731 protein-coding genes, 11 tRNA genes, 1 other RNA gene and 7 pseudogenes (1 of these 750 cut by a window edge) are annotated in these 753,386 nt (G+C 54.3%); 303 read left to right on the top strand and 447 right to left on the bottom strand.

The window, feature by feature from the left end; all coding sequences use genetic code 11:
- On the top strand, positions 1-726 hold the 3' portion of the coding sequence (locus ACIGCM_RS02140) for an SDR family oxidoreductase (RefSeq protein WP_397500387.1). It extends 21 nt beyond the left edge of the window; 726 of the gene's 747 nt are visible here — the last part of the coding sequence; the start codon falls outside the window, past its left edge; it ends in the stop codon at positions 724-726.
- Positions 727-917: 191 nt separating this feature from the next.
- Here ACIGCM_RS02140 and ACIGCM_RS02145 read toward each other — a convergent pair whose 3' ends face one another.
- A complete protein-coding gene (locus ACIGCM_RS02145) occupies positions 918-1,889 on the bottom strand; it encodes a tRNA dihydrouridine synthase (protein WP_397500388.1) in 972 nt (323 codons plus the stop codon).
- A 275-nt stretch (positions 1,890-2,164) separates the two neighbouring features.
- Here ACIGCM_RS02145 and ACIGCM_RS02150 point away from each other — a divergent pair, with 275 nt between their 5' ends.
- Positions 2,165-2,581: a hypothetical protein gene (locus ACIGCM_RS02150; protein WP_397500389.1), complete on the top strand. Its 417-nt coding sequence runs from the start codon at positions 2,165-2,167 to the stop codon at positions 2,579-2,581.
- Positions 2,582-2,596: 15 nt separating this feature from the next.
- On the opposite strand, the gene ACIGCM_RS02155 is transcribed toward ACIGCM_RS02150, so the two are convergent.
- From ACIGCM_RS02155 to ACIGCM_RS02185, 7 genes are all read right to left on the bottom strand, one after another.
- Positions 2,597-3,046, bottom strand: coding sequence for an acyl-CoA thioesterase (locus ACIGCM_RS02155; RefSeq protein WP_397500390.1), 450 nt, complete (start codon positions 3,044-3,046; stop codon positions 2,597-2,599).
- Between the two features lie 248 nt (positions 3,047-3,294).
- Positions 3,295-3,370, bottom strand: a tRNA-Glu gene (locus tag ACIGCM_RS02160).
- Between the two features lie 75 nt (positions 3,371-3,445).
- Positions 3,446-3,521, bottom strand: a tRNA-Ala gene (locus ACIGCM_RS02165).
- A 49-nt stretch (positions 3,522-3,570) separates the two neighbouring features.
- Positions 3,571-3,646 (bottom strand) — tRNA-Glu (locus ACIGCM_RS02170).
- 70 nt (positions 3,647-3,716) lie between these two features.
- A tRNA-Ala gene (locus ACIGCM_RS02175) sits at positions 3,717-3,792 on the bottom strand.
- 144 nt (positions 3,793-3,936) lie between these two features.
- Entirely contained in the window at positions 3,937-5,418 is a 1,482-nt protein-coding gene (gltX, locus tag ACIGCM_RS02180) for a glutamate--tRNA ligase (protein WP_397500391.1), read from the bottom strand.
- Between the two features lie 73 nt (positions 5,419-5,491).
- Positions 5,492-6,412: a LysR family transcriptional regulator gene (locus ACIGCM_RS02185; RefSeq protein WP_397500392.1), complete on the bottom strand. Its 921-nt coding sequence runs from the start codon at positions 6,410-6,412 to the stop codon at positions 5,492-5,494.
- 107 nt (positions 6,413-6,519) lie between these two features.
- On the opposite strand from ACIGCM_RS02185, the gene ACIGCM_RS02190 reads away from it, so the two are divergent.
- The 3 genes from ACIGCM_RS02190 to ACIGCM_RS02200 all read left to right on the top strand — a co-directional run bounded on the left by ACIGCM_RS02190 (position 6,520) and on the right by ACIGCM_RS02200 (position 10,113).
- On the top strand, positions 6,520-7,569 hold the full coding sequence (locus tag ACIGCM_RS02190) for an HlyD family secretion protein (RefSeq protein ID WP_397500393.1): 1,050 nt from the start codon (positions 6,520-6,522) through the stop codon (positions 7,567-7,569).
- Complete coding sequence (locus ACIGCM_RS02195; protein ID WP_397501092.1) at positions 7,559-9,115, top strand: MDR family MFS transporter; 1,557 nt, start codon at positions 7,559-7,561, stop codon at positions 9,113-9,115. Before ACIGCM_RS02190 ends, ACIGCM_RS02195 begins: the two co-directional genes overlap by 11 nt.
- A gap of 98 nt (positions 9,116-9,213) precedes the next feature.
- Positions 9,214-10,113 (top strand): EamA family transporter, encoded by a 900-nt coding sequence (locus ACIGCM_RS02200; protein WP_397500394.1) that lies wholly within the window; start codon positions 9,214-9,216, stop codon positions 10,111-10,113.
- Positions 10,114-10,267: 154 nt separating this feature from the next.
- Here the strand turns inward: ACIGCM_RS02200 and uvrB are convergent, their stop codons facing one another.
- Complete coding sequence (uvrB, locus tag ACIGCM_RS02205) at positions 10,268-12,283, bottom strand: excinuclease ABC subunit UvrB (RefSeq protein WP_397500395.1); 2,016 nt, start codon at positions 12,281-12,283, stop codon at positions 10,268-10,270.
- A gap of 184 nt (positions 12,284-12,467) precedes the next feature.
- On the opposite strand from uvrB, the gene ACIGCM_RS02210 reads away from it, so the two are divergent.
- The 4 genes from ACIGCM_RS02210 (at position 12,468) to ACIGCM_RS02225 (ending at position 13,971) form a co-directional block, all read left to right on the top strand.
- A complete protein-coding gene (locus ACIGCM_RS02210; protein WP_397500396.1) occupies positions 12,468-13,664 on the top strand; it encodes an amino acid aminotransferase in 1,197 nt (398 codons plus the stop codon).
- A 65-nt stretch (positions 13,665-13,729) separates the two neighbouring features.
- Positions 13,730-13,805 (top strand) — tRNA-Asn (locus ACIGCM_RS02215).
- 7 nt (positions 13,806-13,812) lie between these two features.
- Positions 13,813-13,889 (top strand) — tRNA-Pro (locus tag ACIGCM_RS02220).
- A gap of 6 nt (positions 13,890-13,895) precedes the next feature.
- Positions 13,896-13,971, top strand: a tRNA-Lys gene (locus ACIGCM_RS02225).
- A 110-nt stretch (positions 13,972-14,081) separates the two neighbouring features.
- On the opposite strand, the gene ACIGCM_RS02230 is transcribed toward ACIGCM_RS02225, so the two are convergent.
- Positions 14,082-14,393, bottom strand: coding sequence for a ComEA family DNA-binding protein (locus ACIGCM_RS02230; protein ID WP_397500397.1), 312 nt, complete (start codon positions 14,391-14,393; stop codon positions 14,082-14,084).
- A 218-nt stretch (positions 14,394-14,611) separates the two neighbouring features.
- Here ACIGCM_RS02230 and ACIGCM_RS02235 point away from each other — a divergent pair, with 218 nt between their 5' ends.
- Positions 14,612-16,171, top strand: a complete 1,560-nt coding sequence (locus ACIGCM_RS02235; protein WP_397500398.1) for a beta (1-6) glucans synthase — start codon at positions 14,612-14,614, stop codon at positions 16,169-16,171.
- 71 nt (positions 16,172-16,242) lie between these two features.
- Here ACIGCM_RS02235 and ACIGCM_RS02240 read toward each other — a convergent pair whose 3' ends face one another.
- Complete coding sequence (locus ACIGCM_RS02240) at positions 16,243-16,602, bottom strand: hypothetical protein (RefSeq protein ID WP_397500399.1); 360 nt, start codon at positions 16,600-16,602, stop codon at positions 16,243-16,245.
- A 121-nt stretch (positions 16,603-16,723) separates the two neighbouring features.
- Here ACIGCM_RS02240 and ACIGCM_RS02245 point away from each other — a divergent pair, with 121 nt between their 5' ends.
- The 4 genes from ACIGCM_RS02245 to ACIGCM_RS02260 all read left to right on the top strand — a co-directional run bounded on the left by ACIGCM_RS02245 (position 16,724) and on the right by ACIGCM_RS02260 (position 20,398).
- Positions 16,724-17,227 (top strand): GNAT family N-acetyltransferase, encoded by a 504-nt coding sequence (locus ACIGCM_RS02245; RefSeq protein WP_397501093.1) that lies wholly within the window; start codon positions 16,724-16,726, stop codon positions 17,225-17,227.
- Positions 17,228-17,287: 60 nt separating this feature from the next.
- The gene (locus tag ACIGCM_RS02250; RefSeq protein WP_397500400.1) at positions 17,288-18,586 is read left to right on the top strand and encodes a serine/threonine protein kinase; all 1,299 of its coding nucleotides are present in this window, start codon (positions 17,288-17,290) and stop codon (positions 18,584-18,586) included.
- On the top strand, positions 18,579-19,358 hold the full coding sequence (locus ACIGCM_RS02255) for a VacJ family lipoprotein (protein WP_397500401.1): 780 nt from the start codon (positions 18,579-18,581) through the stop codon (positions 19,356-19,358). Before ACIGCM_RS02250 ends, ACIGCM_RS02255 begins: the two co-directional genes overlap by 8 nt.
- Before the next feature lie 185 nt (positions 19,359-19,543).
- Complete coding sequence (locus ACIGCM_RS02260; protein WP_397500402.1) at positions 19,544-20,398, top strand: pirin family protein; 855 nt, start codon at positions 19,544-19,546, stop codon at positions 20,396-20,398.
- A gap of 213 nt (positions 20,399-20,611) precedes the next feature.
- Here ACIGCM_RS02260 and ACIGCM_RS02265 read toward each other — a convergent pair whose 3' ends face one another.
- From ACIGCM_RS02265 to ccmA, 10 genes are all read right to left on the bottom strand, one after another.
- Complete coding sequence (locus ACIGCM_RS02265) at positions 20,612-20,932, bottom strand: hypothetical protein (protein ID WP_397500403.1); 321 nt, start codon at positions 20,930-20,932, stop codon at positions 20,612-20,614.
- A complete protein-coding gene (gene ccmI / locus ACIGCM_RS02270) occupies positions 20,932-22,155 on the bottom strand; it encodes a c-type cytochrome biogenesis protein CcmI (protein WP_397500404.1) in 1,224 nt (407 codons plus the stop codon). Before ccmI ends, ACIGCM_RS02265 begins: the two co-directional genes overlap by 1 nt.
- Positions 22,155-22,637 carry a cytochrome c-type biogenesis protein gene (locus tag ACIGCM_RS02275; RefSeq protein ID WP_397501094.1) on the bottom strand — a complete coding sequence of 161 codons (483 nt, stop codon included), beginning with the start codon at positions 22,635-22,637 and terminating at the stop codon, positions 22,155-22,157. Before ACIGCM_RS02275 ends, ccmI begins: the two co-directional genes overlap by 1 nt.
- Before the next feature lie 11 nt (positions 22,638-22,648).
- Entirely contained in the window at positions 22,649-23,185 is a 537-nt protein-coding gene (locus ACIGCM_RS02280; RefSeq protein WP_397500405.1) for a DsbE family thiol:disulfide interchange protein, read from the bottom strand.
- Entirely contained in the window at positions 23,182-25,155 is a 1,974-nt protein-coding gene (locus ACIGCM_RS02285; RefSeq protein ID WP_397501095.1) for a heme lyase CcmF/NrfE family subunit, read from the bottom strand. The genes ACIGCM_RS02280 and ACIGCM_RS02285 overlap by 4 nt, the downstream gene beginning before the upstream one ends.
- A gap of 11 nt (positions 25,156-25,166) precedes the next feature.
- Positions 25,167-25,625, bottom strand: a complete 459-nt coding sequence (gene ccmE, locus ACIGCM_RS02290) for a cytochrome c maturation protein CcmE (protein WP_397500406.1) — start codon at positions 25,623-25,625, stop codon at positions 25,167-25,169.
- Complete coding sequence (gene ccmD, locus ACIGCM_RS02295; protein ID WP_397500407.1) at positions 25,622-25,798, bottom strand: heme exporter protein CcmD; 177 nt, start codon at positions 25,796-25,798, stop codon at positions 25,622-25,624. The genes ccmE and ccmD overlap by 4 nt, the downstream gene beginning before the upstream one ends.
- Positions 25,795-26,553: a heme ABC transporter permease gene (locus tag ACIGCM_RS02300; RefSeq protein ID WP_397501096.1), complete on the bottom strand. Its 759-nt coding sequence runs from the start codon at positions 26,551-26,553 to the stop codon at positions 25,795-25,797. The genes ccmD and ACIGCM_RS02300 overlap by 4 nt, the downstream gene beginning before the upstream one ends.
- A 61-nt stretch (positions 26,554-26,614) precedes the next feature.
- Positions 26,615-27,286 (bottom strand): heme exporter protein CcmB, encoded by a 672-nt coding sequence (ccmB, locus tag ACIGCM_RS02305; RefSeq protein WP_397500408.1) that lies wholly within the window; start codon positions 27,284-27,286, stop codon positions 26,615-26,617.
- A complete protein-coding gene (gene ccmA, locus ACIGCM_RS02310) occupies positions 27,283-27,918 on the bottom strand; it encodes a cytochrome c biogenesis heme-transporting ATPase CcmA (RefSeq protein ID WP_397501097.1) in 636 nt (211 codons plus the stop codon). Before ccmA ends, ccmB begins: the two co-directional genes overlap by 4 nt.
- A 194-nt stretch (positions 27,919-28,112) precedes the next feature.
- Between ccmA and ACIGCM_RS02315 the strand changes: the two genes are divergently transcribed.
- Positions 28,113-29,654, top strand: a complete 1,542-nt coding sequence (locus tag ACIGCM_RS02315) for a flagellar hook-length control protein FliK (RefSeq protein ID WP_397500409.1) — start codon at positions 28,113-28,115, stop codon at positions 29,652-29,654.
- Positions 29,651-29,959 carry an EscU/YscU/HrcU family type III secretion system export apparatus switch protein gene (locus ACIGCM_RS02320; RefSeq protein ID WP_397500410.1) on the top strand — a complete coding sequence of 103 codons (309 nt, stop codon included), beginning with the start codon at positions 29,651-29,653 and terminating at the stop codon, positions 29,957-29,959. The genes ACIGCM_RS02315 and ACIGCM_RS02320 overlap by 4 nt, the downstream gene beginning before the upstream one ends.
- Here ACIGCM_RS02320 and ACIGCM_RS02325 read toward each other — a convergent pair.
- The 54 genes from ACIGCM_RS02325 to ACIGCM_RS02590 form a co-directional block, all read right to left on the bottom strand.
- Positions 29,956-30,417, bottom strand: a complete 462-nt coding sequence (locus tag ACIGCM_RS02325) for a rhodanese-like domain-containing protein (protein WP_397500411.1) — start codon at positions 30,415-30,417, stop codon at positions 29,956-29,958. The genes ACIGCM_RS02320 and ACIGCM_RS02325 overlap by 4 nt on opposite strands.
- Positions 30,418-30,647: 230 nt before the next feature.
- On the bottom strand, positions 30,648-31,052 hold the full coding sequence (locus ACIGCM_RS02330; protein ID WP_397501098.1) for a DUF2802 domain-containing protein: 405 nt from the start codon (positions 31,050-31,052) through the stop codon (positions 30,648-30,650).
- 3 nt (positions 31,053-31,055) lie between these two features.
- Complete coding sequence (locus tag ACIGCM_RS02335) at positions 31,056-31,535, bottom strand: chemotaxis protein CheW (RefSeq protein ID WP_397500412.1); 480 nt, start codon at positions 31,533-31,535, stop codon at positions 31,056-31,058.
- 54 nt (positions 31,536-31,589) lie between these two features.
- Positions 31,590-32,432, bottom strand: coding sequence for a chemotaxis protein CheW (locus tag ACIGCM_RS02340; RefSeq protein WP_397500413.1), 843 nt, complete (start codon positions 32,430-32,432; stop codon positions 31,590-31,592).
- A gap of 87 nt (positions 32,433-32,519) precedes the next feature.
- Complete coding sequence (locus tag ACIGCM_RS02345; protein WP_397500414.1) at positions 32,520-33,308, bottom strand: ParA family protein; 789 nt, start codon at positions 33,306-33,308, stop codon at positions 32,520-32,522.
- 54 nt (positions 33,309-33,362) lie between these two features.
- Positions 33,363-34,229 carry a flagellar motor protein MotD gene (motD, locus tag ACIGCM_RS02350; RefSeq protein WP_397500415.1) on the bottom strand — a complete coding sequence of 289 codons (867 nt, stop codon included), beginning with the start codon at positions 34,227-34,229 and terminating at the stop codon, positions 33,363-33,365.
- An 11-nt stretch (positions 34,230-34,240) separates the two neighbouring features.
- Positions 34,241-34,981 carry a flagellar motor protein gene (locus tag ACIGCM_RS02355; RefSeq protein ID WP_397500416.1) on the bottom strand — a complete coding sequence of 247 codons (741 nt, stop codon included), beginning with the start codon at positions 34,979-34,981 and terminating at the stop codon, positions 34,241-34,243.
- Positions 34,981-36,141, bottom strand: a complete 1,161-nt coding sequence (locus tag ACIGCM_RS02360; protein WP_397500417.1) for a chemotaxis response regulator protein-glutamate methylesterase — start codon at positions 36,139-36,141, stop codon at positions 34,981-34,983. Before ACIGCM_RS02360 ends, ACIGCM_RS02355 begins: the two co-directional genes overlap by 1 nt.
- 43 nt (positions 36,142-36,184) lie before the next feature.
- Complete coding sequence (locus ACIGCM_RS02365) at positions 36,185-38,353, bottom strand: chemotaxis protein CheA (RefSeq protein ID WP_397500418.1); 2,169 nt, start codon at positions 38,351-38,353, stop codon at positions 36,185-36,187.
- Between the two features lie 12 nt (positions 38,354-38,365).
- Positions 38,366-39,154 (bottom strand): protein phosphatase CheZ, encoded by a 789-nt coding sequence (locus tag ACIGCM_RS02370; protein ID WP_397500419.1) that lies wholly within the window; start codon positions 39,152-39,154, stop codon positions 38,366-38,368.
- Between the two features lie 19 nt (positions 39,155-39,173).
- A complete protein-coding gene (locus ACIGCM_RS02375; RefSeq protein WP_176443248.1) occupies positions 39,174-39,548 on the bottom strand; it encodes a chemotaxis response regulator CheY in 375 nt (124 codons plus the stop codon).
- A 140-nt stretch (positions 39,549-39,688) separates the two neighbouring features.
- Entirely contained in the window at positions 39,689-40,435 is a 747-nt protein-coding gene (fliA, locus tag ACIGCM_RS02380; RefSeq protein ID WP_397500420.1) for an RNA polymerase sigma factor FliA, read from the bottom strand.
- Complete coding sequence (gene fleN / locus ACIGCM_RS02385) at positions 40,432-41,262, bottom strand: flagellar synthesis regulator FleN (RefSeq protein WP_397500421.1); 831 nt, start codon at positions 41,260-41,262, stop codon at positions 40,432-40,434. The genes fliA and fleN overlap by 4 nt, the downstream gene beginning before the upstream one ends.
- A 113-nt stretch (positions 41,263-41,375) precedes the next feature.
- Positions 41,376-42,680: a flagellar biosynthesis protein FlhF gene (gene flhF / locus ACIGCM_RS02390; RefSeq protein ID WP_397500422.1), complete on the bottom strand. Its 1,305-nt coding sequence runs from the start codon at positions 42,678-42,680 to the stop codon at positions 41,376-41,378.
- A 55-nt stretch (positions 42,681-42,735) separates the two neighbouring features.
- Positions 42,736-44,865, bottom strand: coding sequence for a flagellar biosynthesis protein FlhA (gene flhA / locus ACIGCM_RS02395; RefSeq protein WP_397500423.1), 2,130 nt, complete (start codon positions 44,863-44,865; stop codon positions 42,736-42,738).
- 131 nt (positions 44,866-44,996) lie between these two features.
- Positions 44,997-46,133, bottom strand: coding sequence for a flagellar biosynthesis protein FlhB (flhB, locus tag ACIGCM_RS02400; protein ID WP_397500424.1), 1,137 nt, complete (start codon positions 46,131-46,133; stop codon positions 44,997-44,999).
- A 9-nt stretch (positions 46,134-46,142) separates the two neighbouring features.
- Positions 46,143-46,919, bottom strand: a complete 777-nt coding sequence (gene fliR, locus ACIGCM_RS02405) for a flagellar biosynthetic protein FliR (protein WP_397500425.1) — start codon at positions 46,917-46,919, stop codon at positions 46,143-46,145.
- A 2-nt stretch (positions 46,920-46,921) separates the two neighbouring features.
- Complete coding sequence (gene fliQ / locus ACIGCM_RS02410) at positions 46,922-47,191, bottom strand: flagellar biosynthesis protein FliQ (protein ID WP_397500426.1); 270 nt, start codon at positions 47,189-47,191, stop codon at positions 46,922-46,924.
- A gap of 2 nt (positions 47,192-47,193) precedes the next feature.
- Positions 47,194-47,913 (bottom strand): flagellar type III secretion system pore protein FliP, encoded by a 720-nt coding sequence (gene fliP / locus ACIGCM_RS02415; protein WP_397500427.1) that lies wholly within the window; start codon positions 47,911-47,913, stop codon positions 47,194-47,196.
- Between the two features lie 251 nt (positions 47,914-48,164).
- Positions 48,165-48,593 (bottom strand): flagellar biosynthetic protein FliO, encoded by a 429-nt coding sequence (gene fliO, locus ACIGCM_RS02420; protein WP_397500428.1) that lies wholly within the window; start codon positions 48,591-48,593, stop codon positions 48,165-48,167.
- A gap of 1 nt (position 48,594) precedes the next feature.
- Entirely contained in the window at positions 48,595-49,074 is a 480-nt protein-coding gene (gene fliN / locus ACIGCM_RS02425) for a flagellar motor switch protein FliN (RefSeq protein WP_397500429.1), read from the bottom strand.
- A gap of 98 nt (positions 49,075-49,172) precedes the next feature.
- Positions 49,173-50,144 (bottom strand): flagellar motor switch protein FliM, encoded by a 972-nt coding sequence (fliM, locus tag ACIGCM_RS02430; protein WP_397500430.1) that lies wholly within the window; start codon positions 50,142-50,144, stop codon positions 49,173-49,175.
- Positions 50,145-50,157: 13 nt separating this feature from the next.
- A complete protein-coding gene (gene fliL, locus ACIGCM_RS02435; RefSeq protein ID WP_397500431.1) occupies positions 50,158-50,679 on the bottom strand; it encodes a flagellar basal body-associated protein FliL in 522 nt (173 codons plus the stop codon).
- 278 nt (positions 50,680-50,957) lie between these two features.
- On the bottom strand, positions 50,958-52,244 hold the full coding sequence (locus ACIGCM_RS02440) for a flagellar hook-length control protein FliK (protein WP_397500432.1): 1,287 nt from the start codon (positions 52,242-52,244) through the stop codon (positions 50,958-50,960).
- A gap of 140 nt (positions 52,245-52,384) precedes the next feature.
- Positions 52,385-52,735 (bottom strand): Hpt domain-containing protein, encoded by a 351-nt coding sequence (locus ACIGCM_RS02445; RefSeq protein WP_397500433.1) that lies wholly within the window; start codon positions 52,733-52,735, stop codon positions 52,385-52,387.
- 106 nt (positions 52,736-52,841) lie between these two features.
- Complete coding sequence (gene fliJ, locus ACIGCM_RS02450) at positions 52,842-53,291, bottom strand: flagellar export protein FliJ (RefSeq protein ID WP_397500434.1); 450 nt, start codon at positions 53,289-53,291, stop codon at positions 52,842-52,844.
- Complete coding sequence (gene fliI, locus ACIGCM_RS02455; RefSeq protein WP_397500435.1) at positions 53,288-54,655, bottom strand: flagellar protein export ATPase FliI; 1,368 nt, start codon at positions 54,653-54,655, stop codon at positions 53,288-53,290. Before fliI ends, fliJ begins: the two co-directional genes overlap by 4 nt.
- Positions 54,645-55,451: a flagellar assembly protein FliH gene (fliH, locus tag ACIGCM_RS02460; protein WP_397500436.1), complete on the bottom strand. Its 807-nt coding sequence runs from the start codon at positions 55,449-55,451 to the stop codon at positions 54,645-54,647. Before fliH ends, fliI begins: the two co-directional genes overlap by 11 nt.
- A gap of 6 nt (positions 55,452-55,457) precedes the next feature.
- Entirely contained in the window at positions 55,458-56,474 is a 1,017-nt protein-coding gene (gene fliG / locus ACIGCM_RS02465) for a flagellar motor switch protein FliG (protein WP_397500437.1), read from the bottom strand.
- Entirely contained in the window at positions 56,467-58,263 is a 1,797-nt protein-coding gene (gene fliF / locus ACIGCM_RS02470; RefSeq protein WP_397500438.1) for a flagellar basal-body MS-ring/collar protein FliF, read from the bottom strand. The genes fliG and fliF overlap by 8 nt, the downstream gene beginning before the upstream one ends.
- A 16-nt stretch (positions 58,264-58,279) precedes the next feature.
- The gene (gene fliE, locus ACIGCM_RS02475; RefSeq protein WP_397500439.1) at positions 58,280-58,609 is read right to left on the bottom strand and encodes a flagellar hook-basal body complex protein FliE; all 330 of its coding nucleotides are present in this window, start codon (positions 58,607-58,609) and stop codon (positions 58,280-58,282) included.
- Between the two features lie 268 nt (positions 58,610-58,877).
- Positions 58,878-60,293, bottom strand: coding sequence for a sigma-54-dependent transcriptional regulator (locus ACIGCM_RS02480; protein ID WP_397500440.1), 1,416 nt, complete (start codon positions 60,291-60,293; stop codon positions 58,878-58,880).
- 5 nt (positions 60,294-60,298) lie between these two features.
- Positions 60,299-61,474, bottom strand: a complete 1,176-nt coding sequence (locus ACIGCM_RS02485) for a sensor histidine kinase (protein ID WP_397501099.1) — start codon at positions 61,472-61,474, stop codon at positions 60,299-60,301.
- A 233-nt stretch (positions 61,475-61,707) separates the two neighbouring features.
- Entirely contained in the window at positions 61,708-63,180 is a 1,473-nt protein-coding gene (locus ACIGCM_RS02490; protein ID WP_397500441.1) for a sigma-54 dependent transcriptional regulator, read from the bottom strand.
- 243 nt (positions 63,181-63,423) lie between these two features.
- Complete coding sequence (locus ACIGCM_RS02495; RefSeq protein WP_397500442.1) at positions 63,424-63,720, bottom strand: flagellar protein FliT; 297 nt, start codon at positions 63,718-63,720, stop codon at positions 63,424-63,426.
- A gap of 16 nt (positions 63,721-63,736) precedes the next feature.
- On the bottom strand, positions 63,737-64,114 hold the full coding sequence (fliS, locus tag ACIGCM_RS02500) for a flagellar export chaperone FliS (RefSeq protein ID WP_339485871.1): 378 nt from the start codon (positions 64,112-64,114) through the stop codon (positions 63,737-63,739).
- 423 nt (positions 64,115-64,537) lie between these two features.
- Positions 64,538-64,921, bottom strand: a complete 384-nt coding sequence (gene fliS / locus ACIGCM_RS02505; RefSeq protein WP_397500443.1) for a flagellar export chaperone FliS — start codon at positions 64,919-64,921, stop codon at positions 64,538-64,540.
- A 3-nt stretch (positions 64,922-64,924) separates the two neighbouring features.
- Complete coding sequence (gene fliD, locus ACIGCM_RS02510; protein WP_397500444.1) at positions 64,925-66,337, bottom strand: flagellar filament capping protein FliD; 1,413 nt, start codon at positions 66,335-66,337, stop codon at positions 64,925-64,927.
- A gap of 97 nt (positions 66,338-66,434) precedes the next feature.
- Complete coding sequence (locus ACIGCM_RS02515) at positions 66,435-66,809, bottom strand: flagellar protein FlaG (protein ID WP_397500445.1); 375 nt, start codon at positions 66,807-66,809, stop codon at positions 66,435-66,437.
- 78 nt (positions 66,810-66,887) lie between these two features.
- Positions 66,888-68,375: a flagellin gene (locus tag ACIGCM_RS02520; protein ID WP_397500446.1), complete on the bottom strand. Its 1,488-nt coding sequence runs from the start codon at positions 68,373-68,375 to the stop codon at positions 66,888-66,890.
- 692 nt (positions 68,376-69,067) lie between these two features.
- Entirely contained in the window at positions 69,068-70,315 is a 1,248-nt protein-coding gene (gene flgL, locus ACIGCM_RS02525; protein WP_397500447.1) for a flagellar hook-associated protein FlgL, read from the bottom strand.
- A gap of 77 nt (positions 70,316-70,392) precedes the next feature.
- Positions 70,393-72,435, bottom strand: a complete 2,043-nt coding sequence (gene flgK / locus ACIGCM_RS02530; RefSeq protein ID WP_397500448.1) for a flagellar hook-associated protein FlgK — start codon at positions 72,433-72,435, stop codon at positions 70,393-70,395.
- A gap of 8 nt (positions 72,436-72,443) precedes the next feature.
- On the bottom strand, positions 72,444-73,661 hold the full coding sequence (flgJ, locus tag ACIGCM_RS02535; RefSeq protein ID WP_397500449.1) for a flagellar assembly peptidoglycan hydrolase FlgJ: 1,218 nt from the start codon (positions 73,659-73,661) through the stop codon (positions 72,444-72,446).
- 11 nt (positions 73,662-73,672) lie between these two features.
- Positions 73,673-74,776, bottom strand: coding sequence for a flagellar basal body P-ring protein FlgI (locus ACIGCM_RS02540; RefSeq protein ID WP_397500450.1), 1,104 nt, complete (start codon positions 74,774-74,776; stop codon positions 73,673-73,675).
- Positions 74,777-74,787: 11 nt separating this feature from the next.
- A complete protein-coding gene (gene flgH, locus ACIGCM_RS02545; protein ID WP_397500451.1) occupies positions 74,788-75,483 on the bottom strand; it encodes a flagellar basal body L-ring protein FlgH in 696 nt (231 codons plus the stop codon).
- Between the two features lie 61 nt (positions 75,484-75,544).
- Positions 75,545-76,330, bottom strand: a complete 786-nt coding sequence (gene flgG / locus ACIGCM_RS02550; protein WP_397500452.1) for a flagellar basal-body rod protein FlgG — start codon at positions 76,328-76,330, stop codon at positions 75,545-75,547.
- Between the two features lie 46 nt (positions 76,331-76,376).
- Entirely contained in the window at positions 76,377-77,117 is a 741-nt protein-coding gene (locus tag ACIGCM_RS02555; RefSeq protein WP_397500453.1) for a flagellar basal body rod protein FlgF, read from the bottom strand.
- A gap of 211 nt (positions 77,118-77,328) precedes the next feature.
- Positions 77,329-78,636 carry a flagellar hook protein FlgE gene (gene flgE / locus ACIGCM_RS02560; protein WP_397500454.1) on the bottom strand — a complete coding sequence of 436 codons (1,308 nt, stop codon included), beginning with the start codon at positions 78,634-78,636 and terminating at the stop codon, positions 77,329-77,331.
- A 44-nt stretch (positions 78,637-78,680) separates the two neighbouring features.
- A complete protein-coding gene (gene flgD / locus ACIGCM_RS02565; RefSeq protein WP_397500455.1) occupies positions 78,681-79,358 on the bottom strand; it encodes a flagellar hook assembly protein FlgD in 678 nt (225 codons plus the stop codon).
- A gap of 21 nt (positions 79,359-79,379) precedes the next feature.
- The gene (gene flgC, locus ACIGCM_RS02570) at positions 79,380-79,823 is read right to left on the bottom strand and encodes a flagellar basal body rod protein FlgC (RefSeq protein ID WP_397500456.1); all 444 of its coding nucleotides are present in this window, start codon (positions 79,821-79,823) and stop codon (positions 79,380-79,382) included.
- Positions 79,824-79,837: 14 nt separating this feature from the next.
- Positions 79,838-80,245 carry a flagellar basal body rod protein FlgB gene (gene flgB / locus ACIGCM_RS02575; RefSeq protein ID WP_397500457.1) on the bottom strand — a complete coding sequence of 136 codons (408 nt, stop codon included), beginning with the start codon at positions 80,243-80,245 and terminating at the stop codon, positions 79,838-79,840.
- 332 nt (positions 80,246-80,577) lie between these two features.
- Positions 80,578-81,042: a bacteriohemerythrin gene (locus ACIGCM_RS02580; protein ID WP_397500458.1), complete on the bottom strand. Its 465-nt coding sequence runs from the start codon at positions 81,040-81,042 to the stop codon at positions 80,578-80,580.
- A 196-nt stretch (positions 81,043-81,238) separates the two neighbouring features.
- The gene (cheR, locus tag ACIGCM_RS02585) at positions 81,239-82,072 is read right to left on the bottom strand and encodes a protein-glutamate O-methyltransferase CheR (RefSeq protein WP_397500459.1); all 834 of its coding nucleotides are present in this window, start codon (positions 82,070-82,072) and stop codon (positions 81,239-81,241) included.
- A gap of 129 nt (positions 82,073-82,201) precedes the next feature.
- Positions 82,202-83,137: a chemotaxis protein CheV gene (locus tag ACIGCM_RS02590; RefSeq protein ID WP_397500460.1), complete on the bottom strand. Its 936-nt coding sequence runs from the start codon at positions 83,135-83,137 to the stop codon at positions 82,202-82,204.
- A 126-nt stretch (positions 83,138-83,263) separates the two neighbouring features.
- Between ACIGCM_RS02590 and flgA the strand changes: the two genes are divergently transcribed.
- From flgA to ACIGCM_RS02610, 4 genes are all read left to right on the top strand, one after another.
- The gene (flgA, locus tag ACIGCM_RS02595) at positions 83,264-83,968 is read left to right on the top strand and encodes a flagellar basal body P-ring formation chaperone FlgA (RefSeq protein ID WP_397500461.1); all 705 of its coding nucleotides are present in this window, start codon (positions 83,264-83,266) and stop codon (positions 83,966-83,968) included.
- 244 nt (positions 83,969-84,212) lie between these two features.
- On the top strand, positions 84,213-84,542 hold the full coding sequence (gene flgM, locus ACIGCM_RS02600) for a flagellar biosynthesis anti-sigma factor FlgM (RefSeq protein ID WP_397500462.1): 330 nt from the start codon (positions 84,213-84,215) through the stop codon (positions 84,540-84,542).
- Between the two features lie 72 nt (positions 84,543-84,614).
- Positions 84,615-85,082 (top strand): flagella synthesis protein FlgN, encoded by a 468-nt coding sequence (locus ACIGCM_RS02605; RefSeq protein ID WP_397500463.1) that lies wholly within the window; start codon positions 84,615-84,617, stop codon positions 85,080-85,082.
- An 87-nt stretch (positions 85,083-85,169) separates the two neighbouring features.
- On the top strand, positions 85,170-85,919 hold the full coding sequence (locus ACIGCM_RS02610; RefSeq protein WP_397500464.1) for a flagellar brake protein: 750 nt from the start codon (positions 85,170-85,172) through the stop codon (positions 85,917-85,919).
- A 34-nt stretch (positions 85,920-85,953) separates the two neighbouring features.
- On the opposite strand, the gene ACIGCM_RS02615 is transcribed toward ACIGCM_RS02610, so the two are convergent.
- The 4 genes from ACIGCM_RS02615 to ACIGCM_RS02630 all read right to left on the bottom strand — a co-directional run bounded on the left by ACIGCM_RS02615 (position 85,954) and on the right by ACIGCM_RS02630 (position 90,373).
- Positions 85,954-86,568 (bottom strand): TIGR04282 family arsenosugar biosynthesis glycosyltransferase, encoded by a 615-nt coding sequence (locus ACIGCM_RS02615; protein ID WP_397500465.1) that lies wholly within the window; start codon positions 86,566-86,568, stop codon positions 85,954-85,956.
- Positions 86,565-87,257: a TIGR04283 family arsenosugar biosynthesis glycosyltransferase gene (locus tag ACIGCM_RS02620; protein WP_397500466.1), complete on the bottom strand. Its 693-nt coding sequence runs from the start codon at positions 87,255-87,257 to the stop codon at positions 86,565-86,567. Before ACIGCM_RS02620 ends, ACIGCM_RS02615 begins: the two co-directional genes overlap by 4 nt.
- Positions 87,254-88,783: an MFS transporter gene (locus ACIGCM_RS02625; protein ID WP_397500467.1), complete on the bottom strand. Its 1,530-nt coding sequence runs from the start codon at positions 88,781-88,783 to the stop codon at positions 87,254-87,256. Before ACIGCM_RS02625 ends, ACIGCM_RS02620 begins: the two co-directional genes overlap by 4 nt.
- 348 nt (positions 88,784-89,131) lie before the next feature.
- Entirely contained in the window at positions 89,132-90,373 is a 1,242-nt protein-coding gene (locus ACIGCM_RS02630) for a glutamine synthetase family protein (protein ID WP_397501100.1), read from the bottom strand.
- A gap of 443 nt (positions 90,374-90,816) precedes the next feature.
- Here ACIGCM_RS02630 and ACIGCM_RS02635 point away from each other — a divergent pair, with 443 nt between their 5' ends.
- Positions 90,817-91,353 (top strand): phage infection protein, encoded by a 537-nt coding sequence (locus tag ACIGCM_RS02635; RefSeq protein WP_397500468.1) that lies wholly within the window; start codon positions 90,817-90,819, stop codon positions 91,351-91,353.
- 67 nt (positions 91,354-91,420) lie between these two features.
- Here ACIGCM_RS02635 and ACIGCM_RS02640 read toward each other — a convergent pair whose 3' ends face one another.
- Positions 91,421-92,086 carry a YceH family protein gene (locus ACIGCM_RS02640; RefSeq protein WP_397500469.1) on the bottom strand — a complete coding sequence of 222 codons (666 nt, stop codon included), beginning with the start codon at positions 92,084-92,086 and terminating at the stop codon, positions 91,421-91,423.
- Positions 92,087-92,402: 316 nt separating this feature from the next.
- Here ACIGCM_RS02640 and sstT point away from each other — a divergent pair, with 316 nt between their 5' ends.
- Positions 92,403-93,629 (top strand): serine/threonine transporter SstT, encoded by a 1,227-nt coding sequence (gene sstT, locus ACIGCM_RS02645; protein ID WP_397500470.1) that lies wholly within the window; start codon positions 92,403-92,405, stop codon positions 93,627-93,629.
- Between the two features lie 50 nt (positions 93,630-93,679).
- Here the strand turns inward: sstT and ACIGCM_RS02650 are convergent.
- The 3 genes from ACIGCM_RS02650 to ACIGCM_RS02660 all read right to left on the bottom strand — a co-directional run bounded on the left by ACIGCM_RS02650 (position 93,680) and on the right by ACIGCM_RS02660 (position 98,506).
- Positions 93,680-93,754, bottom strand: a tRNA-Arg gene (locus ACIGCM_RS02650).
- Positions 93,755-93,884: 130 nt separating this feature from the next.
- Entirely contained in the window at positions 93,885-94,940 is a 1,056-nt protein-coding gene (locus ACIGCM_RS02655) for a Glu/Leu/Phe/Val dehydrogenase dimerization domain-containing protein (RefSeq protein WP_397500471.1), read from the bottom strand.
- 98 nt (positions 94,941-95,038) lie between these two features.
- Positions 95,039-98,506 (bottom strand): indolepyruvate ferredoxin oxidoreductase family protein, encoded by a 3,468-nt coding sequence (locus tag ACIGCM_RS02660; protein ID WP_397500472.1) that lies wholly within the window; start codon positions 98,504-98,506, stop codon positions 95,039-95,041.
- 196 nt (positions 98,507-98,702) lie between these two features.
- Here ACIGCM_RS02660 and ACIGCM_RS02665 point away from each other — a divergent pair, with 196 nt between their 5' ends.
- Complete coding sequence (locus ACIGCM_RS02665) at positions 98,703-99,170, top strand: Lrp/AsnC family transcriptional regulator (RefSeq protein ID WP_339485903.1); 468 nt, start codon at positions 98,703-98,705, stop codon at positions 99,168-99,170.
- Positions 99,171-99,177: 7 nt separating this feature from the next.
- Here ACIGCM_RS02665 and phnN read toward each other — a convergent pair whose 3' ends face one another.
- Together phnN and phnH are read right to left on the bottom strand one after the other, a co-directional pair.
- Positions 99,178-99,744, bottom strand: a complete 567-nt coding sequence (phnN, locus tag ACIGCM_RS02670; protein ID WP_397501101.1) for a phosphonate metabolism protein/1,5-bisphosphokinase (PRPP-forming) PhnN — start codon at positions 99,742-99,744, stop codon at positions 99,178-99,180.
- Between the two features lie 125 nt (positions 99,745-99,869).
- Positions 99,870-100,508 (bottom strand): phosphonate C-P lyase system protein PhnH, encoded by a 639-nt coding sequence (phnH, locus tag ACIGCM_RS02675; protein WP_397500473.1) that lies wholly within the window; start codon positions 100,506-100,508, stop codon positions 99,870-99,872.
- A 504-nt stretch (positions 100,509-101,012) separates the two neighbouring features.
- Between phnH and ACIGCM_RS02680 the strand changes: the two genes are divergently transcribed.
- Complete coding sequence (locus ACIGCM_RS02680) at positions 101,013-101,339, top strand: Arc family DNA-binding protein (protein WP_397500474.1); 327 nt, start codon at positions 101,013-101,015, stop codon at positions 101,337-101,339.
- Positions 101,340-101,426: 87 nt separating this feature from the next.
- Here the strand turns inward: ACIGCM_RS02680 and ACIGCM_RS02685 are convergent, their stop codons facing one another.
- The 4 genes from ACIGCM_RS02685 to mgtE all read right to left on the bottom strand — a co-directional run bounded on the left by ACIGCM_RS02685 (position 101,427) and on the right by mgtE (position 106,333).
- Positions 101,427-102,563: a sodium ion-translocating decarboxylase subunit beta gene (locus ACIGCM_RS02685; protein WP_397500475.1), complete on the bottom strand. Its 1,137-nt coding sequence runs from the start codon at positions 102,561-102,563 to the stop codon at positions 101,427-101,429.
- A 9-nt stretch (positions 102,564-102,572) separates the two neighbouring features.
- The gene (oadA, locus tag ACIGCM_RS02690) at positions 102,573-104,363 is read right to left on the bottom strand and encodes a sodium-extruding oxaloacetate decarboxylase subunit alpha (protein WP_397500476.1); all 1,791 of its coding nucleotides are present in this window, start codon (positions 104,361-104,363) and stop codon (positions 102,573-102,575) included.
- A gap of 25 nt (positions 104,364-104,388) precedes the next feature.
- Positions 104,389-104,634: an OadG family protein gene (locus ACIGCM_RS02695; RefSeq protein ID WP_397500477.1), complete on the bottom strand. Its 246-nt coding sequence runs from the start codon at positions 104,632-104,634 to the stop codon at positions 104,389-104,391.
- A 256-nt stretch (positions 104,635-104,890) separates the two neighbouring features.
- Positions 104,891-106,333, bottom strand: a complete 1,443-nt coding sequence (mgtE, locus tag ACIGCM_RS02700; protein ID WP_397500478.1) for a magnesium transporter — start codon at positions 106,331-106,333, stop codon at positions 104,891-104,893.
- A 407-nt stretch (positions 106,334-106,740) separates the two neighbouring features.
- On the opposite strand from mgtE, the gene ACIGCM_RS02705 reads away from it, so the two are divergent.
- Positions 106,741-107,220 carry a DUF4124 domain-containing protein gene (locus ACIGCM_RS02705; protein WP_397500479.1) on the top strand — a complete coding sequence of 160 codons (480 nt, stop codon included), beginning with the start codon at positions 106,741-106,743 and terminating at the stop codon, positions 107,218-107,220.
- Positions 107,221-107,310: 90 nt separating this feature from the next.
- Here the strand turns inward: ACIGCM_RS02705 and ACIGCM_RS02710 are convergent.
- The 16 genes from ACIGCM_RS02710 to ACIGCM_RS02785 all read right to left on the bottom strand — a co-directional run bounded on the left by ACIGCM_RS02710 (position 107,311) and on the right by ACIGCM_RS02785 (position 123,689).
- Positions 107,311-107,387 (bottom strand) — tRNA-Arg (locus tag ACIGCM_RS02710).
- Between the two features lie 72 nt (positions 107,388-107,459).
- Positions 107,460-107,536: transfer RNA gene (locus ACIGCM_RS02715), tRNA-Arg, on the bottom strand.
- Between the two features lie 108 nt (positions 107,537-107,644).
- Positions 107,645-107,735 (bottom strand) — tRNA-Ser (locus ACIGCM_RS02720).
- A gap of 61 nt (positions 107,736-107,796) precedes the next feature.
- Positions 107,797-107,982 (bottom strand): carbon storage regulator CsrA, encoded by a 186-nt coding sequence (gene csrA, locus ACIGCM_RS02725; protein WP_010490393.1) that lies wholly within the window; start codon positions 107,980-107,982, stop codon positions 107,797-107,799.
- A gap of 188 nt (positions 107,983-108,170) precedes the next feature.
- A complete protein-coding gene (locus ACIGCM_RS02730; protein ID WP_397500480.1) occupies positions 108,171-109,406 on the bottom strand; it encodes an aspartate kinase in 1,236 nt (411 codons plus the stop codon).
- An 83-nt stretch (positions 109,407-109,489) separates the two neighbouring features.
- Positions 109,490-112,114: an alanine--tRNA ligase gene (gene alaS, locus ACIGCM_RS02735; RefSeq protein ID WP_397500481.1), complete on the bottom strand. Its 2,625-nt coding sequence runs from the start codon at positions 112,112-112,114 to the stop codon at positions 109,490-109,492.
- A 226-nt stretch (positions 112,115-112,340) separates the two neighbouring features.
- Positions 112,341-113,345, bottom strand: coding sequence for a low-specificity L-threonine aldolase (gene ltaE / locus ACIGCM_RS02740; RefSeq protein WP_397500482.1), 1,005 nt, complete (start codon positions 113,343-113,345; stop codon positions 112,341-112,343).
- A gap of 189 nt (positions 113,346-113,534) precedes the next feature.
- Complete coding sequence (gene astE, locus ACIGCM_RS02745) at positions 113,535-114,542, bottom strand: succinylglutamate desuccinylase (RefSeq protein WP_397500483.1); 1,008 nt, start codon at positions 114,540-114,542, stop codon at positions 113,535-113,537.
- Between the two features lie 83 nt (positions 114,543-114,625).
- The gene (locus ACIGCM_RS02750) at positions 114,626-114,919 is read right to left on the bottom strand and encodes a topoisomerase II (RefSeq protein WP_397500484.1); all 294 of its coding nucleotides are present in this window, start codon (positions 114,917-114,919) and stop codon (positions 114,626-114,628) included.
- A 15-nt stretch (positions 114,920-114,934) separates the two neighbouring features.
- A complete protein-coding gene (gene astB, locus ACIGCM_RS02755; RefSeq protein ID WP_397500485.1) occupies positions 114,935-116,284 on the bottom strand; it encodes an N-succinylarginine dihydrolase in 1,350 nt (449 codons plus the stop codon).
- Complete coding sequence (astD, locus tag ACIGCM_RS02760; protein ID WP_397500486.1) at positions 116,281-117,744, bottom strand: succinylglutamate-semialdehyde dehydrogenase; 1,464 nt, start codon at positions 117,742-117,744, stop codon at positions 116,281-116,283. The genes astB and astD overlap by 4 nt, the downstream gene beginning before the upstream one ends.
- A gap of 70 nt (positions 117,745-117,814) precedes the next feature.
- Entirely contained in the window at positions 117,815-118,831 is a 1,017-nt protein-coding gene (gene astA / locus ACIGCM_RS02765) for an arginine N-succinyltransferase (RefSeq protein WP_397500487.1), read from the bottom strand.
- Positions 118,832-118,840: 9 nt separating this feature from the next.
- Positions 118,841-119,860, bottom strand: coding sequence for an arginine/ornithine succinyltransferase subunit alpha (gene aruF, locus ACIGCM_RS02770; protein WP_397500488.1), 1,020 nt, complete (start codon positions 119,858-119,860; stop codon positions 118,841-118,843).
- A gap of 201 nt (positions 119,861-120,061) precedes the next feature.
- Positions 120,062-121,282, bottom strand: a complete 1,221-nt coding sequence (locus tag ACIGCM_RS02775; protein WP_397500489.1) for an aspartate aminotransferase family protein — start codon at positions 121,280-121,282, stop codon at positions 120,062-120,064.
- Positions 121,283-121,484: 202 nt separating this feature from the next.
- Positions 121,485-122,693 (bottom strand): patatin-like phospholipase family protein, encoded by a 1,209-nt coding sequence (locus ACIGCM_RS02780; RefSeq protein ID WP_397500490.1) that lies wholly within the window; start codon positions 122,691-122,693, stop codon positions 121,485-121,487.
- A 57-nt stretch (positions 122,694-122,750) separates the two neighbouring features.
- Positions 122,751-123,689 carry a lipid A biosynthesis lauroyl acyltransferase gene (locus tag ACIGCM_RS02785; RefSeq protein WP_397500491.1) on the bottom strand — a complete coding sequence of 313 codons (939 nt, stop codon included), beginning with the start codon at positions 123,687-123,689 and terminating at the stop codon, positions 122,751-122,753.
- A 318-nt stretch (positions 123,690-124,007) separates the two neighbouring features.
- Between ACIGCM_RS02785 and minC the strand changes: the two genes are divergently transcribed.
- The 4 genes from minC (at position 124,008) to ACIGCM_RS02805 (ending at position 126,714) form a co-directional block, all read left to right on the top strand.
- On the top strand, positions 124,008-124,760 hold the full coding sequence (gene minC / locus ACIGCM_RS02790; protein ID WP_397500492.1) for a septum site-determining protein MinC: 753 nt from the start codon (positions 124,008-124,010) through the stop codon (positions 124,758-124,760).
- 101 nt (positions 124,761-124,861) lie between these two features.
- A complete protein-coding gene (gene minD / locus ACIGCM_RS02795; RefSeq protein WP_010490370.1) occupies positions 124,862-125,677 on the top strand; it encodes a septum site-determining protein MinD in 816 nt (271 codons plus the stop codon).
- Positions 125,674-125,928 carry a cell division topological specificity factor MinE gene (gene minE, locus ACIGCM_RS02800; protein WP_087517611.1) on the top strand — a complete coding sequence of 85 codons (255 nt, stop codon included), beginning with the start codon at positions 125,674-125,676 and terminating at the stop codon, positions 125,926-125,928. Before minD ends, minE begins: the two co-directional genes overlap by 4 nt.
- Positions 125,929-126,078: 150 nt before the next feature.
- Positions 126,079-126,714, top strand: coding sequence for an RluA family pseudouridine synthase (locus ACIGCM_RS02805; protein WP_397500493.1), 636 nt, complete (start codon positions 126,079-126,081; stop codon positions 126,712-126,714).
- 31 nt (positions 126,715-126,745) lie between these two features.
- Here the strand turns inward: ACIGCM_RS02805 and ACIGCM_RS02810 are convergent, their stop codons facing one another.
- Positions 126,746-128,335, bottom strand: coding sequence for an ATP-binding protein (locus tag ACIGCM_RS02810; RefSeq protein ID WP_397500494.1), 1,590 nt, complete (start codon positions 128,333-128,335; stop codon positions 126,746-126,748).
- Positions 128,332-129,045, bottom strand: coding sequence for a winged helix-turn-helix domain-containing protein (locus ACIGCM_RS02815; RefSeq protein WP_397500495.1), 714 nt, complete (start codon positions 129,043-129,045; stop codon positions 128,332-128,334). Before ACIGCM_RS02815 ends, ACIGCM_RS02810 begins: the two co-directional genes overlap by 4 nt.
- Positions 129,046-129,903: 858 nt before the next feature.
- Between ACIGCM_RS02815 and ACIGCM_RS02820 the strand changes: the two genes are divergently transcribed.
- From ACIGCM_RS02820 to ACIGCM_RS02835, 4 genes are all read left to right on the top strand, one after another.
- Entirely contained in the window at positions 129,904-132,813 is a 2,910-nt protein-coding gene (locus ACIGCM_RS02820) for a ribonucleoside-diphosphate reductase subunit alpha (protein ID WP_397500496.1), read from the top strand.
- Between the two features lie 393 nt (positions 132,814-133,206).
- Positions 133,207-134,460 carry a ribonucleotide-diphosphate reductase subunit beta gene (locus tag ACIGCM_RS02825; protein WP_397500497.1) on the top strand — a complete coding sequence of 418 codons (1,254 nt, stop codon included), beginning with the start codon at positions 133,207-133,209 and terminating at the stop codon, positions 134,458-134,460.
- 344 nt (positions 134,461-134,804) lie between these two features.
- Positions 134,805-135,002 (top strand): hypothetical protein, encoded by a 198-nt coding sequence (locus ACIGCM_RS02830; RefSeq protein WP_397500498.1) that lies wholly within the window; start codon positions 134,805-134,807, stop codon positions 135,000-135,002.
- A gap of 159 nt (positions 135,003-135,161) precedes the next feature.
- Positions 135,162-136,418 carry an OprD family porin gene (locus ACIGCM_RS02835; RefSeq protein ID WP_397500499.1) on the top strand — a complete coding sequence of 419 codons (1,257 nt, stop codon included), beginning with the start codon at positions 135,162-135,164 and terminating at the stop codon, positions 136,416-136,418.
- A gap of 53 nt (positions 136,419-136,471) precedes the next feature.
- Here ACIGCM_RS02835 and ACIGCM_RS02840 read toward each other — a convergent pair whose 3' ends face one another.
- Positions 136,472-137,218, bottom strand: coding sequence for a class I SAM-dependent DNA methyltransferase (locus tag ACIGCM_RS02840; RefSeq protein WP_397500500.1), 747 nt, complete (start codon positions 137,216-137,218; stop codon positions 136,472-136,474).
- A 258-nt stretch (positions 137,219-137,476) separates the two neighbouring features.
- On the opposite strand from ACIGCM_RS02840, the pseudogene ACIGCM_RS02845 reads away from it, so the two are divergent.
- Positions 137,477-138,253 (top strand): annotated as a pseudogene (locus ACIGCM_RS02845) (MCP four helix bundle domain-containing protein); the annotation flags it as partial.
- A 132-nt stretch (positions 138,254-138,385) separates the two neighbouring features.
- Entirely contained in the window at positions 138,386-139,111 is a 726-nt protein-coding gene (locus tag ACIGCM_RS02850) for a methyl-accepting chemotaxis protein (RefSeq protein WP_397501102.1), read from the top strand.
- Between the two features lie 34 nt (positions 139,112-139,145).
- Here ACIGCM_RS02850 and ACIGCM_RS02855 read toward each other — a convergent pair whose 3' ends face one another.
- A complete protein-coding gene (locus ACIGCM_RS02855) occupies positions 139,146-141,212 on the bottom strand; it encodes a putative bifunctional diguanylate cyclase/phosphodiesterase (protein ID WP_397500501.1) in 2,067 nt (688 codons plus the stop codon).
- 234 nt (positions 141,213-141,446) lie between these two features.
- Between ACIGCM_RS02855 and ACIGCM_RS02860 the strand changes: the two genes are divergently transcribed.
- From ACIGCM_RS02860 to ACIGCM_RS02915, 12 genes are all read left to right on the top strand, one after another.
- Positions 141,447-141,620 (top strand): hypothetical protein, encoded by a 174-nt coding sequence (locus ACIGCM_RS02860; protein ID WP_397500502.1) that lies wholly within the window; start codon positions 141,447-141,449, stop codon positions 141,618-141,620.
- A gap of 87 nt (positions 141,621-141,707) precedes the next feature.
- Entirely contained in the window at positions 141,708-142,229 is a 522-nt protein-coding gene (locus ACIGCM_RS02865) for a sigma-70 family RNA polymerase sigma factor (RefSeq protein WP_397500503.1), read from the top strand.
- A 2-nt stretch (positions 142,230-142,231) separates the two neighbouring features.
- A complete protein-coding gene (locus ACIGCM_RS02870; protein WP_397500504.1) occupies positions 142,232-143,176 on the top strand; it encodes a FecR domain-containing protein in 945 nt (314 codons plus the stop codon).
- A gap of 112 nt (positions 143,177-143,288) precedes the next feature.
- On the top strand, positions 143,289-145,793 hold the full coding sequence (locus ACIGCM_RS02875; protein ID WP_397500505.1) for a TonB-dependent siderophore receptor: 2,505 nt from the start codon (positions 143,289-143,291) through the stop codon (positions 145,791-145,793).
- Positions 145,794-145,991: 198 nt separating this feature from the next.
- A complete protein-coding gene (locus ACIGCM_RS02880; RefSeq protein WP_397500506.1) occupies positions 145,992-146,282 on the top strand; it encodes a DUF3649 domain-containing protein in 291 nt (96 codons plus the stop codon).
- On the top strand, positions 146,279-147,916 hold the full coding sequence (locus ACIGCM_RS02885) for a PepSY-associated TM helix domain-containing protein (protein WP_397500507.1): 1,638 nt from the start codon (positions 146,279-146,281) through the stop codon (positions 147,914-147,916). Before ACIGCM_RS02880 ends, ACIGCM_RS02885 begins: the two co-directional genes overlap by 4 nt.
- The gene (locus ACIGCM_RS02890; RefSeq protein WP_397500508.1) at positions 147,916-148,260 is read left to right on the top strand and encodes a DUF3325 domain-containing protein; all 345 of its coding nucleotides are present in this window, start codon (positions 147,916-147,918) and stop codon (positions 148,258-148,260) included. The genes ACIGCM_RS02885 and ACIGCM_RS02890 overlap by 1 nt, the downstream gene beginning before the upstream one ends.
- Positions 148,261-148,294: 34 nt before the next feature.
- Positions 148,295-149,461, top strand: a complete 1,167-nt coding sequence (locus ACIGCM_RS02895; protein WP_397501103.1) for an efflux RND transporter periplasmic adaptor subunit — start codon at positions 148,295-148,297, stop codon at positions 149,459-149,461.
- Complete coding sequence (locus ACIGCM_RS02900) at positions 149,455-151,407, top strand: MacB family efflux pump subunit (protein WP_397500509.1); 1,953 nt, start codon at positions 149,455-149,457, stop codon at positions 151,405-151,407. Before ACIGCM_RS02895 ends, ACIGCM_RS02900 begins: the two co-directional genes overlap by 7 nt.
- Before the next feature lie 13 nt (positions 151,408-151,420).
- Positions 151,421-152,818: an efflux transporter outer membrane subunit gene (locus ACIGCM_RS02905; protein ID WP_397500510.1), complete on the top strand. Its 1,398-nt coding sequence runs from the start codon at positions 151,421-151,423 to the stop codon at positions 152,816-152,818.
- A gap of 71 nt (positions 152,819-152,889) precedes the next feature.
- Positions 152,890-153,123: a hypothetical protein gene (locus ACIGCM_RS02910; protein WP_397500511.1), complete on the top strand. Its 234-nt coding sequence runs from the start codon at positions 152,890-152,892 to the stop codon at positions 153,121-153,123.
- Positions 153,124-153,235: 112 nt separating this feature from the next.
- On the top strand, positions 153,236-153,517 hold the full coding sequence (locus ACIGCM_RS02915; protein ID WP_087517629.1) for a peptidylprolyl isomerase: 282 nt from the start codon (positions 153,236-153,238) through the stop codon (positions 153,515-153,517).
- Positions 153,518-153,623: 106 nt separating this feature from the next.
- Here the strand turns inward: ACIGCM_RS02915 and ACIGCM_RS02920 are convergent, their stop codons facing one another.
- Complete coding sequence (locus ACIGCM_RS02920; protein WP_397500512.1) at positions 153,624-155,048, bottom strand: sigma-54-dependent transcriptional regulator; 1,425 nt, start codon at positions 155,046-155,048, stop codon at positions 153,624-153,626.
- A 138-nt stretch (positions 155,049-155,186) separates the two neighbouring features.
- Positions 155,187-156,416 (bottom strand): sensor histidine kinase, encoded by a 1,230-nt coding sequence (locus ACIGCM_RS02925; protein ID WP_397500513.1) that lies wholly within the window; start codon positions 156,414-156,416, stop codon positions 155,187-155,189.
- Positions 156,417-157,059: 643 nt separating this feature from the next.
- On the opposite strand from ACIGCM_RS02925, the gene ACIGCM_RS02930 reads away from it, so the two are divergent.
- The 4 genes from ACIGCM_RS02930 to ACIGCM_RS02945 all read left to right on the top strand — a co-directional run bounded on the left by ACIGCM_RS02930 (position 157,060) and on the right by ACIGCM_RS02945 (position 162,685).
- A complete protein-coding gene (locus tag ACIGCM_RS02930; protein ID WP_397500514.1) occupies positions 157,060-158,436 on the top strand; it encodes a hypothetical protein in 1,377 nt (458 codons plus the stop codon).
- Between the two features lie 32 nt (positions 158,437-158,468).
- On the top strand, positions 158,469-160,697 hold the full coding sequence (locus ACIGCM_RS02935) for an Ig-like domain-containing protein (RefSeq protein ID WP_397500515.1): 2,229 nt from the start codon (positions 158,469-158,471) through the stop codon (positions 160,695-160,697).
- A gap of 76 nt (positions 160,698-160,773) precedes the next feature.
- Positions 160,774-161,253 (top strand): curlin, encoded by a 480-nt coding sequence (locus ACIGCM_RS02940; protein WP_397500516.1) that lies wholly within the window; start codon positions 160,774-160,776, stop codon positions 161,251-161,253.
- Between the two features lie 58 nt (positions 161,254-161,311).
- Positions 161,312-162,685 (top strand): hypothetical protein, encoded by a 1,374-nt coding sequence (locus ACIGCM_RS02945; RefSeq protein WP_397500517.1) that lies wholly within the window; start codon positions 161,312-161,314, stop codon positions 162,683-162,685.
- Between the two features lie 236 nt (positions 162,686-162,921).
- Here ACIGCM_RS02945 and ACIGCM_RS02950 read toward each other — a convergent pair whose 3' ends face one another.
- The 20 genes and pseudogenes from ACIGCM_RS02950 to ACIGCM_RS03045 all read right to left on the bottom strand — a co-directional run bounded on the left by ACIGCM_RS02950 (position 162,922) and on the right by ACIGCM_RS03045 (position 185,846).
- Positions 162,922-163,758: a CsgG/HfaB family protein gene (locus ACIGCM_RS02950; protein WP_397500518.1), complete on the bottom strand. Its 837-nt coding sequence runs from the start codon at positions 163,756-163,758 to the stop codon at positions 162,922-162,924.
- A gap of 27 nt (positions 163,759-163,785) precedes the next feature.
- Entirely contained in the window at positions 163,786-164,202 is a 417-nt protein-coding gene (locus tag ACIGCM_RS02955; RefSeq protein ID WP_397500519.1) for a curli assembly protein CsgF, read from the bottom strand.
- Complete coding sequence (gene csgE / locus ACIGCM_RS02960; protein WP_397501104.1) at positions 164,199-164,585, bottom strand: curli production assembly/transport protein CsgE; 387 nt, start codon at positions 164,583-164,585, stop codon at positions 164,199-164,201. Before csgE ends, ACIGCM_RS02955 begins: the two co-directional genes overlap by 4 nt.
- A 44-nt stretch (positions 164,586-164,629) precedes the next feature.
- Entirely contained in the window at positions 164,630-165,166 is a 537-nt protein-coding gene (locus ACIGCM_RS02965; RefSeq protein WP_397500520.1) for a type II secretion system protein, read from the bottom strand.
- Positions 165,153-165,527, bottom strand: coding sequence for a type II secretion system protein (locus tag ACIGCM_RS02970; RefSeq protein ID WP_397500521.1), 375 nt, complete (start codon positions 165,525-165,527; stop codon positions 165,153-165,155). Before ACIGCM_RS02970 ends, ACIGCM_RS02965 begins: the two co-directional genes overlap by 14 nt.
- Before the next feature lie 4 nt (positions 165,528-165,531).
- Complete coding sequence (locus tag ACIGCM_RS02975) at positions 165,532-166,005, bottom strand: type II secretion system protein (RefSeq protein WP_397500522.1); 474 nt, start codon at positions 166,003-166,005, stop codon at positions 165,532-165,534.
- Positions 166,006-166,455: 450 nt separating this feature from the next.
- Positions 166,456-168,294: pseudogene (locus ACIGCM_RS02980) on the bottom strand (secretin and TonB N-terminal domain-containing protein); the annotation flags it as partial.
- Complete coding sequence (locus ACIGCM_RS02985; RefSeq protein ID WP_397500523.1) at positions 168,291-168,803, bottom strand: secretion system X translation initiation factor; 513 nt, start codon at positions 168,801-168,803, stop codon at positions 168,291-168,293. The pseudogene ACIGCM_RS02980 and the gene ACIGCM_RS02985, both read right to left, overlap by 4 nt.
- Complete coding sequence (locus ACIGCM_RS02990) at positions 168,800-169,351, bottom strand: pilus assembly protein PilO (RefSeq protein ID WP_397500524.1); 552 nt, start codon at positions 169,349-169,351, stop codon at positions 168,800-168,802. The genes ACIGCM_RS02985 and ACIGCM_RS02990 overlap by 4 nt, the downstream gene beginning before the upstream one ends.
- A gap of 2 nt (positions 169,352-169,353) precedes the next feature.
- On the bottom strand, positions 169,354-169,887 hold the full coding sequence (locus ACIGCM_RS02995) for a PilN domain-containing protein (RefSeq protein WP_397500525.1): 534 nt from the start codon (positions 169,885-169,887) through the stop codon (positions 169,354-169,356).
- Position 169,888: 1 nt separating this feature from the next.
- Positions 169,889-170,707, bottom strand: a complete 819-nt coding sequence (locus ACIGCM_RS03000; protein ID WP_397500526.1) for a hypothetical protein — start codon at positions 170,705-170,707, stop codon at positions 169,889-169,891.
- The gene (locus tag ACIGCM_RS03005) at positions 170,688-172,400 is read right to left on the bottom strand and encodes a GspE/PulE family protein (protein ID WP_397500527.1); all 1,713 of its coding nucleotides are present in this window, start codon (positions 172,398-172,400) and stop codon (positions 170,688-170,690) included. The genes ACIGCM_RS03000 and ACIGCM_RS03005 overlap by 20 nt, the downstream gene beginning before the upstream one ends.
- 125 nt (positions 172,401-172,525) lie before the next feature.
- A complete protein-coding gene (locus ACIGCM_RS03010) occupies positions 172,526-172,903 on the bottom strand; it encodes a response regulator (RefSeq protein ID WP_397500528.1) in 378 nt (125 codons plus the stop codon).
- A gap of 237 nt (positions 172,904-173,140) precedes the next feature.
- Positions 173,141-174,094, bottom strand: coding sequence for a peptidylprolyl isomerase (locus ACIGCM_RS03015; protein WP_397500529.1), 954 nt, complete (start codon positions 174,092-174,094; stop codon positions 173,141-173,143).
- A gap of 11 nt (positions 174,095-174,105) precedes the next feature.
- Positions 174,106-175,665, bottom strand: a complete 1,560-nt coding sequence (locus ACIGCM_RS03020) for an ABC transporter substrate-binding protein (RefSeq protein ID WP_397500530.1) — start codon at positions 175,663-175,665, stop codon at positions 174,106-174,108.
- 14 nt (positions 175,666-175,679) lie between these two features.
- On the bottom strand, positions 175,680-176,300 hold the full coding sequence (locus ACIGCM_RS03025; RefSeq protein ID WP_397500531.1) for an SCO family protein: 621 nt from the start codon (positions 176,298-176,300) through the stop codon (positions 175,680-175,682).
- Positions 176,297-176,986, bottom strand: coding sequence for an SCO family protein (locus ACIGCM_RS03030; protein ID WP_397500532.1), 690 nt, complete (start codon positions 176,984-176,986; stop codon positions 176,297-176,299). Before ACIGCM_RS03030 ends, ACIGCM_RS03025 begins: the two co-directional genes overlap by 4 nt.
- A 24-nt stretch (positions 176,987-177,010) precedes the next feature.
- On the bottom strand, positions 177,011-178,975 hold the full coding sequence (locus ACIGCM_RS03035; RefSeq protein ID WP_397500533.1) for a YncE family protein: 1,965 nt from the start codon (positions 178,973-178,975) through the stop codon (positions 177,011-177,013).
- Between the two features lie 74 nt (positions 178,976-179,049).
- Positions 179,050-184,950, bottom strand: coding sequence for a manganese-oxidizing multicopper oxidase MnxG (mnxG, locus tag ACIGCM_RS03040; protein WP_397500534.1), 5,901 nt, complete (start codon positions 184,948-184,950; stop codon positions 179,050-179,052).
- Positions 184,951-185,219: 269 nt separating this feature from the next.
- Entirely contained in the window at positions 185,220-185,846 is a 627-nt protein-coding gene (locus ACIGCM_RS03045) for a lytic transglycosylase domain-containing protein (RefSeq protein WP_397500535.1), read from the bottom strand.
- A 198-nt stretch (positions 185,847-186,044) separates the two neighbouring features.
- Between ACIGCM_RS03045 and gspG the strand changes: the two genes are divergently transcribed.
- The 15 genes from gspG to msrA all read left to right on the top strand — a co-directional run bounded on the left by gspG (position 186,045) and on the right by msrA (position 196,286).
- Complete coding sequence (gspG, locus tag ACIGCM_RS03050) at positions 186,045-186,479, top strand: type II secretion system major pseudopilin GspG (RefSeq protein ID WP_397500536.1); 435 nt, start codon at positions 186,045-186,047, stop codon at positions 186,477-186,479.
- A 12-nt stretch (positions 186,480-186,491) separates the two neighbouring features.
- Positions 186,492-187,682: a type II secretion system F family protein gene (locus tag ACIGCM_RS03055; RefSeq protein ID WP_397500537.1), complete on the top strand. Its 1,191-nt coding sequence runs from the start codon at positions 186,492-186,494 to the stop codon at positions 187,680-187,682.
- Positions 187,683-187,986: 304 nt separating this feature from the next.
- Entirely contained in the window at positions 187,987-188,595 is a 609-nt protein-coding gene (locus tag ACIGCM_RS03060; protein ID WP_397500538.1) for a hypothetical protein, read from the top strand.
- A 13-nt stretch (positions 188,596-188,608) separates the two neighbouring features.
- Positions 188,609-189,187 (top strand): hypothetical protein, encoded by a 579-nt coding sequence (locus ACIGCM_RS03065; RefSeq protein ID WP_397500539.1) that lies wholly within the window; start codon positions 188,609-188,611, stop codon positions 189,185-189,187.
- Between the two features lie 126 nt (positions 189,188-189,313).
- Positions 189,314-190,624, top strand: a complete 1,311-nt coding sequence (locus tag ACIGCM_RS03070; RefSeq protein ID WP_397500540.1) for an MFS transporter — start codon at positions 189,314-189,316, stop codon at positions 190,622-190,624.
- A gap of 210 nt (positions 190,625-190,834) precedes the next feature.
- Positions 190,835-191,536: a YebC/PmpR family DNA-binding transcriptional regulator gene (locus tag ACIGCM_RS03075; RefSeq protein WP_397501105.1), complete on the top strand. Its 702-nt coding sequence runs from the start codon at positions 190,835-190,837 to the stop codon at positions 191,534-191,536.
- A 179-nt stretch (positions 191,537-191,715) separates the two neighbouring features.
- Positions 191,716-192,336, top strand: coding sequence for a hypothetical protein (locus tag ACIGCM_RS03080; protein ID WP_397500541.1), 621 nt, complete (start codon positions 191,716-191,718; stop codon positions 192,334-192,336).
- Positions 192,336-192,761, top strand: coding sequence for an NUDIX domain-containing protein (locus ACIGCM_RS03085; RefSeq protein WP_397500542.1), 426 nt, complete (start codon positions 192,336-192,338; stop codon positions 192,759-192,761). Before ACIGCM_RS03080 ends, ACIGCM_RS03085 begins: the two co-directional genes overlap by 1 nt.
- 121 nt (positions 192,762-192,882) lie before the next feature.
- On the top strand, positions 192,883-193,140 hold the full coding sequence (locus ACIGCM_RS03090; RefSeq protein ID WP_397500543.1) for a hypothetical protein: 258 nt from the start codon (positions 192,883-192,885) through the stop codon (positions 193,138-193,140).
- 139 nt (positions 193,141-193,279) lie between these two features.
- Positions 193,280-193,804, top strand: a complete 525-nt coding sequence (locus ACIGCM_RS03095) for an ankyrin repeat domain-containing protein (RefSeq protein WP_397500544.1) — start codon at positions 193,280-193,282, stop codon at positions 193,802-193,804.
- A gap of 125 nt (positions 193,805-193,929) precedes the next feature.
- Positions 193,930-194,265, top strand: a complete 336-nt coding sequence (locus tag ACIGCM_RS03100) for a DUF2025 family protein (protein WP_397500545.1) — start codon at positions 193,930-193,932, stop codon at positions 194,263-194,265.
- 128 nt (positions 194,266-194,393) lie between these two features.
- Positions 194,394-194,525, top strand: a complete 132-nt coding sequence (locus ACIGCM_RS03105) for a hypothetical protein (protein ID WP_397500546.1) — start codon at positions 194,394-194,396, stop codon at positions 194,523-194,525.
- 165 nt (positions 194,526-194,690) lie between these two features.
- Complete coding sequence (locus ACIGCM_RS03110; protein ID WP_397500547.1) at positions 194,691-195,023, top strand: GNAT family N-acetyltransferase; 333 nt, start codon at positions 194,691-194,693, stop codon at positions 195,021-195,023.
- 73 nt (positions 195,024-195,096) lie between these two features.
- Positions 195,097-195,609 carry a peptide-methionine (R)-S-oxide reductase MsrB gene (gene msrB / locus ACIGCM_RS03115; RefSeq protein ID WP_397500548.1) on the top strand — a complete coding sequence of 171 codons (513 nt, stop codon included), beginning with the start codon at positions 195,097-195,099 and terminating at the stop codon, positions 195,607-195,609.
- 2 nt (positions 195,610-195,611) lie between these two features.
- Positions 195,612-196,286, top strand: a complete 675-nt coding sequence (gene msrA / locus ACIGCM_RS03120) for a peptide-methionine (S)-S-oxide reductase MsrA (protein WP_397500549.1) — start codon at positions 195,612-195,614, stop codon at positions 196,284-196,286.
- A gap of 63 nt (positions 196,287-196,349) precedes the next feature.
- On the opposite strand, the gene ACIGCM_RS03125 is transcribed toward msrA, so the two are convergent.
- A complete protein-coding gene (locus ACIGCM_RS03125; RefSeq protein ID WP_397500550.1) occupies positions 196,350-196,700 on the bottom strand; it encodes a hypothetical protein in 351 nt (116 codons plus the stop codon).
- Positions 196,701-196,781: 81 nt separating this feature from the next.
- On the bottom strand, positions 196,782-197,624 hold the full coding sequence (locus ACIGCM_RS03130) for a S1 RNA-binding domain-containing protein (protein ID WP_397500551.1): 843 nt from the start codon (positions 197,622-197,624) through the stop codon (positions 196,782-196,784).
- A gap of 319 nt (positions 197,625-197,943) precedes the next feature.
- Here ACIGCM_RS03130 and ACIGCM_RS03135 point away from each other — a divergent pair, with 319 nt between their 5' ends.
- Together ACIGCM_RS03135 and ACIGCM_RS03140 are read left to right on the top strand one after the other, a co-directional pair.
- The gene (locus tag ACIGCM_RS03135; RefSeq protein WP_177408671.1) at positions 197,944-198,132 is read left to right on the top strand and encodes a hypothetical protein; all 189 of its coding nucleotides are present in this window, start codon (positions 197,944-197,946) and stop codon (positions 198,130-198,132) included.
- 291 nt (positions 198,133-198,423) lie between these two features.
- Complete coding sequence (locus ACIGCM_RS03140) at positions 198,424-200,667, top strand: LTA synthase family protein (protein ID WP_397500552.1); 2,244 nt, start codon at positions 198,424-198,426, stop codon at positions 200,665-200,667.
- A 97-nt stretch (positions 200,668-200,764) separates the two neighbouring features.
- Here the strand turns inward: ACIGCM_RS03140 and ACIGCM_RS03145 are convergent, their stop codons facing one another.
- The 6 genes from ACIGCM_RS03145 to ACIGCM_RS03170 form a co-directional block, all read right to left on the bottom strand.
- Complete coding sequence (locus ACIGCM_RS03145) at positions 200,765-202,114, bottom strand: DEAD/DEAH box helicase (RefSeq protein WP_397500553.1); 1,350 nt, start codon at positions 202,112-202,114, stop codon at positions 200,765-200,767.
- A 151-nt stretch (positions 202,115-202,265) separates the two neighbouring features.
- Positions 202,266-202,964, bottom strand: a complete 699-nt coding sequence (locus ACIGCM_RS03150) for a cupin domain-containing protein (protein ID WP_397500554.1) — start codon at positions 202,962-202,964, stop codon at positions 202,266-202,268.
- A gap of 21 nt (positions 202,965-202,985) precedes the next feature.
- On the bottom strand, positions 202,986-203,888 hold the full coding sequence (rarD, locus tag ACIGCM_RS03155; RefSeq protein WP_397500555.1) for an EamA family transporter RarD: 903 nt from the start codon (positions 203,886-203,888) through the stop codon (positions 202,986-202,988).
- The gene (locus ACIGCM_RS03160) at positions 203,888-204,781 is read right to left on the bottom strand and encodes a carboxylate/amino acid/amine transporter (protein WP_397500556.1); all 894 of its coding nucleotides are present in this window, start codon (positions 204,779-204,781) and stop codon (positions 203,888-203,890) included. The genes rarD and ACIGCM_RS03160 overlap by 1 nt, the downstream gene beginning before the upstream one ends.
- Before the next feature lie 146 nt (positions 204,782-204,927).
- On the bottom strand, positions 204,928-205,527 hold the full coding sequence (locus tag ACIGCM_RS03165; RefSeq protein WP_397500557.1) for an FMN-dependent NADH-azoreductase: 600 nt from the start codon (positions 205,525-205,527) through the stop codon (positions 204,928-204,930).
- Positions 205,528-205,674: 147 nt separating this feature from the next.
- Positions 205,675-205,989, bottom strand: coding sequence for a 3-phosphoglycerate kinase (locus ACIGCM_RS03170; protein ID WP_397500558.1), 315 nt, complete (start codon positions 205,987-205,989; stop codon positions 205,675-205,677).
- Positions 205,990-206,338: 349 nt separating this feature from the next.
- Here ACIGCM_RS03170 and ACIGCM_RS03175 point away from each other — a divergent pair, with 349 nt between their 5' ends.
- The 5 genes from ACIGCM_RS03175 to ACIGCM_RS03195 all read left to right on the top strand — a co-directional run bounded on the left by ACIGCM_RS03175 (position 206,339) and on the right by ACIGCM_RS03195 (position 211,187).
- Positions 206,339-207,265: a LysR family transcriptional regulator gene (locus tag ACIGCM_RS03175; RefSeq protein ID WP_397500559.1), complete on the top strand. Its 927-nt coding sequence runs from the start codon at positions 206,339-206,341 to the stop codon at positions 207,263-207,265.
- Positions 207,266-207,277: 12 nt separating this feature from the next.
- The gene (locus ACIGCM_RS03180) at positions 207,278-208,081 is read left to right on the top strand and encodes an alpha/beta fold hydrolase (protein WP_397500560.1); all 804 of its coding nucleotides are present in this window, start codon (positions 207,278-207,280) and stop codon (positions 208,079-208,081) included.
- An 11-nt stretch (positions 208,082-208,092) separates the two neighbouring features.
- Entirely contained in the window at positions 208,093-208,647 is a 555-nt protein-coding gene (locus tag ACIGCM_RS03185; RefSeq protein WP_397500561.1) for a peptidylprolyl isomerase, read from the top strand.
- Between the two features lie 211 nt (positions 208,648-208,858).
- A complete protein-coding gene (locus ACIGCM_RS03190) occupies positions 208,859-210,688 on the top strand; it encodes an ABC transporter ATP-binding protein (RefSeq protein ID WP_397500562.1) in 1,830 nt (609 codons plus the stop codon).
- A gap of 232 nt (positions 210,689-210,920) precedes the next feature.
- Positions 210,921-211,187, top strand: coding sequence for a DUF2790 domain-containing protein (locus ACIGCM_RS03195; protein WP_087517653.1), 267 nt, complete (start codon positions 210,921-210,923; stop codon positions 211,185-211,187).
- A 48-nt stretch (positions 211,188-211,235) separates the two neighbouring features.
- Here ACIGCM_RS03195 and ACIGCM_RS03200 read toward each other — a convergent pair whose 3' ends face one another.
- The 5 genes from ACIGCM_RS03200 to ACIGCM_RS03220 form a co-directional block, all read right to left on the bottom strand.
- Positions 211,236-212,360 (bottom strand): GNAT family N-acetyltransferase, encoded by a 1,125-nt coding sequence (locus tag ACIGCM_RS03200; protein WP_397500563.1) that lies wholly within the window; start codon positions 212,358-212,360, stop codon positions 211,236-211,238.
- Between the two features lie 147 nt (positions 212,361-212,507).
- Positions 212,508-213,821, bottom strand: coding sequence for an OprO/OprP family phosphate-selective porin (locus ACIGCM_RS03205; RefSeq protein ID WP_397500564.1), 1,314 nt, complete (start codon positions 213,819-213,821; stop codon positions 212,508-212,510).
- A gap of 242 nt (positions 213,822-214,063) precedes the next feature.
- Positions 214,064-214,297: a zf-HC2 domain-containing protein gene (locus ACIGCM_RS03210; protein ID WP_397500565.1), complete on the bottom strand. Its 234-nt coding sequence runs from the start codon at positions 214,295-214,297 to the stop codon at positions 214,064-214,066.
- On the bottom strand, positions 214,291-214,902 hold the full coding sequence (locus tag ACIGCM_RS03215; RefSeq protein ID WP_397500566.1) for an RNA polymerase sigma factor: 612 nt from the start codon (positions 214,900-214,902) through the stop codon (positions 214,291-214,293). Before ACIGCM_RS03215 ends, ACIGCM_RS03210 begins: the two co-directional genes overlap by 7 nt.
- The gene (locus ACIGCM_RS03220; RefSeq protein WP_397500567.1) at positions 214,902-216,029 is read right to left on the bottom strand and encodes a beta-ketoacyl-ACP synthase III; all 1,128 of its coding nucleotides are present in this window, start codon (positions 216,027-216,029) and stop codon (positions 214,902-214,904) included. Before ACIGCM_RS03220 ends, ACIGCM_RS03215 begins: the two co-directional genes overlap by 1 nt.
- A gap of 438 nt (positions 216,030-216,467) precedes the next feature.
- Between ACIGCM_RS03220 and ACIGCM_RS03225 the strand changes: the two genes are divergently transcribed.
- The 3 genes from ACIGCM_RS03225 to ACIGCM_RS03235 all read left to right on the top strand — a co-directional run bounded on the left by ACIGCM_RS03225 (position 216,468) and on the right by ACIGCM_RS03235 (position 220,188).
- A complete protein-coding gene (locus tag ACIGCM_RS03225; protein ID WP_397500568.1) occupies positions 216,468-218,078 on the top strand; it encodes an FMN-binding glutamate synthase family protein in 1,611 nt (536 codons plus the stop codon).
- A 48-nt stretch (positions 218,079-218,126) separates the two neighbouring features.
- Positions 218,127-218,738, top strand: a complete 612-nt coding sequence (locus ACIGCM_RS03230) for a LysE family translocator (RefSeq protein ID WP_397500569.1) — start codon at positions 218,127-218,129, stop codon at positions 218,736-218,738.
- Positions 218,739-218,982: 244 nt separating this feature from the next.
- On the top strand, positions 218,983-220,188 hold the full coding sequence (locus ACIGCM_RS03235) for an MFS transporter (RefSeq protein ID WP_397500570.1): 1,206 nt from the start codon (positions 218,983-218,985) through the stop codon (positions 220,186-220,188).
- An 89-nt stretch (positions 220,189-220,277) separates the two neighbouring features.
- Here the strand turns inward: ACIGCM_RS03235 and ACIGCM_RS03240 are convergent, their stop codons facing one another.
- The 7 genes from ACIGCM_RS03240 to fadD2 all read right to left on the bottom strand — a co-directional run bounded on the left by ACIGCM_RS03240 (position 220,278) and on the right by fadD2 (position 232,667).
- A complete protein-coding gene (locus ACIGCM_RS03240; protein WP_397500571.1) occupies positions 220,278-220,583 on the bottom strand; it encodes a cell division protein ZapA in 306 nt (101 codons plus the stop codon).
- Positions 220,580-220,825: a hypothetical protein gene (locus ACIGCM_RS03245; protein WP_397500572.1), complete on the bottom strand. Its 246-nt coding sequence runs from the start codon at positions 220,823-220,825 to the stop codon at positions 220,580-220,582. Before ACIGCM_RS03245 ends, ACIGCM_RS03240 begins: the two co-directional genes overlap by 4 nt.
- A 206-nt stretch (positions 220,826-221,031) precedes the next feature.
- On the bottom strand, positions 221,032-221,457 hold the full coding sequence (locus tag ACIGCM_RS03250) for a 3-isopropylmalate dehydratase (protein ID WP_397500573.1): 426 nt from the start codon (positions 221,455-221,457) through the stop codon (positions 221,032-221,034).
- Between the two features lie 156 nt (positions 221,458-221,613).
- Positions 221,614-224,520: an HD domain-containing phosphohydrolase gene (locus ACIGCM_RS03255; RefSeq protein ID WP_397500574.1), complete on the bottom strand. Its 2,907-nt coding sequence runs from the start codon at positions 224,518-224,520 to the stop codon at positions 221,614-221,616.
- A 227-nt stretch (positions 224,521-224,747) separates the two neighbouring features.
- Positions 224,748-228,740, bottom strand: coding sequence for an ATP-dependent RNA helicase HrpA (hrpA, locus tag ACIGCM_RS03260; RefSeq protein WP_397500575.1), 3,993 nt, complete (start codon positions 228,738-228,740; stop codon positions 224,748-224,750).
- A 173-nt stretch (positions 228,741-228,913) separates the two neighbouring features.
- A complete protein-coding gene (gene fadD1, locus ACIGCM_RS03265; RefSeq protein ID WP_397500576.1) occupies positions 228,914-230,602 on the bottom strand; it encodes a long-chain-fatty-acid--CoA ligase FadD1 in 1,689 nt (562 codons plus the stop codon).
- 376 nt (positions 230,603-230,978) lie between these two features.
- Positions 230,979-232,667: a long-chain-fatty-acid--CoA ligase FadD2 gene (fadD2, locus tag ACIGCM_RS03270; RefSeq protein ID WP_397500577.1), complete on the bottom strand. Its 1,689-nt coding sequence runs from the start codon at positions 232,665-232,667 to the stop codon at positions 230,979-230,981.
- A gap of 284 nt (positions 232,668-232,951) precedes the next feature.
- On the opposite strand from fadD2, the gene ACIGCM_RS03275 reads away from it, so the two are divergent.
- The 5 genes from ACIGCM_RS03275 (at position 232,952) to codA (ending at position 238,411) form a co-directional block, all read left to right on the top strand.
- On the top strand, positions 232,952-233,914 hold the full coding sequence (locus ACIGCM_RS03275; protein WP_397500578.1) for a lysophospholipase: 963 nt from the start codon (positions 232,952-232,954) through the stop codon (positions 233,912-233,914).
- The gene (locus tag ACIGCM_RS03280; protein ID WP_397500579.1) at positions 233,911-234,381 is read left to right on the top strand and encodes a MaoC family dehydratase; all 471 of its coding nucleotides are present in this window, start codon (positions 233,911-233,913) and stop codon (positions 234,379-234,381) included. The genes ACIGCM_RS03275 and ACIGCM_RS03280 overlap by 4 nt, the downstream gene beginning before the upstream one ends.
- Positions 234,382-234,663: 282 nt before the next feature.
- Positions 234,664-235,941: a cytosine permease gene (codB, locus tag ACIGCM_RS03285; RefSeq protein WP_397500580.1), complete on the top strand. Its 1,278-nt coding sequence runs from the start codon at positions 234,664-234,666 to the stop codon at positions 235,939-235,941.
- Entirely contained in the window at positions 235,938-237,179 is a 1,242-nt protein-coding gene (locus tag ACIGCM_RS03290; RefSeq protein ID WP_397500581.1) for a PucR family transcriptional regulator, read from the top strand. The genes codB and ACIGCM_RS03290 overlap by 4 nt, the downstream gene beginning before the upstream one ends.
- Complete coding sequence (gene codA, locus ACIGCM_RS03295) at positions 237,176-238,411, top strand: cytosine deaminase (RefSeq protein ID WP_397500582.1); 1,236 nt, start codon at positions 237,176-237,178, stop codon at positions 238,409-238,411. The genes ACIGCM_RS03290 and codA overlap by 4 nt, the downstream gene beginning before the upstream one ends.
- 41 nt (positions 238,412-238,452) lie before the next feature.
- Here the strand turns inward: codA and ACIGCM_RS03300 are convergent, their stop codons facing one another.
- The 7 genes from ACIGCM_RS03300 to ACIGCM_RS03330 form a co-directional block, all read right to left on the bottom strand.
- Positions 238,453-239,316 (bottom strand): efflux RND transporter periplasmic adaptor subunit, encoded by an 864-nt coding sequence (locus tag ACIGCM_RS03300; protein ID WP_397500583.1) that lies wholly within the window; start codon positions 239,314-239,316, stop codon positions 238,453-238,455.
- Between the two features lie 17 nt (positions 239,317-239,333).
- Positions 239,334-239,537 (bottom strand): DUF1656 domain-containing protein, encoded by a 204-nt coding sequence (locus ACIGCM_RS03305; protein WP_397500584.1) that lies wholly within the window; start codon positions 239,535-239,537, stop codon positions 239,334-239,336.
- Entirely contained in the window at positions 239,524-241,512 is a 1,989-nt protein-coding gene (locus ACIGCM_RS03310; protein WP_397500585.1) for an FUSC family protein, read from the bottom strand. Before ACIGCM_RS03310 ends, ACIGCM_RS03305 begins: the two co-directional genes overlap by 14 nt.
- A gap of 288 nt (positions 241,513-241,800) precedes the next feature.
- A complete protein-coding gene (gene ccoM, locus ACIGCM_RS03315) occupies positions 241,801-241,911 on the bottom strand; it encodes a cytochrome c oxidase subunit CcoM (protein ID WP_397500586.1) in 111 nt (36 codons plus the stop codon).
- A gap of 268 nt (positions 241,912-242,179) precedes the next feature.
- Positions 242,180-242,341: a hypothetical protein gene (locus ACIGCM_RS03320; protein ID WP_397500587.1), complete on the bottom strand. Its 162-nt coding sequence runs from the start codon at positions 242,339-242,341 to the stop codon at positions 242,180-242,182.
- Complete coding sequence (locus ACIGCM_RS03325; protein WP_397500588.1) at positions 242,331-242,951, bottom strand: alpha-ketoglutarate-dependent dioxygenase AlkB family protein; 621 nt, start codon at positions 242,949-242,951, stop codon at positions 242,331-242,333. Before ACIGCM_RS03325 ends, ACIGCM_RS03320 begins: the two co-directional genes overlap by 11 nt.
- A 44-nt stretch (positions 242,952-242,995) precedes the next feature.
- Positions 242,996-243,298 carry an aspartate-semialdehyde dehydrogenase gene (locus ACIGCM_RS03330; protein ID WP_397500589.1) on the bottom strand — a complete coding sequence of 101 codons (303 nt, stop codon included), beginning with the start codon at positions 243,296-243,298 and terminating at the stop codon, positions 242,996-242,998.
- A 182-nt stretch (positions 243,299-243,480) separates the two neighbouring features.
- Here ACIGCM_RS03330 and rapA point away from each other — a divergent pair, with 182 nt between their 5' ends.
- The gene (gene rapA / locus ACIGCM_RS03335) at positions 243,481-246,327 is read left to right on the top strand and encodes an RNA polymerase-associated protein RapA (RefSeq protein ID WP_397500590.1); all 2,847 of its coding nucleotides are present in this window, start codon (positions 243,481-243,483) and stop codon (positions 246,325-246,327) included.
- 59 nt (positions 246,328-246,386) lie between these two features.
- Here the strand turns inward: rapA and ACIGCM_RS03340 are convergent.
- Positions 246,387-247,745 (bottom strand): annotated as a pseudogene (locus tag ACIGCM_RS03340) (spinster family MFS transporter); the annotation flags it as partial.
- Positions 247,746-247,975: 230 nt separating this feature from the next.
- Here ACIGCM_RS03340 and ACIGCM_RS03345 point away from each other — a divergent pair.
- Entirely contained in the window at positions 247,976-250,144 is a 2,169-nt protein-coding gene (locus tag ACIGCM_RS03345; RefSeq protein WP_397500591.1) for a putative bifunctional diguanylate cyclase/phosphodiesterase, read from the top strand.
- 22 nt (positions 250,145-250,166) lie between these two features.
- On the opposite strand, the gene ACIGCM_RS03350 is transcribed toward ACIGCM_RS03345, so the two are convergent.
- Positions 250,167-250,955, bottom strand: a complete 789-nt coding sequence (locus ACIGCM_RS03350; RefSeq protein ID WP_397500592.1) for a hydroxypyruvate isomerase family protein — start codon at positions 250,953-250,955, stop codon at positions 250,167-250,169.
- The gene (locus ACIGCM_RS03355; RefSeq protein WP_397500593.1) at positions 250,952-251,842 is read right to left on the bottom strand and encodes an NAD(P)-dependent oxidoreductase; all 891 of its coding nucleotides are present in this window, start codon (positions 251,840-251,842) and stop codon (positions 250,952-250,954) included. The genes ACIGCM_RS03350 and ACIGCM_RS03355 overlap by 4 nt, the downstream gene beginning before the upstream one ends.
- A gap of 164 nt (positions 251,843-252,006) precedes the next feature.
- Here ACIGCM_RS03355 and ACIGCM_RS03360 point away from each other — a divergent pair, with 164 nt between their 5' ends.
- Together ACIGCM_RS03360 and ACIGCM_RS03365 are read left to right on the top strand one after the other, a co-directional pair.
- On the top strand, positions 252,007-252,360 hold the full coding sequence (locus ACIGCM_RS03360; protein WP_397500594.1) for a RidA family protein: 354 nt from the start codon (positions 252,007-252,009) through the stop codon (positions 252,358-252,360).
- 5 nt (positions 252,361-252,365) lie between these two features.
- Complete coding sequence (locus ACIGCM_RS03365) at positions 252,366-253,187, top strand: AraC family transcriptional regulator (RefSeq protein WP_397500595.1); 822 nt, start codon at positions 252,366-252,368, stop codon at positions 253,185-253,187.
- On the opposite strand, the gene ACIGCM_RS03370 is transcribed toward ACIGCM_RS03365, so the two are convergent.
- Complete coding sequence (locus ACIGCM_RS03370) at positions 253,144-253,776, bottom strand: LysE family translocator (RefSeq protein ID WP_397500596.1); 633 nt, start codon at positions 253,774-253,776, stop codon at positions 253,144-253,146. The two genes, ACIGCM_RS03365 and ACIGCM_RS03370, sit on opposite strands and share 44 nt — an antisense overlap.
- Positions 253,777-253,918: 142 nt before the next feature.
- On the opposite strand from ACIGCM_RS03370, the gene ACIGCM_RS03375 reads away from it, so the two are divergent.
- The 5 genes from ACIGCM_RS03375 (at position 253,919) to phnE (ending at position 257,691) form a co-directional block, all read left to right on the top strand.
- Positions 253,919-254,278 (top strand): VOC family protein, encoded by a 360-nt coding sequence (locus ACIGCM_RS03375; RefSeq protein WP_397500597.1) that lies wholly within the window; start codon positions 253,919-253,921, stop codon positions 254,276-254,278.
- A 176-nt stretch (positions 254,279-254,454) separates the two neighbouring features.
- Positions 254,455-255,306 carry a putative selenate ABC transporter substrate-binding protein gene (locus ACIGCM_RS03380; protein WP_397500598.1) on the top strand — a complete coding sequence of 284 codons (852 nt, stop codon included), beginning with the start codon at positions 254,455-254,457 and terminating at the stop codon, positions 255,304-255,306.
- A complete protein-coding gene (locus ACIGCM_RS03385; RefSeq protein WP_397500599.1) occupies positions 255,303-256,106 on the top strand; it encodes a phosphonate ABC transporter ATP-binding protein in 804 nt (267 codons plus the stop codon). The genes ACIGCM_RS03380 and ACIGCM_RS03385 overlap by 4 nt, the downstream gene beginning before the upstream one ends.
- The gene (locus ACIGCM_RS03390) at positions 256,100-256,927 is read left to right on the top strand and encodes a PhnE/PtxC family ABC transporter permease (RefSeq protein ID WP_397500600.1); all 828 of its coding nucleotides are present in this window, start codon (positions 256,100-256,102) and stop codon (positions 256,925-256,927) included. Before ACIGCM_RS03385 ends, ACIGCM_RS03390 begins: the two co-directional genes overlap by 7 nt.
- On the top strand, positions 256,924-257,691 hold the full coding sequence (gene phnE / locus ACIGCM_RS03395) for a phosphonate ABC transporter, permease protein PhnE (RefSeq protein WP_397500601.1): 768 nt from the start codon (positions 256,924-256,926) through the stop codon (positions 257,689-257,691). Before ACIGCM_RS03390 ends, phnE begins: the two co-directional genes overlap by 4 nt.
- 21 nt (positions 257,692-257,712) lie before the next feature.
- Here phnE and ACIGCM_RS03400 read toward each other — a convergent pair whose 3' ends face one another.
- Together ACIGCM_RS03400 and ACIGCM_RS03405 are read right to left on the bottom strand one after the other, a co-directional pair.
- Entirely contained in the window at positions 257,713-258,453 is a 741-nt protein-coding gene (locus ACIGCM_RS03400; RefSeq protein WP_397500602.1) for a DUF5064 family protein, read from the bottom strand.
- Between the two features lie 69 nt (positions 258,454-258,522).
- Entirely contained in the window at positions 258,523-258,840 is a 318-nt protein-coding gene (locus ACIGCM_RS03405) for a DUF2288 domain-containing protein (RefSeq protein ID WP_397500603.1), read from the bottom strand.
- Positions 258,841-259,135: 295 nt separating this feature from the next.
- On the opposite strand from ACIGCM_RS03405, the gene ACIGCM_RS03410 reads away from it, so the two are divergent.
- The 5 genes from ACIGCM_RS03410 to ACIGCM_RS03430 all read left to right on the top strand — a co-directional run bounded on the left by ACIGCM_RS03410 (position 259,136) and on the right by ACIGCM_RS03430 (position 264,029).
- Positions 259,136-260,257, top strand: coding sequence for a branched-chain amino acid ABC transporter substrate-binding protein (locus ACIGCM_RS03410; RefSeq protein WP_397500604.1), 1,122 nt, complete (start codon positions 259,136-259,138; stop codon positions 260,255-260,257).
- A 118-nt stretch (positions 260,258-260,375) separates the two neighbouring features.
- A complete protein-coding gene (livH, locus tag ACIGCM_RS03415) occupies positions 260,376-261,299 on the top strand; it encodes a high-affinity branched-chain amino acid ABC transporter permease LivH (RefSeq protein WP_397500605.1) in 924 nt (307 codons plus the stop codon).
- Positions 261,296-262,564, top strand: coding sequence for a high-affinity branched-chain amino acid ABC transporter permease LivM (locus tag ACIGCM_RS03420; RefSeq protein WP_397500606.1), 1,269 nt, complete (start codon positions 261,296-261,298; stop codon positions 262,562-262,564). The genes livH and ACIGCM_RS03420 overlap by 4 nt, the downstream gene beginning before the upstream one ends.
- Positions 262,561-263,328 (top strand): high-affinity branched-chain amino acid ABC transporter ATP-binding protein LivG, encoded by a 768-nt coding sequence (gene livG, locus ACIGCM_RS03425; protein WP_397500607.1) that lies wholly within the window; start codon positions 262,561-262,563, stop codon positions 263,326-263,328. The genes ACIGCM_RS03420 and livG overlap by 4 nt, the downstream gene beginning before the upstream one ends.
- Complete coding sequence (locus ACIGCM_RS03430; RefSeq protein ID WP_397500608.1) at positions 263,328-264,029, top strand: ABC transporter ATP-binding protein; 702 nt, start codon at positions 263,328-263,330, stop codon at positions 264,027-264,029. The genes livG and ACIGCM_RS03430 overlap by 1 nt, the downstream gene beginning before the upstream one ends.
- A 71-nt stretch (positions 264,030-264,100) precedes the next feature.
- On the opposite strand, the gene gltS is transcribed toward ACIGCM_RS03430, so the two are convergent.
- From gltS to ACIGCM_RS03445, 3 genes are read right to left on the bottom strand one after another with little or no spacing between them, the layout of a single operon-like run.
- Complete coding sequence (gene gltS / locus ACIGCM_RS03435; RefSeq protein ID WP_397500609.1) at positions 264,101-265,315, bottom strand: sodium/glutamate symporter; 1,215 nt, start codon at positions 265,313-265,315, stop codon at positions 264,101-264,103.
- Positions 265,316-265,366: 51 nt separating this feature from the next.
- Positions 265,367-266,305 (bottom strand): formimidoylglutamase, encoded by a 939-nt coding sequence (hutG, locus tag ACIGCM_RS03440; protein WP_397500610.1) that lies wholly within the window; start codon positions 266,303-266,305, stop codon positions 265,367-265,369.
- Between the two features lie 19 nt (positions 266,306-266,324).
- Positions 266,325-267,050, bottom strand: coding sequence for an IclR family transcriptional regulator (locus tag ACIGCM_RS03445; RefSeq protein WP_397500611.1), 726 nt, complete (start codon positions 267,048-267,050; stop codon positions 266,325-266,327).
- Between the two features lie 207 nt (positions 267,051-267,257).
- On the opposite strand from ACIGCM_RS03445, the gene ACIGCM_RS03450 reads away from it, so the two are divergent.
- From ACIGCM_RS03450 to ACIGCM_RS03470, 5 genes are all read left to right on the top strand, one after another.
- Positions 267,258-267,971: an rRNA pseudouridine synthase gene (locus ACIGCM_RS03450; RefSeq protein ID WP_397500612.1), complete on the top strand. Its 714-nt coding sequence runs from the start codon at positions 267,258-267,260 to the stop codon at positions 267,969-267,971.
- A 74-nt stretch (positions 267,972-268,045) separates the two neighbouring features.
- On the top strand, positions 268,046-268,507 hold the full coding sequence (locus ACIGCM_RS03455) for a DUF1456 family protein (RefSeq protein WP_397500613.1): 462 nt from the start codon (positions 268,046-268,048) through the stop codon (positions 268,505-268,507).
- A 111-nt stretch (positions 268,508-268,618) separates the two neighbouring features.
- Positions 268,619-269,389, top strand: coding sequence for an SDR family oxidoreductase (locus tag ACIGCM_RS03460; RefSeq protein ID WP_397500614.1), 771 nt, complete (start codon positions 268,619-268,621; stop codon positions 269,387-269,389).
- A gap of 73 nt (positions 269,390-269,462) precedes the next feature.
- On the top strand, positions 269,463-270,158 hold the full coding sequence (tsaA, locus tag ACIGCM_RS03465; RefSeq protein ID WP_397500615.1) for a tRNA (N6-threonylcarbamoyladenosine(37)-N6)-methyltransferase TrmO: 696 nt from the start codon (positions 269,463-269,465) through the stop codon (positions 270,156-270,158).
- A gap of 163 nt (positions 270,159-270,321) precedes the next feature.
- A complete protein-coding gene (locus tag ACIGCM_RS03470) occupies positions 270,322-270,783 on the top strand; it encodes a DoxX family membrane protein (protein ID WP_397500616.1) in 462 nt (153 codons plus the stop codon).
- A gap of 80 nt (positions 270,784-270,863) precedes the next feature.
- Here ACIGCM_RS03470 and fpr read toward each other — a convergent pair whose 3' ends face one another.
- Complete coding sequence (fpr, locus tag ACIGCM_RS03475; RefSeq protein WP_397500617.1) at positions 270,864-271,643, bottom strand: ferredoxin-NADP reductase; 780 nt, start codon at positions 271,641-271,643, stop codon at positions 270,864-270,866.
- A gap of 115 nt (positions 271,644-271,758) precedes the next feature.
- On the opposite strand from fpr, the gene ACIGCM_RS03480 reads away from it, so the two are divergent.
- Positions 271,759-272,685, top strand: coding sequence for a LysR family transcriptional regulator (locus ACIGCM_RS03480; protein WP_397500618.1), 927 nt, complete (start codon positions 271,759-271,761; stop codon positions 272,683-272,685).
- A gap of 34 nt (positions 272,686-272,719) precedes the next feature.
- Here ACIGCM_RS03480 and ACIGCM_RS03485 read toward each other — a convergent pair whose 3' ends face one another.
- Together ACIGCM_RS03485 and erdR are read right to left on the bottom strand one after the other, a co-directional pair.
- Positions 272,720-273,085, bottom strand: a complete 366-nt coding sequence (locus ACIGCM_RS03485) for a diacylglycerol kinase (protein ID WP_397500619.1) — start codon at positions 273,083-273,085, stop codon at positions 272,720-272,722.
- Between the two features lie 116 nt (positions 273,086-273,201).
- Positions 273,202-273,861: a response regulator transcription factor ErdR gene (gene erdR / locus ACIGCM_RS03490; protein ID WP_397500620.1), complete on the bottom strand. Its 660-nt coding sequence runs from the start codon at positions 273,859-273,861 to the stop codon at positions 273,202-273,204.
- Positions 273,862-274,054: 193 nt separating this feature from the next.
- Between erdR and ACIGCM_RS03495 the strand changes: the two genes are divergently transcribed.
- Positions 274,055-274,957 carry a DMT family transporter gene (locus ACIGCM_RS03495; protein WP_397500621.1) on the top strand — a complete coding sequence of 301 codons (903 nt, stop codon included), beginning with the start codon at positions 274,055-274,057 and terminating at the stop codon, positions 274,955-274,957.
- Positions 274,958-275,003: 46 nt separating this feature from the next.
- Here ACIGCM_RS03495 and ACIGCM_RS03500 read toward each other — a convergent pair whose 3' ends face one another.
- On the bottom strand, positions 275,004-275,717 hold the full coding sequence (locus ACIGCM_RS03500; protein WP_397500622.1) for a tRNA-uridine aminocarboxypropyltransferase: 714 nt from the start codon (positions 275,715-275,717) through the stop codon (positions 275,004-275,006).
- A 240-nt stretch (positions 275,718-275,957) separates the two neighbouring features.
- Here ACIGCM_RS03500 and ACIGCM_RS03505 point away from each other — a divergent pair, with 240 nt between their 5' ends.
- A complete protein-coding gene (locus ACIGCM_RS03505; protein WP_397500623.1) occupies positions 275,958-276,356 on the top strand; it encodes a quorum-sensing-regulated virulence factor family protein in 399 nt (132 codons plus the stop codon).
- A 101-nt stretch (positions 276,357-276,457) separates the two neighbouring features.
- Positions 276,458-277,543: an LOG family protein gene (locus ACIGCM_RS03510; protein ID WP_397500624.1), complete on the top strand. Its 1,086-nt coding sequence runs from the start codon at positions 276,458-276,460 to the stop codon at positions 277,541-277,543.
- Here ACIGCM_RS03510 and recX read toward each other — a convergent pair.
- The 4 genes from recX to ACIGCM_RS03530 form a co-directional block, all read right to left on the bottom strand.
- Complete coding sequence (recX, locus tag ACIGCM_RS03515; RefSeq protein ID WP_397500625.1) at positions 277,533-277,997, bottom strand: recombination regulator RecX; 465 nt, start codon at positions 277,995-277,997, stop codon at positions 277,533-277,535. The genes ACIGCM_RS03510 and recX overlap by 11 nt on opposite strands.
- A 3-nt stretch (positions 277,998-278,000) precedes the next feature.
- Positions 278,001-279,044 carry a recombinase RecA gene (recA, locus tag ACIGCM_RS03520; protein WP_397500626.1) on the bottom strand — a complete coding sequence of 348 codons (1,044 nt, stop codon included), beginning with the start codon at positions 279,042-279,044 and terminating at the stop codon, positions 278,001-278,003.
- An 86-nt stretch (positions 279,045-279,130) separates the two neighbouring features.
- Positions 279,131-279,643, bottom strand: a complete 513-nt coding sequence (locus ACIGCM_RS03525) for a CinA family protein (RefSeq protein WP_397500627.1) — start codon at positions 279,641-279,643, stop codon at positions 279,131-279,133.
- Between the two features lie 290 nt (positions 279,644-279,933).
- Positions 279,934-280,275 carry a LexA family protein gene (locus ACIGCM_RS03530; RefSeq protein ID WP_397500628.1) on the bottom strand — a complete coding sequence of 114 codons (342 nt, stop codon included), beginning with the start codon at positions 280,273-280,275 and terminating at the stop codon, positions 279,934-279,936.
- A gap of 354 nt (positions 280,276-280,629) precedes the next feature.
- On the opposite strand from ACIGCM_RS03530, the gene ACIGCM_RS03535 reads away from it, so the two are divergent.
- Complete coding sequence (locus ACIGCM_RS03535) at positions 280,630-280,956, top strand: hypothetical protein (RefSeq protein ID WP_397500629.1); 327 nt, start codon at positions 280,630-280,632, stop codon at positions 280,954-280,956.
- A 9-nt stretch (positions 280,957-280,965) separates the two neighbouring features.
- Positions 280,966-281,199 (top strand): type II toxin-antitoxin system HicA family toxin, encoded by a 234-nt coding sequence (locus ACIGCM_RS03540; RefSeq protein ID WP_397500630.1) that lies wholly within the window; start codon positions 280,966-280,968, stop codon positions 281,197-281,199.
- A 211-nt stretch (positions 281,200-281,410) separates the two neighbouring features.
- On the opposite strand, the gene ACIGCM_RS03545 is transcribed toward ACIGCM_RS03540, so the two are convergent.
- From ACIGCM_RS03545 to ACIGCM_RS03730, 38 genes are all read right to left on the bottom strand, one after another.
- Entirely contained in the window at positions 281,411-281,908 is a 498-nt protein-coding gene (locus ACIGCM_RS03545) for a DUF2514 family protein (RefSeq protein WP_397500631.1), read from the bottom strand.
- On the bottom strand, positions 281,905-282,399 hold the full coding sequence (locus ACIGCM_RS03550) for a glycoside hydrolase family 104 protein (RefSeq protein ID WP_397500632.1): 495 nt from the start codon (positions 282,397-282,399) through the stop codon (positions 281,905-281,907). The genes ACIGCM_RS03545 and ACIGCM_RS03550 overlap by 4 nt, the downstream gene beginning before the upstream one ends.
- 81 nt (positions 282,400-282,480) lie before the next feature.
- Positions 282,481-282,738: a phage tail assembly chaperone gene (locus ACIGCM_RS03555; protein WP_397500633.1), complete on the bottom strand. Its 258-nt coding sequence runs from the start codon at positions 282,736-282,738 to the stop codon at positions 282,481-282,483.
- The gene (locus ACIGCM_RS03560; protein ID WP_397500634.1) at positions 282,735-283,031 is read right to left on the bottom strand and encodes a hypothetical protein; all 297 of its coding nucleotides are present in this window, start codon (positions 283,029-283,031) and stop codon (positions 282,735-282,737) included. The genes ACIGCM_RS03555 and ACIGCM_RS03560 overlap by 4 nt, the downstream gene beginning before the upstream one ends.
- A gap of 4 nt (positions 283,032-283,035) precedes the next feature.
- Positions 283,036-283,713: a hypothetical protein gene (locus tag ACIGCM_RS03565; protein ID WP_397500635.1), complete on the bottom strand. Its 678-nt coding sequence runs from the start codon at positions 283,711-283,713 to the stop codon at positions 283,036-283,038.
- A gap of 13 nt (positions 283,714-283,726) precedes the next feature.
- Positions 283,727-283,936, bottom strand: a complete 210-nt coding sequence (locus ACIGCM_RS03570; RefSeq protein WP_397500636.1) for a hypothetical protein — start codon at positions 283,934-283,936, stop codon at positions 283,727-283,729.
- Positions 283,936-284,448, bottom strand: coding sequence for a hypothetical protein (locus ACIGCM_RS03575; RefSeq protein ID WP_397500637.1), 513 nt, complete (start codon positions 284,446-284,448; stop codon positions 283,936-283,938). Before ACIGCM_RS03575 ends, ACIGCM_RS03570 begins: the two co-directional genes overlap by 1 nt.
- Positions 284,449-284,453: 5 nt before the next feature.
- Positions 284,454-284,972: a hypothetical protein gene (locus ACIGCM_RS03580; protein WP_397500638.1), complete on the bottom strand. Its 519-nt coding sequence runs from the start codon at positions 284,970-284,972 to the stop codon at positions 284,454-284,456.
- Positions 284,969-285,550: a hypothetical protein gene (locus ACIGCM_RS03585; RefSeq protein WP_397500639.1), complete on the bottom strand. Its 582-nt coding sequence runs from the start codon at positions 285,548-285,550 to the stop codon at positions 284,969-284,971. Before ACIGCM_RS03585 ends, ACIGCM_RS03580 begins: the two co-directional genes overlap by 4 nt.
- Before the next feature lie 31 nt (positions 285,551-285,581).
- Positions 285,582-286,220, bottom strand: a complete 639-nt coding sequence (locus tag ACIGCM_RS03590; RefSeq protein ID WP_397500640.1) for a hypothetical protein — start codon at positions 286,218-286,220, stop codon at positions 285,582-285,584.
- Positions 286,221-286,252: 32 nt separating this feature from the next.
- Positions 286,253-287,944, bottom strand: a complete 1,692-nt coding sequence (locus tag ACIGCM_RS03595) for a hypothetical protein (protein WP_397500641.1) — start codon at positions 287,942-287,944, stop codon at positions 286,253-286,255.
- The gene (locus tag ACIGCM_RS03600) at positions 287,937-288,395 is read right to left on the bottom strand and encodes a hypothetical protein (protein WP_397500642.1); all 459 of its coding nucleotides are present in this window, start codon (positions 288,393-288,395) and stop codon (positions 287,937-287,939) included. Before ACIGCM_RS03600 ends, ACIGCM_RS03595 begins: the two co-directional genes overlap by 8 nt.
- Positions 288,395-290,110 carry a hypothetical protein gene (locus ACIGCM_RS03605; protein WP_397500643.1) on the bottom strand — a complete coding sequence of 572 codons (1,716 nt, stop codon included), beginning with the start codon at positions 290,108-290,110 and terminating at the stop codon, positions 288,395-288,397. The genes ACIGCM_RS03600 and ACIGCM_RS03605 overlap by 1 nt, the downstream gene beginning before the upstream one ends.
- Positions 290,110-290,616, bottom strand: a complete 507-nt coding sequence (locus ACIGCM_RS03610; RefSeq protein WP_397500644.1) for a hypothetical protein — start codon at positions 290,614-290,616, stop codon at positions 290,110-290,112. The genes ACIGCM_RS03605 and ACIGCM_RS03610 overlap by 1 nt, the downstream gene beginning before the upstream one ends.
- 56 nt (positions 290,617-290,672) lie before the next feature.
- A complete protein-coding gene (locus ACIGCM_RS03615) occupies positions 290,673-293,498 on the bottom strand; it encodes a tape measure protein (protein WP_397500645.1) in 2,826 nt (941 codons plus the stop codon).
- A 101-nt stretch (positions 293,499-293,599) separates the two neighbouring features.
- The gene (locus tag ACIGCM_RS03620; RefSeq protein WP_397500646.1) at positions 293,600-293,905 is read right to left on the bottom strand and encodes a hypothetical protein; all 306 of its coding nucleotides are present in this window, start codon (positions 293,903-293,905) and stop codon (positions 293,600-293,602) included.
- 56 nt (positions 293,906-293,961) lie between these two features.
- A complete protein-coding gene (locus tag ACIGCM_RS03625) occupies positions 293,962-294,396 on the bottom strand; it encodes a hypothetical protein (RefSeq protein ID WP_397500647.1) in 435 nt (144 codons plus the stop codon).
- A gap of 55 nt (positions 294,397-294,451) precedes the next feature.
- On the bottom strand, positions 294,452-295,222 hold the full coding sequence (locus ACIGCM_RS03630) for a hypothetical protein (RefSeq protein ID WP_397500648.1): 771 nt from the start codon (positions 295,220-295,222) through the stop codon (positions 294,452-294,454).
- Between the two features lie 53 nt (positions 295,223-295,275).
- Positions 295,276-295,731: a hypothetical protein gene (locus ACIGCM_RS03635; protein ID WP_397500649.1), complete on the bottom strand. Its 456-nt coding sequence runs from the start codon at positions 295,729-295,731 to the stop codon at positions 295,276-295,278.
- Positions 295,728-296,048: a hypothetical protein gene (locus tag ACIGCM_RS03640; protein ID WP_397500650.1), complete on the bottom strand. Its 321-nt coding sequence runs from the start codon at positions 296,046-296,048 to the stop codon at positions 295,728-295,730. Before ACIGCM_RS03640 ends, ACIGCM_RS03635 begins: the two co-directional genes overlap by 4 nt.
- Complete coding sequence (locus ACIGCM_RS03645; RefSeq protein WP_397500651.1) at positions 296,048-296,362, bottom strand: DUF2190 family protein; 315 nt, start codon at positions 296,360-296,362, stop codon at positions 296,048-296,050. The genes ACIGCM_RS03640 and ACIGCM_RS03645 overlap by 1 nt, the downstream gene beginning before the upstream one ends.
- Before the next feature lie 82 nt (positions 296,363-296,444).
- Positions 296,445-298,454, bottom strand: a complete 2,010-nt coding sequence (locus tag ACIGCM_RS03650; protein WP_397500652.1) for a ClpP-like prohead protease/major capsid protein fusion protein — start codon at positions 298,452-298,454, stop codon at positions 296,445-296,447.
- Complete coding sequence (locus tag ACIGCM_RS03655) at positions 298,444-300,066, bottom strand: phage portal protein (protein ID WP_397500653.1); 1,623 nt, start codon at positions 300,064-300,066, stop codon at positions 298,444-298,446. Before ACIGCM_RS03655 ends, ACIGCM_RS03650 begins: the two co-directional genes overlap by 11 nt.
- The gene (locus ACIGCM_RS03660; RefSeq protein WP_397500654.1) at positions 300,066-300,278 is read right to left on the bottom strand and encodes a primosomal replication protein PriB/PriC domain protein; all 213 of its coding nucleotides are present in this window, start codon (positions 300,276-300,278) and stop codon (positions 300,066-300,068) included. The genes ACIGCM_RS03655 and ACIGCM_RS03660 overlap by 1 nt, the downstream gene beginning before the upstream one ends.
- Complete coding sequence (locus tag ACIGCM_RS03665; RefSeq protein ID WP_397500655.1) at positions 300,275-302,224, bottom strand: phage terminase large subunit family protein; 1,950 nt, start codon at positions 302,222-302,224, stop codon at positions 300,275-300,277. The genes ACIGCM_RS03660 and ACIGCM_RS03665 overlap by 4 nt, the downstream gene beginning before the upstream one ends.
- Positions 302,199-302,726, bottom strand: coding sequence for a terminase small subunit (locus tag ACIGCM_RS03670; protein WP_397500656.1), 528 nt, complete (start codon positions 302,724-302,726; stop codon positions 302,199-302,201). The genes ACIGCM_RS03665 and ACIGCM_RS03670 overlap by 26 nt, the downstream gene beginning before the upstream one ends.
- A gap of 122 nt (positions 302,727-302,848) precedes the next feature.
- Positions 302,849-303,598 carry a hypothetical protein gene (locus ACIGCM_RS03675; protein ID WP_397500657.1) on the bottom strand — a complete coding sequence of 250 codons (750 nt, stop codon included), beginning with the start codon at positions 303,596-303,598 and terminating at the stop codon, positions 302,849-302,851.
- Positions 303,599-303,812: 214 nt separating this feature from the next.
- On the bottom strand, positions 303,813-304,031 hold the full coding sequence (locus ACIGCM_RS03680; RefSeq protein ID WP_397500658.1) for a hypothetical protein: 219 nt from the start codon (positions 304,029-304,031) through the stop codon (positions 303,813-303,815).
- 282 nt (positions 304,032-304,313) lie between these two features.
- Positions 304,314-304,676, bottom strand: coding sequence for an antiterminator Q family protein (locus ACIGCM_RS03685; protein ID WP_397500659.1), 363 nt, complete (start codon positions 304,674-304,676; stop codon positions 304,314-304,316).
- Between the two features lie 10 nt (positions 304,677-304,686).
- Complete coding sequence (locus ACIGCM_RS03690) at positions 304,687-304,977, bottom strand: hypothetical protein (RefSeq protein WP_397500660.1); 291 nt, start codon at positions 304,975-304,977, stop codon at positions 304,687-304,689.
- An 8-nt stretch (positions 304,978-304,985) separates the two neighbouring features.
- Positions 304,986-305,423 carry a VRR-NUC domain-containing protein gene (locus ACIGCM_RS03695; protein WP_397500661.1) on the bottom strand — a complete coding sequence of 146 codons (438 nt, stop codon included), beginning with the start codon at positions 305,421-305,423 and terminating at the stop codon, positions 304,986-304,988.
- A gap of 24 nt (positions 305,424-305,447) precedes the next feature.
- Positions 305,448-306,464 carry a tyrosine-type recombinase/integrase gene (locus ACIGCM_RS03700; RefSeq protein WP_397500662.1) on the bottom strand — a complete coding sequence of 339 codons (1,017 nt, stop codon included), beginning with the start codon at positions 306,462-306,464 and terminating at the stop codon, positions 305,448-305,450.
- Positions 306,461-306,703: a hypothetical protein gene (locus tag ACIGCM_RS03705; RefSeq protein ID WP_397500663.1), complete on the bottom strand. Its 243-nt coding sequence runs from the start codon at positions 306,701-306,703 to the stop codon at positions 306,461-306,463. Before ACIGCM_RS03705 ends, ACIGCM_RS03700 begins: the two co-directional genes overlap by 4 nt.
- Positions 306,696-307,481, bottom strand: coding sequence for a replication protein P (locus ACIGCM_RS03710; RefSeq protein WP_397500664.1), 786 nt, complete (start codon positions 307,479-307,481; stop codon positions 306,696-306,698). Before ACIGCM_RS03710 ends, ACIGCM_RS03705 begins: the two co-directional genes overlap by 8 nt.
- Positions 307,478-308,224, bottom strand: coding sequence for a DnaT-like ssDNA-binding domain-containing protein (locus tag ACIGCM_RS03715; RefSeq protein WP_397500665.1), 747 nt, complete (start codon positions 308,222-308,224; stop codon positions 307,478-307,480). The genes ACIGCM_RS03710 and ACIGCM_RS03715 overlap by 4 nt, the downstream gene beginning before the upstream one ends.
- Entirely contained in the window at positions 308,224-308,922 is a 699-nt protein-coding gene (locus tag ACIGCM_RS03720) for a phage antirepressor KilAC domain-containing protein (protein WP_397500666.1), read from the bottom strand. Before ACIGCM_RS03720 ends, ACIGCM_RS03715 begins: the two co-directional genes overlap by 1 nt.
- 72 nt (positions 308,923-308,994) lie before the next feature.
- Positions 308,995-309,432, bottom strand: a complete 438-nt coding sequence (locus tag ACIGCM_RS03725; RefSeq protein ID WP_397500667.1) for a phage regulatory CII family protein — start codon at positions 309,430-309,432, stop codon at positions 308,995-308,997.
- Between the two features lie 283 nt (positions 309,433-309,715).
- On the bottom strand, positions 309,716-309,910 hold the full coding sequence (locus tag ACIGCM_RS03730; protein WP_397500668.1) for a Cro/CI family transcriptional regulator: 195 nt from the start codon (positions 309,908-309,910) through the stop codon (positions 309,716-309,718).
- Between the two features lie 104 nt (positions 309,911-310,014).
- Here ACIGCM_RS03730 and ACIGCM_RS03735 point away from each other — a divergent pair, with 104 nt between their 5' ends.
- The 3 genes from ACIGCM_RS03735 to ACIGCM_RS03745 all read left to right on the top strand — a co-directional run bounded on the left by ACIGCM_RS03735 (position 310,015) and on the right by ACIGCM_RS03745 (position 312,307).
- Positions 310,015-310,905 (top strand): helix-turn-helix transcriptional regulator, encoded by an 891-nt coding sequence (locus ACIGCM_RS03735; RefSeq protein WP_397500669.1) that lies wholly within the window; start codon positions 310,015-310,017, stop codon positions 310,903-310,905.
- A 152-nt stretch (positions 310,906-311,057) separates the two neighbouring features.
- Entirely contained in the window at positions 311,058-311,768 is a 711-nt protein-coding gene (locus ACIGCM_RS03740) for a hypothetical protein (protein WP_397500670.1), read from the top strand.
- Between the two features lie 2 nt (positions 311,769-311,770).
- A complete protein-coding gene (locus ACIGCM_RS03745; protein WP_397500671.1) occupies positions 311,771-312,307 on the top strand; it encodes a PIN domain-containing protein in 537 nt (178 codons plus the stop codon).
- A gap of 66 nt (positions 312,308-312,373) precedes the next feature.
- Here the strand turns inward: ACIGCM_RS03745 and ACIGCM_RS03750 are convergent, their stop codons facing one another.
- Positions 312,374-312,694: a DUF1654 domain-containing protein gene (locus tag ACIGCM_RS03750; RefSeq protein ID WP_397500672.1), complete on the bottom strand. Its 321-nt coding sequence runs from the start codon at positions 312,692-312,694 to the stop codon at positions 312,374-312,376.
- A gap of 1,003 nt (positions 312,695-313,697) precedes the next feature.
- On the opposite strand from ACIGCM_RS03750, the gene ACIGCM_RS03755 reads away from it, so the two are divergent.
- From ACIGCM_RS03755 to ACIGCM_RS03775, 5 genes are all read left to right on the top strand, one after another.
- Positions 313,698-313,904: a hypothetical protein gene (locus tag ACIGCM_RS03755; protein WP_397500673.1), complete on the top strand. Its 207-nt coding sequence runs from the start codon at positions 313,698-313,700 to the stop codon at positions 313,902-313,904.
- A gap of 310 nt (positions 313,905-314,214) precedes the next feature.
- Entirely contained in the window at positions 314,215-314,484 is a 270-nt protein-coding gene (locus tag ACIGCM_RS03760) for a hypothetical protein (RefSeq protein WP_397500674.1), read from the top strand.
- Positions 314,481-314,852 (top strand): LytTR family DNA-binding domain-containing protein, encoded by a 372-nt coding sequence (locus ACIGCM_RS03765; RefSeq protein WP_397500675.1) that lies wholly within the window; start codon positions 314,481-314,483, stop codon positions 314,850-314,852. The genes ACIGCM_RS03760 and ACIGCM_RS03765 overlap by 4 nt, the downstream gene beginning before the upstream one ends.
- Complete coding sequence (locus tag ACIGCM_RS03770; RefSeq protein ID WP_397500676.1) at positions 314,827-315,189, top strand: hypothetical protein; 363 nt, start codon at positions 314,827-314,829, stop codon at positions 315,187-315,189. The genes ACIGCM_RS03765 and ACIGCM_RS03770 overlap by 26 nt, the downstream gene beginning before the upstream one ends.
- Positions 315,182-315,499, top strand: coding sequence for a hypothetical protein (locus tag ACIGCM_RS03775; RefSeq protein WP_397500677.1), 318 nt, complete (start codon positions 315,182-315,184; stop codon positions 315,497-315,499). The genes ACIGCM_RS03770 and ACIGCM_RS03775 overlap by 8 nt, the downstream gene beginning before the upstream one ends.
- Here ACIGCM_RS03775 and ACIGCM_RS03780 read toward each other — a convergent pair.
- Complete coding sequence (locus ACIGCM_RS03780) at positions 315,496-315,726, bottom strand: hypothetical protein (protein ID WP_397500678.1); 231 nt, start codon at positions 315,724-315,726, stop codon at positions 315,496-315,498. The genes ACIGCM_RS03775 and ACIGCM_RS03780 overlap by 4 nt on opposite strands.
- Positions 315,727-315,830: 104 nt before the next feature.
- On the opposite strand from ACIGCM_RS03780, the gene ACIGCM_RS03785 reads away from it, so the two are divergent.
- Complete coding sequence (locus ACIGCM_RS03785; protein WP_397500679.1) at positions 315,831-316,538, top strand: hypothetical protein; 708 nt, start codon at positions 315,831-315,833, stop codon at positions 316,536-316,538.
- Position 316,539: 1 nt separating this feature from the next.
- On the opposite strand, the gene ACIGCM_RS03790 is transcribed toward ACIGCM_RS03785, so the two are convergent.
- Positions 316,540-317,046, bottom strand: coding sequence for a hypothetical protein (locus tag ACIGCM_RS03790; RefSeq protein ID WP_397500680.1), 507 nt, complete (start codon positions 317,044-317,046; stop codon positions 316,540-316,542).
- A gap of 118 nt (positions 317,047-317,164) precedes the next feature.
- Between ACIGCM_RS03790 and ACIGCM_RS03795 the strand changes: the two genes are divergently transcribed.
- The 15 genes from ACIGCM_RS03795 (at position 317,165) to fdxA (ending at position 326,071) form a co-directional block, all read left to right on the top strand.
- The gene (locus ACIGCM_RS03795) at positions 317,165-317,383 is read left to right on the top strand and encodes a hypothetical protein (RefSeq protein ID WP_397500681.1); all 219 of its coding nucleotides are present in this window, start codon (positions 317,165-317,167) and stop codon (positions 317,381-317,383) included.
- A gap of 3 nt (positions 317,384-317,386) precedes the next feature.
- Entirely contained in the window at positions 317,387-317,779 is a 393-nt protein-coding gene (locus tag ACIGCM_RS03800) for a hypothetical protein (RefSeq protein WP_397500682.1), read from the top strand.
- Positions 317,780-317,781: 2 nt separating this feature from the next.
- A complete protein-coding gene (locus tag ACIGCM_RS03805) occupies positions 317,782-318,288 on the top strand; it encodes a hypothetical protein (RefSeq protein ID WP_397500683.1) in 507 nt (168 codons plus the stop codon).
- A gap of 2 nt (positions 318,289-318,290) precedes the next feature.
- A complete protein-coding gene (locus tag ACIGCM_RS03810) occupies positions 318,291-318,488 on the top strand; it encodes a hypothetical protein (protein WP_397500684.1) in 198 nt (65 codons plus the stop codon).
- Complete coding sequence (locus tag ACIGCM_RS03815; protein ID WP_397500685.1) at positions 318,485-318,676, top strand: hypothetical protein; 192 nt, start codon at positions 318,485-318,487, stop codon at positions 318,674-318,676. The genes ACIGCM_RS03810 and ACIGCM_RS03815 overlap by 4 nt, the downstream gene beginning before the upstream one ends.
- Positions 318,658-318,906 carry a hypothetical protein gene (locus ACIGCM_RS03820; protein WP_397500686.1) on the top strand — a complete coding sequence of 83 codons (249 nt, stop codon included), beginning with the start codon at positions 318,658-318,660 and terminating at the stop codon, positions 318,904-318,906. The genes ACIGCM_RS03815 and ACIGCM_RS03820 overlap by 19 nt, the downstream gene beginning before the upstream one ends.
- Positions 318,903-319,577, top strand: a complete 675-nt coding sequence (locus ACIGCM_RS03825; RefSeq protein ID WP_397500687.1) for a hypothetical protein — start codon at positions 318,903-318,905, stop codon at positions 319,575-319,577. Before ACIGCM_RS03820 ends, ACIGCM_RS03825 begins: the two co-directional genes overlap by 4 nt.
- Before the next feature lie 129 nt (positions 319,578-319,706).
- Positions 319,707-320,594 (top strand): Lar family restriction alleviation protein, encoded by an 888-nt coding sequence (locus ACIGCM_RS03830; RefSeq protein ID WP_397500688.1) that lies wholly within the window; start codon positions 319,707-319,709, stop codon positions 320,592-320,594.
- Complete coding sequence (locus ACIGCM_RS03835) at positions 320,595-320,765, top strand: DUF1382 family protein (RefSeq protein WP_397500689.1); 171 nt, start codon at positions 320,595-320,597, stop codon at positions 320,763-320,765.
- 60 nt (positions 320,766-320,825) lie between these two features.
- Positions 320,826-321,116: a hypothetical protein gene (locus ACIGCM_RS03840; RefSeq protein ID WP_397500690.1), complete on the top strand. Its 291-nt coding sequence runs from the start codon at positions 320,826-320,828 to the stop codon at positions 321,114-321,116.
- 47 nt (positions 321,117-321,163) lie between these two features.
- Positions 321,164-321,751 (top strand): hypothetical protein, encoded by a 588-nt coding sequence (locus ACIGCM_RS03845; RefSeq protein WP_397500691.1) that lies wholly within the window; start codon positions 321,164-321,166, stop codon positions 321,749-321,751.
- 37 nt (positions 321,752-321,788) lie between these two features.
- Positions 321,789-321,995 carry a DUF4224 domain-containing protein gene (locus tag ACIGCM_RS03850; protein WP_397500692.1) on the top strand — a complete coding sequence of 69 codons (207 nt, stop codon included), beginning with the start codon at positions 321,789-321,791 and terminating at the stop codon, positions 321,993-321,995.
- 9 nt (positions 321,996-322,004) lie between these two features.
- Positions 322,005-322,979, top strand: coding sequence for a tyrosine-type recombinase/integrase (locus tag ACIGCM_RS03855; protein WP_397500693.1), 975 nt, complete (start codon positions 322,005-322,007; stop codon positions 322,977-322,979).
- A gap of 61 nt (positions 322,980-323,040) precedes the next feature.
- Complete coding sequence (mutS, locus tag ACIGCM_RS03860) at positions 323,041-325,608, top strand: DNA mismatch repair protein MutS (RefSeq protein WP_397500694.1); 2,568 nt, start codon at positions 323,041-323,043, stop codon at positions 325,606-325,608.
- Between the two features lie 139 nt (positions 325,609-325,747).
- Entirely contained in the window at positions 325,748-326,071 is a 324-nt protein-coding gene (fdxA, locus tag ACIGCM_RS03865) for a ferredoxin FdxA (RefSeq protein WP_397500695.1), read from the top strand.
- Positions 326,072-326,532: 461 nt separating this feature from the next.
- Here fdxA and rpoS read toward each other — a convergent pair whose 3' ends face one another.
- From rpoS to ACIGCM_RS03910, 9 genes are all read right to left on the bottom strand, one after another.
- Entirely contained in the window at positions 326,533-327,549 is a 1,017-nt protein-coding gene (gene rpoS / locus ACIGCM_RS03870; protein WP_397500696.1) for an RNA polymerase sigma factor RpoS, read from the bottom strand.
- 105 nt (positions 327,550-327,654) lie between these two features.
- Entirely contained in the window at positions 327,655-328,500 is an 846-nt protein-coding gene (locus tag ACIGCM_RS03875) for a peptidoglycan DD-metalloendopeptidase family protein (RefSeq protein WP_397500697.1), read from the bottom strand.
- Positions 328,501-328,548: 48 nt separating this feature from the next.
- Positions 328,549-329,487, bottom strand: a complete 939-nt coding sequence (locus tag ACIGCM_RS03880) for a DUF368 domain-containing protein (protein ID WP_397500698.1) — start codon at positions 329,485-329,487, stop codon at positions 328,549-328,551.
- A gap of 19 nt (positions 329,488-329,506) precedes the next feature.
- Positions 329,507-330,142, bottom strand: coding sequence for a protein-L-isoaspartate(D-aspartate) O-methyltransferase (locus tag ACIGCM_RS03885; RefSeq protein WP_397501106.1), 636 nt, complete (start codon positions 330,140-330,142; stop codon positions 329,507-329,509).
- Positions 330,143-330,183: 41 nt separating this feature from the next.
- On the bottom strand, positions 330,184-330,933 hold the full coding sequence (gene surE, locus ACIGCM_RS03890; RefSeq protein ID WP_397500699.1) for a 5'/3'-nucleotidase SurE: 750 nt from the start codon (positions 330,931-330,933) through the stop codon (positions 330,184-330,186).
- Positions 330,921-331,979 (bottom strand): tRNA pseudouridine(13) synthase TruD, encoded by a 1,059-nt coding sequence (gene truD / locus ACIGCM_RS03895; protein ID WP_397500700.1) that lies wholly within the window; start codon positions 331,977-331,979, stop codon positions 330,921-330,923. Before truD ends, surE begins: the two co-directional genes overlap by 13 nt.
- Entirely contained in the window at positions 331,976-332,449 is a 474-nt protein-coding gene (ispF, locus tag ACIGCM_RS03900) for a 2-C-methyl-D-erythritol 2,4-cyclodiphosphate synthase (protein WP_397501107.1), read from the bottom strand. Before ispF ends, truD begins: the two co-directional genes overlap by 4 nt.
- A gap of 119 nt (positions 332,450-332,568) precedes the next feature.
- A complete protein-coding gene (fghA, locus tag ACIGCM_RS03905; RefSeq protein WP_397500701.1) occupies positions 332,569-333,420 on the bottom strand; it encodes an S-formylglutathione hydrolase in 852 nt (283 codons plus the stop codon).
- A 78-nt stretch (positions 333,421-333,498) separates the two neighbouring features.
- Complete coding sequence (locus ACIGCM_RS03910) at positions 333,499-334,611, bottom strand: S-(hydroxymethyl)glutathione dehydrogenase/class III alcohol dehydrogenase (RefSeq protein ID WP_397500702.1); 1,113 nt, start codon at positions 334,609-334,611, stop codon at positions 333,499-333,501.
- Positions 334,612-334,780: 169 nt separating this feature from the next.
- Here ACIGCM_RS03910 and ACIGCM_RS03915 point away from each other — a divergent pair, with 169 nt between their 5' ends.
- Positions 334,781-335,671 (top strand): LysR substrate-binding domain-containing protein, encoded by an 891-nt coding sequence (locus ACIGCM_RS03915; protein ID WP_397500703.1) that lies wholly within the window; start codon positions 334,781-334,783, stop codon positions 335,669-335,671.
- Positions 335,672-335,770: 99 nt separating this feature from the next.
- Positions 335,771-336,085, top strand: coding sequence for an HPF/RaiA family ribosome-associated protein (locus tag ACIGCM_RS03920; RefSeq protein ID WP_397500704.1), 315 nt, complete (start codon positions 335,771-335,773; stop codon positions 336,083-336,085).
- An 85-nt stretch (positions 336,086-336,170) separates the two neighbouring features.
- On the opposite strand, the gene ispD is transcribed toward ACIGCM_RS03920, so the two are convergent.
- The 24 genes from ispD to rpsB form a co-directional block, all read right to left on the bottom strand.
- Positions 336,171-336,881 carry a 2-C-methyl-D-erythritol 4-phosphate cytidylyltransferase gene (gene ispD, locus ACIGCM_RS03925; RefSeq protein ID WP_397500705.1) on the bottom strand — a complete coding sequence of 237 codons (711 nt, stop codon included), beginning with the start codon at positions 336,879-336,881 and terminating at the stop codon, positions 336,171-336,173.
- An 18-nt stretch (positions 336,882-336,899) separates the two neighbouring features.
- The gene (ftsB, locus tag ACIGCM_RS03930) at positions 336,900-337,178 is read right to left on the bottom strand and encodes a cell division protein FtsB (protein WP_397500706.1); all 279 of its coding nucleotides are present in this window, start codon (positions 337,176-337,178) and stop codon (positions 336,900-336,902) included.
- A 65-nt stretch (positions 337,179-337,243) separates the two neighbouring features.
- Positions 337,244-338,533, bottom strand: a complete 1,290-nt coding sequence (eno, locus tag ACIGCM_RS03935; RefSeq protein WP_397500707.1) for a phosphopyruvate hydratase — start codon at positions 338,531-338,533, stop codon at positions 337,244-337,246.
- Between the two features lie 185 nt (positions 338,534-338,718).
- Positions 338,719-339,564 (bottom strand): 3-deoxy-8-phosphooctulonate synthase, encoded by an 846-nt coding sequence (gene kdsA / locus ACIGCM_RS03940; RefSeq protein WP_397500708.1) that lies wholly within the window; start codon positions 339,562-339,564, stop codon positions 338,719-338,721.
- 3 nt (positions 339,565-339,567) lie between these two features.
- On the bottom strand, positions 339,568-341,199 hold the full coding sequence (locus tag ACIGCM_RS03945) for a CTP synthase (RefSeq protein WP_397500709.1): 1,632 nt from the start codon (positions 341,197-341,199) through the stop codon (positions 339,568-339,570).
- 182 nt (positions 341,200-341,381) lie between these two features.
- Positions 341,382-342,695, bottom strand: a complete 1,314-nt coding sequence (gene tilS, locus ACIGCM_RS03950; protein ID WP_397500710.1) for a tRNA lysidine(34) synthetase TilS — start codon at positions 342,693-342,695, stop codon at positions 341,382-341,384.
- A 52-nt stretch (positions 342,696-342,747) separates the two neighbouring features.
- Entirely contained in the window at positions 342,748-343,698 is a 951-nt protein-coding gene (gene accA, locus ACIGCM_RS03955; RefSeq protein ID WP_397500711.1) for an acetyl-CoA carboxylase carboxyl transferase subunit alpha, read from the bottom strand.
- Between the two features lie 195 nt (positions 343,699-343,893).
- Positions 343,894-347,412, bottom strand: a complete 3,519-nt coding sequence (dnaE, locus tag ACIGCM_RS03960) for a DNA polymerase III subunit alpha (RefSeq protein ID WP_397500712.1) — start codon at positions 347,410-347,412, stop codon at positions 343,894-343,896.
- A gap of 111 nt (positions 347,413-347,523) precedes the next feature.
- Positions 347,524-348,990 (bottom strand): alanine/glycine:cation symporter family protein, encoded by a 1,467-nt coding sequence (locus ACIGCM_RS03965; RefSeq protein ID WP_397500713.1) that lies wholly within the window; start codon positions 348,988-348,990, stop codon positions 347,524-347,526.
- Positions 348,991-349,242: 252 nt separating this feature from the next.
- The gene (gene rnhB / locus ACIGCM_RS03970; RefSeq protein ID WP_397500714.1) at positions 349,243-349,839 is read right to left on the bottom strand and encodes a ribonuclease HII; all 597 of its coding nucleotides are present in this window, start codon (positions 349,837-349,839) and stop codon (positions 349,243-349,245) included.
- Positions 349,839-350,969, bottom strand: a complete 1,131-nt coding sequence (gene lpxB / locus ACIGCM_RS03975; protein ID WP_397500715.1) for a lipid-A-disaccharide synthase — start codon at positions 350,967-350,969, stop codon at positions 349,839-349,841. Before lpxB ends, rnhB begins: the two co-directional genes overlap by 1 nt.
- A gap of 2 nt (positions 350,970-350,971) precedes the next feature.
- Positions 350,972-351,748: an acyl-ACP--UDP-N-acetylglucosamine O-acyltransferase gene (gene lpxA, locus ACIGCM_RS03980; RefSeq protein ID WP_397500716.1), complete on the bottom strand. Its 777-nt coding sequence runs from the start codon at positions 351,746-351,748 to the stop codon at positions 350,972-350,974.
- Positions 351,745-352,185: a 3-hydroxyacyl-ACP dehydratase FabZ gene (gene fabZ / locus ACIGCM_RS03985; RefSeq protein ID WP_339486102.1), complete on the bottom strand. Its 441-nt coding sequence runs from the start codon at positions 352,183-352,185 to the stop codon at positions 351,745-351,747. Before fabZ ends, lpxA begins: the two co-directional genes overlap by 4 nt.
- 49 nt (positions 352,186-352,234) lie before the next feature.
- Positions 352,235-353,296 carry a UDP-3-O-(3-hydroxymyristoyl)glucosamine N-acyltransferase gene (gene lpxD, locus ACIGCM_RS03990; RefSeq protein ID WP_397501108.1) on the bottom strand — a complete coding sequence of 354 codons (1,062 nt, stop codon included), beginning with the start codon at positions 353,294-353,296 and terminating at the stop codon, positions 352,235-352,237.
- Positions 353,296-353,805: an OmpH family outer membrane protein gene (locus tag ACIGCM_RS03995; protein WP_397500717.1), complete on the bottom strand. Its 510-nt coding sequence runs from the start codon at positions 353,803-353,805 to the stop codon at positions 353,296-353,298. The genes lpxD and ACIGCM_RS03995 overlap by 1 nt, the downstream gene beginning before the upstream one ends.
- Before the next feature lie 47 nt (positions 353,806-353,852).
- The gene (gene bamA / locus ACIGCM_RS04000) at positions 353,853-356,249 is read right to left on the bottom strand and encodes an outer membrane protein assembly factor BamA (protein ID WP_397500718.1); all 2,397 of its coding nucleotides are present in this window, start codon (positions 356,247-356,249) and stop codon (positions 353,853-353,855) included.
- 73 nt (positions 356,250-356,322) lie between these two features.
- Complete coding sequence (gene rseP, locus ACIGCM_RS04005) at positions 356,323-357,675, bottom strand: sigma E protease regulator RseP (protein ID WP_397500719.1); 1,353 nt, start codon at positions 357,673-357,675, stop codon at positions 356,323-356,325.
- The gene (gene ispC, locus ACIGCM_RS04010; RefSeq protein ID WP_397500720.1) at positions 357,672-358,865 is read right to left on the bottom strand and encodes a 1-deoxy-D-xylulose-5-phosphate reductoisomerase; all 1,194 of its coding nucleotides are present in this window, start codon (positions 358,863-358,865) and stop codon (positions 357,672-357,674) included. Before ispC ends, rseP begins: the two co-directional genes overlap by 4 nt.
- Positions 358,862-359,677, bottom strand: a complete 816-nt coding sequence (locus ACIGCM_RS04015; protein WP_397500721.1) for a phosphatidate cytidylyltransferase — start codon at positions 359,675-359,677, stop codon at positions 358,862-358,864. The genes ispC and ACIGCM_RS04015 overlap by 4 nt, the downstream gene beginning before the upstream one ends.
- Positions 359,670-360,428, bottom strand: a complete 759-nt coding sequence (gene uppS / locus ACIGCM_RS04020; RefSeq protein ID WP_397500722.1) for a polyprenyl diphosphate synthase — start codon at positions 360,426-360,428, stop codon at positions 359,670-359,672. The genes ACIGCM_RS04015 and uppS overlap by 8 nt, the downstream gene beginning before the upstream one ends.
- A gap of 15 nt (positions 360,429-360,443) precedes the next feature.
- The gene (frr, locus tag ACIGCM_RS04025) at positions 360,444-361,001 is read right to left on the bottom strand and encodes a ribosome recycling factor (protein ID WP_397500723.1); all 558 of its coding nucleotides are present in this window, start codon (positions 360,999-361,001) and stop codon (positions 360,444-360,446) included.
- Entirely contained in the window at positions 360,998-361,741 is a 744-nt protein-coding gene (gene pyrH / locus ACIGCM_RS04030; protein WP_087517757.1) for a UMP kinase, read from the bottom strand. Before pyrH ends, frr begins: the two co-directional genes overlap by 4 nt.
- 474 nt (positions 361,742-362,215) lie before the next feature.
- Positions 362,216-363,085, bottom strand: a complete 870-nt coding sequence (gene tsf, locus ACIGCM_RS04035; RefSeq protein ID WP_397500724.1) for a translation elongation factor Ts — start codon at positions 363,083-363,085, stop codon at positions 362,216-362,218.
- A gap of 118 nt (positions 363,086-363,203) precedes the next feature.
- On the bottom strand, positions 363,204-363,947 hold the full coding sequence (rpsB, locus tag ACIGCM_RS04040; protein WP_397500725.1) for a 30S ribosomal protein S2: 744 nt from the start codon (positions 363,945-363,947) through the stop codon (positions 363,204-363,206).
- 275 nt (positions 363,948-364,222) lie between these two features.
- On the opposite strand from rpsB, the gene map (ACIGCM_RS04045) reads away from it, so the two are divergent.
- From map (ACIGCM_RS04045) to dapC, 3 genes are all read left to right on the top strand, one after another.
- A complete protein-coding gene (gene map / locus ACIGCM_RS04045; protein ID WP_397500726.1) occupies positions 364,223-365,005 on the top strand; it encodes a type I methionyl aminopeptidase in 783 nt (260 codons plus the stop codon).
- A gap of 73 nt (positions 365,006-365,078) precedes the next feature.
- Entirely contained in the window at positions 365,079-367,781 is a 2,703-nt protein-coding gene (locus ACIGCM_RS04050) for a [protein-PII] uridylyltransferase (protein WP_397500727.1), read from the top strand.
- A 60-nt stretch (positions 367,782-367,841) separates the two neighbouring features.
- A complete protein-coding gene (dapC, locus tag ACIGCM_RS04055) occupies positions 367,842-369,056 on the top strand; it encodes a succinyldiaminopimelate transaminase (RefSeq protein WP_397500728.1) in 1,215 nt (404 codons plus the stop codon).
- A gap of 88 nt (positions 369,057-369,144) precedes the next feature.
- Here the strand turns inward: dapC and ACIGCM_RS04060 are convergent, their stop codons facing one another.
- Positions 369,145-369,960, bottom strand: a complete 816-nt coding sequence (locus ACIGCM_RS04060; RefSeq protein WP_397500729.1) for a MipA/OmpV family protein — start codon at positions 369,958-369,960, stop codon at positions 369,145-369,147.
- Positions 369,961-370,267: 307 nt separating this feature from the next.
- Between ACIGCM_RS04060 and ACIGCM_RS04065 the strand changes: the two genes are divergently transcribed.
- The 4 genes from ACIGCM_RS04065 (at position 370,268) to ACIGCM_RS04080 (ending at position 373,495) form a co-directional block, all read left to right on the top strand.
- Positions 370,268-370,615, top strand: coding sequence for an ArsC family reductase (locus ACIGCM_RS04065; RefSeq protein ID WP_397500730.1), 348 nt, complete (start codon positions 370,268-370,270; stop codon positions 370,613-370,615).
- Positions 370,616-370,654: 39 nt separating this feature from the next.
- A complete protein-coding gene (gene dapD / locus ACIGCM_RS04070; protein WP_397500731.1) occupies positions 370,655-371,689 on the top strand; it encodes a 2,3,4,5-tetrahydropyridine-2,6-dicarboxylate N-succinyltransferase in 1,035 nt (344 codons plus the stop codon).
- A 184-nt stretch (positions 371,690-371,873) separates the two neighbouring features.
- Positions 371,874-373,079, top strand: a complete 1,206-nt coding sequence (locus tag ACIGCM_RS04075; RefSeq protein WP_397500732.1) for an aminotransferase class V-fold PLP-dependent enzyme — start codon at positions 371,874-371,876, stop codon at positions 373,077-373,079.
- On the top strand, positions 373,076-373,495 hold the full coding sequence (locus tag ACIGCM_RS04080) for a SufE family protein (RefSeq protein WP_397500733.1): 420 nt from the start codon (positions 373,076-373,078) through the stop codon (positions 373,493-373,495). Before ACIGCM_RS04075 ends, ACIGCM_RS04080 begins: the two co-directional genes overlap by 4 nt.
- Here the strand turns inward: ACIGCM_RS04080 and tcdA are convergent.
- On the bottom strand, positions 373,489-374,298 hold the full coding sequence (tcdA, locus tag ACIGCM_RS04085; protein ID WP_397500734.1) for a tRNA cyclic N6-threonylcarbamoyladenosine(37) synthase TcdA: 810 nt from the start codon (positions 374,296-374,298) through the stop codon (positions 373,489-373,491). The genes ACIGCM_RS04080 and tcdA overlap by 7 nt on opposite strands.
- 350 nt (positions 374,299-374,648) lie before the next feature.
- On the opposite strand from tcdA, the gene ACIGCM_RS04090 reads away from it, so the two are divergent.
- The 4 genes from ACIGCM_RS04090 (at position 374,649) to ACIGCM_RS04105 (ending at position 379,737) form a co-directional block, all read left to right on the top strand.
- Positions 374,649-377,249, top strand: coding sequence for a glycosyltransferase (locus ACIGCM_RS04090; protein ID WP_397500735.1), 2,601 nt, complete (start codon positions 374,649-374,651; stop codon positions 377,247-377,249).
- A 105-nt stretch (positions 377,250-377,354) separates the two neighbouring features.
- Complete coding sequence (gene dapE / locus ACIGCM_RS04095) at positions 377,355-378,497, top strand: succinyl-diaminopimelate desuccinylase (protein WP_397500736.1); 1,143 nt, start codon at positions 377,355-377,357, stop codon at positions 378,495-378,497.
- Complete coding sequence (locus ACIGCM_RS04100; RefSeq protein WP_397500737.1) at positions 378,494-379,333, top strand: putative RNA methyltransferase; 840 nt, start codon at positions 378,494-378,496, stop codon at positions 379,331-379,333. Before dapE ends, ACIGCM_RS04100 begins: the two co-directional genes overlap by 4 nt.
- A 29-nt stretch (positions 379,334-379,362) precedes the next feature.
- Complete coding sequence (locus tag ACIGCM_RS04105; RefSeq protein ID WP_397500738.1) at positions 379,363-379,737, top strand: hypothetical protein; 375 nt, start codon at positions 379,363-379,365, stop codon at positions 379,735-379,737.
- Between the two features lie 56 nt (positions 379,738-379,793).
- Here the strand turns inward: ACIGCM_RS04105 and ACIGCM_RS04110 are convergent, their stop codons facing one another.
- Positions 379,794-380,003 carry a cold shock domain-containing protein gene (locus ACIGCM_RS04110; RefSeq protein ID WP_397500739.1) on the bottom strand — a complete coding sequence of 70 codons (210 nt, stop codon included), beginning with the start codon at positions 380,001-380,003 and terminating at the stop codon, positions 379,794-379,796.
- 501 nt (positions 380,004-380,504) lie between these two features.
- Between ACIGCM_RS04110 and plsB the strand changes: the two genes are divergently transcribed.
- Complete coding sequence (plsB, locus tag ACIGCM_RS04115; RefSeq protein WP_397500740.1) at positions 380,505-382,988, top strand: glycerol-3-phosphate 1-O-acyltransferase PlsB; 2,484 nt, start codon at positions 380,505-380,507, stop codon at positions 382,986-382,988.
- Positions 382,989-383,052: 64 nt separating this feature from the next.
- Here the strand turns inward: plsB and ACIGCM_RS04120 are convergent, their stop codons facing one another.
- Positions 383,053-384,699: a phosphoethanolamine transferase gene (locus ACIGCM_RS04120; protein ID WP_397500741.1), complete on the bottom strand. Its 1,647-nt coding sequence runs from the start codon at positions 384,697-384,699 to the stop codon at positions 383,053-383,055.
- A gap of 230 nt (positions 384,700-384,929) precedes the next feature.
- Here ACIGCM_RS04120 and ACIGCM_RS04125 point away from each other — a divergent pair, with 230 nt between their 5' ends.
- Positions 384,930-385,193 carry a LysE family translocator gene (locus tag ACIGCM_RS04125; protein ID WP_397500742.1) on the top strand — a complete coding sequence of 88 codons (264 nt, stop codon included), beginning with the start codon at positions 384,930-384,932 and terminating at the stop codon, positions 385,191-385,193.
- Positions 385,194-385,195: 2 nt separating this feature from the next.
- On the opposite strand, the gene ACIGCM_RS04130 is transcribed toward ACIGCM_RS04125, so the two are convergent.
- Complete coding sequence (locus ACIGCM_RS04130; protein ID WP_397500743.1) at positions 385,196-385,606, bottom strand: DUF488 domain-containing protein; 411 nt, start codon at positions 385,604-385,606, stop codon at positions 385,196-385,198.
- A 65-nt stretch (positions 385,607-385,671) separates the two neighbouring features.
- Between ACIGCM_RS04130 and ACIGCM_RS04135 the strand changes: the two genes are divergently transcribed.
- Complete coding sequence (locus tag ACIGCM_RS04135; RefSeq protein ID WP_397500744.1) at positions 385,672-386,334, top strand: COG3650 family protein; 663 nt, start codon at positions 385,672-385,674, stop codon at positions 386,332-386,334.
- A gap of 126 nt (positions 386,335-386,460) precedes the next feature.
- Complete coding sequence (locus tag ACIGCM_RS04140; protein WP_397500745.1) at positions 386,461-388,077, top strand: NAD(P)/FAD-dependent oxidoreductase; 1,617 nt, start codon at positions 386,461-386,463, stop codon at positions 388,075-388,077.
- Positions 388,078-388,119: 42 nt separating this feature from the next.
- On the opposite strand, the gene ACIGCM_RS04145 is transcribed toward ACIGCM_RS04140, so the two are convergent.
- From ACIGCM_RS04145 to dinG, 18 genes are all read right to left on the bottom strand, one after another.
- Positions 388,120-388,623: a GNAT family N-acetyltransferase gene (locus ACIGCM_RS04145; protein ID WP_397500746.1), complete on the bottom strand. Its 504-nt coding sequence runs from the start codon at positions 388,621-388,623 to the stop codon at positions 388,120-388,122.
- Positions 388,620-389,711 carry a PLP-dependent cysteine synthase family protein gene (locus ACIGCM_RS04150; protein ID WP_397500747.1) on the bottom strand — a complete coding sequence of 364 codons (1,092 nt, stop codon included), beginning with the start codon at positions 389,709-389,711 and terminating at the stop codon, positions 388,620-388,622. The genes ACIGCM_RS04145 and ACIGCM_RS04150 overlap by 4 nt, the downstream gene beginning before the upstream one ends.
- A 42-nt stretch (positions 389,712-389,753) precedes the next feature.
- A complete protein-coding gene (locus ACIGCM_RS04155) occupies positions 389,754-390,662 on the bottom strand; it encodes a DMT family transporter (protein WP_397500748.1) in 909 nt (302 codons plus the stop codon).
- A 140-nt stretch (positions 390,663-390,802) separates the two neighbouring features.
- Positions 390,803-391,135 (bottom strand): Na+/H+ antiporter subunit G, encoded by a 333-nt coding sequence (locus tag ACIGCM_RS04160; protein WP_397500749.1) that lies wholly within the window; start codon positions 391,133-391,135, stop codon positions 390,803-390,805.
- A 9-nt stretch (positions 391,136-391,144) separates the two neighbouring features.
- On the bottom strand, positions 391,145-391,414 hold the full coding sequence (locus tag ACIGCM_RS04165) for a K+/H+ antiporter subunit F (protein ID WP_397500750.1): 270 nt from the start codon (positions 391,412-391,414) through the stop codon (positions 391,145-391,147).
- Positions 391,399-391,902 (bottom strand): Na+/H+ antiporter subunit E, encoded by a 504-nt coding sequence (locus ACIGCM_RS04170; protein WP_397500751.1) that lies wholly within the window; start codon positions 391,900-391,902, stop codon positions 391,399-391,401. The genes ACIGCM_RS04165 and ACIGCM_RS04170 overlap by 16 nt, the downstream gene beginning before the upstream one ends.
- Positions 391,899-393,404, bottom strand: a complete 1,506-nt coding sequence (locus tag ACIGCM_RS04175) for a monovalent cation/H+ antiporter subunit D (RefSeq protein ID WP_397500752.1) — start codon at positions 393,402-393,404, stop codon at positions 391,899-391,901. Before ACIGCM_RS04175 ends, ACIGCM_RS04170 begins: the two co-directional genes overlap by 4 nt.
- On the bottom strand, positions 393,401-393,730 hold the full coding sequence (locus ACIGCM_RS04180) for a Na+/H+ antiporter subunit C (protein ID WP_397500753.1): 330 nt from the start codon (positions 393,728-393,730) through the stop codon (positions 393,401-393,403). Before ACIGCM_RS04180 ends, ACIGCM_RS04175 begins: the two co-directional genes overlap by 4 nt.
- A gap of 1 nt (position 393,731) precedes the next feature.
- A complete protein-coding gene (locus ACIGCM_RS04185; protein WP_397500754.1) occupies positions 393,732-396,524 on the bottom strand; it encodes a monovalent cation/H+ antiporter subunit A in 2,793 nt (930 codons plus the stop codon).
- 470 nt (positions 396,525-396,994) lie between these two features.
- Positions 396,995-397,459 carry a glycine zipper 2TM domain-containing protein gene (locus ACIGCM_RS04190; protein WP_397500755.1) on the bottom strand — a complete coding sequence of 155 codons (465 nt, stop codon included), beginning with the start codon at positions 397,457-397,459 and terminating at the stop codon, positions 396,995-396,997.
- Between the two features lie 205 nt (positions 397,460-397,664).
- Positions 397,665-398,804, bottom strand: a complete 1,140-nt coding sequence (locus tag ACIGCM_RS04195) for a glycerate kinase (protein WP_397500756.1) — start codon at positions 398,802-398,804, stop codon at positions 397,665-397,667.
- An 81-nt stretch (positions 398,805-398,885) separates the two neighbouring features.
- Positions 398,886-400,253 carry a GntP family permease gene (locus ACIGCM_RS04200; protein ID WP_397500757.1) on the bottom strand — a complete coding sequence of 456 codons (1,368 nt, stop codon included), beginning with the start codon at positions 400,251-400,253 and terminating at the stop codon, positions 398,886-398,888.
- A 167-nt stretch (positions 400,254-400,420) separates the two neighbouring features.
- A complete protein-coding gene (locus tag ACIGCM_RS04205) occupies positions 400,421-401,527 on the bottom strand; it encodes a CdaR family transcriptional regulator (RefSeq protein WP_397501109.1) in 1,107 nt (368 codons plus the stop codon).
- A 75-nt stretch (positions 401,528-401,602) separates the two neighbouring features.
- A complete protein-coding gene (gene pdxH / locus ACIGCM_RS04210; protein ID WP_397500758.1) occupies positions 401,603-402,250 on the bottom strand; it encodes a pyridoxamine 5'-phosphate oxidase in 648 nt (215 codons plus the stop codon).
- Between the two features lie 122 nt (positions 402,251-402,372).
- Positions 402,373-403,017 carry an OmpA family protein gene (locus tag ACIGCM_RS04215; RefSeq protein ID WP_397500759.1) on the bottom strand — a complete coding sequence of 215 codons (645 nt, stop codon included), beginning with the start codon at positions 403,015-403,017 and terminating at the stop codon, positions 402,373-402,375.
- 189 nt (positions 403,018-403,206) lie between these two features.
- Positions 403,207-404,352 carry a serine hydrolase domain-containing protein gene (locus tag ACIGCM_RS04220; protein WP_397500760.1) on the bottom strand — a complete coding sequence of 382 codons (1,146 nt, stop codon included), beginning with the start codon at positions 404,350-404,352 and terminating at the stop codon, positions 403,207-403,209.
- A gap of 33 nt (positions 404,353-404,385) precedes the next feature.
- Positions 404,386-406,803, bottom strand: coding sequence for a beta-agarase (locus ACIGCM_RS04225; RefSeq protein WP_397500761.1), 2,418 nt, complete (start codon positions 406,801-406,803; stop codon positions 404,386-404,388).
- A gap of 71 nt (positions 406,804-406,874) precedes the next feature.
- Positions 406,875-409,019, bottom strand: coding sequence for an ATP-dependent DNA helicase DinG (gene dinG, locus ACIGCM_RS04230; protein ID WP_397500762.1), 2,145 nt, complete (start codon positions 409,017-409,019; stop codon positions 406,875-406,877).
- A gap of 143 nt (positions 409,020-409,162) precedes the next feature.
- On the opposite strand from dinG, the gene ACIGCM_RS04235 reads away from it, so the two are divergent.
- Positions 409,163-409,627, top strand: coding sequence for a CopD family protein (locus ACIGCM_RS04235; RefSeq protein WP_397500763.1), 465 nt, complete (start codon positions 409,163-409,165; stop codon positions 409,625-409,627).
- Between the two features lie 92 nt (positions 409,628-409,719).
- Here ACIGCM_RS04235 and ACIGCM_RS04240 read toward each other — a convergent pair whose 3' ends face one another.
- From ACIGCM_RS04240 to ACIGCM_RS04250, 3 genes and pseudogenes are all read right to left on the bottom strand, one after another.
- Positions 409,720-410,493 (bottom strand): collagen-like protein, encoded by a 774-nt coding sequence (locus ACIGCM_RS04240; RefSeq protein ID WP_397500764.1) that lies wholly within the window; start codon positions 410,491-410,493, stop codon positions 409,720-409,722.
- Positions 410,486-410,893 (bottom strand): DUF1145 domain-containing protein, encoded by a 408-nt coding sequence (locus ACIGCM_RS04245; RefSeq protein ID WP_397500765.1) that lies wholly within the window; start codon positions 410,891-410,893, stop codon positions 410,486-410,488. The genes ACIGCM_RS04240 and ACIGCM_RS04245 overlap by 8 nt, the downstream gene beginning before the upstream one ends.
- 279 nt (positions 410,894-411,172) lie before the next feature.
- Positions 411,173-411,532: pseudogene (locus ACIGCM_RS04250) on the bottom strand (OmpA family protein); the annotation flags it as partial.
- Between the two features lie 425 nt (positions 411,533-411,957).
- On the opposite strand from ACIGCM_RS04250, the gene ACIGCM_RS04255 reads away from it, so the two are divergent.
- Complete coding sequence (locus ACIGCM_RS04255) at positions 411,958-412,455, top strand: DUF6231 family protein (protein ID WP_397500766.1); 498 nt, start codon at positions 411,958-411,960, stop codon at positions 412,453-412,455.
- An 8-nt stretch (positions 412,456-412,463) separates the two neighbouring features.
- A complete protein-coding gene (locus tag ACIGCM_RS04260; RefSeq protein ID WP_397500767.1) occupies positions 412,464-412,946 on the top strand; it encodes a YchJ family protein in 483 nt (160 codons plus the stop codon).
- A 40-nt stretch (positions 412,947-412,986) separates the two neighbouring features.
- Here the strand turns inward: ACIGCM_RS04260 and ACIGCM_RS04265 are convergent, their stop codons facing one another.
- Positions 412,987-413,541, bottom strand: a complete 555-nt coding sequence (locus tag ACIGCM_RS04265; protein WP_397500768.1) for a hypothetical protein — start codon at positions 413,539-413,541, stop codon at positions 412,987-412,989.
- 321 nt (positions 413,542-413,862) lie between these two features.
- On the opposite strand from ACIGCM_RS04265, the gene ACIGCM_RS04270 reads away from it, so the two are divergent.
- The 6 genes from ACIGCM_RS04270 (at position 413,863) to ACIGCM_RS04295 (ending at position 418,116) form a co-directional block, all read left to right on the top strand.
- Complete coding sequence (locus ACIGCM_RS04270; RefSeq protein WP_397500769.1) at positions 413,863-415,668, top strand: monovalent cation:proton antiporter-2 (CPA2) family protein; 1,806 nt, start codon at positions 413,863-413,865, stop codon at positions 415,666-415,668.
- Positions 415,669-415,832: 164 nt separating this feature from the next.
- Positions 415,833-416,330 carry an LEA type 2 family protein gene (locus ACIGCM_RS04275; RefSeq protein ID WP_397500770.1) on the top strand — a complete coding sequence of 166 codons (498 nt, stop codon included), beginning with the start codon at positions 415,833-415,835 and terminating at the stop codon, positions 416,328-416,330.
- 6 nt (positions 416,331-416,336) lie between these two features.
- Positions 416,337-416,528, top strand: coding sequence for an SEC-C metal-binding domain-containing protein (locus ACIGCM_RS04280; protein WP_397500771.1), 192 nt, complete (start codon positions 416,337-416,339; stop codon positions 416,526-416,528).
- Positions 416,529-416,535: 7 nt separating this feature from the next.
- Entirely contained in the window at positions 416,536-416,982 is a 447-nt protein-coding gene (locus tag ACIGCM_RS04285; protein ID WP_397500772.1) for a DUF2489 domain-containing protein, read from the top strand.
- A 347-nt stretch (positions 416,983-417,329) separates the two neighbouring features.
- Complete coding sequence (locus ACIGCM_RS04290) at positions 417,330-417,542, top strand: cold-shock protein (protein ID WP_010486675.1); 213 nt, start codon at positions 417,330-417,332, stop codon at positions 417,540-417,542.
- A gap of 79 nt (positions 417,543-417,621) precedes the next feature.
- On the top strand, positions 417,622-418,116 hold the full coding sequence (locus ACIGCM_RS04295) for an RDD family protein (protein ID WP_397500773.1): 495 nt from the start codon (positions 417,622-417,624) through the stop codon (positions 418,114-418,116).
- A gap of 85 nt (positions 418,117-418,201) precedes the next feature.
- Here ACIGCM_RS04295 and lptG read toward each other — a convergent pair whose 3' ends face one another.
- Complete coding sequence (gene lptG / locus ACIGCM_RS04300) at positions 418,202-419,263, bottom strand: LPS export ABC transporter permease LptG (protein ID WP_397500774.1); 1,062 nt, start codon at positions 419,261-419,263, stop codon at positions 418,202-418,204.
- A complete protein-coding gene (gene lptF / locus ACIGCM_RS04305; RefSeq protein ID WP_397500775.1) occupies positions 419,256-420,377 on the bottom strand; it encodes an LPS export ABC transporter permease LptF in 1,122 nt (373 codons plus the stop codon). The genes lptG and lptF overlap by 8 nt, the downstream gene beginning before the upstream one ends.
- A 144-nt stretch (positions 420,378-420,521) precedes the next feature.
- Here lptF and ACIGCM_RS04310 point away from each other — a divergent pair, with 144 nt between their 5' ends.
- The 8 genes from ACIGCM_RS04310 to rlmF all read left to right on the top strand — a co-directional run bounded on the left by ACIGCM_RS04310 (position 420,522) and on the right by rlmF (position 429,716).
- Positions 420,522-422,012, top strand: a complete 1,491-nt coding sequence (locus ACIGCM_RS04310; protein WP_397500776.1) for a leucyl aminopeptidase — start codon at positions 420,522-420,524, stop codon at positions 422,010-422,012.
- Positions 422,013-422,093: 81 nt separating this feature from the next.
- Entirely contained in the window at positions 422,094-422,513 is a 420-nt protein-coding gene (locus ACIGCM_RS04315) for a DNA polymerase III subunit chi (RefSeq protein WP_397500777.1), read from the top strand.
- An 8-nt stretch (positions 422,514-422,521) separates the two neighbouring features.
- Entirely contained in the window at positions 422,522-422,947 is a 426-nt protein-coding gene (locus ACIGCM_RS04320) for a DNA polymerase III subunit chi (RefSeq protein WP_397500778.1), read from the top strand.
- Positions 422,948-423,107: 160 nt separating this feature from the next.
- Entirely contained in the window at positions 423,108-425,960 is a 2,853-nt protein-coding gene (locus ACIGCM_RS04325) for a valine--tRNA ligase (RefSeq protein WP_397500779.1), read from the top strand.
- Positions 425,961-426,357: 397 nt separating this feature from the next.
- Positions 426,358-427,734: a sodium:proton antiporter NhaD gene (nhaD, locus tag ACIGCM_RS04330; RefSeq protein ID WP_397500780.1), complete on the top strand. Its 1,377-nt coding sequence runs from the start codon at positions 426,358-426,360 to the stop codon at positions 427,732-427,734.
- Between the two features lie 10 nt (positions 427,735-427,744).
- Positions 427,745-428,047 (top strand): helix-turn-helix domain-containing protein, encoded by a 303-nt coding sequence (locus tag ACIGCM_RS04335; RefSeq protein ID WP_397500781.1) that lies wholly within the window; start codon positions 427,745-427,747, stop codon positions 428,045-428,047.
- A 19-nt stretch (positions 428,048-428,066) separates the two neighbouring features.
- Positions 428,067-428,627, top strand: a complete 561-nt coding sequence (locus ACIGCM_RS04340) for a VTT domain-containing protein (RefSeq protein ID WP_397500782.1) — start codon at positions 428,067-428,069, stop codon at positions 428,625-428,627.
- 72 nt (positions 428,628-428,699) lie between these two features.
- Positions 428,700-429,716, top strand: a complete 1,017-nt coding sequence (gene rlmF / locus ACIGCM_RS04345) for a 23S rRNA (adenine(1618)-N(6))-methyltransferase RlmF (RefSeq protein ID WP_397500783.1) — start codon at positions 428,700-428,702, stop codon at positions 429,714-429,716.
- A 17-nt stretch (positions 429,717-429,733) separates the two neighbouring features.
- Here the strand turns inward: rlmF and ACIGCM_RS04350 are convergent, their stop codons facing one another.
- The 3 genes from ACIGCM_RS04350 to ACIGCM_RS04360 all read right to left on the bottom strand — a co-directional run bounded on the left by ACIGCM_RS04350 (position 429,734) and on the right by ACIGCM_RS04360 (position 431,450).
- On the bottom strand, positions 429,734-430,192 hold the full coding sequence (locus tag ACIGCM_RS04350; protein ID WP_397500784.1) for a GNAT family N-acetyltransferase: 459 nt from the start codon (positions 430,190-430,192) through the stop codon (positions 429,734-429,736).
- A 143-nt stretch (positions 430,193-430,335) separates the two neighbouring features.
- Entirely contained in the window at positions 430,336-430,965 is a 630-nt protein-coding gene (locus ACIGCM_RS04355) for a MarC family protein (protein WP_397500785.1), read from the bottom strand.
- A gap of 245 nt (positions 430,966-431,210) precedes the next feature.
- Positions 431,211-431,450, bottom strand: a complete 240-nt coding sequence (locus ACIGCM_RS04360) for a hypothetical protein (RefSeq protein ID WP_397500786.1) — start codon at positions 431,448-431,450, stop codon at positions 431,211-431,213.
- 167 nt (positions 431,451-431,617) lie between these two features.
- Between ACIGCM_RS04360 and ACIGCM_RS04365 the strand changes: the two genes are divergently transcribed.
- The 3 genes from ACIGCM_RS04365 (at position 431,618) to ACIGCM_RS04375 (ending at position 435,071) form a co-directional block, all read left to right on the top strand.
- Complete coding sequence (locus ACIGCM_RS04365) at positions 431,618-432,178, top strand: nucleotidyltransferase family protein (protein WP_397501110.1); 561 nt, start codon at positions 431,618-431,620, stop codon at positions 432,176-432,178.
- 146 nt (positions 432,179-432,324) lie between these two features.
- Positions 432,325-434,034, top strand: coding sequence for an amidase (locus ACIGCM_RS04370; protein ID WP_397500787.1), 1,710 nt, complete (start codon positions 432,325-432,327; stop codon positions 434,032-434,034).
- A gap of 140 nt (positions 434,035-434,174) precedes the next feature.
- Positions 434,175-435,071 carry a LysR family transcriptional regulator gene (locus ACIGCM_RS04375; protein WP_397500788.1) on the top strand — a complete coding sequence of 299 codons (897 nt, stop codon included), beginning with the start codon at positions 434,175-434,177 and terminating at the stop codon, positions 435,069-435,071.
- A 6-nt stretch (positions 435,072-435,077) separates the two neighbouring features.
- Here the strand turns inward: ACIGCM_RS04375 and ACIGCM_RS04380 are convergent, their stop codons facing one another.
- From ACIGCM_RS04380 to ACIGCM_RS04390, 3 genes are read right to left on the bottom strand one after another with little or no spacing between them, the layout of a single operon-like run.
- Positions 435,078-436,028 carry a CobW family GTP-binding protein gene (locus ACIGCM_RS04380; RefSeq protein ID WP_397500789.1) on the bottom strand — a complete coding sequence of 317 codons (951 nt, stop codon included), beginning with the start codon at positions 436,026-436,028 and terminating at the stop codon, positions 435,078-435,080.
- Positions 436,015-437,643: an amidohydrolase gene (locus ACIGCM_RS04385; RefSeq protein ID WP_397500790.1), complete on the bottom strand. Its 1,629-nt coding sequence runs from the start codon at positions 437,641-437,643 to the stop codon at positions 436,015-436,017. The genes ACIGCM_RS04380 and ACIGCM_RS04385 overlap by 14 nt, the downstream gene beginning before the upstream one ends.
- Positions 437,643-439,052 carry a sodium/glutamate symporter gene (locus tag ACIGCM_RS04390; RefSeq protein WP_397500791.1) on the bottom strand — a complete coding sequence of 470 codons (1,410 nt, stop codon included), beginning with the start codon at positions 439,050-439,052 and terminating at the stop codon, positions 437,643-437,645. The genes ACIGCM_RS04385 and ACIGCM_RS04390 overlap by 1 nt, the downstream gene beginning before the upstream one ends.
- Positions 439,053-439,574: 522 nt before the next feature.
- Here ACIGCM_RS04390 and ACIGCM_RS04395 point away from each other — a divergent pair.
- Together ACIGCM_RS04395 and ACIGCM_RS04400 are read left to right on the top strand one after the other, a co-directional pair.
- Complete coding sequence (locus ACIGCM_RS04395) at positions 439,575-439,934, top strand: hypothetical protein (protein WP_397500792.1); 360 nt, start codon at positions 439,575-439,577, stop codon at positions 439,932-439,934.
- A 21-nt stretch (positions 439,935-439,955) separates the two neighbouring features.
- Positions 439,956-440,132: a hypothetical protein gene (locus ACIGCM_RS04400; RefSeq protein WP_397500793.1), complete on the top strand. Its 177-nt coding sequence runs from the start codon at positions 439,956-439,958 to the stop codon at positions 440,130-440,132.
- 54 nt (positions 440,133-440,186) lie between these two features.
- On the opposite strand, the gene ACIGCM_RS04405 is transcribed toward ACIGCM_RS04400, so the two are convergent.
- The 5 genes from ACIGCM_RS04405 to ACIGCM_RS04425 form a co-directional block, all read right to left on the bottom strand.
- Positions 440,187-443,621 (bottom strand): SbcC/MukB-like Walker B domain-containing protein, encoded by a 3,435-nt coding sequence (locus ACIGCM_RS04405; RefSeq protein WP_397500794.1) that lies wholly within the window; start codon positions 443,619-443,621, stop codon positions 440,187-440,189.
- 114 nt (positions 443,622-443,735) lie between these two features.
- Positions 443,736-444,080, bottom strand: coding sequence for a GNAT family N-acetyltransferase (locus ACIGCM_RS04410; RefSeq protein WP_397500795.1), 345 nt, complete (start codon positions 444,078-444,080; stop codon positions 443,736-443,738).
- A 135-nt stretch (positions 444,081-444,215) separates the two neighbouring features.
- The gene (locus tag ACIGCM_RS04415; RefSeq protein WP_397500796.1) at positions 444,216-444,911 is read right to left on the bottom strand and encodes a ZIP family metal transporter; all 696 of its coding nucleotides are present in this window, start codon (positions 444,909-444,911) and stop codon (positions 444,216-444,218) included.
- A gap of 71 nt (positions 444,912-444,982) precedes the next feature.
- Positions 444,983-446,197, bottom strand: a complete 1,215-nt coding sequence (gene sbcD, locus ACIGCM_RS04420; RefSeq protein ID WP_397500797.1) for an exonuclease subunit SbcD — start codon at positions 446,195-446,197, stop codon at positions 444,983-444,985.
- Positions 446,198-446,199: 2 nt separating this feature from the next.
- Positions 446,200-446,622: an Lrp/AsnC family transcriptional regulator gene (locus tag ACIGCM_RS04425; protein WP_397500798.1), complete on the bottom strand. Its 423-nt coding sequence runs from the start codon at positions 446,620-446,622 to the stop codon at positions 446,200-446,202.
- Positions 446,623-446,807: 185 nt separating this feature from the next.
- On the opposite strand from ACIGCM_RS04425, the gene yjeH reads away from it, so the two are divergent.
- A complete protein-coding gene (gene yjeH / locus ACIGCM_RS04430; RefSeq protein WP_397500799.1) occupies positions 446,808-448,082 on the top strand; it encodes an L-methionine/branched-chain amino acid transporter in 1,275 nt (424 codons plus the stop codon).
- 61 nt (positions 448,083-448,143) lie between these two features.
- On the opposite strand, the gene ACIGCM_RS04435 is transcribed toward yjeH, so the two are convergent.
- On the bottom strand, positions 448,144-448,434 hold the full coding sequence (locus ACIGCM_RS04435; protein WP_397500800.1) for an encapsulin-associated ferritin-like protein: 291 nt from the start codon (positions 448,432-448,434) through the stop codon (positions 448,144-448,146).
- A 229-nt stretch (positions 448,435-448,663) separates the two neighbouring features.
- Here ACIGCM_RS04435 and ACIGCM_RS04440 point away from each other — a divergent pair, with 229 nt between their 5' ends.
- Together ACIGCM_RS04440 and yejK are read left to right on the top strand one after the other, a co-directional pair.
- Complete coding sequence (locus ACIGCM_RS04440; protein ID WP_397500801.1) at positions 448,664-450,007, top strand: TAXI family TRAP transporter solute-binding subunit; 1,344 nt, start codon at positions 448,664-448,666, stop codon at positions 450,005-450,007.
- Positions 450,008-450,088: 81 nt separating this feature from the next.
- Positions 450,089-451,093 (top strand): nucleoid-associated protein YejK, encoded by a 1,005-nt coding sequence (gene yejK / locus ACIGCM_RS04445; RefSeq protein WP_397500802.1) that lies wholly within the window; start codon positions 450,089-450,091, stop codon positions 451,091-451,093.
- 54 nt (positions 451,094-451,147) lie between these two features.
- On the opposite strand, the gene ACIGCM_RS04450 is transcribed toward yejK, so the two are convergent.
- The 8 genes from ACIGCM_RS04450 to ACIGCM_RS04485 all read right to left on the bottom strand — a co-directional run bounded on the left by ACIGCM_RS04450 (position 451,148) and on the right by ACIGCM_RS04485 (position 458,142).
- Positions 451,148-452,083, bottom strand: a complete 936-nt coding sequence (locus ACIGCM_RS04450; protein ID WP_397500803.1) for a glutathione S-transferase family protein — start codon at positions 452,081-452,083, stop codon at positions 451,148-451,150.
- A gap of 80 nt (positions 452,084-452,163) precedes the next feature.
- Positions 452,164-452,466 (bottom strand): GIY-YIG nuclease family protein, encoded by a 303-nt coding sequence (locus tag ACIGCM_RS04455; RefSeq protein ID WP_397500804.1) that lies wholly within the window; start codon positions 452,464-452,466, stop codon positions 452,164-452,166.
- Between the two features lie 3 nt (positions 452,467-452,469).
- Positions 452,470-453,180 (bottom strand): phosphatidylcholine synthase, encoded by a 711-nt coding sequence (pcsA, locus tag ACIGCM_RS04460; protein ID WP_397500805.1) that lies wholly within the window; start codon positions 453,178-453,180, stop codon positions 452,470-452,472.
- Positions 453,181-453,331: 151 nt separating this feature from the next.
- Positions 453,332-453,805: a nuclear transport factor 2 family protein gene (locus ACIGCM_RS04465; RefSeq protein WP_397500806.1), complete on the bottom strand. Its 474-nt coding sequence runs from the start codon at positions 453,803-453,805 to the stop codon at positions 453,332-453,334.
- A gap of 142 nt (positions 453,806-453,947) precedes the next feature.
- A complete protein-coding gene (locus ACIGCM_RS04470) occupies positions 453,948-454,712 on the bottom strand; it encodes an amino acid ABC transporter ATP-binding protein (RefSeq protein WP_397500807.1) in 765 nt (254 codons plus the stop codon).
- 11 nt (positions 454,713-454,723) lie between these two features.
- Positions 454,724-455,821: an amino acid ABC transporter permease gene (locus ACIGCM_RS04475; protein ID WP_397500808.1), complete on the bottom strand. Its 1,098-nt coding sequence runs from the start codon at positions 455,819-455,821 to the stop codon at positions 454,724-454,726.
- A 10-nt stretch (positions 455,822-455,831) separates the two neighbouring features.
- On the bottom strand, positions 455,832-457,016 hold the full coding sequence (locus tag ACIGCM_RS04480) for an amino acid ABC transporter permease (protein ID WP_397500809.1): 1,185 nt from the start codon (positions 457,014-457,016) through the stop codon (positions 455,832-455,834).
- A 97-nt stretch (positions 457,017-457,113) separates the two neighbouring features.
- Positions 457,114-458,142 carry an amino acid ABC transporter substrate-binding protein gene (locus ACIGCM_RS04485; protein WP_397500810.1) on the bottom strand — a complete coding sequence of 343 codons (1,029 nt, stop codon included), beginning with the start codon at positions 458,140-458,142 and terminating at the stop codon, positions 457,114-457,116.
- Positions 458,143-458,627: 485 nt separating this feature from the next.
- On the opposite strand from ACIGCM_RS04485, the gene ACIGCM_RS04490 reads away from it, so the two are divergent.
- From ACIGCM_RS04490 to ppnN, 5 genes are all read left to right on the top strand, one after another.
- Entirely contained in the window at positions 458,628-459,287 is a 660-nt protein-coding gene (locus ACIGCM_RS04490; protein WP_397500811.1) for an alpha/beta hydrolase, read from the top strand.
- Between the two features lie 457 nt (positions 459,288-459,744).
- A complete protein-coding gene (locus tag ACIGCM_RS04495; protein WP_397500812.1) occupies positions 459,745-460,683 on the top strand; it encodes a GGDEF domain-containing protein in 939 nt (312 codons plus the stop codon).
- Positions 460,684-460,824: 141 nt separating this feature from the next.
- Positions 460,825-462,285 carry an ATP-dependent RNA helicase RhlB gene (rhlB, locus tag ACIGCM_RS04500; protein WP_397500813.1) on the top strand — a complete coding sequence of 487 codons (1,461 nt, stop codon included), beginning with the start codon at positions 460,825-460,827 and terminating at the stop codon, positions 462,283-462,285.
- Positions 462,286-462,515: 230 nt separating this feature from the next.
- Positions 462,516-463,556, top strand: coding sequence for a DUF2157 domain-containing protein (locus tag ACIGCM_RS04505; RefSeq protein WP_397500814.1), 1,041 nt, complete (start codon positions 462,516-462,518; stop codon positions 463,554-463,556).
- Between the two features lie 275 nt (positions 463,557-463,831).
- Positions 463,832-465,205, top strand: coding sequence for a nucleotide 5'-monophosphate nucleosidase PpnN (gene ppnN, locus ACIGCM_RS04510; RefSeq protein WP_397500815.1), 1,374 nt, complete (start codon positions 463,832-463,834; stop codon positions 465,203-465,205).
- A 42-nt stretch (positions 465,206-465,247) separates the two neighbouring features.
- Here ppnN and ACIGCM_RS04515 read toward each other — a convergent pair whose 3' ends face one another.
- Complete coding sequence (locus tag ACIGCM_RS04515) at positions 465,248-466,714, bottom strand: PLP-dependent aminotransferase family protein (protein WP_397500816.1); 1,467 nt, start codon at positions 466,712-466,714, stop codon at positions 465,248-465,250.
- Positions 466,715-466,816: 102 nt separating this feature from the next.
- Between ACIGCM_RS04515 and ACIGCM_RS04520 the strand changes: the two genes are divergently transcribed.
- The 3 genes from ACIGCM_RS04520 to ACIGCM_RS04530 are packed head-to-tail and all read left to right on the top strand — an operon-like array spanning position 466,817 to position 468,616.
- Complete coding sequence (locus tag ACIGCM_RS04520) at positions 466,817-467,449, top strand: FMN-binding negative transcriptional regulator (RefSeq protein WP_397500817.1); 633 nt, start codon at positions 466,817-466,819, stop codon at positions 467,447-467,449.
- A 16-nt stretch (positions 467,450-467,465) separates the two neighbouring features.
- The gene (locus ACIGCM_RS04525) at positions 467,466-467,909 is read left to right on the top strand and encodes a GNAT family N-acetyltransferase (protein ID WP_397500818.1); all 444 of its coding nucleotides are present in this window, start codon (positions 467,466-467,468) and stop codon (positions 467,907-467,909) included.
- A gap of 14 nt (positions 467,910-467,923) precedes the next feature.
- Positions 467,924-468,616 (top strand): GNAT family N-acetyltransferase, encoded by a 693-nt coding sequence (locus tag ACIGCM_RS04530; RefSeq protein ID WP_397500819.1) that lies wholly within the window; start codon positions 467,924-467,926, stop codon positions 468,614-468,616.
- 95 nt (positions 468,617-468,711) lie between these two features.
- Here the strand turns inward: ACIGCM_RS04530 and moaE are convergent, their stop codons facing one another.
- The 5 genes from moaE to dmeF all read right to left on the bottom strand — a co-directional run bounded on the left by moaE (position 468,712) and on the right by dmeF (position 472,746).
- On the bottom strand, positions 468,712-469,167 hold the full coding sequence (gene moaE, locus ACIGCM_RS04535; protein ID WP_397500820.1) for a molybdopterin synthase catalytic subunit MoaE: 456 nt from the start codon (positions 469,165-469,167) through the stop codon (positions 468,712-468,714).
- 2 nt (positions 469,168-469,169) lie between these two features.
- A complete protein-coding gene (locus ACIGCM_RS04540; protein ID WP_397500821.1) occupies positions 469,170-469,418 on the bottom strand; it encodes a MoaD/ThiS family protein in 249 nt (82 codons plus the stop codon).
- Entirely contained in the window at positions 469,415-469,906 is a 492-nt protein-coding gene (moaC, locus tag ACIGCM_RS04545) for a cyclic pyranopterin monophosphate synthase MoaC (RefSeq protein ID WP_397500822.1), read from the bottom strand. Before moaC ends, ACIGCM_RS04540 begins: the two co-directional genes overlap by 4 nt.
- Positions 469,907-470,047: 141 nt before the next feature.
- A complete protein-coding gene (locus tag ACIGCM_RS04550; RefSeq protein ID WP_397500823.1) occupies positions 470,048-471,439 on the bottom strand; it encodes a PhoH family protein in 1,392 nt (463 codons plus the stop codon).
- Positions 471,440-471,777: 338 nt separating this feature from the next.
- Positions 471,778-472,746 carry a CDF family Co(II)/Ni(II) efflux transporter DmeF gene (dmeF, locus tag ACIGCM_RS04555; RefSeq protein ID WP_397500824.1) on the bottom strand — a complete coding sequence of 323 codons (969 nt, stop codon included), beginning with the start codon at positions 472,744-472,746 and terminating at the stop codon, positions 471,778-471,780.
- 113 nt (positions 472,747-472,859) lie between these two features.
- Between dmeF and yaaA the strand changes: the two genes are divergently transcribed.
- The 13 genes from yaaA to ACIGCM_RS04620 all read left to right on the top strand — a co-directional run bounded on the left by yaaA (position 472,860) and on the right by ACIGCM_RS04620 (position 490,478).
- A complete protein-coding gene (yaaA, locus tag ACIGCM_RS04560) occupies positions 472,860-473,639 on the top strand; it encodes a peroxide stress protein YaaA (RefSeq protein WP_397500825.1) in 780 nt (259 codons plus the stop codon).
- A gap of 614 nt (positions 473,640-474,253) precedes the next feature.
- The gene (gene algD / locus ACIGCM_RS04565; protein WP_397500826.1) at positions 474,254-475,564 is read left to right on the top strand and encodes a GDP-mannose 6-dehydrogenase; all 1,311 of its coding nucleotides are present in this window, start codon (positions 474,254-474,256) and stop codon (positions 475,562-475,564) included.
- An 87-nt stretch (positions 475,565-475,651) separates the two neighbouring features.
- Positions 475,652-477,133 (top strand): mannuronan synthase, encoded by a 1,482-nt coding sequence (alg8, locus tag ACIGCM_RS04570; protein ID WP_397500827.1) that lies wholly within the window; start codon positions 475,652-475,654, stop codon positions 477,131-477,133.
- 26 nt (positions 477,134-477,159) lie between these two features.
- Positions 477,160-478,323, top strand: coding sequence for a PilZ domain-containing protein (locus tag ACIGCM_RS04575; RefSeq protein ID WP_397500828.1), 1,164 nt, complete (start codon positions 477,160-477,162; stop codon positions 478,321-478,323).
- 40 nt (positions 478,324-478,363) lie between these two features.
- Positions 478,364-479,707, top strand: coding sequence for an alginate biosynthesis TPR repeat lipoprotein AlgK (gene algK / locus ACIGCM_RS04580; RefSeq protein WP_397501111.1), 1,344 nt, complete (start codon positions 478,364-478,366; stop codon positions 479,705-479,707).
- The gene (locus ACIGCM_RS04585; protein WP_397500829.1) at positions 479,704-481,179 is read left to right on the top strand and encodes an alginate export family protein; all 1,476 of its coding nucleotides are present in this window, start codon (positions 479,704-479,706) and stop codon (positions 481,177-481,179) included. Before algK ends, ACIGCM_RS04585 begins: the two co-directional genes overlap by 4 nt.
- 9 nt (positions 481,180-481,188) lie before the next feature.
- Positions 481,189-482,799 carry a mannuronan 5-epimerase AlgG gene (gene algG, locus ACIGCM_RS04590; protein ID WP_397500830.1) on the top strand — a complete coding sequence of 537 codons (1,611 nt, stop codon included), beginning with the start codon at positions 481,189-481,191 and terminating at the stop codon, positions 482,797-482,799.
- Positions 482,800-482,810: 11 nt separating this feature from the next.
- Positions 482,811-484,235, top strand: a complete 1,425-nt coding sequence (locus ACIGCM_RS04595) for an alginate O-acetyltransferase (RefSeq protein ID WP_397500831.1) — start codon at positions 482,811-482,813, stop codon at positions 484,233-484,235.
- A 14-nt stretch (positions 484,236-484,249) separates the two neighbouring features.
- Positions 484,250-485,362 (top strand): mannuronate-specific alginate lyase, encoded by a 1,113-nt coding sequence (locus ACIGCM_RS04600; protein ID WP_397500832.1) that lies wholly within the window; start codon positions 484,250-484,252, stop codon positions 485,360-485,362.
- Between the two features lie 93 nt (positions 485,363-485,455).
- Positions 485,456-486,955, top strand: coding sequence for an MBOAT family O-acyltransferase (locus ACIGCM_RS04605; RefSeq protein WP_397500833.1), 1,500 nt, complete (start codon positions 485,456-485,458; stop codon positions 486,953-486,955).
- A 12-nt stretch (positions 486,956-486,967) separates the two neighbouring features.
- Complete coding sequence (locus tag ACIGCM_RS04610) at positions 486,968-488,110, top strand: alginate O-acetyltransferase (protein WP_397500834.1); 1,143 nt, start codon at positions 486,968-486,970, stop codon at positions 488,108-488,110.
- A gap of 114 nt (positions 488,111-488,224) precedes the next feature.
- Positions 488,225-488,872: an alginate O-acetyltransferase AlgF gene (locus tag ACIGCM_RS04615; RefSeq protein ID WP_397500835.1), complete on the top strand. Its 648-nt coding sequence runs from the start codon at positions 488,225-488,227 to the stop codon at positions 488,870-488,872.
- A gap of 166 nt (positions 488,873-489,038) precedes the next feature.
- Positions 489,039-490,478 carry a mannose-1-phosphate guanylyltransferase/mannose-6-phosphate isomerase gene (locus ACIGCM_RS04620; RefSeq protein WP_397500836.1) on the top strand — a complete coding sequence of 480 codons (1,440 nt, stop codon included), beginning with the start codon at positions 489,039-489,041 and terminating at the stop codon, positions 490,476-490,478.
- Between the two features lie 161 nt (positions 490,479-490,639).
- Here the strand turns inward: ACIGCM_RS04620 and ACIGCM_RS04625 are convergent, their stop codons facing one another.
- The 3 genes from ACIGCM_RS04625 to ACIGCM_RS04635 all read right to left on the bottom strand — a co-directional run bounded on the left by ACIGCM_RS04625 (position 490,640) and on the right by ACIGCM_RS04635 (position 492,823).
- Positions 490,640-490,957 carry a hypothetical protein gene (locus ACIGCM_RS04625; RefSeq protein ID WP_397500837.1) on the bottom strand — a complete coding sequence of 106 codons (318 nt, stop codon included), beginning with the start codon at positions 490,955-490,957 and terminating at the stop codon, positions 490,640-490,642.
- 234 nt (positions 490,958-491,191) lie between these two features.
- Positions 491,192-491,431: a pyocin S6 family toxin immunity protein gene (locus ACIGCM_RS04630; RefSeq protein WP_397500838.1), complete on the bottom strand. Its 240-nt coding sequence runs from the start codon at positions 491,429-491,431 to the stop codon at positions 491,192-491,194.
- A gap of 9 nt (positions 491,432-491,440) precedes the next feature.
- A complete protein-coding gene (locus tag ACIGCM_RS04635) occupies positions 491,441-492,823 on the bottom strand; it encodes a colicin E3/pyocin S6 family cytotoxin (protein ID WP_397500839.1) in 1,383 nt (460 codons plus the stop codon).
- Between the two features lie 248 nt (positions 492,824-493,071).
- Here ACIGCM_RS04635 and ACIGCM_RS04640 point away from each other — a divergent pair, with 248 nt between their 5' ends.
- From ACIGCM_RS04640 to ACIGCM_RS04650, 3 genes are all read left to right on the top strand, one after another.
- Positions 493,072-493,536, top strand: a complete 465-nt coding sequence (locus ACIGCM_RS04640) for a multidrug transporter (RefSeq protein ID WP_397500840.1) — start codon at positions 493,072-493,074, stop codon at positions 493,534-493,536.
- Positions 493,537-493,627: 91 nt separating this feature from the next.
- Positions 493,628-494,461, top strand: coding sequence for an SDR family oxidoreductase (locus tag ACIGCM_RS04645; protein WP_397500841.1), 834 nt, complete (start codon positions 493,628-493,630; stop codon positions 494,459-494,461).
- Positions 494,461-494,826 (top strand): hypothetical protein, encoded by a 366-nt coding sequence (locus tag ACIGCM_RS04650; RefSeq protein WP_397500842.1) that lies wholly within the window; start codon positions 494,461-494,463, stop codon positions 494,824-494,826. The genes ACIGCM_RS04645 and ACIGCM_RS04650 overlap by 1 nt, the downstream gene beginning before the upstream one ends.
- Before the next feature lie 22 nt (positions 494,827-494,848).
- On the opposite strand, the gene ACIGCM_RS04655 is transcribed toward ACIGCM_RS04650, so the two are convergent.
- The gene (locus ACIGCM_RS04655) at positions 494,849-495,748 is read right to left on the bottom strand and encodes a DMT family transporter (protein ID WP_397500843.1); all 900 of its coding nucleotides are present in this window, start codon (positions 495,746-495,748) and stop codon (positions 494,849-494,851) included.
- A gap of 137 nt (positions 495,749-495,885) precedes the next feature.
- Here ACIGCM_RS04655 and ACIGCM_RS04660 point away from each other — a divergent pair, with 137 nt between their 5' ends.
- Positions 495,886-496,761 (top strand): helix-turn-helix domain-containing protein, encoded by an 876-nt coding sequence (locus ACIGCM_RS04660; RefSeq protein ID WP_397500844.1) that lies wholly within the window; start codon positions 495,886-495,888, stop codon positions 496,759-496,761.
- Positions 496,762-496,958: 197 nt separating this feature from the next.
- A complete protein-coding gene (locus ACIGCM_RS04665) occupies positions 496,959-499,592 on the top strand; it encodes a DEAD/DEAH box helicase (RefSeq protein WP_397500845.1) in 2,634 nt (877 codons plus the stop codon).
- A gap of 8 nt (positions 499,593-499,600) precedes the next feature.
- Here the strand turns inward: ACIGCM_RS04665 and ACIGCM_RS04670 are convergent, their stop codons facing one another.
- The gene (locus ACIGCM_RS04670) at positions 499,601-500,062 is read right to left on the bottom strand and encodes a phosphate-starvation-inducible protein PsiE (protein ID WP_397500846.1); all 462 of its coding nucleotides are present in this window, start codon (positions 500,060-500,062) and stop codon (positions 499,601-499,603) included.
- 207 nt (positions 500,063-500,269) lie between these two features.
- Here ACIGCM_RS04670 and ACIGCM_RS04675 point away from each other — a divergent pair, with 207 nt between their 5' ends.
- Both ACIGCM_RS04675 and ACIGCM_RS04680 read left to right on the top strand, forming a co-directional pair.
- A complete protein-coding gene (locus ACIGCM_RS04675) occupies positions 500,270-501,250 on the top strand; it encodes an MBL fold metallo-hydrolase (protein WP_397500847.1) in 981 nt (326 codons plus the stop codon).
- Between the two features lie 141 nt (positions 501,251-501,391).
- Positions 501,392-501,652 (top strand): YebG family protein, encoded by a 261-nt coding sequence (locus ACIGCM_RS04680; RefSeq protein ID WP_397500848.1) that lies wholly within the window; start codon positions 501,392-501,394, stop codon positions 501,650-501,652.
- A gap of 36 nt (positions 501,653-501,688) precedes the next feature.
- Here ACIGCM_RS04680 and ACIGCM_RS04685 read toward each other — a convergent pair whose 3' ends face one another.
- Complete coding sequence (locus ACIGCM_RS04685) at positions 501,689-502,468, bottom strand: TSUP family transporter (RefSeq protein WP_397500849.1); 780 nt, start codon at positions 502,466-502,468, stop codon at positions 501,689-501,691.
- A 4-nt stretch (positions 502,469-502,472) separates the two neighbouring features.
- Complete coding sequence (locus ACIGCM_RS04690) at positions 502,473-503,492, bottom strand: YeiH family protein (RefSeq protein WP_397501112.1); 1,020 nt, start codon at positions 503,490-503,492, stop codon at positions 502,473-502,475.
- A gap of 256 nt (positions 503,493-503,748) precedes the next feature.
- On the opposite strand from ACIGCM_RS04690, the gene ACIGCM_RS04695 reads away from it, so the two are divergent.
- The gene (locus ACIGCM_RS04695; protein WP_397500850.1) at positions 503,749-504,399 is read left to right on the top strand and encodes a hypothetical protein; all 651 of its coding nucleotides are present in this window, start codon (positions 503,749-503,751) and stop codon (positions 504,397-504,399) included.
- A gap of 11 nt (positions 504,400-504,410) precedes the next feature.
- On the opposite strand, the gene ACIGCM_RS04700 is transcribed toward ACIGCM_RS04695, so the two are convergent.
- The 7 genes from ACIGCM_RS04700 to ACIGCM_RS04730 form a co-directional block, all read right to left on the bottom strand.
- Positions 504,411-504,710, bottom strand: a complete 300-nt coding sequence (locus ACIGCM_RS04700; protein ID WP_397500851.1) for a DUF6506 family protein — start codon at positions 504,708-504,710, stop codon at positions 504,411-504,413.
- A 23-nt stretch (positions 504,711-504,733) separates the two neighbouring features.
- Entirely contained in the window at positions 504,734-505,684 is a 951-nt protein-coding gene (locus ACIGCM_RS04705; RefSeq protein ID WP_397500852.1) for a bifunctional enoyl-CoA hydratase/phosphate acetyltransferase, read from the bottom strand.
- 93 nt (positions 505,685-505,777) lie between these two features.
- Positions 505,778-507,538, bottom strand: coding sequence for a sulfoacetaldehyde acetyltransferase (xsc, locus tag ACIGCM_RS04710; RefSeq protein ID WP_397500853.1), 1,761 nt, complete (start codon positions 507,536-507,538; stop codon positions 505,778-505,780).
- 57 nt (positions 507,539-507,595) lie between these two features.
- Positions 507,596-507,757: a hypothetical protein gene (locus tag ACIGCM_RS04715; RefSeq protein WP_397500854.1), complete on the bottom strand. Its 162-nt coding sequence runs from the start codon at positions 507,755-507,757 to the stop codon at positions 507,596-507,598.
- Positions 507,758-508,098: 341 nt separating this feature from the next.
- Positions 508,099-509,592, bottom strand: a complete 1,494-nt coding sequence (locus tag ACIGCM_RS04720; RefSeq protein ID WP_397500855.1) for a PLP-dependent aminotransferase family protein — start codon at positions 509,590-509,592, stop codon at positions 508,099-508,101.
- 238 nt (positions 509,593-509,830) lie between these two features.
- Positions 509,831-511,210 (bottom strand): aspartate aminotransferase family protein, encoded by a 1,380-nt coding sequence (locus ACIGCM_RS04725; RefSeq protein ID WP_397500856.1) that lies wholly within the window; start codon positions 511,208-511,210, stop codon positions 509,831-509,833.
- Positions 511,211-511,480: 270 nt separating this feature from the next.
- On the bottom strand, positions 511,481-512,290 hold the full coding sequence (locus tag ACIGCM_RS04730; RefSeq protein WP_397500857.1) for an IclR family transcriptional regulator: 810 nt from the start codon (positions 512,288-512,290) through the stop codon (positions 511,481-511,483).
- 191 nt (positions 512,291-512,481) lie between these two features.
- Between ACIGCM_RS04730 and ACIGCM_RS04735 the strand changes: the two genes are divergently transcribed.
- The 3 genes from ACIGCM_RS04735 to ACIGCM_RS04745 all read left to right on the top strand — a co-directional run bounded on the left by ACIGCM_RS04735 (position 512,482) and on the right by ACIGCM_RS04745 (position 516,267).
- Entirely contained in the window at positions 512,482-514,146 is a 1,665-nt protein-coding gene (locus tag ACIGCM_RS04735) for a GMC family oxidoreductase (RefSeq protein ID WP_397500858.1), read from the top strand.
- An 84-nt stretch (positions 514,147-514,230) separates the two neighbouring features.
- On the top strand, positions 514,231-515,553 hold the full coding sequence (locus ACIGCM_RS04740; RefSeq protein ID WP_397500859.1) for an MFS transporter: 1,323 nt from the start codon (positions 514,231-514,233) through the stop codon (positions 515,551-515,553).
- 354 nt (positions 515,554-515,907) lie between these two features.
- Positions 515,908-516,267: a DUF3461 family protein gene (locus ACIGCM_RS04745; protein ID WP_397500860.1), complete on the top strand. Its 360-nt coding sequence runs from the start codon at positions 515,908-515,910 to the stop codon at positions 516,265-516,267.
- Positions 516,268-516,318: 51 nt separating this feature from the next.
- Here the strand turns inward: ACIGCM_RS04745 and ACIGCM_RS04750 are convergent, their stop codons facing one another.
- Complete coding sequence (locus tag ACIGCM_RS04750; protein ID WP_397500861.1) at positions 516,319-516,558, bottom strand: hypothetical protein; 240 nt, start codon at positions 516,556-516,558, stop codon at positions 516,319-516,321.
- 213 nt (positions 516,559-516,771) lie between these two features.
- Here ACIGCM_RS04750 and ACIGCM_RS04755 point away from each other — a divergent pair, with 213 nt between their 5' ends.
- The 5 genes from ACIGCM_RS04755 to ACIGCM_RS04775 all read left to right on the top strand — a co-directional run bounded on the left by ACIGCM_RS04755 (position 516,772) and on the right by ACIGCM_RS04775 (position 522,921).
- Positions 516,772-517,752: an AAA family ATPase gene (locus ACIGCM_RS04755; RefSeq protein ID WP_397500862.1), complete on the top strand. Its 981-nt coding sequence runs from the start codon at positions 516,772-516,774 to the stop codon at positions 517,750-517,752.
- 8 nt (positions 517,753-517,760) lie between these two features.
- A complete protein-coding gene (locus ACIGCM_RS04760) occupies positions 517,761-519,488 on the top strand; it encodes a cobalamin biosynthesis protein CobT (protein WP_397500863.1) in 1,728 nt (575 codons plus the stop codon).
- Positions 519,489-519,829: 341 nt separating this feature from the next.
- Entirely contained in the window at positions 519,830-520,846 is a 1,017-nt protein-coding gene (locus ACIGCM_RS04765) for a TRAP transporter substrate-binding protein (RefSeq protein ID WP_397500864.1), read from the top strand.
- A 145-nt stretch (positions 520,847-520,991) separates the two neighbouring features.
- Positions 520,992-521,585: a TRAP transporter small permease gene (locus ACIGCM_RS04770; RefSeq protein ID WP_397500865.1), complete on the top strand. Its 594-nt coding sequence runs from the start codon at positions 520,992-520,994 to the stop codon at positions 521,583-521,585.
- Positions 521,578-522,921, top strand: a complete 1,344-nt coding sequence (locus ACIGCM_RS04775; protein ID WP_397500866.1) for a TRAP transporter large permease — start codon at positions 521,578-521,580, stop codon at positions 522,919-522,921. The genes ACIGCM_RS04770 and ACIGCM_RS04775 overlap by 8 nt, the downstream gene beginning before the upstream one ends.
- Before the next feature lie 82 nt (positions 522,922-523,003).
- Here ACIGCM_RS04775 and ACIGCM_RS04780 read toward each other — a convergent pair whose 3' ends face one another.
- On the bottom strand, positions 523,004-524,032 hold the full coding sequence (locus tag ACIGCM_RS04780) for a Leu/Phe/Val dehydrogenase (protein WP_397500867.1): 1,029 nt from the start codon (positions 524,030-524,032) through the stop codon (positions 523,004-523,006).
- A gap of 248 nt (positions 524,033-524,280) precedes the next feature.
- On the opposite strand from ACIGCM_RS04780, the gene ACIGCM_RS04785 reads away from it, so the two are divergent.
- Positions 524,281-525,084, top strand: coding sequence for a SirB1 family protein (locus tag ACIGCM_RS04785; protein ID WP_397500868.1), 804 nt, complete (start codon positions 524,281-524,283; stop codon positions 525,082-525,084).
- A gap of 7 nt (positions 525,085-525,091) precedes the next feature.
- On the opposite strand, the gene ACIGCM_RS04790 is transcribed toward ACIGCM_RS04785, so the two are convergent.
- Positions 525,092-527,626 (bottom strand): LuxR C-terminal-related transcriptional regulator, encoded by a 2,535-nt coding sequence (locus ACIGCM_RS04790; protein WP_397500869.1) that lies wholly within the window; start codon positions 527,624-527,626, stop codon positions 525,092-525,094.
- A gap of 470 nt (positions 527,627-528,096) precedes the next feature.
- Between ACIGCM_RS04790 and gcvH the strand changes: the two genes are divergently transcribed.
- From gcvH to gcvT, 6 genes are all read left to right on the top strand, one after another.
- The gene (gene gcvH, locus ACIGCM_RS04795) at positions 528,097-528,480 is read left to right on the top strand and encodes a glycine cleavage system protein GcvH (protein ID WP_397500870.1); all 384 of its coding nucleotides are present in this window, start codon (positions 528,097-528,099) and stop codon (positions 528,478-528,480) included.
- Positions 528,481-528,489: 9 nt separating this feature from the next.
- Positions 528,490-531,345 carry an aminomethyl-transferring glycine dehydrogenase gene (gcvP, locus tag ACIGCM_RS04800; protein ID WP_397500871.1) on the top strand — a complete coding sequence of 952 codons (2,856 nt, stop codon included), beginning with the start codon at positions 528,490-528,492 and terminating at the stop codon, positions 531,343-531,345.
- A gap of 277 nt (positions 531,346-531,622) precedes the next feature.
- A complete protein-coding gene (locus ACIGCM_RS04805) occupies positions 531,623-532,999 on the top strand; it encodes an alanine/glycine:cation symporter family protein (protein WP_397500872.1) in 1,377 nt (458 codons plus the stop codon).
- A gap of 52 nt (positions 533,000-533,051) precedes the next feature.
- Positions 533,052-534,305, top strand: coding sequence for a serine hydroxymethyltransferase (gene glyA, locus ACIGCM_RS04810; RefSeq protein WP_397500873.1), 1,254 nt, complete (start codon positions 533,052-533,054; stop codon positions 534,303-534,305).
- 84 nt (positions 534,306-534,389) lie between these two features.
- Positions 534,390-535,766 carry an L-serine ammonia-lyase gene (locus tag ACIGCM_RS04815; RefSeq protein ID WP_397500874.1) on the top strand — a complete coding sequence of 459 codons (1,377 nt, stop codon included), beginning with the start codon at positions 534,390-534,392 and terminating at the stop codon, positions 535,764-535,766.
- 55 nt (positions 535,767-535,821) lie between these two features.
- On the top strand, positions 535,822-536,946 hold the full coding sequence (gcvT, locus tag ACIGCM_RS04820) for a glycine cleavage system aminomethyltransferase GcvT (RefSeq protein ID WP_397500875.1): 1,125 nt from the start codon (positions 535,822-535,824) through the stop codon (positions 536,944-536,946).
- Positions 536,947-537,019: 73 nt separating this feature from the next.
- Here the strand turns inward: gcvT and dsbG are convergent, their stop codons facing one another.
- From dsbG to ACIGCM_RS04845, 5 genes are all read right to left on the bottom strand, one after another.
- On the bottom strand, positions 537,020-537,784 hold the full coding sequence (gene dsbG, locus ACIGCM_RS04825; protein ID WP_397500876.1) for a thiol:disulfide interchange protein DsbG: 765 nt from the start codon (positions 537,782-537,784) through the stop codon (positions 537,020-537,022).
- On the bottom strand, positions 537,781-538,596 hold the full coding sequence (locus ACIGCM_RS04830; protein ID WP_397500877.1) for a prolipoprotein diacylglyceryl transferase family protein: 816 nt from the start codon (positions 538,594-538,596) through the stop codon (positions 537,781-537,783). The genes dsbG and ACIGCM_RS04830 overlap by 4 nt, the downstream gene beginning before the upstream one ends.
- A gap of 111 nt (positions 538,597-538,707) precedes the next feature.
- A complete protein-coding gene (locus ACIGCM_RS04835; RefSeq protein ID WP_397500878.1) occupies positions 538,708-539,838 on the bottom strand; it encodes a M14-type cytosolic carboxypeptidase in 1,131 nt (376 codons plus the stop codon).
- A gap of 121 nt (positions 539,839-539,959) precedes the next feature.
- Positions 539,960-540,529 (bottom strand): helix-turn-helix domain-containing protein, encoded by a 570-nt coding sequence (locus ACIGCM_RS04840; RefSeq protein WP_397500879.1) that lies wholly within the window; start codon positions 540,527-540,529, stop codon positions 539,960-539,962.
- A gap of 21 nt (positions 540,530-540,550) precedes the next feature.
- Positions 540,551-541,840 carry an NAD(P)/FAD-dependent oxidoreductase gene (locus ACIGCM_RS04845; protein ID WP_397500880.1) on the bottom strand — a complete coding sequence of 430 codons (1,290 nt, stop codon included), beginning with the start codon at positions 541,838-541,840 and terminating at the stop codon, positions 540,551-540,553.
- A 272-nt stretch (positions 541,841-542,112) separates the two neighbouring features.
- Here ACIGCM_RS04845 and ACIGCM_RS04850 point away from each other — a divergent pair, with 272 nt between their 5' ends.
- Positions 542,113-542,673, top strand: coding sequence for a tetratricopeptide repeat protein (locus ACIGCM_RS04850; protein WP_397500881.1), 561 nt, complete (start codon positions 542,113-542,115; stop codon positions 542,671-542,673).
- Positions 542,674-542,726: 53 nt separating this feature from the next.
- Here the strand turns inward: ACIGCM_RS04850 and ACIGCM_RS04855 are convergent, their stop codons facing one another.
- Entirely contained in the window at positions 542,727-543,071 is a 345-nt protein-coding gene (locus ACIGCM_RS04855; protein ID WP_397500882.1) for a YciI family protein, read from the bottom strand.
- A gap of 572 nt (positions 543,072-543,643) precedes the next feature.
- On the opposite strand from ACIGCM_RS04855, the gene ACIGCM_RS04860 reads away from it, so the two are divergent.
- Positions 543,644-543,847 carry a hypothetical protein gene (locus tag ACIGCM_RS04860; protein ID WP_397500883.1) on the top strand — a complete coding sequence of 68 codons (204 nt, stop codon included), beginning with the start codon at positions 543,644-543,646 and terminating at the stop codon, positions 543,845-543,847.
- A gap of 55 nt (positions 543,848-543,902) precedes the next feature.
- Here the strand turns inward: ACIGCM_RS04860 and ACIGCM_RS04865 are convergent, their stop codons facing one another.
- Entirely contained in the window at positions 543,903-545,411 is a 1,509-nt protein-coding gene (locus ACIGCM_RS04865; protein WP_397500884.1) for a helicase HerA-like domain-containing protein, read from the bottom strand.
- Between the two features lie 300 nt (positions 545,412-545,711).
- Here ACIGCM_RS04865 and ACIGCM_RS04870 point away from each other — a divergent pair.
- Both ACIGCM_RS04870 and ACIGCM_RS04875 read left to right on the top strand, forming a co-directional pair.
- A pseudogene (locus tag ACIGCM_RS04870) lies at positions 545,712-546,731 on the top strand (cache domain-containing protein); the annotation flags it as partial.
- Between the two features lie 93 nt (positions 546,732-546,824).
- Positions 546,825-547,589: a methyl-accepting chemotaxis protein gene (locus ACIGCM_RS04875; protein ID WP_397501113.1), complete on the top strand. Its 765-nt coding sequence runs from the start codon at positions 546,825-546,827 to the stop codon at positions 547,587-547,589.
- Positions 547,590-547,652: 63 nt separating this feature from the next.
- Here the strand turns inward: ACIGCM_RS04875 and ACIGCM_RS04880 are convergent, their stop codons facing one another.
- From ACIGCM_RS04880 to purU, 3 genes are read right to left on the bottom strand one after another with little or no spacing between them, the layout of a single operon-like run.
- A complete protein-coding gene (locus ACIGCM_RS04880; RefSeq protein WP_397500885.1) occupies positions 547,653-547,838 on the bottom strand; it encodes a hypothetical protein in 186 nt (61 codons plus the stop codon).
- A 52-nt stretch (positions 547,839-547,890) separates the two neighbouring features.
- Entirely contained in the window at positions 547,891-548,316 is a 426-nt protein-coding gene (locus ACIGCM_RS04885) for a CBS domain-containing protein (RefSeq protein ID WP_397500886.1), read from the bottom strand.
- A 43-nt stretch (positions 548,317-548,359) separates the two neighbouring features.
- Positions 548,360-549,211: a formyltetrahydrofolate deformylase gene (purU, locus tag ACIGCM_RS04890; RefSeq protein WP_397500887.1), complete on the bottom strand. Its 852-nt coding sequence runs from the start codon at positions 549,209-549,211 to the stop codon at positions 548,360-548,362.
- A 346-nt stretch (positions 549,212-549,557) separates the two neighbouring features.
- On the opposite strand from purU, the gene mvaT reads away from it, so the two are divergent.
- Entirely contained in the window at positions 549,558-549,932 is a 375-nt protein-coding gene (mvaT, locus tag ACIGCM_RS04895; RefSeq protein ID WP_397500888.1) for a histone-like nucleoid-structuring protein MvaT, read from the top strand.
- Between the two features lie 181 nt (positions 549,933-550,113).
- Here mvaT and sbcB read toward each other — a convergent pair whose 3' ends face one another.
- Positions 550,114-551,547 (bottom strand): exodeoxyribonuclease I, encoded by a 1,434-nt coding sequence (gene sbcB / locus ACIGCM_RS04900; protein WP_397500889.1) that lies wholly within the window; start codon positions 551,545-551,547, stop codon positions 550,114-550,116.
- A gap of 197 nt (positions 551,548-551,744) precedes the next feature.
- On the opposite strand from sbcB, the gene ACIGCM_RS04905 reads away from it, so the two are divergent.
- From ACIGCM_RS04905 to ACIGCM_RS04930, 6 genes are read left to right on the top strand one after another with little or no spacing between them, the layout of a single operon-like run.
- On the top strand, positions 551,745-552,491 hold the full coding sequence (locus ACIGCM_RS04905; protein WP_397500890.1) for an RDD family protein: 747 nt from the start codon (positions 551,745-551,747) through the stop codon (positions 552,489-552,491).
- A complete protein-coding gene (locus ACIGCM_RS04910) occupies positions 552,488-553,471 on the top strand; it encodes a stage II sporulation protein M (protein WP_397500891.1) in 984 nt (327 codons plus the stop codon). The genes ACIGCM_RS04905 and ACIGCM_RS04910 overlap by 4 nt, the downstream gene beginning before the upstream one ends.
- On the top strand, positions 553,458-555,080 hold the full coding sequence (locus ACIGCM_RS04915; RefSeq protein ID WP_397500892.1) for a DUF4129 domain-containing protein: 1,623 nt from the start codon (positions 553,458-553,460) through the stop codon (positions 555,078-555,080). Before ACIGCM_RS04910 ends, ACIGCM_RS04915 begins: the two co-directional genes overlap by 14 nt.
- Positions 555,077-556,393 (top strand): DUF4350 domain-containing protein, encoded by a 1,317-nt coding sequence (locus ACIGCM_RS04920; protein ID WP_397500893.1) that lies wholly within the window; start codon positions 555,077-555,079, stop codon positions 556,391-556,393. The genes ACIGCM_RS04915 and ACIGCM_RS04920 overlap by 4 nt, the downstream gene beginning before the upstream one ends.
- Positions 556,390-557,430: an AAA family ATPase gene (locus ACIGCM_RS04925; protein ID WP_397500894.1), complete on the top strand. Its 1,041-nt coding sequence runs from the start codon at positions 556,390-556,392 to the stop codon at positions 557,428-557,430. The genes ACIGCM_RS04920 and ACIGCM_RS04925 overlap by 4 nt, the downstream gene beginning before the upstream one ends.
- A gap of 34 nt (positions 557,431-557,464) precedes the next feature.
- Positions 557,465-558,796 (top strand): DUF58 domain-containing protein, encoded by a 1,332-nt coding sequence (locus ACIGCM_RS04930; protein ID WP_397500895.1) that lies wholly within the window; start codon positions 557,465-557,467, stop codon positions 558,794-558,796.
- Positions 558,797-559,014: 218 nt separating this feature from the next.
- Here ACIGCM_RS04930 and ACIGCM_RS04935 read toward each other — a convergent pair whose 3' ends face one another.
- From ACIGCM_RS04935 to ACIGCM_RS04945, 3 genes are all read right to left on the bottom strand, one after another.
- Positions 559,015-559,299 (bottom strand): PA4642 family protein, encoded by a 285-nt coding sequence (locus tag ACIGCM_RS04935; protein ID WP_397500896.1) that lies wholly within the window; start codon positions 559,297-559,299, stop codon positions 559,015-559,017.
- Between the two features lie 69 nt (positions 559,300-559,368).
- Complete coding sequence (locus tag ACIGCM_RS04940; RefSeq protein WP_397500897.1) at positions 559,369-559,851, bottom strand: WbuC family cupin fold metalloprotein; 483 nt, start codon at positions 559,849-559,851, stop codon at positions 559,369-559,371.
- 4 nt (positions 559,852-559,855) lie between these two features.
- Complete coding sequence (locus ACIGCM_RS04945; RefSeq protein WP_397500898.1) at positions 559,856-560,413, bottom strand: hypoxanthine-guanine phosphoribosyltransferase; 558 nt, start codon at positions 560,411-560,413, stop codon at positions 559,856-559,858.
- Positions 560,414-560,694: 281 nt separating this feature from the next.
- On the opposite strand from ACIGCM_RS04945, the gene upp reads away from it, so the two are divergent.
- A complete protein-coding gene (upp, locus tag ACIGCM_RS04950) occupies positions 560,695-561,333 on the top strand; it encodes a uracil phosphoribosyltransferase (RefSeq protein ID WP_397500899.1) in 639 nt (212 codons plus the stop codon).
- Between the two features lie 131 nt (positions 561,334-561,464).
- On the opposite strand, the gene ACIGCM_RS04955 is transcribed toward upp, so the two are convergent.
- From ACIGCM_RS04955 to ACIGCM_RS04970, 4 genes are all read right to left on the bottom strand, one after another.
- Positions 561,465-561,716: a hypothetical protein gene (locus ACIGCM_RS04955; RefSeq protein ID WP_397500900.1), complete on the bottom strand. Its 252-nt coding sequence runs from the start codon at positions 561,714-561,716 to the stop codon at positions 561,465-561,467.
- A 93-nt stretch (positions 561,717-561,809) separates the two neighbouring features.
- The gene (locus ACIGCM_RS04960; protein WP_397500901.1) at positions 561,810-563,045 is read right to left on the bottom strand and encodes an RNA polymerase sigma factor; all 1,236 of its coding nucleotides are present in this window, start codon (positions 563,043-563,045) and stop codon (positions 561,810-561,812) included.
- A gap of 23 nt (positions 563,046-563,068) precedes the next feature.
- Positions 563,069-563,830 carry an ABC transporter permease gene (locus ACIGCM_RS04965; protein WP_397500902.1) on the bottom strand — a complete coding sequence of 254 codons (762 nt, stop codon included), beginning with the start codon at positions 563,828-563,830 and terminating at the stop codon, positions 563,069-563,071.
- Complete coding sequence (locus ACIGCM_RS04970; RefSeq protein ID WP_397500903.1) at positions 563,827-564,753, bottom strand: ABC transporter ATP-binding protein; 927 nt, start codon at positions 564,751-564,753, stop codon at positions 563,827-563,829. Before ACIGCM_RS04970 ends, ACIGCM_RS04965 begins: the two co-directional genes overlap by 4 nt.
- A 566-nt stretch (positions 564,754-565,319) precedes the next feature.
- On the opposite strand from ACIGCM_RS04970, the gene ACIGCM_RS04975 reads away from it, so the two are divergent.
- Positions 565,320-565,637 (top strand): I78 family peptidase inhibitor, encoded by a 318-nt coding sequence (locus tag ACIGCM_RS04975; RefSeq protein ID WP_397500904.1) that lies wholly within the window; start codon positions 565,320-565,322, stop codon positions 565,635-565,637.
- 43 nt (positions 565,638-565,680) lie between these two features.
- The gene (locus tag ACIGCM_RS04980) at positions 565,681-566,595 is read left to right on the top strand and encodes a LysR substrate-binding domain-containing protein (protein ID WP_397500905.1); all 915 of its coding nucleotides are present in this window, start codon (positions 565,681-565,683) and stop codon (positions 566,593-566,595) included.
- 39 nt (positions 566,596-566,634) lie between these two features.
- On the opposite strand, the gene madM is transcribed toward ACIGCM_RS04980, so the two are convergent.
- From madM to mdcA, 9 genes are all read right to left on the bottom strand, one after another.
- On the bottom strand, positions 566,635-567,399 hold the full coding sequence (gene madM / locus ACIGCM_RS04985; protein ID WP_397500906.1) for a malonate transporter subunit MadM: 765 nt from the start codon (positions 567,397-567,399) through the stop codon (positions 566,635-566,637).
- 5 nt (positions 567,400-567,404) lie between these two features.
- Entirely contained in the window at positions 567,405-567,815 is a 411-nt protein-coding gene (gene madL / locus ACIGCM_RS04990; protein ID WP_397500907.1) for a malonate transporter subunit MadL, read from the bottom strand.
- Between the two features lie 73 nt (positions 567,816-567,888).
- Entirely contained in the window at positions 567,889-568,824 is a 936-nt protein-coding gene (mdcH, locus tag ACIGCM_RS04995) for a malonate decarboxylase subunit epsilon (protein WP_397500908.1), read from the bottom strand.
- Complete coding sequence (locus ACIGCM_RS05000) at positions 568,821-569,474, bottom strand: malonate decarboxylase holo-ACP synthase (RefSeq protein ID WP_397500909.1); 654 nt, start codon at positions 569,472-569,474, stop codon at positions 568,821-568,823. Before ACIGCM_RS05000 ends, mdcH begins: the two co-directional genes overlap by 4 nt.
- 30 nt (positions 569,475-569,504) lie before the next feature.
- Positions 569,505-570,311, bottom strand: a complete 807-nt coding sequence (gene mdcE, locus ACIGCM_RS05005) for a biotin-independent malonate decarboxylase subunit gamma (protein ID WP_397500910.1) — start codon at positions 570,309-570,311, stop codon at positions 569,505-569,507.
- Complete coding sequence (locus ACIGCM_RS05010; protein ID WP_397500911.1) at positions 570,308-571,174, bottom strand: biotin-independent malonate decarboxylase subunit beta; 867 nt, start codon at positions 571,172-571,174, stop codon at positions 570,308-570,310. The genes mdcE and ACIGCM_RS05010 overlap by 4 nt, the downstream gene beginning before the upstream one ends.
- Positions 571,167-571,466 carry a malonate decarboxylase subunit delta gene (locus ACIGCM_RS05015; RefSeq protein ID WP_397500912.1) on the bottom strand — a complete coding sequence of 100 codons (300 nt, stop codon included), beginning with the start codon at positions 571,464-571,466 and terminating at the stop codon, positions 571,167-571,169. The genes ACIGCM_RS05010 and ACIGCM_RS05015 overlap by 8 nt, the downstream gene beginning before the upstream one ends.
- Before the next feature lie 2 nt (positions 571,467-571,468).
- Positions 571,469-572,347, bottom strand: coding sequence for a triphosphoribosyl-dephospho-CoA synthase (locus ACIGCM_RS05020; RefSeq protein ID WP_397500913.1), 879 nt, complete (start codon positions 572,345-572,347; stop codon positions 571,469-571,471).
- Complete coding sequence (mdcA, locus tag ACIGCM_RS05025) at positions 572,347-574,020, bottom strand: malonate decarboxylase subunit alpha (RefSeq protein WP_397500914.1); 1,674 nt, start codon at positions 574,018-574,020, stop codon at positions 572,347-572,349. Before mdcA ends, ACIGCM_RS05020 begins: the two co-directional genes overlap by 1 nt.
- A 199-nt stretch (positions 574,021-574,219) precedes the next feature.
- Here mdcA and ACIGCM_RS05030 point away from each other — a divergent pair, with 199 nt between their 5' ends.
- Positions 574,220-575,758, top strand: a complete 1,539-nt coding sequence (locus ACIGCM_RS05030) for a sigma-54-dependent transcriptional regulator (RefSeq protein WP_397500915.1) — start codon at positions 574,220-574,222, stop codon at positions 575,756-575,758.
- Between the two features lie 102 nt (positions 575,759-575,860).
- Here the strand turns inward: ACIGCM_RS05030 and ACIGCM_RS05035 are convergent, their stop codons facing one another.
- The 4 genes from ACIGCM_RS05035 to ACIGCM_RS05050 form a co-directional block, all read right to left on the bottom strand.
- Positions 575,861-576,772 (bottom strand): SDR family oxidoreductase, encoded by a 912-nt coding sequence (locus ACIGCM_RS05035; protein ID WP_397500916.1) that lies wholly within the window; start codon positions 576,770-576,772, stop codon positions 575,861-575,863.
- A gap of 153 nt (positions 576,773-576,925) precedes the next feature.
- Positions 576,926-577,825 (bottom strand): alpha/beta fold hydrolase, encoded by a 900-nt coding sequence (locus ACIGCM_RS05040; RefSeq protein ID WP_397500917.1) that lies wholly within the window; start codon positions 577,823-577,825, stop codon positions 576,926-576,928.
- Positions 577,825-578,607: a class II aldolase/adducin family protein gene (locus tag ACIGCM_RS05045; protein ID WP_397500918.1), complete on the bottom strand. Its 783-nt coding sequence runs from the start codon at positions 578,605-578,607 to the stop codon at positions 577,825-577,827. Before ACIGCM_RS05045 ends, ACIGCM_RS05040 begins: the two co-directional genes overlap by 1 nt.
- Before the next feature lie 146 nt (positions 578,608-578,753).
- Positions 578,754-579,206: a flavodoxin gene (locus tag ACIGCM_RS05050; protein WP_397500919.1), complete on the bottom strand. Its 453-nt coding sequence runs from the start codon at positions 579,204-579,206 to the stop codon at positions 578,754-578,756.
- Between the two features lie 104 nt (positions 579,207-579,310).
- Between ACIGCM_RS05050 and ACIGCM_RS05055 the strand changes: the two genes are divergently transcribed.
- The 3 genes from ACIGCM_RS05055 to ACIGCM_RS05065 all read left to right on the top strand — a co-directional run bounded on the left by ACIGCM_RS05055 (position 579,311) and on the right by ACIGCM_RS05065 (position 580,878).
- Positions 579,311-579,757 (top strand): PAS domain S-box protein, encoded by a 447-nt coding sequence (locus ACIGCM_RS05055; protein ID WP_397500920.1) that lies wholly within the window; start codon positions 579,311-579,313, stop codon positions 579,755-579,757.
- A gap of 67 nt (positions 579,758-579,824) precedes the next feature.
- The gene (locus tag ACIGCM_RS05060) at positions 579,825-580,199 is read left to right on the top strand and encodes a hypothetical protein (protein WP_397500921.1); all 375 of its coding nucleotides are present in this window, start codon (positions 579,825-579,827) and stop codon (positions 580,197-580,199) included.
- A 70-nt stretch (positions 580,200-580,269) separates the two neighbouring features.
- Complete coding sequence (locus ACIGCM_RS05065) at positions 580,270-580,878, top strand: hypothetical protein (protein ID WP_397500922.1); 609 nt, start codon at positions 580,270-580,272, stop codon at positions 580,876-580,878.
- A gap of 45 nt (positions 580,879-580,923) precedes the next feature.
- Here ACIGCM_RS05065 and ACIGCM_RS05070 read toward each other — a convergent pair whose 3' ends face one another.
- A complete protein-coding gene (locus ACIGCM_RS05070) occupies positions 580,924-581,877 on the bottom strand; it encodes a MerR family transcriptional regulator (protein ID WP_397500923.1) in 954 nt (317 codons plus the stop codon).
- A 394-nt stretch (positions 581,878-582,271) separates the two neighbouring features.
- On the opposite strand from ACIGCM_RS05070, the gene ACIGCM_RS05075 reads away from it, so the two are divergent.
- The 7 genes from ACIGCM_RS05075 (at position 582,272) to ACIGCM_RS05105 (ending at position 586,806) form a co-directional block, all read left to right on the top strand.
- A complete protein-coding gene (locus ACIGCM_RS05075) occupies positions 582,272-582,841 on the top strand; it encodes an antibiotic biosynthesis monooxygenase (RefSeq protein WP_397500924.1) in 570 nt (189 codons plus the stop codon).
- 284 nt (positions 582,842-583,125) lie between these two features.
- Positions 583,126-584,187, top strand: a complete 1,062-nt coding sequence (locus tag ACIGCM_RS05080; RefSeq protein ID WP_397500925.1) for an alpha/beta fold hydrolase — start codon at positions 583,126-583,128, stop codon at positions 584,185-584,187.
- A 214-nt stretch (positions 584,188-584,401) separates the two neighbouring features.
- Complete coding sequence (gene folM, locus ACIGCM_RS05085; protein ID WP_397500926.1) at positions 584,402-585,112, top strand: dihydromonapterin reductase; 711 nt, start codon at positions 584,402-584,404, stop codon at positions 585,110-585,112.
- Positions 585,113-585,134: 22 nt separating this feature from the next.
- Positions 585,135-585,695: a GTP cyclohydrolase I FolE gene (gene folE / locus ACIGCM_RS05090; protein ID WP_397500927.1), complete on the top strand. Its 561-nt coding sequence runs from the start codon at positions 585,135-585,137 to the stop codon at positions 585,693-585,695.
- A 2-nt stretch (positions 585,696-585,697) separates the two neighbouring features.
- Positions 585,698-586,069 carry a dihydroneopterin triphosphate 2'-epimerase gene (gene folX, locus ACIGCM_RS05095; RefSeq protein WP_397500928.1) on the top strand — a complete coding sequence of 124 codons (372 nt, stop codon included), beginning with the start codon at positions 585,698-585,700 and terminating at the stop codon, positions 586,067-586,069.
- Between the two features lie 93 nt (positions 586,070-586,162).
- Positions 586,163-586,459, top strand: a complete 297-nt coding sequence (locus tag ACIGCM_RS05100) for a DUF1244 domain-containing protein (RefSeq protein WP_397500929.1) — start codon at positions 586,163-586,165, stop codon at positions 586,457-586,459.
- Positions 586,460-586,464: 5 nt separating this feature from the next.
- Positions 586,465-586,806, top strand: a complete 342-nt coding sequence (locus ACIGCM_RS05105) for a HopJ type III effector protein (protein ID WP_397500930.1) — start codon at positions 586,465-586,467, stop codon at positions 586,804-586,806.
- Positions 586,807-586,870: 64 nt separating this feature from the next.
- On the opposite strand, the gene trxB is transcribed toward ACIGCM_RS05105, so the two are convergent.
- Positions 586,871-587,815: a thioredoxin-disulfide reductase gene (gene trxB, locus ACIGCM_RS05110; RefSeq protein WP_397500931.1), complete on the bottom strand. Its 945-nt coding sequence runs from the start codon at positions 587,813-587,815 to the stop codon at positions 586,871-586,873.
- A gap of 268 nt (positions 587,816-588,083) precedes the next feature.
- On the opposite strand from trxB, the gene cysZ reads away from it, so the two are divergent.
- Positions 588,084-588,851: a sulfate transporter CysZ gene (gene cysZ, locus ACIGCM_RS05115; protein WP_397500932.1), complete on the top strand. Its 768-nt coding sequence runs from the start codon at positions 588,084-588,086 to the stop codon at positions 588,849-588,851.
- 29 nt (positions 588,852-588,880) lie between these two features.
- Positions 588,881-590,083, top strand: a complete 1,203-nt coding sequence (locus ACIGCM_RS05120; protein ID WP_397500933.1) for a glycosyltransferase family 4 protein — start codon at positions 588,881-588,883, stop codon at positions 590,081-590,083.
- A 93-nt stretch (positions 590,084-590,176) separates the two neighbouring features.
- On the opposite strand, the gene ACIGCM_RS05125 is transcribed toward ACIGCM_RS05120, so the two are convergent.
- The 3 genes from ACIGCM_RS05125 to ACIGCM_RS05135 all read right to left on the bottom strand — a co-directional run bounded on the left by ACIGCM_RS05125 (position 590,177) and on the right by ACIGCM_RS05135 (position 592,843).
- Positions 590,177-591,280, bottom strand: coding sequence for an NADH:flavin oxidoreductase (locus tag ACIGCM_RS05125; protein WP_397500934.1), 1,104 nt, complete (start codon positions 591,278-591,280; stop codon positions 590,177-590,179).
- A gap of 368 nt (positions 591,281-591,648) precedes the next feature.
- Positions 591,649-592,161: a glutathione peroxidase gene (locus ACIGCM_RS05130; protein WP_397500935.1), complete on the bottom strand. Its 513-nt coding sequence runs from the start codon at positions 592,159-592,161 to the stop codon at positions 591,649-591,651.
- Between the two features lie 196 nt (positions 592,162-592,357).
- The gene (locus tag ACIGCM_RS05135; RefSeq protein ID WP_339486342.1) at positions 592,358-592,843 is read right to left on the bottom strand and encodes a peptidylprolyl isomerase; all 486 of its coding nucleotides are present in this window, start codon (positions 592,841-592,843) and stop codon (positions 592,358-592,360) included.
- Between ACIGCM_RS05135 and ACIGCM_RS05140 the strand changes: the two genes are divergently transcribed.
- From ACIGCM_RS05140 to ACIGCM_RS05155, 4 genes are all read left to right on the top strand, one after another.
- Positions 592,812-593,138, top strand: coding sequence for a DUF3565 domain-containing protein (locus tag ACIGCM_RS05140; protein ID WP_397500936.1), 327 nt, complete (start codon positions 592,812-592,814; stop codon positions 593,136-593,138). The genes ACIGCM_RS05135 and ACIGCM_RS05140 overlap by 32 nt on opposite strands.
- Positions 593,139-593,157: 19 nt before the next feature.
- A complete protein-coding gene (locus tag ACIGCM_RS05145) occupies positions 593,158-594,354 on the top strand; it encodes an acetate kinase (protein WP_397500937.1) in 1,197 nt (398 codons plus the stop codon).
- A gap of 53 nt (positions 594,355-594,407) precedes the next feature.
- Positions 594,408-596,501, top strand: a complete 2,094-nt coding sequence (gene pta, locus ACIGCM_RS05150) for a phosphate acetyltransferase (RefSeq protein WP_397500938.1) — start codon at positions 594,408-594,410, stop codon at positions 596,499-596,501.
- 246 nt (positions 596,502-596,747) lie between these two features.
- Positions 596,748-597,635 (top strand): acyltransferase, encoded by an 888-nt coding sequence (locus ACIGCM_RS05155; RefSeq protein ID WP_397501114.1) that lies wholly within the window; start codon positions 596,748-596,750, stop codon positions 597,633-597,635.
- Between the two features lie 23 nt (positions 597,636-597,658).
- On the opposite strand, the gene ACIGCM_RS05160 is transcribed toward ACIGCM_RS05155, so the two are convergent.
- The 3 genes from ACIGCM_RS05160 to ACIGCM_RS05170 all read right to left on the bottom strand — a co-directional run bounded on the left by ACIGCM_RS05160 (position 597,659) and on the right by ACIGCM_RS05170 (position 601,588).
- Entirely contained in the window at positions 597,659-599,791 is a 2,133-nt protein-coding gene (locus ACIGCM_RS05160) for an EAL domain-containing protein (protein WP_397500939.1), read from the bottom strand.
- A 378-nt stretch (positions 599,792-600,169) separates the two neighbouring features.
- Complete coding sequence (locus ACIGCM_RS05165; RefSeq protein WP_397500940.1) at positions 600,170-600,826, bottom strand: OmpA family protein; 657 nt, start codon at positions 600,824-600,826, stop codon at positions 600,170-600,172.
- 117 nt (positions 600,827-600,943) lie between these two features.
- A complete protein-coding gene (locus ACIGCM_RS05170; RefSeq protein WP_397500941.1) occupies positions 600,944-601,588 on the bottom strand; it encodes an MBL fold metallo-hydrolase in 645 nt (214 codons plus the stop codon).
- An 873-nt stretch (positions 601,589-602,461) separates the two neighbouring features.
- Between ACIGCM_RS05170 and ACIGCM_RS05175 the strand changes: the two genes are divergently transcribed.
- Together ACIGCM_RS05175 and ACIGCM_RS05180 are read left to right on the top strand one after the other, a co-directional pair.
- Positions 602,462-603,082: a response regulator gene (locus ACIGCM_RS05175; protein ID WP_397500942.1), complete on the top strand. Its 621-nt coding sequence runs from the start codon at positions 602,462-602,464 to the stop codon at positions 603,080-603,082.
- A gap of 5 nt (positions 603,083-603,087) precedes the next feature.
- The gene (locus tag ACIGCM_RS05180; RefSeq protein WP_397500943.1) at positions 603,088-606,696 is read left to right on the top strand and encodes a transporter substrate-binding domain-containing protein; all 3,609 of its coding nucleotides are present in this window, start codon (positions 603,088-603,090) and stop codon (positions 606,694-606,696) included.
- 394 nt (positions 606,697-607,090) lie between these two features.
- On the opposite strand, the gene ACIGCM_RS05185 is transcribed toward ACIGCM_RS05180, so the two are convergent.
- The gene (locus ACIGCM_RS05185; RefSeq protein ID WP_397500944.1) at positions 607,091-608,101 is read right to left on the bottom strand and encodes an AraC family transcriptional regulator; all 1,011 of its coding nucleotides are present in this window, start codon (positions 608,099-608,101) and stop codon (positions 607,091-607,093) included.
- 235 nt (positions 608,102-608,336) lie between these two features.
- Here ACIGCM_RS05185 and ACIGCM_RS05190 point away from each other — a divergent pair, with 235 nt between their 5' ends.
- On the top strand, positions 608,337-609,176 hold the full coding sequence (locus tag ACIGCM_RS05190; RefSeq protein ID WP_397500945.1) for a metal-dependent hydrolase: 840 nt from the start codon (positions 608,337-608,339) through the stop codon (positions 609,174-609,176).
- Positions 609,177-609,335: 159 nt separating this feature from the next.
- Here ACIGCM_RS05190 and ACIGCM_RS05195 read toward each other — a convergent pair whose 3' ends face one another.
- Positions 609,336-610,301 (bottom strand): alpha/beta fold hydrolase, encoded by a 966-nt coding sequence (locus tag ACIGCM_RS05195; protein ID WP_397500946.1) that lies wholly within the window; start codon positions 610,299-610,301, stop codon positions 609,336-609,338.
- A 341-nt stretch (positions 610,302-610,642) separates the two neighbouring features.
- Here ACIGCM_RS05195 and ACIGCM_RS05200 point away from each other — a divergent pair, with 341 nt between their 5' ends.
- Positions 610,643-611,521: a hypothetical protein gene (locus ACIGCM_RS05200; RefSeq protein WP_397500947.1), complete on the top strand. Its 879-nt coding sequence runs from the start codon at positions 610,643-610,645 to the stop codon at positions 611,519-611,521.
- A 16-nt stretch (positions 611,522-611,537) separates the two neighbouring features.
- On the opposite strand, the gene ACIGCM_RS05205 is transcribed toward ACIGCM_RS05200, so the two are convergent.
- The 4 genes from ACIGCM_RS05205 to ACIGCM_RS05220 all read right to left on the bottom strand — a co-directional run bounded on the left by ACIGCM_RS05205 (position 611,538) and on the right by ACIGCM_RS05220 (position 619,742).
- Entirely contained in the window at positions 611,538-614,291 is a 2,754-nt protein-coding gene (locus ACIGCM_RS05205; RefSeq protein WP_397500948.1) for a LuxR C-terminal-related transcriptional regulator, read from the bottom strand.
- Between the two features lie 201 nt (positions 614,292-614,492).
- Complete coding sequence (locus ACIGCM_RS05210) at positions 614,493-615,866, bottom strand: DUF1329 domain-containing protein (protein WP_397500949.1); 1,374 nt, start codon at positions 615,864-615,866, stop codon at positions 614,493-614,495.
- 30 nt (positions 615,867-615,896) lie between these two features.
- A complete protein-coding gene (locus ACIGCM_RS05215; RefSeq protein ID WP_397500950.1) occupies positions 615,897-617,828 on the bottom strand; it encodes a DUF1302 domain-containing protein in 1,932 nt (643 codons plus the stop codon).
- A gap of 231 nt (positions 617,829-618,059) precedes the next feature.
- Positions 618,060-619,742 (bottom strand): fatty acid--CoA ligase, encoded by a 1,683-nt coding sequence (locus ACIGCM_RS05220; protein WP_397500951.1) that lies wholly within the window; start codon positions 619,740-619,742, stop codon positions 618,060-618,062.
- 194 nt (positions 619,743-619,936) lie between these two features.
- On the opposite strand from ACIGCM_RS05220, the gene ACIGCM_RS05225 reads away from it, so the two are divergent.
- Positions 619,937-621,112 (top strand): acetyl-CoA C-acyltransferase, encoded by a 1,176-nt coding sequence (locus ACIGCM_RS05225; RefSeq protein WP_397500952.1) that lies wholly within the window; start codon positions 619,937-619,939, stop codon positions 621,110-621,112.
- A gap of 76 nt (positions 621,113-621,188) precedes the next feature.
- Here ACIGCM_RS05225 and ACIGCM_RS05230 read toward each other — a convergent pair whose 3' ends face one another.
- Positions 621,189-621,818 (bottom strand): LysE family translocator, encoded by a 630-nt coding sequence (locus ACIGCM_RS05230; protein WP_397500953.1) that lies wholly within the window; start codon positions 621,816-621,818, stop codon positions 621,189-621,191.
- A gap of 76 nt (positions 621,819-621,894) precedes the next feature.
- On the opposite strand from ACIGCM_RS05230, the gene ACIGCM_RS05235 reads away from it, so the two are divergent.
- Together ACIGCM_RS05235 and ACIGCM_RS05240 are read left to right on the top strand one after the other, a co-directional pair.
- Positions 621,895-622,860, top strand: coding sequence for a 2-hydroxyacid dehydrogenase (locus tag ACIGCM_RS05235; protein ID WP_397500954.1), 966 nt, complete (start codon positions 621,895-621,897; stop codon positions 622,858-622,860).
- A 234-nt stretch (positions 622,861-623,094) separates the two neighbouring features.
- Positions 623,095-624,093, top strand: a complete 999-nt coding sequence (locus ACIGCM_RS05240) for a methyltransferase (protein WP_397500955.1) — start codon at positions 623,095-623,097, stop codon at positions 624,091-624,093.
- Between the two features lie 202 nt (positions 624,094-624,295).
- Here ACIGCM_RS05240 and ACIGCM_RS05245 read toward each other — a convergent pair whose 3' ends face one another.
- The 4 genes from ACIGCM_RS05245 to ACIGCM_RS05260 all read right to left on the bottom strand — a co-directional run bounded on the left by ACIGCM_RS05245 (position 624,296) and on the right by ACIGCM_RS05260 (position 626,342).
- Complete coding sequence (locus ACIGCM_RS05245; protein WP_397500956.1) at positions 624,296-625,111, bottom strand: M48 family metallopeptidase; 816 nt, start codon at positions 625,109-625,111, stop codon at positions 624,296-624,298.
- Positions 625,112-625,225: 114 nt separating this feature from the next.
- Positions 625,226-625,843 carry an SOS response-associated peptidase gene (locus ACIGCM_RS05250; RefSeq protein ID WP_397500957.1) on the bottom strand — a complete coding sequence of 206 codons (618 nt, stop codon included), beginning with the start codon at positions 625,841-625,843 and terminating at the stop codon, positions 625,226-625,228.
- A 56-nt stretch (positions 625,844-625,899) separates the two neighbouring features.
- The gene (locus ACIGCM_RS05255) at positions 625,900-626,160 is read right to left on the bottom strand and encodes a DUF2007 domain-containing protein (RefSeq protein WP_397500958.1); all 261 of its coding nucleotides are present in this window, start codon (positions 626,158-626,160) and stop codon (positions 625,900-625,902) included.
- Positions 626,160-626,342 carry a CPXCG motif-containing cysteine-rich protein gene (locus ACIGCM_RS05260; protein WP_397500959.1) on the bottom strand — a complete coding sequence of 61 codons (183 nt, stop codon included), beginning with the start codon at positions 626,340-626,342 and terminating at the stop codon, positions 626,160-626,162. Before ACIGCM_RS05260 ends, ACIGCM_RS05255 begins: the two co-directional genes overlap by 1 nt.
- Positions 626,343-626,669: 327 nt before the next feature.
- Here ACIGCM_RS05260 and ACIGCM_RS05265 point away from each other — a divergent pair, with 327 nt between their 5' ends.
- Positions 626,670-627,833, top strand: coding sequence for a 1-acyl-sn-glycerol-3-phosphate acyltransferase (locus tag ACIGCM_RS05265; protein ID WP_397500960.1), 1,164 nt, complete (start codon positions 626,670-626,672; stop codon positions 627,831-627,833).
- 137 nt (positions 627,834-627,970) lie between these two features.
- Here ACIGCM_RS05265 and ACIGCM_RS05270 read toward each other — a convergent pair whose 3' ends face one another.
- Complete coding sequence (locus ACIGCM_RS05270) at positions 627,971-628,255, bottom strand: hypothetical protein (protein ID WP_397500961.1); 285 nt, start codon at positions 628,253-628,255, stop codon at positions 627,971-627,973.
- A gap of 369 nt (positions 628,256-628,624) precedes the next feature.
- Here ACIGCM_RS05270 and ACIGCM_RS05275 point away from each other — a divergent pair, with 369 nt between their 5' ends.
- Positions 628,625-628,831: a hypothetical protein gene (locus tag ACIGCM_RS05275; RefSeq protein WP_397500962.1), complete on the top strand. Its 207-nt coding sequence runs from the start codon at positions 628,625-628,627 to the stop codon at positions 628,829-628,831.
- A 73-nt stretch (positions 628,832-628,904) separates the two neighbouring features.
- Here the strand turns inward: ACIGCM_RS05275 and ACIGCM_RS05280 are convergent, their stop codons facing one another.
- Positions 628,905-629,489: a YajG family lipoprotein gene (locus ACIGCM_RS05280; protein WP_397500963.1), complete on the bottom strand. Its 585-nt coding sequence runs from the start codon at positions 629,487-629,489 to the stop codon at positions 628,905-628,907.
- A gap of 175 nt (positions 629,490-629,664) precedes the next feature.
- Here ACIGCM_RS05280 and ACIGCM_RS05285 point away from each other — a divergent pair, with 175 nt between their 5' ends.
- Positions 629,665-629,898 carry a hypothetical protein gene (locus tag ACIGCM_RS05285; protein WP_397500964.1) on the top strand — a complete coding sequence of 78 codons (234 nt, stop codon included), beginning with the start codon at positions 629,665-629,667 and terminating at the stop codon, positions 629,896-629,898.
- Between the two features lie 467 nt (positions 629,899-630,365).
- Positions 630,366-631,868, top strand: a complete 1,503-nt coding sequence (mqo, locus tag ACIGCM_RS05290) for a malate dehydrogenase (quinone) (protein WP_397500965.1) — start codon at positions 630,366-630,368, stop codon at positions 631,866-631,868.
- 81 nt (positions 631,869-631,949) lie between these two features.
- On the opposite strand, the gene ACIGCM_RS05295 is transcribed toward mqo, so the two are convergent.
- The 3 genes from ACIGCM_RS05295 to ACIGCM_RS05305 form a co-directional block, all read right to left on the bottom strand.
- Positions 631,950-632,306 (bottom strand): PilZ domain-containing protein, encoded by a 357-nt coding sequence (locus tag ACIGCM_RS05295; RefSeq protein ID WP_397500966.1) that lies wholly within the window; start codon positions 632,304-632,306, stop codon positions 631,950-631,952.
- A gap of 59 nt (positions 632,307-632,365) precedes the next feature.
- Positions 632,366-632,788, bottom strand: coding sequence for a DUF4124 domain-containing protein (locus tag ACIGCM_RS05300; RefSeq protein WP_397500967.1), 423 nt, complete (start codon positions 632,786-632,788; stop codon positions 632,366-632,368).
- Between the two features lie 61 nt (positions 632,789-632,849).
- Entirely contained in the window at positions 632,850-633,224 is a 375-nt protein-coding gene (locus ACIGCM_RS05305) for a tol-pal system YbgF family protein (RefSeq protein WP_397500968.1), read from the bottom strand.
- Between the two features lie 129 nt (positions 633,225-633,353).
- Between ACIGCM_RS05305 and ACIGCM_RS05310 the strand changes: the two genes are divergently transcribed.
- From ACIGCM_RS05310 to ACIGCM_RS05320, 3 genes are all read left to right on the top strand, one after another.
- Positions 633,354-634,163 (top strand): outer membrane assembly lipoprotein YfiO, encoded by an 810-nt coding sequence (locus ACIGCM_RS05310; protein ID WP_397500969.1) that lies wholly within the window; start codon positions 633,354-633,356, stop codon positions 634,161-634,163.
- A 170-nt stretch (positions 634,164-634,333) separates the two neighbouring features.
- Entirely contained in the window at positions 634,334-635,785 is a 1,452-nt protein-coding gene (gene pyk, locus ACIGCM_RS05315) for a pyruvate kinase (protein WP_397500970.1), read from the top strand.
- Between the two features lie 300 nt (positions 635,786-636,085).
- On the top strand, positions 636,086-637,177 hold the full coding sequence (locus tag ACIGCM_RS05320) for a GGDEF domain-containing protein (protein WP_397500971.1): 1,092 nt from the start codon (positions 636,086-636,088) through the stop codon (positions 637,175-637,177).
- Positions 637,178-637,184: 7 nt separating this feature from the next.
- Here the strand turns inward: ACIGCM_RS05320 and map (ACIGCM_RS05325) are convergent, their stop codons facing one another.
- The 6 genes from map (ACIGCM_RS05325) to ACIGCM_RS05350 all read right to left on the bottom strand — a co-directional run bounded on the left by map (ACIGCM_RS05325) (position 637,185) and on the right by ACIGCM_RS05350 (position 641,731).
- Positions 637,185-637,958 (bottom strand): type I methionyl aminopeptidase, encoded by a 774-nt coding sequence (map, locus tag ACIGCM_RS05325; protein WP_397500972.1) that lies wholly within the window; start codon positions 637,956-637,958, stop codon positions 637,185-637,187.
- The gene (locus ACIGCM_RS05330) at positions 637,955-638,164 is read right to left on the bottom strand and encodes a ParD-like family protein (RefSeq protein WP_397500973.1); all 210 of its coding nucleotides are present in this window, start codon (positions 638,162-638,164) and stop codon (positions 637,955-637,957) included. Before ACIGCM_RS05330 ends, map (ACIGCM_RS05325) begins: the two co-directional genes overlap by 4 nt.
- A gap of 77 nt (positions 638,165-638,241) precedes the next feature.
- Positions 638,242-638,559, bottom strand: coding sequence for a hypothetical protein (locus tag ACIGCM_RS05335; RefSeq protein WP_397500974.1), 318 nt, complete (start codon positions 638,557-638,559; stop codon positions 638,242-638,244).
- 304 nt (positions 638,560-638,863) lie between these two features.
- A complete protein-coding gene (locus tag ACIGCM_RS05340; RefSeq protein WP_397500975.1) occupies positions 638,864-639,634 on the bottom strand; it encodes an enoyl-CoA hydratase in 771 nt (256 codons plus the stop codon).
- 38 nt (positions 639,635-639,672) lie between these two features.
- A complete protein-coding gene (locus tag ACIGCM_RS05345) occupies positions 639,673-640,611 on the bottom strand; it encodes an iron-sulfur-binding ferredoxin reductase (protein ID WP_397500976.1) in 939 nt (312 codons plus the stop codon).
- Complete coding sequence (locus ACIGCM_RS05350) at positions 640,604-641,731, bottom strand: diguanylate cyclase domain-containing protein (protein WP_397500977.1); 1,128 nt, start codon at positions 641,729-641,731, stop codon at positions 640,604-640,606. Before ACIGCM_RS05350 ends, ACIGCM_RS05345 begins: the two co-directional genes overlap by 8 nt.
- Before the next feature lie 210 nt (positions 641,732-641,941).
- Here ACIGCM_RS05350 and ACIGCM_RS05355 point away from each other — a divergent pair, with 210 nt between their 5' ends.
- A complete protein-coding gene (locus tag ACIGCM_RS05355) occupies positions 641,942-643,465 on the top strand; it encodes a fumarate hydratase (RefSeq protein WP_397500978.1) in 1,524 nt (507 codons plus the stop codon).
- Positions 643,466-643,540: 75 nt separating this feature from the next.
- On the opposite strand, the gene ACIGCM_RS05360 is transcribed toward ACIGCM_RS05355, so the two are convergent.
- The 8 genes from ACIGCM_RS05360 to ACIGCM_RS05395 all read right to left on the bottom strand — a co-directional run bounded on the left by ACIGCM_RS05360 (position 643,541) and on the right by ACIGCM_RS05395 (position 649,677).
- The gene (locus tag ACIGCM_RS05360; protein ID WP_397500979.1) at positions 643,541-643,843 is read right to left on the bottom strand and encodes a ribbon-helix-helix domain-containing protein; all 303 of its coding nucleotides are present in this window, start codon (positions 643,841-643,843) and stop codon (positions 643,541-643,543) included.
- Positions 643,844-643,928: 85 nt separating this feature from the next.
- Complete coding sequence (locus ACIGCM_RS05365) at positions 643,929-644,510, bottom strand: DJ-1/PfpI family protein (RefSeq protein ID WP_397500980.1); 582 nt, start codon at positions 644,508-644,510, stop codon at positions 643,929-643,931.
- Between the two features lie 130 nt (positions 644,511-644,640).
- Positions 644,641-645,228, bottom strand: a complete 588-nt coding sequence (locus ACIGCM_RS05370) for a DUF2846 domain-containing protein (RefSeq protein ID WP_397501115.1) — start codon at positions 645,226-645,228, stop codon at positions 644,641-644,643.
- A 128-nt stretch (positions 645,229-645,356) separates the two neighbouring features.
- Positions 645,357-646,514: a phosphatidylserine/phosphatidylglycerophosphate/cardiolipin synthase family protein gene (locus tag ACIGCM_RS05375; protein ID WP_397500981.1), complete on the bottom strand. Its 1,158-nt coding sequence runs from the start codon at positions 646,512-646,514 to the stop codon at positions 645,357-645,359.
- Complete coding sequence (locus ACIGCM_RS05380) at positions 646,514-647,101, bottom strand: YceI family protein (RefSeq protein WP_397501116.1); 588 nt, start codon at positions 647,099-647,101, stop codon at positions 646,514-646,516. The genes ACIGCM_RS05375 and ACIGCM_RS05380 overlap by 1 nt, the downstream gene beginning before the upstream one ends.
- A 105-nt stretch (positions 647,102-647,206) precedes the next feature.
- A complete protein-coding gene (locus ACIGCM_RS05385) occupies positions 647,207-647,539 on the bottom strand; it encodes an amidase (protein ID WP_397500982.1) in 333 nt (110 codons plus the stop codon).
- Positions 647,536-648,663, bottom strand: coding sequence for a serine hydrolase domain-containing protein (locus tag ACIGCM_RS05390; protein WP_397500983.1), 1,128 nt, complete (start codon positions 648,661-648,663; stop codon positions 647,536-647,538). Before ACIGCM_RS05390 ends, ACIGCM_RS05385 begins: the two co-directional genes overlap by 4 nt.
- A 120-nt stretch (positions 648,664-648,783) precedes the next feature.
- A complete protein-coding gene (locus ACIGCM_RS05395; protein ID WP_397500984.1) occupies positions 648,784-649,677 on the bottom strand; it encodes an acyl-CoA dehydrogenase in 894 nt (297 codons plus the stop codon).
- A 200-nt stretch (positions 649,678-649,877) separates the two neighbouring features.
- On the opposite strand from ACIGCM_RS05395, the gene olsB reads away from it, so the two are divergent.
- Together olsB and ACIGCM_RS05405 are read left to right on the top strand one after the other, a co-directional pair.
- The gene (olsB, locus tag ACIGCM_RS05400) at positions 649,878-650,630 is read left to right on the top strand and encodes an L-ornithine N(alpha)-acyltransferase (RefSeq protein ID WP_397500985.1); all 753 of its coding nucleotides are present in this window, start codon (positions 649,878-649,880) and stop codon (positions 650,628-650,630) included.
- A gap of 99 nt (positions 650,631-650,729) precedes the next feature.
- A complete protein-coding gene (locus tag ACIGCM_RS05405) occupies positions 650,730-651,518 on the top strand; it encodes a lysophospholipid acyltransferase family protein (RefSeq protein WP_397500986.1) in 789 nt (262 codons plus the stop codon).
- Here the strand turns inward: ACIGCM_RS05405 and ACIGCM_RS05410 are convergent.
- Positions 651,515-652,099, bottom strand: a complete 585-nt coding sequence (locus ACIGCM_RS05410; protein ID WP_397500987.1) for an ACP phosphodiesterase — start codon at positions 652,097-652,099, stop codon at positions 651,515-651,517. The genes ACIGCM_RS05405 and ACIGCM_RS05410 overlap by 4 nt on opposite strands.
- A 202-nt stretch (positions 652,100-652,301) precedes the next feature.
- On the opposite strand from ACIGCM_RS05410, the gene ACIGCM_RS05415 reads away from it, so the two are divergent.
- From ACIGCM_RS05415 to ACIGCM_RS05425, 3 genes are read left to right on the top strand one after another with little or no spacing between them, the layout of a single operon-like run.
- Positions 652,302-652,616, top strand: coding sequence for an ArsR/SmtB family transcription factor (locus ACIGCM_RS05415; protein ID WP_397500988.1), 315 nt, complete (start codon positions 652,302-652,304; stop codon positions 652,614-652,616).
- 46 nt (positions 652,617-652,662) lie between these two features.
- On the top strand, positions 652,663-653,853 hold the full coding sequence (locus ACIGCM_RS05420; protein WP_397500989.1) for an MFS transporter: 1,191 nt from the start codon (positions 652,663-652,665) through the stop codon (positions 653,851-653,853).
- A gap of 20 nt (positions 653,854-653,873) precedes the next feature.
- Positions 653,874-654,923: an alkene reductase gene (locus ACIGCM_RS05425; protein ID WP_397500990.1), complete on the top strand. Its 1,050-nt coding sequence runs from the start codon at positions 653,874-653,876 to the stop codon at positions 654,921-654,923.
- A gap of 61 nt (positions 654,924-654,984) precedes the next feature.
- On the opposite strand, the gene ACIGCM_RS05430 is transcribed toward ACIGCM_RS05425, so the two are convergent.
- Positions 654,985-655,848: an ATPase gene (locus ACIGCM_RS05430; RefSeq protein ID WP_397500991.1), complete on the bottom strand. Its 864-nt coding sequence runs from the start codon at positions 655,846-655,848 to the stop codon at positions 654,985-654,987.
- Between the two features lie 374 nt (positions 655,849-656,222).
- Here ACIGCM_RS05430 and ACIGCM_RS05435 point away from each other — a divergent pair, with 374 nt between their 5' ends.
- Positions 656,223-656,513 carry a hypothetical protein gene (locus ACIGCM_RS05435; RefSeq protein ID WP_397500992.1) on the top strand — a complete coding sequence of 97 codons (291 nt, stop codon included), beginning with the start codon at positions 656,223-656,225 and terminating at the stop codon, positions 656,511-656,513.
- Positions 656,514-656,538: 25 nt separating this feature from the next.
- On the opposite strand, the gene ACIGCM_RS05440 is transcribed toward ACIGCM_RS05435, so the two are convergent.
- Positions 656,539-657,531 (bottom strand): NAD-dependent epimerase/dehydratase family protein, encoded by a 993-nt coding sequence (locus tag ACIGCM_RS05440; RefSeq protein WP_397500993.1) that lies wholly within the window; start codon positions 657,529-657,531, stop codon positions 656,539-656,541.
- A gap of 210 nt (positions 657,532-657,741) precedes the next feature.
- The gene (locus ACIGCM_RS05445; protein WP_397500994.1) at positions 657,742-658,068 is read right to left on the bottom strand and encodes a cupin domain-containing protein; all 327 of its coding nucleotides are present in this window, start codon (positions 658,066-658,068) and stop codon (positions 657,742-657,744) included.
- Between the two features lie 251 nt (positions 658,069-658,319).
- On the opposite strand from ACIGCM_RS05445, the gene ACIGCM_RS05450 reads away from it, so the two are divergent.
- Positions 658,320-659,360 carry a saccharopine dehydrogenase family protein gene (locus ACIGCM_RS05450; protein ID WP_397501117.1) on the top strand — a complete coding sequence of 347 codons (1,041 nt, stop codon included), beginning with the start codon at positions 658,320-658,322 and terminating at the stop codon, positions 659,358-659,360.
- Here ACIGCM_RS05450 and ACIGCM_RS05455 read toward each other — a convergent pair.
- On the bottom strand, positions 659,350-660,240 hold the full coding sequence (locus ACIGCM_RS05455; RefSeq protein ID WP_397500995.1) for a LysR family transcriptional regulator ArgP: 891 nt from the start codon (positions 660,238-660,240) through the stop codon (positions 659,350-659,352). The two genes, ACIGCM_RS05450 and ACIGCM_RS05455, sit on opposite strands and share 11 nt — an antisense overlap.
- Before the next feature lie 94 nt (positions 660,241-660,334).
- Between ACIGCM_RS05455 and ACIGCM_RS05460 the strand changes: the two genes are divergently transcribed.
- The 4 genes from ACIGCM_RS05460 (at position 660,335) to ACIGCM_RS05475 (ending at position 664,704) form a co-directional block, all read left to right on the top strand.
- Positions 660,335-660,745 (top strand): ACT domain-containing protein, encoded by a 411-nt coding sequence (locus ACIGCM_RS05460; protein ID WP_397500996.1) that lies wholly within the window; start codon positions 660,335-660,337, stop codon positions 660,743-660,745.
- A 4-nt stretch (positions 660,746-660,749) separates the two neighbouring features.
- The gene (locus ACIGCM_RS05465) at positions 660,750-661,355 is read left to right on the top strand and encodes a LysE/ArgO family amino acid transporter (protein ID WP_397500997.1); all 606 of its coding nucleotides are present in this window, start codon (positions 660,750-660,752) and stop codon (positions 661,353-661,355) included.
- 367 nt (positions 661,356-661,722) lie between these two features.
- Positions 661,723-662,304, top strand: a complete 582-nt coding sequence (sodB, locus tag ACIGCM_RS05470) for a superoxide dismutase [Fe] (protein WP_010486246.1) — start codon at positions 661,723-661,725, stop codon at positions 662,302-662,304.
- Positions 662,305-662,640: 336 nt separating this feature from the next.
- On the top strand, positions 662,641-664,704 hold the full coding sequence (locus ACIGCM_RS05475; RefSeq protein ID WP_397500998.1) for a putative bifunctional diguanylate cyclase/phosphodiesterase: 2,064 nt from the start codon (positions 662,641-662,643) through the stop codon (positions 664,702-664,704).
- 231 nt (positions 664,705-664,935) lie between these two features.
- Here the strand turns inward: ACIGCM_RS05475 and ACIGCM_RS05480 are convergent, their stop codons facing one another.
- Together ACIGCM_RS05480 and ACIGCM_RS05485 are read right to left on the bottom strand one after the other, a co-directional pair.
- Entirely contained in the window at positions 664,936-665,826 is an 891-nt protein-coding gene (locus ACIGCM_RS05480) for a GIDE domain-containing protein (protein ID WP_397500999.1), read from the bottom strand.
- Between the two features lie 4 nt (positions 665,827-665,830).
- Positions 665,831-666,403 carry a LemA family protein gene (locus ACIGCM_RS05485; protein WP_397501000.1) on the bottom strand — a complete coding sequence of 191 codons (573 nt, stop codon included), beginning with the start codon at positions 666,401-666,403 and terminating at the stop codon, positions 665,831-665,833.
- A 201-nt stretch (positions 666,404-666,604) separates the two neighbouring features.
- Between ACIGCM_RS05485 and ACIGCM_RS05490 the strand changes: the two genes are divergently transcribed.
- The 12 genes and pseudogenes from ACIGCM_RS05490 to ACIGCM_RS05545 all read left to right on the top strand — a co-directional run bounded on the left by ACIGCM_RS05490 (position 666,605) and on the right by ACIGCM_RS05545 (position 685,033).
- Positions 666,605-667,957 (top strand): imelysin family protein, encoded by a 1,353-nt coding sequence (locus tag ACIGCM_RS05490; protein WP_397501001.1) that lies wholly within the window; start codon positions 666,605-666,607, stop codon positions 667,955-667,957.
- A 566-nt stretch (positions 667,958-668,523) separates the two neighbouring features.
- Positions 668,524-668,646 (top strand): annotated as a pseudogene (locus ACIGCM_RS05495) (ESPR-type extended signal peptide-containing protein); the annotation flags it as partial.
- A gap of 6 nt (positions 668,647-668,652) precedes the next feature.
- Positions 668,653-673,722 carry an autotransporter outer membrane beta-barrel domain-containing protein gene (locus ACIGCM_RS05500; protein WP_397501118.1) on the top strand — a complete coding sequence of 1,690 codons (5,070 nt, stop codon included), beginning with the start codon at positions 668,653-668,655 and terminating at the stop codon, positions 673,720-673,722.
- Between the two features lie 251 nt (positions 673,723-673,973).
- Complete coding sequence (locus ACIGCM_RS05505) at positions 673,974-674,420, top strand: hypothetical protein (RefSeq protein WP_397501002.1); 447 nt, start codon at positions 673,974-673,976, stop codon at positions 674,418-674,420.
- 115 nt (positions 674,421-674,535) lie between these two features.
- Entirely contained in the window at positions 674,536-674,706 is a 171-nt protein-coding gene (locus ACIGCM_RS05510) for an autotransporter outer membrane beta-barrel domain-containing protein (protein ID WP_397501003.1), read from the top strand.
- Between the two features lie 303 nt (positions 674,707-675,009).
- Positions 675,010-676,437, top strand: a complete 1,428-nt coding sequence (locus tag ACIGCM_RS05515; RefSeq protein ID WP_397501004.1) for a di-heme oxidoredictase family protein — start codon at positions 675,010-675,012, stop codon at positions 676,435-676,437.
- A 12-nt stretch (positions 676,438-676,449) separates the two neighbouring features.
- On the top strand, positions 676,450-677,511 hold the full coding sequence (locus ACIGCM_RS05520) for an imelysin family protein (RefSeq protein WP_397501005.1): 1,062 nt from the start codon (positions 676,450-676,452) through the stop codon (positions 677,509-677,511).
- The gene (locus tag ACIGCM_RS05525) at positions 677,512-678,606 is read left to right on the top strand and encodes a DUF1513 domain-containing protein (RefSeq protein ID WP_397501006.1); all 1,095 of its coding nucleotides are present in this window, start codon (positions 677,512-677,514) and stop codon (positions 678,604-678,606) included.
- A 775-nt stretch (positions 678,607-679,381) separates the two neighbouring features.
- Positions 679,382-679,540, top strand: a pseudogene (locus ACIGCM_RS05530) (HAMP domain-containing protein); the annotation flags it as partial.
- Positions 679,541-679,711: 171 nt separating this feature from the next.
- A complete protein-coding gene (locus ACIGCM_RS05535; protein WP_397501119.1) occupies positions 679,712-680,425 on the top strand; it encodes a methyl-accepting chemotaxis protein in 714 nt (237 codons plus the stop codon).
- Positions 680,426-680,793: 368 nt separating this feature from the next.
- The gene (locus tag ACIGCM_RS05540; RefSeq protein WP_397501007.1) at positions 680,794-681,939 is read left to right on the top strand and encodes an efflux RND transporter periplasmic adaptor subunit; all 1,146 of its coding nucleotides are present in this window, start codon (positions 680,794-680,796) and stop codon (positions 681,937-681,939) included.
- Positions 681,940-681,964: 25 nt separating this feature from the next.
- Positions 681,965-685,033, top strand: a complete 3,069-nt coding sequence (locus ACIGCM_RS05545; protein WP_397501008.1) for a multidrug efflux RND transporter permease subunit — start codon at positions 681,965-681,967, stop codon at positions 685,031-685,033.
- 146 nt (positions 685,034-685,179) lie between these two features.
- Here the strand turns inward: ACIGCM_RS05545 and ACIGCM_RS05550 are convergent, their stop codons facing one another.
- From ACIGCM_RS05550 to ACIGCM_RS05570, 5 genes are all read right to left on the bottom strand, one after another.
- Positions 685,180-685,395 (bottom strand): hypothetical protein, encoded by a 216-nt coding sequence (locus tag ACIGCM_RS05550; RefSeq protein WP_397501009.1) that lies wholly within the window; start codon positions 685,393-685,395, stop codon positions 685,180-685,182.
- A 305-nt stretch (positions 685,396-685,700) separates the two neighbouring features.
- Positions 685,701-687,347 (bottom strand): chaperonin GroEL, encoded by a 1,647-nt coding sequence (gene groL, locus ACIGCM_RS05555; protein WP_397501010.1) that lies wholly within the window; start codon positions 687,345-687,347, stop codon positions 685,701-685,703.
- A 47-nt stretch (positions 687,348-687,394) separates the two neighbouring features.
- Positions 687,395-687,688 (bottom strand): co-chaperone GroES, encoded by a 294-nt coding sequence (locus tag ACIGCM_RS05560; RefSeq protein WP_010486228.1) that lies wholly within the window; start codon positions 687,686-687,688, stop codon positions 687,395-687,397.
- Positions 687,689-688,009: 321 nt separating this feature from the next.
- Positions 688,010-688,465 (bottom strand): FxsA family protein, encoded by a 456-nt coding sequence (locus ACIGCM_RS05565; protein ID WP_397501011.1) that lies wholly within the window; start codon positions 688,463-688,465, stop codon positions 688,010-688,012.
- Between the two features lie 69 nt (positions 688,466-688,534).
- Entirely contained in the window at positions 688,535-689,260 is a 726-nt protein-coding gene (locus ACIGCM_RS05570; RefSeq protein WP_397501012.1) for a HugZ family protein, read from the bottom strand.
- Between the two features lie 225 nt (positions 689,261-689,485).
- Here ACIGCM_RS05570 and ACIGCM_RS05575 point away from each other — a divergent pair, with 225 nt between their 5' ends.
- Positions 689,486-690,244 (top strand): SDR family oxidoreductase, encoded by a 759-nt coding sequence (locus tag ACIGCM_RS05575; protein WP_397501013.1) that lies wholly within the window; start codon positions 689,486-689,488, stop codon positions 690,242-690,244.
- A gap of 64 nt (positions 690,245-690,308) precedes the next feature.
- Here ACIGCM_RS05575 and ACIGCM_RS05580 read toward each other — a convergent pair whose 3' ends face one another.
- Positions 690,309-691,331 carry a DUF481 domain-containing protein gene (locus ACIGCM_RS05580; RefSeq protein ID WP_397501014.1) on the bottom strand — a complete coding sequence of 341 codons (1,023 nt, stop codon included), beginning with the start codon at positions 691,329-691,331 and terminating at the stop codon, positions 690,309-690,311.
- A gap of 127 nt (positions 691,332-691,458) precedes the next feature.
- Positions 691,459-692,457, bottom strand: a complete 999-nt coding sequence (locus ACIGCM_RS05585) for a DUF481 domain-containing protein (RefSeq protein ID WP_397501015.1) — start codon at positions 692,455-692,457, stop codon at positions 691,459-691,461.
- On the opposite strand from ACIGCM_RS05585, the gene ACIGCM_RS05590 reads away from it, so the two are divergent.
- The 3 genes from ACIGCM_RS05590 to ACIGCM_RS05600 all read left to right on the top strand — a co-directional run bounded on the left by ACIGCM_RS05590 (position 692,456) and on the right by ACIGCM_RS05600 (position 695,403).
- Positions 692,456-692,848, top strand: coding sequence for an MGMT family protein (locus ACIGCM_RS05590; protein ID WP_397501016.1), 393 nt, complete (start codon positions 692,456-692,458; stop codon positions 692,846-692,848). The two genes, ACIGCM_RS05585 and ACIGCM_RS05590, sit on opposite strands and share 2 nt — an antisense overlap.
- 44 nt (positions 692,849-692,892) lie before the next feature.
- Positions 692,893-694,461: an AmpG family muropeptide MFS transporter gene (locus ACIGCM_RS05595; protein WP_397501017.1), complete on the top strand. Its 1,569-nt coding sequence runs from the start codon at positions 692,893-692,895 to the stop codon at positions 694,459-694,461.
- A gap of 240 nt (positions 694,462-694,701) precedes the next feature.
- A complete protein-coding gene (locus ACIGCM_RS05600) occupies positions 694,702-695,403 on the top strand; it encodes a lipopolysaccharide kinase InaA family protein (RefSeq protein ID WP_397501018.1) in 702 nt (233 codons plus the stop codon).
- 97 nt (positions 695,404-695,500) lie between these two features.
- On the opposite strand, the gene ACIGCM_RS05605 is transcribed toward ACIGCM_RS05600, so the two are convergent.
- Both ACIGCM_RS05605 and ACIGCM_RS05610 read right to left on the bottom strand, forming a co-directional pair.
- Positions 695,501-696,340, bottom strand: a complete 840-nt coding sequence (locus ACIGCM_RS05605; protein WP_397501019.1) for a mechanosensitive ion channel family protein — start codon at positions 696,338-696,340, stop codon at positions 695,501-695,503.
- Positions 696,341-696,476: 136 nt separating this feature from the next.
- Positions 696,477-696,956, bottom strand: a complete 480-nt coding sequence (locus ACIGCM_RS05610) for a YajQ family cyclic di-GMP-binding protein (protein WP_397501020.1) — start codon at positions 696,954-696,956, stop codon at positions 696,477-696,479.
- A 145-nt stretch (positions 696,957-697,101) separates the two neighbouring features.
- On the opposite strand from ACIGCM_RS05610, the gene ACIGCM_RS05615 reads away from it, so the two are divergent.
- Genes ACIGCM_RS05615 through ACIGCM_RS05630 form a run of 4 tightly spaced genes read left to right on the top strand, consistent with a single transcriptional unit; the run spans position 697,102 to position 701,629 of the window.
- Positions 697,102-698,067 carry a response regulator gene (locus ACIGCM_RS05615; protein WP_397501021.1) on the top strand — a complete coding sequence of 322 codons (966 nt, stop codon included), beginning with the start codon at positions 697,102-697,104 and terminating at the stop codon, positions 698,065-698,067.
- Positions 698,064-698,978, top strand: a complete 915-nt coding sequence (locus ACIGCM_RS05620; protein ID WP_397501022.1) for a putative 2-dehydropantoate 2-reductase — start codon at positions 698,064-698,066, stop codon at positions 698,976-698,978. The genes ACIGCM_RS05615 and ACIGCM_RS05620 overlap by 4 nt, the downstream gene beginning before the upstream one ends.
- Positions 698,979-699,026: 48 nt before the next feature.
- Complete coding sequence (locus tag ACIGCM_RS05625; protein WP_397501023.1) at positions 699,027-701,045, top strand: ATP-binding protein; 2,019 nt, start codon at positions 699,027-699,029, stop codon at positions 701,043-701,045.
- A gap of 2 nt (positions 701,046-701,047) precedes the next feature.
- Entirely contained in the window at positions 701,048-701,629 is a 582-nt protein-coding gene (locus ACIGCM_RS05630; RefSeq protein WP_397501024.1) for a cob(I)yrinic acid a,c-diamide adenosyltransferase, read from the top strand.
- A gap of 125 nt (positions 701,630-701,754) precedes the next feature.
- Here the strand turns inward: ACIGCM_RS05630 and ACIGCM_RS05635 are convergent, their stop codons facing one another.
- The 5 genes from ACIGCM_RS05635 to ACIGCM_RS05655 form a co-directional block, all read right to left on the bottom strand.
- Positions 701,755-702,648, bottom strand: coding sequence for a pseudouridine synthase (locus ACIGCM_RS05635; RefSeq protein ID WP_397501025.1), 894 nt, complete (start codon positions 702,646-702,648; stop codon positions 701,755-701,757).
- 64 nt (positions 702,649-702,712) lie between these two features.
- A complete protein-coding gene (locus ACIGCM_RS05640; protein ID WP_397501026.1) occupies positions 702,713-703,111 on the bottom strand; it encodes a diacylglycerol kinase in 399 nt (132 codons plus the stop codon).
- Positions 703,112-703,127: 16 nt separating this feature from the next.
- Positions 703,128-703,817 carry a class I SAM-dependent methyltransferase gene (locus ACIGCM_RS05645; protein ID WP_397501027.1) on the bottom strand — a complete coding sequence of 230 codons (690 nt, stop codon included), beginning with the start codon at positions 703,815-703,817 and terminating at the stop codon, positions 703,128-703,130.
- 132 nt (positions 703,818-703,949) lie between these two features.
- Positions 703,950-705,224 (bottom strand): sensor histidine kinase, encoded by a 1,275-nt coding sequence (locus tag ACIGCM_RS05650; protein ID WP_397501028.1) that lies wholly within the window; start codon positions 705,222-705,224, stop codon positions 703,950-703,952.
- A complete protein-coding gene (locus ACIGCM_RS05655) occupies positions 705,214-705,897 on the bottom strand; it encodes a response regulator transcription factor (protein WP_397501029.1) in 684 nt (227 codons plus the stop codon). Before ACIGCM_RS05655 ends, ACIGCM_RS05650 begins: the two co-directional genes overlap by 11 nt.
- Before the next feature lie 202 nt (positions 705,898-706,099).
- Between ACIGCM_RS05655 and ACIGCM_RS05660 the strand changes: the two genes are divergently transcribed.
- The gene (locus tag ACIGCM_RS05660) at positions 706,100-706,843 is read left to right on the top strand and encodes a phosphatase PAP2 family protein (protein WP_397501030.1); all 744 of its coding nucleotides are present in this window, start codon (positions 706,100-706,102) and stop codon (positions 706,841-706,843) included.
- Here ACIGCM_RS05660 and ACIGCM_RS05665 read toward each other — a convergent pair.
- The 7 genes from ACIGCM_RS05665 to ACIGCM_RS05695 all read right to left on the bottom strand — a co-directional run bounded on the left by ACIGCM_RS05665 (position 706,797) and on the right by ACIGCM_RS05695 (position 715,746).
- Entirely contained in the window at positions 706,797-707,735 is a 939-nt protein-coding gene (locus ACIGCM_RS05665; protein ID WP_397501031.1) for an AEC family transporter, read from the bottom strand. The two genes, ACIGCM_RS05660 and ACIGCM_RS05665, sit on opposite strands and share 47 nt — an antisense overlap.
- A 94-nt stretch (positions 707,736-707,829) precedes the next feature.
- Complete coding sequence (locus ACIGCM_RS05670; protein WP_397501032.1) at positions 707,830-708,873, bottom strand: HPP family protein; 1,044 nt, start codon at positions 708,871-708,873, stop codon at positions 707,830-707,832.
- A gap of 92 nt (positions 708,874-708,965) precedes the next feature.
- Positions 708,966-709,907: a Nudix family hydrolase gene (locus ACIGCM_RS05675; RefSeq protein ID WP_397501033.1), complete on the bottom strand. Its 942-nt coding sequence runs from the start codon at positions 709,905-709,907 to the stop codon at positions 708,966-708,968.
- On the bottom strand, positions 709,904-710,530 hold the full coding sequence (locus tag ACIGCM_RS05680; protein WP_397501034.1) for a glutathione S-transferase: 627 nt from the start codon (positions 710,528-710,530) through the stop codon (positions 709,904-709,906). Before ACIGCM_RS05680 ends, ACIGCM_RS05675 begins: the two co-directional genes overlap by 4 nt.
- Before the next feature lie 62 nt (positions 710,531-710,592).
- A complete protein-coding gene (argJ, locus tag ACIGCM_RS05685; RefSeq protein ID WP_397501035.1) occupies positions 710,593-711,810 on the bottom strand; it encodes a bifunctional glutamate N-acetyltransferase/amino-acid acetyltransferase ArgJ in 1,218 nt (405 codons plus the stop codon).
- Between the two features lie 152 nt (positions 711,811-711,962).
- The gene (secA, locus tag ACIGCM_RS05690) at positions 711,963-714,695 is read right to left on the bottom strand and encodes a preprotein translocase subunit SecA (RefSeq protein ID WP_397501120.1); all 2,733 of its coding nucleotides are present in this window, start codon (positions 714,693-714,695) and stop codon (positions 711,963-711,965) included.
- A gap of 118 nt (positions 714,696-714,813) precedes the next feature.
- The gene (locus ACIGCM_RS05695; RefSeq protein WP_397501121.1) at positions 714,814-715,746 is read right to left on the bottom strand and encodes a M23 family metallopeptidase; all 933 of its coding nucleotides are present in this window, start codon (positions 715,744-715,746) and stop codon (positions 714,814-714,816) included.
- Between the two features lie 80 nt (positions 715,747-715,826).
- On the opposite strand from ACIGCM_RS05695, the gene ACIGCM_RS05700 reads away from it, so the two are divergent.
- Entirely contained in the window at positions 715,827-716,282 is a 456-nt protein-coding gene (locus ACIGCM_RS05700) for a DUF721 domain-containing protein (RefSeq protein ID WP_397501036.1), read from the top strand.
- Positions 716,283-716,384: 102 nt separating this feature from the next.
- Here ACIGCM_RS05700 and lpxC read toward each other — a convergent pair whose 3' ends face one another.
- The 18 genes from lpxC to rsmI all read right to left on the bottom strand — a co-directional run bounded on the left by lpxC (position 716,385) and on the right by rsmI (position 735,930).
- Positions 716,385-717,296, bottom strand: a complete 912-nt coding sequence (gene lpxC, locus ACIGCM_RS05705; protein WP_089359589.1) for a UDP-3-O-acyl-N-acetylglucosamine deacetylase — start codon at positions 717,294-717,296, stop codon at positions 716,385-716,387.
- Positions 717,297-717,408: 112 nt separating this feature from the next.
- Positions 717,409-718,623, bottom strand: a complete 1,215-nt coding sequence (gene ftsZ, locus ACIGCM_RS05710) for a cell division protein FtsZ (RefSeq protein WP_397501037.1) — start codon at positions 718,621-718,623, stop codon at positions 717,409-717,411.
- 66 nt (positions 718,624-718,689) lie between these two features.
- Positions 718,690-719,943 carry a cell division protein FtsA gene (ftsA, locus tag ACIGCM_RS05715; RefSeq protein ID WP_397501038.1) on the bottom strand — a complete coding sequence of 418 codons (1,254 nt, stop codon included), beginning with the start codon at positions 719,941-719,943 and terminating at the stop codon, positions 718,690-718,692.
- Between the two features lie 20 nt (positions 719,944-719,963).
- Positions 719,964-720,821 carry a cell division protein FtsQ/DivIB gene (locus tag ACIGCM_RS05720; RefSeq protein ID WP_397501039.1) on the bottom strand — a complete coding sequence of 286 codons (858 nt, stop codon included), beginning with the start codon at positions 720,819-720,821 and terminating at the stop codon, positions 719,964-719,966.
- A gap of 3 nt (positions 720,822-720,824) precedes the next feature.
- A complete protein-coding gene (locus ACIGCM_RS05725; RefSeq protein ID WP_397501040.1) occupies positions 720,825-721,769 on the bottom strand; it encodes a D-alanine--D-alanine ligase in 945 nt (314 codons plus the stop codon).
- On the bottom strand, positions 721,766-723,175 hold the full coding sequence (murC, locus tag ACIGCM_RS05730; RefSeq protein WP_397501122.1) for a UDP-N-acetylmuramate--L-alanine ligase: 1,410 nt from the start codon (positions 723,173-723,175) through the stop codon (positions 721,766-721,768). The genes ACIGCM_RS05725 and murC overlap by 4 nt, the downstream gene beginning before the upstream one ends.
- 28 nt (positions 723,176-723,203) lie before the next feature.
- A complete protein-coding gene (murG, locus tag ACIGCM_RS05735) occupies positions 723,204-724,274 on the bottom strand; it encodes an undecaprenyldiphospho-muramoylpentapeptide beta-N-acetylglucosaminyltransferase (RefSeq protein WP_397501041.1) in 1,071 nt (356 codons plus the stop codon).
- Positions 724,264-725,502, bottom strand: a complete 1,239-nt coding sequence (gene ftsW, locus ACIGCM_RS05740; RefSeq protein ID WP_397501042.1) for a putative lipid II flippase FtsW — start codon at positions 725,500-725,502, stop codon at positions 724,264-724,266. The genes murG and ftsW overlap by 11 nt, the downstream gene beginning before the upstream one ends.
- Positions 725,502-726,848 carry a UDP-N-acetylmuramoyl-L-alanine--D-glutamate ligase gene (gene murD, locus ACIGCM_RS05745; protein ID WP_397501043.1) on the bottom strand — a complete coding sequence of 449 codons (1,347 nt, stop codon included), beginning with the start codon at positions 726,846-726,848 and terminating at the stop codon, positions 725,502-725,504. The genes ftsW and murD overlap by 1 nt, the downstream gene beginning before the upstream one ends.
- 7 nt (positions 726,849-726,855) lie before the next feature.
- Positions 726,856-727,938 (bottom strand): phospho-N-acetylmuramoyl-pentapeptide-transferase, encoded by a 1,083-nt coding sequence (mraY, locus tag ACIGCM_RS05750; protein ID WP_397501045.1) that lies wholly within the window; start codon positions 727,936-727,938, stop codon positions 726,856-726,858.
- Positions 727,938-729,317, bottom strand: a complete 1,380-nt coding sequence (murF, locus tag ACIGCM_RS05755) for a UDP-N-acetylmuramoyl-tripeptide--D-alanyl-D-alanine ligase (protein WP_397501046.1) — start codon at positions 729,315-729,317, stop codon at positions 727,938-727,940. The genes mraY and murF overlap by 1 nt, the downstream gene beginning before the upstream one ends.
- A complete protein-coding gene (locus ACIGCM_RS05760) occupies positions 729,310-730,788 on the bottom strand; it encodes a UDP-N-acetylmuramoyl-L-alanyl-D-glutamate--2,6-diaminopimelate ligase (protein WP_397501047.1) in 1,479 nt (492 codons plus the stop codon). The genes murF and ACIGCM_RS05760 overlap by 8 nt, the downstream gene beginning before the upstream one ends.
- The gene (locus ACIGCM_RS05765; RefSeq protein WP_397501048.1) at positions 730,788-732,521 is read right to left on the bottom strand and encodes a peptidoglycan D,D-transpeptidase FtsI family protein; all 1,734 of its coding nucleotides are present in this window, start codon (positions 732,519-732,521) and stop codon (positions 730,788-730,790) included. The genes ACIGCM_RS05760 and ACIGCM_RS05765 overlap by 1 nt, the downstream gene beginning before the upstream one ends.
- Positions 732,518-732,799: a cell division protein FtsL gene (gene ftsL / locus ACIGCM_RS05770; protein WP_397501049.1), complete on the bottom strand. Its 282-nt coding sequence runs from the start codon at positions 732,797-732,799 to the stop codon at positions 732,518-732,520. The genes ACIGCM_RS05765 and ftsL overlap by 4 nt, the downstream gene beginning before the upstream one ends.
- Before the next feature lie 8 nt (positions 732,800-732,807).
- On the bottom strand, positions 732,808-733,749 hold the full coding sequence (rsmH, locus tag ACIGCM_RS05775) for a 16S rRNA (cytosine(1402)-N(4))-methyltransferase RsmH (protein ID WP_397501050.1): 942 nt from the start codon (positions 733,747-733,749) through the stop codon (positions 732,808-732,810).
- Positions 733,750-733,751: 2 nt separating this feature from the next.
- The gene (gene mraZ, locus ACIGCM_RS05780; RefSeq protein WP_087518065.1) at positions 733,752-734,207 is read right to left on the bottom strand and encodes a division/cell wall cluster transcriptional repressor MraZ; all 456 of its coding nucleotides are present in this window, start codon (positions 734,205-734,207) and stop codon (positions 733,752-733,754) included.
- Positions 734,208-734,519: 312 nt separating this feature from the next.
- An RNA gene (rnpB, locus tag ACIGCM_RS05785) (RNase P RNA component class A) lies at positions 734,520-734,877 on the bottom strand.
- A gap of 150 nt (positions 734,878-735,027) precedes the next feature.
- Positions 735,028-735,930, bottom strand: coding sequence for a 16S rRNA (cytidine(1402)-2'-O)-methyltransferase (gene rsmI / locus ACIGCM_RS05790; protein ID WP_397501051.1), 903 nt, complete (start codon positions 735,928-735,930; stop codon positions 735,028-735,030).
- Between the two features lie 233 nt (positions 735,931-736,163).
- On the opposite strand from rsmI, the gene ACIGCM_RS05795 reads away from it, so the two are divergent.
- The 4 genes from ACIGCM_RS05795 to ACIGCM_RS05810 all read left to right on the top strand — a co-directional run bounded on the left by ACIGCM_RS05795 (position 736,164) and on the right by ACIGCM_RS05810 (position 739,555).
- Complete coding sequence (locus ACIGCM_RS05795) at positions 736,164-737,978, top strand: penicillin-binding protein activator (protein WP_397501052.1); 1,815 nt, start codon at positions 736,164-736,166, stop codon at positions 737,976-737,978.
- Entirely contained in the window at positions 737,971-738,345 is a 375-nt protein-coding gene (locus ACIGCM_RS05800; RefSeq protein WP_397501053.1) for a YraN family protein, read from the top strand. Before ACIGCM_RS05795 ends, ACIGCM_RS05800 begins: the two co-directional genes overlap by 8 nt.
- Before the next feature lie 86 nt (positions 738,346-738,431).
- Positions 738,432-739,025: a phosphoheptose isomerase gene (locus ACIGCM_RS05805; protein WP_397501054.1), complete on the top strand. Its 594-nt coding sequence runs from the start codon at positions 738,432-738,434 to the stop codon at positions 739,023-739,025.
- Positions 739,022-739,555, top strand: a complete 534-nt coding sequence (locus ACIGCM_RS05810) for a BON domain-containing protein (RefSeq protein ID WP_397501055.1) — start codon at positions 739,022-739,024, stop codon at positions 739,553-739,555. Before ACIGCM_RS05805 ends, ACIGCM_RS05810 begins: the two co-directional genes overlap by 4 nt.
- 60 nt (positions 739,556-739,615) lie before the next feature.
- Here the strand turns inward: ACIGCM_RS05810 and ACIGCM_RS05815 are convergent, their stop codons facing one another.
- The 7 genes from ACIGCM_RS05815 to rplM form a co-directional block, all read right to left on the bottom strand.
- On the bottom strand, positions 739,616-740,032 hold the full coding sequence (locus ACIGCM_RS05815) for a ClpXP protease specificity-enhancing factor (RefSeq protein ID WP_397501056.1): 417 nt from the start codon (positions 740,030-740,032) through the stop codon (positions 739,616-739,618).
- A 17-nt stretch (positions 740,033-740,049) separates the two neighbouring features.
- Positions 740,050-740,667 (bottom strand): glutathione S-transferase N-terminal domain-containing protein, encoded by a 618-nt coding sequence (locus ACIGCM_RS05820; protein WP_397501057.1) that lies wholly within the window; start codon positions 740,665-740,667, stop codon positions 740,050-740,052.
- A gap of 88 nt (positions 740,668-740,755) precedes the next feature.
- Positions 740,756-741,535 carry a cytochrome c1 gene (locus ACIGCM_RS05825; protein ID WP_397501058.1) on the bottom strand — a complete coding sequence of 260 codons (780 nt, stop codon included), beginning with the start codon at positions 741,533-741,535 and terminating at the stop codon, positions 740,756-740,758.
- Positions 741,535-742,746: a cytochrome bc complex cytochrome b subunit gene (locus ACIGCM_RS05830; RefSeq protein WP_339486487.1), complete on the bottom strand. Its 1,212-nt coding sequence runs from the start codon at positions 742,744-742,746 to the stop codon at positions 741,535-741,537. Before ACIGCM_RS05830 ends, ACIGCM_RS05825 begins: the two co-directional genes overlap by 1 nt.
- Positions 742,746-743,339, bottom strand: a complete 594-nt coding sequence (gene petA, locus ACIGCM_RS05835) for a ubiquinol-cytochrome c reductase iron-sulfur subunit (RefSeq protein ID WP_397501059.1) — start codon at positions 743,337-743,339, stop codon at positions 742,746-742,748. The genes ACIGCM_RS05830 and petA overlap by 1 nt, the downstream gene beginning before the upstream one ends.
- A 254-nt stretch (positions 743,340-743,593) precedes the next feature.
- Positions 743,594-743,986, bottom strand: coding sequence for a 30S ribosomal protein S9 (gene rpsI, locus ACIGCM_RS05840; RefSeq protein ID WP_397501060.1), 393 nt, complete (start codon positions 743,984-743,986; stop codon positions 743,594-743,596).
- 14 nt (positions 743,987-744,000) lie between these two features.
- Positions 744,001-744,429, bottom strand: coding sequence for a 50S ribosomal protein L13 (gene rplM, locus ACIGCM_RS05845; RefSeq protein WP_069897891.1), 429 nt, complete (start codon positions 744,427-744,429; stop codon positions 744,001-744,003).
- A 249-nt stretch (positions 744,430-744,678) separates the two neighbouring features.
- Here rplM and ACIGCM_RS05850 point away from each other — a divergent pair, with 249 nt between their 5' ends.
- The gene (locus tag ACIGCM_RS05850; RefSeq protein WP_397501061.1) at positions 744,679-745,716 is read left to right on the top strand and encodes an NADP(H)-dependent aldo-keto reductase; all 1,038 of its coding nucleotides are present in this window, start codon (positions 744,679-744,681) and stop codon (positions 745,714-745,716) included.
- 64 nt (positions 745,717-745,780) lie between these two features.
- Here ACIGCM_RS05850 and ACIGCM_RS05855 read toward each other — a convergent pair whose 3' ends face one another.
- Positions 745,781-746,917 carry an acyl-CoA dehydrogenase family protein gene (locus ACIGCM_RS05855; protein ID WP_397501062.1) on the bottom strand — a complete coding sequence of 379 codons (1,137 nt, stop codon included), beginning with the start codon at positions 746,915-746,917 and terminating at the stop codon, positions 745,781-745,783.
- Positions 746,918-747,257: 340 nt separating this feature from the next.
- Between ACIGCM_RS05855 and ACIGCM_RS05860 the strand changes: the two genes are divergently transcribed.
- Positions 747,258-748,163: a GlxA family transcriptional regulator gene (locus tag ACIGCM_RS05860; RefSeq protein ID WP_397501123.1), complete on the top strand. Its 906-nt coding sequence runs from the start codon at positions 747,258-747,260 to the stop codon at positions 748,161-748,163.
- Between the two features lie 112 nt (positions 748,164-748,275).
- The gene (locus ACIGCM_RS05865; protein ID WP_397501063.1) at positions 748,276-749,250 is read left to right on the top strand and encodes a hypothetical protein; all 975 of its coding nucleotides are present in this window, start codon (positions 748,276-748,278) and stop codon (positions 749,248-749,250) included.
- A 62-nt stretch (positions 749,251-749,312) separates the two neighbouring features.
- On the opposite strand, the gene zapE is transcribed toward ACIGCM_RS05865, so the two are convergent.
- The 3 genes from zapE to ACIGCM_RS05880 form a co-directional block, all read right to left on the bottom strand.
- Positions 749,313-750,410, bottom strand: a complete 1,098-nt coding sequence (gene zapE, locus ACIGCM_RS05870; protein ID WP_397501064.1) for a cell division protein ZapE — start codon at positions 750,408-750,410, stop codon at positions 749,313-749,315.
- Between the two features lie 78 nt (positions 750,411-750,488).
- Positions 750,489-751,838 (bottom strand): tryptophan--tRNA ligase, encoded by a 1,350-nt coding sequence (locus tag ACIGCM_RS05875; protein WP_397501065.1) that lies wholly within the window; start codon positions 751,836-751,838, stop codon positions 750,489-750,491.
- A 17-nt stretch (positions 751,839-751,855) separates the two neighbouring features.
- Positions 751,856-752,482, bottom strand: a complete 627-nt coding sequence (locus tag ACIGCM_RS05880) for an alpha/beta hydrolase (RefSeq protein WP_397501066.1) — start codon at positions 752,480-752,482, stop codon at positions 751,856-751,858.
- Between the two features lie 140 nt (positions 752,483-752,622).
- On the opposite strand from ACIGCM_RS05880, the gene ACIGCM_RS05885 reads away from it, so the two are divergent.
- Complete coding sequence (locus tag ACIGCM_RS05885) at positions 752,623-753,072, top strand: YhcB family protein (RefSeq protein WP_397501067.1); 450 nt, start codon at positions 752,623-752,625, stop codon at positions 753,070-753,072.
- The last annotated feature ends 314 nt before the right edge of the window (positions 753,073-753,386 follow it).

The raw sequence follows: 753,386 nt of genomic DNA on the forward strand, positions 1-753,386 counted from the left end.
ACCGGCGGCAGCCGTGGCATCGGCGCAGCCACCGCACGCCTCGCTATCGCCGAAGGCTACGCGGTGTGCATTAACTATCACCAGCAAAGCGCTTCGGCCGAAGCACTGGTTGCCGAGATTAAAATAGCCGGCGGTGAGGCCATTGCATTGCAAGCCAATATTGCCGTTGATAGCGAGGTTGAACAGCTGTTCTTAGCAATAGACCGCTACTTTGGCCGACTCGATGTATTGGTCAATAACGCCGGCATGCTTGAACCGCAGATGCGCTTGGAGCAAATGGACAGCGCTCGCTTGCAACGGGTGTTTGCCACCAATGTGTTTGGCAGCTTTGCCTGCGCCCGCGAGGCCGTGAAACGAATGTCGAAAGATAACGGCGGCCAAGGCGGGGTTATCATCAACCTATCCTCAATTGCCGCCAAACTTGGCGCCCCCGGTGAGTACATCGATTATGCCGCGGCCAAAGGTGCGATCGACAGCATGACTGTGGGCCTAGCCAAAGAAGTCGCCAGCCAGGGTATCCGTGTCAATGCGGTACGCCCCGGCGTGATTGATACCGAGATTCATGCCAGTGGCGGCGAACCCGACCGCGTTGCCAGAGTCAGCCCCAGTGTACCCATGGGCCGGGGCGGTGACGCCGAAGAAGTGGCGCAGGCGATTATCTGGCTGGCCAGTGACAAAGCCTCCTATGCCAGCGGCGCGCTGCTTGATATCAGCGGCGGGCGATGATCATCTAGGGCGCGGCATGCGCAGTTTGATCATCAATACCACCGCCAATGGCGGCCGTGTCAACGCGAAGCTTGGCTGCGCAGATTCTCGAAGACCTGGGGCACCCCATGATGGCCGAAAAGAGCATCGACCACCCAAGACGGCTGTGTATGTACGCCAGCGTTAGGCAACAGTCCTCTAATCGATGATGCCTAGCCGACCAGTTCCGCATTAATGGGTAATGTAACGCCGAGCATGGCATCAATGCGCAGGCAATCACTCTCGCGGCGAATCTGATTGAATAGCACTGTTGCCTCAGGGTAATTACGCGTCAGCAGTGCCAGCCACTGCTTGAGGCGACCGGGCGCGAAACGTGGCGAAAGCTTTTTACGCGCCTGCAGCCAGAATTCACGCAGCATCGGTTGAAGCTCCAGCCACGTCATGGCAACCACAGGCTCACCCGCCTTGACCATGGCGATCTGTCGCGCCAGGTCGGGGCGACTGACCAATCCTCGACCAATCATCACATCATCAACACCACTGACTTCACGACAGCGCTGCCAGTCTTCGACGCACCAGACATCACCATTGGCAAATACCGGAACGTCCACCGCGTCCTTGATCAGCGCCACCCACTCCCAATGCGCAGGCGGCTTGTAGCCTTCGACCTTGGTCCGCGCATGGACCACGATCTGCTGCGCACCGCCTTCGGCCAATGCTTGCGCGCATTCAATGGCACCGCCTTTATCATCAAAACCCAGGCGCATCTTCGCAGTTACCGGGATAGCAGCCGGAACAGTACGACGTACTTCACAAAGGATCTGGTGCAATAACTCAGGCTCTTTCAACAGCACAGCACCACCGCGCGATTTATTCACGGTTTTCGCCGGACAGCCAAAATTCAAATCGATGACTGGCGCGCCTAAGGTGCAAGCGAATGCAGCATTATCGGCCAAACACTGAGGATCAGAGCCGAGCAACTGCACGCGCAACTGCGTACCCGCAAGGGTCTGGGCAGCCGTAAATAACTCTGGGGCCAACTTGCGATAGGCAGAAGCAGGCAGCACACGCTCAGTGACGCGAATAAACTCCGTCACGCACCAATCAATGCCCCCAATACGGGTCAGCACATCACGAAGAATGTGATCGACCAAACCCTCCATGGGCGCCAAAGCGATTTGCATAGCCTTACTCTCGGAAAAAACGTTGCGCAGTGTACGCAGCTAGACGTCTAAGTTGAAATAGTGCCGATCAAACGCGTTTTAAGCCTGCGTGAGAAGGTCGCGAACAAAGGCAAAATACCGGGGTCGCGCTCAAGTACAAGGGAGCTAAATGAGCATTTTCGCCTAATTATTAGGCTGCATTGTCGAGCGCAGTAGTTTTCGCACAGTCTGTTTATTCGGCCTTTTGGTTACACTGCAAGCAAACCAGTCAGATGACACGAAAATCAAGGATCAAGATGGGACGCCAACTTTTGCTATGCGCCGGCATACTGAGCAGCTTCATGTGCCAGGCTTCGCAACAGGTAGAACGGACTCAAATTCATTTTGAAAAAGTCCCCGAATATGCAGCAACAGTCATCATCAGCCGAGATCGCGATGCGCCGACCGCTTGTGATGTTGAGCTACTGATCCCAGGCCAAGCGCCGCTGGCATTGCCCCTCGGCGAATCGGTTGAGTTGAATATTCCAGCAGGCAACTTCAATGTTGAACTCGCACTTTCACCCGCAGGCTATTGCGGCTCCATCAACCTGCACAGTCGACAGTCAATGCTGGTTAAACCCGGAGCGACCCGCTACTTTCAAGTCAGGGTTAGCCAGGACACTATCTTCCTTTCTCCCAGCGCAGCGCCGGGGCAGGAGCCAAACATTCAGTAGCGCGCGTTCGCGGCGCTATAGCTCCATCGGGAACACTGGTTGCAGCGCCTGACCGTAGCCATTAATAAATTCTGCCGGCATGCGCTTGGGTTTGCCGGTTGAAAGCTCGATGCAAACGAAGGTGGTCTTGGCACGCAACAAGGTCACGCCATCTTCCGGTCGGATCAACTGAAAACGCCGGTCCATCTTCAAACGCTGATCAGACTCAACAATCCAGGTTGCCATCTGCAACTCTTGGTCTTCATAAGCGCTGGCCAGGTAGTCAATCTCATGACGCGTCACCGCCATCGCCCGATCCAAGCGGCGGTACTCAACCAAATCCAGTCCCAGAAACTGCGAGTGACGCCAGGCGCAACGCTCCAACCAGCTGACATAGACCGCGTTATTAGCATGCCCAAGTCCGTCGATGTCATCTGCACCCACAATAATGTCGATTACAAATGGATTGGCCATTTCCCAGTTCATCTAGATAGCTCCCCGCGTAAAGCTTGCACACTGCCAGAGCCTAGCAGTTGAAACAACCGCAGGGTGGGACAACCCAAAGCTCGCCCGCCAAATCAGTGCAATTGGCCCACCATTCGCGGCGCAAATGGTGGACACAAAGGTGTTGCCCACCCTGCCATGAACCACATACGTCAGGCATCAAATCGCAGGCAAACAAAAGGGCCATTCTTTGCAGAATGGCCCTTTTAAAACCCGACAAGCGGGTAAAATGGCGTCCCCTAGGGGACTCGAACCCCTGTTACCGCCGTGAAAGGGCGGTGTCCTAGGCCACTAGACGAAGGGGACGAATCCTTCGAAAAACAAGGCCAGCAAAGAGCTGGCCCGTGGCAGATTTAAAACACAAACGTGCTACTGCAAAATTGGTGGAGATAAACGGGATCGAACCGTTGACCTCTTGCATGCCATGCAAGCGCTCTCCCAGCTGAGCTATACCCCCGGATTTATCGCCTCTCGGCTCACAGTACAAAGTACTGCTTTTTAAATAGTGGCGTCCCCTAGGGGACTCGAACCCCTGTTACCGCCGTGAAAGGGCGGTGTCCTAGGCCACTAGACGAAGGGGACGCAAAACCCTTCTAACAACTCGACTCGTTCAATGAACCAGCCGTGGCAAGCCTTTCGGCTTTAAAGAGATTGGTGGAGCTAGACGGGATCGAACCGTCGACCTCTTGCATGCCATGCAAGCGCTCTCCCAGCTGAGCTATAGCCCCATCTCAAGGACGGGGCGCATATTAAGTGCGGCCCTGCCCCCTGTCAACAACATTCTACCCATACAGGCATTCTTTATGCTGACATAACAACCACTTACCCTTCCCCATCAGCATTTAACAAAATGCCTGAAGGTGACGAAGTAATTACTTGATTGAGTTAAACAGCTTTTCCCACTCTTTGTTTTCTTTTTTCGACACTCCGCCCAGCAACTCGATCGCCTGACGCAGGCGGAAACGGGTGAGATCAGGGCCTATGATTTCCATGGCATCGAGTACCGAAACCGAGCTGGCTTGACCGGCAATCGCAGCAAACATCAACGGCATCGCATCACGCAGCTTAAGCTCCATATGCTCAACAACAGCCTGGATACAACCGGTGATATTGTCCTTTTGCCACTGACGCAAGGCTTCAAGCTTCCACAAAATCAACTGCATGACCTGGCGCACTTGATCAGGCGAGAGTTTTTTGTGCTCAAACAAGGCTGCATCCGGATTAACCCCACCGGCGAAGAAAAACCCCGCCAGCGGCGCGATTTGGCTGAACGTTTCAACCCGGCCTTGCACATGAGGCGCGATCTGCTTGATGTAGTCACTATTGAACGCCCACTGCTGCGCACCCGCAATAAAGTCTTCGACGCTCAGCTCACGCATCCACTGACCATTGAGCCAGGACAGTTTCTCCAGATCAAAAATCGGCCCACCCAAGGACACACGCTTGATGTCGAAGTGTTCAACCATCTCATCGAGGGTGAATTTTTCGCGCTCATCAGGCATTGACCAACCCATGCGGCCCAAATAGTTGAGCATGGCTTGCGGCAAGTAGCCCATGCGCTCATAAAAGGTGATGGACGTCGGATTCTTACGCTTCGACAGCTTGCTCTTGTCCGGGTTACGTAACAGCGGCATGTAACACAGCTCGGGCTGCTCCCAGCCAAAATACTCATAGAGCAAAATCAGTTTTGGCGCTGACGGCAGCCACTCTTCGCCACGCAGCACGTGAGTAATGCCCATCAAGTGATCATCGACCACGTTGGCCAAGAAGTAGGTTGGCAGACCATCGGTCTTCATCAACACCTGCATGTCCATGCGATCCCACGGGATCTCAACATCGCCGCGAAGCATATCCGGCACCACACAAACGCCTTCAGTTGGCACTTTCATGCGCACAACATTAGGCTCGCCGGCCGCCAGCCGCTGCTTGACTTCATCGGCGGGCAAATTCATGCACAGGCCGTCGTAACGCGGCGTTTGCTTGGCTTCCATTTGCTCAGCGCGCAACGTGTCCAGCCGCTCAGAGGTGCAGAAGCAATGGAATGCATGGTCTTTATCGACCAGTTCCTGGGTGTACTTCTTATAGATGTCTCCCCGTTCACTCTGCCGGTACGGGCCATGTGGGCCGCCAACGTCTGGGCCTTCGCTCCACTCAATACCCAACCAGCGCAGCGCGTCGAAAATCTGCTGTTCGGATTCACGTGTAGAGCGCAGTTGGTCGGTGTCTTCAATACGCAGAATGAATTCACCGCCATGCTGGCGAGCAAAACACATGTTGAACAAAGCGATATAAGCGGTGCCTACGTGCGGATCGCCGGTAGGCGACGGCGCGATACGGGTACGAACAGTTTTCATGGTTGCTCTCATGCAAGCGGTGCGAGACGCAATGGAACCTGCTGCATCAGGGCGCAGGTTCTTCAAGCGATGATCAGGTTGCCAATATTAGCAGGCCAGCCATGGCTGGCTCCAGTTCGCGTGTCTGCTGCTCAGCCAGACTGCGCATTAAAAAGTCGAGAAAGGTCTTCACTTTCATGGCCTGAAAGCGTCGTGACGGATAGATCGCGTAAACCTCTACAATCGGCAAAGCCGCTTCGGGAAGCAACTCAACCAGTCGGCCTTCGCGGATTGCCAGCTCACAAATCATATTCGGCAAGGCCGCAATCCCAGCGCCCGCCAATGCAGCTTCGCGGGCAAAGGTAATGTTGTTGCACGACAGCACCCGCTCACAGGCAATATTGACATCCAACAGTGGCCAATACCGTGAGCCTTCACCGTGAACGATAATTGCCCGGTGCCTGGTCAATTCCTCACGACTGCCCGGCACCCCATGCAGGGCCAGGTAGTCCGGACTTGCACAGAGCCGGCAACGCGCATCAAACAATTTACGCGCCACCAATGTTGAATCCTGCGGCTGGCCGACCAGAATGACAATATCGACCCCCTCCTCGACCGGATCAACATGGCGTGAAGTCAGCTCAACCTCGGCACTGATGCCTGGGTACTGGCGCATAAACTCCCCAAGTACGCGCCCGAGAAATTGCTGACCAAACTCAACCGAAGAGGTAATGCGCAATAAACCCGAGGGCTCCTGCTGCAACTGCATAACTGCCTGCTCAGCCTCTGCAAAGTCGAGCATGATCTGCCGGCAACGCTCGTAATAAGCCGCACCGACTTCCGTCAGGCGCAATTTGCGGGTGGTGCGGTTAAGCAATCGCACGCCCAAGCGCTCTTCAAGCAAGGCAATGCGCCTGCTCACGGTCGATTTCTGCATGCCCAGGCTGTTGGCGGCCTGGGTAAAGCTGTGGTGCTCGACCACCCGGGTAAAGATCAGCGCGTCATCTAGCCCCATGATTGTTCCTTATAAGCAACAAAGTTTATGAAGTCTAACGGCTAGAGACCGATAAGGAACACTGTTAGATTCGCAGGCATTATTGTCGACGCTTTGAGTCAGCTGCCATGCCCGCCCAATTAAAACGCCGTTTGTTTGTCTTTTTAGCCATTCTTGCGGTCATTGCTGCTGCATTTTTTGCCCACTGGTGGCTGATCGGTCGCTTCCACGAGGAAACTGACAACGCTTATGTCCAAGGCGAGATCACTCGCGTTTCCAGCCAGCTCAGCGCCCGCGTGGAAAAGGTCCTGGTGCAGGACAATCAGCATGTAGACCAAGGCGAGTTGCTGGTCGAGCTGGAAAATAGCGACTTCAAACTGGCCCTGCAGCGCGCCGAGGCAACCTTGGCAACTCGCGAAGCACAGCTCGCCCAGACGCAAAGCACACTGAGTCAGCAAGACAGCATGATCGCGGCCAGCAAGGCCGATGTTGCCGCCAGCGAAGCGACGCTGAGCCGCGCAAAAATCGATATGGAGCGAGCCAAAACCCTGCGAAAGTCGGGCTATATCTCGGAAGAGCGCGTCACCACCCTTGATGCCGACAGCAGTGTTGCCCGCTCACAGGTTGCAAAAGCCGAGGCGGATTTACAGGCACAAAAACAACAAATCGATACCCTTCAAGCTGAAACCAAAAGCCTTAATGCACAAATAGCCAGCGCTCGCGCCGACATCGAACAAGCCAAGCTCAACATCAGCCGCACTGAAATCCGCGCCCCTATCAGCGGTTTTGTCGGCCAGCGCGCGGCACGCAATGGTCAATACGTACAAACCGGGGCCTATTTGATGTCGTTGGTACCCGATCAGGACATCTGGGTTCAGGCCAACTTCAAAGAAACCCAAATTGGCCACATGCGCGCAGGCCAAAGCGCCGAACTGACCTTCGACAGCTTCCCTGACACGCCGATTAAAGGTCAGGTCGACAGCCTGTTTGCGGCTTCCGGAGCACAGTTCAGCTTGCTGCCCCCGGATAATGCCACGGGTAACTTCACCAAGGTGGTGCAGCGCATTCCGGTCAAATTGATGTTTGCCAAAGACAACCCGCTACACGGCCTGATTCGTCCGGGCATGTCGGTTGAAGTCGTGGTCGACATCAGTGATGACCAAAGCCATGGCGGGTGATCAACTTGTCCGGCCCGATGGCGAACCAAGTCGGCGGGACTGGATTGCAGTAATGAGTGTAATGCTGGGTGCCTTTATGGCGGTGCTCGACATTCAAATCACCAACTCATCACTCAAGGATATTCAGGGCGCACTTTCAGCGACACTTGAGGAAGGCTCGTGGATATCCACCTCTTACCTTGTCGCTGAAATCATCATGATTCCACTCACCGCCTGGCTGGTGCAGCTATTGTCTGCCCGGCGCTTAGCGGTTTGGGTATCGATCGGCTTCTTGATTTCTTCACTGCTCTGCTCGATGGCCTGGAGCCTCGACAGCATGATTGTGTTCCGCGCCATGCAGGGCTTCACCGGCGGCGCTCTGATTCCCCTGGCGTTCACCCTGACCCTGATCAAGCTGCCGGAACACCACCGAGCAAAAGGCATGGCACTGTTTGCCATGACCGCCACCTTTGCCCCCTCGATCGGCCCCACGCTGGGCGGATGGCTGACTGAGAATTTTGGCTGGGAATATATTTTCTATATCAATATCCCGCCTGGGCTATTGATGATCGCAGGCTTGCTCTATGGCCTGGAAAAGAAAGCGCCGCACTGGGAATTACTGAAAAGTACCGACTACGCCGGGATTGTCACCCTAGGCGTTGGCCTTGGCTGCCTGCAGGTATTTCTTGAGGAAGGCCATCGCAAAGACTGGCTGGAATCTAACCTGATTGCCGGACTCGGCAGCATTGCCAGTATCAGCTTGATTTTGTTTGTTATTTTGCAATTTTCGCGCAGTAACCCATTGATTAACCTACGGATTCTTGGCGAACGCAACTTTGGCCTGTCCAGTATTTCCAGTGTCGGCCTGGGCATGGGCCTTTACGGCTCGATCTACGTGTTGCCGCTTTATCTGGCGCAAATTCAGGGTTACAACTCCCTGCAAATCGGCGAAGTGATTATGTGGATGGGGGTGCCCCAGCTCTTCCTGATTCCACTGGTTCCGCTGATGATGAAGGTCATCTCACCCAAATGGCTGTGCGCCTTGGGCTTTGGCCTGTTTGGTGCGGCAAGTATTTTATCCGGGGTACTTAACCCGGATTTCGCCGGGGAACAGTTCAACCACATTCAGATTATTCGAGCGCTGGGCCAGCCAATGGTGATGGTTACTGTGTCACTGATCGCCACCTCTTACATCATGCCGCAAGATGCGGGCTCAGCGTCCAGCCTGTTCAATATCTTGCGTAACCTCGGCGGTGCTATTGGCATTGCCTTGCTGGCCACCCTGCTCGACAGCCGCGCCAAAGTGTATTTCGACTATTTGCGCGAATCTCTGGTGCCGAGCAACCCACAGGTTGCCGAGCGCATGACCTTGCTCACCCAGCAACTCGGCAGCGAACAGGCCGCTTTGGCAAAAATCAGTCAAATCACCCACGAGCAGGCCATGATCATGGCTTACAATGACGCATTCCACTGGATTGGCATTGCCTTGTGCATCAGCATGACGGCGGTTCTATTGACCAAAAAGCTGCCTGCCAATACCAATGCTGGCGCAGCAGGTGCTCATTAAGAACGCGCTGAACATGCTGTTCGGCACCGTTTAAATCGCCCATCCTCCCTCAATCAAGGTTGCACGCTGAACATCGGCGTGCATTTTCCAGGCTGAACATGTCCACAATCGATTCCCGCACCCGTACCTTGATGCTGATTGGCGCATTCAGCGTTATCTACATCGGCTGGGGCACAACCTACCTCGCCAATCACTTCCTGCTTCAAGAGCTACCGCCGTTCGTCCTTGGCAGCCTGCGCTTTACCCTGGCAGGGGTTCTGGCATTGCTTTGGGTACTGGCCAGCGGACAATTACGCTTTAACCGCAGTGATATTGGAGGCGTGTTTATCGGCGGTTTATCGCTGATCGCCATTGGCCAAGGCGCATTGATCTACGCCAACCAATATTTGCCGACCGGCATGGTTGCCATGCTGTACACAACATTGCCATTGTGGAGTGTGGCCTTGGAATGGCTGCTCGGTGAACGCCCGCCATTGTGGGTGCTGTGCGGTTTGGCGATTGCCTGTACAGGCATTGTCTTATTGATGAGCAACGGCTTGGACAGCAGCGCCACTTCGGCACAATGGTTTGCCGGTGCGACAGTGGTAACCGCCACGCTGATCTGGGCCACCGGGGCCTGGCTGTTAAGGCAACGCCCTGCATTTGGCTCCAGCTGGTTTGGCCTGAGCCTGCAAATGCTGATGGGTGCCCTGCTCCTGGCGATTTTCGGCGTGCTGCATGGCGACTGGCAAAACCTCCACCTCAGCTCAATGAGCAGCCAATCATGGCTGTGGATGGCCTACTTGGTATTGCCCGTTAGCCTCGGCGTATACCCCGCCTACTTCTGGCTGTTGCGCGAGGTTCGACCAAGCCTTGTGTCGACATTCGCCTTCATTAACCCGGTTGTGGCCTTGCTGCTCGGCTATCTACTGCTCGACGAACACTTGAGCACGCTGGCGATGCTGGCCTGCGGGATCACCCTTGGCGGGGTCATGCTGATTATCTTCGGCAGACGTTGAGAGATCCGCAGGTATTTATGACCGTTAAGGGTGGCCGCCGCAGGGTGCGTCAACGCGAAGCTTGGCCACCACGACTCGCAAAACACCTCAAATATTCGAGAACCTAATGGTGGCCGAAAGAGCGTCGGCCGCCAAAGGCGGCCCAATAACCGGGTCAGACCTTAAGCAGACGCTCACGCAGCTTCTGTACCTCGTCGCGCATTTGAGCCGCTGCTTCAAACTCCAGATCCCGCGCCAACTGGTACATTTTTTCTTCAAGTTGGCGAATACGCTTGGTGATTTCGCTCGGCGAGCGCAGCTCATTTTCATACCGCGCCTGCTCTTCAGCCGCTTTGGCCATGCCTTTGCGCTTGTTGCTGCGCGAGCCCGGCACCACTGCACCTTCAAGAATATCCTGAACATCCTTGAACACGCCTTTGGGCACGATGCCGTTGGCTTCGTTGAACGCAATCTGCTTTTCACGGCGGCGCTCGGTTTCGCCAATGGCGCGCTCCATGGAACCGGTCATGCGGTCGGCATAGAGAATCGCCCGACCATTAAGGTTACGGGCGGCACGGCCAATGGTTTGGATCAATGAGCGTTCAGAGCGCAGGAAGCCCTCTTTATCGGCATCGAGAATCGCCACCAGCGAAACCTCGGGCATGTCCAAGCCTTCACGCAGCAAGTTGATGCCGACCAAGACGTCAAACGCACCGATGCGCAAATCGCGAATAATCTCAACCCGCTCAACCGTGTCGATATCCGAGTGCAAATAGCGCACCCGCACACCGTGATCCGCCAGATAGTCAGTTAAATCCTCCGCCATGCGCTTGGTCAGCGTGGTCACAAGGACGCGCTCCTCAATCGCCACCCGCTTGTGGATTTCGGACAGCAGATCATCCACCTGAGTTAAGGCAGGTCGCACTTCAATTTGCGGGTCAACCAAACCGGTTGGACGCACCACCTGCTCGATCACCCGTCCAGCGTGCTCAGCCTCATAAGGCCCCGGCGTCGCCGAAACAAAGATGGTCTGCGGACTGGCGTTTTCCCACTCTTCAAAACGCATAGGCCGGTTGTCCAGCGCCGACGGCAAGCGGAACCCGTACTCGACCAAGGTTTCTTTACGTGAGCGGTCGCCCTTATACATAGCCCCCACCTGCGGCACGCTGACGTGGGACTCGTCGATAACCAGCAAGGCTTGATCTGGTAAATAGTCGTACAAGGTCGGCGGCGCATCGCCAGAATCACGCCCGGAGAGGTAGCGCGAGTAGTTTTCGATGCCGTTGCAATAACCCAACTCGATAATCATCTCCAGATCAAAGCGGGTGCGCTGCTCTAAACGCTGTGCCTCAACCAATTTACCGGCACCACGCAGGTATTCGAGGCGCTCGGCCAATTCAACTTTGATCTTCTCGACGGCTTCCAGCAGGGTCTCACGAGGCGTCACATAGTGGCTTTTCGGATAGAAGGTAAAGCGTGGCAGCTTGCGGATCACCTCGCCCGTGAGCGGATCAAAGGCTGAGATACTTTCAACCTCATCATCAAACAACTCGATACGGATGGCTTCCAAATCGGATTCAGCCGGGAAGATGTCGATCACGTCACCGCGAACCCGGAAGGTCGAACGAGCAAAGTCCATGTCATTGCGGGTGTATTGCAGATCAGCCAAGCGCCGCAGCAAGGCGCGCTGATCCATCTTGTCACCACGATCGACGTGCAGCACCATCTTCAAATACAACTCAGGACTGCCTAAGCCATAAATGCACGAAACAGTGGTGACAATAATTGCATCAGGCCGCTCAAGCAGAGCCTTGGTCGCAGAAAGACGCATCTGTTCGATGTGATCGTTTATTGAGGCGTCTTTTTCAATAAAGGTATCAGACGATGGCACATAGGCTTCGGGCTGATAGTAGTCGTAGTAGGAAACAAAATACTCGACCGCATTATTGGGGAAGAATGTCTTGAACTCGCCGTAGAGCTGAGCGGCCAGTGTTTTGTTTGGTGCCAGCACCAGTGTCGGCCGGTTGATTTGGGCGATCACATTGGCGATGCTGAAGGTCTTGCCCGACCCCGTCACCCCCAGCAATGTTTGATGCGAAAGCCCTGCTTCAAGACCCTCCACCATCTGCCGGATTGCCTCAGGCTGATCGCCTGCAGGCTGAAAACGGGTAACCAGTTCAAAATCAGACATAACTAACCTCAACAAACGATGTGACGCGACCACACAGAGTACGTCAAACCTTGAGAAAAGCGTGCATACGCTGTCGCAGCACGTGATCCAGCCCGCTATACTAACGGGCCACTGACGCATTCCCTAATGCTGAACATTACGGGATGCCTGACACTCACTCCCTCAAAACAGAGCTGCCACACTCATGAGTCTGTTCACCGCCGTCGAAATGGCTCCGCGCGATCCCATCCTGGGCCTCAACGAAGCATTCAACGCAGATACCCGTGCCCATAAGGTTAACCTTGGCGTTGGCGTATACACCAACGAAGAAGGCCGCATTCCTCTTCTACGCGCAGTGGCTGAGGCGGAAAAAGCACGCATTGAAGCCCACGCACCCCGTGGCTACCTGCCAATTGAAGGCATTGCAGCCTACGATCACGCAGTTCAGACCCTGTTGTTCGGCAGCAACTCCCGCCTGGTTAGCGAAGGCCGCGTTATTACCACCCAAGCTCTGGGCGGCACCGGCGCGCTCAAGGTCGGCGCGGATTTCATTAAGCGTTTGCTCCCTGACGCCTGCGTTGCCATCAGCGACCCAAGCTGGGAAAACCACCGCGCGCTATTTGAAGCGGCCGGCTTTCCGGTTCGCAACTACCGCTACTACGACGCATTCAGCAACGGGGTAAACCGTGGCGGCATGCTCGAAGACTTGAAGAATCTGCCGCTGCGCTCGGTTGTGGTGCTTCACGCCTGCTGCCACAACCCAACTGGCGTCGATCTGAACATTGAAGACTGGCAAGCGATTCTGGAGATTCTCCGTGAGCGCGAGCATGTGCCATTCTTGGACATCGCCTATCAGGGCTTTGGTGACGGCATCGAAGAAGACGCTGCAGCCGTGCGCTTATTTGCACAATCGGGGCTGACCTTCTTCGTTTCAAGCTCGTTCTCGAAATCTTTCTCGCTGTACGGCGAGCGTGTAGGTGCGCTGTCTATCGTCACCGGCTCAAGCGACGAGACCAGCCGCGTACTTTCGCAGGTTAAACGGGTCATCCGCACCAACTACTCCAACCCACCGACACACGGCGCCAGTGTTGTTGCCACCGTGCTTAACACGCCTGAGCTGCGCGCAATGTGGGAACAAGAGCTGGGCGAAATGCGCGATCGCATTCGTCACATGCGCATGAGCATGGTTGAGCAATTGGCGGCCCTTGGCGCTAAACGCGACTTCAGCTTCGTCGCCCAACAGCGCGGAATGTTCTCCTATTCAGGTTTGACCACTGAGCAGGTTGAACGTTTGAAATCGGAGTTTGGCATCTACGCAGTCGGCACAGGGCGTATTTGCGTGGCTGCGCTGAACACTCGCAACCTGCCTGCCGTGACCGAAGCGATCGCCAAAGTGCTTTAAAATTAAAAAAGGGGGATTCAGAGGCTTGACTTCCCCTTAATAATCAGTAGGATACGCGTCGTTGTTCCGCGATAGCTCAGTTGGTAGAGCAAATGACTGTTAATCATTGGGTCCCTGGTTCGAGTCCAGGTCGTGGAGCCAACTTTGTCGGGGTATAGCGCAGTCCGGTAGCGCGCCTGCTTTGGGAGCAGGATGTCGGGAGTTCGAATCCCCCTACCCCGACCACTATTTGGGTCGTTAGCTCAGTTGGTAGAGCAGTTGGCTTTTAACCAATTGGTCGTAGGTTCGAATCCCACACGACCCACCATTTTCGCTCTTGCTGTTGAGAAGAGTTGAATCTTAGAAGCACAGCCATTCGCTGTGTTTCAATTGAAAAAAGCGCCGATAAGGCGCTTTTTTTATGCTTGCAATACTGCGCTACTTAACACTGAGCCTGTCGCGATTCTGCTCAAGAATAGCCGCCCCAATGCCTTTGACTTCCAGCAACTCGTCAACCGAGGCAAATGCCCCAGCTTTTTGACGATAGGCAACAATAGCCTTGGCCTTCGCTTCGCCAACCCCCTTGAGCGCTTGCTGTAACGTTGCCGCGTCGGCGGTATTCAAATTTATGCTGGCTTGAGCCTGCTCAGCAGCAGGCTGCGCCTTGGCTACTGGCTCTGCTGCGCTGAGCGTAAAAGGGGTAACAGCACACGCCAAGGCCAACAGCGCTGAATAGATATAAGTACGCATGATTGAACGTCCTGTTCAGGTGATCGGGCTCACCGCCCGAACTGCACGAGGGTGCAATGCGCCGACCCTAGCGTCACCCATCTGCGAAGCAAACCGAACCAACGATCAATCCTCAGTCGACCACTGCGCTGCTGCATACTTGAGTTGTTGCATTTGCTTGTGCCGAAGTGCGCGCGTATCCGTTACCATTGCCAGCGTCTTCCTCTGTGCGCCTGACTATGCCTGCCATCCAACGACCTTCCCTCGCCGCCTACCTGCTCAGCACTGTATTAGGATTAATCCTTTTAACCGGGCTTTGGTATGGACTTGGTAAACCTGTGCACCTGGCCGATGTTGCCAGCCCATCACACAAGATGCAGTGCGCTTCCTACACCCCTTTTGGCAAAGACCAGTCACCGTTCGTGAAACCCTTGCGCATCAGCAATGAGCGTATGGACATCGACCTCGGACTACTCGCCAAGCGCTTTAACTGCCTGCGAACCTACTCGGTCACAGGCCTTGAAGCCCTGCCGGACCTCGCCAAAAAGCATGGCCTGACCCTGATGATTGGCGCTTGGGTCAGCCGCAGCCCAGTGGAAACTCAGATCGAAATCAAGGGCGCGATCAAAGCGGCCAATGCTCACCCTGACGTGATCAAGGCGGTGATCGTCGGCAACGAAACCTTGCTGCGCAAGGAGGTCACGTCTAAACAGCTAATCAAACTGATCGAGCAGGTGAAGGCCGGCATACAGCAACCGGTCACCTATGCCGATGTCTGGGAATTCTGGCTAAAGCATCCTGAAATCGCACCAGCAGTGGATTTTTTGACCATCCACCTGCTGCCTTATTGGGAAGATAACCCGGCAGGCATCGATACTGCGCTGGCGCAGGTCGCCAAGGTACACAACATATTTGCCAAGAAATTCGCCCCCAAAGATATTCTCATTGGCGAGACGGGTTGGCCCAGCGAAGGGCGTCAACGTGAAACCGCCCTGCCAAGCCGGGTAAACCAAGCCAAATTCATCCGCGGCTTTGTGACCATGGCGGAAGAAAACGGCTGGCGCTACAACTTGATTGAAGCCTTTGACCAACCATGGAAACGCACCAGCGAAGGTGCCGTCGGCGGCTATTGGGGCTTATTTGATGCTGACCGCAATGACAAGTCGATACTCGCGGGTAGCGTCTCAAACCTGCCAAACTGGCCGTCCTGGCTGGGTTTGAGCGCCTTGCTGTATGGGGCAATGTTGCTGCTCGCCTGGCGACCACAAACCCTGGGCAACAGCCTTATCCAGCCGTTACTGATCGCCGTTGGCGTTGGCTGCATGGGGCTTTGGGCTGAACTGAGCCTGATCACCAGCCGCTACGTCGGTGAATGGCTATGGGCAGGCGCGCTGCTGGCACTCAATATGATTGTGCTGATGCATATCAGCTTGGCCCTGACAAACAGCGCGGGTTGGCGTCGGGCGCTGTTTAACGGACTGGATAAGCGTCGTCATTGGTGGTTAATTGCGGCTGGCTTTGCCGGTGCAGTGATGATGCTGGCAATGGTCACCGATGCACGCTATCGCAGTTTCCCGAGCGCTGCACTGCTATTACCAGCGCTGGTTTACCTGTGGCGTCCGGTTGCAGGCTTTCGCCGCGAAACACTGGCGCTACTGGTCATAATAGCCGCAGGAATCCCCCTACAACTGTTTGAAGAAACCCTGGGCAATATTCAGGCAATCGGTTGGGCGCTGGTCAGCGCCCTGCTCGCAGCGGCTTTGTGGCGCAGCCTGCAACGACCTCAAACCACTCTGTAAATCCGTGGGCGGGTAACGCTTGTTACCCGCCATTTGCAGGCGCTGGTATTGGCTGTGGTGGGCAAGCTTCGCTAGGGCTTGCGCACCACACGCAGCACAGCAATCACCACAGCGAAAACTGAAATACTGGCGCTGTACAGCACCAGCCCTGCCAACCCCAGCAGCAGCCCCGGCACCGCCATCCACCAACCCAAACGCCCGGGCAGCACAAAGCTAAGCCCAGCAAAGACTATGGCCGTCCACGCGATGATCCCCAAGTGAATAAATAAGCCCAGGGTTGAACGCACACCACAGGCAAAGAGTTCCGGTGTATCAGCGCAGGTGCCCACCCACTCATCGCCTTCCATCAGGCCATAACGCAAGCCGTAACACGCAGCAAGACTCAATAAAACCAGCACAACCAGAATGGCCAGGGACCGAGGGCGAGGCATGTATCACTCCAAATAAAATAAGCGGCGACCAGAATATCCAAGCGGGGTGTGGATGCAAGTCTTGTTGATCAACGCCGCTCATACCGGCATGCTTGGCAGGATGAGCCAAAAAGGAAGTTTTATGAACCGCATTAACGTTCGCTCAGCCACACGCGCCGATATGCCTTTGATTTTGAGTCTTGTCGCCGAACTGGCGGAATATGAAAAACTCAGTGATCAGATCACCTCTGACCCTGAAGAATTCGCCAACCATCTGTTTGGTCCCCGCCCCTATGCCGAAGTGCTTATCGGCGAACTTGATGGCGAAGCCAATGGATTTGCATTATTTTTCCATAATTTCTCGACATTTCTTGGTAAACCCGGCATTTATCTTGAGGATCTGTACGTACGTACCCACACACGCGGCTCGGGACTTGGCAAAGCATTGCTTGGCACCCTGGCCAAACTTGCCGTCACCCGAGGCTGTGGTCGTCTAGAATGGTCGGTGCTTGATTGGAATGAGCCGGCGATTGGTTTCTATAAACAACTCGGTGCTCATTCACTAGAAGACTGGACCCAGTTCCGCCTGACCGGCGATGCACTGCAAAATCTGGCAAAAAATACTGATGAACTGGCACTTGCTTAGCTTACGATTGTCATAAATCGATACTTCAATATTACGTCTACTTCTAAAGGGACTTTAACCATGTCGCTTACCCGCCGCCTTGCTGCGCTCGTCTGCGGCCTAACCCTCAGTGCTCCACTGTGGGCGGCAGATGTAGACATCGAAAGCTATGGCTACCCGATCACCAATCCGTTTGAGGCGACTATCGCCACAACGCCACCCGAACTGCGCCCGAGCCTGCCTGACGACAGTGATATCGATCAGAGCGACTATAAGGTGCTGCTGCATCCTGAGCGTGAGTACGAACTGCCGGATAACCTCTGGGCTGTGACCAAGATGCGCTACCGCTTGGCACGACAAGACGGTAAAGCACCTTTGGTATTTATCATTGCAGGCACCGGGGCCAGCTATTCCAGCTCCACCCCGGAATACCTGAAGAAGCTGTTTTACCAGGCCGGCTACCATGTGGTTCAGCTGTCCTCTCCGACCAGCTATGACTTTATGGCCTCTGCCTCACGTCATGCCACTCCGGGCCTTTCAGAAGACGATGCCGACGATCTGTACCGCGCCATGCAAGCCGTGCGTGCGCAACATCCAGACTTGGAGGTCAGCGACTACTACCTGACCGGCTATAGCCTGGGCGCACTTAACGCAGCCTTCGTCAGCAAGCTCGACGAGGAACGGCGCAGCTTTAACTTCAAACGGGTGTTGCTGCTCAACCCACCGGTCAATCTCTACACCTCCATCAGCAACCTCAATAAGCTGGTGCAGACCAAGGTTGCCGGGATCAATAACAACAGAAACTTCTTTGACCTGATCCTCGGTAAGTTGGCACGCTATTTCGAGCAAAAAGGCTACATCGATATGAATGAAGCCATGCTCTATGAGTTCCAAATGTCCAAGGAGCACTTGACCAACGAACAGATGGCAATGCTGATTGGCACCGTCTTCCGCTTCTCGTCGTCGGATATCGCCTACACCTCAGACTTGCTCAACCGACGCGGCCTGATCACACCTCCCGGTACTGTCATTAAAGCCAATACCGACATGACGCCTTATCTGCGTCGTGCATTGCAGTGCGATTTTGACTGCTACATGCGTGAACAACTGATCCCCATGTGGCGCGCCCGCTACGACGGCGGCAGCCTTGATCAACTGGTTAACAAGGTCAGCCTCTATGCACTCGAGGATTACCTCAAGACCAGCAAAAAGATCTCAGTCATGCACAACGCTGACGACATCATCCTCGGCCCAGGCGATCTTGGCTTCCTGCGCCGCACCATGGGCGACCGTTTGACCGTGTACCCTCTTGGTGGGCATTGCGGCAACTTAAACTACCGCGTCAACAGCGACGCTATGCTGGAGTTCTTCCGTGGTTAAGAAAATCCTCCTGCTCGCCCTGTTGTTCAGTGCAGACGTTGCCTGGGCCGACACAACACCGCCAATCGGTGACGATGGCTTCAAGAACCCCCTTGAGAGGCTTCAGTTCAACCCAGGCCTGGATCAGCACGTATTCGAACAGTCGAGTTTCGAAGCGCTGGATGTCTATGACCCATGGGAGTCAATGAACCGACGCATCTACCACTTCAACTATCGCTTTGATGAGTGGGTGTTCATCCCTGTGGTTGATGGCTACCGTTGGATCACACCTGATTTTGTGGAAAGTGGGGTCAGCAATTTCTTTGCGAACATCGGTGACATCAGCAACCTTGCCAATAGCCTGCTGCAATTCAAGGGCAAGCGCTCGATGGATATCACCGCCCGCTTGCTGCTAAATACCACCATTGGCGTGCTCGGCGTTTGGGACCCGGCAACCAAGATGGGTATACCCAAGCAACGTGAAGACTTCGGCCAAACCCTTGGTTTCTACGGCGTGCCCGCAGGCCCTTACCTGATGGTGCCGGTACTGGGCCCTTCAAGTCTGCGTGATGGCACTGGTTTGGTAGCAGATTTTGAAGGTCTGGCCACACTCGACTTCCTCGATTTCTTCGCGTTCAGCTTCGATTCGCCACAGCTGGAAGTCAGTACACTGTGGGCCATCGATACGCGCTCTACGGTTAACTTCCGTTACGGCCAACTCAACTCACCGTTTGAGTACGAGAAAATCCGCTACTTCTACACCGAAGCGCGAAAGCTGCAAATTAACGAGTAACCTCACGCCTGCTCAATTGAAAACGCCCAGCTCAAACTGGGCGTTTTTTTATGCCTGAATAAAATTAACAGCCTGTAAGCGGCGATTAATAAATCGATAAATCCGATTATTTACTCAAGTATTTAGCGACCATTAATCTAATAGATCGCACTACCATAGCCACAACCTGAATGAGGAGGTGCTTGATGAAACCCATGCGCAAAATTCTCTCCGTACAACCCGGTCAGCCGGCATCTGACGGCGCAGGCGTTAAGCTCAACCGAGTTATCGGTGGGGGTGGCCTGGAGCGTTTTGATCCGTTTTTGATGCTCGACGAGTTCGCCACAGAAAATCCAGATGATTACATTGCGGGCTTCCCACCCCACCCTCATCGCGGCTTTGAAACCATCACCTATATGATTGAAGGGCGCATGCGCCATGAAGATCATATGGGCAATGTCGGCCTGCTTGAAAGCGGCAGCGTGCAATGGATGACGGCTGCGCGCGGGGTAATCCATAGCGAGATGCCCGAACAGCAAGATGGTGCCATGCGCGGCTTCCAGCTGTGGCTCAACCTGCCGGCAAAAAGCAAGCTGAACGACCCGGATTACCGTGATATCCCGGCCAGTGACATCCCACGGGTGACCACAGCCGAAGGTGTTGAAGTGGTGGTTATTGCAGGCCAGTTCAGCGATGGCAGTATCAAACAAGCGGGTGCGGTGCAACGCCCTGATACCGACCCTCAATATTTTGACTTGCACCTACCTGCTGGCAGCCAGATTCAGCCCCAAATACCCGACGGCCATCGCCTGATGCTTTACGTCTATGAAGGTAGCCTGCAATTGCCGCAAACAGGTGCAGACACCATAGCGACGGGGCGACTTGTGCGATTGGGCGATCAGGGGGACATACAACTGAGCAGCCTCACGGGCGCTAAAGTCTTGCTGATCGCAGGCAAACCCATTGGTGAGCCAATCGTCCAGTACGGACCCTTTGTGATGAACAGCCACGAGGAGATCGAACAGGCATTGCGTGATTTTCGCGATGGAGTATTGGCGTAGGCGATCAGCCCGAGGCCAACACAAAGCTCGGCTGCGGTGCAGGTGCAAGCGCAAATTCCCGACGATTGTGGCGGCAAATGGTGGCCGAAAAAAGCATCAACCTGCCAGCCAATACCGCCGCCGTAAGCGACTGTCGTAGGGTGCGTCAACGCGAAGCTTGGCCACCGCAAGTCGCACAGACACCCCGAGTATTCGAGACTGCAATGGCCTGCCCTACTTGTAGTAGTTAAACAGGCCCGGCGGCACTTCGCTGCTGTCCGCTGCTTGCCAAGGGCCATTGGCGCTCAGCCCCCAACTCCAGCCATTGCTCCAGCGGTAATAGGTGCGTTCGCGGTAATACAGGTTGCTGGCCCCCTCAACCGAGTACACACCCAAGGCTGGCACCCAGTGGCTTTGCGCTCCTGGGGGCGGCGCATAACGAGGATGTGACTGCTTAACCGGCAGATCGCTCACCTGTGTGCCAGGCCCATGCGTGGAGCAGCCGGAGAGCACCAATAACGCCGCGACACCAATGAAGCCCAACCAATTTTTCATTAGTTTTTACGCTCAGCGCTATCGATGGTCAGTTGCTGCAAGTCGTCACTGTTGCTGGCGACAGCTTTGGGCTGCGCCACCCACTCACCCTGGGTGGCGTTACCGCTACGGGAGATTCGCGCCACCAGTTGAACCTGATCGAAACCAGAGATTTTCAGCTGCGGCATCATTGCATCGGCATCCGACAAGCTCACCTCAACCGGCAAATCCGCCACCGTCAAACGCTTAACCGCCAGCGGCATCGGCGGCCCGGATACAGCACGGGCAAAGATGAACACGCTATCAGTTGGCTGGACTTTATCTTTCAACTCGGCGGCTAATTCAACCTTGACCTTGAGCTTGTGATCAGTGCTTGCAGTGGCGGCTTCAGTGTCCGGAGTGGCGGCTTCGGCGCTTGCAGCGGCTGGATCAAGTTCGCCGCGGGCACGTTCAATACCGCCCTGAATAGCCTGACGCGATGGGTCATTCTCTGGCAGCACGGCGACCAATTTTTCCCATGAATCAATCGCATCCTGAAAACGGCCCTGCTCGAAGGCCGCAATCCCCAGCAATCCCAAGCTCGTCACCTCTTCCGGATCGGCCTTCAGCGCTTCATCAGTCAGACTCTGCAATTGCGGCGACCATTGCTTGTCACCGGCAAAGTAGATCGCCTGCGCCCACTGCCCGAGCAGTGCAGGGTCACGTCCAGCCAGCTCAACCGCCTTTTCGAAGGCCTTAGCTGCATCGCCAGCTCGCTCCTGAGCCATATAGGTGCGGCCTAAAAAGTACCAGGCCTCGGCAGAGTCTGGCTTATCTTTGACCGCGGCCTCAAGGCGCTCGGTCATGGCTTCAATCGTTTGCGGCTGATCGGCAAAGGCCAGGGTTTGCTCAACTTGATCAATCGCGCCCCAATGCATGTACAAGCCATAACCCAATAGCGGCATCAACAACGCCATAATCAGAGGCACTTTGCGCCCCAGAACGCTCGCCTTGCCCTGATTACCCTCAGTATCAGATAACAACTCACGGGAGGCCTCATCACGGCCATCACGCAGTTGCTCGGGACTAAGCACACCGGCGGCATGCTGGGTTTCCAGCTCTTTGATTCGCTCCTGGTAGAGCGTCACGTTCAACGCCGTACGGTCTTCCTCAGCCTGAAACTTACGAGCACGCACAACAGGAATCAGCAGAAACCCCAAGGCGGCCAGTACTAGCAGGCCGGCACACAGCCAAAATTCAATCATCAGTCTTTCTTATCCAAAGGCGCTTGATTTAGTAAGGCAGCAAGACGTTGCTGCTCATCTGTTGAGAGTCCCTGGTACTGCTCGGTCTTTTGCCGACGCTTACGCAGTACAATCACGCCTAACAGAATAAAACCACCGATTAGCAGGCCTGCAGGGCCGTACCACAACAGCAAAGTACGCCCAGTGACAGGCGGCTTGTACAACACAAAATTGCCGTAACGGGCGACCAGATAATCAATGATCTGCTGATCGCTCTCGCCGCCTTCAATCTTTTTATATATTTGGGCACGCAAATCCAAGGCAATCGGCGCATCGGAATCGGCAATGTTTTGGTTCTGACACTTAGGGCACCGTAGCTCTTCCGTCAGCGTGCGATAGCGCTCGCGCTCAGCCTCGGTTTTGAACTCATAAGTATCAATTGCTGCATGGGCCACGCTGATCAGCGTCACCCCCAATAACAAGGCTGCCAAACCACGCCGCAAGGTTAACCCCATCATGGCTTGGCCTCATCGACCATGGCCTGATAAAGCGGCGCAAGCTGATCGCGCCAAACGGTTTCATCAATCACCCCAACAAACTTGTGGCGGATGATGCCGTCTTTATCGACCAAGAAGGTTTCCGGTGCGCCATAAACCCCAAGATCAAGTCCTAGCGTGCCTTTGGCATCACTGATATTGAGCTGATAAGGGTTATGGAATTCCTTGAGCCACTTCTGCGCGGCCGCATTCTCATCTTTGTAGTTGATACCGTAAATATTCACGCCCAGCTTGGCGATTTTATTCAACACCGGATGCTCGACCCGGCATGAAATACACCAGGTTGCCCAGACGTTAACCAACGCTGGCTTACCTTTGATGTCAGCCAGGCTGATAGTTTTATCATCCTGCACTGAAGGCAATGAAAAGGCCGGAAAGGGTTTATCAATCAACGCCGAAGGCAATTCAGACGGGTCGAGAAACATGCCGCGATACAGGACCACGGCAATTGCCAGAAACAGTGCCAGTGGCAATAGCAAAATCAATCGTTTCATGCCGGCGCCCCCGCCACACCCAATGCCTCACGCACACGGGTGCGCACCTTCACGCGGTAGCGTTTGTCGAGTGCCGCTAGCACGCCACCAAAGCCCATCAGCAAGGCACCCAGCCAGATCCAGCGCACGAACGGCTTGATATGCACCCGCACAGCCCATGCACCATTTTCCAGTGGTTCTCCCAGCGCCACGAACACATCGCGGGTGAAACCTGCATCAATCGCCGCTTCAGTCATCATCGACTGTTGCACGGCATAGAAACGTTTCTCTGGGTGCAACACGGCAATTTGTTTACCGTCGTCGAGTACCCGCATGGTCCCGCGATCAGCACTGAAGTTAGGCCCTTCGCGGTGCTTCGAGCCCTCAAAGACAAACTCGTAGGCACCGACGCTAACTGTATCGCCCGGTGCCATACGCATATCACGCTCAAGGTTGCCAACACTGGTCAAAACCACACCCAAGGCACACACAGCCATGCCGAAGTGCGCCAACTGCATCCCCCAATAACTGCGGGTCAGCTCGCGCATGCCTTTGAACAGGCCTTTGTTGCGGGTCTTGTCAAAGATGTCACGCACACCCGCCAATACCACCCAAGCAGCCAGCATGCACACCGCCATGACGCCCCAGTTGAAGTCACCAAAGGCAAAGGCGGCAATCGCCCCAACCGCAACGCTGCCGAGTAATACAGGCATCAGCATGCTCACCAGCCATTTAACCGGTGTGTTTTTCCAACGCACCAGCACACCCACGGCGATAACCACCATCAGCAGGCCCATCAGTGGCACAAACAGCGCGTTGAAGTACGGCGGTCCAACGGACAACTTGGCGCCGGTCAAAGCATCTAGCACCAGCGGATACAGGGTGCCGAGCAGGATCATCGACGCGGCAACCACCAGAATCAGGTTATTGGCCAACAACAAGGTTTCACGCGACCACAGTGCGAACCCCACCTTGCTTTTAACCACCGGCGCACGTACTGCAAAGAGTGCGAGTGAGCCGCCGACGACCAGCAGCAAGAACGCCAGGATAAATACGCCGCGCTCTGGGTCACTGGCAAATGCATGGACCGAAGTCAGCACGCCGGACCGAACCAAGAAAGTCCCGAGCAGGCTCAAGGAGAATGCGGCAATTGCCAACAAAACGGTCCAGCTCTTGAACACCCCACGCTTTTCGGTGACCGCCAAGGAGTGGATCAGCGCAGTGCCGACCAGCCAAGGCATAAACGAAGCATTTTCCACTGGGTCCCAGAACCACCAGCCGCCCCAGCCAAGCTCGTAATAAGCCCACCACGAGCCCAAAGCAATACCGATACCCAGGAAGGCCCAGGCGACAATAGTCCAAGGCCGCGACCAGCGCGCCCAGGCTGCGTCGAGCTTGCCGCCCAGCAGCGCCGCAATGGCGAAGGAAAATGCTACGGAAAAGCCAACATACCCCATGTAGAGCATGGGCGGGTGGATGATCAAGCCAAAGTCTTGCAGCAACGGATTAAGGTCATTGCCGTCAGCAGGCATGTTCGGTAGCAAGCGGGCAAAAGGGTTGGAGGTGATGATCAAAAACAGCAAGAAACCAACGCTGATGATGCCCATCACACCGAGCACACGGGCGAGCATTTCTTCCGGCAATTGGCGCGAGAAGATTGAAACCGCGAAGGTCCAGCCACCCAGAATCAAAGCCCACAACAATAATGAGCCTTCATGGGCACCCCAGACCGCACTGAACTTGTAATACCAAGGCAAGGCGCTGTTGGAGTTACTGGCAACGTAACGCACAGAAAAGTCGTCGACCATAAAGGCGTAGGTCAAACAGGCAAAAGCAAATACCAGAAAGGCAAATTGGCCCCAGGCTGCAGGCTGGGCCAGGCTCATCCACTGACGATCACCGCGCCAGGCACCAATCATTGGCAATGTGGCCTGCACAACGGCCATACACAACGCCAGAATCATCGCTAAATGGCCGAGTTCTGGAACCATCAACATGGCACTCATGCGCCGCCCTCCTTACCTTCAGGCTTAAGCTTGCCGCTTTCTTTAAGCGCTTTAGTGACTTCAGGCGGCATGTATTTCTCATCATGCTTAGCCAGTACTTGGTCAGCGATTAACACGCCATCAGCATTGAGCTTGCCAAGCGCGACGATGCCCTGCCCTTCACGGAACAAGTCAGGGAGGATGCCGCTATAGCGAATGGTTACGCTCTTGGCAAAATCGGTGACCACAAACTCGACTTGCAGCGAGTCCGCAGAACGTTTGACTGAACCTTCAGTGACCATGCCGCCCGCACGAATCCGGGCATCCGTTGGTGCTTCGCCATTGGCGATCTGGGTAGGCGTATAGAACAGGTTGATATTCTCCTGCAGCGCCGACAGTGCCAGGCCTACAGCGATTGCCACACCAGCGACCAAGGCAAGGATGATGTACAAGCGTTTTTTACGAACCGCGTTCACGAGTTGCTCTCCCGGCGCAAACGACGCGCCTCGTCTTGCAGATAGCGCCGTTTGGCGAAAATAGGCAGTGCGATGTTCAGGCCCAGCACAGCAAGGGTAATGCCGTATGCGGACCACACATAGGCACCATGGCCGCCCATGGCGATGAAATCACTCAACGATGCGAAGCTCATGGGCGCGCCTCCAGTTGCCGGTTAACCTCGGCCTTGGCCCAAGCACTGCGCGACTCGCGCTTGAGCACTTCCAGGCGCATCCGAACGAGCACCAGCACAATAAACAGGCAGTAGAATCCCAGCACTGAAAGCAGCAATGGCATCCACATTTCGGCGCTCATGCTCGCCTTGCCGGTAATTTTGAAGGTTGCTGGCTGGTGCAAGGTGCTCCACCACTCAACCGACTTCTGGATGATCGGGATATTGACCGCACCGACCAAAGACAGCACTGCACAGGCCTTGGCAGCACTGTCACGGTTGCTGATGGCTTGCCCCAGAGCAATCACACCAAAGTACAAGAACAGCAGAATCAACATTGAAGTCAGGCGTGCATCCCAGACCCAGTATGTACCCCAGGTCGGCTTACCCCAAATCGCCCCGGTAACCAGCGCCAAAAAGCACAACCAGGCCCCCACAGGCGCGGCTTGTTGCAAGGCGACATCGGCGATCTTCATTTTCCAGATCAAGCCAACCGCGCCAGCCAGCGCCATGGTCAAATAACAGGCTTGCGCGAGAAATGCCGCAGGCACATGAATATAGATAATCCGATAGCTATCGCCCTGATAGCGTTCAGGCGGGGCAAACACTAACCCCCAAACCAAGCCTGAAACCAATAACAGCGCCGCAGCAGCAATCAGCCACGGCAGCCAGCGACCACTGATCTCATAAAACCACTTGGGCGAACCCAGCTTGTGAAACCATGTCCAGTTCATCAGGTTACTCATCAGTTCTTCAGTCAACCACTGCATGCTCTGCACAGTGGTTATAGTTTCAACGTCACTCAGCGACGCTTATACGCAGACCCGCGGCGATAGCAAAAGGGCTGAAGGTCACCGCCAAGGTGGTCAAACACGCCATCCACAACAACTGCCCGACAGCTGGCAACCCTTGCAGGCTCGCCTGTAAGGCACCGCTGCCAAGAATCAGCACCGGAATGTACAAAGGCAGAATCAGCAAGGCCAGTAACAAGCCACCGCGCTTTAGGCCAACTGTCAATGCCGCGCCTACAGCCCCCAACAAGCTCAAGACCGGGGTTCCAAGCAGCAGCGAAATCAGTAAAACAGGTAAACAGTGAGCAGGCAGCCCCAACATAAGTGCTAATACCGGGGACAGAATGACCAGTGCTAAGCCTGAAAACGCCCAGTGTGCCAGCACCTTGGCCAAAACCAGAAGAGCCAAAGGGTGCGACGAAAGGACCCACTGCTCAAGTGAGCCATCTTCAAAATCACTGCGAAAAAGCCCGTCCAGCGAGAGCAGCACGGCCAATAGCGCCGCCACCCAGACCAGCCCTGGTGAAAGGGTTTGCAACAATTGAGCTTCTGGCCCGACCGCCAAAGGGAACAAGGCAATGACAATGGCGAAGAAGACCAAGGGATTCGCCAACTCAGCCGGCCGCCGGAACAGCAACCGAGCTTCACGTGCCACCAGCAGTGTGAATACGTTACTCATAGGCTGCGCACGCCTAAATCAAGCACACGATAGCCCTGTGGTTTAACCGATAAACTGTGGTGCGTCGTCATCACGACCAGGCCACCCTTTTCGCAATGTGCAGCCAAATGTGCCTCAAGCTGAGCGACGGCAGCGATATCGAGCGCGGTAAAGGGCTCGTCTAGAATCCAAAGTATTGGACCCGGTAAATACAACCTCGCCAACGCAACCCGGCGCTGCTGCCCGGCCGATAGCGAGTGACAAGGAACGTCTTCATAACCGCGCAGACCAACAGCCTCAAGGGCCTGCCAAATCTGCTCACGCTCTACGGGCTGCTGCAAAGCGCAGAGCCACGTGAGGTTCTCTTGTGCGGTCAGCAAACCCTTGATGCCCGCCGCATGGCCGATCCAAAGTAATTTTCCAGCAAGCTCACCGCGCTGCGCGTTCAATGCGCTGCCATAGAGTTGCACTTCACCTGCTGTAGGCTGCATCAGCCCCGCTAAAAGTCGCAACAAACTGGTTTTACCACTACCGTTAGGACCTGCAACCTGAAGCATTTCGCCGGGAACCAGAGTCAGTTCTAGATGCTCAAAAAGCATGCGCCAATCACGCTCACAAGAGAGCGACCTGGCTTCAAGAATTGGGCTGATCACAGCATTTTTACCTAATAAATGATTCAAGATGGCTGCATTTCAGCCGCTATATAGTGATGCATGCGGGCTTAATGAACCGTTTAAAGTAGCCTGTACGGACTTCACGCGGCGAAACAGGCACTAGCCAGCGGCGGCATTATACATGCCTCGCCCTCCTCCCCGCAGTTGCCTTTTCGACAGGGTGTAACGTGTAGATGAGTGAAATAAGCAGCAGTCGGCCACTCCCCGCCACACCTGCAAGCAACCGCTCAAACTCGGTGGCTAGCGACATGGCAGTGAAACTGCTACAGCCACTTGAAGGCTTAATGGCCAAGGGCGACACTGCCACCGCGGAAGTTGTCAGCCTCAGACAAGTCGCTCAAAGCTTTCAGCTCATGCTCAAGCTCACCATGGAAAATGGTCGCCAAGCCACTGTCGAAGCCAGCAGCAACCGACCTGTTGCGCAAGGCACCGCCCTGACCATTACCGCCCTATCAGACAGCAAACTCTTGCTGGCATTACAGCCCGGCGGCGACAAACCATTAAAGAGCCTCGACCTCAATCAATTACCAGTGGGCACGCTGATTCAAGGCAAAGTGCTGAGCAGCGAACAAATCGCTCAAGGCAAGGTACAGGTGATCTACAAGGTTCTGGTCAGCCTGCTCAATACCTCATTAGCGGGCAGCAAGCTGGTGATCGAGACCCCTTTGTCACTCCAACCCGGCAGCCTGTTGAGCGCTCAGGTACAGGGTAATCAATCGCTTAATCTTCTGCCCCTGAGCGGGCGACTTGATCAACTGGTGCTGACTCAGCAATTGCAAAATCAACACAATGGCCAAGGTTCCTTGCAGGGCTTGTTCAAGTCTCTGCAGGGCTTGAGCGAGCGCGGCGATATTCCCAGCGGCGTGCGCAGCAGTATCGATAAACTGATCGGTGCCATGCCTGACGGCCAGCAACTGAGTGATAGCAAGGGCCTGAGCAAGGCATTGGAAAACAGCGGCGCTTTTCTTGAAAGTAAGCTATTGGGCACCCAAGCCAATGCCCTGCCAACAGATTTAAAGGCCAACCTGCTCAAGTTGATCAGCCAGCTACAACTCAACTTACCGGTACAAGGCGCATTACCCGGGGCGACCGCCAGTGCGATCATGGCCCAGTCTTTGCCCGCTCTGGCGCGCAACTTACTGGGCAGCATCAACCAGAGCAGCAGCAAACAACAGGCACTGAATTTCCCGCTGCCAACAAAACTTCTGCAATCGCTGACTGAAGATGGCGACCTCGAAGCCCTGCTCAAACTTGCCGCCGCTGCAGTGTCTCGCCTGCAAACCCACCAACTCTCGAGCCTGGCGCAAACCCAAGTGGGGCCAGACGGCAATATCCTGACTACCTGGCAGCTAGAGATCCCCATGCGTAACCAGCAAGAGCTGGTGCCCGTGCAGCTAAAAATCCAGCGCGACGAACCTCAGAAGTCAGCCGCCCAAGAGCAAAAAGAAATGCTTTGGCGCATTGATCTTGCATTCGATTTGGAGCCGCTTGGGCCTGTGCAGGTACAGACGCAGCTGGCACGCGGCAGCCTATCGAGCACACTTTGGGCTGAACAAGCCAGCACCGCCAAGCTAATCGACAGTGAACTGGTTAATTTACGTCAGCGCTTGATTGACGCCGGGCTACAGGTCAGCGCACTGTCCTGCGCCCAAGGCTCCCCGCCGCAAGGCTCCAAAACGGCCCTGCAACAGCGCTGGGTGGATGAGACCGCATGACTAAACACAACACACCTCGCCAAGCCATCGCCCTGAGCTATGACGGCCAACAAGCGCCCACACTCAGCGCCAAGGGTGACGATGAGTTAGCTGAAGCGATTTTGGCCATAGCCCGTGAGTATGAAGTGCCAATCTATGAGAACGCCGAGTTGGTACGCCTCCTCGCCCGCCTTGAACTTGGCGATAGCATTCCTGAAGAGCTGTACCGCTGTATTGCAGAAATTATTGCCTTCGCCTGGCACCTAAAAGGCAAATGCCCGGCAGGCTTCAACGCCAGCCAGGCGGACACAATGCAAGAGATTTAATCGGTTACGCGCCTCAGGCTGCCTGACATTGCATAGAGCTGCGACTCATCGCTCGCGCCCTTATCCAGCGGAAAGTCCAATAACTGCCAGGCAAAGTAGCCATCACGGAAAAAGTACACTTGTTCGTAGCCCCAACTGACAGCCTTGCGCACCGCCTCGGCACTGCGCGGACTGACATCACTGTCGCAATACACCACCAGTGCAGCGCCCCGTGGGATTCCAGCAGTCGACAGCTCAGCGAAACGCTTGTCAATATCCAAATGGGTTGCGCCACTGATATGCCCCCAAGACCACTCGCGCTGTGGCCGTACATCAACAAACATTGCGCCCTGCTCATAGAGAACACGCGCTTGCAGAACATTAACCGTGCTTGCGCCAGCCACAGTTTCGGGGACGTCCTGCGCGACTGCAGGGAGACTCAAGCCAAACACCACCAACACCACCAGTAATCTAGCCATAACAGCTTCCCTGTTATTACTCGGTTACTAACAAGCTTAGGGTGGCCTGAACTAAAGACTAGGAACGATTTAGATGGCAACGCAACGCTTTAAGAACTTCCAACGCTATAACCGTCGCTTCACGTAGGGCGCGACAAGCGAAGCTTGTCCGCGGTTTGTGTGGATCTCATGGCTTAAATCTGACGGCGAGATGACAGACGGAGGACGACCTACGCGATACGCGGAAAGGCTTAACCCCGATTGGGGTTGGCCTGATGAAGCTTGCTGACCAGCTCAGCTTCAGCCTTGCTTAGGCCGCAAGACTGGGTGAGATCATCCACACTGGCACCCAAGCCGACTAAGCGAGCGGCTTGGGTAAACGATAAATTTGCCGGATCGCGTTGTTCCATCTGGCTAACTTTGTCGGGCAGCGGTGCCACTGTCTGGCGCAACTCATGCAGTTCCTCGCCCATGCGAATACTGCCAGTGAGGTAGGTATCCAGTCGCTTGCTCAGCTCTTTAAGGCGCAGATCACGTGCTGCATCGCGTTCGGCCTGCAGGGCAACCGTGCTCTTGAGCTGGGAATGCAGCCACACACAGGCACCTATCAGCGCTACGCTGATCAGGGCCAAAACCACCAGTGCGGCTTCAAGCATCATTCAAATTGACTCCAACTCCGACCACTCTTCCTCACTCATCATTTTGTCCAGCTCAACCAGAATCAGCAGTTCGCCATTCTTGTTGCACACGCCCTGAATGAACTTGGCAGACTCATCGTTACCCACATTGGGGGCCGTCTCAACCTCAGACTGACGCAGGTAAACCACCTCGGCAACACTGTCGACCAGAATGCCGACCACTTGCTTGTCTGCCTCAATAATCACCACGCGGGTGTTATCCGTAATATCGGCAGGTTCCAAACCAAAGCGCTGACGTGTATCGATAACGGTTACTACGTTACCACGCAGGTTGATAATACCTAATACATAACTAGGTGCACCCGGAACCGGAGCAATCTCCGAATAACGCAGGACTTCCTGCACCTGCATCACGTTGATGCCGTAACTTTCGTTATCCAGGCGAAAGGTCACCCATTGCAGGATTGGATCCTCAGCGCCTTGAGCAGCGTTTTTATTCATATTCCTAGCCTCTTGGATAAACGATTGCGAGTCAGTACCCGCTTACAAAAATAATTAGTGAACCTGACCGTTTACCAGCCTTTTGGCTGCGCCGCTGGTAATCAACTCAGCCAGTGCCGAGACATCTAGCAAGGCACACATATGTTCAATCACTGTGCCTGCCAGCCATGGTCGTTGCGAACGCTGGCTGCGCCACTTGATCTCATTCGGGTCAAGACGAATAGAGCGGCTAACCTGATGAACCGCCAGCCCCCACTCGTAGCCTTGAACCGAAATTACAAACTGCAAGCCCTGACGGAAGTCTTCACGATAGCGATCCGGCATGACCCAGCGCGCAGTGTCGAGCACCTTAAGGTTGCCCGCCTGACATGGCAGGATCCCAAGGAACCAGTCCGGCTGACCAAACAGCGGGGTCAGGTCCTGCCCTTCGAGTGGGTAAATTGAACCAAGGCAGACCAAGGGCACTGCCAGAGTCAAACCCGCCACATCAAATAACAAGCACTCAAAGGGTTCTTGGGCCCACTGTGGACGCCCATCTTCAGCCAAAACAGGCGCAAAAGGCGCGGTGGATGAAGGGCGGTACACATCAGCGATGGGCTCGACAAGCGTTAAGGATGACTCCGGGGCCAAGGCGTCGGGCAATTCAAGTAAAGGCGCAGGCATTACAGGCTCTGCCTGTATGACTGGCGCTTCAATCACAGCCTGAACAACTGCTGGCTCAGGTGCCAATGTCAGCAAGGGTTGCGTGGCGTCACGTTGCTGCTCTTCGCGAACGGCCGCTTCGAACTCATCCAGACTGACGCTCGTGGCCAATTCCAGCGACGCATCCTGAAGCAAGCTGTCCAAATAGGACTGCAGTGCCAGTTGTGGACGGGTGGTGGTGGCTGGGCCGGTCATAGTGAATATCCGCACAAAGATTCTGTAGCCTGTATCGGCAGCAATCTAGGCAGACTTGAGCAGTAGTTTGCAAAAAAACGCGGCATCTCAAGCCACCTGTGCAGACTGTTGATGCGCCAGCAAATGCTTGAGTAGCGCCCGGTAGGCCAAGGTCCCACGGCTTTTCGGATCAAACTGCGAAGGCGTCTGCCCTGCCCGGCTCGCGTCACGCAGGCGCGTATCAACCGGAATATAGGCCTGCCACAAATTGTCCGGGTAGCTATTGCGCAGTAAGCGCAAGGTCGACATCGACGCCTGAGTGCGACGGTCAAACAAGGTCGGCACAATGGTGTAAGGCAGCGCCTGTTTGCGCGAGCGGTTAATCATCGCCAGCGTGCTGACCATGCGTTCAAGACCTTTTACCGCGAGAAACTCAGTCTGCACCGGGATCACCAGTTGCTGGCTGGCGGCCAATGCGTTGACCATCAAGACACCGAGCAATGGCGGGCTGTCGATGATTGCGTAGTCGTATTCACCCCAAAGCTGGGCGAGCGCTTTGGAAACAACCAGGCCTAAACCATTTTGCCCCGGCGACTGACGCTCCAGGGTAGCCAGTGCAGTGCTGGATGGCAGCAAGGCAATCTGCTCATGACTGGTTGGCAGCAATAACTGCTTTGGCAAACCTTGCGGCACCACGCCTTGGTGCAAAAACAGGTCATATGCGCTGTGCACAAGACTATCCGGGTCATGACCAAAATAGCTGGTCATTGAGCCGTGCGGATCGAGATCGACCACAACCACACGCTTACCGGAGTCGGCCAAAAGACCTGCCAAGGCGATGGATGAAGTGGTCTTACCGACACCACCTTTTTGATTGGCTACTGCCCAAACTCTCATTCTGCTCTTCCGCCCGCTACAAGTGTTACCTGAGCTGGATCTAATGCCGCCCGATCAGTTCGGCGACGGTGATTTGACGGCGCCGGATTGCGGCGTCGGAACTACGGCTGATGGTGCAGGTTGCGTGCCAGCGCTGCGCAAGGCTTTATCAGGCTGAGCCCGAGCGCTGCCAACGCCGCTAATGCTGCGGCGCACATCAAGATTACGCGAGATTACCAAAACCACTCGACGGTTTCGCGCCCGCCCTTCAGTTGTCGCGTTATCGGCCACAGGTTGAAATTCGCCATAGCCGACGGAGGCCATGCGCGATGGGTTGACCCCATCAATCGCCAGCATCCGCACAATACTTGCCGCCCGCGCGGCTGACAGCTCCCAGTTACTTGGAAACTGCGCCGTATGAATCGGCTGATTATCGGTAAAACCTTCAACATGTACCGGGTTGCCATAAGGTGCCAGAATTTTGGCAACTTTCTCGACAATCTCAAAGGCGGCGTCACTTGGGAGCGCATCACCGCTGGAGAATAACAGGCTTGAACTGAGTTCTATTTCAATCCAAAGCTCATTGCCGCGCACCTTCAATTGGTCACTGGCAATCAGATCGCCAAACGCCTGGCTAATGCTGCTTGAGATGCTTTGCAAAGAGTCTTCCGGCGCTTGTGTGACATCTTCATCGACCATTGAGCGGTCAGGCTCAGTCGTTCTTGGCCGCTCATCACCAATAGGGATTGGCTTGATGGAGCGGTCAGGCTGATTGAATACGCCGGTCAGGGTTTCCGAGAGGACTTTGTACTTGCCTTCATTGACGGAAGAGATCGAGTACATCACCACAAAAAACGCGAACAGCAAGGTAATGAAATCGGCATAGGAGACTAGCCAGCGCTCATGGTTTTCATGTTCTTCCTGATGACGGCGTCGAGCCATATTTCACCCCACTAATCCATGAAACCTTGCAGTTTCAGCTCAATGGAGCGCGGGTTCTCACCTTCGGCAATCGACAATATGCCCTCAAGGATCATCTCGCGATAGCGCGTCTGACGCTGGGCAATGGCTTTGAGCTTGTTGCCAATTGGCAGCAGCAGCAAATTGGCAAAACTGACGCCGTAAATGGTCGCGACAAAGGCGACTGCAATCCCACTGCCCAGCATGCTCGGGTCGGCCAGATTACTCATTACGTGGATCAAGCCCATCACCGCACCGATGATACCGATGGTCGGCGCGTAGCCGCCCATGCTTTCAAATACCTTGGCGGCTTGGATGTCGTGGCTTTCTTTGGTGTACAAATCGACTTCAAGAACGCTGCGAATGGATTCAGTTTCAGCGCCATCTACCAGTAACTGCAAGCCCTTGCGCGCGTATGGGTCAGACTCAAGATCGGCCACTGCTTCTAGCCCCAACAGGCCTTCTTTACGCGCCACCAGACTCCAGTTGACGACCCGGTCAATACCGCCAGCCAAATCAATACGGGGAGGAAAGATGATCCAGCGGACAATCACCAACGAGCGCTTAAAGACACTCATCGGCGCCTGCAAAAACGCCGCGCCCAAGGTACCGCCAATCACAATAAGCGCTGCCGGACCGTTGAGCAGCGCGGCTACGTGGCCACCCTCAAGGTAATTGCCGCCCAAAATAGCGACAAAGGCCAAGATGATCCCAATCAGGCTCAGGACATCCATTACACGCACGCCTGGGTAAGATGTTTGCCGATGTCATCCAGCGAGTAGACGGCATCTGTCAGGTTGGCTTTGACCACCGCCATGGGCATGCCATAAATAACGCAGCTGGCTTCATCCTGCGCCCACACTTGGCTGCCGCTCTGCTTAAGCAGACGCGCCCCTTCGCGGCCATCAGCACCCATGCCGGTGAGCACCACTGCCAGCACTTTATCCTGATAGGTACGCGCCGCCGAGCCAAAGGTGATATCAACGCATGGCTTGTAATTGAGCCGCTCATCACCCGGTAAAATCCGTACCGAGCCGCGCGCATCAATCATCATTTGCTTACCGCCAGGGGCCAGCAAAGCCAGACCCGGGCGCAACTGGTCGCCGTCCTGGGCCTCCTTGACGTTAATCCGACAGAGCTTATCAAGGCGCTCGGCAAAGGCCTTGGTAAAGGCCGCAGGCATATGCTGGATCAGCACAATGGGTGCCGGAAAATTAGCGGGCAGCTGGCTAAGCACACGCTGCAACGCCACCGGGCCGCCCGTTGAGGTGCCAATAGCAACTAACTTGTAGGCTTTATGCTTCGGCGCGGCACTGCTGCCATGCCCCGCAGAATGGCTGGCTGGGTGAGCCGTCGCGGGCCTGGCTGACTCCTGCGGTGTTCGGGCAGAGGTGGCTAACGGCGTAGTCGCTCGCCTGGGTAAACCTGCTGCAGATGCCGTTGAGGTTGCACTTGAAGCCGGAGCGGCAGGCGGCACAGAACTGAGGCTGCGCCTGTTGCTGCGGGCAATGTTGTGGACTTTCTCGCAGAGCATCTGCCGCACTTTGTCCGGGTTGCGCGAGATGTCTTCAAAATTCTTGGGCAGGAAATCAACCGCCCCCGCATCCAGCGCGTCCAAGGTAACGCGCGCGCCTTCATGGGTCAGCGAAGAGAACATCAAGACCGGTGTTGGGCAGCGCTGCATGATGTTACGCACGGCCGTGATGCCATCCATCATCGGCATCTCGTAATCCATGGTGATGACATCAGGTTTGAGACTTTGCGCTTGATCAATCGCTTCACGGCCGTTGGTTGCCGTACCGATTACCTGGATATTCGGGTCCGAAGAAAGGATTTCAGAGACTCGACGGCGAAAAAAACCGGAGTCATCTACTACCAATACTTTTACAGCCATTAGAGCTCCTTAACTGCGCAGCCTCAGGCTGCGCAGGCGACAGTCACATGCGGCGGGCGTAGTGTTTGAGCATGCTTGGCACATCAAGAATCAGTGCAATACGCCCGTCACCGGTGATGGTCGCACCCGACATTCCGGGCGTGCCTTGCAGCATCTTGCCAAGCGGCTTGATCACCACTTCTTCCTGACCCACCAACTGATCAACCACAAAGCCGATACGCTGACTTCCGACAGTCAGAATCACCACATGGCCTTCATGCTGCTCTTCATGGGCTGCACCTTTAACCAGCCAGCGCTTGAGGTAGAACAATGGCAGGGCTTTTTCACGCACCACCACCACTTCTTGACCATCAACCACATTGGTGCGCGACAAATCGAGGTGAAAGATCTCGTTGACGTTGACCAATGGGAAAGCAAAAGCCTGATCCGCCAGCATGACCATCAAGGTCGGCATGATTGCCAGCGTCAGCGGCACTTTAATGACAATCTTCGAGCCCTGGCCTTTGACCGAGAACACGTTAACAGTGCCATTAAGCTGAGAGATTTTGGTCTTGACCACATCCATGCCGACACCGCGGCCGGACACATCGGATATCTCGGTCTTGGTCGAGAACCCAGGCGCAAAGATCAGGTTGTAGCACTCAAATTCATTAAGGCGATCGGCTGCGTCTTTTTCCAGCAAGCCTTTCTCAACCGCTTTGGCGCGCAGGACATCGGCGTCCATACCTTTGCCGTCGTCGGTGATCATCAACAGGATATGATCGCCCTCTTGCTCGGCCGACAGCACGACCTTGCCGCCACGTGACTTACCCGCGGCTTCACGTTCGTCCGGTGATTCAATGCCATGGTCAACCGCGTTGCGCACCAAGTGCACCAATGGATCGGCCAAGGCTTCAACCAGGTTTTTATCCAGATCGGTTTCTTCACCAATCAGCTCTAAGCTGATTTCTTTCTTGAGGTTACGTGCCAAATCACGGACCAAACGCGGAAAGCGGCCAAAGACTTTCTTGATCGGCTGCATGCGGGTTTTCATCACCGCAGTCTGCAAATCCGCAGTGACCACATCCAGATTGGAAACCGCCTTGCCCATGGCTTCATCGTTACTGCTTGCACCCAGGCGAACCAGACGGTTACGCACCAGCACCAGCTCGCCGACCATATTCATGATCTCGTCAAGCCGCGCAGTATCAACCCTAACGGTGGTTTCCACTTCGTTGGCTGGGGCTGTTTTTTCAGCCACCGGTGCCGCTGCTTTTGCTGGCACGGCTCGAGGTGCTACTTTGACGGGCCGCACATCAGAACCGGCAACCTGGGCCACGGGCTCGGTAAACTTGCCTTTGCCATGCAGTTCATCCAGCAGCGCTTCAAATTCATCGTCGCTGATGTTGTCACTGCTCGCAGCAGGGGTCGAAACCGTTTCGTTGGCCTCAGTGGCGGCAGGTGCAACAATTTCCGGCGCAACAAACTGGCCTTTGCCATGTAGCTGGTCGAGTAAAGCTTCAAACTCGTCATCGCTAATTTCATCGCTGACCGGGCCGGCGGCAGGCGAACCTGTGGCAACCGGTGCCTCAGCATTGACCGGCGCAACTGCGCTTTGGTCGCCAGCAAACTGACCTTTGCCGTGCAACTGATCAAGTAGTGACTCAAACTCATCATCAGTGATTTCATCACTGGCCGCAGGGACATCGACTTGCTGCGGTGTTTCATCAAGTGCATCGAGCAACTGCTCAAATTCACTGTCGGTAATATCGTTATTAGCCGGTGTCGGAGCGGCGGCAGTCGGCGCTGCAACTACTGGGGCGACCACAGCAGGCGCAGCAGATGTCGGCTCAGCTAACTGGGCCAACGCGGCCAGCAACTCTGGCGTCGCAGCCGTAGGTGTGGCGCCTTCACGCACCTCACTGAACATGCCATTAACCGCGTCAAGCGCTTCAAGGACAACGTCCATAAGCTCCGAATCAACTCGGCGCTCGCCTTTACGCAATATATCGAAGACGTTTTCAGCGATGTGACAGCACTCCACCAGCTCATTGAGCTGGAGAAATCCGGCACCGCCTTTAACTGTGTGAAATCCCCGAAAAATCGCATTGAGCAGATTCATATCATCCGGGCGGCTTTCCAGCTCAACCAACTGCTCGGACAATTGTTCGAGTATCTCGCCGGCCTCTACCAGGAAGTCCTGGAGAATTTCTTCATCGGCGCCGAAGCTCATATGTACGTGCTCCTAAAATCCCAGACTGGACAACAGATCGTCGACGTCATCTTGACTCGATGCAACGTCATCAAGCTTATCGGCATGAATCTGCGGACCTTCACCCTGAGATGGATTTTTTTCTTGTTGTTTTTCTGCACGCAGCGTTTCTGGGTCATGTTCGATGCCTGCATACCGGTCAACCTGGGTTGCCATAAGCATCAATTTGAGCAGATTGCTCTCAACTTCAGTCACCAGTTGAGTCACGCGCTTAATGACTTGACCGGTCAGGTCTTGATAGTCCTGAGCCAGTAAAATATCGTTTAAGTGACCGGACAACTTGCCACTGTCGCGCTCGCTATTAGCCAGAAACAACTCGACCCGCTTAGCCAGCTCGCGAAAATCCTCTGCGCCCATCTCACGGCGCATAAAGCGCCCCCAGTCGGCACTCAGACTTTGTGCGTCAGTGCGGATATCGTTAACCAACGGCGCACTTTGCTCAACCAGATCCATGGTTCGGTTGGCCGCATCTTCGGTCATCGTCACCACATAGTTGAGGCGTTCGGTTGCGTCAGTAATTTGCGAGGCTTCAGTCGCATATGGCAGGCGCGGGTCTAGCTGAAAGTTGACAATGGCGCTGTGCAACTCGCGGGTTAGTTTGCCAACTTCATGGTAAAGACCACGGTCACGCACTTTGTTAAGTTCATTGATGACCTGAACCGCATCACCAAAATTGCCGCGCTCTAGGCTTTCAAGCAATTGGTGGGCATTACTTTTCAGGGTCGACTCAAAGTCACCCATTTGGGAATCATCGTGTTCCATAACAACCTCAGCGCAGACGTCAGCCGTTTACACGCTCAAATATCTTCTCGATTTTTTCTTTGAGCACCTGAGCAGTGAATGGCTTCACCACGTAGCCATTCACACCGGCTTGAGCAGCCTCGATGATCTGGTCACGTTTAGCTTCAGCAGTCACCATCAGTACCGGCAGTTGTTTCAGACGCTCATCAGCACGCACTGCGCGCAACAGTTCAATACCGGTCATGCCAGGCATGTTCCAGTCAGTCACCAGAAAGTCGAAGCTGCCGCTTTGCAGCATCGGCAATGCAGTTGTGCCGTCATCGGCTTCAGCGGTGTTAGTAAACCCCAGGTCACGCAGGAGGTTTTTAATAATGCGGCGCATCGTTGAAAAGTCATCAACGATGAGGATTTTCATGTTCTTGTCCAAGTCGACCTCCGTACCTTCCCCAGTGCATTCAGCATTCTGAATGCACCCTCTAATCGTGAAACCGGCCTGGCCAGGCGCACACTAACTGCGCCTCGCTATACAAGGTTTTCAGAATCTGGCTACAAATGTTATTGGGCTCGCCATTCACCTAGACGCGCGCGCAAACGTGCGGCGCATTGGCTATGCAACTGACTAACCCGAGACTCACTCACCCCTAGCACTTCACCGATTTCCTTGAGGTTCAGCTCTTCGTCGTAATACAACGAAAGAACCAATTGTTCACGTTCTGGCAGGTTACCGATTGCATCAGCAAGGGCTGCCTGAAAGCGCTCTTCCTCAAACTCCCGTGAAGGCCCGGATTGACTGTTACTGGCATCTTCCTGCAAGCCGCCGTTTTCACCGTCCTCCAAGAGGTCGTCAAAACTGAATAAGCGGCTGCCCAAAGTGTCGCCAAGAATGCCGTAGTAATCTTCGAGACTCAATTGGAGTTCGGCAGCAACTTCGTGATCTTTAGCGTCACGACCTGTTTTTGCCTCAATTACTCGAATTGCATCACTGACCATGCGGCTATTGCGATGCACAGAACGCGGTGCCCAATCGCCCTTACGCACTTCATCAAGCATGGAACCCCGTATACGAATTCCGGCAAAAGTCTCGAAGCTCGCACCTTTACTGCCGTCGTACTTTTTTGAGGCTTCGAGCAGGCCAATCATTCCGGCTTGAATCAAATCATCAACTTGAACATTCGCTGGCAAGCGCGCCAAAAGGTGATAGGCAATTCGCTTAACCAGTGGCGCATAACGCTCGATCAGCTGATGTTGCAAGTCTTTACCCTGCGCTTTGCTATACATTCGAAGTCCAGACGCCGCTGTCATGCCGGCGTGTCAGTAGCAGGTTGATGCACCAGACGCTCGACAAAAAACTCCAGGTGCCCGCGTGGATTGGCGGGTAAAGGCCAAGTGCAGACTTTCTGGGCAATTGCGCGAAACGCCACGGAGCATTTTGAACGTGGAAATGCTTCAAATACTGCACGTTGCTTCTGTACCGCCTTACGCACCGACTCGTCATAAGGCACAGTACCAACGTATTGCAGGGCGACGTCCAGGAAACGATCAGTCACCTTGCTCAATTTAGCGAACAGGTTGCGCCCCTCTTGCGGGGTGTGCGCCATATTGGCCAACACGCGGAAGCGGTTCATCCCGTAATCACGGTTAAGCAACTTGATCAATGCATAGGCGTCAGTGATTGAGGTTGGCTCGTCACAAACTACGACCAAAACTTCCTGGGCGGCTCGCACGAAGCTGACCACCGAATCACCAATACCCGCTGCGGTATCAACAATCAGCACGTCGATGTTCTCGCTGATATCGCTAAACGCCTGGATCAATCCAGCGTGCTGCATCGGGGTTAACTGGACCATGCTTTGTGTGCCGGAAGCGGCAGGCACAATACGAATACCGCACGGTCCCTGGATCACCACGTCGCGCATATCACATTCGCCACTGATGACATCTGCCAGCGTACGCTTTGGTGTAAGTCCGAGCAGCACATCAATGTTGGCCAAACCTAAGTCGGCATCCATCAACATGACGCGCCGTCCCTCTTCAGCCAATGCCATGGCCAAATTGACTGACACGTTCGTTTTGCCAACCCCGCCTTTACCGCCGGTGACAGCAATAACTTGAACTGGGTGCACCGCCATTTAATTACGCTCCTTGCTCACGCAGGTCAGGAGCACATTGTCCTTTGTGCTCCGACTAAGATGAACACAACCCGCTTGCATCAAGGCTGTGCTAAAAATCATGTGGTAATGCATCAGCTCGCCCGTTTTGCCGGTTGCTGGTAAAGGCCCGCAAAGACTTCAGCCATGGTGTCTTCGCTCGGCTCTTCCTGAGCTTGGAGGCCGACTGCGCGACTGACCAACTGGTGACTGCGCGGCAGTTGCAAATCATCTGGAATTCGAGGGCCATCAGTTACATAAGCCACCGGCAAACGCTGACTAATGGCCAACCCTAAAACCTCACCCATACTTGCTGCTTCGTCCAGTTTAGTCAGAATACAGCCCATAAGCCCACAACGCTTATAACTATGATAAGCCGATTTGAGCACCTGATTTTGACTGGTTGCGGCCATAACCAGATAATTTTTCGCATTAATTGAACGACTTGCCAAGGCCTCCAACTGCATACGCAGCGCCGGATCATTGGCTGGCAGGCCTGCAGTATCAATTAAAACCACACGTTTGCGCATCAACGGCGTGATGACTTGAGTCAGCGACTGACTTGGATCGACCAGCGTCACAGGCACATTGAGAATGCGGCCCAGGGTTTTCAACTGTTCTTGAGCACCGATGCGATAGCTGTCCAGGCTGACCAACGCGACATTCTGCGCGCCATACTTCAGCACATAGCGAGCAGCCAATTTGGCGATAGTGGTGGTCTTGCCCATGCCAGCAGGCCCTACCAGCGCAATCACACCACCGTCTTCTAAAGGTTCTTGCTTAGGCACTTGGATCGCGTGAGCCAAGTGGGCCAGAAGCATACGCCATGCTTGACGAGGCTCGGCAATATCATTGACGCGTTCCAGCAATGGCCGGGCGACATCGGCCGGCAAGCCCATGCGCTGCAGGCGACGCCACAAATTAGCTTGTTGTGGGCGGCGTGTTTGCATTTGCCCCCATGCGATAGAGCCGAGTTGAACTTCAATCAACTCACGCAGACCTGAAAGTTCAGAGCGCATCGCATCGATAGTACTTTGATCAACCGCTGCCGCCGCCGCTTTAGTCGAGGCACGCACAGCAAGATCCAATGGGCTTTCAGGCTGTTGTTCAGACAGCTCAGCAAACAACTGCAGGTCCTTCGCCACCTCGGGTTCAACACGCAGGCTCAGCTCTGCATGGGCAGCGGCGATCTTTGACTGGGTTTTGCGCAACTCGCTTTCCAGTTCAGGGTTCGGCAGGCGTGCCGGAGCCGCAGGAATCTGGTAATCCAGAGCCGCCGTCAGTTCCACGCCGCCAGCAACGCGGCGATTTCCGATGATCGACGCATCAGCGCCCAGTTCTTCACGAACCAGCTTCATGGCTTGACGCATATCGGCAGCAAAAAAACGTTTAACCTGCATACCTGTGACCTCGGCTTTGCGGTGGCTGGACTACATCTGTGCGACTCAGCACCACTTAATTCTGACCCACCGTCGCTACGATGGTGACCTGCTTGTTATCGGGTATTTCCTGGTAGGCCAACACATAGGCATTGGCTACCGCCATTCGTGCAAACCGCGAGAGCATCGCCCTGACCGGGCCCGCCACCAGCAGAATCACCGGTTTACCGAGCATTTCTTGGCGCTGCGCTGCATCAATCAAAGACCGTTGCAGCTTCTCTGCCATACCCGGCTCTAAAAGAATGCCTTCTTCAGAACCTTGACCGGCCTTCTGTACGCTATTTAGCAATATCTGTTCCAACCTTGGTTCCAAGGTGATCACAGGCAGCTCCGGCTCTAGTCCCACAATGCTTTGCACGATTGCGCGAGATAAAGAAACCCGTACTGCAGCCACCATCGCGGCGGGATCTTGACTCTTTGGCGCCACATTGGCGATGGCTTCGGCGATGGTACGAATATCCCGCACTGGCACTTGTTCTTGCAGCAAGGCTTGCAGCACCTTGAGCAGGGTCGACAGCGAAACCAACCCCGGCACCAGCTCTTCAGCCAGCTTTGGCGAGCTTTTGGCCAGCAACTGCATAAGTTGCTGGACTTCTTCGTGGCCCAGCAGCTCGTGAGCATGCTTGTGCAACACCTGATTGAGGTGGGTTGCTACCACGGTGCTGGCGTCGACTACGGTGTAACCCAGCGATTGAGCCTGATCACGCTGATTGACTTCAATCCACACCGCCTCCAGACCAAACGCCGGATCTTTGGCGGCCACCCCATTGAGGGTGCCAAATACTTGCCCTGGGTTAATCGCTAGCTCACGGTCCGGATAAACTTCAGCTTCAGCCACGCTCACGCCCATCAAGGTCAAGCGATAGGCATTTGGCTGCAGGTCGAGATTGTCGCGGATATGCACCGAAGGCATCAAAAAGCCCATCTCCTGGGAGAGTTTTTTGCGTACACCTTTGATCCGCGCGAGCAGTTGCCCCCCTTGATTGCGATCAACCAGCGGGATCAGCCGGTAACCAACCTCCAGGCCAACCATATCCACGGGGGTTACGTCATCCCAACCCAGCTCCTTGACGTCTTGAGCGCGTTGAGCAGGCAGCTGTTCTTGCTGGCGCTGAACCTCTTTGACTTCATCTTCTTTGGTCTTGCGTTGCTTGTTGGCGATCCAGTACGCCGCACTGGCTGCCACCAAACCCAGACTGATAAAGGAGAAGTGCGGCATGCCCGGCACCAACCCCATCGCGATCATGATGGCGGCAGCCACTGCCAGCGCTCGCGGTGAAGCGAACATCTGGCGGTTAACCTGCGCGCCCATGTCTTCTGAGCTGGACACCCGGGTCACCATGATTGCTGCCGCCGTCGACAGCAGCAACGATGGAATCTGGGCAACCAGACCGTCACCGATGGTCAGCAGGGTGTACACCTTGCCCGAGTCGGCAAAGCTCAGGTCGTGCTGGAAAATACCGATGGCGACACCGCCAATCAGGTTGATAAACAGAATCAGCAAACCAGCAATCGCGTCACCACGAACGAACTTACTGGCACCGTCCATCGAGCCGTAGAAGTCTGCTTCCTGTGACACTTCGGAACGACGTTTCTTGGCCTCAGCCTGTTCAATCAAACCGGCATTGAGGTCGGCGTCGATTGCCATTTGCTTGCCGGGCATGGCGTCGAGGGTAAAACGCGCGCTGACTTCCGAGATGCGCCCAGCACCCTTGGTCACCACCACGAAGTTGATAATCATCAGGATCGCGAAGACCACGATACCCACTACGTAGTTGCCGCCGATCACCACTTCACCAAAGGCTTGAATCACCTGCCCTGCGGCCGCGTGGCCATCGTGACCATGAAGCAATACCACCCGCGTTGACGCGACGTTAAGCGCCAGACGCAGCAATGTTGCCGCCAGCAAGATGGTTGGGAATACAGCGAAGTCCAGCGGCCGCAAGGCGTAGATACTGACCAGCAACACCACAATCGACAAGGCGATGCTGAAGGTAAACAGCACGTCGAGAAGAAACGGCGGGATCGGCAACATGACCATGCCAAGCATGACCAAGAGCAATAACGGGATGCCCAGGTTGCCCTGACGCAACCCCGACAGATTACTGCGCACGTTGCCGATAATTTGTGAGTGATCTACCGCCACATCTTTACCCCAGGTGGTTCAATCTTTTGACGCCCAGGCGTCTTTCACTGGGGTTTTGCAAGATCCCGTCCAACTTTGCCCTGCAACTGAAAATTCACTGAAATCGACTAAAAAACGTCTCGCAGGCAGCGTTACTCGTCACGGCGTAAATCAGGCGGGATAGGTAGATCTCTGAGCGTATCAGGGCGCTTGGCTTTACCGGCTTGGTATTGCCGCAACTGGTAGACGTAGGCCAGCACCTGAGCCACGGCGAGGTACAAGCCAGCGGGGATTTCCTGATCGATTTCTGTTGAGTAGAACACCGCACGCGCAAGCGCCGGTGACTCCAGCAGCATCACATCATGCTCCTGGGCGATCTCGCGAATTTTCAACGCAGTGAAGTCGCCCCCCTTCGCCAGCATCACGGGTGCATTGCCTTTAGTCGGGTCGTATTTCAGCGCCACGGCAAAATGCGTCGGGTTGGTGATGACCACGTCTGCCTGGGGTACTGCCTGCATCATGCGGCGCTCAGTCATTTCGCGCTGCAACTGACGAATACGCTGTTTAACTTCCGGTTTGCCCTCGCTGTCCTTGTACTCGTCGCGCACTTCTTGCTTGGTCATCATCAGTTTTTGCTTGTTGTCCCAGATCTGGAACGGTACATCCACCGCCGCAATCAGGATCAAGCCACAGGCTATCCATAGCGCGCTCCAGCCCACTAGCTGTGAAGCATGCATGATGGCGTTTTCAAGGGGCTCATGGGAGATAGCCAACAATGCATCGCGGTCTGCTGAGAGCACCACCAAGGCAATAATCAAGATGACCGAAAACTTGGCCAGCGCTTTCACCAACTCGACCAACGCCTTGGTCGAGAACATCCGTTTTAGCCCCGCCGCCGGGTTCATCCGACTCAGTTTGGGCGCCATCGCCTGCGCCGAGAACAACCAGCCACCCAAGGCAATTGGCCCCACGATTGAAGCAATCAACAGTGCCATAAATAACGGCACCAGCGCCTCAAACGCGATCTGCCCCGCCGCCATCAGCCAGATACCCATGTTGCGCTCATCGAGAATCACTTCACGGGGCAGGGAAAAACTGCCACGCATCACGTTAAGCATGGCATTGCCCAACGAGCCTCCAGTGGCCAGTAATCCGCCTGTTCCGGCAAGCATGATTGCCAGGGTATTGAGTTCACGCGAGCGCGCTATCTGCCCTTTTTCACGGGACTCACGCAGGCGTTTCTCCGTGGGTTCCTCGCTTTTGTCGGCACCGCTTTCAGATTCAGCCATGGTTCGACCTCACCTCGCCTGTGCCATTTCGCGCAGGAACAACAAGGCTTCGCGGGCGAAGTCCTGATACTGCGCCAGAATATCGGCCAGGCCGATCCAGATAATCACCAAGCCCAGCACTACTGTGAGCGGAAAGCCAATGGTGAAGATATTGAACTGCGGCGACGCGCGGGTCATGACTCCGAAAGCCAGGTTAATCACCAGCAAGGCGGTGATCGCGGGCAGAACCAGAATGAGCGCTGCGCCAAATACCCAGCCGAGCTTGGTGGCGATATCCCAATACTGGTTTGTCAGAAAACCACCCCCCACCGGCAGGGTGACAAAGCTTTCCGACAGGACCTCAAAGACCACCAAGTGCCCATTCATGGCCAGAAACAGCAGGGTCACCAGCATGGTAAAAAACTGACCAATCACGGGCACCGAAATACCGTTGGTGGGGTCGACCATGGAGGCAAAGCCCAAGCCCATTTGCATCGAAACGATTTGCCCGGCAATGACAAAGGCATGGAAAAAAAGCTGCAAGACAAACCCCAGCATCACCCCAATCAGCACTTCCTGGGTGATCAGGATCAAGGTTTGCAGGCTTAGCGCATCGACTTGCGGCATTGCTGGCAAGGTTGGCAGCAGCACCAGACAGATCGCCAGCGACAGGTATAAACGCACCCTTACAGGAACCAGTTTGGTCCCAAATACCGGCATGGTCATCAGTAACGCGGCGATACGAAACAGCGGCAGTAGATAACTGCCCACCCAAGCCCCAATTTGCGCATCGGTCAACTCAAGCATGGTCAGCCAATGAGCGAGGGAATATTCATGATCAGGGTGCGCGTGTAATCCATCAGCTCTCGAACCAGCCAGGGGCCAGCGATAATCAGCGTGAGGAAAATCACCATCAAACGCGGCAAGAAGCTCAGGGTTTGTTCGTTGATCTGTGTGGCCGCCTGGAACATTGCAACCAGCAAACCCACCAGCAAACTCGGCACAACGATGGTTGCGACAATGACTGCGGTTAGCCACAGCGCTTCGCGAAATAGATCGACTGCAACCTCAGGCGTCATGCTTATATCCCTCCAAAACTGGCGGCGAGCGTACCCATGATCAACGCCCAGCCATCAATCAAGACAAACAACATGATCTTGAACGGCAGCGAGATAATCAGTGGTGAGAGCATCATCATCCCCATCGCCATCAAGATACTCGAGACCACCAGGTCGATAATCAAGAACGGGATGAAGATCATAAAGCCAATCTGAAATGCAGTTTTCAGCTCAGAGGTTACAAACGCTGGCACCAGGATGGTTAAAGGCGCTTGATCCGGGCTGGCAATATCAGTGCGCTTGGACAGGCGCATAAACAACTCAAGATCACTTTCGCGGGTTTGCGCGAGCATAAAGTTCTTGATTGGCCCCTCGGCTTTGAGAATAGCCTCCTGCGCCGGTAACTGCTCGTTGAGATAGGGCTGCAACGCGTCCTTGTTTATCTGATCGAACACCGGTGCCATGATGAACATTGTCAAAAACAACGCCAGCCCGACCAATATCTGATTCGAGGGTGTCTGCTGCAAGCCAAGGGCCTGACGCAGAATCGAAAAGACGATGATGATCCGGGTGAAGCTGGTCATCAACATCAGAAACGCTGGGATAAAACTCAGCGCGGTCATGATCAGCAAGATTTGCAGACTGACCGAATACTCCTGCTGCCCTTGGGCATTGGTGCTTAGTGTGATTGCCGAAATCGACAACGGATCATCCGCACCCAGCGCCATTGGCGCCGCCAGCATAAACACGCCAAGCAACAGCAGGCGCTTAGTGAATCTCTGAAAAACTACTGCGCTAGAGATTACTGGGGCAGTCCGTACTGCGTTGAAAAACCGCTCACAGCCTTTAGGCTGAACGTACTTTAGTACGGCACCGAAGGGGTGAGCAAAGCGAATCAAATGCTCATTTAGAGCAACTAAACTGCGCTTTTTCGCATCGTTTCGCCTTGTGCTCTCGGCGCTCGCTACCTTTTTCAGAGAGTCCTTCGCGCTCATCAACTCTTGTCCTTATTGTCTTTACCCAGCAACTCCATCAGCCGCTGGGAAAACTCGGTAGGTGCAGGCTTACTTTCACTGCTGTCTACGGGGTCTTTGAGCACGTGCAAGGGCGTAATTCGCCCAGGAGTCAGGCCCAGCAAAACCTGCTCGCCACCCACTTGCACCAGCACCAGACGGTCACGTGTGCCCAATGCCTGACTGGAGACAATTTTGATTGCCTGACCACCGCGCGGGCTAATCTGCTGCACGCGACGCATCAGCCAAGCCAGGAAAAAGATCAAGCCAATCACCAGCAACAACCCAAACAACAGCTGGATTAATTGCCCGGTAATACCGCTGCTGGCCATTGGCGTGACCGCCTTGGCAGCAGGCTCAGCGGCCAACACGGTTAACGGCAAGGCAAGCAACAGGCCAAGGCTTTTCATGTCAGCGCAGCTTCTTGATGCGTTCGCTCGGGCTGATCACATCAGTGAGACGGATACCGAACTTTTCGTTGACCACGACCACTTCGCCATGGGCGATCAAGGTGCCATTGACCAGTACATCCAGCGGCTCACCCGCCAGACGATCCAACTCGATAACCGAGCCTTGATTGAGCTGTAGCAGGTTACGGATGGTGATGTCGGTATTCCCCACTTCCATCGATATCGACACTGGGATATCCAGAATCACATCAAGATTGGGGCCATCAAGGTTGACCGGCAAATTGCTTTTCGGCACGCCGCCAAACTCTTCCATCTCCGCCCGTGACGCTGCAGGTGCCGAGCTGCCGGCTGCATCGCCTACGCCGGCAAGCATGGCATCAATGTCATCCTGGTTGGCATCGCCCGATTCGGACAGCGCAGCAGCCCACTCGTCAGCCAATGCCTGCTCTTCGGGTGAACTTGCTTCATTTTCATCTGCCATGATCTTTCCTCGGATGGCGTAAAACAGTAAATGCGTTTCTGTAAGCCTTGGTGCCGGCAGGCGCCGGACACCTCTAGCGGTTATGTCTTAAACCGTCGCTAGCGGCCACGGTTAACCGGGTCTAGCACTTGCAGCGCCAGATTGCCCTTATGTGCACCCAGTTTGACCTTGAATGAAGGCACGCCACTGGCGCGCATGATGACTTCGTCTGGCAACTCGACCGGTATCACATCACCGGGCTGCATATGCAGGATGTCCCGCAGTTTTAATTGCCGCCGTGCAACCGTCGCGGATAACGGCACACGAACATCCAGCACGTCCTCACGCAGCGCATTGATCCAGCGCTCATCATGATCACCCACATCGGATTGGAAGCCAGCATCAAGCATTTCCCGGATCGGCTCGATCATGGAGTAAGGCATGGTTATGTGCAGATCGCCGCCACCACCGTCGAGCTCAATGTGAAAGGTCGAAACCACCACCACTTCACTTGGACTGACGATATTAGCCAATGCCGGGTTAACCTCGGAGTTGACGTAATCGAACTGGATATCCATAACCGCGTGCCACGCTTCTTTAAGGTCGACAAAGGCTTGATCAAGCACCATGCGGACCACGCGCAATTCCGTGGGGGTGAACTCTCGACCTTCAATCTTGGCATGCCTACCATCACCGCCAAAAAAGTTATCAACCAGCTTGAACACCAGTTTAGCGTCGAGGATAAACAAGCTCGTGCCGCGTAACGGCTTCATCTTCACCAAGTTGAGACTGGTCGGTACATACAGCGAATGCACATACTCGCCAAACTTCATCACCTGCACGCCACCCACTGAAACATCCGCCGAACGACGTAACAGGTTAAACATGCTGATGCGGGTATAGCGGGCAAACCGTTCGTTGATCATCTCCAACGTCGGCATACGCCCACGGACAATCCGATCCTGGCTTGTCAGGTCATATTGTTTGACGCTACCTGGAACCCCAGCGTCTTCAGTTTCGACCACGCCGTCATCGACGCCATGGAGCAAGGCATCAATTTCGTCTTGGGAAAGCAGGTCTTGCACGGCCATCTATGGCTCCCGACTACTGCAACACGAGGTTGGTAAATAACACTTGTTCGACCACCGTCTTGCCGACTTCTTTCTGCGCCAATTCCTGCACGCTGGCAGTCGCCTGCTGGCGCAACATTTCTTTGCCGACCGGGGTCACTAAATTATTGAAATCCTGGCCTGAGAACAACATAACCAAACGGTTACGCAGCACCGGCATGTGAACCTTGAGGGCATCCAGTGAAGCTTGATCACGAGACATCAATGCAACGCTGACCTGCATATAGCGGGCGCGACCGTTCTGGGTGAAGTTGACCACAAATGCAGGCGTCAGCTCTTCATAAATGGCCGCCTGCTTGACGGGCGCAGCATCCTCTTGCTTGGTCTCAGCAGCGGCCTCTGGTTTGTCTTCCTGCTTACTTAGGAAAAACCAAGTACCAGCAATGGTCAAACTCACCACCAGCAACAACGCGACAACGGCCAGAATAATGATCTTTAATTTACCGCTCGACTTACCATCCGCTGCTGGGTCTTGCGGCTTATCTTTCTTCGCCATGCCAATAATCCGTCACATATTCAGGTTAGCTGCTAATTAAGCCTGAACGAGCAAGTGTTATGCCAGCTTAGCTTATTGGGTTTTACCCAACCCAAAACAACAGCGCCCGACGCTTTGCAACGCCGGGCGAAAGATCAGGAGAATAACCCGTTTTGGCGTGATTGACGTGGTCGACGCCCGTATGGACCACCCTTTTAATGCCACAAATCTCGACGACCATCGAACACCCGGTGGCCAAGCTGCGCGTTGACCACCCTTGTGCGCCAGCAACAGGCTGTTTACGCGTAATAATCGACCATACTGCGTGGCGCCCCATAGGCTGTGGCGCGCTGTTCGACGCTGTTAATCGACAATTCTTCGTCATGGCCGCTGCCAAGTCCTGAACCCGATGCGCCACCACGGCCGCTGTCACTACCCGCCTGTTGTTGATTCTGTCCTTGCCCTTGCCAGCCACGACTTTGATCGGAGACGGTAACATCCTGAAGGTTAATGCCCTGCTGGGTGAACATCTCACGCAACCGATGCATTTGCCCTTCAAGGCTATCGCGCACTGCCGCATTGGCACTGGCAAAGGAAATCTGCGTCTGGTCCTGATTCATGTGTATACGTACATCCAAGCGCCCCAGCTCAGCGGGATCGAGCTGAATCTCCGCAGACTTCAGGTTCTGGCTCGACAGGTACATGACCCGATCCACGACCGCTTCAGTCCAACCGCCCTGCTGCATGGCAATCGGAGTGCCCACCACAGGGATTTTTGGGGTTAGCGCCGTTTGTTGAGTGATTGCCTGACTCAACGAACTGAGCTTGCTGACAAAGTTCTCTGGCGGCGTGTCAGCAGAGCTCTCCGTGAGGCTATCTAATGCATCAGCAGACAGATCACTCAGGTTAAATTCGCCCGCCAGACTCTTCTCAGTCGACTGCAGCTTGGAGCCCATTGCAGTCATAGCGCTGGCAAAACTCTGATCAGGGTTGAGCGCTGCTTGCGCAGCAGTCGCACCCGGGGATTTCTGCTCAGCATTTGCGGCGGCTTGCGCCTTGCCAATATCCAGCGCCATACGCACCGCCGGCAATTGATTCATGGCATCCAGATCAGCATCAAAGCTGGCATCCGTCATACTCGCCGGGCCGGAACTTTTGAAATTGGCGATGGCGTTATTCATGCTTGCAAGTTGCTCAGCATTTAACTGCAAGCCAAACAGCTCATCACTGTCTTCGGTTGTGGGTGGCGTATCCGCTTGCGCGTCCTGACCCTCGCCCTCGCCCTGATTCGCCGCCGCGTCAGTCGGCAAGGAATTGCCGCTATCGGCAACAGTTTGCGCCTGAGTATCACCAGAAGCCTGTGTACCAGCCTCATCATCAGCCTTGGCTTTGTGCTCATTAGCCGCCTTTGCCGAGCTGTTAGTCCGCTCAGCAGGCTTGGCCTGACGCTCATTGGCGTAGACCTCAGCAAAGCTAGAAGCCTCACGGCCACGGGGCTCAGCCGGTTTTACTTGGGGCTTGGCCGCCGCAACCTTAGGCTTTAAATCAACTGCTGGTTTGAGCAGTAAGTCAGCTGCACCGGACATCGGCACTCTCCATACGGATTGGTTCGTACTGGGAGATAGCAAGAGCCAGGCCAAGTCAGGCAAGGGTCATTTGAGAACAGACTTAAAGCGCTGCATTGGCCTTGCAACGCGGGTGTACTGGGGGTAACTCTCCGTCCGGGTCAGGCTCTATAGCCTTGGATTTCAGACAGGAAAATTGCTTTGACCGCTTCCATTTCGGTTTTGATCTGAGCAAATAAGCTGTCGACCATGGGCTGGTTTTGCGTATCAACAGCGCCTTCTAACTCGAGGCATAAGCGTGAAAGCTCAAGCGCCCCGATGTTGCCGCAACTGCCTTTGAAACTGTGGATGGCCAGCAACAATTGAGGCATATCATGTTCAACAACAGCTTTCTCGGCCAAGCCTAAGCGCTGTTCAGAGTCTGCCAGGTAGGCTTCGAGCAAAACTGGGTACTCGTTGCCCATAACGTCTTTTAATCCTGCAATCACTGCCTTATCAACATGTGCTAACACGCGCGACACTCCCTGACCCGCAAATACCAGAAAAAGCTGGGCACACACTAACGTCGCCTTAGCAGAAGACCAAATGCTTTTTTATGGATTTCGGCCCAGCGGCAATTTAAAAACGCTCGCGGCCAGCCAAGCGCTGCGATAACTCATCAAGCATTTTCTGCTCGCGCTTATCCTCAAGCTGGCGCGCTTCATCCTGATAGCGCTGGATCAGCTTGCGCAACCCCTCCAGACGGGCGTAGCGCTGCTGCCACACTTGACGAATTTTATCGACGTTGCTGCGATGCCAATCAAGGCTCTGTTGCTGCTGAGCGATGGCGGTTTCCAACTGCGAAAGAAAGCGCTGATAGTTAATCAACCATTGCCCGGAAACTCCGCGCTGGCCTTCGCTCATCCATTGCTGCTGGTAATCTGCGCGGTAGCGCTCCAACTCGCCCAGCTTGACTTCAGCCTGGCCCTGCTGCGCCTGTGCGCGCCCCAACTGCACAGCGGCTTCACGCTCAGCGCGCTCGGCCATCTCGACCACCGGAGCCAATTGCCGAGCGCGACCTTTACTCATGCTTGGGCATTATTAGTGGGCGAATTCAATGTCGCTGCAAGCTGCCCGACACTGTTTTGCAGGCTGACACTCTCATCGAGTGCCTGGCGCAAAAAGGCCATCATTTGTGGGCGCTTGGCGATAGCCAAATCGGTGTCAGCATCGCCACCGGGAACATAGGCTCCGACACTGATCAAGTCACGACTTTGTTGGTAGCGCGACCACAGCTGTTTGAACCGCTGCGCCTGCTGTTGATGCTCGCGGGTGACCACTTGTGGCATTACCCGGCTGATCGAGGCTTCGATATCAATCGCAGGATAGTGACCTTCTTCAGCCAAGCGCCGGCTCAGCACAATGTGCCCGTCGAGCACCCCCCGGGCCGCATCCGCAATTGGGTCCTGCTGGTCATCCCCCTCGCTCAACACCGTATAAAAGGCCGTGATAGAACCCCCGCCCTCCTCGGCATTACCCGCGCGCTCAACCAGCTTTGGCAATTTGGCGAATACGGATGGCGGATAACCTTTGGTGGCAGGCGGCTCACCGATGGCCAGGGCAATTTCACGCTGGGCTTGAGCGAAGCGGGTCAGTGAATCCATAAGCAACAGCACATTCTTGCCTTGATCACGAAAGTACTCGGCAATTCGCGTGCAATAGGTGGCGGCGCGCAACCGCATCAGTGGTGCATCATCTGCGGGCGAGGCCACCACCACTGAGCGCTTGATACCTTCTTCACCGAGGATCTCCTCGATGAATTCCTTAACCTCACGCCCCCGCTCACCGATCAGCCCGACCACAATAATTTCAGCCTCGGTAAAGCGCGTCATCATGCCTAACAGCACACTCTTACCCACGCCTGTACCGGCAAACAGGCCCAAACGCTGACCGCGCCCTACAGTTAGCAGACCATTGATCGAGCGAATGCCTACATCCAGCGGCTGGTCAATCGGGTGGCGCTTCATCGGGTTAATTTGCGGGCCATCCATCGGCACCCAGTCCTCAGCCTTCATCCGCCCCTTGCCATCAAGTGCAGCGCCAGTGCCATCAAGCACTCGACCGAGCATCGACATGCCCATGGGCAGACGGCCGGTATCGGGTAAAGGTACAACGCGCGCGCCCGGCGCAATCCCGGCCAAACTGCCCACCGGCATCAGGAAGATCTTGCCATTGGCAAAGCCCATGACCTCGGCTTCAACTTGCAGCGGATGATAGCTGCCCTCGTTGATCACCATGCAGCGGCTGCCCAACGAGGCGCGCAGGCCTTCGGCCTCAAGGGTTAAACCGACAACACGCAGCAAACGCCCTTCGACCACGGGCGAAGCTGGCAGCTCAATCGCCTCGCTGTAGCCGCTCAGACGCTTGGCAAAACTGACGCGTTCAAGCTTCACTGGCAGGCTTATCCGTGGCGTCAAGTGCGATATTTATATCCGCTTCAAGGGGATGCACCGCCTGTTCGCGCTGCTGCTCGAACAACTGCTTGAGGGATTGTGATATGCGCGTTTCAACGGTCGCATCAATCCGGCTGTTGGCACACTCGACCCGGCAACCGCCGGGCAACAAGGCTTCATCTTCGAGAATCCGCCAGGTTTCCTCATGACGGTCACGCAGGGTTTTGATGATGTCGTAATCTTGCGGGTTTAGATGAATACGCACAGTGTCATCGCCAATAGGCAATAGTTTTAATGCCTCGCGCAGAACTTGACGAATCTGGCTCGAATCGCGATCAAGCTCGCGTTGAATCACTTCACGGGTGATACGGCTGACCAAATCGATCATGGCCGCTTCAATCTGCTGATCCTGCTCGGCAATGGGCTCAAACAACTGGCTCATGACCCGCTCTAGCCCTTCAAGCTTGGTCGCTAGCGCTGCGTCAGCTTCTTGCTTGGCCTTGAGTTGACCGGCGTGATAACCGTCACGCTCGCCGGTTAACAGGCCTTCGTTATAGGCTTCCTGGCGAATAGCTTCCAGTTCATCCAAGGTCAATGGCTTGACGTCTTCAAGCGCTACATCTTCGCTGTCTGCCGGTGGTTGTGCAGACGCCACAGGTTCATTGTCTGTTGGCTGCTCGGCCACTGCATCGCGCTTGAGGGGTTCTACCAGCGCGTCAAAACTCGGCAGCGACCACACATCAAGTGCATTGATGTCCCCGGCACGAATAAGCTCGCTTTGTGCTTCTTTAGCCATTTTGGCTTAGACCATTTCTTCGCCGCCCTTGCCACCAAGGACGATTTCCCCGGCTTCGGCCATACGGCGGGCGATGGTGAGAATTTCTTTCTGCGCCGTTTCAACATCGCTGACGCGCACAGGCCCTTTGGCTTCGAGGTCGTCACGCAACAACTCGGCCGCTCGCTTGGACATGTTCTTGAAAACCTTCTCCTTGATTGCTTCATCAGCGCCTTTGAGCGCCAGCACCAGCACATCAGAAGACACCTCACGCAACAGCGCCTGAATGCCACGGTCATCAACATCAGCCAGGTTATCAAAGACAAACATCAGGTCTTCGATTTGCGAAGACAAATCTTCGTCGACTTCACGGATAGAATCCATCAACTGACCTTCAACGGAGCTGTCGAGGAAGTTCATGATATCTGCCGCACGCTTGATACCACCCAGGCTGGCGCGACTGGTGTTGGCATTGCCGGAAAATTGCTTCTCCAGAATCAAGTTCAATTCTTTAAGGGCAGCTGGCTGCACAGTGTTCAGTGAAGACACCCGCAACACGATATCCAGGCGCACTTTATGATCGAAGTGACTAAGCACTTCACCGGCTTGGTCTGGATCGAGATACGCCACCACAATGGCTTGAATCTGTGGGTGTTCGTAACGGATCACGTCAGCAACCGCGCGCGGTTCCATCCACTTCAAACTGTCGAGACCACTGGTGCTGCCGCCAAGCAGAATCCGGTCGATCAGATTGCCGGCTTTATCTTCACCAAGGGCCTGAGTGAGCATTTTGCGGATATAACCATCTGCGCCCACACCCAAGCTGGTTTGATCGCCAACGATTTCGACAAACTCACCCATGACCAATTCGACCTGGTCACGGTTGATATTGCGCATGCCAGCCATGGCCACGCCGACTTTCTGTACTTCCTTTGGCCCGAGGTGACGCAACACTTGCGCCGCATCGGTTTCACCCAAGGACAGCAGCAGAATTGCGGCCTTCTCAACCTTATCCAACTTGGCGTTCGCGCGACCTTCACTCATCGTCGTTGATCCACTCTTTAACTACTTGAGCAACCCGGCCCGGATCTTCGGCAACCAGACTTTTAATTGCATTGAGCTGGGCGTCATAGCCTTCGCTAGGGCTTGGCAACAGGATACTTTGCGGGCCGCCGAGGCTGACCCGGTCAGCCGCTAAACCACCGGCCATGTCGCCCAACTCTACATCGCCATCAGGGCCACCCGCCACCGACATTTCACGGCTCTTGCCACCGCCTGTAATGTTGTTTAACACCGGGCGCAGCACACCGAATACCAGCACCAGAATAAACAGCACACCCAAGACTTGCTTAACCGTATCCCAGAACCATGGCTGGGTGTAGAACGGAATATCTGCAACTTCCTCGCCGGTGACCGCTGTAAACGGCGTATTAATGACGCTAACGCTGTCACCCCGGCTGGCGTCAAAGCCTACCGAGTCTTGCACCAGCCGGGTAAAGCGCGCCAGTTCATCACTGGTCCATGGCACTTGCGTGGTTTCGCCGGTGGCCGGGTCAACTTTGAGTTGATCATCCACCACCACCGCGACAGATAACCGACGCAAGCGACCTTGCTGCTGCTTGGTATGGCTGATTGAACGATCCAGTTCATAGTTGCGAGTCGCTTGCTCACGTTTATCAGCCGGGAACGGTGCCAACATAGGCTGACCGGTCACCGGGTCCATGACTTGCTGACCATTGGCGTCGAGCAATGGCTGACCAGCAGCGACCGGGCCTGCAGGACCAGCAGCGGCAGGCGCATTGGCTTGCTGCGGCGCATTGGTAGGCGTCGGCGGTTGATTGCTCAGCGCACCTGGCACACCTTGTGGCGGTAAGCTGCTGCTGCGCTGCTCATCGGTTTTCTGTTCGCTGCGCAGTGCCGGTTGATCAGGGTTAAACATTTCAGACGTCGACTCAACGGCGCTGAAATCAACATCTGCGGACACTTCAGCCTTATAGCGGCCGGAGCCCAAAACCGGCTGCAAAATATTGTGTACGCGCTGAGTCATCAGGCTTTCAAGGCGGCGGCTGTAGTCGAACTGCTTGCCAGCCATGGTCAATGCCGAGTTCTCTTGCTGATCACTGAGCAGATTGCCCTTTTGATCGACCACGGTAACGTGCGATTTATCCAGCTCAGGAACGCTGGTTGCCACCAAATTGACGATCGCCATCACCTGACTTGGCTCAAGGCCACGCCCTGGATACAACTCGACCAACACCGAAGCACTCGGCTTGCGGTCGTCGCGCACGAACACCGAGCTTTTCGGAATGGCCAGATGCACACGTGCAGCTTTGACGTTATTGAGGCTGGAGACTGTGCGCGCCAACTCGCCTTCAAGGCCACGGCGATAGCGCGTCGCTTCCATAAACTGGCTAGTGCCCAGACCTTGTTCCTGGTCAAGAATCTCAAAGCCCATGGTTTTGTCGCTCGGCGCAACACCCGCAGCGGCCAAGCGCATACGCGCACGCGCCATGTCTTCGGACTTGACCAGCAAGGCACCTGAGTTTGGCTCAACGGTGTAGGCAATGTCAGCAGCCGACAAGGTTTCCATCACCTGCGACGCATCCATACCATCAAGACTGCCGTACAACGGACGATAGTCAGGCTGTTGCGACCACAGCACCACGGCAAAACCAATCGCCACGCTCGCGGCCAAGCCGACCATAAGGCCAACCTGACGCAGCATGGTCATTTCGGAAAGGTTTTCCAGAAATGTCAGACCGAACAGCGGCTTCTTAGAGTCGCCAGAGCTGCCAGTGGTAGCGGGCATATTTGCCGAGAGAGCGTCAGCCATGTGTCAATTTCCGCCTTTAAACCGGCATCTGCATGATGTCTTGGTAAGCCTGAACCAGCTTGTTACGCACCTGGGTCATCGCTTGGAACGAAACGCTGGCCTTTTGCGACGCGATCATCACGTCGGTCAGGTCAACGCCACCTTTGCCCATCTCAAAAGCTGTCGCCAACTGGTTGGATGCCTGCTGGGTTTCATTGACCTTGCCAACGGCTTGGCCGAGCATTTCAGAAAAGCTCGGAGCACCCGATTCAGGCGTCGCAGACACAGGTTTTGGGCGCGCCATGGCATCCGCCTGCATGGAGCGCATTTCCAACATCAGTCGATTAAATTCAATGCCTTGGCTCATACTTCCTCCACTGGCCGCTTTCTTTTTGACACTTCGCGGCGCTATGACCAGGTATTTGCAACAAGGGTGCCAGTTAGGCCAAGAAGGGACATTATTCTGATGAGATTGCGTGCTTACGCGTGCCTAGTTGCCGTTCCGTAGGGTGAATGACGCTTTTTTCATCCACCATTGGCCGCAACATATCTTCACGCATTTACAAATGCATGGCGGCCAAGCTTCGCGCCGACCACCCTGCCCCACAGGATCTATCGCGAGGCTGAAACGTCACTTAACTGGCGTAGAGGTACGCCTCAACATCCATACCCGCATCACGCATTTGCGCCAGCTTGTAACGCAAAGTCCGCGGGCTAATGCCCAAGCGCTCAGCCGCCTCTTTTCGACGACCACGCTCGGTGCGCAAGGTATCGATAATGACCTGAAACTCGCGCCGACGAAGGTCTTCACCCAAGGCACCGGATTCTTGCGTGCTCACCTCTTCGACCAGCACCTCCACAGGCGCAGCCAGACTGACAGGCGAAGCCGGTATTGCAACCTGCGCCAAAGAGCTGGCGCCCACAGGAGCGGCCAGACACAGATCCTGCGGCTCAACCATGCCGCCCTGTTGCAAAATCAAGGCGCGCTGCACGGCGTTATCCAACTCGCGGACGTTGCCCGGCCATGTGTGTGCCAACAAACTGGCTTGCGCCTGCGGAGAAAATCGCACCGGCGCGTGATTCATTTTTTTAACATGCTTGGCCAGCAGTCGCTCAGCCAAAGGCACGATGTCCGCAGGGCGCTCGCGCAATGGCATCCACGCCAGTGGGAACACCGAAAGCCGGTAGTACAAATCCTCCCGGAAGCGCCCCTGCGCCACATCATCTGCCATGTTGCGGTTACTGGTGGCCAGCACGCGAATATCCAACTCAATGGGTTTACGCCCACCTACCCGCTCAACTTCACGCTCTTGCAGCACACGCAACAGTTTTGCTTGAAGCGCTAGCGGCATCTCGGAAATTTCATCAAGCAAGATAGTGCCGCCATTGGCCAACTCAAACTTGCCGGGCGCACTGGTCACGGCACCGGTGAACGAACCCTTCTCGTGGCCGAACAAGGTGGCTTCGAGCATATTGTCAGGAATCGCTGCACAGTTGATGGCAATAAACGGTTTGTTCGCACGCGGCGACTGCTCATGGATGTAGCGCGCCAACACTTCCTTGCCAGTACCTGACTCCCCGGTGATCAAGACCGTTGAGTCGCTGCGGGCAACGCGTGCCGCAAGGTCAAGCAACTGCACGCTAACAGGCTCAACGGCAATAGGGCCTTGTTGGTCATCACTTGCGACGACCCCACGGGCGTGACGATCAACCAAGGCCAGCAAGGCTTTTGGCTCAAAGGGTTTAACCAGGTAATCGGCGGCGCCTTGACGCATCGCATCAACCGCTCGCTCAACTGCGCCAAAGGCAGTCATCAGCAACACCGGCATTTGTGGCAAACGCTGACGAATAGCCGCCAGTAGTTGATGACCATCCATCCCCGGCATGTTGACGTCAGTAACAACCAAACCAAAGGCCTGCCGCTCCAGCACCTGCAGCGCGGCCTCGGCACAATCCACCGCAAGGTAGTCATGGCCACCAATACTCAAGGTGTCGGCCAGTGCCTCACGCAGCGCGCGGTCATCTTCGACCAGTAAAATTTTTGCTGCCATGCTGGCTACTCCTGAACGATCATGGATGCCGCGCCTATCAACGGCAAAATCAACAACGCGCTAGTACCGCGCCCCGGCTTGGACTGCAACTTCAACTCGCCCTGATGGGCTTTAGCCACTGCCTTGACCACCGCAAGCCCCAACCCGGTGCCCGTGGTTTTAGTGGTGAAGAACGGCTCTCCCAAGCGCGCCAACGTCACGGCATCGATACCCGGACCGTCATCACTGATGCACAACCGCAACGTATTGGCGCGGCTGTACAGATGAATTTTCAAACGTGCCTCGCGCCCGGACGCTTGAATGGCGTTCTCAACCAGATTCAGCGCAGTGCCGACCAAAGTGTCTCGATTACACAGCAGTTCGCCGCTGTAACTGTCGCACTGCCAGCGCACCTGCATGCCCTGCACATGGGTTTCACCCGCAGCGCGCAAGGCATTGAATAATTCTTTGGGGCTGATGCGATCTGGCAGCGGCAAGTCGCCGCGGGCAAAAATCAACATGTCACGAACTTGATGTTCAAGCTCATGCAGGCGCTCTTTCAAACGCCCGGCAAATCGCTGCTGCTGCTCCGCAGGCAACACTTGCTCGGTGAGATGGCTGGCATACAGCAGGGCCGCAGAGAGCGGTGTGCGAATCTGGTGAGCCAAGGAGGCGACCATCCGCCCCAGTGCCGACAGTCGCTCGTGACGCGACAGCTGATCTTGCAGGCGGCGGGTTTCCGTCAGGTCAGTGAGCAACACCAACTGACCGGGCTCACCCTGTAATGAACGGGTGGCAATGGCGAGGCGACGGCCATCTTTGAGCGAGACTTCATGGCCATCGTCTTCACGGGGGGCAAAGCTGCGGGCAATGACTTCACGCCACAGCATACCGGCCAGCGGTTTACCCAAGAGGTTACGTGCCACCGGGTTAGCCTCACGCACCACGCCCTGGCCGTCGATGACGATGACGCCACCAGGCAGCAGGTCGAGCAGGCTCTGCAAGCGCAAGGCCAGACGTTCTTTTTCTGCCAACTCCTGCATGCGTTGCGCACTGACCAGCGCCAACTGCCCTTTAAGCTCAGTAACCCGCGACTCCAGCAAGCTGTAAGACTCGCTGAGCTGATTGGACATCTGATTAAACATCTCAAATGCCTGCTCCAAACTCGCACGGCCTGCTTGCTCAGCTGGCTCGGTGGGCATCTGTTGGGTGTTTTCAGCAATTTTGGCAGGGCTAGTCATTCATTGATCTCACACAGCGCGCCGTCATAAGACAGTCAGTTGCATGAGTGTTAGCAATACCCGTGCCTAAAAAAATATCTTTATAAATCAATAAGATAAAAAATAAGGCCGAAGGCAGTGTCAAACCTTCGACCTTATTTCATGGTGTTGCGCCAAGCGAATGACTCAGCAATCGCTCAAGGCACGGACTTGAATCAGTCGTCCATGCCTTCATCATCACGCCGGCTCATATTGTATTTGCGCATTTTCTCGACCAGGGTTGTCCGCCGAATTCGTAGACGCTCAGCCGCGCGCGCAACAACACCGTTGGACTCATCCAAGGCCTGTTGAATCAAACCTTGTTCGAGGTTGCCCAAATAATCCTTCAGGTCGATGCCTTCAGGGGGAAGCTGCGGAGCGGTTTCCGGGCCCGGTAGACCGGCAAAGATCGCCGCGCGCTCTTCAAACTCGTCGAGCAGGGTTTCATGCAAATGCTCATCTTCATCATCAACGTGACGAAACTTCTTCGGCAACTCACCCACACCAATGACGCCATAGGGATGCATGATCGCCATGCGCTCGACCAGATTGGCCAGTTCACGCACATTACCCGCCCAATCATGGCGGCACAACGACATGATTGCCGCTGAGTTAAAACGAATCGAGCCGCGCTTTTCGTGCTCCATACGCGAGATCAATTCATTCATCAGCAGCGGAATATCTTCGATGCGCTCACGCAGCGGTGCCATCTCGATGGGAAACACGTTCAAGCGGTAATACAAGTCCTCACGGAATGCGCCCACTTCGATCATCTTTTCCAGGTCTTTGTGAGTCGCGGCAATGATACGCACGTCGGCCGTTTGGGTTTTGTTGCTACCAACGCGCTCGAATGTCCGCTCCTGCAGCACCCGCAACAACTTGACCTGCATTGGCAGCGGCATATCACCAATTTCATCAAGAAACAGGGTGCCGCCGTTGGCCAACTCAAAACGCCCGGCACGACTGGTAATAGCGCCGGTAAAGGCCCCCTTCTCATGGCCAAACAGCTCACTTTCGAGCAGCTCTGCCGGAATCGCACCGCAGTTAACCGGAACAAAGGGCCCTTCACGGCGCTTGGAGTGGTAATGCAGGTTACGGGCAACTACTTCCTTGCCAGTGCCGGACTCCCCCAAGATCAGCACGCTGGCTTCGGTATCAGCCACTTGCTGCATCATCTGTCGCACTTGCTGAATAGCGCGACTGGTACCGACCAGGCTGCGGAATAAATTGGTCTCACGCTGACGGCCGCGGGCACGGGCCTGGTCGTACATCTCACGGTAGACCTGAGCACGGTGCAGCGAATCCAGCAGCTTGTTGTAGCTAGGTGGCATCTCAAGGCTCGCCAGCACACTGCGGCGATTATCTTCAGGCCAGTCACCAGGTGCATGCTCGTCAATCAGCAGTACCGGCAAAAATTCATCCCAGCTCACCAACTGCTTTACTTGTTCAAGCAGCTCCCCGCTGCGCTGAACATCTCCAAGCATCACGCACAGCACTGCGCGACTGGATTCAAGGTCAGCAACTGTGGCTTTCCATGAAGCGCTGTCACACGCCAAATGCTCTTCACCTAAAAAATTTAAAATCACCGTCAGATCACGGCGACGCTCGATATTGTCATCAATCAACAGAATTTTAGTTTCACGCCACATAGTTTTACTTCGTGTCCGGGAGTGAAAAATCGGCTGGCCCACTATCTGAACCGCCAGCATATAGCCATGTAAGTTAAATCAATTAACTCGGCAGATGTCAATTTTATGGCGTGTTTTTTTACCTTGTCCGACCAACGCCAATATTGACGCTCAAACATTCGAGGGGATCACACAATCGAAGGGAGATGCTGAGATAGACGCCTTGAGCGAGTGCCAAGGCGGGTGCAAAGTAGCGCGATAACATCAGCCAAACAGCTGATAAACCTTGGCCCCACTGTGGGACTGGTTGAGCTGTACTAATTCACCGGCAAGACGCTTTTGCTCTGACTGGCAAACGCTGACCAATTCACGGTACAAATCGAGCAGTTCAGTCATCCGCGTACGCAGGGTTTCTTCATCACCGACAACATCCAGCATCGCCTCATCTACGGCCTCACGGCATTGTAGATCCAAGCTGCCAATGGCTGCCCAATCCTGAGTGGCCAAGGCGCTACGCAGTGCACTGCCGGTGTCTTGTAGACGCTGTACTGATGAATTCATAACCTACTCCACATCCTTAGCCGATCGCGTCCCAACCGGATTTAATATTACGCAACAGGCCGGCAACTTCTTCAAGCGGCTCAGCTTGGTTCTTAACGTTGGCCTCAAACAAGCGTGCCGACATGTACTCATACAGACTGTCGAGGTTTGCCGCCAGTTCACCACCTTGCTGCAAATCCAAACCGTCGCGCAAGCCGCCTACAATACCAATGGCCTTACCGATCAACTCGCCTTTGAGTGCCACCTGACCACGTTCCATAGCGCCACGCGCCTGAGCAATACGGGTCAAGCCGCCTTCCATCAGCATTTGAATCAACCGATGTGGGCTTGCATCAACAGCCTGCGCCTGGGTGTTAACGGCTTGGTACTGTTTCATCGCTGCCATCGCGTACATTGTCGCTCTCGCTTATATATCTATGCCTGATACTTAGCTATCGGCGTAGATGCGAGAAGCTTTAACAAAAAATAGCGTTAAAATCCCAGGGCAGATAAGGCTTTTCATCTGCCACTCACGCCCCAGAATATCCAGACTACCTGCTCATTTCTGAATACGTTGCTGCCTGATCCATAGTGGGCAAGCTTCGCGTTGCCACAGCCTACAAAACCCCTGCCGCGTTGGCTTCACGTAGGGTGGTTGACGCTTTTTTCAGCCACCATTTATTGCCCAAACCTCAAGCACCGAAGGTACTCTTAAGCCTTGCCGTGCCTGATCCATGGTGGGCAAGCTTCGCGTTGCCACACCCTACAAAACCCCTGTCGCGTTGGCTTTACGTAGGGTGGTTGACGCTTTTTTCAGCCACCATTTGCGCCGACACAGCTAAAGGGTTTCAACCTCAGGTGCGATTGCGTCCCAGGCGGATTTGATCTCGCCCAGCAGCGCTTCAACTTCGTCGAGGGAGCGCGGGGTTTTATCCAGCGCGACACCTGCGAGGCGGCGGGTCATGTAGTCGTAAAGCGAATCGAGGTTTTGCGCCAACTCACCGCCCAACTCCATATCCAGACTGCCCTGCAAGGCACCAATGATACTGAGCGTGCCGCTGACCGCCTCGCCACGCAGACCAGGCTGGTTATCCGCCTGAGCTTTGCGGGCCAGACGCAAACGGGCAATGGCACCGTCAAGCAACATCTGCACAGCACGGTATTGGCTAACCTCCTGGCTGACCGAAACCTGTTTGTACATATCAATGGGTTGTTGGCTCATGCCTTACTTGTCCTTTTTAACGAAGCCTGGAAGCGCTTCAAGCGACTGGGTCAGGCGGTCGCTGGTCTGGCTGAGCTGGCTGACCAAGGACTCCATGGCGTTGAATTGTTTGTACAAACGTGTTTGCAGTGACTCAATGCGGCGGTTGAGATCTTCTTTTTGCTTATCGATATCAGTCAAGGTCGATTGCAAGCCGTCCATGCGCTGCTCAAGGACGCCACCACTCTTAATAAAGCCATCAACTTTGCTATCGAGCCGACTGGTTAAGCCGGTATCACCGGTAAAGAAGGTGCCTACTGAATCAAAATTGTCATTCAGTGCAGTTTTTAACTTGTCGTCATCCACCGCCAAGGTGCCATCTTTTTGGGTCGTTATTCCCATGTCGGCAAGTGTGCGTATACCCGTTTGGTTAGCCGGATTAACCAGCTCGTTGCGAACCGAACTCAGCAAGTTGCGCACGGTGGCATCACCGACCAAACCGCCTACCACAGGCTCCTTACCCTCACCCACGCTGACGACACGAGTCAGCTCATTACTGGTGGTAATAAGTGTGTTGTAAGCCTCAACAAATTTCTTGATGTTAGCGCTGACACCTGCGGTGTCTTGGCCGACCTTAACCGTCGCAGTCTTACCTGTTTCGGTAACGGCTGCCAGGGACAGCGTGACCTCAGGAATCGCATCAGTAACCGTGTTGGTTTTACTGTGGAGAACCAGCCCGTCAATGCTGAATTCGGCGTCAGCTGCCTGAGTAATAGAACCGGCACTTGTTGCATCGGAACTCACTAATGCCTTTGTACCATCAGCATTTAGCTTGGCTAACTCTCCGGTGCCGCTGACAATAATATCGTTACCGGCACCTGTGGTCGTTGAGCTAAATACGAGCCTGGACTCACCTGTGCTCGGGTTGTTAACGATGTTAGCGCTGATGCCCTGCTCTTTAAGCGCTGCGTTTAACTGGTCGCGAGTGCTGGCAAGATCAGATCCTGCAGCAATTTTGACGTTAGTTACCGCGCCAGCACTGCCGAGTTGAATCGATAGGGTCTCCTCGCTAGCGCCGCTGTCAAATGAGCTAGGGACGGTAGCGCTGGCCACCTTGCTGGAGGTAGCCAGATTTTTGACCACAACTGCATAGCTACCTGGCAGAGCATCCTTAGTAGCGGTTGCTGTTACCGAGCTGGTATTGGATGAACTGGCGGTACGGTTCTCAAACAACTTGATGTCGTTAAGCCCGGCCAGCGCAGTTTGGAACTCACTCAATGCGCCTTTGAGTGTGCCCAATGCAGTGAACTTGGCAGTTGAGGCAGTTTCAAGGCGCGACAGTTGGGCTGTCTTCGGGGCTGAGTCAGCATTCACCAACGCAGTGACGATGGCATCGATGTCCAAACCGGAACTGCCAAGACCTGATATACCTACCATGTTCTCCACCTCGTCATGGGTTTGACGCTAAATTATCTAGTGGCAACCCCTTACAAAAATCATGCCGCCTACCCACAATCCGGTAGAGACGCGGCCTTTATGCTTCAGCCTTGAACAACAAGCTGCGAACTGCCTCAAGGCTTTCGGCAAGCTTGAGTGCATCTTCAGATGGCATCTGGCGGATAACATCCCCAGAAGCCGAATCCGTAACTTTGACCACAACGCGGCCAGAAGAATCATCCACTGCAAAATTCAGGTCGCGGCGGATAGACTGCATATACCCCTGAATTGATGAAGCGGCCTGCTCAACTACTAGAGTTGAAGACTCAGACTCTTGCTCAGCCAGTTGTTGTTCACTGACCGCAACGGGGTCAACCTTGACCGCCGCATCTAGGCGATTGCCTGTGGCTTGCAGAGGCGCTTTTGCGGCGCTATTTACCAACGACAACGTATTGCTGGTTGCTACGTCCATCGTTAAATCCTCTGAATGGCAAGACGGGGAGAAGCGCTAAAGCACTTCCCCCCGCGATGTTTGCCTAACCTGTAACTATTACTGCAGGAGGCTGAGAACAGCCTGTGGCAGTTGGTTAGCCTGGGCCAGAATCGCAGTACCAGCCTGTTGCAGCACTTGGTTCTTGCTCAGGTTAGCAGTTTCAGCAGCGTAGTCGGTGTCCTGAATACGGCCCTTAGCGGCCGATACGTTCTCCGAGATGCTCTGCAGGTTGCTGATGGTGTTGTCGAAACGGTTCTGCACCGCACCGAGGTCCGAACGCTGGGAGTCGATAGAAGCAATCGCCGCGTCAATCACATCGATAGCGTTCTGAGCGCCGTAAGCAGTGCTCACATCAACGTCACTCACAGAAGACAGCAAACCGGCAGTTTCACCTGTGATGGCGCCTGCTGCTGCACCCGACAGCGAGAAGGCAGTCGAAGAGCTGAGTTTAAGTGCGCCGTTGGCAAACCCAGCAGCGGCAGGATCACCGATGTCTACCGTTGCAGAGAGGTCACCTAGGTTATCACCATCAGTGTCTTCAGCCGAGCGGGTTGCCAGAGTAAGGTCACCAGCGGCAGCAGCAGTTGTACCGTCAGCTTCGAAAGCCGCGCCTGTGAAGGAGATGGTTGCGCCACTGTCAGAGCTGATTTCAAGCGTGCCGTCGCCATTGACTTTAGCCTGCAGGCCAGCACCGCTGGAGTTTACAGCGCTAACAACCTGGTCGAAGGAGGTCAGACCCTTCAGGTCGATAGTCGAGTCAACGCTTGAGCTGTCAGTTTTAGACACATCGATTTTCAGGTCAAACACTTCAGCTGCTGCAGTTTTAGTGATCACTGCGTCAGTACGAGCTGATGCCTTGACCGGAGTACCCGCAGCGTTGATTTTGCTGGCAACTACTGAGGCTGTATCAGTCGCGACGAAGGCTTCAACATCAACTTGCTTACCGTTTGCCGAAATGGTCAGTGCACCGCTAGCATCAGCAGCAGCAGCGCTGGCGATACCCAGTGCAGTACCGGCTTTATCTGAAGTATAGGCACCAATTTTGTTAGCGCTGGCGTTGCCGATCGAAACGTTGATGGTTTCGTTAGCATTGGCGCCGACTTGGAAAGCAGTGGCACCGAACGAGCCGTCCAGCAGCTTACGGCCACCGAAGGTAGTAGTTTCAGAAATACGGTTCAGTTCGTTTTGCAGTGCGCCCACTTCTTTCTGCAGAGCAGAACGGTCGGTGGAGTCGTTGCTGCCGTTAGCGGCCTGCAGAGACAGGTCACGCATACGCTGCAGGATGTTGGTCGACTGTTGCAGAGCGCCTTCAGCGGTTTGCGCCAAAGAGATGCCGTCGTTGGCGTTACGAACTGCAACGCCCAGACCGCTGATCTGGCTACCCAGACGGTTGGAGATTTGCAGGCCAGCGGCATCGTCTTTTGCAGAGTTGATACGCGAACCGGTGGACAGACGCTGCAAGGAAGTGCTGAGCGCATTGGAAGACGAGTTCAGGTTGCGCTGAGTGTTCAGAGAAGCAACGTTAGTATTGACTGTAAGGGCCATGGTGTTTGCCTCCAATGGGCTAGTGTCTTAGGTATCTGGGTGTTGCGAGCTGTGGGCTTGAGCCTTGCTCCGGCACCCAGTTACTTCGCATTCGTAATTTGTATCGGCGTTACCGGCACAAGCTTTAGATTTATTTTCAAGGCGTTTCTGATTATTTATTTAACCTTTAAAAAACAACACGTTAAGAAAATAAAAACCATCAAATCAGAAACAAAACACAGACAATCCCGGGTGTGACAAGCGAAGCTTGTCCACCGTGGCGTTGCACATTCTTGAATATGTGCAGCCCCGCGAACGGTGGCCGTCGTAGGGTGGTCAACGCGAAGCTTGGCCACCATGGCGTTGCACATTCTTAAATAGGTTGTTACCGCAAATGGTGGCCGAAAAAGCGGCGACCACCCTACGAACCTCGTGGCGTTGCGCATTCTTAAATAGGTTGTGGCCGCAAATGGTGGCCGGAAAAAGCGGCGACCACCCTACGGGACTCGTGGCGTTGCACATTCTCGAATAGTTGTGGCCGCAAATGGTGGCCGGAAAAAGCGGCGACCACCCTACGTACTTCGTGGCTTTGCACGTTCGCAAATAGGTTGTGGCCGCAAATGGTGGCCGAAAAAAGCGTCGACCACCCTACGGGACTCGTGGCGTTGCACATTCTCGAATAGTTGTGGCCGCGAATGGTGACCGTCGTAGCCTTACAGCTTATTAAACAGATTAAGGCTGCTGATTTTCACGTAGCTTTGCTGCGCTGCATCGAGCACGATCGACTGGAATGAAAGACGCGACAAGGCTTCGGCGTAATCCAGTTCGCGCAGATCCGCCTGTACGCCTTTATTAACCAGCGTGACGTTTTCATTATCGGTCTGGGTCGACTCAATCACGTTAAGGCGCGCACCAATACCGCCACGCGCCTTATCCACAGTACCGATGCTGTTATCCAGGTTAGTCACCGCCAGCGCTATTGCATCACGGACCTGGCGATTGCCTTCCGGTGTATTAGGTGCAGTCTCAAGGGACTGGCGCAGGCTGACAATGGTATTGAGAATCCCAACACTGCTTTGTGGCGGCGATGCTGGGTTGGCGTCTGGGCCTTCAATGGTGAAGCTTGAAGACGCCGGCGGCGTACCGTTGACGAAAAAAGTCGCGCCGGAAAAATGAATCTGAGTGTCGTTTTCATCGTCCAAACGCCCGTTGGTTGTCGTACCTGGCGCAGGTAATGTGGTGATGGTGTAGTTAAGCGGGTCGGTGGCATCAAAATCGAGTTGAATGCCTCCCGCCGGAAAATTGGCAAAGGCAACATCATCTTCAACCAACAAACCGCTGACACTATTGGCCGGTGCTGGCGGCGCAGAGTTATCCGTCAAACTCAAACGGCCAGCATTGACCACATCCTGAAACACCGCTTTGCCACTGTCGCTAATCGGTAACTCCAGAGAGCTGGCGATCTGCAATTTACGTTGGCCATCATCACCTGTGTAGGAATAGCTGCCATCTGGGTTTTGCACAAAGGGTTGCGACTTGCCCTGAAAACCGGAAAACAGGTATTCGCCGCGGGCGTTGCGTGAATTCATCAGGCCCAGCAGTTCATCTTCGCGCTCACCCAGTTCGGCTGAAATTGATTGGCGGTCTTGCTGACTCAGAGTACCGTTACCCGCTGAAAGCGAAAGCTCGCGCACCCGTTGCAAGATGGTGTTGACCGAATTAAGCGTGCTCTCTTCCTGATTCAGGCTGTTTTTGGCCGCCGTGAGGTTGGAGCCATACTGATTGAGCACATTTTGTTGCTGCTCAAGTTGCAGCAAGCGCACCGAGGCAACCGGGTCATCGGCTGGCGACAGAATACGATTGCCGGTGCTGATCTGTTCCTGGGTGCGGGTCACATCCGAATAGTTGCGCTGCAGCCCGGACACGCCATTGTTAAATGCTTGAATGGTGGAAATACGCATGCCTGGGCCTCATTAAACGATTGGCTGTTCGCAAATCAAATGGCTCAGGCTGTTAGTAGCGCTGAGCCCACACCGAATTATCTAAACGCGCCGATTAAGGTATCGAACAAAGAGCGCGCAACTTGAATCACTTGTGCAGAGGCGTTGTAGTACTGCTCGAATTTGATCAAGTTGGCCGCCTCCTCATCCAGACTCACACCCGACAATGAATCGCGGCTATCCGTCGCTTGCTTAAGGATGGAGGTGGTGGCGTCGCTGTCCTGCCGAGCCTGTGCCGTCAAAGTGCCCACACGCTCGACCAGATCGCCATAGCCATCGGTAAAGTTCAGCCCGGTAGATCCCGTTACGCTTGGGTCGATACCGATGGTTTGCTGGTTCTGCAGATCCACCAGCTTGAGCGCATTACGGTTATCCGAAACACCCCCGGTGTTGAAATCAATGCTGAAGGTATCGCCATTTTCCGGACGACCGCTGACGCTGAAGGTCACGACATTGCCGCCGCCCATGTCCAGCTCGTAGGTGTTCTTTTGCCCCGGCACAAAAGCGCCGCCGCCAACCAGGCTCAAGCCTGGAACCGGTGTACCCGGCGGGCTTTCAAAACCACCAGCGCCGTCGTAGGTCAGCCCCACTGGCAAGGCTGCTTTAATCGCGGCTAAATCGATTGGGCTGGACCCGGATGCGGTTAAATCGGGCTGTGAAATCGTGCCTGTGCCACGGTTGCTACCGGTGATATTACCGTTAGCATCCAGCGCGCCATTTACTGCGCGGACCGGGGCGGCAAAGCCAAGCTGATCAGCCTGATCAAGCACAGTAGAAATAGAGGTCGCGCCACGCCGTGTTGGCTGCAACTGAAAGCTATCGCCAGCAGCAGGTGCCGGTGTGCCCACAACAATCTGAAAGCCTTGATCGCGACCGCCGCTGTCGTTAAAGCTCAAGGTGCCACTGCCTGGCGGGTTTTCTGTCACCGTCATGCTTTGGTTGTCACTCAAGCGTCTGGCGGTGTAGTTAGTGCCATCGAAATCCAAGCGGTAATCGCTGGTGGTCAAAATCGAGGTGTCAGTGATATTCAGCAACGGCTGAGCGTTAGAACTGTTAGTCGAATAACTTTTAACCCGCAGCGCCGCCAACTCAGGTGCGTTGAAATCACCAAATAAGGCCGACCCTACCTGCCCCTTGAGATCAACCCCCTCGCCCAGTTGTGTGTTGATCTGGTCGCTCACCGACAGTGCCAGTCGGCCCAGGGAGTTAAGCGTCGGATCAAGGGTTTCAGAGCGGTAACGAATCAAACCGCCCAGCTCGCCACCGCTCAGTTGTGTGGTGATGCCCTGGCGGGACGCGCCACTGACAAACTCGATCTCAACCCTGTTCGGATCCCCCTTACCCGCAACCGCTTCCAGCCGACCGGCAGTATTACCAACAACCAGCGGTTGACCGCTGCCGACGAAGACGTTCAGCGAGTTGTCATCTTGCGCGACCACGTTGACACCGACAAAAGTCGAAAGCTGGCGCACGGCTTCTTCGCGTGCATCGAGCAGGTCATTAGGTGCCTGCCCAGTGGCTGATGCCTTGGCAATCGCATCATTCAAGCTGGCGATAGAGCCAGCCAAGCGGTTGACCTGATCGGTTACCGCTGACATCTGCTTATTAATGAAGGTGTTTTGCTCATCAATCCGGTCATAGACCGTATTGAAACGTCGGCTCAGGCCTTCCGCCTGGGACAACACCAACTGCCGTGCAGGCCCATTGGATGGATCTTCTGCAGCGGTTTGCAGTGACGAGAAAAAATCCTGCAACGATGGCGTGATACCGGTGGTGGAACCTGCCAACAGCGAATCAAGTTGCTCAATCTGACTTTTATAGGCCTCAACATCACTGCTCAGCGAAGTACTGGTGCGCACTTGTGTGGTGAGAAACTCACTGTATGTGCGGCGTATATCAACCAGTGTGGTGCCAGAACCAATGAAACCGGCACCGCTGAATTGCGGCACACGGGTGCCTTGCACCGCATCCTGACGCGAGTAGCCCGGCGTGTTGACGTTGGTGATGTTGTGCCCGGTCACCGACAACTGGGTCTTGTTTGACGACAGCCCAGACAAGCCAATATTGAGTAAGTCAGCCATTATTCAGCTCATCCACGAGTTGGCGTCGTATCGACGGCGGCGACAGTTTGATAGATCGACATCTTCCGGGCGATCTGGGAAATTTTGCGGGCGTACTGCGGGTCAGTGGCGTAGCCGGCTTTCTGCAATTCCTTTACGAACTGCTCTGGATTTTCAGTGCTGCCCAATGCCTTGTCGTATCGGCCATTGTTTTGCAGGAAACTGACGTAATCCTCAAAGCTCTGGGCGAACGAATCGTAGGAGCGGAACGAGGCCGCTTCTTTCACAGCCTTGCCGCCTTTGTATTCAGTGGTCAGCACTTGGGCCGACTCACCGCCCCAGGAGTTATGGCTTTTGATACCAAACAGGTTATGGCTGACGGTGCCATCCTGCTGACGAATAATCGACTTGCCCCATCCGGTTTCCAGCGCGGCTTGTGCCACCAAATAGCGCGCCTCAACACCGATTTTCGCGGCGGCTTTTTCAGCCATCGGCAACATGGTCGCAATAAAGTCTGCAGGTGAGGTGAATGCCGAGGTGCCCTTCCCGGTTTTTGAGGTCAAACGGCTACCGGTAATAGCATCGCTGCCGTTGATGCTTAAGCCTTTGTCCGCCGGGGCTGCATGAGCAATTGCCGGAATCCAGTCATTATTGGCCAGGGCCTGCACGGCGGCGGTATCGGTGGTAGGGGTAATGCCTGCGAGCAGACGATCAGCCAACTTGCCAGGCAGTGAAAGGCGACGCTTGTTGATTAAGCTGGAGTCGTCACGGCTGCTATCAACCTGAGCCACAGGTTTAGCTGAAACAGCCCCGGTAGCGGCAACAGCGCTAGGCGCGGCCGTGTGGCTGGCGCTGGTCAGGCTGTTATCGGGTTGAGCGAACGGGTTAGGCCGGTCGCTGTGGCTTTTCATCTTGCTCATCTGGCGCGCCAAAACATCAGCCAGACCAATGCCATTTTTGTTGTTGGACATGGTCACAGCCAATTGCTGGTCATACATGCCCTGATAGGTCTTACCTTCTTCGCTGTTCATGAAATTGCCTTCGCTAAAACCTTCGTTAGCGGAGCGCATAGCCTTGAGCATTTCATTGAGAAACAGTGACTCGAACTCTTTGGCGACTTTGCCAATGTTAGCTTCGCTGTCGCCACCGACTTTATATTTACTCAGCCGATTAAGGTCAGTTGCAACGCCAGTATCCAGTGAAGTGGTGCCAGCGCTGGCGAGTCCTGCAGTGAGTCGAGAGTCCATCGATCCGTCCCTTAAATAACGATCAAGTCAGCCTGCAAAGCGCCAGCTTGTTTCAGCGCTTCGAGGATGGCCATAAGGTCGGAAGGCGCAGCGCCAACCTGGTTAACCGCACGGACGATTTCATCCAGCGTGGTGCCTGGGCCAAAGCGGAACATCGGCTTGGCCTCTTGTGTTGCATCCACGCGTGAGCGTGGTACCACAGCCGTTTGACCGCCGGACAAAGCACCCGGCTGGCTGACGATTGGGTCTTCAGTAATGGTCACCGTCAGGCTGCCGTGGGTCACTGCAGCTGGCTGCACGCGCACGTTTTGGCCTATGACGATGGTGCCGGTGCGTGAGTTGATAATCACTTTGGCCACCGCTTGACCGGCTTGCACTTCAAGGTTCTCAAGGATCGATAAGTAATCAACCCGCTGGTTAGGGTCCAGCGGCGCACTGACGCGTACCGAGCCGGCGTCGATGGCCTGAGCCACACCCGGGCCAAGCAGCTCGTTGATTTGATCAACAATGTGCTTGGCAGTGGTGAAGTCTGGACGATTGAGGTTAAGGGTCAGGCTGTTGCCTTGATCAAAACCGCTTGGCACCGAACGTTCAACAGTGGCACCTGAGGGAATACGCCCAGCCGAAGGAATATTAACGGTGATACGCGAGCCGTCACCGCCTTCAGCATCAAAGCCGCCCACTACCAAGTTACCTTGAGCGATGGCGTAGACGTTGCCGTCGATACCTTTAAGCGGTGCCATCAACAGACTGCCGCCGCGCAGGCTCTTGGCGTTACCAATGGAGGAGACGGTGATATCAATGGTCTGGCCTGGCTTGGCAAACGCCGGCAAATCGGCGTGGATCGAAACAGCCGCGACGTTCTTAAGCTGGACGTTGCCGCCCACCGGCACTTTGATGCCGAACTGGGCAAGCATGTTGTTAAAGGTCTGCACCGTGAATGGGGTTTGCGTGGTTTGGTCGCCGCTGCCGTTCAAACCCACGACCAAGCCATAACCGATCAGTTGGTTACTCCGCACACCCTGGATACTCGCCAAGTCTTTAAGACGCTCAGCCTGCGCTGCTGCACTTAACAGCAGCACGGCGAACATCATCAGGTATTTGCTTAGACGCATGCTTGCAGCCCTCAAAACGGGAACAGTGGGCTAAGGAAGAAGCGATCAAACCAACCTGGCTGACTGGCATCGGCAAAAGCTCCCGTACCTGAGTAAGTAATGCGGGCGTCGGCAATACGGGTCGAAGACACGGTATTGTCAGTGGCCACATCATCGGCACGCACCAGGCCCGCAATACGCACCAGCTCATCACCAGTGTTGAGCGTCATCCACTTTTCACCGCGTACTGAAAGAATGCCGTTAGGCAGGACTTCCGCCACTGTCACAGTGACCGAGCCGGTCAAGCTGTTTCCTTGTGCAGCCTTGCTGTCACCCTGGGTGTCGCGGTTGCCACTGTAGGAAGCGTCAAGCGACAAATTTCCGCCAGAAAACGGGCTATCAGCGGTTACCCCACCACCAAAGAGCGAAGTCAAACCAAGGCTGGTTTTGCTGTCTTTGGAGATCTGCGAACCAGCGTTTTTACTCGCCTGGGTCTTCTCATTGAGGGTGATAGTGATGATGTCACCGACCCGATAGGCCTTGCGATCAGTAAACAGGTTGTTATCAAAACCGGTTTGATAGATGGAACCGTTGTTTTGCGCAGCCGGCAGCGGTGTACGCGGCAGCACTGGCGAGTAGTAAGGATCATTCGGCTTGGCCACAGGCGCAACGCAACCACTTAACAGCGCAGTGCCCAACAGTAAAGAAACAATAACTAGCCGATTCATAGATCCACCCTCGCGGTGTAACAGTTAACGCAAAGGCCCGCTCAACGCGTGGCCAAAACCATCAAAGATTCTGAGTAATAAAGGACAACATCTGGTCAGCAGTTGAGATCACTTTTGAGTTCATCTCATAGGCGCGTTGGGTGGTGATCATGTTCACCAACTCTTCAACCACGCTGACGTTCGAGTTTTCCAAGGTGTTTTGCAACGTGGTCCCCAGGCCATTCAAACCCGGAGTACCGACTTGTGGCGCGCCGCTGGAAGCGGTTTCGAGAAACAGGTTGCTGCCTATGGCTTCCAGACCAGCCGGGTTAATAAAGTCAGCGGTTTGCAAGTTGCCGATCACCTGTGGCTGAGCATTACCAGCGGTGGTAACCGAGACCGTACCGTCCTCACCCACAGTGAAGGTTTTAACCTCGTTAGGCAGCACGATTGCGGGCTCCAGGGGAAAGCCATTGGAGGTCACCACCTGGCCGTCGGAGTCGAGGTGAAAGCTACCGTCACGGGTATATGAAACAGTGCCGTCCGGCATCAACACTTGAAAGAAACCACGACCGTTAACAGCCAAATCGAGGGGCTGCTCGGTGGTCTGCAAGCTACCTGCGGTGAAGATTTTCTGGGTGCCGACAATGCGCACACCGGTACCGAGCTGCAAACCCGAAGGCAATTCACTGTCTTGGCTCGACTGGCCGCCAGGCTGACGACGGATCTGATACAGCAGATCCTCAAATTCAGCGCGATCGCGTTTGAAGCCAGTGGTCGAAACGTTGGCCAAGTTGTTGGAAATAGTGGTCAGGTTCATGTCCTGAGCGGACAAACCGGTTTTGCTGACCCACAGTGCCGGAAGCATATTTGTTCTCCTCGGGTGACATTTTCACGTCGCCGCGTGCTGATAATTAGCTAAGTTGCAAAACCCGCGCCATGGCCGACGAATTGTCTTCGGCAGTACGCATCATCTTTACTTGCAGCTCGAATTGACGGGACAACGACATGATCGCGGTCATCTCTTCCACTGCGTTGACGTTGCTTGACTCGAGAAAGCCTGAGGTCAGTCGCACGGTCGCATCTGCCTGCACAGGCTGGCCGCCTTTGAGGCGCATCATGCCGTCGGCACCCTTTTCCAGCTGCTTAGGATCGGGGTTAACCAGTTTCAGTCGGTCAACTTCTGCCAGCACATTGGGTGCCTCACCCAGCGCACGAATACTGATGGTGCCGTCCTGACCGATATCGATGCCCTGCTCTGGCGGCACGGCAACTGGCCCGGCATTGCCCATAACCGGCAAACCATTGCCAGTGCGCAATACCCCCAAGGCGTCAACATTCAAACTGGCAGTGCGTACATAGGCTTCGCTGCCATCTGGCGCTTGCACGGCAAGCCAGCCTTCACCACCGATTGCGACGTCAAGATCACGCCCGGTTTCCTGCAGTGAGCCCGGAGTAAAGTCAGTACCTGGGCGCTCACTCATCGCATAAACACGTGACGGGTAGACTTCACCGAATGAGGAAATTGCCCGCGCCTGTTCAAAATCACGACGGAAGCCGCTGGTTGAAATATTCGCCAAGTTGTTGGCATGCGCGCGCTGAGCCAGTGTGTTGTTCTGGGCCCCAGTCATGGCGACGTAAAGCATTTTATCCATGGTAACTCTCCGAGATAGGCGTGCCGCCTTGTGCTCTATACAGGCAATACTGCAAAGCCTGTGCCAGCCTCGAAATTAACAATTAAACCATTGATAAATATAGACTTTATATAAAACAAAAGCTCCCAAAGGAGCTTTTTAGTACAACGATCGGTGAGATGCGGTCGGCCAGACTTTGCCGCGAGCGGCAAAGTCTGGTCAGCGCATTAAATCAACGCAGGTTGATAATGGTCTGGGTCACCGCACTTTCAGTTTCGATGGTTTTCGCATTCGCCTGATAGTTGCGCTGCGCCACAATCAGGTTGACCAGTTGATCCGACAGCTCAACGTTGGAATCTTCCAGAGCACCGGATTGCAACGCACCCAAAGTACCGCTGTTTGGCGCACCAATAACCGGCTCACCTGACTCGAACGACTGCACCCAAGCGGTCTTACCAACCGGGGTCAGGCCTTGCATGTTGGCAAAGTTCGCCAGCACCACCTGCCCTTGCACTTTCGACTGGCCATTGGTGTAGCGGGCAAAAATCACCCCGGTATCATCAATTTCAAGGCCTGCCAGTTCACCGGTGGTGTAGCCGTTTTGGTCAACACTGTTGACCGCAAACAGGCTCGAATACTGGGTCGTGCCGCGGAAGTCAAAATTGACCCCCGTCGCGTTCGCGGTAGCACCATTACCACTCCAAACGGCTGGCGTACCACCATCAGAAGCGGCCGGCACCCAGTTAGTCATATTCAAGGTGCCGTTTGCAGCGACGGTAAAATCTGTCGAAGTCAGCGCTGCAGTGTCCAATTGGCCGGCGGCATTGAATGTCAGGTCAGCCGAATAGGGCGTGGTCGAAGTTGGCGTCCCTGGGTTGCGTCCATCAACCAGTACATTCATTTGCCAGTTGTTAGCACCGGTTTTGATGAAGTATTGCGTGAACGCATGGGAGTTGCCCTGCGAGTCGAAGATATTCACCGAGGTCGAGGAGTTAAACGAGGTTGGATCATTCGGGTCGAACGGCGTTGTCGTCGGGACTTCATTCGTCGAGTTAAGGTTGAACGGCTGGGTAATGGTGCCTGTCGGCTTTGGTGCCTGGCTGGCGCTCTCAACCTTTAGGTCAGAGATAACACCGTTTTGCAGGTTACCATTACCATCCACCGCATAACCTTGCAGCTTGTAGCCAAAGTTATTGACGATATTACCGGCGCGGTCGGTGCCGAAATAACCGGCGCGGGTATAGCTGATATCACCATTATTACTGGTGCGGAAGAAGCCATTACCGTTAATCGCCAAATCCAGCGAGTTCTGCGTGTAATTAACGTTACCCTGGTTAAACAGTTGCGACACGTCACTGAGCAGTGCCCCGCTGCCCTGGGCATTTTTGCCGGAGCCAAGCACAGAAGCAGCATACACATCAGCAAACTCGGCGCGCGACTGCTTGAAGCCAGCCGTGCCTGCGTTGGCGATGTTATTACCGGTAACGTTGAGATCGCTGGTCGCTGCGCGCAGACCGCTAAGCCCGATATTGAACGCCATGGAATACTCCTTTGCCGGAACAGCCGGCCATTAAATCGTGTTGATTACTGACCGATTACCTGAACCTGCGAGAGCGGCACACTGCCCAGCCCGGCCAAATTCAGCATGAGTTCGCTGCCGCCCAAAGTGACACTGTCAACGTTGGCTGGAAGCATGGTGTACAGACCTTTGGTTTCACCGGCATAGGTCGCTTCCGCCTCAAAGGTGTAAGTGCCTGGCGCCATCACATTGCCGCTTGAGTCCTTGCCATCCCAGATAAAGCTGACATTGCCGGCTTCCTGCTCACCCAGGTTGACGCGGCTCACCACTGAACCGGCGCTGTCCTTAACGTTGACGTAGACGTTGCTACTGCTGGTCGGCAGCACCAGGCTGGCTTTAAAGCTTTCGCTGGTATCAACCACCGCGCTGTCGGTCGGCACAATCACTTTGCGCCCAACCAGGGACGAGGCTTGCAAGGCTTGAGAAGACTGATAACCCGACAGCAAGGTATCGACGCTACCGTTCAACTGCTGAATCCCTTCTACTTGGCTGAACTGCGCCAACTGGGCGATGAACTCACCATTACCCTGAGGTTCAAGGGGGTTCTGGTTGTTCAATTGGGCAACCAACAGATTCAAGAACTCGTCTTTACCAAGCTCTTTGTCTGTACCGGTACTGGACGATTTAATCTGCAGTTGATCAAGGACCGAACTGCCAACGCCACTGGTGCTATCGACGCTCATTTAGCGTTCCTCATTGATGGCTTACTGACCCAGGGTCAGCACCTTCTGCAACATTTGTTTAGCGGTATTCATCATTTCAACGTTGGTCTGGAAAGCCCGGCTGGCGGAGATCATGTCAGCCATTTCCTCAACCACGTTGACGTTGGGGTAATACACGTAGCCATTCTCGTCAGCTGCCGGGTGGTTAGGCTCATAACGCGGCATCAACGAACTTTGATCTTCAACAATGCCCAGCACCTGAACACCACTGCCTGCTGCATCCTGCTCCGCGAACAGTGAGCCGCTATCATCACCTTGCGCCTGCTGAAACATGGTGGCGAACACTGGGTGGCGAGCGCGGTAGGTCTGGTCAATGTTCGACGACACCGACTCGGCGTTGGCGATGTTGCTGGAAATGGTATTGAGGCGCGTGCTTTGCGCGCTCATGCCGGTCCCGGCAATATTGAATACACTGGCTAGTGACATGGCATCAGTCTCCGTTAGTCGCCGCGCAGGGCGCTGACCAGCCCTTTGAATTTGCTATTGAGTAAGGTAAAGCTGGTCTGGAATTCGATAGCGTTTTGCGCGTAGTTCGACTGTTCCAGCTGGGTGTCGACGGTGTTTTGATCCAGCGAAGGGCTCATCGGCGTGCGGTACTTGAGCTCAGCTTCGGCGGTGGCCATACCCTCAGCACTGATGTGGTGTGAGTTAGTACGGTTCAACGCAAAAGTACCGCCTTGAGTCTTGGCATTTTGCTCAGCCAGCACAGAGGCAAAATCCAGGTCACGCGCCTTGTAGTTAGGCGTGTCTGCGTTCGCCATGTTATTGGCCAACACTTCGGCACGCTGGGAACGAAAGCCCAGTGCCTGCTGGTGAATGCCAAGTGCGCTTGCGAAGCTGATACTCATGGTTTGTGCCCTTGCCGTTTGCCGAAGCCGTTTTCTGTGCAAGGAACAAAGCAAACCCTGTGCCAATAATTTTAAGCCTTTAAATACAACAGCTTACGAATAAATAGAGTGACCACCGAGGCTAAAGCGGCAATGAATTTCCGCTTGCGGCAAAGCCTTTACCCACTAACCCGCTAGCGTATTGCCGCTCAGAACGCATTTGATGTCGGTGGCCGAACCACCACAGGCAAGGAGCGCAACGTCATTTCAACGGCTGAATTTACTCGGGGTACTGGCCGTCCAGTGGCGCGAACAGAACGCCGCGCCGAAAGGATTGTTGAGCGCGGGCTGTATCAGCTAAAAAACTTGCGCATGGAGCGAGACAGCCAGCCAGCCGGCTGTTTGTCTTGGGTGATTCGATTCATATTGTCGATTACAACCTTGGCATAGGCAGCATCGTCATTGCGGATATGGTTGAACAGCCAGCGCGACAACAGATTGATCAGCTCAACTGTTATGTCCTCACCTGCCTTAAAGCGCATGTTGTACTCATTGACCTTGCCAATAAACACTTCATGCACGCGCTTGTGCGGACGAGTGAAGCTGTAGCCCGACTCCTCCAACAGCGACTCTTCAAAAGCAAAGTGTGAAAGCGTGTAATCGACCAGATCGTTGAGTACATCCCCCACTTCACTGCGACTATGCCCCGCTTGCTGCGCCACAATCAGCACGTTGATCATCTCGACAATCCGCCGATGCTGATTGTCGATCACCTCTATTCCGGTATTCAGGTCGTTCTGCCAAACAAGCAATTCCATTACCCAGTCCTTAACCCTGTCGAGCTCGACGCGTTCGAGCACTGGGCGACTTTATCGACAGCAGATACAACTGGAACTGACATGAATCAAGCCATCTGCCATTACCGTTACAGGGTAAGCAGATGTTGTGATGAGGTGGGCAACAACGCTTCACTATCAAAAATATAACAGCAGACACTTGGCCTGCTGTTAGGGGTTACTTGACCTTATAAATGATGCCCGGACTGCACTGAACCATCTGATACAAATCAGGCAGCGCATTGAGCGCCTCGGAAGCACCCAGGAACAAATAGCCCCCCGGTTTTATGGTCGCGTGGATGCGGGTAAGAATATCTTTCTTAACCTCTGCCGAAAAATAGATCAGCACGTTGCGGCAGAACACCACATCGAACTTCCCCAGGCTGGCGTAACTTTCCAGCAAGTTAAGCGGACGAAATTCGACACGGCTTTTGATCGGTGCCTTGACCACCCAACGCCCCGGAGTCTTGGGCTCAAAATAGCGCTGCAAACGCTCTTGAGAGAGACCACGACCAATCGCCAGACTGTCGTACTCACCTGACTTGCAGTTGGCCAGCATGGTTGGCGACAGGTCGGTGGCAACGATTTGAGCACCGCCGCGCAACTGTCCAATATTGCTCTTCTCGAACTCATCAATGGTCATCGACAGCGAATAGGGTTCTTGCCCCGACGAACAGGCGGCCGACCATATACGCAAACGCTGGCCCGCGTTAGCCTTGAGCAACTCAGGCAGCACGCGCTTTTTCATCACCTCAAAGGGATAGGTATCACGAAACCACAAGGTTTCGTTGGTGGTCATGGCATCTACCACTTGCTCACGCAAACCACTACGCGGCATGGCTTGCATACGCTGGACCAGCTCGCCAAGGCTTTTGATACTGTTCTGCTCCATCAGCTTATTGAGCCGACTGGAAACCAGATACTGCTTATTAGTGCCGAGCAAGATTCCACAGGCTTTTTCGAGGAAGCTCCTGAATTGTTCGAAGTCCAAATTTCCTGACGTCACTCGCATTGCCCCGCAAAATAATAGTATTGATCTATGCGACCCCCACCCAGTAAACAAGTTTAGGCGGGCTTCTGATGCATCATCACACTGTAAAGACACAGTTAACTCTGTGACAGCCTTGCCGCTTGTCGCAGCTTACTCGCCGCGATCAACCTGATTGATGCGTTCAACCACTCTTGAGGCTAAATCATCCGGCCGAAACTTGGCGAGAAAATCATCGGCACCCACTTTCTTGACCATGGCCTGATTGAACACACCTGAGAGTGAGGTGTGCAACAACAAGTGCACCCCCTCCATCCGTGCATCACTGCGTATAGCCGTGGTCAGGGTATAACCATCCATTTCTGGCATTTCAATGTCAGAAATAATCATCAGCAACTCATCCGCTGGGCGTCGCCCTTCATCAGCCATCTTACGCAGATATTCCAGCGCCTGACGGCCATCATTGAGCGCTGTAACCTCCACACCAACGGTTTGCAAACAACGCGACACCTGCTTACGCGCCACCGATGAGTCATCAACTATTAGCACATGCTGTTTAACCGCCTTAACATGGGTCGCGGCATCCACGACCCCTTCTGAAATCGCTTCTGACGTAGGTGAAACTTCTGCCAGTACCTTTTCAACATCGATGATTTCAACCATCTGTTGATCAAGATGGGTCACCGCAGTCAGATAATGGCTACGCCCTGTGCCCTTAGGTGGCGGCAGGATCTCTTCCCAATTCATATTAACGATGCGCTCAACTGCACTCACCAAAAAACCCTGAGTCTTGGTGTTGTACTCAGTGATGATCACAAAACTGCTGTTCAAATCAGCCAGCGGCTTGCGGCCTGTCGCTAATGACAAATCAATGATCGGGATTGTCCCGCCTCGGATATTGGCCACCCCGCGCACCACCGAGCTGGATTTTGGCATGACTGTCAGGCGTGGGCACTGCAGCACCTCTTTCACCTTAAATACGTTAATCCCATACAGCTGTTTGCCGTCAAGGCGGAACAACAGTAGTTCTAAACGATTTTGTCCGACTAACTGGGTGCGTTGATTCACCGAGTCCATGACACCAGCCATGCCATTCTCCTTATTCTATGCGCCCGTACGACTGAGATTAGCAGGCGGCACGGGCCTTGCACGCTAATACATATGATTGCAGTTACGACGTTATATCGACATATTTGGGCAAAAAGCCATCATCTCATGCTGGCTTTACTTATACCCGCATCCATTGGCTTGAGCTCAACAGCTGCGGCAAACTCAACCCTGCCTGACCAGCTTATCGGCGCGGCCCAGACATTTCTTGAGGCCACTGTCGCTGACTATTTACAACGCAGTGATATCACTGGCCGACATGAGATTGAAATCAACCGCCTTGACCCGCGCTTGCGCCTGCCTCTGTGCGACAAGGATTTGACGACGACCCTGGAAAGCCCGGCCGAACCTATTGGCCGTGTCACGCTGCGGGTTCGTTGTGACGGCTCCTCACCTTGGACCATTTTTGTACCGGCGCAGGTGCGGCTCTATCGTGAGGTGGTCACCGCGACTCGCCCACTCAAGCGCGCCAGCGTAATCAGCGAGTTCGACGTAACCTTGGCGGAACGCGATGTCGGGCTGCTAAATCATGGTTATCTGACATCAGTGGCTCAGGCAATCGGCAAAAAACTGACGCGCCCGGTGCGCCCAGATCAGGAACTGACTCCGGTATATGTCGAACAAGCAGAAGTAATTCGCCGTGGCGATCAAGTTGTGATCAGCGCTAAAACCGGCACAATTAATGTCAAAATGCCCGGCGAAGCCCTGTCCGACGGGGCACTGGGCAGACAAATCAATGTTCGTAACCAGCGTTCACAGCGCATTATCAAGGCGCGTGTAACCGGACCTGGGCAAGTTGAAGTGGCGATGTAGGCACGAATCTTGATTGTTATAGCGCAGGCGTTTTCTTACACTGTGCTATACGTGCTAAGAGGTGCAGAACTTATTTCAGTGCTCGACGCTCAAACGACTGGCCCGGTTAAATCAGCGATATCAATTTAACCGGCCTGCTCAGCGATGAGTCAGCAACCTAAAGTTTTTTCTGTACCGCACTAAAGTTTTGCTACGCACGGCCGACAGACAGGTAAGCGTCCAAACAAATCAGAGGTTTACGATCATGGTCATCGACTTCAATCGACTAAGCAACGCACCCACCCCGGCCAACTCCGGGCGGACCAGCGGTGCTCGCAGCTCAGGCGCGGATGAAAAACCATCCAATCCGGCAGGCGTGAGCAATACCCCTGCTGAGTCGAGCAAAAGTGGTGAACCCGTGCACCTTAGCCAAGAGGCTCAGCAATTGCAGAGCATCGGCGACAAACTTAACGAGCTGCCAACCGTGGATAAAGAACGCGTTGCTCAAATCAAGCAGGCCATTGCTGACGGCACCTATAAAGTTGATGCCCAGCGTACGGCCAGCAAGCTGCTCAACTTCGAGTCCCAGCGCTAAGCCTAACGCCTGTTTTGTCAGGCTTTAGTTGCGGCGCTGGAATGTTGGACGCCTAACTTCCAAGAGCCTACGATGCAAGACTCATCAATGCTTCAGCTGTTCAACGACGATATCGGCATCAGTGAGCAATTGCTTGAACTGATTGACAGCGAACATCAAGCGTTGGGCGAGCGAGACCTCGACAGCCTGCAGCGCATTCTCAGCGCGAAGCAACCGCTGCTTAGCCAACTCGGACAGCATGCCCAGCAGCGCGCACAAATGCTGCAAGGCCTCGGGCTAACGGCTGACCTTGAAGGTTTGCAGGCACTGGCCGCAAGCAGTCCTGTTGGTACAGAGCTGCTCGAACAGAGCCACAAACTGAGCCAGCAGCTTGAGCACTGCCAGAGCGGCAACCTGCGTAATGGTCGCTTAATCCGCTCGAACCAGACCTCGACCCACAGCATGCTCAGCATACTCAACGGCAATGACACGCCGAGCCTCTACGACAGTAGCGGCAGCGCTTCGCGCGGGCTAAACCAGCGCCCTCTGAGCCAAGCTTAAATTCTCTTCAACCCGTGCACACACAATGTCATTTTGACATTATGCTAGCGCCACAAAAATTAGTTTGGATTTGGAGTAAACAGGACTGTGTCCAGCCCTTTTGCCGAGGAAGACGGCCCACAACCGCCGAAAGTGCTCAAAGCACCCATGGAAATCACCGCCACATTGCGTCAACTCGAACAGAACCATGATCCGTTGGTGATTAGTTTCCACGAAAGAAACCAACGCTTTCAAAGTTACCTGATTGAAGTTGATCTAGACAAAGGCCGGCTGATTTTTGACGAGTTAGTGCCCAATGATGGCGAGCGCTTCCTGAAAAGCGCTGAGCCTTTCAGTGTTGAGTCATCGCGCGATGGCGTGCGCGTTGCGTGGCAGTGCAATGAGTCTGCGCAAATTAGCGAACACAAAGGGTTGCGCTGCTATTTCTGCGCACTTCCTACAGAAGTCCACTACCACCAGCGCCGCAGTGCCTTCCGTGCCGTATTGAAGCTGAGCGAACTGGTGGCAATCACCCTGAAAGGCGAGAAGCTGGCTACCCCCCTGAGCGGCCAGTTGCTGGATATATCCGCTACAGGCTGCAAACTGCGCATCGCCGGGGATGTCAGCCAGATCCTGAAACCAGGCTTGGTCTACGAGGAGATGATTGCTCAACTGCCGTTTGGTGCCATGACTGCGCCAGTTGAATTACGCCACGCGCACTATAACGACAAGCTCGACATCACCATGCTCGGCGTTCGTTTCTATCGCATGAGTGGACTGGTTCAGCGTCAGGTCGAGCGTTTTGTCTATCAGTTGCAGCGCGAAGCCAAACGCCTCGAAAGCGACACCTTCCTCTAAAAGCAGAGGTCTAGGCGTCTGCTGCAACAGGCGCTTAACCTACCTCGATACCCAGAGAAGCCAAACGCTGCAAATCTTCAGGGCGATCCACGTCCCAAAGCACCGGCAATAATTTATAACGCCAGTCCAGCTCAGCTAAACGCGCCAATGTCAGGCGCAGTACTTCTGCCGTGCCCCACGCGATATTGCTGAACAAGCGTGAACTATTCTGCCGCAAGCCCAGCAGTACATAACCGCCATCTTCCGCCGGGCCAAGCACTGCAGGCGCATCAACCAGTGCTGCACGCGCCTGCGCCAGGTATTCGGCATTGATTGCCGGGCAATCATTACCTATCAACATTACCGCATCGCTTTCAACTAACCCCAATGCGGTAATGCAGCGCATGCGTTCACCAAGATCACCTGCTGGCTGTTCAACGACTGTCCAGCCGTGCTGTTCAGCCAGTGCCTGCAATTTAGTGTCTGGGCCATCATCCAACCATAAAAAGCGTTGAGAAAACCCGTCAGCACAAAGGCTCAAAGCACGCTCGACCAAGCGTCGCTGTAGATCGCACGCACCATCGGCACCCAGTGCCGGTATCAACCTAGTTTTAACCTGGCCTGGGCGCGGTGCACGCGCCAGCATATGTAAGGAAACCGATAAACTCATAGGGGTGGCCCTCGACGATACTCGCGTGCCAATGACTCAGGACTCGCGCCTAAATAATACGCAAGCCGCAAACGCCACATTAATACAACTGTGCGCAAGACTCCATTTTGCTCCCAACGCCGACTTGATGTCTGCAACGCCGGACGCAGGCACCAGGGCCGAGCCAGTAACTTAAGTCGACTGCAAAGCTCAACGTCCTCCATCAACGCAATACTGGCGTAGCCACCCTGAGACTCAAAGATCTTGCGGGCAACAAAGATACCTTGATCCCCTGTGGCAATGGCAGTCACCCGCGAACGCAGGTTTATCATTGCGCTGATCAAGCGCAGCATCATCCCCTGCCCCGATAAGCGCACATCGAAGCGCCCCCAAAGCGGTTGCTCGAGCAAGGTGTCTAATAAACGTTGAATTGACTGTGCATCAATGCGCGTATCGGCATGCACGAACCACAGGTATTCACCATGGGCCGCCGCAGCCCCGGTGTTCATCTGCAACGCCCGCCCCGGTTTGCTCGATAGCAATTGATCGACGGATGCTGCGCCGACTTCGCGAGTGGCGTCTTCACTTGCACCGTCGACCAAGATTATCTCAGCGCCTGCCATGCGCAATGCGCTCAAGTCTTGCAGCAACAATGGCAATGCCTGCGCCTCATTACGCGCAGGAATGATGACGCTCAGTAACGGCCTCACGCACTGCCATCCTTGGTGTTCGGCGAGTCAGCGTGGTCAGGTTCATTCGGCGCAGGCTCTTGGCGCTCAGGAACAGCGAGGTCTGTCGCAGCCAATTCAACGCCATCGGTGTACACCGCAGTGTCCAGATCGGCGTCAGCTGCTACCGCCGCCGCAGCGACCGCTGAAGCCGTCACCACAGCAGCAGCAATGGTCGCCAACTCAGCCTCTGCTGCACTGCTGTCAGCCATAGCCGCGGCTTGCTCGTCCTCACAATCTTCTTCGTGGTCATCACACATGTGTTCTTGCACATATTGCTCGTCGTTACGAGGGTCAAGAGCAGCAACCAGCGGTGAACTGGCCATGCCTTCAGGCATCGCAATATGATGCAGCGGTGCCTCGTCAACCTGATGCACATGGGTGACTTTGGCCGTGCGCACAAAGCTAACCAGTACCAAACCACTTAATGCAGTAAATGCATAAAGCATATTGGCACCGAGAAAACGCATTAGAAAACCAACCAACATAGGCCCGATTGCAGCCCCCACGCCAAACACCACTAACAACATGACCGTCAGCGATACCCGACGCTCACTCTCAACGTGGTCATTGGCAAATGCCACCGCCAGAGGATAAAGACAGAACAACATAATGCTGACGGCGAATCCGCAAATGAATAGCAGCTCAACCGGTGCCGCTTGCAAGATGGCCAACGGCAGTGCCATCAGGCTCAACAATCCGGCGACACCACGAATTAGTTTGACCCGGTCAGCGCGGTCAGATAACCAACCTAGCGGCACCTGCGCCAACAAGCCGGCGAGGATGCAACAGCCCATGAACAAGCCGACCTGCTCGGTGCTTAAGCCCATACGCGAAGCGTACAAGGGGCCCAAGCCATAAAAAGAACCAATCAACAAACCCGCCACACCGATGGTCAGCAATGACAGTGGCACACGCTTGAGGAAGAAACGCATCTCTAACGGTGCAGGATGCAGCGGTGCCGGGTGAAGTTTGTGAGTCAGCGCAACAGGCACCAGACACAAGGCAAAGCACAAGGCGACCATCATCAACAGTTCGACGCTAAGCTCCGGGTGCACCACCAGCACCAGCTGGCCGAGAATCAAGCCAAGATATGAAGCGCCCATGTAACCCGCAAACACCTTGCCACGCTGACTCGGCCCGGCCTGCTCATTCAGCCAGCTCTCGATCACCATGTACTGGCACATCATGCATAAGCCGACGACCAAACGCAGCACCAGCCAGACCGGCAGCAAAGCAGTCATGCCATGACCCAGCACTGCCGCGGTGACGATACCGGCACAGGCCACATAAGCGCGAATATGCCCGACCCGAGCAATCAGGCGGTGCCCCAGCTTGCCACCGAGCACCAAGCCCAGATAGTTCGCGGTCATCAAGGCCCCCACCCAAAGACCGTCGGCGGTCTCAGCAAGGCGCAAACCGAGGTAGGTACTTAGCAAGCCCGAACCGAGCAGCATTAATAAGGTGGCAAAATACAGCGAACTAAATGACTTGAGGATCATCGTCATGGGCAGTGCAACTCTCCTGGAACATCTCGGCGACCCAAACGATCGGCGTAACAATCCAAAATAAAATGTCGCCGCTCTTTTGTTAGGCGACGATCAGGCTAGACCAATACATACCCATACCGGCAAACACAGTTGCCAAGTCAGGTTCATGCAAAATGTTAGACGCACCAAGTAGGTGCCAAGTAACGATCAGAGCCGGCACATGCCAGCAATCTGACGTTTAGAGAGCTCACTGCAACAAATGTTGCATGAGAGGATGAGTCTTTATTGTTAAAACTCCAGCATAGGCTGGAGTTTTAAGCGCTGCCAATGATATCGGCAGCGCGAGCGAGGCAAGTGTATTACGGCCTAGGCATGGGCCGCCAGAACACGTCGCTCCCAAGGTGTAATTTCATCAAAGAAACTGGTCAGCTCCATTGATTTGGTGGCGATGTACCCTTCAACAAATTCTGCACCAAACAACTCAACTGCCACCGAACTGGCGCGCAATTTTTCGATGGCTGCATGCATGGTGCACGGCAGGGTCAGTTCTTGTGGCACATCAAAGTCACCCTGAATTGGCTCACTGGGCTGCAACTCATGCTCAATGCCGTACAAGCCTGCCGCCAAGCTGGCTGCCAATGCCAAATATGGGTTGGCATCAGCGCCCGGCAAACGGTTCTCCACACGTCGCGCCACTGGCGAGCTCGCAGGAATGCGCAAGCCTGCCGCACGGTTATCTTCCGACCAACAGGCATTGTTGGGCGAAGCATAGGGGTGACAAAGGCGCTGATAGGAGTTGACGTGTGGAGCGAACAACAACGTGAAATCCGCCAACAGCGCCTGCTGACCGCCGATAAAGTTGTAGAAGGCCGGTGTTGCCTGATCATCTGCCGCGGTAAAGATGTTCTTGCCGCTGCCCTGCTCAATCACACTCTGATGAATATGCATTGAGCTGCCAGGTGTATGCGCCAGGGGCTTGGCCATGCACACGACGGTCAAACCATGCTTGAGCGCAACCTCTTTAAGCATATGCTTGAACATAAAAGTCTGGTCCGCCAGCAACAAAGGGTCACCATGCAGCAGGTTGATTTCAAACTGACTGACACCCATTTCATGCATAAAGGTATCGCGCGGCAAGCCTAGCGCCTCCATGCACTCATAGACCTCACTGAAAAACGGCCGCAAACCGTTATTTGAACTGACACTGAATGCCGAGCAACCGTCCTCACGACGACCATCCAGACCAACCGGAGGCTTAAAGGCCTGCATTGGATCGTTATTAGGTGAGAACACGAAGAATTCAAGTTCAGTTGCGACGATAGGCTGCCAACCGTGCTCGGCATAGCGAGCGATCACCTTCTTGAGCAAACCTCGCGTTGAAAGACCTGAGCTTTGCCCATCAAACTCATCAGCATCACAAATAGCCAGCGCACGCGGTGTCTCACTCCAAGGCAAGCGATGGATCTGTGTTGGCTCCGCAACCAGCGCAAGGTCGCTGTCATCGCTGCCGTAATACTTCGCCTCCGGGTAGCCGCCCATCATGCATTGCAGCAGTACTCCACGCGCCAGTTGCAGGCGACGTCCCTCAAGAAAGCCAGCTGCGGTCATCACTTTGCCACGCGGCACACCATTGAGATCTGGGGTTACACACTCAATTGCATCAACCCCGTGAAGTAGCTCTTGCAGCTCTGGACGGCTTGTACTGCTCATCTTGCGTTCCTTGTTATTGACATTGACCGTCTGCGACGGCTAGGCGCACAAAATAAGCATCACATGTTCGAAATATCAAGCACTGGAATGAGGCAATTGCTCTATATATTTAGATAGCTTGCTATTACATCGATTAAATTGATTTTATAGATTCAAGCTAACACCCCCATAGAAAGCTCAATAAATGCCGCTAAAAATGTAAAAATAATAATAAATATCAACTACTTAGATTAACTATTAAGCACGTCGATATTTACCATTCACCAAGTCAACTTTTTAATCGATTTTTTGTGAGTAACATGGAACCCATACCCACTTACTGCACTTCCAAGGAGCAACACATGAAAAAGCAAATACTCGCCAGCCTGATCCTGGTTACCTTGTCCGCTAGCGCTTTCGCGCTTCCAGAAACCGCTCAACAGTCAATCAACATCACCCCAATCGCAGCTGACGGTGCTGACCGCACTGGCGCTAATCGCGTTGCTGAAGATGGCTTTGATCGCACCAGCATCAACTGTGTAGCTGAAGACGGTTTTGATCGCACCAACGTCAACCGCGTAGCTGAAGACGGCTTTGATCGCACCAACGTCAACCGCGTAGCTGAAGACGGCTTTGATCGCACCAACGTTAACCGCGTAGCTGAAGATGGCTTTGATCGCACTAACGTTAACCGCGTAGCTGAAGACGGCTTTGATCGCACCAACGTCAACCGCGTAGCTGAAGACGGTTTTGATCGCACCAACGTCAACCGCGTAGCTGAAGACGGCTTTGATCGCACTAACGTCAATCGCGTAGCTGAAGACGGCTTTGATCGCACCAACGTTAACCGCGTAGCTGAAGACGGTTCTGACAACACTGCAATCGGTCGTATCAGCTAACACCGCAGCAACGCCCCAAAATCAAAAGGCGCCTATAGAGGCGCCTTTGTATTTTCAGCAGAGCTACTTAATGTTCTAAACGCTCCAGCCGTTGTTCAAGCTCCGCAATTTTTAACTCAAGCGCTTGCAAGCGCTCCTCATTGTGCTCCTTCACCGCACTTCTACTTTCATGCCCTGAAGCACTCGCCTCGATAGAGGCCTGCAAAAGCGCAGGATCGCCCAGCAAATGCATATAGCGATCTTCACGCTGGCCAGCCTGCTTAGGTACATGGCACACCAACTGCCGACCGATTAACCGCTCAAGGTTGTACTGCACCTGCTCGGTATCATCAAAAGCATGCAGGCGTAGACTGCGCGTTAGCAGCTCATTAATGGTTTGCGGCCCTCTGAGCATCAACAACGTTATCAAGGCTAATTGTGGCGCGACCAACTCAAGGGTCTTGTCAGCACGTTGCTCCCAGCGATCGGCACGACTCCCCATCACCAAGCGCGCCAGCTGATGCGACTCCAAACTGCGCAACGCCTGGCCTGCTTCGCCCTGCGTCATATTCATCAAAGGCTCACGGTTGGTTTTCTGGTTGCACGCCAGTAACAATGCGTTCTGGGTCAGCGGGTAAACTTCGGGCGTTGTCGCTTGCTTCTCAACCAAACACCCCAGCACACGCAATTCATTGGCGGTCAATTGCAGGCCAGCCTGCTCATTGCTCTCAGTCCCAAGCACTTCATCATTCATAACGACGACTCTCAAACCGGTGATTACCCAGCCTAACCCGAGGCGAAGCAGGCGACCATCAAGTTCTGCATGGGCGACCCTTTATCTGCCCAAAATGATCAGGCAAACGCCCTTTGACCAAGGTGTGCTAGAGTCCGCCGCTGATTTTTAAGGCTCAGACTGTTTATTTTACCTAAGCAGCCGCTGACCGATTCGCTAGACGCTGCCGCTCTAAACCTATCGAAACACAACAGAGGCCTCTAAAAGGCCCGTTTCAAGCTACCCGCAATAGGTTTAAGGCGCGCAGCTCACTCGCAGACAATACGAGACGCATGCTATGACTGATGTCCAACACAACCCTTTGCTACGCCTGCTTAACCGCACCAGCCTGGTTAGCCAAATCATTATTGGCCTGATTGCTGGTATTGCCTTAGCGTTCTTTCTGCCTGACCTTGCCTTGAAAGTCGGGTTACTTGGCAATGTATTTGTATCCGCATTAAAAGCTGTAGCACCGGTACTGGTGTTTATTCTGGTCGCGGCTTCTATCGCCAACCATCAGCACGGCCAACAAACACATATCCGGCCGATTCTATTCCTCTACCTCTTGGGCACTTTTACTGCAGCCGTTATTGCTGTAATCGCCAGTTTTGCCTTCCCCTCAAGCCTGACATTGGTAAGCAACAGCGCTGAGTTGTCACCACCAGGCGGCATCAGTGAAGTGCTCACGACACTGCTGATGAATATTGTCGATAACCCGGTCAATGCACTGCTCAAGGGTAACTTCATTGGCATTCTGGCTTGGGCAATCGGCTTGGGCTTTGCTTTCCGCCACGCCGCCCCTGGCAGCAAGCAGGTTCTCAGCGATCTGTCTAACGCGGTAACCAGCATTGTGAAAATGGTTATCCGCCTGGCACCACTAGGTATCTTCGGCCTCGTCGCAGCAACCCTTGCTGAAACCGGCATGAGTGCATTGCTCGACTATCTGCACCTATTAATGGTGCTGGTTGGCTGCATGCTGTTCGTAGCCCTGGTGATCAACCCTGCCATCGTCTTCTGGAAGATTCGCCGCAACCCTTACCCGCTGGTCTTCACGTGCCTGCGTGAAAGTGGCATTACTGCGTTTTTTACCCGCAGCTCGGCGGCCAACATCCCAGTCAACCTGCAGCTATGCCAACGCCTTGGCCTGCATGAAGAAACCTATTCGGTATCTATCCCGCTGGGCGCGACCATTAACATGGCCGGGGCTGCCATCACCATTACCGTGCTGACGCTTGCCGCTGTCAATACCCTGGGAATACCGGTTGATATGCCAACGGCGATCCTGTTAAGCCTGCTCGCCTCGATCAGCGCCTGTGGCGCCTCGGGTGTCGCCGGTGGCTCGCTACTGTTGATCCCACTGGCATGCAGCCTGTTTGGCATTCCAAACGATGTAGCAATGCAAGTTGTAGCGGTTGGCTTCATCATCGGCATTGTTCAGGACTCTGCCGAAACCGCACTCAACTCTTCAACCGATGCGCTGTTCACTGCAGCAGCCTGCATAGGTCGGAAGCGCAAAGCGGCTTAAATGCTGGCGAAACGAAAAAAGGCTTACGCATTGCGTAAGCCTTTTTAATTTGGCGTCCCCTACTGGAGTCGAACCAGTATCTAGCCCTTAGGAGGGGCTTGTTCTATCCATTAAACTAAGGAGACAGCTGGAACCAACACCCATCGGACTTGCTGATGGGTTACGGGTAACCGGCCGGCATCTTACCCAGCCTCGCTGGATTTGTCATGCGCAAGCAGTGCCTGCATGAGCTTTTCAAGCGCCCTAAAAGCCCAACTATTGACCGCCAAATCGTTCCTCGGCCAGTTGATCCGCAACGGCTGTGGTGGTTTTCCCCTCACGTTCTGCGCGTTTAAATATTTGCTCAAGGGTCGTACCAATGCCCTCTATATGCGCCTTCAGCTCAAGGGCACTGCCGCCACTGCGCTCAAAATAGATATCGATAATTCCGCCAGCATTGATTGCATAATCCGGGGCATACAGAACTCCGTTATTACGCAACTCTTCCGCTAACTGAGCATCAGCCAGTTGATTGTTAGCTGCACCGGCAATAATCGGTGCCCGCAAAGCATCTAGGACCCCTAAGTTGATAACCCCACCCATGGCGCACGGCGCAAACACATCAACATCCAGCCCATAGATATCATTCTGCGTCACCGCGCTGGCACCTAGTTGTTCCACCGCCCGGCGCACATTGGCTTCAACGATATCGCACACCCACAGCTGCGCCCCTGCATCATGCAGGTGCCTGGCGAGGTTAAAACCCACCTGCCCTACGCCTTGAATAGCCACGCGCAAGCCTTTGAGATCATCCCGACCCAGGCGTTGCTTAACTGCAGCTTTTATCCCGACAAACACGCCATAGGCCGTTGCAGGAGAAGGGTCACCACTGCGCTGGCCACCTTCAAGCGTCTCACGCACGCCGGCGCCCGCAACATGACGTGTACGCTCGGCCATGATCTGCATTTCAGCGACACCCGTTCCTGAGTCCGCAGCCGTGATGTAGCGGCCGCCCAAGCTGTCAACAAAGTCGCCCATTGCCTGAAACAGCGCTGCACTTTTATCCTTGTGCGGATCGCCAATAATCACCGCTTTGCCACCGCCCAAAGGCAAGTTTGCCAACGCTGACTTATACGTCATCCCACGTGACAGCCTGAGCACGTCACGCAGTGCTGCTTGATCATCGGCGTAGGGCCACATCCTGCACCCTCCCAGCGCCGGCCCGAGATTGCGATTATGAATGGCAATAATGGCCTTCAGCCCGCTTGCTTTATCGTGACCAAATACCACCTGCTGATGGTTATCGAACTCGACATGAGAAAATACTGACATGCTGACTCCCCCAGCCCTCAGTGAAGGCTGGTTCAATTGATAGCGAAAGCCGCGGCATGGTTTGCCGCGCCCCGATAGATAGGCGAAAACAGCTCACATCACGCGGCTGGTTCATAAAGTTTGACTGCGGAAATTTCGCTGACCAGCATGCGCGCCTGTAACTCGCTGGCGAGGGTTTGCGCCTGCGCGACTGCATGCGCCTTGATATGGCCATAACCGCGAATCTGCTCAGGCACTTCTGCCAGAGCCACCGCACCGCTGTAGTTATTCGCATTCAAGTTGGCGATAATGAAAGCCACTGTCCGCTCGTATTGCGCCAGCAGTTGATGCTCCATCTTACGTTCAGCGCTGTGACCGAATGGATCCAAAGCCGTACCGCGTAGGAACTTGAACTTAGCCAACACGGCAAAAGCCTTGAACATCCACGGGCCAAATTGACGCTTGCGCGGCTCACCGTTTGTGGACGAGCGATCGCTTAGCCAAGATGGCGCCAGATAAAACTGCAGCTTGTAGTCACCCTCAAATTGCGCCTGCAATTGCTTGATAAACTCACCATCGCTGTAGAGTCGCGCCACTTCGTACTCATCTTTGTAAGCCAAAAGCTTGAAGTAATAGCGCGCAACCGCTTTGCTCAAGCGCTGGTCTGCATGGCTATCAATGCCCCTTACCTGCTCGACCAATTGGCGATAGCGCTGGGCGTACTTAGCACTTTGGTACTGAGTCAAATAACCCACCCGGAACGCCACAATCTCTTCCAGGGTTTCGCTGCGCGGTGCCTGGCTAAGCACCGGCTTGGCCAGTTTCTCAACAGCCGCGAGATCATGCGCGCCGCGCCGCCCCCACAAAAATGCCTGTTGATTCAGCTCGACCGCCACACCATTAAGCTCAATGGCTTTATTGATTGCCTCAGATGACACCGGCACGAAGCCTTTTTGATAGGCGTAACCGAGCATAAATAAGTTGGTGGCAATGGTGTCACCCAACAAGCGAGTGGCCAGGCGAGTGGCATCCACAAAATGCGTTTTAGCCGCACCCACCGCTTCAGTCAGTGCTTCGCGCATCTGCTCGCCCGGCACCTGAGCGTCCGGGTTGCGGGTGAATTCCGCCGTTGCCGCTTCATGGCTGTTGATCACCGCATGGGCGATTTGATCATTGAGCTTAGCCAAAGCATCTTCACTGGCTGCAACCACCAGATCACAGCCCAGCAGCAAGTCAGCTTCACCGGCAGCAATACGCACAGCGAAAATATCGTCCTGCTTGGCCGCGATACGAATATGGGTCACAACAGGACCAAACTTCTGCGCCAGGCCTGCCTGATCAAGCACGCTACAACCCTTACCCTCGATATGCGCAGCCATCCCCAACAACGCGCCAACGGTTGTGACACCACTGCCACCAACGCCGGGCAAGAGGATGTTCCATGGCCGCTGCAAACCAGGCTGACGTGGCTCAGGCAATGCGATAAACAGCGCGTTTACTCCCACCGCTTCCGGCTTGCGCAAACTACCACCATGCACAGTTACAAAGCTTGGGCAGAAGCCTTCAACACAGCTGAAATCCTTATTGCAGGCGTTTTGATCGATCTCACGTTTGCGCCCCAGTTCGGTTTCCAGCGGCAATACCGCCAGGCAGTTGGATTTAACACTGCAGTCACCACAGCCTTCACAGACTGCCGGGTTGATAAAGGCACGCTTTTGCGGATCGACCAACTTGCCGCGCTTGCGCCGACGACGCTTTTCAGTGGCGCAGGTCTGGTCATAAATAATGACCGAAACACCTTTGAACTCACGCAATTCCCGCTGAACCGCATCCAGATCAAGGCGGTGGTGAAAGCTGACTATGGGCGCAAAACCGTCGCGACTCGGGTATTTATCGGGCTCATCACTGACCAGCGCAATGCGCTTGACGCCTTCGGCAAATACTTGCTGGCTGAGTTGATCAACACGTAACTCACCATCAATCGGCTGGCCACCGGTCATGGCCACTGCATCGTTGTAGAGAATTTTGTAGGTGATATTAACCCCGGCAGCCACCGCCGCACGCAGCGCCAACTGGCCTGAGTGAAAGTAGGTGCCGTCACCCAAATTCTGAAAAATATGCGGCGTATCGGTAAAGGGGGCCTGACCGATCCACGTCGCGCCCTCACCGCCCATCTGGGTGAATGTATCGGTGCTGCGGTCCATCCACTGGGTCATGTAATGGCAACCAATGCCACCTTGTGCACGGCTGCCTTCAGGTAACTTGGTCGAAGTGTTATGCGGGCAACCCGAGCAGAAATGCGGCGTGCGTACCGTGGTGTGTTTTGGCGCGGCGAGTGACGCCTCTTTAGCCGCCAGGAAGGCCAGTCGCGCCTGAATTTGTTCACTGCTGTAAATCGGCTCAAGGCGCTTGGCGATGGCTCGCGCGATCATCGCCGGGGTCAGTTCGCTGAGGTTTGGCAACAGCGACTTACCGCTTTCATCAAACTCGCCAACCACTCGCGGGCGCTTGCCCACCGGCCAGTTATACAGCTGACCGGTCAACTGATCCTCAATGATGCCGCGCTTCTCTTCAACCACCAGAATCTCATCGAGACCTTCGGCAAATTGATGCACTGAAACCGGCTCCAGTGGCCAACTCATCCCCACCTTGAAGACGCGTAGACCCACCTGCGCGCACAAGTTCTCGTCCAGCCCTAGATCTTCAAGGGCCTGGCGAACATCCAGATATGACTTACCGGTTGTGATTATGCCCAAGCGCGGATTGGGGGAATCAAGCTTTATCTGATTCAGGTTATTGGCCAAGGCAAACGCCCGAGCGGCGTAGATTTTGTAAATATTCAGGCGCTTTTCCTGCACCAGCGGCGGGTCCGGCCAACGGATATGAACACCGTCCTCGGGCAGCTCGAAGTCAGTGGGGTACTTGACCTCAATGCGCAGCGGATCCACATCAACCACCGCAGAAGAATCAACGTTTTCAGCGATCGTTTTTAGTGCAACCCAGCAGCCACTATAGCGCGAAAGCTCCCAGCCGATGATCCCATAGTCAAGAATCTCCTGAACATTTGACGGGTTCAGGACCGGAATGGAAGCCGCAATGAATGCATGCTCACTCTGGTTGGCAATGCTTGATGACTTACAACCATGGTCGTCGCCGGCCAGCAACAATACGCCGCCATGCTTCGAGACGCCTGCCGAGTTACCGTGTTTGAACACGTCACCACAGCGGTCGACACCCGGTCCCTTGCCGTACCACATGGCAAATACGCCGTCGTAGCGTGCGCCCGGAAATAAATTGGTTTGCTGGCTACCCCAAACCGCAGTTGCAGCTAACTCTTCGTTAACCCCGGGTTGGAAGTGGATGTGGTTGTCTTTGAGAAACTGCTTGGCTTCCCACAGGCTTTTATCCAGGTTGCCCAGCGGCGAACCTCGATAGCCAGAGATAAAGCAGGCGGTATCCAGCCCTTGGGCTACATCTCGCTGCTTTTGCAACATGGGCAGGCGCGTCAACGCTTGGGTGCCGGTCAGGTAGAGATGACCCGTTGCAAGGCGATACTTGTCATCCAGGCGGATTTCGGCCAGAGACATGTGGGCGCTCCTTTTATTATTTTGGCGAGCTGAGTGGCATCGGTTATTGCCACCCTATTAATCAGTACGGGATCACCGCACCGACATCTGCTTAAGAATATGACTCGTCGGTACTGATTTTTTATTTCTAAATTGGCACAAATACAGCAATACTGAGCATGAGCTATTCAATAAAAACAACTAAATTGGATTATTCATGCAAGATAAATTGAGCCCCATTGATCGCAAGATTTTGCGCTTGCTGCAGCACAATGCGGACCTCTCCGCCGCTGAGATAGCGGAAAAGGTCGAACTGTCGCAATCACCCTGCTGGCGGCGGATTCACCGCATGCAAGAAGAAGGTTTGATTGAGCGCAAAGTTGCCTTGCTCAGCCACAAGCAATTGGGGTTCAGTACAACCGTGTTTGTTGATATCAAATTGTCGGCGCACGGGCGCAACAATTTAGAAGAGTTCGAAAAGGCTATTGTCGGCTATCCGCAAGTACTGGAATGCCACACCATGGCGGGTGGCTCTGACTACTTACTTAAAGTGGTGGCCAAAGACATTGCAAGCTATGAGCGTTTTTTACGCGATCACCTGCTACAACGCCCCCACGTTCAGGAGGCGCACTCAAACATCGCCATGAGCGAAGTCAAACGCACCACCGAACTCCCCCTGGATTAGCCAGTTGCTAGGCGCAGGCGCGCTTAGGTCCAATCAGGCTGATAAGGTTGGCAACGGTTTGCTCAAAATCACGCGAGTTATCCAGCACTACCAACTGCTCATCGCCGGCAGCCACTTCACTGCTGAATTGCGCATTGCGCGCTAATCGCTGCTCTATCTCGGCCACACTCTCGCGACCACGCGCCAGCAGACGCTCGCGCAACACGGCCTCATCGACTCTGAGCAACACCGCGAGCATGTCAGGGTAACGGCCGCGGGCCTCGGCCAAATAGGCTCGAGAGCCGTTGACTAATACGTTATCCCCTGCGGCCAACCAGCTATTTATTTGCCTGGGAATGCCGTAAGCCAAGCCATTAGCCTGCCAACTCATGGCAAATGCACCGACCCACTTCTGCTCATCAAAGGCCGTGGGGGACAGCGATACAGCATCCTCCCCCTGCGCCTCAGCAGAGCGCGTAATAACTCTGCGTGCAACGCGACAACCCATTTCTGCCAGTTGTTCGCGTGCAGCATTCAATAGGCTGTCCTTGCCAGACCCCGAGGGGCCAATAAGATAGATCAACCTACCCGCCATCAATACACCTTTAATACGTAAATCACCGACTACCTGAGAGGGAATCATAGGCCTTGTAACGCTTAACCAACACCCCTTCAGCGACCGTCTGAGCGAATTATTAGTGCGTCGAGCGCATCAGACTCTTAATCAGTATCGGCTTCATTACCCAGTACATGAGTGCTGCGGGGCAGAGCCAGCAGCTGCTGGCCTGCACAAAAAAACATATCCAAGCCTTGGGGGAAATTATTACGACCACTGCGCTGCTGCCAGAAGGTCTGCGTTAGCGGCAAACTCACACGTCTGACGTCAATGAGTCCATTGCTGCAAGCCTGCTTCACGCCTGGACCGCGCCATCGCAATTGTGGCCCAGCACAGAGGTTGTCTAACTGAACAATCAAGGTGCACGCATGACTCGGGTGCCCGCCAGTGCCATTGTCAAAATCAGCCAAATCATCGAGCTCAACTGGCCCCAACAATGCAAAACGCGCCGCTTGCCGGCGCTCCACAATCGAACAACCACAGTGCAACGCTAAAGCTGCACGCACACCTGGGGTGTCAATACTTGGCCCCAGCCACAGTTGTGAGCTCATATCCAACAAGGCCAGGCACAGGGTAAATGTCGCCTCATCCAACGGCGACTGCACATACTCCCAGCCAAGGCACTGAATCTGCCCAGGTGAAGCCATCGCCTGCTGTGCAAGCGCCAAGAAGCTGGCCGGCCTTTTCAACACTGGAGCGTTAAACTCGTGCTGCGTAACTATCACACCGAGTGCTGCACTCATCAGCCTGCCTCCTCTACATCTTTAACACTAGCCAGTTTGACTTGAGCCGCAATACACCGCTGGTCAGTAGCTTCCTGCTTTTAGCTGACCAGCACTCGCCAAAAACCAAAATGATGTCAAAATAGAACTATCGACAAACGCAATATTTGTGCAATTTAGTGGCGAAATTTCAGGAAAAGTAGCAGTTGCGGGTGTCAATCAAATGACTCTGCAGGATCGACAAGAAATCGGCTTTAGCCTGTATTCACAGGCATAAAGTGAGGGGATTATTTTTTTATGCTTAGTAAAGCTCAAATAATCCACGACCCACTGGCAATAATTTGCAGATTGATTGAAAATAGCGACATATAATTGGCGTCAAAAAGTCACCAAAATTTGCACTATATCTTAAATGATATGGATTGCACTTCTAGCTGAACGGCTAGGCAAAAAGATGGTCTTAACCGGTGACAATTATGCAGCGCAAAGCACGCATCGACTCTCTGACTAACCGGTTTCTAAAGTATGCGACCTATGACACAAGCTACCTACTCCAGCCGCACAGCTGATAAATTTGTTGTTCGTCTACCAGACGGTATGCGCGAGCGCATTGCTGATGTAGCACGCAATCACCATCGCAGCATGAATTCCGAGATTATTGCCCGCCTAGAGCAAAGCATGCTCCAAGAAGGCAGTTTGGATGCCGAACTAAACGTGCGCCTCGACAGCCCCGAACTGTCGCTGCATGAACGCGAGTTGCTTCAGCGTTTTCGCCAACTCACTCGCAGGCAACAAAACGCCCTTGTAGCGCTAATCGCCCACGACGCTGAAATGGCGGCTGAAGAAGCCTAAACAATACTCAAGTAAGACAAAAAACCGGCCTCAGCCGGTTTTTTATTGTCCGCCTATCTCCATTGGCGGCATCAGCTATAGGCAAAGCTAACCAACAAAACTGAGCAACACACCCGCCGCTACCGCAGAACCAATAACACCCGCAACGTTAGGCCCCATGGCGTGCATCAACAGGAAGTTCTGCGGATTCGCCTCCAAGCCGACCTTGTTCGATACCCGAGCGGCCATTGGCACTGCCGAAACCCCTGCCGAGCCAATCAGCGGATTGATCTTGTTGCTGCTGAACAGGTTCATCGCCTTAGCCATGAGCACACCTGCCGCCGTTCCACCACAAAAGGCCAGCATTCCCAGGGACAGGATGCCCAGCGTCTTCAGTTGCAAAAAGGATTCGGACGAGAGCTTGGATCCCACGGTCAATCCCAGGCAAATCGTGACAATGTTGATCAGCGCGTTGCGTGAAGTATCAGCCAACCGCTCCACCACACCAGCTTCACGCAACAAGTTGCCGAAGGCGAACATACCCACCAGAGGCGCTGCGTCCGGCAGCAGCATACCCACCAGCAAACACAGGATCAACGGGAAGACGATCTTCTCCGCCTGCCCCACAGGGCGCAGTTGTTGCATCACGATTGCGCGCTCTTCCTTAGTGGTTAACGCACGCATAATCGGCGGCTGAATCAACGGCACCAGCGCCATATAGGAATAGGCGGCAACTGCAATCGGCCCCAATAAATCAGGCGCCAGTTTGGACGTTACAAAAATCGATGTCGGACCGTCCGCGCCGCCGATAATCGCAATGGAAGCGGCTTCACGCAGGGTGAACTCAAGCCCGGGAATCCCTAGCGACGCAAGTGCCAGCGCACCAATGAGCGTTGCAAAAATACCAAACTGCGCAGCAGCACCAAGAAACAGGGTTTTGGGATTCGCCAACATCGGACCAAAATCAGTCATGGCCCCCACACCCATAAAGATCAGCAATGGGAACACACTGGTTGGCAGGCCCACCTCGTAGAACAGGTGCAGAATGCCGCTCCCCTCTGCCATGCCTGCAACCGGGATATTGGCCAGCACGCCGCCAAAGCCAATCGGAATCAACAACAGCGGCTCAAAGCCTTTTTTGATGGCCAGATAGATCAGCAGCAAGCAGATGACGATCATCAGCGCCTGACCTGCCTCCAGATGATACAGACCTGTGCTTTGCCATAACTTCAGGAGCTTTTCCATAAGCCTCCCCTAGCCGATAGTCAGCAAGCTATCGCCCACTGCCACAGCATCTCCGACCTTGGTAGAGACCGCACCAACAGTGCCGGCCTTGAATGCCCGAATCTCGGTTTCCATTTTCATGGCTTCCAGAATGATCACCAACTGACCCTCTTCAACCACATCACCCGGCTTTACCAGCACTTTGAAAATATTACCTGCCAGCGGAGCAACTTGAGGCTCACCACCCGCCACAGGTGCAGGCGCTACAGGAGCACTTGCTTGACCGGTACTCGCGAGCGGCTTGAGACCCGTGATATCACCACCCTCACTGACCTCAACCACATAGCTTTGCCCCTTGACCGCGACGGTATACACCGCCGACTTGCCAGGTTCCGCCTGCACAACGGGCTGACCATCAGGCACAGGCTCGAATGCTGCCGGATTGCCTCGATTTTGCAAAAACTTCAGGCCAATCTGCGGAAACAGCGCATAGGTCAGCACGTCATCCACCGCGTCAGCTGCCAGAGCAAAGCCCTGTTCCTTGGCAAGGGCTTCAAGCTCTGCGCTGAGCCTTTCCATTTCATCGTCAATCAGATCAGCGGGGCGACAGGTAATCGCCTGCGCACCCTCCAACACCCGCGCCTGCAACTGCTGATTAAATGGCGCCGGTGCCGAGCCGTATTCACCCTTGAGAATACCGGCAGCCTCTTTGGTGATGGATTTGTAACGCTCCCCCGTCAGGACGTTAATCACCGCCTGCGTGCCAACGATTTGCGAAGTAGGCGTGACCAGCGGGATAAAACCCAAATCCTCACGCACCCGCGGAATCTCTGCCAACACCTGGTCAAACTTGTCTTGAGCCCCTTGCTCCTTGAGTTGACCTTCCATATTAGTCAGCATGCCGCCCGGCACTTGCGCGACTAAAATCCGCGAGTCGATACCCTTGAGGCTGCCTTCGAATTTGGCGTATTTTTTCCGCACTTCGCGAAAGTACGCCGCGATTTCTTCAAGCAGCAACAGATCGAGCCCGGTATCACGCTCAGTCCCTTGAAACATCGCCACCACCGACTCGGTCGGGGAATGGCCATACGTCATCGACAAAGACGAGATTGCGGTGTCGACGTTATCAATACCCGCCTCAACAGCCTTCAAAATAGCCACACTGGACAGACCCGCAGTGGCATGGCATTGCATATGAATAGGGATAGACAGGCTGGTCTTCATCCGCGTCACCAGCTCAAACGCCGTGTAAGGAGTCAGAATACCGGCCATGTCTTTGATGGCGATGGAATCAGCCCCCATGTCCTCGATCTGCTTGGAGAGATCCAACCACATGTCCAGCGTATGTACCGGGCTCGTGGTGTAAGAAATCGTGCCCTGCGCATGTTTACCTTGCTGCTTCACGGCTTTGAGCGCAGTCGAAAGATTACGCGGGTCGTTCATTGCATCGAACACACGAAAGACATCAACCCCGTTAGCCGCTGCACGCTCTACGAATTTCTCGACAACATCATCGGCATAGTGACGATACCCGAGCAGGTTCTGGCCACGCAGCAGCATCTGCTGGCGCGTATTGGGCATCGCCTGCTTGAGCTGGCGGATACGCTCCCACGGGTCTTCACCCAGGTAGCGAATACAGGCGTCAAACGTGGCACCACCCCAGGACTCAACCGACCAGAAGCCGACCTTATCGAGTTTTCCTGCGATGGGCAGCATGTCTTCAAGGCGCATGCGCGTTGCCAAAATCGATTGATGGGCATCACGCAGCACCACATCAGTAATACCTAAGGCCCGCTGAGCAGCAGTGTTGGTAACTGTCATCCCTAAATTCCCTGTCTACTTTGGGTCAAGCACGGCGTTGGCGATGCTGATGGATTGCGAGCTGAATAGCTTCCAGCACATCGGCTGATGGCTCCTGAGCAACTGCAACCGGAGCACGCACTGGAGCAGGCTCTACAACTGGCGAAAAACGCTCCAATAGCCGCGCCATGATGCGAATTGAAAACACCAGAAGCGTCAGGAAAACAAACACTGAACCCATGCCAAAGAACATGAGTTCGACGCCTTCGAGCACAAGATTAGTTGAAGCCATGATCAGTCCCTTTAGCGACAAATTGCGCCTATCTTGCCTGCACAGGCGACCACACTAATACCTGGCAAAGTTGCCGAACCTTAGCCTGAAACAAGCGTTTGAGCAAACCTCTTAGTGTGAGCGAATCCGCGCCATCAACCCTGCCCAGCCCAAGCACGACCAGCACCAAGCAATGACCGCAAGGCCTCGAAACTACCCAAATGATGGAGGCATCGAGGCCCTGCACGGACCTCGAGCACAAGAGCCAGAACAGGCCCTAGATAAGAAACAGTGAAGCCAACCCCAGAAAGATAAAGAAACCACCGCTGTCAGTCACCGCAGTAATCATCACACTCGCACCCAATGCCGGGTCGCGCCCCATGCGGACCAAGGTCATCGGAATCAGCACGCCCATCAAGGCAGCAAGCAACAAGTTCAGGGTCATGGCCGCTGTCATCACGATGCCCAACGAGTAACTGTCATAGAGAATCCAGGCCACTGCGCCGATCACCCCACCCCAGACCACACCGTTGATCAGCGAAACAGCCAGTTCTTTGCGCAGTAAGCGTGAGGTATTGCCTGTGCTGACTTGGTCCAACGCCATCGCCCGGACAATCATGGTGATGGTTTGGTTACCGGAATTGCCACCGATACCCGCGACAATCGGCATCAATGCCGCCAACGCAACCAGCTTCTCAATCGAACCTTCGAACAAGCCGATTACCCGCGAAGCCATAAAAGCCGTGATCAAATTGATCGCCAGCCACGCCCAACGGTTTCGCAGTGACTTCCAGACCGAGGCAAAGATATCTTCCTCTTCGCGCAGACCCGCCATATTGAGGACTTCGCTTTCGCTTTCCTCACGGATCAGGTCGACCATTTCATCGATGGTCAAACGGCCAATCAACTTGCCGTTTTTATCCACCACCGGTGACGAAATAAGGTCATAGCGCTCAAACGCTTGCGCCGCATCATAGGCGTCCTCGTCCGGATGGAAGCTCACCGGGTCAGTCGCCATCACCTCACGAACAATTTTTTCTGGATCATTTACCAGCAAACGCTTAACCGGCAAAACACCCTTGAGTACGCCATCGTGATCGACCACGAATAGTTTATCGGTGTGCCCTGGTAGTTCCTTCAAGCGCCGCAGATAACGCAATACGACCTCAAGGGAGACATCCTCACGGATTGTCACCATCTCGAAGTCCATCAGAGCACCGACCTGCTCCTCTTCATAGGACAACGCCGAGCGCACGCGCTCACGCTGTTGCGCATCGAGGGTTTCCATCAGCTCGTGAACGATGTCACGCGGCAGCTCGGAGGCTAGGTCGGCCAGCTCATCGGCGTCCATCTCCATCGCCGCAGCCAGGATCTCATGATCCTCCATGTCCGCCAGCAAGGTCTCACGGACCGCATCGGACACTTCAAGCAGGATATCGCCGTCACGCTCAGCCTTAACCAGCTGCCAGATCGTCAGACGATCAGGCAGCGGCAGTGCTTCAAGGATGTGAGCAACGTCAGCCGAGTGCAGTTCATCGAGCTTGCGCTGGAGTTCGGCGAGGTTTTGCCGGTGGACCAGGTTTTCAACCAGATCCCGGTGATGGCCTTCCTGACGGTGCGCCAGGTCTTCCACAAGCTTTTGCTTGTGCAACAGCTCGACCACCTGAGCCAGGCGATCCTGCAGGCTTTCTTGCGGCTTTTTAGCTTCTACTTCTGTCATGTGGCGCACTCCATCCCCAGCGACGGCGCACGCCAAAGGGGATCAATCAGTCAGTCCGTGATTGCACAATCGAAATTCGGTGTAACTACTGGGTAAGTCCATGGTGGTATTCCACAAGCCTCGGCGAGGCTGACGCAACGATGATAACACTGCTCAGACGCTTTGCACGTTACAAAAGTTTCCAAGAACAAATGGTTACAGGGAAAACCTGAGGACGACAATAACTAAAGCATCACACCCAACACGCCCCTGCTCTGCCTTCCGCAAGCTGACAAGCCAGTCCATTAGCTAGGCTGTCGAACACCCCTTAATCAGGGTTAATAATCCCTACACAGCAATGCGACGCACAGATATGAACTCAAGACACTTACAAGCAATCGCACTGCGACCATCAAGGAGGACGACCCATGCACAAGCTCGCAACTCTGGCACTGAGCGCACCTCTAACCTTAGCCTCAAGTGTTTTTGCCGAGAGCGTATTTCGCTGCGAAGACAGCCAAGGCAATTTGACATTTACCAGCCACGGCTGTCCCACCGATCAAAGGCAACAGCGTGAGAACCCGCAAAATTTGACACCCAGCAGCGGAAAACCCATTCCACTGGCCAGCCCGAAGCGCGACATCAATCAAACAAGCAATACTGGCGTCATTGTGGTCGGGCAGCGCCAGGATGGTTGCGGCAACCGTATCACTGGCAGCCAAAGACGTACTGCGATCATAAAAAAGCAAATACTCGCCGGAATGACCAAAGCCGATGTCGAGAGCGCACTTGGGCAGCCACAAAGAATTGATCGTAACAATGGCCGACTCAGCTACCACTACCAAGACCTGCAAGGTAACAAGAGCAAGGTTAGCTTTGATCAGGCTGGCTGCGTCAAAGGTCGGTAAGGAGCGATTGCTTCGACTGGTAAAGCATTATTTTTCGCCCACAACGAAAAAGGGCCTGCATCGCTGCAGGCCCTCTTCGTTACCGCTATATGGTGCACTCAGGAGGATTCGAACCTCCGACCGCTCGGTTCGTAGCCGAGTACTCTATCCAGCTGAGCTATGAGTGCATTAGTGATTTTTTAGACCAGCTCACCTCTGGTTAAACAAGAAGCCTTACAAGCGTAAGACAACTTTGAATATGGTGCACTCAGGAGGATTCGAACCTCCGACCGCTCGGTTCGTAGCCGAGTACTCTATCCAGCTGAGCTATGAGTGCACTAAAGCGTGCGCATTATAGGGAATTTAAAACTTATTTCAACCGTTAAATTTAATAATTTCAACAACTTATCAAACCAACGATGAACAACCCTATACTGCAAAATAATGGCGGAGAAGGGGGGATTCGAACCCCCGACACCCTTTTGAGATGTACTCCCTTAGCAGGGGAGCGCCTTCGGCCACTCGGCCACCTCTCCGCAACACGGGGCGCATGATAACCATGTTTTCCCCGTTTGCAAAGCCAAAATTTCAATTAAATTAATGGCTTGGTTCTTCGTCTTTCTCTTTCTGGATTCGCTGGTAAATTTCTTCACGGTGCACGGCTACTTCTTTCGGGGCGTTAACCCCAATGCGCACCTGATTACCTTTGACGCCAAGTACGGTGACGGTGACTTCATCACCCACCATTAGGGTCTCTCCGACCCTACGAGTCAGAATCAGCATTCCTTTCACCTCATGGAAATTTAACGGGACAACAGTCTGCAAATATAAAGTGGTGTCGACGGTTACCAATTACAAGTAAAGCCTTCACCAAAGTATTGACCAGTAAAGCAGGAAATAAAGTTCCTGCCCTCGCAGTCAAAAAAGACAAAAGGCGCTGGTTTTAAGCAGCGCCTTTTGAATATTCCAATTTAGTCGACCTGGCGAGCCGGGGCGTCTAAATCAAAAGCTGTGTGCAGCGCACGCACCGCCAACTCCAAATACTTCTCTTCGATCACCACCGAGACCTTGATCTCAGAAGTCGAAATCATCTGAATGTTGATGTTTTCTTTGGCCAAGGCTTCAAACATCTGACTGGCAACCCCTGCGTGAGAGCGCATACCAACACCGACGATCGAGACCTTGGCAATATTGGTGTCACCCACCACCTCACGAGCACCGAGCTCACGGGAGGTGTTTTCCAACACCTGCTGAGCACTCTGGTAGTCATTGCGGTGCACGGTAAAGGTAAAGTCAGTGCTCTTATCGTGGGCGATGTTCTGCACGATCATGTCCACTTCAATGTTAGCCGCACTGATAGGCCCAAGAATCTTGAAAGCAACGCCCGGAACATCCGGCACTCCACGGATAGTCAGCTTGGCTTCGTCGCGATTAAAAGCGATGCCGGAGATGATCGGCTGTTCCATGGTTTCCTCTTCATCAATGGTAATGAGGGTGCCTGGCCCCTCTTGAAAGCTGTGCAGCACGCGCAGCGGTACATTGTACTTACCGGCGAACTCAACGGCGCGGATTTGCAGCACCTTCGAGCCCAAACTGGCCATTTCAAGCATTTCTTCAAAGGTAATCTTGTCCAGGCGTTGAGCCTTGGCGACAACCCTTGGGTCGGTGGTGTAAACACCGTCAACATCAGTGTAGATCTGGCACTCATCAGCTTTTAACGCCGCAGCCAAGGCAACCCCGGTGGTGTCCGAGCCGCCACGACCAAGCGTGGTGATATTGCCGTGCTCATCCACACCCTGGAAACCTGCAACCACAACCACGCGCCCTTCTTTAAGGTCTTTACGCAGCTTGTGGTCATCGATCTGTAAAATTCGCGCCTTATTATGCGCGCTATCGGTCAAAATTCGTACTTGGTTACCCGTGTACGAAATAGCCGGAACCCCGCGCTTAATCAACGCCATGGCCAACAGGGCGATAGTCACCTGCTCACCGGTTGAAACCATCACATCCAACTCACGCGGAACGGGCTGATCACCAATCTGCTTGGCCAGCTCAATCAGGCGATTGGTTTCGCCGCTCATGGCCGAAACCACCACAACGATATCATCACCGCGTTCGCGGAATTTCTTAACCTTCTCAGCCACCTGCTCGATACGCTCGACAGTGCCGACGGAGGTGCCTCCAAATTTTTGTACGATCAAAGCCATTTCAATGCCGCCTAAGCCCGCGAGGGGCGCCCATTAAACATGCAACTGCTCGCCTGCACTGGACGAGCACAATCACACAGCCGTTACAGACCTTGTTCGACGAAAGTGGCTGCAAGTGCCAGCGCACCATCCACAGCACCGGCATCTACACCACCGCCTTGCGCCATATCTGGACGACCGCCGCCCTTACCACCTACGGCTGCTGCCGCTTGTTTCATCAGGTCACCGGCCTTGAGTTTGGCGGTCAGATCCTGAGTTACACCCGCGACCAACACAACCTTGTCGTCGAGCACTCCACCGAGCAGGATCACTGCACTGCCGAGCTTATTCTTGAGCTGGTCAACCATCGCCAACAAGGCCTTACCATCAAGCCCATCAACTCGCGCGCCAAGCACCTTGACGCCTTTGATTTCAACTGCAGAACCTGCCAAGTCATTACCGGCAGCGCTGGCAGCCTTAGCCTTGAGCTGCTCCAGCTCTTTTTCCAGCTGACGGTTACGCTCGATTACACCGGATAATTTGTCCAACAGGTTTTCACGGCTGCCCTTGACCAGTGCAGCGGCTTCCTTCAACTGTTCTTCGGCACCATTGAGGTAGGCAAGCGCCTGCGCTCCGGTGACAGCCTCAATACGGCGAACACCCGCGGCAACACCCGCCTCGCTGGTGATCTTAAACAAACCGATGTCACCGGTACGCGAAACGTGCGTGCCGCCACACAGCTCAACCGAGAAGCCGCCGCCCATGGTCAGCACGCGCACATCATCGCCGTACTTCTCACCGAACAGGGCCATTGCACCCTTGGCCTTAGCGGTTTCAATATCAGTTTCGTCGGTTTCGACTTCGCTGTTCTTACGCACCTCGGCATTGACGATATCTTCCAGCGCCTTGAGCTGCTCTGGCTTGATCGCTTCAAAGTGGCTGAAGTCGAAACGCAGTCGCTGACTATCAACCAATGAGCCTTTCTGGGTAACGTGATCACCCAAGACCTGGCGCAGTGCGGCGTGCAGCAAGTGAGTTGCCGAGTGATTCAAGGCCGTGGCCTGTCGCACATCGGCATCCACTTCAGCCTTCACTGAAGCGCCCACGGCCAGACTGCCTTGAGTGATGATGCCATGGTGCAAGAATGCACCACCTGCCTTGGTGGTATCGCGCACATCAAAGCGCACACCCGCACCTTCCAAATAACCGCTGTCACCGATCTGTCCGCCAGATTCAGCGTAGAAAGGCGTTTGATCCAGAACCACCACACCCTCCTCTCCTGAGTTCAGGGTGTCGACAGTCTGACCATCTTTAAACAGCGCAATAATTTTGCCGCTGCCAGAGGTCGCCTCATAACCAAGGAAGTGCGTATCGCTATCGACCTTGACCAAATTGTTGTAATCCATGCCGAACGAACTGGCCGAACGTGCGCGCTCGCGCTGCGCCTGCATTTCACGCTCAAAGCCATCTTCATCGATGGTCAACTCACGCTCGCGGGCGATATCTGCTGTCAGGTCAACCGGAAAACCAAAGGTGTCATACAGCTTGAACACCACATCACCCGGGATCACAGTGCCTTTAAGCTCAAGCAAATCCTGCTCAAGAATTTTAAGGCCCTGCTCCAGCGTCTTGGCGAACTGCTCTTCTTCAGTTTTCAGTACGCGTTCGATGTGTGCCTGCTGCTGCTTAAGCTCAGGGAAAGCATCGCCCATCTCGGCCACCAACGCGGCAACGATTTGATAGAAGAAGCTGCCCTTGGCACCCAACTTGTTACCGTGGCGACATGCACGCCGCACGATACGGCGCAGCACATAGCCACGCCCTTCATTCGATGGGGTAATTCCGTCAGCAATCAAGAAACCGCATGAGCGGATATGGTCAGCCACTACTTTCAGCGAAGCCTGACCTTCGTTGACGCAGCCAATGGCGTTGGCCGAGGCATTCAACAGGCTTTGGAACAGGTCAATGTCGTAGTTCGAGTTGACGTGCTGAAGCACGGCACTGATACGCTCAAGCCCCATGCCGGTGTCCACACTTGGCGCTGGCAGCGGATGCATCACGCCATCAGCCGTGCGGTTGAACTGCATGAATACGTTGTTCCAGATTTCGATATAGCGATCGCCATCTTCTTCAGGCGACCCCGGAGGCCCGCCCCAGATGTGCTCGCCGTGATCGAAGAAAATCTCAGTACACGGGCCGCAAGGGCCAGTGTCACCCATGGCCCAGAAGTTATCTGAAGCGTACGGCGCACCTTTATTATCGCCAATGCGGATCATCCGTTCAGCAGGAACACCGACTTGCTGGGTCCAGATATCGAACGCTTCGTCATCGCTGGCGTAAACCGTAACCCAGAGTTTTTCCTTCGGCAGGTTCAACCAGTTTTCAGAAGTCAGAAACTCCCAGGCGTAATGAATTGCATCACGCTTGAAATAGTCGCCAAAGCTGAAGTTGCCCAGCATCTCAAAGAAGGTGTGGTGGCGCGCGGTATACCCAACGTTTTCCAAATCGTTGTGCTTGCCGCCTGCACGCACACATTTCTGACTGGTGGTAGCGCGGGTGTAAGCGCGTTTTTCCAGGCCTAGGAAGCAATCTTTGAACTGATTCATACCTGCGTTGGTAAACAGCAGGGTTGGGTCATTACCTGGAATCAGTGAACTTGAGGCAACACGCGTATGCCCCTTCTCTTCGAAGAAGCGGAGGAAGGCTTCACGGATTTCTGCGCTTTTCATAGGCTTTTCCACGGAATTAGGCGGTTCTGCATAGGTTTCAAAGCATACAAGGCGGCGGCCAAAATTAGCCAAAACAGCTCAAATACACTCATGACAAACGGTAAACACGTGCTCCAGAGCAGGTTTCGGGCGCAAATTTAGCGCACGCGAACAAATGCCGGAGCCACGGCAAAGGGCCGCATTATATAGGGCCTGAGCAATCGGTACAGCGTTTGTGCGATAAAGGTCAAGATTGTTTGAAATCAGCAAAGCCTTTAAGCACCTGATTGATGTCATCTGCACTGACATCCAGATGGGTCACCATACGCAATCGAGCGGCTGCCGTGAGCTTAATCCCACGCTCGGCAAAAAAGCTTTTCAACGCACCCGCCTGCTCACCAACCTGCGCATAAACCATATTAGTTTGCACGGGCTCCACACTGAAACCCAGTGCCCGCAAGCCCTCGCCGAGCGCCTGCGCATTAGCGTGGTCTTGCGCCAAGCGCTCAACCTGATGCTCCAACGCATACAGGCCTGCGGCTGCAAGCAAGCCGGCTTGACGCATGCCACCCCCGACCATTTTACGCAGGCGTCGCGCTCTGCCGATAAATTCGGCGGTACCGCACAGCACTGAACCCACTGGAGCGCCAAGCCCTTTTGATAGGCACACCGATACAGAATCGAAGTGACGGGTGATTTCCAGCGGCTCGACACCCAACTTGACCGCTGCGTTATACAGCCGGGCACCGTCTAGATGCAGGCTCAGGCCGTGCTTATTGGTAAAATCGCGGGCTGCTGCCAGATAAGCCAACGGCAAGACTTTACCCTGCATGGTATTTTCCAGTGCCAGCAAACGGGTGCGGGCAAAGTGGAAGTCATCCATCTTAATGGCTGCTGCAACCTTGGCCAGATCCAGCGTGCCATCGGCCTCGCCTTCAATCGGTTGCGGCTGAATTGAACCCAACACTGCAGCACCACCACCTTCATATTTATAGGTGTGGGCTTGTTGTCCAACAATGTATTCATCGCCACGCTGACAATGCGCCATCAACCCAAGCAGGTTGCTCATGGTGCCCGTTGGAACGAAAAGACCCGCTTCAAAGCCAAGCTTGTCCGCCAGGTAAACTTCGAGGCGGGTAACAGTCGGATCCTCACCGTATACATCATCGCCCAACTCTGCAGCTTGCATCGCCTCACGCATTCCGGCGGTTGGCAAGGTCACTGTGTCGCTACGCAGATCGATAATGGGCATGGGCAGGGTTTCCTTGAGGTCGTAAGCAATGGCTAAAGCAAGGATGCTAAAGGCTGGCCGCACGACTCACAAGGTACAGTTAAGGGCGACTTGAGCGTGACGCGTTCTCACCCACCGACAACGGCTGTGAACGTCCGAGCCTTTTCCAGACTTGAGCGTTTTGCAGGGCAAGCGTCGCGTTGCCCCAGCCTACGCCAATTCGGCACCATCGCTGGGGACAATCAAAATACCGGCGCGCAAACCATTTTTCACCGCCGGATTAGGGAATATGATCCGCTCGCCCTGCTCAATGATCCAACGCACGTCCCGAGCATCTTCAGCGAGCAGGTAACCCGCCGGTAACTCAGTGAAATTTTCAATATCAGCCGGCAAATGCATCGCAAATGCATCGCTGTGCTTGATCACTTCACGGGCCACCGTAAAGACCTGCAAACCATCAAGCCCCGAGGCTTCATGCTCAGGCTCCTTTCCCTCGATGATCTGCTGTATGCGCGCCTCTAATAGATCGAGGTTCACCAACTGGTTCTCACCAAATGCCCGCGCCTTGCCCAACTCCAGGGTGAAAGCTTCTGCGTTGAGGGTTTCGTAAGTGAAAGCGCTGAAGGTGATTGAACGCTTGCTTTGCAGCAGCACCGCATCAATGCCACCGGCATTCAATCGCTCAAGCTCGCGGCGCGAATGTGCACGCCCTTCAATCCAGGGGTACATGGCAAACTGTTCAATTTTTGAGCCACGAATGGCCGTGTGTAAGTCGTAGTGTAGGCGCGAGCGATCAGGCTCACGAAAAAAAGCAGTTGCCAGATGCTCAAGCTCACTGGCACGAATGGCCTCAAAGCCCTCTGCCTGCTCGTGACGACCATTAAACAGACGATTGAGGTCTTGCTCTACATAGCGCTCGCCTTGGCGAATCGCCTGAGGATTGCCAAATAAAATCAGGATACGCACGCAGGGTTTAATTTCGCTGCGGGCAATGCCGTGAAGCAGTCGATCGAGCAATTCGATAGGCGCAGTTTCATTGCCGTGCACCCCCGCCGACAGCAACAAATCGAGGCCATTGTCCTTGCCCGCTGGCGGGGTAATCTCAAGCGCACCCTCAGCCAGCCAGCGCAAACGCGTGCCTTCGGCAGTTACCTGGATCTTCGTTGCAGGCTCGCGACCGGCCAACGTCAGTTCAAGCAATTTTCCTAAGGCAAGCATATAAAACTCCGATTTGTCTGCCAGCTTAACTTCAGCCCAAGTCAAAAGCGCCTATAGCAGGCAGCGCGGGGCTAGAAGCACGATCAGTGATTGCAGTCAGGACCGTGCACATGGCCATCCTGTCCGTCATCATCCAAATCTGCACTCTCCATTTCCAGCTCAAGGCTTACCAAATTGGTCGCCAATGGACGCAGCAACAAGTTGGCGTATTCAGTATCACCTTCAGCAACATCGACACCAATCATTAACTGGTTGTTACCGACTTGCTGAATCCATACCTCTTTACCCTGCCAGACCACAGCAAAACGCGTACAGGACGTTTCCAGTTGGGTGCCGTCGGTGTCTTCAAGAATCAGTTGCAGGGCATCATTGGACATGGTCAAAGCTCTCTATTAAGCGAGTTGGAATGAATAAACTGAGCCTAGTTTAAGGATCTGTGTCAGTTCATCCAATGCCGTACGGCATTCAATTAGCAATTGCGGATCAGCCAGGTCGTTTTCGCTCAAACGATCGCGGTAGTGTTTATCGACCCAGACATTCAGTGTGTCATACAAACCCGGGCTCATGATCACACCCTGATTGACTGCTTGCAGCTCCTTCTCTTTGAGCGCTACGCGTAAACGCAGGCATGCAGGTCCGCCACCGTTTTGCATGCTTTGCTTGAGATCGAAGACTTTAACTTCACGGATAGGCCCGTTGCCACCGGTCAACTGCTGCAAGTAGTTCCAGACATTAGTGTTATTGCGACACTCTTCCGGGACGATCAACAACATGCCGCCATCGGCGCGGGTGAGCAGCTGGCTGTTAAACAAGTAGGACTTCACCGCATCGTCAACACTTACCGCATTGCGCGGCACGCATACTGGCTTGAAGTCAGCGCCTCGGCGACCCAGCTTTTCAGCAAGTTCAGCCAGAACTTTTTCGGTGTCGAGGAAAGCGTCCTGGTGATAGAACAGCACTTCACCGTTACCCACCGAAATCACGTCGTTGTGAAACACCCCTTGATCAATCACCGCTGGGGTTTGCTGGGCGTAAACCACAGCCTCATCACTTAAACCATGTAAGCGCGCAATCGCCTGCGATGCTTCAAGGGTTTGCCGGGCCGGGTAATTTTGCGGCGAAGGAAAACGGCTATCAAAGGCGCTGCGACCGAAGACAAAAAACTCAACACCCGCATCGCCATAACCTTTGCAGAAACGCGTGTGGTTTGCAGCGCCTTCGTCGCCAAACTGCGCAACGGCAGGCAACGCAGCATGGTGTGCAAAATGCTGCTGATCGACAAACATGCCAGCCAAAATACGACTAGTAGTCGGGTGTTCGATTGAACGGTGAAACTTGCAATTGAGGTTGGCAGCCGTGAAATGCACACGGCCATCAGCGGTATCAGCGCTCGGACTTACGGTGCAGGCGTTGGCCGTCCACATGCTCGACGCCGAACAGCTTGCAACCAGCAGAGGCATGGCCTCCTTGGCTGCTCGACTGATCACCTGAGCGTCAGTACCGGTGAAACCAATACTGCGTAGCACATTGACGTCCGGGCGTTCTTGCGGAGCGAGTACACCCTGCTTGAAACCCATGTCCATCAACGCCTTCATTTTGGTCAAACCCTGCTTCGCCGCCTCTTTCGGGCTGGAGCCTGCTTGACTATTACTTTGCGAAGCAACGTTGCCATATGACAGGCCGCCGTAGTTGTGGGTCGGCCCAACCAGACCATCAAAGTTCACTTCAAAAGCATTGCTCACAGGCTTACTCCCGGCGTCAGAGTGGCTGGCAGGCTCAGTGTTTCCGTTTCCAGCGAAGCAACCGGGTAAGCGCAGTAATCGGCAGCGTAATAGGCGCTGGCACGGTGGTTACCCGAGGCGCCGACACCACCGAAAGGTGCGGTGCTTGCTGCACCGGTTAACTGCTTGTTCCAGTTGACGATACCGGCGCGGCTTTGCAGCCAGAACTGCTCGTAGCGCGCTTTGGAATCAGACAACAAGCCTGCTGCCAACCCGAAGGCGGTATTGTTGGCCTCACGAATGGCATCGGCAAACTCAGCGTAGCGAATCACTTGCAACAACGGGCCAAAGAACTCTTCATCGACACGCTCAGAAACGGCGCTCACATCAATAATGCCGGGTGTAAGTAAGGCAGAGGTCGCCGAAGGCTGGGTCATTTCCAGCAGTACCGTGGCACCATTGGCCACAAGCTGCTGCTGCGCCTTGATCAAGTGTTCGGCTGCCGCCAATGAAATCACCGATCCCATGAAGGGAGCAGGCTGAGCATCAAAGGCACCGACATTAATATCAGCGGCAACCCTGACCAGACGCGCCAGCAAAGCATCGCCCCACTCGCCTTGCGGCACCAGCAAACGCCGCGCACAGGTACAACGCTGCCCCGCCGAGATAAACGCCGACTGAATAATGGTGTAGACAGCGGCGTCAACATCCGCCACCTGATCAACCACCAGTGGGTTATTACCCCCCATCTCCAGCGCCAGGATTTTGTCTGGGCGGCCAGCGAACTGATTATGAAGCAAGTTGCCGGTGCGACTCGACCCCGTGAAGAACAGGCCATCGATACCGGTGTTTGCCGCCAGGGCAACACCGGTTTCGCGGGCACCCTGAACCAGATTGAGCACGCCCTCTGGCAGCCCGGCTTCAATCCAGCATTTAACCGTTATTTCAGCGACTTTAGGCGTCAACTCGCTGGGTTTGAACACCACGGCATTCCCCGCCAGCAAGGCTGGAACAATGTGACCATTGGGCAGGTGGCCGGGGAAGTTATAAGGACCAAACACCGCCACAACCCCATGTGGCTTGTGACGCAGCACAGCAGTGGCATCCGCTAAAGGACCACTCTTTTCGCCGGTGCGCTCGCGATAGCTTTGCACCGAGATGGCCACTTTATTAACCATGCTACTGGCCTCAGTTGCGGACTCCCACAACGGCTTTCCAGTTTCCTCGCCAATGGCATGGGCCAACTCATCAGCATGCAGTTTGAGGGTCGCAGCAAAGGTATCGAGCACTTCAATACGCTGATCAAGACTGCGTAACGCCCAAGCCGGGAATGCTGCGCGAGCAGCGTCAACCGCTGCACCAACCTGTTCAGCGCTGGCCTCACGACCCTCCCAGAGTACAGCCTGAGTCACTGGATTTAGGGATTGAAACGCCGCGCCCTGCCCGTCCTGCCAACGCCCTGCTATGTAATGAGTGCTCATGTTGTTTTACCACTCCCAGCAATTATCGCGGCCCGGCGAAACGCCGAATGCCTAATTCGTATTAGCCCGCTTAACCGCGCGCTGACAAACTCACTGCCCGCACTTGATCACCCGCCGACAACTGCAAGCGCCTGGCGGTCAGCGCATCAACCACCAAGGTCCCGGCGGCCATGCGAGCAGGCGCCGCGGTGATCCGGCAGTTCTCGCGTTTACGGTTATGCATCACGAAAGGGCTTGCATCGTCGCCCGGTGTGCCTATCGCCAGTACAAGCGTCTGACTGTCACGCACCGCGCGGATCTTCTGGGTTTCAGCTTCAATTGCAGGGCCCGCATCGAAAATATCGACGTAGCCCTGATAGCTGAAACCCTCGCCTTTGAGCATGGTTAGCGCCGGCTCGGTATCGGGATGAACACGGCCGATACTGTTGCGCGCATCCTCGGAGAGGAAACAGGTGTACAGCGGGAACTTGGGCATCAGCTCAGCAATAAACGATTTATTGCCAACCCCGGTGAGGTAGTCAGCCTGGCTGAACTCCATCTTGAAGAAGTGTCGCCCCAAGCTCTCCCAGAACGGTGAGCGCCCCTGTTCATCGGACATCCCACGCATTTCTGCCATGACTTTGTCGCCAAACAGTTCAGGGAATTCGGCGATAAACATAAAGCGTGCTTTTGAGAGCATGCGCCCATTGATACCGGTGCGATGATCGGCGCGCAAAAACAGCGAGCACAATTCTGAGTTGCCGGTCAGGTCGTTGGCCAGGAACAGCGTCGGAATCTGCTTGTGAATATTCAACTCTTGCGAGGCACTCACCGTCAGGCCTACCCGGTAGTTGTACCAGGGCTCACGCAGCCCAACAGCGCCAGCGATAGCAGAGATACCCACCACTTCGCCGTCATCGCTTTCGAGCACGAACAGGTAATCCGCATCGGCTCGCTCGGCTTCGCCGCGGAAGGTTTTTTCAGCCCAGCCGACGCGATGGGCCAAGCGTTCTTCATTGGCTGGTAAGGTGGTTAAACCGGCACCCGTGCTGCGAGCCAGGTCAATAAGGGCCGCGAGATCGGCACTGCGTACGGGACGAACGATCATGCTGACTCCTTAAATGGCGACCAAACGGACGCTGACGCCTTCACCGACACCCAAGGCCTCGGCGGTTTGCAGATCAAGCGTGACCGGGCGACCCGGCACCCAATCCAACTCAACAACGATGGCCCTGAAATCCTGCAACTGGCCATTACTGACCAAATACATGCGCCCACCACCTTGTATATGCTCACCTAACAACACCGGTACCATTCGACTCTGAGCGATGGTGCGGATACCCGAGGTACGCGCATGCAACGTTGGCCCGCCGTCAAAAATGTCGATGTAGTGATCGGTCTCAAAGCCTTCGCGCATCAAAATATCGAAGGTGATCTGCGCCCGCGGATGCACTTGCCCCATGGCTTCTTGAGCCGTGTCAGGCAACAAGGGTACATAGATTGGGTAATGCGGCATCAACTCGGCAAGGAAGGTACGGCTCTTCAAGCCACACAGGCGCTCGGCCTCGGCGTAGTTCATGTCGAAAAAGTTACGCCCAACCGCGTCCCAGAATGGCGAGTCACCTGATTCATCACTGTGACCGACGATCTCCACCACCACCGCATCTGCAAAGCGTTCCGGGTGGGTCGCAACAAAGAGCAAGCGGGCACGGGAATTAAGTTCAGCGAATACCGTACTCACCAACGGCCGCTCAACATAGAAGCTGGTCAGCAGGCTGTTGCCGGTCAAATCGTGGCACAACGAAAGCACATGGGTCTTGTTGTGGATCTTCAACTCTCGCGAGTTATGCACAAAGGTTTCGTTGCGAAAACTGTAAAAAGGCTCGGAATAACCGGTCGACGCCATAATCCCGGAGCAACCGACCAGGCGGCCAGTCTCAGTATCTTCGAGGACAAAAAAATAGCTTTCTTCACCGTTGAAACTGACTTCAGCCGCAAACGAGGCTTCAGACGCCTCAATTTTATCGCTTAGGCGGCCAACATCGTCCGGCAGTGAAGTCACACCAACCGGGCTGTCCGCGGCCAGACGCTGTACTTCCGCAAGGTCAGCCATTTGCGCGGGGCGCATCACCAGCATGGTGTCACTCCTTTCAAGAGAAGCCCCAGAACACTCGCGCCGAGTGAGCTGGAGAAAACTGCAACCCATGGCTGCAACACACAAGATCATTCATCCATGGAGTAACTCAGGCTATCCATAGGGCCTGAGGAAATCGCTGCGACAGAACAACAAAGCAACCCATGGAGCAAACCGCCAAGACGGTTTGCCCATGGGTGCAGATCAGGCTTGAGTCAATTTGGCGACTGCACGCTCAAAGCGGGCCAGGCCTTCATCAATATCAGCATCGTCGACCACCAGGCTTGGCGCGAAACGCACCACATCCGGGCCAGCTTGCAGGACCATGACATTCTCGGCCGCAGCAGCCTCAAGAATGGTTTTGGCTTTGCCCTTCCATGCCTCACTGAGCACACAACCGATCAGCAGCCCCATGCCGCGTACTTCAGTGAATACGCCATACTGCTGGCCGATCTGCTCCAGCTTGGCTTTGAAACGGTCATGTTTGCTGAGCACACCTGCCAACACCTCTGGGGTATTGATGGTGTCAAGAACTGCCTCGGCCACTGCACATGCCAGCGGGTTGCCGCCGTAGGTAGTGCCATGAGTGCCCACTGCCAAGTGCTTGGCCAATTCATTGGTGGTCAGCATCGCCGCAATCGGGAAGCCGCCGCCCAGGCTCTTGGCGCTGGTCAGAATGTCTGGCGTCACGCCGTAATGCTGATAGGTGAACAGCGAGCCGCTGCGTCCCATACCGCTTTGTACTTCATCAAACACCAGCAGCGCATCGTGCTTATCACAGAGTTCACGTGCGCCTTGCAGATACGCCAGATCAGCCGGAACCACACCGCCCTCACCCTGAATAGGCTCAAGCACTACTGCACAGGTCTTGTCTGTAACAGCCGCTTTCAACGCATCAAGGTCGTTATAAGGAATGTGGCTAATGCCTTTGATCTTAGGACCAAAGCCATCGGAGTACTTCGGTTGACCACCAACACTGACGGTAAACAGGGTGCGGCCGTGAAAGCTGTTCACTGCCGCGATGATTTCATACTTGTCTTCGCCAAACTTGTCGAACGCGACACGACGGGCCAGCTTGAAAGCAGCCTCGTTGGCTTCAGCGCCCGAGTTGCAGAAGAACACCCGCTCGGCGAAAGTTGCGTCGATCAGTTTTTTAGCCAGACGCAGCGCGGGTTCGTTGGTGAACACGTTAGACACATGCCACAGGGTATTGGCCTGCTCTGTCAGCGCCTTAACCAACGCAGGGTGAGCGTGGCCGAGTACGTTTACCGCGATACCTCCAGAAAAGTCGATCAGCTCACGACCGCTCTGGTCCCAGACTCGCGAACCCTCACCGCGCACGGGGATAAAAGCAGCGGGTGCATAGTTTGGAACCATAACCTGATCGAAATCGGCGCGTTGCACCGGGTCGTGCTGAACAGACATCTGAACTCTCCTGGCAAGGAAACACCTGCTTTCAGTAGCAGGCGATGAGAAGGATTGTAGGGATTGCAATAAGGATGGCATTGCCGGCATGCGACAACTTCTTATAGCGCCATCCCCTGAAAAACCGCAGCTTATAAAAATGCGACACAAAGCATCGGTATGGCGCAGTTTAAACTACTGCTCAAAGGGTGACCCGCTAGTTTTAAACCGGCAACTGCTTAACCGAAAGTGGTTTTTGCGCGGTACTGCCACCCAAGGACAAAAAGGCGGTAAGCTTGGCCTTCTGCGCCATCGCATCCTGATAGCCCAGCTCGATCAGTTCACTGCAGTAACCCGGCTCAAACAATAGATAGCTGAGCACCCCAGCGCCGCTGTCGCGGGTCGCGCCAGGTCCATGCAAAAACAAGCGCACTGCAGCCGGCATTTCTCGACGGTGGCGCGCGGCAATCTCATCGAGTGGCTGACTCGGCGCGATAACCAGCACTTCAACCGGCTTCAGATGGCTTGCGTGCTGCTGCTCTGGAGTGATCATGCGGCTTAGGTGGTTAATTCTTTCCAACAGCTCAATATCGCCCTCAAGGCTATCGATAAAGGTACTGTTGAGCAGATGCCCGCTGATCTGCGCCAGCGTTGGCGGCTTTGCGACGCCATTGTACCTGGGCATATGAATGGCGCGATCTTGCTGAAAGTGATCACTGACGCCCACCACCAAGACTCGATTCGCCCCCAGGTGCAGGGCCGGACTGATAGGCGCAGACTGGCGCACTGCGCCATCGCCAAAGTATTCATTATTGATTTTGACTGGTGCAAACAGCAGCGGAATCGCCGAACTTGCCAGTAAGTGATCCAAGCCTAGACGGGTCGGCACACCAATTCGCCGATGCCTGAACCATGAATCGATGGTGGCGCGGCCTTGGTAAAAAGTCACCGCCTGGCCTGAGTCATAACCAAAGGCGGTCACCGCCACGGCATTGAGCTTGCGACTGCGCACCGCCGCGGAGATCCCCGTGAAGTCCAGCTCGTTAGCCAGCAGGTCCTTTAGGGGTGAGCCATTGAGCAGGGCTACTGGAACCCGTCCGCCAATGCCAAGCACACTGTTACCGACAAATCGGCTCGCTTGCGCCAACACACCCGGCCAATCACTGCGGTACACATCGGCGGTACTAAAACTTTGCCAGACACTGCTCAGCCGCTGCACAGCCTGGGCAAAATTCATCGCGCCACAGGCCAGGCTTACTGCATTGATAGCACCCGCCGAGGTGCCCACTATGACTGGGAACGGGTTGATCTGCGGGTCTGGCAGCAAATCAGCAATCGCCGCCAGCACCCCAACCTGATACGCCGCCCGCGCCCCACCGCCCGAGAGAATCAGCCCGGTAACGGCTTCGTTTACGCTGGGCATCATGGTCATCTGTACGCCTTAATTGTCCCGTCAGTATAGAGCGACACCCGCTACAGACAGCGTGCGTTACTTGCGCTTGCGTTTTTTATACAGCTTAGGCTCACCCACCGGCCGTGTTTTGAAGCGCCGATGTGCCCATAAATATTGCTCAGGACAAGCATTAACTGCTTGTTCAACCCACTGATTGATACGCAGGCAATCAGCCTCTTCATTCTCCCCGGGGAAGTCACTCAGCGGCGGGTGAATCACCAGCCGGTAACCACTGCCATCAGCCAAGCGCTGCTGAGTAAAGGGCAACACACGTGCACGGCCTAAACGCGCAAACTTGGTTGTAGCCGTGACAGTTGCAGCTTGCACGCCAAACAGGGGTGCAAAAATACTCTGCTTGCGGCCGTAGTCCTGATCCGGGGCGTACCAAATGGCGCGCCCAGCACGAAGTACTTTAAGCATAGCGCGCACGTCTTCGCGCTCTATCGCTGTGGCATCAAGGTTATGTCGTTCACGCCCACGTCGCTGTATATAGTCGAACAACGGATTGTCATGCTCACGGTACATACCATCGATTGTATGCTGCTGCCCCAGCAGTGCTGCGCCGATCTCAAGGGTGGTGAAGTGCAGCGCCATCAAAATAACACCCTGCCCTTCAGCTTGAGCTTGCTGCAAATGTTCAAGGCCTTCGATTTTGGCCAGCTTGGCCAAGCGCGGAGCTGACCACCACCAACTCATAGCCATTTCGAAAAAAGCGATGCCGGTGGATGCGAAGTTTTCACGAATCAAGCGCTCGCGCTCGGCATTGCTCATCTGCGGATAACACAGCTGCAAATTACGGGTGATGACCTCACATCGCTCTTTGGCAAACATATGCATCACTGCACCCAACACGCGACCCAACCCGAGCAACACCTTGTACGGCAACTGCACAATCAGCCACAGCACACCAAGGCCTAACCACAGCGGCCAATACCTTGGATGCAAAAACTCGCGGCGAAACACAGGACGATCCATGAACAATTCCAATCAAAACCACAATTGATCGGCATTCTATCAGGACTTTCCTCGCTGCCTGTTGTCTATGCCGGTGTGCGAGGATTTACCCGCAGTTTTAAAACCCGTTGGGGAGCACTGCTGAGCGGCGGCGAGCTGATATATAGTCGCCCGAGATCACAGCTGTAGGCGCGCACCCCGTATACTGCGCAACGAAAAGTATCCAGTCGCTTGCGGCTCAGCGGCGTTCTCGCTATAAGTCCCACTGCTTCTGTCATTGCGCGTGAGCAGCTAACCCAGTCGCGCGCAGTTCAACCGAAAAGGCGTTCCAGGCACACCATGAGTCAAGCTGACCTACTCGACCAAGTTCCAGTCTTCCAACTAAAGGGCAGCATGCTGGCCATCACCGTGATGGAGTTGTCGCGCAACGACAGCGTGCTGCTTGATCAACAACTGGCCGCCAAAGTTGCCCAAGCACCTAACTTCTTCAGCAACACCCCCTTGGTTCTGGCGGTGGACAAACTGCCCGCCACCGATGCCAATCTCGACCTGAGCGCGTTGATTGCCGTATGCCGCAAGCATGGATTACGCACCTTAGCCGTGCGCGCCAGCAGTGAAGCGCATATCGCCGCCGCTAACGCTCTGGATTTACCGGTGCTACCGCCCTCTGGAGCACGCGAACGCCCGATTGATCCAGCCCCGGCACCCGCGCCCGTCGAGAAAAAACCTGAAAAACCGCAAAAACCTGCAGAGCCCGAGCATAAACCGACTAAAGTTGTCACCAGCCCTGTACGTGGCGGCCAACAAGTCTACGCTCAAGGCTCGGACTTATTGGTTTTAGCACCGGTCAGCGCCGGGGCGGAACTTCTCGCCGATGGCAACATCCATGTTTACGCACCTATGCGCGGGCGCGCCCTTGCAGGAATCAAGGGCAATCTCAAAGCGCGTATATTCTGCCAACAACTGGGCGCAGAGCTGCTCTCGATTGCTGGCCATTACAAGGTGTCTGAAGATCTACGGCGCGACCCGTTGTGGGGTAAAGGGGTTCATGTCAGCTTGTCTGGGGATGAGTTGAACATCACCCGTCTTTAACGGATACTGCCGCCAATTTCCAGGACACATATAAGGGCATCCGGACGCCTCACGAGGCAGAACGATTCCCGCTTTTATTTCACATTTTGGGGTGAATCACCTTGGCCAAGATCCTCGTAGTTACTTCCGGCAAGGGTGGCGTAGGCAAAACTACCACTAGCGCCGCCATCGGTACCGGCCTCGCTCTGCGCGGGCACAAAACCGTCATCGTCGATTTTGACGTTGGCCTGCGCAACCTTGACCTGATCATGGGCTGCGAACGCCGCGTGGTGTACGACTTCGTTAACGTCGTCAACGGCGAAGCCACACTGACTCAGGCACTTATCAAAGACAAGCGCCTGGAAAATCTGTACGTGCTGGCAGCCAGCCAGACCCGTGACAAAGATGCACTGACCCTCGAAGGTGTCGAAAAAGTCATCAAAGAGCTGTCTGAAAACTTCGAATACGTGGTCTGCGACTCCCCTGCTGGCATCGAAAAAGGTGCTCACCTGGCCATGTACTTCGCCGATGAGGCGATTGTCGTGACCAACCCAGAAGTGTCCTCGGTGCGCGACTCCGACCGCATGCTCGGCCTGCTTTCGAGCAAATCGCGCCGCGCCGAGAACGGTGATGAGCCCATCAAGGAACACCTGCTGCTGACCCGCTACAACCCAGAGCGCGTGGTTAAAGGCGAGATGCTTGGCGTTGAAGACGTCGAAGAAATCCTCGCTATCCGCCTTATTGGTGTGATTCCTGAGTCACAGGCTGTGCTCAAAGCGTCCAACCAAGGCGTCCCAGTAATCCTCGATGACCAGAGCGATGCCGGCCAGGCGTACAGCGATGCCGTTGATCGCTTGCTTGGCAAAACCGTTGAACATCGCTTCCTTGATGTTCAGAAGAAGGGATTCTTGCAACGTCTATTTGGAGGCCGTGAATGAACATTTTTGACTTCTTTCGTGAGCGTAAAAAAGGAACAACTGCTTCGATCGCGAAAGAGCGCCTGCAAATCATCGTCGCCCACGAACGTGGCCAGCGCAGCCAGCCGGACTACCTTCCAGCCCTGCAACAAGAACTGGTTGATGTGATTCGCAAGTACGTCAACATCGACTCAGACCATGTTCAGGTCGCGCTGGAAAATCAGGGTAGCTGCTCGATTCTGGAGCTCAACATCACCCTGCCCGAGCGTTAATCGATTCGGCCACAGGTTACACCCCACAAGATGGCGGCCCTTGAGCCGCCATTTTGCTTATCTGCGCATTGAATAAAGCTGGCCAACCCCATACTCACAGGCCAGGCTGGTAAGATGAGCGTTCGCCCCTGCCCCTACGCTAGAAGTCCCATGCCACTCAGTCAGATTGAAATTCTCCACCAAGACGCAGCACTGCTGGTGATCAACAAGCCAACCCTGCTGCTCTCGGTGCCAGGTCGCGCCGAAGATAACAAGGATTGCCTGGTCACTCGCCTGCAAGAAAACGGTTATCCTGAAGCGCGCATCGTCCACCGACTGGACTGGGAGACTTCAGGCATCATCGTCTTGGCTCGCGATGCCGACAGCCACCGTGAGCTGTCACGCCAATTTCATGACCGCGAAACCGAGAAAGCCTACACGGCGCTGTGCTGGGGCCAGCCGGAACTCGACAGCGGCAGCATCGATCTACCCCTGCGCTACGACCCACCTACCAAACCGCGCCATGTGGTTGACCACGAGCAAGGCAAGCATGCGCTGACCTTCTGGCAAGTGACGCAGCGCTGTGGTGATTATTGTCGGGTTGAGCTGACACCCATTACCGGTCGCTCACACCAATTGCGCGTGCACATGCTGTCAATTGGCCACCCTCTGCTGGGTGATGGCCTCTATGCCCACGAACAAGCACTGGCAGCGTATCCGCGCCTATGCCTGCATGCCACGATGCTCACCTTGACTCACCCGCAGACAGGTGAGCGGATGCGGTTCGAGTGCCCTGCACCCTTCTAGCAGCACCCGTAATACCCCGCTCCGCTTACGGCTAACGACGCGGCCAGACCAGGCTGAAATGCGCACCGCCCAATGCCTCGCTATGGCCAAGCTGCGAGCGACCGCCGTGCCAATAGATGATTCGCCGCACAATCGACAGACCCAGGCCGTGCCCACCCGAGGCGCGGGTACGGCTGTCATCCAGGCGCAGGAATGGGGTGAAAATTCGCTCCCACTCCGGCTCCGGCACACCTGGCCCGTCATCCTCCACATCCAGCTGACAGCGCTGAGCGTCAACCTGATAGCGGATACGCACCCGGGACTCCGCATGACGCAGGGCATTACTCACCAAGTTCTGCAATGCCCGGTGCAAATAGCGCGGCTCAGCCTCGACCAGAGCACTTTGCTCCCCGCTTGAAGGCCCACATTCAATCAGCACATCCGCTCGCAACGGCGCCAACTCCTCGGCGACCTGCTCGATGAGTCGCTGCAGATCAACCGGCTGGAAATTGATCGCTGGCGCACCCTGCTCCAATCGCGCATAGGTCAGCATCTCGTCAACCAGCTTGTCGAGATCGTGGATATCGCTGTCCATGCCCTCAAGGTAACGCTGGCGATCCTGCTCATTACCGGCGTCTTCAACCATCTCCAGACCAAAGCGCAAGCGCGCCAATGGCGTGCGTAACTCATGGGATACAGCGCGAACCATCTCGCGCTGTATCCCCAACGAGCGCTGTAAATGTTCAGCCATATCATTGAAGGCCGACGCCAGCCGGCCGACTGAGTCGGCACCGTGCCCCGCAACCCGGGCATCCAACTTGCCACTGGCAATCAAGCTGGCGGCATCCTCCAGGCCACGCAGACGCCGTTCCAGCGGTCGCAACAGAAAATACACAGTGACGCCGATCAAACTCAGCCCAAGCATGGCGATTAACACCAACAATTGCGGCGGATACGGATTGAGTTGATACAACGGACCGATTTCCAGCACCCATGGCGTATCAACAATCCCGGAGAACACATGAATGGTGTCACCGCCCTTGCCCAAGGCCATCACCGTGTCGCTCTCATCAATGCGCCGACGCTGATCCGCATCAAGGTTGGCGTCTTCAATTCGTATCAGGCGCAAGTCAAAACCAAACTGCTTGCTCTGTTTAATATCAGCCAAGCGTTTGGGTTGCTCGTCAACGGGGAAGCGCACCAATTCATCAATCAGCAGGTAAATAGTCGCCCGCGCCAGTTGCTCGCTGATCTGGCGCACCTTACCGACCAGCAACAGTTGCTGCGACTCACTGACTAAGGTGGTGACCTGTACAGCGTGAGGGCCAACCAGCTTGACCACCACCTGACCACGCAACACACGACTGCGCGCTGTGCTGTCGAGCTTGGAGTTGGCGACCGAGACAATGTGCAGCGGTATGCCCAATAGCCGCGACCAAGTGGCGATGGCGCGACGCCGCTCGACATCAATCATCGGTTGCAGGTTATCGGCCATCAAATTAAACGTGCCGCGCGCCAAATCCTCACGGTATTGATCGCCACGCACCTCGTTGACCACGTGCAAGGTGCCAACGCCGAGCAGACCGACCAGCACCAATACAGCCAACATGCCGCCGTATATGCGTAGGAAAATTGAGTTCATCCGCGCTCGACAGCCGCCTCGGCCACAAACAGATAACCTTTACTGCGCACGGTCTTGATCAAGCGCGGGTGTTCCGGGTCGTCACCGATTTTGGGTCGAATACGTGAGATACGCACATCAATCGAACGGTCCTGGCCGTCGTACTCAATGCCGCGCAAGGCGGTAAAAATCTCTTCTCGCGAAAGGATCCGCCCTGCGTTTGCGGTTAACAGCCAGAGCAAATCAAACTCAGCACCGGTCAGCTCTATTGGCTCATTGGCCAGCCAGGCTTCACGCAAACTGTTATCGACCACCAGCGGCCCAAACTGCAAACGCCGCGACTGGGTCGGCGCCAGCGGCTGCAAGCGCCTGAGCAGTGCGTGGATGCGGGCGAGCAATAAGCGTGGCCGCACCGGTTTACAGACATAATCATCGGCACCGGTTTCAAGTCCAAGCACATGGTCGGTGTCATCGGTACGAGCGGTCAGCATCAGGATTGGTCCAGCGTAGTGCGCGCGCACCTTGCTGCATATTTCCAGACCACTTGCGCCCGGCAGCATCAGATCGAGAACTACAATGTCAGGCTGCTCACGAATGATCCGCTCAGCAGCCTGCCCACCATCTGACTCAATTTCAGCCTGTAAGCCGTTGCCCAACAGGTAATCGCGAGTTAACTCTGCCAGGCGCTGATCATCCTCAACAATCAACACCCGCGGCGACACTTGCTCCACTGCTTTCTCCTAAGTGCTATCGACTCGCAGCATTGATCCAAGCGCGTGCAATCTGCACCTACACGGACGTTACTGCGCAACCCAAGATTGCATAGTGCCCATTACCAACAGCGCACGCCAGACGATTAAAGACTGTGCATTCACAACATACAGTTCACAGCGCTTATGGCGTCGCGTAAAGTGCGCCGCCGCACCTGCATAAAGCGCTCCAACTCTTGCAATAAAAACCCTACATATTGTGTTTATGTGATTGACTAAAAACTTGGCGTCAGGGACTAAAAAAAACATCTTCCACAACGACGAACGGTGCAACGGGGCAAATCCCAGCAAACTCGGGGCTTTGCGAAAACTACCCCACGTTAACCCACAGCTTTATCCACAGGCTGACCCAAGTTGTTAGCTTGCCATCCCCCAAAGACCGCACTATCTTGTATCTCACTCGCGCGAAACACCTACATATTGGGTTTTGAGCCATTAACAACCAAGCATATTTGCACCTAAAAGATCCAGTCCTTGAACTGAAAAAGTGCAACTTAATGCTGTTAAACCTTGTTTCAGAGCAGTACAGGCCGGTCACAGTGTGAATAACGTCAGAAGAGCGTATCCAGGGTGACCGCCGTGCAAAGTCGAATCAAGCTGACCACTACATCTAGTATCGCCAACCACAAGCTGGCACAAGACTTAAAACGCTAGGAAGGCATTTATCAGTCGTACCTTCCCTGCCCTGTTTTGCAAGCCCCCATGCGCGCAGCATCTGTGCTCAACGCATGGCGTTGTTGAAATGGAATGAACGATCGGTACGTTGCAGTAATTAACTGTAAATGCCTGTCTACATAAATACAGAACACGGAGACATCCATGCATACCGACATCAATCGCGAGAACCAGCCGGCAAAAGCGCCGCAGGCTTCTGACGCCACTCAAGATCTGGCGGCTACCGCCCCAGGTCAGTTGCGCGTGATCAAGCGTAACGGCACTGTTGTGCCGTATACCGATGACAAGATCACCGTTGCCATCACCAAGGCGTTTCTCGCAGTTGAAGGTGGCACCGCTGCCGCCTCGTCACGTATCCATGAAACCGTTGCCCGCCTGACCGAACAGGTCACCACCACCTTCAAGCGTCGCATGCCTTCGGGCGGCACCATTCATATTGAAGAAATTCAGGACCAGGTTGAACTGGCTCTGATGCGTGCCGGCGAACAGAAAGTTGCCCGTGACTACGTGATCTACCGTGAGTCGCGCTCGCAAGAGCGTAAGCGTGAAGTCAGCAACGGCATTGCCGAGCCGCACCCAAGCATCCGAGTGACCCACGCCGATGGCAGCGTTGCGCCACTGGACATGGGCCGACTGAACACCATCATCACCGAAGCTTGCGAAGGTCTGGCTGAAGTTGACGGCGCAGTGATTCAGAAAGAAACCTTGAAAAACCTCTACGACGGCGTTGCTCAGAGCGACGTGAATACTGCGTTGGTGATGACCGCGCGGACCTTGGTAGAGCGTGAGCCGAACTACACCTACGTAACCGCTCGCCTGTTGATGGACAACATTCGCGCAGAAGGCCTGACCTTCCTCGAAGTTGCCACCAGCGCCACCCACCATGAGATGGCTGACCTGTACGCCAAGGCACTGCCTGCTTACATCGCCAAAGGTGTGCAGTTCGACCTGCTCGACCCTAAGCTGCAAGACTTCGACCTTGAGAAGCTTGGCAAGGCGATCAACCACGAGCGCGACGGTCAGTTCACCTACCTCGGCCTGCAGACTCTGTACGACCGCTACTTCATCCACAAAGACGGTATCCGTTTCGAACTGCCGCAGGTGTTCTTCATGCGCGTGGCCATGGGCCTGGCGATGGAAGAGCAGCAAAAAGAAGACCGCGCCATCGAGTTCTACAACTTGCTGTCGTCGTTCGACTACATGAGCTCCACACCGACCCTGTTCAACGCCGGCACCCTGCGTCCGCAACTGTCTTCGTGCTACCTGACCACAGTGCCGGATGACCTGTCGGGCATCTACCACGCGATCCACGACAACGCCATGCTGTCGAAATTCGCCGGTGGTCTGGGCAACGACTGGACCCCAGTTCGCTCGCTCGGCGCCTATATTAAAGGCACCAACGGTAAATCTCAGGGCGTCGTCCCCTTCCTCAAAGTGGTCAACGACACTGCAGTTGCCGTAAACCAGGGTGGCAAGCGTAAAGGGGCCGTGTGCGCCTACCTTGAAACTTGGCACATGGACATCGAAGAGTTCATCGAACTGCGTAAGAACACCGGTGATGACCGTCGCCGTACGCACGACATGAACACCGCCAATTGGATTCCTGACCTGTTCATGAAGCGCGTCTTCGACGACGGCAAGTGGACCCTGTTCTCGCCAAGCGAAGTACCGGACCTGCACGACCTGACCGGTAAAGCCTTTGAAGAGCGCTACGAGTACTACGAAGCGCTGATCGAATACGGCAAGATCAAACTGCACAAAACCATTCAGGCCAAAGACCTGTGGCGCAAAATGCTGTCCATGCTGTTTGAAACCGGCCACCCATGGCTGACCTTCAAAGACCCATGCAACCTGCGTAGCCCACAGCAGCACGTTGGCGTGGTTCACAGCTCGAACCTGTGCACCGAAATCACCTTGAACACCAACAAGGACGAGATCGCTGTTTGTAACTTGGGCTCGATCAACCTGCCGAACCACATCGTCAACGGCAAGCTGGACACCGCTAAACTGGAAAAAACCGTCAACACCGCTGTACGCATGCTCGATAACGTTATCGACATCAACTACTACTCGGTGCCACAGGCGCGTAACTCCAACTTCAAGCACCGTCCAGTTGGCTTGGGCATCATGGGCTTCCAGGACGCGCTGTACCTGCAGCACATTCCGTACGGTTCCGACGCGGCCATTGAGTTCGCTGACAAGTCCATGGAAGCGGTCAGCTACTACGCCATCCAGGCATCGTGTGACCTCGCTGATGAGCGCGGCAGCTACGAGACATTCGACGGTTCGCTGTGGTCAAAAGGCATTCTGCCGCTCGACTCCCAGCAGATCCTGATCGAGCAGCGTGGGCAGAAGTACATTGATGTAGACCTGAACGAATCCCTCGACTGGGCACCGGTTCGCGCCCGTGTACAAAAAGGTATTCGTAACTCCAACATCATGGCCATCGCACCGACCGCGACCATCGCCAACATCACTGGCGTATCGCAGTCGATCGAACCGACTTATCAGAACCTGTACGTGAAATCGAACCTCTCCGGCGAGTTCACCGTGATCAACCCATACCTGGTTCGCGACCTTAAAGCACGCGGCCTGTGGGACTCGGTCATGATCAACGACCTGAAGTACTACGACGGTTCCGTGCAGCAGATCGAGCGCATCCCGCAAGAACTCAAAGAGCTCTACGCCACCGCGTTTGAAGTTGAAACCAAGTGGATTGTTGACGCGGCAAGCCGTCGCCAGAAGTGGATCGACCAGGCGCAGTCGCTGAACCTGTACATCGCTGGCGCATCGGGCAAGAAGCTCGACGTGACCTACCGCATGGCCTGGTACCGTGGTCTGAAAACCACTTACTACCTCCGTGCCCTGGCCGCGACCAGCACCGAGAAATCGACCGTCAGCACCAGCAAGCTCAATGCGGTATCGAGCGGTGGTAATGATGGCCTGAGCGCAGCGCCAAGCAAGGCGGCTCCGGAAGTCGAGATGTCGGCCGGTCCAGCGCCAGTGCCAAAGGCCTGTGCCATCGACGAACCAGACTGCGAAGCCTGTCAGTAAGGTAATAGGTGACGCGCGATGCTGAGCGGCATCCGCGTTGTTGCCGACCGATTCTGCCCCACGCTTGTGTTGATGTGCCGTTGGGTAAAAAAGAGCTAGAGCATAAGCTTGGACTATTCAACTGGTAGAAGAACGAGCAAAGCGTTTGTTGGTGAAGAGCAAGAGCGCGTTCTGATGATTCAGGTCAAGCGCCCCGACGCAGTAACACTGGAAGATTGCTAGGCTTGGTTATCAGCTAGTTAGAAACACAGCGTTAGAGATTTTAGCTTTAACGGCAAATTTAGAGCATCGCGACGATGTTCAGGGTTGAGTCAGCGCATTAGCGCTGGCGATTACCGGACTCAATGAAATTGAATGTCGCGTGTCCACCCACCTGAAAGGAGCCAACCGACTATGTTGAGCTGGGACGAATTCGAAAAGGAAGACGGCGCAGAAACTGCAGCCGCTACCGGTAACAACGCCGCCGCAATGGCAGACATGAACATCGACAAGCTCGACCAAGTTGGCGGCGCGGCGGCTGAAGAAGCCCGCGCTGTTTCAGCCGATGACAGCGCTGCAATCGCCCGCGCCAAGGCTGCGCTGGACGAACTCGACGTGGCAGAAGGTCTGGCTGAGCTGGAAGGCACCTCGGCGCGTGTTGCCGTTGACGAGAAGCGCATGATCAACTGCCGCGCTGACCTCAACCAACTCGTACCGTTCAAGTACGACTGGGCTTGGCAGAAGTATCTGGACGGTTGCGCAAACCACTGGATGCCGCAAGAAGTCAACATGAACGCCGACATCGCCTTGTGGAAAAGCACCGACGGCCTGACCGACGACGAGCGCCGCATTGTTATGCGCAACCTCGGCTTCTTCTCCACTGCTGACTCCTTGGTTGCCAACAACCTGGTGCTGGCTGTGTACCGTTTGATCACCAACCCTGAGTGCCGCCAGTACATCCTGCGCCAAGCATTCGAAGAGGCGATCCACACCCACGCTTACCAGTACTGCATCGAATCGCTGGCCATGGATGAAGGCGAAATCTTCAACATGTACCACGAGATTCCATCGGTCGCGAAGAAAGCCTCCTGGGGCCTCAAGTACACCCGTTCGATCTCCGATCCGAAGTTCGAAACCGGCACCGTTGAGACCGACAAAGAACTGCTGCGTAACCTGGTCGCTTACTACTGCGTACTGGAAGGCATCTTCTTCTATTGCGGCTTCACCCAGATCCTGTCCATGGGCCGCCGCAACAAGATGACCGGCGTTGCCGAACAGTTCCAATACATCCTGCGTGATGAGTCGATGCACCTGAACTTCGGTATCGACGTGATCAACCAGATCAAAATCGAAAACCCACACCTGTGGGATGCGCAGATGAAAGAAGAAGCCACGCAGATGATCCTGCAAGGCACTCAGCTTGAGATCGAATACGCACGTGACACCATGCCACGCGGCGTACTGGGCATGAACGCGGCCATGATGGAGGACTACCTCAAGTTCATCGCCAACCGCCGCCTGACCCAGATCGGCCTGAAAGAAGAATACCCAGGCACCACCAACCCATTCCCATGGATGAGCGAAATCATGGACTTGAAGAAAGAGAAAAACTTCTTCGAGACCCGCGTGATTGAGTACCAAACTGGCGGTGCGTTGAGCTGGGATTGATTCGGGTCACCGCTCAAGATCACTGAAGCGTGATATCGAGCGCTAAAGGTGAAACGCAAGCAAAAAAGGGCTGCCAAATGGCGGCCCTTTTTTCGTTTTGAAATCCAGGAAGGTCATGGAAAGCAGCAGTCAGTGTTGCGCAAAGACTGACCCCGCCGCCACGTAATGGCATTCCCCTGCCACTTTAGCCCGCTAGGTATCTGCGCGCACCTGTGCATGGCTGTAATTCATCTGCGCCGAACAGGGTGTTCGAGAATAGTGAATACCGGGTCTCGAACCTGTGCGTTAGAGTCCTCGCACTGAGTGCTTCAAACAATTATAAAAAACCGGCAAGGAGGCCGTTTATGATCGCCCAGCGCAACTATTCAAATCACTTCGCAGAAGGCCTTTTGCTCGCGGCGAAGCTCGCCTTTCTGCGCATCAGAAACTTCCACCGCCCCGACTTCGCACTCGCCATGAAATGGCAAGCCGCCAGCGATGCACGCCAGCCTGACGCGGCATATCGGTTTTTTTACCCACACTCCCGCCTGCAGAATTCCTGAAGCTGTGCATGCGCCGCTGACGCCACCCCACACTTATAACGCAATCACCACAGCTGCCGTGGATTGCGCTGTTAAAAATCCATCCCTGCCTGGTTCTCATCGGACGATAAAACCGACAGGGAGGATGCACCAACCCGCTAAAACATGGAGAACAATAAGATGAACAAACCCTGCCTTAGTCCGGCCTTGACCGCCTGCATACTTGGGTTGTCACTCAGCCCAGTAGCCCACGCCGAGTTTCTCAAAGACAGCAGCGCCACCCTTGAAGCCCGCAACTACTATTTCAACCGCGACTTTCGTCAAGAAGGTGCCAGCCAGAACAAGCGCGAAGAGTGGGCGCAAGGCTTTATCCTGCGCATGGACTCGGGCTACACCGAAGGCCCGGTGGGCGTCGGGGTGGATGCCATCGGTATGTTCGGTTTCAAACTTGACAGTGGCGGCGGCACCTCAGGCACCAACCTTTTGGTGCCTGACCGCTCGGGCGGCTCGCAAGACTATTCCTCTGACCTTGCGGTAGCGGCCAAGGCCCGGTTTTCAAAGTCTGCTTTGCGTGTGGGCAGCATGCAATTCAAGAACATGGCAGTTAGCTCAAGCGACAGCCGCTTGCTGCCACAGGTGTTCAGGGGCGGGCAATTGGTCTCAAAGGAGTTCGAGAGGTTGTTGATCGATGGCGGCTATCTGAGCCAGGTCAATCATCGTAACTCGAACGATTTCGAAGACCTGACCATAAATACCAGCAGCAAGCGTGGCGTGACTATTCGCGGCAACAATGCCAGTGACGCTTTTGGTTTTCTAGGTGGCAACTACAGGGTTACCGAAAACCTGACGGCCGCCTACTACTATTCCAACCTGGAAGACCTCTACAAACAGAACTCATTTAACCTGGTTCAAGTGCTGCCACTGGGTGAAGACCAAAGCCTGAAAGTAGACCTGCGCTATGCACGCTCAACCGATGATGGCCGCAGCAATGTCGACAACAATGCCCTGGGCGCTATGGTCTCCTACAGCCTCGCTAGCCACCGCGTTGGCCTTGGCTACCAAAAGATGAGCGGCGATACCGGCGCTGCGTATATCGGGGGAACGGATCCATTCTTGGTCAACTATGTGCAAATCAGTGATTTTGCCAACAAGGACGAGTCCTCCTGGCAAGCACGTTACGACTATGATTTCACCGGCATAGGCATTCCCGGCCTGAAATTCATGATGCGCTACCTCAACGGCGACAATGTGGACCTGGGCGCAACAGCCGGGGATGGCAAAGAGTGGGAGCGTGACACCGAGCTCAAGTATGTTTTTCAACAAGGTGCGATGAAGAACTTTTCCGTGCGCTGGCGCAATGCGATGGTGCGTTCCAATTTTGCCAGCGACGTGGATGAAAATCGCCTGATCCTCAGCTACACCCTGCCACTTCTCTGATAGAGCACGTGGCTCAGGCCAGTCAGTGGCGGACGGCAGAGGTTCCGTCCGCCCTAGGGTCTTTTCACACAGGCAAATATTGCATTGCCGGAGCGGGTATCCCACGGCTGGAGAGCGCTGTAGTCATGCTCCAGCACCTGCACCTCAAAGTAGGGCTGCAACAGTGCCAGCAGCTCAGCGAAGCTCACCGCGACCATGGCATGATCATCGCGCCACAGCTGCGTTTCACCGGCTTTGCTTCGTTCAATTCGCAGCCTAAGTGCTTGCTGCTCACCCACCCCGTCGTAATGCCAAGCAGAGCCGAAATGAAACAAACCGTCAGCATGCTGAGCGCTGTGTGAAACGAACGAGTCATTATTGATCATGTTCTTATCAACGGCGTTAAAGCAAAACAACCCATTGTTTTCTAACGCGCCATGCACGCTGGCAATACAGGCCTTGAGCCGTTCGACACTTGCACTGTAGTGGATGGAATACAAAAAGCAGGTAATCAAATCCTGTGGCTCATTGAGCTTAAAGCCGCACATATCCTGCATTGAGAATTGTGCTTCAGGGCAACGTATGGCGGCTCTGTCGAGCATCGGCTGATTGATATCAAGCCCACAGCTTTGGTAACCGGCATCGATAAAATGGCGTACATGCGGCCCGGTTCCACAAGCCAGATCAAGGTGACGCTTGCCAGCATTACCAAATAACTGCTGCAACCTTTGAATACACTGGCTTTGCGCTTGATAGTCAATATCTGCGCACATCAGATCGTAGTATCCCGACAAGTCGGTATAGAGAGCGTTGCCGGGCATGCTGACCTGAAGTTTTAACCGGGTTTTGGGGCGCGAATCATATCCCAACTCGAATAATCCCGAACACGAATATTGCGTGCCCTTCCCGCTTATTTTCATCCGCTCAATGGGTTGCCAACACACACAAAATCTAAGCGTGCATCAGGGCCTTCACACTCAATGTTTTAGGCCTGGATTTAGAAAACACGGCCTGTTCAATCCGCGATTCTGTGCGTGGTATAGACTCAAACCACAGGGCAATTACTCGGGAGTACCAACATGCTTCGTGCGTTCGCTGATTTGGGGTTTCGTTGGAAAATTGCATTGCCGATTCTGCTACTGGCAGTGCTATTGGTAACAATGGGCGTTCTGGGGATGCGCGGCATTGCTCAAGTCGCTGATTCCAGCACTAAGTTAACCAACCGTTATTTGCCCGGCATCAGTTTATTGCTCAACGCTGACCGTGATCTTTATCAAGCTTTTGTGGCTGAGCGCAGTTTGTTGGATGAGGCCGTTGGCGAACGCGCGCAAGCACTGACTGCATCGCACGCCGAGAACGTACAGCAGGCCTATGATCGTGTGCATAAATTCGCCGAGATGGAGCCTGGCAGTGAAGCGATGAAGTTGATCGCCCAGTTTGATACAGGCTTCGAGCGCTGGAAAGCGACCTCGCAGCAGGTCGTGCAACTGGTTGGGAGTGACCCAGAAGCCGCGAGCGCTCTGAGCTTTGGCGCTAGCGAAGAACAGTTTGAAAGCATGCGCGCCGCGATCGATAAACTGGGTGAAATGGAAGACAAGGCTGCCAATGATGAGGGCCTTGCGGCGATTGAGCTGGGCGAAACACTAAGCTGGCAGCAAGGACTGATCATCGCCATTGGCTTATGCGTGTGTTTGGTGCTGGTGATTGGCTTCCCCATTCTGGTGACAGGCCCACTGTACAACTTGCTCAATCGCATCAATCAGATTGCCGATGGTGATGGTGATTTACGGGTGCGTTTAGATGTGGTTTCCAACGATGAATTAGGCAAGCTAAGCCATGCCTTCAACCGCTTTCTTGATAAGCTGCAACCCTTGATCAAAGAAGTAGGCCGGGTCACCAGCGAAGTCGAAAGCTCGGCGCAAAACCTGGCCAACTTAGCCGTGGCCAATGATCGATTGATTAGCAGCGAATATGCCGCTGTCGATCAGGTGAGCACCGCCGCAACCGAGATGAGCTCTGCGGTTCACGAAGTCGCACGCAACGCACAGAATGCCGCCGATGCGGCTCGCAGCGCCGAAGCCCAATCCCGTGACGGTGCGCAGGTCGTTGGCGGAGTGATCAACTCGATTCGCCAACTGGCCCAAGAAGTTGAAGGTGCCTCTGCCACCATCCAAACCCTTGAGCAGGAAGCCGGTAATATCGGCGCAGTACTGGCGGTAATTCGGGGAATTGCCGATCAAACCAATTTGCTCGCACTCAACGCAGCCATTGAGGCTGCACGGGCAGGCGAACAAGGGCGAGGCTTCGCCGTAGTGGCCGACGAGGTGCGTGCATTGGCTGCACGCACCCAGGAATCGACCAAAGACATTCAGGAAATGATCGAGCGCCTGCAACTAGGCGTACAGAATGCAGTCAAGGCAACCAACTCAGGCAGCAGCAAGGCGCAGCAGAGCGTCGAACAAGCGGCCGGGGTGGATCAGGCACTCACTGACACCAGCGATTCGGTACAGCGCATCAATGATATGGCCGCACAGATCGCCACAGCTTGCGAGCAACAAAGCAGTGTCACTGAAGAGATTGCCCGCAATATCAGCGATATTCGCGACCTCTCCAATGAGGCAGCGCAGAACTCAGAACAAAGCACTCAGGCCAGCAAGCATCTTTCGGAGCTGTCACAAGGACTGACTAAGCTGGTCGGTCGCTTTCGCGTTTAACCGAGGCACAACCGGTGCACCCTTCTTGCAAAAACTAGCTATACGCCAAGGCCGGTGCACCAAGACTTTCAAGCAACACTTCTGCAGGTTGCGGCCTGCCCAAATGAAAACCCTGCAAGGTGTTGCAGCCTAAACGGGTGAGCAGCTCCTTCTGGTCGGCTGTTTCTACCCCTTCGGCAACAATTTTCATGTCCAAAGTTTGGCCCAATGCAATGATTGCCGCGACGATAGCGGCATCATCATTACCCTGCGCCAGCGCCATGATAAAGCCGCGATCGATCTTAAGTTCGTTGGCTGGCAAGCGCTTGAGGTAGAGCAAACTCGAGTAACCGGTGCCAAAATCATCAATCGAGATACTCACGCCCAGCGCCGACAAACGATTAAGCACTTCCAGACTGGCCTCGGCATCACGCATGGCCGTCGACTCGGTCACTTCAAGGACCAGATAGCGCGCCTCCACGGCATGCCGCGCCAAAGCGGCTTGCACGACGTTGACCAAGCTGGCGTGGGCCAACTGCACCGTGGACAAGTTAATCGCCATGCTCCAGCTGTCATGGCCTGCATCGTGCCAAACGCGTAACTGGCGACAGGCTTCATCAATCACCCAATCCCCAATGGGGGTGATCAACCCCGTGCGCTCCGCCAGCGGTAAAAATACATCTGGCTGGACAAGACCGTGCTCAGCGCTTTGCCAACGCAAAAGTGCCTCAACCCCAACCATCAAACCGTCTGGAGCGAGTACTTTAGGCTGGTAATGCAGGCAGAACTCTTGACGCTCAAGCGCCAGCCGCAGGTCCTGTTGCATCTGCATTTGCTCATGGGCATTGACGTTCATGGTGCTTTCAAAAAAACAGTAAGCGTTACGCCCGGTTTCTTTGGCGTGGTACATCGCAGCATCTGCGTTGACCATCAATTCATGCGTGCTCTTACCATCATCAGGAAACAGTGCGATGCCGATACTGACGGAAAGATTGAGGGTATTGCCGTCAATGACGTAAGGCTTGGCGATGATTTCGACCAGTCGCTGCGCCAAAGAAGCGGCATCGCTCGGCTCGCTTGGGTCAACCAGCACAACGAACTCATCTCCCCCCAAGCGGGCCACTGTATCCTCAGAACGCTTAGTGTCGAGAATCCGCTGCGAAACTTTCATGAGCAAACGGTCGCCAATAAAATGACCATAGGCGTCGTTGACTGCTTTAAAACCATCAAGATCCATAAACAGCACCGCAAACTGGTGCTTTATCCGGGCGGACTTATTGATGGCCTGTTCCAGGCGGTCATTTAAAAGCAGGCGGTTAGGCAGCTTTGTCAGGTTGTCATGCAGGGCCAGTTGCAGCAATGCAGTGTTAGCGCGATCAAGCGAATTCGCGAGCAAGTTGGTTCGCACATCGAGCATGGAAATGATTAAGGCAATCGCAAATACCGCCATGCTGACAACAATCACCAATACCGCCAGCCACTTGGTATCGATACCACTGTTGGCTGCGCCGCAGAAGCTGCCAACAGGAAACTGCGCAGCCGCCATGCCGGTGTAATGCATCCCGACAATGGCGCAGCCCATGACCAAAGACGCGCCGATGCGAGCATAGGTGTTAATCTCTGAATCACGGCGCAACCGGAAGGCGATCCACAGCGAAGCCCAAGAAGCTGCCGCAGCGATCACAATAGACAGCACAAAAAGCCAAGGGATATAGCCAATCCCCGGACTCATCATCATCGCCTCCATGCCGGTGTAATGCATGGCTGCAATGCCGATACCCATTAACAAACCGCCCAACCACAAGCGCGCACTTGGCAGGTTCTCCTGGCAAACCAACCACAAGGCAAAGGCGGATGAAAAAATCGCGATGACCAGCGACAGCCCGGTCAGGGTCAAGTCGTAGCCCAATGAGATAGGCAGGCTAAAGGCAAGCATGCCGATAAAATGCATGGACCAAATGCCAAAACCCATTGCGAATGAACCACCCACCAGCCACAAAGTTGCTGCACGTCCCTTTGAGCTTGAGACTCGACCGACCATGTTGAGCGCTGTGTAGGCAGCAAGAATGGCGACGATCAAGGAAAAAGCAACAAAAACGCTGTTGTAGCTGCTGACCAGCATGGAAAACTCACTGAATGGGAATAGCGATGCGGTGCGCATAATATCAAAAAGACATCATCATTAAATAACAGCGATGCCTCGATAAGACCAACGGTGTGAAACTCACACCCGTGCAACGCTCTATATCGGCGGGGCCAGCGGTTAGATTAATCTTGTCCCTCAGATAAACGCTAAATTTCTGCCTTCAATCTGGTCAGAGTTTCTACAGTCCACTGTTGATTGGCTACCTGAGCCATGGGGACGCCAATTCGCCGACTGCATGAACTGCACCATGAACGCGCTCTGATGCAAAGCCACAACTTTAACTGGGTAGTTCGACTCTCGGACTGGCTTTACGCACCCCTCAAATGGCAAAGCGAAAAGCTCGACCCGCAAGCCGCCGGACAAGACAACCGCCAATCCGGATAAATCCGCCGCCGGCAATCAGAGAGCCTCTTGCACATAGTCGGCAATCCATAGAGAATAAATGATATTAATTATCATTTAGGCTCCGTAGTGTATTCTCCGCCTCCCTCCTCCGAGTCAAGCCCTCAACAGGCGCTTCACTCGCTCTACCATGAGCACCATGACTGGTTAAGGATGTGGTTACGCAAGCGTCTGCCCTGTGCAGAAAACGCCGCGGACCTGGCGCAGGATACCTTTGTGCGAGTGCTCACCAGCCGTCAGGCGCAAGATTTGCGTGAGCCTCGGGCTTATTTGAGCAGCATTGCACGCAGCTTGATGATTGATGGTTTTCGACGCAAGGCGCTAGAACAGTCTTACCTTGAAGCATTGGCGTCGATGCCCGAACCGCTGGATATTTCACCTGAAACGCGGGTGCTGATCCTCGAAACCCTGGTGGAAATCGACCACATGCTCGATAACTTGGGCAAACGTAGCCGGGAGATTTTCTTGCTCGCCCAGCTTGAAGGTCTCAGTCATGTCGAAATAAGCAGGCGTCTTGGCGTGTCAACCAACACAGTACGCAAACATCTGGTACGCGCACTGACGCAGTGCATGCTGTTGATTGAGGATTAAGCATGAGTGCGAGCCCCTCAACAGCGGTACTTCAGGACGCGGCCAACTGGTACTTGGATCTGCAAGAAGCACCGACTAACAGCGAATTACGCGCCTCCCATCATGGTTGGCTGGCGGCCGATGCGACGCATCGACAAGCCTGGGCACGCCTGGAGAAACTCCAAGGCAAGCTCGCTATTGTGCCGGCTGGCTTGGCCCAACCGGCATTGTCATCCGCCAGCCATAAACGACGTGCGAGCATCAAACTACTAGGCTTGTTGCTGATGACCGGTGGTGTTTCAGGGTTGGCATGGCAATCGACCACGTTCAGCAACTTGCGGGCCGACCAACGCACCGCTGCAGGCGAACGTCGAAGTGTACGCCTAGACGATGGCAGCACCTTGCAACTCAACAGCGCGACCGCACTGAATATCGACTACAGCAAAAAGTTACGCGAAATTAGCCTGCTACAAGGTGAGGTTTTGGTGCAAACCGCCGCCGACCAACAAGCTCGACCCTTGGTGGTGCACACTGAGCAAGGCAGTATCCGTGCCCTCGGCACTCGCTTTTTGGTTCGCCGTGAAAATAACCTCACCCAGGTTCGTGTATTGCAACACGCCGTTGAAGTGCGCACTGAGCAAAACCTAACGCCGCTACGAGTGAATGCAGGTCAGCAGCTTTGGTTCGGCGCGGGTAAAACGCTTGCGCTAGAGCCGTTGGAAAGTCATGCAGATGCCTGGATCAATGGCATGTTGATCGTCAGCGATTGGCCATTGCCAAGGTTTATCGCTGAGCTGGCTCGTTATCGCTCAGGCGTGCTGCGCTGCGACCCGGCATTAAGCAAGCTGCGTATTTCCGGGGCCTTCCAGCTCGCAGACAGCGATGCAATTCTCGATAACCTGAGCACAACCCTGGGCGTGAAAATCCAGCGATTGAGCCGTTACTGGGTCAGCGTCGGACCTGTTTAACCCTGAAATAAAAAATAGTTCACAAAGGTGTTGTTGATTCCTATTCTCAATCGTCTTGGTAGTTAAAGCGCTAATTATGTGCGCTCACAAAATGACTATCAAAGGACCCTCCATGCCGCTCCAGACTGTCTCGCGCCCTACCCGGCTGCTTTGCTCTGCCCTGCCTGATCCTCTGTGCGCGGCCATTCATCGTGTGATTCTGGGCGCAGCATTAGCCCTGCCCTTGACCACAGTTTTGCAGGTCCGGTCAGCCGTCGCTGACTCGGCGGTGGCTGAGCAAGAATTCAGCATTGCACCTGGCACACTGGAATCGGCATTGAACAGTTTTGCAGCCACGGCTGGCGTCAGTGTTTCATCCACGCCTGAGTTGCTTCAAGGCCAGCGCTCAGCAGGCTTGCGTGGCCGCTACAGCAATGATCAGGCATTGGAAAAACTGCTGATGGGCAGCCGTTTGAAGATTGTGCGCCAAGCCAATGGCAGCTATTCACTGCTGCCGCCATCAGCCGATGAAGCCAGCAACAACGGCGCGCTGGAGCTGGACTCAACCTACGTCACTGGTATCAGTCTCGGCGCAACCACCGAAGGCACAGGCTCCTACACCACCGGCTCGACCAGTACCGCAACAGGCTTGCCATTGTCGATCAGAGAGACCCCGCAATCGGTGAGCGTAATCACTCGCCAGCGCATGGATGACCAGGGCCTGACCCAGCTCAATGATGTCGTGCGCCAGACGCCCGGGCTCACCATTAATCAAACCGGTAACAGCGGCTCCGATAGCAGCGTCATCTACTCGCGCGGCTTTGCGGTAGAGAACTATCAGGTTGATGGCGTGCAATCGCTGCAAAGCAACTACGGTTCGATCATCCAAAGTAATGATTTGGCCCTCTATGACCGGGTTGAAATCATTCGCGGTGCCACTGGCTTGACCAACGGCATCGGCACTCCGGGGGCGACCCTGAACATGATCCGCAAGAAGCCCACATTTGATCCGCAAACCAGCCTCACGGTCACCGGCGGCTCATGGAATTATCAACGAACCGAACTGGACACCAGCGGCCCACTGACCGAGAACGGCAATATCCGTGGCCGCCTGGTTGGGGTTTATCAGGACAACGAGTCTTACATCGACCGCTTCAACGAGCGCAAGAAAGTCTTCTACGGCGTAATCGAGGCCGACCTTACGCCAGACACCCTGCTCACCGTCGGCATGGATTATCAAAGCCATCAGGCAGATGACCATGCACGCAGTGGTTTGCCGCTGTACAACCAGGACGGTTCACTGGCCAATTGGTCTGACTCAGACTCAGCAGGGGCAGCCTGGGCCTACTCGAACCGTACCTTCACCTCGGGCTTTGCAACCTTGGAGCAACGGCTTACTGAACGCTGGAACGCCAAGCTGACACTCAACCAAGGCCGCTACGAATATGACGAAGTCATTGGCTACGCTGCCAGTGGTTATCCCGACCCGGCAACCGGGACTGGCGTGGGCTTGTGGGCCGGTCGCTGGGAAGCCAAACCGGTGCAAAACAGCTTCGACCTGAATATCGCCGGCAACTTTGATCTGTTTGGCCGCGAGCACGATGCGATCTTCGGCTACAGCCAGCAAAAAACCGATTATCGCACCAGCGGCTACCCGCTTTGGCGCTTCGCTAACTGGGATAATTCAATTGATAACATCTACAACTGGGACGGCAAGAACCCAGGCAAACCGCCAATGCCCGCCACCAGCCGGATTGATTACGAAGAAACTCAATCAGCCATTTACGGCAGCCTGAGGTTGCGGGCGACTGACGCCCTTTCGGTCATCTTGGGTGCGCGCATGAGCGACTGGGAAAACACCGTCAAAACGGACTATTACGACCCAGCCTCAGCCGATACCGATGACAAACGCACTGAAACCGGCGTGGCCACCCCCTTTGCCGGTCTGGTCTATGACCTTAACGACACCTGGTCGCTCTATGGCAGCTATACCAGCATCTTCAAGCCCCAGAGCAACATGACCGAAACCGGCAACTACATTGATCCCCTCGAAGGTGTTGGCTATGAGCTCGGCAGCAAGGCAGCCTTATTTGATGATCGCCTGAACCTGGGTATCGCCCTTTACCAGATTGAACAAGACAACCTGGCCGTAGCCATTCCCGGGGTATTGGCTCCCGATGGCAATCAGGCTTATAAATCCGAGTCCGGCACCAAAACCCGGGGTTTTGAGGTAGAGGTGTCAGGTGAACTGGCTCCAGACTGGGAAGCCAGTGCCAGCTTCAGTCGTAACATTGTGCAAGACAGCGACGGCGCTAAGCTCAACACCGATGTTGCGCAAAACACCGCCAAGTTCTTCACCACCTACACCCTGCGCAGCGTCGGCAATGGCCTGACGTTAGGCGGCGGAGTTAATTGGCAGAGTGAAATCTACAGCGATGGCAGGGGCCCACTTGGCGTGCGGTTTACCCAAGACGACTACGCGCTGGTGGATGTGATGGCGCGCTACCCGCTGACCGAACAACTCAGCGCCACCCTTAACCTTAATAACCTGCTCGATGAGGAGTACTACACCAGCACCTCTTCCAGCTATTACGGCACGCCTCGCAACGCGACACTGGGCTTGCGTTTCAATTTCTAAGCCCTGGCAGCTGACTGTCAGGCTCTGCCCTGACAGTCAGCTGGACACATATTGTCACAGCTAAACCGAACCTCAGCTTATGGTTTTACTCGGCTCGTCCGTCTTTAATTAATATGATACTGATTCTTGTTAAGATTACATTTCGCTCCGTTGCCTAGCCGACGGACTTTCCTTGCTTCGACCCATGGCTGTTTGCTAATGAAACCGACTTCCCCTTCCCGTGGACGCATCCTGCTGTCACGCACTGCTGCTGCAATCTTCGGCGGTTACGCGCTGACGTCTGCCAGCGTGATTTTCCTCGGTGCGGTGCTGCCCCTGCCCAAAAGCCAGGCGATTCTGGCGTCCTCACTGACCAGCTTCGCGGTATACACCGCCGCTATCATTTGGGTGTTTGCGGTCCAGGATAATCGCCGGGCCTGGCTCGGTCTGCTGTTGCCAGCGCTGGTTCTGGCACCACTGGGCTGGTGGCTCGGGAGGGGCATGGTATGACTGAAGTCGTAAAGAAGGACGGCCTGCGTCAATCGATGGCCTGGCTGCACACCTGGGGTGGTTTGTGGGCGTGTTGGGTGCTGTTTGTGGTTTTTATTACGGGTTCCCTCGGTGTGTTCGATGAGGCCATTACCCGCTGGATGAAGCCACAAATCCCCCAGGCCGGCGAAATGCGCGGCATGGACGACGGCGTTGACCGTCCGCTTGCCGTGCGTGTGGGCCAAGCGTATTTGCGTGAGCATGTACCGAGCAGCCACTTCTGGGGTATCGGCTTGCCCAGTGATACCGATCCTGCTGTTCGGGTGTTCTGGCAGGACGAGAAGGAACAGTTCCAAAACCAGCGTCTGGATGCAACCAGTGGCGAGCCCATCAAAGCCGGTACCGAGCGTGAAAGTGAGGGCGGCCATCACTTCGTCCATATGCACTTTGAATTCCACGGCGGCACGGCAGGCATCTGGTTTGTGGGCTTCTTCACCATGGCCATGCTGGTCGGATTGGTCAGCGGGATCATTACCCACAAACGCATTTTCAAGGACTTTTTCACCTTCCGGCCAGGCAAGCAGCAACGCAGTTGGCTGGATGCCCACAACGCAGTGTCGGTACTCAGCCTGCCGTTCCAGCTGATGATTGCCTATACCGGCCTTGCGACCTTTTACATGCTGTATATGCCTGCCGGTATCGAAACCCACTACAACACAGATGATGCTTACTTCGCTGACCTGTTGACTCAGCCTACGCCCCGTGAAGAAACCGGCATCACCGCTGAGGTGACCGCACTCGATCAAATACTGCTCAGCAGCGAAAAACAACTGCAACGCCCACTGAGCTTTATCAGCGTTGAGCACCCAGGCGACAGCAGCGCTTCAATTGTGACCTTCGGCCGCTTTATCGAGAAATCCGGCGAATACCGCTTACTCGGCGATGGCGGCGGCCAAGTGTTCTTCGATGGTATCAGTGGCGAGCAGCAAGACTTCATGGCCCCTGGCGAATTACGCGGCGGCGCCGCGCAAGATGTGCAATCGGTGATGCGTAACCTGCACTTTGCCGCTTTCGGCGGCTTAACGGCACGCTGGCTGTACTTTATCTGTGGCTTGGCGGGGGCTGCGATGATGGCAACCGGGGCGATCCTATTTATGGTCAAGCGCCGCCAGCGCTCGCTGAATGAGTTTGGTGCCCGCACGCCACAGGTGTACCGCATCATTGAAGTGCTGAACATCGGCTCAATCAGCGGTATCGCACTGGCCTGTATTGCCTTTTTCTGGGGTAATCGCCTGATCCCGCTCGGCATCACAGACCGCCCTGAATGGGAGGTCACCGCCTTCTTCGTGGTTTGGTTGCTGACCTATGTCCATGCCGCGTTGCGCCCCGCCTCTCGCGCGTGGATCGAACAACTGCTGGCCACGGCTGCGCTGTGCCTGGCCCTGCCACTACTCAACTGGCTGGTGGTCGGTGATCAGTTCGTCAGCTACCTGCAACGCGGCGACGGTGAACGTGCGGCCGTTGAGTTGACCGCCATATTCCTCGGCCTGTTGAACCTGTGGGCGGCGCGGATGCTCTGGCAAAAAAACCATAACAAAGCTGAAAGCAAGGCACCGCGTAAAACCTTAAATACCCCTAAAGCCGAGGTGGCTTGATGAATATGATGCTCGCCCTGCTGCTTGGCGCAGCCCTGAGTTATGCCGGGATGGCCGCGCTGTGCTTGGGAATGGACAGGCACCACCGTCAAGTCTGGGCCGGAACTGCGCCTGCCCGGCAACGGCTGTTGCGCGCCCTCGGCTGGCTCCTGCTGGCCGCAGCCATTTGGCCCTGCATTCGTGCATGGGGAGGCTCAGTAGGCGTGGTTATCTGGTTTGGCCTGATCAGCGCTGCCGCATTGGTTCTGGTGCTTCTACTGCCCTACCGCCCCAAGGCTGCCGCCCTGCTAATGGGTGTAGCCGCCGCTGGCAGCCTGCCCGCCTTGTTATGGAGTGCCGGGTAATCCCGGAACTGTTAAAGGACTAACACCCATGAGTTTGCGTCATCCTAACGTGCTCCAGCGCGTACTGCTGTTGGCAGTGCCGCTGGTGCTGCTCGCTGCCGTTTGGCTGTGGCCCAGCACATCAACCTCAGCCTTTGCCACCGAGCCGGTGCGCCGTGGCGATATTGAAGCCACAGTCATCGCCATCGGTACCTTGCAGCCACGTGAATCAGTGGATGTCGGCGCACAGGTCTCTGGCCAGATCACCCGACTGCATGTGGAAGCCGGTGATCAGGTCAAGAAAGGTCAGCTGCTGGCCGAAATCGATGCCAGCCTGCATCAAGCTACGGTTGAGGCAGACCGCGCAGCACTTGAGGGCTTACGCGCTCAACTTGAAGCTCAGCAAGCGCAATATTTACTTGCCCAACAACAGCACCAGCGCCAACAGCGCCTTGCTCAAGCTCAAGCCACCCGCGATGAAGATGTACAGATTGCCGCGGCCGGGCTTTCAACCGCCCAGGCTCAAATCAAGCAGTTGCGTGCGCAAATCGCCGAAAGCCAAGCACGGCTCAAGGGCAATGAAGCTCAGCTCAGCTACACCAAACTTTATGCGCCAATCGCCGGCACCGTATTGGGCGTCGATGTAAAACAGGGTCAGACCCTGAACGCCACATACCAAACGCCAACGGTGCTGCGCATCGCCGATTTATCCGCCATGACTGCCTGGACCAAGGTTTCAGAGGCTGATATTCGCCAGCTGAAAACTGGCATCGGCCTGTACTTCACCACGCTCGGCGGTGACGGCAGACGCTGGCACGCCAAGATCCGCCAGATTCTGCCTTCACCACAGGTCGCGGCGCCTAACTCAGCCGAAGCCGGTGCTCCGGCACCCGCCACCAAGGCCGTGCAATACACCGTGCTGTTTGACGTCGACAATCTGGACGGCGAACTGATGCCGCAGATGACTGCTCAGGTGACATTCATCACGGCAGCAGCTCGTGACGTACTCACCGCACCGCTGGAAGCACTGCAAGCGGTGGAAGGTGAAACCGGCCTGTTCCGCGCACGGGTACTCAATGCCAAGGGCCGTCCTGAATTGCGTGAAATTCACATTGGCACTCGCAATCGCCAGCGCGTAGAAGTGCTCGATGGTGTGCGTGAAGATGAACTGCTGGTCACCGCCGATTTGCCGGACACCTCTGTGGCCCGTTTCCAGTGGTAAACCCTGCCCCACTGATCGAACTCAGCAACATCCGCCGCTGTTATGGCGGCCATGATGGTGCGCCAGAAGTTGCCGTCTTGCGTGGTATCAGCCTGACCATCAACGCCGGAGAGTTTGTCGCCATAGTGGGAGCCTCAGGTTCAGGCAAATCAACCTTGATGAACCTGCTGGGTTGCCTGGACCGTCCGACATCAGGCTCTTACCTGTTTGCCGGGCGCGACGTGGCGCATTTCAATAGCGACCAACTCGCGTGGCTAAGGCGCGAGGCCTTTGGCTTTGTGTTTCAAGGCTACCACCTGATCGCCACCGAATCAGCGCGGGAAAACGTTGAAATACCGGCGCTCTATGCGGGGGCGTCAGCTGAGCAACGGCGTCAGCGCGCCAGCCAGTTACTGGCGCGTCTTGGCTTGGCTGAACGACTTGAGCACAGACCCAGCCAGCTCTCCGGCGGCCAACAGCAGCGCGTCTCGATTGCTCGCGCACTGATGAATGGCGGACGCATCATTCTCGCCGACGAACCCACGGGTGCGCTTGACTCACACAGCGGTCAGGAAGTGATGGCCCTGCTACGCGAGCTTGCAGCTGCCGGGCACACCATTATCTTGATCACCCACGACCGCGATGTGGCCGCTCAGGCGCAACGAGTTATCGAAATTCTAGATGGTGAAATCGTTAGCGACAGTGGCGCGCAACCCTCTGTTCAAGCCCTGCCCGCACCGAATATGCAAGATGCCGAACACAGGCAAAGTCTGCCGTGGTGGCAAACAGCAACAGAGGTGGCCCGTTCGGCTTGGCGGGTGATGTCGCTGAATCGTTTCCGCACCGCCTTGACGCTTCTCGGCATCATCATTGGCGTCGCGTCAGTGATTGTCATGCTGGCGATTGGACTGGGTACCAAACAAAAAGTCATGGCGCAATTGGCTTCAATGGGCGCGACAACCCTGTACCTGTATAGCGCTCAACCGCCTGAAGGCGGGCCTTGGGGGGTACTCAGCGAGGCCGATATGCAAGCGGTGGTCGCCTTACCCGAGGTGGATTTGGCCACACCGGTAATTGGCAACGCCTTGACCGTGCAATACAGCAACACCTCACGGGATATTTATGTGTATTCGAGCAACCAACAGTTACCCGCAATCCATCACTGGCCGTTGGCGCTAGGGCGTTTTTTCAACGAGGCTGAAGACCAGTCACTGGCACCGGTGGTGGTGCTCGGCCATAAGACTCGCCAGCAGTTCTTCCGCGATGAACCCAACCCATTGGGCCGCCAGTTATTAATCGGTGATGCGCCATTTGAGGTAATCGGCGTCATGGCTGAGAAAGGCAAAGAGTCCGGCGCCGACTACTACGATGAAATGGTGTTTATCCCGTATAAGTCCGGCCGCGCGCGGGTTTATCAAGACATCCTCGACCCGGAATACGCCACCCTCACAGCGGTATCAACCCGGCAGGTCAATGCCGCTGGTGATGCCGTGCGCGAGCTATTACTGGCCCGCCACGGCCGCGAGGACTTCGCCGTTGACAACGCCGCCGCCAAGGTCCAGGCCGAGGCTGAAACGCAAGACAGCATGACCCGCATGCTCGGCCTTATTGCGGCAGTATCGCTATTGGTTGGCGGTATTGGCGTGATGAACGTGATGCTCATGACCGTGCGTGAGCGCACGCGCGAAATCGGCATTCGCATGGCCACCGGCGCTCGCCAGCGCGACATTCTTCAGCAGTTCCTCGGCGAAGCCGTGTTAGTCACTTTAGTCGGTGGAAGCATTGGCGTGTTTCTCGGCTTGCTGCTCGGTGCCGGACTGATTGCCTGGGGCGTACCTTTAATATTCTCCCTGAGCGCAATGCTTGCTGCCTTCGCCTGCGCGGTTGCCACCGGCCTGCTGTTTGGCTATCTACCGGCCAGAACGGCAGCAGCCCTAAATCCAGTTGACGCGCTGGCGTCGCAATAAGATGAACGCGCTGATGAATCATGGTTTTTTGCTGCTGACTGCCATTCTTGCCCTGCCCGGCTGCACGGGCCAAGAACCGATTAAAACTGAGCGACCGGCAGCACCTGAACGCTGGCAACATGCACCGCTCACCCAGGTGCAAATCTCGCCAAACTGGTGGCAACAGTTTGCCAGTAGCGAGTTAGATCAACTGGTTGAGCAGGCCTTGTTGAACAACTATGACCTTTCTGCGGCAGTTGCCCGGGTCCAACAAGCCCAAGCCAATGCCCGCATTGCTGGGGCGCCCTTGCTACCGAAACTCGACGGCAACATTGGTGCCAGCCGCAATGGCCGGTTTGATGACAGCTCGGAGCTGGAGGGCGGGCGCTATTTCACCGGGTTGGCAGCAAGCTATGAGGTTGATCTGTGGGGTCGCCTGCGCGCGGAAGATGACAGTGCCCTGGCCAGTCTGAGGGCGAGCCAGTATGACCGGGCAGCATTGCAAATAACCCTGAGTGCCAGTGTCGTCTCAAGCTGGCTGCAACAGGTGGGATTACAGCAACGCTTACGCATCGCCCAGCTCAACCTGAGTAATGCCGAACGGGTGTTAGCAATTGTTGAGTCACGCCAGCTTGCGGGGGCAGCGACCAATCTCGAATTGGCCCAACAGCGAGGGATTGTCGCTCAACAGCAGCGCAGCCTGGCCAGCATCCGCCAGCAAAGTGACGACAGCAAAGCGACCCTCGCCGTGCTCTTGGGTCTGACTAACAGCAACCAACTTGTGCTGACTGAGCAACAACTTGAGCGCTTACAACTGCCGGACATTGACGCCGGTATTCCCAGCCAACTTTTACTCCAGCGTCCTGACTTGGCGCGTGCCGAAGCCCAATTGGCAGCAGCCGAAGCGAACGTGAATGCGGCCCGTGCAGCACTGCTGCCACGGCTGAATCTGAGCGCAGCGGTGGATAGCAATGTCGGCCACGCGTCTGACCTGCTGTCCAATCCAATTTATTCTCTGAGTGCAGCCCTGCTCGCGCCCATCTTCGATGGCGGCCGGCTCAATGCCGAGCATGATTTAGCCAAGGCGCTACGCAGCGAATTATTGGCCAATTACCAAGCCAGCATTGTCAGCGCCTTTGCCGACGTACAGCTAGCGCTGAATGCCTTGGCAGGTATTGACGCGCAACTGCAAGCGCAAGTCCAAGTGGAGCAACAGGCCATTCTGGCGTTGCGTTTATCAGAAGAGCGCTACCGGGCCGGGGCTGAAACCCTGCTGACGCTACTCGATACCCAGCGCACCCTGTATACCGCCCAAGATGACACCGCTCTACTACAGCTTGCCCGCTTGCAGGCAGGTGCCGCACTAAACCGGGCAATGGGCGGTGGCTGGCAAACCGAGGATCAACAATTAAGCGCCCTTGAAGCCCATTAACTCTCCCCAGCTTTGCCGTTGAAAAGAGCCTATACTCGCGTTTCTCTAATTAACTGCAGCACGCGATCGCCATGAAAACCACTCAATCGCCAGATACGCCCCTCGAAGCCACGACCGCAGAGGCAGCTGGCGAAATAGCTGCCAAGCCTGCAATACCAGCATTTAAGTTTCCGTTCTCCCCCGCCAGTTTCGCGCCGGGCAAGAACGATGGTCAGGCATGGCACAGCAAGGGCAATAAATCGGCCCACGAAAAAAAAATAGGCCCTGCGCCAAACGGTACTCGTCGTTCGATGGGTAAGCGTTAAGCTCTTGGGGCCACCATCTGCTGTATAAGGCCACCAATCAGCTGCGTGCCACCGATGCATTCAGCGGCTGATTACGGTAGGCTCAGCAGCTTATTTGATAGGAGTACATCCCATGGCTCGAGCCACTGCCCGTCACATCCTGGTTTCCAGCGAAGCCAAATGCAACGAACTGAAAGCATCCATCGAAGGCGGCGCTGACTTTGCGCAGGTCGCGAAAGACAACTCCAGCTGCCCATCAAGCCGCGATGGCGGCAACCTGGGTACTTTCGGCCCTGGCCAAATGGTTAAAGAATTCGACACCGTGGTCTTCAGCGCCCCGGTCAATGTCGTTCAGGGCCCGGTGAAAACCCAATTCGGTTATCACCTGCTCGAAGTCACAGACCGCCAGGACTGATCCTGGGTCTGCGGCCCCAGTGGTGCTCTTCCAACGTTTGTTAGACGTAGAAGTGCCATCACTGGGGCTTTTTCATGCCGGCTTAAAGCACGGTGGTTCACTTCACTCAGTGCTGCCGATCTGGCCGAGTCAGCCCCAAACGCTCAATCCGATAGCGCAACATATCGCGGCTCAAGCCAAGAATCTTGGCTGATTTAGTCACGTTCCAATCGGTTTTATTCAGCGTTTTAATGACAATGTCACGCTCGACTTCGGGCAAATTAAAACCGTCAATCGCCCCATCATTCTCATACCCACATGCAGGCTGAGCAAACTGCTCCCTAGCTGCGGGTTCCATCAAACTCGAACACATGACCAACTGGTTCGGGCCGATGATATTGCTCTGAGCTAGCAAGACACTTTGCTCAAGCATATTACGCAACTCACGCACGTTACCGGGCCAGCTGTAACTTTTCAGCAGGATTTCGGCCTCAGCGCTGAACTGCAAGCCGGGCTTGCCATAGCGCTTACAGTGCAAGGCCAAAAAGTGCCGAGCCAGCAGTAACACATCGTCTCCTCGGGCATACAAGCGAGGGACTTTAATTGAGATGATGCGCAGTCGAAAGAACAGGTCTCGACGGAATTTCCCCTGCTGTACCAGTTGCTCAAGGTTGCAGTTGGTGGCGCTGATGATGCGCAGATCAACTTTGCGCTCCTTGACCGAGCCCACGCGCCGAATAGTGCGATCCTCAAGCAGTTTTAGCAGTTTGGCCTGCAGACTGAGATCCATCTCGCCAATCTCATCAAGAAACAAGGTACCGCCGTCTGCCGCCTCAACCAAACCTAGGCGGCGCTCCTTGGCATCGGTAAAAGCCCCCCTTTCATGACCAAAAAGTTCGGCCTCAATGAGATGAGCGGGGATGGCCGCGCAGTTAAACTCAATAAAAGGACCTTTATTGCGCACACCGCCAAAATGCAGGGCTCTGGCAATCAGCTCTTTACCCGTGCCGGTTTCACCCTCGATCAACACCGCGGGTTGCTCGGCATCAGTCATTCGGCTCTCAGCATCTAGCAATTGCTGGATCGTGTACTTCAGGGTCTGCATCGGCACCGAGTTACCAATCAATGCCTGATAACTAGAGCCTTGGGCTTCACGTTGCTGATAAAACGTCAGTTTGTATTCCAGACGTTGAGCATCCAGCGCTCGCTCTATCAACAGTTTAAGCTCGACCAAGGCTACAGGCTTGGTCAGGTAATGAAATGCCCCAGCCTTCATTGCCTCCACAGCATCATCGATATTGCCGTAGCCGGTCATCATGATCAGTTTGGTCTGTGGCGTATCGGCATGCACTTTAGCCAGCAACGCCATACCGCTCATACCCGGTAAGGAATGGTCGGTGAGTATCACATCGGGTTGTACAGTGGCGAGAACTTCAAGTGCCTCTTCCGCTGAATGACAGACACGCGCATCGAAGTTTTTACGCTCCAAATAAGTCTGAATATTCTCAGCCAACATCTCATCATCTTCGACGATCAAAATGCTCTGTTCCATAACGCCTCCCCTCGCCTAGCTTAAGCCTACGTACTTTGCTGGGTTGCTCTAATTCAATACGGCTACCCGAGACAGATACCTGATTGCAGTGCAACTCTGACCCCATAAATTGCTCAACACCCCAGCCTGACGTGGCGCTTACACAGTCGTAGCCTCGACCCTCCGTACCGGGTGCAATAGACTTTGAGGGGCTACTTTAAAATCAAGCACCACGGTCGTGCCCTGGTGCTCTTTACTGGAGAGAGCAATTTTCCCGCCAAAGCGCTCCATGATGCGCTTCGCCATCACCAAACCTACGCCTAAGCCACCTTGTTTGGTGGTGTAAAAAAGTTTGAAGGCCATCATTTCCTGCTGCCGTGACATGCCTTTACCTGAGTCACTGATCGTCAACATTAGACGCTTGCCCATCTCGACGACCTCAACCCGTGCCTGCAGCGTACCGCCCCTGAGCATCGCCTCGATTGCATTGGAAATTAAACTGTTGAGCACCTGTCGCAGCATCATTCGGTGGCTAACAACGTTTACAGAGGACTCAATGATGATGTCCACCTGAATATTCGCTTGCCGTAGTTGTAGCTCAAAGCTGCCAATACAATCCTTGAGGACGGCCGCAGGATCAACAACTTCAATTTCACCGCTGAGCGGACGTGAGGAAATCAGCAAGTCCCGCACCCAGTTGGTCATCCTGTCCACCTGACCAATAATGTCGGCGAGATGCCGAGGCGGCTTGCTATCACTCATTTCCTGAGCCAATTCAGCACTTGAGCGAATGGTCGCTAACGGATTACGCAAACTATGGGCCAAGGCAGAGGACATCTCGCCAAGGGCGACGAAAGATTCGTTAGAAATCAATTGCTGCTGCTGTGATTCAAGCAGCGTGGCAGCGCGCCGCACAATCCAAAACAAGCCAAAGTAAAGCAGCGCCCCACCAATTGCGGTGGAAATCCAGATCACCCGATACCCTCGCTGCATACGAGAAATCAAATCTTTGGGTTCTTTGTAGATTTCAACCATTGCGGCAACCGACCCGTCTTTGCCTAGCATCGGGACATAGTTCTCGATAAAGAACTCATTGGGGGTGTGCGGAAATTGATGCTCAAGGTGACCGTCGCCCATATGGCTATAACTGGAGACGACAGACTCGCGGGTTGCGAACGCCTTATTGATGTCTTCATTATCAATAGTTTTGCCAATCAATTCGGCGTTACTCGACCAGACAATCACCTGATCAAGGGCGTAAATATTGGCTAAGAGTGAGTCGGGAAGGTTAGAAATGTGATCAAAAAATTCGCTTCTCGCCCGCTGTCGCTCTTCAGCGACAACGGGTAAAAACTTATTATCGTTGCGTGGATCAACCACATCAGCCATTAACAGGCCATCAAGCTGGTGATGACGGATCTCAGTATCGCCAATCGCACGGACAAACTGAGCCGTAAGCATTGCATCACGCTCAATGCTTTCCTTAACCACGAACTGGGTGGATATGATCCCTAGGCCGATCGCCACTGAGCCCACGATCGCCAAGCTAACCAACGAAAACCAACGCAGTAAGTTGAACGGGCTACTGGCCAGCTTTACGTCCCTCCAGAGCGTTAATTTGCGCAAATCAAAGGCAACGCACATAGGGGATTTCCAGACTATTTATTGTTATCACGTTCTTTATAGCTCAGATTCCGAAGAACATTTAAATCATCATTTGGTATTAACCTTAAAGCTCATTGATCTAATGCTATAAGGGCCTAGTAGTCTGGCTAAGTGCCTGTTTTTATTGCACACCCCTGTATACCTGTCAGAGCCCCCCCAACAAAACCCAACTTTGGGGGGAATCCAGCCCCCATTCCCCACTCAATTGCCGAATAATCCATCCCCTTCAGACGTCGCCAAACCTGCACAAATAAAGGCTCAGGAGGCGATTTTGCATACATGGTATGGATGTTGCGATACCGCTTGCAGCTTGTCAGAGGACCGGTGAGTCCACACACGACATAGCACACTGCAAGAGGGTGTACTCATGCACAACAAATTGAAGGTATCTGTAACGGCCCTATGTGTTGCTATCACAGCGAGCCAGGTAGCACATGGCGGTTTATTTGCAGTCGACACTGGCGATACGGCCGGGAATTACTTGGCGGAAAATGGGTTCTTTGCCGCTTGGTATCAAGATACACATGGCCGGACACTCGACCTGTGCCTATCAAAGAATCTCAGCTCGCGCGTACCATCAACACCTGGTGCCCCATCCTATATGTGCTCACTGCTGCCTAACCCAGGCATATTCGATGATGCACAACCGCTGGTCTTTCCAACAAACTTCCCGGATGAGGCATTTTGGTTTACCGCAGACGCTGAGATTGTAGATGCAGCAAGCGGTATTGATCTGTCTTATGGCTCAGCGCTTGAGGCAGCCTTTGGTGGCGACGTTCCAGCGCCAAATGACCAGATCAGCTTTGCCCGAGTCCGCATTCGCGTCGATGTACCGAGCATTGGCACCTATACCGTCACCCACCCCTATGGCGTCGAAATATTCGAGGTAACCGCAGAGGACTTCGACACCGACGGTGACCGTGCGATCAATATGACCCGAGACATTGGGATAGGGGTTCCGCTCACCTATACCGGCGCGCTGGCCGGGGATGTTGGCCCGTTTCTGCGAAGTGTCAACGGCCCCTATACCGAAACCGACCCGGATACGGGCGCTGCGGACACTTTTATTGGCGATCCGAATGTGCTTGAGCCGGTTACAGGCAGCCCCTTCAACACAAATTACATTCGCATTGAAGGCCCAGGTGGCATCGACCTGAGTACTGACGTCTTTGCGATTTCCGGTAAGTTGTCAACGGTGGTTCGACCAACTCCAGCCATGGTAGAGCGGGCAACATACTCACGCAGCGATGACTCACAGGGCATCGTCAGTGCCCAGCAAGATGTGTTTGTCAGCGCTCCACCGCCTCCCGGCAAAGCCGACTATCTCGACGCCAACGGTGACGAAGTGGTGATGAGCGAGGCGGACTCAACCGGCCATTGGTATGGGCAATCAACCCTGAATCCCAGCGTACCAGCAACCATTACCGTGACCGCCGACAACTCATTGGCCATCGCCTCAAGCACTGTGACCACAGTGGCCAGCCCGCTGGTGGATCACGTAGTGATTCAGAAAGCGGAGTACAGCTTGAGCTCAGGCACCCTGACAGTCCACGCCAGTAGCAGTGATGAGATGACGATTCCAACCTTATCTGTGCACAACAGCGATGGCGACCTTATTGCCCCGCTAAGTGGTGGCGTAATGAAAACCCTGACAACGAACATCACGCCAATTCCGCCAGCGGCAATCACCGTTAGCTCATCAAATGGCGGCTCAGACACAGAAGAAGTGATCATCCTTCCTTGAAGGTTGCATCAGAACTTTCTCTAGGAGGCATCATGAACAAGTTGCCCTGCATATTTATCTCGTCCATAAGCCTGATTGCGCTTGCGATCAGCAATGCACAAGCAGAGCTAGGCGCCGTTGCTCCAGGGCCATATACCCCGGCAACAGGCGGTTATCCAGCGTGGTACGAAGACACCACGGAGCCAGTAGCAGAGCGACTTGATCTGTGCCTATCAAAGGCCGAGCTGGCCCCGGGCGCGGGTTATCTCTGTACCTTGATACCTGAGCCTGGCGTATTCGATGACACCAAACCACTGGTATTTCCAAACAACTGGCCGGGGGAAACCTTTTGGTATCTCGCCGAAACAACAATCGACGAAGGTGCCGTTGCCGGGTATGAGCTCGATGCATACGTAGCCGGTATTGAGGCTGCATTTAACAATGATGCGCCACTGGCCGGCGACCAAGTCAGCTTCGCACGTATCCGTATCCGGGTCAGTGTCCCTGTCGCGGGCGTATACACCGTAACCCACCCTTACGGTGTGGAGACATTCAACATTACCACGCCCGGACGCCGTGCGATCAACATGACCCGCGACATAGGGATTGGTGCCCCCGGTGACTTCAGTGGAGCCCTGGGAGGAGACATTGGCCCATTCCTTCACGGCGTTGGCGCACCCTATAGTGCAGTGAACCCAGAAACCGGAGTGACCGAGACGTATATTGGTAACCCCAATGTTCTCGAAGCAGTAACCGGCAGCCCCAACAATACTAACTTCGTAAGAATTCAAGGCCCAGCTGGCACCATCGAAACGAGCCTGTTTAGTGTCTCCGGCAAACTGTCAGATCCACGTAACCCTCTGCCAATAACGGTTGAGCGCTCAACCTATCGCCGCACCCAGGACAGCACCTCGATCAGCGTGTTTGCGGACTCGGAGCCTGGCAGTACTCTGTGCTTCAGAGAAACATTGGACTTGGTCGCTGGCAACCCAGCATCACCCTGCCTGATCAACATGACCAGTAATAACAACGGCAAGTTCTTCGGCCAGCATGCTGATGCGCCGAGCTTACCGCCGTTTATTGTGGCGACCGCTAAAGACCCAACCGGCAACAAACAGCAGACTAGCCTGTCGAGCGCGCTCACTGACGTGGTCAAAATCAGCAACGCGACATATTCGTGGAACGACCAAACGCTGCGCATAACCGCCTCGTCCAGCGATGAATTGCTAGTGCCTGACATGGCTGCCCCAGGGTTCGGACGTTTATCGAAGTCTGGTATTCAACAAACCCTGGAAGTCGATAATCTGAGTCAGCCACCGGCCAAGGTCACCGTTAAATCTTCCGCCGGCGGCAGTGACACTGAAGCGGTTTCCATTGTCGGCAGAGCGCCTGAGCCGAGCGAAAATGAACTGCCAATTGCAGTTAATGATGCCGCAACCACGTCCTCGGGTGTGCCGGTCAACATCAACCTGCTGCTCAATGACAGCGACCCAGATGACAACACACCATTGAGTGTTGTCGACCTGACTCAACCTGCAACCGGATTTGGCAGCGTCGTTGCCGACGGAACAACATCGGTGCTCTACACCCCACCCGCAGGAATTACTGCTGCGCTGAGCGCAACCTTTACCTACCGGGTCCAAGATGCGCTGGGTGACAAGTCAGAAACTGCCGCTACCGTGACCGTCACCGTGAGTCCAAACCTACCACCGACTGCAAACAACGACGCCTCCGCGACACTCAATGTCCCAGTGACTGTCGATGTGCTTGCCAACGACACGGATCCAGAAGGCAATATTCCGCTGAGCATAGCCGGAGTCACCCAACCCACCGTGGGCCAAGTCACTAGCAATGGCGCAACACTGACCTATACCCCACCTCAAACAGTAAGCAGTCCGTTTACAGCCACCTTTACCTATACCGCCGCAGACTCCCTTGGCGCAGTCTCAACCCCGGCCACAGTTAACGTGGCAGTCACGCCACCGCCGCCGCCCGCCACGGTCGAAAACCTCAATGTGACCACGGCCCAGGTCACCCCACGAACCAATAACCGATTCACTTGGGATATCCGTGGCGACACCTCAATCACTGCTGGCAACGTCATGACCATCAGCGTGAGTACGGCCAGCGGCACGCAAACCCTTGGTACAGCCACCGTACTGGCCACTGGACGCTGGAGGTATTCGGCAACATCCACTGAAGTTGTACCTAATGCCACCCCAGTGATCACCGTCAGATCTTCTATCGGAACCCTGGTCACTCAACCGCTGGACGTACGTTAGGCACTTGCCCGGCAACCCCTATGTCTAGGACCAGACGCTGGGGGGTTGCCAGGTAAAACTTACAGGAGGGCAAAGCATGCAAAGGCAAGCGTTCATAAGCCTGCTGTGCCCTGTCCTGGCTCTATTTATAGGCTTGATAGACAACGTCCAGGCCGGTGACCTGGCAGACAATTTTGATTTAACCGACGGCTCGCTGGATATCAGTGCCCCTGTGCAACTAACAGCAAATCAGCAGGCGTTGATTGAACAGAATGGTCAGGCCAATACAGCCCTAATGACTCAGCAAGGACAATCAATACTCGGTGTTATCGCTCAGTCCGGTAGCAACCAGGAAGCCTACATTTTGCAAGAAGGCATCGGTCAAATGGCATCGATTACACAACAGGGTTATGGCAACGAGGCATTTATTTCGCAGAGCGGTGCTTATAACCAAGCCCTGATAAATCAAAACGGTGCGTACAACAGTGCACGCATTGAACAAACCGGCAGTGGGCAAGCCAGCAGTATTGCCCAGTTTGGAAACAACCAGAGCGTCAAGCTCTACCAATACCGCTAAAAACCGCCAGTCGACTGTGTTGCTTGATTGGCACGCTAATACACCAGGAGGCAATACCATGTTCCAGTTCAAACCACTCGCAGTCGCAGTTCTGGCCATCGTGAGCCTGCCGGCGCTTGCAGATAACAGCCTATCGACCCAAAGCCAAACCGGTGCGGATAACTTTGCAGATGTTAAGCAAACCGAAGCCCAGAACAGCCAAGCCACCCAGACCCAATCGGGGCCAGGCGGAAACTTTGCAACCATAGAACAACAATTCGTTGTGCGCAGCCGTGCCGAACAAACTCAGGACAGTGAGGGCAGCGATAGTTATGCACTGCAATCTGATGAGCGCAGAAGTCGTTCGGTACAAGTCCAACATGGTTCATTCCAAAGCGCGACCAATGACCAGGAAGGCGGCTCTGACAACCTGGCACGCACGGTTCAACGCGGCATAGGCCAATGGGCCACAGCCACACAAATATTTGAAACCGGCAGCGAGGTACAGGTCAACCAGCGCGGCGACAGCAATGTGGCCGATGCTTACCAGTCAGATGGTGCTAATAACCTTGCCGATATTACCCAAACCGGTGTTGGCAGCCGTGCATCAACGGATAGCTTCGCGCAAACAGACAGCGTGATCACTATTACCCAAGGGGGTGGCAGTAACGAAGCCTTTATTTATCAAGACTCAGGCACCCTGAGCAGTGCGACAGTTGATCAACAGGGTTTTGAGAACGTGGTAGATGCCTTTCAATCCAACCAGACAAACAGCCACTACAATCTGATTCAAACCGGTGATCTAAACGGCGCACTGCTTGATCAAACCGATGGTGCGGATAACCAGATGATGATCACTCAGATCGGCGAAGGTAACGAGCTTTCCGCCAACCAGGTTTCAGCCAGCGCAACCACTACCCTGCTGGTACAAAATGGCTCAATCAACTACGCAGAGACCTATCAGGAAGGTTCAGGTCACCTGCTTGAAATCAACTCGACCGGCACCGGCAACGAGATTTATGCGGGGGTGGAAACTGGCAGCCGTGGCCAATATGGGCTTGATCAAGTTGCATCTCTAGGCCAGGAAGGCACGTTCAACTCGATCAAACTCACCCAAAGCGGCCAACTGCAAAATGCTGCTCTTGGTCAGTCCGGCAACGGTAACCAGATGGACACCAATCAAGCTGGGGTGAACAACGAGCTGTACTTCGATCAAAACGGCGACGGCAACATGCTCGTAGCAGTGCAGACTGGCAGCAGCAACCTAGCAAATGGCTCAACTATGGGTGATGACAACAGCATCACTGTCAGCCAATCCAATATGCTCAACCTGTCGACAATCACTCAAAGCGGCATAGGTAACAGTGCGCTTGTCACACAAACAAGCAACAACATGATCTCAACTATTGCTCAGACCGGTAGCAACAACACAGCTAATGTGCTGCAACAGTAAAGACGCTATCCACAACCTACGCTTCACTGAACCTGCCGCCTTATGGGCGGCAGATTCATATCACGCCCCGTTTGCTGCATAACCTGCTCTTATCTAAACAATGCCGTCATGCGTCCTCATGCTCAGCTCACACAGACGCACGCGCCACCAAACAGCGCGTGGGCGCTGTAAGTGTCTTCGATAGTGAGTGAGTAGGTGCGCTAACCGCAGCCCTGTGTGTCGTTGGCTGCGTGGGCTTACTTGATTTGTGAAAGGTACTTATCCAGTGATGTCTGCTGGAGTTGTTGGCCGTCTGCGACTTGCCACAAACGACTCTGCACGCCCTGCACGACAATATGCGCCACAGCAGCCTCGATCGCCGAGAGTACACAGAGTTGTGCAGGCTCGTTGGTGGTGTAACCCGCCTCGGCCTCAAGCAGCTCTTTGAACTCAATGAACTTAAACACCCCGGCGTTGCGCGCCACCGAGTAAATGGTTTTCGAAGTCATCACATTCGCCAACACCATACCGGTACGAACATCGACTGCCCGCAAATTAACCGACACCTGATCCACACGATATTCCCGGCCGATACTGATGCCTAAATAAGCTGCGCCTTCACCACCTGAACGTACATTGGTGTCATAGGCGATAATCCCACCTTCGAGCAAAATGTTAGCGGCCTGCAAAGGTGGAAGTTCGGTCTGGATATTGGCAGGGGTATTAGGTTTGTTCTGTGAGGCGCGGATAATTTTACGTTCAGTCAGGACATTCTGCAGACCTTCACGCTCAAGTACGCGGAACCAGCCACTGGCTTGCAAGGCGTCGACCAGCATGCTGCCTGCACCCTGGGTGACACTGGTGGAGAACGAACTCGCTGGCGTTGGTTTGTATTGGCCAGTCTGGTCACGAAACCCATAAACCGCTGCCACCAAACGCCCCTTGGGTCGCGGCAACGCCAATAAATCGTAATAGGTCGAAGCACGCGGCGTCAGTGTCGGTGTGCCCTCGTCTACCTCTGCAGGCATTGGCTCTCGCACAGCACAGCCGTTTAATGCAGCTACCATCATGACCAACAGCAGTGTCTTGTTCATGGTCTGGCATCCTTGAGCACGCTGAATCTAATTTGTATTGAGGCCATTGACCTCAATCACTGAAGTCTCACCGGTTAACTTGTCGGTGATTTGCACATTTAAAGCACCGTCTACATCAACGAAGTCGATAAGAAACGATTCCGTCGACAGACTGCCGGTATTGCCCCCGTCGATATTGGTGAGCAATTGCGAAAGCAGGCGAGATTCTAATTGGCTGCTAAAACGCTCGAGCGCAGTGGTGCCTGTAAACGAGGAACGATCAATGGCGTCGGGGTCATCGTGGTCGTTCTGTGCTTGCGCTCTGTTTAACAACCATGCGCCATTTAAAGGACTGCCCCCGAAGGTTGGGTTTACCGGGGTGTAGACCAACTCAGTGGCCAGTGCCGAATTACTCAAGGCCAGCACGCTAAAACTGACACTCAAGGCTATATGTTTGCTGTTCATAGCTCGTCCTTGTCCAGGTCAATGGTGTCTTGCAGAAGATTTTCGATTTTCCTGCGGGTAATTTCTTCCTTCACAAAGTCTGCTGCTTCATAGGCAGTGGACTTTAGCTCGGCCGTGTTAGGCGGCAGAAAGCGCCGGTAGACGATCCCGCGCTCATACTCGACCCAGACCAAACTGCCCCAACGTGCTGATGGCCGTTCACTCACGACCAAGTTAAAGTCCAGGCGGCTGGTGTCACTGAGGCGCTCGGTGAAGAAGCGGTAAAACTCATGGCCAATATTGGAAATGCTGTTATCCACAATAAATCCCATGATTTCATTTTCGTTGGCCTGCACCGGAGCGAACATACTCAGGCTCATACAGGCAACAATGGCGCGAGGCATAAAGCGCCGGCGCAATAAACGTCTCTGGATCTGTGCCAATGACATCACCACCCCCCGAGGCTAGAAGCCTTGCCAGGGGCTGCCGGAGCATCTTGATTAAGCCCCTGCATAAAGGACTTATCGGCGACAAACTGCCAGTCCGAGTAATGTTCCATGCCTTCAAAGTCGACCCACTGTGCGGGAAAGTGCGCTTGCTTCATCGGCGCTTGTGCCGACTGGCTATACACACCTGCAATGCGACCGTCGAATGAGAGAATCAGCCCCCATTCATTTGAGCCCGTGATGGGGTCTGCATACAGTTGGCGCAGGTGCCGTTGCAATGAAGGGAACCGTGGGTCCTCAATCAGTTCATCGAGTGTTTGCGGGTACTGAGCAAGGCCCGGGGAAACCTGATAGTAATGGCGCAACGCCTGTGCGTATTGCGTGCCCACCCACAGTAAATCCTGCTCGCGAACACGCTGACTGGTCGTCGACCATAGCTGCCCGGCACCTGCTAACGCAGTGCCCATGATCATGATTAGAAACAGCACGGCAAAATAGCTGAAGCCTTGCTGCTGGCGGTGGAGCTCACCATTGCGCATAAAGGCTCCCATCGCGCGCTTTGCCATTGGCGCCGCTTTTGATATCACCAACCGAGCCACTGACCCCATCAGGTGGCGGCACAATCACCCATAAATCAGTACGCTCGGTGATGGGGTCAAGCGGCATATTGCGTAAATAGCGCTGCTCTACAAGCTGCTCTAAAGATTCCGGGTAATGGCCGGTATCACCATAGAATTGATCCAGCGAGTCGCGCATCACAGCCAGGCTCTGACGCAGCGTTGTTTCTTTGGAGTTATCGAAACTCGAAAAATAACGCGGCACTGCAATCGTCATCAGCATGGCGATGATCGACAGCACGACAAGTAACTCTATGAGGGTAAAACCTGCATGACGTCGCATAGTGCTACCACTGTGAATAAGCGATTGAATTAAGCCCGGTCAACTCAGATAACGAGTAGACATCGAACACATCCTCACCCGAGCGTGGATCCTCTGCAGGGCTGTCATAGGCACGCAGCCCCCATACTTCTTCAATCTCAACCTGAGGCAATGCAAAGGGATCACGTGGGATACGTCGCAGGAAATAAATTTTGCCGCCCTTCGCGTCACGCAAATCACGTACGCCCTCCACCAGAACACTCAGCGACTGTGGGTAACCCGAACCCGACAACGGTTTTTCAATATGGCCTGCGTCGGCTGCCAATTTGTAGGCATCAAGGGCATCACGAATCTGGTGCAGCGCGGTCTTCAACTCTTGCTCTTTACCCCTGCGCACCACTGTTTCAGTAAGGGGTGCGGCAATACTGGCGAGCAATGCGATGATTGCCATGGTGATGACCACTTCAATTAACGTAAAACCTTGTGCTGTGCGCTTCATGATGGCGGCTCAGGGCTTGACGGTTACGGATTGCGGCGTTGGCAACGTTGCAGCTATCAAACGGTTATCCTGACCAATGCCGGAGAACTTGATCAGCTTCATCGAGGTTTGCTGGCTCTGTGCGTCGCTACTCTGTAAGGCACGCACACGTACTTGCAGCAAACCGCCAGAACCGGTCGCACCGTTGCTGCTGCTACGTGTTTGCGATGTTGAAACCACGCCCGCGATTTCATCAAGGCGCGGCGTGAATGAGGTTTTCGTACTGTCATGCTGGAGTAGCCCGCCTTCCAGCACTTCAAGAACCTTCAACTGTGCTGGGTCATACGAGAGCTGTAACGAAGAGCTGTGCAGCGGCTGCCCTGCTTGAGCCTGAAGGACGAATACAGCCTCTTCACCCGCATGCATCTCACTGGGCATTACCCAACTTAAACGCAAACTCTCAGCAGGCACCTTCGGCTGCGATTTAGCCGGTTTTATGGGTTGCGCAGCAGGTGCTGGGGTGTAGACGGGTGCGCTTGGTGGTTCTGCTCGCGCATACTGAGACGCCGATTGCACACGCATGCTGCTCTCAGTGCCCGTTGCGAACTCCATGTCATTAGGGCTTTGGTAAGGCAGGTTGCGCACAATGCGCGGACGGATTGAAAGCACCAGTTCGGACTTTGTATTGGTGTCCTTGTTGCTGCCAAATAAGCGACCGACGCCGGGTATATCACCCAGCCCTGGGATTTTGTTGCCTGTGGAGAGCTGATCGTTGCGCATCAATCCTGCAAGCACCTGGGTCTCACCATCGCGCAGCCGCAAGGTGGTGGTGGCATTGCGTGTATCAACCTGAACAGGAATAGTGCCTTGGCGTGTGGCTTCAAGCGGTGTGGCGTTACTGACTTCAAGCGCTATTTTGATTGCGACTTCATTGTTCAGGAACACCGTTGGCTGCACTTCAAGCTTCAGACCAACATCCAGATAAGTAATGCTTTCAGTAATAACCGGCCCTTGTGTTGAAGGCACCGATGTCGCACTCACAATGGGTACACGCTGGCCGATATGGATACGCGCCTGCTCGTTATTGCTGACGCGGATTACTGGGCTGGCAAGTGTATTGATATCACTGTCCTGTGCATTGATGCGCAACTGAGGTGAAGGCGCAATGCTGATACGACCTGAATCTATACCCCGTAGCTGATCGAGAACACTTACAGGTGAGCCGTCATCATTGATCACCCCAAAGGTATTTGGCCATTGCAACCCGAGATCGAGAATCCGCTGGGTGGCCACTTCCATCACTTCAACCTCAAGTACGACTTCGGGGCTTGATTGGTCCTGTGCCTGAAACAGTTTCTCAGCCATGCGTACCGCATCCACAGTGTCGCGCATGGTCAGGGTATTTAGGCGTTCATCAATGAATACATCGCGGGTTTTGAGCATGGTTTTAACCATATTCAGTGCGCTGGTGGCATCGATGTTGGTCAGGTAAAAAGTACGCATGACCAAGTCCTGATAATCCTTGAGCTTTTGCGGTGCGTCGGGATAGATCAAGATTGTTGTGTCGTTTACGACCTTCTGGTGCAGCTGACTTTGCTGCAGCAACAAGTCGATGGCCGACTCTATCGGCACCTGGCGAACAAAAATGGTCGCCTTGGTTTCTGGCCGAACATCCTTGTCAAAGATAAAATTTAAGCCCGAGGTTTTTGCCAACACTTCAAATATCACTTTAAGGCTGGCATCGCGAAACTCCAGGTTTACCGGGCGGCTAAGTTGCGTGCGCAACTGGGGATACACCGACGCGGAGCGGTCTTGCAGCAGTTGAATATCTCGCTGCAACTGCTTTGCCCCTTGATGCTCTGGATCAAGGGCGTAGATATTGCGCAGTTGGTGCTGAGCACCGGTAATGTCGCCGCGGCGTAACGCAGTTTGACCTTGCACCAGCATCGCATCGATAGTCTTCAGTGCGGTGAGTTGGCGCAGCCCCTCTGCCGCTCGGATGTTCTGCGGATCAATGCCCTCGACCCGGCGATACCCCTGCAAGGCCATTGTGTAGTTGCGCTGGTTGTAATCCAGATCAGCCTGACTTAAGAGCGTCTCAACAATCCGCGTGCGTTGATTGATCAGTGACATCTGAATTTTGGTGTCGCGAGGGGCTTCACGGGCCGCTTCCTCCAAGCGCGCAAGGCCTGCTTCATAGTGTCCGGCTTCAATCATCTGAAGCCCGTCATCATGGGCCTTATTGCTCGCACAACCTGCCAGAATCAAAACCAGAAGCAGGCTGCTGCCAGCTAACAATGATGCGTTCATAAGGTGCTCCCAACTGCCATGGACTGGGAAACTTTCAGAGGCAGATACAACAGCGTCATGTTGCTCTGAGTAATTTTTTCCACTTTATAGGTGCCGCCTATTACATCGCCGACACGCACAACGTGCACCTGCTCGCCCTCTTGCAGAAACACCTGCAAATGAACACTGTCATCGAGTTTTCCGACAAACTGAAACGGCAACGGTGGAGCAACAGGTCGATAGACCACCGGCGCGACCGGGGCCACCACCACGGGGCGATAGGTCGGTACAATGCGCCAGCTGTGTACCGCAAACAGGTCCCGTTGCGGCACATTGGCTACAGCACCGGGGGCCACAGCGCTGGCTACCGAGTGGGCGGGAGCAACAACCGGTTCTATTGCGCTTTTGTTAGCAGGGCCGCGAGGTTGCACAACAGGTTCATCTTCGGTGCTGAAGAAATACTCGGGGATCACCGCGACCAAGATCGCAGCACTGATAAAACCTGCCCAGCACAGCATGCGCTTGTTCATATGCGCCTCGACAAGTACAGGGTCATCCGCACGCGCCCATCTAACTGCGCATCGGCGATATTCCGGCGTTTAAGGTCAACGTTCTCCAACACCAAAGCGGGTACTTTATCGAGTACCGCGTGGAGAAATCGGCGCAACTGTGGATAGCTACCACTGACCGGTAACAGAATTTGATAACGCGCCATACGCGTTTTGGGGTCTACGCCGAGTGAATATTCACCCCGTGCCAGGGCAATATTCTGCAATTGTGCCTGGGTATAGATCTGGTCGATCGCGCGGGTGGCTTCAGCCTGCTCGGGCAACATCTCAAGAAAGGTTTCAAGCTCCCCTCCTTCAGCGGTTGGCGGCGGTAAGATCCCACTTTTAACCTGACTCAGGTATTGCTGGGATTGCGCCGCCTGCACACTGCTGTGTTGTAAACGCTCACGCGCAGGAAGAATCATCAGTGCGGTATAAAACATGACCGCAAGGGTCAAGCTGATGCCGATGACACCCGGCCAGCCAAGACGTCTAATGTGCTCATAGGCGATCAGCTTATTGATGGCCATGGTCATTCCACCAACCAAGTAGCGGACAGGCTGAAACGTACAGGGCGTTCAGGCACCTGCTCCAAGGTTTCATGACTCAACAGCGAGATATCACGCAGTTGTAAGGTACTTTCAAGATTACGGTGAAAAGCCAGCATCGCTTCCAGATTTCGCGCTTCAGCCGTTAACCGCAGTTGTTGCTTGCGGGCATCCGGGGCAATGGAGAGCAACGCAATATCGTCGCGCGGAATGCTCTCCAGACTGTTAAACAAGGCATTCCAAGGCAGGTTCATTTCTGCGGAAATCCTCCGCATTTCGGCTACAGAAACCTCACTACCCTGTCGGCTTTTACGACTGGCACCAGCGCCATTTACAGGCCCTCCTCGCAACTCCAGTTGCATAGCGCTGAGCTTGTCGAGCTCAATGCGCTCAGCCTTCACCAGCAACATATGCGTGCTCAGTACAGCGGCTGCCAGCACGCCGCCAACAAGCAACAACAGCCAACCTAGTGCAGAGGCGATGGCTCGTGGCTGAAAATCCAATTGAAGTTCGCGCATTTCAATTCGCCGCCATCGCCATGGTGAGTAACGGATCCTCACGCTTGCCCTCTTCTACCGGCAGGGTCAACGCCTGAATAGTCACTCCGCAAATCGGCCGTGGAGGTTTGTGGTTACGCGCAGGGGCATGCAGATAAACAGAGTCAAACGCCTGCTGATCCAGCACTTTTAGCTCATGCTCACGGGCTATCAATGCACTGAGGCTGGCATCGGAATCGTCGCTCGTCACCGAGCGAATACTTACCCAACGCCCAGCCTGAGCCTGAATCACATTGCAGCGCTGCGGCTCCGCGACGATAAAGACAAAATCATCTTTTCCCAATGCCGGACGAAAGTAGTTAAAGGCCGCCATGAGATACGGCTGGACGCTGGTCAGGCGCATGCCTTCATGGGCGACCATGCTGTGCAGCTGATCAAACAACACATTTGTCATTGCCGCTGCCAACCGAGCTTGTCCTGCGGGCTCAGGTGAAAGGCGCAAGCTCCAGCCTTCATCTAGCTGACCATAAATATCTTCAAAACAGATCAGGGCATACGCCTCCAGCTCTTGCGGCGTACTAATGTGCTCACTCCAGGGCACGAGACAAAACCGAGTGAATTGATTGGATATCAGCAGCGTCAGTTGCGCACGCTTGCGGCTGTGCACATGCAGCAATAACTGCAGTGCGCTCAAGGCGTCGGGCCACTCAGCAGGCTTACCGGCTACAGGCTGAACGTCCATAGATTCCAGTGCCAGCAAGTTCCGGCCCTGGCGCACAAACAAGGCAACACTGGAAGTCGTCACAACTCCGATCAGGGTATCACGCGCTAAAAGTGACACGATTGATTTCCTCCAGTGTGGTTTTACCCGCTTGCACCAGCTCAAGTGCAGTCGTGCGCAGCAGCCTTAAACCGCGTTTACAGGCTTGCTCCTTAAGTCGTGCAATGGGTTCACGGTCAATAATCAGTTGGCGTATTTCGTCATCCAGTTGCAGCAACTCAGCAATTGCCGTACGCCCGCGATAACCGGTACCGCGACAACGACCGCAACCAACACCCTGTACAAAGCGATAGCTTGAGGCCTGATCCAGCGCGATGCCGGAGGCCTGCAACTGCTCAGCCGAGGGCGTTACCGGTTGCGCACAGGTTGGGCAGACCAGACGAATCAAACGCTGAGCCAGCACGGCATTGAGTGCGGCGACAAAACTGTAGGGGTCGACCTCCATTTGAGTGAATCGACCAATCACATCAAACACATTGTTTGCGTGGATAGTGGTGAACACCAAATGGCCGGTAAGCGCAGACTGAACCGCGATCTGGGCGGTGTCGGGATCGCGGATTTCACCGACCATGATTTTGTCTGGGTCGTGGCGCAAAATTGAGCGCAAGCCGCGGGCAAAGGTCAGGCCCTTTTTCTCATTAACCGGAATTTGTAAGACCCCAGGCAACACGTATTCAACCGGGTCTTCGATGGTGACTATTTTTTCTACACCGTGGTTAATCTCGGTAATCATCGCGTACAAGGTGGTGGTCTTGCCGCTACCCGTTGGCCCTGTTACCAACACCATGCCGTAGGGCTCGGCGGCCAGACGCCGGAGCTTTTTCATGATCGAAGCTTCAAACCCAAGGGCTTCCAGGCTCACGCCCTGCACCTGATCGGCCAGGTCTTGCTTGTCGAGTACCCGCAAGACTGCATCTTCACCGAAGATGCTCGGCATAATCGACACTCGAAAATCGATCTGCCGACCACTGATTGACACCTTGAAACGCCCATCCTGTGGTACACGTTTCTCACCGATGTCGAGCTCAGCCATGACCTTGATACGCGAAATAACCTGCTCTGCAATCTCAGCGCCCTGTACACGGCTGATGCTGTTGAGCACACCATCAATTCGATATTTGATCACCAAACCATTGCCGGTCATGCCCAAGTGAATATCACTGGCATGGATCTTCAATGCGTCGTACAGCGTCGAGTTAACCAACTTAACCACAACACTGGAGTCTTCACTGATACGAGCCAGCGATAGCGTCTCAATGTCTTCAAGCTCAGCAACATCACCCGTATCGGCATTGAGCGAGTCAACCGCGTGGTAGCTTTCTTCTTGGCGGGCCAGATAACCACTTAAGTCGGCAGGATGAACCAAGTACAACGGCGCACCATTGAGACGCGCGTCAATCCAAGCCAGACGGTTGTTATCAAATGGGTCAGCAAAGACCCCGATCAGGGTATTGCCTAGGTGCACCATGACGAAGTCGCGCTTGATCGCTTGGGCCAATGGCAACTGATCAAAGGCTGGGTTGCAGGCAAACAGTGTGTCGCATGACAGCACGGGATAGTGCAGCGTTGCGCCAAGCCGTTGAACAAAGACTTCAGGCTCTAACGCGACTAAAGCCTGCAATGCATCAACAGTACGCATTTGCTCGCCAGCTTGCTGACGTGCCTGAGCCAGTAATGCCGCGTCGAAGCGAGTACCCGGTTGCAACGCGGCAACTACCGGCACGGTCCCGACTGCGAGGGAATGACTGTCCATACGATGCCCTCCTTGATCCTCTGCGCGAACTGCAACCTGAGGTGGCCGGCGCTGCTACCTGCCTATCACCTTGGCATCCATACCCATGAACATCCGAGTAGCGCTTACACTGTCACCCAGATTGCTTATCGGGGTGACGTCAAACTGGCATTGATCAAGGTTCGTACTGCCCGACCAAGATCTTTCAGTGGAAACGGCTTAAACAATATCTGCTCGATCCCGTGTTGCTGTGCTTTGGCGCTGACTTCAGCGACTGGTTGTGCAGTAATCAACACACATTTACATCCCCAGCCGTGCCCCATTGCATCGAGCACCCCAAACCCTTCCATGTCAGGTAGGCGAAAATCCAGAACGATTGCTGCTGGCTCATAAAGCCTGGCAAAGCTGATTGCGCTCAAACCATCATCAGCAACCAGCACTTCATGGCCCATCATTTCCAGATAGTCCTTGAAGTTCTGTGCGAGTACATACTCGTCCTCGACCACCAAAATCCTATTGTTCAAAGCTGTTGCTCCTAGCACTGAATCCAACGCTGCGTCTGATGCGGATAGAGTACTTACGTGGAGGTTTGCACGCTTCATGCCAGGCACTCATGTGCCTAGTATTGCTGCACTGCGCGGACTTCACTGACTTTTTCAAGGCAAATAATCCCCCACATATTCCCCAATAATGGGGAATATGTTGATCAGGCAAACCCTGGCCCCAAAAATGGGGGGAGTACATAAACGCAATTAATAAGGCTATAAGCCGCTAACCACCTCGACCTTGCCAGTGGCCCTTAGCTGTTCGAGCGCAGCTACGCGGGCGGCCTGCCGACGTTGCTCCTGCAAAAAGTCACGAACCAACTGCATCCCTTGCTCTTGCGGCAGTGGGCTGGGCGGTAAATAGCTTTCAAGCAGAATCAGATGCCAGCCGAAAACAGTCCTGACCGGCAGGCTCACTTCTCCAGGCTTTAGTGCAAACGCGGCACTCTCAAATGCAGGCACCATTGTTCCGCGGGAAAAGTAACCCAGGTCGCCCCCCGCGCCTGCGGTTGTGTCTTGTGAGTACTGTTCAGCCATTGCCGTAAAATCAGCACCCGACTCGATTTGCTCACGCACCTCCAGCAACTGCTGGCGTGAGGCTTCATCGGCGACGGGATCTGCAGGATCACTGGCGCTTAACAGAATATGTCGTGCCCAAATTTGTTCAGGTTTCTGCAGGTACTGGCGATTCGTCTGATAGACCTCAAGCACTTCAGCCTCATCAACCGGCTCGACCACACTCAAGGTTTCAAGCATGCGGCCAGCCACTAATTCACGGCGCAAATATTCGCTAAAACTCTGCTGATCGAAACCGGCTTTGCTCAGCTCACGGATAAATTTTTCCGGGCTGCTAAAGCCTTGTTTAAGTGTATTTAGCTGCTCTTCAAGCTCAACCTGACTCACATCAATGCCACGTCGTTGCGCCTCTTGCCAGAGCAGCTCTTTGACGATCATCTGATCCAGCGCTTCACGCTTAAGGCGTTTATAGGTGTCGGGATTACGAATACCGCCAACACTTCGCCCCTGCGCCTGCAAATATTCAGTGAAGTAGCGCTCTAGGCGAAAGTTGCTTATTTCAGCGCCATTGACCCGTGCGGCAACGCCTGTTTCACCGCCGTGAACCACAGTGGCGAATAGCAGGAAAAAAACTGCTGAGATGGGTATACGCATTGCAGCGCCCTCTAGAGATCCGAATCAACAGAGATGTATTGCCCCGTAGCCTGAAACCGCTGGGTAGAACTATCGACCATCACAATGTGTGCGCCCGATGCGCCGACTCGCTGACCAGGGCCAAAGCTCAGCATCGGTGTCAGCCCAGTGCGAAAGTTATGCAGGTTTTCAAGCTCAGTGATGAGCTTTTCACGGCTGACCTCACGGCCTGCGCGCTTGAGCCCTTCGCTTAACAGCAGTGCAGCGCAATAGGCACTCACTTGCAGCACCGCATGGGCACTACCCAATCCACTTTGAGTGCGAATTGCTGTGAGCGCCTGAACCCCTTCTTCAGTCCAATCAGAGGGCACAAAGGGATAAGCAAGAAATACGCGCTGGTTAAAACCCCTGGCAATATCCAAGGCTCCACCAGCAACCTGTGCAGAAACGGCAAACAGATAAGGGTATTGTTCGCGCTGGTTCAGGCCTTCTGTGAGCTGATTAAAGGTTTGTGATTGCCCGAGAAAGAACACCGCCCCCCCTCTGCCTGCACTCATCACCAGGTCATCAAGATTGTCTTGCTGATAAACCTGTAGGCTGATCTGCTGCCAACCATCGTGCTGCAGGCGTAATTGCAGCAATTGCGCCAACCGCTGTTGAGCAGGATCCTGTGCGTAGACGATGACCCCATCAGACTGACCAACCGCCAGTGATTGACGAGCAAATTTACCCAACGCCTGAAGCTGTTCCACAACCCCTGGCAAAGGGGCAAAAATCAATCGATTTCTGGGACCTTCGCCACTCAGTTCGAGTGCGCCCACCAGCGGCACCCCACGGGACTGCAATAACGCGTCATATTGCCCGTCAAGTGCAGGCATCATTGGCGAGACAAGGGCAAACACCTGATTTTGGTCAAGTAAGGTATTGAGCGCATCGACACCACTGTGCCGATCAACGCCGGCATCCACGACAATCAGTCGCAATTGACGACCATGGATACCGCCCGACTGATTGATCGCCTCAACTGTGCCCTTGAGTACTTGCGCCACTGTAGTCCCCAGTTCAGCCAGAGGGCCATGCAATGGCAGCAAGGTGCCAATACTCAACAGGTCGTGTTGTACGCCTGGGTCGCGATCATCCTCAAGGCGTTTGAGGTAAGCATTGAGATTGCTCATGTCATGCATCGACATGACAAACCTCGGCATAGCCGGATCAAGCGTGTTGCCGCCAGGATCAACGCCTTCGCTCACCGCTCTGGCAATACCGGCATCGGTATAGGCAGGGTGGCTGCGTCCATTACTGGCCAATTGTCCGTAGGGCACCGAAAGCCGTCGCCAGGTGATATCGGGGGGGCGCACGCCACCTTCCGGTCGCCCTCGCCCGTCAGCGCCATGACAATTGGCGCAGGGCACAACCGTGGCTGGAACGGCTGCACTGGAAGCGCCCACCAAGGCCGTAATATCAGCGCCCGTCGCACTGATACCCTGAGTAAAAAGCTGTTTGCCAGCGGCCTCTTCTGGCGTTAACTCCAACGCAACAGCGTGACCGCAGACCCACAACAGAGTGCCAAGCACATGTGCAAATCGAGCCACGTCTCTCTCCTTGATTAACGCCCGGCGATTGGCATAGAGAGCAACTTCAAACGTTGCACGATGGCGGGAACGGGCGCGTCTGGACGAATTTTGCTCCACTGTTTATGCGCAACATCCCCGGCTATCAACTGAGTTGAGTGCTGTTCCGGGCTTTCAATAAAATGCCCCAGGCGCCCCAATACCAAATCCATATTGGCCTGAGTGCCGGTCAAAAATATCCAGTTGGCCGAATCTGCCCCGTGCTTGCGCGCGTATTCGGCCAAGACCTGCGGGGTATCGCGCAGTGGGTCGCTGGTCAGTGAAATAAAGGTGACCTTTTTTGCTGCCTCTTCGCCCATTGCTTCGCGCACCTCTTTGAGCTTGCGCGTAATCAATGGGCAGGCATCTTCACAGTGGGTGAAAATTACATTGAGTACTACGATGCGATCTTTGAGTACATCGCTGTAAAAACGCACGCTTTCACCCTGCTGATTCAGCAGCAGGGTATCGGTGAAATAGGTTTGGGCATCGTGCGTTCCTTTGACCTCTAAGGGCTGCACTGCTGGTGCTTGGGTTGTATTGGCGTGACCTTCATGGGCGACCGCAACGCTGATACTCATGCTTAAACCGATGCTCAATAACCAATATGTGTTCATTGCTGACTCCCTTCATGGCCAGCGATATGTTGGGCCTCATACTTGGCGCGGCTGAGCTGTATTTCCTGAATTTTGGCGACCAGAATATTCGGATCGGAAAACCCATAAAAACGCGTCCACTGCCCGCTGCGGCCATCACCGATCATAATTAAAGCCGGGTGTTCTTTAAGGTCAGGAGACCAAGCCCCCAGTTGCTTGAGCGTATCGGTAATCGCCTGTGGCTTGCCGGTCAGCCAACTCCAGGCATCTCCTGCCCCCATGTAGCTCTGCGCATATCGGCGTAGCTGCTCAGGAGTGTCGCGCAACGGGTCTACACTGATCGAAATCAACTGCACGGGTGGACCGGCATTGGCCTGCAGCTGCACCTCTGTCTTTTTCATGATGGCAGAAACCACCGGACAAACCGTTGTACAACTGGTGTAGATAAAGCCCATTAGCACAATTTTATCGGCCACCAGATCGGGTTCGAGCCGCACGGACTTGCCGTCCTGATTAACCAGTTGCACATCAGCAAAGGTCACGCGGGCTGACTCTTGCTTCATCACAGTGGACTGCTGCGTCATGTGCTGAGCATGTTCATCCATGTTGTGTTGCGCGTGGTCATCCATAGCCTGTACAGGTCCAAACGACACGCTCAGCGACAACGCTATCAAGCTACCAATATTTACCTGAGTTAAACGGTGCATGGTAAAACCCTCATCGAGTGGTGATCAGTTGCGTGCCGTTGGCGAAGCAGTACTCCCCTGAACACGCAAACTGCTGTACGACTGTGCGCCGAATGGCAAATGCAGCGAATCAGCGCCCACATGCAGGTAATAAACGCCTGCTTTGGCCAGTTCCAAAGACGCCTCATACACGCCATCTTTTAGCGCTTTGGCCGGAACTTCCTGGGCATGCGATGAGGGGGCCATGAAGTAGCGCACTCGCATGTCTTTAACCCCACTAAGCGGGTTGTTCTCCCGGCCTTGGGTCACCCGAAAACGTGCAGTTACAGGAGCGTTCAAGGTGGCAACAGAATCACTTGGCAAATACTCGATACGAGGCTTGGCGTATTGCTGCTGCAACGCCGGATTGACCTCCACCTGCGCAGTAAAACAATGGGTCAACTGCGGTTGATTCATCATGAATGCAATGTCCACCGCCCCCGATACAGGCAGCTTGATGCGCGTGCTATAAACACCGGGCTCAACTTCTCGTAAGCTACGATCTACCACCGCCACGGCACGTGCGCTGTGGCCACGATTGAGATAGCCAAACATCGGCGCGTTCATGCCTTCCATATAGAAATATGTGGTGTTATCGACCGGGTTAACCACAAACACGGCGTTGCCATCGCGCCCTGGATCCATGCTCTCAGCCAACGGCAGGTTACCCGCCAGTTTTGGCGCTGAGGCGCCGGCTTCAAAGCTTTGCAGGATTGGTTTTTGCCCTGCCCCCAGGGTCGACAGGTTGACCATGCTCACCCGTGAAGTCGCCAGACCACGAATATAGGCATACGCCTTGGTGAAGGTCAGCTGATAGGGTTCGGCAGTGACCTCCAGCTCATGAATGAGGTTGTCACTGGCCGCATCAATTACCAGCGCTTGGTCTTGCAGTGTATTGAGTACAAAGCCGTAACGGCCATCTTCGCTGAACTGCATAGGCCCGACACCCTGACCCACCTCAATTACCTTGCGTATTTTTAAGCTATTGGCATCGATTACCGTGATCAAACCTGCCTTACCGTCTGCCACATAAACGGCTTGCGATAGCGCAGAGAAGCTCAGTGATAACGGCGCAGGTCCGGTCTCCAGCGTAGTGACCAGGGTCAAACTGGCGATATCAATAACACTCACCGTACCCGAGTCTCGGTTGCTCACGAACCCGTAACGCGAGTCACTGCTGAAGACAATTTCATGATGGCCTTTACCCGTAGCCAGACTAAGCACCTTTTCACGGGTCTGGGTATCAATGACCGTCACCCCACTGCTGGCTGCCTCAGTGCTGTTATTACCGACCCAGAGGTAACGTTCATCTGGTTGCAGGGCAACGCGAAAAGGTTCGACACCGGCTGGCACACTGAACTCGACCTGAAATTTTTCAGCATCAATAATCGCCACTTCACCTGCACTCGGCATACTTACAAACATGCGCTTATCGTCTTGGCTAACCACCCAGTCTATGGGTGGTTTCTTCAGCATAATCAGCGCCATCGTACTGGTGATGCCACCCAGTGAAGTATTCGGATCAATCACCGTAATGCTGGCGTCTTTGTTGAGCACCATCAGGTAATAACTGTTCAGGTCCATCAGTGGTTTGGCGTTCAGCACGCCCTTCAAGTACAAACCTATACGTGATTTGCACTGCATTTTCTGACCTTCACTGGACATGCCAGCTTGCCCCTGATCCATCCATGCACCGGGTGCAATTGCCGACAGTGGCTGCCCTGAAGCCATATCACTGACGCGAAAACGTACATCCGCTAATGTGCCTTCCATCAACCCTTCAGCAGGATTGAGCGGCCGTATCTCGAACTCGACCGCAACGCCATCTCGCTCAAGGCGAGTTGGTGTTATAACGGCGCTGTTCAGTGGTTGCGCCACTGCTGCGGAGCCGCTGTCTGCGGCGGAGACTGCAAAGGCCACAAGCGCCAAGCTGCTAGCCAGCATCTGCGCGATTTTTAAGCAGGTATTCACAAGCACTGCCCTCCTTGATACGACTCAACCCGCGCTGAGACCTTCCCTAGCAAGGTCTCAACGCTTTACTGCTTTCAGGGTTGCGGAGTCTGATCCGGCTCATCACTGACCCGTAAAATCCCCCATAAACCATTGGCATTTCCTTGCCCCGCATAGTCGCGGTAGAGGTAGTCACCGGGTACGCCATTACCACCACCAGCACTTGGAAACATCATGCTGAAGTGCGCCGCAGGCAGTACGCTTTCCTGAGCACCGATAAAGGTACTCTCCGGGTTCCAGCCGAAGCGTATTGAACCCACGCCCGGATATTTGCTTGGGTAGCCATTCTCATCCGAATACTTGGATTGGAAAGGCGAACGTGCCCAGTCGTGTCCGGTCAGTTGAAAAATGCTGCCGCGACTACCGCCCGTTGGCAGCACCACATGAGTACGGAACGGCTGCCCTGGCTTAACACGCAGGATCGGCGTAACCGGATCAGCTCCCACCAACACGTTGCTATAGGCCATGTGTGCATCGAGGGTGTCCCCCCAACCATTGCCATTGGCACGGCCAAACGGGGCATTTGGGGGTAGCCGCAAGCGATACCACAGCGGTTCGGTTTGATAGTTAATCGCCATACCCGAGTTATCTTGTGGGTCGCCGTTAACTCCAAAGCCTTCCGAAGCAATATTTTCTAACGGCCGACCACTCGCCCAACGCATGTTGAGTGACTTCTGCCAGACCAAGGCAAAATCACGATAAGACGAGCCCTCCGCAGGCTGCACGGTGGCGGCTGCGCGCATCCCGGGGTCCTCGGTCCATGTCGCACCTTGAGGCACAATACTCATGGCCCCACCCAGTCCCTTTTGCCCTTGCTTGATCGGGTCTGCAGGGGTTATCGCCAGCCCACCAAACTCGACAGGGGTGGCTTCGATGTTATCGACTGCCCGACCCAAACGAACCAATGGCCGCCCCTCACGCTCCAGGTGTCCCGCGTAATACTGATAGGTCTTAGTCGGGTACTCAGCGCTGTTCGACGATTTCGGCGGCACGGTTTGTACCGGGTTGATCCCGACGTTGGCACCATCGGAGCGGGTAATGTCGTATGCCAGTAATTGCGCGTGCATACCCACATGGCTTGAAGGTTTGATCAGGTTATTACTGAACGTGGTAACACCATTGGCGCTATGACGATCGCGCTTGACGACTCCTGACATAATCGCGGTTTGTGGTAAATCAGGCATATCCTCAGGCAAGCGATTCTCAAGGATTACGCTGATACATTCCCCAGCGGCTGCGCGCAGCACTAACGGCTCAATAGGCACGTTCGGTTTTAGCTTGCCATTTTTATTGAGGTCATCCTTGCGCACATACATGATCGCGGTGGGGTCATGCAGTGGGCCACTTTGCCCACCTATAGTCGAAATGGTTCCATCCTCTTCGTCAATCACCGTGACCTGGGCAATGCTCACAACCCGTGGGTTATAAACCAATGTCCCACCATTTGGCCGCAACGGCCCGCCCACATGCAGGCCTGCTCCATCAGGATCACCAATGGTCAGATTAAGCGGGTTTTTGAGGATGTCATTGGCCAATGCCGCAACAACCTCATACTCGCGCTTGACCGTTGGCCGCTGGCCTACACCATTTGGATTGGGGGTGAAACGTGGGCAAACACCATCAAAGGACGACGTGTTGCGTGCCGCGACTGGATGCGGGTTATTGGGGACTGGGAATAGGTCGGTACGCGGCTCTTTGTAGTTACGCATGATCCCCCACATACCATTCCAGTAACCCTCAATGGACGCATCCATTGAGTACAGATAATCACCGGTATCGCTGGCAGAACTTGAGGCCATTGCAATAGGTGCAGCAAAGCCCATCTGTTCAGAGATACCCACCATTTGTGAGGCGCGCCAGCCAGAGTTAGAGCTGCTGCCATAGCCTGTGCCCGTGTGCAGCCACTTGACGCCATGCAAGGTCACGTTGTGCTCTTCTTCGTGGCCGCCCGCATGCACCCGTAGCCTTACGCTGTCTCCAGAATAGGTGCGCAACAGCGGTGTAAAAGGGTCACCCGGAAGGTCACCGGCCTTGTTGATATTTGGTGGAAATACGGTTGTGCCACCGGTTGGACCAACCGCACTGGTGATCGCACTCGGTGCCAGGTTCATGGCAGCAATTGCACGGTCAGTACGGGTCTGCAAGGCATAGGCAAGATCACCTGCCAGGCCTGCTGACTGCATCCCTGGCTTGCCGTCTGGGCCCAAGCGGTTAGGGTCATAAACCCGTAAGCCAACCGGTTCATTACGGTAGTTGACTACAAATATCCCAGGGTCATCGACCGAAATAGCCTGCGGACAAGGTCGGCTAGGACAACCCGGACTGCGGCCTCCTGCCAATTCCTCATTCTGATCCAGCAATGAGCTGGCTACACCCCGTGCAGGCGGATTAATGGCATAGCGAAAGCTCTCTGATGTGGCTGGATAGCTACTTGCATTGGGCACACCGTCAGGGCCAGCCCCCACATACACACCCGCTTCGTAGGCATGTTGGAAGTCGCTGTATTCAAGGAAGAACTCACGGAACGAATCGTTTGAACCATCGCCATTGACATCATTGGTGGCAATAACCGCTTGCCATGAAGTCGGCCCGCCATCTTGCCTGCCGGCGGCATAAAGTGGCTCGCCTGTCTCGGAGTGGTACCAGGTCGAGCCAGCGGGTTCAGTTAACACCGTGGCGTAAAGGCCGACCTGTTGGTGGGTCGATGGGCCCAGGTGATCATGGGTAAAAATATTGCCCAGGCCACGGTCAATGTTATGCACATTGACCACCGGATCGGCAAACCATCGCTGCATGGCTGTACGTGCCCCCAGCCAGTCAGCACGATTGTATTGGCCAAAGAACGGATGGTTCTTGGCGATAGGACAATCTGCAGTGCCATCACGCGGATCGCTGCCATGGCATTCATTGAATTCACGTATCGCCTCAATACGCTCAACCACACTGGAAGGTGCCAGCAGGCCATCTTCATAATTCCAGCCATTGGCTGAGCCATCTGCAGAGGTCAAATCCCATTTTGGCAAGTGGATATGCTGACCGATTACATCGGTCGGTGTACGCACCTGATAGTCATCAAGCTCATAAATACCGGGAATCAGGTTGGTTTGTTGATACATGGTGCAATCAAAGGTGTTCATCCGCATCACAAAGGGCTCAGGCGGACGCTGTTTGTTAATAACCCCCCACGCGTCTTCCCACAGCGCCAGCATGCGGGTTTGCGGGAAGTGATAACCAACCTTGTTGAATACGGCGTCAAATTGAATATTGGCGGCTTTATAGACCCGAGGGTTATCAGCCGTAAAGGTTGATGAGCCGGTGAAAGTCATGCCGTCAAGGCGCTCACCACTGACAAACTCACCTATTCCGTTAGCCGCCGTCAGGCGCTTCTGCCGATCATCGATGCACGGCTCGTAATAGGGCGCGCCCGCCACAGGCAATGAACCATTGGTTTTGAATATTTTTGGCACCACTTGCATATCGGCCATCACGGCAAAGCTTGGGTGGCTGGGCTTGGCATGGTATGCCATAGCGGCTTGCTCAACATCAGTCCCCTGCTCGGGGTAATACACGGCTTTAGCTCGGGTAATGGTCTTTGAAAAATCCAGCGCGTTGGTGACCACAACCGCATCTCCGCCTGCTGCGACGCCTTCAAGCGAGTGCCGTGGCAAACCACCGTCCCAGCCGCCCGACTGCGCAGGGTCAAGATTGCTCCAGAGCGCATCACCACTATCGCGCAATTGCTGCGCCAGCGTGGCATCAAGCATGTCCAGTGGTGGGGTCGGTGGGCGCTGGCCAACGGTGCTTTCCATACCGGCAATCCAGAACGGATAGCCTGGATTCTTCAAGCTGCCATCGGCGTTGTAGTTGGCTGCGCTGCGGTCAACCAGTGCAACAGAACCAATAATCTGCGCATGACCACTAGAGTCATCACCTTCTTCTGGACCGTGCTCGTCGTCATCGTCCTCGTGAGCCGCGACCAAAGACTGGCCGATCTTCGGCACCACAGCCACCTTGCCAGGCATCGGCGGCATGGCCTTGCCGGGCAGTGGTACTATGGCTGGGATTGGCGTACCGGCGATTATTTCTCCATCCGGTAATGCCCTTGCTCCGGAAGCTGGCAAGCCACTGCGTAAGGCAAAGGGTTCAGTATGAAAGCCATTTTCCCCTTGCGAGGAAACATCTAGCACCGTGCCCTCTTCAAGCACATCATGGACCCGCCACATGGCCCACATGCCTTGGGCAAAGTGAGGGTAGAAGTGACAATGGTAGATCGCATCACCGGCTACCCGGTTACGGTTACCCGAACCACCATTGGCAATTTCATAGGTATAACCCGCGCCTGAACCTATGCCCTGCGCATCGATATAATCAGAGTCATCGTCATTGGGGTTAAATAGCCATTGATGCCCATGCAGGTGGAAAATATGTTGCTCGGAACCTACGTGGGTATTGCGAAACTTAACGAAATCCCCAGTGTAGCTATGGCTCACATTTGACGGCTCAGCCGGATACAGCGCCATGTTCGCCTTGATCCCTGTCGCGCTGGCAGGAGGCACTTCGCCCGGACGAATATTTTCCAATCCAACGTTCGCTGGTACATCCACCAACATGGCCACATCACCGACGGTATGGGCGCTGAGGAAAAACTCTTCATAGGCGCAAGACAAACAATCGTGCATAGGCCCTACACCCAAGCGATTGGCCACCACTTCAGCGCCCATCCCACCCGAGCCGTAGTTGATCATAAAGCTGTCGCGAGTCGGCTCCAGCACATGGGCGAATACGGGATCCGCCCAGTAACCTGGGAACGCCTGGGCGGCAGCGGCTTCATCATGGAAGGCACTGGCAAAATCACGGAAGGGTTCAAGCCGATTAGGTAAGGCGGGGTTACGCTTGCCAATCGACTCCAACGGATACGTCGCGGCTGGAAAGCTACCGTCAGCATTAGAGCCCAACACAATCGCATCACTGTCTGACGAAATGATCTCATTGTTATCGACCATTGCAAGTACGGGACGGCCAGCCTTGCCTTCGGTCAACCAAGGCTCACTCATCGGAAAACGTGCCTGGTAATCGACAATCGGCTGGCCAGCGGGTGTACGCCCGGTGGTAGCTAAACGAAGTTCCTCTTCGGTGACGACGTTGCGGTAGGTACGCCCGCCTTTTGGCACAACAACAACCTGAGCAAACAAGCCATTGGCATTGTTGCCTGAGGATGCTTCTCCGCCAAAAGTTGCCCCTTGGCTAGTCGCTACAAATGCCCCCTCATGCTCGGCATAAAGGGTATAAGAGCGACTGCCGCCTGGAGCGATCAGAGAGCTTTGATTACGCCCGACGTTGGTCGAGGTGTCGTCAATGGAGTTGACTGGCTGTAACCCATTGACTTGAAAACCGACATGACGATCTGCAACCTGATCATCTATTTTGAGGGGATTATCACCGTCAAACTCAGCTTCGTTTTCGTCCCCTTCAATCTCCTCTTCAACCTCGCCGTTTACATCGTGATCACTGCGCGGATTGGACTGCGCGGTGAGCAGATTCTGTAGATTGATGGTGATGCAATCCCCTGCTGCTACTCGCAAGACCAGAGGCCGCGGGCGCTTGTCAGGGCGTAAAGTAACCTCGCCCGGAACGACCTGTCCTCCCTGGGTCAGTAGCACCTGATTTTTATCCACCACATCGCTACGCAGCGCGAACATCATGCCATTGATGTTTTGCGCACCCAGGCGGTTAAACATCAGCGGCTGGTCAATTGCCACAATATTAGCCACCAGGTTTCGCTCACAGCTAATAGCCGCTTGCGCAGACTGTCCAAAGCCCCAGGAACCGATTGCCAATGTGATAGCAATCAGTTGCTGTGCTGACATAAACGAGGTGTGGCTACGAGCCTGAAATACGCCACAGTATTTGCTTGGAGCCGAAGCTGTCTGTTTCATCTTGGCTGACCTCAGGTCGGTTCAACGAAACCCTATAGGTAACAGACACTCAGCAAACCCTATGCCAAATTTAAAACCGTTAATTATCAATAAGTTAAAATATCATCTGGCTATAAACTGGGGGATTTCCCCCAGTATTTACCCACTCTCGCGCAACCCACCCAAAGCCACGTAATGCGCAAAGACAACGCGCACAGAGGCTGTGATCAAATTGTCAAAGCGGTTCCCCCGACATTGGGGGAAATCGCCCACATGCGGGCGCTAATAACTTACATCGCCCCTCGGGTTACAGAGGCTTGTAAGCGCTGATAACGCTCAAGTACGGTTGGAACATAACGTTGAGTTTCAGGGTAAGGCGGGATGACACCACCGTTCCGAAGGACCGCATTGGGTCCGGCGTTGTAAGCCGCCAAAGCCAGGGATATGTCGTTATTGAATAGCTCCATAAGGCTTTTCAAATAGCGTGTGCCGCCACGAATATTCGCAGCGGGGTCCCACACATCAACGACTCCCATATCGCTGGCAGTTCCGGGCATCAATTGCATTAAACCTGCAGCTCCTTGCTTAGAAAGTGCCCGCGGATCGTAATTAGACTCAGCGCTGATAACGGCATGGATCAAGGCTTCCGGCAGCTGATTTTCCGTCGCTGCAGCACTGATCAAGGCATTGTAGGAGTCACTGTTTACAGGCTTTGCGCTTAACGTTGCTGCGGGCGGTTTTACTGCAGAAACCTTAGGCTCACGAATAATCCGGACATAGCCAGCATCAGCCTTGTAGATATTGGTCAAGGTAATCGAACCGTCTTCAGCGGTGGCACTGTATACATCCGCCAGCGCGTTATAAGTACACGCGGTCAGTAACAGGACAACGGCTGCAAACCTGCCGACATTGCTCATACTTCACCCTCCATTGTGAGCCATGAGCAGCAAAATCATCAGACAGTGCTCGCTCACTTGCCTGCTCCCCACACGCAAAGCACGTGCCGATATTTGACCTAGGTTTTTTTCTTGGCCGAGGTCGAGCTGCGCTTGCACGCCTCTTGCATAGCTCGGTTTTAGCGTCCAAACATGTGGGTACTGCGGGAGATTTTCACGATGAAACTACATCGACATGTCATGCCCTATCACACGCGGGGGTTCACCTTGCTTGAGCTGCTCGTCGTGCTGGTTGTGTTGGGGTTACTGGCCGGGATAGTTGCGCCCAAATACTTCAGCCAACTGGGACGTTCCGAAGTCAAGGTGGCCAAGACACAGATAGAAGGCCTCGGTAAAGCATTGGATATCTACCGACTAGAAACCGGGCATTACCCAACCACAGAACAAGGCCTGACAGCGCTTACCATTGCCCCCAGCGATGAACCGAAATGGACAGGCCCCTATTTACATAAATCGGTGCCACAAGACCCTTGGGGGCGCGAATATGTTTACCGCTCACCTGGCGAGAATGGAGAGTTTGATTTGCTCTCGATGGGCAAGGATGGCCAACCGGGTGGCGACGGTGAAAACGCCGAAATAGTCAGTTGGCAATAACGGGACAAGACTATGCGAATTCGGGTTAAAGGGGTCGGCAAATATGCAGCCATCACCACCCAGGTGTTCGAAGCGTCGAGCCTGTTAGATGCGCGCAAGCTAGCAGAAGAACAAGGAATAAAAGTCCTTGCGATCCACAGTGAACAGCGTTGGAGGCTTCCAGGTTTAAAAAGCAGAGAGCACTTTTCATTACTGCTCTTCAGCCAAGAACTCACGACCTTATTGAACGCAGGCCTAGCCTTGATTGACGCACTCGAAAGCCTGGCCGAAAAAGAGTCGGCCCCTCAAGCACGACGGCTTCTTGGTGATTTGGTGCGGCTACTTTATGAAGGTAAATCACTGTCGCAATCACTTGGCCAGTTTCCTGATGTATTTCCGGCTCTGTATGTCGCCCTCGTCCAATCCAGCGAAAAAACCGGCGCGGTAGGTGAAGCGCTCGGTCGATACGTGGCCTATCGCAGTCGCATGGATGAAGTCCGGCAAAAAGTCATCAGCGCCTCAATCTACCCGGCTCTACTGTTTATTGTCGGCTGTGGGGTTTTATTATTTCTGATTGGCTATGTGGTGCCGCGCTTTAGCTTGGTTTTTGAAAGCGTGGGCAGCAACATGCCCTGGCTGTCACAAGTGCTGCTAAGTTCGGGGCAGTTCTTACACCAACACCAAAGCAGCTTGTTGATCGTTGTGATTTCGGTGTTGGTGCTTGCGGTGGTTCTGCTGCGCCAAGACCGAGTTCGTCTGGCTCTAAACCGACTGATCGAACGCGCTCCAGCTGTGCGTCAACGAATTTTCATTTATGAACTGGCCCGGTTCTATCGCTCTCTGGGTATTCTTCTACAGGGCGGTATTCCGATTCTGACAGCCATGACCATGGTGCGTGGCCTGCTCGGAGTCAACTCCAGAGTGAAACTCGACCAAGCTGCCGAGCACATTCGGCAAGGGCACGCGTTGTCGAGTGCCTTCGAGAACAATCAGCTGTCGACACCTGTGTCAATCCGCATGCTTCGAGCCGGTGAGCAATCGGGCAATCTTGGTGAAATGATGGAGCGCACTGCCAACTTTTATGATGAAGAAACCGGACGCTGGATCGAATGGTTCGTACGCTTATTCGAGCCGTTGCTAATGACTTTTATCGGCCTGATCATCGGGGTCATCGTGGTCCTGATGTACATTCCAATATTCGAACTGGCCTCTAGCATTAAGTAACCGCAGGGTTGCCGAATCGCTGGTAAAGACCAATTTGGCGCGGCCACCTCAGCGCCGTCATCCCGCTGTTCGACTAAAGGCATTCACTGCCTCTAAGCACACCTTTATCCAATTCCCAAATCATTAGAACGGCTCAAGCATCCACTAAATTGGGCAAAGTGCCTGCGCGTCAAATAAAAACCGGCAAAACTTTAAAAAGCCAAAAACGTGATGTCACTTCAACATCGCACAAGGATAGCGGATAAAATCCGCCTCCTTTTTGCTGGCAAAACTGCTGGCCCCACTGCCCATACAAGGACGTAGCATGAAGCTTGCTCATTACCTGTGTCTCAGCACACTGTGTCTGACGCTGACTGGCTGTATTTCATTTACCCCTGCTGGCCCAATTGGTCTGTCTGATCAACTTGCCCCAAAAACCCTGCCCCGGGCAGCAATGATTGACGATGTGGTTATTTCCGATATGCAGATCAATAACGACCTGCGCATCACCCTGAGCCGCCAATTTACTGAGCAGCTGTCAAACCGCATTGAACAAGGTGAATACTTCAAACAGGTGTTGAGCTTTCCCGCCAAGCTGGGGGAAGACGATGTGATGCTTAAGTTCAATTTCAGCTCGCTAAAGGGCAAGCGCACGCCCCACCCTGCCTACTTTCCCGGTGCCCTGCTCACCCTAACGGTATGGATCTGGGTAAACGGCCCTATTTACGTCGACAAATATGATCTGGCCGGTGAGCTGTCGATTACGGACGCCCAAGGCAAAGTGCTGACCGATAGCAAAAAAGTGATTAAGCGAGATGAAAACATCGGCGCTTGGGACGACGATTATTTCACCACTACCCTAGGCTCGGTGCAGGTTAATGAGCTGGTGGAGCAACTGATTCAAGACAGCACCGAACAACTCGCCAAGCTCTGATAAGGACATCGCCATGAAACCGCTTTTTGCCGCAATTTTAGCCTGCCTACTGCTCAACCTAACCGGCTGTATTTCTTACTCAAACCATGAACTTGCCAGCGTTGAGCAGTGGCCGCCGGCAGCCCCTGCTGCTCACAAACCTTCCGCCTTCGTGAAGGTTTATGCTCAGTATTTGCACAATGATGTGGCTAAATCCGGCGGCGTTAATCAGCCCGGTCTTGAAGCGCTGATACTCAAGGAATATCAAAGCAGCCAACGCTTCGCGTCAGTGACCACGGCCAAGCAAGCGGCGGATATGTATATCAGCGTAAAGGTCACCAATAATGAACGTTCAAACCTATTCAGCGCGGCGCTAACCGGCTTTAGCCTGTTTATTATTCCCACCCGTTTCACCAATCAATTGACCATGGAAACAACCTTTAAGGACGTCAATGGCAACCTGCTTGGTCGGGTAAAGAAGTCAGAAACCATCACCTCATGGATGCAGTTACTGATGATATTTGCCCTGCCGTTTAACGAGTCGGCCGACAACATCTTTACCCAGTTGAGTAAAAGCACCCTTGAACAAGCCAGCAAGGATAAGCTGATTTAGGCCCCTGCATGCTGGACGCGAGTGGCCCAGCAGGCACCCTATCGCCAAACCCAGGCAAGCGAAGTAAGCCCTTTGCTGGCATCATTGCGGGCTTTTCCCTAGCAACGCGCAAGGCTCAGAACCTTCATGGCCAGCAAACACCTAACCGAAGACATTTACAGCAAGCTGGTAGATGAGGAAGACGCGCGCGTCTGCACGGAGTTAAGCGAAACCGCTTGCCACGTGGTGCCCGGCAATTTCCTGCTGATGATCCTGAGCCACTTCTTCAGCAAGCTGGGCGACGCGCTTGCCAATCCGAAGATCGTGCTGCCTTGGGTGATGGAGACTGTGCATGCGCCGCTGTATTTGATCGGTTTTCTGGTGCCAATTCGTGAGTCGGGCTCGTTAATCCCGCAACTCTTTGTCGCCAGCTATATCCGCGCCATGAAGATCAGAAAGTGGGTATGGGTGGCCGGTAGCGTGATACAAGCGCTGGCGATCGCCGGTATTGGCTTGATCGCCTGGACGCTTGAAGGGGCCGCTGCAGGCTGGGGAATCATCGCCTTAATCAGCCTATTCAGTATTGCCCGTGGCATCAGCTCGGTTGCCTCCAAGGATGTTATCGGCAAAACCGTGCCCAAAAGTCGCCGAGGTCAAGTCAATGGCTGGTCAGCCAGCGCCGCAGGCTTGGTTACAGTAGGCCTTGCTTTGGTGCTTTTGCTAAGCAGCCAAACCCAGCCAGCACCTAGCGCCTACGCGCTGTTGTTAGCGGGTGCTGGTTGCTTGTGGGTTATTGCTGCCCTGATCTATGGGCAAATCAGCGAAGACCCGGGTGAAACCGAAGGCGGTGGCAATGCGGTGGTTGAGGCCGTGAAACGCCTGGATATCTTGCGGACCGACAAGCCCTTTCGCCACTTCGTGATCACGCGTTCGCTGTTATTGTGCTCAGCACTAACAGCACCTTATTACGTTGTGCTGGCACAGAAGAACCTCGACTCAAACGCCTCATTGCTCGCCTTGTTCTTACTGGCCAGTGGCGCTGCGAGCTTACTTTCGGCACCGGTCTGGGGGCGCTTTGCCGATGTATCCAGCCGCAAGGTTATGATCATTGCCGCATTGATGACCGCAGGCTTGGGCATCATCGTGTTTGCCCTCGATCACTATGAGCACCGCTGGCTGGCATTTAGCTGGGTGATCCCGGCGCTGTACTTTTGCCTGAGCATCGCCCATCAAGGGGTACGAATTGGCCGCAAGACCTATGTGGTAGACCTCGCACAAGGCAACCGGCGCACCGATTATGTAGCCGTCAGCAACACATTGATTGGCGTGATACTACTGTTGATGGGCTTTATTGGCGCACTGAGCATGGTGATAGGAGTCAGCGCAGTTATTCTGCTGCTGTCACTGCTCGGCGCAGCGGGCGCGGCCTTGGCGATGGCATTGCCGGAGACTGAATAAGCAAAGCACATCGACGGCTGATCGCTCATTGAAAGACGCCGACTAGAGGCGTTTTAGTTGAAAAGGTCGCATTGTGTCCATTTGATGGGTGCCAGCCTCGTTCAGAACGATTAAAATAACCGACTCACTTTCTGATGCCCGAGCCCCGCGCCTTTAAGGCCGCTGCACTTGGGTGAATTTTTTGCAGCACTGACTCAAGAGAACTCCCCCATGGGTGCACAGTGGAAAGCCAAGCCTAAAGAAGCCGCAGCCAACGCCCGAGGCAAAATTTTTGGTCGTTTGGTTAAAGAGATCATGATTGCCGCCCGTAACGGCGCCGACCCGGACATGAACCCTAAACTACGTCTTGCTGTGCATCAGGCGAAGAAAGCGTCCATGCCCAAGGACACGCTGGATCGTGCGATCAAAAAAGGAGCTGGCCTGCTCGGTGAAACGGTCAACTTCGAACGCACCACGTATGAAGGTTTTGCGCCGCATCAGGTACCAGTCATTGTCGAGTGCCTGACCGACAACATCAACCGCACGGTTGCCGAAGTTCGCGTACTGTTTCGTAAGGGGCAGATGGGCGCATCCGGCTCTGTAGCTTGGGATTTTGATCACGTGGGCTTGATCGAAGCATCGCCTGAAGGTGACGCGGATGCAGAACTGGCCGCCATCGAAGCCGGCGCTCAGGACTTTGAAGAGGCGGAAGAAGGCAACACCCTTTTCATCACCGAAATTACCGACCTCGACACTGTTTCCCGTGCATTGCCAGAACACGGTTTTACCGTGAACTCAGCCAATATTGGCTACCGGCCAAAGAACCCGGTTACCAGCCTCAGCGCTGAACAGCTTGAAGAAGTCGAAGCTTTCCTCGAAGCAATCGATGCGCACGATGACGTACAAAATGTCTATGTAGGTCTTGCTGGCTAAATCCAGTTCGAGCCACACCAGACTCAAGCACCCGGCACGCGCCCCGCATGCCGAGTGCAGAGCCCGACGCATTGAGTTGTCACTGACCCACCAAAATGGCACAGTGCCACCACACAACTAAGCGTCAAGATGCAAAGGGATACGCTCACCCAATGGGAGAGCACCCTGAGGAGTTTGCTTTGCACAAATTTTTAATACTCGCCGCCAGCATCTTGCTTACCGCATGTGCCAGCACTGAGCCGAACACGATACCGTCGCAGTCAGGCGCAGCCGAGGCTGGTCCCCTGGCCAAAACGACTCTTGAGGCACTGCATAATGCCGAGGCCATTCCTCTGCCAGTAAACCCAGGTGTTTCCCTGCCTTCGTGGACAATTACCGCCGACCAACCGCGCTTGGACTTTGGCAGTTCAATCTCAAATTACCGAGTGTTTTCGCTGACCCTGAAAAAGGGTGAACACTTTAACCTCAACGTTAATTCGCGCTGCAACAACTCATGCCTGGGCGTCAGCAAGTTCGCCATCAAACCACGTGCAATGCTCCTAGACAGCTACGGTGTGGTGATCGCCAATAAACCTTCGCATGCAACTGCTAGCGTTGGCCAGATGACCATGGGCTGGGAAGGTGAAGCGCCTGAAAGCGGCACTTATTACCTCTTGGTTGCAGCGGATAACGAAGACATTGGCAAAACCATCGTCATTGATGACGTCTGGCTGAATAACTCACCGCTGATGTCAGTCAAAGTCGGGATGAATAGCTCACCCTTTGGCGAAATTAGTGCCTACTCCAATACACCGCGTTGATGCTTAGCCAACTGTCTGTTCTGACCATCGCGGCTATTTGCCTATTTGATCAAAACGGGCGTTTGCTGCTGGTACGCAAGCGCGGTACTCAAGCCTTGATGCTCCCTGGCGGCAAATGTGAGCCGGGAGAAAGCACACTCAGCACGTTGCAGCGCGAGTTGTATGAAGAGCTTGAGCTTCGCTTGGACGCGAGCACCATCAGCTTGCTTGGCCAATTCTCAGCACCCGCCGCCAACGAGACCAACACACGCATTGCCGCGACGATTTATAGGGCCGCGCTCCCCCACGAGGTTTACCCCGCGGCGGAACTTGAGCAGCTCAAATGGCTGGATGCGTTCGAACCATGGCCCGACAACCTCGCGCCCCTGTTAACTGAGCATGTTTTGCCAGAACTTGGCGGTATCTGGCAGAGCCAACAAGCCTAGCCCCTCCCCGATCAGGCTTATAAAATTTCAATAGCCACTATTAGAGCGATCGATTTCAACTGCGCAGCATCACTGAATAATCTATAGGCATCCCCCAATGCTCAGATCAACAGGTGCTCAGATGAAACGCTCATTCGCTCTATTGCTTGCTGCTTTAACTGTGGTTCTCAGTGGTTGTGCCTCGCAGCCTGAACCTAGAGAACCTGCGTACAGCGACGCAGAGGTTAAACAGTTTGCACTTGAGGTACTGAGCCGCAGCAGCCTGTCGATGGAAGACTACGAGAAGATTCGCAAGGCCCTGCTCAACCCGAACCACAGCATGTCCAACTCGATCAAAAACGTTAACACTGCAGCCGAGTTCAGCTCGGACCAGGGTTGAGCTGAAAAAATCTGAGCATTGCACATTGGCGAGTTAAATTACCTTGATCAACAAAGCCAATCGGCACACTAATGACAACCCCGTTATGCTGTAGGCACAATGATTGCCAGCGCCAGGCGCTTTAACAAGGATGGCTCACATGACCGAACAGCAAAGCAATACCGGTGCACCACTCGATGACGAAGCCCTCGCTTTCGCTGAGCGTGTTTTCGACCACGCACGCAACGGCGACACCGACATCTTGCATGCAATGATCGAGCAAGGCTTACCTGTAAACCTGCGTAATCACAAAGGCGACAGTCTGTTAATGCTCGCGAGCTATCACGGGCACATCGGAACCTCGAAAATGCTGCTGGCCGCCAAGGCAGACCCGGATTTGCGCAATCAAAACGGCCAAACACCGCTGGCGGGCGCGGCTTTTAAAGGTAACCTCGACATCATCAAACTGCTCCTCGAACACGGCGCTGACGTTGAAGGCCCTACACCTGACGGCAAAACCTCGCTGATGATGGCAGCGATGTTTAATAACGTTGCCGCCATTGACCTATTACTCAGCTACGGCGCCAATCCCAAAAGCAGCGACAACAACGGCGTAACACCGTTAACCGCAGCGAAGCTCATGGGCGGCCCCGAAGCAGTAGCGCGCCTGGAGCGTGAGCAATAACGCAGGAATACGCAAAGGTGGTTTTTTTGCGAGCACATTTTGCGCTGTCATTGATCCTGCGCAAGGTGCTCAGGAAGGAGTCCATTAGCCTGTGATAATCATCCAATTATTACGGGCCACCCTCCATGAGCATGACATCCGCAGACATCTGTACAGCCGCCGATCACTTACAGGGCTTTGTCGGTATTAATCAGAAGACCGCGCAATACATTGTGCGCTTCAGCGAAGATGCCTTTGGCTTGGATATTCTCGAAAGCTCAATTGAACCGACCAACGAGTTTGTCTGGCGCTTGCAGGCTGGCGAGCACATGCGTTTGGACCGAACACGCATTCAGCTACTGCTGGATCAACATATCGATGAGCGCCTGAACATCAGCACGCCTATCCAACTGTATATGCAGCGTGTTGATTTGCCGGAAATAATTGCCGAGCGGCGTATCAAAAAACCTGTTAGCCAGTGAAGCATCCCAATAGCCCGCTATACTCTTTCATTGGCTTGGACTCAACTTAACCGACGCGTATCGGAGGGAGGTGGCAATGACCCAAATGCTCCACGCTCACTCACGTTCAATTCGCTGAGGTAAAGATCATGAGCAAAGGTATGGACTCAAAAAAGAACAGCAAAAAGAAACCCCTTAAAACTGCTCAGGAAAAGCGCATGGCCAAGAGGTCCAAGCATGAAGGTCAAACCCTGCTTGGCAGTCACGCCGCTCAGGCTTGAGATAATTACCCAGCGTGGCCGCGAACCAGCCACGCTGGGCCTGAACGGCCTAACAACCATCGACTATAGATTTTGAATCCGACAATCCCTACGACTCGACTTCGAGTCTTGCCAGACAGGCTAAAACCCCTGGCTAACAAGTTCTACAACACCCACAGGGCAAAGATGAAGGCGGCGGCCGAGGATCAAGTGTGGGCCCTTGAGCAATCACACATAATCGCCGCTCTGTGCCTGCGCCCAGTCGCTCATGGCCACTGGTTGACCAGCTTATTCGTGGCCCCCGAACACCGCCTGAAAGGTCACGCCAGACAGCTTATACACGCAGTGGTGTCCGACTGCTGCCAACCTGTTTGGTTGTTTTGTCACCCTTCGCTGAGCGACTTCTACCAGGCATTGGGCTTTAGCCCAGAGACGCAATTACCTGAGCCACTCAATGAGCGGTTAAAACGGTATCAGCGCAACAAACCACTGGTCGCCCTCTCCACAGGCGGCATCTAATATCCAATTGCCAGCTGTAACAGTTGCGTATTTTTAATCTCTATATGACTCATGACAGAGGATGAAAACGCATATGAAACGCCGTTCTTTTCTCCACGGTCTGGCCCTATTACCCGCAGCTTCGCTGCTAACTCCACTGATTAGCCCAGCATTTGCCCAAACGCCTGCCATCACACCCCTGCAAAAACCTCATAGCGACTGGCGCAAAATACTGCCTGAAGACGCCTATGCAGTGTTGTTTGAGGAAAGCACCGAGCGCCCCAACAGCAGCCCGCTGAACCACCAAGAAGCTGACGGCACCTACATCTGCGCCGCCTGTAACTTGCCGTTGTTTCTCAGCGAGAACAAATTTGATAGCGGCACCGGCTGGCCGAGCTTTACCCAACCAATTGCCGGTCACACCGGTTCAAAGCGTGACTTCAAGTTAATCTGGCCACGCACCGAATATCACTGCATTCGGTGCGGCGGCCATCAAGGTCATCTTTTTGACGACGGCCCACAGCCGCGCGGTGAGCGCTGGTGCAACAATGGCGTGGCGCTGCAATTTGTTGCCAAAGGCAAAGACCTGCCAGCGTTAAGGAGTTAATGATGAACCTTCGATCTTGCAAACGTTTTGGATTAGCCAGCGCCACGTTGCTTTTTGGCCTGTTGCTAAGCGCCTGTGGCCCTACGTCGTCAACGGCAGCGAACGCCCAGCCGGTATCAACACCGCCGAGTATCAATCTTAAGCCTGGAGAGCAAGGCGTAGCCGTCTTCGCTGGCGGTTGCTTCTGGTGTACTGAGTCGGACTTCGACAAAGTCCCTGGCGTGTTATCAACCACCTCAGGCTACATCGGCGGCACAGTCAAAAACCCAACCTATGAGCAGGTTTCCTCAGGTAAAACAGGACATCTGGAAGCTGTACTGGTCAGCTACGACCCCAGTAAGACCAACTATGCAAAGCTGCTGGAGGCTTACTGGCCAACAATCGACCCTTTGACGGCTAATGCTCAATTCTGTGATCACGGCACCCAATACCGCAGCGCAATTTTCTATAGCGATGACGCCGAAAAGGCCGCCGCAGAAGCCTCAAAAGCAGCATTACAAAACTCAGGCAGACTCAAGGGCAAAATTGTCACTGAGATTCTCGCCGGTTCAACGTTCTACCCGGCTGAGCAATACCATCAAGATTACTACCTGAAAAATCCACTGCGTTATAAATACTACCGTACAGCTTGCGGTCGTGATTCCCGGCTTGAGGATGTCTGGGGCACTAAAGGCTAGCGGCCGCAGCCCACTGAAAAACCCAGCGAATAGCTATTCGCTGGGGTTTTTCATGTGTGTGAATCAGCGGTTACGCTGACGCTCATAGGTAGAGCTACCTGGCGTGCGCTCTACTTCGTAACCACCGGGATACTCCGTGGACTGGCGAATACCGCCACGGGTTTCAAATGATTGACTGCCTGTGGTGTTTTGCTGATGTACCGAGCCGTAATCACTCGGTACTTGGTAGCCACCATAACCGTTGTATTGCTGCGAACTACGCGACTCACCAATGCTACCGCTCGCACCGGGGCTGATATAGGTCTTAGGAATAACCCGGATAGTCTGCTGCCCGGGTTGATCAGCGTAAGCCGTCATTGTCAGTGCGCCGAACAGCAGCCCAACACCCATCAAAATATTCAGATTGATCATCATTCTGCTCCTCCCTATGGAGAACTGCATAACATCAGACAGTGCTTTGCAGCAGATGATCAATCGCAGCGATCACCGGCAAACTTACTTGCCGATCAATTCGATGCGGTCTTCGTGAATGGTGATCAAGCCTTGTTTATACAAGCCGCCGATAGCTTTCTTAAAGTTGCCTTTGCTGACGCTAAACAGCGCAGTAATCGCTTCCGGCGAACTTTTATCACTCAGCGGTAGGACGCCATCGTTGGCGCGCAGCTTAGCCAGCACTTGATCGCTCAAGCTGCCAACCGCCTCCTGACCCACTGCTTGCAGACTCAAGCTAATTTTGCCGTCACCGCGCATTTCCTTGATAAAGCCCTTCTCCTGCATACCGCTGCGCACGAATTTGAACAGTTCGTTCTTATGCAGCAGGCCCCAATGCTTACCGTTGATAATGGCTTTAAAGCCCATGTCGGTAGCATCGGCAATCAACAGGTCAACTTCCTGGCCGGCTTTGTAGGGCGCGGGGGTGTTATCCAGGTAGCGGTCAAGACGTGCCGTGGCAGTGATGCGCTTACTGCGTTTATCTAGAAACACATGGACAACACAATAATCGCCCACCTGCAGCGGACGCTTCTCTTCGGAGTGCGGCAGCAGCAAGTCTTTAGGCAGACCCCAGTCGAGAAAGAGCCCGACTTTATTGATATCGATTACTTTTAAGCTGGCAAACTCACCGACCTGAACTTTCGGCTTTTCAGTGGTGGCGATCAGCTTGTCTTCACTGTCCAGATAGACAAAGACATTTAACCAGTCTTCCACCTCGGTCGGCGTATCGCTGGGGATGTAACGCTTGGGCAGCAAAATCTCACCGTCCGCGCCGCCATCTAGATACAGGCCAAAGTCGGTGTGTTTCACGACCTGTAAAGAATTCATTCGTCCAATTAACGCCATGGTGCCAAGCCCTCATTACAATAGCTGCATTCTAACTGAGTTGCAGCCAGTATTCTTGTCAGGTAGTGAAGATCATCTGTTGGCAGCTGGAGGGGTAATCGCAATGAACCGACAAATGGCAAAAAAGCCACCCAAGCACCTTCAAGATTGAATAGTTAATCTAATAAAAACAGTTATTTGAGTGCTAAAAGTAAATCATCTGGGCTTAACTAAAAGCGTAAACTGCCTGCCCACGCGCAAAGTCTAAACGCCATTAAACGGATAATTGTCAAGCAATTCGTGTACACTAGTCGGCCGAGTTAATTTTGAGTAAAGGTTAATGGCCGTCATGCGCGTAAAAGCATCCAACACCAAGTCCAAGCCAGCCCCGGCTGTTGAAACCAGCGCCTCGATTGACGCACAGATCGCAGCGTTCCTTAAATCGGGCGGTGAAATCCAACAGATTGCCAAGGGCGTCAGTGGTCAGGTTTACGGCACGACCAAGCAGATCACCATTGGTAAGAAGTAATTCCAGGCACAGCGCTAGGGCTTTTAGCTTTTAAGCTAATTGGAGAGCATTTAAGCATTGGTATTAAATGCATTGGCAATGCTTCCATCAATTGCCCTAGCGCCTGGAAATACCGCAAAGCAAATTCCCCGCCTGAAACATCCCGTCTAGTAGTCAAACACCCAGTCAGTGCTATTTTTCGCCCCAGCACTAGCGGTTAGCACACAGTTGTTTCAAAATCACGACAAGCCGCTAATGCGGTTGATTCGGCGATGCCGTTGAATGTGAATGGCATTGGCCTCAGGAGTACTCGTGCGCTTTCTAAACCGCTGGCTCAGCCCGAACTACAGCGTACTGCTAACGCTCTGCTCATTATTTATCTTTATTCCGCTCATCAGCCGTGGCCTGCTCGGTTGGTCGCAACCTTATGGCTACTTATCAGATATTGCCGTTGGCAGTCTGCTGACCGTACTGCTCTACCAACGCACGCTGCTTATTGCGCTGCCGTTAATGATTTTCTGGAGCATCTTGACCCTTGCCAATGTCGAGTTGATTAGTGCGGTTGGGCGTATGCCTGAAGTGACTGACTTGCACTACCTGACAGACACACAGTTTGTCAGCCGCTCCACCCATGGCGCGGGCTTAAGCCATCCGCTCTTAGCCTTTGCCTTGCTGATCAACATCGCCCTCTACCTGTTGCTGTTATTGCGTCAACAGCCTGCCGCACGCCAACCGCTTGCAGGTACATGGGTACTGGCACCCCTAACGCTGCTGGCCGCTCATGCCGTGTTGCAGTATCGCGCGCCGAGCGAAAGTGATCAGTGGTTTCAATTTAATCTGCCGCACAAACTTGCGGCGGAAGGCTTAAGCAATGGCGAACAAGACCTGCAAAGCTGGATGAGTAACCAACCGCCTGGCGCGCCAGTGGATATTGCCGGCCTGCAACAACTGGACCTGGATGGCACACCGTTGCTGCGTCAGGCAGGTCGAGCACGCAACGTACTGATCATCACCCTGGAAGGTATTCCGGGTGCGTATCTGAGCCCAAGCCGTGATGCGCTGCGCAGCCCTTACGATGGCAACACCATGCCACGCCTCAGTCACTGGGCTGAGCAAGGCATGCTAACGGCCGACTATGTATTACACAGCCACCAGACAATTCGTGGCCTGTACTCAATGCTCTGCGGCGATTATGCAAAGCTAGATTCGGGAACGCCAAAAGGTGTTGAACTGCTGAACAATCCGGATCGTAGCCAGCAGTGCTTGCCGGCACAGATGCGCCAAAACGGTTTCAGCACTCACTACCTGCAAGGTGCAGGCCTACGCTTTATGGCCAAAGACCAGATCATGCCGCAGATGGGTTTCGATAAAACCCTTGGCCGCGACTGGTTCTCCAATGCCCCTCACCTGAAATTCCCTTGGGGCATGGATGATAAAGGCTTCTTTGAAGGCAGCCTTAGTTACATCAATGAACTACGTCAGCAAGAAAAACCTTGGATGCTGACGCTGATGACCGTCGGTACTCATCAGCCCTACTCAGCACCCGCGGACTATTTGCAGCGCTTCCCAGACAGCAAATTAGCGGCAGTTGCGTACCTCGATGATGCCGTCGGTGATTTCCTTGATGCGCTTGAGAAACAAGGCCTGCTCAAAGACACCCTGGTCATCGTCACATCCGATGAATCGCACGGCATTGAAAACCTATCGTTGGCTTCAGCCTGGGGGTTCAACTTGATTCTGGCTCCTGAACAACAGCAGTTGCCACGGCTCAAGCAAGGGATTTACGGTCACGTTGACCTCACTGCATCGGTGCTCGATTACTTTGCCCTGCCCGTGCCGAACAACATCAGTGGCCGCTCACTGCTGCGTGACTATAGTCACGGCCGGCAGATCATCTCCTACACCAATGGTTTACTGCGTGAGCATGACGGTAAGGGCCTATTTACCGAATGCGACTTCCAGCACGTCTGTCGACGCTACGCCAGCCCGGGCTTTATCAATGATAAATCCCACTATCTTGGGCGTTTCACCGGAAAAGCAGCGCGTCTTCTCAGTCAGCAAGCTGAGCGGCTCAATCAGTCCTTACGCGGTGCCAACCCCAGCCAGCGTTATCAGTTTGCTAACCATCAACCCATCGAGCTAAAGCCTCAGCGCACTGACGACTGGGCCGACAATCTGGTGGGCGCACAATACTTAGAGTTGCCCGAAAACACCCAAACCACAGTGACCATGAAGATTCGGGCGGTAAATCTCGATGCCGCTGGGGCTACCTTGCAGCTGAAAACCAAGGAGTATGACCGTGATGTCAAAATCGCGATTCCTCCACTGCCCACACTTACTGCAGATCAACCCGTGAGCGTCAGTTTTACCTTCAACAACCTGGATACGCGCAAGGCATTCTCCTTCCACCTGCTCGGACAAGGAAACGGAGCAATTACGCTTGATGATTTCAGCGTAACGACCACCCCCCGGACAGACAGCATGGTCGCCGCGCAAAGCGAGACGCCTGCTGCAGAAACCCCGGATGAAGAGGCCAGTGAAGACCTGCACAATTAGCAGGTATGAGGGGCGAGATATCGAGAAGCGAACATCAGGGTGATGCTCATGCGTCGCCGTACTGGGTGGATAACGGCGTTATCCACCCGATAAAAACTTACTCGGCAGTTGGGGTACGGCGCTTGAGCGGCGCTAAACCATCCTGACTGACCAACTGCGGTGCATCACTTTTAGGCTTGTTGATGGTGTTACGCTTGGCTTTACCCGGCGTCTTGGCTGCGGCTTTTTTGACGACCTTTTTGCCTGTCTTCGGATCAACCTTCTTCTTTTTGGTGCCCGCCGCTTTACCAGAAGCCTTGAGGTTTTTAGGACCTTGGTAGATGCCTTTAATGTCCTTGATGTTGCGACGCTCAAAACGCTGCTTCAAATAGCGCTCGATGCTCGACATCAGGTTCCAGTCGTTATGGCAGATCAGTGAGATCGCCAGGCCCTCGCCGCCAGCACGTCCGGTACGGCCAATGCGGTGAACATATTCATCCCCTGAGCGCGGCATGTCGAAGTTGATTACCAGATCCAGGCCGTCAACATCCAACCCTCGGGCAGCAACATCGGTGGCAACCAAGACTTTGACTGCACCCTGACGCAGGCGGTCGATTGCCAGTTTGCGGTCCTTCTGGTCTTTCTCACCATGCAGAACGAAGGCTTTGACGTCTTTGGCAACCAGCTTGCCGTACAGACGATCCGCCTGAATACGGGTGTTGGTAAAGATAATCGCCTTCTCGTAGGTCTCATTGGCCAGCAGCCACTCAACCAAGCGTTCTTTATGATAGTTATGGTCCGCGGTGATAATCTGCTGACGAGTCCCTTCATTGAGGTCACTTACGTTGTTGACCTGCAAGTGGGTCGGCTCTTTCAGGACTTTAGCCACCATTTCACGCAGACCAGAGCCACCACTGGTCGCAGAGAACAGTAAGGTTTGGTGCGGGCCGCTGCAGGCCTCAGCCAACCGCTGGACATCTTCAGCAAAGCCCATGTCGAGCATGCGGTCCGCTTCATCGAGCACCAGCACTTCAACTTCGTCGAGTAACAAGTTGCCGGCGTTGGCATGTTCAATCAGGCGGCCTGGGGTGCCGATTAGAATATCAATCCTGCGCAGCATGGCGGCCTGGACCTTGAAGTCTTCACCGCCAGTGATCAAGCCTGATTTAATAAAGGTGAACTGTGAGAACAGCTCAACTTGTTTAAGGGTTTGCTGCGCCAGCTCACGGGTTGGCAGCAAAATCACCGCACGAATACTCAAGCGCGGCTTGGAGTCGCCCATCAAGCGGTTAAGCATCGGCAGCACAAATGCAGCGGTTTTGCCGCTGCCAGTTTGCGCGGTTACCCGCAGATCTTGCCCTTGCAGCGCAGCTGGAATAGCCGCCACCTGCACCGGTGTAGGCTCAACAAAGTTAAGCTCAGCCACAGCTTTTAGCAGGCGTTCATGCAGGGCGAATTGGGAAAACACGGAGTAACCTCGACAAAAAACTGGAATCAGTTGCATAGCGTAACGGTTTCCGGCGCTGGGGCCGAATCCTTTGTGCAACTGAGCCTAGGAAATAGGGATTAAAACTGACTATAGCGCTTAAATGACGACCCAGGATGGCCGAGTCAGGCCGTTATAAGGTCGATAATAATGCTTGCGCGGGTTCAGCACCCAACGCTGGGTGCAGATGGCCAATTTTGACATAAATCAGGCAGCCTTGAGTTGAGAATGGCCGGTGCTGCGAATTATGCGGGTTACGCAGCCAGCTTCCTGCCGGGTAGCTGCCGAATTCATCTTCAAACACCCCTTCAAGCACGAAAATTTCTTCGCCGCCAAAATGCCGATGCGCATTGAACTCGGTGCCGGGAGCCCAGCGCACCAACGCAGTGTGGACCGCACCAAAACTATCGAGCGGCAACACGCTTAAGCCCTCTACCAGCCCCGGCTGCCATTGCGCGTCGCAGGTGTTAATGCGCAATGTGTCCTGCTCTTCTGGTTGTTGATAACAAAGTTTCACAAACAACATGCAGCCCGATTCACTGGAGGGTGCATGTTGGCTACCGGGTGGGTTTTTCAGCCAATAACCAGCGGGGTATTGACCATGCTCATCAGCGAACACCCCTTCAAGCACCAATATCTCTTCGCCACCGGGGTGCAAATGGCTGCGAAAGTTTGAACCTGGCGCATAACGCACCACTGAGGTGGTACGTCCGCTTTCAGCAGCGAAGCGTTCCAAGGGCCGTCGTTCTACACCCGCCAGCGGCGATGGCAACCACTCAAGCTGCTGGCTGTCGATCACCACCCGCACTGACAGGTCATCGTTAACTCGCATCAGGGGTACCTCTATATCAATTTATACCTGGCGAGTGACACGCCACTGCTTGCTCAGCAACCGGGCGCTATCCCATGCAACCAACAGCACCGCCAACCAAATCGGCAAATACGTTAACAGTTGCCCGCTGTCGAAGTGCTCGCCGAGAAACAGCAGCGATACGCTAAACAACAACACCGGTTCGACGTAACTCAAAATCCCAAACAAACCCAAGGGTAACAGTCGGCTGGAGGCGATCATTGCCGCAAACGCCAGCGCCCCCAGCGCGCCCAAGCCCGGCAACAACCACCCTAATTGCGGCGCACGGCTAAATATAGCCTCAGGCCCCCAGGCAATAATGATCCAGACAGCAACGGGTGATAACACCAGCATTTCCAGAAGAAACCCAGACAAGGCGTCCATTTTCATCCAACGCCGCAACATAAAGTACGGTGGATAACCCAGTACCGTAACCAGAGTCACCCAGGAAAATGCCTGGGAACGCCACAGTTCATGCACCACTCCGAGCATGGCGCAGCACACCGCTATTCTGATCAATGGCCGCAGCCGCTCGCCATAAAACAGACGCCCGGACAGGACCATCGCCAACGGCAAGAGAAAGTAGCCCATAGACACATCAAGCATGTGCCCTGACAGCGGTGCCCAGACAAACACACCCCACTGCACGCCAATCAGCGCTGCCGCCAAGGGTAATGCCGCTAACAACAAAGGCTCACGACGCAGGCGTACCAGCGCGGCTGCCAACAAGTGCCACTGCCGGGTGGCGACGAACAACAGCAAAATTGCCGGCACCGACCACAAAACCCGCTGAGCAAAGACTTGCACCCCATCAAGAGGAGCCAACAAATGCACGTAACCGGGAATCAGAGAAAACAGTACCGATGCAAAGACTGAAAGCCCAACGCCCTTTCCTGACAAATTCATTACTGCGCCTTGGTTGATGCCGCGACCGAGTTTTGTCCGCCCGTTGGCGAACGCGCAAAATGGCTGATAACTAATGACAAGCCAATCACAGAGGCCCCCAAACCTAACCGCAACCAATCGGCGTGATGATTCCAGAGCAACAAGTTAACCAGCAATCCAGCAGGCACCAGCAGGTTGTTCATCACCGCCAATGTTGCCCCATCGACTTGGCTGGCGCCCTTGTTCCACCAGTAAAGCCCAAGTCCGGACGCCATCACACCCAACCACAGCAAAACACTCCACTGGGTGACGGTGGCAGGCATGCGCGCGGCGTTACCGAATATCAAAAAGGCAGGTAATGCAACGAGCAAAGCGCCCAGATAGAAGTAACCAAACCGTTGATACGGCGGAATGGGCGAAGGATAACGCGGCAATAAGTGTTTGTAGAACACTTGCCCGGCAGCAAAGGTGGCATTGGCAAGTTGCAGCAGCATAAAGCCCCAGAAAAAATCAGGACTGATCTGGTCGTAACGGATCACCCCGGCCCCCACCACCGCGACTGCCGCGGCAACCAACGCCCAAGGGTTGAATCGGCGGTTCAGCGCATCTTCGATCAATGTCACATGAAGCGGCGTGAGAATGGTGAACAACAGCACCTCAGGCACACTCAGCACACTGAAGCTCAGGTACAGGCAAACGTAAGTGATGCCAAATTGCAGCGCCCCAATCACCAACATCGATAGCTTGAAGCCATTGGCAACGCCGCGCCAGCGCGTAAACGGCAAAAACACCAAGCCGGCGATGACGATTCGCGTCAGCACCGCAAAGTAGCTATCAACCTGACCGGCCAGGTACTCGCCAATCAGACTAAATGAAAAAGCCCATAACAGGGTTACAACAAGCAAGTAGCGCATGATCACCTCAAAATCAGGCGCAGACCTTAGCCTGTCATGGGCCAATCAACAATCAACAAAATGCGGGTAATAAAAAGCCCACGCATTTTGCTGAATGCGCGGGCCCTTTTAACACCAAGTAACGACAGAGCGTTGTTACCAGTCGATCAAGCTACCTGAGCCAGCTTCTCTTTCGCCTGAGCCATGGCTTTATCCAGGAACTCACCTCCGAGATTGAGGCCTTCAGCATTAATAAAGCTGACATCGTGAATACCGATAAAGCTCATTGCTTGGCGCAAGTAAGGCTCCTGATGATCCATGGTGCTACCCGCATAAATGCCACCGCGAGCCGTCAGCACGAATGCACGCTTGCCGCTAAGTAGGCCAACAGGACCCGTGTCGGTGTATTTGAAGGTGACACCTGCTCGCAGCACGTGATCCAGCCAAGACTTCAAGGTGCTTGGAATCGCGAAGTTATACATCGGGGCCGCCAGCACCAACACGTCAGCCGCCAATAATTCGTCAGTCAGGGTATTGGACAACGCCAGCGCTGCTTGCTCAGCTTCGCTTTGCTGTTCTGCCGGTGTCATCCAGCCGCCCAGAAGGTTCATATCAAGGTGTGGCACCTGATCAACCGCCAAATCACGAACAGTGATTTGATCGGCTGGGTATTTCGCTTGCCAGTGAGCAATAAACTGCTCAGTGAGCTGGCGAGAGATCGAACCTTGTTTGCGCGCACTGCTTTCAATTACGAGGACACGGGCCATTGAGTTTGCTCCATCAAGTGGTTACTGAGTAGTGATGAGCAAAGATTATGGTCAACCATAACGATTGAAAAGCGCAAAAAATAGCCTATAAACATCAATAAATTTGATTTATAAAGAAATCCACTCTAGGCTCTGAATCGCCACACACTAAACCGGCTTACATTCAATCTGCATGCGCAGCTTGATAATTTTGCGCGAGAAGCGCACAGACAAATTGATATCGTGGCCTGCTTTAAGCAAGGCTTTACGTGTACGCGGCGCTTCCGGACCATTGCGGAACACGACCTTACACTCAGCATCGGCCTGGCCGTAGTTATACAGACCCACTGCACCTAACGTGTCATCAATATCCATGGGCGTGACCGAAACTTCTGCGCCATTGAGTTGCTTCTCGGTTTCGAGTGGATAGGCAAAGGCATAAATTGGTAACAAGGCGAACAACGCGCAACACAGCTTATTCATGCAACATAACTCCAGCAGCGACTCTTGGAAGAGGTCTCAATTTATAAAGTGTGCAGTCCAGACTACCGCGCAAACAGCTTGAAGGCGTAGCCTGCAGACGGCAACAAGAAAAATAACGTGGTATTCAGAAGCTAAGTAACCTCTGAAAAACTACTGCGCGAGGTATTAGTGGGGCAGCCCGTGCTGCGTTAAAAAATTGCTCAAAATGCTTATTTAGAACACCTAAAGCCGAGCGCGCCCCCGGTGCTGTTCGCATTTTTTGCCTTGTACACCCGTCGCTCGCTGCCTTTTTCAGATAGTTTTTCAGATAGCTTTTCAGATAGTTACTTAAACGATACAGGACATCGACATGAAAGCGCCTCGCGTAACCTTAGACCAGTGGCGAACCTTGCAAGCCGTTGTCGACAACGGTGGCTTTGCCCAAGCGGCAGAAATCCTGCACCGCTCACAGTCTTCGGTTAGCTACACCGTTGCGCGCATGCAAGAGCAGCTCGGCGTGCCGCTATTGCGCATTGATGGCCGCAAAGCCGTATTGACCGAAGCTGGTGATGTGTTGCTACGCCGCTCTCGGCAATTGGTTAATCAAGCCAGCCAACTTGAACACCTCGCACACCACATGGAACAAGGCTGGGAGGCAGAGGTTCGTTTAGTGGTTGACGCCGCCTACCCCAGCGCCAAATTGGTTCGTGCGCTAACGGCCTTTATGCCGCAAAGCCGTGGCTGCCGGGTGCGCTTGCGCGAAGAAGTCTTGTCCGGAACTGAGGATGTGCTGCGCGAAGGCACCGCCGATGTCGCCATCAGCGGGCTGAACATCTCGGGCTTTCTTGGCAGTGAACTGAGCAGCGTCGAGTTTATTGCCGTAGCTCATCCCGATCATGCGCTACACAAGCTGCAGCGTGAGCTAAGTTTTCTCGACTTGCAGACTCATATGCAGGTGGTGATTCGTGATTCGGGCCGCCTGCAACCCCGCGACGTGGGTTGGCTAGGTGCTGAGCATCGCTGGACAGTAGCCAGCCTCGCCACTGCGGCAACCTTCGTCAGCAATGGTTTGGGCTTCGCCTGGCTGCCCAGGCACATCATTGAACGCGAACTGAAAGATGGCCAACTCTTGCCATTGCGGCTGGATCAGGGCGGCACCCGCAACCCAAGCTTCTATCTGTATACCGATAAAGAAAAGCCCTTGGGCCCGGCGACTCAGATTCTTATTGAGCTGATCAAAAATTTCGACACAGCGCCGCTCAACTCAAGTTTTGCAGCACCTCAGCCAATCAACTGACAGGATTCAGGCATGGCTTATCTTGATAATGACGGTTGCCAACTGCACTACGAAATGTACGGTCACGGCAAGCCGCTGGTGCTGGTCCACGGCCTAGGCTCCAGCACCCGCGACTGGGAATACCAGATCCCCGCTTTAGCAGCGCATTACCGGGTCATCGCCCTCGACGTTCGTGGACATGGCCGTTCAGATAAACCCCAGGAGCGCTACAGCATAGCGACCTTCGCTGATGATGTTGCCTCGCTCATCGAACACTGCAAGCTCGGCCCGGTGCATTTAGTCGGTATATCCATGGGCGGCATGATTGGTTTTCAACTCGGTGTTGATCGACCTGAGCTGCTTGCCAGCCTGACCATTATTAACAGCGGCCCCGAAGTTAAAGCCAAGTCAGCCCGCGACTATGTGGAAATTGCCAAGCGCTGGAGCTTGTCACGCCTGCTCAGCCTTGAAACCATTGGCAAAGCCTTGGGTAAACTCTTGTTTCCGAAACCCGAGCAAGCCGAGCTTCGCGCCAAAATTGAACAACGCTGGCCGCAGAATGACAAGCGGGCGTACTTGTCTAGCCTCGATGCAATTATTGGTTGGGGCGTACGCGAACGAATTTCACGTATCACCTGTCCTACGCTGGTGATCAGCGGCGACCGCGACTACACCAGCGTTGCGCAAAAACAGGCGTATGTCGACCAGCTAAGTAATGCCCGTTTAGTGGTGATCGAAGATTCACGCCACGCAACACCCATGGATCAACCGCAACGCTTCAACAGCTGCCTGCTTGAATTTCTTAATGAAGTCGAAACGGCCGTCATTCCCTCATAGGACCCCAAACAATGCTCAAGAAAATAATGCTCGCAGCCTGTACGCTAGTTTTTGCCTCCTCGCTGTGGGCGGCCACAAACCCAAAGGTTCTGATCAGCACCACCATGGGTGATATTGAAGTCGAACTCAATGCTGAAAAAGCGCCTATCAGCGTGAAAAACTTTCTGGGCTACGTCGACAGCGGCTTTTACAAAAACACTCAATTCCACCGGGTTATTCCTGGCTTTATGGTTCAAGGCGGCGGCTTTGATGCGGATATGAAGCAAAAGCAGACAGGCGCGCCAATTCGCAATGAAGCGGATAATGGTTTGCATAACGTGCGCGGTACCTTGGCGATGGCCCGTACTCAAGTACGCGACTCGGCCACCAGCCAGTTCTTTATCAACCACAAAGACAACGCCTTTCTCGACAACGGTAGCCGCGACTTTGGCTACGCTGTGTTTGGCAAGGTCACTCAAGGCATGAATGTGGTCGACAAGATTGCCCAGGTGCCAACTGGCAACAGTGGTGGCATGCAGAATGTGCCGCGCGAGCCGGTGATGATTTTGGATGTTAAGCGCCTGTAACCAGCAACTCGAATATCGGCTGCCAAAGTGGCGGGTGAAAAACATCATCCGCCTCACCTTTCGCGGACTGTGGCAACGCGAAGCTTGTCCAGGGTGATTACGCAAACAACCCGAATATCAGCTACTACACATGGCGGATGAAAAAGCGTCATCCTCCCTGCGGATAGCGCTCTACTCCGTGGAAACTTCCAACCCAGGCAGGACGCCTCTTATGTTTCGCCGCTTTGAATCACTGATCGATGTCTTCAAACCAGCGCCAAATGAAGCACCGCCAGAAGATGTGCTGCGGTTCTATCTGCATTACTTAAAGCAAGCGTGGCCATTACTCTGCGCGTTGCTGGTGGTAGGTTTTTTTGCAGCAATTATTGAAGTCGCGCTCTTTAGCTTTCTCGGCCAGTTGATCGACATGGCCCAGCGCACCCCGAGCGCTGAATTCTTTGCCCGTTATAGCCATCAACTGCTGTGGATGCTGCTGGTGGTCATGATCATTCGCCCCGTGGTCTTTGGCCTCCACGACTTACTGGTTAACCAAGCGATATCGCCAAGCCTGACCAATCTGATTCGCTGGCAAAACCATCGCTATGTACTCAAACAAAGCCTGAGTTTTTTCAATAATGATTTCGCCGGACGCATTGCCCAGCGAGTCATGCAAACCGGGCCGTCGCTTAGCCAATCAGCCATACAGGTGGTTGATGCCCTCTGGCATGTGATCGTCTATGCCGGCAGTGCCATTTACCTGTTTGCCGAGGCCGATGTGCGCTTAATCGCACCGTTGCTGATCTGGCTTGTCGCTTATGCCCTGCTGCTTAAATATTTTGTGCCTCGGATCAAACAGCGCTCAGCGGCGGTTTCCTCAGCACGTTCAAAGCTGATGGGCCGCGTCGTCGATGGCTACAGCAATATCAGTACCTTGAAACTCTTCGCGCACACTCAGGAAGAGGAAGCCTATGCCGGCAAAGCCATGCAGCATCTGCTGGATAAAGCCCGCGCCCAGACCCGAACCATCACCGCGCTGGATGTCAGCGTGACCTGCATTAACGGATTATTAATCAGCGCAACCGGCGCGCTTGCGTTGTGGCTGTGGAGCCAAGACCTGATCACCAGTGGCGCCATTGCCCTGTCCCTAGGGTTGGTCATCCGCATCAATAACATGGCCGAATGGATCATGTGGGTGGTCAACGGCATCTTTGAGAACATCGGCACCGTCCAAGATGGCATTCGCTCGATTGTCCAACCCGTGCAGGTGCTTGATAAGCCTGATGCAGCGCCTCTGGTGGTCAATAAGGGCGCAGTGCGATTTGAGGATATCCACTTCCACTACGGCAAGGAAAGCGGTGTTATTAGCGGCCTCAGCTTAAGCGTTAAAGCGGGTGAAAAAATTGGCGTGGTCGGCCCTTCAGGCGCTGGTAAATCAACCTTGGTTAATCTGCTGCTGCGCTTATATGACTTACAAAACGGGCGCATTCTGATTGATGGGCAAGATATCGCAGATGTCAGCCAGGAAAGCCTGCGCGCGCGAATTGGCGTCGTCACGCAGGATACCGCCCTGCTTCATCGCTCAATTCGTGACAACTTGCGCTACGGCAAACCCGATGCCAGTGACGCTGAACTGCAAGACGCTATTGGCAAAGCACGGGCAGACAACTTCATCGACCTACTGGATGACGGTCAAGGCGGTTTGGGCCTCGACGCTCAAGTCGGGGAGCGCGGGGTCAAACTTTCTGGCGGTCAGCGCCAACGTATTGCCATTGCCCGGGTACTGCTCAAAGACGCGCCAATTCTGGTGTTGGACGAAGCTACATCGGCGCTCGATTCAGAAGTTGAGGTGGCAATTCAGGAAAGCCTCGACAGCCTGATGCAGGGCAAAACCGTAATAGCCATTGCCCACAGATTGTCCACCATCGCCCGGATGGATCGCTTAGTGGTGATTAACCAAGGCCAAATCGTCGAAACAGGCACGCACGCAGAATTGATTGGCCAGGGCGGCCTGTATGCGCGTCTCTGGCAACATCAAACGGGTGGTTTTGTCGGCGTTGAGTAATCACCCATGACATTCGACTAATAGATAGCTTGCTTCGTAAGTCAATATTGAATAGTCTCTGTAACAAGGTGTGACAAAAGGTCGCTATAAGACACACACCCCTAGCTAAAGCCTTAGGGCTTTGCTCAAGCTTTTGAATCTGAGGCTTCTGGATCAGTGCAATCCAGACCCACTCGATGACAATTGCGAGTTTCAGTAGATGCGTTACTTCCAGTATTGAGGAAAGACCATTATGAAAATTGCGTCAGTCGTAGCAGCGTTCATCACCAGCCTTGCACCCTCTGCATTTGCGCAAGACATCGACCGTGAACCCGGCTCCGGTATTCCTGCAGTGAAATACCAATACGGTATGCAAGTTGATATCAGCAAAGTTTTGCACCGCACTGATAACTCCAAGAAAGTTGGTGTGGTCCCGGTCAATGTTGTCTACGAGGACAGCAAAGGCGAGATCCACAAGATTCAATTCCTTGAGTGGGGCAATGGCCCTCACAACGTCTGATTAAAGCGCCTTACACCAAGCCCTGAGTCTGTCTAAGCGGCTCAGGGCTTACTTCATGCGATAAGGCAATAAGCTGCAAGCTTCTTGGGCATAAAGACTGACCCCTTCACGCTCCTCTTCAAGAAACTGCGCAACCGCACCCCGTAAGCCAGGGTGGCAAAGGTAGTGCCAAGAGCGGGTAATCACCGGCTCGAAACCACGAATTAACTTGTGCTCGCCCTGTGCGCCAGCATCAAAACGCTGCAACCCATTGTCGATTGCATACTCCATCCCTTGGTAGAAACAGGTTTCAAAGTGCAGCCGATCAAACTCGGCTAAGCAGCCCCAATAACGCCCATAGAAGCTGTCGCCACCCACCAAGCTAAACGCCATAGCAACAGGCTCAGAGCCCTGTTTGGCAATGACTACACGAATCGATTCCGGCATTTTTTCCGCCAGCAAGCTGAAGAACATCCGCGTCAGATACGGGGCCCGGCCTCGCACACGGTAGGTATTGGCGTAGCAGACGTAGACAAAATCCCACTCGGCTTCACTCAGCTGATGTCCTTCACGCCACTCAAACTCAATGCCCTGCCCGACTACCTGCTCGCGCTCCTTGCGCATCTGTTTGCGCTTGCGCGAGCTGAGGTTATCGAGAAAATCCTGAAAGTCGCGGTAGTCACGGTTGCGCCAATGAAACTGACAGCCAAGGCGCTCGAGCCAGCCTTCGCGGCCACGCATCAACTCATCGGCGTTAGTGTCAGTGAAGTTGATATGCAGACTCGACAATCCCTGGCTATCCAGCGCTTGGGTCAAGCTATCGAGCACTTGGCTGATGACCTGCGGATCACCCAGCAAGCGCGGCCCTGTCACCGGGGAAAACGGAACCCCGGCCAGTAGTTTCGGGTAGTAATCAATCCCGGCTCTTTCACACGCATCGGCCCAGCCGTGATCGAACACATACTCCCCAAACGAGTGGGTCTTCAAATACGCTGGAAGTGCAGCACAGAGTTTGCCATCGGCATCGAATACCAACTGATGGGCAGGCGTCCAACCTGTTCGCGGGCCTACGCTGGCGCTCAGTTCAAGCGCTGATAGGAACCCATGCTTGACAAATGGGCTGTCTGTCGCAACCAGGCGATCCCAGTCAGCTGGATCAAGCTCTGGAAGTGAAATTGAGGTCGTTGTCTGCATGAGCGCAGTCTGAACGTTAGTGCAGGCGAAAAAAAGCCCCGCCAATGAAGGCGAGGCTTAAATAGGAGCTACTTGGGTTTTAATTCGTTAACCAACGGGGTTGCCTGACGGTTTCAGCGTTCAGCACTCAAGCCATCAGCCCGTAATTTAGAATACGTACTGCAGACGCATTACAAAGGCATCGCCATCATCATCGCCATTGGCGTTAGTGATGCCGTCAGTGGTGGTCATGACGTAGTTCGCTGCAACTTTAACTGCCTCGTTGGCATACCAGTTCACACCGAGGGTGTTGATATCTGCCTCAGTGTCACCCACATCGCGAGTTGGGCTTGCAACAACAATGTTGTCATCCTCAACTTTGATGTGGTCATAACGGTAGAAGATTTCCCAAGCGCCAATTTGTTTGTTCTCAGGCTTGATGCTGTCGAACTTAGCGCCATCAAGCTTGTAGCCGCGGGATTCACCGGTCAGGGTGTAAGCCAATTGGCCGTAGTAACCATCAGACTTAACATCTTCAATGGTGCTGCGAGCAGATTTCAATTTACGCGTCAGGTACTCAGCTTGCGCCGAGAAAGGACCTGCTGCCCAGGCAAATTCAGCGCCCCATACCGAGTCATCATCGAAGTCACCAGAAACGCCCTGGAAACCACCGAAGGTAGCGCGGTTGCCGTTGGTTCCGGCGTCGTTACCGCCGTTGGTGGAAACACCACGAACGGTCAGACGAGGACGGATACGACCGTCCACAGCGGTGTCAGTCAGATCGCGGTAGGCGTAGTTAACGCCCATGTGCAGAACGTTGCCAGACTCAGCCATTGGCGCAAAAACACCGCGCACGTTGAACTGCTTAACGCTGTCACCGTCATCATCATTAGCGTCTTTAGACGAAACGCTACCCGACATGTAAGCCATGCCGCCGATTACGCCACTGGCTTGAGCGCCCAGACCGTTTTCATGACCGTTTACCCAGTCAGCCACTTCATAAGCAGCGTTACGCTCAATTGCTGTGATCCACTTAGAGCTGGTCGCTTTTTCCAGACCAAAATCCGGGTCAAAACGGCCGAACTTCAAGGTCATTGGAGAGAAGCCGGTATAAGCGATAGACGCTTCGTCGAAATAACCGTCATCAGAGTTGCCCGCATTGTGTGCGAAGTCGTAGCTGATTGCGTATTTCCAATCTTTGTAAGCGACACCGCTCAACTCAAGGAAGGCACGGCGAAAATAGGCTGCGTCTGCAGTGTTACCGTTTTTGGTGTAGAAGCCATCGAATCGGCTGTAGTCGGCTTGTAAACGCCCGCCCAGCTTGAAACTGAATTCTTTGTCAGTCGTCGCAACTTCAAGACCGCCCTTGGTCTTAACTACAATATCAGCACCATCCGTGGTCACAGTGCCTGCTAATGCTTGCGCAGAAATTGCAAAAGCCAATGTACTGGCTGCGACACCCGCGAAATGCTTACGGATCATCGAAAATTCCCCTTTGGACTAATGGTCTAAAACACCCGAGCGATGGTGCTCGTTTGTGCTGGGGGGAATCTTGGCGTCATCAGATGTCAGTCGAGTTTCTGATATATAAATATTTGATGACAGGGGAACTTTTTAAATCGAATAGACATAAGCATTCAGCGCTATTTATACAAGCGCTGTAACCACATGATTTAAAAGGTTATATTGAAACGAGGAAATGAAGCTCAGGTGGATGCCATCAGTTATTGGTCGGCGCGATGGGCATCGGCTAGTTTTTGCGCGAGGCTATCCAAGCCTTCGTCCTGCGTCTGCGGCATCTTGCGATAGACGGCCTGGCTGATTTTCATCTGCTTGATAAAACGCCTGCAATTGACGCAAATCGTCAAATGCAGGCGCACTTCGAGCCCACGGCTCAGGCTTAAACGTTTATCAAGATAATCGCTGGAGTTAGCGACTAATTCCTTGCAACTTAGCATTGACCTGTTTCCTCAAAATGCTCCAGGGTCGCGAACATCTTTAGGCGTGCCCGGTGCAGCAACACCCGCACATTGGAGAGCGAGATGTCTAAAAGATTACAAATGTCCTCAAGCTCCAAACCCTGACGCTCTCTCAACACCAAAACACTGCTTTGCAGGTCTGAGAGGCTGCCAATTGTTTTTTCCAAGCACTCGCGCAACTCCTCCTGAAGGAGCATGGCTTCTGGCGTATCCTGATGCCACTCATGTGGCGCCAGCAGCCAATGACCATCGTCGGAAAAACGATCATCACCCACGGTCCCATGGGGACCTGGCAGATCGTCCATCAGCACCTCACGCCGGTTGTGCTTTAAACGGGTTTTTGCGGTATTAGCCGTGATTGTGAGCAGCCAGGTTTTCAGGCTGGAACGCCCCTGAAAACCCTTTAAGCTCTTGACCACTGCAAGCCATGCATCCTGCACGACTTCATCCGAATTGCGGCTTCCCACAATGGCTAACGCAACTGCCCGCATGGAACCTTGATAGGTCGCGACCAACTCCCTGTAAGCACTCTCATCACCGCCCAAAAGCCGGGTGAGCAACGCACTATCTTCTGGATATTCCATTAATGCTTCCGCAAAATCACACTGCCAATTGAATATCCGGCTCCAAATGAACTCAACACGCCCAAGGAACCAGATGCTAGGTCGTCTTGGTGTTTGTGCAACGCAATCACCGAACCGGCCGAACTGGTATTTGCATACTCATCAAGAATTACCGGGGCTTCGCTAGGCTCGGCATCTCGGCCAAGTAACTTGCGAGCGATCAGTAGATTCATGTTGAGGTTCGCTTGATGCAACCAAAAACGCTTAACGTCACTGACGTTAAGATTGTTTTCCTCGAGGTGAGCGGCAATCAACTCCGCCACCATTGGGCAAACATCCTTGAACACCTTACGGCCTTCCTGCACGAACAATTTGTCACGTGCACCAATACCCTCTTCAGCCGCCCGGTTAAGGAAGCCGAAATTGTTACGGATATTGTTGGAGAATTGAGTCAGCAGCTTGGTGCTGACCACATCGAACTGATAGTTAGAAGTCGCTTGGTCAGCGCGCTCAATGATCACAGCAGTGGCGGCATCACCGAAAATGAAATGGCTGTCACGGTCACGAAAGTTCAGGTGGCCGGTGCATATTTCCGGGTTTACCATCAATACCGCACGCGCCTGCCCTAGCTGGACACTGTTGGCGGCGGCCTGGATACCAAATGTAGCGGAGGAACATGCAACGTTCATGTCGTAGCCAAAGCCCTGGATACCGAGCGCAGCTTGTACTTCAACAGCCACCGCAGGGTAGGCACGTTGCAAGTTTGAGCAGGCAACAATGACCCCGTCGATATCCGCAGCGGTTCTACCCGCTCGCTCCATTGCTTCTTTCGCAGCACCGACGGCCATTTCGCAAAGCACACCCCATTCGTCATTGCTGCGCTCAGGGATACGTGGAGCCATGCGAAGCGGGTCAAGAATGCCTTCCTTGTTCATCACAAAGCGGCTTGTGATACCGGATGCTTTTTCGATAAAAGCGCTGTTTGACTCGGTTAGAGCCTCCACTTCGCCACGGGCAATGGCTTCTGCATTTTCAGCATTGAATAGCTGAACGTAGCTATTGAAGGACTGGACCAATTCGTCGTTGGAAATACTATTTACCGGTGTGAAAAGGCCGGTTCCACTGATTACGACGTTATGTAAGGTCATTGCTGTAGTCCTCAGCCGCCTATTGCGGTCAATTTTACTTGGCCTGTAGCGATCAGCTACAGGCATCAATTCGGGGCGCATACAAAATGGCAGTGCTGCCCACTCATAAAAGCATGGATTTTGCCACAGCTAACCAAGTTCGTCGTCAGAACTGACAAATGTTCGACTGACGGAAGACGTAACAATTGTGCGGATATTATGCATTTGGCACGTAGAATGCTATTCACTTGCCACTATCTGTTGTAGGAAATGGCAGATCTACTGCCCCTGAAGTCGCAAAAGCCCATCAGTTTCGCGTATGGTTTGGCGCTTGAACCGACCGTAGGCCTATTGGAGTAGCAGCATGGTGCCCGACCGTATTGATTCTAAACCCGCTAGCACTGGCTTGACCTTTACCTGCTGCCAAGGGCTGCCACACTTTCAACAAAAGGACCTTGTATGAATTTGTCACTGCTGAGTCGTTACGCTTTTTTTGCGTTTTGTGTCCTGTTTACCTTGGTCAATTTACTGTTCATCAAGCATGAATGGGTCTGGCCGCTAATTTTCATCGGTGGGGCGCTGAGCATCATTGGGGTGATCGACCTGCTGCAAAAGCCACAAGCCGTTCGCCGCAACTACCCGATCCTGGGCAACATTCGCTACTTGGTTGAAGGTATCCGCCCGGAAATCCGCCAGTATTTACTTGAAGCTGATGACGACAAGCTGCCCTTCTCTCGCTCGCAGCGCACACTGGTGTATGCCCGCGCCAAGAACGAAGGCGGCGATAAACCATTCGGCACCTTGCTTGATGTCTACCAAGATGGCTACGAATTTATCGGCCACTCCATGCTTCCAGCGCCACTCAGCGATCCAAAAAACTTCAGGGTCAACATTGGTGGCCCACTGTGCACCCAGCCTTATTCGGCCTCGGTGTTTAATATCTCAGCGATGAGCTTCGGCTCGTTAAGTGGCAATGCCATTCAAGCCTTGAATAAAGGTGCCATGCTCGGCGGTTTTGCCCATGACACAGGTGAAGGCAGCATCAGCCCTTATCACCGACAACATGGCGGTGACTTAATCTGGGAGCTGGGCAGTGGATACTTTGGCTGCCGTACAGCTGAGGGCAATTTTGACCCTGAACGTTTCGCTGAACAGGCCAAGTCGCCACAAGTAAAAATGATTGAGATCAAGCTCAGCCAGGGTGCCAAACCAGGCCATGGCGGGATTTTACCTAAGCATAAAATATCGGAAGAAATTGCGCTGACGCGTGGCATCCCCATGGGTTTCGATTGCGTGTCGCCGTCCAGCCATAGTGAGTTCTCGACCCCTGTCGGCCTGCTCAACTTTATAGCCCGGCTTCGTGAACTGTCTGGCGGCAAGCCCGTTGGTTTCAAGTTGTGCCTGGGTCACCCCTGGGAGTTTATGGGCATCGCCAAAGCCATGCACGAAACCGGCATCCTGCCCGACTTCATTGTCATTGACGGCAAGGAAGGCGGCACCGGTGCTGCGCCCGTGGAGTTTACCAATCACATTGGTACACCCATGCGTGAGGGCTTATTGTTTGTCCACAACACCCTGGTCGGCCTGAATCTTCGCGATAAAATCAAACTCGGAGCCAGCGGCAAAATTATTAGCGCCTTCGATATTGCCAGTGTTTTAGCCATTGGTGCTGACTGGGCGAACTCAGCCCGGGGCTTTATGTTTGCCATCGGCTGCATTCAGAGCCAGTCATGCCACACCAATAAATGCCCAACCGGTGTTGCGACTCAGGACCCATTGCGCCAGCGCGCACTGGTGGTGGGCGATAAAGCTGACCGGGTCCACAGCTTCCATCGCAACACCTTGCATGCATTGGCTGAAATGTTAGCCGCAGCAGGTTTGCAGCACCCTGAGCAATTGGATGCCAAGCACCTGGTACGACGCATTTCCGCCACCGAGATCAAGCTATTTTCACAACAGCACGTTTTCCTCAAACCGGGTGAGTTGTTGAGCGGTAAGATTGAAGGCGAATTTTATGAACGCATGTGGTCCATGGCGCAAAGCGACAGCTTCGAAGCCCGCGTAATGTGATCAGCCCTAAATTAATCTGAACCTAACCAGTCAAAATGGACAGCATTGATGGCCTTTGAAACGTGGTTGCTTTATCTGCTTGCCATCACCGGCCTTTCCCTGACACCGGGGCCTAACGGCTTACTCGCGATGACCCATGGTGCCCTGTACGGGCACCGCCGCGCACTCTGGACAGTCATGGGCGGGGTCATTGGCTTTACCCTGCTAATGGCCCTGTCGATGTTCGGTATCGACAGCTTGCTTAAGGCGTCGGCCAACGCCCTAACTATCCTGAAATGGTTAGGTGGCGCTTATTTGATCTGGTTGGGCATTCAACTCTGGCGTTCGCCGCCGCCCAACTTGGACACCCTCAATGACGCTCAGTCGAAATCTGGTCGAGCGATGTTCAGCCAGGGCTTGTTCGCGGCGCTGTCCAACCCCAAGGTCATTTTGTTCTTTGGTGCATTCCTGCCGCAGTTTCTCAACCCAAACGCTAATATCTGGCTGCAATTTGCAGTAATGGCACTGACCTTTGTCGTGGTTGAAGGCTTTGTCGAATACTTGCTTGCACGGATGGCCCAGCGCATCCGTCCGTGGCTGCAGCGCAGTGGTAAAGGGTTCAATCGCAGTTGTGCACTCATGTTTATAGCCATCGGCAGTGCTCTGCCGATGACTCGCTGAGAGATGCCTCGCTCAACTCAATAGCGCAACTCGGCCGCAAGGCTCGCAAGAACGGCCATCAAGCCTAAATGCTTGTGGCCACTTGCGGCCAGCCAACTTAAGCCTTTTGCCACTACCCGTGACCGCCTGAAATATCCAAAAATACGCGATAAACGCCGATCTAGAGCGGTATACGCCTTACCTTTGCCTGCAAAGAAGCCGATAATATTGAGCTCACGTTTAAGCCGTATGTGGAAGCCCATTGATGCCCGAATCCAGCCCGCAAAATAACCAAACCCTGAGCCCTCGCGCCATATTACTGATTGAGCTCGCCTTGGCGCTTGGTGGTTTTGCGATTGGTACGGGGGAATTCTCGATTATGGGTTTAATGCCCAATGTCGCGCAGGATCTAGCCATTACCGAACCTCAAGTCGGTAACGTTATCAGTACCTATGCGCTCGGCGTTGTGGTCGGCGCGCCGATTTTGGCAATCATGGGCACACGCCTGCTGCGCAAACACTTATTGCTGTTGTTAATGGGCATATTCGCGGTCGGAAACTTTGCTAGCGCCCTTGCGCCTGACTATCACTCGCTGATGATTTACCGCTTCTTCGCTGGATTGCCACACGGCGCTTATTTTGGTGTCGCCATGCTGGTCGCAGCCTCAATGGCACCGCCCCACAAAAGAGCAAAGGCAGTCAGCCGGGTATTGATGGGGCTAACCATCGCAATTCTGGTCGGCAACCCGATTGCCACTTGGCTTGGCCAGTTGCTGAGCTGGCGTTACGCATTTGCCATGGTCGGTTTGATCGCACTACTGACAGTGGTCATGGTCGCGATATTTATGCCACTGGATAAACAGCAGCCACGCAGTAACCCACTTTCAGAAATGCGCGCATTTAACCGCCCTCAAGTGTGGCTTGCACTGGCAATAAGCTCGGTGGGCTTTGCCGGGATGTTTTGCGTGTTCAGTTATATGGCGCCGACCCTAATCGAAGTCACTCAACTGAGCGCCAGCTGGATTCCTTTCGCCCTGCTCGCCTTTGGCCTAGGCGGTATCCTTGGCAACATTGCAGGAGGTTGGCTGTTCGATAGGCTGCAGTTCAAGGCAGTCGCATGGCTGTTGCTATGGAGCGCAGCAATACTGATGCTATTCCCGGTTGCTGCGCATTCGGTATGGACTGTATTTCCAGCGATATTTGCCGTCGGGACCATGGTTTCATTGTCTCCTGCCCTGCAAACTCATTTGATGGACGTTGCCCATGGTGCGCAGACCCTGGCAGCCGCCTCAAATCATGCCGCCTTCAATGTCGCCAACGCGCTCGGCCCCTGGCTTGGCGGCCTGGCCATCAGCGCTGGCTTCGGCTGGACGTCCACCGGCTACATCGGCGCGGTCACGGCGCTGGCAGGTTTGGCGGTGTTCTACTGGGCCTGGAAAGTCGGCCAGGTGACAGAGCATGCTAACGCCTGATGGCTGAGCGCCTAGACGGCACTTGCCTGCCCGCGTGGGCGTGTAAGTACACGCCAACCACCGGCAGGCTTGAGCAATTGCGCTGAGGTTTAAGCTTCCCGGATCAAGCTATTAAGGTCGGCAACGCGCTCACTGATTTGCGCTTCGAGCTGCTCGATCTGCGCCTGGTGTTGCTGCTGCATCTCAAGTTGCTGAGCACAGAGTTTGAGTGCAGTCAGCACCAATAGCTTCTCGCCAACCAAGGTTGGTGATGCTTGCTTGGTTTCGGCCAAGAGTTTTTTAAACATCAGTGCAGCGGCACTCAACGCCTCAGCCTTACCTTCTGGTGCCTTGATGCTGTAGTCACGCCCCAGAATACTGATTACTGAGACGTTTTCATCGGATGTGCGATTCATTGATTCAACGCGACCTCAGTTGATTGAGCTGCGCTGGCCAACTCAACCAGCGCCTGGATACGGGCTGCGGTTTGGCCCTGTAATTCTTCTTGCTCGAGTGCGCTTATCTGCAAGGTCTCGTTTTCGTCTTTGAGCGCTTGCAGCGCTTCAGTCAGTGAGTCGTTGCGCTCAAGCAGGTTTTTGTTGTCTTGCAAAAGAGTGCCGACGAGTTGCTCCAATTGCTTCAAATTGCTTTCTAACATAAAAAATACTCAGGTCTTTTGCGCGGGTCGCGACAATAAAGAAAATTTCCTGAAGAAGCCAGACACCTGCGACCCTTTGACCTAGAAATACAGATGCCCTTCCTCCTCCATCACTAGCGTTCTGGCGCAGAAAGTAAACCATGAGTCGCTACGACCCGCTCACCCCGGCTTGAGTTCCAGAGGTGAGCCTGTAAATCAACCTTGAGTTAAGGCTTTTCCGGGCGAATATCAAAACCACTGCTCGATTCGCTGACAATGCGCAAGTGTTGATCCTGACCTTTGGTTACGGTTACGGCGACCTCACGATTGAGTCGGCCGTTGTTGCACAGGCTTTCGCCCTGTTCATCAATCGCAATGCCGACGATATGCCGACCTGGCGCGACCGCGAAGGTTGCCGTTTCACCAATGCCAATACGCGCAGTGAGCTTGCGGTCAAGCTTGAATGCGACATAGCAGCCACCGCCGATAAAACCCATGTCTCGATTGATAATGATATTCCCAGCGTCCTGGTCAGCCCGCTGATACTCAAACATGCGGTCTTCAGGTATTTGGGTGATTTGGTCTGGGTGGGTCTTGTAGGATGAACAACCCGTCAACACAAGCAACGGTAGCACGGCATACATCAATCGCATTGGAGCCCTCCATGGGCGGCTGATTTATCTTGCTCGGCGAACTTTAAAGCATCATTTCAGTATTGGCTCAAGCATCGGACCGCTCAAGCCTGCAAATGTATTCAATCAAGCTAAAGTGTGTCTGCACATTTTGCGCCCCAAACCCCTTAAGGGTATTCAACTGCTGCCACCTTCAGCACCCGCAGGTAAAAACCGCTGTAAGTCCTGCGTGTCGAGTTGATCGCTGTGCAAAAACTGCTCGGCATATTCCAAGCATGCATCCGAGCGCACAAAGATACTAAAGAGTTCGCTGTCCAGATGCCCACCCTCACACATACCCCGCATAATCTGCAGTGCTTGCGAGAGCGACTTACTCGGTTTGTACGGGCGATCACGTGCAGTGAGCGCTTCAAATACATCCGCTATCGCCATCATCCGCGCCTGGGGGCTTAACTGTTCGCCGGTAAGACCACGGGGATAACCTTGACCATTGATACGCTCATGGTGGCCACCGGCTATTTCGGGCACCTGCTGTAAAGCATTGGGGAAAGGCAGCGCATTAAGCATCTTGATGGTTTGGATGACATGCTCATTGATTTTGTAGCGTTCTTCTTCGGTCAGTGTGCCACGCCGAATGGAGAGATTTTTCAGCTCGCCGCGATCATATAAAAACGCCGGAATGTCCATGTTGAAGCCATAGATATTATCTTTATCAAAGGTCTCATTGGCCGGGCGCGGCACCTGTTGCTCAGGCTTATCGGCGATCAGGCTTTCCCAAACCGGCAGGTCAACGGCCGGTTGCGCCTCCTTACGCACGCGCTCTTCACCGGAAATGCCCAGCCGATCATCCAGCGTACGTAGCCACCGCCGTTGGGCAATGCTCTGCAAGCGATGCAACTGCTCATCCCCCATGTATTCGCTACCGGTATTGCAGCGTGCGACAAAGCTGAACTCTTCATCCAGCATTTGCAATTGTGCATCACGCGCGGCCAACGCTTGAGCCGGATCCTCGCCTTGGTTGAGCGCTTTCAGGTACTCAATCTCGGTATCACGCTTCAACACTTCAAAGCGCAAACGAATCTCATGAATACGGTCGTAAATGGTTTCCAACTTAGTGGCTTTATCGACCACATACTCAGGCGTCGTGACCTTGCCGCAGTCGTGCAGCCAAGCACCAATGTGCAGGGCATACCAATCGCCATCACTCATATTAAAGTCAGCGTATGGTCCTTGGGTTTCCTTGCAGGCCGCTTCGGCCAAGAGTTTCGCCGCCTGAGGAACGCGCTCACAATGACCACCGGTGTAGGGGCTTTTGGCGTCGATTGCCGTTGCGACCAGGTGGATCAGTGACTCGAACAAGGCCTTCTGCTGTTCAATTAAACCCCGTGTTTCCAGGGCCATGGCCGCAAACCTTGAGAGCACCCGAATAAACTCGATATGGCTTGCATCAAGGCTCTGATCATTGAACAACACCAGCACGCCCACCAACTGTTTCTCTCGGCTCAGTAACGGCACACTCAATGTCGCAATTTCAGGCAAGCCCAGAATCGAGCAGGCCTGTTTGTCTGCGGCCTGTTCAATGGGCTGCTCGGCAGCAACCGACTCAGCCACGGCAAACAACTGTTGGCTCAGATCAATCTGGCTAAGGTCTATCGGCTGCTGCAACCAACGTCCGGCAACGATCTTCAGGGGCGACTTGGGCGTCAGGTGCATGTACAGCAAAGCACCCTTTGACTGGCTGGCTTCACTGGTCAGGCGCAACAAGGTCGGTAAAAATTTTTCAAGATCAGGCTCGGCACTAAGCCGGGTGATGATGTCCATGAAGTGCGCCAGCGTGATACTGCTCTGACTCAATGCACCGCTCAGCTCTCGCACTTCAGTAATAAAGCTCTGGGTTTCAATGGGCTCGCTGAAATTGAAACTCCGAATACCCTGAACCTTGCGCGTTAGCCGCGAGATTGGCGCGGCAATATAGCCCGAAGCCCAAGCCGCCAAGGGCACAGCCAAGAGCAGAACAAGCAGCGTTTGCAGGAAAATCTGATTGCGCATATTGCGGGCCGCGCCGATCAGTTCATCATTTGGAACCGTAATACCCAAATAGACTTGATCGGTACCGGCATCGGGTAGACGCAATAACTCGGCGTGCCATAAATCGCCGTCAACCTCGATGCTGCTGAGCCTGAAATCGATATCCTTTGCGGTGTTGAGTTGCTCAAGCATGGGCACCAATGCTGCTAGCTCAGGGCGCTGAAGTTGCTGAATTTTGGGAGCTCCGCGCGCCCTCGCCAGAAACAACTCGGTGCGGTCAGACGCCAACACCTGCCCATCACGATTGAGTAACACCAACTGGCTACTGGGTGTCAGACGCCGCTGCATCAGCATTTGATCGAGTGCATCGTGGCCAATGTCCGCCCCTACGACAAGGCCGTGATAACCCGTATCGAAGGCCAGGGTTGAGCCAATATCACCTGTATTGAAAAACTTATAGGGCATGGTGCGGATCAACTCACCACGGCCCAAAGCCTGCTGATACCAAGGTCTGCGCCGTGGGTCGTAACCCGCAGAGTCACGCTTGACCACCGGGCCTATTTGCGTGAGTTCTCTGTTCAGATACAAAAAGCGTGTGCGACTAACCCCCAGCGCAGAATGCTCAATTCCATACACCAGGTAATCGGCACCTGCAGGGTCAGGATGACCCAGATTCACACGTCGCCGTTTTAGGTCAGCAACCACAAAGTAATTACCTTGCTGGTCACCCGCAAAAAACGACACGGCGCCTTGCGCCGAACGCAACTCCCCAACCACTTCAGGTACAGCCTTGAGCCAGTTATCAAAGCCTACTTCGCGCAAATAAGGGCTGATCGCCAAACGCCGCACACTGGCACGTACTGGCCGCATCAGATTGTCGAAGTCGGTGGCCGTTTGCTTGGCTGATTGCTGGGTGGTTACCAAGGCTTTTCTATAGATGTACGCAGCGCTCTGGTGATAAGCCCCAAGCGCAATAAATACACCCACGCTACTGACCAAAAGCACGATAGCGCAGACAATTAAAACCCGTAATTTGACCGTCCGACCGCCACCCATGAACGTCCCTTGAATAAGTAACTCGCACAATTAAGTCAAATGGATGGTTAGTCCAAATCGTCAAGGATGCACAGGCACCAGCTAGGTAAACACATCTGAGCCTTGAGCAGCTTTACCCGCCGCGAGCATCGCGCCCAAATGGCAACAAGTCGAAGTCGCCTATACAACTATAGCTGCCTTCTGTGTAAAAGCCGTGGCGCCTCTGTGTTGCTCAAATGGATCAAGTATCAAGCTTCGGTTTGCGCCCACTGTTTATTCAGGCGTTTATCTGAAACAGCCATTTTGGTGCCCAATTGCTGGGCAAATAATGAGACGCGATACTCTTCAAGCATCCAGCGATACAGCTGCAACTCTGCATCGCGCTTACCTTCTTGAACGTGCTTGGCGTAGCGGGCTTGATACTGCTCCCAATAGCCTGCCAGTTCACCGCTCCAGACCCGATCGCGCTGCACCTGGCTGCCAATTTTATCCAGACGCTGCTCGATCGCCTTCAGGTAGCGCGGCAACTCTTTGATCCACTGCGCGGGCGTGTTGCGCACAAAGCCTGGATACACCAACTGACTTAGCTGCTGCTTGATGTCATTCAGGGCAATGGCCTGAGCCAAGTCAATTTTACCTTTGAAGCGTTTTTGCAAACCGTGCCAGAGCTTGAGAATGTCCAAGGTGAGGCGCGCCAAGCGTTCGGCATGGCCAAACCAATCGCCACGCTTGGCCTCTGCTAACGCCGCCAATGCTGCGCCATCACGCGGTAAGGGCTCCTGACCTTCGAGGATGCAAGTATCCAGGCTGGCGAGCAGTATGTCCTCGACCAAACCATCGATCCGCCCCATCTCGCGGTATAGCAGCCCCAAGTCAGTAAGACCCGGCAGCTTGCTACGCATAAACTTCGCGGGTTCACTTAACTGTTGCAGCAGCAAGCGCTGCAAAGCTCGGCGATGCTGGAACTCAGCTTCAGCCTGGGTCGGGAAACGCCCCTCGTTGACCGTACCTGCTTCTTCAACCAGTGCGGGGTATACCGTCATCGACAGCCCCGCCACCTGATGCTGGGTCTTTTCAGCAACCTGAGCAAAGGCTTTGGCTTCAATAGGCGCTTCTGTCTTAGCCGTCTGTGGCATGGCCAAGGCTTGCTGACTGGCTTTGTTGAAGCGCACGGTCAGTTCAGCAAGATCCCGGCCCTCACCCAGCAATTTGCCATGTGTGTCGACCACCTCAATGTTCATCCGCAGGTGATCTTCAACCGCTGCAGCTGACTGCGCCCATGCCTCATCAGCGACCCGCGCGCCGGTCATACGCTGTAGCTCATGGCCCAATGCCAGCGGCAAGCTGGCTTGGCCAAAGGTGATTTTGCTCAGTGCTGCGGCGACAAAATCCGGCACTGGCACAAAGTTCTTACGCAAGGCTTTGGGTAGACCACGCACCAGCGCCAGACACTTGGCTTCAAGCAAACCTGGCACTAACCACTCAATACGCTCGGCTGAAAGCTGTGGAAGTAGCGGTGCCGGCACCCGAACTGTAACGCCATCACGCGGGTGATTGGGTTCAAAATGATAGCTAAGCGGCAACTGCAACTCTGCCAAGTGCAAGGTATCGGGGTACTGAGCCGCAGTGACTTCGTTGGCATCACGGGCAAGCACATCCTGCTCACGCATAATCAGCAGTTGTGGATCTTTAGCGCTTTCACGCTTGTACCAGGATTCAAAACTCGCTGTTTGATAAATATCTGCCGGCAGGCGCGCAGCGTAGTAGTCAAACAGGGTTTCCTCATCTGCCAGAATGTCGCGACGACGGGCCTTGGCCTCAAGCTCATCGAGGCGTTCGAGCAGCTCACGGTTAGCACTCAGGCAACGGGCACGGGAATGGATCTCGCCGCGCACCAGCCCCTCTCGAATGAACATCTCACGGGACACAACGGGATCAATCGGCCCAAAATGCACCGGCCGCTTACCGACCACAATCAATCCATACAGGGTGATTTGCTCATAAGCCACCACCTGTCCACGCTTCTTTTCCCAGTGCGGCTCAAGGTGGTTTTTCTTAATCAAGTGACCAGCCAGCGGCTCGATCCAGTCAGGCTCGATTTTGGCGACCATGCGCGCAAACAGCTTAGTGGTTTCAACCAGCTCAGACGCCATAATCCACTGTGGACGTTTGCGCCCGATCACCGTCGAAGGGTGAATCCAGAAGCGCCGCTGGCGGGCTCCGAGGTAATCGCCATCCTCAGTTTTCTGGCCGATCTGGCTTAGCAAGCCTGACAAAATCGCCTTGTGCAATTTCTGGTAGTCGACCGATTTGGCCTGAGCCTGTTCTTTGGCCTGCTTGCTATCCGGCTTGACCTCAGCGGGGTTGTGCTGTTTATCAGCCGATGCTTTTGCAGCATCCTGAGGCTTGCCTTTGAGCTGCAAGTCGCGGCAAATCAAGGTCAGTTGCCGGTGCGCATCGCGCCATTCGCGCAAACGCAAATAGTTAAGGAAATTCTTGCGGCACCAGCTGCGCAAAGCACTGGACCCCAAGGCTTGGCGCTGCTCTTCAAATCCGCGCCAAATGTTGATCACAGCGGCAAAATCCGAATCTACGTCTTTCCACTGGGCATGGGCCTGATCAGCAGCCTGCTGGCGATCCGATGGTCGCTCACGGGGATCTTGCACGGACAGGTTACTGGCGATAATCAGCACTTCTTCAAGGCTGCCCTGCTTGGCACCTTCAAGCACCATGCGCGCCAATCGCGGATCAACTGGCAGACGTGCTAACTGACGACCGAGCGGGGTCAGTTGACTGTCACGTCCTACCGCCGATAACTCCTGCAGCAAATTGAAGCCGTCGCTGATGGCCTTGCCATCTGGTGGCTCAATAAAGGGAAAGGCGGTGATGTCTCCCAGCCGCAGATGAAGCATCTGCAAGATAACGGCTGCCAGGTTGGTGCGCAGAATTTCCGGATCGGTAAATTCAGGTCGCGCAATAAAGTCTTCTTCACTGTAAAGGCGAATACAGATACCCGGCTCAACCCGCCCGCAACGGCCTTTACGTTGATTAGCGCTGGCCTGGGAAACCGCTTCAATCGGCAAGCGCTGAACCTTGGCACGATAGCTATAACGGCTGATGCGTGCAGTGCCACTGTCGATGACGTAACGAATGCCGGGCACCGTCAGCGAGGTTTCGGCAACGTTGGTCGCCAAGACGATTTTACGCCCCGGCATCGGTTTAAATATTTTCTGCTGCTCTGCCGGTGTTAATCGTGCGTATAGCGGTAGAACCTCGGTGTGCTTGAGCTGAGCCTTGCGCAGTATCTCGGCCGCATCGCGAATCTCGCGCTCACCCGGCAAGAACACCAGCACATCCCCGGGCAACCGGCCTTCGCTGCGCTCGAAGGCACTGAGTTCATCAATCGCAGCGATTATGCCTTGATCAACCGACAGGTCTTCCTCGACGCGGTTACCGTCTTCGTCCTGCTCGGCAGTAAGTGGTCGGTACCAGGTTTCTACAGGATAAGTACGCCCAGAGACTTCAACCACCGGCGCACCGTCAAAGTGTTTGGAGAAACGCTCCAGGTCGATAGTCGCCGAGGTGATAATCAGCTTGAGATCAGGACGCCGCGACAGCAGGGTTTTCAGGTAGCCGAGCAAGAAGTCGATATTCAGGCTGCGCTCATGGGCCTCATCGACAATGATGGTGTCGTACTTGTCGAGAAAACGATCATGCTGGGTTTCCGCGAGCAAGATACCGTCAGTCATCAGCTTGATCAGACTGCGCTCGTTACTCTGATCCTCGAAGCGCACCTGATAACCAACCAGTTCGCCAAGGGGTGTGCCTATTTCTTCTGCAACTCGGGTGGCGACACTACGGGCAGCCAGTCGGCGAGGCTGAGTATGGCCAATTAAACCGTGCAGACCACGGCCCAGTTCAAGGCAAATCTTCGGTAGCTGAGTGGTCTTACCTGAACCGGTTTCCCCTGCGATGACCACCACTTGATGGTTGGCGATTGCTGCTTTGATTTCTTCGCGCTTGGCGGCGATTGGCAAGGTATCGTCATAACGCATGGCCGGCACGCTCAAGCGCCGCGCTTCAACCTTGGCTGCGGAGGCTTGAAACCGCTGCAACCATTGCGCAAGTTTTGCCTCATCCGGGTGTTTACGCAGCTCAAGTAGCTGTCTGCGCAAGCGGTGACGGTCAATAATCAGCGCTTGATCGAGATTTTTCAGCAGTCGTTCAGTGTGATCAGTCATCGGTACCGGAGCAATTCTGTGGGGTTAGGCAGACGGCTTGCAGCCGTCAATTGTCGCAGATTTCCGTCGGCGATGGGTTAACACCAATCCGCGCAGAGCCCAGTGAAGTAGTTGGCCATCCCGAAAAAGACAAAACCCCGCCGTAGCGAGGTTTTGTCAGCAACCAACACCCCTTACTGGGCGCTGGCCTTCTTCAGCTCTTCATCACGCAGTTCACGACGCAGAATTTTGCCCACGTTAGTCGTTGGCAGCGTGTCGCGGAACTCGACGCTCTTCGGCACTTTGTAGCCAGTCAGGTTGGCACGCATGTGCGCCATGACTTGCTCTTTGGTGACGTTTTCACCCGGTTTAGCCACGACAAAGACTTTGATTGCCTCACCCGATTTCTCATCAGGGATACCAATGGCCGCGCACTGCATAACACCTGGCAGTGTGGCCAGTACGTCTTCGAGCTCATTCGGGTAAACGTTGAAGCCTGACACCAGAATCATGTCTTTCTTGCGATCGACAATACGCAAATAGCCATCTGGCTCAATCAAACCGATATCGCCGGTTTTCAGCCAGCCTTCAGCGTCAAGGATTTCGTCGGTAGCTTCCTGGCGCTGCCAGTAACCTTTCATGACTTGCGGGCCCTTAACGCAGATCTCGCCGGTCTCACCCAACTCAAGCACCTTGCCTTCATCATCGACAATTCGGCACAGCGTCGATGGCACCGGAATACCAATGGTGCCTAAACGAATGGCGCTAAATGGGTTAACCGTTGCAACCGGGCTGGTTTCGGTCATGCCGAAGCCTTCACACACGGCGCAGCCGGTGACAGCCTTCCAACGCTCAGCCGTGGCCTGCTGCAACGCCATACCGCCGGATACCGTCAACTTCAATGCGGAGAAGTCGAGTTTGCGGAAACCCTCGAAATTGCTCAAGGCAACAAACAAGGTATTGAGGCCCACAAAACCGGTGAACTTATACTTGGACAGGTCGCTAACGACTGCCGGCAGGTCACGCGGGTTGGTGATCAAGATATTGTGCGCGCCAATCAGCATCATCGCCATGCAATGAAAGGTGAAGGCATAGATGTGGTACAGCGGCAGCGGTGCAACGACCACTTCACAACCTTCATTAAGGTTGGCGCCCATCAACTCGCGAACCTGCAGCATATTGGCAACCAGGTTGCGATGCGTAAGCATTGCGCCCTTGGCCACGCCCGTGGTGCCGCCGGTGTATTGCAGCACAGCCACATCATTGTTGGCTGGCGCAGCTTCCTTAACAGTTTGGCCATGACCTTTAGCCAAGGCACTTAGAAAGCTGATGGACTGCGGCAGATTATAGGCAGGCACCATTTTCTTAACGTGCTTAACCACGGTGTTAACCAGCAGGCGTTTGAACATAGGCAACATATCGCCTACTTCAGTAACGATGACGGTTTTGACCCCAGTCTTAGGCACCACTTGTTCAGCCAAATGCGCCATATTGGCCAGGCAAACCAGTGCTTTAGCGCCAGAATCATTAAACTGGTGTTCCAGCTCCCGTGCGGTGTAGAGCGGGTTGGTGTTGACCACAACCAAGCCAGCGCGAATTGCACCAAAGACAACGACCGGGTACTGCAAAATATTAGGCATCTGCACGGCAATACGGTCGCCTGGCTGCAGATCAGTGTGGTTCTGCAGATAGGCTGCAAAATCACCGGACAATTTGTAAATATCGCCGTAGGTCAGGGTTTTACCCAGATTACTAAAAGCAGGCTTATCAGCGAAACGCTGGCAGGACTGTTGCAAAACCGCTTGGATATTAGGGTATTGGTCCGGGTTGATCTCGGCAGCAACCCCAACTGGATACTTATCCTTCCAGAAGTTTTCGATCATGGAAGCCCACTCCTCAGTTACATCTGATCATCACTGCAATTTCAGCAGTTGTATTGTTGTTTATATGCCTGAAGCTTAACCGTTACACGGGCCAAAAGCGGGCCGAGGTTAGCAGCTTTGCCAGAGATCGACCAGCACCAAACACAACCCAGCCAGTCACAACCAGAACCAAATATACAAAATTAGTCACAACCAAGCGCTACATAAAGCGCTTGCGCCTAAAATCGCACCCAAAGGGTTGTTTGGCCAAATACTCTACGCCGACTGCCTTAGTCTCCGGTAGCCAGCCATAAAAAAGGCCGGGCCTGGATTAGCACACTCCAAGACCCAGCCTTCAATGCACCTGAATCATCAGGGCAAGGTTTTACACCAAGGTTCAGGCAATATCGCGAAGCTCCCGGCGAAGAATCTTGCCAACTGGAGTCATCGGCAAGGAGTCGCGGAAAACGATCTGCTTGGGCACTTTGTAGGCCGTGAAGTTTTCTTTGCAGAAGGCCTTCAATTCAGCTTCGTTGAGCCCCCCTTCACGCGCCACCACGAAAAGCTTGACCGCCTCTCCTGATTTCTCATCTGCAATGCCCACCGCAGCGCAACTGGCGACCTGCGGATGGCTCATGACCACGTCTTCGATTTCGTTAGGGTAAACGTTAAAGCCAGACACAATGATCATGTCTTTCTTGCGGTCAACAATGCGGGTGAAACCATCCTCATCGATGACCGCAATATCCCCGGTTTTGAACCAGCCTTCAGCGTCGAGCACTTCATCCGTCGCTTCAGCGCGCTGCCAGTAGCCCTTCATAACTTGCGGGCCTTTAATACAGAGCTCACCGCGCTCACCAAAAGGCTGTTCAACACCCTCGTCGTCGATCACCTTAAAGCCTGTGCCCGGCACTGGCAGGCCGACTGTGCCCAGACGAGCGAGTTTGCCGTACGGGTTGGTACTGGCAACCGGTGATGTTTCAGTCAGGCCATAACCTTCTACAACAGTGCAGCCAGTCATCTCGTTCCAGCGTTCAGCTGTGGCCTTAACCAAAGCAGTACCCCCGGAGTTGGTGAGTTTGAGCTTAGAAAAATCGAGGTTTTTGAATTCAGGATGATCCATCAAGGCCACAAACAACGTATTCAAACCCAACAGCGCGGAAAACTGCCACTTACCCAGCTCTTTGATAAAGCCGGGAATATCCCGTGGATTGGTGATCAACACGTTGTGGTTACCATTAACCATCATGCACATGCAGTTCGCGGTGAATGCATAGATATGGTAAAGCGGCAGCGGTGCAATCATCACCTCCTGACCTTGCTTCATCAGGGGGGCGCCGTCCTCACCGAGTTGCTGCATGCACGCATCGATCTGCAGCATATTGGCGACCAGGTTGCCGTGCGTCAGCATCGCGCCCTTGGCCACCCCCGTGGTACCGCCCGTATATTGCAGCACAGCAATATCATCATGACCGACACTGATAGGCTGCAACGCCCCGCCCTGGCCTTGCTTGAGTAGGGTTTTGAAAGCCAGCGCCTGTGGCAGATGGTAGTCGGGCACCATTCTCTTGACGTGCTTGACCACGGTGTTGACCAGCCAGCCCTTGAGCGCCGGTTGAAGATCACCCATTTTGGCTTCAATCAGGTACTCAATATTGGTATCAGGCAGTACGTCCTGCACCAACTTGCCGAAAATATTCAAGTACACCAAAGCGCGTGCACCTGAGTCTTTAAACTGGTGGCGCATTTCTCGGGCGGTATACAGCGGGTTGGTGTTAACCACAATGAGTCCCGCGCGCATCGCACCGAACACAGCGATGGGGTATTGCAGGACATTGGGCATTTGCACGGCAATGCGGTCGCCCGGCTTGAGGTCGGTACGCTTTTGCAGATAACTGGCAAACGCCGCAGATAAACGATCCAACTCGGCGTAGGTCAATGTCACGCCCATATTGCTGAATGCTGGGCGGTCAGCAAACTTCTTGCACGATCGCTCAAACACTTCGTTGACGGAGCGAAATGTACTCATATCAATGCTATCGGGTACACCGGTGGCGCGTTTACCGCTCCAGAACTCAGGTTGCATTATTTTTATCCCCTTCCCCTGAAAGATGTCTGTCCGGTTCATCAGAACAGGCCGTGAGCCAGCGCATTTCCCGCTACAGGTAAGCAGCTAACCCTGCTCAACCCAGACAGTGGCGCACGCCATAAGCGTAGCGGGTAATACCTGCTTGGACTGAACGAAAGTTAACAGTTACTTACCGGCGCGCCTATAGCGAAACAGGCGTCATCAATGACATGAATCTTTGCCTAAGTCATTCGCCTGTTAAAGCTACTACAATAGCCTTTCACGCCGACCAAGGATCCGCCATGCAACACGAGGCTTTTTGGCATCAAAGTAATGACAGCACGCCGTTGTACGTCAACCGCTGGTATGGTGATCAGCCACCCAAAGCGATAGTCATGCTTGCCCACGGCATGGCCGAACACAGCAGTCGTTATGCCCGTCTTGGTGAAACCCTGGTCGCCAATGGTTTTGAACTCTACGCCCACGACCAGCGTGGGCACGGCAGAACGGCTGAACATGCAACTTTAGGTCACTACGCAGACGCCAATGGCTGGAACCTGGTGGTTAATGACCTGGCGTGTATCAATCACTTGATCCGTCATCAACATGAGCAAGCACCGATATTTCTTCTCGGCCACAGTATGGGCAGTTACATCGCTCAAGCCTACTTGATGCAACACAGTAGCAGCGTGCATGGCGCCATACTTTCAGGCTCAAACTATCAGCCCGTTGCGCTGTATAAAAGCGCGATGGCCATCGCCAAATTCGAAGCCTGGCGCCAGGGACCACTGGGGCATAGCGCGCTGATCGAGTTTCTCTCATTTGGCTCATTCAATAAGGCATTCAAGCCCAACCGCACAGGGTTTGACTGGCTCAGTCGTGACCCGGATGAGGTTGATAAGTACATTAATGATCCACTCTGCGGCTTTCGTTGCAGCAACCAACTGTGGCTCGACTTACTTACCGGCCTTCAGCAAATCACCCCGCTGGCGAAATTAACCCAGATAGAAGCCAGCCTACCGCTGCTGATAATTGGCGGCGCACGTGACCCCGTCAGCCAAGGCAAGCGTCTTGCTAACTTAGCCGGTGCACTCAGAGAGGCTGGCAAGCAGTATGTTGACCTGAAAATTTACCCTGAAGCCCGTCATGAGTTACTCAACGAGAGTAACCGAGATGAGGTTACCGGCTTTATTATCGATTGGCTGGAACAGACCCTTGCCCGGCCCCGCCCATTTCGTTCCATGATCCAGGAGATCCATCAATGAGCCAACTCAGCAATACGCCTTACGACGAACTCGAAGTCGGCCAAAAAGCCACCTACAGCAAGACTGTAGAGGAGCGTGACGTACAGCTATTTGCCGCAGTGTCTGGCGACAACAATCCGGTCCACCTCGATGCCCAGTTTGCAGCCGAAAGCATGTTCAAAGAACGCATTGCTCACGGCATGTTCAGCGGTGCATTGATCAGCGCAGCAGTGGCCTGTGAGTTGCCAGGACCCGGCACAATCTATCTGGGCCAGACGATGCGATTCACCTTGCCAGTAAAACTTGGCGACACCCTCACCGTGCAATTAGAGATTCTCGAAAAGCAGCCCAAGTTTCGTGTGCGCATTGCCACGCGAGTCGTCAATCAGCGTGATGAAATCGTAGTTGACGGTGAAGCCGAGATCCTGGCTCCACGCAAAAAGCAAACCGTTGAAATGCCACCTATTCCACAGGTCACAGTCAGCTAAATTTACTAAATCGGTGCCCGCCAAGGTTTGTGCGTTACGCATGACAGTCTCAACAGCGCACAAACAACGTGCATGCAGGTCTTGCATGCACCACACTTGACCGACACTCTATATCCAGCAAAATACACGCTGACCAAAGCCCCTGATATCACCAATTTATTTGTGCACTACGCACAAAATGTTTTGTGAGTATCGTTTTAAGTGTGGTGTCTGCTCAAGAATCAGCTTGCTGGCACGCCACCTGCTACGCCGACCCTTCACTGACCCTGTGGAGCTCCAACGATGACAACCCCCCATAACGATGGCGACTACCCGCTCAGCGAAGTACCGCAAGGTGCACGCAAAGGCCTGTTTTCAACGTCGATCCTGTTGTTTGGTTTTACCTTCTTCACCGCCACCATGTTCGCTGGCGGCAAGATCGGCATGGCCTTTGATTTCACCTCGCTGATTTGGGCTGCTGTGATTGGCAACCTGTTGCTCGGCCTTTACGCCGCCGTCTTGGGGCTGATTGCCTGTCGCAGCGGTTTGAACTCGGTGCTGATGGGGCGCTTTTGCTTCGGCGAAGTCGGCAGCAAGTTGTCTGATGTACTGCTGGGCTTTACCCAGATTGGCTGGTACGCCTGGGGCACTGCAACCATCGCCATTGTTCTGGTGAAGATTCTGGGGTTGCCTGAAGGGCTGACCACAGTGTTGATGGTGCTGTTTGGCTTTGGTTTTTGCATCACCGCATTCATCGGTTACAAAGGTCTGGACATGCTTTCCAGAGTGGCCGTTCCGGCGATGATGGTACTGCTTGGCTGTTCACTGTGGATTGCCACGCGCGACGCGGGGGGCATGAGCGCTTTAATGGCCATCGAACCGAAGGAAAGCATGAGCCTGAGTGTTGCGATCACCATGGTTTTCGGCACCTTTGTCAGCGGCGCAACCCAAGCCACTAACTGGACACGCTTCGCCAAAAGTGGTCGTGTGGCGATGCTATCAAGCCTGTTCGGCTTCTTTATCGGCAACGGCCTGATGATCGTCGCAGGGGCTTATGGTGCCATTGTTTACCAGCAACCTGACGTCGTCGAAGTCCTGGTTCTGCAAGGCTTGTCGATGGCAGCGGTGGTGATGTTGTTTCTCAACCTGTGGACCACCCAAGACAATACCATCTACAACTTTGCCGCCGCGGGCTGTAATTTGCTGCGCACAGACCGCCGCAAACTGGTGACTGTCGTCGGCGCAGGCATTGGTACATTGCTGGCGATCGCCGGGATGTACGAAATGCTGATTCCATTTTTGATTCTGCTGGGCTCGATCATCCCACCGATCGGCGGTGTGATCATGGCTGACTTTTTCTACGGCCATAAAGGTCAGTATCCAAAACTTGCGGACACGCAATTGCCGGCATTCAACTGGATTGGCCTCAGCGCCTATTTGATTGGTGCGGTGTGTGCCTACGTCTCGCCATGGGTTGCACCCATTGTCGGCATTGCGGTGGCTGCTTTTGCCTACCTTGTGTTGTCAAAAGTAATCAATCCGGCTTCCACCACCCGCACCGCAGCTCAACTCACTAAATGAGCCTCACTGTGGCCGATGTACTGGCTCTTCCCGGCCTCGACAGCATGCGTTTGCGGGCCGGCGAAGCGATGCAAAACAACCCGGTACGCTGGCCCTATGTGGCTGAGAATAGCAGCATTGCCGAGTGGATCATGGGCGGTGAATTGGTGTTCGTCACGGGCATCAATCATCCGCGCAGTGAGGAAAACCTGTTACTGCTGGTACGTCAGGCTCATCAGCAGGTCGCAGCAGGCTTGGTCATATTGACTGGCCCGGAGTACATCAAACAGATCCCGCAGAGCGTCATCGATGCCGCCCAGGATTTGGGGGTGCCACTGATTGAGCAGCCTTATTCGCTGAAAATGGTGCTGGTGACGCAAGCCATAGGGACGGCATTGGTCCAAGCGCAGATGCTTGGACGTTCACGCCAACATTTGCTTGAACAACTGCTCGAAGGCGATGTGCAGTCCCTCGACTCTCTGCTGCAACGTGGGCATAGCCTGGGATTGCCATTGGCGACAGCACGGCAAGTAGCCCTGTTCAAGCTTGAGGGCAGCGAGCGCTTGATTGAGGCATTTGGTGCAGATCAGGCTGAGCGCATTCTGCAAAGTAGCCGCGAACGTCTGCAACGGTCACTGCAGCAACATTTGGACAGGCTCGGCGAAGCGTTGTCGCCCGTGTGTCAGGGTGAGCACTGGATTGCCCTGCTGCCAGCCACCGCAAGGCTCGATCAACAGACTAACCGCCAAGCCATGCTCGACTTGATTGAAGAGCTCAACCCTGAGCTTGCCCCTCTGCGCCTTTATCTTGGTTTGAGTGCGGGTGGTCACGGCCCGCAACGCTTTGCTCATGGCTTGCATGAGGCTCGCCAAGCGTTGGTTGCAGCGCAATCGTTCCCCGAACGCTTGGGCGTTTGCAGCTTCAACGAGCTAGGCGCGATCGAATTACTTGGTGCTATTCGTGATCGCAGCGTGCTCGACCAATTCGTCGAAAAGGTGCTCGGCCCAATTATCAGTGACGACAGCCGGCACGAGCCCGTCCTGATGCCGACACTTGAGGCCTGGTTTCACGAGAGCGGTAATCTTGCCCTCGCCGCTCAACGCCTAGGCGTACACCGCAACACCATGAGCTATCGGACTCAGCGCATAGAATCCCTGACCGGCAGCTCATTTACCAATCCCCACGATCGCCTGAACATCAGCATCGCCTTGCTGATCTGGCGACTGTCCTCTTCTCGCCCTGCCAGGAGTATTGCATGAACATTATTAACGCCCGACTACGGGGTCGCGAAGGCCTGTACCGTATAGTCCTGGAACAAGACCGCATCACAGAAATCAGCCCGCACAGCCCGACAATCAGCGCTGCGACTGACGACCTTGATGCCGGCGGCAATCTGGTGATTGCCCCCTTCGTTGAGCCCCATATTCATCTCGATGCCACGCTGACTGCTGGCGATCCCTCGTGGAACATGAGCGGCACCCTGTTTGAAGGGATCGAATTATGGGGCAAGCGCAAAGCTCAAGTGACCCATGAAGACACCAAGCTGCGCGCTAAGAAAACCATCGACATGTTGGTCGAGCACGGCATTCAGCATGTGCGCACCCATGTTGATGTGACTGATCCAACACTGGGCGCACTCAAAGCCATGGTTGAGGTGCGCGAAGAAACCCGCCACCTGATCGACTTGCAGATTGTTGCTTTCCCACAGGAAGGCATTGAGTCCTTCACCAACGGTCGCGCACTCATGGAGCAAGCGGTAGCGCTTGGCGCCGACGTAGTGGGCGGCATTCCGCATTTTGAAAACACCCGTGACCAGGGCGTCAGTTCAATCAAGTTTTTGATGGACCTGGCCGAACGCACCGGCTGCCTGGTCGATGTGCATTGCGATGAAACCGACGACCCGCACTCGCGCTTTTTAGAGGTCCTTGCCGAAGAAGCCCGCGTGCGCGGCATGGGCGCACGGGTCACCGCCAGCCACACCACGGCGATGGGCTCTTACGACAACGCCTATTGCTCGAAGCTGTTTCGACTGCTGAAAATGTCAGGCATCAACTTTGTCTCTTGCCCAACCGAAAGCATTCACTTGCAGGGACGTTTTGACACCTATCCGAAGCGTCGCGGCCTGACCCGTGTTGCCGAAATTGATCGCGCCGGGATGAATGTCTGCTTCGCCCAAGATTCAATCGTAGACCCATGGTATCCGCTGGGTAACGGCAATATTTTGCGTATTCTCGAAGCGGGACTGCATATTTGCCATATGCTCGGGTATGCCGACTTGCAGCGAGCTCTGGACCTGATTACCGATAACAGCGCACGCACCCTTAACCTCGGTGAGCGCTATGGCCTGGAAGTCGGTCGCCCAGCTAACCTGTTGCTGCTATCGGCACCAAGCGATTACGAGATGATCCGCACTCAGGGTTATGCATTGACCTCGGTTCGCGCGGGCAAGGTCATCATGCAACGCACCCCGGCCAAGGTGGCACGCTACTAAAGCAGCGCGTCAGGGTGACGTGCCTGTCACCCTGACCACAGCTATTCACGCGTACCCAATACCTTAACGCTGGCGGTCATGCCGGCACTCAACAACACATCTTTTGGCATGTCATCAAGTTTGATGCGCACCGGGATACGCTGCGCCAAGCGCACCCAATTGAAGGTAGGCTCAACATTGGCCAGCAGTTGCTGATCCGGGCTGGCGTTGCGATCAGTAATGCCTCGACTGATACTTTGCACATGACCTTTTAGTGGATGCTGGTAGCTCATCAGCCAAACCTCCACTTCATCTCCGACGGCGATTTTTGGCAGCTTGGTTTCTTCGAAATAGGCCTGGACGTAATAGGACTCTTCATCTACCAGCGCCATCATTGGCTGCCCGGTTTGCACGTAATTACCCTCAGCCAGCTGCAAGTTGGTGATGTAACCATTACGCGTAGCAAGCAATCGACTGCGGGTAACATTGAGCTCAGCTTGCTTAACTGCCGCTTCAGCCTCATGGTATTCGGCCAAGGCAATTTGCGCGCTGATTTGCGAGTTCTCGCGCAACTCGGCACTGATCGCCTGCGGCCCAAGACGAGCGCGCCTGGCAGCTTCCTGCTTGCGCAAATTCAACTGTTGTTTACGGGTATCTAGCGCGGCCTTGGCCTGCTCAAGGGCAACGTCATAACGCTGGGGATCTATTTGCATTAGCAGATCGCCCACTTTAACCCGCTGGTTATCTTTAACTGACAGATCAACCACTGCGCCAGAAACATCAGGCGCAATGGTCACCACATCGGCACGCACCCGTGCATCACGCGTCCATGGCGAATACATGTAGTAGCTCCATAGCCAGTGGCCCGCGAGCAACGCTGCCAGCACAACGGCAAGGGTGATGCACACACGAATCGCTGAACGCATAAATTGATTCTCCATAACTAACGTCCAAGCACTGCAACAATGCCGGCCAACACACACACAAACAACGCAGTATCAAACAGTGCCTCGTGCCAGATCCAGCGCGAAGCACCTACTTGTATCAGCATAAAACGCAAAGCCCCGGTGACTGCAAAAGCCAAGACTACATAGATAAGAAATGGGCTGAGCAGAACACCGCCTATCGACCATTCATGCAAGCCCATATTGCTCTCCTTTGCTTAGGCACCAGTTTTTCCAGCCTAACTGCAATTGCAACAAGGCCGCTCGTGCCAAACGTCGATCGATACTCGAAGTGTCTGCATTGAGTGCTTGCAGCAATTCATCAACCGCTGCATCCAAGACATCTTCACGCCCTGCGCCTGGCCCTATGCGTAACTGCTGATCAAGTTGTTGCAAGAAGTGCTGCTCTGCGACCCCAACCGATCGGCTGCCCGCCGCCAGGCAGGCCCGCAGATGCAGGAGTTCGTCACCCAGATCAAGGCTGGCGATGCCGTCATCCCAGCGCGTTCGAGTGGCATCGGGCAGCGCAGGGTAATGTCGAGCCAACTGCAACAAACGATCGGCAATACGCCCGCCAAACCAGTTTTCGGCACCGGGCAGCGGGCGTCGAGTCAGGCGGCTCAAGTCATTTAAGGTTGCGCCCAACAAGCGCCCCCCCAGCCAACGTGGGCTGCGAATGGAAATTAACTTGAACGCTAATACGGCAAAGCCAACGCCCATGATCAACGCCTGCGCTGAGTTAAGAAAATAGGTGACACTGAAATCCATCTGATTTTGCGGTGCGCAAAGCAAAATAAAGTGCAGCGCAAACGAAGTTGCCGTGGCTCCCGTCGGCGGGTAGCACATGCCCAGCCCCGCGAAAAATAGCGGAACACCCATGGCCAGGCACAGCATGGCAAAGCTGCTCAACTGGGGTAATACAATTTCACCTACGACGAACGCCACTGGAATCGCGTAAAAAATACCACGCAGGAACATCATGCCGATCTGAGCCGCATTATCGCGACTGGCAAATAAACTGCAGACCACTGCAGTCATCAATATACCGCCGGTGGCAAAGGTCCAGCCGGTTGCCATCCAGAACGAAGCGAACGCCAGAAACGCCAGCGCGCTGCGAGCGCCGTAAACCACTGCCGTTTGCCAATCACTGTGCCATGACAGCGGGTCAGGCGCATCCCGTGGCGCAACCCCCTGCTCGACTGCATGCAGTGACTGATCAGCAACTTGCATGCGGGTGACCAGTAGCAACAAGCGCTCTAAACATACTTGCTGCGCTGGATTGAGTTGTGCACTGAGCGAGGCCAACCGAACCCGTTCAGCCAGCCCTTCCAAGTCGGTCATTTCCTCACGATCAAACTGCTCTCGCGCCGCGTTAATCAGCGGTTCTATACATTCGCGTTCTTGTGCACTGAGCTGACGCAACTGACGGCCAACACCACGAGCAAGGCGCAACATACTGAGCAAGTCGCGGCTCAACACCCTTAATGCTGCGGCTCGCTGGCGACCACGCACGCCCTCAAACCAAGCATGTTCACGCTGTGAGTCGACCGCAACGATATGCCCCAAGACCTCCAGTAAGCCTTGGCGTGCATGCTTCTCTTGGGCTAAAGCCAATGAGGCTGCGTTCAAGCCGGCGCGCCAGGCAACATTGGCTTGTTTAATGAGTTGAACCTCAACGCGCTGCGGCCAGATGATCGCGCTAGCAGCGGTCGCGCAGAGAATCCCCAATGAGATTTCAGTGCAGCGTGCAACTGCCTGATCAAACACGGTCAGCGGAATACTGGTCGCCGGCAAACCGATAATAGCCACGGTGTAACCGGCCAGCACAAAAGAGTAGGACCAGGCACTGCGCAGCATGGTCGAAGCCGCCGTACACATTGCCAGCCATAGCGCCAACGCACCGATAAACACCCAAGGGGTTTGTGCAAACAGACCAATAAAAACCACCGACATGATGGTACCGATCATGGTGCCGACCATTCTTGCCAGGCCTTTTTGTACCACCATGCCGGACAAGGGTTGCGCCACGATAAAAGCGGTCATCATCGCCCAAACCGGCTGTTCCAGCCCTAAACGCATCGCGCACCACAACGCCAGCCCTGCTCCGAGCAGCGTCTTGATCGCAAACTGTATGGCTTGTCGGCTAGGCGCAATAAAGGCCAGCAATGCGTGGGGCATAACTGTTTCCGGGTAAAGCATCTGATATGAAAGTAGCGGATTGACGCTCAAAGCGCGTCAAGAAGCCTGACAATTATTAGCCAGCTAACTAAATTCGTCTAGCCCATGCTAACAATTTTGCCCAGCGCATTAGTGTGAATTTTGAAAGGATTAGGCTATCCAGCGGCCCATTTCCACATAGATTGTGCTTTGTGCCCAGCCATACCCATTGCAGGCGATGACCGAAAAAAAAGGCGACCTAAGTCGCCTGAAGCTGCCTTGCGTGCAGTCGTGTTGAAAGACTCAGCCTTACTTGCGCTTGTGCGAGTCTTTCCAAATAAACATCCCCACCCCACCGAAGAAGGCGAACATCAGCAGTACAGTGCAAATACCCGCAATAACTACAGTATCGATATACATGGTTGCCTCCTAAGCGGCGTGTGATCTGGAATGAGTCCAAAGTACGCAACCACTGGCAGGCTAGTTTTGACATGGATCAATAATGATCCCGAGACGGGGGGTAAATCAGCAGCAGATACTGATCTGGGTCAATAAATCGGCGCGCAGGGTGAATGACGCTTCTTCCATCCACCATCCACCGCTGCAAATATCTAAACACCTATCCAAGATAGAGCATCGCGGTCCAAACCATGGTGGACACGCCTTGCGTGTCACATCCACTTTTTGTTTAGCGCTTCTTGGGTTTGCTTTTGGTCTTTTTCTTCGCTTTCGGCAACGGCAACGCCTGCTCAAATGCCTTGCGCATTTCATCGAGCTTTTTGTCGTGCAGATCGTGAATGCGTTTGCCGCGCTCAGCGTTGAAGTCAATCAAGTTATCGTCATTGCTCATGACTCAGGCCATCCCCGTTCAACACATAGCGAAATGTCAGATTAAGCCGTGGTGCGCAGGGTTTGCGCGTTTTGGCTATCTGATGCTGCCAATAATGCTGGGTTGTAGCGCGCATGACCAGTAGCGAGCCATGATCCAACTGCAATGAATGCTCAATGCGTTGTTGGCCTTTACGGCGCAAATCAAACCGTCGGCTGCCGCCAAGGCTCAAAGAAACCACAATCGGATTAGGCCCCAACTCGGCCTCATCATCGCTATGCCAGCCCATCGAGTCCTGACCATCGCGGTAATAATTGAGCAGCAGACCATTGAGCGGCTGCCCTACAAAAGCTGCGAGCTGCGCGCGAACCTCAGCCAGCAGCGGGGTCCAGGGCAAAGGGGCGTGATACAAACCTGAATAGCGGTAACCAACACCCTCGTCGCCATACCAAGCCAGCAAGCGTGGCACAGGATGGCGGCGGCCAAATAAGTTGACTTGGGGCTGTTGCCAAGGCGTTTGCTGGTAAATCTTGGCTAACCACTGATCGGCCAGTTCGGCGCTGAGCCATTGCGGATGGAAATCCAGTTCAGCGCCTGGCAATTGCAAGGGCGTGTCAGCAAACAGGTTCACAGCGATATTCACTCAAGCCAAAGGGTTGGCTGATTGTCGGTTGCTTAGACTTCAATATCCACCCATAACCCCTGACGCGGCAGTTCCTCACCATCATCCTCTGGGGCTGGGGCCTGCTCATCATCGGCGGACTCGGCCAGTAGCGCGGCGGCGTAACGCTTCTGCTGACGACGCTGCTCCTCGCGCAGTAAGGCCTCGGCATCTTGCGGATGGCGTTTGTCGAGGTTGAGCGCGCTTTCCTTGCTCGTTTCGGCCACAGGCACGACGGGCGGGGTCAGGGGTTTTGGCTTAACCAGGTCCTGAGTCGCAGTGACGGGTGCCATGCTATGCGGAATATGTGGCAACATTAATTGCCCCTCCTTTGGTCAGTCTATCGACCATTTTTGCCCAAACTTGAGCCCACCCTCACTACACTTTCGACACGTTTATTGGTTTTTATACCCACCGATCAGCTAAAAGAGCAATGCGGCTTTGGCCTAAACCCTGTGTTGCGGTTACCATAGCCGGCTTTTTCACGCGGGAGACAGGCATGGCGCAGCAGTACGAACCGGGGCAACGCTGGATCAGTGACAGCGAAGCAGAGCTGGGCTTAGGCACCATCCTTATGCAGGAAGGCCGAATGCTTACGGTCCTTTACCCGGCGACTGGCGAAACCCGTCAATATGCTGCGCGCAGTGCACCGCTGACGCGTGTGCGTTTCTCGCCTGGCGATGAGATCACCCACTTTGAAGGCTGGAAGCTGACCGTACAGGAAGTCGACGATATCGACGGCCTGCTGGTTTATCACGGCCTCAATGCGCAGCATCAAAGCGTGACCATGCCTGAAACGCAGCTGTCCAACTTTATCCAGTTCCGTTTGGCCAGCGATCGCCTGTTCGCTGGCCAGATTGACCCGCTGGCATGGTTCGGCTTGCGTTATCGAACCCTCGAATACACCAGCAACCACCTGCAATCGTCGCTCTGGGGCTTGGGTGGCGTTCGCGCCCAACCGATTCCGCACCAGTTGCACATTGCCCGCGAAGTGGCTGACCGAATTGCACCGCGCGTGCTATTGGCTGACGAAGTAGGCCTGGGCAAAACCATTGAAGCCGGGATGGTGATTCACCGCCAACTGCTGTCTGGTCGCGCCAACCGGGTACTGATCCTGGTTCCAGAAAACCTGCAGCATCAGTGGCTGGTGGAAATGCGCCGCCGCTTCAACCTCGACGTTGCCCTGTTCGATGCTGAACGCTTCATTGAAAGCGATGCCAGCAACCCATTTGAAGACTGCCAACTGGCGCTGGTTGCGCTGGAATGGCTGCGCGAAGACGAAAAAGCCCAAGATGCGGTCTTTGCTGCAGGCTGGGATCTGCTCGTGGTCGACGAAGCCCACCACTTGGTATGGCACCCTGAGCGCTCCAGCCCTGAATATTCACTGGTTGAGCAACTGGCTGAAGTTATCCCAGGGGTTCTGCTGCTGACCGCAACGCCCGAGCAACTTGGTCAAGACAGCCACTTTGCACGTTTGCGCCTGCTCGACCCCAACCGCTTCCACGACCTTGAAGCCTTTCGCGCAGAAAGTGCCAACTATCGGCCGATTGCCGAAGCCGTTCAGGAGTTACTGGATCAAGGCCGGTTGTCACCAGAAGCGCACAAAACCATTCATGACTTCCTCGGCGCAGAAGGTGAAGGCCTGCTGGCAGCCGTCAATGACGGCGACAGCGAAGCCTCGGCTCGCTTGATTCGTGAGCTGCTTGATCGCCACGGCACTGGCCGCCTGCTGTTCCGTAACACTCGCGCCGCAGTCCAGGGTTTCCCTGAACGCGAACTGCACGCCTACCCGCTACCAAGTCCGGATGAGTACATGGAGCTGCCGATCGGCGAGCATCCTGACCTGTATCCAGAAGTGAGTTATCAAGCCCAGGCGGAGGTTGATGAAGAGCAGCGCTGGTGGCGCTTCGACCCACGCGTCGAGTGGTTGATCGACACCTTGAAGATGCTGAAAAAATTCAAGGTACTGGTGATCTGCGCCCATGCAGAGACCGCACTGGATCTTGAAGATGCATTGCGTGTGCGCTCGGGCATCCTCGCCACTGTTTTCCATGAAGGCATGAGCATTCTCGAGCGTGACCGAGCGGCGGCTTACTTCGCCGATGAAGAGTTCGGCGCTCAGGTGTTGATCTGCTCCGAGATCGGCAGTGAAGGCCGTAATTTCCAGTTCGCCCATCACTTGGTATTGTTCGACCTGCCCGCTCACCCGGACTTGCTTGAGCAACGCATTGGCCGTCTTGACCGTATTGGCCAGAAGCACCGCATTCAGGTGCACGTGCCTTATCTTGAGAGCAGCCCGCAAGAACGCCTGTTTCAGTGGTATCACAATGCGCTCAACGCATTTTTGGCCACCTGCCCGACTGGTAACGCGCTTCAGCACCAATTCGGCAGCCGTATGTTGCCACTGCTGGAAAGCGGTGATGACAACGAATGGCAAGCGCTGGCCGATGAAGCCAAAATCGAACGTGTACGCCTTGAAGGCGAGTTGCACGCAGGCCGCGACCGCTTGCTGGAGCTGAACTCTGGTGGCGCCGGCGAAGGCCAAACCCTGGCAGCCGACATTGAAGAGCAGGATGACCAATTCGCCCTGCCGATCTATATGGAACAACTGTTCAATGCCTTTGGTATCGACAGTGAAGACCACTCGGAAAACGCCTTGATTCTGCGCCCGAGCGAAAAAATGCTCGACGCCAGCTTCCCACTGGGTGACGACGAAGGTGTAACCATCACCTACGACCGTAACCTCGCGCTGACCCGTGAAGACATGCAGTTCCTGACCTGGGAGCACCCCATGGTACAAGGCGGCATGGACCTGGTGCGGTCTGGCTCAATGGGCAACACCGGCGTTGCCTTGATTAAAAACAAGGCACTCAAACCCGGCACCGTTTTGCTTGAGTTGCTGTATGTCAGTGATGTTGTTGCCCCACGCGCTTTGCAGCTTGGCCGTTACTTACCGCCAGCAGCATTGCGTTGTCTGCTCGACGCCAACGGCAATGATCTGGCCCACAAGGTGGCTTTCGAGACATTGAACGACCAACTGGAAAGCGTACCCCGTGCCAGCGCCAACAAATTCGTGCAGGCGCAACGTGACACACTCAATCCGCAGATCGGTGTCGGTGAAGAGAAAGTCATGCCGCGCCACCTCGAACGTGTCGCCGAAGCCAAGCGGCGCCTGGCCGCGGACATGGATGAAGAGCTTGCCCGCCTCACCGCGCTGCAGGCCGTCAACCCAAGCGTGCGCGATAGCGAAATTGAAACCCTGCGCAATCAGCGCGAGCAAGGTCTGGCCTCGCTCGATAAAGCCGCATTGCGCCTCGAAGCCATTCGGGTATTGGTCGCGGGCTGATCAGCCCATCTGAAACAAACAAGCCCGCAATTGCGGGCTTGTTTGTTTCAGAGGCTTAATTACGCCAGAGCGGCCTGCGGTGCAAGCGATGCATCGGCGGACATTTTGTGCTGCATACGCTGGGCATCTGCGGTGAAGCAGCGCGACGCCTGAATTAACGCCAACATAGTCAGAAACAGAGCCACGGGAATCAGGTACATCGCATCATGCAGGCCGACGGCTTTGAAAGCCTCGCTCATCTCGCTAGCTCCCGCTGCAATCATCGCCGTCTGGGCAAAATAATCAGACAGCAGGCCAACGGCCAATGGGCCAAGGCCGCCGCCAAGCAGGTACAAACCGGCAAAAAACAATGCAATTGCTGTTGCTCGCAAACGCGGCTCGACGACATCCTGAATTGCGGTGTAAACGCAGGTATAGAAGTTGTAGGAAAACAACCAACCCAGGCTGAAGACTCCCACAAACACACCGATCTCGATGCGCCCCGAAAACAATGCGTAACCGGTCGCCAGCGTGGCAATAAACATACTCAAGGCTGCGAATAGCAAACGCCCGGTTTCAGAGCGCTGGTGAATCTGATCGGCAACCCAGCCACCTAGCGTCAAGCCGACTAACCCCGTCAGACCGACAATCACACCCGTCGCCACGGCAGCTTGCTCCAATGGCAGGAGGAAATAGCGCTGCAGCATCGGCACCATGAAGGAGTTACACGCATAGGTTGCAAAGTTAAAAGCCAAGCCTCCCAGCACTAACCACCAAAAAGTGCGAATGGCCAACACCTTGCGCAGCGGCTTATCAACTTTCTCGGTCGAAACCGTGACACTCTCAGCGGCGCCCCGCTGCGGCTCCTTGATAAAGAACATCATGAACGCCAAGAGCAAACCGGGCACGGCCGCGATAAAAAATGGCGCTCGCCAGCTGTCAAATATGCGCACCATGCTGCCAATGGTAAAGAACGCTAACAACAAGCCAATCGGCAGACCCAGCATAAAAATGCCCATTGCTCGGGCCCGCTTGTGCGCGGGGAATAAATCGCCAATCAATGAATTTGCTGCAGGCGCGTAGCTGGCTTCACCAATGCCGATCCCCATGCGGATCAACAAGAAACTCCAGAAATTCCAAGCCAAGCCATTAATCGCCGTCAAACCGCTCCACGCAGCCAATCCCCAGCCCATAATCTTGCGCCGTGCGCCGGTATCGGCCATGCGCCCAAGGGGTAAGCCAGCAATTGCATAGACAATGGTAAATGCAGTGCCAACCAAACCCAGTTGCAGATCGCTGAGGCTCCACTCTTTACGCAGCGGCTCGATGATGATCGCCGGAATGGTGCGGTCAAAAAAGTTGAACATATTGGCAAGAAACAGCAAAAACAAAATGCGCCACGCATTAGCCGCCTGCTGAGTAGGTTGCATGGTGTATTTCCTATTATTTTTGTTGTTGGACTGAAAGGCACAGACAGCATTTCAGACGTTGATTTGGAGCTCAAGCTAGAGCCTCCCGCACCAGAAGTCTGTGACTATTCGCGCCCTGAATCCTCGCCTCTAACTCAACACATACCTTTAACAGGATCAATTGAGCTAAGAGTGACTACAATTGCTTGAGTGACTGTGATCTGTAGCTGATATCGCGCGGGCGCTTTGGAGTAGTCATCATGGATTGGACAGACCTGCGTTTGACTCGGCTTATGCCATCAGATGGCCGGCTGCTCGAAGGCAGCGACCAAAGCCTGAGCATGATGTTGTTGGCCTTCGTGCTGGCTTGTGTTGCCTGTTACACCGTGCTCGAGGTGATAGAGCGCATCAACCAGGCTGAGCAGCCACTGAGTCGCTGGCTGTGGCGTATCGTCGGTGCGCTGTGCCTTGGGAGTGGCTCATGGGTACTGCACTTTATAAATCATTTGCCTGTGGCAGAGCACACGGCCTCGAGCGCAAACTTCAGCTCACTGTGCGTGGCTATTGGTTGTGCTTTTTTAGCGATGCTAAGCGTTTCAGGGGGCCAGGCAAAACCGGTACGGTTATTCACCACAGCATTCCTGATGAGCTTAAGCAGCGGCATCCTCCATGTATTCGCGACAGCACAAAATATTCAGGTAATCGCGCTGCTGTACTCACCACTACTGCTCATGGCCGCGTTGATCGTGTCCAGTGCATTCAGCTACACGGCCCTGTTCAGTTATGCGCGTCAGCATGCACAGACCCCTTGGTTGGCACTGTTAAGCCGAATCACCGCTTGTGTATCACTGGCATTGGCGATTGAGTTTGTTCATAGCTTTGGCATTAGTGCTGTATTTGCAGGTATTCCAAGTGGCGTCCAGCCAAACGCGGTTGCTGGCCAATCACACATGGCGCTGATTGTCAGCGGCCTGGCTTTACTTGGCTTTGCTGCGAGCCTGATTGCAGCGGCTCGTGACAAGCAACTGATCGTCAGCCAGCGCGACTTACACCGCGTCAACAGCCTGCTCAACCAACTCGATTACGCCCGTACCTCGTTGCAGCAAGCGGCTAACTATGACGTTTTGACTCAGCACCTGAACCGCCGCGGCTTAAACCTCGCATTTACCGAAAAACTGCTCAAGCATCAACACGGCAGCACACCCCTTGGGGTACTGGTAATTGATATTGACCATTTCAAACGAATCAACGACAGCTTGGGTCACACAACCGGCGACAGCATGCTCAAAGTCATTGCCGAGCGAGTCAGCTCAGCCCTGCGCAACGAAGACGTACTGTCACGCATGGGTGGCGACGAATTCTGCGTGCTGGCAAGCCTCAAGTCGAAGGATGAAGCGCGTGTGCTGGCCGGGCGGATTCTTCTGGCGATGAAAGAACCTATCATCATCAATGGTCGCCATATGGTAATGACAACCAGCATCGGCATCAGCATGTTCCCGGAAGATGGCAATACCCCGGATGAATTGCTCAAGCATGCAGACCTCGCGCTCTATCAAGCCAAGGGCAGCGGACGCAACCAAATGCACTCATTCAACTCACAGCTCAAGTCGCGGGCCAGCGTTGAACTGTTGCTCGAAGAAGAACTGCACAATGCGTTGCGCAACGATGAAGGCCTACAACTCTTCTACCAGCCCATTCTGGACCTGCACAGCGGCAAGCTCAGTAAACTCGAAGCCTTGGTACGCTGGCAGCACCCGCAGCGCGGACTCCTTAGCCCTGATCGCTTTATCGGCATAGCAGAGACGAATGGTTTTATTGCCGAGCTGGATAACTGGGTTATGCGGCGCGCCTGTTGCGACCTTGCACGGCTCGCTGATGAAGGCCACGCACAGGTCAAAATCGCAGTTAACTGCTCTGCGTTGAGCTTAGGTCGCAAAGAGTTGATCCAGGAAGTCAGTGATGCGCTGCTGAATTTTTCAGTGCCCGCACAGCGGCTGGAACTGGAAGTCACCGAAAATGCCCTGATGGGTAACATTGAGCAAGCGGTCGGCTTGCTTCACGAACTGCGCACCCAGGGCGTCAGCTTATCGATAGATGATTTTGGCACGGGCTATTCATCACTTGCGTACCTTAAACGGTTACCCATCGACACCTTGAAAATTGACCGCTCTTTTATTCAGGACATCCCCAGTTCCTATGAGGATATGGAAATTGTTCAGGCCATTATCGCAATGGCTCACTCGCTGAAGCTAAAAGTGGTCGCAGAAGGTGTCGAGTCCCCCGAGCAGTTGAACTTCCTGCGCAATTTGCGCTGCGACAGTATTCAGGGGTATCTGATCAGCCGACCGATTCCCATGCAGCAGCTCTTAACCTTTCTGACCGATTTCACGGCAGACAACAGCCACTTAGCCAGTATCTCATCACGCTAAGAGGCCCATGCGCGTCTCTGGCCTAGCTGAGTACCCTGCGCATCTCATCCATCCAGCCCAAGCTGGCCAATGTGCCCTGCTCGCCGGGCTTGTACTCAGCACCTATCCACCCGCTATAACCACTGGACTTGAGCGCTTTCAAAGCGTTAACAAAATCCAGGCTGCCGCTGCCAGGCGCACCACGACCCGGGCAATCAGCAAACTGCGCATGACCAACACGCCCCTTGAGCCGTTCAAGGCCGGCGCTGATCTCCTCGCCCTGCATGGCCATGTGATAGAAATCAAACTGGGCACTGCAATTGGCGTGATTCACCATGCCTAGCAATTCATCCAACTGCTCAGAACTATTAATCAAAAAGCCGGGCATATCGGTTGTATTGACCGCCTCGCAAACCACCGCAATCCCCAGCAAAGCAAAGGCATCAGCCGTTTTGCGCAGGTTAGCAACCAAGGTTTGCAGCGCGCACTCTCGCGTGACGCCATCCGCCAGCCGCCCTGGCAGCACGTTAACCAATACCGGGCGCACCATTGCCGCATAACTCAGGGCGTCATCCAAGGCTTGATCAAACTCGGCCTGACGCGCTGGCACCGCCGCCAAGCCCCAACCGCCCGTCATCAAGTCGCCAGCAGGTAGATTGATTAATCGCAACGGCAAACCAGCCGCCTCAAGCGCCTCCTTCATGCGGATGGCGGGCACTTCATAAGGAAACTGAATTTCAACTCCGTCAAAGCCCGCCGCACTGGCCGCAACCACCCGTTCAACCATGGGCAGCTCAGTGAAGAGCATTGATAAATTTGCGCTGATTTTCATTCGGTTTCCTCACGGTATTGTTGCACCAATGTGGCGGGGTCTTTTTCCAAATTGCCTTGACTGCCATGCAGGCGCATAAGCTGCGCGGCCAAACCGGTTACCGGCGTTGCGGAGCCCGTCTGCTGAGCGACCCGCACCGCTGTGTCCAAATCTTTGAGCAATGTACGCACATGCCATTTAACCGGTTCAAATTCATTCATCGCCATTTGCGGCGCAAGAATTTGCAGAGGCTTTGAATCAGCAAAACCACCGGCTAGGGCGGGTGCAATCAAGGTTGCATCAACTCCAGACTTTTCAGCCAGAGCGACAACCTCAGCAATCACTAATGCATTACAAGCGACAATCATTTGATTACACACTTTAGTCACTTGGCCAGCGCCTACGTCCCCCATGCGCGTCAAGCGCTGACCGAGGTGGGCCAAAACAGGCCTTACTCGCTCGATGTCCGTCGCCGCCCCCCCTGCCATAATCGCCAGCGAGCCTGCTTCAGCACCTGCGGTGCCACCAGACACCGGCGCATCAACCCAACGCATGCCCGTGCGGCGCTCAAGTTCGGCAGCCATTTCACGTGTTTGCGCAGGATCAAGACTGGAAAAGTCGACCAGCAACTGCCCTGGCTTTGCCGTCTCAACTACGCCGCCCGGACCGAACACCACTTCGCGCACCACATCAGTATTGGCTAAACAGAGCATAACGATCTCTGCCTTGGCACAAAGGTGCGCCGGTTGACTCACCGCGCTCGCGCCCTGCTCAATCAAGGGCTGGCACTTATCGGGCGAACGATTCCACACCGTCAATGGATAGCCTGCGCTCAGCAAACGACGCGTCATCGGCAGCCCCATCAAGCCAATTCCGGCAAACGCTAAAGCAGGTAACACGCCAGACATAATCAACTCCAGTTTGACCAAGGGTAAATGTCGAACCGCTATCTTAAACCCAAAGCATGGTCGTCAATCAGCCTGTAGCTGATTAGACTGTCTGACTCTTGAGCGCGAATATGAGAACCCGTGCAATTGTGCTCACTTAATTCCTACACGCCACAAGGACTCCCATGAGTATCACTCGCTTAGAAACCTCCGCGCGCATGAGCCGTGTTGTCGTTCATAACAATACCGCCTACCTGTGCGGCCAGGTTGCAGAAGACCGTAGCGCGGGTATTGAAGAGCAAACCCAGACCATGCTGGCCAAGGTCGATGCGCTGCTAAAATCGGTTAACAGCAGCCGTGAGCACATCCTGTCGGCAACCATTTATATCAAAGACATGAGTCAGTTCGCGGCCATGAACAGTATCTGGGATAGTTGGGTACCCAGCGGCTTTGCCCCAGCCCGCGCCTGCGTAGAAGCAAGCATGGCAAGCCCGGAGTTGCTGGTTGAAATTTCCGTCGTTGCAGCGATCAAAGAGTAAGCCTAATGATTGATACCGTGCCGCAATTCTGGCGAGACCCCGCAGTGCCAAGCATTGAGGCACGGTCAATCATTGATGGTCGTAAGGTCTGCTATGCACCCCATGCCCATGCACATTTTTCCATCGGGGTGATTACCGCAGGCTCTTGCACTTACACCAATGGCGAACAGCAGCACACCATCAGCCAAGGCACCAGCGTGCTGATGAACCCGCAAGCCGTGCATGCCTGCAACCCGGTTGATGAGCTGCCGTGGTCGTATCGCATGCTTTATGTTGACTGCCAATGGCTGGCCGAAGTGCAAGCCTTAGCCCGCGATGATTTACCGGGAGAATTTCAAGGCTATCAGCCTGTTCTGAGCATTTGCCCAGCCTTGTATAACGCCTTCAATCAATTTTATGAGCAACTGCTCGATGACTCGCATTCGGCTGACGTCAAACAGGCCGCAGCACTGGATTTTTTCCAGTTAATGCACCGCACGCTTACCCCTGAAGATGGCTCCACCAGCGCACCTGAGCAGGTGCATGCAAAACTGGAGCTGGCCGCTGAGTTCATCCGTGAAAACTGCGCACAACCGCTAAACCTGCAACAGATCAGTGAGGCTGCCAGCCTCTCGCGTTCGTATCTGATTCGTGCGTTCCGTCAGCACTTCGGCATGACGCCCCACGCCTACCTGACCAACCAACGGGTGCAGCTCGCACAATGCCTGCTTAAGCGTGGCGAACTGATTGCCGATGCCGCATTAACCGCTGGCTTTGCCGATCAGGCGCACCTGCAACGCACCTTCAAACAACTGCTGGCCGCCACGCCGGGGCAGTACCGCGGCTGAATCCGGCCAGCAGTAAATACACGCAACAGGCCACCAACAGCGCCGCCATCAACCGATTAAACAGGCGCATGGCTGTTGCCGAGCTTAGATAATGCTGTAGATAAGTTCCTGCAATGGCCCAGCACGCAATCGACAGATAACAGACGATAAAATAGATGGCTGAAAACGCAGCAATCTGCTGTACATCGCCATCAGCCACAAAGGCTCCCATGCCAGCGACGCAGGCCATCCAGGCTTTAGGATTCAGCCATTGCAATGTTGCGCCATAGAGCATGGAGGGTGCCCGTCCTTTAGTGGCGGTATTGAGTTGACCGTTATCGGTTGCCAACTTAAAAGCCATAAACAACAGGAAGGCCACCCCCGCCAACTTGATCAGCTCAGTCAGAAACGGCCACAGCTGCAAAATTTTATGCAACCCCAACCCCGTCAACACCAGCAACAGGGTAAAGCCAAGCGTTGCCCCCGTGACATGGCGCAGGCTTGCTCGCAAGCCAAACTGCACACCGCTACTGAGGGCAATAATATTCACTGGCCCCGGTGAAATTGAACTGGCCAAGGCAAACGCCGCCATCGACAACCAAACACTCATATCCAAGCCTCACACCAATGCTATGCAAGAGGCTCAAGGCTAAACAGCACGCTGAGAAAAGGATTGAAGAAAAATACCCTGCATGGCTGGTCTAGGCTCTTCTGGCCATGTACTGATAATGACTCGGACAGGGGAACTACTCATGCCTGCACATGAAAAGATCAATTACGTCGAATTCCCGGCCAATGACCTCGCCGCCACCAAAGCATTTTTCATCGCTGCTTTTGGTTGGACATTTGTCGACTACGGGCCCGATTATGCAGCGTTTTCGGATCAGGGTCTGGACGGTGGTTTTTTCCACTCTCCACAGCGCTCAACAACCGCCAACGGCAGCGCCCTGATTGTGCTCTTCAGTCACGATCTTGAAGCCACACAAGCCAAAGTCAGCGCTGCTGGCGGGCAGATAATCAAAGCTATCTATAGCTTCCCCGGAGGTCGCCGTTTCCATTTCACCGAACCCAGCGGCAATGAACTTGCAGTGTGGGCGCAACCAGAGCCCTAAACGCCACTCAAACCCGCCGAACCTCAGCCGAGCACTGCAATTGACTCTAAATAGGTAACCGATAAAACATTTATGCATCACCCAGTGGCTGACGCGTTATGCTTTGCATCCACATTTTCTAACGCTAGCCTCTATAATCAGCTCGCTTTCCCCGCTATTTAATCGGAGAACCCGTCATGTTCAAACGTACCCTTGCGCTCGCCGCAGGCATTGCCTTGTCTGTTTCCGCTGTTTGCAGCCACGCTGCTGACGTACTGCGCGTTTCCGCAATTCCAGATGAAGCCCCAACGGAGCTGCTGCGTAAGTTCAAGCCGCTGGGTGAATACCTTGAACAAAAGCTGGGGATGAAGGTTGAGTTTGTGCCAGTGGCCGACTACGCAGCCGTGGTTGAATCACTGGCTTCTGACCGCCTCGACATGGCTTGGCTGGGTGGCTTTACCTTCGTCCAAACGCATCTGAAAACTGGCAATGCCGTGCCGCTGGTACAGCGTGAACAAGATGCGCAGTTCACCAGTAAATTTATCAGTGCCGACCCAGCTGTAAAATCGGTCAAAGACCTCAAAGGCAAAACCTTCGCCTTCGGCTCTGTGTCTTCAACCTCTGGCAGCCTGATGCCGCGCTACTTCATGCTTAAAGACGGTATCAAGCCTGAAGAGTTCTTCAGCCGGGTTGCTTACTCGGGTGCCCATGACGCAACAGCGGCCTGGGTTCAGGCAGGCAAAGCAGACGGCGGCGTCCTCAATGCTTCGGTATGGGACAAACTGGTTGCCAGCGGCAAAGTCGACACCACTAAAGTCAAAGTAATCGCCACTACGCCGACCTACTTTGATTACAACTGGACCGTGCGCGGCACAATGGATCCGGCGCTGCAAGCCAAGATCAAAGCCGCATTCCTGGCACTGGACCCTGCAGTCCCAGAGCAGAAAGCAATTCTTGATCTGCAAGCAGCCAGTCGCTTCATCGAAACCAAGCCGGAAAACTACGAAGGCATCGAGGAAGCAGCGCGCGCCGCCGGCTTGTTGAAGTGACGTTAACGCTACAAGGCGTGGGCCTGACCCACGCCAATGGTCACGTTGCGCTCAGTGAAATCGACCTGACAGTCAAAGCGGCTGAGCGCATCGCCATTATCGGCCCCTCTGGTGCAGGCAAAACCACGTTGCTGCGCTTGCTTGCCACCAGCTTGCAGCCGAGCACAGGCGCAATCAGCCTGCTCGACCAGCAACCCTGGGCGCTAAACGCAAGCCAGCGCCAGCGCTTGCGCACACGAATCGGCCTGGTTCATCAAGCCCCGCCTTTGCCACCACGCCAACGCGTGGTGACTGCGATTCTCGCCGGCAAGCTCGGCCAGTGGTCGCTGTTTAAAAGCCTGATCAACCTGTTTTATCCAGTGGATATCAATGGCGCTCAAGCGGCTTTGGCACGCTTGGACCTGGCAGACAAACTATTTGAACGTTGCGATCAGCTTTCAGGGGGGCAACTGCAGCGCGTTGGCATTGCCCGCGTGTTGTACCAAGGTCCGCAAATAATTCTCGCCGATGAGCCCGTGTCCGCCATGGACCCGGTACTCGCTGGCCATACTCTCAGCGTGCTGAGCAACGAAGCCGCTGCCCGCGGGGTGACCCTGCTCGCCAGCTTGCATGCGGTCGACTTGGCCATGGCGCATTTCCCACGGGTGATTGGTGTCCGCGCAGGACGTATTGTGTTTGACCTGCCAAGCGATCAGGTCAGCCCCGCACAGCTGGATGCACTCTACGCCAACGAAAAGCTGCAACCCGCGCCCGAGGTTACTCCTGCAGCACCTGTTGTGGTGCAGATTCCACGATGCTGAAACCTGCTCTACGTGACCCAGCCGCCCTGCCGCGCCTGGCGCTGACCCTGCTTGCAGTAATTATTCTGTGGCCCGGCATTAAGCTCAGCGAAGTTAATCTTGCTGTCTTGTTCGATGCTGAAAACAGCAAAACCATGGGCAACTTTCTCAGCGGCTTCTGGCCACCGGCCCATGACCCTGAGTTTTTGCAAATACTGTTAAAAGCGACGCTGGAAACCCTGGCGATTGCGACAGCGGGGATGGCATTGGCACTGCTGATTGCGATTCCTTGCGCGTTGCTGGCCACCCGCGCCCTGTCCCTCTCTGCGGCGCATCGCAATGGCCGTCCTGCCTGGTGGTCACTGACCTTGCGCTGGCCGGTGCGTGGTGTGCTCATCGTGCTGCGCAGCGTGCCCGAAGTGGTTTGGGCCTTATTGTTCGTACGGGCTGTTGGACTCGGTCCTACGGCTGGCGTACTGGCCATCGCGATCACTTATAGCGGTATGCTCGGCAAAGTTTACGCCGAGATTTTCGAATCCGTTGACCCGCGCCCCTCCCGCGCCTTGCTGGTCGCCGGCAGTCCTCGACTCATGGCATTCGCCTACGGCGTGCTGCCAAACGCCTCAGCCGAAATGCTCTCCTACAGCGTGTATCGCTGGGAGTGCGCTGTACGTGCGTCCGTGGTCATGGGCTTTGTCGGCGCAGGCGGACTCGGCCAACAAATTGATTTGTCATTACGCATGTTCGCTGGCGGTGAAGTGGCCAGCATGCTCCTGACCTTTCTGGTGTTAGTGCTACTCGCCGACCAGTTGAGCAGACTACTACGGGCGCGCCTGCAATGAAGCACCTAGCCAACTACAGCTTGATAGTCTTAATGCTGGCCGCAGTAGTTGCCTCATTCAGCTACCTGAACATTGATCTGACCACAGTGTTTGCAGGCGATGGCCTGAGCCAGATGAGCAGCTACGCGAACGGTTTTTTCAGCCCAGACTTCAGCGCCTCACACCTGCGCGCCATTGGTAAGGGCGCGTTGGAAACCCTGGCAATGTCCTCGATTGGTACGCTGTTGGCTGCGCTCTTGGGTGTTGTGCTTGCCCTGCCTGCTGCTGGACGCTTTGGCTGGTTGGCCATGAGCGCAAGCCGCCTGTTGCTTAATGCATTACGGGCGATTCCTGAGTTGGTCTGGGCAGCGCTGGTGGTACTGGCCGCAGGCTTAGGCCCAAATGCCGGCACGCTGGCCTTAGCACTTCACACAGCTGGCGTGCTGGGCAGGTTGTTTGCTGAAGCATTGGAAAACGTCAGCGATGAGCCCGCACGGGCAATTCGCTTGGCTGGCGGTGGACGTGTTATGGCATTCAGCTACGGCACCCTGCCGGAGGTCTGGCCACAATTCATCGCTTACACCCTGTACCGCTGGGAAAACAATATCCGCATGGCCAGCGTGCTGGGTTTTGTCGGCGCAGGCGGATTGGGGCAAATGCTCTACTTCCACCTCAGCCTGTTTCAGGAGGCGCAGGCGGCAACGGTGATCCTGGCAATGCTGGTGCTGGTACTGGCAGTCGATGCCCTGAGCGCGTGGGCGCGTGGGCGCTGGGTCAGCCAGTAACCCAGCGCCAACACAAAGCCGTTATAGTTTATCGGCGTCCAAGTGGCTCAGATTTACCGCTTCGCCGCTGCGCAGCTCAAGCTTTTTGCGAATATCAGCAAACATCAAATCGTATTGTTTGTGACTGCGCATGATCAAGCCGTTGTTGATCGGAATACCATGCTTGGCGGCGGCACGCGTAGCCACACTGCCGAAGTTATAGGCCGTGTCACGGTGCAATTCGAATTTCTCTTCGAAGTCCTTGCCATCGCAATTACCGACAATACGCACGGCAAGCATTGGCCCTTCGACCGGGTCTTGGCGAATCTCGTAATACATGTCGACGACATAAACCGGACGCCCTGCACTGGCGACCTGATTGGCCCGGTGCAAGTGACCATCGGCGTAGTTCGATACGAGTGGCACAGGCTCCTCGACGCACTCGGGCTCCAGCACTTCAACTGGCACCCCAAACTTGGCTTTAATGTCGGCATACATCTTGTCGTAATCGTCGTGGTTACGCACAATCAGACCATCACTGCCCGGCACGCCGTATTTGTTACCCACTTTGCCAATAACGCTGGCGAAGTTAAACGCCTCTTCGCGCGGCAACTCAAAGCACTCTTCAAACATGGAGCCGTTGACGTTGCCAGCCATGCGCATGTACAGCACTGGCTTGAAATTCTCATCCCGATGCACGTCGTAGTAAATATCGACACTGAATTCAGGGATGTCGCTCGAAGCCCGTTGCTTAGTGCGATGTATATGTCCTGGCTCAAACATTATGCGACTCCATGTAGATAAGTTAAATAACACTTCAAAAGGCTATGACCACGCAGACAAGGTGACCGTTCAGCGCCCTTTTGGTGCGTCCTTGCGTTCTTGAACAAGCACCCATGGTGCAACCACCACCGCCCATAACTCTGGATCCCGGCTTAGCAAGCTTTCAGCTTGCACATCAGTCATCTTAGTAAGATGACCGGCACTGAGCCAGCCTGAAACCTTGGCAGTGTCATTCTCGACCACAGCCTGCGCGGCCTCAATTAAATCCTGATCTGACTCAACCCACAACAAAGCGCCCTTGGCAAAGTAGGGTTGTAACTCCTGCCAGCTAATTGCTGCTGTTTGCCCAAGGAGTTTGGCATAGAGGGTGCTAGGTTGTTCTGTCATGGTTGTGCCTATTTTTTAGCCGATTTTTGATTGCCATCATGATAACGTCGGCATGCTGGCAGGCAAGTTTGCCTGACGTCATAAAATGAAGCCAAGGCACGCCGTTTTTCTATACATTTCTTATATTTAAGCGACACCCTCGGGTATTGCCCCCTGCTTCCGGCTTTTCAAGGCGCAAATCAGCGCTCTACACTGTACCGGTACAGTTGCTAGGGGTACGACCGAGATATAGAACTCGGTTCTGCAGCTTTGGCCGCAAGAACTACAACAACTAAAAACACAAGAGTGGAGCATTATGAAAAAGGCAACTAAGCAGGTGTCCAAACTGTTAGCCGCCATGGCAATGGCTGGCGTTGCAAGCTATTCGATGGCTGCAGATACGATCAAAATCGGTTTGGCGGGTCCGGTTACTGGCGCTGTTGCCCAGTACGGTGAGATGCAGTTCATCGGCGCAAAAATGGCCATTGAGCAGATCAACAAAGCTGGCGGTGTGAACGGCGAGATGCTTGAAGGCGTGGTCTATGACGATGCTTGCGATCCAAAGCAGGCCGTTGCCGTTGCCAACAAAATTGTTAACGATGAAGTTAAGTTTGTTGTCGGTCACCTCTGCTCCAGCTCCACTCAGCCAGCTTCGGACATTTACGAAGACGAAGGCATTCTGATGATTACCGCTGCGTCGACCAGCCCTGAAATCACTGCACGTGGTTATCAGCTGATCTTCCGTACCATCGGTCTGGACAGCCTGCAAGGCCCAACCGCCGGTAACTTCATCGCTGATCACATCAAGCCGAAGAACGTTGCAGTCATCCACGACAAACAACAATACGGCGAAGGCATTGCCACTGCTGTTAAGCAGACTCTGGAAGCCAAAGGCGTCAAAGTTGGCATGTTCGAAGGCATCAACGCTGGCGACAAAGACTTCTCGTCGATGATCTCCAAGCTCAAGCAAGCCGGTGTCGACTTCGTTTACTACGGCGGCTACCACCCAGAGCTGGGCCTGCTGCTGCGTCAAGCGGCTGAGAAAGGCCTGAACGTTAAGTTCATGGGTCCAGAAGGCGTGGGTAACAAAGAAATCTCTGCAATCGCTGGCCCGGCTTCTGAAGGCCTGCTGGTGACCCTGCCGAAGTCTTTCGACCAAGACCCCGCTAACAAAGCATTGGTTGAAGCTTTCAAAGCCAAGAACGAAGACCCAAGCGGCCCATTCGTATTCCCTGCTTACGCAGCGGTACAAGTGATTGCCGGTGGTATCGAGAAAGCCGGTAGCACTGATACCGACAAGGTTGCAGCGGCACTGCGCGCTAACAGCTTCAAGACGCCAACCGGCGACCTTTCCTTCGACGAGAAGGGCGACCTGAAGGACTTCAGCTTCGTGGTTTACGAATGGCACCAGGACGGTACAAAAACCGAAGCTAAATAAGCCTCACTGTCCGAACCCAAAGCCCACTGCAACCGCAGTGGGCTTTGTTTATTAGAAGAATTCCGGTCTTGCGCGGCGCCACAAGCGATGCATTACGCAACGACCCAGGAGTTAGGCAATGCCTGATTTTTATCACTACCTGCAACAGCTGGTTAATGGTCTGACCATTGGCAGCACTTATGCCTTGATAGCCATCGGCTACACCATGGTCTACGGCATCATCGGCATGATCAACTTCGCCCACGGCGAGGTTTATATGATTGGCTCCTACGTGGTGTTTATCGCCGTAGCCGGTCTCGCTATGTTTGGCATCCACAGCCTGCCCATTGTGCTGATCGCGGGGTTCGCGGCCAGTATTATTGTCGCCAGTGCCTATGGATACAGTATTGAACGCGTCGCTTACCGGCCTTTGCGCGGTGGTAACCGTTTGATCCCCCTGATTTCGGCAATTGGTATGTCGATATTCCTGCAGAACGAAGTGCTTCTGGCGCAGGACTCGAAAGACAAAGCCATTCCTAACCTGCTTCCGGGTAATTTCGTGTTCGGCGAAAACAGCATGAACGGCGTGGTGATTTCCTACATGCAGGTGCTGATTTTCGTCGTCACCTTCCTGGTTATGATTGGTCTGACCTGGTTTATCTCCCGCTCCCGCCTGGGCCGCGCCTGCCGCGCCTGTGCTGAAGACCTGAAGATGGCCAACCTGCTAGGCATCAACACCAACAACATCATCGCCCTGACCTTTGTGATTGGCGCTGCACTCGCAGCCGTCGCCTCCATATTGCTGAGCTTGCAATACGGCGTGATCAACCCGCACCTGGGCTTCCTCGCTGGCATCAAAGCCTTCACCGCAGCGGTACTGGGCGGTATTGGCAGTATTCCCGGTGCAGTTCTGGGTGGTTTGGTACTGGGTGTTGCTGAAGCCTTTGGCGCCGATATTTTTGGCGATCAATACAAAGATGTTGTGGCATTCAGCCTGTTAGTGCTGGTGTTGTTGTTCCGCCCGACTGGTATTTTGGGTCGTCCGGAGGTTGAAAAAGTATGAGTTCTGCAATTACAAAAAACCTCAAGACGGCATTCTTCAGTGCACTGCTGGTAGTGGCTGTTGCCTATCCGGTACTGGGCCTGAAGCTGACCACCGTTGGCATCAAGCTCGAAGTTCATAACGCCAGCCCGGCCGTTCTGTGGACGATCGCGGCGTGTACGATTGCGATGTTCTTTTGGCAGCTATTTCGCAGCCAGATCAGCGCAGCCTGGTCACAGGCACCAAAACTGCCAAGTGTTCCGAGCAAAGCCACAAACTTCATGACCCTGCCGTCGACCCAGCGCTGGATTATTCTTGGCTTGGTCGTGGTTGCCCTGGCGTGGCCATTTTTTGGCAGCCGCGGTGCAGTGGATATCGCCACGCTCATCCTGATCTACGTCATGCTCGGCCTTGGCTTGAACATCGTCGTTGGCTTTGCTGGCTTGCTCGACCTGGGTTATGTGGGCTTCTACGCCGTTGGCGCATACACCTACGCGCTGCTGTCGTTCTACTTCGGCTTGGGCTTCTGGGTGTGTTTACCGATAGCAGGGCTGATGGCTGCATTCTTCGGCTTTATTCTCGGCTTCCCGGTCTTGCGGTTGCGCGGTGACTATCTCGCGATTGTGACCTTGGGCTTCGGCGAGATAATCCGCATCCTGCTGCGTAACATGACTTGGCTGACGGGCGGCCCGAACGGTATCAGCAACATTGATAAACCAACGCTGTTTGGTCTGTCATTCGAGCGTCGAGCCGCTGAAGGCATGCAAACCTTCCACGAATACTTTGGTACCGCTTACCAATCAATCAACAAGGTGATCTTTCTCTACCTGATCGCCCTGCTGCTGGTACTGCTGACCCTGTTCGTGATCAATCGCTTGTTGCGCATGCCGATTGGCCGCGCGTGGGAAGCCTTGCGTGAAGATGAAATCGCTTGCCGTGCCTTGGGCATGAACCCAACTATCATCAAGCTTTCAGCCTTCACCTTGGGTGCCACCTTCGCAGGCTTTGCTGGCAGTTTCTTTGCCGCTCGCCAAGGCTTGGTGACCCCGGAATCGTTCACCTTCATTGAGTCAGCAATCATCCTCGCCATCGTGGTTCTAGGCGGCATGGGTTCACAACTCGGGGTGATTCTCGCCGCGATCGTGATGATCCTGCTTCCCGAATTGATGCGTGAGTTCAGTGAGTACCGCATGCTGTTCTTCGGTGCCCTGATGGTATTGATGATGATTTGGCGTCCGCAGGGCTTGTTGCCCATGCAGCGTCCGCATTTGGAGCTGAAACAATGAGCCGCACGATTCTAGAAGTAAGCGGCTTATCCATGCGTTTTGGCGGTCTGCTGGCCGTCAACGGCGTGAATCTGACCGTGCAAGAGAAACAAGTGGTGTCGATGATCGGCCCTAACGGCGCTGGCAAAACCACTGTATTCAACTGCCTGACGGGCTTTTATCAGCCCACCAGCGGCAGCGTGCGCCTGAACGGCGAGCAAATCGAAGGCCTCACCGGTCATAAAATTGCCCGCAAAGGCGTGGTGCGTACTTTTCAGAACGTGCGTTTGTTCAAGGACATGACCGCGATTGAAAACTTGCTGGTGGCGCAGCATCGTCACCTCAACACCAACTTCCTCGCCGGCTTGTTCAAGACTCCAGCGTTCCGCAAGAGCGAACGCGAGGCCATGGACTATGCAGCGCATTGGCTGGAGCAGGTCAACCTGACCGAATTCGCCAACCGCCCAGCAGGCACCCTCGCCTACGGCCAACAGCGTCGCTTGGAAATCGCCCGCTGCATGATGACTCGACCTAGCATCCTGATGCTGGACGAGCCAGCAGCCGGTCTGAACCCACGGGAAACTGAAGACCTTAAAGCGTTGATTGGCATGCTGCGTGACGAACACAACGTCACCGTCCTGCTGATTGAGCACGACATGAAGCTGGTGATGAGCATCTCTGACCACATCTTCGTGATCAACCAGGGCACACCGCTGGCAGACGGAACACCGGAGCAAATCCGTGACAACCCGGATGTAATCAAAGCCTATCTGGGGGAAGCGTAATGCTCTATTTCGAAAATGTTTCGACCTTCTACGGCAAAATCCAAGCGCTACACGGGGTTAATGTTGAAGTTCGCCAGGGTGAAATCGTTACCCTGATTGGTGCCAACGGTGCAGGTAAATCAACCCTGTTGATGACCCTGTGCGGCAACCCGCAAGCCACCAGTGGCAGCATCCGCTATCAGGGTGAAGAGCTGGTTGGCATGCAAACGCCGGATATCATGCGCAAGAGTATTGCCGTGGTGCCTGAAGGGCGTCGGGTGTTCGCACGTCTCACCGTTGAAGAAAACCTGGCCATGGGCGGTTTCTTCACCGAAAAAGACGACTTTCAGGAGCAAATGGACAAGGTGCTGCACCTGTTCCCACGCCTGAAAGAGCGCTTTGAGCAACGCGCTGGCACCATGAGTGGCGGCGAACAGCAAATGCTTGCCATTGGCCGTGCGCTGATGAGCAAACCCAAGCTGTTGCTGCTCGATGAGCCATCGCTGGGTTTAGCACCGATCATCATCCAGCAGATTTTCGACATCATCGAACAACTGCGCGAAGACGGTGTAACGGTGTTTTTGGTTGAACAGAACGCCAACCAGGCTCTGAAACTGGCGGACCGTGGCTACGTACTGGAAAATGGTCGTATTGTCATGCAAGGCAGTGGCGAAGAACTGCTCAATGATCCAAAAGTACGGGATGCTTATCTCGGCGGTTAATCATCGAGATGAATTTCGTTGTAACTAAACAAGCCGCTCAAATGAGCGGCTTGTTTAGTTTTGGCGGGTTATCAGACTCCGGCAAAGGCGTTGAGGAACCACGTTATCAACGGGATCGCCACGATATCGATCAACACTGCGCCACACAGCGGCACAATGATAAAGGCTTTATAGGAAAACACTTTGTAGTGCTCGCAGACCGCCCCCATATTGGCGACCGCATTGGGTGTGGCACCAAGACCGTGCCCCATAAAGCCCGCGCAAAGAACGGCCGCATCATAATTACTGCCCAGCAGACGGAAGAGCACAAATACCGTCAGCAAGATCATCACCACAATCTGCACGACCAATATACCGAGCAATGGCAAACCGAGTGTTTCCAGTTCCCAGAACTTTAGGCTCATCATCGCCATCGTCAGGAAAATACCCAGGCAGACATCACCGATGGTGCTGATGGCCGTGTCAGGCACCTCGATAATGCGTACACGATCATTCAGGTTGCGTAATAACACCGCAACAAACATCGCACCTACGTAGCTTGGCAGGACAATCCCCAGGTGCTCATCCAGCGCGCTACCCAACCAGAACCCCAACACCATGATCACTAAAATACAGCCCAGCAATCGCAGCAGTGTAGGCGCATCCAATGCTTGAGCGGGTTTCTGCTCGGCGGCGTCCAACGTGCCTAATGCACCCACTTGCTCTGCCACCACAGCCAACTTTTTGCGTTCAATCAACCAGCGCGCAATCGGCGTACCGAGCAAACCACCGGCAACCATGCCGAAGGTGGCGGCGGCCAATGCGGCAGTTGTCGCACCCTGAGCGCCAAGGCTTTCAGCCACAGGACCGAAGGCTGCAGCCGCACCAAAACCACCCTCAAGAGAGACCGCACCCGCCATTAATCCAAGTAATGGATCGACACCCAAAAGACTGGCAACGCCTACGCCCAAGGCATTTTGCAGCAGGGCCAAGAACCAGCAAGCACCAAGATAAACGAACAGAATTTTACCGCCCTGACGCAATAACCCCAGGCTCCCCCCGAGCCCGACAGTGGTAAAGAACGCCACCATCAAAGGGGTTTGCAAGGCGGTATCAAACTTTAGGCTAAGCAATTGTTGATCGCGCAGTAGCCATACCAACAAGGCAAAGCCAAAGCCGCCTATGACTGGCGCTGGTACACAGAGCTGGGTTAACCAATGGCTGCGTTTTTTTAGGAAGGCACCCGCTCCGAGGAGCAGTAAAGCCAAAGCGGTGGTGGTTAATGCATCCAGTTCTAGGGTCAACATGGCAAGTTTCTCTATTGTTATTGCTAAGCAGGTAGATAAATTCGAATAGCCTCAATCGACCATGCAGGCCAACAGCCGCGCACCTATGCGCGCGGTGCGGTTGTCTTGATCAAGGCTTGGGTTGAGTTCGGCAATGTCAGCCAGGCGTAACTTACCGCTGGCCTTGGCAAGCCGAACCAGATGCTCGACCACCATAACGTCCACACCATGGGCTGATGGGGCGCTGACACCCGGGGCTTGTCCTGCCGGCAGGACATCCAGGCAAACCGTCATGTACAGGTGGTCAATAGCACTCAGGAATTGACCAAGAAATGCTTCAACATGCGGCAAACTCCAGCTTTGCATTTGCCTGTCGAGCAAATAGCGCACATTCAGTTTGGCCGCTTGATCAAACAATGATTGAGTGTTGTTGAGCTCACTGATGCCTAAGCAGCAGTACTCAAAGTCCATACCAGCAGCCTGGCAATACTCGGCGATCTGCAGAAATGGCGTGCCCGAACTGCTCTGCTGCGCAAATCGCAGGTCAAAATGTGCATCAAAATTCAAAATGCCAATTTTGGGTGTCGACTCGCGCGTACGCAGGTGGTCAGCCAATCCGGTAAAGCTGGCCAAGGCGATTTCGTGCCCGCCCCCTAAGCCAAGCGCCAGATGCCCCTGGCCAAGCATCTCGACCATCTTTTGTGCGTACTGCTGCTGTGCAGCTTCCAAGTCCGCATCTTCGCAGTTGATATCACCCGCGTCATAAACCGGGCTTGAGCCGTGCCAAGCGAGATTAGCTAAGGCTTTGCGCAGCGCTGGCGGTCCTTGGCGCGCTCCGATACGGCCTTGATTGCGCCTTACACCTTCATCGCAGGCCAGGCCTAACAAGGTCACGCCAACTGGCTGCTGCTGAGCATAGGGTTGTACCCACTGGTGCCAACGCAGTGCACTTTGCCCTTCGGCAGTGTCAGTGCGGCCGCTCCATATCTGCATGTCTGGGGTGACGGTCATGTTTTGGCTCTCTTAATATTCAGTCAAGACGTGCGCTAACCCGCAACGCCGCATCCTGTGTCCAACGAATCAAACGCTCACTGCGTTGTAGTGCCCGAGTCGCTGGGGCCATCAGGCTTATCACGCCATACAGCCGCTCCCGGCTATCGACCAAAGGCGCACTGACGCCCCAGACGCCATCGTCTATTTCGCCATTTGAAACGGCAAAACCCGCCTGCCTGATGTCTTCAAAGTTACGCAGGTAGTCGTCCAGTTCTGCGTTCTCGATTCCCTTTTCAACCAGTGCCGCCAGGCTCTGCGCAGGGTCCATGAAGGCCAGCAATGTGCGGGCTGAGGCGCCGATCAACAAAGGCTGGGCCAGGCCTTTCTGGTAGCAGCACCGCAGAGGTTGCTGGCTATCAACCAGCTCGACACAAATCGCCTGACCATTAATCGGCACCATCAAGGCCACGCTTTCCTGGCTCAATTCGGCCAAGCGCTTAAGCTCCGGCTTGGCCAATGTCACCAATACCGCATCGCGATCGAACTTCTTCGCCAACTGCATGCATGTTGGGCCAGGTAAATAACGGCCCTGACCGTTGTCTTCTGCCAACCCCCAGCGCAACAAGGTTTTCAAGTGGCGATAGGTGCTGCTCAACGGCTGCTGCAAGCTTTCTGATAACTCCTTGGCCGAAATGACTTCGTCGGCTTGGCCCAAGGCGACCAGTATCTGTAACAGGCGATCAGTTGGTGTTTTGTAGTTCATGGGCGCTCCTTGATCAGATGGTGCGCGAACCTTCTCACTTAATGAAATTCGAGTCCCACTCAGTGGGAAAATATGGCTAATTAAATGACCAACGGACCCGCTGCCTTGGGTTCGATCAGGCGTGGGGGCAAGTGAAACACCGACTCATCCGTACACAAGCGCCGCGGCCAGTTACAATAGGTGGATTACTTTATTGATGACTGCCTGATGACCGAGCCAATACGCCTTTCCAAACGCCTGATCGAACTGGTCGGCTGCTCCCGACGTGAAGCTGAGCTGTACATTGAAGGTGGCTGGGTAACGGTGGATGGCGAGGTGATTGATGCACCGCATTTCAAAGTTGCCGAGCAGCAGGTTGAGCTACTGCCTAATGCGGTTGCCGCACCTTTAGACCCGGTCACGCTGCTGGTGAATATTCCGCCGGGACACAATACGGCTGAGCGCATTACTGAGGAACTCAGCACCGCTAGCCACTGGCCGGAAGATGCCAGTGGTATTCGCCCGCTCAAGGGTCACTTGCTGAATCTGACGGCTTGTATTCCTTTGCAAGCGGGTGCCGAAGGCTTGCATGTCCTGACTCAAGACTTTCGTGTCGAGCGCAAACTACGTGATGACATCGTCAAGATGGAACAGGAATACGTGGTTGAAGTCAGTGGCGAGCTTAGCGAGCGTGACCTCAAACGGCTGAATCACGGATTAGTCTTCAACAATTACGCGCTGCCGCCGTGCAAAGTCAGCTGGCAAAACGAAACCCGCTTACGCTTCGCCCTGAAAAACCCGATACCGGGTCAGATCGTATTTATGTGCAACGAGGTCGGACTCAAGGTTTTGAGCTTCAAGCGCATTCGCGTCGGCGGCGTGCCGATGTCCAAAGTTGCCCCCGGCCAATGGCGTTACCTCGCCACCAAAGAGCGCTTCTAAACACCGCGCTCAGCCCTTAATTTTTCGCGTAGACAGCCTCGAATGCTGTCTGCGTCTTTTATCAGGAATCCATAATGCTTAATAACGATGTGCTGCGCAGCGTGCGCTACATGCTTGATGTCAACGATGCAAAACTGGCCGAGATCATTGCTCTTAGCGGCAAAGCCGTAACCACAGACGAGCTTGAGCCGCTGCTGAAAAAAGAAGACGAAGAAGGTTTTATTGCCTGTGACGATGAACTGATGGCGCACTTTCTCGATGGCCTGGTCTACTTCAAGCGCGGCAAAGACGACAGCCGCCCAGCACAGCCATTTGAGCTGCCGATGACCAATAACATGGTGCTGAAAAAGCTGCGCGTAGCCTTTGAGCTGAAAGAAGATGACATGCACGCAATCATGCAGAGTGTTGACTTCCCCGTTTCTAAACCAGAAATGAGCGCCCTTTTCCGCAAGTTCGGCCATAGCAACTACCGCACCTGTGGCGACCAGTTCCTGCGTAACTTTCTCAAAGGCTTGACCCTGCGCGAACGCGCCTGACGGCTGCGGGCCTCGCGCCACACATAGCGCTGTATTTGCGCCAACAATAGTGCATCCACTGTTGGCGCTAGCCGATTAGGGTGATGGCATCCGCCAAATAAAGGATCCGCCATGCACCCTTACTTTTCCCTGAAAGACCGCACTGCCCTGGTTACCGGCGGCACCCGTGGTATCGGCAAGATGATCGCCAAAGCCTTTGTTGAAGCAGGCGCCACCGTTTATGTGTGCGCTCGCGATGAGCAAGCGTGCAAGGAGACCGCTGAAGAGCTCAGTGCCTATGGCACCTGTCAGGGTATTGCAGCGAACCTGGCGACCGAAGAAGGCGTACAGGCTCTGGTTCAAGCGCTCAGCGGCAAGCTTACCCAGCTCGATATTCTGGTTAATAACGCCGGTACGACCTGGGGTGCACCGCTTGAATCCTACCCGGCCAAGGGTTGGGAAAAAGTCATGCAGCTCAATGTCACATCCGTGTTCAGTTGCATCCAACAATTGCTGCCCCTGTTGCGCAAGGCCGGTAGCAGCGCCAACCCAGCACGGGTAATCAACATTGGGTCGGTGGCTGGCATCAGCTCATACGGTGAAAATGCCTATGCCTATGGCCCAAGTAAAGCGGCTCTGCATCAGCTCTCGCGCATGCTGGCGCGAGAACTGGTTGAGCAACATATCAACGTAAACGTGATTGCACCGGGACGCTTTCCTAGCAAGATGACCCAACACATTGCCAATGATGATGAGGCGATGGCTCAAGACACGGCTGTTATCCCGATGAAGCGCTGGGGTCGCGAGGAAGAAATGGCCGCGCTGGCGATCAGCTTGGCAAGCACCGCCGGGGCGTATATGACCGGTAATATTATTCCGATTGATGGCGGCTTTAGCCTTTAGCTTTATCCACGCGGATTAATCAAAACTGCGCTTTGCGGTTAAGATGGGCGACCTCAGATTCTGGTCGCCTGCAATGTCTTACTCCGTTTCGCCGATCGGCTTTGTGCGCTCTTGCTTCAAAGAGAAGTTTGCCATTCCGCGCCAACCACACCTGGCACCCGCAGCCCGTGGGGTGTTGGAGTTGGTCGCGCCATTTGATCAGCCAGAAGCCGTTGAAGGCCTTGAGCAGGCCAGCCATGTCTGGCTGCTGTTTATGTTTCACCAAGCGCTGGAAGACAAACCCCGGCTAAAAGTACGCCCACCGCGCTTAGGGGGTAATCAGTCGGTGGGGGTATTTGCAACCCGCGCCACGCACCGGCCTAACGGTATCGGCCAGTCGGTGGTCGCGCTGGATAAAGTCGAGCCCGGTAAGCTCTGGTTGTCGGGTATCGATCTACTCGAGGGCACTCCGGTTCTGGATATAAAACCCTATGTGCCGTACGCCGACTGCATCAGCAACGCGACCAATAGCATGGCAGGCGCAGCACCGCAGTTGATTGACGTCGACTGGCAACCTGAAGCACTTCAACAAGCGTCTGAGCATGCCCAGCGGCTCAAACAACCCGTGGTTGAGCTGATTGAGCAATGCTTGGCCCAAGATCCACGCCCGGCCTATCAAACGCCTCAACGAGAGCGTCGCTACGGCACTCGGCTATGGGATGTTGACGTACGCTGGCACTATCCGCAGCCAAACCAGATCTGTGTGCTGGAAGTGCTGCCAGGCGCTTAAACTGAGCGCCCTACCCAGCGCATCAGCCGTTTTCAGCTTCGCGTTTGACCCTGCCAATGCCCAACACCGCAGTACCTCTGAGCAGAGGTGTTTGTAATTTATTGTGGACCCGCCAGTCCCAATGACAATCATCACTCACCTTTACTCAAGGACACATCCAACAATGAAAAAATGGAGCTTATTGCTACTGCGTATCTCACTCGGCTGGCTGCTGGTGATCTGGGGCATCGATAAAGTGGTCAATGTTGAGCACGGCGTTGCGATTGCAAACAAGTTCTACATGGGCATGTTTGCCGTCGATAACCTGATCCAAGCGGGCGGCTTGATGCAGGTGCTGGTAGGCCTACTGGTTGTTTTAGGGCTGATGCGTCGACTGATCTACCCGATTCTGCTGTTACTGAACACGGCCACGCTGGTTGCCGTCGCGCAATCAGTGATTGATCCATGGAGTTGGTTCTTTGCTGGTAGCAATGCCCTGTTTTACCCATCGCTGATCATATTTGCCGGCAGCCTTGTAGTCATGGCCTGGCGAAACGAGGATCGCTTCGCGCTCGACACATTGACCGCGAAACCTACCCACACTGATAAAAAAGCATCTACTCCAACCACGGCTCAAGTTGATTGATGCAATAGACCGGACCTATCCGTTCAGTCACAAAAAAGCCCACCATTAGAGGTGGGCTTTTGTTTTATATCAGCAGCAGCTTACTTCTCGACGAAGGCCCGCTCGATCAAGTAGTCGCCCGGCTCACCCATGCGCTTGGATACATTCAGGCCGAAGCTATCCAGCACTTCACTGGTTTCATCAAGCATGCTCGGGCTGCCGCAAATCATTGCGCGGTCGTCCTGTGAGTTGATTGGCGGCAAACCAATATCACGAAACAACTTACCGCTGCGCATCAAATCAGTCAGGCGTCCCTGATTTTCAAACTCTTCACGGGTTACGGTTGGGTAGTAAATGAGCTTTTCTTTCAGCGCATCGCCGAAGTATTCGTTTTTCGGCAAATGCTCAGTGATAAATTCGCGGTAAGCCACTTCGTTGACATAACGAACGCCATGAACCAGCACCACTTTCTCGTAGCGCTCATAGGTTTCAGGGTCTTGAATGACGCTCATAAATGGCGCCAAACCAGTACCGGTGCTCAACAGGTAAAGGTGCTTGCCGGGTAGCAGATCATCGAGAATCAGAGTGCCGGTAGGTTTGCGGCTAACCATCAACTCATCACCTGGCTTGAGGTGCTGAAGCTGTGAGGTTAGCGGGCCGTCCTGAACCTTGATGCTGAAGAATTCGAGGTGCTCTTCATAGTTTGGGCTGGCAATAGAGTATGCACGCATCAGTGGGCGGCCAGTGTCCTGCTGCAAACCAATCATTACAAACTGACCATTCTCAAAGCGCAGCCCGGCATTGCGGGTGGTTTTGAAGCTGAACAGCGTGTCATTCCAATGGTGGACGCTGAGCACACGCTCGACGTTCAAATTGCTCATGCAGGTATCCTCACTAAATTACGCGACCCACTGTGGGTAATTGCGCTGCATTCTAGAGGCGCGCACAATATCTGTTAAGTGAATTATTAAGATATAGGTTATCGGTTATATAGATATGCGATTTACTCTTAGACAACTTCAGGTATTTGTCGCCGTCGCCCAACAAGAAAGCGTATCGCGAGCGGCTGAATCCATAGCCTTGTCGCAGTCGGCAACGAGCACCTCAATCACCGAACTCGAGCGCCAGACCGATTGCCAGCTATTTGACCGCGCCGGTAAGCGTTTGACCCTCAATGCCTTGGGCCATCAACTGTTGCCGCAAGCGGTGGCGCTGATCGACCAGACTAAAGAGATCGAGCGCCTTTTAGCCGGAAAAAGTGGCTTCGGCACTCTTAATGTCGGCGCCACCCTCACCGTTGGTAATTATCTGGCGACGCTATTGATTGGTAATTTCATGCAGTTGCACCCTGAATGCCGGGTGAAACTGCAGGTTCACAACACGGCCCACGTGGTGCAGCAAGTGGCGCATTACGAGCTGGATCTTGGCCTGATTGAAGGCGACTGCCAGCATCCCGACATTGAAGTGCAGCCTTGGGTGGAAGATGAGCTGGTGGTCTTTTGTGCACCGCAGCACCCGCTGGCACACAGCAAGATTGCCAGCGTTGAAGAACTCAGCCGTGAAGCGTGGATCCTTCGTGAGCAGGGCTCGGGCACTCGCCTGACCTTCGATCAAGCCATGCGCCATCACCCTAACCCGCTGAATATTCGTCTGGAATTGGAGCATACCGAGGCGATTAAACGCGCAGTTGAATCCGGCTTGGGGATTGGCTGTATTTCACGCCTTGCACTGCGCGACGCATTCCGCCGCGGCAGTTTAGTGCCTGTCGAAACCCCGGATCTGGATTTGTGCCGGCAGTTCTACTTCATCTGGCACCAGCAAAAGTATCAAACAGCGGCGATGCGCGCTTTCTTGGAACTATGCCAAACCCTGACAGCGGGGGTCACACGCAGTGATGAAATCGTGCTGCCGATTATCGCTTGAGCGAGTGAGGCGTAGGGGCAAAGCGATGGTGGTTTTATCCGAGCAGAATAATCAGCCAGACACTGCCAATCAGCGCCAGCGAAACAAACTGAGCGGCGCTGCCCATGTCCTTGGCGTTTTTTGAAAGCGGGTGCAAATCCAGTGAAATACGGTCAATGGCCGCTTCCACCGCGGAATTAAGCAACTCAACAATCAACGCCAGCAAGCAAACAGCGATCATCATCGCCCGCTCGCCTTTGCTCACATCAAAAGCCCATGCCAGCGGAATCAACACGACATTGAGCAGCACCAACTGACGAAACGCAGCCTCTCCGGTGTAGGCACTACGCAAGCCATCGAGTGAATAGCCAGTCGCATTGAGAATACGTTTAAGGCCTGTCTGGCCTTTAAATGGAGACATAAGGTGATAACCACTAACGGAAAAGGACGGCAGGCTACGCCATACGTCGATAAAAGTCTGATTTTTTGAGGGTGACGTGAACGGCCTCAGCCATCGGGCTGAAGCCATCGATTGACTCAAACCGTTGTAGCGGCTGGAATACTCTCAAGCTGTTGCAGCAACAACGCGGCCTGCGTGCGGGTGCGCACACCTAGCTTACGAAATATCGCCGTGACGTGCGCCTTAACAGTTGCCTCCGAAACACCCAGTTCATAGGCGATTTGTTTATTCAGCAAGCCCTCACAAACCATGGTCAAAACTCGAAACTGCTGTGGGGTCAAGCTGGCAAGACCGGCGCTTGCAGCTTTGGCCTCCGCCGATACGCTTTGCGCTTCAGCACTGATTTCCGGCCACCAAGCGTCGCCGTCCAGAACCAGACGAACGGCCTGCTGAATGGTTTCGAGGGAGCTGGATTTTGGAATGAAACCACTGGCCCCAAACTCTTTGGAACGCAACACGACCGCTGACTCTTCCTGTGCAGAAATCATCACCACCGGTATTTGTGGATATTGGCCGCGTAATAATACCAAGCCAGAAAACCCATAGGCGCCCGGCATATTAAGATCAAGCAAAACCAGATCCCAATCCGGTTTGTCGCTCAAGCGGCTTTCCAACTCAGCAATGCTGGCTGCCTCAACCAACCGCACACCTGGCCCCAAACCCAGTGTCAGTGCTTGTTGCAACGCACTGCGAAACAAAGGGTGATCATCAGCAATCAGGATTTCGTAAACAGCCATGGCAGATCCCGTTATTTTTATGAGGGCTAGAAGTACTTCAACTGGTATTTAACTCAACACTTTAGCAACCCCAGCACCAGGCGCGAGCCTCAAATGCGCCTAAGGCGGCGCCCAGCATGCCCAGCGATTACAGGGTGGTCAAGCGCATTACTTTCCGGCAAAGTCAGCGCCCTTGTCATTAATGAGCCATTTTATGCGAAGCCAAGCCCTGCGCGCCGACCTTTTGATGCTGGTAACCGCCATTATTTGGGGCTCCGCATTTGTTGCACAACGTCTAGGTATGGACTCAATCGGCCCGTTTCTATACAGCGGCTTGCGCTTCACTTTAGCGGCCGTCGTGTTACTCGCGATTCTGCCCCTGCTTACCCGCAGTAACGGTGCCCGCAAACCAGCGGTGGATAAAAGCTTATTGCTCGGCGGCGCGACCATGGGTCTTGCCTTGGCAATTGGCATCAACTTACAGCAAGTTGGACTGCTGTTCACCAGCGTCACCAATTCAGGATTTATCACCGGTCTCTACGTCATTATCGTCCCCATTCTGGGATTGTTTATTGGCCAGCGTAGCGGCATCGGGATCTGGCTGGGCGCGAGTTTGGCCGTTGTCGGCATGTTTCTGCTCAGTGTGGGCGAAGGCTTCACCGTTGCCTCAGGGGATTGGCTACAACTGGCCGGTGCCTTTGTCTGGGGGATTCATGTGTTGCTGGTCGGCTTTTTTGCGACCCGCCACGACCCACTTCGTCTAGCCGTGATCCAATTCGTTACCTGCGCGGTGATCAGCATGGTGCTGGCGCTGATATTCGAACCCTTTGCGCTGGACTCGATTATCGCTGCCGCTCCGGCGATTATTTACGGCGGTATATTTGGTGTCGCCATTGGCTTCACCCTTCAGGTGGTCGCCCAAAAGCACGCGATCGCCTCTCACGCCGCGATTATTCTTTCCCTTGAAGCCGTATTTGCGGCCATTTTCGGTGCAATCTTGCTCAGTGAAACCCTTGAGCTGCGAGGTTACATCGGCTGTGCCTTGATGTTTGGTGGCATGCTCTTGGCACAACTCTGGCCCAAAAAACCGGTAGTTGGCGTGGCAAGTTCTGTATAGCGAAGCAAGGCTAGCCGTTACTCAGCAGGTTAACGGCTAGCCTTGCCTACTCCAAAAACGGTCGTAATCGGCGATGTACGGGGTCACCCAAATCAACTGCGCGCGGTGCCTTGGCGGCTAAATAGTGCTGACTGAACACATCAAAATAGGCATTAAGGCCATCCGCGGCGCGCTGATCACCTGCCAGCTCAAGGCATAACGCCGCTACTTCGGCGGTACACAACTGCTCATTACGGGTCGAACGGCGCAGGTGATAACGTGACAAGCGTTCGGGCTCAAGACTCAATACCGGCAAGCTATCTAGGTACGGGCTTTTGCGAAACATTTTCCGCGCTTCAGTCCAGGTTGCATCTAACAACACAAACAACGGCCGCTTGCCTGACGCGACCTTGACCTCGCTGACCACCCGCTCAGGCGCAACATATTCACCGGGAAAGACGAGATAAGGCTGCCACTGCGGATCCGTGAGCAATGCAATTAATGCAGGGTCAACCTCGGTGCGCAGCCAACCAAAGGCGCTGGTATCGGCGACTACATCGGCAATCAGCCAACCGGTATTGCTTGGCTTCAGCACCTCAACGTCATGCATTATCAGGCACATAGCGGCTTGCGCCTCAATGCGCGGACGCCACGCACACAGACAGTGAGTCTGGGCAATACGGCAGTGATCACAGCGCAATGCCTTGGAGCCACGAGCCAAAAAGGGTTTTTCACTACGGGCTAAACGCACATCGCGCAAACGCGCTACGGCATGGCTCATAAGCGCTGCCCGCAGTCAGAAAAGCTGTGCATATTCAATCCTGGATTAATTGGCGCGCAGTCTAACAAAGCTCAGCGAATCTGGCTTAACTGACCGATATAAGCGACTTACAACTGCTGGCAAATTTGCCTAATGGGCTAATTTTGCTGCCGACTCAACACTTGAGCGTTATCATGAGCATTAGCTGAACCTCTACAGGTGCCTACCTGTCGAAGGATTGAAATGACTGTGGAGACTTGGATGTTACGCCTAACTGCTTTAACTCTGGCCCTGAGCCTGCCCTTTGCTGCCCATGCTTCCTCGCTGAAAGACTATGAGCTGACCAAGATGCTGCAAAGCGTTGCTCAAGAAAGCAGCGTTGGCACACCCCGTGCCATTAACGCGGACATTCTTGACCAAGGCTACACCGTGGAAGGTCACACGCTAATCAATCACCTTAGCGTTCAGCCACGCCACGCCGCGCAAATGCGCAATAACCTTGATGCAGTACGCGCCCAACTGGGCAAGAGCGTGTGTAACAACGGCGGGTTCCATAAATTACTCAGTGAGGGCGCCGAGCTGCGCTATGAATTCACCGAGTACAAAACCAATAGACCTGTTGTCCGCGAGACCTTCGACAAAGGCGACTGCGGCCAATAAGCCTTTGAAGGGCATGTGATTGCATATGCCCACGACCTCTCCTGCCTATCGGCTTGCAACGGCACGGCAACATCGACGTTATGCTGCTAAGGAGGCCCTTCATGCCTTTTCAACCGGATGACTACCTCGCCCGGCATTTCCAAACCAGCGGCATTGACCTGCGTGCCAAGGTGGATGAGTTAACCGAGTTAATCGCCCCGGCCAACAGCCTTAATCGTGAGCTGTACCGGGAAATGCTCGTCACTGTTATTCGCATGGGCCAAGCAGATCGTAATCGCTGGGACGCGAAAATCATGCTGCAGACACTGCGCGAGATGGAGCGTGCGTTCAGTGTGCTTGAGCAGTTCAAAGGGCGGCGCAAAGTCACTGTATTCGGCTCCGCTCGCACACCGGTTGATCACCCCGTCTACCAATTGGGGCGCGAACTCGGGGCCCAGCTAGCTGGGCACAACATGATGGTTGTCACCGGCGCAGGTGGCGGCATCATGGCAGCTGCACACGAAGGTGCCGGACTCGATAATAGTCTGGGCTTCAATATCACCCTGCCCTTTGAGCAAAGTGCCAATGTCACAATGAAGGACTCTGAACACCTGCTCACCTTCCACTTTTTTTTCCTGCGTAAACTGTTTTTTATCAAAGAGGCTGACGCGCTTGTCCTGTGTCCCGGTGGCTTTGGAACGCTGGATGAAGCCCTTGAAGTCCTGACATTAATCCAAACGGGCAAAAGCCCGCTGGTGCCTGTAGTCCTGCTTGACGAACCAGGCGGTACCTATTGGCAGCATGCCGTGCAATTCATTGAAAATGAACTGCGCGACAACGGCTACATCTTGCCCAGTGATATGAGCCTGATGCGCTTAGTAAATAGCGTTGAAGCTGCCACAACAGAAATCGCTCAGTTTTATGCCAACTACCATTCCAGCCGCTGGTTCAAACAACGCTTTATCATTCGCCTGAACCATTCACTCAATGATGCTGCGCTGGCAACCCTAGGCCGCGAGTTCAGTGATCTCTGCCTCGACGATGGTTTCGAGCAATATGAGCCAGGTGCCGCAAAGTTCAACGAACCAGAGTTTGCACACCTAACACAGCTAGTATTCACCTTTACCGGGCGTCACCATGGTCGTTTGCGTGAACTACTCAACCTGATCAATCTGCGTGACAACTGGCAAGGCCCTGTCAGTCGTTGAGCTTGCCGCTCAGCAGTTTACTGACCAGCTCCATGGGATAACCGCGATAGCTTAAGAAACGGCCTTGCTTGGCACGTTCACGCATGTCTTGTGGCAACTGCCCGGCATATTTGCGCTGCCAGACTTCGGTAAGCTGCTCTGACCAGTCAATACCACTCTCGGCCAGTGCCTGCTCAATTTCGGCGCGCACTAAGCCGCGCTGAGTTAGCTCTTCACGTATGCGTACAGGCCCGTAACCCAAGCGGGCACGGTAGCGGATAAAACTTTCTAGGTAGCGCGCTTCAGACAACAAGCCCTCTTCCGTCAAGCGGTCGAGGGCTGGGTCAATCAAGTCATCCGTTGCGCCGCGCTGGCGCAACTTGCGTACTAACTCAACACGCCCATGTTCGCGGCGAGCTAGCAAATCCATCGCTGCTCGCCTTACGGCCGTGGGATTGTCGAGTATGGCGCTCAAGCCTTATGCGTCAACTTCAGCATCAACCGGCGCTTCAGCTCCCGCTTTGGCTGGGGTTGCTGGAACCAACAGCTTTTCACGAATCAAGCCTTCAACAGTGCGGGCAACTTCTGGATTGTCTTCCAGGTACTTGGCTGAGTTCGCCTTACCCTGACCGATCTTGCTGCCTTGGTAGCTGTACCAAGCACCCGATTTCTCCAGGAAGCCGTGCAGCACGCCAAGGTCGATGATCTCGCCATTACGGTAGATACCCTTACCGTACAGAATCTGGAATTCAGCCTGACGGAATGGCGGTGCGACTTTGTTTTTCACCACTTTTACGCGGGTTTCACTGCCGACAACTTCATCGCCTTCTTTAACCGCGCCAGTGCGGCGAATATCCAGACGTACCGAGGCATAGAACTTCAGCGCGTTACCACCGGTAGTGGTTTCAGGGCTGCCGAACATCACACCGATTTTCATACGGATCTGGTTAATGAAGATCACCAAGCAATTGGCGTTCTTGATGTTGCCGGTAATTTTACGCAACGCTTGCGACATCAAACGAGCTTGCAGGCCGACGTGCATGTCGCCCATCTCGCCTTCGATTTCAGCTTTTGGCACCAGCGCTGCTACGGAGTCGACCACGATGACGTCGATTGCGTTTGAACGCACCAACATATCGGTGATTTCCAAGGCTTGCTCGCCTGTGTCTGGCTGCGAAACCAGCAGGTCGTCAACGTTAACGCCGAGCTTGCCTGCATATTCAGGATCAAGCGCGTGCTCAGCATCGACGAATGCACAGGTAGCGCCAAGCTTTTGTGCTTCAGCGATTACCGACAAAGTCAGTGTGGTTTTACCCGAGGATTCCGGGCCGTAAATTTCGACGATACGGCCTTTTGGCAAACCGCCAATGCCCAGCGCAATATCCAAGCCCAAAGACCCGGTAGAGATCGCCGGAATAGCCTGACGATCGTGATCGCCCATGCGCATAACCGCGCCTTTACCAAATTGCTTTTCAATCTGGCCTAGGGCAGCAGCCAAAGCGCGCTTCTTATTCTCGTCCATTGAAGTCCTCACGTGATCAAGAGGGCCTGACGGCCGCCAACAACTGTATAAGTAGCCAGTATTATTCCATAGGCTTGGCCATCCGCCTACCCCAGAGTTGGATTTTCTTTTTCGGTGAGGCGCATCAACCCCTCTAGAGCGGCTATAACCGTTTGTCGGCGGACACTTTGACGATCGCCGTCGAACTGTTTGCGCACGCTATACACCTGTTCTGAATCGCCCCAGGCCAACCAAACAGTGCCAACAGGCTTCTCTTTGGAGCCACCGTCAGGCCCGGCCACACCACTGACGGCGACAGCGTAGCGCGCACCACTTTGCGCCTGAGCACCACGCACCATGGCCTCGACCACTTCACGACTTACCGCGCCTAGAAGCACAAATAGCTCAGGACCAACCCCCAGTTGCTTGGTTTTCTGGGCATTGGAATAGGTCACGTACCCCGCCTCAAACCACGCCGAGCTTCCGGGGATGCGCGTAATTGCTTCGGCAATACCGCCGCCGGTACAGGACTCAGCGGTACTGACCAGCGCATGCAACTCAGTCAGTTTGCGACCCAAATCTGCTGCCAAACCGGTTATGTCAGATTGATTTGCTTGCATCTTCACTCCGGGGTTAAAGCCAAGTAGGTGGATACCGTACACTAGGCGCTTTTGTGATTCAGCCGGACAGTTAAAACGATGAGCCAAAGCGACCTCTCCGCCCACACCCCCATGATGCAGCATTACTATAAAAATGCGTCTTAGAGGCCCGTATTCACTGGCGTTGGCATAAGTTCTTCCAAAACTCTATCAGCAGATAGACGTCGTAGAGCCCAGTAAATACGCTTAAAGACTGGGTAGTATTGGAAAGGTTTTAACTGCCGTTTTCCAGTTAACCGGCTTGAATTTGATCAATCAAAGCTGTGCACTCTGCTAGTCACCACTCCCCAAATTTCAAGATCATCACCTTCGATGATGTATCTAGGCGCGTACTTCGGGTTTTCCGGTAGAAGCACGGGCATGCCACAGTTCTGGCCTAAGCGCTTTACTGTGGCCGCGCCATTCACAGACGCAATGACGATATCGCCCATCACTGCATCCCGGGCTTTATCGACAATCATTAGATCGCCTTCAAAGATTCCGGCACCCTGCATGCTGTCACCGCCGCACCTGACAAAATAGGTGTGCGGGCCGCGTATGTTTAAGGCCTCATCAAGAGACATCGGCGGCAGTTCTAATATGTTGGAATCCATTTCGCTCACTCATATACTGTACTTGCATACAGTATATCGGCAATTCCCTTGCCTCAATATCCGTGCGTCTGTGATGAACGATTTTTTGAGCTATACAATTACCCTTAATAAATAGCGCGCCCGGCCGATAGATCGGTTAAGGGCGGTTTACAGAAAATGTTCAGCGGTATTTTTGACAGGGAACACAATACAGGTGGAAATGTCCTAGTATTGTTATGGAAGCGCCACGAATTCTGATGTTACGTTTTGTGGCGCGTAAATTATGTTGACATAAGCCCGGCCGCGACGATAATCGCTTTCCGGCATGATCTTCGCAGGCAAGCCGGGTGTTCGTTCCATCAGAGGATTTTTGCTATGTCTAATAACCCATTTGTTCTTCGTTGCTATGCGGAGAAAAAGAATGGTTTGTGGATTGCCGCATGTCCGCAGTTCACCTTGGCCGCTCAAGGCGAGAGCTTTGAAGAAGCCAAAGGCAAGCTGGAATCTCAGATCAAATCCTATGTTGTAGAGGCTTTGACTGTAGATAAGGCTCACGCAGCAGAACTGCTTAGCCGTAAAGCTCCACTGGCTGTTCGTCTCCGCTATAGCGCAAAAGCGTTGGCGTATTCGATTTTAAAGCCAGGCGCCAAAAGACCTAAGCTTCGATCTTTCAACGAGCCTACTCTGCAATACGTTTGCTAAGGATCGCAGATGGGGTTTGGGAGACACCGCCCTCTAACATATAGAGAAGTCACCGGGGTTTTGAAAAAGCTTGGTTTCACCTTTCGAAACCAAGAAGGCAGTCACGAACAGTGGGTTGCTGAAGACCCATTTAGAAAAGTGACGGTGGATAAACCAAAGGCACCCTTTTGTCGTGATCTAATCATGTACATGTGCCTTCAGGCCAAAGTATCCAAGAAAACTTTTTACGCACTTGTCGATTAGCCCGGCCACTCATCCGGGCTTTTGCTTTTCTTCTCGCCCGTTCTGGGCATCAACTCCCCTTCCCTTTGCGCTGAGCATCCAACTTGCGATTTTGCGCAGGTTGACAGATCAGTCAAATAGCTCCAAACCTTGGTTGACAAAACAGCAAATTAGCCATAACGGGATTTTCTGTCACGAATTCCAGATAACGGGATTCGGTCCGAATAGGCCATCAACTCCCCTTAACTGAATCGTATGACCTTTCACAGATCAATCCTGCACCCCGAGAGGCTTTAAGCGCTCCAGCCAGCTCTCCTGCTCTTTCGTTAGCGCTTTTAAACAATTCCCCGAGCACCACAACGGCAGACTCGGCTGTCTTGCCTCCTGCGGGAGTTCCGGAATATTTGGCCACGACGCTGAGGACTCGATCGTTTTCTGCGCGCAGCCGCTTATTTGTAGCAGCGTAATCATTGATATCAGCAGTAAGCTCAGCCTGTACTTTCTGGCCATCTTTGCGAATCCCCTCTATTGCCGTCTGGCGGCGCTGTTCTTCACTGCGGGCTTGGTCGCTGGCTGCTTTAGCTGACCTCTCTTCCTTGGCGACGTATTCACTGTGTTTGGCCTGCCAGCTGTTATCGGTGATCGCCCATGACAGCCAGGCACCAGCACCAGCCAGTGCAAGGGCGATCACGGCATAGGCGATAAGGCGTTGAACCGTGAGGCCGATCATTCAACCACCCCACCCGCCGCAATGTAATGAGCAATCAAATCATCAAGGTCATGCTCGCGTTGTCCATATCCTGCGCCTGGCAAACTCGCCCAGATATTGCGGCACTTGCTGATAGCCACCTCAATGCGGCCGGCTTTAATGTCCTCCAAAGCGCGTTGCTCGCGGATCTGCTGCAAGGCAACCTTGTCCTGGCTGACCGGGCTGAACTGCATCAGCCCAAGCTCCATGCGGTAATGCTTCCAGTAGCGCTTTAGTAACTGGTACCGGCCAGCCGCGGTGGACTTGAGACCTTTCTTGTTGACGGTTACCAACACGCCTGGATGGTCTGCATAGCTGGTCATACGGTTAGGGCTATCAATGCCGCCAACAATTACGTCGTACCCATCATCTTTGGTGTACCGGCTGGTTGACGTACCTTCCGACCAAGCCAGCATGTCGAGAAACGCGCACACGTTCGCGCCGCCGGCTTCGACGGTAGTTATTCTTGGCATTGGTTACTCCAGATTATTAAATCGCTGGCAGCAGGAAGCGCACCGACTCAGGGTTGAGCGGTGTTGGTGAGGTCTGCTTGATTAGTTCAGGTTAATTGGGGCGTTAGGGCGCGGGCAGTGAGTCGGGAAGCCTTCGCGCTCGGGATAGTTTCGCAAGTCAATGCGGTAGGCCCGCCAAGCTACCGGGTCAATCCCAAGTAGCCCGTCCTCAGCTTTGCGGATTTCATTGTCTGCACGCACAAGCTCGGCGTCTCTCCATTGGCGCTCTGTAGCAGCAAGGTGCTTGGCCTCTTCAGCGGCGCGGCTCTCAGCGGTAACGACTTTCGACCAGTCAATCATGTTGGTAGCTCCACCGGGCCATCGATGGTGACGGCTATCGGTTTAGGGAACCGTGCAGCCTCCGAGGCGTCTGGCCCTATTGGGAATCGCAGAGTTATTTGCAGCTCACCCTCAATACGACTAACCGGGCCTGCGAAGTGCTCCGAGCCGATAGCCTCCACTGGAAGCGTCGCACCCTCGGGCAAGTCGCTAAAATCAAAGGGCTCACCATTGATTGCTAGCACGTCGCCAACAAGCGAGGCGCTGAACTCAAGGGGGAAAGCGGTTGAAACTGGGGAAAGTGAAATTTTCATGGGTTTAGTACCAATAGCCATGAGCGGTGTAATCCAAATAACCTATTGCAGAGCTACTTGGGGCCAGTGCCCGCAGAGTTGGAGTTCTACTGGTGTAAGAAGTGTTACCTTCAATGCCCCCCCAGCCGAAATACGCCCCTATCGACGGGGCCAGCAGCGTTATCGGCACAGAGATAAAAGAAGCGGGGAAATTAAAAAAAGTAGCCGAGGACGCAAATAGCCCGGCAAACGGATTATTTACGGGCCTGGCAACGGTATCAGCAAACCTGCACACTAGCCTCCCATCAGCGAAGCGCTCAAAATCCCCGTTAGCATTGCTCCCCCGCTCCAACTCCCTCCCAGTTACAAACCTACCCCCTACTGCGTCATACGTAATGACCGTATCCACATCAGTACGGATATAACCTGCAGGTAGCGCTACTCCAGTCACAGTAACAAGCGGCGTAGCTCCTAGCCCTTCGACGTTCACCGTTGCGGCGCCGGTATTTGCAGCGGTTGCCCTGAACCGATACTGAGCGCCAGCCACATAGGCCGATGGCTTGCCGAGCTGGTCATTAACCGTCAGCGTCAGTGCATTGGCCGTGCCGCCATAAGTGCAGTAAGGCGAGCCGATCAGCGAAGCCCCCTCACCATCCCCCGCCTCGCGCATGCCGCCCGCGCCAGCGCCTAAATCATCAACCACTAAAAATCGTTTACTAACCACTGATAGCCACCGGAACGCTCAGCGAACCGCCTCCGTACAGCCCAATTGGAACCGTCATAGTTGACGAGTTGATGGTTACCTTGAGCAGTGCGCCGCCGTACTGGGTGACCGGGATGTACGCCGGAATCCCCGACAGAACATCCCCATCCGGCAACTGCTTGAGCTTGCCGCTGACCCGAGTAAGCGGACGCCTCACAGCCATTAGAGATACACCGGCTCAAATTCAGCGGTGACCACCTCAGTGGCAGAAAGCGCCTTGCCCAGGTACTGGTCCATCTTGCCGATATCGGTTTCAGGATCGAGCGCAGCGTCGATTACCCCGCCAGCGGTGCCCAGCCAGTAGTCACCGCCTGGAGTCAGACCGCTAAGGTTGGCGTTCACCGTGTTCAGGCGGTAGGCGGTACCGGATGCGGCCGAGGCTACAGCGGCTTTGACGTAACCCCATGCAGGCCGATTGTTGCTGTTATCCGCCAGGCGCATTTTCAACGTGCCGGCGTCACTCCACAGCTCCACGAACTTGCCCGCGCCGATGGCTTCTGATGCCACGGCGTTGACTACGTTAGCGCCAATGCCCAGCGGCAAAACTGAAACGTCCAGCTTACCGGCATCATCAAGCGCAACAATATCCCCGGCGCTACCAGCACCAGCAGAGATAACCGTGGCAATGATCTGCCGTGTACGACCCGCAACGCGGGCAAGGAAACCTTGTGCCATTTTGATTACTCCAGTTCTATTGGATCTTGAAGGTTGAGGATGATTCGAGTTGCTGACACTGCCGAGCCAATCAGCACGTCATAGCCATCTAATGCAGGGGTTTGAGTGAGTGAGCCATTTGCACCAAGCCATACGCGGCCAAGCGCCCAGTTCCAGCCAGCGTCATCAAGCGGGCCTGAGCGCTGAACATTAAGGTCAGCGCCGATATCTGCAGCGCTGAGCGTGATACCCAGCATCTGGTCAATGTTCTCCCCATCGCGGTAGTCCAGCCGGAACACCTGATCGTCTTGCTCGTACACAACAAGCAAGGCGCTGAGTGTTTCGCCTGCTTGGCGTTGGAGGGCTGAGCCGCCGGCGGGGCCGGGTTGCCCCGCTTTGCCTGGTGGCCCCTGCTCACCAACAGTGACCACTACTGGCTCAGAGTCAGGCCCAAGCGTTACAGCGTATTCATTAATGTGTTCAATCAGGATCGGTGCCGGAGCCGGCTCAACTGAGACAGCCCATGCCTCTCCCTGATCGCTCATCGGGTAACCTCAGGGCTTACCGTGACAGGCCCCTCGAAGTAACGTTGAACAGTGCCATCTGCATATTCGACCTCAAGGTCATATAAAGCATTCGTCCAAGTGATCGCTGCTGTATCCGCTGCTGATATTTGGCGCTCAATTGTTCCAGGGCCAGTGATGGCCAGCCCGTCATTTTCAGTGGTTAGCTCAATTAGAACTGTGGCCTGAGGTTCTGCGCGTATTTGCATGCGGGCCACCGCACCAGTTAGATCAACGGGCGGCTGATAAATAAGCTGGCCACCTTCAGGGGCGCGTCCTGCGGATGAAATGGCGTTAATCTCAAGCGTACTTTCGTCGACGAACTCAACGCGGTGCGGGTGCTCTCGGCGCGGCGTCCGGTTAAGTTCTGGCATCTGGCGCACGTCTTGAATCCAAGCAAGCCAGTCTGAAGTCAGCCCGTGGTCACAGGTCAATTGCACCGGGGCAGTTGCGCTAATTGCCGTGATAGGTCGGTATACAAGCTTTGGCTGCATCACCCGCAACGTATCGCGCAGTGTTGAGCCCTGAATAATAAGCAAGGGGATGCGGGCCGGCTGCATGGCTGGCTACTCCGAGTATTTAGTTTTGGGGTTAGATCAGCGGTTGCCACTGCGTGGCAATGTTGAGTAAAACAAAGTCATAGGTGACTAGGGCTCTACCGGCGATAGTTCCGTTAAGGCCACTGATTTCCACGCTTATATCAGTCGTGTAAGACCCGCCCACTTTAGAACCGTCGAAGCCGTTCAGCTTGGCAGTTGCATATTCATTACCAGTCGCTGTGATCGTTAGGGTTTGCGAGGAGCCATTACCAGTAAATGAGAAATCAAACGCATAAACCTTGTCATCGCTGGGCGTGGGTATCTCAATCGTAATGTCTTCGTAGCAATCAACTTCCAATATAGCGGTGGTGGTGGCATCGACCTGAGACGTTCCAGCCTCATATATGTACACATGGGCCGTAGCCCGCTGCATTCCTGAAAGAACACCCGCTGTAATGCTGCAATACATAACACTGCCAGACGGCCAGGCCTGATCAACGGTTCCTTCGACGGCGCGCGTCAACTCAGCCACACCACCACTTACCAGGGCGTCGACAATCTCCCATCGAGTGGCGGCACCGGGATCATCTGCAAGTGTCAGGCGGTAAGCCCCATCCGGCAAACTCAGGCTAAGCGAGGTCGCACCGGCGGCAAGAGTAACCCCTTGGCTCCAATTATTAACAAAGTTCATGATTACCTCTGATGGTGTCTGCTGGCTTTTGACTAAGTCCAGCAAATAGGGTCTGAGCTATCGCGGGCGATTTGACCGGTGCGCGGATTCATTGAGCCGAACAAGTGAACGATCAAACCTGTCGTTGTGATCTGACCTGCGGCCACTGCTCCCCTGCTAGCCACATTACCTACGGTCGTCTGGTCTGGATCTGGCGTATTGATTTTTGCTGCGGCGAGGGCATGCATTTGTGAGCTGTAGCGGATAGGGAAAATCTCAAACTCTTGGTCATCTGTAGTTGCACCGAAGGTACGCCAAGTAACCCAAGGCTGATTAACCCCCCGGCCTACAAGATCATAGATCCCGCACTTCGCGTCACCGCCTATAGAACTACTGGTTGCGCTAACGCTATAAATCACTGAACCGTCACAGGTAATTGTGTGGGTATTGCTCAGAGTGCTGGACTGGGATTCTTCCCTTACAGGGTCAGCCGAGTTATTCAAGCCGGACTCATACGTCAAACTTGCAGAGTACGAACTAGTCTGGGTTCCTGTCGATTCGATAGTTACGGTGGAAACTGCAAATCCATCATCGAGCAACGTTAATGTGGCTAGCGAATTAGCCTCATGGCTATAGCTGACATCAAGCGTATGCTCACCCGGAGTAATCAACTTTGGTATATTTCCACCACCGCCTGGTGGATTTGAGCCCTCGACTACAGTGGGGCTTGATGACGTTGTTGGTGTAAGCGTGGAAGAAAGGCTGTCATCAACAGCAATGGAAACCCTTATGTCTTTAACCAACTCTTCGTCATCGTAATAGGCCGACACCAACCGCCCGCTTTCGCGGTAGCTCCAAGGCGAACGAGTTAGTCCATTCTGGAACCTCCCAACGGGTGTGCCCTCTACAGTCTCAGAGCCTTCACCCGTCCAGATATCTGGCGAGGTGCCTGTCTTGGTCCACACAACCCAGTATTCAGCGGTGCGAAGCACAGAGTCGGGATATGCAGGGGAGTCAATTTCGCCTATTACTTCGTCGGGCGTTCTGATGCACTCATACTCACCAACCACCTCACCATCAACAATTTGTAGCCGCACCTCCCATAGTTCGACCATTGGGATACGACATGGCATTAAGCGCGCCTGATTTGGAACTGCTGAGTCTTCGCGGCGCAGGTAAAGCCCTAGCAATGCTTTGTCGCCTTTCTTTGTCGCATCAAGCACCACGTAAGCAATACTCCCGCCATATAAGGGGCTGGAATAGCTGCCGACCTGAGTCAGTGCAACACTGCTTGATCCTATCTCACCAGGCGATCGGTTCAGGACAAGCCTATTCACAGAGATATTGCTGGGGGCGTTCATCGATACGGCATAGTTGAAGCTTTCACCATGAAGTATCCAGCTGGCGCTAACTTGCTGCCCATACAAAACACGACCGAATGGGCCATAAACAATATCAGGCTCCCACTCACGTCCAGCGGCCACATCCTTCACCTGCTGCTCAGGCGTTCGCACGGTTTCAGTTGCCCGCGGGTCTTTGAACAATAACGTATCGCCCGGCAAAGAAAATGCAGACGCAGAGGGGGTACTAAATATCCTCGGCAAAATCTTTTGCTGGCCGTTTGGCAGATCAATTTTTGCCGTATTCTCGGCGGTAGATGACGGCAGTGTTAGAAGGCCGTGCCATGGGAATCCAACTAGTGCTAACTTCCCAGGCACTTGGTCATCAAAAGGGCTATCAAACATTGGTCGGCGGCACCTTATAGTTGAAAACTACTTCCTGACCATCTGCGTCGGTCATCTTCAATTGCTGCAATGGCTGTATCTCAACCATCAACAAGTAATCATTGGTGAAGAAGGTGCTCACCTCTTCGAAATAAATTCGGGAGCTTTCAACCTCTGTGAGCGGGCTAGCGATCCCGCCGCCAGTGCCAGCCCTGATTGGGGTTGGCGGGTTGTTCCCTGTTCCACGCTTGGCCGGCAGTAATCCGCGTGGCTCAACCGTACGTAACCGCCGGGGCTCTTTAGCCGGAATTGTAAGCCGGTTAAGATCGTCGACAATTTGTGCGGTGCCACGGCGTGAGGCTTCATTCGCGGCACCGATCGCACGGCGCGCTGCTTCGTTTCCAGTACCAATAGCGCGGCGTTGCTGCTCCATTGCAGCACCGGAGGCCCGGCGTGAGTCCCCTAATGCCATCAATTCAACTCCAGCAAGTCGTTAGGAACAGACACCCGGTAGGTCGCTGCAATTGGCACCTCGAGTTCATCACGGCGCCCCGCCTCGATCTCTGGTGCCGTCAACGAGAACCGGCGGGGATACTTCTCTGGGTCTGCAGTGTCGCTCACTGAGAAGTTGCCGCTGAAACCATCAAGCTCTTCATCGTATGGTGGTACACCGCTTTTGCCGCCAATTTGGTTAGGCAAACCGCCAGGGTACGGCGATGGTGGTATTGGTACCGGTTGTGGCTCAACTGAGAATGCTGGAACTATGAGCGGGTCAGTAACAGTCCCGCCACCACGCATAACTGCGATGCTGATAGTGGTCATGGCAATGCCACTATCGAAGTCGAACGAATCAGCCAGTCTGACGCACTTGCCGAGCGCTTTGGTTTTCTGATCGTCCAAGTTTATGGTGTGGATCAAGTCGACACCCATCACCATGCTCGTTGGGTCGGTCCAGCTCACTGTTGTGGTGCGGTGAGCCTCATAAATCTGTGTCTGAGCCTGAGTCAGCATGCAGGTCAATGCACTCTGACGGCGGGGCTCATCTCTTATATCCTCATGACCGTTATCGCCATCGGTGTATTCGTCTGACTCCCATGAGTCGGCGCGCTCACTTTCAATCTCAATAGAAACGCGTTCACGAGAAATTTGCTCCCCCGAGGCTTCAACGCTTTGATCCGCAACAACGGTAAGCATGTATTTTTCAGTGATGCTCTGCGTCCACCGCCTAGCGCCGGTCCAGCCAGCACTCAGCAGCAGGTCAATATATTGGTTGTTCCAAGCGATACCTGTACCGCAAGGATCGATACTGTCAGGTGGCAACCGACCCCAGGTAGGATTAATCAACACGTAACCAGCACCCTCAGTAGCGCTGGTGATCATTTCAATATCTGGTAACTCTGTGCTGTCTATACGCCAGTTACAGAACCCACCCGATACAGCCCCTGGGATAATCCAAGTGAGCGGGTCATTCTGCTGGCGAAGCCTAGGAAATCGATACTCCCCTTCAATCTCGATCTTGTTTACCAAGCTCGATAAGTCAGCAAGGTCAACACTGAGCGAATCAAAAACAGTAGTACCTGCGCCGAACTCAAATGCAGGGGCCGATGCAAACCAGCTGGTTACCCGCAGATCACCAGATGCAGAACACTCAAGACTGACTGGCCGACTTGCTAAGCGCTCCTGAGCATAATCCCAGCGCGAGCGCCCTTCGACCGGTTCATAAACATCTTCTGACCAGTAACCGCCGGTTAAGCTGTCGACTTGATCAATAGTTAAGGCCTCGACCCGCTGCTGCAGTTGGTCTGTGCATTGGCAGTCAAGCAGACGAAGAGTAAGGCTGTACGTAGGGTCAGCAATGCGGCCAGTAAACCGGCGAACAGACGTTGTCACACCAGAACTTGTACTGATGTAGTCGATAGAAACGGTCTTGCCGCGCCATGCGTCAGGGTTAACCGTCCCAGATGGTAGGTGCAGGGTAAAGCTAGCAGTGCCTGCTGCACCCTCTTCCCTGTCTATCGCTACTTGGCCTGTGAGCTGGGCAGTCATATCCACACCATCGACCATCAACACAAGAGCCCAGCGAAACGCGCGACCGCTTGTGATGGGCACAACTGGCTCGACCGGCTCAGAATTTGAAGGCAAGCCATTCAACGCCAAGCTATTAAGCAGTGAGGCATTGAGCTGCATTAGGCTTCTTCCCAGTTAATAGTCCAACCATAAACGCCACCACCCATAGATTCAGGCGGCTCACTTGCGAATACTTCATACATTGGCAACCAATAGGTCGCATATAGCGATGCGCCAGCCACGGGAGTGATGGTGACGACCCCAGCTGAATATGTTGAGTCTGTTTGAACCCAGTCACCGCTGACAAGCGCCAAGACCCACGGAGCAGAATCAGGTCGCGAATTCCCTTTCAGCGCAACCTCTAGGTCAGTTCCGGTAATAGACATTGGTTTTGTGAGTCGCAGCTCAAGTGGCTCGCTGTAATCAAGACCTGCCAAGCCGGGAGGCATCCACGCATCATTACTGCTTATAGATCCGGATGCCTTCGACCAATGCGTCATTTTCACGCCTTCACCAAGACTAAGACGAACTACGCCCGACCCACCTAGAGCGTTACTGGACTGGTCAAAACTGCCCGCTTCCAATACGAACGGCACACCTCCCAGCATCAGGCTTGGATTGGACATTGAATAACTCCAGGCAATAAAAAGCCCGCTTATGGCGGGCATCCGTGATTCATTTGTTATCGGCGAGTTGGGCGTGTCTTACCAACCTTACGTGCGACCTCGCGCAATTCGGATGCTACCCCGCGAGGCATGAAGACTGGCTGAGCGCCACCACCGAGATCTACAAGCAATGTACCCCAGTCGCCACTCTGACCTGCTGCCTGTGACCCAAGCGCTGGATTCAGGGCAGGAATGCTCGGTGTATAGCTCTGCCCAATTAATCCGCCTTGAGCATATCGTGGGAGCATCCTCTTGCGGACTGCCTCCATAAAGTCACGCCCGTAATATCGGACTGAAGCCTCAGGCTGCATAAACTCACCGTTTGAACCGTACATTAAAATGCTGTCACTAGTGCCGGAGCCAGGCCCCCGCAAAAGACCACCTGTAGCGAAGCCAGGAGGGCTCAAATTAGGCACCACGTAATCGCCTGAATATGGAGCAACGTCTTTGACTATTGGGCCGTCAGGGTGCTGAACCCTAACCGGAATAACAATTTCAGTGTTTCCTAGATCAGCAGCTAGCTGCTGTATCTGTGAGCGCACCGCCTCAATGCTGGCCTCATCGGTTTTGACGCTAACAGGCATGTCCTTGAGCTTCTTTGCGTCCTCGGCAAGAGCGGCAACTTGCTCTTTGATACCCTTGATTTTTAGCTCAGCATTGCTTTGCTCAATGTCGTTTGCGGCTAACTCAATGCCTTGCAGTTCATTGATAAAGCCCTCAAAGCCGTATGTGTTCTCGCCAGCCTGAGCTAGATCCTGAATCATCTTGAGCGCAGCTTGCGCTTGGGATTGGGCTGTAGCGATATCACCGTTGGCTAATGCCTGCCTTGCAGAAACCTTAAGCGCATTTGCAGCGCCATAGGATGCTTCGCCATCACCTCCGATTCCAGCAAGGGCTTCTTGGTAGCGCTGCTCGATCTTCAGTCGATCCGCACGGACTTTCGCCAACTCTTGCTGAGCTTTCTTTTCTTCTGACAATAAGGCTTTTGATTTGGCCTTTACATCTGCAACCTGTTTACCTTGAAGTTCTTTAAGCTCACCTATGTACTGGCTATAGCTCTTTATCTCATCGGTTCGAACTTGCTTTGCCGTTTCTGCAGCAACATCAGCTAAAAACTCAAGCTCCTGATACATGCCTGTCTGCTGCTCAATCATTGACTGCCGAAACGCAACCAGGGCAGCACGCTTGGCCTCAAGCTCTTCCTTACTATAAAGAAGCCCGTCAATCGTCGTGCTGAATCCTGTTCCCGATAGGCTCCTATCAAGATCCTTAATTTGCTGGTCAACCTTGTCCAGCTCTGTGGTTAGACCGCGGGAGTTGGCCGCAATGAAAGCTAAGCGCTTTCCAAAGTCTACGATTTGAGAGCCACCCTCCGTTGCGGTAGTGGCAAGCGTTACAAGCGCTCCAGCAAGAATAACGAGGTTCTCAATAACAACTGGGTCGCTTAAAGTTTCCGCCAGCTCATCAATTGCATCAATAAGCGGATTCATATCGGTCTGACCCACTGCCCGTGTCAGCTGATCACTCAAAGCGATCAAGGCTCCACCAACAGTATCAGGCAGCGTTTCAGCTTCGGTCCTGAGTGTTTCCAGCTGGCTGACAAGCGCATCCGTAACGACGCTAGCCGTTAGTTCACCTTGAGCAGCCATATCCTTTAGAGCCCCTACCGGGACGCCAATGGAGTCAGCCAGTGCTTGCATCAACCGAGGGGCCTGTTCAGCAACACTGTTGAATTCGTCGCCCCGCAAAGCGCCGGCGCCAAGTGCCTGGGCAAACTGAATGACACCGTTTTGAGCCTCTTCTGCGCTGGCTCCAGAAATACGGAATGATTTAGACACAGCCTCGGTAACGCTCAAGATGTCCTCTTGAGAACGACCTGCCTCTTTCAACGGCCGACTGATACGCGTATACAGCGTGATCAATGACTCAATGGGCGCCTTCGTATCTTTGGCTATCCGTTGAAGTTCCGCTTGGGCAATGTTGAATTCATACTCTGATTCCGTAGCTAGCTTAAGGCGCGCATTCATCAGGTTATAGGCATCTGCCTGCTCAGTAATGCTTTGGATAGTGCGCACCGTGACATACGCAGCGCCTATCGTACCTATATTACCCAACCCTGAGTCGCCTGAATCTAAGCGGTCTTGCTCACCGGCAAGCTCCCGCATGGCCTGCTGGGTTTCCTTCACACGACGGGTCAAAACTTGCTGGGCAACTGCAAGTTCCTTATTTGTTAAAGCGCCACTTACCCTTAAAAGTTGAAACTGGCTGCGGGTGCGCGAGAGTTGGGCTTCAAGTGCTCGGTAACGACTAACCCCAAGATCAGCTTTTGCCGCCTCAATATTTGCAAGTCGTTGCTCTCTCGTTACCTGTGCTAATGCGGCGGCGCGTTGCCGCAGGCTTAAAGTTGCAGCATCCTTGCGGCCAGCAGATAGGCCTTTATTAAGTTCATCATTCAGCCGTCTCTGCTCTTGAAGCAGATTAGTGGTGTCAACTCCGGCGCCCGTAAGACTGGCGCGCATACGATCCAGCTCTGTAGCCTGACGGGCCTCAGTTCTGATTAAACGATTAAGCTCGCTCGTCGCATCACGATAGGATTGTGTAAGCTTTTTGCTTGGGTTCTCAGTCCGGATCAGTTCGGCCTGGAGTTCACTTAAGAGATTTTTGGTATCACGAACACTTTTGCCGGTAGCGGCAAGATCTTTTTCAAGGGACCTAGTTGCATTAACTTGACGTAAAGGCTTCTCAACTGAGCGCACCATCTCAGCGTATTCTTTCCGAAACCCCGCCACCTCTTTGGTAGCAGAATCAAGATCTGCGGTGATTCGAAGTTCTACATCAGTCATGAACTAGCCCTTCAGTGCACGCAAAAAAAGAGACCACGGATAGCGAAGTACATCGCGGTGCCCAACAACTACCAATTTACAAATCACACCATCAAGCTGACTCAAGCTACTGCTTTGACAACCTTGTTCAGCCTGGCCAGCAACCCGAAAAAATTAGGGTTAGCCTTCTTGCACCCATCGATTACGGCCTCTAGTTGACTGGGTAGTAGGTGCTCTATTTCTTCTTTAGTCAGACTGGTCATCACAGGTAAATCACCAAGCCTAATTTCTTCGAAAAGCGCATCGAGAACCAAGTCTGCTTGGCGCTCCGTTTCAAGAAGTCGGCGAACCCCAGCAACATCCAGCTCGCGGCATACCACCTCTTTACCAGCGACCTTTACAATGGCGCTCTTACCGAGATCATCCATTCGTTTCTCCAGAAAATAAAAAACCCGCCGAAGCGGGTTTTGTTTGTAAATGACGATTAACGACCAGCGCCGCCGAGCAAGCCCAAAATGCTCGCCGCACCCCAAAATAACAAAAGCAATATCAATGCTGCAGGTATTGCAGCAATAGCCCACTTAACCATAAACATGACCATTGACCAGAAGCTCATGTTGAAATCGACAATAACCACTGCCTGAGCTGTGGCTGGATCTCTGCGGCGAGCGACGTCTGCCTCATCAGCTGCTCGCCGCTGGCGACCTTCCTTGACGGACTCCGTTACCGTGTTCCAAGCACTTGGTTTTTCGTTTTTTGGGCCAATGGCCGGATCAGCACCAAGCTCAGAAGATGAAAGGTTTTCCTTCCGGTTTTTATTCGCCAGAGCTTTAGCGTAATAGACCCCACACGCTGGGCACTTAGCCGGGTCGCCAAAAGCTTCAGGCGTATTTGTGTGTTCGCAAGCTGGACACTGCATCTGAAATCCCTCCCCATTGAATGAGAGGGACTTTAGCCGATTTAAGCCGGCGGTGTTATGCGCTGGCTTTTTCTTTCTGGATTTTCATATAAGCCGACTTCCCGACTCCGCGAGTCGGATCTGCAAGAACCTCAACAGCGACGGTCATGCCCATGAAGTCGTCAGTACCCAGCCACTCAAGAGACTCAGCAGGCGCGAACTTGCAACGCCAGAAGCGCGGATTGATACGCTGCTGAGTACCCGCACCGTTCTGACCTTCCAAGATGATTTCAAACTCTTCGCTCGAGTTGGTAAGCGCCTCGATCTCATCAAAGGCCGCACAGGTGTAACTGACCTTTACCGAGTAATCAGTTGCGGCGCCAATTGCGTCAGCCAATGAACTACCTTCGAGCACCTCAATACCTGAGCCGGTCATGCGGTAGTCGTCATCTTCAACGAACTCGACAAGGCCTGTTTCCGAGTCAACTACCTCGGTGATGCTTAGCGGCATTTTTTCGAGCACAATGGTTTTACCCACCTGCGCCAGGTGCTCTTCTTCAGCTACAGCCTCACTCGGTACATCACTGATGTTTGCCCAAAGGTTGGCGGCAATGTTTTCGGTATTGAACTCCCGAAAGTTCATTGCCAGCGTTAATGCGGTAATGCGCGTTTTTTTGTCGAAGTTGCCGCCCTCAGGCGTCCGGGTGTTCTGCAGTGTGATTTCCTGCGTTTCGGTTGCTTGTGTGCAGGTCGACACCAGACCAGCATCACGAAACGGGAGGCCAGTGCCGGCGGGACGGATTTTGACGATGCCGCCAAGGATTACGGTTTCTACTGTGCGAGCCATTATGGCCTCCTAAAAATGCAAAACCCCAGCAGTTGCCGGGGTTCGGTTGAGTTTCACTGGGCTTGAATAATTGTTGGTAGATATACGGGGATCAGAACTGTCGCGGCGCTTAACCCTTCAGCGGGAGGAAACTGCTCTGGATCACCGAACTTGATACCAAGGACGCCAGGGGGCAACCACTTAGGGAAACGCTTCTCTTCTGGAATCAGGCAGCGCAGAAGGTCAAGTTCAAGATCATCGAGAGCATCCTCGTAGTCTGTGCCAACGCTCACCGCACCTACTACGTAAAAACCAGGTGATATCTTCAGCGCATTAGGCCCAGGGCTTGGTGCTTGACCCTTAGCGCGCTGAACAACGATAAGTGGGTATGCGGCATCAGCGTCCTTGATGATTTCATTGACCCAGCCTGATTTAACTCGCGTTCCAGCATCTGAGTTGAACCCATTACCGGGCGTGATAATGCCAAGGCGCTCGACCAAGGCTTTACGGCCCTCACTGATTAAGTTCATCTTGCCACCGTGCAAATAGCTGTCAGGTAATGGCCGTCATCTGCAACGGTATTCTCGACGGCGAATCGCTCCTGCCCAACAGTGAAAACACCACCACGAGCAACGTCGGCTAAAGCAGAGGCAGGCCATGAAATTGCCACGGTATTAGCCATGAACATGCTGTCAGCACCTTCAAGGTTAACTCCACGATCAACCATTAGGTCTATGTCGATCACTGGCAGGCTAGAACCACATTGGTAACTACCAACTGAATCGGAAAGGCGAGTCGCTGACACTTCATGCAGGCGTGACAGCGACCGCCCAAACCGACCGTCCATTAGTTAATGAGCATCCAGTCGGCAAATCCGCCAGTCTCAGCGGTTACCAACTTACCGCAGGCAATTGCTTCTGCGGTGGCAGCGGCAACAATTTCGCCGTCGAGAATGCCAACAGCCGCCCCGGCCGCAAGACCAGCAGCAACTGGAATACTCCAGACGCCATTGGTTTTGCCGCCGAATTGCTCACCGACAGCCGCATCAGTGATTGGAACTACCACCAGGGTGCCAATGGCAACTGGCGTACCAGATACAACGCCGCCAGCAGGGGCGATCATGGTGAGCACATCACCATCTTCAACGAAATTATTAGCCATGAGAGTGGATCTCCAGTTGGCAAAATCAGGGTAAATAAAAGCCCCGCACTTGCGAGGCTTTGGGGGTGACGCTTAAACGCTGTTAAGCGCCTGGCAACTGAACCATGGTGCGCCAGCTGAGCGGAGCAACGCCTGCATCAATGCGAACCTTGAAAGCAGCACCATCGACGGTAAAGCCTTGTTGCTGCTCAAGGTACGGTTGGTCGTTGCCGTCCAAGTAAGCCACCTCAATGGTGTCGTACATAGACTGACTGGCAGACATATAAGTGGTGTTGACGCTTTGCTCATCAAGGCGAGCATCCGAGATGACCTCAACAATGCCGCGAACAGGGTTCGGAACTTTTGCATCAACAAGCGCTGGGTCGTACTCAGCAGCTAGCAAGGCCTTGGCTGTCGACTCCATTGCTACTGGAGTTAGCAAGTACGCAGGACGGATGTTAAGAACCGATGCGCCATCCTTCTGGGTGCGCATTTTGTTCTTCGCTTCGTCAATGCGAGCGATAGACAGCGCAGCTGCTGCCAACTTGTTATTGTGGTCAGCATGGAACAGCGCCTTGCCGTCCGACATTTTTGGATTGTTGCCCAGAACCGCGTACACCAGGTCGCCAACAGTGCGAATGGCTGCTCGGCCCATCAATTGAGGAACGCGCGTCATGGCCGAAAGGTCATCGTTGATAACTGCCTGACGGGTGATGCTGAACAGCTCACCGTAGGTAGCCAGCATGATCTTCTCGCCGCGATCACCCACCGTCACATACTTGTACTCGGCACCCTCAGGCACAACGCGCAGACTTGGGAAAGTGGACAGATCAACTCGGCTTGCTTCGCGGAAATCGCTAAGCGTGCCTTTGGCTGTCCACTTCTGGAAGCTTTCTTCTGCTTCCTCAAGGCCTTTCAGCATGGACTTGCGAGCAACGTCGGCCAGCAGGTTACCGAAATCACTCGAGCTGTGAGTGAATGCCAGGCCGACAATGCCATTACGGTCCATGCCAGCAATGCCGATGGAGCGATGAGACAGGGATGCGCGGGCCAATTCCATAAGGCTCATGCCGATAAACTGGTTGCTTGACTCAGCAGCAACCAGACCCAAACGAGCCTCGATGCTGTTGCGCACAGAGTCGCCAACCAGATTACCGTTATCTACATGAACGTGGGCACTGGTAGCAGTAGCGGTTGTTCCCTCGCCCAGCTTAGCGAGCAGTTTGTCTTTGGCCTGCTCTGGTGTGACGCTCATGTCGAGCAGGCAAGCATTGAGCAAATCAGCATGGACGGCAGCAAAACCACCGAACGACGCAGTCACCGCGACGCGGCGAGATTGCTCTTTGGCCTGTACCGAAGCAACTACCTCTGCTTCAGTTGGTACAACTGCCGACACAACGATCGGCGCATCTTGGTTAGTGGCCACGATAGGCTCCTTTACGATTGCAGTGGCCGGTGCGGCCGGTGAGATAATTGTTTCCATCGCCAATTGCTCCTGGGGTTGGTCGAGGTTGATCTGAGCCACCATCTCTAGTGGAGTGGTTACTGTGTCTGCGAAACCAAGCTCAAGAGCCTCGATGGCAGTTAAATATGTCTCTTCTCGCGTCAGTTTGAGCATCACATCTCGAGGCTGACCCGTGCGGCGAACGTAAGCGTCGAGCATTCTTTCGCCATACTCATCAAGGTGATCTGCCAAATCACGAAGGTCATCTGCCACCATCCCGCCCTCATTCGGACCAAGGCGAGGTAGATGGATCATTACTTGAGTGTTATCAGGCATGACTACTTCATCTGCAGCACAGATGACGACGCTCATCATTGAGGCGGCTATCCCGTCGATATGAAATCGTTTGAAGCCTTCGAAACGCTGGAAAATGTTGTACATGGCTAGGCCTTCAACAACGCTACCCCCAGCTGAGTGGACATAGATATCCAGCTCTTTCGCTTTTGAGTGTTGCGCCAGCGCCGCAGCCAAGTCTCTTGCACGGAAATCAATACCAATCACACCGTATAAAGCGATTGCGGCGGGCATTGAGTCTTGGGTGGCGTAGGCACTTATGCCGCGCTGAATATCCACTGGCTTTCCAGCTAAGCGCTTGTTGTCATTTTTCATTTGGCTTGACCTGTTTTTCTTCAAACGTAGGGCCCGGAACCTTCAAGTTTCCGCCGTGCTGATTAACCATTTCCCGAGGTTCATCCTCGGTAATCATCTTTCCTACACCGAGGTAGGCTTTCTGCACCGCTTCAACTGCCGAAAGCTCATCTTTTCCACTTACGGAGTGCGCGGCATCGGAGCTGAATATCAGCCCGAGCTCTGTGTTTTTCTTGACCTCTGACGCCCGAGACTTTTTAAGTTCCTGCGGGTTGCGGCCACGAGCCCGGACAACTTCCGCCTCATCGGCAAAGCCAGCCTTGACCAGGGTTTCCCATGAATTGGCTTCATGTACTGGGTTAATCCACGGCATCACTGGGCCTTGATAAACCGCTCCATATACGGTGCGCGGATCAACATCAGCAGACACTTTAATCCGCCCCGAGGCGATGGCCATCGATAGCCAGTCCCGGTATACCGGGCGACACCAGTAATCAATAAAGTCGTGCTGAAGCAGGTCGTAACCCAACTGGGCTTCAACAAGCTCTTGGCGTTGCGCGCTATACGTGCCGTCATAAGAGCGGGAAACAGTCGAGTAAGCACCCCGGGTGCCAGCGGCAACAGCTCTCAGTTGACCGTTTCGAAACCCTTCAAGAAATGGATTCGGTCGATTGCTTTCAATCATCCCGATATCTTCACCCGGCATAAGCGTGTCAATGACCATGCCCGGTGCGATTGGGAACGTACGTTCTGCGGTTTTCTCGCCATTGGTTGGGGCGTTGTAGTTATCCGGAATCCCTTTCTTGATGTACATCGCAAGAGCCGCGCTGATGCGGGCGGCAACACGCTCGCTTTCTTCGTAGTCCTTAATTTCCGCCAACCGGATCAGCACCGAGTGCAGTAGTGATACACCGCGGTTCTGACCAATTCGTTTGCGGTTGGCGATGTGAATGATGCGATCTGCATCAACCGCTTTAGTATCTTGGTAGTAACCCTGCATGTTTCCGGGATGTGCTTTGTGCAGGTGGTATCGGCGAACCCGGCGCCAACTGTCCCGCTCGATCCCCTGCAGGATGCCTTTGCTTTGGTCGTTGAAGTCCAGCGGCAAATAATCTGGCTCAAGAATCTCCAGAGCAAACGGCACTGCCGTGAGGTGTTTATAGTTGGGAATGTTACCGCGCAGTTTCTGCGCAAGAGCTTCGCCATCACGTAACCAAGTGCGGCAAATCTGACGCTCTACCTGGGGCCGCGTCAGTTCACCGGATGACTCGGGTTTGAGTGACCATTCAGACCACTCGGCTTTTATCTGAGCAGCAAACTCAAGATGAACGTCACCCGCGAGCGTTAAGGGCAATGGCTCAATACCTATGCCCGGTGCGCCAACAACCCGCTCCTCCAACCGGTCAAAGAGTCCAGTTACCAAATCGTGGTTTTCATCCAGCCAGCGCGCTTGCTCGCGCAATGATCGCCCTGCAAGACTGATAGCCAAGTCAGCACTATGGGCTTCACCTTTGGCCTTATGCGTGCGACTGGGGCGCGCAGCCTCATAAGCACGAATTAACTGACGAGCTGCCAAGCGCTGAGCCACTGCGCCAGGCGCAAACGGTGCTATTAGTTTGTCGATGATATTCATCAATTGAATGTCGCCAATGAGTAGCCTTTGTTGCGACCTGCTGCGGAGCCTGCTGCGGCACTTGCCCTGCGCTCCCACTCGAGCCTGCCTTCACGAATATCTTTAAGGTCAGCCATGCTCAAAGTACGCCCGCCGAAAGTGATAGTGCGGCCGTCAAGCACAGCCAACTCGGCCTCGATATATTTATCGACCATTTGCTGTGCTGTGGTCATATCCATGAACTCCCAGGATCAATTTGCAGCCAACCTGAAGCGGCTGGCTTCGGCTGATCTGGCTTGTTGGCGGTTTCTGTTTTTGGTACCGAGCGCGGCGCGGTAAGCAAATCTAAATCAAGACCAAAACGCTGCTGACTGATGCGAAGTGCGGCAAGGGCATACACGCAGCAGTCCAGTGCTTCGTTGCGCCGCCCGCCTGCATCCCAGCGATACACCCTTGCACCGCGTTCAATTTTTAGCTTTTTGGTTTCTGCGGTTAGCTGCTTGAGTTCGTCTTCGCCGCAGATCTCATCGTTTGTCGGCAAATGAATACAGCCAGGTACGCTAACCCCGGGTTGGGGCTGCAACTTGAGCCGGTTGTAAATCAGCTCTTTGGCGTTGTCGGTACCGACTTCAGTCAGGTAAACCTTGCTGCCTTTGGTTCGGGTACGTGGGAAGTTCGCAATTGGCTTACCGTAAATGTTGGCACCTTTAATGGGCACTACCCATTGCACGCCGTGCTTGCGACTCTCTGCGTATACCTCGTCTGTGTAGTGACCACCAGAGTCCCAACACCAGCGCTCGACTTTCATCTGAGTGCCGTCTGCGCGCGCGTATAGCTCATGCAGTTTTAATCCAACCTTGCGACGCAACTCGTCGCTGGCCGGGTCGCCGTTTAATATCCAGCGGTCAACTAACCAGCTTTCCTCGCCGGCGCCGAACGCCCAAACCCGGCCCTCGTACCTGTCATCTTGTGTATCGATACCGCCTACAAGAACCAATCCAGCTAGCGGAACCTGCGGGTAGACTTCACGGCGACCGTAGAGCGTTTCCCATTCAACCTTCTCGCCTTGATCTTCTTCCCACGTTTCACCAAGGGTTGTGTTGGTGAAGGTCTTGAGCTTGCTGATATCGCCCTTGGCCTTATAGAAGTCCAGGACTATGCGGCCCCATGTTGTGAAAGGGCTGTAAGCAGTCCAGATATGAAACGTCAGAGATTCAGGTGTTGGTATCGCCTGCCCCTCTGAGTCGAAGTAATCAATACCGTCCTGAGTCCAGATACCTGTTCTTTCGCATATCCAGCGGCCCTTTGCGTGCTGGTCTTGCATTTCATGTTGCTGAATCACGCAGCCATTGTGCTCGCACACGTACCAAGCTGATGCTGGGCTCTCAGGGTCCCACTTGATCCCGTATGCACAGTCCTTTCCACCCCACTTGAGGTGTTGCGAACCGGCGCAATGCGGGCAAGGTATATGCAGCTTTAAAAGGTGTGGCGACTCGCTTGCAGCTGCCTCAATTTGGCATGTGCCCTTAATCTTCGGCGTGCTACCGCGAATTGACTTCGGGAAAGTCGAACCCTCAATACGCTTATCACCCAAGAAGGTTGGCGAACCTTCCTTCTCAACGTCTGGCTCGAAAGCTGCCAGTTCGTCATAAATGATGGTATCGACCGACTTCTCACGATAGTTTTTGGCAGCAGCGCCACCGAAGCACCAAAGCTGCTTCGAATGGCTAAACCGTTTAGTGTCGAGCGTGTTATCCCGGTGCTTCTTGCCATACCAGGGCGCCAATGCGAATACGCTTGGCACATCACGAATCATGGTCTCAACTTGAGACTTCATGAACCCTTGTGCTGCACCATCAGTTGGCAGCAGCAGCAAGATATTTCTGCGCTTGTGCTCGATCTGGTAAGCCGACGCTGCAATCAGCATCTTCGAGTAACCGACCCGAGCAGACTTGATCACGTTGACTGTGCGGATCTCGTCATTGCCCATGGCATTGAGAATTGCAATTTGAAACGGCAATGTCTCCCAGCGGCCCTCTTGATAGCTGGATTCGCTTGAGAGATAGAAATTCTCATCAGCCCATTCAACAGGTGTTTGCGGTACCGGCCGCATAAGCGGCATGAGGCCTAGACTGATCGCTTTGCCAAGCTCCTCAATCTGCGGCGTCGAGATACTCATTCAACAATCCAGTTAGGCGGTCATCCAAGGTCGCCGACCGGTTGCGGGCTTTGGCCAGTTCGCGTTGCACTGTCTCAATATGCCGAACCTCTAAATCAGGGTGCCGGCGTTTAAGGGTTAGCGGCAAAGTGTCTAAAATCGATCCAATTTCAGCAGCCAAACGCGACAGCACAAAAGTCGCAAAGTCGGTTGGTACTGACTTGCGCTTGGTGACTTCGTTTTTGAGTTCTTGTCCTTCAGCCTGAGCTGAAGTTAGCCGCAGTCTTTCTTGGGTCAGCTTCATCTCAGCCAGCGGATCAACCCCTTCGATATCAGGGGGGACTTCCGGTTTAACCTGGCCGCTGCTCATGCCCCGTAAATATCGAATGTAAGCCAATCGACAGGCGTCAATATTCAAACCGCCAGCGCCCTTAGATGCAGGCAGGACGCCTTCTGCAACCAGGCTTCGCACTTGCCGATCACTCAAATCAATATGAGCGGCGACTTCAACTTGCGTGGCCATAGTTGCCTCGAGCGGAACCGGAAGCGGCCCACCTAGAAAAAATTCATATGAAGTGAAACGTCGGGACTCGAATTACCCCCATTGGGGCACCCCCTCAGGAGTACCTTTTCGATATATAAAGCCTATCGCCGCGCCGTTGACAGCGCCTGAGCCAAGGCCAAGCGCCACTGCACAGGCAGCTGCGCTTCTGCTTCACGCTCAGCAATTGAAAAGAAGTTGAAAGCCTTGCTGTAGCTGGGCTTGCTAACGAAAGCCATGATGATTCGTAGCTTGGCGCGGCTGTTGGGGCCACGGCCTGTGCGCTCAGCTATCCCTATCGGTTGGCGCTGTGAGTCATACATGACGAAGTAACGCCTGGCATTACCCTTGGCCCTGCTTCTTCTGCTGCCTGAAGCGTTCGCTGTATAACCTTGCTGTGTGAACCCACCTATGCCCGAGAGCACCTTGGTGATCTGTCCTCGCTTAAGGTTGCCGAACTGGTCAAGCTGAGCCCCTGCACCAGGCACAATGTACTTGTTAGCGGGCAAGATGCCGCGCTGCCTAAGCATTGCTTCAGAACGCTTGTCCTGTCGCGGCCCGCCATATATCTCTGGCGAGAGCCACTTGGTTGCAGGTGATGACTTATCCGCCTCGTTCTTCATCCATACCCGCGCCACCAGCTTCTGCTTGGTAGCGGGGAATACCCTTAGGCTATTGAGCGTCCATGATGTAGGCCGATCAAATACTGTTCGCATCTCCCCCACTAAGCGCTGCTCAACCTTCTCAGCGGTCCGGGTTAACGTCAGTGCAGTGGCAAAGGGCAGTTGCTTTTTCTCAAGGTCCGTTAACGCTGCAAGCTGAGCCGCTAGACCATCCGCCTCAACCTTGAACATGCTTTACCTCAGTCGCTTGGCAGCGTCTCTTGCTTAATTGTTCGAGCAATAGCTGCAGCGATGCCAACCATGGTTGCCAACCCAGCGAATACTCCGGCTGGCATGTGTGGCTGCCATAACGGCACTAGCGCTTCACACGCAGATAAAACCGCACTCAACACCGCAAGCCGCACCGACCATAATCGATGCCATTGTTTGGCTTTATCAGCGGGTTTCACGCCTTGTCGCCCTCGATGTCACCACGTTTGATACGGCGCCACTCCCGAAAATAGCGAGGGATCAACAAGCCGATCTGCAACAACGTATACAGAGCAACCATCATGTATGAGATGTTCGACCAATCGATTGCGCCGGTGGCACCAGTAATAGCCACAGCAACAGCCGGGGCTGCTTTAGCCGCTTCAGCAAGCGTGTCTGTGGCTGCTTGGCTCATCGGTTTAGAACTCCTAGTCAACAGGTGCATATATGCCTCCTGCGCTGCAGGATCATCGCGCTGCAAATAAAAAAGGCGCACAAGGCGCCAAGGTTCTGCTGGGGAGCAGATGAGGGTCTAGTAGCCGCTCAAGTTTGCATATCTCACCCTTTAGTTATCGGGCGGTAGAGGCCTGAGCAGCACAAATCGTGGGCATAAAAAAACCCCGGCACGAATGCTGGGGCTTTTTCAAACGGTAAAACCGCAAGATAGGCATAAAATGCCACTTCATCCCCGAGGATGTCAAGCGGCTTCGCGCAATAACTCCAAACGGCTATCAACCCACGCCACGCCAGCTTTAACGAGCTCGCGAGCTTTGGACTCACCACAGCCCAGCTTGCGACCAACGTTCACTGCAGACATCTTGGCGCCGAAGTAAAGCCATACTGCATCGCCCATCTGAGGGGAACGCTTGCACAGCATGGCCAAGATCGAATCCACCTCCATGGCCATCTCATCCTTGATGCAGGCAGATGGAACAGTTGAGCCGATATGGTCACGCATGATCGCAAATGATGGCGAAATATAGCGAGGTATACCTGACCCGCTCGTGCGCCACCGCCCCCACTGCTCTAGCAACCACTCTGTATCGCTTAAGTGCTTCATGACTTTCCCCTTAATCGCCTGTGTAGTTGCCGCCACCTGGGTGACGTTTGTTGTTCTTACCTTGGTAATCAGCCTCGACGCCGGTTACCGGTCGAATTCCGCGCTTTAGTCGCTCAAGCCCTTTGGTTGCGTGGTCCAACCTCACCCGCAACTGTTCGACCAACTCTGGGTAGTCGAGAGCTAACCGGGTGCTCGGATCAACCAACCCTGAGCCATTGCAGCCGGCGCAAGCCATCCGGTGAAATATCCCCTTGATAACGCCCTTCCCCACGCATACCTCGCACCGGTCGAGCTTTCGCATGCCTTGGCTCACCCGGCCACCCGCTGAGCAGTTAGGGGCTGGCTGAGGTAGCAGGTGATTTCCTTTATCGCTTCATTCATGCCCTTGCACACCACGGCGCAATAACCTTGAGTTGTCAGGGTGTGCACCCACTGTTTTTGCTCTTTAGAGACTGCCGCGTCATTCGGAGGGGTCGCCTTGAACTCCAAGTACAGACCGAAGTAACCCCCGCGGGCTTGGGCCAGTACCAGGTCAGGTACGCCAGCTTTAACACCTTGGGCTTTCAGCTTTGCCCCGGTCACTTTGTCCCGACGCCCGCCATTGGGTACGTGGTAGGTCAACTCAAAAGCCTCTGGATGGCGCACCAACAACCAACGCATCAAGGCGGTTTGCTCGCGGCCTTCGAAGTCTGCCGAGGGGCGCCGCACTGGCTTGGGAAGTGCCCATTTCTTGATCGCTGCGGCCATTCTTCATCCTCTACAATTGAAAATTCAGGAAAAGGCCAGAGCGCCCGAAGGCTCTAGCGTTTCGGTGTTTTGTGAAGATGCAGGAGCGGCCATATCTAGACCGGTTGCAATTGAAAACCCGCACTCATCAAGGCGGGCATGCCAGCGCTCTAGTGCCTCCCGGCATCGATCCATCACATCCCGCGTCAGGTATGTTTCCGAGACCTTGCCCAAGCTGTGATTGATCAACCGCTCACCGATGAAGTAGTCGACGCCAAGATCCGCCAAGCAATCGCGCATCAACTTGCGTAGGTCATGGCTCGACCATTTGCCGCCCGACACCGTGCGGAACATTGAACTGGCTGAGGTAGCTGCCAACCGAGCGCCACCCCTTACCGGGAATACCCAATCAGCCTGTGTCCGAGCATCTGGCAATGCCTGCCGATACCTGGCCAACAGCGCCAGCGCTTGAGGTGTGAGTGGCAATAGATGCTGACGGCGCGACTTGCAATTAAGCTCAGGTAGCACCCATACACGTTCAACCAACGAGATATGCGACCACTGCGCAAGAAGGGTTTCGCCGATGCGGGTGCCATGCGCGAGCATCATCAACGGGAGCAATCCATTCACCGGGTCACGGTCAAAGTTCGTTGCCAGCTTCTGTACAAGTGCCGGCAAGTCAACCCGAGAAAGGCTTGCAGGCTTACTGCCGATCGCACCAGGGTGAAAGCTCTTGAAGGTCAGCGAGGCCATAGGGTTAACCTGAATGCGCCCCGTTTTCTCTGCCATCAAAAAGGCTTGGCGCAGAGCCTGAAACGCCTTCTGCTGAGTGCCAGCCTTCTTGCCATCCTGAACCATCGGCCACACCAGCTTGTCATCCAGAACCCGACGATCAAGCTTGCTGATCAATACCTTCCCTACGGCGGGCACAATATTCTTACGCACCATTGAGCGGGCGCTGCGCTTGTAACTGTCGGAGGTGGCGCGGTTCTGCTCAACCCGCTCCAACCACCACAGCACCACATCGCCTGTGGTGCGCATGCCCGCGCTGGATCTGCTCATGCTGCGGGCTCGACTGGTAGACCTTGGCTGGCTTGGATGTCAGCGCTGATCAGCTTGCGCACATCATCCTTTTCACCAGTGTAAGCAAAAGGCAGTGAGCCGCCTGGGCGGGTTATGGTGTAGCGAGACTCGGGCAGACGGCACTCAGCCACGGTGTACCCGGTGTCGGTAATCCAGCATCTCGGAATGACTTTGCCCGCTGCGTCGCGCTTAACGCGGAATTTGATTGCTTCAGACATTGCTGGTCTCCACACGATTGATACCCATGCTCGCCAACAGCGCAGCGCGGGCTGGTTGGCCAGAAAGGCTTATGCCTTGGGCTTCGCGCACTAACAGAGCGTGCTGCAGGCTATGTTCCTCAGAAAGCTCGAACGCAGTTTTTTGACTGTCGTGCCCAATCCCTATGGAGGTACCCTCCCCGAGCGCCTGACCATCCACCGCTCGCTGTATCATCACCGAGTAACTGCGTTCAAAAAGCTTCCAGGTATCAACCCCGCTGAGCTGCATCAGCACATCAAGCCCTACATCGATCGCTGCGTGATAGGTAACCGGGTGCGACCATTTTGCTGCCGCTCTGGTTGATGGGTGAGCGTTGCGGCACGCCTCTTGGTAAGCCCGCTCAGGACTTTGCAAGCCGAGAGATTCTGCTGTTGGTCGGCACCAGTTGATGAACTTGCCGGGGCTAGGCACAAAGTCGCTTGGCTCAGCTCGCAAGCCCTTCAGGCCCACTTCGATCTGCCGATCCCAGTCGTTAATGCCAGCCTCGATGAACGCCCGTAACCATGTGACTTTCGAAGACGCTAACGCTTCGTTTGTTCCCCATGCCTGGCGCCAAGCTGGGCGTGCATCTCGTATTTCTCGGAAGAGCCGGTTGATCAACACTTCCACGGCCAGACGGTCTTGAGGACTCAGGGACGCGACTGTGCTCTCAACGTTTGGTTTGTGCTGGGGTATTTCAGGGCAACCTGATACGCCAGATCGAACGATATTCTTGGTGATAGCCACTGCTGCCTTCATGCCTCACCCCCAAGCCAGCCAGTCTTATCAAAATCTAGCGCTGCGGACTGTTTGACTGGCAGCTTATGGACATTATTGGCTTGATAGGCCTTATCGCGGATGAACCACTTAACCAGCAGACTTACCCACGACTCCTGGGTTTCTAGGCGACTCAGAGGCTTGTAATGACAGGTAAACGGCGCGATTGACTCGGCGGTGAATAGCAGAGGGTTAAGCCCCGCCCTGAATGCATAAGCTTTCAGCAACTTGGGGCAAGGCATCCAGTCCAGTGACATTTCCACCGGATCGTTTGGGTTAATTTCATCGGCGCCTTTTGGAGAGGCTTTTAAATCTACATCTACATCTACATCTTCTTTAGGTAACGCATCACTAACGCTCTTAGCGTTACCTTTAGCGTTACCTGACTTGTGATTAGCAACGCGTTTAGCCGTGAGCAGCCTGTTCTTGGCGGTTTTACCGTTATGACGATCAAACCGAGGAAGGCTGATAACGCCGTCAACCTCTACCATCCAACCAACAAACTTCATGTGCTCGCAAAAGTCGCTAACACCAACAAGCCGATTGAGTAACTTTTTACTAACGCTGGGAGCGTTACCTTCTTCGGTCTGTTGGTCGAACCATGCCCAGACGCGCATTAGCTTTCCGACTACCGCGTCAATGTCGATATCAGCAAGCTCAGCAATTTGACAAACCTCCGGCTTATCAAGCGTGGTTAGTTCGAATTTGATCCAGTCACCAGCCATTAGCTACGCACTCCCATCTTTTGAGCGAGTACAGAGAGGCCTTTTGCGGTCACACGCACCTGTGAGGCAATACGCTCTTCAAGCTCATCACCTGGACTAATCACAGTGACCTTGTGCTCGAGCAGCCCTGCCCGCAGACGAGGATCAAATGCAATCCAGCGTGCCGAACCTGAGCGACGGTAGATCCAGCGATTAGCAGCCATCCAATTAAGAAGATGGATACGCTGCACACCAAGTTGCTTAGCGGCATCCGTCAGGCACATCGACCCACAGGCCACAGCAATACGCTCTAGCGCCTCGACCTTTGGCTGCTGTTCATCAACAACTAAGCGCAGGTGCGAGTTCTGCTCAGCCATGTCAGCGGCAAGGCGCAGAGCCTCAGGCAGTGTTTGCGGGATCATTGAGCGCGGTTGCGACACAGATTCAAGCTCGCGTAAACGTGTCACGACACGGTGACGCAATGGGATGCTGTAACCAGTCAGTAAAGTTTCAGTGAGGTCACGCGGGAGAAGGTATTCAGTCTGAGAGCGGTTTTGGCTGTCCTGATAGATGTGCTCAAAACTGAGCACATCTAATTTTAGCTCTTTGATCATCCGTTGGATGTCACGCACAACATTGCGATGAAGCTTCTCGCAAATATCAGCAATCTCACGACTGCTCATTGTGACCTGCTTGTCGATCTTCATTACTTGGTTCATAATCGCCTTACCTCGATAGGTAAATGTTGTTGAAGAAGCCCGGTTGCCCCCGGGCTTTTTTGTGCCTGTAATTCAGGCGACCTTAATTTTGATCAGGGCTTCCAGCGAATCCAGGCTGTTGCGAACGTCACCTATTTCGCGACGAATCTTGAAGTGCTCAGTACTGGTAATGCGGCCGTCCTCCAAGGCGTCATGTACGGCGCGGGTAACGTCTGCGGACTCAGCCACCAGATCGACCAGTGCTTGCAGTGGCGAGCATTCCGGGGCTACTGCCCGAGACACAAGTCCATAACCGAACTCTTCCAGCAGTGCGCCTAGAACACGGCGACGGGCATCTTCAGGCAGGTGGGCGAGAACTTGGCCAAACAGCTCAATGCTCATGCGGTGGTTTTCGCGGTTCGGGTTAGCGCAATCCAAAAGACGGGTTTCATTCACACCCATGCGCTTGGCTAATGACGTACCGCCGTCGGCTTTAACTTCCTGATGAAGCGTGCGTTCGAACTGTTCCATTGCGAAAACCTCTTTTCTTCTCGCGTGGCGCCCGATATAGAGCCCGGGCATCCTTTGGTCATCAGATCAATTGAGAGGGATTTCCCAATGCAACCGACCGTTGAATCACTACAGGGCGAACTACTTGCCCTTCGTTGCTACATCGCCGCCTTTGTTGAAGTGATGCCGCTATATGATCAGCTTCGATTTGGTGGACGACTTGATAAAAACTGTTTGCTGCTTAGGCCTAGCCAGTCGAATGGTGCGCAGGCGGGTTTCGACCGCGCAGTGATTTCACTGGCGGCTAAGCAGCAGTCTTCTGTGATGGAAACGGGCGCTGCTCTTTAGCCTGGAAACTTCCATCTGGAAGCTCCAGAACGCGGATATCCCGCTTTGCTGAAAGCGCCTTGTGAATTGCCGGGGCCGTCACATTCAAAAGCCGTGCGGCTTCTGACTGCCCTTTATCAGCAACAAACTTGTCGAGAGGGGTCTCGTTCATGATCAAGCCTCGGCTGTAGATGAGGCCGATATTAACCATCTGTTAACTTTAAATCAATACCGATGGTTTCTTCTAATATTTAACCGTTGGTATACATTCTCCCGATGACTAAAAAACGTATCCTGCCGCCAGACCGCATGGCTGAATGCCAGAAGGCGCACGCTCTCTTCCTTTCGAAGAAAAACGAACTGAAGTTGAGTCAGAAGAAAATCGCCGACGAGGCGAACATGACGCCGGCTGCGGTGAACTTGTACTTCAAGGGGATTAACCCCTTGAATGCTCAATTCGCGGCTGTACTTGCTCGGATGCTGCAAGAGCCAGTGGAGGCTTTCAGCGAGCGCTTAGCTAAAGAGATACGAGCATTAACCTCGGCCTCCGATGTTCGGACCGGCACCGGCTCAGGCACCGGCAAGTCGTCGGCCGACCTGGTCAAGCTAATGCTTGCCAAACATGGCCAAAATCTTTCTGAGGACGCTCGTCAGAAAATCGCTGACGTTGTTGAGGACACGGCCACTGAGGTGACCGCGAGCAATGTGATAACTGCTGATTTCTCACGACCAGGCCTTGTTGGTGATGAGGTTTGGATTGCCCATTACGATGTTAGAGCAGCAATGGGTGGAGGTCAGATTGCGCACGACTTCCCTGAAACATTTAAAGACGTACGCGTCAGCCCGCAACACCTTCGAGATCTAGGCGTCGATTTCCAAGAACATTTCCATCTGAAAATGGTAACGGGCTGGGGCCAGTCGATGGAACCCACTATCAAGCACCGTGACCCGTTGATAGTAGATATCAGCGTGAGGGAGTTTGTCGGCGACGGGATCTACCTGTTTTCTTGGGAAGACCACATTTACATAAAGCGATTGCAGGTCATTGACGAAGATCACTTTGAGATGATCTCGGACAACTCGATGCACAAGGATCGGAAGATTCGCAAGGATATGACCTTTATCCAAGCGCGCGTCTTACTGGTCTGGAACGCCCACCTTGTGTGAGCGGCTGTGCAGAAATAGGGTGATAAATGGTAGGTGATCGCGAACCGTTAAATTGATTGAATTTATGAGGCAAGCCTTGCGGGCTGGCAACAAGAAAACAAATAGAAAATTGCTAATAGTGATTGATTTCCGAGCATGGCTATAATCGCAGTATGAAAGAGTTAACGCTTTACCTTGACGATCTAAGCCCAGGCCAACTTTCAATGAAGCGGCTTGCAGGATACCTGCGCGCACTATCTGCGTTTTACGGTAGCGAGGAGGCGGTCCATTTTGATCGGGTTGATACGGGTTCCGCTCAGCTGATGTCTAACATTGAGGACAAGGCCTACCCGATTGTCATGAATCAAGTACGAGAGGTCTCTGGTGGGCTCGGTAAAAAATCCGCAGTGGCGGCCTATAAAACCCTCTCTGAGTACATGGCTGCAGATGGAACGGGTGGGTCGATACGGTCTGGCGGAGCTACAATATTCCAATTTCCAAAGGTAAAGATTGAATCTCCACCCCTTCGAATAGTTAAGCCATCAAGCGTTCAAGGCCGCCTGTATAGCGTTGGGGGTAAGGACGATACTATTCCGGTTAGGCTCGAGGGGGCTGACAACGAAAGCTTACTGTGCGAGGCGGATATTGCGGTGGCAGAGAGGCTTGGGCAGCTTCTTTTCAAGCAAGTGCGCCTTCATGGTGATGGCGAGTGGGTTAGATCAAGCGACGGGGCTTGGAAATTAGTGAAGCTAAGAATCAGTAGCTTTTCCAAGTTAGAAGATATCGGCTTCAAGGAAGCTATAGCCAGGCTTAAGGCCGCTGGAGGGGTCGACTGGAACGATATTCCTACCGCCCATTCCAATATCTTGGAAACTAGGGGTTAGGCTTGAAGATCGTTATTGATACAAATGTCTTAGTCCAGATTATGCAGAATGAAGATGCTAAAGAGCTTCGAGACCCGCTATCTGGAAAGGCGGTAGATAACGCCTTTATGCGCGCCGAAGCACTTGTTGAGAGAATTGAGGCAATTAATGGCGTTGTGGTTCTTCCTGCACCTGTTCTGGCCGAGTATCTGATAGGTATACGTCGCGAAAGCTACCAGGCCCATCTTGATATAATTAATGGGGTAAAGTGCATTGAAATATCTTCATTCGATCAGCTAGCGGCCGTGGAGTGCGCCATGATGGTCAGCAATGCGGAAATGAAGCAGCTTGACCCTGACTCAACAATGGCCAAGCTTAAGTATGACCGACAAATTCTTGCGATTTCTGTTGCCTCGGGAGCAAAAGAAATCTGGACCCATGACAAACAGATATACAAAAGGGCTGAATCAGTCGGACTGTTAGCCAGATCCCTTGCGAGCATCGAAGCCAATCCTGAACAGCTTAATTTTCATCATGAGATAGCCCCTAGTTTAGAATGATCCTAAGCCCGCCACTCAGCGGGCTTTTTTGCGCCTAGCGCCCTGCCCCGGCAAAATCTTCAGACATCAGAAAGGCGCGGGTTCCTCGATCTCAACCTCAGGCGCCTCATGGGCCTCAGCAATGTAGTTATCATCAGTCAGAGCCTCCCATTTCAACGTGACCGCCCCGTCATCGTCGAACTCCATTGCGATACCGTCTGAGTCTTCTACCTCCCCTAGCACCTCGTTCCACTCCCTGTCTCCATCCGTATCAAGACGATGAACCTTCACCCAGCGCTGAACCTGCGCTACCGGGTGATTGATCATCGAAGACACCCGCAGCCGCAATCTTTCTACGCCACTCATTGGCTCAAGGGCTTGTTGGTCTTGTTTTCTGTGCTTAGCCATTTCTCACCTTAATACTGTTTATCCATACAGCAATGCGCAAAGCATATTCCATTCTTACGAAAAATAAATTAACCATCGGTATTGACGATTAAATAAACCGATGGTTAACTACATCTCAAGCCAGCACAACGGCCCAGCCGAAAGGCGCCACTCTTTAAGAACTTGACGCAACACAAACCGCATTGCCTCTACCGGCGACCGGCGAGCAGACAGGTGAACGAGGAAAGCCTGCCAACGATGGGAATCCATACGGCTGCCGAGGGCGAAATGCCCTAACCGAGTGAATGACCCGGAACGCGAATGCGGCGAAACAAAAAATCGAATTAGCGCGCCAGCTTCGGCATATGGCGCGCCGGACTTCATGCGGTGTGCCTACTTAATCAGGCGCTAGGGGCTGTGCGCCGCATGTCGTAATACCTATGACCGCGCTGCAATGCTGATCGAGCAGCGTGAACAGGAAGCCCCGATGCCAACCCAATGACCACCTACGACCTGCAATCAGCAGCGGGTACGAGGCGTCTCCACGGCGGAAGTGGATCACTGCTTATGCAATACCCCGGTCTGTCGCCAGTAGCGGGACCGGGTTAATCGAATTCAAGAATTGACGTGAGCGCTGGCGCGCCACATGAACCGGTGGCCGTGGAATACGGGCAATCCGCAGGCGGTGATAACCGATTACTGCGCGAGGAATACGGCAGGAGCATGCGGGTCAGTGACAGCTGGGAAAGACTGGCACTCATTCAATAGTTGTTATTGGTGATTGATCTGCGGCGTGGAAAGCAGACACGCAGCGCAACGTAGCTCCGAGCGTACCCAGAAAACCGGAGGCGTGGTGAGGGATACAGCCCTCTTAATATTAATTGGCGGAATCAGCGGCTCCACAGTCGCCCGCAGAGAGCAAGGCTGTATCGGCCCCCATTGAGGGGGAAGTTAGCCTGGGGATAGCCGGCTTTACGACCGGCCAGATCAATCAACCAATACCAGCCACCGGAGCACCCCCTTAATGAACAATATCGAGCAAATGAAGCTGACACGTCACGGCAAGGTGAGCATCACGAAGGATGGCATCAGCCTTGAAGGGTTCAGCTCAAGCAATGCCAGTTGCCGAGAGACAGGAATCATGGCCTGCGCATGGGCTATCGGTGAGCTGCAGCGGGAAATGCTCAAGAGCATTGAAACGCCTGGCGCTGGCAATATCTGCCTAGATTAACGCATCCATAGCCCATGGATGGCTTACCTCACCCGATTGCAGGATATGGGCCTGCGCTTTACAGAGACCGGCGTGCGCCCGCCATTTGAACGGCGCGATCAACCAGAGGGGATAGCCATGACCAACTACTAAATCTTCATCGTTTAAGCGCTCGCATGGGGTGGTCCTTGTGAGTTTCAAAAGCCCGGTTCTCCGGGCTTTTCTATTTCGCCTTCATACGCCGCTGCCTTGCCTGGCAGATCCTTGCGGAAGCGTCTGCTTCCAGTCAGGGCAGCGACCTATGCACGCCACTAACCAACTGGTGATTAACATGAACGCACTTCAGCAAGCCGCTACTGACATCAACGAGCTCAATCGCTTATCTGGCCTTTGTGCCGAAGCGCGCGCAGCTTTCGAGCATCGGCGCACTACCCCGCCCGTTGACGATTGCACCGCCAAGCACACCATCTTGCACGCAGGCAAAGGCATGGTTCGAATCGTTGATAACAGCACCGGCAAGGTCGTTGGCTTTCGTCAGTCACACAAAGAAGCTATCTGGCTGGCACAGCAGCTTGAGAACGGCATGCAGGTCACCTCATGAGCCGCACAACAGTTGTTCAATGCCTTGGTGGAAAGCTCAAAGAGCTGCCGGTATCTCAGGTGGCCTACTTTGAGGCATCAGACAAGTTGGTTGATGCTCATGGCATTGACGGCAAGGTGCTGGTGATCACTGACACCATCGCGTGCCTAGAGGCTGAGTTTGCAGATCTATTCGTGCGTACTCACCGCAGCGTATTGGTTGCCCGACGGCTTCTCGAATCGGTTGATTACTCCGCGATCAATAGCAATGGCACGGTCAAACTGCTGGGCGTTGACCACCCAATAAAGGCAAGTCGGCGAGAAGTACCAAAGATCCGAGACATACTAAAGGAGCTCTGGCCAGATGATGACCGCACCGCGTTTCTGTAGCCACGAACAACAAAAGGAATTGCTTGGGTGCGCTGCTGACCTTGATCCCGAAACTCACCCGCGTCGTTATGAACTGGCTAAAGCCCGCGAAAAGTTCGACAGCATTGAAACACCGGAAAGTCGTCGAGGCTGTGGGCTCGAAAAGCACAGGACCAAAGCAGCCCTGGAGAAACGCAAAGAGCGGGATGGGATCGCCGAGATAGCCAAGGCGCTCTCAGCACTCACGCTTAAACAAGCAGCTGCTGAGATTGGTATCAGCTATGACCGGTTGCTCAGAATCAAACATGACTACGGGCTCACCTTTCAGGATGCTCGAGCGAGGAAGGTGGATGGCTAAGGACAACGCTACCAGGCAGCGCGAGAAGCGGGCCAAGCAGAAGCAGAGGCTTGAGCTATTGGGTGAGAAGGTAATCAACCTTCCGCTGCCAGCAAGCACAGCAAAATGCCTTGAAGAGCTGATGCACCAGCACGGGTTCACCGATCAGCGTGAGGCTATCGCCACCATGATTCACCGGCTGCATGAAGCTGGGTCGGAAGCGGCTACGCCCTTCCTGATCGTGCCGCGACACAAAATCACGATTAGCGAAAAAGTGTCGCAGGCGTTTGAGCGGGAGTCACGCCGCGAGGGGATGCGTGAAGAAGGTTAAGCCGGGGCAATCAGCTCACCAGTACTTACAACTTCGAATAACGTCTCCTCGCCTTTGCTCTTAAGGTTCAAAAACTCACCACATAAAGTTTTATAGTCAAGCGTGCCTTCAATTGTTTCACGGCTATTTAAGGAGCCTTTTGAAATCTCAGTCACAATCCTGACGACTGAATATTTCTGCCCGGTATCTTTCCCTACAAATTTGCCAACAGATTCAGTCCTTCTCATAAGTATCTCCTATCCGGCGGGATGCCGAACAACCGTAATACCCCAACCCATACCAAATTGCCACCACCGGATCACGGAGGGCGGCGCGTGCATTGGAGAACACCATGGAATACCTCGCTCGTATCAACCCGAAGTACTTCGCAGCCATTCACCAGTGCTCTGCCAAGGGTGATGTGCGCTATTACCTGAATGCAGTTCAGATTGAGCGCCACCCTTCTGGCGGAGTAGTTATCGTCGCCACTAACGGCCACTTCATGGGCGCCATTCACGACCCAGACGGATGGATCTCGCCAGATCACAAGTCTGTGCTGGTGGGTACGGTATCCAAACGATTGCTTTCAGCGTGTTCCGCCAGCAAAGGCTCGGACTGCGAGCCGCCAGCAAACCTTTGGATCGCCGAGAAGTTTTCTTTGGTGACCAGCTTGGAGGACACAACCGAAGAGCCTGAACTGTTCGGCGAGCACTCTCACTTGACCGAGAAAACCGAATTAGTTGATGGCTTGTTCCCTGACTGGCGCAGAGTCATGCCACAGAAGCGCCTAACCAAGGCTGAGCCATTCCCCTGCTTGAATGGTGAGTATCTGGAGGTCTTCAACCGTATCGGCGTGCTGCTGACAGGCCAAAAGCGCTTTGGCGGCGGCGGTATTTGCCTTGAGCCTTCTGAGGACAAGGGCGCAGTAGTAGTGCGGTTTAGTAATTTTGATCTGATCAACAAGTTCGTTGGCGTAATCATGCCGATGTCTTCAGATCCAATTGAACGACTGACGCCAGCCTGGGCAGCTCCAGTTGTTAAGCACTCTAAGGCAGCGTGACTCAAATATCTTTTGGGCGCTGCCACTCATCAATAAGTGGCATCAGATTCTCTTTTGCCTCTTCGTAAGCACGAATTATGTGCCTGCGCAGGTAGATGCCCTGCCCGCCAAAAGTGAAGTAAATATCATCCTCATAGAGGGACTCCTGCCTGAAGTCTCCAATTTGGAGCAGGCAGCCTTTCCCAAAAATAACGTTAAAAGTAGCGATATTGCCGCCTTCGATCTTGTGATTATTCGAGTCCGGGTGGCAGACAGCGTCACGCACGAACTTAATCAGATCTGTTACGTCGTTGACCTTGGGCGCTATCAGAACATCGTCCACAAATGAAATCCGTTTTGCATAACGTTCTGACTTGTACATAAGGGCACGGAGAGATATGAGCGAGTCAATAAAAGCTGATCTAAAAAACACATGGGAAGAATGCTTCGGTTGAAATATTCCGCTGCTTAGAAGCCCGTGTACAACCCTCAGTGACTGTGACACTTCTGCCTGCTCTGCAAAGTCCATATCCCCCCCTGCTTATCGGCCCCATGCCGAACCCAGAAGCTACTCCATAACCACCCTTCCCGCTACAGGTGAGACTAAGCCGCGCCTGTGCCCATCATCCCGATAGTGAGGATTAGCGATGACCAGAATTAAGACACATCGAACCATGGGCAAGATGCCCGCTGTCGTGATCTGGCAGCCATATAGCGATGACGGCTCCCAAGAACCAGCAATCGTAGTCCAGGCAGACGCATGCGGAATTATCGTTATCGCGCAGGAAGGGCGAGAAGTTCTGATTCAGCCAGAAATTGTGCCGGCGCTAATCACCGCCATGCGCCAGATGAAAGCCGGGGAGTAAGCCATGAAGAATGAATACGGCCTTGATACCGATTATTTCACAAGGCTCTGCGCGCGGGAGTTCAGTCCTGACGTTATCCGGCGCCAAACGCCGGCCGACCTTGCCCGCGCGCTGGCCAGAGCCGCCCGAACTGCATGTGCCGACGTGTTCCGCGAGAAAGAGTTTCAGTTCGTCGAGCTGCGCAATGCAGGCCAGATCAAAGCCGGGGATGAACTTCGATTCAAGGTTGCCGGTTCGGTCATTAACGCAAAAGCCCGAGAAGTCCTTAACCCAGGCACTGAGCACGAAGAGGTGATCTACAACCGCGCCAAGAACCACTACTTCATCACAGCGATGGCCATCAACGGCATCAGCACTCACAAGAACGTATTGGTGCGCATCCGCCCGGAGGATTAACCATGCCAAACCTATTCTGGCACCTGCTAGCCAAGCTGGTGTCACGGCCAGCTATTGCCGACTGGATCATAAAGCGTGCACAGCGTACGCCGTATGACCATTTGATAATCGATCACGGCCGGATCATTCGCGTAAAGGCTGGCTACCAAATTGGTGTATTGGACCCAACTGAGCATTGGTACATGAAGCGCTGGTGGTTGGTTCGCTTCGGCCCGCTGCAGATCCGCATCCACCACATTATCAACCCCGACCCCGGTCGCGATCTCCACAGCCACCCTTGGCCATTCCGGACATTCATCTTAAAGGGCGGTTACGTGGAGTACCGGGAAGATGGCGCGCCATTAGTTCGCGACCCGGGCGAAACCGCAACGATGAATCGCGGCGGATTTCATCGCATTGAGGATCTGTTACCCGGTGGAGCTTGGACCATGTTCGCCACTTGGGGTGAGCGTCAAGGCTGGGGCTTCAAGCGCGATGACGGCTCAGTAACTCCGCATGAGGAATATTGATCATGGCCAACCATATAACGCTGGGCGATGACTACCGGCACGTCTACTGGCTTCAACAACAAGAGGGCGCGCACGCCTTAAACGAGAGTGAGTGCCCGTACCACGCTAGCGCTGGCGAAGTTGGCAAACGTTGCGCATGGCTTGCCGGTTTCCGTGACGACCAAGCCAAGCGAAACCTGAATCGGGAGAAAGTCGCATGACCACAACCCCAACAGGCTACACAGCCTCCAAACCAACTGAGCGCTACAAGAACTTCAACACTGGTGTTGTTTATCGCCTTGCGCTCGAAGAGGGCGGTATCTGCACACTTGAAAGCATTGAGCGGCGGACTATCACCAAGAGTCGCGCAGAGCTTGAGGATGCCAACGTATGGAGATTGATGCCTTAAGGAAGGCCTTTCAAGCCAGCCTTAATCAACCGGAAGAACTGACATTGTTTGTCAATACTCACGTTCTTAGGCGCGGGTATGCGGAAGGCGAAATTATATTTGATGGTGGAAAGGCGTACCTGCATGAGAGTCATGGCTTCGGCCCCGTACCTATTTGCGTAATAGACATGATCGGAAAACCGCCAAAAGACCCGTACAAAATCATATTTGGAAAGGAGTTCGTTGAATGACCACCAAAATCACTAAAGCGCATCTGTTAGGTCTAGAGCTGGCGCGCACTGAGCTTAGTTTAGTTCTGCCGAACAACCCGGTAACCCTGATCAACAACCTCATCGCCCAAGCCAAGGCTGCGCCGGATGATGAAATACAGATGTGCGCCGTTGCTGTGATGCGTGACGATGGTGACGGAGGTCTTGAGCCTGACTGGCTGCTAGAAGGTGGAACTGCCGAACTAATGGATGGGATGTTTTTGCTTGTAGCTGACAGAACTGATGTCACCGACGATGAAGGGAGCGGAGTTGTATACACCCACCCACAACCCGAACCCAGCTTAAATGCTGAACTGCGGGAAATACTTCTAGGTCTAGGCGTTGGCCCTGAAACTGTAGGAGGCGAGCGCCTTATCCGGGCCTGCGAAACTGCTGTTGCCCGAATGGTAAAACCCGAGCGCGGCGTTGTGCCGGATGAATTACGCAAGCAGGCCGAGCAATGTATTTTTGTTCTACGCGAAATCGGCAGTCTTGAGCCTGATGATATTTCAGGCGATGACATTGATTTGCGTTTTGAGGATGCGAACGGCTGCGATACTGGCTGCGACGTTTCGATTGTGGATTATGCAGAGAAGGCGGCTGACATTATCGAAGCCATGCTAGCCGCAGCACAGGAGGTGAAAAGTGAATAAGCAAAAAGGATTCTTTCGTATATCTACCGGTGAAATTTGGTTCATTTTGGCTGTGATTGGCTTCATAGGCTGGATTGCGTTCAGCGGTCTTGGCTGGCTCCTATCGCACATTACGATTGGGTGGGCGTCATGACTAACCCTACAGAGCGCGAAAAGTTAAAGCCTTGCCCGTTTTGTGGTGAAACGCCCGACCTTCCAGATGGTACCGGCACTGATTATGAAATCTGGTGTGATTGTGGGCATGCGATGTCCTGCGTCCAGATATGCGACCTGATGACAATCGAAGAAAGGACGGCCGACAGCTTCACCAACTACCGATACGCTGATGAGTTTGTCGAGCGAGCAAAGATTGAGGCGATAGCGCAGTGGAACAACCGCGCCGCACTTGAGCAGGATTGCGGGGAGGTTGTCCGTTACTGGCACAAGCCTAATATTGGCTTTGCAGTGTTGGAACCGAAGTATTACGGCGATGAGTCTGGCTATGTCGCACACGAGGACTACACCGCACTGCATGCAAAACTGGCAGCTTTGAAAGATGAACGCACCTTTGAACAAGGTGTTCAGTCTGCTTTTGATTTGGTAAAGATGGCTGCGTGCAACACTGATGACGCTTACCTGGCTGAGCGCTTGGAGGACTTGGCGGACGACATAATTGAAGGGGCGCCAACTTATAAAGCGAAGTGGAGAGATATTACTGCGCTATCCGTCAAACTCGCCGCTGTTGAGGCTGAGCGGGACAGTTTGCGCAGTGAGCTTTCTGCCTGCACAGAACATCCGGGCGGCTGTGGATACTGGAAAGAAGCCGCAAAACATCGCCAGGCTGATCGGGATGCTTTGAAGGCGCTCGTTGTCGATTTGGTTACCCATGGCAACCCTTTATCAAATGTCGCTTATAACCTTGCGCAGCATGAAGGGCGGGCGCTAACGGCGTACGAATGCGATCTACTGAAAAAGCTGCGTAAATCATGGGATGAGGCGGTAACCCAAGACAAGCTGCTAGCCAGCAAGGGGGATTAGATGAATCGCGCCAGCCCCGCCGATCTGCGCAAGGCCATGGAAGCGGCCAATCATCTACTCAAGGCAGGAATTGCATTCGTTCCCATGCCTGTCAGCACGCCAGAAGAACTTGCAGCGCTTCAACTCCAGATGATCGAACGGCTTGAAGCAATGGAAGCCGAAGCCAAGTAACACCCTCTAACCCCTACCCCATTTAAATGCTGCCTATGAGGCGGTGAGGATTTGTGCGCCATGAATTTACAGATGATGGCTGCGGAAGCTGCGCTAAGGAAGATGATTGATCAGAGTTACTTCGATATCTGCACCCTGGACAAGATCATCAGTATGCTCAGCATCAAGCCTAACGCTGACGCATACAGCATTTTGCACACCCTGCATTGTGTTCATTACAACCAAATGCCACGCGAACTGTTTGAGGCTCTGCCTCAGTTGATAGCCAAGGTCTTGCAGTCTCCATCGTTCGATTCATCGCGGATCAATATTGCGCAGAACGGATCAGCCCTGCGCATCGTAAAGAACTAACCCCCACCCTACTTAAAACTACCGGCTTACCGGTGGAGGATATTGCTGTGTCTGAAGAAAAAGTAATCATGTACGACTCACCGGCTGCCGCTCAGCTGGTCACGGTCACAGGATGGAAGTCGGCTGACGGTCGTTTCTTTGGCGACAACGAAGACTTGGCGCGGTTCGCTGGGTCAACCCACCGCGCTTGCAAAAATAATCCATACCACCCGCCACATCGCACCAACGGCTGGTGCGATCTTTGCCACCAAGAGAACCGCAATGCCAAGTTCTCGGCTAAGCCAACCAAACTCTGGGAAGGCGAGCCATTGGTAAGCTTTGATGATGATCTCTATTTCTTTGATGAAGACAGCCTGATTGATCACATCGTCGATCACGATCTTGAAATAGCCGATATGCGCTTGTGCATTTGCGAACCAAATATGCCCTCTGAGATTGATCCGGAAGACTACTTCATTGATGACCTCCCAGAAGACGGCGAGATTCGTGATCAGGACATGCTGGCAGCATTTGAGCTGCTGAATGAAACGATCCGCAAGGCTGAGCCGCTGTCATGGTCAGAGGGCAAGCATGCAGCTGTGATGCCCGACGACTTCATTGCGCGGGTAGCCGAAGCCCGCAAGAACGCAGCCTAACCACACCCCCGGCCATGCGCCGGGTAAGAGGTAATCTATGATTAGCTTTTTATCGCCAGAAGAAATCGAAGCACTGACCGGCTATAAAAAGCCCTCAGCTCAGCGCCGCTGGCTTGCCGACCAGGAAATACCGTTCATTGAGGGCGGTGATGGTCAGATCAAAGTGCTTGAAGTGGTCGTGCTGCAGCGCCTTGGTGGCACACAGCAGAATAAGAAAGGACCGCAATTGCGGTTAACTGGATAGGAGGCGGACATGCGCCCACGTAAGAAAGACCGCCACTTACCGGCGCGTATGTACCAAAGAGGCCCGTCTTACTATTACGTTGAGGCGGGCAAGTGGGAAAACCTCGGAAAAGATTACGTCCAGGCACTCATGCTGTATGCCAAGCGCAACAGCAATTCATCCAAAAACGCCATGACGGATCTTATTGACAGAGTCATGGAGCACATCACGCCCCGCCGCGCCAAGAACACCATTGAGCAATACAGCATGGTCGCTGAGCGCATGAAGGTGTACTTGGCAGAATTTGAGCCAAGCCAGGTACTGCCCCGCCACATCGCTCAAATCAAAATGCACTTAGCCGATACCCCAGCCATGGCCAACCGGACATTGAGCTTTCTTCGGGTTGCGTTCGGTTATGCCCTGGAATGGGGAGACGTCGACAGCAACCCTTGCGTTGGGATCAAGCCGCACGCTGAGAATAAGCGAGACCGGTATATAACCGACCAAGAGTTTCACGCCATCTTGGCCCAGTGCAGTGAGTACATGAAATGCGTCTTTGAGCTCACTTACCTTACCGGTCAGCGCATCAGCGATGTTCTAGCCATCCGTCTTTCCGATGTTTCGGAAGAAGGGATTCAGTTTCAGCAGAAGAAAACCGGGTCGAAAGTCTTGGTATCCATGTCGCCAGACCTGCGCGCCATCATTGCGCGATGCAAGGCCCTTCCTCGCCCGGTGCGTGGCATGAACCTCATCTGCAACAAGAAGGGGCTGCAGGTTGATTACTCGACTGTGAAGGTAACGTGGGCGGCTGCTCGAAAGGCTGCAAAAGTCGATGACGTGAAAATTCACGACCTGAGGGCCAAGGCTTTAACCGACACGAAGAGGCAGGGCAACAATGCTCAAAAGCTGGGTGGACATTCAAGCGAGCGCATGACAGCGCGTTATCTTCGCAACCGTGAACATGACGTTGCACACCCGCCACAAATGCCAAAAGAAACCGGGTAGTATTAGAGGTTTTCCAAAACTCTAATACTTTGTATTGGAATACTACCCTTCAAGGCCAGTAATGACGGACCTCTCACAACACACCCCCATGATGCAGCAATATTGGAAGTTGAAGAACCAGCACCCAGATCAGCTGATGTTCTATCGCATGGGTGACTTCTATGAAATTTTCTATGAAGACGCGAAGAAGGCCGCCAAGCTGCTCGACATCACCCTGACTGCGCGTGGCCAATCCGCCGGCCAGGCGATTCCTATGTGTGGCATTCCTTATCACGCCGCGGAAGGTTATCTGGCCAAGCTGGTCAAGCTCGGCGAGTCGGTGGTGATTTGCGAACAGGTCGGTGACCCGGCGACCAGTAAAGGCCCGGTCGATCGCCAAGTGGTGCGCATCATTACCCCAGGCACCGTGAGTGACGAAGCCCTGCTCGATGAGCGCCGCGACAATCTGATTGCTGCCGTACTGGGTGATGAGCGCCTGTTTGGCCTCGCAGTACTGGACATCACCAGCGGGCGCTTTAGCGTGCTGGAGATTAAAGGCTGGGAGAATCTGCTGGCCGAGCTTGAACGCCTTAATCCGGTTGAACTGTTGATCCCTGATGACTGGCCACAAGGCTTGCCCGCCGAGAAGCGCAAAGGTGTACGCCGCCGTGCGCCCTGGGACTTTGAACGCGACTCTGCACACAAGAGCCTGTGCCAACAATTTGCCACCCAAGACCTCAAGGGTTTTGGCTGCGAAACACTGACCCTGGCGATCGGCGCTGCCGGATGCTTACTCGCCTATGCCAAGGAAACCCAGCGCACGGCGCTGCCACACCTGCGCAGCCTGCGTCATGAGCGCTTGGACGACACCGTTATCCTTGACGGCGCCAGCCGGCGCAACTTGGAACTGGATATCAACCTTGCTGGCGGACGCGAAAACACCCTGCAATCGGTGGTTGATCGCTGCCAAACCGCAATGGGCAGTCGTTTGCTCAGCCGCTGGTTGAATCGACCGCTGCGCGATCGCAACATACTTGAAGCACGCCAAGAATCCATCACCTGCCTACTTGAGCGTTATCGCTTTGAGACCCTGCAACCGCAGCTCAAGGAGATCGGTGACCTGGAGCGAATCCTCGCCCGTATCGGCCTGCGTAATGCCCGCCCACGCGACCTTGCACGACTGCGTGACGCCTTGGCTGCACTGCCTGAACTGCAAAGCGCAATGGCGGCGCTGGAATCGCCGCACCTGACCTCGCTGGCAACCATCGTCAGCACCTATCCAGAACTGGCGGCGTTGCTAGGCAAAGCAATTATCGATAATCCACCGGCAGTCATTCGCGATGGCGGTGTACTGAAGACGGGCTACGACGCGGAGCTGGACGAACTGCAATCACTGAGTGAAAACGCTGGCCAGTACCTGATGGACCTGGAAACCCGTGAAAAAACCCGCACAGGCCTGGCCAATCTCAAAGTTGGCTACAACCGTGTGCACGGTTACTTCATTGAGCTGCCCAGCAAGCAGGCGGAATCGGCTCCAGCTGATTATATTCGCCGACAAACCCTCAAGGGTGCAGAGCGCTTCATCACCCCGGAGCTCAAAGAGTTTGAAGACAAGGCACTGTCGGCCAAGAGCCGCGCACTGGCCCGTGAAAAGGTGCTCTACGAAGAACTGCTCGAACACCTGATCACCCTGCTCTCACCGCTGCAAGACAGCGCCTCGGCCTTAGCCGAACTGGATGTGCTGAGTAATTTGGCCGAACGTGCATTGAACCTAGATTTGAATTGCCCGCACTTTGTCGATGAACCCTGCATGCGCATCAATCAAGGTCGCCACCCAGTGGTTGAACAGGTATTGACCAAACCCTTCGTGGCCAATGACCTGAACCTTGATGATGAAACCCGCATGTTGGTGATCACCGGCCCAAACATGGGTGGTAAATCGACCTATATGCGCCAGACGGCGTTAATCGTGCTGCTTGCCCACATCGGCAGTTTTGTACCCGCTGCCAGCTGCGAGCTGTCCTTGGTTGACCGTATTTTCACCCGCATTGGCTCCAGCGATGACCTCGCCGGTGGTCGCTCGACCTTTATGGTTGAAATGAGTGAGACCGCCAACATTTTGCACAATGCCACAGAACAAAGCTTGGTACTGATGGACGAAGTCGGTCGTGGCACCAGCACCTTCGATGGTTTGTCATTGGCATGGGCAGCGGCCGAACAACTGGCTAAACTGCGTGCCTACACGCTTTTTGCGACGCATTATTTTGAGCTCACCGTGTTGCCAGAGAGTGAACCACTTGTGGCCAACGTGCACCTCAATGCCACCGAACATAATGAGCGCATCGTATTTTTACACCACGTGCTACCCGGGCCTGCCAGCCAAAGCTATGGCTTAGCTGTGGCGCAACTGGCGGGCGTACCCAACGCAGTGATCCTGCGTGCACGTGAGCATTTGGCACGGCTCGAAACCACAAGTTTGCCGCATGACCTACCTCGGTCAGAGCCAGGAAAAGCCGCTACACCGCAACAAAGCGATATGTTTGCAAACCTTGCGCATCCGTTGTTAGAAGAATTGTCTAAGATCAATCCAGATGATTTAACCCCACGGCATGCTCTTGAATTGTTATATGCATGGAAGACGCGAGTCTAACGCCCGCGCCAACAAGCTGTTAGAATCCTGCGCGCCCGAAACAGCTGTGTGCTAAAGCCTGGCACTGAAGTGAGCGTATTCGAGCCGAGAGACTGTTTATGAGGGCAGTCTCGCGCCGTAGCCTGAGGAGAGAACTAGAATGACCTTCGTCGTCACCGACAACTGCATCAAGTGCAAATACACCGACTGTGTGGAAGTCTGTCCGGTGGACTGCTTCTACGAAGGCCCGAATTTCCTGGTCATTCACCCGGATGAGTGCATTGACTGCGCTCTGTGTGAACCAGAGTGCCCAGCACAAGCCATCTTCTCTGAAGATGAGGTGCCTGAGGACATGCAGGAATATATCGAGCTGAATGCTGATCTGGCTGAAGTTTGGCCAAATATCACCGAGAAGAAAGAAGCCCTCGATGATGCTGAAGAGTGGGATGGTGTGAAAGACAAGCTTGAGCACCTAGAGCGCTAATACAGCCTCTTAAACCACACAAAGCCCGCCGAGCGCGGGCTTTTTATTTGCCTGAAAATAACGTCAGGCAGTATTAAAAATCGCAGGCAAAAAAAAGGGCGGTTTGACCCGCCCATTTTGTCCCTAGTCCCTTTATTTCCAACTCATCATCCTGATGAAATCGCATCCCGCGATTGTCCTGGTCGCTGTCCCTAACAACCTGCGCTTGTCCTTAAGCACAACTTGATAATAAGGGATTTTTTGCGCTTCACAAGTGTCTGTAACCCAGAACAAAGACTAAATCATTCCCATTAAAATTAAAAAAAATCATTTAATTCAATTGCTTAATAAAAAAATACAGCTTTCCGTCTAAAAATCTTAGGCCTCACAACTGCATTAGCCTACAGCCGTGTAAGCAATTGCCTACAAAGTCGTAGCACAAAAAAACCGGCGAAAGCCGGTTTTCGTGTGAGCATCTAGATCTATTGGAACAAAGAGTCGCTCGACAGACCGTTCTTTTCGAGAATTTCGCGCAAGCGCTTGAGCGCTTCCACTTGTATTTGCCTGACACGCTCACGGGTAAGACCAATTTCCTGGCCGACCTCCTCAAGCGTACAGTTCTCGTGACCACGCAAGCCGAAGCGCCGAACCACAACTTCACGTTGCTTATCGGTAAGCTCACCCAGCCATTGATCGATACTTTGCGACAAGTCATCGTCTTGCAACAGCTCACAAGGGTCTGTTGGCCGCTCATCAGTCAGGGTATCAAGCAAGGTCTTGTCTGAGTCTGCGCCCAGTGAAACGTCAACCGAAGACACTCGCTCATTGAGACCGAGCATGCGCTTAACCTCGCCAACAGGCTTATCGAGCAAGTTAGCGATTTCTTCAGCAGAGGGTTCGTGGTCGAGCTTTTGGGTCAGCTCTCGTGCGGCGCGCAGGTACACGTTAAGTTCTTTAACAACATGAATAGGCAGGCGAATGGTGCGCGTCTGATTCATGATTGCCCGCTCAATGGTCTGACGAATCCACCATGTGGCGTACGTCGAGAAGCGGAAACCACGCTCTGGATCGAATTTTTCGACAGCTCGGATTAAGCCGAGGTTGCCTTCTTCAATTAAATCGAGCAACGAAAGCCCGCGATTGACATAGCGCCTGGCGATTTTAACAACCAACCTGAGGTTGCTTTCAATCATACGCTTGCGACCAGCCGGGTCACCTTTTTGCGCCAGTCGGGCAAAAAAGACTTCCTCTTCCGGACTGAGCAATGGAGAGAACCCAATTTCATTCAGGTAGAGCTGCGTGGCATCTAAGGCACGCGTGTAATCAATATACTTATGTTGCTTAGGTGCAGCGGTCTTCGTCTTCGCCTTGGCTTTAGATCGCTTGGCCGGTGCATCTACATTTACTTCTCCCCCACCCCCTAAGATGACATCGGGCTCCATAAGGAGCACATCGTCATCTAAGTCAAACTCGGGCACTTGTTTCTTATTGAGAGCCATTTCTAATATCCCTTGCTGAGTTCGACAGCAAGCTCTGGTGTTACCTGCTCCATGGCGGCACCTGAGCCCGTCCCTCCTACGCTGGGGAAACAGGCAGACAACAAATCACTGGCGTGGCAAAAATTGCAAAGGATCTACAGGCTTGCCCTGACGGCGAATTTCAAAATGTAGCTTCACCCGGTCAGTGCCCGTTGAACCCATTTCAGCAATTGCTTGCCCTGCTTTGACCTTTTGCCCCTCTTTCACCAAGAGCCTGCGGTTATGTCCGTAGGCACTTACGTAGGTACTGCTATGTTTGATGATCACCAACTCGCCGTAGCCCCGTAAACCACTCCCGGCGTAAACCACTGAGCCATCAGACGCAGCTAAAACAGGCTGGCCCAAATCTCCGGCGATATCAATGCCTTTATTCAAACTACCGTTTGAGGAAAATCGCCCAATAACCGAACCTTTGGTAGGCCACGTCCAACCTGAAGATGTGCCACTTACAGACTGCACAGTCTTAGTGGCGACAGGGGGCTTGGCCACGACAGGTTTGGCGGTGCTCGTCGTAGTGGCCGGACGAACGGTACGGGTGGAGGAACCGCTAACGCTGGGCTTGCTGGCAACCACAACGGAGGAAGGCCTCTTGCCGTCGAAGCGAATCGGCTGGCCGACTCGCAATGTATAAGGTGCAGGAATCCCATTACGTGCTGCTAGCTCTTTCCAGTCCCAGCCAAAGCGAAACGCAATCGAATACAAGGTATCGCCACGCCGAACCAAATATTGGCCACTGCTGACATGGGGCTGCTTGGATGTGATGGGCACCGATCGACCATTACGGTCTAAAACCTGAACGCCACCCGCAGGAGCACTGGAACAGCCAGACAAGACCAACGACAGAACTAAACCACTCAACAAGCATCGAGTGTTGCTATTGCGAATGCACGCTTGAATGGCGTCGAAACTCACCGGTCTCTCCCTTACTGGCTATTAGCGCCTGACACTAGTGTGCAGGATTTATTGATTATGCTCAGAATCTAACTGCTGACGCCCGGCTAACCACTCCAAAGCTAAAACCAGAACCACCCCTAGCAGCGCTAACAACAGTGCCAACAACAGTTGCGGGTCTTGGCCACTGACTTCGGCAAAGCGTGCAGGCAGAAGATTAGCCTGTAACAAAGGAACCTGTTGCCCGTGGCGATCAGTAAACCAGGTCAGCGTTTCTTTCCATGGCCATATTTTGTTAAGTGACCCCAGCATCAGGCCAGTCAAAAACGCTAATGTCAGGTCACGGTAACAGCGTAGAAGCCAGCGTAGAAAGCCTGCAAAACTGACGAGCCCCACGACACAGCCTGAGGCAAAGAGCGCTAGAACAGTGATATCCAATGCTTTTACAGAGCCCAGTATAAAACTGTACAGACCCAACAGTAACAAAATGAAACTGCCTGAGATGCCCGGCAGAATCATTGCGCAAATGGCAATTGCCCCGGCCACAAAGATACTCAGCGGGTCAGTATTCAAATGCACAGGTGAAGCGACGGTAATCCAGTAAGCAAAGCCACCACCCAAGGCAAAGCTGAGGATGCGCGTCCAGTTCCAACGACTGATTTCACGGGAGACCATATGCGCCGAAACCAACACCAAACCGAAAAAGAACGACCACACCGGGATCGGGTGCTGCTCCAGCAAATAGGTAATCAACCGGGCAAGACTAACGATGCTGGTAAGAATGCCCGCAAACAGCACCAGTAAAAAAGTCGCATTTGCGGTGGCCCAGGCCTCGGCAAAACGCCCGCGAACAGCTAGCAATGCTGCACGTGGCATGCTCGCGATAGACTTCAGCAACTCGTCGTAGATACCGCTGATAAAAGCAATGGTGCCACCAGAGACGCCCGGAACTACGTCCGCTGCACCCATGGCAACACCTTTGGCGTAGAGCAAAAAATATTTTTTCATATACCCGTCGGAGCGAATGTTAAGCCAGCGGCCCATTGAGCAAAGGTACGAAACGTACCGCATCAAGAATATGCCGCGAGTAACCCTGCTCATCACGAATGATCAACATCAACTGCTGCACATCGCCAGTGCCGACCGGTATCACCAGGCGTCCACCCGGAGCGAGCTGATCGAGCAATGCTTGCGGCACCTCAGAAGCAGCAGCCGTTACGATGATGCCATTGTAGGGCGCCAACGCAGGCCAGCCTTCCCAGCCGTCCCCCCAACGAAAGACAACATTGCGCAGGTTCAGTTCGACCAGGCGCTCTTTAGCTCGATCTTGCAGGCCCTGAATACGTTCAACGCTGAACACTCGCTCAACTAACTGCGAAAGTATGGCGGTCTGATAACCCGAGCCAGTACCGATCTCCAGCACCTTATCCAGCGGCCCGGCCTCAAGCAGCAACTCGCTCATGCGCGCAACCATATAGGGTTGCGAAATAGTCTGATTATGGCCAATAGGCAGCGAGGTATCTTCATAGGCACGATGAGAGAACGCCTCATCGACAAACATATGGCGCGGCGTGCGACGGATAACTTCCAACACCTTGGCATTTGACAGGCCTTCTTCATAAAGGCGTTGGATAAGTCGTTCACGGGTACGCTGTGAGGTCATGCCACTACCACGGCGATTCATTTCGTCTTGTTCGCGATTCATTAAACTAAGCTCTCCAGCCATGGTTGCAAGCTGTTAAAGCCATCCTGAAAAGTACGGTCTAATTGTAAAGGGGTGATCGATACATAGCCTTGCATCACCGCATGAAAATCTGTGCCTTGCCCACCATCTTCAGCATCGCCAGCCACGGCAATCCAGTAACCCACTTTACCGCGCGGATTAGTCACCTTAACCGGCGCAGCCGCGCGAGCGCGGTGGCCCAAACGTGTTACCTGAATCCCACGAATGTGCTCCAAGGGTAAGTTCGGGATATTAACGTTCAGTACGGTACGCGGTGGCAAATCAAGTTGTTCGTGGGCCTCGACCAGCTTACGGGCAAAGTAGGCTGCCGTTGGCAGATTATCGGTCTGGCGTGACAACAAAGAGAAGGCAAACGCCGGGCGCGATAAAAAACGCCCTTCAAGCGCAGCAGCCACTGTACCGGAATAGAGCACATCATCACCCAGATTAGCGCCCAGATTAATCCCGGAAACGACCAAGTCGGCCACATCGGGAAGCAGCCCATTAAGGCCCAAATGCACGCAATCCGTGGGCGTGCCATTAACGCTGATATAACCGTTGTCCAGCGTGCAGGGATGCAGTGGACGGTCGAGAGTCAGCGAGCTGCTGGCCCCGCTTTTGTCCTGATCCGGTGCAATAACCGTACACTCAGCATAATCAGCTAAGGCAGCGTGTAGCGCGGCAATGCCCGGCGCCATCACTCCGTCATCGTTTGAAATTAGAATACGCATGGGTTGTCCGTATGCCCTGTCGGCAATAGATCGACAAGCTCGCGCACCAATACAGTAGCGAAGCATCCAGCCGGCAGGACGAATTCCAGTTGCAGAATGTCAGACTCGGGATAATGCCACGTAAGGCCCGTAATGGGGAGGCGCAGAATGCGACGTTCGTGCGCCATGTCCGCTTCTGCCAACCACTGAGCCAAGTCTTTCTCGCTTTCACCGATGCCCTGCTCAAGCGCCTTGACCTCTCCGGCGGTCGGCGGCTCACCCAGCCCCCAAAGCGGCCCAGTTGGATGCACATCCAGAATCGCCAGACGCGGATCGCTGCATTCGGCTTGCCCGGCCATAAAAAAACTGCGGCTATCGGTAAAGGCGAGTAAATCCCCGACCTGGGCTTTATTCCACGTGCCTTGCGCCACGCGTGCGGCTAAGGCCTGGTTAAACAGGAAACTACGGGCCGCCGATAACAGCCGCGAGCGAAGATTGCGCTGAACAGGTCGATCTTTGCGCTGGGCATACCCTCGGGCATCAAACAGGTTGCCGCCTTCAAAGCCGAAACGTTGCAGACCAAAATAATTAGGCACGCCCTGCTCGCGGATAGCCTGCAGCCGTGCATCAAGCGTGTCACGATCACCACTCAATTGCGTCAAGCGCAAGGTAAAGCCATTGGCAGCATGGGCACCGCGTTGCAATTTACGCTGATGGCGCACCTGTTTGAGGATGCTCAGGCTGGCGTCTTCGGCAGCGCTCAGGTCTGGATTTGCTTTACCCGGCAAATGAAGGCTAAACCACTGACGTGTCAAGGCCTGACGATCTTTAAGCCCGGCATAGCTGATCAGCTTGAGCTGCACGCCGGCCGCCTTGGCAATACGTCTGGCGGCTTCTTCAGTGTTCAGGCCACGCTTTTCAACCCACAGCCATAAATGCTCGCCATCTCCCGCCAAGGGAATGTCGAGTACCTCATCAACTTGGAAATCTTCGGCGCTGGCTTTAAGCACGGCAGTGCCGCATGCATCGCCATAGGCTTTAGGGCCAAGGAGTTCGAACTCATTCATAGTCGAACCAACAGTGCTACCGCGTGCACCGCAATGCCTTCTTCACGGCCAGTAAACCCGAGTTTTTCAGTGGTCGTTGCTTTAACGTTGACTTGCTCAAGCTCTACCTGCAGATCAGCAGCAATCAGTGCGCGCATGGATTCGATATGCGGTGCCATCTTCGGCGCCTGGGCAACAATGGTGGCGTCGACATTACCCACCAGCCAACCTTTAGCCGCGATCAATGCATACACATGCCGTAACAAAACCCGGCTATCGGCACCTTTGAAGCTCGGATCGGTATCCGGGAAGTGCTTACCAATATCACCCAACGCCAAAGCACCGAGCAATGCATCAGCCAAGGCATGCAAAAGCACATCGCCATCAGAATGGGCGATGAGGCCAAAATGGTGAGGGATTTGAATACCGCCGAGGGTGATAAAGTCGCCTTCGCCAAAGCGGTGCACATCGTAACCGTGGCCAATACGCATGCTGCTACTCATAGAAAAATCAGGCCCAATAAATATCAGGGCCTGATTCTACAACGCTATAGGCTCAAGCTGGGCATCGTTGTGCGATGCGCACACATGAAACTCTACTTAGGCAGTGATCAGCCTGCAGCAACGAGGGCTGCAGCATGATGACGCAAATGGTCATCAATAAAGCTGGCGATAAAGTAGTAGCTATGGTCATAACCCGGCTGCAAGCGCAATTCCAACGGGTGCCCAGTCGCTTGTGCCGCTGCTTGCAAGGGCTCAGGTTTTAGCTGATTAAGCAGGAAATCATCGCGATCGCCCTGATCCACCAGCATCGGCAAACGCTCCGTAGCCTCAGCCATCAGCGCGCAGGCATCCCACTCACGCCAACGCGAACGCTCCTCACCCAAGTAACGGCTAAAGGCTTTCTCACCCCATGGACAGCTCATTGGATTACTGATTGGTGCAAATGCCGACAACGACTGATAACGACCTGGATTACGCAGCGCACAGACCAAAGCACCGTGCCCGCCCATGGAATGACCGCTAATCCCACGCTTGTCCGTTACCGGGAAGTTGGCCTCAATCAAGGCAGGCAACTCTTGCACCACATAATCATGCATGCGGTAGTGGCGGGCCCACGGCTCCTGAGTTGCATTAAGATAAAAACCTGCGCCCAGGCCAAAATCGTAAGCAGCATCCGGGTCGTCAGGCACACCCTCGCCACGCGGACTGGTGTCAGGGGCAACAATGATCAAACCCAGCTCAGCGGCAAGCTTGTGCGCCCCGGCCTTCTGCATGAAGTTTTCATCGGTACAGGTCAGGCCTGATAACCAATACAGCACCGGCAATTGTTCCCCTTGCTCGGCCTGCGGCGGCAAATAAACGGCAAAGGTCATATCGCAGTTGAGCGTATTCGAACGGTGACGGTAGCGCTTGTGCCAACCACCACTGCTTTTCTGGCAGGAAATATTTTCCAGACTCATCAACCCACTCCTTATTAATCGACTAAACAGTACCCACGCAGGCCGCAACATGGGCCTGCGTTTGAGCTCGGCAGTTGTTTAGAAGTTAATGACCGTGCGGATGCTCTTGCCTTGATGCATCAGCGTGAATGCCTCGTTGATGTCTTCAAGAGGCATGTTGTGGGTAATGAAGGTGTCCAGCGGGATCTCACCCTTCTGTGCTTTTTCAACATAACCGGGCAACTCGGTACGGCCTTTAACGCCGCCGAATGCCGAACCGCGCCAGACGCGACCGGTAACCAGCTGGAAGGGCCGTGTGGATATTTCCTGACCAGCACCTGCGACACCAATGATCACTGACTCGCCCCAACCTTTGTGAGCGCACTCAAGCGCGGCACGCATCAGTTGAACATTACCGACGCACTCAAAGGAGTAGTCCACACCGCCGTCAGTCATTTCAACAATGACCTCTTGGATTGGCTTGGCAAAATCTTTCGGATTGACGAAGTCAGTGGCGCCCAGTTCCCGCGCAATGTCGAACTTGCTTGGGTTGATGTCGATGGCAATGATGCGTGAAGCCTTGGCCATCTTCGCGCCAATGATCGCCGCCAGACCAATACCCCCCAGACCGAAGATGGCAACTGTCGCGCCCTCCTCAACTTTGGCGGTGTTAAGCACAGCGCCAATGCCGGTGGTAACGCCGCAACCAAGCAGGCAGACTTTTTCCAGCGGCGCTTCTTTAGGGATTTTGGCCAGCGAGACTTCAGGCAACACGGTGTATTCAGAGAAGGTCGAGCAACCCATGTAGTGATACACCGGCTCGCCGTTGTATGAGAAACGCGAGGTGCCGTCAGGCATCAAGCCTTTACCCTGGGTTGCACGGACCGAGCTGCACAGGTTGGTCTTGCCCGAGGTGCAGAACTTACATTCGCGGCACTCAGCGGTGTACAGCGGAATCACATGATCGCCGACTTCCAGCGATGTAACGCCCTCACCCACCGCCTCAACAATACCGCCACCTTCATGACCGAGAATGCACGGAAATACGCCTTCGGAGTCTTCACCAGACAGGGTGTAAGCATCGGTGTGACAAACACCAGAAGCGACAATTCTCACCAAGACTTCACCGGCCTTTGGCGGCGCAACATCAACTTCTACAATTTTCAGAGGTTGATTCGGCCCGAAAGCAACAGCAGCACGTGACTTGATCATGGAAGGTTCTCCGACAGATTAATAATGCAGAAAAATTCAGTGGATCTAGTGTAGATCACCTCTCAACTGGGAATAATCCATCAGGTGTAAAAACATTATTGCCACACAGGGATAATCAGCTACTTTTCGGTAGAATCATTCATTCACCTCATCACTACGAGCTCTGCCATTGAACAACTGGGAAGGCATCGATGAATTTGTTGCAGTTGCCGAGTGCGGGCAATTTACCGCAGCGGCAGACCGACTCGGCCTCTCATCCTCACAGGTAAGCCGCCAAGTTGCGCGCCTTGAGGAGCGCCTGCAAGCGAGACTGTTTTACCGCAGCACGCGCAAAGTGGCGTTGACCGAAGCCGGGCAAACCTTTCTGCAACACTGCCAACGCTTACAAGATGCGCGCGAAGAAGCGTTACGCGTGCTCAGCGACCTCAACAGTCAACCCAAGGGATTGCTGCGCATGACCTGTGCGGTGGCCTATGGCGAACGTTTTATTGTGCCGCTGGTCACTGAGTTTATGACGCTTCACCCACAGCTTCGGGTGGATATTGAGCTCAGTAATCGCCAGTTAGACCTGGTTAATGAGGGGCTGGACATGGCTATTCGTCTGGGCCGGTTGCAGGACTCAAGCCTGGTCGCAGCCAAACTGGCACCGCGAAAAATGTACCTGTGCGCGGCACCTGATTACCTCAAGCATTACGGCCGCCCTCACAGCTTGTCAGAACTTAGTCATCATAATTGCCTGATTGGCAGTTCCGACACGTGGAGCTTCAAGGTTAATCAACAGCAAACCTCTCAGCGGGTTCAGGGCAATTGGCGCTGCAACAGTGGTCAAGCAGTGCTCGATGCAGCATTACGCGGCTTGGGTCTTTGCCAACTGCCGGATTACTACGTGCAGGAGCATTTACGCAGTGGTGCGCTGATATCGTTGCTCGACAATCACCAGCCACCCAATACCGCCGTCTGGGCACTCTATCCACAGCAACGGCACCTCTCGCCAAAGGTCCGGCAATTGGTCGACTTCCTCAAAGCTGGACTGGCCAAACGCCATGAATATGCGCAGTGACAGAATGTCACAGATTCCACGGGAACCGCTTTAAGTCGCGCATCGTCGTAGCTAAGAAGGCCTAGCTTTTCTAGCCTTAATCAACGAGAGGAAACGGTCATGCAAGTACTGGTCAACAGTGACAAACATATTGAAGCCTCACTCGACTTAGTGACTAACGTACGCAGCCGCGTCGAGCAAAAAATTAAACGTTTCGAGGACCACCTGACTCGGATCGAGGCCCATCTCAGTGACGAGAATGCGCACAAGAGCGGCACCCAGGACAAGCGCTGCCAGATAGAAGCAAGAATGAAGGGGCGCGACCCCATCTCCGTCACCCATAACGCCGAATCACTGCATCAGGCGATAGATGGGGCGATTGATAAGCTAAGTACAGTACTTGACCGCAACGTCCGCAAGACCCGCGTAGCCTGACAGGCTATCGGGGCGATGGGGTGGGCAACTTTTGCCCACCCTTAGCGCTTTACGCTACCGGCAACATAGCGCCAGACAAGCCGCGCTACTCGCGATCACGCCAGATTCGGGTGAGGTTATTCAGGTCTTCCTGGCGAGTGACCTTGATGTTGTCAGCACGCCCCTCAATCAAGCGCGGCGACTGCCCAGCCCACTCAATTGCCGAAGCCTCATCGGTAATATTCACGTCCGACACCAGCGCTTCAGCCATGGCACGATGCAAAAAACCGAGGCGAAACATCTGCGGGGTATAGGCCTGCCAGATCACCGAGCGATCAACAGTTTCTTTGACCCGCCCGTCCGTGCCGGCACGTTTCAAGGTGTCGCGTGCCGGTACAGCAAGCAAACCGCCCACTGCATCATGGGCAAGTTCGGCCAGCAACAGGTCAAGGTCTTCGCGAGCCAGATTTGGCCGCGCAGCATCGTGCACCAGCACCCAATCATGTTCATCTGCGCCGAGCTCAGCAAGACGCAACAACGCACTGAGTACCGACTCGGCCCGCTCATCACCACCGACAGCCAACTCAATCCTAGGGTCACTGGCACAGGCTAACTGCGGCCAAAAGGGATCGTCCTCGGCAAGGCTTACAACCAAGCCTTTAAGGCGTGGATGATCAAGAAAGCAGTCGAGGCTGTGTTCAATTATGGTTTTACCGGCCAGCGGCAGATATTGTTTGGGGCGGTCGGCACGCATGCGACTGCCAATACCGGCAGCCGGAATGATAGCCCAGAAAGCGGGGAGTTTTTGCAAGGTCATTTCAGGGTCTTCAGGCAGTTATTCGGCAAGCTGATAAAGCGTCTCACCGTCTTTGACCATGCCCAACTCATGTCGTGCCCGTTCTTCGACAGTTTCCATGCCTTTTTTCAATTCACGCACTTCAGCCTCAAGCACACGATTGCGCTCAAGAAGACGTTCATTTTCACCCTGCTGGCTGGCAATCTGATCTTTTAGACCCGATACCTGCGCCAAGCTGCCCTCGCCGACCCAAAGCCGATACTGTAGGCCAGCCAGTATTAATATCAGAACAGGGAACAACCAATAAGCTTTACGCATAGCAACCAGAAAATCCGTCAAAAAAAAGGGCGACTGACGCCGCCCACCTTTTACCATGCTTAGCCTTAGCCGCGGAACTCTGCGATACCAAGATATGCTGCTTTCCCGCCCAACTGCTCTTCGATGCGCAGCAATTGGTTGTACTTGGACACACGGTCCGAGCGGCACAGGGAGCCGGTTTTGATCTGACCTGCCGCAGTGCCCACTGCCAAGTCAGCAATGGTTGAGTCTTCGGTTTCGCCGCTACGGTGCGAAATTACAGCGGTGTAGCCAGCTGCTTTAGCCATCTGAATTGCTTCGAGGGTTTCGGTCAGCGAGCCGATCTGGTTGAACTTGATCAGAATCGAGTTACCGATGCCCTTGTCGATGCCTTCTTTGAGGATCTTGGTGTTGGTCACGAACAGATCGTCACCCACCAGTTGAACCTTGCTGCCGATTTTGTCGGTCAGCACTTTCCAACCAGCCCAGTCAGACTCGTCCATGCCGTCTTCGATCGAGATGATCGGATAACGCTCAGACAAGCCCGCCAGATAATCTGCAAAACCTTCAGCGTCGAAGACTTTGCCTTCGCCAGCGAGGTCATACTTGCCGTCTTTGTAGAACTCGCTCGAAGCACAGTCCAGCGCCAGAGTGACATCGTCACCCAAGGTGTAACCGGCATTGGCAACCGCTTCAGAGATTGCGGCCAGCGCATCTTCGTTGGATGCCAGGTTAGGTGCAAAACCACCTTCATCACCCACCGAAGTGCTCAAGCCACGGGCTTTGAGAACGGCTTTGAGGTGATGGAAAATTTCGGCACCCATGCGCAGGGCTTCAGCGAAGTTTTTCGCGCCGACTGGCTGGACCATGAATTCTTGGATATCAACGTTGTTATCGGCATGCTCGCCACCGTTGATGATGTTCATCATCGGCACAGGCATCGAGTACACACCCGGCGTGCCGTTGAGGTCTGCGATGTGGGCGTAAAGTGGAACACCTTTAGCCTGAGCAGCGGCTTTGGCAGCGGCCAGGGATACGGCCAGAACAGCGTTGGCACCCAGCGAGGCTTTGTTCTCAGTGGCATCCAGAGCGATCATAGCGCGGTCTAGGGCCTGCTGATCCAAGGCATCTTTACCCAGTAGCAAATCACGAATAGGGCCATTGATGTTGGCAACGGCCTTCAACACGCCTTTGCCCATGTAACGGCTCTTGTCGCCATCACGCAGTTCCAGCGCCTCGCGAGAACCAGTTGAAGCACCCGATGGCGCACAAGCGCTACCGACGATACCGCCTTCAAGGATCACATCGGCTTCTACCGTTGGGTTGCCACGTGAATCCAGAACCTCACGGCCTTTGATGTCGACAATCTTTGCCATTGTGTTAAGCACTCCAAAAATTAACTAAAGTGAATCTCTACGTCGTAACAACGCTGCCAGAGACTCTCTAGAAAGCACCGCAGGCAATAAGTTGCTCAGCAAACCAACACGGAGTGAGCTGATGCAATTAGCTGACCGATCGGTCAGTTTATGCCCGGATTGCACTTTACCGGATAAGCGCCTTGTTAGGCAGTCTCAATCGGCGGAAAACTCTTTATCAAGTCATCAAGCTGCTTGAGCTGAGTCAGGAACGGCTCTAACTTGTCCAAACGCAAGGCACAAGGGCCATCGCACTTGGCGTTGTCTGGATCGGGATGTGCTTCGAGGAACAACCCGGCCAAGCCTTGGCTCATGCCCGCTTTGGCCAGATCAGTCACTTGCGCACGACGGCCACCAGCAGAATCCGCACGACCACCAGGCATCTGCAGCGCGTGGGTCACGTCAAAGAATACCGGGTATTCGAACTGCTTCATGATGCCGAAGCCGAGCATGTCCACCACCAGGTTGTTATAACCGAAGGAGGAGCCACGCTCACACAGGATCAATTGATCGTTACCGGCTTCAACACACTTGGCCAGAATATGCTGCATTTCCTGCGGAGCAAGGAACTGAGCCTTTTTGATATTGATGATCGCGCCGGTTTTGGCCATGGCCACAACCAGGTCAGTCTGACGCGATAAAAAGGCTGGCAGCTGAATGATGTCGCAGACATCAGCCACTGGCTGGGCTTGGTGCGGCTCGTGTACATCAGTGATGACTGGCACGCCGAAAGTCTTTTTGATTTCCTCAAAGACCTTCATGCCCTCTTCCAGGCCGGGGCCACGGAAAGAGGTCACAGAAGAACGGTTGGCCTTATCGAAACTGGCTTTGAATACATAGGGTATACCGAGTTTTTCAGTAACCCGCACATACTCTTCGCAAGCCTTCATCGCCAGATCACGGGATTCAATAACATTGATGCCACCGAACAGCACAAATGGCTTGTCGTTAGCGATTTCGATATTGCCTACGCGAACAATTTTCTGCGTCATGCATTAAGCCTTTTTGCTTTTCTGAGTTAGCGCAGCATTAACAAAGCCACTGAACAACGGGTGACCATCACGCGGAGTCGAAGTGAATTCCGGGTGGAACTGGCACGCCACAAACCATGGGTGATCAGGCGCTTCAACCACTTCAACCAAGGCACCATCACCAGAACGACCAGTGATCTTCAAGCCAGCTTCGGTCAGTTTCGGCAACAGGTTATTGTTGACCTCATAACGGTGGCGGTGACGCTCAACAATCACGTCTTTGCCGTAACAGTCATACACGCTAGAGCCGCTCGACAGCTGGCAGTCCTGAGCGCCGAGACGCATGGTGCCGCCCAGATCGGATGTCTCGGTACGCTGTTCGGTAGCGCCGGTAGCGTCTTGCCATTCGGTGATCAAACCGACCACCGGGTGAGCGCTTGAAGAGTCAAACTCAGTGGAGTTGGCGTCTTTCCAGCCCAGCACATTTCGGGCGAACTCGATAACGGCAACCTGCATACCCAGGCAGATACCCAGGTAAGGGATCTTGTTCTCACGGGCATAACGCACTGCTTCGATCTTGCCTTCAACACCGCGCAGACCAAAACCGCCCGGCACCAAAATCGCGTCAACACCTTCAAGCACCGAGGTGCCCTTGGTTTCGATCTCTTCAGAGTCGATATAACGCAGATTAACCTTGGTACGGTTCTGGATGCCGGCATGGCTCATCGCTTCAATCAGCGACTTATAGGCATCGAGCAGTTCCATGTACTTACCGACCATGGCGATATTGACTTCTTTTTCCGGGTTCAGCTTGGCATCAACCACGCGGTCCCACTCGGAAAGATCAGCACCGCCGCAATCCAGACCAAAACGTTCAACAACAAAGTCATCCAGACCCTGGGCGTGCAGCACCGAAGGAATCTTGTAGATGGTGTCGACGTCCTCCAGGGAGATCACTGCGCGTTCTTCAACGTTAGTGAACAAGGCAATCTTGCGACGCGAGGACACATCGATTGGGTGGTCGGAACGGCAAACCAGCACGTCAGGCTGCAAACCAATCGAGCGCAGCTCTTTAACCGAATGCTGGGTTGGCTTGGTTTTGGTTTCACCCGCAGTGGCAATGTACGGGACCAGTGTCAGGTGCATCAACATGGCGCGCTTGGCGCCCACTTCAACACGCAGCTGGCGAATAGCTTCAAGGAAAGGTTGCGATTCGATATCGCCAACCGTGCCACCGATTTCTACCATGGCCACATCAGCGTCACCAGCACCCTTGATAATACGGCGCTTGATTTCGTCAGTGATGTGCGGGATCACCTGAATGGTGGCACCGAGGTAATCACCACGGCGCTCACGGCGCAGCACGTCTTCGTAGACGCGACCGGTGGTGAAGTTGTTGTTCTGGGTCATGGTCGTGCGGATAAACCGCTCGTAGTGGCCCAGATCCAGGTCAGTTTCGGCGCCGTCGTGGGTAACGAATACTTCACCGTGCTGGAACGGGCTCATGGTGCCCGGGTCGACGTTGATATAGGGATCCAGCTTGAGCATCGTGACCTTCAGGCCCCGCGCCTCCAGGATAGCCGCCAGTGAAGCCGAAGCAATGCCCTTCCCCAAAGAAGAAACAACACCACCCGTGACGAAAATGTAGCGCGTCATGAAAAATCCTAGAAATCAGCGTTTAAGCGGTCAGCGCCGCCGGGGAAAGCGAAGGAAATGTAAAGCACCCGGTTACCAAATCGCAGTAACCAGAACGCATTCACCGAGTCGTTTTGCCTGCGGCAAACGGAATCAGCAAAAGCACTATTAAGACGGGAGCGTAGTCTACTCGAAAGCCCTTTTCAGCTCAAACCCAGATCGCTCGTCGGCAAATCCCAGACAAAACTCCACTGAGCGCCTTTAACGGCGCAGAGTTGCGGCATATTTGCCACGGCCATCAGCTGTCCATCACAGAGCAATAGCGGCAATCGGCCGCGAATAAATACCGCCAAAGCCTGTTCATTGAGCAAGCGTTTGAGGTCACGACGCCCACGCCCCGGTAGATTCATCACTTCACCGCCTTGGCGATAAACCACAGTCCAATCGCCCGCCGGCAGTTGGCCCTCAATGTGTACAGAGCCATTACCGGGTAAAGTTAACGGCTGCCCGGGCACCAGGCTCAAGTTGATAGGCGCGGGCTGCAGCAACCAATCACCGCTCAGCCACCACAACCGTTCATCGGCTCGGTGAATTTCACCGGCTGCCAGACGCCAAATCGGCGCGGCATCTATTGCTGCGTCACGCAAGCTGCGCCAGCCATCCCAATGCTCACTGTCGGGCATCGGCGTCAGTTCGCGCAGCCAGTAACGCAAGGCATTGCGTTGACGTGCGGGGCTCAACTCGCGCAAAGGCTGCAATTGCAGGCACGGCAGCTTGAGCCATGCACAGCTTGCTGCGCACTGAGCTGAAGCAAGATCCTGAACGGCCAGGTCATCAAGCATCTCAGAGGCTTCACGCAGGCGCTCGGTGGTTTGGCTCATATGGCCGACAGCATGCGGCCAGCGCTGGGTGAGCAGTGGCAATACCTGCCTGCGCAAAAAATTACGTGAGAATTGTTCATCACTGTTGGAGGGGTCTTCAACCCAGCGCAAGTCATGCTTGAGCGCGTAGTCCTGTAACTCGGACTGTGAGCAGTTAAGCAGAGGTCGCAGCATGCGCCCCTGCCCCAACGGACGCGTCACAGGCATTGCTGCCAACCCCCGAACGCCAGCGCCGCGCAGCAATCTGAACAACAAGGTCTCAGCTTGATCGTCGGCATGCTGGGCGACCAGCAGTAATTCACCAGCGCTCAACTCAGCGGTAAATGCCCTGTAGCGTGCATCACGCGCAGCCTGCTCCAGGCTAGCGCCTGGCGCAACCTTAACCCGCACGACCTTTAGCGGTATCGCCAACTCGGTGCAGACACCCTGGCAATGCTCTGGCCACAAGTCGCCCTCAGCCTGCAAGCCGTGATGAATATGGACAGCGAAGAGCGGCGGAGTGTGCTCGCGTTGCGCAAGACTCGCCAAAATATGCAGCAGGACAGTGGAATCGAGACCACCAGAAAAGGCGACTCGCCAAGCGGTAGCCTGACGCCAAGGGGCTAAATTTTCCAGCACCTTGGCAGTCAAGCTCATGTCGCACACCTGGTTATTGCAAGGCAGGCCAGCGAAGGCCCGCACTGCACGCTTATGCGATACCGTAGCTCATCAGACGCTCATAACGACGCGCCAATAGCTCTTCAGTGCTGTGCTTTTTCAGCTCTTTAAGCTGAGCCCCCAGCGCCTGACGGACTGATTCAGCCGCCGCTGCAGGGTCACGGTGAGCGCCACCCAGTGGCTCGCCGATCACCTGATCAACAATCCCCAAGCCTTTGAGGCGCTCAGCGGTAATGCCCATGGCCTCAGCTGCATCCGGTGCCTTCTCTGCGGTTTTCCACAGAATAGAGGCGCAACCTTCTGGCGAAATCACCGAGTAGGTCGAGTACTGCAGCATGTTCAACTGATCGCACACACCAATGGCCAATGCACCGCCAGAACCACCTTCACCAATTACAGTGGCAATGATCGGGGTTTTCAAGCGCGCCATAACCCGCAGGTTCCAGGCAATCGCTTCACTTTGCCCACGCTCCTCCGCATCGATACCCGGATAAGCACCCGGGGTGTCGATAAAGGTCACGATTGGCATTTTGAAACGCTCAGCCATTTCCATCAGGCGACAGGCTTTACGGTAGCCCTCTGGACGTGGCATGCCAAAGTTGCGACGCACCTTTTCACGAACATCACGTCCCTTCTGATGACCGATGACCATTACTGGCTCACCGTCCAAACGGGCAACACCGCCAACGAGGGCCGCATCATCAGAGAAATGACGATCACCATGCAGCTCGTCGAACTCAGTGAAAATATGCCCAAGGTAGTCAAGGGTATAGGGGCGACGCGGGTGGCGCGCAAGTTGCGCGACCTGCCAGCTGCTGAGGTTGCCGAAAATGGTTTCGGTGAGGGTGCTGCTTTTATCTTGCAGGCGAGCAATCTCGTCATTGATGTTCAACGAGTTGTCGTTACCAACCAGGCGAAGCTCTTCGATCTTGGCTTGCAGGTCGGCGATCGGCTGTTCGAAATCGAGAAAATTCGGGTTCATAGTCATCCGTCTTGCGTCGACGGCCAAGTGGCCGGGAGCTGTATCCGTTCGCGCCATACATTAATGGATCAGGCGCATCGAGGTCGACACCTGAGTGTGAGCACTGCATCGTCTTTTGCAACAACATCAGTACCCAGACCACTCAGGGCCATAATTTATCCAGCTAATTTGCAGGCTGAATTTCAGCGCTAAAAATTAGCGGTAGTGCAGGAAGACGTTGTCTTTCCCGAACTGGTCACGCAATGCCTGAATCAAACTGTCTGCCGGATTGATTCTCCACCCCTCGCCAAACTGCAACAGCGCCTTGGCATCTGTGCTGCTGTAATCCATGGTGATGGGGCAAACACCGCGATGGCGACTGCACAAGTCAGCCAGCCAGCGCAGCTTGTCACCTTTGAGCGCGTCACTTGCGATTTTCAAGCGTAGGCTATCCGCAAGACCGGTGCGCGCCTCCTCCAGGCTCATCACCCGCTTGGCACGCAAACGCAAGCCGCCGGAAAAATCATCATTGCTGACTTCACCTTCGACAACCACCAGCGCATCACTTTGCAGCAATGCCTGATTACTGGCAAATGCGTCGGCAAACAATGACGCTTCGATGCGCCCGGACCGGTCATCCAGGGTGATAAAGCCCATCTTGTCGCCTTTCTTGTTCTTCATCACCCGCAGGTTAACGATCAACCCGGCAACCGTTTGGGTATCGCGTGCAGGCTTGAGATCAATAATGCGCTGCCGAGCAAAACGCCGGACCTCACCTTCATACTCATCAATAGGATGGCCGGTCAGGTAAAGTCCCAAGGTATCCTTCTCACCCTTGAGCCGCTCTTTGAGGGTCAGCTCGCGCGCCTTGAGGTGATTGACGTAGACGTCCTGCTCTTCGTCAGCAAAGACCCCTCCGAATAGGTCCATATGGCCGCTGTCATGGCTACGAGCGGTTTGCTCCGCGGCTTGAACAGCTTCCTCCATGGCCGCCAACAACACCCCACGATTGCGGTCAATATTGGCGTGGTACGCCTTGATCTCCTCATGGAAATGCGGGCCAAGGCGGTCCAGCGCACCGCTGCGCACCAGCGCATCCAGGGTGCGCTTGTTGATGCGCTTAAGGTCAACCCGCGAACAGAAATCGAACAGATCCTTGAACGGCCCGTCACGGCGCGACTCAACAATGGCCTCAACCGGGCCTTCGCCGACGCCCTTGATGGCCCCCAGACCGTAAACGATCCAGCCTTCGTCGTTGACCGTGAATTTAAATTCAGAGGTATTTACGTCTGGCGCATCAAGACGCAGCTTCATGCTGCGGCATTCTTCAATCAGGGTGACGACTTTGTCGGTGTTGTGCATATCCGCCGACAATACGGCAGCCATAAAGGCGGCGGAGTGGTGAGCCTTGAGCCATGCAGTCTGATAGGAAAGCAAGCCGTAAGCGGCCGAGTGGGACTTGTTAAAACCATAGCCGGCGAATTTTTCCACCAGGTCGAAAATGTTACCCGCCAGATCGCCATCAATGCCGTTATTGGCACAGCCCTCAATGAAGCCGCCACGCTGCTTGGCCATTTCCTCAGGTTTCTTCTTACCCATGGCGCGGCGCAGCATGTCGGCACCACCAAGGGTGTACCCGGCCATCACCTGGGCAATCTGCATCACCTGTTCTTGATACAGAATAATCCCGTAAGTCGGTGCTAAAACCGGCTGCAGGCCTTCGTATTGATAGTCCTGGTGCGGGTAAGAAATCGGCTCGCGGCCATGCTTACGGTTGATAAAGTCATCAACCATGCCGGACTGCAGCGGCCCCGGACGGAACAAGGCTACAAGGGCGATCATGTCTTCCAAGCAGTCGGGCTTGAGCTTTTTGATCAGCTCTTTCATGCCCCGTGATTCAAGCTGGAATACCGCTGTGGTTTCCGCCTTTTGCAGCATGGCAAAGGTCGGTTTGTCGTCGAGCGGGATAAAGTCGATATTCAGATCAGGCAAGCCCTGCTTGGCCTGCTCGCGGTTGATGGTTTCCATCGCCCACTTGATGATCGTCAGTGTGCGCAACCCTAGGAAGTCGAACTTGACCAGCCCTGCTGATTCAACGTCGTCTTTATCGAACTGGGTCACCAGACCATTGCCCTCTTCATCACAGGCAATGGGCGAAAAGTCAGTCAGCTTGGTCGGCGCGATAACCACACCACCGGCGTGCTTACCTGTGCCCCGGCAGATGCCCTCAAGCTTGAGCGACATGTCCCAGATTTCAGCAGCCTCTTCATCGGTCTTGAGGAAGTCGCGCAGCGGCTCTTCCATTTCAAAAGCTTTGGCCAGGGTCATGCCGACTTCAAATGGAATCATCTTCGACAGACGATCAGCCAGACCATATGACTTGCCCTGTGCCCGCGCCACGTCCCGCACTACCGCCTTGGCCGCCATCGTGCCGAAGGTGATGATCTGACTCACCGCATTGCGCCCGTACTTCTGCGCAACGTAATCGATCACCCGATCGCGACCGTCCATGCAGAAGTCGACGTCGAAGTCGGGCATCGACACCCGCTCAGGATTGAGGAATCGCTCGAAAAGCAGGTCGTACGCCAGAGGATCAAGGTCAGTAATTTTCTGCACATAAGCCACTAGCGAACCAGCACCCGACCCACGGCCTGGGCCCACTGGTACGCCATTGTTTTTGGCCCATTTGATGAAGTCCATTACGATCAGGAAGTAACCGGGGAACCCCATCTGAATAATGATATCCAGTTCAAAATTCAGCCGGTCAATGTACACCTGCTTCTTGGCGTCGTAGTCCGGCGTGTCTTTGGGGAGCAGCACTTCCAGGCGTTCATCGAGACCATCGAAAGAGACTTTGCGAAAGTACTCATCCATGGTCATGCCGTCTGGAATTGGGAAGTTCGGCAGGAAATAAGTACCCAGTTGCACATCAATGTTGCAACGCTTGGCGATTTCGACAGTGTTCGCCAACGCCTCGGGCAAGTCGCTGAAGAGCTCCGCCATTTCTTCTGGCGACTTCAGGTATTGCTGGTCGGAGTACAGACGCAACCGGCGCGGGTCATCAAGCGGACGCCCTTCACCAATACACACCCGCGTTTCGTGGGCCTCGTAATCATCCTGCTTGATAAAGCGCACATCATTGGTGGCCACCAATGGCGCCGACAATCGCTCTGCCAATGCCACGGCGGCGTGCACATGCTCTTCGTCGTTTACCCGGTTGGTACGCTGCACCTCCAGATAGAAGCGTTCAGGAAAGACGCCCATCCATTCATTGAGCGTAGCCTCAGCCAGTGCCTGATCACCCGCCAACAAAGCCAGACCGACTTCGCCCTCTTTGGAGCCCGATAGCGCGATCAAGCCTTCGCTGGCTTCCTTGACCCAGTCACGCTGGATAATCACCAAGTCATTGCTCTGCCCGTCACTCCAGCCGCGTGAAATCAGCTCGGTGAGGTTGCGGTAGCCCTTGGCGTTCATCACCAATAAAGTCATACGGGTCAGCGGGCCGTCTTCACTGGCACTGGCCATCCAGATATCGGCCCCGCATATAGGCTTGATGCCACCGCCCATGGCCGCTTTGTAGAACTTTACCAACGAGCACATATTGCTCTGGTCAGTCACAGCTACCGCTGGCATGCCCGCACCGGCAACTGACTTGATCAGGGGCTTAACCCGGACCAGGCCGTCGACCAGCGAAAACTCGGTGTGCACACGTAAATGGACGAACGAAGCAGTCATGGCAGCCCTTACAAAACACAAAAACGACAAGGCCCGGATTGTACCGGGCCTTGGATAAAACATCAGCCTGAGTTGATCAACCCTAGCAGTTTAATCCCGTTAACTCAGCAACTAAGCCTGCTTGCGGTCATCCCAGACGCCCGCTTCAAGCTTCTTTTGTACCTCTGGATATTGCGTGGCATCAAAGGTTGGCAGCAGCCCGGCTTTACGTTGAGCGTTGTAATCCTTGGCCAACTTGAACGCCAGATTTGACAGCAGCAGAATCGCAACCAGGTTAGTAATCGCCATTAAGCCCATGGACACGTCTGCCAGATTCCAGACAAACGGCAATGATGCCAAGGCACCAAACATGACCATGGCCAACACCAGCAAGCGGAAGATCAGCAGGCCAGACTTGTGGTTGTGCTCAAGAAACACCAGACAGTTTTCGGCGTAGAAGTAGTTCGCCACAATCGAGGTGAAGGCGAAGAACAAGATCACCACCGTCAGGAAGTATTTAGCCCAGCCACCGAGTTCACTACTTAGCGCATCCTGCACCAGGGTGATGCCCGCCGCGGTACCAGTAGGAACTTGAGCCAACAGAATAATGGCTGCCGACGCAGTGCAAATCAGCATGGTGTCAATAAACACACCCGCCATTTGCACATAGCCCTGTGACACCGGATGGGGCGGATAAGGCGTGGCAGAGGCGGCAGCATTGGGTGCCGAGCCCATACCGGCTTCGTTAGAAAACAGGCCACGTTTGAAACCGTTCATAATTGCCGCGCCGATACCCCCAGCCGCCGCTTCATGCAACCCGAAAGCGCTTTTGAAGATCAACACCAATACTGCCGGGACCTCGGAGATATTGATGACGATGATGACCAACGCGCTCAATAAATAGGCCGCTGCCATAACCGGTACAGCCAGCTCAGAGAAGCGTGCAATCGCACGCATGCCGCCGAAGATAATGATCGAGGTCAGCACCACCAACCCGGCACCGATGGCGATAGACGCGATTGGAATCTCAGTCTGGCCAAGGCTAAGGTTTCCCCAATCCAGCGCAAAAGCACCGATCAAGGCGCCGCTGATGGTGTTGGCCTGAACCGAATTGAAAACAAAACCAAACGCAATGATCAGAAATATCGAGAACAGAATCCCCATCCAGCGCGCATTAAGGCCGCGCTCCATGTAATAGGCAGGGCCACCGCGGAACTGACCAGACTCGTCACGGGTTTTGAATAATTGGGCCAAGGTGGCCTCAACAAAACCTGTGGCCATGCCAATAATGGCGATCAACCACATCCAGAAAATCGCCCCGGGACCGCCCAAGGTGATTGCCACCGCGACACCCGCAATATTACCGGTGCCCACACGCGCGGCCAGTGAGGTGCATAACGCCTGGAACGATGAGATGCCCGAGTCATCACTCTGCCGGCTGCCCTTGAGCACGCTGAAGATATGCCCGAACTGGCGCAACTGAATAGCGCCCAGCCTTACGGTGAAATACAAACCACTACCGACCAACAGCCAGATAAGGATTTTGCCCCAGATCAGGCCATTAAGAATATCAACAACCTGCGTGGCGATACCTTGCATTGATCACTCCCTACCGCGCAAAGCGGCTATCCGTTGGACCATGATTAGGCCCGGGAAAATTAAACTCGGACGCTAGCGACGAGCAAGACGGCGCAATTGCGCGCTAAGAATCTCAGCTGAAAATAGAGCCTGGTGGCGCTATCTCAGTGTAGACAGAGAAAGGGCATGGACTTTCCAGCATTGCAGGTGATGGCTGCATGTGAGGGTGCGACCAATCAGGTCAATGAAGCGACATTTACGCCAAAATAGAGGCTATTCAGGCAGCAACATACGCACTGGCGCAAATGAACGCCGGTGAATTGGGGTGGGCCCCAAGCGCCTTAAGGCTTCAAGATGGACCGCTGTCGGATAACCTTTATGCCCTGCGATTCCGTAACCGGGGTACTGCAGATCCAGCGCCTGCATCTCGCGGTCGCGACTGACTTTTGCCAGAATTGAAGCGGCGGCGATGGCAGGCACCTGGCTATCACCCTTAACCACTGCGGCACTTGGCACTTGCAGCTTAGGGCAGCGATTGCCATCGATAAGGGCCAGTTTTGGCGTGACGCTTAAGCCTTCAACCGCGCGCTGCATGGCCAACATGGTGGCGTGGAGAATATTGAGTTGATCGATTTCTTCAACTTCTGCGCGGGCGATACACCAAGACAAGGCCTTTTCGCGGATTTCATCAAAGAGTTTTTCGCGGCGCGCTGCTGTGAGTTTCTTTGAGTCGTTTAACCCGAGGATCGGCCGGGCCGGGTCGAGAATAACGGCAGCAGTTACTACAGCGCCGCAAAGTGGTCCACGGCCAACTTCATCGACACCGGCGACCAACTCTTGAACCTGACTGAAATCTAAACCTAGTTGCATCAGTTGCGCTCGATCAACTCAAGCACCGCGTCCGCTGCCTGTGCCGAAGCATCACAGCGCAAGGTCCGGTGGATTTGATCAAAGCCCAGGGTCTGCTCAGCGCCGCCATCTACCAATGGCGCTAATAGTTGCGCCAAGGCTTCGGGCGTAGCGGCATCTTGAATCAGTTCAGGCACCAACAAGCGCTCTGCCAGCAAGTTAGGCAGCGAAATATAAGGACTCTTAACCATGCGGCTGAGAATCTTAAAGGTCAGTGGCGCTACGCGGTAAGCCACAATCATCGGTCGCTTGTATAACAACGCTTCAAGCGTCGCAGTGCCGGAGGCAATCAACACCGAATCGCAAGCCGCCAAAGCCAAATGCGACTGACCATTGAGCAGCTTCAGTGGCAGATCGCGATTGATCAGCATTTGTTCAATTTGTTCGCGGCGCTGCGCATTTGCGCAAGGCACAACAAACTGAATACCGGGGCGCAAATTGCGTAAACGCTCAGCCGCGTCAAAAAACAGCGGGGCCAACCGTGACACTTCCCCACCACGACTGCCTGGCATCAGCGCGACAACAGGCCCATCAAGTGGCAGGTCGAGCACCTCACGGGCAGCGCTGCGATCAGCCTGCAACGGGATAGCATCGGCCAGTGGGTGACCCACAAAACGCACCGGCACCTGGTAATCGTCGTAGAACTTGGCTTCAAACGGAAACAGCGTCAGCATCAAATCGCAGGCTTGACGAATTTTCAGCACACGCTTTTGCCGCCAAGCCCACACAGAGGGACTGACGTAGTGCACGGTTTTAATCCCGGTACGGCGCAGCTTAAGCTCTAGATCAAGATTGAAGTCAGGGGCATCAATGCCAATAAATACGTCGGGTTTAGCCGCGATAAGATCGCGCAATAAATGACGACGACGCTTGAGAAGTTCAGGCAGACGGCCAAGCACCTCAACCAACCCCATCACCGACAGTCGCTCCATCGGGAAGATTGATTGCAAGCCTTCGGCTTCCATCAGCGGGCCGCCAACACCGATAAACTCGACATCGCCATGGCGCTGCTTCAATGCCTGAATCAGACCGGCGCCAAGAATGTCACCGGAAGCCTCACCCGCTACCAGAGCTACACATATGCGAGCCATGCTTAGCGAGTAATGCCGCGCTGGGAGGCCTGGATAGAGTCACGGAATACCGCGACTTCAGGGAATTCGTTCGACGGCTCCGCCAGCTCTTTCAAGGCTTCTTCGATGGTCAGCCCCTGACGGTAAACCGTTTTGTAGGCACGGCGCAGTGCATGGATCGACTCCGCCGAGAAACCACGCCGGCGCAAGCCCTCAAAGTTCATACTGCGGGCTTCAGCAGGGTTGCCAGAAACCGTGACATAAGCCGGAACATCTTTGCCAATTGCAGTGCCCATACCGGCAAAGCTATGCGCACCGATGTGGCAGAACTGATGCACCAAGGTGTAGCCAGACAAAATTGCCCAGTCACCAATGTGTACATGCCCGGCCAGGGCGACGTTATTAACCAGGATGCAGTGATTACCCACCACACTGTCATGGCCAATGTGGGCATAAGCCATGATCAAGTTGTGATCGCCAACGGTGGTTTCATCACGGTCTTGAATCGTTCCGCGGTGCATGGTGACACCTTCGCGGATGATGTTGTGATCGCCAATTACCAGACGGGTTGGCTCACCTTTGTACTTGCGGTCGGGGGTGTCTTCCCCCAACGAAGCGAATTGATAGACACGATTGTGTTTACCAATTCGAGTTGGCCCTTTGATAATTACATTAGGCCCAAGCACTGTACCCTCACCAATTTCTACATCGGGCCCGATAATCGCCCACGGGCCGACAGTAACGTCGTCAGCCAGCTTGGCAGCGGGATCGATAATGGCACGAGGGTCAATCAAACTCATAATTTGCGTTCCGCACAGATCACTTCAGCTGAACAGACTTCCTTGCCGTCGACACTGGCTTTACATTCGAATTTCCAAATACTGCGCTTGGTGCTGAGAAACTTAGCTTCCAAGACCAGACGATCACCCGGCACAACCGGCTGACGAAAGCGTAGTTTATCCGAGCCAACAAAGTAATACAGTGTGCCGTCGCTCGGTTTCAGGTCCATCATCTTGAACCCGAGAATGCCTGCTGCCTGAGCCATTGCTTCAATGATCAGTACGCCGGGCATAATAGGATGCTCAGGAAAATGACCATTAAAGAATGGCTCATTGATGCTGACATTTTTGTAGGCACGAATAGTCTTGCCTTCTACGTCTAGATTGTCGACGCGGTCTACCAGTAGGAATGGGTAGCGATGCGGCAAGTACTCGCGAATTTCGTTGATGTCCATCATTTCCAGAGAAGCCTGTAGTAAATAAAGAAGAGCACGACTTTAGCCATGCTCAAGCATCAGATGAGGCGTTCCCGCTAGAAGTCACCGCAGCCAGCTGTTTTTCCAGCTGTTGCAGGCGTCGCGCCATATCGTCCAGTTGACGAATGCGCGCTGCACTTTTGCGCCACTCACCTGCGGGTTGCATTGCTGTACCAGACGAATAAGAGCCTGGTTCGGTAATGTTGCGGGTGACCATGGTCATCCCGGTTACAAATACCCCATCACACACTTCGATGTGGCCAACCATGCCCACACCACCTGCAATCATGCAGTTTTTGCCTATTTTGGTGCTGCCAGAAATACCGACACAACCGGCCATGGCGGTGTTATCACCCACCTGTACGTTGTGCGCGATCATGATCTGGTTATCCAGCTTGACGCCATTACCGATCAGGGTGTCTGCCAAAGCGCCGCGGTCGATGGTGGTATTGGCGCCAATCTCGACATTATTGCCGATTTGCACCCCACCAATCTGGGCTATTTTCTGCCAAACACCTTTCTCATTGGCAAAGCCAAAGCCTTCACCACCGATAACCGCGCCGGACTGGATCACTACAGCCTTGCCGATTCGCACATCGTGGTAGATGGTCACCCGCGGGGCTAACCAGCCACCTTCGCCAATCACCGAGCGTGCTCCGATCACGCAATGCGCGCCGACAGTCACGCCGGCAGCAATACTGGCACCGCTCTCAATCACCGCAAACGCGCCAATGCTAGCTGTTGCGTCAACCTGGGTATCCGCAGCAATTTGCGCGCTAGGATGAACCCCGGCAGCTGCTACAGGCTTAGGATCGAAAGCATGTGACAGTTCGGCATAGGCCAGATATGGATTCGCCACAATCAAGGCATCACCGCTGTAGCTTTCAGCATCAGCCACAGTCAACAAAACCGCAGCGGCCTGGCAACTAGCCAGATGTTTGCGGTATTGGGGGTTTGCCAGAAAGCTTAGCTGCTGCGCGTTGGCCTCCTGCAAGGTTGCCAAGCCCGATATGACTTTGTCAGCCGGGCCACGCAGTGTAGCGCCAAGACGCTGGGCCAACTGACCCAGCGTGTAAACCGGTGCGCTCATGATCAACGCATCTGATTCATGCGCTCGATAACCTGGCGTGTGACGTCGTACTGAGGTTTGACATCAATAACTGCGCCACGCTCGAGAACCAAATCAAAGCTGCCTTTCTTGATCACTTCTTCAACAGCCTTATCAAGGTTCGGCTTGAGTTTTTTCAGCATGTCGCGGTCAGCAGCAGCTTTTTGCTCGTTGAGTTCTTTGGACTGGAACTGGAAGTCACGGGCTTTTTGCTTGAAATCAAGCTCAAGACGCTCGCGATCGGAGTCCTTCATGCTTTTCCCGCCTTTTACCAGGCGATCCTGAATACTCTTGGCATCGCTTTCCAGCTTTTTCAGCTTGCTCAGTTGCGGGCCGAATTTTTTCTCGGCATCAACGGCATAACGCTTGGCTGCATCAGATTCCAGCAGGGCCATTTGGTAGTTCAGTACAGCAATTTTCATCTCTGCCATAGCTGGGGTAGCAACCGACAGCATGGCAACGCTTAACAGAACAACTTGAGTAATTTTACGCACGGTACACTCCTGCAAAAATCCATTTTTGTTGATCGGCGGTTAACCGATTAAAAAGTCTGACCAAGGGAGAACTGGAAGACCTGAGTATCAGCATCATCCGGTTCTTTGACTGGCATTGCCAAGCTAAAGCTCAACGGTCCAAGCGCGGTAATCCAAGTTAAACCGACACCGACCGAGCTGGCCATGTTGCCAAATTCAATGTTGCAGCTGTCGCTCTCCGCTTTTTGCGCAGAAGAGCAATTGGTATCAAATACATTACCTACGTCCCAGAACAGCGAGGTACGCAGTGAACGCTGATCCTTCACAAACGGTAGTGGGAACAACAGCTCTGCACCACCTTGAACCAGTACGTTACCACCGAAGGGTAGCGGGTCTTGGTCAGGGTCGGTGTAGCGACCATTAGCATCCTGCACACCGTAAATAATCTCGCCCTGGTCATTACGTACAACACTTGGCGTACTGCGCGGGCCCAGGCTGCTGTCTTCGAAACCACGGACCGAGTTGAAACCACCGGCGTAGTAGTGCTCGTAGAACGGCAGTTCCGAGGTTGAACCGTAGCTGTCGCCGTAGCCCAACTGGGTATGGAAACGCATGGTGTAGTTGTCGCTCAGCGGCGTGAATATCTGGCCGCGGTAATCAAGTTTGTAGAACGAAAGATCACTACCCGGAATGGTGGTTTCAAGCACCAGGCTCTGCGAGTGACCACGGTTAGCCAGGACACCACGGTTGAGCGTGGACTCAGACCAGCCGATCGAGGCCTTGAAGTTCAGGTAACTGTCGCCTTCCTCTTCAAGGAAGTCATAGATTTCATCCACCGTATAAATACCGGTGTCGATGTCATCTTGCTGAACAGTCAGACCATAGGTCAGGCGCGAGGTTTCGCTGATTGGATAACCAATGCTCATGCCCGCACCGTAGCTGTCTACCGAGTAGCTTGCGACGTCAGTGTCGAGCTCATCGTAGTCAGTTTCACGGAAGAACAGGTTGTAACCCAAGCTGACACCGTCTGGCGTCCAGTAGGGGTTTACGAAGCCGAAGTTATAGCGGCTCTGGTATTCACTACGGGTCAAACCAAGGCTTACCTTGTTACCCGAACCGAGGAAGTTGTTCTGGGTGATCGAGCCACCGAGAATCAAACCGGCGTTCTGAGCGAAACCAACGCTGGCGGTAATGGAGCCCGACGCCTGCTCTTCAACGCTGTAGTTGACGTCGATCTGGTCATCAGTGCCCGGCACGGCTGGCGTTTCAACGTTCACTTCTTTAAAGAAGCCAAGACGCTCAAGTCGCGTTTTAGACTGATCGATCAGGTAAGTTGAAGCCCAGCCCCCTTCCATCTGGCGCATTTCACGGCGCAGAACGTCGTCTTCAGTCTTGGTGTTGCCACGGAAGTTGATGCGGTTAACGTATGCACGCTTGCCCGGATCAACAACAAACATCACCGACACGGTGTGATCGTCATCATGGGGCTCTGGCACACCATTCACGTTGGCAAAGGTATAACCCTCATTACCCAAGCGACGGGTAATCAACTCAGAGGTGGTGGTCATGACTTTACGCGAGAACACCTGGCCTTCTTTGACCAGCAGCAATTTGCGCACTTCGTCTTCCGGGACCTTGAGATCACCACTCAGACGCACGTCGCGGATTTTGTACTTCTCGCCTTCATCGATGTTTACAGTGATATAGACGTGCTTTTTATCAGGCGTAATCGAGACCTGAGTCGAAGCGATGTCCATATTGATGTAGCCGCGATCAAGGTAGTAAGAACGCAGGCGCTCCAAGTCACCGGAGAGTTTTTCACGGGCGTACTTGTCATCATTTTTGAAAAACGACAACCAGTTGGTGGTCTTCAGCTCAAACAGGCTGGTCAAATCTTCGTCAGGGAAGACGGTATTACCCACCACGTTGATGTGCTGAATGGCAGCAACTTCGCCTTCATTGATATTAACCTTCAATGCGACGCGGTTACGTGGCTGCGGGATCACCTCGGTTTCAATATTGGCAGAGTAACGGCCTTGAGAAACGTATTGGCGCTGCAATTCGTTGCGCACCCCTTCAAGGGTTGCACGCTGGAAAATCTCACCCTCTTCAAGGCCCGACTGATTGAGGCCTTTGAGGAGATCTTCGGTCGTGATCGCCTTGTTACCTTCGATTTCGATACTGGAGATCGAAGGACGCTCAACCACAGTAATAACCAGCACATTGCCATCACGGCCAAGCTGGATATCCTGGAAGAAACCGGTTTTAAACAGCTCACGCGTCGCTTCAACTAAGGAGCGATCATCGGCTTCACCACCGACATTCAACGGCAAGGCACCGAATACGCTGCCAGCGGACACCCGTTGGAGGCCGTTGACTCGAATATCGGAGATGGTGAAGGACTCGGCGTGAACTTCGGCGATCATCAATGCGGCGAGAACCACAGGTAGCAGCAGACGTTTCATGAAGTCCTTTCTTATTCCAACTGGCGATAAAAAATCTGCCGCTAAAGGCGACAGATTTGTAATTCAGAAGCGGTTACAGTCGACTTAGATCATTAACCAGGGCAAGCAACATCACCCCAACCACTAAACTAATGCCAATCTGCATCCCCCAACCTTGCACCCGTTCAGACAATGGGCGACCACGCACCCACTCGACCAGATAAAAAAGCAGGTGCCCCCCATCCAGCACAGGGATAGGCAAAAGATTGAGAACCCCCAAGCTAATACTGAGATAAGCAAGGAAGTTTAAAAAATCCCCTACGCCTGACTCAGCTGAAGCGCCCGCCACTTTAGCAATGGTTATCGGCCCGCTCAAGTTTTTTACCGAGAGCTCGCCAAACAGCATTTTCTTTAAGGAGTCGAGAGTCAGCACACTCATGGTCCAGGTGCGCTTAACACTCTCTGCAACGGCCTCCAGAGGCCCGTAGCTGACTTCGCGCAGCATTTCCGGCGGCCAATCGACAGGTTTGACTCCCGCGCCGAGATAGCCACTACGAGCGCCTTCCTCGCCTCGCGCCGCCAGCGTCACCGCAACATCTTGCTGCTGCCCAGCGCGAATAATTTGCACGGTAACCGCCTTACCCGGCAGTGCACGCACCTGATCGACCACTTGCTGCCAGTCTTTCAGGGGCTCGCCATCAAGCGCGACGATCTCATCATCGACCCGTAAACCTGCTGCAGCAGCCGGCCCCTTAGGGTCAATTTCAGCCAGTACAGGCTTTATTTCCGGACGCCATGGACGAATCCCCAGCGCAGCAATTGGGTCTGGCTCCTCAACACCTTTAAGCCAGTCTTTTAGCTGGATTTGTTCTGAACTTTCTGCAGTTGAGCCCGGGTTCTTGATGGTTACATCAAGCACACCACTCTCACCCAAGCGCCGAACCAGCTGTAAATTAACCGCTGACCAACCATTGGTCGGTTCGCCATTAATTGCAACAATTTCCTGCCCCGTCTGCAAGCCAGCATCGGCGGCCAAGCTTGCCTCTGCCACTGCACCAATGACCGGGCGCACCTGTTGGCTACCCAGCAGTGCGACACACCAGAAGAATGCAATTGCCAGCAAAAAGTTGGCAATCGGCCCTGCCGAAACAATGGCGATGCGCTGACCAACGGTCTTGCGATTGAACGAACGATGGGCCTCTTCTGCAGGCACTTCACCTTCACGCTCATCGAGCATTTTGACGTAACCGCCCAAAGGAATCGCCGCCAGCACGAATTCAGTGCCTTGACGGTCATGCCAGCGTAACAACGGTGTACCAAAGCCCACGGAGAAACGCAGCACCTTGACACCACAGCGCCGCGCCACCCAGAAGTGACCGAATTCATGAAAAGTAACCAGCACCCCTAAAGCAATCAGGGTCCCGGCAATCATATACAACGCACTCATCGCGCTTCTCCGCGTTGGTTAACGCATTGTTGTGCCAGTGTCCGCGCACGGCTATCCGCGGCAAAGACAGCTTCCAGGCAAGTGACCGCAGTCGATGCCTCACTGCTGAGCACAGTGTCAATGATACCCGCGATTTGCACAAAACTGATCTGACGCTGCAAAAATGCCGACACGGCCACTTCATTCGCTGCATTAAGCATGGTCGGGGCCGTACCCCCCTGCTCTGCCGCCTCACGGGCCAGACGCAGGCAAGGGAAACGTTGTTCGTCAGGCGCTTCAAAGTCCAGGCGCGCCAACGCAAACAGATCAAGCGCCGCAACACCTGAGTCAATACGCTCTGGCCATGCCAGCGCATGACTAATAGGCGTACGCATATCTGGGTTACCCAACTGCGCCAGTACCGAGCCATCGACGTAGTCGACCAAGGAGTGGATGACACTCTGCGGATGAATCACCACCTCGATCTGTGCAGGCTTTGCGTCGAACAACCAGCAGGCCTCAATCAGCTCAAGGCCTTTATTCATCATACTGGCGGAATCGACTGATATTTTCTGCCCCATGGACCAATTGGGGTGCGCACAGGCTTGCTCTGGCGTGACAGTAAGCAACTGATCAAGAGGCGTTTGCCGAAAAGGCCCGCCCGATGCCGTTAACAAAATACGCCGTACACCAACGTGCTCAAGCCCCCGGGAATAATCACCCGGCAGGCACTGGAAAATAGCATTGTGCTCGCTATCGATGGGCAACAGCACGGCACCGCTTTTGGCCACGGCCTGCATAAATAAAGCGCCGGACATCACCAGCGCTTCTTTATTAGCCAGCAGCACCTTCTTGCCCGCCTCAACGGCAGCCAAGGTTGGCCGCAAGCCCGCAGCACCGACTATTGCAGCCATCACCGTATCAACTTCAGGGTGGGCAGCAACCTGACACAGGGCGTCCTCACCAAAAATCACATCGGTTTTCGAACCCGCAGCCGCCAGCGACGCTTGCAAACGCTTAGCGCTAGGCGAGTCGGCCACCACGGCGAATACCGGCTGATGCTGCAGGCACAGTGCTTGTAATTCATCCAAGCGGCTATGCCCACTGAGGGCAAACACCTGATAGCGATCAGGGTGCCGCGCAATCACGTCAAGCGTGCTTATACCAATGGAGCCCGTGGCACCCAGCACGGTGATTTGCTGAGGATTCACAGATTGCCCCAGCCAGACAACAGCAGCAGAACGGCAAACACAGGAATAGCGGCGGTGAGGCTATCAATACGATCAAGCACACCACCATGGCCCGGCAGCAAATTACTGCTGTCTTTAACCCCTGCCTGACGCTTGAACATACTTTCGGTCAGATCGCCCACCACCGAGATCATCACCACGATGGCCGCGCCGAGCAGCGCCCAGACCATCTCGCCAGCACTCCAGCTACGTACCAAACCGACGACTAAGGTAATCAGCAAGCAGGTGCACAAACCACCAATGGCACCTTCCCAGCTTTTCCCAGGACTGACCTGCGGGGCTAGCTTGCGCTTGCCGAAGGCCTTGCCAGAAAAGTAAGCACCAATATCAGCAGCCCAAACCAACACCATCACGGCGATGATCAGCCAATTGGCCAAAGGCCACTGCTTAAACAGCACCAAACCCTGCCAGGCAGGCAACAAAATCAATAAGCCGATGATCAACTTACGCGGCGCACCGGCCCAATACTTGCTGCTCTGCGGAAACCCCAGAACCAGCCACGTGGCAACGCCCCACCAGACAATTGCCAGCAGCAACACCGGCGTCGCCAGAACAGGCACCAAGTAGAGCAGCCAACACAACACAGCAACCAGTGCCGCGTAAGCGACACGCAGTGGCTGCGACTGAAACCCAGCTAAACGCGCCCACTCCCAACCACCAAGACTCACCACTGCACCGATAAACAGTGCAAACGCAGCGCCACCCAGCAAAAAGAAGCCGCACAGCGCGATGGGTAATAACACCAACGCCGTTATGATTCGTTGTTTAAGCATTACCCGCCTCAGATTCTACCTGCGCGCTGGTCTTACCAAAGCGCCGCTGCCTGGTCGCGTAATCAGCAAGCGCCTTACGCATAGCGTCGTGCTTAAAGTCAGGCCAGAACAGGTCTGTGAAATACAGTTCACTGTAGGCTAATTGCCACAGCAGAAAATTACTGATGCGATGCTCGCCACCGGTGCGGATACACAAATCAGGCAGAGGCAAGTCGCCAGTTGCCAAGCAGCTCTGCAGCAGTTGCGGGGTTATATCGTTGGGCTGCAAATGACCACCCTGCACTTCGCGCGCCAAGCGCTGCGCAGCCTGAGCAATATCCCACTGGCCACCGTAGTTAGCGGCAATTTGCAGAATGAAGCGTTTTTCGCCCGCGGTTTGCGCTTCAGCCTCACGCATTGCAGTTTGCAACTCAGGATGGAAGCGCGAACGGTCACCAATAATTCGCAGACTGATGTCATTGTCATTGAGTTTGCGCGTTTCACGGCGCAGGGCACTCATAAACAACTCCATCAAAGCGCCAACCTCATCAGCTGGGCGCTGCCAGTTCTCACTGGAAAAAGCGAACAGGGTCAACACCTCAACCCCGGCTTCAGCACAGACCTCAATAACCGCACGAACAGCATCAACACCGGCTTTATGACCGGCAACACCCGGCAACAGGCGTTTCTTCGCCCAGCGATTGTTGCCATCCATAATGACGGCCACGTGGCGCGGCACTACTGCCGGACCACCCTCTTTGGCTTTATCCATAACGATTCCTGACCGTCAGACGGCCATCAGATCCGCTTCCTTGCTCTCCAGAGCCTTATCGACTTCAGCTACAGACTTGTCGGTTAGCTTCTGGATTTCATCAGCGGCGCGACGCTCATCGTCCTCGCTGATTTCTTTTTCTTTTTCCAGGTCTTTCAGCTGCGCCAGAGCATCACGGCGGATGTTGCGCACGGCAACACGGGCGTTTTCAGCTTCGGCACGGGCTTGCTTGGTATAACCCTTACGCGTTTCTTCGGTCAGGGCAGGCATAGGCACACGAATAGTAGTGCCAGCAGTGGCCGGGTTAAGGCCCAGGTCAGACGTCATGATGGCTTTTTCAACAGCCTGGATCATGCCCTTATCGAACACGTTCAGCGCCAGGGTGCGCGAATCTTCAGTCACCACGTTAGCGACCTGACGCAGCGGTGTATCAGTACCGTAGTAGGACACCATCACGCTGTCGAGAATGCTTGGATGCGCGCGGCCTGTACGAATTTTGGCAAACGCCACATTCAGTGACTCGAGGCTCTTACTCATGCGTGACTGAGCATCTTTCTTGATCTCGTTAATCATTCTTCACCTTCCTCGATCAGGGTACCTTCAGCGCCACCTACAACAACATTCAACAGGGCACCGGGCTTATTCATATTGAAGACTCGCAGCGGCATATTATGGTCGCGGCACAGGCAGATGGCAGTCAAATCCATCACACCTAACTTGCGATCCAGCACCTCGTCATACGTCAGGCGCTCAAATTTCTCTGCGTGTGGATCTTTAAATGGATCCGCAGTGTATACACCATCGACCTTGGTTGCCTTCAATACCACGTCAGCGTCGATCTCAATGGCACGCAAGCATGCAGCTGAGTCAGTGGTAAAGAACGGGTTACCGGTACCAGCGGCAAAAATAACCACCTCACCGGTTTTCAGATGGCGCATAGCCTTACGACGGTCGTAGTGATCAGTCACGCCAACCATGGAAATCGCAGACATCACGATTGCCGGAATATTTGAACGCTCCAGCGCGTCGCGCATGGCCAAGGCGTTCATTACAGTAGCCAGCATCCCCATATGGTCGCCAGTCACTCGATCCATTCCGGCGGCGCTCAATGCAGCACCACGGAACAGGTTACCACCACCGATCACCAGACCGACTTGCAAACCGATACCTACCAGCTGACCCACTTCAAGGGCCATGCGATCGAGCACCTTGGGATCGATGCCAAACTCTTCCGATCCCATTAGGGCTTCGCCGCTTAGTTTGAGCAGAATGCGCTTATAACGCGGTTGACGACCACTCACCTGCTGAGCCATTACAGTCTCTCCTGCGGCGTTAAGATTCTAAGAAACCCTGAAAAACTACTGCGCTAGGTAATTGCTGGGTTGAAACGCTGCTCGATAGGCTCATTTAGGGCATCTAAACTGCGCCATCTCGCACCCCTTCACCTTGCACTCCCGTCGCTCGTTGCGTTTTTCAGCGGATTCCTATGCGGATAATACAGCCCACAATTATCGAGCACTTCGACAACAACCGGGGCTTTTATATAGCAAAAGCCGAAAATAATTCTCAAGACCGGCCAAGGCAAACCTTTGAAAACATCTTGAATCGGGAGCACAAGGCCAATAGCCGAGCAGTTTACGCGAGGTCACCCGCAGCGTAAGCAGCTTTTGAACCGCACCGATTCGCCCAGTCGCTTTCAGGGGCATCCTAAATAGCCGCCCTAGTTTGACAAAAAGGCCGCACGCATAAGCGGGCAGCCTCTTTGGGACGACAGTTTTTAGACCGTCTTACTGCTTGCTGGAAGCCAGCTGTGCAGCTACTTCAGCAGCGAAGTCAGTTTCGCCTTTATCGATACCTTCACCCACTTCGAAGCGGGTGAACGAAACGATTTCAGCGCCAGCTTTCTTCACCAGATCGCCAACTTTGATGCTGTCGTCTTTAACGAAAGCTTGTTCAACCAAGCTCGCTTCAGCCAGGAACTTGCTGATACGACCGGCAACCATTTTCTCAACGATTTCAGCAGGCTTGCCTTTGATTTTCTCTTCGTTCAGTGCCAGGAAAATTTCTTTTTCCTTGGCAACTGCTTCTTCAGAGACTTCAGCCGAGCTGAGGAACTGAGGATTGCTGGCCGCAACGTGCATAGCGACTTCTTTAGCCAGCTCAACGTCGCCGCCCTTCAGAGCAACCAGGACGCCGATGCGGTGACCGTGCAGGTAAGAACCAACAACGTCAGCTTCAACGCTGGCCAGACGACGGATGTTTACGTTCTCACCCACTTTAGCAACCAGTGCTTCGCGGTCAGATTCCATGGCCGCAACCAGTGGAGCTGCATCAGTCATGTTCTCAGCAAATGCTTTCTCGATGCTGCTGCTGACGAATTTTTTGAAATCGTCTTGCAGAGCCAAGAAGTCAGTCTGGGAGTTAACTTCGATGATCAAAGCACGCTTGTTATCGTCAGCCAATTTGATTGCGATAGCGCCTTCAGCAGCGATGTTACCGGCTTTTTTGGCAGCCTTGATGGCACCAGCAGCACGCATATCGTCGATTGCTTTTTCGATGTCGCCACCGGCAGCAGTCAGGGCTTTTTTACAGTCCATCATGCCTTGGCCAGTACGCTCACGCAGTTCTTTAACCAGGGCTGCAGTAATCTCTGCCATGTTCGAAATCCTCTTAGTTAGGTCTTCAACCATCTCACCCGCCAAGCGGGCGATGAATTCTATAAGTGACAAAAAGGGGGCCAAGCCCCCTTTTTGCGTAGCGAGTAACGCTTACTACTTAGCCTTGAGCGGCTTCAGCAGCCGGGGCTTCAGCGACGAATTCGTCGGTGCCACCGTTAGCATTGCTACGACCACGAACAACTGCGTCAGCCATGGCACCCATGTACAGCTGGATGGCACGAATGGCGTCGTCGTTACCCGGGATGATGTAATCAACACCTTCTGGGCTGCTGTTGGTATCAACAACACCAATTACTGGGATGCCCAGCTTGTTGGCTTCGGTGATAGCAATGCGCTCGTGATCAACGTCGATAACGAACAGAGCGTCTGGCAGACCGCCCATATCCTTGATACCACCCAGGCTGCGATCCAGTTTTTCCAGATCACGGCTGCGCATCAGGGCTTCTTTCTTGGTCAGCTTGGTGAAAGTGCCGTCTTGCGCCTGAACTTCGAGATCACGCAGACGCTTGATCGAAGCACGGATGGTTTTGTAGTTAGTCAGCATGCCGCCCAACCAGCGGTGATCGACGAACGGTGAGTTGCAGCGAGCTGCTTCTTCACGAACGATCTTGCCAGCGGAACGCTTGGTGCCAACGAACAGAATCTTGTTTTTACCGGAAGCCAGCTTCTCAACGAAAGTCAGAGCTTCGTTGAACATTGGCAGGGTTTTTTCAAGGTTGATGATGTGAATCTTGTTACGCGAACCGAAGATGTACTTACCCATTTTCGGGTTCCAGTAACGGGTCTGGTGGCCGAAGTGCACACCGGCCTTCAGCATATCGCGCATATTGACTTGGGACATGGTCGTTCCTTAATAAGTCGGGTTAGGCCTCCACGCATCCCAATCTCCAACCCCTTGCTTAAAAACAAGCGGCACCCAGGAAATCGTGTCGATACGTGTGTGGGTTTGTGCTTTTGGACAGGCTGCCCATGAAAGCGGCGCGTTTTATACCACAATAACCGACCATAAGCTACACGCCGATTACGGCAAAACTTCAAGACGGTTACCTTTGCCCTTATAGAATGCACCTCTAAGCTGTTACCATAAGCCACTTTTCTGCATGCCCGAGACCCCATATGACCGTCACCATCAAGTCGCCCGAGGAAATCGAAAAAATGCGCATCGCCGGCCGCTTGGCCGCTGACGTATTGGAGATGATCGGCGAACACGTCAAACCCGGTGTGACCACCGAGGAACTCGACCGCATCTGCCACGACTATATTGTTAACGTGCAGCAGGCTATTCCTGCCCCGCTTAACTATAAAGGCTTCCCGAAGTCGATCTGCACCTCGATCAACCACGTTGTCTGTCACGGCATCCCGAACGAGAAGCCGCTCAAGGAAGGCGACGTACTGAACATCGACATCACCGTGATCAAAGATGGTTACCACGGCGACACCAGCAAGATGTTTATGGTTGGCAAAGTCCCAGAGTGGGCTGAGCGCTTGGCCAAGATCACCCAGGAATGCATGTATAAAGGTATTGAACTGGTCAAGCCGGGTACACGCCTGGGCGATATCGGTGAAGTGATCCAGAAGCACGCTGAGAAAAACGGTTTTTCTGTAGTTCGCGAATACTGCGGCCATGGTATTGGTGCAGTCTTCCATGAAGAGCCGCAAGTGCTGCATTACGGCCGCGCGGGCACAGGCATGGAACTCAAGGAAGGCATGACCTTTACCATTGAGCCCATGATTAACCAGGGCCGCGCCGAAACTCGCCTGTTGGGTGACGGTTGGACGGCAATCACCAAAGACCGCAAGCTTTCTGCACAGTGGGAGCACACGATTCTGGTGACCGCCAACGGCTACGAGATCTTCACGCTGCGCAGCGACGACACCATCCCTCGCGCATCAGCTTGACAGGTACAGGTCGCCTCACCGGCAATCAATTCTGATTGAGTATTTTGTCGCGTTATAAAAGGAAGACCTTTGCATGCCGCAGGTAGATCCTCAGTTGTTCGACCGTGGGCAGTTCCAAGCGGAACTTGCCTTGAAGTCCAGCCCGATCGCGGCCTTCAAAAAAGCCATTAAGCGCGCCAATGACGTGCTTAACGCTCGCTTTTATGAGGGCCGTGAAGTGCGCCGCCTGGTTGAGGATCGCGCCTGGTTTGTCGACCAGATCCTGCGTGAAGCCTGGCTACGGCTCGACTGGTCGGAAGATGCCGACATTGCCTTGCTCGCCGTTGGTGGCTACGGCCGTGGCGAGCTGCATCCGTTTTCCGATATCGACCTGCTGATATTGCTCGACAATGCCGATCACGAGACTTTCCGCGAGCCGATTGAGCAGTTCCTGCTCCTGCTGTGGGACATTGGTCTGGAAGTTGGACAAAGCGTGCGCTCAGTCAATGAGTGCGCCGAAGAGGCGCGAGCCGATCTGACTGTCATCACCAACCTGATGGAAAGTCGTACCATTGCAGGCCCAGAGCGTTTGCGCCAGCGCATGCAAGCGGTGACCAGCCCCGAACAAATGTGGCCAAGCCAAGCGTTCTTTCTGGCCAAGCGCAAAGAGCAAAAAGCACGCCACGCCAAGTACAACGACACCGAGTACAACCTTGAGCCCAACGTCAAAGGCTCACCGGGTGGCCTGCGCGACATCCAGACCATTCTCTGGGTCGCACGCCGGCATTTCGGTACGCTTAACCTGCAATCAATGATCGAGCAGGACTTCCTGCTGAAAACCGAATACACCATGCTCGCCTCCAGCCAGGACTTCCTGTGGAAGGTGCGTTATGCCTTGCACATGCTCGCAGGCCGCGCCGAAGATCGCCTGTTGTTTGACCATCAAGCGCAGATCGCCGAAATCCTTGGTTTCGAGAGCACCGAGGGCAAACGCGGCATCGAACAGTTCATGCAAAAGTACTACCGCGTGGTCATGGGCGTTGCCGAACTTAGCGACCTGATCAAGCAGCACTTTGAAGAACAGATTTTGCGGGCTGGCGAACGCAGCACTGCAACTGGCTTGAACAGCCGCTTCCAATTGCGCGATGGCTATATCGAGGTGACGCACCCGAATGTGTTCAAGCGCACCCCTTTTGCGATACTCGAAGTCTTTGTGTTGATGGCACAACACCCGCACATAAAGGGTGTCTGTGCTGACAGCATTCGCCTGCTGCGTGATCACCGCCACCTGATTGACGATGAGTTTCGCAACGACATTCGCAACACCAGCCTGTTTATTGAACTGTTCAAAAGCCCCTCGGGCATCCACCGCAACCTGCGCCGGATGAACCGTTACGGCATTCTGGGTCGCTACCTCCCTGAGTTTGGCCATATTGTCGGGCAGATGCAGCACGACCTGTTCCATATTTTCACGGTCGATGCCCACACTCTTAACCTGATCAAGCACCTGCGCAAGTTCAAATGGGTGGAAATGGCCGAGAAGTTTCCACTGGCCAGCAAACTCATGGACAAGTTACCCAAGCCTGAGCTGATCTATCTGGCAGGCCTGTATCACGACATAGGCAAAGGCCGCGGCGGTGATCATTCGGAACTCGGCGCAGTGGATGCCGAAGCCTTTTGCGTGCGCCATCAGCTGCCCGACTGGGACACCAAGCTGATTGTCTGGCTGGTTCAGCACCACCTGACCATGTCGACCACTGCGCAGCGCAAAGACTTATCAGACCCGCAAATCATCCATGACTTTGCCATGCTGGTCGGCGACCAAACCCACCTTGATTACCTGTACGTGCTGACCGTCGCCGATATCAACGCAACCAACCCAACGCTGTGGAACTCATGGCGTGCAAGCCTGCTGCGCCAGCTCTACACCGAGACCAAGCGTGCGCTCAATCGCGGCCTGGAAAACCGTCTGGAACGTGAAGAGCAAATCCGCTTGACCCAAACCGCGGCGCTGGACACCCTAGTGCGCAGCGGCACTGACCCCGATGAAGCTGAGCAGCTTTGGTCTCACCTCGGTGACGATTACTTCCTGCGCCACACGGCCAGCGATGTAGCGTGGCACACCGAGGCAATCATCCAGCACCCCAATGACGGCAATCCGCTGGTGTTGATCAAGGAAACCACTCAGCGCGATTTTGAGGGCGGCACTCAGCTGTTTATTTACGCTCAGGATCAACACGACTTCTTCGCCGTAACCGTGGCCGCGATGGCCCAGCTAAACCTGAACATTCATGATGCGCGAATCCTGACCTCGACCAGCCAATTTACCCTCGACACCTATATTGTGCTCGAAGGTGATGGCAGCTCGATCGGTGATAACCCGGAGCGTATCAAGCAAATCCGCCAAGGCTTGATCGATGCACTGATCAACCCGGACGACTACCCGAACATCATTCAGCGCCGCGTGCCGCGCCAGCTCAAACACTTTGATTTTGCTCCGCGGGTGACTATTCACAATGACGCCAAGCGCCCGCTAACAGTGATTGAACTGACAGCCCCTGATCGCCCCGGACTGCTGGCCCGGATCGGGCGTATCTTTCTGGATTTCGACCTGTCCATCCAGAACGCCAAGATCGCCACGCTCGGCGAGCGCGTAGAAGACGTATTCTTCGTGACCGACGCCAATAATCAGCAACTATCTGACCCAGAGCTTTGCATGCGGCTACAGGAAACCATCGTCTCGCAACTCAGTGATGCGAGCACTGTGGGCAGTGAGCCGAGCAAAATTACCATTTGAACCCGACAGCTACCGCCAGGCGGATACGCCCAGCGCTGAAGACGTTGCCAGGAAAACACCATGAACGACGCGTTAAACCAGTTACAGCCTTACCCGTTCGAGAAGCTCCGCGCCCTGCTCGGCAGCGTGACACCGAACCCTGAGAAAAAGGCAATCGCCCTGTCGATTGGCGAGCCCAAGCATCGCTCACCAGACTTCGTCGCCAAGGCACTGAGCGATAACCTTGAGCAACTGGCTGTTTACCCGACCACCCTGGGCATTGCTGCACTGCGTGAAGCCATCGCAAAGTGGGCTAGCCAGCGTTTCAGCCTGCCAGCCGGGGCGCTAGACCCAGCGCGCCACGTGCTGCCGGTTAACGGCACCCGTGAGGCGTTATTCGCCTTCACGCAAACGGTGGTTAAGCGCGCACAAAACGGTGAGCTGCCCGGCTATGTGGTCAGCCCGAATCCGTTTTATCAAATTTATGAAGGCGCAGCCTTTCTTGCCGGGGCCGAGCCTCACTACTTGCCCTGCCTTGAGCAACACGGTTTCAACCCAGACTTCTCTGCCGTCAGCGATGACGTCTGGCAGCGCTGCCAGATCCTGTTTCTGTGCTCACCGGGCAACCCAACCGGCGCACTGATCCCGCTCGACACCTTGAAGCACCTGATCAAACTGGCTGACAAATTTGACTTCGTCATTGCCGCAGATGAGTGCTACAGCGAACTGTACTTTGATGAAGCCAACCCGCCAGCCGGGCTGCTCACTGCCTGCGCAGAACTGGGCCGCAACGACTTCAAACGCTGCGTGGTTTTTCACAGCTTGTCGAAGCGCTCCAACCTGCCGGGACTGCGCTCGGGCTTCGTCGCTGGTGATGCCGATATATTGAAATCGTTCCTGCTGTATCGCACCTACCATGGCTGTGCCATGCCGGTGCAGACTCAACTGGCAAGCATTGCCGCCTGGAACGATGAAGCCCACGTGCGCGCCAACCGCGACCTGTACCGCGAGAAGTTCGATGCCGTGCTGGCCATTCTAGAGGGTGTGCTAGAGGTGCAGCGACCAGACGGCGGCTTCTACCTTTGGGCCAAAACCCCAGTGGACGACGAAACCTTCACCCGCGATCTCTTCGCCCAAGAACACGTCACGGTCGTACCCGGCTCCTACCTGTCGCGTAGCGTTAACGGCACTAATCCAGGCGCAAATCGTGTACGCATGGCACTGGTTGCACCATTGGCGGAGTGCGTTGAAGCCGCAGAGCGGATACGTGATTTCGCCAAAAACCTGCCCGCCTGAGCAAGCATCAGTGAGCCACCTGGGTTATAGGTGGCTCGCCCTCAGCGCTTGCGGTATATCCATCAACCGACAAGCAAGCAGTATTGCGCTACCAGGTGTAACCAGCGCCAATAATCACAGTGGTTTCACCTTTGCTATCGATCAGCGGGCTATCGGCGATACTGCTGTCATAGTGCTCATAAGCCAACGAAGCCGTTCCCAGCCAATTCTTGCTAAAGCGGTAGGTGGTAATCAACGACACCATCGGCGAAAGCGTAGCGCCCGTGGAATAGCGTGGCCGCTCAAAGGTCGCCTCCGAGGCTGAAACTCCACCGAAGTAATAATTAGCCAGTTTGCTAGAGCGCCAGACGACACCTGTACCCGGCATGATCAGCCAGCGATCGTGCACCCATGGAAAATCAGCCCAGAGCAACGCCTCCTGGCCATTACTGGCGCCGGTGACATCGGTTGCCGCTCTCGCGGTCAACAGCGCGTATGGTGTGATCAGGTTGACCCCTAACCCGGCTTCCAATTCAGTCCTGCGTTTATCCATTCCCTCAAATTCGCGCTCATCATCCGGATCAAGATTTCCGAAGCGCACTCGCCCATAAGCAAAAGCCGCAAAACGCTCATCCCGGTGGAAGTAATATCGCGCGCGATCGCCCAAATACAGGGTGTCATTACCGAAGTAAACCAAGCCAGGTATCAGGTAGTTCTCAGAGCCCGCTGCCTCATATCGTTCACTGGTGCCGATGGCGACCGCCCCCACAACCAGCCCGCGAGGGATGGGAGAGCTGTCTGAATCGGTTGAGAGTAAATGCAAGGAGCCAGCCTCAATATCAGCATGAGCCGCCTGCATCGTCATCAGCACGCCGGTACACGTAACCAGCGTCGATAACACCGCGTGACAAAACACCGTTTTCATCTAAATCGCCCCATAACGTATCTCAATCTGATGTACAGAGTGACTGCACTGCACCCACACACAAGCGCGTTTAAGCATGGTCACGCTCAATTGTGGCTCACTATTTGAAACTCGCCTGGTAAGGGCTCTCAGGCGTAGCCGTTTTGTCAAAATAACCGGTGCATCATTGCTCACCACACAAAACGGACATACAGGGCCTGAACCAACAGGCGCAGCACCGAATGAAACGACGTGGCATAATTGGCTGCTGAATTATCGAGGAGTTTTGGCGAAACCCAGTAAGTCTTAGGGTTCGCCATATAAATCAATGACCTGCGTACTATTTGGCATTAAAGCCTGCGACACCATGAAGAAGGCACGCACCTGGCTCGACGAGCACAACGTGGCCTATAGCTTCCATGATTACAAAGCCGTGGGCATTGACCGCGGCAATTTGCAAAAATGGTGCAATGAACATGGCTGGGAGATCGTACTCAACCGTGCTGGCACTACTTTCCGCAAGCTGGACGAAGCGCAGAAAAGCGACCTCGACCAGAACAAGGCCATCGAACTGATGCTGGCCCAACCGTCGATGATTAAACGCCCAGTTCTTGATCTAGGCGACAGAACCCTGGTGGGTTTCAAACCTGACCGTTATGCAGCCGAGCTGGCTTAACGCACCTTTTAATACTGAATTTGCTGCAAGGAACTCAAGATGAGCCACAACCTCTACAGTCTGGCCTTTGGCGTAGGCACACAAAATCGTCAAAGCAACTGGCTGGAAGTGTTTTACGCACAGCCATTGCTTAACCCAGCAGCTGAGCTGGTCAGTAAAGCCGCAGAGAAGCTTGGTTATGACGGTGGCAACCAAGCCATCCAGTTCACAGCCCAGCAAGCAAGCGATCTGGCTGAATTGCTCAAGGGTGTTGATGCGACCCAAGCGGCACTGCTGACGCGCCTGGCTGAAAGCCACAACCCACTGGTTGCCACCTTCCTCGCCGAAGATGCTGCCCCGACCAGCACTCCAGAAGCCTATCTAAAGCTGCATCTGCTTTCGCACCGTTTGGTACAGCCCCATGGCCTGAACCTCAGCGGTATATTCCCGCTGCTGCCAAACGTTGCATGGACCAGCCAAGGTGCTATCGACCTTACCGAGCTGGCTGAACGTCAACTCGAAGCACGCTTGCGTGGCGAATTGCTGGAAGTGTTCTCGGTGGATAAATTCCCGAAAATGACTGATTACGTGGTACCGGCCGGCGTGCGTATCGCCGACAGCTCACGTATCCGCCTTGGCGCCTTTATTGGTGAAGGCACGACGGTCATGCACGAAGGTTTTGTTAACTTCAACGCTGGCACCGCAGGCCCGGGCATGATCGAAGGCCGCGTATCGGCTGGTGTATTCGTCGGCAAAGGCTCCGACCTTGGCGGCGGTTGCTCGACCATGGGTACGCTGTCTGGCGGTGGCAACATCGTGATTTCGGTTGGCGAAGGCTGCCTGATCGGTGCAAACGCCGGTATTGGCATTCCATTGGGTGACCGCAACACCGTTGAGTCAGGCCTGTACGTCACCGCCGGAACCAAAGTTAACCTGCTCGACGAGCAAGGTAATCAGGTCAAAGTGGTCAAGGCCCGTGAGCTGGCCGGTCAGCCTGACTTATTGTTCCGCCGCAACTCGATAACTGGCGCAGTTGAGTGCAAAACGCACAAGTCAGCCATTGAGTTGAACGAAGCACTGCACGCGCACAACTAAGCGTCGTGTCTGCCTAGCCGGGGCTCGCAATTAGCGCGCTTCGGCTAGTTTGTGGACAACACCAAGCGTGTCCACCAAGGTTCAAACAGCAAGCCCCTGAGATCAGTAAATTACCCACAGGCTCGCAGCCGTTATTGGCGGGTAAAACACCCTACAGGCTCGTGCCCCGTTTTAGAGGCTCCCTATGTCCTTGCACTCGCCTTGGCGCGCAGACTTCCCCGGCATTCTGGCCCTAGAGGCTGAAGGCCAGACCTATCTGGACAGCGCCGCCACTGCGCAAAAACCACAAGCAGTGCTCGACTCACTCCTCGCTTACTACCGCAACGGCTGCGCAAATGTACACCGCGCCCAACACCTGCCGGGTGAGCGTGCAACCCGCGCTTTTGAGCGTTGCCGTGAGCAGGTCAGCGAGTATCTGAATGCCCCGTCTGCTGGGCAGATCATCTTCACCCATGGTGCAACATCCGCCTTTAATTTACTGGCGTATGGATTGGAACATCTGTTTCGCCCCGGCGATGAATTGGTGATCAGTGCGCTGGAACACCACGCCAATTTATTGCCCTGGCAACAACTTGCCATCCGCCAGAATCTGAAGCTGGTGGTGTTACCGCTGGATCAATCCGGGCGTATAGACCTGGACCAGGCTGCCCAACTGATTGGCCCGCGCACTCGCCTGTTGGCCATCAGCCAGCTGTCGAATGTAATAGGTTGCTGGCAGCCGGTTGCCGAATTACTGCGCATGGCCAAGACACGTGGTGCACTGACGGTGGTTGATGGTGCGCAAGGTGTCGTCCATGGGCGCCATGACATGCAGAAACTCGATTGCGACTTTTACGTATTTTCCAGCCACAAACTCTATGGCCCAGATGGCGTTGGCGTGCTCTACGGCAAACCTGCGGCATTGGCTAAACTCAAACACTGGCAGTTTGGCGGCGAGATGGTGCAAGTCGCCGACTATCAATTGGCCAAATTCAACCCCGCGCCGCTGGGCTTTGAGGCTGGCACGCCGCCAGTCAGCAGCGTGCTTGCCCTGGGGGCGACACTGGACTACCTCAACCAGCTCGACCCCCAGGCCGTTGAGGCTTATGAGCAGGCGCTACACCAGCAGTTGATGAGCGGATTTGCTGCTCGCGACCACATCACCCTGCTAGGCGAACCGAATATTGCCCTTGCCAGCTTTGTCGTCGACGGTGTTCACCATACAGATCTGGCCCAACTGCTGACTGAACAAGGTATTGCCGTGCGCGCAGGCCAGCATTGTGCAATGCCGCTAATGAAGCAGCTCGGGCTTTCAGGCGCGATTCGCGTCTCCTTGGGCTTGTATAACGATGGCACTGACCTTGAGCGCTTTTTCAGCGCGCTAGACAGCGCCTTGGATATTCTGAGATGAAGCCATTACCGGCGGATGCCGCACACGCTCTGGACATCTTTCAGCAAGCGGGCAGCTGGGAGCAACGTGCGCGCTTACTGATGCAGTGGGGGGAAAAATTAGAGCCCCTGAGCGATGCTCAACGCACTGAGGAAAACCGCGTACATGGCTGCGAAAGCCAAGTCTGGCTGGTGGCTGAACAGATTGGTCAGCACTGGCAGTTTCGCGCAGCTAGCGAAGCGCGACTGATTCGCGGCTTGCTAACACTGCTACTGATGCGGGTAAACGGGCTAGAGAGCGCGACACTGGCGCAGCTTGATTTGAACGACTGGTTCAATCAGCTGGGCTTGGCGCGTCAACTGTCGCCGTCGCGAAGCAACGGTTTGAATGCCGTGCTACAGCGCATGCGCGAGTTGGTGAAAACATCGGGCTATTGAGCTTTGACCCGCTCAGACGGACGACGCGCACCTTCAATCAACTTATCAATAATCTTGCTCACAGCGACCATCGCAAAGGTCGAGGTGACCATCATCGCAGCACCAAAACCACCAGCGCAGTCCAAGGCCACGCCTTCGCCGACGAAACTCTTGCTCTGGCAAGTCGTGCCATCCGGAAGCGGATAACGCAGTTGTTCAGTTGAAAAAACGCAGGGCACGCTGTAGTTACGACCCATGGTGCGAGAAAACCCATAATCGCGACGTAGCGTTGAACGCACTTTCGAGGCCAGTGGATCATTAAAGGTCTTGTTCAGATCGCCCACGCGGATTTGTGTCGGATCAATCTGCCCGCCTGCGCCGCCGGTAGTCACAATCTGGATCTTGCGCCGTTTGCACCAGGAAATCAGCGCCGCTTTGGCATTGACGCTGTCGATGCAATCAATCACCGCGTCCATGTCTTCGGTGATGTACTGCGCCATGGTGTCGCGAGTCACAAAATCTGCCACCGCATGCACCTTGCAGGCTGGGTTGATCGCCCGTAGTCGTTCAGCCATCACTTCAACCTTGGCCTTTCCGATAGCACCACTGAGTGCATGGATCTGCCGGTTGGTGTTGGTGATACATACATCATCAAGGTCAAACAGCGAGACTTCACCCACTCCTGAACGCACTAATGCCTCTGCGGCCCACGAGCCAACGCCACCAATACCGACCACGGCTACGTGCGCCACACACAAACGCTCCGCACCTTGATGCCCGTAAAGCCGGGCGATGCCTGAAAAGCGTTGTTCATCAATCTGCATGCCTAACCTCGATACCACCCAATCTGCAATCGACCATTATATGAAGCTAAATGACAACGCCCAAGTCTTTGCTTAATCCATATCATGATCAGTTCGGAATAAACCGACTAAGATTTAAAGCGTTGGCACTCTTTACGCCCCATGGAACTGGCGGCGATAGCCAAGGTGGACATGAGTGCATAACAGTACGAACTTTTATAGCTATTTGCTGCTCTAAGGCGAATGACTTTTGAACGCTTGGCAAAAGGAAGTGCCAGACGCTATACAGCTTATCGACGGCGGAGTAGCATGCGCGCCATCCGGTGCTCACCGGCTCCTCCTCGCTCCACGCAGCGGAACCCGAAACAGATATGTCATCGCGAATTTTTGGATTCAACCTAGTCATTGTCCTGGCAATTGCCGCCTTATTTTCAGGCTTTTGGGCACTGTATAACTTGCCCGTGAGTGCGCCAGACTGGCCAGATCAAGTGGCTGGATACTCGTTTTCGCCGTTCCGTCAGGGTCAAAGCCCGCAGAACAATATTTACCCTAGCGATGAAGAAATCACCCAAGACTTGGACATGCTCTCCAAGCAGACGGACAACATCCGCACTTACTCGGTGGACGGCGCGCTGGCGAACATCCCTCGCCTGGCCGAAGAGTTTGGCCTGCGTGTGACCCTCGGCGTCTGGATCAGTAATGACCAAGAGCGCAATGAGCGTGAAATCACTGAGGCCATCAAGCTGGCCAATACCTCGCGCAGTGTGGTCCGGGTGCTGGTGGGCAACGAGGCATTGTTTCGCCGCGAAATCAAACCCAAGAAGCTGATTGAATACCTGGACCGCGTTCGCGCCGGAGTCAAGGTTCCGGTATCAACCTCAGAGCAATGGCACGTTTGGGAAGAAAACCCAGAACTGGCCGAGCACGTCGACCTGATCGCCGCACACGTTCTGCCCTATTGGGAATTTATTCCAATGGAGGACTCGACCCAGTTCGTCCTCGACCGCGCCCGCGACCTGAAAAAGCTATTCCCGAAAAAGCCATTGCTGCTTTCGGAAGTTGGCTGGCCAAGTAATGGCCGTATGCGCGGCGGTGCCGATGCATCTCAGGCAGACCAGGCCATTTATCTGCGCACCTTGGTCAATACGCTCAACGCCAAAGGCTACAACTACTTCGTCATTGAAGCATTCGACCAAACTTGGAAGATCAGCGATGAAGGCTCCGTTGGTGCCTATTGGGGCGTTTACAACCTCGCCCGCCAACCAAAATTCAACTTCACAGGCCCCGTCGTGGCGATTCCACAGTGGCGCTTACTGGCCATCGGCTCCGTGGTCATGGCCCTGCTCTCGCTGGCGTTGCTGTTGATTGACGGCAGCTCACTGCGCCAACGCGGCCGGACCTTCCTGACCTTTGTTGCCTTTGCTGGCGGTTCGGCGCTGGTGTGGATCGGCTACGACTACAGCCAGCAGTACAGCACCTGGTTCAGTCTCACCGTCGGGATACTGCTCGGCATTGGTGCGATAGGGGTGTTTATTGTCTTGCTCACGGAGGCCCATGAACTGGCCGAAGCCGTTTGGGTTCGCGCCCGGCGCAGACCTTTTGAGCCGATGATCGGCGACGCCGAATATCGCCCTAAAGTCTCGATCCATGTGCCCTGCTACAACGAACCGCCAGAGATGGTTAAACAAACACTGGATGCGCTGGCCAATCTGGATTACCCGGATTTCGAAGTCATTATCATCGACAACAACACCAAAGACCCTGCGGTATGGGAACCGGTGCAAGCCTATTGTGAGCAGTTGGGGCCGCGCTTCCGCTTCTTCCACAAGGCACCGATTGAAGGCTTCAAAGGTGGCGCGCTCAACTACATTCTGCCTTTCACTGCGCCAGATGTTGAAGTGATCGCGGTGATTGACTCCGACTACTGTGTTGATCCGAATTGGCTCAAACACATGGTGCCGCATTTTGCCGACCCGCAGATCGCCGTGGTGCAGTCGCCCCAGGATTATCGCGACGGCAATGGCAGCACCTTCAAAAAGCTTTGCTACGCCGAGTACAAAGGCTTTTTCCATATCGGCATGGTGACCCGTAACGACCGCAACGCAATCATTCAACATGGCACCATGACCATGATTCGCCGCAGCGTAATGGATGAATTGAAGTGGGCCGACTGGACCATCTGCGAGGATGCCGAACTGGGCCTTCGCGTGTTCAAGAAAGGCTATACAGCGGCTTATGCCCACAACAGCTTCGGCCAAGGGCTGATGCCGGACACCTTTATCGACTACAAAAAGCAGCGCTTCCGTTGGGCTTACGGCGCCATTCAGATCATGAAAGGCCATGCGCGCAGTTTGTTCCTGGGCAAGGACTCGAGCCTCAAACGCGGCCAGCGCTATCACTTTATTGCCGGTTGGTTGCCTTGGGTTGCCGACGGCCTGAATATCTTCTTCACCATAGGCGCACTGTTGTGGTCGGCGGCAATGATCATCGTGCCGACACGCGTAGACCCGCCGCTGCTGATCTTCGCCATCCCGCCCCTGGCACTGTTTGTGTTCAAGCTGGGTAAGATTGTGTTCCTCTATCAACGTGCCGTTGGGGTTAACCTCAAGGATGCATTCTGCGCTGCAGTGGCAGGTCTGGCGCTGTCGCACACCATCGCTAAAGCGGTACTGTACGGGCTGTTCACCACCAGCATTCCGTTCTTCCGTACGCCGAAAATGCGCAGCAGCCATGGCTTTTTAGTGGCGCTGGCAGAGGCCCGAGAAGAAGTCTTTATCATGCTGTTGTTGTGGGGCGCGGTAGTCGGCATCACAATCGCCCAAGGCTTGCCAAGTGCAGATGTGAAATTCTGGGTAGCCACCCTCGTGGTGCAATCACTGCCGTACTTGGCTGCAGTCATTATGGCGATGCTGTCATCGCTGCCAAAGCCGGCAGAACCAGAAGTTGAAATAGACGCAGAGGTCCTGAGCTAAGCTCATAAGGCTGTTTCACTCAGATTTACAGCCTGACGGCGGCCAATGGCCGTCGTTTTGCTTTAAGATGGCGACCTTTCTGCTTGATGCCGCTCAGGAGCCGCAATGACTGCCCTCTCCCCGACCCTCGCACTCGCCTGCGATCTGATTAGCCGTCCATCCGTCACCCCAGTTGACGAAGGCTGCCAGGAACTCATGACACGCCGTCTGAGCGACTGTGGGTTCAAAATAGAACCTATGCGTATCGAGGAAGTGGACAATTTCTGGGCATTTCGCGGTCACGCAACAGGCCCCGTGCTGTGCTTTGCCGGCCATACCGATGTGGTCCCAACGGGCCCGTTGCAAGCATGGCAACACAAGCCATTCGATGCCTTGATCGACGAGCAGGGTATGCTCTGCGGCCGTGGCGCTGCAGATATGAAAGGCAGCCTCGCCTCAATGATTATCGCGGTTGAGCGCTTTGTTGCTGACCACCCACAGCACAAAGGAGCTATTGCCTTTCTGATCACCAGTGACGAAGAAGGCCCGGCCCATCACGGCACTAAGGCAGTGGTTGAGCGTTTGGCACAACGTGGCGAGCGCATGGACTGGTGCATTGTTGGCGAGCCATCGAGCACCAGCCTGGTGGGTGACGTGGTTAAAAATGGTCGTCGCGGCTCACTTGGCTGCACACTGACCGTGCGCGGCGTGCAGGGGCATGTAGCCTACCCGCACCTGGCCAAGAACCCGATCCACCTGGCCGCCCCGGCATTGGCTGAACTGGCAGACACCCATTGGGATGATGGTAACGACTTCTTCCCGCCAACCAGCTTCCAGATCTCTAACCTCAACTCAGGTACGGGTGCAACCAACGTGGTGCCGGGCGAGTTGACCAGCATCTTCAACTTCCGCTTCTCGACCGAATCCACGGTTGAGCAACTTCAGCAGCGCGTTATTGAGATTCTCGACAAACACGGCCTCGACTATCACCTGGAGTGGGCCTTGTCTGGTTTGCCGTTTCTTACCGAACCGGGCGTATTGCTCGATGCTGTCGCCGACAGCATTCGTAGCGTAACCGGTCGTGAAACCAAACCGAGCACCAGTGGCGGCACCTCTGATGGGCGTTTTATCGCCACCATGGGCGCACAGGTGGTGGAACTTGGTCCGGTCAACGCAACCATTCACCAAGTAAACGAGCGTGTGCTGGCCAGTGACCTCGATGTACTTAGCGAAATCTACTACCAAACCATGGTCAACCTGCTGACATGACCGATCTTGCAGCAACTGAAGACAAGCACCTGGGGCTTATTTGCCCAATCTGTCAGGGCGCGCTTAGCCAGGCGGACAAAACCATGGTCTGCCCGGCCAACCACCGTTTTGATCGTGCGCGCCAAGGCTACTTGAACCTGCTCGCCGTGCAGCACAAAAACAGCCGTGACCCGGGCGACAACCTGGCCATGGTTGAAGCACGACGCAGGTTTCTTGATGGCGGCCATTACGCGCCGCTGGCTGAACGTCTGGCACAACTTGCAGCCAGTTATGCACCGAATCAATGGCTGGACATCGGCTGTGGCGAGGGTTACTACACGGCGCAAATTGCCCAGCGATTGCCTGGTGCTCAAGGTTACGCCCTGGACATTTCACGCGAAGCGGTTAAACGCGCCTGCAAACGAGCACCCGAAATTGAATGGGTGGTCGCCAGCATGGCCCGGTTACCTTTAGCTGATGCCAGTTGCCAGCTGCTCGCCAGCGTATTTAGTCCATTGGACTGGCAGGAAGCTAAACGGGTGCTGGCTACCCAAGGTGGCTTGTTGCGCATGGGGCCGACCCGCGGCCATCTGATGGAACTTCGCCAAAAGCTTTATGATGAAGTACGCGATTACGACGATGAAAAACATCTGGAGCTCATACCTGAAGGGATGCAATTGGGGCACAGTGAAACCTTAAGCTTTACCCTCAAGGTAGAAACCGAACAAGCCCGCGCTGACTTGCTAGCCATGACCCCACACGGCTGGCGCGCCAGTGCTGAGCGACGCGCAGCGGTCATTGCAGAACCATTAGAAGTGACTGTATCCATTCGCTACGATTGGATAGTGCGAACTTAACGGCCGTACCTGACAAGGATTAAATTGCCATGCGCCAACCGGATATCGAGATTTACCTGAAAGATGCAGACCACAATGCGATCGCCGAGTGGTTGAGCACAGCGCTCGGTCCCTGCACCCCGTGGCAGCAAAAAGGTCAAACTTACAAATGCCGCGCTGCTGATGTGCCGGTCACCTGGCTGCCCAAAGCTGTCGGCAAGTGGAACAGCCTGTTCCTCGAGAGCGATGCGACACCATGGCAAGATGACCTGAGCTGTGCACAAGCTGCATTTGCCGCACTGAAGGTCGAAGTGCGTTGCGCGCCGGGCGGCTGGGAAGAAGAAGAAAGCGATGAACAAGCAGACCGCTGGATGCGTATCAGCGAAGATGGCGTTGAAGAGATAACGTGGCGCACCGGTAATTAATCAGCCAGCTAAGAAGCCCAGGCACAGCGCCCGGGCTTCTTTTAAAAGCTCAGCGACTACAGCCCCGTAACATCCTCGGCCTGCAAACCCTTCTGACCTTCGGTTACCGCGTACTCGACCTTCTGGCCTTCTGCCAAAGAGCGGTGTCCCTCACCCCGAATAGCCCGGTAGTGAACAAACACATCGGCACCGTCTTCGCGCTGAATAAAGCCATAACCTTTGGCATCATTGAACCACTTAACGGTTCCTACTTCACGATCAGCCATTACCCACACTCTCCAACTGCAGTTTTTATTGTCCCGAAGGGCATTGCGCGGCGCGCTGATTAACCTGCGACCCTGGCGGAAAAAATCCTCGCAAGATCACTTGTCATCCATGGGTGTTTGCTGCAAATCAATGCAATTGCACCCTGTTGTCGCCTTTCGAGTATAAAACAAGGATTGTGACTGAAAAGCACTTTTTCCAAGGTATAAAAGGCCATACACGACAAGCTATGCAGCCTTATGTAACGGGCCCTGGCAGCCAAAAACAGGCTGAAAACCTACCTCCCCAACAGTGTGACTTAACGCACAAAACCGCAACTTGGCATCAAGAGCCTGGAGCCTAAGGCGCACTGGCATTGCCGAGCGGCCACCTAAACCACCATAAGCAGCGCTTAAACTCGGATTTTTAAGCGTTTTACCCTTAAGAGTTTTGCCCAGCGACGGCCGATCCGTCACACTAGCAGCCCCGAGCAATTGCTCGTTTTTACAGCCTGCAGACTTCGTATGACCCGCTCCCCATTTCGCCGCCTTATATTCGGCACAGTGCGCCGCCTGCTGTACCTCTGGGTACGCTCGGAAACCATCAATCAATCCGCGTTCACCCTCAAACTCGACCGCAGCAAGCCGGTGTTGTTTGTCCTGCAAAAACCTTCAATCAGCGACCTTGCCGTACTCGACACCGAGTGCCGAAAAGCCGGTTTGCCACGCCCGGTTTTGCCTGTTGCCGTGGGTGATTTAATGGAGCCTGCCGCTTACTTCTACCTCAACCCGCCATCGGGCTGGTTGAGCCGTCAGAATAAGCGTGGAATCTCGCCAACCCTCGACCGAGTGGTCAGCGCCCTCAGCGAAAGCACGGTTGATAACGCTCAAATAATCCCTGTTAGCGTGTTTTGGGGCCAATCGCCCGACCGCGAAACCAGCCCCTGGAAGCTGCTCTTTGCAGACAGCTGGGCCGTTACAGGACGTTTGCGCCGCCTGGTCAGCATTCTGATCTTGGGACGTAAAACCCGCGTACAGTTTTCCCCACCCATTGACCTGCGCGAGTTAGTTGCACAAAACAAAGGCCATGAACGCACACTGCGTATGGTCCAGCGTATTTTGCGGGTGCATTTTCGCAACCAGAAAACAGCAGTCATTGGTCCAGACGTATCGCACCGTCGCCACTTGGTGAAAGGCTTAGTTCACGGCCCACAAGTGCGCCAGGCGATCACCGAGGAAGCAGAGCGCGAAGGTATTTCAGTTGAAAAAGCTGAAGCTCAGGCGCTGCGCTACGGCAATGAAATCGCATCGGATTACACCTACACAGTGATCCGTTTTCTCGAACTGGTTCTGAGCTGGTTCTGGAACAAGATCTACGATGGCATCAAGGTCAACCACATTGAAGGCGTGCAAGACGTTGCCCAGGGTCACGAGGTTATCTATGTGCCTTGTCACCGCAGCCACATCGACTACCTGCTGCTGTCTTACCTGCTGTTTCGCAATGGCCTGACGCCGCCGCACATTGCCGCCGGCATCAACCTGAATATGCCCGTAATCGGTGGTCTGCTACGGCGTGGCGGTGCCTTCTTTATGCGCCGCACCTTCAAGGGCAACCCGCTCTACACTGCCGTATTCAATGAGTACCTGCACACCCTTTTCAGCAAGGGTTTTCCGGTTGAGTACTTTGTTGAAGGCGGCCGCTCACGCACGGGGCGCATGCTCCAGCCGAAAACCGGGATGCTGGCCATCACCCTGCGTAGTTTCTTACGGGACAACCGCCTGCCAGTGGTTTTTATACCGGTGTACATCGGCTATGAGCGCGTACTCGAAGGCCGTACCTATCTGGGTGAGTTGCGTGGTGCAAGCAAAAAGAAAGAGTCGATATTCGATATTTTCAAAGTCATAGGCGCCCTCAAGCAACGCTTCGGCCAGGTTTGGGTTAACTTTGGCGAGCCTATCAAACTGGCGGAGTTTCTCGACAATGAGCAACCTGACTGGCGCACGCAAAATCTCGCACCGCAGTTCCGCCCTGAGTGGTTGAGCGCAGCCACCAACCGTCTCGGTGACCGGGTGGCACAGCACCTCAACGAGGCGGCCGCTATTAACCCGGTTAATCTGGTGGCGCTGGCATTGCTGTCTACCAGCAAACTGGCGCTGGATGAGCGGGCCCTGACCCGCGTGCTGGATTTGTACCTTGAACTGCTACGCAGCGTGCCTTACTCACCGCATACCACGGTGCCAGAAGGCGATGGCCAAGCGCTTATTGAATACGTGATAGGCATGGACCTGCTGGCCGAGCAAAAGGATGCGCTGGGCAAGATTCTGTACCTCAACGAACACAATGCAGTGTTGATGACGTACTACCGCAATAATGTGCTGCATATCTTTGCCCTGCCGGCGCTGCTCGCCAGTTTCTTCCAAAGCAGTGCACGCATCAGTCGCGAACAAATCCTGCGCTATACCCGCGCGCTTTACCCCTACTTACAATCTGAGCTGTTTATTCGCTGGAGCCTCGACGAACTCGATGGGGTGATTGATCAATGGCTCAATGCGTTTGTTGAACAAGGTTTGCTCAAGGCCGAGAACGATGTGTACGTACGGCCTGCACCAAGCTCACGTCAATTTGTGCTGCTCACGCTGTTGTCGCGTGCGATTGCGCAAACCCTGCAGCGCTTCTACATGGCCATTGCCCTGCTGCTTAATACAGGGCAAAACAGCATAAGCGCGGAAGAGCTGGAAGACCTGTGTACAGTCATGGCCCAGCGTTTATCTATTCTTCACGGGCTTAATGCACCGGAGTTTTTCGACAAGAGCCTGTTCCGCCACTTTATCCAGACCCTGCTTGATCAAGGTGTACTGCGCCAGGACGAAGCAGGCAAGTTGAGCCATCATCCATTGCTCAATGAGCTGGCAGAAGGTGCTGCAAAACGGGTGCTGCCTGCGGAGCTTCGGCTGTCGATCCGTCAGGTCACAATGGATCAAACCGAAGACGCAATCGATCCCCTATAACGCGCTATCTGCCCTGCGCTCTTACCCAGAACGCAGGGCAGACAACAGCCACTACAGTTCGATCTTAGTTGATCGCTTCTGCGCTCTCAGGCGAAGTAATCGAGGCCTGGTTAACCCCTTTGCAATTGCGGAACATATCCAACTCAGGGCGGTACACCGAGGTTTGCACGGCCATCAAATCAAGCACCGAGTGAAACAGGTTGTCTTGTGAAAACGGCTGATCCTTAAGCGCTGCCATGCACTGAGATTGGATACCGTTGTGGCTTTTAATGCCCTCTGAAAGCCACACCACCATTGGAATATGGGTCTGCTCCTGAGGTGCCATCGCGTAAGGCAAACCATGCAGGTACACACCATTCTCACCCAATGACTCACCGTGATCAGACAGGTACATCAGCGCGGTATCAAAGTTGCTCTGATTTTTCTTCAACAAACGAACGGTCTCAGCGACTACATGATCGGTGTAGAGCAAGGAGTTGTCGTAGGCGTTGACGATTGACTCACGTGAACATTGATCCAACTGGCTGCTTTGACACACCGGCGTAAATTTCCCGTATGCAGCAGGATAACGCTTGGCATAAAACGGACCGTGACTGCCCTTCATATGCAACACCACGACCGTGTCATCCTTAAGTGTGTCGATGTAGTCCTGCAAGCCACTCAATAATGCATCGTCATGGCACTCCCCACCGGCGCAGAAGTCCGCAAGCTTGAAGTGCGATACATCCTCAGTAGGCACTCGATCACAGGCACCTTTACAGCCAGAGTTGTTATCACGCCACAACACACCGACACCTGCACGTTGCAAAACATCCAACAAACCTTCGCGATTCTTTGCATAAGCCGACTTGTACTCATCACGACCAACATCTTGGAACATGCAGGGCACCGAAACCGCCGTCGCTGTACCGCAAGAGCTCACATGGGTAAAGTTGAGCACCCCCTCCTTGGCCAGCTCGGGACTGGTATTACGTTCATAACCATCAAGGCCAAAATTGGCAGCCCGCGCCGTCTCACCCACCATCACGATGGTTAACCGCGGCTTACGATTGGTACCAACCTCAAGGATTCGATGAGCATCTGCACCGACAACCTCAAGTTTGCTAGGTGCTTTAAATTCGTTACGTACATAGCTGTGCACGGCCGAGACCACGTTAGATGGCGTGAGCATTAAACGGATTTCCCGGTGATTACGAAACAGCGAGGCATAGGACTGATACTCAGTCATGGCAATGCCGCCGATGCAGGCTACAGCAACGACAATGCTGGCAAGCTTCATCGTCAGTTCACGGCCAATACTGCGCTTCACAACACGGACACGGGTAAGCAGCAAGGCAGGGATCACACCCAAGCCGACAATCCAAGCAACCATCTGTACCGTGACTAACTCAGTGGCCTCGGAAGGGTCTGTCTGCAAAACGTTGGTGAGCATGTCGGCATCGATGAGAATGCCATAGCTGCTCATGAAGTAACTCGCTGCGGCTGAAACCACTAGCGCAATCGCCAATACAGCTTTGGTCAACCGGCCCCAGGCCAACACGCTGAGCACAATGAAGGTCCACATCAACGCGAAGATCGGCAAACTGGCGATGAATATAGGATTGCCGTTGCTCCACCCACCGATTCCAGCCCAGATGGTGTGCCAGAACGGCAGGTTAGCGAACAGGATTAACCAACCAGCAACCACTAGCGTCAGAACAGGACGACTCATGGTTACAGTCCAAGCTGAGGGGCGTGATTTATCACTGGAACTTTCAGAGGTATTTTTCACTGCTGATCCTGCGTATGAACCAATAATGGCTCGTACGTTAATCAGCTGGCTGTTAGCCCGATGTCAGGCCAACGTGAAAAATTCGTTGGCCTGTTAAATATTCTCAAGCAAAAAAAGGGGCTATTGACCCCGTACCAATACCCCGACCAGCACAGCCGATGCTGCCGACAATGCCAAAGCCCAAGGTCGCGGAGTTCTTTCTTGCCTTTGTGCCCCAGTTCATTAGCCCGGACGCGGATCACAAAGCCCTCGCCTTTATCCTGCTGGGTTGTATCTTCAACTTCAACGGCATGCTCTGGTGTCACTTACTGGCCGTTTCTGCAGCGTTCGCCAGTCAGCGAATTCAAGCCAGCCAGCGGCTAGTGCTTTGGTTGAACCGCACGATTGGCGCTGTATTTGCCGCCTTGGGTTTGAAGCTGGCTTTGTCCAAATAGAATCAGCTCTCAGGTTTTTTAAGCGCCTCGCCATAGCACACAGGGGAACTGGGAAGATCACGTCTATCCAGCTCTTGTTCTAAAAACTCAGCCAGCACTTGCGCATTGTTGTGCTGGGTGTCTTTAGCGGCATACAGCAGCGTCAGCGTGGCTCGCTCGGCAATATCCAGCAGCGGCATCCAGTGTTCCGGGTGTTGATTGAGCGCTTGCCGGTAGCTGTGGCGAAAAGCACTAAAGCGCGCGGATTCATGAGCAAATTGTTGACGCAATTGAGTGCTGGGGGCCAACTCTGGCAACCACTGGTCACACTCCAGCGCCGCTTTGCTTACACCACGGGGCCATATTCGGTCGACCAGAATGCGCTGACCATCACTTGGCTCGACGCTGTCATATACGCGTTTACATTGAATCATTACCCTGACCCTTGTCGTGGACCGCTAGCGTCGGTAACGTGTTGCGACTTGCCCGGAGACTACTGATGCGCCTACGCCGTACGTTACTGTTCACCCTGTTGCCTTTGTTCGCCAGCTGTCAGGTTTACACCGGGAAACCGGTCGATGAACAAGCCGCAATGACCCGCATGCAAGGCCAGCTGTACTTCAGCGGCCAACAATTGATCTTTACCCCATGCGGTGAAAAACGCCAGTTCGTCATCAACAATGATAGCTCCAGCAGCCTGCGCGATGACGCCAAAACACTGCAGGCCGATGGCGCTTCAGCGCTATATGTCGATATGCGCGGTCTGCTGGCTTCAGCCGACAACAAAGATGGCTCCTTCAAACCTGACACCGTTTACCGCCTGCAACGCGAAGGCAACCTGTGTGAGGATCTGGTCTACCGCCTGACCAAAGTCCGCGCCAGTGGCCATGAGCCTGATTGGAATATAGGCGTCAGCGCACAGGGTCTGCTACTTGAGCGCCCGGGTCAAAAAGACTTGGTACTGCCTTATCTTGAAGAGCAATTACCTGAAGGGCGCATGAGCATTTCCAGTGAAGCCAATGGTAACCGCGTGGAACTTTGGGTCACCCCGCAGCACTGCGTAGACAGTATGAGCGGCGCCGTAAGCCACCTTAGCGCCGAGCTTCGGGTTAACGGCCAGGTCATGCGCGGTTGCGGTTACTTTGGAGGGGCTCAGCTCTAACGACGCCGCTGCCGACCATTAATCAGCGCCGCTTGGAATCCACTGAGCGGTGCCGGTATTAGGGGCGTATAATCGCCAGCTACACTAGCTGCCGGGTTACCTCCGGCCCTGATCCTGGAATGCCTGATGTTACGAATCACTGAATTAAAACTCGCGCTTGATCATCCTGATGAAGCGTTGCGCCCTGCCATTGTCCAACGCCTGCAGATTTCTGATAGTGAACTGCTTGATTTCAAGCTGTTCAAGCGAAGCTACGATGCGCGGAAAAAATCCAGCGAAATCCACTTCATCTACACCATCGACTGCACCCTGAGCGATGAATCTGCAGTGCTGGCAAAATTCAGTGATGATCGCCATATAAGCGTTGCACCAGACACCCAATACCAAGCTGTTGGCCGCGCTGAACAACCGTTGGAGCAACGCCCGGTGGTAGTGGGCTTTGGCCCTTGTGGCATTTTTGCCGCACTGATTCTGGCCCAAGCCGGCCTGCGCCCCATTGTTCTGGAACGCGGCAAAGAAGTTCGCCAGCGCACCAAGGACACGTGGGGCCTGTGGCGTAAAAACGTACTGAACCCTGAATCCAACGTACAGTTCGGTGAAGGCGGTGCGGGCACCTTTTCTGACGGCAAACTCTACAGCCAGATCAAAGACCCGAAATTTATCGGTCGCAAAGTACTTGAAGAGTTTGTCAAAGCGGGCGCACCTGAAGAGATCATGTACGTCAGCAAGCCGCACATTGGTACATTCCGCCTGACAGGTGTTGTAGCCACCATGCGCGAAGAAATCAAAGCACTTGGCGGCGAAGTACGCTTTGAACAACGCGTCACTGATGTGTTGATTGAAGACGGTCAAATGCAAGGCGTAGTCCTTGAAAATGGCGAGCAACTGCTCAGCCAGCATGTGATTCTGGCCCTTGGTCACAGCTCGCGTGACACCTTCCGCATGCTCCACAGCCGTGAAGTATTCATGGAAGCCAAACCCTTCTCTGTGGGGTTTCGCATCGAGCATCCGCAGTCGTTGATTGACCGTTCGCGACTGGGCAAGTATGCCGGCCATGAGAAACTAGGCGCGGCGGATTACAAACTGGTGCATCACGCCAAGAATGGCCGTTCGGTCTACAGTTTCTGCATGTGCCCAGGCGGTACAGTCGTCGCCGCGACCTCAGAGCCAAACCGTGTGGTCACCAATGGCATGAGCCAATATTCGCGCAACGAGCGCAATGCAAACGCAGGCATAGTTGTGGGCATTACCCCGGAGCAGGATTACCCGGGCGGGCCTCTGGCGGGCATCGAACTGCAAGAGCGCCTCGAATCCCATGCCTATGTACTGGGTGGCAGCACCTATGAGGCTCCCGGGCAATTGGTCGGCGACTTCATTGCGGGCAAGCCATCCACAGCACTGGGCACAGTTGAACCCTCATACAAACCGGGGGTTAAGTTGGGCGACCTGGCGCCGTCGCTGCCTGACTTTGCAATTGAGGCGATTCGCGAAGCCTTGCCTGCATTCGACAAGCAGATTCGCGGATTCTCCATGCATGATGCCGTCTTGACCGGGATTGAAACCCGCACCTCATCACCGCTACGGATTACCCGTAATCCAGAGATGCAGAGCCTTAACGTCAAAGGTTTATTTCCGGCTGGCGAAGGCGCGGGCTACGCGGGCGGCATTCTATCGGCCGGTGTTGATGGCATACGCGTTGCCGAAGCTGTTGCCCGAAGCATGCTCGGCCTCAGCGCTGATTAAACCAATGGCAAAGCACAGGTCAGAGCAACTCTGACCTGTGCTTCACAACCTTATGCAACATACGCTGGTGCGACCCGAACCATTTGGACGCCTGGCCTTATCATCGAAACAATCGATTTCGTTAAACCCAGCTTTGCGCATCATGCCTGCCGAAGCGGCGTTCTCTTCATGACGCTCGATATAGATGTCTTTGACCCCCTGCTCTGCCAACGCGTCGATGGCAGCCATCAGCAAGCGTGAACCCAACCCCTGCCCTGCAACCTGGCGTGCGGTGACGGCCTCGCAGATGTACGCCTGCGGATTGTTGATTCGCTCAAGGGGCTGATAGCGGGCAAAATCGCTGGACAAGCAATAGCTGACAAAACCCAGCAGTTCGCTGCCCGTATCGGCCAGCATCGCGTCTACCTCGCCACTGGCAACTGCCTGTAGGTGGGCGTTCACTTGCGCAGGCGGCAAGTAATTCCATTGATTGGGACCATGCTCAAAAATCAGCGAACCCATTGCATCAATGTCCGCGGCATATGCCAGGCGTAGCCTAATGCTCATAACCCGGTAACCTGCATGGATGGCAGCGCAGCACCCTCTTCGGCACAAGCGCGAATCACTTCGATCAATGGTGCCAGGTCATAACCCTGAGCCTGCAACCAGGCCTCATCGTAATAAGTGGCCGCGTAGCGCTCACCGCCATCACACAAAATAGCCACGATTGATCCGGTTTGCTGCTGCGCTGCCATGTGCTGCCCCACTAGCAAGGCACCCACGAGATTGGTACCACTCGAACCACCCACACGACGGCCTAGCTTAGCCGCTAGGTAGTGCATGGCGGCGAGCGATAAGGCGTCCGGCACTTTAGCCGAGGCATCAATCACCGAAGGTAGAAATGAAGGTTCAACCTTGGGCCGGCCAATACCCTCAATACGCGATCCACAATGCCAGGTCAGGCTTGCATCGCCCTTGCAGTAATAGTCGTAGAACACCGATTGTTCGGTGTCAGCACAGAAAACCTTAGTGCAATGCTGACGGTAACGCACATACCGGCCCAGAGTTGCCAGTGTGCCTCCAGTCCCTGCACTGGACACTAACCAGCTCGGCTCTGGATAAGGCTCATAGCGCAGCTGCTGGAATATTGATTCAGCAATATTGTTATTCGCCCGCCAATCAGTCGCACGCTCGGCATAGGTGAACTGATCCATAAAGTGCCCGCCCGTTTCACGTGCCAAACGCTCGGACTCGGCGGAAATCTGTGCAGGATCATCAACCAGGTGGCACTGACCGCCGTAAAAGGTGATCTGTGCAATTTTTTCTTTTGACGTACTTGCGGGCATTACCGCAATAAACGCAATACCCAGCAATCGCGCAAAGTAGGCTTCGGAAACAGCAGTGGAGCCGCTTGAGGCTTCAATCACTGGAGCACCGGCTTTAAGCCAGCCATTGCATAACGCATACAGAAACAGCGAGCGGGCCAAGCGGTGTTTTAGGCTGCCCGTGGGGTGGCTCGATTCGTCTTTAAAATACAGATCAATGCCCGGTAGGCCGGGCAAGTCGACTGGAATCAGGTGTGTATCAGCGCTGCGTTGATAGTCAGCCTCAATGATGCGGATTGCCTCTCGGCTCCAATCTCTTAAGTCACTCACCTGTTTCTCCATGGGTATTATTTTAGGAAGCCGCTGTTGAGCTTAGTCAAGCACACCTGCCGGTATAGGCGGCGTATTGCGCCACTGGCTCAAACCCACGCCCGCAAAGACCAGCACCACAGCGCAGATCTGCATAAAATTGAGGCTTTCGCCAAGTACAACCATCGCCATGATCAGAGTAAAGACCGGAATCAAGTTGATGAACCCAGAGGCTTGGCTCGCAGGTAGCCGGCTCACCCCAAAGTTATATAAACCATAGCCGCCAACGGTTACTGCAATGCCCAAGTAAAGCAACACGCCAAACCCTTGCAGGCTGATGCTTTCTGGCATCGGGGCCTGCAAGGCGGCAACCGGCAAGAAAAACAGCGCACCAATAAACGCCTGCATGGCCGTAAGCATAAATGCCGAGTAACGCGATGACAGGTGCTTAAGCAATAGGGTGTAGCCGGTGGCACAGATCATTGCCAGAAATTCGTAGAAGTTGCCCAGCAATGGATTCGCCGCGTGTTCGTCAGCGCTGCCAGCCAAACTCAGCCAAACAGCGCCGATCACCGCCAGGCTAAAACCCGCTAAGGTCGTGCGGGTAGTGCGCTCGCGCAGAAACACAAATGCAGCAACAGCCACCATCAACGGCAGCAAGGCGGTAATCATTCCGGCTTGTGAGGCACTGGTATTTTGTAAGGCTAAAGCCTCAAAGATGAAGTACAGGCAAGGTTCACAAGCCGCCAGCCCGAGCAGGTACTTCCAGTCACCCTGACGATAATCAAACCGGCCACGCCAGCGCCAAGCCAACAAGAACACCAGGCTGCCAAGCAACATACGAGCAAAAATGACCCACAGCGGGGGGAGCTCAGCAAAGGCCAGCTTGAGGGCAATAAACGAACTGCCCCAAATTGCCATCGCACTTATCAGGCAGAACACTGCCACACCCCTGCCCTGCGCCGCACTCATAAATAACCTCACAAATAGAGGTCACAGTGTAGAGTCACTGGGCTTGGCGCAACAGATACAGTGAAGTGAGGAAAGTGTGCAGGTAGCCTGTGCAGGCGTGACTGCACAGCGTAGTCAAGCGACCGCGCTAAAGCCTGGGTCTACTGCTCCCACGGCTTACCGCTGGTGTTCTCATTGATCCGCAGCTTTTGCTGCATCGCCGCTTTTGCCAGCATATGTGCGCTGACCGGTGCGGTGATAAACAGGAACCAGGTAATCAGTAATTCGTGAAGGCTAAAGCCCTCCCCGCGCGCGCCGAAATAAATCAACGAGGCAATCACCATACCGCCAACACCCAAGGTGGTCGATTTGGTTGGGCCGTGCAGGCGCATAAAAAAGTCCGGCAAGCGGTACAAACCCAGCGCACCCACAAACGCGAACAGGCTACCGATGACTAAAAACAACGAAACCAGTGCTTCAATCCAGATGTTCATCAGGTTTCCTTATTCAATGATATCGCCACGTAGCAGGTATTTAGTCACTGCGACCGTGCCGATAAAGCCCATCACTGCAATCAGCAACGCGGCTTCGAAATATAAATCTGAGCCGAGCCAGATACCAAACAACACCAGCAAGGCGATGGCGTTGATATACAGCGTATCGAGCGCCAGAATCCGATCAGGCATGTCAGGGCCTTTGATCAACCGGGCGACGGTCAGTGACAGCGCCAATCCGAGGAACACCAGGCAAACAGGAATCACGTAGTCGAGCATGTGAATACCTCCAACAAAGGGGCTTCGTAACGTTTTTTGATCTCAGCCACCAACTCGGCCTCATCACCGACATCAAGGGTATGAACCAGGAGCATTTTGCGATCGTCACTGAGATCAGCGGATACCGTGCCGGGCGTTAGCGAAATGATACTGGCGAGCATAGTCAGCGCCAGATCATCCTCAAGCAACATTGGGATCTCAACAAAGGCCGGGCGCAACTTGTTTGGCGAACCGAGAATCAACTTGGCCACCTGTAGGTTAGCCATGATGATGTCACCAATAATGCGCAGGAAAAACCAGCACAACTTGAATGGCTTGTAGATGCGCGGCGGGTTGATCCAGAACACTTGCGTAACCAGCGGAATGATCCAGCCAAGTATGCAACCCAATACCAGATTGCCAAGACTAAGGTCATTCGCCAGAAGCATCCAAGCCACCATTAAGCACAGGCTTAACAGCGGATGCGGTAATAAATGACGGGGCTTCATGCACCACCTCCGGCTTGAATAATTTGGTAGTACAGCGGCAAGTCATGCAGTTGGTTAACCGTTGCATGGATATAACCCAGCAACGGCTCGGCCATGCCAACTAAAACAGGGCTTAATATCAACAAAGCGATGCAGGCGAAAAGGCGGCCATAATCGAGCTCGGCACTGTCCAACTGGCTGACACCAACACGCCAAAACAGTGTGCTGCCCGCACGGCTCAGGCCAATGACGGAGACCAATCCGCCAATCAGCACCACCGGCCACAAGAACGCCATCTGCAGGCCAGGTTCAACCGAGCGCAGTAACAACAATTTACCGATAAAACCCGACAGCGGCGGCAGGCCGGCGATGGAGATCGCACTGAAAAAAAACAATGCGCCAAGAATGTACGGGTTTTGCAGCTCTGGGCCTTGCACCAGCTCAGTGGTTTTGACGCCTCGCTGACGCGAAATCAAATCAGCCAGCAGGAATAAACCGCCGCAGACCCAGGTGCTGTGCAACAGATAATAAAGCGCTGCTTGCACAGATTCGGGAGTACCAATGGCTAAACCGGCGAGTATGGTACCCACTGAAACCACAACTAAATAAGCAATCAGGCTGTGCAAGGTTGGTGAAGCCAATGCACCAATTGCACCCAGGCCGATTGTCAGCAGGGCTAATGGCCACAGCCAGTCATCCACCATATTCGCCAAAGTGCCGGCGTCATCACCAAATATCAGCGTGTAAACCCGCAGGATCGAATACAGGCCGACCTTGGTCATGATCGAAAACAATGCAGCAACTGGAGCGGTAGCTGAGGCATAGGCCCGGGGTAGCCAGAAATACAGGGGCAAAAACGCAGCTTTGAGGCCAAACACCACCAACAGCAGAAATGCAGCAGCGCCAATCAGCGGCGCCTGATCGGCATTGGCAACCGCAACTCGCTGTGCCATGTCAGCCATGTTCAGGGTGCCTGTAATACCGTAAAGCACACCGACAGCGATCAAAAAGAACGCAGAGCCCACCAGATTCAGCACCACGTAATGCAAGCCTGCGCGCACCCTGTCAGTTCCGCCACCGTGCAATAGCAGTGAATATGACGCGATCAGCAAAATCTCAAAGAACACAAACAGGTTGAACAAATCAGCCGTCAAAAACGCGCCATAAATGCCCATTAACTGAAACTGGAACAAGGCGTGAAAGTTACGCCCCCGCTCATCGTCGCCACGGGTTGCGTAGAGCAACGCGAAGAAACTCAGCACCGCAGTCGCGACCAACATCAACGCGCTAAGGCGGTCAAGCATCAGAATAATGCCGAACGGCGGCTGCCAGTTCCCCAGCGCATAGATCTGCAGGTCGCCCTGGTTGGCTTGAGCCATTAACCAGAAACTGAGTGGCAGTAGGATCAGCACCACTGAAAACGACATCAGGCGCTTGACCGGCATACTCAGCCGCGCCCCAAACAACAACAGACTGCCGACAAACATAGGCAACAAAATTGGCAGGATTAACGCATGATTCATGGCTTGGTCTCCTGGCCATCAACGTGGTCAGTTTCAGTCTCACCGACACTGCGCAGAGCCAGAACCACAACAAATGCGGTCATCGCGAAGCCAATCACAATTGCGGTCAACACCAGCGCCTGAGGCAGCGGGTCGCCATACTTACCATTTTCAGTAATCACCGACGCCACACCCGTTTGCAATCGGCCCATGGCAAACAGAAAGAGGTTGACCGCATAAGAGATCAGGGTCAGCCCCATCACCACGGGAAAGGTGCGGGCGCGTAGCAGCAGGTAAACGCCACTCGCGGTGAGTATGCCGAGCACTGCGGCGAATAATGCTTCCATGTCAGAGGACCTCTTGTCCGGGCTTTTCCTGGGTCAACTTGCCCAGGTTGGCGAGAATCAGCAGCGTCGCCCCGACCACCGTCAGGTACACACCCAGGTCAAATAAAATTGCCGTTGCCAATTCGATTTCACCAATCAATGGAATTTCGAAATGACCAAATGCAGAGGTCAAAAATGGTCGATCGAACAACCAACTGCCAAGCCCGGTCAGCCCAGCAATCATGACCCCTGCACCTGCCAGGCGGTGATAGTTAAGCGGCAAGCGTGATTGCGTCCACTGCACGCCACTGGCGACGTATTGCAGAATTAACGCCACAGAGGTGATCAAGCCTGCAATGAAGCCACCACCCGGCAAGTTGTGACCCCGCAGGAAGATAAACACTGAGATCAACAGTGCCATCGGCAACAAGACCCGTGACAGCGTTGCCAGAATCAGCGGATGACGATCGCGCGCCCAACTGCGCCCTTCGGCATCAGCATGCGGCTGAATCAAACGCAGGCCATCAAGCATGGCGTAGATACCCACACCCGCAATGGCCAATACGGTGACTTCCCCCATGGTGTCAAAACCACGGAAGTCCACCAAAATCACATTGACCACGTTATGGCCGCCGCCGCCACTGACACTGTTGGCGAGGAAGAAGCCGGATATCGTTTCATAGGGCCGGGTCAAGACAGCAAACGCCAACATGGCGATCATCACACCGCAACCAATCGCCAAAATGAAGTCGCGCAAGGTGCGCATGCTGCTCGACTCCATTCGGGTTTGCGCGGGTAAGAAAAACAGCGCGAGCATCAGCAGAACGATGGTCACCACCTCAACGGAGAGCTGAGTCAGCGCAAGGTCGGGCGCGGAGTAGCGGGCAAATGCCAAGGCAACCATCAAGCCAACCACACTGAGCATCAGCAGCGAGACCAGACGCTGACGGTGGAAGACCACAGTAATAAGGCCAGCCAGCGCCATGATGCAGAGACCCAGAGCGGTGATACCGTCAATCGGCGTCAATGCAACCGAACCTTGCATCTGTGGTAGAGGCCCAAGCGCGAGGGTAACCACCACCAACGCGGACCCAAGCAACAACGCCAGGTAGTGCTGCAAGGAGCCGGTTTCAAAGCGACGGGTAATCAGTTTGCAGAAACTGACCAGCGCCACAACCCACTGATCAAATGCCAGCTTGGCATCCATGGCCGGCAGCCCGGCATACCAGCGAAACAGCGGTTGGCGGAAGGTATAGACCAACACACCGCCAGCCGTCGCCGCAAAGCTCATCAACAAGGGCAAGTTCAGTCCATGCCAGATAGCCAGACTGTACTCAGGCAACTCACCACCCAGGCTTGAAGACGCTGCTGCGGCCAGCAGAGGCGCAACAGTATAGGCTGGCACTATCCCCACAAGCAGGCATATGAACACCAGAATTTCCACCGGCACCTTCATATAGCGCGGGGGCTCATGGGGTGGATACTTGGGCAGGTTTATCGGCTCGCCGTTAAAGAATACGTCGTGGATAAAGCGCAGTGAGTAGGCCACCGAGAAGCCACCGGCCAGTGTCGCAAATGCCGGAATAGCCCAGTCAAAGCTGCCTAGCATGTGTTGATTGAGGGTCTCACTAAAGAACATCTCTTTACTGAGGAAGCCGTTCAGCAGCGGCACACCGGCCATTGCCAATGCGGCAACCATCGCCAGCATCGCGGTGTGAGGCATGTATTTCCACATGCCGTTAATGCGCCGCATATCCCGGCTGCCGGTTTCGTGGTCGATAATCCCGGCGGCCATAAACAACGAGGCCTTGAAGGTGGCATGGTTGATAATATGAAAGATCGCGGCCACAGCACCGAGCTCGGTGTTCAGGCCAAACAGCAAGGTGATCAACCCCAGATGGCTGATGGTTGAGTAAGCCAGCAACCCCTTGAGGTCATGCTGGAACAGCGCCATACAGGCACCAATCAGCATCGTCGCAAGGCCCGTCAGACTGACGATATAAAACCACAAGTCAGTGCCAGCCAAGGCAGGATACAGCCGTGCCAACAGGAAAACCCCGGCTTTTACCATAGTCGCCGAGTGCAGGTACGCCGAAACTGGGGTGGGCGCCGCCATAGCGTGAGGCAGCCAGAAATGAAACGGGAACTGCGCAGACTTTGTGAAAACCCCCAGCAGCACCAGGACCAGAACCACCGGATACAAGCCATGGGCGCGTATAGCGTAGCCAGCAGCCAGCACCTGCGACAGCTCAAAACTACCTGCTATATGACCGAGTAGCAGCACACCTGCGAGCAGCGCCAAGCCACCGCCACCGGTGACAGCCAAGGCCATGCGCGAACCTTTGCGCGCATCGGTACGGGAATTCCAAAAACCGATCAGCAGGAATGATGAAAGACTGGTGAGCTCCCAGAACATCACCATCAACAGCAGGTTTTCTGACAGCACCACACCGAGCATGGCGCCCATAAACAACAGCAGAAAGGCGAAGAAACGCCCCATTGGCTCTTGCTTCGAGAGGTAGTAACGCGCGTAAAGAATGACCAGAAGACCGATGCCCAGGATCAATATGGCGAACAGAAAACCAAGGCCATCCAAACGCAGGCTCAGATTGAGGCCGATCTCAGGCAGCCATTGCACACGTGCTTTGACCATGTCGCCGGCAAACACAGTGGCCTGCTGCGACAACAATAAAACCAGTGACGCAAGTGGCGCAATACCAGCTGCGACGGCACATGCCGAACGCCCCAGTCGTTCAGCCATAAGCGGTAAGATCACCCCAAAAAAAGGCAAGGCGATAATTAACGCAAGCACCATATACAAACCCCTTCTGCAAGCACGCGGTAAAATCGCCGCGACTTGTTAGCTTCCATTTGACAGCTTAATGGCCTAGCGCCACCCAACTCATACTTCTGAACTCAGAACAAATCATAAGTCTCTGTAGATGCTCGATTAATTACCGATTATCCATGCCTATCGCGCAGCCGTCATGAATAGAATTATTACTAAAACTCTAGAGCATGTGTAATTGCCTGCAGACGTTCACTTGCAGGCCAGCATTTTATACGTTTGGTCACGACTTAGCAGAACAGCAATAGAACACCCGGTTGCTCACCGATGTAACGGCTGAAATAGCAATTTGGAAAGGATCAAGCTGCGCGATGCAGTCGAGAGCAAGATTAGCCTTGCCATTGACTGCATGCTATATCAGACATGTGCCTTGCCCGGCGAACGGAGCAAAGCACATAGGGCAACGGTGACAGCTGAGCCACCACCGTCCAAGCGTATTAAGGTGCTACACGGCTTGTGCCGTTTACAGTCATGATGCGGACACGCTGGCCAACACGGAAAATTTGGTTCTCTTCAACCGCCTGCACATAGGCACGCATGCTGCCATCATCTTCACGCACGGTGATTTCTACACCTTGGGTACGGGTCAGGCCTTCTTCAGAGGCTGCGCCCAGCAATCCGCCTGCGACGGCACCAATCACTGCTGCAACCGCGCTACCACGACCGCCACCGATTGTGCTACCTGCGACACCACCCACGACAGCACCAGCGCCTGCGCCGATCGGAGTTTTAGTGCCTTCAATTTTCACCGGGCGGAGCGATTCAATAGTACCCAAGCGCACAGTTTGCACTTGGCGAGCTTCATCGCGGCTGTAGCTGTCGCCAGTCAAGCTGGATTGGCAACCACCCAGCATCAGGGCTAGCGCAGCAAACGAAGCAATGAGTAGATTGGGTTTACGCATAACAATTCCTCCAGTGAGTATCACTGTATTAGACCGCGACTTGCCAAGCGCAGTCACGGCCTTAATAACAATAACCTAGCCGCTTCTACAAAAGGTAGCGCACGCGGGCAGTGCCTTACATCAAGATACGAAAATTCTGGGCTGCACGTACACACTGGGCGCTATACAACGGCGCAGCTCTTTGCTTAAGCGCCCAAACCTCCAACTAGCGTGCGGCCTGTGCAACCTGCCAAAGTCGAGCGATATCCGTGGTCCTAGCTTGTAGCTCAGCGGCTGCGTCAGACAGTGCCTGCTCTAAGCTCATCGGTCCGGATGTCAGGCTGAATGCTGCATCGACCCCTCCTGCATAGGTGCGCTGATACCCCTCCCCTAAACTCCCTGCCACGACCACAACCGGAACACCTGCGGCCTTCGCTAGGCGGGCCACGCCTATTGGCGTTTTGCCGTGCATCGTCTGTGCATCCAACCGACCCTCGCCGGTAATCGCCAGATCAGCGCCTTGCAACGCGGCAGCCAAGCCCGAGAGCTCAGCGACCAACTCAACACCCGGGCGAAACCGAGCCTTGAGGAATGCTTTTGCGGCAAAGCCTAAGCCACCAGCAGCACCCACCCCGGGAACCTGACTGAAATCTTCGCCCAGGGTTGAGGTAACAACACGCGACATGCGTTGCAAGGCTGCGTCAAGTGACGCCACATGCTCAGGTGTAGCACCTTTTTGCGGACCGAAAACTGCCGAAGCACCACGGGGCCCCACCAGAGGATTATCTACGTCTGCTGCGATATCGAACTGAACATTGAGTACACGTGAGTCCAGATTGGATAAATCAATCTGCGCAAGACTGATCAAGGCTGCACCACCCGGTGCCAACTCATGATCGTCTTCATCGAGAAAACGCACGCCTAATGCCTGCATCAAACCGGCACCGCAATCATTGGTGGCGCTGCCGCCCAAGCCAAGAATAATTCGCTCGACACCTGCATCCAATGCAGCGCGAATCAACTCGCCGGTACCGTAGCTACTGGTGACTCTGGCGTCACGTTGCTCGCGCGGCACCCAATGCAGACCGCTTGCTGCGGCCATTTCAATCACTGCAGTATTGTCGTCTAACAACCCCCAGTGAGCCCCTACTGGCTTACCGAGTGGGCCCTGTACCTGCAACTCACGGCGCTCTCCACCGGCTGCCGCCAATACTGCATCAACAGTCCCTTCGCCCCCATCAGCCATGGGTTTGAGGGCTATTTCAGCCTCTGGATAAACCGCCTTCCAGCCCCGCGCAATAGCCTCTGCAACCTCAGCTGCGCAGAGGCTTTCTTTAAAGGAGTCCGGCGCAATCACGACTTTCATAAACGGTTCTCTAACAGAGGCTCACAACGGCGTTGTGATGGAGTTGCGAGGCATTTATCGCAAAGTGCCTCGCACGGACAGTTACAGCAACACCAAGCTCAGCAGCCAGACGGTGATCATGCCGACTACGCCCTGTATTAGCGTTGCCATGGTTTGCGCACGATAAGCCGTCGAAACTTTCATACGGCTGAACTGGCTAACCACCCAGAAGAAACTGTCATTGGCATGGGACACAGTCATCGCGCCCGCACCGATTGCCATGACGGTCAACACTCGACCCATTTCGCTGTCCAGGCCCAAGCTGCTCAGCAACGGCGCAACCATCGCCGACGTTGTCACCAAGGCAACCGTGGATGAGCCTTGCGCGGTTTTCAGTGCAGCCGCGACCAGGAACGGCATGAATAAGCCAACACCTAATGCAGACAAGCTGGTGCCTAGATAATTGCCCAACTCAGTAACTTTGAGCATGGCGCCAAATGCACCGCCAGCACCGGTGATCAACAGGATAGGCGCGGCAGCAACCAGCCCTTCTGCAACTTGATCATGGAACTGCTGACGCTTGTTCTCGCCCTTGAGGAGCGTACAAGCCAGCGCCAAACCGACCAGCAATGCAGCAACGGGCTGCCCAAGGAAGCTCAGGACATTAAACAGCGCACCTTCACCCAGTGGCTTACTTGGAAAGGCCGCAATTGAGCCCAGGCAAATCAACGCGATAGGCAGGAAGATTGGCGAGAAAGCCTGCATCGCAGAAGGCAGCTTGCCGTAACGGGCTTTCAGGGCATCGAAGTCGACATCTTCGGCCAGCAGCTCGCTCGGCGCGTCGTCGAGCAATTCGGCGTCATTTTCTTTGATGAAGCGGTTCGCCCAGAGCATACCCGCCAATGCCGTAACCATTGCCACAAACAAGCCTACTGCAATGACTAAACCTAGCGACGACTCCAGACCCAAGTTACCGGCTGCGGCAATTGGGCCAGGGGTTGGCGGAACAAAAGTATGAGTGGCGTAAAGACCCGTGGCCAAGGCAACGCTCATGGCCACGACCGAGATTTTCATCCGCGCAGCCAGCGCATTTTTCAACGAGTTGAGAATGACATAGCCAGAATCACAGAAGACTGGAATCGAAACTAAATAACCAATGATCGACATGGTCAACGTCGGGAAGCGCTCACCGAGCAGCTTGATAACGGACTCAGCCATGGTGATGGCTGCACCACTTCTTTCAAGGATTACGCCAATGATTGTGCCGAGCACAATGACGATACCGATGTAGCCAAGAATCCCCCCAAAACCCGTGGTGATGGTTTTGATGATATCGCCAGCTGGCACTTGATAGGCAAAACCTGCAATCAAGGCCGCCGCCAGCAAGGCCAAGAACGGATGCAGCTTAAGGCGTGTGGTGGACAGTACGATAAATGCGATCAACGCGATGAGTATCAAGACCAAGACCATGTCACTCTCCAGTTTGTTTTTATATGGATACCCGGCGCTCGCCGGTCAGCCGATTATTGTCGCCCAGCCGCGCCACCTAGCGCCCTGTGCCTGCGCACCACAAATACCCAGAAAATTCATACAGTTGCTGTGCATACGCACAGCAGGCTGAGTCAATCTTGACTGGCCTACTCGAGGTCGAGTAATTCAAGCCCCAGTGTCAACTGTAGACGCTGATCGAGCCGCGTCAGCTCAACCCCGCTCAATTGGGCGATTCGCTCAAGCCGATAGCGCAGGGTATTGCGATGAATGCCTAATGCGTCGGCACATACCTGCGCTTGCCCAGCGTGCTCGCACCACGCGCGCAACGTCTCCAGCAACGCACCATTGGCGTCATGTTTAAGCATCTGTTTCAGCGGTGCCAGCCAGCCCTGGAGGAGCCAGCTGTTGCGTTGGGAATACAGTAAGGTCGGTAAGCGATGGTGTTCCAGGCGCAATAGCCGCTCTTGAGGGTTACGGGCACGGGCATACACTTGCAAGTCACGCAAGGCCAAGCTGGCCTGACGCAACTCATCCAACGAATGGGCGGCATCGCTAACCAATAAACGGCACACCCCCCAAGCCCGCTCATCCGCCGCCCCCAGCCAAGCGTCGTCGCCACGCCCAGCAATAGCTGGGCGACAGTAAAACAGCTCCCGTGCCCGGGATAAGGTACACAGGTGCTCACTCTTACTGTTCAATGCCCCCAGCACACGCGCCTGCCTGGACGCTGACTCAAGACCATCATCCAGCTCCAACAAACACGCCTGCATCGGCCACTGCAAATGCAAATCCAGTCGCTGGGCCTCAGCCTCAAGACTGGCCAAAGATTGCTGCGGATCAAGCAGTGAGCGTAGCCAAGACTCAAGCTGATGACGCTGCCAGTTGTGTTCCGCCTGTAGCTGACGCTGCTCAACCAGCATTTCTGCCGTCATCCGCACCAGTTCGGCATAGGGCCGCACTAACTCAGGCGAACCCGTAATACCCAGCACCCCAATCAACTGCTGGGTATACATCAGCGGCACATTAACCCCAGGGCGTACACCGCGCAGACAGGCAGCCGTTTGCTCGTCGATCTCCACCACACGCCGATTCGCCAGCACCAGCTGTGCGCCTTCATGGCGAGTGTGCAGACGCCCAGGATCACCACTGCCGATGATCATACCTTGAGCGTCCATGACGTTGATATTGTGCGGCAGGATGGCCATAGCACGATCAACAATATGCTGCGCCAGTGCTGAGTCGAGTATCAATATATGCGCCCTATTCACGCCAACCTATCAGGCCAGCAAAGATATCCAAACTCGATCAGCTCGCAGTTGCACGTCAGGTTAAGGTGCCAGACGCTCGCGCAGCCATTGGCCATCCACCAAACGATAATTCAAACGATCATGCAAACGACTTGCTCGGCCTTGCCAAAACTCAATGCGTTCGGGCACTAAACGGTAGCCGCCCCAATGTGGCGGGCACTCCGGCGCACTATCAGAAAAGCGTTGCTGGGCTTGGGCCAGCAACCCTTCCAGCTCAGCGCGGTCGGCTATCACCTGGCTTTGCGGTGAGGCCCATGCTCCAATACGGCTGCCCATGGGGCGCACTTGAAAGTAAGCATCAGACTCTGCAGATGTGACCCTTTCAACACGCCCTTCAATGCGCACCTGCCGCTCAAGTGCGGGCCAGAAAAAGGTCATCGCAGCAACCGGGCGAGCTGCTAATTGCTCGCCTTTGGCACTGGCGTAATTGCTAAAGAAGGTAAAGCCGCTGGCATCCAACCCCTTAAGCAACAACACTCGGCAGTGTGGGTGGCCATTGTCATCAACAGTCGCCAAGGTCATGGCGTTGGGTTCAACGGGCAGTTGCTCGGTTTTCAGCGCTTGGGCAAACCATTGCTCAAAGAGCGCAAAAGGCTCGTGCGGCGCATGCGCCTCGCTTAAACCATCACGGGTGTATTCACGGCGCATATCGGCCAGAGACTGGGTCATTCGCTAAGCCCTCCTGAAAGATAGTGCTTAGCTTACCCGAGCGCCGCGCTGCTGGCTTGATCTGCAACAACTGGCGATACCCCACCGCGATGCAGCGGGGTATTTACTGCTTATATTGAGCCTTACTTAGCTTCGGTCTTGGCCACAACAGGCAACGGCTGCTCATATTGAGCCAGCAATGCAGTAAGGGTTTTCTGCGAAGTGAGGATCATTTCAACACGGCGATTCAGCTCACGACCCGACGCACTGTCATTCGCTGCGCGCGGAGCATCTGGCCCCATACCCTTAACCAGCAATCGGTCACGCTTGAGACCACTGAGCTGGAAAATGGCAACAAAAGCACGAGCACGTTTTTGGCTCAACTCACGATTCAAATCCAACGACCCGCTGGTGTCGGTGTGGCCCAGAATCAAAATACCCATGTCTTTGTCGTTTTCCAGCAACTTGGCAACCTTAGTGATAGGCGACAAGGTAATGGGCATTAGCATGCTTGGACGATCAGGGTTGAAGTTTGATTTAACGGGTGCGGTGACGACCAATACGTTGTCACGGCGCTCAACCTCAAAGTTACTGCCCTTAACCGCTTCACGGACACGTGGTTCGTATTCGTCAAGCCAGGCTTTGGTCACCTCCGGGCTTGGCAAGGCAGGCGTTTCTGCTTTAGCAGGCCCTGGACTCAAGAAGCTGAGTTGCTCTGGCAATTTGAAGTTAGAACAGCCAGACACCAACACAGCCAAACCAATTGCTAAGTACTTATGAGAGCGCATTTATTATCCACACCTAATAGAACAGTCAAAATAAGCCTTAGGAACACTCTGAAAAACGACGCTGCGATTGGTCAGTTCACAAGCCTGTTCACCTGAGGTGAACTGCATGTGTAGCGACTCACTTGCCCGTACCCTTTTCAGAATCTCCCCCCTAATGCTTTTAATTGCGGCACAGTTTAGCTGAGCTTGCTACAAACATTCAGCCAACTTCACTGCAAGTTTCTGTGCTCTAGGGTCCATTAAGACGAATGGCCCTAGATTATTCACTACAAACCCGAATGCGACATCACGCTCTGGGTCAGCAAAACCAATGGATCCGCCAGCTCCGGGGTGGCCAAATGCCCCAGCCCCCATACCATAGGTCGCATTGCTCACATCTGGCTGATCTAGCATGCAGCCTAGACCAAAACGGGTTTGTGTGAGCAACGTTTTATCTTCACCTACGCTGTGCTCACGGGTTAACTCGCTCAGCAGTTCACTTTCCAGCAAGCGCCCATCAAGCAAGCCGCTGTAAAACCCTGCCAGGCTGCGGGCATTGCCGTGACCATTTGCGGCGGGTTGTTGCATGCGCCGCCACTCGGGCTTATTGGTGCTGGTCATAATCGAAGGCGGATTGGTAAAGGAGCGCGTCGACATTGCCGAGGCATCCGTCATCATCACCTTGAGCAGGCGCTGCGCCGCCGCATCGCCCATATTGCCTTTACCACGTGAAACATTGGCGACGCGGTAAAACTCATCGTCAGCCAGACCAACATGAAAGTCCAAGCCCAGAGGCTGGCAAATCCGTGCGGCAATTGATTCGCCAGGGCCACGACCTTCTACTCGGCGGATAACCTCACCCACCAGCCAGCCGTATGTGATTGGTGCATAACCATGCCCCTCGCCTGGCTGCCACCAGGGTTGTTCAGCGGCCAGAGCTGTTGTCATTACATGCCAGTCATAAAGCGCTTCAGCTGGCAGCATCGTGTGCAACGCAGGCAAACCCGCTTGATGACAAAGCAGCTGACGAAGTGTGATTTCACCCTTGCCCGCTGCCGCAAACTCTGGCCAGTAGCGCGCCACAGGCGCATCTAAGTCCAGCTTGCCCTCGCCGACCAACTGCATCACCGTTACTGCTGCAAAAGTTTTGGTGCAGGAAAACAGGTTAGCGAGGGTGTCGCTGTTCCAGGCTTCCATGCCTTCTTTATCGGCCGTACCGGCCCAGATATCGATGACGGTCTCACCCGCAACTTGGATGCAAAGTGCAGCGCCACGCTCCTGGGGGTTATCAAACAGCTCGGCAAAGGCATCCTTGACGCCTTCAAACTTGAGGTCGAAATACCCCTGAATCTGCATGTTTAATCCTTAATGGCCGGTGAGTGATTTTTATTATGGTTTCGCGTTTGGCTCAGCGTCTGGCTTCGACGCTGGCGGGGTTTGTGCTTTTGCATCGGGTGCTGGTGAAGCCTGTGGCGCTTGCGGAACATCTTTAAGCGTTTCGAGCAAACTGCTATCGACCTTAAGGTTGGTCTTGCGTACCGCCTCAACAAAGCCCGCAAACGGCCGATCGGTTATGCCCAAAAGGCCTAGATGACCATTTTCGCCGTCGAGCAAACGCCCGGTAACAGGCTGGTCAAGGTACTGAAACCAGTGGGCCCCGACAATCGAAGGCTCAGCCAGCGCTTGCTCGATAAAATGTGCGTAGGCCGGGCCACGATCTTTTTCAGCGTAGACCTCCGTTACACCACCCCAAAACGGCCCGCGATCACGGGAGCCGAAATGGAACTCGGTCACCATGATCGGCTTGTTAAGGGCACGCAAAGCAGCAAAGTCGTAACCATGCTGCGGCTCAAGGGTGTAAAAATTGAAGCTCAATACGTCGCAAAACTTGGCACAGGAAGCAACGGCTTCAGGCGTGCTAATCGCAAAGCGACCGCCTAACAGCAATTGATTCGGTGCGTGCCATTGCAAGGCATCATCAATGGTTTTGAAATATGTATCAGCAAACAAGCGTTGGAAAGCTCGATAATCCTGCTCGATTGCGGGGTATTTCTCATTGGGTAGCGGCGCTTCAAACCCTGGGTCTTCCATCAACTCCCACGCAGTTAAATTGATACCCCAGGCCTTCGACAACCCTTGTTGATTACGGTATTTGTCACGCAGCATTTTTAAGAATGCCCGCTTGGCAGGCACATCAGTGGTCGAGCGCAAGGTGCCAAATACCAGCGCATAACGGCCGTGTGGGCCCGGGTCGGGATGCGCCCAGGCCAACTCGTTATCAGCAAAATAGCCAATCAGCCACGGATCATTACGGTGATCGCGCGCCGCAATTGCTACGGCGCGCTCGGTGGCCATGGCAAAACGTGGGTCAAAGGGGTCAGGCATACCGCCCCACCAATCGAGCCCTGTGCTGATGGTCTGATAATCACCGCTGATAGAAAGTGGCAATGTATAAGGCACACGATGCGCAGCGCCCAGCGAATCCGCACTCCAGTTGCCTACGGTATTGAAGCCCCAGGCCTGCAGGCGCGTCAGCGCCAGTTCGGTCCAACGCTTGGCGTCGAAGGTGCTGTTGCTGCAATCAACCGCCGGTGCAGGAGCAACGGCCTGTTCAGCCGTTTTATCTGCAGCCGGCTGGGTTGCAGGGGCCGTTTCTGTGATTGTTGCAGGGGCAGCGCTGGCAGCCACGTTTGCCTGCACACAACTATCGTCGGCATAGGTGCGCTGCAAATTGGCTTTGTAGAAGTCGAACCACTTGCCCTTGTCGAAGCCACGGCCCTTACCAGAGCCATTATCGCTGTGGTTGTTGCCTTTGCCGTAGTGCACAGCGAGTGGGTCCGATGCCTCAGGCAAGCCTTTGAACATCGATTCGCGACCTTCGATATAGGTTTGGCTCTGGCCAGCATCAACCGCATTGACCCCAAGGGAGAAAAACGGATTGCCTTCGGGGGTGACCATCACCCAGCGCTCACCTATTTTTTCGGTACGGAAAAATCCTGTGCCCTCAAGCTTTGGCCCTCCCAGCACACCGCCGTATTGATCGAGCTTGGGCCGCTCAGTCAACCACTTGGCCAATTGCGCTTGCTCGCTCTTGGCCGCGCTTTTCAGGTCTTCGTTGCTGGCCACTTTTTCTGGCCATTTATTGCGTGTGTACTGACCAAACTCATCGACGATCGAATCATAGGCCGCCGCCTCAATTGGCGTGCCATTGTTAACTCCAAAACGGCCCAACAACACAATTTGCGCCACATCAGGGTTATCCAATGACAGCGTCACCCGGCTGACGCTGTGGGTATCCAGTTCACCTTCTACCTGAGTCGCGAGCAACACAGCTTTACCTTGGTACTGCCATGGCATTGGCGGGGCTGCACGCATGCCGTGAGCATTGGCCGAGGTGGCTTGGAGCGGTACAACCAGGGTTTGCCCCGGCCCAGCAGGCAGTGCTACGCGGGTGTTTAAGGTTTTTCCGTCAGTGCTTTCGATCCGCACATTCAGGGTCAACGCCCAATCCATTGCGTTTTGCAGGTAAAGCGTCATCTGTGGGTTTTCGGACCAATCCCATGCGCCATTCTGCGGGGTCAGCTCAAGGCTGGGTTGCTGCGCCTTGTTGAACACAAAGCGACGCAGAATCTCCCCACCCGGGGTTTCTTCAGCCGTAAGCTGAGGAAAACTGGCGTCCTTGGTGGCAACTTTGACCACATCAGTCGGGCTGATAAAGTTAAGCAATGTTTGCTGACCCTCAAGCGCAGCAAAGGCTTTTGAGCAGGTGAATAAGGCAACGAGTAATAGTAATTGACGGTGCTTCATTTACAGCCTCTCTAGAACATCCCACCAAATGGACAACCTGATGGGAGAATATTCACCCTAGTTTTTTCAACTTAACTAATTTCGCGACGAAACGGCGGCAACGCATTAAGAATTGCCTTACCGTAGCGCTGCGTGACAACCCGGCGATCCAGCAAGGTGATGATGCCGCGATCCTCCTCTGTACGAAGCAACCGTCCGCAAGCCTGAACCAGCCTAAGTGAAGCATCAGGCACTGCAATTTCCATAAACGGGTTTCCTCCGCGAGCCTCAATCCACTCAGCCAAAGCAGCTTCTACAGGATCGTCTGGCACTGCAAAAGGAATTTTTGCAATGACCACATGTTCGCAATAAGCACCGGGCAAATCGACGCCTTCAGCAAAGCTCGCCAGACCAAACAAGACACTTTCTTCGCCACTATCAACGCGGGCTTTGTGCTTGTTCAGCGTTTCCTGCTTGGACAGATTGCCCTGAATAAACACCCGCTTGCGCCAGTCACGCTCAAGCCCATCAAATACTGCCTGCATTTGCTTGCGTGACGAGAACAGCACCAGCGTGCCCTTCGAGCCTGCAACCAGACCCGGCAGTTCTCGAACGATCGCCTCAGTGTGTCCTGTAGCGTCACGGGGGTCAGCCTTTAAATCCGGCACCTTGAGCACACCCGCATCGGCATGGTGAAACGGACTCGGTACCACGGCAGTGACGGCCACTTTTGGCAAGCCTGCACGCATTCGATACCGGTCAAAGGTACCCAACGCAGTGAGTGTTGCCGACGTTACCAACGCGCCATACGCCACATTCCACAGGTTACGCCGCAACATCTCAGCGGCCAAAATCGGGCTGGCGTTGACCTCAATATCGAACATAGCCCCGCTTTCCGCCAATGTCAGCCAGCGCGCCATGGGCGGATTGTCTTCCGGGTCTTCGGCGGTAAACGCCAGCCACAACTCCCAGTTGCCCTGCGCCCGCGCCAGCAGGCTGCCAAATAATGGGTACCACTCCTCAGCCTGATGGCTGGCGATTCCAATAGTGGCCTCTCCATCCATGGCTTCTTTGAGATGTTCGGTGACGCCGGTGAACAAATCGGTAAGTTTCGAAAAGCCTTTCTTGAGCTCAATACCCAACTCAGTCAGGTGCTCGGGCACTATGCCGCCAATAAACCGGTGACGCGGTCGTTCACGACCTTCCATGTCCTCGCCAGGCTTAAAGTCGGCCACCTGCTCACAAGCATTGAACATGAACTGCTGTTGGGTTTTGATCTCGCGAGCCAACTCAGGTACTTGCTCGATTAAACGACCGAGGTCGCCCGGGAGCGGATTTTGCGCCAGTAATTTGGTCAGGTTCTTTGCCACTTGCTCCAACCAGTCTGCGGTGGAACGCAAGCGGGTAAAGTGGGCAAAGTGACCAATTGCCTTGTCTGGCAAGTGGTGGCCTTCGTCAAACACATACAGCGTTTCGCGCGGGTCGGGCAATACTGCGCCACCGCCGAGGGCCAAGTCGGCCAACACCATGTCGTGGTTGGTGACAATAACATCCACCTTGCCCATACCTTCACGCGCCTTATAAAAAGCGCATTGCTGAAAGTTGGGACAGTGGCGGCTGGTGCACTGGCTATGATCAGTGGTTAGACGTGCCCAGTCAGCATCTTCAAGTTCCTGCGGCCAACTGTCGCGATCACCGTCCCACTTATTTCCGGCGAGCTTCTCAATCATCGAAGTAAAGAGTTTCTGGCTCTGCTCATCGACGTCAATCTTGAAGCCTTCTTCCTCAAACAGCTGGGCAGTGGCGGTCTGGGCATGGCCCTCTTGCAGCAGCATATCCAGCTTGGAAAGACACATATAGCGACCACGGCCCTTGGCCAGAGCGAAACTGAAGTTCAGGCCACTGTTACGCATCAGGTCAGGCAGGTCTTTGTAGACAATCTGTTCTTGCAGGGCAACCGTCGCAGTGGCGATAACCAACCGCTTACCTGCCGCTTTGGCCGTCGGGATAGCCGCCATACAATACGCCACGGTTTTACCGGTGCCGGTGCCCGCTTCAACCGCGACTACAGCCGCGTCACTGGTACGTTTACCTTCGCCATCGGTTTTGATCACACCGAGGACTTTGGCGATTTCGGCGATCATCAAGCGCTGGCCATAACGCGGCTTGAGGCTTTTGGCCTCAAGAAACCGTGTATAAGCGCCCTGGATTTGGGTCTTAAGTTCGTTACTAAGCATGAGAATAAGGGCGCAAAAGGCTGGATAAATTTTCAGTGTTTGCAAACGGCCGCTATCATAACGCGCTAAACCATTCTGCGCAGAAACCTCTGCATACCAATCAGCTGATTATCGACATATACCTATAACAACCGGAGCCTGACATGACGTTTTACGCACTGCCCTACGCCTTACACCTGCTGGCTGCTCTAATTTGGGTAGGCGGCATGTTCTTCGCCTGGATGATCTTGCGTCCAGCTGCTGTAAAAACCCTCGAAGCGCCTGCCCGGTTGCAGCTCTGGGCAGAAGTCTTCCAAGGTTTCTTTCGCTGGGTATGGCTGGCGGTGCTGGTGTTGCCTATCAGCGGCATGGGCATGCTGCACATGCGCTTTGCCGGTTTTGAGACGGCGCCCAAATACGTGCATGTAATGATGGGACTTTATATTGTCATGCTGGCCCTGTTCCTGCGCATTCAGGCCCTGCAACTACCTGAGTTACGCCGCGCCATCGAGCAGCAACAGTGGCCTGCCGGGGGTGCTGTGCTCGGTAAAATTCGCCGTTTGGTTGGCATCAACTTGACTATTGGTCTGGTCGTGGTGGCGCTGGCGGCACTGCGCCCAACTTTTTAACGCATCCACGCGCAATATGGCCGGCGCCTCTGAATAAAACAAAACCGGAGAAATCTCCGGTTTTGTTTGACGGTTTAAACAGGCAGGACACGTTAAAAAGTGATGATATCCGCCGAGCCAGCCACACCTGCAGCACCGGCTTGCCCCGCTTGCCCTGGACGACCATCGCGAGCCCCACTGGTGCTGTAGATCCAGCAACCTTTACTCGCGCCACCGGCACCACCTGCACCCGCAGCGCCCGCCATGCCTCCTTCACCACCCTCGACCTGAAAGGTCAGGCGCTCGGTTGGAAATGCTTGAGGAACCTCAACGCGCAGATGTCCGCCTGCGGCACCCTCGTGGCCATCACCGCCATCATATCCATCAAGACCTTTGCTCGATTGGCCCCATAGGCAACCACCTGTTTTACCAGTGGCCCCCATCAAACCTGCATAACCGGGTGTGCCTTTACCCCCACGCACATCAATCAATAGCGATTCGGTCGTGACATTTTCAAGGCGAACAACCAATGTGCGGCCGGCAACAGCTGGACGCTCGAATGTTCCAGGGGCTCCCCGCGCAGTGATCTGCGCACCACTGGCAATCTCACCGCCAGCCACTTCCAGGCGCAAAGAGCGCTCGCTCGGGGCGATGGCGATCCGCGCATTCGGACCGAGGTAAATGGAGGCCACGCGAATATCACTAAGGCTGGCAGGCACCAGCAAAGTACCGTGATCGGCCACTTCCAAACGTTCAAGTAGCAATACGCTGGTGTTGCCAGGCAAGCGCATCATGCTATTGGGTTCAACTTTGATCAGCGCTTGCGCCAACGCCAAAGGGCTGAATAAGACGGCCGCGAAGGCAGCACTCATAACCAGGTTACGCATGTTGGGGCTCCGCCATTGGCTCAAATTGCATTTGCAACTGCAGATGACTGTCGCCCTCTGGCTCAATCTTGCTAATTGCTTGTGATTGCTCATGTGCGACTGTTACCGCAACCGCACAGGGCTCCACCACACTGGCAGCTGAGGGACTATTGCGAGTAAGCGTATACCCATGAAAGATACCCAGAACCAGCACTTTGAGGCGGCTGAGCCCAGGCGTTGACGATTGTTGCAGCGTGGATTTGAAGTACCACAACTCGGCAATATGCACGACGGCGACCACCGCTGCGGCAATATTCAACAGCACCGAAAAAGGTTGCGCAAAGGGCTCTAAGACATTGCTAAGCACCACGCCCCAAAACAGCAGTGTAAGCAAGGCGCCCACACCCAATATCACTTTCATCACCGCCCCCAGCAGTTTTTCTTTTGCCGCACATTAACGGCTTTCGCGCTGCTATGAAATGCTCGGCGCAAATAAACTCGGCAACAATGCATCGTTAGGTTCACCGATAACCGACGGTACAGAGGGGGCTTGTTCAAAAGGAGGCGGGAGACAACGCGCAGCAGCGGTACAAGAGTGGCTGCGCTACCGGGTGATACCGGTAACCCAAGCGAGAATCGCGTCAAGCCTGCCCCCCGGCAAGCCCTGAGGCCTGACGGGGGGAAACTTGAATACAGCGGATTAAGGCTGAGCTTCTACTTCTGCTTCTACACGACGGTTAACCGCACGACCTTCAGCGGTTGCGTTGTCAGCAACTGGACGGCTTTCACCGTAACCAACGGAGTTGACACGACCACTTTCGACGCCGTACTGATCAACCAGAACGTTACGTACCGAATTGGCGCGACGCTCAGACAGCGACTGGTTATAGGCATCTGTACCCACGGAGTCAGTATGACCTTCAACCACTGTGGTGGTTTGCGGGAACTGCTTCATGAAATCAGCCAGGTTCTGGATGTCGCCGTAGCTGCTTTCTTTGACGTTGTCCTTGTCGAAGTCGAACTTAACGTCCAACTCAACACGAACGGCCTCAGCAACAGGCTCAGCTTCTTCAACTACCACAACCTCTTCAACTACTGGCTCAGGCGATGCGCCATGAACCCAGCAGTATGCTGCCGCTAAACCTGCACCAATTGCCGCACCACCGCCAGCCCAAGCCGAGCTTTCAATTGCGCCAAGACCAGCACCGCCGATGCCGCCGACTACTGCACAAGTAGGCCAGTCACTTTTCTGAATGCCAGCACAGCCAGTCAGAAATGTGGATGCCAAAACTAAAGGTACCGCTTTGCTCGTGATGCTCATATATACGTCTCCCGTTAATAATCGGCTCCAAACCGATACTTATGGATTAAAGACGGCACTTCTAAATTCCGCCAGAGTTGATTTACAAGGATGTGAAGAACAAACAGTTATAGGCCATCTTTGTCATGCAGGTTAGTCTTTGTCCACCTGCATGAGGAAAATTAATGAGTGACTGCATTTCTTCGCGTACGCCACTGCAAGCAGTAGCGGCGCTGTTAGACCGTTATGCGCCTAAGCGACTGCTGCTGGTTGGGGCCAGTGAGCTACCGGCCTTAGCCGCTTTCAGACAGGCGCACCCAGATTGCCATATTGCCCACGCACCTGCGGGAGCCCTGCCTGAAGACCTCGCCGCGCAGCGTTATGACCTAGCGTTGGTTGTGGATTGCCTTGAGCGCATGCCAAAAAGTGCTGGCCTGCAATTACTCGGCGGGATTCGTAACCTCAATACCAGCCGGATCGCCGTGCTGGTGGATTTATCAGCCAGCCAATGGCAGGAAACCGATATGTTTTCGCTGGCCTTGCAAGCCAGTGAGCGCTTTGTCCGGGGTGAACAAACGCTGAGCCTATTCACCTATGACCTGCTTGAATACAAGCAAGTGCCTGACTGGCTCAACGCCAAATTTTGGGCCAACCCGGAAAATTTCGGCAAGTACTGGTGGTGACCGACGCGATGAACACCGTATTAATCGACGCCAGCTGCCCGTGCGGCAGCTCCAATCTACTGACAGAGTGCTGTGGCCGATATCACGCCGGTACCCCGGCACCGAGCGCCGAAACACTCATGCGTTCGCGCTACAGCGCCTATGCATTAGGGCTGGTTGATTACGTGTTGCAAACAACCCTTCCAGTTCAGCAGCCACTGCTGGATCGCGATGCGATAAGTGCCTGGAGCCTGCAAAGCACATGGCTGGGCCTGGAAGTAGAAAGTGCCGAAGTGCTGGGCGGCAAACCCGAGCATGCCTTTGTGACCTTTATTGCTCGCTGGCATGATGCAAACGGTGAACATAGCCACCGTGAACGTTCGGCATTCGTGCAAAGCAACGGCCATTGGTACTTTATTGACCCAACCGTACTGATGAAGATTGGGCGCAACGATCCGTGCCCCTGCTGCAGCGGGCAAAAATTCAAGAAATGCTGTTCGGTCTTTTTCTAGCAGGCAGATGGCGAGCCTAAGCACGGCTCGCCGCGCGCAATCAGTCTTGTAGCTTGATGTGCGACACATCGGGCGCAGGTGCGGCGGGTTCGGCCTTAGCCTGCCCCATGTCACTTCCGGCTGGCGCCAAAGTGAATTGCGAAAGATCAACCTGTGGCGCTTGTGGCTCAGGCTTTTGATCCTGCAGATCATCACCTAAGGGCGCTATTCCAAAGTCAGGTGCCTCAACATCACTGAACGCCGCCATATATTCATCACGCGGCAGCACCCTGTTTGAAGATGAAGCTTTAACCGGCGCACTTGGCGTTACTGCAGCGTACTCAGGTGCAGCAGGTGGCGGTGCCAGTTCAATTTCTTCGATTTCTTCAGGCATGCCGACGATTTCAACCACTGCACCGGCGCGCTCAATCGTCGCCCGGTACTTTTCTGCACTGGCCTCATCAAGATTATTTTTGATGACCAAGCGGCGTCCAGAAAACATTAACGCAATACGCTGCGGATCAGCCTGAAACAAGCGCCCGAGGTTGGCCTGAACCAACGCCATATCAGCGCCAGGAACCAGTTGCCCCGAAAAAACGACTTCATAACGACTCATGTCACATTCCTAATCTACGCTTGCTCAACTCGACAAGCCGTTTATACAGTTATCCGACAGTTAGCGCAGCCTCTTCACACGCCTGACGCTCTGAGTGCTTCAGCAGTCGACGCTACCCTTGTACCAGTCCTTAGTTTTATCCTAGTTGCTTAGGCCGTGGATAAGGTGCGGCGTATGCGATTTTTACCAACAGGCAATCGAAGCTGTGCACTGGATCGCGCAATTGGCCCATGCGCCGGGGGACTGGCAAGCTTCATATGGGCTCCATGGCGCAGTCATTATTGCCACGATTAACCTTGAAACTGATGCAAGGATAGAAATATGCCTCACCAAGGCAGTGTGTTGCAGATAATCGTTGTGTTCCTGCTGGCTGCCGTTCTGGTGGTACCGCTGGCTAAACGCCTGCAACTGGGGGCAGTACTGGGTTATTTGGCCGCTGGGGTATTGATTGGCCCGGAAGTCTCAGACCTGATCACCACGCCTGAAAGCGTCAGTCATATTTCTGAACTCGGCGTAGTCTTGTTGTTGTTTATTATTGGTCTCGAACTCTCACCTCGTCGGCTCTGGGTCATGCGTAAGGCCGTGTTTGGTGCGGGGCTGGCCCAAGTCATACTGACTGGCGTGATCATCGGCACAGTGGCTTGGCTGGTATTTGCCCAGCCCCTCAAAACCTCCGTAATTCTTGGCTTGGGCCTGGCCTTGTCATCCACGGCATTTGGCTTGCAAATACTGGCCGAGCGTAAAGAGCTGACCAGTCCACACGGGCGTCTGGCCTTCGCAATTTTGCTGTTTCAGGATATCGCGGCAATCCCCTTAATCGCCATGGTCCCGCTTCTCAGTGGGGTTAATACCAGCAGCGGCAATGATTTCACCCAGTTATTAAAAATCGTCGGCAGCATCGGCTTGGTGATTGTTGGGGGTCGTTACCTGTTGCGGCCCATTTTTCGCGTTGTGGCCAAAGCACGCTTGCAGGAAGTATCAACAGCCACCGCGCTGCTGGTGGTTTTTGGCACCGCGTTGCTGATGGAACTTGCAGGTGTGTCAATGGCGCTGGGGGCTTTTCTGGCGGGCTTACTGCTCGCAGACTCAGAATACCGTCATGAACTCGAATCACAGATCGAGCCATTTAAAGGCTTGTTGCTCGGGCTGTTTTTTATCAGCGTTGGCATGTCCGCCGATATCAGCTTACTGATCACCCAGCCACTGAAGGTCATCGGCCTGACCTTAACCTTGATTCTTCTGAAAATGCCGGTGTTGCTGCTGGTCGGCAAATTTATCGGAGGTATCAATAAACAAAGCGCTCTGCGCCTGGCAATTGTGTTGGCTGCTGGCGGTGAATTTGCCTTTGTCGTATTCAAAATGGCCGGCCAGCAAGGAATGCTTGAGCCCGGACTCTACGACTTGCTGATTTTAACCATCACCCTGTCTATGGCGATGACACCCCTGATGATTTTGCTTGCCGTGCGCATGCTCAGTGAAAAGCCGGTCGAAAAAGTGGTTCCGGAAGAATACAAAAACATGGACATCGACATCGATGCGCCACGCGTCGTGATCGCCGGCTTCGGCCGTATGGGCCAGATTGTTGCCCGCATCCTCCGCGCCCAGCACATTCCTTTCATTGCGCTGGACACCGCGGTTGAAACCATTGAGCTATCGCGAAGCCTAGGTGGGCACATGCCCATTTTCTACGGAGATCCACTGCGCCCCGAGATTTTACGGGCGGCACAAATCGAACACGCCGAATACTTTATTGCGGCCATGGACGATCCCGACAGCAACTATAAAGCAGTGGAACAAGTGCACCGGCTTTACCCCAAGATCAAAGTGATTGCCAGAGCGCGCAGCCGCAGCCACGTATACCGATTGATTGATGCGGGCGCCAAACCGGTTCGTGAAACCTTTTACTCCAGCCTGGAAATGAGCCGCTTGACGCTAATCGGACTGGGCATTGAAGAAAAACTGGCAGATCGCCTGATCAGTCACTTCCAGCACCACGACGAACAGGTACTTGAGGCCCAATACCGTGTGCAAGACAACCGTGAAGCCGTGATGCAAACAGCCCGCGAAGCCAGAATAGAGCTAGAAACCCTGTTTAATGCCGATAATGATGAGAAATCAAATGGTTAAACAGCTCATGCTGGGCTTGAGCTGATCTCAGGACTTAGCACCTGAATACGCCACGCGGTAACATTTGTGTCTTAATTTTGACTCAGAATGCCGCAGGTTTTTAACCTTTTGCAGCTTGCACCCAAGCGGTTGCTTGTTACACTGGGCATCCTACGGAGTACAAAATGGCTTATCAGGCACCTATTATAAGAACGTTCAGCCTATTTTTAATTTTTGGCCTTATCAGCATTTTGAACGGTTGTTCTACTTGGCTGACTGGCGACTTTAAAGACCCCGATGTACGTTTGGTCAAGGTTGAAGTGGTCAAAGCAAAATTGCTTGAGCAGCAATTCCGGCTACGTTTTCACATCAAAAACCCCAACGATGTCAGCTTGCCAGTTCGCGGCATTGACTACGTGGTGTTCCTCAATGACATGAAACTTGCCGAAGGCGAGTCAGATGTCTGGTTTACCGTACCGGCCAATGGTGAGCACGATTTTGAGATTCCAGTGCGCACCAACCTTTGGCGGCATGTTCGGCAAATCGTAAAAATGCTTGAACACCCCGATGAAACCATCCGTTATCGCCTCGAAGGTGAAGTAAAAACCGGAATGTTGTTCGGTCGCAGCGTGCACATGATGCGAAATGGCGAGATAATCCCCGGAGATTTCATCCCGGAGTAGTTTCGCATGACCCAGCAACCTCACGTCCATGGTCCTGATTGTGACCACGATCACGATCATGACCACCATCATGGCCACGTCCATGGCCCACATTGCAATCATCAAGAGCCGGTTCGTAACCAACTCAAAGATGTCGGCCGCAATGATCCTTGCCCTTGTGGTAGCCAGAAAAAATTCAAGAAATGCCACGGCGCATAACTAAGCCATGAGCACCTTGACAGTTGTCCTGATCTGCATCGCTGCTGCCTTAGTCATTGCACTTGGCTTTTACGCCCTTTCACTGTGGCGAAAAGTCTGGTCAATACAACGTCAGCAACGCAGAACAGTGAACGAACAACGCCAGCGGCTGAGCGAAGATTTAAAGATCCTCGCCAGCAGCTTGCTTGAAGGTCAATTACCGCTAATTGAAGGTGCCATTCGCATTAAAGTGCTACTCGACAACTTCGACATTAGTCTTAGTCAAGATGCGCGCTGCCAAGTCTTTCATCAACTTTATGAAGCCACCGCGCACGTACCGACGCACGCCGATTGGAAGGCATTGGATAAAACCAGTCGCCGTCAGCATGAAAAGAACTTCACCGAGTTGGAGTTGCAGCATAAGGCGCAAGCCCGCGAATCCGCACGCTGGCTGCTAGCCGAAGGCCTGCAATAGCACTGTAAGCCCGGGCTGTTCTGGCACTCGATACTGCATTTGAGTGCCAGAGCGAAGCTCAGGGCAAACACTTTACTGTGGCGCTATTGTAGGGCGCGGCAAATCAACATATTGACAGGGCCAAATCCCGCGCAATCCTTAGGTGGCGCAAGGGGTTGGCATTTGTCATGTAGTTAGCGTAGAGTTATTTAACTGTGTTTGCATGGGTCGCAGTTGATCGTGGCCTGATGCAGTAGATCCTTTAAGATCCGCTACATCCCTCCCGACCGCTATTTCTCCTTGCAACCAGTCTCAGTCCTTCTATTATGAGGAGGCTGTCATCAACTTTAAGTTTCAAGGAATAAGACATGTCGAATCGTCAGAACGGTACCGTCAAGTGGTTTAACGACGAGAAAGGTTTTGGTTTTATCACTCCAGAAAGCGGTCCGGATCTGTTCGTACATTTCCGCGCTATCGAAGGTAACGGCTTCAAGAGCCTGAAAGAAGGCCAGAAAGTCAGCTTCGTAGCTGTACAAGGTCAAAAAGGCATGCAAGCTGACCAGGTTCAAGTCCAGGAATAATCTTGCTGCGTTGAAGAACCCCTGATGGCAACATCAGGGGTTTTTTTATGCTTAGGATGCGACACACGTGCGGAAAACCATGCAAAAACGTCAACTCAGCCCTCAGGGCGATTTTCCATCAGCAGGGCTGCCACGCCGCTTTGCCGCAATGTTCTATGATTTTCTACTCTGTACAGCGCTGCTGATTGTAGTGACATTCATCTACAAACTGATTCTGATGGGTTTTTACGGGGCCGACCAACTAAAGCAGATGTCAGACTCCGGCGCCTTGGATGGCGACCCAATACTCTCGACCATCTTGTTCATGTGCCTGTTTGGCTTCTTTAGTAAGTTTTGGACCTATAACGGCCAGACTTTGGGCATGCAAGTTTGGGGCGTTCGTGCGCAGAATGCCGATGGCTCAGCCATTAGCCTATGGCAAGCGCTGCTGCGTTTTATGGTCTCGATTGCGTCGTGGCTATGCTTGGGGCTTGGTTTCTTCTGGGTGCTAATTGATAAAAAACACCGCACCTGGCACGAGATTTACTCAGAAAGCCAAACCATTCAGCTGCCGAAAAATATCCACAAAAAGTAGCGTGGAAGACGCTTCACCTCGCGGAGTGTGATGAGCCTCGGTGGACAAGCTTCGTCTTGTCCACCCTCCGCGAGCAATTCGGCGGCTAACCCGCTCGGCGTAACAACCAGCCGCCGGCAATTGCACAAATACCCGCAGGCACCAGCACTGCCAGCAACGGCGAGAAGCCGAATACCAAACTCGACGGCCCGAGCAGGTCTTGAGCGATCTGGAACACAAACCCCACCAGCACCCCGGTAAACACCCGCTGCCCGAGCGTTACCGAACGCAGCGGGCCAAAGATGAACGAGATGGCCATCAACACCAGCGCCGCGGTGACTATGGGTTGCAAAACCTTGGTCCAGAATGCCAACCAGTATTGGCTGTTGTTCAACCCCTGATCAGCCAGGTAGTCGGCATAGCGCCACAACCCAGAAATAGACAGCGCGCCAGGTTCAAGTACAACAGTGCTCAACAACTGCGGGTTAAGCTCAACATCCCAGCGCTCGCTCGGCGCAGTCACCACCTCGGTGCTACGTTCTTTGAAATGGGTCGTGGTCACCCCTTCAAGCTGCCAGTGGTCGTCCTGGAACTGCGCCTTACGGGAAAAGCTCGAAGACAGCAGATGGCGCTCTTTATCGAACTGATAACGGGTGACGCCAAAGAGCACACCATTAGGCTGCACGGCGTTGATATGCACAAACTCTTCGCCCTGACGGTGCCAGAGGCCGCGCTTGGAGCTCTGCGCGTCCCCTGCCCCTTGCGCCATGGCGCGGTCGGCTTGGGCCAGGTTCTCAGTCCAGGGAGCCAGGTATTCACCAATAAGGATGCCCGCGAACATCAGCACCAGCATTGGCTTCATCACTGCCCAGACAATACGCCGTATGGACACCCCGGCTGCGCGCATGATGGTCAGTTCGCTGTTGCTGGCCAAAGTCCCCAAACCAATCAAGCAACCAATCAGTGCAGCCATCGGCAGCATTTCATAGGTGCGCCGAGGGGCGGTCAGGAAGACATACCAAGCGGCATCAAGCAGGCCATATTTATCATCGACATCGCCCAGTTCATCGATAAAGGCAAACAACAACGCCAAGGCGACAATAATCCCCAACACACTGAGGATGCCGAAAAAAACCTGCTTGCCGATGTAGCGATCGAGCTTAACCATGGGCAATCTCCTGCACACTGCGACGAGATGCCCACTTCAGGCGTATCGGTTCCCAATAAAGCATTAGCAAGCCTATCGCAATAAACACCACATGCACCCACCACAAGCCAAGCCCGAAAGGTATCCGCTCCTTGTCCAGCGCACCCCGTGCGGCAATCAGGATCGACAGATAGCCCATGTACAGCAAGATGGCCGGGAGCAATTTGAGGAAGCGGCCCTGGCGTGGATTGACTCGTGACAGCGGTACAGCCATCAGGGTCACCACAAACACCAGGATTGGCAGCGATATACGCCACTGCAGCTCTGACTTGTAGCGCGGGTTATCGCTGCCAATCAACTCGCTCGTTGGCAACGCTTCACGCTCGCTGACATCGGCACTGACTTCAGGCTTGGGCAGCAGTACGCCGTACTCGTCGTACTTAATCGCACGGTAATCGGCCTGCCCCGGATTACCGTCATAGCGATAGCCATTCTCCAGAATCAGATAGCGACTGCCATCTTCCTGAATTTCCTGACGCCCGGTGTCGGCAACCAGCACGGTAATGCCGCGCTCTTTATCGCCCTCACTTGAGAGACGCTTCTCGGAAATAAAGATCCCGCCAAGCTCGCTGCGATCATTGGTCAGCTTTTCGGTGTAGGTCACTCGCGTGCCTTCGCCCATCGACTGAAAGCGCCCGGGCACCAAGGTATCAAACTCGGTCAATGCGTCTTGTTGATTAAGAATCTGCGCAACCTGCGCCACGCCTTGTGGCGCCAAGCCGAAGCTCAGCCAAGCCACCAACAGCGCGACCAGCGTGGCTGGAGCCAAGGAATACATCATCAGCCGCTGTTGGCTCATGCCCGTGGCAGAAAGCACTGTCATCTCGCTGTCGAGGTACATGCGCCCATAGGCCAGGAGAAAACCCAAGAACAGCCCCAACGGCAGAATCAGCTGAAGAAAGCCGGGCAAACGAAAGCCCATGATCAAAAATAAAACACTCGGATCCAGCGCGCCTTGGGCAGCCTGAGCCAAATATTTGATAAAGCGCCCGCTCATGATGATCACCAAAAGCACTGCACTTACAGCACTCATCGTAGTCAACACTTCGCGGGATAAATAACGGAAGACGATCAAACCAGACACTCCAGGGTTGTCAGGCTCAGGTGGCTAAGCTCAAACTAGCCACACTGTTTGCCAATTCGCCCAACAGGCGAACCACTAAATTAATTGTCGCCATTATCCAGCAATACCGACCCGTTGTCTTGAGGACACCATTCCATGGAATTTATTGTCAAAAGCGCTCGTCCGGAAACACTGAAAACTGCCACATTGGTTATCGCTGTCGGCGAAGGCCGCAAGCTCGGCGAAATCGCCAAATCCATTGATACCGCTAGCTCAGGGGCTATCAGCGCCTTGCTCAAGAGCGGCGACCTTGCCGGTAAAGTCGGCCAAACACTGTTGGCACACAACGTCGCTAATATTAAAGCAGACCGCGTTTTGTTGGTCGGTTGCGGCAAAGAAGCCGAACTCTCTGACCGTCAATTGCGCAAATTGATCGCCTCAGTTCACGCTGTTTTGAAAAATTTGGGTGGCAGCGATGCGGTATTAGCCCTCAGCGAACTCAAGGTCAAGGGTCGCGCTGCCTACGCCAAAGCGCGTTTGATGGTTGAAACCTTAGCTGATGGCCAATACTGCTTCGATCAGTTCAAGAGCCAGAAAGCCACGGCCAGCACGCTGAAAAAAATTACACTGCTGACAGACAAGGCCGACCTTGCCGAAACTGAACGCGCTTGCCTGCACGCCAAAGCCATCACCACAGGCATGGCATTCACCAAAGACCTTGGCAACATGCCGCCAAACATTTGCCATCCGACCTACCTGGCCGAACAAGCCAAGGACTTGGGCAAGGCTTATAAAGGCCTAAAAGTCGAAATCCTCGACGAGAAAAAACTCAAGACGCTCGGTGCCGGTGCATTCCTGGCTGTGGGTCAAGGCAGCGAACAGCCGCCACGCATGATCGTAATGAACTACCAGGGCGGCAAAAAAACCGACAAACCATTTGTACTGGTCGGCAAAGGCATTACCTTTGATACCGGCGGCATCAGCATCAAGCCAGCGGCCGGCATGGATGAGATGAAATATGACATGGGCGGCGCGGCCAGCGTATTCGGCACCCTCAAAGCGGTGCTTGAGCTGCAACTGCCAATCAACCTGGTGTGCTTGCTGGCCTGCGCCGAAAACATGCCCAGCGGCAGTGCAGCGCGTCCAGGTGATATCGTGACCACCATGAGTGGGCAAACGGTTGAGATCCTCAACACCGACGCCGAAGGCCGTCTGGTGCTGTGCGACACCCTGACCTACGCTGAGCGCTTCAAGCCACAAGCAGTAATCGACATCGCAACCTTAACCGGTGCCTGCATTGTGGCCCTGGGTTCACACACCTCTGGCCTGCTCGGCAACAATGATGAACTGGTGCAGCAAATTCTGACGGCTGGCCAGCAAGCCGATGACCGTGCGTGGCAATTGCCGCTGTTTGATGAATACCAAGAGCAGCTGGACAGCCCATTCGCCGACATCGCCAATATTGGCGGCCCCAAAGCCGGCACCATCACTGCAGCCTGCTTCCTGTCGCGCTTCACCAAGAAGTACAACTGGGCTCACTTGGACGTCGCAGGCACTGCCTGGGTGAGCGGCGGCAAGGACAAAGGCGCATCCGGTCGTCCAGTACCCCTGCTGACTCAGTACCTATTGGACCGTGCTAAGGCGTAAGCTACGCACATAAGCAATGGGTCGCGGCTACGCGGCCCACGCTTTAAATCACCGTTTGATAAAACCTGCACTGATGGACCCATGAGCCGAATCGAATTTTACGTCCTGGCAACCGACCGCCCCGCAGACCGCGTTCGCGCTGCGTGTCAGTTAGCGATGAAAGCCTGGCGCCATGGTCTACCGGTGTTTGTGCGCGGGGCCGATGCAGCCCAATGCACAGAACTGGATGAGCAGATGTGGCTGTTCAAAAAGGACTGCTTCATCCCGCACAACCAACACAGTGAAGCCCCCCATGCGCCTGTAGTCATTGGAATCGATGAGGAACCAAGCGCCAAGCAAGGTGTTCTGATCAACCTGAACATTGCGATTTCACCCCATGTTGAGCGTTTCAGCCGGGTGATCGAAATCGTCAATCAACAACCTGACTTACTGACCGTTTGCCGGGAAAATTTCCGTAGCTACCGCCAGCGTGGCTATGATCCAAAACGAGTTGAACTGTAGTTAGATGAATGGATACGCCTAAACCACATCAAAAATCGGCACACCTGCTCGACGACTTAGAGTCGATTCGCGAGCTGCTGGGCGACGAAACGAGTGCATACGATCTTGACTCAATAGACCCGGACTCGATCCCGCTGCTTTCGGATATTGTCGAACAGGCGCCCCAGCCAGCCGCTGAGCCAGCCCCGGCACCTGCTATTGCGCCAACCCTGCCCGACGACAGCACCCGCAGCGCCGATCATGCCCTGCGTGAGACCGTGCGCCAGTCAATTGGCCGCGACAGTGAAATCAATCGCCTCGATACCGAGCTGCGCAATGCGGCGCAGTTAATTCTGCAAGATGTGATTGATGACTTCGTCCCGCAGATTGAGGCAGAGCTGAAATCACGCCTTGAAGCGCGCCTAAGCCGTCTATTACCACCACGCCGCCCCTAACGCCCATCTCAAACAACCTAAAACTGGCAAATCGAGCCGGTTTTAGGCCATCGGTTCACACCGCGTATCTGCAAGCATCAGCTTGCACTTACGCCACACGCCCCTTCCCCGCTATACTTGTCGGCTTTTCCGATCAGCCGTCAAAAGGGTCCCGCCGCGCATGGACAAGACCTACCAGCCGCACGCCATTGAAACCAGCCTGTACCAGAACTGGGAAGCGAACAACTACTTCGCCCCACAAGGTTCGGGTCAGCCGTACACCATCATGATTCCGCCGCCGAATGTCACCGGCAGCCTGCACATGGGCCATGGTTTCAACAACTCAATCATGGATGCGCTGATTCGTTTCCGCCGCATGCAAGGCCGCAATACCCTGTGGCAACCGGGCACCGACCACGCGGGCATTGCCACGCAAATGGTGGTTGAGCGCCAACTGGCCGCCGAAGGCGTTAGCCGTCACGATTTGGGCCGCGACAAATTCCTCGACAAAGTCTGGGAATGGAAAGAACAATCCGGCGGCACCATTACCCGTCAGATCCGCCGTCTCGGCTCCTCGGTTGACTGGTCGCGCGAGCGCTTCACCATGGACGATGGCCTGTCTGATGCGGTGAAGGAAGCCTTTGTGCGCCTGCACGCTGATGGTTTGATCTATCGCGGCAAGCGTTTGGTCAACTGGGACACCAAATTCCACACCGCTATTTCCGACCTCGAAGTGGAAAACCACGATGAGAAAGGTCACCTGTGGAACCTGCGTTACCCCCTGGCCGATGGTAAAACCACCGCTGAAGGCAATGCCTTTCTGATCGTCGCCACCACACGCCCAGAAACCATGCTCGGCGATGCGGCCGTGGCTGTGCACCCAGAAGATGAGCGCTACAAGTCGCTGATCGGCAGCTTTGTTGAGCTGCCGCTGGTCGGCCGTCGTATTCCGATCATTGCTGACGATTACTGCGATCCAGAATTCGGCACGGGCTGTGTGAAAATCACCCCGGCGCACGACTTTAACGACTACGAAGTCGGCAAGCGCCACAACCTGACGCTGCTCAACATCTTCGACAAGAACGCTGCTGTACTGCCTAGCGCGCAAGCCTTCAATGTCGATGGCAGCGTCAATTCGGATATCGATACCAGCCTGCCTGCGCAATATGCCGGTCTTGATCGCTTCGAGGCGCGTAAGCAAATCGTTGCCGACTTCGATGCGGCCGGTTTGCTGGTCAGCGTCGATGACCACGCCCTGAAAGTGCCAAAAGGCGACCGTTCCGGCACCGTCATCGAGCCCTGGCTGACCGATCAGTGGTACGTATCGACCAAATCCTTGGCCGAGCCTGCAATTGCCGCCGTTGAAGACGGCCGCATTCAATTTGTGCCTAAGCAATACGAAAATATGTACTTCAGTTGGATGCGTGACATCCAAGACTGGTGCATCAGCCGTCAGCTATGGTGGGGCCACCGCATCCCGGCGTGGTATGACGATGCGGGCAATGTCTACGTCGGCCGCAACGAAGCCGAAGTGCGCAGCGAAAACAATCTGGGCGCGGACGTGGCCCTGCGCCAAGACGAAGACGTGCTCGACACCTGGTTCAGCTCGGGCTTGTGGACATTCTCGACCCTCGGCTGGCCGCAGCAGACTGAATTCCTCAAGACCTTCCACCCGACCGATGTGCTGGTCACTGGCTTCGATATCATTTTCTTCTGGGTTGCCCGGATGATCATGCTCACCATGCACTTGGTGAAAGATGAAGACGGCACCCCACAAGTCCCGTTCAAGACCGTTTATGTGCATGGTCTGGTTCGCGATGGTCAGGGCCAGAAGATGTCCAAGTCCAAGGGCAACGTGCTTGACCCGCTGGACATCGTTGATGGCATCGACCTGGAAAGCCTGCTGACCAAACGTACCAGCGGCATGATGCAGCCCAAACTTGCCGAGAAAATCGCCAAGCAGACCCGCTCTGAGTTCCCAGAAGGTATCGCGGCTTACGGCACCGACGCCCTGCGCTTCACCAACTTGTCGCTGGCTTCCACTGGCCGCGATATCAAGTTCGACATGGGCCGGGTTGAGGGTTACCGCAACTTCTGCAACAAGATCTGGAACGCCGCCAACTTCGTTATCGAAAACACCGATGGCCAAGACACCGGCATCAACGGTGAGGCGGTTGAGTTGTCCTCGGTTGACCGCTGGATCATCTCGCAGCTGCAACGCACAGAGGCTGATGTAACCCGCCACCTCGATGCTTTCCGCTTCGACCTTGCAGCATCGGCCCTGTACGAGTTCATCTGGGACGAATACTGCGCGTGGTATCTGGAACTGGTTAAGCCAGTACTCTGGGACGAAAACGCGCCGATCGAGCGTCAGCGTGGCACACGTCGCACCCTGATCCGCGTTCTTGAAGTGGCGTTGCGCCTGGCGCACCCGTTCATGCCGTTTATCACCGAGGAAATCTGGCAGCGGATCAAAACTCAAGCGGGCGTGGCTGGTGACACCATCATGCTGCAAGCCTGGCCTGTGGCCAATGAGGAGCGTATCGATGCGGCCGCTGAGGGCGATATCGAGTGGGTTAAAGCCCTGATGCTCGGCCTGCGTCAGATCCGTGGCGAGATGAACATCTCCATGGCTAAGCGCATCGACATCATCCTCAAGAACGCCAGCAGCGAAGACCAGCGTCGCCTGCAAGACAACGCGCCATTGCTCAACAAACTGGCCAAGCTGGAATCGGTCAGCATTCTTGCGGCCGGTGAAGAGCCGCCATTGTCAGCCACCGCACTGGTCGGCGACATGGAAGTGTTGGTGCCAATGGCTGGTTTGATCGACAAAGCAGCTGAGCTGGGTCGCCTGGACAAGGAAATCCAGCGCCTTGAAGGTGAAGTCAAACGCGTGGGCGGCAAACTCGCTAACGCAGGTTTTGTCGACAAGGCACCACCTGAGGTGATCGAGAAAGAACGCGCCAAATTGGCAGAGGCCGAACAGGCACTCGGCAAGCTGGCTGAACAGCGCGCGCGTATCGCCTCGCTCTGACCCAGAAGCAACATCCAACAAGGCCCGCGACCGTCAAGGCGCGGGCCTTGTGGTTTTTTAAGCGCGACTCAATCTGGCCAATACGCTGCATTCAAACTCAGGATCCAAGCCAGCCTCACCTGCCCCAAGCAACTTTTGCTGATAAAACCCTTCCCATACCCGCAGTAAATCAGGCATCTTCTCCCCCGCATCAAGAGCTCTCGGCGTTTATACGCTGGTAAAAAGCCCAGGTTCTGTACCTATTTTCCGCATGAAGACCAGGCAATTGCCCCACGCAACAAGCTAAATTGCTTGCGCTGACGTGTCACAGCAAAGGCCTCACCTCTCCAGCGCCTGCACATTAATGAGCCGGCAGCAGAAGATGCCCTGTACCGGACCGAACTCTGGAATTCTGATCATGTATGTGTTGATTGCGTGTGTTTTTATTCTTGGCTATCTGTGTATCGCCTTTGAGCATCCACTGAAAATCGATAAAGCCGCATCGGCGCTATTGACCGCAGTCATCTGTTGGACCGTGCTAGTTATGGGCGCGGACACAATCCTGCCAGCCGTTACCAACATCAATGTGACGCACGGCGATAACTCGGGGTATGTGGTTCATCAACTGCGCGAGCATCTTGGCGAGATCTCCGAGATATTGTTCTTCTTGCTCGGCGCCATGGTGATTGTTGAGCTGATCGACGCCCACGAAGGCTTCAAAGCGGTCACCGACCACATCAAAACCAATAAGCGCGTCAACCTGCTGTGGCTCATTGGCCTGCTGACCTTTTTCCTCTCTGCGGCGCTCGATAACCTCACAACCACCATCGTTATGATTTCGCTACTGCGCAAATTGATTGATGACCCCAAAGACCGCTGGTTCTTTGCCGGTATCGTGGTAATTGCTGCAAACGCTGGCGGTGCCTGGTCTCCAATTGGCGACGTAACCACCACCATGCTCTGGATTGGCGGCCAGATCAGCGCCAGCAGCATCATTCTTAATCTGTTTCTCCCAAGCCTGGTGTGCTTGATGGTGCCGCTGATTTACCTGAGCTTCCGCTTGAAAGGGGAAGTCGAGCGCCCGCCTGAATACGAGTCGTTGGAAAGCCATCGCGACCCCACCACCCCCTTCGAGCGCAATCTGGTGCTCGGCGTCGGCCTAGGCTCGTTGCTGTTCGTGCCGGTCTTCAAGTCAGTCACCCACTTGCCGCCTTATATGGGCATTTTGTTCGGCCTGGGTGTGATGTGGGTGGTCACCGAGATCATTCACCGCGGCAAAAACTCGGAAGAAAAACACCCGTTGTCGGTGATTGGCGTACTGCGCTGTATCGACACCACCAGCGTACTGTTCTTTCTCGGCATCTTGCTGGCGGTATCGAGCCTTGCGACTGCCGGACACCTGACTCAAGTGGCCAGCGCCCTTAAAGAAAGTCTGGGCAACATTTACGCGATTAATATCGCCATTGGCTTGCTGTCATCGGTGGTCGATAACGTGCCGCTGGTAGCCGGTGCGATGAAAATGTACCCGCTGGTGAGCCCAGTGGCGATCGCCAGTGCTGGCAGCGATGTCAACTGGCTGCAGAGTTTTGTCATCAATGGCGACTTCTGGGAGTTGCTCGCTTACTGTGCAGGCACTGGCGGCAGTTGCTTGATTATCGGTTCGGCCGCAGGCGTTGCCGCGATGGGCATGGAGCGAATCAACTTTATCTGGTACCTGAAAACCATCAGCCTGCTGGCATTTTTAGGCTACATTGCCGGAGCCGCAACCTATATCGCGATCGCAACGCTTAGCTAAGGAACAGGCCATGGTTCAGGAGATCAGCAAAACTAAAAGCAGTTTTTACCGGCGCTTGTATGTCGCCTGGCTGATCGACACCGGCAGTGCGGCAAGTATTCCGGCGCTGATGGCGACAACCGGGATGCCCCGGCGCACAGCCCAAGACACGCTTAACGCACTGGCCGAACTGGATATCACCTGTGAGTTTGAGCAAGAGCCCGGCAGCCGCAACAATGCCGGGCATTATGTGATCCGTGACTGGGGCGCCATCGACAAAGGCTGGATTGACGCTAACATCCAGGTCCTCAAGCAAGCGCTCAATTATCCATAATCATCAAACAGGAAGTTTAATGAACGGACGCAAACGCATACTCTTGGTTGTTGTGGTGTTAATCGCGCTGTTTGCATTGTTCCAAGCCTTGGGCGTGCGCCAGCAGTTCAGTCTCGAAGCGGTGCAATCTGTCATCGCGATGCACAAGTTCGCTGGGGTGCTGCTATTCACCCTATTGTTTGCCCTTGGTAACCTGATCCAAATCCCCGGCTGGATATTTCTTGCCGCCGCTGTTTTAGCACTGGGGCGCCTCTGGGGCGGCGTGGCGACTTATATCGCAGCCTGTTTCTCCTGCATCTTTACCTATCTGAGTATTCGTTACATCGGCGGCAATGCCCTGCGCGAAATCGATAGCCGCTTAGCCAAACGCTTGCTCACAGGCCTGGATAAACATCCGCTACTGAGCATCATCGCCTTGCGCATGCTGATGCAAACACTTCCGGCGCTCAATTACACGCTGGCCTTGTCGGGCGTACGCATGCGCCATTATGTGCTAGGAACACTACTCGGCTTACCGCTGCCCATAGCGCTTTATTGCATCTTCTTCGACTACCTTGCCACGCTGCTACACATCACTTAATTCAGCTGAGCACTGGTCATTATCTGTTCAGTATGAATAATGCCTCGCTCACCATCTTGTTTACGGATTCCCATGTCACGCCCACCTACCCGCCCCGCTGCTAAAAAACCGTCCGCCCAGCAGCCGGCGACTGAAAAGGCTAATCAAGCCAAGGGCCAGGTGCATCCGCGTAACCGTCATCAAGGTCGCTATGACTTTCCAGCTCTGATTCTAGCCAGCCCTGAACTAGCAGCCTTCGTGGTTATTAATCCATACGGCAAAGAAAGCATCGACTTCGCCAACCCCGAAGCCGTCAAAGTGTTTAACCGCGCACTGCTCAAGCAGTTCTACGGAATTAAGCACTGGGATATTCCCGCCGATTACCTGTGCCCACCGATTCCAGGGCGTGCTGATTACGTGCACTACCTCGCTGACTTGCTGGCAAAAAGTAATGCAGGGCAAATACCCCGCGGCTCAAAGATCAAAGCGCTGGATATCGGCGTCGGCGCTAACTGTATTTATCCACTGCTTGGCCATTGCGAATACCAATGGCAATTTGTTGGTTCAGACATCGCTAGCAGCGCGATCGATTCGGCGCGGGCAATCATTGAAGCCAATCCGGGCCTCGGTACAGCCATTGAACTGCGCCAGCAAGCAGACAGCAGCCATATCTTCGACGGCCTGATTGCCAGCGATGATCGCTTCGATATCACCCTGTGCAATCCGCCGTTCCATGCGTCTGCAGAAGAGGCCACAAGTGGCAGCAAACGCAAATGGCGCAATTTGGGCAAAGTCGACCCCAAGCGCAAATTACCGGTGCTCAATTTTGGTGGCCAAGCCGCCGAACTATGGTGCAAAGGGGGTGAGGCGGCATTTGTCACCCGCTTGATCAACGAAAGCGTCAACCACGGCCAACAAGTGCTGTGGTTTAGCACGCTGATATCCAAGGCTGGGAATCTGGGTGGGGTTTACAGTGCCCTGAATAGAATTGGCGCGAAACAAGTGCGCACCGTGGAAATGGCTCAAGGGCAAAAACAAAGCCGCTTCGTTGCCTGGAGCTTTTTAACCAAGGAAGCCCAAGACCACTGGGTCAAGAGCCGCTGGCAGTAAGGCCTCTGCGGACGACGTTATAACGCCAGCGACATCAGGCATTGTTCTTTGCCCCAGGCGTCGAAACGCTCCAGTAGATGCCAGCCACGCTTGGCGTAATAGTCAGCCTTGTCATGCGTATGCAAATACAGGGTTTTGATTCCGCTATCTCGGGCATGGTTGCAAATACCCTCAATCAGCTGCGCCGCAAGTCCGCGCCCTCTTGCCTCGGGCGCGACCAATACACAGGCTAGCCAAGGCCCCAGCTCGGGCCGACTGGACAAGTCATCTTGAGCAAGGGCGGCGCTACCCAACAATTGATCACCGTCGGTTACCACCAAGGTCTTCCAACTGCCATCAAGTTGCCCAGCCGCAAACTCCTGCTGCCATTGAGCAAGACTTTGCCCGACATACTCATAGCTGAACTGCTGATACAAGCGCTGCGCCATGGTGTCGCTGTGATGCATTTGATTCTCGAGCCAGTCCATTCGCAGCATAAAGCGCTCTATTAGTTGATGAGGGCAACGCCCGATATATTGTATAGCGCCAAACAGTTACTTAGCCTCGTCTTTAGTTTGATGGTTGACTGCACCGATCGGCAGTAAAGCCTATCCACCCGCAAAAATTCCTTTTTAGCAAACTACATACTGCCGCTCATACTGACGACCTCATAAATCCCAGCAATCAGTAACTGAACGCCAATCACGGCCAGTATCAACCCCATTAATTGAGTAATGATTTTCAGACCGTTGCCGCCGATTATCTCCACCACACGCGCACTAAAAATAAAGCAAAAAAACGTGATCATCCCGAGCAATGCATACATCGAAATAGTCATGACTGCCCCCAACGAACCTTGGGAAGCCGAAAAATTCATCGCAGTTGCAATAGTGCCCGGGCCTACCAAAATAGGAACGGCAATGGGGCTTACTGCAATATCCGTATCCCCATCATCCTCGGCATGAGAGTGAGAGTTTTGCCCCTGCAGCATTTGATAACCCACGATGAAAACCAAGATTCCACCTGTAATACGCAAGGCGGGCAACGTAATACCCAGCAGGTGAAAGAGCGCTTTACCCAACAATGAAAAAAACACCACGACACCAAACGCAATCAGCGTTGATTTCATCGCGATCCGATAGCGTTCAGCTTTATCTGTTTTACGCGTCAAGCCAGCAAAAACCGCCGTATTGGGAACCGGATTGGTAATCGCAAAAAAACCGAGAAAAATAGTAATGAGCTGACCGTATATATCCATGTCCATGTCCATAGCGCTGCTCCTTAAAGGCGACCCTAAGTCGCCATGCCTCTCTGGCTAAGTTCAATTACTGCTGAGATTGAAAGCGAAAAACAGATCAGACTCCCCGCTTGTACCGCTGCGAGAACGGCTAGCGCCCATATTACAGTCGCGCCTCTTATGCATTCGTCGCAAATGCCAGCACCCCAACCGAAAGTTAGGTTTTTCGAGTAACCGTGCTGTCGAGCCGAGCTCTTAGCCAGAGCGAGAAACCTGTCCTAACACAGCTGAATCAGAGCAGGAAAGTCATCTTGAGCAAGGACAGCGCTACCCAGCAATTGACCACCATCGGTTACCACCAAGGTATTCCAGCTGCCATCAAGTTGCCCGGCAGCAAACTCCTGCTGCCACTGAGCAACACGTTGCCCGGCGTACTCGTAGCTGAACTGCTGATACAGCCAATGCGGCATGGTGTGGCTGTGATGCATTTGATTCTCTAACCAATCCAAACGCAGCATATAAACTCACTAGCCAAGACGATTGATCAAATGATTTTTCTATGGGCCGTCCGCCAATCGGTAGAATGCAGTGTTAGCACAAACGGTGCAAATGCCTCAGTAATACAGAGATGCAAACTCGCAACGAGAAACACTTGGGCTAATTCTCGCCAAATCAAGGAAAGCACATAACATTGACTGTCGAAGACTTGGTTAACCTAGCTATGAGCAACCCGATAAACGCGGAAATTTATTCACGCCTGCCATCGCTCAGGCTAAACCAATGCATGCTCACCGCGGGCTGTTTGTTTCAAGCTGTATGGAATAATCGCTCGAATCTACCGTCTACATGGGGCGTAAAAGACTACGATGTTTTTTACTTTGATTCGGACCTTTCATGGGAAGCAGAAAACGAAGTAATTCTTGAAGCCGCAGCGATCTTCCATGATTTACCCGTGAATATTGAAATCAAGAATCAGGCTCGCGTACACCTTTGGTACGAAGCAAAATTTAGCCGGGCTTATGCTCCACTTCTTTCTGCGAAAGAGGGTATTGATCGTTATTTAATTGCCGGAACATGCGTTGGGCTTGGAGCGGAAACCGGCGAAGTCTATGCGCCAAACGGTTTGAACGATATTGACCAAGGCCTACTGCGTATAAATCCGAAAGCCCCTCAACCAGGCCTTTTTGAGCGAAAAGCGGAAAGTTATCAAACTCGCTGGCCATGGCTCGAAATAATTGAATACTGACTAACCTACGCATTCATACAATGCTAGCGGTTGCCCCTGCCTCTAAAATTTATTCGCCATTAACTATTGTCCCGCTGCTCAGTAGAATATCTCGCAGATGGCGCAGCCCCTTGCTGCACAACCCACCCGACACCAGTGGTGCCAGCATGATTGAAGTAACCGAAGTATCCATTGCCGAGTTGCGAGCTGCGCTCGAATCCGGCCAAACCACTGCGGTTGAGCTTGTTCAAGCCTACCTAGACCGAATTGATGCCTACGATGGCGCAGGCACTGACACCGCACTTAATGCGGTGGTAGTACGTAACCCGCAAGCGCTGAAAGAGGCGCAAGCCTCTGATGAGCGTCGTGCCCGTGGCGAAACGCTGGGCCCACTCGATGGCATCCCTTACACCGCTAAAGACAGCTACTTGGTCAAGGGCCTCACCGCGGCATCTGGCAGCCCTGCCTTCAAGGACTTGGTTGCCTATCGCGATGCATTCACCGTCGAGCGTCTTCGCGCAGCGGGGGCCATTTGCCTGGGTAAAACCAATATGCCGCCGATGGCCAATGGCGGTATGCAGCGCGGCGTTTATGGCCGTGCAGAAAGCCCCTATAACGGCGACTACCTCACCGCGCCTTTTGCCTCAGGCTCATCCAATGGTGCAGGCACAGCAACGGCAGCCAGCTTCGCGGCCTTTGGTCTGGCTGAGGAAACCTGGTCGAGCGGTCGCGGTCCGGCGTCGAACAACGGCTTGTGCGCCTACACGCCATCGCGTGGTGTGATTTCAGTACGCGGTAACTGGCCATTAACGCCGACCATGGATGTAGTCGTGCCCTATGCCCGCACCATGGCCGACCTGCTTGAAGTGCTCGAAGTTGTTGTCGCCGATGACCCGGAAACACGCGGCGATCTATGGCGGATGCAGCCTTGGGTACCGATTCCCAGTGCCTCGTCCGTACGCCCTGCTGCCTATGGCAGTCTCGCTTCCAAACCCGCCGCTTTAGCTGGCAAGCGCTTCGGTGTACCGCGCATGTATATCAACGCCGACCCGGAGGCTGGCACCTCTGAGAAACCCGGCATCGGTGGCCCGACCGGGCAGAAGATCATCACCCGCGACTCGATGATCGACCTCTGGAACCAGGCGCGAAAAACCCTCGAAGCGGCCGGTGCCGAAGTCGTCGAAGTCGATTTCCCGATGATTTCAAATTGCGAAGGCGACCGTCCCGGCGCGCCAACGGTGTTCACCCGCGACTTGATTCCTAAAAACTATATGCACCATGAGTTGTGGGAACTGTCGGCGTGGGCCTTTGATGATTTCTTACAGGCCAACGGCGACCCAAAACTGAATCGTTTAGTCGACGTAGATGGCCCGCAGATATTCCCCCACGACCCCGGCACACTGCCCAATCGTGAAGACGACTTAGCCGCAGGCATGGACGAGTACGTACGTATGGCCGAGCGCGGTATCATCCCGTGGGATCAAATCACCACGCTGCCTGACGGCTTGCGCGCGCTTGAGCAGATTCGCCGTGTGGATCTCGAACAATGGATGGATACACTCAGACTGGATGCAGTGATATTCCCGACCGTGGCTGACGTTGGTCCGGCGGACGCTGACGTCAATATCAAATCCGCAGACATCGCCTGGAGCAACGGTGTTTGGGTCGCCAACGGCAACCTCGCCATTCGCCATTTGGGCGTCCCGACCGTGACGGTGCCAATGGGGGTTATGGCCGACATTGGCATGCCTGCCGGGCTCACATTCGCGGGCCGCGCGTATGATGACTCAGCACTGTTGAGTTTGGCTTCGGCCTATGAAGCCACAGGTTCCAAGCGCCTGGTCCCCCCACGCACCCCAGCGCTTAAGCGCGACTAAATCAAACCGAACCAAGGGCCGTCACCGGCCCTTGATGACATGACCCGCACTCCATTGCTTCAAAGACTGGTTCTATGGAGCCTGCGGCATAACCTGTATAAGATCAAACTATCAGCTACTGATGCGCCCCAGGTATTGTTATGCGGATTGATCTACGCCACTTACGCGCCTTTGAAGCCGTTGCCGAAGAACTTCATTTTCGCCGGGCAGCTGAACGCCTGAACTTAGCGCAACCCGCACTGAGCCGGACTATCCAGCAATTGGAAGAGTCTGTGGGTGAGGTGCTTTTGCTGCGCAGTAACCGCCGGGTTGAGTTGACTGAAGCCGGACGGGTATTTCTCGCGGGTAGCCAGACAATCTTTGAGCAGCTGGAAAATGCGGTGCTACAGGCGCGCAAGGCCGGCGCAGGGCAAATTGGCCAGCTCCGAATTGGCTATACCGATTTTGCGGTCTCGGGCGAGCTGCCATCAATACTTGAAGGGTTTCATCGTTGCTACCCCGAAATCAGGGCTGAGCTGATTTTTGGCTCGACCGAGCAGCAGTTGGAATTGCTTAAAGAAGGCTCCATTGAGTTCGCGTTTCTAACCGGCCCACTGATTGAGCCGAACATCGAGAGTATTGAGCTCCAGCGCGACCGATTTGTCGCTGCACTGTCCTATCTTCACCCCCTTGCCAGCAGGTCAGAGCTCTCACTTAGCGAGCTGGCCAAGGAGCCATTCGTATTAGGCAGCGTGAGTCATTGGTCCTACTTCCGCCGCCACCTGGATGCACTTTGCCTGAGTGCAAACTTCTTGCCTGAAGTGGCGCAAGAAGCATTCAACAGTGAGGGGATTTTTGGCTTTGTAGCCGCCAATATTGGCGTGACCATTCACCTTGAAAGTGCGGCCAACTACAACCGCAAAGGGGTGGTACTGGTGCCGCTCAAAGGTATCGACGCCCGGCTCTGCACTATGGCCGCCTGGTTAAAGTCCGACATTACTCCGGTCCAACAGAAGTTTATCGACTTTCTCAGGCAGTACCCGCCCCCCAAGAACTGATGTGACCTACGCGGACTGCGCTTGGGGCAGAGCAGCTCTTGGACTGCAGTCCAGTTGCCTCAGCTCAGTGACCAGTGCCTCAAAGCGTTGCCCTTTGATGCCGATGCAGACCAATTGATTGGCAGCCGGAGCCCGACGCGCAGGCAACCAACTGCTCAAGCCACCGCTCAACTGGAAAACGTGCGGCAAGTTGTGCCCTGCCCGCGCCAATATGCCCTTGGCGCGCAGCACAACATCGCTATATTCCTGCAGTAACGCCTCAAGTCGCTGACCACTAATGGCCGAGCGATAAATCAGGCTAACAGAACCCCAAGCTGCATCACTTTTTACGTTTTGGACGGGTACAAGGGGACGATGAGGCATGGGCAATCGCGGCAAACCGACAGCCTCGGTTGAGCCGCCACAGGGATCAAGCCAAGCATCAGGGTTAAGACGTTTAAGCAGCGCCAACGCTTGGCTATAGGCTTCGCTGTGGGCGGCTGGCAGACGATTGACCAGCAGTTGGCTGGCCCCTGCAATCTGCGAACGCCAAACCTCTGCGGTGTAGCGATCCGCTGCGTGCTTGGTGATCTGACTGCCATCTACCAAGCAAACCACAGAGGCTAACTGCAACTGACGTGAAGTTCTGGCGATATCCGCAATACGCGTGGGCTGCGCCACACCGCTTGCCTCGATGTAGATAGCCGCCGGTCGTGTTTCTAAGCGCATGGCCTGGGCCAGTTGCTCAGCCAGCGTACCGCCAAGTGTGCAGCAAATACAGCCATTACCCAGGCGCATAATCTGCTCGTCGCGGTACTCAATCAGCTCGGCATCAATATTGATATCGCCAAAGTCATTGACCACGATCAGGCTGTTACGCGGCAAGCCTTGGCCAATGAGTGTATTGAGATAAGTGGTCTTGCCCGCGCCGAGAAAACCGGTGATGACCGTAAAAGGAACGGGTTCAGGTATTGGCATTGACCTTTCCTCCAAGCACCGTTGCCAGCACCGCAATATTTCGCAACTGGGCAGGTTCAACGGTCAGTGGGTCCTGCTCTAGCACCACCATGTCCGCGAACTTGCCGACCTCAAGGCTGCCGACTTGGTGATCGAGCCGCAAGGTATATGCAGCACCCAGAGTTATCATCTCAAGCGCTTCAGCGACGCTGACGCGTTCATGCTCACCGAGCACCTCGCCGGACGCGCTTTCACGCATAACTGCGCACCAGGCCGTAAACAAAGGCCCAAGAGGTGTTACAGGAGCATCACTGTGCACCGCTGTCGGAATCCCCAAGCGCCTGGCGGATGCCAGCGGCTCAAGTCTGCGGCTGCGCTCATAGCCCAGGGTACGGCTACGGTGTATATCGCCCCAGTAATAGAGGTGGTTGGCGAACATATTCAGGCAAAGACCAAGCTTTGCGGTGCGCCGTAGCTGCGCGTGGTCTATCACCTGACAGTGCTGCAAGGTATGCCGGTGATCTGCACGCGGCCACATGTCCAGGGCCTCCTCAACTGCATCCAGCATCAACTCAACAGCTTCATCGCCATTGGTATGGATATGCAATTGCAGACCCGCTTGGTGGTATACCTGTACCATCTTGCGCAGCGCTTCTGGCGGTGCATTCCAAATGCCATTGGGGTGCCCATCGTGGTAATACGGCCACTTCATTCGAGCGGTATAACCTTGGATGGAGCCATCGGTCATCATCTTGACCAAACCAAAATGCAGCTTGTCGCTGTTCAACTCGATACAACGGTGTAATCGCTCAACACCCTGTTCCGGTGTCCAGGCCAGAGCGCTCATTGCCGGCACCAGGCGCACAGGAAAATCATCAGCACAGGTCACTTCTTGCAACGCTGCGATGCCCGCATCGGTCAGGGGGTTATACAGGTCGGTAATGGTGGTGACCCCAACATTACGTGCAACTTTGCCATAACGCTGCAAGGTGCTCGGGGTCGAGACGGCTTCAAACAGATTAAGCCCCAGTGTTTCAAAAACAGCATGCATGGCCGCCATTTCCTGCAACTCGCCGTTGGGCTGACCAGCCGCATCAAGCATGATGCCTTCGACACCGGCATGTTGATCAAGGTTGGATAACCTGAGCATCTGGGTGTTGACCGACATCACATGCAGACTCGCATGCATCACGATCACCGGCCGGTCGCTCACCGCTGCATCCAAAACCCGGCGATCAAGCCTGTCGCCCTCGAAGTAAACCGGGTCAAAGCCCCAGGCGATCAATGGCTCACCTGCAGGCAGCCGTGCGGCTCCCTCTCGCAACTGTTGTTGCATCACCTCAAGGCTATTGGCACCTGGCCAGTTCACACCCTCGGGGTCAATTCGGTCGAAGTAGCCAAGGTACAGGTAATTCCACATTGCACCTTCAAGCGCATGACTGTGGCCCTCAACAAAGCCCGGCAGAATAATGTTTTCAGCAAACCGCTGATCCAGCGTGTATTCACCTAACTCATCCATCGTTGCCAGCGGGCCAACACTCAGCACTCGGCCATCGCGCACAGCGATATGGGTGGCTTCCGGCTGCGAGGGGTTCATCGTCAGAATGCGTTTGGCGGCGTAAACGGTAATGCTCATTAGCAGGACTCCTTAGCCTGTAAGTGCGGCATGGGTGTTGTTTGCGTGCGTCGCTTCATCAGTAAAGGAATGCCCGCCAGGAAAATAAGGGCCGTGCCACCAAACACCAGACAGTAAGTCCAGCCGCCCAGCGAGGGCACCAGCGGCGCAAAGAAGAACAGGATATGGAAGTTGGTGAAGATGATTGCCAAGTTGAAGAAGGCCAACTCTTTGGGCACCGAAGTGCTGAAATCAGCATCCATCATGCGCAATAGCAGCAGACCGGTGCCCGTCGAGCCACAGCAACAGCCAAAGGCTGTGAGTGCCCTCTCCCGGCCCAATACCCCGCTCATCTTGCCAAGCAGCAAGCAGCCAATCAGCGTGGCAATGGTCACCGCCACCGTAACCAGCATTATCGGCGTCAGCAGGTCATAGAGCACGGTGAACTGAATGCTCATCAGCGTACCCACCACCATGAAATCCACAGATGACCCGGTAATGCGTTTAAGACTTTCATCATCCACCCGATGCGACAGGCCAAGCCGATCAATACAAAGGCGCATCAATACGCAAACAGCTAACCCATGCACAAAAAACATATTGAAGCTGAACAGTACCGAGAGGTTGATACCCCCGACGGACAGCCCCGCAACATGCGTCTGGATAAAACTGAGCCACACGTAGGTGATCAGGTAGGCAACGCCCAGCAACCCAAGGTGATAACCCAGCGAGTCGAGATTTGCGGGGTGCGAAACCATCTTTCCCATACCCGGAGCCTGTTCTGCTGCATAAAAGCCAGACTTGAATGCCTCATCAATATTTGAGGCTTTATTGGCATTAAGACCACCGCGAATAAACCGCTTCGCCACGGGCACACCAATTAGAAATGCCACCAAAAAGCCCAGTGACGCGTAAATCATGCCCACTTGCGCCGCGTTCTTGACGCCATACTGGCTTTCCCAGATGCCGCCATAGGTCAGCGCCTGGCCTGGTCCCTGAGTGAAACCGTGGGTCACAATCGCCCCCAGCCATGCACTGGTGTTGGAACCCGTAACGGCGTCGTAACCCACAATCATCAGGTAACCGATCACGCCTTGCAGGCCCAGGCTGATGGTCCAGATAAACGTCAGCCATAAGCCGCCACGCACCACGCTGCCCCCGGAAAGAGACGTATTTTTACTCTTCCCGGTAAGGCACAAGGACATAAAACTGAGCGTGAAGAAGTGGAAGGTTAACGCTTGGAAATCATCGGCTTTAAATCCTGGAATCAACCCCATGGATAGCAAGACGAACCCGAGTACGCCGCCAATAATGCTTGCTGGGGCGAGAGAGCTGCGAAGCCAGCCGATTCGATTACGCAAGACACTGCCCAGCAACAGCATGCTGGCGAGCAAGGCAAAAGCCATTACTCCGTGGAATGTGCTTTCCATTGTCTGTCCTCTACATATGCTTATTTTTGGAATGGCAGATAGACGTGTTGCATTTTCTTGTGGGCAAAAGCTCACGTGTTGTTTTGATTTACGGCCGATTGAACCTGGCGAGCCACAAAGGCAAACCGATCACCAAGCAGACCGCTTGGTCACGAGCGACAGCCAAACTTAGAACGCTGATAATGATTTGTATAATATCAATTAGGCAATCATTGATACTTATCAAGCATCATCATTTTGTATATTTTTTGATCACCGTACTCAATACAGGATTTAGCCCCACTGCAAACCTTACTAACGCACAGCCTTACTCAGTTCACCCCAAGTTCAAATAGTTCAAGAGCGCTATCGTTGCCCGTCCACACATCACCAACGCCACTTGTTTCAGCGGTATTTTCTATGGCTATAGATCAGCGGAACGCAGCAGTCGCCAAAATCTAGCCAGCTGCTTTACTTCACTCGTGGACGACTCGCCTTCATATGTAGGCATACCCCAGGTTTAATGCTTTACAGGAGAGAAACATGAAGTGGAGCAAATACATCATTGCGCTTAGCTTGGCACTGGTTTGCAGCGCAGGATTCGCCGAGCAGAAAGCCTCGCCCGTAGTGGTCGATGGCAATGACTGGTTGAACTCATCAAGCAGTGAACGTCACGCCTTCATGATCGGCGTCACCAACATGTTGATCGCCGAGGCTGCCTACGCCAAAAAGCATGGCCTTGAGGCACCGCCAATGGGTGCCCAGATAGCCAATGGCGTGGCGGGTCTGAAACTGCCAGAAATCGAAGCGCGCATCACCGACTGGTACGAAGCTAACCCCTCGCAGCGCAGCATGCCGACAATGGGTGTGCTCTGGCAGGCTGTGGTTAAGGCTAAACACTGAACCCACTTGGGAGCGAAGCAGATGAAGCGAATTTACTCGGTAACCGCAGCGCTGATATGCGCGACCTTTATTCTCTCAGCCTGTGCAACCGTGGCGGGGGGCATGATTGGCGGTGGGGTCGGCCGTATGGCAGGGGATCAAGATGCAGGTCGAATGATTGGTGCCGGGATCGGCATGATGATCGACATCTCGGACTGAGCTGTCAAAATAACCGCTGTATCACTCAGCCCTAAGTTATACAGCGGCCCTATTCTAAACGGCAAAGCGTTTATCCAATCCGCTGTAGCCCATGCCGATCCCTTTGTGCACCTTCAATTGCACAGGGATACGCTCTTTCAGCGCTTCAACGTGGCTGATCACGCCGATCATCTTGCCGCTGGCATTGAGACTGTCCAGCGCATCGAGTGCCACCTCCAGGGTTTCGCCATCCAGCGTACCGAAGCCCTCATCGAGAAATAACGAGTCGATGCTGGTTTTATGACTGACTAAATCCGACAACGCCAGGGCCAGCGCCAAACTGACCAAGAAGCTCTCCCCGCCGGATAACGTCTTAGTGTCGCGGGCAACATCGGCCTGCCAGGTATCAATCACCTCAAGCTCTAGCTCGCCTTGAGTTTTGCGTCCCAGCTGATAACGCCCATGCAGACGCTCAAGCTGCTGATTGGCCAGATAGACCAAGTGATCAAGGGTCAGACCTTGGGCGAACTTGCGGAACTTGGCCCCGTCTGCCGAGCCAATCAAACTGTTGAGCTGTTGCCACAAATCGTAATCGCCTTGCTGCGCGGCAATCTGTGCAAACAAGCCTTGCTGGCTTTCCCGACGGCTATCGTCACCTTGAATCTGAGCGCGGATTTCCCCCCGGCGCTCAGTCAGTGCTTTAAGTTCGCGGCTAAGTGTTTGCAGATCGGTCGCGATCTGCTCATCGCTGATTTCGTTGAATATTGTCGCCTGTTCAGACGCCTGCAAATCACTTACCCGCCCATCGCAATCTTGCACCAACGCCTGCGCTGCCGTGATGTCACGGGTTAAGCGTTGCTGTAACGCTCGCAAACCTTGGCGTTGCTCATCGTCGAGTAACGCCGCCAAAAATTCAGCCTCCTCTGCAAAGGGGCTGGCCACCAACGCGCTTTGCCAGACATCGGCTTGAACCCGGTGTTCATCTTGTTCGACCTCAATCTGCTTGAGCACCGTTTGCAGTTGGCCATGCAAATGATTGCACTGCTGTTGAGCGGGTTGCCAAGCATTGTGCAAGGCTAGTAATTGCTGTTTTGAATCGGCAACTGGCGTCAGCGATTGACGATTTTCCTCCCCCTGTTCAGCCCAGCGCTGTTGCCAAATTTGCGCCTGTTCCTGAGCCTGTTGCGCTGCATATTGTTGCTCGGTGATCTGCTTATCGAGCGTTTGGCTAGACGCCTGATCAGCGCGCCATTCTTGCCATGCCTGCTGCTGTTCTTGCAGCCACTCTCGGGGTTTATCAGGCAGGTTAAAACCCAAGGTTTGCAGGCTAATCCGCAGTTCGGCCAAGCAACGTTCATGATCAGCCTCAAGCTTTCGCAGTGCGCTAACGCTGTCGAGTTGGCGTTGTTGTTGATTGGCTTGCTCTGTGGTCAGAGATTCCAGCTGGGAATTGCAACGCCCCACTTCACGTTCAGCCTGCATCTGTTGTTGCAGACTAAACTGCGCGGCCTGTTTAAGCTGATCGAGCTGAACCAAACGCTGCTGTTGCTGGGCCATATGCTGGCCGTTGAGTTGTTGGGCAGCAAGCACTTCGGTAACGTCGGCAAGGGCTTGCCCCAACTGCTCACAGCTCTGCTGCCAAAGAAGATCGCCTTCGGCCATGGCTTTTTCACCCGTGGCAATTTGCATTTCGCTTTGAGCAACTTGCGCTTTGGTGACTTCGAGCTTGGCACTTAGCGCTTCGCCTTGGCTGCGCACTGCATCTTGCTCAAACTGTTTGGCTTGCAGTGCTTGCTCTGTTTCAGACAGGTTCAGAGCCTGATATTCAGCGATCGCAGGATGGTTATGTGAGCCGCATAATGGGCATGCTTCATCAGGTTGCAATGCCGCCCGATAATGCTCCAGTTGTTTAATTCGCTGCTCCTGTTCAAGCAGCTTTTGCTTATCACTAATCTGCTGTTTGAGATCAACAAACTGGCTGCGCAGCGCATCACGCTGCTGACTTAGCCGAGCCAACTCGTTTTGTTGCGCGACTAACTGATTTCGCGCCAGCGTGCACTGCTCGGTATGCTGCTGGCGTTGGTGAGCCAGCGCCTCAAGGTGCTCAAGTTGACGAGCACGATCAGTCAGGTGCTGTGACTGCTCACGCAGCGCCGCATCCGATTGCCCTGCCAACAACGCGTCGAGTTGTTGTTGCGCCTGTTTCGCCCCTTGCTCAGCTTCAGCCAGTCGCGTTTGAGCGGTTGTTAATGCCAACTGAAAGTGCGGCAACTCACCGCTTAGCTGGCTAAGTTGCTGGTTGATTTGTTGCTGCCGGGTTTGCTCCGCGACTTGCTCTTGCTGGCTGTTTTGCAGCGCCGCAAACTGCTGCTGCCAGGCATTTAGATACTCGCCTAACTGGGCACGTTGTGGCTGTACGGCCAAACGCTGGGCGAGTCGGTCGGCATCTTTGTGCAGCGTATCCAGCGCCTGCTGCTCAGTGTGCAGCGTTTGCTCGCTCAACTGCTGACCTTGCCAAGCCTGCTGGCAAACAGACTGCACCGCAGCACTGTGCTGTTCGTGCAATTGCTGGGCACGTTGCTGGCTGTTATGCAGGCGCTGGTTGATTTGCTGCAGCGCGTGGTAAAGCGGTTGCAACTGACTGGCCGGCTCACTGGCAGTTAGCCGTTGAATCTGTGGCTGAGCCTCGACCTGTGCCTGTTGTGCTGCAACCGCTTGTTGTTGCGCACGCTGCAACTGCGCCTGTGCGTTAGCCTTGGCTTCGCGCCACTGTTGCTGCGCCTGCAACTTACTTTGCTCGGTCGCCATACGCTGTTCATCAAGGGTAAGACGTGCAACTTCTTCCGTTAACGCTGTACGCTGATCAGCATTGAGTAACTCAACCCCTTCGGCTTTGGCCCGCAGTTGATCGAGCGCCACCTTCACTTCACGGGTGTGCTCGAACACTCGCTGGGAAATCTGCCCGTAAATATCAGTGCCGGTAAGCTCTTCGAGCAGTTCAGCACGTTGGTTGGCATTGGCCTCAAGAAAGGCGGCAAAGCCACCTTGAGCCAACAGCATCGACTTGGTGAACCGCTCAAAGTCGAGGCCGGTCAGGCGTTCGGTTTCGCGCAGTTTCTCGTTGATCTTATCGGTAACAATCTGCCCGTCGCTGATACGTGAAAGCTCAACCTTAGGTGCCTGCAACGCCCCATCGGCTTTATCCCGCGCACGCCGCTGACTCCAGAACGCCCGGTAGCCCACACCTTTGACTTCAAATTCGACTTCAGCCAAACACTCTGCGGTGTGCCGCGTCATCAGCTCGTTACCGCCAGCAGACACCGTACTCATTCGCGGCGTGCGGTGATACAAGGCCAGGCAAATCGCATCGAGCAAGGTGGTTTTGCCCGCCCCCGTCGGCCCGGTAATGGCGAATAAACCATTGTCCTTAAACGGCTCAGCCGTGAAATCGACCTTCCACTCGCCCTTGAGTGAGTTGAGATTCTTAAGGCGCAGGCTGAGGATTTTCATGCAAGGGTCGCAGGCTGAAGTGAACGGCTATTCTGGCATTTTCGAAAGGGCCTTGCAGCGGTTCGCAATCGCCAGAGCATCGTAGGGTGGCTAACGCTCTTTTTAGCCACCATTTCACCGGCACGCAATCCGAAGCTCCATGCGCAATAGATGAGGCTCGTGCCCAACAACATCGAACCCCTTTCGGCGATAGAGCGATATCGCCGGATTATCAGCAAATACTTTCAAACGAATAGATTGGCAATTTCGCTGCGTAGCCATCGATGCTATTTCGGACAGAACCCAAGTGCCAATTCCTTGTCCTGTGCAAGTGGGGGACAACTGTAAGTCCCGGATATATAGATCACCGGCCTGTTCACTCAAGCTAAAAAAACCGACTTGAAATTGCCCCTTGAAAACACTGTAATTTTCTAGCGTTTCCCACGCCGCTAGAAATTCATCCGGGCTCCACCTCAACACATGTCGGACATAGTAGGACGCATATTTTTTTGTACGAGTTCGCTCGCATAGCGCACATCATCGAAATGCGCGGGTGAGCCGATTTAACCTACCCAAGTTGATTACGCATGGTGGATGAATACAGCGTCATCCACCCTACCCCAACTGATCCAAATACAGCGCCAGGATCAAGCCGATGGTTGTGGCGATACCGGCCCAGTAGGCATCTTCTTTGAAGGCTTTGGGGAAGACTTCGGTTGCCAGTGAGGCTACTACAGCGCCGCCTGCGAAGCACTTGATCAATGCCAGAGTACTCTCTGGCACATCGGTCATCAGAAAATTGCCCGCAAGGGCGGCGGCTGAAAGTAGCACGGCGGTGGCGGCCCAGAGACCAAACACCTTGGCCTTGGAGTGCCCGGACTTGGCCATCTCTTTGGCACCGCCTGCTGCTTCCGGCAAATTAGATAGAAATATGGAGCCTGCCAGTGCCGCGACCTGCATCGGGCCTGAACCAATCAGGGCGACTCCCAAGGCGAGGTTCTCGGGAATGCCATCCAGGGTGATTGCAGCCAAGAGCCCACCACCGCTGCCTGAGCCCCATTTCTTTTTCACCAGATAATCCAAGCCGGTAAATACCGCGGCCCCTAAAAGCACAAAGGCAAAAACAGCCCAGAGTGAAGCCTTTTCAGTCGCAGGCTGAATCAACTCCAGCACCGCCGAAATAATCAGCGCACCGCCAGCAAGAGCTACGATAAAACCTTCTACCGCTTTCGACAGGCCACCGTAAATGCCCCAGGCAGCACCGAGTAGCAAAGCGCCTGATACAGCAAGAATGACAATGATGGTTAGCATTGGTTGGGGCTCACGATGGGTGATAAAAGGTTACAGGTTATTACTGCAGACCTCTGGAATACCCGCCCGTTCTATTCGCCTTGCAGTTGCTCAAGGGTTTGTCGGTACAGGGCGGCCAACCTGAGCTGCTCTGACGCATCCAATGACTCGCTGCTAAGGCGCTGGGCAAATACTTGCTCAGGGCTGAGCTCATCCAGTGTCTCTTTCGAGTCGCTGAACAGGCTGGCGGTCGCTGCGCCACGTTCTCGACGGATGCGCAGCACTTCAACGGGCAAGCCTTCACACATCGCGGCGATTCGCGTTTGCAAATCGCTCAGATAATCATCGGTGCTGACTTGAACTTCCAACCACACAGGCTGCGCATCTGTGCCTTGTTTAGCCGCTTCGGTAATGGCTGGCTGCAGCTCTTTAAGCGAGCCACGTAATGACAGCAAAGGCTGCACTCGCGGCACGGGCAATACAGTCACTTGCTGCAAACCATTGGCATCGAGCTCAACCAGCAGGACTTCTTTTTGTTGACGCGCCTCATCAAAGCTCAGGGCAATGGGTGAGCCGCAATAACGAATATGCTCGAGCCCTGCGACTTTCTGCGGCCGGTGGATATGCCCAAGTGCAATGTAGTCCACCGGCGGGAATGCATTGGTTGGAAATGCCTCAAGGGCACCCACATAAATCTCGCGCACCGACTCACTGGCGCTGGCCCCAACCGTTGTCAGGTGACCCGTGGCGATAATGGGCAGGTTACCGCCCAACTCGGCTTTTTTCACTTGGGCTAAGTCAAACAATGCCTGGTAATGGCCGGCAATGGCCTGTTGCAAAGACAACTGTTTTTCAGCAGCGCTTTGCCCCGCTTGGCTTTGCAGCACCTCGCGTGGGCGAATAAAGGGAATACCACAGAGCAGTGCACCCGGGCTTCCATCACGCTGGTTGAGCACCAGCAGTTGTTCAGAAATGTCTTCACAGACACCGGGAATCACCCGGGTATCAAGCTGCTCAAGCAGGGTTTTACTTTCGCCGAGCATGGCCACCGAGTCGTGATTGCCGCCCAACACAACCAATTCACAACCTGTGTTGCGCAGTTCGACGATGAAGCGGTTGTACTGCTCGCGGGCGTAACTTGGTGGCGCACCGGTGTCGAAGATGTCACCGGCAATAATCAAGGCATCAACCTGATGCGCTTGCACTTGTTCAATCAACCAGCGGCAAAACTGCTGATGTTCGAACTGGCGGGTCTTGCCCATAAAGTGCTGGCCAAGGTGCCAGTCGGATGTATGCAAAACTCGCATGATTAACTCAGCACCCAATCTTTGACGATGACGTGGGTTTTAACTTTCTGCATGCCCGGGTAGTTTTCAATCTCGCCACGGATCTCACTAAAACGCTGCATGTCGGGTGCCTCGATATAGACCAGCATATCGGTCTCGCCACTGATACCACTGCAACGGCGCACTTCACTGAAAGAACGCATGCGCTCTACATAGTTCTCACAGCGGCCACCGCTGTAAAACAACTCAAGATAGGCTTTGACCATCACCGCACTGGGCTCGGCCAGATGGGCGTGGTAACCAAGAATGGTGCCTTTGTTTTCGAGCTGACGAATGCGCTCGCCCACTGCCGAGCGCGACAGGTTTATCTCCCGCGCGATCTGGCTAACGGATAAACGTGCATCGCCGCGCAACAGGGCAATTATCTGTTGATCAAATTTGTCCACGTCAAAATATCCCAGGCAAACAAGTTGACGGCTATTTCCGTCATTTTAACGGTAACTACCGCCATTTCGCGCGAACGCTAAAACACGCCGCCGATTTAATATTGAGCCATCTAACCAGCGGCTCTACAGCGCAACTAAAAGCGTGCTGCACCAGCCCCATACGAACAGCCAGCAGAGCATACCCCATGAGCCGCCTTAACCAAGAACTCAGCCTGCTGCAAGGCATCGGCTTACTCAGCACATCACTGTTGGGCACCGGAATATTTATTATCCCAGCTTTGGCTGCAACCAGTGCAGGGCAAGCATCGTTGTGGGCATGGTTGATATTGATTGTGCTGGTGTTGCCCGTTGCGTTCACCTTCGCCCAATTGGGTCGACGCTTCCCTCACGCGGGCGGTGCTCCGCATTTGATTGGCCGTGCATTAGGCGCGCGTATGGAACGGGTTAGTGCGCTGCTGTTTTTGGCCGTACTGCCGGTTGGATTACCGGCGGCCCTCAATATCGCTAGCGGTTTCTGGCAGGCATTGTTCGACCTTAATAGTGGTCAATTGCTGATGGTACAACTGGGCACCTTGGGGCTGATTTTATTGCTCGGTCAGCGCCCCGCCAAAGCATCAGGCATGATCCAGAGCGCAATCGCCTTGGCCATCATCGCCACCATCGGCTACATCTGGTGGGCCGGGAATTTACCGCGCAGCAGCCAAACGCTGCTGCCAGCCAACAGCGATTGGAGTTTGATTCCGGTCGCACTGGGGGTAATGTTTTGGTGTTTCGTTGGGATTGAGGCGTTTACCCACATGGGTGAAGAGTTTAAAAATCCTCAGCGCGACTTCCCCATCGCCCTATTGCTTGGAGTATTGCTGGCCGGTTTGGTGTACTGGGCATGCTCGGTTGCGGTACTGAGCTTCAAGGTTTATGGCGACGTCAGTACCGATGCCAGCTCACTGCCACGCGTACTCGACATGCTTGCAGGCGACAAAGCCCGCTGGCTCAGTGCGATCATTGGATATCTGGCCTGCTTTGCCTCGATGAATGTCTATATCCAAGGCTTTTCAAGGTTGATTTGGAGCCTTGCCGATGAACAAAAACTCCCGGCCAGCTTGGCTCAGCGCAATCAGCACGGCGTACCCAGTCGCGCCTTACTCTTGGTGGTGCTGATCTGCGCAGTTTGCGCGACACTGGCTTGGAGTTTGTCGGTCTCGATTGATCAACTGATCCGCTACGCCAACGGCAACTTTGTCCTTATCTACCTGCTGAGCATGGTTGCAGGCTGGCTGTTGCTTAAAGGCATTGGTCGTTGGTTAGCAGCCTTTAGCGCCCTGCTGTGTTCAATCGTGCTGGCATTTCTGGGCTTCGATGCAAGTTACGCGCTGGGCCTTTTTGTTGCGCTGCTGATTATTGACAAGCTTAACAGTTGGCGACTTGCACTTGCGGCAAAACAAGGGACGCTTCAGCCCTAAGATTCGGGCAAAGTCAGCCAAGGCTGGCAGCATGACGGCCTTGGCTGCAACTCAAAACAAGCTAAGACTTATGGGCGATGGGCTTCTCGGTGAACAGATAATCTTTTAGTTCATCATTGAGCACCGGATCGCGGCGGCGGATCCACTCAAGGACCATGGCCGCATGCTCTTTTTCTTCATCGCGGTTATGAATCAGGATGGCTCTAAGCTCGTCATCCTTGCAGGCATCAACCCGTTGGTTGTACCAGTCAACTGCTTCCAATTCCTCCATCAGTGACGTAATCGCACGGTGCATATCGCGGGTTTCATCGGTCAATTCACCGATGGGCTCGTGATAACCTTCATTCGACATATTCATCTCCAGATCAGGCACCGTATGCACGGTGTTCTTAGGGCGCGTTGTGGCATCAAACAATGCGTCACGCGTTTTACCTTATAGCAGTTTGTGCCTTGGCGCTGGGTATCAAACTATCCATCAGCGCCTATTTTCAGCCAATTATTTATTAAATCGGGTCATGCAATCTTAGCCCTGAGCGCCGCAACGCTCTATTCTGATAAAGGATCTTTGATAAGGAAGCACCATGCCGCGCTTTTTGAATGACCTGAAAATAATGATTTTGGCCAATTTCTGGGTGGTGCCGGTATTGGGTGTATTAGTCGGGGCGGTGTTTTACTTTGTTTCCCCGCCGCCGCCGCTCAGTGCCACCATGGCAACAGGCGCCGAAGGCGGCGCTTACCGGATCTTTGCCGAAAAGCTCAAAGCAGAGCTGGAAAAAGACGGTTTTGAGTTGAAGCTCAAACCCAGCAATGGCTCCCGTGACAACCTTGAAAAACTGCTTGATGAAGACTCCGGTATACAAATCGCCTTGGTCCAGAGCGGTTTGGAGCGACAGCTTAGCGCTGAGCAGCGAGACAAACTGCAAACACTCGGGGCGATGTATCACGAACCGCTCTGGTTGTTTTACCGCAAAGACAGCAAGCTTGACCTGATTGCGGACTTGCTGCCGCTGCGTCTGGCCACTGGCAGCCCGGGAAGCGGCACTCAGGCTGTGACCGAGGCGATTTTAACCGCCAACGCCATCAGCCCAGATCAATACCCTTCCAACTGGCAGGCGATCAGTGGCAGCAAAGCGGCAGATGCTTTGCTCAACGGCGAGTTGGATGCCGGTTTTTTTGTGGGGCCAGCAGAAAATGCCAATGTGCAAAAGCTCGCAGCCTCACCAGACATCTTGCTGGCTGACTTCCACCGCGCCGATGCCTACGAGGCCCGCTTACCCTTTTTAAATCGCCTGACAATTGGCGAAGGTTTGCTCAACCTGGCGCAGAATGTCCCGGCGCGACGCGTGCAAACCTTGTCGCCAGTGGCCACGCTGGTAGTCAATGATGACTTCAATCCGGGCTTGGCCGCTCTGTTTCTAAACGCCAGCCGCGAAGTGATGAAAAGCGGCAGTTTGTTGGATAAAGCCGGTGCCTTCCCCAGTGCAGAACCACAGACCTTTGAACTGTCCAGCGATGCCGACCATTTCTACAAAAACGGCTTGCCGCTGCTGCAACGCTACTTGCCATTTCGTTTTGCCTCACTGGCTGATCGCTACATCATTCTGTTGATTCCCTTGCTGGTCATACTCTTCCCGCTGTTCAAAGCCGTCGGCCCGCTGTATCGCTGGCGGATTCGGGCGCGGATTTATCGCTGGTACAAATACCTGCGCGAGATCGACCGCCAGTTGGACAAGGGCAGCCTGCCGGAGCATCTGGACGCTGAAATTGAACGCCTGGATCAACTGCAAGACGAGCTGGCCAGCGTTGATGTGCCACTGTCTTACTCCAATGAGCTGTATGACCTGCACGTTCACCTGCGCTACGTGATCGAACGCCTGCAAACCTTGCAAAAGCGTCGTCAGGACAACGATGAGTCCGTCGGTTAATCAGGTAAACTAGTATTCATTCGCGGAGGCCTGCTGACAGTCACTGCCCCGCAACCCGTTTTGAATTTTAAGAGAGTCACCATGCCGATCCGCCACAGCATCGTCCACCTGATCGACAAAAAACCAGATGGCACCCCCGCCATTCTGCATGCCCGTGAAACCGAGCTCGGTGCCTCGCAGGCGATTGAGAATATGCTCGCCGACCTCAACGACAGCTATAACGCCAAGCAAGGCAAAGCGTGGGGGTTCTTCCATGAAGAATCCGGCGCATTCCCCTTCAGCGGCTGGCTCAAGGAATACCTCGACGACAGCCAGGACTTCACCGGTTTTACCCGCAAAGCCGTTGAGCACCTGCAAAAGCTGATGGAAGAATCCAACTTATCGGTGGGCGGTCATGTGCTGTTCGCGCATTACCAACAGGGCATGACCGACTACCTGGCCATTGCCCTGCTCCATCACAGCGAGGGCGTGGCGGTAAACGATGCGCTGGATGTCACCCCGGCTAAGCATCTCGATTTGGGCCAGTTGCACCTAGCGGCGCGGATCAATATTTCGGAATGGCGCAACAATGCCAATTCCAAGCAGTACATCTCTTTTATCAAGGGCAAAAACGGCAAAAAGGTTTCCGAGTACTTCCGCGATTTTATTGGCTGCCAGGAAGGTGTGGACTCACCCAGTGAAACACGCACCCTGCTCAAAGCCTTCAGCGACTTCGTCGAAACCGAAGACTTGCCAGAAGATATGGCCCGAGCCAAAACCGATACCTTGGTTGATTACGCCACCAGCCAAGCCAAGATCGGTGAGCCGATGACGCTTGAAGCGCTCTCAGGCTTGATCGATGAAGAACGCCCAAAAGCCTTCTACGACCATATCCGCAATAAAGATTACGGACTTTCGCCAGAGATCCCAGCAGACAAGCGCACACTCAGCCAATTCCGTCGCTTTACCGGCCGCGCAGAAGGTTTGTCGATCAGCTTTGAGTCCCATCTGCTGGGCTCGAAGGTGGAGTACGACGAAGCACAAGACACTTTAACCATCCGCAATCTACCGACGCAGCTCACCGACCAACTTAAACGTCGCAAGTAGACACCCAATAAAACGCCCGGCAAGAACCGGGCGCTTTATTGAGAGCAAGACGGGTTACGCGGCGCTGATTTTGAAGCCCAGACGCGGGAAGTGAACATGTACGGTGCCGGCGCGTGGGTCTTCGCGGCGCAGGATAAGCTCTTCACTGCCACAGAACACCAACTCACCGGCCACTGGATCAACCCCGTAATCAACGGCGCTGATGCTGACCTGTTGACCCGGCTTGAAGCCGTTTGGATCAACAAACTGCTCGTCCGGCAGCGCTGCAGGTGTGGAATCGCGAGCGATATTGATCGCCTCCTCACCTTTCATCTCGCTCAGAGAGCCATGGCCCATGCCGAGCACACGCCCTAACCACGCTGCAACAGCTGGGTAGTCATCGACCAAAGGTGAGGTGACCGGCGTTCCGCGCAAGAACCACAGTGCATGAGCCATAGAGAAATCGGCAATCGAGGCGTCACCAAACAGGAAGTCACCCTTGCCCGCGTCCAGTTGTTGCTGCAAACGCTGCATCAAGGCTGGCCATTGGTGGGCAGCCTGCGGCGCAGGCAGACGTGTGGCTAAACCACCATCAAACAAAGTCGAGCGGTCAGCAACGAAGGCTTTAAGAAACTCTGGCGGCAGCTTGCCAAAACGCGCTGCAATAGACTCCGGCTGGAAGACCAGGCTAACCGCATGCAGAAACACCACAGAATCGGCCCACAGGGCAAAGCTGGATACAGTGAACTCGCTGCCTTGGGGAAACAGCGTAGGCGTGGCTTTTTCAGCTTCAAGGCGACGTGCAATCAACGCCGTGTCGCAATAAATATCGGCACCGACCTGCAACACAGGGGTTTTACGGTAGCCCCCCGTCAAGGCAGTCAGATCAGGTTTTGGCATGATCGGAGGGATCATCACCGAGCGCCAAGAGAGCTGCTTAAAGCCCAGCATCAAGCGCGCTTTCTCAGCGAATGGCGATGTTGGGTAATGGTGCAGGATCAACTCGTGCATGGCGGTCTCCGTTAATTATTAATAGATCACTAGCTTACGCGCTGAATCTGTAAGCGCATAACGCCTAGCGAACAACTCGATTAAGTTGATAGCGCAGTATCAGCCACAGCGATATCGCCTTTGAGGCTTATCACCAGTCGCTCTTTTGCCGCCTTGTTGAGCTTTTTGATTGCACGCTCGCGGCGTAAGGCTTCGCCTTTGTCAGCGCAGGCTTCGGTGTATACCAAGGCCTGCGCCGGGCTGGAAAAGAAAAACCGCGCACCTTTACCACTCTGGTGCTTGGCAAAACGGCGCACAGGATCATCGCTGATGCCGCAATACAGTGCGCCGTTCACAGCTCTGACCAGATACACCGACCAGGTTTTTATGACCACTTCCGTCATCAGTCAGCGCAGCCACTCACGCATCGTGCGCCAAACACAGACAGCCACAAAGTACACAGAAGACACTGCCCACAATGCCAGCAACCAGGCGGGTGCCTGCGGATACTGCAGAATCAGCAGCAAGCTACAGAGCATCCAGATCAAGGTCATGGTGATATTGACCGGCATAAATTCTTTAACCCTGAACGGGTGCAGGAATTTCATGGTGCTCAAGGTCAGCGCAGAGAGGATCACGATACAGGCCACATTCATCCAAGGCGTGCTATCGAGCAGGTACAGATACACGATGACCACATTCCACGCTGCCGGAAAGCCGACAAAGTAGTTGTCCTTACTTTTCATGTTGACGTTGCAGAAACAAAACAACGATGACAGCAGGATCAAGCCAACGGACAGCAGTAGCGTGTATTCAGGCAGCGGCACGAAACGGTAGATGAAAATCGCCGGGATGAACACATAGGTGAGGTAATCAACGACGAGGTCAAGGGTGGTGCCATCAAATTGCGGCAGCACAGTTTTGACATCGTATTTACGCGCCAGAGTCCCGTCGAGGCCATCCACCAACAGCGCTAAGCCCAACCACAATAATGATGCCCGCGGGTTGCCATCCAGAACGGCCAGCAACGCCAGCAATGCCAGAATCACCCCGCTGGCGGTCATTGCATGAACACCCCAAGCTTTAGCTTGGGCCAGTCGCAGCAGCAATCCTTGCATGGTCGGTTCTCTCAGTGGCGCTGTTTTGCTCATGACTATAAATTTCTCACAACTGAAGGCCTGTCTTATCAGGCCAATGCACATCAGACCGAAAAGTTGCCCGTTACGTTCAACTTCGCTCACTGAAAGCATGATACGCCAGCTTGCACACTTACACGCGTGCAGCTTGAAACTGAGCTAGACCTTTAGCCGCTTGACCACGAATGGCATTTTGCACTGGCGGTGCCCAGCCCAGTAAGCGTCCCTTGAGCCCAAGTGCCTGTGCAGCCCAGCGCCACATATCAAACTGGTCATGGTGCTCAATTATCTTGCCGTCGGCAAAGTTGAAACGAGCGTCAATGCGATTAACCACCCTGTTGCCCGTCTGGGTAAACACATAGGTCGCCACCCACTGCGCACTGCCCTGCTGTTCATCGGCTTGAATATTATCAAAGGTCAGACTGAAGTCTTTGGCTCGACGGGTGAGCATCCGCCACATATCGGCGACATTATCACCGCGTAGATCAGTGAAGACCGGATCACTAAACCGCACATCAGTAGCGTAGCAACTGGCCATAGTTTCAGCATCTAGCTGCTGGAAAGCCTCATAAAAGCGCTGAATTAATTGAGCGTTGGAATGATTCATTGCGTCGTTTTCTCCCTGACCTTACCTAAGGTCTGTTGCCGTTTCGTCGCGAACAGCGTTGCAGCCCCCTGACGCCATGCATCTTGGCGGCAGCAAGCATAAAAAAGGGAGCCCTAAGGCTCCCTGATTATGACGCAGACAATCAGTGCAGAATCTGGCTGAGGAACAGCTGAGTCCGCTCGTTCTCCGGGTTGGTGAAGAACTTGTTCGGTTCAGCTTCTTCGACAATCTCACCTTTATCCATGAAGATCACCCGGTTGGCAACCGTGCGGGCGAAACCCATTTCGTGGGTTACGCAGAGCATGGTCATGCCATCTTCGGCGAGACCGATCATGGTATCGAGCACTTCCTTAACCATTTCAGGGTCGAGTGCCGAGGTGGGTTCGTCAAACAGCATGATCTTTGGCTTCATGCACAAGGCACGGGCAATCGCCACACGCTGCTGCTGACCACCGGACAGTTGGCCCGGGAATTTATGGGCCTGTTCTGGAATACGCACACGCTCAAGAAAGTGCATGGCGATTTCTTCAGCCTGACGCTTAGGCATCTTGCGCACCCACATCGGTGCCAATGTGCAGTTCTGCAACACAGTCAGATGCGGGAACAGGTTGAAGTGCTGGAACACCATGCCCACTTCACGACGTACCGCCTCAATGTGCTTGAGGTCGTGGGTCAGCTCAGTGCCATCAACCACAATGCGCCCTTGCTGGTGCTCTTCGAGGCGGTTCAGGCAACGAATGGTTGTCGACTTACCCGAGCCAGAAGGCCCACACAAAACGATACGCTCACCGGACTTAACGTCCAGGTTGATGTCTTTAAGCACATGGAATTGGCCGTACCACTTATGGACGCCCTGCATCTGGATCATGCTTCCCACAGCTTCAGGCTTTTTAATTGCTTCACTCATCTAACTAGCTCCTAACGCTTGTGGCCAGTGTCCAATTTGCGCTCCAGATGCATGGAGTAGCGGGACATACTAAAACAGAAGATCCAGTAGACCAGGGCTGCAAACACGTAGCCCTCAGTCGACATACCAAGCCAGGCTGGGTCTGTGGTCGCTTGTTTGATGCTGTTAAGCAGGTCAAACAGACCAATGATGATGACCAGGCTGGTGTCTTTAAACAGCGCAATAAAGGTGTTGACGATACCTGGGATCACAAGCTTCAAGGCCTGCGGCAAAATCACCAAGCCCATCATCCGCCAGTACCCCAGGCCCATCGCCGCAGCCGCTTCATACTGGCCTTTAGGGATGGCTTGCAGACCGCCACGCACCACTTCGGCGATATAGGCCGACTGGAACAGGATCACCCCAATCAACGCGCGCATCAGCTTGTCGAAGCTCATGCCTTCAGGCAGGAACAGCGGCAGCATCACCGAGGACATGAACAGTACGGTGATCAATGGCACACCGCGCCAGAACTCGATAAAGGTCACGCAGATGACCCGAATGGCTGGCATTTCTGAGCGACGCCCAAGCGCCAGCACAATCCCTAACGGCAAGGCTCCAGCGATACCGACAGCGGCAATAACCAGCGTCAGCATCAAGCCGCCCCAACGGCTGGTGGGTACGTTTTCTAACCCGAAGTGACCGCCGTGCAACAGCACATAAGCCAGAATCGGGTAGATCACCAAGAAGCCCAAGCCATACAGGGCTTTGCGCGGCATTTGCGGTACGAACAAGGGGGCCGCACCGATAATCGCCGCCCACAGAGCCAAGTCGACACGCCAGCGCAGTTCAGTTGGATAGAAACCGTACATGAACTGACCAAAACGCTGCTGGATAAACACCCAGCACGCGCCATCACTGGTGCAGTCAGCACGGGTTGTCCCCACCCAATCAGCACTGAAGATTGCCCAATCAAGTAGCGGTGGAATCATGAGCCAAATTAAGTACACAGCGACAATGGTCAGCAGTGTATTGGGCACACTGGAGAACAAGTTGCTGCGTAGCCAACCCACAGCGCCAACGCTCATGCGCGGCGGCGGTAGATCAGGTTTAAACGTATGAGTTTGCATGGGCTGCTCCTTACCGCTCGATCAGCGCAATGCGCTTGTTGTACCAGTTCATGAACAGCGAAATACTGATGCTGATCGCCAAGTACACGCTCATGGTTATGGCAATAACTTCAATCGCCTGCCCGGTCTGATTGAGAACCGTGCCGGCAAACAAAGACACCATGTCCGGATAACCGATACCTGCGGCCAGAGACGAGTTCTTCGCAAGGTTGAGGTACTGGCTGGTCAGCGGCGGAATGATCACTCGCAGCGACTGCGGAATCACCACCAAACGCAAGATCTTACCGGCTGGTAACCCTAGGGAACGTGCGGCTTCGGTCTGCCCGTGGTTAACCGCCTGGATGCCCGAACGGACGATTTCCGCGATAAAGGCTGCGGTGTAAATCGTCAGGGCAAGGGTCAGGGCGATCAACTCAGGAATCATCACCCAGCCACCGCGGAAGTTGAAACCTTTGAGTTCTGGGATTTCCCACGCCAACGGATTACCCGTCAAGGCGATGGTCAAGCCCGGAATCACCACCAGCATCGCCAGTGAGGTCAACAACAGCGGGAAAGGTTGACCGGTTTTTTCAAACCGTGCGCGTCCCCAACGAACCATGAAAATGATCGCGACAATGGTCAGCACCAACGCGATCAGAAACGGGGTGAATGCATCCGTAGCCACCGGCGAAGGTAGGTACAAGCCCCGGTTGTTGATAAAGAACATGCTGCCAAATTCGAGACTTTGCCTCGGGCTCGGCATGGCCAGCATCACCGCGAAATACCAGAAGAAGATTTGCAGCAAAGGCGGGATATTACGGAAGGTCTCGATATAGATGGTTGCCAGCTTGTTGACCAGCCAGTTAGGCGATAGCCGTGCAATACCCAGAATGAAACCCAGTAATGTTGCCCCAACAATACCGATAGCCGAAACCAGCAAAGTATTGAGCAAGCCAATAACAAAGACCCGTCCGTAGGAATCACTTTCCGTGTAATCGATCAGGTGTTGCGCAATGCCGAAACCCGCATTGTTATTAAGGAACGAGAAGCCGGAGGTGATCCCGCGTTTATCCAGATTGGTCTGGGTGTTATCAAATAAGAACCAGCCGAGCGCCACAACGGCGATAACGGCGAGAATTTGGAATAGCCACGCACGCACCTTAGGGTCAGTCCAGACTGAGCCTTTAGGGCGAGAGGCATTTGCACTAGTTTGCATATAAGCCCTCTTGGAACACCCACACCCGCATCGGCGGGCATGGGGCTCACATCATCAGAACCATGCTCACACCCAGGACGGGTGCGAGCACTGACGGTCAGCGCACTGGTGGTGCGTACTGAAGACCACCTTTGTTCCACAGGGCGTTGAGGCCACGCTCGATCTTAAGATCGCTACCGGCACCGACGTTACGGTCAAAGCTTTCACCGTAGTTACCCACTTGCTTAACGATCTTAACGGCCCAGTCTTTCGGCAGCTTCAGGTCTTTACCAAATTCGCCTTCAGCACCCAGCAGACGGGCAACATCAGGGTTTTTGGTCGATTTAGCCATTTCTTCTACGTTGCTCGACGTGATGCCCAGCTCTTCGGCGTTAACCATCGCGAACAGGGACCAACGCACGATGTCAAACCACTCTTCGTCACCCTGACGAACCACTGGACCCAGAGGCTCTTTGGAAATGACTTCTGGAAGTACAACGTACTCGTCAGGAGCAGCCAGCTTGATACGCTGTGCGTATAGCTGCGATTGGTCAGAAGTCAGCACGTCGCAACGGCCAGCTTCAACCGACTTGGCGCTTTCGTCAGAGGTATCGTAAGTGATTGGGGTGTACTTCAGGCCGTTGGCACGGAAGTAGTCAGACAGGTTCAGCTCAGTGGTGGTACCGGCTTGAATACAAACAGTTGCACCGTCGAGCTCTTTAGCACTGGAAACACCCAGCTTCTTGTTAACCAAGAAACCTTGGCCGTCGTAGTAGTTAACGCCAGCAAAGTTCAGACCCAGGCCTGCATCACGCGAGCTGGTCCAGGTGGTGTTACGCGACAGCACATCAACTTCACCAGACTGCAGCGCAGTGAAGCGCTCTTTAGCAGTCAATGGGCTGTACTTAACTTTGGTTGCATCACCGAAAACGGCTGCAGCAACTGCACGGCAGACATCAACGTCGAGGCCCATGTAGTTACCTTTGGCATCTGCGTATGAGAAGCCAGGCAAACCGTCACTGATACCGCACTGTACAAAGCCCTTCTTTTGTACCGCGTCAAGTGTTGCGCCCGCATGAGCAAAGCCACTGACACCGAGAACTGCTGCGGTAGTCAGAATAGCCAGAGTGGATTTCACCATCTTCATTAAAAACCTCCAGTTGCTTTTGTTGTGTTGGAGTCTCAGCTCTACCATCGTACCCTTATGGGGTGAGTCAATTACGTTGGCAGCGACGCAATTAACCATGGATTGAGCATTAGCGCGAGTTATGTCGCCGTTTTTTCAATCGGCTTTGAACTTGCGCACGTCCATTGGTCGAACGAACGTGAGACGGATAGCAATTTGCTCATCACCAAAAAAACCGCTTTTGGCGAACCTTTTGGAAACCCCCATCAAATTGGCTTCCCGTCTGCTCTGCATCTGGCAACAATAAATAAAGTGTTACTGCTACCAGACAACATCACCAGTCCGGTTAGATGTAGCAAACCCCGTACCAGCAACGTGCCACTAGCGTGATAAATACGGGTCAATAGCAAAACTTGCAGCCTTGCGACATCTAATTCACAGAATAGCCACTATCGAAAACTTAGCGCGCACCAATTTAGCGCCTAAGCACCAGCATGGAGCCAAACATGAGCGAACCATTGATCCTTCAGCCCACACATGCACCGGATGCGTGCGTCATCTGGTTGCACGGCTTAGGGGCAGACCGCTACGACTTCCTGCCTGTTGCCGAAGCCTTGCAGCAGGTTTTAGCCAGCACCCGCTTCGTCCTGCCGCAAGCTCCCACCCAGCCCGTGACTATTAATGGCGGCTTCGCGATGCCCAGCTGGTATGACATTCTGGCGATGAGCCCGGCGCGGGCGATAAATCGCGAGCAACTGGAAGCCTCGGCGCAACAAGTCATTACCTTAATAGAAGAACAACGCGACAGCGGGATTGATCCCAAGCGGATTTTCCTCGCAGGTTTCTCTCAAGGTGGCGCGGTGGTTTATCACGCTGCATTTATGCGCTGGGCCGGCCCACTGGGCGGTGTACTGGCGTTATCGACCTATGCCCCCACCTTTGCAGATGACATCAGCCTCCCTGCTGATAAACAGCAACTGCCGGTTTACTGCCTCCACGGCAACCGAGATGATGTTGTGCTGCCTAGCATGGGCCGCGCTGCCTATGACTGGCTGAAAAGTAAAGGATGTGCCCCAAAATGGCAGGAATACCCCATGGCTCACGAGGTGTTACCTCAGCAAATTCATGACATTGGCGACTGGCTGCTCAACCAACTGAGCGACTAATGTGCACCCCATAAAATCCGCGAACAATGCCTAGGGTTGGCAAAACCCTTGAGGCGGATGGTGCGTTTTTCATCCGCCCTTGCACTACAGGTGCTTGAGCTTTTAGTTGAACCTTGTTGCACAAGCCTCGGGGTTTCATACGCTAGGCGCCTGTGCCGGCGGGTGTTGCAATGACCGCTGGTCGGCATGTTCATCGGCAATCGCTAAGCTGGATCTGGATATAAGTGCGTAGCCGGAGTACTTAAACTGCTCAAGCATGAGCATTAGCCAACCCAAGCTCAATGAAAGCCAGCAAATGCAGGCCCTTCCCGCCTTACTCCCGTCAGCCACTGGTCACTCGACAAACTGCAATGATTGTTCTTGTCTAATCTCTTCATAGGGACAAGATCAGACTCATCACGCGGGGAGCGCTAGGGATGTGTTGGGTTATACGTTTCTGCGCCGCACGGTGGCACCAGTGAAACCAGCCCACTGGCAAGCCGAGGCACAGCATCTTCATAAACTGCGCCTGTTCGATAAGGTGGCGCTCAGCAACATTGAGCAGTTGCTTGAAGAGTTTCTAGCTTACGATATCGATGCCGGAGAGATCCTGCTGTCGCCGAGCACCCGTAACCAATATTTATACGTTTTAGTCTCTGGCCAGTTGAAAGTTTACCTGGGTTCGCTCGACAACCAGCCCGTCAGCACATTATCGGTTGGCGACTGTGCAGGCGAAATCAGCTTTATCGACAACGATCACCCCTGTGCGTTTGTGGTTGCCACCCAGACCAGCCGTGTGTTGCGATTGCACCGAGCGTCACTGGTCAATTTGTTTCAGCACTCGCCTCAGCTCATGCAAAACCTGCTTGAGTTGCTGTGCGATCGGGTTCGCCAAGGCAACCGAACCATTATCAGCAGCGAACAGCACGCCAATATCGACACCCTTACCGGCACCTTCAATCGTCGCTGGCTGGAGCATATTTTTGAACGTGAAACCACACGCTGTGCCTTTAATGAGCAACCCTTCAGCCTGTTAATGCTCGATGTTGATCACTTCAAGGCCTACAACGACCTGCATGGCCATCTCGCAGGTGACTATGCCCTGCGCATGGTCGCGCAAACACTGACAAACCAGTTACGCAATAAAGACAGCCTGGCCCGCTATGGCGGTGAGGAATTTGTCATTTTGCTGCCTGAAATGGACACCCATGAGGCCCTGAGCATTGGTGAGCGCTTACGTCTGAGCTTGCAAGCTGTCACCACATTTTATTCACCCACCGGCCCATTACCCGGGGTTACCGTGTCCATTGGCTTGTCATCCATGAACAGCCAAGACACCCTGCAAAGCATGCTTATCCGGGCCGATAGCGCGCTGTACAAAGCCAAACAACAAGGCCGCAACTGCCTACGCCAGTAAGCCCGCAAACACCCCTTCTTGTGTAGCGAACAGCCAATGAATGCGCTGCTAACGAGCAGCAATCGGCTGTGGCACTTCGCCGCGCCGTGTTCTTGCTTTACACTGGCGCAGTTCACTCCTTAACCAATTGACGAGATGACCGTGCTCAAAGCACTTAAGAAAATGTTCGGCAAAGCCGACGGCGAGCAGCCAAGCCCCGTAAGTACGCCCGCTGCGCCAGCCAACCCTGATAGCACAACAGCCAATACCAGCCGCAACAGCAAAGCACGCGATAAAAGCCGTGACTCGAGCAAGGCGAAGGCTGAAGCAACGGATACCAAGCCCGCCCGCAATGACGCGCACAAGGCTGCTAAGCCGCGCCGTGAGCGCGCAGCCAAACCGGTTGATAACTGGAAACTCAGCGATTTCGCGGTCGAACCGGCTGAAGGCAAGACCCGCTTTCACGACTTCAACCTCACCCCCACATTGATGCACGCCATTCACGACCTTGGATTTCCGTATTGCACGCCAATCCAGGCGGGCGTTCTGGGCTACACCCTCAGCGGCCAAGACGCGATTGGCCGTGCCCAGACGGGTACAGGTAAGACCGCAGCCTTTCTGATCTCGATCATTACTCAACTGCAGCAAACCCCACCGCCGAAAGAGCGCTTTATGGGTGAGCCGCGAGCACTGATTATCGCGCCGACCCGCGAGTTGGTTGTGCAGATCGCCAAAGATGCTCAAGACCTGACCAAATATACTGGCCTCAATGTCATGAGTTTCGTCGGCGGCATGGATTTCGACAAACAGTTAAAGCTGCTGGAATCGCGCTATTGCGACATTCTGGTCGCAACGCCGGGGCGTCTGCTGGACTTCAACCAGCGCGGCGAAGTCCACCTCGACATGGTTGAAGTGATGGTGCTCGATGAAGCCGACCGCATGCTCGACATGGGCTTTATACCGCAGGTTCGGCAAATCATTCGCCAGACACCGATGAAAGGTGAACGCCAGACCCTGCTATTCTCGGCAACCTTCACAGATGACGTGATGAACCTGGCCAAACAATGGACCACCAACCCGGCCATTGTTGAAATTGAACCGGAAAACGTTGCCAGCGACACCGTTGAACAACACGTGTATGCCGTCGCGGGTAGCGACAAATACAAACTGTTGTACAACCTGATTGCGCAGAATGACTGGATTCGGGTGATGGTCTTCGCTAACCGCAAAGACGAAGTTCGCCGTATCGAAGAACGCCTGACCCGCGATGGCATTAGCGCCGCACAAATGTCAGGTGACGTTGCCCAGCACAAGCGTATCAAGGTGCTCGAAGGTTTCCGTGAAGGCAAGATCCGCGTTCTGGTGGCAACCGATGTTGCTGGCCGAGGCATCCACGTTGATGCCATCAGCCACGTCATCAACTTCACCCTGCCAGAAGACCCGGACGATTACGTTCACCGTATTGGCCGTACCGGTCGTGCGGGCACCAATGGCACCTCGATCAGCTTTGCCGGCGAAGATGACGCCTACGCACTGCCACCAATCGAAGAACTGCTCGGGCGCAAAATCTCCTGTGAGATGCCGCCAGACGAACTGCTCAAGCCTGTACCACGCCGAGGTTAAGCAAGCGCTATCGAAACAGGCGAAGCCCACAGGCTTCGCCTTTTTTGTGCCTGAAATAAGCTAAAAGCTGTCATAGATGGATGACGCTTTTCATCCGCCATAGGTGCCTGTGCCAAACCCTAAGGGTCCTGAAATCCGGTAAAGCGTTTGATTGCAGTCTCGCTATTGCACGATGAGTTTCAAGACGGTATCTACACTTAACTGCAGTTCATAGCGGAAATGGAGTCCCAATGCGCCTGACAATTCAAACTGGCGACTTAAACAAGGCAGTTGCTGCGGGTGTGTTAGCCCCCGGTCAAGACGCTGCCCTACTGAGTTTTTTGCAGCAAAAAAATCCAGAGCAAGCGAGTTTTCAACTGGCTCACGTTGCCTATTACTTCGGCGCGATGTTGATCATCGGTGCCATGGGCTGGCTGCTGACCGAAGCCTGGATGAGCTTGGGTGAAGGCGCGCTGCTACTCATCAGTGCAGCCTATATGCTGGTGTTTACCCTGTGCGGACGCAGCATGTGGCAATGCGGTCAGCAGATTCCCGGTGGTTTGTTGGGGGCCGTGGCCGTAAGCATGACGCCGTTGCTGATATTTGCGGTGCAACGCCTGATGGGCTGGTGGCCACAGGATGACGGCTTAGGGAGTTATAACGACTATTACAAATACGTGCAGAGCGGTTGGCTGGCGATGGAAGCCGGTACCCTGATCGTAGGTCTATTGATGCTCCGCTTGCTGCCCTTCCCTTTTATCGTGATGCCAATGGCAATTGCCCTTTGGTTTATGTCGATGGACCTGACAGAACTGCTGTACGGATCTTCGTTCGACTGGGAGCAGCGCCGCTGGACCTCACTGTGGTTTGGCCTACTAGTGTTGCTCGCCAGCCTGTGGGTCGATGGTCGCAGCCAGCGTGATTATGCGTTCTGGGGCTATCTTGCCGGTCTATTGGCGTTTTGGGGCGGTCTGACTTCGATGGACAGCAATAGCGAACTCGGCAAAGCACTGTACTGCCTTATCAATCTGGGCTTGATGGCCGTTGCAGTGCTGCTTAGACGCAGCCTGTTTATGGTCTTTGGTGCCCTCGGCGTGGCTACTTATCTCGGTTATTTATCCTATGAGGTATTCGCCGATTCGCTGTTATTTCCGATCATTCTCAGCCTGCTTGGTCTGGCCGTGATTGCGCTGGGCCTGGTGTATCAAAAACGCCGAGATGCTTTCAGCGAGCAACTGCGCAGCAAAATACCGGCGAGCTGGCAGCGTTTTCTGCCCGCACTGCGCCGCTGAGAGACACCCACATGGACCTTTCAGCGGTCTGGCTCAAACTGGCTGTACAAAAAATGAGCTAAACACTTGATCGTTGGGATATTTTTCTCTCAAGGGGTTTCGCTTAGCCTCACAGAGTTGTAGAACTGACTATGCCTTACCCATGCTTTTCAGCCAGGTTTGCTTGAGCCCAGCCCAACCACTCAGCAAGCCTGGATAACGCCCGGAGTTGGCGTTCAATTTTTAGACGCCTGTGGCAGTTGTGAGTCCACAGGGTCCTATTAAAGGAGCCAAGAATGGCCCAAAGAAATGTAATAAATGCCTCCGTAAGCCCAAAGGGCAGCCTCGAAACCCTCTCTCAGCGAGAAGTACAGCAACTCAGCGAAGCCGGTTCAGCAAGCATTTACAAACTCTTTCGCCAATGCGCGCTGGCAATTCTCAACACCGGTGCTCAGATCGACAATGCGAAAACCATTCTCGACGCCTACAAAGACTTTGAAGTACGCATTCACCAGCAAGACCGTGGGGTTCGCCTGGAGCTACTCAATGCGCCGGCAGATGCATTTGTTGATGGCGAGATGATCGCCAGCACCCGCGAGATGTTGTTCAGCGCCCTGCGCGATATTGTCTATACCGAGAACGAGCTCGACAGCCAGCGCATCGACCTGAGCAACTCAGAAGGCATCACCGATTACGTCTTCCACCTGCTACGTAACGCTCGCACCCTGCGGCCGGGGCTGGAACCGAAAATGGTCGTCTGCTGGGGTGGTCATTCGATCAATACAGACGAGTACAAGTACACCAAAAAGGTCGGCCACGAACTCGGCCTGCGCAGCCTGGATATCTGCACCGGCTGCGGCCCCGGCGTGATGAAAGGGCCGATGAAGGGCGCAACCATTGCCCATGCCAAGCAGCGCATCAACAACAGCCGTTACCTGGGGCTGACCGAGCCCGGCATCATTGCCGCCGAAGCGCCCAACCCGATCGTGAATGAACTGGTGATCATGCCAGATATCGAAAAACGTCTGGAAGCCTTCGTTCGTGTGGGTCATGGCATCATTATTTTCCCGGGCGGTGCGGGTACGGCTGAAGAGTTTCTCTATCTGCTGGGCATCCTGATGCACCCGGATAACAGCGAACTGCCCTTTCCGGTTATTCTCACCGGGCCGAAAAGCGCCGCGGCTTTTATCCAGCAGTTGCACGCCTTTGTCGGCGCGACCTTGGGTGAAGAAGCCCAACGCCATTACCAAATCATCATCGACAACCCACCCGAAGTTGCCCGCGCCATGACCGCCGGGCTGAAGGAAGTGAAGCAGTTCCGCCGCGAGCGTAACGATGCCTTCCACTTCAACTGGTTGCTTAAAATCGATGAAAGCCTGCAGCGCCCGTTCGACCCAACCCACGAGAACATGGCCAGCCTGCAATTAAGCCGTAATCTGCCAGCCCATGAGCTCGCCGCTAATTTGCGCCGGGCGTTTTCCGGTGTGGTTGCAGGTAACGTCAAAGACAAAGGCATCCGCATGATCGAGGAGAAAGGACCCTATCAAATTCATGGTGATGCGGCTGTCATGCAACCGCTGGACGAACTGTTGCAAGCCTTCGTCGACCAGCACCGCATGAAGCTACCGGGCGGTGCCGATTACGTGCCCTGCTACCGTGTGGTGAAGTAAGCGGCTGCACCGGCCACCGAGCGGCTAATGCTCGGTGGCCCGTTACAGCTTCCAAGCCAAGCGCAAGGCGCGTAAGGCGGCCTCAATCTGCTGTTCATCTACAGCCGCAAACCCCATCACCAACCCTGCGCGTTGATCAGGCGCTGGCGTGCTGTCGGGCAACCAATAACTGCTCAACGCATTGATCTCAACACCGACTGCCGCAGCAGCGGCAATCAACTGTTGTTCGCGGGCAAGGCTCTCGACTCTGATGCACAGGTGCAAGCCAGCATCGACCGCTGGCATGGCTGCACAGCCTGTGATTGCCTTGGGCCAACCAGCCAAGAGTGCATCACGGCGACTGCGCGCAGCACTGCGCATCCGGCGAATATGCCGCTGAAAGTGTCCTGCGGCAATAAACTCAGCCATCACCGCTTGGGTGCCAATCTCGGAATGACGCATATCCAAGGCGCGACGCCGCGAAAAAGACTCCGCCAGGCTGGCCGGTAAAATCAAATAGCCAAGGCGCAGCGCCGGGAAAGTGATCTTGCAAAAAGTGCCGACGTAAAGCACTCGCCCCTGTCTGTCGAGTGCCGCCAAGGGTGCCAATGGGGTGCCGCTGTAGCGGTACTCACCGTCATAATCGTCCTCAATCACCCAGCCGTCATGACGCTCTGCCCAGTCGAGTAATTCCAGTCGCCGCTGCAAAGACAAGGTCACGCCGGTTGGGTACTGATGTGAGGGCGTGACATAGGCCAAACGACAGTGCCCTAGCCGCTCAAGCGCAGCCGTATCAATGCCTTCGGCATCCACATCAACGCCCTGCAACTGAGCGCCGGCAACCGCAAACGCATGCCCGGCCGCACGATAACCTGGATTTTCGACCGCAACCCGGTCTCCGGGCTGCACCAATAATTGCGCACAGAGGCTGATGGCTTGTTGGGCACCGCTGGTGATGAGCACTTGCGCCGGATCACACTGCAAGCCACGGCTGTTACGCAAATAAGCCACGATCAACTCGCGCAACTGCTGGTCACCCGCCGGATCACCATAGCCAAGCCGCGCAGGCGACGGCTTACGCCAGAACCGTGCCGACAACCTCGCCCAGGTTTCAAAAGGAAATAAATCAAATGCCGGGACACCGACTCGAAATGCCCGAGGCGCGCCTTCTGGCGGTATCGATAAATGATGCTGATCAAGTAAGCGCAGGGCCGCACTGGGTGCAGGCTTGCTGTGTTGAGTCGGTGCAGCAGCCACTACACTGGCCAGTTGCGCAACATAGGTGCCATCGCCCACCCGCCCCTCGATGTAGCCCTCGGCGTATAGCTGGTCGAATGCCCGGGTCACCGTATTACGCGACACATTGAGCAAGCCAGCCAGATCGCGGCTGGCCGGTAACCGCGCACCGCCCGGCAAGCGGCCATCGAGGATTCGTTCACGCAAACGCTGATACAACTGCCGTGACAAACCGCGCCCTGGTTCAAGGCGAACACCCGATAGGTCAATTGGCAGCGGTGCGTGTATCGGCATAATTGGCCCTATAAAACTGACAATAAATGGATCTTACAACAGGCCAATATTCTGCCTAGCATAGGGCTATCAAGTCCACAGCCATCAATCAGAAGAGCCTGTATGTATTTACCTTCAGCCTTTCGTCAGGATGATATCGGCGTGCTTCATGACGAGATAGATAAAGCACGCCTGGCAACCGTTGTGAGCAACGGCGCAAGCGGTTTACAAGCCTCCCACTTACCCTTGCTGCTGGTGCGCGAGGACGGTCAATACGGCACCCTCTATGGCCACCTTGCGCGGGCAAACCCGCATTGGCGCGACTGGCAGGACGATAACCAGGCGCTGGCTATGTTCAACACCGCAGACGCCTACATCAGCCCCGCCTGGTACCCGGCTAAAGCCGAACACGGCAAAGTCGTACCGACCTGGAACTACATCAGCGTCCATGTGCGCGGCTCGATTGAGCTGTTTGATGAGCCGCAACGCTTGCTGCAGTTAGTCAGCCGCCTGAGTGACAAACATGAAGCCGGTCGCCCTCAACCTTGGGCTGTCGCTGATGCACCCGCCGACTATATCGACAAGATGCTGTTTGCGATTGTTGGTTTTGCGCTGCCCATCGAGCACCTGGAAGGTAAATACAAACTCGGCCAAAACCGCAACACAGCCGATCAACAAGGCGTTCACGCTGGCTTGCAAAGCAGCACTGACCTGCGTGACCAGCTACTCGCTGGACGCATGCCCCAGACCAACTAAGCCAAAGGAATGCACCATGTCATTTGACGTTCGCCCAGTAACTGCTGCTGATCAAAACGCCTGGCTGCCGCTGTGGCAGGGTTATCAGCAGTTCTATGACACCGAAATCAGCGCTGAAACCAGCGCCATCACCTGGCAGCGCTTTCTGGACCCTGCCGAGCCGATGCACGCCGCCATCGCCTGGCAAGATGGCAAGCCTGTAGGGCTTGTGCATTGGATCTTTCATCGCTCGTGCTGGACAGTCGGCGACTACTGCTACCTGCAGGATTTATTCGTTGCTGAGCAACTACGCGGTACCGGTGCCGGCCGCAAATTGATTGAACATGTCTGTGCGCAGGCCAAAACCGCTGGGGCCTCGCGGGTGCATTGGCTGACCCAAGAAAGCAACACCACTGCGATGCACCTTTACGACCGGATTGCCGACCGCCCTGGCTTTATCCAATACCGCAAAATTTTTTGATCAGGAACCCAACCATGACGTATCAGCTCAATGACAACCCTGTGGACTGGCAACCTGTAGCAGCGCCAGAACGCCGGGTATTCCAAGGCAAATTCGTGCGGCTTGAACCCCTGGATGTCAGCCGCCATGGTGATGACCTCTGGCATGCCCTGCAAGGCCCAGATTCGGACCCGAAACTCTGGGACTATCTACCCGTTGGCCCCTTCCCGGAACGGGCGGTGTTTGACACGTGGCTCAATGCTAATCAGGTCAGCGCCGACCCGCTGTTTTTTACTGTGATCGATAACGCCAGCCAGCGTGCAGTCGGGGTGTTCAGCTATTTGCGCATCACCCCGAAAGACGGTGCCATTGAAATTGGCCATATCGCCTTTGGCCGGGTGATGCAGCGCACGCCTGGCTCGACGGAAGCCCTTTGGTTGCTGGCCAATTACCCCATGACAGAGCTGGGGTACCGCCGCCTGGAATGGAAGTGCAACGCACAAAATGCACGCTCAATCCGCGCAGCCGAACGCCTTGGTTTTGTCAGCGAAGGGGTTTTCCGCCAGCACATGGTGATTAAAGGCCGTAATCGGGATACCGCATGGTTCTCGATAATCGATAGCCAATGGCCACGCTGCCGTGATGCCTTCAATCGCTGGTTGGATGCGGCTAACTTTGATAGTAACAGCCAGCAAATCAACAGCCTTGAAGCGTTGCGCGATGGCTAATGCGTAGGTAGGGCTATGCAGGCTCTGCGCACAACCCGAGGTGTTGTATGGACGCAAAGGGTGGGTGAAAAAGCGCCACTCACCCTAGCCCTGGTTTAATCCTGCTTCCAGCGCTGCGCTGCGGTCTGGTCACTGCAACGCCCTTCGACCCAGCGCGGGCCGTCTGCGGTGTCTTCTTTTTTCCAGAAGGGTGCCCGGGTTTTAAGGTAATCCATGATGAATGCACAGGCTTCGAACGCTGCCTCACGGTGAGCGCTGCTAGTCCCGACAAAGACAATGGGCTCACCGGGCTCAAGCCGACCAATGCGGTGAATCAACTCCACGTTCAGCAGCGGCCAGCGCTGCGACGCTTCATCGGCAATTTTGCCCAGCGCCTTCTCGGTCATGCCGGGGAAATGCTCAAGAAACATACCGCCGACATCACGCCCATCATTGAAATCACGGACATAGCCAACAAAAGTCACCACGGCACCGACACCCAGATTCTGCGCATGCAGTGCGTTAAGTTCGACGCCAGGCTCGAATGCCTCTGACTGAACCCGAATGCTCATCGCTAGCCTCCAGTGACGGTGGGGAAAAACGCCACTTCATCGCCTTCAGTAACGGCTTCATCAAGGCCGCACAGCTCCTGATTGCGGGCGCACATAAGGTTTTGCTCGGCCAGCACTTGCCAGACACCCCCACGGCTCAGTAAAAACTCACGTACATCATTGAGGGTGGCAAATTCAGCGCTGTTGCTCAACTGCTCGCCATCAAGGCCCAAGGCCTCGCGGTAACGAGCAAAATACTGCACACGGATCATTGCTCACCTTCCACTTGTACCGCTTGGTGCTTGAAGTGGCCACTCTTGCCGCCCACCTTTTCCAGCAGCCGCACGCTCTCGATAGTCATGCCACGATCAACTGCTTTGCACATGTCATAAATGGTCAATGCGGCCACGCTGGCAGCGGTCAGTGCTTCCATCTCAACCCCGGTTTGCCCGGTCAGCTTGCAACGCGCCTGAATATGTACAGCGTCATTGCCCTCGGCGCTCAACTCGACTTTAACGCTTGTCAGCATCAGGGGATGGCACAGCGGGATCAGGTCTGAAGTTTTCTTCGCCGCCTGAATGCCAGCAATACGCGCGACCGCAAAGACATCACCCTTGGGGTGGCCCCCTTCGACAATCATCTGCAGTGTTTGCGGGCACATACGCACCCGGGCCTCGGCTACAGCCTCGCGAACGGTTGATGACTTGTCACTGACATCGACCATGTTGGCACGGCCTTGAGAATCAAGATGAGTGAGCACAGCATTTCTCCAAACCAGAATAAGGCGATTGTAAACCCCAGAGTCAGGTTTCGGCACCCATGAATGTTATCCCGCATTAACTGCAGTCAAATAAAAAGCCCTGCCAGCTTATGCCAACAGGGCTTGTGATTGAGAACGGGATTACATGTGCGTTTCTGCGTACTCGGCCAAAATCGAGCGAGGTACGCCCTGTAAGGTGATATGTACACCGTGGGAAAAGTCTTTGAAACGCTCCGTCAGGTAGGTCAGACCCGAACTGGGTGCTGACAAATAAGGTGTATCGATTTGCGCCAGGTTACCCAGGCAAATTACTTTTGAACCGGTGCCCGCACGGGTGATGATGGTTTTCATCTGGTGGGGTGTAAGGTTCTGACACTCATCAATCAGGATCAGACTCTGCTGGAAGCTACGACCGCGAATGTAGTTGAGGGATTTAAACTGCAGCGGCACTTTCTGCAGAATGTAATCAACGCTGCCATGGGTGTTTTCGTCATCCATGTGCAGGGCTTCGAGGTTATCGGTGATGGCCCCAAGCCAAGGCTCCATTTTCTCCGCCTCGGTGCCGGGCAAAAAGCCGATCTCTTGGTCGAGCCCCTGCACACTGCGCGTGGCGATGATGCGCCGATAGCGTTTGCTGACCATGGTTTGTTCGATGGCAGCCGCCAACGCCAGAATGGTTTTACCCGAGCCTGCCGCACCCGACAAATTGACCAAGTGGATATCCGGGTCCAGCAAGGCGTAAAGCGCTAAGGCTTGATAGATATCACGTGGCTTAAGCCCCCACGCCTCTTGATGCATCAGCGGTTCCTGATGCAGATCAAGAATCAGGATCTCGCCTTCATCGATCTCCTTGATCCAGCCGACAAAGCCTTGCTCATCAATAATGAACTCATTGACGTGCACTGAAGGCAGGTTATCGGTGAGCTGCACGCGGTGCCAGGTTCGACCGTGATCCTGACGCGTTTCTACTTTACTGACGCGGTCCCAGAAACCGCCTGACATGTTGTGATAACCCTGCGACAGCAGCGACACATCATCAACCAATTGGTCGGTGTGATAATCCTCAGAGTCGATGCCACAGGCGCGCGCTTTCAAGCGCATGTTGATGTCTTTGGTGACCAGCACCACATTCAAACCTGGGCGGCGTGACTTGAGCTCGACCAGTTGGTTAATGATCTTGTTGTCGTTTAGGTCTTCCGGCAGCCAGGTGATGGGGGCTGCACTTTTACTCATCAAGATCGATAAAAAGCCGCATGCGCCGCTCTTTTCACGTTGAATCGGTACGCCATGCTCCACTTCTTCAGGTAGTGCGCTCCCCAGAATTTTGTCGATCAATCGGATCGCCTGACGGCATTCGGCGGCGACACCTTGTTTCCCGGTTTTGAGCTTGTCCAACTCCTCCAGCACAGTCATTGGAATGGCGACGTGGTGCTCCTCAAAATTGAGCAACGCGTTGGGATCGTGGATCAGCACATTGGTGTCTAGAGCGTAGAGGGTTGGAGCGGTGGGCTTGCAGCGTCCGTGGTCATCCATACTCGTTCACCTTCTGGTAGAAGCCAAGCAACGGAATGCCAGATCAGCGCTCCGCTGCACAGGACCGCCGACTTCTCAGGGGCGGCTGAGAAGCTGCAAGAAAGGTGAAGAGCAATATCGCCACCTGACTGCAGGGTTCGGCGTCTGTCTTCTTGATACTCCAAAAAACATGACAGTTAAACGAACATTTCAATTTTTTTATGTTTATTTGTCGGACAGACGAATAGCGCTTGGCGAGCTGGCGATGTGCCGTTAAAGTCGGAAGTCCCATCGCTGCTTTTGCCGGTAAAAATTCCGCTTTTCAGGCATTTCTCTGCACCCTGTCACAGCCTTTGACATCAACCCTGATGATCTACAGGGCATTGATTGACCTCAACCGTCACATGCACCAACTCCTTGATCTGCGCCAAGTGCTGCTTGTAGTCGTCTGCGCTGGTCTGCTGATGCGTCACCACGCTCACAGCACAGGCAAACTGCGTGCGCCCTACCCGCCATGCATGCAGATCAGTCACTTGGGTATCGGCTTGGCGCTCTAGGTTTGTCCGAATGCGCTCGACAACAGGGCTGTCCATTTCCCGATCCAGCAGCACCATGGCCGTCTCAATCAGCAGGCCCTTGGCCCATACAGCGATGATCACCGAGCCGATCACGCCCATTAACGGGTCCAGCCAATTCCAGCCGAACAACATGCCACCCACCAGTGCCGCAATCGCCGCAACCGAAGTCAGCGCGTCAGCCATGACGTGAATAAACGCAGCATGGCGATTAAGGTCTCGTCCGCCGTGATTTCCGTGATCATGTGGCTCGCAATGATCGGCATGGGCGTGGCCACCCAATTCATGGCCGTGCTCATGCTGGTCGCGCAGCATCCATGCAGATAACAGGTTAACCAGCAAACCGATGACCGCCACGACCAGCGCCATATCGAAGGCAATCACCTGAGGGTTAAATAATCGCAACAAGGACTCAAACGCCAACATCAGCACCACAAGGGTCAGCATCACGGCACTGGCAAACCCTGCCAGCACTTCCACCTTCCACGTGCCAAAAGCGAAGCGCTGATCCTTGGCGTAGCGGCGCGCAATAAAATAGGCCAAGGCACTGAGACCTAATGCAACCATGTGCGACGCCATGTGCCAACCGTCAGCCAGCAACGCCATGGAGTTGAACCAGTAACCGGCGATGATTTCCACGAGCATGGTGACGCCGGACAACGCAGTAACCCGCCACGCTTGTCGTTCAGCGGTGGTTTCAAGTGGGCGATAGTCGTGTGATTGCTGCCACTGCTGGTGATCACAATCGCTCATGGCGGCTTCCTGTTGGTCGGGAAATGGTTAATAAGCTTAGCGTATCGGCTTAATAGCTAGAGTCCGGATACTGGCTGGCCTAAAATCCTCCCAGACTTTAAGGAGCAGACTTTATGCTGATGGTGATTTCTCCGGCCAAGACCCTCGATTACGAGACTTTGCCTGTGACCGAACGTTTTACCTTGCCGCAACATCTCGAACATGCCAGCGATTTGATCAGCCAGTTACGCGATTTCTCCCCGCAGCAAATCGCTGAACTCATGCACCTTTCAGATAAGCTCGCGGGTCTGAATGCAGCGCGTTTTGGCAGTTGGTCAGCGAAGTTCACCCCTGAAAACTCGAAGCAGGCACTGCTGGCATTTAAAGGCGACGTCTACACCGGTTTGGCCGCAGAGGACTTCAGCGAGGCCGACTTTGACTATGCCCAACAGCATCTACGCATGCTTTCTGGGCTTTATGGCTTATTGCGCCCCCTTGACCTGATGCAACCTTATCGACTGGAAATGGGCACCAAGCTGTCCAACCCTCGCGGCAAAGACTTATACGCCTTCTGGGGTGACCGTATCAGCGGCTGGTTAAATGAAGCGTTGGCCGAGCAAGGTGATGATCTGTTGCTCAATTTGGCATCCAACGAATACTTCTCAGCAGTGAAACTCAAGGCCCTAAAAGCGCGGGTAATTAACACTGAGTTCCGTGATGAGAAAAACGGTGACTATAAAATCATCAGCTTCTATGCCAAAAAAGCACGAGGTTTGATGGCCCGCTACGTGATCAAGGAAAAAATTTCCGACGTGCAGGGCTTGAAAGATTTCGCTGAGCAAGGGTATCGCTACGCACCAGATCGCTCAAAACCTGACAACTTGGTCTTCCTTCGCGAACAACAAAACGCCTGACACTCCCGCCTCCCCTGTGGACTGAATATGCAGTCCACAGTGCAATATCGCCCAGTGATCATTGATATATCGCGCAACTAGCGAATAGTTCAGTGGCTAATTGATTTAGCAATCCCTCACACTAAATCACGCCTCTTTCAGTGATAAAGCAATTACAAATTGCCACTACCAATTGCTATCAAAGTGCAATTACTGCTTTTTACGCGCCCTGAAAAAAAGTTGACGAACGGTCTGAACTTACAGAAATTTCCTACACTCATATTCGGCGTAACACACTTCTTCGCGTAACTTTTATCGCGAATCAAACTGCCACAACTCTCGATATAACAATCGAGGTAACGGTTAACCTGAATAATATGAAAGACACGACAAACAATTAGGTAGCTGATGGCAGTTTGCACCTAACCCCCTCATTTCAAAGCGGTTTGTGGGCGCTACGCTCACGCCTGTGAAAGAGAGGTAATAACAGTATATGCCTGGTCACGCCCTCAAATAAGTGGGCGGGTATTAACGCGACTGTAATAAGTATGCGAGACAACAATTCATGCAGGAAACAGCAAACTAAAGCCCGCGAAACATTATCAATTTTGTAATAACTCAATGAGGTTAAGACCATGCGCATTAGTATTTTTGGTTTGGGATATGTCGGCGCCGTATGTGCCGGTTGCTTGTCAGCTCGAGGCCACGAAGTTATTGGCGTAGATATCTCCGCCACTAAAATCGACCTGATCAACAATGGTAAATCGCCAATCGTTGAGCCAGGCCTTGAAACACTACTGCAAAAGGGTTTAGCGGCTGGAAAACTACGCGGTACCACCGATGTCGCCAGCGCAGTTGCAGACAGTGAAGTCTCATTCATTTGCGTCGGCACCCCGAGCAAAAAGAATGGCGACCTGGAACTCAATTACATTGAAGGCGTCTGCCGCGAAATTGGCATGGCCATGCGCGACAAAGCCGAACGCCACACCGTTGTTGTGCGCAGCACCGTGTTACCGGGCACCGTTCGTAACGTGGTCATTCCAATTCTTGAAGACTGCTCGGGCAAGAAAGCCGGGGTTGATTTCGGTGTAGCAGTTAACCCTGAGTTCCTGCGTGAAAGTACCGCAATCAAAGACTACGACTTCCCACCGATGACCGTTATTGGTGAGTCGGACACCGCCTCTGGTGATCTGCTGGAAAGCATCTACAGCGAACTTGATGCACCGGTGATTCGCAAGACCATCGATACCGCTGAAATGATCAAGTACACCTGCAACGTCTGGCACGCCGCCAAAGTCACCTTCGCTAACGAGATCGGCAACATCGCCAAGGCTGTTGGCGTTGACGGTCGCGAAGTGATGGACGTGATCTGCCAGGACAACAAGCTCAACCTGTCCAAATACTACATGCGTCCAGGCTTTGCCTTCGGCGGTTCATGCTTGCCGAAAGACGTCCGCGCCCTGTCCTATCGCGCCACCTCGCTTGACGTTGAAGCCCCCCTGATCAGCTCGCTGATGCGCAGCAACGTGGTTCAGGTGCAAAAAGCCTTCGACATCATCTCGCGCTGCAACAAACGCAAAGTTGCATTGCTCGGCCTGAGCTTCAAAGCCGGTACAGATGACCTGCGTGAAAGCCCGTTGGTTGAGTTGGCGGAAATGCTCATTGGCAAGGGCTATGACCTCAGCATCTTTGACCGTAACGTCGAGTACGCCCGCGTCTACGGGGCAAACAAAGAATACATCGAGTCGAAAATCCCACACGTCTCCTCCCTGCTCAACAGCGATTTCGAGCAAGTGGTTGGTGAAGCTGACGTGATTGTTCTGGGCAATGGCGACAAAGACTTTGCACCCCTTGCTGAGAAACAGCTCGAAGGCAAACAAGTCATCGATCTGGTTGGTTTCATGACCACAGCAACCCGCAGCGGCGCCGAAGGCATCTGCTGGTAAGTCTCGCTTTTAGTCATGAACCTGCCTTGGGTATGCGCCTGCTAGCGCATACCCAAGGTAAGTCCAGTGGATACGATGGAAACACATATGGATAAGCTCAAGACAGGCCTCTTAGAGGCTGCCGGCTGGCTGTTTTACCTGTCATTACTGATGCTGCTCGCCTTGGCATTGCCGACCAGTACCTTCGACCCGGAGTCGAAGCACTATCTGCTGCTGATTGGCGCCGTTGGTATCTGGCGCTATTCCATGGGTGCCATACATTTTGTACGTGGCTGCCTTTTCCTTTATTTAGTTTACCCCTATTACAAGCGCAAGGTCCGCAAGCTCGGCTCTGCGGCTGACCCATCTCATGTATTTCTGATGGTCACCAGCTTTCGTATCGATGCGCTTACCACTGCGATGGTGTATCGCTCAGTTATTCGCGAAGCCATTGAGTGCGGTTACCCAACCACCATGGTCTGCTCAATCGTTGAGCTGTCTGATGAGCTGTTGGTGAAAAGCATGTGGGAGAAAATGAACCCTCCCGACCGCGTCAAACTCGACTTCGTACGCATTCCTGGTACCGGTAAACGCGACGGTCTGGCTTACGGCTTTCGCGCCATTTCCCGGCAGATGCCAGACAGCAATGCAGTGGTTGCGGTGATTGATGGCGACACCGTGCTGGATGAAGGCGTGGTGCGCAAAACCGTGCCGTGGTTCCAGCTGTTCCCCAATGTTGGCGGCCTGACCACCAATGAGTTTTGCGAAGTTCGCGGCAGCTACATCATGAGTGAATGGCACAAGCTGCGCTTTGCTCAACGTCACCTCAACATGTGCTCCATGGCGCTCTCCAAACGGGTTCTGACCATGACCGGACGGATGTCGGTGTTCCGTGCGCAAGTGGTGACCAACCCTGAGTTCATTGCCGACGTTGAAAGTGATCACCTTGAGCACTGGCGCCTGGGTCGTTTCCAGTTCCTGACCGGTGATGACAAGTCCAGCTGGTTTAGCTTGATGCGCCTTGGCTACGACACATTCTACGTGCCCGATGCGGCGATCAACACGGTCGAGCACCCACCGGAAAAGAGCTTCATCAAGGCCAGCCGCAAACTGATGTTCCGCTGGTACGGCAACAACCTAAGGCAGAACTCGCGGGCGCTGCGCCTGGGGATCAATCGCTTGGGAGCCTTCACCAGTGTGGTGTTATTCGATCAGCGTGTATCGATGTGGACGAGTTTGCTGGGCCTGGCCGTGGCGGTAATTGCCAGCATCAAGTACAGCCCCGCATTCATCATTATCTACCTGCTGTGGATCGGCATTACCCGTCTGGTATTGACCCTGCTGCTCAGTTTGAGCGGCCACCGCATTGGTCCTGCCTACCCTGCAATTCTTTATTACAACCAGATTGTCGGCGCCATGGTGAAGATCTACGTGTTCTTCCGCCTTGACCAACAATCCTGGACGCGTCAGCCAACCAAGCTCAACCGAGACCTCGCCAGCTTTTCGCGATTGTTCAATAGCTGGTCATCGCGAGCCATGACTTTTACTGCCACCAGCGTATTCATCGCCGCGCTTCTTGCGTTGGTGTGACCAGAACTGAATAGGAAATCAAACCCATGAACACAGCCGTAAACGCCAATGTGGTCCATGAATCAGAAGCCCAGCGCCAGCACGCTCGGGTAAAAATTCCAGCAGCCTTGCGCTACATCACCAAATCTCGCGAACAGGTTGAAGTGCGGGTGCTTGATCTGTCGGCTGGTGGTTTTAGCTTCTCCACTGAAAAAACCGAAGCCAATGTCGGTGACTTTCACAAAGCGCGGATGCAGTTCCAACTCGACAGCCTCAACCTGAGTCTGGATATCGAGTTCCAGGTGTGCTCGACCGACCCGATCAACAAGCGCGCGGGGTGTCAGTTCCACAACCTCAAGCCTCGTGAAATCGCCACCTTACGCTACCTCATCAGTGCCCATTTGAGCGGTGAAATTGTCTCAACCGGCGACCTGCTCAACACCCTGCAACGTGAAAATTTCACCAAACCGCGCAAGCAAGGCAACGGCGGTGGTATGACCGTGTTTGGACGGCTTAAAGCCGTGACGTTCAGCATTGCCATCTTCGCCGTGGGCGTGGCCGCTTTTGGTTATATTTTCAAATCTATCTATGGCCTGTACTTCGTCACCCACGCCTCTTCAGGCATGGTCAATGTACCGAGCCTGAACATCACCATGCCGCGTGAAGGCACAGTACAAAGCCTGGTCGGCGCCGACGGCGTGATCAACAAGGGCGCGCCAGTGGCCTCGTTCTCAGCGAGCATGCTGGAAATGCTCAAAGGCCAACTCACCGATGAGCAACTGACGCCGGCCAACATTGAGCAGCTGTTCAGCAAACAACTCAAAGGCACCTTGACCAGCCCATGTAATTGCAAGATTGCCCGTCAACTCGTGGCTGATGGTCAGTTCGCCAGCAAAGGCGATGTGATCTTTGAAATGGTTCCGCAAGACACCAAGGCCACCGTTTTAGCGAGCTTCCCTTACCGCAAGTTTTCTGAAGCGCGCCCTGGCACGCCGATCAAGTTCTGGGTCGCAGGCGATGACGCACCACGTAGCGGCAAAATCCTCAACACCAACCTGCACAACGGTGGTTTGTCATCCGATATCCGCGCCGTTATCGAACCTGACAGCACCCTGCCAAGCACCCTGGCGGGCCAACCTGTTGAAGTCGAAATTGATCGTGGCCCATCGCTCGATTGGTTGATCAATAAAGCCACAGCAGCTGGCTACTAAGGAGGACGCAAAGGTGGCTACTGCTCATCCCCAATTACTCATGCTTGCAGCTGCCGTCACCTTGGCCGGCTGCGCAGGCTTGCCAGACGAGCGTCTGGCAAGTGAAGCGCTTAAGCGCGGCGATACCGTCACGGCTGAGCGTAATTTCCAGCAGTTGGCTGAGCTGGGTTATGTCAAAGCGCAAGTGGGGCTGGCTGACATGAAAGTCGCCAGCGGCACTGAGGAAGACCTCAAAGAAGCCGAGCGGACTTATCGCCAGGCAATGGATCAGTCGCCCCGCGCCAAGGGACGATTGGGCCGCTTGTTAGCGCGCAAGCCCGACAGCACCCATGCCGAACGCCTGGAAGCGGCGACATTGCTCAAGGAAGCATTCAGCGCCGGTGAACCTAACAGTTTGCTGCCGCTGACCATGCTCTATCTGCAATATCCACAGGACTTTCCCTCTATGAACGTACAGCAGCAAATCTCTAGCTGGCGCCAACAGGGCTATCCACAGGCCGAGCTGGCACAAATTCTCTACTACCGCACGCAGGGCACCTACGACCAGCACCTGACGGAGATCGAAGACATCTGCCAGCGGCTGATCACTGAGTCCGACGCCTGTTATGTCGAGCTGGCCACTGTGTATCAAATGCAGGGCAACAGCGAGCAACAAGACGCGCTGATCGCCAACATGATGAACGACTACCACAGCCGTGCATTGCCGCCACGCCGGGTTGAAGCCGTCGCCCAGGTGTTGGCAGACGCAGAGCTCGGCAAGCCAAATGAAAGTCAGGCCAAAGAGCTGCTTGAAGCCATTGCACCGGTCTACCCCGCTGCATGGGTAAGCCTTGCACGCCTGCTGTACGACTACCCCGCTCTGGGCGACAGCGAAACCATGATGACTTACCTCGATAAAGGTCGAGAAGCATCGTTGCCACGGGCAGAACTGCTGCTTGGTCGCCTGTACTACGAAGGCAAGATGGTTCCCCAGAACCCGAAAAAGGCCGAAGAGCACCTGCGTAAAGCAGCACCCAGCGAGCCGACGGCCAATTACTTGCTGGGCCAACTCTATCTGCGGGGTTACTTGGGCGATATCTATCCGCAACAAGCCCTTGATCACCTGCTAAGTGCAGCACGTAGCGGCCAGATCAATGCCGACTATGCCCTGGCTCAAATGTATTCCCAAGGCAAAGGCATAGTGCCAAACCTCAGCAACGCCTACGTATTTAGCCAGTTGGCGCTGCCAAAAAACACTCAGGCAAGCACTGACCTGGCCAACGAGGTCGCGCAAAAGCTGACGCCAGCGCAACGCAGTGAAGCGGAGCAGAAGCTGCGCGAAGAACGCGAGCTACGTGGCACCGCTTTGCAAAACCAAACTCAGTTACAGGCACAGCTTCAATGAATAAGAACCCAAAGCTAAAACTCAACACTATCGCTACGAGCCTTGGCTTGGGGCTGACGCTGTTATCCAGCACCAGCGCATTTGCAGCGAATGACCCGGACCAAAATTTCGGCCTGAATGTGAAGATCACCGCGCAGTCTGAAGATGACCGTGACCTTGGCACCCGCAGTGGCGGTGATGTCAACGGTATCGGTCTCGACCTGCGCCCTTGGTTATATGGCGAACGCGGCAACTGGAGCGCCTTTGCCATGGGTCAGGCGGTAACCGCCACTGACATCATCGAAACCGACACCCTGCAAAGCAACTCCGACGACACTGACGACAGCAACAGTGCCAACAGCAGCGACGGCCGTGAGCCAGACAAAAGCTACCTGGCCTTGCGCGAATTCTGGGTCGATTACTCAGGCATTACAGCCTACCCCGGCGAACACCTGCGCCTTGGTCGTCAGCGTGTACGCAGTGATGAAGGCACCTGGTGGGACACCAATATCGAAGCCCTGAACTGGGAATTCGATACCACCTTGTTACGCGCCAACGCCGGCATGGCACAGCGCTTCTCCGACTACCGCACCGATCTTGATGACCTGGCCCCGGAAGACGAAGACCGTCAGCACTACTTCGGCAGTCTTTCGACGCAATGGAAGCCAGGCCACTGGGTGGGCGTCAAAGCTCACCACAGCCGCGACTCCGGCAGCCTGCCACACACAGGCGAAGAAGTTGACCAGCTGAGCAAGCGCTACACCGGCGATTTGACCTGGCTGGGCCTAAGCGCTGATGGCGACTTCTTCAACCGCCACTCGACTCAACCGCTTAACTACTGGGCGCAAGCCACATGGTTGACCGGCAGCATTGATGAACTGGAACAAACCAACGTCGGTGATCAAAAGTTAGCCAATGGCTCACGCGATGTTGATGTCAATGCCTGGGCTGTGGACCTCGGTCTGCGCTGGAACATCGATCAAAACTGGAAAGTTGGTGGTGCTTATGCCCGTGGCAGTGGCGGCGGTGATGACGATAGTTCTGAGCAGTTCCGTCAAACCGGCCTGGAAAGCAACCGCTCCAACTTCACCGGCACCAACGCCCGCCTCCACCGTTTTGGTGAGGCCTTCCGTGGTGAGTTGAGCAACCTGCATGCCGCCTCTTTGTTCGGTTCTTGGCAGATGGACGATCAATACGACGCCAGCTTGGTTTACCACAAGTTCTGGCGCGTCGATGACAAACAAGACATCGGTGACAGCGGCATTATCGCCAACCTTGAAGACGGTGAAAAAGACGTAGGCCAAGAGGTCGATTTGGTCGTCACTCGCTATTTCAAACAAGGCTTATTGCCTGCAGCGTTAGCTGAACAGGTTGATGAAGGCGCAGCCCTTGTACGTTTTCGCGGCGGCGTATTTATGCCGGGCGATGCCTATGCCAAAGGCACCGATTCAGTCATGCATCGCGCCTTTGTCGACGTAATCTGGCGCTTCTGAGGACAGCTCATGTACCCACAACCTGACACACTCAGAACCAACGCCTGCCTCAATGTGCTGCTACTGAGCACATTGTTACTCGGTGCACCTTTGGCGTTGGCCAACGATAGCAAAAGCCCGGCCAGCAATGCCGAGGTGACGGACCATGGCTCGGCAAAATTCCTTAACGAGACCAACAACTACACCGTCACCAGCGCGCCTATCGAGCCGCTGCAATTGGACAAACCCAAGTTGCCTGACCTGAGCGGCTACACCGCCGAGGCCGTGGCTGCCAAGGTCAAGCACACGCCGGGCGGTAAAGTGGTTGTGCGGCGCATGGTTCAGCAAGTTGAGTTGCAGGACTTCATCGGGGGTAACGAGCGGCTGCGCGAGTGGGTAAAACGCCAGAAAGGCATGCCTCAGGCAATCTTCATTGAAGGTGGCTATGTCACCCCAGCGGATATCGCCAAGGCGCTGCCAGAAAGCCAGTTTGCCGAAACATCGCCCGGTGTTTACCTCTCGCGCCTGCCCATCGTGGTGTCGCAAGGTGCAACGCTGCAAGTTGGCAAAGACACCAAAGACCTGCGCCTTTCGCAAGAGCGCGGCTCGTTTCTGGTCAATGACGGCATGCTGTTTATCACAGACTCCAAGCTAACCGCCTGGCGTGAAGCTGATAACGGGCCTGCCACCTTCCGCACGCCAAATGAGTTCCGCCCGTTTCTGGTGTCCTGGGGTGGCAGTGAGCTGTACATCTCCAACAGCGAAATTACCAGCTTGGGCTACAACCAGAGTAAGTCCTACGGCGTCAGTATTACCCAGTATTCACCTGGGGTTGATAAGCGCCTCAAACGCCCTCGCCCGACGGGTTGGCTGATCAACTCAACCTTTGTCGATCACTGGTACGGTTTTTACTGCTACGAGGCAGACGACGTAGTGGTCAAGGGCAACACCTACCGTGACAACATTGTTTATGGGATTGACCCCCATGACCGTTCGCGTCGCTTGATCATTGCCGACAACACTGTCCACGGCACCAAGAAAAAACACGGAATCATTATTTCCCGTGAGGTTGATGACAGCTGGATCATCAACAACAAGAGCTACGACAACAAGCTCTCCGGCATCGTTATCGACCGTAACAGCATCAATAACCTGATTGCCTACAACGAGGTTTATCAGAACCACTCAGACGGCATCACCCTGTATGAAAGCAGCCATAACCTGCTGTGGGGTAACAAGGTTCTGAACAACTTCCGTCACGGTATACGGGTGCGTAACAGCGTCAACATTCGGATCTATGAAAACCTCTCAGCTGGCAACAAGCTAACGGGGTTGTACGGCCACATCAAAGACCTTTCCGACACCGACCGCGACATTGACTTGGACCCATTCGATACCAAGGTCTCGATGATTCTGGTGGGTGGCACGCTGGCGGCAAACGGTTCCGGCCCCTTGTCCATCGACTCACCACTGAGCCTTGAGCTGTACCGGGTAAACATGATTGCACCGACTAAAAGCACCGGCATCAGCTTCTCCGGCGTGCTCGGCAAACGCCAGGAAGAGATCCTCGATCTCTTGGTGCGCCGCAAGTTGGCGGTGCTTATCGACCCTGTTGAAAGCCAGGCAGAACTGCAGAATTGAGGGCATACAACGTGAGTAAGAAGATTTTTAAACTGCGTCATCTCGCTGTAGCCAGTGTTTTGCTCGGCACTGCCAGCACGGCCATGGCAGAACCTAGCTATAGCGTGCAACGTGTCGGCCCACTGTGCCCGGCCGCGCAAAACCCGGCGAACTACAACACCAAGTACCTGAGCTTTTTCACTGCACTGGTACAGGGGAAAGGCGATTGGTTGTTTCGTAGCCGCAACGACCTGCGTACCGACTTTGGCACCACGCCCCATGGCTATCAGCAATTCAAACGTCTGCGTGATGCGTTAAAGCGTAAAGGCATCGAGCTGATGATCGTCTATCAACCCACCCGTGGATTGGTTAATCGCGAACAGCTGACTGACGCTGAGAAGTCACGCTTCAACTATGCGCTGGCGAAAAAGAACTACCTACAAGCTGTAGCCGACCTGCGTAAAACCGGTATTTGGGTCACTGATCTTTCTCCACTGTTCGATGAGAAAGACGTCAAGACGCCTTACTACTTTGAGGCCGATCACCACTGGACACCTGCAGGTGCTTCACGCACGGCCAAGTTGGTGGCGCAAACCCTAAAGCAGATGCCCGGCTTTGATGATATTCCCAAGAAAGAATTTGAAAGCACTGTGGTTGGCTTGTTGCCCAAGGCGGGCACTCTGCACAAAACCGCAGCCGAGTTCTGCGGTGTCAGCTACGCCACCCAATATGTGCCGCGGTATGAAACAGAGCCCGTGGGTGATGCCGATGGCGACAGCCTGTTTGGCGACGAGTCAGTCCCGCAGATCACTGTTGTCGGCACCAGTAATAGCGGCCCGGCGTACAACTTCCCCGGTTTCTTGCAGCAATACAGCGGTGCCGAAGTGCTCAACATGGCTGTCAGTGGCGGCGGGTTCGACAGTTCCTTACTGCAGTACATGAGCAGCGAAGAATTCCGAACTAACCCGCCGAAGATCCTGGTCTGGGAGTTCGCCACCCACTACGACCTCGCCCAAGACAGCTTCTACCGCCAGGCAATGCCAATGGTCAATAACGGCTGCGAGGGTCGCCCGGCGGTGATGCATAACAAAATCAAAATGAAACCCGGCAACAACCAGATTTTTGTCAATGGCGAGAACACTCCTCTGCAGGATATCCGCGGCGGTGACTATCAGGTTGACCTGACATTCAGTGACCCAAGCGTGCATGAGTCGAAAGCCACCTTGTGGTACCTCAATGGCCGCCGCGAGAAATTCAAAATTGAACAAAGCGACCGCGTCGACACCGGCGGACGCTACGCCTTTGAACTGAGGAATGACCCCGACTGGCGCGATCTCAACCTGCTCGCCCTTGAAATCCAAAGCCCGGAAGAAATGCCCGCTGGCCTCAGCGTCGAAGCGACGTTGTGTAAGCGGCCATCCAGCACCGGCAAAAACCTCACGGCGAAAGCTGACTGAGGATGGAGTCAACTATGCAAGCGAAAAAATGGCTATCAATCCCCTATCTACTGGTTCCCTGCTTACTGGCCAGCGCAGTGTTCTCGCAAGCCAGTAGCGCCAGTGATCTGGTACCTCCGGCGGGCTATTACGCGCCGGTGCACAGCCCGGCAAAAAAGCCGCGCTCCTGTGATGCCGCACCAACACCCTATACCGGCAGCTTGGTGTTTCGCAGCAAATATGAAGGTTCAGACAAGGCGCGTTCGACGCTGAACAAGAAAGCCGAGAAAGCCTTTCGCGATAGCACTGCAGACATCACCACCATGGAGCGCGGCAGCAACCGATACGTAATGCGCTACATGCAAACCGGCGATCCAAAGCAACTCGAGTGCGCGATTGAGTGGATGGATAGCTGGGCAAAAGCTGGAGCCCTACTCAGCACTGATTACAACCACACCGGCAAATCAATGCGCAAATGGGCCTTGGGCAGCATGTCATCCGCCTACTTACGCTTGAAGTTCTCAGAGAGCCAACCGCTGAAGGACTACCCACAGCAGGCGCAGGAAATCGAGCAGTGGTTCGTCAAGCTCGCTGAGCTGACCGTTAAAGACTGGAGCAACCTGCCGCAGCGAAAAATAAACAACCACAGCTATTGGGCTGCCTGGTCGGTCATGGCGACTGCTGTTGCCACCAATCATCGCGACTTGTTCGATTGGTCGATTAAGGAGTTTCAGGTTGCGGCCAACCAAGTGGATGCCGACGGCTACCTGCCAAACGAGTTAAAGCGCAAACAGCGAGCGTTGGCCTACCACAACTACAGCCTGCCGCCGCTGACCATGATTGCAGCGTTTGCCGAAGCCAATGGTGTTGACCTGCGCCCTGAAAACCAGCAGGCACTGAAACGCCTCGCCGAACGCGTAATGGACGGCGTGTCAGACCCGGATGAATTCAAAGCCAAAACCGGTGACAAGCAGGACATGACCGACCTCAAGAAGCCCGCCAAATTTTCCTGGCTCGCGCCCTATTGCACGCTTTACAGCTGCACGGCGGACTTCAACAAGGGGATCGAGAAGTTCGGGCCGTTTAAGACATTCCGCCTTGGCGGCGATGTCAGCAGCGTGTTCAACCCAAAGCATCAGGGCGGTTAACCGCCCCTTAACAAAACCCCCGCCAAGCTGCTTGGCGGGACTTATATGACGAGCTGAGAAGCTCTGTTTTGACCTGTTATTGGAGAAGCACGGATGGTCTTTTCATCCAACGTGTTCCTGTTTTTGTTCTTGCCGATCTTTCTTGGCTTGTACTACCTCAGTGGCGCACGCTACCGCAATTTGCTGATTCTGATCGGCAGCTATGCCTTCTACGCTTGGTGGCGGGTCGATTTCCTGCTGCTGTTTGTAGTCGTGACGCTATGGAACTACGGGTTTGGCTTGCGCATACACCGTGCAGGCATACGCACCAAAGCCGCACAGCGCTGGGTGCTTTGGGGTGTGGTCGGTAACTTGGCAACCCTGGGTTACTTCAAGTACGCCAACTTTGGTGTGGCCAATATCAACAAGATGATGGACGCCGCTGGCCTAGAGCCATTTGTGCTGACCCATGTGATCTTGCCGATTGGTATCTCGTTCTACATTTTCCAGTCGCTGAGCTACTTGATTGATGTGTACCGTGGGGATACCGAGCCCACTGAAAACCTGATCAATTTCGCGGCGTTTATCGCCCTGTTCCCACAGCTGATTGCCGGTCCTGTACTGCGCTACAAGGACTTGGCCGACCAGTTCACCGACCGCACACACAGCATCGACAAGTTTTCCGAGGGCGCGACGCGCTTTATGCAAGGCTTCGTCAAGAAGGTGTTTATTGCCGATACCCTGGCACCGCTGGTTGATCACTGTTTTGCCCTGAGCAACCCAAGTACCGGTGATGCCTGGCTGGGCATGCTGGCCTACACCGCGCAGCTGTATTTCGATTTCTCTGGCTACAGCGACATGGCCATTGGTCTGGGCTTGATGATGGGTTTCCGTTTTATGGAGAACTTCAATCAACCCTATATCAGCCAATCAATCACCGAGTTCTGGCGTCGTTGGCACATCAGCCTGTCGACCTGGTTGCGCGATTACCTCTATGTGCCTCTAGGCGGCAATCGACACGGCACCTTCAACACCTATCGCAACCTGTTTCTGACCATGCTGCTCGGCGGTTTCTGGCACGGCGCAAACTGGACCTTCCTGATCTGGGGCGCATGGCACGGCATGTGGCTGGCCATCGAGCGAGCACTGGGTGTAAAGGCAGCGCCTACAGTTCTCAACCCAATCAAATGGGCATTCACTTTCTTCCTGGTGATGCTCGGCTGGGTGATCTTCCGCGCTGAAAACCTCGATATCGCCTGGCGCATGTACAGCGCAATGTTCAGCTTCAACGGCTGGCAGCTCAGCGAGTTGAACCGCGCCAATATTAACGATTTGCAAATCGCAACACTGGCCATCGCCTACATCGTGCTGGCGCTCTGTGGCGTACGTGAGTTCAACCGTCATCGCTCAAGCAAGCGCCCAGAGAAGGACGCAACCCTGGGCAGCGATCCGGTCATCAGCTCCAGCAATACCGCGCCGGCAAGCGTAATGGCACAGCAGAACCCAGCCATGGCGCAAACCTTAGTGCGTGTTGCGCTGTTGCTGTTGTTTTGCGCCTCGTTGTTGAAGCTCTCTGCACAGAGCTACTCACCCTTCCTTTACTTCCAGTTCTGAGTGAGGCCGACCATGAGCAAAACTGCAGAAAAAATCTACATCGCCTCATTTATTACGATGCTGTCGCTGGGTTTCATTACTTCAATGAGCGGTGTGATCGACTACAAGCAACCCAAGACCTATAGCGTGCTTGATGGCAACTTGGCGAAAAGCTTCGAGGATCACTACGACAAAGAGCTGCCGATGAAAGACATCGGTACCAATGTCTGGGCAGCACTCGATTTCGTCCTGTTCAACGAAGGCCGCCAGGGCGTGAAAATCGGTGCAGACGGCTGGCTGTATTCGGACGAAGAATTCAAACCTGACCCGACTGGGCCGCACAACCTGAGCGACAACCTCAATACAATTGAGGGTGTTCGCAATGAGCTGGCCAAGCACAACATCAAATTGGTCATGGCCATTGTTCCAGCGAAGGCGCGCTTGTATCCGGAGCACATCGGTAACAATCGCGCCAGCCCGATCCACGCGGACCTGTACCAACAGTTCCACAAAGCCATGGACCGTGACGAAATCATCGCGCCAGACCTGCTCACTGCACTTGAATCGGCAAAATCTCAGGGCCAAGTGTTTCTGCGCACCGATACCCACTGGACCCCTATGGGTGCGGATATTGCCGCAAAACGTTTGAGTGCAGCGGTGGCGCATAACTTTGTACTGCCAGGCGAGCCGCAAAAGTATGTCACTTCGGTGGACAAAACCGAGCCCTACCACGGCGACCTGACGCGCTTTATTCCGCTCGACCCGCTGTTTGAAACACTGATGCCGCGCCCGGACGACCTGCAAAAGCGCAACACCGCAGCGGCCTCACAAACCGAAGGTGCCGATGCCCTGTTTGCCGAAAACAATATTTCGGTTGCCTTGGTCGGCACCAGCTACAGCGCCAACCCCAACTGGAATTTCGAAGGCGCGCTGCGTGAACACCTGCAGCACGACCTGGGCAATTACGCCGAGGACGGCCGTGGCCCGGTCCTGCCGATGCTCAAGTACCTGCAAAGTGATGACTTCAAGAACACCCCGCCTCAGGTGGTGATCTGGGAGTTTCCTGAGCGCTATTTACCGATGCCCAATGACCTCAGTGAGTTCGACCAGGAGTGGGTCGCACGCCTGAAAGATCTGGGAGATGAGCAAAATCTGGCGCTAACCGGCAACCGCTGAGGCTCCAGAACCCGCGTCGGCATATGGCCAGCGCGCAACGCTAAAGAGGTATGTCACCTCACTTAATCAAACGGCTGCAACGCCGCTGTGTGAAACGAAGATGGAGAACTACTGATGACCTTACTGACCAATCGCAACTTGACCACTTTCGCTTGCGCTGTCGCGCTGAGCCTTGGCAGCTTTCATGCGAGTGCCGGAGAAGGTGGTTTGTATGCACCAATCGCCCCTAAGGGCTCAACCTTCGTGCGCGCCTACAACGCTGGCAATACAGAGCTAAGTGTCAGCGTTGGCAACACCTCGCTCAATGAAGTATCCCCGCTGGGTTCAAGTGACTTCAGCTTTATGCCAGCGGGCAGCTACAGCGCTCAGGTTGGCGACACGACGATCCCGGTCAAACTCGACGCAGATCATTACTACACCCTGGTCAGCCAGCCAGGCGTTGCGCCAAAACTGGTTGAAGACCCGGCATTCAAGAACAAGCAAAAAGCCTTGCTGCGGGTACAGAACCTTTCTGACAGCAACGTCACCCTGAAGACCGCTGACGGCAAAACCAAAGTGGTCGATAGCGTTGCCCCTGCCAGTCACGGCGAGCGTGAAGTCAACCCAGTGAAGATCAACCTTGCCCTGTTCAAAGGTGACAACAAGATCAGTGACCTTAAACCTGTCGCCCTGGCCCGCGGTGAAGTGGTCAGCCTGTACGTCACCGGCAGTGGTGAAAAGCTCTCACCGAACTGGGTAAAGCGCCCGGCTAAAACTGACTAATACACCTGATAATACAAAGGCCGAAAACCAGGTCGCTAACAAGATAGCGCCGCCACGGCAGGCGCTACGGAGAAGTCCTCTACGGCTCATATGAGCTTGCTAATGGGTGTTCTCGCAATAACGCGAGATACCAGACAAATCTATGAACGTTTCAGGAGTTGAACACATGATCCCAGTAATTCTTTCCGGTGGCAGCGGCTCACGACTATGGCCTCTTTCGCGCAAACAGTATCCAAAACAATTTCTGGCGCTGACAGGCAGCGATAGCATGTTTCAGCAGACCATCAAACGTCTGTCATTTGCAGGTATGGAACCCCCGGTATTGGTGTGCAACAAAGAGCACCGTTTTATTATTCAAGAGCAACTCAGCGCCCAAAATCTGGCTGCGCAGTCCATCTTGCTTGAGCCCTTTGGCCGCAATACCGCTCCCGCGGTTGCGATTGCAGCCATGAAACTGATTGCAGAGGGTCGCGACGAGTTGCTGCTGGTATTGCCAGCTGATCACGTCCTGGATGATCAGCCATCATTTGAAGCGGCCTTGATGGTTGCCAAATCAGCCGCTGAAAAAGGCGAGATGGTGCTGTTTGGCGTACCTGCCAAAACGCCGGAAACCGGTTACGGCTACATCCGTTCTACAGCTGATGACAGCCTGCCCGAAGGTGTGGTGCGGGTGCAGAGCTTCGTCGAAAAACCGGATGCAGCGCGCGCTGTTGAGTTTGTTGCATCCGGCGATTACTTCTGGAACAGCGGCATGTTTATGTTCCGCGCCAGCCGTTATCTCGAAGAACTCAAGCGCTACGATGCCGACATCTATGACACCTGCCTGCTAGCGCTTGAGCGCAGCAGTGAAGCCGATCATGTAGTCAACATCGACGAAGCCACCTTCGCTTGCTGCCCTGACAACTCGATTGACTATACCGTCATGGAAAAAACCACCCGCGCCTGTGTAGTACCGCTGGATGCAGGCTGGAATGATGTCGGTAGCTGGTCGTCCATCTGGGATGTGCACGAGAAAGATGTCCACGGCAACGTCATCAAAGGCGATGTCATGGTCCACGACAGCCGCAACTGCTTGGTTCAGGGTAACGGCAAGCTGGTCTCGATCATTGGCTTGGACAACATCGTTGTGGTCGAAACCAAAGATGCGACCATGATTTCCCACCGCGACAGCGTGCAAGACGTGAAGCATGTGGTTAATGAGCTCAACGCCAAGCAGCGCAACGAAGCGCAAAACCACTGCGAAGTTTATCGTCCGTGGGGCTCTTATGACTCGGTCGATATGGGCGGGCGCTTTCAGGTTAAACACATTACCGTCAAACCGGGTGCGCAGTTGTCTTTGCAAATGCATCACCACCGCGCTGAGCATTGGATTGTGGTTGCAGGCACCGCAGAAGTCACCTGTGATGACCGCACCTTCCTGCTGACTGAAAACCAGTCAACCTATATTCCGATGACCGCGGTGCACCGCCTGAGCAATCCGGGCAAAATCCCCCTTGAGCTGATTGAAGTGCAATCAGGTACCTACTTGGGTGAGGACGACATCGAGCGTTTTGAAGATGTTTATGGCCGCAGCCATGATGAAGCCGCACAAATAGCAGTCCGTTAAATCAAATGCGGGCTCCGCAACGGAGCCCGCGTTTTAGCTAAATACAGTGCCTCACGCCTTAGACATGCTAAACGCCATGTACTCCAGTTTTAGAAGCTGCGGATCTGAAGTCAAAAAACTTATTCCTTTTACCTTACAAAAATAAAAGCCAGATAACTTTGCTATTCGATGCCCGGATAAGTTTCTGGGAAAATACCCTGCTCGGCCAGTAGCTTGTCGTATGCATCAACCACGAGTTTCTGTGCTTCTTGAAAAAGGTAAAGCCTCCCGTCATAAATAAATGCCAACTCGCTCCAGTAATGGTTAACCGTGCAGTTTGCAATAATCTCTGGGTGCTGTAATTGCTTGGCGAAAGCGCTCACCTGAGCAAGCTTGTTACGGGTACTCATTCGTCCACCTGCTATGCCTGCAATACCTTGTTCAAGAACGTGACTAAAAACGTCATGCATAGAGTCGTCATCTTCGAAGATCCTGACCATACGGCCTCCTTGTGATTGAGCACCCTTAAAATCGCTTGAAGTGAATTGTGTGCACTTCGTCCCTGACGGTGTACTGAAAAGCAGCTTGGGTTCGCCCGTATACAGCAGGATCAAGGCTCGACGCATCTAACCCACCGACTTCCCTCAATCGGTTTTTGCATCTTGCGTGGGCTTGATTCGGTCAATAACTGTGATGAAGTTGTCCCGGCCTCTTAATCAGTAATGCCTACATAACTATGCTTCTACCCCAATAAGCATTTTTAAATCAGTTGGAAGTGGTTGTCTGATTAATTCAGATATTTGGGTTACTTGCTCACCAGTCAGTAACCACTCTCCGGCAGCCATCGCATTCAAATTTTTATGACCCAGTAGTCCCACGATTTGATCATTAAACGTGGCATCCACATCGAGCTCAAACTTCAGCGAATCATCTTCGCTACTTTCAGCTAAAAATCCGGTGATACACAAGTACATACACGCTCCCTATTTCTCTACGTTTCGGCCAGGTTTGGCGGGTTTGGTCTGTTCACCAGTCATGTGATCAAACTCCCCTAGGTGCTTGCCTTGCTTGTCATAGACTTCAACGGCTCCATGCTGGCTGTCCCATTCGTAGATTCGCCCTTTAGGATCCCTCCAACGTTTACGGACTGCACCACCACCTTGAACCCTTGTTTTAGAATCGACTTTAACAGCATCAGGGAAGGCCGTAAGACCCTTAGGGGCCGGGTGGTATGAATGGTCTGCCGCGATTGGCTTTGAAAACACGACATACAGGGGCGCTAGTCCAGTATCAATCGGCAGTACCAAAATGCAGTCCTGCCAAGTCAGATCATCCGCAGCCGGATAGATTTCGATCTGGCTATCGCCACCCTCAGCGACCGGGTGTACCAGAATATTTTCCAGCGCATCAGTCACGCCCGGATAGGTCGTGGGTGCCTGTACCACTGGCACGTTATTGGGTGACCAGATGATGGTTACGCCATTGAGCATCGCCTCAAAGGCACTGCCAACTTTGCTCCACTCGGTGACCACCGGTACGCTATCCATGCCAGACAGCTCACTGGTATGCAGGCCATACACCCGCACAGTACCCTCAGCGTCACGGCGGAACTGAAAGCGCACACGGGTTGGAGCCATCGTCATGCCCCGCAGTTGCTCCTCAGTTAAGGTCGAGTCACCCATTTGCGAAGGCCACAGTGCGAGCAACAAGGTACTGGCCGCTGTACCTGCTGCTGCGGCAGCACTACGTAGACTCCAACTACCGAGCGTTTCATAAGCCGCCTGACCCGCTACCCGACCAAGCGTCGCGCCGCCGTCGGTATTTGCAACCGCCGTTGAACCCAACACAACGGTTTGGCCAAAGTTACTGGCAGGCTCTACCTGCGTACCGGCGTCAGTTGATTCAGGTGGCACGGTGCAGGTTTTGGCGAACACGCAATGATTGATGGGAGCCAGCCCGCGCACGTCATTGAGAGGAATGCCCACCGTGTACTGGCTGTTGTAACTGCCATTGCCGATAGCGCGAGCCCAAATCTGAGTGGCGGCATTGGCTTTAATAGCAAAGCTGGGATCAATTGCGACGGTTGCATCAGTCCCTGCATGAATAGTGCCTTGGGTGGCAATCAGTCGGTTACTACCAAATGAGCAACCGCACTTAACCACATGATTATGTGTGGCCAGAGCCAAATGCTCATCAATAACCGTTGGATTACCTTCCGCGATGTAGCCCATGCTTTTGCATTTTGGACACCATACGGGGTCAGACAGTCGAGCCGCTTTACGGTTCTCGGCGGTATAGCATGAAGAACCTGCAACCACTTTACCGCCAGTGGTTGTGGGGTCACCTTCCCTGATGACAAGTGCCATAACGATCCCTCGTAGGCTTTTGAAAGGTAGAGCCTAACAAAGTTTTCGATGGATGTTATGGATCTAAGCGGCTAAAAGTAGCTCACAGACACAGCTATATGTTTTGCAAAAAACGCCAATCAACCAAGTTAGTTATTACACAAGCCCACCCTCGACACGCCAACTGCAACACTTTTTAACGCGCGATCCTTCCCCGCCGCATCAGTTTGTGTAGGATAAACAGACGTTCGCCGATCAAGGCCACCCTCATGTTATTCGGTGCAATCCTGATTCTCAGCTGGTTTATCCTGCTGATTCGTTATCCCAGCAAGGCCTTGCCTGTCACACTGATTGCCGTTATCGGCCTGTGTATTATTGCGTCCACAGTGATCTGGCAGGAAAACCAGGAAAAAAGCCATCTGGCAGAACTTGAGATGCGCTTTACCTACGACCCGCAGAACTGCCCGGCTGACCGGCCACTCGCCTTGACCCTGAAAAACGCCAGCCCCAAGCCGCTGCTTGAGTTGCAATGGGAAATGGCTGCCTATCGCCCAGGCGACAGCGTTAATTTAGTAGAAAACACCTATGAATCGCCCCGCTACAGCGGCCCCGGCGATCTACTGCCCGGCTCGACCTGGAACAACTGCCTGCCTTTGCCGCCCATACGTAGCGGTTATCGGGCCAGCAGCCTGGAGTTTCGTGCAGAGCGGATACAGGGCAGCTTCGCCGACTGATCTGGCGCACATGATCAAGTATTCAGGGTAGGTGCGGGCACCCGCTTTGGCTTATTCTGAGTCCATCAATAAAACCGTGCAGGATGACCCTATGACGACCCAGCTCACTGCATTAATCACCGGATGCTCCAGCGGTATTGGCCGCGCACTGGCCGATGTATTCCATGCAGCAGGCTATAAAGTCTGGGCAACCGCACGTAAAGAGTCCGACCTGACAGCACTCAGCGCGGCCGGATTTAATGCGGTGCAACTGGACGTCAATGATGCAATGGCCGTTGAGCAACTGGGGACCCGCCTCAGTGAAGAAGCTGGCGGGCTTGATGTACTTATCAACAACGCCGGCTACGGTGCCATGGGCCCGCTGCTTGATGGCGGCGCTGAAGGCATGCGCAAGCAATTTGAAACCAATGTGTTCTCAATCGTCAGCGTGACCCGCGCACTTTTCCCTCTGCTGCGCCGCAATAAAGGCTTGGTGATTAATATTGGCAGTGTTTCTGGGGTTCTGGTAACACCCTTCGCCGGTGCCTATTGCGCCTCAAAAGCCGCGGTGCATGCGCTGACTGATGCCTTGCGCCTGGAGCTTGCGCCCTTTTCTATTGAGGTAATGGAAGTTCAGCCTGGGGCGATTGCCTCGAGCTTCGGCAGTAATGCCAGCCAGCAGGCGGAACAGCTTATTGATGAGCAGTCACCTTGGTGGCCTTTGCGTGAAGGCATTCGAGCGCGGGCCAATGCCTCGCAAGATAATCCCACCCCAGCCATGCACTTCGCCCGAAACCTGTTGGCCGCTGTGCAACGACGCAAGCGCCCGCGCCTGATCCGTCTGGGCAACGGCAGCCATACGCTGCCGTTACTGGCCAATCTACTGCCCAAAGCGCTGCTGGAAAAAGTGCTGATGAAGCGCTTTGGCCTGACCCGGTCACTCTGATGAAGTTGCGCTATTACGCCTTCGGCGCTGTTGCCGCCGTGGCCATACTTAACCTGTTAGTTCGTGCACTGCTCAAGCTCGGGGGTCTGCCTGCAACCTTATTGATTGCAGTAGCCGTTGGGCTACTGGTCCGATTAATATTTCAGTGGCGTCACCAACGCCTTCCCCTGCCCCGGGAGAGCTGGGCAATCGTCGGCATCTACGCGGCTGTACTGGGTCTGCTCTATTTAGGCCTGCTCGGAATGATGTACCTAAAAGATGAGCCGGGAAGCGCTGGCCATATTTTATTCTGGCTGCACTACCTGTGCTATCCGGTGCTGCTGGCGGTTTGCTTGATGCCGGGCAAAAGTACGCCGCAGCAGTAAGTTTTGCGTTACAACTGATTGGCTACCGTGCAACCGCTACCGGGGCAATCGCCACCTTGGGTTTACGAAACACCAACACATTCCCCAGCATTACCAAGACCAAGCCAGACAGCGCCGGCGCAGTCCACTGGTAGCCTTCGGCAAACACCGAGATATTCAAAGCCACCACCGGAAATAGCACCGTACAGTAAGCGGCTCGCTCAGGCCCCATACGCCCTACAAGTGTCAGGTAAGCGGTAAAGCCAATCACTGAACCGGGAATTGCCAGGTACAACAGCGTGCCGATGTAGCGACTATTCGCTTCAAAGTTAAAGGGGGTTCCAGTCACCAAGCAGATGGTCAGCAGCATCATCGCGCCGTAAAGCATGCCCCAGGCATTGGTGGTTAACGGCTTTAAACCGGCCTTTTGTTGCAGGCTAGAAAGCATATTGCCTGCCGAAAAACACAGCGTCCCAATCACCGCCAAACCAATACCCAGCAAGGTTTCGCGGCTGGCTTCATGGCCCACCAACTCAGGCCAGAACATCAGCCCCAGTCCACACAAACCCAAGCCGCCTCCGACTAATACATTGCGGGCAATTTTTTGCTTGAAGAACAGCCGAGCGTTCAATGCATTCCATAAGGTCGCGGTGGAGAAAATGACTGCGACCAAGCCGCTGGGAATCCACTGACTGGCGGTGTAAAAACACATGAAGTTGACGCAGAACAGGCACAAGCCTTGAATCAGGCAAATCATCTGGCCGCGACGATCTAATTTCTGCAAGCGCCCGCTGATCAGCAAAATCGCAAACAACACGACGGCAGCCAAGCCAAAGCGATAGGCAATAGACAGCGCAATTGCTACCACCCCCAATTGCAGTTTCAGGGCGATCCAAGTGGTGCCCCAGATCAGCACAGTCATCAGGTACAACGACAGATTCATCACTTAACTCCCAGTAGATGCCGTAAGTCTGCGCCTGTGCTGAGTGATGAGATTGCACAATCTTGCGCTTTTTCCGCGCAAGGGGCTGGCAGCATAGATGCCAAGAGGTAGCATGTGGGTCTAGAGGACTGGTGTGTATGGCGCAACTCGAAGAAAGTCAGGTATTTCAGGCAATGGGGCAATCGCCCAATGCTCACTTGCACCACAGCGCTGAGCTAGGGGATGGCCTGGCCGCTGCATTATGGAGTAACAGCCATGATGCCCGGGACTATGAAGCGCCGACCCATCACACCCTGTCGTGCTACCTCGCGGGTGGCACCGGCACCTTTCGCCGCGACCAGCCGGACAGCAAAGGCGCGCCCGGCAAGCTCTGCGTAATGCCAGCCGGTCACCATTCCAAGTGGATCATTAACGGTGAAATCAACCTGGTCCACCTGTATATCAGTGCCGAGCACTTTGCCTTGGCAGCCGTACGCTTGCTCGACCGCGAACCTCGTGAGCTGCAATTGCGTGAAGGCACTTTTCTCGATGATGCCGGGCAAGCGCAGCGCTTTCGACAACTCAGCCAGATGAACTGGCAGGAGCCAGGCGAGCGCCTGTTGGTCAATAGCATCGCTCACCAAGCGCTCGACCATGCCCTGCTATCGCAGGTCGGCAAGCGTGATGGGTTGAAAGTCACGGGGGGCTTAGCGCCTGCTCAACGCAAACGTCTGCGCGACTTTATCGATAGCCACCTCGACTTGCCCCTAAGCCTTGGTCAGCTTGCTGATATGTGCGCGCTGTCGGAATACCATTTCGCCCGCATGTTCACCCAGAGTTTTGGTTTACCACCGCACCGCTATGTTCTGAAGCAACGCCTGCATTTAGCCTCGCAGTTACTGCGCAACAGCCCGCTTTCGCTGGTTGAAGTCGCGCTTAGTTGCGGCTTTGCCAGCGCCAGCCATTTTAGTAACCGTTTCCGCCAAGCCTATAACGCGACACCTAGCCAGTACCGGGCGGTATTTACCCAATAATTGCGTTATTTAGAAGCCCAACATTAAGACTCGTAAGCCGTTACGGGCGGCATGCCATGCTGGCCGACTCTTTGAGAAAATCTTCAGCGCAAACTAAATGGCTAAACGGTCTGCATAACCCTGCTTAACAGTGCAATAATCATCGGCTTTGCTTGATTTAACGGCGCGGTGATGACCCACCCAGCAGACAGACAGCGATGCCACTGAACATCCTTCACCTGAGTCAGGATAACTGGCGCTCCACCTTTGATGCCGGGCATTTCCGCCGGGGGCTTGGCTATGCCGAGCAAGCGCGCAGCACCTTGCTCAACCTGACAGACAACCGCTTGCTGGCGAGTTGCAAAGGCTCGTCCGGGCAGACCTACCAGCAACGCATCAATCTGTTTCCAACCGTGCATGGCTGGAGCATTAATGGTCACTGTAGCTGTCCGGTGAGCTATAACTGCAAACATGTAGCTGCCGCCTTACTTACCCTTGAGAGTCAGCAAAAATCCGCCGTGGATCACAGCGCATTGATAACCCCAAGTCAGAAAATCGCCGAACAGCGACTCGAAGGCATACCCCCGCAACCCATATTGAGCCTGGGCAGCCACGCGCGCGTGCATTTTGACGCACGCAAAGGACGCATGCTGGAGCAGACCCAGCACCGTGCTGCACTGGCATTCAACTACCAAGAACATCTGGCCTACGGCCGTCAGGGCAAAGACCTTTTAATCCGTCAGCATGCTGATTTGAACCTGCGCGTTATCCGTGACCCCAACGCCGAAAGCCGCTTACGTAAGCGCTTGACCGACATGGGATTAAGCGTTGCGCTGCGTCAAAGCGAAGCCTTAGGTGAGCATCAGGGCGAACACTTTGAGCTGCCCAATGAAGCAAGCTGGTTGCGCTTTGTCGAAAACCACCTGCCAACGCTGCGCGAAGAAGGCTGGAAAATCGAGATGCAGCCTGGTTTCCACTACGACCTTGCGCAAATTGACGACTGGTACGTCGAGATTGAAGAGCCGACCGAGCATGACTGGTTCGACCTTGAATTAGGGGTCACCGTCGATGGTCAACGCATCAGCCTGTTGCCGGTATTGCTGCAAGCGATCCGCCGCACGCCATGGCTGCTCAACGGCGATGCTGTTGCCCAACGGCAGGACGAAGACATGCTGCTGGTCAGCCTGACGCAAACAGATCAGCGCGTAGCACTGCCCTTCGCCCGCCTCAAACCCATGCTGGCAACCCTTGGCGAGTTATTCTTCCGTGACCCTGCAGAAATCAGCAGCAAGATCCGCCTCCCGCGCGCTGATGCACCGCGCCTAAACCAACTTGCCCAAGGCCCTGATCTTGAGTGGCACGGCGGCGAACAGTTGCGCGGTTTTGCCCATCGCCTGCAGGCCTTGCCAGCGTTTAAAGCCAAAATACCGAGCGAGTTACAAGCCAAGCTGCGTCCCTATCAAGTTCAAGGCCTGGCATGGATGCAGGCATTGAGCGAGCTGGAAATGGGCGGCCTCCTGGCTGACGATATGGGCTTGGGCAAAACCCTGCAGACCCTGGCCCATATTCTCAGCGAGAAACAAGCCGGGCGCTTGCAGCAACCGGCTTTGATCGTAATGCCGACCAGCTTGATACCTAACTGGCAAGATGAAGCGGCACGCTTTGCCCCAACCCTGCGCGTGCTGGCACTGCATGGCAGCAAACGCCGTAGCTTGTTCAAGTTGATTGATCAAAATGACGTGTTGCTGACGACCTACGCCCTCTTGCCCAGGGATCTAAAAATCCTGAGCGAGCACCGGTATCACCTGCTGATTCTTGATGAAGCACAGAACATCAAAAACCCGCGCAGCAAAACCGCACTTGCCGCCGGGCAAATACGCGCACGCCAACGCCTGTGCCTCACCGGCACGCCACTGGAAAACCACTTGGGCGAGCTCTGGTCGCTGTTCAATTTCCTGATGCCTGATTGGTTGGGCGACAGTAAAAGCTTTAGCCGCGACTACCGTACGCCCATCGAAAAACAGGGCAACGAGCAACGCTTGGCACATCTGCACGGGCGCATTAAACCCTTTGTTTTGCGCCGCAAAAAAGAAGATGTCGCCCGCGAGCTTCCGCCCAAAACCGAGATTACTTACTGGGTCGACCTCAGTGCCGCACAACGCGACCGCTATGAAACCCTGCGCTTGGCGATGGATAAAAAGGTCCGCGCTGAAATCACCCGGCAAGGCCTGGCCCGCAGTCAAATTGTGATTCTTGAAGCCCTACTGCGTTTACGCCAGGCTTGCTGCGACCTTCGTTTGCTCGACGACAGTGAAGCCACACTCAAAAGCAGTGACTCAGGCAAACTCAGCGCATTACTCACCATGCTTGAAGAGCTATTTGCGGAAGGCCGTAAAGTCCTGCTGTTCTCGCAGTTCACCTCGATGCTGGGGCTAATCGAAGCAGAGCTGATTGCACGCAATGTGAGCTACGTAAAACTAACCGGCAGCACCCAGGACAGGCGCACCCCGGTTGAGCAATTCCAAGCGGGTGAACACTCAATTTTCTTGATCAGCTTAAAGGCTGGCGGCGCCGGGCTGAACCTGACAGCCGCCGATACGGTGATTCACTTTGACCCTTGGTGGAACCCCGCCAGTGAAGCCCAAGCCAGTGACCGCGCCTATCGTATCGGCCAAGACAAACCGGTATTTGTCTACAAAATGATCACCCGAGGCAGTGTTGAAGAGAAAATCCAGCAATTACAGCAGGCTAAAGCCGGCCTCGCCCGAGGTGTTCTCGAAGGCGGCAGTCAAGCCCAGTGGCGACTCACAGAAGACGACCTGCAAGCGCTGTTTGAACCGCTGACGCCCTAACGGTGCCCTCACTTCTTGGTCACCACCTCACCGGTTGAATCAATCGGCTTGCTTGACGGGAACTGATACGAAGCAAACCTGACCGCAAGCACCGACAGCGCCAGTAAGAAAATCCCTGCACAGGAATACACCAGGCCAATATCGGGTGGCCGGTGGTGCGACACATCGCCAATCAAATAGCGCGTCAGAGCGGTGATCGCCACATACAACAGAAAGCGAATTGGCAGGTGATTGGTCTTGAAATAAATACCCACCATCGCCCCCAGCTCCAGATAGATAAACAGCAGCAGGATGTCATCAATACTCGCCTGGCCTTTATCCAACATCGCCATAAACGCCATGATCGACGCCCATGCGGTGACCGCACCAATTGCAAACAAGCCGAGGTAATGAAAGCCTTCGACCAGTAAGTTACCAACTGAATTGGCGCTCCGGTTCATCTGTTCGCGGCTGTTATCGACCCATTTCATCTCGAACTCCCTTTAACGCTCACACATAGCGTGCCTAACCACTGTGACAAAAGCGCCACAGCGTCTGCACAAACAAAAGTATGCAGGAACAAGACCACCTGACGCAGCAAATAACACCCAGCTAGGCTATTGAACTGGACAAACCCTATCAACAGGGTTTAACACTGATGGGCCCGCCCTATTATTTAACCGATAAGGATTTCCAGCATGCTCACCTTTGCCCGCCATGCACTGCTCGCTGCAACCGTCGCAGCTGGCACCCTCATGACAGCCAGCGCTTATGCGGAGCCAGTGGCTAAACAAAACAATCAGGTCCCTGGTTACTACCGCATGGCGCTAGGTGATTTTGAAGTTACTGCGCTGTATGACGGTTATATCGACATCGACACGAAACTGCTCAAAGGGGCCAGCGCCGATACCATCCAAAACCTGTTGGCCAAGATGTTTCTTGACTCCGATAACGGCGTGCAAACAGCGGTTAACGGCTTTTTGATCAACACCGGCAAAAACCTGATGTTAGTGGATACCGGTGCAGCAAAATGCTTTGGCCCAACACTGGGTAATATCCAAGATAACCTTAAAGCCGCAGGCTACACACCGGAACAAGTCGATAGCGTGCTGCTGACCCACTTACACCCGGACCATGCCTGCGGCTTGCTCACAGGCGATGGCAAAGCGGCGTACCCGAACGCAACGCTCTTTGTACCCAAAGGCGATGCCGACTATTGGCTGAGCAGCGCTGAACAAGCCAAAGCACCAGAAGCCAAACGCGGCATGTTCAGCATGAGCCAAAAAGCAGTCGCGCCCTATACAGCCGCTCAGCATGTGCAGTATTTCAGCCCAGACAGCAAACTACCCGAAGGCCTAGTTGTGGTGCCAAGCAACGGTCATACGCCTGGACATACCTCGTATATGCTTAGCTCAAAAGGGCAAAACCTGCTGGTTTGGGGCGATATCGTGCACAGCCACTCGGTCCAGTTCAGCCAACCAGAAGTCGCAATTGAGTTTGATAGCGACAGTGCCAAAGCAATAGAGACGCGTAAAAAGCTATTTGCTGAAGCAGCCAAGGATAAACTGTGGGTTGCGGGTGCTCACTTGCCATTCCCCGGTATTGGCCATGTGCGCAGCGAGGGACAGGGTTATGTGTGGGTGCCGACCGAATTTGGCCCGATTCGCACAGACCGTTAACTCAAACGTCACCTAAGCCATGCAAGCCCAACACTTGGGCTAAGCATTGCTACTGTTCAAATGACTGCAAGTTCTTTATGCTTGCAGTTACTGTATAAATAAACAGCTAAATTAATCAGCGTGAAGGCGTAGAGGTGATGAATGGCCGTCGAAGTGGTGTACCGCAGCAGTCGAGATCTGGAGCGTTTGTTCATGGATAAAGCCGAAGCTGACCGTCATGACAAAATGCTTGAGCTGGCTGAATTGCTCACCGATGTGTTGCAAAAAGCGGTGCCGAGCCTGAACGAAACCCAAGGTGAAGAGCTGGGTATTTATATGGCGAAAAATCGCGATATCTTCGCCAAAGCCTTCAAGAACCAGCCCGACGCCTTGAATGATTTAGGTCAAGAAGCTGCCGAGTGAATCGCTACCCCAGCCCCTAGCAAATCTGGGCTGGGCTTACTGCAGTGCTGCAGAAGACATCAGCACGCCCGGCAACGCATCCTTTATAAGGCCGCCGCCAGCGAGCAGCAACAAGCCAAACACCAGCCAACGCACTGCGCGCAGCGACAGCTTGGGTGGATAACGGCGCATCAAAACAGTCACCACAAAAACTAACGGAAATGCCTCCAGGCTCAGCCACAACACAGGCAAGGTCAATTGCCCTTGTGCGGTGACCAACCCCAAGCGGGTGACTGCATTGGCTGCAAATACGGTAATCAGTGTGTTGCGGATCACGTCATAACCGAGAGGCTGTCGGTAGAGGTGGTACACCAGCGGTGGCCCACCGCTGGAGAACAATCCATTAAGCAGCCCGCAGAGCCCGCCAGACAACCAGAAGGCCGGCTGCCCTGAAAGCCGTTCCTGAGGTTTGCTCTGTACCACCAGAAGCAGGCTGCCAATCACAATGACACACCCGAGTAACAGCCGCAGCCAGGCCATTTGCGACTCATTCAGGGCGCCCAACCCCCACATCCCCAGACTTACACCAAGCAGGCTGCTGAGCAGCACCGGCATTAATACCCCTCGGTCAAGCTCAGGCTTTGGGCCACCTAAGGTCACCAAGGCATTACCGACAGTCAGAATGCTGATAATAATCGCCACGTCACTCAGTGGGATCAAATGCAAGGATGCAACCATGCCCAGCAAGATCAAGCCGAAGGCAAATCCTGTGAGGTTCTGGGCCAGAGTGGCAAGCAACACACAACCCAAAAACATCATGTGCACTTGCACACTCATCGCTTCATCCCATCCAATGCACAGCCAACAGAATCAATGTTGCCAGAAACACGGTTTCACTGACGAGCAACGTAGCCGGACGCCAGCCCACTTCAAGCAATGACTTCAACGACGTCTTCATCCCCAATGCGGCAATGGCAGTCACCAGACACCAACTGGAAACACTCACCGCAAACTCGCGAATGGTCGGCGTGGTAATGCCGCTGCTGTTAATGGCCACGAAGACCACAAAGAAAATGATAAACAACGGCAACGGCAACGCCGCACGTGGCCCATCACTGCGTTTGCGCAGTAACAGCGACAAGCTGAACACGATTGGCACCAGCATGGCTACACGCAATAGCTTGACCACGGTTGCGGTATCACCGGTTTCATCAGACATGCTGTAGCCTGCGCCCACCACCTGCGCCACATCGTGGATAGTCGCACCCAGAAATACTCCGGCTTGACGGGCGTCAAGCCCGAGCCACTGCGCGATGGGGGGATAAATAATCATGGCGATGGTGCTAAGTGCGGTAACGCTGATCACAGTAAAGATGATGTTGCGCTCGCTGTTTTTGTCCTGTGGCAGTACAGCTGATATCGCCAGTGCAGCAGACGCCCCACAGATGCCGACGCTGCCGCCGCTGAGGATGCCAAAGTCCCGCGATTGGCCCAGCAGTCGCGCCAGTACCACACCAAAGGTGATGGTCAAAAACACACCGCCCACGACCACCGCGAGCAAGGTGGTGCCCAATGACATTATTTGCTCAAGCGTAATACGCATGCCCAGTAGCGCCACGCCAATACGCAGGATGGTGCTTGAGGTGAAACGAATCCCCGCAACAGCCCGCCCCTCTTCTGACAGAAACCCCAGTGCCATGCCTAAGAGCAGCGCCATTAACATCACGGGAGCACCGTAGTGTTCAGACAAAAACGAAGCGCTGACGCCAACCACAGCGGAAATACACAAGCCAGGCAATACCAACTTGCACTTCTGCGCGCGTCGGCTTAACCATGACTCAGACTCTGCACCGCTTTGCATCGTCACCGGAGGAATCGTGTGGTGTTGTTTTATTGCCATTATTTTCACCTACACCCGTGGTTCATAACTGACCACCGATGCTAGTGAAAGCTGGCCCCACTCATTAGGGCCACTGCCGCCCTATGTTAGGGGCCAATCCAACTGGCCTACAAAATGCGCAAAGTTGGTGCTAGTGAAGGGTATGGCTGGGCGATAGTCTGTGCACTACATCGACACAATTGTGCCTGCTGAAAAATGCCAGAACAGAGAGCTAGCAATGGTGATGGATAATCGTGAGCTGATCGATACCAGTGAGCATTTGTGCAGCCACTGGCAGCAGCCCAACCCTCTGTTTGCCAGCGGGACGGATCAACGCAGTAGCGAAAATTCGTTGCTTTTGCTGTTCTATGGGAATCTGCACAGAGCGGCAAGCTATGGCTGGCAAAATGCGGGCCGCTCGCTGGTCGACAAAACCTATCTGCGCATCCTTGGGCAATGTACCCATCTGGATATGCAGGGTTTAAGCACCGATGAGCTAGCGGCGCGGCTGGATAGTTTTATACGCGCAGAGCTAGCACCGCGCTGGACAACAGTTCGTCAGAGTCACGGCAGCGAAGGACTTGCCTTGACCCAAGAGCTGCTCGACAGCGCCAGCCAGGCACTGTTCGAGGCACCGCAGATGCAGGCTCAAACCAGCCAGATACTGTTCTATTTATGCCCACAGCTGCCGCTATTGGTTGGTGAACAACCCTTAGCCTGTCAGGAGCAGCTCAACAAACTGCCCATCCTGCCCCGACCTCAGACATATTCCGGCGACGCCCAGCAGCAGGCACTGATACGTCAGTTAATTGAAGGCAGCGACTGGTGGCGACGGCGGGTTTTCAGTGCATGGCAAGCGCAGGCAGAGCGTGCAGCGAGCCCTGTCTAGGGCGCGTGTACTCAGGACACTGCCAACTGCAAACGCTGGCGATCTTCAGCACTGTACTGAACCACACCAAGCGGGATTTTATCGTTAAGTGCCAAACGAATCTGCGCGACTTCATCGGCACTAAATGCGCCACACAACTCGATCAATTCCACGTGTCGCGTCAGCAGCTCCTGGGCGACCATCACCGCTTGCTCGACATCCGCAACGCCGCATAGCGTCGCGGTAAAGCTGTCCGAATCGAGCTGGCCGTTGTGGGTCAAAAAATCCATACCCGGTGCTTTGAAAATAAAACCGTAGCGTTGCACAGCCATCAATGTTGCCCCTTACTCAATGATTAAACCGCGACGGCCCGGTCAGGGCTGAGTGCACAGTATTGCGTGAAAATGGATGACAAGGCACATGATGCCAATCGCGCCGCCAACGGGTCCGCTCTTGAGGTCAGAATGATGGGTACAGCGGCACCCAGAACCAGGCCGGCAGCCGTTGCACTCATAAAATAAACCATCTGTTTAAACAGAAAGTTGCCCGACTCAAGGTTAGGCACCAGCAAAATATCCGCATTGCCGCTGACCTGACCACCAATCCCTTTGATGCGGGCTGCCTCTGCCGAAATGGCGTTATCAAAGCCCAAAGGGCCTTCAATACGCGCCCCGGTAATGGCACCAATAGCCGCCAGCTTGGTCAGTTCTGCAGCATCCTGACTCGATGGCATACTGCTGCTGACTTCCTCAGTACCCGAGAGAATGGCCATGCGCGGCGACTCATAGCCCAACGCATGCATCAGCTCGATGGCGTTACGCGCAATATGCACTTTATCGATGATCGAAGGCTGTACATTGATCACCGCATCAGTAATGGACAGTGCTTTATCACTGCCCGGCACGGTCATGTGGAACACGTGACTGAGTCGTCTTGCCGTGCGTAAGCCTGCATCACGCTTGAGCACGGCACGCAGCAAAGTATCGGTGTGCAGATGCCCCTTCATCAGAGCGCCCGCCTCCCCCTTGCCAGCCAGTGAACAACTGAGCGCAGCGCTTTCGGCCTCATCACCAGCAGCGACCAGACGCAGGCCGTGCAGATCCCAATCCAACTGTTCTGCCAAGGTTCGAATCTGGCTGATGTCGCCAACCAGAACCGGCTCAATCAGTCCTTCATCACAGGCCTGCTTGGCACTGCTCAGGGTTAACAAATTGACCGGATTAACCACCGCAGTGACAACACGCGGCAACGCCTTGGCTCGATCAAGCAGAAACGCGGGGCATTCATGCGCAGTGGTGCTCAACATCGTTTATCTCCAACAGACTTGCCAGCGGCGCCCAAGGGCGCCGCGGCAGAGACTTCACAGACAGTGGCTGGCAAGCCACGCGTCTATTGCGGCTTATACGTAGTCTTTGTACTTATCAAGAAAACGCACAGGCTTGGACAAAGCATCACGGCGGAACGGATCGCCCAACTCACGGGTACACATAATTTCAATAACCGTGGTCTTGCCTGCTTTTTGCGCCTCGCATGCAGCCTTTAACGCCGGACCTACATCTTCAAGGCGGTCAACAGTGACACCTTCAGCGCCCATCGAACGGGCAATGCCGGCGAAGCTTTGGTTTTCGAGATCACCGGCAACGAAGCGACGGTTGTAGAAGTCCACCTGGTTCTTCTTCTCAGCGCCCCACTGACGGTTATGGAAGACGATTGAGGTGACAGGAATGTTCTCGCGAACACAGGTCATAACCTCCATCATCGACATGCCCCAGGCACCATCACCAGCGTAAGAAATCGCCGTGCGATGCGGCGCTGCGACCTTGGCTCCGATGATGGTAGGCAAGGCATAACCGCAGTTACCGAAGCTCATGGCCGCGAAGAACGAACGTGGCTGCTCGAAGCGCAGGTAGCTGTTGGACACCGAGTTGATGTTGCCGATATCAGTCGAAACCATGGCATCAGCCGGCATCGCCTTTTCCAGTTCACGTAGAACCTGACGTGGGTGCAAGTAGCTACCGTCTTCACCTTTCTGCTCGTTGATCATATCCAGCGAGTATTCATCTTTTTCGTGGATCCATCCGCTGAGCTCAGTTTCCCAGTTGGCTTTCTCCATGGCGATTTCTTCAGCACGGGCGCCCTTGTTCTCAAGGCACAGCACATCAAGATTGTGTAGGCGCTCCAGCAGGTTAACCGCCGCTGCTTTGGCATCACCACAGATACCGACCGAAATTTTCTTAACCAGACCCAGCATCTTCGGATCGCAATCAATCTGAATCACTTTGGCCTGCTTCGGCCAGTAATCCATACCGTGCTGCGGCAACGTGCCGAATGGGCCAAGGCGGGTGCCGAGCGCCAATACCACGTCAGCACGCGACAGCAGCTTCATGCCTGCTTTAGAGCCCTGGTAACCCAAGGGGCCGCACCATAATTGGTGGCTGGCCGGGAAGGAATCGTTGTGCAGGTAGCTGTTCACAACCGGAGCGCCCAGGTATTCAGCCAGTTCCTTACAGGCGTCAACAGCATCTCCCATCACCACACCGCCACCCGAGATAATCACTGGGTTCTTGGCAGATGCCAGCAATGCTGCGGCTTCGCGCAGGCTATTCTCACCGCCGGCGCTGCGCTCGATACGCATTGGCTGCGGGATATCAACGTTGATATCGCCATAGAAAAAGTCACGGGGAATGTTCAACTGAGTCGGGCCGTTTTCCTGCATGGCGCGATCAAAGCAACGTGCGGTCAATTCAGCCATGCGGGCTGGGTTTGCAACATGCCCCTGGTACTTGGTGATGGTTTCAAAGAACGGCAGTTGTTGTGCCTCCTGGAAGCCACCGAGCCCCTGGCTCATGGAGCCGGTTTCTGGGGTGATCACAACCACGGGGCTGTGTGCCCAATAAGCAGCGGCGATAGCCGTGACGAAATTGGTAATGCCCGGACCATTTTGCGCAATACAAACACCATGACGGCCGCTCACTCGCGAGTAACCATCGGCCATGTGACCGGCACCTTGCTCATGCACAACCGGAATAAACCGGATACCGGCAGGGGCAAAAATGTCCATCGCATCCATGAAAGCGGAACCCATGATCCCGAAAATATCGGTTACGCCATTGGCAACCATTGTTTCAACAAGAGCTTCGCTAGGTGTCATGCGTGCCATATCGACTTTCCTCTCAGTACTTAGGGTACGACGGCCAAGCCGCCGGTTAATCGGGGCTTAGCCGCAGAGCGGCATCGGCGCACAGAGATAGCCGAGGAACTCGGCAACTTCAGGGCAGCTAACCTGCCCTGTTTGAATGTTCAGGTGCTGCATCAGAGGCGCTGCAACTGGCCCCATAACGAAGTGCTGATGGATCACTTTCGAGATGCCAGTAAGCATGTCGATCTCTCCCGTTATTATTCTGATGAAGCACTGCCAACCCAGCTAAACCCGGCACTCTGTCGTGCCTGCATGTTCGACTGGACTGGACCTAGAGTAGGAGCCTGAGCGATCAGCCCGATAGAACCAGTTGCGGTCCAGTTGTTGCGCCAGTGCTGATCAGGCTTTTCTTTGCGCACAGGGCAGTACACCGCTGAAGAACACAGCAGTGACCGGTGCTAAGCAGTGTTTGCAGCGTGACTAAAAGCGACGTTCAAGCAAAAGCTGCGCAGGGCTCTGGCCGCAAGAAAACAGCTTATAAGCCCTCATAAGGCGGGCTTAATGCCGTTGATAACGCCTTATCAGTGAAGGTGTTTTTCAGGAGCCGTTGTGGTGAGTTGCTCAATCAACTCAGCCAGCAGCTTGATTCCAGGGCGGATCTTTTCTGCGGAAATCGAGGAGTAGCCCAAGCGAAAATAATTCAAGGGCGGCTGCGCGCTATAAAAGTGAATGTCTCCGGGTTCAATTAAAACGCCCTGCTCCGCAGCCCGCCTTTGCAGCTCGCGGGCATCCAGTCCATTAGGTCCTTTGACCCAATAACAGGAACCGCCAAAACTTGGCTCACGCGATGAATCTGGAAGGTACTCACGCAAGGCATCGCCCATTTGCTGATGACGGTCCTGATAGGCCCGCATCAAACTCATGATCAGCGCATCGTGATAGCCACGCTCGAGAAACAGCGCAACCGAACGCTGATTGTTCGCCGCCGGATGGCGCAGCATCAAACGGCGTAAAGCGCGAGCCTCTCGAATCAGCGGTGCCGGACCTACCAGATAGCCAACCCGCAAACCGGGTGCGAGGGTTTTCGAAAGACTGCCGACATACAGCACCCGGTCGTTTTTATCCAAACTTTTGAGTGCAGGGATCGGATTGGCTTTGAAGTTGGTCTCGCTTTCGTAGTCGTCTTCGATAATCAGGAAGTTGTGCTCATTGGCACGCCGCAGCAGTTCATAGCGCCTTTCCAGCGGCATGGTCACAGTACTCGGACATTGATGGCTCGGCGTGGTGTAAACCAAATCACATTGATTGAGCTCATCGCTGAGCACCAGCCCTTGGCCATCAACCGCCAGGGGCTGCACCCGCGAGGGATTGAGCATGGCGATATTGCGGATATCCATATAACCCGGATCTTCAATACCCATCAGGCTATCGGGGCGCAGTAACAATCGCGCCAGCATATAGAGCGCGTGCTGAGCGCCAACCGTCACCAGAATCTGATCGGGCGACGCCCAAACACCCCGGCGCGGCAACAGGCGCGTGCGGATTTGTTCCATTAACAACGGGTCATCGTTATCAAAGCGATCAGACGCCCAGTCACGAATCGCCGGAATACTCACCGCATCGCGACAGCACTCCCGCCAATTGGCGGTGGGAAACAATACCGGGTCGAACTGGCCATAAATGAACGGATACTGGTATTTCTGCCAGTCCCGCGGCTTACTCATATTGCGTTGTTCGGTCGGCTTTACCACCAACCAGCTGGACCAATCGGGCGCACCATCAAACGAGGGCTCAGCCAGGGTTTTAGCGGGCTCGACCTTACGCGCAAGAATGTCCGGATTAACGTAATAACCACTACGTTCGCGGGCAACAAGGTAGCCATCATCCAGCAGATGCTCGTATGCCAACACCACCGTATTACGCGCAATATTCAGTTGTTTGGCGAGTTTTCGACTAGACGGAAGCGGGCTGTCGAGGGGGATATTGCCATTGAGAATGACCTGGGCAATCTGTTCACGTAACTGCTGTTGCAAGCCGGTTGGCTTATCAGCGGACAAATGAAAAAGATGAAACATATCGCGGCCTCAGCTTTAGGAACTGCACATGCTGGCACCAATCGTCCTTAGCCCAGCGACTCCACTTCGCCCATCCACCTACGTGCGATGACTGCGGGGCAGACTAGCATCAACCTTAACCCAAGACTATCCGACCAAGGACTGTTGAAACCTGCTCAAAGCCACCGTTGGGCAAAACGCCAAAACCGAGAGACCTGCAACAGCAGATCCCCCGGTTCAATACCCGCCTAGTTGAAACTTAAGCGATTCGCCCGAGGGCGGCATCCAAAGCATTGATGATTTGATCCAACTCAACCTGGGTCGCGATCAATGCAGGACTGAAACACAGGGTGTTGTTGAACTGCTCGAAACTGCGGTTGGTGCGACCAATGATGACCCCTTGGCGCATGCAGTCGGCCGCGATGGCAATGGCGACACTCTCGGCAACCGGCTCCTTGGTCTGGCGGTCTTTAACCAGCTCAATACCGCAGAACAGTCCTTTACCGCGCACATCGCCAATCAGCGGGTGCTTGTCTTGCAACTCACGCAGCCGCGCCATGAAGTACTCACCCATTTGCGTGACATTTTCCAGCAGACCTTCATCCTCGATAATCTGCATATTGGCCAGTGCCGCAGCAGGCCCTGCAGTGCAACCACCAAAGGTGCTGATATCGCGGAAGTAGCCCATGGGATCATCGGCGTCGTCTTTAAATGCGTTGAACACCGCTTCAGTCGTCACCGTGCATGAGATGGCGGCATAACCACTGGCAACGCCTTTGGCCATGGTCACAATGTCGGGTTTGATACCGTAGTGCTGGTAGCCGAACCAGGTGCCAGTGCGTCCCAGACCGCAGACGACTTCATCAATATGCAAAAGAATGTCGTACTTCTTGCATATCGCCTGAATGGTTTCCCAGTAGCCCACCGGCGGGGTAATCACACCGCCACCGGCGGTAATCGGCTCAAGCACAACAGCGCCTACGGTGTCCGGGCCTTCAGCCAGAATGACCTTCTCCATCTCCAGCGCTGCACGTACGCCGTAGTCCGCCACATCACCGAACTGCGAGCGGTATTCACAGCAGTGAGGGAACTCAACGAACCCCGGTGTGAACGGGCCATATTGGTTTTTACGCTCGAATTGGCCAGTAGAACTCAACGCAGTAATGGTGGTGCCGTGATAATCACGCTCACGGTAAAGAATCTTGTGCTTCTTGCCTGCGTATTTTTTATGGGCAATTTGACGAACGATCTTGTACGCCTTCTCGTTGGCCTCAGAGCCAGAGTTTGAGTAATAGACGCGGCTTAGACCGGGCATTTTCTCAATCAATTTCTTGGCGAATAGCGCGCCAGGAATATTGCCAGCAGAACCGGCAAAGTAATTGAGCTTGACCAACTGATCACGCACCGCATCGGCAATGACTTCTCGGCCATAGCCCACATTGACCGTCCATACGCCTCCGGAGACTGCATCGAGGTATTCGTTACCCTTGATGTCCCAGACCCGCATGCCTTTACCCTCGACAATAACCATCGGGTCATTCTGCTCAAGGGGCTTGTGCTGGGTGAGGTGATGCCAGACGTGGCTGCGATCACTGGCAAGTACTTCAGCTGCATCAAACTCGTTCGTCATGTTGTTCATGCCAACCTCCTGCGTGGAACCTTATTATTGTCAGCGGCCAATCTGCCAAAGCAGGTGCCGCAGTCATCCAGCGTTAGGCTGTGACTCTGAGCCAGCCTTTAGTGACGAAACTAAGAGGATGACGGCATGCGCAGATAGAACCAGTTATTACCCAACTGAGGTACCAGCCCAGCCACTGGGCATTTGCGTCGCTCTGCCTGGACCAATATGGCTGGCACCATAGGCCAGGCAGAATAAGAATTACATCAAGCGACACGGCCCACGTTATGCCTAAGCGTTGGGATTAAACATGGCCGCCAGCTGCTCCGCCGCAAGTTGCATGTGCCCAATGCCTTCAATCAAGTCATTCAGGCTCTTTCGTGCAGTCGGCGCATGGCACGCCAATGCTGCAACACAACGGCCTTCAGCGTCACGAATGGGCACTGCAACAGCCACCATCCCCGCCACAAACTCCTCACTGTCGATTCCCACCCCACGGCTGCTGATGCGCTCAAGCTCAGCCTGAAGCAGGCCCATGTCGGTGATAGTGCGAGGGGTTTGCGCCGTTAATGGCAGACACTGCAACAGTTGCTGACGGGCATCGACTGGCATTTCAGCCATAAACAACTTGCCGCTCGCCGTGCAGTGCAAAGGCACATGCTTGCCGGGCTCAACATGCAGGCGCAGAGGTTCATGGGTTTCAACCCGGTCGATGTATATGACCTGAGCACCGTCCAGCGCTGTGAGATTGCAGGTCTCACCTAAGGTACGCACCAGCGACTCCAGAATCAGCCGATGACGCTGCATGACCACATCATTGCGCAACAGCCGCAACCCTAGCTGAGTCGCTCGCGGCCCGAGCAAATAGGTTTTCTCATCCACCTCGCGCAACAAGAAACCCAGCCGTTCCATCGCCTGCACCATGCGTAGCAACGTGGCCTTGGGCGTGTCGAGGCGATGACTCAACTGGGCCAACGACAGGGGCACATCAGCCAAGGCAATGGCTTCCAGCAGCAATAGTGCCCGCAAACTGCGGTCAGGGCTGGAAATGGCATCTGTATCGACTGGAAATCCATCTACTTCTGGTATGTTTTGTTCCATTTATATGATCACCCGCAATTTACGTCCCTATATTAACTGCATGATTATAAAACAAATAACCCTGCAGGCTGGATTTAACTAGGCATTGGCCTCAATTGAAATGCATTTCTGGCCCAACAATAATGAACCATTTTGTTCTACTTTGATTTTGAAGTTCGGTTTCACACTAATAAAAACAAAGAGGATTTCGAATGTCGCTCATCTATGACTTCGTCGTAGTGGGTGCTGGTTCTGCTGGATGCGTGCTAGCAAACCGGCTCAGCGAGAACGGGCGTTACAGCGTCTGCTTGCTGGAAGCGGGCCCACCGGATCGTTATCCGTGGATCCATATTCCCATTGGCTACGCCAAAACCATGTTCCACCCTGTCTATAACTGGGGTTTCTACACAGACCCTGACCCCGGCATGAACAACCGTCGTATTTACTGGCCCCGCGGGCGAGTATGGGGCGGCTGCAGTTCAATCAACGGGCTCATCTACATTCGCGGCCAACAGGCTGATTACGATGCCTGGGCCGATGCTGGCAACCCCGGCTGGGGCTGGAAGGATGTACTGCCCTACTTCCGCCGCGCCGAAAACAATGACCTTGGCGCAGGGCCGACTCGCGGCACCGAAGGTCCATTATCGGCATCCAGCATCAAGGCGCGCCACCCCCTGACGGAAGGCTTTATCAATGCCGCCGGTGAACTGGGCGTGCCGCGCACCAATGACTTCAATACCGGCGACCAGGAAGGTGTTGGCTACTACCAACTGACTACCCGCAACGGCCTGCGGTGCAGCACTGCAGTAGCCTATCTACGCCCTGCCCAAAAGCGCAGCAATCTGACGATTATCTCATTGGCCAAAGCGCAGAAAGTGTTGTTTGAAGGCAACCGCGCGACTGCCGTTGTGTTTGAGAAGGACGGCCAACTGCAGAGGGTAAATGCCAAACGCGAGGTCATCCTTAGCGCCGGTGCATTGCAATCGCCGCAGTTGCTGCAACTCTCGGGCGTAGGCCCTGGCGAGTTGCTTAAGCAGTTCTCAATCCCGCTGGTCAAGGAACTGCCAGGTGTAGGGGAGAATCTACAGGACCACTTGCAGATCCGCATGATCTACGAATGCACCCGACCGATCACCACCAATGATGAGCTGCGCTCGCCCTGGCGGAAATTGCGCATGGGGCTGCAGTGGCTGCTGACCCGCAGCGGACCTCTGGCCATTGGCATCAATCAAGGCGGGTTGTTCACCAAGGTGCTTGAGCAAAGCAAAACGCCTGATATCCAGTATCACTTTGGCACGCTTAGCGCCGATTCTGCAGGCGGCAAGGTCCACCCATTCTCAGGGTTTACCATGTCAGTTTGTCAGCTAAGACCTGAGAGCCGTGGGTATGTGCGGATTGTCTCTGACGACCCAAACCAGCCGCCTTCCATGCAACCCAATTACCTGTCCACAGAACTGGACCGCCAAACCGTGATTGCCGGCGTGCGCTACACGCGCAAGTTGGCAGCAACGGGCCCGCTTAAAGAACTGATTAAGCGTGAGCACCGGCCAGGCATTGAACAACAGAGTGATGAGCAAATCCTGGAGTTTTGTCGCCAATATGGCGCGACCATTTTCCACCCATCAGGCACCTGCAAAATGGGTTCTGACCCACTGGCGGTGGTTGATTCACGCTTGCGTGTTCACGGTATTCAGGGGTTACGGGTGGTCGATTGCTCGATCATGCCGACACTGGTTTCCGGCAACACCAATGTGCCGGTGGTAATGATCGCCGAGAAGGCCTCGACAATGATTCTTGAAGATGCCATCAGACCCATGCGTGTTGAGCCCAATGCTATTGCAACGCAGCCCTCGGAAGCGCTTTGCCACGCCTCCTGAGTACCTACAGCACTGAAGCCAGAGTTGTGAGGCGATAGCCGCAAGCAGGCTTTATTGCATAGCCAAACACATAGGAATACTGACATGTCCACGCCAAATCCCGTGCGCAAAGTCGTAATCGCAAGTGTCATCGGCGCCACCATCGAGTGGTACGACTTTTTCCTTTACGGTGTCGTTGCCGGCATCGTGTTCAACCATCTGTACTTCCCCAGTGACGATCCGCTTATCTCAACCATGCTGGCGTACGGCACCTTTGCTGTAGGCTTTCTGAGCCGCCCCATTGGCGGGGTAATTTTCGGTCATTTCGGCGACAAGATCGGCCGCAAAAGCATGCTGATCATGACCATGATGATTATGGGTGTTGCCACCTTTCTGATTGGCCTGGTGCCGACCTACGACCATATAGGCATCTGGGCACCGATCATCTTGCTGCTCTTACGTGTTTTCCAAGGCATCGGTCTGGGTGGCGAATGGGGCGGAGCGGTGCTGATGGCCTTTGAATACGCGCCAAAAAACAAACGCGGATTCTATGCCAGCCTGCCACAAATTGGCTTGGCGATAGGGTTGTGTCTTGCTTCGGGAGTCGTCGGCTTGCTGTCGTACTTCCTGTCAGACACACAATTTTTGGAGTGGGGTTGGAGAATTGCGTTCCTGCTTAGCGCGGGCCTGGTATTTGTCGGCACCTGGATTCGCCTCAACGTGATGGAAAGCCCAGAGTTTGCCAAAGTCAAAGCAGACAACGCCGAAGCGGCCATTCCATTTGTAGATATGATGAAGCGTTACCCAAAGAATGTGTTGGCCGGTATGGGGGCACGTTATATCGACGGCGTCTTCTTCAATGTATTCGGCGTGTTCTCACTCAGTTACCTGACGCAAACGCTAAATCTACCGCGCTCCGAAGCCCTGATCGGAGTCATGGTGGCAGCTGTTGTCATGTGTTTTAGTATTCCCATGTTTGGCGCGCTTTCAGACCGTATCGGTCGAACTCGGGTGTATTTCTGGGGATCATTGATCACTGCGATTTCAGCCTTTCCAGCGTTTTGGCTGATGATGACCAGCGACGGCAATATGTTCACCATTTGGATGGCCATAGTGGTACCACTCGGCATCTTCTATGCAGCAGTTTATGGCCCGGAAGCAGCGCTGTTCTGTGAACTGTTTGACGCCAAGGTGCGCTACACCGGCATCTCGTTCGTGTATCAGTTCTCCGGGATTTTCGCCAGTGGCCTGACGCCAATGATCGCCACCGCCCTGATGCGCAGCAGCGACGGTCAGCCCTGGACGACTTGCCTCTATGTGTTGTTCGCCGGCGCTGTAAGTGCCTACTCGGCCTGGTGGATTGGCAACCGCAAAAAGCAAGCAACCGGTGAGCCGATGCTGACAACCGCATCCGCTACCAGCCACTAATCACCCGCCCTGCTTTAGCCCCGCTCGCGGCCAGCCGTTAGCGGGGCTTTTTTAGACTGAGATTGCCCCAGACCACGCCGTTAACCCCCTGAGACTTCACCCGTTGACCGCACACTGGCACCATTGATCTGGCAATCCTGGCTCTTGGTTAAAAGCAGCCGCGCATTAAACTCCCACCAACTCTCCACAGGAGAGCGGCCTCCCCTTTCCGATGCAGCCTCTAGCTTGCAGAGCGGGAACTGGTGAAAACAATAACAAAGCACAGGTATTCCAGCGGCTGAACCAGCCCGTTGGATTGTTTGCTGTGCGCGATTAAATGGGGCCGAACATTACTGACACTTAAGAGCGACTGCCATGAACACCTATCCAACCCTGAAAGAAATGGGTATCCACGCAGCTGGAACCATTAAGCGCTTTAGCCTGCGCCACGAGCGTGACCGCGATGTACTGAAAATTCACTTCCATCGTCCAGCAGGTGCCCTGCGTTCACCCAGCCAGAAGTTCACTTTTGCCCATCCACGCAAGGCCATTCCTGCCCAGAGCCGGCTCAGTCAAGCTTTCACTGAATTAGAGGCATGCAGCCCGGTGCTACGCAGTGCACTGGCTGAACTCAAGCAGCTGACAAGCATAGAGATACAACAACTACCGGTGAAACAGGACGTACTACAAGACCTGCAGCATCTGGAAACCGTGAAGGCGCGCAAGCGCGCTTAAATCCGCCAGAAAAAGCTAACCAGCGCTTGGTTAGCATCAACGGTCACTGAGTCAGGCTTGGGCGGGTGCGCTGCTCAGTTGCGCCATCTTGCTGGCAAACAACCGGGCCATTACATCAGAGTCTCCACCGGACTCATCCAGCGCCTCAACCACAGCCTGCAATGTCGGCTGGGTTTTGGCCAGTAGCGCCTCGATATACTGCTCCGGCGTTACTTGAGTGTGCGCCTGATAACGCTTGAACAAATCAAGCAATTGGCTGTTGATTGGGAGCGTCAGGGTGTCTGTGGACATCGGGTAAACCTCTTAGAGAGTCAGCTGGCACCATCCTTAGCGGGTTCGATTACAGACCATAGAGCCAGTTCACAGCCAGCATTGGCACCAGCCAGGCCTGCCTGCCAACCGAATCAGCAGCGTTGGCCGCATAACCTTAAGCTAACTGGCCCCTTCGCAACCGCAGTTGCGCCTCTAGAATCAGGCGACTCACCTGTTATCGAGGAACCGCGCATGACCGACCTGACGCTTGAATCTTCCAGCCGCCTGGTACCAGCCCGTGAACTGTTTGGGATCGACAGCAACATGCGCGTGCCGGTGTTGCTCAAGCAAGATAATCAAGTACCAGAAATCGACAGCGCCTACCGTTTTAATCCAGAAGTCACCCAGGCCGTGCTCGCCGGCTTCACCCGTAACCGCCGTGTGATGCTCCAAGGCCTGCATGGCACGGGGAAATCAACCCACATTGAGCAGATTGCTGCACGCCTGAACTGGCCATGCATGCGGGTGAATCTGGACGGTCACATCAGCCGTCTCGACCTGATCGGCAAAGACGGAATCGTGTTGCGTGAAGGCAAACAAGTCACCGAATTTCAGGAAGGCATCTTACCTTGGGCACTGCGCCGCCCCATGGCACTGATCTTCGACGAGTATGATGCCGGACGACCCGATGTGATGTTTGTCATTCAGCGCATCCTTGAGCGCGACGGTAAACTCAACCTGCTTGATCAGAATCAGTTGATTACCCCTCACCCGCAATTCCGCCTGTTTGCTACGTCCAATACTGTTGGCCTAGGCAACCTCAATGGCCTTTACAACGGGACCCAGGTGCTTAACCAGGCACAGCTTGACCGTTGGAATATAGTCGCCACCCTCAATTACTTGCCCGCCGAAGAGGAGCAAGCCATTGTTGCCGCGCGGGTTCCTGCATTGCTGGGGCTTTATGACTCAAGCTTGTTGGCGTCAATGGTCGCTGTTGCGGGCTTGACCCGTGAAGGCTTTGCCTGCGGCGATCTCTCAACCCTGATGTCGCCACGATGTGTGATTTCCTGGGCTGAGAATACGGAAATTTTCGCCGACCCGGCATTGGCCTTCCGCTTGTCCTTTCTCAACAAGTGCGACGAAGCTGAACGCAGTATCGTCGCCGAGTATTACCAACGCTGCTTCGATCATGAACTTAAAGAATCGGCCCTGCCGCATCTGGCGCTGGCTTGAGTACGCCAGTGGAACAACTGCCTCGGCGGGAGAAGCAGCAACAACGGCTCGAAGAGTTATGCGCAGCGACGCTGCGCGCACTGTCCGGAGAGCGCCGCCTGCGTTATCGCGGCACTCGTCTTGAGGTCAATGGGCAACACATCCCGGTTCGCGCACCGCATCTGCACCCAGACCCGGACCGCGATGACTTCTCAGCATACCGAGGCGTCGCCGACAGCCTGGCACTGCGCCTCAAGCATAGCGACGCGGCACTGCTGCAAAGGCAGCTTCCTGCTCACCCCATTGCCCGACTGGTTTTTGAGTTGCTTGAGCAATTGCGTGTTGAGTCTCTGGTCAGCGACAGTCATCCGGGCGTACGGCGCAACCTGACGCAGCGATTCACCCAGTGGAGCCAGCAGTTTCTCGACTCAGGCCAGGCCGAGGGTCATGTGGGGCTTATGCTCTACACAGTCGCGCAGATGAGCTGGTTTTTGTTGTGCGGTGGCCGGGCCAATGAGCAGACCGACTTGTTGATTGAGGCCCCCAGACTAAGCCTGCTCGGGCATTTCGGCGCACACTTTGGTCTATTGCGTCGTTGTCGCCATGAGCAATTGCCCTATGGCCAGCACGCACTGTTTATTGCCGATAAAGTTGTCGAACTGCTGGATCAATTAGACGCAGAACTGCTCAATAACGATGAGCGCAAAGTCTCGCAAATCGCCGAGAAAACCCATCTCGCTTTTGCTTTGTTACTCGACACTGATAACGACAGCGAAACCGAAAACGGCACCAATGCAGGCGTGCCGGGTAATTCACGCGACAGTCAGCATGCATTCAGCTACCAGGTGTTTAACCGAGAGTTTGACCGTGTGGTTTGCGCCAGCAGCCTGGTTCGCGCCGACCTGTTGAAGCAGTTGCGCCACACAATGGATCAGCGCATGGCGTCTCAGGGGCTCAACCTGCCCCGCCTGGCAAAGCGACTAAGCGCATTGCTTGCACAACCGAAGCGTGACGGCTGGGCATTTGCTCAAGAGGAAGGTCAGATCGATGGGGGCAGACTCAGCCGTTTGATTATCAGTCCTGAGCAGCGAGAAATTTTCCGTCATGAACGCGAGCGTCCACAAAGCGATTGCGCAGTAAGCCTGCTGATCGACAACTCAGGCTCCATGCGCAACCACATCGACACCGTCGCCCTGCTGGCAGACACCTTGAGCCGCGCCCTTGAGCTCGCAGGCGCGCAGAGTGAAATACTTGGTTTCACCACCGGCCAATGGAATGGCGGCCGCCCGCTCAAGCGCTGGCGCGCAGCAGGACAGCCCGCCAACCCAGGACGTTTAAATGAGCTGGAGCACCGTATCTATAAAGACGCAGATACCCGCTGGCGCAAAGCACGGCCAAGCATTGCGGCACTGCTTAAGTCTGATTTATTTCGCGAGAGTGTCGACAGCGAAGCCTTACTCTGGGCGCGTCAAAGACTGCTGAACTGCCATGCCAGACGGCGCATCTTGATCATCATCAGTGATGGCTGCCCAATGGACAGCGCCACCCATCAAAGTAACGCCAATGACATTCTCGACCTGCACTTAAAGCAAGTTGCCCGGCAGATTGAACAGCAACCCGAGGTTGAGCTGTATGCCTTGGGCGTGGGGCTGGACCTGAGTAACTATTACCGTAGCAGCCTTGAACTAGACCTATCGAACAGCTTCGACAACCGCGTATTTGATGAAATTTTACAGCTGCTGCACCGGGGCCCCTGAGCGGGCCCTGGAAGGCCAATCTGGCCCATTCCATCGCGCAAGAAAAGGATTTATATTTTCGCTGTATATTGGTGCAAACACCTGATTTACCGAACTTTTTTGCCCCTCATTCGCGCATATAAATCTGGCCCTAGACAGGCCACAAATGTGGCCCTAAACATAGCCACCAACACAGGTGGATTATTGCCCAGGCCCAATGTCGTTGGCGGGAACAAAGCAATCGTACTTGCAATAATTCGCACCCGTTAAGCATTGCTCGAACTTAGCTCACACCTGCATGAGGGATGAGCGCTCGATCTGCACTTTCGTAATCCAAAACAACTAGAACGGAGTACGCAGTTATGACAACCAACAAAGGATTCACCCGACCGCTCGCCCTTGCGCTGTGCCTTCTCACGACTGCTTTGGGCAGCAGTCTGACACAGGCGAAAACCTTCCGTGTTGCTGTCGGTGATGGCGCTGGCGGCACCCAACACGAACTGGGCCTCACCTTTGCCAAAGAGCTAAAAACCAGAACCCAAGGTAAAGATGACGCCAAACTGTTTCTCAATGGCCAGCTGGGCAGTGAAGAAGACACCGTCAGCAACGCCGCGATGGGCACGCTGGACTTCTCCATTCTGGCCATCAACAACGTCACACCGTTTTCGCCGTCGGTGGGTGTCCTGACGTTACCCTATATGATTCAGAGCCTCGATGACGCTGTGGCCCTGACCCAGAGCGATATTGGTAAAACCTTGATCGACAACACTGTGCGCGATGCAGGCGTCCGTATTATCGGCTGGGCATACTCAGGCTTTCGCGTACTCACCAACTCGAAGAAACCGGTTAAGACCGTGGCAGACCTAGCTGGCTTGCAAATTCGCGTGCCCAAAAATGAAATCATGATCGATACCTACCGCGCCTGGGGCATAAACCCAACGCCAATGGCTTGGTCAGAAACCTTCACCGGCTTGCAACTGAAAGTGGTTGATGGGCAAGACAACCCCTACCTGACCATCAACGCCATGAAGTTTGATGAGGTGCAAAAATACGTCACCAACCTGCGCTACCTGTTCTCTATCGAGCCGCTGATTGTCAGTGAGTCGATGTTTCAAGAGCAAACCCCTGAAATGCAGCAAATCATCCTTGATTCGGGTAAAGCCGCAACACTGCACAGTGCCAAGTGGCTGGTCGAGCAGGAAGATAAAATCAAGCAAGAGTTGACTGCCAAAGGCATGGAAATTACCGACCCAGCCGACGGCGAGAAAGAGTGGATTGACCTGGCCGTTTCGAAGGTGTGGCCAAAATATTACGAACAGCTCGGTGGTAAAGAGCAGATCAATGTGGTGCTTAAAGCATTAGGCCGCGACCCGATCTAAGCCTCTGGATTGCCGCAACCAGCGGCAACTGAAGGCCACTCCTTCGTCACTGCCATCGGTGAGCTTTGGCCCACCGATGGCGAATTGCTCACGCAGCAAAAACACGACGCCCTTTATTCAGGGCATCGTGTTCAGGAAGGCGCTAATGAAACCTGCCAGCCGCTTGTTCAAGATTATCGACAATCTGGAAAACTACATATGCCGAGTACTCTTGGCCCTCTTTGTCATTATCCTGTTTGCACAGATTCTCAGCCGCAACCTGTTTAACCACTCACTGTCTTGGACAGAAGAGTTGGTAACCTACATGTTTGTCTGGTTCGCCTTCTTTGGGGCCAGCTACGCTGCCAAACTCGCCGCTCATAATCGCGTGACCTTTCAGTTCAAACTGATGCCGCCAAAGCTGGCCACTGCCCTTGAGGCGCTCTCGGACCTGATCTGGGTCTGTTTTAACTGCTACTTCGTCTACCTCAGCGTGATCTTCTTCATGAAGGCAAATGTCTTCTGGAAATCACAAACCCTGGGCGTGCCGATGAAGTACCTCTACCTGATTCTGCCTATTGCCTTCACCCTGATGACCCTGCGCGTGATTCAGGTCAATTACTACAAGCTGGTCAAGGGTATCGACATTCGTGATCCGGAAACTCAAGAGCTGGACAAGATAATCCACGACTCGCAAATCCAGGAAACGAAACCAGAGACCTCTAAAGCAAGCCACTTGCAGGAGCGGGTCCATGGTTGACACAACGATTGTTTATATTCTGTTTGGCTCATTTATTCTGTTGCTGTTGATCGGGACCCCAATCAGCATCTCATTGGCCGTTTCAGCCCTGGCATCATTTCTCTATTTGGGTGAGAACCCGATCAAGTTTGTCCAGATCGCCTTCACCTCGGTAGGCTCGTTCCCTTTAATGGCCCTGCCCGCCTTTATTCTGGCCGGTGCGCTAATGGAGGCCGCTGGCATCTCCAGACGCCTGGTTGCGCTGGCAGAAAGTTTTGCAGGCCCCATCACCGGGGGTATCTCGGCCGCAGCAGTGCTTGCGTGCCTGTTCTTCGGTGCCATCTCAGGCTCCGGCCCCGCCACGACAGCCGCTGTTGGCATGCTGATGATTCCCGCCATGGTCAAGCGCGGTTATGCCAAGGGTTATGCCTCTGCGGTGACGGCATCATCCGGTGGGCTCGGGATTATCATCCCCCCGTCGATTCCGATGGTCATTTTCGGTATTTCGGCAATGGGCATGCTGCCGCCGCCTGCCGCGATAGAGAAATACGGTGCATTTGGCACTGTGTCGATTCCAAAGCTGTTCATCGCAGGCGTCGTGCCTGGCTTGATGCTGGCCGGTGCTCTGCTGATCATGAACTACTTCCGCTGCAAGACGCTGGGTTATGTGGGCAGCAAGGAAGGCTGGTCCTCAAGTAAAATCTTCAAGGCGATGGGTGAAGGCTTCTGGTCAATGTTGGCACCGTTCGTAATCCTTGGCGGCATCTACACGGGCCTGTTTACCCCAACAGAATCAGCCATTGTGGCGATCTTCTATACGCTGTTCGTCGGCCTGTTCATCCACAAAGAACTGCGCCTCAAAGATATTTTCAAATCACTGGAAACAACAACCTGGATCACTGGCCGGGTGCTGGTCATTCTGTTTACAGCCACAGTGTTCGGCCGCTTGCTGGTGGAGAATCAAATTCCAGCGGTGGTGGCCGACTCGATGCTGAGCCTGACTGATAACATTTACCTGATCTGGATTTTGATTATTGGCTTCCTGCTGTTTGTCGGCATGTTTATGGAAACCCTCGCTGCAATCATGATCCTGACCCCGGTGATCCTACCGATCACCTACACCCTGGGGATTGATCCGGTGCACTTCGGCATCGTGCTGATTTGCTGTTTGAGCATTGGCTTTATGACACCGCCCATGGGCGAAAATCTGTTTATTGCCTCGGGGATATCCGGCACTGCAATTGAGGACATATCCAAGCGCGCATTGCCATTCGTGGCGGTATTGACCATCGCCACCTTTATCATTGCCTGCATCCCGGCGATCAGCCTGACACTGCCCAGATTGCTCGGTTACTGACCGAGCCTTACCCATGCAAAATGGCCCGCTAAAACGGGCCATTTTTGTAGGGCTGTATTGCAGGTATGCAAGATGCTGACAATCAGGGGCTGTACGGATATAACAAACGCTCAGCCAATGCATCCGCCACTCGTGCAGGTGGGCGTTTATCTGCTTGCGCGTGGCCAAATATCTCGGTCAAGCGTGAACCGATCTTGGCCAGGTGAGCGGTGATCGAAGGCAAGCTTTCACCCTGATGATTGAGCGCGACGAAAATCAACCCGCCGGCATTAATCACATAATCAGGGGCATAGAGGATGCCACGGGCTTGCAGCGCATCAGATATCTCAGGACTTGCCAGTTGATTGTTAGCGGCCCCGGCTACCGCAGAGCAGCGCAGCTTTGCCACCGCCTGAGCATCGAACACACTGCCCAAGGCACATGGGGCTAAGATGTCACAAGGCACGCTCAGTATTTCGCTGTTGGCTACGGGATGCGCACTGAACTGCTCAATGGCCAACTCGACCTTTCCTAAATCCAAGTCACTGACCAACAACTCAGCACCTGCGGCATGGAGTTGTTCGGCCAGGGCGTAACCCACATTGCCTAACCCTTGGATAGCCACGCGCAGGCCTTCCAGGTCATCTGAGCCCAAACGGGCATAAGCAGTGGCGCGAATACCTGCAAACACACCCATTGCCGCATGGGGTGACGGGTCCCCAGCTTGCGTGGTGCTGGTCACATGTTGAGTGGCCTGAGCAATACAGTCCATATCGGCACTGGAAGTACCGCTGTCCATGGCCGTGATGTAGCGGCCATTGAGTGTCTGGATAAAACGGCCAAATGCCTCGAATAACGCAGCCCGGTCATTGACATGGCCAGGACGCAAAATCACAGCTTTGCCACCGCCTTGCTTTAAACCCGCAAGCGCTGCTTTGTAACTCATGCCTTGGGCAAGACGCAGCGCATCCTGCATCGCCAGTTGAGTGCTGGCGTAAGGCAGGAATCGGCAGCCACCCAAAGCAGGTCCAAGCTGGGTGTTATGAATCGCAATAATTGCCTTGAGACCTGTCTGAGGGTCCTGTACGACATGTAGCGTCTCAAACTGGGCAGCGTCCATGATGTCAAACATAGTATGGCTCCCAAGGGTCTGAAGCGCCGGGTTGCGGCGCAACAGTCACAGCCCCTATTACGGACTGAAGCAAGTATAGCTGGCCGCTAATAGTGCAACTGACAGCCTCAGCATAAGCCGGTGCAGCGCCCTACAGAGTTTGCATAAGCAACACCGTCACTTGGCGTGATACCGGGGTGCAAATTTAACCTTTGGGTACTGGACGCCGTGCCACAACAGGGTTACAAATGGCATATCAGAGGTATGCCATGAGCCCACGCGAACGCTGCTTTGCTTGTCTTGCACAAAGCCCGCCTGCATTGTTTGAGGCAGCGCTGTGGCTTGCCGCTGAACATGATTCAAGCGTGCAGCCTGGCGACACACTCGCCGAGCTTAATGAGCTGCTGCATCAGGTCAGGTCGCGGCTACCACATCTGCCCGCAGCGCAATTGGCGATGCCGCTGCTGCGCTGCCTGAATGACCTTGATTTTCACGAAGATGAAAGCGCACCACTACGCCCCCAAGCCAGCCTGCTGCATCTGGTGATGCGCCGTCGCCGGGGTCAACCTCTGGCATTGGCGATAATCGCTCTGGAACTTGCCCAACAGCTCGATATTCCCCTGCAAGGCGTGAGCTTTCCGGGGCACTTTTTAGTCCGCGTGCCGGGTGCTGACCATATGCTCGACCCTTGCAGCGGCCGCCGCTTGTACACTCAGGATTGCCGCGCCCTGCTGATACGCTACTTTGGCAACAACAGGGAGTTGCATGCAGAACATCTGGCAGCCAGTGACGCGCAAAGTATCATCCAGCGAATGTCGCGCAATCTGCGCCACTTGCATGTACAGGATGATGATTACCTGGCCGCGCTAAAAGATGCAGAGCGGGTGCTAAAGCTTGGCCCGCCCACTGCTGGCGACCACTTGGCCCGCGCCGATATTTATCAAAAGCTGGCGTGCCCACAAGGTGAGCGTTTTGATATTGAACGCGCCCTGATGCTTAGCGATGCCAGCACTGAGCAGTTAGCACTTAGCCAGCGCCTGCGCCAACTGGGTCATGTCCAACCGCTGCATTAACCCCTGGCTACAACAGCCCCTGAGCTTTGGCACTGGCAACCGCTTGGGTACGGCGTGCCACACCGAGCTTGCCATTGATGCGGCGCGCATGGGTTTTCACCGTGTGCAGCGAGATGAACAGTTGATCCGCCACTTCTTGATTGGAACACCCCTTGGCAATCAACCCCAGCACCGCGAGTTCGCGACGACTCAACAAGGTATCTGCACTGCTGCTGACAACGTCTGCCATGGCAACATCTTCGCCTCGCTGGGACCACAAGCGCTGGTAGTTCAAACGCTCTGCAAGTGCTTGTAGTTGAGTGCGGGTATCGACCTCGCCTTCGGCGTCACCCATCACTTCACACGCGCGACTTAGCATCGACCAAAGCTCACAAGCCAGGGCTAATCGCCCCTGCTCAATCATCTCATTGAGCAGGATTCGCAAGGGTTCACGTACATCCCGACCTTCACTCAAGTCGATGTTCAAGAGTGAATAGCGCAGCCGCACAATGAGCTCCGGATAGTACTGCGGGGGCAGCATGGCTTGCTCGCGCTTGTGGTACTCAAGCACTCGGGTAAGCGCCTCGCGCGCACGCTCATTGTGGCCCTGGCTTATCCACAACTGACTGCTGGCTAACAACAATACCCCCCGGTACAGGGTGTCGGCCACGCGCTGGCGCTGCATGAGCCGCTCAGCCTCAGCAAGCAACGCAAAAGCACCGGCAATATCATCCTCGCAGGCTGCCAACTCAGCTATTGCCAGATAACTGTAGAAGGCACCCGGATCACCGTAGCCAAGCGCCTCACTCATGGCGGTGTGCAAAAAGCAGCGTGCATGCTCAAACTGGCCTTGGCGAATTGCCAGCCGCCCTAGTCGCAGGTGAATACGCCCCCATACCGGCGTGTTACGCAATGCTTGATACTGGTAGTGATCGCGCACTCGCCCTAACAACGCCTGGGCGCGAATAAACTCGCCGCGCACTTCAAGCAGTAAGGCGTGATCAAGTTCAAGTAACGCTTCAAACACAGCACTGCCATGACTTCTGGCGACCTTGAGCGCCTCATGACTCAACCGCTGAGCCTCATCGAGCCGGCCCTCACCAATGGCTATCTGAGTCAGCACCGAGCGGCACATGAGGGCTTGCGCCCAAGCACATTCCGGTAGGTATTGAAGTGCCTGCTGCAGATGCTGAATGGCCTGTTCACTGCGTACCCGCAAACAGGCTTCAACACCTTTTAACGCTTGCCATTGCGCGAACAGTTCGGTGGTGTGCGAAGGGTCGGGTTGTGGCTGGAACCTTCCCAGCGCGGCGGCGCAATGGCTTGCCTCGTCCAAACGCCCCGCCAGTAGCAATATCCAGGTGTTCAACACCACGAGCCTTGGCGTGCTCATCAACAAGTCTTCTGGCAAGTCCGCACGCCACCGCAGGATCAAGCCAAGGTCTTTGCCCTGAAGTAGATTTTCCTCGGTAACACGCTCGAGAAAACTTGCCGCAACCTCAAGCTGACCCGCTTTCAGTGCATGCTCAACGGCTGAAGGAATATCACCATTGGCGGCAAACCACCGGCCAGCACGCTCATGGATAGCGCTTATAGAAACATTAAGTGAACTGTGGCGTAGCTGCATCACCAGCGGTGGATACAATTGAAACCATTGGTTCTGATCATCCATCGGCTGGATAAACAGACCACGGGCGCGCAGCGCTTGCAGCCTTTTTGCGCCCTGCCCCAGTCCAAATACGTGCTCACACAACTCGGCGTTAAAACGTGAAAACTGCGCCAGTTGCACAAGCGCCTGACGCAACTCCAGATCCAGCCCCGCGAAGACTTCATGCTCGATATAATCGAGCAATACGCTACTACCACTTGGCGCATGGGCGCTTACAAGGCGCGAATTGCGCGCAGTCAAATGCAACAACCGCATGGCCGCAGGCCAACCGGCACACCGCTCAAATAGTTGCTCTGCATAGGGCGGGTTAGTGGCGTCGATATTGCGCAGCCACTTGCACAGTTCTTCGTAACTAAAGGCTAATTCTTTGCTGCCGATTTCGAACAAGTCGCCCTCAAGCAGCAACCGGGGAAGATTACATTGCGGTCGCCGCCGACTACTCAACCACCAGCAAATAGAATCAGAGGCACTGCCGATCAGACGATCAAGGCAGTTATCCAGCAACTCATTGGGTTCACGTGCATAGTCGTCAAGAATGATCCATAACTTGCGAGATTCAGTGCTAAGCGCACGCTGCAGCTGGTGCTCTGTAAGCTCACGGGAATAACCAAGGGCGCTGCACAACTGCTGACATAGATCGGCTCTGCTCCATGGCGCACCGGCGCAATTAAGCCAAAGCACTGTTCGATCAGCTGGGCAGTCGCGAATGCAGTCAGCCAACAAGATTGACTTTCCAAAACCTGCTGGCGCAATTAATAAGCGCACACGACAAGTCTCAGCCAACAGCCGCTGCTGTAACTGCGATCGGTTAACGTGCCCAAGCGGCATTTTAGGTAATGTGGTTTTGGCGCTGACTGGAAGTGCCACGTCAGCAGAACATGCGTATGCGCTCATGACCACTCATAGTTATTGTTGTTGAGCCTGTAGCTTAGGACGCTACCGCCTATTGCGCCTGTTATAAAGCTCAATAAAGCCGACTGATGGCCAACAATAAAAAAGCCTCTAAAACCGCCCAGCAGCTGCGGCCCTAGCCTTTGAGGTAGCACGTAAGTAGAAGCCCGGTTATCGACACAACACAGGCGTATTCAAATCGGTACGCCGTATTCAAATCGATACAAACGCATCAGCTTGCGCTATATCTGGCCTCCCAAGCATTGCTGGCGCAAGGCCCAAATACACCGTATTGATTTCAATACAAAGCAAGTCGGTAAAATACCGAAATAACCAATCAAACCATTGATTTTACTGGCTATATTGCCAATGGCACTCACCTTGCAGACTGTTCCACAACACGCCCGCTAATCGCGAGCACTGGATCATCGCCTGCACAAGAAAAAGGCGAGACTGTCACTTGAGGAGTTCACATGAGCGAATTGCGTTTTACCGTCGAGCACGAATGGCTGCGTCAAGAAGCAGATGGCCTGGTAACCGTTGGCATCACCGCCTTTGCCCAAGAAGCACTGGGTGACGTGGTATTCGTGCAATTGCCGGAAGCGCAAAGCTACAGCGCTGAAGCTGAGGTTGCGGTGCTGGAGTCAGTTAAAGCCGCCAGCAATATCACCATGCCGCTGGACGGCGAAGTGGTAGAAATCAATACCGACCTCGAAGCCAGCCCTGAACTGGTCAACGAAGACCCACTGGGTAAAGGCTGGTTCTTCCGTTTCCGCCCTGCAAACCCAAGCGCCATCAATGACCTGCTCGACCAGGCTGCTTACGATCGCCTGCTTAACGCCAACGCTGACGCCTGAGGCTAGCTGATGACTGACCTGACGACCGAAAACGAATTTATCGCACGCCATATCGGCCCACGCGACGCTGACACCGATGCCATGCTCAAGCAGCTTGGCTATGACTCGCTCGAAGCACTGAGCGCCAGCGTTATCCCTGAGAGCATCAAAGGCACCAGCGTACTGGGGCAGACTCCAGGCATGAGCGAAGCCGATGCACTGGCCAAGATCAAAACCATCGCCGCCAAGAATCAGCAGTTCAAGACCTTTATTGGTCAGGGCTATTACGGCACCCATACGCCATCGCCGATTCTGCGTAACCTGTTGGAAAACCCAGCCTGGTACACCGCCTACACCCCTTACCAGCCAGAGATCTCCCAAGGTCGCCTGGAAGCGCTGCTTAACTTCCAAACCCTGGTCAGCGACCTATCCGGCTTGCCAATCGCTAACGCCTCGCTACTCGACGAAGCCACGGCTGCCGCCGAAGCGATGACATTCTGTAAGCGTTTGTCGAAGAACAAAGCCAGCAACAGCTTCTTTGCATCCAAGCACTGCCACCCGCAAACCCTCGACGTCTTGCGTACCCGTGCTGAGCCACTGGATATCGAAGTTGTTGTCGGTGACGAAGCTGAAATCACTGATGCCAGCGCCTACTTTGGTGCCCTGCTGCAATACCCGGCCAGCAATGGCGACATCTTTGATTACCGTGAATTGGTTGAACGCTTCCACGCTGCCAATGCGTTGGTTGCAGTGGCCGCTGATTTGCTCGCCCTGACCCTGCTGACGCCTCCAGGCGAATTCGGCGCAGACGTTGCCTTGGGCAGCGCTCAGCGTTTCGGCGTACCACTGGGTTTCGGTGGCCCACACGCGGCTTATTTCGCCACCCGTGACAGCTTCAAGCGTGACATGCCGGGCCGTCTGGTCGGTGTTTCGGTAGACCGTTTCGGCAAGCCAGCCCTGCGTTTGGCCATGCAAACTCGCGAGCAACATATCCGTCGCGAAAAGGCCACGAGTAACATCTGTACAGCCCAGGTTCTGCTGGCCAACATCGCCAGCATGTATGCGGTCTACCACGGCCCACAAGGCTTGACCCGCATTGCCAAGCGCGTGCACCAGATGACTGCAATCTTTGCTCAAGGCTTGGCTAAGCTGGGCTTGGCTGTTGAGCAAGAAAACTTCTTCGACACCCTGACCATCGCTACCGGTGACCGTACAGCAGCCATGCACAAGCATGCGCGTGAACTGTCGATCAACCTGCGTGAAGTCGATGCTCAGCGTGTGGGCGTGTCGTTCGACGAAACCACTGACCAAGCCGCTATCGAAAGCCTTTGGCAAGTCTTCGCCGAGCCGGGCAACAGCCTGCCAAACTTCGCTGAACTGGCTAAAGCTGTGGCGAGTCGTTTGCCGCAAGCACTGCTGCGCCAGTCAGCCATCCTTAGCCACCCGGTGTTCAACCGTTATCACTCGGAAACCGAGCTGATGCGCTACCTGCGCAAGCTGGCTGACAAAGACCTGGCACTGGATCGCAGCATGATCCCGCTGGGTTCTTGCACCATGAAGCTCAACGCAGCCAGCGAAATGATCCCGGTGACCTGGGCTGAATTTGGCAACCTGCACCCATTTGCTCCAGCCGAGCAAAGCCAGGGCTACCAGCAACTGACCGATGAACTGGAAGCCATGCTTTGCGCGGCGACCGGTTATGACGGTGTGTCTCTGCAACCCAATGCCGGTTCCCAAGGTGAGTACGCCGGGCTGCTGGCAATTCGTGCCTACCACATCAGCCGTGGCGACGATCAGCGTGATATCTGCCTGATCCCACAATCGGCTCACGGTACTAACCCTGCGACCGCGAGCATGGTTGGTATGCGCGTCGTGGTGACCGCATGTGATGCCCGTGGCAACGTCGATATCGAAGACTTGCGCGCCAAGGCTATCGAACATAAAGATCGCCTCGCGGCACTGATGATCACCTATCCGTCGACCCACGGCGTGTTTGAAGAAGGCATCCGCGAGATCGCCCAGATCATCCACGACAACGGTGGCCAGGTTTACATCGACGGCGCCAACATGAACGCCATGGTCGGCCTTTGTGCCCCGGGTCAGTTCGGCGGCGACGTATCGCACCTTAACCTGCACAAAACCTTCTGCATCCCGCACGGCGGCGGCGGCCCAGGTGTTGGCCCTATCGGCGTCAAGGAGCACTTGATTCCGTTCCTGCCGGGCCACGCCAACATGGCGCGCAAAGAAGGTGCGGTCAGCGCAGCGCCATTTGGCAGCGCGAGCATTCTGCCGATCACCTGGATGTACATCAGCATGATGGGCGGCGAAGGCCTCAAGCGCGCATCGCAGTTGGCTATTCTTAACGCCAACTACATCGCCCGTCGCCTTGAAGAACACTACCCAGTGCTCTACAGCGGCACCAATGGTCTGGTGGCTCACGAGTGCATTCTGGATATCCGCCCGATCAAAGACGCCAGCGGTATCAGCGTTGATGACGTGGCCAAGCGCCTGATCGACTTCGGTTTCCACGCGCCAACCATGTCCTTCCCGGTTGCGGGCACCTTGATGATCGAGCCGACTGAAAGTGAATCGAAAGAAGAGCTGGACCGCTTCTGTGACGCGATGATCGCCATTCGTGACGAAATTCGTGCAGTGGAACGCGGCGACCTCGACAAAGAAAACAACCCGCTGAAAAACGCCCCGCACACCGCCCTTGAACTGGTGGGTGAGTGGACGCACAGCTACAGCCGTGAGCAGGCCGTTTACCCGGTTGCCTCACTTATCGACGGTAAGTACTGGCCACCGGTTGGCCGAGTCGACAACGTGTTTGGTGATCGCAACCTGATTTGCGCTTGCCCGTCGATTGAAGCGTACCAAGACGCCTAAAACGTCACCCGACAAACGCCCGCACGGGTTGCGGGCGTTTGCCCCAATTATTCAAACCTGGTGCGTTTATCACGGGCCAGGAGGATTGCCGTCATTAACCATGACGGCAACCAACACCTGAATGCAGACCCGCAATCAGGCATGCAGCAAAACTCAGCGTCTGAACACAACTGTAAAACCTATAAAAGCAGCACATTCCAATCGCAATACCACTGCAAACAGCCCCTATCGAGCGCAGGCTACCCCTGACGCTAACAACAACAAAAAGGTGCGTTCCATGGAATTTCTCAACACATTAGTTAACTCAATAAACGGACTCGTCTGGGGCCCACCTATGCTGGTGGCGATTCTCGGCGCAGGCCTGTTCCTGATGCTACGCCTGAAGTTTATGCCGATCAGCAAGATTGGCGCGGGCTTCAGCCTGATGTGGCAAGGCCGCAAGAAAGACGACGACGCCAGCGGCGAAATCAGTCCGTTTCAAGCACTGATGACGTGCCTGGCGGCAACTGTAGGTACCGGTAATATTGCCGGCGTGGCCACCGCTATATTCCTGGGTGGCCCCGGCGCGCTGTTCTGGATGTGGTGCACCGCTCTGGTCGGCATGGCAACCAAGTACTGCGAAGTGGTGCTGGCGGTTCACTACCGCGAGAAAGATGAGCGCGGCGAGCATGTCGGCGGCCCGATGTACGCGATCAAAAATGGTCTTGGCCAAAAGTGGCTATGGCTGGGTACTGCATTCGCCATCTTTGGCGGTCTGGCAGGCTTTGGCATCGGCAACATGGTTCAGGTCAACAGCATGGCCCATGCCCTCGAGAGCACCTTCAATGTGCCGTTGTGGGTAACTGGGGTTGTCAGCATGGTCGCAGTCGGCCTGGTTATCCTCGGTGGCATCAAGCGCATCGGTGTTGTGGCGGCTGCACTCGTGCCATTTATGTGCATCGCTTACATCATCGCCTCCATCGTGGTGTTGGTGGTGTTTGCCGATCAGATCCCCAACGCCTTCAACCAGATTTTCACTTACGCTTTCAGCCCTGCAGCAGCCACCGGTGGTTTTGCCGGGGCAGCCGTCATGGCGGCCATCCGCTTTGGCGTCGCGCGCGGTATTTTCTCCAACGAAGCCGGTTTGGGCACTGCTGGTATCGCCCAAGCAGCTGGCACCACCAACAGCCCTGTTCGCTCCGGCATGATCGGCATGCTCGGCACCTTTATCGACACCTTGGTGATCTGCACCATGACTGGCCTTGCCATCATCTGCTCGGGCGTCTGGACCAGCGGCATCAGTGGCGCAGCCCTTTCAGCATCGGCCTTTGAGTCAGCAATGCCTGGTTTTGGTGGTGCATTCCTGAGTATCGCGCTGGTGGTTTTTGCCTTCACCACTATTCTTGGCTGGAGCTACTTTGGCGAGCGTTGCTGGGAATTTATGGTCGGCACTAAAGCGATCAAGCCGTTTCGCATTATCTGGGTGCTAGCCGTGCCATTTGGCGCTATCGCCCAACTCGACTTTGCTTGGCTGCTGGCTGACACCCTCAATGGTTTGATGGCCCTGCCCAACCTGCTCTCGCTATTACTGTTGAGCCCTATTGTGGTCAAGCTGACTCGCGATCACTTCAACCCGGACATCGTTAAACGCAGCGTCGAATCGCTGCAGCGTTAATTCAATATGCGCGAGCGATAAGCGCTCGCGCCCGACTTTAAGGACAGCCGCAATGTTCTACAAAAGCCTGACCCTGAACGAATACGATCCAGCACTGGCACGCGCACTGAATGCAGAAGACCGCCGCCAGGAAGATCACATTGAGCTGATCGCCTCAGAAAACTACACCAGCCCAGCGGTGATGGAAGCCCAGGGCAGCGGCCTGACTAACAAATACGCCGAAGGTTATCCGGGCAAGCGTTATTACGGCGGCTGTGAGCACGTGGATGTAGTTGAAAGCCTGGCAATCGAGCGCGCCAAGCAGCTGTTCGGCGCTGACTATGCCAACGTCCAACCTCACTCAGGTTCATCCGCCAACTCGGCGGTGTACCTGGCACTGCTGCAAGCGGGCGACACCATTCTAGGCATGAGTTTGGCCCATGGCGGTCACCTCACCCACGGTGCCAAAGTCAGCTCCTCGGGCAAGCTTTACAACGCCGTGCAGTACGGCATCGACGAACAAGGTCTGATTGATTACGCCGAAGTCGAGCGCCTGGCCCTTGAGCACAAGCCAAAGATGATTGTTGCCGGTTTCTCGGCTTACTCACGCACACTGGATTTCGCCCGCTTCCGCGAAATCGCCGACAAAGTAGGTGCGTACCTGTTTGTCGACATGGCCCATGTTGCCGGGTTAGTGGCTGCTGGTTTGTATCCCAATCCAATGCAGTACGCTGATGTGGTCACCACCACGACCCACAAAACCTTGCGCGGCCCACGTGGCGGCTTGATTCTGGCCAAGGCCAACGAAGAGATCGAGAAGAAGCTTAACTCGGCAGTCTTCCCTGGCAGCCAAGGTGGCCCGTTGATGCACGTTATCGCTGGCAAAGCAGTGTGCTTCAAAGAAGCCATGGAGCCAGGCTTCAAAACCTATCAACAGCAAGTGATCAACAACGCCCAGGCCATGGCCGAAGTGTTTATCGGTCGCGGCTTTGAAGTGGTTTCTGGCGGCACTGATAACCACCTGTTCCTGCTCAGCCTGATCAAGCAGGGCCTGACAGGCAAAGCTGCCGATGCGGCCTTGGGTGCAGCACACATCACTGTTAACAAGAACGCGGTGCCTAACGATCCTCAGTCACCATTTGTCACCTCTGGCATCCGCATTGGCACCCCGGCGGTGACCACACGCGGCTTCAAAGAAGGCGAGTGCCGTGAACTGGCTGGCTGGATTTGCGACATTCTCGATGAACTGGACAACCCTGCAGTCATCGAACGTGTACGGGGTCAGGTAAGTGATTTCTGCAAGACCTTCCCGGTCTACGCTGAATAAGTAAGACGCCATACAGGGTGTGTTACCAGCAACTCCAGATGCGGTCTGGCGCGACCCGCGCAGACCGCAGATAACCGAGGTTTTATGTCTCTCAGTGTTTTTGACTTGTTCAAAATAGGTATCGGTCCTTCCAGCTCACACACCGTTGGACCGATGCGCGCGGCTGCACGCTTTGTCGAAGGCTTGCGCCGCGATGACCTGTTGGCCAGCACCGAGCGGGTTAATGTGGAACTCTATGGCTCCCTTGGCGCGACCGGCAAAGGCCACGGCAGCGACAAGGCCGTGTTGCTCGGCCTGCTTGGCGAACAACCCGACAGCGTCGACACCCGCACAATTGATGAGCGCCTGAAGGCTATTCGAGCTGCTAAGAAAATTGATTTACTCGGCGAAAAAACGATTAATTTCGTCGAAAAAGAACACTTGGCAATGATTCGCAAACCCTTGCCCTTTCATCCCAACGGCATGATCTTCCGTGCCTTTGATCAGGCAGGCTTACAAACCCGCAGCCGTGAATACTACTCAGTAGGCGGCGGCTTTGTGGTGGACGATGAAGCCGCCGGTGCCGACCGTATCGTCGAAGACCAAACCAAACTGCCCTACCCCTTCACGACCGGTAAACAGCTGCTGGCGCACTGCGCTGAGCACAACCTGTCAGTTAGCCAAGTCATGCTCGCCAATGAGGCGGCTTGGCGACCGGAAGCAGAAACCCGTGAACGCCTGCTCAATATCTGGCAGGTGATGCAAGATTGCGTCACCGCAGGCTGTAACAACGAAGGCATCATGCCCGGCGGCCTAAAGGTTAAACGCCGCGCAGCAGCCCTTTATCGCCAGCTTTGCAAAAACCCAGAAGCCAACATGCGCGATGCACTCAGCGTGCTGGATTGGGTCAACCTTTATGCCTTGGCGGTCAATGAAGAAAACGCCAGTGGCGGACGCGTTGTCACCGCCCCCACCAATGGCGCAGCTGGCATCATCCCCGCGGTACTGCATTACTACACACGCTTTATCAGCGGTGCCAACGACGATGGCGTGGTGCGTTTTCTGCTCACGGCGGCAGCAATCGGTATCCTCTACAAAGAAAATGCCTCGATCTCCGGCGCTGAAGTCGGTTGTCAGGGCGAAGTGGGCGTCGCTTGCTCTATGGCTGCGGGGGCTTTATGTGAAGTGCTGGGCGGCAGCGTACAGCAAGTTGAAAACGCCGCCGAAATCGGTATGGAGCACAACCTCGGCCTGACCTGCGACCCCGTCGGCGGATTGGTCCAGGTTCCCTGCATTGAACGTAACGCGATGGGCTCGGTTAAAGCTATCAATGCAGTGCGCATGGCACTGCGTGGCGACGGTCATCACTTCATCTCACTGGATAAAGTGATTCGGACCATGCGCCAGACTGGTGCTGACATGAAAAGTAAGTACAAAGAAACCGCTCGCGGCGGTTTGGCCGTAAACATTATTGAATGCTGATTGAGCGCTGCACGCTCAACAGGCGCGCAGCGAAAAGAATACCAAGGAGACCTGCATGACTACCGAAACCCTCGCAAAAACCCCATTGCACGCGCTGCACCTTGAGTTGGGCGCACGCATGGTGCCGTTCGCTGGCTATGACATGCCGGTGCAATATCCACTCGGCGTCATGAAAGAGCATTTGCAAACGCGGGATCAAGCCGGTTTGTTTGATGTATCGCACATGGGCCAGCTTGTTCTAAGGGGGGCCAATGCAGCTAAGGCGCTGGAAACTCTGGTCCCGGTTGACATCATCGACCTGCCCGTTGGCATGCAGCGCTACGCCATGTTTACGGATGAAAACGGCTGCATCCTTGACGACTTAATGGTCGCCAACCTCGGTGATGACACCCTGTTCTTGGTGGTCAACGCCGCCTGCAAGGATCAAGATCTGGCCCACCTGCGCAAGCACATTGGTGAGCAGTGCGAGATTGAAAGCCTGTTTGAGTCACGCGCTCTGCTAGCCCTGCAAGGCCCGAAAGCAGTTGACGTACTTAGCCGTCTCGCACCAGAAGTCGCGAAGATGACCTTTATGCAATTCACCCAGGTGCGCCTGCTCGGTGTTGACTGCTTCGTCAGCCGCTCTGGCTATACCGGCGAAGATGGCTATGAAATCTCAGTACCCAATGAAAACGCTGAGACCCTGGCGCGCAGCCTGTTGGCTGAGCCAGAAGTCGAGGCGATTGGCCTCGGTGCCCGCGACTCACTGCGCCTAGAGGCCGGCCTGTGCCTGTACGGCCACGACATGAGCACCAGCACCACACCCATCGAGGCCAGCCTGCTCTGGGCCATGTCCAAGCCACGCCGCGCCGACGGTGCTCGCGCTGGCGGCTTCCCGGGCGCAGAACATATCTTCGCCCAACAGCAAGCTGGCGTTGCCAGCAAGCGCGTTGGCCTGCTGCCGCAAGAGCGTGTACCTGTGCGTGAAGGCGCTGAAATTGTCGATGCGGATGGCAACACCATCGGCACAGTCACCAGCGGCGGTTTCGGCCCAACACTGGGTGCGCCGGTCGCCATGGGTTACGTACAAGCCAGCCATGTGCCGGTGGGCAGCGATGTCTGGGCAATCGTTCGCGGCAAGCGCGTGCCAATGAAAGTGGCCAAAACGCCGTTTGTAGAACAGCGCTACTACCGCGGCTGATCGACCAGGCAATAGCAAAAAAGCCCGTATGTCACGATACGGGCTTTTTTGTGCCTGAGTGGTCAGCCTGTTGTTACTGCGCTTCGCCCATAATCGCCTTTAAGGCATCGGGGCGTGGCGCACCCTGCTGTTGCTGCATGCGCCCGTTTTTATCCAGATAAAAAATCGCCGGAGTCGCTTGGCCGCCTAGCTCGCCCATTAAGGCGACATTATTGTCGAGCTGCTTTTGGATCTCTGCTGGAATGGTTTTCAACGGCTTAAGTGAGCTGGACTGACCCGCTGACTCATGCTCATGAAGCGCACTTTCAGGCGACTTGGCCGTGAGTATTGCCGCGGCCTTGCCTTCGCTGTCCTCGCGAATGATGCCGACCATGATGTGCCGAAGTTGCACCTTTCCGGACTCAACCCAAGGGCGCGACTGCTTCCAGAACATTGTGCAGTACGGACAGTTCGGGTCGCTGAACACATAAACCACCCTTGGCGCATCGGCTTTACCATCCGCCACCCAATGGCTTTTCTCCATGCGTGCCCACATTTCCTTGGCCATCGGCTGATACACCAATTTCTCCAGCGGTGCCTCGCTGAGGTCAGCGCCCTGCTCATCCAGTAAGGTGCCGAGCAGGACGTGCTTACCATCGGGCATCAAGTACAGCGCCATGGCCTGACCATTATATTTAGCCGCAAATCCCTGCATGCCACCGGGGGCATCAAACTTGCCGACCACCTCAGCGCCGCGGGCCTCTACAGCTTTGATCGGTGCTGGCCATTCTTCGGCGTGCAGGCTTAGAGCCCCGGCGCTCAAAAGCGCCAGAACCAACCCACGGGAAACGTTAATCATTGTTTATCATCCTTTCTAAACAGCTCTAGTACTTGCGACAAACTGGCCTCCGACAACTCACCCAAGTGACTGCCAATCTGCCGCCCCTGTGCGTCGTAAAACACCGTAGTCGGCAGCGCGCGTGAGCCAACCAGTGGCCCAAGTACTGCGCGACTATCCAGTAATACATTGCTCATATTGAGCTGACCGACCTGCAGGAATCGACTGATTTCATCCTGACCTTCGCCTTGATTGACGAATAAAAAGGTCACTTCAGCATGGCGCTTTTGCGCCGCAGCCAACACCGGCATCTCCCGCCGACAAGGTGGACACCAGGTCGCCCAAAGGTTGACCACCAGCGGTTTGCCCACATAGGCACTCAGATCGACGTCTTTGCCGTCCAGCGTCTTCAGCGCTACCTGCGGTAATCGCGTGCCCTGCTCCAGCGCACGCATCAGTGCTGTTCCTGAACCCCAGACTAACAGCCCCGCGACCAGCGCAATACTCAGTGGCCGGCGCATCGACGGCTGCTTGATCAGAAAATACACACCCAATGCCAGTGCCAGCAAGACGCCAGGCCACGCAATAAAACCGCCGTCGCGCAGATCGATCACCTGCCACAAATCATTCTGAAAGTGCTCAAAGTAACGCACTACAAAGGCGCAGCGCGCACCCAGAATGCCAACCAAGAACATCATAAAGAGACGGTTTTCGGGATTGCTCTTGGCGTTACGCCCCACCCACCAGCCAACCAGCGTGGCGACAAAAAGACTGGTTAATAACAACAAATGTGCCGCTGACATATTCAACGGCCCAAGGTTAACGCTGAGCATCTGCAGTCCTTGATATCAGCTGCACCTATGAAGGCAAACAACTGCGACCCATCCAGTGAATAAAGGGTTCAGCAAAACCTCACCGCGAGCGTTACAAACTATGTTCGACTCTTAACGCAAGTGTTCAACCATATCGGCGATCACACTGAGCACATCTTTACCCAGTTGCGCCGAACGCTGGCCATTCCAACCCGTGCGTGGGCACGGCGTATCATTGTGATCTTTAAAAGGCATCTCGATGGTAAACGCCAGGCAATCAAACTCCATTCCCACGGAATTGCACGCCAGGGTGGTGTTGGCTTTACCTGGCTCGCTGCGTGGATAACCAAAGCGGGTCTGAAACTCAGCACCACTGGCGATCAAACGGTCGCGAAAATCGTTCTCGAGCGTTTCAAGGCGCGGGCCATACCCGGGATTACCCTCACAGCCAGCGGTGAACACATGGGGAATTTCTTCATCGCCGTGGATATCCAGAAACAGGTCGACTCCAATCTTGCGCATCTGCTGCTGAACGAAATACACCTCTGGGCTTTGTTCTTCACTGGCCGACTGCCAAGCCCGGTTGAGGTCCTGACCCGCGGCATTGGTGCGCAAATGCCCACGGTAAGCACCGTCTGGGTTCATATTCGGCACCAGGTATAAATCAGCGTGCGCTAACAAGTGATTGAGCTTAGCGTCTTCACTGTTTTGCAGGCGCTCAATCACGCCTTCCATATACCACTCAGCCATATGCTCGCCGGGATGCTGTTGAGCAATAATCCAGACCTTGCGCTGCGCATTAGGGTTGCGACTGACCTTTAGCAACTGAATGTCGCGCCCTTCAATACTTTTGCCCGTTGCGATGACCTCTGCCCCAGCATCAGCAACGGCAGTGGCGATTAGTTGATCGTGGCGCTCACGGCTGTAGGGCTCAAAATAGGCAAACCATATCTGCGGTTGATGGGGCGCTAGTTCAAAGTCGAGCGCGCCATCCTGAAAGCGACTCGGCACCCTGAACCACTTTTTCTGATCATAGGATGCCGCGGTGTCGTAACCACTCCAAGCGTGGCTGTAGGCGGAGTGATGGGCATTGATCAGGCTGAAACCAATCGGCCGGCCAGGGGTAAGGCCATCCACTTTGAAGTGAAACCACTGGAAGTGATGACTGCATAGATCAGGGCGAATCTCCAGCAAGACCCGCTGAGGATTACTGGCATCAATAACCTCAATATTGCCACTGTCGAAATCACAACTGATCTGCATATGCACCTCAACACATTGAATTCATAAACGCTCTAAAGCATCGCAGTTCCAGCCCCGCTTGCAAACGGTATAAACAAGAAAAAACCGCCTTTGACGCGTCAACAGCTTGCTCGGCTGGCGATCATTTGAAAACCCAAAGCACCCGAGTCGCCTGCTGGCTGAGATTGGCATAACGAAAATGGCTGTGCGGCGGCAGTTGAAAGCCATCATTGGCTCGCAAGGTCACAGGACCAGCTTGACGTTCGCCCTCAGCATCAAACCAAATGGTCAGTTCACCCTCAAGTACAAAACCACCTTGCTCGGAGCTGTCATCCAAATGCCCCTCGCCACTGCTCGCCCCGGGTGCCAAATGACTTTCCAACATGGAAAAGCCCGCCGACATGCTTGGCGAGACCAGCACATCGGTGATATCTCCGGCGTAATACAAGGTGCGGCGTTCATCTGGGCGAGTCACCCAACTGACTTCCCGAGGCTTGCTTAGATTGTAAAAGTAGCTGGTAGAGACGCCCAACGCTTCTGAAATGGCGGTGAGATCAGCCACCGTTGGTTTTGAGATAGCCCGCTCAACCTGCGACAGAAACCCCACTGAACGACCCACCTGCTCAGCCAGCGCTTCCAGGCTGACTTTCTTGTGCTTGCGCAAATCGCGAATCAGTATTGCCAGCCCTTCAACTTCATCCTGCATGTCCATATCAGCTCCTCAAAGGGTGTGTTACACGACATCACGCAGTCGATACCAGGCCTTGCCCAGCGCTTCGATAGGTGCAGCGAAGGTCGATCCGCCAGGAAAAGCCGGGTTATGCAACCCCTGATAAAGCTCCAGCAGTTCAGTATCACCAAGAATCGCATCAGTCACTGCGCGAGCGCCAGCAAGCGTGGGCAGCACGCCATGCCCGGAAAATCCTTGCAGCCAGTATCGGCGACCCTCACAGCCAATATCCGGGGTGCGCTTCAAGGTGCAATCGATATGACCACCCCATGCATAGTCCAGCTTGACCCCTGCCAACTGTGGAAATACCCGCTGAAGATAAGGCCTGGTTGCCGCAGCGACATCCTTAGGAATACCGCCCAAATAGGTGCAGCCACCCCCGAACAAAAGCCGATTATCTGGGGTGAGGCGAAAGTAGTCCGGTACAAACTGGTTGTCGATGACACAGCTGTTCTTCGGTAATAGTGACTGTGCGAGCTCTGCTGACAAGGGTGCGGTTGCGACTTGATAGGACCCCACAGGCAAAATGCGTCGGCTAAGTGGACGGTCCAATTGGTCAATATAGGCGTTGCAAGCCAGGATAAGCACATCAGCGCGCACCTCAGCGTTATTCGTTCGGGCGAGATAGCCCTCACCCGCCTGGCGGTAGTCCAGCACCTGACTTTGCTCGAAAATCTGTCCGCCTAATTGTTCAATCGCCGCCGCTAAACCTTGGGCAAGCTTAAGCGGATTAATATGTGCGCCTTGCGGATCGTAGAGCGCAGCCAGATAGCGCTCGCTGCCAATCCACTCACGCAGCTCTTCACCCGCGATAAAACGTACGCCTGGCGAACTCCATTTCTCATGGGCCTCACGCTCAGCCGCGTGTAGCTGAGCAACACGCTTCGCCAATACCGCGGTGTACAAACTGCCTGGGCGGTAATCAATATCGAACCCGTGACGCTGCGGCAACGCCCGCATTTCATCTGCGGCCCACTGCATACTGCCCCACAGTCGCTGAGCGCCACTCAAGCCCAGGGTCGTTTCAAAGGGTGGCATATCACATGACCAGCCAAGCAACGCTTGCCCACCGTTACGCCCTGACGCCGCCCACGCCAACCGGCTGGCTTCCAGCACGACAACGCGCTTACCAGCCTGCAACAGTCGCAACGCACAATGCAGACCACTAAAACCGCCGCCAATGATCAACACATCGGTATCAATCGATTCATTGAGCGTGGCTCTTAACTGCAGAGGCTCGGGATGGGTTGCCGCGTAATAGCTGCGGACATGTTGCGTGGACTGCTTGAACATAAGGGACTCATGAATTATTTGATTTATATTTTCATGAAAATTTACTATATAAATTTCACAAGGCCAAGATATGCAGAGTTTTTCCAACTTATTCACAGAGTTGTTGTCTCTGTGTAAGCCACAGCAACTCTCCTCTGGCGTTAGGGTTCAAACCTGACGAGGGTACGAGAAAACCAATCAAACATGGGCCTTTGCCATCGCTGAGGCTTGAACCATTCAGCACATAGTCATACCGTCGTATGCGGCATGCTCTCGTCAAATCAGGAATCAAAATGATGAAAACCAATTTACTGGTGCGCTCAACACTTCCCGCCCTGCTCTGCACGCTGCTTTTTCTCGGCGGTTGCGCCAGCAAAGATACCGACACTGAAACCACAGCGCCTGCTACGACTCCAGAGACGACTCAAGAGCAAAGCGTCAATCCCGAGTTCGATCAACTGCGTAAAGCCGCAGAAAATGGCGACGTAGAAAGCCAGTTCAAATTAGGCAGCGCTTATTTCGTCGGTCGTCCAATCAAAGATCTGAAGCAAGCCGAGATCTGGTGGAAAAAAGCGGCTGACAAAGGCCACTCAATGGCCGCTGTTAGCCTGGCCTACCTCTACACCGGTCGTGATGACGCCTCGTTTGCCAACCGCGATGCCATGCTCAAGTACTTGAACCAGTCTGCGGCTGGCGGTAACCCAATGGCGCAGCACATCCTTGGCAACCTTTACTTCACTGGCGAACACGGCGTAGCCCGCGACCCTAACCAGGCCGTTGCCCTGTACACCGCCGCCTGTAAAGCCAACTACCAAGTCAGCTGTGAAGCCTTGAAAAAACTGCAAACGCCTTAAGCATCAGTCATTCGGTATGAATAAATAACCCCGCTGCTGCGGGGTTATTTATTTTAGATGTCCAACTGCCTAACCGGGCGTACTTCCACGCAACCCACACGCGCCGCCGGGATTTTGCCAGCGACTTGAATTGCCTCATTCAGATCGCGGGCTTCAATTAGATAGAATCCGGCCAATTGCTCTTTGGTTTCCGCAAATGGCCCATCAGTTATTGAAAGTTGGCCGCCACGCATACGCACAGTTGTTGCACTGTGCACGGGTTGTAATGCTTCGGCGGCAAGCATCCGCCCACTGCGCTGCACCGCTTCAGCGTAGGCCCAACACTCTTCATCTTTTGGGCTGTCAGGGGCGGTATGTAGTTGTTGCTCGTTGCTGTAGACCAGACATAAATATTTCATCACTGTCTCCTGCATGAAGCGCCATCAAGGGGGTGTATGACCTAGTCGTTTTAACGGGGTCATTTTCGACATGCCTTTCCTGAGCAAGTCGCCACCGCTTAAACAGCAGCAATACCGTGGCCGGGCAGCTCGCAAGCAATAAAATATACGCACCCAGACGAATTATTAAATACCGGTTAAATTTTTATGTGGGTGTAACCTTTTAGGCGTCAGACAGTCTTAAATGAACCTTGGCTACGCGCATCAGAACACTGCCTGGACGCTGTACAACCGTACCCCGTACGCTAAATAGCCTTAACTAATACACAAACTAAGACAGGAATACACGCACCGCTAAAGTTTGCTAAATATCCTTCAGTAACTGGACATTCTCTAACCAATTGCGATAATCAACGCAGATCGACAACCCAGTCGACGCCTGCTTATACGATTGTGTTAATCGTCCGCATTAGCAGTTGCCCAACCAGCACTGCGTATTGAGTTAAAACAGACTGTACGCATTAGCCCGTGACACCGCGTGCTCATTACTCGCGTGATCACTTCAGAATACAACACAAACCTTGGGATTTAACGTGACCAAAGACGAACTGCGCGCCGAACTTGAGCGCCAGGCGCAGCGTTACAAGGATGTTTACGGCGGAGAAGTTTTAACCTACGCCGCTCAACCTGAACCGGAACGCAAGCCATGGCGCAAAAGAGCCTCTCTTCTCGACCAAGCTTTTGATAAAGAGATACAAAAGATCGAAAAGGAACTGGAAGACAAATCCGAGCCCTGAATCCTCGACCGCCAGACAGAGCTTTTTAACCTCCAACTGGCAGACGTGGTTCAAATCAGCGTTTTTTACTGCCTAATAAAGACCCCATCAAACCGCGAACTAACTGCCGACCAAACTGGTTAGCGGCTTGGCGCACGGCGGTTTTCATCGCCTGGCTGGCAAAACCACCCAGCAAGTCAGTTGCCATATCACCAAAGCTTTCATCTTCTTTGGCCGCTGTGCTTTTGCCTGCGGTTTTAGCGGGTGTTGATGCGTCTGGCTTAACCTCAGCTGCCGCAGCGCGCGCTGTCAGTAACTCGTAGGCCGACTCGCGGTCGATCGGTTTGTCATAACGTCCAGCCAACGGCGATTGTGAAATCAACTTAGCACGCTCAGCTTCAGTCAACGGCCCCACTCGCGACTGCGGAGGGGCAATTGACACACGCCTCACCATACCCGGCGTGCCTTTCTCTTCCATGGTGCTGACTAACGCCTCACCGATGCCTAGCTCGGTGAGTACACTGAGCGTATCGAACGCCGGATTCGGGCGGAAACCCTCGGCAACTGCGCGCAACGCCTTCTGCTCTTTAGCGGTAAATGCACGTAAGCCGTGCTGAATACGCAGACCCAGTTGGGCTAAAACGTCATCAGGCAAATCACTCGGTGACTGGGTGACAAAATACACGCCAACACCTTTAGAGCGAATCAGCCGTACCACCTGCTCCAAGCGTTCTTGCAAGGCTTTGGGTGTGTCGGCAAATAATAGGTGTGCCTCATCGAAGAATAGCGCCAGCACCGGCTTATCGGCATCGCCGCGCTCGGGCAGTTGCTCGAAAAGCTCTGCCAGCAACCACAACAAGAAAGTGGCGTACACCTTTGGTGCTTCATGCACCAAGCGACTTGCGTCTAACAAGTGCACCCGCCCATGACCGTCTGCATCAGGCTGAAGAATGTCCTCCAGTTGCAAAGCTGGCTCACCAAACAGTGCCTCTGCCCCTTGCTGCTCAAGGCTCGAAAGCCGGCGCAAAAGAGCCTGGCCCGAAGTTTTAGTGAAGAGCGCACCATCGTCACCCAGTACTTCAGGATGATCTTTGAGGTGATTGAGCAGCGCTTTCAAGTCTTTCAGGTCAAGCAGCAACAAACCTTCGCGATCGGCTACCTTGAAGGCGGCATAGAGTGCGGCTTGCTGGCTGTCACTGAGTTCTAGCAGCGAGCCAAGCAGCAAGGGCCCCATTTCACTCAAGGTGGTGCGCAGCGGATGACCACTTTTACCGTTAATGTCCCAGAGTGAGACCGGACAGGCCTTTGGCACATAGTTGAGCCACGGCATGCTGGCAATTCGCTCAGCAATCTTGCCTTGCGGGTTGCCCACTGCACCGATGCCACACAGGTCGCCCTTTACGTCTGCGGCAAATACCGCAACGCCGGCATCACTAAAGGTTTCGATCAAGCGCTGCAATGTCACCGTTTTACCGGTGCCCGTTGCCCCTGCGATCAAGCCGTGACGATTGGCTAAACGCAAAGATTGGCCGACAGGTTGTCCCTTAAGATCAGCGCCTAGAATTAATTCGTTTGCTTGAGCCATTTTTACCATCCTTTGGATTAAAGCTTTGCGACCCAATTGCCGACATACCCGACTAAGGAACCGCTGAAAAAGGTAGCAAGCGAAGGGAGAACAAGGCAAAAAATGCGAAAAAACGACCGGGGTCGCGCTCGACTTTAGGTGTTCTAAATGAGCGTTTTAGCCATTTTTTAACGCAGCCCAGGCTGCCCCTGTAATACCTAGCGCAGTTGTTTTTCAGAAGTTCCCTAAGGCCGCTAGTTTGCGACTTACCACCTACCTTTATCAAAGACTGGCTTCAGTACCTTACGGGCGCAAGAGTTTATGAGCACAAATTTGAAATTCAGTCATAAAATACTAATTGCAGCAGCACTAGTTGTAGTCGCAGCCTTCTCGATTTTCACCCTGTACAACGACTACCTGCAACGCAATGCCATCCGTGAGGACCTTGAAAGTTATCTTCATGAAATGGGCGATATAACTGCTAGCAATATTCAAAACTGGTTATCAGGTCGAATTTTGCTGGTCGAGAGTGCTGCACAGTCGATCTCAAAGAACCCGGATACTGCCGCAGTTACCGGCTTGCTTGAGCAAAAAGCGTTGACCTCAACGTTTGACTTTACCTATTTAGGCGGTACCGATGGCAGTTTTGCCATGCGCCCCGATGACAAAATGCCAGAAGGCTACGATCCACGGACACGCCCTTGGTACAAAGACGCATTGGCAACCGCGGGAACCACGCTGACCGAGCCTTATGTGGATGCGGCAACCGGTGGCCTGATCATCACCATCGCCACACCTGCAGCAAATGCAGGCGTAGTTGGCGGCGACTTGAGCATGAAAACCCTGGTTGAAACCATCAACTCACTGGACTTTGGCGGTATTGGCTATGCATTCCTAGTCAGCTCTTCCGGGCAAATTCTGGTGCACCCTGACAAATCCCTCGTGATGAAATCACTAAAGGATGTCTACGCAGCCAATGCCCCGGCTATCAGCGATACCATCACTGAAGTTGAAATCGACGGCAAGCAGCGCATCATCAGTTTCACGCCGGTCAAAGGCTTGCCTTCGGTGAACTGGTATCTGGGCCTGTCTATCGATAAAGACAAAGCCTATTCAATGCTCAGTGAATTCCGGACATCGGCCATTATCGCGACCATTATTGCTGTTGTGCTGATTATGCTGTTGCTGAGCGTGTTGATGCGGGTGCTGATGCAGCCACTGCATACCATGGGCAAAGCCATGCGCGACATCGCCATGGGCGAAGGTGACCTGACCCAGCGCTTGACCATCGCCGGCAACGACGAGTTCGGGGAGATGGCGAAGTCGTTTAACCAATTCGTTGAGCGGATTCACACCTCGATTCGTGAAGTATCTTCGGCTACGACTCAGGTTAACGAAGTGGCCAAACTGGTGGTTAACGCGTCGAACTCCTCGATGCTGAACTCCGACGAGCAGGCCAGTCGCACCAATAGTGTCGCCGCAGCCATTAATGAGCTTGGCGCTGCCGCTCAGGAAATCGCACGCAATGCGGCAGACGCCTCAACCCAGGCGTCCGATGCCCGCGAGCAAGCCGAAGATGGACGCTCAGTCGTGGAGCGCACCATCGCAGCGATGAATGACCTGTCTGGGAAAATCAGCACCTCTTGCAGCAACATTGAAGCGCTGAACAGCAAAACCGTGAACATCGGCCAAATACTTGAGGTGATCAAAAGTATCTCGCAGCAAACCAACTTGCTGGCACTCAACGCTGCCATTGAGGCAGCGCGGGCCGGGGAAGCGGGCCGTGGTTTTGCGGTGGTCGCCGATGAGGTGCGCAACCTTGCCCATCGCACGCAGGAGTCGGCGCAAGAGATCGAAAGCATGATTGAAGAGTTGCAGGTTGGCTCACGCGAGTCTGTAACCACCATGACTGAGAGCCAGCGCTACAGTGAAGAAAGCGTGTCGATTGCCAATCAGGCGGGTGAACGTCTGGGTAGCGTCACTCAACGTATCGGTGAGATCGACGGCATGAACCAGTCAGTTGCCACCGCAACCGAGGAGCAAACCTCGGTTATCGAGTCGCTGAACATGGACATCATTGAGATAAACACCCTCAACCAGGAAGGCGTCGAGAACCTTCAGGCGACCTTGCGCGCCTGCAGTGACTTGGAACGCCAAGCGACCCGCCTTAATCAATTGGTTGGCAGCTTCCGCACCTAAACGCAACAGTGGATAAACAAGGGGCGCCTATATGGCGCCCTTTGTGGTATTTGGCCAATAGCCTTATTTATCCTCAGCCTCAGTCTGGGCATTGTCATCAAGGCTTTGCGTCTGTTTGAGCAGCGCTTGCGCAGCAGAGAAGTCTGCGCCGTCTTCAGGCGTTAATTGTTCAATGTCGTACCGGCTCAAGCAGCCTTCGCCCAAGGTTGCTGGGGCTTTTGAAACCGCGCGGTCAAGTGGATCAGCCATTATCGATTCCTCGGGCGCCTGCGCCCAAACGCATTGTGAGCACCCCGTCAGGTTATTCTTGCGTGGCCTTGCCCTGTTCGTGCTGGGCAAACTCCTTGGCCGCACGCAACACATCGCTGCGACTTATCTGCCCAATCAAACGACCATCTGCAATCACCGGCATCCGTCCAAGTTTGCCCTGTAAAAACCGTTCAGAAACTTCGATCACGCTGGTTTCAGGGCTAATGGACTCGATATCACGGCTCATATAATCGCCCACAGTACCGCCAATTGATTCGTAATAAGCGCCTGACAACGTTGCACGCAAGCAATCGCCTTCAGAAATCAAACCAATTAAGCGGCCCTGAGTGTCGACCACAGGGGCTCCGGAAATCCGATGCTCAAGTAATCGATTTATTGCCGTGAACAAGTCGGTCTCGGCGCGAAATGTCACCAAATGGGTCGTCATGTAGTCACGCACCTTAATTGACTTGAGCATTATCGAACTCCTTAGTTACGTCCCGCCCGCTGATCCAATGCAATCAATCAAACACAACTGTCTTGTTATCGTGCACCAGAACCCGGTCACCTAAGTGATAGCGTAGCCCACGGGAGAGCACCATTTTCTCAACGTCCTTACCTAGGCGAACCATTTCTTCAATACTTTCCCGGTGACTGACCCGTACCACGTCCTGTTCAATGATCGGCCCCGCATCCAACTCTTCGGTAACATAATGTGACGTAGCACCAATTAGCTTGACCCCACGCAACGAAGCCTGGTGATAAGGCTTGGCACCGACAAATGACGGCAAGAAGCTGTGATGAATGTTGATCACCCGTTGCGCGTAATCACGGCACAACTGCGCAGGCAATATTTGCATGTAACGCGCCAGCACAATAACGTCTGCCTGATGCACTTCAATTAAACGCGCCACCTCATCAAAAGCGGGCTGCTTGTCTTGTGGGTCAACCGGGACATGGAAAAACGGGATACCGTGCCACTCGACCATACTGCGCAGGTCATTATGATTGGAGATCACACAGGGGATTTCGCAATCCAATTCGGCGCTGTGCCAACGGTGCAGCAGATCAGCCAGACAGTGCGACTCACGGCTCGCCATCAGAACTACACGTTTTTTTTGATCCGAATCAGTGACTCGCCACTCCATCGAAAACTCACGCGCGATAGGGCCAAAAGCCTGCTTAAAGCCATCTATATCAAAGGGTAAAGAATCCGCACGGATTTCATGACGCATAAAAAACCAGCCAGTCTGATTGTCAGAATGATGACTGGCTTCAGTAATCCATCCGTTATAGGTCGCCAGAAAATTACTAACCTTGGCCACGATACCGACACGGTCTGGGCAGGCGATAACCAGCCGAAAAGTGCGCATGAAAAGCTCCTGCTAAATGTACAAAGGGGGCCATTTTAGACACCGGAAGTAAAAACTGCATTAACCCTGAGTGATTGAATGCATTAAAAATTCTTAACCCAAGCATAACCTTCGTACAGTCACTTAGCCCGACTAAAAATGAGCCCTCTTTTGATACGTTTGTGCCTAAATATAGGCGTCAACTAAATGCCCGCTATTTTTTCACGAGCGCGACTGTTAAGCCCCCGGCGAAACAACTAATTACTTCTAACAGTGCGCCTTTCTTTATAAACCGGTTTACTTGTGAAAAGTGCATGTCTATTATTAGTTGCACATAGTCACCTCAGAATGAACCAAGGTACACAACATGTCGCTGATCAACGAATACCGCGCTACAGAAGAAGCCATCAAAGAACTGCAAGAGCGCCTGAAGAACCTGTCACAAGATGACAAGCTGCAGAAAGAGCTGGAGTTTGAAGGCAAACTGCGCAAGCTGATGGGCGAATATCAAAAATCCCTGCGCGACATTATCGCGCTGCTTGATCCAGATGCGAAAGTCAGCAAAAACGCACGAACTGGCAAAGGCACCGGCACCAAACGTGCTCGCAAAGTTAAGCAGTACAAGAACCCGAACAATGGTGAAGTCATCGAAACCAAAGGTGGCAACCACAAAACACTGAAAGAGTGGAAAGCCAAGTGGGGCAGTGACGTAGTTGAAAGCTGGGCCACCTTGCTGGGCTAATGCGCCACAGGTTGTTCAGTGGTTTAAAAAACGCCGGTTAATCCGGCGTTTTTTATGCCTGAAAAAATCAGTGTCCTGTGCAAAGGGTACGGACAAAAATATAAGCCCGTTAACTATCAGTCCCACCTCAAACGCTGCAGCCCTACAATTTAAGTACACCTTAAGTACACCGCATAACGGGCTATGCGAGGCTGTATTGAATGGCGAGCTGCTCAACATAGCGTTGCCACTCATGCAGAACTTTTTGTTGGTCAGGTGTCGCCGTTGCAAGCACTTGACTCATGGCAGTAAGAAATTGTTCAACCGTATTGGGCGCCCCATATTCGGGCCGTGTTAAGCGGTGTTGGCAAAATACTTGCCAGCGCGCTTGTTCATCAGCATCCAGACTCGAGGCTAGGTTGCGCGCACGATAACGAAATAACAGTTCGGGTAAGCGTGCATCATCAAACGGCCAACTTTCGGCGGCCAGTTGCTCGGGCTCAGCGTTTCGCACGCGCTCACATAAGCTGCGGTCTCGATTGCCGATAAACCCATCGTAAAGTTGCTGTTCCGGATCATCACTTGCACCGAACTGTTCCTCTCGATACACCTCAGGCATTTTCGCTTGCCACTGAGACTGTGCACCAATAAGTTGATCAGCCCGCGCCTGAATAGTGGGTAAATCGAGTTGCAAACGCTGAATATCAGAAGCGCGCAGTACACTTAAAGGGGCGATCACAGGGCAACGATTAATGTGCAGCAGCTTTAGTGGAACCGGCAACTGGCCGTCGGGTAACGCATCATGGCGCGTGTATAAGCGCTCACGTAGCGTATCTGCAGTTTCATCGAGCAGTGCATTAGGATCACGTTGTAAATCGCAAACGATCAATGCATTACGGTTACGCGGATGCCAAGCCAATGGCAGCACAACTGACAAATAATGCTGGTCACCCGCAAAACGCCCAGAAACATGCACAACAGGTTTCAGTAGTTTGACCTGATCAAGGACTTTCGATTTGCTGCGCAGGCCATACAAGTAATCATAAAGCTTGGGTTGCTTATCGCGCAGGAGCCTCGCCAAAGCAATAGTTGCACGCACATCAGACAGTGCGTCGTGGGCCTGTCCATGATCGATACCATTAGCCGCAGTTAACAACTCCAGCTTAAGGCTGACCCGTCCTTCGACCTCTGGCCAGACAATGCCCTCCGGACGTAGTGCATAAGCAGTTCTGACCAGGTCAATCAAATCCCAACGACTATTACCGCCTTGCCACTCGCGCGCATAGGGATCAAAGAAGTTGCGGTACAAGCTGTAGCGCGTGACCTCATCATCGAAACGGATGCTGTTGTAGCCCGCACCACAGGTGCCGGGCAATGACAACTGCCCGTGCACCCGAGACATAAAGTCGGCTTCATCAAGCCCCCTTTCAGCCAACACTTGCGGGGTAATACCGGTAATCATGCAAGCGGCAGGATGGGGCAGAATATCGTCACTGGGTTTACAGTAAATATTCAGCGGTTCAGCAATCTCGTTAAGTTGCTCATCGGTACGGATACCCGCAACCTGTAAAGGGCGATCGCGGCGCGGGTCGATACCGGTCGTTTCGTAGTCGTACCAGAAGATACTTGAAGTCACAGTGTTGTCCTGAGCGAGTGGCCTGCGCAGTCTAACATCGCTTAATACTGCGGCTATTCTTACCAAGCCAAAGATCTGGCCTCGAAATCTGTCAGCCACTACTTAGATTGCAGGCTTAATCTACAGTTTATACCGAGACCAGTTGCCTCAGCGGCTCGCGCTGGCTAGCATCGGGGTTTACTCATCGCAGTCAGCCGATGCCGCATACCGAAAACCATCAACAAAGCGCAACCAGCCAGACCTCAGACCATGCCATTGCTGATCTGTTGGATACGCGTTATCACGTCGAAACGCCAGAAGGCATCGATCTAACCCTGCGCCCGGCCGGACTGGTTCCACGAGCGTTGGCCTATAGCATCGACTTGATCATTCGCGGTGTCGTCTTGGGTTTGATGTACCTGCTGTTAAGCATGCTCGGCAAGTTAGGGATGGGCTTAGGCACAATTTTGCTGTTTGTGGTGACATGGTGGTACATGGTGTGGTTTGAAGTGCTCAACCAAGGCCGCTCCCCCGGCAAGCAATGGATGGGCCTACGGGTTGTACACGACGATGGCACGCCTGTGGGCTGGCCGGCCTCACTGACCCGAAACCTGTTGCGCTTTGTCGACATACTGCCCTTCGGCTACACCTTTGGCATTCTCTGCTGCCTCAATAGCCCAACCTTCAAGCGCCTGGGTGATATAGCCGCAGGCACTCTGGTGGTGTACCGCGAAACAAAACCACTTGCCCCCGTCCTGCCTGAAGCCCAAGCGGTGCGTGCGCCCTTTGCGCTTAATTTAAAAGAACAGAGGGCAATTCTGGGTTTCGCTGAGCGCGCCAGCGGCCTATCAAAAGAGCGCCGTACTGAATTGGCAAGCATCATTGCGCAACCGCTACAGGTTCCGCCGGAACAAGCGGAACAGACCCTCAACGGTATAGCCCACAGTTTGGTAGGGCCTCGATGAAACAGAGCCAGTTCGAGAGTCATCACCAAGCCAGCTGGACAGACTTTGCCAACAAACTTGATGGCCTGGAGAAAGTTGGCAAAGCCGATGCCGCGCACAGCAAAGGCTTTGCTGCTGATTACCGACGTATCTGCCAGCAACTCTCATTGGCGCAAGCACGTGGCTACAGCAATCACCTAATAGAACAGTTGCAGCAATTAGCCTTGCGCGGCCACCAACAGTTCTATCGGCATCGCAGTACGATTGGCTCACAGTTGGTGGGCTTCCTGATCAGTGGTTTCCCACGCCTGGTTCGCGCGCAATGGCGCTTTATACTCGCTGCCAGCCTGCTGTTTTTTGGCAGCCTGATGCTGATGGGCTTGCTGGTCTACTGCTTTCCACATTTGGTTTATGCGGTGGTCGACCCTCAACAAGTGGCCAGCATGGAAAGCATGTATGACCCTGATGCCCATCGCCTTGGCCGCTTTAGTGAGCGCGGCTCCGGGGATAACTGGATGATGTTTGGCTTCTACATCATGAACAACATTGGCATCGCCTTTCAAACATTCGCCAGCGGCTTACTGTTCGGTCTGGGCAGCTTGTTCTTCCTGCTGTTCAATGGGGTCATGATCGGCGCAGTAGCCGGTCACCTGACACAAATAGGCTACAGCGAAACGTTTTGGTCCTTCGTCATTGGCCACGGTGCATTTGAATTAACGGCCATCGCCCTGGCCGGGGCCGCAGGCTTAAAACTCGGCTGGGCGTTACTTGCACCCGGCCGTTTACCCCGTATGGAAGCCTTGCGCCTAGCTGCGGCGGACAGCATTCGCCTGGTCGCAGGAGTTGTGGTGTTCTTGTTACTTGCCGCGTTTATTGAGGCGTACTGGTCATCCAAGACCTTTGCAACACCCCATGTTAAATACGCAGTGGGCGCATTACTCTGGGCACTCGTACTCAGCTACCTGATCTTTGCTGGCCGAGGTGCGCATGCGCCTGACTGAAGCCAGTGTCGCGATTCGACCACGTAGCAGTTGGGAAGCCATTGACCTCGGCGTGCTTCTGGCACGCCGACATGCCGGGTTATTAATGGCCAGCTGGGCACTGGTGACCCTGCCAATATTTGCCTTGCTGTGCCTGGTTTTCTGGGACTACCCGAGCATCGCCATATTGGTATTCTGGTGGCTGAAACCGGCCTATGAACGGTTGCCACTGTATATTTTGTCCAACAGCCTGTTTGGCAATACACCGACATTAAAACAGGTCCTAAAAGCCTATCCGCGACTGTTAAAACCACAGTTATTAGCCAGCCTTACATGGCGGCGGATCAGTACAACCCGCAGTTTTGATATGCCAGTGATGCAACTTGAAGGGCTATCTGGTGCAGCACGCAACCAGCGCCTGGCAGTGCTGGGACACAAAAATACAGCTGGCGCGACATGGCTGACAGTGGTCGGTGTACATGTTGAATTTGCCCTGAGCCTTGGTCTGGCGACATTGTTCTACTTGATGCTGCCGCAACAGCTAGAGCTTGACTGGAACTGGCAAAGCTTGATTGCCCCCGAGCAGAACCAATGGATGTGGCTGGAGCACTTGTCGAACGGTTTGTATGCCTTGCTGCTGATTGTCTGGGAGCCGGTCTATGTTGCCTGCGGTTTTAGCCTGTACTTGAACCGCCGCACCGCGCTGGAAGCCTGGGATATTGAACTGGTATTCCGCCAGATGCGCCAACGCCTGACCGGTATTGCCTATGCCGCAGTGCTGGCAATTGGACTGATCTTCAGCCAACTGCCAGGCACAGCGATGGCTGACACTGGCCGGCCGGATGCAGCTGTATCGAACCCTGCGACCTCCGTCACTAAAAGTCCAGTAATCAGCGCCCCGCAAGACCCACTTGGCCCCCAAGCCAAGCGTTTGCAAAAACAGGCGTTGACCAGTCATGCAGCGCAACAAAGCATCAATCAGTTACTGGCTCAACCCCCGTTCAAAAATCCAGAAACGGTCACCCGCTGGCGCCTGCGAGAGACCGCCAGCGATAAACAGCCCCAACCAAATACCGATTTCTTTGAGTCGCTAATTTCAGGGTTGGGCAAGCTGGCTAAACTTTGGAAGTCGATGGAGACTGTGGCCCAAATTTTCGCCGCCTTGCTCTGGGCTGCGATAATCGCTCTTATCGTTTGGGTCGTGTGGCGCTACCGCGATTGGTTAAATACCTTTGCCGGTCGTTTCAACCTGCCTCAGCGCACAAATAAATCCCCGCCGCGCCAGATGTTCGGCTTGGAAGTCAGCCCGGAAAGCCTGCCTGATGATATCTGCAGCGAAGTCGACACGCTTTGGGCCAGTGAACCACGAGCCGCCTTGAGTCTGCTTTACCGTGCCCTGCTCAGCCGCTTGCTACATGATTACCGGCTAGGCCTGAGAAGTGCACACACTGAAAACGAAGTCTTGCGGCTGGTTAAGGACTTGCAGCAAATCGAACTGACTCAATTCAGCGAAGTACTGACCCACCACTGGCAAAATCTAGCCTATGGCCACAGCCTGCCACCGCCCGCGACCAAGGATTCACTGTGCAACAGTTGGCGCCAGCTGTTTGAGCCGGGAGTGACGGTATGAGCCGCCGCACAGGTTTTATGCTTGGCGCCCTGATCATTCTTGTCCTTGGCTTGCTTGCCAGTTATTTGCTGGGGCGAGCTGAGTCTTATGAAACCGTCATAGACCACGGCGCGGCTCCTGAAGTTAAAGCCAACCCCTACTTTGCTGCGCAGGCTTTTTTGCGCGAACAAGGGGTTAAAATTGAGACGGCAGATAGTTTGGCCAAGCTGAGTCAGTTACCGAGTGTTGGCCACACCTTGCTACTGCTGGGGGACCGAGAGAAAGTCACCCCTCAACAAACCCAGCGACTGCTCGACTGGTCAGCCAAAGGCGGACACTTGATCTTTGTCGCCGAGCGCTTATGGGATAAAAAACAAGGCACGAGCGGTGATTTGCTACTCGACAGCCTGGGCATTCAGCAGCTCGAAAGCGATAAGCTAGACCCCGCCGACGACGCGTCTAAGCACGCAAAGGTAGAGGCCACTCAGCAACTGCCAGAAAGCCATAATGAAGCCGAAGCTGATCAGCATGCCCACTCCCAACTGGAGCAACTCTCACAAGGCGAACCTGAACAGGCCGAAGAATCAACGGCCAACACACCTTCAGCCGACGAAGCCAGTGACGCTTACCCCAAGCTGACCAAGCTCTACCTCGAAAACGAGGACGCACCGGCCTACATCAGTTTTGATGTAGGCTTTCATCTCTACGACGCCAAAAACCTGGCCACGGCCTGGGCCAATAGCGCGCAATCGACCCATATGCTTCAACTCTTTCATGGCGACGGCTTAATCACTGTATTGACCGATAGCTGGGTCTGGCAAAACGACAAAATCGCCAAGTACGATAACGCCTGGCTACTTTGGTATCTGACTCAGGATACTGAAGTCACCCTGTTGTTCCGTGCAGATCACGACAACTTGCTGAGCCTGCTCTGGAAGCACTTTGCACAAGCGCTGTTAGCACTTGCGTTGCTTATTGCTCTGACACTGTGGAGCGTGGGCATGCGTCAAGGCCCATTGCAACTACCGGCAAGCTTCAGCCGTAGACAATTGCAAGAGCACATCCGCGCCAGCGCAGACTTCAGCCTTCGACGCAGCGGCCAACAAACGCTGCTGCAAGGCTTGCAGTTGGATATTCAACGCCGCGCACGCAAGCGTCATCCAGGTTTTGAACGCTTGCCCGTCGCCGACCAATGGTTAGTCCTCAGCCGCCTCACGCGCCTAACCACTGGCGCGGTTGGTAAAGCAATGCGACCACTGCCTCAGCAGCGGCTAACCGCCACCGATTTCACCCGTCAGGTTGCCCACCTGCAAACTCTCAGGAATGCCCTATGAGCGATTACAGCCCCGACCAGCCAAGCCCTACCCCAGCAACCGCAACGGCCAGCCCGGCACCGGCTGCCTCAGCGGCCCAACAACGTCAGCGCGCCAGCCAACTCGCTCAGGCGTTACGCCTGGAGTTGCAAAAAGCCGTAATCGGTCAAGTACGGGTGATTGACGATGTGCTGACCGCCCTTATTGCTGGCGGCCATGTATTGATTGAAGGCGTACCCGGGCTGGGCAAAACCTTACTGGTGCGCGCACTGGCCAAATGCTTTGGCGGTGAGTTTTCGCGTATCCAGTTCACCCCGGACTTGATGCCCAGCGATGTCACTGGACATGCGGTGTACGACCTGCAAAGCGAGCAGTTCAAATTACGCAAAGGCCCAGTATTCACCAACTTGCTGCTGGCGGATGAAATCAACCGCGCTCCGGCCAAGACGCAGGCCGCACTGCTCGAAGTCATGCAAGAGCGCCAAGTGACACTCGAAGGTCGGGCGCTCGCAGTCCCACTGCCATTTATGGTGTTGGCCACACAGAACCCCATTGAGCAAGAAGGCACGTACCCGCTGCCAGAAGCTGAGCTCGACCGATTTATGCTCAAGCTGCGCATGGATTACCCGCAGCAAGATGAAGAAATGCAAATGGTCCGTCAGGTGACTCGCTCAAGCAAAGCCGACATGCTTGAAGTCGCGCCACTGCGCACGCTGCTCCAAGCCAAAGACGTGCAGGCCCTGCAGAAAATCGCCAGCGACTTGCCAATTGACGAACAAGTGCTCGACTACGCCGTGCGGCTGACCCGCGCGACCCGAACATGGCCAGGCTTTGCTATTGGTGCGGGCCCACGCGCCTCCATCGCCTTGGTAAGGGGCGGCCGGGCTCGCGCCCTGTTGCGCGGCGGCGATTTCGTCCTGCCTGACGATGTAAAAGGCTGTGCCTTGGCGGTTCTTCGCCATCGTGTCCGCCTGTCACCAGAGCTGGATATCGAAGGCCTGTCGATTGATCAAGTGCTGCAACAATTACTCGACCAGGTGCCGGCGCCACGTCTATGACCTCAGCCTTCACTCACGACTGGCAGCGTGCACAATGAAACCGGCACGCCGCCTACTCATCGCCCTAGGCGCTCTGTTGCTCTGCGCAATATTGCTCGGGGCCCTGGATGCACTGGGACTGGAGCTACCAACAGCCATCGGCTCGCTCTGGTGGGGCTTGCTACTGCTGCTCGGTGTAGCGGCACTGGTCGATGCCTGGCTGCTGTCAAAAACGCCTTCACCGCGGCTCGAACGTAGCTTGCCCGGTCAGTTACCGCTGGGACGCTGGAGTGATGTGCAGCTCATTGCGCACCACAGTTACGGCCAGCAATGCGAAGTGCAAGTCTTCGACCACTCGCCAGCCGAGATGGCCACTGAAAATCAACCGCAACGCGTGATGTTGAGGCCGGGGGAGCAAACTCAGTTCGGCTATCGGGTGCGCCCCCTGGTTCGCGGGCACTTCAGCTTTGCGCGGGCGGAGCTGAGCCTGCCCAGCCGTTTAGGTTTATGGGCTGCACGACGGGTCCTTGAAGTGCCCGGCGAAACTCGGGTTTACCCAGACTTTGCCCGACTCTATGGCGCTCAGTTGCTGGCGGTTGAGGACTGGCTAAGCCAGATGGGTGTGCGTCAGCATCAACGGCGCGGCTTGGGCATGGAGTTTCATCAACTGCGGGATTTTCGCGATGGCGACTCATTGCGCCAAATCGACTGGAAAGCCACTGCGCGCAAGCGCACGCCGATTGCACGTGAGTATCAAGATGAAAGCGATCAGCAAATTGTATTTATGCTCGACTGTGGCCGACGCATGCGCAGTCAGGATGACGAGCTTTCTCACTTCGACCACGCGCTGAACGCCAGCCTACTGCTCAGCTATATTGCCCTGCGCCAGGGCGACGCGGTGGGCCTGAGCACTTTTGCCTGCGAACAAAGCCGTTATCTAGCGCCGGTCAAAGGGGCTGCGCAGCTCAATGTATTGCTCAATAGCCTGTATGACCTGAAAAGCACCCAACGGCCTGCAGATTATGCGGCAGCCGCCGAGGCCTTGCTCAGCCGTCAGCGACGGCGAGCGCTGGTGGTGATCGTCACCAACTTGCGCGATGAAGATGATCAGGAGTTGCTTAACGCGGTAAAACGCCTGGGACGCCAGCATCGCGTGTTGATCGCCAGCTTGCGCGAAGAAGTGCTGGATACACTGCGCCAAACGCCGGTGCAAAACTTCGAGTCAGCGCTGGCTTACTGCGGGACTGTTGAGTACCTAAATGCGCGCAACAAACTGCATGAGCGGCTAATCGCCAATAAGGTTCCAGTACTTGATACACGTCCAAGCGAACTTGGCCCGGAACTGGTGAGCCGGTATCTAGCCTGGAAGAAAGCCGGCGTTCTATAGCGACAGAGTGAACAAGCTTGAGGTCGCTAAATAGTTGCGAGAATTAACTTGGCTGGGGGGCTGACGCGGTTTCAGCCACCCTCTGGCACCGCGAAATCCACGCTTGAGCTCTGCTGCTGGCCCTCGGTGGCAAGCTCCGCTTAGGCCACCGCACTAGAAACCGGTAAACCTTTTGATTGCAATCTCGCTATTGCGACCTAGGCTCCAGGGGACGGCTATCAGGCAACCGATTTGATCAGCTCGATATAGGGCTGCGCATTGCGCTGATCCTGAATAAGCGCGACAAAGTCTTTGCCCTCAGCATCTTTAGCCTTGACGTCATAGCCTGCTGCGACGAAAAAGCCGAGAAAACGCTCGAAATCATCCACACGCAGGCCGCGGTAAGCTTTTACCAGCTTGTGCAGCGAAGGGGGGGTGTCATCAGCGGGCTCGACATCGAGGAACAACTTGATCGGCTCATCACCAATCTCTTCACCAATCACTTGTTTCTTGTCTTTACGCATCACTGACTCCAGCTAAACCGGGCTACACGGGGCGGCAAGTGTACCCCGCGCACCCGTTGCGCTCAACGCTCAGTCGATGGCATCGAACTGGGCACGCATCCAGCGTTGATAATCGGCCACTTCCGGGCTGCCTTCTTGCGGGGCCCAACTGGCATGCTCACCCTCGCCTATTGGCAGATAAGGCCCTGCCTTGCACTCAAACAGGATGCTATCGGCTTCAAGCACCACTAAGGCATGGAAGATCCCGGGCGGTAAATCGACCCCGACACAGTCAGAGCCTGCCGCGAGGATACGTGTGGCCTGCACCGCGCCGTCCTGATCAAAGATCAACAGGCCCAAACGGCCCTTTACTACCAATAAGGCCTCAGCCTTATCCGCTGACAGGTGGCGATGGGGCGGGATGTAAGTGTCCGGCTGCAAGCCAATAGCCATGCGATGACAAGGCTCTTCCATTGCATGGAAGTTGTGATGCTGTCGCTGACGCGGGTTTTGCGTAGCCTTGGCAGCCAGATCCGCAAACAAGGTTTGGTCGAGAAATGCAGGGCCACGCATCGGTTTAGAGACCTTTAACTGCAAAGATGCCGGGTGCGTTGCGCCAGTAGCCTTTGTAATCCATGCCGTAGCCAAATACGTAGCGATCGATGCATGGCAAGCCAACGTAGTTAGCCTTTAGGTCTGGACGCGCCTTGCGGTCATGCTCTTTATCAACCAGCACAGCGGTGTGCACAGCGCGTGCGCCAGCGTGGTGGCAGAAATCGATAATCGCACCAAGGGTGTGACCTTCGTCAAGGATGTCGTCGATGATCAGCACATCGCGGTCAATGAACGAAATTTCCGGCTTGGCTTTCCAGAACAGCTCCCCGCCGCTGGTTTGATTGCGGTAGCGAGTTGCGTGCAGGTAGGACAGCTCCAGTGGGAAGCTCAACTTAGGCAACAGCTTGCCAGAGAATATCAACCCGCCGTTCATCACACAGAAAACCACTGGATTGGTCTCGGCCAACTCGGCGTTGATAACTTCAGCCATTTTGCAGATAGCCGCTTCAACCTGTTCGTCGGTATACAGACAATCAGCTTCAGCCATTATCTGACGGATGTGCGCGAGATCAGCAGACATGGTCGTTCCTCTTGGGTTAGCGCAACACGAAAACCTGATCGGTGCGTCAAAATAAAAGTCGGCAAAGGTACGCATCTGTCTGCCTTGGAGCAAGTCCCCACAGACGAACGCACTAGTATTTATGCAGGATATTCTGGCAATTCTTAAGATAATTGCCAAAAATCAACAAAACCAACTTTAATTTAGGCGACATGAAGTTATGCGTACGCCGCCCTTTATTGCGCCCAATGCTTTAATCTAAGCCAGTTTTTTTGCCAGTCCAGTCCGGAGAGTTCCAACCCATGCCAGTCCAAGAAATTCGCCACCCGCTGATTCGCCACAAAATCGGCCTGATGCGCCGCGCCGATATCAGCACCAAGAACTTCCGCGAATTGGCTCAAGAGGTCGGCGCCCTGCTGACCTACGAAGCGACCAAAGACTTACCACTGGAAACTTACGAAATTGCCGGCTGGTGTGGCCCGGTACAAGTTGAAAAGATCTCCGGCAAGAAAATCACCGTGGTGCCTATATTGCGTGCAGGGATTGGCATGCTCGAAGGCGTGCTCAGTTTGATTCCCGGCGCGAAAGTCAGCGCCGTGGGTGTTGCGCGCAATGAAGAGACACTGCAAGCACACACATATCTGGAAAAGCTGGTACCCGAAATCAATGAGCGCTTAGCGATGATTATCGACCCGATGTTGGCAACCGGTGGCTCGATGGTCGCGACCATTGACCTGCTGAAGAAAGCCGGTTGTAGGGAAATCCGCGCAATGGTGCTGGTTGCAGCGCCAGAAGGCATCAAAGTGGTTAACGATGCTCACCCGGATGTCGCAATATATACCGCATCGATTGATGAGCGCCTCAACGAACATGGCTACATCATCCCCGGGCTGGGCGATGCAGGCGACAAGATTTTCGGCACCAAGCAAAAAGACGCTTAATCAGGCTGCATGGCTTTTGCTACCACCCTGCGCATGGAGCGGGTGGAGCACACCTTAGCCAACTGACGAGACAAGATGATTACGCAAACTAAAACCCGTCTAATGCGGGTTTTATTATATGGAATCGAATGTTAACGCTGGCTATTTAAACGGCGTACTTCGCGTTGCACCATGCTGGCGTATTCCGGTGGCGTCAATTGCGTAATTTGCTCACGCAGCCACTCATCCCACTTGCCTTTACGCTTGCTCTTTTCACCAAACAGGCGTGCAGCGTCCACCTTTGAGCGCTGTAGGTTTTGTTGCCACAAATCAAACAAACGCGCCTTTTCAGCCTCTCCGGCATTACGTTCATCAGCGGGTTTGTTCGCCAGATTAAAACTCATGGGGTACTCCTGCTGGATAAAAAGGGGGCGGATTCTACCTACTTTCCACCCAGCAGACCGATGTTTTATTGATCAAATTGCATCAAAAGACGCTCAGTCTTGCAGTTCGCTTAAGCGTCGCTCAATCATCACACGGTCCGGACTTGTTCCAGCCAACTCCAGGGCGTTGCTGTATGCCTCGCGAGCCGCGACGCGATCCCCAAGGCGTCGCAGGCAATCTGCTTTGGCCATTTGTGCCAGGTGATAGCGCGCAAGTTCGCCGCGCCCGAGCAGGCCATCAATGAGCTCAAGCCCCGCAGCCGGACCGTTGCACATCGAGACTGCAACCGCACGGTTAAGCTCAATCACCGGAGAAGGCTGCAGGCGCAACAGCACATCATAAAGGCCAACAATCTGCAGCCAGTCTGTATCGGACGCAGTGGCAGCCTCGGCATGTACTGCAGCGATTGCGGCTTGTAAATTGTATCCGTCATATCCGCCCTGCTGCAGAGATTGCAGCACCAGCGCTTGACCTTCGGCAATATGCGCAGGCGACCACAGGCTTCGATCCTGCTCTTCGAGTAACACCGCCTGGCCATCCGCCGAGACTCGCGCAGGGCGGCGCGACTCATGCAACAACATTAACGCCAGCAGCCCTTTGACTGGCGGCTCAGGTAATAACTCATGCAGCAATCGCCCAAGTCGAATCGCCTCAGTCGATAGCTGGCTGCGAATGACCGAACCACCTGAACTGGCAAAGTAACCCTCGTTAAATACCAGATATATCACCCGCAACACCACCGCCAGCCGCTGTGGCAGCTCGCTTCGCGCGGGCACTTCGTAAGGGATACCCGCATCACGAATCTTCGCTTTAGCGCGAACAATGCGCTGGGCGATCGTGCTGGGTGTACTGAGAAAGGCCTTGGCGATGTCCTCACTGCTAAGGTCGCATATCTCGCGCAGGGTCAGGGCAACCTGCGCATCATCGGACAGCGCCGGGTGGCAGCAGGTAAAGATCAGGCGCAGCCGATCATCCTCAACGCTTGAAATCTCCTCCTGAGCAGAGGAATCATCGGCAACTGGGTCATGCTCGCCGAGTGATTCAAAGCGGGCATTACGGCGCAGCCCATCAATGGCCTTGAAGCGCCCGGCAGATACCAGCCAGGCGCGTGGGTTAGCAGGCACACCCTGAGTGGGCCATTGTTCCAGCGCTGCGCGAAACGCTTCATGCAGGGCTTCTTCGGCCTGATCGAAATCACCGAGCAAACGAATCAGAGTCGCCAACACGCGCCGCGACTCAGTGCTGTAAAGCACTTCGAGTTGCTGGTTTAGCGCCTGCTGGGTGTCCAATCGCAGCGTCCTCGATAATCCAGTTAGCTTTTCAGCCGATAGCCACTCTTAAATATCCAACCCACAGCGCCAATACACAAGGCTAAAAAGCCCAGAATCATGGCCAGGCTCACGCCGACACTGACATCAGAAACCCCGTAAAAACTCCAGCGGAATGCACTGATCAGATAGACCACAGGGTTGAATAGCGTAACCGTCTGCCAAACCGGCGGCAGCATGCTGATCGAGTAGAAACTGCCGCCAAGAAAGGTCAGTGGCGTGACAATTAGCGCAGGGACAATTTGCAATTTCTCCCAACCGTCAGCCCAGACGCCGATGATGAACCCGAATAGGCTGAAGGTGACCGCTGTAAGCACCAAGAAGGCGACCATCCAGAATGGGTGCAGGATTTCAAAGTCGACGAACAACCGCGCGGTCAGCAGGATGATCAAGCCCAAGACGATGGATTTGGTCGCAGCCGCTCCAACATAGCCAATCAGAATTTCGAGGTAGGACACCGGCGCAGAAAGAATCTCGTAAATAGTCCCGGAATACTTGGGCATGTAAATGCCGAAAGAGGCATTCGAAATACTCTCGGTGAGCAGCGCCAGCATGATCAAACCGGGAATGATAAAGGCCCCATAGCTGACGCCATGAACCTGGGTCATGCTCGAACCAATCGCCGAACCAAAGACTACGAAATACAATGAAGTCGTGATGACCGGTGTAGCAATGCTTTGCAGCAAGGTGCGCCAGGTCCGCGCAAGTTCAAACAGGTAAATGGCGCGAATCGCGTAAAAATTCATGCGCGGTCCCTCACCAGACTGACGAAAATATCTTCCAGCGAACTCTGACTCGATTGCAGGTCTTTGAAATCGATGCCCTGCTGCGCCAAATCCTTGAGTAACTCAGCAATCCCGGTGTGCTCGCGCTGAGCATCAAAGGTAAACACCAGCGCATGGCCGGCATCGGCCAATTCCAGTGGGTAACTGCCCAGCGCAGGCGGAATACTGGTTAAGGGTTGTTGCAGGTGCAAGGTCAACTGCTTCTTACCGAGCTTGTGCATCAATGCGGCTTTGTCTTCGACCAGAATAATCTCACCCTTGCTGATGACACCAATGCGATCAGCCATCTCTTCAGCTTCTTCAATGTAGTGAGTGGTCAGAATAATAGTCACGCCGCGCTCGCGCAGGCCACGCACCATGTTCCACATATCACGGCGAAGCTCGACGTCTACGCCTGCTGTGGGTTCATCCAGAAAAAGTATTTGCGGCTCATGAGATAAGGCTTTGGCGATCATCACCCGGCGCTTCATGCCGCCGGACAATTCAAAAATGCGCGCGTCCTTTTTATCCCACAACGACAAATCGCGCAGCAACTGTTCAAGGTAGGCAGGGTTGGCCGGCTTGCCAAATAAACCCCGGGTAAACTTGACCGTGGCCAACACACTTTCAAAGCCTTCGTTAAATAACTCCTGTGGCACCAGACCAATTTTAGCCCGTGCGGCACGGTAGTCCGAAATAATATCGTGACCGTCGACGAGCACCTTGCCAGTACCGGGATTAACGATGCCACATATGATGCTGATCAGCGTGGTTTTGCCAGCACCATTGGGGCCGAGCAAAGCAAAAATCTCACCTTTTTTAATGTCTAGATTAATGCTCGTCAGCGCCGGGTGGCCGGAGGCATATACCTTGGTTAATTGTTGTATCGAGATAACGGGTTGCACACAACCACCTTGTCTGAATGGCATCAGTAAACATTGTTGATAGTAGCCGAGCCACGGGCCGCATTAGCTGCACAGTCTACTAAGAGAATGTTCGACCTCAAAACAGCGCCAGGGTTTATTGCACGCCGCGGGTAAATCGCGCAACCGTGCCAGGCAGCGCGATAAGTCATAAGACCCTGGTTCATGCGCTTTTATCAGCTGGGCGCTGTGACAAGTTTTGCATTCGATTCAAATGCCCCAAAGCTTGGTCGAGGCGGCCCTTGTGGTTATGCTTGCGTACCACCCACAGCCTTAGGCTCTGAACGAAAAGACGCTGTACGAAAAGGGCCTGCACTCGGTGCATGCTGCGTTAAAAAAAGACTCAGCGACTCGCTTTAGCGGGGCAGCCCTTGCTGCGGGCCCGACGGGGTGAGTGAAACGAATCATGCTCACTTACATTCTGTTTGCCTTGCCTGATCTTCGCTCGACAACTTCTCGTACAAAACCTAGATCGTCGCTTTGCGCTTGCCAAGCGCGTTAATTTTGCACAGGCTGTGCCGCTATCACCCGATTCAGAGGACATTTTTATGCAACTAAAACATCTCGCTGGCCTGGCCCTGATTGCATCCCTTGGCGCCTGCAGCTCAATGGATAACAGCAACTCTGATAGCGCTGCACCGGCCGCACATGATCGTTTCAAAGACAAGTGCAACGCAGACGTCGTGCAAGACATGCTGGGGCAGCGAGTCACCTCAGAGCTAACCAAACAGATCAAAGAAAAAGCCGGTGCGAAAAGCGTTCGCGTTTTGGGCCCAGCCGATCCAATGACCATGGATTACAAGTCATCGCGCCTTAACATCGACACCGACGAAGCTGAAGTGATCGACCGCATCACCTGCGGTTAAAAGCGCACTGCATAACCCTCCTTAATGCCCCAGGCGCTGAAGCATGCAGATTGATGAAGAGTTTACCCTGAAGAAACTTGAAACCTTTCTGGCTTTCATGCGCAGTGGCAACCTCAGCCGTGCAGCAGCAGACCTTCAGACCAGTAACGTCAGCGTACATCGAGCGATTCATTCACTTGAGAGTGCGCTACGCTGCCCGCTGTTCAAGCATGAAGGGCGCAATCTAATTCCGCTGGAAAGTGCCTACTTGCTAGAGGATCGGGCGCAAAAGCTGATTCAGGATGTACTCGACACCGTTCGCTTGACCCGTGAAGCGGCAGGCTTCTCAGCGGAGCGGTTCAAGCTCGGCTCGCTGTATTCACTGACAGTGAAAACCGTTCCGCAATTGATCATGGGCCTCAAGCTGCGACGCAGTGAATTGAATATCGACCTGATTCTCGGCTCCAATGTCGACCTGATGTTCAAACTCAAGAACCTCGAAGTCGACGCAATTCTGATCGCACTGAACGAGCACGTCACCGATCAGGATTGCGAACAACTGCCGCTGTTTTCCGACGATATTTTTCTCGCGGTGCCCACCGACTCGCCATTTGCTCAACAAGCCGAAGTTGATTTGGCCGACCTCAAAGAGTCGACCTTTATTACCTTGACCCATGGTTTTGCCACCCACCAAGACGGTGCGCGGGTGTTTCGCCAAGCTGGGTTTGAGCCGAAAATTGCCATGCAGGTCAATGATATCTTCACCCTGTTAAGCATGGTCAGTTCCGGAGTGGGTTATGCCCTGCTCCCCGGCCGGATTGCTGCGGTTTATGAAAACCGCGTCAAGCTCATCCCCTTACAGGGGCAATACCAAATGCAGCAGCACATTGGCGTGGTCTTTTTAAAAGCTAAAGAACGCGACCCCAATCTGCTGGCACTGCTAGCCGAGTGCAGGATGTATAGCCTTAACAACCGATAAGCAAGGCGAAGGCTCACTGCCTTCGCACTTGCAAGCGTATTAGCCCATCAGGCCGCGCATTACCAAGAACAAAAGCGACGGACCCAGCAAGCAGCCCAGAGCCGTGTAAAACGCTGCAGTCAGGCAGCCGTAGGGCACCAACTTCGGGTCAGTTGCCGCAAGGCCACCTGCGACACCGCTCGATGTACCAATCAAACCGCCGAAGATTACCGCACTGCGTGGGTTATTCAGGCCGATATAAGGCGCGACAAAGGGCGTGGCGATCATCACCAGAATGGCCTTGACCAAGCCCGCTCCAATCGACAGTGCCATTACTTCTGAGCTGGCCCCGATCGCAGCACCTGTCACCGGTCCAACGATGTAGGTCACCGCGCCAGTGCCAATGGTCGTCAGGCTTACCGCGTCGGTATAACCGAACGCCATGGCCACCCCGACTCCGGCGACAAATGAAGAACCAATACCGACAAACAGCGCCAGCACTCCGACCATCCCGGCACGCTTTAACTCCTCAACATTAACCCCGTATCCGGTGGCAACAATGGCAAAGTCCCGCAGCATCGCACCGCCCAAAATCCCAATACCGGATAACAGCGGGATATCGACCAACCCTTTACTGCCGCCCGTGTATGCGCCGCCGATATAGGCAAAGAGCAAACCAAAGAGAATGGCGATAGCCGAACCATGCAGACGGCCATGAGTCAGCTTGTCGGATAGCCAGTATGACAGCCACATGGTGATGCCAATAATGGCAAAACCCGCGACCAGGCTGTAAGCGCTGAATACTTTTAGAATACTGTCGTACATGGCTATCACCGTGGCAGTTTAGGCAGAGGGTTTACTTCAGGCTCATCGGTCTGTTCAGGCTTTTTTTGGCCCATCCGGTCTAAAACCGGTACCAACAAAAATGCCAAAACAACCGCAGCCACACCCGCAAGAATTGCCATTGGCCCGCCGCTAAGCGCGCCATAGACGTTCTGCTGAGCAGCCATTGCCACCACGATAGGAATATAAACAGCGCTCCAGAACTCGATGCCCTGCTCTGACTTGAGATTCAGATAACCGCGCTTTTGGAGATAACCGCCGAGAAAAATCAGCATCATCATGGCGATACCGACACCGCCGACATTGGCGGGGACGCCAATCAGTTTACCCAGCAGCTCACCGACGGTGATACCAACCAGGGTGCAAAACGCAAGAAACGCTACACCATAAATAATCATTATTTTTATCCTCAAGAAACAGTTCGAAGTTGTTGTTTTTGTCCTTCGTAACGATCAAGCGGTACAACTAAGCTCAAGAGTCTCGACTCGCCTCCTGACGCAACATGGCGTCCAACGTATCGAGACGAGCACCCTGAAAGGCAATAGCCTGCCCAGGCTCGAACTGCCGCCGGGCCAAGCCCGTGAGTACGGTTCCGGGTGGCAGTTCGAGGTGTAATCTGACACCGCGTTCGTAAGCCATTCGCAGTGTGTTATGCCAGTCGACGACGCGGCACATATTGTTGGCCAGGTCATCGCGAAGCTGTTCAGGCGTGTTCAGCAAGCGTGCGCTACTGCTGCTTAAGTAGCGGATCTGAGTAGGCCCCAGGTCAACCGACGAGAATGCTTCTGAAAGCCTTGCAGCGGGGGTTTCAAGCAATGGGCAGTGCGAGGGTACACTTACCGCTAATAATTTTGCACACCCTGCACCAGACTTTTTCGCCAGCAACGCAACCTGCCGCATTGCGCCGTGACTGCCAGCAATAACCTGCTGCGCTTCGGCATTGATATTGGCCAGATACACAGGCTGCTCAGGACTGTTTACCTGCGCCAGCAAGCCCTCCAAGGTGCCTATATCCACCCCCATAATCGCGGTCATGCCGAAGCCTTGCGGGTAGGCTTGCTGCATCAACTCACCGCGCAGGCTGACCAAGCGCAGCGCATCGGCAAAACTGAGTGCGCCTGCGACAACAGCCGCGGCGTATGCACCAATCGATAAACCCGATACATAGTCGGGGCGATGGCCCCGCTGAATCAGGATGCGTGCGCAGCTCACCCCTGCAATCAGCAAGCACAGTTGTACTGCCCGGGTACTGGCCAGCGCGTGGGCTGAGTCCAAAGTCAGGGCATCTTGCTCAAGGACAGCGCTGGCCTCAGCCAGGCACTCGCGCGTTTCATGGGAAACCGGCAGCCCGTGCAACATCTCGGGCTGCTGCGCACCTTGGCCTGGGAAAACCCATAAACTGCTCATGCAACTGCGCACTCATGTGCCCAAGGATCGCTGACCAATAACGGCTGGGTCTGAGTTTTCAGCATGACCTTCGAGCTGCCGCTTGCCCACTCTCGCAATGCCACAGCGCCAGCCGGGCACTGCAATTGCACATCAACCGCCGCCGGGGCGTTATCCAGCAATGCGAGCAAAGTCTTTGCCTGTGAACGTGACATTGGCCGTTCGGCACGGATCAGCAAATCAAGGTCACTGGCCGGATGAGTCACTTCTATCGCGCTGGCCAACTGAAAACCGAGGCTGCCGCAAATACCCCAGCGCAACCCACTCTGATTGAGCGGTCCGGTTAGTTGCGCAAGCGCCTCAAACAGCGGCCAATCCCTCTGCTTTCGAGCTTGCTGAAGCTCAATCAGCTGTTCAGGCCGTACACAACCGGTGACCGCAGTGAGCGGCATCCAGCATGCAAAACGCTGATCACGTGATTGACCGCGCACGCCCACCGCAATCATGCCCGCAACGCCTTGCGCACGCCTGACCACTACCGGCGGCTCGACGCACAGTGCCTCAGCCACCCAAGTGGGTGCATCTGCCGGTAGATGCCTGGGCGCAAAACCCCAGAGCAAATCGTGCGGCAGATAAGGCGATTGCGAGGTTTGCGCTAGACGCTTGATCACCTGATCAGCTCCTGTCGCCCGGTTGATGGTTCACCACTGTGCCCTCAGCAATTGGCGCACCCGAGACGATGCCTCGCGGTTACTTGCACCGAGCCTGCTGCGTAAATCCCGCGGGCTGCCTGCGATATCGTTCAAAGCACTGATCAAGCAATCTTGCACCCTGGCAACATCATCAGCCTGTGGCGCAACAGCGCTACTCACACTGAGGGTTTCCCAGAGCAAACCAAGCGAGTCATAGCTTTCAATGTCATACGCCATCGGCGCAATGGTAGCGGCCAGCGCTTCCAACTCATCGACACTGCGCAACGTCACTCGTGCAGCCGACTCTTTACCCATGGCGTGCACCATCACATTCGGATCGCGTAAGGCAATCAAGCGATTGGCTTGATAACCATGGGCGAGAAACGCCCCAGACATGGCCTTCCCCACCAGCAATGCAACAACAGGATGACCGGCCAGACGTGCACGGGCATAACTGTCGACTGCACCCGCCAACGCCTGATGAATACCCAGCGCTTCTTCGCGCCGCCCATAGGCCTGACTCGGCACGTCAACGATAGCGACCAAGGCGCGCTTGTCTTCACGCTCGCGGTCTTGCTCGATAACGTGGTCAATGGCCTCGGCCAACCCCCAACCTTCAAGCAAACCGACTTCGCCATTACGGGCTCGAGGGAAGCGGTTATCAGGGTCGGCAACCACAGCCAAATAGCGCACCGCCAGCCCATTGAGGTGACCATCCGCAACCAGCAGGGAGTCAGGTAGACCGGTTACGCTCACCGCATCGGTCGCCAATAACTGAAACCAATTACGCCCGCGTTGTTCAGTGGCTGTAGTCATGACTGATCTCCTTGGTAAAGGCTGCGTACCCCTGCTGCATCGACTTGCTGGGTTGTATCAAGCGTTTGTAGGCGCGGGAGAAACCAAGCATGTTTGCGGCTACGCTCCAGCGCTGGAACACCTTGTTTGAATAGTTGGCTGACCTGCTCACGAATCAGCTCAAGGTCATCGGCCACATAGCCATCAACCAAGCCACTGGCATTGCGCTGCTCACCACCGGTCAAACTCCAGATAAAGGGCCGATCACGGGAATCGTATTCGTCGAGGCCGGCTTCTTGTTCAATCACCTGCGGGCCGTTAAGGCCGAGACGGGCCTCTTGGGTTACCAGCAAATAACTGCACAAACCCGCCGCGATCGACATGCCACCGAAGCAACCCACCGGGCCGGCAATCAAGCCGATCACGGGCTGATACTGGCGTAAATCAACGATTGCTGACTGAATCTCAGCAATGGCTGCCAGCCCCAGATTGGCCTCTTGCAAACGCACACCACCGGTCTCGAGCAAGAGCAATGCACGGGTGGCGATGCCGTTACGGTTATCTTCAGCGGCAAGCTCTAAAGCGCCGGCAATTTTGGCTCCGCCGACTTCTCCCAGACTGCCGCCTTGGAACGCACCTTCGATGGCAGCGACTACAACGGGCTCACCGTCGATAGTGCCTTTAGCGATGATCACACCATCATCGGCCTGCACCACGATGCCTTGCTTGGGCAGCCAAGGTGAGGTTACCCGAGCGAATGGATCAAGCAGCTCACGAAAGCTACCGACGTCAAGTAATGCACGTGCACGTTGGCGCGCACCGAGTTCGATGAAGCTGCGCTGTTCCAGCAAGCGTGCAATCTTGTCTGCATGTGCATCAGTCATCAGCCAAGGCCTCCATTGCTTGTTCCAGACGCAGGCGCACAACACCAGGAGTCGCGCCGAAATCGTGGATCGAAATATTCAGCGCTGGCATCTGCTGTTCGGCAAACATGCGCTCAAACAGCTGTTGCCAGCGGGCATCACTGCCATTAACTGAGGTGACAACTTCGATGGCCAAGGTGCCGGTGGCACCGGGTTCGAGCATCACCTCAAGATCACCCGAGCCGACGCAGCCGACTAGCGCGCGGCCTTGAGCCGGTTGCCCGGCACTGAATTGAAAAGACAGCGTTTGCATAATCAGACACTCCCTATCGGCGCATGCAGAGCAGGCGCAAGGCGGTCGAGGAATAAAGTCGCGGCGAGCAAATCAGCGGCCCCGCCGGGTGAGGCACGGAGCCTCAACATGTCGTTATCGAGATCACGCAGCAGTCGACGACCATCAAGGCTGGCGCAACCGCCCGCCTCAAGAATCGCCCGTGCTCCGCTCTGCATGCAGTCCAGCCCAGTCAGGCCGGCGCGGTAAAGCACGCAGGTATCAGTCAGTTGGCTCATGATCGCCAGCAGCGCATCAAGTCGGGCATTCTGCTCACCCGCCTGGGCTGAACGGCTGCGCAGCAGTTGCGGTAATGCGTGCTGGATTATCGCCGGAAACCCAAGCTGGGCCTGCTCACGGGCACCCGGCAAACCGTAAGTGCTGCAAACTTGCGCGCCATGGCTTGCGGGGGTGATTGGCATTGCTGGGTCGTTGAGCATGGCAATCCGAGCGGCGCGGTAAGTGACGCTGCCAGCACTCAGCGCCTGACCATCAAGCGCCGCCGCTGCACACAACAAACCCAGCGCCCAGATAGCGCCCCGGTGCGTATTGACGCCACCGGTAACGCGCAGCATCTCGACCTCGGCTTCACGGCCAATGCGGCCCAGTGTTTCACGCAGAGATTGATTAATCTGCGCGTGCTCACTGGCGGCCTCAGCCATTTCCTTGAACGCTGGCCACAACGACAACGCCGATGAATGCATCAAGCCCAGGTGCAAATCGTCATGGGCACCGTTGCCGCGGCGATCCACCAACCCCGGTTTTGGCGATAAATCCGCCTCATCGATCAGCACTTCAACGGCCAGATCAGCCAAGCATTCGGCAACGCTCAGATGGGTTTCTTTAACCGGTATGGCTGTCATCACCAGCTCCTGAATTTAGCGGGCGGGTTGTACAGACCACCTGACCATTGAACCAATTCAGCAATACTTTTGGCCGCGAGCAATTCACGGCTGGCATCTGCGCGACGAATGCCCAGATCCTCTGGCAGTGCGATCAAACCCTCTTTGCGCATGCGCAAGGTGTCCTTGGGGTCATGGCGCAAACCAATGCTGGTGACACCGGCGACTGCGGCGATCATGGCCTGACGTTCCTCAAGCGAGCGTGCCTTGTACAAGTAGGCAATGCCTTCTTCAGTCAGCAGGTGGGTGACGTCATCGCCATAAATCATGATCGGTGCCAGTGGCATGCCACTTTTACGGGCCACTTCCACGGCATCAAGTGTCTCGACGAAGGTCGGCTTGCCGCCTTCCTGAAAGGTTTCAACCATCTGCACAACCAGCTTCTTGCCGCGCTCCAGCATGGTTACCGGCGCACCGCTGTCGGAGCACATGTCGAGCCAGGCCGGGGTTGCATGACGCCGGCCACGAGGATCGTGCCCCATGTTGGGCGCCCCACCGAACCCGGCCAGACGCCCCCGGGTAACGGTCGATGAATGACCGTCGCCATCAACCTGCAAGGTGGCACCAATAAATAGGTCAACCGCATACTGCCCGGCCAATTGACACATCATCCGGTTGGAACGCATCGAGCCATCACGGCCGGTAAAGAACACATCCGGGCGCATGGCGATGTAATTCTCCATGCCCAACTCGGTACCGAAGCAATGCACACTTTCGACCCAGCCCGTCTCAATCGCCGGGATCAAGGTTGGATGTGGGTTGAGGGTCCAGTTGCGGCAAATTTTGCCTTTAAGGCCGAGCTTTTCACCGTAGGTTGGCAAAATAAGCTCAATAGCTGCGGTATTGAAACCAATGCCGTGGTTAAGCGACTGGACATTGTGCTTTTCGTAAATACCGCGAATCGCCATCATGGCCATCAGCACATGCACCGGCTTGATATGGCGCGGATCGCGGGTAAACAGGGGTTCGATATAAAACGGCTTGTCAGCCACCACCACAAAGTCGACCCATGATCCCGGAATATCTACGCGTGGCAACTCGCTGACATCGTCCACCAGTTCATTGACCTGAACGATGACGATGCCATCACTGAATGCAGTCGGTTCGACCAGGGCCGGTGTATCTTCGGTGCTGGGCCCGGTGTAGATGTTACCGGCCCGGTCTGCCTTGAAACCTGCAACCAATGCAACATTGGGGATCAGATCAACCAGCAGGCGCGAATAGAGTTCGATGTAGGTATGGATGGCACCGACTTCGAGCAAGCCATCTTCGAGCAACTGGCTGATGCGCAGGCTCTGGGGGCCTGCAAAAGAGAAATCGAGCTTGCGCGCAATGCCACGCTCGAACAGATCAAGGTGCTCGGCACGGCTGACGCTCGGCATGATCATATGCAGATCATGCAGGCGCTCCGGGCTGGCTTTGGCCAATGAACGAGAAAGGAAATCGGCTTGTTTCTGGTTATTACCTTCAAGCACCACCCGATCACCGGGGGCAATCAGCGCTTCAAGTGCCGCAACGATTTTATCGCTGGGCAAAACCACACCGTCGGCAAGGGCACGAACGGTCTCAAGACGTCGCTGTTTTTCAGTGCGGCGACGTGACCAGTTCGGCGGCGGGGATATAGTTGTTGTCATGCTGACTCCACGGATGCGCTGTCGTGGTGCCACATTAGGAGCCTAGTCTGGGACCATCAATCAACCAGTCGACGCAATCATTACGATTAGAGTAATGATCGTTTTTCGCTTACAGCTGAGGCCCTGAAAGCAGCAACAGTTAACCTCAGCGTGCAGACCGGGCATACTTGGACACTACCCCGCTGTTCTAGTAGGCATCATGCGTATCCATGTCACCTTTATCGACCGCGTCGGAATTACCCAGGAAGTGCTGGCACTGCTGGGTGGGCGCAATCTGAACCTCGATGCCGTGGAGATGGTGCCACCCAATGTCTATATCGACGCACCGACCCTCAGCCCCGAAGTGCTTGATGAGCTGCGTGAAGCGCTGTTCAAGGTACATGGGGTGCAGGCAGTCACCATCGTCGACATCCTTCCCGGCCAGCGTCGCCGCCTGCAACTTGATGCCTTACTTGCCGCAATGACGGACCCGGTATTGGCGGTCGATGGGCAAGGTCACGTTTTGCTGGCGAACCCGGCCTTGATCGCCCTCTGCGAACAAGAACCAGAAGGTTTGGCGTTAGGCGAGTTATTTGCCAACCCGGCCCTGCAACATGAACTGCTCGAACAGCACTTTCGCCTGCCGCTACGCGAAGTCACCCTTAACGGCCAAGCATTGTTGTTGGATGCCATGCCAATCAGTGAAACGGCTGGCGCAGGCCAATTGCAGCTTGCAGGTGCGCTGCTGACACTCTATGAACCCAGCCGGATTGGCGCTCGACTCTCGGCACTGCACCATGACCACGCCGAAGGTTTTGACTCGCTGCTGGGCGATTCCCCCCCCATTCGCACACTCAAGACCCGTGCGCTCAGGGTTGCGACCCTCGATGCCCCGCTATTGATTCAGGGCGAAACCGGTACCGGTAAAGAGTTGGTGGCGCGTGCTTGCCACACCAGTAGCACACGCTGCGATGCCCCCTTCCTGGCACTGAACTGCGCGGCATTACCAGAGAATCTGGCCGAAAGTGAGCTCTTCGGTTATGCACCCGGCGCGTTCACGGGTGCCCAGCGCGGTGGCAAGCCGGGACTGTTGGAACTGGCCAATCATGGCACGGTGTTCCTCGATGAAATCGGTGAGATGTCACCCTATCTACAAGCCAAGCTTTTGCGCTTTCTCAATGACGGCACATTCCGCCGGGTGGGCGGTGAGCGTGAAGTTAAGGTCGATGTACGCATCCTGAGCGCCACCCACCGCGACCTGGATAAAATGGTCAGCGAAGGCAGCTTCCGTGAAGACCTGTATTACCGCCTTAATGTGCTCAATCTTGAAGTCCCGCCGCTACGGGAACGGGGCCAGGATATTTTACTGCTAGCCCGGCACTTCATGCGCCAAGCGTGCGCACAGATTCAACGACCACCTTGTCGCTTGGCACCAGACACCTACCCCGCCCTGCTGAGTAATCGTTGGCCGGGCAACGTGCGCCAACTGCAAAACGTGATTTTCCGTGCAGCCGCCATCAGTGAAAGCAACTTGGTGATGATTGACGACCTGGATATCGCCGGTACCGCCATCGCTGCACATGCACAAAGTGACGAGGTGCAAAGCCTTGAGTCAGCAGTCGCAACCTTCGAAAAGGCCTTGCTCGAAAAACTCTATGACAGTCATCCATCAACGCGTCAGCTAGCGTCGCGCTTGCAAACCTCCCACAGCGCCATTGCCGTGCGCCTGCGCAAGTACGGCATCCCCAAGCCCTTGTAGGTTGCGAAAGCGTACCGCGGCTTATGCAAACATCCGGAACCAATGGCGGATAACAGAGCGTTATCCGCCATTGTGCGACCCTTCAAACTACTGGGTTATCTGTCAGAGCGCATATTTCTGCAGATTAGCCATCATCTCTTTTAACGCCTCGACGTTATCTGCCGGGTGCGCGGCACCATCGAAGTCGCAGATCTGCGCCCAATGCGCGGCAACATCTTCAGGGCTGAAGCCTGCACGCGGATCAAAGCCTGCCCCGAGGCTACGCTCCCAGCGCACTTTACCGATCCAACCGCCACCCACTTCGAACAAACCCGAGGTCTCTTTGCAGCTATCACTGGCCAGATAAACCACCAGAGGGCTAACCAGCTCAGGCTTAAGTTGCTCAAATACTTGCGGAGGAATCAAACCTTCAGTCATGCGCGTGCCGCCGGTTGGCGCAATAGCATTGACCAGAATATTATTTTTACGGCCTTCAATCGCCAGGGTGCGGGTCAACCCGTAAAGCCCCAACTTAGCCATGCCGTAGTTTGACTGACCAAAGTTGCCATAAATACCCGAGGTTGATGAGGTGAAGATCACCCGGCCATAGCCTTGCTCACGCATGTGTGGCCAGGCTGCACGGGTGATCTTATAAGCCCCTTCAACGTGGACTTGATAGACCTGATCCCAGTCAACCTGCTCCATCTTGTGAAAGCTTTTATCACGCAGGATTCCGGCATTGTTGACCACAACATCAATACGCCCGAAAACATCCAGGGCATGCGCGACGATCTTATCGCCATCGGTCACTGAGTCGTGGTTCGCCACAGCAGTGCCGCCCGCTGCGCGAATCTCTTCGACAACCTTGTCTGCCGCTGAGGCATTTGCGCCTTCTCCGTGGGTGCTGCCACCAAGGTCATTGACCACAACTTTGGCACCATGCTTGGCGAACAGCAGTGCATGGGCACGGCCCAGACCACCACCAGCACCGGTAACAATTACGACTTGGTCTTGAAAACGAATGGCTTCACTCATCAGAGGGCTCCTGGCAGTGTTAAATATTGAACCGAGTGTCGGACAGGGGCGCGATTGTCACAACTATGACAACCAGCGCTGAATAGTGCCCGATAAGGCAACGCGATAAGCCTGGGCGACCTTGATCATGTAGATCAATTAGCCGCCACTCAGCTATGGAGAATCAACTGCTGCTGTCGAGGCCTGACGAAAAGCTAAGTAATGCGTCAGTACAGCCTCTGGCGCTTCAGTTTGCGGGTAATGACCAATGCCTTCCAATATCACCGTGTCAGCGGGTGTTATCAGCTCCCGATACCGCTCTACCATGTGCCGGCCAGAAATCGGGTCTACAGCACCATCAATGATCCGCATCGGCACCTGCGTGGCCTGCATCGCCGCGACCCAACGCTCACGTTGCTGACGCCGCTCAGGCATGTAGCGAATCAAGCGATGCATAATCGCCGGTCCATTGTTGTAACTAATCAGCGTCCAGAAGTCATCCAGTTCGGCCGCATTCGGCAATGTCGCGGGGCCGAAGATTTTTGCGAAACTCGCCTCCAGTTTTTTACGACTGAACAAGCGGCTGATAAACGGCCCCAAAGGGCTCAGCAACAGCTTTTGCAGCAACACTGGGTGATGAGTTTCCGGGAACAAGCCGCCATTGAGAAACACACAACTGGCCAAGTTGAAACGCCCCTCGTGATGACGGGCAAGTAATTCCTGAGCAACACTGTCACCGTAGTCATGGGCCAATACATGCACATCACCACTGACGCCTAAATGAGCCAATAACGCTTGTTGTAAATCCGCCTGTTCGAGCAAGCTGTAAGGGTGCCCGGCAGGTTTAGCCGAATAGCCAAACCCGAGCATGTCACAGGCGATCAGCCGGTAGTGCTCAGCCAAGGGCCGCCACAGGTAATGCCAGTCCCAACTTGCAGTCGGAAAGCCATGAATCAGTATAAGCGCAGGCGCATCATCAGACCCTGCGGTCCAGTAGCGAACCTCATGCCCCTTGAAGTTAAAGCCCTGACTTTCAGAGCGCCACTGTTCAAGGCCGATACCGGGCAAGGCCATTAACTGGCATAACCTGGCATTTGCTGATCGAGTTTGCGCAGCAAGGCCGGCCATGCCAAGGAGCCGCCCATGCCTTGTGGGCTTTTCATAACCCCGGCAACCATCGCCTTGGCACCGTCAAGGATTTGCTGAGGAATATGGATCAACTCAGCGCCGCCGCTCTGTGCCATAACTTGAGCCTCGCAGGCACGCTGCAAGGTGAACATCATCAAAAAGGTGTCAGCGATACTGGATGAAGCGGTTAACAATCCATGGTTAGGCAAGATCATAAAGTTCTTGTCGCCCAAATCGGCCTGCAAACGCGCCTTCTCATCGTGGTTCAGGGCGACGCCTTCGTAACCGTGATAAGCCAAACTTGAAAGCACAAACAGTGACTGCTGCGACAACGGCAACAAGCCCTGCTTCTGTGCCGAAACGGCAATACCCGCCGGGGTATGAATGTGCACCACGCAGGCAACATCATGGCGTACTTCATGCACCGCACTGTGGATGGTGTAACCAGCCGGATTGATCGAGTATGGGCTGTCCATCAACTTGTTTCCTGCAAGGTCGATCTTGACCAGGCTGGACGCAGTGATTTCGTGAAACATCAGACCAAACGGATTAATCAGAAACTCGTCTACGCCGGGGATTTTCGCCGAAATATGGGTAAAAATCAGGTCATCCCAGCCGTGCAGCGCAATCAGCCGGTAGCACGCGGCCAGATCAACACGGGTTTGCCACTCAGCAGCAGAAACGTGGTCTTGCAGGTTTACACGGGGAAGCTCTTGGGCAGCGCTCATGCTCGACACCTCTATACTTATTGTTATGACGTATTTGGAGTCTAGCGAGTGCTGCGCCCTTGCCTAGTCGCCCTGGCAGCCAGCTTAGTGACCCAGCGAGTCACCACGGCTTATTAACAGCTGATATTCAGCTGCTGAATGCAGATTTATGCGTTAAGCGCTGCAATAAAATCGGCCACCCAAGGTTCAGCATCGGTTTCTGGGGTCACGCTTTCACTGGAGTCGAGTCGCAACATATCCTGAACTTCACGAATCCCTAACTCAGCATACAGCTCGCGAACCAGTTCGCCGCCACCACAGAAAGTGTCGCCGTAGCTGGAGTCACCCAGGGCAATAACCCCACCCGGCAGGCCGCTCCAGGCCGGTAAATGGTCACGAATTGCGTAATACAGCGGTTGCAGATTATCGGGCAGCTCACCCATGCCGGTGGTTGAAGTCACCGCTAAAAAAGCCTCTGGGGCAAACGCCTGTACATCAGACAAACTCGCGCGAGGGTTATATAAGGTCTCGAAACCAGCAACTTTTAACAGGCCCTGTACATGACGGGCGACTTCTTCAGCGGTGCCGTATACCGAGCCAGAAAAGATCGCGACTTTCATAATGCTGCTCCAAAAAACTGCCTAATTCAGCGGCTATTATGCCGTAAGTGGACAGTGCGCCTGGATGTTTTAGACTGCATCACCCTCAACATGGAACCCTCAGCATGATCAGTGCAAAACTGCTACAGCTGGTAGTTAACGCCTCGAATGATGGCATCGTTGTCGCCGAGCAGGAAGGCAATGACAACATCTTGATCTACGCCAACCCAGCCTTTGAAACGCTCACCGGCTACGCCTGCGAAGACATCCTCTATCAGGACTGCCGATTCCTGCAGGCCGGCGACCGCGACCAAAAAGGTTTAGAGGTGATCAGAAATGCCCTGAAAAAAGGAACACCCTGCCGACAGATCCTGCGAAATTTCCGTAAAGATGGCACTCAATTCTGGAATGAATTGTCCATCACGCCGGTCTTTAATGAAGCTGATAACCTCACCTACTTCATTGGCATTCAGAAAAACGTTACCGAGCAAGTGCAAGCGCAGGAGCGCATCAAACTGTTGGAAGCTGAAGTTGCGCGACTCAAATCCCAGCTTACAGACATGTCCTCCTAGCCCGCGCCCAAACGCCGCGTTTAATATTTCTCGAAGCCTAAATATTAAAGTTTCCTACGAGTTCATCATGGAAGAACCTGCCCTGCTCACGGATGAAGAGCTCGCGTTTATTCAACACATTTATTTCGGGCCAGATCATCGTCTGGAGACTCACCAATCTAACGAGATACTCGAGCATATCGAGCTGGTCAAACCGCGAAAAAATGAGTTTAAAAGGCACAAACACGTCGAAAACAAGCGGTTCGATCACTGTAATTGCAAAAAAATCAGCAATGGCCACTCAATGATTCGTAGCTGCAATGGAAATATTGGATCTATTGACTACATTGCTACTCAGAAACAGAGAAGTTTCACCGAGCAGCGTCAAGCGCAGGAACGAATCAAACAGTTAGAGGATGAGATTGCCCAACTTAAAATCCGACTAACGGACACCAACGCCTGAGCCAGATGCGAAACTAAATCTTTTCTCTCATGTCCTATAGGTCAACAACGCTCTTCACGCCGAGTTCGATATGCAAGATCCAGTGCTACTTACCGAAGATGAGATGGAGTTTATCCAGCATCTTTATGACAGACCTGCCAATAAGCAGACTGGATCCTTACACGCGCAGATTGACCTCGTAGAATCGCTGAAAGATCTAATGAGCAACTATGCCCACGTTGAAAAACTGACCATAGATGCGCGTTTTGCTAATCAACGAATGACCTTCACCCCCTTTATTACTGAAGATGCGTCGCACAATCAGCATCTTGAGCTGGGCACCCCTAAGATATTTGATGAATCCGGCACCGACAGCCGCGCTTGGCGCCTGCCCTTGACGCCGCCTTTGGAGCTACGCAATCTCAATGGCAGTGCCAGTGGCTTGCTTGTGCATGAGTTATCAATGGATGGCCTGCTGATTGAGCCATTACCTAACCATAAGGCTCCCGCTCAATTCAATTTATTACTCCCCCTTGGCGGACAAAAGCCGATTTCTCTCAAAGGCCACTTTGTGCGCAAGGCGAGCAAAATCCAGTTGGCTTATCAGCTAGATCCAACCGACAGGCTGAGCACCGAGCGTCTGCAACAGTTTCTTTATCAGAAACACCGCACCCTCTACCCGCAAGCTCATCCCGAATAGCCTGTACTGGAAAAATCTCAGGGGTTACACACAGCAAAACCGGTGCTAGGTGTCAAAATTGCCCGCCAGGAACTGCTGCAGGCGTTGCGACATCAACTGCCCCTCACTGCCCAGAGTGGCAATGGCCGACCCGTTCAGCGCATCGCCAATCAACTCGGCACACTCCCCCGCCAAACTAACCGGACAATTGACTGCAAGCGCCAAGCGTTTGAGTGTCTGCGGTAGCTGTTCACTGGGCACCTGATTGGAAAACAACACCAGCCCCAATGGTTTGACCCGGTCACAGATGTAGACCAACTCATCAAGCGGCTGCCCGATCGCAAAAACACTGACCGCGACACTTGAGTGACTGAGCAGTAAGCCGGTCACCAACAATTCGAGCTCACGGCAGTGGCCAGGCAACGCAGCTACAATCACACGATCTTCAGCTTGAGCACGGTTGGCGTGCAAACGCTGCATGACGCGACCACGCAGAAAGGCATCGTAGAACAACCATTCACTGGTTTGGCCGATGTCATTGTGGCGCATCAGCAAGTCTTGCCAGAGCGGCATCAGGATCGCCTGAAATACCACAGGTAAGGGGTAGCTGGAAAATACCTGACCGTAAAGGCGGTCTAGCTGGATATCATCAAAGCAGCTGACTGCGGTGTGTAGCTGACGCTGCCACTGCTGCCATTCAGACCCAGTCACTACGTCATATACCGGAACACTGGCAGCCTTGAGCGAGCGGCTTTTAGCGAGAATTTTCCCAACCTTGCTAACTGCAACACCCCGCTCAATCCACGTCAAAATATTGCGTACAGACTCAATATCAGCTTGCGAATACAAGCGATGGCCACTTTCGGTACGCGTCGGCTGGATGAGCCCGTAGCGTCTTTCCCATGCACGCAATGTGACCGAATTTACCCCGGTCAAACGCGAAACTTCACGTATAGGAAAAAGCTCTTCTTGTTTCAGAGCACTGGAATTCAAGGACAATGCAGCGAAGGGATCAGGCATAGCAGCGGATCTGCAGAAGAAAGTGTCAATAGTGTAACCTAGCGGACAAAGCCGCACCTTGCGCTAGGTCTGCCCAACCGACGAAATATACCCCGGTAAATACACCGATTGGCGTCGATCCGCCGTAATACATGTGAACCTGATTGCTAAGCCAGCATTATCAGCTTTCCTGCCTGTTAGCTGTAAGCGAAGAGCGGCAACCGCACCTCAACGGTGCAAAAAAACAGAAAAACCCCATCGGTACCCCCTCCAATAAACGCTGTAAAGCCCGCACTGGCTTATTTCTTAAAAACCGGAATAATCCTTGCCTGTATTTAGCGTTGCTCACCATCCCGAGCAACGTATCGCCATCATTCATACCCTGAAGGCTGGCCCGGTTTAATGGAGATACACAATGTCTGCACAACCCGTCACCTTGATGGTGGCACGCCGCGTCGCCAGCGGCCGCTATCATGACCTTATCGCCTGGCTGCATGAAGGCGAACATCTGGCCACCGATTTCCCCGGTTATTTAGGCTCTGGGGTACTGGCCCCGCCACCTGAGGGCGATGAGTTCCAGATTATTTTCCGCTTTGCTGACGAGCAAACCCTTGCCTCTTGGGAACACTCCGCCTCGCGTACCGCTTGGCTTGCACGCGGGGCAGGTCTATTTGCTCAGCCGCAGGAACAGCGTGCAGTTGGTATTGACTCCTGGTTCGGTTCGTCCCACCTGCAACCGCCGCGCTGGAAACAAAGCATAGCGATATGGCTGGCATTCTTTCCGGTGTCATTGTGTTTCAATTTCCTGCTGGGCGGTTGGCTGAGCGACTTTCCTTTGGTTTCCCGAGTGCTGCTGTCAACGTTGGCACTCACCCCGCTCATGACGTATTTGTTTATCCCGCTTTCAACCCGCCTACTGGCGCCATGGCTGCATAGCCGCAGACGCCCTCTGCTTCACGCCGTAGAAGCCACAACCACGCGATAGACACAGACGGCATTGCGGCAAGCAAACAGCCTGTAGCGCTTTAGCTCAATGGTCAGCGCCTTGAGTTAAAGCGCAAAAATACCGTACTCGACTACTCTGGCGAGCAGTAGTTTGAGGTTACAAAAACGCTGAAAGCCCCTCGCAAGCCTTGTATAGACTGCAATGGAGTCGCGTTTTTAGCCTCCAGCCTGGCAGGCAAGTGCCGCGGCTTGCCGAGCAGACACCTCATAGAGGTTCCTTAGCAGCCTAGAGCTGAACATTGCGCGCAACCGGACTGTACCTATATGACCCGCTATTTTTCGAGCAGCTTTAAAACCACTGCAGCGGCTTTGCTTAGCCTAAGCCTGACCGCCTTACCCGCCACCGCCGAACCGTCAACTGCGCAGCAGCCCCCCGCATATGACATAGACCTGACCAACTATCAGTATCCCTACCCCGTCAGCTTCTTTGAGTTGAACAGCCAACAGCACGCTGGGGCAACTCAGCCGCTGAAAATGGCGTATATGGATGTACCTCCGGCAGCAGGCAAAAGTAAGGGTAAAAACATCGTGCTGATGCACGGCAAGAACTTCAACAGTGCCTATTGGCGTGACACCATCAAGGCACTGTCAGATGCCGGATATCGCGTGATAGCGCCTGATCAGATCAGTTTTGGTAAATCGACCAAACCCATCGCCTACCAGTACAGCTTCCAACAACTGGCCAACAATACCAAGCAACTGCTTGATCATTTAGGCGTCAAGCAAGCCAGCGTTGTGGGTCACTCCATGGGCGGCATGCTCGCCACTCGTTTCAGCCTTATGTTCAGTGAAATGACGCAGCAGTTAATTCTGGTCAACCCAATAGGCCTTGAGGATTGGAAAACCAAAGTCCCATACGCCTCGGTAGACGCGATCTACAAATCCACCCTTGCCGCCAACTATAAACAAATCAAGCAATATCAACTCAGCAGCTACTACGACAACCAGTGGCAACCCAGTTATGACGAATGGGTGAATTTACTGGCTGGGATAACCACAGATAAAAACTACCCATTGTTCGCCTGGAATGCGGCGTTAACAGCCGACATGATCTTCACCCAACCGGTGGTTTACGAGTTCGGGCAAGTGAGCATGCCGACCTTATTGATCATAGGCACACGTGACCGCTCGGCGTTGGGCAAGGACCGTGTCAGCGGTGAAGTCAAAGCTTCACTCGGACGCTATGACCTGCTGGGCAAACAGACGGCTAAAGCCATCCCCAACGCCAAACTGGTGGAGTTGGATAACGTCGGTCATATGCCACAGATTGAGGCGTTCGACCGCTTTATCGAGCCCCTGGTAGGTTTCTTAGACGAGCAAAAGTAGCGCCCAAGTCATCGGCCTGCCTTAGGGCAGGCCGATTGACGCCCGCTCAATCCTTGAGCAAACAGCTCGAATCCACTTTGCATACTTGACCCCCATGGTTGTGTGCGAACAACGGCTGATATAGCTTTAAGCACGGTACCTGTGGTGCTCGCACAACGAATAAGCAATTGAGCACTGCTTGATGGGCCGCCTTAACCTTTAGCCTGAGTACATAATGAGCGCTAATTCAGCCCCGATTTTGATTACCGGTGCCAGTCAACGCATTGGCCTGTATTGCGCCCAGCGCCTGCTGGATGAGGGGCAGCCGGTTATTGTGACCTATCGAACTGAGCGCAGCAGCATTGAGGACCTCCGTGCACGTGGTGCGCTGGCGATTGCAGCGGACTTCAGCTCAGAGGCGGGTATACTCGGATTTATCCAAGCCCTTAAAAGTCAAACCCCGAGCCTGCGCGCCATCATCCACAATGCCTCCAGCTGGATTGCCGAACAACCCGAGCATGAAGCCGAGACGTTCCAACTGATGACCAATGTGCACATGCTCGCCCCCTACCTTATCAACCTGCACTGTGCCGCACTGCTGGAACAGTCAGCCGTCGCTGATATCATCCACATCACCGACGATGTTGCCCGTAAAGGCAGCGCCAAGCATCTGGCCTATTGCGCTAGCAAGGCGGGCCTCGAAAGCCTGAGCCTTTCCTTTGCGGCCAAGTATGCGCCGCGCATCAAGGTCAACAGCATCGCCCCGGCGCTGATTATGTTTAACCCGGACGACGATCAAGCCTACCGCCGCAAAGCCTTGAACAAGTCGGCCCTGGGCATAGAGCCAGGCCCTGCGGTGATCTACCAATCGCTGCGTTACTTACTTGACTCGCCCTATACCACCGGCACCACCCTTACTGTAAATGGCGGCCGCCACCTTAAGTGAGGCAAACGCTGAGGACTCCTCAATGAACGACCAACTGCCCAGTCACTACCGTGAAATACTGATCGGTGTGGGCGAAAACCCAGAGCGCGAAGGTTTGCTCGACACCCCCGAACGTGCAGCAAAAGCCATGCAATACCTCTGTCATGGCTACGCCAAAAACCTCGACGAGGTAGTCAATGGCGCACTCTTTGCCAGCGATAGCGATGAGATGGTTATTGTCAAAGACATTGAGCTGTACTCACTGTGCGAACACCACCTACTGCCCTTCATTGGCAAGGCACATGTAGCCTATATCCCGACGGGGAAAGTGCTGGGGCTCTCGAAGATAGCGCGAATAGTCGACATGTACGCACGCCGCCTGCAGATTCAGGAAAACCTGACTCGGCAAATTGCCGATGCGATCCAGAGCGTCACCAACGCCGCAGGTGTTGCAGTGGTGATCGAAGCCCAGCATATGTGCATGATGATGCGCGGCGTCGAGAAGCAGAACTCAGCAATGAATACTTCTGTCATGCTTGGAGCCTTCCGTGAGTCGTACAATACTCGCCACGAATTTCTGCAATTGATTGGACGGAGTAAATAATTATGCCGCGACTGGAACCCGGGATGGCACGGATTCGCGTCAAGGATCTGCGCCTGCGCACCTTCATAGGAATCAAAGAAGAAGAAATCAACAACAAGCAAGACGTGTTGATAAACCTGACAATTCTTTACCCGGCAGTCGATGCTGTGCGCGATAACGACATCGATCACGCCTTGAATTACCGCACCATCACCAAGGCGATTATTCAGCATGTTGAAGACAATCGCTTCGCCTTGCTTGAGCGCCTCACTCAGGAAATTCTAGATTTGGTGATGCGCAACGAAGCCGTACGCTACGCTGAAGTAGAGGTCGACAAACCCCATGCACTGCGCTTTGCCGAGTCGGTATCGATCACGCTAGCCGGGCACCGCTGATCGAGTTCTGCGTGACGCAACCTGACCGAAGGATTGCCGCACGGCTATTGGCCTTTTATTATCGGCGCATTCTGCCCTGCCCGGAGCACTGCCATGACCGATCAAGAACGTCTCGAACTCGAAGCTGCTGCCTTCCGTAGCCTAGTGCAACACCTGCGCAGCCGCCCTGATGTACAAAACATCGACATGATGAACCTGGCCGGCTTCTGCCGAAACTGCTTATCCAAATGGTTCAAAGCGGCTGCTGATGACAGCGGTATAGCCATCACTCCAGACCAGGCGCGCGAAGAGGTTTACGGCATGCCGTACGCTGACTGGAAAGCCAAATACCAACAAGAAGCAACAGCCGAACAATTGGCCGCAATGAACACGCAAAACCATAAAGGATAAGCTGCATGAGTGCCCTGCAAGAGTTTCGTACACGCCTGAACAGCAACACATTCGCCTTTTCCGAAACCCTGGATTTTATTGCCAACCACTATGCTTACCAGCCAAGTGCGTTCAACAATGGCGGCGTTGAAAATGCTGCCGGGCAAAACGAAGGTTCGTGCAAGACCCTGGGTTTTGCGTTACTCGAACAACTGAGTAACGAAGAAGCGCTGCTCTGTTTTGGTGAACACTATCGCAGCGTTCTGGCTACACCAGAAGGTTCAGACCACGCCAACATCCGTGCCTTGATCGCCCACGGTTTAAGCGCCGTTAAATTTGCTCAACAACCGATTAGCCGCGCTCAGTAGCCACTGAGTTCAAGGCAAAAAGAAGCCCCGCTAAGTGCGGGGCTTGTTTTTTCAGGGACAGCGCTTACGCATCCAGATAGCGTTCAGCATCCAGTGCCGCCATACAGCCAGCTCCGGCCGAAGTAATCGCCTGACGGTAAACGTGGTCTGCCACATCACCTGCAGCAAACACGCCCGGCACACTGGTCGCAGTGGCATTGCCTTCACGCCCACCGTTGACCACTAAATAGCCATCCTTAAGCTCAAGCTGGCCCTCAAACAACGAGGTGTTCGGTGTATGGCCGATGGCTACGAACAGCCCATCAACTTTCAACTCTGAATGGCTGCCGTCATTATTTAACAGCCGCACACCGGTAACGCCCATGTTATCGCCCAGCACTTGATCAACCTGGGCATTGAGCTTGAGCTCGATCTTGCCTTCGGCAATGCGCGCCCGCAGCTTGTCTTGCAGAATTTTTTCGGCGCGGAAGGTCTCACGGCGGTGCACCAAGGTTACTTTACTGGCGATATTGGCCAGATACAGCGCCTCTTCAACGGCAGTATTGCCACCGCCAACCACTGCAACCTCGCGGTTACGGTAGAAGAAACCATCACAGGTAGCACAAGCTGATACGCCTTTACCCATAAAGGCTTCCTCGCTAGGCAGGCCCAAGTAGCGGGCACTGGCCCCAGTGGCGATGATCAGGGCATCACAGCTGTAGGTGGCATTATCGCCCACCAAGGTGTAAAGCTTGCCGGCTAAATCGACCGCATTGATGTGATCGAACACAATCTCGGTCTCGAAGCGCTCAGCATGCTCCTGCATACGCTGCATCAGTGCAGGGCCGGTCAGGCCATGTACATCACCCGGCCAGTTATCGACTTCAGTGGTTGTGGTGAGCTGACCACCTGCCTGCATACCCGTTATCAGCAGCGGCTTGAGGTTCGCGCGGGCAGCATATACCGCCGCGCTGTAACCTGCAGGGCCGGAACCCAGGATAATGACCCGTGCATGACGTGTAGCGGACATAGTTGACTCCTACAGGCCGTTAGCCTGACAAATTAAAGCGGGACTACCCGAATCCTTAGGGGAAGGCATGGTCAAAGCAGCAGTCCCGGAAACTTAACTGCCGCGAAGATTATCGATGCACCTTGATTAAGGGAAATTTGCTTTAACAATTCACTGCATAGACCCCGACTATAACCAGCTAAAGTCGCTCATCTAGCGCCCGCGCAGGCTTTTACCCTGGCACTAAAGCCGGTAAGGTCGGCCTAACATGTCAGCCACGGAAACCTCTATGCCTGCTCCCGTACTATCTGGACCGCAATACCTCAGCGAAGGCCTTAAATTGGTGCTTAGCCCCGGCTTGCGCCTGTTTGTACTCTTGCCATTGGCCATCAACCTACTGCTGTTTGGTGCTCTGGTTGGCTTTGCAACTCAGCAATTCAGTAGCTGGGTCGATACCTTTATGCCCAACCTGCCCAGTTGGTTGAGTTTTCTGGAGTACATCATCTGGCCATTGTTTGTGGTCCTGGTGCTACTGATGATCTTCTTCACCTTCACCATGATCGCCAACATAGTTGCGGCGCCATTCAACGGTTTTCTTTCCGAGAAAGTTGAAGTCGTTGTGCGCGGTGAAGACAACTTCCCCCCCTTCAGTTGGGGCGAGTTGATGGCGATGGTGCCGCGTACCCTGAGCCGTGAAATGCGCAAACTGGGCTATTTTTTACCCCGGGCAATTGGCTTGTTTATTCTGTCGTTTATCCCAGTGGTTAATTTGGTGGCCGCGCCGCTGTGGCTACTGTTCGGCGTGTGGATGATGGCCATTCAATATATCGACTACCCGGCGGACAACAACAAAATGAGCTGGCAAGACATGCTCGCCTGGCTGCGTGAAAAGCGCTGGCAGAGCCTGGGCTTTGGCGGCATTACCTACCTGGCCCTGCTAATCCCGGGCGTCAATCTGGTCATGATGCCGGCAGCAGTAGCGGGCGCCACGCTGTTCTGGGTGCGTGAACGTGGGGATACGCGCATGACCAAAGCGCCAAGCCAACCAGCTTCATAATTTCGCAACAAAACCGTCACTTTTGCGACATGGCAGCAGCCGAAACTGCTGTCATGAGCACACCTTCTTTGTACATCGCCCTCGTGACTGAAACCTTCACCCCTGAAATTAACGGCGTGGCCAATACCCTTGAGCGATTGGTTAATGGCTTGCGTGAGCGTGGCCATCAATTGCAACTGGTGCGGCCAAGGCAAGGCAACGACCGTGAGCGCAGAAATGATGACCAATTGGTGCTCACGCGCGGTTGGCCATTGCCGGGCTATGCAGGTTTGCAGTGGGGCCAGTCGGCGCGGCACAAGCTGCTCAGCCGCTGGCGAAAACGCCGCCCAGATGTGCTGTACATTGCGACCGAAGGCCCACTTGGCTGGTCTGCATTGAGTGCAGCCAAACGCCTGAATATTCCTGTGGTGAGCGGCTTTCACACCAACTTCCAGCAATACAGTGGCCATTATGACGCCGCCATGCTGACCCGCCTGATTACCAATTACCTGCGCTGGTTCCATAACCGCTCACGTATGACCTTAGCCCCCAGTGTCAGTCAAAAAATAGAACTGGAACGTCGCGGCTTTGAGCGCGTGGAACTGCTCGCGCGCGGGGTAGACAGCCAACTATTTAACCCGAGCAAACGCTCCAGCGAGTTACGTCGACAATGGGGGCTTAGTGAATCCGATACGGCAGTGATTCATGTGGGCCGACTGGCTGCAGAGAAGAACCTGAACCTGTTGAGTGAAACCTTCAACGCCTTGCAACAGCAATATCCTCAACGCAACCTGAAACTGGTTTTAGTCGGCGATGGGCCGCAACGTGCGGAGTTACAAGCGAAATTGCCTGAGGCCATATTTTGTGGTGTGCAGCGTGGCGAGCAACTGGCAGCGCATTATGCATCCGGCGACTTGTTCGTGTTCCCAAGCCTGTCAGAAACCTTTGGCAATGTGCTGCTAGAAGCCTTGGCATCTGGGCTGGGCGTTGTGGCTTACGATCAAGCCGCAGCCAGCCAACACATTCGCCATGGCTACAACGGTGCCCTGGCAATGCCCCATGACCAGCAAGGCTTTATCGAATCGGCATGCTGGTTACTTGAAGCCCCTGAAAGCTTGCGTCGAGTACGCCTCAACGGACGACAACACGCTGCGCGTCAGGGCTGGGCGGCGATTGTTGACCTATTTGAAGCGCACCTGCGCAGTGCATTATTACCCTTAAGCCCCATACCGGTAGCGCGCACCCTGCCATGATCCCGTTGGATAAACAGCAGGCGTAAAAAAGCCCCGATGTGCCGGGGCTAAGGGAAGTGCTCAGCCAGTATGTAGCTGAGCAAACTTAAATAATCACACCAAACTCATTAACGCCTCACGGCTGAACGGCAAGATCTGTTCTTCACGCCCTTCACGTACTTTCAATGCCCAGTCTGGGTCAACCAACAGCGCGCGACCAACAGCAACTAGGTCGAATTCCTGATTATTTAAACGCTCAAGCAGACCTTCAAGCTTGGCGGGCTGTGCGACCTTGTCAGTATTGACCATAAACTGCAAAAACTCGCCATCAAGGCCAACGCTACCGACGGTGATAGTGGGTTTGCCGGTCAACTTACGCGTCCAGCCTGCCAGGTTCAATTCTGAGCCTTCAAACTCAGGCTCCCAGAAGCGACGAGTCGAGCAATGGAAGATGTCCACGCCTGCCTCAGACAGCGGCTTGAGGAAGGCGTCAAGAGCTTGTGCAGTTTCTACCAGGCGCGCGCTGTAGTCTTGCTGCTTCCACTGCGAGAAACGAAAAATAATTGGGAAGTCGGGCCCTACGGCAGCGCGCACAGCTTCAATCAACTCGATTGCGAAGCGCGAGCGCTGAGCCAGGTCCCCCCCATACTCATCGGTACGCTGGTTACTGCCTTCCCAAAAAAACTGATCAATCAAATAGCCATGGGCGCCGTGCAGCTCAACTCCGTCCATACCAATGCGTTTTGCATCAGCCGCGGCTTGAGCAAATGCAGCAATCACCTCGCGAATGTCGTCGTGGCTCATGCCGTGCACGACCACTTCACCGTTTTTTACTTTCTCGCTTGGACCATAGCCCGGGACGCTTGCATCGGGTTCGGTGCCGAGTTTACGCACATTGCCGACGTGCCAGAGTTGAGGCACGATTTTGCCGCCTTCGACATGCACCGCCTCAACTACTTTCTCCCAGCCCGCCAGCGCATCCTCACCGAAGAATCGCGGTACATTCGGGTAACCATTGGCCGCTTTATGGCCGACGGTGGTGCCCTCGGTGATGATCAAGCCAACCCCTGCCGCCGCTCGACGACGGTAATACTCGATGACCTTGCTATTAGGGACGCCACCCGGCGAGAACGAACGGGTCATCGGCGCCATTACTACGCGGCTAGACAGTGTCAGGCTGCCTAAGTTGAACGGCTGAAACAGGGCTTGGGCGGTCATAGATTCTCCAGCAGCGCGGCCTTGATCGATCTCAACGGAACGACTTGGGCGCAACTAAAACAGGTTTCGATAGCTTTCAATGCAAGGCCAGACTGACTGAGCCGCGCAACAGCATTAATGTGTTGAGCGTGACAATAGTGCTGAGCAACCGCTAAGCCCAGCACTATTGATATCAGTGATTAAGCCAAAAACATCCCTGAACTGTGATTCAGGCTCATAAGCAAATGACCCACGGCTAGCCGCATAGTAGCAATTGGCGTACTGCCAAGATTGGCGGATCAGGACTGCGTCAGCACGGCGTCCTCGACTGATTAGCCGACTACGCCGCGATAACGCTATTGAGAGAAGTTTGATTGCAGACCAGCGGGTTACTTGGCGCTTACAGCTTGTTCTACGGTGATACCCAAACTGTTTTCGATCGCCTGAACTAATGCCGGATCTTCTGGCGTCATACGGGGCGAGAAACGCGCCAATACGCGACCATCTGGGCCGACCAAAAATTTTTCGAAGTTCCAGGTGATGTCACCCGGAAACTCAGCGCCTTCCCCCGCGAGTAAGCGGTACAGAGGATGGCGTTCTGCACCATTCACTTCAATCTTGCTGGCAAGAGGAAAACTCACCCCATAATTGGCAGAGCAAAACGCTTTGATCGCATCTTCACTGTCTGGTTCTTGCCCAGCGAATTGATTGCAGGGCAATCCGAGCACGCTAAAACCGTGTTCCCGGTATTGCTGATAGAGTTTTTCAAGGCCGGCATATTGCGGAGTCAAACCGCACTTGGAAGCCACGTTCACCACCAGAACGACCTTGCCCTTAAGTGGTGCTAACGGCAAATCCTGGCCATCTAGAGCCCGTAAAGTTAAATCGTGAAAGGCACTCATGGCTTGCTCCTTGAGCTCACAGCAAATTCCACATGGGACAAAAAAGGCGCCCTAGAGGCGCCCCTTTCTTACTCACTTGTAGCTTAGCAGTCAGCCGCACTTATGACAGGACCATAAGTCGTATTGTGCGACCAATTAGGGGCTATTTCCGTTTCAGCGCACCTGCGAACGAAATAAGAACAGACCCTAACCGCAATTAATGCTGGTGACCGCCTTCGCCATGCACGTGGCCGTGAGCAACTTCTTCTTCGCTGGCATCGCGAATATCAACAATCTTAACCTTGAAGTTCAAGCGCTGACCCGCCAAAGGATGGTTGCCGTCAACAATAACGTCGTCGCCTTCCAACTCACGAATGGTCACGATCTGCATGCTGCCGTCTGGACCTGAGGCATGGAATTGCATGCCCACTTCCAGTTCATCAACGCCTTCAAACATCGAGCGATTCAATGTGGCAAGCAACTCAGCGCTGTATTCGCCATAAGCGTCTTCTGGCTCAACAGAAACCTCCAGCTCGTCGCCGACTTTCTTGTCCAGCAGGGCTTTTTCAAGGCCGGCGATGATGTTGCCAGCGCCGTGCAAGTAAACCAGCGGCGCGCCGCCAGCAGAACTGTCTATCACCTCACCAGCATCGTTGGTCAGGGTATAGTCGATGGATACGGCCTTATTGGCAGCGATCAGCATGGGGCGGGACCTTTTGCTTATGAATAAAGAACGAACAAGTTTAACCAAGGCTCCGCCCGAAAGCGAACCCAGCTCAGACGGACGGACTGGCAACATGCCAGTGCGCTTGCTTGACTTCCGTCAGGATGAGGACGGTCATTGGGTGGCAGTATTGTCGTGCGGCCATACTCAACACCTGCGGCATGAGCCTCCGTGGCAAAACCGCGCATGGGTTGAAAGCCCGGAACTGCGCCGCGCCCAGTTGGGTCAACCCTTTATGTGCGGTTGGTGCGCAGCCGGAACCGATACGCCTTGAGAATGCTAAGGAACGCGCTATGCAGGCATCAAATATTTTGGTGATAAATTGCGGCAGCTCGTCGATCAAGTTTGCCTTGGTCAACCCAGCAGAGCCCGAGTTTTCCCTAAGTGGACTGGCCGAACGCCTTGGCGGAGCCGATGCTGTATTACATTGGCAGCATCGCGGTGGCAAAGACTCAAAGTCAATCGCCAATGCAGATCATCGCCTGGCACTAACCGAACTCTTGCCGCTGGTAGAGCGAGCTGCTCAAGGCAAGTTGATGGGTATTGGCCATCGTGTTGTGCATGGTGGGGAGTATTTCACCGCCGCCAGCCATATCGACAGCAAAGCACTGCAACAAATCAGATCGCTTGAGCCCCTTGCCCCCCTACATATCCCAGTAAACATCCAAGGCATAGAGGCCGCAATGAAGCTGTTTCCTGAACTGCCTCAAGTGGCCGTTTTCGATACTGCTTTTCACCAAAGCCTACCGGAACATGCGTTTCGCTACGCCCTCCCAGAAGCGCTCTATAGCCAACACGGTGTACGCCGCTATGGCTTCCATGGCACCAGTCACCATTATGTCAGCGCCCAAGCTGCGTCCTTCTGTGGCCTTGCTTTCGGCGACAGCAGTTGGCTAGTCGCCCACTTGGGTAACGGTTGTTCAACCTGCGCAGTGGTCAACAGTAAAAGCCGCGATACCAGCATGGGGCTGACACCACTGGAAGGCTTAGTTATGGGCACCCGCAGTGGTGATGTCGACCCTAATTTGCATGGCCACCTCGCCAGAACGCTCGGTTGGAGCCTTGATGAAATCGACCGCGTGCTCAACCAAGAAAGTGGTGTGCTTGGGTTGTCTGGTTTGTCCAATGACATGCGCACACTCGAACAAGCCCGTGAGCACGGTCATGTCGGTGCGACACTGGCAATCGAGGTATTTTGCTACCGCCTAGCCAAATCGTTGGCCGCCATGAGTTGCGCGCTTACGCGCCTGGACGGCCTGGTCTTTACCGGCGGAATTGGTGAGAACTCACCACTGATTCGCAATAAAACCGTTGAGCACCTCAAGTTACTCAACATGCAACTCGACCGCGAAGCCAATGCCCTTTGCATCCGTGGCGTGGCCGGTCCTATTCACACTCAGGGCCATCCTCGTGTGTTGGTCATACCCACCAATGAAGAGCGGCAAATCGCCCTTGATACGCTGGCGTTACTGAAACAACACAGCATGTAATTACGGCGCAGCGCTCCCACGTCACAGCTTTGCGGTTAATGAAAGGACCTAGCATGCATACCTTCTTCATCTCTCCCACCGGCTTCGGTGTCGGCCTTACTTCCACTAGCCTTGGATTGGTGGGTGCGCTGGAGCGTGCGGGGCTCAAGGTAGGTTTCTTCAAACCCATTGCCCAACCCCATCAAGGCGACCTTGGGCCCGAACGCTCCAGCGAACTTATTGCTCGCACCCATGGCTTGCACTCACCCAAGCCGCTGGACCTTGCGCATGTCGAGCGCATGCTTGGTGATGGTCAGCTTGACGAGCTGCTCGAGGAAATCATCAGCCTCTACCAAGTTGCAGCCACGGACAAAGACGTAGTCATCGTCGAGGGCATGGTGCCCACTCGCCAAGCCAGCTATGCCGCACGGGTCAACTTACATTTGGCTAAGAGCCTGGATGCCGACGTGATTCTGGTTTCGGCTCCTGAGCAAGAAAGCCTTGGCGAGCTGTGTGATCGGGTTGAGATTCAGGCTCAGATGTTTGGCGGCCCCAAAGACCCCAAAGTGCTGGGTGTGATACTCAACAAAGTCCGTAGCGACGACGGTATAGAGGCGTTTGCTGCCCGCCTTAAAGAACAATCTCCACTGTTTCGCCGTGATGATTTTTTACTGCTCGGCTGCATCCCGTGGGAGGAAGAACTTAATGCCCCGCGCACCAAAGACATCGCCGACCTGCTCGGTGCCCGTGTACTCAACGCGGGTGATTACGAACAACGGCGCATGCTGCAAATCGTGCTCTGCGCCCGTGCCGTTGCCAACACCGTGCAACTGCTCAAGCCAGGCACCTTGGTGGTAACACCCGGTGACCGGGATGACATTATTCTCGCTGCCAGCCTAGCCGCCATGAATGGCATGCCGTTGGCTGGCCTACTGCTGTGCAGCGACTTTGCCCCAGACCCACGCATCGTCGAACTCTGCCGTGGCGCGCTGCAAAGCGGTCTACCCGTCATGGCGGTGAGCACGGGTTCATACGACACGGCAACCAACCTCAATCGACTCAACCGTGAGATTCCAGTCGACGATAAAGAGCGGGCCGAGAAAGTCGCTGATTTTGTCGCCAACCACATAAACCATGACTGGCTACGTGAGCGCTGCGGCACCGTGCGCGAATTGCGCATGTCGCCACCGGCCTTCCGTTATCAGTTAGTACAGCGTGCCAAGGCTGCAAATAAACGCATCGTGCTGCCTGAAGGCAATGAACCCAGAACCATTCAGGCCGCTGTGATCTGCCATGAACGTGGCATTGCTCGCTGCGTACTGCTGGCCAAGCCAGATGAAGTGCTGAGCGTGGCCAAGGCTCAAGGCATTGAGTTGCCCGGAGACCTGGAAATTCTTGACCCGGATCTGATTCGCGAGCGCTATGTTGAACCCATGGTCGAGCTGCGCAAAGGCAAGGGTCTGAATGCACCAATGGCCAGCGCCCAACTTGAAGATAGCGTGGTACTCGCAACGATGATGCTGGCACTCGACGAAGTCGATGGCTTGGTTTCGGGTGCTGTTCACACCACGGCCAATACCATCCGCCCGGCATTGCAATTGATCAAAACTGCGCCCGGCTATAAGTTGGTCTCGTCGGTATTTTTCATGCTCTTGCCGGATCAAGTCGTGGTCTATGGTGACTGCGCGGTAAACCCTGACCCTAGCGCGTCTGAGTTGGCCGAAATTGCGCTACAGAGCGCAGCATCGGCACGTGCCTTTGGAATTCCACCGCGCGTTGCCATGCTTAGCTATTCAACCGGCGACTCAGGCACCGGCGAAGAGGTCGAGAAAGTGCGCGAAGCAACGCGGTTAGCCAAGTTGAGTGCACCCGAACTATTACTCGACGGCCCCTTGCAGTACGACGCAGCAGCGATTGAATCCGTTGGCCGTCAAAAGGCCCCCAATAGTCCGGTGGCTGGCCGTGCAACCGTGTTTGTATTCCCTGACCTGAACACCGGCAACACCACCTACAAAGCGGTGCAGCGCAGTGCTGACTGCATCAGCGTCGGACCGATGTTGCAAGGGCTGCGCAAACCGGTGAATGACCTGTCACGAGGCGCGTTGGTTGACGACATTGTCTACACTATTGCTCTGACTGCGATTCAAGCTGCGAACCTGCCAAAGTAACTAACCGAGCAGTATCGTCGAACCACGCTGGAACAGCGTCGTTCGACGATCGATAGCCTAGCCCGTAGCGAGCACCTTGAAGCGTATCGCGTTATTAAGCCGATATTTACAGTAACTATGCCCGCCAACAGTTGAAGTTCATACAGTTCCAGTTAACCTGTGCGCCACACCGACTTGCGGTAAAAAACTGCAAGCTTTGACTGAATCGGCGCACGCGCCCACTGGTTGGAGGCATTTGCCCCCATGCTGAATTTTCTTCCTGCATTTCTACGCGGCATTATTGGCACCAGCTGCCTGATTCTTAATACCCTGTTGTGCTGCATTCCACTGTTTATCGTTACATTCCTGAAAATCTGCCTACCCTTTTCAGCTGCCCAGCGGCTGTGCAACTGGATCATGAACGCCATCCATGAGTTCTGGGTAAGCGCTAACAAGTTATGGATGAACTTAGTCTGTAAGACCCGCTGGCAGGTCAAGGGGCTTGAAGGACTCGATTACCAACACTCTTACCTCGTGACCAGCAATCACCAAAGCTGGGTTGATATTCTGGTGCTGCAATACTTGCTTAACCGGCGCATTCGCCCGCTTAAATTCTTTCTTAAACAAGAGCTGATCTGGGTGCCCGTGATTGGCCTGTGCTGGTGGGCGTTGGGCTTTCCATTTATGAAGCGCTACTCCAAAGCTTACCTGGAAAAACACCCGGAAAAGAAAGGCAAAGACCTGGAAACCACGCGGCGCACTTGCGACAAATTCCGCGCCAATCCAGTCGGCATTTTCAACTTTCTAGAAGGCACCCGATACAGCCCTAGCAAGCATGCAGCGCAGCAGTCGCCCTACAAACACTTGCTTAAACCTAAGGCTGGCGGCATCGCGTTTGTGCTTGATGCCATGGGCGAACAACTGCACAGCATCGTTAATGTGACCATCCATTACCCACAAGGGAGCCCTGGATTCTGGCAACTGCTAAGTGGCGAAGTCGAAGCCGTGGTGGTTAATTTTCAGGAACTAAAAATCCCTGCAGAGTTTATCGGCAAGAACTACGACCAAGACCCTCAATACCGACAAGCATTCCAGCAATGGGTCAATGTGTTGTGGCAGGCGAAAGATGCAGAACTGGCGAGTCTGCACCAATAAGTGCGCTCCCAGTGTGCAGCCGGTTAATCTGCCGGCTGCAACGCTTCTACCAAGTGCTTTATCCAACTCAACCTGAGCTCTTCTGGCTTTAACTCCGCTGCAATTAAATACCCTTGCAGCGCGTGACAGTCATGCTGCACCAGCCAGTCGCGCTGGGCTTTGCTTTCAACGCCAGTGGCAATGACCTCAAAACCGAGGTTATGCCCCAGTTGAATAATCGACTTAACAATGGCGGCATCGACCGGCGATTCCAGCATTGTCTTAATAAACTGGCGATCGATTTTTAGGCCATCCAATTCAAAGTTACGCAGGTCTGCCAAGGAAAACGGCCCACGGCCAAACCCATCAAAGCAGGTTTTAACCCCCAGGTTGGCAAGGCGCTTCAGTTGTTCACGACTATGCGTAATGTTTTGCATCAGCGCATCGCCCGATATTTCCAACGCGATCTGTGCGGGCTTAACCTCAAACTCACGCAAGACCTGACTAAGGTCATCGGCCAGACCGGTAAAACTGAACTGCAGTGCACTGACATTAATCGTCACGCACAGCTCATCAGCCACCTTACCCACTAATGATTGACGCAGTGAAACAGCCTGACGCAAGACCCAAAGGCTCAACTCATTGATTAGACGGGTGTCTTCCAGCGCCTGGATAAAATCTGCGGCAGGCAATAAGCTGTTATCTGCCTGACGCCAGCGCAGCAAGGCTTCAAAACCGCGTAACGTGCCACTACTCAAATTGATCTGGGGTTGATACAGCAAAACAAATTGCTGATCGATAATGGCCTTGCGCAGTTGTTCTTCGAGGGCACGTTTGGAATTCTCCCGCCCCTTCATTTCCTCTGAATAAATGCGGTACTGCCGACGCCCACCACGCTTGGCCTCATACATCGCCATATCCGCTGCGCCAAGCAACTCGTCAACGTTCAGCCCGCCTTCAGGCAAATAGGCTATGCCAATACTGACGCCCAGATTAAAGTCAAAGCCATTGAGGTTGCGTCGCCCGGAGATAACCTCAATTAACTTGCTGGCGACACGCTCGGCATCCTCAGGCTTTGTCAAACTGTCGAGCAACAAGGTGAACTCATCACCCCCCATTCGACCCAGCATGTCATAAGAGCGAATACAGCCACGCAACTGCTGAGAAACCTGGCATAAAAGCACATCCCCGGCATCGTGACCGAGCAAGTCATTGATCCGTTTGAAACCGTCCAAATCCAGATACAACACCGCCAGGCCCTGGCCGCTACGGCCATTACGCGACAATGCATTTGTCATTGCCTGACGAAACCCCCGACGATTGAGCAGCCCGGTCAGGGCATCAGATAAGGCCAATGATTCAAGCTGTTCATGCAGGCTTCGTGTCACCGACATATCCAATGCCATGAACACCATTGCCTGCTGCCCCGGCAGTGGCGAACATGAGAGTGCGACAGGCAGTGTCTGTGCATCGCAGGTGTAGAGCGATGCATCATGCACGCAATAGGTCTCACCCCGGCGCCAACGCCGGAAAAAGTCGCAGTCCTTCCAGTCTTCTGTCATTGGCGGCATTTGCACAAAGCGTTGCACCTGAGTGCCCAGAAGCTGTTCCATCGGGCAACGCAGCATGCTTGCAATAGCAGGATTTACAAACTGTATTTCACCTTGATCAGAGACCACCATGATGCCTTCCGCGGCGTTCTCAAGTATTGAGGCGTTGAAGGTGCGTGCGCTGTCCAACTGTTCTGTTAATGCTAGCAATTCACGGCGTTGCAGTTCGAGCGCAAGCAACACAGCCACCTTGTGACTGAGCACAGCGGGGTCGAATGGTTTTTTAATGAAATCAATTGCGCCTGTCCCATAGCCCTGGGCTAAAACTGAATCAGTTTGATCGAGGCCTGAGAGAAAAATAATCGGTGTCAGTAAGGTCTTTGGCCGCTCACGTAAACGCCGAGCAACTTCAAAGCCGTCGATTCCAGGCATTTGCACATCAAGCAAAATTAAATCGACATCATGGTCTTCGAGAAACTCAAGCGCGGCCATACCACTGTTTACGCAGTGCAAGGTTCTCGCCGGGTCTTCGAGTAACTCTTGCACCGCATCCAGGTTGTCCTGAAGGTCATCAACCACTAGGACAGCCTGTACAACAGGAGCCCGATTAAGTTGCGATTTCAGCATAACTCCCCCAGCGTCAGGACACAGCTATTGGTACTGCCTCACACCAAAGGTATCGACCACGACGGTGCTTTATTGAACGACAGCCCCAGTTAACTTTAGCTGAGCGCATAAAATAGCACTATGCCAGCATGGAAAATATTGCAGACGCAAAAAAGCCCCCAGTCAAACTGACCAACTTAATGGCTCAGCTTGCGCTGGAGGCTTTAGGGAACCTCTGAAAAACTACTGCGCTCGGTATTACGGCGTTAAAAAACTGCTCAAAATGCGCATTTAGAACACCTAAAGTCGAGCGCGACCCCGGTCGTTTTTTCACACTTTTTTGCCTTGTCCTCCCGTCGCTCGCTACCTTTTTCAGAGGACCCTTAGGCTTCGCCTGAATTACAGCTGGCGAAGGGTGATCTCTACACGACGATTCTGGGCACGCCCCTCTTCGGTAGCGTTGCTGGCGATTGGCTGGTTAGGGCCTGCGCCAAAAGCCGAAATACGATTACCCGCTACGCCGTTTGAGGCAAGGTACGAGGCCACGCTTTGCGCACGCGCATTCGACAAGTTTTGGTTCAGTGCCAGTGAGCCAGTGCTGTCGGTGTGACCGGTAATATCAATACCGTTTTTGTCGAACTCTTTAAACACTGTGACCAGCGAGTTTAAGGTTGGATAAAAGCTGCTGGAAATGTCTGACGAGTTGCTGGCAAACGTAATGTTGCCCGGCATGATCAGGGTTAACTGGTCGCCATTACGCTGAACCTGAACACCCGTTCCGACTAATTTCTGACGCAGTTGAGCTTCCTGCTTATCAACGTAGTAGCCATAGCCACCACCGGCAGCGCCACCTACGGCTGCGCCGATCAACGCGCCTTTGCCGCGGTCTTTTTTGCTGGAGGTTGCAGCGCCAATCACAGCACCTGTTACCGCACCGATACCGCCATAAATACCTGACTTACCCGCTTCGCTTTCCCCGGTGTAGGGGTTGTTAGTACATGCGGCTAGAAAAGTAGACGCTGCAACTACCAGTGCAAAATTACGCACATTGCTCATAAATATTCCCTTGATTCTCACTGTTAAACAGGCCTGTACCTGCGCCTTCGAACTTGAAAGTGGCCTTTAAGTTCAAGCCTACCAACTCTGACGCCCTTACTGCCAGCCATTCACTGACTATGCTTTGATAAATGGATTCTCGCGCATTTCATCACCCAACAGTGTGTCTGGGCCGTGCCCTGTTACAACTATTGCGTCTTCATCGAGGCTGTACAAGCGCTGCTTGATCGAGCGCTCTATGGTTGCATAATCACCACCCCACAAATCGGTGCGACCGATTCCACGACGAAATAAGGTATCACCTGCTATCAGCAGTTTCGCCTGCGGAAACCAGAAACTCATCGAGCCCGGCGTATGCCCTGGCGTGTGTAATGCAACACCACAGCCACAATCCAGCGCTTGGTCATCTGTCAGCCACTGATCCGGCGCTGGCACTGGGGTGTAAGGCACACCAAACATCTTGCATTGCATTTCAAGGTTGTCCCACAGGAATTGGTCCTCCTTGTGCAGGTGCAGGGTTGCGCCGGTTTTCTCTTTCATCTGGCCTGAGGCCAGAAAGTGATCCAAGTGCGCATGGGTATGGATGATGCTGACGACTTTCAAGCCATGGGATTCAAGGCGGGCCATGATTTCATCGGGATTACCCCCCGGATCAACCACAATCGCTTTCTTACTGACAGGGTCGCCAATAATGGTGCAGTTGCACTGCAAAGGCCCGACGGGGAAGGTTTCGCGGATTAGTGCGCAGTTAATGGCGTCCATGAGGGATCCTGCTGGATTGACTGGACAATTTTGGCACATCGAAAGTCACACAGGCGAACAGATCAAGGAGATCCGCGCAATTTAACCCTATCCAAAGTCGAGTCAGTCACGACTGCACCAAGGCACACTCAAACGCTAAGCAAACCGCGAAAGGATGACAGCCGCAATTGAGTCTAATTCGCCCTATTATCAGCCACGAACAACTGTTATTACTGAGCTGGAGCTAATAATCATCGCCTATCAATAAGCTGGTGGCATTTCGGAATTAGCTCGCCCGCCCGTAGGAATAGTCCTACATATAGCCTAAGGTATTTTAGTCACCATAGCTCCCCCTTCACTTGATCAGTAGACACTTCGTGACTATCGCGATCTGAATTTTGTTTAGGGCCGAAGCGAATAAAGGGCCTTATTCCAATTTACCTCAAGGACTGAGACACACCTGAGGTCTAACAGTTGCGACACAACGAATACGGTTACCGTGAAGGCAGAGTGAAATACCCCCCTCTTCTCCTAAAACAACCAATCCGGCTGACTCAGCTAGAATTTTGACTATGTCGATCACATAAGCCATTGGATAAAGCAAACAGATGTAAAGGTTGGAGAGCTGATTGAGTGACAGATCATAGCGCCATCCCAAGGTGGGACCAGAGGTCTTCGGTGGAATGATTAAGCCCAAGGATGACAATCCTAAGTGATGCCCCAAAATGATGATGACAACCCAGTCGCTATGAAACCTCAGCTCAGACCCGATATCAGTATTTATGGCAGGTTCGTAAGGCTTGTATTTCGCCCAGCCCTGAAGCCACTTAACACCGGCGCAGGGACGATCCTGATGTGCAGTCTTAATAAATTATTGAAGTATTTAGGTGCGGTATGCGCAAAATAATGATTGTTGATGATCACCCAGTGATACGTTTAGCCGTTCGGGTGCTGCTTGAACAGGAAGGCTATGAAATCGCCGGTGAGGCTGACAATGGCGTGGATGCACTGCAGTTGGCTAAGGATAAAAAGCCCGACGTTGTGATCCTGGACATTGGCATACCCCGACTGGATGGGCTACAGGTTATTTCCCGCCTGAAAGCAACAGGGGGCACGACCCGTGTCTTGGTCCTCACCTCACAACCTGCAAGCGCGGTCGCCAACCGTTGTATGCAAGCAGGCGCAGCTGGCTTTGTCAGTAAAGACCAAGACCTGGCCGGATTATGCGGCGCTGTTAATGCGATTTTGTCCGGTTATACCTATTTTCCTTATGGGGTCATTAGCTCGACTCACGACGGAGAACAGGCCGAAAGTCAGTTACTGGAAAGCTTGTCCGATAGGGAGCTAATGGTGCTGCAACACTTAGCCAAGGGCATGACCAATAAACAGATTGCCGACGTCATGTTGTTAAGCAATAAAACTGTGAGCACCTACAAGACACGCTTGCTGCAGAAGCTCGGAGCAACCTCTTTGGTCGAGCTTCTGGAGTTCGCCAAACGCAATAATGCGGCCTAAGATCGATGGCCAATTACCTGCGCGGTATTTGCCTGTTGTTTTTGTGTTTGAGCAGTTGTACTGCCGCTTATGCAGATCAGCCCTTCACACGCCTCAAATTATTAGGCCAATCCCAATGGGTACTGCATGGCACGCAATTAAGTGATGATAATTGGCAATGGTTGCGCAAGAAAGAAACCTTAATCCTGGGCACATTCGGCACTGACTACCCGCCCTTCAGACTGGGGGCCGATAGCAACGAATTCTCTGGTGTCACGGCTGATATCGTTTCACTCATCAGTCGTGAACTAGGCGTAAAAGTTGTAGCCCACCTCTACCAAGATCGCCCGGCAGCAGTAGCAGCTCTGAATCGCGGCGAGGTGGACATGCTCACCTCACTCGGGCCAATTGAAGAGGCTCCCGACCTGCTCAAAACCGAACCCTACATCCGGTCGGTACCGGTTCTGGTCCAGCACACCGGAGATGGCTGGGCAGCGCTGGATGAAGGTCTGTCGGGCAGGCGTGTTGCTTACAATTTTTTAGACATGAGTCGCTCTCAAGCTGAAACCTTGGCCCCAGGAGCGACTCTCACATCCTTTTCTAACGATCTCGATGCCTTTTCATCGGTTGCATTCGGCACGCAAGACGTTGTGCTAAGTGATGCTATTTCCGCCAATTATCTAGTCAACACTTATTATGCAAACGAACTGAAGGTAACAAACCTCTTCAGAGGAGCGGCACCAAATGGATCACGCTTTATTTTACGCAACGACAATGAGCGGTTGCTCAACATCCTTAACCATGTAATCCAGCAAGGTATTTCACCCGAACAGCGACAAGACATACTGAAACATTGGAGCGGAGGTGGCCTCTCCAGCATTGATATTCCAACGCTTCCCTCATCACTTCTAGGCTGGATCCAAGCACATCCAGTGCTACGCGTTGGGGTTTATGAAAATTTCCCACCCTACTCATATTTCGGCAATGATGACCGCTTCTATGGAATCACGGCCGACCTGCTCGCCAGGATCCAACGGCAAACTAATCTGGAGGTGGTGGTCACTCGGTTTGCCAATATCGATGGCATGCTCGAAGGGTTGCTGGAGGGAAAAGTCGATTTAGTAGCCGATATTTCACCGACAGACCAGCGACGTGAACAAATGGAGTTCAGCCGGGCGTATATCTCGGCACCTTATGCGCTGGTGACTGAGGTTGACCACAAAAGCGCGGTATCCCTTGAACAAATGAGCAATAAGCGCATCGCCATCGCGAAAGGCCATGCATTAGTGCCCTACCTGCAAAAAAACTATCCGGACATCAAATTGGTAGAGGCGCTCGACTCGCCCGATGCATTGGCATTAGTCGCGGCAGGTGAAGCGGATGCCACCATACAACCCTTGCTCGTCGCCCGTTATTACATCTCCCGCCTTTTTCATGAAAAATTGCGCATCAGTACAACGCTAAGCCAACCATTAGCGGCCTCCTCTTTTGCGATGCGTCGAGAAAGCCGCCGGTTACAGACCATCATCAACAGCGTACTGGTGGACATTTCACCTGATGAATACAGCACGCTGATCAACCGCTGGCGTACGCGTGTGGCCTTGTCGCCACCCTCTTGGCGCAGTTACAAGCCACTGATCTATCAGGCGATAACGGTAGCCTTCATTGTATTGATGATATTTCTTGGCTGGAATTTCTATCTACGCAATCAGATACGCCAGCGTCGTGTGGCTGAGCGTGAGCTTAGTGAACAGATGAAGTTCATGGAGCTACTCATCAACGGCACGCCGCATCCAATCTATGTCCGTGATATCGACATGAGCGTACGTTTATGTAATGACAGTTATCTGGAAGCACTAGGCGCTACGCGCGAAGATGTCATTGGCCAGTCTGACCTCAGGCACTTTTCCGAAGAGGATGCTCAAGACATTACGCGCGACCACCACCGCGTCATTGTCGGTCGCGAGCCTATCATTATTGATCGTATGGTCACCCTTAATGGCCAATCCAGAGTTATCTATCACTGGAAATTACCCTACGTCGACCGTAATGAGGTGGTGCGAGGGATTATTGGCGGTTGGATTGATATCAGCGACCGTCGCGCGTTAATTGAGCAATTAAGAGCGGCTAAAGATCAAGCCGATGCAGCGAACCGAACTAAAACAACGTTCCTGGCTACCATGAGCCATGAAATTCGCACCCCCCTAAATGCCATCATTGGCATGCTTGAACTCGCCTTAAAGCGTGATGCCAATGCTCCACCAGACCACGCATCTCTTGAGGTGGCTTACAACTCTGCGCGAGGTTTGCTGGAGCTGATTGGCGATATTCTCGACGTCGCCCAAATAGAATCTGGCCATTTGAATATTCATCCCGAGCGAGCCGAGCTAAGACAAATTGCAGCAGGTGTCGTAAGGGTTTTCGAAGGCCTGGCAAAACAAAAATCGTTGCGTTTGCGGCTTGAACTAGAGGGCGCGCTAGAAGAGCATGTATTACTCGACCCACTGCGCTTCAGGCAGGTGCTTTCAAACCTAGTCAGTAATGCAATTAAGTTCACGGCACAGGGAAGCGTGTGCCTCAAGCTCGTCGGCACGCCACTTACTGACAACTATATAGCGTTACGAGTGGAGGTCTCGGACACCGGAATTGGTATACCGGAAAAATACCAGGCAAGCCTTTTCCAGCCCTTTGTTCAAGTGAATGAGACCTCAGGCGGCAGCGGTCTGGGCTTGATGATTTGTAGCAACCTGGTTGAGATGATGGGCGGTAGCCTTGACCTAGAAAGCCAGGAAGGCGTGGGAACCCGAGTTAGCCTAGAGCTAAAGTTGTTGTGTCTGGAAACCGATAAAAAAATCCCTGAGGCATCAACAACAGTCCAAGAGATCGAGCAATCACTGCCACAATTCACAATCCTGGTGGTTGATGACCATCCGGCTAACCGCATGTTACTGGCACAACAACTGGCGTATCTGGGGCAGCGGGTAGAATGCGCTGTTGATGGTGAAAGTGCATTCACACTATGGCAATCGCAGCACTTCGACCTGGTAATTACTGACTGTAACATGCCAGGGATGGATGGATACACGCTCAGCCGAGCCATACGCAGCACAGAGCAAACTCAAGGGGCAAACGCCTGCACGATTTTAGGTTTTACGGCCAACGCTCAAGCTGAAATGCTCAGGTATTGCGTTGACGCGGGTATGAATGGGTGCCTGTTCAAACCTGTCGAACTCGCAGACCTAACACGGGCTCTTACTGCGCTGAAACCACCCAAAAAACCGCCAAACGCACGACCTGAAATATTTGACCACGCATCACTGGAGCAAATTACAGGAGGCAACAAGGCCATCTACCTACACCTGCTGGAGCAAGTCCAAATAAGTATCGCGGACGATCTAGCCAGCCTAGAACCCATAATAATGTCTGGGGATTTGACTGCATTTGCTGATCTCGCACACCGATGTAAGGGAGCGGCGAAGATCATCAAGGCCACTCAACTGGTCAGTTGTTGCGAAGCATTGGAGCAGGCGTGTGAAGCTCAGGATGTGCAACTGGCCTTGGAGAAAGCTCAAGAGATGAAAGGCGCCTTACAAACGCTGGCCAACGCGATTGAGCATATTACTCACAACCACTAAGCAAATGACAAGGCTGCGCCATGCATGATGCCCCACAGACTCCACACTCGGTGATGCATAGAACCTAAGCATCGACAGATCTGCATCACTCGTTTTACCGAGATATTTGCGGTAGGCCGCGAGCAATCCAGCTGAATGGTTCAGCCCACTGATTACAGTGTCCACTAGCAACCTGGGGGTCTCATCACTGCGATCAATCACCATACAGACGAGCACGCTCGTAGACACAACCCAACACACGAATGTCGTTCTTGTGGTTTGACTTATGGGCCTAGCTGGTTAGCAGGGTGCGCATAAGCTATTGCTTGCACGCCCGATTACGCAACCGCTGGACAGTATCGGTAGGGCCAAACATGCAACTACCTAATGCTGCCCTGTGTTTCACACTCATTTCCTAGCGATAGGCGCCGGGCAGTTTTCCGGTCCACTTTTTGAATGCCCTGCGAAAATTGGACGGATCGTTAAAACCCAAAAGATAGGCGATCTCATAGAGCGGCAAATGCGTTGTCGTCAGGTACTGAATGGCCAAGCTGCGGCGTACATCATCAAGCACTTCTTGGTAGCTGGTTCCCATGTAGGAGAGGTGTCGGCGTAAAGAACGACCGCTGGTATGCAATGCTTTTGCTGCACTTGCCAGATCCGGAAAATCACCAGGACGCGCAAGTAATAAACGCCGCACACGCGTCAGTAAGCCATCCTGAGTGTCCAGGGTTGAAAGCAAGGCCTCGCATTGCTGCTCGCACATCTGCACCGTAGCGGGGTTCGCCAGCGCCATTGGTTTTTCCAGATAAAACCTAGGAATGCTCAGGTAAAGGTAGGGTTGCTCAAACTTTGCAGGCACACCAAAAACCTGCTCATAGCGATCGGCATAGTCAGGGGCTGCATAGGTGAACCCCACGTCAACATCATGTAACTGCTCACCCAGCAAAAAAACAGCAATGGTGAATAAACTGGCGAGCAAGCCTTCGGCAGCAAATCGATTTAGGTTACCCAGCGGCATGCTTTCAATGGCACGTAATTCGACTCGATCAAGCAATTCAATACGCTCAAGCTCAAAGCTAATACCCAATACTCGGTAATACTTCAGCGCAAACTGAATAGCCTTATCAAGGTTGGCACTTGAAAGCACGGCATAACCTAGGATGCCATGGGTCGAAACATTAAGCCGTTGGCCCAGCAATAACCCCAACGCGGGCTCATCGCACAAGCGTAATGCACTGAGTGCGAGCAAATTAAAATCGATAAATGACAAACGACCTTGGGGGTTGTCCAGCACTTGCGGTCGGACATTTGCCCCTGCATATACCTGCGCGCGGTTCACATGCAACTCATCTAACAGCTCGAGTAGCGCCTCGGCATAGGCAACGGGTACGAGTTCCGCATTGAAATTCAAGGTCGGCTTCATGGGGCTCTTATTATAATTGGCCTGATATGACCATAGTCCCAAAACATACCTGTAAGCAACGAAGTGTAGCAAGCGGATAAAAACCTACTTCCCTCTGCAGTAGCACCTGTAGACCAATAAGCAGAGGACCTGCATTGGCCATATATGACCTATATTTTGGCTGTAGATAACCTTTTCCAACCGGCAGTGGCCGCTCATAGTGGCGACCTAGAGGAAATAAGAATTAGGAGTCAGCATGGCTAGCACCACACCTGCAGGATTAAAAATTCGCCCCAGACACATGAGTTTTGACTTTCCCAACCCTCTGCCTCGCCATTGGCATAGCGGTGATGCATTCAAGAGTCATCTGTTTGACTCAATGTCGGTGCTGTTCCCTGATGGTGAGCGTTTCTTTATCGATTCTGTTCGCAAGTTCCGCGACCAAATAACTGACCCAGAGCTTACTGAGCAAATTCGTGGATTCATTGGCCAGGAAGGTCACCATAGCCGTGAGCACTTAGTCTACAGTGACCGCCTTCGAGCCTTGGGCTATGACATCACGCGTATGGAAAATCGCGCCAAAAAGCGCATTCATTACACGCAAAACAATTTCTCGGCTAAACGCCAGCTAGCCGCGACCGCAGCGATGGAGCATATCACCGCGATAATGGCCGACGGCCTTTTGCGCAACGAAAGCCAAATGCAAGGCGCCCACCCCATGATGCGCCAACTATGGCGCTGGCACGCGTTAGAAGAAACCGAACACAAAGCAGTAGCTTTCGATGTGTACAACCAAGTGGGTGGTGATAGAAAGATCCTCCATCGAGCAATGCGAATGGGCACTTTCTTCTTCATCAAAGACACATTTCTCGGCTTAGCGCACATGCTTAAACAAGATGGTTTGTTGTGGAACTGGCGAGTTTGGCGCGACGGATTAACATGGATGTGGGGCAAGGAAGGTGTATTTCGGCCACTGATCAAAACCTACAAAGACTTCTTTAAAGATGACTTTCATCCATGGCAGCACAACAACATAGAGTTGCTGTATGCCACGCGCAGAGAGTTCGACGAAAACACAGAACCCGCAGTTGCCTGAGGAGCCTTTGAAAAGGCTGGTGAGTCAACATATGTAAAAAGCGACTGAGGTCGCACTCGACTTTCTGGGCATTTGATTCGCATACTGCCCCCTTTGGGGCCGCACCCGTAATACCTAACGCAGTAGTTTTCCACAGGCTCCCTAAGCCTGAGAACAGGCTTAACCGCTTAATGAAAGTGAGTCGCCCTCCTGCAGGAACTGCAAAGCATCAGTTGCACTTTGCCAGGGTATTTCTTCCATCGGTAAATGCCCGACGCCGGGATAGGTCTTGATTTGAATACCCGCTAAATCACGCTGCCATAGCTTCACCTGTGCTGGCGGTATCCAACGGTCAGCCTCCCCCCACAACAACAGAGTAGGCACTCTCAACTTGGCGATTGCAGCCGGCGTTTGCTGCAACTGGGTACGATTAATCGAAACCATCTGCCGGAATATCATCATCATTGCCTTACGATTTCCGGGACGCCGACTTAACCGATAGTAGCGTTCAATCACATGAGCCTTGATTCTTTGCGGATCACCGTACACTTCTTTTACGCCTTGGGCGATTAATGCTCTGGGCATCCAAATCGGCATCAGAGTAGTCGAGCCCGGCAACTCAGCGGCGGCGATCATCCATGGGATTTTCTTCATGGCGTAACCAGCAGGATCGATCAGCACCAGTTTATCAACCCGCTCTGGCCAACTAAGTGCAAAACTCCACGCGAGATAACCACCCAGCGAATTACCCGCAAAACTGGCCTTCTCAACCTGCAGATGGTCCATCAGCAAACTTAATACGTTAAGCATGCGCTCGACTGTATAAACCCCATCCTTGCTTGGACCGGTCAAACCGAAACCAGGCAAATCAAAACGGATCACTCGGTAATCTTGACTAAATTCGCGGTACCAATCATCCCAGGTGTGCAGCGACGCAACTACCCCATGGAGCATTATGATGACCGGTAGATTGCGGTCACCTTGATCCCGGTAGTGCAGATTAAAACCGTCAATCTCAACAAACTTAGAGCCGCTATCTGCTGAAGCATAGAGTGCCTGTAGTTCACTAAAGGCTAACGCCCCCATGCCCAGAGAAGTAAACAGTCGAATTACTGGCGAGAATAATGCTGAACTGGATACAGGCATCAATAGCCCCTTTTATAGTTGTTAGACGCCTCTTTTGTGTTCTATGCCTTACCGGGCGATGAAGCGCATCCTCTGAACACGAGTAGGCAAATCATGAAGCACAAGAAAACACAGGGTTACACCTTGCTCTACCTTACTTAGGTACAGCTACTGACCAGGCCTAAACTGTTCTGGAAAAATGCTAAGGCGTAACCGTTCACCCCGTGGCCAGAGGTAACGCTCAACATGTCGAGCGTCCGTTGCCACCCAATTGCTCCATACTTTTATGCGGCAGACATCAGTCATTCGAAACGCTAGTTTCAGACTCTGTCATCGCAAGCCGGGAACTGAAGGGGCTCAGGGTGCAATCAACCAATGGGTATAGATCCCTCACCTACTTAGGGGTCGCGCTGTTACTGCTGTGGCTCAACGTCGCCGATGCCACACAACTCTTTTATTTAGGTCAAAGAATCCCGGATATACGGCGTCCGTGGAGTAGTGCCCAGTACCAGCAATTGATTGAGGCGCTGCAAAAGGTCAACCAAACCCAAACCAATGCACTGCCAAGGCGTAGTGGTGAATTCACCGGGCCTATCTATCAGCGCATGGTCAGCCCCGAAAACCTGCAAGTACAATTGAATATCTACAGGCCGCTCGAAGCGCGTCAGAACGAGGCACGCGAATCATTATTCCAGCTAAAAGAGTTGATGCGTTTGTTCTTTGATTTTAAAGCAGCCAAACAGCCCTATGCGGCCGAAGCGCTGGGCTTGATGAGTTACTCGCTCAATCAACAACGCGTACTGTTTACCCTGACAACAGAGTTTTGGATGACCCTGTCACCCAACCAACAGCGTAACCCTGTTCGTCTTAGCGGCCTGGCTGAAACCAAAGCAGCCGCGGCTTTACTGACTAAAAGTGCGCTCGACTATCTAGCGTTTACGGCGCAGTTCGGTCGTGCAGAGCTGGCTGTTTACAGCGCAGAGTTAAGTCAACAATTGCCCCGTTTGTTTGTGCACCTGCCTGGCGATGTCCGGCAAGAATTACTCCAGCGAGTCAACAATATCGGGCAAACCCACATTGACCCAACAGTGCGTTCCAACATTCACTCAATGCAGCCGGTGTTGCAGGTGCTTGAAGAGGACATGCTAAAACAACTCCGGAACAGAAAGGGCAATCAAGCTGAGCAGAAACTTAAGCAACAGTTGAGTTTAGAGCTGCCCAAGTCTGATCTGCCATTCTGAAGAAAGCCCGATTAAGCTATTTTCTGAACAGCCCTAAACTATTAGCGCGAGCGACCGCTTGGGTACGTCGCTCCACCCCCAACTTACTGTTGATATGCCGGGCATGGGTCTTAACGGTATGCAGCGATATGAACAAACGCTCGCTAATTTCTTGGTTCGAGCAGCCCTTAGCAATCAACTCAAGTACAGCTTGCTCCCGACCGCTCAACGCCTCAGTGAGACATAAATTCTCGTGGGTCACTTTCGGCGATGTGTCCTGCGCAGGCAACATCGCCAGTAAAGCCGCACTGACTGGATTACTGGCAACAACCATGAGCTGCTCCCGTAACCATTTAGGTCGATGTACGATGAGCTCATCAAACTGCAACAAGCCCCCTCCAATAGCCATTTCCAGAGCATTACCGAGGTGCTGCTGAGCCTCTTGCTCACGCCCGAAGTGGAGCAACAGCAAGGTCAACTGCACCTCTGCAAACGAGCCTATATATTGCCCGCCAGTTGTTTGTGCCCGCTGAATTAGCGCTTTAAAACGGCGCTCTGCCTCGTGAACTCGCCCTTTAATTCGATCAAGTACAGCCAAATGAAAGTTAATGTGAAGCCCAAGCTGTGGATGGTACTCCGGTGCGGTTGCCCCTTGACCTGCACCGTAGGTCTCATCCAAACGTTCAAGCCAGGACTCGGCAAGGTCAACCTGACCTTGGCGCAACCACAGCTCACATTTAATTAAGGTAATCATGGCCAGGTAATAAACAGGCGGCACATCCCAAATATGCATGAGCCTTTCTGCATCACTGAGCAATGCAAAGGCCTCCGACAAACGCCCTTCCCGGCCTTCTTGACTGGCTAAAACGCAATAGCCGATTAAAACGCTAATGTCGCGACAGGCACGGGACTCTTTGATCCCGGCGCGCAGATGTATGGCAGCTTGCTGCGGCTGCAACTGCAAAGAAAGCAAGGTGCCTTCATACAGCTTAAGTCTGGCGCGAGCCGCATAAAAGCGATGTGCCGAAACATCACGCAGCAACTCCAAACCTTGGCGAGTCTCTTGCAGAGCACGTGAAATTTCACCACGGGCTTGCAACACTCTGGCCCTGTCGTAGTAAGAAAGCGCTTCAAAAAGTGGATTACCGATACGCTGGGCAAGCTCTAATGCGTCGCGATTAAGACCGCGTGCACGCCATAAGTCGCCTTGAACTATTGCCAGGTTCGCCAACATCGACAAGCAGGTAAGCCGTGGCCCATAACGCTCATGGGACAACCCTGCCAATGCCGCTGTACAGAACTCTATGGCTCGTGGGCTATCACCGCGGCCGCGAGCTATCACGCCACTAATGGCCAACCACTGCGCCACCAACTCTCGCTGTTGCGGCTCAGAGGGAGCGGGTAGAAAACGACTAAGTTGCGCCGCAAGATCTTCAGCTGCGTCGAGCTGACAAGCCAGTGCCAATGCCCAGCTGTACAGTACAATCAGCCTGGAGGTACTGCTCAGTAACTGATCAGGCAGATCCATCTTCCAGCGCAGTAATGCCGATACGTTTTGCTCCGCCAGCAATTGTTCTTCTGACAGACTCTGCACTAAGTTTGCCGCAACATCCGGCTGCCCGGCTTGCAGAGCCTGCTCAATGGCCTCATCAAGCAGGCCCTGAGAACTAAACCAACGGCACGCACGCAAATGCATATGGGCAACATTTTGCTCCGAGCTTTGCAGTGGACGCGCCCGTAATAAATCAGAAAACAGGTGGTGATAACGAAACCACTTACCCTGCTCATCCAAAGGCACCAGAAACACTTGGTGCGTTTGTAAATACTCGAGAATGTTTGCACTGTCGCGGCTATCACGGATCACATCACAAAGTTCGGCGCAGAAGCGGTCCATGCGGGCGGTGTCGTATAAGAAGGCCTGAACATCAGCCGGCTGACGCTCAATAACCTCCTCAAGCAAATACTCGCGAATAAGCCCTTGTGCACCATGCGGAACAGCCATGACATGTTGTAAATCCGCCAGTTCGCCCGCATCGGTTGCCGCTAGCAGCCACAAACGCAGCCCCGCAATCCAGCCTTCGCTGCGCACACATAGCTCGGCCAATGCCTGCGCAGGCAAACTAGCCCCCTGACGGCCTAGCAACTGACTGATTTCATCTTGCGTAAGGCGTAAGTCATGCTCATTGAGCTCTAATAACTGCAGTGATAAACGCAGCCGTGCAAGGTGCCAGTCGGGGCGCTGGCGACTTGTCACCAGCAGCAACATCCCATCTGGCAAGTGATTCAGAAGAAACTGCAAGCAACGGTCGAGAACCGCACCTTGGGCAAGGTGATAATCATCCAGCACCAGCAATAAGGGTTGGCGAGGATCCAATACCTGAGTCAAATCATCAAGAAAGGCATCCAGCCACTCTTCGAATGCAAAGGGCTGATGGCGTTGACGCATCTTCAATAAGCCAAGTGCCTCATCGCCGAGATTCGGGTAATGCTGCTGCAAACCTAATAACAGGCGCTCAAGAAATTTCCCTGGATCACTGTCACGTTCGCTTAACCCCAACCATAGATTTTGCCAGTTGCTCGGCAACTGCTCACAGAACTCGATAGCCAGGGAGCTTTTGCCAAAACCCGCAGGAGCTGATACCAAAAGCAGCCGACTTCTCAACCCCTGCTCAAGGCGCTGGCATAGGCGTGACCGAGCAATATGCCCTTCAGGCAGTGGAGGCCTGAAAAAGCGCAATTCCCCTTGGGCGGTGATGCGGGATGAGCCCGGAAGGCTTGATAAATCGGTCATTTGCCAGTTCTTAGATTAGTTAGGTCAGCAATCTACACGACACGCCATCAGACTAACGACTAGTACACGCCATTTGAAGCCCTCAGGTGTTACCACAATTAAAAGCAGGCCTATCTCGGCGGTCAGTGTGCTTGACAGTACCTAAATTCGAGCCATAAAAAACCGGCACTTGGCCGGTTTTTTATGAAGCAAACTGCAGTTTTAGCGCACGCCAGCCTGACGCAGGGCAGCTGGGGTAAAATCACTCTCAGAGGCTTTGAAGTTGAAGTCGTAAGCTTGTTTCTCTTCGTTCTTCATACCCAAGGCTAAGTAGCGGCCTGACAACAGGTCATACAGGGTTTCCATGGTGTACCAAGGAACCTGATGGTTGTAGTAGTACTGCGAGTGGGCCTCAGCTACGCGCCACAGAGTGCCGCGGCCATCGTAATGATCAATGACTGCAGCTTGCCATGTATCCTCATCAATGAAGAAGTCACGCTTGGCATAGATGTGCCGCTCGCCCTTTTTCAAGGTTGCTGTTACGTGCCATACCCGGTGCAGTTCGTAACGCGTCAGGTCTTGATTAATGTGACCAGGCTTAATAATTTCCGAATACTTCAGCTTGGGTGAATCAAGGTCATAGCTGTTGTAAGCAATGTATTTCTCTTCTTTGCCAACCAAGTTCCAGTCATAGCGGTCAGGTGCACCGTTATACAGGTCAAAGTTGTCCGAGGTACGCAGGCCGTCTGCTGCTGTGCCTGGGCCGTCATACGACACCTGCGGCGCACGGCGAACACGACGTTGCCCGGCATTATAAAGCCATGCCAAGCGAGGTTCCTTGACCTGGTTAAGGGTTTCGTGAACCAGCAGTACGTTACCAGCAAGTCGCGACGGCGCGGTTACACGCTGCTTGAAGTAGAACAGGACGTTGCTTTCTTTGCTTGGATCGTAGTCGGTCAAAGAGTTGCGAAAGGTAAACTCATCCTGGAAATAAACCAGAGAGTATGAACCGTTGGCCTGCGGAGTCGCCTGCGCAATTACCCGCTTAATACTGCCACCACGGTAGCGGGTAATGTGGTTCCAGATAACTTCTAGGCCACTTTTAGGGATTGGAAACGGGTTGGCGGTATCGAAGTTTTCCATACCGTTGCCGCCCTCAATCAACTTGGTGTTGACGGCGTTTTTCTTGGTTGCCTCAATAATTTTGGCAGGCACGGTTGCCGAACGATGAGTGGTGTAAACCGGCATTTTGTAGGTGGTTGGATACCGCTTAAACATCGCAATCTGACCCGGCGTCAGATTAGCTTTGTACTGATCCATGTTTTCGGCAGTAATGGTAAACAACGGCTTTTCACTGGCGAATGGGTTGGACAAAAATCCACCCGCATCAACAGTGCCAGCGTTGGTTGGTAGACCACCTGTCCAAGCGGGAATAGTACCCGCAGCATTACCGGCCATTTCAGCACCGATTGGCGTAAGGCTAGTGCCCAGCTTTGCAGCTTCTTCAGCTGAAACCGCAGCGAAAACACTGGTGGACATCAAACTCAAGGCAAAAACTATTGCACTCGAGTGAAGCAGACTTTTTGTTGTTTTCATAAATACAGTCTTCCTTTAAATCTGGGTACCTTAGAAGTTCATACCAAAGCTGAGCGCCGCAAAATCGCGATCCGCCTGAGTGTTGTAATCGCCACCAAAGAAACTGGTATAGGACAAGCCTGCGGTATAGGTGTTCTGGTATTCGGCATCAAGCCCCAGACTCACGGCTTTACGGCCTTCCTCGAAGTTAGCGCCTGGGCCCGGAGAGTAACCATCGACGTCATGCGACCATGAAATACTTGGCTTGAGGTTGACCCCCACTAATGCATCTGGGTAATCCCAGATTGCACGAGCGCGGTAGCCCCAAGAATCAGCTGTGGTGAAGCCGTCGTTATTGCAATAACGGCTAACGTTTTTCGCAGTCGGGCTGCCCAGGGTGCCTGCGTTCAGAGCCTCACATGAGGACACACCGCCGATCTGACCCGGCAATTCGCCTGGACCATAGATAGGGTCACGGCCATAGCGGGTATCGCTAGTGCTCTCAAGCCCGCCGACGTGAGTCCAGCCAATTTCACCGACCAAGGTCAAGCGACTTGCCCCCATCACCTGATCAAAGAAGTGAGTGAAAGTGCTTTGCAGCTGGGTGATCTCTTTACGACGGTAGCCTTCCAGGTCCTGACCTGCCTGACCATCCAACAATGAAGCATTGTCGTATACGGCATTGCCGCCAAGGCTGATTGGGTTCAAGCCTGCATACAGAATGTCGGTGGTATTGAGTTGCACCGGCGCATTCGGCCGATAGCTCAATTCACCGCTCCACGCTGTACCGGTAGGCAAGGTGGTGGAGAAACTCAAACCATACAGGCGAATATCTTCTGGGTATTCAATGTAGTAACTGCTGTTACCCGCCGTTGCAGCAGCAGCTAATCGTGCGGCGGTTGATGGGCCAACTAGGCCAGCGGCAGATGTTGCCACCGCGTTAATGGTATTAACGGCATCAATCGAAGCCCCCGTTCCACTAAAGATCGGAAGGCGGCTGTGATAATTCATAAAGTAGGCGCCGAACTCAGTGTCTAACTGGTCGGCAAAGTAACGAAAGGCTACACCATACTGGCCACTGTCTCTCGCGTCACGGTCGCCACCACGCTGCACTACCAAACCTTCATCCCAAGGAGATGGCGTTACACCCAAGCCAGCGCCACCAAGGATGCTGTTAATCAGGTTGATCGATGCAGGGTCATTGGACAGCACTGCAAGGTTCTGGTCGCAACCATCGGCCACTACGTCAGGCTGGGAGAAGAAGGTGCCGCAGTTATCAACGACCGTCTGATCCCACTCAAGCTGATAGAAGGCTTCCATCGACAGGCTGTCAGTCAGGCTCTGAGATACATAGAACATGTTGACCGGAATCAGACCTTCCTTAATTTCTGCGCCGGGACGACGGAAGGCGGATACGTCAACTGGGTTAATCGAGTTGATCGAGTTCTGAATGAAGGTACTTTCACCCCAACTGACTACCTGCTTACCCAAACGCACAGTGCCTGGCTGATTGGCGATGGCATAGTTGTGGTAAATGAATGCATCGAGGATTTCAGCGCCGGAAGCCTGCGCTGCAGTTTTGCGATTGTGGTCATCGATATCTTTGAATAGACGATCTTCGTCCTTCAGTTCGAAGTCATACCAATACTTGCCACGTACAAACACGCCAGTATCGCCATACTTCAATTCAAGGTCATGAATGCCCTTGAAGATTTTGGAGAAGGTTTCACCACTTTTAAAGTTTAGGTGTGAATCGTCCGAGGTTTGCGAAAGACCACGGCCGCCGTTGTTCACGCCGATGAGATCTTTATCAGGACTTTCGGTTGACCAGCTAGCACCAACAGAAAGTGAGGAATCGAACTGACCCTCAATTTCACCAATGTTGAAGGTCACACCAAAAGCAGGTGCTGCAAGTGTAGAGGCGAGGCCAACTGCTAGAGGCAATTTTGCCAAGCGCCACTGTGGACTTCTTTTTGTGCTCATCGATTCAACTCCCTGGTGTTCTTATTTTTATTTAGGGCCCGACTATATCCAGCGAATTAAACAGGTAGATCCCTCGAAAGTGTGATTTTCAGATTGCCAACCACTCTAGCCCAAGGGTTTCACCGGCTATAGCCAAATGCCACCAAAGCAAGAATGGCCATAAAATGACAATTAGCAAGCCAAAAGCATGAATGACTGACCAGTCACACTCAAACCTTTGGCTTACATAAGCTAAAGCGTCGACAGGAATTCGCTACCAGCCTCTTGCCATTGGGCGATATCCAGACGAATTCGTTTCTTATCCAGCTTACCAACACTGGTCTTGGGAACTTCAGTAACAACCGCGATCTGCGTTGGAATTGCCCACTTATTAATGTGGCCTTGCTCAACAAAAGGCTTCAGGTGTTCTTTAAGCCCTTTGGCATCCAGCTGTTGCCCTTCATGCAGCACTAACAAGGCAAAGGGGCGCTCTCCCCACTGAGGATCAGCCACGCCGACAACTGCCACTTCACGTACCGCGCTATTGCGGCTGATAAGGTCTTCGAGTGCCAGCGATGACAACCATTCGCCGCCGGTCTTGATTACGTCTTTAATTCGGTCACGGATATCAATAACCCCCATGCCGTCGATTGTTGCAACGTCCCCGGTGTGCATCCAGCCGTGCTCCCACAACTCCTCACCTTTCTCAGGCTCACGGAAGTAACCTTGTGTGAGCCAAGGCGAACGTAACACCAACTCACCTTGGGTTTCGCCGTCAGATGGCAGAATGTTGCCACTGCCATCCATAATCACTGCTTCAACCATGAGCACTGGAACGCCAGCCTTGATGCGATAAGTGATACGTTCATCTTCACTGCTGGCTTGTAACTCAGCATTCAGGTAACCGCAGGAAATCAACGGGCAGGTTTCAGACATTCCGTAGGCAGCCGTCAACTGGATACCAGTGGCTTTGGCGGCGTCATAAACCGCACGATTCAGTGAGCTACCGCCGATAATCATTTTCAGGCCACCAAAGTCATGGCCTTTTGCAGTCTGGCTGTTAAGCAGCATTTGCAAGATGGTAGGGACACAGTGAGAGAAGGTTACTTTTTCCTCACGGATCAACTTGCACAACAAATCAGGCTCGTACCGACCCGGGTAAACTTGCTTGATCCCAAGCATCGTCGCCAAATACGGAATGCCCCACGCATGAACGTGGAACATCGGTGTAATCGGCATATAGACATCATTATTGCCGAGTAAGCGAATGCTATCGAGCGTGCCGACAGTCGCGCCTAATGCCAAGGTGTGCAGCACCAATTGGCGATGAGTGAAGTACACCCCTTTGGGATTACCTGTCGTGCCCGTTGTATAAAAAGTAGTTGCTACGGAGTTTTCATCAAAATCTGCAAACTCATAGCGGGGGCTGGCAGCGGCAAGCAGCTGCTCGTACTCGCCAACACAGTTGGGAAGGTTCGAGGTTTTAGTTTCGGTGTCGGTCAGTAACAGAGTGTTTTCAACTGTCGTCAGTTGCGCCGCCAAACCGTTATAGAGTTCGGCGAATTCGCTATTAACCAGAACAAACTTATCCTCGGCGTGGTTCATGGTGTAGAGGATTTGCTCGGCCGACAGACGAATATTAATGGTGTGCAACACAGCCCCGATCATCGGTATGGCAAACATGCACTCCAAATAACGGTGGCTGTCCCAATCCATCACGGCAACAGTGTCACCGGCCTTGACGCCTGCCTCACTGAGCACATTGGCCAAGCGGGCGATGCGTTCATTGAGAGTGGTGTAGTCATAGCGCACCTGATCGCGATAAACGATTTCGCGCGTTTTTTCATAGCGACCACCAGAGAGCAGCAAACGCTTAATCAATAGCGGCGATTGATGGGCATTAGCTGCGGGGGGAATGATCCGAGTTTGCAACATTTGGCACCTTTCTACAGTTGGTCGTTTTAATTGATAAGACTGTAGAAGCCTCTGGCAAGCAACAAATCAGTCAAAAGAATGATTTGCAACCTGACTCTTTAGTCGCTTTTAGTCACAGGATACAATCAGAGCCAATATCAGTCACAGTTAGTCACGTGACACGCTTGCAGTCCATAATTCTAGAGGTAACCACCATGTCTGACATCGTCATCGTTAGCGGCGCACGCACTCCAATGGGCGGCTTTCAAGGTAGTTTATCCAGTGTTCCTGCTGTTGAGCTTGGAGCAACGGTTATCCGTGAAGCAGTCAGCCGTGCCGGCATTGCCCCCAGTGATGTTGAAGAAGTGATCATGGGTTGCGTGCTGCCTGCTGGACTGAAGCAGGGCCCGGCCCGTCAAGCTTCGCTGAATGCAGGGCTGCCAAGCACAACCGGCTGCACCACAATTAACAAGCTCTGCGGCTCAGGCATGAAAGCGGTCATGTTCGCCCATGATCTACTCAAAGCTGGCAGCAACAAGGTCATGGTCGCGGGCGGTATGGAGAGCATGTCCAACGCCCCCTATATCATCGAAAAAGCCCGGAACGGCTTGCGTATGGGCCACGGCGAAATCAAGGACCATATGTTCTTGGACGGGCTGGAAGATGCACGCACTGGCCGCCTGATGGGCTCATTTGCCCAGGAAACCGCTGATACCCACGGCATTACCCGTGAGGAAATGGATGCCTACGCCATTGAGTCCCTCAAGCGCGCCCAAGCCGCTATCAGCGATGGCGCCCTTGAGGCCGAGATTGTTTCGGTCACGGTCAACAGCCGCAAAGGTGAGGTCATCGTCAAAGATGATGAGCAGCCACATAACGCCAACCTAGAAAAAATCCCAAGCCTGCGCCCTGCTTTCAAAAAAGACGGCACCATCACCGCCGCAAACGCCAGCTCTATCTCCGATGGGGCCTCGGCACTGGTGATGATGACGGCTGACGAAGCGGCTAAACGCGGTCTCAAGCCACTGGCCAGAATTGTTGCCCATGCCACCCAAAGCCAGGATCCCAGTGAGTTCACCTTGGCGCCGGTTGGTGCAATAACGAACCTGTTCAATAAAACCGGCTGGAGCGCAGACCAGGTTGACCTGTTTGAGATCAATGAAGCCTTTGCCATGGTGACGATGCTGGCAATGCGTGAGCACAACCTAGACCACGCCAAGGTCAACATTTATGGCGGCGCTTGTGCTCAAGGCCATCCAGTAGGCTCAACCGGCTCGCGGATTATCCTGACCTTGATCAATGCGTTGAAAAACACCGGTGGCAAACGCGGTGTGGCAGCATTGTGCATTGGTGGTGGCGAAGCAACTGCTGTGGCGGTTGAACTGCTGTAAACCTAACCGGCAAAAACTAACGCCCGGCATTTATGCCGGGCGTTTTAGTATGAACGCGATTGTCATTCAACCTGACTTAGCGCAATGAGGTGAACGCCAGTTTGATGCCCAAGCCTACTAAAACCACACCCATCAACCGATCAAACCAGTGGCCCATCCGGGCAAAGCCCGCCCGTACCCGCTGCTGACTGAATAGCATCGCCACAAGGCAAAACCACAGTGCGGTAGCAACAGCCAGGTACACCCCATAACCGGCCTGCACCAGCAGTGGTGTGTGTGGATTTATCACCACGGTAAACAACGACAAGAAAAACAGTGTGGCCTTAGGATTGAGCCCATTGGTTACAAAGCCGGTGACAAAAGCCCCACGCGCCGAGCGCTCGCCAACAGGCTTATCCAGATCAAGGCTTGCCGGGTCTGCCGGTTTCGCACGCAGTGCTTTGATGCCGATGTAGAGTAGATAGGCCGCAGCCAGCCACTTCAAGGCATTAAAAAGTACGATCGATTGCGATACGATCAAGCCAATGCCGAGCAATGAATAGGCAACATGGACAAAAATCCCTGCGCCAACACCCAACGCCGTAAAGATCCCTGCGCGACGCCCAAAGCCAACACTCTCGCGTACGACAATCGCAAAATCAGGGCCGGGACTGGCTACAGCGAGTAGGTGGATCAATGCTACGGTAAAAAACTCGGCCCAATACATATCGGTCTTCGTTCCCATGAGTCTGTTAGGCTCGCAAGACTACGCCCATTCCATCCGTAAAATAAAGGTACAGCTGATGAGCAACAGTCACCTCGCAGTGTTTCTCGACCACAGTTCTCTTGATCTCGGCGACCTTAATATGGCGCCACTTCAGCAGGCCTTTGGCGAGTTGCGTGTGCATGATCGCACCGCGGCGCAACAGATCATCGAACGCCTGCAAGGTGCTCAAGTCGCGATCATCAATAAGACCGTCATCAATGCTGAAACACTGGCCGCGTGCCCTGATTTAAAATTAATTCTGATCTCGGCGACCGGCACTAATAACGTAGACCTCAATGCCGCACGTGAGCATGGCGTGACGGTGTGTAACTGCCAGGGTTACGGTACGCCCTCGGTTGCTCAACACACCTTGATGCTATTGCTGGCCATGGCCACCCGCCTACCGGACTATCAGCGCGATGTCGCCGCAGGCTTGTGGCAGAAATCCTCACAGTTCTGCCTGTTGGATTACCCGATTGTTGAACTCGAAGGTAAAACCCTTGGCGTACTCGGTCACGGGGAGCTGGGCGGAGCCGTTGTCAAACTGGCCGAGGCTTTTGGCATGCGTATTTTGCTTGGGCAAATTCCGGGGCGTCCTGCACGTGCAGACAGACTACCACTGACGGAGTTGTTACCTCAGGTTGATGCGCTCACCTTGCACTGTCCGTTAAATGCCGATACCGAAAACATGCTCGGTGCCGAACAACTCAAACTGATGAAGCCAGGTGCGTACATCATTAACACCGCACGTGGCGGTTTGATCAATGAACAAGCCCTAGCAGATACCTTGCGCAGCGGTCATTTGGGCGGTGCGGCAACCGACGTACTGACTCAAGAGCCACCCACCAGCGACAACCCATTGCTGGCGGGTGATATTCCTCGCTTGATCATCACACCGCACAGCGCTTGGGGCAGTAAAGAAGCACGCCAGCGAATCGTGGTGCAGATGGCGGAAAATGCCCAGGCATTTTTCAGCGGTGCAGCGCGGCGCGTCGTTAACTAGGCCGCTCGCCTTCTAAAGGGCTGCGCCTGCTGCTCTGGCGCGAGACACTCGCTTGGTTGTTCCAAACGAGTGTCGAGAAACGCGTATCGTGCGAAAACAGGCCCAGCACTTTGGGTTGCGCGTATAATCTCGCCATGCGGTGTTGGCATCACCAACGCTCTACGCCTCGCCTGGCAAAATTTTACGCGGCAACGCGACTCGTGATGAAACGGGAACAACCCCTAAGGAATAACAATGGACCCGCGAAGCGAGGTGCTGCTGAGACAGGCAGAATTATTTGCCGGCCCACTACTATTGGCAGGATTACCCAGCGACGACCTTCTCGGCCAATTGCCTGATGCACAGGGTTGGTCTTGGCATGCGGGTGACCACGGCCTGCTTGAAGCACGCTTTGCCGGGCGCAACCACTTTGGCGTCAGCGCGCCGCAAACGCCGGCACAAGCAGCGGTATTGTTTCTACCTAAATCCCGTGAACTGACCGAATACCTGCTCAAAGCGCTTGCAGCATTGTTGCCAGGACGCGAGCTGTTCTTGGTCGGTGAAAAACGTGCGGGTATCGAACGTGCTGCCAAACAACTGGCCGCGTTCGGCAAGCCGCGCAAACTAGACAGCGCTCGTCACTGCCAACTCTGGCAAGTACGGGTTGATAATGCACCGCCAACACCTGACCTATCGGCGCTGGCGCAGCACTACAGCTTGCAACTGCCCGACGGCCCATTGACTGTTGTCAGCCTACCCGGCGTATTCAGTCACGGCCGGTTGGATATTGGCAGTCAGCTTTTACTCGAACACCTCGACAATCTACAACCTGGGCATATGCTTGATTTTGGCTGTGGAGCAGGAGTACTCGGCTCAGCCCTCAAACGCCGTTATCCAGACAGTCAGGTAAGCATGCTAGATGTCGATGCCTTTGCCGTCGCCAGTAGTCGCCTGACCTTGGCGCAAAACAACCTTGAAGCCGAGGTTATTTGCGGCGACGGCATTGACGCCGCGCCCTTTGAGCTGAGCACTATCCTCAGTAACCCGCCGTTTCATCAGGGCGTACACACCCACTACCAAGCCAGCGAAAATCTAATGCGTCAGGCAGCGAAGCACCTTAAACCCGGTGGCCAGTTGCGCTTGGTCGCCAACAGCTTCCTAAAATACCCGCCACTGATTGAACAGCACCTCGGCGCTTGTACGTCGCTGGCAGAGGGCAAGGGTTTTCGCATTTACGATGCGCGCAAAAACTGAGCGATTGATTATTTCAACCTGGTCAGTCTCACCAGCTTAAATAAGCTCGGCAGTCGCTCGCCGATAAATCAATACCAGCCGGTGCCGCGCTTGCAATTGATGAGCAAAAGCCAACCCGGAGCTTACCCCGAAGGGCTCCTGCACCTAAAAAAAACCAGTGAACCTAGGCGTTCACTGGGCGTCTTGACTCTGAAGGGGTTGCTCAGCGTTTGGCCTGCTGATACAGCGGCATCACTTTCGGAATGGCGGCTTGCAATGAAGCAATACGGCTATCAGATGAAGGGTGAGTACTCATAAACTCAGGTGGCGCGCCCTCACTGGCCTTGGCCATCTTGTTCCACAGGGTGACGGCCGCGTTAGGGTTATAACCGGCGCGCGCCGCAAGCTCCAAACCGATCAAGTCAGCTTCGTTTTCGTTAGAACGGCTGTTTGGCAGGGTCATGCCATATTGCACCGCGTAGTCGGTAAGGCCCATGGTGTCTTGGCTCAGTCCCAACAATGCACCCGCACCTTGTTTGGCAATCTCGATTCCGTAGGCCTTGGACATGGCTTCACGGCCATGCTCACGCAATGCATGGGCGATCTCATGGCCCATAACCGCAGCGATCTCGTCGTCTGTCAGCTTGAGTTTGTCGATCAGGCCCGTGTAGAAAATGATCTTCCCGCCAGGACCGCAGTTGGCGTTCAGCTCAGGGCTATCGATCAGATTGACTTCCCATTGCCACTGCGCGGAGTCAGGACGAAAGTTCGGCGCTTGTTTGATCAATCGGTCGGCGATAGCTTGCAAACGCTTGGCGTCGGCGCTGCCTTTTTCCAGCTTACCTTTACTTGAGGCGGCGGCTACAGTCTCTTGATAAGACTGCGCGTAGGACTGATTCACTTCCTCAGTCGAGAGCATGCTGAACATGTACTGCTTGCGATCGACGCCCACAGCACCGCCGCTGGTAGTATTCACAGCTTGGCATCCAGCCAGCAGCAGTGCCGCAGCGAGCGCCGTTACGGACAACGACTTTTTCATCCTGAATCTCCTTTGAGTAAGGCGGCTATGCTAGGCCGCACGACGCCGCTGAGCAACTGTAAATAACCAGTCCTGCCGCTGGTTGTGAGCGCGTTGCCAGATGACTCTGGCTCCTTAGGCAGGTGTCAGGCACTCCGGTGCGTCTAGCGTTGGATCGTTGACCAGATTAGCCAACACTCGCTCACGCAACACCGGTTGAGGGCTGCTGAGTATTTCCAACAGGGCATCACGCGGGGTTTGTGCATCCAACCAGAGTTGCTGCTGCGCCTCATTCAGTATCAAAGGCCGGCGCTGATTAGCGGCCGCCTGGGTGACCACCGCGGCACTCAGATACACCGCACCTTCTACGGGATACGCCTCCCACAGCGCGGCGAAATACAGCGTGGGCGTGTCGCCTGCCAACCAATAGGGGCGTTTACGTGCAGTACCACGCCACTCGTAAAAGCCGTTGGCGGGTAATAAGCCCCGGCGTAGACGAAACGCGTCGCGGAACATCGGCTGATCGGCAACGGTTTCAGCTCGCGCTTGGGCAGGTGTTTTACTCAGGTCAGTCAGCCATGGCGGCGTTAAACCCCAACGCACTCGACTGATGGTTTTCTCGCCTGCCTCACTGCGCAACAGCAGTACCTGGGCGTTTGGCGAGATACTCCAATGTGGCTGCTGGTCCGCCGGGAAGCCAGGCAATCCGGCAAACACTGGCGACCAACGGAAAAAAGCATAACGTCCACACATGATTTAACTCGATTCAACTATAGGTACTTCAGCGCGCTCAGGCCCTGACGAAGCGTTTAACAGACTAACTCGCCCTGGTAGCTCTCGGGCTCATCACCCGGCAGCGGTTGTGCACCATTGTACGCAGTGATCAGCTCCCGCGCCTGCCCTGCCTGCTGATCATTAACCATCAAGCCCAGCAAGCCACTGGCTGGCAATTCGCCGACGGCCCCCGCTAAATGACGCCCCGAGATAAATGCTTCAATGCCCTCGCTGGCGAGCATGGCGAATAACAACTCTGCCTCGATAAGGTCTTGCGGCTCATAGATCCGTTGCATTAGTCATTCTCCCCTCTGACATCCAGCGTCCAGTCCTCTCCGTTGGTTGAAAGGTCAAAGACAATTGGCCGGCAACACACTTCACAGTCTTCAATGTACTGCTGGTCCCCGGCGGACAGGTCAAGCAGCGCTTCAACCGTCTCCCCACAATATGGGCATTGATAGATCTGACTTTCCAGCATCTGAGCCTCCGTGTGACTTAGGAACGCCTGAAAACAACTAAGCTAGGTAATGCTGCATCGAACACGCGGTACAACGCCATCGCTGCGGCGCCGAAGGGGTGAGAAGTGCTCAGTTACACCCGTAAACTGCGCGTTCCCGCACCTGTTCGCCTTGCACTCCCGTCGCTCGCTAGCTTTTTCAGAGGCTCCTTAGGGGTATAATCGCGGGTCTATTGCCAGCCCATGCACTTACTGTTGATATGCGCCTCAATGCAGACCCGCAGCACGTGCAGGACGTTCACTTTAAAATACCGGTAACAACTTACCGGCTAATCACATGAGATCATGATGGGCGAATTCGATTCCATCCGGCCCTACGCCGATGCAGAAGTTCCCGCCGTTCTGGCGCGATTGCTTGCTGACGACGTATTTCTCGGCATCCTCACCCAGTTCCGTTTTCCACGTTTAGCTAAGTCATTTGGTTGGTTGCTTAAACCACTTATAGCTCATCGGCTGCGTAAAGAGTTTGTTGGGGTCAATTCTGTCTCGGCATTGCAGGACAAAGTTGAGCCTTATGTTGACCGCTCAATCGAAAATGCCACTGATGGCGTGACCTATTCAGGCGTCGAAGGCCTTAAAAGCGGCAGTGCCTATTTGCTTTTGGCCAACCACCGCGACATCGTTATGGACCCTGCCTTCGTCAACTATGCGGTGTATCACGCTGGCCTGCCAACACCCCGTATCGCGATTGGCGACAACCTGCTGCAAAAACCTTTTGTCAGCGACCTGATGCGCCTCAATAAAAGTTTTATCGTGCATCGCACAATCAGCGGACGTCGTGAAAAGCTGGCGGCCTACCAATTGCTCTCGGCCTATATCAATCATTCTATTCGTAATGATTGTGAGTCAATCTGGATTGCCCAAGCTGAAGGCCGCGCTAAAGATGGCGACGATAGAACTGACTCGGCAATCCTCAAGATGTTTCATATGAGCCGCAAAACCGAAGCATTCGGCGACGTAATCCGCTCACTGAAACTCACGCCAGTGTCGATCAGCTATGAGTATGACCCTTGCGATCAAGCCAAAGCGCGTGAACTGTATATACACGCCACGACTGGCACTTATGAAAAAGCTGCAGGCGAAGATGACGTGAGCATTGGCTTGGGTATCACCGGCTACAAAGGCCGGGTCCATATCCACTTTGGCAAGCCGATTGAGAACGCGTGCGAAGACAGCAAGCAACTGGCGATGGAGATGGATAAGTGCATTCTCGGTGATTACCGACTCTTCCCAGTCCACTACCTTGCGTATGAGATGTGGACCGAGCAAGACCCGCAACTGCAGGTGCCTCCAGCACTTGAGCTGTTCAGCAAAGATGAACTTGATGCGGCTAAAGAACAGTGGCAAAAACGCTTGGCAACTTGCCCAGTTGAGCAACAACCTTACTTGATCCTGCAATACGCCAACCCGGTGCGTAACCAATACCGAGTCAAAGCAGGCTTGCCGCTGTAAGCCTCTGCGCATAACGCGTGTGACAACTCTGCGCCAATTGGCTCGACCTTAATGGCGCATAGCACCTTTGTTATCCGCCATTGAGTACGACCAGTCGGGGCGGGCTACTGCGGCGTGCCCCTAAGAGCTGTGCAGCATTACAGCTGAGTGCTGAACTCCGATAGCAACAAACCCAGCACTAACGCCACACTGCCGAAACTGTAAAAAAATTGGTTCAACCGCTGAGTCGGTTTATCAATCATTGTCGGCTCGCTGACTTGAGCCTCGACATCACTGGCAAGCATACGCGCATGCGCTCGTTGCTCACGCAGACGCGTCATCAACAACAGCAGACCACCGGCCACAGCAAAAAACAGCGCCAAACAGTTAGCGGTTCGCCTTGGGTAGGCGGAAAAGAAAGACCACAACACCTGCAAGAACATCAACGTCTCCACATCAGATTGGTGCAAGTTATGACTGCATGCACCAGCAAGGGGACAAAACACGTCCGCGCTGCTCAATAAAACTAGGTTAAAGGGGGCTCTCCAACGCATTCATGCGTTCAAAACGCTGATCAATGCAGCGTTAAGCCCAACAACCCAAATGGGTTAATGCGCTGTCAAGCGCCTAAATAAAGCAGCTCATTTTACGCCAGCCACTCGCTTAGATGATTAACTTCCGACGAATGTCGGATCAAGAGCAAAGCAGTCTGAAAACTGTCATATAGCTGGCCTAATGTTTGAATCCTCTTTATCAGCTACCCACGCAATATTGCGCGGCGTGCCTCCTAGGTTAAAGAAGAGGAAATTGTCATGCTCAACCCACAACCTGTAGACCACGATTACATGATCGAATCGCTGGATGAAGTGGACGATGTGATCGACGAACTTTCTTTCAATGTCCAGGACAATCACTGGCTGGTGTATTGCTCAATGGGCGGCCACGAACACTACGACTTACCAGATATTGATATGCACACCGGATTCAGCCTGCCCGAGCTTTATGAAGAGGCGGCGTAAACCTAGCCACTTTAAAATGTCACCCAGCAAAAAGCCCGCAAAAGCGGGCTTTTTAATGACAGCGTGCACACACTTACTGGGCCAGGATCTGGCCAATGGTTGGATCTTTAAAAGTGCGGGTCAATGCATCGCTAAGTACATCAGTCACCAGCTTGGTATTGGTTTCCTGATTCGGCGCAGTGCCTGAACGCTGATTCAGCGAAGCACCGTAACGACCGGTGTAGCGGCGCGTGCTGTTTTGCACCTCGGCGCGGATGGTGGCACCGATATCTGACTCATTGACGAACATGTTGTCCTTGGGCGACTGGAACTTCAATTCAGCCAAGGTCAGGGTCAAAGTCGGTGCATTGACCGCGTTAGCCGTTGGCGTGAAGCCCAACAGGCGCACAGCCGCCTCTGCTTGAGTCTGCAGTTTAGGCACAATGCTGTTGGCCGAGACTGAAATAGAGCTGGTTTCAGGGTACAAACCACCGCGAGTGCCCAGCACTGGAGATGGGCGACCATCAACCACCCGCACCACAACCGGTTGGCCACGGCCAACGGCAGTCAAGGGGCCGGTCAGCTTCGGGTCTGGGTTAAGTTGTTGAGGGCTGAGTGCGCAGCCAGCCAGTGTTAGGCTCGCTATAGCTAACAGACCAATAAACAGGCGGTGCAGCATGCTCGTTTCTCCCTAAATTGAGACGCAAAAAAGTTGCCGGCAGTATACCCAGCCAGCGGGCGCGCTAACAGCGCCATGCATTAAGACTTTAAAAGGCTATTGCAGGTTCCTGTAATGGCCCTGTCATGCGTCTATGGGATAAGAATTTAGTCTTAATTAACGCGGGGTATACGCCATGTCAGTATTGCGTTCGATATTCGCACCACGCCGCCCAACACGTACTTTTGCTCTACTTGATGACAACGGCCTGTGCCAAGCTTTCAAGCAGTCAAGCCAAGCCCCTGCTGGCTTTGGCTGGATCGAAGTTAGCGAACAACGCCTCAACTGGCTCAATAATCCACTGCCCTCCTTCGCCCGAATCGTACCGGTCGTCACATATTCAAATCGGAAAAAACCGTTGACCGCCTGACCGATGGAAGAATAAAAGTCACACCAGGCGATCAATTTTTCCACTTTCGCCTTATAATCGCGCCCCGATTATAAGGACGCCTCCTGATCGGCCTCGCCGTCCCGCTGATGCTTAAGCCATCGGCAATGCCCACAGAGAGTCGCCCACTTCGCACCCTGCTTTGGCTGCAATCTATTAGTTGGTCGTGCAACAATGCCTGCATCTTATGCGGCACATGTTGATCGAGTGACTGACACACGCCAAACAGTGACGCGAACTTTTGAGGTTCACGACTCCAAAAGAGCGTGAAAAAAACGGTTTTAACAACTTCACAAGAGTGTGGCGAATATATGAACAGCATTGCGTGCGGTAAACGCTCTGTTATCACTCAACCCCAAACCTGTGGAGACTTCAGCAACAGCTGACCTGCGGAGTTTCACGCAAAGGCTTTAAGCCGTGATTTGGGTGCTGATTTTGGAGAAGTGGTAATGGCGCAAAACGATTACGAAGCAGTAGATATGGTGCTTGTCGGTGCCGGCATCATGAGCGCGACTCTGGCCGTGCTTTTGAAAGAACTCGACCCGACCATCAAGCTTGAAATTGTTGAACTGATGGACGACGGGGCCGTTGAAAGCTCCAACCCTTGGAACAACGCAGGTACCGGCCACGCTGGTCTGTGTGAACTGAACTACACGCCTGAAGCGGCGGATGGTTCGATCGACATAAAAAAATCGGTCAGCATTAACACGCAGTTCGAAGAATCCAAGCAATTCTGGGCCTATTTGTTAGAGCAAGGCAGCCTTGGCTCGCCGAAAAGCTTTATCAATCCAGTACCGCACTTAAGTTTTGTACGCGGTGAAAAGGGCGTCGCATTCCTCAAAAACCGCTTCGAAGCGCTGAGCAAGCATCACGCCTTTGAAGACATGGAATACACCGAAGACCGCGAAACCATGGCGCAGTGGATGCCACTGATGATGCCAGGCCGCGACCCGAACGAACGCAACGCCGCCACCCGCGTTATGGCCGGTACTGACGTTAACTTCGGTGCAGTGACCAAGCACTTGCTTGACCACCTGAGCAAACAACCCGATGCAGTGGTTAAATGTAACCAGAAGGTCACAGACCTTGAGCGCAGCGGCGACGGCTGGCGGGTGAGCATCAAGAACTTGAAAGATGGCAGCAGCCGTCAGCTCCAAGCCAAGTTCGTATTCCTGGGCGCAGGCGGCGCAGCATTGCCATTGCTGCAGAAATCAGGCATTCCAGAAGGCAACGGCTTTGGTGGCTTTCCTGTCAGCGGCCAATGGTTGCGCTGCGATAACCCGGAAGTGGTTAAACACCACCAAGCCAAGGTTTACAGCCAGGCAGCTGTTGGCTCACCGCCGATGTCGGTGCCGCACCTTGATACGCGCGTAGTCGACGGCAAGAAATCGCTGTTGTTCGGACCCTATGCCGGGTTCTCGACCAAGTTCCTGCGTCACGGCTCGTTGATGGATCTGCCACTGTCAGTGCGGCCGAATAATATCGGTCCGATGCTCGCAGTTGCCCGTGACAACTTCGACCTGACCCGCTACCTGATCAAGGAAGTCCTGCAGTCGGAAGAGAAGCGCTTGGAAACCCTGCGCGGCTTCTACCCAGAACTGGATCCTGCTGATTGGCGTCTTGAAGTCGCTGGCCAGCGTGTGCAGATCATCAAGAAGGACCCTAAGCGAGGCGGCATTCTGCAGTTCGGCACTGAGCTGGTTGCGGCAGCTGACGGCTCTTTGGCGGCTCTGCTGGGTGCATCGCCGGGCGCATCGGTGACAGTTTCGATCATGCTTGATCTAATCCGTCGTTGCTTCCCCGAGCAGGCTAAATCCGAGCAGTGGAGCAGCAAGCTCAACACCATCTTCCCAGCAATGGGTGATGTGTTGGCGACTGATGCCGAGCGCTACCGTGAAGTTCAGGCGCGCTGCGACCGACTTCTGCAACTCACGGAGCCCGAGATGGCTTAAAGCCGAGTTGTATCAGCGACATAAAAAACCGCCTTCAATGGCGGTTTTTTATGTTTTGCATAACGCAGCTGTGATTAGCGCTCAAGCTGACGCCGAAAGAGGATGAAAGCTGAAGTAGATACGCAACGCCTCAACCATCTCAGTGTACTCAACGGGTGGTGCGACCAGGGAAAACCCAGAGTCAAAGCAGCCTGGGGTCACATCTTCATGGGACCACTGACAGGTCGCCGTGAAATCGATAAAACGCTGTGTGGGCTGACCCGGGAGTTTAATCCGCATATCAAAGCGCCCCCCGACGAGCATCGGCAACTGGCTAACCAATAACATGCCGTCGAAAGATACATTGCCTATGTAGCCCATAGGCTTATCAGTGACACGGTTATAGACCTTCAAATAGTAAGGTAAGTGATGGCGCTCAATGTGTCGCTGCATTGGCATAATGGCATATCGCTATATTTTGCCATTTAGTATGGCTCTAGTTGTACGTTTAGACCAGCTCACTGACAACGACTGGCAATCTGACCGCGCAATTGGGCGCGTGCCGTATCCAGTTGTTCATCACTGTAATAGGTCCGTTCGCCATTAGCCTCAACCCGGTAATAACGACGACCTTCGGGCATTTGCGCAAGACTGCTGCGTAACTTCTGGCATTGTGCATCACGTTCTTTGCGCCGCTGAACAGAGGCGGCGGAAGCTTCAGCCTGTTCTTGGCGACGCGCATCATAAAATCGTTCAGAGCGCTGTTCGCTATTACGGGTCGCCTGATCACGCTCGATCACCTGAGGTTTCACCTCAACGGCTGTAGCACCCTGTCCTGTTGGGCGCTGATCAAAGTGAACCTGGCCATTGGCGTCGGTCCATCGATAAATCTCTGCCACCGCCAATCCCGGCAACAGTAATAAACAGAGTAACAACCGCATAGTTCCCTCACCCGGCCGCATTGAGATTAGCGCTAATCTAGCAGTAAGTAACTGCCGACGGTCAGAGTGAAGTATGAGTCGTTCTTGGCGTCGGTGTGGACACCTTATGCCCCAGCTCATTCAGGGTTTGCAAGCGGGCTTGTGCACGATACGCATACTCACTCGCAGGGTAGCGACTGATAATGAATTCATAGGTTTGCGCAGCATCGACAAACAAGTTCTGACGCTCCAGACACTGTCCGCGCAGCAATGAGATTTCCGGTTGGATATAGCGACGTGAACGGCTGTAGCGTTCGGCTTGAGACAACTCAAGCATCACGGCCTCACAATTGCCTTTGTCATACGCCTCGTAGGCACTGTTCAAATGACGGTCAAGCGCCCAACGGGTACAGCCCGACATTGCCAATAACAGCGCCATCACTAATAGGGTTCGCATACAGTCTCTCCTTCTATGAAGAGTCTATCGGCAGGTCAGTCAAAAGCTTCAGTCCGAACCTCTGATAGGTATTAGCCACAATCGCCCCTGCCTAAGCTCTAGCGTTTAATTTGCCAACAAGGAAGCACAATGCAACCCAGGCGCTTGCTCCCACACCTGCTCACGGGCTGCTTGGCCATAAGTGCTTGCGCACCCACCACGCCATTATTTATAGCCCAGGTCACCACAGGTGAAGTGGTTGAATACAAAGCCCTCAAAGCGAAACGAATGACCGCAGCGATTGAAGAAGAAGGCGACCTTCTGACTTACAGCGCTCAAGCCATTCGCGATGTTAAAAGCCCACAGGCGGAGGAACTGTATTTATCGGGCTATAAGGATCACCACCTGGGTGATGAGATACGGGCAATTGCCCTGTATCAAATCGCCCTGATCTACATGAGCCGCTTCAACGATCAACGTAACGACGCCAAGGCACGCGCTTATCTGCTGCAAATAAACCGTGAGTTTCCCGGCAGCCAAGCGGCGCTGCGCGGTCAAAGCCACCTGATGGCGCTTGATCAGCGAGCGACCCATAATTTACAAAAAAACGCGCGCGAACTGCTCGAGCACTGGCAACCACAACTGAACCTGGACCTCAACCAGCCCAGTCTGGACCCCGACATGACCTTGCTTTCACGGCGAGCCGTATTGAAAGACCGTGTGCCAGAAGCCGAGTCGCTCTACCGATTGGCCTTGCACGACTCGGGCGTTCCCATAGCGATCAAACACAAAGCCCTTTATCAGATGGCCCTGATGTATTTGGCCCCCGATAACCCTCGCGCCGATCGCAGCAAAGCGATCGCCTACCTTCGACAGCTATTGCGACAAACACCTGAAGCCCAGCTACGGCACAAGGCAGCTGCCCATCTTGATCGAGCATTAAACCTGAGCCCGACCTAGCCAGCACCAAGCCGTCATGTTCTTCAACTACCCTGTACACAATAGTGGACGCGCACGTGAGCTGCGTAACCAAGCGGTGACAGATAAATAAGCCGGTAGTGCAGATGAACAATGACTACAGCCGCACAGCGTAGTAGCCTCCCTGCCAGCTTCAACTCAGGAGTCTGTGCATGACCTTTCGTCGTACCAAAATCGTTGCCACCCTTGGCCCATCCAGCAATTCGCCAGCGGTGCTAGAACAACTGATTCTCGCTGGCCTTGATGTCGCTCGCTTGAACTTCTCCCACGGAACCCCCGACGAGCATAAGGCTCGGGCTAATTTGGTTCGTGAGCTAGCCGCCAAACACAGCCGCCACGTCGCGCTGCTTGGCGACCTGCAAGGTCCTAAAATCCGTATCGCCAAATTCACCAACAAGCGTATCGAGCTTGCCGTAGGCGATAGCTTCACCTTCTCGACCAGCCACCCGCTGACAGAAGGTAATCAACAAATTGTGGGTATCGACTACCCCGACTTGGTCAAAGACTGCGGCGTGGGCGACGAGCTACTGCTCGACGACGGCCGCGTGGTCATGCGCGTTGAGTCTGCAACGGCTGATGCACTGCATTGCTCGGTACTGATTGGCGGCCCGCTCTCCGACCACAAAGGTATTAACCGTCGTGGCGGTGGCTTGACGGCTCCTGCTCTGACCGAAAAAGACAAAGCCGACATCAAACTCGCTGCCGAAATGGACCTGGACTACTTGGCCGTCTCGTTCCCGCGTGATGCGTCTGATATGGAGTATGCCCGTCAACTGCGTGATGAGGCGGGCGGAACGGCCTGGCTGGTCGCCAAGATTGAACGTGCCGAAGCCGTTGCCGATGATGAAACCCTCGATGGCCTGATCCGCGCCAGTGATGCAGTAATGGTTGCCCGTGGCGACCTCGGTGTCGAGATTGGTGACGCTGAACTGGTTGGTATTCAGAAAAAAATCATCCAGCATGCGCGTACGCACAACAAGGCTGTAATCACTGCAACGCAGATGATGGAGTCGATGATCCAGAACCCGATGCCGACCCGTGCGGAGGTTTCTGACGTAGCCAACGCTGTACTCGACTACACGGACGCCGTCATGCTGTCAGCAGAAAGTGCTGCAGGTGCATACCCGCTCGAAGCCGTGCAAGCGATGGCGCGTATTTGTGTCGGTGCAGAGAAGCATCCAACCAGCAAAACCTCGAAACACCGCATGGGTGAACGTTTCCAGCGCTGCGACGAGAGTATTGCATTGGCGGCGATGTACACCGCCAACCACTTCCCCGGGGTTAAAGCGATTATCGCCCTGACGGAAAGTGGCTACACACCACTGATCATGTCGCGGATTCGCTCGTCGGTTCCGATCTACGCCTTCTCTCCGCACCGTGGCACCCAAGCACGGGCAGCCATGTTCCGCGGCGTTTATCCAGTGCCATTTGATCCCGCTGAACTGCCGCCAGAGCAGGTCAGCCAAGCGGCAGTTGATGAATTACTCAAGCGCGGCGTTGTTGAACCGGGTGACTGGGTAATCCTGACCAAAGGCGACAGCTATCACACCATTGGTGGCACTAACGGCATGAAGATTCTGCATGTTGGCGAAGCCCTGATCTAAGCCTCGCAGTGAACCTCGCCCCGAAATAGATTCGCCTCTATTTCAACCTAACGCCCGGTGCAGTGCATCGGGCGTTTTGCATTTCGAGGCCCACTAAGGGTTATCAGGATGCGGGAGCGGATTAGGAACGTCCGGTTAAGCTGTATATAAATGTGCACTGTTTTCTGCAACCACCATTGCAACGCTGTTGCTGTCAGCGGCAGCATCGTATGCTTCGCACAGTAATGGCATTTTGATAGGTGGGACGTGTCGTATCTCAGTACCCTCAAGCGTTTATTAGATCCTCTCCATGGGGCGTCGGTGTCGGTTCGCTGTGAGTTCGCCCCGTGGTACAGGCAATCAAAACTGCCTCAGATACGCTATGTCGCGTACCTGACCCTGTCGCTCTACTTCGTCTATGCAGCAATCGAGTATCACGTTGCCAGCGACCAACAGGGCCTACGCCTATTCGTTCACGGCCTGGTCATTCCAGGCGTATTACTGGGTGTTGCGCTGCTTAGCTATTCAGACTCACGCAGCCGCCCAATGCTGGGATTGCTGACCACCGCTCCCATCGCTGCAGTAGTCGCTAACCTTTACTTCAACGCTCAAAACACTGACTTTGCCTACTACGTCCCTGAAATCTACCTGTCGCTGATGTGGACTTTCGCAGTGTCCGGGCTGACCCTGCGCCAAGCCATGCCGAGTGCCTGCGCCTCTCTTTTGATACTGCTGGCTGTCACCAGCAGCACCACAATGCAATCCGGTATAAACGCCCTGCATTTCTTGTGGATCCTGGCGTCTTTTTCGTTTGGGCTGCTTTGCGCGTTTTTGTTGGAAAAGGCGCACAAAAGTATGTTTTTACAACAGCAACGCCTGGCTCGAATGGCGAGCATTGATGGCTTGACCGGGCTGTGGAATCGCTTACACATTGATCAGTTCCTAGCCGATGAAATTGCCCGCACCTCGCGCTATGGAGGTTCACTGTCGGTGATAGCGCTAGACATCGACCACTTCAAACACGTCAACGACACACACGGCCATGCGGTCGGCGATCAGGTACTGTGCCAGTTTGCGCACCTATTGCAGGCACACGTCAGAGCAGTTGATGGTGTTGGGCGCCGTGGCGGTGAAGAGTTTCTGGTGGTACTGCCGGGAACCAACGGCGAGCAAGCCCACAGTGTGGCCAAGTTGCTGCAACAACGTATCAATGCATTCAACTTCGATTGCATTGGAAACAGCACAGCAAGCTTTGGCGTTACGGAGTTGTTTCCCGCTGAAACCTTGGCAGAACTGCTGGAGCGCGGCGATCAGGCTTTGTACAAAGCCAAGGCAAATGGACGCAACAGAATTGAAGTTGGCGTGCCTACCAGCGCAGCCAAACAGGACATGCCAAAAAACCGCCATGGATAGGCAAGCCTTAACCTTCCAACATGCCTTGTTCATCGGCTCGTAAGGTCAAAACCGACACACCCGAAGCAGTAACAGCAACCGTGTGTTCAAACTGTGCTGAAAGCAAACCGTCCTTTGTCACGACCGTCCAACCATCGGGCCTAGTCCTGACGTTGCGCCCACCTTGGTTAAGCATCGGCTCGATGGTAAACACCATGCCCTCACGCAATACCAGGCCGGTGCCTGCTGTGCCGTAATGCAGTACTTCTGGGGCCTCATGCATTTCTCGCCCAATGCCATGGCCACAGTACTCCCTCACCACTGAATAGCCGTTGCGCTTGGCATGGGCTTCTATGACCGAACCAATATCACCGAGACGCGCACCCGGGCGTACAACTCGAATGCCCTGCCACATGGCTTCATAGGTGACCTGAACCAACTTCTTGGCGGCCGCGTCGACCTCGCCAATAAAGTAAGTTTTGCTGGAGTCTGCGATATAGCCGTTCTTTTCCAAGGTAATATCGAGGTTGACGATGTCACCCTCTCTCAACACCTTATCGGGTGATGGAACGCCATGGCAGACCACATCGTTCACCGAACAATTGAGAACGAAGCCATATCCGTACTGACCCTTGCTAGCGGGGCGTGCCTGCAGATCATCAACTATAAATCGCTCAACCAGGGTATCAACTTCAAGGGTAGACATACCCGCCAGAGGTGTTCGGTCAAGCCTCTCAAACACTAATGCCAAAAGGTGACCAGCCTCAGCCAGCAGTTCCAGCTCCCGAGGCTGTTTAATCATGCCTCCGCCTTTAAAGGCTGAACTGAAACACCTGCAGCGTCTAACTCGCGGCAGATAATCTGGTTAAAGCTCAGGGTTGGGTTCATCTCGGATAGCATGCCAAGCCTAATCCAAAAGGCGGCCTGCGCATTGATCGAGCGACATGACACCTTAACCGCCCTGCGCATTTGCTCGTGCAGGTCATCATCTATGTTCACGATACCCATGGTGTCATCCTTAAGTCATTAATATACGAATCATATACGATCCGTATAAAAACAACCAATTATCCAAATTCCACAGTTCAACGCAGTGTGGCCAGATACAAACCACAGACGAATGCGACCACCCCTGCCGGAATGGCGAGAATGGAAATAACATCGATTAGACGGGACTGGCGCATGACACCCGAAAACTCATCACGTTCGGCCGCGGCGCACCGTTTCATCACCGGTATCAGGCACCAGGTATTGCCAATTACAGCCAGGCAACCTGCAACGACCTTCAAGGCATAAATACCCTCGAAGCGTGCCGGTTCAATCAGCCACAAACCGCTTAAGAGCACCAGCGTAAAAGCTGGCACTTCGATAAACAGGCGACGCCCATAGGGCGTCCACCGCATTAGCAAACACAGAGGGCATATGCACAGGTTGGTAGCCCACAATCCAGGTCATTTCAAGATCATCGAACAGTAATGGAGGGTGAGCGCACCAACGACGTCAATTTTAGTAGACGCCGAATAGCAGATCACCCCCACCCCAGACGGCGATTATCTTGTGTTGATCAGGCAGTAAACATAGGGCAAACCCACCAAAGGATTATCCCATCCAATACAGCCTTAATCGCTCGCCTGCACAACGCCCCACGTTACATAGACGCCGTAACCGAGCAGGAAATTAACCAGTTGCAAGCCGGACTTGAGCTGATTAAAGCTTGGAAAAATCTGGTTTACGCCGCTGCATAAATGCAGTCATGGCCTCGCGGGCTTCTGGTGAGTGCAGGCGCTGGCTGAACAGCTCGCCCTCTTCGATGATGACTTGACGCAATTGCTCGCGATCGGATGCACGCATCAAGCGCTTGCTGTCGACCACCGCTGCAGGTGGCAGTGAGCTGAAACGCTGGGTCATATCAAAGGCTTTGGCAATGGTCGCTGCCCCGTCATGCAGCGCCTGATTGGCAATCCCCCAGGCAGCCGCTTGCTCGCCACTGAAAGCACTGCCCAAAAGCAAGAGTTCAGCGGCTTTTGCCTGACCGAGTAAGCGCGGAAGAATCATACTCGAGCCGTATTCAGGACAAAGCCCCAAGCTCACAAATGGCATCTTCAGCGTCGCATCGCGGCTGACGTAAACCAGATCGCAATGCAGCAATAATGTCGTGCCGATGCCCACTGCAGGGCCACACACGGCAGCAACCACTGGTTTGGAGAAGTCAAACAACGCCTGCATGAACATGAACACTTCACTGTTCAGCCCGCTAGGCGGTGCTTGCAAGAAGTCGGCAACATCATTGCCACTGGTGAAGCAGTCATGTCCGCCGGTGATCAACAGGCTCCGCACGCTGGAGTCTTGATCGGCCTGACTGATCGCCTCCGCCATGCGTTTGTACATGGCACGGGTCAGCGCATTCTTTTTCTCTGGGCGATTCATGCGCACAATCATCACCCCGCCTTCGCGCTCAGTCAGTATGTGCTCACTCATGCGAACTCCTGATAACAGTCCGCAAGCGTGTGAAATGACTAAGCGTGCGGTAAAAAAAGATCGGAAAAAGTCTGGTTACGCGGTACACCTGCCATGTAGAGGCTGCGCGCAAATAACTCGACACTGCCGGGTTGCCCGCAGATTAAGGCCAGTGTTTGCCGTGAAACAAGCCGCAGTTGCGCCAAAGCCGCGGGCAACTCAGCCGCGCTAACCTGCTGGACGTCTAACTGTGGTGCGCTGCCAAGCAGTGATTGCAAGGGCTCGCGCAGGTACAGTGCCTCGGTATCATGGGCACTGTGAATAAGCCGGATCTTGCCTTGATGATGGTGCTGCAAGGCATCGCGCAGCACAGCATACAAGGGGGCCAGCCCAGTCCCGGCTGCTAGCAGAATCAGCGGGCGCTCTTGCCAATCCGGCTCATAGTGCAGTTCGCCACCACTGACAACACCGATATGCAGGTGCTCGCCGACCCTAAACCGGCGCGCAGCATCTGCAAATGCACCGCTGTGGCGGCAATCGATATGAAATTCCAGCCAGGGATCGACATCAGGCAGGCTGGCAAAGGAATAGGGACGTGCAATACCCTGCGCTGTCCAGAGCAAGGCATGCTGACCGGCGCGATAGGCCACTGGCTTGTCGGGGGTCAGGCGCAGTCGCAACACATCTGCGCTGAGCCAGTCGCAGGCTGAAAGTGTGGCACGGCTCGCCTGCTTGTTCGGATCATAAAGCTCAATGCTCACGTCACTGACAATCTGGCACTGACACGCCAGTCGCCAGCCTTGGGCTCGGCTCTGCGCACCTAGCGCCTGCGGTTGGTTGTCCTGCAACTCGCCGGCCACACAACGCAGGATACAAGCATGACAACTTCCAGCCCGGCAACTGTATGGCACCTTTATACCGCTATCGAGCAAGCTATCTAGAAGGTTTGCTGCCGCTTGAACCTCGAACACTTGGTCTGCCACGCGCAGCTCAGGCACTTGCACCTTCCCATGCGGCTGCACAACGGTTGCGGCCGGTGCGTTTCGCCTGATACAGCGCTTGATCGGCACGATGAAGCGCTTCGTCGAGGTCGTCGTCCATTTTCAGCAAGGTCATTCCAATCGATAAGCTCAGATTATCCACCTTTATACCTAAAGGCTCGGCCCGGCTAAAGGTCTCACGCAAACGCTCACAACAGGCGACAAAATGATCAGGCTCTGTATCGGGCAATAACAACACAAATTCTTCGCCGCCGTAGCGTGCAATCACATCACCATCACGCAAACAGGTTTGTGCCACGCTGGCGAACGTCTGTAGTACCCGGTCACCCGAAGCATGGCCATAGACATCATTGATCCGTTTGAAGTGATCGAGGTCAATCAACGCCAAGCCGTGCTGGTGGCCACGGCGCAGGCTGGATAACTCTCGGGATGCGATATTGAGAAAGTGTCGACGATTGAACAGGCCTGTGAGCTCATCGGTCGAGGCCAGGTCCTCAAGCTGACGCATCATCCCGCGCAAGGTGTCTTGGTGCGCCTGCAACGCGAAGCGGCGTTGGCGCATGCGTTGGCGCATGCTATGGACATAACCAGCGAACAAACTCAGCCACGCCAGCGCCACGCTAAGTACACAAACCTCCAGTACCGCGAGCCCTGGCTTGGTTAGTTTGAGGTGATAGGCATCAATAAGGTTTAAACCGGCAAAACCGATAAACGCCACAATCGCGCAGCGTACAAATACTTTGGGCGGTAATTGGAAAACCCCAAACATCAAGATCAGCACATACATGACCAGCATTGGGCCACGTGCATCATCGAGTATGGCAAGGGTCAGGGTTTGCCAAACGAGCGCAGCCAACACCTGGGGTTCGGTCAAGCTTGGGTCTTGAAACAGCAGGTTTCTACCTGATAGGAATATGCCCAAAAACGCGAACTGGCTCAGCACTACGCCGCCAATTAGTAATAAAAAATTGGCCAGCGGTACTTCAAGTTGGTTGTACCTGAATGCAATTGTCCCTAATGCTATCGCCAGTAAATAGGTAAAGACTGCCATACCAAAGCGCTTAAGCATAAGGCTCTGCAGGGTGCGACTAGCAAGGGCTTGAGCACTTTTGCTCATGGATTCCATCCCATAAAGGCATCTTGCCACTACTGTACCTTTAACGCTTGAAACTAACTAGCAACCGATGTGCAAAATGTAGCCCACATTAGGCGGGTGCCCGCCAGCCCGACTGCGCGCTATACTAGGTGCCCTTTTTTACCGTACGCACACCGGATAGCCCTATCGGTGCACCCATCAAGTTCCTGCCCAAATAAAGGAGCGCCAAGCATGACCGTGATCAAGCAAGACGATCTGATCCAGAGCGTAGCAGACGCCCTGCAGTTCATCTCCTACTACCATCCCGTTGACTTCATTCAGGCGATGCACGAAGCCTATCTGCGTGAAGAATCGCCTGCCGCTCGTGACTCCATGGCTCAGATTCTGATCAACTCGCGCATGTGTGCGACAGGCCATCGCCCAATTTGCCAAGATACCGGCATTGTCACCGTGTTTATCCGCGTAGGTATGGATGTACGCTGGGATGGCGCGACCATGGGCGTTGACGACATGATCAACGAAGGTGTGCGCCGCGCCTATAACCTGCCTGAAAACGTGTTGCGTGCATCGATCCTGGCCGACCCAGCTGGCGCACGCAAAAACACCAAAGACAACACCCCTGCCGTCATCCACTTCTCTATCGTCCCCGGCGACAAGGTTGAGGTTGATGTCGCGGCCAAAGGTGGCGGCTCCGAGAACAAATCGAAGATGGCCATGCTCAACCCATCTGACTCGATCGTTGACTGGGTACTCAAAACGGTTCCGACCATGGGCGCTGGCTGGTGCCCACCGGGTATGCTCGGCATTGGTATTGGCGGCACAGCAGAAAAAGCTGCTGTGATGGCCAAAGAAGTATTGATGGAATCCATCGACATTCACGAGCTACAGGCTCGCGGCCCACAGAACCGTATCGAAGAGATTCGTCTTGAACTGTTCGAAAAAGTTAACCAGCTGGGCATTGGCGCTCAGGGCCTTGGCGGCCTGACCACCGTACTCGACGTTAAGATCATGGACTACCCGACCCACGCGGCCTCGCTGCCGGTGTGCATGATTCCAAATTGCGCAGCCACACGTCACGCGCACTTTGTGCTGGATGGCTCTGGCCCAGCCGAGCTTGAAGCACCCTCGTTGGACGCCTACCCAGAAATCGTCTGGGAAGCTGGCCCGTCTGCTCGTCGCGTAAACCTCGACACCCTCACGCCAGAAGACGTAGAAAGCTGGAAGCCGGGCGAAACCATCCTGCTAAATGGCAAGATGCTCACCGGTCGCGATGCGGCTCACAAACGTATGGTCGAGATGCTTAACCGTGGCGAACAGCTGCCGGTTGACCTCAAGGGTCGTTTTATCTACTACGTTGGCCCGGTTGATCCGGTTGGCGACGAAGTGGTTGGGCCTGCAGGTCCGACTACAGCCACACGGATGGACAAATTCACCCGTCAGATCCTTGAAAGCACAGGCCTGCTGGGCATGATCGGCAAGTCCGAGCGTGGCCCTACCGCCATCGAAGCGATCAAAGACAACAAAGCGGTTTATCTGATGGCAGTGGGTGGCGCAGCTTATCTAGTGTCGCAGGCGATCAAAAAATCGCAGGTTCTGGCATTCCCTGAAATGGGCATGGAAGCGATCTACGAGTTCGAGGTCAAAGACATGCCTGTCACCGTAGCGGTCGATACCAAAGGTGAGTCAGTGCACATCACTGGCCCAGCGATCTGGAACAAAAAGATCACTGAAAGTCTGGCGGTTGAAGTCAAGTAAGCTGAACCAATGCTTTAAACAAAACGCCCCGATCGAGTCGGGGCGTTTTGCTTTGGGAGAAATACCAGCGTTAGCTCAGCCAGCGCGCCCAACCATAGTCAACTCAGTCACATTGTTCCGTCGCTGAGCGAGATAACGACTGCAGCTAACCCGCAGAAATGATGCAAAGTTGACCACTTCTCCACGATAGTCCATGACCTCGTCATAGAGTTTGCTGATCAATTGATTGGTGGTCATACCGTCAACTTCAGCGATTTCACGAAGAATGTCCCAAAACTGATTTTCAAGACGCAAGGTGGTCACCACCCCACGAATGCGCAGCGAACGTGAACGCGACTCATACAGAATCGGGTCAGCTTTTACGTATAGCTCACACATAGGTTTGCTCTCATTCTGCGTGTAGCAGTTCAATCCGCTTGAACAACCGAGGCGCTGACTCGACTGTTCAGTGCCGGAAATCATTTCACAGGGTGATTTTAGCGCCCATCAACATCAAAAAGCCTGCTAACCACGTTGGGTGAGCTGGCCACGCAGGTGCAGTCACCAGATTACCCTCAACATGGGCGTGGTCAGCGGCGATATCTACAAAGGTCCCCCCTGCCAAGGTTACTTCCGGTGCGCAAGCCGGATAAGCACTGCACTCACGCCCCTTGAGCACACCAGCTGCAGCGAGCAACTGAGCACCATGACAAACAGCCGCGATAGGCTTTTCAGCTTTGGCGAAGGCTTGCACCAGCTTCAACACATCGGCGTTAAGACGCAAGTACTCGGGCGAGCGGCCGCCCGGAACCACCAAACCTTGGTAATCCTTGGCTTTGACATCGGCGAAGTCAAAGTTCAGCACAAAATTATGCCCTGGCTTCTCGCTGTAGGTCTGATCACCCTCAAAGTCGTGGATTGCAGTGCGGACAAACTGCCCGTTCTTTTTATCGGGGCAGACGGCGTGAACGGTGTAACCGACCATCTGCAGCGCCTGGAACGGCACCATCACTTCGTAATCTTCGACGTAGTCACCCACCAACATCAGAATCTTCTTCGCAGCCATGTTCGCACTCCTCGCTTGATCGTTAATCTCGGCAATCAGTATCTGCCCTATGCAGGGTAGACAGGTAATAGCCGATGACTACGTCAAGCAATCTTGCAAACCTCCATATGGGCGGTAAAAAATCACTGATTCAAATACCAATATGCTGCAAAGACTCACCAACACTACGCCAAAAGTTACGCTGTGGACGCTCTTGCTCGACCTCTGCGTCAATCTTGCGTAAAGGTTGTACTTGCCGCGCATGAACAATCTCCGCCTGGGCAACTGAAGCCGATACCAACTGTAGCGGACCATCGCCAATTGCCGGCCCCTCACTCACCCCCGGCGGAGGATTGAGTTCGTCATAACGGAAAAAGTAAACCTGCCCCGGTTCGCTATCTAAACTGAAGCTTGCAATTCTGACGAAATCCAATGGCCCATCAGCGAACCAGGTCCAATAACTGCCGAGCAATGGTCGGCGAAATTCAATTTTGTAATGGGCCGGGTCAAACTCGAAAGCAAGATAGCCATTGCTTGGCAAGCTGCCTGTGAGCTGGTTATTAAGAAACAGCCCTGGCGCTTCAAGTTCTTGATCAGCCCACTCGCTCCTGGGCCGATATATGTAGGCAATCACCCGCTCTGAATCGGCGGGTTGCTCGGCAACAAATTCCGGTCCTTGAGTCTCTCCAAAAAATGCGCCGAGTGTTGAGCAGGCAGTGAGCCCAAAACTGAGGGGCATGAACACGATGAGTAGGCAGTGAGGACAGCGCATAACCATTCCCTTTAATGTTATGCGCCGAGCATAGTCCGGCTGGTCAGCCACTAAACCCCAACAAAAGTGCTGCACTTAACTCACCCAGCAATGCCCTAACGGCGGCGATCCAACAGGTTTACCGCGACCCGGTCCAGCCATCCCCACAGCCGTTGCTGCACACGCTTCCACCAAGGCCGGGCGAGCCATAAGTCCAAGTCAACCTGACGACTGTCGGCGAAGTCCGTTTCAAGACGATCCGCAATGGCTTGGGTAAACGCGGTATCCAGTGCTTCGAGGTTGGCATCCAGGTTAAAACGCAGGTTCCAGTGATCAAAATTACATGAGCCAATACTGACCCAATCATCGACCAATACTATTTTTTGGTGTGAGAAGCGCGGTTGATACTCAAAGATCTGCACCCCTGCGCGCAGCAGCCTTGGATAATAACGGTGCCCAGCCAACCGAACTGGCTGGTGATCCGTGCGGCTGCCACTGAGCAGCAAACGCACATCGACACCACGGGCCGCGGCTTTACGCAGCGCCCTGCGCACTTTCCATGTCGGCAAGAAGTAAGGCGTGGCAAACCAAATGCGCCCTTTTGCCGATTGCAGCGCTCTGACCAGGGACTGCAAAATATCACGATGCTGCTTGGCATCTGCATAGGCCACCCGACCCAGACCGACACCTACTGGCGGTGCCACGGGCAGGCGCTTAAGCCCAAGCGTTGCTTTAGGCTTCCAGGCAAGTCGCGCATTGCATGCTTGCCACTGACGCTCAAACAGTTGTTGCCAATCTTCAATCAGTGGCCCTTCGATTTCGACCATCAATTCATGCCAGACGCTGTCTGGGTTATCCGTACACCAGAAGGAATCTGTCACACCTGTGCCGCCGACAAATGCGAAGTGCCCATCGACCAACAATAATTTGCGATGATCACGGTAAAAATTGCGTATACCCCGACGCCAACGGATCGGGTTGTACCAACGAAGCTCGACTCCCGCGTTCTCGAGCAAGGTACGATCTGCTTTCGACAGCGCTTGAGCACCGTAACCATCAAACAGGCAGCGCACGGCAACACCGCGCTGGGCCGCGGCACAAAGCGAGTGCACCACTTTATCTGCACAGGTACCGCTTTCTATCAGGTAAAGCTCGAATTCAATTTGCAGTCGAGCAGCGTCGATCGCTTCGAGCATTCGTGGAAAAAATTCTTGGCCATCACAGAGCAAGGTAAACCTATTACCTTGGCGCCAATCAAAAACGAGACCTCGCATCAGCGTTGAGTAAAAATAAGCACAGCGCCGACTGGCACTGAACGGCTGATAGCTGACAACCCGGCGGCCTCTCGCAGCGCATCAAGCCCTTTGAGCAGATCGAAATCGGCAGCGTTAAGCACCAAAGGCGCAAGTGTGACCACCTGAAAACGATGGTCATCCAGGCGGGTCGCCAATAACTCAGCGGTATAGCTATGGCTTTTGCCGTGCAGCGTCAGGGTAAGCGGTAGGCTCAACTCCAATTGCGCGCCCGGTGCCAAGGTATTGATGGGCCGGATATCCAGTTGCGCAGACACCGTGGCCTGAGGAAATTTCTCGATATCAAACAAGAACGCGCGCATGCGCTCATCGCGCAATGAAACCCCAGTGCTGACTGACTCCAGTTCAACCCGCAAACTGGCTTTACCGCTGTCGCTGACCGTACCGTGCAACGTCAGGAAGCGGTGGACCTCGGAGGTATCAAGGTTCTTGGTCGAAATAAATGACAGGCGTGAAGACTCATTGTCCAGGTACCAAGTTGCCTGAGCAGGCAGCGCGATGCACATACTCAGAAGCATGGCGTAGAACAGACGCATAAGTCTCCGAATTAATCAGTTGCACAAGGGTTGAGCAAAGCGGCTCATGGCCAACGATAGCCGCATGAACGCGCCTTGCAAAGCCTCTCCTGCTACTGGCAGCTGATTTAGCCTGTGTTACTCGGGCAGAGCAGTCGCTTGTGGCAATAACTGACAACCTTGTCGCGGTCCTAGCCACTGAGCTGATTGGCTTACGCCTAACGCTCGCGCAGTCACTCGCTTACGGGCCTCATCGTCGAAAAAACCACTGAGCGGAAGATACTGCTTGGCGTAGCCGACACAGTATTCGGCGGGGTTGTCCATGACGTAACGGCACGAGCAATATTCTTTAGCGGTATAGCCCCCCAGAATGCCTGGAAATGCTTGCAAGTGCTCGCGGTTCAGCCACCCCCAAACAGCCAACAGCGCCACAAAAATGATCAGTAATCGGCTAAGCAATCGGCGGATCATGGCTGCACCTCCGCAAACGCTGCCTGAGCAAGTTTGAGCAACTGATTATGCTGATAACTGCCGTCACGATCATCGGCATAGCGCACGATAATCAGCTTTTCGCTGGGGATCACGTACAAGCTTTGGCCCCAATGGCCGAGTGCGGCAAAGGTATCTGCCGGTGCATCAGGCCAAGGCTTGGCCGCGCCGTTTAATGCAAGATTCAACCACCACTGGCCACCCGGTATCGCATCATTGGGCTGCTCGGGGTCAGGCTGATAGTTGGCAAAGGGTGTGAGGCTGAAATCAACCCAGGCCTTGGGCAATACCTGCTGCTCCCCCCAACGACCATCACGTTGCATCAACAGCCCCACTCGCGCCAGATCCCGTGCGCTCATATAGGCGTAGGACGAGCCGACAAATGTGCCTGTAGGATCGGTTTCCCACACTGCAGAATTGATACCCAGCGGCTCAAACAAAGCGGTCCATGGGTAACTCTTGTATTCCTCAGGCCGGGTCATGCCTTTCAGCGTGGCTGCCAGCATGGTGCTATCGCCACTTGAATAGCGAAAACGCTGACCCGGTTCGGCATCACTGGAGTGACTGGCAACAAAAGCGGCCATATCACCACGACCACGGGTATAAAGCATGGCGACAACTGATGACTTAAGCGGCGCGTACTCGTAGTCCTCTTCCCAATCAAGTCCCGAAGCCCAGTTAAGCAAGTGGCCCATCTTGATAGTGGGGTGCGCAGCCATGGCCGGATAATAGTCAGCCACCGGTGCATCAAGCTTGAACCGCCCTTGCCCATATGCAACACCTAACACAGCGGCAAAGATGCTCTTGCTCACAGACCAAGTCAGGTGCGGGGTACCGGCCTTGGTTGGTCCGGCATAGCGCTCATAAATAATCTGACCATCACGCACGATGAGCAAAGCATCAGTACGCACGCCTTTGCGGGTTTCATCGTCACGCGCAGGAAAAGCATAGTTCTCAAGCGCGGTAAGCGCGCTCTGCTGCGCAGTGCTCTGGCTAGGGGTTTGTGCCGACCAATCAGGTATCGGCCAATTCTCTGCATGCGCTGCCACGCAGGCAGTGGCCAGCAGCAGCGCGAGACTTAATTTAGCGAGGGTTGGAGCGGGCATTGGTGCGCCTCTTGTTAGTTCGAGACAGCACACTAGCATGGCCAATATGACCGAAGTAGCACCGAACGCGCCTGTTTAAGTGGCAATTGAGCACATGATTGATAAACCGCGGCGGCGCGCTTACTCAGCCCGCATGGCCAATTGCGCTTGGGCTTTTTGCAGGCGCGTATTTCGTGCGGTTTTGGCGATGGACATGAGTGCTTTATCGCGCTGCCACAGGGTTGCCCAATGTGCATCACCGGCCGCCAAGGCATTGTCCAACTCAGGGTTAAGTGCCGCGAACTGGGCAAAGAGTCCACCGAGCAGGACATGGGTGGTGGGTGCATTGGCCCCTCCCCTGCTGACCTCAGCACAGCCACTGAGCAGGCTCAGCAAGCGCAACTGCAAATCCACCGGCCAAGCTGAATCCTGACCCACACCGTAAAGCCAAGCGCTGACTGCAGCCAGCACGTGCAGATCTTCTATGCTGCGAAAGGGTTTTACATAGTCATCCCAGCCATCGCCTGGTAAGCGTTCACAACCCGCTTGTTCGAGCCTCAAACGGGCGTGACTGACATCAGGCATAAAGCCCAGTGCTGGCAGTTGCTCAACCTGCACCCCTGGCGCGCCGCTAATTACTACTGTCACCGCCACACGGGGTGGTTGGCCGTCAGCATCCTCGCGCGCGGCCACAAGCAACCACTGCGCCGCATCACCGGCCGTGACAAAGTCTTTTTTGCCACTGAGTTGCAATTGGCTAAGGCGTGTTTGCATGTCCGCAGGACGCACGCTTTTATTCTCGGTGACACACAGCGCGCCCAAGGTCCAGGGTGCAGATGGCCAGAGAGCACGCAATGCACCTTGATAACCCGCCAGAAATGCCAGCCCTGGCGTTGGCGCCAGCCGCCCACCTAGCACTGCTAACTCAAGAGCTGAAGGCTTGGTCAGTTGTTCCAACAGTGCGCTGTACCAGTCTTCAAGCATAAGCCCATCCGCCATGCGCGTATGGGGCTGCAATAATTTTTCCCAGAGCATTGGTCAGTCCTCTTCACGTCACACGTTGAGCGGGCGAGCGCTGTCACACAAGCATCACCAAACCTTCACAGTGGTGACACTCACCCTACTTAGCCTGAGCTTGCCTAACAAGATTGATCGACTGCAAGGCACAGCGCCAGTTTTCGAATCACAGGATTCAAAAACAGCCCAGACAACAGTCGGCTAACGGAGAAAAGGTTATGACTCAGGTAGCGCACGACAACAGCAACGCAACTCGCCGCTTGCAAGCTGAACGCTTACTTGGCAGCGCCGCACTGAAAGAGGCACAAGCCTTGCGTTTTCGCGTATTCAGCCATGAATTTGATGCAAAGCTCAAGGGTGCCGAGCAGGGCTTGGACATGGACGACTACGACGTTCACTGCAGTCATATTGGTGTACGTGATCTCAACAGCGGTGAACTGGTTGCGACCACTCGCCTGCTGGATCACCAAGCAGCCGCAAGCCTGGGCCGTTTTTACAGCGAAGAAGAATTCAGCTTGCACGGTTTGGCCCATCTACAAGGGCCGGTGCTGGAAATTGGCCGCACCTGTGTTGACCCGGCTTATCGCAACGGCGGCACTATTGCAGTGCTTTGGAGCGAGTTGGCTGAAGTGCTCAACGAAGGCAGTTATAGTTATTTAATGGGCTGTGCAAGTATTCCGATGCAAGATGGCGGCATACAGGCGCAAGCGATCATGCAGCGCTTGCGCGAGCGATATCTGTGCACCGAACACCTGCGGGCTGAACCGAAAACCCCGCTGCCGAATCTGGATTTGCCCGGCAACATCATTGCCGAAATGCCTCCGCTGCTAAAAGCCTACATGCGCCTAGGTGCAAAGGTCTGTGGCGAGCCGTGCTGGGACCCAGACTTCCAGGTGGCCGACGTGTTCATTCTGTTGAAACGTGACGAGCTATGCCCACGCTATGCCCGTCACTTCAAAGCGGTGGGCTAACTGGTTTTGGCGCTGGCACTATTTTGACTGATGACTGCACACAGGCCTCAGCGCCTTGTACACTCGCCTGCGTGACCACCTGCCAGCCATGGGACTCAGATGATTAAACTGCGCCTTTACCTTCGCCTCATACGCTTACTCGCAATTATTGCCCTTGGGACATTATTGGCGGGGCTCATTAGCGTGGCGGAACGCGTGGTTAAGCATGATTTGATGGGCACCCGGCAACGTCTGACGCGCTGGTTTATGGCGCGCCTGAGCGCGGCGCTGCCGTTTCGCGTCAACGTCAGTGGCAGCCTGCCTGACACGCCCATGATGTGGGTCAGCAACCACATTTCCTGGACCGACATTCCCCTGCTCGGCATGCTCGCCCCGCTTTCATTCCTGTCCAAAGCCGAGGTCCGCAGTTGGCCGGTGGCGGGTTGGTTGGCGCAAAAAGCGGGCACGTTGTTTATTCGTCGAGGCGCAGGTGATAGCTCGCTGCTTAACCAACAACTCAGTCGACACTTGCAACAATCGCGTAATTTGCTGATGTTTCCGGAAGGCACCACAACTGATGGTCAGGCAGTGCGCACGTTTCACGGCCGCTTACTGAGCAGTGCGATTGATAGCTCGGTGGCGCTGCAACCCGTGGCGATTCGGTATCTGCGTAACGGCGAGCGCGATGAGATTGCCCCTTTTATTGGCGATGACGACATGCTCTCGCACTTACTGCGACTGTTTCGTAGCGAGGTCGCACAGGTCGAAATTCAACTGTTGCCACCGATATCAAGCACAGCACTGAACCGCAATGCGCTTGCACGCCAAGCCCAAGCGGCAATTACGGCCGCATTATTTGGCGCAAGCGCAGCGCCTGTTACCGATGATAGCGAGCTCGAAGCAGCCTAAGGTGTATTGATCAACTGCTCAGCGACATAAGCTTGCAACTGCGGGTAAAACTGCTGGAAATCAGCCATCAATGGCTCATACAGCTGTTCCAGTTCACGCATTGAGCCATCCAAGCCTTCGGGGCGCGACAAACGTCGCTGCATGCCGTAGATGACCTGTTCCAGCACGCTAAAGTCGGTGTAACTGCCTAGCCAGTCTTGCGCTGCCATGCGCGGCGCAATGTAGGCCAAACGCCCTGGCAGTTCTGGTTCATCAATCAGAACCTGATAGACCCGACCGGTGAACTGCGCCAGAGGCTCATCACTGAATTGCTTCCAGTGCAACGCCAGGCAGTGGTCAAAGAACAGATCCAGCAAAATCCCTGAGTAACGTCTACGCGCCACAGGAAATCGAGCACGGGCTTGTAACTGCAGCGGGTGGCTGTCAGTGAACATATCAATGCGTCGATGAACGCGGATAGCGGCTTCTATATCGGCCGGCCACTGCCCCGCAAGCGGGCCTTTGACAAAGTCGCCGTAAAGGCTGCCAAGCAATTGGGCCGGCGCGTTTCCGCCAAGATGTAGATGGGCAAGGTAGTTCATTCCTTCAGCTTACCTGTTCTCGATGCATTGCAATATTGCCGTGCCCATAAAATCGCCCCGCTCTGTTGCTTCAGACGGCTTATCAATGCTGTCGATGAAGGCTATCGCTGCAAACGATCTGTATATCGCGCCAACCCGATATAAAGTTCACCTCAAGCCGATATGCAACCGATCAGCCATTGCTGATCACGGAGTCAGTCACGTGAGCACCGATAAACAGATCGACATCGATGAAATTGTCAAAGCGCTGGCCCATCCGGTTCGCCGAGACATTCTTGCATGGCTTAAAAGCCCGGAAAGCTATTTTGCCGGCCAAGATCACCCGCTGGAATTGGGCGTCTGCGCTGGCCAGATAGATCAACGCACTGGCCTTTCTCAATCCAGTGTTTCTGCCCACTTACGCACCTTGCAGCAAGCCGGATTGGTGACCAGTAAAAAAGTTGGCCAATGGCATTTCTTCAAACGCAATGAGCAATGCATTCAAGCCTTTCTGGATCAGCTCAGCAAACAGCTTTGAATCAGCAAAATCCTAAATTCACCCTATTGATACCGGAGTCGCGGGCATGCCCATCGCGCTAATCGTCTTAGCCTTATCTGCGTTTGCCATTGGCACCACAGAATTCGTGATCATGGGCTTGCTGCCTGAGGTCGCCACAGATTTATCCGTTTCAATTCCTGGCGCAGGCTGGTTGGTTACAGGCTATGCATTGGGTGTTGCGATTGGTGCGCCAATCATGGCATTGGCGACCTCAAGCTGGCCGCGCAAAGCTGCGCTGATGACGCTTATGAGTATCTTCATCGCCGGTAACTTGTTCTGTGCGCTGGCACCGGATTACCAAATGCTGATGGCCGCCCGCATCGTCACTGCACTTTGCCATGGCGCTTTCTTCGGGATTGGCTCGGTGGTCGCCGCCAGCCTGGTACCGGCGAACCGCCGCGCATCAGCAGTGGCCTTGATGTTTACCGGTTTGACCTTGGCCAACGTACTGGGTGTACCGCTTGGCACAGCCCTTGGCCAAATGGCCGGCTGGCGCTCGACTTTTTGGGCGGTGACGCTGATCGGTGTGTTTGCCTTGATTGGTTTGTGGCGCTACCTGCCGAACCAGAAAGACGTCGAAAAAGCCGACCTTCGCAGTGAAATTCGCGCACTGAACAACCCCGGTCTGTGGCTGGCATTGAGCACCACCGTATTATTCTCGGGTTCAATGTTCGCCCTGTTCACCTACATTGCCCCGCTGCTTGGCGAAGTCACCGGCGTATCGCCCCACGGCATCACCTTGACCCTGTTGCTGATTGGTTTGGGTTTGACCTTGGGTAACGTGCTGGGCGGGCGCTTTGCTGACCGTAACCTGAAATACACCTTGCTTGGGGTATTCGCGAGCATGGCGATCATTTCGACACTGTTTAGCTGGACCAGCCAAGCGCTGATTCCCGCAGAGATCACATTGTTTTTCTGGGCTGTCGCTGCATTTGCCGCTGTACCTGCGTTGCAGGTCAATGTGGTGACTTATGGCGGTGGCGCTCCAAACCTGGTTTCAACCCTGAATATCGGCGCATTTAATGTCGGCAACGCCCTTGGCGCTTGGCTCGGCGGCGTGGTGATCGCCCAGGGCTTTGGCCTTGCCCGCGTACCTTTTGCCGCGGCCGCATTGGCGATATTAGCCCTGCTGGCAATTTTACTGACCTTTAAAACGCGTCGCCCTGATGACGCAACTGCCACTGAACCCTCTACAACTTTTGCACTCAACGAATAAACCTGATGGAGAACCATGCTATGACAACTCTGTTTGATCCAATCAAGATCGGCGACCTGGAACTGAAAAACCGCATTATCATGGCGCCTCTGACCCGTGCCCGTGCCGATGAGCGCCGTGTACCAAACGCCTTGATGGCCGAGTACTACGTACAACGTGCCAGCGCAGGCCTGATCATTTCGGAAGCTACCGCCGTAACGCCAATGGGCGTCGGTTATGCCAATACCCCAGGCATTTGGTCTGACGAGCAAATCCGTGGTTGGAGCAATATCACCCAAGCGGTCCATGCCAATGGCGGCAAAATCGTTCTGCAGCTTTGGCACGTAGGCCGTATCTCTGATCCAAGCTTCCTAAATGGCGAAGCACCGGTTGCACCGAGTGCAATCGCGGCCAACGGCCACGTCAGCTTACTGCGTCCGCTGCGTGATTACCCTGTGCCGCGCGCACTGGAAACTGAAGAGCTTGATGATATTGTCGAGGCCTATCGCCAAGGCGCAGAAAACGCTAAAGCAGCAGGCTTTGACGGGGTGGAAATTCACGGTGCCAACGGCTATCTGCTTGATCAGTTCCTGCAAGACAGCACCAACAAGCGCACCGACCGTTATGGCGGTTCGATTGAAAACCGTGCACGCCTGCTGCTCGAAGTGACTGACGCGGTCATCTCTGTGTGGGGCGCCGGCCGAGTCGGTGTGCACTTGGCACCACGTGCTGATTCCCATGACATGGGCGACTCCCAGCGTAGCGATACCTTCACCTACGTTGCAACTGAGTTGGGCAAGCGTGGCATCGCGTTCATCTGTGCCCGTGAAAAAGCCGCAGACGACAGCTTGGCGCCAAGCCTCAAGCAAGCCTTCGGCGGCGTGTTCATCGCCAACGAACGCTTCACCAAAGCACAATCCAATGAGTGGATAGCAAGCGGTAAAGCGGATGCAATCGCTTTTGGTATTCCGTTTATTGCCAACCCTGACTTGCCTGCGCGCTTGCAAACAGACGCGGCATTGAACGAACCACAGCCAGACACCTTCTATGGTTCTGGTCCAGTGGGTTACATCGACTACCCACGCCTGTAATCTTCATAACCTAGAACTAAAAAACCCGCTGATGCGGGTTTTTTAGTTCTGCAGCAAAGTGTTATTTGGCGTCGATTTGGTCCTGCAAATTACGGATCTGCGACTGCAAGGTGTTAGTGGTGCGAGTCACTTGAGCCCGGAAAGCATCAAACTCGGCGGTATTGCTCTTGGGTGCCGGACGGTTATCGAGCGTGCTTTTGAGCACCAGCAACTCATCCTGCAAGTCATTAATGGCTCTGGTTGGATTCTCCACCTTCTTCAATGCCTGTACGTCCGCATTAAGGTCTTTGACCTGAGCCGTCAGCTTGGCTTGATCGGCCACAGAGCTTTTCAACTCAGCCTGAGCGCCGCTCAATGCACCTTGCTCAACCGTCAGCGCCTTCAGCGTTTTACCCAACTCGGCGTTGGCGTCCTGCTGGGCCTTTAGATCACTTTGCTGAGACTTAAGATCGCTGCTGATTTGTTCTAGGCGCTTGTCCAGATCACCCTGTTGGCCACTGCTGCCAAGCTGTTGCTTGTTCAGTTCAGCCAGCTTGCTCTCAAGCTGTTTGACCTGCAGTTTGAGCGCTTCACTGCCGGTGGTGACGTTCGACTCAGTGGCAACCACTTTGCCGGAAATGTCTTTGATCCGACCTGCCGCTTCTTCACTGATTCGCGCGAAGCTTTCTTGGGTGGCAACCAGCTGCTGCTCCATCAGGTTGATCTGCTGAAAACTCCACCAGCCCAGACCTGCAAAAGCGATCGTCAAAGCACCAACCAATGCCCACAACGGACCTGTACTGACCCTTTTTACCGGCGCAGCAGCACGGCGAGGTGATGCTTCAGCTACGGGTTCACGGCGCGGCGGAACGTACTCCTCTTGCTCACGCGTACCGGCAGACAAGCTAGGTACATCATCAAGTTCATCATTAGCATCGTTACGCATGGTTAAACCTTCAAACAAAAAACACTAAAAGGACTACAAAACTTATGGATCGCATCACCGCCCGCAAGCGTGCAAGGCAGGCCAGGGAAGCATAAGCAACTGCGGGATAGGCCGTCGCGATCAGGTAGATATTGCTGACGCCTAGTATAACGATTCGTAGAATTGTAAGCAGTTTTGCTCTATGCCGGTGCAGCTCGCACCGAAGCCGTTCAAATCCTAAGCAGATCGACCTGCCAGAGCCCGCACAGTTCCTCATTATGTGATCTGGTATGCACCTTGCACGCCCCAATGACAGTCAAGCCGCAATGAAGACGGTGTCTGCCCGTACAAAGTTTCTCAATTAAAAAGAATCTGACAGTTACGAGGGGTGAACAATGGAGTTGAATAAAGCCGTACTCGATTGCATGCAAAGTTTACGTCGACGCCTACGTGAGGAGATGTCGATTGATATTCGCCTCAGTCAACCGGATGCCATTAGCGCGATGCTCAGTGCGTGCATCAGCTCCAGCAATGAAGAAACCCGCCAATTGGGCCAAAAGCTTGCTCAGTTCAGTGACATGCCCAACGCAGTGCTGACACCAAGCAAGCCTCAGCAAAGTGATAGTGCGCCGCAAGCACCAACCGGATCACTTAGGATGTACCGCGGCCAACGTGTATACGCCTGAGCGCCTTGGCTGAATCTGATTGTGCTCATCCTTGCTGATGGGCTTTCCACCAAAGGCAAAACTCGTCCAGCGCGGTCCACAGACTCACCTGCGGATCATAATCGAGTAACTCCCGTGCCCGGCTGATATCCAGCGTAAAATCCTTGGCCATCACCGCAACACCCAATCGAAACAGCCCGGGTTCAGGTCGTCCCGGAAGCAGCTTGCAGAGGCTTTCATTAAGCGTCGCTGCGCTGTAGGCAAGCCCATAAGGCATGTGCCGAGTGACCTGCGGCTGGCCCATCTGGCGCAGTACATAGTTGACCGCATCCCACAGCGGCACCGGCGTACCGTTACTGATGTTGTACACCTTGCCCAAGGCAGGTCCTGCCGCTAGCAGGCAGCTGAACAAGGCGTCATTAAGGTTTTGCACGCTGGTGAAATCGACCTTATTCAAGCCATTCCCAATAATCGATAAACGCCCTTTGCTGTGCATTTTGATCAAACGCGGAAAAATACTGGTGTCGCCTGCACCGGTCACAAAGCGTGGGCGTACGGCGAGCACTTCAAGGCCAAACTCCTGAGCGCCAAATACCTGCTGCTCGGCAAGATATTTGGTTTTACCGTAATGGTCGGAAAAGCGTTTTGGCACTTGCGATTCATGGATGTTGAGGTGCGACTGACCATCAAAATAAATCGACGGCGAAGACAGGTGCACCAAACGCCGCACATGTTTTTTCAAGCAGGCTTCGATGATATTTTCGGTGACAATAACGTTGGCCTGATGGAAGTGCTCGTACTTACCCCAGACACCGACTGCACCTGCGCAATGTACAACGGCTTCGACATCATCACAGAGCGCCAGAGCCAACTCAGGATCATTCAAGTCGCCCTGAATAAATTCAGCGCCGCGCTTTATCAGGTGCTCAACACCTTCGGGGCGACGGCCATTGACTCTCACCGTCAAACCCTGCTCCAAGGCAAAACGAGCAAAGCGTCCGCCAATAAAACCGCTTGCGCCGGTGACGAGAATTTTCATTGAGCACCCTGACTTGTTGTTTTTGACTGGTGCAGCACTGTAACAGCATGGCTGTCCAGAGCACCTGTCATAACAGGCCAGAATCACGACCTTAGGCACTTTTCGTACAGAATCCTGGAGGCCACTGCCCGCCTTTCTGCGCGGCATCACACAAAACGCAGTGGCAGGCAGCAAGCAACCAGGTCGAAAGTGTTCAGGCTTGTCAGCAACCTAAGGCAACTTGGCGATCAGATCCTTACGCGAAGGTGTCCAGATGCTCAGCACCACACCGGGCTCGTCAGAGTGATTGGTAATATTGTGCACTTGATTGGGAGCGATTCTGATTGATTGCCCCGGCTCAAGGGTTTGGGTTTCACCGTCACGCATAAATTCGAGCGAACCCTGAACCACGTAATTTACCTCTTCGTGGGGGTGATGGTGCGGCGTAGCAATCGCCCCCACCGGGATTTCAAGCTCCGAGACTGTCAGGTCAGCACTGTTGCTTAAGATCTTGATAGTCACATCGCCAAACTTAATTTCATTACTGTTGTTTGTCATACATTCCTCTTCAGCACGATTTTACAGGCGGCCAAGACACACGCAGTGTCGGCGTGCATTCGGCCCGTTTTTTATAGGCACTCAACCCTAAATCAAAGCGCCTTAAAAGCTTTGTAGGAAATATCTGACAAACCCCATCCAAAAGGCTGGTTGTGCCAAACGGTCCAAACCCGGGCGGCTCAGATTCAAGCTGCTAACCTTTATTGAATGAACATCAATGCAGAGCGTGCTGCGTGACTAAGACCAAGTGGATGATTTATGGCGCTAACGGCTATACCGGCCACTTAGTTGTTGCGCAGGCAATGGCTGCAGGCTTGAGTCCAATTTTGGCTGGCCGTAACCCAGCAGCCATTCATGCACTTGGCAGCCTGCATGGCCTTGAATGCAGGGTCTTCGACACACAAAAGCCGGCCCAGGCAGCCGAGGCGCTGCGCGATGTGGCAGTGGTCGCCAATTGTGCCGGGCCTTTCTCAGCAACAAGCGCTGCAATGATTCAGGCCTGTATGAGCAGCAAAACCCATTATGTCGACATCACCGGGGAGATCAGTGTTTTTGAAGGGGCCTTTGTCCGCGATCATCAGGCGAGAGAGGCTGGCGTGGTGCTCTGCCCCGGTGTAGGTTTTGATGTTATTCCCACAGATTGCATTGCGGCTTGCCTGCATCAAACCATGCCTGATGCCGACCGACTGGCTCTGGGTTTTCAAACCGCCAGCGGATTGTCTCCCGGAACAGCGAAAACCACGATTGAAGGCTTGGGACTGGGCGGAAAAATCCGCCGCGCAGGGGTTATCACCGATGTGCCCTTGGGCTATAAGCGCCGGCAGATTGATTTTGGTCGCGGGACCAGGTCGGCAGTCACCATCCCTTGGGGGGATGTATCAAGCGCCTATCACTCAACTGCAATCGGCAATATCGAGGTGTATATACCTGCGCCACCGGCGGTGGCCACGACCATGGGTTTACTCAACCCCATGCGCAAAGTATTAGGCTTGGGCGCGGTGCAGAATGCGTTAAAAAATTTGGCGGGAGCCTGTATCAAGGGCCCGAGTGAAGATCAACGTATAAACCAGCGCACATGGCTTTGGGGCGAAGTGCGTAATAGTGCAGGAGAGCTGAAAACAGCTCACTTGGAGACCGCCAACGGCTATGAAGTCACCATTCATGGCGTGCTTCACGCGGTACAGTACTTACTCCAATATCAAGGGGATGGCGGCTATTTCACCCCTTCAAAGCTGCTCGGCGAGCGTGTGATTGAACAACTACCAGGTTCAGGAAAAATTATCATTGCCTGATCAGACTGCCGCGTGCAGCATCGAGCAAATGGTCAGTTAACTGATCAAGCAGTTCACCACCATTACGCCAGTGGTGCCAGTACAGCGGTACATCAATCCATTGTTGTGGTTGCAACTCAACCAGCTCACCTGCTGCCAATTCGTTTATCACCTGTTGTTCAGGCACCAAGCCCCAACCTAACCCGGCCTGAGCCAGACGTAGAAAGCCTTCTGAAGATGGACACAGGTGGTGCAAAAAACCGCCTTCAACCCCCTGCGCTGCCAGATAGCGATGCTGTAGAAAGTCATCAGGCCCAAATACAATCGCAGGTGCCTTCGTCAGCGCCTGAGTGTTAACGCCATGGCTGAAATGGCGTTGCATGAAAGCCGGACTGGCCAGAGCCCGATAACGCATCGAGCCCAGCAAGACACTGCGTGCTCCTGCCACGGGCCGGTCAGTCGCGCACACGCAGGCGGCTACATCACCCGCTCGCATGCGTTTCAAACCCACGTCTTGGTCCTCAACCACGAGTTCAAGCAGCAAGTTCTTGTCTGCACAGAACTGACCCACCGCTGCAGCCCACCAAGTCGCCAGGCTGTCCGCATTCAAGGCCACTCGCAAACGCTCAGGTGCTGCGTTGTCATTCAAGCCCGGCACTTGCCCCTGAACATCACGCTCAAGCAGTCGCACTTGCTGCACATGGTTTAACAAACGCCGTCCGACATCCGTCGGCGTCGGCGGAGTTGTTCGTACGAGCACAGGCTGACCCACACGCGCTTCGAGCAACTTGACCCGCTGTGATACTGCCGACTGCGACAGGCCTAGCACTTGTGCGGCGCGCTCAAAGCCTGCCTGTTCAACCACGGCTGCGAGAGCTGCAAGTAACTTGTAATCGAACACATCAGTTTCCCTAATGACACATCAGCAATATTGCTTTTCCTTATACATCCACAGGACACAAACTGGCTATATCCAATTCATCAGGAATCAGTTCATGTCGGGTGAAACATCACTGCACGTGCTGCTGCAAAGCATGAAGCCAACCCTAAACCCAGGCACCTATGTGTTTTGCAGCGTCGAGTCACTAAAACAACTGGGTGAGATCGAACCCCTTGGCAGCTTTCGCGAGCACGAAGGGCTCACAGTGATTGTTACTCAAGCGCAAGCACAGCAACTCTCTCTCAAGACCGACTACCTCGCCGCCTGGCTCACGCTGGAGGTGCACTCCGCGCTCAGTGCCGTCGGCCTGACAGCTGCATTCGCCAATGCCCTGGCCGAGCAGAGCATCAGTTGCAACGTGATTGCGGGTTATTACCACGACCATATTTTTGTCGATATTAACCAAGGCCAACGAGCCTTGGAGGTGCTGGAGCAGTTGAGTTGCCAAACAGCCTCTAAGGAGTAGAACCATGTGGCAAAGCTATTCCAATGGGTTGCTGGTGGCGATCGGCTTGATCATGGCGATTGGCGCACAAAACGCCTTTGTCTTGGCACAAAGCCTGCGCCGTGAACATCACCTGCCGGCCGCGCTGTTATGCATTGCATGCGATGCAGTTTTGGTGGCCGCAGGAGTATTTGGTTTGGCTGCAGTGCTCAGTCAAAGCCCTGCGTTGATGGGAATTGCGCGTTGGGGCGGTGCAGCATTCCTACTCTGGTATGGCAGCCAGGCGCTGCGCCGTGCTTGGCGTCCAATGGCTCTGGATCAAGGGGGCTCGCCGTTACCACGGTCATTAAAAGCGGTGATTCTGGCGACATTGGCCGTTACCCTGCTCAACCCGCACGTTTATCTCGATACGGTGCTGCTGATTGGCTCGCTCGGCGCGCAACAAGCCGAACCCGGTGCCTACGTGATGGGGGCCGCAAGTGCCTCGCTGTTGTGGTTTATGAGCCTCGCACTGGGCGCTGCATGGTTGGCGCCGTGGTTGGCTCGCCCTATCACCTGGCGGCTGATTGATTTAGGCGTTGCAGTCATGATGTTAAGCATTGCCTGGCAGCTGCTGAGCGAAGTTATTTGAAGGCTGACCCTCAACCTATTCACACCCGTAAACGGCTGAAACCTCTAGCGCAGATGCTTTCCCACACAGTTGTTGCGTGGTTATGCCGCAATCCCGGTGCTATGATCACTGGTCTGCGTCGTTGCGAGCCTGGCCAAACGGTGAACAGGCTCTAAAACAGTTATCATCGACGCGAACAGTCTTAATGTGAAAATGTAGAGAGCGCAGCGAACACTGACAGGCTCGGCGGACGTAACGTCAAGCTGTAGCTTTTGTCGGGCTAAATCGACCTAGCGCCGAACGCAGTCTTTTTCACACAGTCTGTATTGTATGGCCGTCCGTGATCGGCCTTGCGCTCACCGCACATGACCTGAGTAGGAGATTAACCATGGCTTTTGAATTGCCACCGCTGCCGTACGAGAAAAATGCCCTCGAGCCGCACATTTCCGCCGAGACTCTGGATTACCACTACGGCAAGCACCACAACACCTATGTTGTGAACCTCAACAATATGGTGCCTGGCACCGAGTTTGAAGGCAAAACCCTGGAAGAAATCATCAAGACTTCTTCGGGCGGCGTGTTCAACAACGCAGCACAAATCTGGAACCACACCTTCTACTGGAACTGCCTAAGCCCTAATGGCGGTGGCGAGCCTACTGGCGCACTGGCTGACGCGATCAACTCTGCATTCGGTTCGTTCGACAAGTTCAAAGAAGAGTTCAGCAAAACTTCGATCGGTACTTTCGGCTCTGGTTGGGGCTGGCTGGTCAAGAAAGCTGACGGTTCCCTGGCACTGGCAAGCACCATTGGCGCTGGCTGCCCGCTGACCAGTGGCGACACCCCGCTGCTGACTTGCGACGTTTGGGAACATGCTTACTACATCGACTACCGCAATGCGCGTCCTAAGTATGTAGAAGCATTCTGGAACTTGGTGAACTGGGATTTCGTTGCGAAAAACTTCGCCGCTTAATCCAGTAACCACAACACGCTTTGTGTTTGTAAAAAAACCCGGCAACCGCCGGGTTTTTTTGCACTATTTTGTAGATATAGGTAGCGTGCTAAAAAAATAATGGCTCAACGCCATCGCAGCCGAAAGTACTATGCTAGAAAGTCAGCTTCACGTATTAAAGCTTAAGCAATTAAACGCCGATATATAGCGATAAGCTACCACGCATAAAACCTAGAAACTCAACACCAGATTTCAGTAGCTGTGAAGCACTCGGCCAACAATGGCTTTTGACTGCGACCCTGAGTTTGCCAATACTCAAAGCGCCTTCTGGCAGCCGGCATCACAAGGACCTATCTTTTGAAGTTGGAACTGAAAAATAGACTGTCACTGAAATTACTGCGCATAGTGCTCCTCTGCGCATTGATTGTCGGCGTAGTGCTTAGTTGTGCCCAGATTGTGTTTGACGCCTACAAATCCAAGCAAGCTGTTGCCAATGATGCCCATCGTATCCTCGGCATGTTCCGCGACCCGTCCACTCAGGCCGTCTATAGCCTCGACCGGGAAATGGGTATGCAGGTTATCGAAGGCCTGTTTCAACATGAATCAGTGCAAATGGCCTCAATCGGCCACCCGAACGAGCCGATGCTCGCAGAGCGCGAACGCCCACCGGCACAAATCGCGACCCGCTGGCTGACTGACCCGATTCTGGGTAAAGAGCAGAAATTCTCAACTCAACTAGTGGGCAAAGGCCCATACAGCGAGTACTACGGTGACCTTAACATCACCCTGGACACTGCCGCCTATGGCGAAAATTTCATCATCAACTCGATTATTATCTTTGTCTCCGGGGTGCTACGGGCACTGGCGATGGGTTTGGTCCTGTATCTGGTTTACCACTGGTTTGTCACCAAACCTCTGGCCAAAATCATTGAACACCTAAGCAACATTAACCCTGATCGCCCCAGTGCCCACAAGCTGCCAATGATCAAAGGCAACGAGCACAATGAACTGGGTTTATGGGTCAATACGGCGAACCAGTTACTTGAGTCCATTGAACGCAACACCAGCCTGCGCCATGAGGCCGAAAACAGCCTGCAACGCATGGCGCAATATGACTTCCTCACTGGCCTGCCGAACCGCCAGCAACTGCAGAATCAGCTCGATCAAATTTTGAATGACGCGGGTCGCCTGCAACGCCGTGTCGCCGTCCTTTGCGTAGGTTTGGATGACTTTAAAGGGGTCAATGAGCAGTTCAGTTACCAAGCAGGTGACCAACTGCTGTTGGCCTTGTCTGATCGCCTACGCAGTCACGGTGGGCGTCTTGGCGCTTTGGCCCGTTTGGGCGGCGACCAATTCGCGTTGGTTCAGGCAGATATAGAACAGCCCTATGAAGCGGCTGAACTGGCACAAAACGTTCTGGATGACCTTAGCAACCCGTTCACCCTCGATGACCAATTGGTGCACTTGCGCGCAACGATCGGCATCACGCTGTTCCCAGAAGACGGCGACAGCACTGAGAAGCTTCTGCAAAAAGCTGAACAAACAATGACACTGGCAAAGAGTCGCTCACGCAACCGCTACCAGTTCTACATTGCCAGTGTGGACAGTGAAATGCGCCGTCTGAGAGAGCTGGAGAAGGACCTGCGTGGCGCTCTGGAAGGCAATCAGCTGCACCTGGTTTATCAGCCGCAAGTCAGTTATCAGGCCAAGCAGGTGGTTGGCGTTGAGGCCCTGCTGCGCTGGGAGCACCCGCAGCTTGGCTGGATCCCACCTGATCAGTTCATTCCGCTGGCAGAGCAAAACGGCAGCATCATCGCCATTGGTGAGTGGGTGCTTGATCAAGCATGCCGACAACTGCGTGAGTGGCACGATCAGGGCTTCAACCAATTGCGTATGGCAGTCAATCTTTCAACCGTGCAACTGCATCACGCTGAACTGCCGAGAATGGTTAATAACTTGCTGCAAATCTATCGCCTGCCTGCTCGTAGCCTCGAACTCGAAGTCACTGAAACAGGTTTGATGGAAGATATCAGTACCGCTGCCCAGCACTTACTGAGCCTGCGCCGTGCCGGTGCATTGATTGCAATTGACGACTTCGGCACTGGGTACTCGTCATTGAGTTACCTGAAAAGCTTGCCGCTGGACAAAATCAAGATTGATAAGAGTTTCGTCCAAGACTTGCTGGAGGATGAGGACGACGCAACCATTGTTCGCGCCATTATCCAACTGGGTAAGAGTTTGGGCATGCAAGTTATTGCTGAAGGCGTTGAAACAGCGGGTCAGGAAGCCTACATCATCAGTGAAGGCTGTAATGAGGGCCAAGGCTATTTCTATAGCAAACCCCTCCCCGCTCGCGAACTGACCTTGTACCTAAAACAAGCACGTCGTGTACTTGCGGCATCTGACTCGGCGGCTTTTTAGCGACCGATTTATTGCATGAACATTGATAGACAAGCTTAGGGATCCTCTGAAAAAGGTAGCGAGCGAATGGCTGCCACAGCGCTGGCTGCCACACCATAGTGCATTCAGCCTGAGGCTGTGGGCCGTTTTATAACGCAGCACGGGCTGCGCCAGTAATACCTAGCGCAGTTGTTTTTCAGAGGCTCCCTAGCTTTGTCGAACCCTACGCAGCCGTTGGGCTGCGCTTCGCACTTAAAGAATCCGCAACTGCCAAGCCAAGCTCAAGGCACCTGCCAAGCACACAACCGCAGCCCCTGCCGCTTGCCAGTAAAAGCCACGCGCCAGCTCATCCTCACCAGTGGTTGAAAGCACGAAAGGCTGCGACTCTCTGGGCTTGGCTAATTGATGCACGGCTGGCTCAAGGCTTTGTTGACGATGACGGTCTTCAGCTTCCAATTGTGCAGCTAAACGCACACGGCTCCATTCTTGTTCGTCGAGTTGGCCATTTTTATCGCTGTCAAAGCGCTGCAAAAGACCGGAAAAATCAGACTTCCACTCACGAATCACTGCGCCCTGCTGCGCTGCTAAATCCAAGCCCTGTCGGCCACCGCCTGAGCTGCGAAAGTCACCAATGGCATACAGTGGCTGGCCGACGTGCAAACGTTCTTCGGTGTAACGGTATTTCTTACCCATACTGAGGAACCCCAGCATACCGCCCTTGTTGGCAATCCGAGGATGGCGCTGACTACCGTTCCAGACCTCTCGCGTAGTGGTTCGAACCTGCGCACCCTTGGGGTTAATCAGGCAGTCCCCGGTGCCGTCGCTAAGTGCCAGCAATGCGTCACTGACCCCAGACTCAAGCGAGCGCCACGTGCGTTTTTTATCGTCCTGCACATGCTCTTCGATCTTGAAGCGCCACCACACACAGGGTTTGCCCGTTAATGGCCCGACCAGCAGATTATCAGGCTGCTCGGTAATGACCCCGTAGAACTCAACATAGCCTTGTGCTGCTGAGCGAATCTTCGAGGTTGGCGTATCCAGCAAATGGCGCGCCTGCGAAATCTGACGCAGGCACCACCACGCACCAGCAGCACTGGTGCCAGCGCTCATCATAAGGCTCAGCCAATAGGCTTCGACGGCCATGGCTTCAGCTAAACAAGGATTTGATATTTACATCGGCCTTCTCAGCCTCACTGAACTGCAACAGATCGCCCGACTTGAAACCCATGGCCCGGGCGATCAACACATCGGGGAACTGCTCGATACGCACATTGTTCAGATTCACCGCCTCGTTATACAACTCCCGGCGATCAGCGATACCTTTTTCCAAACCACTGATGCGTTGCTGCAAATGCTGAAAGCTTTCATTGGCTTTCAGCTCGGGGTAATTCTCGGCCAAGGCAAACAGCTGACCTAAACCCGCGCGCAAACCACTTTCAGCCCGGCCCAAGGCATTTACATCACCCTGAACTCGGGCATTGGATACCGCCTGACGCGCCGCAACCACTTGCTCAAGGGTCGTGCGCTCATGCTGCATGTACTGCTTGCAGGTCTCCACCAGCTTGGGCAGTTCTTCGTGGCGCTGTTTGAGTAGCACATCGATATTGGCCCAGGCTTTACTGATGCTGTGTTTTAAACGCACCAAGGCGTTGTACAGCGTCACCGCATAGCCCGCGAGCAGCACGAGGAGAACAATCAACACAATACTGGTGAGGCCCATGAAAATTTCCCTGTGAGGTGGACAACGGCTCGATAGTGGCATTCTAGCGGCATTGAGTTGCCTGGAGAGTGACTCAGTGCATGAGTTTTTTATACGAATTATTCCCAACGCTCTTTACACGGAATGCAAATCTTTCGCATTATGTTACGAGTTTAGCGGCGCAAGCGCCCAACTCCCTTAACTACTACAAAGGATGTTGTCATGATTCGTATGCCCCTGGCCTCCGCCAGCCTACTGGCCATTGCTATCTCTCTCGCTGGCTGTGGCGAAGAAAAGGCGCCTACCACTCAGGCAGTCTCTCCTGCTGAAGTTAAACAAGACACTCCCGTTGCCGCAGCTGCAAAGGCCGACAACACCAACCAAGTTGATGAAAAAGCGGCTAAAGCTGTTGTTTCGCATTACGCTGACATCGCTTTCGCAGTATTCAGCGATGCTGCCAGCACCGGCAAAACCCTGCACGCAGCAATCGAGACCTTTCTCGCCACGCCAAACGACGCCAACTTGAAGGCCGCTCGCGAAGCATGGATTGCCGCTCGTACCCCTTACATGCAAACCGAGGTGTTCCGCTTTGGTAATGCCGTGGTCGACGACTGGGAAGGCCAACTCAACGCCTGGCCCCTGGACGAAGGCCTGATCGACTACGTTGCCAAGGACTACCAGCACGCACTGGGCAACCCTGGTGCAACCGCCAACATCGTGGCCAACACCGAAATTCAGGTGGGCGAAGATAAAGTCGACGTCAGCAAAATCACCCCAGAAGTACTGGCTAGCCTGAATGAGCTGGGTGGTTCCGAAGCCAACGTTGCAACGGGCTACCACGCCATTGAATTCCTGCTCTGGGGCCAAGATCTCAACGGCACCAACCCAGGTGCTGGCGATCGTCCTGCCACTGACTTCGTCGTCGGTGAAGGTGCAACTGGCGGTCACAACGAGCGTCGTCGTGAATACCTCAAAGCCGCTGCTGACCTACTGGTAAGCGATCTTGATGAAATGGTTGGCCAGTGGAAAGCCGGCGTTGCCGACAACTATCGCGCAAGCCTTGAAAAAGACACACCAGTAAACGGCATGCGCAAAATGCTCTTCGGCATGGGCAGCCTGTCGCTGGGTGAACTGGCGGGCGAACGCATGAAGGTTTCGCTGGAAGCCAACTCCACTGAAGACGAGCAAGATTGCTTCAGCGATAACACCCACAACGCTCACTTCTACGACGCTAAAGGTATCCGCAACATCTACCTGGGCGAGTACAAGAAAGTCGACGGCACTACGCTGACCGGTCCAAGCCTGTCATCTCTGGTGGCCAAGGCTGACGCAAAAACTGACGACACCCTGAAAGCGGACCTTGCTGATACCGAAGCTAAACTGCAGGTTATCGTCGACAGCGCCAACAACGGCGAGCACTACGACCAACTGATCGCCGCTGACAACGAAAAAGGCAATCAGATCGTTCGTGACGCAATCGCCGCACTGGTCAAGCAGACCGGTGCAATTGAAGAAGCTGCTGGCAAGCTCGGCATCAGCGACCTCAACCCAGACAACGCTGACCACTCGTTCTAAGCGAGCGCGATGTCGACAAAGCCGGTGCGTTAATAGCGCACCGGCTTTTTTATTGGCTTGAATTTCGCTTCAACAACCAATTACCTGGCCTGTCGGAAAAACGACTAGCTAGGCGCGCAAAACTGATTCCCCTGAGACTGTAAATGCCGGCATGCCATCCGCGCGTCCTACAGGAAACTAGCCTAAATCCCCCTCTGATTTACCCCTCCTCCCCGCTGTTTTTTCTACCTCAGAACACGACGACTAAATTGCTCACGCATTTGTCGCTTTCCCCTGCAACTACGGGCTTCAGATAGCTAAATAACGATCTAAGCATGCCCTAATTTCCGCAGGAAATGTTCGGCTCACGCGCTCTCAACACCCACGCCCTACTCCCCCTCTGAATAAATAAAAATATGACACGTCCTACATATCTGTAGGAATCGCCCTAAAGACCTGGGATCGAGACCTAAGTTATGTTTTCCACCTCAACGAATGCCCGGCAAATCAGAGTGGATTATGCGGCGTTCACAACATGCAGTTGAAGGAACTTCACTCACTCCTCATATAAGTTTATTAGGTCATTTATGAATCATTTTTATCGTCTTATTTGGAACACTTCTGCTAGCTGCTGGAACGTTGCGGGAGAGAACTCTCGCCGTCGTGGCAAAGCAGGTCGTGCTCTGACCAGTGTTGGCTCCGCTTTAGTTCTATCCATGTCGGGTAGTGCATGGGCAGCGCAACTGGCGGATTTCAATCCGCGTGATAATGATGATCAAGTCGGCGCTCTTATCATTTCAAACGGCGCAACTGACACTTTGACTGGCAATGGCTCTCAATTTGAGCCAGGCCTGACTCCTGGCTACGGGATCAAGTTTGGCGAGCTTGAGAAGACGGGTTATTTAGCATCAGGCAGCGATTCTGTGCTGGATAAGAACCAGTTTATTCTAGGGGGGTCTACAAGTGTAACTGCACCGGACCCTATTACAGGCAGTAATACGGTAGTGTCTGTTCATAACTCCAGCGCCCTTAAAGAGAGCCCATATGCCGATATATATACTATCGGTTACCGTGATGTGGGTGACGATATGTACATTGATGGCCGGGCTGGCACTGTCGACAGCACGGGTGGCTCGCTGATTGTTGATATTGGCAAAAGCAACAGCACTACTGCCGTCGATAGTGCTATTAATATAAGCGCCAAGCAAACCTCGCTTGTATACGCTGACGGCACAGGCTCGGCCTCTTCCAATATCATATGGAACTCCCGAAACAATGTGAATTTCGGCAATATAACGACAACACCTGCGTCAGCTTATGGTATTCAGGATAAAGAGCTTGTTGTCCCTGTTTATACTGGAAGCTTCAGCTCTTTTGATGGCAGCCAGCACACCGTGTCATCCATCGACGACCTTAAAGTATTTAATGACTGGCTGGTGCAGCAGGTAAAAGGCGGCAAGATTAACCAGACTCAATACGACAACGAATTTAAAAAGGCATATAGCCTTCAATCACAAACAGTTTCATTCGATTTTCATCTGTCAGGCACAGATGACGGTAGTTTAGAACTTGGCACCAGCACTGTTATGCATGCCGTAGGGGCTAACGCCACTGCGACCATAGCTAAAGGGGCACAGATTGACGGTGATTCGCGAGCACTTGGTGGTGTGGGCGCCAAAGCCGGTGCAATTATGCGTGCTGATCAGGGCGGTAGCATCATTAACAATGGCAATCTTTCTACGGGATCCAATGCTAACGGCATGATTGCAGTGGGGGCCGGTAGCACCGCTATCAATAATGGCGTGTTGACTGCCGGTTTTACACAGGGCGACACGCCACTTGATACCAGTAAATTGTTCCTGTACACAGGCTACGGCGTGAGGGCGTATGATGGCGCCTCGTTCACCAACACTGGCATTATGAATTTATCAGTTAATACGGATGGTCATGGTTATAGTGTTCTCCTTTCCGGAGCCGGAACTACAGGCACTAACTCAGGCATTATCAATGTTGGTGTCAACCGAGGTATCGCCTCTGCCAGTAAGTCACCTGTTATTATTGGTGTTTCTACCGGCGCAGGCACTACTTTCACCAACGAAGCTAACGGCGAAATTTATTTAGGGCGCGCCGCTCAATTCAACGCCGATGCTCCTGAAGCAGTCGCTGATGCACAAACCAAAGAATGGATTACCGGTATTCAACTGTTACGCGGCGGTAGTGCTGAGAACAAGGGCACGATCACCCTTGGTTCAAAAGTTCAGGGTAGCGAAGCTATCTATGTTCTTGGCGGTCAGGCCGGAGACAATGCTCTCAACTCCGGCACCATCAATATTAATGGTGCCGATGGTGACGCACCATTGCTTAATATAGGCATTCATGCAGTCGATACCGGTGAAACCCAGATAACGAACAGCGGTGAAGTCAACCTCAATGGCATCAATGCTGTCGGCCTTATGGCATTGAGCAGAACTGGAGCGTCGATTATCACCTCAACAGGCGACATCAATATTAATGGTGCTGCTGATCCAATGTCTGGCACCCGTAACTTTGGTGCATGGTCTGAAGGCAATGGCAGCAAGATTCTGTTCACTGGCGGCTCGGTCAATCTGGCGGGTGACGGTGCCATTGGCGTGCACGCTCGTGACAAAGGTCAGGTTGTGGTTGATGGCGGTGCTATTAACTTTGATGGTGGCAGCAATCAGATCGGCTACTTTGCCTATGGCGACGGCTCGTCGATCGACATTACAGCTGCCAGCTCTACCGGTTTAGATGTTTCGACTCAAGACTCCACCCTGTTCCGCATTGAAGACGGTGCCAGCATTAATGCCGCAGGCGGTGCTTTAACTGCTTCCGGTGACGGCTCGACTGCTCTTCAAGTGACTGGCGCAGGTTCTACGGCCAATCTTGATGCGCTCGACATCACCGTTTCCGGTAAGGGTGCCACTGCGCTGAAAGTAGAGGGTGGGGCGACCGGCTCGATGAGCGGTGCTTCCAATCTGACGTTGAACGATGGCGCTGTTGCAGTAGTTGTTGATGACAACAAGTACGACCTCAATGGCGTTCAGACCGGTACTGGCGAATCGACATTCAGCAACATCGGCGATATCACCATTGCCGACGCAATGGATGTCACCCTGTTCCGCATCAAAAACGGTGCTGAACTGACCAACTCCGGTAATCTTGATCTGGCCAACGGTACTGCCGTAGAGCTTAGTGGCGCTGGTTCGCGAATGAATCCTGATGCCAGCGGCGTAGCGGGCACTATTACCGTGCATGACGGTATTGCCGGTATCAGTGTTCAAGATGGCGCAACTCTCAATACGTCCAACAGCATCACTGTCGACGGCAGCGCCACTGGTGTGTTGGTGGGGAAAGATGCCGGTAAAGTGGTGATCAACTCGGATGCACATATCACCGGGCTAGGCACGGGTTATGGCAACTTGATCACCAACCAAGCGACAGCCGCGACCACCCTTGTCGATGGTGCGACGCTTGAAATGAAAGGCTCTGGTGCGGCGATTCTTTCTGAGAATAATCTGGACCAAGCCTCACATGGTCAGATTCTGGTCTCAAGCGAAGTAGGTGGTAAAGGTATTGCACTGTCCAATGCCGATGGCTCTGTGTCTGCGGGCAGCCTGAATGTCGGCGATGGCTGGGATATTGATGTAACGGGTAACGGTGCGGGTGTATACGCCAATACTACTGGTGCACTGTCTGTCACCGGTGACATTGATGTAGCCGGTACCGGTAATGCAATCAAGAGTGATGCTGCCAGCAGCATTTTGATTGCTGATACAGCTACGCTTGAAGGCCACAACGACGGCGCTACATTAATCACCGGCAACGTCGATCAGTTGATCAACCAAGGCAATATTTATTCGCAATCTTTCTCGAGCAAAGCCATTGTTTTGGGAGATGAGCCTACCACTCTGATCAATATGGGTGATGGTCATATCATTGGTGATATCGATCTGGGTGCGGGTGACGATAGCGTGTTACTGGCCGACAACAGCCGACATATGGGCACGCTGAATACTGGCGCGGGTGACGATACGGTGACCATTAGTGGTAACAATGTCAGCCACGATATTCTCGATGGCGATGCCGGTCATAACACACTGGTATTCGACAATGTCACTAACGCTGTTGCTGATGCGAGCAATGTCGATAGCGTTCGCAATTTTGCTCAGGTTGATTTGTTCAACGGTACACAGTTGCAGCTTGAACGCGACCTCTGGGCAACACCACCGCAGGGCGTTGCTTTGCTGGCCGCTGGTAACTCAAATGTATTGAACATTGACTCCAGCAGTACCTTGAATGTGTCGGGTTCGCAGACCATCTCTGGCGACTTGAACACCACTGGCCGAGTCAATATTGGGTCCGATGGACCATCCTATGGCAATACCTTCACCATCGATGGCAATTTAACGGGTGCTGGTGAGTTCGGCATGCAAACCGACTTGGCATCTGAGCAGGGCGACCTGTTGGATGTGCAGGGCACAGCCTCTGGTGCACATACGCTGGTGATTGCTGATAGCGGTTTAGAGCCAGCCTTTGCCGGTGGCGAACTGAAAGTGGTGGAAACCGGTGGTGGTGAAGGCCAGTTTGGTCTGCGCGGTGGTCACGTGGATGCCGGCGCCTATCGTTACACCTTGGAGCAGCGTGGTGCTGACTGGTATCTGGCTAGCCCTGTGGTTAACCCGATTGTTCCTCTAGATCCAGTTGTTCCTGTAGATCCAGTTGTTCCTGTAGATCCAGTTGTTCCTGTAGATCCAGTTGCTCCTATAGATCCAGTTGTTCCTGTGGACCCGGTAACACCTGTTACTCCTGTTGATCCAGTAATCCCTACACCCCCAGCCCCGACCCCGGATGACTGGAGTGATGGCACCAATGCTGCCATCGGTAACCAGATTGCGCTGGCGACCCTTTGGACTGCCGAGATGGATACCTTAGTTAAACGTTTGGGTGACCTGCGTCAAGGCAAGCAAGAAGGTGGTCTGTGGATGCGTGCCATGGCTCGCAGCAACGATATCGATACCGGTTCAAGCCGCGTCTTTGACCAGAACGTCCAAGGTTTCCAAATTGGCGCTGACACCGCTGTGCCTGCCGAGAACGCCACGTGGTTGCTTGGCGGCATGGTTGGCCAAGCCACGGCAGACAACGACTTTGGCTCAGGCTCATCAGGTGATATCGACAGCACAACGATCGGTGCATATGCCACATACCTGCACGACAGCGGTCTGTATGTAGACACCGTGGTCAAGTACAACAGCTTTGACAGCGATGTGAAAAACACCAATAACATGGGTGAGCGAGTCAAAGGTTCGCAGCGTACCGATGGTTTTGGTGCCAGCGTTGAAGTGGGCAAGCGTTACGACCTCAAGCAAGGCTGGTATGTCGAGCCACAAGGGCAATTGAGCTCAATGCACATAGAGGGCGATCACTACACCCAGACCGATGGCCTGAAGGTCAAGAGCGACAACATCAACAGCTTACAAAGCCGTCTTGGTGTGCAGACTGGGCGTAGTTTCGATTTGGACAACGGCATGCCGCTTGATGCCTACGTGACCACCTCATACATCCATGAGCATGGCGATGACAGCAAAGTGGATGTCAACGGCCACGAGTTCGACGTTAAGTTGCCGGGCAGCCGCGCCGAAGTGGGTGTTGGCATGAGCCTGAAAGTAGCGAGGTCTTCCAAGGTCTATATGGACATGGAATACGCCAAGGGTGATGACATCGAAACCCCATGGGCGGTCAATGTGGGCTATCGCTACGATTGGTAATCAATGGCCTATCAACTGCGGCCGGTAGTTAAAATCAGCCCGGCCGTTACCAAAAAAACACCACATCAGCGATGATGAATTGGTATTTATATACCTAAGTTATCTCCAAGGGCGAATTAGTCACGGCTGGTGCAACCATTAACTTTGCGAGAAATTTGACAATAAAAACTTAAAAAATTCAAATCGATATCAGGAGCAGCTTACACAAAGTTTTAGATATGGAAGCACATATAACCTCAAAGGATAGACACATGTTAATTAAAAGCTCATATAATTCAGCTGTAAAATTGTTAATATTGTTTTTTGGCATTAACATCCTAACGGGATGCGCATTGATTTCTACGGAAGACAAATACTCTTCCAGCTATATCGACGCTCATATTATCGAAGGAAAAACAACACAGCGCCAAATTCAAGATATATATGGTGTTCCAGATGATAATGAAAAATCATCTAATGGCACAACGTGGGTGTACAATAGGGGCGAATATTTAGGCGTTATTTCAAAGGCTATTTCGTACGTCCCTGGCACTGGCTCCATCCAACAGGCGATAGGTCTGAAGCAAGATGCATCCACGGCGTCTGATACCGCTAGAAAGGTATCCGGTAAATACACAGGTGATACTGAGGTGCACGGGAGCTGGCTTTATATAACTTTCAATAAAAATGGAGTGGTTAATTACTGGAGTATTGAGTAAGTCCCCGGCTCTTTTTACAGGCAGCTAATAATCCCAAGCGTTTTGGGGTCAGTCCCGTTTTTTTGCAGACTTGACTTGGTTTCGAGTTGGACAACAGCATACCCTTGATACCTAAATGGTCACCTCTTACATCCATGAACATGGCGATGACAGCAAAGTGGATGTCAACGGCCACGCGTTCAACGTTAAGTTGCTATGCAGCCGTGCCGAAGCAGGTGCTGGTATGAACCTGAAAGCAGCGAAGTCTTTCAAGGGCTATAGGGACATGAAGTACGCCAAGGCGTGATGACACCTAAACTCCATGGGCGATCAATGTTGGCTATCCCTACGATTAGTAATAGATAGCAAACAGGCCGCTTAACAACCGACAGTTGTGCCCCCCTCAATAGCAATACTGAGGGGGGGTGTTGTGTTTATGGCACCGCGCAATAATTGCGTTTTGGTCAAGCCCTCCTCCGCTAGTTGACCGCGTTGCCCCTGCGACCGAGTGGCGCAGCACTGGCTAAATCTTGCTGATAACGCAAATCGCTCTTATTTAAATTACCTTGGACTGGTATTATTGCGCGCAGTTTTTCTCGGATACATGCTGATGCTTGCGCAGTTGCAACGCCCTCTTCCTTTGTTCGGACTGGTTTTAGCGCTGGCATTAAGCGGGTGTGAAAAACCACCGCAGTTCACCCACGCCGAACCCGGTGAAGCACTCTCTGGCGGCAGCACCAGCGTGTCCAAAGCAGATCACAATGCTTTCTCGCAACCCTCAGCGAACCTCTCTCCACTGCGTCGCCTAGACTTCAGTGTTGGCAACAGTTTCTTTCGCAACCCATGGGTGATCGCCCCGGCAACCACGATCGCCCGGGATGGGCTTGGCCCACTTTTTAACACCAACGCCTGTCAAAACTGTCATATCAAGGACGGCCGCGGCCATCCACCGGAACCGGACGCCGTCACTGCGACCTCTATGTTAGTGCGCTTGTCGATCCCGGCGACTACGGCAGAGCAGGCGAAAATCATTCAGCGTCTTGGCGTGGTTCCAGAGCCAACCTACGGCGGTCAATTGCAAGACATGGCCAACCCTGGCGTTGCCCCGGAAGGCAAAGTGCGGATGAGCTACACCTTCAGCAAGGTCAAGTTCAAAGACGGCAGTGAAGTTGAACTGCGCAAACCGACACTGAATATCACCCAGCTTGGCTACGGCCCAATGCATCCGGACACTATGGTCTCGGCACGCGTCGCCCCGCCGATGATTGGACTGGGTTTGCTTGAAGCCATCCCCGAAGCTGAAATTCTCGCCAACGCCGATCCAGAAGATGCAAACAGTGACGGTATCAGTGGTCGACCTAATCACGTCTGGGATGATGTGCTCGGACGCACCGTGATCGGCCGTTTCGGCTGGAAAGCCGGACAACCCACCTTGAACCAACAAAATGCGCATGCTTTTTCCGGTGACATGGGCCTCACCACCAGTTTGATGAAGCATGACGACTGCACCGCAGCACAAGTTGACTGCCTCGCTGCGCCTAATGGTGGTGAACCTGAAGTCAGTGACAAACTGCTCGCCAGTATTTTGTTTTACAGCCGCAACCTCGCCGTACCCGCACGCCGCAATGTCGACCAGCCCGAGGTGCTCAAGGGCAAGAATCTGTTTTACCAAGCGCAATGCAGCGCTTGTCACATCGAAAAGTTCACCACTGCGGCGGATGCCGCCGAACCCGAGCTGGCCAATCAAGCGATTCGCCCGTTCACCGATATGCTGCTGCATGACATGGGTCCCGGTTTATCTGACAATCGTCCTGAGTTCACTGCCACGGCTCAACAATGGCGTACAGCGCCACTGTGGGGCATTGGCTTGACCCAAGCAGTTAATGGTCACACCCAGTATTTACATGACGGTCGCGCACGCAACCTGCTTGAAGCCATTGCCTGGCATGGAGGCGAGGCTGAAGCGGCCAAACAGCGTGTTTTAGCTTTTAACGCCGAGGAGCGCAAAGCGCTGCTGGCCTTTCTGAATTCGCTATAAAAGGAGCTGCACATGTATCGCTCGCCCTTAACCCTGACACTGTTGAGCGTTTTACTCAGCGCCTGTACACCATCCGATCCACAGCAAAAAGTGACGGCTGCATTAGCCGATGGCGTGGTTCTGCCCGCTTACAGTTCTTGGGCTGAAGCAGACCAAAAACTGTCCGCAAGTAGCCAGGCGTTTTGCTCCGGCAAACAAGATCTGCCCCAAGCGCGTGAAGCATTTGTAGCGGCGCAAAGCGCTTGGGCTGGCCTGCAAACCATTCTGGTTGGACCAATGACTGAGGGCAACAAAGCCTGGCAAGTCCAATTCTGGCCAGACAAAAAGAACCTTGTAGCCCGTCAAGTACAGACCCTGCTGAAGAATAAACCGCAGCTAACGCCAGAGGACCTGGCGAAGTCCAGCGTCGTCGTGCAAGGTTTGACCGCCTATGAGTACATCCTCTACGACGAGTCAATTGATCTGACGGACGATCAACAGAAAAAACTTTATTGCCCATTGATTACGGCGATCGGTGAGCATCAGCAAAAGCTCTCGGCTGAAGTCCTGGCCGATTGGCAAGCGAAAGATGGCGTTGCGACTGAGTTCAAGCAATTCCCGAACAACCGCTACGCAGAAGCCCAAGAGGCGCTGGCCGATTTGCTGCGCAGCCAAGTCACCGCAATTGATGTGCTGAAGAAAAAACTCGGGGCACCACTGGGCCGTCAAAGCAAAGGCCACCCACAGCCCTATCAGGCCGAAGCGTGGCGCAGCAATGCCAGCCTGTCCAACATCGCCGCAACCCTAGCCAGTGCTGAACGCATCTGGCACGGAGCCAACCAAGATGGCTTACAAAGTTTGCTCGGCAGTGATCAGGACGCCCTGAAAAAACGTATCGATGCAGCTTATGTTGACACCCGTCAGCGTCTTGCAGCCCTGCAACGGCCACTCTCTGAATTGCTCAAAGAAGAAGACAGCCGCATCCGACTCAATGAATTTTACGACAGCTTAAATGTGTTGCATCGCCTGCATGAGGGCGAGCTTGCAAGCACTTTGGGCATCCAACTAGGCTTTAACGCCAACGACGGAGACTGAATGAAACGCAGAGTATTTCTCGGCCTTGCAGGCACCGCCCTAGCCGCTAGCGCATTGGGCGGCTGGTCACTGGTCAAAAATGGCCCGCAGCCGCTGCTGGTTTCAGCCCGTGACGGCAGCGATGGCCAGCACTACGCCGTCGGTTATCACCTCGATGGCACCAAGGCTTTCGCAACGCCGGTCAAAGAACGCTGTCACGATGTTGTGCCACATCCCAGCCAGCCAATGGCGCTATTTGTAGGCCGTCGCCCAAGTACCGAGAGCTACTTGATCGACACCCGCGACGGTAAGCTTCTACAGACCCTAACCTCCCCCGCTGATCGTCATTTCTATGGCCATGGCGCCTTCCATAAGGACGGCAACTGGCTGTATGCCACGGAAAACGACACCTCTGAGCCAGGCCGCGGTGTCATCAGTGTTTACCGTGTGCAGGGCAGCACACTTGAGCGCGACCATGAACTGTCGACCCACGGTGTCGGGCCTCACCAATTGCTCTGGTTACCCGATGGCGAAACGCTGGTTGTTGCCAACGGCGGTATTCGCACCGAGGCTGAAAGCCGGGTCGAGATGAACCTCGATGCAATGGAGCCCAGCCTGGTACTGCTCAAACGTGACGGCACCCTGATCAGCAAAGAGCAGTTGCCAGAACAAATGAACAGCGTTCGCCATTTGGCTATTGCCAGTGACGGCACCATTGTCAGCGGCCAGCAGTACATGGGCGAGATGGCGGATAAAATACCCTTATTGGCGATCAAGCGTCCCGGCCAGCCCTTCGAGCATTTCCCCCTGGCCGAGGAGCAGCGCCAAGCCATGCTCCAGTACACAGCCAGCGTGGCGATTAACAGTGAACTGCGCTTACTGGCGATGACTGCACCACGCGGCAACCGGGTGTTTATCTGGGACCTGGACACCGGCGCAGTCCGGCTTGATGCACCGCTACCCGATTGCGCAGGCGTAGGCGCTGTCGAACACGGTTTTGTCGTGAGTTCCGGCCAAGGCCGCTGCCGCATGTACGATTGCCGCGAAGAGAAAATCGCCATGCAGCCTCTGCAATTGCCAGCGGGTCTCTGGGACAACCACCTGCGCCTTGCCTGATTAGCACCGCCTACCCAATGGGTGGGCGGTCGCACCTTTCAATCAAACAACCTCAAGAACTGGATGCTGCAGCCGAAAGAGCCTACAGCAAGCCCAACTATGCGCCATTTGCACAACACGGAGGTTCCACCACCTCACCAAAAGGAGTGCGTAAGGCTGCTGCCCCCCCTGAATTGAGGTGACTAAGATGTTGTTAAAACGCTCGCTACGCGCACAAATCCTGGCCTTGCTAGGTGGAAGCCTATTGCTGATTTTGCTTATTGCACTGCTGTGCTTTGCATTTATGTCCAGCGGTATGCAGTCTTACCGCAATCTGATTGACGGCCCAATTCTCTCGTCTCGGCTGATCAATGATGCCAATGTCGAATTCAAGATCCAGGTTCAGGAATGGAAGAACGTATTGCTGCGCGGCAAGAATCCAGCTGACCGCAACAAGTACTGGCAGCAGTTCCAAAGCTTCGAAGCTCGCGTCCAGCAAACCCTGAAAGACCTCTCACACAATGCAGCCCAAACCAATAACCAGGCATTACAAAGCCAGACTGATACATTGATAAGCGAACACCTTGCGATGGGTAAGGCTTACCGCACTGGTTTTAAGGCATTTGTTGATGCCGGTGCCGACTCGGCAGTGGGTGATGCGGCGGTTAAAGGCATTGATCGCAGCGCCAGCCAAAAAATGGAATATCTGGTCATCCAGTTGTCCAAGCAGAGCCAGGAACAATCCTCAGCGATTAGCCAACAAGCACACCAGACGATTTTCCTGGGAATCGGCTTTATGTTGATATCCAGTGTCGTTGTTGGCCTTGTTAGCCTGTGGCTGGTCAATCGCAACCTGATCACCCCGATCCAACAACTGATTGAGTACATTGCCCAACTCAGCCAGGGTAACTTTGCAAAACGCACAGAAATCAATCGTCAAGATGAACTGGGTCGCCTGGCCGTAGCCGCCAATACCTTACGCGACTTCCTCGCCGATACCTTCAACCAGCTTCAGCGCAGCACTACCGACTTGGACGGTGCCAGTGGCGAGTTGAACGCAATCGCTGCGGTGATGGCACAAGGCAGTCGCGATCAGTTTTCTCGCACCGATCAAGTCGCCACCGCCATGCATGAAATGTCCGCTACGGCGCAAGAAGTCTCCCGCCACGCCGGTGAGGCCGCCAACGCTGCAGATGACGCCGACAGCTCAGCGCAACAAGGTGAGCAGGTGATGCAGTCAACCATCGAAACCATCACTCACATGAGCCAGGCAATCGTTACCACCGCCGAGGTTATCCGCCAACTCGAAGATGACAGTGGCCGCATCAGCAAAGTGCTTGAAGTTATCCGTGGAATTGCCGAGCAGACCAACCTGCTCGCCCTCAATGCGGCGATTGAGGCTGCACGTGCCGGTGAAGCGGGTCGTGGTTTTGCCGTAGTGGCTGATGAGGTGCGTACACTGGCCCAGCGCACTGCCGAATCAACAGCCGAAATCAACCAGATCATCAGCACCGTACAAACCGGCTCCAGCAACGCCGTACGCGCCATCGAAAGCGGCCAAGAACTCAGCAATAAAGGGCTTGAACAAGTCATGCAGGCAGGCACAACATTGCAGCAGATTACCGCTGCGATTGAAGCGATCCGCGACATGAACCACCAGATCGCAACCGCAGCAGAAGAGCAAACCGCAGTGGCTGAAGATATTTCACGCAACCTGACTGAGATAACCACTATCGCTAACGCAAATGAAAAGAACGTCCAGCGCACTGAAGTTGCCAGCCGAAATCTACACAGTTTATCGACTGCACTTAGCGACGTTACCCAGCGCCTGAGGGCATAGCAGACACCTGCAACCGGCACGCACTCTTGCTTGCCGATTGCGCAGATCAGGGCGCGATCTGCAACTAGCAGCGGCAAAAAACCCTAAATTAGCGGGACAAGCGCCGGTTCTTATTAACCTCCGCACAAAGCGAAACCATTTGTTATTGGCAGGCTTTGACTTGCCTTCACAAGGGCACTAATGTTCCACCTTGGCCTAGGGTCTGTACCCCCTTTCGCTCACGGCTGCGCCGGAGCCTGCTGTAGTGCGAGACAACGCACGAGACTCGACGTTTGGTTATTCCAAATGCGTGTCGAGAAATACAGGAACGCGCTAAACGGGAACAGAACCTGAGATTAGGCTCCCTTTACCTGCCAAGGATATGCAACATGTTGCTTCGCCGGATGCTAATAATGATAGGCGTGGTTGTACTTGTGGTGCTCGCTTTGGGCGCCTACAAAGGCTACTCCATCTACCAACAAATCCAAATGTTCTCTGCCCCTAAACCTGCAATCAGCGTTAGTGCCAGCAGTGTGCAAAAGCGGCCTTGGCAACAGCGGATTCCCGCTATCGGCACCCTTAAAGCGCTCCAAGGTGTTGATTTGACCGTCGAGGTCAACGGCATCGTGCAAAGCGTACTGTTTAAATCCGGTGAGCAGGTTAAGAAAGATCAGCCGCTGGTGCAGATGAAGAGCGAGGTCGAGAGTGCAAATCTGGCAACCGCCAAAGCCGACTTGAATCTGGCGCGCGTGCAATTTGAGCGTGGACAAAAACTGGTTGCCCGGCAAAACCTCTCGAAAAGCGAATATGATCAGCTTGCTGCAGAGAACACCAAAGCCAAGGCCAGTGTCGACCAGCTAGAAGCACTGCTGGCGAAAAAACGTATCTTGGCACCCTTTAGCGGCACCATTGGTATACGGCAGATAGACGTGGGTGACTACCTCTCCTCGGGCACTTCCATTGCCACCTTGCAGGACATCTCGCAGCTGTATTTGGACTTCTTCCTGCCGGAGCAAGACGTTCCGCAAGTAGCCGTTGGTCAGACCCTTAACTTCAGTGTCTCGGCCTACCCCAAACACGTTTTCAGCGCCCGCATTTCGGCCATCAACCCCAAAGTTGAAGACAGCACACGCAACGTGCAAGTGCGCGCCACCCTGGACAACCCTGATAACAAACTATTGCCGGGCATGTTTGCCAACCTGCAACTGCTGTTAGCCGATAACAGCGCGCAAACAATCATTCCTGAAACCGCTGTCACCTACACCCTGTACGGCAACTCGGTGTACGCCGTGGTTGAGAAGAAAGACGAACAAGGCAATGTGGTCAAAGAAGATGATGGTAAACCTCAGCTGATTGCCCAGCGCCGCGTAATTGAAACCGGCGAACGCCGCGATGGACAAGTGGTCGTTCTCAAAGGTCTAGAAGCTGGTGAGCGGGTGGTGACGTCGGGGCAACTTAAGCTCGATAACGACGCCCATATAAAAATCGTCGACCAACCCTCCGCTACGGCCAGTACGCCTGGCGCCGAGCAATAAGCGGCGCCTAGCCCAAGGAATAGACATGGCTTTTACTGACCCATTTATTCGGCGCCCAGTGTTGGCGACCGTGGTCAGTTTGCTGATCATCCTGCTTGGTTTGCAGGCCTTCAACAAACTCACCATTCGTGAATACCCGCAGCTTGAGAATGCCCTGATCACGGTCACCACGGCTTACCCCGGGGCGAATGCCGAAACAATTCAGGGGTACATCACCCAGCCTTTGCAGCAAAGCCTTGCCAGCGCTGAAGGCATTGATTACATGACCTCCGTAAGTCGTCAGAACTTCTCGGTGATTTCGATCTATGCGCGCATTGGCTCTGACAGCGATCGCCTGTTCACCGAGTTGCTGGCCAAGGCCAACGAGGTTAAGAACCAACTGCCACAAGATGCCGAAGACCCAGTGCTATCAAAAGAGGCCGCTGACGCTTCGGCATTGATGTACGTGAGTTTTTACAGTGATGAGCTGACGAACCCGCAAATCACCGATTACCTGTCGCGAGTAATCCAACCCAAACTGGCCACATTGCCGGGCATGGCCGAAGCTGAAATCCTCGGCAACCAAGTCTTCGCCATGCGCCTTTGGCTGGACCCAGTAAAAATGGCGGCCTACGGCATCACCGCGGGCGATGTGAACAGCGCCGTACGCAAATACAACTTCCTCTCCGCCGCAGGCGAGGTCAAAGGTGAATATGTAGTCACCAGTATCAATGCCGAAACTGATCTGAAAAACGTTGAAGGCTTTTCTGCCATTCCACTAAAAACCGTTGGCGACAGCCGGGTGTTAATCGGCGACGTAGCACGGGTCGAGATGGGCGCTGAAAACTACGACTCAATCAGCTCCTTTGACGGCATTCCCTCGGTGTATATCGGCATCAAAGGCACACCCAGTGCCAACCCACTTGATGTGATCAAAGAAGTTCGCAAGGCCATGCCAGCGCTTGAGGCGCAATTGCCGCCCAACCTCAAGGTCTCGATTGCCTATGACGCCACGCTGTTTATTCAGGCTTCCATTGATGAGGTGGTCAAAACACTCGGCGAAGCGGTAATTATCGTCATCATCGTGGTGTTTCTGTTCCTTGGCGCACTGCGCTCGGTGTTGATCCCGGTGATCACCATCCCGCTGTCGATGATTGGCGTACTGTTTTTCATGCAGTTAATGGGCTACTCCATCAACCTGCTGACATTGTTGGCAATGGTACTGGCGATTGGTTTGGTGGTGGACGACGCAATTGTCGTGGTGGAGAACATTCACCGTCATATCGAGGAAGGTAAAACGCCCTTCGATGCGGCGATAGAGGGTGCACGTGAAATCGCTGTGCCAGTGGTCTCGATGACCATCACGCTGGCAGCGGTCTATGCACCTATCGGCTTCCTCTCTGGGCTGACAGGCGCGCTATTCAAGGAGTTTGCCCTCACCCTGGCAGGTGCCGTGATTATCTCCGGCATTGTCGCGCTGACGCTGTCACCGATGATGTGCTCCAAGCTGCTGCGTCATGAGGAAAAGCCCAGCGGGCTGACCCACAAACTCGATCAAATTTTCGACAGGCTCAAATCCCGGTACCAGCGCAGCCTGCACGGCACACTTGAAACCCGCTCAGTGGTACTGGTGTTTGCCATTATTGTCATGTGTTTGATTCCGGTGCTGCTCAAGTTCACCAAGAACGAACTGGCACCTGAAGAAGATCAAAGCATCATCTTCATGTTTTCCAATGCGCCTCAACCGACCAACCTTGACTACCTCAATAAGTACACCGATCAATTCCTGCCGATCTTTAAGGACATCCCGGAGTACAACTCCTGGTTCCAGATCAACGGCTTTGATGGCGTGCAGTCGGGCATTGGCGGTTTTCAGTTGAAACCCTGGGACCAACGCTCGCGCACCCAAATGGAACTGCTACCTGAGGTACAAGCCAAGCTAAACGAAATACCCGGCCTGCAAGTCTTTGCCTTCAACCTGCCCTCCTTGCCGGGAACTGGTCAGGGCTTGCCGTTTCAGTTTGTAGTCAATACGCCGAACGATTACGAGTCACTGCTAGCGGTGACTGACAAAATCAAAAGGCGAGCTGAAGAGTCGGGCAAATTTGCCTTTCTTGATGTTGACCTGGCGTTCGACAAGCCAGAGGTCGTGGTGGATATCGACCGAGAAAAAGCCGCGCAGATGGGCGTTTCCATGGAAGATATCGGCGTAGCGCTGTCCAGCTTGCTCGGCGAGGGTGAGATCAACCGCTTCACCATTGAGGGCCGTAGTTATAAGGTGATCGCTCAGGTCGAACGGGCTTATCGCGACAATCCCGGCTGGCTAAACAGCTACTACGTGAAGAGTGAAAGTGGTGCCCTGCTACCACTGTCGACGTTGATTAAAATCAGCGACCGCGCAAGGCCGACCCAGCTCAACCAGTTCCAGCAGCTCAACTCGGCAATCATCCAGGGCTTCCCGATTGTCAGCATGGGCGAAGCCATCGACACGGTTCGCCAGTTCGCCGAGGAGGAAGCCCCCGCAGGCTACTCGTTTGACTACGCAGGTTCCTCACGTCAATACATTCAAGAAGGCACGGCGTTGTATGCCACCTTCGGTATCGCCTTGGCGCTGATCTTCTTAGTGTTGGCGGCGCAGTTCGAGAGTTTCCGAGACCCACTGGTGATCATGGTCACAGTGCCGCTGTCGATTTGCGGCGCCTTGGTGCCGCTGTTCCTCGGCCTGTCGAGTATGAATATCTACACTCAGGTGGGTTTGGTGACCTTGATCGGGCTGATTACCAAGCATGGTATTCTGATCGTCGAATTTGCCAATCAGCTACGACGCGAGAATGGCTTGTCACGCCGTGAAGCTATCGAGGAAGCGGCATCGATTCGCCTACGCCCAGTGCTGATGACGACGGCCGCAATGGTTTTCGGCATGGTGCCTTTGATTCTGGCAACAGGTGCAGGCGCGGTGAGCCGTTTTGACATTGGTCTGGTGATTGCCACCGGCATGACAGTCGGCACCTTGTTCACCCTGTTCGTGTTGCCTTGTGTCTACACCCTGATTGCACATCCAGACACAGAGCCAGAAGCCGAGCCAGAGCAAGCTGCAGAGCCTGTGACGACTTAAGACCAACGCCCGCTGCATCGCACGGGCGTTTTTATATGCTCAGTAAATGATTGCTTAGGGTGCGGCAACAAAAAGCTTGCCCACCCTATTAATCAACAATCCCATTACCGAGCGCACAGACGGCAGACAAAAAAGCGTTGTCCGCCTTACTTCAGGCCTTGGGACATGCCAAACATAAACAGCAACAGGTCGTGATCGGGTTTAGTTTGCGGATCAGGCCGCTGGCTGACTGGCATAGGGCAATAACCCTGACTGAATCCAGAGATGATTTGCGGACTGTCTTGGTTCCACGCGGCGAATGCCATCGAGGTCACGCCTAATGCGCCAACCAAGAACAAACCTCGAGCGATTTCTAGCTTCATTACTGCAACCTCTTGATAGCGCTGCCAAACGCTGTTTTTTCACCCTAGATCACATCAGTAATTTTTGTCGACCTAGGCGACAAACGGTAGAGACTGAATCAAGGCAAGTAGCATCAACCGGGTTCTGAACCTAAGCCCGGTGATTGGTTCAATCCGCGTTGGATACTCAGGGATCGATAGTGAAAAAAACGTTAAATGCTCAAAGCAAACGGCCGCAACTGGCACTAATCGATAAGTGGTAACCAGGATATTTCAGACAAAAAAAACCCCGCGACAAGCGCGGGGTTTTCGATGGAGGGGCTGAATTACATCATGCCGCCCATACCACCCATACCACCCATGCCGCCCATATCAGGCATTGCAGGGCCTTTGTCGTCAGCTACTTCAGCGATCATCGCTTCGGTAGTGATCATCAGGCTGCCGATAGAGGAAGCCGCTTGCAGCGCAGAACGGGTTACTTTAGCAGGGTCAAGAATACCCATTTCGATCATGTCGCCGTACACGCCAGTCGCAGCGTTGTAACCGTAGTTACCTTCGCCTTGCTTGACCTTGTCGACCACAACGCTCGGCTCGTCACCTGCGTTCGCAACGATCTGACGCAGTGGCGCTTCAACTGCGCGACGCAGCAGTGCGATACCAACGTTCTGGTCATCGTTGTCGCCTTTCAGGTCAACGATGGCCTGCAGAGCGCGAACCAGTGCCACGCCACCGCCAGGAACCACGCCTTCTTCGACCGCAGCACGGGTCGCGTGCAGGGCGTCTTCAACGCGGGCCTTCTTCTCTTTCATTTCAACTTCGGTGCCTGCACCGACTTTGATGACCGCAACACCACCAGCCAGTTTGGCCAGACGCTCTTGCAGTTTTTCTTTGTCGTAGTCCGAAGAAGTGTCTTCGACCTGCTTGCGGATCTGAGCAACGCGGGCTTCGATATCAACCTGCTGACCAGCACCGTCGATGATGGTGGTGTTTTCTTTGCTCAGGATTACGCGCTTGGCGTTACCCAGGTGCTCAAGAGTTGTGCCCTCAAGGCTCAGGCCAACTTCTTCAGAGATCACAGTACCGCCAGTCAGGATCGCGATGTCCTGCAGCATGGCTTTACGACGATCGCCAAAACCTGGTGCTTTAACAGCAGCGACTTTAACAATACCGCGCATGTTGTTCACAACCAGAGTCGCCAAGGCTTCGCCTTCAACGTCTTCGGCAACGATCAGCAGTGGACGACCGGCTTTAGCAACAGCTTCCAGCACCGGCAGCATTTCGCGGATGTTGGAGATTTTTTTGTCGACCAGCAGGATCAGCGGGGTTTCAAGCTCAGCAACCATGGTGTCTGGCTTGTTGATGAAGTATGGCGACAGGTAGCCACGGTCAAACTGCATGCCTTCTACAACAGACAATTCGTTTTCCAGACCTGAGCCTTCTTCAACGGTGATCACGCCTTCTTTACCGACTTTTTCCATGGCTTCAGCGATGATGTCGCCGATGGAGTTGTCAGAGTTGGCCGAGATAGTGCCGACCTGAGCGATGGCTTTAGTGTCAGCACATGGCTTGGACAGGTTCTTCAGCTCTTTAACAATGGCGATGGTCGCCTTGTCGATGCCGCGCTTCAGGTCCATTGGGTTCATGCCAGCAGCGACGGCTTTGAGGCCTTCGTTGACGATAGCTTGAGCCAGAACGGTTGCAGTAGTAGTACCGTCGCCTGCGGCGTCGTTCGCCTTAGAGGCAACGTCTTTAACCAGCTGAGCGCCCATGTTTTCGAAACGATCTTTCAGTTCGATTTCTTTAGCAACAGAAACGCCGTCTTTAGTGATGGTTGGAGCACCGAAGCTCTTTTCCAGAACGACGTTACGGCCTTTCGGGCCTAGGGTTGCTTTAACAGCGTCAGCCAGGACGTTGACACCGGCGAGCATTTTTTTACGGGCGGAGTCGCCGAATTTAACTTCTTTAGCAGCCATGGAAATGCTTCCTCAATTCTTGACGGTTAAACGGAGATTCGTGGAAATCAGGCTTCAACAACAGCCAGGATTTCGCTTTCACCCATTACCAACAGGTCTTCGCCATCAACTTTGACGGTGTTGCTACCGGAGTAAGGGCCGAACACAACCTTGTCACCCACCTTAACAGCCAGTGCGCGAACTTCACCGTTGTCCAGCACACGGCCAGTACCTACGGCAACGATCTCGCCTTGGTTAGGCTTTTCTGCAGCGGAACCAGGCAGCACGATACCGCCAGCGGTTTTGGTTTCTTCTTCGCTGCGGCGAATCACTACGCGGTCATGCAGAGGACGAAGCTTCATTGTCGATCTCTCCCAATAGATTGTTTTATCAGCCGGTGCTTTCACCGGCGGTTAGCAAAGTCCGGCGTTGCCGGTAGCGTTGCGCAGTGCACAACGCTGAAGTCTGTTCTGTCTAAGTGACAGAAAACCTTGCGGTGTCTGCTACATGCGGGCGCAAAAGAGGATTTCAAGGGTGGCCGCTAATTTTTTTAGATTATTTGCCGAGGCTAAACGCTTGCTCAGCGTCCTACTAATGATCTGTTCGGCTAGCCCTTAGGCGCCCGGCAGTGCGAAACAAAAAAGCCCGTGACGCGGCACGGGCTTATCTCACATAACGAAATCTCAGTCGCGACGCTCATACTCGCCTTCAAGCACATTCGGGCGCGATTCAGTGGGGCGCTGCGCCGCCGCCAAATCATCGGCAAAAGCACGTTGGCGAGCCGCTTGTTCTGCGGCGCGGGCACGGATTTTACCGACGAAAATTCGCCGCGTGAACGGAATCAGACAGAACAGGCCGAAGATGTCGCTGATAAAACCCGGCAGCAGCAAAAGGCCGCCGCCCACAGCAATCATCAACCCTTCAAGGACTTCCTGCTCCGGCAACTCGCCACGGGCAAGACGTTCACGGGCGCGCAATGCCGTGGCGATCCCCGCCACACGCAGCAGCAGGCTGCCCAATACCGCAGAGCCAATTAGCAGCAATATGGTCGGCAGCACCCCAATAGCGCCTCCGACCTTAATCAATACGGCCAGCTCAATGAGCGGGAACAATAAAAATAAAAACAAAAAAGCACGCATCAGAATTTCCTTAACGGAAGAACAGCTTCCTGTGAGGATGAAGTATGGGTTCGCGCGCTTAATTCAAGCTTAAGCCCGCTCATTAACCGGCCATACATCGGCGTGAGCCAAAGCCACCAAGGCCTGACGCACCGCTCCAGGAGTGTTACAAATTGTTGGAAACGCCAGCCAATAGACTGATTTAGCGATCCGTAGATGGAAACCTTCGCTGTCAATACCGACCATTTCAGCCGAGGGCTGCGCGGGCAAATCGGCAAGGGTCACATAATGGGCAATGGCTTTAGCATGATCCGCATTCATGTGCTCAATCATGCTCTCCTCAGAGTCACCGGCAAATACATTGCTCAGCGTCACCTGATCGACCCAGTGAATGGCACCAAACCCGCCGATGTAACGGCTACGCACAGGCTCAAGGCGCCAAAAATCGAAATCATGGGCGCGGTGATAGTCAGCCGACTCTGGGAAGTAACGGTAATAGCGGGCAGCCGCGGCCTCAATCTCTTGCGGATCCTCCAACTGACGAGCCTCAGCCAGTACTGTCAGACGGCCAGCGGCCTGAATGTCATCCGCTGCGCGTTCGCCCACCAATATTGAACACTTCGGATCACGCTGCAGGTTATGAGTGTGCTGGGCAATGCGGCTAATCAGGATAATTGGGTAGCCCTGTGCATCGAGGCAATAAGGCACCACTGATCCGAAAGGAAAGCCTGGCATGCTCTTGGAATGCGTCGAGAGTACAGCTCGGTATTCCTTGAGCAGCAATTCTCGGGCATGCTTAGCCGCGCTTACGCTCATTTAATGACTCCCTGCAAATAATTCGTCATAAAAAGACACTGGGACGGCCATCGCAATCTAGCCTCACCCGATTAGCCGTTCAAACCAGTGCTCGATATCCGCTGATTCACGCAGTTTACGCGCTGCCTAATGAAATTTTCAGCAGATTTCTCCAAATAACACGGATCATAGGCTCGACCGCAGGTCGCCAGCAGGGCTCAACAGCACACTTGAAAGGGTTATTCCATGCAACTGCAAGACAAAGTCATCATCATTACTGGCGGCTGTCAGGGCCTTGGCCGCGCCATGGGTGAATATCTGGCCAGCAAAGGGGCCAAGCTGGCACTGGTCGACCTCAATCAGGAGCGTCTCGACGAAGCCGTCGCTGCCTGCAAAGCATTGGGCACCGACGCACGTTCATACCTGTGCAACGTCGCAAACGAAGAGCAGGTCGTCCACACGATCGCACAAATTGCAGAGGACTTTGGTGCCATCAATGGCTTGGTTAACAACGCCGGCATCTTGCGCGACGGCCTGACCATCAAAGTAAAAGATGGCGAAATGAGCAAGATGAGTTTGGCTCAGTGGCAAGCCGTGATCGATGTCAATCTGACCGGCGTGTTCCTCTGCACCCGTGAAGTCGCAGCGAAGATGGTTGAGCTGAAAAACCAAGGGGCAATCATCAACATCTCCTCGATCTCGCGCGCCGGCAACATGGGCCAAGCCAACTACTCAGCCGCTAAGGCTGGCGTTGCCGCAGATACGGTGGTCTGGGCCAAAGAGCTGGCACGCTACGGCATTCGTGTAGCCGGTGTTGCTCCGGGCTTTATCGAAACCGAAATGGTTGCGAGCATGAAGCCAGAAGCGCTGGAGAAAATGACCTCAGGCATTCCGCTGCGTCGTTTGGGCAAACCGGCTGAAATCGCTCACTCGGTGGCTTATATCCTGGAAAACGACTACTACACCGGTCGCATTCTTGAGCTCGATGGCGGCCTGCGCCTGTAACGCTACGCCGTGCGTAACGAAAAACGCCCCGCATATGCGGGGCGTTTTGCTAGGCGATTCGCCGTTACCAGCCGACACCGAAACCCAAGCTGTAACGCGTTTCATCCAGCTCGCTGTCGGAGTCACCACCACTGACCAAGTCTTTCTCGGCCTTCATATTCAGCGAGGCCCAGTCAGTGACCTTGTAACGCAGGCCAACCTCAGCGTCGAAGGTGTATTCCGCTACGTTATCCAGCGGTTTACCCACTTCGCCGGTGGTAAAGAACTCAACGGCTTTACCCAATAAGTAGCGGTTGTAATCCCACTTGCCACTGATGGCATAAAAGTTTGATTGGTCGCCGTTGGCATACTCATAATCGGTGCGGTTAAGTAGCCCCGCAACAGAGAAAGCACCCAATTCATCATCCCAGAACTGGTAACCAGGACCGGTACCGACAGTACGCTGACGCTCTAAATCCTCGACCTTGTCGCGCTTGTACTCAAGACGTCCCTGCCAGAACCAGTGTTCATCCAGAAAACGGTCGAGTGCGTATTCAGCATCCCAGTTATCAGTGGTGACAACGTGATCGGACAGCTCGCGGTTGTAGCTTGCTGTCGCATTGTGCCGCCAGCGGCCATGACGCGCCTGGGTTTTCAGGTCCAGGTCGTAATCATCGGTATCGGTATCTGCACGTTTGAAATCAAAGGCTGCATCAATATTGCCACGCCACGTCAGGTCTTCGACCAGAGGCTTGGGCTTCATGATCTGAGTAATGCTCGCCAACTCTACAGCGCGTGGAGCCTCACCATTGACCAGCACGACTTGCCCGGGCTCGCCCGCACGCAAAGATTTGGCCCGTTCGGAGTTTGAGTCGTCTTCCTTGACCAGCATCTCACGGTCGCTTTCTAGGGTTTTGACATTGCTCCACTTCAGCGGGATTGCTCCGGCGTAATCGGTTTGCAGGAGCAATTTACTGCCGTCGAAAAATTTGATTGTCCCGGTTAGGCGATCGCCGTTTTTTAGCCAAACGGTATCGGCTAAAAGCGGGGATGCGGCCAGAGACAAGGTGATGCTAAGTAAGGTACGAGAAGCTCTTTGGGAAAACATAGATGCACTATGACTGCTTGGATTCAAGAAATGTCGCGCATTATCTACATTCGCGACAGTTGAACAAGCACTGACCGGGCATTTCCAGTCAAGTTCAGGGATTCCGATCAATCGACTCGGGTTCGAGCTACCAACCCACGCCAACCCCGATCAAAAAATTCTCATCACTGTTGTTCGCACCCTGGGCTTCAATTCGGTCAAGCTCGTACAAAATAGACACCCGCGCCCAGCTGTTTAGCCGGTAACGCAGTCCGAATTCACTGTCGATGACATAGTCAATCTCACTGATCTCAGGAAACTGGATTTCCGCATTGGTGTAGAGCTCCAGGCGCGTACCCCACAGCAAGCGTTTGTAATCCCACCCCAGCGAAAAGGTGCGAAAGCTTAGGTCGCCACCAGGGTAGTCAAACTTGACTTCGTTGACCTGGCCAATCAAATCAAACCGCCCCAAGGAGTCATCCCAAAAACGGTAACCTGGCCCGGTACCAATAATTTGTTGCTTCTCGACAAACTCCAGGTGATCAACCTGTTGCTCGCCGCCTAAACGCCAAAACCAATGCTCGTTAAAAAATCGGTCAATGTCGTACTCGAGGTGCCAGTTATCATCGGTTAATCGGTCGTTTGTCGTCTCACGTTCGTACTCCCCATTCATAACCTGCCGCCAGCGACCCTTTTCGATTCGCGTATCGCCCTTAATCCTGAACTCATCTGAGTTATCGTCTTTGCGCTCAAGATTAAGCTTGGCGTCGAGATTGCCCTCCCAAGAGAAGTCCTTAAGGAGCTCACGGGCAGGCACCAGTCGGGTGATATTGGCCAACGGGACAGTTTCAGTGGCACCGTCAGTAATACGGACCATGCCTTTGCCAGAGGCTGCCAGACGCTCACTGTGCTTGCTGTCTAAACCTTGGCGACGAACTAATAGCGGCTGCTCGGAACTGAGTGTTTCGATATCCGACCAGTTGATTAATACTTGGCCGGCATATTTAGTCTTTAACGCCAGTTTTCCCCCATCGAGCAGGATAATTTCTCCACTCATACGGTCACCATTATTGAGCCAGACCGTATCAGCCATGAGCGGCGCAGCAACCACCAGCAGGATTGAAAGCAGACAGGTACGCAGCCACATGATTAATCACCTAGGACCAAGACAGGTTAAATCAGCCAAGAATGCCGCCTTGCAATCCTCCAAAGCAAGCCAGCAGGAGCGCCTGACCGCCTTGTATACCGTACTGGCACAAGTGCCTGAGGGTTACGTTGTGAGTTATGGCCAGTTGGCCGAACTCGCCGGCCTGGGCCGAGCGGCGCGTTGGGTGGGTAGAACCTTAAGTCAATTGCCAGATGGCAGTACCTTGCCTTGGCATCGAGTCGTTGCTGCCGGGGGGCGGCTGAGCTTGAGTGCAGGCAGTCATTCTGGGGCGGAACAACGCGCCAGATTGCGTGCTGAGGGCTTAACTATTCGGGGGGAAAAAGTGGATATCCGACAGCACGGCTGGCGTCCAATGGAGCACAGCGGTTAGAGTGCGCCCTTTGTTTAGTATTTCTTTAGGCTGAAACCTGCCCAATGCCTCAAAAAAGCTGGCGCGAAGCACTCGCCGCCTACTCTAGCCCCTCGACACTGGTACTACTGCTACTTGGATTTGCTGCCGGCATGCCGTACATGTTGGTATTTTCCACGCTGTCAGTATGGCTGCGTGAAGCAGGTGTAGCCCGGGAAACCATCGGCTTTGCCAGCCTCATCGGCCTTGCCTACGCCTTTAAATGGGTGTGGTCACCCCTTCTTGATCAGTGGCGCCTGCCTCTATTGGGCAAGCTCGGGCGGCGGCGCTCCTGGTTAGTTCTGTCGCAATTGTTGATTGTTATTGGCATGGCTGGGATGGCCATGTGTGATCCGCAAACGCGCCTGACGTGGCTGATAGCGCTTGCTGTGCTGGTGGCATTCGCCTCGGCCACCCAAGATATTGCAGTCGATGCTTACCGCCTTGAGATCGTGGACGACAGTCGCCAAGCGGCACTTGCCGCCAGCTACATGGCCGGTTACCGCGTCGCGGCCTTGCTCGCGACAGCTGGCGCTCTGTACTTCGCCGAAGGTTTCGGCTCAACCACACAGCTTTATCAATTCAGTGCGTGGTCAAGCACCTATTTGGTGTTTGCCCTGCTGATGGTCCCCGCGTTGATTACCAGCCTGTGGATGCGTGAACCCGATGTGCCTATTCGCACCCAGATGGCAGCTGCTCGCTACGGTTTCAGCCATCAAGTAGCGTCGGTGCTGGTGCTGATTGTGCTGCTTGTTTCAGTCCCGGCGATGTTTACCCAGCTCTATAACACTGACTTTGCCAGCGTAATTTCAGGCCAGATGAGCATGCTCGACCTGCTGCTGACTGACCGTGCATTCCTGCGTGCCCTGCTCTACACCATTCTGACCACGCTGTGCCTGTCCGCCATGGGCCGCCGTAGTTTGGCACCGGTACTGACCCCAGTGAATGACTTTGTCATGCGCTACCGCTGGCAAGCCTTCGTACTATTGGGGCTGATCGCCACCTATCGCATGTCCGATACAGTGATGGGCGTGATGGCCAACGTCTTTTATATCGATCAAGGCTTCACCAAAGATCAGATCGCCAGTGTCAGCAAGCTATTTGGCTTGTTTATGACCCTCTTCGGCGCAGGCTTTGGTGGATTGCTGATTGTGCGCTTCGGCATTCTGCCGATCCTGTTCATCGGCGGCGCGGCGTCTGCCGCCACTAACCTCCTGTTCCTGATGCTGGCAGGGATGGGCGCAAACCTGCACATGCTGATTCTGACCATATCAGCGGATAACTTCAGCGCGGGCCTCGCCACAGCGGCATTTGTGGCCTACCTATCGAGTTTGACCAACCTCAAATTCTCGGCCACTCAATACGCCTTGCTCAGTTCAATCATGCTGTTGTTGCCACGGCTGATTGGTGGTTATTCGGGGGTCATGGTTGAGAAGTTCGGGTACCCGCACTTTTTCTTGATCACTGCATTGCTGGGCGTTCCTACGCTATTTATGATTCTTATTCAGTGGCGTCGTGAACGACCAAGTGCGAATGGCAACCTTTCTGCGACTGCCAAGACGCCCCAGCCACCCAGCTCAACCGAGCAAGCCTAGAACGCTTTAATACTGGCGATATTTTACTCAGCACATACCAAGTAACTGCTTAAATGGCAGTTTTAATCGATCTACGGCGATCTGACGCTAAAGTGATGGTATTGTTGTCGACTATTTTGGATCTTTCCACAAGGCTATTTAGTCTAACAATAATGAAACCAACCCGCGCCAGGCACCACCAAACAGGTTGGATTGCCCGGCACCTGCACAAGGTGATTGGTTTTCGCTAAGGAGCTCAGTATGCAATCAGGGCAGCATTTGGCTTCCAGCGCTGAAAACAACATGTTTGAAGCCTGGTGGGCAAAACAAGGAGAATGGGTCGAAGAACCCAATGTTCGCCGCGGCGGCGAAAGCGGTGTGCAGCGCATTTATGATGACAACGGCAACCTGCTCTATGCCAAACGTCAGACAGGGCATATTCACCGCAGTTGGCTACACCCCTTCGGTCGCCTGACCGTTTTGCGCGAGCGCGATGCCTTGATTGGTGCCAGCCAGGCCGGTGTCAATGTACCGCAGATTGTTTACTGCTCAACCAGCGGTGAGCGCGGCCTGCTCGTGACAGCGGCCTTGGAAGGCTATCAAACCATTGAAGACTGGTACGCGGCCGGTGGGCGCGAACAGTATGGTGAAGCCCTGCATACTCAGCTGTTGAAAACTGTCGGGATTAACATCGCCCGCCTCAACCGCGCACGCTGGCAACATGGATGCATCTACGCCAAACACGTGTTTGTTCATATCGAGGGCGAAGGTGCTTCGGCCATACCGCACGCAGCAGTACTTGATCTGGAAAAGTGCCGTCAGCGCCTAACTAGCAAACAAGCCGCATTGCACGACATGAAACAACTGCGCCGCCACTCCGCTTGGAGTGCGACGGACTGGAAAATTCTTAAAGATGCCTATGAGCAGGAATTTGGGCGCAAATTAAGTGAATTGCCCAACTAAGACCGCTTAAACAACTCAGCCCGCCAGGTTGCAATAACCTGTTGGGCTGAGACCTGTGCATGCTCTAGTCCGCACAGGCTTAGCGCTATATAACGCCTTACTCTTTCGGCGCTGGTGGCGGCGCCATGTGCATAACACGCTGCGGGAAGGGAATACCAATACCTGCTTGTTCCAATTCCACTTTTGCCCTTTCGGTGAACTCGAAGGTCACTGGCCAAAAATCACCTGTCGCAACCCACACTCGCAACGACAAATCGACCGAGCTTTCTCCCAGCCCTGTCACATACACCACAGCCTCTGGTGAGGCATGTACACGTGGGTCTTTGGCTATGTTGAGCAGCACTTCCCGGGCTTTTTTAATGTCGCTGGTGTAGTCGATGCCCACTGCAACCTCGGCACGTCGCTTAGGCTCACGTGAATAGTTGGTGATATTGCCATTCGACAGGCTGCCGTTGGGCACAATAATCACCTTATTGTCAGCCGTTTTCAGCGTGGTGTGGAAGATCTGGATGGTATCGACGGTACCGCTTACGCCTTGGCCTTCGATCCAGTCACCCACGCGAAATGGGCGAAACATCATAATCAGCACGCCGCCGGCAAAGTTGGCCAAGCTGCCTTGCAACGCCAGACCAATAGCCAGACCTGCCGCACCAATCATCGCAATAAATGACGTGGTCTCGATACCGATCATCGAAGCAACGCTGATCGCCAGCAAAATTTTCAGAATGATATTGGCCAAGCTGCCAATAAAGCCGCTGAGCGCAATATCAAAACTACGCACACTAAGTAGCTTCGAGACACGCCGGGTTAAGGTATTGATCAGCCACCAGCCGATGCACAGGGTTAATAAGGCCAAGCCAAATTTCAGCGCATAACTTAGAGCGATAGGCAGCCACGCTTGTGACATCTCAACGACTTGGTCGACGGTTATATCCATGAAGTACTCCCTATAATAATCACGGCCTAAAACAGACACGTAAAACGAAATCGCCATGGCAAGCCATGGCGATTAAATTGCTACTACACCCTTTTTGCGACGGCAAAGCACCGTTAAAGGTTCAATTGATCTGCGGTTAATCGCGGAAATTATTGAACTGCAGCGGCATATCGAACTCTTTGGCGCGCAATGCGGCAATTGCCTCCTGCAGATCATCACGTTTTTTGCCGGTCACGCGTACCTGCTCGCCTTGAATAGCAGCCTGCACTTTTAGCTTTGCATCTTTAATATGAGCGACGATTTTTTTCGCCAGCTCTTTATCGATACCTTCACGCAGAACAGCTTCTTGCTTCATCGACTTGCCGGATGCATAAGCATCTTTAAATTCGAGGCATTGCACATCAATCTTGCGCTTGATCAAACTGAGCTTGAGAATTTCAGCCATTTGCTCCAACTGAAAACCTGCATCGGCTGTTAAAGTGACTGTTAAGTCCTTGACTTCGAAAGTGCCTTTGCCGCGAAGGTCGTAGCGACGCTCCAGCTCTTTCATGGCATTGTCGATGGCATTGGTCACTTCGTGTTTGTCCAGCTCGGACACCACGTCGAACGAAGGCATAGGTTTCCTCCTTTTTTTGGCGCGACCCAGATCACGAATAGGCCGCAGATTGCTTGACGAGTAAAAATCATAACCATTATATATCGGGAGCGACACTGACTGCCCAGCGGTGCCTCCAGATCACACCTCCTTTTGTGAGTTTTAAATGCCCAACCGACACCTCAGCATCATGGTGGTGGACGACGCCAAGTTCTCCAGTGCAATCATCGGTCGCACGCTGAGTCAAGCGGGGTACCTTGATATTCGCTATGCCAACAGTGCCAGCGAAGCGATCAAACAACTTGAAGTACGCCCTGCGAGCGTGGTCCTTGCCGACTGGCTAATGCCCGGAACAGACGGCTTAATGCTGACATCGCAAGTGCGTCAGCTGGATGAAACCTCTGAGCACTACACCTATGTGATTTTGCTGACTGGCAAGGAAGGTGAAAACGTCCTGAGCGAAGCCTTTGACAGCGGCGTGGATGACTTCATCAACAAGTCAGCAATGAATGAACAATTGGTGCCACGTGTCTACGCCGCTGACCGGCTGTGCAACACATTGCAGCGTTTACTGATCGAAAACCGCTTGCTGGCCGATAACATTGCCAGCCTTGAGCAGCGCAATCTGGTTGATTCACTCACAGGCCTCGGCAACCTGCGCTACTTGGAGAAAAAGCTCGAAATAGGACTGCGCAATATAGCGTCACGCGGCGGTGCACTGGGCTATTTGCTGATTGGTCTACAAGACGCCAACGAACTGCGTAAACAATACGGCGAGCCCTTCTACAGCGAGCTCTTACACAGCGTCGGCCGACGCCTGCAACAATTGGTGCGCCCGCTCGATGTGCTCACGCGCATCGATGAAAACCACTTTGGCCTGGTGACGTTGTTATCCAACCTGCATGAGTGCTCGCCAAGCAGCTTCAAGCGCTTGCACGAAGGCCTCAACCTCAAAGCATTCAAGACCAGTGAAGGTTTTATCAGCCTTAAAGCCGGGGTTTGCTTAATCGGCCTGGATAACCGCAACTTACCTGTGACCCCGGCCGACTTAATCAACAGCGCCAAAAACTTGCTGCCTGAGTCCTATGCCAGTGGCCGTGTCGCTGCACTGCGCTTGCCTGAGACCCCGTGAGTAAGCGCTGGCATATCCTCGGCGCAGGCGCGCTTGGCGGCCTATGGGCGGCGCGACTGTTTCGCAGCGGATGTGATGTCGAGTTAATTTTGCGCGACCAGCAACGCCTGGCCAGCTATAAAACTGCAGGCGGCTTGACGCTGAGCGAAGGCGATCAAAGTCATTGCTATCCGATACCCGCTGTAAGTATCGAGACCTGCGGGCCGATTTCTCGACTGTTGCTGGCCAGCAAGGCCTACGATGCACCGGCAGCTATTAGCCAGCTTGCGCCCCTGATCAGCGCAGATACAGACGTGATCCTGCTGCAGAATGGCCTTGGCAGTCAGGAGCAAGTAGCGTCACTGATTCCAGCTCGCTGCATTTTGGCTTCAAGCACTGAGGGTGCATTTCGTCAGGCCGATTTTTCCATCGTCTTTGCCGGGCGCGGCCACACCTGGCTGGGTGATCCGCTGAACGCTATGCCTCCATCCTGGCTTGACGACTTACAAAAAAGTCAGATCAACCACGACTGGACTGACGATATCGTCAGCCGCCTCTGGCGCAAACTGGCGCTTAACTGCGCGATTAATCCACTGACCGTATTATATGACTGCCGCAACGGTGGACTGCTTGAACACCAAGCTGAGGTCGCCAGCCTGTGCAATGAATTGAGTCAGCTGCTGCAAGCCTGCGGCATGCCGACAGCGGCAACCGGTCTGTATGAGCAAGTGTTGCAGGTGATCAACGCCACAGCGGCCAACTACTCATCAATGCATCAAGATGTCACCCAAAAACGCCGCACAGAAATTACCTACTTAATTGGTTATGCCTGTATCGCCGCCGAGCGCCAGCAACTGGAATTGCCAAATTTAAAGGCTTTAAACGCCCGACTTTGCCACTACCTTGACGCACACGGATTGCCCCGCCACTAGCACCACGCTACCCTCAATAGCACTCCAGCCATCACGACCTCTCCAGCCATGTCCCTGCGCCAGCGTTTAGAAAACTTGCCAGTTGGCCGAAAAATGCTTGCAGCGCTGTTGGTGCTCGTCATCGCCGTGCTACTCGTTGCCAACCTGACCTTCATCAGTGCCGCTTACTGGATATCCCAGCAAAGCATGGCCCCTCAAGCAATGCACACACTCGGGCGAATTATTGCCAGCCCGGCGTTGAGTCAAAACGCCCTGAGCTCAACCCTTGAGGCCCAAGCATTGCTCAAGCGCTTGGATGACTATGCACCTCTACGCGGCGCGGTCATCTATGGCAGCGACGGGCAAAGCCTGGCGCAGCTTGAGCGCGGTGAAAAACTCGATATGCCGGAGCGCCTCGACGAGCTCGACTCTTGGCGCGTAACCGAATTTCGTAGCAACCAACTGATTGAATTGCCCCAACTCAACGGGCCACCTGGACACTTGTTGCTGGTGGCCTCGAGCGAACTGCCTGGAGCCTTCTATACCGGGACCTTGACGGCCAGCTTGTGGATTCTGGCCGTCAGTACAATGCTTTGGTTTTTGGTCGCTCGGCAGATTCGCCGCTTGGTCACCAGACCGATTCGTAAGCTCGAAGAGTTGTCACGCCAGGTGACCCGCGAAGAGAATTACTCCCTGCGCGCCAAACGCGGCAACAAGGATGAGATTGGCAGCCTTGCCGATGCGTTCAACACCATGTTGATGCGGATTGAGGCCCGGGAGCAGCAGCTCAAGCGTGCCCGCGATGAGTCGCAAACGGCCTTCGATCAGGCTCAACAACTTGCAGAAGAAACCCGGCACTCGAACCGTAAACTTGAGCTGGAAGTACAGTTTCGCAGCAAGATAGAAAAGAAACTCACGGGTTTTCAAAACTACCTCAACAGCATCATCGACTCTATGCCTTCGGCGCTAATCGCCCTGGATGATGAACTCTATGTCACCCAATGGAATCAGGAGGCTAGTGCGCTATCGGGAACCACTCTGGACGAGGCACTTAATCAGCCAGTCTTTTTGGCCTTCCCACACCTTAAGCTCTACCTTAACCAGCTCAAGCGCACGATTGATAAACACCAAGTTGAAAAAATCGAACGCATCACGTGGAGCAGAGAGGGTCAACCGCACCACTTTGCCCTGACGTTCTACCCTCTGACCGGCGTTAGCGGCCGGGGTGTTGTGATCCGTATCGATGACATTACTCAGCGCCTGAACCTTGAAGAGGTCATGGTTCAATCCGAAAAAATGCTTTCTGTCGGCGGTCTGGCTGCGGGTATGGCCCACGAAATCAACAACCCACTCGGTGCCATATTGCATAACGTGCAAAACATTCGCCGGCGCTTGTCGCCCGAACTTGAGCGCAACCGAGAAATAGCCACGCAAGAGGATATTTCGCTGGAAGCCATCGACCGCTATCTGCAAGCCAGAGAAATTCCCCAGCTACTCGGTGGAATCCAGCAGGCAGGCACCCGGGCCGCTAAAATCGTCAGCCATATGCTTAGCTTTAGCCGCCTGAGCAATCGCCAATTGAGCCCTTGCAACCTGCCAGGCCTCATCGACCAGGCACTGGAAATCGCCAGCAATGACTTCGATCTGACCGAACGCTTCGACTTCAAAAGTTTGATTATCGAGCGTGAGTTTGACCCCGAGCTTGGCCCGGTTCCGGCAACAGCGAATGAGTTAGAGCAGGTGCTGCTCAACCTACTCAAAAATGCCGCGCAGGCCATCCACCAGAGAGATGATCAACGCACCCCAGGGCAAATTAGTTTACGCACCCGCTTGTGCCCGCCGTGGGCGATCATTGAAGTAGAAGACAACGGCGTAGGCATGCCTGAATCGGTGCGTAAACGCATATTCGAACCGTTTTTTACGACCAAGGAAGTTGGTCAAGGCACCGGCCTGGGTTTATCCGTTTCGTATTTCATTATCACCAATAATCACAAAGGGCAGATGGAGGTACAGGCCAACAAGAATAAAGGCACCTGCTTTATTCTGCGTTTACCTCTAGCAGCCGTAAATCAAAGCACAGGTTTATAACGATGGGATTTCGACTTTCGAAGATTTATACACGCACCGGAGACGCCGGTGAAACCGGCTTGGCAGATGGCCGCAGAGTGACCAAAGATCACCCGCGCGTAGAAGCCATGGGCGAAATTGACACGCTAAACAGCCATATTGGCCTGCTGATCGCTGAGTTATACCTGTGCAAAGAACACCACCACGGGCTCGTCGATGTCATTGAGGTTCTGGAGCCTTGCCAGCACCGCTTGTTTGACTTGGGTGGCGAACTGGCAATGCCCGACTATCAAGCCCTGCAAACACCTGAAGTTGAGCGCCTGGAACAGGCAATAGACCGCTGGAATGAAACCCTGGGGCCGCTGGAAAACTTCATTCTGCCGGGAGGCTCGAAATTGGTGGCGCAAGCACACATTTGCCGCAGCCTCGCCCGCAGCGCTGAACGACGCTGTCAGCAGTTAAATGCACAGGAGCCGGTACGAAAGGTAGGCCTTGCATACGTCAATCGCATGTCTGACTTGCTGTTCGTTGCCGCGAGAATCATCGCCCATCATCAGCAGGTTAGCGAAGTCCTCTGGCAGGCGATGCCCAAACAAACCAAGTAGGCAGACAAGGTTTTGTCCGCCAAGGTGCTGATCAACATTGGCCGTGTGTGTTAATTAATGTTGGGCATGGCGCGCGCTAAAGCAGGCTCCGGCGCAGTCGTGAACGAAACGGCAACAGACCCTGCTTAAAGCAAGCTCATCTGGCTTTGGAAACTGCGCGTCTCACCGCTTACCGGATCGACAAACTCCAAGCCTTGGGCCAACAGTTTCAGCGGTTTGCTGTAGTCATCGGGGTCATTCGGGGTATCAATCACTTCAGGGTAGAACGGATCATTGCAGATGGGGGCACCCAATGCGGCGAGGTGCACTCGCAACTGGTGCTTCTTCCCGGTCACTGGATACAAGGCATACAGCCACTGCTCACCGAGTTTCTGCGCCACCTCAATGCGTGTTTCGGTGTTAGCCTCGCCCGCGACTTCCTGCATGCGAAAAAAAGGTTCACCCGGACCAAACCGAGTTTTGCGGAGCATTGGAAAATCCAATTCAGGCAGCGCCTTGGCCAAGGCTTCATAACGTTTGAACATTTTTCGTTCGCGAAACAACGCCTGATACAACCCGCGTGTTTGTACATTTGTCGAGAACAGCACCAAGCCTGCGGTATGCCGGTCAATGCGGTGCAAGGGCACAATATCTGCGTTAGCAAAACGCTTGGTCAGGCGCGCCTGCAACGTCTGTTCAACGTAACCACCGGAAGGCATTACCGGCAAAAAATGCGGTTTGTCGACGACCATTAAATGCTCGTCAGCATGCAGCACGACTTCGTCGAATGGGATAACTATTTCAACGGGCACTTCGCGAAAATAATGTACCCGTAACCCAGCCTTGTAAGCATGCTGCAGGTCTAGTGCTGTTCCCTGCGCATCGAGCACACGGCCACGCTGAAAGCGATCAATCCAGACTTCACGCGCCACCCCTGGGAAATGCGCGCACAAGCAATCCAGAACCGTCAGCCACTGACCTTGAGGCAAGTGCAGGGTACTGGGACGCATATTGGAAGGAGAACGGGCTTGAACAGGCATTTAGACACTCTACGGCTGATGCAAGTGCATATTAGGCCGTAGAGCGGCCAGGTACGTCAAAGAACTACAAAAGAATCACTGCCCAAACAATAGCAATCATGCTCAATACAACGAACTGCGCTGCACTGCCCATGTCTTTTGCTTGCTTAGAAAGCGGATGCAATGACAGCGAAATCCGGTCGACCGTCGCTTCAATCGCCGAGTTAAGCAGTTCAACAATCAGCGCCAGCAGGCAAACGGCGATTAATACCGCACGCTCGACTTTGCTTACATCGAGCAAAAAGGCAATTGGAATCAACAAGAGGTTAAGCAACACCAATTGACGAAATGCTGCCTCGCCTTTGAACGCGGCGAATAGACCCGCCTGGGAGTACCCAGCTGCCTGCAAAATCCGCCGAATACCGGTGCGCCCTTTTAAACCACTGGCATCTGGTAAGGCAGCAGCAGTTGATTCAATCTTCATAAGTCAAACCTATTCCTCAGTCGAGTTTACGTAAGACATAAATCCGCCACAGCGCATATCCTGGGATGAAATCCTTATGACCGACGATTTCAAAACCGGCTTGTTTGAATTCGGCTTCAATAGTCGCACGAGGAATCACAAAGCGGTTCTGTAACTCTGGGGCGCGCTCGGCAAGTGGCCGACGAGCTTCGCTACGCTGGCGTTTCCATGCCTTGTAGTTGCCATCCACCCATAAGGAAATCACCACGGTATCTCGGGTTACGCGCTTAAATTCCTTGAGCATGGTCTGACGATGCTCTGGCTTGCCAATGTGGTGCATCAGGCGCATCGAGAAGATGCAGTCGACTGCGTTTTCACCCAGATCAATATCAAAAGCCGAGGTCTGAAACGACTTTACTCGAGCGACAACATTTGAGGGTTGTCCGGCGAGGCCCGCATCCAGCATATCTTGCGAATTATCGGCAGCAAGGATTACGCGATTGGGCTGCTCACAAAGCAATGGCCAAAAGCGCCCCGCGCCTGAGGGCAAATCAAGCACCAGATTAGGATGCCCTGCCATCTTCAATGCCGCACGGGCAATCTGTTCTTCACGCCAATGTGACATGCGCCTGGACACGCCCGTATTGTGCTTATGGAAGTACATATTGGCGTGCTTGCTGTCGTATTTATTGGCGAACTCAAGCTCGATAGGGCGGGAATTAGGCATAGCTTCAACTCACTTTAAAATCGTGAGGTCAAGCTAACGGCCAAGTCATCACCGCCCTGTCAAAGCGATGTGAAAAATTCGTGAAATAAGCCAAGCCCCTCTGAGTACGGGGCATTGAAGTGATGCAGAACATTACAAGGCGGGTTTTAAAAGCACTTTGAATTGGCTACCACTGGGTTGCAAGCTGCTGACACTGACCTGCCAGCCCTCATGGAAGCAAATACGTTTAACCAAGGACAATCCAAGGCCCAACCCTTCCCCACGTGCTTGCCGACCGCGGACAAATGGCTGGAACATTCTCTCGTGCTGCTCAAGGGGAATACCCACGCCGGAGTCCTCTACACAAAAGCCATCAGCCCTTAATAGCAAACGCACCCCCCCTGCTTCGGTGTAGTGCAAAGCATTACGCAGCAAATTGGACATCACAGTACGCAAAAATGTCAGGTTATAGCGCGTAGCATCAGCTCCTTGATCGATCATTTCAAATGTCAGCCCCTTCTCTCTGATCATCACGCCCCACCGAAGAGCCTGCTCCTCTGCCACCGCCGCTAATGTTGCCCCACCGCCCTCAATAGACTGATTGCTGGTGGCCCGCGCCAATAGCAGAAACGTTTGTACCAAGGCGCTCATTTCATCAGTCGCCCGTCTGATCCGCTCGACCTTTTCACGCTGACGAGGTTCGAGATTAGATGCCACATCAAGCAGCTCACAGGATGAGTTAATCACCATCAACGGCGTCCTTAACTCATGGCTAACATCGCTGGTGAACAACTGCTCGCGCTCCAGGGATTTACGCAACTGCCCCAGCGTACTGTCAAAAGCCTGAGCCAGATGCCCGACTTCATCATCGGCGTAATCGGGTGCAATATTCGGAGCAAGGTGGTGCAACTGATCACGATGGCGCACCTGACTCGCCAAGCGCACGACAGGTGCAACAATTCGGCGCGCCAGCCACAAACCCAGTATCCAAGCCAGTATCACGCTCAGAATAAAGCCAGCTAGAACGGCGTGATAAAGCGCTGTTTCACGCGCCTCAAACTCGTGCTGTTCTTGCACCAGGAAATAACTCTGACCATCAATACTGCGCTTAAATACGTAAAAAGCGTCAGTCTCATCTACCGATTCAGAAAAGCCCTCCTGTGCACTCGCAAACTGCGCTGGGACCGCATATTCAGGTACATCCGAGGCAAAAAATCGTGTGCGTGCATCTAGCCGTGGAGGCAAACCATTGGCAAGGTCATGCTGTAATACGCCCTGCAACTCTTCATTGAGTTCTTGTGAGACCAAATCCTCCTCAATGAAGTGAACAACAGCAACGATACTTAAAGAAAATACCCCACTGACACAAAACGTCATCAACACAAAGGCGATAACAATGCGCCTGAGCAGAGGCTGTTTAGACACCATCAGCGGACTCCGCAAGGCGGTAACCGACGCCATGAATGGTGTGCAGCAAGGGTTTATCAAAGGGTTTGTCGAGGACTTGACGCAACTGATGGATATGGCTGCGTAGGCTGTCGCTATCAGGGCAGTTGTCGCCCCAGAGGGTTTCTTCCAACACCTCGCGGCGAACCACCGCTGGGCTTTTTTGCATTAGCACAGCAAGCAATTTGAGCCCTAGAGGATTGAGCTTCAAAGGCTGGTCCGCACGGGAGATATACAAGGTGTCGAGGTCATAGACCAAGTCGCCAACCTGCATTTTGCGCTTACGATTTCCATGACTGCGGCGCAGTACCGCTTCAATGCGCGCGACCAACTCAGATAATGCAAATGGCTTGAGCAAGTAATCATCTGCACCTACACCCAGCCCTTGCAACCGATCATCGAGCGCATCACGGGCGGTCAGCATAATGACCGGCGTCTCGCTGCGGGCATCCTCACGCAAGCGTTTACACAGCTGGTAACCATCCATGCCCGGCAGCATGATATCCAGCACGATCAAGTCGTAGTGCTCGGTAACGGCCAAGTGCAAACCACTGACACCGTCTTGAGCACAATCGACCGTGTAGCCTTTCAAGGTCAGGTAATCCATCACATTCGCGAGAATGTCCCGGTTATCTTCAACCACAAGAATTCGCATCTTGATTATGCCTCCGGGCACCGCTGTGAAAATCTTAACTCCCAGTATTAAACACCAAACCCTGCGTAATGGTCGACGTGTCGTTAGCCGACCGAATGCCGCACAAGGTATTTGACGTTTCCTTCACATACACACGACATCGGGCTCACAGCGACTCAGTAAAACTCAGCGCTTTAATAAGCTGCTGCACAGGATGATAGCCATGAGCGCCGTTGCTAACCCTGGTTCGAGGCCATTCAATCTTTATCTTGGCTTCGGCGTCCCGTTGTTGATTATGGCGGTGTTGTTGATCGCAGATCCGACTGCACTCGACTTTGCCCTTGAGAAACTGGCTTACGTGCCAGGCGAAGGGTTTATTGGCCGACACAGCTTCTGGCTTGAGGACATTTTGCATGACCGCGCCAAGCAAGCGATTATTCTGGTCGGCGTGTTGACCATTGCCTCGTTCATCGCCAGCTTGGTGTTTAAACGCTTTCACCCTCTACGACGCTCGCTGGGCTACATGGTATTGGCGTTGACACTTTGCACCAGCTTCGTCACACCATTAAAGGCGCTGACGGGGGTGCACTGCCCATGGAGTTTGACTGAATTTGGCGGTACCGAAATTTACACGCCATTACTCAGTGAGCGCGCGCCAACTGAGAAACCCGGGCGCTGTTGGCCTGGCGGTCATGCGACAGCGGGTTTCGCCTGGTTTGCCTTGTTTTTCGTACTGCGCGACCGCCATCCCAAGGCTGCGAGGGCTGCCTTGATTTTCACCTTAGCACTCGGCACGGTATTTTCAGTCGGGCGGATGCTGCAAGGTGCGCACTTTTTTTCGCATAACCTGTGGACGGCATTATTTTGCTGGATGATTAGCCTGGGCAGCTACTGCCTAGTGCTTTACAGGCCAACAGTCCCTATAAACGAACCGTTTCAATCCAGTACAAGCACAGTGACAGGGTGATCAACGACCCAACTGTCGACAACAGAATGCTGCTGGAGACGACAGCAGCATCACGACGATAGAACTCGGCCAACATAAAGGGCCCGGTCCCGGTCGGCAACGCAGCCAATAGCACGGCCGACATTGCCCATAACGGCGGTAGCTGGAACACCCAGAATGATAGAACCCAGACCAGCAACGGGTGTACAAACAACTTAAGCAGCACCAATGGAATACTGCCATGGCTTTGCCCTGGCTGCTTATGCGCCAAGAACAGCCCCAGCGAAATAAGCGCACAAGGTGCAGTCGCATTACTCAACAAGGTCAAAAAGGAATGAATAGACTCGGGCAGCGGCGTGCCTGAATACGCCCAAAAACCGCCGAGTATGGGTGAAATGACCAAGGGATTTTTAGCCAACGCCAACGCCACTTTTCTCACCGCGCGCAGCATGTTTTTTTCGCCTTGCAGCGCCACTTCGATGCACACCACTGAAAGAGCGAATAGCACACAGATCACAATCAAACTTGCAATCAGAGCAGGTTCCAAGCCATCGTCTCCAAACACCAGCATGCACAATGGAATCCCCATATAGCCAGTATTGGCGTACGACGCACTTAGCCCTTGAATACTGGCATCGGCCAAATCCCCAGACTTACGTATGCGCCAAAGCACCGTTGCAATGAACACAACCAAGGTGCCGATGGTGTAGACCAAAATATATTCAGGCTGCCAGATATGTGACCACACAGCTGTTGCCGTGGCCTCAAACAGCATGGCAGGCAAGCAGAGCCAGACCACCATGCGATTAATTTCTGAGGCGGCATCAGGCCCTAGCAGCTTCAGCTTTCGACATCCAAAGCCCGCCAGAATCAGTGCAAAAATCGGCAGGATGACACTCAACACTGACGCCATAGGGAAAACAGCTCTCTTACTAAATTAATAAGCCGAAAGACGCGCACCACCAGGCTAGGTCCCGACACAACATACTCATACTGCTATAAAAAAATCACGCTTGGCTTTCTAGCGCGGTGCGGTACAACGCAGCCACAAGATCAGTTTGAGTAACGATCCCCAGCAACAGCTTATCCTCACCTAACACTGGCATACGGTGTTCAGTGGATGAGCCAAGACTCTCAAGCAAATACGATACCGGCCACTCGGCTTTGCAGGTCAACACATTGCGCTGCATGAAGCGTTCGCATTCGTCTTCAGAATTGGTTGCCATCAAGGCGTCATGCAAACTCAACATGCCTTGCAGTTGTTTGCGTTGATTCACCACCGGCAGCACATGCAAACGGTGTTCACGCAACATCTCCAGCGCCGTGCCGACTGAGGTTTGCGGGCTCACGCTGACGACATCACCGGACATGATATCAACGCAGCGAATCTCGCCAAATCGACGGCGATAAGCACGCTCTTCGGTTTGACGAAGAATTTCTTCAAGGTCATCGCGGGCAATATCGAGCAGTTCACCACGAGCACTGAGCACTGCATCAAGGTCGTCAGGCGTGAAGCCTACGCGATCACGAGGCAACGCATCAGTGGTTTTGTGCGGGTTGTGATGATCATTCGCGCGGTGTGGATAGCGCCGTTGCAACAGGTTATTAAACAACAATGCCGTAAGCAGCATCGCTGCGGCATTGATCGCCACTGGAAAAACAACAAAGTGATACCCCAACCGGGCAATAGGTTCTCCAGCCAAAACAGCTGACAAAGCCACTGCTCCGCCTGGAGGGTGCAAGCAGCGTAGCGCGAACATCATGCCAATCGCCAGACCACCAGCCAAACCTGCAACCCAACCACTGTGCCCAAACCAACGGGCACAACTAACCCCAACCAAGGCCGAAATAATGCAGCCACCCAGAATTGACCAAGGCTGTGCCAGCGGACTTGAAGGCACAGCGAACAGCAATACGGCGGAAGCCCCCATCGGCGCAATCAACCACAGACTGGACTCGCCAAGGACTGAGTGACAAAACCAGGCCGTGAACGACAGCCCGATAAATGCGCCAAGACAACTGATGGCTTGCTGACTTTTGCTGATTGCCATTGGCGCGGGCCAGAACGATCGAAGCCACGCATTGATACTACTTAGCACATGAATCCTTAACCCTGTACATTCTTGCCTTGGCCATCAGAACCTCACTGCGGCCAAAACGCACGAATCCCAGCCACGCCTTGAGCACCAAGTTGTCGCGCACGTGTTGCATCTTGAGGTCCAACACCGCCAAGCAGATAAACCGGCAGTTGCGCATCAGCAAGCAACTTTTCAGCCTGCTGCCAACCCAGAGGTTGGGCATCTGGATGGGTTTGGGTGACAAGAAGCGGCGATAAGGTGACGAAGTCAACGCCTAGCTGCCGTGCCAACAACAACTCTTCAGCCGAATGACAGGATGCGGCCAGCCAGCGCTCAGGCGGAATAGGCCGCTCACCTGAGGCCAGTTGGCGCAGTTGCTTCGAGGTCAGGTGCCAACCTGCGGCAGGAAAGTCACTGAGCCATTCCAGTGGCCCCTTGAGCATCAACTGAGCACGACCCGCACAAAGCCCCACTGCGTCCAGCGCAAGGTCACGGTACTGCGGATCAAACATCGATGGGGCTCGCAGTTGCAACAAGCGCACACCACCGTCCACAGCACGCTTGATGCCGCGAAGCAGCTCACCTGACTCCAGGCCTTCCGGGGTAATTAAATACTGGTCGGGTAGCCGGGCGGCTGCCACTATCGGTTTGTTCGCCGCCGGAAACTCATACTCCAGCAATTGTTTATTGCTCACCCACTGCAAAGGCTGCCCCTCTGCACCGTGGGGCTCACCCTGAAATGCCGTCACATCCCAGACGTCTAGAAGAATCTGTTTGTCTGGGTAATCGTGGCGAATCTGAATCAGCGGCTGCACAGCCGTTGGCACAATACCCAGTTCTTCGCCCAGCTCACGGGTAAGCGCAGTTTCCACTGCCTCGCCCGCCTCTACCTTGCCGCCAGGAAACTCCCACAATCCGCCTTGATGTTGGGCATCTGCACGTTTGGCGATAAGAATCCGGCCATCGTCTCCACGAATGACCGCAGCAGCAACATGTACGCGTTTCACCCCAAATGTTCCTCTTGTGCAGCCTGGTACCAGCGTTGAAATGCGGGCCAGTTATAGATGGCTTCAACATAAGCGCTTGCTTCAGGCGGTAACTCAACCTTATAGCTTCGCAGACGGCTGGCCACTGGCGCGTAAAACGCATCAGCAGCACTTGGCTGGCCAAACAAAAACGGGCCATCCTGACCAAACTTGGCCCGACACTCAGCCCACAAGGCACAGACCTGCTCAATATCGGCTGAGGCCTCTGCTGGCATACTGGCTAATGGCTCATCACGCTGCAGATCCATCGGCAAGTGAGTACGCAACCCAGCAAAGCCACTGTGCATTTGCGCGCAAACACTCCGGGCGACTGCGCGAGCATAGGCATCACGGGGCCAGAGCTGAGGTTGCTGTTCGGCGATGTATTCAGTGATCGCCAAAGAGTCCCATACAGGGCCTTCGGCTGTTTTCAATAGTGGCACTTTACCTGAGGGTGAGTGCTGCAGAATCCGTTGAGCGGTATCAGGCCGGTTCAGCGTGATCAGTATTTCAGTGTAATCAACACCCGCCAGTTCAAGCGCCAGCGCTGCTCGCAACGACCAAGAAGAATAGCGTTTATCACCTATGACTAATTGCAGTGGCATATCTGCTCTCCGGCAAATCATCGACGACTGAGGGGCAAATTGCTGCCCCTCACTAAAGTGACTCAGGTGCGGTATTCCGCATTGATCTTGACGTACTCATGGGACAAGTCAGTGGTCCAGATGGTCTCACTGCTGGTGCCACGGCCAAGCTCTATGCGAATCGTAATTTCCTCTTTAGCCATCACCGCCGAGCCTTGCTCTTCGGTATAGGTCGCAGCGCGGCACCCATTACTGGCAATACAGATATCACCGAGGAATACATCAATCTTGCTCACATCTAACTGCGCGACACCGGCACGTCCAACCGCCGCGAGAATACGCCCCCAATTCGGATCGGACGCGAACAACGCCGTTTTAATCAATGGCGAGTGGGCAACTGCATAGCCCACATCCAGACATTCTTGGTGAGTCGCGCCGCCATTGACTTCAACCGTCACAAACTTGGTTGCACCTTCACCGTCACGGACGATGGCTTGTGCAACGTCCATGCAGACCTCAAACACTGCTTGCTTCAAGGCTGCGAAATAAGCACCACTGGCTTGGTTTATCTCATCCAGATCAGCTTTGCCCGTTGCGACCAGCATGCAGCAGTCATTGGTTGAGGTGTCACCGTCAATGGTGATGCGGTTGAACGATTTGTTCGCCGCATCACGCAGTAAATCCTGAAGCACGCCCTGGGAGACTTTGGCATCGGTGGCGATATACCCGAGCATGGTTGCCATGTTTGGCTTGATCATACCCGCGCCCTTACTGATCCCGGTGACAGTAACGGTAACGCCTTCATGGACAAACTGACGGCTGGCACCTTTAGGTAAGGTGTCAGTGGTCATGATACCAGTGGCGGCTTCTGCCCAGTTGTTCTCAGAAAGGTCATCCAACGCGGCTTGCAACGCGCTTTCAATCTTTTCAACTGGCAATGGCTCGCCGATTACACCGGTTGAAAATGGCAATACCGATTGCTCATCAACACCTGCGAGCGATGCCAGTGTGGCGCACGTTCGAGCAGCGTTTGCCAGCCCTGAGTCACCTGTGCCTGCATTGGCATTGCCGGTGTTGGTGAGCAGGTAACGCACACTACCAAGTACGCGCTTTTTCGCGAGGATCACTGGCGCGGCGCAAAACGCGTTGAGGGTAAAGACCCCGGCAACACTTGAGCCTTCGGCGCAGCGCATGACGACAACATCCTTTCGCCCAGGGCGCTTAATGCCAGCACTGGCGATGCCAAGTTCAAAGCCTGCAACTGGGTGCAGGGTAGACAGCGGGCCAAGACCTACAGCCATGAATAAACTCCTTGAGATGTTGCGGCGTCATGCCGTCAGTTGGATGGTAAAACGCCGCGAACGGTTAAACCGGTCGCGGCGTTTACGGGTCAGTCGAGCCTACCTACTTGTGATGACCTTGAGCAATAAGCGACTGCCGAAGGTCATATCAACTAGCTCAACTGCCCGTGGCAATGTTTATATTTCTTGCCCGAACCGCATGGGCATGGCTCGTTACGCCCGATTTTCTGCTCGGCGCGCACTGGCGCGGTGGCCACTGCTGTATCGTCTTGCGGCTCAACTTCTGGCTCATCCAAGCCAGAGGCTTCGGCATGCTGGAATTGCATGCGAGCGGCCATGGTTTCAGCCTCACGGCGCAGACGCTCTTCTTCCTCGGCTGGATCTTCACGACGCACCTGAACATGCGAAAGCACGCGGATGGTGTCGCGCTTGATCGAGTCAAGCAGCTCTTGGAACAAGGTAAACGACTCGCGCTTGTACTCCTGCTTAGGGTTCTTCTGAGCGTAGCCGCGCAGGTGAATACCATGACGCAGGTGATCCATGGTCGACAGGTGGTCTTTCCACAGGTCATCAAGCACACGCAGCAAAATCTGCTTCTCGAAGGTGCGCAACGCTTCCGCGCTGGCTTGCTCTTCCTTCTCGTTGTAAGCGACGATCAACTCTTGAAGAATGCGCTCGCGCAGGGTTTCTTCATAAAGCTTGTGGTCATCATCTAACCACTGTTGGATCGGCAGGTTGATACCGAAGCCATTGTAAATAGCCGACTCAAGACCGGTAATATCCCACTGCTCAGGCAGTGACTGCGGCGGGATATGCTCGTTGACAGTGCTTTCAAGAACTTCCTTGCGGAACTCCTCGATGGTTTCACCAATTTCATCGGAAGCCAGCAAGGTGTTACGCATGTGATAAATCACTTTACGCTGTTCGTTGGCCACGTCATCGAACTCAAGCAGTTGCTTACGCATGTCGAAGTTACGGCCTTCAACCTTGCGTTGCGCCTTCTCAATAGCATTGCTCACCATACGGTGTTCAATGGCTTCGCCTTGCTGCATGCCCAAGGCTTTCATGAAGTTCTTAACCCGGTCAGAGGCGAAGATGCGCATCAGGCTGTCTTCAAGCGAAAGGTAGAAGCGGCTCGAACCCGGGTCACCTTGACGGCCTGAACGACCGCGCAACTGATTGTCGATACGGCGTGATTCATGACGCTCGGAGGCAATCACATGCAAACCGCCCGATTCGATCACCGCCTGGTGACGCTTCTGCCAGTCAGCTTTAACCTGAGCTACTTGTTCATCGGTTGGGTTTTCAAGCGCAGCGACTTCAACTTCCCAGTTACCACCCAAGAGGATGTCAGTACCACGGCCAGCCATGTTGGTGGCAATGGTCAGCGCACCTGGGCGGCCAGCCTGAGCAATAATCTCAGCTTCCTTTTCGTGGAACTTGGCGTTGAGAACCTTGTGCTCGATACCTTGCTTGTTGAGCAAGGCAGACATGTACTCGGAGGTTTCAATCGAGGCGGTACCTACCAGGATCGGACGGCCTTGCGCCTGACACTCCTGAATATCAGCGACGATGGCCGCGTACTTTTCTTCCTGCGTCAGATAAACCAAGTCATTGAAATCTTTACGCGCCAGTGCACGATTGGTCGGAATAACCATGACTTCAAGGCCGTAAATCTGATGAAACTCGAAGGCTTCTGTATCAGCTGTGCCAGTCATGCCTGACAGCTTGCTGTACAGACGGAAGTAGTTCTGGAAGGTAGTCGATGCCAGCGTTTGGCTTTCAGCCTGAATATTCAGGCCTTCTTTGGCCTCGATGGCCTGATGCAAGCCTTCTGACAAACGACGACCAGGCATGGTGCGGCCCGTGTGCTCGTCAATCAGCAAGACTTGATCGTTCTGTACGATGTACTCCACATTACGGTGGAACAGTTTGTGCGCACGCAGACCCGCATAGACATGAGTCAGCAAGCCAAGGTTGTGCGCCGAATACAGGCTTTCGCCTTCAGCCAGCAAACCTGCCTGCGTCAAAATGTCTTCAATGAACTGGTGACCCTGCTCATTAAGTTCGACCTGACGGGTTTTTTCATCAACCGTGTAGTGACCTTCTTTGGTCACCACGCCTTCTTCTTCCTCAACGTGCAGCTCAAGTCGCGGGATCAGGTTGTTGATCTCAACGTACATTTTCGAGCTGTCTTCAGCCTGCCCAGAGATGATCAGAGGGGTACGGGCTTCGTCGATCAGAATCGAGTCGACTTCGTCGATGACCGCAAAGTTAAGTTCGCGCTGGAATTTGTCTTCAAGGCTGAACGCCATGTTGTCGCGCAGGTAATCAAAACCAAACTCGTTGTTGGTGCCGTAGGTGATGTCAGACGCGTAAGCCGTGCGCTTTTCATCTGGCGGCATGAACGGGGTAACGATTCCTACAGTCAAACCAAGGAATTCGTACAGCGGACGCATCCAATTGGCGTCACGACGGGCCAAATAATCGTTCACCGTGACCACATGCACACCCTTTCCGGACAATGCATTGAGGTAAACAGCCAAGGTTGCGACGAGGGTTTTACCCTCACCGGTGCGCATTTCGGCAATTTTGCCTTCATGCAAAGTCATGCCACCGATCAACTGCACGTCGAAGTGACGCATGCCCATGACCCGCTTACCGGCCTCACGGGCCACGGCAAAGGCTTCTGGTAACAGCTGGTCGAGCGTTTCACCTTTGGCTAAACGCGCTTTGAATTCATCGGTTTTGGCACGCAGTTGCTCATCCGAGAGAGCAAGCATCTGCTCCTCAAAGCCATTAACGGACTGAACCGCCTTGAGCATGCGTTTAACCTCACGCTCATTCTTGCTTCCAAAGAGTTTTTTAAACAAAGGCGCAAACATATCGACAGGTTCTTCCCACACGTATGGATGGAGGGCGGCCCAAAAGTCGCCCATGCAGCCCTAATGGCTGCGTGCGAAGGGGGCATTCTACCCGGAAACGAAGATGATGAAAGCGGCGTTATTGTTCGCCGCTTACACGAGCTATGTAGCTGGAGGGGTTTACCACTCGTCCAAGCTTGGTTACTTCGAAGTGCACATGATAACCCGTAGAGCGTCCTGTGCTACCCACTAGAGCAATTGTTTGCCCACGTTTGACCAGATCACCGACCTGTACGAGGTTACGCTTATTGTGGCCGTAGAGGGTTACATAGCCATCAGCATGGCTTACCTCGACAACATTACCATAACCATTTTTACGGCCTGAAAAGGTCACAACCCCCGCAGCAACCGAAACTACCGGGCTACCTGCCTTGGCGGCGAAATCGACACCTTTATGTACGCTGCCACGTCCAGTCAGCGGATCCGTGCGACGACCAAAAGGGGAAGACACATAACCTTGCAGGACTGGACGGCCTGCCAGGTATTCAGCTTCATTAAGGCGACGTTCAGCCAGTAGCTGCTCAAGGACTTCCAGCTGTTGCTCACGGCTGTCGAGCTGTAGAGCCAGGTCATCCAGGGTGCTCATAAACGCGGGGGGTGCGTAGGCGGCGCTATCATAAGGTTCCTCAGGACCGCCCTGCCCCACGTTCAGGGAGAAATCAAACTCGCTTGAGTCAATGTCAGCCAGTTCAGTCAGGCGCTCACCCAAGGCATCCAGACGGGTCAACCGAGCCTGTAGCTCGGCCACATACGCTGCAAAAGCATCTAACTGACGCTGCGCATCGACACGGACGGCTCCCACTTCGGCGCGCTGTTCATCCAAGGCTTGATTAATTATTTGGCTGTCATCATGAGATGCAACTTCGGTGTCAGGTGACATCCACACACCAACGAAGGTGCCCACGCTAAGCGAGACACCTACCAGCATAAATACACCCGCCACCAGCCACCTTAAATCGAGGCTTAGTGTTCGGGCGGCGCCATGACGCCGACTTAATAAAATTATTTGCACGACTTCCCCCTTGGGTGGAGCCCAAGTCGGTAGCAGCATTTCTGCTACCATGGCGGCTCCACAATCGTAGGCGTCCAGCCATGACATTCCGTCCGTTGCCAGCTAAAGCGCCCGCTGCGTTATTACGCGAAGCGAAGCCCTTGCAAGCTTTGTTTAATCAAGCTCAGCGGCTTGAGCATTTGCAGCGTCTACTTGAAAGCCAACTGCAGCCAGCTGCTAGAGAACATTGTCATGTTGCGACCTGGCGCGAAGGTTGTTTACTTCTTATTGTCACCGATGGTCACTGGGCTACCCGCTTGCGTTATCAGCAAAAGCGCCTGCTCAAACAACTGCAGACACTCGAAGCGTTCGCGACATTAACTAAGATCCACTTCAAGGTGCAACCGCCAACAGCCGAAAGGCGTGCGCAGCGTCGCACAATTATCCTTTCGGACAGTGCTGCCGAGAATATTCAGTCCACGGCCGAGGGCATTAGCGACCCGACATTGCGGGCTGCCTTAGAGCGATTAGCCAAACACACCAAGCCTGCCGGCTAATTGTTATCGGCTGTGTTGCAACGAGCATTAGCCGTCAATGTGCGCTTATAAAAAAGGGCCACCTGACGGCAGCCCTTAAGCGTAAAGCGGAGAGTGTTCGGTTTAACCCGCAGCCACTGGACGCATGTAGGAAATTGGCGCGTTCTTCGGATCATCAAAGGTCACGGTTTCCCAAGCATCCGGTTGCGCAATCAATTCGCGCAGCAAACGGTTGTTCAGGGCGTGTCCAGATTTGAAGCCACGGAACTCACCAATCAAGCTGTTACCCAGCAAGTAGAGATCACCGATCGCATCGAGAATCTTGTGTTTAACAAATTCGTCCTCATAACGCAGGCCGTCTTCGTTCAATACTCGATTTTCATCTACCACGATTGCGTTATCTACACTGCCACCGAGCGCCAGGTTCTGGGAACGCAGGAACTCGATATCGCGCATAAAACCAAATGTGCGCGCTCGACTGACTTCTTTAACAAAAGAAGTACTGGAGAAGTCAACGCTTGCCATTTGCGTACGGTCACGGAAAACAGGGTGATCAAAATCGATCTCGAAACTCACCTTGAACCCTTCGAATGGTACGAAGGTGGCGCGCTTGTCGCCCTCCTCCACAGTCACTTCGCGAATGATTCGGATGAATTTCTTTGCCGCTTCCTGCTCTTGCAGGCCTGCGGATTGAATCAGGAATACAAAAGGACCTGCACTGCCGTCCATGATCGGTACTTCGGATGCAGAGAGTTCGACGTAGGCGTTATCGATGCCCAGGCCTGCCATGGCCGAAAGCAAGTGCTCTACCGTATCCACCTTGACGTCACCATTAACCAAGGTGGTTGACATGGTGGTTTCACCGACATTGCTCGCCCGCGCAGCAATCTCTACGACAGGGTCCAAGTCGGTACGTCGGAACACGATACCGGTGTCCACAGGTGCCGGCTTCAGGGTTAGGTAAACCTTTTCCCCCGAATGCAGGCCGACGCCAGTGGCGCGGATAATGTTCTTTAAGGTGCGTTGTCTGATCATGTCTCTGGCCGCTATAGCGCTAGTTGCGAATTGTTTTCAACAATGGCCGGCGATAATAGCAGAACCGGCCTTTGCTGAATACCAATCACCCTAATGCTCCTGATACATTTCATTAATCGGCCTGACGGCGCAAAAATGCAGGGATATCCAGATAGTCCAGATCATCCTGCGGATTAAGCTTAGCTGCAGTCGCAGCACCCGCATGGCTCTGACGCTGAACGGTTGGACGCTCATAGTCTTTGTAGTTAACGCTTTGCTCGCTACGTGGCGTTGCAGTCGCAGCTGGAGCCGGTTGCGCGGCCGATGGCGCTGAAACTGGCGCGGCGCTAACCTGCATGGTGTTGTCGATAACCTTTACTGGCTTCTCGATTTTTGCACCCAGACCGGTTGCAACCACCGTCACGTGCAGCTCATCGCGCATATCCGGATCGATCACGGTGCCCACTTTAACGGTGGCGTGCTCGGACGCGAATTGCTCAATGATGTTACCCACGTCGGAGTACTCACCCAACGACAGGTCAGGACCGGCAGTGATGTTAACCAGGATGCCACGCGCGCCCTGCAGGTTTACATCTTCCAGCAGTGGGTTGCGGATAGCGGCTTCAGTGGCTTCACGGGCGCGGTTAGGACCACTGGCGCAACCTGTGCCCATCATCGCCATGCCCATTTCGCTCATGACCGTCTTAACGTCAGCAAAGTCAACGTTGATCATGCCCGGACGCTTGATGATGTCGGAGATACCGCGCACAGCACCCGCCAGAACATCGTCAGCCTTAGCGAAAGCCGACAGCAAGCTGGCGTCTTTGCCGAGGATAGTCAGCAATTTTTCGTTAGGAATGGTGATCAGCGAGTCAACGCTTTGCGACAGAGAACGGATGCCCTCTTCAGCAATTTGCATACGCTTACGGCCTTCGAACGGGAACGGACGCGTCACAACAGCAACGGTCAGAATGCCCATCTCTTTGGCCACTTCGGCGATCACAGGTGCAGCACCCGTACCGGTACCGCCACCCATACCCGTGGTGATGAAAACCATGTCAGTGCCTTGCAGCACTTCGGCGATGCGCTCACGGTCTTCCAGGGCAGCCTGACGGCCAACTTCTGGATTAGCACCCGCACCCAGGCCTTTGGTCACGCCAGTGCCGAGTTGCAGTACGGTACGCGCACCAATGTTCTTCAACGCTTGAGCGTCAGTGTTGGCGCAAATAAATTCGACGCCTTCAATGTTACTGACGCACATGTGGTTTACGGCGTTTCCGCCACCGCCACCGACACCGATAACTTTGATAACTGCGCTTTGCGGGATGTTATCTACGAGTTCGAACATGTTCCCTCTCCTTTACTCTCTAGTTTTATAACGCCTACTGCACACGCTTTAACAACCACTGATAAATCAGAAGTTGCCCTGTACCCAACGCTTTAAACGCTCAAGTACGGGTTCTTTTTTGTCTTCGCTGTAACCGCTGTTACCCACGGAAGACATGGAAACGCCGTCGGCCTGCTTCTGCAGCCCGTACAGCAACAGGCCAACGCCTGTTGAATAAATCGGGTTACGCACCACATCGCCCAGGCCTTTAACGCCTTGAGCAACACCGAGGCGCACGGGCATGTGGAAAATTTCTTCGGCCAACTCGACCGCGCCTTCCATTTTCGAGGTGCCGCCGGTGAGGACGATGCCTGCTGGGATCAGGTCTTCATACCCACTGCGGCGCAACTCAGCCTGGATCAAGGTGAAGAGTTCGTCATAACGCGGCTCGACAACCTCAGCCAATGTTTGGCGAGACAGGTCACGTGGCGCACGATCACCCACGCTTGGCACCTTGATGGTTTCGCCAGGGCCTGCCAACTTGGCAAGGGCGCAGGCATAGCGGATCTTGATTTCTTCGGCGTACTGGGTCGGTGTACGCAGGGCCATGGCGATGTCATTGGTAACTTGATCACCGGCAATCGGGATCACAGCCGTGTGACGAATCGCGCCTTCGGTGAAGATGCAGATATCAGTAGTGCCACCACCGATATCCACCAGGCAAACACCCAGTTCTTTCTCGTCATCAGTCAACACTGCATAGGCAGAAGCCAACTGCTCAAGAATGATGTCATCCACTTCCAGGCCGCAGCGGCGCACGCACTTTTCAATGTTCTGGGCGGCATTAACTGCACAGGTCACCACATGGACCTTGGCTTCCAGACGAACGCCCGACATACCCAGAGGCTCACGCACGCCCTCTTGGTTATCAATGACGTAGTCCTGCGGCAAGGTGTGCAGTACACGCTGATCTGCTGGAATGGCCACTGCCTGAGCAGCATCCAGTACCCGCTCAAGGTCGGCACGGCTCACTTCACGATCACGGATAGCGACGATGCCGTGTGAGTTGAGGCTGCGGATGTGATTACCCGCCACGCCAACGAATGCCGAGTGAATACGGCAACCAGCCATCAACTGGGCCTCTTCGACCGCACGCTGGATCGACAGCACCGTCGACTCGATATTGACCACCACACCCTTCTTCAGGCCGCGTGATGGATGCGTACCGATACCGACGATCTCTAGTTGGCCGTCTGGGGTAACTTCGCCCACCAGCGCCACCACTTTAGAGGTGCCAATGTCGAGGCCGACGATCATCTTGCCACTCTCAACGTTTGCCATGTTTATTGCCTTCTCCTGATTCACTGCACAGCAGCGGTTTCAGCCGCCGTGGGCGCGTCCGGCTGACGCCACGCAACGGCCAAGCCGTTGGAGTAACGCAGATCGATACGCGCGATATTCGCGATTTGCTCTTTCAATTCTTTGTCGTAAATGGCAATAAAACGGCGCATTTTCTCGACCAGGTGATCACGCCCCAACAGCAGCTCAACCCCCTGCGATGTCACTAAAAACCAGCTTCCGCGCTCACGCAGTTCAAGCCGTGCAACTGAAAACCCCATGGGCCGCAACATTTGGCTAAGCACTTGGTATTGCTGCATAACCCGTTGTTGCGCACGCTTAGGACCGTACAACTGCGGTAAATGTTCGTAATGAGCCAATTCTTCTGGCGCGAACGCCTGGCCTTGGTTGTTCAACAGCGAGCCATCACCCCAACGGGCAATCGGCATTTGCTCTTCGAGGCTGACTACAATCTGGTCTGGCCACACCCGACGCACCGCCGCACTAGCGATCCAGGGCATGCTTTCGAGTTCGTGACGCATCCCCATCAAATCGACACTGAAAAACTTGGCTTTGATGAATGGCGCAATCCGCTGCTGCACTGCTTTCTGGCTGACGTAGCTTAAATCGCCTTCCACGCTGACTTTGGCAATCGGCCGGTCGGCATAAGGCATCAAGCGCACTGACAGCTCATAGGCACCAAAGCCCAGCGCCAGCAGCAACAAAGGCCAAGCCAGACGTTTGAGCAGGGTCAGATTAGGTTTGCGCAAACGCGAACCTATCGGCGCCTTATCCACCAAACGGCTCGCACCGCGCTGCGCAGGCTTACCGCGTACGGGTGCACGAGTCGCTCCTGGCTGGTGGCGGGCAATGGCGTTCATGACTTAACCCCGAGCCTCAATACTGTCGGCCAAAATCGCCAACACCAACTGTTGAAAATCCAAGCCAGCGGCCTGAGCGGCCATCGGCACCAAGCTGTGATCGGTCATGCCCGGCACGGTGTTGACTTCAAGCAACCAGAAGGCGCCGCTGGCGTCTTGCATCACATCTGCGCGCGCCCAACCCTGCACACCCACGGCTTCGCAAGCACGTTCGGTGAGCACTTTGAGCTCTTGCTCCTTGGTCGCATCCAGGCCGCACGGGATGCGGTACTGAGTGTCATTGGCCAAGTACTTGGCGTCGTAGTCGTAAAAGGTGTGCGGGGTGCCCAAGCCAATGGGTGGCAGCACCTGACCGCGTAATGTGGCGATGGTGTATTCAGGGCCGTGGATCCACTGTTCAACCAGAACCTGGCTGTCGTACTGGCTGGCATCTTTCCAAGCAGCAACCAGCTCATCGGCACTGTTAACCTTGGCCATGCCGATGCTCGAACCTTCATGGGCAGGCTTGACGATTAACGGCATACCCAGCTCACTGGCTGCCGCTTGGCAATCTTCAACGCTGGCCAATACCGCGTGGCGAGGCGTCGGCAAGCCAAGGCTCTGCCACACCTGCTTGGTCCGCAGCTTGTCCATCGCCAAAGCCGAGGCCAGAATGCCGCTGCCGGTATAAGGAATCCCGGCACACTCAAGCAGACCCTGCATGCTGCCGTCTTCACCACCACGGCCATGCAGCACAATAAAGGCGCGATCAATTTTTTCGCTGAGCAAGCGCTGCAGCAAGTCATCGCCAACATCGATACCGAAGGCATCAACGCCCGCAGCTTGCAGGGCCTTCAATACTGCATTGCCTGACTTCAGTGAAACTTCGCGCTCAGCACTCTTGCCGCCGAACAACACGGCAACACGACCGAATGCGCTGACAGGCAGCTTTGACTTCAAATCACTCATTTCGACTTACCTGCTGACACGCTGAACAGCGGGCTCTGCAACAGTTGTGGAGCCAAACCACCGATATCGCCAGCGCCTTGGCACAGCAAGATGTCACCGGCACGTAGCAGTGGTTTGATCAATGGCGCGAGGTCCACACCGCGCTCTATGTAAATAGGGTCCAACTGCCCACGTTGACGGATGCTGTGGCACAGCTGACGGCTATCGGCACCCGGAATAGGCTCCTCACCGGCTGGATACACTTCCATCAACAGCAGCACATTGGTTTCACCGAGCACCTGCACAAAGTCGTCGTACAGATCGCGGGTGCGGCTGAAGCGGTGTGGCTGGTAAACCATGACCAGGCGGCGCTCAGGCCAGCCGCCACGAACGGCTTTGATCACTGCTGCGACTTCACGCGGGTGGTGACCGTAGTCATCAACCAACATCACTTCACCGCCTTCAACCGGCAGCTCGCCGTACACCTGAAAGCGTCGGCCAACACCTTGGAAGCCAGATAACCCTTGGACGATCGCCTCGTCTGTAATGCCTTCGTCAGTGGCAATGGCAATAGTTGCCAGGGCATTGAGCACATTGTGATCGCCCGGCATGTTGACCGAAACGTCCAAAGGCTCGTTGTCGCGGCGCAACACAGTGAAGAACGTCCGCATGCCTTGCTGACGGACGTTGATTGCGCGCACATCAGCGCCCTCATCAAAACCGTAAGTCATGGTAGGACGTGCGACATGGGGCAGAATTTCGCGCACCACCGGGTCATCCACACACATCACAGCCAGGCCGTAAAACGGCAGGTTGTGCAAGAACTCGATGAAGGTCTTCTTCAAGCGATTGAAGTCCCCTTCGTACGTGCTCATGTGGTCCATGTCGATGTTGGTGACCACTGCAACCATTGGCTGCAAGTGCAAGAAGCTGGCATCGCTTTCGTCAGCTTCAGCGATCAGATAACGGCTCGTGCCCAACTGGGCATTGGTCCCTGCTGCGTTGAGGCGACCACCAATGACGAAGGTTGGGTCAAGACCACCGGCGGCAAATACTGAGGCCAGCAAGCTGGTCGTGGTGGTTTTGCCGTGGGTGCCTGCAACCGCGACGCCATGACGATAACGCATCAACTCAGCCAGCATCTCGGCGCGCGGCACCACGGGAATGCGCCGCTCGAGGGCCACGGCCACTTCCGGGTTAGCAGTATTGATCGCACTGGAGACCACCAACACATCAGCGCTCTCAGCGTTTTCTGCACGGTGGCCAATAAAGATCTGCGCACCAAAGTTTTGCAGGCGCTCGGTTACGGGCGATTCTTTTAGGTCGGAGCCAGAGACTTGATAGCCAAGGTTCAGCAACACTTCGGCGATACCGCACATACCAGCCCCGCCAATACCCACGAAGTGGATTCGACGAATACGGCGCATCTCAGGCTGTGGATAAGCTTTTTGGTTCTCAACCACGGGCCACCTCCAGGCAGATATCGACGACAGTGCGGGTTGCATCAGGTTTCGCCAGTTTGCGTGCCTTGGCGGCCATGGCGGTCAGTTGTTCGGTGTGCATCAAAACCTCAGTCAGCTGTGCAGCAAGCGCGGCTGCATCAGTGGAGCGTTGTGGAAGGAGGACGGCAGCGCCCTCACTCACCAGATAATCTGCATTGCGGGTTTGGTGATCGTCGATGGCGTGAGGCAGCGGGATCAAAAATGACACCAGACCGGCAGCCGCCAACTCACTGATGGTCAGCGCACCCGCACGGCAAACCACCAAATCAGCCCAGCCATAGGCCTGCGCCATGTCCTTGATAAAAGGGGCGACCTGCGCTTCGACGCCCGCTTCGCGATAACGTTCGCCAGTAATATCAGCGTGTTGCTTACCGGCCTGATGGAACACCTCAGGTCGCAGCTCGGCAGGCACTTGCGCCAGAGCGGCGGGGAGTAATTTATTAAGGGGTTCAGCGCCCAAACTACCGCCCATCACCAGCAACCTTGGCTTGCGGTTCTGCAAACTGTCACGTGGCGTTTCGATAAACAGCTCTTCACGCACCGGGTTGCCGGTAGTGCGGCGTTTAGCAGAAGCCGAAAAGGTGTTAGGGAAGGCTTCACACACACGGGACGCAAATGGCACCAGGCTACGATTCGCTGTACCCGCCACCGCATTTTGCTCATGGATGATCAGTGGCGCACCGGCCAACTTGGCAGCCAAACCGCCAGGACCCGTCACGTAGCCCCCCATACCCAGGACGCAAACAGGCTTAAGCTCACGCATGACCTTGCGCGCCTGAAACAGTGCCTTAAGCAGCTGAAAAGGTGCCTTGAGCAACGACAACTTACCCTTACCGCGCAGGCCTGAAACATTGATCAGGTGCAGCGGCAACCCGGCGCCAGGCACTAATTCGTTTTCAATACCGCGCGGCGTACCCAACCAGTGGACGCTATAGCCACGGGCTTTAAACTCAGCAGCGCAGGCCAATGCTGGGAATACATGCCCACCGGTACCACCGGCCATAATCAGCACATTACCGCGCATGATTGGCCTCCTTGGCAGTACTCAGTTTTGCTGGCTGCTCTTCAGCGAAGTCCGACTCGGTAAACTCAACGTCCTCACTGCCGAACTGATTGCGGCACTCCCACTCGATACGCAACAACAGCGCCAGACTGATGCAACAGATCACCAGCGAGCTACCGCCGTAACTCAGAAATGGCAGCGTCAGCCCTTTGGTAGGCAGCAGACCAATATTCACCCCGATATTGATCAGGAACTGACCAATCCACAGGAAAGCCAGGCCATAAGCGGTGTAAGCAGCAAAGAACTGCTTAGCCCGTTCAGCCCACAAGCCGATATAGAGTGCACGAACGCATACAAAAACAAACAAGGCGACAGTCACCAGCGCACCGACCATGCCCAGTTCTTCGGCAAGCACCGAAAACACGAAGTCAGTGTGCGCTTCTGGCAGGTAGAACTGCTTCTGCACGCTGTTACCCAAGCCCACACCAAACCACTCGCCACGACCAAAGGCAATCAACGCCTGACTTAGCTGATAGCCTGCACCGAACTGATCGGCCCAAGGGTCGGCAAAGTTTGTCATACGCGCCCAGCGATACGGATCCTGCACCAGCGCAAAGACCGCGCCACTGGCCAGCAACACCATGAGTCCAAAGCGGAACAAGCCAACACCACCAAGGAACAACATCGCTGCAGCAGCCCCAAACATAACCACTGTGGCACCAAAGTCTGGCTCAGCCAGTAATAAGGCGGCCATCGGCAGCAACACGACAAAAGGCTTGAAGAAACCGGCCCAGCTTTCGCGAACCTCTTCCTGACGACGAACCAGATACCCAGCGAGGTAAATCACCGCAAACACTTTGGCGATTTCAGATGGCTGGATGTTGAAGGCACCGAAACCGATCCAGCGCATCGAGCCATTTACCTCACGGCCAACGCCAGGAATCAACACCATCACCAGCAAGCCAATTGCAGCAATCAACAGAATCCAACCACAACGCTGCCAAGTTGCCAGCGGAATCATGACGACAACGCCCGCCGCACCCAGACCAATCAGCAGGTATATAAGGTGGCGAATCATGTAGTAGAGCGGATTGCCGGTGTTAACGGCGGCCACTTCTGTGGAGGCCGATGAAATCATCACCAACCCTAAGCCCAGCAGCGCCAAGCACCCAGCCAGCAGGCCAAAGTCCATGTCAAAGCCGCGACGACTGAAAAGCGGTGAAGGATAAGGACGCAGGAAGGACAACATCAGTTGAGCCCCCCCACTGCCTGGCTGAACAAACGGCCGCGTTCTTCAAAGTTTTTGAACATGTCGAGACTGGCGCAGGCTGGCGACAGCAACACTGCATCGCCAGATTCGGCCAACTCAGCACTACGCTGTACCGCCTCTTCAAGGGTTTTAACCTTGATCAACGGCGTCGCATCGCCCAGTGCTTCGGCCAAACGCTCGGCATCACGCCCCAGCAGTACGACAGCACGACAGAAACTGGCGACAGGTTTGGCCAGCGCCGAGAAATCAGCACCCTTGCCATCGCCACCCGCAATCAATACCAGCTTGCCTTGGATATCAGCGCCCAAGCCTTCGATGGCCGCTAATGCCGCGCCAACATTGGTGGCTTTGGAGTCATCGTAATAATTGACACCCCGACGCTCACCCACCCACTGGCAGCGGTGCACCAAACCCGTAAAGCTTTTCAGCGTATCGAGCATCGCAGCCATTGGCAGGCCAACTGCATGACCCAAGGCCAAGGCGGCCAAGGCATTCGACTGGTTATGCGCACCCCGAACCTTCAACTCGCGCACGGGCATCAAGCGTTCAAACTTGAAGCCAAGGAATTTCTCGCCATTCTCTTCAATTAAACCGAAGCGCTGGAAGTCGGGCTTACCCAGACCGTAACTCCAGCAAGGCACCTGATCAGCGATCAGTGGCCGCGAGAGGGGATCATCACGGTTAACCACGACCTGCTTGGCGCCACGGAAAATCCGGTGCTTGGCCAAGTGATAAGCCGGCAAGCCACTGTAGCGATCCATATGGTCTTCGCTGATGTTCAGGCAAGTTGCCACTTCAGCATTTAGCTGATCAGTGGTTTCCAGCTGAAAGCTCGACAGCTCCATGACGTAGAGCTCAACGTCATCATCCAGCAAGTCGAGGGCTGGGGTGCCCAAATTGCCGCCGACAGCAACCTTCTTACCGGCCGCCAACGCCATGTCACCGACCAAGGTGGTTACCGTGCTTTTCGCATTGGAGCCTGTGATCGCAATGATCGGCGCTTTGGCGTTGCGGGCAAATATTTCGATATCACCGGAGAGCTTTACCCCACGCTTCGCCGCTTCTTGCAGGGCAGGCGTTGCCAGCGCAATTCCCGGGCTGACCAACAGCTCACTGGCCCGGCACAAGAATTCGACGTCGAGATCACCACAACGCACTTCCACCTGCGGGAACTGCTCACGCAAGGTGCTCAGCTCCGGCGGATTCGCACGCGTATCAACCACTGCAAAGCGCACGTTCTGGCGCGCTAGGTAGCGCACCAGAGACATGCCGCTCTTGCCGAGGCCGACAATAATGCGGAAGTGGTCAGAAGCAATCAGGCTCATCTTTTTCTCAACGCAGCTTAAGAGTGGATAGGCCGATCAACACCAAAATCACGGTGATGATCCAGAAACGAACGATGACCCTTGGTTCAGGCCAGCCCTTGAGCTCAAAATGGTGGTGAATCGGGGCCATGCGGAACACCCGCTTGCCGGTCAATTTGAAAGATGCGACCTGAATGATCACCGACAGGGTTTCCATCACAAACACCCCGCCCATGATGAACAGCACCACTTCCTGGCGCACGATCACCGCGATGGTGCCAAGCGCAGCCCCCAGCGCCAGTGCCCCCACGTCACCCATAAAGACTTGGGCGGGATAGGTGTTGAACCAGAGAAAACCCAACCCTGCACCGACCAAGGCAGCGCAGAACACGATCAGCTCGCCAGCGCCCGGCACGTAGGGAATCAGCAGGTAATCGGCAAACTTGATGTTGCCCGACAGGTAGCAAAAGATGCCCAGCGCACCGCCGACCATTACGGTTGGAAGAATGGCCAGACCGTCGAGGCCATCTGTCAGGTTGACCGCGTTACTCGAACCGACAATCACCAGATACGTCAGGATCACGAAGCCAGCACCCAGCGGAATGCTGACATCCTTAAGCAGTGGCAGAATCAGCGTGGTTTCGACTGGGGTTTGTGCAGTCACGAACAGAAAGATTGCTGCGCCCAGACCAAACACCGACTGCCAGAAATACTTCCAACGGCTCGGCAAGCCACGGGAGTTTTTCTCGATCACTTTGCGGTAATCATCGACCCAGCCAATGGCACCGAACAGCAACGTCACAGCCAAGACCACCCACACATAGCGATTGCTGAGATCAGCCCAAAGTAAGGTGCTGACCGCAATCGCCGACAAAATCAACGCACCACCCATGGTGGGCGTGCCCTTCTTTGACAAATGCGACTGCGGGCCGTCGTTACGCACCGACTGGCCAATCTGACGGATTTGCAGGGTGCGGATCATCCACGGCCCCAGGCACAGCGACAGTGCCAAGGCGGTTAGCACACCCAGAATTCCGCGCAGTGTCAGGTATTGAAACACCGCGAAGCCAGTGTGGAACTGTTGCAGGTACTCAGCCAGCAGCAGCAGCATTAGTGTTTCTCCCCAGACGTGCCGCACAGCGCCGCTACGATGTTTTCCATCGCCGCGCTGCGTGAACCTTTAATTAGAATTGTGCTGTCATTGTTCTCAGCTTTTAACGCCTCGATCAGGCTGGCCTGATCTGCGAAATGCCGTCCATTAGCTGCAAATGTTTCAACGGCGTAAGTCATCAGCGGGCCGACGGCATAGAGCACGTCCACTTTGCCTTTGGCATATTGGCCAACATCGCGATGGCTCTGCTCAGCCCAAGCGCCCAACTCCCCCATATCACCGAGGACCAACACCTTGCGACCCGAAAAACCGGCGAGGATATCGATCGCTGCGCAAATAGACGCAGGGTTGGCGTTGTAGCTGTCATCGATGACGCGCATGCCCGTTTCGGTGAGCTGCGCCACAGCGCGGCCCTTGACCGGAAGCAATGCTTCCAAGCCAGTTTTGATATCGACCAGTGGCACTGATAATGCGCTGGCAGCAGCGGCGGCAGCCAAGGCATTGCTGACATTATGCTCACCCAAAAGGTTAAGCTGAATGCGCGCTTGCCCTTGCTCGCTGTGCAGATGGAAATTAGGGCAACCGCGGCAGTCACGTGCAATTTCTGAGGCGAAGAAATCAGCTGCAGTGTTATGCATTGAGAAACTCAAAACACGCTTGCCTTTAATCTTGTCAGCCCAAGTTGCAAACGCCTTATCGTCAAGATTAAGCACTGCAATGCCGTCATCACCGAGGCCTTGCAGAATCTCACCTTTAGCTTCAACGATTTTCTCTGGGCCACCAAACTCACCCACATGGGCAGTGCCGGCATTGGTGATAATTGCCACATGTGGCTGGGCCAAGGCCACGGTGTATGCGATTTCGCCCACACCGGATGCGCCTAATTCGATCACCGCAGCTTTATGCTCAGGCCCCAATTCCAGCAACGTAAGCGGTGCACCCAACTCGTTGTTCAGGTTACCGCGCGTGGCCAACACTGCGTCGCCATGCTCAACAAAGGCCTCGCGCAGGATGCTGGCGAGCATTTCTTTGACAGTGGTTTTACCGCTGGAGCCGGTAACCGCAGCTAATGGGCCACCAAATGCCTGGCGATTGAGTGCCCCCAACTGCCCCAACGCATGGCGCGTATCAGCAACCAGCAACTGAGGCAGTGGTGCGTCCGCTACTTCACGCTCAACCAGTGCCGCAACAGCACCCTTGGCACTGACATCAGCCAGATAATTGTGGCCATCAAAATTCGGCCCGGTCAGGGCAACAAAGAGTTGTCCGGGCTTGATCGAGCGACTGTCGGTACCGACTGCCGCAAACGTGCAGTCTTGACCAATCAGGCGCGCATTCAACGCATCCGCGACTTCGCTCAGCCGAAGGGCTTTAAGCATGGGACACCTCCCATGCAGACAAGGCTTTAGCTGCTTCTTGCAGATCAGAGAATGGCTGGCGAACTGCGTTGATCTCTTGATAGTCCTCGTGCCCCTTACCGGCCAACACCACGACATCATCGCGGCTGGCAGCGCCGATCACTTGGGCGATAGCAGCACCGCGGCCCGCAATAAACTGTGCTTGTTCGGGATTAACCAAACCGTCACGAATATCCGCGAAGATCTGTTCCGGCGCTTCGCTACGCGGATTGTCATCAGTGACTATCACTTGATCCGCCAAACGTTCGACAACGGCAGCCATCAACGGACGCTTGCCGCGATCGCGGTCGCCACCGCAGCCGAATACGCAGAGCAGTTGGCCCTTAACGTGTGGGCGCAAGGCTTCGAGTACTTTTTCAAGTGCATCCGGGGTGTGCGCGTAGTCAACTACGACCAGCGGCTGTTTAACCCCGGCCACTTCCTGCCCACCAAGACGCTGCATGCGGCCAATCGGCCCTTGCAGACTTGGTAACACCTTGAGGATTTCATCCAGCGCGTAGTCCAGCCCGAGCAACGCGCCAACAACCGCAAGCAAGTTGCTCAGGTTGAAACGGCCCAGCAAGGAGCTGCGCAAGCTGCCTTCGCCACGCGGAGTGACCAATGTAGCTCGTACACCTTGGTCATCAAACTGCACATCACGGCAGTGCAGGTAAGCGTCTGCATTATCGAGGCTGTAACTGATCAGGCGCGATTCATGGGCCTGTTTGGCAAGCTGCTGGCCAAATGCATCATCCAGATTAATGACCCGGCAACGCAGGCTCGACCACGCGAACAGCTTGGCCTTGGCTGCACCGTAGGCTTCCATAGTGCCGTGGTAATCAAGATGATCACGGGACAGGTTCGTGAACACGGCCACATTGAAATCCAGCGCGGCCACTCGACCTTGATCAAGCCCGTGCGAAGACACTTCCATCGCCAGCGCACGCGCCCCGGATTTTTTCAGATCGGCCAGTACCGCCTGAACCCCGATCGGGTCAGGCGTGGTATGCAAACCTTGAGCCAGGCCGTTATAAAAGCCGTTGCCCAGGGTGCCGACAATTCCGCAGCGCTCGCCAAGGGTATCCAGCGCCTGCGCCAGCAGTTGGCTCACACTGGTTTTACCGTTAGTGCCGGTAATGCCGATCATGTGCAAACCGCGACTCGGCTCGCCATAAAAGCGTCCGGCGATCGCCGACAACTGACCGGCCAAGTCTTTAATCGCAACCAGCTCAGCGTTATCGACACTCATATCGAAAGCGCCACCGGCTTCATAGGCAACGGCTGCCGCACCACGCTCTAGCGCATCGGCAATATGCTCGCGACCGTCCTGACTCATTCCCGGCACAGCCAAAAACAAATCGCCCGGACGCACTTTGCGACTGTCCAGCGTCAACTCGCGTATCAATACGCTGCTGCTGGCTTTAGGTAACAGCTGATTAAGAGGCATTGGCATTAGCCGCGCCCTCCCTTACTCGATGAGGCGTCAACTGTTTTCACGTCTTCTTCAGATGGCAGGTTGTCTGGCGTCACATTCATCAACCGCAAACCTCCAGCCATGACACGGCTGAATACCGGCGCAGAAACCAAGCCGCCGTAATAACCATCTTTGGTCGGTTCGTCGATGACGACAGCCAGTGCAATACGCGGGTTGTGCGCAGGGGCGAAGCCGGCAAACAGCGAGCGGTAGGCATGCGGGGTGTAACCCTTGGTACCGGCGGTGGTTTTACGGGCGGTCCCGCTCTTGCCAGCCACATGATAACCCGGCACTTTTGCCCGGTAGACACCGCCCGGCGCCTCAATCACTTGCTGCAACATGCCCTGCACGGTCGTGGCAATTTCTTCTGGAATAACCTGCACGCTATCTGGCGTTTTATCGACGCGAATCAGCGACAAAGGCACCAAACGGCCATTGTTGGCCAATACCGTATAGGCGTGAGCGAGTTGCACCGCAGTCACTGACAGTCCATAGCCATAGGCCAGGGTTGCGGTTTCCGCCTGCCCCCACTTGCGGTGGGTCGGCAGATTACCAACGCGCTCACCTGGGAAGCTAAGGCCGGTATCCTGACCGAAACCCACTTGACGCATGACGTCATGGATCGACTCAGCACCGATATCAAACGCAACCTTACTGACCCCGACGTTACTCGACTTGATCAAGATTCCGGTCAGGTCGAGCACACCACTGTTACGCGATACATCGCGGATGGTGTACCTGCCGACTCGCAGCCAGCCGGGTGCCACGTTCACTGTGTCGGTTGGTTTCCAGCGACCGGATTCCAGCGCAGCGCTGATTGAGAACGGCTTGACGGTCGAGCCTGGCTCAAACAGATCGGTCATAGCCCGGTTACGCATTGCCGCCGGATGGATGGTGCTTCGATTGTTTGGGTTATAGGTCGGCTGGTTAACCATGGCCAGAATTTCGCCGGTTTTCACATCGATCATCACCAGGCTGCCCGCTTTGGCACCGAACTCGACCAATGCATTTCTCAACTCGCGGTGCGCGAGATACTGCAGGCGCAGGTCAATCGACAACGCTAAAGCCTTACCGGCTTTAGCGTTCTGGGTCACCTGTACATCTTTAATCAAGCGTCCACGACGGTCTTTGAGCACCTGACGTTTGCCCGGCACACCCGCCAGCCAATCATCAAAGGCCAGCTCCATGCCCTCACGCCCACGATCATCTACGTCGGTAAAGCCCACAACATGCGCAGCCACTTCGCCTGCTGGGTAGAAGCGACGGAACTCTTCAATTGAGTAAACCCCAGGCACTTTTAGGTCGAGAATTTTCTGACCTTGCTCTGGGGTCAAGCCGCGCACCAAATACATAAACTCACGCTTAGCGTGAGCCTGGAGGCGCTTGGCAAAATCATCCGGATTCTGGCCCAAGGCCTCAGCCAGGGTTGGCCACATATCTTTAGCGGCTTGCAACTCTTTGCCGTTGGCCCAAAGCGTCGTCACCGGGGTACTCACCGCCAATGGCTCACCATTGCGATCTGTCATCAGGCCGCGGTGCGCTGGAATGGGAATATGTCGAACGCTGCGGGCATCACCATGTGCCTGAAGGAAGTCATGGTCAAAAATCTGCAGATCAACAATGCGCCAGACAATAGCTCCAACCATGGCAGCCAAGAGCAGTAAAACCAGACGAAAGCGCCAAGGGTAAAGTGCCCCTTCAAGCTTGATCATGGCTTCACCATCCGCACTTCGGCAGCATCCGGGATGCGCATGTGCAACTGCTCGCTGGCCAGTGTTTCAATGCGGTTATGGGCGGTCCAGGTACTCTGCTCCAAGATCAAGCGACCCCATTCGGCCTGCGCTTTATCCCGCTCGCTTAGCTCTGAATAAAGCTCATTGAGCAATTGGCGATTCCAATGCGCGCAATAAGATACGCCCAGCGCCGAACCCAGCACGGCAATAAATAGCGCCAACATCAGCACGCTGCCGCGCGGGACGGATTTAGCCATGCGCAGGTTCACCGCAACTTCTCCGCGATCCGCATGACGGCGCTACGTGAACGTGGATTTGCCTTAAGCTCTGCTTCTGAGGCGAATACAGGCTTGCCAATCAGCTTTAACCGCGGCTCAAAGGCTTTTGGAATAATCGGCAAATCACGGGGCAGCTTGTCTTGCTCGCCCTTGGCGTGTTTACGCATGAACTGCTTAACAATCCGGTCTTCCAGCGAGTGGAAGCTGATGACCACCAGGCGGCCGCCGACTTCGAGGGTTTCCAGCGCCGCATCGAGGCCGAGCTCAAGGTCACCCAACTCGTTATTGATATAAATGCGCAGCCCCTGGAATGCACGCGTCGCAGGATTCTTGCCCTTTTCCCAGGCAGGATTAGCCACGGTCAGCACTTGCGCCAGATCTGCGGTGCGCTCGAACGGCTGTTCAGTGCGACGCATAACCACTGCACGCGCCATGCGCTTAGCAAAACGCTCTTCGCCGTACTCTTTAAAAACCCGGGCAATTTCCTCTTCGCTGGCAGTGGCAATCCACTGCGCAGCACTGACACCGCGCTCCGGATCCATGCGCATATCCAGCGGGCCATCATTGAGGAAGCTGAAACCGCGGGCAGCATCATCAAGCTGCGGCGAAGAAACACCCAAGTCCAGCAGAATGCCACTGACCTTGCCCGACAAGTCGCGGACAGACGCCTCAGCAGAAAGTTCCGCAAAACTTCTCTGCACAACGACAAAGCGGCCGTCTTCGGCCGCTAGCGCATCCCCCGTGGCGATTGCCAGGGGATCTTTATCAAACCCTAGCAATAGGCCATCAGGGCCAAGCGATTCGAGGATGAGCCGGCTATGCCCGCCCCTCCCAAACGTGCCATCCATATAACGACCATCAGCTCGCACAGCCAGCCCCGCGACAGCCTCGTCGAGTAGCACGGTTATATGGCGAAAGTCGCTATTCATAGTCACAGGATCAAGTCACGTAGATCGTCAGACAAAGCACCCGGTTGCTTGATAGCTGCCAGATCGGCATCTGCCACTGCATTCCAGGAATCTTCATCCCACAATTGAAATTTATTGAGTTGGCCGACCAACATGGCACGCTTGTCCAGCTTGGCGTATTCGCGCAAACGGGGCGGCACCAGAAAGCGACCACTGGCATCAAGCTCAAGATCGACCGCATTACCGATCAGTAAGCGCTGAAGACGACGGTTTTCTTCACGGAAAGAAGCTAACTCACGAAGCTTGGCTTCAATCAGCTCCCACTCAGGCAATGGATACACACATAAACAAGGGTCAATCGCATCAATGGTGATAATTAACTGGCCAGCACAGCGCGACACGAGCTCGTCCCGATACCGGCTTGGCATCGCGAGTCGACCTTTTGCGTCGAGACTTATGGTGTTGGCTCCACGAAACACGATTGCGTTTCCCCTTGTTATTTAGCTTTCCATGCCCAAAAAACCCACTTTCCGCCACTTCTTACCACCTGCGCACACTATAGGAACGCGCATACCCCACCGTCAAGGTGCTTAAACAGGGAAAAATCCTTATAGAACGGAGATTTAGCGAATTTTACGAAGGTGGGAGAACAGCTTAAGACGACATTCCAAAGTCAAATATCAGTACAAACATACAGCTGCACTTCAAACTTAAAGTAGTTTGTTAAGAGTAAGACTATTTGGGTATTAGAATCGCAAGGATGGACACCAAGCGTACTACTAAGAAGAAAGGTGGAGAGTCGATCTGTAAGCCGGGTTCTGTCGAGGACAGTCATTCCTCTACGACGTACATCACTGCACGCCTTTAGCAACCTACCCGGTTTCAGCGCGGGCCACGCCAATGAAACCCTATTTGGTCTTGCTCCGAGTGGGGTTTGCCTAGCCACGGACTGTTACCAGCCGCGCGGTGCGCTCTTACCGCACCTTTTCACCCTTACCGGCACCGAAGTGCTTAGGCGGTTATTTTCTGTGGCACTTTCCGTAGGCTCACGCCTCCCAGGGGTTACCTGGCACTCTGCCCTATGGAGCCCGGACTTTCCTCCCCCACACCTCGTGAACGAAATGCAGCAGCGACTGTCCGATCGACTCTCCGCCGCATAGGGTAATTGCACTTCGCCCTCAGAACAAGCGTAACCGAGCACTGGCGCGCTAAAAACCTGGATATCAACCTCGAAACCAGTGGCACAACCTGCTTCAAAAATCGAAGCTACACATCGCGCCAACACCGCCGCCGTAAAGGCTACTCCCCTGCCTGACGCTGCAGCGCCAACTGATACAGCACATTTTTGCGCTCACCGGTAATCTCAGCCGCCAACGCCGCCGCTCGCTTCAAAGGCATTTCCTTTAATAGCAGATCAAGCACGCGAAGCGCCTCCGTACTGACGGCATCACCTTCAGGCGCCTGCCAGCCCGCTACCAGCACAACACATTCACCACGCTGCTGATTACTGTCCGCCGCCACCCAGGCACTCAACTCAGCCAAGGGCAACCCTTTAAGGGTTTCGAAGGTTTTGGTCAGCTCACGGGCCAACAAGGCAGGGCGTTCATCACCGAAGATAGAGCGCATGTCTTCAAGACACTCAGCGATACGGTGTGGCGCCTCATAGAAGATCAGCGTGCGCGACTCCTCCTTGACCTGCTCAAGCCGTGAACGACGACCTGCCGACTTTGCAGGCAAGAAACCTTCAAATATGAAGCGATCTGAAGGCAAACCAGCAGCCGACAGAGCTGCAATCAATGCACATGCACCTGGAACAGGCACTACCGCCACACCCGCAGCACGCGCTTGGCGCACTAGGTGATAGCCGGGGTCGGAAATCAGCGGCGTACCCGCATCTGAAATCAAGGCGACATCTTCACCCGCCTGCAAACGCTGCAAGAACTTGCCACCCTGGTCACGCTCATTATGCTCATGACAGGCAGCCAACGGCGTAGACAGACCAAAGTGCTGCATCAAACGCGCCGAGTGTCGCGTATCCTCAGCAGCTATGAGCGCGACATCACCCAGCACTTTCAAGGCGCGGGCACTGATGTCTTCCAGGTTTCCAATGGGCGTTGCAACGACATAAAGCGTGCCCAAAGCTGAACTCAACGCATCTGTAGAAGTCACTGCACACGCCTCATTTATCACTAAAACGCGCATTGTAGCCCGTTTAGGGGCCGCTGAAAAAAGTAAACGAGCGCCGAGAGTACAAGGCGAAAAGGTGCGAAAAACGCAGTTTAGCTGCCCTAAATGAGCATTTTGAGCAGTTTTTCAACGCAGTAATATCTAGCGCAGTAATTTTTCAACGGTTCCGTAGGGCTGCCGGCATCGCGCCAATGGTTCAGCTTGGGTACAATTCAACTCTCATTTGATCAAGTATCAGGAACGCTTACATGATCGCCCGCCTGCGCCCGCTCCTCATTCTTTGCCTTGTCGGCTTGCTTGCCGCCTGTGCCAGCTCATCAAACTCTGTCGGTGAACTGCCGCGCACCCCTCAAGCCAGCATTGAGCAACTGCTTCAGGAAGCTGGAGACGCTCAGACCGAAGAGGCCAATTTATTGCGCCTTTCCGCTGCTGACCAGGCCTATAAACAGAAAGACTTCGGCCGCTCCAGCAGCATACTTGAGCAGGTTCAACTTGAGACACTCAAGCCAGCCCAGCAGATATTCGCGAGCACGCTGACTGCGCAATTGGCTCTGGCAAGAAAGAACCCGAAAGCCGCCCTCCAAGCGCTGAGCCACCCAAGTTTTGAGCGGCTTGGCGAGCTGCCAGTGGAGCAACAAGTGCGCAGCCAACTCACTCGCGCCACCGCCCTTGAGCAAGATGGCCAACTGCTTGCCGCAGCCCGTGAGCGCATCTATATTGCGCCCCTGCTGACAGATGCCACAGCCGCCAACAGCAACCACGAGGCAATTTGGGCGCTGGTTTCACGCCTACCGGCTGACCAACTGCAAGCCACCGGTGATGCCGACCTAACCGGCTGGCTGGCACTCGCCAGCGCATCGAAAAGCGCAGCAACCCTAGAGCAACAGCAGAGCGCAATTGATAACTGGGTCGCCACTCACCCCAATCACCCAGCTGCTGTCCAGCTGCCAAAACCGCTGCAGGACTTGAAAAAGCTATCGAGCAAGCCTATCGGTCAGATTGCCCTGCTGTTACCGCAGGAAGGCAAGCTTTCCAGTGTCGGCCGCGCCCTTCGGGACGGCTTTATGGCAGCCTACTACCAAGCCCAACAAGCCGGCGAGACACTGCCCGACGTGCAGGTTTACGACAGCTCGCGCATTAGCTCCATGGACAGCTTCTACCAGCAGGCACAAAGTGCCGGCGTACAACTGGTCGTCGGCCCACTGGAAAAAGAGCTTGTGACTCAGCTGAGCAGCCGCGAACAACTGCCCATCACAACGCTGGCCCTGAACTACAGCCAGAGCAACCAGGAAGGTCCCGCTCAACTGTTTCAGTTTGGCCTCGCCGCTGAAGATGAAGCACGCGAAGCAGCACGACGCGCCTGGGCTGACGGCATGCGCCGCGCTATCGCACTTGCACCAAGTGGCGACTGGGGCAACCGCGTCCTAGCGGCATTCCGCGAAAGCTGGGAGTCCCAAGGTGGTGAACTGCTAGCAGCGCAAAGCATTGCCCAACCCGTAGAACTGGCACAACAAGTCGGCAAACTGCTGCAACTGCGCCAAAGTGAAGCACGTAGCAAAAATATTGAAGAAAAAATCGGCACTGACGTGGCCGCGCAACCTGCACGCCGCCAGGATGTCGACTTCCTATTTCTTGCAGCCACTCCGCAGCAAGCGCAACAGATCAAGCCAACACTGGTCTTCCAGTACGCCGGCGATATGCCGGTCTACGCCACGTCGACACTCAACAGTGGCGTGTACAACCAAGCCCAGTATCTGGACATGGAAGGCATTCAGTTTTGCGAAACCCCATGGATGCTTAATACAGACGACCCAACCCGCCAAGAAGTGGTCAGCCAATGGCCGCAAGCCGGTGGCAGCCTCGGTCGCCTCTACGCAATGGGTGCAGACGCCTTCACCCTTGCACCGCGCCTGAACCAGCTAAAAGCGCTTCCAAGCACGCGCATTGACGGCCTTACCGGCAGCCTTAGCCTGGACCCCGGCCAACGCGTTGTGCGCCAGTTGCCTTGGGCACAATTTACTGGCGGCCAAATTCAACGCCTGCCTGAAACCCCGCTTGATTGATCGCTCCAGCAGCCAAAGCAGCGGTAACGCTGCCGAGGCTATGGCGCGCAAGCACCTTGAACAACACGGCCTGCACCTCATCGCAAAAAACTGGCGATGCAGGTGCGGCGAGCTTGATCTGGTCATGCTCGACACCGATACAGTAGTATTTGTCGAGGTTCGCTACCGCCACCACAATGCCTGGGGCGGTGCAACTGAAAGCGTGGATACCCGCAAGCGCAAGAAGCTCACGCAAGCGGCCATGACTTTCCTGCAACAAGAATCACGCTGGAACCAACACCCCTGCCGCTTTGATGTCGTCGCCATAAGCGCCGCCAGCAAAGACAAGTTGCAATTGAATTGGATTAAAAATGCGTTTGACGGCTAACCCCGCAGACCATTGATGGTCACAGTAAGGCAGCACCCAGACTCGTTTAAATTTCTGCACCCGCAAAACTTAAGGTGACATCTTAGATGGATATGCAAGCCCGTATTCACCAGTTATTCCAAGCCAGCATCGACACTAAACAGCAGGCAATGGAAGTCCTTGCACCACTCATCGAGCAAGGCAGCATGGCGATGGTTAATGCCCTGTTGAACGAGGGCAAAATCCTCTCATGTGGTAATGGCGGCTCAGCCGGCGACGCCCAGCACTTTTCTTCAGAACTGCTAAATCGCTTTGAACGTGAGCGCCCAAGCTTGCCAGCCATTGCACTGACCACCGACAGCTCGACAATTACTTCAATTGCCAACGATTACAGCTACAACGAGATTTTTTCTAAGCAGATACGTGCCCTCGGCCAGCCGGGTGACGTACTGTTGGCCATATCCACCAGCGGCAACTCGGCCAACGTGATCCAGGCCATACAGGCTGCCCATGACCGCGAAATGACAGTCGTAGCGCTCACCGGCCGTGATGGCGGCAACATGGCCTCACTGCTTCTGCCTGAGGACGTGGAAATCCGCGTCCCAGCTAAATCCACCGCACGCATACAGGAAGTACACCTTCTGACCATCCATTGCTTGTGCGACCTTATCGACAGCCTACTCTTTGGGAGTGAAGAATGATCCGTTCACCACTGACTATTGCAGCACTGGCGTTAACCTTGCTGGTTAGCGGCTGCAGCAACCGCAGCATCGGCAACTCGATTGACGACAAACTACTCGACCCTGACGTACGCACCGCCGTTCAGAACGCCAGCCCCGACCTGACCAGCCCTACGTCGCACATTGTCATCAGCAGCTACAACGGAATCGTCCTGCTGGCAGGGCAAACCCCGCGCGAAGAACTTAAACAAACTGCCGAAAAGGCAGCCAACACCGTTCAAGGTGTGAAAAAGGTTTATAACGAACTGCAGATCCTGCCGCCGACCTCACTGATCGCACGCAGCAACGATTCCCTGCTAACCGCACAAATCAAAACGGAAATGCTCGCCAACAGCAATGTGCCGAGCACCAATATCAAGGTCATAACTGAAAACGGCATCGTTTACATGCTAGGTCTGGTGACGCGCCAGGAGGCCCAGAGCGCCACGCAAGTGGTACAGGGCGTGTCAGGTGTACAGAAAGTCATCAAGCTGTTCCAGTACATCAACTAGACACTTACAGGCACAAAAAAGGCGATCCTCGGATCGCCTTTTTCATTAACGGCTATATAGCTACTTCACAACCTTCAAGCTCGGCCTGCCACTAGGCCGCGGCGGATCAGTTTCCGGCGGCCCCTGATCGTCCGGCCCTTCCTGCGCTTCACTTTCGTCAACGCTCGGCACTTCCACGTCAAAGACCATGCCTTGACCATTTTCGCGGGCGTAAACAGCCAGAATCGACGGCCCCGGCACATACAGCGTATGCGCCACACCACCAAAGCGCCCCTCGAAACTGACCGCCTCGTTATCCATATGCAAATGACGAACCGCACTGGGCGAGACATTAAGCACTATCTGCCCATCGCTGGCGAAGCCTGCCGGCACTTGCACACCGGGATATTCAGCATTGACCAACAGGTGCGGCGTGCAGTCGTTATCAACGATCCACTCATACAGAGCACGAACAAGATAGGGACGACTCGAGTTCATAGATCTCTCCTCGCGCGTTAACGCATATCACGCTCAACCGTGGACAAGCTGGCCTGGAAGGCCTCACGGGCGAACTGCCGCTCCATGTATTCGAGCAGCGGTTTAGCAGGTTTTGGCAGCTCAATACCCAACACCGGCAAACGCCAGAGAATCGGCAGCAAGCAACAGTCTACCAAGCTCAACTCATCACTTAGAAAGTACGGCTTGTCGACGAATAGCGGCGATACACCCGTCAGACTCTCGCGCAGTTCCTTGCGCGCTTGCACGCGAGCCGGCTCTTTACTGCGTGGATCGAGAATCAGATCAACCAATGCACACCAGTCACGCTGAATACGATGAATCAACAGACGGCTGTTAGCACGAGCCACTGGATATACCGGCAAAAGTGGCGGATGCGGATAACGCTCATCCAAGTATTCCATTACCACAGTCGACTCATACAACGCCAAATCCCGATCAACCAGTGTCGGCAAGCTGGCATAAGGATTTACCTCAAGCAGCTTTGGCGGGTAACGACCCGGCTCGACAGAAATGATCTCGGCGCTGACACCCTTCTCGGCGAGCACAATACGTACGCGGTGGGAATAGTGGTCGGCGGGGTCGGAGTAACAGGCCAACCGATTGGTCACGCCCATGGCGGTCCTCCTCGCTTATTAGGTTATGTGGAGCAGAAAAACCTGCGCGCCCAGTAGGGCGCGCAGGTCAACAACAGAGACAAACAGATTAATGCACGTCCTTCCAGTATTCACGCTTCAATAAGTAAGCAAATACGAAGAAGAAGGCAAGATACAGCAGGACATAGGTACCGATACGCTGGCTTTCCAGTTTCACCGGGTTAGCCGAGTATGCCAGGAAGGTCACCAAGTTTTTGATCTTCTCGTCAAACTCTTCCTCTGTCAGCGAACCTGTTTTTGGCTCAACGACCAGTTGGTCACAGGCCTGATGAGTGATCGGCGTACCAGTCAGTGGATCGAACTGCTTCTTGCCGTCCTCAACCACCTGAACCTGCTTGCAACCCATGTACTGACGACCCTGCAATCCGACCAACACGTTAGGCATGCCCACGTTGTGGAATACGGTATTGTTCACGCCCATTGGACGCGCCGGGTCTTCATAGAAGCTACGCAGATAGCTATACAACCAATCATTGCCACGCACACGTGCAACCAGCGTCAGATCCGGTGGCGCAGCACCAAACCAGCCCTTGGCATCTTCGGAGCGCATGCTGCTCTGCATGTGGTCACCGATCTTACCGCCATTGAACACGACGTTTTCAAGCATGACTTCATGGGGAACACCCAGGTCATCTGCAACCCGCTCGAAACGCTGGAACTTGGCACCGTGGCAACCCATGCAATAGTTGGCAAAGGTACGCGCACCATCTTGCATAGCGGCTTTGTCTGTCAGGTCGATATCGACCTTGTCCAGGTGCACGCCTTCGCTGTTGGCGAAAGCGAGAACCGGCAAAAACGCCACAATCATTGCTGCAAATAGCTTTTTCATCAGCCAGTCACCCTATCCGGAACCGGTTTGGTTTTTTCCATCCTGGTGTAGAACGGCATCAGGATGAAGTACGCGAAATACAGGAAAGTACAAATCTGCGAGATCAACGTACGCGTTGGAGTCGGCGCCAACACACCCAAAATACCGAGGATGACGAAGGAAATGCAGAACACCAGCAACCAGATCTTACTTAGCCAACCCTTGTAACGCATCGATTTGACAGGACTGCGGTCCAGCCAAGGCAACACGAACAGCACAGCAATGGCTGCACCCATGGCGATTACACCCATGAGCTTGTCAGGAATGGCACGGAGAATTGCGTAGAACGGCGTGAAATACCAAACCGGCGCAATGTGCTCAGGCGTCTTGAATGCGTTAGCCGCTTCAAAGTTAGGCTTCTCGAGGAAGTACCCACCCATTTCAGGGAAGAAGAAGATAATCGCGCAGAAGACAAACAGGAACACCACGACACCGACGATATCCTTCACGGTGTAGTACGGATGGAAAGGAATGCCGTCTAACGGAATACCGTTTTCATCTTTGTGCTTCTTGATATCAACGCCATCCGGGTTATTCGAACCCACTTCGTGCAACGCCAGAATATGCAGCACGACCAGACCGAGAATCACGATCGGCAAGGCCACTACGTGCAAGGCGAAGAAGCGGTTCAGGGTAATCCCCGAAATCAGGTAGTCACCACGAATCCACTGAGTCAGGTCATCCCCGATAACCGGGATAGCACCGAACAGCGAGATAATTACCTGAGCACCCCAGTACGACATCTGACCCCAAGGCAGCAGATAACCCATAAAGGCTTCAGCCATCAGCGCCAGGTAGATCAGCATACCGAAGACCCAAACCAGCTCACGGGGCTTCTGATATGAGCCATAGAGCAGGCCACGGAACATATGCATGTAAACCACGATGAAAAACGCCGAAGCACCCGTAGAGTGCATCAAGCGCAAGATCCAGCCGTAGTCAACGTCACGCATGATGTATTCGACCGAAGCAAATGCTTCTTCAGCCGACGGCGTGTAACTCATGGTCAGCCAAACACCCGTTACGATCTGGTTAACCAGAACCAACAGGGCCAGCGAGCCAAAGAAGTAGAAGAAGTTGAAGTTCTTCGGTGCGTAATACTTGCTGAGGTGGTCTTCCCACATTTTTGTGGCGGGGAAGCGAGCATCAACCCATTCCATGAACTTGCTCATCAAGCTTTCTCCTGATCCACGCCAACGGTGACGATGTTATCCGAATCATACGAATACGGCGGCACTGGCAGATTCAACGGAGCAGGCTGCGATTTGTATACGCGCCCCGCCAAGTCGTAACGCGAGCCGTGGCAAGGGCAGAAATACCCCCCAACCCAATCAGGCCCCAAGTCTGCAGGAGCGACTTCCGGACGGAAAGTCGGCGAACAACCCAGATGCGTGCAGATACCAACAAGAATCAGCAACTCTGGCTTAATCGAGCGCGTGACCGGATCCACATAGGTAGGCTGCACAGAGGCTTTCGACTCTGGATCGGCCATACGGTCATGGATCTTGGTCAGGTTGCCGAGGATCTCCTCAGTGCGGTGCACGATAAATACCGGCTGCCCCCGCCATTCAGCAATCATCTGCTGCCCCGGCTCGACCTTGCTAACGTTCACCTTCACTGGTGCACCGGCAGCTTTGGCCTTAGCGCTCGGGAACCATGACCCCACGAACGGGACCGCGGCACCCACCGCTCCTGCAGCACCCACCACAGAGGTGGCTGCTACCAGGAAGCGACGCCGGCCTGCATTCACGCCGTCATTGCTCATTCAGTCGTCTCCCATCAGCTTTGTGGCCTGTTATTCAGACCTATACTAAGTAAAATTCTGGTCGCGCAAAAAATTCGCCAAATGGTAAAGAAAAGCCCCATTTCTGACAAGGTAATTACCCAGCCAAAAGCTCTAAACACATTAGCACGCGCACAAATCATGTATGCGTCACGATGTCGCAGACTAGTTTAGCACCCATAAAAAACGCCCAGCTCCGAAAGGAAACTGGGCGCTTTTGAACGCAGGAAGCGAAATTAACGCTTCGAGTACTGCGGACGCTTACGCGCTTTACGCAGACCAACTTTCTTACGTTCAACTTCACGAGCATCACGCGTCACATAACCTGCTTTACGCAGAGCTGGACGCAGAGCTTCGTCATAATCCATCAACGCACGAGTGATACCGTGGCGGATTGCACCAGCTTGACCGCTTACACCACCGCCAACGACGGTAACGAAGATATCAAACTTTTCGGTCATCTCGGTCAATTCCAACGGCTGGCGAACTACCATGCGGGCAGTTTCGCGACCGAAGAAGGTGTCCAGAGCGCGGTTGTTGATAGAGATGCTGCCATTACCCGGACGCAGGAAAACGCGTGCGGTTGCAGTCTTGCGACGGCCAGTGCCGTAATTTTGAGTCGCCGACATAATGAACTATTCCGTTAAATCTTCAGTTCTTGGGGCTGCTGAGCAGTATGAGGGTGAGCAGCGCCCGCATAGACTTTCAGCTTACGGTACATGTCGCGACCCAGTGGGTTTTTAGGCAACATGCCTTTAACCGCGGTCTCGATCACGCGTTCTGGCGCCTTGGCGATCAGCTTTTCGAAATTGATCGACTTGATGCCACCCGGGAAACCGGAGTGAGAGTAATACATTTTATCGGTAGTCTTGGCACCGGTAACACGTACCTGCTCAGCATTGATTACGACGATGTAGTCGCCGGTATCAACGTGCGGAGTGTATTCAGGCTTGTGCTTGCCACGCAGACGGGTAGCGATTTCGGTAGCCAGACGACCCAGGGTCTGACCAGCAGCGTCGACGACAAACCAGTCGCGCTTAACTGTTTCTGGTTTAGCAGTAAAAGTTTTCATTCTTTATAGCCTCAGGGGCCGCCCTGATAAATAAGACGGCGGATCTTACTGAATAGTGCGTACTTTGACAAGGTCAAAGGCAGCCGGAGACAGACGCTATCGGGGGCTCGGGTCAGCGCGTCCGTTACACGGCAAGATTTCTTCGGCAGACGGCGCATCACTTCCACTGCAGAAAGAGCTGCGCAATTATGCAGATTGCGAAAAAATTAGCAACCTGATTGTATAACTCTTTTTCCAGAGGACAGCTCAATGGACTTTCGCAAACTAGGCAAGACAGACATTTCAGTGAGTTCTATCTGCCTAGGCACCATGACGTGGGGCGAGCAAAACACCCGTGATGAAGGCTTCGCACAGATTGAACGAGCCAAAGCATACGGCGTCAACTTTATCGATACTGCCGAAATGTACCCGGTACCGCCACGCGCGCAAACCTACAGCAAGACGGAACAGATTATTGGCGAGTACTTTGCCAAAACCGGCGATCGCGCCGATTGGGTGCTGGCCAGCAAGATTGCCGGACCCGGTAATGGCATCGACTATATCCGTGACGGCAAGCTAAAACACAACCGCACGCACATCCGCGCAGCCGTCGACGCAAGCCTTAAACGCCTGCAGACCGACTGGATCGACCTCTATCAGCTGCACTGGCCTGAGCGCCCGACCAACTTCTTCGGCCAACTCGATTACAAGCATCAAGACAGCGACTTTACCCCGCTCGAAGAGGTGCTCGAAGCCCTCGACGAGCAGGTCAAAGCAGGCAAAATCCGCCACATAGGCCTATCCAACGAAACACCATGGGGCACCATGAAGTTTCTCGAACTGGCTGAAAGCCGGGGCTGGGCCCGCAGCGTATCGATCCAAAACCCCTACAACTTGCTTAACCGCAGTTTTGAAGTGGGCCTCGCTGAAGTGGCCATTCGCGAGCAATGCGGACTACTGGCTTACTCGCCACTGGCATTTGGCATGCTTTCAGGCAAATACGCCAACGGCGCACGCCCCGAAGGTGCACGCCTGAGCCTCTTTAGCCGATTTGCCCGCTACAGCAACCCGGAAACGGAGTCTGCCTGCGCACGCTATGTTGCCTTGGCCCAGGAGCACGGCCTTGACCCTGCGCAGATGGCCTTGGCATTTGTCACCTCACGAGCATTCGTCACCAGCAACATCATTGGCGCAACTACCCTGGATCAACTAGAAAACAACCTGAAAAGCAGCGAAATAACGCTAACGAGTGAAGTACTTGAGGCTATAAACGCAATCCACAAGTCACAACCCAACCCCGCGCCTTAAGCCCTGCCACTTACAATAATCCCGGCAATTGCCGGGATTATTGTTGTTATTGCTGGGCCTAACTTCAAAGCGAGCGGGCAATGATCTCTTTCATGATTTCATTGGTGCCTGCGTATATCCGCTGCACACGGGCATCTGCCCAAGCGCGCGCCACCGGGTATTCCCACATAAAGCCATAGCCACCGTGCAACTGCACACATTCATCGAGCACCTTGCACTGCAAATCCGTACCCCAATACTTGAGCATTGCCGCCGTAGGTACATCAAGCTTGCCCTGCAAATGAAGCTCAAGGCAGCGATCAACAAAGACCTTACCGATCTGAATTTCAGTGGCCATTTCCGCCAGCTTAAAACGGGTATTCTGAAAATCAGCTACGGCCTTACCAAACGCCTTACGCTCACGGGTGTAGTCAAGCGTCCATTGCAGAGCGGCCTCTGCCGATGCCAGCGCACCTATGCCCACAGTCAAACGCTCCTGCGGCAGTTCCTGCATCAGATAGGCAAAGCCCATACCTGCCTGCCCCAAAAGATTCTCTTTGGGTACGCGGACATCCTGAAAGAACAGCTCGGAGGTGTCTTGGGCCTTCATCCCGACCTTCTCTAACCGCTTACCTTTGGCAAAACCCGGGGTATTTGCTTCAACCAGAAATAAACTGGTGCCTTTGGCACCTGCCGTAGGATCGGTCTTAGCCACGACCACCACTAAGTCAGCGAGAAAGCCGTTGGTAATAAAGGTTTTCGAGCCATTGATAACGTACTCATCACCATCAAGCACTGCGGTGGTTTTCACCCCTTGCAGATCGGAGCCTGCACCTGGTTCGGTCATAGCAATGGCCGTGACCATTTCACCACTGACCATCTTCGGAAGGTATTTTTGCTTCAATGCCTCCGATCCGTAGTGCAGGATATACGGTGCAACAATGTCAGAATGCAGGGAAAAACCAATCCCAGTCAGCCCTAACCGCCCTACTTCCTCAATAACCACAGCGCTATACAAGAAGTCAGCTCCGATTCCGCCGTACGCCTCAGGAATGTGCGAGCAAAGCATTCCAGCCTCTCCCGCCTTGTTCCAAAGCTGCCGGTCGATGTGACCATCCTTCTCCCACTGGGCATGAAAAGGCACGGCTTCGAGCTCAAAAAACTTACGCACGCTGTCGCGAAAGAGCTCATGGTCAGAGCTGAATATTGTTCTTGGAATCATGCTTTCACCTGACTGATCGGTTATCAAACGTGATGAGACTTTAGGTGAGTAACCGCAATAGTCACACTGGACACAAGCGCCAATAAATAGGACGATCAAGCCGTACCTTGACCAAATCGCCCCTATAACTGGGCAAGCATGGGTCAACACTGACACTCAGCAATAAATTGGCCGATGACCTGGCATGCACCCCACGTGCAACCTTGATCCCCAAGCCGCATTAAATAAGAATAAATTGACCATGACCGCTCAACACCCAACCCCGCTCAAACGCGTGTGCATCCTGGCCACCACCGGCGTGTTCGCCTCAACCGTGCTGCAGGCTAAAGACTTCTTTCACATGGCCAGCCTACGCCACGGCAAACAGCAAGGCCTGGGCTTGACCCCAACCATCGAAATTCACTTAGTCAGCCCTGACGGCTTGCCCGTGCACAGCTTTAGCGACGTCATGCTTCCAGTCGACAGCGGCTTGGAACCTGCGGATGTAATCATCCTGCCAGCATTCTGGGATGATTTTGATGCCCTACGCCAACGCCACCCCAATGTACTGAGCTGGCTGCAAACCTGCCACGCCGCTGGTAGCGCTATTTGCGGAGAGGCCACCGGAGTGTTTTGGATGGCTCAAGCCGGCTTGCTCGATGGCAAAGAGGCCACCACCTACTGGCGTTTTTTTGATGAATTCAGTGAGCGCTTCCCCAAAGTCCTGCTTAACCAAGACAAGCACCTGTCTGATGCGGACAACCTCTACTGCGCCGGCGGCGTCACATCAGCCTGCGACCTGTTTATTTATTTGATCGAGCAGTTCTGCGGTGCCAGCGTTGCCCAAGGCGTGGCCCGTGACATCTTGTTTGAGGTGCAACGCAATTACACCCCTGGGCGCATTGGTTTTGGTGGCCAGAAATTGCACCACGACCTGACCATCCTGCAGATTCAGCAATGGCTTGAAGAACACTACGCCGACAAGTTCCGCTTTGAGGATGTTGCCCGCGAACATGGCATGAGCATTCGCAACTTTATGCGCCGCTTTCAAAGCGCAACCGGGGACAAGCCCCTGCACTACCTGCAACGGTTACGCATCGAAACAGCCAAAGGGCTATTAAGCGCCACCCGCAAAAGTATCAAGACCATTAGCTACGAGGTGGGCTACGACGACGCCAGCTTCTTTGCACGACTGTTTCGTCAGCACACAGAATTGTCGCCTAACCTTTACCGTCGCCAATTTCAACACAAAAACGGTCCTGTCTGAGGGCCATCCATCTGCCGCACAAGCCCTAAGATGGGTAGGCGTTGACACACGGCGTCCTATGATCGGGATAGCCCTTACGAGGGCTCCCAATAACAACAAATAGGACTTCCTTATGCGCAGCCTGCTCTTTGCTTCGCTCGTCACGCTCAGCTTTTTCAGCCTTAGCGCCAACGCGCAAGACGACTGGAAAGCCTTCCCTTATGACCAGTCCAACTTCGACTTTTCCGGCGACAAACTACGCCAGGCATGGCCCCAACTTACACGCGGCTTTGGCACTGACTACCCCTTCCCAGACGCACCCTGGGTGCTGAGCCTGGCTACGCAACACCCAAAAACTCTGGCCTCTGTGGTGCCCGGCACACTCCCATCAGGCACACCTGAAGAGCTCGCCAGCGCTTATGCAAATAAGCTTCAGGACGCATGGCGAAGCCTGTTTCGCGGCGACTTTGCCCAAGCCAAACAACAGGGCATGACGCTGGGCTTTGGCGGCCAAGTACCCGCCATGTTTGCCCAAGTGCTCTATGCGATGTACCTGGAGACCGACCAAGACAAAAAACACCAATTGCTTGAGCAGGTGATCGACTTGACCGATAAAGCCGGTGACCTGGCTAAGCTCGATTTAGTTGCCCAGTTCGGCCGAACCTATGCGAAGGCCCGACTCGGCGAAGAACTGTCGATCCCGGTGATACTCAAGCGCGGCTACACCTCACAGATCCCCGATGAGCTTGATGCCATTCTCAGCAAAGACCCACGACAGCCCTATGCACTAGCGCTGTATGGTGGCTACCAGGCAGGGGTCATTCGCAAGATTGGCTCAATGGCAGGCAAGCTGACCTACAACGTCAGCGCAGAGAAAATGGAAGGCTATTTCCAGCGCTCATTTGCAGCCAGAGATGACCTGCCTATCGGTCATTACGAATACGCAAACGCATTGAGCTACGTCTATGACGACGAGCAAGACAACAAAGCCCTGCAACACTTGAAGAAAGCTGCCGCCATCACGCCTATAAGCGCGATGGACTCACTGGAGATCGCCCACGCCAAGCAGCTACTGGACAGCTTCAAGCAGCGCGTAGCGGGCAACTAAGCCCACCCAGCAGGTATAAAAAAGGCTGCCCACTGGCAGCCTTTCGTTTACGGCAAGCTCGCTTAAGGTCGATGCGCTCGCGCCAAGAACTCATGGGATTGCATTTCCAGCAAGCGACTGAGGGTGCGCTGAAACTCGAACGTAAGACGCCCCCCGGTATACAAGTCCTTTAGTTCAACTTCTGCCGAGATGATCAACTTGACGTTGCGGTCGTAGAACTCATCAACCAAGTTGATAAAGCGACGCGCCATGTCATCAGTGGCAACCCCCATCTGCTCAACATTGGCCAGCAGCACCGCGTGAAATACCTTGCCTAACTCGATGTAGTCATTCTGGCTACGCGGACCATCACAGAGCTCGCGAAACTCGAACCATGCCACGTCTTCACACACACGCACCGCGGTGATCTCGCGGTTCTCGATATTGATCGCCTCGTTCTCAACGGCATGCGTGCAATCGGGCAGCAAGCTCTTGAAGCTTTTGTGCAAGCTGGCCTCTGCCTCAGCGCCCAAAGGCCAGTGGAACAGCTCAGCTTGTTCAAGCGCGCGCAAACGGTAATCAACACCGCTGTCGACATTGACAATATCAGTGTGCACTTTGAGCAAGGCAATAGCGGGCAGGAATCGCGCACGCTGCAAGCCATCCTTGTACAGGCCGTCAGGCACGATATTCGAGGTGGCAACCAAGCTGACGCCATTCTTGAAGAGTTCTTCGAGCAAGGTCGCTAGAATCATCGCATCGGTAATATCCGAAACAAAGAACTCATCGAAACAGATAACCCGCGCTTCTTCGGCGAACTTCTTGCCAATAATGGTCAGCGGGTTTTTCTCGCCTTTAAGGCCGCGCATCTCTTCATGCACACGCTTCATAAAGCGGTGAAAGTGAGTACGGACCTTTTGCTCAAACGGCAACGCATCGAAAAAGGTATCGACCAGGTAGGTCTTACCACGGCCAACCCCACCCCAAAAGTAGAGGCCTTTGATTGGCGCCTGGGGCTTCTTGGCAAAGAGCTTGCCGAATAATCCTGGCTTGCTGTTTGACGTGTCCGCGACCAAATCGTCATACAGACGCTGCAAATGGCGCACAGCCACTTCCTGCGCCGCATCATGAAAGAAGTCGGGACGTTTGAGATCGGCTTGATAGCGTTCTAGCGGAGTCATATTCGTTAGCTGAGCAACAAAAACGGGGCAGGTACTTTAGGCCCTGCCCCGCAGATAATCAATCAGCTAGGGGCACTATTAGACAGGCTCGACCGCCAAAGCATCACGCAAACGCTCAACAGCGGCCTTTAGCGCCTCTGTATCAGCGAATTCAGGGCTACTGGCTACAACTTCTCCATCGAGCCAGACGACAAAGCCTGAGCCCTGCTCACGGACGTCCAGCGGCTCGCCCGACTGCAAGCGCTTGTTAACCATGCCTGCCGACTTGCCATCGGCAAAGGATTTAGACAACAACAGTTGTTCACCCGCCGCATCCAACAGACGGAAGCGGAAACTGCCATCCTCATCACGGAAGCTGACAAAGCGGGCATTTTTGCTGACTTTCTTCTTCGTCGCCTCAGTGTTTGCGGCCGCCGAACGGAACGAGCGCAACCCAACCGCTTCACGCAACTGGCTCAGGAACGGCGTGGCGATTTTGCGCGCCTTGGCAGCACCCTCTAGCAAAATGTCCTCAAGATCAGCAGGACGCTCAATCAACGCCTGATACTTGTCACGGGCCTCACCCAGCTCAGCATTGAGCAGGTCATTGAGGCGTTGTTTGGCCTCCCCCCAACCCAAGCCATCAACCAATTCAGCCCGAAACTGGGCCTGTTGATCAGCCGAAGCAAAGGCTTGGTATAGCGTGAACAGGTGCGAGCTGTCAGGGTCTTTGGCTTCGCCCGGCAACTTCGAATCCGTAACGATGCGCGCAACCGCTTCCTTCATCTGCTTAGCGCTGCTGAACAACGGGATTGTGTTGTCGTAGCTTTTCGACATTTTGCGGCCATCAAGGCCAGGCAGTGTCGCCACGTCTTCTTCAATCACCGCCTCTGGCAAGGTAAACAGCTCGTTGCCTTGGCCAAACAGATGATTAAAACGCTGGGCGATGTCACGCGCCATTTCGACATGCTGAATCTGGTCACGACCCACCGGCACTTTGTGTGCATTGAACATCAAAATGTCCGCAGCCATTAGCACCGGGTAACTGAACAAGCCCATGGTCACGCCCGCATCGGGGTCTTCACCGAGCTCGATGTTTTTATCCACAGATGCTTTGTACGCGTGGGCGCGGTTGAGCAAGCCCTTGCCTGCCACACAAGTCAGCAGCCAGCACAGCTCGGGAATTTCTGGAATATCTGACTGGCGATAGAAAGTGGCCTTGCTGACATCAAGGCCGCAGGCTAGCCAAGTGGCGGCGATTTCCAGACGCGAACGTTGAATGCGCAACGGGTCATCGCACTTGATCAGCGCATGGTAGTCGGCCAGGAAGTAAAACGAATCCACGTTAGCATCGCGACTTGCAACAATTGCGGGGCGGATGGCCCCAGCGTAGTTACCAAGGTGCGGTGTGCCGGTGGTGGTGATGCCAGTGAGAATACGAGTGGTCATGGGCTTTCGCTTACTGATTATAGGCGCGGCAATAACAAATCTTTGAGATCCGTCAGTTTGCCATGAAAAAAGTGCCCACATTCTGCCACGGTCAACAACTCATGTGGACGCTCAAGCGCACTTGACCAATCATAAACCAGCTGCGGTTCAACCACTTCATCCGCCTCGGGCTGAATGATCGTCATGCTGCAGCGCTGAGCCAGAGGCGTTTGATCAAGGCGCATTACCGCCGGCGCGATCATAAATAGCTTCTGCACCTCAATGCCCCGCCCCTCCAGACGACCGGCGAGTGTTGCCGCAACAAACCCGCCAAACGAAAAGCCCATCAAGGTCAGCGGCAAATTCGGGTATTGTTTGATCAAGGACTCGGCAACAGCTTCGGCATCATCAACTTCACCCGAGCCCATATCGTGATTGCCTGCACTATTGCCGACACCCCGATAGTTGAAGCGTAATGTGTGTAATCCAGAGTCGCGTGCAGTGCGCTGCAAGGTCGACACCACTTTATTAAGCATGGTGCCACCCTGCACCGGGTTGGGATGACAAATAAGCGCAACGCCACGGGCATCGGGCACTTCAAGGGAAAGGGCTTCAAGCTGACCGCTTGGCCCGGGAATAAATACAGCAGTTTCACGGGTGAGCAAAAGTGAACTCCGTGACCCATCGCAGGGTCGATTCGTCTAGGCTGTCAGCCTGCGCCAAAAACATATTGGCTCGCATTACGCTATACAGCGCAGGCGCCAACCGCTAACGTAAAGCAAAGCCGTTTAGAGAGGAAGGACTCGTGGAACAGACGCTAACAGCCTGGCTGATACCAGCCATAGCCCTGGTTGCAGGTATCGCAATAGGATTTCTGATTGCGCGCTTAGCGCCCAATGCAGTTCCGGGCCGCACTCAACGTCAGCTTGATGAGCTGCAGGAACGTTTTGACAACTACCAAAGTGATGTCGTCACCCACTTCAACACCACGGCGAATTTGGTTAAAAAATTAACCCAGAGCTACCAAGACGTCCAAGAGCACCTCACTGAAGGCACCAGTCAACTGGCACTTGATGAGTTGACTCGGCAACGTTTGATGGCCGCCTTGCATTCAGACGACGCAAGCGACAAGCGTGATAAACGCGAGCGCTTAACGCCACCGCGCGATCACGAAACGCCTAAGGACTATGCGCCGAAAATGGGCAATATCCCGGGTATGCTCGACGAAAACTACGGCTTGAAGAGCAAGCGTTAAGGTTAAGTTTTCGCAGCCAAATGGGTAGACACAGCACTTTCGTCCGCCCAACTTAGGGCATAAAATCTATGGTCACCCCATTTTTTGCAATACTGATTAACGGGTGAAATGGTTGGCTTGCTTAAATCTATCCGGCGTCCAATTGGGGCTAGCCCCGCGCCACGATGAGAGTCGCGCCTGACGATCCTTAAAAAACCGTCGGCTTCTGAAGCCGATTTTTATGTCAGGATCCTCGTCAGGCCGGTAGGCCGTTCATTTCATCTGTTGTTCAGCTATCGCAAAACCTGAAAGGTGAATCGTGGTACAGCAACAAC

Source organism: Pseudomonas sp. NPDC078700 (assembly GCF_044542375.1).
Taxonomy (GTDB): domain Bacteria; phylum Pseudomonadota; class Gammaproteobacteria; order Pseudomonadales; family Pseudomonadaceae; genus Aquipseudomonas.

Excerpts from the sequence above, each read along its gene's own strand:
- ACIGCM_RS02145 (WP_397500388.1), bottom strand. The coding sequence starts at position 1,889 with ATGCAAATCGCTTTGGCGCCCATGGAGGGTTTGGTCGATCACATTCTT.
- ACIGCM_RS02150 (WP_397500389.1), top strand. The coding sequence starts at position 2,165 with ATGGGACGCCAACTTTTGCTATGCGCCGGCATACTGAGCAGCTTCATG.
- ACIGCM_RS02155 (WP_397500390.1), bottom strand. The coding sequence starts at position 3,046 with ATGAACTGGGAAATGGCCAATCCATTTGTAATCGACATTATTGTGGGT.
- gltX (WP_397500391.1), bottom strand. The coding sequence starts at position 5,418 with ATGAAAACTGTTCGTACCCGTATCGCGCCGTCGCCTACCGGCGATCCG.
- ACIGCM_RS02185 (WP_397500392.1), bottom strand. The coding sequence starts at position 6,412 with ATGGGGCTAGATGACGCGCTGATCTTTACCCGGGTGGTCGAGCACCAC.
- ACIGCM_RS02190 (WP_397500393.1), top strand. The coding sequence starts at position 6,520 with ATGCCCGCCCAATTAAAACGCCGTTTGTTTGTCTTTTTAGCCATTCTT.
- ACIGCM_RS02195 (WP_397501092.1), top strand. The coding sequence starts at position 7,559 with ATGGCGGGTGATCAACTTGTCCGGCCCGATGGCGAACCAAGTCGGCGG.
- ACIGCM_RS02200 (WP_397500394.1), top strand. The coding sequence starts at position 9,214 with ATGTCCACAATCGATTCCCGCACCCGTACCTTGATGCTGATTGGCGCA.
- uvrB (WP_397500395.1), bottom strand. The coding sequence starts at position 12,283 with ATGTCTGATTTTGAACTGGTTACCCGTTTTCAGCCTGCAGGCGATCAG.
- ACIGCM_RS02210 (WP_397500396.1), top strand. The coding sequence starts at position 12,468 with ATGAGTCTGTTCACCGCCGTCGAAATGGCTCCGCGCGATCCCATCCTG.
- ACIGCM_RS02230 (WP_397500397.1), bottom strand. The coding sequence starts at position 14,393 with ATGCGTACTTATATCTATTCAGCGCTGTTGGCCTTGGCGTGTGCTGTT.
- ACIGCM_RS02235 (WP_397500398.1), top strand. The coding sequence starts at position 14,612 with ATGCCTGCCATCCAACGACCTTCCCTCGCCGCCTACCTGCTCAGCACT.
- ACIGCM_RS02240 (WP_397500399.1), bottom strand. The coding sequence starts at position 16,602 with ATGCCTCGCCCTCGGTCCCTGGCCATTCTGGTTGTGCTGGTTTTATTG.
- ACIGCM_RS02245 (WP_397501093.1), top strand. The coding sequence starts at position 16,724 with ATGAACCGCATTAACGTTCGCTCAGCCACACGCGCCGATATGCCTTTG.
- ACIGCM_RS02250 (WP_397500400.1), top strand. The coding sequence starts at position 17,288 with ATGTCGCTTACCCGCCGCCTTGCTGCGCTCGTCTGCGGCCTAACCCTC.
- ACIGCM_RS02260 (WP_397500402.1), top strand. The coding sequence starts at position 19,544 with ATGAAACCCATGCGCAAAATTCTCTCCGTACAACCCGGTCAGCCGGCA.
- ACIGCM_RS02265 (WP_397500403.1), bottom strand. The coding sequence starts at position 20,932 with ATGAAAAATTGGTTGGGCTTCATTGGTGTCGCGGCGTTATTGGTGCTC.
- ccmI (WP_397500404.1), bottom strand. The coding sequence starts at position 22,155 with ATGATTGAATTTTGGCTGTGTGCCGGCCTGCTAGTACTGGCCGCCTTG.
- ACIGCM_RS02280 (WP_397500405.1), bottom strand. The coding sequence starts at position 23,185 with ATGAAACGATTGATTTTGCTATTGCCACTGGCACTGTTTCTGGCAATT.
- ACIGCM_RS02285 (WP_397501095.1), bottom strand. The coding sequence starts at position 25,155 with ATGGTTCCAGAACTCGGCCATTTAGCGATGATTCTGGCGTTGTGTATG.
- ccmD (WP_397500407.1), bottom strand. The coding sequence starts at position 25,798 with ATGAGCTTCGCATCGTTGAGTGATTTCATCGCCATGGGCGGCCATGGT.
- ccmB (WP_397500408.1), bottom strand. The coding sequence starts at position 27,286 with ATGAGTAACGTATTCACACTGCTGGTGGCACGTGAAGCTCGGTTGCTG.
- ACIGCM_RS02315 (WP_397500409.1), top strand. The coding sequence starts at position 28,113 with ATGAGTGAAATAAGCAGCAGTCGGCCACTCCCCGCCACACCTGCAAGC.
- ACIGCM_RS02320 (WP_397500410.1), top strand. The coding sequence starts at position 29,651 with ATGACTAAACACAACACACCTCGCCAAGCCATCGCCCTGAGCTATGAC.
- ACIGCM_RS02325 (WP_397500411.1), bottom strand. The coding sequence starts at position 30,417 with ATGGCTAGATTACTGGTGGTGTTGGTGGTGTTTGGCTTGAGTCTCCCT.
- ACIGCM_RS02330 (WP_397501098.1), bottom strand. The coding sequence starts at position 31,052 with ATGCTTGAAGCCGCACTGGTGGTTTTGGCCCTGATCAGCGTAGCGCTG.
- ACIGCM_RS02335 (WP_397500412.1), bottom strand. The coding sequence starts at position 31,535 with ATGAATAAAAACGCTGCTCAAGGCGCTGAGGATCCAATCCTGCAATGG.
- ACIGCM_RS02340 (WP_397500413.1), bottom strand. The coding sequence starts at position 32,432 with ATGACCGGCCCAGCCACCACCACCCGTCCACAACTGGCACTGCAGTCC.
- ACIGCM_RS02345 (WP_397500414.1), bottom strand. The coding sequence starts at position 33,308 with ATGAGAGTTTGGGCAGTAGCCAATCAAAAAGGTGGTGTCGGTAAGACC.
- motD (WP_397500415.1), bottom strand. The coding sequence starts at position 34,229 with ATGGCTCGACGCCGTCATCAGGAAGAACATGAAAACCATGAGCGCTGG.
- ACIGCM_RS02355 (WP_397500416.1), bottom strand. The coding sequence starts at position 34,981 with ATGGATGTCCTGAGCCTGATTGGGATCATCTTGGCCTTTGTCGCTATT.
- ACIGCM_RS02360 (WP_397500417.1), bottom strand. The coding sequence starts at position 36,141 with ATGGCTGTAAAAGTATTGGTAGTAGATGACTCCGGTTTTTTTCGCCGT.
- ACIGCM_RS02365 (WP_397500418.1), bottom strand. The coding sequence starts at position 38,353 with ATGAGCTTCGGCGCCGATGAAGAAATTCTCCAGGACTTCCTGGTAGAG.
- ACIGCM_RS02370 (WP_397500419.1), bottom strand. The coding sequence starts at position 39,154 with ATGGAACACGATGATTCCCAAATGGGTGACTTTGAGTCGACCCTGAAA.
- ACIGCM_RS02375 (WP_176443248.1), bottom strand. The coding sequence starts at position 39,548 with ATGAAAATCCTCATCGTTGATGACTTTTCAACGATGCGCCGCATTATT.
- fliA (WP_397500420.1), bottom strand. The coding sequence starts at position 40,435 with ATGACAGCGGCGTCTGGACTTCGAATGTATAGCAAAGCGCAGGGTAAA.
- fleN (WP_397500421.1), bottom strand. The coding sequence starts at position 41,262 with ATGGCGGTGCACCCAGTTCAAGTTATTGCTGTCACCGGCGGTAAAGGC.
- flhF (WP_397500422.1), bottom strand. The coding sequence starts at position 42,680 with ATGCAGGTTAAACGTTTTTTTGCTGCCGATATGCGTCAAGCCATGAAG.
- flhB (WP_397500424.1), bottom strand. The coding sequence starts at position 46,133 with ATGGCTGAATCTGAAAGCGGTGCCGACAAAAGCGAGGAACCCACGGAG.
- fliR (WP_397500425.1), bottom strand. The coding sequence starts at position 46,919 with ATGCTTGAGTTGACCGATGCGCAAATTGGGGCTTGGGTGGGCAGTTAT.
- fliQ (WP_397500426.1), bottom strand. The coding sequence starts at position 47,191 with ATGACGCCTGAGGTTGCAGTCGATCTATTTCGCGAAGCGCTGTGGCTA.
- fliP (WP_397500427.1), bottom strand. The coding sequence starts at position 47,913 with ATGCTGGCGGCGCCAATGGCGCTGGGTGCGGATGATCCGTTGTCGATT.
- fliO (WP_397500428.1), bottom strand. The coding sequence starts at position 48,593 with ATGAAAAGCCTTGGCCTGTTGCTTGCCTTGCCGTTAACCGTGTTGGCC.
- fliN (WP_397500429.1), bottom strand. The coding sequence starts at position 49,074 with ATGGCAGATGAAAATGAAGCAAGTTCACCCGAAGAGCAGGCATTGGCT.
- fliM (WP_397500430.1), bottom strand. The coding sequence starts at position 50,144 with ATGGCCGTGCAAGACCTGCTTTCCCAAGACGAAATTGATGCCTTGCTC.
- fliL (WP_397500431.1), bottom strand. The coding sequence starts at position 50,679 with ATGGCGAAGAAAGATAAGCCGCAAGACCCAGCAGCGGATGGTAAGTCG.
- ACIGCM_RS02440 (WP_397500432.1), bottom strand. The coding sequence starts at position 52,244 with ATGTCCGGTGCAGCTGACTTACTGCTCAAACCAGCAGTTGATTTAAAG.
- fliJ (WP_397500434.1), bottom strand. The coding sequence starts at position 53,291 with ATGAGTAAAGGTCGCGCTCGGCAATTGGCTCCGGTGGTCGAGATGGCC.
- fliH (WP_397500436.1), bottom strand. The coding sequence starts at position 55,451 with ATGGCTAAAGAAGCACAAAGCGAGCTTATTCGTGCCGGGGACATCAAT.
- fliG (WP_397500437.1), bottom strand. The coding sequence starts at position 56,474 with ATGAGTGAAGGTCGCGCGAACGCCAAGTTGGATAAGGTTGAGAAGGCC.
- fliF (WP_397500438.1), bottom strand. The coding sequence starts at position 58,263 with ATGGCTGACGCTCTCTCGGCAAATATGCCCGCTACCACTGGCAGCTCT.
- fliE (WP_397500439.1), bottom strand. The coding sequence starts at position 58,609 with ATGAGCCAAGGCATTGAATTTAATCGACTGATGTTGGAAATGCGCTCC.
- ACIGCM_RS02480 (WP_397500440.1), bottom strand. The coding sequence starts at position 60,293 with ATGGCAGCAAAAATTTTACTGGTCGAAGATGACCGCGCGCTGCGTGAG.
- ACIGCM_RS02485 (WP_397501099.1), bottom strand. The coding sequence starts at position 61,474 with ATGCCCACCGAGCCAGCTGAGCAAGCAGGCCGTGCGAGTTTGGAGCAG.
- ACIGCM_RS02490 (WP_397500441.1), bottom strand. The coding sequence starts at position 63,180 with ATGTGGCGTGAAACTAAAATTCTGTTGATTGATGACAATATCGAGCGT.
- ACIGCM_RS02495 (WP_397500442.1), bottom strand. The coding sequence starts at position 63,720 with ATGAATTCATCAGTACAGCGTCTACAAGACACCGGCAGTGCACTGCGT.
- fliS (WP_339485871.1), bottom strand. The coding sequence starts at position 64,114 with ATGTACGCGATGGCAGCGATGAAACAGTACCAAGCCGTTAACACCCAG.
- fliS (WP_397500443.1), bottom strand. The coding sequence starts at position 64,921 with ATGAGCCAACAACCCATTGATATGTACAAACAGGTTTCGGTCAGCCAG.
- fliD (WP_397500444.1), bottom strand. The coding sequence starts at position 66,337 with ATGGTAGGTATATCAGGTCTTGGCAGTTCCGGTTTGGACATCGATGCC.
- ACIGCM_RS02515 (WP_397500445.1), bottom strand. The coding sequence starts at position 66,809 with ATGGACGTAGCAACCAGCAATACGTTGTCGTTGGTAAATAGCGCCGCA.
- ACIGCM_RS02520 (WP_397500446.1), bottom strand. The coding sequence starts at position 68,375 with ATGGCCCTTACAGTCAATACTAACGTTGCTTCTCTGAACACTCAGCGC.
- flgL (WP_397500447.1), bottom strand. The coding sequence starts at position 70,315 with ATGCGTATTTCCACCATTCAAGCATTTAACAATGGCGTGTCCGGGCTG.
- flgK (WP_397500448.1), bottom strand. The coding sequence starts at position 72,435 with ATGGCTGACTTACTCAATATTGGCTTGTCTGGGCTGTCGTCAAACAAG.
- flgJ (WP_397500449.1), bottom strand. The coding sequence starts at position 73,661 with ATGGACTCTCGACTCACTGCAGGACTCGCCAGCGCTGGCACCACTTCA.
- ACIGCM_RS02540 (WP_397500450.1), bottom strand. The coding sequence starts at position 74,776 with ATGCGTCTAAGCAAATACCTGATGATGTTCGCCGTGCTGCTGTTAAGT.
- flgH (WP_397500451.1), bottom strand. The coding sequence starts at position 75,483 with ATGAATCGGCTAGTTATTGTTTCTTTACTGTTGGGCACTGCGCTGTTA.
- flgG (WP_397500452.1), bottom strand. The coding sequence starts at position 76,330 with ATGCTTCCGGCACTGTGGGTCAGCAAAACCGGTTTGTCCGCTCAGGAC.
- ACIGCM_RS02555 (WP_397500453.1), bottom strand. The coding sequence starts at position 77,117 with ATGGATAAAATGCTTTACGTCGCCATGACTGGGGCCCAGAACAACACA.
- flgE (WP_397500454.1), bottom strand. The coding sequence starts at position 78,636 with ATGGCGTTCAATATCGGGCTTAGCGGTCTGCGCGCAGCGACCAGCGAT.
- flgD (WP_397500455.1), bottom strand. The coding sequence starts at position 79,358 with ATGAGCGTCGATAGCACCAGTGGCGTTGGCAGTTCGGTCCTTGATCAA.
- flgC (WP_397500456.1), bottom strand. The coding sequence starts at position 79,823 with ATGTCACTAGCCAGTGTATTCAATATTGCCGGGACCGGCATGAGCGCG.
- flgB (WP_397500457.1), bottom strand. The coding sequence starts at position 80,245 with ATGAGTATCAGCTTCGCAAGCGCACTTGGCATTCACCAGCAGGCACTG.
- ACIGCM_RS02580 (WP_397500458.1), bottom strand. The coding sequence starts at position 81,042 with ATGGAATTGCTTGTTTGGCAGAACGACCTGAATACCGGAATAGAGGTG.
- cheR (WP_397500459.1), bottom strand. The coding sequence starts at position 82,072 with ATGCGAGTGACGTCAGGAAATTTGGACTTCGAACAATTCAGGAGCTTC.
- ACIGCM_RS02590 (WP_397500460.1), bottom strand. The coding sequence starts at position 83,137 with ATGGCTGGTGTCATGGACTCGGTGAATCAACGCACCCAGTTAGTCGGA.
- flgA (WP_397500461.1), top strand. The coding sequence starts at position 83,264 with ATGCTGGCTTTACTTATACCCGCATCCATTGGCTTGAGCTCAACAGCT.
- flgM (WP_397500462.1), top strand. The coding sequence starts at position 84,213 with ATGGTCATCGACTTCAATCGACTAAGCAACGCACCCACCCCGGCCAAC.
- ACIGCM_RS02605 (WP_397500463.1), top strand. The coding sequence starts at position 84,615 with ATGCAAGACTCATCAATGCTTCAGCTGTTCAACGACGATATCGGCATC.
- ACIGCM_RS02615 (WP_397500465.1), bottom strand. The coding sequence starts at position 86,568 with ATGAGTTTATCGGTTTCCTTACATATGCTGGCGCGTGCACCGCGCCCA.
- ACIGCM_RS02625 (WP_397500467.1), bottom strand. The coding sequence starts at position 88,783 with ATGACGATGATCCTCAAGTCATTTAGTTCGCTGTATTTTGCCACCTTA.
- ACIGCM_RS02630 (WP_397501100.1), bottom strand. The coding sequence starts at position 90,373 with ATGACCGCAGCTGGCTTTCTTGAGGGACGTCGCCTGCAACTGGCGCGT.
- ACIGCM_RS02635 (WP_397500468.1), top strand. The coding sequence starts at position 90,817 with ATGAAAAAGCAAATACTCGCCAGCCTGATCCTGGTTACCTTGTCCGCT.
- ACIGCM_RS02640 (WP_397500469.1), bottom strand. The coding sequence starts at position 92,086 with ATGAATGATGAAGTGCTTGGGACTGAGAGCAATGAGCAGGCTGGCCTG.
- sstT (WP_397500470.1), top strand. The coding sequence starts at position 92,403 with ATGACTGATGTCCAACACAACCCTTTGCTACGCCTGCTTAACCGCACC.
- ACIGCM_RS02655 (WP_397500471.1), bottom strand. The coding sequence starts at position 94,940 with ATGTCAGTATTTTCTCATGTCGAGTTCGATAACCATCAGCAGGTGGTA.
- ACIGCM_RS02660 (WP_397500472.1), bottom strand. The coding sequence starts at position 98,506 with ATGTCTCTGGCCGAAATCCGCCTGGATGACAAGTATCGCCTTGCAACG.
- ACIGCM_RS02665 (WP_339485903.1), top strand. The coding sequence starts at position 98,703 with ATGCAAGATAAATTGAGCCCCATTGATCGCAAGATTTTGCGCTTGCTG.
- phnN (WP_397501101.1), bottom strand. The coding sequence starts at position 99,744 with ATGGCGGGTAGGTTGATCTATCTTATTGGCCCCTCGGGGTCTGGCAAG.
- phnH (WP_397500473.1), bottom strand. The coding sequence starts at position 100,508 with ATGAGTGCAGCACTCGGTGTGATAGTTACGCAGCACGAGTTTAACGCT.
- ACIGCM_RS02680 (WP_397500474.1), top strand. The coding sequence starts at position 101,013 with ATGCGACCTATGACACAAGCTACCTACTCCAGCCGCACAGCTGATAAA.
- ACIGCM_RS02685 (WP_397500475.1), bottom strand. The coding sequence starts at position 102,563 with ATGGAAAAGCTCCTGAAGTTATGGCAAAGCACAGGTCTGTATCATCTG.
- oadA (WP_397500476.1), bottom strand. The coding sequence starts at position 104,363 with ATGACAGTTACCAACACTGCTGCTCAGCGGGCCTTAGGTATTACTGAT.
- ACIGCM_RS02695 (WP_397500477.1), bottom strand. The coding sequence starts at position 104,634 with ATGGCTTCAACTAATCTTGTGCTCGAAGGCGTCGAACTCATGTTCTTT.
- mgtE (WP_397500478.1), bottom strand. The coding sequence starts at position 106,333 with ATGACAGAAGTAGAAGCTAAAAAGCCGCAAGAAAGCCTGCAGGATCGC.
- ACIGCM_RS02705 (WP_397500479.1), top strand. The coding sequence starts at position 106,741 with ATGCACAAGCTCGCAACTCTGGCACTGAGCGCACCTCTAACCTTAGCC.
- csrA (WP_010490393.1), bottom strand. The coding sequence starts at position 107,982 with ATGCTGATTCTGACTCGTAGGGTCGGAGAGACCCTAATGGTGGGTGAT.
- ACIGCM_RS02730 (WP_397500480.1), bottom strand. The coding sequence starts at position 109,406 with ATGGCTTTGATCGTACAAAAATTTGGAGGCACCTCCGTCGGCACTGTC.
- alaS (WP_397500481.1), bottom strand. The coding sequence starts at position 112,114 with ATGAAAAGCGCAGAAATCCGTGAAGCCTTCCTCCGCTTCTTCGAAGAG.
- ltaE (WP_397500482.1), bottom strand. The coding sequence starts at position 113,345 with ATGCCCATTATCGATCTGCGTAGCGACACAGTGACCTTGCCAACCGCC.
- astE (WP_397500483.1), bottom strand. The coding sequence starts at position 114,542 with ATGCTTGCCTTAGGAAAATTGCTTGAACTGACGTTGGCCGGTCGCGAG.
- ACIGCM_RS02750 (WP_397500484.1), bottom strand. The coding sequence starts at position 114,919 with ATGTCCAATGATGCCCTGCAACTGATTCTTGAAGACACCGACGGCACC.
- astD (WP_397500486.1), bottom strand. The coding sequence starts at position 117,744 with ATGAGCACTCATTACATAGCAGGGCGTTGGCAGGACGGGCAGGGCGCG.
- astA (WP_397500487.1), bottom strand. The coding sequence starts at position 118,831 with ATGATCGTTCGTCCCGTACGCAGTGCCGATCTCGCGGCCCTTATTGAC.
- aruF (WP_397500488.1), bottom strand. The coding sequence starts at position 119,860 with ATGCTGGTGATGCGCCCCGCGCAAATGGCTGACCTTGCGGAAGTACAG.
- ACIGCM_RS02775 (WP_397500489.1), bottom strand. The coding sequence starts at position 121,282 with ATGTCTGTTCAGCACGACCCGGTGCAACGCGCCGATTTCGATCAGGTT.
- ACIGCM_RS02780 (WP_397500490.1), bottom strand. The coding sequence starts at position 122,693 with ATGACCATGATGCCCAGCGTAAACGAAGCCGTTACCGGGCTGATTCTC.
- ACIGCM_RS02785 (WP_397500491.1), bottom strand. The coding sequence starts at position 123,689 with ATGGATCGTCCTGTGTTTCGCCGCGAGTTTTTGCATCCAAGGTATTGG.
- minC (WP_397500492.1), top strand. The coding sequence starts at position 124,008 with ATGAGTCAAGCTGACCTACTCGACCAAGTTCCAGTCTTCCAACTAAAG.
- minE (WP_087517611.1), top strand. The coding sequence starts at position 125,674 with ATGAACATTTTTGACTTCTTTCGTGAGCGTAAAAAAGGAACAACTGCT.
- ACIGCM_RS02805 (WP_397500493.1), top strand. The coding sequence starts at position 126,079 with ATGCCACTCAGTCAGATTGAAATTCTCCACCAAGACGCAGCACTGCTG.
- ACIGCM_RS02810 (WP_397500494.1), bottom strand. The coding sequence starts at position 128,335 with ATGAACTCAATTTTCCTACGCATATACGGCGGCATGTTGGCTGTATTG.
- ACIGCM_RS02820 (WP_397500496.1), top strand. The coding sequence starts at position 129,904 with ATGCATACCGACATCAATCGCGAGAACCAGCCGGCAAAAGCGCCGCAG.
- ACIGCM_RS02825 (WP_397500497.1), top strand. The coding sequence starts at position 133,207 with ATGTTGAGCTGGGACGAATTCGAAAAGGAAGACGGCGCAGAAACTGCA.
- ACIGCM_RS02830 (WP_397500498.1), top strand. The coding sequence starts at position 134,805 with ATGATCGCCCAGCGCAACTATTCAAATCACTTCGCAGAAGGCCTTTTG.
- ACIGCM_RS02835 (WP_397500499.1), top strand. The coding sequence starts at position 135,162 with ATGAACAAACCCTGCCTTAGTCCGGCCTTGACCGCCTGCATACTTGGG.
- ACIGCM_RS02840 (WP_397500500.1), bottom strand. The coding sequence starts at position 137,218 with ATGCCCGGCAACGCTCTCTATACCGACTTGTCGGGATACTACGATCTG.
- ACIGCM_RS02855 (WP_397500501.1), bottom strand. The coding sequence starts at position 141,212 with ATGCTGGTCAGCAGCTACAACAGCGTTTTTGTTGCTTTTTCCTTGATC.
- ACIGCM_RS02860 (WP_397500502.1), top strand. The coding sequence starts at position 141,447 with ATGGGGACGCCAATTCGCCGACTGCATGAACTGCACCATGAACGCGCT.
- ACIGCM_RS02870 (WP_397500504.1), top strand. The coding sequence starts at position 142,232 with ATGAGTGCGAGCCCCTCAACAGCGGTACTTCAGGACGCGGCCAACTGG.
- ACIGCM_RS02875 (WP_397500505.1), top strand. The coding sequence starts at position 143,289 with ATGCCGCTCCAGACTGTCTCGCGCCCTACCCGGCTGCTTTGCTCTGCC.
- ACIGCM_RS02880 (WP_397500506.1), top strand. The coding sequence starts at position 145,992 with ATGAAACCGACTTCCCCTTCCCGTGGACGCATCCTGCTGTCACGCACT.
- ACIGCM_RS02885 (WP_397500507.1), top strand. The coding sequence starts at position 146,279 with ATGACTGAAGTCGTAAAGAAGGACGGCCTGCGTCAATCGATGGCCTGG.
- ACIGCM_RS02890 (WP_397500508.1), top strand. The coding sequence starts at position 147,916 with ATGAATATGATGCTCGCCCTGCTGCTTGGCGCAGCCCTGAGTTATGCC.
- ACIGCM_RS02905 (WP_397500510.1), top strand. The coding sequence starts at position 151,421 with ATGAATCATGGTTTTTTGCTGCTGACTGCCATTCTTGCCCTGCCCGGC.
- ACIGCM_RS02910 (WP_397500511.1), top strand. The coding sequence starts at position 152,890 with ATGAAAACCACTCAATCGCCAGATACGCCCCTCGAAGCCACGACCGCA.
- ACIGCM_RS02915 (WP_087517629.1), top strand. The coding sequence starts at position 153,236 with ATGGCTCGAGCCACTGCCCGTCACATCCTGGTTTCCAGCGAAGCCAAA.
- ACIGCM_RS02920 (WP_397500512.1), bottom strand. The coding sequence starts at position 155,048 with ATGGAACAGAGCATTTTGATCGTCGAAGATGATGAGATGTTGGCTGAG.
- ACIGCM_RS02925 (WP_397500513.1), bottom strand. The coding sequence starts at position 156,416 with ATGGCTGATGTGGTTGATCCACGCAACGATAATAAGTTTTTACCCGTT.
- ACIGCM_RS02930 (WP_397500514.1), top strand. The coding sequence starts at position 157,060 with ATGCACAACAAATTGAAGGTATCTGTAACGGCCCTATGTGTTGCTATC.
- ACIGCM_RS02935 (WP_397500515.1), top strand. The coding sequence starts at position 158,469 with ATGAACAAGTTGCCCTGCATATTTATCTCGTCCATAAGCCTGATTGCG.
- ACIGCM_RS02940 (WP_397500516.1), top strand. The coding sequence starts at position 160,774 with ATGCAAAGGCAAGCGTTCATAAGCCTGCTGTGCCCTGTCCTGGCTCTA.
- ACIGCM_RS02945 (WP_397500517.1), top strand. The coding sequence starts at position 161,312 with ATGTTCCAGTTCAAACCACTCGCAGTCGCAGTTCTGGCCATCGTGAGC.
- ACIGCM_RS02950 (WP_397500518.1), bottom strand. The coding sequence starts at position 163,758 with ATGAACAAGACACTGCTGTTGGTCATGATGGTAGCTGCATTAAACGGC.
- ACIGCM_RS02955 (WP_397500519.1), bottom strand. The coding sequence starts at position 164,202 with ATGAACAGCAAACATATAGCCTTGAGTGTCAGTTTTAGCGTGCTGGCC.
- csgE (WP_397501104.1), bottom strand. The coding sequence starts at position 164,585 with ATGCCTCGCGCCATTGTTGCCTGTATGAGCCTGAGTATGTTCGCTCCG.
- ACIGCM_RS02965 (WP_397500520.1), bottom strand. The coding sequence starts at position 165,166 with ATGCGCAATGGTGAGCTCCACCGCCAGCAGCAAGGCTTCAGCTATTTT.
- ACIGCM_RS02970 (WP_397500521.1), bottom strand. The coding sequence starts at position 165,527 with ATGCGACGTCATGCAGGTTTTACCCTCATAGAGTTACTTGTCGTGCTG.
- ACIGCM_RS02975 (WP_397500522.1), bottom strand. The coding sequence starts at position 166,005 with ATGAAGCGCACAGCACAAGGTTTTACGTTAATTGAAGTGGTCATCACC.
- ACIGCM_RS02985 (WP_397500523.1), bottom strand. The coding sequence starts at position 168,803 with ATGAACAAGCGCATGCTGTGCTGGGCAGGTTTTATCAGTGCTGCGATC.
- ACIGCM_RS02990 (WP_397500524.1), bottom strand. The coding sequence starts at position 169,351 with ATGGCCATCAATAAGCTGATCGCCTATGAGCACATTAGACGTCTTGGC.
- ACIGCM_RS02995 (WP_397500525.1), bottom strand. The coding sequence starts at position 169,887 with ATGCGCGAACTTCAATTGGATTTTCAGCCACGAGCCATCGCCTCTGCA.
- ACIGCM_RS03005 (WP_397500527.1), bottom strand. The coding sequence starts at position 172,400 with ATGGACAGTCATTCCCTCGCAGTCGGGACCGTGCCGGTAGTTGCCGCG.
- ACIGCM_RS03015 (WP_397500529.1), bottom strand. The coding sequence starts at position 174,094 with ATGCGTATACCCATCTCAGCAGTTTTTTTCCTGCTATTCGCCACTGTG.
- ACIGCM_RS03025 (WP_397500531.1), bottom strand. The coding sequence starts at position 176,300 with ATGAACACATATTGGTTATTGAGCATCGGTTTAAGCATGAGTATCAGC.
- ACIGCM_RS03030 (WP_397500532.1), bottom strand. The coding sequence starts at position 176,986 with ATGCACCGTTTAACTCAGGTAAATATTGGTAGCTTGATAGCGTTGTCG.
- mnxG (WP_397500534.1), bottom strand. The coding sequence starts at position 184,950 with ATGAAACAGACAGCTTCGGCTCCAAGCAAATACTGTGGCGTATTTCAG.
- ACIGCM_RS03045 (WP_397500535.1), bottom strand. The coding sequence starts at position 185,846 with ATGAGCAATGTCGGCAGGTTTGCAGCCGTTGTCCTGTTACTGACCGCG.
- gspG (WP_397500536.1), top strand. The coding sequence starts at position 186,045 with ATGAAACTACATCGACATGTCATGCCCTATCACACGCGGGGGTTCACC.
- ACIGCM_RS03055 (WP_397500537.1), top strand. The coding sequence starts at position 186,492 with ATGCGAATTCGGGTTAAAGGGGTCGGCAAATATGCAGCCATCACCACC.
- ACIGCM_RS03060 (WP_397500538.1), top strand. The coding sequence starts at position 187,987 with ATGAAGCTTGCTCATTACCTGTGTCTCAGCACACTGTGTCTGACGCTG.
- ACIGCM_RS03065 (WP_397500539.1), top strand. The coding sequence starts at position 188,609 with ATGAAACCGCTTTTTGCCGCAATTTTAGCCTGCCTACTGCTCAACCTA.
- ACIGCM_RS03070 (WP_397500540.1), top strand. The coding sequence starts at position 189,314 with ATGGCCAGCAAACACCTAACCGAAGACATTTACAGCAAGCTGGTAGAT.
- ACIGCM_RS03075 (WP_397501105.1), top strand. The coding sequence starts at position 190,835 with ATGGGTGCACAGTGGAAAGCCAAGCCTAAAGAAGCCGCAGCCAACGCC.
- ACIGCM_RS03085 (WP_397500542.1), top strand. The coding sequence starts at position 192,336 with ATGCTTAGCCAACTGTCTGTTCTGACCATCGCGGCTATTTGCCTATTT.
- ACIGCM_RS03090 (WP_397500543.1), top strand. The coding sequence starts at position 192,883 with ATGAAACGCTCATTCGCTCTATTGCTTGCTGCTTTAACTGTGGTTCTC.
- ACIGCM_RS03095 (WP_397500544.1), top strand. The coding sequence starts at position 193,280 with ATGACCGAACAGCAAAGCAATACCGGTGCACCACTCGATGACGAAGCC.
- ACIGCM_RS03100 (WP_397500545.1), top strand. The coding sequence starts at position 193,930 with ATGAGCATGACATCCGCAGACATCTGTACAGCCGCCGATCACTTACAG.
- ACIGCM_RS03105 (WP_397500546.1), top strand. The coding sequence starts at position 194,394 with ATGAGCAAAGGTATGGACTCAAAAAAGAACAGCAAAAAGAAACCCCTT.
- ACIGCM_RS03110 (WP_397500547.1), top strand. The coding sequence starts at position 194,691 with ATGAAGGCGGCGGCCGAGGATCAAGTGTGGGCCCTTGAGCAATCACAC.
- msrB (WP_397500548.1), top strand. The coding sequence starts at position 195,097 with ATGAAACGCCGTTCTTTTCTCCACGGTCTGGCCCTATTACCCGCAGCT.
- msrA (WP_397500549.1), top strand. The coding sequence starts at position 195,612 with ATGAACCTTCGATCTTGCAAACGTTTTGGATTAGCCAGCGCCACGTTG.
- ACIGCM_RS03125 (WP_397500550.1), bottom strand. The coding sequence starts at position 196,700 with ATGATGATCAATCTGAATATTTTGATGGGTGTTGGGCTGCTGTTCGGC.
- ACIGCM_RS03130 (WP_397500551.1), bottom strand. The coding sequence starts at position 197,624 with ATGGCGTTAATTGGACGAATGAATTCTTTACAGGTCGTGAAACACACC.
- ACIGCM_RS03135 (WP_177408671.1), top strand. The coding sequence starts at position 197,944 with ATGGCCGTCATGCGCGTAAAAGCATCCAACACCAAGTCCAAGCCAGCC.
- ACIGCM_RS03150 (WP_397500554.1), bottom strand. The coding sequence starts at position 202,964 with ATGCGAGTTAACGATGACCTGTCAGTGCGGGTGGTGATCGACAGCCAG.
- rarD (WP_397500555.1), bottom strand. The coding sequence starts at position 203,888 with ATGAATTTGTCAGGAAAGGGCGTTGGGCTTTCAGTCTTTGCATCGGTA.
- ACIGCM_RS03160 (WP_397500556.1), bottom strand. The coding sequence starts at position 204,781 with ATGCGCTACTTGCTTGTTGTAACCCTGTTATGGGCTTTTTCATTTAGT.
- ACIGCM_RS03165 (WP_397500557.1), bottom strand. The coding sequence starts at position 205,527 with ATGGCCCGTGTCCTCGTAATTGAAAGCAGTGCGCGCAAACAAGGTTCG.
- ACIGCM_RS03170 (WP_397500558.1), bottom strand. The coding sequence starts at position 205,989 with ATGAATAAGCTGTGTTGCGCGTTGTTCGCCTTGTTACCAATTTATGCC.
- ACIGCM_RS03175 (WP_397500559.1), top strand. The coding sequence starts at position 206,339 with ATGAAAGCGCCTCGCGTAACCTTAGACCAGTGGCGAACCTTGCAAGCC.
- ACIGCM_RS03180 (WP_397500560.1), top strand. The coding sequence starts at position 207,278 with ATGGCTTATCTTGATAATGACGGTTGCCAACTGCACTACGAAATGTAC.
- ACIGCM_RS03185 (WP_397500561.1), top strand. The coding sequence starts at position 208,093 with ATGCTCAAGAAAATAATGCTCGCAGCCTGTACGCTAGTTTTTGCCTCC.
- ACIGCM_RS03190 (WP_397500562.1), top strand. The coding sequence starts at position 208,859 with ATGTTTCGCCGCTTTGAATCACTGATCGATGTCTTCAAACCAGCGCCA.
- ACIGCM_RS03195 (WP_087517653.1), top strand. The coding sequence starts at position 210,921 with ATGAAAATTGCGTCAGTCGTAGCAGCGTTCATCACCAGCCTTGCACCC.
- ACIGCM_RS03200 (WP_397500563.1), bottom strand. The coding sequence starts at position 212,360 with ATGCAGACAACGACCTCAATTTCACTTCCAGAGCTTGATCCAGCTGAC.
- ACIGCM_RS03205 (WP_397500564.1), bottom strand. The coding sequence starts at position 213,821 with ATGATCCGTAAGCATTTCGCGGGTGTCGCAGCCAGTACATTGGCTTTT.
- ACIGCM_RS03210 (WP_397500565.1), bottom strand. The coding sequence starts at position 214,297 with ATGCTAAGTTGCAAGGAATTAGTCGCTAACTCCAGCGATTATCTTGAT.
- ACIGCM_RS03215 (WP_397500566.1), bottom strand. The coding sequence starts at position 214,902 with ATGGAATATCCAGAAGATAGTGCGTTGCTCACCCGGCTTTTGGGCGGT.
- ACIGCM_RS03220 (WP_397500567.1), bottom strand. The coding sequence starts at position 216,029 with ATGACCTTACATAACGTCGTAATCAGTGGAACCGGCCTTTTCACACCG.
- ACIGCM_RS03225 (WP_397500568.1), top strand. The coding sequence starts at position 216,468 with ATGAATTTGTCACTGCTGAGTCGTTACGCTTTTTTTGCGTTTTGTGTC.
- ACIGCM_RS03230 (WP_397500569.1), top strand. The coding sequence starts at position 218,127 with ATGGCCTTTGAAACGTGGTTGCTTTATCTGCTTGCCATCACCGGCCTT.
- ACIGCM_RS03235 (WP_397500570.1), top strand. The coding sequence starts at position 218,983 with ATGCCCGAATCCAGCCCGCAAAATAACCAAACCCTGAGCCCTCGCGCC.
- ACIGCM_RS03240 (WP_397500571.1), bottom strand. The coding sequence starts at position 220,583 with ATGAATCGCACATCCGATGAAAACGTCTCAGTAATCAGTATTCTGGGG.
- ACIGCM_RS03245 (WP_397500572.1), bottom strand. The coding sequence starts at position 220,825 with ATGTTAGAAAGCAATTTGAAGCAATTGGAGCAACTCGTCGGCACTCTT.
- ACIGCM_RS03250 (WP_397500573.1), bottom strand. The coding sequence starts at position 221,457 with ATGCGATTGATGTATGCCGTGCTACCGTTGCTTGTGTTGACGGGTTGT.
- ACIGCM_RS03255 (WP_397500574.1), bottom strand. The coding sequence starts at position 224,520 with ATGGGTGGCGGTCGGACGGTCAAATTACGGGTTTTAATTGTCTGCGCT.
- hrpA (WP_397500575.1), bottom strand. The coding sequence starts at position 228,740 with ATGACTGATCACACTGAACGACTGCTGAAAAATCTCGATCAAGCGCTG.
- fadD1 (WP_397500576.1), bottom strand. The coding sequence starts at position 230,602 with ATGATCGAAAACTTCTGGAAGGATAAGTATCCAGTTGGGGTTGCTGCC.
- fadD2 (WP_397500577.1), bottom strand. The coding sequence starts at position 232,667 with ATGCAACCTGAGTTCTGGAGCGGTAAACGCGCCACCGGTGTACCCGAT.
- ACIGCM_RS03275 (WP_397500578.1), top strand. The coding sequence starts at position 232,952 with ATGCAACACGAGGCTTTTTGGCATCAAAGTAATGACAGCACGCCGTTG.
- ACIGCM_RS03280 (WP_397500579.1), top strand. The coding sequence starts at position 233,911 with ATGAGCCAACTCAGCAATACGCCTTACGACGAACTCGAAGTCGGCCAA.
- codB (WP_397500580.1), top strand. The coding sequence starts at position 234,664 with ATGACAACCCCCCATAACGATGGCGACTACCCGCTCAGCGAAGTACCG.
- ACIGCM_RS03290 (WP_397500581.1), top strand. The coding sequence starts at position 235,938 with ATGAGCCTCACTGTGGCCGATGTACTGGCTCTTCCCGGCCTCGACAGC.
- codA (WP_397500582.1), top strand. The coding sequence starts at position 237,176 with ATGAACATTATTAACGCCCGACTACGGGGTCGCGAAGGCCTGTACCGT.
- ACIGCM_RS03300 (WP_397500583.1), bottom strand. The coding sequence starts at position 239,316 with ATGCGTTCAGCGATTCGTGTGTGCATCACCCTTGCCGTTGTGCTGGCA.
- ACIGCM_RS03305 (WP_397500584.1), bottom strand. The coding sequence starts at position 239,537 with ATGGGCTTGCATGAATGGTCGATAGGCGGTGTTCTGCTCAGCCCATTT.
- ACIGCM_RS03310 (WP_397500585.1), bottom strand. The coding sequence starts at position 241,512 with ATGCCCCACGCATTGCTGGCCTTTATTGCGCCTAGCCGACAAGCCATA.
- ccoM (WP_397500586.1), bottom strand. The coding sequence starts at position 241,911 with ATGTATATCGATACTGTAGTTATTGCGGGTATTTGCACTGTACTGCTG.
- ACIGCM_RS03320 (WP_397500587.1), bottom strand. The coding sequence starts at position 242,341 with ATGAGCAATGACGATAACTTGATTGACTTCAACGCTGAGCGCGGCAAA.
- ACIGCM_RS03330 (WP_397500589.1), bottom strand. The coding sequence starts at position 243,298 with ATGTTGCCACATATTCCGCATAGCATGGCACCCGTCACTGCGACTCAG.
- rapA (WP_397500590.1), top strand. The coding sequence starts at position 243,481 with ATGGCGCAGCAGTACGAACCGGGGCAACGCTGGATCAGTGACAGCGAA.
- ACIGCM_RS03345 (WP_397500591.1), top strand. The coding sequence starts at position 247,976 with ATGGATTGGACAGACCTGCGTTTGACTCGGCTTATGCCATCAGATGGC.
- ACIGCM_RS03350 (WP_397500592.1), bottom strand. The coding sequence starts at position 250,955 with ATGAAAATCAGCGCAAATTTATCAATGCTCTTCACTGAGCTGCCCATG.
- ACIGCM_RS03355 (WP_397500593.1), bottom strand. The coding sequence starts at position 251,842 with ATGTCTGGCGTGTTACCTGCTTTAGCGTTTGCCGGAATTGGCTTGATG.
- ACIGCM_RS03360 (WP_397500594.1), top strand. The coding sequence starts at position 252,007 with ATGAGTATCACTCGCTTAGAAACCTCCGCGCGCATGAGCCGTGTTGTC.
- ACIGCM_RS03365 (WP_397500595.1), top strand. The coding sequence starts at position 252,366 with ATGATTGATACCGTGCCGCAATTCTGGCGAGACCCCGCAGTGCCAAGC.
- ACIGCM_RS03370 (WP_397500596.1), bottom strand. The coding sequence starts at position 253,776 with ATGAGTGTTTGGTTGTCGATGGCGGCGTTTGCCTTGGCCAGTTCAATT.
- ACIGCM_RS03375 (WP_397500597.1), top strand. The coding sequence starts at position 253,919 with ATGCCTGCACATGAAAAGATCAATTACGTCGAATTCCCGGCCAATGAC.
- ACIGCM_RS03380 (WP_397500598.1), top strand. The coding sequence starts at position 254,455 with ATGTTCAAACGTACCCTTGCGCTCGCCGCAGGCATTGCCTTGTCTGTT.
- ACIGCM_RS03390 (WP_397500600.1), top strand. The coding sequence starts at position 256,100 with ATGCTGAAACCTGCTCTACGTGACCCAGCCGCCCTGCCGCGCCTGGCG.
- phnE (WP_397500601.1), top strand. The coding sequence starts at position 256,924 with ATGAAGCACCTAGCCAACTACAGCTTGATAGTCTTAATGCTGGCCGCA.
- ACIGCM_RS03400 (WP_397500602.1), bottom strand. The coding sequence starts at position 258,453 with ATGTTTGAGCCAGGACATATACATCGCACTAAGCAACGGGCTTCGAGC.
- ACIGCM_RS03405 (WP_397500603.1), bottom strand. The coding sequence starts at position 258,840 with ATGACAGAACAACCTAGCACCCTCTATGCCAAACTCCTTGGGCAAACA.
- ACIGCM_RS03410 (WP_397500604.1), top strand. The coding sequence starts at position 259,136 with ATGAAAAAGGCAACTAAGCAGGTGTCCAAACTGTTAGCCGCCATGGCA.
- livH (WP_397500605.1), top strand. The coding sequence starts at position 260,376 with ATGCCTGATTTTTATCACTACCTGCAACAGCTGGTTAATGGTCTGACC.
- ACIGCM_RS03420 (WP_397500606.1), top strand. The coding sequence starts at position 261,296 with ATGAGTTCTGCAATTACAAAAAACCTCAAGACGGCATTCTTCAGTGCA.
- livG (WP_397500607.1), top strand. The coding sequence starts at position 262,561 with ATGAGCCGCACGATTCTAGAAGTAAGCGGCTTATCCATGCGTTTTGGC.
- ACIGCM_RS03430 (WP_397500608.1), top strand. The coding sequence starts at position 263,328 with ATGCTCTATTTCGAAAATGTTTCGACCTTCTACGGCAAAATCCAAGCG.
- gltS (WP_397500609.1), bottom strand. The coding sequence starts at position 265,315 with ATGTTGACCCTAGAACTGGATGCATTAACCACCACCGCTTTGGCTTTA.
- hutG (WP_397500610.1), bottom strand. The coding sequence starts at position 266,305 with ATGACCGTCACCCCAGACATGCAGATATGGAGCGGCCGCACTGACACT.
- ACIGCM_RS03445 (WP_397500611.1), bottom strand. The coding sequence starts at position 267,050 with ATGAACTACAAAACACCAACTGATCGCCTGTTACAGATACTGGTCGCC.
- ACIGCM_RS03450 (WP_397500612.1), top strand. The coding sequence starts at position 267,258 with ATGACCGAGCCAATACGCCTTTCCAAACGCCTGATCGAACTGGTCGGC.
- ACIGCM_RS03455 (WP_397500613.1), top strand. The coding sequence starts at position 268,046 with ATGCTTAATAACGATGTGCTGCGCAGCGTGCGCTACATGCTTGATGTC.
- ACIGCM_RS03460 (WP_397500614.1), top strand. The coding sequence starts at position 268,619 with ATGCACCCTTACTTTTCCCTGAAAGACCGCACTGCCCTGGTTACCGGC.
- tsaA (WP_397500615.1), top strand. The coding sequence starts at position 269,463 with ATGTCTTACTCCGTTTCGCCGATCGGCTTTGTGCGCTCTTGCTTCAAA.
- ACIGCM_RS03470 (WP_397500616.1), top strand. The coding sequence starts at position 270,322 with ATGAAAAAATGGAGCTTATTGCTACTGCGTATCTCACTCGGCTGGCTG.
- fpr (WP_397500617.1), bottom strand. The coding sequence starts at position 271,643 with ATGAGCAATTTGAACGTCGAGCGTGTGCTCAGCGTCCACCATTGGAAT.
- ACIGCM_RS03480 (WP_397500618.1), top strand. The coding sequence starts at position 271,759 with ATGCGATTTACTCTTAGACAACTTCAGGTATTTGTCGCCGTCGCCCAA.
- ACIGCM_RS03485 (WP_397500619.1), bottom strand. The coding sequence starts at position 273,085 with ATGTCTCCATTTAAAGGCCAGACAGGCCTTAAACGTATTCTCAATGCG.
- erdR (WP_397500620.1), bottom strand. The coding sequence starts at position 273,861 with ATGGCTGTTTACGAAATCCTGATTGCTGATGATCACCCTTTGTTTCGC.
- ACIGCM_RS03495 (WP_397500621.1), top strand. The coding sequence starts at position 274,055 with ATGCGAAGCCAAGCCCTGCGCGCCGACCTTTTGATGCTGGTAACCGCC.
- ACIGCM_RS03500 (WP_397500622.1), bottom strand. The coding sequence starts at position 275,717 with ATGAGCCATGCCGTAGCGCGTTTGCGCGATGTGCGTTTAGCCCGTAGT.
- ACIGCM_RS03505 (WP_397500623.1), top strand. The coding sequence starts at position 275,958 with ATGTTACGCCTAACTGCTTTAACTCTGGCCCTGAGCCTGCCCTTTGCT.
- ACIGCM_RS03510 (WP_397500624.1), top strand. The coding sequence starts at position 276,458 with ATGCCTTTTCAACCGGATGACTACCTCGCCCGGCATTTCCAAACCAGC.
- recA (WP_397500626.1), bottom strand. The coding sequence starts at position 279,044 with ATGGACGAGAATAAGAAGCGCGCTTTGGCTGCTGCCCTAGGCCAGATT.
- ACIGCM_RS03525 (WP_397500627.1), bottom strand. The coding sequence starts at position 279,643 with ATGCAAGCAAATCAATCTGACATAACCGGTTTGGCAGCAGATTTGGGT.
- ACIGCM_RS03530 (WP_397500628.1), bottom strand. The coding sequence starts at position 280,275 with ATGGATTCCAACATATTAGAACTGCCGCCGATGTCTCTTGATGAGGCC.
- ACIGCM_RS03535 (WP_397500629.1), top strand. The coding sequence starts at position 280,630 with ATGTCTAATAACCCATTTGTTCTTCGTTGCTATGCGGAGAAAAAGAAT.
- ACIGCM_RS03540 (WP_397500630.1), top strand. The coding sequence starts at position 280,966 with ATGGGGTTTGGGAGACACCGCCCTCTAACATATAGAGAAGTCACCGGG.
- ACIGCM_RS03545 (WP_397500631.1), bottom strand. The coding sequence starts at position 281,908 with ATGATCGGCCTCACGGTTCAACGCCTTATCGCCTATGCCGTGATCGCC.
- ACIGCM_RS03550 (WP_397500632.1), bottom strand. The coding sequence starts at position 282,399 with ATGCCAAGAATAACTACCGTCGAAGCCGGCGGCGCGAACGTGTGCGCG.
- ACIGCM_RS03555 (WP_397500633.1), bottom strand. The coding sequence starts at position 282,738 with ATGATTGACTGGTCGAAAGTCGTTACCGCTGAGAGCCGCGCCGCTGAA.
- ACIGCM_RS03560 (WP_397500634.1), bottom strand. The coding sequence starts at position 283,031 with ATGAAAATTTCACTTTCCCCAGTTTCAACCGCTTTCCCCCTTGAGTTC.
- ACIGCM_RS03570 (WP_397500636.1), bottom strand. The coding sequence starts at position 283,936 with ATGGCTGTGAGGCGTCCGCTTACTCGGGTCAGCGGCAAGCTCAAGCAG.
- ACIGCM_RS03575 (WP_397500637.1), bottom strand. The coding sequence starts at position 284,448 with ATGGCACAAGGTTTCCTTGCCCGCGTTGCGGGTCGTACACGGCAGATC.
- ACIGCM_RS03580 (WP_397500638.1), bottom strand. The coding sequence starts at position 284,972 with ATGAGCGATCAGGGAGAGGCATGGGCTGTCTCAGTTGAGCCGGCTCCG.
- ACIGCM_RS03585 (WP_397500639.1), bottom strand. The coding sequence starts at position 285,550 with ATGCAGCCGGCCCGCATCCCCTTGCTTATTATTCAGGGCTCAACACTG.
- ACIGCM_RS03590 (WP_397500640.1), bottom strand. The coding sequence starts at position 286,220 with ATGAACTTTGTTAATAATTGGAGCCAAGGGGTTACTCTTGCCGCCGGT.
- ACIGCM_RS03595 (WP_397500641.1), bottom strand. The coding sequence starts at position 287,944 with ATGTTTGATAGCCCTTTTGATGACCAAGTGCCTGGGAAGTTAGCACTA.
- ACIGCM_RS03600 (WP_397500642.1), bottom strand. The coding sequence starts at position 288,395 with ATGGCATTAGGGGACTCACGCCGGGCCTCCGGTGCTGCAATGGAGCAG.
- ACIGCM_RS03605 (WP_397500643.1), bottom strand. The coding sequence starts at position 290,110 with ATGCAGCTCAATGCCTCACTGCTTAATAGCTTGGCGTTGAATGGCTTG.
- ACIGCM_RS03610 (WP_397500644.1), bottom strand. The coding sequence starts at position 290,616 with ATGTCCAATCCAAGCCTGATGCTGGGAGGTGTGCCGTTCGTATTGGAA.
- ACIGCM_RS03615 (WP_397500645.1), bottom strand. The coding sequence starts at position 293,498 with ATGACTGATGTAGAACTTCGAATCACCGCAGATCTTGATTCTGCTACC.
- ACIGCM_RS03620 (WP_397500646.1), bottom strand. The coding sequence starts at position 293,905 with ATGGATGATCTCGGTAAGAGCGCCATTGTAAAGGTCGCTGGTAAAGAG.
- ACIGCM_RS03625 (WP_397500647.1), bottom strand. The coding sequence starts at position 294,396 with ATGCAGTGTCCAGCTTGCGAACACACAAATACGCCTGAAGCTTTTGGC.
- ACIGCM_RS03630 (WP_397500648.1), bottom strand. The coding sequence starts at position 295,222 with ATGGCTCGCACAGTAGAAACCGTAATCCTTGGCGGCATCGTCAAAATC.
- ACIGCM_RS03635 (WP_397500649.1), bottom strand. The coding sequence starts at position 295,731 with ATGAACTTAATCAGTGAGGGCCGTAAAGCCTTGGTCGAGCGCCTTGGC.
- ACIGCM_RS03640 (WP_397500650.1), bottom strand. The coding sequence starts at position 296,048 with ATGGACGGTCGGTTTGGGCGGTCGCTGTCACGCCTGCATGAAGTGTCA.
- ACIGCM_RS03645 (WP_397500651.1), bottom strand. The coding sequence starts at position 296,362 with ATGGCTAATAATTTCGTTGAAGATGGTGATGTGCTCACCATGATCGCC.
- ACIGCM_RS03650 (WP_397500652.1), bottom strand. The coding sequence starts at position 298,454 with ATGAAAAATGACAACAAGCGCTTAGCTGGAAAGCCAGTGGATATTCAG.
- ACIGCM_RS03655 (WP_397500653.1), bottom strand. The coding sequence starts at position 300,066 with ATGAATATCATCGACAAACTAATAGCACCGTTTGCGCCTGGCGCAGTG.
- ACIGCM_RS03660 (WP_397500654.1), bottom strand. The coding sequence starts at position 300,278 with ATGACCACAGCACAGCAAATGGTCGATAAATATATCGAGGCCGAGTTG.
- ACIGCM_RS03665 (WP_397500655.1), bottom strand. The coding sequence starts at position 302,224 with ATGAGTATCTCGACGCCGCAGATTGAGGAGCTTGGCAAAGCGATCAGT.
- ACIGCM_RS03670 (WP_397500656.1), bottom strand. The coding sequence starts at position 302,726 with ATGGCCACGCAAGTTGAAGTCGCCGCTCATATTGATTTGAGTGATCGG.
- ACIGCM_RS03675 (WP_397500657.1), bottom strand. The coding sequence starts at position 303,598 with ATGTTCAAGGTTGAGGCGGATGGTCTAGCGGCTCAGCTTGCAGCGTTA.
- ACIGCM_RS03680 (WP_397500658.1), bottom strand. The coding sequence starts at position 304,031 with ATGAGCCAAGCAGCCACAGACACGCTTGCTGAAGCGGCTAAAGCAGCC.
- ACIGCM_RS03685 (WP_397500659.1), bottom strand. The coding sequence starts at position 304,676 with ATGAAGCACTTAAGCGATACAGAGTGGTTGCTAGAGCAGTGGGGGCGG.
- ACIGCM_RS03690 (WP_397500660.1), bottom strand. The coding sequence starts at position 304,977 with ATGCGAAAGCTCGACCGGTGCGAGGTATGCGTGGGGAAGGGCGTTATC.
- ACIGCM_RS03695 (WP_397500661.1), bottom strand. The coding sequence starts at position 305,423 with ATGGCCGCAGCGATCAAGAAATGGGCACTTCCCAAGCCAGTGCGGCGC.
- ACIGCM_RS03700 (WP_397500662.1), bottom strand. The coding sequence starts at position 306,464 with ATGAGCAGATCCAGCGCGGGCATGCGCACCACAGGCGATGTGGTGCTG.
- ACIGCM_RS03705 (WP_397500663.1), bottom strand. The coding sequence starts at position 306,703 with ATGTCTGAAGCAATCAAATTCCGCGTTAAGCGCGACGCAGCGGGCAAA.
- ACIGCM_RS03710 (WP_397500664.1), bottom strand. The coding sequence starts at position 307,481 with ATGAAGGCAGCAGTGGCTATCACCAAGAATATCGTTCGATCTGGCGTA.
- ACIGCM_RS03715 (WP_397500665.1), bottom strand. The coding sequence starts at position 308,224 with ATGGCTGGTGACTGGATCAAATTCGAACTAACCACGCTTGATAAGCCG.
- ACIGCM_RS03720 (WP_397500666.1), bottom strand. The coding sequence starts at position 308,922 with ATGAACCAAGTAATGAAGATCGACAAGCAGGTCACAATGAGCAGTCGT.
- ACIGCM_RS03725 (WP_397500667.1), bottom strand. The coding sequence starts at position 309,432 with ATGGAACAGTTCGAACGCACGCTTCATCAGGAAGTTAAAGCCGACGGC.
- ACIGCM_RS03730 (WP_397500668.1), bottom strand. The coding sequence starts at position 309,910 with ATGAACGAGACCCCTCTCGACAAGTTTGTTGCTGATAAAGGGCAGTCA.
- ACIGCM_RS03735 (WP_397500669.1), top strand. The coding sequence starts at position 310,015 with ATGACTAAAAAACGTATCCTGCCGCCAGACCGCATGGCTGAATGCCAG.
- ACIGCM_RS03740 (WP_397500670.1), top strand. The coding sequence starts at position 311,058 with ATGAAAGAGTTAACGCTTTACCTTGACGATCTAAGCCCAGGCCAACTT.
- ACIGCM_RS03750 (WP_397500672.1), bottom strand. The coding sequence starts at position 312,694 with ATGGCTAAGCACAGAAAACAAGACCAACAAGCCCTTGAGCCAATGAGT.
- ACIGCM_RS03755 (WP_397500673.1), top strand. The coding sequence starts at position 313,698 with ATGAACAATATCGAGCAAATGAAGCTGACACGTCACGGCAAGGTGAGC.
- ACIGCM_RS03760 (WP_397500674.1), top strand. The coding sequence starts at position 314,215 with ATGAACGCACTTCAGCAAGCCGCTACTGACATCAACGAGCTCAATCGC.
- ACIGCM_RS03765 (WP_397500675.1), top strand. The coding sequence starts at position 314,481 with ATGAGCCGCACAACAGTTGTTCAATGCCTTGGTGGAAAGCTCAAAGAG.
- ACIGCM_RS03770 (WP_397500676.1), top strand. The coding sequence starts at position 314,827 with ATGATGACCGCACCGCGTTTCTGTAGCCACGAACAACAAAAGGAATTG.
- ACIGCM_RS03775 (WP_397500677.1), top strand. The coding sequence starts at position 315,182 with ATGGCTAAGGACAACGCTACCAGGCAGCGCGAGAAGCGGGCCAAGCAG.
- ACIGCM_RS03780 (WP_397500678.1), bottom strand. The coding sequence starts at position 315,726 with ATGAGAAGGACTGAATCTGTTGGCAAATTTGTAGGGAAAGATACCGGG.
- ACIGCM_RS03785 (WP_397500679.1), top strand. The coding sequence starts at position 315,831 with ATGGAATACCTCGCTCGTATCAACCCGAAGTACTTCGCAGCCATTCAC.
- ACIGCM_RS03790 (WP_397500680.1), bottom strand. The coding sequence starts at position 317,046 with ATGGACTTTGCAGAGCAGGCAGAAGTGTCACAGTCACTGAGGGTTGTA.
- ACIGCM_RS03795 (WP_397500681.1), top strand. The coding sequence starts at position 317,165 with ATGACCAGAATTAAGACACATCGAACCATGGGCAAGATGCCCGCTGTC.
- ACIGCM_RS03800 (WP_397500682.1), top strand. The coding sequence starts at position 317,387 with ATGAAGAATGAATACGGCCTTGATACCGATTATTTCACAAGGCTCTGC.
- ACIGCM_RS03805 (WP_397500683.1), top strand. The coding sequence starts at position 317,782 with ATGCCAAACCTATTCTGGCACCTGCTAGCCAAGCTGGTGTCACGGCCA.
- ACIGCM_RS03810 (WP_397500684.1), top strand. The coding sequence starts at position 318,291 with ATGGCCAACCATATAACGCTGGGCGATGACTACCGGCACGTCTACTGG.
- ACIGCM_RS03815 (WP_397500685.1), top strand. The coding sequence starts at position 318,485 with ATGACCACAACCCCAACAGGCTACACAGCCTCCAAACCAACTGAGCGC.
- ACIGCM_RS03820 (WP_397500686.1), top strand. The coding sequence starts at position 318,658 with ATGGAGATTGATGCCTTAAGGAAGGCCTTTCAAGCCAGCCTTAATCAA.
- ACIGCM_RS03825 (WP_397500687.1), top strand. The coding sequence starts at position 318,903 with ATGACCACCAAAATCACTAAAGCGCATCTGTTAGGTCTAGAGCTGGCG.
- ACIGCM_RS03830 (WP_397500688.1), top strand. The coding sequence starts at position 319,707 with ATGACTAACCCTACAGAGCGCGAAAAGTTAAAGCCTTGCCCGTTTTGT.
- ACIGCM_RS03835 (WP_397500689.1), top strand. The coding sequence starts at position 320,595 with ATGAATCGCGCCAGCCCCGCCGATCTGCGCAAGGCCATGGAAGCGGCC.
- ACIGCM_RS03840 (WP_397500690.1), top strand. The coding sequence starts at position 320,826 with ATGAATTTACAGATGATGGCTGCGGAAGCTGCGCTAAGGAAGATGATT.
- ACIGCM_RS03850 (WP_397500692.1), top strand. The coding sequence starts at position 321,789 with ATGATTAGCTTTTTATCGCCAGAAGAAATCGAAGCACTGACCGGCTAT.
- ACIGCM_RS03855 (WP_397500693.1), top strand. The coding sequence starts at position 322,005 with ATGCGCCCACGTAAGAAAGACCGCCACTTACCGGCGCGTATGTACCAA.
- mutS (WP_397500694.1), top strand. The coding sequence starts at position 323,041 with ATGACGGACCTCTCACAACACACCCCCATGATGCAGCAATATTGGAAG.
- fdxA (WP_397500695.1), top strand. The coding sequence starts at position 325,748 with ATGACCTTCGTCGTCACCGACAACTGCATCAAGTGCAAATACACCGAC.
- rpoS (WP_397500696.1), bottom strand. The coding sequence starts at position 327,549 with ATGGCTCTCAATAAGAAACAAGTGCCCGAGTTTGACTTAGATGACGAT.
- ACIGCM_RS03880 (WP_397500698.1), bottom strand. The coding sequence starts at position 329,487 with ATGAAAAAATATTTTTTGCTCTACGCCAAAGGTGTTGCCATGGGTGCA.
- ACIGCM_RS03885 (WP_397501106.1), bottom strand. The coding sequence starts at position 330,142 with ATGACCTCACAGCGTACCCGTGAACGACTTATCCAACGCCTTTATGAA.
- surE (WP_397500699.1), bottom strand. The coding sequence starts at position 330,933 with ATGCGTATTCTAATTTCAAACGATGACGGAGTGATGGCGCCGGGCATT.
- truD (WP_397500700.1), bottom strand. The coding sequence starts at position 331,979 with ATGAATGAGTTCGAACTCCTTGGCCCTAAAGCCTATGGCGATGCATGC.
- ispF (WP_397501107.1), bottom strand. The coding sequence starts at position 332,449 with ATGCGTATTGGCCACGGTTACGATGTGCACCGCTTTGGCGAAGGCGAC.
- fghA (WP_397500701.1), bottom strand. The coding sequence starts at position 333,420 with ATGAGTCTGGAAAATATTTCCTGCCAGAAAAGCAGTGGTGGTTGGCAC.
- ACIGCM_RS03910 (WP_397500702.1), bottom strand. The coding sequence starts at position 334,611 with ATGATCAAGTCACGTGCTGCTGTTGCTTTCGGGCCGAATCAACCTCTG.
- ACIGCM_RS03920 (WP_397500704.1), top strand. The coding sequence starts at position 335,771 with ATGCAAGTACTGGTCAACAGTGACAAACATATTGAAGCCTCACTCGAC.
- ispD (WP_397500705.1), bottom strand. The coding sequence starts at position 336,881 with ATGACCTTGCAAAAACTCCCCGCTTTCTGGGCTATCATTCCGGCTGCC.
- ftsB (WP_397500706.1), bottom strand. The coding sequence starts at position 337,178 with ATGCGTAAAGCTTATTGGTTGTTCCCTGTTCTGATATTAATACTGGCT.
- eno (WP_397500707.1), bottom strand. The coding sequence starts at position 338,533 with ATGGCAAAGATTGTCGACATCAAAGGCCGTGAGGTTCTGGATTCACGT.
- kdsA (WP_397500708.1), bottom strand. The coding sequence starts at position 339,564 with ATGACGCAGAAAATTGTTCGCGTAGGCAATATCGAAATCGCTAACGAC.
- ACIGCM_RS03945 (WP_397500709.1), bottom strand. The coding sequence starts at position 341,199 with ATGACGCGCTACATTTTCGTCACGGGTGGTGTTGTTTCTTCTTTGGGG.
- tilS (WP_397500710.1), bottom strand. The coding sequence starts at position 342,695 with ATGAGCTTGACTGCCAAGGTGCTGGAAAATTTAGCCCCTTGGCGTCAG.
- accA (WP_397500711.1), bottom strand. The coding sequence starts at position 343,698 with ATGAACCCGAATTTTCTCGATTTCGAACAGCCGATCGCCGACCTGCAA.
- dnaE (WP_397500712.1), bottom strand. The coding sequence starts at position 347,412 with ATGACTGCTTCGTTCGTCCATTTACGTGTGCACACCGAGTTTTCGCTG.
- ACIGCM_RS03965 (WP_397500713.1), bottom strand. The coding sequence starts at position 348,990 with ATGCAAGGTATCGCCACGCAGGTTGTTGATATTCTTAATGGCCTGATC.
- rnhB (WP_397500714.1), bottom strand. The coding sequence starts at position 349,839 with ATGCAACTAGGTTTAGATTTCAGTCAGGTTCAAGAGTTGGTCGCCGGT.
- lpxB (WP_397500715.1), bottom strand. The coding sequence starts at position 350,969 with ATGGCTCGCATATGTGTAGCTCTGGTAGCGGGTGAGGCTTCCGGTGAC.
- lpxA (WP_397500716.1), bottom strand. The coding sequence starts at position 351,748 with ATGAGTTTGATTGACCCTCGTGCCATTATCGATCCCGCTGCCAAGCTG.
- fabZ (WP_339486102.1), bottom strand. The coding sequence starts at position 352,185 with ATGATGGACATCAACGAAATTCGCGAGTACTTGCCGCATCGCTACCCA.
- bamA (WP_397500718.1), bottom strand. The coding sequence starts at position 356,249 with ATGAAACGTCTGCTGCTACCTGTGGTTCTCGCCGCATTGATGATCGCC.
- rseP (WP_397500719.1), bottom strand. The coding sequence starts at position 357,675 with ATGAGTGCGTTGTATATGATTGCCGGGACCCTGATTGCTTTAGGGGTG.
- ACIGCM_RS04015 (WP_397500721.1), bottom strand. The coding sequence starts at position 359,677 with ATGCTTAAACAACGAATCATAACGGCGTTGGTGTTATTACCCATCGCG.
- uppS (WP_397500722.1), bottom strand. The coding sequence starts at position 360,428 with ATGGATAAAGCCAAAGAGGGTGGTCCGGCAGTAGTGCCGCGCCACGTG.
- frr (WP_397500723.1), bottom strand. The coding sequence starts at position 361,001 with ATGATTAACGAGATCAAGAAAGATGCTCAGTCACGCATGAGTAAGAGC.
- pyrH (WP_087517757.1), bottom strand. The coding sequence starts at position 361,741 with ATGGCTCAGCAGGTGAGTGGTCGTCAACCGCGTTATAAGCGCATTCTG.
- tsf (WP_397500724.1), bottom strand. The coding sequence starts at position 363,085 with ATGGCAGAGATTACTGCAGCCCTGGTTAAAGAACTGCGTGAGCGTACT.
- rpsB (WP_397500725.1), bottom strand. The coding sequence starts at position 363,947 with ATGTCCCAAGTCAATATGCGCGATATGCTGAAGGCCGGTGTGCACTTC.
- map (WP_397500726.1), top strand. The coding sequence starts at position 364,223 with ATGACCGTCACCATCAAGTCGCCCGAGGAAATCGAAAAAATGCGCATC.
- ACIGCM_RS04050 (WP_397500727.1), top strand. The coding sequence starts at position 365,079 with ATGCCGCAGGTAGATCCTCAGTTGTTCGACCGTGGGCAGTTCCAAGCG.
- dapC (WP_397500728.1), top strand. The coding sequence starts at position 367,842 with ATGAACGACGCGTTAAACCAGTTACAGCCTTACCCGTTCGAGAAGCTC.
- ACIGCM_RS04060 (WP_397500729.1), bottom strand. The coding sequence starts at position 369,960 with ATGAAAACGGTGTTTTGTCACGCGGTGTTATCGACGCTGGTTACGTGT.
- ACIGCM_RS04065 (WP_397500730.1), top strand. The coding sequence starts at position 370,268 with ATGACCTGCGTACTATTTGGCATTAAAGCCTGCGACACCATGAAGAAG.
- dapD (WP_397500731.1), top strand. The coding sequence starts at position 370,655 with ATGAGCCACAACCTCTACAGTCTGGCCTTTGGCGTAGGCACACAAAAT.
- ACIGCM_RS04075 (WP_397500732.1), top strand. The coding sequence starts at position 371,874 with ATGTCCTTGCACTCGCCTTGGCGCGCAGACTTCCCCGGCATTCTGGCC.
- ACIGCM_RS04080 (WP_397500733.1), top strand. The coding sequence starts at position 373,076 with ATGAAGCCATTACCGGCGGATGCCGCACACGCTCTGGACATCTTTCAG.
- tcdA (WP_397500734.1), bottom strand. The coding sequence starts at position 374,298 with ATGCAGATTGATGAACAACGCTTTTCAGGCATCGCCCGGCTTTACGGG.
- ACIGCM_RS04090 (WP_397500735.1), top strand. The coding sequence starts at position 374,649 with ATGTCATCGCGAATTTTTGGATTCAACCTAGTCATTGTCCTGGCAATT.
- dapE (WP_397500736.1), top strand. The coding sequence starts at position 377,355 with ATGACTGCCCTCTCCCCGACCCTCGCACTCGCCTGCGATCTGATTAGC.
- ACIGCM_RS04100 (WP_397500737.1), top strand. The coding sequence starts at position 378,494 with ATGACCGATCTTGCAGCAACTGAAGACAAGCACCTGGGGCTTATTTGC.
- ACIGCM_RS04105 (WP_397500738.1), top strand. The coding sequence starts at position 379,363 with ATGCGCCAACCGGATATCGAGATTTACCTGAAAGATGCAGACCACAAT.
- ACIGCM_RS04110 (WP_397500739.1), bottom strand. The coding sequence starts at position 380,003 with ATGGCTGATCGTGAAGTAGGAACCGTTAAGTGGTTCAATGATGCCAAA.
- plsB (WP_397500740.1), top strand. The coding sequence starts at position 380,505 with ATGACCCGCTCCCCATTTCGCCGCCTTATATTCGGCACAGTGCGCCGC.
- ACIGCM_RS04120 (WP_397500741.1), bottom strand. The coding sequence starts at position 384,699 with ATGAGTCGTCCTGTTCTGACGCTAGTGGTTGCTGGTTGGTTAATCCTG.
- ACIGCM_RS04125 (WP_397500742.1), top strand. The coding sequence starts at position 384,930 with ATGCCAAAGCCCAAGGTCGCGGAGTTCTTTCTTGCCTTTGTGCCCCAG.
- ACIGCM_RS04130 (WP_397500743.1), bottom strand. The coding sequence starts at position 385,606 with ATGATTCAATGTAAACGCGTATATGACAGCGTCGAGCCAAGTGATGGT.
- ACIGCM_RS04135 (WP_397500744.1), top strand. The coding sequence starts at position 385,672 with ATGCGCCTACGCCGTACGTTACTGTTCACCCTGTTGCCTTTGTTCGCC.
- ACIGCM_RS04140 (WP_397500745.1), top strand. The coding sequence starts at position 386,461 with ATGTTACGAATCACTGAATTAAAACTCGCGCTTGATCATCCTGATGAA.
- ACIGCM_RS04145 (WP_397500746.1), bottom strand. The coding sequence starts at position 388,623 with ATGAGCATTAGGCTACGCCTGGCATATGCCGCGGACATTGATGCAATG.
- ACIGCM_RS04155 (WP_397500748.1), bottom strand. The coding sequence starts at position 390,662 with ATGAGTGCGGCGCAGGGCAGGGGTGTGGCAGTGTTCTGCCTGATAAGT.
- ACIGCM_RS04160 (WP_397500749.1), bottom strand. The coding sequence starts at position 391,135 with ATGAACATCTGGATTGAAGCACTGGTTTCGTTGTTTTTAGTCATCGGT.
- ACIGCM_RS04165 (WP_397500750.1), bottom strand. The coding sequence starts at position 391,414 with ATGCTCGACTACGTGATTCCTGTTTGCCTGGTGTTCCTCGGATTGGCG.
- ACIGCM_RS04170 (WP_397500751.1), bottom strand. The coding sequence starts at position 391,902 with ATGAAGCCCCGTCATTTATTACCGCATCCGCTGTTAAGCCTGTGCTTA.
- ACIGCM_RS04175 (WP_397500752.1), bottom strand. The coding sequence starts at position 393,404 with ATGAATCATGCGTTAATCCTGCCAATTTTGTTGCCTATGTTTGTCGGC.
- ACIGCM_RS04180 (WP_397500753.1), bottom strand. The coding sequence starts at position 393,730 with ATGGAAGCATTATTCGCCGCAGTGCTCGGCATACTCACCGCGAGTGGC.
- ACIGCM_RS04185 (WP_397500754.1), bottom strand. The coding sequence starts at position 396,524 with ATGGTGCTTGCGTTAATTATCGCCTTGCCTTTTTTTGGGGTGATCTTA.
- ACIGCM_RS04190 (WP_397500755.1), bottom strand. The coding sequence starts at position 397,459 with ATGCGTAAACCCAATCTACTCATTGCTTCGTTTGCTGCGCTAGCCCTG.
- ACIGCM_RS04195 (WP_397500756.1), bottom strand. The coding sequence starts at position 398,804 with ATGAAAGTCGTGATTGCGCCGGACTCCTTTAAAGAAAGCCTCTGCGCA.
- ACIGCM_RS04200 (WP_397500757.1), bottom strand. The coding sequence starts at position 400,253 with ATGGTCTTGGTCTTGATACTCATCGCGTTGATCGCATTTATCGTACTG.
- pdxH (WP_397500758.1), bottom strand. The coding sequence starts at position 402,250 with ATGACCCAGTCTCTGGCCGATATGCGCCGTGAATACACCCGTGATGGT.
- ACIGCM_RS04215 (WP_397500759.1), bottom strand. The coding sequence starts at position 403,017 with ATGCGCTCTCATAAGTACTTAGCAATTGGTTTGGCTGTGTTGGTGTCT.
- ACIGCM_RS04220 (WP_397500760.1), bottom strand. The coding sequence starts at position 404,352 with ATGCAGATTCAGGGGTATTTCGACCTCAAGTTTGAAGGCGTCAAGGAT.
- ACIGCM_RS04225 (WP_397500761.1), bottom strand. The coding sequence starts at position 406,803 with ATGAAGCACCGTCAATTACTATTACTCGTTGCCTTATTCACCTGCTCA.
- dinG (WP_397500762.1), bottom strand. The coding sequence starts at position 409,019 with ATGCTTAGTAACGAACTTAAGACCCAAATCCAGGGCGCTTATACACGG.
- ACIGCM_RS04235 (WP_397500763.1), top strand. The coding sequence starts at position 409,163 with ATGACGTTTTACGCACTGCCCTACGCCTTACACCTGCTGGCTGCTCTA.
- ACIGCM_RS04240 (WP_397500764.1), bottom strand. The coding sequence starts at position 410,493 with ATGCGTAACCTGGTTATGAGTGCTGCCTTCGCGGCCGTCTTATTCAGC.
- ACIGCM_RS04245 (WP_397500765.1), bottom strand. The coding sequence starts at position 410,893 with ATGAAAGTGATATTGGGTGTGGGCGCCTTGCTTACACTGCTGTTTTGG.
- ACIGCM_RS04255 (WP_397500766.1), top strand. The coding sequence starts at position 411,958 with ATGAGTGACTGCATTTCTTCGCGTACGCCACTGCAAGCAGTAGCGGCG.
- ACIGCM_RS04260 (WP_397500767.1), top strand. The coding sequence starts at position 412,464 with ATGAACACCGTATTAATCGACGCCAGCTGCCCGTGCGGCAGCTCCAAT.
- ACIGCM_RS04265 (WP_397500768.1), bottom strand. The coding sequence starts at position 413,541 with ATGAGTCGTTATGAAGTCGTTTTTTCGGGGCAACTGGTTCCTGGCGCT.
- ACIGCM_RS04270 (WP_397500769.1), top strand. The coding sequence starts at position 413,863 with ATGCCTCACCAAGGCAGTGTGTTGCAGATAATCGTTGTGTTCCTGCTG.
- ACIGCM_RS04275 (WP_397500770.1), top strand. The coding sequence starts at position 415,833 with ATGGCTTATCAGGCACCTATTATAAGAACGTTCAGCCTATTTTTAATT.
- ACIGCM_RS04280 (WP_397500771.1), top strand. The coding sequence starts at position 416,337 with ATGACCCAGCAACCTCACGTCCATGGTCCTGATTGTGACCACGATCAC.
- ACIGCM_RS04285 (WP_397500772.1), top strand. The coding sequence starts at position 416,536 with ATGAGCACCTTGACAGTTGTCCTGATCTGCATCGCTGCTGCCTTAGTC.
- ACIGCM_RS04290 (WP_010486675.1), top strand. The coding sequence starts at position 417,330 with ATGTCGAATCGTCAGAACGGTACCGTCAAGTGGTTTAACGACGAGAAA.
- ACIGCM_RS04295 (WP_397500773.1), top strand. The coding sequence starts at position 417,622 with ATGCAAAAACGTCAACTCAGCCCTCAGGGCGATTTTCCATCAGCAGGG.
- lptG (WP_397500774.1), bottom strand. The coding sequence starts at position 419,263 with ATGGTTAAGCTCGATCGCTACATCGGCAAGCAGGTTTTTTTCGGCATC.
- ACIGCM_RS04310 (WP_397500776.1), top strand. The coding sequence starts at position 420,522 with ATGGAATTTATTGTCAAAAGCGCTCGTCCGGAAACACTGAAAACTGCC.
- ACIGCM_RS04315 (WP_397500777.1), top strand. The coding sequence starts at position 422,094 with ATGAGCCGAATCGAATTTTACGTCCTGGCAACCGACCGCCCCGCAGAC.
- ACIGCM_RS04320 (WP_397500778.1), top strand. The coding sequence starts at position 422,522 with ATGGATACGCCTAAACCACATCAAAAATCGGCACACCTGCTCGACGAC.
- ACIGCM_RS04325 (WP_397500779.1), top strand. The coding sequence starts at position 423,108 with ATGGACAAGACCTACCAGCCGCACGCCATTGAAACCAGCCTGTACCAG.
- nhaD (WP_397500780.1), top strand. The coding sequence starts at position 426,358 with ATGTATGTGTTGATTGCGTGTGTTTTTATTCTTGGCTATCTGTGTATC.
- ACIGCM_RS04335 (WP_397500781.1), top strand. The coding sequence starts at position 427,745 with ATGGTTCAGGAGATCAGCAAAACTAAAAGCAGTTTTTACCGGCGCTTG.
- ACIGCM_RS04340 (WP_397500782.1), top strand. The coding sequence starts at position 428,067 with ATGAACGGACGCAAACGCATACTCTTGGTTGTTGTGGTGTTAATCGCG.
- rlmF (WP_397500783.1), top strand. The coding sequence starts at position 428,700 with ATGTCACGCCCACCTACCCGCCCCGCTGCTAAAAAACCGTCCGCCCAG.
- ACIGCM_RS04350 (WP_397500784.1), bottom strand. The coding sequence starts at position 430,192 with ATGCTGCGAATGGACTGGCTCGAGAATCAAATGCATCACAGCGACACC.
- ACIGCM_RS04355 (WP_397500785.1), bottom strand. The coding sequence starts at position 430,965 with ATGGACATGGACATGGATATATACGGTCAGCTCATTACTATTTTTCTC.
- ACIGCM_RS04360 (WP_397500786.1), bottom strand. The coding sequence starts at position 431,450 with ATGCTGCGTTTGGATTGGTTAGAGAATCAAATGCATCACAGCCACACC.
- ACIGCM_RS04370 (WP_397500787.1), top strand. The coding sequence starts at position 432,325 with ATGATTGAAGTAACCGAAGTATCCATTGCCGAGTTGCGAGCTGCGCTC.
- ACIGCM_RS04375 (WP_397500788.1), top strand. The coding sequence starts at position 434,175 with ATGCGGATTGATCTACGCCACTTACGCGCCTTTGAAGCCGTTGCCGAA.
- ACIGCM_RS04380 (WP_397500789.1), bottom strand. The coding sequence starts at position 436,028 with ATGCCAATACCTGAACCCGTTCCTTTTACGGTCATCACCGGTTTTCTC.
- ACIGCM_RS04385 (WP_397500790.1), bottom strand. The coding sequence starts at position 437,643 with ATGAGCATTACCGTTTACGCCGCCAAACGCATTCTGACGATGAACCCC.
- ACIGCM_RS04390 (WP_397500791.1), bottom strand. The coding sequence starts at position 439,052 with ATGGAAAGCACATTCCACGGAGTAATGGCTTTTGCCTTGCTCGCCAGC.
- ACIGCM_RS04395 (WP_397500792.1), top strand. The coding sequence starts at position 439,575 with ATGAAGTGGAGCAAATACATCATTGCGCTTAGCTTGGCACTGGTTTGC.
- ACIGCM_RS04400 (WP_397500793.1), top strand. The coding sequence starts at position 439,956 with ATGAAGCGAATTTACTCGGTAACCGCAGCGCTGATATGCGCGACCTTT.
- ACIGCM_RS04405 (WP_397500794.1), bottom strand. The coding sequence starts at position 443,621 with ATGAAAATCCTCAGCCTGCGCCTTAAGAATCTCAACTCACTCAAGGGC.
- ACIGCM_RS04415 (WP_397500796.1), bottom strand. The coding sequence starts at position 444,911 with ATGCTAACCATCATTGTCATTCTTGCTGTATCAGGCGCTTTGCTACTC.
- sbcD (WP_397500797.1), bottom strand. The coding sequence starts at position 446,197 with ATGCGAGTTTTGCATACATCCGACTGGCACCTTGGCCAGCACTTTATG.
- yjeH (WP_397500799.1), top strand. The coding sequence starts at position 446,808 with ATGAGCCGCCTTAACCAAGAACTCAGCCTGCTGCAAGGCATCGGCTTA.
- ACIGCM_RS04435 (WP_397500800.1), bottom strand. The coding sequence starts at position 448,434 with ATGTCGAATGAAGGTTATCACGAGCCCATCGGTGAATTGACCGATGAA.
- ACIGCM_RS04440 (WP_397500801.1), top strand. The coding sequence starts at position 448,664 with ATGCCGCGCTTTTTGAATGACCTGAAAATAATGATTTTGGCCAATTTC.
- yejK (WP_397500802.1), top strand. The coding sequence starts at position 450,089 with ATGCCGATCCGCCACAGCATCGTCCACCTGATCGACAAAAAACCAGAT.
- ACIGCM_RS04450 (WP_397500803.1), bottom strand. The coding sequence starts at position 452,083 with ATGCACGAGTTGATCCTGCACCATTACCCAACATCGCCATTCGCTGAG.
- ACIGCM_RS04455 (WP_397500804.1), bottom strand. The coding sequence starts at position 452,466 with ATGACGGAAGTGGTCATAAAAACCTGGTCGGTGTATCTGGTCAGAGCT.
- pcsA (WP_397500805.1), bottom strand. The coding sequence starts at position 453,180 with ATGCAAGGATTGCTGCTGCGACTGGCCCAAGCTAAAGCTTGGGGTGTT.
- ACIGCM_RS04465 (WP_397500806.1), bottom strand. The coding sequence starts at position 453,805 with ATGAATCATTCCAACGCTCAATTAATTCAGCGCTTTTATGAGGCTTTC.
- ACIGCM_RS04470 (WP_397500807.1), bottom strand. The coding sequence starts at position 454,712 with ATGAGTGAAGCAATTAAAAAGCCTGAAGCTGTGGGAAGCATGATCCAG.
- ACIGCM_RS04475 (WP_397500808.1), bottom strand. The coding sequence starts at position 455,821 with ATGCAAACTCATACGTTTAAACCTGATCTACCGCCGCCGCGCATGAGC.
- ACIGCM_RS04480 (WP_397500809.1), bottom strand. The coding sequence starts at position 457,016 with ATGCAAACTAGTGCAAATGCCTCTCGCCCTAAAGGCTCAGTCTGGACT.
- ACIGCM_RS04485 (WP_397500810.1), bottom strand. The coding sequence starts at position 458,142 with ATGAAGATGGTGAAATCCACTCTGGCTATTCTGACTACCGCAGCAGTT.
- ACIGCM_RS04490 (WP_397500811.1), top strand. The coding sequence starts at position 458,628 with ATGAGCGAACCATTGATCCTTCAGCCCACACATGCACCGGATGCGTGC.
- ACIGCM_RS04505 (WP_397500814.1), top strand. The coding sequence starts at position 462,516 with ATGCGCCTGACAATTCAAACTGGCGACTTAAACAAGGCAGTTGCTGCG.
- ppnN (WP_397500815.1), top strand. The coding sequence starts at position 463,832 with ATGGCCCAAAGAAATGTAATAAATGCCTCCGTAAGCCCAAAGGGCAGC.
- ACIGCM_RS04515 (WP_397500816.1), bottom strand. The coding sequence starts at position 466,714 with ATGCCGATACACGCACCGCTGCCAATTGACCTATCGGGTGTTCGCCTT.
- ACIGCM_RS04520 (WP_397500817.1), top strand. The coding sequence starts at position 466,817 with ATGTATTTACCTTCAGCCTTTCGTCAGGATGATATCGGCGTGCTTCAT.
- ACIGCM_RS04525 (WP_397500818.1), top strand. The coding sequence starts at position 467,466 with ATGTCATTTGACGTTCGCCCAGTAACTGCTGCTGATCAAAACGCCTGG.
- ACIGCM_RS04530 (WP_397500819.1), top strand. The coding sequence starts at position 467,924 with ATGACGTATCAGCTCAATGACAACCCTGTGGACTGGCAACCTGTAGCA.
- moaE (WP_397500820.1), bottom strand. The coding sequence starts at position 469,167 with ATGAGCATTCGGGTTCAGTCAGAGGCATTCGAGCCTGGCGTCGAACTT.
- ACIGCM_RS04540 (WP_397500821.1), bottom strand. The coding sequence starts at position 469,418 with ATGATCCGTGTGCAGTATTTTGCTCGTTACCGCGAGGCCTTGGGCCTT.
- ACIGCM_RS04550 (WP_397500823.1), bottom strand. The coding sequence starts at position 471,439 with ATGGATGACCACGGACGCTGCAAGCCCACCGCTCCAACCCTCTACGCT.
- dmeF (WP_397500824.1), bottom strand. The coding sequence starts at position 472,746 with ATGAGCGATTGTGATCACCAGCAGTGGCAGCAATCACACGACTATCGC.
- yaaA (WP_397500825.1), top strand. The coding sequence starts at position 472,860 with ATGCTGATGGTGATTTCTCCGGCCAAGACCCTCGATTACGAGACTTTG.
- algD (WP_397500826.1), top strand. The coding sequence starts at position 474,254 with ATGCGCATTAGTATTTTTGGTTTGGGATATGTCGGCGCCGTATGTGCC.
- alg8 (WP_397500827.1), top strand. The coding sequence starts at position 475,652 with ATGGATAAGCTCAAGACAGGCCTCTTAGAGGCTGCCGGCTGGCTGTTT.
- ACIGCM_RS04575 (WP_397500828.1), top strand. The coding sequence starts at position 477,160 with ATGAACACAGCCGTAAACGCCAATGTGGTCCATGAATCAGAAGCCCAG.
- algK (WP_397501111.1), top strand. The coding sequence starts at position 478,364 with ATGCTTGCAGCTGCCGTCACCTTGGCCGGCTGCGCAGGCTTGCCAGAC.
- ACIGCM_RS04585 (WP_397500829.1), top strand. The coding sequence starts at position 479,704 with ATGAATAAGAACCCAAAGCTAAAACTCAACACTATCGCTACGAGCCTT.
- algG (WP_397500830.1), top strand. The coding sequence starts at position 481,189 with ATGTACCCACAACCTGACACACTCAGAACCAACGCCTGCCTCAATGTG.
- ACIGCM_RS04600 (WP_397500832.1), top strand. The coding sequence starts at position 484,250 with ATGCAAGCGAAAAAATGGCTATCAATCCCCTATCTACTGGTTCCCTGC.
- ACIGCM_RS04605 (WP_397500833.1), top strand. The coding sequence starts at position 485,456 with ATGGTCTTTTCATCCAACGTGTTCCTGTTTTTGTTCTTGCCGATCTTT.
- ACIGCM_RS04610 (WP_397500834.1), top strand. The coding sequence starts at position 486,968 with ATGAGCAAAACTGCAGAAAAAATCTACATCGCCTCATTTATTACGATG.
- ACIGCM_RS04615 (WP_397500835.1), top strand. The coding sequence starts at position 488,225 with ATGACCTTACTGACCAATCGCAACTTGACCACTTTCGCTTGCGCTGTC.
- ACIGCM_RS04620 (WP_397500836.1), top strand. The coding sequence starts at position 489,039 with ATGATCCCAGTAATTCTTTCCGGTGGCAGCGGCTCACGACTATGGCCT.
- ACIGCM_RS04625 (WP_397500837.1), bottom strand. The coding sequence starts at position 490,957 with ATGGTCAGGATCTTCGAAGATGACGACTCTATGCATGACGTTTTTAGT.
- ACIGCM_RS04630 (WP_397500838.1), bottom strand. The coding sequence starts at position 491,431 with ATGTACTTGTGTATCACCGGATTTTTAGCTGAAAGTAGCGAAGATGAT.
- ACIGCM_RS04635 (WP_397500839.1), bottom strand. The coding sequence starts at position 492,823 with ATGGCACTTGTCATCAGGGAAGGTGACCCCACAACCACTGGCGGTAAA.
- ACIGCM_RS04640 (WP_397500840.1), top strand. The coding sequence starts at position 493,072 with ATGTTATTCGGTGCAATCCTGATTCTCAGCTGGTTTATCCTGCTGATT.
- ACIGCM_RS04645 (WP_397500841.1), top strand. The coding sequence starts at position 493,628 with ATGACGACCCAGCTCACTGCATTAATCACCGGATGCTCCAGCGGTATT.
- ACIGCM_RS04650 (WP_397500842.1), top strand. The coding sequence starts at position 494,461 with ATGAAGTTGCGCTATTACGCCTTCGGCGCTGTTGCCGCCGTGGCCATA.
- ACIGCM_RS04655 (WP_397500843.1), bottom strand. The coding sequence starts at position 495,748 with ATGAATCTGTCGTTGTACCTGATGACTGTGCTGATCTGGGGCACCACT.
- ACIGCM_RS04660 (WP_397500844.1), top strand. The coding sequence starts at position 495,886 with ATGGCGCAACTCGAAGAAAGTCAGGTATTTCAGGCAATGGGGCAATCG.
- ACIGCM_RS04665 (WP_397500845.1), top strand. The coding sequence starts at position 496,959 with ATGCCACTGAACATCCTTCACCTGAGTCAGGATAACTGGCGCTCCACC.
- ACIGCM_RS04670 (WP_397500846.1), bottom strand. The coding sequence starts at position 500,062 with ATGAAATGGGTCGATAACAGCCGCGAACAGATGAACCGGAGCGCCAAT.
- ACIGCM_RS04675 (WP_397500847.1), top strand. The coding sequence starts at position 500,270 with ATGCTCACCTTTGCCCGCCATGCACTGCTCGCTGCAACCGTCGCAGCT.
- ACIGCM_RS04680 (WP_397500848.1), top strand. The coding sequence starts at position 501,392 with ATGGCCGTCGAAGTGGTGTACCGCAGCAGTCGAGATCTGGAGCGTTTG.
- ACIGCM_RS04685 (WP_397500849.1), bottom strand. The coding sequence starts at position 502,468 with ATGAGTGTGCAAGTGCACATGATGTTTTTGGGTTGTGTGTTGCTTGCC.
- ACIGCM_RS04690 (WP_397501112.1), bottom strand. The coding sequence starts at position 503,492 with ATGCAAAGCGGTGCAGAGTCTGAGTCATGGTTAAGCCGACGCGCGCAG.
- ACIGCM_RS04695 (WP_397500850.1), top strand. The coding sequence starts at position 503,749 with ATGGTGATGGATAATCGTGAGCTGATCGATACCAGTGAGCATTTGTGC.
- ACIGCM_RS04700 (WP_397500851.1), bottom strand. The coding sequence starts at position 504,710 with ATGGCTGTGCAACGCTACGGTTTTATTTTCAAAGCACCGGGTATGGAT.
- ACIGCM_RS04705 (WP_397500852.1), bottom strand. The coding sequence starts at position 505,684 with ATGTTGAGCACCACTGCGCATGAATGCCCCGCGTTTCTGCTTGATCGA.
- xsc (WP_397500853.1), bottom strand. The coding sequence starts at position 507,538 with ATGGCACGCATGACACCTAGCGAAGCTCTTGTTGAAACAATGGTTGCC.
- ACIGCM_RS04715 (WP_397500854.1), bottom strand. The coding sequence starts at position 507,757 with ATGCTTACTGGCATCTCGAAAGTGATCCATCAGCACTTCGTTATGGGG.
- ACIGCM_RS04720 (WP_397500855.1), bottom strand. The coding sequence starts at position 509,592 with ATGTTTCATCTTTTTCATTTGTCCGCTGATAAGCCAACCGGCTTGCAA.
- ACIGCM_RS04725 (WP_397500856.1), bottom strand. The coding sequence starts at position 511,210 with ATGAACAACATGACGAACGAGTTTGATGCAGCTGAAGTACTTGCCAGT.
- ACIGCM_RS04730 (WP_397500857.1), bottom strand. The coding sequence starts at position 512,290 with ATGGAACAAAACATACCAGAAGTAGATGGATTTCCAGTCGATACAGAT.
- ACIGCM_RS04735 (WP_397500858.1), top strand. The coding sequence starts at position 512,482 with ATGTCGCTCATCTATGACTTCGTCGTAGTGGGTGCTGGTTCTGCTGGA.
- ACIGCM_RS04740 (WP_397500859.1), top strand. The coding sequence starts at position 514,231 with ATGTCCACGCCAAATCCCGTGCGCAAAGTCGTAATCGCAAGTGTCATC.
- ACIGCM_RS04745 (WP_397500860.1), top strand. The coding sequence starts at position 515,908 with ATGAACACCTATCCAACCCTGAAAGAAATGGGTATCCACGCAGCTGGA.
- ACIGCM_RS04750 (WP_397500861.1), bottom strand. The coding sequence starts at position 516,558 with ATGTCCACAGACACCCTGACGCTCCCAATCAACAGCCAATTGCTTGAT.
- ACIGCM_RS04755 (WP_397500862.1), top strand. The coding sequence starts at position 516,772 with ATGACCGACCTGACGCTTGAATCTTCCAGCCGCCTGGTACCAGCCCGT.
- ACIGCM_RS04765 (WP_397500864.1), top strand. The coding sequence starts at position 519,830 with ATGACAACCAACAAAGGATTCACCCGACCGCTCGCCCTTGCGCTGTGC.
- ACIGCM_RS04770 (WP_397500865.1), top strand. The coding sequence starts at position 520,992 with ATGAAACCTGCCAGCCGCTTGTTCAAGATTATCGACAATCTGGAAAAC.
- ACIGCM_RS04775 (WP_397500866.1), top strand. The coding sequence starts at position 521,578 with ATGGTTGACACAACGATTGTTTATATTCTGTTTGGCTCATTTATTCTG.
- ACIGCM_RS04780 (WP_397500867.1), bottom strand. The coding sequence starts at position 524,032 with ATGTTTGACATCATGGACGCTGCCCAGTTTGAGACGCTACATGTCGTA.
- ACIGCM_RS04785 (WP_397500868.1), top strand. The coding sequence starts at position 524,281 with ATGAGCCCACGCGAACGCTGCTTTGCTTGTCTTGCACAAAGCCCGCCT.
- ACIGCM_RS04790 (WP_397500869.1), bottom strand. The coding sequence starts at position 527,626 with ATGAGCGCATACGCATGTTCTGCTGACGTGGCACTTCCAGTCAGCGCC.
- gcvH (WP_397500870.1), top strand. The coding sequence starts at position 528,097 with ATGAGCGAATTGCGTTTTACCGTCGAGCACGAATGGCTGCGTCAAGAA.
- gcvP (WP_397500871.1), top strand. The coding sequence starts at position 528,490 with ATGACTGACCTGACGACCGAAAACGAATTTATCGCACGCCATATCGGC.
- ACIGCM_RS04805 (WP_397500872.1), top strand. The coding sequence starts at position 531,623 with ATGGAATTTCTCAACACATTAGTTAACTCAATAAACGGACTCGTCTGG.
- glyA (WP_397500873.1), top strand. The coding sequence starts at position 533,052 with ATGTTCTACAAAAGCCTGACCCTGAACGAATACGATCCAGCACTGGCA.
- ACIGCM_RS04815 (WP_397500874.1), top strand. The coding sequence starts at position 534,390 with ATGTCTCTCAGTGTTTTTGACTTGTTCAAAATAGGTATCGGTCCTTCC.
- gcvT (WP_397500875.1), top strand. The coding sequence starts at position 535,822 with ATGACTACCGAAACCCTCGCAAAAACCCCATTGCACGCGCTGCACCTT.
- dsbG (WP_397500876.1), bottom strand. The coding sequence starts at position 537,784 with ATGATTAACGTTTCCCGTGGGTTGGTTCTGGCGCTTTTGAGCGCCGGG.
- ACIGCM_RS04830 (WP_397500877.1), bottom strand. The coding sequence starts at position 538,596 with ATGCTCAGCGTTAACCTTGGGCCGTTGAATATGTCAGCGGCACATTTG.
- ACIGCM_RS04835 (WP_397500878.1), bottom strand. The coding sequence starts at position 539,838 with ATGCAGATCAGTTGTGATTTCGACAGTGGCAATATTGAGGTTATTGAT.
- ACIGCM_RS04840 (WP_397500879.1), bottom strand. The coding sequence starts at position 540,529 with ATGGACATGCAGGATGAAGTTGAAGGGCTGGCAATACTGATTCGCGAT.
- ACIGCM_RS04845 (WP_397500880.1), bottom strand. The coding sequence starts at position 541,840 with ATGTTCAAGCAGTCCACGCAACATGTCCGCAGCTATTACGCGGCAACC.
- ACIGCM_RS04850 (WP_397500881.1), top strand. The coding sequence starts at position 542,113 with ATGATGAAAACCAATTTACTGGTGCGCTCAACACTTCCCGCCCTGCTC.
- ACIGCM_RS04855 (WP_397500882.1), bottom strand. The coding sequence starts at position 543,071 with ATGAAATATTTATGTCTGGTCTACAGCAACGAGCAACAACTACATACC.
- ACIGCM_RS04865 (WP_397500884.1), bottom strand. The coding sequence starts at position 545,411 with ATGGCTCAAGCAAACGAATTAATTCTAGGCGCTGATCTTAAGGGACAA.
- ACIGCM_RS04875 (WP_397501113.1), top strand. The coding sequence starts at position 546,825 with ATGCTGAACTCCGACGAGCAGGCCAGTCGCACCAATAGTGTCGCCGCA.
- ACIGCM_RS04880 (WP_397500885.1), bottom strand. The coding sequence starts at position 547,838 with ATGGCTGATCCACTTGACCGCGCGGTTTCAAAAGCCCCAGCAACCTTG.
- ACIGCM_RS04885 (WP_397500886.1), bottom strand. The coding sequence starts at position 548,316 with ATGCTCAAGTCAATTAAGGTGCGTGACTACATGACGACCCATTTGGTG.
- purU (WP_397500887.1), bottom strand. The coding sequence starts at position 549,211 with ATGCGCACTTTTCGGCTGGTTATCGCCTGCCCAGACCGTGTCGGTATC.
- mvaT (WP_397500888.1), top strand. The coding sequence starts at position 549,558 with ATGTCGCTGATCAACGAATACCGCGCTACAGAAGAAGCCATCAAAGAA.
- ACIGCM_RS04905 (WP_397500890.1), top strand. The coding sequence starts at position 551,745 with ATGCCGCATACCGAAAACCATCAACAAAGCGCAACCAGCCAGACCTCA.
- ACIGCM_RS04910 (WP_397500891.1), top strand. The coding sequence starts at position 552,488 with ATGAAACAGAGCCAGTTCGAGAGTCATCACCAAGCCAGCTGGACAGAC.
- ACIGCM_RS04915 (WP_397500892.1), top strand. The coding sequence starts at position 553,458 with ATGCGCCTGACTGAAGCCAGTGTCGCGATTCGACCACGTAGCAGTTGG.
- ACIGCM_RS04920 (WP_397500893.1), top strand. The coding sequence starts at position 555,077 with ATGAGCCGCCGCACAGGTTTTATGCTTGGCGCCCTGATCATTCTTGTC.
- ACIGCM_RS04925 (WP_397500894.1), top strand. The coding sequence starts at position 556,390 with ATGAGCGATTACAGCCCCGACCAGCCAAGCCCTACCCCAGCAACCGCA.
- ACIGCM_RS04930 (WP_397500895.1), top strand. The coding sequence starts at position 557,465 with ATGAAACCGGCACGCCGCCTACTCATCGCCCTAGGCGCTCTGTTGCTC.
- ACIGCM_RS04935 (WP_397500896.1), bottom strand. The coding sequence starts at position 559,299 with ATGCGTAAAGACAAGAAACAAGTGATTGGTGAAGAGATTGGTGATGAG.
- ACIGCM_RS04940 (WP_397500897.1), bottom strand. The coding sequence starts at position 559,851 with ATGCGTGGCCCTGCATTTCTCGACCAAACCTTGTTTGCGGATCTGGCT.
- ACIGCM_RS04945 (WP_397500898.1), bottom strand. The coding sequence starts at position 560,413 with ATGTCTGCTGATCTCGCGCACATCCGTCAGATAATGGCTGAAGCTGAT.
- upp (WP_397500899.1), top strand. The coding sequence starts at position 560,695 with ATGCCAGTCCAAGAAATTCGCCACCCGCTGATTCGCCACAAAATCGGC.
- ACIGCM_RS04955 (WP_397500900.1), bottom strand. The coding sequence starts at position 561,716 with ATGAGTTTTAATCTGGCGAACAAACCCGCTGATGAACGTAATGCCGGA.
- ACIGCM_RS04965 (WP_397500902.1), bottom strand. The coding sequence starts at position 563,830 with ATGAATTTTTACGCGATTCGCGCCATTTACCTGTTTGAACTTGCGCGG.
- ACIGCM_RS04975 (WP_397500904.1), top strand. The coding sequence starts at position 565,320 with ATGCAACTAAAACATCTCGCTGGCCTGGCCCTGATTGCATCCCTTGGC.
- ACIGCM_RS04980 (WP_397500905.1), top strand. The coding sequence starts at position 565,681 with ATGCAGATTGATGAAGAGTTTACCCTGAAGAAACTTGAAACCTTTCTG.
- madM (WP_397500906.1), bottom strand. The coding sequence starts at position 567,399 with ATGTACGACAGTATTCTAAAAGTATTCAGCGCTTACAGCCTGGTCGCG.
- madL (WP_397500907.1), bottom strand. The coding sequence starts at position 567,815 with ATGATTATTTATGGTGTAGCGTTTCTTGCGTTTTGCACCCTGGTTGGT.
- mdcH (WP_397500908.1), bottom strand. The coding sequence starts at position 568,824 with ATGAGCAGTTTATGGGTTTTCCCAGGCCAAGGTGCGCAGCAGCCCGAG.
- mdcE (WP_397500910.1), bottom strand. The coding sequence starts at position 570,311 with ATGACTACAGCCACTGAACAACGCGGGCGTAATTGGTTTCAGTTATTG.
- ACIGCM_RS05010 (WP_397500911.1), bottom strand. The coding sequence starts at position 571,174 with ATGACTGATGCACATGCAGACAAGATTGCACGCTTGCTGGAACAGCGC.
- ACIGCM_RS05015 (WP_397500912.1), bottom strand. The coding sequence starts at position 571,466 with ATGCAAACGCTGTCTTTTCAATTCAGTGCCGGGCAACCGGCTCAAGGC.
- ACIGCM_RS05020 (WP_397500913.1), bottom strand. The coding sequence starts at position 572,347 with ATGACAGCCATACCGGTTAAAGAAACCCATCTGAGCGTTGCCGAATGC.
- mdcA (WP_397500914.1), bottom strand. The coding sequence starts at position 574,020 with ATGACAACAACTATATCCCCGCCGCCGAACTGGTCACGTCGCCGCACT.
- ACIGCM_RS05030 (WP_397500915.1), top strand. The coding sequence starts at position 574,220 with ATGCGTATCCATGTCACCTTTATCGACCGCGTCGGAATTACCCAGGAA.
- ACIGCM_RS05035 (WP_397500916.1), bottom strand. The coding sequence starts at position 576,772 with ATGAGTGAAGCCATTCGTTTTCAAGACCAAGTCGTAATTGTTACCGGT.
- ACIGCM_RS05040 (WP_397500917.1), bottom strand. The coding sequence starts at position 577,825 with ATGGCCTTGCCCGGTATCGGCCTTGAACAGTGGCGCTCTGAAAGTCAG.
- ACIGCM_RS05045 (WP_397500918.1), bottom strand. The coding sequence starts at position 578,607 with ATGAGCGCTGCCCAAGAGCTTCCCCGTGTAAACCTGCAAGACCACGTT.
- ACIGCM_RS05050 (WP_397500919.1), bottom strand. The coding sequence starts at position 579,206 with ATGAAAGTCGCGATCTTTTCTGGCTCGGTATACGGCACCGCTGAAGAA.
- ACIGCM_RS05055 (WP_397500920.1), top strand. The coding sequence starts at position 579,311 with ATGATCAGTGCAAAACTGCTACAGCTGGTAGTTAACGCCTCGAATGAT.
- ACIGCM_RS05060 (WP_397500921.1), top strand. The coding sequence starts at position 579,825 with ATGGAAGAACCTGCCCTGCTCACGGATGAAGAGCTCGCGTTTATTCAA.
- ACIGCM_RS05065 (WP_397500922.1), top strand. The coding sequence starts at position 580,270 with ATGCAAGATCCAGTGCTACTTACCGAAGATGAGATGGAGTTTATCCAG.
- ACIGCM_RS05070 (WP_397500923.1), bottom strand. The coding sequence starts at position 581,877 with ATGCCTGATCCCTTCGCTGCATTGTCCTTGAATTCCAGTGCTCTGAAA.
- ACIGCM_RS05075 (WP_397500924.1), top strand. The coding sequence starts at position 582,272 with ATGTCTGCACAACCCGTCACCTTGATGGTGGCACGCCGCGTCGCCAGC.
- ACIGCM_RS05080 (WP_397500925.1), top strand. The coding sequence starts at position 583,126 with ATGACCCGCTATTTTTCGAGCAGCTTTAAAACCACTGCAGCGGCTTTG.
- folM (WP_397500926.1), top strand. The coding sequence starts at position 584,402 with ATGAGCGCTAATTCAGCCCCGATTTTGATTACCGGTGCCAGTCAACGC.
- folE (WP_397500927.1), top strand. The coding sequence starts at position 585,135 with ATGAACGACCAACTGCCCAGTCACTACCGTGAAATACTGATCGGTGTG.
- folX (WP_397500928.1), top strand. The coding sequence starts at position 585,698 with ATGCCGCGACTGGAACCCGGGATGGCACGGATTCGCGTCAAGGATCTG.
- ACIGCM_RS05100 (WP_397500929.1), top strand. The coding sequence starts at position 586,163 with ATGACCGATCAAGAACGTCTCGAACTCGAAGCTGCTGCCTTCCGTAGC.
- ACIGCM_RS05105 (WP_397500930.1), top strand. The coding sequence starts at position 586,465 with ATGAGTGCCCTGCAAGAGTTTCGTACACGCCTGAACAGCAACACATTC.
- trxB (WP_397500931.1), bottom strand. The coding sequence starts at position 587,815 with ATGTCCGCTACACGTCATGCACGGGTCATTATCCTGGGTTCCGGCCCT.
- cysZ (WP_397500932.1), top strand. The coding sequence starts at position 588,084 with ATGCCTGCTCCCGTACTATCTGGACCGCAATACCTCAGCGAAGGCCTT.
- ACIGCM_RS05120 (WP_397500933.1), top strand. The coding sequence starts at position 588,881 with ATGGCAGCAGCCGAAACTGCTGTCATGAGCACACCTTCTTTGTACATC.
- ACIGCM_RS05125 (WP_397500934.1), bottom strand. The coding sequence starts at position 591,280 with ATGACCGCCCAAGCCCTGTTTCAGCCGTTCAACTTAGGCAGCCTGACA.
- ACIGCM_RS05130 (WP_397500935.1), bottom strand. The coding sequence starts at position 592,161 with ATGAGTGCCTTTCACGATTTAACTTTACGGGCTCTAGATGGCCAGGAT.
- ACIGCM_RS05140 (WP_397500936.1), top strand. The coding sequence starts at position 592,812 with ATGGATACGGCCTTATTGGCAGCGATCAGCATGGGGCGGGACCTTTTG.
- ACIGCM_RS05135 (WP_339486342.1), bottom strand. The coding sequence starts at position 592,843 with ATGCTGATCGCTGCCAATAAGGCCGTATCCATCGACTATACCCTGACC.
- ACIGCM_RS05145 (WP_397500937.1), top strand. The coding sequence starts at position 593,158 with ATGCAGGCATCAAATATTTTGGTGATAAATTGCGGCAGCTCGTCGATC.
- pta (WP_397500938.1), top strand. The coding sequence starts at position 594,408 with ATGCATACCTTCTTCATCTCTCCCACCGGCTTCGGTGTCGGCCTTACT.
- ACIGCM_RS05160 (WP_397500939.1), bottom strand. The coding sequence starts at position 599,791 with ATGCTGAAATCGCAACTTAATCGGGCTCCTGTTGTACAGGCTGTCCTA.
- ACIGCM_RS05165 (WP_397500940.1), bottom strand. The coding sequence starts at position 600,826 with ATGAGCAATGTGCGTAATTTTGCACTGGTAGTTGCAGCGTCTACTTTT.
- ACIGCM_RS05170 (WP_397500941.1), bottom strand. The coding sequence starts at position 601,588 with ATGGACGCCATTAACTGCGCACTAATCCGCGAAACCTTCCCCGTCGGG.
- ACIGCM_RS05175 (WP_397500942.1), top strand. The coding sequence starts at position 602,462 with ATGCGCAAAATAATGATTGTTGATGATCACCCAGTGATACGTTTAGCC.
- ACIGCM_RS05180 (WP_397500943.1), top strand. The coding sequence starts at position 603,088 with ATGGCCAATTACCTGCGCGGTATTTGCCTGTTGTTTTTGTGTTTGAGC.
- ACIGCM_RS05185 (WP_397500944.1), bottom strand. The coding sequence starts at position 608,101 with ATGAAGCCGACCTTGAATTTCAATGCGGAACTCGTACCCGTTGCCTAT.
- ACIGCM_RS05190 (WP_397500945.1), top strand. The coding sequence starts at position 608,337 with ATGGCTAGCACCACACCTGCAGGATTAAAAATTCGCCCCAGACACATG.
- ACIGCM_RS05195 (WP_397500946.1), bottom strand. The coding sequence starts at position 610,301 with ATGCCTGTATCCAGTTCAGCATTATTCTCGCCAGTAATTCGACTGTTT.
- ACIGCM_RS05205 (WP_397500948.1), bottom strand. The coding sequence starts at position 614,291 with ATGACCGATTTATCAAGCCTTCCGGGCTCATCCCGCATCACCGCCCAA.
- ACIGCM_RS05210 (WP_397500949.1), bottom strand. The coding sequence starts at position 615,866 with ATGAAAACAACAAAAAGTCTGCTTCACTCGAGTGCAATAGTTTTTGCC.
- ACIGCM_RS05215 (WP_397500950.1), bottom strand. The coding sequence starts at position 617,828 with ATGAGCACAAAAAGAAGTCCACAGTGGCGCTTGGCAAAATTGCCTCTA.
- ACIGCM_RS05220 (WP_397500951.1), bottom strand. The coding sequence starts at position 619,742 with ATGTTGCAAACTCGGATCATTCCCCCCGCAGCTAATGCCCATCAATCG.
- ACIGCM_RS05225 (WP_397500952.1), top strand. The coding sequence starts at position 619,937 with ATGTCTGACATCGTCATCGTTAGCGGCGCACGCACTCCAATGGGCGGC.
- ACIGCM_RS05230 (WP_397500953.1), bottom strand. The coding sequence starts at position 621,818 with ATGTATTGGGCCGAGTTTTTTACCGTAGCATTGATCCACCTACTCGCT.
- ACIGCM_RS05235 (WP_397500954.1), top strand. The coding sequence starts at position 621,895 with ATGAGCAACAGTCACCTCGCAGTGTTTCTCGACCACAGTTCTCTTGAT.
- ACIGCM_RS05240 (WP_397500955.1), top strand. The coding sequence starts at position 623,095 with ATGGACCCGCGAAGCGAGGTGCTGCTGAGACAGGCAGAATTATTTGCC.
- ACIGCM_RS05245 (WP_397500956.1), bottom strand. The coding sequence starts at position 625,111 with ATGAAAAAGTCGTTGTCCGTAACGGCGCTCGCTGCGGCACTGCTGCTG.
- ACIGCM_RS05250 (WP_397500957.1), bottom strand. The coding sequence starts at position 625,843 with ATGTGTGGACGTTATGCTTTTTTCCGTTGGTCGCCAGTGTTTGCCGGA.
- ACIGCM_RS05255 (WP_397500958.1), bottom strand. The coding sequence starts at position 626,160 with ATGCAACGGATCTATGAGCCGCAAGACCTTATCGAGGCAGAGTTGTTA.
- ACIGCM_RS05260 (WP_397500959.1), bottom strand. The coding sequence starts at position 626,342 with ATGCTGGAAAGTCAGATCTATCAATGCCCATATTGTGGGGAGACGGTT.
- ACIGCM_RS05265 (WP_397500960.1), top strand. The coding sequence starts at position 626,670 with ATGGGCGAATTCGATTCCATCCGGCCCTACGCCGATGCAGAAGTTCCC.
- ACIGCM_RS05270 (WP_397500961.1), bottom strand. The coding sequence starts at position 628,255 with ATGTTCTTGCAGGTGTTGTGGTCTTTCTTTTCCGCCTACCCAAGGCGA.
- ACIGCM_RS05275 (WP_397500962.1), top strand. The coding sequence starts at position 628,625 with ATGCTCAACCCACAACCTGTAGACCACGATTACATGATCGAATCGCTG.
- ACIGCM_RS05280 (WP_397500963.1), bottom strand. The coding sequence starts at position 629,489 with ATGCTGCACCGCCTGTTTATTGGTCTGTTAGCTATAGCGAGCCTAACA.
- ACIGCM_RS05285 (WP_397500964.1), top strand. The coding sequence starts at position 629,665 with ATGTCAGTATTGCGTTCGATATTCGCACCACGCCGCCCAACACGTACT.
- mqo (WP_397500965.1), top strand. The coding sequence starts at position 630,366 with ATGGCGCAAAACGATTACGAAGCAGTAGATATGGTGCTTGTCGGTGCC.
- ACIGCM_RS05295 (WP_397500966.1), bottom strand. The coding sequence starts at position 632,306 with ATGCCAATGCAGCGACACATTGAGCGCCATCACTTACCTTACTATTTG.
- ACIGCM_RS05300 (WP_397500967.1), bottom strand. The coding sequence starts at position 632,788 with ATGCGGTTGTTACTCTGTTTATTACTGTTGCCGGGATTGGCGGTGGCA.
- ACIGCM_RS05305 (WP_397500968.1), bottom strand. The coding sequence starts at position 633,224 with ATGCGAACCCTATTAGTGATGGCGCTGTTATTGGCAATGTCGGGCTGT.
- ACIGCM_RS05310 (WP_397500969.1), top strand. The coding sequence starts at position 633,354 with ATGCAACCCAGGCGCTTGCTCCCACACCTGCTCACGGGCTGCTTGGCC.
- pyk (WP_397500970.1), top strand. The coding sequence starts at position 634,334 with ATGACCTTTCGTCGTACCAAAATCGTTGCCACCCTTGGCCCATCCAGC.
- map (WP_397500972.1), bottom strand. The coding sequence starts at position 637,958 with ATGATTAAACAGCCTCGGGAGCTGGAACTGCTGGCTGAGGCTGGTCAC.
- ACIGCM_RS05330 (WP_397500973.1), bottom strand. The coding sequence starts at position 638,164 with ATGGGTATCGTGAACATAGATGATGACCTGCACGAGCAAATGCGCAGG.
- ACIGCM_RS05335 (WP_397500974.1), bottom strand. The coding sequence starts at position 638,559 with ATGCGGTGGACGCCCTATGGGCGTCGCCTGTTTATCGAAGTGCCAGCT.
- ACIGCM_RS05340 (WP_397500975.1), bottom strand. The coding sequence starts at position 639,634 with ATGAGTGAGCACATACTGACTGAGCGCGAAGGCGGGGTGATGATTGTG.
- ACIGCM_RS05350 (WP_397500977.1), bottom strand. The coding sequence starts at position 641,731 with ATGAGCAAAAGTGCTCAAGCCCTTGCTAGTCGCACCCTGCAGAGCCTT.
- ACIGCM_RS05355 (WP_397500978.1), top strand. The coding sequence starts at position 641,942 with ATGACCGTGATCAAGCAAGACGATCTGATCCAGAGCGTAGCAGACGCC.
- ACIGCM_RS05360 (WP_397500979.1), bottom strand. The coding sequence starts at position 643,843 with ATGTGTGAGCTATACGTAAAAGCTGACCCGATTCTGTATGAGTCGCGT.
- ACIGCM_RS05365 (WP_397500980.1), bottom strand. The coding sequence starts at position 644,510 with ATGGCTGCGAAGAAGATTCTGATGTTGGTGGGTGACTACGTCGAAGAT.
- ACIGCM_RS05370 (WP_397501115.1), bottom strand. The coding sequence starts at position 645,228 with ATGCCCCTCAGTTTTGGGCTCACTGCCTGCTCAACACTCGGCGCATTT.
- ACIGCM_RS05375 (WP_397500981.1), bottom strand. The coding sequence starts at position 646,514 with ATGCGAGGTCTCGTTTTTGATTGGCGCCAAGGTAATAGGTTTACCTTG.
- ACIGCM_RS05385 (WP_397500982.1), bottom strand. The coding sequence starts at position 647,539 with ATGATCCGCCGATTGCTTAGCCGATTACTGATCATTTTTGTGGCGCTG.
- ACIGCM_RS05390 (WP_397500983.1), bottom strand. The coding sequence starts at position 648,663 with ATGCCCGCTCCAACCCTCGCTAAATTAAGTCTCGCGCTGCTGCTGGCC.
- ACIGCM_RS05395 (WP_397500984.1), bottom strand. The coding sequence starts at position 649,677 with ATGCTCTGGGAAAAATTATTGCAGCCCCATACGCGCATGGCGGATGGG.
- olsB (WP_397500985.1), top strand. The coding sequence starts at position 649,878 with ATGACTCAGGTAGCGCACGACAACAGCAACGCAACTCGCCGCTTGCAA.
- ACIGCM_RS05405 (WP_397500986.1), top strand. The coding sequence starts at position 650,730 with ATGATTAAACTGCGCCTTTACCTTCGCCTCATACGCTTACTCGCAATT.
- ACIGCM_RS05410 (WP_397500987.1), bottom strand. The coding sequence starts at position 652,099 with ATGAACTACCTTGCCCATCTACATCTTGGCGGAAACGCGCCGGCCCAA.
- ACIGCM_RS05420 (WP_397500989.1), top strand. The coding sequence starts at position 652,663 with ATGCCCATCGCGCTAATCGTCTTAGCCTTATCTGCGTTTGCCATTGGC.
- ACIGCM_RS05425 (WP_397500990.1), top strand. The coding sequence starts at position 653,874 with ATGACAACTCTGTTTGATCCAATCAAGATCGGCGACCTGGAACTGAAA.
- ACIGCM_RS05430 (WP_397500991.1), bottom strand. The coding sequence starts at position 655,848 with ATGCGTAACGATGCTAATGATGAACTTGATGATGTACCTAGCTTGTCT.
- ACIGCM_RS05435 (WP_397500992.1), top strand. The coding sequence starts at position 656,223 with ATGGAGTTGAATAAAGCCGTACTCGATTGCATGCAAAGTTTACGTCGA.
- ACIGCM_RS05440 (WP_397500993.1), bottom strand. The coding sequence starts at position 657,531 with ATGAAAATTCTCGTCACCGGCGCAAGCGGTTTTATTGGCGGACGCTTT.
- ACIGCM_RS05445 (WP_397500994.1), bottom strand. The coding sequence starts at position 658,068 with ATGACAAACAACAGTAATGAAATTAAGTTTGGCGATGTGACTATCAAG.
- ACIGCM_RS05450 (WP_397501117.1), top strand. The coding sequence starts at position 658,320 with ATGATTTATGGCGCTAACGGCTATACCGGCCACTTAGTTGTTGCGCAG.
- ACIGCM_RS05460 (WP_397500996.1), top strand. The coding sequence starts at position 660,335 with ATGTCGGGTGAAACATCACTGCACGTGCTGCTGCAAAGCATGAAGCCA.
- ACIGCM_RS05465 (WP_397500997.1), top strand. The coding sequence starts at position 660,750 with ATGTGGCAAAGCTATTCCAATGGGTTGCTGGTGGCGATCGGCTTGATC.
- sodB (WP_010486246.1), top strand. The coding sequence starts at position 661,723 with ATGGCTTTTGAATTGCCACCGCTGCCGTACGAGAAAAATGCCCTCGAG.
- ACIGCM_RS05480 (WP_397500999.1), bottom strand. The coding sequence starts at position 665,826 with ATGGCCGTCGAAGCCTATTGGCTGAGCCTTATGATGAGCGCTGGCACC.
- ACIGCM_RS05485 (WP_397501000.1), bottom strand. The coding sequence starts at position 666,403 with ATGGGCCTCACCAGTATTGTGTTGATTGTTCTCCTCGTGCTGCTCGCG.
- ACIGCM_RS05490 (WP_397501001.1), top strand. The coding sequence starts at position 666,605 with ATGATTCGTATGCCCCTGGCCTCCGCCAGCCTACTGGCCATTGCTATC.
- ACIGCM_RS05500 (WP_397501118.1), top strand. The coding sequence starts at position 668,653 with ATGTCGGGTAGTGCATGGGCAGCGCAACTGGCGGATTTCAATCCGCGT.
- ACIGCM_RS05505 (WP_397501002.1), top strand. The coding sequence starts at position 673,974 with ATGTTAATTAAAAGCTCATATAATTCAGCTGTAAAATTGTTAATATTG.
- ACIGCM_RS05510 (WP_397501003.1), top strand. The coding sequence starts at position 674,536 with ATGGTCACCTCTTACATCCATGAACATGGCGATGACAGCAAAGTGGAT.
- ACIGCM_RS05515 (WP_397501004.1), top strand. The coding sequence starts at position 675,010 with ATGCTTGCGCAGTTGCAACGCCCTCTTCCTTTGTTCGGACTGGTTTTA.
- ACIGCM_RS05520 (WP_397501005.1), top strand. The coding sequence starts at position 676,450 with ATGTATCGCTCGCCCTTAACCCTGACACTGTTGAGCGTTTTACTCAGC.
- ACIGCM_RS05525 (WP_397501006.1), top strand. The coding sequence starts at position 677,512 with ATGAAACGCAGAGTATTTCTCGGCCTTGCAGGCACCGCCCTAGCCGCT.
- ACIGCM_RS05535 (WP_397501119.1), top strand. The coding sequence starts at position 679,712 with ATGCATGAAATGTCCGCTACGGCGCAAGAAGTCTCCCGCCACGCCGGT.
- ACIGCM_RS05540 (WP_397501007.1), top strand. The coding sequence starts at position 680,794 with ATGTTGCTTCGCCGGATGCTAATAATGATAGGCGTGGTTGTACTTGTG.
- ACIGCM_RS05545 (WP_397501008.1), top strand. The coding sequence starts at position 681,965 with ATGGCTTTTACTGACCCATTTATTCGGCGCCCAGTGTTGGCGACCGTG.
- ACIGCM_RS05550 (WP_397501009.1), bottom strand. The coding sequence starts at position 685,395 with ATGAAGCTAGAAATCGCTCGAGGTTTGTTCTTGGTTGGCGCATTAGGC.
- groL (WP_397501010.1), bottom strand. The coding sequence starts at position 687,347 with ATGGCTGCTAAAGAAGTTAAATTCGGCGACTCCGCCCGTAAAAAAATG.
- ACIGCM_RS05560 (WP_010486228.1), bottom strand. The coding sequence starts at position 687,688 with ATGAAGCTTCGTCCTCTGCATGACCGCGTAGTGATTCGCCGCAGCGAA.
- ACIGCM_RS05565 (WP_397501011.1), bottom strand. The coding sequence starts at position 688,465 with ATGCGTGCTTTTTTGTTTTTATTTTTATTGTTCCCGCTCATTGAGCTG.
- ACIGCM_RS05570 (WP_397501012.1), bottom strand. The coding sequence starts at position 689,260 with ATGAGCGTAAGCGCGGCTAAGCATGCCCGAGAATTGCTGCTCAAGGAA.
- ACIGCM_RS05575 (WP_397501013.1), top strand. The coding sequence starts at position 689,486 with ATGCAACTGCAAGACAAAGTCATCATCATTACTGGCGGCTGTCAGGGC.
- ACIGCM_RS05580 (WP_397501014.1), bottom strand. The coding sequence starts at position 691,331 with ATGTTTTCCCAAAGAGCTTCTCGTACCTTACTTAGCATCACCTTGTCT.
- ACIGCM_RS05590 (WP_397501016.1), top strand. The coding sequence starts at position 692,456 with ATGATTAATCACCTAGGACCAAGACAGGTTAAATCAGCCAAGAATGCC.
- ACIGCM_RS05585 (WP_397501015.1), bottom strand. The coding sequence starts at position 692,457 with ATGTGGCTGCGTACCTGTCTGCTTTCAATCCTGCTGGTGGTTGCTGCG.
- ACIGCM_RS05595 (WP_397501017.1), top strand. The coding sequence starts at position 692,893 with ATGCCTCAAAAAAGCTGGCGCGAAGCACTCGCCGCCTACTCTAGCCCC.
- ACIGCM_RS05600 (WP_397501018.1), top strand. The coding sequence starts at position 694,702 with ATGCAATCAGGGCAGCATTTGGCTTCCAGCGCTGAAAACAACATGTTT.
- ACIGCM_RS05605 (WP_397501019.1), bottom strand. The coding sequence starts at position 696,340 with ATGGATATAACCGTCGACCAAGTCGTTGAGATGTCACAAGCGTGGCTG.
- ACIGCM_RS05610 (WP_397501020.1), bottom strand. The coding sequence starts at position 696,956 with ATGCCTTCGTTCGACGTGGTGTCCGAGCTGGACAAACACGAAGTGACC.
- ACIGCM_RS05615 (WP_397501021.1), top strand. The coding sequence starts at position 697,102 with ATGCCCAACCGACACCTCAGCATCATGGTGGTGGACGACGCCAAGTTC.
- ACIGCM_RS05625 (WP_397501023.1), top strand. The coding sequence starts at position 699,027 with ATGTCCCTGCGCCAGCGTTTAGAAAACTTGCCAGTTGGCCGAAAAATG.
- ACIGCM_RS05630 (WP_397501024.1), top strand. The coding sequence starts at position 701,048 with ATGGGATTTCGACTTTCGAAGATTTATACACGCACCGGAGACGCCGGT.
- ACIGCM_RS05635 (WP_397501025.1), bottom strand. The coding sequence starts at position 702,648 with ATGCCTGTTCAAGCCCGTTCTCCTTCCAATATGCGTCCCAGTACCCTG.
- ACIGCM_RS05640 (WP_397501026.1), bottom strand. The coding sequence starts at position 703,111 with ATGAAGATTGAATCAACTGCTGCTGCCTTACCAGATGCCAGTGGTTTA.
- ACIGCM_RS05645 (WP_397501027.1), bottom strand. The coding sequence starts at position 703,817 with ATGCCTAATTCCCGCCCTATCGAGCTTGAGTTCGCCAATAAATACGAC.
- ACIGCM_RS05650 (WP_397501028.1), bottom strand. The coding sequence starts at position 705,224 with ATGGTGTCTAAACAGCCTCTGCTCAGGCGCATTGTTATCGCCTTTGTG.
- ACIGCM_RS05655 (WP_397501029.1), bottom strand. The coding sequence starts at position 705,897 with ATGCGAATTCTTGTGGTTGAAGATAACCGGGACATTCTCGCGAATGTG.
- ACIGCM_RS05660 (WP_397501030.1), top strand. The coding sequence starts at position 706,100 with ATGAGCGCCGTTGCTAACCCTGGTTCGAGGCCATTCAATCTTTATCTT.
- ACIGCM_RS05665 (WP_397501031.1), bottom strand. The coding sequence starts at position 707,735 with ATGGCGTCAGTGTTGAGTGTCATCCTGCCGATTTTTGCACTGATTCTG.
- ACIGCM_RS05670 (WP_397501032.1), bottom strand. The coding sequence starts at position 708,873 with ATGGCAATCAGCAAAAGTCAGCAAGCCATCAGTTGTCTTGGCGCATTT.
- ACIGCM_RS05680 (WP_397501034.1), bottom strand. The coding sequence starts at position 710,530 with ATGCCACTGCAATTAGTCATAGGTGATAAACGCTATTCTTCTTGGTCG.
- argJ (WP_397501035.1), bottom strand. The coding sequence starts at position 711,810 with ATGGCTGTAGGTCTTGGCCCGCTGTCTACCCTGCACCCAGTTGCAGGC.
- secA (WP_397501120.1), bottom strand. The coding sequence starts at position 714,695 with ATGTTTGCGCCTTTGTTTAAAAAACTCTTTGGAAGCAAGAATGAGCGT.
- ACIGCM_RS05700 (WP_397501036.1), top strand. The coding sequence starts at position 715,827 with ATGACATTCCGTCCGTTGCCAGCTAAAGCGCCCGCTGCGTTATTACGC.
- lpxC (WP_089359589.1), bottom strand. The coding sequence starts at position 717,296 with ATGATCAGACAACGCACCTTAAAGAACATTATCCGCGCCACTGGCGTC.
- ftsZ (WP_397501037.1), bottom strand. The coding sequence starts at position 718,623 with ATGTTCGAACTCGTAGATAACATCCCGCAAAGCGCAGTTATCAAAGTT.
- ftsA (WP_397501038.1), bottom strand. The coding sequence starts at position 719,943 with ATGGCAAACGTTGAGAGTGGCAAGATGATCGTCGGCCTCGACATTGGC.
- ACIGCM_RS05720 (WP_397501039.1), bottom strand. The coding sequence starts at position 720,821 with ATGAACGCCATTGCCCGCCACCAGCCAGGAGCGACTCGTGCACCCGTA.
- ACIGCM_RS05725 (WP_397501040.1), bottom strand. The coding sequence starts at position 721,769 with ATGAGTGATTTGAAGTCAAAGCTGCCTGTCAGCGCATTCGGTCGTGTT.
- murC (WP_397501122.1), bottom strand. The coding sequence starts at position 723,175 with ATGCGCCGTATTCGTCGAATCCACTTCGTGGGTATTGGCGGGGCTGGT.
- murG (WP_397501041.1), bottom strand. The coding sequence starts at position 724,274 with ATGCGCGGTAATGTGCTGATTATGGCCGGTGGTACCGGTGGGCATGTA.
- ftsW (WP_397501042.1), bottom strand. The coding sequence starts at position 725,502 with ATGTTGTCCTTCCTGCGTCCTTATCCTTCACCGCTTTTCAGTCGTCGC.
- murD (WP_397501043.1), bottom strand. The coding sequence starts at position 726,848 with ATGAGCCTGATTGCTTCTGACCACTTCCGCATTATTGTCGGCCTCGGC.
- mraY (WP_397501045.1), bottom strand. The coding sequence starts at position 727,938 with ATGCTGCTGCTGCTGGCTGAGTACCTGCAACAGTTCCACACTGGCTTC.
- murF (WP_397501046.1), bottom strand. The coding sequence starts at position 729,317 with ATGCTTAAAGCCCTTCGGCTGAGCGAAGTCGCGGATGCGTTGAATGCG.
- ACIGCM_RS05760 (WP_397501047.1), bottom strand. The coding sequence starts at position 730,788 with ATGCCAATGCCTCTTAATCAGCTGTTACCTAAAGCCAGCAGCAGCGTA.
- ACIGCM_RS05765 (WP_397501048.1), bottom strand. The coding sequence starts at position 732,521 with ATGATCAAGCTTGAAGGGGCACTTTACCCTTGGCGCTTTCGTCTGGTT.
- ftsL (WP_397501049.1), bottom strand. The coding sequence starts at position 732,799 with ATGGCTAAATCCGTCCCGCGCGGCAGCGTGCTGATGTTGGCGCTATTT.
- rsmH (WP_397501050.1), bottom strand. The coding sequence starts at position 733,749 with ATGAATAGCGACTTTCGCCATATAACCGTGCTACTCGACGAGGCTGTC.
- rsmI (WP_397501051.1), bottom strand. The coding sequence starts at position 735,930 with ATGCGCGTTTTAGTGATAAATGAGGCGTGTGCAGTGACTTCTACAGAT.
- ACIGCM_RS05795 (WP_397501052.1), top strand. The coding sequence starts at position 736,164 with ATGATCGCCCGCCTGCGCCCGCTCCTCATTCTTTGCCTTGTCGGCTTG.
- ACIGCM_RS05805 (WP_397501054.1), top strand. The coding sequence starts at position 738,432 with ATGGATATGCAAGCCCGTATTCACCAGTTATTCCAAGCCAGCATCGAC.
- ACIGCM_RS05810 (WP_397501055.1), top strand. The coding sequence starts at position 739,022 with ATGATCCGTTCACCACTGACTATTGCAGCACTGGCGTTAACCTTGCTG.
- ACIGCM_RS05815 (WP_397501056.1), bottom strand. The coding sequence starts at position 740,032 with ATGAACTCGAGTCGTCCCTATCTTGTTCGTGCTCTGTATGAGTGGATC.
- ACIGCM_RS05820 (WP_397501057.1), bottom strand. The coding sequence starts at position 740,667 with ATGGGCGTGACCAATCGGTTGGCCTGTTACTCCGACCCCGCCGACCAC.
- ACIGCM_RS05825 (WP_397501058.1), bottom strand. The coding sequence starts at position 741,535 with ATGAAAAAGCTATTTGCAGCAATGATTGTGGCGTTTTTGCCGGTTCTC.
- ACIGCM_RS05830 (WP_339486487.1), bottom strand. The coding sequence starts at position 742,746 with ATGAGCAAGTTCATGGAATGGGTTGATGCTCGCTTCCCCGCCACAAAA.
- petA (WP_397501059.1), bottom strand. The coding sequence starts at position 743,339 with ATGAGCAATGACGGCGTGAATGCAGGCCGGCGTCGCTTCCTGGTAGCA.
- rpsI (WP_397501060.1), bottom strand. The coding sequence starts at position 743,986 with ATGTCGGCGACTCAAAATTACGGCACTGGCCGTCGCAAGACTGCAACC.
- rplM (WP_069897891.1), bottom strand. The coding sequence starts at position 744,429 with ATGAAAACTTTTACTGCTAAACCAGAAACAGTTAAGCGCGACTGGTTT.
- ACIGCM_RS05850 (WP_397501061.1), top strand. The coding sequence starts at position 744,679 with ATGGACTTTCGCAAACTAGGCAAGACAGACATTTCAGTGAGTTCTATC.
- ACIGCM_RS05855 (WP_397501062.1), bottom strand. The coding sequence starts at position 746,917 with ATGATTCCAAGAACAATATTCAGCTCTGACCATGAGCTCTTTCGCGAC.
- ACIGCM_RS05860 (WP_397501123.1), top strand. The coding sequence starts at position 747,258 with ATGGCCAGCCTACGCCACGGCAAACAGCAAGGCCTGGGCTTGACCCCA.
- ACIGCM_RS05865 (WP_397501063.1), top strand. The coding sequence starts at position 748,276 with ATGCGCAGCCTGCTCTTTGCTTCGCTCGTCACGCTCAGCTTTTTCAGC.
- zapE (WP_397501064.1), bottom strand. The coding sequence starts at position 750,410 with ATGACTCCGCTAGAACGCTATCAAGCCGATCTCAAACGTCCCGACTTC.
- ACIGCM_RS05875 (WP_397501065.1), bottom strand. The coding sequence starts at position 751,838 with ATGACCACTCGTATTCTCACTGGCATCACCACCACCGGCACACCGCAC.